The sequence below is a fragment of the Vibrio penaeicida genome, assembly GCF_019977755.1.
GTDB classification, from domain to species: domain Bacteria; phylum Pseudomonadota; class Gammaproteobacteria; order Enterobacterales; family Vibrionaceae; genus Vibrio; species Vibrio penaeicida.
This window is the reverse complement of the sequence record NZ_AP025144.1, coordinates 571,347-1,494,092: the sequence shown is the minus strand read 5'-3', so window position 1 is coordinate 1,494,092 and position 922,746 is coordinate 571,347. Positions and strand designations below refer to the sequence as shown.

At 43.5% G+C, this 922,746-nt stretch carries 804 protein-coding genes, 7 tRNA genes, 8 pseudogenes, 4 riboswitches and 1 other annotated feature (2 of these 824 running past the window's edge); of the genes and pseudogenes, 326 read left to right on the top strand and 493 right to left on the bottom strand.

What is annotated here, in order from left to right; all coding sequences use genetic code 11:
• The 8 genes from LDO37_RS06970 to LDO37_RS06935 all read right to left on the bottom strand — a co-directional run.
• Positions 1 to 328, bottom strand: partial view of a hypothetical protein gene (locus LDO37_RS06970; RefSeq protein ID WP_224055376.1) — the 5' portion only. 260 nt of this gene lie to the left of the window's left edge; the window shows 328 of its 588 coding nt (coding positions 1–328); it begins with the start codon at positions 326 to 328; the stop codon falls past the left edge of the window.
• Positions 329 to 402: 74 nt separating this feature from the next.
• Complete coding sequence (locus tag LDO37_RS06965; protein WP_224055375.1) at positions 403 to 702, bottom strand: hypothetical protein; 300 nt, start codon at positions 700 to 702, stop codon at positions 403 to 405.
• A gap of 1 nt (position 703) precedes the next feature.
• Positions 704 to 841: a hypothetical protein gene (locus tag LDO37_RS06960; protein ID WP_185829761.1), complete on the bottom strand. Its 138-nt coding sequence runs from the start codon at positions 839 to 841 to the stop codon at positions 704 to 706.
• Entirely contained in the window at positions 831 to 1,847 is a 1,017-nt protein-coding gene (locus LDO37_RS06955) for a hypothetical protein (RefSeq protein WP_224055374.1), read from the bottom strand. The genes LDO37_RS06960 and LDO37_RS06955 overlap by 11 nt, the downstream gene beginning before the upstream one ends.
• Positions 1,804 to 5,811, bottom strand: a complete 4,008-nt coding sequence (locus tag LDO37_RS06950) for a hypothetical protein (protein WP_126610031.1) — start codon at positions 5,809 to 5,811, stop codon at positions 1,804 to 1,806. The genes LDO37_RS06955 and LDO37_RS06950 overlap by 44 nt, the downstream gene beginning before the upstream one ends.
• Positions 5,801 to 6,954, bottom strand: a protein-coding gene (locus LDO37_RS06945) for an IS3 family transposase (RefSeq protein ID WP_224055256.1) whose coding sequence is annotated in 2 segments (ribosomal slippage) — positions 5,801 to 6,708 and positions 6,708 to 6,954 — 1,155 coding nt in all. Because the reading frame shifts where the segments join, the coding sequence is not laid out codon by codon here. The genes LDO37_RS06950 and LDO37_RS06945 overlap by 11 nt, the downstream gene beginning before the upstream one ends.
• A gap of 28 nt (positions 6,955 to 6,982) precedes the next feature.
• Positions 6,983 to 7,120, bottom strand: a complete 138-nt coding sequence (locus tag LDO37_RS06940; RefSeq protein ID WP_185829951.1) for a hypothetical protein — start codon at positions 7,118 to 7,120, stop codon at positions 6,983 to 6,985.
• Positions 7,113 to 7,676, bottom strand: a complete 564-nt coding sequence (locus LDO37_RS06935; protein ID WP_224055435.1) for a DUF4123 domain-containing protein — start codon at positions 7,674 to 7,676, stop codon at positions 7,113 to 7,115. The genes LDO37_RS06940 and LDO37_RS06935 overlap by 8 nt, the downstream gene beginning before the upstream one ends.
• A gap of 65 nt (positions 7,677 to 7,741) precedes the next feature.
• On the opposite strand from LDO37_RS06935, the pseudogene LDO37_RS06930 reads away from it, so the two are divergent.
• Positions 7,742 to 8,897: pseudogene (locus tag LDO37_RS06930) on the top strand (IS3 family transposase).
• A gap of 27 nt (positions 8,898 to 8,924) precedes the next feature.
• On the opposite strand, the gene LDO37_RS06925 reads toward LDO37_RS06930, so the two are convergent.
• The 16 genes from LDO37_RS06925 to LDO37_RS06850 form a co-directional block, all read right to left on the bottom strand.
• Positions 8,925 to 9,140, bottom strand: a complete 216-nt coding sequence (locus LDO37_RS06925) for a hypothetical protein (RefSeq protein WP_126606680.1) — start codon at positions 9,138 to 9,140, stop codon at positions 8,925 to 8,927.
• A gap of 1 nt (position 9,141) precedes the next feature.
• Complete coding sequence (locus LDO37_RS06920; protein ID WP_126606681.1) at positions 9,142 to 9,600, bottom strand: PAAR domain-containing protein; 459 nt, start codon at positions 9,598 to 9,600, stop codon at positions 9,142 to 9,144.
• Between the two features lie 263 nt (positions 9,601 to 9,863).
• Entirely contained in the window at positions 9,864 to 10,862 is a 999-nt protein-coding gene (locus LDO37_RS06915) for a carbohydrate kinase family protein (RefSeq protein WP_126606682.1), read from the bottom strand.
• A gap of 6 nt (positions 10,863 to 10,868) precedes the next feature.
• Positions 10,869 to 11,537, bottom strand: a complete 669-nt coding sequence (locus LDO37_RS06910; RefSeq protein WP_126606683.1) for a D-lyxose/D-mannose family sugar isomerase — start codon at positions 11,535 to 11,537, stop codon at positions 10,869 to 10,871.
• Positions 11,534 to 12,670 carry a Gfo/Idh/MocA family protein gene (locus LDO37_RS06905; RefSeq protein ID WP_221768510.1) on the bottom strand — a complete coding sequence of 379 codons (1,137 nt, stop codon included), beginning with the start codon at positions 12,668 to 12,670 and terminating at the stop codon, positions 11,534 to 11,536. The genes LDO37_RS06910 and LDO37_RS06905 overlap by 4 nt, the downstream gene beginning before the upstream one ends.
• Positions 12,667 to 13,503: a class I fructose-bisphosphate aldolase gene (locus LDO37_RS06900; protein ID WP_126606685.1), complete on the bottom strand. Its 837-nt coding sequence runs from the start codon at positions 13,501 to 13,503 to the stop codon at positions 12,667 to 12,669. Before LDO37_RS06900 ends, LDO37_RS06905 begins: the two co-directional genes overlap by 4 nt.
• Before the next feature lie 10 nt (positions 13,504 to 13,513).
• The gene (locus LDO37_RS06895) at positions 13,514 to 14,275 is read right to left on the bottom strand and encodes an ATP-binding cassette domain-containing protein (RefSeq protein WP_224055372.1); all 762 of its coding nucleotides are present in this window, start codon (positions 14,273 to 14,275) and stop codon (positions 13,514 to 13,516) included.
• On the bottom strand, positions 14,268 to 15,305 hold the full coding sequence (locus LDO37_RS06890; protein WP_126606686.1) for an ABC transporter permease subunit: 1,038 nt from the start codon (positions 15,303 to 15,305) through the stop codon (positions 14,268 to 14,270). The genes LDO37_RS06895 and LDO37_RS06890 overlap by 8 nt, the downstream gene beginning before the upstream one ends.
• A gap of 158 nt (positions 15,306 to 15,463) precedes the next feature.
• Positions 15,464 to 16,441 carry an ABC transporter substrate-binding protein gene (locus LDO37_RS06885; protein ID WP_101115513.1) on the bottom strand — a complete coding sequence of 326 codons (978 nt, stop codon included), beginning with the start codon at positions 16,439 to 16,441 and terminating at the stop codon, positions 15,464 to 15,466.
• Positions 16,442 to 16,760: 319 nt separating this feature from the next.
• Positions 16,761 to 17,780: a LacI family DNA-binding transcriptional regulator gene (locus LDO37_RS06880; protein WP_126606687.1), complete on the bottom strand. Its 1,020-nt coding sequence runs from the start codon at positions 17,778 to 17,780 to the stop codon at positions 16,761 to 16,763.
• A gap of 147 nt (positions 17,781 to 17,927) precedes the next feature.
• Positions 17,928 to 19,061 carry a carboxynorspermidine decarboxylase gene (gene nspC / locus LDO37_RS06875; RefSeq protein ID WP_126606688.1) on the bottom strand — a complete coding sequence of 378 codons (1,134 nt, stop codon included), beginning with the start codon at positions 19,059 to 19,061 and terminating at the stop codon, positions 17,928 to 17,930.
• Positions 19,062 to 19,247: 186 nt separating this feature from the next.
• The gene (locus tag LDO37_RS06870; protein ID WP_104398886.1) at positions 19,248 to 20,498 is read right to left on the bottom strand and encodes a carboxynorspermidine synthase; all 1,251 of its coding nucleotides are present in this window, start codon (positions 20,496 to 20,498) and stop codon (positions 19,248 to 19,250) included.
• Between the two features lie 13 nt (positions 20,499 to 20,511).
• Entirely contained in the window at positions 20,512 to 23,400 is a 2,889-nt protein-coding gene (locus tag LDO37_RS06865; protein ID WP_126606689.1) for a pyridoxal phosphate-dependent class III aminotransferase, read from the bottom strand.
• 537 nt (positions 23,401 to 23,937) lie between these two features.
• Complete coding sequence (locus LDO37_RS06860; protein ID WP_126606691.1) at positions 23,938 to 24,408, bottom strand: GNAT family N-acetyltransferase; 471 nt, start codon at positions 24,406 to 24,408, stop codon at positions 23,938 to 23,940.
• 383 nt (positions 24,409 to 24,791) lie between these two features.
• Positions 24,792 to 25,958 (bottom strand): HD domain-containing phosphohydrolase, encoded by a 1,167-nt coding sequence (locus LDO37_RS06855; protein WP_126606026.1) that lies wholly within the window; start codon positions 25,956 to 25,958, stop codon positions 24,792 to 24,794.
• A 101-nt stretch (positions 25,959 to 26,059) separates the two neighbouring features.
• Positions 26,060 to 26,344, bottom strand: a complete 285-nt coding sequence (locus LDO37_RS06850) for a hypothetical protein (RefSeq protein ID WP_126606025.1) — start codon at positions 26,342 to 26,344, stop codon at positions 26,060 to 26,062.
• A 229-nt stretch (positions 26,345 to 26,573) separates the two neighbouring features.
• Between LDO37_RS06850 and LDO37_RS06845 the strand changes: the two genes are divergently transcribed.
• Positions 26,574 to 26,762, top strand: a complete 189-nt coding sequence (locus tag LDO37_RS06845; RefSeq protein WP_104398882.1) for a hypothetical protein — start codon at positions 26,574 to 26,576, stop codon at positions 26,760 to 26,762.
• Between the two features lie 125 nt (positions 26,763 to 26,887).
• Here the strand turns inward: LDO37_RS06845 and LDO37_RS06840 are convergent, their stop codons facing one another.
• Both LDO37_RS06840 and LDO37_RS06835 read right to left on the bottom strand, forming a co-directional pair.
• Positions 26,888 to 27,313, bottom strand: coding sequence for a hypothetical protein (locus LDO37_RS06840; RefSeq protein ID WP_126606024.1), 426 nt, complete (start codon positions 27,311 to 27,313; stop codon positions 26,888 to 26,890).
• A 123-nt stretch (positions 27,314 to 27,436) separates the two neighbouring features.
• Positions 27,437 to 27,775, bottom strand: coding sequence for a zinc ribbon domain-containing protein YjdM (locus tag LDO37_RS06835; protein ID WP_101115503.1), 339 nt, complete (start codon positions 27,773 to 27,775; stop codon positions 27,437 to 27,439).
• A 251-nt stretch (positions 27,776 to 28,026) separates the two neighbouring features.
• On the opposite strand from LDO37_RS06835, the gene LDO37_RS06830 reads away from it, so the two are divergent.
• Complete coding sequence (locus LDO37_RS06830) at positions 28,027 to 28,989, top strand: integron integrase (RefSeq protein WP_126606023.1); 963 nt, start codon at positions 28,027 to 28,029, stop codon at positions 28,987 to 28,989.
• A 131-nt stretch (positions 28,990 to 29,120) separates the two neighbouring features.
• On the opposite strand, the gene rplT is transcribed toward LDO37_RS06830, so the two are convergent.
• From rplT to LDO37_RS06805, 5 genes are all read right to left on the bottom strand, one after another.
• Positions 29,121 to 29,474, bottom strand: coding sequence for a 50S ribosomal protein L20 (gene rplT / locus LDO37_RS06825; protein WP_021019837.1), 354 nt, complete (start codon positions 29,472 to 29,474; stop codon positions 29,121 to 29,123).
• A gap of 40 nt (positions 29,475 to 29,514) precedes the next feature.
• Positions 29,515 to 29,709 (bottom strand): 50S ribosomal protein L35, encoded by a 195-nt coding sequence (rpmI, locus tag LDO37_RS06820; RefSeq protein ID WP_004401085.1) that lies wholly within the window; start codon positions 29,707 to 29,709, stop codon positions 29,515 to 29,517.
• 120 nt (positions 29,710 to 29,829) lie between these two features.
• Complete coding sequence (gene infC / locus LDO37_RS06815; RefSeq protein ID WP_101115501.1) at positions 29,830 to 30,381, bottom strand: translation initiation factor IF-3; 552 nt, start codon at positions 30,379 to 30,381, stop codon at positions 29,830 to 29,832.
• A gap of 3 nt (positions 30,382 to 30,384) precedes the next feature.
• Entirely contained in the window at positions 30,385 to 32,313 is a 1,929-nt protein-coding gene (gene thrS, locus LDO37_RS06810) for a threonine--tRNA ligase (RefSeq protein ID WP_126606022.1), read from the bottom strand.
• A 605-nt stretch (positions 32,314 to 32,918) separates the two neighbouring features.
• On the bottom strand, positions 32,919 to 33,524 hold the full coding sequence (locus tag LDO37_RS06805) for a beta-phosphoglucomutase family hydrolase (RefSeq protein WP_126606021.1): 606 nt from the start codon (positions 33,522 to 33,524) through the stop codon (positions 32,919 to 32,921).
• Between the two features lie 184 nt (positions 33,525 to 33,708).
• Between LDO37_RS06805 and LDO37_RS06800 the strand changes: the two genes are divergently transcribed.
• From LDO37_RS06800 to arfB, 3 genes are all read left to right on the top strand, one after another.
• Entirely contained in the window at positions 33,709 to 34,731 is a 1,023-nt protein-coding gene (locus LDO37_RS06800; RefSeq protein WP_126606020.1) for a cytochrome-c peroxidase, read from the top strand.
• Positions 34,718 to 37,513 carry a PAS domain-containing hybrid sensor histidine kinase/response regulator gene (locus LDO37_RS06795; protein WP_126606019.1) on the top strand — a complete coding sequence of 932 codons (2,796 nt, stop codon included), beginning with the start codon at positions 34,718 to 34,720 and terminating at the stop codon, positions 37,511 to 37,513. The genes LDO37_RS06800 and LDO37_RS06795 overlap by 14 nt, the downstream gene beginning before the upstream one ends.
• Before the next feature lie 130 nt (positions 37,514 to 37,643).
• Positions 37,644 to 38,057: an alternative ribosome rescue aminoacyl-tRNA hydrolase ArfB gene (arfB, locus tag LDO37_RS06790; RefSeq protein ID WP_126606027.1), complete on the top strand. Its 414-nt coding sequence runs from the start codon at positions 37,644 to 37,646 to the stop codon at positions 38,055 to 38,057.
• Between the two features lie 66 nt (positions 38,058 to 38,123).
• Here the strand turns inward: arfB and LDO37_RS06785 are convergent, their stop codons facing one another.
• From LDO37_RS06785 to cmoM, 14 genes are all read right to left on the bottom strand, one after another.
• A complete protein-coding gene (locus LDO37_RS06785) occupies positions 38,124 to 38,492 on the bottom strand; it encodes a VOC family protein (protein ID WP_126606018.1) in 369 nt (122 codons plus the stop codon).
• 173 nt (positions 38,493 to 38,665) lie between these two features.
• On the bottom strand, positions 38,666 to 40,204 hold the full coding sequence (locus LDO37_RS06780; RefSeq protein WP_126606017.1) for a GTPase family protein: 1,539 nt from the start codon (positions 40,202 to 40,204) through the stop codon (positions 38,666 to 38,668).
• Positions 40,191 to 41,288 carry a YcjF family protein gene (locus tag LDO37_RS06775; protein WP_126606016.1) on the bottom strand — a complete coding sequence of 366 codons (1,098 nt, stop codon included), beginning with the start codon at positions 41,286 to 41,288 and terminating at the stop codon, positions 40,191 to 40,193. The genes LDO37_RS06780 and LDO37_RS06775 overlap by 14 nt, the downstream gene beginning before the upstream one ends.
• A 122-nt stretch (positions 41,289 to 41,410) precedes the next feature.
• A complete protein-coding gene (locus LDO37_RS06770) occupies positions 41,411 to 41,959 on the bottom strand; it encodes a TFIIB-type zinc ribbon-containing protein (protein WP_126606690.1) in 549 nt (182 codons plus the stop codon).
• 207 nt (positions 41,960 to 42,166) lie between these two features.
• Complete coding sequence (locus LDO37_RS06765; protein ID WP_126606014.1) at positions 42,167 to 43,657, bottom strand: CoA-acylating methylmalonate-semialdehyde dehydrogenase; 1,491 nt, start codon at positions 43,655 to 43,657, stop codon at positions 42,167 to 42,169.
• A gap of 3 nt (positions 43,658 to 43,660) precedes the next feature.
• A complete protein-coding gene (locus LDO37_RS06760) occupies positions 43,661 to 45,025 on the bottom strand; it encodes an aspartate aminotransferase family protein (protein ID WP_126606013.1) in 1,365 nt (454 codons plus the stop codon).
• Positions 45,026 to 45,264: 239 nt separating this feature from the next.
• Entirely contained in the window at positions 45,265 to 46,449 is a 1,185-nt protein-coding gene (locus tag LDO37_RS06755) for an MFS transporter (RefSeq protein WP_126606012.1), read from the bottom strand.
• Between the two features lie 61 nt (positions 46,450 to 46,510).
• Positions 46,511 to 47,674, bottom strand: a complete 1,164-nt coding sequence (locus tag LDO37_RS06750) for a DmpA family aminopeptidase (RefSeq protein WP_126606011.1) — start codon at positions 47,672 to 47,674, stop codon at positions 46,511 to 46,513.
• Between the two features lie 202 nt (positions 47,675 to 47,876).
• Positions 47,877 to 48,890, bottom strand: a complete 1,014-nt coding sequence (locus tag LDO37_RS06745) for an AraC family transcriptional regulator (protein WP_126606010.1) — start codon at positions 48,888 to 48,890, stop codon at positions 47,877 to 47,879.
• A 173-nt stretch (positions 48,891 to 49,063) separates the two neighbouring features.
• Positions 49,064 to 49,960 (bottom strand): LysR family transcriptional regulator, encoded by an 897-nt coding sequence (locus LDO37_RS06740; RefSeq protein ID WP_126606009.1) that lies wholly within the window; start codon positions 49,958 to 49,960, stop codon positions 49,064 to 49,066.
• A gap of 197 nt (positions 49,961 to 50,157) precedes the next feature.
• Entirely contained in the window at positions 50,158 to 54,627 is a 4,470-nt protein-coding gene (mukB, locus tag LDO37_RS06735) for a chromosome partition protein MukB (RefSeq protein ID WP_126606008.1), read from the bottom strand.
• Positions 54,624 to 55,331: a chromosome partition protein MukE gene (mukE, locus tag LDO37_RS06730; RefSeq protein WP_180958500.1), complete on the bottom strand. Its 708-nt coding sequence runs from the start codon at positions 55,329 to 55,331 to the stop codon at positions 54,624 to 54,626. Before mukE ends, mukB begins: the two co-directional genes overlap by 4 nt.
• Positions 55,312 to 56,649, bottom strand: coding sequence for a chromosome partition protein MukF (gene mukF / locus LDO37_RS06725; RefSeq protein ID WP_101115483.1), 1,338 nt, complete (start codon positions 56,647 to 56,649; stop codon positions 55,312 to 55,314). Before mukF ends, mukE begins: the two co-directional genes overlap by 20 nt.
• 15 nt (positions 56,650 to 56,664) lie before the next feature.
• A complete protein-coding gene (gene cmoM / locus LDO37_RS06720; RefSeq protein WP_126606007.1) occupies positions 56,665 to 57,447 on the bottom strand; it encodes a tRNA uridine 5-oxyacetic acid(34) methyltransferase CmoM in 783 nt (260 codons plus the stop codon).
• A 115-nt stretch (positions 57,448 to 57,562) separates the two neighbouring features.
• Between cmoM and elyC the strand changes: the two genes are divergently transcribed.
• Positions 57,563 to 58,354, top strand: a complete 792-nt coding sequence (elyC, locus tag LDO37_RS06715) for an envelope biogenesis factor ElyC (RefSeq protein WP_101115481.1) — start codon at positions 57,563 to 57,565, stop codon at positions 58,352 to 58,354.
• Between the two features lie 110 nt (positions 58,355 to 58,464).
• Here elyC and torR read toward each other — a convergent pair whose 3' ends face one another.
• Positions 58,465 to 59,178, bottom strand: a complete 714-nt coding sequence (gene torR / locus LDO37_RS06710) for a two-component system response regulator TorR (protein ID WP_101115480.1) — start codon at positions 59,176 to 59,178, stop codon at positions 58,465 to 58,467.
• Positions 59,179 to 59,482: 304 nt separating this feature from the next.
• Here torR and torD point away from each other — a divergent pair, with 304 nt between their 5' ends.
• The 4 genes from torD to LDO37_RS06690 all read left to right on the top strand — a co-directional run bounded on the left by torD (position 59,483) and on the right by LDO37_RS06690 (position 62,925).
• On the top strand, positions 59,483 to 60,124 hold the full coding sequence (torD, locus tag LDO37_RS06705; protein WP_126606006.1) for a molecular chaperone TorD: 642 nt from the start codon (positions 59,483 to 59,485) through the stop codon (positions 60,122 to 60,124).
• Between the two features lie 362 nt (positions 60,125 to 60,486).
• A complete protein-coding gene (gene purR, locus LDO37_RS06700) occupies positions 60,487 to 61,491 on the top strand; it encodes an HTH-type transcriptional repressor PurR (RefSeq protein ID WP_126606005.1) in 1,005 nt (334 codons plus the stop codon).
• Between the two features lie 161 nt (positions 61,492 to 61,652).
• Positions 61,653 to 61,746: riboswitch (cyclic di-GMP riboswitch) on the top strand.
• A 124-nt stretch (positions 61,747 to 61,870) separates the two neighbouring features.
• Positions 61,871 to 62,461, top strand: a complete 591-nt coding sequence (locus LDO37_RS06695; protein WP_101115477.1) for a TfoX/Sxy family DNA transformation protein — start codon at positions 61,871 to 61,873, stop codon at positions 62,459 to 62,461.
• A 134-nt stretch (positions 62,462 to 62,595) separates the two neighbouring features.
• A complete protein-coding gene (locus LDO37_RS06690; protein WP_126606004.1) occupies positions 62,596 to 62,925 on the top strand; it encodes a putative signal transducing protein in 330 nt (109 codons plus the stop codon).
• Here LDO37_RS06690 and LDO37_RS06685 read toward each other — a convergent pair.
• The 5 genes from LDO37_RS06685 to topA form a co-directional block, all read right to left on the bottom strand.
• Complete coding sequence (locus LDO37_RS06685; RefSeq protein WP_101115475.1) at positions 62,903 to 63,700, bottom strand: alpha/beta fold hydrolase; 798 nt, start codon at positions 63,698 to 63,700, stop codon at positions 62,903 to 62,905. The genes LDO37_RS06690 and LDO37_RS06685 overlap by 23 nt on opposite strands.
• 173 nt (positions 63,701 to 63,873) lie before the next feature.
• Positions 63,874 to 65,325 carry a glycogen synthase GlgA gene (gene glgA / locus LDO37_RS06680; RefSeq protein WP_126606003.1) on the bottom strand — a complete coding sequence of 484 codons (1,452 nt, stop codon included), beginning with the start codon at positions 65,323 to 65,325 and terminating at the stop codon, positions 63,874 to 63,876.
• Position 65,326: 1 nt separating this feature from the next.
• The gene (gene glgC, locus LDO37_RS06675; RefSeq protein WP_126606002.1) at positions 65,327 to 66,547 is read right to left on the bottom strand and encodes a glucose-1-phosphate adenylyltransferase; all 1,221 of its coding nucleotides are present in this window, start codon (positions 66,545 to 66,547) and stop codon (positions 65,327 to 65,329) included.
• A 446-nt stretch (positions 66,548 to 66,993) separates the two neighbouring features.
• Positions 66,994 to 69,693 (bottom strand): bifunctional diguanylate cyclase/phosphodiesterase, encoded by a 2,700-nt coding sequence (locus LDO37_RS06670; protein WP_224055369.1) that lies wholly within the window; start codon positions 69,691 to 69,693, stop codon positions 66,994 to 66,996.
• 190 nt (positions 69,694 to 69,883) lie between these two features.
• A complete protein-coding gene (gene topA / locus LDO37_RS06665) occupies positions 69,884 to 72,514 on the bottom strand; it encodes a type I DNA topoisomerase (protein ID WP_224055368.1) in 2,631 nt (876 codons plus the stop codon).
• Positions 72,515 to 72,988: 474 nt separating this feature from the next.
• Here topA and LDO37_RS06660 point away from each other — a divergent pair, with 474 nt between their 5' ends.
• Positions 72,989 to 73,234, top strand: a complete 246-nt coding sequence (locus LDO37_RS06660) for a DUF2498 family protein (protein ID WP_126606000.1) — start codon at positions 72,989 to 72,991, stop codon at positions 73,232 to 73,234.
• Between the two features lie 45 nt (positions 73,235 to 73,279).
• On the opposite strand, the gene aroA is transcribed toward LDO37_RS06660, so the two are convergent.
• Positions 73,280 to 74,560, bottom strand: coding sequence for a 3-phosphoshikimate 1-carboxyvinyltransferase (gene aroA / locus LDO37_RS06655; RefSeq protein ID WP_126605999.1), 1,281 nt, complete (start codon positions 74,558 to 74,560; stop codon positions 73,280 to 73,282).
• Between the two features lie 151 nt (positions 74,561 to 74,711).
• Positions 74,712 to 75,167: an outer membrane lipoprotein gene (locus LDO37_RS06650; protein ID WP_126605998.1), complete on the bottom strand. Its 456-nt coding sequence runs from the start codon at positions 75,165 to 75,167 to the stop codon at positions 74,712 to 74,714.
• A gap of 34 nt (positions 75,168 to 75,201) precedes the next feature.
• Here LDO37_RS06650 and aat point away from each other — a divergent pair, with 34 nt between their 5' ends.
• From aat to infA, 3 genes are all read left to right on the top strand, one after another.
• Entirely contained in the window at positions 75,202 to 75,927 is a 726-nt protein-coding gene (gene aat / locus LDO37_RS06645) for a leucyl/phenylalanyl-tRNA--protein transferase (RefSeq protein WP_101112291.1), read from the top strand.
• Positions 75,924 to 76,625 carry an arginyltransferase gene (locus LDO37_RS06640; protein ID WP_126605997.1) on the top strand — a complete coding sequence of 234 codons (702 nt, stop codon included), beginning with the start codon at positions 75,924 to 75,926 and terminating at the stop codon, positions 76,623 to 76,625. The genes aat and LDO37_RS06640 overlap by 4 nt, the downstream gene beginning before the upstream one ends.
• An 84-nt stretch (positions 76,626 to 76,709) precedes the next feature.
• Positions 76,710 to 76,928, top strand: a complete 219-nt coding sequence (infA, locus tag LDO37_RS06635) for a translation initiation factor IF-1 (protein WP_001040192.1) — start codon at positions 76,710 to 76,712, stop codon at positions 76,926 to 76,928.
• Between the two features lie 67 nt (positions 76,929 to 76,995).
• Here the strand turns inward: infA and LDO37_RS06630 are convergent, their stop codons facing one another.
• The 3 genes from LDO37_RS06630 to clpS form a co-directional block, all read right to left on the bottom strand.
• Positions 76,996 to 78,033 carry a serine hydrolase domain-containing protein gene (locus LDO37_RS06630; protein ID WP_126605996.1) on the bottom strand — a complete coding sequence of 346 codons (1,038 nt, stop codon included), beginning with the start codon at positions 78,031 to 78,033 and terminating at the stop codon, positions 76,996 to 76,998.
• Positions 78,034 to 78,228: 195 nt separating this feature from the next.
• Positions 78,229 to 80,505, bottom strand: a complete 2,277-nt coding sequence (clpA, locus tag LDO37_RS06625) for an ATP-dependent Clp protease ATP-binding subunit ClpA (protein WP_101112288.1) — start codon at positions 80,503 to 80,505, stop codon at positions 78,229 to 78,231.
• Between the two features lie 43 nt (positions 80,506 to 80,548).
• Positions 80,549 to 80,869 carry an ATP-dependent Clp protease adapter ClpS gene (gene clpS / locus LDO37_RS06620; protein ID WP_101112287.1) on the bottom strand — a complete coding sequence of 107 codons (321 nt, stop codon included), beginning with the start codon at positions 80,867 to 80,869 and terminating at the stop codon, positions 80,549 to 80,551.
• Between the two features lie 426 nt (positions 80,870 to 81,295).
• Here clpS and cspD point away from each other — a divergent pair, with 426 nt between their 5' ends.
• Positions 81,296 to 81,517 (top strand): cold shock domain-containing protein CspD, encoded by a 222-nt coding sequence (cspD, locus tag LDO37_RS06615; RefSeq protein ID WP_167404702.1) that lies wholly within the window; start codon positions 81,296 to 81,298, stop codon positions 81,515 to 81,517.
• 138 nt (positions 81,518 to 81,655) lie between these two features.
• On the opposite strand, the gene LDO37_RS06610 is transcribed toward cspD, so the two are convergent.
• Positions 81,656 to 83,884 carry an NADP-dependent isocitrate dehydrogenase gene (locus LDO37_RS06610; protein ID WP_126605995.1) on the bottom strand — a complete coding sequence of 743 codons (2,229 nt, stop codon included), beginning with the start codon at positions 83,882 to 83,884 and terminating at the stop codon, positions 81,656 to 81,658.
• Positions 83,885 to 84,312: 428 nt separating this feature from the next.
• On the opposite strand from LDO37_RS06610, the gene LDO37_RS06605 reads away from it, so the two are divergent.
• The 8 genes from LDO37_RS06605 (at position 84,313) to LDO37_RS06570 (ending at position 94,435) form a co-directional block, all read left to right on the top strand.
• Entirely contained in the window at positions 84,313 to 84,987 is a 675-nt protein-coding gene (locus LDO37_RS06605; protein ID WP_185829693.1) for a pseudouridine synthase, read from the top strand.
• Between the two features lie 133 nt (positions 84,988 to 85,120).
• On the top strand, positions 85,121 to 86,233 hold the full coding sequence (gene mnmA, locus LDO37_RS06600; RefSeq protein ID WP_126605993.1) for a tRNA 2-thiouridine(34) synthase MnmA: 1,113 nt from the start codon (positions 85,121 to 85,123) through the stop codon (positions 86,231 to 86,233).
• Between the two features lie 18 nt (positions 86,234 to 86,251).
• Positions 86,252 to 86,869 carry a high frequency lysogenization protein HflD gene (gene hflD / locus LDO37_RS06595; RefSeq protein WP_101112282.1) on the top strand — a complete coding sequence of 206 codons (618 nt, stop codon included), beginning with the start codon at positions 86,252 to 86,254 and terminating at the stop codon, positions 86,867 to 86,869.
• A gap of 34 nt (positions 86,870 to 86,903) precedes the next feature.
• Complete coding sequence (gene purB / locus LDO37_RS06590) at positions 86,904 to 88,274, top strand: adenylosuccinate lyase (RefSeq protein ID WP_126605992.1); 1,371 nt, start codon at positions 86,904 to 86,906, stop codon at positions 88,272 to 88,274.
• 414 nt (positions 88,275 to 88,688) lie between these two features.
• Complete coding sequence (locus tag LDO37_RS06585; RefSeq protein WP_126610351.1) at positions 88,689 to 90,323, top strand: methyl-accepting chemotaxis protein; 1,635 nt, start codon at positions 88,689 to 88,691, stop codon at positions 90,321 to 90,323.
• Between the two features lie 136 nt (positions 90,324 to 90,459).
• Complete coding sequence (alr, locus tag LDO37_RS06580; RefSeq protein ID WP_126610350.1) at positions 90,460 to 91,686, top strand: alanine racemase; 1,227 nt, start codon at positions 90,460 to 90,462, stop codon at positions 91,684 to 91,686.
• Positions 91,687 to 92,077: 391 nt separating this feature from the next.
• On the top strand, positions 92,078 to 93,106 hold the full coding sequence (locus LDO37_RS06575) for a glycosyltransferase family 2 protein (RefSeq protein ID WP_221768532.1): 1,029 nt from the start codon (positions 92,078 to 92,080) through the stop codon (positions 93,104 to 93,106).
• Between the two features lie 183 nt (positions 93,107 to 93,289).
• Positions 93,290 to 94,435, top strand: coding sequence for a cupin domain-containing protein (locus LDO37_RS06570; protein WP_126607757.1), 1,146 nt, complete (start codon positions 93,290 to 93,292; stop codon positions 94,433 to 94,435).
• 66 nt (positions 94,436 to 94,501) lie between these two features.
• Here LDO37_RS06570 and LDO37_RS06565 read toward each other — a convergent pair whose 3' ends face one another.
• Complete coding sequence (locus LDO37_RS06565; RefSeq protein ID WP_126607756.1) at positions 94,502 to 96,622, bottom strand: methyl-accepting chemotaxis protein; 2,121 nt, start codon at positions 96,620 to 96,622, stop codon at positions 94,502 to 94,504.
• A gap of 574 nt (positions 96,623 to 97,196) precedes the next feature.
• Between LDO37_RS06565 and LDO37_RS06560 the strand changes: the two genes are divergently transcribed.
• The 3 genes from LDO37_RS06560 (at position 97,197) to LDO37_RS06550 (ending at position 101,165) form a co-directional block, all read left to right on the top strand.
• The gene (locus LDO37_RS06560) at positions 97,197 to 99,140 is read left to right on the top strand and encodes a bifunctional 5-dehydro-2-deoxygluconokinase/5-dehydro-2-deoxyphosphogluconate aldolase (RefSeq protein WP_126606074.1); all 1,944 of its coding nucleotides are present in this window, start codon (positions 97,197 to 97,199) and stop codon (positions 99,138 to 99,140) included.
• Between the two features lie 30 nt (positions 99,141 to 99,170).
• Entirely contained in the window at positions 99,171 to 100,682 is a 1,512-nt protein-coding gene (locus LDO37_RS06555) for a CoA-acylating methylmalonate-semialdehyde dehydrogenase (RefSeq protein WP_126606075.1), read from the top strand.
• Between the two features lie 117 nt (positions 100,683 to 100,799).
• Positions 100,800 to 101,165: a VOC family protein gene (locus tag LDO37_RS06550; RefSeq protein ID WP_126606076.1), complete on the top strand. Its 366-nt coding sequence runs from the start codon at positions 100,800 to 100,802 to the stop codon at positions 101,163 to 101,165.
• Between the two features lie 48 nt (positions 101,166 to 101,213).
• Here LDO37_RS06550 and LDO37_RS06545 read toward each other — a convergent pair whose 3' ends face one another.
• The 9 genes from LDO37_RS06545 to LDO37_RS06505 all read right to left on the bottom strand — a co-directional run bounded on the left by LDO37_RS06545 (position 101,214) and on the right by LDO37_RS06505 (position 111,918).
• Positions 101,214 to 102,590 (bottom strand): hypothetical protein, encoded by a 1,377-nt coding sequence (locus tag LDO37_RS06545; RefSeq protein ID WP_126606077.1) that lies wholly within the window; start codon positions 102,588 to 102,590, stop codon positions 101,214 to 101,216.
• Entirely contained in the window at positions 102,580 to 103,800 is a 1,221-nt protein-coding gene (locus LDO37_RS06540) for a c-type cytochrome (protein WP_126606078.1), read from the bottom strand. Before LDO37_RS06540 ends, LDO37_RS06545 begins: the two co-directional genes overlap by 11 nt.
• Positions 103,801 to 103,806: 6 nt before the next feature.
• Positions 103,807 to 104,778, bottom strand: a complete 972-nt coding sequence (locus LDO37_RS06535; protein WP_126606079.1) for a hypothetical protein — start codon at positions 104,776 to 104,778, stop codon at positions 103,807 to 103,809.
• Between the two features lie 110 nt (positions 104,779 to 104,888).
• Complete coding sequence (locus LDO37_RS06530) at positions 104,889 to 106,190, bottom strand: hypothetical protein (RefSeq protein WP_126606080.1); 1,302 nt, start codon at positions 106,188 to 106,190, stop codon at positions 104,889 to 104,891.
• A 337-nt stretch (positions 106,191 to 106,527) separates the two neighbouring features.
• Positions 106,528 to 107,562: a LacI family DNA-binding transcriptional regulator gene (locus LDO37_RS06525; protein ID WP_126606028.1), complete on the bottom strand. Its 1,035-nt coding sequence runs from the start codon at positions 107,560 to 107,562 to the stop codon at positions 106,528 to 106,530.
• Between the two features lie 391 nt (positions 107,563 to 107,953).
• Positions 107,954 to 108,919, bottom strand: a complete 966-nt coding sequence (locus LDO37_RS06520; protein ID WP_224055367.1) for a sugar ABC transporter substrate-binding protein — start codon at positions 108,917 to 108,919, stop codon at positions 107,954 to 107,956.
• Between the two features lie 85 nt (positions 108,920 to 109,004).
• A complete protein-coding gene (locus LDO37_RS06515; RefSeq protein ID WP_126606029.1) occupies positions 109,005 to 109,811 on the bottom strand; it encodes an ATP-binding cassette domain-containing protein in 807 nt (268 codons plus the stop codon).
• Positions 109,812 to 109,832: 21 nt separating this feature from the next.
• Positions 109,833 to 110,960, bottom strand: a complete 1,128-nt coding sequence (locus LDO37_RS06510; protein WP_126606030.1) for an ABC transporter permease — start codon at positions 110,958 to 110,960, stop codon at positions 109,833 to 109,835.
• A gap of 67 nt (positions 110,961 to 111,027) precedes the next feature.
• Entirely contained in the window at positions 111,028 to 111,918 is an 891-nt protein-coding gene (locus tag LDO37_RS06505) for a TIM barrel protein (protein ID WP_126606031.1), read from the bottom strand.
• 237 nt (positions 111,919 to 112,155) lie between these two features.
• On the opposite strand from LDO37_RS06505, the gene iolD reads away from it, so the two are divergent.
• From iolD to LDO37_RS06475, 6 genes are all read left to right on the top strand, one after another.
• Complete coding sequence (gene iolD / locus LDO37_RS06500) at positions 112,156 to 114,012, top strand: 3D-(3,5/4)-trihydroxycyclohexane-1,2-dione acylhydrolase (decyclizing) (RefSeq protein ID WP_126606032.1); 1,857 nt, start codon at positions 112,156 to 112,158, stop codon at positions 114,010 to 114,012.
• Between the two features lie 10 nt (positions 114,013 to 114,022).
• Entirely contained in the window at positions 114,023 to 115,204 is a 1,182-nt protein-coding gene (locus LDO37_RS06495; RefSeq protein ID WP_126606033.1) for a Gfo/Idh/MocA family protein, read from the top strand.
• Positions 115,194 to 116,285 carry a 5-dehydro-2-deoxygluconokinase gene (iolC, locus tag LDO37_RS06490; RefSeq protein WP_126606034.1) on the top strand — a complete coding sequence of 364 codons (1,092 nt, stop codon included), beginning with the start codon at positions 115,194 to 115,196 and terminating at the stop codon, positions 116,283 to 116,285. Before LDO37_RS06495 ends, iolC begins: the two co-directional genes overlap by 11 nt.
• A complete protein-coding gene (locus LDO37_RS06485) occupies positions 116,278 to 117,135 on the top strand; it encodes a 5-deoxy-glucuronate isomerase (RefSeq protein ID WP_126606035.1) in 858 nt (285 codons plus the stop codon). Before iolC ends, LDO37_RS06485 begins: the two co-directional genes overlap by 8 nt.
• 17 nt (positions 117,136 to 117,152) lie before the next feature.
• Positions 117,153 to 117,983: a class II fructose-bisphosphate aldolase gene (locus LDO37_RS06480; RefSeq protein ID WP_126606036.1), complete on the top strand. Its 831-nt coding sequence runs from the start codon at positions 117,153 to 117,155 to the stop codon at positions 117,981 to 117,983.
• A gap of 103 nt (positions 117,984 to 118,086) precedes the next feature.
• Positions 118,087 to 119,247, top strand: a complete 1,161-nt coding sequence (locus LDO37_RS06475) for a Gfo/Idh/MocA family protein (protein WP_126606037.1) — start codon at positions 118,087 to 118,089, stop codon at positions 119,245 to 119,247.
• A 102-nt stretch (positions 119,248 to 119,349) separates the two neighbouring features.
• Here LDO37_RS06475 and LDO37_RS06470 read toward each other — a convergent pair whose 3' ends face one another.
• Positions 119,350 to 119,565, bottom strand: a complete 216-nt coding sequence (locus tag LDO37_RS06470) for a helix-turn-helix domain-containing protein (protein ID WP_101112259.1) — start codon at positions 119,563 to 119,565, stop codon at positions 119,350 to 119,352.
• A gap of 9 nt (positions 119,566 to 119,574) precedes the next feature.
• On the bottom strand, positions 119,575 to 120,123 hold the full coding sequence (locus LDO37_RS06465) for a DUF2975 domain-containing protein (protein ID WP_126606038.1): 549 nt from the start codon (positions 120,121 to 120,123) through the stop codon (positions 119,575 to 119,577).
• 246 nt (positions 120,124 to 120,369) lie between these two features.
• Here LDO37_RS06465 and LDO37_RS06460 point away from each other — a divergent pair, with 246 nt between their 5' ends.
• The gene (locus LDO37_RS06460; protein WP_126606039.1) at positions 120,370 to 121,581 is read left to right on the top strand and encodes a hypothetical protein; all 1,212 of its coding nucleotides are present in this window, start codon (positions 120,370 to 120,372) and stop codon (positions 121,579 to 121,581) included.
• A gap of 119 nt (positions 121,582 to 121,700) precedes the next feature.
• Here LDO37_RS06460 and LDO37_RS06455 read toward each other — a convergent pair whose 3' ends face one another.
• Positions 121,701 to 121,916 (bottom strand): DUF3360 family protein, encoded by a 216-nt coding sequence (locus LDO37_RS06455; protein ID WP_126606040.1) that lies wholly within the window; start codon positions 121,914 to 121,916, stop codon positions 121,701 to 121,703.
• A 483-nt stretch (positions 121,917 to 122,399) separates the two neighbouring features.
• On the opposite strand from LDO37_RS06455, the gene LDO37_RS06450 reads away from it, so the two are divergent.
• Positions 122,400 to 123,215, top strand: a complete 816-nt coding sequence (locus tag LDO37_RS06450) for a MurR/RpiR family transcriptional regulator (protein ID WP_126606041.1) — start codon at positions 122,400 to 122,402, stop codon at positions 123,213 to 123,215.
• Between the two features lie 21 nt (positions 123,216 to 123,236).
• On the opposite strand, the gene iolG is transcribed toward LDO37_RS06450, so the two are convergent.
• Together iolG and iolB are read right to left on the bottom strand one after the other, a co-directional pair.
• Positions 123,237 to 124,223: an inositol 2-dehydrogenase gene (gene iolG, locus LDO37_RS06445; protein ID WP_126606042.1), complete on the bottom strand. Its 987-nt coding sequence runs from the start codon at positions 124,221 to 124,223 to the stop codon at positions 123,237 to 123,239.
• Between the two features lie 3 nt (positions 124,224 to 124,226).
• Positions 124,227 to 125,051 (bottom strand): 5-deoxy-glucuronate isomerase, encoded by an 825-nt coding sequence (iolB, locus tag LDO37_RS06440; RefSeq protein ID WP_126606043.1) that lies wholly within the window; start codon positions 125,049 to 125,051, stop codon positions 124,227 to 124,229.
• A gap of 268 nt (positions 125,052 to 125,319) precedes the next feature.
• On the opposite strand from iolB, the gene LDO37_RS06435 reads away from it, so the two are divergent.
• The 6 genes from LDO37_RS06435 to LDO37_RS06410 all read left to right on the top strand — a co-directional run bounded on the left by LDO37_RS06435 (position 125,320) and on the right by LDO37_RS06410 (position 131,426).
• Positions 125,320 to 126,492: a phytanoyl-CoA dioxygenase family protein gene (locus LDO37_RS06435; RefSeq protein WP_126606044.1), complete on the top strand. Its 1,173-nt coding sequence runs from the start codon at positions 125,320 to 125,322 to the stop codon at positions 126,490 to 126,492.
• Between the two features lie 148 nt (positions 126,493 to 126,640).
• Positions 126,641 to 127,522 carry a DMT family transporter gene (locus tag LDO37_RS06430; protein WP_126606082.1) on the top strand — a complete coding sequence of 294 codons (882 nt, stop codon included), beginning with the start codon at positions 126,641 to 126,643 and terminating at the stop codon, positions 127,520 to 127,522.
• Between the two features lie 194 nt (positions 127,523 to 127,716).
• Entirely contained in the window at positions 127,717 to 128,394 is a 678-nt protein-coding gene (locus tag LDO37_RS06425; protein WP_126606045.1) for a spondin domain-containing protein, read from the top strand.
• 122 nt (positions 128,395 to 128,516) lie between these two features.
• Positions 128,517 to 128,981, top strand: a complete 465-nt coding sequence (locus tag LDO37_RS06420) for a DUF302 domain-containing protein (protein WP_126606046.1) — start codon at positions 128,517 to 128,519, stop codon at positions 128,979 to 128,981.
• 261 nt (positions 128,982 to 129,242) lie between these two features.
• Complete coding sequence (locus tag LDO37_RS06415; RefSeq protein WP_224056054.1) at positions 129,243 to 129,722, top strand: hypothetical protein; 480 nt, start codon at positions 129,243 to 129,245, stop codon at positions 129,720 to 129,722.
• Between the two features lie 15 nt (positions 129,723 to 129,737).
• Entirely contained in the window at positions 129,738 to 131,426 is a 1,689-nt protein-coding gene (locus tag LDO37_RS06410; RefSeq protein WP_399481209.1) for an LruC domain-containing protein, read from the top strand.
• Positions 131,427 to 131,550: 124 nt separating this feature from the next.
• On the opposite strand, the gene LDO37_RS06405 is transcribed toward LDO37_RS06410, so the two are convergent.
• From LDO37_RS06405 to LDO37_RS06395, 3 genes and pseudogenes are all read right to left on the bottom strand, one after another.
• Positions 131,551 to 132,498: a polysaccharide deacetylase family protein gene (locus LDO37_RS06405; protein WP_185829695.1), complete on the bottom strand. Its 948-nt coding sequence runs from the start codon at positions 132,496 to 132,498 to the stop codon at positions 131,551 to 131,553.
• Between the two features lie 173 nt (positions 132,499 to 132,671).
• Positions 132,672 to 133,196, bottom strand: a complete 525-nt coding sequence (locus LDO37_RS06400; protein ID WP_126606049.1) for a lipocalin family protein — start codon at positions 133,194 to 133,196, stop codon at positions 132,672 to 132,674.
• Positions 133,197 to 133,260: 64 nt separating this feature from the next.
• Positions 133,261 to 133,386: pseudogene (locus LDO37_RS06395) on the bottom strand (OsmC family protein); the annotation flags it as partial.
• Positions 133,387 to 133,478: 92 nt separating this feature from the next.
• Here LDO37_RS06395 and LDO37_RS06390 point away from each other — a divergent pair.
• The gene (locus LDO37_RS06390; RefSeq protein ID WP_224055365.1) at positions 133,479 to 134,810 is read left to right on the top strand and encodes an IS4 family transposase; all 1,332 of its coding nucleotides are present in this window, start codon (positions 133,479 to 133,481) and stop codon (positions 134,808 to 134,810) included.
• Here the strand turns inward: LDO37_RS06390 and LDO37_RS06385 are convergent.
• The 3 genes from LDO37_RS06385 to LDO37_RS06375 form a co-directional block, all read right to left on the bottom strand.
• Positions 134,780 to 135,163 (bottom strand): OsmC family protein, encoded by a 384-nt coding sequence (locus LDO37_RS06385; protein ID WP_224055364.1) that lies wholly within the window; start codon positions 135,161 to 135,163, stop codon positions 134,780 to 134,782. The genes LDO37_RS06390 and LDO37_RS06385 overlap by 31 nt on opposite strands.
• 144 nt (positions 135,164 to 135,307) lie before the next feature.
• The gene (locus LDO37_RS06380; RefSeq protein ID WP_126606052.1) at positions 135,308 to 135,655 is read right to left on the bottom strand and encodes a hypothetical protein; all 348 of its coding nucleotides are present in this window, start codon (positions 135,653 to 135,655) and stop codon (positions 135,308 to 135,310) included.
• Between the two features lie 215 nt (positions 135,656 to 135,870).
• Positions 135,871 to 136,173, bottom strand: a complete 303-nt coding sequence (locus LDO37_RS06375; protein WP_126606053.1) for a Dabb family protein — start codon at positions 136,171 to 136,173, stop codon at positions 135,871 to 135,873.
• Positions 136,174 to 136,426: 253 nt separating this feature from the next.
• Here LDO37_RS06375 and LDO37_RS06370 point away from each other — a divergent pair, with 253 nt between their 5' ends.
• A complete protein-coding gene (locus LDO37_RS06370; protein WP_126606054.1) occupies positions 136,427 to 137,182 on the top strand; it encodes a 3-hydroxybutyrate dehydrogenase in 756 nt (251 codons plus the stop codon).
• 24 nt (positions 137,183 to 137,206) lie between these two features.
• Here LDO37_RS06370 and LDO37_RS06365 read toward each other — a convergent pair whose 3' ends face one another.
• Both LDO37_RS06365 and LDO37_RS06360 read right to left on the bottom strand, forming a co-directional pair.
• Entirely contained in the window at positions 137,207 to 137,668 is a 462-nt protein-coding gene (locus LDO37_RS06365) for a GNAT family N-acetyltransferase (protein ID WP_126606055.1), read from the bottom strand.
• Positions 137,669 to 137,749: 81 nt separating this feature from the next.
• Positions 137,750 to 138,667 (bottom strand): permease, encoded by a 918-nt coding sequence (locus LDO37_RS06360; RefSeq protein ID WP_126606056.1) that lies wholly within the window; start codon positions 138,665 to 138,667, stop codon positions 137,750 to 137,752.
• Between the two features lie 106 nt (positions 138,668 to 138,773).
• Between LDO37_RS06360 and LDO37_RS06355 the strand changes: the two genes are divergently transcribed.
• Positions 138,774 to 139,070, top strand: coding sequence for an ArsR/SmtB family transcription factor (locus LDO37_RS06355; protein WP_101112231.1), 297 nt, complete (start codon positions 138,774 to 138,776; stop codon positions 139,068 to 139,070).
• Positions 139,071 to 139,148: 78 nt separating this feature from the next.
• Here LDO37_RS06355 and LDO37_RS06350 read toward each other — a convergent pair whose 3' ends face one another.
• The 5 genes from LDO37_RS06350 to LDO37_RS06330 form a co-directional block, all read right to left on the bottom strand.
• On the bottom strand, positions 139,149 to 140,150 hold the full coding sequence (locus LDO37_RS06350; RefSeq protein WP_126606057.1) for a FecCD family ABC transporter permease: 1,002 nt from the start codon (positions 140,148 to 140,150) through the stop codon (positions 139,149 to 139,151).
• Between the two features lie 6 nt (positions 140,151 to 140,156).
• Positions 140,157 to 141,110, bottom strand: a complete 954-nt coding sequence (locus LDO37_RS06345) for an ABC transporter substrate-binding protein (RefSeq protein ID WP_126606058.1) — start codon at positions 141,108 to 141,110, stop codon at positions 140,157 to 140,159.
• Positions 141,110 to 141,922, bottom strand: coding sequence for an ABC transporter ATP-binding protein (locus tag LDO37_RS06340; protein WP_126606059.1), 813 nt, complete (start codon positions 141,920 to 141,922; stop codon positions 141,110 to 141,112). The genes LDO37_RS06345 and LDO37_RS06340 overlap by 1 nt, the downstream gene beginning before the upstream one ends.
• A gap of 554 nt (positions 141,923 to 142,476) precedes the next feature.
• Positions 142,477 to 142,977 carry an SLATT domain-containing protein gene (locus LDO37_RS06335; RefSeq protein ID WP_126606061.1) on the bottom strand — a complete coding sequence of 167 codons (501 nt, stop codon included), beginning with the start codon at positions 142,975 to 142,977 and terminating at the stop codon, positions 142,477 to 142,479.
• A 588-nt stretch (positions 142,978 to 143,565) separates the two neighbouring features.
• On the bottom strand, positions 143,566 to 143,976 hold the full coding sequence (locus LDO37_RS06330) for a GNAT family N-acetyltransferase (RefSeq protein ID WP_221768490.1): 411 nt from the start codon (positions 143,974 to 143,976) through the stop codon (positions 143,566 to 143,568).
• A 505-nt stretch (positions 143,977 to 144,481) separates the two neighbouring features.
• On the opposite strand from LDO37_RS06330, the gene xthA reads away from it, so the two are divergent.
• Entirely contained in the window at positions 144,482 to 145,288 is an 807-nt protein-coding gene (xthA, locus tag LDO37_RS06325) for an exodeoxyribonuclease III (protein ID WP_126606062.1), read from the top strand.
• 71 nt (positions 145,289 to 145,359) lie between these two features.
• Here xthA and nhaA read toward each other — a convergent pair whose 3' ends face one another.
• The 5 genes from nhaA to LDO37_RS06300 all read right to left on the bottom strand — a co-directional run bounded on the left by nhaA (position 145,360) and on the right by LDO37_RS06300 (position 152,591).
• Complete coding sequence (nhaA, locus tag LDO37_RS06320) at positions 145,360 to 146,529, bottom strand: Na+/H+ antiporter NhaA (RefSeq protein ID WP_126606063.1); 1,170 nt, start codon at positions 146,527 to 146,529, stop codon at positions 145,360 to 145,362.
• Between the two features lie 328 nt (positions 146,530 to 146,857).
• Positions 146,858 to 147,976 carry a lipocalin-like domain-containing protein gene (locus LDO37_RS06315; protein WP_126606064.1) on the bottom strand — a complete coding sequence of 373 codons (1,119 nt, stop codon included), beginning with the start codon at positions 147,974 to 147,976 and terminating at the stop codon, positions 146,858 to 146,860.
• Between the two features lies 1 nt (position 147,977).
• The gene (locus LDO37_RS06310) at positions 147,978 to 150,431 is read right to left on the bottom strand and encodes an ABC transporter permease (RefSeq protein WP_126606065.1); all 2,454 of its coding nucleotides are present in this window, start codon (positions 150,429 to 150,431) and stop codon (positions 147,978 to 147,980) included.
• Positions 150,412 to 151,083, bottom strand: coding sequence for an ABC transporter ATP-binding protein (locus LDO37_RS06305; protein WP_101112216.1), 672 nt, complete (start codon positions 151,081 to 151,083; stop codon positions 150,412 to 150,414). The genes LDO37_RS06310 and LDO37_RS06305 overlap by 20 nt, the downstream gene beginning before the upstream one ends.
• 128 nt (positions 151,084 to 151,211) lie before the next feature.
• Positions 151,212 to 152,591, bottom strand: coding sequence for an MATE family efflux transporter (locus LDO37_RS06300; protein ID WP_126606066.1), 1,380 nt, complete (start codon positions 152,589 to 152,591; stop codon positions 151,212 to 151,214).
• A 266-nt stretch (positions 152,592 to 152,857) separates the two neighbouring features.
• Here LDO37_RS06300 and LDO37_RS06295 point away from each other — a divergent pair, with 266 nt between their 5' ends.
• Positions 152,858 to 154,309, top strand: coding sequence for a DUF2867 domain-containing protein (locus LDO37_RS06295; protein ID WP_126606067.1), 1,452 nt, complete (start codon positions 152,858 to 152,860; stop codon positions 154,307 to 154,309).
• Positions 154,310 to 154,361: 52 nt separating this feature from the next.
• On the opposite strand, the gene LDO37_RS06290 is transcribed toward LDO37_RS06295, so the two are convergent.
• The 3 genes from LDO37_RS06290 to rsuA form a co-directional block, all read right to left on the bottom strand.
• Positions 154,362 to 155,021: a DUF2913 family protein gene (locus tag LDO37_RS06290; RefSeq protein ID WP_126606068.1), complete on the bottom strand. Its 660-nt coding sequence runs from the start codon at positions 155,019 to 155,021 to the stop codon at positions 154,362 to 154,364.
• Positions 155,021 to 156,211: a Bcr/CflA family multidrug efflux MFS transporter gene (locus LDO37_RS06285; protein ID WP_126606069.1), complete on the bottom strand. Its 1,191-nt coding sequence runs from the start codon at positions 156,209 to 156,211 to the stop codon at positions 155,021 to 155,023. The genes LDO37_RS06290 and LDO37_RS06285 overlap by 1 nt, the downstream gene beginning before the upstream one ends.
• A 392-nt stretch (positions 156,212 to 156,603) precedes the next feature.
• Positions 156,604 to 157,299, bottom strand: coding sequence for a 16S rRNA pseudouridine(516) synthase RsuA (gene rsuA / locus LDO37_RS06280; RefSeq protein WP_126606070.1), 696 nt, complete (start codon positions 157,297 to 157,299; stop codon positions 156,604 to 156,606).
• Between the two features lie 71 nt (positions 157,300 to 157,370).
• On the opposite strand from rsuA, the gene LDO37_RS06275 reads away from it, so the two are divergent.
• Positions 157,371 to 159,107, top strand: a complete 1,737-nt coding sequence (locus LDO37_RS06275; RefSeq protein ID WP_126606071.1) for a DEAD/DEAH box helicase — start codon at positions 157,371 to 157,373, stop codon at positions 159,105 to 159,107.
• Between the two features lie 31 nt (positions 159,108 to 159,138).
• Here the strand turns inward: LDO37_RS06275 and LDO37_RS06270 are convergent, their stop codons facing one another.
• On the bottom strand, positions 159,139 to 159,510 hold the full coding sequence (locus LDO37_RS06270) for a YybH family protein (RefSeq protein ID WP_126606072.1): 372 nt from the start codon (positions 159,508 to 159,510) through the stop codon (positions 159,139 to 159,141).
• A gap of 20 nt (positions 159,511 to 159,530) precedes the next feature.
• Here LDO37_RS06270 and LDO37_RS06265 point away from each other — a divergent pair, with 20 nt between their 5' ends.
• The 5 genes from LDO37_RS06265 (at position 159,531) to LDO37_RS06245 (ending at position 163,085) form a co-directional block, all read left to right on the top strand.
• Entirely contained in the window at positions 159,531 to 160,037 is a 507-nt protein-coding gene (locus tag LDO37_RS06265; protein WP_126606073.1) for a type 2 periplasmic-binding domain-containing protein, read from the top strand.
• A 268-nt stretch (positions 160,038 to 160,305) separates the two neighbouring features.
• Positions 160,306 to 160,488, top strand: coding sequence for a hypothetical protein (locus LDO37_RS06260; RefSeq protein ID WP_126606961.1), 183 nt, complete (start codon positions 160,306 to 160,308; stop codon positions 160,486 to 160,488).
• A 194-nt stretch (positions 160,489 to 160,682) separates the two neighbouring features.
• Positions 160,683 to 161,081, top strand: a complete 399-nt coding sequence (locus tag LDO37_RS06255; RefSeq protein WP_126606960.1) for a PepSY domain-containing protein — start codon at positions 160,683 to 160,685, stop codon at positions 161,079 to 161,081.
• A gap of 5 nt (positions 161,082 to 161,086) precedes the next feature.
• Positions 161,087 to 161,746, top strand: a complete 660-nt coding sequence (locus LDO37_RS06250; protein ID WP_126606959.1) for a response regulator transcription factor — start codon at positions 161,087 to 161,089, stop codon at positions 161,744 to 161,746.
• On the top strand, positions 161,736 to 163,085 hold the full coding sequence (locus tag LDO37_RS06245) for an ATP-binding protein (protein WP_126606958.1): 1,350 nt from the start codon (positions 161,736 to 161,738) through the stop codon (positions 163,083 to 163,085). The genes LDO37_RS06250 and LDO37_RS06245 overlap by 11 nt, the downstream gene beginning before the upstream one ends.
• Here LDO37_RS06245 and LDO37_RS06240 read toward each other — a convergent pair.
• Positions 163,082 to 163,537, bottom strand: coding sequence for an Lrp/AsnC family transcriptional regulator (locus LDO37_RS06240; RefSeq protein ID WP_101112193.1), 456 nt, complete (start codon positions 163,535 to 163,537; stop codon positions 163,082 to 163,084). The genes LDO37_RS06245 and LDO37_RS06240 overlap by 4 nt on opposite strands.
• 134 nt (positions 163,538 to 163,671) lie before the next feature.
• Between LDO37_RS06240 and LDO37_RS06235 the strand changes: the two genes are divergently transcribed.
• Positions 163,672 to 165,483: a trans-sulfuration enzyme family protein gene (locus LDO37_RS06235; RefSeq protein ID WP_126606957.1), complete on the top strand. Its 1,812-nt coding sequence runs from the start codon at positions 163,672 to 163,674 to the stop codon at positions 165,481 to 165,483.
• Between the two features lie 342 nt (positions 165,484 to 165,825).
• Positions 165,826 to 169,119, top strand: coding sequence for a M4 family metallopeptidase (locus LDO37_RS30320; RefSeq protein ID WP_126606956.1), 3,294 nt, complete (start codon positions 165,826 to 165,828; stop codon positions 169,117 to 169,119).
• Positions 169,120 to 169,436: 317 nt separating this feature from the next.
• On the opposite strand, the gene LDO37_RS06215 is transcribed toward LDO37_RS30320, so the two are convergent.
• Together LDO37_RS06215 and LDO37_RS06210 are read right to left on the bottom strand one after the other, a co-directional pair.
• A complete protein-coding gene (locus tag LDO37_RS06215; RefSeq protein WP_224055362.1) occupies positions 169,437 to 170,726 on the bottom strand; it encodes an LssY C-terminal domain-containing protein in 1,290 nt (429 codons plus the stop codon).
• A 5-nt stretch (positions 170,727 to 170,731) separates the two neighbouring features.
• On the bottom strand, positions 170,732 to 171,457 hold the full coding sequence (locus LDO37_RS06210; protein WP_126606953.1) for a glycosyltransferase family 2 protein: 726 nt from the start codon (positions 171,455 to 171,457) through the stop codon (positions 170,732 to 170,734).
• A gap of 274 nt (positions 171,458 to 171,731) precedes the next feature.
• Here LDO37_RS06210 and rplY point away from each other — a divergent pair, with 274 nt between their 5' ends.
• Entirely contained in the window at positions 171,732 to 172,010 is a 279-nt protein-coding gene (gene rplY, locus LDO37_RS06205) for a 50S ribosomal protein L25 (protein ID WP_101112184.1), read from the top strand.
• Between the two features lie 135 nt (positions 172,011 to 172,145).
• Here rplY and LDO37_RS06200 read toward each other — a convergent pair whose 3' ends face one another.
• Both LDO37_RS06200 and LDO37_RS06195 read right to left on the bottom strand, forming a co-directional pair.
• Positions 172,146 to 173,621, bottom strand: a complete 1,476-nt coding sequence (locus LDO37_RS06200) for a chitinase (protein ID WP_126606952.1) — start codon at positions 173,619 to 173,621, stop codon at positions 172,146 to 172,148.
• A gap of 578 nt (positions 173,622 to 174,199) precedes the next feature.
• A protein-coding gene (locus LDO37_RS06195; RefSeq protein ID WP_224055256.1) for an IS3 family transposase occupies positions 174,200 to 175,353 on the bottom strand; the annotation gives its coding sequence in 2 pieces (ribosomal slippage) (positions 174,200 to 175,107 and positions 175,107 to 175,353; 1,155 coding nt in all).
• Between the two features lie 193 nt (positions 175,354 to 175,546).
• On the opposite strand from LDO37_RS06195, the gene LDO37_RS06190 reads away from it, so the two are divergent.
• Both LDO37_RS06190 and LDO37_RS06185 read left to right on the top strand, forming a co-directional pair.
• Positions 175,547 to 176,086, top strand: coding sequence for a DUF5675 family protein (locus LDO37_RS06190; RefSeq protein ID WP_224055361.1), 540 nt, complete (start codon positions 175,547 to 175,549; stop codon positions 176,084 to 176,086).
• A 1-nt stretch (position 176,087) separates the two neighbouring features.
• Positions 176,088 to 176,582: a hypothetical protein gene (locus tag LDO37_RS06185; RefSeq protein ID WP_126608777.1), complete on the top strand. Its 495-nt coding sequence runs from the start codon at positions 176,088 to 176,090 to the stop codon at positions 176,580 to 176,582.
• 21 nt (positions 176,583 to 176,603) lie between these two features.
• On the opposite strand, the gene LDO37_RS06180 is transcribed toward LDO37_RS06185, so the two are convergent.
• On the bottom strand, positions 176,604 to 176,858 hold the full coding sequence (locus LDO37_RS06180; protein ID WP_126608776.1) for a DUF1289 domain-containing protein: 255 nt from the start codon (positions 176,856 to 176,858) through the stop codon (positions 176,604 to 176,606).
• 216 nt (positions 176,859 to 177,074) lie between these two features.
• Between LDO37_RS06180 and LDO37_RS06175 the strand changes: the two genes are divergently transcribed.
• Positions 177,075 to 177,518, top strand: coding sequence for an META domain-containing protein (locus LDO37_RS06175; protein WP_185829873.1), 444 nt, complete (start codon positions 177,075 to 177,077; stop codon positions 177,516 to 177,518).
• Positions 177,519 to 177,641: 123 nt separating this feature from the next.
• On the opposite strand, the gene metE is transcribed toward LDO37_RS06175, so the two are convergent.
• Positions 177,642 to 179,924, bottom strand: coding sequence for a 5-methyltetrahydropteroyltriglutamate--homocysteine S-methyltransferase (metE, locus tag LDO37_RS06170; protein ID WP_126608774.1), 2,283 nt, complete (start codon positions 179,922 to 179,924; stop codon positions 177,642 to 177,644).
• A gap of 212 nt (positions 179,925 to 180,136) precedes the next feature.
• Here metE and LDO37_RS06165 point away from each other — a divergent pair, with 212 nt between their 5' ends.
• The gene (locus LDO37_RS06165; RefSeq protein WP_101112175.1) at positions 180,137 to 181,048 is read left to right on the top strand and encodes a LysR substrate-binding domain-containing protein; all 912 of its coding nucleotides are present in this window, start codon (positions 180,137 to 180,139) and stop codon (positions 181,046 to 181,048) included.
• 49 nt (positions 181,049 to 181,097) lie between these two features.
• Here LDO37_RS06165 and LDO37_RS06160 read toward each other — a convergent pair whose 3' ends face one another.
• The 3 genes from LDO37_RS06160 to LDO37_RS06150 form a co-directional block, all read right to left on the bottom strand.
• Positions 181,098 to 181,298 carry a DUF4250 domain-containing protein gene (locus LDO37_RS06160; RefSeq protein WP_126608773.1) on the bottom strand — a complete coding sequence of 67 codons (201 nt, stop codon included), beginning with the start codon at positions 181,296 to 181,298 and terminating at the stop codon, positions 181,098 to 181,100.
• Between the two features lie 73 nt (positions 181,299 to 181,371).
• Positions 181,372 to 181,995, bottom strand: coding sequence for a hypothetical protein (locus LDO37_RS06155; RefSeq protein WP_224055360.1), 624 nt, complete (start codon positions 181,993 to 181,995; stop codon positions 181,372 to 181,374).
• Between the two features lie 162 nt (positions 181,996 to 182,157).
• A complete protein-coding gene (locus tag LDO37_RS06150; RefSeq protein ID WP_224055359.1) occupies positions 182,158 to 184,635 on the bottom strand; it encodes a sensor domain-containing phosphodiesterase in 2,478 nt (825 codons plus the stop codon).
• 296 nt (positions 184,636 to 184,931) lie between these two features.
• On the opposite strand from LDO37_RS06150, the gene LDO37_RS06145 reads away from it, so the two are divergent.
• From LDO37_RS06145 to LDO37_RS06135, 3 genes are all read left to right on the top strand, one after another.
• Positions 184,932 to 185,981, top strand: a complete 1,050-nt coding sequence (locus LDO37_RS06145) for an ABC transporter substrate-binding protein (RefSeq protein ID WP_126608260.1) — start codon at positions 184,932 to 184,934, stop codon at positions 185,979 to 185,981.
• Positions 185,978 to 189,544, top strand: a complete 3,567-nt coding sequence (locus LDO37_RS06140) for an ATP-binding protein (protein WP_126608261.1) — start codon at positions 185,978 to 185,980, stop codon at positions 189,542 to 189,544. The genes LDO37_RS06145 and LDO37_RS06140 overlap by 4 nt, the downstream gene beginning before the upstream one ends.
• Before the next feature lie 140 nt (positions 189,545 to 189,684).
• Positions 189,685 to 191,943 carry a YgiQ family radical SAM protein gene (locus LDO37_RS06135; RefSeq protein ID WP_126608262.1) on the top strand — a complete coding sequence of 753 codons (2,259 nt, stop codon included), beginning with the start codon at positions 189,685 to 189,687 and terminating at the stop codon, positions 191,941 to 191,943.
• Positions 191,944 to 192,036: 93 nt separating this feature from the next.
• On the opposite strand, the gene LDO37_RS06130 is transcribed toward LDO37_RS06135, so the two are convergent.
• Together LDO37_RS06130 and LDO37_RS06125 are read right to left on the bottom strand one after the other, a co-directional pair.
• Positions 192,037 to 192,477, bottom strand: coding sequence for a GtrA family protein (locus LDO37_RS06130; RefSeq protein ID WP_224055358.1), 441 nt, complete (start codon positions 192,475 to 192,477; stop codon positions 192,037 to 192,039).
• Positions 192,468 to 194,030, bottom strand: coding sequence for an ArnT family glycosyltransferase (locus LDO37_RS06125; RefSeq protein ID WP_224056053.1), 1,563 nt, complete (start codon positions 194,028 to 194,030; stop codon positions 192,468 to 192,470). The genes LDO37_RS06130 and LDO37_RS06125 overlap by 10 nt, the downstream gene beginning before the upstream one ends.
• 380 nt (positions 194,031 to 194,410) lie before the next feature.
• Between LDO37_RS06125 and LDO37_RS06120 the strand changes: the two genes are divergently transcribed.
• Positions 194,411 to 195,331: a 1-aminocyclopropane-1-carboxylate deaminase/D-cysteine desulfhydrase gene (locus tag LDO37_RS06120; protein ID WP_126608266.1), complete on the top strand. Its 921-nt coding sequence runs from the start codon at positions 194,411 to 194,413 to the stop codon at positions 195,329 to 195,331.
• Between the two features lie 88 nt (positions 195,332 to 195,419).
• Here the strand turns inward: LDO37_RS06120 and LDO37_RS06115 are convergent, their stop codons facing one another.
• The 9 genes from LDO37_RS06115 to LDO37_RS06075 all read right to left on the bottom strand — a co-directional run bounded on the left by LDO37_RS06115 (position 195,420) and on the right by LDO37_RS06075 (position 206,360).
• On the bottom strand, positions 195,420 to 196,151 hold the full coding sequence (locus LDO37_RS06115) for a hypothetical protein (protein ID WP_224055356.1): 732 nt from the start codon (positions 196,149 to 196,151) through the stop codon (positions 195,420 to 195,422).
• A gap of 335 nt (positions 196,152 to 196,486) precedes the next feature.
• Positions 196,487 to 198,457: a UvrD-helicase domain-containing protein gene (locus tag LDO37_RS06110; protein WP_126607321.1), complete on the bottom strand. Its 1,971-nt coding sequence runs from the start codon at positions 198,455 to 198,457 to the stop codon at positions 196,487 to 196,489.
• Entirely contained in the window at positions 198,457 to 198,954 is a 498-nt protein-coding gene (locus LDO37_RS06105) for an AAA domain-containing protein (RefSeq protein WP_224056052.1), read from the bottom strand. The genes LDO37_RS06110 and LDO37_RS06105 overlap by 1 nt, the downstream gene beginning before the upstream one ends.
• Positions 198,944 to 200,097, bottom strand: a protein-coding gene (locus LDO37_RS06100) for an IS3 family transposase (protein WP_224056044.1) whose coding sequence is annotated in 2 segments (ribosomal slippage) — positions 198,944 to 199,851 and positions 199,851 to 200,097 — 1,155 coding nt in all. Because the reading frame shifts where the segments join, the coding sequence is not laid out codon by codon here. Before LDO37_RS06100 ends, LDO37_RS06105 begins: the two co-directional genes overlap by 11 nt.
• A 28-nt stretch (positions 200,098 to 200,125) precedes the next feature.
• A complete protein-coding gene (locus LDO37_RS06095) occupies positions 200,126 to 201,436 on the bottom strand; it encodes an AAA domain-containing protein (RefSeq protein ID WP_224056051.1) in 1,311 nt (436 codons plus the stop codon).
• A 185-nt stretch (positions 201,437 to 201,621) separates the two neighbouring features.
• The gene (locus tag LDO37_RS06090; protein ID WP_126609247.1) at positions 201,622 to 202,749 is read right to left on the bottom strand and encodes an HNH endonuclease; all 1,128 of its coding nucleotides are present in this window, start codon (positions 202,747 to 202,749) and stop codon (positions 201,622 to 201,624) included.
• 196 nt (positions 202,750 to 202,945) lie between these two features.
• A tRNA-Ser gene (locus tag LDO37_RS06085) sits at positions 202,946 to 203,033 on the bottom strand.
• Positions 203,034 to 203,184: 151 nt separating this feature from the next.
• Positions 203,185 to 203,634 carry an L-alanine exporter AlaE gene (locus LDO37_RS06080; RefSeq protein ID WP_126609246.1) on the bottom strand — a complete coding sequence of 150 codons (450 nt, stop codon included), beginning with the start codon at positions 203,632 to 203,634 and terminating at the stop codon, positions 203,185 to 203,187.
• A gap of 290 nt (positions 203,635 to 203,924) precedes the next feature.
• Positions 203,925 to 206,360, bottom strand: a complete 2,436-nt coding sequence (locus LDO37_RS06075) for a hybrid sensor histidine kinase/response regulator (RefSeq protein WP_126607162.1) — start codon at positions 206,358 to 206,360, stop codon at positions 203,925 to 203,927.
• A 119-nt stretch (positions 206,361 to 206,479) separates the two neighbouring features.
• Between LDO37_RS06075 and LDO37_RS06070 the strand changes: the two genes are divergently transcribed.
• Positions 206,480 to 207,049 carry a UPF0149 family protein gene (locus LDO37_RS06070; RefSeq protein ID WP_126607163.1) on the top strand — a complete coding sequence of 190 codons (570 nt, stop codon included), beginning with the start codon at positions 206,480 to 206,482 and terminating at the stop codon, positions 207,047 to 207,049.
• A 207-nt stretch (positions 207,050 to 207,256) separates the two neighbouring features.
• On the opposite strand, the gene nadA is transcribed toward LDO37_RS06070, so the two are convergent.
• The 18 genes from nadA to LDO37_RS30200 form a co-directional block, all read right to left on the bottom strand.
• Positions 207,257 to 208,318, bottom strand: a complete 1,062-nt coding sequence (gene nadA, locus LDO37_RS06065; protein WP_101112138.1) for a quinolinate synthase NadA — start codon at positions 208,316 to 208,318, stop codon at positions 207,257 to 207,259.
• Positions 208,319 to 208,505: 187 nt separating this feature from the next.
• Complete coding sequence (gene ybgF / locus LDO37_RS06060) at positions 208,506 to 209,285, bottom strand: tol-pal system protein YbgF (protein ID WP_126607164.1); 780 nt, start codon at positions 209,283 to 209,285, stop codon at positions 208,506 to 208,508.
• Between the two features lie 13 nt (positions 209,286 to 209,298).
• Entirely contained in the window at positions 209,299 to 209,835 is a 537-nt protein-coding gene (pal, locus tag LDO37_RS06055) for a peptidoglycan-associated lipoprotein Pal (protein WP_101112134.1), read from the bottom strand.
• A gap of 69 nt (positions 209,836 to 209,904) precedes the next feature.
• Positions 209,905 to 211,257: a Tol-Pal system beta propeller repeat protein TolB gene (tolB, locus tag LDO37_RS06050; protein WP_101112132.1), complete on the bottom strand. Its 1,353-nt coding sequence runs from the start codon at positions 211,255 to 211,257 to the stop codon at positions 209,905 to 209,907.
• 12 nt (positions 211,258 to 211,269) lie between these two features.
• A complete protein-coding gene (gene tolA / locus LDO37_RS06045) occupies positions 211,270 to 212,325 on the bottom strand; it encodes a cell envelope integrity protein TolA (RefSeq protein ID WP_126607165.1) in 1,056 nt (351 codons plus the stop codon).
• A gap of 18 nt (positions 212,326 to 212,343) precedes the next feature.
• Positions 212,344 to 212,784 carry an ExbD/TolR family protein gene (locus tag LDO37_RS06040; protein WP_101112128.1) on the bottom strand — a complete coding sequence of 147 codons (441 nt, stop codon included), beginning with the start codon at positions 212,782 to 212,784 and terminating at the stop codon, positions 212,344 to 212,346.
• The gene (tolQ, locus tag LDO37_RS06035) at positions 212,784 to 213,470 is read right to left on the bottom strand and encodes a protein TolQ (protein ID WP_101112126.1); all 687 of its coding nucleotides are present in this window, start codon (positions 213,468 to 213,470) and stop codon (positions 212,784 to 212,786) included. The genes LDO37_RS06040 and tolQ overlap by 1 nt, the downstream gene beginning before the upstream one ends.
• Positions 213,460 to 213,882, bottom strand: a complete 423-nt coding sequence (gene ybgC, locus LDO37_RS06030) for a tol-pal system-associated acyl-CoA thioesterase (protein ID WP_224055353.1) — start codon at positions 213,880 to 213,882, stop codon at positions 213,460 to 213,462. The genes tolQ and ybgC overlap by 11 nt, the downstream gene beginning before the upstream one ends.
• Positions 213,883 to 214,032: 150 nt before the next feature.
• Positions 214,033 to 214,341 (bottom strand): cyd operon protein YbgE, encoded by a 309-nt coding sequence (gene ybgE / locus LDO37_RS06025; RefSeq protein WP_126607166.1) that lies wholly within the window; start codon positions 214,339 to 214,341, stop codon positions 214,033 to 214,035.
• The gene (gene cydX, locus LDO37_RS06020; protein WP_004398540.1) at positions 214,331 to 214,441 is read right to left on the bottom strand and encodes a cytochrome bd-I oxidase subunit CydX; all 111 of its coding nucleotides are present in this window, start codon (positions 214,439 to 214,441) and stop codon (positions 214,331 to 214,333) included. Before cydX ends, ybgE begins: the two co-directional genes overlap by 11 nt.
• 11 nt (positions 214,442 to 214,452) lie before the next feature.
• Positions 214,453 to 215,589, bottom strand: coding sequence for a cytochrome d ubiquinol oxidase subunit II (gene cydB, locus LDO37_RS06015; protein ID WP_126607167.1), 1,137 nt, complete (start codon positions 215,587 to 215,589; stop codon positions 214,453 to 214,455).
• A 15-nt stretch (positions 215,590 to 215,604) separates the two neighbouring features.
• A complete protein-coding gene (gene cydA, locus LDO37_RS06010) occupies positions 215,605 to 217,191 on the bottom strand; it encodes a cytochrome ubiquinol oxidase subunit I (protein WP_101112118.1) in 1,587 nt (528 codons plus the stop codon).
• A gap of 504 nt (positions 217,192 to 217,695) precedes the next feature.
• Positions 217,696 to 218,709 (bottom strand): Holliday junction branch migration DNA helicase RuvB, encoded by a 1,014-nt coding sequence (ruvB, locus tag LDO37_RS06005; RefSeq protein ID WP_126607168.1) that lies wholly within the window; start codon positions 218,707 to 218,709, stop codon positions 217,696 to 217,698.
• Between the two features lie 21 nt (positions 218,710 to 218,730).
• A complete protein-coding gene (ruvA, locus tag LDO37_RS06000) occupies positions 218,731 to 219,348 on the bottom strand; it encodes a Holliday junction branch migration protein RuvA (protein ID WP_126607169.1) in 618 nt (205 codons plus the stop codon).
• Positions 219,349 to 219,433: 85 nt separating this feature from the next.
• Positions 219,434 to 219,955 carry a crossover junction endodeoxyribonuclease RuvC gene (ruvC, locus tag LDO37_RS05995; protein WP_101112112.1) on the bottom strand — a complete coding sequence of 174 codons (522 nt, stop codon included), beginning with the start codon at positions 219,953 to 219,955 and terminating at the stop codon, positions 219,434 to 219,436.
• 137 nt (positions 219,956 to 220,092) lie between these two features.
• Positions 220,093 to 220,836: a YebC/PmpR family DNA-binding transcriptional regulator gene (locus tag LDO37_RS05990; RefSeq protein WP_126607170.1), complete on the bottom strand. Its 744-nt coding sequence runs from the start codon at positions 220,834 to 220,836 to the stop codon at positions 220,093 to 220,095.
• A gap of 137 nt (positions 220,837 to 220,973) precedes the next feature.
• Positions 220,974 to 222,752: an aspartate--tRNA ligase gene (gene aspS, locus LDO37_RS05985; protein WP_126607171.1), complete on the bottom strand. Its 1,779-nt coding sequence runs from the start codon at positions 222,750 to 222,752 to the stop codon at positions 220,974 to 220,976.
• A gap of 21 nt (positions 222,753 to 222,773) precedes the next feature.
• Positions 222,774 to 222,905: a hypothetical protein gene (locus LDO37_RS30200; RefSeq protein ID WP_263422447.1), complete on the bottom strand. Its 132-nt coding sequence runs from the start codon at positions 222,903 to 222,905 to the stop codon at positions 222,774 to 222,776.
• A gap of 127 nt (positions 222,906 to 223,032) precedes the next feature.
• On the opposite strand from LDO37_RS30200, the gene LDO37_RS05980 reads away from it, so the two are divergent.
• The 6 genes from LDO37_RS05980 to LDO37_RS05955 all read left to right on the top strand — a co-directional run bounded on the left by LDO37_RS05980 (position 223,033) and on the right by LDO37_RS05955 (position 229,154).
• Complete coding sequence (locus LDO37_RS05980) at positions 223,033 to 223,899, top strand: DUF72 domain-containing protein (protein ID WP_126607172.1); 867 nt, start codon at positions 223,033 to 223,035, stop codon at positions 223,897 to 223,899.
• Between the two features lie 118 nt (positions 223,900 to 224,017).
• Entirely contained in the window at positions 224,018 to 224,746 is a 729-nt protein-coding gene (gene cmoA / locus LDO37_RS05975) for a carboxy-S-adenosyl-L-methionine synthase CmoA (protein ID WP_126607173.1), read from the top strand.
• A 45-nt stretch (positions 224,747 to 224,791) separates the two neighbouring features.
• On the top strand, positions 224,792 to 225,763 hold the full coding sequence (cmoB, locus tag LDO37_RS05970; RefSeq protein WP_126607174.1) for a tRNA 5-methoxyuridine(34)/uridine 5-oxyacetic acid(34) synthase CmoB: 972 nt from the start codon (positions 224,792 to 224,794) through the stop codon (positions 225,761 to 225,763).
• 149 nt (positions 225,764 to 225,912) lie between these two features.
• Positions 225,913 to 226,659 (top strand): ATP-dependent zinc protease family protein, encoded by a 747-nt coding sequence (locus LDO37_RS05965; protein ID WP_126607175.1) that lies wholly within the window; start codon positions 225,913 to 225,915, stop codon positions 226,657 to 226,659.
• A gap of 19 nt (positions 226,660 to 226,678) precedes the next feature.
• The gene (locus tag LDO37_RS05960) at positions 226,679 to 228,187 is read left to right on the top strand and encodes an inactive transglutaminase family protein (RefSeq protein WP_126607176.1); all 1,509 of its coding nucleotides are present in this window, start codon (positions 226,679 to 226,681) and stop codon (positions 228,185 to 228,187) included.
• 4 nt (positions 228,188 to 228,191) lie between these two features.
• A complete protein-coding gene (locus LDO37_RS05955; protein ID WP_126607177.1) occupies positions 228,192 to 229,154 on the top strand; it encodes an alpha-L-glutamate ligase-like protein in 963 nt (320 codons plus the stop codon).
• 140 nt (positions 229,155 to 229,294) lie between these two features.
• Here the strand turns inward: LDO37_RS05955 and LDO37_RS05950 are convergent, their stop codons facing one another.
• Positions 229,295 to 229,873 carry a thymidine kinase gene (locus LDO37_RS05950; RefSeq protein WP_126607178.1) on the bottom strand — a complete coding sequence of 193 codons (579 nt, stop codon included), beginning with the start codon at positions 229,871 to 229,873 and terminating at the stop codon, positions 229,295 to 229,297.
• A 65-nt stretch (positions 229,874 to 229,938) separates the two neighbouring features.
• Positions 229,939 to 231,327 carry a cysteine--tRNA ligase gene (gene cysS, locus LDO37_RS05945; RefSeq protein WP_126607179.1) on the bottom strand — a complete coding sequence of 463 codons (1,389 nt, stop codon included), beginning with the start codon at positions 231,325 to 231,327 and terminating at the stop codon, positions 229,939 to 229,941.
• Positions 231,328 to 231,546: 219 nt separating this feature from the next.
• Between cysS and LDO37_RS05940 the strand changes: the two genes are divergently transcribed.
• The 4 genes from LDO37_RS05940 (at position 231,547) to LDO37_RS05925 (ending at position 234,769) form a co-directional block, all read left to right on the top strand.
• Positions 231,547 to 232,041 carry a peptidylprolyl isomerase gene (locus tag LDO37_RS05940; protein WP_101112091.1) on the top strand — a complete coding sequence of 165 codons (495 nt, stop codon included), beginning with the start codon at positions 231,547 to 231,549 and terminating at the stop codon, positions 232,039 to 232,041.
• A gap of 38 nt (positions 232,042 to 232,079) precedes the next feature.
• Complete coding sequence (gene lpxH, locus LDO37_RS05935; protein ID WP_126607180.1) at positions 232,080 to 232,829, top strand: UDP-2,3-diacylglucosamine diphosphatase; 750 nt, start codon at positions 232,080 to 232,082, stop codon at positions 232,827 to 232,829.
• Positions 232,830 to 232,923: 94 nt separating this feature from the next.
• Positions 232,924 to 234,135, top strand: a complete 1,212-nt coding sequence (locus LDO37_RS05930) for an EAL and HDOD domain-containing protein (protein ID WP_126607181.1) — start codon at positions 232,924 to 232,926, stop codon at positions 234,133 to 234,135.
• Between the two features lie 121 nt (positions 234,136 to 234,256).
• Positions 234,257 to 234,769, top strand: a complete 513-nt coding sequence (locus LDO37_RS05925; RefSeq protein WP_126607182.1) for a YchJ family protein — start codon at positions 234,257 to 234,259, stop codon at positions 234,767 to 234,769.
• A 106-nt stretch (positions 234,770 to 234,875) separates the two neighbouring features.
• Here the strand turns inward: LDO37_RS05925 and hisIE are convergent, their stop codons facing one another.
• The 8 genes from hisIE to hisG are packed head-to-tail and all read right to left on the bottom strand — an operon-like array spanning position 234,876 to position 241,979.
• On the bottom strand, positions 234,876 to 235,511 hold the full coding sequence (gene hisIE / locus LDO37_RS05920; RefSeq protein ID WP_126607183.1) for a bifunctional phosphoribosyl-AMP cyclohydrolase/phosphoribosyl-ATP diphosphatase HisIE: 636 nt from the start codon (positions 235,509 to 235,511) through the stop codon (positions 234,876 to 234,878).
• The gene (gene hisF, locus LDO37_RS05915) at positions 235,508 to 236,281 is read right to left on the bottom strand and encodes an imidazole glycerol phosphate synthase subunit HisF (protein WP_126607184.1); all 774 of its coding nucleotides are present in this window, start codon (positions 236,279 to 236,281) and stop codon (positions 235,508 to 235,510) included. The genes hisIE and hisF overlap by 4 nt, the downstream gene beginning before the upstream one ends.
• Positions 236,263 to 237,000 carry a 1-(5-phosphoribosyl)-5-[(5-phosphoribosylamino)methylideneamino]imidazole-4-carboxamide isomerase gene (gene hisA, locus LDO37_RS05910; RefSeq protein ID WP_126607185.1) on the bottom strand — a complete coding sequence of 246 codons (738 nt, stop codon included), beginning with the start codon at positions 236,998 to 237,000 and terminating at the stop codon, positions 236,263 to 236,265. The genes hisF and hisA overlap by 19 nt, the downstream gene beginning before the upstream one ends.
• Positions 237,001 to 237,011: 11 nt before the next feature.
• Positions 237,012 to 237,626, bottom strand: a complete 615-nt coding sequence (gene hisH / locus LDO37_RS05905) for an imidazole glycerol phosphate synthase subunit HisH (protein WP_126607186.1) — start codon at positions 237,624 to 237,626, stop codon at positions 237,012 to 237,014.
• Between the two features lie 13 nt (positions 237,627 to 237,639).
• Positions 237,640 to 238,713 (bottom strand): bifunctional histidinol-phosphatase/imidazoleglycerol-phosphate dehydratase HisB, encoded by a 1,074-nt coding sequence (hisB, locus tag LDO37_RS05900; RefSeq protein WP_126607187.1) that lies wholly within the window; start codon positions 238,711 to 238,713, stop codon positions 237,640 to 237,642.
• A gap of 14 nt (positions 238,714 to 238,727) precedes the next feature.
• A complete protein-coding gene (hisC, locus tag LDO37_RS05895; protein ID WP_126607188.1) occupies positions 238,728 to 239,780 on the bottom strand; it encodes a histidinol-phosphate transaminase in 1,053 nt (350 codons plus the stop codon).
• Positions 239,780 to 241,078, bottom strand: coding sequence for a histidinol dehydrogenase (gene hisD / locus LDO37_RS05890; RefSeq protein WP_126607189.1), 1,299 nt, complete (start codon positions 241,076 to 241,078; stop codon positions 239,780 to 239,782). Before hisD ends, hisC begins: the two co-directional genes overlap by 1 nt.
• 4 nt (positions 241,079 to 241,082) lie before the next feature.
• Positions 241,083 to 241,979 carry an ATP phosphoribosyltransferase gene (gene hisG / locus LDO37_RS05885; RefSeq protein WP_101112069.1) on the bottom strand — a complete coding sequence of 299 codons (897 nt, stop codon included), beginning with the start codon at positions 241,977 to 241,979 and terminating at the stop codon, positions 241,083 to 241,085.
• A 56-nt stretch (positions 241,980 to 242,035) separates the two neighbouring features.
• Positions 242,036 to 242,168, bottom strand: a sequence feature (His leader region).
• 256 nt (positions 242,169 to 242,424) lie between these two features.
• Between hisG and LDO37_RS05880 the strand changes: the two genes are divergently transcribed.
• Positions 242,425 to 242,889, top strand: coding sequence for a hypothetical protein (locus LDO37_RS05880; protein ID WP_126609049.1), 465 nt, complete (start codon positions 242,425 to 242,427; stop codon positions 242,887 to 242,889).
• An 88-nt stretch (positions 242,890 to 242,977) separates the two neighbouring features.
• Here the strand turns inward: LDO37_RS05880 and LDO37_RS05875 are convergent, their stop codons facing one another.
• Complete coding sequence (locus tag LDO37_RS05875) at positions 242,978 to 244,606, bottom strand: Na+/H+ antiporter NhaC family protein (protein ID WP_126609050.1); 1,629 nt, start codon at positions 244,604 to 244,606, stop codon at positions 242,978 to 242,980.
• A 98-nt stretch (positions 244,607 to 244,704) separates the two neighbouring features.
• Positions 244,705 to 244,888, bottom strand: a riboswitch (Lysine riboswitch).
• A gap of 323 nt (positions 244,889 to 245,211) precedes the next feature.
• Here LDO37_RS05875 and LDO37_RS05870 point away from each other — a divergent pair.
• The 4 genes from LDO37_RS05870 (at position 245,212) to LDO37_RS05855 (ending at position 251,140) form a co-directional block, all read left to right on the top strand.
• Positions 245,212 to 245,616, top strand: a complete 405-nt coding sequence (locus tag LDO37_RS05870; protein WP_101112063.1) for an H-NS family histone-like protein — start codon at positions 245,212 to 245,214, stop codon at positions 245,614 to 245,616.
• Between the two features lie 366 nt (positions 245,617 to 245,982).
• On the top strand, positions 245,983 to 246,657 hold the full coding sequence (imuA, locus tag LDO37_RS05865) for a translesion DNA synthesis-associated protein ImuA (protein ID WP_126607783.1): 675 nt from the start codon (positions 245,983 to 245,985) through the stop codon (positions 246,655 to 246,657).
• Positions 246,658 to 246,660: 3 nt separating this feature from the next.
• Positions 246,661 to 248,061 (top strand): Y-family DNA polymerase, encoded by a 1,401-nt coding sequence (locus LDO37_RS05860; RefSeq protein WP_224055352.1) that lies wholly within the window; start codon positions 246,661 to 246,663, stop codon positions 248,059 to 248,061.
• Between the two features lie 7 nt (positions 248,062 to 248,068).
• Entirely contained in the window at positions 248,069 to 251,140 is a 3,072-nt protein-coding gene (locus tag LDO37_RS05855; RefSeq protein WP_126608171.1) for an error-prone DNA polymerase, read from the top strand.
• Between the two features lie 150 nt (positions 251,141 to 251,290).
• Here LDO37_RS05855 and LDO37_RS05850 read toward each other — a convergent pair whose 3' ends face one another.
• On the bottom strand, positions 251,291 to 251,941 hold the full coding sequence (locus LDO37_RS05850; protein ID WP_126608170.1) for a YccT family protein: 651 nt from the start codon (positions 251,939 to 251,941) through the stop codon (positions 251,291 to 251,293).
• A 60-nt stretch (positions 251,942 to 252,001) separates the two neighbouring features.
• The gene (locus tag LDO37_RS05845) at positions 252,002 to 252,964 is read right to left on the bottom strand and encodes a porin (RefSeq protein ID WP_126608169.1); all 963 of its coding nucleotides are present in this window, start codon (positions 252,962 to 252,964) and stop codon (positions 252,002 to 252,004) included.
• A gap of 514 nt (positions 252,965 to 253,478) precedes the next feature.
• Here LDO37_RS05845 and dinG point away from each other — a divergent pair.
• The 4 genes from dinG to rsmS are packed head-to-tail and all read left to right on the top strand — an operon-like array spanning position 253,479 to position 257,073.
• A complete protein-coding gene (gene dinG, locus LDO37_RS05840) occupies positions 253,479 to 255,554 on the top strand; it encodes an ATP-dependent DNA helicase DinG (RefSeq protein ID WP_126606441.1) in 2,076 nt (691 codons plus the stop codon).
• A gap of 21 nt (positions 255,555 to 255,575) precedes the next feature.
• On the top strand, positions 255,576 to 256,355 hold the full coding sequence (locus tag LDO37_RS05835; RefSeq protein WP_101112056.1) for a TSUP family transporter: 780 nt from the start codon (positions 255,576 to 255,578) through the stop codon (positions 256,353 to 256,355).
• The gene (locus LDO37_RS05830; protein ID WP_101112055.1) at positions 256,352 to 256,903 is read left to right on the top strand and encodes a primosomal replication protein; all 552 of its coding nucleotides are present in this window, start codon (positions 256,352 to 256,354) and stop codon (positions 256,901 to 256,903) included. Before LDO37_RS05835 ends, LDO37_RS05830 begins: the two co-directional genes overlap by 4 nt.
• The gene (rsmS, locus tag LDO37_RS05825) at positions 256,900 to 257,073 is read left to right on the top strand and encodes a pleiotropic regulatory protein RsmS (protein WP_126606440.1); all 174 of its coding nucleotides are present in this window, start codon (positions 256,900 to 256,902) and stop codon (positions 257,071 to 257,073) included. Before LDO37_RS05830 ends, rsmS begins: the two co-directional genes overlap by 4 nt.
• A 354-nt stretch (positions 257,074 to 257,427) precedes the next feature.
• On the opposite strand, the gene LDO37_RS05820 is transcribed toward rsmS, so the two are convergent.
• From LDO37_RS05820 to htpX, 9 genes are all read right to left on the bottom strand, one after another.
• A complete protein-coding gene (locus LDO37_RS05820; RefSeq protein ID WP_126606439.1) occupies positions 257,428 to 257,943 on the bottom strand; it encodes a DUF3833 domain-containing protein in 516 nt (171 codons plus the stop codon).
• The gene (locus tag LDO37_RS05815) at positions 257,940 to 258,491 is read right to left on the bottom strand and encodes a chalcone isomerase family protein (protein WP_126606833.1); all 552 of its coding nucleotides are present in this window, start codon (positions 258,489 to 258,491) and stop codon (positions 257,940 to 257,942) included. Before LDO37_RS05815 ends, LDO37_RS05820 begins: the two co-directional genes overlap by 4 nt.
• Complete coding sequence (locus LDO37_RS05810) at positions 258,488 to 259,012, bottom strand: DUF2878 domain-containing protein (RefSeq protein WP_126606832.1); 525 nt, start codon at positions 259,010 to 259,012, stop codon at positions 258,488 to 258,490. The genes LDO37_RS05815 and LDO37_RS05810 overlap by 4 nt, the downstream gene beginning before the upstream one ends.
• A 19-nt stretch (positions 259,013 to 259,031) precedes the next feature.
• Entirely contained in the window at positions 259,032 to 260,261 is a 1,230-nt protein-coding gene (locus LDO37_RS05805) for an SAM-dependent methyltransferase (protein WP_126606831.1), read from the bottom strand.
• Positions 260,255 to 261,013 (bottom strand): DUF1365 domain-containing protein, encoded by a 759-nt coding sequence (locus LDO37_RS05800; RefSeq protein ID WP_126606830.1) that lies wholly within the window; start codon positions 261,011 to 261,013, stop codon positions 260,255 to 260,257. Before LDO37_RS05800 ends, LDO37_RS05805 begins: the two co-directional genes overlap by 7 nt.
• On the bottom strand, positions 261,010 to 262,287 hold the full coding sequence (locus LDO37_RS05795; protein WP_126606829.1) for an NAD(P)/FAD-dependent oxidoreductase: 1,278 nt from the start codon (positions 262,285 to 262,287) through the stop codon (positions 261,010 to 261,012). Before LDO37_RS05795 ends, LDO37_RS05800 begins: the two co-directional genes overlap by 4 nt.
• Before the next feature lie 16 nt (positions 262,288 to 262,303).
• The gene (locus tag LDO37_RS05790; protein ID WP_126606828.1) at positions 262,304 to 263,038 is read right to left on the bottom strand and encodes an SDR family NAD(P)-dependent oxidoreductase; all 735 of its coding nucleotides are present in this window, start codon (positions 263,036 to 263,038) and stop codon (positions 262,304 to 262,306) included.
• The gene (locus LDO37_RS05785) at positions 263,035 to 263,454 is read right to left on the bottom strand and encodes a nuclear transport factor 2 family protein (RefSeq protein ID WP_126606827.1); all 420 of its coding nucleotides are present in this window, start codon (positions 263,452 to 263,454) and stop codon (positions 263,035 to 263,037) included. Before LDO37_RS05785 ends, LDO37_RS05790 begins: the two co-directional genes overlap by 4 nt.
• A 216-nt stretch (positions 263,455 to 263,670) precedes the next feature.
• Positions 263,671 to 264,537 (bottom strand): protease HtpX, encoded by an 867-nt coding sequence (htpX, locus tag LDO37_RS05780; protein WP_126606826.1) that lies wholly within the window; start codon positions 264,535 to 264,537, stop codon positions 263,671 to 263,673.
• Positions 264,538 to 264,898: 361 nt separating this feature from the next.
• Between htpX and LDO37_RS05775 the strand changes: the two genes are divergently transcribed.
• Entirely contained in the window at positions 264,899 to 265,066 is a 168-nt protein-coding gene (locus LDO37_RS05775; protein WP_167404720.1) for a hypothetical protein, read from the top strand.
• Between the two features lie 46 nt (positions 265,067 to 265,112).
• Here LDO37_RS05775 and bioD read toward each other — a convergent pair whose 3' ends face one another.
• Genes bioD through bioB form a run of 4 tightly spaced genes read right to left on the bottom strand, consistent with a single transcriptional unit; the run spans position 265,113 to position 268,783 of the window.
• Positions 265,113 to 265,793: a dethiobiotin synthase gene (bioD, locus tag LDO37_RS05770; RefSeq protein WP_126606825.1), complete on the bottom strand. Its 681-nt coding sequence runs from the start codon at positions 265,791 to 265,793 to the stop codon at positions 265,113 to 265,115.
• Entirely contained in the window at positions 265,787 to 266,593 is an 807-nt protein-coding gene (gene bioC, locus LDO37_RS05765; RefSeq protein ID WP_126606824.1) for a malonyl-ACP O-methyltransferase BioC, read from the bottom strand. The genes bioD and bioC overlap by 7 nt, the downstream gene beginning before the upstream one ends.
• Positions 266,590 to 267,747: an 8-amino-7-oxononanoate synthase gene (locus tag LDO37_RS05760; RefSeq protein ID WP_185829737.1), complete on the bottom strand. Its 1,158-nt coding sequence runs from the start codon at positions 267,745 to 267,747 to the stop codon at positions 266,590 to 266,592. Before LDO37_RS05760 ends, bioC begins: the two co-directional genes overlap by 4 nt.
• Positions 267,731 to 268,783: a biotin synthase BioB gene (gene bioB / locus LDO37_RS05755; protein ID WP_104399350.1), complete on the bottom strand. Its 1,053-nt coding sequence runs from the start codon at positions 268,781 to 268,783 to the stop codon at positions 267,731 to 267,733. Before bioB ends, LDO37_RS05760 begins: the two co-directional genes overlap by 17 nt.
• 137 nt (positions 268,784 to 268,920) lie before the next feature.
• Between bioB and bioA the strand changes: the two genes are divergently transcribed.
• The gene (gene bioA, locus LDO37_RS05750) at positions 268,921 to 270,198 is read left to right on the top strand and encodes an adenosylmethionine--8-amino-7-oxononanoate transaminase (RefSeq protein WP_126606823.1); all 1,278 of its coding nucleotides are present in this window, start codon (positions 268,921 to 268,923) and stop codon (positions 270,196 to 270,198) included.
• Between the two features lie 128 nt (positions 270,199 to 270,326).
• Here bioA and serS read toward each other — a convergent pair whose 3' ends face one another.
• From serS to lrp, 5 genes are all read right to left on the bottom strand, one after another.
• Positions 270,327 to 271,634 (bottom strand): serine--tRNA ligase, encoded by a 1,308-nt coding sequence (gene serS, locus LDO37_RS05745; RefSeq protein WP_126606822.1) that lies wholly within the window; start codon positions 271,632 to 271,634, stop codon positions 270,327 to 270,329.
• Between the two features lie 91 nt (positions 271,635 to 271,725).
• Complete coding sequence (locus LDO37_RS05740) at positions 271,726 to 273,072, bottom strand: replication-associated recombination protein A (RefSeq protein WP_126606821.1); 1,347 nt, start codon at positions 273,070 to 273,072, stop codon at positions 271,726 to 271,728.
• Complete coding sequence (gene lolA, locus LDO37_RS05735) at positions 273,072 to 273,677, bottom strand: outer membrane lipoprotein chaperone LolA (protein WP_126606820.1); 606 nt, start codon at positions 273,675 to 273,677, stop codon at positions 273,072 to 273,074. Before lolA ends, LDO37_RS05740 begins: the two co-directional genes overlap by 1 nt.
• 77 nt (positions 273,678 to 273,754) lie before the next feature.
• On the bottom strand, positions 273,755 to 276,637 hold the full coding sequence (locus LDO37_RS05730; protein WP_126606819.1) for a DNA translocase FtsK 4TM domain-containing protein: 2,883 nt from the start codon (positions 276,635 to 276,637) through the stop codon (positions 273,755 to 273,757).
• 233 nt (positions 276,638 to 276,870) lie between these two features.
• Positions 276,871 to 277,365, bottom strand: a complete 495-nt coding sequence (gene lrp, locus LDO37_RS05725) for a leucine-responsive transcriptional regulator Lrp (RefSeq protein ID WP_004406045.1) — start codon at positions 277,363 to 277,365, stop codon at positions 276,871 to 276,873.
• 155 nt (positions 277,366 to 277,520) lie between these two features.
• On the opposite strand from lrp, the gene ald reads away from it, so the two are divergent.
• Entirely contained in the window at positions 277,521 to 278,645 is a 1,125-nt protein-coding gene (gene ald, locus LDO37_RS05720; RefSeq protein ID WP_126610243.1) for an alanine dehydrogenase, read from the top strand.
• 52 nt (positions 278,646 to 278,697) lie between these two features.
• Here the strand turns inward: ald and LDO37_RS05715 are convergent, their stop codons facing one another.
• Entirely contained in the window at positions 278,698 to 279,900 is a 1,203-nt protein-coding gene (locus LDO37_RS05715) for a methyltransferase (RefSeq protein ID WP_126610244.1), read from the bottom strand.
• Positions 279,901 to 279,955: 55 nt separating this feature from the next.
• Positions 279,956 to 280,930, bottom strand: a complete 975-nt coding sequence (cysB, locus tag LDO37_RS05710) for an HTH-type transcriptional regulator CysB (RefSeq protein WP_101112034.1) — start codon at positions 280,928 to 280,930, stop codon at positions 279,956 to 279,958.
• Between the two features lie 396 nt (positions 280,931 to 281,326).
• On the opposite strand from cysB, the gene LDO37_RS05705 reads away from it, so the two are divergent.
• Positions 281,327 to 282,091, top strand: coding sequence for a DNA repair protein (locus LDO37_RS05705; RefSeq protein WP_101112033.1), 765 nt, complete (start codon positions 281,327 to 281,329; stop codon positions 282,089 to 282,091).
• Positions 282,092 to 282,157: 66 nt separating this feature from the next.
• Positions 282,158 to 282,307: pseudogene (miaE, locus tag LDO37_RS05700) on the top strand (tRNA isopentenyl-2-thiomethyl-A-37 hydroxylase MiaE); the annotation flags it as partial.
• 153 nt (positions 282,308 to 282,460) lie between these two features.
• Here miaE (LDO37_RS05700) and LDO37_RS05695 read toward each other — a convergent pair.
• From LDO37_RS05695 to LDO37_RS05685, 3 genes are read right to left on the bottom strand one after another with little or no spacing between them, the layout of a single operon-like run.
• Positions 282,461 to 284,389: a hypothetical protein gene (locus LDO37_RS05695; RefSeq protein WP_224056050.1), complete on the bottom strand. Its 1,929-nt coding sequence runs from the start codon at positions 284,387 to 284,389 to the stop codon at positions 282,461 to 282,463.
• On the bottom strand, positions 284,382 to 284,882 hold the full coding sequence (locus tag LDO37_RS05690; protein ID WP_224055349.1) for a hypothetical protein: 501 nt from the start codon (positions 284,880 to 284,882) through the stop codon (positions 284,382 to 284,384). Before LDO37_RS05690 ends, LDO37_RS05695 begins: the two co-directional genes overlap by 8 nt.
• A complete protein-coding gene (locus LDO37_RS05685) occupies positions 284,872 to 286,089 on the bottom strand; it encodes an ABC-three component system protein (RefSeq protein WP_126606258.1) in 1,218 nt (405 codons plus the stop codon). Before LDO37_RS05685 ends, LDO37_RS05690 begins: the two co-directional genes overlap by 11 nt.
• 326 nt (positions 286,090 to 286,415) lie before the next feature.
• Between LDO37_RS05685 and miaE (LDO37_RS05680) the strand changes: the two genes are divergently transcribed.
• Together miaE (LDO37_RS05680) and miaE (LDO37_RS05675) are read left to right on the top strand one after the other, a co-directional pair.
• Entirely contained in the window at positions 286,416 to 287,183 is a 768-nt protein-coding gene (miaE, locus tag LDO37_RS05680) for a tRNA isopentenyl-2-thiomethyl-A-37 hydroxylase MiaE (protein WP_126606257.1), read from the top strand.
• A gap of 193 nt (positions 287,184 to 287,376) precedes the next feature.
• Positions 287,377 to 288,027: pseudogene (gene miaE / locus LDO37_RS05675) on the top strand (tRNA isopentenyl-2-thiomethyl-A-37 hydroxylase MiaE); the annotation flags it as partial.
• Between the two features lie 105 nt (positions 288,028 to 288,132).
• Here the strand turns inward: miaE (LDO37_RS05675) and pyrF are convergent.
• From pyrF to sohB, 7 genes are all read right to left on the bottom strand, one after another.
• Complete coding sequence (gene pyrF, locus LDO37_RS05670) at positions 288,133 to 288,828, bottom strand: orotidine-5'-phosphate decarboxylase (protein WP_126606256.1); 696 nt, start codon at positions 288,826 to 288,828, stop codon at positions 288,133 to 288,135.
• 76 nt (positions 288,829 to 288,904) lie between these two features.
• Positions 288,905 to 290,074: a lipopolysaccharide assembly protein LapB gene (gene lapB / locus LDO37_RS05665; RefSeq protein WP_126606255.1), complete on the bottom strand. Its 1,170-nt coding sequence runs from the start codon at positions 290,072 to 290,074 to the stop codon at positions 288,905 to 288,907.
• An 11-nt stretch (positions 290,075 to 290,085) separates the two neighbouring features.
• Positions 290,086 to 290,358, bottom strand: a complete 273-nt coding sequence (locus LDO37_RS05660; protein ID WP_101112029.1) for a LapA family protein — start codon at positions 290,356 to 290,358, stop codon at positions 290,086 to 290,088.
• 148 nt (positions 290,359 to 290,506) lie between these two features.
• Complete coding sequence (gene ihfB, locus LDO37_RS05655) at positions 290,507 to 290,803, bottom strand: integration host factor subunit beta (protein ID WP_167404719.1); 297 nt, start codon at positions 290,801 to 290,803, stop codon at positions 290,507 to 290,509.
• Between the two features lie 66 nt (positions 290,804 to 290,869).
• Entirely contained in the window at positions 290,870 to 292,540 is a 1,671-nt protein-coding gene (rpsA, locus tag LDO37_RS05650; protein WP_101112027.1) for a 30S ribosomal protein S1, read from the bottom strand.
• Positions 292,541 to 292,649: 109 nt separating this feature from the next.
• Positions 292,650 to 293,327, bottom strand: a complete 678-nt coding sequence (cmk, locus tag LDO37_RS05645) for a (d)CMP kinase (RefSeq protein WP_126606254.1) — start codon at positions 293,325 to 293,327, stop codon at positions 292,650 to 292,652.
• A gap of 213 nt (positions 293,328 to 293,540) precedes the next feature.
• Positions 293,541 to 294,602 (bottom strand): protease SohB, encoded by a 1,062-nt coding sequence (gene sohB / locus LDO37_RS05640; RefSeq protein ID WP_126606253.1) that lies wholly within the window; start codon positions 294,600 to 294,602, stop codon positions 293,541 to 293,543.
• Positions 294,603 to 294,746: 144 nt separating this feature from the next.
• Here sohB and LDO37_RS05635 point away from each other — a divergent pair, with 144 nt between their 5' ends.
• A complete protein-coding gene (locus LDO37_RS05635; protein ID WP_101112024.1) occupies positions 294,747 to 295,490 on the top strand; it encodes a YciK family oxidoreductase in 744 nt (247 codons plus the stop codon).
• A 74-nt stretch (positions 295,491 to 295,564) separates the two neighbouring features.
• On the opposite strand, the gene LDO37_RS05630 is transcribed toward LDO37_RS05635, so the two are convergent.
• A complete protein-coding gene (locus LDO37_RS05630) occupies positions 295,565 to 296,503 on the bottom strand; it encodes a chemotaxis protein CheV (RefSeq protein ID WP_224055348.1) in 939 nt (312 codons plus the stop codon).
• 102 nt (positions 296,504 to 296,605) lie between these two features.
• Positions 296,606 to 297,820 carry a sugar metabolism global transcriptional regulator Mlc gene (gene mlc / locus LDO37_RS05625; RefSeq protein ID WP_126606262.1) on the bottom strand — a complete coding sequence of 405 codons (1,215 nt, stop codon included), beginning with the start codon at positions 297,818 to 297,820 and terminating at the stop codon, positions 296,606 to 296,608.
• A 256-nt stretch (positions 297,821 to 298,076) separates the two neighbouring features.
• On the opposite strand from mlc, the gene pyk reads away from it, so the two are divergent.
• Entirely contained in the window at positions 298,077 to 299,522 is a 1,446-nt protein-coding gene (pyk, locus tag LDO37_RS05620; RefSeq protein WP_126606252.1) for a pyruvate kinase, read from the top strand.
• A 98-nt stretch (positions 299,523 to 299,620) separates the two neighbouring features.
• On the opposite strand, the gene LDO37_RS05615 is transcribed toward pyk, so the two are convergent.
• Together LDO37_RS05615 and cydH are read right to left on the bottom strand one after the other, a co-directional pair.
• Positions 299,621 to 300,778 (bottom strand): patatin-like phospholipase family protein, encoded by a 1,158-nt coding sequence (locus tag LDO37_RS05615; protein WP_126606251.1) that lies wholly within the window; start codon positions 300,776 to 300,778, stop codon positions 299,621 to 299,623.
• Positions 300,779 to 300,790: 12 nt separating this feature from the next.
• The gene (gene cydH / locus LDO37_RS30315; protein WP_101112020.1) at positions 300,791 to 300,883 is read right to left on the bottom strand and encodes a cytochrome bd-I oxidase subunit CydH; all 93 of its coding nucleotides are present in this window, start codon (positions 300,881 to 300,883) and stop codon (positions 300,791 to 300,793) included.
• A 578-nt stretch (positions 300,884 to 301,461) separates the two neighbouring features.
• On the opposite strand from cydH, the gene LDO37_RS05605 reads away from it, so the two are divergent.
• Together LDO37_RS05605 and LDO37_RS05600 are read left to right on the top strand one after the other, a co-directional pair.
• Positions 301,462 to 302,928 carry a sodium-dependent transporter gene (locus tag LDO37_RS05605; RefSeq protein ID WP_126606250.1) on the top strand — a complete coding sequence of 489 codons (1,467 nt, stop codon included), beginning with the start codon at positions 301,462 to 301,464 and terminating at the stop codon, positions 302,926 to 302,928.
• Positions 302,925 to 303,023 (top strand): MetS family NSS transporter small subunit, encoded by a 99-nt coding sequence (locus LDO37_RS05600; RefSeq protein ID WP_126606249.1) that lies wholly within the window; start codon positions 302,925 to 302,927, stop codon positions 303,021 to 303,023. Before LDO37_RS05605 ends, LDO37_RS05600 begins: the two co-directional genes overlap by 4 nt.
• Before the next feature lie 65 nt (positions 303,024 to 303,088).
• On the opposite strand, the gene LDO37_RS05595 is transcribed toward LDO37_RS05600, so the two are convergent.
• From LDO37_RS05595 to hutW, 4 genes are all read right to left on the bottom strand, one after another.
• Positions 303,089 to 303,541, bottom strand: coding sequence for a hypothetical protein (locus tag LDO37_RS05595; RefSeq protein ID WP_101112018.1), 453 nt, complete (start codon positions 303,539 to 303,541; stop codon positions 303,089 to 303,091).
• Between the two features lie 232 nt (positions 303,542 to 303,773).
• Entirely contained in the window at positions 303,774 to 304,304 is a 531-nt protein-coding gene (gene hutZ, locus LDO37_RS05590; protein WP_126606261.1) for a heme utilization protein HutZ, read from the bottom strand.
• Between the two features lie 99 nt (positions 304,305 to 304,403).
• Complete coding sequence (hutX, locus tag LDO37_RS05585; protein WP_185829704.1) at positions 304,404 to 304,925, bottom strand: heme utilization cystosolic carrier protein HutX; 522 nt, start codon at positions 304,923 to 304,925, stop codon at positions 304,404 to 304,406.
• A 4-nt stretch (positions 304,926 to 304,929) separates the two neighbouring features.
• A complete protein-coding gene (gene hutW / locus LDO37_RS05580; protein WP_126606247.1) occupies positions 304,930 to 306,294 on the bottom strand; it encodes a heme anaerobic degradation radical SAM methyltransferase ChuW/HutW in 1,365 nt (454 codons plus the stop codon).
• A 195-nt stretch (positions 306,295 to 306,489) separates the two neighbouring features.
• Here hutW and LDO37_RS05575 point away from each other — a divergent pair, with 195 nt between their 5' ends.
• From LDO37_RS05575 to LDO37_RS05565, 3 genes are read left to right on the top strand one after another with little or no spacing between them, the layout of a single operon-like run.
• Positions 306,490 to 307,356 (top strand): heme/hemin ABC transporter substrate-binding protein, encoded by an 867-nt coding sequence (locus tag LDO37_RS05575; protein ID WP_126606246.1) that lies wholly within the window; start codon positions 306,490 to 306,492, stop codon positions 307,354 to 307,356.
• Between the two features lie 2 nt (positions 307,357 to 307,358).
• Positions 307,359 to 308,393 carry a FecCD family ABC transporter permease gene (locus LDO37_RS05570; protein WP_126606245.1) on the top strand — a complete coding sequence of 345 codons (1,035 nt, stop codon included), beginning with the start codon at positions 307,359 to 307,361 and terminating at the stop codon, positions 308,391 to 308,393.
• On the top strand, positions 308,390 to 309,172 hold the full coding sequence (locus LDO37_RS05565) for a heme ABC transporter ATP-binding protein (RefSeq protein WP_224055347.1): 783 nt from the start codon (positions 308,390 to 308,392) through the stop codon (positions 309,170 to 309,172). Before LDO37_RS05570 ends, LDO37_RS05565 begins: the two co-directional genes overlap by 4 nt.
• Positions 309,173 to 309,241: 69 nt before the next feature.
• Here LDO37_RS05565 and ptsG read toward each other — a convergent pair whose 3' ends face one another.
• From ptsG to yceD, 14 genes are all read right to left on the bottom strand, one after another.
• On the bottom strand, positions 309,242 to 310,741 hold the full coding sequence (gene ptsG / locus LDO37_RS05560; RefSeq protein WP_101112013.1) for a PTS glucose transporter subunit IIBC: 1,500 nt from the start codon (positions 310,739 to 310,741) through the stop codon (positions 309,242 to 309,244).
• 483 nt (positions 310,742 to 311,224) lie between these two features.
• A complete protein-coding gene (locus tag LDO37_RS05555) occupies positions 311,225 to 311,989 on the bottom strand; it encodes a TatD family hydrolase (protein ID WP_126606244.1) in 765 nt (254 codons plus the stop codon).
• A complete protein-coding gene (gene holB, locus LDO37_RS05550; RefSeq protein WP_126606243.1) occupies positions 311,979 to 312,938 on the bottom strand; it encodes a DNA polymerase III subunit delta' in 960 nt (319 codons plus the stop codon). Before holB ends, LDO37_RS05555 begins: the two co-directional genes overlap by 11 nt.
• Entirely contained in the window at positions 312,938 to 313,576 is a 639-nt protein-coding gene (gene tmk / locus LDO37_RS05545; protein WP_126606242.1) for a dTMP kinase, read from the bottom strand. The genes holB and tmk overlap by 1 nt, the downstream gene beginning before the upstream one ends.
• Entirely contained in the window at positions 313,573 to 314,589 is a 1,017-nt protein-coding gene (mltG, locus tag LDO37_RS05540) for an endolytic transglycosylase MltG (RefSeq protein WP_126606241.1), read from the bottom strand. The genes tmk and mltG overlap by 4 nt, the downstream gene beginning before the upstream one ends.
• Positions 314,586 to 315,392 carry an aminodeoxychorismate lyase gene (gene pabC, locus LDO37_RS05535; RefSeq protein ID WP_126606240.1) on the bottom strand — a complete coding sequence of 269 codons (807 nt, stop codon included), beginning with the start codon at positions 315,390 to 315,392 and terminating at the stop codon, positions 314,586 to 314,588. Before pabC ends, mltG begins: the two co-directional genes overlap by 4 nt.
• Before the next feature lie 118 nt (positions 315,393 to 315,510).
• Positions 315,511 to 316,755, bottom strand: coding sequence for a beta-ketoacyl-ACP synthase II (fabF, locus tag LDO37_RS05530; protein WP_101113630.1), 1,245 nt, complete (start codon positions 316,753 to 316,755; stop codon positions 315,511 to 315,513).
• Between the two features lie 96 nt (positions 316,756 to 316,851).
• On the bottom strand, positions 316,852 to 317,085 hold the full coding sequence (gene acpP, locus LDO37_RS05525; RefSeq protein WP_004406112.1) for an acyl carrier protein: 234 nt from the start codon (positions 317,083 to 317,085) through the stop codon (positions 316,852 to 316,854).
• A gap of 167 nt (positions 317,086 to 317,252) precedes the next feature.
• A complete protein-coding gene (fabG, locus tag LDO37_RS05520; RefSeq protein WP_180958435.1) occupies positions 317,253 to 317,987 on the bottom strand; it encodes a 3-oxoacyl-ACP reductase FabG in 735 nt (244 codons plus the stop codon).
• Between the two features lie 40 nt (positions 317,988 to 318,027).
• A complete protein-coding gene (fabD, locus tag LDO37_RS05515; RefSeq protein WP_126606239.1) occupies positions 318,028 to 318,951 on the bottom strand; it encodes an ACP S-malonyltransferase in 924 nt (307 codons plus the stop codon).
• A gap of 94 nt (positions 318,952 to 319,045) precedes the next feature.
• Positions 319,046 to 319,999, bottom strand: coding sequence for a beta-ketoacyl-ACP synthase III (locus LDO37_RS05510; RefSeq protein WP_126606238.1), 954 nt, complete (start codon positions 319,997 to 319,999; stop codon positions 319,046 to 319,048).
• A 5-nt stretch (positions 320,000 to 320,004) separates the two neighbouring features.
• Positions 320,005 to 321,030 carry a phosphate acyltransferase PlsX gene (plsX, locus tag LDO37_RS05505; protein WP_126606237.1) on the bottom strand — a complete coding sequence of 342 codons (1,026 nt, stop codon included), beginning with the start codon at positions 321,028 to 321,030 and terminating at the stop codon, positions 320,005 to 320,007.
• A 9-nt stretch (positions 321,031 to 321,039) separates the two neighbouring features.
• Positions 321,040 to 321,210, bottom strand: a complete 171-nt coding sequence (gene rpmF, locus LDO37_RS05500; RefSeq protein WP_004406120.1) for a 50S ribosomal protein L32 — start codon at positions 321,208 to 321,210, stop codon at positions 321,040 to 321,042.
• A 30-nt stretch (positions 321,211 to 321,240) separates the two neighbouring features.
• A complete protein-coding gene (yceD, locus tag LDO37_RS05495; protein ID WP_126606236.1) occupies positions 321,241 to 321,765 on the bottom strand; it encodes a 23S rRNA accumulation protein YceD in 525 nt (174 codons plus the stop codon).
• A gap of 134 nt (positions 321,766 to 321,899) precedes the next feature.
• On the opposite strand from yceD, the gene LDO37_RS05490 reads away from it, so the two are divergent.
• Entirely contained in the window at positions 321,900 to 322,484 is a 585-nt protein-coding gene (locus tag LDO37_RS05490) for a Maf family protein (RefSeq protein ID WP_126606235.1), read from the top strand.
• 182 nt (positions 322,485 to 322,666) lie between these two features.
• Here the strand turns inward: LDO37_RS05490 and rluC are convergent, their stop codons facing one another.
• The gene (gene rluC, locus LDO37_RS05485) at positions 322,667 to 323,617 is read right to left on the bottom strand and encodes a 23S rRNA pseudouridine(955/2504/2580) synthase RluC (RefSeq protein WP_126606259.1); all 951 of its coding nucleotides are present in this window, start codon (positions 323,615 to 323,617) and stop codon (positions 322,667 to 322,669) included.
• A 777-nt stretch (positions 323,618 to 324,394) separates the two neighbouring features.
• Here rluC and rne point away from each other — a divergent pair.
• Entirely contained in the window at positions 324,395 to 327,436 is a 3,042-nt protein-coding gene (rne, locus tag LDO37_RS05480; RefSeq protein ID WP_126609083.1) for a ribonuclease E, read from the top strand.
• Between the two features lie 356 nt (positions 327,437 to 327,792).
• Positions 327,793 to 329,349, top strand: a complete 1,557-nt coding sequence (locus LDO37_RS05475) for a SulP family inorganic anion transporter (protein ID WP_101113622.1) — start codon at positions 327,793 to 327,795, stop codon at positions 329,347 to 329,349.
• A 118-nt stretch (positions 329,350 to 329,467) separates the two neighbouring features.
• Here LDO37_RS05475 and LDO37_RS05470 read toward each other — a convergent pair whose 3' ends face one another.
• Positions 329,468 to 330,064: a DUF1287 domain-containing protein gene (locus LDO37_RS05470; protein WP_126609834.1), complete on the bottom strand. Its 597-nt coding sequence runs from the start codon at positions 330,062 to 330,064 to the stop codon at positions 329,468 to 329,470.
• A gap of 136 nt (positions 330,065 to 330,200) precedes the next feature.
• Complete coding sequence (locus tag LDO37_RS05465) at positions 330,201 to 330,656, bottom strand: low molecular weight protein-tyrosine-phosphatase (protein WP_126609845.1); 456 nt, start codon at positions 330,654 to 330,656, stop codon at positions 330,201 to 330,203.
• 90 nt (positions 330,657 to 330,746) lie between these two features.
• Here LDO37_RS05465 and cobO point away from each other — a divergent pair, with 90 nt between their 5' ends.
• Positions 330,747 to 331,352 (top strand): cob(I)yrinic acid a,c-diamide adenosyltransferase, encoded by a 606-nt coding sequence (cobO, locus tag LDO37_RS05460; RefSeq protein ID WP_126609835.1) that lies wholly within the window; start codon positions 330,747 to 330,749, stop codon positions 331,350 to 331,352.
• Between the two features lie 158 nt (positions 331,353 to 331,510).
• Here the strand turns inward: cobO and LDO37_RS30195 are convergent, their stop codons facing one another.
• The 11 genes from LDO37_RS30195 to murQ all read right to left on the bottom strand — a co-directional run bounded on the left by LDO37_RS30195 (position 331,511) and on the right by murQ (position 341,605).
• Positions 331,511 to 331,636, bottom strand: a complete 126-nt coding sequence (locus LDO37_RS30195) for a hypothetical protein (protein WP_263422446.1) — start codon at positions 331,634 to 331,636, stop codon at positions 331,511 to 331,513.
• A 65-nt stretch (positions 331,637 to 331,701) separates the two neighbouring features.
• Positions 331,702 to 332,655 (bottom strand): nucleoside hydrolase, encoded by a 954-nt coding sequence (locus LDO37_RS05455; protein ID WP_126609836.1) that lies wholly within the window; start codon positions 332,653 to 332,655, stop codon positions 331,702 to 331,704.
• 155 nt (positions 332,656 to 332,810) lie between these two features.
• Positions 332,811 to 335,144 (bottom strand): AsmA family protein, encoded by a 2,334-nt coding sequence (locus tag LDO37_RS05450; protein ID WP_126609837.1) that lies wholly within the window; start codon positions 335,142 to 335,144, stop codon positions 332,811 to 332,813.
• A gap of 138 nt (positions 335,145 to 335,282) precedes the next feature.
• Positions 335,283 to 335,924, bottom strand: a complete 642-nt coding sequence (gene udk, locus LDO37_RS05445; protein ID WP_101113618.1) for a uridine kinase — start codon at positions 335,922 to 335,924, stop codon at positions 335,283 to 335,285.
• Positions 335,925 to 336,175: 251 nt separating this feature from the next.
• On the bottom strand, positions 336,176 to 337,027 hold the full coding sequence (locus LDO37_RS05440) for a MurR/RpiR family transcriptional regulator (RefSeq protein WP_185829937.1): 852 nt from the start codon (positions 337,025 to 337,027) through the stop codon (positions 336,176 to 336,178).
• Between the two features lie 26 nt (positions 337,028 to 337,053).
• The gene (locus tag LDO37_RS05435; protein WP_126609839.1) at positions 337,054 to 337,881 is read right to left on the bottom strand and encodes a sulfite exporter TauE/SafE family protein; all 828 of its coding nucleotides are present in this window, start codon (positions 337,879 to 337,881) and stop codon (positions 337,054 to 337,056) included.
• Between the two features lie 168 nt (positions 337,882 to 338,049).
• The gene (gene agaF / locus LDO37_RS05430; RefSeq protein ID WP_126609840.1) at positions 338,050 to 338,484 is read right to left on the bottom strand and encodes a PTS galactosamine/N-acetylgalactosamine transporter subunit IIA; all 435 of its coding nucleotides are present in this window, start codon (positions 338,482 to 338,484) and stop codon (positions 338,050 to 338,052) included.
• Positions 338,485 to 338,550: 66 nt separating this feature from the next.
• A complete protein-coding gene (locus LDO37_RS05425; RefSeq protein WP_126609841.1) occupies positions 338,551 to 339,387 on the bottom strand; it encodes a PTS system mannose/fructose/sorbose family transporter subunit IID in 837 nt (278 codons plus the stop codon).
• A 1-nt stretch (position 339,388) separates the two neighbouring features.
• On the bottom strand, positions 339,389 to 340,162 hold the full coding sequence (gene agaW, locus LDO37_RS05420; RefSeq protein ID WP_126609842.1) for a PTS N-acetylgalactosamine transporter subunit IIC: 774 nt from the start codon (positions 340,160 to 340,162) through the stop codon (positions 339,389 to 339,391).
• Positions 340,163 to 340,164: 2 nt separating this feature from the next.
• On the bottom strand, positions 340,165 to 340,647 hold the full coding sequence (gene agaV, locus LDO37_RS05415) for a PTS N-acetylgalactosamine transporter subunit IIB (protein ID WP_126609843.1): 483 nt from the start codon (positions 340,645 to 340,647) through the stop codon (positions 340,165 to 340,167).
• 34 nt (positions 340,648 to 340,681) lie between these two features.
• Positions 340,682 to 341,605, bottom strand: coding sequence for an N-acetylmuramic acid 6-phosphate etherase (murQ, locus tag LDO37_RS05410; protein WP_126609844.1), 924 nt, complete (start codon positions 341,603 to 341,605; stop codon positions 340,682 to 340,684).
• A 309-nt stretch (positions 341,606 to 341,914) separates the two neighbouring features.
• Here murQ and LDO37_RS05405 point away from each other — a divergent pair, with 309 nt between their 5' ends.
• Positions 341,915 to 345,100 carry a CBM96 family carbohydrate-binding protein gene (locus LDO37_RS05405; protein WP_126606748.1) on the top strand — a complete coding sequence of 1,062 codons (3,186 nt, stop codon included), beginning with the start codon at positions 341,915 to 341,917 and terminating at the stop codon, positions 345,098 to 345,100.
• A gap of 111 nt (positions 345,101 to 345,211) precedes the next feature.
• Here the strand turns inward: LDO37_RS05405 and apbC are convergent, their stop codons facing one another.
• On the bottom strand, positions 345,212 to 346,285 hold the full coding sequence (gene apbC, locus LDO37_RS05400; RefSeq protein WP_126606747.1) for an iron-sulfur cluster carrier protein ApbC: 1,074 nt from the start codon (positions 346,283 to 346,285) through the stop codon (positions 345,212 to 345,214).
• Between the two features lie 160 nt (positions 346,286 to 346,445).
• Here apbC and metG point away from each other — a divergent pair, with 160 nt between their 5' ends.
• Together metG and LDO37_RS05390 are read left to right on the top strand one after the other, a co-directional pair.
• A complete protein-coding gene (gene metG, locus LDO37_RS05395) occupies positions 346,446 to 348,512 on the top strand; it encodes a methionine--tRNA ligase (RefSeq protein ID WP_126606746.1) in 2,067 nt (688 codons plus the stop codon).
• Positions 348,513 to 348,786: 274 nt separating this feature from the next.
• Complete coding sequence (locus LDO37_RS05390) at positions 348,787 to 349,647, top strand: hypothetical protein (protein ID WP_126606745.1); 861 nt, start codon at positions 348,787 to 348,789, stop codon at positions 349,645 to 349,647.
• 100 nt (positions 349,648 to 349,747) lie between these two features.
• Here the strand turns inward: LDO37_RS05390 and fadR are convergent, their stop codons facing one another.
• Positions 349,748 to 350,587 carry a fatty acid metabolism transcriptional regulator FadR gene (gene fadR / locus LDO37_RS05385; RefSeq protein ID WP_126606744.1) on the bottom strand — a complete coding sequence of 280 codons (840 nt, stop codon included), beginning with the start codon at positions 350,585 to 350,587 and terminating at the stop codon, positions 349,748 to 349,750.
• Between the two features lie 637 nt (positions 350,588 to 351,224).
• Here fadR and nhaB point away from each other — a divergent pair.
• Both nhaB and dsbB read left to right on the top strand, forming a co-directional pair.
• A complete protein-coding gene (gene nhaB / locus LDO37_RS05380) occupies positions 351,225 to 352,808 on the top strand; it encodes a Na(+)/H(+) antiporter NhaB (protein ID WP_126608310.1) in 1,584 nt (527 codons plus the stop codon).
• Between the two features lie 78 nt (positions 352,809 to 352,886).
• Positions 352,887 to 353,417, top strand: a complete 531-nt coding sequence (gene dsbB / locus LDO37_RS05375; RefSeq protein WP_126608309.1) for a disulfide bond formation protein DsbB — start codon at positions 352,887 to 352,889, stop codon at positions 353,415 to 353,417.
• Positions 353,418 to 353,526: 109 nt separating this feature from the next.
• Here the strand turns inward: dsbB and LDO37_RS05370 are convergent, their stop codons facing one another.
• The gene (locus tag LDO37_RS05370) at positions 353,527 to 354,120 is read right to left on the bottom strand and encodes a YecA family protein (protein WP_126608308.1); all 594 of its coding nucleotides are present in this window, start codon (positions 354,118 to 354,120) and stop codon (positions 353,527 to 353,529) included.
• Between the two features lie 153 nt (positions 354,121 to 354,273).
• Between LDO37_RS05370 and dusC the strand changes: the two genes are divergently transcribed.
• Positions 354,274 to 355,236 carry a tRNA dihydrouridine(16) synthase DusC gene (gene dusC / locus LDO37_RS05365; RefSeq protein WP_126608307.1) on the top strand — a complete coding sequence of 321 codons (963 nt, stop codon included), beginning with the start codon at positions 354,274 to 354,276 and terminating at the stop codon, positions 355,234 to 355,236.
• Positions 355,237 to 355,319: 83 nt separating this feature from the next.
• Here dusC and LDO37_RS05360 read toward each other — a convergent pair whose 3' ends face one another.
• The 5 genes from LDO37_RS05360 to yfbV all read right to left on the bottom strand — a co-directional run bounded on the left by LDO37_RS05360 (position 355,320) and on the right by yfbV (position 360,735).
• A complete protein-coding gene (locus tag LDO37_RS05360) occupies positions 355,320 to 356,780 on the bottom strand; it encodes a sensor domain-containing diguanylate cyclase (RefSeq protein WP_126608306.1) in 1,461 nt (486 codons plus the stop codon).
• A 164-nt stretch (positions 356,781 to 356,944) separates the two neighbouring features.
• Complete coding sequence (locus LDO37_RS05355; protein ID WP_101113608.1) at positions 356,945 to 357,739, bottom strand: ABC transporter ATP-binding protein; 795 nt, start codon at positions 357,737 to 357,739, stop codon at positions 356,945 to 356,947.
• A complete protein-coding gene (locus tag LDO37_RS05350) occupies positions 357,736 to 358,656 on the bottom strand; it encodes an ABC transporter permease (protein WP_126608305.1) in 921 nt (306 codons plus the stop codon). The genes LDO37_RS05355 and LDO37_RS05350 overlap by 4 nt, the downstream gene beginning before the upstream one ends.
• A 64-nt stretch (positions 358,657 to 358,720) precedes the next feature.
• A complete protein-coding gene (locus LDO37_RS05345) occupies positions 358,721 to 359,686 on the bottom strand; it encodes an ABC transporter substrate-binding protein (RefSeq protein ID WP_126608304.1) in 966 nt (321 codons plus the stop codon).
• A gap of 596 nt (positions 359,687 to 360,282) precedes the next feature.
• A complete protein-coding gene (gene yfbV / locus LDO37_RS05340) occupies positions 360,283 to 360,735 on the bottom strand; it encodes a terminus macrodomain insulation protein YfbV (protein ID WP_101113605.1) in 453 nt (150 codons plus the stop codon).
• 344 nt (positions 360,736 to 361,079) lie between these two features.
• On the opposite strand from yfbV, the gene LDO37_RS05335 reads away from it, so the two are divergent.
• Entirely contained in the window at positions 361,080 to 362,276 is a 1,197-nt protein-coding gene (locus LDO37_RS05335) for an acetate kinase (RefSeq protein WP_101113604.1), read from the top strand.
• Between the two features lie 116 nt (positions 362,277 to 362,392).
• A complete protein-coding gene (gene pta, locus LDO37_RS05330; RefSeq protein WP_126608303.1) occupies positions 362,393 to 364,546 on the top strand; it encodes a phosphate acetyltransferase in 2,154 nt (717 codons plus the stop codon).
• A 171-nt stretch (positions 364,547 to 364,717) separates the two neighbouring features.
• Here pta and LDO37_RS05325 read toward each other — a convergent pair whose 3' ends face one another.
• Positions 364,718 to 365,590, bottom strand: a complete 873-nt coding sequence (locus tag LDO37_RS05325; protein ID WP_101113602.1) for a Tim44 domain-containing protein — start codon at positions 365,588 to 365,590, stop codon at positions 364,718 to 364,720.
• A gap of 323 nt (positions 365,591 to 365,913) precedes the next feature.
• Between LDO37_RS05325 and LDO37_RS05320 the strand changes: the two genes are divergently transcribed.
• The 5 genes from LDO37_RS05320 to LDO37_RS05300 all read left to right on the top strand — a co-directional run bounded on the left by LDO37_RS05320 (position 365,914) and on the right by LDO37_RS05300 (position 372,396).
• Positions 365,914 to 366,510 carry a TetR/AcrR family transcriptional regulator gene (locus LDO37_RS05320; protein WP_101113601.1) on the top strand — a complete coding sequence of 199 codons (597 nt, stop codon included), beginning with the start codon at positions 365,914 to 365,916 and terminating at the stop codon, positions 366,508 to 366,510.
• Between the two features lie 9 nt (positions 366,511 to 366,519).
• Positions 366,520 to 368,394 (top strand): MFS transporter, encoded by a 1,875-nt coding sequence (locus tag LDO37_RS05315; RefSeq protein ID WP_126608302.1) that lies wholly within the window; start codon positions 366,520 to 366,522, stop codon positions 368,392 to 368,394.
• A 489-nt stretch (positions 368,395 to 368,883) separates the two neighbouring features.
• Positions 368,884 to 369,837 carry an AraC family transcriptional regulator gene (locus tag LDO37_RS05310; RefSeq protein WP_126608301.1) on the top strand — a complete coding sequence of 318 codons (954 nt, stop codon included), beginning with the start codon at positions 368,884 to 368,886 and terminating at the stop codon, positions 369,835 to 369,837.
• Between the two features lie 237 nt (positions 369,838 to 370,074).
• On the top strand, positions 370,075 to 371,556 hold the full coding sequence (locus LDO37_RS05305; protein ID WP_126608300.1) for an aldehyde dehydrogenase family protein: 1,482 nt from the start codon (positions 370,075 to 370,077) through the stop codon (positions 371,554 to 371,556).
• 90 nt (positions 371,557 to 371,646) lie between these two features.
• Positions 371,647 to 372,396: an alcohol dehydrogenase catalytic domain-containing protein gene (locus LDO37_RS05300; protein WP_221768547.1), complete on the top strand. Its 750-nt coding sequence runs from the start codon at positions 371,647 to 371,649 to the stop codon at positions 372,394 to 372,396.
• Positions 372,397 to 372,402: 6 nt separating this feature from the next.
• On the opposite strand, the gene menE is transcribed toward LDO37_RS05300, so the two are convergent.
• The 6 genes from menE to LDO37_RS05270 form a co-directional block, all read right to left on the bottom strand.
• Positions 372,403 to 373,794, bottom strand: a complete 1,392-nt coding sequence (gene menE, locus LDO37_RS05295; RefSeq protein ID WP_263422445.1) for an o-succinylbenzoate--CoA ligase — start codon at positions 373,792 to 373,794, stop codon at positions 372,403 to 372,405.
• 45 nt (positions 373,795 to 373,839) lie between these two features.
• Entirely contained in the window at positions 373,840 to 374,826 is a 987-nt protein-coding gene (gene menC, locus LDO37_RS05290; protein ID WP_126608299.1) for an o-succinylbenzoate synthase, read from the bottom strand.
• Between the two features lie 114 nt (positions 374,827 to 374,940).
• A complete protein-coding gene (menB, locus tag LDO37_RS05285) occupies positions 374,941 to 375,807 on the bottom strand; it encodes a 1,4-dihydroxy-2-naphthoyl-CoA synthase (protein ID WP_101113597.1) in 867 nt (288 codons plus the stop codon).
• Positions 375,808 to 375,822: 15 nt separating this feature from the next.
• Positions 375,823 to 376,617, bottom strand: a complete 795-nt coding sequence (menH, locus tag LDO37_RS05280; protein ID WP_126608298.1) for a 2-succinyl-6-hydroxy-2,4-cyclohexadiene-1-carboxylate synthase — start codon at positions 376,615 to 376,617, stop codon at positions 375,823 to 375,825.
• Complete coding sequence (gene menD, locus LDO37_RS05275; protein ID WP_224055343.1) at positions 376,604 to 378,352, bottom strand: 2-succinyl-5-enolpyruvyl-6-hydroxy-3-cyclohexene-1-carboxylic-acid synthase; 1,749 nt, start codon at positions 378,350 to 378,352, stop codon at positions 376,604 to 376,606. The genes menH and menD overlap by 14 nt, the downstream gene beginning before the upstream one ends.
• A complete protein-coding gene (locus tag LDO37_RS05270) occupies positions 378,349 to 379,704 on the bottom strand; it encodes an isochorismate synthase (RefSeq protein ID WP_224055342.1) in 1,356 nt (451 codons plus the stop codon). Before LDO37_RS05270 ends, menD begins: the two co-directional genes overlap by 4 nt.
• Before the next feature lie 249 nt (positions 379,705 to 379,953).
• On the opposite strand from LDO37_RS05270, the gene LDO37_RS05265 reads away from it, so the two are divergent.
• From LDO37_RS05265 to LDO37_RS05255, 3 genes are all read left to right on the top strand, one after another.
• A complete protein-coding gene (locus LDO37_RS05265; protein WP_126608295.1) occupies positions 379,954 to 381,168 on the top strand; it encodes a pyridoxal phosphate-dependent aminotransferase in 1,215 nt (404 codons plus the stop codon).
• A 148-nt stretch (positions 381,169 to 381,316) separates the two neighbouring features.
• Complete coding sequence (gene yfbR, locus LDO37_RS05260) at positions 381,317 to 381,901, top strand: 5'-deoxynucleotidase (RefSeq protein WP_101113592.1); 585 nt, start codon at positions 381,317 to 381,319, stop codon at positions 381,899 to 381,901.
• Between the two features lie 51 nt (positions 381,902 to 381,952).
• A complete protein-coding gene (locus tag LDO37_RS05255) occupies positions 381,953 to 383,272 on the top strand; it encodes an anti-phage deoxyguanosine triphosphatase (RefSeq protein WP_126608294.1) in 1,320 nt (439 codons plus the stop codon).
• A 40-nt stretch (positions 383,273 to 383,312) separates the two neighbouring features.
• Here LDO37_RS05255 and LDO37_RS05250 read toward each other — a convergent pair whose 3' ends face one another.
• Positions 383,313 to 383,933: a tRNA-uridine aminocarboxypropyltransferase gene (locus tag LDO37_RS05250; RefSeq protein WP_126608293.1), complete on the bottom strand. Its 621-nt coding sequence runs from the start codon at positions 383,931 to 383,933 to the stop codon at positions 383,313 to 383,315.
• Here LDO37_RS05250 and rrtA point away from each other — a divergent pair.
• On the top strand, positions 383,922 to 384,494 hold the full coding sequence (gene rrtA / locus LDO37_RS05245) for a rhombosortase (RefSeq protein ID WP_126608292.1): 573 nt from the start codon (positions 383,922 to 383,924) through the stop codon (positions 384,492 to 384,494). The two genes, LDO37_RS05250 and rrtA, sit on opposite strands and share 12 nt — an antisense overlap.
• Before the next feature lie 34 nt (positions 384,495 to 384,528).
• On the opposite strand, the gene LDO37_RS05240 is transcribed toward rrtA, so the two are convergent.
• The 7 genes from LDO37_RS05240 to tig form a co-directional block, all read right to left on the bottom strand.
• A complete protein-coding gene (locus LDO37_RS05240) occupies positions 384,529 to 384,849 on the bottom strand; it encodes a ComEA family DNA-binding protein (protein ID WP_126608291.1) in 321 nt (106 codons plus the stop codon).
• A 124-nt stretch (positions 384,850 to 384,973) separates the two neighbouring features.
• Positions 384,974 to 386,839 carry a peptidylprolyl isomerase gene (gene ppiD / locus LDO37_RS05235; protein ID WP_126608290.1) on the bottom strand — a complete coding sequence of 622 codons (1,866 nt, stop codon included), beginning with the start codon at positions 386,837 to 386,839 and terminating at the stop codon, positions 384,974 to 384,976.
• Between the two features lie 327 nt (positions 386,840 to 387,166).
• The gene (locus LDO37_RS05230) at positions 387,167 to 387,439 is read right to left on the bottom strand and encodes an HU family DNA-binding protein (RefSeq protein ID WP_101113587.1); all 273 of its coding nucleotides are present in this window, start codon (positions 387,437 to 387,439) and stop codon (positions 387,167 to 387,169) included.
• Positions 387,440 to 387,633: 194 nt separating this feature from the next.
• A complete protein-coding gene (gene lon, locus LDO37_RS05225; RefSeq protein WP_126608289.1) occupies positions 387,634 to 389,985 on the bottom strand; it encodes an endopeptidase La in 2,352 nt (783 codons plus the stop codon).
• A gap of 113 nt (positions 389,986 to 390,098) precedes the next feature.
• On the bottom strand, positions 390,099 to 391,379 hold the full coding sequence (gene clpX, locus LDO37_RS05220) for an ATP-dependent protease ATP-binding subunit ClpX (RefSeq protein WP_101113585.1): 1,281 nt from the start codon (positions 391,377 to 391,379) through the stop codon (positions 390,099 to 390,101).
• An 86-nt stretch (positions 391,380 to 391,465) separates the two neighbouring features.
• Entirely contained in the window at positions 391,466 to 392,092 is a 627-nt protein-coding gene (gene clpP, locus LDO37_RS05215; RefSeq protein ID WP_101113584.1) for an ATP-dependent Clp endopeptidase proteolytic subunit ClpP, read from the bottom strand.
• Between the two features lie 105 nt (positions 392,093 to 392,197).
• On the bottom strand, positions 392,198 to 393,499 hold the full coding sequence (gene tig, locus LDO37_RS05210; RefSeq protein ID WP_101113583.1) for a trigger factor: 1,302 nt from the start codon (positions 393,497 to 393,499) through the stop codon (positions 392,198 to 392,200).
• Between the two features lie 446 nt (positions 393,500 to 393,945).
• On the opposite strand from tig, the gene LDO37_RS05205 reads away from it, so the two are divergent.
• The 5 genes from LDO37_RS05205 to LDO37_RS05185 all read left to right on the top strand — a co-directional run bounded on the left by LDO37_RS05205 (position 393,946) and on the right by LDO37_RS05185 (position 400,342).
• Positions 393,946 to 395,736 carry an ATP-binding protein gene (locus LDO37_RS05205; RefSeq protein WP_126608288.1) on the top strand — a complete coding sequence of 597 codons (1,791 nt, stop codon included), beginning with the start codon at positions 393,946 to 393,948 and terminating at the stop codon, positions 395,734 to 395,736.
• Positions 395,737 to 395,744: 8 nt separating this feature from the next.
• Entirely contained in the window at positions 395,745 to 397,082 is a 1,338-nt protein-coding gene (locus tag LDO37_RS05200) for a sigma-54-dependent transcriptional regulator (RefSeq protein WP_126608287.1), read from the top strand.
• A gap of 394 nt (positions 397,083 to 397,476) precedes the next feature.
• The gene (locus tag LDO37_RS05195; protein WP_101113580.1) at positions 397,477 to 398,454 is read left to right on the top strand and encodes a C4-dicarboxylate TRAP transporter substrate-binding protein; all 978 of its coding nucleotides are present in this window, start codon (positions 397,477 to 397,479) and stop codon (positions 398,452 to 398,454) included.
• 113 nt (positions 398,455 to 398,567) lie between these two features.
• Positions 398,568 to 399,065 (top strand): TRAP transporter small permease, encoded by a 498-nt coding sequence (locus tag LDO37_RS05190; RefSeq protein WP_126608286.1) that lies wholly within the window; start codon positions 398,568 to 398,570, stop codon positions 399,063 to 399,065.
• Positions 399,062 to 400,342, top strand: coding sequence for a TRAP transporter large permease (locus LDO37_RS05185; protein WP_221768548.1), 1,281 nt, complete (start codon positions 399,062 to 399,064; stop codon positions 400,340 to 400,342). The genes LDO37_RS05190 and LDO37_RS05185 overlap by 4 nt, the downstream gene beginning before the upstream one ends.
• A 27-nt stretch (positions 400,343 to 400,369) precedes the next feature.
• Here LDO37_RS05185 and LDO37_RS05180 read toward each other — a convergent pair whose 3' ends face one another.
• Positions 400,370 to 401,281 (bottom strand): LysR substrate-binding domain-containing protein, encoded by a 912-nt coding sequence (locus tag LDO37_RS05180; RefSeq protein WP_126608284.1) that lies wholly within the window; start codon positions 401,279 to 401,281, stop codon positions 400,370 to 400,372.
• A 106-nt stretch (positions 401,282 to 401,387) separates the two neighbouring features.
• Here LDO37_RS05180 and LDO37_RS05175 point away from each other — a divergent pair, with 106 nt between their 5' ends.
• From LDO37_RS05175 to LDO37_RS05165, 3 genes are all read left to right on the top strand, one after another.
• A complete protein-coding gene (locus LDO37_RS05175; protein ID WP_126608283.1) occupies positions 401,388 to 402,248 on the top strand; it encodes a pirin family protein in 861 nt (286 codons plus the stop codon).
• 63 nt (positions 402,249 to 402,311) lie between these two features.
• On the top strand, positions 402,312 to 402,839 hold the full coding sequence (locus LDO37_RS05170) for an NADPH-dependent FMN reductase (RefSeq protein WP_126608282.1): 528 nt from the start codon (positions 402,312 to 402,314) through the stop codon (positions 402,837 to 402,839).
• Positions 402,840 to 402,904: 65 nt separating this feature from the next.
• Positions 402,905 to 403,150, top strand: coding sequence for a DUF2798 domain-containing protein (locus tag LDO37_RS05165; protein ID WP_126608281.1), 246 nt, complete (start codon positions 402,905 to 402,907; stop codon positions 403,148 to 403,150).
• Between the two features lie 96 nt (positions 403,151 to 403,246).
• Here the strand turns inward: LDO37_RS05165 and LDO37_RS05160 are convergent, their stop codons facing one another.
• From LDO37_RS05160 to LDO37_RS05150, 3 genes are all read right to left on the bottom strand, one after another.
• Positions 403,247 to 404,608 carry a TRAP transporter large permease gene (locus LDO37_RS05160; protein WP_126608280.1) on the bottom strand — a complete coding sequence of 454 codons (1,362 nt, stop codon included), beginning with the start codon at positions 404,606 to 404,608 and terminating at the stop codon, positions 403,247 to 403,249.
• Positions 404,609 to 404,611: 3 nt separating this feature from the next.
• Positions 404,612 to 405,235 (bottom strand): TRAP transporter small permease, encoded by a 624-nt coding sequence (locus LDO37_RS05155; protein WP_126608279.1) that lies wholly within the window; start codon positions 405,233 to 405,235, stop codon positions 404,612 to 404,614.
• Positions 405,236 to 405,331: 96 nt separating this feature from the next.
• Entirely contained in the window at positions 405,332 to 406,327 is a 996-nt protein-coding gene (locus LDO37_RS05150; RefSeq protein ID WP_126608278.1) for a DctP family TRAP transporter solute-binding subunit, read from the bottom strand.
• 352 nt (positions 406,328 to 406,679) lie between these two features.
• Between LDO37_RS05150 and LDO37_RS05145 the strand changes: the two genes are divergently transcribed.
• Complete coding sequence (locus LDO37_RS05145) at positions 406,680 to 407,723, top strand: type III polyketide synthase (RefSeq protein ID WP_126608277.1); 1,044 nt, start codon at positions 406,680 to 406,682, stop codon at positions 407,721 to 407,723.
• A 107-nt stretch (positions 407,724 to 407,830) separates the two neighbouring features.
• Here the strand turns inward: LDO37_RS05145 and LDO37_RS05140 are convergent, their stop codons facing one another.
• The 8 genes from LDO37_RS05140 to LDO37_RS05105 all read right to left on the bottom strand — a co-directional run bounded on the left by LDO37_RS05140 (position 407,831) and on the right by LDO37_RS05105 (position 415,522).
• Entirely contained in the window at positions 407,831 to 408,250 is a 420-nt protein-coding gene (locus tag LDO37_RS05140) for a hypothetical protein (protein WP_126608276.1), read from the bottom strand.
• On the bottom strand, positions 408,251 to 408,676 hold the full coding sequence (locus tag LDO37_RS05135) for a hypothetical protein (RefSeq protein WP_126608275.1): 426 nt from the start codon (positions 408,674 to 408,676) through the stop codon (positions 408,251 to 408,253).
• A 180-nt stretch (positions 408,677 to 408,856) separates the two neighbouring features.
• Entirely contained in the window at positions 408,857 to 409,966 is a 1,110-nt protein-coding gene (locus LDO37_RS05130) for an ABC transporter ATP-binding protein (RefSeq protein WP_126610262.1), read from the bottom strand.
• Positions 409,967 to 409,970: 4 nt separating this feature from the next.
• Positions 409,971 to 410,828 carry a carbohydrate ABC transporter permease gene (locus LDO37_RS05125; protein WP_101113568.1) on the bottom strand — a complete coding sequence of 286 codons (858 nt, stop codon included), beginning with the start codon at positions 410,826 to 410,828 and terminating at the stop codon, positions 409,971 to 409,973.
• Positions 410,825 to 411,748 (bottom strand): carbohydrate ABC transporter permease, encoded by a 924-nt coding sequence (locus LDO37_RS05120; RefSeq protein ID WP_101113567.1) that lies wholly within the window; start codon positions 411,746 to 411,748, stop codon positions 410,825 to 410,827. The genes LDO37_RS05125 and LDO37_RS05120 overlap by 4 nt, the downstream gene beginning before the upstream one ends.
• A gap of 176 nt (positions 411,749 to 411,924) precedes the next feature.
• Complete coding sequence (locus LDO37_RS05115; protein ID WP_126610261.1) at positions 411,925 to 413,172, bottom strand: ABC transporter substrate-binding protein; 1,248 nt, start codon at positions 413,170 to 413,172, stop codon at positions 411,925 to 411,927.
• Between the two features lie 156 nt (positions 413,173 to 413,328).
• A complete protein-coding gene (locus LDO37_RS05110; RefSeq protein WP_126610260.1) occupies positions 413,329 to 414,765 on the bottom strand; it encodes an ATP-binding protein in 1,437 nt (478 codons plus the stop codon).
• A gap of 28 nt (positions 414,766 to 414,793) precedes the next feature.
• Positions 414,794 to 415,522, bottom strand: coding sequence for a response regulator (locus LDO37_RS05105; protein WP_126610259.1), 729 nt, complete (start codon positions 415,520 to 415,522; stop codon positions 414,794 to 414,796).
• 693 nt (positions 415,523 to 416,215) lie between these two features.
• Between LDO37_RS05105 and LDO37_RS05100 the strand changes: the two genes are divergently transcribed.
• The 3 genes from LDO37_RS05100 to LDO37_RS05090 all read left to right on the top strand — a co-directional run bounded on the left by LDO37_RS05100 (position 416,216) and on the right by LDO37_RS05090 (position 421,868).
• Positions 416,216 to 417,343 (top strand): GGDEF domain-containing protein, encoded by a 1,128-nt coding sequence (locus LDO37_RS05100; RefSeq protein ID WP_126609974.1) that lies wholly within the window; start codon positions 416,216 to 416,218, stop codon positions 417,341 to 417,343.
• A gap of 144 nt (positions 417,344 to 417,487) precedes the next feature.
• The gene (locus tag LDO37_RS05095; protein ID WP_126609973.1) at positions 417,488 to 419,209 is read left to right on the top strand and encodes a methyl-accepting chemotaxis protein; all 1,722 of its coding nucleotides are present in this window, start codon (positions 417,488 to 417,490) and stop codon (positions 419,207 to 419,209) included.
• 163 nt (positions 419,210 to 419,372) lie between these two features.
• A complete protein-coding gene (locus LDO37_RS05090; protein ID WP_126609972.1) occupies positions 419,373 to 421,868 on the top strand; it encodes an ATP-binding protein in 2,496 nt (831 codons plus the stop codon).
• 58 nt (positions 421,869 to 421,926) lie between these two features.
• On the opposite strand, the gene LDO37_RS05085 is transcribed toward LDO37_RS05090, so the two are convergent.
• Positions 421,927 to 422,421 carry a DUF2867 domain-containing protein gene (locus LDO37_RS05085; protein ID WP_126609971.1) on the bottom strand — a complete coding sequence of 165 codons (495 nt, stop codon included), beginning with the start codon at positions 422,419 to 422,421 and terminating at the stop codon, positions 421,927 to 421,929.
• A 157-nt stretch (positions 422,422 to 422,578) separates the two neighbouring features.
• Positions 422,579 to 422,655 (bottom strand) — tRNA-Arg (locus tag LDO37_RS05080).
• A gap of 200 nt (positions 422,656 to 422,855) precedes the next feature.
• Here LDO37_RS05080 and folD point away from each other — a divergent pair.
• The gene (gene folD, locus LDO37_RS05075) at positions 422,856 to 423,710 is read left to right on the top strand and encodes a bifunctional methylenetetrahydrofolate dehydrogenase/methenyltetrahydrofolate cyclohydrolase FolD (protein WP_101113559.1); all 855 of its coding nucleotides are present in this window, start codon (positions 422,856 to 422,858) and stop codon (positions 423,708 to 423,710) included.
• A 90-nt stretch (positions 423,711 to 423,800) separates the two neighbouring features.
• On the opposite strand, the gene LDO37_RS05070 is transcribed toward folD, so the two are convergent.
• A complete protein-coding gene (locus tag LDO37_RS05070; RefSeq protein ID WP_126609970.1) occupies positions 423,801 to 424,769 on the bottom strand; it encodes a lytic murein transglycosylase in 969 nt (322 codons plus the stop codon).
• A gap of 27 nt (positions 424,770 to 424,796) precedes the next feature.
• On the bottom strand, positions 424,797 to 425,072 hold the full coding sequence (locus tag LDO37_RS05065) for a YcgL domain-containing protein (protein WP_126609969.1): 276 nt from the start codon (positions 425,070 to 425,072) through the stop codon (positions 424,797 to 424,799).
• Positions 425,073 to 425,249: 177 nt separating this feature from the next.
• Between LDO37_RS05065 and minC the strand changes: the two genes are divergently transcribed.
• From minC to minE, 3 genes are read left to right on the top strand one after another with little or no spacing between them, the layout of a single operon-like run.
• Positions 425,250 to 425,909 (top strand): septum site-determining protein MinC, encoded by a 660-nt coding sequence (gene minC, locus LDO37_RS05060; RefSeq protein WP_126609968.1) that lies wholly within the window; start codon positions 425,250 to 425,252, stop codon positions 425,907 to 425,909.
• A gap of 13 nt (positions 425,910 to 425,922) precedes the next feature.
• Positions 425,923 to 426,735 carry a septum site-determining protein MinD gene (gene minD, locus LDO37_RS05055; RefSeq protein ID WP_101113555.1) on the top strand — a complete coding sequence of 271 codons (813 nt, stop codon included), beginning with the start codon at positions 425,923 to 425,925 and terminating at the stop codon, positions 426,733 to 426,735.
• Between the two features lie 2 nt (positions 426,736 to 426,737).
• Positions 426,738 to 427,001 (top strand): cell division topological specificity factor MinE, encoded by a 264-nt coding sequence (minE, locus tag LDO37_RS05050; RefSeq protein WP_126609967.1) that lies wholly within the window; start codon positions 426,738 to 426,740, stop codon positions 426,999 to 427,001.
• 81 nt (positions 427,002 to 427,082) lie between these two features.
• Here minE and LDO37_RS05045 read toward each other — a convergent pair whose 3' ends face one another.
• Positions 427,083 to 428,312, bottom strand: coding sequence for a GGDEF/EAL domain-containing response regulator (locus tag LDO37_RS05045; RefSeq protein ID WP_224055340.1), 1,230 nt, complete (start codon positions 428,310 to 428,312; stop codon positions 427,083 to 427,085).
• A 112-nt stretch (positions 428,313 to 428,424) separates the two neighbouring features.
• Between LDO37_RS05045 and LDO37_RS05040 the strand changes: the two genes are divergently transcribed.
• The gene (locus LDO37_RS05040; protein ID WP_126608962.1) at positions 428,425 to 431,505 is read left to right on the top strand and encodes an ATP-binding protein; all 3,081 of its coding nucleotides are present in this window, start codon (positions 428,425 to 428,427) and stop codon (positions 431,503 to 431,505) included.
• A 123-nt stretch (positions 431,506 to 431,628) separates the two neighbouring features.
• Here LDO37_RS05040 and rnd read toward each other — a convergent pair whose 3' ends face one another.
• The 8 genes from rnd to LDO37_RS05000 all read right to left on the bottom strand — a co-directional run bounded on the left by rnd (position 431,629) and on the right by LDO37_RS05000 (position 439,712).
• Positions 431,629 to 432,744, bottom strand: a complete 1,116-nt coding sequence (gene rnd / locus LDO37_RS05035; RefSeq protein ID WP_126608963.1) for a ribonuclease D — start codon at positions 432,742 to 432,744, stop codon at positions 431,629 to 431,631.
• 205 nt (positions 432,745 to 432,949) lie between these two features.
• Positions 432,950 to 434,632: a long-chain-fatty-acid--CoA ligase FadD gene (fadD, locus tag LDO37_RS05030; protein ID WP_101113550.1), complete on the bottom strand. Its 1,683-nt coding sequence runs from the start codon at positions 434,630 to 434,632 to the stop codon at positions 432,950 to 432,952.
• Between the two features lie 94 nt (positions 434,633 to 434,726).
• Entirely contained in the window at positions 434,727 to 435,608 is an 882-nt protein-coding gene (locus LDO37_RS05025) for an alpha/beta fold hydrolase (protein ID WP_126608964.1), read from the bottom strand.
• Complete coding sequence (locus LDO37_RS05020) at positions 435,608 to 436,150, bottom strand: Slp family lipoprotein (protein WP_126608965.1); 543 nt, start codon at positions 436,148 to 436,150, stop codon at positions 435,608 to 435,610. Before LDO37_RS05020 ends, LDO37_RS05025 begins: the two co-directional genes overlap by 1 nt.
• Positions 436,151 to 436,272: 122 nt before the next feature.
• Positions 436,273 to 436,569 carry a chromosome partitioning protein ParA gene (locus LDO37_RS05015; protein ID WP_101113547.1) on the bottom strand — a complete coding sequence of 99 codons (297 nt, stop codon included), beginning with the start codon at positions 436,567 to 436,569 and terminating at the stop codon, positions 436,273 to 436,275.
• 64 nt (positions 436,570 to 436,633) lie between these two features.
• The gene (tsaB, locus tag LDO37_RS05010; RefSeq protein WP_126608966.1) at positions 436,634 to 437,335 is read right to left on the bottom strand and encodes a tRNA (adenosine(37)-N6)-threonylcarbamoyltransferase complex dimerization subunit type 1 TsaB; all 702 of its coding nucleotides are present in this window, start codon (positions 437,333 to 437,335) and stop codon (positions 436,634 to 436,636) included.
• A 75-nt stretch (positions 437,336 to 437,410) separates the two neighbouring features.
• Complete coding sequence (locus LDO37_RS05005; RefSeq protein WP_126608967.1) at positions 437,411 to 439,333, bottom strand: ATP-dependent DNA helicase; 1,923 nt, start codon at positions 439,331 to 439,333, stop codon at positions 437,411 to 437,413.
• A 181-nt stretch (positions 439,334 to 439,514) separates the two neighbouring features.
• The gene (locus tag LDO37_RS05000) at positions 439,515 to 439,712 is read right to left on the bottom strand and encodes a hypothetical protein (RefSeq protein ID WP_101113544.1); all 198 of its coding nucleotides are present in this window, start codon (positions 439,710 to 439,712) and stop codon (positions 439,515 to 439,517) included.
• 477 nt (positions 439,713 to 440,189) lie between these two features.
• Between LDO37_RS05000 and purU the strand changes: the two genes are divergently transcribed.
• On the top strand, positions 440,190 to 441,023 hold the full coding sequence (gene purU / locus LDO37_RS04995) for a formyltetrahydrofolate deformylase (protein ID WP_126608968.1): 834 nt from the start codon (positions 440,190 to 440,192) through the stop codon (positions 441,021 to 441,023).
• A 370-nt stretch (positions 441,024 to 441,393) separates the two neighbouring features.
• Here the strand turns inward: purU and LDO37_RS04990 are convergent, their stop codons facing one another.
• Entirely contained in the window at positions 441,394 to 441,990 is a 597-nt protein-coding gene (locus tag LDO37_RS04990) for a VOC family protein (protein ID WP_126608969.1), read from the bottom strand.
• Between the two features lie 206 nt (positions 441,991 to 442,196).
• On the opposite strand from LDO37_RS04990, the gene argS reads away from it, so the two are divergent.
• Positions 442,197 to 443,930 carry an arginine--tRNA ligase gene (gene argS / locus LDO37_RS04985; protein ID WP_126608970.1) on the top strand — a complete coding sequence of 578 codons (1,734 nt, stop codon included), beginning with the start codon at positions 442,197 to 442,199 and terminating at the stop codon, positions 443,928 to 443,930.
• A gap of 100 nt (positions 443,931 to 444,030) precedes the next feature.
• Here the strand turns inward: argS and lpxM are convergent, their stop codons facing one another.
• Positions 444,031 to 444,972 carry a lauroyl-Kdo(2)-lipid IV(A) myristoyltransferase gene (lpxM, locus tag LDO37_RS04980; protein WP_126608971.1) on the bottom strand — a complete coding sequence of 314 codons (942 nt, stop codon included), beginning with the start codon at positions 444,970 to 444,972 and terminating at the stop codon, positions 444,031 to 444,033.
• Positions 444,973 to 445,048: 76 nt separating this feature from the next.
• Between lpxM and LDO37_RS04975 the strand changes: the two genes are divergently transcribed.
• Complete coding sequence (locus LDO37_RS04975; RefSeq protein ID WP_126608972.1) at positions 445,049 to 445,483, top strand: HIT domain-containing protein; 435 nt, start codon at positions 445,049 to 445,051, stop codon at positions 445,481 to 445,483.
• Positions 445,484 to 445,582: 99 nt separating this feature from the next.
• Here the strand turns inward: LDO37_RS04975 and LDO37_RS04970 are convergent, their stop codons facing one another.
• The 6 genes from LDO37_RS04970 to znuA form a co-directional block, all read right to left on the bottom strand.
• A complete protein-coding gene (locus LDO37_RS04970) occupies positions 445,583 to 445,807 on the bottom strand; it encodes a FeoC-like transcriptional regulator (protein ID WP_101113538.1) in 225 nt (74 codons plus the stop codon).
• Positions 445,804 to 448,077 carry a Fe(2+) transporter permease subunit FeoB gene (feoB, locus tag LDO37_RS04965; protein ID WP_126608973.1) on the bottom strand — a complete coding sequence of 758 codons (2,274 nt, stop codon included), beginning with the start codon at positions 448,075 to 448,077 and terminating at the stop codon, positions 445,804 to 445,806. Before feoB ends, LDO37_RS04970 begins: the two co-directional genes overlap by 4 nt.
• Entirely contained in the window at positions 448,077 to 448,304 is a 228-nt protein-coding gene (locus LDO37_RS04960; RefSeq protein ID WP_126608974.1) for a FeoA family protein, read from the bottom strand. Before LDO37_RS04960 ends, feoB begins: the two co-directional genes overlap by 1 nt.
• 912 nt (positions 448,305 to 449,216) lie before the next feature.
• Entirely contained in the window at positions 449,217 to 452,621 is a 3,405-nt protein-coding gene (locus LDO37_RS04955; protein WP_126610203.1) for an AraC family transcriptional regulator, read from the bottom strand.
• Positions 452,622 to 452,750: 129 nt separating this feature from the next.
• Complete coding sequence (mepM, locus tag LDO37_RS04950; protein WP_126610202.1) at positions 452,751 to 454,103, bottom strand: murein DD-endopeptidase MepM; 1,353 nt, start codon at positions 454,101 to 454,103, stop codon at positions 452,751 to 452,753.
• On the bottom strand, positions 454,100 to 455,080 hold the full coding sequence (znuA, locus tag LDO37_RS04945) for a zinc ABC transporter substrate-binding protein ZnuA (protein WP_126610201.1): 981 nt from the start codon (positions 455,078 to 455,080) through the stop codon (positions 454,100 to 454,102). The genes mepM and znuA overlap by 4 nt, the downstream gene beginning before the upstream one ends.
• A gap of 84 nt (positions 455,081 to 455,164) precedes the next feature.
• On the opposite strand from znuA, the gene znuC reads away from it, so the two are divergent.
• Both znuC and znuB read left to right on the top strand, forming a co-directional pair.
• Positions 455,165 to 455,947 (top strand): zinc ABC transporter ATP-binding protein ZnuC, encoded by a 783-nt coding sequence (gene znuC / locus LDO37_RS04940; protein ID WP_126610200.1) that lies wholly within the window; start codon positions 455,165 to 455,167, stop codon positions 455,945 to 455,947.
• On the top strand, positions 455,940 to 456,725 hold the full coding sequence (gene znuB, locus LDO37_RS04935; protein WP_126610199.1) for a zinc ABC transporter permease subunit ZnuB: 786 nt from the start codon (positions 455,940 to 455,942) through the stop codon (positions 456,723 to 456,725). The genes znuC and znuB overlap by 8 nt, the downstream gene beginning before the upstream one ends.
• Positions 456,726 to 456,820: 95 nt before the next feature.
• On the opposite strand, the gene LDO37_RS04930 is transcribed toward znuB, so the two are convergent.
• From LDO37_RS04930 to msbA, 5 genes are all read right to left on the bottom strand, one after another.
• The gene (locus tag LDO37_RS04930) at positions 456,821 to 457,723 is read right to left on the bottom strand and encodes a lysophospholipid acyltransferase family protein (protein ID WP_126610198.1); all 903 of its coding nucleotides are present in this window, start codon (positions 457,721 to 457,723) and stop codon (positions 456,821 to 456,823) included.
• Complete coding sequence (locus LDO37_RS04925; RefSeq protein WP_126610197.1) at positions 457,713 to 457,943, bottom strand: phosphopantetheine-binding protein; 231 nt, start codon at positions 457,941 to 457,943, stop codon at positions 457,713 to 457,715. The genes LDO37_RS04930 and LDO37_RS04925 overlap by 11 nt, the downstream gene beginning before the upstream one ends.
• Entirely contained in the window at positions 457,934 to 459,502 is a 1,569-nt protein-coding gene (locus tag LDO37_RS04920; RefSeq protein ID WP_126610196.1) for an AMP-binding protein, read from the bottom strand. The genes LDO37_RS04925 and LDO37_RS04920 overlap by 10 nt, the downstream gene beginning before the upstream one ends.
• 12 nt (positions 459,503 to 459,514) lie before the next feature.
• Positions 459,515 to 461,182, bottom strand: coding sequence for a pyridoxal-dependent aspartate 1-decarboxylase PanP (panP, locus tag LDO37_RS04915; RefSeq protein ID WP_126610195.1), 1,668 nt, complete (start codon positions 461,180 to 461,182; stop codon positions 459,515 to 459,517).
• Positions 461,183 to 461,308: 126 nt separating this feature from the next.
• On the bottom strand, positions 461,309 to 463,075 hold the full coding sequence (msbA, locus tag LDO37_RS04910; RefSeq protein ID WP_126610194.1) for a lipid A export permease/ATP-binding protein MsbA: 1,767 nt from the start codon (positions 463,073 to 463,075) through the stop codon (positions 461,309 to 461,311).
• Positions 463,076 to 463,232: 157 nt separating this feature from the next.
• Between msbA and LDO37_RS04905 the strand changes: the two genes are divergently transcribed.
• Positions 463,233 to 464,294, top strand: coding sequence for a glycosyltransferase family 9 protein (locus LDO37_RS04905; RefSeq protein WP_126610193.1), 1,062 nt, complete (start codon positions 463,233 to 463,235; stop codon positions 464,292 to 464,294).
• A gap of 82 nt (positions 464,295 to 464,376) precedes the next feature.
• Here LDO37_RS04905 and sucD read toward each other — a convergent pair whose 3' ends face one another.
• The 8 genes from sucD to sdhC form a co-directional block, all read right to left on the bottom strand.
• Positions 464,377 to 465,249, bottom strand: a complete 873-nt coding sequence (gene sucD, locus LDO37_RS04900) for a succinate--CoA ligase subunit alpha (protein WP_101113524.1) — start codon at positions 465,247 to 465,249, stop codon at positions 464,377 to 464,379.
• On the bottom strand, positions 465,249 to 466,415 hold the full coding sequence (gene sucC / locus LDO37_RS04895) for an ADP-forming succinate--CoA ligase subunit beta (RefSeq protein ID WP_101113523.1): 1,167 nt from the start codon (positions 466,413 to 466,415) through the stop codon (positions 465,249 to 465,251). The genes sucD and sucC overlap by 1 nt, the downstream gene beginning before the upstream one ends.
• 175 nt (positions 466,416 to 466,590) lie before the next feature.
• Positions 466,591 to 467,799 (bottom strand): 2-oxoglutarate dehydrogenase complex dihydrolipoyllysine-residue succinyltransferase, encoded by a 1,209-nt coding sequence (gene odhB, locus LDO37_RS04890; protein ID WP_101113522.1) that lies wholly within the window; start codon positions 467,797 to 467,799, stop codon positions 466,591 to 466,593.
• Between the two features lie 28 nt (positions 467,800 to 467,827).
• A complete protein-coding gene (gene sucA / locus LDO37_RS04885; protein ID WP_126610192.1) occupies positions 467,828 to 470,635 on the bottom strand; it encodes a 2-oxoglutarate dehydrogenase E1 component in 2,808 nt (935 codons plus the stop codon).
• A gap of 104 nt (positions 470,636 to 470,739) precedes the next feature.
• Positions 470,740 to 471,453, bottom strand: a complete 714-nt coding sequence (locus LDO37_RS04880) for a succinate dehydrogenase iron-sulfur subunit (protein WP_126610191.1) — start codon at positions 471,451 to 471,453, stop codon at positions 470,740 to 470,742.
• 15 nt (positions 471,454 to 471,468) lie between these two features.
• Positions 471,469 to 473,235, bottom strand: a complete 1,767-nt coding sequence (gene sdhA / locus LDO37_RS04875; RefSeq protein WP_126610190.1) for a succinate dehydrogenase flavoprotein subunit — start codon at positions 473,233 to 473,235, stop codon at positions 471,469 to 471,471.
• Entirely contained in the window at positions 473,236 to 473,580 is a 345-nt protein-coding gene (sdhD, locus tag LDO37_RS04870) for a succinate dehydrogenase, hydrophobic membrane anchor protein (protein ID WP_101113518.1), read from the bottom strand.
• Positions 473,574 to 473,966, bottom strand: a complete 393-nt coding sequence (gene sdhC, locus LDO37_RS04865) for a succinate dehydrogenase cytochrome b556 subunit (RefSeq protein ID WP_101113517.1) — start codon at positions 473,964 to 473,966, stop codon at positions 473,574 to 473,576. Before sdhC ends, sdhD begins: the two co-directional genes overlap by 7 nt.
• A gap of 395 nt (positions 473,967 to 474,361) precedes the next feature.
• Between sdhC and LDO37_RS04860 the strand changes: the two genes are divergently transcribed.
• Positions 474,362 to 475,651: a citrate synthase gene (locus tag LDO37_RS04860; protein ID WP_101113516.1), complete on the top strand. Its 1,290-nt coding sequence runs from the start codon at positions 474,362 to 474,364 to the stop codon at positions 475,649 to 475,651.
• A gap of 104 nt (positions 475,652 to 475,755) precedes the next feature.
• Here the strand turns inward: LDO37_RS04860 and LDO37_RS04855 are convergent, their stop codons facing one another.
• Positions 475,756 to 476,514, bottom strand: a complete 759-nt coding sequence (locus LDO37_RS04855; protein ID WP_126607001.1) for a Nif3-like dinuclear metal center hexameric protein — start codon at positions 476,512 to 476,514, stop codon at positions 475,756 to 475,758.
• Between the two features lie 56 nt (positions 476,515 to 476,570).
• Between LDO37_RS04855 and LDO37_RS04850 the strand changes: the two genes are divergently transcribed.
• Positions 476,571 to 477,356, top strand: a complete 786-nt coding sequence (locus LDO37_RS04850) for a DUF1853 family protein (protein WP_126607000.1) — start codon at positions 476,571 to 476,573, stop codon at positions 477,354 to 477,356.
• 65 nt (positions 477,357 to 477,421) lie between these two features.
• Here LDO37_RS04850 and pgm read toward each other — a convergent pair whose 3' ends face one another.
• Positions 477,422 to 479,068, bottom strand: coding sequence for a phosphoglucomutase (alpha-D-glucose-1,6-bisphosphate-dependent) (pgm, locus tag LDO37_RS04845; RefSeq protein WP_224055339.1), 1,647 nt, complete (start codon positions 479,066 to 479,068; stop codon positions 477,422 to 477,424).
• Positions 479,069 to 479,158: 90 nt separating this feature from the next.
• A complete protein-coding gene (seqA, locus tag LDO37_RS04840) occupies positions 479,159 to 479,692 on the bottom strand; it encodes a replication initiation negative regulator SeqA (protein ID WP_126607083.1) in 534 nt (177 codons plus the stop codon).
• A 92-nt stretch (positions 479,693 to 479,784) separates the two neighbouring features.
• On the opposite strand from seqA, the gene LDO37_RS04835 reads away from it, so the two are divergent.
• The 3 genes from LDO37_RS04835 to fldA all read left to right on the top strand — a co-directional run bounded on the left by LDO37_RS04835 (position 479,785) and on the right by fldA (position 481,517).
• Positions 479,785 to 480,552, top strand: a complete 768-nt coding sequence (locus tag LDO37_RS04835; protein WP_126607084.1) for an alpha/beta fold hydrolase — start codon at positions 479,785 to 479,787, stop codon at positions 480,550 to 480,552.
• A 149-nt stretch (positions 480,553 to 480,701) separates the two neighbouring features.
• Positions 480,702 to 480,923: a DUF2788 domain-containing protein gene (locus tag LDO37_RS04830; protein ID WP_101113511.1), complete on the top strand. Its 222-nt coding sequence runs from the start codon at positions 480,702 to 480,704 to the stop codon at positions 480,921 to 480,923.
• Positions 480,924 to 480,983: 60 nt separating this feature from the next.
• Positions 480,984 to 481,517 carry a flavodoxin FldA gene (fldA, locus tag LDO37_RS04825; protein WP_126607085.1) on the top strand — a complete coding sequence of 178 codons (534 nt, stop codon included), beginning with the start codon at positions 480,984 to 480,986 and terminating at the stop codon, positions 481,515 to 481,517.
• Positions 481,518 to 481,567: 50 nt separating this feature from the next.
• Here fldA and LDO37_RS04820 read toward each other — a convergent pair whose 3' ends face one another.
• Positions 481,568 to 482,044, bottom strand: coding sequence for a DUF4442 domain-containing protein (locus LDO37_RS04820; protein ID WP_126607086.1), 477 nt, complete (start codon positions 482,042 to 482,044; stop codon positions 481,568 to 481,570).
• 176 nt (positions 482,045 to 482,220) lie between these two features.
• On the opposite strand from LDO37_RS04820, the gene fcrX reads away from it, so the two are divergent.
• From fcrX to LDO37_RS04800, 4 genes and pseudogenes are all read left to right on the top strand, one after another.
• Positions 482,221 to 482,670, top strand: a complete 450-nt coding sequence (gene fcrX, locus LDO37_RS04815) for a ferric iron uptake transcriptional regulator FcrX (RefSeq protein ID WP_126607087.1) — start codon at positions 482,221 to 482,223, stop codon at positions 482,668 to 482,670.
• Positions 482,671 to 482,750: 80 nt separating this feature from the next.
• The gene (locus LDO37_RS04810) at positions 482,751 to 483,260 is read left to right on the top strand and encodes a helix-turn-helix domain-containing protein (protein ID WP_126607613.1); all 510 of its coding nucleotides are present in this window, start codon (positions 482,751 to 482,753) and stop codon (positions 483,258 to 483,260) included.
• A pseudogene (locus LDO37_RS04805) lies at positions 483,260 to 483,796 on the top strand (IS3 family transposase); the annotation flags it as partial. The gene LDO37_RS04810 and the pseudogene LDO37_RS04805, both read left to right, overlap by 1 nt.
• A 7-nt stretch (positions 483,797 to 483,803) precedes the next feature.
• On the top strand, positions 483,804 to 484,100 hold the full coding sequence (locus LDO37_RS04800) for an IS3 family transposase (protein WP_263422442.1): 297 nt from the start codon (positions 483,804 to 483,806) through the stop codon (positions 484,098 to 484,100).
• A gap of 174 nt (positions 484,101 to 484,274) precedes the next feature.
• On the opposite strand, the gene glnS is transcribed toward LDO37_RS04800, so the two are convergent.
• Both glnS and nagE read right to left on the bottom strand, forming a co-directional pair.
• The gene (glnS, locus tag LDO37_RS04795; RefSeq protein WP_126608060.1) at positions 484,275 to 485,945 is read right to left on the bottom strand and encodes a glutamine--tRNA ligase; all 1,671 of its coding nucleotides are present in this window, start codon (positions 485,943 to 485,945) and stop codon (positions 484,275 to 484,277) included.
• 175 nt (positions 485,946 to 486,120) lie between these two features.
• Positions 486,121 to 487,686 carry an N-acetylglucosamine-specific PTS transporter subunit IIBC gene (gene nagE, locus LDO37_RS04790; RefSeq protein ID WP_126608061.1) on the bottom strand — a complete coding sequence of 522 codons (1,566 nt, stop codon included), beginning with the start codon at positions 487,684 to 487,686 and terminating at the stop codon, positions 486,121 to 486,123.
• Positions 487,687 to 487,942: 256 nt separating this feature from the next.
• On the opposite strand from nagE, the gene nagB reads away from it, so the two are divergent.
• The 5 genes from nagB (at position 487,943) to asnB (ending at position 494,712) form a co-directional block, all read left to right on the top strand.
• Positions 487,943 to 488,746, top strand: a complete 804-nt coding sequence (gene nagB, locus LDO37_RS04785; RefSeq protein ID WP_101113506.1) for a glucosamine-6-phosphate deaminase — start codon at positions 487,943 to 487,945, stop codon at positions 488,744 to 488,746.
• A gap of 13 nt (positions 488,747 to 488,759) precedes the next feature.
• On the top strand, positions 488,760 to 489,896 hold the full coding sequence (nagA, locus tag LDO37_RS04780; protein WP_126608062.1) for an N-acetylglucosamine-6-phosphate deacetylase: 1,137 nt from the start codon (positions 488,760 to 488,762) through the stop codon (positions 489,894 to 489,896).
• 2 nt (positions 489,897 to 489,898) lie between these two features.
• Positions 489,899 to 491,113, top strand: a complete 1,215-nt coding sequence (gene nagC, locus LDO37_RS04775) for a DNA-binding transcriptional regulator NagC (RefSeq protein ID WP_101113504.1) — start codon at positions 489,899 to 489,901, stop codon at positions 491,111 to 491,113.
• A gap of 124 nt (positions 491,114 to 491,237) precedes the next feature.
• On the top strand, positions 491,238 to 492,821 hold the full coding sequence (locus tag LDO37_RS04770; protein WP_224055338.1) for a cation:proton antiporter family protein: 1,584 nt from the start codon (positions 491,238 to 491,240) through the stop codon (positions 492,819 to 492,821).
• 226 nt (positions 492,822 to 493,047) lie between these two features.
• The gene (gene asnB / locus LDO37_RS04765; protein WP_126608793.1) at positions 493,048 to 494,712 is read left to right on the top strand and encodes an asparagine synthase B; all 1,665 of its coding nucleotides are present in this window, start codon (positions 493,048 to 493,050) and stop codon (positions 494,710 to 494,712) included.
• Between the two features lie 28 nt (positions 494,713 to 494,740).
• Here asnB and rfaH read toward each other — a convergent pair whose 3' ends face one another.
• The 4 genes from rfaH to htpG form a co-directional block, all read right to left on the bottom strand.
• Positions 494,741 to 495,256 (bottom strand): transcription/translation regulatory transformer protein RfaH, encoded by a 516-nt coding sequence (gene rfaH, locus LDO37_RS04760; RefSeq protein ID WP_126608795.1) that lies wholly within the window; start codon positions 495,254 to 495,256, stop codon positions 494,741 to 494,743.
• A gap of 414 nt (positions 495,257 to 495,670) precedes the next feature.
• On the bottom strand, positions 495,671 to 496,636 hold the full coding sequence (gene hemH, locus LDO37_RS04755) for a ferrochelatase (RefSeq protein ID WP_126608797.1): 966 nt from the start codon (positions 496,634 to 496,636) through the stop codon (positions 495,671 to 495,673).
• A 233-nt stretch (positions 496,637 to 496,869) separates the two neighbouring features.
• The gene (adk, locus tag LDO37_RS04750) at positions 496,870 to 497,514 is read right to left on the bottom strand and encodes an adenylate kinase (RefSeq protein ID WP_101113498.1); all 645 of its coding nucleotides are present in this window, start codon (positions 497,512 to 497,514) and stop codon (positions 496,870 to 496,872) included.
• A gap of 280 nt (positions 497,515 to 497,794) precedes the next feature.
• Positions 497,795 to 499,699: a molecular chaperone HtpG gene (htpG, locus tag LDO37_RS04745; protein ID WP_101113497.1), complete on the bottom strand. Its 1,905-nt coding sequence runs from the start codon at positions 499,697 to 499,699 to the stop codon at positions 497,795 to 497,797.
• A 270-nt stretch (positions 499,700 to 499,969) separates the two neighbouring features.
• Between htpG and LDO37_RS04740 the strand changes: the two genes are divergently transcribed.
• The 4 genes from LDO37_RS04740 to LDO37_RS04725 are packed head-to-tail and all read left to right on the top strand — an operon-like array spanning position 499,970 to position 502,477.
• Positions 499,970 to 500,836 carry a transcriptional regulator gene (locus tag LDO37_RS04740; protein ID WP_126608798.1) on the top strand — a complete coding sequence of 289 codons (867 nt, stop codon included), beginning with the start codon at positions 499,970 to 499,972 and terminating at the stop codon, positions 500,834 to 500,836.
• Positions 500,836 to 501,378: a regulatory protein ToxS gene (locus tag LDO37_RS04735; RefSeq protein WP_126608799.1), complete on the top strand. Its 543-nt coding sequence runs from the start codon at positions 500,836 to 500,838 to the stop codon at positions 501,376 to 501,378. Before LDO37_RS04740 ends, LDO37_RS04735 begins: the two co-directional genes overlap by 1 nt.
• Positions 501,379 to 501,423: 45 nt before the next feature.
• Positions 501,424 to 502,188: a sulfite exporter TauE/SafE family protein gene (locus tag LDO37_RS04730; protein ID WP_126608818.1), complete on the top strand. Its 765-nt coding sequence runs from the start codon at positions 501,424 to 501,426 to the stop codon at positions 502,186 to 502,188.
• Between the two features lie 10 nt (positions 502,189 to 502,198).
• Positions 502,199 to 502,477, top strand: a complete 279-nt coding sequence (locus LDO37_RS04725; protein WP_126608800.1) for a SelT/SelW/SelH family protein — start codon at positions 502,199 to 502,201, stop codon at positions 502,475 to 502,477.
• A gap of 3 nt (positions 502,478 to 502,480) precedes the next feature.
• Here LDO37_RS04725 and yfcE read toward each other — a convergent pair whose 3' ends face one another.
• The 5 genes from yfcE to LDO37_RS04700 form a co-directional block, all read right to left on the bottom strand.
• On the bottom strand, positions 502,481 to 503,026 hold the full coding sequence (yfcE, locus tag LDO37_RS04720; RefSeq protein ID WP_126608819.1) for a phosphodiesterase: 546 nt from the start codon (positions 503,024 to 503,026) through the stop codon (positions 502,481 to 502,483).
• A gap of 151 nt (positions 503,027 to 503,177) precedes the next feature.
• Positions 503,178 to 503,585: a CBS domain-containing protein gene (locus LDO37_RS04715; protein WP_126608802.1), complete on the bottom strand. Its 408-nt coding sequence runs from the start codon at positions 503,583 to 503,585 to the stop codon at positions 503,178 to 503,180.
• Entirely contained in the window at positions 503,582 to 503,932 is a 351-nt protein-coding gene (locus tag LDO37_RS04710) for a P-II family nitrogen regulator (RefSeq protein WP_126608803.1), read from the bottom strand. Before LDO37_RS04710 ends, LDO37_RS04715 begins: the two co-directional genes overlap by 4 nt.
• The gene (locus tag LDO37_RS04705; RefSeq protein ID WP_126608805.1) at positions 503,922 to 504,716 is read right to left on the bottom strand and encodes a DUF1538 domain-containing protein; all 795 of its coding nucleotides are present in this window, start codon (positions 504,714 to 504,716) and stop codon (positions 503,922 to 503,924) included. Before LDO37_RS04705 ends, LDO37_RS04710 begins: the two co-directional genes overlap by 11 nt.
• Entirely contained in the window at positions 504,713 to 505,447 is a 735-nt protein-coding gene (locus tag LDO37_RS04700; RefSeq protein ID WP_126608806.1) for a DUF1538 domain-containing protein, read from the bottom strand. The genes LDO37_RS04705 and LDO37_RS04700 overlap by 4 nt, the downstream gene beginning before the upstream one ends.
• A 414-nt stretch (positions 505,448 to 505,861) precedes the next feature.
• Between LDO37_RS04700 and LDO37_RS04695 the strand changes: the two genes are divergently transcribed.
• From LDO37_RS04695 to LDO37_RS04675, 5 genes are all read left to right on the top strand, one after another.
• Positions 505,862 to 506,776 carry a TIGR01777 family oxidoreductase gene (locus LDO37_RS04695; RefSeq protein WP_126608808.1) on the top strand — a complete coding sequence of 305 codons (915 nt, stop codon included), beginning with the start codon at positions 505,862 to 505,864 and terminating at the stop codon, positions 506,774 to 506,776.
• Between the two features lie 219 nt (positions 506,777 to 506,995).
• On the top strand, positions 506,996 to 507,823 hold the full coding sequence (locus LDO37_RS04690) for an SDR family oxidoreductase (RefSeq protein ID WP_126608810.1): 828 nt from the start codon (positions 506,996 to 506,998) through the stop codon (positions 507,821 to 507,823).
• Between the two features lie 350 nt (positions 507,824 to 508,173).
• Complete coding sequence (locus LDO37_RS04685; protein ID WP_126608811.1) at positions 508,174 to 509,028, top strand: co-chaperone YbbN; 855 nt, start codon at positions 508,174 to 508,176, stop codon at positions 509,026 to 509,028.
• Positions 509,029 to 509,220: 192 nt separating this feature from the next.
• Positions 509,221 to 510,138 carry an SPFH domain-containing protein gene (locus LDO37_RS04680; RefSeq protein WP_126608812.1) on the top strand — a complete coding sequence of 306 codons (918 nt, stop codon included), beginning with the start codon at positions 509,221 to 509,223 and terminating at the stop codon, positions 510,136 to 510,138.
• 1 nt (position 510,139) lies between these two features.
• Positions 510,140 to 510,592, top strand: coding sequence for an NfeD family protein (locus LDO37_RS04675; RefSeq protein ID WP_126608813.1), 453 nt, complete (start codon positions 510,140 to 510,142; stop codon positions 510,590 to 510,592).
• 54 nt (positions 510,593 to 510,646) lie between these two features.
• On the opposite strand, the gene cueR is transcribed toward LDO37_RS04675, so the two are convergent.
• Complete coding sequence (gene cueR, locus LDO37_RS04670) at positions 510,647 to 511,042, bottom strand: Cu(I)-responsive transcriptional regulator (protein ID WP_126608814.1); 396 nt, start codon at positions 511,040 to 511,042, stop codon at positions 510,647 to 510,649.
• Between the two features lie 156 nt (positions 511,043 to 511,198).
• Here cueR and LDO37_RS04665 point away from each other — a divergent pair, with 156 nt between their 5' ends.
• Entirely contained in the window at positions 511,199 to 511,852 is a 654-nt protein-coding gene (locus LDO37_RS04665; RefSeq protein WP_126608816.1) for a YccT family protein, read from the top strand.
• A 181-nt stretch (positions 511,853 to 512,033) separates the two neighbouring features.
• On the opposite strand, the gene LDO37_RS04660 is transcribed toward LDO37_RS04665, so the two are convergent.
• The 3 genes from LDO37_RS04660 to zipA form a co-directional block, all read right to left on the bottom strand.
• Positions 512,034 to 513,071: a porin gene (locus LDO37_RS04660; RefSeq protein ID WP_126608817.1), complete on the bottom strand. Its 1,038-nt coding sequence runs from the start codon at positions 513,069 to 513,071 to the stop codon at positions 512,034 to 512,036.
• Between the two features lie 801 nt (positions 513,072 to 513,872).
• A complete protein-coding gene (ligA, locus tag LDO37_RS04655) occupies positions 513,873 to 515,888 on the bottom strand; it encodes an NAD-dependent DNA ligase LigA (protein WP_126607842.1) in 2,016 nt (671 codons plus the stop codon).
• Between the two features lie 83 nt (positions 515,889 to 515,971).
• On the bottom strand, positions 515,972 to 516,883 hold the full coding sequence (gene zipA / locus LDO37_RS04650; protein WP_224055337.1) for a cell division protein ZipA: 912 nt from the start codon (positions 516,881 to 516,883) through the stop codon (positions 515,972 to 515,974).
• A gap of 347 nt (positions 516,884 to 517,230) precedes the next feature.
• On the opposite strand from zipA, the gene cysZ reads away from it, so the two are divergent.
• The 5 genes from cysZ (at position 517,231) to crr (ending at position 522,137) form a co-directional block, all read left to right on the top strand.
• Positions 517,231 to 517,974, top strand: a complete 744-nt coding sequence (gene cysZ, locus LDO37_RS04645; RefSeq protein ID WP_126607844.1) for a sulfate transporter CysZ — start codon at positions 517,231 to 517,233, stop codon at positions 517,972 to 517,974.
• 216 nt (positions 517,975 to 518,190) lie between these two features.
• Entirely contained in the window at positions 518,191 to 519,159 is a 969-nt protein-coding gene (gene cysK, locus LDO37_RS04640) for a cysteine synthase A (RefSeq protein ID WP_126607845.1), read from the top strand.
• A 303-nt stretch (positions 519,160 to 519,462) separates the two neighbouring features.
• Positions 519,463 to 519,720, top strand: coding sequence for an HPr family phosphocarrier protein (locus LDO37_RS04635; protein WP_101113636.1), 258 nt, complete (start codon positions 519,463 to 519,465; stop codon positions 519,718 to 519,720).
• 139 nt (positions 519,721 to 519,859) lie between these two features.
• Positions 519,860 to 521,587, top strand: coding sequence for a phosphoenolpyruvate-protein phosphotransferase PtsI (gene ptsI, locus LDO37_RS04630; RefSeq protein WP_126607846.1), 1,728 nt, complete (start codon positions 519,860 to 519,862; stop codon positions 521,585 to 521,587).
• A 40-nt stretch (positions 521,588 to 521,627) separates the two neighbouring features.
• Positions 521,628 to 522,137 (top strand): PTS glucose transporter subunit IIA, encoded by a 510-nt coding sequence (crr, locus tag LDO37_RS04625; RefSeq protein ID WP_101113477.1) that lies wholly within the window; start codon positions 521,628 to 521,630, stop codon positions 522,135 to 522,137.
• A gap of 547 nt (positions 522,138 to 522,684) precedes the next feature.
• On the opposite strand, the gene LDO37_RS04620 is transcribed toward crr, so the two are convergent.
• The 14 genes from LDO37_RS04620 to LDO37_RS04555 form a co-directional block, all read right to left on the bottom strand.
• A complete protein-coding gene (locus tag LDO37_RS04620) occupies positions 522,685 to 523,830 on the bottom strand; it encodes a flagellin (RefSeq protein ID WP_126607847.1) in 1,146 nt (381 codons plus the stop codon).
• A gap of 416 nt (positions 523,831 to 524,246) precedes the next feature.
• The gene (gene flgL, locus LDO37_RS04615; RefSeq protein ID WP_104399154.1) at positions 524,247 to 525,440 is read right to left on the bottom strand and encodes a flagellar hook-associated protein FlgL; all 1,194 of its coding nucleotides are present in this window, start codon (positions 525,438 to 525,440) and stop codon (positions 524,247 to 524,249) included.
• Positions 525,441 to 525,451: 11 nt separating this feature from the next.
• Positions 525,452 to 527,332 carry a flagellar hook-associated protein FlgK gene (gene flgK / locus LDO37_RS04610; RefSeq protein ID WP_126607848.1) on the bottom strand — a complete coding sequence of 627 codons (1,881 nt, stop codon included), beginning with the start codon at positions 527,330 to 527,332 and terminating at the stop codon, positions 525,452 to 525,454.
• Positions 527,333 to 527,535: 203 nt separating this feature from the next.
• Positions 527,536 to 528,447, bottom strand: coding sequence for a flagellar assembly peptidoglycan hydrolase FlgJ (gene flgJ, locus LDO37_RS04605; RefSeq protein WP_101113473.1), 912 nt, complete (start codon positions 528,445 to 528,447; stop codon positions 527,536 to 527,538).
• Positions 528,448 to 528,456: 9 nt separating this feature from the next.
• Positions 528,457 to 529,554, bottom strand: coding sequence for a flagellar basal body P-ring protein FlgI (locus LDO37_RS04600; RefSeq protein ID WP_101113472.1), 1,098 nt, complete (start codon positions 529,552 to 529,554; stop codon positions 528,457 to 528,459).
• Positions 529,555 to 529,579: 25 nt separating this feature from the next.
• Positions 529,580 to 530,356, bottom strand: a complete 777-nt coding sequence (gene flgH, locus LDO37_RS04595) for a flagellar basal body L-ring protein FlgH (protein ID WP_126607849.1) — start codon at positions 530,354 to 530,356, stop codon at positions 529,580 to 529,582.
• A gap of 13 nt (positions 530,357 to 530,369) precedes the next feature.
• Positions 530,370 to 531,158, bottom strand: coding sequence for a flagellar basal-body rod protein FlgG (gene flgG / locus LDO37_RS04590; protein ID WP_101113470.1), 789 nt, complete (start codon positions 531,156 to 531,158; stop codon positions 530,370 to 530,372).
• Between the two features lie 22 nt (positions 531,159 to 531,180).
• A complete protein-coding gene (locus LDO37_RS04585; protein WP_101113469.1) occupies positions 531,181 to 531,930 on the bottom strand; it encodes a flagellar basal body rod protein FlgF in 750 nt (249 codons plus the stop codon).
• A 180-nt stretch (positions 531,931 to 532,110) separates the two neighbouring features.
• Positions 532,111 to 533,415, bottom strand: coding sequence for a flagellar hook protein FlgE (flgE, locus tag LDO37_RS04580; protein ID WP_126607850.1), 1,305 nt, complete (start codon positions 533,413 to 533,415; stop codon positions 532,111 to 532,113).
• A 28-nt stretch (positions 533,416 to 533,443) separates the two neighbouring features.
• Positions 533,444 to 534,151, bottom strand: coding sequence for a flagellar hook assembly protein FlgD (locus LDO37_RS04575; protein WP_101113467.1), 708 nt, complete (start codon positions 534,149 to 534,151; stop codon positions 533,444 to 533,446).
• Between the two features lie 18 nt (positions 534,152 to 534,169).
• On the bottom strand, positions 534,170 to 534,586 hold the full coding sequence (flgC, locus tag LDO37_RS04570; RefSeq protein ID WP_101113466.1) for a flagellar basal body rod protein FlgC: 417 nt from the start codon (positions 534,584 to 534,586) through the stop codon (positions 534,170 to 534,172).
• Positions 534,587 to 534,590: 4 nt separating this feature from the next.
• Positions 534,591 to 534,986 carry a flagellar basal body rod protein FlgB gene (gene flgB / locus LDO37_RS04565; protein ID WP_101113465.1) on the bottom strand — a complete coding sequence of 132 codons (396 nt, stop codon included), beginning with the start codon at positions 534,984 to 534,986 and terminating at the stop codon, positions 534,591 to 534,593.
• 327 nt (positions 534,987 to 535,313) lie between these two features.
• A complete protein-coding gene (locus LDO37_RS04560) occupies positions 535,314 to 536,141 on the bottom strand; it encodes a protein-glutamate O-methyltransferase (RefSeq protein WP_101113464.1) in 828 nt (275 codons plus the stop codon).
• A gap of 10 nt (positions 536,142 to 536,151) precedes the next feature.
• Positions 536,152 to 537,078, bottom strand: a complete 927-nt coding sequence (locus LDO37_RS04555) for a chemotaxis protein CheV (protein ID WP_126607851.1) — start codon at positions 537,076 to 537,078, stop codon at positions 536,152 to 536,154.
• Positions 537,079 to 537,179: 101 nt separating this feature from the next.
• Here LDO37_RS04555 and flgA point away from each other — a divergent pair, with 101 nt between their 5' ends.
• The 3 genes from flgA to LDO37_RS04540 all read left to right on the top strand — a co-directional run bounded on the left by flgA (position 537,180) and on the right by LDO37_RS04540 (position 538,793).
• The gene (gene flgA / locus LDO37_RS04550) at positions 537,180 to 537,899 is read left to right on the top strand and encodes a flagellar basal body P-ring formation chaperone FlgA (protein ID WP_126607852.1); all 720 of its coding nucleotides are present in this window, start codon (positions 537,180 to 537,182) and stop codon (positions 537,897 to 537,899) included.
• A gap of 121 nt (positions 537,900 to 538,020) precedes the next feature.
• Positions 538,021 to 538,332 carry a flagellar biosynthesis anti-sigma factor FlgM gene (flgM, locus tag LDO37_RS04545; RefSeq protein ID WP_101113461.1) on the top strand — a complete coding sequence of 104 codons (312 nt, stop codon included), beginning with the start codon at positions 538,021 to 538,023 and terminating at the stop codon, positions 538,330 to 538,332.
• Between the two features lie 35 nt (positions 538,333 to 538,367).
• Positions 538,368 to 538,793: a flagella synthesis protein FlgN gene (locus tag LDO37_RS04540; RefSeq protein ID WP_126607853.1), complete on the top strand. Its 426-nt coding sequence runs from the start codon at positions 538,368 to 538,370 to the stop codon at positions 538,791 to 538,793.
• Between the two features lie 173 nt (positions 538,794 to 538,966).
• On the opposite strand, the gene LDO37_RS04535 is transcribed toward LDO37_RS04540, so the two are convergent.
• Positions 538,967 to 539,395, bottom strand: a complete 429-nt coding sequence (locus LDO37_RS04535) for an LPP20 family lipoprotein (protein WP_126607854.1) — start codon at positions 539,393 to 539,395, stop codon at positions 538,967 to 538,969.
• A 31-nt stretch (positions 539,396 to 539,426) separates the two neighbouring features.
• Positions 539,427 to 540,062, bottom strand: a complete 636-nt coding sequence (locus LDO37_RS04530; RefSeq protein ID WP_104399140.1) for a FlgO family outer membrane protein — start codon at positions 540,060 to 540,062, stop codon at positions 539,427 to 539,429.
• A gap of 158 nt (positions 540,063 to 540,220) precedes the next feature.
• Between LDO37_RS04530 and LDO37_RS04525 the strand changes: the two genes are divergently transcribed.
• Together LDO37_RS04525 and LDO37_RS04520 are read left to right on the top strand one after the other, a co-directional pair.
• Positions 540,221 to 541,360 (top strand): flagella assembly protein FlgT, encoded by a 1,140-nt coding sequence (locus tag LDO37_RS04525; protein WP_126607855.1) that lies wholly within the window; start codon positions 540,221 to 540,223, stop codon positions 541,358 to 541,360.
• Positions 541,361 to 541,409: 49 nt separating this feature from the next.
• Positions 541,410 to 541,486 (top strand) — tRNA-Arg (locus LDO37_RS04520).
• Positions 541,487 to 541,730: 244 nt separating this feature from the next.
• On the opposite strand, the gene LDO37_RS04515 is transcribed toward LDO37_RS04520, so the two are convergent.
• The 3 genes from LDO37_RS04515 to azu all read right to left on the bottom strand — a co-directional run bounded on the left by LDO37_RS04515 (position 541,731) and on the right by azu (position 543,642).
• Positions 541,731 to 542,222 (bottom strand): hypothetical protein, encoded by a 492-nt coding sequence (locus LDO37_RS04515; RefSeq protein ID WP_126607856.1) that lies wholly within the window; start codon positions 542,220 to 542,222, stop codon positions 541,731 to 541,733.
• A gap of 90 nt (positions 542,223 to 542,312) precedes the next feature.
• Positions 542,313 to 543,017 carry a phospholipase D family protein gene (locus LDO37_RS04510; RefSeq protein ID WP_126607857.1) on the bottom strand — a complete coding sequence of 235 codons (705 nt, stop codon included), beginning with the start codon at positions 543,015 to 543,017 and terminating at the stop codon, positions 542,313 to 542,315.
• Between the two features lie 187 nt (positions 543,018 to 543,204).
• Positions 543,205 to 543,642 (bottom strand): azurin, encoded by a 438-nt coding sequence (gene azu, locus LDO37_RS04505; RefSeq protein ID WP_126607858.1) that lies wholly within the window; start codon positions 543,640 to 543,642, stop codon positions 543,205 to 543,207.
• Positions 543,643 to 544,056: 414 nt separating this feature from the next.
• On the opposite strand from azu, the gene LDO37_RS04500 reads away from it, so the two are divergent.
• Positions 544,057 to 544,563 (top strand): Fe3+-citrate ABC transporter substrate-binding protein, encoded by a 507-nt coding sequence (locus tag LDO37_RS04500; protein ID WP_101113444.1) that lies wholly within the window; start codon positions 544,057 to 544,059, stop codon positions 544,561 to 544,563.
• A 63-nt stretch (positions 544,564 to 544,626) separates the two neighbouring features.
• Here LDO37_RS04500 and gltX read toward each other — a convergent pair whose 3' ends face one another.
• Together gltX and LDO37_RS04490 are read right to left on the bottom strand one after the other, a co-directional pair.
• On the bottom strand, positions 544,627 to 546,054 hold the full coding sequence (gene gltX / locus LDO37_RS04495) for a glutamate--tRNA ligase (RefSeq protein ID WP_126607859.1): 1,428 nt from the start codon (positions 546,052 to 546,054) through the stop codon (positions 544,627 to 544,629).
• A gap of 126 nt (positions 546,055 to 546,180) precedes the next feature.
• Positions 546,181 to 546,516: a DUF2834 domain-containing protein gene (locus tag LDO37_RS04490; RefSeq protein ID WP_101113442.1), complete on the bottom strand. Its 336-nt coding sequence runs from the start codon at positions 546,514 to 546,516 to the stop codon at positions 546,181 to 546,183.
• A 120-nt stretch (positions 546,517 to 546,636) separates the two neighbouring features.
• Between LDO37_RS04490 and LDO37_RS04485 the strand changes: the two genes are divergently transcribed.
• Positions 546,637 to 549,363, top strand: a complete 2,727-nt coding sequence (locus LDO37_RS04485) for a copper-translocating P-type ATPase (protein WP_126607860.1) — start codon at positions 546,637 to 546,639, stop codon at positions 549,361 to 549,363.
• Positions 549,364 to 549,383: 20 nt separating this feature from the next.
• Positions 549,384 to 549,827, top strand: a complete 444-nt coding sequence (locus tag LDO37_RS04480) for a DUF411 domain-containing protein (RefSeq protein ID WP_126607861.1) — start codon at positions 549,384 to 549,386, stop codon at positions 549,825 to 549,827.
• A 96-nt stretch (positions 549,828 to 549,923) separates the two neighbouring features.
• On the opposite strand, the gene LDO37_RS04475 is transcribed toward LDO37_RS04480, so the two are convergent.
• The 3 genes from LDO37_RS04475 to LDO37_RS04465 all read right to left on the bottom strand — a co-directional run bounded on the left by LDO37_RS04475 (position 549,924) and on the right by LDO37_RS04465 (position 552,152).
• Positions 549,924 to 551,513 (bottom strand): AbgT family transporter, encoded by a 1,590-nt coding sequence (locus LDO37_RS04475; protein WP_101113439.1) that lies wholly within the window; start codon positions 551,511 to 551,513, stop codon positions 549,924 to 549,926.
• Positions 551,514 to 551,733: 220 nt separating this feature from the next.
• A complete protein-coding gene (gene ykgO / locus LDO37_RS04470; RefSeq protein WP_004401614.1) occupies positions 551,734 to 551,877 on the bottom strand; it encodes a type B 50S ribosomal protein L36 in 144 nt (47 codons plus the stop codon).
• Positions 551,877 to 552,152, bottom strand: a complete 276-nt coding sequence (locus LDO37_RS04465) for a type B 50S ribosomal protein L31 (protein ID WP_101113438.1) — start codon at positions 552,150 to 552,152, stop codon at positions 551,877 to 551,879. Before LDO37_RS04465 ends, ykgO begins: the two co-directional genes overlap by 1 nt.
• Before the next feature lie 133 nt (positions 552,153 to 552,285).
• Between LDO37_RS04465 and tsaA the strand changes: the two genes are divergently transcribed.
• From tsaA to LDO37_RS04440, 5 genes are all read left to right on the top strand, one after another.
• Positions 552,286 to 552,984 (top strand): tRNA (N6-threonylcarbamoyladenosine(37)-N6)-methyltransferase TrmO, encoded by a 699-nt coding sequence (gene tsaA / locus LDO37_RS04460; protein WP_126607862.1) that lies wholly within the window; start codon positions 552,286 to 552,288, stop codon positions 552,982 to 552,984.
• A gap of 126 nt (positions 552,985 to 553,110) precedes the next feature.
• On the top strand, positions 553,111 to 554,826 hold the full coding sequence (locus LDO37_RS04455; RefSeq protein WP_126607863.1) for a proline--tRNA ligase: 1,716 nt from the start codon (positions 553,111 to 553,113) through the stop codon (positions 554,824 to 554,826).
• 140 nt (positions 554,827 to 554,966) lie between these two features.
• Positions 554,967 to 555,644, top strand: a complete 678-nt coding sequence (locus tag LDO37_RS04450) for a tellurite resistance TerB family protein (RefSeq protein WP_126607864.1) — start codon at positions 554,967 to 554,969, stop codon at positions 555,642 to 555,644.
• Positions 555,645 to 555,845: 201 nt separating this feature from the next.
• Positions 555,846 to 556,052 (top strand): YaeP family protein, encoded by a 207-nt coding sequence (locus LDO37_RS04445; RefSeq protein ID WP_101113434.1) that lies wholly within the window; start codon positions 555,846 to 555,848, stop codon positions 556,050 to 556,052.
• The gene (locus LDO37_RS04440) at positions 556,052 to 556,243 is read left to right on the top strand and encodes a DUF4250 domain-containing protein (protein WP_126607865.1); all 192 of its coding nucleotides are present in this window, start codon (positions 556,052 to 556,054) and stop codon (positions 556,241 to 556,243) included. Before LDO37_RS04445 ends, LDO37_RS04440 begins: the two co-directional genes overlap by 1 nt.
• A 141-nt stretch (positions 556,244 to 556,384) precedes the next feature.
• Here LDO37_RS04440 and LDO37_RS04435 read toward each other — a convergent pair whose 3' ends face one another.
• Entirely contained in the window at positions 556,385 to 557,734 is a 1,350-nt protein-coding gene (locus LDO37_RS04435; protein ID WP_126607866.1) for a sodium-dependent transporter, read from the bottom strand.
• A 467-nt stretch (positions 557,735 to 558,201) separates the two neighbouring features.
• On the opposite strand from LDO37_RS04435, the gene LDO37_RS04430 reads away from it, so the two are divergent.
• On the top strand, positions 558,202 to 560,745 hold the full coding sequence (locus tag LDO37_RS04430) for an Ig-like domain-containing protein (RefSeq protein WP_126607867.1): 2,544 nt from the start codon (positions 558,202 to 558,204) through the stop codon (positions 560,743 to 560,745).
• 87 nt (positions 560,746 to 560,832) lie between these two features.
• Here LDO37_RS04430 and LDO37_RS04425 read toward each other — a convergent pair whose 3' ends face one another.
• Positions 560,833 to 561,579 (bottom strand): YggN family protein, encoded by a 747-nt coding sequence (locus LDO37_RS04425; RefSeq protein ID WP_126607868.1) that lies wholly within the window; start codon positions 561,577 to 561,579, stop codon positions 560,833 to 560,835.
• Between the two features lie 86 nt (positions 561,580 to 561,665).
• Positions 561,666 to 562,148, bottom strand: coding sequence for a transcription elongation factor (locus tag LDO37_RS04420; protein ID WP_126607869.1), 483 nt, complete (start codon positions 562,146 to 562,148; stop codon positions 561,666 to 561,668).
• Positions 562,149 to 562,300: 152 nt separating this feature from the next.
• Between LDO37_RS04420 and LDO37_RS04415 the strand changes: the two genes are divergently transcribed.
• Positions 562,301 to 564,220 carry a RecQ family ATP-dependent DNA helicase gene (locus tag LDO37_RS04415; protein ID WP_126607870.1) on the top strand — a complete coding sequence of 640 codons (1,920 nt, stop codon included), beginning with the start codon at positions 562,301 to 562,303 and terminating at the stop codon, positions 564,218 to 564,220.
• A gap of 13 nt (positions 564,221 to 564,233) precedes the next feature.
• Here the strand turns inward: LDO37_RS04415 and dinB are convergent, their stop codons facing one another.
• On the bottom strand, positions 564,234 to 565,286 hold the full coding sequence (gene dinB, locus LDO37_RS04410; protein WP_399480715.1) for a DNA polymerase IV: 1,053 nt from the start codon (positions 565,284 to 565,286) through the stop codon (positions 564,234 to 564,236).
• Between the two features lie 259 nt (positions 565,287 to 565,545).
• Between dinB and LDO37_RS04405 the strand changes: the two genes are divergently transcribed.
• From LDO37_RS04405 to LDO37_RS04375, 7 genes are all read left to right on the top strand, one after another.
• Positions 565,546 to 566,769, top strand: coding sequence for a diguanylate cyclase (locus LDO37_RS04405; protein ID WP_126607872.1), 1,224 nt, complete (start codon positions 565,546 to 565,548; stop codon positions 566,767 to 566,769).
• 259 nt (positions 566,770 to 567,028) lie between these two features.
• The gene (locus LDO37_RS04400) at positions 567,029 to 567,859 is read left to right on the top strand and encodes a hypothetical protein (protein WP_185829805.1); all 831 of its coding nucleotides are present in this window, start codon (positions 567,029 to 567,031) and stop codon (positions 567,857 to 567,859) included.
• A complete protein-coding gene (locus tag LDO37_RS04395) occupies positions 567,792 to 569,093 on the top strand; it encodes a FliG C-terminal domain-containing protein (RefSeq protein ID WP_185829806.1) in 1,302 nt (433 codons plus the stop codon). Before LDO37_RS04400 ends, LDO37_RS04395 begins: the two co-directional genes overlap by 68 nt.
• Positions 569,093 to 569,872, top strand: a complete 780-nt coding sequence (locus LDO37_RS04390) for a motility protein A (protein ID WP_126607874.1) — start codon at positions 569,093 to 569,095, stop codon at positions 569,870 to 569,872. Before LDO37_RS04395 ends, LDO37_RS04390 begins: the two co-directional genes overlap by 1 nt.
• Positions 569,873 to 569,874: 2 nt before the next feature.
• Positions 569,875 to 570,519 (top strand): OmpA/MotB family protein, encoded by a 645-nt coding sequence (locus LDO37_RS04385; RefSeq protein WP_126607875.1) that lies wholly within the window; start codon positions 569,875 to 569,877, stop codon positions 570,517 to 570,519.
• Positions 570,520 to 570,674: 155 nt separating this feature from the next.
• The gene (locus LDO37_RS04380; protein WP_126607876.1) at positions 570,675 to 574,649 is read left to right on the top strand and encodes an AsmA family protein; all 3,975 of its coding nucleotides are present in this window, start codon (positions 570,675 to 570,677) and stop codon (positions 574,647 to 574,649) included.
• A gap of 9 nt (positions 574,650 to 574,658) precedes the next feature.
• Positions 574,659 to 575,033, top strand: a complete 375-nt coding sequence (locus LDO37_RS04375) for a hypothetical protein (protein ID WP_126607877.1) — start codon at positions 574,659 to 574,661, stop codon at positions 575,031 to 575,033.
• 140 nt (positions 575,034 to 575,173) lie between these two features.
• Here the strand turns inward: LDO37_RS04375 and nqrM are convergent, their stop codons facing one another.
• From nqrM to LDO37_RS04330, 9 genes are all read right to left on the bottom strand, one after another.
• Complete coding sequence (nqrM, locus tag LDO37_RS04370; RefSeq protein ID WP_101113135.1) at positions 575,174 to 575,407, bottom strand: (Na+)-NQR maturation NqrM; 234 nt, start codon at positions 575,405 to 575,407, stop codon at positions 575,174 to 575,176.
• A gap of 15 nt (positions 575,408 to 575,422) precedes the next feature.
• Positions 575,423 to 576,427, bottom strand: a complete 1,005-nt coding sequence (locus LDO37_RS04365; protein WP_126607878.1) for an FAD:protein FMN transferase — start codon at positions 576,425 to 576,427, stop codon at positions 575,423 to 575,425.
• 155 nt (positions 576,428 to 576,582) lie between these two features.
• Positions 576,583 to 577,806 carry an NADH:ubiquinone reductase (Na(+)-transporting) subunit F gene (gene nqrF, locus LDO37_RS04360; RefSeq protein WP_126607879.1) on the bottom strand — a complete coding sequence of 408 codons (1,224 nt, stop codon included), beginning with the start codon at positions 577,804 to 577,806 and terminating at the stop codon, positions 576,583 to 576,585.
• A gap of 17 nt (positions 577,807 to 577,823) precedes the next feature.
• Entirely contained in the window at positions 577,824 to 578,420 is a 597-nt protein-coding gene (nqrE, locus tag LDO37_RS04355) for an NADH:ubiquinone reductase (Na(+)-transporting) subunit E (RefSeq protein ID WP_006957944.1), read from the bottom strand.
• Between the two features lie 7 nt (positions 578,421 to 578,427).
• Entirely contained in the window at positions 578,428 to 579,060 is a 633-nt protein-coding gene (locus tag LDO37_RS04350) for an NADH:ubiquinone reductase (Na(+)-transporting) subunit D (protein WP_101113138.1), read from the bottom strand.
• Positions 579,060 to 579,848: a Na(+)-translocating NADH-quinone reductase subunit C gene (locus LDO37_RS04345; RefSeq protein ID WP_101113139.1), complete on the bottom strand. Its 789-nt coding sequence runs from the start codon at positions 579,846 to 579,848 to the stop codon at positions 579,060 to 579,062. Before LDO37_RS04345 ends, LDO37_RS04350 begins: the two co-directional genes overlap by 1 nt.
• Positions 579,838 to 581,082 (bottom strand): NADH:ubiquinone reductase (Na(+)-transporting) subunit B, encoded by a 1,245-nt coding sequence (locus tag LDO37_RS04340; protein WP_126607880.1) that lies wholly within the window; start codon positions 581,080 to 581,082, stop codon positions 579,838 to 579,840. Before LDO37_RS04340 ends, LDO37_RS04345 begins: the two co-directional genes overlap by 11 nt.
• 3 nt (positions 581,083 to 581,085) lie before the next feature.
• A complete protein-coding gene (locus LDO37_RS04335) occupies positions 581,086 to 582,426 on the bottom strand; it encodes a Na(+)-translocating NADH-quinone reductase subunit A (RefSeq protein ID WP_104399112.1) in 1,341 nt (446 codons plus the stop codon).
• A 411-nt stretch (positions 582,427 to 582,837) separates the two neighbouring features.
• Entirely contained in the window at positions 582,838 to 583,152 is a 315-nt protein-coding gene (locus LDO37_RS04330; RefSeq protein WP_101113142.1) for a BolA/IbaG family iron-sulfur metabolism protein, read from the bottom strand.
• Positions 583,153 to 583,390: 238 nt separating this feature from the next.
• Here LDO37_RS04330 and LDO37_RS04325 point away from each other — a divergent pair, with 238 nt between their 5' ends.
• From LDO37_RS04325 to LDO37_RS04310, 4 genes are all read left to right on the top strand, one after another.
• The gene (locus LDO37_RS04325; RefSeq protein WP_126607881.1) at positions 583,391 to 584,527 is read left to right on the top strand and encodes a methyltransferase; all 1,137 of its coding nucleotides are present in this window, start codon (positions 583,391 to 583,393) and stop codon (positions 584,525 to 584,527) included.
• Positions 584,528 to 584,831: 304 nt separating this feature from the next.
• Entirely contained in the window at positions 584,832 to 585,404 is a 573-nt protein-coding gene (locus LDO37_RS04320; RefSeq protein WP_101113144.1) for a YajG family lipoprotein, read from the top strand.
• Positions 585,404 to 585,946 (top strand): peptidylprolyl isomerase, encoded by a 543-nt coding sequence (locus LDO37_RS04315; protein ID WP_126607882.1) that lies wholly within the window; start codon positions 585,404 to 585,406, stop codon positions 585,944 to 585,946. Before LDO37_RS04320 ends, LDO37_RS04315 begins: the two co-directional genes overlap by 1 nt.
• Positions 585,947 to 586,006: 60 nt before the next feature.
• Positions 586,007 to 587,389, top strand: coding sequence for an AmpG family muropeptide MFS transporter (locus LDO37_RS04310; RefSeq protein ID WP_126607883.1), 1,383 nt, complete (start codon positions 586,007 to 586,009; stop codon positions 587,387 to 587,389).
• 71 nt (positions 587,390 to 587,460) lie between these two features.
• Here LDO37_RS04310 and LDO37_RS04305 read toward each other — a convergent pair whose 3' ends face one another.
• The 3 genes from LDO37_RS04305 to LDO37_RS04295 form a co-directional block, all read right to left on the bottom strand.
• Positions 587,461 to 588,183, bottom strand: a complete 723-nt coding sequence (locus tag LDO37_RS04305) for a ChrR family anti-sigma-E factor (protein ID WP_126607884.1) — start codon at positions 588,181 to 588,183, stop codon at positions 587,461 to 587,463.
• Positions 588,180 to 588,713 (bottom strand): sigma-70 family RNA polymerase sigma factor, encoded by a 534-nt coding sequence (locus LDO37_RS04300; protein ID WP_185829808.1) that lies wholly within the window; start codon positions 588,711 to 588,713, stop codon positions 588,180 to 588,182. The genes LDO37_RS04305 and LDO37_RS04300 overlap by 4 nt, the downstream gene beginning before the upstream one ends.
• A gap of 232 nt (positions 588,714 to 588,945) precedes the next feature.
• Positions 588,946 to 589,536: an LON peptidase substrate-binding domain-containing protein gene (locus tag LDO37_RS04295; RefSeq protein ID WP_101113149.1), complete on the bottom strand. Its 591-nt coding sequence runs from the start codon at positions 589,534 to 589,536 to the stop codon at positions 588,946 to 588,948.
• 384 nt (positions 589,537 to 589,920) lie between these two features.
• Here LDO37_RS04295 and LDO37_RS04290 point away from each other — a divergent pair, with 384 nt between their 5' ends.
• The 4 genes from LDO37_RS04290 to LDO37_RS04275 all read left to right on the top strand — a co-directional run bounded on the left by LDO37_RS04290 (position 589,921) and on the right by LDO37_RS04275 (position 593,493).
• Entirely contained in the window at positions 589,921 to 590,679 is a 759-nt protein-coding gene (locus tag LDO37_RS04290) for an outer membrane protein OmpK (RefSeq protein ID WP_126607886.1), read from the top strand.
• Between the two features lie 118 nt (positions 590,680 to 590,797).
• A complete protein-coding gene (gene panE / locus LDO37_RS04285) occupies positions 590,798 to 591,691 on the top strand; it encodes a 2-dehydropantoate 2-reductase (protein WP_126607887.1) in 894 nt (297 codons plus the stop codon).
• Positions 591,688 to 592,284, top strand: a complete 597-nt coding sequence (locus tag LDO37_RS04280) for a DJ-1 family glyoxalase III (RefSeq protein ID WP_126607888.1) — start codon at positions 591,688 to 591,690, stop codon at positions 592,282 to 592,284. Before panE ends, LDO37_RS04280 begins: the two co-directional genes overlap by 4 nt.
• 3 nt (positions 592,285 to 592,287) lie before the next feature.
• Positions 592,288 to 593,493, top strand: a complete 1,206-nt coding sequence (locus LDO37_RS04275; protein ID WP_126607889.1) for an aminotransferase class V-fold PLP-dependent enzyme — start codon at positions 592,288 to 592,290, stop codon at positions 593,491 to 593,493.
• Positions 593,494 to 593,554: 61 nt separating this feature from the next.
• Here the strand turns inward: LDO37_RS04275 and LDO37_RS04270 are convergent, their stop codons facing one another.
• The 5 genes from LDO37_RS04270 to LDO37_RS04250 all read right to left on the bottom strand — a co-directional run bounded on the left by LDO37_RS04270 (position 593,555) and on the right by LDO37_RS04250 (position 597,305).
• Positions 593,555 to 594,079, bottom strand: a complete 525-nt coding sequence (locus tag LDO37_RS04270) for an outer membrane beta-barrel protein (protein ID WP_126607890.1) — start codon at positions 594,077 to 594,079, stop codon at positions 593,555 to 593,557.
• A gap of 62 nt (positions 594,080 to 594,141) precedes the next feature.
• Positions 594,142 to 594,570 carry a cysteine desulfurase sulfur acceptor subunit CsdE gene (gene csdE, locus LDO37_RS04265; RefSeq protein WP_126607891.1) on the bottom strand — a complete coding sequence of 143 codons (429 nt, stop codon included), beginning with the start codon at positions 594,568 to 594,570 and terminating at the stop codon, positions 594,142 to 594,144.
• 222 nt (positions 594,571 to 594,792) lie between these two features.
• The gene (gene tcdA, locus LDO37_RS04260; RefSeq protein ID WP_126607892.1) at positions 594,793 to 595,608 is read right to left on the bottom strand and encodes a tRNA cyclic N6-threonylcarbamoyladenosine(37) synthase TcdA; all 816 of its coding nucleotides are present in this window, start codon (positions 595,606 to 595,608) and stop codon (positions 594,793 to 594,795) included.
• A gap of 89 nt (positions 595,609 to 595,697) precedes the next feature.
• On the bottom strand, positions 595,698 to 596,801 hold the full coding sequence (mltA, locus tag LDO37_RS04255) for a murein transglycosylase A (RefSeq protein ID WP_126607893.1): 1,104 nt from the start codon (positions 596,799 to 596,801) through the stop codon (positions 595,698 to 595,700).
• Positions 596,802 to 596,882: 81 nt separating this feature from the next.
• A complete protein-coding gene (locus LDO37_RS04250) occupies positions 596,883 to 597,305 on the bottom strand; it encodes a DUF2850 domain-containing protein (protein WP_221768533.1) in 423 nt (140 codons plus the stop codon).
• A gap of 319 nt (positions 597,306 to 597,624) precedes the next feature.
• On the opposite strand from LDO37_RS04250, the gene argA reads away from it, so the two are divergent.
• Together argA and LDO37_RS04240 are read left to right on the top strand one after the other, a co-directional pair.
• Positions 597,625 to 598,956: an amino-acid N-acetyltransferase gene (argA, locus tag LDO37_RS04245; RefSeq protein ID WP_101113159.1), complete on the top strand. Its 1,332-nt coding sequence runs from the start codon at positions 597,625 to 597,627 to the stop codon at positions 598,954 to 598,956.
• Between the two features lie 269 nt (positions 598,957 to 599,225).
• Complete coding sequence (locus LDO37_RS04240; RefSeq protein ID WP_224056063.1) at positions 599,226 to 599,510, top strand: hypothetical protein; 285 nt, start codon at positions 599,226 to 599,228, stop codon at positions 599,508 to 599,510.
• An 86-nt stretch (positions 599,511 to 599,596) separates the two neighbouring features.
• Here LDO37_RS04240 and recD read toward each other — a convergent pair whose 3' ends face one another.
• The 3 genes from recD to recC all read right to left on the bottom strand — a co-directional run bounded on the left by recD (position 599,597) and on the right by recC (position 609,008).
• Entirely contained in the window at positions 599,597 to 601,708 is a 2,112-nt protein-coding gene (gene recD, locus LDO37_RS04235) for an exodeoxyribonuclease V subunit alpha (protein ID WP_185829807.1), read from the bottom strand.
• Entirely contained in the window at positions 601,701 to 605,324 is a 3,624-nt protein-coding gene (recB, locus tag LDO37_RS04230; RefSeq protein WP_126607895.1) for an exodeoxyribonuclease V subunit beta, read from the bottom strand. Before recB ends, recD begins: the two co-directional genes overlap by 8 nt.
• 234 nt (positions 605,325 to 605,558) lie before the next feature.
• Positions 605,559 to 609,008, bottom strand: coding sequence for an exodeoxyribonuclease V subunit gamma (gene recC / locus LDO37_RS04225; RefSeq protein WP_126607896.1), 3,450 nt, complete (start codon positions 609,006 to 609,008; stop codon positions 605,559 to 605,561).
• Between the two features lie 555 nt (positions 609,009 to 609,563).
• Between recC and LDO37_RS04220 the strand changes: the two genes are divergently transcribed.
• On the top strand, positions 609,564 to 610,442 hold the full coding sequence (locus LDO37_RS04220) for an O-methyltransferase (protein WP_126607897.1): 879 nt from the start codon (positions 609,564 to 609,566) through the stop codon (positions 610,440 to 610,442).
• A 103-nt stretch (positions 610,443 to 610,545) separates the two neighbouring features.
• Here LDO37_RS04220 and LDO37_RS04215 read toward each other — a convergent pair whose 3' ends face one another.
• Positions 610,546 to 611,520, bottom strand: a complete 975-nt coding sequence (locus LDO37_RS04215; protein WP_126607898.1) for a TDT family transporter — start codon at positions 611,518 to 611,520, stop codon at positions 610,546 to 610,548.
• A 102-nt stretch (positions 611,521 to 611,622) separates the two neighbouring features.
• Between LDO37_RS04215 and LDO37_RS04210 the strand changes: the two genes are divergently transcribed.
• The 3 genes from LDO37_RS04210 (at position 611,623) to dapD (ending at position 614,203) form a co-directional block, all read left to right on the top strand.
• A complete protein-coding gene (locus LDO37_RS04210; RefSeq protein WP_126607899.1) occupies positions 611,623 to 612,507 on the top strand; it encodes a LysR substrate-binding domain-containing protein in 885 nt (294 codons plus the stop codon).
• A 99-nt stretch (positions 612,508 to 612,606) separates the two neighbouring features.
• Complete coding sequence (locus LDO37_RS04205; protein ID WP_126607900.1) at positions 612,607 to 612,918, top strand: YebG family protein; 312 nt, start codon at positions 612,607 to 612,609, stop codon at positions 612,916 to 612,918.
• Positions 612,919 to 613,171: 253 nt separating this feature from the next.
• On the top strand, positions 613,172 to 614,203 hold the full coding sequence (gene dapD, locus LDO37_RS04200; protein WP_126607901.1) for a 2,3,4,5-tetrahydropyridine-2,6-dicarboxylate N-succinyltransferase: 1,032 nt from the start codon (positions 613,172 to 613,174) through the stop codon (positions 614,201 to 614,203).
• A gap of 361 nt (positions 614,204 to 614,564) precedes the next feature.
• Here the strand turns inward: dapD and LDO37_RS04195 are convergent, their stop codons facing one another.
• Positions 614,565 to 615,743, bottom strand: a complete 1,179-nt coding sequence (locus LDO37_RS04195) for a MalY/PatB family protein (RefSeq protein ID WP_126607902.1) — start codon at positions 615,741 to 615,743, stop codon at positions 614,565 to 614,567.
• Positions 615,744 to 615,857: 114 nt separating this feature from the next.
• Between LDO37_RS04195 and LDO37_RS04190 the strand changes: the two genes are divergently transcribed.
• The gene (locus LDO37_RS04190) at positions 615,858 to 616,046 is read left to right on the top strand and encodes a YqaE/Pmp3 family membrane protein (protein WP_101113169.1); all 189 of its coding nucleotides are present in this window, start codon (positions 615,858 to 615,860) and stop codon (positions 616,044 to 616,046) included.
• 119 nt (positions 616,047 to 616,165) lie between these two features.
• Here LDO37_RS04190 and LDO37_RS04185 read toward each other — a convergent pair whose 3' ends face one another.
• The 6 genes from LDO37_RS04185 to LDO37_RS04160 all read right to left on the bottom strand — a co-directional run bounded on the left by LDO37_RS04185 (position 616,166) and on the right by LDO37_RS04160 (position 622,025).
• Positions 616,166 to 616,813, bottom strand: a complete 648-nt coding sequence (locus LDO37_RS04185) for a DsbA family oxidoreductase (protein ID WP_126607903.1) — start codon at positions 616,811 to 616,813, stop codon at positions 616,166 to 616,168.
• 92 nt (positions 616,814 to 616,905) lie between these two features.
• Positions 616,906 to 617,595 (bottom strand): MOSC domain-containing protein, encoded by a 690-nt coding sequence (locus LDO37_RS04180; RefSeq protein WP_126607904.1) that lies wholly within the window; start codon positions 617,593 to 617,595, stop codon positions 616,906 to 616,908.
• Positions 617,596 to 617,774: 179 nt separating this feature from the next.
• Entirely contained in the window at positions 617,775 to 620,231 is a 2,457-nt protein-coding gene (locus LDO37_RS04175) for a hypothetical protein (RefSeq protein ID WP_126607905.1), read from the bottom strand.
• 159 nt (positions 620,232 to 620,390) lie between these two features.
• Positions 620,391 to 621,095: a fimbrial biogenesis chaperone gene (locus tag LDO37_RS04170; RefSeq protein ID WP_126607906.1), complete on the bottom strand. Its 705-nt coding sequence runs from the start codon at positions 621,093 to 621,095 to the stop codon at positions 620,391 to 620,393.
• Complete coding sequence (locus tag LDO37_RS04165) at positions 621,092 to 621,556, bottom strand: hypothetical protein (protein ID WP_126607907.1); 465 nt, start codon at positions 621,554 to 621,556, stop codon at positions 621,092 to 621,094. Before LDO37_RS04165 ends, LDO37_RS04170 begins: the two co-directional genes overlap by 4 nt.
• Before the next feature lie 22 nt (positions 621,557 to 621,578).
• Positions 621,579 to 622,025, bottom strand: a complete 447-nt coding sequence (locus tag LDO37_RS04160; protein WP_224055335.1) for a DUF4402 domain-containing protein — start codon at positions 622,023 to 622,025, stop codon at positions 621,579 to 621,581.
• 803 nt (positions 622,026 to 622,828) lie between these two features.
• Between LDO37_RS04160 and LDO37_RS04155 the strand changes: the two genes are divergently transcribed.
• The 8 genes from LDO37_RS04155 to LDO37_RS04120 all read left to right on the top strand — a co-directional run bounded on the left by LDO37_RS04155 (position 622,829) and on the right by LDO37_RS04120 (position 631,151).
• Entirely contained in the window at positions 622,829 to 623,383 is a 555-nt protein-coding gene (locus LDO37_RS04155; protein ID WP_126607064.1) for a gamma-glutamylcyclotransferase family protein, read from the top strand.
• 9 nt (positions 623,384 to 623,392) lie between these two features.
• Complete coding sequence (locus LDO37_RS04150; protein WP_126607065.1) at positions 623,393 to 624,535, top strand: sugar diacid recognition domain-containing protein; 1,143 nt, start codon at positions 623,393 to 623,395, stop codon at positions 624,533 to 624,535.
• Positions 624,536 to 624,797: 262 nt separating this feature from the next.
• The gene (locus tag LDO37_RS04145; protein ID WP_101113178.1) at positions 624,798 to 626,153 is read left to right on the top strand and encodes a GntP family permease; all 1,356 of its coding nucleotides are present in this window, start codon (positions 624,798 to 624,800) and stop codon (positions 626,151 to 626,153) included.
• A gap of 24 nt (positions 626,154 to 626,177) precedes the next feature.
• Positions 626,178 to 627,317 (top strand): glycerate kinase, encoded by a 1,140-nt coding sequence (locus LDO37_RS04140; protein ID WP_126607066.1) that lies wholly within the window; start codon positions 626,178 to 626,180, stop codon positions 627,315 to 627,317.
• A gap of 101 nt (positions 627,318 to 627,418) precedes the next feature.
• Entirely contained in the window at positions 627,419 to 627,811 is a 393-nt protein-coding gene (locus LDO37_RS04135) for a ribosome recycling factor family protein (protein WP_126607067.1), read from the top strand.
• Positions 627,812 to 627,927: 116 nt separating this feature from the next.
• Positions 627,928 to 629,433 (top strand): alkaline phosphatase D family protein, encoded by a 1,506-nt coding sequence (locus LDO37_RS04130; protein ID WP_126607068.1) that lies wholly within the window; start codon positions 627,928 to 627,930, stop codon positions 629,431 to 629,433.
• A gap of 126 nt (positions 629,434 to 629,559) precedes the next feature.
• The gene (locus LDO37_RS04125; protein WP_224055333.1) at positions 629,560 to 630,117 is read left to right on the top strand and encodes a magnesium transporter; all 558 of its coding nucleotides are present in this window, start codon (positions 629,560 to 629,562) and stop codon (positions 630,115 to 630,117) included.
• Positions 630,118 to 630,119: 2 nt separating this feature from the next.
• Entirely contained in the window at positions 630,120 to 631,151 is a 1,032-nt protein-coding gene (locus LDO37_RS04120) for an HlyD family secretion protein (protein WP_126607069.1), read from the top strand.
• A 47-nt stretch (positions 631,152 to 631,198) separates the two neighbouring features.
• Here the strand turns inward: LDO37_RS04120 and LDO37_RS04115 are convergent, their stop codons facing one another.
• A complete protein-coding gene (locus LDO37_RS04115; protein ID WP_126607071.1) occupies positions 631,199 to 632,011 on the bottom strand; it encodes a LysR family transcriptional regulator in 813 nt (270 codons plus the stop codon).
• A gap of 172 nt (positions 632,012 to 632,183) precedes the next feature.
• Here LDO37_RS04115 and LDO37_RS04110 point away from each other — a divergent pair, with 172 nt between their 5' ends.
• Positions 632,184 to 632,669 (top strand): type VI secretion system amidase effector protein Tae4, encoded by a 486-nt coding sequence (locus LDO37_RS04110; protein ID WP_126608161.1) that lies wholly within the window; start codon positions 632,184 to 632,186, stop codon positions 632,667 to 632,669.
• Positions 632,670 to 633,029 carry a hypothetical protein gene (locus LDO37_RS04105; RefSeq protein ID WP_101113183.1) on the top strand — a complete coding sequence of 120 codons (360 nt, stop codon included), beginning with the start codon at positions 632,670 to 632,672 and terminating at the stop codon, positions 633,027 to 633,029. It begins immediately after the preceding gene.
• A gap of 11 nt (positions 633,030 to 633,040) precedes the next feature.
• Here LDO37_RS04105 and LDO37_RS04100 read toward each other — a convergent pair whose 3' ends face one another.
• Positions 633,041 to 633,952, bottom strand: a complete 912-nt coding sequence (locus LDO37_RS04100; protein ID WP_126608159.1) for a LysR family transcriptional regulator — start codon at positions 633,950 to 633,952, stop codon at positions 633,041 to 633,043.
• A gap of 158 nt (positions 633,953 to 634,110) precedes the next feature.
• Here LDO37_RS04100 and chrA point away from each other — a divergent pair, with 158 nt between their 5' ends.
• The gene (gene chrA, locus LDO37_RS04095; RefSeq protein ID WP_126608160.1) at positions 634,111 to 635,265 is read left to right on the top strand and encodes a chromate efflux transporter; all 1,155 of its coding nucleotides are present in this window, start codon (positions 634,111 to 634,113) and stop codon (positions 635,263 to 635,265) included.
• A gap of 199 nt (positions 635,266 to 635,464) precedes the next feature.
• Entirely contained in the window at positions 635,465 to 636,619 is a 1,155-nt protein-coding gene (locus LDO37_RS04090; RefSeq protein WP_126610208.1) for an HD domain-containing phosphohydrolase, read from the top strand.
• Between the two features lie 9 nt (positions 636,620 to 636,628).
• On the opposite strand, the gene LDO37_RS04085 is transcribed toward LDO37_RS04090, so the two are convergent.
• Together LDO37_RS04085 and LDO37_RS04080 are read right to left on the bottom strand one after the other, a co-directional pair.
• Positions 636,629 to 637,213, bottom strand: a complete 585-nt coding sequence (locus tag LDO37_RS04085) for a hypothetical protein (RefSeq protein WP_126610209.1) — start codon at positions 637,211 to 637,213, stop codon at positions 636,629 to 636,631.
• A gap of 159 nt (positions 637,214 to 637,372) precedes the next feature.
• Complete coding sequence (locus LDO37_RS04080) at positions 637,373 to 637,579, bottom strand: Flp family type IVb pilin (protein ID WP_101113188.1); 207 nt, start codon at positions 637,577 to 637,579, stop codon at positions 637,373 to 637,375.
• A gap of 372 nt (positions 637,580 to 637,951) precedes the next feature.
• Between LDO37_RS04080 and LDO37_RS04075 the strand changes: the two genes are divergently transcribed.
• Entirely contained in the window at positions 637,952 to 639,643 is a 1,692-nt protein-coding gene (locus tag LDO37_RS04075) for an AMP-binding protein (protein ID WP_126610210.1), read from the top strand.
• Positions 639,644 to 639,807: 164 nt separating this feature from the next.
• Here LDO37_RS04075 and LDO37_RS04070 read toward each other — a convergent pair whose 3' ends face one another.
• Positions 639,808 to 640,020, bottom strand: coding sequence for a hypothetical protein (locus LDO37_RS04070; protein ID WP_126610211.1), 213 nt, complete (start codon positions 640,018 to 640,020; stop codon positions 639,808 to 639,810).
• Positions 640,021 to 640,131: 111 nt separating this feature from the next.
• Between LDO37_RS04070 and LDO37_RS04065 the strand changes: the two genes are divergently transcribed.
• Positions 640,132 to 641,067, top strand: a complete 936-nt coding sequence (locus tag LDO37_RS04065; protein ID WP_126610212.1) for a LysR substrate-binding domain-containing protein — start codon at positions 640,132 to 640,134, stop codon at positions 641,065 to 641,067.
• Positions 641,068 to 641,203: 136 nt separating this feature from the next.
• On the opposite strand, the gene LDO37_RS04060 is transcribed toward LDO37_RS04065, so the two are convergent.
• Positions 641,204 to 641,413, bottom strand: a complete 210-nt coding sequence (locus LDO37_RS04060; protein WP_399480677.1) for a DUF1127 domain-containing protein — start codon at positions 641,411 to 641,413, stop codon at positions 641,204 to 641,206.
• 109 nt (positions 641,414 to 641,522) lie between these two features.
• Between LDO37_RS04060 and LDO37_RS04055 the strand changes: the two genes are divergently transcribed.
• The gene (locus tag LDO37_RS04055) at positions 641,523 to 642,470 is read left to right on the top strand and encodes a LysR substrate-binding domain-containing protein (RefSeq protein ID WP_399481202.1); all 948 of its coding nucleotides are present in this window, start codon (positions 641,523 to 641,525) and stop codon (positions 642,468 to 642,470) included.
• A 17-nt stretch (positions 642,471 to 642,487) separates the two neighbouring features.
• Here the strand turns inward: LDO37_RS04055 and LDO37_RS04050 are convergent, their stop codons facing one another.
• The gene (locus tag LDO37_RS04050) at positions 642,488 to 643,057 is read right to left on the bottom strand and encodes a TetR/AcrR family transcriptional regulator (RefSeq protein WP_126610214.1); all 570 of its coding nucleotides are present in this window, start codon (positions 643,055 to 643,057) and stop codon (positions 642,488 to 642,490) included.
• A gap of 104 nt (positions 643,058 to 643,161) precedes the next feature.
• Between LDO37_RS04050 and LDO37_RS04045 the strand changes: the two genes are divergently transcribed.
• Positions 643,162 to 643,701, top strand: a complete 540-nt coding sequence (locus LDO37_RS04045; protein ID WP_126610215.1) for a dihydrofolate reductase family protein — start codon at positions 643,162 to 643,164, stop codon at positions 643,699 to 643,701.
• 110 nt (positions 643,702 to 643,811) lie between these two features.
• Here LDO37_RS04045 and fusA read toward each other — a convergent pair whose 3' ends face one another.
• Positions 643,812 to 645,899: an elongation factor G gene (gene fusA / locus LDO37_RS04040; protein ID WP_126610216.1), complete on the bottom strand. Its 2,088-nt coding sequence runs from the start codon at positions 645,897 to 645,899 to the stop codon at positions 643,812 to 643,814.
• Between the two features lie 371 nt (positions 645,900 to 646,270).
• Positions 646,271 to 647,152: a haloacid dehalogenase-like hydrolase gene (locus tag LDO37_RS04035; protein WP_185829955.1), complete on the bottom strand. Its 882-nt coding sequence runs from the start codon at positions 647,150 to 647,152 to the stop codon at positions 646,271 to 646,273.
• A 539-nt stretch (positions 647,153 to 647,691) separates the two neighbouring features.
• Here LDO37_RS04035 and LDO37_RS04030 point away from each other — a divergent pair.
• The 4 genes from LDO37_RS04030 (at position 647,692) to LDO37_RS04015 (ending at position 654,687) form a co-directional block, all read left to right on the top strand.
• Complete coding sequence (locus tag LDO37_RS04030; RefSeq protein ID WP_185829907.1) at positions 647,692 to 649,194, top strand: hypothetical protein; 1,503 nt, start codon at positions 647,692 to 647,694, stop codon at positions 649,192 to 649,194.
• A gap of 196 nt (positions 649,195 to 649,390) precedes the next feature.
• Positions 649,391 to 649,489, top strand: a riboswitch (cyclic di-GMP riboswitch).
• Between the two features lie 39 nt (positions 649,490 to 649,528).
• A complete protein-coding gene (locus tag LDO37_RS04025) occupies positions 649,529 to 651,046 on the top strand; it encodes a hypothetical protein (RefSeq protein WP_126609226.1) in 1,518 nt (505 codons plus the stop codon).
• A gap of 182 nt (positions 651,047 to 651,228) precedes the next feature.
• A riboswitch (cyclic di-GMP riboswitch) is annotated at positions 651,229 to 651,322 on the top strand.
• A 45-nt stretch (positions 651,323 to 651,367) separates the two neighbouring features.
• A complete protein-coding gene (locus LDO37_RS04020; protein ID WP_126609225.1) occupies positions 651,368 to 652,831 on the top strand; it encodes a hypothetical protein in 1,464 nt (487 codons plus the stop codon).
• Positions 652,832 to 653,184: 353 nt separating this feature from the next.
• Positions 653,185 to 654,687: a hypothetical protein gene (locus LDO37_RS04015; protein ID WP_126609224.1), complete on the top strand. Its 1,503-nt coding sequence runs from the start codon at positions 653,185 to 653,187 to the stop codon at positions 654,685 to 654,687.
• Positions 654,688 to 654,760: 73 nt separating this feature from the next.
• Here LDO37_RS04015 and radA read toward each other — a convergent pair whose 3' ends face one another.
• Positions 654,761 to 656,140, bottom strand: a complete 1,380-nt coding sequence (radA, locus tag LDO37_RS04010) for a DNA repair protein RadA (RefSeq protein ID WP_126609223.1) — start codon at positions 656,138 to 656,140, stop codon at positions 654,761 to 654,763.
• Positions 656,141 to 656,278: 138 nt separating this feature from the next.
• On the opposite strand from radA, the gene LDO37_RS04005 reads away from it, so the two are divergent.
• Entirely contained in the window at positions 656,279 to 658,621 is a 2,343-nt protein-coding gene (locus tag LDO37_RS04005; protein ID WP_126609222.1) for a PilZ domain-containing protein, read from the top strand.
• A 115-nt stretch (positions 658,622 to 658,736) separates the two neighbouring features.
• On the opposite strand, the gene serB is transcribed toward LDO37_RS04005, so the two are convergent.
• Positions 658,737 to 659,705 (bottom strand): phosphoserine phosphatase, encoded by a 969-nt coding sequence (serB, locus tag LDO37_RS04000; protein ID WP_126609221.1) that lies wholly within the window; start codon positions 659,703 to 659,705, stop codon positions 658,737 to 658,739.
• Positions 659,706 to 659,803: 98 nt separating this feature from the next.
• On the opposite strand from serB, the gene LDO37_RS03995 reads away from it, so the two are divergent.
• Entirely contained in the window at positions 659,804 to 660,418 is a 615-nt protein-coding gene (locus tag LDO37_RS03995; protein WP_101113203.1) for a YtjB family periplasmic protein, read from the top strand.
• An 82-nt stretch (positions 660,419 to 660,500) separates the two neighbouring features.
• On the opposite strand, the gene deoD is transcribed toward LDO37_RS03995, so the two are convergent.
• The 18 genes from deoD to LDO37_RS03900 form a co-directional block, all read right to left on the bottom strand.
• A complete protein-coding gene (gene deoD / locus LDO37_RS03990; RefSeq protein WP_104401483.1) occupies positions 660,501 to 661,217 on the bottom strand; it encodes a purine-nucleoside phosphorylase in 717 nt (238 codons plus the stop codon).
• A 188-nt stretch (positions 661,218 to 661,405) separates the two neighbouring features.
• Positions 661,406 to 662,734 carry a thymidine phosphorylase gene (deoA, locus tag LDO37_RS03985; protein ID WP_126609220.1) on the bottom strand — a complete coding sequence of 443 codons (1,329 nt, stop codon included), beginning with the start codon at positions 662,732 to 662,734 and terminating at the stop codon, positions 661,406 to 661,408.
• 216 nt (positions 662,735 to 662,950) lie between these two features.
• On the bottom strand, positions 662,951 to 663,727 hold the full coding sequence (gene deoC / locus LDO37_RS03980; protein ID WP_104401481.1) for a deoxyribose-phosphate aldolase: 777 nt from the start codon (positions 663,725 to 663,727) through the stop codon (positions 662,951 to 662,953).
• 426 nt (positions 663,728 to 664,153) lie between these two features.
• Positions 664,154 to 665,416, bottom strand: a complete 1,263-nt coding sequence (locus LDO37_RS03975; protein WP_126609219.1) for a NupC/NupG family nucleoside CNT transporter — start codon at positions 665,414 to 665,416, stop codon at positions 664,154 to 664,156.
• 206 nt (positions 665,417 to 665,622) lie between these two features.
• A complete protein-coding gene (locus tag LDO37_RS03970) occupies positions 665,623 to 666,399 on the bottom strand; it encodes a TatD family hydrolase (RefSeq protein WP_126609218.1) in 777 nt (258 codons plus the stop codon).
• 104 nt (positions 666,400 to 666,503) lie between these two features.
• Complete coding sequence (locus tag LDO37_RS03965) at positions 666,504 to 668,054, bottom strand: xylulokinase (protein ID WP_126609217.1); 1,551 nt, start codon at positions 668,052 to 668,054, stop codon at positions 666,504 to 666,506.
• 17 nt (positions 668,055 to 668,071) lie between these two features.
• The gene (locus tag LDO37_RS03960; RefSeq protein ID WP_126609216.1) at positions 668,072 to 669,106 is read right to left on the bottom strand and encodes a zinc-dependent alcohol dehydrogenase; all 1,035 of its coding nucleotides are present in this window, start codon (positions 669,104 to 669,106) and stop codon (positions 668,072 to 668,074) included.
• Positions 669,107 to 669,172: 66 nt separating this feature from the next.
• Complete coding sequence (locus LDO37_RS03955) at positions 669,173 to 670,747, bottom strand: FGGY-family carbohydrate kinase (RefSeq protein WP_185829906.1); 1,575 nt, start codon at positions 670,745 to 670,747, stop codon at positions 669,173 to 669,175.
• 89 nt (positions 670,748 to 670,836) lie between these two features.
• Positions 670,837 to 671,613, bottom strand: a complete 777-nt coding sequence (locus LDO37_RS03950) for an SDR family NAD(P)-dependent oxidoreductase (RefSeq protein WP_126609214.1) — start codon at positions 671,611 to 671,613, stop codon at positions 670,837 to 670,839.
• Between the two features lie 34 nt (positions 671,614 to 671,647).
• Positions 671,648 to 672,655: an ABC transporter permease gene (locus LDO37_RS03945; RefSeq protein ID WP_185829905.1), complete on the bottom strand. Its 1,008-nt coding sequence runs from the start codon at positions 672,653 to 672,655 to the stop codon at positions 671,648 to 671,650.
• 26 nt (positions 672,656 to 672,681) lie between these two features.
• Entirely contained in the window at positions 672,682 to 673,674 is a 993-nt protein-coding gene (locus LDO37_RS03940) for an ABC transporter permease (RefSeq protein ID WP_126609212.1), read from the bottom strand.
• Positions 673,671 to 675,185: a sugar ABC transporter ATP-binding protein gene (locus LDO37_RS03930; RefSeq protein ID WP_126609211.1), complete on the bottom strand. Its 1,515-nt coding sequence runs from the start codon at positions 675,183 to 675,185 to the stop codon at positions 673,671 to 673,673. The genes LDO37_RS03940 and LDO37_RS03930 overlap by 4 nt, the downstream gene beginning before the upstream one ends.
• A 12-nt stretch (positions 675,186 to 675,197) precedes the next feature.
• The gene (locus LDO37_RS03925; protein WP_126609210.1) at positions 675,198 to 676,328 is read right to left on the bottom strand and encodes a sugar ABC transporter substrate-binding protein; all 1,131 of its coding nucleotides are present in this window, start codon (positions 676,326 to 676,328) and stop codon (positions 675,198 to 675,200) included.
• A gap of 163 nt (positions 676,329 to 676,491) precedes the next feature.
• The gene (locus LDO37_RS03920; protein WP_126609209.1) at positions 676,492 to 677,190 is read right to left on the bottom strand and encodes an HAD-IA family hydrolase; all 699 of its coding nucleotides are present in this window, start codon (positions 677,188 to 677,190) and stop codon (positions 676,492 to 676,494) included.
• Positions 677,178 to 678,050, bottom strand: coding sequence for a class II fructose-bisphosphate aldolase (locus tag LDO37_RS03915; protein ID WP_126609208.1), 873 nt, complete (start codon positions 678,048 to 678,050; stop codon positions 677,178 to 677,180). Before LDO37_RS03915 ends, LDO37_RS03920 begins: the two co-directional genes overlap by 13 nt.
• A 79-nt stretch (positions 678,051 to 678,129) precedes the next feature.
• Positions 678,130 to 679,293, bottom strand: a complete 1,164-nt coding sequence (locus LDO37_RS03910) for a dihydrolipoamide acetyltransferase family protein (protein WP_126609207.1) — start codon at positions 679,291 to 679,293, stop codon at positions 678,130 to 678,132.
• A gap of 139 nt (positions 679,294 to 679,432) precedes the next feature.
• Positions 679,433 to 680,443, bottom strand: coding sequence for an alpha-ketoacid dehydrogenase subunit beta (locus tag LDO37_RS03905; RefSeq protein ID WP_126609206.1), 1,011 nt, complete (start codon positions 680,441 to 680,443; stop codon positions 679,433 to 679,435).
• 45 nt (positions 680,444 to 680,488) lie between these two features.
• A complete protein-coding gene (locus LDO37_RS03900) occupies positions 680,489 to 681,481 on the bottom strand; it encodes a thiamine pyrophosphate-dependent dehydrogenase E1 component subunit alpha (RefSeq protein ID WP_126609205.1) in 993 nt (330 codons plus the stop codon).
• 448 nt (positions 681,482 to 681,929) lie between these two features.
• Between LDO37_RS03900 and LDO37_RS03895 the strand changes: the two genes are divergently transcribed.
• Positions 681,930 to 682,817: a MurR/RpiR family transcriptional regulator gene (locus tag LDO37_RS03895; protein WP_126608355.1), complete on the top strand. Its 888-nt coding sequence runs from the start codon at positions 681,930 to 681,932 to the stop codon at positions 682,815 to 682,817.
• A gap of 147 nt (positions 682,818 to 682,964) precedes the next feature.
• Here LDO37_RS03895 and prfC read toward each other — a convergent pair whose 3' ends face one another.
• Complete coding sequence (gene prfC / locus LDO37_RS03890) at positions 682,965 to 684,554, bottom strand: peptide chain release factor 3 (RefSeq protein WP_126608356.1); 1,590 nt, start codon at positions 684,552 to 684,554, stop codon at positions 682,965 to 682,967.
• Between the two features lie 122 nt (positions 684,555 to 684,676).
• Here prfC and LDO37_RS03885 point away from each other — a divergent pair, with 122 nt between their 5' ends.
• The 3 genes from LDO37_RS03885 (at position 684,677) to LDO37_RS03875 (ending at position 688,527) form a co-directional block, all read left to right on the top strand.
• Entirely contained in the window at positions 684,677 to 684,901 is a 225-nt protein-coding gene (locus LDO37_RS03885; RefSeq protein ID WP_126608357.1) for a hypothetical protein, read from the top strand.
• A gap of 430 nt (positions 684,902 to 685,331) precedes the next feature.
• Positions 685,332 to 686,039 carry a substrate-binding periplasmic protein gene (locus tag LDO37_RS03880; protein WP_126609492.1) on the top strand — a complete coding sequence of 236 codons (708 nt, stop codon included), beginning with the start codon at positions 685,332 to 685,334 and terminating at the stop codon, positions 686,037 to 686,039.
• Between the two features lie 52 nt (positions 686,040 to 686,091).
• Entirely contained in the window at positions 686,092 to 688,527 is a 2,436-nt protein-coding gene (locus tag LDO37_RS03875) for an EAL domain-containing protein (protein WP_126609491.1), read from the top strand.
• 81 nt (positions 688,528 to 688,608) lie between these two features.
• On the opposite strand, the gene rimI is transcribed toward LDO37_RS03875, so the two are convergent.
• The 3 genes from rimI to LDO37_RS03860 all read right to left on the bottom strand — a co-directional run bounded on the left by rimI (position 688,609) and on the right by LDO37_RS03860 (position 689,901).
• A complete protein-coding gene (rimI, locus tag LDO37_RS03870; protein ID WP_126609490.1) occupies positions 688,609 to 689,055 on the bottom strand; it encodes a ribosomal protein S18-alanine N-acetyltransferase in 447 nt (148 codons plus the stop codon).
• On the bottom strand, positions 689,048 to 689,440 hold the full coding sequence (locus LDO37_RS03865) for a DNA polymerase III subunit psi (protein ID WP_126609489.1): 393 nt from the start codon (positions 689,438 to 689,440) through the stop codon (positions 689,048 to 689,050). The genes rimI and LDO37_RS03865 overlap by 8 nt, the downstream gene beginning before the upstream one ends.
• 158 nt (positions 689,441 to 689,598) lie before the next feature.
• Positions 689,599 to 689,901: a hypothetical protein gene (locus LDO37_RS03860; protein ID WP_101113229.1), complete on the bottom strand. Its 303-nt coding sequence runs from the start codon at positions 689,899 to 689,901 to the stop codon at positions 689,599 to 689,601.
• Between the two features lie 311 nt (positions 689,902 to 690,212).
• On the opposite strand from LDO37_RS03860, the gene LDO37_RS03855 reads away from it, so the two are divergent.
• The 3 genes from LDO37_RS03855 (at position 690,213) to LDO37_RS03845 (ending at position 693,611) form a co-directional block, all read left to right on the top strand.
• The gene (locus LDO37_RS03855) at positions 690,213 to 691,187 is read left to right on the top strand and encodes a response regulator transcription factor (protein ID WP_185829785.1); all 975 of its coding nucleotides are present in this window, start codon (positions 690,213 to 690,215) and stop codon (positions 691,185 to 691,187) included.
• Between the two features lie 113 nt (positions 691,188 to 691,300).
• Positions 691,301 to 692,500: an MFS transporter gene (locus tag LDO37_RS03850; protein ID WP_126607596.1), complete on the top strand. Its 1,200-nt coding sequence runs from the start codon at positions 691,301 to 691,303 to the stop codon at positions 692,498 to 692,500.
• Positions 692,493 to 693,611, top strand: coding sequence for a class II histone deacetylase (locus LDO37_RS03845; protein ID WP_126607597.1), 1,119 nt, complete (start codon positions 692,493 to 692,495; stop codon positions 693,609 to 693,611). Before LDO37_RS03850 ends, LDO37_RS03845 begins: the two co-directional genes overlap by 8 nt.
• Before the next feature lie 78 nt (positions 693,612 to 693,689).
• Here LDO37_RS03845 and LDO37_RS03840 read toward each other — a convergent pair whose 3' ends face one another.
• Both LDO37_RS03840 and ubiT read right to left on the bottom strand, forming a co-directional pair.
• On the bottom strand, positions 693,690 to 694,193 hold the full coding sequence (locus LDO37_RS03840) for a GNAT family N-acetyltransferase (protein ID WP_126607598.1): 504 nt from the start codon (positions 694,191 to 694,193) through the stop codon (positions 693,690 to 693,692).
• Positions 694,177 to 694,704: a ubiquinone anaerobic biosynthesis accessory factor UbiT gene (ubiT, locus tag LDO37_RS03835; RefSeq protein WP_126607599.1), complete on the bottom strand. Its 528-nt coding sequence runs from the start codon at positions 694,702 to 694,704 to the stop codon at positions 694,177 to 694,179. The genes LDO37_RS03840 and ubiT overlap by 17 nt, the downstream gene beginning before the upstream one ends.
• A gap of 195 nt (positions 694,705 to 694,899) precedes the next feature.
• On the opposite strand from ubiT, the gene LDO37_RS03830 reads away from it, so the two are divergent.
• The 3 genes from LDO37_RS03830 to LDO37_RS03820 all read left to right on the top strand — a co-directional run bounded on the left by LDO37_RS03830 (position 694,900) and on the right by LDO37_RS03820 (position 698,988).
• Positions 694,900 to 696,936, top strand: a complete 2,037-nt coding sequence (locus tag LDO37_RS03830) for a putative bifunctional diguanylate cyclase/phosphodiesterase (RefSeq protein ID WP_126607600.1) — start codon at positions 694,900 to 694,902, stop codon at positions 696,934 to 696,936.
• 143 nt (positions 696,937 to 697,079) lie between these two features.
• A complete protein-coding gene (gene ubiU, locus LDO37_RS03825; RefSeq protein ID WP_126607601.1) occupies positions 697,080 to 698,093 on the top strand; it encodes a ubiquinone anaerobic biosynthesis protein UbiU in 1,014 nt (337 codons plus the stop codon).
• Between the two features lie 16 nt (positions 698,094 to 698,109).
• A complete protein-coding gene (locus tag LDO37_RS03820) occupies positions 698,110 to 698,988 on the top strand; it encodes a U32 family peptidase (protein ID WP_126607602.1) in 879 nt (292 codons plus the stop codon).
• A 62-nt stretch (positions 698,989 to 699,050) separates the two neighbouring features.
• On the opposite strand, the gene nlpI is transcribed toward LDO37_RS03820, so the two are convergent.
• From nlpI to rlmE, 15 genes are all read right to left on the bottom strand, one after another.
• Positions 699,051 to 699,929, bottom strand: a complete 879-nt coding sequence (gene nlpI / locus LDO37_RS03815) for a lipoprotein NlpI (protein WP_126607610.1) — start codon at positions 699,927 to 699,929, stop codon at positions 699,051 to 699,053.
• Between the two features lie 194 nt (positions 699,930 to 700,123).
• Positions 700,124 to 702,247, bottom strand: coding sequence for a polyribonucleotide nucleotidyltransferase (gene pnp, locus LDO37_RS03810; RefSeq protein WP_101113238.1), 2,124 nt, complete (start codon positions 702,245 to 702,247; stop codon positions 700,124 to 700,126).
• A gap of 270 nt (positions 702,248 to 702,517) precedes the next feature.
• Complete coding sequence (rpsO, locus tag LDO37_RS03805) at positions 702,518 to 702,787, bottom strand: 30S ribosomal protein S15 (RefSeq protein WP_101113239.1); 270 nt, start codon at positions 702,785 to 702,787, stop codon at positions 702,518 to 702,520.
• Between the two features lie 195 nt (positions 702,788 to 702,982).
• Entirely contained in the window at positions 702,983 to 703,936 is a 954-nt protein-coding gene (gene truB, locus LDO37_RS03800; protein WP_126607603.1) for a tRNA pseudouridine(55) synthase TruB, read from the bottom strand.
• Positions 703,936 to 704,331, bottom strand: coding sequence for a 30S ribosome-binding factor RbfA (rbfA, locus tag LDO37_RS03795; protein WP_101113242.1), 396 nt, complete (start codon positions 704,329 to 704,331; stop codon positions 703,936 to 703,938). Before rbfA ends, truB begins: the two co-directional genes overlap by 1 nt.
• Positions 704,332 to 704,429: 98 nt before the next feature.
• Positions 704,430 to 707,135, bottom strand: a complete 2,706-nt coding sequence (infB, locus tag LDO37_RS03790) for a translation initiation factor IF-2 (RefSeq protein ID WP_126607604.1) — start codon at positions 707,133 to 707,135, stop codon at positions 704,430 to 704,432.
• Positions 707,136 to 707,156: 21 nt separating this feature from the next.
• On the bottom strand, positions 707,157 to 708,644 hold the full coding sequence (gene nusA / locus LDO37_RS03785) for a transcription termination factor NusA (RefSeq protein WP_104401421.1): 1,488 nt from the start codon (positions 708,642 to 708,644) through the stop codon (positions 707,157 to 707,159).
• Between the two features lie 18 nt (positions 708,645 to 708,662).
• Positions 708,663 to 709,118 carry a ribosome maturation factor RimP gene (rimP, locus tag LDO37_RS03780; RefSeq protein ID WP_126607605.1) on the bottom strand — a complete coding sequence of 152 codons (456 nt, stop codon included), beginning with the start codon at positions 709,116 to 709,118 and terminating at the stop codon, positions 708,663 to 708,665.
• A gap of 234 nt (positions 709,119 to 709,352) precedes the next feature.
• Positions 709,353 to 709,429: transfer RNA gene (locus tag LDO37_RS03775), tRNA-Met, on the bottom strand.
• A gap of 56 nt (positions 709,430 to 709,485) precedes the next feature.
• Positions 709,486 to 709,569: transfer RNA gene (locus LDO37_RS03770), tRNA-Leu, on the bottom strand.
• A 9-nt stretch (positions 709,570 to 709,578) separates the two neighbouring features.
• Entirely contained in the window at positions 709,579 to 709,923 is a 345-nt protein-coding gene (secG, locus tag LDO37_RS03765; RefSeq protein WP_126607606.1) for a preprotein translocase subunit SecG, read from the bottom strand.
• 267 nt (positions 709,924 to 710,190) lie between these two features.
• Complete coding sequence (gene glmM, locus LDO37_RS03760; RefSeq protein ID WP_126607607.1) at positions 710,191 to 711,531, bottom strand: phosphoglucosamine mutase; 1,341 nt, start codon at positions 711,529 to 711,531, stop codon at positions 710,191 to 710,193.
• 15 nt (positions 711,532 to 711,546) lie between these two features.
• A complete protein-coding gene (folP, locus tag LDO37_RS03755; protein ID WP_126607608.1) occupies positions 711,547 to 712,377 on the bottom strand; it encodes a dihydropteroate synthase in 831 nt (276 codons plus the stop codon).
• Positions 712,378 to 712,435: 58 nt separating this feature from the next.
• Positions 712,436 to 714,379: an ATP-dependent zinc metalloprotease FtsH gene (gene ftsH, locus LDO37_RS03750; RefSeq protein WP_126607609.1), complete on the bottom strand. Its 1,944-nt coding sequence runs from the start codon at positions 714,377 to 714,379 to the stop codon at positions 712,436 to 712,438.
• A gap of 105 nt (positions 714,380 to 714,484) precedes the next feature.
• The gene (gene rlmE / locus LDO37_RS03745) at positions 714,485 to 715,114 is read right to left on the bottom strand and encodes a 23S rRNA (uridine(2552)-2'-O)-methyltransferase RlmE (protein ID WP_101113249.1); all 630 of its coding nucleotides are present in this window, start codon (positions 715,112 to 715,114) and stop codon (positions 714,485 to 714,487) included.
• A gap of 123 nt (positions 715,115 to 715,237) precedes the next feature.
• Between rlmE and yhbY the strand changes: the two genes are divergently transcribed.
• A complete protein-coding gene (gene yhbY / locus LDO37_RS03740) occupies positions 715,238 to 715,534 on the top strand; it encodes a ribosome assembly RNA-binding protein YhbY (protein ID WP_101113426.1) in 297 nt (98 codons plus the stop codon).
• A gap of 116 nt (positions 715,535 to 715,650) precedes the next feature.
• Here the strand turns inward: yhbY and greA are convergent, their stop codons facing one another.
• Positions 715,651 to 716,124 (bottom strand): transcription elongation factor GreA, encoded by a 474-nt coding sequence (greA, locus tag LDO37_RS03735; protein ID WP_101113250.1) that lies wholly within the window; start codon positions 716,122 to 716,124, stop codon positions 715,651 to 715,653.
• Between the two features lie 531 nt (positions 716,125 to 716,655).
• Between greA and LDO37_RS03730 the strand changes: the two genes are divergently transcribed.
• Positions 716,656 to 717,675 carry a porin gene (locus LDO37_RS03730; protein WP_126609011.1) on the top strand — a complete coding sequence of 340 codons (1,020 nt, stop codon included), beginning with the start codon at positions 716,656 to 716,658 and terminating at the stop codon, positions 717,673 to 717,675.
• 109 nt (positions 717,676 to 717,784) lie between these two features.
• Positions 717,785 to 719,188, top strand: coding sequence for a serine-type D-Ala-D-Ala carboxypeptidase (gene dacB / locus LDO37_RS03725; RefSeq protein ID WP_126609010.1), 1,404 nt, complete (start codon positions 717,785 to 717,787; stop codon positions 719,186 to 719,188).
• On the opposite strand, the gene LDO37_RS03720 is transcribed toward dacB, so the two are convergent.
• Positions 719,154 to 719,966 (bottom strand): magnesium transporter, encoded by an 813-nt coding sequence (locus tag LDO37_RS03720; RefSeq protein ID WP_126609009.1) that lies wholly within the window; start codon positions 719,964 to 719,966, stop codon positions 719,154 to 719,156. The two genes, dacB and LDO37_RS03720, sit on opposite strands and share 35 nt — an antisense overlap.
• A gap of 486 nt (positions 719,967 to 720,452) precedes the next feature.
• On the opposite strand from LDO37_RS03720, the gene LDO37_RS03715 reads away from it, so the two are divergent.
• The gene (locus LDO37_RS03715; RefSeq protein ID WP_126609008.1) at positions 720,453 to 720,863 is read left to right on the top strand and encodes a YbaN family protein; all 411 of its coding nucleotides are present in this window, start codon (positions 720,453 to 720,455) and stop codon (positions 720,861 to 720,863) included.
• Positions 720,864 to 720,910: 47 nt separating this feature from the next.
• On the opposite strand, the gene tyrS is transcribed toward LDO37_RS03715, so the two are convergent.
• Positions 720,911 to 722,098 carry a tyrosine--tRNA ligase gene (gene tyrS, locus LDO37_RS03710; protein WP_126609007.1) on the bottom strand — a complete coding sequence of 396 codons (1,188 nt, stop codon included), beginning with the start codon at positions 722,096 to 722,098 and terminating at the stop codon, positions 720,911 to 720,913.
• A 130-nt stretch (positions 722,099 to 722,228) separates the two neighbouring features.
• On the opposite strand from tyrS, the gene LDO37_RS03705 reads away from it, so the two are divergent.
• Positions 722,229 to 723,521: a peptidoglycan DD-metalloendopeptidase family protein gene (locus LDO37_RS03705; protein ID WP_101113256.1), complete on the top strand. Its 1,293-nt coding sequence runs from the start codon at positions 722,229 to 722,231 to the stop codon at positions 723,519 to 723,521.
• Between the two features lie 91 nt (positions 723,522 to 723,612).
• On the opposite strand, the gene LDO37_RS03700 is transcribed toward LDO37_RS03705, so the two are convergent.
• The 3 genes from LDO37_RS03700 to erpA all read right to left on the bottom strand — a co-directional run bounded on the left by LDO37_RS03700 (position 723,613) and on the right by erpA (position 728,464).
• Entirely contained in the window at positions 723,613 to 726,783 is a 3,171-nt protein-coding gene (locus LDO37_RS03700; protein WP_126609006.1) for an efflux RND transporter permease subunit, read from the bottom strand.
• A gap of 12 nt (positions 726,784 to 726,795) precedes the next feature.
• A complete protein-coding gene (locus LDO37_RS03695) occupies positions 726,796 to 727,878 on the bottom strand; it encodes an efflux RND transporter periplasmic adaptor subunit (RefSeq protein ID WP_126609005.1) in 1,083 nt (360 codons plus the stop codon).
• Between the two features lie 244 nt (positions 727,879 to 728,122).
• Positions 728,123 to 728,464 carry an iron-sulfur cluster insertion protein ErpA gene (gene erpA, locus LDO37_RS03690; RefSeq protein WP_126609004.1) on the bottom strand — a complete coding sequence of 114 codons (342 nt, stop codon included), beginning with the start codon at positions 728,462 to 728,464 and terminating at the stop codon, positions 728,123 to 728,125.
• A 200-nt stretch (positions 728,465 to 728,664) separates the two neighbouring features.
• Here erpA and hemL point away from each other — a divergent pair, with 200 nt between their 5' ends.
• From hemL to LDO37_RS03620, 14 genes are all read left to right on the top strand, one after another.
• Positions 728,665 to 729,957, top strand: coding sequence for a glutamate-1-semialdehyde 2,1-aminomutase (gene hemL / locus LDO37_RS03685; RefSeq protein ID WP_126609003.1), 1,293 nt, complete (start codon positions 728,665 to 728,667; stop codon positions 729,955 to 729,957).
• A 236-nt stretch (positions 729,958 to 730,193) separates the two neighbouring features.
• Positions 730,194 to 731,279, top strand: a complete 1,086-nt coding sequence (locus LDO37_RS03680) for an AI-2E family transporter (protein WP_101113261.1) — start codon at positions 730,194 to 730,196, stop codon at positions 731,277 to 731,279.
• A 90-nt stretch (positions 731,280 to 731,369) separates the two neighbouring features.
• Complete coding sequence (gene rsmC, locus LDO37_RS03675; RefSeq protein WP_126609002.1) at positions 731,370 to 732,395, top strand: 16S rRNA (guanine(1207)-N(2))-methyltransferase RsmC; 1,026 nt, start codon at positions 731,370 to 731,372, stop codon at positions 732,393 to 732,395.
• A 242-nt stretch (positions 732,396 to 732,637) separates the two neighbouring features.
• Positions 732,638 to 736,027 (top strand): ATP-binding protein, encoded by a 3,390-nt coding sequence (locus tag LDO37_RS03670; RefSeq protein ID WP_126609001.1) that lies wholly within the window; start codon positions 732,638 to 732,640, stop codon positions 736,025 to 736,027.
• A gap of 895 nt (positions 736,028 to 736,922) precedes the next feature.
• Positions 736,923 to 738,602 (top strand): ABC transporter substrate-binding protein, encoded by a 1,680-nt coding sequence (locus LDO37_RS03665; protein WP_101113264.1) that lies wholly within the window; start codon positions 736,923 to 736,925, stop codon positions 738,600 to 738,602.
• A gap of 157 nt (positions 738,603 to 738,759) precedes the next feature.
• A complete protein-coding gene (locus LDO37_RS03660) occupies positions 738,760 to 739,746 on the top strand; it encodes an ABC transporter permease (protein ID WP_101113265.1) in 987 nt (328 codons plus the stop codon).
• A 2-nt stretch (positions 739,747 to 739,748) separates the two neighbouring features.
• Entirely contained in the window at positions 739,749 to 740,774 is a 1,026-nt protein-coding gene (locus LDO37_RS03655) for an ABC transporter permease (RefSeq protein WP_126607043.1), read from the top strand.
• A 2-nt stretch (positions 740,775 to 740,776) separates the two neighbouring features.
• Complete coding sequence (locus LDO37_RS03650; RefSeq protein ID WP_101113267.1) at positions 740,777 to 741,760, top strand: ABC transporter ATP-binding protein; 984 nt, start codon at positions 740,777 to 740,779, stop codon at positions 741,758 to 741,760.
• A gap of 44 nt (positions 741,761 to 741,804) precedes the next feature.
• The gene (locus tag LDO37_RS03645) at positions 741,805 to 742,800 is read left to right on the top strand and encodes an ABC transporter ATP-binding protein (protein ID WP_126607042.1); all 996 of its coding nucleotides are present in this window, start codon (positions 741,805 to 741,807) and stop codon (positions 742,798 to 742,800) included.
• 94 nt (positions 742,801 to 742,894) lie between these two features.
• Positions 742,895 to 744,646 carry a glycoside hydrolase family 9 protein gene (locus LDO37_RS03640; RefSeq protein WP_126607041.1) on the top strand — a complete coding sequence of 584 codons (1,752 nt, stop codon included), beginning with the start codon at positions 742,895 to 742,897 and terminating at the stop codon, positions 744,644 to 744,646.
• Positions 744,643 to 745,527 carry an N-acetylglucosamine kinase gene (locus LDO37_RS03635; protein WP_126607040.1) on the top strand — a complete coding sequence of 295 codons (885 nt, stop codon included), beginning with the start codon at positions 744,643 to 744,645 and terminating at the stop codon, positions 745,525 to 745,527. Before LDO37_RS03640 ends, LDO37_RS03635 begins: the two co-directional genes overlap by 4 nt.
• A 5-nt stretch (positions 745,528 to 745,532) precedes the next feature.
• Complete coding sequence (locus LDO37_RS03630) at positions 745,533 to 747,452, top strand: beta-N-acetylhexosaminidase (RefSeq protein ID WP_126607039.1); 1,920 nt, start codon at positions 745,533 to 745,535, stop codon at positions 747,450 to 747,452.
• Positions 747,453 to 747,535: 83 nt separating this feature from the next.
• Positions 747,536 to 749,941 carry a GH36-type glycosyl hydrolase domain-containing protein gene (locus LDO37_RS03625; protein ID WP_126607038.1) on the top strand — a complete coding sequence of 802 codons (2,406 nt, stop codon included), beginning with the start codon at positions 747,536 to 747,538 and terminating at the stop codon, positions 749,939 to 749,941.
• Between the two features lie 118 nt (positions 749,942 to 750,059).
• Positions 750,060 to 751,472 carry a phosphoglucomutase/phosphomannomutase family protein gene (locus LDO37_RS03620; protein WP_126607037.1) on the top strand — a complete coding sequence of 471 codons (1,413 nt, stop codon included), beginning with the start codon at positions 750,060 to 750,062 and terminating at the stop codon, positions 751,470 to 751,472.
• Between the two features lie 171 nt (positions 751,473 to 751,643).
• On the opposite strand, the gene LDO37_RS03615 is transcribed toward LDO37_RS03620, so the two are convergent.
• The 10 genes from LDO37_RS03615 to hrpB form a co-directional block, all read right to left on the bottom strand.
• Positions 751,644 to 752,672 (bottom strand): ABC transporter ATP-binding protein, encoded by a 1,029-nt coding sequence (locus tag LDO37_RS03615; RefSeq protein WP_126607036.1) that lies wholly within the window; start codon positions 752,670 to 752,672, stop codon positions 751,644 to 751,646.
• Positions 752,672 to 754,294 carry an ABC transporter permease gene (locus LDO37_RS03610; protein WP_126607035.1) on the bottom strand — a complete coding sequence of 541 codons (1,623 nt, stop codon included), beginning with the start codon at positions 754,292 to 754,294 and terminating at the stop codon, positions 752,672 to 752,674. Before LDO37_RS03610 ends, LDO37_RS03615 begins: the two co-directional genes overlap by 1 nt.
• A gap of 260 nt (positions 754,295 to 754,554) precedes the next feature.
• A complete protein-coding gene (locus tag LDO37_RS03605) occupies positions 754,555 to 755,568 on the bottom strand; it encodes a Fe(3+) ABC transporter substrate-binding protein (protein ID WP_101113276.1) in 1,014 nt (337 codons plus the stop codon).
• Positions 755,569 to 755,732: 164 nt separating this feature from the next.
• Positions 755,733 to 756,962, bottom strand: coding sequence for an ammonium transporter (locus LDO37_RS03600; RefSeq protein WP_101113277.1), 1,230 nt, complete (start codon positions 756,960 to 756,962; stop codon positions 755,733 to 755,735).
• 18 nt (positions 756,963 to 756,980) lie between these two features.
• The gene (glnK, locus tag LDO37_RS03595; RefSeq protein ID WP_126607046.1) at positions 756,981 to 757,319 is read right to left on the bottom strand and encodes a P-II family nitrogen regulator; all 339 of its coding nucleotides are present in this window, start codon (positions 757,317 to 757,319) and stop codon (positions 756,981 to 756,983) included.
• 221 nt (positions 757,320 to 757,540) lie between these two features.
• Complete coding sequence (locus tag LDO37_RS03590; protein WP_101113279.1) at positions 757,541 to 757,909, bottom strand: YacL family protein; 369 nt, start codon at positions 757,907 to 757,909, stop codon at positions 757,541 to 757,543.
• Positions 757,910 to 758,095: 186 nt separating this feature from the next.
• Positions 758,096 to 760,684: a bifunctional aconitate hydratase 2/2-methylisocitrate dehydratase gene (gene acnB / locus LDO37_RS03585; protein WP_126607034.1), complete on the bottom strand. Its 2,589-nt coding sequence runs from the start codon at positions 760,682 to 760,684 to the stop codon at positions 758,096 to 758,098.
• 249 nt (positions 760,685 to 760,933) lie between these two features.
• Positions 760,934 to 763,219: a patatin-like phospholipase family protein gene (locus tag LDO37_RS03580; RefSeq protein WP_126607045.1), complete on the bottom strand. Its 2,286-nt coding sequence runs from the start codon at positions 763,217 to 763,219 to the stop codon at positions 760,934 to 760,936.
• A 122-nt stretch (positions 763,220 to 763,341) separates the two neighbouring features.
• Positions 763,342 to 765,705 (bottom strand): penicillin-binding protein 1B, encoded by a 2,364-nt coding sequence (gene mrcB, locus LDO37_RS03575; protein ID WP_224055330.1) that lies wholly within the window; start codon positions 765,703 to 765,705, stop codon positions 763,342 to 763,344.
• Complete coding sequence (gene hrpB / locus LDO37_RS03570) at positions 765,702 to 768,164, bottom strand: ATP-dependent helicase HrpB (protein ID WP_126608844.1); 2,463 nt, start codon at positions 768,162 to 768,164, stop codon at positions 765,702 to 765,704. The genes mrcB and hrpB overlap by 4 nt, the downstream gene beginning before the upstream one ends.
• A gap of 192 nt (positions 768,165 to 768,356) precedes the next feature.
• Between hrpB and sfsA the strand changes: the two genes are divergently transcribed.
• From sfsA to panC, 7 genes are all read left to right on the top strand, one after another.
• Positions 768,357 to 769,076, top strand: a complete 720-nt coding sequence (gene sfsA / locus LDO37_RS03565) for a DNA/RNA nuclease SfsA (RefSeq protein WP_126608845.1) — start codon at positions 768,357 to 768,359, stop codon at positions 769,074 to 769,076.
• A 125-nt stretch (positions 769,077 to 769,201) separates the two neighbouring features.
• Positions 769,202 to 769,651, top strand: coding sequence for an RNA polymerase-binding protein DksA (dksA, locus tag LDO37_RS03560; protein ID WP_126608846.1), 450 nt, complete (start codon positions 769,202 to 769,204; stop codon positions 769,649 to 769,651).
• Between the two features lie 52 nt (positions 769,652 to 769,703).
• On the top strand, positions 769,704 to 770,612 hold the full coding sequence (gene gluQRS, locus LDO37_RS03555; RefSeq protein WP_126608847.1) for a tRNA glutamyl-Q(34) synthetase GluQRS: 909 nt from the start codon (positions 769,704 to 769,706) through the stop codon (positions 770,610 to 770,612).
• Between the two features lie 81 nt (positions 770,613 to 770,693).
• The gene (gene pcnB / locus LDO37_RS03550) at positions 770,694 to 772,043 is read left to right on the top strand and encodes a polynucleotide adenylyltransferase PcnB (RefSeq protein ID WP_221768564.1); all 1,350 of its coding nucleotides are present in this window, start codon (positions 770,694 to 770,696) and stop codon (positions 772,041 to 772,043) included.
• The gene (gene folK, locus LDO37_RS03545) at positions 772,040 to 772,525 is read left to right on the top strand and encodes a 2-amino-4-hydroxy-6-hydroxymethyldihydropteridine diphosphokinase (RefSeq protein ID WP_126608849.1); all 486 of its coding nucleotides are present in this window, start codon (positions 772,040 to 772,042) and stop codon (positions 772,523 to 772,525) included. The genes pcnB and folK (LDO37_RS03545) overlap by 4 nt, the downstream gene beginning before the upstream one ends.
• Before the next feature lie 23 nt (positions 772,526 to 772,548).
• Positions 772,549 to 773,343, top strand: a complete 795-nt coding sequence (panB, locus tag LDO37_RS03540; RefSeq protein ID WP_101113289.1) for a 3-methyl-2-oxobutanoate hydroxymethyltransferase — start codon at positions 772,549 to 772,551, stop codon at positions 773,341 to 773,343.
• A gap of 9 nt (positions 773,344 to 773,352) precedes the next feature.
• On the top strand, positions 773,353 to 774,240 hold the full coding sequence (gene panC / locus LDO37_RS03535; protein ID WP_126608850.1) for a pantoate--beta-alanine ligase: 888 nt from the start codon (positions 773,353 to 773,355) through the stop codon (positions 774,238 to 774,240).
• A gap of 172 nt (positions 774,241 to 774,412) precedes the next feature.
• On the opposite strand, the gene LDO37_RS03530 is transcribed toward panC, so the two are convergent.
• From LDO37_RS03530 to LDO37_RS03520, 3 genes are all read right to left on the bottom strand, one after another.
• Positions 774,413 to 775,183 (bottom strand): ABC transporter permease, encoded by a 771-nt coding sequence (locus LDO37_RS03530; protein ID WP_101113291.1) that lies wholly within the window; start codon positions 775,181 to 775,183, stop codon positions 774,413 to 774,415.
• A gap of 4 nt (positions 775,184 to 775,187) precedes the next feature.
• A complete protein-coding gene (locus LDO37_RS03525; RefSeq protein WP_126608851.1) occupies positions 775,188 to 776,099 on the bottom strand; it encodes an ABC transporter ATP-binding protein in 912 nt (303 codons plus the stop codon).
• Positions 776,100 to 776,225: 126 nt separating this feature from the next.
• Positions 776,226 to 777,884: a SulP family inorganic anion transporter gene (locus LDO37_RS03520; protein ID WP_126608852.1), complete on the bottom strand. Its 1,659-nt coding sequence runs from the start codon at positions 777,882 to 777,884 to the stop codon at positions 776,226 to 776,228.
• 288 nt (positions 777,885 to 778,172) lie between these two features.
• Here LDO37_RS03520 and can point away from each other — a divergent pair, with 288 nt between their 5' ends.
• Positions 778,173 to 778,838 (top strand): carbonate dehydratase, encoded by a 666-nt coding sequence (gene can / locus LDO37_RS03515; protein ID WP_101113294.1) that lies wholly within the window; start codon positions 778,173 to 778,175, stop codon positions 778,836 to 778,838.
• Between the two features lie 281 nt (positions 778,839 to 779,119).
• Here the strand turns inward: can and LDO37_RS03510 are convergent, their stop codons facing one another.
• From LDO37_RS03510 to folB, 3 genes are read right to left on the bottom strand one after another with little or no spacing between them, the layout of a single operon-like run.
• Entirely contained in the window at positions 779,120 to 779,923 is an 804-nt protein-coding gene (locus tag LDO37_RS03510) for an undecaprenyl-diphosphate phosphatase (RefSeq protein WP_101113295.1), read from the bottom strand.
• Positions 779,920 to 780,414, bottom strand: a complete 495-nt coding sequence (gene folK / locus LDO37_RS03505; protein ID WP_126606536.1) for a 2-amino-4-hydroxy-6-hydroxymethyldihydropteridine diphosphokinase — start codon at positions 780,412 to 780,414, stop codon at positions 779,920 to 779,922. The genes LDO37_RS03510 and folK (LDO37_RS03505) overlap by 4 nt, the downstream gene beginning before the upstream one ends.
• Complete coding sequence (gene folB, locus LDO37_RS03500) at positions 780,411 to 780,770, bottom strand: dihydroneopterin aldolase (RefSeq protein ID WP_126606541.1); 360 nt, start codon at positions 780,768 to 780,770, stop codon at positions 780,411 to 780,413. Before folB ends, folK (LDO37_RS03505) begins: the two co-directional genes overlap by 4 nt.
• Before the next feature lie 112 nt (positions 780,771 to 780,882).
• Between folB and plsY the strand changes: the two genes are divergently transcribed.
• A complete protein-coding gene (gene plsY / locus LDO37_RS03495) occupies positions 780,883 to 781,488 on the top strand; it encodes a glycerol-3-phosphate 1-O-acyltransferase PlsY (protein WP_104399954.1) in 606 nt (201 codons plus the stop codon).
• Between the two features lie 14 nt (positions 781,489 to 781,502).
• On the opposite strand, the gene LDO37_RS03490 is transcribed toward plsY, so the two are convergent.
• Both LDO37_RS03490 and tsaD read right to left on the bottom strand, forming a co-directional pair.
• Positions 781,503 to 782,318 (bottom strand): alpha/beta fold hydrolase, encoded by an 816-nt coding sequence (locus LDO37_RS03490; protein WP_126606537.1) that lies wholly within the window; start codon positions 782,316 to 782,318, stop codon positions 781,503 to 781,505.
• A 125-nt stretch (positions 782,319 to 782,443) separates the two neighbouring features.
• Positions 782,444 to 783,463, bottom strand: a complete 1,020-nt coding sequence (tsaD, locus tag LDO37_RS03485) for a tRNA (adenosine(37)-N6)-threonylcarbamoyltransferase complex transferase subunit TsaD (protein ID WP_101113300.1) — start codon at positions 783,461 to 783,463, stop codon at positions 782,444 to 782,446.
• Between the two features lie 209 nt (positions 783,464 to 783,672).
• Between tsaD and rpsU the strand changes: the two genes are divergently transcribed.
• The 5 genes from rpsU (at position 783,673) to LDO37_RS03460 (ending at position 788,395) form a co-directional block, all read left to right on the top strand.
• On the top strand, positions 783,673 to 783,888 hold the full coding sequence (rpsU, locus tag LDO37_RS03480; RefSeq protein WP_001145625.1) for a 30S ribosomal protein S21: 216 nt from the start codon (positions 783,673 to 783,675) through the stop codon (positions 783,886 to 783,888).
• A gap of 25 nt (positions 783,889 to 783,913) precedes the next feature.
• Positions 783,914 to 784,357 carry a GatB/YqeY domain-containing protein gene (locus tag LDO37_RS03475; RefSeq protein ID WP_101113301.1) on the top strand — a complete coding sequence of 148 codons (444 nt, stop codon included), beginning with the start codon at positions 783,914 to 783,916 and terminating at the stop codon, positions 784,355 to 784,357.
• Between the two features lie 100 nt (positions 784,358 to 784,457).
• A complete protein-coding gene (gene dnaG / locus LDO37_RS03470) occupies positions 784,458 to 786,200 on the top strand; it encodes a DNA primase (protein WP_101113302.1) in 1,743 nt (580 codons plus the stop codon).
• A gap of 129 nt (positions 786,201 to 786,329) precedes the next feature.
• Positions 786,330 to 788,177, top strand: coding sequence for an RNA polymerase sigma factor RpoD (rpoD, locus tag LDO37_RS03465; protein WP_126606538.1), 1,848 nt, complete (start codon positions 786,330 to 786,332; stop codon positions 788,175 to 788,177).
• Between the two features lie 142 nt (positions 788,178 to 788,319).
• Positions 788,320 to 788,395, top strand: a tRNA-Ile gene (locus tag LDO37_RS03460).
• A 276-nt stretch (positions 788,396 to 788,671) separates the two neighbouring features.
• On the opposite strand, the gene LDO37_RS03455 is transcribed toward LDO37_RS03460, so the two are convergent.
• The 3 genes from LDO37_RS03455 to LDO37_RS03445 form a co-directional block, all read right to left on the bottom strand.
• Entirely contained in the window at positions 788,672 to 789,040 is a 369-nt protein-coding gene (locus LDO37_RS03455; RefSeq protein WP_126606539.1) for a hypothetical protein, read from the bottom strand.
• The gene (locus tag LDO37_RS03450) at positions 789,037 to 790,641 is read right to left on the bottom strand and encodes a trypsin-like serine protease (protein WP_224055428.1); all 1,605 of its coding nucleotides are present in this window, start codon (positions 790,639 to 790,641) and stop codon (positions 789,037 to 789,039) included. Before LDO37_RS03450 ends, LDO37_RS03455 begins: the two co-directional genes overlap by 4 nt.
• Positions 790,642 to 790,775: 134 nt before the next feature.
• Complete coding sequence (locus LDO37_RS03445; RefSeq protein ID WP_126606540.1) at positions 790,776 to 793,568, bottom strand: methyl-accepting chemotaxis protein; 2,793 nt, start codon at positions 793,566 to 793,568, stop codon at positions 790,776 to 790,778.
• Positions 793,569 to 794,383: 815 nt separating this feature from the next.
• Here LDO37_RS03445 and LDO37_RS03440 point away from each other — a divergent pair.
• The 6 genes from LDO37_RS03440 to LDO37_RS03415 all read left to right on the top strand — a co-directional run bounded on the left by LDO37_RS03440 (position 794,384) and on the right by LDO37_RS03415 (position 800,721).
• A complete protein-coding gene (locus LDO37_RS03440; RefSeq protein ID WP_126606757.1) occupies positions 794,384 to 796,177 on the top strand; it encodes a lysophospholipid acyltransferase family protein in 1,794 nt (597 codons plus the stop codon).
• Positions 796,178 to 796,365: 188 nt separating this feature from the next.
• Positions 796,366 to 797,514, top strand: a complete 1,149-nt coding sequence (locus LDO37_RS03435) for a histidine decarboxylase (protein ID WP_126606756.1) — start codon at positions 796,366 to 796,368, stop codon at positions 797,512 to 797,514.
• A gap of 121 nt (positions 797,515 to 797,635) precedes the next feature.
• Positions 797,636 to 798,520 carry a hypothetical protein gene (locus tag LDO37_RS03430; RefSeq protein WP_126606755.1) on the top strand — a complete coding sequence of 295 codons (885 nt, stop codon included), beginning with the start codon at positions 797,636 to 797,638 and terminating at the stop codon, positions 798,518 to 798,520.
• 198 nt (positions 798,521 to 798,718) lie between these two features.
• On the top strand, positions 798,719 to 798,949 hold the full coding sequence (locus tag LDO37_RS03425) for a microviridin/marinostatin family tricyclic proteinase inhibitor (RefSeq protein ID WP_104399964.1): 231 nt from the start codon (positions 798,719 to 798,721) through the stop codon (positions 798,947 to 798,949).
• Positions 798,950 to 799,209: 260 nt separating this feature from the next.
• Complete coding sequence (locus LDO37_RS03420) at positions 799,210 to 800,283, top strand: TRAP transporter substrate-binding protein (RefSeq protein WP_126606754.1); 1,074 nt, start codon at positions 799,210 to 799,212, stop codon at positions 800,281 to 800,283.
• Positions 800,284 to 800,481: 198 nt separating this feature from the next.
• Positions 800,482 to 800,721 (top strand): YdcH family protein, encoded by a 240-nt coding sequence (locus LDO37_RS03415; RefSeq protein ID WP_126606753.1) that lies wholly within the window; start codon positions 800,482 to 800,484, stop codon positions 800,719 to 800,721.
• Positions 800,722 to 800,798: 77 nt separating this feature from the next.
• Here the strand turns inward: LDO37_RS03415 and glmS are convergent, their stop codons facing one another.
• Together glmS and LDO37_RS03405 are read right to left on the bottom strand one after the other, a co-directional pair.
• Entirely contained in the window at positions 800,799 to 802,634 is a 1,836-nt protein-coding gene (gene glmS / locus LDO37_RS03410) for a glutamine--fructose-6-phosphate transaminase (isomerizing) (RefSeq protein WP_126606752.1), read from the bottom strand.
• 54 nt (positions 802,635 to 802,688) lie between these two features.
• Positions 802,689 to 803,453 (bottom strand): DeoR/GlpR family DNA-binding transcription regulator, encoded by a 765-nt coding sequence (locus LDO37_RS03405; protein WP_101113314.1) that lies wholly within the window; start codon positions 803,451 to 803,453, stop codon positions 802,689 to 802,691.
• Positions 803,454 to 803,890: 437 nt separating this feature from the next.
• On the opposite strand from LDO37_RS03405, the gene pykF reads away from it, so the two are divergent.
• Positions 803,891 to 805,303: a pyruvate kinase PykF gene (gene pykF, locus LDO37_RS03400; protein ID WP_104399970.1), complete on the top strand. Its 1,413-nt coding sequence runs from the start codon at positions 803,891 to 803,893 to the stop codon at positions 805,301 to 805,303.
• A 197-nt stretch (positions 805,304 to 805,500) separates the two neighbouring features.
• Positions 805,501 to 806,166: a GntR family transcriptional regulator gene (locus LDO37_RS03395; protein ID WP_126609137.1), complete on the top strand. Its 666-nt coding sequence runs from the start codon at positions 805,501 to 805,503 to the stop codon at positions 806,164 to 806,166.
• A gap of 86 nt (positions 806,167 to 806,252) precedes the next feature.
• On the opposite strand, the gene LDO37_RS03390 is transcribed toward LDO37_RS03395, so the two are convergent.
• From LDO37_RS03390 to LDO37_RS03380, 3 genes are all read right to left on the bottom strand, one after another.
• Positions 806,253 to 808,127 (bottom strand): sensor domain-containing diguanylate cyclase, encoded by a 1,875-nt coding sequence (locus LDO37_RS03390; protein ID WP_126609136.1) that lies wholly within the window; start codon positions 808,125 to 808,127, stop codon positions 806,253 to 806,255.
• A gap of 212 nt (positions 808,128 to 808,339) precedes the next feature.
• Positions 808,340 to 808,834, bottom strand: coding sequence for an acetolactate synthase small subunit (gene ilvN, locus LDO37_RS03385; RefSeq protein WP_101113318.1), 495 nt, complete (start codon positions 808,832 to 808,834; stop codon positions 808,340 to 808,342).
• Position 808,835: 1 nt separating this feature from the next.
• Positions 808,836 to 810,557, bottom strand: a complete 1,722-nt coding sequence (locus LDO37_RS03380; RefSeq protein WP_126609135.1) for an acetolactate synthase 3 large subunit — start codon at positions 810,555 to 810,557, stop codon at positions 808,836 to 808,838.
• 425 nt (positions 810,558 to 810,982) lie between these two features.
• Between LDO37_RS03380 and LDO37_RS03375 the strand changes: the two genes are divergently transcribed.
• Both LDO37_RS03375 and LDO37_RS03370 read left to right on the top strand, forming a co-directional pair.
• Entirely contained in the window at positions 810,983 to 811,492 is a 510-nt protein-coding gene (locus LDO37_RS03375) for a helix-turn-helix domain-containing protein (RefSeq protein WP_126607613.1), read from the top strand.
• Positions 811,492 to 812,331, top strand: a pseudogene (locus LDO37_RS03370) (IS3 family transposase); the annotation flags it as partial. The gene LDO37_RS03375 and the pseudogene LDO37_RS03370, both read left to right, overlap by 1 nt.
• Before the next feature lie 68 nt (positions 812,332 to 812,399).
• Here the strand turns inward: LDO37_RS03370 and LDO37_RS03365 are convergent.
• The 8 genes from LDO37_RS03365 to LDO37_RS03330 form a co-directional block, all read right to left on the bottom strand.
• Positions 812,400 to 814,208, bottom strand: coding sequence for an AMP-dependent synthetase/ligase (locus LDO37_RS03365; protein WP_126608843.1), 1,809 nt, complete (start codon positions 814,206 to 814,208; stop codon positions 812,400 to 812,402).
• A gap of 336 nt (positions 814,209 to 814,544) precedes the next feature.
• Positions 814,545 to 815,504 (bottom strand): transcriptional regulator LeuO, encoded by a 960-nt coding sequence (gene leuO / locus LDO37_RS03360; RefSeq protein ID WP_101113321.1) that lies wholly within the window; start codon positions 815,502 to 815,504, stop codon positions 814,545 to 814,547.
• 415 nt (positions 815,505 to 815,919) lie between these two features.
• A complete protein-coding gene (locus tag LDO37_RS03355) occupies positions 815,920 to 816,972 on the bottom strand; it encodes an MJ1255/VC2487 family glycosyltransferase (protein WP_126608842.1) in 1,053 nt (350 codons plus the stop codon).
• A gap of 15 nt (positions 816,973 to 816,987) precedes the next feature.
• A complete protein-coding gene (locus LDO37_RS03350; RefSeq protein ID WP_126608841.1) occupies positions 816,988 to 817,512 on the bottom strand; it encodes a phosphatase PAP2 family protein in 525 nt (174 codons plus the stop codon).
• A gap of 154 nt (positions 817,513 to 817,666) precedes the next feature.
• The gene (locus LDO37_RS03345) at positions 817,667 to 818,467 is read right to left on the bottom strand and encodes an SH3 domain-containing protein (RefSeq protein WP_185829876.1); all 801 of its coding nucleotides are present in this window, start codon (positions 818,465 to 818,467) and stop codon (positions 817,667 to 817,669) included.
• 309 nt (positions 818,468 to 818,776) lie between these two features.
• Positions 818,777 to 821,881, bottom strand: coding sequence for an efflux RND transporter permease subunit (locus LDO37_RS03340; protein WP_126608839.1), 3,105 nt, complete (start codon positions 821,879 to 821,881; stop codon positions 818,777 to 818,779).
• Entirely contained in the window at positions 821,878 to 823,188 is a 1,311-nt protein-coding gene (locus LDO37_RS03335; protein ID WP_126608838.1) for an efflux RND transporter periplasmic adaptor subunit, read from the bottom strand. The genes LDO37_RS03340 and LDO37_RS03335 overlap by 4 nt, the downstream gene beginning before the upstream one ends.
• 3 nt (positions 823,189 to 823,191) lie before the next feature.
• Positions 823,192 to 823,905: a TetR/AcrR family transcriptional regulator gene (locus LDO37_RS03330; protein ID WP_126608837.1), complete on the bottom strand. Its 714-nt coding sequence runs from the start codon at positions 823,903 to 823,905 to the stop codon at positions 823,192 to 823,194.
• A gap of 446 nt (positions 823,906 to 824,351) precedes the next feature.
• Here LDO37_RS03330 and leuA point away from each other — a divergent pair, with 446 nt between their 5' ends.
• The 5 genes from leuA (at position 824,352) to LDO37_RS03305 (ending at position 830,226) form a co-directional block, all read left to right on the top strand.
• On the top strand, positions 824,352 to 825,905 hold the full coding sequence (gene leuA, locus LDO37_RS03325) for a 2-isopropylmalate synthase (protein ID WP_126606357.1): 1,554 nt from the start codon (positions 824,352 to 824,354) through the stop codon (positions 825,903 to 825,905).
• 129 nt (positions 825,906 to 826,034) lie between these two features.
• Positions 826,035 to 827,126, top strand: coding sequence for a 3-isopropylmalate dehydrogenase (gene leuB / locus LDO37_RS03320; RefSeq protein WP_126606358.1), 1,092 nt, complete (start codon positions 826,035 to 826,037; stop codon positions 827,124 to 827,126).
• Positions 827,127 to 827,299: 173 nt separating this feature from the next.
• Positions 827,300 to 828,700 (top strand): 3-isopropylmalate dehydratase large subunit, encoded by a 1,401-nt coding sequence (gene leuC / locus LDO37_RS03315; RefSeq protein ID WP_126606359.1) that lies wholly within the window; start codon positions 827,300 to 827,302, stop codon positions 828,698 to 828,700.
• Positions 828,701 to 828,713: 13 nt separating this feature from the next.
• On the top strand, positions 828,714 to 829,316 hold the full coding sequence (leuD, locus tag LDO37_RS03310; RefSeq protein WP_126606360.1) for a 3-isopropylmalate dehydratase small subunit: 603 nt from the start codon (positions 828,714 to 828,716) through the stop codon (positions 829,314 to 829,316).
• A 124-nt stretch (positions 829,317 to 829,440) separates the two neighbouring features.
• Entirely contained in the window at positions 829,441 to 830,226 is a 786-nt protein-coding gene (locus LDO37_RS03305) for a DUF547 domain-containing protein (protein ID WP_126606361.1), read from the top strand.
• A gap of 51 nt (positions 830,227 to 830,277) precedes the next feature.
• Here the strand turns inward: LDO37_RS03305 and LDO37_RS03300 are convergent, their stop codons facing one another.
• Positions 830,278 to 830,814 carry a DUF924 family protein gene (locus LDO37_RS03300; protein WP_126606362.1) on the bottom strand — a complete coding sequence of 179 codons (537 nt, stop codon included), beginning with the start codon at positions 830,812 to 830,814 and terminating at the stop codon, positions 830,278 to 830,280.
• A gap of 108 nt (positions 830,815 to 830,922) precedes the next feature.
• Positions 830,923 to 831,789, bottom strand: coding sequence for a co-chaperone DjlA (gene djlA, locus LDO37_RS03295; protein ID WP_126606363.1), 867 nt, complete (start codon positions 831,787 to 831,789; stop codon positions 830,923 to 830,925).
• A 150-nt stretch (positions 831,790 to 831,939) separates the two neighbouring features.
• Here djlA and lptD point away from each other — a divergent pair, with 150 nt between their 5' ends.
• The 6 genes from lptD to LDO37_RS03265 all read left to right on the top strand — a co-directional run bounded on the left by lptD (position 831,940) and on the right by LDO37_RS03265 (position 838,662).
• A complete protein-coding gene (gene lptD / locus LDO37_RS03290; RefSeq protein ID WP_126606364.1) occupies positions 831,940 to 834,231 on the top strand; it encodes an LPS assembly protein LptD in 2,292 nt (763 codons plus the stop codon).
• 46 nt (positions 834,232 to 834,277) lie between these two features.
• Positions 834,278 to 835,588, top strand: coding sequence for a peptidylprolyl isomerase SurA (gene surA / locus LDO37_RS03285; protein WP_126606365.1), 1,311 nt, complete (start codon positions 834,278 to 834,280; stop codon positions 835,586 to 835,588).
• Positions 835,578 to 836,567 carry a 4-hydroxythreonine-4-phosphate dehydrogenase PdxA gene (gene pdxA, locus LDO37_RS03280; protein WP_126606366.1) on the top strand — a complete coding sequence of 330 codons (990 nt, stop codon included), beginning with the start codon at positions 835,578 to 835,580 and terminating at the stop codon, positions 836,565 to 836,567. The genes surA and pdxA overlap by 11 nt, the downstream gene beginning before the upstream one ends.
• Positions 836,564 to 837,373: a 16S rRNA (adenine(1518)-N(6)/adenine(1519)-N(6))-dimethyltransferase RsmA gene (gene rsmA, locus LDO37_RS03275; RefSeq protein WP_101113338.1), complete on the top strand. Its 810-nt coding sequence runs from the start codon at positions 836,564 to 836,566 to the stop codon at positions 837,371 to 837,373. The genes pdxA and rsmA overlap by 4 nt, the downstream gene beginning before the upstream one ends.
• Before the next feature lie 94 nt (positions 837,374 to 837,467).
• On the top strand, positions 837,468 to 837,848 hold the full coding sequence (gene apaG, locus LDO37_RS03270) for a Co2+/Mg2+ efflux protein ApaG (protein ID WP_101113339.1): 381 nt from the start codon (positions 837,468 to 837,470) through the stop codon (positions 837,846 to 837,848).
• A gap of 10 nt (positions 837,849 to 837,858) precedes the next feature.
• Positions 837,859 to 838,662 carry a symmetrical bis(5'-nucleosyl)-tetraphosphatase gene (locus LDO37_RS03265; RefSeq protein WP_126606367.1) on the top strand — a complete coding sequence of 268 codons (804 nt, stop codon included), beginning with the start codon at positions 837,859 to 837,861 and terminating at the stop codon, positions 838,660 to 838,662.
• Positions 838,663 to 838,770: 108 nt separating this feature from the next.
• Here LDO37_RS03265 and folA read toward each other — a convergent pair.
• The 6 genes and pseudogenes from folA to rplU form a co-directional block, all read right to left on the bottom strand.
• Positions 838,771 to 839,259 (bottom strand): annotated as a pseudogene (folA, locus tag LDO37_RS03260) (type 3 dihydrofolate reductase); the annotation flags it as partial.
• 15 nt (positions 839,260 to 839,274) lie between these two features.
• A complete protein-coding gene (locus LDO37_RS03255; RefSeq protein ID WP_126606368.1) occupies positions 839,275 to 839,754 on the bottom strand; it encodes a threonine/serine exporter family protein in 480 nt (159 codons plus the stop codon).
• Positions 839,736 to 840,503: a threonine/serine exporter family protein gene (locus LDO37_RS03250; RefSeq protein ID WP_126606369.1), complete on the bottom strand. Its 768-nt coding sequence runs from the start codon at positions 840,501 to 840,503 to the stop codon at positions 839,736 to 839,738. The genes LDO37_RS03255 and LDO37_RS03250 overlap by 19 nt, the downstream gene beginning before the upstream one ends.
• A 104-nt stretch (positions 840,504 to 840,607) precedes the next feature.
• Positions 840,608 to 841,774: an Obg family GTPase CgtA gene (gene cgtA / locus LDO37_RS03245; protein WP_126606370.1), complete on the bottom strand. Its 1,167-nt coding sequence runs from the start codon at positions 841,772 to 841,774 to the stop codon at positions 840,608 to 840,610.
• A gap of 250 nt (positions 841,775 to 842,024) precedes the next feature.
• Positions 842,025 to 842,282, bottom strand: coding sequence for a 50S ribosomal protein L27 (rpmA, locus tag LDO37_RS03240; RefSeq protein ID WP_101113344.1), 258 nt, complete (start codon positions 842,280 to 842,282; stop codon positions 842,025 to 842,027).
• A 22-nt stretch (positions 842,283 to 842,304) separates the two neighbouring features.
• Positions 842,305 to 842,616, bottom strand: a complete 312-nt coding sequence (gene rplU, locus LDO37_RS03235) for a 50S ribosomal protein L21 (RefSeq protein ID WP_101113345.1) — start codon at positions 842,614 to 842,616, stop codon at positions 842,305 to 842,307.
• A gap of 267 nt (positions 842,617 to 842,883) precedes the next feature.
• Between rplU and ispB the strand changes: the two genes are divergently transcribed.
• On the top strand, positions 842,884 to 843,855 hold the full coding sequence (gene ispB / locus LDO37_RS03230) for an octaprenyl diphosphate synthase (RefSeq protein WP_126606371.1): 972 nt from the start codon (positions 842,884 to 842,886) through the stop codon (positions 843,853 to 843,855).
• Between the two features lie 213 nt (positions 843,856 to 844,068).
• Here the strand turns inward: ispB and mdh are convergent, their stop codons facing one another.
• Entirely contained in the window at positions 844,069 to 845,004 is a 936-nt protein-coding gene (gene mdh, locus LDO37_RS03225) for a malate dehydrogenase (RefSeq protein WP_126606372.1), read from the bottom strand.
• Positions 845,005 to 845,401: 397 nt separating this feature from the next.
• Between mdh and argR the strand changes: the two genes are divergently transcribed.
• From argR to LDO37_RS03205, 4 genes are all read left to right on the top strand, one after another.
• On the top strand, positions 845,402 to 845,872 hold the full coding sequence (gene argR, locus LDO37_RS03220; protein ID WP_101113429.1) for a transcriptional regulator ArgR: 471 nt from the start codon (positions 845,402 to 845,404) through the stop codon (positions 845,870 to 845,872).
• A gap of 316 nt (positions 845,873 to 846,188) precedes the next feature.
• Positions 846,189 to 847,157 carry a TAXI family TRAP transporter solute-binding subunit gene (locus LDO37_RS03215; protein WP_126606373.1) on the top strand — a complete coding sequence of 323 codons (969 nt, stop codon included), beginning with the start codon at positions 846,189 to 846,191 and terminating at the stop codon, positions 847,155 to 847,157.
• Positions 847,158 to 847,419: 262 nt separating this feature from the next.
• Positions 847,420 to 849,999, top strand: coding sequence for a TRAP transporter permease (locus LDO37_RS03210; RefSeq protein ID WP_126606374.1), 2,580 nt, complete (start codon positions 847,420 to 847,422; stop codon positions 849,997 to 849,999).
• A gap of 54 nt (positions 850,000 to 850,053) precedes the next feature.
• A complete protein-coding gene (locus LDO37_RS03205; protein ID WP_101113350.1) occupies positions 850,054 to 850,494 on the top strand; it encodes a universal stress protein in 441 nt (146 codons plus the stop codon).
• 73 nt (positions 850,495 to 850,567) lie between these two features.
• On the opposite strand, the gene LDO37_RS03200 is transcribed toward LDO37_RS03205, so the two are convergent.
• The 3 genes from LDO37_RS03200 to rapA all read right to left on the bottom strand — a co-directional run bounded on the left by LDO37_RS03200 (position 850,568) and on the right by rapA (position 855,282).
• On the bottom strand, positions 850,568 to 851,521 hold the full coding sequence (locus LDO37_RS03200; protein ID WP_126607818.1) for a D-2-hydroxyacid dehydrogenase: 954 nt from the start codon (positions 851,519 to 851,521) through the stop codon (positions 850,568 to 850,570).
• A gap of 24 nt (positions 851,522 to 851,545) precedes the next feature.
• A complete protein-coding gene (rluA, locus tag LDO37_RS03195) occupies positions 851,546 to 852,283 on the bottom strand; it encodes a bifunctional tRNA pseudouridine(32) synthase/23S rRNA pseudouridine(746) synthase RluA (protein ID WP_126607819.1) in 738 nt (245 codons plus the stop codon).
• An 89-nt stretch (positions 852,284 to 852,372) separates the two neighbouring features.
• Positions 852,373 to 855,282: an RNA polymerase-associated protein RapA gene (gene rapA / locus LDO37_RS03190; protein WP_126607820.1), complete on the bottom strand. Its 2,910-nt coding sequence runs from the start codon at positions 855,280 to 855,282 to the stop codon at positions 852,373 to 852,375.
• A gap of 402 nt (positions 855,283 to 855,684) precedes the next feature.
• Here rapA and LDO37_RS03185 point away from each other — a divergent pair, with 402 nt between their 5' ends.
• From LDO37_RS03185 to LDO37_RS03170, 4 genes are all read left to right on the top strand, one after another.
• On the top strand, positions 855,685 to 857,058 hold the full coding sequence (locus LDO37_RS03185) for a PhoH family protein (protein ID WP_126607821.1): 1,374 nt from the start codon (positions 855,685 to 855,687) through the stop codon (positions 857,056 to 857,058).
• A gap of 187 nt (positions 857,059 to 857,245) precedes the next feature.
• Entirely contained in the window at positions 857,246 to 857,422 is a 177-nt protein-coding gene (locus LDO37_RS03180) for a hypothetical protein (RefSeq protein WP_185829802.1), read from the top strand.
• A 186-nt stretch (positions 857,423 to 857,608) separates the two neighbouring features.
• Complete coding sequence (locus LDO37_RS03175) at positions 857,609 to 858,415, top strand: response regulator transcription factor (RefSeq protein WP_126607822.1); 807 nt, start codon at positions 857,609 to 857,611, stop codon at positions 858,413 to 858,415.
• On the top strand, positions 858,412 to 859,857 hold the full coding sequence (locus LDO37_RS03170) for a sensor histidine kinase (RefSeq protein WP_126607823.1): 1,446 nt from the start codon (positions 858,412 to 858,414) through the stop codon (positions 859,855 to 859,857). Before LDO37_RS03175 ends, LDO37_RS03170 begins: the two co-directional genes overlap by 4 nt.
• An 81-nt stretch (positions 859,858 to 859,938) precedes the next feature.
• On the opposite strand, the gene LDO37_RS03165 is transcribed toward LDO37_RS03170, so the two are convergent.
• The 15 genes from LDO37_RS03165 to LDO37_RS03095 form a co-directional block, all read right to left on the bottom strand.
• Positions 859,939 to 860,703 (bottom strand): enoyl-CoA hydratase, encoded by a 765-nt coding sequence (locus LDO37_RS03165; RefSeq protein ID WP_126607824.1) that lies wholly within the window; start codon positions 860,701 to 860,703, stop codon positions 859,939 to 859,941.
• A gap of 13 nt (positions 860,704 to 860,716) precedes the next feature.
• On the bottom strand, positions 860,717 to 862,057 hold the full coding sequence (locus LDO37_RS03160) for a ferredoxin reductase domain-containing protein (protein ID WP_126607825.1): 1,341 nt from the start codon (positions 862,055 to 862,057) through the stop codon (positions 860,717 to 860,719).
• A complete protein-coding gene (locus tag LDO37_RS03155; RefSeq protein WP_126607826.1) occupies positions 862,054 to 863,691 on the bottom strand; it encodes an AMP-binding protein in 1,638 nt (545 codons plus the stop codon). Before LDO37_RS03155 ends, LDO37_RS03160 begins: the two co-directional genes overlap by 4 nt.
• Before the next feature lie 279 nt (positions 863,692 to 863,970).
• Positions 863,971 to 865,329: a magnesium transporter gene (gene mgtE, locus LDO37_RS03150; protein ID WP_101113360.1), complete on the bottom strand. Its 1,359-nt coding sequence runs from the start codon at positions 865,327 to 865,329 to the stop codon at positions 863,971 to 863,973.
• Between the two features lie 134 nt (positions 865,330 to 865,463).
• Positions 865,464 to 865,736 (bottom strand): HPr family phosphocarrier protein, encoded by a 273-nt coding sequence (locus tag LDO37_RS03145; protein WP_101113361.1) that lies wholly within the window; start codon positions 865,734 to 865,736, stop codon positions 865,464 to 865,466.
• Positions 865,737 to 865,765: 29 nt separating this feature from the next.
• Positions 865,766 to 866,659, bottom strand: coding sequence for an RNase adapter RapZ (rapZ, locus tag LDO37_RS03140; protein WP_126607827.1), 894 nt, complete (start codon positions 866,657 to 866,659; stop codon positions 865,766 to 865,768).
• Between the two features lie 2 nt (positions 866,660 to 866,661).
• Entirely contained in the window at positions 866,662 to 867,105 is a 444-nt protein-coding gene (gene ptsN, locus LDO37_RS03135; RefSeq protein WP_101113363.1) for a PTS IIA-like nitrogen regulatory protein PtsN, read from the bottom strand.
• Position 867,106: 1 nt separating this feature from the next.
• Positions 867,107 to 867,394 (bottom strand): ribosome hibernation promoting factor, encoded by a 288-nt coding sequence (hpf, locus tag LDO37_RS03130; protein WP_101113364.1) that lies wholly within the window; start codon positions 867,392 to 867,394, stop codon positions 867,107 to 867,109.
• A gap of 23 nt (positions 867,395 to 867,417) precedes the next feature.
• Entirely contained in the window at positions 867,418 to 868,890 is a 1,473-nt protein-coding gene (locus LDO37_RS03125) for an RNA polymerase factor sigma-54 (RefSeq protein ID WP_101113365.1), read from the bottom strand.
• 61 nt (positions 868,891 to 868,951) lie between these two features.
• Positions 868,952 to 869,677, bottom strand: a complete 726-nt coding sequence (lptB, locus tag LDO37_RS03120; RefSeq protein WP_101113366.1) for an LPS export ABC transporter ATP-binding protein — start codon at positions 869,675 to 869,677, stop codon at positions 868,952 to 868,954.
• A 5-nt stretch (positions 869,678 to 869,682) separates the two neighbouring features.
• Positions 869,683 to 870,180, bottom strand: a complete 498-nt coding sequence (gene lptA, locus LDO37_RS03115) for a lipopolysaccharide transport periplasmic protein LptA (protein WP_101113367.1) — start codon at positions 870,178 to 870,180, stop codon at positions 869,683 to 869,685.
• Positions 870,161 to 870,724 (bottom strand): LPS export ABC transporter periplasmic protein LptC, encoded by a 564-nt coding sequence (lptC, locus tag LDO37_RS03110; protein ID WP_101113368.1) that lies wholly within the window; start codon positions 870,722 to 870,724, stop codon positions 870,161 to 870,163. The genes lptA and lptC overlap by 20 nt, the downstream gene beginning before the upstream one ends.
• A complete protein-coding gene (gene kdsC / locus LDO37_RS03105) occupies positions 870,721 to 871,278 on the bottom strand; it encodes a 3-deoxy-manno-octulosonate-8-phosphatase KdsC (protein ID WP_126607828.1) in 558 nt (185 codons plus the stop codon). Before kdsC ends, lptC begins: the two co-directional genes overlap by 4 nt.
• Positions 871,278 to 872,249, bottom strand: a complete 972-nt coding sequence (gene kdsD, locus LDO37_RS03100) for an arabinose-5-phosphate isomerase KdsD (RefSeq protein ID WP_126607829.1) — start codon at positions 872,247 to 872,249, stop codon at positions 871,278 to 871,280. Before kdsD ends, kdsC begins: the two co-directional genes overlap by 1 nt.
• A 26-nt stretch (positions 872,250 to 872,275) precedes the next feature.
• Positions 872,276 to 873,241, bottom strand: coding sequence for a calcium/sodium antiporter (locus LDO37_RS03095; RefSeq protein WP_126607830.1), 966 nt, complete (start codon positions 873,239 to 873,241; stop codon positions 872,276 to 872,278).
• Positions 873,242 to 873,497: 256 nt separating this feature from the next.
• Here LDO37_RS03095 and mlaF point away from each other — a divergent pair, with 256 nt between their 5' ends.
• The 8 genes from mlaF to LDO37_RS03055 all read left to right on the top strand — a co-directional run bounded on the left by mlaF (position 873,498) and on the right by LDO37_RS03055 (position 879,016).
• Complete coding sequence (gene mlaF, locus LDO37_RS03090; RefSeq protein WP_126607831.1) at positions 873,498 to 874,313, top strand: phospholipid ABC transporter ATP-binding protein MlaF; 816 nt, start codon at positions 873,498 to 873,500, stop codon at positions 874,311 to 874,313.
• Positions 874,310 to 875,098 (top strand): lipid asymmetry maintenance ABC transporter permease subunit MlaE, encoded by a 789-nt coding sequence (mlaE, locus tag LDO37_RS03085; RefSeq protein WP_126607832.1) that lies wholly within the window; start codon positions 874,310 to 874,312, stop codon positions 875,096 to 875,098. The genes mlaF and mlaE overlap by 4 nt, the downstream gene beginning before the upstream one ends.
• 2 nt (positions 875,099 to 875,100) lie before the next feature.
• The gene (mlaD, locus tag LDO37_RS03080; protein WP_126607833.1) at positions 875,101 to 875,592 is read left to right on the top strand and encodes an outer membrane lipid asymmetry maintenance protein MlaD; all 492 of its coding nucleotides are present in this window, start codon (positions 875,101 to 875,103) and stop codon (positions 875,590 to 875,592) included.
• Entirely contained in the window at positions 875,592 to 876,251 is a 660-nt protein-coding gene (gene mlaC / locus LDO37_RS03075; protein ID WP_126607834.1) for a phospholipid-binding protein MlaC, read from the top strand. The genes mlaD and mlaC overlap by 1 nt, the downstream gene beginning before the upstream one ends.
• Positions 876,251 to 876,610, top strand: a complete 360-nt coding sequence (locus LDO37_RS03070; RefSeq protein ID WP_126607835.1) for an STAS domain-containing protein — start codon at positions 876,251 to 876,253, stop codon at positions 876,608 to 876,610. Before mlaC ends, LDO37_RS03070 begins: the two co-directional genes overlap by 1 nt.
• 12 nt (positions 876,611 to 876,622) lie before the next feature.
• Entirely contained in the window at positions 876,623 to 876,877 is a 255-nt protein-coding gene (gene ibaG / locus LDO37_RS03065; protein WP_101113377.1) for a BolA family iron metabolism protein IbaG, read from the top strand.
• 9 nt (positions 876,878 to 876,886) lie between these two features.
• Positions 876,887 to 878,149, top strand: a complete 1,263-nt coding sequence (gene murA / locus LDO37_RS03060; protein ID WP_126607836.1) for a UDP-N-acetylglucosamine 1-carboxyvinyltransferase — start codon at positions 876,887 to 876,889, stop codon at positions 878,147 to 878,149.
• 135 nt (positions 878,150 to 878,284) lie between these two features.
• Positions 878,285 to 879,016: a 1-acylglycerol-3-phosphate O-acyltransferase gene (locus tag LDO37_RS03055; RefSeq protein ID WP_126607837.1), complete on the top strand. Its 732-nt coding sequence runs from the start codon at positions 878,285 to 878,287 to the stop codon at positions 879,014 to 879,016.
• A 131-nt stretch (positions 879,017 to 879,147) separates the two neighbouring features.
• Here LDO37_RS03055 and LDO37_RS03050 read toward each other — a convergent pair whose 3' ends face one another.
• The 3 genes from LDO37_RS03050 to pepA all read right to left on the bottom strand — a co-directional run bounded on the left by LDO37_RS03050 (position 879,148) and on the right by pepA (position 884,221).
• Positions 879,148 to 882,021 (bottom strand): valine--tRNA ligase, encoded by a 2,874-nt coding sequence (locus LDO37_RS03050; protein WP_126607838.1) that lies wholly within the window; start codon positions 882,019 to 882,021, stop codon positions 879,148 to 879,150.
• Between the two features lie 106 nt (positions 882,022 to 882,127).
• Positions 882,128 to 882,577 (bottom strand): DNA polymerase III subunit chi, encoded by a 450-nt coding sequence (locus tag LDO37_RS03045; RefSeq protein ID WP_126607839.1) that lies wholly within the window; start codon positions 882,575 to 882,577, stop codon positions 882,128 to 882,130.
• Positions 882,578 to 882,709: 132 nt separating this feature from the next.
• Positions 882,710 to 884,221, bottom strand: a complete 1,512-nt coding sequence (gene pepA, locus LDO37_RS03040; RefSeq protein ID WP_101113382.1) for a leucyl aminopeptidase — start codon at positions 884,219 to 884,221, stop codon at positions 882,710 to 882,712.
• Positions 884,222 to 884,412: 191 nt separating this feature from the next.
• On the opposite strand from pepA, the gene lptF reads away from it, so the two are divergent.
• Together lptF and lptG are read left to right on the top strand one after the other, a co-directional pair.
• Positions 884,413 to 885,510: an LPS export ABC transporter permease LptF gene (gene lptF, locus LDO37_RS03035; RefSeq protein WP_126606749.1), complete on the top strand. Its 1,098-nt coding sequence runs from the start codon at positions 884,413 to 884,415 to the stop codon at positions 885,508 to 885,510.
• 3 nt (positions 885,511 to 885,513) lie between these two features.
• Positions 885,514 to 886,584 carry an LPS export ABC transporter permease LptG gene (gene lptG / locus LDO37_RS03030; protein WP_126606750.1) on the top strand — a complete coding sequence of 357 codons (1,071 nt, stop codon included), beginning with the start codon at positions 885,514 to 885,516 and terminating at the stop codon, positions 886,582 to 886,584.
• A 266-nt stretch (positions 886,585 to 886,850) separates the two neighbouring features.
• Here the strand turns inward: lptG and LDO37_RS03025 are convergent, their stop codons facing one another.
• Positions 886,851 to 887,321 (bottom strand): RDD family protein, encoded by a 471-nt coding sequence (locus LDO37_RS03025; RefSeq protein ID WP_126606751.1) that lies wholly within the window; start codon positions 887,319 to 887,321, stop codon positions 886,851 to 886,853.
• Positions 887,322 to 887,658: 337 nt separating this feature from the next.
• On the opposite strand from LDO37_RS03025, the gene LDO37_RS03020 reads away from it, so the two are divergent.
• The 4 genes from LDO37_RS03020 to LDO37_RS03005 all read left to right on the top strand — a co-directional run bounded on the left by LDO37_RS03020 (position 887,659) and on the right by LDO37_RS03005 (position 891,044).
• A tRNA-Leu gene (locus LDO37_RS03020) sits at positions 887,659 to 887,743 on the top strand.
• A 116-nt stretch (positions 887,744 to 887,859) separates the two neighbouring features.
• Entirely contained in the window at positions 887,860 to 888,738 is an 879-nt protein-coding gene (locus tag LDO37_RS03015; RefSeq protein WP_224055327.1) for a type II restriction endonuclease, read from the top strand.
• Entirely contained in the window at positions 888,738 to 889,676 is a 939-nt protein-coding gene (locus LDO37_RS03010; RefSeq protein ID WP_224055326.1) for a DNA cytosine methyltransferase, read from the top strand. The genes LDO37_RS03015 and LDO37_RS03010 overlap by 1 nt, the downstream gene beginning before the upstream one ends.
• A 627-nt stretch (positions 889,677 to 890,303) precedes the next feature.
• Entirely contained in the window at positions 890,304 to 891,044 is a 741-nt protein-coding gene (locus LDO37_RS03005; protein ID WP_224056047.1) for a hypothetical protein, read from the top strand.
• Between the two features lie 4 nt (positions 891,045 to 891,048).
• Here LDO37_RS03005 and LDO37_RS03000 read toward each other — a convergent pair whose 3' ends face one another.
• Positions 891,049 to 892,752 (bottom strand): hypothetical protein, encoded by a 1,704-nt coding sequence (locus tag LDO37_RS03000; protein ID WP_224056046.1) that lies wholly within the window; start codon positions 892,750 to 892,752, stop codon positions 891,049 to 891,051.
• Positions 892,753 to 893,155: 403 nt separating this feature from the next.
• On the opposite strand from LDO37_RS03000, the gene LDO37_RS02995 reads away from it, so the two are divergent.
• Positions 893,156 to 893,557 (top strand): hypothetical protein, encoded by a 402-nt coding sequence (locus LDO37_RS02995; RefSeq protein ID WP_126609749.1) that lies wholly within the window; start codon positions 893,156 to 893,158, stop codon positions 893,555 to 893,557.
• Between the two features lie 66 nt (positions 893,558 to 893,623).
• Here LDO37_RS02995 and LDO37_RS02990 read toward each other — a convergent pair whose 3' ends face one another.
• Entirely contained in the window at positions 893,624 to 894,982 is a 1,359-nt protein-coding gene (locus LDO37_RS02990; RefSeq protein WP_224056045.1) for a site-specific integrase, read from the bottom strand.
• A gap of 266 nt (positions 894,983 to 895,248) precedes the next feature.
• Between LDO37_RS02990 and LDO37_RS02985 the strand changes: the two genes are divergently transcribed.
• The 4 genes from LDO37_RS02985 to LDO37_RS02970 all read left to right on the top strand — a co-directional run bounded on the left by LDO37_RS02985 (position 895,249) and on the right by LDO37_RS02970 (position 899,391).
• On the top strand, positions 895,249 to 896,280 hold the full coding sequence (locus LDO37_RS02985; protein WP_126607145.1) for a tyrosine-type recombinase/integrase: 1,032 nt from the start codon (positions 895,249 to 895,251) through the stop codon (positions 896,278 to 896,280).
• Entirely contained in the window at positions 896,258 to 896,803 is a 546-nt protein-coding gene (locus tag LDO37_RS02980) for a hypothetical protein (RefSeq protein ID WP_126607146.1), read from the top strand. Before LDO37_RS02985 ends, LDO37_RS02980 begins: the two co-directional genes overlap by 23 nt.
• Before the next feature lie 135 nt (positions 896,804 to 896,938).
• Positions 896,939 to 898,402 carry an HAD-IA family hydrolase gene (locus tag LDO37_RS02975; protein ID WP_126607147.1) on the top strand — a complete coding sequence of 488 codons (1,464 nt, stop codon included), beginning with the start codon at positions 896,939 to 896,941 and terminating at the stop codon, positions 898,400 to 898,402.
• A gap of 62 nt (positions 898,403 to 898,464) precedes the next feature.
• Positions 898,465 to 899,391 carry a DNA-processing protein DprA gene (locus LDO37_RS02970; protein WP_185829753.1) on the top strand — a complete coding sequence of 309 codons (927 nt, stop codon included), beginning with the start codon at positions 898,465 to 898,467 and terminating at the stop codon, positions 899,389 to 899,391.
• Here the strand turns inward: LDO37_RS02970 and LDO37_RS02965 are convergent.
• Together LDO37_RS02965 and LDO37_RS02960 are read right to left on the bottom strand one after the other, a co-directional pair.
• Positions 899,388 to 899,558, bottom strand: a complete 171-nt coding sequence (locus tag LDO37_RS02965; protein WP_185829754.1) for a hypothetical protein — start codon at positions 899,556 to 899,558, stop codon at positions 899,388 to 899,390. The genes LDO37_RS02970 and LDO37_RS02965 overlap by 4 nt on opposite strands.
• Before the next feature lie 192 nt (positions 899,559 to 899,750).
• A protein-coding gene (locus LDO37_RS02960) for an IS3 family transposase (RefSeq protein WP_224056044.1) occupies positions 899,751 to 900,904 on the bottom strand; the annotation gives its coding sequence in 2 pieces (ribosomal slippage) (positions 899,751 to 900,658 and positions 900,658 to 900,904; 1,155 coding nt in all).
• A gap of 394 nt (positions 900,905 to 901,298) precedes the next feature.
• Between LDO37_RS02960 and LDO37_RS02955 the strand changes: the two are divergent.
• Positions 901,299 to 902,454, top strand: a pseudogene (locus LDO37_RS02955) (IS3 family transposase).
• Positions 902,455 to 902,587: 133 nt separating this feature from the next.
• On the opposite strand, the gene LDO37_RS02950 reads toward LDO37_RS02955, so the two are convergent.
• A complete protein-coding gene (locus LDO37_RS02950) occupies positions 902,588 to 903,367 on the bottom strand; it encodes a type II toxin-antitoxin system antitoxin SocA domain-containing protein (RefSeq protein WP_126607982.1) in 780 nt (259 codons plus the stop codon).
• A gap of 276 nt (positions 903,368 to 903,643) precedes the next feature.
• Here LDO37_RS02950 and LDO37_RS02945 point away from each other — a divergent pair, with 276 nt between their 5' ends.
• From LDO37_RS02945 to LDO37_RS02935, 3 genes are all read left to right on the top strand, one after another.
• Positions 903,644 to 903,877, top strand: coding sequence for a hypothetical protein (locus tag LDO37_RS02945; protein WP_126607983.1), 234 nt, complete (start codon positions 903,644 to 903,646; stop codon positions 903,875 to 903,877).
• Between the two features lie 430 nt (positions 903,878 to 904,307).
• Positions 904,308 to 904,742 (top strand): YagK/YfjJ domain-containing protein, encoded by a 435-nt coding sequence (locus tag LDO37_RS30305; RefSeq protein ID WP_126607984.1) that lies wholly within the window; start codon positions 904,308 to 904,310, stop codon positions 904,740 to 904,742.
• A gap of 1,333 nt (positions 904,743 to 906,075) precedes the next feature.
• Positions 906,076 to 906,891, top strand: coding sequence for a hypothetical protein (locus LDO37_RS02935; RefSeq protein ID WP_126607985.1), 816 nt, complete (start codon positions 906,076 to 906,078; stop codon positions 906,889 to 906,891).
• 117 nt (positions 906,892 to 907,008) lie between these two features.
• On the opposite strand, the gene LDO37_RS02930 is transcribed toward LDO37_RS02935, so the two are convergent.
• Complete coding sequence (locus LDO37_RS02930) at positions 907,009 to 908,019, bottom strand: DNA cytosine methyltransferase (protein ID WP_126607986.1); 1,011 nt, start codon at positions 908,017 to 908,019, stop codon at positions 907,009 to 907,011.
• A gap of 223 nt (positions 908,020 to 908,242) precedes the next feature.
• On the bottom strand, positions 908,243 to 909,586 hold the full coding sequence (gene pmbA, locus LDO37_RS02925) for a metalloprotease PmbA (RefSeq protein ID WP_126607987.1): 1,344 nt from the start codon (positions 909,584 to 909,586) through the stop codon (positions 908,243 to 908,245).
• Between the two features lie 121 nt (positions 909,587 to 909,707).
• Here pmbA and yjgA point away from each other — a divergent pair, with 121 nt between their 5' ends.
• Entirely contained in the window at positions 909,708 to 910,235 is a 528-nt protein-coding gene (yjgA, locus tag LDO37_RS02920; RefSeq protein WP_126607988.1) for a ribosome biogenesis factor YjgA, read from the top strand.
• A gap of 111 nt (positions 910,236 to 910,346) precedes the next feature.
• Here yjgA and tldD read toward each other — a convergent pair whose 3' ends face one another.
• From tldD to LDO37_RS02875, 9 genes are all read right to left on the bottom strand, one after another.
• Positions 910,347 to 911,792, bottom strand: coding sequence for a metalloprotease TldD (gene tldD / locus LDO37_RS02915; RefSeq protein WP_101113390.1), 1,446 nt, complete (start codon positions 911,790 to 911,792; stop codon positions 910,347 to 910,349).
• Positions 911,789 to 912,616: a carbon-nitrogen hydrolase family protein gene (locus tag LDO37_RS02910; protein WP_126607989.1), complete on the bottom strand. Its 828-nt coding sequence runs from the start codon at positions 912,614 to 912,616 to the stop codon at positions 911,789 to 911,791. Before LDO37_RS02910 ends, tldD begins: the two co-directional genes overlap by 4 nt.
• A 30-nt stretch (positions 912,617 to 912,646) precedes the next feature.
• Entirely contained in the window at positions 912,647 to 916,519 is a 3,873-nt protein-coding gene (locus LDO37_RS02905) for a YhdP family protein (protein WP_224055320.1), read from the bottom strand.
• Positions 916,520 to 916,530: 11 nt separating this feature from the next.
• Positions 916,531 to 918,000 (bottom strand): ribonuclease G, encoded by a 1,470-nt coding sequence (gene rng / locus LDO37_RS02900; protein WP_101113392.1) that lies wholly within the window; start codon positions 917,998 to 918,000, stop codon positions 916,531 to 916,533.
• 19 nt (positions 918,001 to 918,019) lie between these two features.
• The gene (locus LDO37_RS02895) at positions 918,020 to 918,592 is read right to left on the bottom strand and encodes a Maf family protein (protein WP_126607990.1); all 573 of its coding nucleotides are present in this window, start codon (positions 918,590 to 918,592) and stop codon (positions 918,020 to 918,022) included.
• Between the two features lie 17 nt (positions 918,593 to 918,609).
• Positions 918,610 to 919,098, bottom strand: coding sequence for a rod shape-determining protein MreD (mreD, locus tag LDO37_RS02890; RefSeq protein ID WP_101113394.1), 489 nt, complete (start codon positions 919,096 to 919,098; stop codon positions 918,610 to 918,612).
• Positions 919,088 to 919,981, bottom strand: coding sequence for a rod shape-determining protein MreC (gene mreC, locus LDO37_RS02885; protein WP_126607991.1), 894 nt, complete (start codon positions 919,979 to 919,981; stop codon positions 919,088 to 919,090). Before mreC ends, mreD begins: the two co-directional genes overlap by 11 nt.
• Before the next feature lie 32 nt (positions 919,982 to 920,013).
• On the bottom strand, positions 920,014 to 921,057 hold the full coding sequence (locus tag LDO37_RS02880) for a rod shape-determining protein (protein WP_101113396.1): 1,044 nt from the start codon (positions 921,055 to 921,057) through the stop codon (positions 920,014 to 920,016).
• Between the two features lie 172 nt (positions 921,058 to 921,229).
• On the bottom strand, positions 921,230 to 922,746 hold the 3' end of the coding sequence (locus tag LDO37_RS02875) for a DUF6701 domain-containing protein (protein WP_126607992.1). Its footprint extends 2,923 nt past the window's final position; 1,517 of the gene's 4,440 nt are visible here — the last part of the coding sequence; its start codon lies beyond the right edge, outside the window; its stop codon occupies positions 921,230 to 921,232.

Below are 922,746 nucleotides of genomic sequence, written 5' to 3'. Positions count from 1 at the left end.
ACAGGCGTTTATGATCGTCTGGGTGGGTTGAACCAATCATTTCTCCAATAGTGACGTGCTGGCTGTAATCGCTGTAACGGTGCACAAGAGCGATGCCAAAAGAAAGGTGACCGTATTGGTTGGTTGAACTGAATAAACAGCAATCAAATTCAACAAAAGGGTGGCTGTAGATCACATCTTCATCATTGTCATAAAGGGTAACCATGCCAGTTTGGCGGCTTAGCGTATATTTCTTCCTGACCATTTTATGAGCGAATTGGTGAAATAATAATAATGTCAGCCCCCAAGCACTACCGAATGGAATAAGTACATAATTTACTCCCATCATATTAATATCTATAAAAATATCTAACCCTTCCTGAAATGGTTTAAAAAGAGACCCCCACAGTGACAACATAAACACTATAGGAAAAAAAATATAACCATTCCTTTGGAAATCATATAAATATAGTAAAAAACTTGATATTTTGTTATGAAATCTGAATTCAAAAGATTATTTTCATCCCAAAACTCTACATCGTCACTTTTGATTGATGAAGGTTTTAACTTTTCAATTAAGTTAATAGGGGCATCATCCTGAGTTAGCGTGTAGTCAAACTTTTGCCCAGATGTATTTAACCGACCAAATCTATTTTTTCTTGTTTCTGGGCGATCTTGGTGTTGAGGTTGAGTACTATCAAATACTGAGAATTCTTTACTCATGTTATTTACCTACCGATGATGTTTGCAACCAGCCAATATCATCGCTGTCAAAGAGTGGAAGGTCGCGAACCGCACCCCTACGCAGGTCGATTGCGACAAAGCCATCAGCCATTACTTCTGAGCTACCGCTAAACAACATGGATTTCTTCTGGGGTTTGCGCATAAATATTGATCGGCTTGCCGAGTGGCGGAATGTGTTTTTGGTTTTCTGCCATTTGTGCGACCACTTGATCAAACTCTTTGTCCGACATACTGCGCCAGTATTTGGGATCTCGCCCGATTTCTTTGTCGTAGGCGGCGGTTGTTGGGTCTTTGCTACGGAACGCTTCTAATAAAGGCAAGTCGGGCAATGGTTGGCTAACGTCCATATATTGCTGAATCACGTTCCACAAGCGTTTATGATCGTCTGGGTGGGTGGAACCAATCATTTCTCCAATGGTGACGTGCTGGCTGTAATCGCAGTAACGATGCACAAGAGCGATGCCAAAAGAAAGATGCCCATATTGGTTGGTTGAGCTGAATAAACGGCAATCAAACTCAACAAAGGGGTGGCTGTAGATCACATCTTCATCATTGCCATAAAGACTCACCATGCCTGTTTGGCGGTTTAGCTCATGTTTTTTTCTTACTAGCTTATGAGCTAAGCTAGCAGGGAACTTTTCAAATAGTAACCAAAGGAAAAACCAAGTACTTCCAAATGGCATTAGTACATATAAAGCACTCATAGTATTAAGGTGTACGAAGACCTCAAGTGCATCATTAAATGGATGAACAAAAAATGCTCCTAAAGATATAAAGAAACTAATAGGAACAAAAAAAATCACCGTGCCTCTTGCTATCAGGTGGGTGTAGAATAAAATATAACTAATGGTAATCAAATCTGTAGCAGCTAGCCTATGCTCATTCCAAAAACTTATATCATCATTAATCCCAGAAGATCTTAATTTCCTTATCAAGCTAATAGGAGAGTCATCTTGAGATTTAGTAAAACTTAGATTTTCCCCTAATGTATTTTTTAACTGAAAGCGATGTTTTTCTCGGCCTAAATTGTCTTGCCTCTGAGGTTCACGGCTATCAAATGCTAGATTTCTTTTATTCATTTCATTTACCAACTGATGATACTTGCAACCAACCAATATCATCATTATCAAACAATGGAATGTCACGAGCCGATGAGTCTATGGGTTTGTCCATCGGCGGAAGTGGGAAAATGTACTCATCTACCTTTAGCTGTGCACGCACGGTAACGGCTCGTTGGTAACTGAATTCATATATCTTGTACGTCTGTGGAATAAGCTGCTGTTTGGTTTGGGGAACAGGTTTGGTGAATGTAACGAAATAGAGCTTGCCATCCAACACATTATGCTCGTATTGCACTGCCATATTGTCAGCGCTTAAAGGGAAAAACTTAGGAGAAGCATAGAGATTTCCTGAATCCACTTCTCTAATTTCTTGCAATGCCGATTCGCGAATATGGAGCGATTCGTTGATCAGATCCGTATTTAAAATATGGTGAAGGTTGCTTCTTAAATAAATAACATGTGTGCTACCGCTGCTATGTATTTTTGACAGTGCTTCTTGCGAAATCTCGATACCAGAGTTGCCCATAAAACGACCCAGTGTATAGAGGTTGACACCAAAATTTAAAAGCAAATTCACTAAATGCCGATAGCCAATGTCTGAATCTTGCAATTGCTTTAGCTTTTCTGGTGGCGAGTCAGAGAACGGACCATTCTTTAGCCAGCGTTCCATTTCACCGTCTTTCAGCCAGATGTAAAGTAGCCCGCCGACCACAGCAAAACCTAACCCCCACCACCCCAGCATGGCTAATAGTGAACCTTTCGCCCCTAAATAAGCAAAGCTGGATAGGGCGGAACCCATCGCCACCAGCCCCATGGCCACCCCAGCATCATGATCATTTTCAGAAAAAGAAACCAAAGCATCTCTTAGGGCTATACCTGATGTTACAAGACCTGCGATATACCCTGCGTAAGTAAGCCTTGATATGTTCGTAGCTACCCCAAATTTTTTTACAAACAATTCAGGTGTTTTGTGTGTCTTATTCATCCATTGCAGCGCTTGGGCATTTTGCCCCATCAACAAATTCGCAGAATGACCAAGCGTAATAGCAAAATCAAGTGCTGCACTTCCTGCGCTAACGATATTGTATAAGCTTCTGTCTGAACTACGTAATTTCTTAAAATGCTCTGCATTGGCATGTAAATTAAACACTTCAATAACTGTTATGGCATAAGGCAGCCTAAGTTTGTAATAGGTGTTACTCAGTTTGTTGCCGGCTATACCTTCGCTTTCAAGATCTTTAAAGGCCCGGTTGTATTCTGGGTCTTGTGCCAATTTAGCTAAATCCGACCCTTCTGGTGCGATGTTCACTAACCATGTTTTCTTGCTAGGCTGAAAATCCATGTTATGTTGGCTAGCGATATTTTTAATCGTGCGTTTCTTACTTGCCATGACCAGTTCTTGCGTATCTTCGAATTGTTGGTACACCTCTTTATTCACATGATTCGATGAACGACTAGGCAAACGCTCACCATTGGTGGTTCCCCATTGATTTCGAGGCATACCGTCTGCCCCCATTTCTGCCGTACCAACGACCACGCCGGAAAGCTGGTGTTGCCCTGCTTCATAAAGATTGATATGCCCCATCACAGGTGGCGCTCCATGTTTTAACATGGCTAACGGCGATAGATACGCTTTAATCAGGAATGAAGTGGTTTGGGTGCCAACCATTGAAGCGGTCACCGCATTGAGTGATTCAAAATACCCTTGGAACAACCCATTAACAGCACCAGTCACGCGCCTGATTGTGCCATACTCGCCCTGCTCATTATCCATGCCCATCATTTCCCCAGTGAGGGCATCTTTGAGTTCTTCCGATTTGATCTCTTCAATATTCAATAGCAGGTTTTCATCTGCCCACTGAGCAATCAGCGCTAAGGTGGTGAACCCAGATCCATCGTTATGGGGAACAATGCCCTCCACACAAGGTTTGAGGTGCACCATTTTTTCATCACCTTCCCCCTTTATTTCAACAATGTCATCTAATTCGGGGAACAGTACACGGTGGAGCTTGTGGCTGTTGTCGTTTCTTAATATGCGCTCCGCACTTTCGATATAGGGATTTCCGAAATCTTCATTGGGCATACCAATTTTATCAACACCACGTGAATGCAATGAAAGCGCGCTTAGCGCTCTCCCAGCTAGTACGTGGACCAATGTTGGATCTTGGTTGTCACCGGAGTTCACATCTCGCGCCGCATGATAGAAGTCATTCTGCTCCAGTGTGTGTTGCAATTTTGGTTTGATATCTTCAATTGCCATACGAGCAGAAAGCCGCTCAGCTTCCCTTAGCGTTCGGCTATATTTGCTACTGTACCCATAATCGAGTGCTTTTTTGTATTGGTAGTATGGATTCGGCTCTTTGCCGAATTTTTCTTGCATAATAAAGCTTTGCACCAACTCAGCACTTCTAAAATGCGGTTGATGAGTCGCATTTTCACTCACTGCCATCAAAAACAGAGAAGCGTAGTTGATCAAGTAAGTGTGCTGACGCAATTCAAATAACGGATCAGGCAGCAATACGCCTTTAATGTTTCGGCTCTTGGCATCCTGCAATAGATCTTGGCTTGACGGCATGGAAAAATCGGGGCGTTCAGCGCCTTCTCTATTCTCGACCACTCCTTCTTTTTGGTTGAGATGCATGATCGCGTGATACTTTAAGTAGAGTTCTAAACGCTCAACATAGAAGGGGTTGGTTTCTTCTCGAAATTGCTTGTTAGCAAACCATCCATCATCCAAGGACTTTTGAAGGTTTTGCTCTATGGTGTTGTATCTAGCTTGGAACCATTCACCGGATAAGTCATGCACCAATAAGCTTGGGTCTGGCAGTAAGTATTCCAAATCCGCTTGTCTTGCTCTCATTTCAGGCAGCGTATCCAGATCTTCTTCCAAGAATTCTGGCGGTTGTAGCCGTTGTTCTAACTCAGATTGATCATTTTCTAAATAGTTAAGGCGAGCCGCACTCCACTGCACTTCTGAAAACGCGATTCGGACGTCGGTTACGTTGCCCGACTCTCTTGACGGATACCAAATTTCTTTAATGGGCTTTCCTGTGACTTCTCGGCGCTCTTTCAATCGGAAGGGTTTGTCCCGTCCTTCCCGGTATTGGTATAGGTGAACGTCACGGTAAACCATTTCGCCATTATCATCGGTAGAAATTTCTATCTCGCGCCAGAACTTGCCGCGATATGTCAGGTACACATACCCTGAGCGAGACAACGCTATGCAATCTTGTTGCTTTTTTTCTCTATCAAAGCTTGGGAGCGTGGTGAATGGTAAGAAAGCGCACACTTGAAAATCTTGTTCATCTGAGCGCTCTGGTGTGTTGGAAACATCGTTAAACAGAGGCAATTTAATGGGGTCGCCTTCGCTTTCAACCTTTAACCACACATTGGCGTTGTCTACTTCTGGTTTCCAATCCCACCCATACACTGTCGAGATTTCATTTTCACTATCCACCAATTTTCTACTTTCAATGGTGTTTTTTTGGTTCATGTCCGTTAGGTCATAAAATTCAAAGTCTTGTTCTGATCCATGCGATAACCCGATGGTTTCGACTAAGAATTTTTCCTTTTCGCTTTGTGCGTTAAACCCCTTAATTTCGAAAACATAACTCTGATTAGTTTCAATAGAAAAAGAGCCTTGCGCGCCCTTTTGGTGTTCATCAAAGGCGTGAAATGCTTCTACTTTATTTGGGTTTTCTTGCTTATCTTCGTTACTAAGGTTTTGTTCTTCTTTTTCTAGGTTTACAAAATCCCCTGTGGTAGCGAAAATATAGTTAACAGGGTTAGACTGTACGCCCACAGCCCCATCCCACGCTTGTTTTACGTTGGAGGATGCGCCTTCTTCACGAGGCTTTCTCGATTGGACTAACGGTACCCATTCGTCAAAATCGAGCTCAACCTTGTAGCGACCTGCCGTTAGATTACTCACTAAAACAGGAGATTCTGCAAGCATAAATGAGGTTTTCTCACCGCTGTCGGCGATATGATCTGCTCCAGCAAGACTGGACACTTCATTAAGCGACATTTTGCTGTTCAAAGTTAACTGGGCTTAGATACCCAAGAGCACTGTGCCTTCTCATCCGATTATAATCAACCTCAATGTACTCGAAGACCGTTTGGCGCATCTCATTTCTTGTCATGATCGGTTCGTATTGGATCGCCTCGACTTTCATAGAATGGAAGAAGCTCTCAACACACGCATTATCCCAACAGTTTCCTTTTCTACTCATACTTTGTTTTAGGTTATAAGCACTTATTATGTCCCTATAGTCTTTTGAGCAATACTGGCTACCTCGATCACTATGGACAGTAACATGCTCAGGGAACCCTCGACGGAACAGAGCCATTGATAATGCATCGCAGACCAGAGTTGCCGTCATCCTCGTATCCATTGACCAACCGATCACTTGTCGTGAGTAAAGGTCGATGATGACAGCCAGATACAACCAGCCTTCGCTCGTGGCAAGATACGTGATATCTCCCGCCCATTTTTGATTCGGAGCCGTTGCGTTAAAGTCTTGAGCTAGCAAGTTCGGCGCTACGGGCATCTTATGCTTGCTATCCGTCGTACATTTAAACTTGCGTGCCGCTTTCGGCGTTAAATCCTGACGCTTCATACTGGCGGCAATGGTTTTAACATTACGGCTATCCCCATTCTCAGCTAGCTCTTTCTGGATGCGCCTTGAGCCATCACGCCCCTTACTATTGTCAAAAGCTTTTTTGACTTTTTCATCAAGCTTTTGGCGTATTGCCTCACGCTGGATGGCTTTGTGGCGATGCTTAATCCAGTAATAGAACCCACTTCGTGAAACTTCGAACACCTTAGCCATGCGGACCACATTGAAACACAGAAGGTGTTCTAGCATAAATTCATAGCAATCTACTTTAGATTTTTCGCGAAGTAGGTGGCGGCCTTTTTTACGATATCTAGCTCTTCAGCTTGCTCAGCCAATTGCCTTTTGAGCTTGGCGACTTCGGCAGCGAGATCTCTTTCACGCTGACTGGTACTGGTGTCTTTTTTAATTGCCTTACGCCAACCGTAGATCTGGGATTCATGCAACCCGAGCTGCCTCGCTGCCGCAGCAACTCCCACTTTCTCTGATAGCTTCAAAGCTTCTGCCTTAAATTCAGGGGAATGTTTAATTCTAGTTTTTTTGTTAGTTGTCATTGTTCACCTCGTTAGTGATTGTACTCACTTAACTTGGTGTCCAAAACTGTTGGGGCGGATCAATAAGGTTACCTGATACCCAACTCAGAGGTTGATTGAATTCATCACGAAACGTCAGTTCTATCCAATATTTCTTTTGCATACAAGGTGCACAAAACTCAAACATGACTTTGTCTCCACGAGTTCAACTTGGGTAAATAACTTTCATCCAACATCATTTTTTCTATCAGTATTTCCGAATTAACCTCTACAGGGGCGAGACGGGAAAATACATACAACTCGCTGTCTCTGGGTTGCAAACCTTTAGAATGAGCAAATGTTAAAAGCTCTGTGATTCTTAATTTGGGGACTTCAAACCTTTGAACGAGTTCAGGCATCCATTGCCAACAGGCTTTCTCGATATTGGGGGCATGTGCTGTAAACGAATAGCAATGCTTTAGATGATGTTTGCGTATTCTCCACCAAGGCTCATCTGTGGGTTGCCAGCGCTTAGGTGGAAGATGTGACCTATTTATCACTCGCCCTTCTCTGGTTAACGAAATGGCGTGATTACAGCCGAGAAACTCTGCAAGTTCTTCTTTACTGAAGCTAGGAAGCATCCCACCCAATACTTCCGGATCGTAAAAACGGAAGAAAACTTCTTCACCCTCATAACCAGAAACCAATAAGCTTCTTAAATGCTGGAGTAAGTCTTCCGAACTGGAAGATGTCGCGAAAAGGATACCTGATCCGCCCCAGCAGTTTTGGACACCAAGTTAAGTGAGTACAATCACTAACGAGGTGAACAATGACAACTAACAAAAAAACTAGAATTAAACATTCCCCTGAATTTAAGGCAGAAGCTTTGAAGCTATCAGAGAAAGTGGGAGTTGCTGCGGCAGCGAGGCAGCTCGGGTTGCATGAATCCCAGATCTACGGTTGGCGTAAGGCAATTAAAAAAGACACCAGTACCAGTCAGCGTGAAAGAGATCTCGCTGCCGAAGTCGCCAAGCTCAAAAGGCAATTGGCTGAGCAAGCTGAAGAGCTAGATATCGTAAAAAAGGCCGCCACCTACTTCGCGAAAAATCTAAAGTAGATTGCTATGAATTTATGCTAGAACACCTTCTGTGTTTCAATGTGGTCCGCATGGCTAAGGTGTTCGAAGTTTCACGAAGTGGGTTCTATTACTGGATTAAGCATCGCCACAAGGTACCATCCAGCGTGAGGCAATACGCCAAAAGCTTGATGAAAAAGTCAAAAAAGCTTTTGACAATAGTAAGGGGCGTGATGGCTCAAGGCGCATCCAGAAAGAGCTAGCTGAGAATGGGGATAGCCGTAATGTTAAAACCATTGCCGCCAGTATGAAGCGTCAGGATTTAACGCCGAAAGCGGCACGCAAGTTTAAATGTACGACGGATAGCAAGCATAAGATGCCCGTAGCGCCGAACTTGCTAGCTCAAGACTTTAACGCAACGGCTCCGAATCAAAAATGGGCGGGAGATATCACGTATCTTGCCACGAGCGAAGGCTGGTTGTATCTGGCTGTCATCATCGACCTTTACTCACGACAAGTGATCGGTTGGTCAATGGATACGAGGATGACGGCAACTCTGGTCTGCGATGCATTATCAATGGCTCTGTTCCGTCGAGGGTTCCCTGAGCATGTTACTGTCCATAGTGATCGAGGTAGCCAGTATTGCTCAAAAGACTATAGGGACATAATAAGTGCTTATAACCTAAAACAAAGTATGAGTAGAAAAGGAAACTGTTGGGATAATGCGTGTGTTGAGAGCTTCTTCCATTCTATGAAAGTCGAGGCGATCCAATACGAACCGATCATGACAAGAAATGAGATGCGCCAAACGGTCTTCGAGTACATTGAGGTTGATTATAATCGGATGAGAAGGCACAGTGCTCTTGGGTATCTAAGCCCAGTTAACTTTGAACAGCAAAATGTCGCTTAATGAAGTGTCCAGTCTTGCTGGAGCAGATCAACCCTCCATCCAAATTTTTGAATCTGTTATGTTGTAAACGCTAGATACATCCCATAGGACGGGGGACATAGAAACAAGATCAGAAAAATGCTCCCCATCGAACAAAGAGAAATAGGGCACATCCATGTTTTGCCATTTCTCACTTTCTGGGGACTGATGGCCACTAAGCCAATAGATATTTAGATGCTCGTTTTCGCTAAACCACTCCAACATATTATTGCCCCATCGAACACAGTTTTAGCATGGGTAAATGTAACTCTTCAGCTTCAACTAGGCTCTTGATAGGAACAAACTCCGTTGGTTGATATCCTGCTCTGGCTTCTTCTTTATCTCGTTCTTTGATTGCCGCAACTTCGGAGCTTTCAGAACTTACCATAATACCTGCATCTCCAATTAATACATTGCCGCTACCACTTGCAATAACGCCGCCATGAGCCGTCCCATCTCCCATTCGAGCAGCCGGTTTTCCGTTAATGAAAACGCTTGATGAACCAGCAGATATGGAATCTGGGGGACCAATACATGGAGCCATATCACCCTGACGGGCTGCAGGCATAGAATTGACCAGTACATTTGGTGAGCCAGCTGCAACAGGACACCCCACATGAGGGATTTTCCCCGTTTTATCCGGACAGGCGTGCGCATCTCCAACACGTGCGGCAGGTTTAGACATGGATACAACACTTCTTGAAATTTCAAAGTGCCTGAATTAAAAAGCATTTATTGTCATTAATAGAAATATAGATTGCACAATATGCGAAAGATCTCACATTAAGAATTTAATGCTTATCCAGATAGATAATAAGAGGGGTAGATATAGAGAAATTAAGTCAGCGCGAGGTTCATTGCCTGATAGCGATTATGAGAAGCCCCCTTTTAATTAAGTAGACGAAATCACGCAAACGCAGATCGGGATTTCTAGCTAGTCACTGTAAATTAGTATTTTTCTTGAATACTCTGAATAGACACTAACGAATCAACCGTTGTATACCCTTTCAAACATTCGGCGGCATTTGCGTTAGCCAAATGAAGTGTTTTTTCTGGGCTAACTTCATTATAGATGCCCCAAAGGCAAGCACTGCAAAACGCGTCTCCCGCCCCTACGCTAGAAACAATATCTTCAGGGCTGAGCTGTAGGCTTTCAACCCAAATATAGTCACCAAATTTAGAAACCCACGCGGCGCCTTCTGGCATGTGGATGATGACGTTTTTATTTACCCCTTTCTCAAGCAGTGCCTTCGCGGCTTCCAAGATGTCTTCTGAGTCTATTGTTCCGTTTTTTCGCAGCTTTTTTTGTAAGCAGTACCCTGCTTCGAGTTCATTTATGATCAAGTGGTCGACGTATTTGAGGCAAGGAGTAACCTGTTTTTCAACGTTTTCAATTTCCGTCGAAACCATGTCTAAACTGGTTTCTAAGCCCAAGATCTTTAACTGTTTTAGCGCTTTGGCAGCGTAAGGTAAACCGTTTCTGTCTAAGGTATCCATGGTTTTGAGCAGCAATAAATACCCAAAGTGTGCAATTTTTATGTTTCGCATACCAATGGCGGTATAAGGAATGTCGACTGGGGAAAAGCCCGCCGATACTCCATCCTGATAAAAGAAGGTCCGTTCGCCGGTGCTTATATCCGTCATAACATGAGTGTGCGCTGTAATGCCTGGGACCGACTTGATCCACGAATAGTCGAACCCGTATTGATGGCAGATATCCAAAGCAAGCTGACCGTATTCGTCGTCCCCCACCACACCACACCCATAAACAGGTAAGGTGTCGTCTAGAACGCTTAGGCCAATCGCCACATTAAATGCACAACCACCGGGGCCTTTGACTTGTCGCTCAATAAGCCCTAGACCCGATTTTTCGGGCCAAGGGGAGACAAAATGAACCAAATCGATGATCCAATTCCCGATGCACAGAATGCCTTTTCTACCTGCCATACTCACCTACTTAAGCTCATTCCAAAGTGGATAAATCGCAGGTTCGTCTTCAACAATGTCTGAAAAGCGGCCAAGTGGCTGATCAAAATAATTGTCACCATTGTCGTCGTTCGCCATCGATACTTCGCCAGTCAGTACAGGACCTTTGCCTTTTTCACCGTAAAAGCGATGCATTAATCCAGTGGGGATTCGAATGCTTTGACCTGGTGTAAGAATGATTTTCTCGAACGGTTTCGCCCTTACAACCTCCCCATCCACCGTTACTTCGATGTCTTTGTCTAAGTGCTCACCTTTACCATTCACTTTCACACATTCCACCACTAAGTTACCGCCACCGCGGTTGATGATGTCTTCTACTTTTTTCTTGTGATAATGAAGGGGGGTTTCCTGCTCTTCTTTTACCATCATGATTTTTTCAGCATAAGGTACGCTGTTTTTATCCGACTGATCGCCATTGCGAATGCAAAATAAAACCAACCCTCGTTGGTCGAATCGGTCTTCGTTGAAGTCGGTCACATCCCACCCTAGCTGGTATTTATGATTGTAAGCTGCTAGGTCGCCATTACCTTGCCATACCTCTTTATTCCAATTCCCCCAACGCGGAAGTTTAAAATGAAATTTTTCCATCAATTCTTCAGCGTCGCGTATGGCTTGATTGACCTGAGATCGTTTCATTGTATTTTCTCCACAGATTTATTTTGATGAGACAGCAAGGCTGCCGTGAAAATTTGATGCTGGATCATGGCTTCTTGAGGTGTAACACATTGAAAGCCTGATACGCTGCCAGACGCCAGCTCGTCGATAAAAGATGCCCACATTTGTAATACAGCATCGGTAAAACCAAACTCCATGATTCCACCTGAAATGGTCGGGTAAACGGGCAAATACCCTACGGGTACGGTTTGCCATATTTGTGCACCACCAGCCTGATATTCCATTTTTTCGTACTGATTTGGGTTTGCAGTAGAAAATCGAAAACTGCCATTGATTCCATGCAGCTCAAAATACCAAGAATTATTGTGACCTGGTGCTATTCGGTACGTTTTCAAACGTGTTGGAAATACCTGACCTTGCCAACTCGTCATACAATGTAAATCGGCATTTTCAAAGGTATCGCAGTCTATCCACTCCCCTTGTGTGTTCTTTCTTCTCTTCACCACATCGCTTAATTGGGCATAAACGCTGTCAAATGCCCAACCCAGCTTTAGTGGCACATGCAGAATGTGCATTCCCAAGTCACCCATACAACCGTATTCACCACAAAATTGCTTCTGCCGTTTCCAGTTAATTGGTTTATCCGGATTGATATCACTGGAGTGAAGGAATCCAATATCAGCATGTAGAAAGGTATTCTCGCCGCTGTTTTCCATGTCCCGAATCATGGCTTGCATCGCTGGGTAAAATGGAAATTCTGAAGTACAACGAACAAACACCTCTGGGTGATCGTCAATGCACGCTAAAATCTTTTCAGATGCCGATTTGTCGATGCCGAAAGGTTTTTCAGCAAGTAGGTGCTTCCCTGCTTTGATGATGTCTATATAGAGCTTTTCATGTAAGTGATGTGGCACCGCGCAATAAATCGCATCGATGGATTCATCGCTAAGTAGCTCTTGGTAATTTTCAGTATAAGTTCTGATGGATGGAAAATTGTCTCGATACCAGCCATGTATTGACGTGTTGGTATCACACAGCGCGACGATTTCAGGCTTGCCTGCAACATTCGTTAAATGACACCAACGTGAGGCTGCCGAGGCAAATTCTTTGCCCATCATCCCACCGCCAATAATCCCAAATCGGATGGTTTTCATGATGCGTCCCCAATCAGCAATTTTGCCTCTTGTGGCGTTACGCCTTCATGGACAATTTTCATTAGGGCGCGCGTAATTCCGGCAGGGTCGTGGTGTTGAATCACATTGCGACCATACACAATCCCCTTTGCTCCCTGCTCCATAAGCTCGGATGTTCTTTTCAGAATTTCGTCATCACTCACCCGACCGCCCCCTCTGACCAAAACAGGCACTTGCTGCGCAGTTTCGATCACTTTGTGGTATTGGCTCACATCGTCGCAAGGATCCGCTTTAATGATATCCGCCCCCAGCTCACTGGCTTGACGAACCAAAGGGACAATTTTACTGATGTCACCATCGACCATATAGCCGCCAGCGCTGCTATTGGGCTGCATAACCAAGGGCTCGACCATTAAGGGCATGTCGTAAATCTCGCATTCTTTGCGCAGCACGTTGATTCGTTTTAAGCACTGACGATACAAATCGGTCTCGTTCGGCAATTGCAATAGGTTCACCACCACGCAAGCCGCATCTAACCTAAGTGCTCTTTCCACTGGATTTTCGATCATTTCAGAAAAAATAGGCGGCACCAACTCCGTGCCATAGCAGTTCGCAATGTCTGTTCTCAATACCAATGCTGGTTTCTTAGACTTGTTCATGCCTTGTAGTAAGCGAGCACTGCCCGGCGGAAGTTGGATGGCATCCGGGTCGGCTTTCACAATGGCAGAGATGGCTTGTTCCATATTCTCGATGCCTTGTAGAAACGCGCCCTGATTAAACATTCCGTGGTCTATCGCCACATCAAAACAGTGACCTGACTCTCCAAACAATCGGTTCATTCTTGCTGATAACATGATATTTTCCTTAGCCTGCAACCATTAAATGGACGAGTTCTTCGCTGTTGGTTTCTGAAGCCTCACGCACTCCAACCACTTGACCACGACGAAGGACTGTAATTCTGTCGGATACGGCAAACACGTCATTCATGTTGTGAGAGATAAGAATGATCGCAACGCCTTGTTCTTTGAGTTTTAAAATCAGTTCCATCACCTTTCTTTGCTCTGGCACTCCGAGCGCGGCTGTCGGTTCATCCATGATCAGCACTTTGGCTTGCCAATACACTGCGCGACCAATGGCGATCGCTTGCCTCTGACCACCAGACAAACTCAATACAGGCTTTTTCAACGAAGCTTTAGGGATGATAATGTCCAGTGGCTTAATCACTTCTTCTGCCACTTTGGTCATGTACGTTCTGTCGAGAACAGGGAAAATACCAAGGCGTTTGGTTTTAGGTTCTCGACCAAGAAAAATATTGCTGCCCACGTCCAAATTATCGGCGAGTGCCAAGTCCTGATAGATGGTTTCGATACCTGAACTTCGAGCTTGTGACGGGTCTTCAAACGCAATTTGTTCCGCTTGGTACGTCATGGTTCCACTATCCGGGATATAGACTCCAGACAGTGTTTTAATTAAGGTAGATTTTCCTGCTCCATTATCCCCCACCAGCGCCATCACTTCGCCTGGCTTAACTTCAAACGACACATCTTTAAGGGCTTCAACACCACCAAATGTTTTGCAAATCTTTGAAGCAGAAAGAATCGGTTTCATTTCAGAAGTACTAATCACCGGAGCCTCCTGTCAGCTTAGATTTAGATTGGTCAATAAACACAGAGACAATAATCACGACCCCGACGGCGACAAACTGCCAAAATGGTTCCACGTCTATGAATACCAGACCAAACTGGATCACCGCGATTATCAGAGCCCCGATTAATGTACCAACCACAGTGCCATAGCCACCAAATAGACTTGCACCGCCAATAACAACTGCTGCAATGGAATCCAAAAGCATCGGTTCACCCGCCTGTGCTGCACCCGCAGAAAACCTTGCCGTATACGTAGCCCCTGCCAACCCTGCACACAACGCCGCGAGGATATATACCCAAGTCAGCTGTCGTTTTACTTTGATTCCTGAGCGGATAGCCGCATGCCTGTTACCACCTATTGCGTAGGTGTATTGACCAAAGCGAGTTTGAGAAAGGATGTAATGCGCGACAATCAAAACCGCGAGGGCGAGAAGAACGGGGTAAGGGATTCCAAGTAACTTGCCATTACCAAACGCGTACAAGTACGTATTGTTGACAGGCACTGTGGTGCCATCGGCAAAGATGAAACCCATTCCTCGCGCCACGCCATACATGCCCAGAGTTCCGATAAAAGGAGGAATAGCGAGCCGAGCGATCAAGGTTCCATTAATAACCCCGGGTATAAAGGAAGCAAATAGCGCAGCAGCAAACCCAACCACAATGGCAATGAAGGTATCCGCAGGCATTAAGTTCATCGTGGTAGCCATTATTACGGACGCAAAGCCCATGATGAAACCCAACGACAAATCGATTCCCGCCGCGATGATGACAAAAGTTTGACCAATTCCAAGTAAAAGTGGCGCAGCAGCAAACAACGCGATGCTTTGTAAGGTAAAGCTGTTACCCAGAAACGTCGTTTCAAACATAATTTGAGACCACACTTCGAAAAAGATCAGCAATAAGCTCAAAAACAACCAAGGCCACGCTTTACTCAACCATTCCAGCCAAGAAAATCCCGTATCTTGAGATGAGCTGTCCTCTGCCTTTGTGGTAGTTGGAACACTAGACATAAATAACACCTATTTTTGGAGTTTCTGGGGCAGAATCCTTCTGCCCCTTAGTTTCAAGCGAATGCTTAGGGTTGAAGACCCTTACTGAATTCTATGGCTCATCACTCGATGAACCACTGCTCTGTGACACACCTATTGATGAGGCATCGCTTTGAGGTTTAATCTGAATACACGTACTTCAGGATGTCTGGAGAATCGATGTTCGATTTATCCATCACCACAAACCCTGTACCGATCTGGTTAGGCACTGCTTGCCCAGTCAGAAGTGCGTGAGCCGTCATCACTCCGTAATACCCCATCGTGGCAGGTTGTTGAGCTACAGCGATATCGACCAAACCAGACTTGATGTCTTGCACAATTCTTGGCAGTGCATCAAATGCAACAACTTTGATTTTTCCAACTTTACCCAGTTTTTTAACGCCTTCCGCAGCACCCAAAGCAGAGAAAGTATTTGCGCCAAACACACCCGCTAAATCTGGGTTGCGTGCATAAACAGCTTGAAGTTGAGATGCGGATTTATTGGAATCATCTTCGTTGTATTGAATTTTAAGAACTTCAACATCCGGCCAGCGTTTCATTTCATCCATAAAGCCTTCAGCACGCTGGTCTGTGGTAGAGATACCTGGTTTCACGCTGGCAACGTACACTTTACCTTTGTGTCCAATGGATTCAGCAAGTGCGCGCGCTGCAATTCGACCGCCTAAAACATTGTCTGAAGCGATATAGCTATCAACGAAATCACCCGGTCCCGACCCATCTTGGTAGTTACCATCGTCAATGAAAGTATCGACAGTAATGACGCGAATGCCCGCATCTACAGCCTGTTTCAGTGGGGCGATGAGTTGTTGCTTATCCACGGGGGAAATCAGGATCGCATCAGGTTTTTTTGCAATGATCGCATTCAGTATTGGTACTTGAGCGGTGGTATTCCATTCTCTTGGAACTTGGAAAGCCAAATCCGCGCCAATGGCATCAGCAGCATGTTGGGCACCGCGATGCATGGTGAAATAAAACGGGTCAACCACACCCGGGATAAGGGCGAGTTTCAACTTTTCGGCGGCATTGGTCATGTGGCTAAACATCGCAGACAAACCAATGATTGCCGTCATGGTGGCAACTTTTACGGTATGTTTCATCGTTTTCCTTCCTTGTTTCAGATGGGATGACATGGGCATTACTAGCAATGCAAAAACGTCACTAGAGACTGGCAATTCGTCCGATTTGCCTTTACCCGATTTTCAAACCGAACCGTTAAAGTTAACCCTATGTTACTTTTAGACACGTGTATATAATCAAAAATGAGAAAGGTGATTTAGTGAACAGTTTGGAAATAAGCGGAAAGATGGACTCTTTAAAATACAGTTAGTTATGTAGATTTAAATTCCACACCGAAAATGATCATGTATGAAATTCAATCAAAAAATAGGCTCGAAAGGTCCATTTTATGAGTAAGGATTACGCCGAAAGTCTTTTCACTAATCTTGAATGGATCGTCACTTCGCGAATAATTTCTGGCTCCAACACGGCATCAACAACGGCTCTTGCCATCTGATTACAGCTTTGTTTCACCGTGGTCAATGGTGGGTGTAAGTACGGCGCCAATTCAATATCATCATGACCTGCGAGTAAAACCTGTTTACCGATTTTCACACCTGCATTATTCAGTGCACTCAAAGCCCCCACCGCAATGTTGTCGTTCATACAAATAATGCCGCATGGCTGTGCCTTCCAATTGGTCTCTTTTAGCCATTGGTGAATCATTTCGTAGCCGTAATTGGCATCTGGCCAAGTAATATCCGACGTTTCATCAACGATGAAGCGCGGCTTAAGATTGGCTCTTTTAAGGCAATCTTGATAGCTTTTCCGCCGAGCTGTAATCGACGGTTTTTCCAGAATTTTAGGTACATCCAAATAGTATGGGTGAATGTCTTTTTCTAGAAAATAGTCAGTGATGATCTCCAAACTGTGACGATTGTCGTTAACCACATAACTGGCGTTTTCGAGTAAGCAGTTATCCAGCCAAACGATATGGATATCGTGTCGAAGCGCTTCAAAAAACTGAACGGATGTTTCATCATTTGAGGTTGGAACAAGAATCAGCGATCTCGGCTTTAAACTCCGGAGCGATTGAATGATTTTGCGTTCGCGTTCTGGATCGCCATGAGTACTTTGTACAATGAGATTCAAGCCTTTTTCATTGGCAAAATCTTCGATGTATTTGAGCGTGCCGGAGTAAAAGCTGTCTGTCGTAGAAGGGACAACTGCGGCAATTAACGAACTCTGCCCTTTCACTAGGTTTACCGCGTGTTGATTCGGCACATATTGCAACGCTTCGCACGCTGCTTGAATACGCGCAATGGTGGCTTGTTTTAGTGACATATCACCATTGAAATACTTAGAAGCCGACGCCCGAGAAACACCCGCCAACTTGGCAACATCAGACATAGTAACGGTATTGGACGGCTTACTGGACATAGGTTTCCTTTCTGTGTGTGAACTCTCTAGGGTTTATTTCCCCTAACTCCTACGAATTTTTCAGTATTCTCTACACGAGTCAATAGATAAGATATGAAAAGGGCGAACACACCACGTATTCGCCCGTTATTGATTCTCTTTCGAATGTTACGAAACCGACCACTGAGATAGTGAGCGTTTGAAATCGGAGTAATCAAATTCATTCAGCTTTTGAATTTCCCCGTCGGAGCGCTCACAGTAAATGGATGGCATTTTAAGCCCATTGAACCAATTTAGCTTAACCATGGTGTAGCCTGCGCTGTCTAAGATGTGTAGCTTCTGTCCAATTTCTAACGGTGCATCAAAGTTCGCTACGCAGAATTGGTCGCCAGCCAAACAGGAGCATGAGCCAATCACGTATTGGTGCTCGCCACTTTCATTCGCTTCAAGGATCGATGCGGGTTCATCGTAGATAAGGGTATCCAATCGATGCGCTTCCGTTGCAGAATCGACGATGGCCGTTTTCATTTGGTTTTCAACCACATCGACGACAGTAACCACTAAATCGGTCGTTTTGGTGATGATGGCTTCGCCTGGCTCTAGGTACATCTGAACGCCGTGCCTCTCAGAGAATGCTTTCAGCGCCAGCCCCAGTTTTTCTATGTCGTAACCCGGCCAAGTAAAAAATACACCGCCGCCCATACTGACCCAATCCAGTTTGTTTAGGTAATCACCAAACTGCTCTGAAATGGAATCCAGCAAACCAATGAAAGCGTCTACGTCTTTGTTCTCACAGTTCATGTGGAACATTACACCGTCAATTGAATCGAATACGTCTGGGTTAATATGATCGGCTTGAACGCCCAAGCGAGAAAATTTTCGGGCAGGATTTGCTAAGTCTTGCCCCGCATAACTTACACCAGGGTTTAGACGTAAACCAATCGAAGCTTTGCCTTCAACCATATGGCGATAGGCAGCCAATTGATTTTGGGAATTAAAGATCATCTTGTCGCAAATTTCAGCGACTTCGCGAACGTCTTCTTCGCTGTAGCCAACGCTGTATGCGTGAGTCTCGCCACCAAAGGTTTCATGTCCGAGTTTAACTTCGTATGGACCGGAGCTTGTTGTTCCATCTAGATAGGGTTTGATGATGTCAAACACACCCCAAGTGGAGAAACACTTGAGCGCCAACACCAACTTCACACCCGAAATCTCTTTCAGTTGTTTTGCTTTCTCTAAATTTGCTATCAACTTATCTTCATTAATCATGAAGTAAGGCGTTTTAAGTTCGCTTTTTTGCATTGTTAGTACCTTGAGAGCCTTCGCTAGAAAGCACTGCCAAATCGTACAAAGCCGACGCAGGAGCATCGGCTTATATTTATTTTGTTTGGAATTCGTTGAGATTTGCTTTTGTAGCTATGAGACCGAGCGTTGTTTACGAATGTAAGTGAACGCGATGGACAACGCTACAGCAGCAAATAACAAGAATTACTTCAAAGTATGGATAACCGGTAGCCCTTGACCAACTTCCAACTCTTGAACATGCCAATCCAGACCAATAGAAGGCATGGTTTCTAGGAACGGATCTGGATCTAGTTGCTCCATGTTGAACACACCTTTGTCTGCCCACTCACCGCGGAAGAACTGAAGTGCTGCGGTAATGGCAGGAACACCCGTCGTGTAAGAGATGGCTTGATGCTCAACGTCTTCGTACGCCACTTCGTGATCGGCATTGTTGTAAATGAACACACTGCGCTCTTTGCCGTCTTTCTTACCTTGAACCCACGTTCCGATACACGTTAAGCCAGTGTAGCCTGGTGCCAAAGAAGTTGGATCTGGCAACAATGCTTTAAGAACATGCAGAGGCTGAACGACTGTTCCATCATGCAAAGTAAGTGGATCTGGGCTTAGCAAGCCGATATCACGCATACAGTTGAAGTAGTTTAGGTACTTGTCACCGAACCCCATCCAGAACTCGATACGCTTAGCAGGAATGAATTCTTTCATTGAGCGAACTTCATCATGCGCCATTGAGTACACTTTGTGTGTCCCACAGTTCGGGAAATCAAACTCTAGCATACGAGAATGACATGGTACTTGTTTCCACTCTTCGTTTTCCCAGTAGAAAGAATCGCCTTGAATTTCCAGCATGTTGGTTTCTGGGTCAAAGTTGGTTGCGAACTTCTTACCGTGGTCACCCGCGTTCACATCCATAACATCGATGGTGTCGATTTCATCGAACAAGTGTTTCACTGCGTAAGCAGCAAATATCGATACCACACCAGGATCAAAACCTGCACCCAGAATACCCGTGATACCCGCTTCTTTAAACTTCTCGCGGTAACCCCACTGCCAATCGTATGCCTGTGGAACTTGCTGCCCTTCAGAGCACAGATCGACAGCGACTGACGTGTCTAGGTACGATACTTTTGCTTGATAACACGCTTCCATGATGGTCATGTTTACCCATGGAGGACCAGCGTTAATAACGAGATCCGGTTGAACGTCTTTGATTAGCGCCACTAACGCTTCCACATCATCAGCGTCTACAGCGCGAGCTTCCAGCTTCTTAGATGGATCTTTCAGGTTGTTTTTCTTCTGAATAGATTCGATGATTTTTTCACACTTACTGACCGTACGTGATGCAATTGTGATATCACCCAGTGCGTCGTTATTTTGCGCTGCTTTATGCGCGACTACCCAACCTACGCCGCCTGCACCAATTTGAAGAATTGCCATTATTCTTGTTCCCTTATTTCGCTAGTTCAACCGCTAACTGGTCGATATCATTTAATAGTTGTTCAAAATCTGACAAAGCCAGACATGGATTTAAAATGGTAAATTTAAGTGCAGACTGCCCATTAACCGATGTTTCACCTAAAACGGCAATACCGCGAACCAGTGCTTCTATGCGCACTTTTTGGTTTAGTTTGCACAAGTCCGTTACTTGTGAATTGGTCACTCGGAACAATACCGTTGATAACGCAGGCTCGGTCAGCAATTCAAAACCTTTGCGTTGATGCACCAGGTCTGCCACCTGCAGTGTTTGCTCAAGCAAGTGATCATACATATCGCCCAACGCTTGCGGACCTACATTTTGCATTGTCATAAACACTTTCAGAGCGTCAAAACGTTTGGTCGTTGCGATGGACTTATCGACCAAATTCGGCAACTCATCGTGTTCACGATTTAGGTAATCTGCATGATGAAGTAAGTACTTAAAATTCGCTTTGTCTTTTACAAGCAGTGATCCGCAGCTGATTGTTTGGTAAAACAATTTATGAAAATCCACACTCAACGAATCCGCTTTTTCAATACCGGATAACCGTGCTTTATGGCTACTTAAAATCAGAGCGCCACCGTAAGCACCATCAACGTGCATCCAAAGTTCATGTTTTTCTGCAACATTGGCGATGGTATTCATATCGTCGATCGCACCATGGTCGGTAGTGCCCGCTGTGCCAACTATGGCAAAAGGAATCAAGCCTTCGGCTTTTGCCTTAGTAACAGTGTCGTTCAGCTTCGACGCGTCCATAGTGCCATTTGGCAATGCATCTACTGTGAGAATGGCTTTCTCGCCTAACCCCATCCAAGATGCCGATTTTTGCACTGTAAAGTGTGCTTTTTTTGAACAAACGATGCGTAGCTTATCGGCATAGTCGGGTAGACCAAGCTTTTGAATGGAATGACCGCTAAGTTTGTCGGCAATCCAATCGCGTGCCAACATCAAACCCATTTGGTTACTTTGCGTACCACCGCTGGTGAAGATGCCGTCCGCTTTTTCGCCTAGGTCGTATTTCTCACATAACCAATCCACCACTTTCTGTTCAACATAAGTAGCGGAAGACGCTTGATCCCACGAATCCATAGATTGGTTCAGTGCTGCAATCATGGCTTCTGCCGCTACAGCTGGCATCAATGGAGGAGTATGCAAATGCGCAATGCAATTGGGGTGCTGCGTAAAGATGGCGTTTTTAGCGACCAAGTCTGTTGCACTGCTAATGACATCAGCCAGGCTTTCATTGGACGAGTTCAGGTTGACGGCATTGATTTGAGATTCAAGCAGTTTAGGATCCATCCCTGAATAAGGCTTATCGACTTGTTCAAAAAGTTGCTTCATCGCTGAAGTTGTGTGGTTCATTACCGATGCAAATTCATTCGCGCCTGCTACACCTGTGTGAATGAAATGCTTTTTCCACTCGTCTGATTCTGGCAACGGTTCTTTAATGCCACCGCCAGCGACAACGATCGCTTCTTCAAGTACTTTCAAAGCAAAGTCAATTTGCTCAAATGAAATGATTAAAGGAGGCAAGAATCGAATAACCGACCCGTCGCGTCCACCTTTTTCAACCATTAAGCCACGTTCTAGTGCAGCTCTTTGAATAGCAAGCGTCAGTTCTCCATCGGACTCTGGCTCACCAAATTTATTCTTCTCACCGGTTGGTTTTTGAATTTCCAAACCCAGCATTAAGCCTCTACCGCGAACTTCAGCAATGCAGTTCACGCGCTTCTGGATTTTCTCGAAACCCAATCTTAAGTACTGACCGGCAATATTGGCGTGTTCAACGAGATTATCTCTCTCGATAATCTCTAACGCTTTCGCCCCTGAAACCATCGCAAGTTGGTTGCCGCGGAATGTACCTGTGTGCTCGCCTGCCTTCCAAGTGTCGATGTCTTTACTGAACACCAACAAAGACATAGGAAGACCACCACCAATGGCTTTCGATAAACATAAAATATCAGGCGATATACCCGACTCTTCAAATGCAAAGCGGTAGCCCGATTTACCTACGCCACACTGAATTTCATCGAATATTAATAATATGCCATGCTCATCACAGAGGCGACGAAGTTCGCGCAGCCAAAAAGCAGGTGCGGGAATCACTCCCCCTTCACCCTGTACGGGTTCAACAATGATAGCGGCAGGTTTCATGATGCCTGCTTCATCGTCATTTAATAGCCTTTCCATATAACGGATACTGGCTTTCGCGCCTTCATCTCCACCCAAACCAAATGGGCAACGCAAGTTATATGGAAACGGCATGAAATGTACGTCAGACATCAGCCCAGTACGGCGAGCCTTGGTACCTAGGTTACCCATCATACCCATGGTGCCGTTTGTCATGCCATGGTAAGCACCGCGGAACGCAAACATGGTATTACGACCAGTCGTTTGTTTTGCCAGTTTGATTGCGGCTTCAACCGCATCGGCACCAGAAGGACCACAAAACTGAATCGCTGAGTTTTTAGCAAATTCTTCAGGGAGAAACGCTTTAACGCGTTTAATGAAAGTGTCTTTGGCTTTGGTGGTGATATCTAGAGTTTGATATGGCAAACCAGAATCTAACTGTTCTTTTAATGCTTGGTTAATTTCTGGGTGGTTGTAACCCATTGCCAGCGTACCTGCGCCAGCCAAGCAGTCTAGAAAAATCTGACCACGAGTGTCTTCTACTAAAGCACCGTATGCTCTTTTTATTGCTATAGGTAAACGGCGTGGATAAGAACGTACTTCAGACTCGTGTTGTTCTTGATCGAGTAAAACTTGATCGGGTGTGAGGTCATAAACCCCTTCAATGCCCGGGACAAGAGATGAAAACGGGGATTCGGAGCGTGACGCGTCCATTTCAAAAGCTGTGCTCATCGCAAAAAACCTTTAAATAGTGCCATTTCAAGAAAACGATCTTTGAATAGCGATATTTATGCCTTCCTCGCGCTAACGAGAAAGCAAATAAAAGCGACCTGTGTTTGTTAAACAAACAAGGAAAGAAACTAGCAGAGAATGCTATTTAAGAAATGTGCAGACGGATCAAGGCTCGGTGATAATACCGCAATTCGGAAGTACGAAGCTGATTTTAAAAAATGAAGTCAAATTAGTCATGTTGGGCTTCCTATAATAATACCAGTCCTGTGGCATTCTTCTTCCCATCTACTAATCGAAGCACCGATTAGTACCTACCCTACACAATGTCACAATCAGCTTGAATGGTCATTGTGCGTATCCCCCAAAACGCTCTTCGAGATTAGCGCGGAGAATATCTTAGATTATTAGGGAGCGCAACGGTTTTTACATTTCACTATTAACAATTATATATACTGTTAATAGCCCATCTATATCAAATACCATAAAATCATTATATTTCAGAAAATTAATATATATCCAATTCCGTTGTATATAGGCTTAAATAAGCGTCTTATGCATGATGTAACTGTCGACAAAACCCAACTTTTTGTGTTGATATGCATCGGGAATAATACCCAATATTTCAAACCCTAATTTCTGCCACAACTTAACGGCTATATCGTTAGAGGCTACAACAGAATTAAATTGCATAGCTCTAAACCCCATACTTATTGCTTGTTCTTGTGAATGAATACACATAGCCGTTGCGACTCCTTTTCCTCTGGCGAATGGAGTGACCATATAACCACAATTGCTTATATGCTGACTTGGGCCACCCGTATTTTTCTTTATGTAATAACTTCCTAAAATTTGATTATTTTCTTTAAAAACAAAGCATGCCTCAGGTAATTTAACCCATAAGGTATAAGCTTCATCAAATGACATATTAGGATCAAACGCATAGGTTTCTTGCGCTTGAATAATAGTTTGAAATGTTTCCCAAAATTCAACAAAATCCTGCCGAGACATCAATGAAATGTTCACTGTTTATATACCCAAGTAACCTCAAGATGCTAGGTTCAGCGAGAGTTAACTGGCTTTCAGGCAAGGCATCGATTTGAAGATCTAGTTATTCTAAATCAAGAATCGGTAACGCAGTATGAAAGCCAGTTAAACTCGCCCTTGGGAGCCCATATTCTGTTTCATTTCATCGTCAAAGAACTTGGAAAGGACTCGTCATTCCACTGCGTTCTTATCCTTGAACTGGAACAGACTATGAGGCTCTGAATCCTGCATTTTGAGGTCACTTGGGTATATATCCTTGCGCACTCAATCAGATGAATGTACCGCAATTCATAGGTAATGAGGTTAACCTTTGTTAACAAGCCGCACCATGCTCTTTCCAGCCCGCTTTATTCCGACTTGAAATGTTGTTTGGCAACTTGGTTAAAGACATTAACCCACTTGTCGTCAAACTGGGTTCCTTTGTAGTTGTTAATTTCTACAATGCAGCGAACCAGTGGGCGTTTAAGTAGAGTGTGATGTGCTCGCTCGTGAGTACGAGCATCGAAAGTATCAACAATACTCAATATTTTCGCACCGTCAGAGATTTGATCTTGATTTAGATGATTTGGGTAACCCGTTCCATCCATTTGCTCATGATGCTGGAAGATCATGACCGCAGCGTCGTGCCACCTGATGGACTCATTTAACAACAGGTACCCTGAATAAGGGTGATGGTGCAATATTTCTCTCTCAGCCGCCGTTATGGTGCCTTTTTTATTCAGCATTTCTAGCGGCATAAACGACATACCAATATCATGTAGCATTACCGCAACGGCTAGTTGAGAAGCCTCAACAGGGCTACCTGCTGATTTGTTCATTTCTAAGCTTAAGAATAGCTGTCTTAATGTTCGCCCATGCCAATATTTACTTCTGTCTTCCAGAGGTTGCACCAAGCTAGAGTAAAACCGGATGTCATCATCGGTTTCAACGCCGTAATTAGACAACATGGCTAAAAGCTCATTTTGGTAACTTTCACCATCAGACCCCTTCCCTATTTCTTTTAGTATTGGGGCATCGGTATGCTGCTCAGTTAACTTAGTTGTAGGGTCGAGCAAAAGTAACACATCGTTAATGAGCGCTACCTGTCTTTCTGGGGAAACATCGGCAACTAAACTTATGTCTTCGCAAATTTTATTAAGTATGTCTTCTGCTAGAGGGCTTTCTTTTTCGTCTAACCTTGCCTCTACCATTTGCTTCGTTTTGTCTAAAGAAAGAAGAATAACGTCACACAGGATACTGTCGTATTTCAAATGCCCTTTTCGAATATAATCCAGCAAATCTTCAAGGCTTTGCATAAGTGGCGTGATGGACACTAAGCCAACATAGACTAAGTTTCCTTTAATGGTGTGCACTACCCGAAAAAGTCCGTTTAGCAAATCCACATCGTCTGGTCGATGTTCAAGATCAATTAAAATAACTTCACATTTTTCATGAGCTTCTCGAAAATCTTGAAAGAAGTCTCCGAGCGATTCGTATTGGATTTCTTCTTCAGATATTTCTTTTGGGAGTGCCATCTTTTTTACCTGCTATGTTCATGTCTAATAGCAGTATAGAACACTGATAGATTTATTAAGTTTCGAGTGGCTAGATTAGTTAGGTTTTCTCTTTATTTCGCTCATGTGCTTGTCATGAAAATCACCCATAACCAAGTTAGCCCGAGTACCAATGACCAAATCACTACTCGGATTAAACCACCGTATCGGCTTTTCTTCCGTTTTGGTGCTGTCGGTTTATGTGCTTTCTCTTGAGCTTCCGAACGCCCATGCAACGCGGCTTTTTGAGCCCGTCTTTCAGCTGCTTGGTTAGCTATTTCAGTAAACCTATGTCTTTGATCATTATTAAAATCCTGTTCGGGATTATAATGTTTACCAGTGTCACCTTGTTTGCGAGTTACAGCCATGTTCACCTCCCCGAAAATCAAAGATAAACTGCTCCATAAATAACTTTAAGACACATTATACGAATTCGCCAACCAACCTATTCATGTATCTTATTTTTGATACAACCAAGTCAAAACCACAACTTTTGGGACTGATAAAACCCTTTGTATGGTTTGGTTTTAGAAGAAAATAAAGGTAGGATGAAAAAGCATTCCAACATTAGCCAGTTCAAAGGGTTACAACAATTTTATGACGAAAACCATCGCAGAAGAACTTGTATATGACTTTACCGACGGATTAACCTTAGTATTGAAAATCGCCCTAAAGCCAAATCAATCTGAGTTCATCAGCTCCACAAAAAAGATGTATACATTTAAAGATGGTTCAAAGATCTTACTCGACAGGGATGATCCTAAATATCATGAAGTGATTGTTTAGCCTTGTCAGCTCTCCATTTGGATAACAGCGGTGATTTAATTAATTCGATAAAGGCTCAGATTCCTTTGAGCCTCCTATACTTTCAAACCATCGTTTGTATCAACTAAGAAGAGCAATAAGCTGATTTAGATGACACACTCTTGCGCAGCTTTTGCTTTTTCTACACCTTCTTCAATAAGAGTTAGCATATCTTGGTTTGCTATAGAGCCCATGACCTTTTCAATCAGCTTTTCAGCAGTTGACTCTGAAGACGCGTCAACTAGACAGCTATACGCATTAGAAATGTGTTCTGTGGCTTGAGTAAGTGCTTCAGAATCGTTGAAATCCATATTCGTAATTTGTTCAATTGCTGATGTAAGGGCTTGAGCCGACTCTGCTGCACTGCCAAACTGCTCCAAATCTAAGTCAGCGAAATTCGAAAAATCCAGTTCTTCTTGGAAATTATCAACGGCGCTGTTTGCAGCTTCTTGTGCTTGATCGATAGCATTGGCTGCATCTTCACACCCAACTAGGGCAAGTGTTACAACCAATGCAGTAAGGGATTTTTTCATATTACCTCTTAAAAATCGGATACTTATTTCCTTACATAGTAAAGCGAACGACTCATTCTAGAAAACCGAAGTAACGTAACAAAGTGTTGATGTTCTAGCTTAAACTCAGTTTTTTCAACAAACTTAGGCTTTTTTAACAAACTTAGCAGTAACCATCATTTCTCCAGCACCATCTACTTTGCAGTCCAGTTGATGATCTTTACCTTCTACAATTCTTCTAATGACCGCTTTGGTACCTATTTTAAGAACCAAAGAACTGCCTTTTACTTTTAAATCTTTCGCTAGGGTTATCTTGTCTCCCTCTTCGAGTTGAGTTCCATTTGCATCTTTAACAGTGAAGGTATTTTCTTCATCAAATGCTTCTGATGGATTCCATTCATGTGCACATTCAGGGCAAATTAGATGATTCTGGTCTTGGTATACAAATTCAGACTGACAATTTTGACAAGGAGGAAAGGACATATTTCAACTCTTCTAAAACTTAACATCGCAGGTATGTTAATCACTCTTTTTATCTATAGCGAGGGGAATCTGAAAATTGTTTTTAAGTCTCTCAAATTAGATTTTCCTAGACCTGCATTACTCATGTAATTCAGTGACCTATCATTTCTTTCCATGTGCTCTTTGTCAGGAAAACGATATCCGAACAAGCTGGTTTCCAATTAATATGCTTTTATAAATAACTGTATATAAAAACAGTAAGGCATTCACTAATGAAATCAGCATTTATAAGCTACATAAAGGAATTTATGCACCTTAGGCGTTATGCCATAAGAACAATAGATGCGTATACAACGTGGATCTGTAGGTATATTCATTTTCATAATATGGTCCACCCAGCGAAATTAGCAGATAAAGACGTAGAAGCATTTCTCACTCACCTAGCATGCGATCAGAAATTAGCCGCAAGTTCACAATCGATCGCGCTAAATTCGTTGGTGTTTTTGTACAAAGAAGTTCTTAAGTCTCCCCTAGCCATCGACATTAAATTCAAGCGCTCTGCAATTAAGAGGAAACTGCCTGTTGTCCTCACAAGAGACGAAGTAAGAAGACTGCTACTTCATATAGATCCGCCGTATCAACTACAAGCGCAACTTTTATATGGCTCTGGATTACGGTTAATGGAATGCATGCGGCTAAGAGTACATGATATCGATTACCACTACGGGGCGGTGAGGATCTGGAACGGGAAAGGAGGAAAAAATAGAACGGTCACTTTAGCTAAGGAATTGGAACCGTTTTTAAGATCACAGGAACAAAATGTTCATCAGTTCTTTAATAGAGATATGGCAACGCCAGGCTATGGTGGCGTGTGGCTTCCTGAAGCTTTACATAAAAAATACCAAAATGCGCCATTCGAATTGAACTGGCATTACCTGTTTCCTTCTGGAAGGCTATCAGTAGATCCTGAGTCTGGTATGTTAAGAAGACAGCATATGAGCGAATCGACCATTCAGAAAACCGTAAGAAAGGCAGCCAAACGAGCCAATGTAAACAAGAATGTCAGTTGCCACACTTTGCGGCATTCTTTTGCTACACACTTGTTAGAAAGTGGCGCTGATATAAGAACGGTTCAAGAGCAACTAGGGCATACAGATGTCAAAACAACACAAATCTATACTCATGTGTTAGACAGAGGTGCAAATGGTGTTATTAGCCCTTTATCAAGGCTTTGAACACCGAAGATAAAGAGTTTGTATTAACGACAGATAGGTGTGAACGAAGACTTATAACCATATATAGTTAAATACCAGAAATGAAAAAAGGAGAGCAAATGCTCTCCTTCTATTAAACCTTACACTACTACTTAAAGAGCAGCTTTCGCTTTTTCAACTAGAACTGCAAATGCAGACTTGTCGAATACCGCGATATCAGCAAGGATCTTACGATCGATCTCGATAGATGCTTTCTTAAGACCGTTAATGAAACGGCTGTAAGATAGACCATTCTGACGAGATGCCGCATTGATACGTGCAATCCAAAGTTGACGGAATTGACGTTTCTTGTTGCGACGGTCACGGTAAGCGTATTGACCAGCTTTAGTAACTGCTTGGAAAGCTACGCGGTATACGCGAGAGCGAGCACCGTAGTAACCTTTAGCTTGTTTTAGAACTTTCTTATGACGTGCACGAGCTTGTACACCACGTTTTACGCGAGGCATTATGCTTCTCCTAAACTAAACGATTGATAACTAAAAAGAATTAAGCGTATGGCATCATACGAACAACTGCAGCCACTTCACACTTAGGAAGGATTGCATTTGGACGAAGCTGACGCTTGTTCTTAGTAGTACGCTTAGTCAGGATGTGACGTTTTGTAGCGTGCTTGTACTTAATACCACCAGCAGTTTTCTTGAAACGCTTAGCAGCACCTTTGTTGGTTTTCATCTTAGGCATGATGAAGAACTCCGCATTGTTGAGTTATTAAACAATAGTAATTAGGGCGAATAAAAGCCTGCCGTCTATACCTTTTTTCAAAGAGAAAACGACAGAATTTAATTACTTGTAAGCCGTTAATTACTTCTTCTTAGGGGCTAGAACCATGATCATCTGGCGACCTTCGATTCGAGTAGGGAAAGATTCCACAACAGCTAGTTCTACTGTGTCTTCTTTCAATCGATTCAAAACGTCAACACCGATTTCTTGGTGAGCCATTTCACGGCCACGGAAGCGAATTGTTACCTTCACTTTGTTGCCGTCTTCAAGGAAACGCGTCAGGTTGCGTAGTTTTACCTGATAGTCTCCGATATCAGTTCCAGGACGGAATTTTACTTCCTTAATCTGAATCTGTTTTTGCTTTTTCTTCTGCTCTTTCGCAGCTTTGCTCTTCTCGAAGAGGAACTTGCCATAGTCCATCACACGACAAACTGGTGGCTCGGCGTTAGGGCTGATCTCTACAAGATCCATACCAGCTTCAACAGCTGTTTCAAGCGCTTCATTAATAGAAACGATACCAACGGGTTCACCGTCAGCGCCTGTAAGACGAACTTCACGAACGCCGCGAATTTCACCGTTTAAACGGTGCTGGTTTTGTTTGGCCGGCTGTTGGCCACGTCTTCCGCCTTTAATAGTTTATTCCTCCAGATTGAGCTTACGGCTAGATACTTCGGCTTGGATGTACGAAATAAAATCATCCACTTTAAATTTACCGAGGTCTTTGCCTTTACGTGTTCGGACTGCAATTTCTCCAGCTTCCATTTCTTGGTCGCCGCAGACTAGCATGTAAGGAACACGCTTCAATGTATGTTCGCGGATTTTAAAGCCTATCTTCTCATTTCTCAAGTCCGCTTTAGCTCTAATTCCACTTTTTTGCAGTTTTTGTGCAACTTCTTGAACATAATCGGACTGTTTATCCGTAATATTCATGATAACCGCTTGCTCTGGTGCCAACCAAGTTGGGAAGAAACCAGCGTATTCTTCAATAAGAATACCAATGAAGCGCTCTAATGAACCAAGAATTGCTCGGTGAATCATTACTGGTACAAGACGTTCGTTGTTTTCGCCAACATAAGTAGCGCCCAAACGGCTTGGTAGATTGAAATCTAGCTGAACTGTACCACATTGCCATGCTCGGTCGAGACAATCGTGCAATGTAAATTCAATTTTAGGTCCATAGAATGCGCCTTCACCTTCCTGAATTTCATATGGAATCTCCATATTTTCAAGAGACTGCTTTAGGGCTTCTTCAGATTGATCCCAAATCTCATCACTTCCCACACGTTTTTCTGGACGAGTCGACAGTTTCACAACGATGTTATCGAAACCAAATGTTTGATACGTGTCGTAAACCATCTTGATACAGCTAGTGACTTCATCTTGAATCTGACTTTCTGTACAGAAGATATGTGCATCATCCTGAGTAAAGCCACGTACACGCATGATGCCGTGTAATGCACCTGAAGGTTCATTACGGTGGCAAGAACCAAACTCAGCCATACGCAATGGTAAATCGCGGTACGATTTCAGACCTTGGTTGAAGATTTGAACATGACCAGGGCAGTTCATCGGTTTTAGGGCGTATTCACGGTTCTCTGAAGCCGTTGTAAACATCGCTTCTGCGTATTTATCCCAGTGACCAGAACGCTCCCAAAGCACTCGGTCCATGATAAGTGGACCTTTTACTTCTTGATAACCGTATTCTGTCAGTTTTTCACGAACAAACACTTCTAAATCGCGGAAAATAGACCAACCATTGTGGTGCCAGAACACCATACCCGGTGCTTCTTGCTGCATGTGGAACAAGTCCAAGTGCTTACCAATTTTACGGTGGTCGCGCTTCGCCGCTTCTTCTAAGCGAGTAAGGTGCGCTTTTAACGCTTTTTTGTCGTGGAACGCGGTACCGTAGATACGTTGAAGCATCTTGTTATCGCTGTTACCACGCCAGTATGCGCCAGCGATATTCAGCAACGTAAAGTGCTGACAAAAGCCCATGTGCGGTACGTGAGGACCACGACACATATCAATGTATTCTTCGTGATGGTATAAACCAGGACGGTCATCACGTGCGACGTTTTCGTCTAGAATTTCAACTTTGTATGGTTCGCCACGCGATTCAAACGCGTCGCGAGCTTCCTGCCAGCTTACTTTTTTCTTGATAACCTGATATTTGGTTTTCGCCAGCTCTTTCATACGCTTTTCGATCTTTTCAAGATCGTCTTGCGTAAGTGATTCCTCTAGATCAATGTCGTAGTAGAAACCGTTGTCGATGGTTGGACCAATCGCCATTTTAGCTTGCGGATAAAGTTGCTTAAGAGCATGACCAAGAAGGTGAGCACATGAGTGACGAACGATCTCAAGACCGTCTTTTTCGTCTTTTGCTGTGATGATTTCAAGGCTCGCATCGTCTTCGATAAGATCGCATGCGTCTACACGGTTACCATCAACACGACCCGCTATGGTTGCTTTCGCAAGACCAGGACCGATTGATTGAGCAACGTCTAGAGTAGATACAGGGTTGTCGAATTCGCGCTGACTGCCGTCAGGAAGAGTAATAATAGGCATGTTTATTCCTTTACAGTGGTGTTGCATACCAAGCAACACATGTTTAATTCACTCGCTCAAATGATTGGAACATCTGTCGATGTGAAATGTAAGTATGTATGTTTGTCTATCAAACAAAAAAATCGTCATCTGACAAAATACAAATACAGATGCACTTTGCTAAATGAACGCGCAATTCTAACGAATATTTACAGAAGAAGAAAATGATATTTTCCTCACAGCTCAATAGCTAATTGCTATTCTTCGGATACAAAAATAATGGGTAGATACTCTCATCAAAATCATTTTTTTCTAAGTTATTGAACTCATAGTGATATGTAATTTAGCAACATAAAAACATTGCACAGCGCACACTTTTTAGGCATCATCACGCCGATTTTAATCACACCTGAAAATGAGTTACGAAAATGTTATCAAAACTACGTTTTGCAGCAGGTTTCCTGCTAATGATGGCAGTAATGTTTGGAATTACATTATCTAACGCCCTATTTTGGGCTGGCGCGCTGTAAGCCGCACTGCAAAATCAATGGAATTGAGAAAGCCACCTAACTATCAGCTAGGTGGCTTTTGCATTTTATACTCTTCAGAAAACTAGCCTATTACGATTAACGTATTGGCTTTGGACAGAACTCCAAACCACCTTCTACTACCATAACACAATCCATTCCAGCGGCATGCGCAGCCTGCTTACCAAGTGCTGTGTCCTCAAACACAACGCAATGTTGAGGTGCTACGCCGATCTCTTTTGCTGCAAGCAAAAATGTATCTGGGTTGGGTTTATGATTGGTCACATCAGACGCCGTTACAATTGCATCGAAATATGGTGTAAGTCCTTTTTCATCAAGCATACGAGACGCATTTTGTCTTACGCTCCCTGTCCCTACTGCCATTTTCTTACGCCCAAAATAACGCTTAACGATATCGCATGTATCATCAATAAGGTCACCAAAATCCGTCGTGGACTCAAAATGATCCATTTTCGCCTTGGCCACTTTTAACGGGTCCAATTCAAGCCCGTATCGCTTATTCACCTCTAGCGTAATTTTGGCACTTGGCATTCCCCCCATGGAAGCAATCCAGTTTCTGTCAAATGGAATAGAAAAATCTTTTGCCGCTCGCTCCCAAGCGTCTAAGTGAGCAGGCATAGAGTCAATCAACGTACCATCCATATCGAATATCAACCCATGATATTGCTCTAAATCTAACGTCATCTGCTACTCCCGAAGTATTTCAGAGACTTAAGTAAAACTTCACTATATAACAAACTCACCTAGAGTTGCAGAACTCTCCCACTCCATAACGCAGCATACTTCTCACAAGGAAAAGCTTTGAGCTAAGTTGAAAATGTTCAAACAACAACCATACTCTAATCATAATGTCAGGATAAGTTAGACAATGATAAAAATATCTAGAATATGGTGGCTTTGCTTAACTGTATCGTTTGTATTTTCGGCTTACTTTTTTCACCAGGCGAGTCTATGGTCTGGAGAAACACTGCGCTTTCCTGAAAAGAAAACGTACAACACAGATTTTGTAAAACCAGTTCCATCCTCAACTCAGTTTGATCGAAAAAAGGTCGAACTTGGGTTTCACCTGTTTAACGACACAAAACTGTCTTCAAACAACCAAATTAGCTGTGCCAGTTGCCATCATCTAGACTCTAATGGTGCTGAGAAAACCCGAGTGTCTCGTGGTGTTCACGGCTTCGGAGATCGCAACTCCCCTACTGTATTCAATGCAAACTTAAACACACGATTTTTCTGGGATGGACGAGCATCTAGCTTGGAGCACCAAATAGATGGTCCCATACATAACCCTTTAGAAATGAATTCAAATTGGGCGTCCATCGTTGAACGTATCCAAGCAGACGAGAAGTACCAATCGCTATTTCCCTCAGCCTACAAAAGCGGTATTTCCAAAGACACCATTAAGGATGCGCTTGTCCTCTTTATGAAGTCTCTAAACACACCGAACTCTCCTTTTGATCTGTTTCTTGAGGGCAACGAGAGCGCGTTATCAACTGTTGAAAAGAAAGGGTGGCTCAATTTTCAGAAGTTAGGCTGCGTAGCGTGCCATCAGGGTCAAAATCTTGGTGGAAACCTTTTCCAACGTTTCGGAAATATTCAAAACATCACACCAGATCAAAAAGTATCGGATCTAGGTCGCTACAACTTAACTGGTAACAATGAAGATAAGTATGTTTTCAGAGTCCCAGGGCTTCGTAATGTCGCCACGACGCCACCCTATTTTCACGATGGCAGAGCCAAAACGTTAGAAGAAGCCATTTTAACCATGGCGAAAGTACAACTAGGAATGGAACTTGACGCGGTTACCACCTTGGAGCTGAGTGCGTTTCTTAATAGCCTTACCGCGCCAAAGCCCCCTGTTCTTTTGGAGTTGCTTAATGAAAATCAGTAGCAAGATTAAGGAACTAACATTGGTCAGCTTACTGGCTTTGGTGATCGTGTCACTGAGTTTCAATCTTTATAAGCACTATGTTCACACTCAACTACAAAGTAACTATAACTTGCTGCACAGGAATGTTATTGCACTTCAAGAGAGCTTATTTAGCTTTCAGTTTCGCAGTTTTAGCCGCTACGATGAACTGTCTGAAATGTTGGTGCAAACAGAACTTTTTGCCGAAGAATTGAATAGCTCTATCCATGAGCACTTTTTAGAAACACCCTTTATATTCCAACCTTTTGATGCCAGTGCTTTGGAAAAAACCAAAGCGACAGAGCTGAAAGTTAAGGCATTTGTAAGAGCAAAAGAATCCCTTCTTAGCGCAAATGTCTCACTTAACTACGCAGGTAAAACCATTAATTTGCTGCAGGAGGAGTTGTTTAATCGCTACACGTCTGTAACAGAAAAACTGGTGATTTCGACAGCAACACAGGGCGGTTTGTCTGATAGCCTTTACCTCGAAGATTCTTCTTTATCTCAAAGTACAGCCTATCAATCGTTGATCAGTTACGTTCAACTTCAAGACAGAGTGCAGCATCAAATCGATAGAAAGCAGGTCGCTTTAACGAACTTAGGTGTATCAGAACATCTCAAAAAAGTTGATGCCTATTGGGCTAACGAAGTGAGTAACTCTGTTGAAAATATTGCCTTTCTCATTTTCTCCATGATTATCTTAGTTTGTACTTATGGTCTCCATCGCCAAAAACTGGCTTTTGTTGAACTGTTAAAATTAAAACAGACGGTCATTGAATCGGAAAAACAACGCGCAAGCCACGCACTCATCGCGGAGCATGCGAAAGATGCCATTATAGTAACGGATCCAAATGGTTTGGTTACTTGGGTAAACAAAGGGTTTGAGAGGCTTTCAGGATATAGCTTACAAGAAATGGTTGGTAAGTCGCCTGGTAGCGTTTTACAAGGTAAAGAGACTTGCCCGTATGCCGTTCAACGCATTTCTGACGCCATAGAAAAACAAAACAACATTGAGTCAACAATACTCAATTACCACAAAAATGGAACACCGTACTGGATTGACATGATCATTACTCCCATTCTAGATGAAGATGATCACTTAAATTGTTACATCGCAGTAGAGCGGGACATCACCAAGAAAATACAACTTGAAAAGAAACTGGAACAATCCGTAGAGCGTGCGAACGTGGCAAATGATGCAAAATCCACTTTTTTGGCAACCATGAGCCACGAGTTAAGAACCCCGCTCAATGGCATTTTGGGTATGGCTCAAATAATGCGTGGTGAAACCACCAACATAGAGCATAAAGAGCAATTAGAAGTTCTACTGGAGTCCGGTGATCACCTCACTTCGCTGCTTGATGATATTCTCGACTTTTCAAAGATAGAACAAAATAAACTTGAGCTTGATGCCGTTCCTTTCCATTTTAAGCAAATACTGACCCCTATCATCTCTACATACCAATTACTCTGCGATGAAAAAGGCATAGAACTGGAAATAGATAACCAGATTCCTGACCATTTAGTGTTTTTGGCAGATATTTCTCGGATCCGACAGATCATCTTTAACTTAATGAGCAACGCTGTGAAATTCACGGCAAACGGCAATGTCCAACTTCGCTGCTCTTGCAAGTCAGAAGCGTACAACACCTATGATATTACCGTCGAAATAGAAGATTCGGGTATTGGTATCGCACAGGATAGGTTGGTTTACATTTTTGACCCATTTATTCAAGCAGAATCCTCGACAACAAGAAACTTCGGGGGAACGGGATTGGGGCTAGCCATTGTAAAACAACTCGTAGAACTCATGGGTGGCACAATTAGCGTATCGAGTAACTTGGGTATCGGAACCTGTTTTACCTTTCATATCAGTGCCGAACAGACACAAGACCGCCCCATTCAACAAGAGCCGGAAACAAAGCAATTCAAGTCACTGCCCATCGGGCTAGATATCCTCATCGTTGAGGATAATCCGGTAAATGCAATGGTAACAAAGAAATTCTGCCATTCATTGGATCACAAAGTGTCCATCGCTAAAGATGGCTTGGAAGCGATAGAGCTAGTGCAGGGAAACGCATACGACATAATTATTATGGACAACCACATGCCTAGGCTGGATGGCATCGAAGCGACGCAATACATCAGGAATGAGTTAAAAATAAATACCATTATATTTGGGTGTACGGCTGATGTATTCCAAGAAGCCCATGACCGTTTTATTGATGCTGGGGCAAACTATGTTCTCACTAAACCTTTGCAAAAAAACAGCTTTAACGATGCGTTAGCTGAACACAAACCCTTGATAGAGCAAAGAAGAGCGTTAGAAGGCAAAGTCGTAGAACTGGAACCGTTTACGCAATCGAATGAAGCCAATTCGACTTCGGAATCAGAGGTCGATTTGAGTTTTTATATTAATGATGTTTGTGCTGGCGATAATGCTCAGCTCGCAGAGATAATCACAACACTTAAAGAATCCATGATTGAAAGCATAGATGCTTTGGTCGAAGCTGCTGAAACGAAAGACATCGATTCAATAAAGCTCCACACCCATACAATGAAGGGCATTGCGAGTAGCCTGAACGCCAATAAAATGCTTAATAAGTCTGAGCAAATCTTTCAAATGACTAGCCAGGGTCAAGTTCCTGATCTTTCTATGCTGCAAGAGTTAATTAACTTACTCAAGGTAAACTCGGATCAAACGTCACTGCTGTTGAAGCAATATTTGGCCACTCACTCGGATCAAAATTCAACGTTTATGTAATCTCAGATGCCATGAGCAAAACATGATACCCTAGACTCAATTTCATTCAGTAAGATCTCTCTGAGCTCGGGCTTATTTTCATATGGCTCTACCTTATAGGGATCCAATGGCAAAGCTTGAGAGTACAGGTTTGATCAAAATATCAAATTCAGTGGTTATTTCATCATGGGAAATACACACAGAAGCCATCCGAGCCCAAGGCGCTGGCGGTCAAAACGTGAACAAGGTATCCAGTGCCATTCACTTGCGGTTCGACATCAAAAAATCTGCTCTGCCCGACTTCTATAAAGAGCGTCTGTTGCAATTAAAGGACAGCCGGATCACCAAAGACGGCGTTATTGTTATCAAAGCGCAACAATTTCGAACTCAAGAACAAAATAGAGAAGATGCGCACAATCGACTTGCCGAACTCGTCCGCTCTGCCGCAGTCATCGAGAAAAAACGGCGGGACACAAGACCTACCTTTTCTTCCAAGATGAAGCGTATGGACAAGAAAACACAACGCGGACAAACCAAAAAGTTACGGGGAAAAATTTCGTACTAAGAAACGTTATTGGCTTGCAAGCGGTTTGCTTTCGAGTTCAGCCGTTACTTTAATTTACCGTTAACTTTAAGTACAAACTGCTTCAATCTTGTTGCCATCCAAATCATGAACATATGCAGCATAGTAGGCATCACCGTACTCGGGCCTTGGACCTGGCTCTCCTGCACACAGTCCGCCATTTTCTATCGCAACCGCATGAAATGCCTTTACTGATTCTTCGGTAGGGGCATTAAATGCAATGTGTGTCCCCGTGCCCGAAATAGAATGTTTTCCGCAAATACAACCAACCCAAAATTCAAAGTTGGTACCGTAGCTTATCGCTTCGCCTTCAATAGTATGAGAGCGGGATATCCCTAGCGTTGCCAGCACTTTGTCGTAAAAAGCAGCCGACTTTTCTACGTTGCTCGCCCCCACTGAAACATGGTTAATTATCATTTACTTACCTAAATCAAAGAAAAACAAAACGGCTACTATTGCTCAGCTTTGTTGAGAAAACAAGCAAATATGGATAACTATTCAGCGCATTTCAAATAGGTCGAGGGCATTTTTTCGACCTTTTCAGCGGAATATCGCTCACACACATCTAGATTCATTTAACATCAACAGGGCTAGAAGATATTTTTGACCACCTTGCCGCTCGCTTTGAACAAGCGCTTACCCTGTTTCAATATGCCTGCCGATCCTTTTGCCTCATTTCTTTGGCGGTTGAGCTGGACATTTTTGGCTTCATCGCATTTATGCTGAATTTCTTCTTCTAACTCTAATAATCCATACATGAGTTTGTTTTCCGGGATAGCTAGAGGAAGTACTTGATCAAATGGCAGAAGATTTTGGTTAAATGCCATTGCCGCTTGAATGGTCATTGATTTGGGATTATCAGTGTCGTTGAGATCATAGGGTGGATACCATTCTGATGTGGGCTTGAGCTTATCTACCTGATTCACGACACCAATTAATTTTGGTCTTTTGAGAGAAATGTTTTGGGGGTGCTGATAGAACGCTTCAAACTCTTTTGCTAACGCCAAATCTAATTGACGAGAAGATTGATTCGCTTTTAGTACCCAAAGAACAAGATCTGACTGAGTCATTTGTTCCAACATATTTTTAGTGCTTTTCTTATCTCCATCCAAACCTGGCATATCCACTAGTTTTAGTGTTTCATCACCATCAATGTTGCACTGATACACCGTAATATTGTCTGTCGCAGGAAGCATATCGACTTCTGCATTCATTTCATTTGTTATCGCATTGACTAAAGAAGATTTACCTGCGCTGAGCTGCCCCACCAAGGTAATTCGAACCGGTTCGATCGGCGGTGCTTTATGTTTTTCATCTTCTTTATTGATTTTGCTTGTCGATATTTGATCGTCTTCTATCGTGTAGCGGCCGCTGTATAGGTCAATACACACTTTCGCCACTTCCTGAAGGAGCGCTCGTTTGGCATTTCTTTGAAGATTGTCGGATATCTGGTCTGTAATCGAACCCAGCATTTTGCTCCTCACCTCATTGGCAACCGCAGCAGCGGGGTTGGCTGCTCGGAGTATTCTCCACGCGATCATTCCGCGTTTACCAACTTTTAGGGCTGTTTCACCATACTTATCACCCGTTTCGTAAAGCCATTTGATCTGAGATACTTTCACCATATCGACGGCAGGAACATGGTCATTGAGTACTTGACGATAACGCCTGCTAATTTCTTCCATTAGCTGTAGCCCTTCGGGTACAGTGAAGTCCAGTTCTTTTTTTCCAAACGACTGAGCGACCAGTTCTGCGATATTAAAGCCGTGTGCTTTTAACACACCCCAGTCATCGTTTTGATCAAGTAATCTCTCGATAGCCTGATTACTGCTAGACCATATTTCTTGTTCAGAATCAGACCAATCATTCGACGGTTCTACAAAATCTTCTCTATCTTCTTGCGGTTTGTTTTCCTTGGCTTTTTTCCAAATAAGGCGAGGAATGAAAATCATCAATGTCGAAACCAACAAAGCGATAGCAAATGGCACAACGTACCCATGCTCAATGACGGCATAAAGACCAAACCCACTTAACACGAGAGCAGGGAAAATGATGCCTATCAAAGAAACCGCAATCAGCCCGCCAGTATATCGATTTAAGCTCTTCAACCCTTTCTTAACTCTCGTCATCACTTGCGACCTTTTTGCCTTTTTTGAATGCGTCTTTGTACAATTGTTGCATGGTTTCGCTACTGACCGTTTCACCTTTGCTTTTGTGATAAAAGTAATAGCATGCCGCTCGACCAAGACCATAAGTAGTTGCAAAGCTAATGGCTGCAGCGGCGACAGCCCCCACGGTTTGTCCAAAGCCAGGGATCAACTTAACCAACTGCCTCGCGCCAAGTTTCACACCATATTGAACGCCAAAACTGGTGCCCAATGTGCCAACCAATTCACTAAACGTTCTTTTGTCCCATTCCACGCCATACTGATTTGCCAAACTATGCAGCATCTTTGCTTGAATAGCAGGAACAGATACCAACCCAACGGCTGGAACTAAATCTGAAGCGCTTGCACTGCCAGAATACCAAAGCACTTCATTTTCTAACTTATCAAAATTCTCTTCCTCGAAAGAAGAGAACTCTTTATCTCTCACCATTAACCCAACAATCGGCAACATTTCAGTCAGTGCATTTATCATTTCATCAAGGTGGAAATAATTCTCAGAGTCGCATTCAAAATCTACATCAATTGAAGGCAGCTTTTTACCCCAAGCTTTTTCAAACTGAGCTTGATTATGAGACATCATTCGTGCCCTATCCTCTTTCTCAACTTGATTTACGGCAGAATGAATAACGAGAACATGCTTAATATCAGACTGTTTACGGATTTGCTTTAGTGCTTCCAATACTGAACTTTGTTCAGGCTCATCAACTTTCGCCACAACCAACAAAGCATGACCTTTCTCAGCACATACACGGATATCGTCTGTCGGATCGTATTCTGCCTCACCAAGCCCGCGCGTATCCAAAAATCGCAGTACGGGTTTATCTTGCGAAAAGTCATAGGAAGAAGAAGTCATGGTGCACGGTGCGAAGCCATTACCGACTTCTACAGAGGTCAGCCCTGTTAATGCTTGGATCAATGAGGATTTTCCGGCACCCGTTTTTCCAAGCATCCACAAAGTAGGAAGATGTGAATTTTGGTACTCATGCGCTGAAGAAAGATCGGGGTTTTTCCCGGGGTTGATAAAGTCTTTAATGGCATCAAACATCGCTATTCCGAGTTACAGATAAAGAAGTGGAATGAGAATATCATAAAAAGATAGAATAAACAGAATGCAATTCCGTTTATTCTATCTTTTAAGAATGTAGCGAAATAGAGATGAATGGAAGCTTAACGTTCTGCGGAGTACGGATCCTCCGCCGTCAGATAAGCCTGCAGTTCATGCTTGTTTGGTTGTTCCGCCAGCCACTTACGGATCTCTTTCAATTTGATGTAAGTCTCGTCACCAAACTTTTCGTTATACAGTGCGACAAAATTTTCCGCAGAGTTATTGGTGCGGATATTTTTTTGCCATTGTGTGGTAACGACTGCATTCAAAGAGTTCGCTAATCCGCCTTCACGAATAATGCTCCATTCACCTTTGTCCAACCAAATGCCGCCTACAGCCACGCTGTAATCTAAGCGATGTGAGATATTGCTGGAGATGCGAAGCTTGCGCATGATAGTACCCGTTTGTGGGCATAGAAGCGCAGTTTCGGTATCACTTATCTCGCATGTTACGGAATCTGAAATCGGGTATGCTGGATTATCCTCTTTCCATGCAACATAGTCTTCAACCAATATCCAATTTCCCTCACACTCATTGCAGATGTGAGCAGGAAACATACCATCAATAAATTGAGGCTCTAAAACGCCTGTATTACAACTTGTGCAGTTCATTTTTTGTATCCTTAGCCATACAGTGACAAGTGCTATTTTCAGTCTGTTGACTGGCACTTATATCTCTAACCTAACGTCAGGTTTTTCATATAATTCAAGGATTTTACACAAGCAAGACAATTAAATGCATATCGATTTAATGACATGAACCACATAAATTACAAAAAGCCCAAATAAGGGCTTTTAACAAAATAATGAAAGTGGTTTTTAACTTGGAAAAGCAAACTGGGCACTTTCGCGTAAATCTGCCGAAAGCCATCTTTGAGTGATGGTTTTTCTCTTGGTGTAGAAACGAATGCCATCAGGACCATACGCCGACAAATCACCAAATAGCGAGCGCTTCCATCCTCCAAAGCTGTGGTAGGAAACGGGAACTGGCAAGGGAACATTAATTCCCACCATTCCAACTTCAATTCGATCGGAAAAATACCGAGCGGCCTCGCCATCACGCGTGAAAATACAGGTGCCATTGCCATACTCATGGTCATTGATAAGTGACATTGCGTCTTCCATCGATTCCACACGCATCACTTGAAGTACTGGTCCAAAAATTTCCTCTTGGTAACTGGTCATTTCCGCTGTGACATTATCGATGAGTGTCCCGCCAATGAAGTAACCAGATTCATACCCAGCCACTTCAATATTTCGACCATCTACCACTATATCTGCGCCTTGCTCTTGAGCACTATCAATATAGCCCGACACTTTTTGTTGGTGCTGATACGTGATTAAGGGGCCAAAATCACTTTCGCTTTGCTCGCAGCTTCCTACTTGCAGCTTACTCATTTCTTGCTGAAGTTTTTCAACCAATTGGTCTGCAATCGTATCACCGACCGTAACAACTACAGACAGCGCCATGCATCGTTCTCCTGATGATCCAAATGCTGCGCCGAGTAGCTGATTTACCGTACTATCAATATCGGCATCAGGCATCACAATGGCGTGATTTTTCGCCCCACCTAATGCTTGGCAACGCTTGCCATTTTCGGACGCTTTCTTATAAATCGTCTCCGCGATGGCTGTTGAACCGACGAAACTGACAGCTTTGATTCGTTCATCTGAAAGCAGTACATCCACGGCTTCTTTGTCGCCATTGACGATATTGAACACACCATTTGGTAACCCTGCTTGTGACAGCAATTCACCTAACAACAAAGTGGAACTCGGCACACGTTCAGATGGCTTCAAAACGAAGGTATTGCCACATGCAATCGCCAGAGGGAACATCCACATTGGCACCATAACAGGGAAATTGAATGGTGTGATTCCGGCGACCACGCCCAACGGTTGAAATTCACTCCAGGAATCGATGCCCGTTCCTACATTTTTACTGTGTTCGCCTTTCAATGCATCTGCAATGCCACATGCAAATTCAATGTTTTCCAGACCACGCTGAAGTTCCCCCATCGCATCACTGACGGTTTTACCATGCTCCTCTCCAATTAGAACAGCCAATCGCTCCAGATTTTCTTCCACCAGCTGCTTAAAGCGGAACATGACTCTTGCTCTTTTGGTTGCTGGGGTGTCTCGCCAGCTTTGGAACGCCGCTTGTGCCGCGAGAATCGCATCTTCGACCGTGCCTCGTTCTGCCAACTGCACATTTCGTCGTATTTCTCCGTGGGCAGGGTTGTATACCCCCTGCTCTCGCCCCTGTGATTGTACATATCTTCCATTTATCCAATGCCCTATCGTTTCCATGTTTTAATCCTTCGTTTCTTCTATCGCTTCGCCCAACGCATTAATTAATGTGTCGAGTTCTTTTTCAGTTGTTTGAAATGGCACACCAAGCTGAATCGTGTCGCCGCCATAACGTACGTAAAAACCCTTTTGCCAACAGGACATGGCTATCTGGTATGGTCGTAGCAGTGGTTGTCCTTCTTTGGCTAAGAACGTGAGGCCGGCTGCCAATCCAAAATTTCGAATATCGAGTACAGAGTCATGAGGATGAAGGCTATGGACTTTCTGCTCGAAGAGTGGCGATAGATCACGCACTTGAGATATCACACCCTCTTGTTCAATCACGTCTAATGTTGCCAAAGCGGCGGCACACGCAATTGGGTGTGCTGAATAGGTGTAGCCATGAGGTAATTCCAGCAAATACTCCGACCCACCCGTTTCCATAAATGTGTCGTATATAGACTGCGATGCGACCACAGCTCCCATTGGAATAGCACCATTAGTGAGCTGCTTAGCGATCGTCATTAAATCGGGTTTGACTCCGAAGAGTTCCGCGGCGCTGTTGGCTCCCATGCGCCCAAAGCCGGTAATCACCTCATCAAAAATCAGTAAGATGTCGTGCTTGGTGCATAAATCTCTTAAGCGGGACAAATATCCTTTCGGGGGCGGTAGCACGCCAGCACTCCCAGCAATGGGCTCTACTATCACAGCAGCTATATTATCTGCGCCATGCAACAGTACTTTTTCTTCAAGTTCATTCGCCAATGCAGCCCCAGTTGCTGGAAGCCCTTTGGAAAAGCGATTCTCCTCCAACAAGGTATGAGAAAGGTGATCACTCGCCAGCCCTTCACCATAGAGGCTTCGGTTCGCACCAATACCACCAACACTGATTCCACCATAATTCACACCGTGGTAACCCTTGGCACGTCCAATCAACTTTGTCTTACTGGCTTTACCGCGTTTCTTCCAATACGCTCGCGCTATCTTCAGCGCAGTATCAACCGATTCTGACCCAGACCCTGTAAAGAAAACTCGGTTTAAATCTTGTGGCATCAGCGAGGCAATACGTTCTGCCAGCTCAAAGGCTTTTGAATGACCAAATTGAAAAGCAGGGGAATAATCGAGCATGGCGGCTTGCTCAGATATCGCTTCTGTTATGCGCGGATGACAATGCCCCAATCCGCAGGTCCACAATCCCGATAAACCGTCAAAGATCTCGCGTCCTTTATCATCGGTATAATATCGACCGTTTGCAGACTGGATGATTCTGGGCGCACGTTTGAAATCTCGGTTCCCTGTAAACGCCATCCAGTGCGCATCCAACTGTTTCTTGGTTAACGAACTGCTGTTAGAGGTTAAGGAGCTGTGTTGAGAAGATTGAACTTCCATATTCTGATCGCCTTATTGGTTACACACTTCCTCCAATGTAATGTTCAATTTAGGCAACTTAAATACAGAGTTAGTTACGCTAAGTTAACCATTTACTTGCGCAATTAATTTCCTTAATTCCATAAAAAAACACCCTAACGTCTTTTGAATAGGACGTCAGGGTGTCTAGACTTTTCATTACACTAGATTTTTCAATATCTGAGTTGAAGCAATGGTTATCTCTATGATGTTTGGAGCTCTTAGCTCGCTGTCTCTACTTTAAAAGCTTCCGAATTACGTATCAATGGCAGTACCGCAATCGCGCTCAATACAAGAGCGACAATTGCTATAGTATTGACGATAGATAAACCGAAGCTTGGTAGCAGTACCCCCACAACTAAAGGGCCGGCTGTTAACCCCGCACCTAATGCGGGGATGCTAAGTGCCACCGCTCGACCTGATGAGTCTGAATCTGCCACGACAGCAAACAAATATGGCGCGCAGTAATTCCAAAGAAAGTTAAATATTGAAGCGAGATACAAAAACGGCATGGTCTCCAAATTGCCTTGTAAAAGTATGACAACAACAACTTGAATACCAATGGTCAGCAAAATAGGAAATAATCGACCTAGTTTTTCAGCTTGAACCACCGCACACGCAGCGCCCGCAAGACCTGCTAAGCCTATCGTCCCAAGCAATGCCCCAATATCGCTGTTTGCAATTCCGCCTTCTTCGGCAATGACCTCTAAAAACGCCCACACCGCATTCTCGCCAGCGTAGAAAAAGAACATTGTGCACACAGAAAGCAGAATGACGATACTGCGCGTCGATGACGTATCAGAAGGTGATGTGACGGGCGAGATCGAAATAGACAGCTTTCGAGTCCATATAGGTGCTGCAGCAAAAACCAATACGCACAATCCTGCGAGCACATAAAAGATGACATTAACACTGCCAACAGAGGCAATGACATTCGGGAATAAGTATATGCCTAGCGCACTGAAAGAAAGTTGAGCAAACAACAAATAAGCAAACGCTCGATCGCTATTTTGTGTTTTGCTTAGCGCAATGTTAATGATGGCAGCCAAACTTCCGCTCCCTAATCCACACATCACGCGTACCCACATCAACACCTCATAACTACTTTCATGACTGCCAGAAATATAGGCACTGGCAAGATTCCCAGAAATCATCATCCACAACGCTACGAATACGATTCGGGTCCATTGGGTATTTTTCAAACACAGTGTTGCTATTAGCCCACCAACAGCAAAGCCCCCTAGCTCTGCCGACAGCAAGAAGCCAGCTTGATCAACCGCCATTCCCGTTTCAACCAACCCACCGACGAAGACAGGGGCGACGAGAAACACGAAAGCAGGTAATACTCCCGCACACGCAAGCATCATGATGGACAGTAAATTGGGATGTTGTATCGAATTATTCATTGCACTTCTCTCTTCAGTCCTTTGTCAGATAAATGTGTATTGGTTCTAGGGTCTGTAGACCCTAGTGCCCGTCAACTAAACGGTTGTGCTTCTTTAACAGCGAACGCAACTTTTGATGGTCAATTTCATCAAATACCAATCCTTTTGGTTTCACGCTTAACGTCGTTTTTGCTGCCACCATGGCATTCAAAATCGCTTCTTCCACGGCTTGAACCGTCGCCATATAGAACTCATCCAAGTAATGTTCATTCACATGCTCTAAAGGCAGAACTGCGTCCAAAACCGTGCCACAACTGAACGACATGCCATTGTCGTTTGCTGTCGAAAATGCGAGAAAGATATCACCAGAATAGTGACCACCAGATGTACCCGTTCTGCCTAACCCTATCGCTGCCCGCTTCGCCAAGCTTTGCAGTTGCAAAGGCAGTAACGGGGCGTCCGTTGCTATGGTTACAACAATGGACCCTGTGTCTCTTGCATCGCTATCCATCGCTTGAAGGATTGGACAATTTTCGTTTAAGTATTGACCTACAGGTACACCAGCTACGTTAAACTCGTGCCTCAACCCAAAATTGGACTGAACGAAAACTCCTACTACAAATTCATGTCCGGGGATGCTAACCAAGCGAGATGAGGTTCCCGATCCACCCTTAAATTCGTATGTTTGCATGCCCGTTCCACCACCCACATTGCCTTCTTCTATTGAACCAGACTGTGCTCGGTTGATTGCATCAAGTACATCCGATTCAGTGACAAACTGAGCCGTAATGTCATTCATAAAACCATCGTAAGTCTCTGCTACAACGGGCATTGCCCAAGCGTGACCATCTTTGAAGTGCGTGTCGTAGGTGTCCATCATCCATCGGGTCGCGCCATGGTGCACCATACCGACAGAGTGCGTATTCGTAATACAGACAGGACCGAGAAAATACCCTGCTTCATTGATCCAGTGGGTACCCGTCATTTCTCCATTCCCATTCAGATCGTACTGCCCGGCCCAGACAGGGCTTGGGGATTTTCTTTTCCCTCTAGGAAGAATAGCGGTCACCCCTGTACACATTTTTTTCAACGGATCAATCAAGGTGGTGTATCCAACTTCCACCCCTTTTACATCCGTGATGGCATTAAAAGTGGCGGTTTCACCTTCTAATGGTATACCCAAGTCACGAGCGCGAGGGGTAAAAGAGTGATGGGATGTTTTGGAATTGGAACGAGTGACTGCCATGAAACCTTCTCTTAATTTGGATATCCAAGAACAATTGTGAAATTCACAACTTGTTAACAACTCAAATTAAGATAAAGGGGTAAGGAGCCGCTGTATTGACTTGAAGTGACAACTTAGTGGCACATTAGCAATGTACGGCAATTCAAGAGTAAACGCTCTGCGCCTGAAGCGAAAAGAAAGGAAAACAACTTAAGGTAAGCCGCTACTTGGGAAAAAATAACTCGCGATATTGTGTAGGGGTAATGCCATGCCAGCGCTTGAAGGCCCTGTCGAACGCAGCAAGTTCTGAATAACCTAAAGTTAAAGCGATATCGATCATTGAGATAGCAGCTTCATGTAACAACTGACACGCGAAATGACGACGAACGTTGTCCACTAAATAGGAAAAGCTCACATCGTGATCCGCTAATCTGCGCTGAAGAGTACGACGGCTCATGCACATGTGCTCTGCAGCTTTATCAATTCCGCACTCTTCATCAGACAAGAGTTGAAAGATGACATCTTCCAGCTCTTGGAAAAAAGACAGTGTTTCAGATTGTTGGTCGATTTTTTCAGTCAAATTGCTGCACATAATGTCATACAAGCGCTGATCCGATGCGGCAATCTGCGCTTCCAGAATGTGGTTTTCTATCGTGACAAAATTGAATGGCTGCTCTGCCAGAAGCAAAGACTGAGTCTTCTCACTGATGTTTTGTTTCCGCTCACTGTGCGTTAAACCAATGAGTACTGGGCTCCAATCTGGATTACATAAATATTGTATAAGGCGGATAAAAAAGCCTAGAGACATATGGGTATCATGCGTCGATGCTAAACCTTCAGAATTCACGCGGTAACATAAGTCCATACAATCAGGGTGATGGAGGCTAGTTCTTAGAAATACTTCTGTGTGGCTTTGCACCAATTGAACATAGTCGCAGGTGACCGATATGGCATCTTTGAGATGAGTCGAATTGACTATCGCATACCCCATGATGCCCATGTTTCGAAAATCAAAATCTTGATAGATGTCCCAGCCAAAATCAGGGTTTCCTGTCAAAGTTTCCACCCGATTCAGGAACTGATAGAAATCACTCAGATAAAGGTAGCTTCCGTCTTCCAAGTATTGAACAGCTTCTCCTGGTTCTGGTAATAGATCGTCAGAAACCTCTTCATCCAGCGTGCGAAGATAAGCCAAAACCTGATCAGAAAAAATTCTCGAAATCGTACCTGAAACCATGAAATTCTACTATTGCTCAAACAGCCTTTATTTCTAACACAAGCTAACTCCCATATAAACGGAAAGCGTTAACCAAATTGACCACTTCGGAAAACTGGCGAGGGTATGTTGACCTTTACGGTTAAATTTCGTTCATACTCTATGCCATTTAAGCGCGACGTAAACTTTGACGCTTAATTAAGCGCAGACAAAAACGTTTCTAACACTAAGTTTGCTCGACGCTCTTTACGTGTAATAGAGGCAAAGGGCTGGGAGTAACCGTATTGCTGAGGCAGAATGGCTTTCATCACACCATCATCAACCCACCTTTGAGCAAAATGATTCGGTAAATAACCTAAGTACTGCCCTGTAAGTAAGAGAAACGCGATACCTTCCCTATCTGTCGCCGTGGCTGAGCTTTTCATTGTGTTATACAACGACTGAATTTTTGGCGTTTGTGCATAAGCAGGCACAATTGCATCCCACTCGGTGAGATCGACGGATTGAACGGTCTCGGAAAACAATGGATGCCCTGAACCGCAATAAAGTAGTGACGTCTCGTTATACAAAGGTTCATATTGAAGCCCAGATAACGTGCGGATATGCGGAATCATTCCAACGTGCAAAGTGCCATCCAGAACCCCTTTTTCGACATCATTCGGTGGGATCATTCGAATATTAATAGTGACGTCTGGCCCGGCTTTTTTTAGTTCCGCAAGAGCATTAGTAATGCGCATTTCCGTCATCGATACCATGTTATCCGTAATACCAATGTTTAATTCACCGACGAGGCTCGAATGCAACGTATTAATCTGAGTTTTGAACTCCTCCAACGACGCCAGTAATTGAAGGGTGTACTGGTAAACCTGCTGTCCTTCATCGGTCATCGAAAACCCCGACCGCCCGCGATGGCAAAGCTTAAACCCCAATCGGATCTCTAAGTCTGCCATTGCTGCACTGATCGCTGCACGGCTGATATTTAACGCGACCTCTGCCGCTGAAAACCCTCCCGATTCCACCACACAACGAAAAATACGTAGTAGGCGTAAATCGATATCACTGAGTTGACCCGTTAGCGATTTCCTTTTCATAAAAACTGTCCGTTATTGCGATACTCTTATTACTCTACCCAAGTAACTAAAAGTAGAGCTTTGAATCCTACATCCTGAATTTGTTTGAGTACAGTGTGCGTTCGAAATGAAAATATGGAACAAAAAACGCCTCCAGAAAAAGAGGCGTCATTCGGCTTAGCGAACTCTATTTGCTAATAACAGTGAAGGCTTGGAAGTTAATCGACTAAATCCGCTTCTTCCAATGCTTCTTGAGCGGCATCACTTACCTTAGGCGTGTCACCAAACCCTCTTAGCCCTACAACATGCACGTGCTCGTGGTCTTTAAATACCTTACGAACCAGTTTATAGGTGGTCCCTTTTTCTGGGCTGATATTTTCTGGCGCCGCAATAAGCAGTTGCATGCCCAAACGATCACAGAGTTCAAACAGTGTCGAGATCGATTTCGCATCAAGACGAGCGGCCTCATCTAAGAAAAGAAGACGACAAGGCACGATATCTTTACTGCGTAAGCGTCGAGATTCCTCTTCCCAGCTTTGTACCACCATCAACAGAATGGATTGACCGGTACCAATGGCTTCACCCGTTGACAAGGCTCCCGATTCTGCTTGCAACCAACCATCTGAGCCACGGTTAACTTCAACACTCAATTCTAGGTAGTTTCGGTAATCTAACAGCTCTTCGCCCAACACTTGCGGTGAGCGCTGCCCCATATCAATGTGTGGGTTAACACGCTGGAACAATTTGGCCATCGCTTCAGAGAACGTAAAGCGTGTACTTTCGAACAGGTCTTTATGTTGTTCTTGCTGTGTTGCTAAACCATTGAGAAGAATTTCGTGGCTTTCACGAATATTCACGTTCAAACGAACGCCTTTTACCTGACCAAAGTAGATGTTCGATAACCCTTGGTTAAGCATACGAATTCGGTTTTGCTCTCGTTGAATCGTCTTCTTGATGATCGCAGCTACCGATTCAGAGCTGATTGCCAAACGGTTTTCACGTTGAGTCAGCTCTTCGGTAAGACGAGCCAGCTCCACTTCCATTTCTTCAATAGCTTCAACGGGATCGTCTGTACGAATAATATCTTGACGAATACGCTCACGAAGATGCTGATACACCGCAATGTAAAAGAGCACCTTTTTCTCTGGTCGAGAGTTATCTTCGGACGATCGTAATGCATCGCGTAGGTCTTCATTATCCGCAACAGCCAAACGCAACGCGCCAAGTGACTTATCGGACATAGAGCGTAATTCACCTGCCGACATGTAAGCCAGTTCACGTCGATGTAAACGACGCTCTACATCATTTTCTCTTGCAAGTCGAAGAACAGAACACCATCCCGCTTTCGCGGCTACCACAAAGGTACGAAGTTCAATGTATTCTTTCTGAACTTTCTTCAAGCGCTTCGCTAAAGCTTTCATTTCCAGCTCTGTCGATGTGATTGTGCGCTCGAATTCGCTCTTGCGATTACGGGAAGCGTGTAAGCGTTCTTGTAACTCATCGCGACGATTACGCGCACGCTCCTCTGCCCCAGTATCCGCGTTAACACCAAACTCTTGCAATTCTGCACGGAATTCTTGCATCGTCTCCGCTTTCGCTTGGTGTGAACTTTTAAGTGATGCAAGCACCTGATTATACTGGCTGAGCTGTTGTTGGGACTGCTTTGATACTTCACGGTGACGCGTGCGCGCTCGCTCCGCTTCCACTAGCTTTGATTTCAACTGCTCGCTCAATTCACTGCTTTTATTCAGTAATTCAACCGAGTCGGAATAGCTAAAGTGATGACGACGCTCTACCAAATCCGCCAAAGCAAAGAGCGTCGTTTTCAGACCTTGAAGTTCAATATCTGCTGCTTCGTGCTCCGCTTGCAGCGCATCGAATTGCTCTGGATCCGCTTCTAGAGCAGAGGCAATTTTTTCAAGTTGAGCAACCGCTTTACCATGCATGCTTTGGAAGTGCTTCGCTTCACTTAAACTTGCGAGTTTTTCTTCCAATTCTTGATGGCGTTCTGCTAAGGTTTCATCTTCTATCACGCCCATCATTGGCGCTAGCTTATCAAGCAGTGACAGTGCCTGTTTAGATGCCGTAAGCTGGCTGCGCTGTTGCTGTTCGCGGTTTTCCAAGTCAGATAACTGGCGAGCAAATTGGTTGCGTTTATCACGTGCAACTTGAAGGGCTTGCTCTGGGTCTGCTTCAAAAGCGACACCAATATGTTTCGCCACAAATTCGTTGAACGCTTGGTAAAGGCGCTGAAGCTTCTGCGAATCAAACGACGCTTTCGCATGCTTCTCCACAACTTCGTCTCGTTCTTCTCGCAGCAGCGACAAACGTTGTTCACGCGCAGCGCGTCCAAACAACGGAATTTCTGGGAAACGAGAGTAACGCATTTGGCGATCGTTCAGCTGAACACAAACCGCGCCTTCAAGTTCATCGGCATTGAATGAGCTGTCGTCGAAGGCATCTACGTCACCTTCGATGATGTACAAATCTTCAGGGCAATCGTCTAACTCTATGAGCTTCTCTTTAATACCTGAAAGGTCAGACACCACAATGGCGTGACGTGCTGGACCGTACATCGCACTAAAATACGGCGCATCATCAATCGTGATGTCGTCGTAGATTTCAGAAAGCAGTACACCGCCTAACGTATCCGCTAACCCTTTAAGACGTGGATCGTTAGAGCCACCCGGTGATGCCAAGCGTTCAATTTCATGATCCAGCTGAGTACGTCGTTCACCTAGCTTATCTTTAGCCATCGATTGAGATTTCTCTCGCTCAAGGACTTGTTGCATCTCAGACATCACTGCCTGACTGTCGTATAAATCCGATTCGGATTGCTCTTTCAGCTTTTCAAGTGCATCGTTAGCAGCAATCCAAGTAGGCGCAATAGCTTCAAACTTTTTGATTTCAGCGTCTGCATCTTGCTGGTGACGGCGAAGTTCACTGCGTTGTTCACGTAATACTTCTTTATCATGTTCAACAGATTCAATCGTTGCACTGTGGCGTTCGTGTTCTTGCTCGAGAGTTAACTCATCAACCAAATCTACACTGTGCTGCTTCTGATATTCCGCAACACTTTGCTGCGCGACACGCTGCTGATTAAGGCTTCTCTCTAAATCACGATACTGCGCTTGCCATTGTGATTCATTTTGCAGCAGTTGTTGATTCTCACGGGCTTTCTGTAGGCTAGCTTTGGCGGCAGTAGAAGCCTGAGTGCGTTCTACCTCTCCTACAATGCTCTTAATAAGCGTATACGCTTGCTCAAACTGCTCTGCGGCAGCAGAAGACATATCCAATTTGTGTTTGATGGATAACAACGCGGTTGTTTTGTCTTGCTCTGATTGCTTTAACTCGCTCAATAGAGTGGTGGCATTGTCAGAGGTGAGGCCATCGAATCCTGCCAGTTCTTTCGCTTTTTCCAGTGCCTTAACGGCTTGCTGATACTGCAATGCACGAGTCTGCTGAACATCCAGCGCTTGCTGGTAATCCGCAAGCTGTGTTTTCAAGCTGTCTACTTCTTCTTCTGAAATATGAGCCTGCTCTTCTGCTTCAAGCAAACGTTCTTGAGCTTCTTCAACCACCATGCTCTGTTCTTCAAGGCGCTCGCTCAGCTCTTCTAGATCTTCTTGGTAGCGTTCGATTTTTTCTTGTTGTCGAAGGGCATTTTGAACTAGCTGAAGGTGGTCGGACGCGGCTTGATGGTCTTGCTCCAACCCGCCTTCTTGCTCAACCAGTAGTTCGAGCTCTTCTTGCACACGGTTGAGTAAGTTGTTCTGTTCGATTAACTGAGAACGCGATCCAAACAACTCTGAGCGCAAAGACATCGTTGATTCAAGCTTGTTACGGCGATCATTCGCATGACGCATATAATCAGCTGCAACGTAATTCGTCGACTCCGTGATTAAATGCTTAAACAAATCCCTATCAGCTTGAGTGGTTTTAATGGCTTCCAGCGTCATGCGGTTTTCACGCAGTGCGGATTCCATGTCTTGGAATGCTTTCTTTACTCCACCATTTTGAGGCAGTAGGTAGTCGCGTAACGAACGTGTGATAGCACTAGAAATACCGCCGTATAGAGACGCTTCAATCAACCGATAGAACTTAGAACGGTCGCTGCTGTTGCGAAGTTTCTTCGGCAACACACCAAATTCGAACATTTGCGAGTGGTATTCAACAACAGAAGAGAATGCTTTGAAATGAACTCCTTCATGCAGGAGCACCGTTTCTTTTACTTCATTGATTTGGCGAACACGTGCATGTTTTTCCGATACACTTTCAATAAGCACATCGGTCGGTTTGATGTGACTTGGTAAACCCTGAATAACAAACGGCTTAATATCGACTTTTTTGTCTCGCCCAGCCACTTGCTGTAATTTTACGGCAAACAATAGTCGCTGGTTGCGTGAGTTAACCACATCAAGAACCGCATAACAGGTACCCGGTTGTAACTTACCGTACAACCCTTTATCGCGCGAGGCTTGAGAGCTACCCGCTTCTGTCGTATTTCGGAAATGCAGCAAGCTTTGGTCGGGAATTAGTGCGGTAATAAACGCCGCCATCGTGGTCGATTTACCCGCACCGTTACCACCAGAAAGTGTCGTAACCAACCCATCGATATCAAAAGTACGTGCGAAAAAACCGTTCCAGTTGATCATGGTTAGTGATTGATATTTACCTCTTTCAATCATGCTTCACCCTCTATTTCTTGTTCTTCTTCAGGCTCTTCTAGCAAGCTGACTTGGCTAGGTTCTTGTTGGTGAACAACGGCTTCACCATCGCGGATTAATCGTAATTGCGCTTCACGCATGTCATCACCCACACGCACATCGGCACCAAATCGGAATACCGCTTCACTGATTCGGAATTTCCCGTTTTCGCCAATAGAGATGATCATGCCTAATCGGCGTAAGCGTCGTAATGACGTACGGACTTTATCGAACAGTTTTTCACGATCGAGATCAGAACCCGTCGCCCGATTGGTCACCAACTTCATGAGCTTTTTCTCATCCGCTAGCGAGATCATTTCGTCGTAAAGCTCTTGATTGGTAAAAATACCTTCATGAGCCAGCCTTTCAGGGCTCAGATATAGGAAACACAGTACCTTTCCGACCAGCATATCTAACTCCGAAAGAACACTTCGACCAATCAAAGAGGTAGAACGTGGTCGAAGATAGAAAAAGCCTTCAGGCGCTTTCACTAATTCAGTGTTATAACGTTGATAAAACAGGGCAAGTTCGGTCTCGAAATCACTCAGCAATGCGTGGTTGTCCATATCTTCAGAGGAGATATGTCGCCCAGCTCTAAGTGCACTATCCAGCGCGGGAAACAGCGGGTTGGAAATCGCTTTTGCCAGTTTCTCTGGCATATATTCTTCAGTATTTGTCAATGACATTTGCTTGTACCTTAGCGCCAAAATCGTTGATAGCCTGCCAATCAGGTTGAATCGCCTGATAATCAGATTCTGAGTAACCTAAGCGCACGGCTTGGTCGACAACAATTCTAGCTAAATCAAAATGATGCGTTTGTGGATGTGTCGAAAGGTAATCACGTAGAACCACCCCCAAATCGATGGAGGCGCCTCGCTCTTTATGAGCCTTGAGCATGTCGTTTATTCTTTCTGATAACTCATCATTTACTTGCTCAAACTCTTCGTATTCGACATCCATTGGTACTTGCCCCATGACTTCATCATCACGCAGAACCAAAGCTTCATCACGCATATCTCGCAGCCTTTCAGCGTCGGCATACGTCAACAACCAAGGAGCGTCGAGATAGTCTTTTACAGACTGTCGCAATCTCTGGCTGAAGGCGCGGTTTTTGTCCATGTCGATAGCGGTGCGGATAAACTTGTGCACGTGGCGGTCGTAGCCGATCCATAGATCGATGGTCTGCTGACCCCAGCTTACAATGCGGTCTAGCTTCATTTGCAGCCCGTAAAGCGCTTCTTCTACGAATTGCAAATCATCTTGTCCGTAAACAAGCCCTTGAATATCAAGGATCTGAGTTTGCATTTCATCGCCAGCGGCTTGCAGCGTATCTTGTAGCTCTTTTAGGGTATCGGATGTTTCACTGAGCAGTGCTTCACAACTATTGATGGCCTCACGCCAATCTTGGTTCAGCAGCTCCGCTATTTGGTCTTTGACCAATTGCTGCTGTTCGTCCATGACTCGTTGATTGAGGTCGATTTGATCGAAAATCTCACCCACTGAGTATTTCAAAACGCCATAAACATTTTTTTGCCAATGACCTGGTGTACCGCCTTCTTTTGCAGCTGCGATCGCTTTCTCCATTTCACCTGCCACCATGGACAGCTGAATGGACAATCGTAACTTTGAAAACTCTCGGTGGCGCACATAATAATCGGTAATGCCAACCGCTAATGGCGACAAGCGATAGATGCTTGCGCCGTCTGTAATTTCACTGGTAAATCGGCTTAATAGCTTCTGGTTAACCATTTCATTGATGGCGTTATTCGCCCGAAATGCAGAAGCTTCCCCCGTTTCTTCAAACAAGCGGGTGACGATAGAGAACGCATCGTGCAACTCTCCCTCACCCAACTCTTCATCAAATCTCTCGTTACTTAAAACGGCTAACGCAATCAGAAAAGCCAGACGTTCAGTAGACAAGTTCAATGAGAAATCGTGTTGTTTTACCCAGCTAACCAATTCATCGATTGGTTGCTCTACAACATCTTGAGTTACATCACTCATTGTTCATCCTGTTTATTATTCCTTTCTTTTCGCCCAAACATGAATGTAGCGACCTAAAGAAAGGTAAGGCTCCTGACGACACAGTTGTCTTTCAAGTGCTAATACATCTTCAAATTGATAATCGCCCATGTACTCCATATTACCTATGTAGTCGTGGAAGGACCGAATACCCGATTTACCACAGATTTCAAACCCAGCATCCTCTATCCATTGATAGACTTCTTCCGGCTTCAAACCTTTTTGGGGCTGAAGTTTAAAGCGTTTTCTATGCGGCATTCCTTCTAAAATGTGTGGAATATTGCCGCATATCACGTTTTTCAAAACCAAGCCGTGATGGTTATAAAACATGATAGAGCCGATACCACCTGGCTTTATCTGCTTTAAAACCGTTTCTAACGCCGATTTCGGGTCTGCTAACCACTCCATCACCGCGTGGAAAAGCACCATATCAACTTTCTCGTGAAGGTGCTGTTCAATTTCTTGAACTGGAGAGTGAACTAGCTGATATTGGGAAAGCAAACCGTGTTTTTCAATGTCTACTTTTGCCAGTTTTAGCATTTCAGAAGATAGATCACAGAGTGTGACATTGTGTCCGCGTTGGGCAATTTTTTGCGACATTTGCCCAAGCCCGCCACCTGCATCCAAGATATTTAAACGGCAACATTCATCGTTTAGCTCACTTAATGCTACAATTAAATCTTCCCAAACAATGGTTTGACGTATATCACCTTTCTCAGATCCGTAAATATTTTTTGCGAATTTGTGGGCAATATCGTCGAAATTACGATCTTCTGTCACTGTGGCTTAGGTTATTATATCTATTCGTGCCGCTTATTCTGTCACAGGATAAGAAGTAATAAAGGCTTGTTAGCCTTTTTCATAATCAAGTGATGATTTTTCGGACTATTTAAGTATGTTTGAGCTGAAAAAAGTGTTTTCTGCGCTGCTGATGCCACTCCCGGGGTTTTTAATAATTGGTGTGGTGGGGCTATTGTTGGTCATGTTCACCTTAAAAAGAGGAACTGGCTGTTTTTTGATTTTCGTGTCTTTCACTGGCATTTTCCTTTCTTCTTTCCAACCTGTTGCCAGTGGACTATTGATGCCGATGGAGCGTCAACACAAAGGCTTTCTACCTATAGAAGGCACTGTTGACTATGTGATGGTGTTGGGAAGCGGCCACGTTGTTGATGATGATATTCCACCAACATCGGAATTAAGCCGAACGGCATTAATGCGGTTATCCGAAGGTATTCGCATTCTTAGGATGTATCCCGGTGCAAAATTGATTTTGTCTGGCTACGCTGGTGGCTCTGAGATCAGTAATGCTCGAATGATGGCGAAAGTAGCACTCGCATTAGGCGTCGCAAAACCCGATATCATTCTTTTGGAGACAGCAAAAGATACGTGGGAAGAAGCAAGACAAGCTTCCGTGTTTGTAAATAACAAAGAACTGGTACTTGTCACTTCGGCAAGCCATATGACACGTGCACTGCGTGAATTTAATGATGCGGGTATTGACCCCGTTCCAGCACCTACGAACTTTCTGGCTTCCAATGGCACGATGCAGCCATGGAACAAGTATCGCCCTCAAGCTAAATACTTGGAATGGACAGAAACGTATTGGCATGAACGTTTGGGGCTTTGGTGGCAAACCCTTCGAGATTTTGCGACTAACTCCAACGCACAGCTCAATGAAGCTTCTTAAATTGATTTAGCTTTTGAGGTATCAAATTACCAACAAAAAAACCGAGGATGCTACCCTCGGTTTTTTCTATCTTAATAATCATTTACTGCTGATTAAAGTCAATATCAGCATCAATCTCCAGCAAACATGTAACCTTCACCGTGCACGGTGACAAAAATCTGTGGATTTTTCGGATCGAACTCCATCTTAGCTCTCATTCGACGAATCAAAACATCAATGGTTCTATCATTAGGCGCATCAACACGATGGCTAATCATGTTTAATATACGTTCTCGGCTAAGAACCTTGTTTGGGTGTGAAGACAAAGCCACAAGCAACTCGTACTCGGCTTTGGTCAGTTTAACAGGTTCGCCATTACGGCTAAGTGCACGACGTTGGATATCAAACGTCCACTCTCCAAAACGGATTAGTTGCCCAGATTCTTCTTTTCTGTCTTCTTTCGCTGGAGCATGACGTGCAGCGGAAATTCTCCACAACAAATTTTTTACTCTAACCAGAAGCTCTCTAAGCTCAAAAGGTTTTGTCACGTAATCATCGGCACCCATTTCTAGGCCGACAATTTTATCAATGCTATCCGTGCGTCCTGTGACGAGGATGATCCCTATATCAGATTGACTGCGTAGTTCACGAGTCAGCATTAGCCCGTCTTCGCCTGGTAAGTTAATATCCAGCATGACTAAATCAACAGATTGCTCTTCTAAAATTGCGCGCATTTGCTCGCCACTTTCAGCTTCGCTAACTTGATAGCCTTCGTTCTGGAAATAGCCCACCAGCTTGCTACGGGTAACCACATCGTCTTCTACGACTAATACGTGATAGCTCATCTACACCACTTTCTTTTGTATTTATAAGGATATATAAGGTATTTGTTCGACTTTAATGTAAATATAAAGACAAACTTGCCACAGTCTATTTGCGACTCTTTATATTCTATTCACAAAAAGTTACATTTCTAGCGAATTCGTTAAAAAGAAGGCAATTTCCTAACTTTTATTGATTCAAAGCAACCAATTTGGCTCCTATTCATAACCTGATTTTTATTTTCATTTCTTGCCATACTTTAGATTAGTTCTGTTCATCTTAATTCGTTAGAATTGCGCCAATAACCTCATACGGAGCGGCAACGCTATGCAAGAAACAAAAGCATTCAACGAAAAGCGCGCAGAGATTTACTGGTGGCTTTCTAGCCTTTTTGCTCATGAACTGAAACAAGAAGAGTTGGAGCATTACCACACGGCTGAAATCAGGGGCTTCATTAGCGGTCTTGCAGAAAACGAAACCTTAAAACCGGCGGCTCAGCAACTTATCGAATCCCTGAATAAACTCCAAGATAGAGAAGATGCTCAGTTAGAACTCGCTGCGGATTTTTGTGGCCTATTTCTGACCACAGATAAAAAAGCGGCCTTGCCATACGCCTCAATCTACAAATCTGGTCTGCTCAATGATGAACCAGCGAAACAAATGGAATCATTGTTAAGAGAAAAAGGTGTCTCTTTGCTAGAGGGGTTTAACGAGCCAGCAGATCACCTCGCCATTCAATTGGACTTTTTGGGTAACCTCATTATTCGCTCAAACGAATTAAAAACGAACGAGCAGTTTGAAGATGCACTGCGAGAACAGCTGTGGTTCATAAATACGCATCTCATGACTTGGCTTCCAATATTTAACAAGAACTGCAAAAATTATGATGGCTTTGGGTTCTACGCAGCTTTGTCACAATTGCTTGTGAGTTTTGTCGAACTAGACCGCCAATATATTTCTGGCGAGTAAACCGGCAAGGTGGGATATCTTGATAGTATTGAGCTCGAAGACTTTACTTAGGTATTGAGCTAATTTGTTTTAAATATAAAACAGCACCCTTAAAAAATATTAGGATTCCTCATAAATGTGACACTTGGTATAATTTTTTACGATTCACTCCATTGTCACATAGGAAATTAAAGACTAAGATCGTGATCGCAAACGATAAAATATGAAACGCTGAAAAGCATTAACTAAGCCGCTGTATTAATAGCGGTTTTTGTGTTTTTAGTCGATTTTAATAACACAATGAAATCCGCCTTGCTGAAAACATTAGCTACTTTAAATTTAGCACCTTACCCCTTAGCTCGGCTCTACAGGATATTTGTTTTATGGCCACTATTAAAGATGTCGCACGACTTGCCGGAGTATCAACTACAACGGTTTCGCATGTTATAAATAAAACACGCTTTGTTGCTGAAACTACACAAGAGAAAGTTAAAAAAGCAGTAGAAGAACTAAACTATGCACCGAGCGCTGTTGCACGTAGCTTAAAGTGCAACACGACTCGTACTATAGGTATGTTAGTTACACAGTCTTCTAATCCATTCTTTGCAGAAGTCGTCGATGGCGTTGAAAGTTACTGTTATCGCCAAGGCTACACGTTGATCTTGTGCAACACCGGCGGGATATATGAAAAGCAACGGGATTATATTCGTATGCTTGCTGAGAAGCGTGTAGATGGCATCTTGGTCATGTGCTCAGATTTAACTGAAGATCTTCGTGAAATGCTTGATGCGCACTCATCCATTCCAAAAGTGATCATGGATTGGGGTCCAGAGAGTTCCCAAGCCGATAAGATAATAGATAACTCTGAGGAAGGTGGTTACTTAGCGACAAAATATCTTTTAGACAATGGTCATACCGATATTGCCTGTCTTACTGGCCATGAAGAAAAAGTGGCTTGTATTGAACGGGTCATTGGCTACAAGCGAGCGCTGAGAGAATACGATATTGAATTCAAGCAAGAACGCATACTTGTCGGCAACTTCGAATGTGATACCGCTGTCTTAGCGGCGGACAAGATCCTTGCTATGGAAAACAGACCAACAGCCGTTTTCTGCTTTAATGATCTTATGGCACTCGGGGTCATTAGCCGTCTTCAAGAGAACGGTGTCCGTGTTCCTGATGACATTTCGATCATTGGATACGACAATATTGAGCTATCAGGATACTTTTCTCCTCCTCTGACAACCGTCCACCAGCCTAAGCGCCGAGTGGGTAAAACGGCATTTGAAATCCTTCTCCAAAGAATCAAAGACAAAGAACACGATAAACGCATCTTCGAGATGCATCCTGAAATCGTAGAGAGAAGTTCTGTTAAAAAGTTAAATTAAATTAGTTAATTCTAATTAAGCCTGGCTATATGTCAGGCTTTTTGCTTTATTGCCCAAATAAGAAACAATATTTATATCTGTACATTTATTTTTTGAAGGCAGATCACACATAAAGCATTTTGATGTGATGCTTGTTCCGGTTTTTCTCTATGATTTTATTGTCACGCACAGGGCAAACCATTTGAAAAAGTGGGACGCAAAGCTTCCGGCCTAAATGGATTTATTTGAAATCAATATGGTAGCGGGGTTGCCGATGGTAAATATGCATACTTCTTTTCCAGAGTTAACCAAACTCTGACATCTGACTGCATCACTTTGCTATTTTTTCTCGGACCTGAACTTAGTAGTGGCATAACTTCTTTAGCCGAGACAGTACAGCATGGATAAACCAATACTTAAAAACTCATTGAAGCTATTTGAACCATTAGGGACGATAAAATCACGTTCTATGTTTGGTGGTTTTGGCGTTTTCGCCGATGACACTATGTTCGCCTTAGTCGTTCAAAACACTTTACACATCAGAGCTGACTCAAAAAGTGCTCAAAAGTTCGAACAACAAGGTTTAAAACCTTATGTGTACAAGAAGCGCGGGTTTCCGGTTGTCACCAAGTATTTTGCACTCCCAGAAACCAGTTGGGATAATACCAATGACATCATAGAGAAAGCTTCTCTAGCGCTGAAAGTTGCAAGAACAGAGAAACAAAAGCAAGCCGAAACCAAACCAACGCGTTTGAAAGACTTGCCTAATTTACGTTTGGGTACAGAAAGAATGCTCAAAAAAGCAGGAATCTCTTCCGTTCAGGAGTTACAAAACTTCGGTTCTGTTGAAGCCTTCAAAGCCATCAAGCAGACTCATTCAAGCGATGTTGGCTTAGAGCTACTATGGGCTCTAGAGGGTGCAATTAATGGCACTCACTGGTCCGTGATTCCTCAAGATAGACGTGATGAATTAATGAAACGCTTAAGTTAGTTAAACCTTCATGCTAAAAAAGCCTCCTTTGGAGGCTTTTTTATTGCTGAAATTCACAGTTTATCTATCCTGCACAGACCCTTATGGGCGACTTGCTGTCATAATTAAAACTCATTGACTATATTGGACGAACTATGAAGGTGTACTCTACTGCGCTCCCGACAGAAGCTCATATTGTATGTGAGCTGTTAAAGGCACAGGGAATCGATGTTGAAGTTCGTGGTGAAGGTCTATTTGGCTTGCAAGGTGAGCTTCCATTTGGTCCAGACACCGAACCATATATTTGGTTAAACAACGAATTTCAGTACGACAAAGCCAAAAAGATTGTGAAGTCTTATACCGATCAAACCGCTAACCAATCAAAACCAAACTGGTGCTGTCCGAAATGCGATGAATGGATAGAAGCTCAGTTTGGTGCCTGTTGGAACTGTGGGCACCACGTCAGCGAGCATGCTGACGAATAAACCCTATCGATTTTTCATTAAAAATATCTGGTTTTTCCACATTGCACACATGACCACAATCAGGAATTTCAATCAACGCACTGCGTTTATGAATCCTCACCATTTCTTTGACTGGACGAAGAAACATATAATCTCTATCTCCCATCAGATATAACGTTGGAATCGGGATTTCTTTTTCACGGAAATATTTCATCAACGGGTTTACATCTGCTGCCAAGGTGTACCAACGCTTAAATTCTTTTTGACACAGCTTTTTCGCTTCTCTAACAAATAAATGCCGCGATTCTTTTTGGTTTTTTTGTGGCATGACTATGTAAGCAAACAAGCTGTACAACCACATGTAAGGAATGAAGTGTTTGCTCCAATCTCCCACCTTAACCAACACCTGTGAACGAATATCAAACCGAGTTACCGCCCCACCCAATACCATGGTAGATACTCGATCTGAGGCTATCTCGGCAAGGTTTCGCACAATGATGGTTCCTAAAGACATACCAACAAAGTGAGCAGATTGAATTTTTAAATGATCCAATACTTGCAAGATATCTTGGCAGATATCTTTGAACGTATAGCCTTTTTTAAGGAGATCTTGAATAACATTGTTCGACCGCCCATGACCTCTGAGATCAATAAGCAATAAATTAAAATGCTGCTTGTAGGCTTTAATCTGCTTAAACCAAATGGAAGAGCTACCACCAGCACCATGAACAAAGACCACCCACTCATTACTGGTGGGGTGGTTATAAGTCTTGTGAAATAACAAAGGGTTCGACATCGCTTAACAAATATTATGAATCTTTCTAGTTCTATTAGGTAAAAGCTTACCACAATATGAGTAAATTGGGTGGTCAAGCTCCTCCTACCATAGAAAAGCCTCTCAATTTTCATTGAGAGGCTATTGTCATCAGAGGTTTTACGCAAACAGGCTACACTCAACCCGCTCTTGTTTTACAGCAGCGCAGCCTGATACATATTCACATACTCGTTAGCCGATGCTTCCCAACTAAACTCCGTATTCATTGCATTCAAACGAACGCGCTGAACCTCATCGGGTTGCTGCAAGTATAGAATCAACGCTCGTTGCATCGCGATCAACAATGCTTCTGGTGTTGGGTCTAAGAAACTGAAGCCAGTCGCAAGTTTTTCATCCGTGTCGTAATCAACCACAGTATCTTTTAAACCGCCCACTTCGCGTACAATCGGAAGCGTTCCGTAAGCCATACTATAGATCTGGTTCAACCCACATGCTTCAAACTCTGAAGGCATCAGGAAGAAATCTGATCCAGCTTCAACCAAGTGTGCTAAGCGATTGTTGTAAGCTTCAATAAACGAAAATTTGTTTGAGTATCGACTCGCGGCCTCATGAAGTTTTGCAGCCACTTGAGGCTCACCCGTGCCTACGATAACTAGCTGAACGTCATTTCGCAAAAACTGCTCTATGATAGGCAAAAGGTAGTGGAACCCCTTTTGGTGTGTTAAACGACAAACCATCCCAAAGACAGGCAGCTCTTTTGTTGGCAACCCAACCTCTTCCTGCAATTGGCATTTATTGAGTTGTTTACCCTTCACCATACTCGAAGCTTCAGCCTCATAATGGTGATCTAGGTATTTGTCCGTCTTCGGATCCCATTCACTATAATCGCAACCATTAAGAATCCCGTATAGGTCTGCACTGCGATGAACAAAATCGTCCACCATTCCGTGTGACCCTAACGTGGTCATCAGTTCTGCGGCATAATTAGGGCTAACAGCATTCACTTTGTCCGCAAACGCAACACCTGCGCGTAGCATACTGATGCGATCTTGACCGTATTGCAGTCGCTCTAAACCAGACAGGTTCAACTCAGGAATAATTTCCAAGTCGTGATAGGTATAGACCCCCTTAAAAATCGCGTTGTGTACAGTTAAAACACTTCTAATGGAGCGAAAGCGCTCATCATGTTCATAGCGAGTTTTTAATAAGAACGGTACTAACCCTGTATGCCAGTCATTGGCATGGATAATGTCTGGTTTTATTCCGAGTTTAGGGAGAATATCGAGGCAAGCGGAGGCAAAAAAACCGAAACGCTCTCCGTTATCTGGATACGCCTGATTGGATTCCGCATACAATTCACTGCGATCAAAATACTTATGGCATTCAACGGCATATACAGGAACACCATCTAGCGATAACTTCTTTACTTGATAGTGAACATGTGGCCAGAAATCTAACTCTGTATTGAGTACAACTTCGGCACTTTCTAACCCAGGTAAGGTTCGATAACCCGGAATAACTATCGATACATCATGCCCTAGAACTTGAAGGGCTTTAGGTAGGGCTTTGGCAACATCTGCCAAGCCACCACTTTTCACCAAGCCTTCGGCTTCAGAAACCGTAAACCAGATATTCATTCGATCCATACTAGAACCCAACTTTCGTTCCTTTCTTGATGACGACTACACCGTCAGGGGAAACGTGGAAGCGCTGAGCATCAAGCTCTAGATCTTCACCAATAATCGTCCCTGGAGCAATTTCGACATCTTTATCAATAATGGTTCGACGTATTTTACAACCTGCACCAATTTTTACATCACCTAAAAGGATAGATTCACTAATAATCGAACCACTCGCAATGTTACTACGATAGCCTAGAACAGATTTGTGAATAGATGATCCTTGAATGTAGCTGCCGCCAGACACTAAGCTGTCATTGACACGTACACGACAATCGTCATTAGTATCAACAAACGTTGCTGGTGGCAAAGGGGGGTAATAGGTATGCAATGGCCAGCTTCGGTTATACAGAGAAAACTCAGGATCTTTTTCAAGTAGATCCATATGCGCAGCCCAATAAGAATCTATCGTGCCGACATCTCTCCAGTAAGTAGAACCCTTTTCACCATTTATTTTGTTGGTAGAGAAATCGTAAACATACACTTCTCCGGATGGAAACATCTTTGGAATAATGTCTTTACCAAAGTCATGGCTGGATGTTTCACTGTCTGCATCTTCACGTAACTCTTTGCACAATGAGTCTGCGTCGAAAATGTAGTTCCCCATCGAAACTAACGCTTCCTCGGGGCTACCTGGAATGGACTTTGGATTTTCTGGTTTTTCTTCAAAACCAATCATTTTTCCATTTTTATCTACCTCAATAACACCGAATTGCGACGCCTCTTTGAGCGGCATTCGCAAAGCTGAAACCGTAAGTTTTGCTTCCATTCGCTTATGAAAGTCAAGCATTTGCCTGATATCCATTTTGTAGATATGGTCTGAACCAAAAATGCAAACTTGATCAGGTTGCGCTAATTCGATAAACCGAATGTTTTGGTAGATAGCATCTGCCGTACCCTCATACCAACGTTTACCGTCACGCATTTGAGCAGGAATAGGGTCGATGAACCTGTCTGTAATACCCGACAAATTCCAACCTTTCTTCATATGCAAATAAAGGGATTGAGATTTAAATTGCGTGAGAACATAAATTCTCATTAAATCTGCGTTTACAAAGTTATTCAGAGCGAAATCTATCAGGCGATAGCTTCCTCCGAAAGGCACCGAGGGTTTACTGCGTGATCCTGTTAGGGGTCTTAGTCTAGAACCTTCCCCACCCGCAAGAATCATTCCTAATACACCAGCCATTATATATCTCCATATCTTATAGTTTTATGCCCGCACTAACGAAATACGTGTGTTTCGATTGTTGGGTCATACGTCCATGTGCAGAGACAGTGTTCTGCTCCGAGTTGAACCACGACATTACATGCGTCGCACTTTGTGTAACGTATGTGCAACCCCACGAAAATCTCTTGGAGAGATAACTGCCACTCACATAGTGAGCCTGATTCGTAAGCTTTAAGAAATGGAAGCTATTAATAACTTTCTCATTCCATCAGGCAAATCAAGCGAAAAATACTGATATTGTTCATATTTATTATTTTGCACTTTTATATTTATACTTTACGAAGTGCGATTTATGAGCTTATTTTTAACTCAATGCATATGCAATTACAATCATTATTTTGCGATCCATGCCAACAATTGTGCGACAACAAGCAAACGTTTGCTTTCCGTTGGAGATTCGTTAATTAATTGTTTTTAACTGGTGCATTCATGCACTGTTTTTGTGCAAGTAACGCTTGGAACGAATTAGCATCAATAGGGGGACTAAAATAAAAACCTTGGCTAAATTCACACTGTTTTGCTTCTAAATACTCGTATTGAGATAAGGTTTCGATTCCCTCGGCCACAATACTTAAACCCATGTTATGTGCGATAGAAATAATCGCATCTAACAGTACGGTAGGCTCTTGAGGTTCATCGATTCTTGCCACAAATGAGCGGTCAATTTTTAATTTTGTCAGTGGTAATTCATTCAAATAGCTCAAGCTCGAATAACCCGTTCCAAAATCATCAAGTGCAATTTTTATTCCTAAATCTTTTAGTTGTCCTATTTTCGCAATAACATCAGTATAACTTGCCAATAATGACGTTTCGGTGACTTCCAGTGTGAGGTGTTGTGGAGGGAGTTTGTAGCGTTCTAGTATTTCTTTAATATTTGACACAAAGCCTGCATCATTAATTTGAAGAGCGGATAAGTTAACAGCAATGTCTTTGATCCCTAGCCCTTCATCTAGCCAGACTTTCAATTGAGATATGGCTTCCTCTAAGACCCAGTTCCCTATTTCTAGAATTAAACCTGAATCTTCAGCCACTGGTATAAAGTGAGAGGGCGGAATCAAACCTTTTTCTGGGTGATTCCATCTCACTAAAGCTTCGGCCGACTCAACCAATTGCGACCGATTGTTTAAGATTGGTTGATACACCAGCTTGAACTCATTATTGGTAATTGCGCGCCTTAACTCACTTTCTGTTTCAAATTGGGCGCTTCCAATTTCTGACATGGAGGGTTGATAAAAATTAATCGCTTTGTTTTTCTCTTTTTTACCAAAGAATATGGCCAAATCAGCAAGACGTATCAGTTCAGAGGGGGATTCGACGGGTTTGTCCGATAATGTTACCCCACAATTTATTTGAGTCGAATAAGTGCTGGTTCCGAGTTCAATTGGGCGTGCAATTTCGCTTATCAACTCTTCCAGCCTCGCACTCACTCGCGCCTCACCAACAAATGGAAGAACATAGATAAACTCATTACCTCCCCATCTTGCAAACCCTTCGTCTCTTTGTAATTTTTCACTAATACGCTCAGATAACTCGACCAAAAGCATATCGCCATATTCGTGCCCGTAATGGTCATTAACCAGTTTAAACCCTTTTATATCTAGAAGCGCGACTGAGAACTCTACTTCCTTCGTAAGGCGGTCAGAGATAAGCTGTAAGGCAGAATAGCGGTTAGGTAACCCTGTCAAGCTATCGTAGCGTGCGTGATACTCAAGTTCTCGTTGATACTCGACATGCTGCGTTACATTTTCAAATAGCCCCAAAATACTCGATAGGTCACCAGCATCGTCATAGATTGCGGAAAAACACCACTTGAGGACTTTTTCTCCACCAAGATCATCACGATAACCAATCTCTATACGTTTACTACTGTCTTTACCGTGTTGATAGAGCTTCAAAAATGGCTCAATTGACCACATATGCCGCTTTAGAAGAACCGGCAGTTGGTTAATTTTTCTACCTTCCACTTCATCCTGCTCTAGCTGGAATATGGTTTCGCAGAGCGTCGACCACCTTTGAATTCTGAGGTTTGTGTCCCACTCAACCACCCCAAACGGTGAGTTATCCAATAAGCTATTTAAGCGATTATAAGCCTGATTAAGATGGGCACCTTGCTCAATAAGTTGGTGTTTTAATTCATCCTGCTCTATAAGAACACGGTCAAATTGCTCACAAAAACCTTCTAATTCATCAAGCTTTGCTGGTGCTCCTGAAGAAAAGTCATCAACATACTGTTTACTTCTTCTCAGCAGCTCAAAAACAGGTTTTAAAACCGTACTCGAAAAACCCCACCAAATTATGGCGATAGCCATCAAATAACCAAAAACCAGAAACAAAATATTTCCTACCAAGTTTTCAAAAACAACTTGAGAGAAACCCCTAGAAGAAAGGGATATGACTATCTTTGGGGAAGAAGGAATATTAGGAAATAGTACCCGTTTTATTTCGATTTTCAGCCGCTCATCAGAAATAACATTTTCGGGCTTTAACCCATTTGTAGCCAATACGTTTTTGTGGACATCGACCAAGTTAATGGATGCGCTGTAAGGGATATCCATCTGTAGCAATTTACTTTGCCACCAATCAAATGAAAGCTCACCAACAATTGCTGCTCGGCTACCTTCATTAAACACCCCTAAAGGGTATGCTACTTGTAAAAAGGGTTTATCTACACGAGTGCCAGACAACACTTCACCAATTGATAATCTCTGATTCAATATGGCTTGCTGAACATACACTTGATTCACGATGACATCGACATCATTGCGCGTGTTTGTCGCTTGGCAACTTTGAGCATTGTTAGGTGAAGAAATAATGAGGTTAGAAAAATAAGGGCTCAATTTTAGCCAATGGCGAAGTACGTCTTGGCATTGCACCTTGTTATCGATAAGTGTTTCATAAGAATAACTGATGGTATTCAAGAAACGCTCTGATTCTGACAGAGTTAGCGCTTGCTCCCTGACTAGTTGCTCAGCAACACCAGAAGCCCAGCGTTCCACAGCCGACTTTTCTTGAATAAATTGCCACCAGGAATTTGCCGCCATAAGTACAATAGCAGGAAACAGTCCAATTGCTGTGATTAACAACAACCGTGCTTTAAGCCTCAATATCTTCTCCCAACCAACAGTGAAAATTAATGGGTCATCAACTTTCTCTAGAGTTTGATCTTATTTTTATATATGTACATGTTGCATATAGCCATTAAGTAATAAGTGTTGGCAATAATCATACTTTCGTCAAATGAGGAAACAAAAAAGGCAGCCAATAGGCTGCCTTAATATTTAAGCTTTTAACTCATTAGGATTTTGGTTTTTTACGTTTATCGGTAATTTCCCATTTCCCATCAATGTATAAACCCGTCCAACCAGATGGCTTACCATCCACTTCAGAGCGCACGTAGTTCTCTTTCGACTTTCGACTAAAGCGCACAACGGTTGGGCGTCCATCTGGGTCGTGAGTGGGTGCTGTCGTCAAGTATTTGAACTTAGGAGACAGGCGATCCTCAAACCGAACTAACTCTTCAACCAAAGGCGCACGCGTTTCACGCGATTTAGGGAAGTTGCTCGCAGCCATGAACAAGCCTGAAGCCCCATCACGTAAAACAAAGTACGCGTCAGAGTTTTCACACGGCAGTTCAGGGAAATGAACAGGATCTTCTTTCGGTGGTGCCACTTCACCATTTTTCAGAATCTTACGAGTGTTCTTACAGTCTTCACTCGTGCAGTCCATATATTTGCCAAAGCGACCGTTCTTAAGAACCATGTCTGAACCACATTTGTCACATTCAACAAGCGGTCCATCGTAGCCTTTCACCTTAAACTCACCGTGCTCGACTAAGTAACCATCACAATTTGGATTGTTACCACAAACGTGCATTTTACGCTTGTCGTCAATGAGGTATGCATCCATCGCAGTTTCACACTTAGGGCAACGCTTTTTAGCGCGCAATGCTGCAGTTTCAACGTCCTCTTCTAGAACATTGATGATCCCTTCTTCGTCACCTAAGTTAATGGTGGTTTTACAGCGCTCTTTTGGTGGTAAAGCATAACCAGAACAACCTAAGAAAACACCGGTAGATGCAGTACGAATCCCCATTGGGCGAGAACACGTAGGGCATTCTATGTCCGTTAACACAATACTGTTAGGACGCATGCCCCCAAGATCTTCTTCCAACTCTGCCTTCTCAAGATCTCCAGTGAAGTCAGTGAAGAAGTTGTCTAGAACCGCTTTCCAATTCGCATCACCTTCCGCAATTTGGTCGAGCTTTTCTTCCATGCGAGCAGTGAAGTCGTAGTTCATCAAGTCGTTAAAGCTGTCGTCTAGACGGTCAGTAACGATTTCGCCCATTTTTTCCGCGTAGAAACGTCGTTGATCCACTTTGACATAGCCACGATCTTGAATCGTAGAAATGATGGAAGCGTAAGTCGAAGGACGACCAATACCACGTTTTTCGAGCTCTTTAACCAATGCGGCTTCAGTGAAACGAGCTGGTGGCTTGGTAAAGTGCTGCTTAGGGTCCAACGCGACAAGATCAAGGACATCACCAATTTGAACCGCTGGTAATATCTGGTCTTCGTTCTTACCCATAGGTCGTTGAACTCGGGTCCAACCATCAAATTTAAGGATTCGCCCTTTTGCTTTCAACGTATATTCTGCCGCTTTTACGCTCAATGTAGTCGAGTCGTATTGCGCTGGCGTCATTTGACACGCTACAAATTGATTCCAAATCAGCTGATAAAGCTTGTGAGCGTCTTTATCCATGCTTTGGAGGTCTTGCTCTTTCACTTCTACGCTAGAAGGTCGAATCGCTTCGTGAGCCTCTTGAGCCCCTTCTTTGCTACCATACACGATAGGTTTCGCTGGAAGATACTTATCGCCATATTCAGAGCCGATAAAACCACGCAAGGTATCTACGGCTTCTGAACTTAAGTTAGTGGAGTCTGTACGCATGTAGGTGATGTAACCAGCTTCGTAGAGACGCTGAGCTAACATCATGGTTTTCTTAACGCCGTAACCTAATCGGGTACTCGCAGCTTGTTGCAGTGTCGACGTAATGTACGGAGCAGAGGGTTTACTTTTCGTAGGGCGATCTTCGCGCTTGCAAACCTCATATTTTGCTTTTTCTAAATCAGAAACCGCTGCGCTAGCTTGTGTTTCATTGACGGGCTTGAACGCCTCGCCATTTTTCTGAGCCACTTGCAGACGAAAGTCTGTTTTATCTGCTGTTTTGGTATCGGCATGGATATCCCAAAACTCTTCAGGAATAAAAGCGTTAATTTCACGCTCACGCTCAACGAGCAATTTAACCGCAACAGACTGAACCCGACCAGCAGACAAACCACGCGCCACTTTTTTCCAAAGCAGAGGCGAGACCATAAAGCCCACTACCCTATCCATGAAACGACGGGCTTGTTGTGCATTGACACCGTCTTGGTTTAGCTCACCAGGTGTTTCAAATGCTTGCTGAATCGCGTTTTTTGTAATTTCGTTAAATACAACTCGCTTGTAGCGCTCTTCATCACCACCGATGATCTCGCGAAGGTGCCACGCAATAGCTTCTCCTTCACGGTCCAAATCGGTTGCGAGATAAACGTGTTCAGCGTCTTTGGCCAGTTTCTGCAATTCCGAAACAACTTTCTCTTTGCCCGGCAGAATTTGGTAATTCGCTTCCCACTCTTTATAGGGGTTGATACCCATTTTCTTGATTAGAGCTTTGCGATCTTTTTCTTTCTTGATACGCGCTTTTTCTTCAACGCTCATACCTTTTGTCGACACAGCTGCCGCTTTCTTTGTGCCAGTACTTTGCCCAGCTGTAGGGAGATCACGTACGTGCCCCACGCTCGACTTAACTATATAGTCTTTACCAAGGTACTTATTAATAGTCTTTGCCTTGGCAGGTGACTCCACTATAACGAGAGATTTACCCATAACTGACTCAAACGTCCTCAAATTCGATTGCGCATCGATTAGCGCACGCCATACTGGCTCATTGCTTCTTTTTTTACTATTGTGCGAGTTTATAAGAAGGTCAACCAGTTTTTTACATTTCAATTCTGAGTGGTCGACATCTGGCCAATCAGAAAACTGGCATCGCAAAGGGTCTCAAACGTTTTAAACGCATATATACCCCAATAAAAATGCGCACATAGTAATCATGAGATTAGTCATAGACTAGAGAAAATGGTGGATTTCTGTAATGGCTCACAAAAAAGAGACGATTTCACATTACTGTATCTCTACAACAACGCCAAAATTCGGTAGAAAAAAGAAAATTGTTCACCTCCTTTGAGCCAAAACAAGTTAACCTCCCCAAAATTCTTGCTAATTTATGCCATATTGATATACCCAAAGAACCTCAAGGTACTTGGTTATATCCTTCCCTCATCTATATTAGAGGTTTCCATGAGTTCAAAAAAAATCATTTCAGAGTTTGACTTGCTGCTCATCGCCAACAGCATTATCCAAGAGCACGAAGAATATATAGAAGGCATGCGCGCAAATTCGGTCATCGAAAAAGATGGCGTTTTGATCTTCAAAGGCGAATACTTTCTAAATGAACAAGGTCTCCCAAGTGAGCATACGCCTGCCGTTTTCAATATGTTTAAGTTACTCGCTCACCAATTGTCCAAAGAATTTACTTTAAAATAAAAAAGCCCCAGCAAGAATGCTGGGGCTATATAAATCACGCTCAATTTACTGACTTAAACCAGCCAGCTTATCGAAGTAATCTGGGAAGGTTTTTGATGTGCACTTAGGGTCGTTAATCGTCACTGGTGTATCGCTCAGTGCTACCAATGAGAAACACATAGCCATACGATGATCATCATATGTATCAATGGCTGCGTGCTTAAGGTTGGGCGTTGGTGTGATGATGATGTAATCTTCACCTTCTTCCACTTCAGCTCCTACTTTACGCAGCTCTGTCGCCATTGCAGACAGGCGATCCGTTTCCTTCACACGCCAGTTATAGACATTGCGAATAGCCGTTGTTCCTTCCGCAAATAGTGCTGCCGTCGCGATAGTCATTGCTGCATCAGGTATGTGGTTGAAATCTAAGTCCACAGCTTTCAATTCACCTCGTCGAGACACCACGTAATCGTCGCCCCACTCGATTTCAGCACCCATTTTTTCAAGCGCGTCAGCAAACTGAATATCACCTTGAATGCTGTTTCTACCAATACCAGTCACCTTAATTTCACCACCTTTTATCGCTGCTGCGGCAAGGAAGTAAGAGGCGGAAGATGCATCGCCTTCCACTAAAAAGTCGCCAGGTGCCTTATAAGACTGTCCTGATGGAACAACAAAGGATTGGTAATCATTGTTGATAACATCCACGCCAAACTGCTTCATAATATGCAGTGTAATATCGATATACGGCTTGGAAACAAGCTCACCAATAATATCAATTTTAATGTCACCTTCTGCTAAAGGTGCTGACATTAAAAACGCGGTTAAAAACTGGCTGGAAATCGACCCATCTATTTTTACGGTGCCACCTTTTAACCCAGTACCTTTAATTTTTAAAGGTGGGTAGTTTTCGTTTTCTAAGTATTCGATATCTGCACCAGCAGTCTTAAGCGCATCGACCAAATGACCGATTGGTCGCTCTTTCATTCTTGGTTCGCCAGTAAGTACATACTCTCCGCTCCCCAAACACAACGCTGCCGCCAGTGGACGCATTGCAGTTCCCGCATTTCCTAAAAATAGTTCCTGAGCATTTTCAACATTAAAACTTCTGCCCAGACCTTCCACTTCACAGACGGTGTTGTTGTCTGAAAGCTGATAACTCACACCTAACTTCGTCAATGCATTCAGCATATGGCGAATGTCATCACTGTCTAACAAATTGGTTAGTCGAGTTTTACCAGAAGCCAAAGCGGCTAATAGCAGGGCACGGTTTGAAACACTTTTTGAACCAGGTAAGTTAACCTCACCAGAAACGAGAGAAATGGGTTGTAACGTAAGGCTTTCCATTGATGTTGATTATTCCTGCATAGTCTCACACATCCGAGTGCGAGTTTTTATTTTTCGTACTCGCAGACTAACCAAAAACAGAGTGCTTTGCTAGCACCTGTTAGCCTTACAAACATGCTTTTAATTTCAGCGAACTTAAGAGGGAAATACCTTAGTAAGCAATGTCTACCCGAACTCCGTTATCAAAGTACAAAATTCTTACCGAGTCTCCGCGTTGAAATAGCATATTGGAGTCAACATCTTGTATCACATTGACGAGCTCCCCTTTATCTGTATCTATCAGAATTTCAACTAATTTATGCTCTATCCTATAAATCTGATTAGACCTGTCATGTGCGATACCCGCACCTGCAACCGCACCCACTACAGTGGCAACTTGCTTACCCGTCCCACCGCCAAATTGGTGCCCAATCAACCCACCTATTGTTGCGCCGGCCAATGTTTGCCAACCACTGGATTTTGATTCTACAATCTGCTGCTCGGTGATATAACGAATACTGTCTACTTTGCCATAAACCACTTCATTTACGGTTCTTGCCTGATTTCTTTGGTATTCAGCCTGCACAAAAACAGGAATAATTAATAATATTAGCAATATTTTTCTCATTATAATTCCTCCAAATTCTGCCAAAATAGTTGATATGAAGATTTTTCTACCTGAACTTAGCACCGATCGACAAAGCTTTCCCTCAACCAAAGAAGCATTGGACAACCCTGATGGCTTGATGGCAATGGGGGGAGACCTTCATCCCGACCGACTACTTTCAGCATACCAGCAAGGCATTTTTCCTTGGTATAGCCACAATGAACCTATTTTGTGGTGGAGCCCTAGCATTCGTGCAACCTTCGATCCTAAGACATTCAAACCAGCGAAAAGTCTCAAAAAATATTTTCGCAAATCAGGCTATGAAGTTTCCATTAACAAAGCCACCAAAGAAGTTATTACCTTGTGTGCAGAAACAAGGTCACCTGAAGAGACTTGGCTGGTTGAAGAAATGAGAGATGCCTATAAACGTCTGGCTTCACTGGGTCATGTTCATTCCGTGGAAGTTTGGCTCAAAGGTCAGATTGTAGGTGGATTATATGGGGTGGAAATTGGACAAGTCTTTTGCGGAGAGTCTATGTTTAGCATACAGCCAAATGCTTCAAAAGTGGCTCTCTGGCATTTTTGCCAACATTTTCAACGTAATGGAGGAGCGTTGATTGATTGCCAGTTAATGAACGCGCATTTGCAATCTTTGGGGGCTGCTGAATGTAGCCGAGCTGATTTTATTGATATGTTGGAAATTCTAAAAACAAAAAACGTATCTAAGCAATGCTACCAACCCCAAATACTTGAAAGTCCGATTTCAGGGGAGTTGTCGTGAACCAGAAAGATCAAACTCTAATCCGCATTGGGATGACAGAGTCCCATGATTGCAGCTATTTAGACGAGCATCAGGAACGCGTTGCAGTAGTTTTAGATGACGTATTGCACACTTGCTCCGGTTATGAGCTCCTTATGGCCAATGGGTTTCGCCGAAGTGGGAATGCCATCTACAAACCTCAGTGTGATCAATGCAATGCCTGCCAATCGCTCAGAGTCGCAGTCTCAGATTTCAAACCATCCAAAAGCCAGAAACGGCTATTAAACAAGGCGAAAAACGTCGAGTGGAAGATGAAGAACTCGCTCGATGAAGAGTGGTTTAATGTGTACGAACAGTACATTATTGAGCGCCATCGTGAAGGAAGCATGTACCCTCCTAAAAAACAGGATTTTTCCGATTTCGCACAAAATGAGTGGCTCAATACTCAATTTTTACATGTCTACGAAGAGGGCAAATTGATAGGGGTCGCTGTAACCGACGTGATGTCTAACTGTGCTTCCGCTTTTTACACCTTTTATAACCCCCACTCTGAACTGTCACTTGGCACATTATGCGTGCTCCTTCAGTTGGAATACTGTCAGAAAAGCGGCAAGCAATGGCTGTATTTAGGCTATCAAATCGACGAATGTCAGGCTATGAACTACAAAGTGCGCTTTCATCCTCATCAAAGGCTAGTAAATCATCGGTGGCAGGGGTAGAATACGCCGCAACTTTACTTTTTATTGTTTTAACGGCAAAATTCGTTCGTTGAAAATTTCAGCCAAATTTCTAAAGAGGATTAAATGGCCAAAGAAGACGTAATTGAGATGCAAGGCACGGTTCTTGACACTCTTCCTAACACTATGTTCCGTGTTGAACTTGAAAACGGTCACGTAGTAACTGCACACATCTCCGGTAAAATGCGTAAGAACTACATCCGTATTCTTACAGGTGACAAAGTAACTGTTGAGATGACTCCATACGACTTGTCTAAAGGCCGTATCGTCTTCCGCGCTCGTTAATTTTCGAGACACACAAAAAACGGAGCACTATGCTCCGTTTTTTGCGTTTGCCTCCACGGAATCTGATTCACAACAATTGAGACACCAATTGCGTCAAATCGAGTATCTGGTGACCTTGGTTATAGTTGCCCCCCGTGGTAACAATAACGGCCCTTTTACTAGGTATAACAATGATGTATTGCTCTCCATGCCCCATTGCAGCATAAGCCGATGAATGTTGGGGCAGCTGCCAAAAGTGCATTCCATAACCTAAGACACCTCGATTAAACTCGCTCTTTTTGATCAACTGAACCCATTCAGAGTCAATAATTTGTTTGCCTTCCCATTGACCATTATTTAGCAACATCAGTCCAAATTTGCCCATGGATTCGCTGTCAGTCATCAACCCCCAATCCGCTCCCGGCTCTCCTGAGCCCAATTGATTGATCCACCGATAATTGCTGATCCCAAGTGGTTCAAATAGCTTCTCGCGCATAACCGTCGCAAATGGCTTATCGTAGATACGCTCTATCACTTTTGAAAGCCCAATCGTAGATAGCCCGCTGTAACAGAATTGACTTCCTGGCTCAAACCGTAACGTCGTATTCAGAAACATTTCTTTCAAATCTTTTGCTGCATAGTGCCTCTGAAATGGGTTTCCAATACCGTAAGGCATCGCGTGTTCGTTGAGTGCGTAGCCCGTAGACATATTGAGTACATGCCTCACCGTTATCGCCATTTTGTCTTGCGTATCTTTGTTTTGGTATTCAGGAAATAAACTAAAAACAGGGACATCGAGACTGGCTAACCGCCCCTCATCAATAGCCATGAAAATGAGCGTTGCGACAAATGATTTTGTCACCGAATGAACATTGTGGAGCGCATCACGACCAACTGGCATATTTGAGGTCTGAATATGACCATATCGCCCTCCCCCCTCTCGAAAAATTTCAACCAACTTTTCATTGTTCTGCCATACCACTAAGGCGTGGATGCTGTTTGCTTGGTTGTTTTTGATTCTTTCAACGATGCCTGAGAAATTTTCTGGAGCCAAAACCACCTGTGTTTTATTTCCACCGCAAGCGGCAAGAACAAAACCCATCATACATATGTAAAGCCAACGCATAAGGAATTCCTTATTTTTCTTATCGTTACCTCAAGCGTTACATAAAAAACATAAAGATTGGATTAAAGACGAATGAAGTTTTTAAACAATGGGAGAAGGTTTGAAAAACAATGAGGAGGAATGAAAAGCAGAAAGGATATGGGAATAAAAAATGCGCCCTTAGAGGCGCATTTAGAGTTAACAATTTTCGTTCAATTAATGAGGAACTGCTTCTTTCTTGTTCTCATAATGGAACACCAACTCATCATCTTTTAGAGTTACCTTAACGGTTCCCCCATCAACTAGCGAGCCAAACAGCAACTCATTGGCAAGCGGCTTCTTGAGGTTCTCTTGAATCACCCTAGCCATTGGTCTCGCACCCATGGTCTTGTCGTAGCCTTTGTGTGCTAACCAGTGGCGAGCATCTTCTGACACTTCCATAGAAACACCGCGTGAATCAAGCTGCGCTTGAAGCTCAACAATAAACTTATCAACGACTTGGTGAATCACACTTTCATCTAGGCTGTTAAACCAAATGATGTTATCCAAACGGTTACGGAACTCAGGAGTGAATACTTTCTTAATTTCACCCATTGCATCATGGCTATGATCTTGCTGAATCAAGCCAATAGACTTCTTAACCGTCTCGGCAACGCCAGCGTTGGTTGTCATAACCAGAATCACATTACGGAAATCCGCTTTGCGTCCATTGTTGTCTGTTAGTGTACCGTTATCCATAACTTGTAGCAGCAGGTTAAAGATATCTGGGTGTGCTTTTTCAATCTCATCAAGCAATACAACTGAATGAGGATGTTTAATCACAGCATCAGTCAACAAGCCACCTTGGTCATAACCAACATAACCAGGAGGTGCACCAATCAATCGGCTCACAGAATGACGTTCACCGTACTCAGACATATCAAAGCGCAACAACTCGACGCCTAATAGCTTGGAAAGCTGAACCGTTACTTCAGTTTTACCGACACCAGTAGGACCAGCGAACAAGAACGAACCAACAGGTTTGTTGTCTGCACCTAATCCTGCTCGAGTAAGCTTGATTGCTTCACTCAATACTTCGATTGCAGGGTCTTGACCGAACACCAACATCTTCATTTTTTCATCAAGATTCAGCAGGATATCTTTGTCTGAAGAAGATACGGATTTTTCCGGAATGCGAGCCATTTTGGCAACCATATTCTCAATATCGGAAACACCCACCGTCTTCTTACGACGACTTGCCGGAGCCAGACGGCTACGTGCACCTGCCTCATCAATTACGTCTATTGCTTTATCGGGCAAATGGCGCTCATTGATGTATTTGGCTGAAAGCTCTACCGCAGCACGTAAAGCCTGCTTGGTGTAGCGAACTTCATGGTGAGCTTCGTATTTAGGCTTAAGACCAATCAAAATCTTAGTCGTATCGTCCAACGAAGGTTCTACGATATCGATCTTCTGGAATCGGCGTGAAAGCGCTCGCTCTTTTTCAAAAATATTGCTGTATTCTTGATACGTAGTGGAACCGATGCAACGAAGCTTGCCACTGCTAAGGAGTGGTTTAATCAAATTAGCGGCATCAACTTGCCCACCAGATGCGGCACCTGCCCCGATGATAGTGTGAATTTCATCGATAAACAGAATCGCGTCTTCTTCTTTTTCTAGCTGCTTAAGTATTGCTTTGAAGCGTTTTTCAAAGTCACCGCGGTACTTAGTACCAGCAAGTAAAGAACCGATATCCAAAGAGTAAATAACGCTGTCTTTGATCACTTCTGGCACTTGGCCTTCTACAATTCTCCAAGCCAGCCCTTCAGCAATTGCCGTTTTACCTACACCCGCCTCACCAACCAGCAGTGGGTTATTTTTACGGCGTCGGCAAAGTACTTGTATCGTACGCTCAAGTTCTTTATCTCGACCAATAAGCGGGTCAATATGCCCTTGTTTTGCAATCTGATTTAGATTAGTTGCAAAGTTTTCTAATCGTTCTTCAGAGTTGCCATCTTCCGATGAAGACTCTTCACCAAATACATTAGAAGACGAATCTTCTTCACCATTATTTTGCGGTGATTTACTGATTCCATGCGAAATGTAGTTAACGATATCTAAGCGGCTAATGTCATTTTTCTTGAGTAGATAAGCCGCGTGAGACTCTTGCTCGCTAAAGATAGCAACCAATACATTCGCACCCGTTACTTCACTACGCCCTGAAGACTGGACGTGGAAAACAGCACGCTGCAATACGCGTTGAAAACTTAGAGTAGGTTGAGTTTCTCTTGTCTCATCGTTTTCTGGAATGAGAGGTGTTGTTTGATCGATAAATGTATCAAGCTCCTGACGAAGAACGTCCAGATCAGCTTGGCATGCTTTTAGTGCTTCTTTTGCAGCGTCGTTGTCGAGTAGCGCGAGGAGCAGATGTTCAACGGTCATGAATTCATGGCGTTTGTCTCTCGCACGAGCAAAAGCACTGTTAAGGCTCGACTCTAGTTCTTTATTTAGCATAAGTACCTCCCCAAAAGAACAACCTATGTTGCTCAAGCAAGCTTTATGCCTGCTCCATTGTACATAACAGCGGATGCTCATTCTCTTTCGAGTGCACAGTGACTTGCGCCACCTTTGTCTCCGCAACTTCGGCAGTGTAAGTACCACAAATTGCTTTCCCATCGTAATGCACTTTGAGCATCACTTGTGTTGCTTTTTCTATATCCATTGAAAAGAAACGTTCGAGTATTTCAATCACAAAATCCATTGGCGTGTAATCGTCATTGTTGAGAATAACGTTGTACATAGCCGGTGGTTTTACTTGTGTTTTTTCTTTCTCCAGTAAATCCGAGTCTGGAGTGACCCATTGATATTGCTTGCTCATTTTTTTGTCGGTTTTTAGGAGGATTGAGACTCAAGGATGTTACTCAAATTTCACCCTCTACTTAAGACTAATGCACCAATTGTATCCCTGCAAATAAAACATTGCTATTGGAGTTATTCAAACTTTAGAGAGATTTTTTATTGAGGAAAATATCACTTTAAATATCCACAACAACATTATTGTCAATATGCACTCTAGTTATAATTTTGTTAATCTCAAAAATGAAATCTTTGTCAAATTGTTAGATTTTATTACTGCAAACTATTGACTGGGCTCATTCATTGACTAAATTGTGTTCTTGGTGGCTAAAATTTTAGCAATTGCTGAATTGATAGCCATAGCAGTATGATGCAACAATATTGATAGATACAGCTGCGTCGACGTAAACAACATCAGTTACTAAAAAATGCATGAGGGATGTATAGCATGGCTACAGGTACAGTGAAGTGGTTTAATAACGCCAAAGGATTTGGGTTTATCTGTCCGGAAGGAGAAGAGGGCGATATTTTCGCGCACTACTCAACAATAAAAATGGACGGATACCGTACTCTTAAAGCTGGACAACCAGTCAACTACGAAGTTGAGCAGGGTCCAAAAGGCTTCCATGCGAGCTCTGTAATTCCAATTGAAGGCGAACCAGCCAAATAATCGAAATTCGGAGTATAAGAAACCCGCTGACGCGGGTTTCTTTGTTTTTATACCCTAGCGACTTTAAACAGAGCATGGGTAAAAGCTTTAAATTAATGGCTGCAACACATAGGATTGCAGCCTTTTTCTCTCTTCGCTTTATACCGCGTCAACGATACTGTTCAACAATTCGCTTGGACGCATTAGTACAGATGCTTTCGCATCTACAGGTGCAAAATATCCACCAAGCTCACCCGCAACGCCTTGGGCATCGTTAAGTTGCTTAACGATCGTTTCTTCGCCTTCAGCCATTTGCTTCGCAATAGGACCAAATTGCGCAGACAACTCAACATCGTCTGACTGTTCAGCCAATGCTTTCGCCCAGTATGACGCTAGGTAGAAATGGCTACCACGGTTATCTAGCTCACCCACTTTACGTGAAGGTGATTTGTTCTTATCTAGGAACTCTCCTGTTGCCTTATCCAGAGCATCAGCAAGAACTTGTGCTTTCTTGTTGCCCGCTACCGTGCTCAAATGCTCGAGAGACGCAGCCAGTGCAAGGAATTCGCCCAATGAGTCCCAACGTAGGTGGTTTTCTTTTTCTACTTGCTGAACGTGCTTAGGTGCAGAACCACCAGCGCCTGTTTCAAATAGACCACCGCCGTTCATCAACGGAACAATAGACAACATTTTTGCAGAAGTACCCAGCTCTAAAATTGGGAACAAGTCAGTTAGGTAATCGCGAAGTACGTTACCCGTTACAGAAATAGTATCTAGACCGTCTTTAATACGAACCAAAGAGAATTGAGTCGCTTCAAGTGGCGCTAGGATCTTAATTTCTAAACCAGAGGTATCATGCTCAGGCAAGTAAGCATTTACTTTCTTGATTAGCTGCGCATCGTGAGCGCGGTTTTCATCAAGCCAGAAAACAGCAGGAACACCAGTAGCACGAGCACGGTTAACCGCCAATTTCACCCAATCTTGAATCGGAGCATCTTTCACCTGACACATACGGAAGATGTCGCCTTCTTCAACATCCTGTTCAATTAGCACGTTACCAGCCGTATCGACAACACGTACTTGACCCGACGCTTTCTGAACAAATGTTTTATCGTGCGAACCATACTCTTCCGCTTTTTGTGCCATCAAGCCAACATTTGGCACGCTGCCCATTGTTGTTGGGTCGAAAGCACCGTTTTCTTTACAGAAATCGATAACGGCTTGGTAAACACTTGCGTAGCTACGATCTGGGATCATCGCTTTCGTGTCTTTTAGCTTGCCATCTGGCCCCCACATTTGACCAGAAGAACGAAGCATTGCTGGCATAGAAGCATCAACAATCACATCACTTGGTACATGTAGGTTGGTAATGCCACGGTCAGAGTCAACCATTGCAAGGGCTGGGCGAGTCGCATAGACCGCTTGCAGCGCTGCTTTAATTTCTTCTTGTTGCGCTTCTGGTAGTGACGTAATTTTCGCGTACACATCGCCAATACCGTTGTTTACATCAACACCAATTTGTTCAAACACTTCTTGGTATTTTTCGAAAACGTCTTTGTAGTAAACACGAACAGCATGACCAAAGATGATAGGATCCGAAACCTTCATCATGGTTGCTTTCATATGAAGAGAAAGTAGAACGTCTTGCTCTTTTGCTTCTTCAATTTCTTTCTCGAAGAACGAAACCAATGCCGCTTTGTTCATTACAGAAGCATCAATGATTTCCTTGTCTTGCAAAGGAAATTCACTTTTTAGTACATCGATGTCGCCGTTAGCGCCAACGAATTCAATACGTACGCTCGTTGCACCATCAATAGTGACTGATTTTTCGCTACCAAAGAAATCGCTGTCGCTCATGCTAGCAACGTGAGATTGAGAGTCTGCACTCCAAGCGCCCATTGAATGCGGGTTTTTCTTTGCGTAATTTTTAACAGAAGCAGGCGCACGACGGTCAGAGTTACCTTCACGTAAAACCGGGTTAACGGCGCTGCCTTTGATTTTGTCGTATACCGCTTTAACGGCTGTTTCTTCGGCTGTTTTTGGCTCTTCCGGGTAATTTGGAAGTGCGTAGCCTTTGCTTTGAAGCTCTTTAACCGCTGCTTGTAACTGAGGTACAGATGCGGAAATGTTAGGCAGTTTAATGATGTTCGCTTCAGGCGTTTTTGCCAGCTCACCTAGCTCAGTTAGAGCATCGCCGATACGTTGCTCTTCCGTTAAGTAATCAGGGAAGTTAGCAATAATACGCCCTGCTAGTGAGATATCTCTTGTTTCGACGTTGATATCAGATGATGAAGTAAACGCGCGGATAATAGGCAGTAGCGAATAAGTTGCCAAAGCGGGCGCTTCATCAGTGATTGTATAAATTATAGTAGGCTTAGTTGTTGGCATGAAATTTCCCTATATATCTGACAGTCTCTATTGGATGAGAAATAGGTCTGCATGAATGTATCGCCAGTCAGTCCGTACTACATCCTCCTATGGCTGACCGCGATTGTTTTCCCAAACTCCTTTAAGAGTCATTGACTCTATAGTGTTTCTATTCTAGTTCAACCGATTACCTGTACCGGTAATTCTGACCAAACAGAAAACACTGGTTTGGTATCACGTACACATCCTCATTTATCGTAATAATGGAAAGGGTGTAGCGTCTGTATCCTGTAGCGGATACCGTACTCACGTAAAACTAAACAACTCTGATTGTTTAGTCTATCATTCAGTTCGTGATTCCTGTTTTTTGGCGCGCAAATCATAGCCTAATCACAAATGAAGTTAAACTTTCACCCACAGTTCGTTTACATTTTTGCAAGGTAGTTAACATGTCTTTTCGCTCTCGCAGCGTAAAATCAAAGAGTTCTGGTGCTTCTCGCACGTCATCTTTTAAAACAAATGCCAAAGTTCGATCAAAAAAATCGCATAAAACACCTCATAAAACCAACAGTGTGTCAGCAGAAGAGCGTAAGGTACTTCTGTTTAACAAACCGTTTGACACGCTAAGCCAATTTACAGATGGGGAAGGCAGAAAAACGCTAGCGGACTATATATCAGTAAAGGAAGTGTATGCGGCAGGTAGGCTAGACAGAGACAGTGAGGGTCTTATGGTGCTTACTAACGACGGAATCTTGCAAGCCCGATTGACGCAGCCAAAATCAAAATCCCCTAAAACCTATTGGGTTCAGGTCGAAGGCTCGCCAGCAGAGGAAGATCTCGAAAAGCTAAGAAAAGGTGTCGAATTGAAAGATGGCATAACATTGCCCGCAAAAGTAGACATCATACCTGAGCCCAATGTATGGGAACGCCACCCACCCGTTCGCTTCCGCGCTTCTATTCCAACGACTTGGCTTGCGATTACCATTGTAGAAGGAAGAAATCGTCAAGTACGCCGAATGACAGCCAATATAGGCTTCCCTACTCTTCGCTTGATCCGTTATTCCATGGGAGATTGGAACGTAGGCGACTTACAACCAGGTAAATGGAAGTACGTCTCCGTATAGGTCGTCATTTCGAGATATTGGTGAAGTTTTCAGCAAGTACACCGATTGCTTTTTGTGATTTAACTCTCGGATCTGTATCCAGCAAATTCTTTCTGTTAGAATCTGCCCCCAAGTAATTTATGTGGTAAAAACAATGTCAGATAACAGCCAAAAGAAAGTGATCGTCGGTATGTCCGGCGGTGTTGACTCCTCTGTTTCCGCCTACCTTCTGAAGCAACAAGGCTACCAAGTTGAAGGCCTGTTTATGAAGAACTGGGAAGAAGACGATAATGAGGAATACTGCACCGCAGCGGAAGACTTGGCAGACGCACAAGCTGTTTGTGACAAATTGGGTATCCACCTACACACCATCAACTTTGCTGCGGAGTACTGGGATAACGTTTTCGAGTACTTCTTAGCAGAATACAAAGCCGGACGCACTCCTAATCCAGATATCCTCTGCAACAAAGAAATCAAGTTCAAAGCATTTCTAGAATTTGCCGATGAAGTTCTGGAGGCAGACTACATTGCCATGGGTCACTATGTTCGTCGTACCTTCCCTACAGTGGAAGGCGAAAAGCCAAAAATGTTGCGTGGGCTGGATGGCAATAAAGACCAAAGCTACTTCCTTTATACACTAAGCTCAGAACAAGTTGCTCGTAGCCTGTTTCCTGTAGGCGAACTAGAGAAGCCTGAAGTACGACGTATTGCAGAAGAGCAAGACTTGATCACAGCCAAGAAAAAAGACTCCACCGGTATTTGTTTTATAGGCGAACGTAAGTTCACCGACTTCCTCTCTCGATACTTGCCTGCACAGCCTGGAAAGATTGAAACACCTGAAGGGCGCGTTATTGGGGAGCACCAAGGCTTGATGTACCATACTTTAGGTCAGCGTAAAGGCTTGCATATCGGTGGGCAAAAAGGCGGTGGCGGAAACGAAGACCCTTGGTATGTTGCAGAGAAAGATCTAAAACGTAATGTACTCATTGCGGTTCAAGGCGCTGATCACCCACTTCTTAAATCCACTGGTTTAATGGCATCACAGCTTCATTGGGTCGATCGCGAAGTGATCAAGCAACCAATGTCCTGTACCGTGAAAACGCGCTATCGCCAACAAGATATTCCTTGTACTATCATCCCGGTTAATGACGAAACCATAAAAGTCATTTTTGATGAACCGCAAGTTGCTGTAACACCTGGACAATCTGCTGTCTTTTATTTAGACGAAGTCTGTTTGGGCGGCGGCATCATAGAAAAACGTATTTGATAATTAAGGAGCACTTACGTGGCTAATACACTTTATGACCGTACCATCGCTTTTGCTGGCATGTGCCAAGCAGTAGCGCTGATGCAAGATATCGCGAAAGAAGGTCACTGTGATAAAGACGCGTTTGAAACCTCTATTAAAGCCATTTTGAACACCACCCCTAACAACACTATTGAAGTATTCGGGGATGAATCAAACCTAAAGATCGGGTTGGAATGCCTAGAAAAAGGCATCGACAGCACGCCTGCTGGCAGCGAAGTGACTCGCTACCTGATCTCTTTGATGGCACTGGAGCGTAAGCTAAGTGCCCGCCGTGACGCCCTATCTCAATTGGGCGATCGCATTCAAATGGCTCAACGCCAAACCGAACATTTTGATCTGTTCGATGACAACATGATCAGCAATCTCGCCAGCATTTACTTGGATGTAGTCAGCCCGATTGGTCCTCGTATTCAAGTTACTGGCACCCCTTCAGTATTACAGCAAACCGCCAACCAACACAAAGTCCGTGCTCTGTTGCTTTCAGGCATCCGATGCGCCGTACTTTGGCGTCAAACAGGCGGCAAGCGTCGCCATCTAATTTTTGGCCGCAAGAGCATGCTCGAGCAAGCCCAAATTTTACTGGCACGAATCTAACTTAACAAATCACTCAGATATTCAGGAGAATAACATGGAACTGTCAGCATTGACTGCTGTTTCACCGGTAGACGGCCGCTACGGAAGTAAAACGATTGCGTTACGCAGTATCTTTAGTGAGTATGGCCTCCTAAAGTATCGTTCAATCGTTGAAATCCGTTGGTTACAGAAGCTTGCAGCTACAGATGCTATTGCAGAAGTCCCTGCATTCAGCGCTGAAGCAAATAAATTCTTGGACGAGCTAGCAGAAAACTTCAGCGAAGAAGACGCTGCTCGCATCAAGGAAATTGAGCGCACGACTAACCACGACGTTAAAGCTGTTGAATACTTCCTGAAAGAAAAAGTTGCAGGTGTACCAGAACTTCACGCAGTAAATGAATTCATTCATTTCGCTTGTACTTCAGAAGACATTAACAACACTTCTCATGCTCTAATGCTTAAAGAAGCGCGTGAAACTGTTATCCTTCCTGAAATTAAAAACATCATTGATGCGATTAAAGCCCTTGCTGAAGAGTACCGCGACATTCCTCTTCTTTCTCGTACGCACGGTCAGCCAGCATCCCCATCAACGATGGGTAAAGAAATGGCGAACGTTGCTTACCGCATGGAGCGTCAATACAAGCAAATCGCCAATGTTGAAATCTTGGCTAAAATCAACGGCGCAGTAGGTAACTATAATGCGCACCTTTCTGCTTACCCAGAACTGGACTGGCACAAGTTTAGTGAAGAGTTCATCACTGAATCTCTAGATGTGACGTGGAACCCATACACAACACAGATCGAGCCGCACGATTACATTGCAGAATTGTTTGATGCGATCGCTCGTTTCAATACCATTCTGATCGATTTCGATCGCGATGTATGGGGCTACATTGCATTGAGTCACTTCAAGCAGAAGACTATTGCTGGTGAGATTGGATCTTCAACGATGCCACACAAAGTTAACCCAATCGACTTCGAAAACTCTGAAGGTAACTTGGGTCTAGCAAATGCAGTATTCAATCACCTAGCTCAGAAACTGCCTATCTCGCGTTGGCAGCGTGATCTAACGGATTCGACTGTACTTCGTAACTTGGGTGTTGGCGTGGGTTACGCAATCATTGCGTATACGTCGACTCTAAAAGGCATTAGCAAATTAGAAGTAAACCGTGAGGCATTACTAGCAGAACTTGACCAAAACTGGGAAGTATTGGCAGAGCCAGTACAAACGGTAATGCGCCGCTACGGCATTGAAAAGCCTTATGAGAAGTTAAAGGAACTCACACGTGGTAAGCGTATCGATGGTGAAGCAATGCGTAACTTTATCGATGGCTTAGAGCTTCCTGAAAGCGAAAAAGCACGTTTGAAAGAAATGACACCAGCTAACTACATTGGTCAAGCAATTGAGTTAACAGACAAACTATAACTTAGATAATACTAAGAATATTAAAACCAGCGGGGTTATCTCCGCTGGTTTTTTTCTGCCCTCAGAACTCCTCCTAGCTTTTATTTTCATCCAATAATCGATGTAAAAACCGCATTAACCCCGCCTAACTCGTGATTTAAATTCTCACAATTGAGCCATAAACATAATTAATTCAATTGCGTTTCATTAAAAGCTCAAACTTTGATCATGCAGCTCTTTTTTCATACACGAATAGTTGCGCATTTCATTAACCATTTGTTTTATAAGAATTCTCATTTCCGATAATGTAACTAAATATATAAATGTAGTACAAATCATTATTTATTGTGATATAAATCACACCAAATCAAGGATGGTTATAGAAATACAAAAAATACACAACACAAATCTGAGCCATAAAATAAAGAGGAATTTATGTTTCTTAAAAATCTCGCAATCAGCAAAAAACTTGCTTTGTCATTTTCCTTGATTGCAGTTATTAACATTATTTTTGCTGTCTTTTTCCTGAACGGTTTAAAACACATTCAAAACGAGCTGCTCAACTACGCTGACGACACACTACCAGCGGTCATGACCGTTGAGTCACTCCAACAAGATTTCTTAGAGTTACGCCTTTCTCAGTACAAATTGCTAAAGGTTCATAATAACCACGCTGAACTTCTGAGCGACATTCAAAGCAATGAGCTACTAAAAAAAGAGCTATCAAAAAACCTAGCAGCTTACGGCAAAACAGTCTGGCCAGGTGAAGAGCAGAACACGTTTGACCAACTAATGAGTGATTGGAATCAATACATCCTGCAAAGCAACCAATTCCACGAGTTACTGGTTGATGATAACAATCTGCAAGCTCAAAAATTGGTTCTCAATAACCAAGCGACAGCAGAGTCAATGTCCCGCTCTTTCACTACATTGAAACGTATTCTGAACGATGCAATGTTGAGTAACAGAGCTACGATTCTTTCTGAGATCGATGGCTTGGAGATGAAGAACCTAACAAGCAACGCTCTGGCACTTATTGTCATGCTTATCGTTACCGTTGTTCTTACTAAGGTGATATGTGGTCCACTTACCGCTGTCGCGACCTTGGCTAACGACATCGCAGACGGTGATCTTTCGCAAAAACTGGATCACAACGCTATCGGAAAAGACGAACTAGGCCAGCTAGCGACTTCCGTCGAATCCATGCAAAACAACCTTAAATCTCTTATTGAACAAGTTGCCTCTGCGGTTTCTCAAGTTAACCACTCTGCTGGTGAAGTGAACATGATTTCAAGTCAATCAGCGGAAGGTATGCAACACCAACAAAAAGAAACCAGCCAAGTATCGTCTGCAATGACAGAGATGGAATCTGTCATTCATGATATTTCGAAAAACACAGAAACCTCCGCTCAAGAAACACAAGATGCGATGAACCTGACTAAAAATGGCAACGATCAAGTGAAACTGATGATCGATGCCATGATGGAAGTCGCGGACTCTATTCGTCTTTCAAGTGAAACAGTCGCTGAATTAGAAAAGCGCTCACAACAAATCCATATTTTTGTCGACGTGATTCAAGATATCGCAGAACAAACGAATCTTCTTGCACTTAATGCAGCAATCGAAGCAGCACGCGCTGGCGAGAGTGGCCGTGGCTTTGCTGTTGTTGCTTCAGAGGTACGCTCACTTGCTGGACGTACACAAGATTCAACTGGTGAAATCAGCACTATCATCGAAGAATTTAAAGCCAGCACTCAGAAAGTGAAAAACGTATCTGATGGTAGCCAAGAAAGCACGTCGAGGTGTTTAGGGCTGGGCGATCAAGTTCAAGATATTATGGGTGACATCCAAAATGCTGTGACTCAAATTTCTGATATGGGTGTTCAAATAGCCAGTGCTTGTAGCCAGCAATCCGCGGTAGTTGGTGACCTTTCGGTTCGTGTTGAAAACATGCAAAGCTCGTCCGAACAAGTCGCACAAGGCTCTCTTCAAACCGCACAGTCTTGCTCTGAGTTAGAGCAACTGTCTCAATCGCTGCAGCAGTCAATGGCAAAATTCCGACTGGTGTAACTCTTTCATTACTTGGGTCCATTGACCCAACGTAACCCGATTCCGTCTGGGCGTTCAATTCGCCCAGCATATAAATTTAATGCCCTCTCCTATGTTCACTCGTTTACTCGGGAGGGGGATGCTTTGGAGAAAAAACATGAAAACTAAATTAACTCTTTTAGCGCTGTCTTTTGCTGCCGCGACCACTATTTCAACGCCTGCACTAAGTGCGCCACTGCTTTCGGGTATTGAAAGCGAATACAGCAATGAATACAAAACCAGCAATGCATGGCTTGAAGTAAACCTGTCTCAGTTCAACGATAACATTAATCAATTCCGAACTTTTGTTAATAAAGGTACGAGTATTTGTGCAGTTATGAAGGCGGACGCTTATGGAAATGGCATTCAAGGACTTATGCCGACTATCCTTGCCCAAGACATTCCATGCGTTGCTATTGCAAGTAATGAAGAAGCACGTATCGTGCGTGAATCTGGCTTTGATGGACAGTTAATTCGTGTGCGTGCGGCGAGCCGCAAAGAAATTGCTAACGCGATTCAATACGATGTTGAAGAGCTAGTGGGTTCGTTATCTAAAGCTCGCCAGATCGAGCGAATTGCAGAACGCTTTGATACTGAAATTAATGTTCACCTTGCGCTGAATTCTGGCGGAATGGGTCGTAACGGCTTAGATATGTCGACACAACGTGGACAACGAGACGCGTTGAAAATGGCGGACTTCGACAATGTTGAGATCGTGGGAATCATGACTCACTTCCCTAACTATGAAGTCGACTACATTAAAGAGAAAGCCGCAGAATTTGAGCAAAGTGCACTTTGGATCATTGAGAACTCAGACCTTGATCGCGAAGATGTGACTCTTCACGCTGCCAACTCATTTACATCACTCAACGTACCAGAAGCTCAGTTTGATATGGTGCGCCCAGGCGGTGTTTTGTATGGCGATCTTCCTGGACATGCTGAGTACCCTTCTATCGTTTCTTACAAAACAAAAGTGGCATCTTTGCATAGACTTCCTGCGGGCAGCACAGTTGGGTATGACAGTTCATTCGTCACAGAACGTGAGACCATTCTAGCCAACCTACCACTTGGTTATTCAGATGGTTATAACCGCAGCCTTGGTAACAAAGCAGAAGTTATCATAAACGGTCAACGTGTTCCTGTTGTAGGCAAGATTTCGATGAATACAACAATGGTTGATGTAACCGATGTTCACGGCATTCGCCAGAATTCAGAAGCGGTACTGTTTGGTACGCAAGGTGACAACAGCATAACCATTGGTGAGATAGAAACGCACACCGACATGATATTTCCTGAAATCTACACAATTTGGGGTAACTCGAACCCTCGTCGCTACGTTTGGTAACAGTGGGCTTACCCACCAATTGAGCTAATTACTATAAATATTGAGCTGCCTTATGGGCAGCTTTTTCGCTATATAGCCATGATTTATTTATAAAAAACCACGATAAAAGTAAGAAAATAACATTAGTAATTAAATAAATAATTTATAAGAAATCATTACTTCTGATATGAAGCTAATTATCAACTCAGTGAATATAATTAAATAGAATATTATTAATACAATGATCTTAATTTATAATAAGTAGAGAAAGATTCAGCTAGTGAACATTTAAATGAGACATTGTTCAACTTAACAATTTTACTTACATAATTTAGATGTACTTAGGCTTCTCCTAACCCCATCATACTAAGCCTGAGTTTAAAATCTAATTATTAACTTATTCGGTTTGTTGATGAGAGATAGCATTAAAATATCCTTGGTAGTTCCAGTTTTTAATGAAGAAGAGGCTATTCCTCTCTTTTATAAAACGGTAAAAGAAAATAGCGAACTTAGCCGCTATGACATTGAAATTTTGTTTATTAATGATGGAAGTACGGATCTTACCGAAAGCATTATTGAAGCATTATCAGTTAGCGATAAAAATGTCATCTCTTTGAGCTTTACTCGAAACTTCGGTAAAGAACCCGCACTAATGGCTGGATTGGAGCACGCTTCCGGTGACGCCGTTATTCCTATCGATGTAGATCTCCAAGACCCTATCGATGTGATCCCTGAAATGGTCGACAAATGGCAAGCAGGGGCAGACGTCGTGCTCGCCAAACGAGTCGATAGAACAAGTGACAGTGTATTAAAAAGAAACACCGCTGAAATGTTCTATAAAATACATAACCGAATAAGTGACTTGAAAATTCAAGAGAACGTCGGAGACTTCCGTTTACTTTCTCGCGACACCGTCGAGCATATCAAACAACTCCCTGAACGAAACCTATTCATGAAAGGTATTCTTTCATGGGTTGGTGGAAAAGTTGAAATAGTTGAATACACACGAAATGAGCGCGCGGCTGGTATATCTAAATTTAACGGCTGGAAACTTTGGAACTTTGCCATAGAGGGGATAACCAGTTTCTCGACTCTTCCACTTAGAGTATGGAGTTACATCGGGTTCTTTATTTCTTTTATGTCTCTGTGTTACGGCAGTTGGATTATTTTAGACAAATTCATCAATGAGAACCCTGTCCCTGGTTTCCCTACATTAATTGTCGCTATTGTATTCCTTGGTGGTATCCAGTTGATTGGAATAGGAATTATTGGGGAATATGTGGGTCGGTTATACATTGAAACCAAACAGCGGCCAAGATACCTCTTGAAAAGACGAGAATCGTCTAAAGAACAAAAGCAGAAAAAAGGCACTCTGAAAAGCGTCGACTTTTCCTCTTCAACTCAATCCAATAAAGCTTCTCAAAAGGTCAACAGACCCTAAATCCCGGCGGCGGTAAGATGACTATATCTTACCGCTCTTCATCTTTTCCTATTCAAAACCAAGACAAATATAGAATCCACATACTTGAGGGCTCGTATCCCACCAGCTTGACGGCACTTGGGTGTAGTTAATGTGGTTACTTAGGTATAGAATGTCGGCAAATTTTAAAGATGCGAATCCACCATGTACCAGCTCTCCTTTTCAATAGAAGAATTTCTTACTCATTACTGGCAGAAAAAGCCGACCATTATCAAAGGTGGTTTCTCTAACTTTTCGGACCCTCTTTCTCCGGATGAATTAGCCGGTTTAACCATGGAAGAGGAAATTGATTCGCGCTTTGTCTCCAATTTAGATGACAACTGGGTAGCCGAACACGGTCCTTTTCCTGAAGAAAAATTCGCGGAGCTGGCCGAAACCAACTGGTCATTTATCGTTCAAGCTGCCAATCATTGGCACCCAGAAGCGGCTGAACTTGTTAAAGCATTCGATGCGATGCCCAACTGGTTGTTTGACGACTTAATGATTAGTTACTCCGTTCAAGGTGGTGGTGTTGGTCCTCATATAGACCAATACGATGTATTCATTGTTCAGGGTTTAGGGAAACGTCATTGGCGTGTAGGCGCGCTTGATGAAGGGCAATATAAAGAGACTTGCCGCCACTCTGTGCTTAGGCAAATTGAAGGATTTGAGCCTATCATCGACGACGTGCTCGAACCCGGTGACATTCTTTATATCCCACCCGGTTTTCCACACGATGGCTACGCCCTTCAACCTTCAATGAGTTACTCCGTCGGTTACCGTTCTCCTAAGCAGCAGGAACTTCTCTCCAATTTTGCGGATTACGTATTGGCTCATGATATGGGTGATCACCATCTGCATAACCCTGCTCAAGAAACACAAGAAACAAAAGGGGTCATTCAGGATAAAGACCTCAGTCAGTTAAAAGCCATGTTAAAAAACTCATTGAACGACGAAGCGACACTCGATAAGTTCATTGGCTGCCTAGTGAGCCAATCTCGCCATCAATTAGATATTGTCTCTGCTGAAGAGAAATGGACACCAGAGGAGCTACAAGGCTATCTACAAGAAGGTGGGGCTATTGAGCGTGTTTCCGGTCTTCGAGCGTATTACCATGAAAACAATCCGCTCACCGCTTATGTAAACGGTGATGTTGTTACTGTAGAAGAATCTCAACAAGAGCTCATACATACTCTGTGTGATCAAAGCGTCATCATTTGGGACGATATTGACAACTCCGGTGATGCAGGTACAGCACTCGACATCCTTAGTGATTTCGTCAATCGTGGATATTGGTTTACTCACGAGTAAAGTCACGACATGTCAAATAGCAAAAGGGAGCGTGAAGCTCCCTTTAGTATTTTATGGGTAACAAACCTACACTTTAAACTGGTTGACCAAGTCTTTTTGTCGTGAGGATATTGCGGAAATTTCTTTACTGATTCTTTCTGATGATTCCGCCTGTTCCAAAATCTGTGCACTTAACTCACGGATATTAGACACGTTAAGATTCACCTCTCCAGACACCGACTGTTGCTCTTCCGCCGCTTTTACAATCTGAGAGTTCATGTCCACGATAGCCACAATGGATTCATCGATTGTATTAAGCTCTTTTACCGCTTTATCAACCTGATCATGTGTGTGCGCAGCCAGTTCATTTCCTTCTTGAATTGCGCTCACGACATTTTTGGTCCCAACTTGTACTTTTTCAATCACTTCTCGGATTTCGCCTACTGAATCTTGTGTTCGGCTTGCCAAGTTTCGTACTTCATCGGCGACCACCGCAAAGCCTCGCCCTTGCTCTCCTGCGCGCGCAGCTTCTATCGCCGCGTTTAGCGCTAACAAGTTAGTCTGCTCAGAAATGCCTTCAATCACCGAAAGGATTTCGGTAATGGCCGCATTATTCTTCGCTAAGTCTTCAACCACTGGCACTGCGCTGGTCATTTTATCAACCAACTTCGTCATTTCATCCGAAGAGTCGCCAATCACCTCTTTACCTTGAGAGACAGACATATTGGCTTCGTTTGCCGCTTGAACCGCAATTTCGGCATTTTGAACGACCAAGCCCGCCGTTTGCGTCATTTCTTCGGATGCTGTGGCAACTAAGTCAACTTCTTTAAACTGCGCATCGCTGCTTTGGCGAGTCACCGATGCCGCTTGCCCCGATTGTTCTGACGTCGAAGAAATATCGTGCGTCGTCGCAACCACCTCTTTGATGATCACTTGTAACTTATCTAAGAATTTGTTGAAGCCCGCCGCTAATTGACCAATTTCGTCTTGGGTTTGTACATCCAGTCTCTGAGTTAAATCCCCTTCCCCAGATGCAATATCGTCCAATCTAGTAACCACTTCCTTAATAGGCTTCACTAAGCGAGTAGCAAGACCGGCGATCAACACCAAGCCAAATAGAACCAGCACAACACCGACCATCAATTCGTTTGAAATGGAGCCATTAACCAATTCCGTTATAACCGAATCAAGTCGAGTCGCGTCGGCCAATACGCTCTCGCGGGGCACTTCTAACATGACACCCCACGTTTGGTTTGCCACAGAGACAGGTGAAAACACCGTGAGCCATTGTTTATCCGCACTCCATTGGGTTTGGACTTCGCTCGAAAATAGGAAACCCTCCAGCATAGAAGCGCTGACCCTATCGCTCTGATATTTTTCACCCAGTTTGGCGCTGGAATCGTCTGTTGCGATCAAAGTGCCGTCTAAACTCAAAATTGTAATGTGCCCTTTACCTGCAAATAAGGCTTGATCCGACTGCATCACCGTATCAATCAGAGCATTAAGAGATAACTCAACGCCAAGGAAACCAACCACTTCTTCTTCAGATACAAGTGGGACGGTCAGTGACGTTTGCAACACATCACCATTCTGGCTGTTGATAATGCGCGGTGAGGTAACGCAAGCTTGACCGGAATTTATAGGACATAGAAAGCGCTCTGCCTGAGACGAATCCATTAATGTACTTTCTTCTAGCGGCTCACCAAAAACAAGCGTTTCATCTTCAGGAGAAATCGACCAATAGCTGGCAAATCGCCCCTTTTCGTTGGAGCCTACATAGTCTGCACCATGATAGTTACTGTCTTCCCCATCAAGCGCATCTTCGTTAAAAACAAGGTAAGCCCCACGCACGGTTGGAAAACGTACTACCGTGTTATTCACCATTTCATTGAGCGCGGTTCGCAGTTCTTCACTTGGAGTAAAGTTTTCTAATGCATTGCGCTGCAGAAATAACGCACTCTCACCCAGCATTTCAGCGCGGTAGGTTGCTTCATCAAGATAAGTTTGAACTTCTGCAGCATTCAGTTTGGCCATGCCAGCTAAGATTTGCTGAGATTTATCGATAACGGATTGGGAACTATGGTCAATGACAATCTTCTGGTTACCCGTTGCATTGTAGATTGAAAAACCTATCAAGCTCACCGATGTAAAGAGCAGGCAGAGACCAGCCAGCAGTGTAATTTTCAAATGAACAGATAGCGTTCGCATATTCCCAACCTCCTTTTGCAAACTCGTATTTGTCACAACCAAGAGTTGGTGTTAACAAATATTTTACAGGCACAATCTATCAACAGGATTAGTAAATTACTAGCGACTGAGGACTAAGTTTTTCATGCTAATTCGTCAATCTAATGGCGAATTTTATCCGATACACCAACAGGTATGACGTACGTACCATTGTCAATATTTTGACTCAATTAGATTATTTACTAATTTCTTATTTATCGGACACTTGAGATTCATCTTTAGAAAAAAAATTAGGTTCAGATAGAACGCCAATTTTCCGTTTCTTTTCAGCTCAATTCATTTCTCTCGAGTTCAATTTAGGTCTTAGCCTTGTTAAAAGACCTTTTAACCGTTCAAAAAAACAACAAAACTCTTGCGATTTAAAAATTTCAGATGTAGATTAAATGAAACGTTTATTTCATAATTTGTATTTGCGATATGCCACTTTCATTCATAAATTGATTCAATGTATTACTTCGCTTCATGGCAAAGAAAGACATTAATAGATGTAGGTGAGTACGAAATACAAGTGGGTTCGAAATATCAGGAGCAGGGAATGAAAGAAGTAGATAAAAAGCTCGATGTTATCTGCATGGGCAGAGTGGCTGTCGATTTATATGGCGATCAAATAGGATCTCGCTTAGAGGACATGACCACATTTGCGAAGTATTTAGGCGGTTCTTCCGGAAATGTCGCCTATGGTACTGCCATTCAAGGGCTAAAATCTGGCATGTTGGCACGAGTGGGTGACGAGCATATGGGTCGATTTGTTAGAGAGGAATTGATTCGTGCTGGGGTGGATGTTTCGCATTTAATCACCGACAAAGACAGACTCACAGCGCTTGTTTTACTCGGCATAAAAGACGAAGACACCTTTCCACTTATCTTTTACCGTGATAACTGTGCTGACATGGCGATTACGCCAGATGATGTCTCCGAGAGTTACATTGCATCGTCGCGTTGTTTAGCCATTACTGGTACGCACCTTTCAAACCCCAACTCACGTGAAGCCGTGCTTACTGCATTATCTTATGCTCGAAAACACGGTGTAAAAACCGCATTGGATATCGACTATCGTCCTGTTCTATGGGGGCTCACCTCTTTAGGTGATGGTGAAACTCGATTCATCGAATCAGATAGCGTGACCCAGTCACTTCAGGATGTATTACACTACTTTGATTTGATTGTTGGGACTGAAGAAGAATTTCACATCGCAGGGGGATCCACTGATACCGTAGAGGCATTAAAAAGGATTCGAAACTACTCTAAAGCAGAGTTGGTCTGCAAGCGTGGTCCTATGGGTTGCAGTGTCTTTACCACAGACATTCCAGATACCTTAGATGAAGGTATTACCGTTAAAGGGGTAAGAGTGGATGTCCTCAACGTGCTTGGCGCTGGTGACGCTTTTATGTCGGGGCTGTTGCGTGGTTATCTAAACGGAGAATCTTGGGAGCAAAGCTGCAATTACGCTAACGCATGTGGCGCTCTGGTAGTATCTCGACACGGTTGTGCTCCGGCTATGCCAACAAAAGCCGAGCTCGACTATTACATTACGCACGCCGAAAATATTCCTCGCCCAGATGTGAGTCGCGAGCTAAATCACCTCCACCGCGTCACTAAGCGAGCAAGAGAATGGCAAGATATCTGCGTCCTCGCGTTTGACCATAGGGCTCAGTTCGCAGATATGGCGCGAGAAGCTAACCGTGAACTTGATACTATCCCTTACATTAAGTCGTTGATTTGGCAGGCTTACCGTCAAGCTACCGAAGAAGCAGGGCTACAAGGTAAATCGGGTATTCTCTGTGACAGCACTTTTGGTCAGCATGTTTTGAATCAAGCAACAGGGATCAAAGAGAATAATGACTCGATGGTTTGGATTGGCCGCCCTATAGAGCTGCCTTCCTCCCGCCCTCTCATGCTTGAGCATGGCAATATTGGTAGCCAGCTTGTGAACTGGCCACAAGAGCATATTGTTAAATGTTTAGTTTTCTATCATCCAAACGACGAGCAGTCTCTCAAACTTCAACAACAGCGAGATCTACAAGAGATCTACCAAGCTTGCTGTCAAAGTGGGCATGAATTGCTGTTGGAAATCATTTTACCTAAAGACTCAGCACCATGCTCTCCCGAGGAAGAAAGTCAGCTATATACTTCAGCGCTTTCACAGCTTTATGACTTAGGAATAAAGCCCGACTGGTGGAAGTTGCCATCGATAGATCAACAAGGCTGGAAAGACATCGATGAACTTATTGAGCAGCAAGATCCCTATTGCCGTGGCATTGTTTTACTTGGGCTAGATGCACCATTGGATCAACTTGAAAAGGGATTCCGAGATGCTGCTCAAAGTAAAAATGTACAAGGATTTGCTGTAGGTCGTTCCATCTTTGGAGAGCCCACGAAACAGTGGCTAAAGTGTGAAATAGACGATGAAACGTTTATTTCAAAAGTAAAAAGTAACTACCACCAGCTTATATCAGTTTGGCAGCAGCGAAATTCCTAACTTATGCGCTAACTTATCAGGAGAAAAACTATGGAAACCATTAACAATTTTATTAACGGGCAGCGCGTAGAAAGCCAAACCGATAGATTTGGGAAAGTGTATAACCCTGCGACAGGGCAGCAGACCAAACAGGTAGTACTTAGCCTAGCATCGGAAGTCGAAGAAGCTATTGAAGCTGCCGCTAACGCCTTTCCAACGTGGTCCAAAACCCCGTCACTTCGTCGAGCTCGTGTCATGTTTAAATTCAAAACATTACTTGAAGAAAACAGTCACACACTCGCAGAATTGATATCCAATGAACACGGAAAAGTATTTTCCGATGCCATGGGAGAGTTAACGCGTGGTCTGGAAGTGGTCGAGTTTGCCTGCGGTATCCCACATCTTCAAAAAGGTGAAAGCTCGGCAAACGTCGGCAGTGGTGTAGACAGCCACTCTATCATGCAGCCATTAGGCGTTTGTGCAGGTATAACACCTTTTAACTTTCCAGCGATGGTCCCAATGTGGATGTTTCCTATAGCCATCGCGACCGGTAACACATTTGTTCTAAAACCTTCAGAAAAAGATCCTTCACTTGCATTAATGCTGGCTGAGTTACTGAAACAGGCAGGGCTACCAGATGGCGTATTCAACGTGGTTAATGGAGACAAAGAAGCCGTCGATGTGTTGCTTACTCACTCGTCTGTACAAGCCGTTAGCTTTGTTGGTTCTACTCCTATTGCTGAATACATTTACTCGACAGCTTCAGCTCATGGAAAGCGTTGTCAGGCACTTGGCGGAGCAAAAAACCACTGTATTCTGATGCCAGATGCTGACATGGATATGGCAACAGGTGCCATTCTCGGTGCTGGGTTTGGCGCAGCGGGTGAACGTTGCATGGCGCTTTCAGTGGTTGTCGCAGTTGGTGATGAGACTGCAAACGCGCTAATTGAAGGGCTAACGAACAAAATAGCGGCTATGCGTGTGGGACCTGGGCTGGTAGATGGTAAAGAAAACGACATGGGACCAGTCATATCCGCAGAACATCGACAAAAAATCATTGGGTACATCGATTCGGGTGAAGCCCAAGGAGCCGAGCTCACGATAGATGGCAGAGGCTGCAGTGTCGAAGGACATGAAAATGGATTTTTTGTCGGTCCTACACTTTTCGACCATGTTACGCCAGACATGACCATTTATCAGGAAGAAATTTTTGGTCCGGTTTTGTCGGTTGTTCGCGTGCCCGATTATCAAACCGCACTTGAACTCATTAATACCCATGAATACGGTAATGGTACCGCCATTTTCACTCGTGACGGTGAAACCGCAAGACAATTCAGTGAGGATGTCTTGGCAGGTATGGTAGGCGTTAATGTACCGATTCCTGTTCCAATGGCATTCCACAGTTTTGGTGGATGGAAACGCTCAATATTTGGACCTTTGAACGTACACGGCAATGATGGCGTGCGTTTTTATACCAGAATGAAAACAGTTACCACACGCTGGCCAACAAGTGTTCGACTTGAGAAGCACAAAAGTGATTTCATTATGCCGACAATGGATTAAAAATTTGCTCTGCGCTGCTTTCTCCCCCCGTGATTGTGGCGTAGGGCACCTCCTTTATAAATAGAGCTCGCTCTATCCCTCATCAGATCCATCTCAGTTTAATCCAACGAGAAAACAATGTTAAAAGCCATCAATCATATCCAAATTACAATTCCGAGTGGTGCTCAAGAAGAGGCAAAAGCTTTCTATTGTAACGTGCTCGGACTCAGGCAAGTGACAAAACCAAATACGCTAGAAGGTAATGGCAGCTTTTGGTTACGCCTTGGCGACATTGCCATTCATTTTGCGATTGAAAATGAAAACTTTCGCGCATATACGTCTGCTCATATTGCCTACGAAGTCAGTGATCTTGATATGTGGAGAAAGACATTAGAAACCCATGATTTCATCATCAACAAAAGCGTTCAAATACCTAGCATGAAGCGTTTTGATTTCCGCGATCCTTTTGGCAATCTAATTGAGTTGTTAGAGAGAGTCGATTAATTGAGGTATAAAACGGCATGCAATCATTTACCTGCATGCCGTCATTGTTTACCTCAACGAGGAGGGCATAAACTTCTTCATCGCCTCTAAACCAATACGTGGGCGAGCTTGGTTATCGGAATGGGTATCCAAACACGCAGAGGTACGTGCCCATCTAACAGGTAAATTCCACCCACCATGTAAGCACTCAATGTACATATTAGTTTGTGGGTTGAGGGTAAGGACACTTGGACCATAGTGCAAATCAATGTCTTGTCTTGGCTGGTTTGCCGCTGAACGATTAATCGCAAATCTTAGTTCTGGTTTGACTGTTATCGTCGCGGGTACAAAAAACGTAATCCCACCATTAGCAATAGGTACCAAGCGCTTTTCACTGCGAGTGGCATTTGACGAAACATTCGTCTTGATTGGTGGTCGTGTGAACACCCACTGAGGAACAAACAGCCTTCTCTTGCTCAACACTTTATATACGGCATCAGTAATCAAGTTAACATCATTGTTTGCACTGAATGTGTGGAGATAAAAAGGGGCATTTTGTGTCGCGAGAGCAACTCTAACCCATGAATTTATTTGGTGTTTGATGTCACTCACCGTGAGTAACGCAGGGTGTGCTTTTTGAAACTCAATAAAACGATGTACCAGATCTGGCCAATTGATGTTGATTCGCGCTCTAGGTCGATTGTAGTGTGTGTCTAGCTCCCACACTGTCACTACCTGAATTTTATCGTCCCAGTTTTGTCCCACGAAGGGGTCATTGATCGCTAAGCCGTACCCCATTAGGTCTTTTAATGTGTCCTTCCAATAAGGGACCGTTATTCCTCTAAAACCGACATAATCACTCATAGTGTTTTCTGGCAGCGTCGATTCTAACTTTGCTACAAATTCCGCGGGGTGCTTTTGGCCTTGCTGATCGAAAACATAGCAAATTGGAAAATCCCCATATGACGTACTAATGCTTTCAGAACAATCCAAATCTAAACTTTGTACGTCGACACCATCAACCACAAAATACGTCTCAGCAGCTTTGGGTTGTGCCGCTAAGATTCGATACCCTTTTTGAGACGCGACCTGAGACAAATGCTCAATATCTTTTTCAAATCCTCTCGTATCAAACGCGCCACTGAACCAAACCAGCTCCTCTCCTGGGAAATAATTAGGATGTTCACTATAAGCACTGCCGATATCGAACTCTGGTTGATTAAACCCAGTGTTATCTCGTGCGATCGAACCAAATTTAGGCACAAACCACACTAGATTTGCGTCTACGGTATCACCGTAAAGGTAAAACTTATGCAGAATATCTGCGGGAAATTCGGCTTCTACATTTTTTAATGAAGGGTCTATGGGAGCGGCGGTCACGCCACTGTTGAAGACAGATATCAGCAATAAGCACTGAATAAGGGTGTTTACGATTTTATTGCGCATGGTGATTCCATTTTTCCTTGCAAATATTTTCGTTCTTTTCATTTGGGCAACCAGACTTTATCCAGATACCCAGTAATTTAATGAGTGGTTTAGGTAGTGGGCGCCCCGTTGCAGGCATCCCTGCTGGAGTCGCTCCCATACCAAACTCTTTCTCTTTTTCCCGTATAGCCAACCGTTGGTACAAAATGCTCGGGTCGTTTTCACTTAGCCACTGCTCTATATGCTCCTTGCCAGCCATGTTAAACACCTCTTTCGCCCTTCCCTCAATACCATGACAATGCACACAGCCCGTATCTCGCCATAAACGGTTCCATATATAGTTCAGCGCTTTAGGCGGAATGCTCCCTGTGGGAAGTTGTTCGAAATCAGCCGATACTTGCGAAACAGCCTTGGCTAAGGCTTCTTCATTTTCAGAACGTGAGTGTTGAAAATAAGCATAAAGGTCATGAGCATCGCGACGAGAGATTGGCAGTTTGGGCATGCTTCTCCCTTCCACCGCCTTACCATTGGCATATTGGTGGATCCAATCTGCAGAAAACAAACTCATCGCATTCGCGTTATAGCCTGATAACTGGCTATTGCCATGACACATAGAACAACTCTGTTTAAACAACGCCTCTCCCTTCTTTATCGAGCCTTTCACCTCCAAATCCGATTCATTGGGTATAGCGCCCAAATGCTCATTGATCGCTATCACTTCATCTTCAGAAATATTGGTGTAAGCCATCATTTTAGGGGCATTGCAGCTATTGCCGTCACAGGTACCATGTGGGGCGTTGAGGAATTTGACTAACGTTTTTCGGTTAACTCTGACCGTTTGTTTTTCAAACATCGGCCATATGGGTGCATGTAAATAAGAAAGGGGGTATTTCTCCATAGATTCAAGACGTTTGTCCTTCACTGGAAGTGCGACGTATCGTGGATCTGAGATCTTATTTCTGTAGTTGTACGCTATTTCGTCAATTTCTGTATGGCACGCCACGCACTTTTGATCTGTCCATTTTCGAGAACCATTTGGCAACGTTCCGACGGGTTTCATTCGGTTATCAAAATGGCAGCCATGGCATTCTTGCTCAATCGCCGTTTTGTAAGTGCGATTATCCAACTCAAGAGCGTATCCATTGAAAGACAGTAAAAACGTTGCGCCTAGCAAGGAAACTAGAACGCAACGAACCCACATACAACTTAAGTAGGTAATAAGAAAAGGCATAGAAAATCAGTACATAACCTCAACGAACGGGGTTGAAGGCATAGGCTCTGAAATAACGATCTTTTCCGATGCTGCTTTTTCTGGAATAACCCAGTATCCAGGCTGCTCGTCTACCACTAAGAAGAGATCTATGAACTGCGTCCAACGTTGAAACAGCAGCGACTTGTCTATAGTTGTTCCAACATCAAAGCCAAACAAAGTCGGATCGACATGTGAAGAGTAAAAGTTAATACCTTGACTCAATCCATACCATCCAATATCGACATGAGGGGGACTGGTTTCCCCTTGTTCGCCTGATGTTGGCTCAGATGACACTGGTGGGTCTGGTTGTACTGGTGGTTCAGTTGGCAATGGTAGATCGTGTTCCAGTACCTTTTGTTCAACCAACTGATTGACAATACTTGGTACTTCGATGAACACACCAGGTGCAGGCTGATCAGCAGGGTCTGACAAAGAAAACTTTGCATGCATTAACTGCTTAGTATCGATAAGTTCAAGTAATTGAGCTTCTTTGGCTGAGCTGGTGTTGTAACGAATCACTAAGCTACACAATTTAGGGTAACCAGGTTGACGTGTTGACACAGACGAGTACTCAAATGTGGTAAGCAAGTCGGTTAACGCTTGAGTAGGCTGACAAAGAATTGCATCGTCAGGAACGATGGTCTTTCTGTTTGGCCGGATGTTGTTTTCCCGAGCAAAAGTTGTAAATTCTCCGCTCTGAACACTTCTCGGAACAAAGCTGACCGTTATTGTTTTAGTTCGATACTCTCCAGCAACAGGGAGCCGATAGTCGTATTCATAATCTCTAAACCAAACGTAACCCGTGCCACGTGTGGTATTTTTAAATGGGGCAAAAACGATGTCGCCGTTGTCTATTGTGGAATTAAAATCCAACAAAGACAGCGTGTAATCGCTAGCATGCGCCGACACTGCTGAAACGAGTGCGGCACTAGCAAGTAAATGAGTCAATTTCATCATAGGTAGTCCTTGAATTAGCCCACGAACTTCGTGGGCTAAACACTGCATTAGCGTTACAAAGAGCAATAATCCAGATTATGACGAGAGCCATAACCTAGAGTTACTCTCCGTTACGGCGTAGTGACGTCATCAACAATCGCGTGACAACCTACTTCGGTGCTCCATTCAACAGGCATTCCGAATCCACCAACAACACAGTCCACACTCATTTCAGTTTGTACTGTTTCCATTGACATACCAGGGTTCCAGTTAATGGTTCTGGTTTCGTGACGTTTCAGGATTTGCTTCTCATAGTTAGCGCGTAACGTCCACATAGCGTTGGTACTAGTGTCTACTTGCCCTAGTTGTGATTGGCTGTACTCTTGAATTTGATCAAACAACTCTGCTTGCAGCTCTGCTTGAATGCCTTCGACTGCTTTTATGAATGCCGCTTGGTTTGGTGCTTTCTCTTCATACTGCCCAGTTTCAGGGTTATAGTATTCAACGTAAACGCCCTTTCCTTCCTGAACGAGTTTTTTAAAGAACGCTTGGATTTCAATATCGACACAAGCGTAGTTGTGGTAAGCCGCAAATGTATGCGCTTGTTCGAATGTCTGATTCCAGTCGACAGTAATACGTGCAGCACGTGTCGCTCTTTCTGTTTCCAGCTCCCAATCAACGACAAGGCTAAAGTATGGAGCTAAGCTGTTACCCACCATGAGGTCGTCTTGAATGACGTTGGTCATGTCGTTATCAGGCAACGTCACTAACTGGAAAGGAACATTCACAGAGGAGCTAGTTCTACCACTTGGTACCTTAGCGTAAGCTTTCTCTACAATAGAGGTTTCTTGTTGAGTACCATCAATGGCAGTCACGGAACACTTATTGATATTGACATTGACTGTTTCACCAAACGCATCTGTGATAGTCAGAGGCTCGTCCACACACTGCACGTCAATTCGGCCGTCTGCGTTAGCATCAATGCCATCAACAACAAATAACGCCGTGCCGCGATTGACTACTGCAGGAGAAACTTTAAAGCCTACTTTCTCAGCTTCAAGCTTTAAGAAGTTAACATCTTCCACACGTCCCATTGTATTGAATGCGCCACCCATACGGATTTGAGCTTCACCAGGGCGAAGTGCCGCCCAAGTACCGAACCTTGGCACGTAGCTAGATGCGTTGAAGTTTGGACGAGTGTTATTTCCTCGACCACGGTAGGAAACGTAACCAGATTTGGGCACATACCAAATAAGATCTTTCGCGTGCGAATCTTTATACAGGTAATACTTACTTTCTATCTCAGCCGATACGCTGGCTGGGAAATGACGGTATGCATTGTCATCATTTGGATCCATTGGTGCTGCAGTCGCAACACAACTAAGTAAAGCCGCAGCCATAGTGCTCAGCTTAAGAATATGAGTCCTTTTCATTTTTTCCTCGAATTGACAAAAGTAATTATAATTCAACGCGTTGAATGGAAATTATGCCCAGAGGATAAGTGTAAGAAGAAGACGAGATATACCGATATCACGTTTTGTTCTAAAATTCAGAATGAAATGATTATTACTCTCAAAAATTTATGAGAGTAAAGCCATATTTATTGCGGCTATTTGATAAGTGAAATTATAGCGTAAGGTATTAATAATTAAGGATATAAATAAAAAATAAATTGATATAACCAACAGTAAGATTGGCTCGAAAATGACTTAAAAACAGTATTCTAAAAGTGCTTGGAAACAGCGCCTAATAGCCATCACTTATAAGCTTTTATTTCTTTATCGAACCACGAATAACGGGTTCACAAGGTAGTGTAATAGATTGCGGTGGTAACTCAGAGTCTGCGATGTGATCAAACAATGTGCCTATCGTCTTTTGTATCATTTCTTCGTATGGCTGCCTAATCGTCGCCAAATTGTAGGCACGACTTTTCGCGAGCCTTATGTCATCCACGCCAACTATACCGACATCTTCTGGCACTCTTAATCCAAATTCGTATCGAATAGCATCCATACCGCCACACGCCATTATGTCGTCAGCGTAGAACAAGGCATCGGGTTTTTCACTGGAATTAAATATACGAACAGTCGCGTCATAACCAGCGTCGTAACTGAATTCCCCACCTTCCACGATTTGCCATTTATCGCAACCTCGCAATATTAGCTTACTTAGAAATCCTCGCTGACGCTCAACCGTTGCCGACGTGCCTATAGGTCCTGTAACAAAAGCGGGTCGATTGTATCCAGCATCCAAAATCATGTCTGCAGCCATCCCCCCTGCTTCTAAGTTGTCGCAACTCACGACAGTAACGCTGTTCTCATCTGAATTTCTCCCAAAAATAACGACAGGCGTATTTTGCGCCTTACAAGCATCAGACAACGCTTCAGGTAATGAAGCGGAAGTGATAATCAAGCCATCTACGTTATATTCCATAACCAATTCAACCGCTTCTTTGATATCCATTTCATCGGTCACTTTGATCAACAGGCTATGGCAGTTTCTTTTTTGAATTTCTTCTGTGAATTGGGAAAGGACAGGTAAATAGAATGGGTTGTTGAAATCGGTAACGAGAATGCCAATCAAGCTGGAGCGAGATTTAATGCCTCTTGCAAGTCGATTTGGCTTGTAATTCAGCTCTTCCGCTGCTGCCATGACTTTATTTCTCAGCTTTGAAGAGATACTGGCTTCGGGGTTGAAGGCTCTTGAAACGGCAGACAAAGAAACCCCAGCACGTTCGGCTACATGTACAACCGTAACTTTACGTACTTTTGACTCAACCTTTTTGCTGTTCTCACTATCGTCCATTCAAACTTCCATATTTTTTTAATGCATGTATTAGAGTCTGTTGCTCTTTCGCGGTTAATTTTGTTCCATTTCATGGCGACATTACAGAAACAGTATGTGACTCAGGTTATCTGTTACCTTGTGACACCGTGACATTGGAGTCTAACTGAAAATGTTTTCAAAATCTTTTGCTCGTATTTTTCTTTACTACTTTATTTAAAACGGCTCACAAACCGGATGTAACGATCCGCCATTCATTCCGACACATGCAACTGTTCCCTAAAACAGTCACACTGGCGCATCCTGCTCCCTACCGAACAGACACCCTGTGAGCCTAAACTTTAATCTCGATATCTAACCTACCACCACTCTTGGCTTTTGTTGGCAATAACCAAAAGAAGTGGTGATTTTACTATCGGTACTCACCCGCCAGTTTTTCAACAAGCGCCAAGTTCTCTTTTGTTACAAAGCCTGGTCCTGAATTGATATGGTTTGATGGTAGAACACCATAGCGATTGAATAGAGTCAGTACCATGACTGGTAGATATCCCTGAAGGTATGGCTGTTGGTCGATTGCCCACTTAATGTTGCCTTCTTTAATACCTTGCGCAATCTCGTTACTTAGATCAAAAGAACCGAAGTAAATTTTTCCCAATTGACGGTTTTTCTCTAATGCACGAAGTGTTGGGTGAGCAGATGTTGGACCTAAAGTCAGAATGGCTTCTATGTTTGGGTTTTTACGCATGTACGCCATGACTTTCTTTTCGATACCTGTTGGATCCTGTCCTGAATCAATCATCTGACCATCTAAATCTACACCCAGTGCATCAGCAAAACCTTGGCAACGCTCAACGGAAGCTGGGTTGGTGATGTAGTGGTTTACACATAGGAACGATTTAATGCCATCGGCTTTCGCACGTTTACCTGCACCAAATCCTGCATCATACTCCGGCTGACCAACATGTAACAATGCGCCAACACTTTCACTCTGTTCTTTTGTACCAGAGTTAATTGTAACCACTGGTATACCCTTTTTCTTTGCTTTCTCTAGTGGGCCTTTTAAAACATCATAGTCGGCGAGTGTTGTGATTATCCCTTGTGGGTTTGACGCGACGGCTTGTTCAATGATTCGAGCCATATCAGCCAGATCACCGGTTGGTGGGTTACGATATTCAACTGATACATCCATGTTTTGTCCCGCTTCTTTAATTGCGGTTTTAATCGTGTTCCACCATGAATCAGCATCTGGGGCGTGGCTAACTAAAACAAAACGCTCTTCCGCAGAAGCAGTTAAAGGCATGAATGCTATTGCACTTCCGCAAATGGCTAACGCCAATACAGATGCCTTTTTCGCTATGTTGCTCAATAGGTTGTTCATCCGGATATCTCCATGTGTTGTGAATGAAGTGAAAGTCATCCAGTTCTTCCACTTCTGTTGTTTTCTTATCGACAGAATGTGTTACCTAGCCCACACTCGCCACAGCATCTGCGCGTGCAAACTCGGCCAATTCCGCTTCCAACGTTTCTAATTCTTCGCCACCTGACATCATTTCCAGAATCTCCTCACGAGAGACTTCATCTTTTTTCCATGAACCTAAACTTTTTCCTCGATTTAGCAGCGTAAATCGATCCGCGACTGGGTAAGCATGGTGAACGTTGTGGGTAATTAAAATCACTGCTAAACCTTTACCACGTGCCCTTGCGACCACTTTAAGAACGTTCGCAGATTGCTTAACACCCAAGGCTGCGGTTGGCTCATCCAAAATCAGTACTTTGGCACCAAAGTGAATTGCACGAGCGATGGCCAAACACTGCCTTTCACCGCCCGACATCGTACCGATCGGATGTTCAGGGTCCCTTACGTCTATCCCCATATCAGCCAAACCATCACGCGCAATTTCATTGGCTCGTTTGGTATCAAATATTTCAAACGGTCCCCATTTTTTAGTGAGCTCCCGACCCATAAAGAAATTTCGAGTCACACTCATCAAAGGCACCAACGCCAAATCTTGGTATACCGTCGCGATACCTGCGTCCAGTGCATCACGAGGTGAGTCAAACCTCACGGGCGATCCGTTCATTAAAAACTCGCCTTCTGAAGGTTTGTGCACGCCAGCTAAAGTTTTGATTAACGTCGATTTACCTGCACCGTTGTCACCTAACAGACAATGCACTTCCCCCATTTTCACTTTCATATCGATGTCTTTTAACGCAATCACAGAACCAAAATAGCGACTGACGTTTTTAAGCTCGAGAATGTACTTATCCATAATTTGCTCCTTGAAAACGTATTAACGTGCGCTGGTCACTTTCTTGCGAATAAAATTATTGAAAAGAACGGCAATCAGTAACATCACACCCAGAAATACTCGGAACCAATCAGAATCGACACCGGTGAAAAAGATCCCCATTTGCACGACACCAAATATCAAAGCGCCAAAAAATGCACCAATCACCGAGCCATACCCCCCAGTGAGTAATGCACCGCCAATAACCGCGGCAATAATCGCTTCAAACTCTTTAAGCAACCCACGGTCGGCAGCGGCGGAGCCAAACTCCAACACCTGACATGCAGCAAAGACCGTTGCGCAAAACGCAGTGAACATGAATAGCGAAATCTTGACCTTTTCAGTTGGTACACCCACATTTTTCGCCGCGTTGGCATCGCCGCCAGAAGCAAAGATCCAGTTACCAAACTTGGTTCTTAGCAGGACAAATGAAGCGATGATGGTAATGATGAACCACCAGATCACGACCATGGGTATGCCGCTCACGATCGGCGTGCCGTCGCTATAGGCTTCAATCAAACCAACGTCTGCTAGCCACTGGAAAAATCCCATGCCTATTTCCCCCCCAAAGGCGGCGGCAAGAATATCCCCCTCTGCGACTTCGGACACACCAGAAAGGATGGTTTTATTGGTCAACATAATGGATAAGGCAATAGTTAACCCACGTAAAATAAAGAGGAAAGCCAATGAAACGATGAAAGAAGGCAACCCCGTTTTTACAACGATGTACCCGTTAATAAAGCCAATCGCCATTGCACCTACAAAGGCAAAAATAATGGCTAGCCATACCGGCCACCCCCAATAAACTGAGGGTATGGCTATCATCATTCCGGCGAAACCAATCATTGAGCCGATGGATAGGTCAAACTCGCCAGCAATCATCAGTAAACATGCACCAACAGCAATAATGCCTAGCTGTGCGGATACCGTTGTCCAGTTCATGATGCCATCAGCATTAAACATGCCTGAATCCCATGCCACTATGGCAAAGAACAGAAACACCAATATTGTTCCGGATACGGATCCTAACTCCGGTCTAGAAAGGAGTCGGTTCAGCACCGAGACCTTGCGCACTCTTTCATCATTACTGGAAACAGCTGGCGCTGCCTCTGCAGAAACTTTCCCCGTCATAACATTTCTCCATATTCTATTTCGCGTATCTATCCCCTGATTGACCTACTTTGCTGTATAGGAAGCCTCAAGATAGAATAGTTTGTTCAATGAACACCCGACTTCTTTCGGCATCGGTTTTTGCATCACTTTTTGCACTCGGGTCAGTATCTTGCTCAACAGTGACCCATCCTTTGAAATCAATTTCAATAAGAGTCTGTTTTACTTTTTCAAAATCAACACACCCTTCTCCTAATGGACAGAAAATATTGTTGCCAATGGCTTTGTAAAAATCGACGCCATTTGCAACAGAGACTTTGTGAACATCTGGATTTATGTCCTTAAAGTGCAGGTATTTAACACGATCTTGATAGGTAGTAAGTACTTCACACGGGTCCATCCCTGCGTAGATACAGTGGCCTGTATCGACGCAAAGCGACATTAAGTCTGGTGGTAGATCATTCATGGCACGATCTAGTTCATCTCGATACTCTATAAAGGTTCCAGCGTGAGCATGTAAGGTTGGAACAATGCCAAAGTCGGCGCAAATACGTCCTACCTCCTTCAGCGTATCCATCATGTATTTCCAGCTCTCATTTGAGAGGCGTGTCGCTGTTTCGACTTGACCTGCTTGGTCAGTGCGGGGGGAAGAAACGTGATCAATAATGACCAAATATTTAGCATTTTGCTGTTGCAGTATCTGACACACTGTCTTGGTTTGTTCCAATATAGCTTGTCGGGTATCCATGCGATGAAAATGAACAAATAACGTACCCGCTATAAGATCTAAACCTCTGTCTGACAGCTCCTTTTCCAGTGTTTCTTTTTCTTGCGGCAAATAGCCTAAAGGTCCCAACTCTGTTGCTTTGTACCCCGAACTACTGATCTCATTTAAGACCGTTTGCCAAGATGGGTTATCTGGGTTATCTGGAAATTCTATTCCCCATGAGCACGGGGCATTTGCAAGTTTCAATTCCACAATGTCACTCTCTATACAATATTCACATTTAATTAACAATTGGGTTACGATAATGGAAATGTTTTCATTGTGTCAATACAAATAGGATAAATAGTGATCATATTTGTTTGTTAAGATCTCAATTATGCACAAATTGAGCTCATTTCGATCAAATACTCAACAAATGAATTGAAAACATTTTCAGGTAAGAGTTATTATTTGGTCAATTCGAATAGTGAGTAGACAAGGAGTGTACAAATGACAACGGTAAGACTCACAACAGCTCAAGCGCTCGTTCGCTACCTGACAGCGCAATACATAGAAGTAGAAGGTAAAGAAGAATCCTTATTTGGGTGCGCGTTTGCTATTTTCGGTCATGGGAACGTGACCTGTTTGGGTCAACAACTCTTAGAAAACCAAGATGTGTTCCCGACTTGGCGCGGGCAGAATGAACAATCGATGGCGCTTGCGGCTATAGCCTATGCACGTGCTAACAAGAGAAAACGTATTGGTATTGCTACATCGTCGGTTGGACCGGGAGCCACGAATATGATTACGGCGGCTGGTGTTGCTCACACCAACCGACTCCCATTATTGCTTTTGTCAGGCGACACCTTTAACTCTCGCTTGCCGGATCCGGTTTTACAGCAAACCGAGCATTTCAATAACCCGACCCTAACGGTTAACGACGCATTCAAACCGGTGAGTCGTTACTGGGATCGCATTACCAGTCCCGCGCAATTAGTCGCCTCTTTGCCACAAGCTATGGCGACTTTGCTGGATCCTGGTGATTGCGGCCCGGTTTTTTTGGCGCTACCTCAAGATACTCAAGGTGACGCCTGGGATTTCCCTGAAGTATTTTTTGAGAAAAAAGTACACCGAATTCGACGCCCTCAGCCTGAATTCGAAGACTTAGAAGCTGCCGCCACACTGATTAAGCAGAGCAAGAAACCGGTAATAGTGGCTGGAGGTGGTGTGTTTTACAGCGAGGCGCAACAGCAGCTTCAAGAGTTTGCTGAAAAGTATGGCATCCCCGTAATTGAAACCATTGCAGGTCGAACTCTCTTGCCAGCCTCACATCCCTTAAATTGTGGACCAATTGGTGCGACGGGCTCCGACAGCGCAAATAACATCGCCGAACAAGCAGACTTGGTATTAGCTATCGGTACACGTTTACAAGATTTCACTACAGGTTCTTGGACCGTTTTTCGCGATGAGAACATGAAGTTGATCAGTGTTAACACGTGCCGTTTCGACGTTATTAAGCACCTTTCATGCCCGATACAAGCCGATGCCAAAGCAGCACTCGAACAGATTAGCCCGATGCTAACACACTGGAATGTGGACAAAACATGGTCAATTTTCGCTCGCCAAGAGAGACAGAAATGGTTGGATATCGTTGCAGAACGCACCCGACCTTCGGAGACAGCCACACCGTCCTATGCACAGGTTATTGGCAAAGTGAATCAGCTGGCATCGCCTGACGACAGAGTCATAACCGCAGCAGGTGGTTTACCTGCAGAACTCAACATGAACTGGCAAGCGAGCCAATCAGGTCAGTTAGATATTGAATTTGGTTTCTCTTGTATGGGTTACGAAGTGGCAGCTGGTTGGGGTGCGAAAATGGCTCTGGACAACAGTGACGCCATTGTTCTCGTTGGTGACGGCTCATACTTAATGCTCAATTCAGACATTTACAGCTCCGTTTTAACGGGTCACAAAATGATTGTGATCGTTTGTGATAACGGTGGATTTGCAGTGATCAACAAGCTTCAAAACAACACGGGCAACGAGAGTTTTAACAATTTACTGAAAGACTGTACGTCAATCCGACAAGAAACAGAGCTTCCAAGAGTTGATTTTGTTAAGCACGCTCAAGGCTTAGGGGCGATAGCAGAAAAGGTAGACAGCCTCAATGGCTTTGAGGCCGCTTTTAGCCGCGCAAAAGCAGCGGATCAAACTTACGTACTTGTCGTTGATATCGACCCAACGCTCTGGTCGTCGGTTGATGCGTGGTGGGAAGTCGGACTGCCAGAAATAACCGATCGAGAAGAAGTTGTTAAAGCAAAAGAAACTTGGGATGAAGGTCGGCGTTATCAACGACGAGGCATTTAGGAGTAGCCAGATGTTTAATGAAGAAAAACACTTTGACACCCCCATTCGTTGGGGGCTCATTGGGGGTGGGCGAGGCAGTGAAATTGGTCATTCTCATCGTGCAGCTGCCGCTCGGGATCGTCTGTTTCAATTTGTAGCTGGTGCATTAGATATTGACCACCAGCGCTGCATAGACTTTGGTACCAACCTAGGCTTAGAAAAAGACCGATGCTACCCCAGCTATAAGGTGATGTTCGAAGAAGAAGCCAAAAAAGAAAATGGTATTCAAGCCGTCTCCATTGCAACGCCAAACGCAACGCACTACGAAATAGCCAAAGCGGCATTAGAAGCTGGGCTGCACGTGATTTGTGAGAAACCTGTGACTTTTCATGCCACTGAAGCAGAAGAGCTTAAAGCGATAGCCCATCAAAATAATCGCATGTTGGCTGTTATGTATGGCTATACCGGCCATGTGATGGTTCAGCAGGCGCGTGAAATGGTGCATAGGGGTGATATCGGCGCAGTTCGTGTTATTCAAATGCAGTTTGCCCACGGGTACCACAACGTAGAAGTGGAAAAAAACTCCCCCGGAGCAAAATGGCGCATGAACCCTGAAGTTTCAGGACCAAGCTTTATCATTGGAGATTGCGGCACTCATGTTTTTTACTTAGCGGAACTGATCACGGGGTTAAAAGTGACGTCCCTTTTATGTGCTAGGCAATCTTTCATTGAATCGCGCTCGCCACTCGAAGATAACGCGCACGTCATTATGAATTTCGACAATGGCGCGACAGGCACTATGTGGGCAAGTGCAATAAACGCAGGATCGATGCATCAGCAAAAAATCCGCATTGTCGGTGAAAAAGCCAGCATAGAATGGTGGGATGAATATCCGAACCAATTGCGTTATGAAATTCAAGGGCAACCTGCGCAAGTCATGGAGCGAGGAATGCCATACCTTCATAACGACGCGGCTGGTGTGAGCAGTTCGCGTATTGGAGGAGGTCATGGTGAGGGATTCTTTGAATCGTGGGCAAATCTTTACCACCGCTATGCCTTGGCTATAGACGCCTTTGAACGCAAAGACACCGACTTTCTTTCCACCCATTGGTATCCAGATATTGATGCAGGTATCAGTGGCGTTAAGTTTGTCGAGTCCTGTGTTGAGTCTGCCGATAAAGGCGCAATATGGGTGAGCTACGATGACAACTAATACCAACCCCAAAAATGAAATACGTTTAAGTGATTGGACCGAACATTATAATCGCCCTATCGATGCACTTTGCCTCGGACGAGCAGGCATGGATCTGTATGCCAATGACTTCGGAGCAACTCTAGGAAGCACATCAACCTTCCACAAAGCCGTAGGCGGCTCTCCTGCGAATATCGCTTTTGCACTGTCTAAACTGGGAGCGCATTCTTCGGTTTTAAGTTGCGTATCAGAAGATGGGGTTGGGCAATACGTAAAAGACACGCTAGATACACATTCCATCGGCACAACGTATTTATTTGCCGTTCAGGGAGAATATCGAACCAGCCTCGCGTTGGCTGAGTTTGATCCTAACCCTGAAGTGGTCATATACCGAAATCTAGCTGCGGACCTCGCCCTGAATTTTGATCACGTCGATACCGTTGATTTTTCAGATGTTCGAGCTCTGATTGTATCAGGCACGGCACTGTCGCAATCTCCTTCCCGTGAATCGACTTTACGAGCGATGAAGTTAGCCAAAGCGCATGGCTGTAAGGTCGTACTCGACTTAGATTATCGCGCTTATTCGTGGGAGAGCGCAGAAGAAGCTGCCGATTGTTACCAAAAAGCCTCATCGATAAGTGATGTCGTCATCGGGAACGAAGAAGAGTATCAAGTTATGCAAGGCAGTGCGCTTCACCATAAAGACAGCGAAGAGATGGCACTCATTGCCGCCCAGGTTTTATGCAAACAAGCCGAATTGGTGGTTGCGAAAGCGGGTGAAAATGGGTGCAGAATCTTTGGTTCCGACAGCAACAAAAATCTCACCAGCACAACCCAAGGCATATTCAATGTGGTTGCGAAAAAGCCGTACGGAGCAGGAGACGCTTTTGCAGGCGCATTGATTTTTGGGCTATTGCATGGGCAGCCCCTGCAAGACTGCGTCGCTATGGGCAGTGCAAATGCCGCCATTAATGTGACTGGGAATACCTGTTCTGATGCGATGTCGACATTACCTGAGCTGCTTGAATTCATGCAATCACAAAATCACCCATTTTCCCCTCAATTTTCACTGCTAACCAACAAGGAGTCGTGTCATGGGTAAGCATATTCCACCGTTTAACAACAAAAACGAACCCGTCATTGATATTAATGATGACACGACCCCGTTGTGTTACTTCAACCCAGTCTCGTTGAAACAGGGTGAATCCTACCAATACAGCTTAGATAACTATGAAAGTGTGGTTGTGTTAGCAGGAGGAACTTGTGACATATCGGTAAACGAGAAGTCGTTTCCGGGCGTAGGAAAACGAAATTCGGTTTGGGAAGGCGACCCTTCCGCTGTCTATGTACCCGTTGGATCAACAGCCAACATTACCTGTATGAGCGACTCTGCTGATGTACTGATTGCTGGCGGATACTACGGCGATGAAGATCGCCCCGAACTCGAGCCTTTTGCTGTCACGCCTGATGACGTAGACAAAGTGCAATATGGCAGCGACGACACAAAAACTCACCGAAAAATCAAACACATCCTTGGTCAAAAAAACGCCGACAACCGTGGGCGCTTGCTTGTGAGCGAACTCTTCACCGTTGGTGCCGGAGGCTGGTCAGGATTTCCACCACATAAACACGATGAAGATAGGCTCCCTACTGAAAGCCGTTATGAAGAAGTTTACCAATTCCGTTTCAACCCCGGACATGGCTTTGGTGCGCAGTTTTTATATGAACACCATGATGATCAAGGACCGGTTTATCACGTTAAAACAGGCAGTGTGATCGCGATAGACAAAGGCTATCACCCAAGCGTGGCCGCACCGGGTTATGAAATGTATTACTTCACCATTATCGTAGGCGAAACAAGCAAATCTTTGGTGCAATTTTTCGACCCCAACCATGAATACCAAGTGGAAACCATTCCAGGTATTAAAGACATGGTCGCGAAGTTCAAATAAAAGGGAGAGAAAACAAAATGCTCGTATCACTCAATGAGATACTTCCTCAAGCGGCCGATAGCTCAGGCGCTATCGCTTGCTGCAATGTGTTTGGAATCGAAGAAGCTATCGCGATTGTGCAAGGAGCGGAAGCCATTAACCGACCTGTAATCCTTGCCGTTAATAAAGACATGGTGGATCTGGCTGGCGTAGATGTGATGGCAGGAATGCTGGTTCCTATCGCCAAGAAAAGCCAAGTTCCCGTCGTTGTTCATCTTGATCATTGCTATGAAGAATCGATCGTGTACCAGGCGATGCATGCGGGTTTCAGCTCCGTTATGTTTGATGGTTCTCAATTGCCTTTTTCAGAAAATTTGGCGCGTACCCAACAAGTAGCAAAAGTGGCTAAGTCACTGGGTGTTTCTTTAGAAGGAGAGCTAGGATCCGTACCCTATGAAGAAGGTCGAGATCACATTCAGTCAATTATCACCTCAGCAAACGAGGCTTGGCAGTACGCTAAAGAGAGTGGCGTCGATGCGTTAGCGGTATCCGTTGGAAATGTGCACCGTAAAATGCGAGCAGACAGCCCTATTGATTTTAAGCGTTTGCAAGACATTGAAGAAGACATGCCAATTCCTTTGGTCATACACGGCACTTCAGGAATTCACCCTGATGATCTACAAAAGCTCAAAAGGACCCGAGTGGCAAAATTTAATGTAGGGACCACACTTAGGATGGCAATGGGGTGCAAAGTTCGTGCGTTGATGAAGGAAGACTTACATTTCGATAGAAGTCGATTCGCTCTGGCTGCAATACCTACACTTCAAGAAGAAGTTGTGCGCGTGCTATCTCTTCTTGCGCCAGACTAGGCTCTTCTTGCTCCAGACTAGATTTTTCTTGCTCCGGAATAAACTATTTTTGCGCAGAACTCACGTGTACGCACCTTTCTCCTAGCTGATAAAAGGAAAGAATATGAGCCTCTCGATACAAAAACTTGGACGAAGGTTAAGGCTTGCTGTGATTGGTGGAGGTCCCGATTCGTTTATCGGGTCTATTCACCGAAGTGCTGCCACTATGCACGAAGAATTTGAAGTGGTGGCCGGTGTTTTTTCTTCGAACCCAGACCGTTCTTTGAAAGCCGCTGAATCTTTGGGCTTTCGAGGATACGCTTCGCCTGATGCGTTATTTTCTCAGGAACAAAGCCGAGCAGATGGTGCAGATGTGATTGCGATTATGACGCCCAACAACACTCATTACGCCTTGTCCATTCAAGCTCTAGAAATGGGTTTTCATGTAATGTGTGAGAAACCGCTCACAATGAACGAAGAAGAAGCAAACCATCTTGTTGCCAAAGCCAAGCAAAGTAAGAAGTGTTATTGCGTTGCATACGGCTACACGGGCTATGCCATGGTACGCCAAGCACGCGCCATGATAAAAAATGGTGTCATTGGCGATATAAAAATGCTTCAAAGCAACTATATCCAAGGGCATTTGGCTGAGCTAACGCCCAGCGAACTTGATGAGTCTAATTGGCACATGAAACCTGAGTTAGCAGGTCCTTCATTGATACTGGGCGATATCGCAACCCACAGCTATCACTTGCTTAGTTATGTGTCAGGAATGATCCCTGAAAAAATCAGTGCTGATGTCACTGCCTTGGTGGATGGGCGTCAAGCAGACGATTATTGTGGAGTGCAATTGCGATATTCAAATCGTGCGCGAGGTCAGCTATTTGTCACTCAAGCTGCAGCTGGTGGCGTACATGGCTTGAGTTTCACGATTTATGGTACAAAAGGTGGCATAGAGTGGAACCAAGAACAGCCCAATGAATTACTTGTTAGACCGTTAGATGCACCTGCATATACCTTAACCAAAGGGGGTAAAGGATTATTGCCTGAAGCACAAAGAGTATCTCATGTTGCTATTGGGCATCCGGAGGGCTATCGAGAAGCATTCGCTAATTTGTATTTTGATTTGGCGAATCACATTGTGGCACTGGAATCGGGAGAGGAACCTAACCCACTGTGCCTTGAATATCCTCGTGTGGAAGAAGGTGCTGAAGGTATGGCTTTTGTGTTTGCGGCATTAAACTCAAGAGATTCAGACAGCCAATGGGTTGCGCTAACCTCCTAAGATGTTTGTCGCGCTGAATGGCGTATACCCAGTCAGACAATAAAGGCGTGAATATCCCATCACGCCTTTATTTTTGTCCAACCTTCCTGCGACCTTAGAAAATCACTCTGATTGCTCTGCTTGATACTCCAAGATATCACCCGGTTGGCATTCAAGTACTTCACACAACTTTTCTAACGTTGAAAAACGTACGGCTTTTGCTTTGCCATTCTTTAACACCGACAAATTAGCTTCGGTAATCCCCACTTCTTGAGCCAGCGTCTTTAATCGCATTTTCCTTTTGGCCATCATTACATCTAAATTAATACAAATCGTCATGATAAGCCCTTAAATGGTATGGCGGTTTTCGTCTGCAAGTGCATGACCTTCTTTCATTACCCAAGAAATGATCACCACGATAAAGCCAAACATAAGCGTCAGCAAATCCAGACCTTCAAAAGTTACCGACAACATACGTTTACCAGGTGTGTTGTTGAACGACAGAATCACTGATGTTGCTGCGCCATAAATGAGCGAACCACCAACCCAGTAAAACAAGCTGTAGCCGAGCTTTTGGTAGTAATTGGCATTCTCCAACGAAAAGATTTCATCGCGTTCGTAGTTCTTGAACAGCCGGATTAACAGCGTCAGCGCATACATAATAATGCTGCACAACATCAAACTCGCGATCATTATGTATACCCGGGTGCTGATAGACAAAGGTAAGGAGGTGAAATCATTAGTCTTGAAGCTCATTTCAATGATGCCCATTGAGGTTAAAAAGTCATACGGCGTCTCCACCGTTAGCCAGTAGTAACAAACCATAATAGGCGTTAATACAAACAAACATTGAAATAGAATTCGCACGCGGCGGCTTTGATTTTGGATCTTTGACATTAGGTGAATCTCATCTGATTGCATAAGCGCATACTAAATCGTAAAGAATCGAAGATCAACATTAAATTATCGAAAAACGATAATTTAATACTCTTTAAGAATAAGAAATACTGGGGAGAAAGTTAGAAGACTCACCCTTACATTCGCTTACCCAACACACGATTAATTCATGAAATGCTAAGATCTACTGATATAACCACATAGCCAACACTTCGCCTCTGACGAAGTGCACAGCGGGATACCAAAATGAAGCGTTTCGTTCTTACTAGTTTGCTTGCCACATCCATCACGTTTAACTTAACTGGCTGTAACAGCACAAGTAATGCCTCTGCCGCTTTTATTCCTCTTTCTGAAGAAACAAAAAGCCTAGGAATTGAAGATGTACCCGACACACTTTCAGAAACCTACAGCATTGAAATGAAATTCAATCGCTACACAAAAGTACTTGCGCCAAATGGAAAGGCAATACACCTGATCGCGCAAAACGAGCTATCAGACAATCAAATTGTTCGTGCGAGATCGGTGTTAGAGCATTACTTAACCCCTCTCCTCAATTCACAGTTTGGATCAGACAAAACCCAAGTCGCCAACAAAATGGCAGATAACAATGCAGTACTCTTGCTTCTGAATGGTGAGGACGATGGTTCTAACCCTGCCTCGGATTTAGGTGGTCAACCGCTGTACCAAAATGAAATCCAAGTTGAAGGGCACAAATGGTATATCAATCAAAACTACGACCACCGCGACGCGACATTTGAAGAAATTCTGCACTTGGTTCACGACTGCGGAATCGGTATTGATCAAGAAGATACGTTCATGGGAGCACTGCCAGCGTTTCAAGCTGAAATACGGCAAGCGCAATATTACGCCTTAGCGCACCGATTGTGGGGAGGGGGTATTGACCAAAAAAACTGGATAAATGAACTGACAGAAGAAAACAGCCTGTCACAAGAATATCTCGCATCAGTCATTGATTCCTACTACGGTCTATGGGGGGCTTGGTCGGAAAGCAATAAGCATGGAATGTGGGGAATTTATACCGCAAAAAGCCGTAAGGAAATTGCTCTGGAAGACACCCTTGGTGCGGAATTAATGAACAATAAATTCTTCCACTCTTACCTCACATACAATGCTCGAATTGATGGAAGTTTTACTGGTGATTTTAGCTTACGTTTTAACGAATCCGTTCCCTATACTCACCATTCTCAATACCTTAAAAACATTACATTAACGGGATCGAATCCTTCGAATGTAATCGTCAATTCTATGGACAATGAAATCACTGGAAACGCAGCAACAAACAAAGTGTTCTTTTCAGGAAACGCTTCGGCTTACACAATCGAAAAGCATAGCGACGGCTCAGTTACCATTAAAGACAAGCAACAACGCAGAGACGGTAAAAACAACTTAAGCCATATAGAAAAACTGGTCTTCAAAGACAAAACAATCACCCTTTAACCCAAGTTGAGTTTGGAGAGCTCGATTTGGCATGAGCTCTCCCTCTTCTTTACTTACAACCAGTTATGCTTGAAAAGTTCTAGAGCTATAGCAATTCCAGACCTAAATCATTTCTTGACCTAAAGCAACGCAGGAATACCAGGTAACTGCCCCACTAGTGCAAGTGCTCCTACACAAACGGAAACGGCTAACAAAGGAATACCAAACCTATCGATACCAGAAAGAGAGTCTGAGCGTTCTTTATTTCCAATAATGCCGGTGTTGTCCAAAATCACGGTATTTGAGGGAGACCGATAATGCCTTAGTGTACATTTGCAAAGTAGCAAGAATTTCATTATCTAAGCCCATAAAGTGTCCACCCTAAGAATGTTATACTTTTGTGAAGGCTCCTATCGTCTACAGCTACTAAAAAGAAGCGTGAAAAAGCAAACTCGCAAATAATCCTATTAAAAGAGAGAGATTAAGCAATCGCTGATAACTGATTTATTCATCAATTAGCTTATCTTCCCCAAAAAAATGACCGAATAGATTTGTCATTGTTGGTTCAAAGTCACAAATTTAAGTCGGGCTACCGACTCACGGTTAAATTTTATTTTTGTACTGGTGCCTTGTTTGAAAACCGGGTAATTCTCGCTGAACGAAGCACTTTGAGGTCACATGGCTATATAGATATTTGGGTATATAGGCATTTGGATATATAGGTATAGGGGCAGCTCTCACGAATCTGATACACAGGATTGAAATGTTTATTCCAAATGAAGTAATCTCGAAATATAGAAGGACGTTTTCCTTCTCACTTTCACTTATTTGGACGCTACATGAAACCCGTAACAACACTCAATGAGTTACAAGATCGTATCCGAAAAGAATACGGCAGCTTAAGCCGACGCCTTCAACAAGTGGGTCAGTATCTACTGGATAACCCTGATAATGTGGCATTTGATACGGTTGCCGTTATTGCCAGTAACGCCGATGTCCCTCCTTCAACACTGATTCGATTTGCCAGCGCATTGGGCTTCAATGGCTTCAATGAGATAAAGCAACTGTATCGCCAAAACATGGTGGAAGAAACCAGCAATTATTCAGATCGGGTAAAGCTTGTAAAAGCCATGTCTCCAGACGAAATTAAACCAAGCACACCGATTTCTCGCTTGCATTCCTTCGCACACGCTAATGCCCACTCTCTAGAGCAACTGGCAAACAAAATCGAAGAAGATGATTTGAACAAAGCAGTCAAACTGTTGGACGAAGCAGAATGTGTTTATGTAGTAGGAATGCGCCGTTCATTCAGTGTGGCGTCGTACTTTGTGTATGCCTTACGTCATTTAGGCAAACGAGTCATGCTGATTGATGGATTAGGTGGTATGTACAATGAACAGCTTGCGATGGTCACCAAAAAAGATGCGGTTATTTCGATCAGCTTTACCCCGTACGCCCAGGAAACACACGACTGGGTAAGCTCTGCTCAACAAAAAGGTGCAAAACAGGTCACAATTACAGACAGCCAAGTCAGCCCCATTGCAGAGCTTTCTGATGTGAATTTTGTTGTGAATGAAGCCAATGTAGACGGCTTTAGAGCTCAGTCTGCAACGCTGTGTCTCGCACAGACCATTGCCGTTTCATTGGCTTCATAGTTGCCTCTATTTACAGTTTTCTTATAGCGAAACAGGCTGCCCTGAACGCATAGATTTGGTGGCAGCTTCAGCAATTACTAAAGCAATCTCACCATCATATCCGCTGCATAAAGGCGCTGTTTTTCTTTCGAGGATATCCACAAAATGTTGCCATTCAACTTGATAAGCTTTTTCGTATCTTTCTAGAAAAAACGGCTGAGGTTTCGCTGATTGCACACCAGATTCATCCCATTGCTGAACCAAATTTTCCGGCAAATTTTCTACACGTAACATCCCTTCACTTCCATGAAGTTCTGCGCGTTGATCATAGCTGTATCCAGATCGACGACTATTAATGATCGTTGCGGTAGCACCAGAAGGGAAAGAGAGAACCGTTACCGCCGTGTCGATATCACCTGCTTTTCCGATCTCTTCATCCACCATACAACTGCCATGGGCCATCACAGAAATAGGATCCTCTCCTAGTATGAATCGCGCCATATCAAAATCGTGAATTGCCATGTCTCGAAACAAACCACCAGAGACTTTGACATACTCAACTGGCGGTGGAGCGGGGTCACGAGACGTAATCACTAACGACTCAGCTTTACCGATCGCCCCTTTAGCATACTGTTGCTGGAGCGCAGAAAAATGAGGATCGTATCGGCGATTGAACCCCACCAACATCGGTACTTGATGAGTAGAAACAGTCGCAAGACATTGACGCACTCGCTCTAGGCTTAAATCAATGGGCTTTTCACAAAAAATAGCCTTGTTCGATTTCGCTGCAAGTTCAATCAAATCAGCATGGGTATCCGTTGCCGAGCCAATGCAAACCGCGTGAATACTCGGATTTTCCATCGCATCCTGTATCGACATAACTTGCGCATCGTATTTCTCTGCCAACATAAGAGCGCCCTTTTCATAAGGGTCGATAATCGCCGTAAGGTTAGTTTTTGGGTGTGAAGAAATGTTGGCAGCATGTACCTGACCAATGCGTCCGGCACCAAATAGAGCAATATTAAACATGTTTTAATCCATCTTTTTATATTCGTCAGTATTAACCCATTGATGGTCTTTTTCCCATGTAAACAACCATTGTCTTACTGGGCCAGCCATCACATTTAAATAGTAGCTGTCATAACCAGCTACGGTCGCGACAGGGTGATAACCTTTAGGTACCTGAACAACATCGCGGTCATACACCGCCATGGATTCGTCCAACGTACGATCATCGGTGTACACTCGCTGAAAACAAAATCCTTGTTCTGGATTCAGCCGGTGGTAGTACGTTTCTTCTAGCAAAGTTTCATTCGGCGGATCGTCTTGATCGTGCTTATGACTGGGGTAAGAACTTGTGCACCCTTCATCGGTATAAACTTCAACAACCAGCAAACTGTCTGCGGGTTTGTCGTCGGGCAAAATGTTATGCACAAACCGCTGATTTCGGCCATTGCCACGATGCTCGGCACCTATGTCTTTAGGAGAGATCAGTCGCGATGGGTGCGTGCCTTTGCCCGGAGCTCGGCACACTGCTAGCTCTAAATCTGTTTGAGCGTTTAATGTGCATACAGCTCCGTTTGAAAGGTAAACAGCATAAGGTTTGATCTTGTCGAATGGTGACATCCTCTCCCCTATCTCCCCCAAACTCTCCCCGGCTAATGTCGCCCTTGCCTTGCCTGAAACCAGTACAATACAAACTTCTTGTCCTTCTACGGCTTCAAAACTTTGGGTTTGACCACTCGTGAGTTGCACAACGTCAAAACCAATGTACGTCCAACCCGCCGACGCAGGTGTAATGTGCTGTATACGGTTCTGTTCGTCCCGACTTTTCCGTTTAGAAAGTAAATCAGACATCCATTTTTTCTCCACATTGCTGCACAACTTGATGGTGATGTGCTGGGTTGCCTTTGATGGAAATAAATATTTCACATAAAGAGCAAATGAAACAGTTAATTCAAAAAGTGATTCCCAAAAGTGTGATGATTGGCTAGAATTTAACCGCACATTTGCATAAGAATGCGGAATAACATCTGGCGGAAAACAAAAAATCAAAGGGTTACAGATATCCATCGGATACAGTAAAACAACGGTAAGACACTACTTAGGGAAAAGGAGAAACCCCATGTACTCGAACTCTAAATTTCCAATGTTTGCGAACAAAGACAACATCAGTTTAGAAGACTTTGTCACCAGTCGTGTTCCCTCTTCAGAATTTGCACTCAAATGGCCATCTGAAGTGCATCAAGGTATTGTCATTTACGATGCGCACCAAATTGATTCCGAAAACTGGGACACGATCAAAGAAGAATTAGCGAGTATTTTTCTGATGGGAGGCGGTATTGTCGTCATTAAGCACTTTTTCTCGGATACCCAAATCGTCGATTCGATGAGTCATGTTTTTAATGACATTCTGGCATCGGAGCTAGGGTTTGGTGAAGGCGATCATTTCGCTCAAGCAGGGGCAACGGCCAATGGGCGTATCTGGAATGTGTTTCAAAAAAGTGCGTTGGCGAACCCAGACGTATTCATCAATTACTACAAGAACCCTTTGCTTAAATTGGTTTCAGAGTCTTGGCTTGGCGGAAACTACCAAGTTACCTCTCAGGTGAATATTGTTCGTCCAGGGGGACGCGCACAACAGTCTCATCGCGATTACCACCTTGGTTTTCAACACGCAGATACGTTAAGCCAATACCCCGTTCATGCTCAGCAAATGTCGGCATTATTGACTCTGCAAGGAGCTATCGCACACAGTGATATGCCGCTAGAGAGCGGTCCGACCAAGCTTTTACCTTACTCACAACACTACCCATTAGGGTATGTCTCGTGCAGAGAGCCCATATTTCAACAGTACTTCGAAGATCACTGTGTGCAACTGCCGTTATCCAAAGGCGATGCCCTCTTTTTTAACCCAGCCATCGTGCACGCAGCAGGACAAAACGACACACAAGACGTGCAGCGCTGCGCCAACTTACTTCAAATATCCTCTGCGTTTGCGAAACCGATGGAAACGGTAGATTTAGCAAAGGTATCGTCAACGCTCTTCGATAACCTAAGTGTACATTGGCAATCAGGAACACTGAACGAATTGGAAAAAGACGCCATTCTTACAGCCTCGGCTGATGGTTACTCTTTCCCCACCAATTTAGATACAGACGCACCCGTTGGTGAATTAGCGCCTCAAACCATGAAACAGTTACTCAAATCGGTATTAGACAAAGGCGAGTCGAAACAACAATACCAAGAAGCACTATTGGCTCAATCCGAAAGGCGAAAAGCTGAACCCGAGAGGTGATCTAGAGCGCTTAGCTTGGTTAAGCCTTTATATTCGACCAGCATCAAATTCATTCAATTTTTTTGAATAGATTTGTCGTGTCACAAGCGTTGGCTTAATGGTGAATAAAACGTATGATTTAAAAACACAATTTTTATTCACCACTTTTATGCACACTCAACAACATAACCCTATACGCGGTGCGTCTTGGATGCTTACCGCCGGAATGGCTTTCGCCATTGTTAATAGCCTTGCTCAAGTCGCAAGTATTAACTTTGGCGTTCCGTCCACCACCGTAGCGCTGCTCCAATATGGGATTGCGCTATTGGTTATTCTCCCGTATCTAAGAACGCTAGGCATTCGCCAATCACTCAAAACTCAACATTTTGGGTGGCATGCAATGCGGGTTTTTCTCTCCGTTATTGGTATACAACTTTGGCTGTGGGCACTGGCGTACCCTGTCCCTATTTGGCAAGGCATCGCATTGCTAATGACATCACCGCTTTTCGCCACCGTTGGTTCAGGTTTGATCCTAAAAGAAAAAGTGGGGGCTGCTCGCTGGTTTGCGACATTGGCAGGCTTTGCTGGTGCCATGATTATTTTAGAGCCATGGGCAGACGACTTTAGCTGGGCGACACTATTGCCTGTCGGTGCTGCATTTTTCTGGGCATGTTATTCCATTATGGTGAAAAAGTTATCAGTGAACGATCCACCTTCCACTATGGTCGTGTACCTTCTTTTGCTGATCACCCCATTTAATCTATTGTTGGCGCTACCCGATTTTTCTATGCCTAGCACGTGGAATTTATGGGCAGTGTTGATTGCCGCAGGAGCGATGACAGCGCTAGCGCAATGGGCAATTGTGAAAGCTTACGCCGTTGCCGATGCATCGTTTGTACAACCCTTTGATCACGCAAAACTTCCTCTAAACGTGTTGGCTGGGTGGATGGTATTTGGCTGGGTTCCACCTGGGCGGCTATGGCTTGGCGCCGCCATTATTATTGGTGCCGTCGCTTTTATTACGCACTGGGAAACCAAAAAGTCGAACTAGCCTTCTGCTATAGAGTGTACTTGTGGTTGAATGCTCTTGCAGTTGGGTGCCCTTATGATTCAATATGCTCGCGCTTAAGAATGATAGCGCGAGCATCTTTTGTGATGCATTTGTGAGCTTTCTGTGAGTTATTCGAGCAAAGGCTGAGCGTATAGTCGTTATGACTTTTAAATAACGACACGCGAGGTTTTCGCATGAAAAACACAACAAAAACACTCATCTCTTTAGCACTCTTTAGTCTTTCACCTTCATTGCTCGCCAACTCTTATTACTACCATCAAGAAAGAGTCTACGAAGTCACCGTAACGAACCTGACAAAAGGCATATCGTTTACGCCTTTTCTTGGTGCAACCCACTTACCAAGACATCAGCTTTTTCAACTCGGGGAACCTGTCTCTGATAACGTTGAGCGCGTTGCAGAAGGCGGTGATATTGCCCCCTTGCAAGCTCAACTTGATGGCTCTAACTACGTATCAGCTACCTCATCTTCAGCAGGCTTGCTCAATAATGGCCAAAGCGTGTCGTTTGAAATCACATCAACTCGCCCGCATAGCCGATTGAGCCTTATTTCCATGCTGCTTCCCACCAATGACACAATGGTATCACTCCGCGGAAAACGACTGCCTAGGTACATTGGTAAATCGGTGACCTACCAAATGCACGCATACGATGCTGGCACAGAAGCCAACGATGAATTATGCGCGAATATTCCGGGTCCTCAATGTGGCGGTTCGCCATTCTCTGCTGCAACTGACACAGATGAAGGTTATGTTTACCCAAGCCCTGGTATCCACGGTGAGGCCGATCTTGCGCAGTCTGCCTATGACTGGCAAGGCGCTGTCGCCAAAGTAAGAATTAAACGAATTCAATAGGTTGAACCTTGGCAGAACCTATGTTCTGCCTTATTCTGCTAAACGATTGTTCTCTCTGAATGGGGAATTGGAGGAACGTCAATGCACTCAGTAATATTGACTTTACTTCCAGAGGAATCAAAATGAAAAAAACCATCGCTATTGGCGTGTTTTCATGCCTTTTGTCCTACTCGGCCATTGCTGAAAACGGCCTTGTAACCATAAAAAGCAATCACAATGTCGATCAAACAACTCAGAACCTTGTGACTGTTCTTGAGAAAAAAGGCATGACCGTTTTCACCCAAATCAAACATGATGAAGGTGCAAAGAAAGTGGGAATGGAACTCAGACCCACCCGTCTAGTTATTTTTGGTAATCCAAAAGTCGGCACACCATTGATGAAATGCAGCCAAACCGCTGCTATCGACTTGCCGCAAAAAATGCTCATTTGGCAAGACGAAGCAGGGGAAAATTGGTTGTCTTACAATAGCCCTGACTACCTCAACACTCGTCATGGATTGGACATGAATTCTGAGAACAAGTGTGAAAAAGTTATCGGTAAAGTGAAACAAGCATTAAGTAATTTTGCTAAGGCTGCTACTCAGTAACTACCGCTCGCAATTCAGTTTTAGTTCTATACGTAGGAGTGTGGTGTTGGTATATACCGATAGCCAAATTGGCAGTGCTCCTACTGTATTTCCCTCCTTTCCACTTCGCTTTTTGACCTTCTAAATTGATTCTCAATTAGACAAAATCCAACTCGAAAAAATAAAAAACATTAAAATTCAAGCTATTAAATTTGGCACACCGCTTGCTGCAACCACAATTAGGAATAAATCCAAAATCTATACTAGCTAGCGGGGTGAATGATGAATATCACACAAAATGCCATTTCAGTAACCATAGCCGCCTTGATGCTTTCAGCATGTGGTGGCGGCGATAGTAGCAGTTCTGGGTCACCCTCCCCTTCAGCACCAATTTCAAGCTCAGAATTTAAAGATATTACTGTGCCTAGTGGGTTTGATTGGAAAGGCTCGTCCAACCAACAAATCACATTCAGTGTCGTCAGTAACATGACTCAAGTCGATGGGGTTAACGCCAACATACGTGGGCACCATATTTTAAAAATCTACAGCATGACATCATCCAGCGCAGATCCCATTCCATTCTTCACTGGAAGAACCGATTCTATGGGTCAAATACAAAGTGAACTTCGACTTTCATCCAACTGGCAATCCATCAAAGTGACAACCACGGTGGATGGAGAAAACTGCACTAGCGTGACGTCCATTTCAGATTTAACGAATCAGATTAATGTGGGTTGCGACCTTGTATTAGGCACGGATTAGGAGGCTGCTATGATCATTAGAAAAACACATCAAACTGCGTGGTTTCTTCTCTCGCTAGCTTTATGCAGTACCTCTGCGTTAGGCGCTGCGTCGGAGGATAACACCGTAACCAATAATGATGGTTCCGTCACTATCACTCAAAAAATCAACGCAAACAGTACGTCACCGCATTACGTTGCACCTTCTGGCTACGGGTTTGATATCTACAGCGGTAAAGACCAAGATTACTCTTGGCAACACAGTATCTCTTTGCCTACAGGGGCTCAGGTTACGGAATCAACACTCACCATTTACGCCTACGATATTGATTCAGAGCCCAGCCATGGCGAAAACGGGGAATACGACAGTATTTCTGTCGATGGCTCCATGCTCTCGCCCGGCTTTTTGCAAGGAACGAATCGAACTTGGTCTACAACGGTGTTTGACCTTCCAGTAGCCTCACTATCGGATGGCATCATCGATGTGGATCTTGATATCGACATGGCGAGAAGAACATGGAAAACGACGCTGAAATACAGCCTAATGACCGTCACCTATATCATTATTCCAAATGACCCACCCTATACTCCAACACTGAGCCGAAACACAGGAACGGGCGTTAACGAAGATCTTGTGGTTACTGTGACAGGACCTACTCCTACCGACCCAGATGGCGATAGCGTGTCTTACGTCTACCGCTGGTTTGTAGACGTTGGACAAGGGTATTTCGTTGATGACGAGTTCGCTGGTAAGTCCAATAACTCAGGCGCAACTTTACCTTCAAGCGAAACGAGTCTTAACGAACAATGGAAAGTACAGGTGTATGCCGTGGACAGTAACGGTTTGATCAGTGGCGTAGCAGAAATCACGTGGCCGGTCATTGGTGATACCGATGGTGATGGAGTAATGGATGCGGAAGACTACGCTCCAAATGATCCAACAATAGCCTTCTACAGCCGCACCCCAACCTCTGGCTGGTATACGTTGAGCTTTGAGGATCAGTGGCCAAATGAAGGTGATTACGACCTAAACGATTTTGTAACGCGATACGCTTACGAAGTCTATACCAATGCCGATAATGAAATGACGCGCTTCGATTACATTGGACAGGCTGTCGCTCGTGGTGCTAGCCGAGCCAATGGCTTTGGTGTTTCGCTTAGCGGCATTGAAGCAAGCCATGTATCGAGCATGACGAAAACTGTTGCAGGCGTCCAATCCAGCTTGTCACCTGAAAGCGGACATAGCGGTGAAATGGTCTTTATTGCATTCAGCAATATCCACGACATACTGCCTTCCAATGGGTCATTCAGTTTCTTCAATACCAACAACACCGACGAGCGAGATGGCGTCGATTATCGGGTTTCGGTTGTGCTGAGCACGGCACTTGAGTCGTTCTCTAGCTCCATCATAAATCCCTTTATTTATGCGACTTACAGCCGAGGTACAGAAGTACATTTAATGAATCAGCCCAATACCGATTTGGCAGATACCAGCCTATTTGGATCTGGAGTCGATAACTCCGATTCAGCAGCAGAACGTTTCTACCAAACATCAGCGGGCTTACCTTGGGCGCTTGATGTTCAAAGTGAATGGCTGCACCCTCACGAAAACACCGATGCTGCTGTAGCATACCCATATTTAAAAACATGGGCGGAATCTGGGGGCAAAACAAACACGGATTGGTTTAGCAATAAGGTCAACGGAAAATGTTGGAAATGCCGATAAACTTCTTCCGCTAAGTTTTTATATAGAAAGGTAAATCGACAGGCGTTAGCCTTAGATAAAAACAATACGCCCATTGATTTGATTCAATGGGCGTATCATATCGGTTGACCTGTCAATGAAGAGGCTAATTTAAGCAGTTACTCCCTTCCGTCATCAATTTTTTTAACTCTCGATAATCCGTAAATTGAATGTTGTTCTCTTTTATTGCTTTTTTAAGTGAACCATCGGTCCAAACACGATATTCATCAAATCGTAATTCAGCGTCTCTGAATTGCTGCTTGGCACTGTCGGTTCGAAATGCAGGGTGAATCGCGACGTGATGAAGGGCTGGCTTGGCATCTTCAAACATTTCTTGATATTGGACTTTGCTTAGCCCCTCATCCATTAACCTGTCTGTCGGGTTGTAATACATCCAAAATACATCTGGAGAGAAGAATCCTTTCCATTGCAGAGTCGCGGTTCGGCTCCGCTGCTCACGCTGACTCATCCAGTGGTGCTGAACAATAATAGGCAGTTTGTAGTGCTTTGCGATACTAAGGGTGACATCCCAGAAATCTTCTCGATATGCCCAATACAGCATGTGGAAATCAAGATGAGTCACATCAAGCCCCATTTCTAATGCGAGGTCGATTTGCGCTTCCAGTTCTTTGCGCACGTCTTTGATATTTGCGTGCTCTGCGAGTTCATCTCCCGTTGGCCACATGAAGCCTTTTTCGTTGTATAGCGAAGGGACCTCTTCTTGGCTGAGTAATGGCGTCCAACTATTGGCTTCTTGCCATTCGTTGGTCAGTGTTAGATGCAGACCAACTGGTGCTTTATTGCTGATAGCATAACGTGCAGAGAAATTGAAATTTGGTGTTGGAACCATTAAAGAGAAGGTTTGAACAATGTCTTGCTCATACATTTCAAACACAGCCTTATCCATATCGGGGTGCATCCCAATGTCGTCAGCGTTAATCACAAAAACCGTGTCTTGCGCATCGAAACCGAGGCACTGATTTATTTTGCTGGCATCGGAGCACCCACTCAGCAATAGTGCCGCTCCTAACGCACTGACCCATAACTTAGCCATTTTTCGCCTATACATATTCTGGTTTGAGCAAAATATGCCACAAATTCAATATACGTGATTTGACTTGTGTTTCGATTTTATGAGCTTATTGAGCGACTTGAATAGAACATCCGAGCCGCCTCGCATTTATACCCAGCTCAGGTATAAATGCTTTGAGACTGCATTAGATAGGTCTATTTGAAAGGTTGCTGATTCACGAATATCAGCTCACTGGTGTTAAAACCTTTTGCTTTAGAGATCTCTACAAACTTGTCCTTAATCTCTTGGCTAACTTCAGGTGTACGAGACAACAACCAAAGGTAGGAGTTATCTGGTCCCGAAACGAAAGCGTAATCATAACCTTCTTTTTCCAGTTCAAATACCACGTAAGAACCGTAAAACGGTCCAAAGAATGACACCTTCAAGTAACCTTGATCATCGCCTTCAACAAAGTACGCCTTGCCTTCCGCTTGGCTCCACTCTTTATCTTCGAGGGAGTAACCGCGATTTACAACGCGAATACCGCCATCTTCGCGCCAAGAATATTCCGCCGTTACCTGCTCTAATCCACGCTCAAACGAATGATCCAACCTCGCGATTTCATACCATTTCCCTAAATATCGCTCTCCAGCAAATTCTTGCACTGGTTGTACTTTGTCTGGCATACCTAAACAGCCACTCAAAAATAATATGGATAAGACCACGCCGATAATTTTCATTGATTCCCCTACACTGTATTAGAAGGTAGTTAACCTCAGAGTTGAGGTAGCTTGAGTATATATCTTACGAATGGATTTCAATTTTGGATTTCACAGAGTTCGCGATAAAACAGTTTTTGTGAGCCATTGTGTGCAGCTTTTGAAGTTGTTCTGGAGTTGGAATTTTACTTCCAGAAAAAACCACATTTGGGTTAACACCGATCAGTTAAGCATTTGATCGGTTGAACGATCCTACAGATGGTTAACAATACCCTCAGAACTTTACGAACTGAGGGTATTTTTATGTTGGCGCACTGGCTCATTGATGTTGATGATTATGCCGCTCCAGAATCTCTAGCTTTGTTTCAAAAAGAGCTGCCTCTTGAATGGATAGAGCAGGCGCTCGACGTGACCAATAAAGCCAGTTTGAGGCGAAGAAAGCTGCCTGCTGAGCTCGTTGTTTGGTTACTTGTCGGTATCGGTTTATATAGAGACAGACCGATTACGGATGTCCTAGACAAATTAGACCTGAAGCTTTCTAACTCTTTGGGAGAGTCCATTGCTCCTAGTGCGATCCCTCAAGCTAGAAAACGCTTAACCGCCAAACCATTGGAAGCTTTGTTTTCGTTGACTGCTCAGCATTGGACAAAATCGGAAGATAGTGAGGATAAGTGGTTTGGCTTGAGGCTATTTTCGGTTGATGGTACCCAATTTAGAACTCATGGTACCCATGCGCTTGCTAAGCATTATCAGTATGTGAAGCACAGTAAAACTCAACATACGGAATATCCCGTAGTTCGACTATGCGCGTTTTGCTCCCTTCGCAGTCGCTTACTCCATGATGTTGCTTTTGGTTCAAGTTCAATGGGTGAAGTGAGTTACGCCAAGAAGCTCATTTCTTCAACGAAACCAAACTCTCTCACAATTTTTGACCGATGTTATTTAAGTGCCGAGTTGATGCTCAATTGGCAACGCCAACACGGTTCCAGTCACTGGATGACCCCAATAAAATCAAATACGCAATATAAAATCATGGAACAGTTAGATGATGAAGGGCGTGATCTGATTGTCGAGATGGATGTGTCAGCGCATGCACGAAAGCAAGATCCGAGTCTCCCCGAGAAGTGGTATGCGAGGCTGGCTTTGTACCCGGAATCAGAGCAACCTAACCATATTAAAGGTGTACTGACCTCTCTTACCGATAGGCAATATGACTTTCAGTCCTTACTGGATGTCTATTTTGAACGGTGGGAAGTAGAGAACAGTTATGGGGAAATAAAACATGACATGTTGGAAGATGAATTACTTCTTCGAAGTCAATCGGTAGAAGGTATAGAGCAAGAAGTTTGGGGGATATTGATTGCTTATAACTCGGTTCGCTTAGAGATAAGCCGTATCGCGAAAGAAGCAAAGGTGTCACCTTTACGGATAAGTTTTATGATGGCACTTCGAGATATCCAAGATGAACTCATGTGGTGCGCGATAGCTTCACCAGGTTCGGTTCCCAAAAAGCTGAGAGCGATGAGGGAGCGGGTAAAACGTTACATATTACCTAAACGAAAAAAACGGTCCAAACCAAGAACCGTTCGTATTAGTAAAACTCGTTACCCAGTACGCTCAAAACACCTTAAGTGATAGGTGTTAACATTTGGGTTTAGTGACACGTTGCTGATCCACTGCTTTCCGTCTTCACCTTCCGATAATGTTCCGAACGCTTTGTCTTCGTAATGCTCCACTACATATCTTCGCTTAGCGGCAATCGCCAAAAAAGCCATCATATGGCAGCTCGAAAGTGTGGCAACATACGCCTCTTCTGGATCAACAGCCGTTTCATCTGACAAAGGAGAAGGAATAACTAAAGGAGAAGAAGACGCTTGTAGGCATATTCCACCGTCAAATTCCCAAGAATGTGCACGGCTGAATTGGCTATCAGTAAACGTTTGATTTTCCAATTTTTGCCAACGGATTGTTGCGTGATGAGTCGTCATGGTTTTGAGTGCACCTTGAGAAAAAACAAAGTGTACCCAAACTCTTGGATGGATTCGCGGAGAATCTTAACGATTTAGGTGGCCAATTTTATTTCACAAGCAAAATCGGTAGGCACAATACAGTTTGAGGACTAACACACTTTCCTAATCATTCTCGTAAATGATGCAATCATTAGCGTCACGACGGGCACAATCGTTTCTTTGCTCGTTCAGTACCTTATCTTCGATATCCATCGCTTTCCAATCACTGTCGGTTGGAGAGCGTCCTCGGTCCATAAAAGTGATAAGTGGTTCGTCAGATTCATCACTTTCCCATATGGAACCCTCGTATTCAAAGCCACTTTCTTTCTTCGAATCTTCATTGCAGTTGGTACTGGAATAAGCATGCGAATTTCGGTCACAGGAATCGTAGAGAATGGAATTAGCGTGAGCAAGAGAAGATATTTGACTGCTGAGCATCAACAGAGAGACAGCAAAAAATTTTCGATTCATTTGTTTAATTAAAATTATCAATACAACGTAAGGAATGCATTCTATAAATAACCACGCTTTGGTCAATGTTTTTTAACGTAACTGTCTTCGTGGTTCAAAAATGAAGGTTTGCCGGAAAATTCTTCTGCTAACAAAGGAACTTTTTTCGGAGTAGAGCTGATAACGTAACAATACCAAGCTCCCCCCCCTCTTTCATGCGCATAAGAGCCAATGGTTTAACATGTTGGGATGTAATCAAGCACGATAATGTCTTCTAAGATAGGGTGAAATTGCGCTTTTAACGATTCATGCTCTGGGTGTTTTAAATAGTTCTGACGCCCTTCTTCATCTGCAAACGTCATAAAAATACAATGCGTATAATTTTTGTTTTTCCCTTCTGGGCTATCATTTTTGCCCCACTCAACAGACGCAACACCTTTCACTGTATTGGGTATCTCCAAAAATAAGCCAAGCAACGATTGGATCTGCTCTTGCTGTGCTGCTTCTTTAAACTCTACAAGTAGTAGATGCCTTATCATTGTTATCTCCTTCAATTCGCTTAATTTCTATACATCTTACTGATCTCTGAAAAGGTTTCCGCGCACCAAATTGGGTTCTGCGAACTTCATTCCATGCAATGATGATAAAGTCCCAAAATTCTGAACCTGTATCGACAGCAAAGTCTCACGTACCAATTTCAATTACACTGTAATTTCGGTTAGTTTTTGTTCTATACCGAGTCTCACATTAACCTGAGAGCGGGTTATTCAACAGCAGGAAAGGAGAAACTGAATGGTTAAAGTCGCAATCGTGACAGGTGGAACAAGCGGTATAGGATACGCCATTGCTAAAGCTTTAGCGTTCGAGGGAATCCGAGTGGCTATCGCTGATTTGAATGAGAGTGAAGGCAAACAAGCGGCATTTGAACTCGGGTGCGAGTTTTTCTGTGCCGATCTCTCTCTGGAATCGAACAACAAAGCGCTTGTCGAACAAGTTCTATCCAAGCTTGGCAGAATCGACATTTTAGTGAACAACGCAGGGTTTCAGCATGTTAGCCCGATAGAAACTTTCCCTGAAAATGTCTTATCTAAAATGCTTTCTGTGATGCTTACTTCCCCTTTCCTGCTCACTAAGTACTGCTGGGCACCAATGAAAGCCAATAATTGGGGGAGAATTATTAATATTGCTTCTATTCATGGTCAAGTCGCGTCGCCGTATAAAGCCGCTTATGTGACCGCAAAACATGGGTTAGTTGGGTTAACTAAATCTTCCGCGCTAGAAGGCGGCAAATGTGGCATTACCGCGAACGCTATCTGCCCTGCCTATGTCAAAACACCTTTAGTGGAAAAACAAATTGCAGACCAAGCCGCTAACCACAATTTGGATTACGATTCCGTCGTTCAAGAGATCATGCTGAAAAACGCCGCAATTAAAAGAATGATAGAACCCGAAGAGGTGGGAGCCATGGTGAAGTATTTAGTCAGTGATGCGGGTAGATCAATAACAGGATCAAGCTTATCCATCGATTTAGGGTGGACAGCGCAATAAGTGCAATGGGTGAGTGGATAACGACTACAGTTTCTTTCCTAAGCACACGGAAACCTTTCTCCCAACATATTTCCCATACGCTGGAATATTGTGGTATCCGTGTTTTTCGTAGAAAGAAACCGCTTTTGTATTCACTCGTCTCGTAGACAGCAAAGCCGAACGATACCCTTTGCTGAATGCGTATGACTCCAATTCACCCAACAGTAGTGACCCTAGCCCCGGTTTCGCGGAGTACATACGTTTTATTTCGCAGGCGGATTCTGAATGATAACGAAATCCGCCGCATACGGTCGGTTCACCATTTAAATAACCCACCAGATATCCATCTTTTTCCGAGTTAAACGCTTCTACCTTGAACGAACTCTCACCGCTATCACTCGTAATAGAAGTTAGGCTCTTGTTTAGTTCCTTCACTAAAGATAGAAAATCGCGATCGTCCGGAGCGACATATTTGAAGCAGAGTCTTTCCGGTGTTCCAGTATTCATTATGCTTCCATCCGTTTAAACACTCGATTGTACACAGTTCGCCTTTCTCAGAATGTTCTGAAACTAAAAGTCTACTAATGGCTAAAACAGAACATTGTGGAGCAGCCCTGCACCGATAGCCATAGACAAAATCACAGCGATAAAAGAGACAACTAGGGTATTTTTAAACATCGATTTTAACAAGATAACTTCTGTTAAGCTGGCTCCTGCACTCCCGATTATTAACGCCATTACCGCGCCAAGCCCCATGCCTTTGGCTGCAAGTGCCGCACTCAGTGGAATAACTGCTTCAGCACGAACGTAGAGTGGGATACCAATCACAGCTGCAACGGGAATAGCCAAAGGGTTATCCTTACTCGCGACACTTGCGATAAATTCCGTGGGCATAAAACCGTAGATAATCGAACCAATGGCAATACCACCAATCAAGAAGGGTAAGACCTTTTTAAAATCGTTCCAAGTACTATGCCAAACCCTTACCCATTTGCTTTCTGGTTTATTACTCTCACTGCACGTTGTTCCACACCCTTTTGCAATTGATGCATCATAGACTTCAGGCTTGATGTACTTTTCAAATCCGAATTTTTCGAGAGAGTACCCTGCTATCACAGACACCCCCATAGCCACTGAGAAATACAATATTGTGACTTGATAACCAAATGTGATCGCAAACAATCCAATAATGATGGGGTTCAACAACGGGCTAGCAAATAGAAATACCATCATGGTTCCAAAGCCTGCTTTTGCTCTTAATAGCCCCTTTAAGAACGGGATCGTTGAGCAAGAGCAGAAAGGGGTGACTGCACCTAGGAAAGCGGCAACCACATACCCTTTACCATTTTTGCTACTCAGTATGCTCTGGATTTTTTGGGGCGGAATGTACAGTTGAATAACCCCCACCACATAACTAATGGCTAAAAAAAGTATGGTTAGCTCTACTGCTAAAAAGACGAACATGGATAACGTTTCTTGCAAAGCGAGTGAGTTTATATCGAACATAATTCAAATCTCTATATTTCTAGAATATTCGAAATATATTCCTTACCAATAGAATGATCAAGATATTTCTAGTAATATCGAAATATAATGTTAGAGAGGAATCTAAATGGACATCGAAATCGTCGCGAAGTCTCTGAAAGAGTTAGGGCACCCAACAAGGCTGACTATTTACAAAAGTGTTGTGAAAGCAGGGTTTAGAGGTATTGCAGTTGGAGGGCTTCAAGAAAGCCTTGCGATCCCAGGATCGACACTTTCGCATCACATATCGGGGTTGGTTTCAGCAGGTTTACTGACACAGCGCCGAGAAGGGAGAACGCTTTTTTGTGTCGCTGAATACGAAAAGCTCCGAGGCGTGATCAGCTTCTTGCTCGACGAGTGCTGCGCCGACGAAGAAGAAGAGTAATGAACAATGGAAAGGGTATACAGATAGAAAATAAGGTACCTAAAAAATTAAGGTACCAACTTCTTATACAATTTTCTGTTACACGGTTTTCTTCCACACAAGATACAGCACAAATACCCCACCAAGCGCGGCGGTAATAATCCCAACGGGCAGTTCTTGTGGCGCTAAAATAGTTCGGCTGACGACATCACCTGTGGTCAGCATCACCGCTCCCCATAGCGCCACCAAAGGCAACAATTTTCGGTGGGTCATACCAGAAAAAGGTCGCACCAAATGTGGCACCATCAAACCAATAAAACCGACAACCCCTGTAAGTGCAACAATGGATGCCGTACAAAAGGCACTGCATATGAAAATTTCACTTCTTAACCTGTGAACATTAATGCCTAGCGAGTGGGTTGTCTGATCGCCCACTAGCAGCGTATCTAAATCTCGGTAGCGCTTAAGAATCAACGCTGCCACACCAAGTACGCCAGCGAGTGCAAAGAATAAGTTGTCCCAGCGCGCTAACCCTAATCCACCCATGGTCCAGAATAAAATTGAACTGGCCGCTCTCTGGTCCCCTGAATAAATGAGGAAGCTTGTTACGGCACCAAACAGAAATGAAATGGCAAGACCACAAAGAACCAAGTTGTCATTCCCGCGTTTCTTTTGAATGGAGAATAGGATGATCACCGCCGATGCCGATACGATGCCTCCGGCAAACGCCGCTATTGGCAAAGACCAAGTCCCTAGTGCGTCACCAAGGCGCGTTATCACTAAAACAGCACCAGCAGAAGCCCCTGAAGACAAACCAAATAAAAATGGGTCAGCTAAGTCATTTCTTGTCGCGGTTTGCAGTAAAGCACCAACTAACGCTAACCCTGCTCCAGCAATGACCGCAAGCAGTGCTCTTGGTAATCGCAGGTCCATCAATATACGGCTGGTCATAGACATGTCATCGTCGCCAAACGAACGCAATCCAATAAACAGCTCGTCCATAGAAAGCGTTGTGGAACCAAGCACTAGACTTAATGTAAATACCACAAGAAGAGCTGCTCCTCCGAGCAGCCACATTATTGAGTAAGAATGAGACTTCATTTAGCGCTAATTGTTGGGAAATAGCGCACGTGACAGTTTTTCAATAGCATCTATATTGGCAGGACCGGGGGTAAGTTGTTCATAGCGAAGCTTTACATATCGCTTATCTTTAACTGCTTTTGTGTGCTGCATGAGTGGGTGTTGCTCTAAGAAGTTTTGCAAAGCATCTGCACCGCTCGCGCTTTGGTAATCCAAAAGAATGATCACGTCAGGGTTTTCTTTAGCAACGTGTTCCCACGATGTTGTTGACCAGCTGGTTTCCATGTTGTCTGTAACGTTATTTCCACCAGCAACCCGAATAAGTGCGTTAGGCATGGCGTATTTTCCAGCGGTAAACGGTTTATCTTCACCTGAGTCATACAGAAACACATTCGGTTTCGTTGCGCTGGAGCCCTGATTTTTTGAGACAGCTGCAATTCTGTTTTGCCATTCTTTGACTAATAATTTGGCTTTTTCTTGCCTATCAAAAATCACACCTAACTTCATGACATCGTCATACAACAAGTTCATGTTTGCGCTTTGCTCTAACTTATTGGTATGGATACAGCTCTCAGACAGTATTAGGGTATTGGTCCCATAAGGAGTTAAGGTTTTTGGCGTCACCTCTCCCCCAACCTTCATTCCATAATTCCAACCTGCAAAGAAAAAATCGGCTTTGGAGGTGATCAGGGTTTCCAATGATGGGTATTTGGGTGCCAGCTCTTTAATATTACCCAGCTTTTTTTCAAAGCTCGGGGACATCTTGTACCAACCAGAAATGCCAGTCACACCAGCCATACTCTCTTGCAAACCGAGAGCAAATGCCATCTCCGTCATATTGATATCATGAAATACCGCTCGACTAGGGCGTTCTTTAATCACAAGTGGGGTTCCACAGTTATCAACGGTAACTGGGTATTGAGTATTTGCAGCTTGCGCCCAAACAGGTAAAAGAACCGTCAGAATGACAGACCATTTCATTAAGCAACTCCTAAAGATGGTTGTACCCGTGATCCAGCCGCTTCAAAGTGGTGAACGACATTGGTCAATTGCGGGTGGTTAAAAGTTAAGACACGAAGCCCGAAAACAGGGGTAATGTGCTTGTCTTGTAAGATTTCTTCAGCGGTATCGCACCTCACTATTTTTTGCTCTGACATCAAAATCACTTTGTCGGCAAAGGGGGCGACCAACGGCAAATCATGCAATACAGCGATGGATGCCATGTTTCTGTTTTTTATTAGTTCCAGTAGTTCTAATCGGGCAAGTGGATCAAGATGGTTGGTTGGCTCGTCAAGCAGCATTAACTTAGGCTCTTGGGCAAATGCTCTCGCTATGTTTGCTCGCTGTTGTTCTCCACCTGATAACGCACCCATCGGGCGGTCGGCTTTGTCACTGAGATTAACGTCTCGAATGGCCTGTTCCACCGCTCTCACGTGAGTATTTTTAGAGCAGCAAAAGGTATGAGGAACCCGACCCAACCAAACATATTCACGAACCGTAAGTCTTGGATCTACATGATCGTTTTGCGCAACAACAGCAATGGATTTTGCTTTTTGTTGCGGCGACATTTCGCTGACCGATATGCCTTCTATAAAAAGGCGACCATCTATGGGTTCATACTCACCTGAAATTGCTTTCAGCAAGCTCGACTTACCGCAGCCATTAGGTCCAATAATCGCCACACACTCACCTGTAGATACGTTAAAAGTGGCTTGCGTTAACACCTTCCACCCTAGCGGGCTTTTGGCACATAAATTTTCTACATCGAGGACGAGCTCATGCTGTGTGGACATCGTGAAACCATAAACGAAAGATATGTTATAACATAACATAATTACAGATATACATGTCAATAGCTTGTACGTTAGTTAACCTCAGCTTTGGATAAGAAACAGCATAACCATTGAATTAAATGAAAGTTGTACTTTATCTCCTTTCTAGTCAGAAGTTTTTGTTGATAACAAGGCGAGTTAACGTGCCAATAGCGAGCCTATTGCAAGTGAATTCAACACAGTTAGCGGCACAAACAGCGACTAGAAAGATGTTCTGTTATCCAAAGCTGAGGTTAGGGTCTGTTGACCTTTCGAGATGATTTTTGCAGCAATTTGTGGGTGATTTATACAAGGCAAAGCTCATTCGGTGTAGCGCTCTACATCTATGAGCGATAACGCAGTAGAAATAAGCCACAAATGCTGCCCGAAGGGTTCGACTAGGCGTCCCCGCTCTATGCCTTTTACTCTTTGTTGCAAGGTATTTGCTTAGAGTGACTAGGCTACACACCTTGCGCCGCGATTAAAAGGCATAGAACTCGAACAAAATTTAACCACGAAAGGTCAACAGACCCTAGTTACAAACGCGTCATTAATCTTGCTGCCTCGTTTTCTGTATGCGTCTCTTTTTTGGCTTTACTCCAGCGATGGCTGAGAGCATGAGGGGCATCCGAGGCTATCTCGTCTTCTTTCTGCCGAATGGCGTCAATATGAGTACCCAAATCCTTTATAGGCGCACGAAAGTCCACGACGTATTCAATCCGTTTTTTTAACGCACCATAGCGTCTTGCTACTTGCCTATGGGTGTCTGCTTTTTCTGAAAGCCTTAAAAAGGTTTGTAAATAAGCAAACAAAGCGGCCGACGTCCCTACGACTGGTGATAACCAAATGGGCTGGACATCACTGGCGAAAATCAAAACAGAAGACGCTGTCGTTAATACAATCAATACAACACCGAGCAGCAAATGATAACGCCCATAAGAAATTGCCGTATAGCTATGTGCCAATTGAGCCCTTTTGCACCTCGCCCGCCATTTGATCAAAGTCGCCATTTGACCCTCATTTAAATTCTTCGCCATAACGTCACCTGAACCATTCCGAGCATTCAGCTTCCTTGCTAACAACAACTCCATTGCAACTGGTTTTGAGATAAAAACCCTGATTCGTATCCATTCTCATCAAACTAGAAAAGAAGAACACCGGTCCTAATTGACTTAAAGCATTATAAATTCAATATATTAAGTCATAACCATACATGGAAGTCGTTTGATGAATTCACCTGTTTAACGCATCAAATCCCATATTATTAATTAGAAATATACTGTATATAAAAACAGTATTCCACCAGTGATTTTTGCTGTTTATTCACGGTGTGAACACTTTCAAAGTACGGAAAAAACAAAGTTACTTCTGTAAGAAGATAGAGATAGGGGTATACAAAAGGTAAAAACAAACACGGTAACGTGCACAAAATGGAGACAGAGAAGAGGTACTTGGAAGGACAATGGCTATAGAAGTTGTTGATCTTAGATATCGATATCGGGGAAAACATAAATATCGCGGTTTAAGTTATCGGGGAATAGTTCTCTCCTCGACTTGACACCACCTAAACGCTTGACCAAGGATTTCGCTGGCTTATTGGCATCATTCATATAGGTCTCGACTTCTTACCAACCAAACTCGCGGTAAGCATACGAGATAACGGCAAGAGTGGCTTCCATCGCGTAACCTTTTCCTCTTGAGCTTGGCAGCAACCACCAAGTTAGCTCTCTTGGCCAGCCCAACCCTTGCCAAAACCCACAAACCCCAACGACTATACCTGAACTTTTTTCTTTGATAGCCCAAACGCCAAAGCCATCAACGTACCAACCACCAACATCGCTTTTAAGACGAGCCCATGCCATTGAACGTGAAATAGGTCCACCATATGCTTCTGACGCGTCACTATCGGTATAAAATGCCTCATACGCTTCAAAACAGCTTTTATCTGGCGCGACTAAAAACAGCCGATCGGTTTCAATTTTTGGGATCATTATGTGTAAATTTGATTCGATTAGAGAGTGGGAATGAGTACCCATAAAAAAACACCTACATATCGCTATGTAGGTGAAAAATGTACCACAAATTAAGGTTGCTTATACACCCCTGCAGGTGTGTACGGCAAAGCAGATACTATTAGACAAAACACTGTTACTCAACCCCTTTGATAGCACTAAATTCCATAAAAAATCGTCATTACCGTACATTGTCAAAAATCTAAGTATTGATGCAGCACGATATCAAAGATACAAAACTAAAATGTTGACAGATCACATCACTTAACATTACGGAGTTCTGTATATTTTTCATACAGCCAATTAAATTTTATGAACAAACACAGATAAAGTGAGTACCAGCAGAGTTAAAGCGGTTTTGGAGAAAACGTCTAAATTTAGGACATTTGAGTTCAGGTGGTAGTGTCGAGGTAGAGATGCCGAAATAAACATGTTTAAATTGGTGTAGAAAATGAGGATTCGTTGTAGCGAAACCTATGAAAATAGATACCTTATGTCGCACAAGGTCTCACTAGAGGATAGAAAAATAATGAAAGTGATAAGCTTCAACATAAATGGTCTTCGAGCTCGCCTTCACCAATTGCAAGCATTAATAGAGAAGCACCAACCCGATGTCATCGGTCTTCAGGAAATCAAAGTTCATGATGATGCATTTCCTTTGGAAGACGTGGAAGCAATGGGGTACAAAGTTTACTACCATGGTCAAAAAGCACATTACGGTGTCGCTATGTTATGCAAAACAGAGCCGATCGAAGTAAAAAAAGGCTTCCCTACAGATAATGAAGATCATCAAAAGCGCATGATCATGGCGACATTTGAAGACGAAAATGGTGAAAAAGTCACGGTACTCAATGGCTACTTCCCACAAGGTGATAACGTCGAACACGAAACAAAGTTCCCGTATAAAGAACAGTTTTACAAAGACTTGATGACCTACCTTAATGATCACCATACCAACGAAGAACAGGTCATTGTTATGGGCGACATCAATATCAGCCCTATCGACTTGGATATCGGCATCGGTGAACCGAATCGTAAGCGCTGGCTAAAAACAGGAAAATGTTCTTTCCAACCTATCGAGCGCGAATGGCTACAAACGTTATTAGATTGGGGTTTTGAAGACACATTCCGTAACTTGCACCCCGATGTCGAGGACAAATACTCTTGGTTTGACTACCGATCACGTGGGTTTGATGACAACCGAGGTCTGAGGATTGACGTGGTATTAGCGACACCTAGCTTAGCGAAAAAGTGCGTTGAAGCCGATATTGATTATGAATTGCGCGGAATAGAGAAGCCATCCGATCACGCACCTATTTGGTCTGTTTTCAAATAACCATTGGATCGATTGAAACAAAAAACCCCGCTATCTCTAGCGGGGTTTTTGTTTAATTAAAGCTGCTGTAATTAGTGCTGTACTTCTTCTACCGGAACAGGCTCTTTAGGTAGGGAGAAGTGAAGCAGTAAGTAGCCAAGTATTGCTGAAGTTGTCGACCCCATCAGGATGCCCAAGCGAGAATACGTATCAAATTCTGCGCTAACATCAACAAACGCCAATCCTGATATGAATATCGACATGGTAAAGCCAATACCACACAGTACCGAAACCGCAAATATGTGCTTCATGTTGATACCTTCTGGTAACTTAGCCACTCCCATCTTCACAGCAACCCAGCTGAAGCTGAAGATACCAAGAGGTTTACCGACCAATAGCCCCATCGCAATACCCAACGGCAGCATTGAAGTTAGACCCGACATGGATACACCAGCTAGCGATATACCTGCATTTGCAAACGCAAAGACGGGCAAAATAAAGAACGCGACATAAGAGTGCAGTGCATGCTCAACGTGCTTGAGAGGCGACCGCTCCCCTTTGTTACCGTTAAGTGGAATAGCAAAGCCGATTACTACACCAGCCAACGTTGCGTGCACACCAGATTTCAATACCGCGACCCACAGAATAAAGCCAACGATGAGATACCATCGAATCTTACTGACGTGTCGACTGTTCATAAAGAACAAGACAGCGGTGGCAACAAAGCCTATCAGAAGCGCAGTAGTCGAAAGATCGCCAGTGTAAAACAGTGCAATAATAACAACGACACCTAGGTCATCGATTATAGCTAAAGCAAGTAGGAACACTTTAAGGCTTACTGGTACGCGTTTACCAAGAAGCGCCATAATACCTAAGGCAAATGCGATATCTGTTGCCGCAGGGATCGCCCATCCTTGCATTGCTGTTGGGTCACCGCTATTGAATGCGATGTAAACAAGTGCAGGTGCGAGCATTCCGCCAACAGCAGCAATAGCTGGGAAGATTGCGGTTTCTTTGGATTTTAATGCGCCTTCGAGTAATTCTCGCTTAACTTCTAGACCAATGAGAAGGAAGAAGACAGCCATTAAGCCATCATTGATCCAGTGAGAAATGGACATGCCCAATACATAGGTGTGTAACCCAGCTTGGTACATTTCGTTGAGTGGGGAGTTCGCGACGAACATAGCAATTGCAGCCGCAATTACTAGGATAATACCACCCGCGGATTCCATTTTAAAAAAGTGTTTAATGACATCATTCATGATATCGCCCTTTCATCTACTTTGTTAATAGAATGCTAACAAACAATAATTCAAAGTTTATAGTGTGATGTCGCTTGGGAAAAATCGCTTGTTTGGAGCTCAAACATCGGTTTTTCCGAAACTTATCAAGTTTTAATCAGAGTATTCCTTACTGTTATTTAGACTAAGTTTATTATTACTTCCCTTATTGTATAGCCGTTCACAGTTTATAACGCTAAACGTTGCAACTAATTTGGTATTTATACCCACAAAAAAACCGCGCTACAAGAACGCGGTTTTTTAAATATCTCATTATGAGAGTGATTGCTAGTTTCTAAGATTAAGCCAATCAATACCCTGTCAATTGCATTAAACCCACGGCTTCATGGCTGCCGGTAGCTACAATAGGTCCTTCCCAATAAGGGATAGCGAATGGCAACCATTGCTCAGCTTTCATTACTCGAGTTGTTAAATTAATGTTGTACTTTGGTACATTAATAACCCACTGCAAAGGCAATTTGCGACCATTCCTTAACTTAGCTGTGCCAATCGGAACGATCTCGACATCTTCGCCTTTTAGAACAACAACGTCTCCCTTTCTATCTGCAATGGTTCCAAAAGTGTAGGACGGTTGCCTAACGTGTCGATATTGATTGACCATTAATGTTCGTCCATCTGTCAGACGAAGTGAGAATTGGTCCCAACCTTGTTGCCCTTCCGCAAGTAAACCACTCCCCCACTCTTTATTGAACCACGCTTCCCCTTGTACTCGGTAAGTTTTACCGCCAAGAACAAGTTGCCCTTTGGTACGAATAAACGGGGCAGCCACACTGAATGACGCGACAGGAAGAAGATCGTGCTTAATCTGATAACCGAGATCGCCATTCACCACATAAGGACCAATGGTAGAGCTATGAAGGTTTACTTTAAACTCATCGGTTTCAATATTCAGAGTGCTAGGAAAAGGCGCATTGCTGGTTGTACTCCAACGCCAGTTATCGATCCAAATACCAAATGGGGCATCTTGCACACCGGCTTGCCCGATCCCGCCACGAGCGACCCTTTGCTCTTTAATGCTTGTTTGATTAGATGTGATAACAACATGCGACAAGTAGGTCTGTGGGCTTTGCCAACCCCCTATTTCACGCTCATCGCTAGCAATTCGGAAAAAACTCCATTGAATGCCATAGTGTTCTTCATTCTCGTCTTGAACATTAGCAAAAAAGTGCCACCACTCATGCTGAAATTCAGGGTGTTCCTTGAAGTCTTCAGGTATCGCCACCGGATCATCTGGTAATACAGGTTCGAATACCGCGTCTTTACTGCCTATCAACACCGTATTAACTTCATTTTCATGCTCCCCTGTTACAGGACCATAAAAGGAGTCATAAAAAATCCACGATATGCCGCTCAGAGCAACAATAGAGAATAGAACTGGAAATATTTTAGATTTGGATGGACGACTCATACTATAACGCGTCCCGCAGTGACTTCATTGGGGTTTTCCGAACCATGTTAAAGACTGGCCACGCACCGGCAATAATGAGCGCACCAAATGACCAAGCGAACGTTGTGCCGTACTCCCAAGGAATCACTTCCAGCTGCATGGTCCATCCAAAAGATTGTTTAAGGACAACGTCGATCATGAGATCAGCCAGTACTAACCCTAATGGAATGGCGATCATCGCTGAGAAAATCCCTATCACCAGAAGCTGTAAACCACCCAATAGAACGAGTTCCTTAGCGGATAAGCCAAAACACCGGAGCAATGCAAAGTGTCGCTGACGTGAAGTTTCACCGGCCAGAGTAGAGAAGAACAACCCGAAGACAGCGATAACGAGCGTAATATTGCCCAAGGTCCCTGCAATGCCAAAGGTACGGTCAAACACCTTCAACGCTTGATCGTGCACTTTATTGTTATCGTAGATTCGCTCAGGTGAGAGCTTAAATTCTTGGTTCAGTTTTCGAAGCAACTGGCTGGAGCTAAAGCCATCTTTGAGAATAATACCCAACCCAGCTTCACCTTGATTAGCAAAATGTGTCAGCCAGTTTCTATGTGACAACATCACCTGGTTATAGGGGTTGCCGTAGTCATAATAAACTCCAACAACTTGCCAATTTCCATCTAAAGGCGCTGGTAACGCGATATAGTCGCCCGCGCGGATTCCCGCCTTTATGGCCATAGATTCACTCACCATCACGCCTTGGGAGTGTTGCAAATGGAACCAATAATTGGGAATGGCAACTTTAAGGGTAAGCGCTTCTTTTTCACCTGCTGTATTACCAGTACTGACGGCTTGCATTGTCCCTGTAATACTGTTTATTTCCTTTTCCCAACGCCACCAGACTTCTTTCACTTCATCTTGATCTGATAGCCAGGTACTCATTCTCTTTGAAATATTATTGGTCGGCATCACATATACGTCTGCCGCTAAACGCTGAGTTAGCCATTTATCTGTTGTTTCACGGAAGCTTCCCACCATGGTTTCAACACCAATGTTGGTGGCGAGTGCAAGCATAAAGGCCATGGCAGCCACTCCACGATAACTCATGCTGGCAGCACAGTCGGCGAAAAACCAGCGAGCTTTCACCCATTTCAATGAGAATGACAACCCATTGAAGATTTTCCATACAATAAAGGGCATAAAGAGCCCGACGCTGATCAGCAATAGTGCGATCAAAGCGAAACCGGACTCTTGAGTTTGATTGGCTTGATGAACCGCAACCGCTGCCACCACGAATACACATGCCAGCATAGCCTGAAAGGTAAACTCCTTACCTGCAAAGCGCACAATGGACAGCTTTGCGCTTAATTGGACAGGTTGAGTTCTAAGGAGCCGGAACAACGGGAAACTACAAGCGAGTAGCGTACCCAAAATTGAAACCAATAAGCTCTTCTGACTCCAGTCCCAACTCCACTGAATATCCAACCCAACGTTGGCTTTATACAAGTCCTCTAAACTTGCCGATACACTCGGCATTAGTTGATTCGCTAAGAACAACCCAAACACGTTTCCACAAAGCCAAGCAATAACGATCCAAAAAATCAGCTCATAAACGAGTGCTAAGGTAAGCTGCCACATGGATACGCCAGTTTGACGCAATACGCCAACCAATGGCTGACGTTGCACAAAAGAGAGCGTCATCGCTTGATAGAAAATAAACAGACCCACAAAGAAAGAAAGCATGCCAAGTGCGGTCAAGTTGGTATGAAAAGCCAACGTTAGCGAATCAAGTTCCGCTCGAGTATTTTGCGAAAACTTCATACCGTTAGGTAAAAGTTCTTTTAGTGTTTCCACTTTTTCAGGCGGCATCTTTCCGCACGCAATGAGGTCGAAACCAGTTCGCTGGCTTAACATTCGAATTAGCGCAATGTCCGCGATTACCCGCGTACCCGAAAGCAAGTTTTGCTCATCCACCAATAGAGGACCAAGTAACGAGCCATCTTCAAGGGTAACGTAATCCCCATCATGCCAATTTAAGTGACTGGCAAGATCTGAACTCACCATAATCGGATAAGGTGGTTCTTTTAATTTAAGGGTATTGATGTCTCGAAGCGAAGCACCTTGCTGTAATTCAAGCATTGCAACGGGATCAAGCCCCGTTATAGTGAGTTCTAAACCGCTTTGAGTTGATATTCGGTGGGCATCAAAAGGCATGCATTGATGAAAGCCTTCCCTTCTTAGCTGAACATAGAATCCTTGGGGGATCTTATTGGCACTGTGTACAGGGCGAATACGGTAAGGCAAAGGGTTAGAAAAAAGTTTTTCGCCAGCGCTGTAGCTTTGTTTTGCGTGGTGGTTTATGGCTAGTACACCAACAAGAAGGGAGACGCCTAAAGTCAATCCAAGCCAGACGAGAACAATCTGTAAGGGGTGGCGCTTATAGTGACCAAGTAGCGCCTTAACTACGGGCCATAACATGCAGTTGCCCTCCTTGCAGGCGAATGCAACCTTCCATGTGTTGCGCCACTTTTTCACTGTGTGTGACAAGCAATAACGTACAGTCGAGCTGTTTTGTTAAGCTCGTAAGAAGCCGCATAACAGCTTCTGCGTTTCTTTCATCTAGACTACCTGTCGGCTCATCTGCTAAAAGAAGTTTTGGTTCCATATAGAGAGAACGCGCTATTGCAGCACGCTGCTGCTGGCCACCAGATACTTCTTCAGGGTATCGACCGAGTAAAGGCATGAGATCAAGCGCCGAGAGTATTTGCCGCCATAAGCCTCGATCTTCTGGAAGCCCTTTGAGCTGTCTACAAAAACGTATATTGTCTGCAATATTTAGAGTAGGAAGCAAATTGAACTGTTGAAAGATGTGGCCAATATTATTTCTGCGATACGCTGTACGCTTATATTCAGGTTGCGCATGCATAGAAAATTTCGAAAACCATATTTCGCCGGAATCAACTTGATCGATTCCTGCTATTAAATTGAGTAAGGTGCTTTTTCCCGATCCGCTTTCCCCCATCAGGGCGAGCTGCTCTCCTTGCTTCAATGTCAATTCAGCCCCTTGCAGTACGGGGTGAAACTCTCCACCATCCACGTACCCTTTACATAGGTCTGAAAGATTTAACATTCACTTACTCAACTGGCTTAGTTAGAAATTAGGTATGAGAATCTACACTAAAACAGGAAGCCTAGGAAGTATTTTGACGCAGAGATCACAATATATGCACACCGTTACATTACAAGGGAGACTTGTGTTCAATTTTCAACCAAATTTCTAATCCACTTCTTGCTTTTTATACGGTACGTTGACCCAAACCATTTAATGAGCTCTTCAAGCAAAAATAGTGCATAAATATATTCCGGCTTCCACCCAAGGACGATGGCACAAAACGCAGTAACTGGAATGCCGATAACCCACTGAGCAACCAAGTCTTGATACAAGCAGAAATTAACATCACCACCCGCTCTAAGCACACCAACAATCGCCATCATAGGTAAGGAGCGAAGAACGATCCCCACACTTAATACCAACATGAATTTCTGGCTGAGTGCTCGTGTTTCATCAGACAATGCGGTAAACGCTTCCAAAATATAGATCTGAGATAAATAAAGAAGCGTCGCTGTAACAATCCCCACACCTATGTTCACCACCACGAGGCCGATAGCGCGATAATAAATTGACTCTAAGTCCTTCGCCCCCAATTGATTACCAATGAGGGCGGCTGAAGCGGTAGAGATGCCAATCATTACGCAAAGGGAAATGGATTCCACAGGGGTCATCACAGAGAGTGCGGCAAGCCCCTGAACACCTGTTTGTCCCATGATTGCGTGATAGACAAATAAACCCCCAGCCCAAGCAAGAAAGTTAAATGTCGTTGGCATTGAAAGTTTCAAGAAACGAATGACGGTTTCTCGATTCCAAACTGTTACCATTTCATGGAAACCAAAAGACAATAAATGTTTTTTGGAGTACAAGTACCCGTAAAGACAGCACACTTCAATGGCGCTGCTTATCAAGGTAGCAATAGCCGCGCCTTTTATTCCCATTGCAGGCGCGCCTATATTTCCGAAGATGAAAACCCAGTTCAGAAACACATTCGAAACGATACCAATACCACTAAAAAAAGTACTCAGACCGGGCTTTTGAATTGAACGTAGCCCCACTGCCATGCTCGCGACAAACGCCACACCAAACATGCTGAATGCAGTAAGCAAAATATAGTCGGTTCCCAAAGCAACGACTTCAGGTGAGTCGGTTGCAAGGCTCATCACTTGAGATGGAAATAGTGAAAAGCCAACAACGGTAACCGCGGCAGTCAAGCTTGCTATCATCCACGTCAACGCTGTACTTTCCTTCACCCCTTTGTGATTACCTGCCCCCCAATACTGAGCAATGAGCATAGAACCACCGGTTGTAATTCCCACCAGCATGATAGTGGTGACAAACATAGCGCGTGACGCGATACCCACAGCCGCAATGTCGGCTTCACCAAGTTGCCCTAGCATTAATACATCAACCAACCCACGGCTCGAAAACATCACACTTTGCAACGCAATAGGCAAAGCAATGGCAAACAGTTTCCGAATAAAGTCCCCTCGAGTATGGTGAAATACAAGATGCATTGCTGATGTCATACGTCCCTCTTGCCATCGATTTGTTTTGGAGTAAAGGTATTGGAGTAAAAGTTGAGCAGAAACCGTACAGAATCACGTTTCCCTAATTACATACCCATATGCTGGGTATACCAATCTATATGAATAACAAAAATAAATATACTCAATATGTTAGGGTTTCAAAATGAATAGCCTTTGGCGATTATCTTCACTATCTAGGAGCTTCTTGCCAAATGTTTACATATACCCAGAAAGCACTATTTATTAAAGATAGGTAATAGAAGTTTATGGATTTAAAACGAGTGTTGGTACTTGGGGCATCCGGCTATGTCGGCTCACAGTTGATTCCACTTTTATTAAGAGAGGGGTACGCCGTAACGGCGGTCGCTCGCCAATTTGAGTTCCTAAAACGTCGTGTTCCTGAGCATCCTAACTTAACAGTGCAATACCTTGATTTAGCCGATCGCGAATCTACGTTAAATTTTGTCAATCACTTTGACCTCGCGTTCTTTCTAGTACATGGCATGGCACACGGGTATGACTTCATCGATTATGAACTGTCACTGGCAGAGAATTTTCGCCAAGCCTTGGATAAAAGCCAAATCCAACACGTTATTTACCTGAGCTCACTTCAACCTCAAACTGGCGATTCTAAGCACCTACAAGCAAGACGAGAAACAGGTAACGTACTAAGACAATCTCATGTCCCCGTTACGGAAGTTCGTGCTGGTGTCATTATTGGTGCAGGCAGCGCCGCGTTCGAGATCATGCGAGACTTCGTCTATAACCTCCCTATCCTGATTACACCGAAGTGGGTAAGCTCCAAAGCTAATCCAATCGCACTAGACAACTTAAATCACTACCTGTTAGCGCTAGCAAAAGACACTCCGAGCGAAAGCCACGTATTCGAAGCGGGCGGTCCCGATGTTTTAAGCTATCGAGAGCAGTTTCAGATCCTTTGCAAAGTCACTCGAAGAAAACGCTCAATTTTATCGACACGAATACTCACACCTAAGATGGCGAGCTATTGGTTGGGTATGGTAACTTCCGTTCCTTCTAGTGTAGGGAGAGCGCTATTAGCAGGACTAACACACGATTTCATAGCCGACAGCCAAGCCCTAGAGCGTAAATTCCCTCAACCTCTAATACCTTTCGAACAAGCCGTCGCATCCGCAATTGCAAGTGAAGGTGCTTATTTGAAATCCAACGTTTGGGGGTTTGATCCTTCTGCGCTTAAGAGGTGGCAGCCAGGCTTTGGCTACTACCCTAAAAAGACGGGCGCTAGCATACAAACCGAAATGGATGCGCAAAGTCTCTGGAAAGTGGTTAAAGAAATTGGAAGCTATGAAAAAGGATACTTTTTTGCTACGTGGATGTGGCGACTTAGAGAGTGGATGGATGTGCTAGCTGGCGGATCTTTTCCAGTAAGGCAAAAGCCCAGCGATTCTGCATTAAAAGAAGGCGACTACATCGATTCTTGGAAAGTCATTAAACACGAAGAAAACGCCTTTATTTCTTTGTTGTTTGGAATGAAAGGTCCTGGATTAGGGCGGTTAGAATTCTCGATAAAAGACCACGGGAACTACAGGGAGCTGAACGTCACCGCTTGGTGGCACCCGAAAGGCTTTTTAGGGTTGCTCTATTGGTTTGCCATGATGCCAGCGCACCTATTTGTTTTTCAAGGAATGGTCAAAGCCATTGTTCAACAAGCAAAGCTCGAGAATAAGGCGAAAAAATAGGAAGCCTCTGGGCTCCCTACTATACCTATCTGGATCTATTTTCTATCTAGTTCTACTTATCCATACCATAGCCAAGTGGAATTTCGGCTAATTGCGGACCTTGGTTATTTGGGTACACCAAATACTCACCATGGTATTTAACCTTAGATTTATAATCGGTGACTTTGTGGACCAAAAAACCCTGCTCCGTTGCCAAACGGATAAATTCCGCGTGATTACCGCGTACATACCAGCTCATTGGCTTGATTAAATCAGTGCCTTCAAAGCAATCATCGCATTGATGTGAACAGAGCAAAAATGAACTGTCGCCTTCTGTAAAGACTTGAATCTTCTCTCTGGCATCATATTCAGTACACACAGCCCACCCCTTCGCTTCCATGAAATCGATAAAACCTTCAATTTCGCTATCTAAAACAGGGGTCGCGTCTTTATCTGCTGGCGTAAATTTAGCGTATAACTGAGAAATTTGACGGAACAATAACAGTAGATCGAGTTGCGTACCTTTGCTTCGACCTGATTTTTGCCAGCGAATTAAATCTCCGCTAACAACACGATGAAAACGCTGACCTTTAATCGCACGTGTGATCCAGCGAAGAATAAAGTGCGTGTTGCTCACCGGTGTATCGGCTAAACGCCCTTTATTGTGCTCTTCTGCCATTTCATCTAAAGCAGTATTAACAAGGTTTTGAATCTCAATATGGTATTTAGACATTACGCCTTTCTTCCTAGCGTCCAGTAAAATAGTGCGGATAATACCGCACAGAGCGTCATCATCATAATCATTGGTACTTGTGTATTCGACGGCATAAAGGCAACCACAGCGCCCATGAGAGATCCCATACCAAACCTCAGCGTGCCCGCCAAAGAAGAGGCAGTACCTGCCATATTAGGGTACCCGCTAAGTAGCAGCGCCATGCTGTTGCTGCCAATCGTCGCAATGGTCCCGACAAACAGCACAACAAAGGGAACAATACCCCATAATCCTAAATCAAATAACCAGCCGAGAAAAAGCCCAACTCCGGCAATCAATTTAAGTGCTAATCCAAACCTTAGCATCCAATGCGAACCAACTTTCTTTACAATCCGACCGTTGAGAATCGTCATCAGGATCATGCAGATAATATTCAGTCCAAATAGATAACCAAATTGATCAGGAGTGACATGATAAAGATCGATATAAACAAAAGAACCAGCCGTTAAAAAAACAAACATGCCCGAAAATGAAAACGCGCTTGATAGAATGAGCCCTAACGCCACAGGATTGGTACACAATTTAGCGTAGTTTCTCAAACTTGTTCTGAAGTTTAATGGCTGCCTATTCTCTGGTGCTAATGTCTCTGGGATTTTCCATAAAACAGCAGCAATCACAACGGCGGAAAATATGGCCAACGTCCAGAAGATGGAACGCCATCCAAACCAAACCGCTAAGTGGCCACCTATCATAGGAGCCACTAACGGTGCTAGTGTCATCACAAGAGTGATAAAAGACATCGTACGAGAAAAATCTTCTCTATCGAACATATCTCTGACCACCGCCTGAATCACAACCGCTGCCGCAGCTCCGGCAAACCCCTGCGCGACACGTACTGCCATTAATGCATCAATACCCGTTGTGGTCGCAGACACTATTGACGCAAGCGCGAACAATACGACGCCGATTAACAGCACAGGCCTCCGGCCATAACTGTCTGCCAGTGGACCATGCAGTAACTGCCCAAATGCAAACCCTAAGGTGTATGCAGTTAAGGTGATTTGTACCTCACCCGCAGTGACTCCGAGATCTTTTGCTATAGCAGGCATCGCGGGCAAATACATATCGATCGCGAGCGGAGTAAGAGCCCCGATGGCTCCTAAAATAATGAACAGCAATAAGCTGAGCTGGGGTGTCTTTTGAGAAGACATAACTCTCCTAGAGAAAAGATGAGAAAAAACTGTCAGTAATAGGTATATACCCAAGTCACCTCAAGATGCAGGATTCAGAGCCTCATATTCTGTTTCAGTTCAAGCCTCTTTATTTCAAAAAATCAGGAACGCAGCGGAATAATGAATCCTTTCCAAGTTCTTTGACGAAGAAATGGGACAGAATATGGGCTCCCAAGGGCGAGTTTAACTGGCTTTCATACTGCGTTACCGATTTTTGATTTAGAACCACTAAATCATCAAATCGATGCCTTGTCTTAAAGACAGTTAAATCTCGCTGAACCAAGTATCTTGAGGTCACTTGGGTATATCAATTCCAACCTATAGACACGACAATACCTAAAGGTGACTGGCTTTGCGCCCCTTAGGCTTAATCACGAATAGACAGAATCAATTTCTTCTTGGGTCAGATAACGATATTCACCAGGTTCTAGGTCTTCATCCAAATAGATGTCACCGATGCGCTCTCGGTGAAGCCCTTCTACTTTATTGCCAAGTGCCGCAAACATTCGCTTAACTTGATGATACTTACCTTCGTGAATTGTCAGCAGTACTTCTTTTTCATCAATGATTTCGAGTTGGGCTGGTAAAGTCGGCTCTTTTTCATTTCTGAGCTCAATTCCCTGTTTGAACTGGTCAACATACTCTTGTTGCACAGGATCAGCAAGCCACACACGATAGGTTTTTTCACACTTATGTTTTGGTGAAGTAATACGATGCGACCATTTACCATCGTCCGTAATAAGAACCAGCCCTGTTGTATCCACATCTAGCCTGCCTGCGAAGTGCAAATTTTCCATTTTCACTTCGTCTAGTAAAACAAATGCGGTGTGGTTGAACCCATCTTCATGGGAACATACAAAGCCATCCGGCTTGAACAGCATAATGTATCGCGGACCTTGCATGGTGATAGTTCGACCTTGCCATTCAACGTCGCATGCTTCGGTTACTTTGAAGGCACCACTTTTTTGTATGGTGTCATTGACGGTTACATCGCCACTTTTAATGATTTTGGTGGCTTCTTTACGTGTTGCTCCTAGAGCATCACAGAGAAATTTGTCTAAACGCATGGATACCTCATAACTACTAAGTCGGGTATTATACCCAGCAAATAAAAATAAATGACGATTTTCATTACTGTATGTACACCCTTCGCCCCTACCAAGCCGATTCCGTTAAAGCGGTTGTGCATTATTTTCGTAAAAATAACTCACCTGCGGTAATAGTGCTCCCAACCGGTGCAGGCAAAAGCCTCGTAATTGCTGAATTGGCTCGCCTAGCAAAAGGAAGAGTGTTAGTACTTGCTCACGTAAAAGAACTTGTTGAGCAAAATCATGCCAAGTACGAAGGGTATGATTTGCAAGGTTCCATTTACTCGGCAGGTTTAGGGCGCAAAGAAACAGACCAACAAGTTGTATTTGCATCTGTCCAATCTGTCGTCCGAAACCTTGACGCGTTTGCAAACCAATTTTCGTTGCTGGTTATCGACGAGTGTCATCGCGTCCCCGACAACACCAGCAGCAGCTACCGTAAAGTCATCAGCCATGTTCAATCCATAAACCCAGGTATTAAAGTTCTTGGTTTAACTGCCACCCCGTACCGCTTAGGTATGGGTTGGATATACCAGTACCACACCCGAGGATTGGTTCGCAGCGAAGAACCTCGATTTTTCCGAGATTGCATTTTCGAACTTCCAATTCGCTACCTACTCGATGAAGGATTCCTTACTCCGGCGAAATTGGTCGACGCGCCTGTATTGAGTTACGACTTTTCTCAGCTCAAGCCCGCATCCACCGGACGATATAAAGAGTCCGAGATGGACATGGTGATAGAGCAGTCCAAACGAGCGACACCGCAAATCGTCCAACAAATTATTGCTCAAGCTCTAAACCGACATGGCGTCATGATTTTTGCGGCAACAGTCAGGCATGCTCAGGAAATTCTTTCCCTCTTACCGGAAAATGAGTGCTCACTCGTTATTGGAGATACAGAAACAAAAGAACGTGACCGTATTATCCAGTCTTTTAAAAATCGAGATATCAAATTCTTGGTTAATGTATCAGTTTTGACCACTGGTTTTGATGCACCTCACGTCGATTTAATTGCAATTTTACGCCCTACCGAATCGGTGAGCTTGTACCAGCAAATTGTTGGGCGAGGGCTTCGTCTTTCGAACGGAAAGACCGAATGTTTGGTGCTCGATTACGCAGGAAATAGTTACGACCTTTATCAACCTGAAATAGGTAACCCAAAACCAGACTCTGATAGCGAAATTATCACCATACCTTGCCCATCTTGCGGCTTTAACAACAGCTTTTGGGGCAAACTTGACGCAGCTGGCTTCTTAGTCGAACACTATGGCAGGAAATGCCAAGGCTACTTTGAAGAAGAAGATGGCACGCGAGAGCACTGCGACTACCGCTTTCGTGCGAAATACTGCCCTGAATGCGGTGCCGATAATGACATTGCTGCTCGTATCTGCCATGAGTGCGACGCTACATTAGTAGACCCCGACAAAAAACTCAAAGAAGCGTTGAACCTGAAAGATGCGCTAGTTTTTGAATGCACGGATATGCAGCTCTCTGTTCATAAAAACGAGAATGGCAAACCGCAGCTTAAAGTCACTTATTACGGTGATAACAATGCTCAGGTCCATCAGTTTTGGTCGCTGACGACTAAAAAACAGAAAGAGACATTTCAAAAAATGTTTGTTCGCCCTCATCTGGCGGACCGTCATCGTCCATTTGAAGAGAGCTCACCCACAAAGGTAGTCAACCATCAGCACCGATTCCGCTTGCCTCAGTTTGTCATTGCAAGAAAATCTGGACGGTTCTGGACAGTGCGCGACAAGATTTTTGCAGATGAACTCACGCAGTAAAGCCTACGAATTCTGATCTTACCATTCAGATCTAGCGTTCACCGAGCACTTCAAATTCGTCGTAAACCAACCTTGCCTTGCCGTCGGCTTGGATCTGCCAATGCTCACGATGAAACACACTATAGGCTTTGTTCATCTGCCACTGTGCAGTCAAAATATAGCCATCCTCTCCTTCTGGTTGCCAATCTATATTGGAATATTCGACCTCAGTAAAACCCTGACCAATGAGATTTGCCCAAAACGTTTCTATCTCATCTCTTCCTTTAAATATGCCGAATGGCTTAGCCACCATTTCTGTACTCTCGGCATATTGAGAAGCGTAACCTTCTGCATCTCCTTGATTGAACGCATTTTGCCAAGCCATGATCCCTGCTTTACAGGCATCTAGAGTTTCTTGGGACATCTTCGTATTTCCTATGTTGTATGGGTGAACAACAACTCGACCTAATGGAACATGATATTGATTTAGCAGTTCGAGTCGGTCTTTCTAAAGACAGTAGCTACAAACAAAAAAGAATCGGGGAATTTACAGACGTCTTATGCAGATCTAAGAAAGAGAGCACTCACTCACACGAATCACCTTACGTGGCTAACCATTGGCAGGGGCAAAAGATTGTTCATAAAATGACTCATAACCAAACTGGTGTATCTCAGGAGTTCGTGTTTACACCGACACATCGCACCAATACCATTTATCAAACAAAATCGCTGATATCGAAAGGAATCGGCATTGGTTTGATTCCGGACATTCTCATTAATGAGGGTGATGAACTCGTTCCAGTGATAGAGAATTATCACCTATCCCCTACTCCTGTTTTCGTACTCCATCCCTTTAAATCCGCTATTCCCATTAGTGTTTCCAAGGCAATGCACTCCATAGAAACAATGTTGCATATAAAGAATAGGTATGATAAAAAAGTATATCTGTAAGAAAGTGTAAGATTCATAAACAATTGAGTAAATGAGTAAAGACTCAATAAAATCTTGCACGTAAAATAACCGCACATCCATCATCCGAATGGTCAGTTTGAATTGATTGCCCAACTTGTTTAATCGGATTGATTGAAAGATAAAAAGAAACTAAGCAATATGCGGTTAGGCACGCTTTTCATAGGCGTCCTGCGATTATGATTGAAGTATCTTTTTTTGCCCGCCATACGCGGGCTTTTTTTGTAATCTGTTTTTATTCGAGGGTACTTTGAGCCAATTTATCAATCTTTTCAGAAAGCTGGCTGCTTTTATTGCAGTCGCAATTGCGTTTGCTTTTGTCTATGGAAAAATACCAGAAGCGCAGGAAATGCTCGCGCTTAATGCTCTTATTATCTTTGCGGTTATCGCTTATAAACGTAAACGCGTTTACCGAGATAAAAAAGCGCGCTAGCGCTATTCTTAAAGGTCATTCGAAACCAGCCTATTAACGCACCCTGTTTTGCTCCACATTTTGCTTCACGCTTCTCTTCAAACTCGTCATTGATTCTCAAATTTGGCAGATTGTTGTTGTCATGCCTAAGTTCACTTTCTATTCATTTTTACTTGTTTATACTCCTTTACAGTTATCGCTTTTAAGGTAAGTCTATGTTTCGACATCCTATTGCAGCTATCGCTCTGCTTCTGCTCCCACTCGGGGTAAGTCAGGTCTATGCTTTCCAAGATAAATCTCCAAATTCAATTGTGATCGACGTTCCTCACGACGGGACTCGAATTGAAATAGATGAAGATCAGGATGACGTCTATGAAGCTGTTCAAGCAGGACGTATTCAACCATTTTCTGCCTTGTATCAGGCAGTTGAAAATCAACTAAATGGTCGTGTAATTAAAGTCGAGTTAGACGAAGATGATGACCAATGGATATATGAGCTCCGGCTAGTACACGATAACAATGTCATTAAAGTTGAATACGACGCGAGCACCCTTGAGCTAATGCAAATCAAGGGAAGAAACCTCAATCAAGTCATAAAGCAAAATAAGAAGTAACCAAAATGAAAGTACTCGTAGTAGAAGATGAGCCTCGTTTAGGCGAGCAAATTATTGAAACGCTTGAGCAGGCTGGCTGGGTTCCGGAATTATCAGAAGATGGGATTGATGCCTTGTACAGAGCCACATCCGAAGAGTGGGACATGATCGTATTGGATCTTGGGCTACCCAAATTGGATGGCCTAACGGTGCTTAAAGGTATACGCGATGAGAATATAAATACCCCTGTCATTATTCTCAGTGCTCGCGATACCTTATCTCAACGTGTTGAAGGCTTGAATGCCGGCGCAGACGATTACTTAACTAAGCCTTTTGAAATGGTTGAATTGATTGCTCGTATACGCGCCCAACTGCGCCGCGCTTCTGGCAATGCATCGCCTATTATGCAAGTTGGTGATTTAAGCTTAGACACACGCACCTCCAAAGTATTGTGGCAAGGACAAGCCATTAGCCTGACTGCACTTGAATACAAAGTTGTTGCCTACTTTATGCACAACGCAGAAAAAGTGATTTCTAGAACAGAACTGGTTGAGCATATATATAAACAAGACTTCGACAGAGACTCCAATACCATCGAAGTTTTTATTGGACGAATTCGCAAAAAGATCGCGCCAAATGTAATAAAAACAGTGCGTGGACTTGGGTATCAACTGAATGCTAATTAAACCCGCTTTTGTACGCCACTTAAGCCTAAGAAACCGCCTTCTTGCAGGGGCGGTTATTTGGTTAGGATTAATGGTATTTTCAGCTGGTCTTCTTATTCCCAATCTAATCAAAGATTACCTAGAAGAAGATATTCGACAGCAACTCAGCCTATCTCTGGACGAGCTCACAGCCAACATTGATGTGGATATGCACGGCAGAATGGTCATGCCGTTTAGGCTATCTGACCCTCGGTTTAACCGCCCATACAGTGGCTTGTATTGGATGGCTGTCACTGAAAACCAAGTCATGCGTTCGCGCTCATTATGGGACCAATTAATCACCTTTAAGCGCTTCAAAGGTGCAAGAGGGGCGAATGGCGAAAAACTCGTATATATCCAAAGAAACATTTACTTACCCGATTTTTCAGAACCTATAACCATCACTGTAGGGTTAGATGAGCAGCCGCTAGAAGATACGCTTCACGCTTTAATGGGTCAGATATCTCTGGTGCTTATGTTGCTTTTTGTCGGCATCCTAATTCTAATTGGTCTTCAAGTTTCTTGGTCGCTCCGACCTCTTGGGAAAATGCAAAAAGAGTTACATAAGCTGCGCTCAGGTGAGCAAAACTCCCTAGAAAACAACTACCCGAAAGAGGTTCAGCCTTTAACGTCGGATTTGAATGCCTTGCTTTTCCACTATCAGGAATTATTGCAGCGAGCTCGAAATCACGCGGGCAATTTGTCTCACGCATTAAAAACACCCATTTCCGTACTTAAAAACGAAGTATCTCAACTCGATGCGGATACCAAAGAAAAACTCGACCCCTCCCTTTCCAACTTGCAACAGCAAATTGATTACCACTTAGGGCGCGCTCGAATGGCGGGATCAATGCATATTTTGGCTGTTAGTTGCCAACCAAGTGACCAAGTCGATGCGATTTCCATCGCATTTGATAAAGTATTCGCAGACAGAGAAATCCTACTTATCAACGAGTTAAACTCAGACTTAAAAGTTGCAGTTGAAGCAACAGATATGGATGAAATGCTGGGTAACTTACTTGAGAATGGTTACAAATGGGCAAAATCACAGATCCGCGTCTATTCAGAACCCGTTTCCGACACTCAAGTGGCATTGGTTGTTGAAGATAATGGTCCGGGAATTCCGGATGAAAAGAAAGATCTTGTCATGAAACGAGGAGTTCGCCTCGATGAGGAAACACCAGGATCAGGATTGGGCTTAAATATCGTTCAAGAAATGGCACACAGTTACCGAGGGCAGCTTATTTTGGAAGACAGCGATTCGGGCGGCACAAAAGCCAAACTGATCATAAACTTGTGTACGAATCAGAAAAAGCGTTAACGAATAGGCAGCGCAAATTGCTTTTTAACCTGTCCGAACGCAAAGCTGGACTCTATCGACTCAATATGCGGTAAGCAAGTCAACTCTTTACGGATAAACCTTTCGTAAGTCTGTAAAGAGTGGCTGACCACACGTAAGAGATAGTCGTGACTGCCCGTCATTAAGAAACATTCCATCACCTCCTCCATATCTTGTACCATCGCCTCAAACTGGCGGATGTTATCTTCCGTCGGTTTTTCTAACTTAACTAGCACAAAAACATTGATTGGTAACCCACACTTTTCTTGGTCTACGTGAGCATGATACCCCTGTAATAACCCTTCTTTTTCAAGTGCCCTTACCCTTCTTAAACATGGGGAAGGCGATAACGATACCCTATCGGCCAATTCTTGATTTGTTAGCCGACCATCTCTTTGTAATTCATTCAATATCTTTTTATCAATGCTATCCATAAGTTGCTCAATATCACTCTGAATTAAAAATTCCTGCTAACTAATGATTAATTTAGAGCATATATTGCAATCATTCACCCAGAGCATGCACTTAAAATTAACAATATGTTAACCAAACCGTGCAAGGATGCTTTATGAACCCTGAAAAACAACTCAGTCCTTTAAGAAACTCAACATCTGAAGATGGGGCTTTTGCGCTTGCCATAGAACAAGCCGAACATTTTGGGATTGATGTCGAAACCGAATACGGGCGAACACTTGTAGAACTCGCGACAACCCTATATAACGCAAACAGCAAAACCCATGATTTATGGGCAATCACCATGGAAGGGTTAACCGATTTAGATAAAAGCGACAGAATTGCATGGTTTAACGCCAAAAGGTTTCTCTCATTTCAGCTGGCGAAAATCCTAGATAACCTTCAAAACCCAATGCGCGCCACTTATCAATCCATCGCAACGAATAACGGCCATTTTGCGGCTAAAGGGGCATACCCAATCTTTGATAATGTTGCCGCCATTTTTTCAGCAAGCCCTGTTATTACTCGAACGGCAACGTACCTATTTGCCTGTACCGAATGGGTCGAAGATGCGTTCAATGGCAGAGAGCCATTGCATGAAATTTATTCTCGCCTACTTAATCCAACCTCGATCAGTTTGGCGAATCACATCGTTGATATCGAAGCTGGAACAAATGCAGATCAATATCTAGCTTGGAATTTTAACTCCGGAATGGCTGCGATTGATGGGCTACTTAGCCATACTCTCGGTCGAGAAGACATCGTTATCGCTTCCCGAAATATATATGGCGGCTCATACCAGTTATTACACGATTGGTACCGAAAATCTTCTAATCTGGATGTCGCTATTGAGTGGGTAGATGGCTATGAAGCTAGCGACTTTTCCAAAGCTATGGATACGGTCGCAGAAAAATACTCAGACAGAATCCAAGCTGGCAAACAAATTTATATTTATTTAGAAAGTCCATGTAACCCACACGGCTACGTGCTCGACGTTGCTGGTATATCTAGAGCCGCTCATCAGCGTAACTGGATGGTGATAGTCGATACCACTGTTGGTACACCTTTTTTACACCCAGTTTTAAAGAAAGACGATCCCATAGAGCGACCGGATTTTGTTATCCATTCATACACAAAAGAACTAGCAGGCTCAGGAACCACGACAGCGGGTGTGGTCATTGGGCGTAATGAAGAAATGTTCATCCCCAAAGGCGACTCTGTTAGCTACAAGACTGCCAATGGCAAAATTCGCCAACGCAACTGGGATGAAACCCTTTTTTGGAATGTTTACTACGTGAAAGGCGCTTTTCTCGATGCAGATAAAGCATTTGAAGTGTTGAACGGTATGAAGACATTTGAATTGCGAGTGATTCAAAAGTCCGTGAACACACTGGCACTAGCGCGAGTATTTGATGCTCACCCTGATATTAACGTGTCTTGTCCTGGATTAGAAAGCAGCCCTAACTACCCTATTCTCAAGGAAAATATGCATTTATCGTTACCCGCCTCCTTGTTTACTATCGATATGGAAGGAGGTGACAGTCGTGAAGCTATAAGCCTAGACGTCTATAAGCAATTTTTCGATATGTTAGAACCCGCGATAGGGATGCAGGTCAGCCTTGGGCAGACGAATACGGTGGCGCTCTGCCCCGCCATGACAACGCATTCAGAACTCTCAGAAAAAGCGCAAGAAGACGCAGGTATCACCCCCACGACGATGCGAATTTCTGTTGGATTAGAAGATCCAAGAATGTTCCTTGCTCATATCGTAAATGCAGCAAAACTATCGATAGACTTGGCACACCCTGATTTTTCAACCCAATTCCCAAGTGCAGAAAAAATCGATGAGATCTATCTCAGTACGTACATGGAAGTCCACCAGAAATTTGCAATAAGCACGCCTAGTTTCAATCAGTACTCTGAATAGGGCTTACCCTAGCTTAAATCAAGCCAATAAGTACTATAAAACACTTAAGTACTTATTGGTTTTAGTCCCAATATCCAATACTTGCCTGTTGAGATCACGTGGTATCTAGAAAGTCATTGCTTTGACAAATCTAATGTCATTAAATAGGTCGAATATAAAAATGAAGTCGAAAACATTACAACAAAAACAACAAGTTATTCTATAAACAACGATCCATACACATATATTTAATGTAAATTGCATTTAGAAACACATTCTTCGTGTTCTGCCCGTCAGGAAGACAAACTATATATTGGCTAGTTAAAACTGCATTTTCAAAATGCAGGAAAAGGATATTTCACCGTGTTTAAGTATGCTGGGCAAACCTCGCCTACAAAAAAGTTAAATATGCGCCCTAATAAAATTGTTATCGCACTTTGCGCTTCGATTTTACCCGTTTCCTACTTCCCTAACGCAATCGCTGCAAATTCTGTTTCTCTGAGCTTACACCATTTACAGAAACAGAATGCTTTATCAAGTACTCAAGGAGTTCAGCAGACGGTCAATGTCACGTCGAGCAGTAACGCAGTTTTATCTGAACTCAAAAAGGTTTACGCACTTTCGGATAATGAAGAGTTCCAACTATTAAAAAGTGTACGTTCATCTTCTGGACAACTTCATCAAAGGTACGTTCAAACGATCAACGGTGTGCCTGTGTATGGCAAACAGGTATCAATCCATATTGATGACCAAGGTGTCTATTGGTTAGGTGGGCAAGTATTAGTCGGGGCAAATCAAGATGTTCAATCAGGCGCACTTCTTCGTAGTCTGACTGATTTAGAAGCAAAGAACTTAGCAAAAGCGTATTTTGATGCCCATTTTGCAAAAGGAAAGTTATGGACTTTTGAGCGCGAGAATAGCCTCACCACCATTGCATTAAAAGAACAACAAGCATTCGAGGTTAAACACGTTACGTTCATCGCGACACCTTATGGTCACGTAGCAAACCCTATTCGTTTCAACGCGTTTGTAAATAAGCAAGGAAAAGTTATCGAAGCGTGGAATTCCATGACACATGCCCAAGCAAGCGGTCCTGGTGGGAATCTAAAAACGGGGCGATACAATTACGGCACAGAATACAACCACCTAGAAGTGACTCAAAATGGAACTGAGTGCTTACTAGAAAACGATCGGGTTAGAACTCTTAACATGAACCACTCCAAATATGGAGGCTCGGTTCATTCTTTTACTTGCTCAACAAACAATGATAAAGAAATTAATGGCGCGTATTCACCATTAAACGACGCTCACTATTTTGGTGGGGTTGTATTTGACCTATATAACGATTGGTTCCAACTTTCTCCATTGAGCCAAAAGCTCGAGATGCGAGTCCATTACGGTAACGGCTACGAAAACGCGTTCTGGGATGGTCAAAGAATGACCTTTGGGGATGGTGCCAGTCGCTTTTACCCACTGGTCAGCCTCGATGTCGTCGCACATGAAGTGTCCCACGGGTTTACCGAGCAAAACAGCGGTCTTATCTACTCAAACCAATCTGGAGGTATTAACGAATCGTTTTCAGATGTGGCTGGCGAAGCGGCAGAGTACTTTATGACGGGCAGCAATGATTGGCTGGTCGGAGAAACGATATTCAAAGCGACGGGGCAGGCACTTCGATATTTAGAAGATCCTACCAGAGATGGCAGCTCTATAGGTCATGCCGATAACTATTACGACGGTCTTGATGTTCACTACAGCAGTGGGGTATTCAACCGAGCTTTTTACTTACTCACAAACTCGACTGGATGGAATATTCAAAAAGCATTCACTGCCTATGTGGATGCCAATCGATTTTATTGGACCCCCAGTACCACATATGTCGAAGGCGCATGTGGAGTAATTTTGGCAGCCAGAGACAAAGGGTATGACTGGCAAAAAGCCTTTGAATCATTTCAACAGGTAGGTGTCATTTGCGACGATATACCAATTGATACAGATGGCGATGGCATGCCTAACACATGGGAAATCACTTATGGGTTGAATGAAACGAGTGCAAATGATGCTGAACTGGATGGTGACAGTGATGCCTTAACAAATTTGCAAGAGTTTTCATATAAAACTAACCCACTAGTTCCAGACACTGACGGTGACGGTATCAATGATGGTGAAGAGGTCAGAATTGGAACAAAACCAAACGATGTAGATTCTGACTCTGATGGTTTACCTGATGGTTGGGAAAAAAATATCGGTCTGGATCCATTAGACTCTGCCGATGCAGTTTTAGATTTAGATTCCGATGGCTTCACAAATAGCCAAGAATATCAAATGGGTACGAAAGCGAACGATGCCTACTCTTATCCACCTTTACTATCAACCCTCCATGAATCTTTTGAAAATGGTTCACCAATTGGTTGGAGCACACCAACCGAGGCAACCAAAGGCTGGATTATTTCAAATTCCAACAACACTCATGGAGTGGCAAGTTTTGTCTCTGATGACATTAAAGATAACCAATCATCACAGGTCACATTTTCAAATATCTTTGCTTCGGGCATATTAACATTTGATTATAGAGTCGAATCTGAAGAATATTTCGACTACTTTGAAATGTACTTAAACGATAGTTTGGTGATTAAGAAATCGGGTTATCACTCAGAGAGTGTAACTATTGCCGTTCAGGAAGGATTCAACACTCTTCACTTCAAATTCTCTAAAGATTACTCCCTGTCTTCTGGATTTGATTCTGCATGGATTGATAACGTTAAATTTGTTGCGACCGACTCAGATTCTGACGGGATGAGTGATTCATGGGAAAACAAATATGGCTATGACCCGCAAAACGCAGGCGATGCTAGCTTAGATAGTGACAATGATAACTTAACCAACTTAGAAGAACACAATGTTGGTACAAATCCGAATTTATCGGATAGCGATAATGACGGTCTTTCTGATTATATAGAACTCAATGATTCCCATAGTAATCCAACAATTCATGACACCGATAACGACGACATTCCAGATGGTTGGGAATATAAAAATGGTTTAAATCCAAACGATCCATCCGATCGAGATTCTGATGCCGATTCTGACACGCTATCAAACCATGATGAATACGTTCACCAAACAAACCCACAAAATTCCGACAGCGATAGTGATTTACTCAGTGACAGTGAAGAGATTAATGTTGTAGGTTCGGACCCAACGAAATCTGATTCTGACTCAGACCTTCTTCCAGATGGCTGGGAAGTAGAACACAATCTGAATCCTCTTTTAGAATCCGATGCAAGGTCAGACGAAGACAATGATGGATTAAATGCATTGCAGGAATTTGAGATAAAATCCAACCCGAACAAATCAGATTCTGACGGTGATAGCATGCCGGACAAATGGGAACACGATAATAATCTCGATCCAACGGATGCTGCTGATGCTACTGGGGATGCTGATGGAGACTCTCTAACAAATTTGGGCGAATACATCGCGAAAACAAATCCAATGGATCCTGACACTGACAACGACGGAATGCCAGACGGAAGTGATTCGGCTCCAACCCAAAAACAGATTGAAGCAAGTGGTTCCAGCGGTGGTTCCACCTCGATGCTCGCTTTGTTTGGATTATTCTTACTCGTGTTAACACGTCGAAAAAATAAAATCTAGTTAGCCGAAAGCCCTTGAATATACTCAAGGGCTTTTTTATTCCACTGCAGATTAGGGTCTGTTGACCTTTCGTGGTTAAATTTTGTTCGAGTTCTATGCCTTTTAATCGCGGCGCAAGGTGTGTAGCCTAGTCACTCTAAGCAAATACCTTGCAACAAAGAGTAAAATGCATAGAAACGAACCCTTCGGGCTGCATTTGTGGCTTATTTCTACTGCGTTATCGCTCATTGATGTAGAGCGACTACACCGAATAAGCTCTGCCTTGTATAAATCACCCACAAATTGCTGCAAAAATCATCTTGAAAGGTCAACAGACCCTAGTCTTTATTAGATAGCAGAGTATGTGCAGCTGACGGATTTAAAGCTTTCGGCTGTATAACTGAAACAAACCCGTCGGAGTAGTAATCTTGTGATTCATTAATTACGCTAGGAGATGTCACTTTTAAGGGGGCCGATTCCCAAAGCGTCGTTTTCAGTTCGACTTCCCCTGCAAAGCGATCGCGCTCTTTATCAACGTTTGGGTCGATTTTGTGAAGTACCGTTACAATACCGTTGTAATGAGAAATCTTAAGGCCGGAATCATAGCTTATTGCCCCTAGCCATACTGGCTGGTTTATTTCTTGATTAATCCCAGCATTCCACCAGCGCACATGGCTTCGGTTCAATAAGTCACCAGGCAGTTGGTACGCCAGCCATTGCGGTTCACCTTTCCAATACAAATCAGATATAGGAGGAACCCTCTTATCCAACATCGTTAAATATTCTTTTACTCTAAACTGATTTCGACTAAATGTTCGGTTCTCTATCCACCCCATCTTGTTCATCAAGGTACCGGGGGACTCACCGATAAATATTAGGTTTATTGCCTGTGCGTCATATACATCTGCTTTTCCCGGGTAGACATTGAAATCTGCCCGTTCAAGATTGTGATGATTTGATGCCGTGGGTTTACTTGCAGGGTAACTTTGAATAAAAAAGTGATAATAATTCAAACTCAATAACCCTAATACACCAAAAACCAAGATCCTAGCCGTGGCCTTTTTAGCCCCTACTTTTCGAATCCAATAGAAGCTGAATGCAAAAACAACAGACAATAGAGAAATGAGTGCGATGTGCTCTTTTACAAAAACTTGAATTTGAGTGAGTAGATCAAAAGAATCTAGCCCATAAGAAATCAAATAACCCCAGAATATAAATTGCCCCACTCCTATGATAATGCCGATGGAATCATAAAGCGTAAAACGGCGCCAACTTACTCTGCTTCCTCCAGCAATAAAAGGGACGACCCAAGCAACAGGACCAAGTAAGCGAGCGAAAGTAATCACCCAAGCCCCTCTCCGATACATCAGAAGCCGAGCTCGTGCAAAAACCCTACGTAAACTTGGCTTCATGCGAATAAGTTTACGTTGAATAGCATAACCGTGGTTCCGACCAATAAAATAACTGCACTGATCACCAACCATTGCCCCTAAAAGCACAGCCCCTACTCCTGCAGCACTTCCCTGCTGAAGTAAGTAGCCTGCGCTTAGTAGGAATGGCTCCCCCATTACTATTAAATTCGGACCTATTAGTCCATCCAGTAATGCGCCAAGGAATAACGTAAGCATTTCCATTAGCGAGTGTAATGCCCGAATTTATACTCCATTTCTTGGTTACGCATCTCACCAAAGAAAAATCGCCTAACATTCGCTTTTAGATATAACCATCCGGTTGCAGCAAAGCCGTCTTGATCTAAACGTCGAGGGTCGAATTCAAATGTCATAGGCAGGAAGCGAAAGCGCCATGTTTGGCTCGCACGTTTCACATAGTCACAGTCTTCACACAACGTAATTTGTTCATCAAACCCATTAAGATCGGTATGCGCTCTTTTGGTAGAAAAAATACAAGCACCTACTGCCGTTGGAAACGCAAATTGGGTGACAAACAGTCCCGCATTAAATAACCCGTAACCCGCCTTATGTGCTAACGGAAGATCTTTTGCCCCCATATAGACGCCGGCTACTTCCAACTTCGTTTCAGAAAGCTTTTCTATTGCATTTTGTAAGAACGATGGTCTTAATCGAACATCTGCATCCAAAAAAAGCAGTCGATTGTGTTTAGCTTTTGAAGCACCGGTATTCCTGCCCAAGCTGACACCTCTTTCCCTCATGTTATGTACAGTGAGGGCGGGTAAATCTTCACTAAACGAAGACGCGACGTTGATGGTTTCATCATCACTGTTAGAATCCACCACAATCACCTCAAAGTTCCGATAGGTCTGCTGACTTAGGTCTTTTAGCAAATTGGCTATTCGGGTTTCTTCATTCAATGTGATCACGATGATGCTGATAGGTTCCATAAGTTCACTCTCTCTTCTGCTTGTTTGTCACGCTTAAGCTATCAAGCTGAGGATTAACTCATGGTGAGGCTAAGATTCACTTTCCATTCATCGTACTGTAAAAATAGTATTCTTACTTGATAGCGTATGAATTTACTTGCTCCAAGAAAGCCAGAATGTTAGTATCCGCGCTCGCTGTTGACTGACTTGTATAAGCTAATCCAGCGCTAGCATCATCGACTAGGTCGCTATGTTGATGGTGAACTTTAAATTTTACTATTTGAGAGTAAATCTTATGAAATTCGAAGCAGTAGTACGTACTGAACTAGGTAAGGGTGCGAGCCGCCGCCTACGTCACGCTGGTAAATTCCCAGCAATCGTTTACGGTGGTGAAGCAGCGCCTGTTTCTATCGCTCTAAACCACGACGAGCTAATCAACCAAATGGATAAGCCTGAATTCTACGAAGCAATCACTCTAGTGATTGACGGTGCAGAAGTTAAGGTTAAGCCGCAAGACGTTCAACGTCACGCGTTCAAGCCAAAAGTTGAGCACATGGACTTCATCCGCATCTAATTCCTCACCAAGGAATTAGCCGGATAAATCCAGCCTTTTGCATATAAAGATTCTCGGATTTACCACCCGAAAAATCTAAAAAATTAAAAACCCCAGCTGCTACCAACAGCTGGGGTTTTGCTTTTTCTGACGTTCTTACTTAACTGGGCAAGTCACTTCTTCCCAGAACCAGTTGTTCTGAGTAGGAGTTTCCCAAACCCCGGGATCATTTTTAGCAACAAAACATTTACCGCTATGCGTCACTTTCGCACCAACGCCCACATCCGTTTTCCCTGCTTCCCAAACAATAAACCCATTTGGATCTGGGTTTGGACCTGGACCAGGATCTGGAGTTGGGACAGGGTCTAACTTATCCACCACACGTACTTCTGGCCAACTTTGATGTGACAAATAGAAATTAGTCACACATTTCTCATAGTCACCAGGGACAAGTGCGGAATATGCGGTTTGGTAGCCAACCAGTTTACACTCATATGAAATACCTTCTGGGCGATCGGCATGATATGAAAAATCTGCTTCCCAGTTAGTATAAAGCACGTCTGTCGCACCATTCAGATTCAAACTTCCATAAGGGGTTTGCTGCCAGCATGTATTTGACTCATCCGCTTCAATTGGGATGTTGTAGTGCGCTGCTAGCCCTTCCCAGTATCGGATTCGGTTAACTGGCTGACCTTTGTTTTTGTTCTGCTCACCACACTCAATACCGCCATTGATGATATTGATGGTGGTACCAAACCCGTAGCCAATTCCAGCATCGATTTCACGCTGAGAAGGCTTCCAAGTACGGTCAATAACGTGCAACATGGCAGGTTTTGGAGCTTGAGGTGTTAGGTAGAACCAAATTGCCGATGCAAGATTAAGCCACGTATCTGCAACAAGTGCTGGATTGTTCAGCAATACCGTCGCGTCGCCATCGTACATTACCTCAGAAAATGGTCCGTAATTGAAGTGGTACGAAAGCTGTTTAGCACCACGACCAAAATACCCTTGGTTTGGCGCACAAGGCCATCGGCGGTTTTGCCAATCGTTTTGGCCACACCCTGTTGTATATCCCGGCTGACCTTCAGACCATCCCATTTCACGAACATGCACTAACGCTTGTTGCCACTCTTCCAACGCTAATGGGTTATCCCAGACGTTATCTTTTGCGATATGACCACCGGTCTCTTGTGCGAAGTGGGCAAAAGCCGTCACGATGGATTTTTTACAAATTGCATCGGCATCGCGACCATCTGTATAGTCGCCACAGAAGGCAGGGAATTTACCAATAGCCCTTAAGAATTTGGTATACGTATACTCTGGTGCAGCCATTTGAGTGAGAAAGTCCCACTCACTACGAGGAAAGACCCTTTCCACTCGCTTAACGTTATCTGGGTTTGTTGCTACCCCTGCATCAATCGCTTCTACGATTGAATTCGGACGTGTCTCCAACGCCTTAGCCCATATGGCATACATAGGATCGGCTGTCTTTGCCGCTTCAGCAGCTTGCAGATCAACTTTCGACACAATGTACCCTGTCGGGTTTTGTGGATCGGGTTGTACGTTCATAGCAAAGGCACTACTCGCCATAGTGCAGCCAATCAACGTCGATATCAGCGTTCTCTTCAACATTTTCGTCAATTCCTTGTTCTTGTATTTTCAGATGCTTCAAAGTTCAACATCCATTTATAAAGTCACCCAAAACCACTCCAACCCGTGGTGATGAAATGAAAATGAAAAGAAATCTAAGACAACCTGCGTAATAGCAGATAAAGCTGCTCAAAGAATTCTAATCGCAAAAACTATAGTTAATGCAACTAGTATTACTGTGCGAAGTGGAACAATTTTCTACAGGTAAATGTGATTTATAGAATATTTGCGAGTGATCGCTAAGAATCCCTATTGCTAGATTATTTGATTGCTATTTTTTTGGGTCAAACATCATTATTTTCAGGTGGAAAAGTCCACACTCAAAAAAGCTGACAAAAAAGTCGATTACATTTTTGCATTTACCTAGGCGAGTCATATCTAATCTAAATTTGAATCTAAATAATACCTTGCTGGTAACATACTAATTTAATTACAATTTAAGAGAGAAGTTATGGCTTCATTCCAAATATTAAAACCAGTAGGGAAGGGTATTCCAGAGAAACAACAAAGTTACAGGGATATAATATTAGTGATCTGCTCCAGCAAGACTGGACACTTCATTAAGCGACATTTTGCTGTTCAAAGTTAACTGGGCTTAGATACCCAAGAGCACTGTGCCTTCTCATCCGATTATAATCAACCTCAATGTACTCGAAGACCGTTTGGCGCATCTCATTTCTTGTCATGATCGGTTCGTATTGGATCGCCTCGACTTTCATAGAATGGAAGAAGCTCTCAACACACGCATTATCCCAACAGTTTCCTTTTCTACTCATACTTTGTTTTAGGTTATAAGCACTTATTATGTCCCTATAGTCTTTTGAGCAATACTGGCTACCTCGATCACTATGGACAGTAACATGCTCAGGGAACCCTCGACGGAACAGAGCCATTGATAATGCATCGCAGACCAGAGTTGCCGTCATCCTCGTATCCATTGACCAACCGATCACTTGTCGTGAGTAAAGGTCGATGATGACAGCCAGATACAACCAGCCTTCGCTCGTGGCAAGATACGTGATATCTCCCGCCCATTTTTGATTCGGAGCCGTTGCGTTAAAGTCTTGAGCTAGCAAGTTCGGCGCTACGGGCATCTTATGCTTGCTATCCGTCGTACATTTAAACTTGCGTGCCGCTTTCGGCGTTAAATCCTGACGCTTCATACTGGCGGCAATGGTTTTAACATTACGGCTATCCCCATTCTCAGCTAGCTCTTTCTGGATGCGCCTTGAGCCATCACGCCCCTTACTATTGTCAAAAGCTTTTTTGACTTTTTCATCAAGCTTTTGGCGTATTGCCTCACGCTGGATGGCTTTGTGGCGATGCTTAATCCAGTAATAGAACCCACTTCGTGAAACTTCGAACACCTTAGCCATGCGGACCACATTGAAACACAGAAGGTGTTCTAGCATAAATTCATAGCAATCTACTTTAGATTTTTCGCGAAGTAGGTGGCGGCCTTTTTTACGATATCTAGCTCTTCAGCTTGCTCAGCCAATTGCCTTTTGAGCTTGGCGACTTCGGCAGCGAGATCTCTTTCACGCTGACTGGTACTGGTGTCTTTTTTAATTGCCTTACGCCAACCGTAGATCTGGGATTCATGCAACCCGAGCTGCCTCGCTGCCGCAGCAACTCCCACTTTCTCTGATAGCTTCAAAGCTTCTGCCTTAAATTCAGGGGAATGTTTAATTCTAGTTTTTTTGTTAGTTGTCATTGTTCACCTCGTTAGTGATTGTACTCACTTAACTTGGTGTCCAAAACTGCTGGGGCGGATCATAGTTCAACGCTCGCTAAATAAACTGAACCACCTTCTGCCGAGGATTCCACTACTAAAAGAAGATGGATCTGTCGGTAGAAATCCTGACAAATCTAAAACTGTCGCTGCGATTATCTCCTTTCAGAAGAATGTGGTTAAACTGATACGCCCTGATGGCCGAATTGATGTAAATGGGAAAACTGCAAAAACTATTGGTAATTCTCTACTAAAATCGCCTGTAAAACTGCAAACTGGGTTCTGTAAATCAACTCTAGTTATTAAGGTCACTAGAATTAAACAATCTACTGATACAACCTTAAGCCGATTTAAAATTGAGGGTCAAACATCAAACATGTACTTTTTGGAACCTGGAGGGCCAGACTCAAATGTAGCAGGTTCAGACAAAAGGATAACGGCAGGCAGGTATAAGCTCAAAAAATATTCGTCCGCCAAGTATCCAAAAGCGTACGAATTAGTGAATGTGCCTGGGCGAACTAAAATACTTATACATGGCGGAAACTATCACGACGATACTCTTGGTTGTCTACTACCCGGAAAATCTTATACAAAGCTAAATGATGGAAACTACATGACAACAAGCAGCAAATCGTCGAGGGATGAGTTGTTTTCTGAAATAGAGAAATATGAATCGGCTTATATTGAAATATCAAATTCAAACTTGGAAAAATGAAATGAAAACAACCATATTGTTCGTAATTTTAGTACTGGCAACTTCGAGTCAGGCTCTTGCTGAAAGCTTTGAAGAGAAAAAAGAGCGATGGATGTCCAAAGGCAATACCAATATCGAACATTACTTATCTAAAAATGACGAATCAGTCAGTATACCAATTATTTATACATTGACATCAATATGGGTTAAGAGGGACGGTGCAACATCATCCGAAGTTTCGCCACTTCTAGCCGAAGCAATCATCCATGAGCCTAAACTTACATTTCTCTCTCTCAAAGAACACGGTGAGAGTTACAAACGTTGGCTTGAAGAACTACAAGGTGCCTTATTTACCGACTACCAAGGTACACAAAGAGAGGTATTACAATCTCTTCATACTGAGTTATTAAATAGTCTTGAAGAATACATTACTAATGAGAACGACATGGCACTAAAAAGCTTAGCGTTCGAACTTCAAAATAGAGTAAAGCAGATTCGAGTAAGAATTGTGGACTAAGTTTATCTAAAAGCAATAAAGCTAGAACAAACTTTGTTGAGGACTTTGGTCATCCATCTGCGATAAGGTTTGTTCTTTCTTGTTCTGATTCATCATCTTTCTTCGATAGCGTTGACGACAAAGCTTGATGACATGGAGTTGCTGAGCGGGCGTCATGTTCAGCCAATCGAAACGCTCTTGCCGGTTACGCATGCATCCTTGGCAATATCCTCGTTCGTCAACTGTGCATACTCGAACACATGGACTCGGCACATTGAAAAACTCCAACTGCTCCATATCCCCTCCTATGCTTAGCGATGACTACTTAATCATAACACTTTACTCACAATACAGCATACTCTACCCATTTGAGAGAGAATTAAGATAGATTTCTAAAAGAAAATTGAATAACGAAATGTCATGGTTTTATACCCTTGGCAGTATTATTATGACTTTCCATTGACAAGAAACTGAACTTGTTGATTATACTGCACGGGATTTTGAAAACACTTCTTGGAGCTTCGAATGAAAAAGCAACTCGCTCTTATCGCTTTACCTGTTATTTTGGCAGCTTGTACCAGCAACGGAGATGCATCGGTGGTAACCAAAGAGGATTTACAACATCATCACTGGATTCTGACTCAGGTGGATGGACAAGACTACGTAAAACCGGAACACAGTAAACACCCTAGCATTGAAGTCGGTGAAAAGTTGACTGTTAATGGTTTCGCTGGTTGCAATGGTTACTTTGGGCAAGGCGAATTAAAAGATGGGCAGTTCCGTGTTGAAAATATGGGCATGACCATGATGATGTGCTCCGATGAAATGATGGACACCGAACAGGTGATGTCAGATGCATTAGGAGAGTGGAGCGATGTTACTCTAACAAAAGACACATTGACTCTCAAAAACGACAAGCACCAAATTACCTTTACGCTTAGAGACTGGGTAAACTAACCAGAGTTTTATTCAACATGTTTTGTAATGAAACGCGGTAAAAGATACAGCAAAAGTTAACAGAAAGCCCCTGCTCATTGAGCAGGGGCTTTTTACCGTTTGGTTAGACTATATGAGCGGTTGTTATTGCCATTGAGTACGCAATGTTTTAGCCGCATTGACCATGTTTTTAAGTGATGCTTCAGTTTCTTCCCAGTTACGTGTTTTTAATCCGCAGTCTGGGTTCACCCAAAGTCGTTTTGCTGGAATTTTCGCCGCCGCCTTTTCAAGTAGATCAACCATCCACTCTTCTGTTGGAATATTTGGTGAATGGATGTCGTATACACCCGGCCCAATCTCATTTGGATAGTTGAACTCTTCAAATGCTTTCAACAATTCCATGTTTGAACGAGAAGTTTCAATGGTGATAACGTCGGCATCTAACGCGGCAACAGATTCAATGATCTCGTTAAACTCGCTGTAACACATGTGGGTGTGAATCTGAGTTTCAGGTTTTGCACTGGCCGCAGAAATTTTAAAGGATTCAACCGCCCAGTTTAGATACTCTTCATGGTCACGCTTCTTAAGTGGTAACCCTTCGCGAATCGCAGGCTCATCAATCTGAATAATGTTGATCCCCGCATCCTGTAAATCACTGACTTCATCGCGTAATGCAAATGCTAACTGCTGCGCAATTTCTTTACGAGTAACGTCTTCACGTGGGAACGTCCAGCACAAAATCGTAACCGGTCCTGTAAGCATGCCTTTCATTTGCTTACTAGTGAGAGACTGAGCATAAGTAGACCACTCAACGGTCATCGGCTTTTCACGCTCTATATCAGCCACAACAATCGCAGGTTTAACGCAGCGAGAACCGTAACTTTGAACCCAGCCAAACTTGGACGTTTGGAAACCCGCTAAATTCTCCGCAAAATACTCCACCATGTCGTTACGCTCGGCTTCACCATGAACCAGAACATCAAGGTCTAATGCTTCTTGACGCTCGACCGCATCTTTAATGTGGCCTTTCAGCGCGGCTTCATAATCGGCTTCCGACAATTTTCCGGTGCGGAATGCACTGCGTTGCGTGCGGATTTCGCTGGTTTGAGGGAATGAACCGATTGTCGTGGTTGGTAGTAGAGGTAACCCCAATACTTCTGCTTGGTGATGGGCACGTTCTTCGTATGGAGCACTGCGGTTAGCTAATTCACTTGTAATAGCGTTAACTCGTGCTTTCACTTGAGGCTTGTTCACATGATCCGCGGTTTTACGGGCAACAATCGGTTGGCTGTAAATTTCACATTTTGCGATGGCTTTCTCATCACCATTTAAAGCAGCACCAAGCAGGCTAACCTCACTCAGCTTTTGTTTCGCAAACGCGAACCAGCTTTTCACTTCTTCGGTTAACTCAGTTTCAAGCTCAAGATCGATTGGGCTGTGCAGTAAAGAACAAGAACTGCCAATCCATAGATTTTCACCCAGTTTTTCTTTTACTGGTTGCAGCTTCTTCAACCAAGCATTAACGTCTGCACGCCAAACGTTACGTCCATTAACCACACCAGCTGATAACACCCAGTTTTCAGGCAGTTTGTTGACGATCGCCTCTAGCTGTTCAGGTGCCGCTGAAAGATCAACGTGTACACCGTTAATTGGAAGTGCGGTGATGTAATCGAAATGTTCTTCTACTGAATCAAAGTAAGTGGTCAGAAGAAGTTTTACATCACTCTGAATAACTTGGTAAGCCAGCTTAAATGAATCCAACCACGGTTTGTCTAACTCTAGACCAAGGATAGGTTCGTCAATCTGTACCCACTCAACACCGAGCTCTGCCAGTTTAGCTAAAATCGCTTGGTAAGCCGTAAGAAGGCGTGGAAGGAGTGTAAGGCGATCAAACCCCTCTTCAACTTCTTTACCCAAGAACAGGTAACTTACCGGGCCAAGAAGAACTGGTTTTACTTCATGTCCAGCTTGAATAGCTTCGTTTACTTCTTCAAAAAGCTGCGGCCAGCTCACTTCAAATGAAGCATCGCTGCTAAATTCAGGAACAATGTAGTGGTAATTAGTGTTGAACCACTTCGTCATGTCGGATGCTGCAGAGCCGCAACCACAACTGGATTGTGACTGACCGCGACCAACGCGGAACAGTGTATCGAGATCTGGGAAACCTTCTTTATGTCGTGAAGGGACATTCCCCAATAGTAAACTGGTCGTCAATACATGGTCGTACCATGCAAAATCACCTGCTGCTACATAGCTCAGCCCACTCTCTGTTTGATCTTTCCAATGGCGCTGTCTTAATTCGCTGCCCACTTCCTTAAGCTCTTGCTGTGAAATTTCACCTCGCCAATATTTTTCCTGCGCAAATTTTAGTTCTCGTTTCTCACCAACACGTGGATAGCCGAGGATATGAGTCTTAGTCGTTGCCATAGTTATTATTCCTTGCACATAAATTTAAGAAGTCTGGATGGCTAAAATATCTCTCGAATCGCCTAGTTGAGCAAATTCCATTTATTCAACTTGTTTATTATTTTTTTTCATGTTTTAAATTTTATTTAGCCATCTAGACGTTTACAAAGAGGTCAAAAGCTCGTATTTTATGAACATATGTCATAGAGAACATGGAAAAGTGAGAGAAGCTCATGATTGAATTGAAGCATCTGAGAACATTGACATCATTAAGGGATACCGGATCACTAACAGCAACAGCAACCGCCCTGCACTTAACGCAGTCGGCACTTTCTCATCAGATAAAGGATTTAGAATCGCGCATTGGTGGGCAGCTCTTTTTGCGTAAAACAAGACCTGTGAAATTCACCTCTGAAGGTGAAATACTGCTCAAAGTCGCCGACGAAGTTCTGCCTAGGCTAGCGATGGCAGAAAGTGAACTCGCCAGTCTTAAGGAAGATGTTAATGGTCGGTTGCACATGGCCATTGAGTGCCATTCCTGTTTTCAATGGCTCATGCCCGCTCTAAAGGAATATCAGCTCGCGTGGCCCAGCGTTACATTGGATTTTTCTTCCGGTTTTGGGTTCGAACCATTACCGGCATTGATGGGAGGGGAGCTCGATTTGGTCATCACCTCCGACATTCAGCCAAAATCAGAAGTGCACTATGAGCCTCTGTTTGATTTTGAAATGAGACTAGTGACTTCCACCACCCACCCACTTGCAGAGTTGGAAAGTATTCAACCGCACGATTTAGCCGATCAAACGATCATTACCTACCCTGTGCAAAAGCAAAGGTTAGACATTGTTAAACATTTCCTTCAGCCAGCAGGCGTTGAGCCCGCTAAATGGAAGCAGTGCGATAACACGTTAATGCTGGTTCAAATGGTTTCTGCTGGGTTAGGTGTTGCCGCTTTACCAAATTGGGCGGTCATTGAGTTTTCACGCCAAGGGTTGATCACGAGCAAGCCACTATCGGATGGCCTTTGGAGAAGGCTATTCGCAGCCACTCGCAGCAGTGAAAGCAAAAAAAGGTACCTACAAGCGTTCTTCAACACGGCTCGACAGCAATGTAAAAGTCATCTTGAAGGGATTAAGTTGGCATAACAAAGTCGATACCTATCTGGTCTAGCTGTTTAGGTATCGAATCATTGCATTATCGATCGTAAGATTTAAATTGGTTCGTGAGTGGGTCGTACTGATAACCCACCACATCCAGCTTGCCCACCAAGCTTTCAACGTCCATTTCATAGGTCGTAACCAACTCTTCAAAACTGTCACATTCCAAACGCAATTTTTCGTTCACTATGCCCAGCAATATGATGCTATCGAGGTTGGTGATGTTACTCAAATCCATGGCACTTTCCCCTTTTCAGGTTACCTAATTAAAGGTTAGCGTCTATTAGGAAAAGTGCTATTTGATAGAAGTATTATATTAGAGACTGGAACCCAAATTGTGAGGCAAGTAGGCAACACACTGCCACACTTAACTGAATTTTAGTTGGCGTTTGGTTAAACAACATATGCCAGCACCAGATTAGGAGCGCAGTGATTAACATCGCAAAGCCCGCTAAAATTTGAGTGGTAAAGTGCTCTATGGCTTCGGGAGGAAGCTGATACGCCTGAACTAATGAGACGACGGCAAAGAGCATTCCGCTGACGATACCGGTAATAGGTAATATACGATGGAAGGCTTGTAATCGAGAGCGAGAAACTACCAACATAAGCTGCGCAAATGCCGCACCTAACAAGATGCCAGAAATAGCAACATTGACCCCACCCCAAAATGTGAAACTTTGCGCTATCACATGTGCGAGTGCTATCAATCCACTCAATGCCGATAAATTCAATATGTGGAAAGAGCCCGTTTCACGTGTTTTTCCCGTTTGGACTTTAGAATAAAACGCCACCAAAACACCAGCCGTTACCAATCCAAGTAGGCTAATGGTCGCGGTCGCTATCCACAATGCGATGAAGGCAGGCAAAAGCTTGTGCAAACGACCTCTTTGCCCTGGGCAAATGTCCCCTTTTTGCAGCACTAAAGTGATAACCAATTGTGCTCCCAGTGTCATCGGAAGCAATTGAGCGAGAAAATAATCAAGCATTATTAGGCAGAGTTACGTCATTCAAAATTGTGGCTCGGATAATAACAGACTCTAATTACCCAAGTAACCACCTTTAACAACTCGTTAGCCTTACGTTACACCCTAGTAACCTCAACTGGCTAAAAACTTGAGCACTTTGTTCTTGGTCACTATGCCTAAACACTCTCCTTTATCTCCGGCGATCACCCAAGGCAATGGGACGCCTTTTTTAACAAGTGCTGGAACATCTTTAAGTAACGTCGCATGGCTAAGAACAGTAAATTTCGTTTTCATAACTTGGCTAAGTTTGCGTTTTAGAATTTGCGTGTCGCGTTGCGTTTCTAACTTAGTGCCAAACGTTGAAGTCATATGAAGGTTATACACTTCTCTATCAATCACCCCAACGCAATGTAAACTATCTGTGACCACCATGGCTTCTAAATCTGTTCGCAGGAAAATCTCATGCACTTCACTCAGTGCCGTGCTGGGTTCTAAAAATGGCGACATTTGTTCATGCAAGCTCAGTATTCCTGCCCCCTGCTTAGGCAGAGAAAAGCGACGCAATTCGTTCTGTTTTTTCACGTAGTGACGTGCTGTTTCAATATCATCAATAGAAACGGGTTTAGAGAAGTAATACCCCTGTATGTAATCCACACTCAACCCAGTAAGCACCTCAATTTCTTGTATGGTTTCGACACCTTCGGCAATCACTTTTACACCTAGGGTATGAGAAAGATCCACCAGCATTTTCACAATGAAGTATTTGTGTGTGCCAATTTCTATATCGAATATGAATTCTCTATCGATTTTCAGATAATCGAAGTGACCATTGCTTAAGTAAGTAAAAGACGAATACCCAGTACCAAAATCATCAATTGCGACGTTAACACCTCTTTGTCTCAGTGCTTTCAATGCCTGTATATGGCAATCTTCACTATCAAAATAGGCACTTTCTGTAAGTTCAATGGTCACCAGTTTAGGGTCCACACCCGACTCCTCGACCATATTCAAAGTGTTTGTCAGCACTTGTTGCGCACTCATTTTGGTATTAAGTGAGCGATTTATCGTAATCCCCACATGCTTGCCGAAGTGACGATGAATTCTTTCAAGATAATGCAACGACTTGGAACCAATAATTTTGTCCAGAGTCGACACAAGGTTCAGGTCTTCAGCAATATTGATCATTTCTTGAGGTGTATATTGGAGTCCTTCAACAGAAGGAAAGCGGCAAAGTGCTTCAAATTTAATGACTTGCCAGGTTTCAGTGGAAACAATGGGCTGAAAGTGCACGTCGATGTTTTCTTTCTTGATAAAATCCGTTAAAAGCTCCTCAAGCTTCTTCCTTCGAACCGTTTCTTCATGCATAGAACGGTCGAAGAAGCTTATGTTGTACCCTTTTTTACTCGAATGCTGTTCCAACATCGCCTGAGTCGCATGAGTAACCAACATTTTAGGTTGATTGGTATCGTACCCAAGAACAGATACGCCAATTTTCCCTCTTGTAACGAGCTTGAAAAGATGTTCGTTACCAAACTGACGAATAGCCGTCATGAAGCGCCTGATCTCGCTATGGATAGCCCTAACTCTATTGGCAGAATTGACGCATTTTAGTGCGCACACGAACAAGTTATCCCCTTTATAGCCACAAAGGTATTGCTCATCCACCTGAGCAACGGCGTTTGAAAACGCAACCCTCTGCTCTAACGTAGAGTCTTCATCGAACGCAGGTTCTATTGCCAAAACAATAATGGTATGAGAATGACTGTAATGTTTAACCATGTTGGCTAATTTTGATTTGAATTCGTCTTCATTAGGAAGTTGCGTCAGCAATTCAATCCCACCATATTCCGTGTCAGCAATTCGGTACAAGTGATTGGATAAATCGACAGTAAAGCCCACGAAATATGTTTTACCATTCGCCATCTCCACTTTCTGGATAGTGAGATCTTGAGGCTCCGTTTGACCATTTGCTCGCTTAGACAAAATGGTGCCGCTCCAGTGACCCTCTCTATGAATCAATCGCCAAATTTCTTCAAAGAAAGTATCACTGTGTTTTCCTGCGTTGAACAGGCTCGTTTTTTTGCCCAACAAATCATTAAATTGATAGCCCGAACGTTCGATAAAATAAGGGTTGCAAGCCAATATCCGAGTATCACTGTCGGTGATAACAATACCATGGTGTCGGTTCTCAAATATCGCTTGGAAAATTTGCCCGATTTCGTACATAGAAGATAAGTAGAACAACGGTCGGATATAACCCAAAAGAACATCACCTTCCGCTCGACTTACTTCGACTTCACAATAAATAAGTAACCCTTTCGTTGGGGTTAGAACACAGAAAATTGAGTGTTTCGAATTGCATTCATGCGTTGACTGAAGCGCGCCTACCAGCTTTTTTTTATCGTTTACCGGCATTATTTTCAAAAGATCAGCAATAGTCTGAACTTTAAACTGGCTATGAATGCTCTCGACTAAAAAGGGGTCTAGAAACTGAAACTCGTCACTACTGGCATTCCAACGCCAATTTGCGGCTTTATAACCCTGCACCTCCCCTTCTTCCCCACTGGAAATACTCATAGCGTTCAACACTGAAATTAGCGATGTATTCATATTCGATGCAACCCCTTACATTGCAACTAAGAACTCTTATTACATTCAAGCAAACTCTTAAATAATCGGGCGTGACTGGATCAACATTTGTTTGAAAAAAAAGCACTTCATCCAAATTAGCTGCTGTTGTGTGATGTCAATCCCTTTTCATAAAAGCGCAAAAATTGCTCACCAATATATTGGGGTTTCTTTACACCTCACACTTGAAACGCCCTCAATCTCTCCTAGCCTTATCTTTAGGCAGTTAGCTCTAAAGCCACTCGTGTCCATCGAACAAATGACAAGAGAAATAATCAATGGGACGTTCCAATTCAGCTCAACTAAAACCATATACTTATTATTGCCATGCACTCATCCACCAGTGGTCAAATAGACACATTGTATTAATTTCATTCATCGTCATATCACTTGGTGCAATCACACCGAGCCAAGTTTTTGCTACAACGGTAAACGTGAATTACGTGATTGGGCTAGCAACATGGAGCGGTTATCCAGATAGCGTGGCTGGCTTTAAAGCTGGGCTTGCCATATATGGAATACAGGAAGGAAAAAACGCCTCGTTCATTATGGGCAAAACAGGTGCTAACAAAGAATTACAAACCAAAGTCGCCAACAAAATCAAAGATGCTCGACCAGATTTGGTTTACTCATTGACTACTCCGGGCACAACCATCATCAAGAACGTACTGCCGACAAGCACACCAATTGTATTTTCGATTGTGACTTATCCAGCCGATTCAGGGTTGATAGATTCGTTCGATTATTCAGGCAACAACCTCGTTGGCACCAGTAACTATGTGTCTAACAAACACTATGTCGCCCTACTTAAAAAGGTTCTTCCAGAGACTCGTAAAATAGCGATTTTTCACCGTAAAGGAGAGCCTAATTCTAAAATCCAGGCTTCCAATATTTTACGTCTAATGAAAAAAGAAGGGATAACGGTAAAGATTTTGGCAGCGACAAGCGTAGAACACGTATCTGAACTGGCCATGGACCAACTAGGTAAGGTCGATGTTTTTATGACCACCACAGACACCCTTATGCAATCGGGAGGGGAAGAAGCACTCATTACTCTATCTCATCAACACAAAATTCCGATTTTAAGCTCCAATAAATCCGGCATTTTGAAAGGCTCTACCTTTGGACCCGTCGCCGATTTCTATACGCTTGGGAAAATGGCAGGGGAGAAAGCAGGACAAATCTTAGTTAATGATGTGCCACCAACGCAGCTTCAATCAGAGCTCCAAGAGCCACCGCTCTTTATGGTTAATACAAAAGCAATAAACATGATGGGAATATCCATATCGGTCGATATTCGCGATCAACTCATTTGGGTCGACGAATGAAACTCACAACGAAGGTTGTTTTTACTGTCATTACAACACTGAGTATTCTCATGGCTGTAATGGGGTACTTGCTGGTATCTAACACCAAATCCGAGATGTCTGACCGCTTATACAATGAGATGGCTCTAGACTCTAGCTATGCACTGAAGCGCCTCAATACAAACATTGAAGGCAACATTGCGATGGCTAACATCATTTCTAAAAACAGAGACATAGCGAAAGCACTCGACTTACTGGAAAACAGAGGGATTAACCAAATACTGAATAGCTTGCTAGAGGTGTATCCGTTAATTAACTACATTTTAATTCTCGATGAAGAAAACACCGTATTTGCCACGTCCACCGTCGACACGGAAGGCAATAAAATTAACGGAGAAAGGCTGTTGCTGGAAAGTGTGACTCAACACCCTATGTACAAGGAATCCATAGAAGGCAAAACAGTCGTTAGTGACATTCTCTACGACCCTTACCTTCCTACATTAGGGTTAGACCAGCACTTATCACAATGGTTTACAGCCGAAATTAAGATCCGAGGTCGGAGTTTAGGTAAAGTCATCATCTCAACAAATTGGACAAAAATTGCTTACGACTTACTCGGAGAGATCAATCAGTCCATCATCAATGCAGGTCGACCACTTAAGCTCGTCTTACTTACCGACATGGAAGATAAAATCTATGCGTCCTATGCGCAAGGCGATCTTCTTCTTTCTAACAATACCTATTCACAAGGAAAAACGTACTTACAAAGCCACTCAGAGCTGACGGCAAGTAAAACATTAGATCGTACAGGTGCTGTACTCAAAGCGGTGGTTGTTTACGATAGAGACAAAGCTTTTCAACCTATTTACGACTCCAATCAATTCGTTTTACTCTCATTTATCACAGGCAGTTTCATTATCGCCACGGTTATTGTTGTACTCCTCAGAAAGCTGGTTTTGCACCGTCTCGCTTTGTTGCACCGAGCGACCTACCACATTGGACAAGGCAATCTGGATATCAACATTCCTTCGCTTGGGAAAGACGAGCTCGCTGAGCTGGGACAAGCGATTAACGGAATGGTGGATGGTCTGCAGTCCAAAACCACGTCCATTGAGCGCCTAAATGAAGAAATATTCACCCGTAAGGAAGCGCTAAAAGAAAAAGAAATCAAAGATTTTCAGCTTTCTGAAGCAAATAAATACATCAAAGGCATTAGCGATAACGCTCCCCAATTGTTCTCTTACGTCGGTAAAGATCTTCACTACAGGTTTGTAAACCGAGCCTACCAAGATTGGTTTGGGTTACCGGAAAATGAAATCTTAAATCAGCATATAAAGCTCATACTTGGAGAAAAAATATTCAATGAAGTTCTCCCTTATCTAGAGCAAAGTCTGGCAGGTAAAGAAACTCAATTTGAAAGCCGAATAGATGCTGGATTGGGGCAATCTAGGCATATCAGAGCGACATATTTGCCAGATATAGTAGATGGAGAAGTCGCGGGTGTTTTTGTGTCCGTTGAGGATTTAACCAACATTAAAGAATCGGAAGAAAAACTGAAAGAAACCGTGTCTTTAATGGAAACCATATTGCACTCTGCCGAGAACGGGCTGCTTGTCACCGACAAACATGGCCACTACCTAAAAATGAATCAGCAATTCTGTCAAATTTGGCAGCTTCCAAGCTTGTACACTCAAGAAGGCGGTTCATTGAGTTTCGTTCACCAAATTCGCTCTCAGCTTGTTGACCCGTCTTCATTCACACTCTCCCCTGATCAGTTAAATGCTGGCAGCCTTGAGCGCTCGTTCGACACGTTAGAGCTAAGAAATGGGAAGATTATAGAGAGAATTTCTCACCCAATGTTGCAAGAAGGAACACTTGTAGGGCGAGTATGGAGCTTTAGAGATATCACCGATCAAATTGAGTATGAAAAAACGATTTTGGATGCAAAAAACAAAGCCGTGGAAGCGGCAAAAGCCAAAAGTGAATTTCTTGCCAATATGAGCCATGAAATACGTACTCCAATGAATGGTGTACTTGGCATGCTGGATCTCATCAATAAAAATGAGCTTACCGACAATCAGAGCCACTACCTAAATTTGGCTCAATCCAGTGCCAAATCTCTTCTCACCATCATTGACGATATTTTAGATTTCTCCAAAATCGATGCAGGAAAGTTAGATTTGGAAGAAGTGAATTTCGACCTATTAGAATTGCTTACTCGATTCAAAGAAATCAATGCTATCAAAGCGCAAGAGAAACAAATCAGTTTCCATTTAGATGCTCAAAATGTTTCTACTCCGTCGGTAAAAGGCGATCCAACGAGGCTTCTACAAATATTGAATAATCTAGTGGGTAACGCTTTCAAGTTCACCGACCAAGGCGAAATAAAAGTAGATGCTCAACTCACGAAAGCCGAAGGCGAGCTTTTAGTCTTTCAATGCTCAGTAACGGATTCAGGAATCGGCATTAAGAAAGAGCAGCTAAGTGGTTTATTTGACGCCTTTACACAGGCCGACACCTCAACCACGCGCCAATTTGGCGGCACTGGCTTGGGTCTTTCCATCACGAAACAACTGTGCTTACTGATGGGAGGGTCGTTAGAAGTCTCGAGCCAACTAGGGCAAGGTTCTACCTTCTCTTTCTCTATTCAGCTCCGAGAAGGTGACACAACAATGGAAAACTTACCTCACGAAACAGCATTCGACTCTCAATATTTAACGTCAAGAGAGTCGAAATCAAAATATGACCAACACGAGGCCGCAGATCCGTATTTGAAACAAGCACAAAACCGAATCCTTCTAGTAGAGGATAACGATATCAACCAACTTGTCGCGCAAGGAATGCTTGAAAACCTAGGCATCCGATCAGATATTGCTGGAAACGGTCTCGCGGCTCTCCAATCGTTGCAATCTTCCACATCCTACCAACTGATTTTAATGGATTGCCAAATGCCTGAAATGGATGGATATGAGGCCACAATGGCGATCAGAGACGGAGAAGCGGGGCAAAACTACCAAAGCATTCCAATTATTGCCATGACAGCCAACGCCATGAAGGGTGATATGGAAAAATGTCTTGCTGCAGGCATGAACGATTACATAAGTAAACCCGTTAACCCAGAGAGCTTAGAATCGGTGTTATCAAAATGGCTTAATTTCTCTTCAAACCACTCAAACTCTTCAATCTCATCAACCCCTTCAAATTCCAGTGCCGGCATGGATGAACACAGTGCCGTAAACGATAAGAATGATCCTATATGGGATGAACGTGAAGCTCTGCATATGATGTTCAACGATAAAGGCGCTTTAAACGTCGTGCTCAGCGCTTTTATGGAGGAAACTCCAGAACAAATTCACCAGCTTATCTCTGCCATTGATAACGGAGATGTCAGTGAAATAAAGGTCCACTCTCATACCCTCAAAGGGACAAGTAGCCAAATTGGTGCGCACAGCCTTTACACTTTGATGGATGAAATTGAAAAACAGGTAAAATCCCAAAATCAGCTTCCGGATCCCAGTGTAATTACACGTATTTCTGAGCACCAAGAACAACTGTTTTTAAGGCTAAATCAATACCTTTCTTAAAGGGTATGAAATATCGATTGAGCCTTTATATGTAAGCCTTGCAGCCTCATAAATACGAATAATTCTCATGTGAAATGAGAACCTAGTCAGGAAGGTTTTATGCCGCTATAATTCCCGCCTCCTAACGCTGAGGTCAAAAAATGCACAACAAACCCACTCCAATCGATCAATATCCAAAATACTGGGCTGAATGTTACGGTGTCGCCCCTTTTCTGCCCACCAGTAGGAAAGAGATGGATGCACTTGGTTGGGACAGTTGCGATATCATCATCGTCACTGGTGACGCTTACGTCGACCACCCAAGTTTTGGTATGGCTATTATTGGACGCCTTTTAGAGGCACAAGGTTTTCGTGTAGGTATTTTGGCTCAGCCAGAATGGCAAGATAAATCCGATTTCATGAAACTCGGTAAACCAAACCTCTTTTTTGGTATTACCGCGGGCAACATGGATTCAATGATCAACCGTTATACGGCAGACAAAAAGCTTCGTCACGACGATGCATACACACCGAATAACGAGGGTGGAAAGCGCCCAGACCGTGCAACCTTGGTTTACTCTCAGCGTTGCCGTGAGGCATACAAAGACGCCCCCATCGTTTTAGGTGGTATTGAGGCGAGCCTTCGTCGTATCGCGCACTACGATTATTGGTCAGACAAAGTTAGACGTTCGGTTTTGTTCGATGCTAAAGCCGATATTCTATTGTTTGGTAACGCGGAAAGAGCGTTAGTGGAAGTGGCTCATAGGCTGGCAAATGGCGAAGATATTTCCACTCTCACGAGTATTCGTGGCACAGCAGTAAACCTAGCCGCTGCTCCAGAGCATTTCAAAGTTATTGATTCTTCTCGTATTGAAAAGCCGGGAAAAGCGTTCGTTCCGACGAACCCTTATCAGGTAGAAACGCAATGTGAAACAAAGCCGAAGGAAGAAGAAAAGGTAGCCAAGGCTGTCACTATTCAACCATCAAGGCACGATGCAAAAACCACCGCAGTGAGAATACCCCCTTTCGAAAAGCTGAAAAACGACCGTATTCTCTACGCGCATGCCAGCCGAATCATGCACCTGGAAACTAACCCTTATTCTGGGCGCGCGCTCATTCAAAAACACGGCGATCGCGAACTTTGGGTGAACCAAGCGCCTATTCCGCTGACAACAGAAGAAATGGATTTTGTGTTTGGGCTGCCTTACGCCCGCGTTCCGCACCCTATGTATGGTAATGCGAAGATCCCCGCTTATGACATGATTAAAACCTCAGTCAATATCATGCGTGGTTGTTTTGGTGGCTGCTCTTTCTGTTCGATAACAGAGCACGAAGGACGTATTATTCAAAACCGTTCGAAAGAGTCGATCCTTAACGAGATGGAAGAAATTCGCGATAAAGTCCCAGGCTTTACCGGTACCATTTCTGATTTAGGTGGACCAACGGCCAACATGTATCGCCTCGGTTGCTCCGACCCACGTGCAGAACAGAACTGTCGAAGACCTTCCTGTGTATTCCCGGGGATATGCCATAAGCTAGACACCGACCACAAGCACACCATCGATTTGTATCGAGAAGCGCGCAAAGTAAAAGGCATCAAGAAAGTCATGATCGCGTCTGGTGTTCGCTACGACTTAGCCATTGAATCTCCAGAATACGTGAAAGAGCTTGTCACGCATCACGTAGGTGGCTATTTGAAAATAGCGCCCGAGCACACTGAAAAAGGCCCGCTAGATAAGATGATGAAGCCGGGCATGGGTACCTATGACCGATTCAAAGAAATGTTTGAAAAGTTCAGTAAAGAAGCCGGGAAAAAACAGTATTTGATCCCTTACTTCATTGCTGCGCACCCAGGTACTGAAGAAGAAGACATGGTGAACTTGGCACTGTGGTTAAAATCGAATAATTTTGAGTGCGACCAAGTCCAGAACTTCTACCCGTCTCCGATGTGTAATGCGACCTCCATGTATTACTCGGAAACCAATCCACTCAAGCGAGTGAAATACAAACAACGTGAAGATATCCCCGTTGCTAAAGGAGAAAGGCAGCGACGCTTACACAAAGCGCTACTTCGTTACCATGATCCGGCTAACTGGCCAATCATTCGCGAAGCACTGATCAGCATGGGCAAAAAGCACCTTATTGGCGATAAACCTGGCTGCTTGATTCCTGCGGAAGATATTGACTCCAAAACGCCTGCGCAGCGCCGCCGTTCTGGTAGGCATGGTGCAAACCGCTTTGCGACCAAGCATACCAAGAATCAGCCCGATATCCGTAAGCCTGATAGCCGTAAAGAAAATGGAAAGGGTAAGCCTTCCACCAAGCCGAAATCCAAAGGGCAAGGTAAACCCGCGCATCAATCTGCTGGCTCTAGCAAGCCAAAGAATAAGCAGAGGCATCGCGCTAAAGCACATCAATAGAAAGTTATTGATGGAGCCAGAGACAAAAAATGCGACCAATTGGTCGCATTTTTATTTGTTTTTTCAGAGTCATCGCTTGCTGCTAGGTCTTCATTAACTGGTTTCTTTGTCGGCAAATACCCACTTCGAACTCAAGAAGTAGTTACTGAACATGCCAACTAAGATTCCCGCTACAAGCGCCACAAAAGGCATGGCTCCTTGATCACCAAAAACAGCGATTACCAGTTTGAACACACCTAAGTTGGGTATCGCAGAACAGACCGCCGCAACCATGTGTTTTTGCCACTGCTTCGCTTTATTGGACTTTTCTCTGTCACTGAATGTCAGTACTCGGTTTCCAACCCATGTCGCGGTTGCAGCTAAAACAAACGCGATAACACGCGAAGAAAATATAGGCATTTCTGCAACATAATACAGAAGAGAAAACACTGCGGTATCGACTAAAAAGCCGATACCGCCAACAAAGGCAAACTTAAACAGCCGATGCTGAAATAGTTTATGCTGCAAAGCCTTAAGCTGAGAAATCACTGGCACAGGTAACGCGAGCGTTTAGGTGATGCCACTTCGAACGTACAAGACAAGTTGTACTTCTCAACAAAGTTTCCGATACGCTCATTAGGCCCAATAATGTAGTAACCATTCTCGTGACCTTGCAGTTGATCCAGCGTATGCATTCGCTTCGCCTGACCAAAACTGTAGTACTGGCCAGAGAATGGTCGCCCGCCTTCTACATAGAACGTAGGCTTACTGTGATCGATATCGATGAACAGCATTTTGTCGCTACGCTCATTACCTGTTTTGAACATGACTACACAGATAGCAATAATCAGGATGATTGGCGAGATATACGAAGTAAACGTAAACCAGTTGAACGTAAATTGTTTCCCTCGGAACAAAAACGCAATGCCAGAAACAACAAGCGCTACAGCAGCAACATACCCTACGATCGCATCATTCTTAAGTTCGCCCGCCACATAGACAGATACCAACGTAATAATTAGCCCTGTAATCGCAATGAACTTGAAGTATGTCGCTTTGTAACTCACTTTTTCTTCTGCTAAATACGCCACTAACAACGCAAACGCGGGCATGCCCGGCAGAACATAGGTAGCAAGAATATTGCCCGAGAACGTAAACAGAATAAGCGGTGAGAGAACCCAGAACAGGAGGAATACAAACACCCCAGGTAATTCAGCAAACTTTTCTTTCAGCCTTGTAAATCGAAAAACCGCTAGCAGAGGCAATACAATAGACCAAGGCAGAGCCGCCAACATCAAGAATAGCCATATCATGCCTCTTGGTTCGTCGTGCGCATTACCGTAGCGATCCCCTTCCCATCCACTCACAAGGAATCGGTTAAAGTGTTCGCCTACAATAAAGTATTCTAAGAACCCTGGGTTTGCTTGCTCAGCTAAGATGTACCACGGCAGCGCAATCACACACATTAGGATTAAGCCGCCAACGATTGGAAAACGCTTCCAAAGTTGTACGAACGCACCGACAAAGCCATGTTGAATAATCAAGAATGGAAGAACGGATAGCCCCATCAATACGATGGCCATCGGCCCTTTAGCCAGTAGTGCAAGACCTAACCCAGCAAACCCGATGTAGCCCCATATCTTTTCGCCTCGCCAGCAAAAGAAGAACCCTATCATGGCGAGCGTTAGAGAGAACGTTAGCGCCATATCCGTCATGACAGCGCCAGATGAGATAGAGAATACTGGGATAGTTGCCATGACTACCGCGGTTTTTAGCGGATTAATGCCAACACGTTTTGCAAAAAAACATCCCAAAGCAATGGTTAGAACTCCGACAACCCAATGAGGGAATCGAACGGCAAATTCTGACACACCGAACACTTCAATGCCCACAGCACTCAGCCAAGTAAACATCGGCGGCTTGCCCAAGAATGGCTCATCGTAATCAAACATTGGCGTTAACCAGTTACCGGTTTCCACCATAATTCGAGCCTGCTCACCGTATCGAGCTTCCGTTGTATCCATCAGCGGCATAATACCCAAAGACACAAGCCTTATTAGCAAGGCTGCACCTAGTAAGAACCACAAATGTTTCGAAGTTAGCTTCACTTCTCTACCTCTATCAATTCAAATCCCTTACGTGAGATATATCAAAATCAAGTAAGTTCATTCTTTATGTCATTCATTTCAATTCCAATACCCCTGATGCTCTATGAAAATGCGCCCACCTAATCTTGCTGGCTGCAAGCTAAACGAATAGCAAGCAAACCTATCGACATGAAAACCTGTCAATAGCAGACTGGGCGTTTGGGCGGTAATGAAATCAAGCATCTAACTTTGGGTAAAAGTCTGTGTCGCACAAAAGAAAATGCACGAAGGCTGCATTATACCCAAGTCGTATGAAGTTGCGAGGATCACTTTGCAATGGCACTCTCAATGAGAAACAAGATTCTGTTAGACTACAGCTTTATCGCAACACCCATATCGCTATGAAACTTCAAGCCAGCCCGATTACTCAACACTGCGTTGATGACATTACTTTTTACCTAAAGAGAGATGAACTCCTTCATCCTCAATTTAGCGGCAACAAAGCCAGAAAATTTATGCAGCTGCTGAACACCGAATACCCAGAAGTTAATACGGTTATTGGGCACGGTTCTGTTCAAGCCAACTCTTTGTATTCGTTAGCCGCACTCGCCCACTTAAAAGGGTGGAGCTTCGAGTTTTATGTGGATCATATCCCGTCTTATGTATTAGAAAACCCCAAAGGTAACTACCGCGCAGCGCTGGATTTAGGGGCAAAGATTATTGATGTAAGCCAATTGGAACGCGACGGAGACAATGCACTAAATAGCGAGCGCTACATAAAAGAGATCAGAAAGCCCGACAACCGTTGCCTTTTTGTTCCAGAAGGCGGCCGAAGTGAATTGGCAGAATATGGCGTAAGACAGCTGGCAAATGAAATATTGGATTGGAAAAAAGAAGCAAACATTGCTGCCCTTACCGTAGCCCTCCCTTCAGGCACGGGGACTACCTCTCTTTACCTGAATAAGCACCTAGAAAAACACAATATTCGAGTAGTCACTTGCGCGTGTGTCGGTGGCGACGAATACCTAATGCAACAATGGCAATCGCTAAACGAAGAGCAGTTTCCATACATTTTGAATACAGGAAAAAAGCACCACTTTGGCAAACTCTACCAAGCCGATTTTGATATGTGGAAAAAGCTAAAGCAGCAAACCAATGTGGAATTTGATTTGCTTTACGACCCATTAATGTGGCGCTGTTTAATACAAGATTACGAAAAGGAACAGCACGGGACGTTACTCTACATCCACCAAGGTGGGCTTCTAGGCAATGAAACTATGCTGCCTAGGTATTTTAGGAAGTTTGGGGAACAATCGAGCTAATAAGCAACTCCACTAACCTTTAACTATTTTTTCCGTACGCTTGACTAGATAGAATTCATGTTTTCTTAAAGCGACTGCCCCAATTATCTTAATTAATTTCACAATCTACAAATATTACCCCACTCCTAGATAGAAGGTCTCGTTTATTAATGTATTCTTCTATGATATAACTTTTAATTTTATCATCATTAAAACTAAGGTGAACTATATAAGTGTATCCTGTAGAATTTATTTTAATTTTTAAAACACCAGTCTCAATATATTCATCACTTGATTTAACTCGAGTTCTTAAGCAATGATTGAGGTATGATAAATTTATTTCTTTCTTTTTCTCAAAAACCTGACCAGAACTTAATAAAATTTCATACTTGTCATATGGGTTAAACTTTGGAATATCATAATCACTTCTAATAGAATTTTTTCCCAAAAGATTTAAGTCGCATTCTAACGCATAGCCAGATGTAATAAGCTCATCAGTCTCTATGCTAAAAACAGATGTAATACTCGAACTTGAAAACAAAAAGTTAATACCTCCGATCTCTATATCTATAGTTCGTGAGTTTGGTTGAGAAATTTTCCATTTAGATATTGGCTTGTAGGTTTTTAGACACTCATAAAAAGCGCCAATTTCCCCTTTTTCCTCAACATAATCAGGCAACCTACCTTTAATTAACTTATATTCACTCCGCTCCGTAAGGTTACCAATCTTCATTAAGTAATAATTAGACAAAGAAAGGTGATTATATAAGCTTATTAGCCATGGGATTAACACAAAAATAACCAATGTAGTAAAGAGAATCTTGTTAATCTTATCTGCCATCTATTTCTCTCCACCTAATATACTATCAAACCCTTGACTGATATAAATTGACGAATCATGTTTATAGTTTTGGTAATCATAAGACAATTTCCTTAAGATGAGGTCATGTGTATATTGATACCTGTTAATTAAACCTCCGTCGGCTTTCATACGTTAAATTGAATTACTGTTATATGCAGCACCTTCATGAAAGTAATCTCCTCTTAGAGTCCCCCTTTAATCACTACTTGTAAAAGCTGTCAACTCCCCACCCACATCAACCGCAAAATTTTGCTTCGCAATGTTAGATCACTCAGTAGTATGTTCAAATGGCTGTTTGCGCGAGATTAAAGTAACTAACTGAGGGTAACTGCCCCCGTGATATCAACTTGCTTTTCAACGCTAGCTGGAAACTCTTCGGTACTGAAAACAACTAACTTCTGTCCTGCTCTAGTCATTGCTACATAGAGTTTACGCATTGATTCCTGTAATACTTCTTCTCTTTCCGAGTCATTCAGTTCTAGGTTCTTAGGCTGGTTAATTATATGACCAGAACCAAGAACAAACACCGTACCTGACTCCATCCCCGTACAACTATTGATATTAAGAAGTCTAATTTTACTGCCTACGTTAGATGCCAACTCTTTGGAATTATTGTAGTTAACGACCGTATTCAAGCCAAGACGTTGCTCAATCTCTTGCTTAAGGTTTTTTGGGTAGTATTCCGGGCTACACAATACCATAACCTGATGAAGAGAAACCTTTTCAGATTTCACCAGTGCTACCAACTCATTGAGGAATCTTTTTTTCTCATCTTGAGCATTTCGGGAATATATGATTTGGGGTTTGTAGCCTCTTACCATTTTTTCATAATCAGGCTTTACGTAATCTTCTGGGCTCCCTTCGAGTCCATCTAGCAGAGCGTTTGCGGCGACCATTATTTCATAAGTCGTTCGGTAAGAATGATTCAAACGCTTGGTGCGCCCTCGAACATTTAGACCTACGCTCTTCCAACTTAAACGGTTTTTTAAGAAGCCTTGGTTAGGATCAGCACAAATAAATAATTGCCCTCCAGGAGTCAGTGAACGTTTAATCAGCTGTAACCAAGATGGCGCGAAGAATTGAGCCTCATCAAGCAGTATGTGATCAAACTGTTCAAGAGGTTTATCTGATAGCGCGACTTCCTTAATGTATAAACTCGGTAAGTATTTCTTAACCGACGACAACTGAGCACAAAAATCAGCATATAGCAGCCAAATATGTTCTCGTTGACTTTTTTGCAACGAAAATCCACGTCCTTGTCGATCAAATTCCAAATACTCTTCTTTGTCTTTAATTAAGTAGTCATTGATGTACTCTAGTTCGGACCAAATCTGCTCATCCGTTAACGACAGTTTCGTGTACGCTTCATTTTTATCACTTAAAACGGTCTGCTTTTCTTCTTTTAGATTCGCATCGCCAAATACTGGAGTAACACGCTGATAGCTTTTGCTGTACTGTTTTAATGCAAATGAGTGAAAGGTCGCAATTTCAAGGTTATCTGGTTTACCTTTAAGCCACATTTCAAACCTGTATTTAATATCTTCCGTCACTGGTTTATTGTGTATCGCAAGAAGCACCTTTTTTTCAGGGTATTTTTTGCAATATAGTGCTGCACGATTAATTAAAATCAGAGTCTTCCCACTCCCAGCCACCCCATTTATCAACCTTACAGAAGTGTCTTCCTGACCTTCTTCTTCAGAATCGACAGACTCAATCATGTCCAGTCTTGTAGCCAGTTCTTGATCATAATCTAGAAAAAATGGAAGCAACCTAGCGGTATTGTCTACGGATATTTTTCCTCGACGAGTACTGCATTGTGCGGGAATAACAGACTCCGGAAAAAACGTGCGTTTTATTCGAGTATGCTCCTCGATTGTGAACTCGGTTAATGCGGCATGTATTCGCTGTTCACCATACTCAATAAACGTCTTGTTCTCGACTATTTGTACATAATCAGATAGAGAATCATCGACTTGTAACGTACTACCTTCCCCCGAAGTCATATTATCGACGACAGCAAGATACTGAACAGGCTTTAAACCCAACTTCAACATCGAGTCATTAAACTTCAACAATTTAGAAAGACTAACACTATCTAGCTTCTCTGAATGAACACCAACAAAAACCCAACTATTGCAAGGTCCCTCAATAATGCAAGGGGCGACTTGCAAAGCATCTAATAATGACTCGCGTATAAAAAATTCGTCATTGAGTTTATTGAATACCTTTTTGAAATGTCGTCGATACTTGCGGTCTAAGCCTGTAAGCATATTTATATGTGCCATTAATCTACTTCCGCCTTATAGCAGTGACGAACCAGAGATTTATAGTCTTCGATATTTTTCCGAACCCTAAGATCATCCACCTGTTGCAGCATGCCTTCTGGTATTTCGGGGCCCACAATAACCAACTTAGTCTGAGGTCTAGTAATGGCAACATTGAGACGTTCCGCTTGAAAAAAGAATTCAGCAATAGCGCTAATGTATTGCGGGTCTGAGGAGCAGAATGAAACTATAATCATTTCTCGCTCCTGACCCTGCATCCTTTCTACGGTATCCGTTACCACTAATTTTGATCCAAATATTCCTAGCTTATCCTGCAAGCAGGATTTTAATATTCTGGCATGACCACGAAACGGTGTAACAACGCCAACTTCTTCAGCCGATAGCCCCGCTTCAACAGCCGCAGTTATCAAGTCAGCTACTAACTCCGCTTCTATTCTATTTTGACTTCGGGCATTGTGATCTGCTCCAGCAAGACTGGACACTTCATTAAGCGACATTTTGCTGTTCAAAGTTAACTGGGCTTAGATACCCAAGAGCACTGTGCCTTCTCATCCGATTATAATCAACCTCAATGTACTCGAAGACCGTTTGGCGCATCTCATTTCTTGTCATGATCGGTTCGTATTGGATCGCCTCGACTTTCATAGAATGGAAGAAGCTCTCAACACACGCATTATCCCAACAGTTTCCTTTTCTACTCATACTTTGTTTTAGGTTATAAGCACTTATTATGTCCCTATAGTCTTTTGAGCAATACTGGCTACCTCGATCACTATGGACAGTAACATGCTCAGGGAACCCTCGACGGAACAGAGCCATTGATAATGCATCGCAGACCAGAGTTGCCGTCATCCTCGTATCCATTGACCAACCGATCACTTGTCGTGAGTAAAGGTCGATGATGACAGCCAGATACAACCAGCCTTCGCTCGTGGCAAGATACGTGATATCTCCCGCCCATTTTTGATTCGGAGCCGTTGCGTTAAAGTCTTGAGCTAGCAAGTTCGGCGCTACGGGCATCTTATGCTTGCTATCCGTCGTACATTTAAACTTGCGTGCCGCTTTCGGCGTTAAATCCTGACGCTTCATACTGGCGGCAATGGTTTTAACATTACGGCTATCCCCATTCTCAGCTAGCTCTTTCTGGATGCGCCTTGAGCCATCACGCCCCTTACTATTGTCAAAAGCTTTTTTGACTTTTTCATCAAGCTTTTGGCGTATTGCCTCACGCTGGATGTACTTGTGGCGATGCTTAATCCAGTAATAGAACCCACTTCGTGAAACTTCGAACACCTTAGCCATGCGGACCACATTGAAACACAGAAGGTGTTCTAGCATAAATTCATAGCAATCTACTTTAGATTTTTCGCGAAGTAGGTGGCGGCCTTTTTTACGATATCTAGCTCTTCAGCTTGCTCAGCCAATTGCCTTTTGAGCTTGGCGACTTCGGCAGCGAGATCTCTTTCACGCTGACTGGTACTGGTGTCTTTTTTAATTGCCTTACGCCAACCGTAGATCTGGGATTCATGCAACCCGAGCTGCCTCGCTGCCGCAGCAACTCCCACTTTCTCTGATAGCTTCAAAGCTTCTGCCTTAAATTCAGGGGAATGTTTAATTCTAGTTTTTTTGTTAGTTGTCATTGTTCACCTCGTTAGTGATTGTACTCACTTAACTTGGTGTCCAAAACTGTTGGGGCGGATCATTGACCCCTGGGGTCTTGATAAACACAGAAGGTAGATCACTAGAGAGAATATCGGAATACTTGTGAGTTTTTTTCGGTAGAGAAAACAATGATAGCGCTGGCGGCCTTTTCGATTCCAGATTACCCTTGTAGTAACAATTGCTAGGCCATTGGGTTAAGGCTGGGGACATGCGATATGTTTGGCTCAGCAACACAGAAACCTTTTCATTGCCAAGAATCATTTTGGAGAAAGCGGAACTATCTTCTAGAACGGATTGAGAAAGTATCACAGGAGGAAGCTGCTTATGATCCCCAACAAATACAAATCTGCATCCTTTTCTCATTGCCATTAACGCCAAAGGGACTGTGATTTGGCTGGCTTCGTCAAAAATGATGGTATCAAATGTAAAGCTTTCAAGCCGTTCACTACAGGTGGCAAAAGGTGTGGCGCCTATGATATATCCAGTATCAGGTATATCTTCCCATTTTGATGCGTATTCAAAATGCTTCACCTTATCACTCAATGATTTCTTACCACCACTCGCACAAATTTTCGCAACAGGGACCCTTTCCTCCACAATTTTGTTGAGCGCATTATTGATCGCCATGTGGGTATGAGAAGTCATGAGAACTCTTTGTCCGGCCTCTACAAGAAGCTTAGCGATAATACTAATAACTTTTGTTTTACCAGTTCCAGGAGGTCCCTGAATACACGCTAAGTATTTAGATGCGACACCAAGCCCAACCGCTTCACTCTGTTTTTCATTCAGCCCACGAGATTCTGCATAATCAGCAGCTTCATCAAAGTCTTCGTCATAAATCGCTTCCATATTTAAATGTCCGGAAAGCATAGGAAGCAGTACGTCTCTGCCGACTTTAGATGTAGCGATATCAACTAAAGACTTTTCATAAAATGGCCTTAGATCCATGCCTGTAGGATCGGCATAACAACCTTCACTTAGTTGTGGAAGTAAACTTTTATCGACTTTGACTTTCAGTAGCCACTCTCCATCGCTTTCGGCCTCAATAGTTACTTGGTCAAAAACCTTATGATTACTAGGATCACCAAGATGCAAACAAATCATGTCGCCTTCCCTAAGGCGTGATTCATTATCACCTAATACGACTTCAAGGTGATTAGTTCCGGAATACCTCACTGACTCTATTAGTTGAGTTTCACCTTTTAATAGTTTTTCTTTTAAAGGTTTCTTCCAAATTTCTAGAAGATTTTCTATACCAGCGTCATGTTCTGCATACACAAAAGCTTGTAGTTCTTTTAATACCGAGGTGAGTTCCATCTAGCTTACCAACGTGAATTTTTACTCAACAATGAGAATACTCATCAATACGAATAATCTAACCATATTTTTTAGATGGGCATCACGTCAACTACTCACTTACCAAACTGTTAATTACATCTCCGATTAAACTTAATTACTCTTTAAGAGATACCTTAATTTTCATTACTATCAGTAAATTGAAATCAAAGACCTTTAAACAGCTCAGCTCGGTGATAAGCGAGATATCGCTTATGTTCTAGAGCAATATTGAAGGACATACTCTCATCTAAACCGATCACTTTTGGTGACTCTAATTGGCTAGAAATCATTACTTTTCCTTGGTCGCTAAAAGAGATAAAACCGAGATCGAATGCTTTGTCTAAATTAGCTAGTAATAATAGACCATTGAATTTGTCCAAACGTTCTTCATTACTAGAGTCCCGCCACGGTTTAATGTGTGAAGCTAATAGCAACTGAGTATTACGGTATCCTGTTACAGCACAGCATCCCCACATTTTAATCAGCTTAGTTCTAAAGCCTCCTTGCCCCATTCTCGTCTTCACGAGTATACTTTTCTCAGTATCCGATAGCGTTTTATCGGTCATAACCTGTTTAATATCAGCATTTACATCTATTTGAGACACGTCAGCTAAGAACTTATGATAATGAGACAAAGCTGCGCTATACATACCTTTACCTTTTTTGTCTCGAATTTGGAATAGCTCTAGCTTTCTTGCCTTATCTTCGTAGCTTATAAACTTACGATAAGAATTAATGTCCGTTAGAGGCTGGTCAAGTTCCCCTACATCCATTAACCAATATGAGATAGAGCCTTTAATCGCACCGAGATAGTTGCTTGCGGTTTTCTCCGACTTACCAATATCCAACAGCCATTGGTAATATAAACCAGCCAGATCAGACAAGTTTGACACCAAGGCTTCTTTCAGCTCATTAGCGACAATGTAGCTCTTCATATAATCGAATAGCTCATCATCAATATAGGCATATTCAACTGATTTTGCAGAATATCGTTTGGTGCTTTTTCTATCACAACCCGAGCAATATGAAAGATGCCAAAAGCATTCAGTTCTTAAATGAAAAAACGGGTTCTCTGGCGTATTCTTATCTTTATTCTGAGCCAAGTTATCAAAATGGTGAGCGAATCTATCTTTAAGAACTTGGTTTAAGTAGATCTGGTTGGTGGAAATATGCCCAGCTTGTACTAGGTCTATGATGGCTAGGAGCATACACACCTTGTGAGGACTTTTCTTGCCTCCCGCGCTGTTCATTTTTAAGTTTTGAAAACGTTCTAGATACAACTCTATCGTCATTGTTTCACTTAGATTTTATTTAGTTATCGGTATAGTTTATAGAGATATTTGTCAATCACTTGGGCTCTCCAATGATGACTGAATACATCAAGACAAAATGACGAGATGACTATGACATATTTGGGCATTAAGGTTTTTATTTAGAAATATAATGAGCAAAAAAAAAGACGCCCTAGGGCGTCTCTTTTCAAGAATGTGGCGGTGAGTGAGAGATTCGAACTCTCGATACGTTGCCGTATACACACTTTCCAGGCGTGCTCCTTCAGCCACTCGGACAACTCACCGAATTGTTGTTGAACTTTGCGTCTCAACGGGGCGCTAATTTAATGTTTATGTGTTTGTCGGTCAAGTGATTATCTGAAAAAAAACATCATTTCATGTCTGTTCGCTCAGATTTTAGCTAAAACACTCACTTTACCAACAGATTGGTTAGCTTTAGACCTGTTGAATATAAGCAGGAACGCGGAATAATTTTCGGCAGTTATCTAGGAAATATCCGTAAAGTACACCTAAACCACATGAAACAACTGCGTTACTCGCAACGGCTGTCACAATCTGATCAGAAGATGCGCCTACAAACCATAGAATGGCGGCATAAACAGGTGATTGAAACAATACATAAGCAATAACGTCGGAAATACGCTTTGTCAGTTCGCCACCGTGGATTCTTCCACCTTGGTTAAGAACCCAATCTCGGAATACCCCATAAGGCCATGCAATGGCGATGTTCACGGGTATAGATAGAGTTCTCGACTGCAATGACTGTTCAAAGGACATACCTGATACAAAAATCTCTATCAGCATTCCTACAACAAAGCTGAATACCACCATAGCAAATGTATCCGCTGCTGCGTGGCGAATACAAAAAGGGGCTTTAGAACTCATTTCCTTCCTCACAAAGAATATAAAACTAGTTAAAGAATTGTTAAGCAACAGGTAAATCTAGATAAAACATTAAACACCAGATTTATTCGCTATTTAATCACTTTTTAAATGGATTTATATTCTGTATTTTATATTTTGTTGTAAATTTACAACTAGTTTTCTACGAAATAATAGTGAGTTTGACTAATTCGTCTGAAAGGTCTTTTTATGAGAGGTATATGAATATATAAAAGCACTGAGAGATAACCTTCCAGTGCTTTTTTTGGATTTTATGTAATTAACTTACGAAATCAGTCCGCGAGGCTTAACGTAAGTACGTTAATGTCTTCTTCTGATGGGGTCGTGTTTTCACGAAGCGCGGTCACAATTTTGTCTATCGCGCTGAGTTCATCATGGTTAAACCTAATGCTGTCTTGGCTTATGATGCACTCTAGGATCTGATTTGCTTGTTCATAGTCTTGATTGTCTAAACAGACGTACAAATCAATTAACCTCTGTTCATTGTTTTTACTCGATACTTCTGTCGGATTGGAAGTATTGAATTCTAATGCGTCTCTCTTTAGCTGATTTAAACGTTCAGAGAACTTGATCAAAACATCGTCTAATTCCCTTTCATCAATCGGTTTAGCGAGAATGTGATCCGCCCCTGCACTCAGCATTTTTTCTCGAGTCTCTTTGAATACATCTGCGGTGCAACCAATAATCAGCCCTTTCGATGATTGGTGATTTAAATTACGGATCCGTTCTGTCGCTTCAATACCGTCCATAACGGGCATGTGGTTGTCCATTAAGACAAGATCAAAGGTTTTCTGCGTGAGTATTTCAACCGCTTTCGCACCGTCGACAACACTGGTGGTTTCAAACCCCTTACTGCGCAAAAACGCATCCATGATCATGGTGTTCGTTCGATTGTCTTCCACTATTAGAGCGGATAAACCATTGCAGTCAAACTTTTGATGAACGACGTCTTGTGTGCTTTCAGGTAAGCATACGTCTGTTTGCAAAGTTAGGAAAAAGCTAGAACCGATGCCTTCTTCGCTTTTTACGTTTATGTCTCCCCCCATACCTTGTACGATTTTTTGAGTGATCGCTAAGCCCAACCCTGTCCCTCCAAATCGTCGTGTGGTGGTAGACTCCGCTTGCTCAAATGGTTTGAATATTTTTTCTTGTGCCGATTTGGAGATGCCAATTCCAGTATCGCGTACCTGTATGGATAAGTAGACTTTTCCTGCTCGCTCGTATTCGTTTAAATAGACTTCGATAAAACCACGAGAAGTGAACTTAATGGCGTTGTTCAGCAAGTTAAAAAGTATTTGCCGAATTCGTGCCTTATCGGCGTTGTACCAGCGTTCTGATGGGACTTCACTATACACTTTAAAGTTAAGCCCTTTCTCGGTCGCTAACGTAAAGTACACGCTATTTATGCTGCCGATAATGCTAGCCAGTGGAAAAGGAGAAGGATCGAGCTCTAACTTCCCTTGCTCTATTTTAGAGAAGTCCAAAATTTCGTTGAGAAGCGTCATCATGTGCTCGCCAGAATCATAAAGGCTATGGAGCAGCTTACTTTGATGTTCTGTTAGATCTGTTTTGGCTAATATTTGTGCCGTGCCTAACACACCATTCATGGGTGTTCGAATTTCATGTGATAGTGTTGCAAGGAAGGCAGATTTCGCTTTCGTCGATGCTTTTGCTTTCACGGTTTCCTCTCTAAGGAAAACCGTCTTGTGATTAAAACTATCGATGAGGTGTTTGATTTCATCATGACTGTTGTAAGTCATATCAATGATGCCGTGAGTATTTTTATCCGACACCTTGTCTGCAATCACGACTATCGGTCGAATCAAGTAACGGTTGATCAAGTAGTAACCGATCATGACGCAAAGCAGTAGAAACGGCGCGATGACGAATTCTAAGCTCATCACCAATTCGAACGTTTCTTCTCCTACTAGTCTTTTGGAATTAACAACTTCTATTTCCCAGTTGTATTTACCAAACGCCATTCTAGAAATATAGATATCTTTAGTGAGTGAGAAGTTGTGTTCTGTAATGGCATTACCCGCTTTGTCTTTAATCAGAACACCAAGATCGTATTGGTTGGCGTGGTTTTGAACGTACTTAATCAGTTCCGACAAAGAGATATCGATGGTCGCGACACCTTTAACCACCCCATTCTTAAAGTAGGGTGTTGAAGCAGTAATCATTTGAACATGGGTGTAGGGATCGATATAGACATCCGACCAAGACACCTCTTGTGCCTTGATATTTATGGCAGAGGTGTACCAAGGTTCTATATTGTATCCCCCTGATTCTGGATTATTCCATGAATGGATGAGGTCAACTCTACCCTCTGAATTCTTATTGTAGAAAAGGCTTTTTAGGCGGACGTCTTTATCTATTGAATAAGGCTCGGGCCATGTACCGCCACTCACAATCATGTTGGTGCTCTGGGCAATCATGAAAGGCAATAGAGACTTCAAACTATCATATTGCTCCGAGGCTTCACCTACTGCTGCAATGCTGTGCAACAATCCAAGGGAGCCGTTTAATGATTCATCTAAACTGGTGGCAAGAAGCTCTGTTCTTAAATCTAAATTCTTTTGAAGTTTACTTTTGATTGGGTGCTCTACAACCAAATAGGTTACGCTACCAACGGTTGCGATAACGAAACAAAGGTATAACCCCAAAGCGATGATACTTTTCTTTTTAAGTGAAGATTGGATCGCCATATTATTAGCCAACAATACACATATTAAAAAACCTATATCTTAGTATGGTATTCATCAAGTCTTTTTCCAGTCGTGTGAGCTTGATACACTACCTCAATCACTCAAGAAGGGAACGTATTTTGACTTTAACAGAATTGCTTGCTTTACCAGAAATGGAAGGCAAAATTTTAAATGAATACCAAATCCGTGGGTTTGTTACCTCCATGGCAGCTGCTCCAAATATTATTGACCCAGCTGAATGGCTTGCGTTTCTTTGGGGTGGTGAAGAAGTCGCCCCCTTCTCAACACCAGAACACTTAGAATCCTTTGCAGATCAAGTTATTGCGATTTGGAATGATGCAAGACCAAAACTGCTTGAAGGGTCTTGGCAGTGGCCTGAAAACTGCGCCTTGGATGACGAAGAAATCGTCAATGAAGAAGCAAGAAACTTCACTGAAGGGCTGCTTCAAGGCTGGGGAGTATCCCGAGATGATTGGGAAACACTAATGCCAGAAGACAGTGAAGATAATGCCCTTCTAGGTGGTGTTATTTTATCTATGAGCATGCTTTATGACCCAGAAACGGCAGTATCGACGCTCGCTCAGCAAGGGATCGAGGGGTTAGAACAGTTTGAAGAGATTTTCAATGCCATACCCGTCATGCTTTGTGGCTTAACTCAGCGCGGTGTTGCACTAGCTGAAGCGCAGTAACAGATTAGCTATTGCCTTTGAAATCCAAGTTCTAGAATCCACAGTTTTTGAGCAAACAGATCTTAAAAAAACAGCTTTTAGACAAACCTTGCTAGAACTAAAAATGCCGCGTGTATCGCGGCATTTTTCGTTTTTATCAGTGCTTATCAAGAGCTTTTGACCTAGGCTCTGTAGCCTTAAGCTCTTTTAGACTCAAGCTATTTAGACTTAAGCATTACCTTTCACCTGCATATTAAGCTGCTCTGCGAAATCCAACATGCGGTTTAATGGGATAAGAGACTTTACTCGAACGTCTTCATCAACAAAGATTTCGTGCTCTTTACCACCATCTGTTAGCGCACTCTCAATCGCAGACAGACCATTCATTGCCATCCACGGGCAGTGAGCACAGCTACGACAAGTCGCACCAGCACCAGCAGTTGGCGCTTCGATAAGTTCTTTTTCAGGCACCAATTGCTGCATTTTAAAGAAGATACCTTTGTCTGTAGCGACAATCATTTGTTGATGCGGTAACTCTTTAGCTGACTTGATCAATTGGCTAGTTGAACCCACTGAATCGGCTAATTCTACAACGCTCGCCGGCGATTCTGGGTGAACCAAAATAGCGGCATTTGGGTAGAGATTCTTCATCTTTTTCAATGCATCAGCAGAGAATTCATCATGTACGATGCACTCACCTTGCCAAAGCAACATGTCTGCACCTGTTTTGTTTGAAATATAAGAACCTAAGTGACGATCGGGACCCCATATAATGGGCTTATCTTCTGCATCTAAGTGCTCGACAATTTCTAGCGCGATGCTTGAGGTCACCACCCAATCAGCTCGCGCTTTTACGGCAGCAGAGGTGTTGGCATAAACCACAACGGTATGATCAGGGTGGGCATCACAGAACTCTGTGAATTTATCGGCAGGACAGCCAAGATCAAGCGAGCATTCTGCTTCTAGATTTGGCATAAGAATGCGTTTTTCTGGTGTCAGGATTTTCGCTGACTCCCCCATAAAGCGCACGCCACCAATGATCAATGTGCTTGCGGGGTGTCGATTACCAAACTTCGCCATTTCCAAAGAATCGCCAACGAAGCCGCCAGTGGCTTCTGCTAACGCCTGAATTTCAGGATCAGTGTAGTAATGTGCAATCAATACCGCGTCTTTTTCCTTCAGCAACTTTTTGATATTTGTTATGTGTTGCTGCTTTTGATCATCTGTTAGAGGAACGGGTTTTGGAGGAAAAGGGTATACGGTCTCAATTGTGTCTAAAATGTGGCTCATTGCTCTTGCTCTACGCAACTTCCAAGTAATCCGGGTATTGTATACCCAAACGGCTGCAAGCTTCCAGAGCCTAGATAGGCAAGTGATGAATTAGTTATTTCATTTTGATTGGAAGAAGAGTGTTGAGCCTAAAGAAGGTCGGGAGATTAGAAATAAGCCAGGGCCACTAAGTGACCCTGATAGCTGTTTATTGCATCTGTTTCTTTGCCATATCAGCTGATGCGCTTTGAGGGTATTCGCTGATAACTTGTTGATAGTATTTTATTGCGGCATCCGATTTTTTATTTCGCTTGGCAATATCTCCAAGCTTGAGTAAAGCATCGGCACGCTTATTTGACTCTTTATACGCCACAACTGAAGCAAAACTTTTTGCAGCGTCAACATCTTGCTTTTTCGCAAAGTAAAGCTGACCTAACCAGTAATGAGTATTTGAGGCAAATTTAGAATCTGGGAAATCTTTTTGAAACTGCTTAAAAGCGGTGATCGCACCAGCGTAATCACGCTGTTTCAAAATCAAATCAACGGCATCCTGATAAGCCGTTTGCTCGTCTTTGTTTGTGCTGAACGTTCCAGAAGTTTCAGAGCCAGTCTCAGCCGTAACAACGGGAGCCTGTTGTAATTGCTGCCTCATGTTGTCCAGTTCAACGAATAGCTCTCGTTGCCTTTCTAACATCTGCTTCATTTCGTAAGAGTTACGTTCAACAATTCCACGCAACTCGCCTACTTCTGAGCTTAAGTCATCAATTTGCTGCTGCATTTGAATTTGGATTTTAGCGCGATTTTGTAATAGGCGCTCAAGACGCTGCACATCCGTCTCGTTAACAGACGATACCCTTGTAGAGGACGGGTTGGAAGTGGCGGTAGTGGTGCTATTGAGATCAGTTACTGGAGCTGGTGCGGCGAACGTTCCATTCGCCGCACTTGCCAGTAACATAAGCGATACGAGTCGCTTAGAGTTACTGAACATAGGAAAATTCCTATTAGTATACTAGTACAGCGCGACGGTTTTTAGCGTAAACGTCTTCGCTTTGACCTAGAAGTAGAGGGCGTTCTTCACCGAAGCTAATTACTTCGATTTGGTCTGCCTGAACACCTAGAGCTTGAAGGTATTTAGCGACTGCTTCAGCACGGCGCTCACCTAGTGCAATGTTGTACTCTGGAGTACCACGCTCATCAGCGTGACCTTCGATGCGTACTTTAAGTGCAGGGTCTTTACTGATGAATGCCGCGTGTGCCGCTAGCATATCTTCGTAATCAGACGAGATTGTTGAGTTATCAAACGCAAAGTAAACAGTCTGAGTTTCACGAAGTTGCGCTTCTTTGATCTCTTGCTCTGTTAGCTGAGATCCTGTCTCTAGTGGCGTTACTTCAGTAGTTGCTTCTTTTACCACTTGCTCAGTATTGTTTGTTTGAGAAGTAGTAGAAGCCTCTGCCGCTTTGTCGCTTGAGCTACATGCCGTAACAGCTAGTACTGGTAGCGCAATCAGAAGCCCTTTAAGAACTTTATTAAGTTGCATCTTTTTCTTCCTTATTTGTCCGAAACTTTGTTTTAACCGATTTGCCGAACTACATACAAATGGGTATTTCTACAAAAATGGTGACCAGGCGGGAGCTCTTACGCGCCCATTCGTTGCCGGTAATCTAGCTTTAAAGCGACCATCTATAGAGACCATAGAAAGTACATTCTTCTTCCTATACATGGAGCTGTAAATGACCATACCACCGTTTGGCGCAATACTTGGAGACTCGTCCAATTGTGTTTTTGTTAACACTTGTACGGCTCCTGTTTCCAAATCTTGCTTGGCCAAATTAAACCCGGAATCGTTCCGATTAACCATAATCATGAACTTTCCATCAGGTGTGATTTGCCCACCCAAGTTCTGGCTGCCTTGCCAAGTTAGACGGTTGGTCGCACCGTCTAACAAATTTACTCGATATATCTGAGGTTTACCACCCCGATCCGAGGTAAATATTAGTGATTGCCCATCAGGATGCCAAAATGGTTCTGTATTATTTGCTCTACCTCTCGTTATTTGCTTCAACTTTCTAGTTTGCAAATCGAGAACGTAGACCTGAAGGCTTCCGGTTTTAGACAATACGATTGCCAGTTTTTTACCGTCTGGTGAGAATCTTGGCGCACCATTATGACGAGGGAATGACGTGAGCTTCTCACGTTTACCGGAATAGATATCCATTAAGAAAATTTCAGCACGTCCATTTTGAAAGCTAACATACGCAAGCTGACGTGCATCTGGAGACCAAGCTGGAGACATCAATGGCTGTTTTGAGCGCAATACTAAGCGTTCATTATAACCATCATAGTCTGCGATTCTGAGCTGGTAAGGAAATTTCTCTTTATCATTAATAACAACATACGCGATACGCGTTAAGAATGCGCCTTTTTCACCAGTTAGCTGCTCGTATACAAGATCAGAGATTCGGTGTGCATATTCACGCAGCCTTGGACCAGGAACCGTAGCGCGCTTATTAAATAAAACATGGTCCTTTGATAGTACAAGCTCGCCTGTATCACTTAGGGCTTTGCTTTGCCCGCTCGTCAATTGACCACGTACAACATCAACAAGCTGATATTCGATGAGATAGTTACCGTCAGCTTTTTTGGTCACGGAACCAGTAAGCAAGGCATCAACACCAAGAGCTGTCCAAGACGAGAAATCAACATCGACATCGGAATATGGCGTTTGAGGCATTTTGTTAGGAGCAACTGGGCTAAATTTACCACTGCGCTGAAGATCAGAGGATATAACCGCGCTGATATCGTGAGGTAACTTACCCTCACCTTCCCATTTGAATGGAATGATGGCAATCGGTCGGGCCGAATCAATACCATCTGTGATCACCAACTCTAAAGCGGCGTTGGCTACGTTCGCCATGCTGGTTAACAGCACCAGCAGTCCTAGTAAAAGGCGTTTAGTCACTTCTTAGTCCTTTTAATCCAATTCAACAGTTAGATTGATATTTTTTAGCTCTTCTGCCACATCTTTGTCACTTGGGACAGGGAAAGAGCCAACTTGCGCAATCGCACTTTTGGTCGCAGTACACACGCGAGAGTCACCGCCTAATACTTTAACGCCATTAACAATAGCATTGTTACCGGTATGTATTAGGCGCATATTGACTTTACACGACTTTCCCACAAATGAGTCATCCCTCAATAGTCGACTCTGAATAAGTTGCTTATAAATTGCGCCATATCTCTGTACTTCGCTGACAACATGCTGCTGTTTTGCAGCAGAATTTTGAGAAACTTCACTTTCAAGACCAGCAAAGATGTCGTTTAGAGCCGCTTCTTGCTCTTTTCGTTCCCTTTCAAGGCGCTCTAAACGTTCTTTTTCTTTTTTAGCTTTCTCAGCGGCTTCTTTCGCAGCTTTTTCTTTCGCTATGCGGTCCGCCTCTGCCTTCTTGGCTGCTTCACGCTCGCGTTTGGCTTTTTCTTCCGCTTCTTTGGCTGCTTTCTCTCTCGCAACCCTTTCTTGTTCAGCTTTGGCAATGGCAGCCTCTTTTTTAACTCGCTCTGCCTCTGCCTTTTTCACCGCTTCTTCCTTGGCTTTACGTTCTGCTTCAGCCTTAGCGACACGCTCGCGTTCTTTGTTTGCTCTTTGCTCTGCAGCCTTACGCTCTTGTTCTTTCTTCTGACGCGCTTTTTCAGCTTCTCTCGCGGCTTTTTCTGCCTTGGCTTTTTCTTGCTTGAGCTTTCGAATCCGCTCTTCTTCAGCTTTTCGATTTTTCTCTAGCTGCTCGCTTTGCTTTCTTAATTTATCTAAGCGCTCTTCTTCAGCGCGTTGGGCGGCTTCTCGTTGCTGTCTAATTTCTCGAGCTTGCTGTTGAACCATTTTTGGATCAATCACAACCGCCTGAACCATATTGCCTGTTGTGTCCTTCTTTGGCTCGGAAAAGTCCGCGCCCCATAGAAGTCCCCCAATAAGCACTACGTGCAAAACGGCGGATACAATGATTGCTGAGGTATAGTTGTTCTTATTTTTCATCGATGAACCGATGCGTCCCTATTTTAAATCCGTCAGCAAACCCACTTTAGGGATGCCTGCCCGGCTTAACTCGTCCAATACCAATACGACTTCAGCATATGGGGTGGCGGCGTCGCCTCCCACTGCAACTGGAGAATCTGGCGCAAGAGATATTTCAGCTTTCACTCGAACAATTATGTCTTCCAAACTAAGACCGCGAATTACGTCTTCATCGTTCACGCTGAGCCCTAATTGCCCATCTTTGTCTATCTCTACGATGATAAAGCTCGCTTCGCTGTCGCCTGCTAAATCAGAAGCAGGCTGCGCTGTTGTTGTTTTTGGTAACTCAACTTCGACGCCTTGCGTAACAAACGGCGACGTCACCATAAAGATAATTAGAAGTACCAGCATAACGTCGATATAAGGTACGACGTTAATCTCTGCCGTCAGCTTTCTTTTCTTACGCTGGTAGCCTGCCATTACTGTTCCTTACCAGCGATAGCCTGACGGTGCAAAATACTGTGGAATTCTTCCGAGAATGTTGCGTAGGTGTGCTCTAGTTTCGATACCTGATTGCTGAAGCGGTTGTACGCCATAACAGCAGGAATCGCAGCAAAAAGCCCCATTGCTGTTGCGATCAGCGCTTCTGCTATACCTGGTGCCACCATGGCAAGCGTCGCTTGTTTCACTTCACCAAGTGCTATAAAGGCATGCATGATGCCCCAAACCGTACCAAATAACCCGATGTAAGGAGTAATTGAACCCACGGTTGCTAAAAACGGCAAGCTGTGTTCTAGCTCGTCCACTTCACGAGCAACAGCAACTCGCATCGTTCTACCCGTTCCTTCCATCACAAATTCAGGAGAGGTACCTGGGGAGCGGCGTAACTTCGCAAACTCAGTAAAGCCCAAATAGAAAATTTGTTGGGTTCCACCGATGTTATCTTTTCGAGCTTTCACTTCTTGATACAGCTGAGAAAGGTCGACACCCGACCAAAATTTATCTTCAAATCGGTCTGCGTCTTTTAATGCTTCTTTTAAAATTTTGCTGCGCTTAATAATCATCGCCCAAGAAACCACTGACATACCGAGTAAAGTCAGCATCACGAGCTTTACGAGTAAACTTGCTTGTAAGAAAAGATCTAAAATTGAAATATCAGCTGTCACTGTCTATTAACTCCGCAGTCATTGAGCTTGGGATTGCCTGAGGCTTCATTGTTTTTGTGTTAACGAATGCTACCTTAACTGTTGCTCGACACAATGTCTTGCCGTCAGGATTAACTAACTCCTGACAAAATACCAAGGAAGCACGCCTTAATTCAGAAATTGATGTTCTTACTGTCAATTGGTCGTCCAATCTTGCGCCTTGTAGAAAATCCATTTCAACATGACGTATAACAAAACCGAAGTTTTCAGTAAGAAGTCTTTGTTGACAGACTCCGAGCGATCTCAGAAGTTCCGTTCTAGCACGTTCAAAGTAGTTAAGATAATTAGAATGGTATACCAAACCACCCGCATCAGTGTCTTCGTAATAAACTCGAATAGACCACTCAAAGATGCGCGTAAATTCCCCTTTCACCAAGACACCAATCACAAAATATATAAAACGTAACTATACCTCATGTTGTGACTTCGTCAGGAAAAATAAAGGGATTTTTTGTGGTTAACACCAAAAAAACGAGAGCAGTTGTCTGATAACTGCTCTGAGAGGCGAATGTTTAAGCACGAGCTATACAACAAAGCGCACTAGAGTGAAGTAAGTGAGGGCTGCGATTGATAAATAGGGGCTAAAGTAAATCTGCCAAACCCAATGCCTTGGTTTAAACCCTATTCCGTAGACCATGCTAGAACATACACTGTAGATAAACAGCGGTCCTAAAAATGCACTAAAGCCACCAATCTCTTCTGCATATTGGTTCGGCTCCCACATAAAGAGCCCCACATTGCCAAACGCCAACAATAAGGAAAGAGCCCGTAAAAGGGCTCTGTCCATAGGTTTGTGGAGCTCAGCGACTTTGTCTGCTAAGTTATTCTTCACTGTCCTTATCCATCATTTCTGTGTGCTCTAGCCAAAGAGCATTGATGATGCCAAACGCGCACGCCAGCAATACACCCAAGATCCATGCAAAATACCACATAGTAATGCTCCTTAGTAAAGTGAGTTTTTGTTTTCTTCAATGAACTTCGAATCAAGACGACCAAACATTTTATAGTACGTCCATGATGTGTAGCCCAGAATAATCGGCACCATCACAAAAGCGACGCCAGTCATCAGATTCAGTGTCAATTCACTTGAAGTGGAATCCCACATCGTCAGACTGTGGTTTGGTACTTCATTAGAAGGCATTACAAATGGGAACATAGCAAAACCTGCGGTAAGAATGACGCCCGCATTGGTTAGGCTTGATGTTAAGAATGCAAGACCACCTTTTTCAAAGCGAGATGCAATGATCGCTAGCAATGGCATGACCACACCAATAACAGGTGCTGCCCACATCAATGGGTACTTCTCAAAGTTAAGCATCCATGCCCCTTCTTTAACTTCCACCACTTTGTTCAATGGATTAGATTGAGCCGCAATATCCAGCCCACTAACAACAACGTAGCCATCCATGTTTTGTACCCAGAAACCAGCACCAACAAATGTAACAATGACTAACGCACCAGAAATTTGAGCGACAAAGCGAGCTCTGTCATGCACTGCGTCAGTGGTTTTCATCTGAAGCCATGTTGCACCTTGCATCACAATCATCGATAAGCTGACCACACCGCAAAGTAAAGCAAATGGGTTCAATAGACCGAAGAACGAACCGTGATACGTTGGCATTAAGAATTCACTCAGCTTGAATGGTACGCCCTGAAGCAAGTTACCAAATGCAACACCAAAGATTAGAGGAGGCACGAAGCCACTGATTGAAATGGCAATATCCCAAGACTTTCGCCATTTTGGGTCTTCAATCTTTGAACGGTAATCCAAGCCGACTGGGCGCAACCATAAGGCGGCCAGTGTCACAACCATTGCTAGGTAGAACCCAGAGAACGAGGTGGCGTATACCAAAGGCCAAGCGGCAAACAAGGCACCACCAGCGGTGATCAGCCAAACTTGGTTGCCATCCCAATGTGGTGCAATTGAGTTAATCATGACACGACGTTCTGTGTCGTTTTTGCCGATGACAGGAACCAGCGCACCCACGCCCATGTCGAATCCATCGGTAATTGCGAAGCCAATAAAGAGGACACCAATCAGTACCCACCAAATGAATCGCAAGATTTCGTAATCAAACATCTTAAATCTCCTTGCTTAAGCTTCTACTTGGCGACCGACTTTGTCTTCGATCGAATCTGCATTCTGTTCAAAGTGGTAACGACCCGTTTTCAGGCTACTAGGACCTTTACGAGCAAACTTCACCATTAAGTAAACTTCTGCAATCAAGAAAACCGTATACAGAGCAAGAATCACAAACAATGACGTCCAGATTTCTGCTGCCGTCAGGGCCGATGCAGCGACATGTACAGGTAATATCTCACCTACTGCCCATGGCTGACGACCATACTCAGCAACAAACCATCCTGCTTCAATAGCAATCCACGGCAGTGGAATACTGAACAGCGCTGCTTTAAGAATCCAAGGTTTCTGTTCAATTCTTTGGCGACAAGTTTGCACAAACGCTGCACCAAATACGAATAACATGATAAAGCCACACGCAACCATGATTCGGAACGACCAGAACAATGGCCATACAGTAGGAATAGAATCATCGGCGGCTGCTTGAATTTGGCTTTCAGTCGCATCAGTCACGTTTTCGGTGTACCGCTTCAGAAGCAAGCCATAACCTAAGTCGCCCTTCACTTCATCAAACGCCGCTAAGTTGGATTCTGAACGCTCGCCTGCACGAAGCTTTTCAAGAAGCTCATACGCATACATACCGCTGCGGATACGATCAACGTGGTCATCACGCAATTCACGTAAACCTGTCACTTGTTCATCAAAAGAACGAGTTGCGATAATACCCATTACGTAAGGGATCTTAATGGCGTAGTCTGTTTCCATGGTTTCCTGATTTGGCAAACCAAACACAGTAAAGGCCGCAGGCGCAGGCTCTGTGTGCCACTCGGCTTCAACAGCAGCCAGTTTTACTTTCTGAACTTCGCCCAACTCGTAGCCAGACTCATCTCCAAGAACAATCGTAGATAAGATTGCAGCCATACCAAACGAAGCGGCAATGGCAAACGAGCGGCGAGCAAAAGCGACATCACGCCCCTTCAATAGATAGTAAGCACTGATACCAAGTACAAACATCGCGCCACAGGTATAGCCTGAAGCCACAGTGTGTACGAACTTAACTTGAGCAACTGGATTTAATACCACTTCAGAAAAGCTCACCATTTCCATACGCATGGTTTCGAAATTGAACTCAGCTCCAACTGGGTTTTGCATCCAGCCATTGGCGACGAGAATCCAAAGAGCAGAGAAATTCGAACCTAATGCTACTAGCCAAGTCACGACCAAGTGCTGTCGCTTAGATAGCCTGTCCCAACCAAAGAAGAAAAGACCGACAAAAGTGGACTCTAAAAAGAAAGCGACGAGAGCTTCAATGGCTAGTGGCGCACCAAATATGTCACCAACATAGTGGGAGTAATAGGACCAGTTAGTACCAAACTGGAATTCCATTGTTAGACCGGTTGCGACACCGAGAGCAAAGTTAATACCAAAAAGCTTACCCCAGAACTTTGTCATGTCCTTGTAGATTTGCTTGTCGGTCATTACATAGAGCGATTCCATTATGGCAAGCAGGAAAGCCATACCTAAAGTCAATGGAACGAATAGGAAGTGATACATCGCGGTGAGTGCAAATTGCAACCGCGACAGATCAACTACATCAATCATGGTAACTCCTTTCGTGTCGGCTGAGTGACACCGATACACATTGCAGCGTATATTGGGTTACTCGGTTGAAACAATAAATAACAAACAACGTAAAATGTTGCGAAATAGCTGCTTATTGTTGCAATCCTGTACCCAAATGGTTAGTTTAATGTTAAGTATCAGCTAATATAGCTTGGGCTAATATTAGCGATAAAATCAGTATGTTTCAAAAGATTTATGGCACAGATCTGCTTTGATTTAGGTCAAAAACAAAAGGCTAATAGCGATTAAAAAACAACCAAATTGATCTATATCAATCAAGGTAGGGTTTCTTGAGCAAGTTATGTTGACATAGATCACATTAACAGTGTTTTGAGGGAAATTACGTGCTAGATTCTTATTCCAAAATGTTCTGAAAGAAACTGCAAAAAATTTGTGGCACGTCGAAAAAGTTGGTTCTTTGGAAGGGGAAGTTGTCGCAAGTGCCAACTTTCTAATGATGGCACTGTGCGTAATTTAATGTTGTTATTTTGTTGGATTATCGAAGCCAAAGTGTAAATATGCTCGACTTGTTGCGATTCTGCCTCTGGGCGTTCTTTGCAAATAGCCTTGTTGTATTAAATACGGCTCGATTACGTCTTCTATCGTGTCTTTTTCTTCACCAATAGCCGCTGCTAAGTTATCTAAACCTACTGGTCCACCCGTAAATTTTTCCATAATGGCAAGCAGTAGCTTACGGTCCATGTAGTCAAAGCCTTGGCTGTCCACATCGAGCATGTTCAATGCTTTATCAGCAATGTCACTGCATATGTGTCCATCGCCTTTTACTTCCGCATAGTCGCGCACACGCCTTAGTAAGCGGTTTGCAATACGAGGCGTACCACGAGCGCGTCTAGCCACTTCTAAAGCCCCTTCTGGCTCCATAGAAAGGTTTAAGCAGTTTGCACTGCGCTGCACAATGTTTTTTAAATCTTTTACGTTGTAGTACTCCAGTCTTTGAACAATACCAAAGCGATCACGTAGAGGCGATGTGAGTGAGCCCGCCCGCGTAGTTGCACCTATCAAGGTGAAAGGAGGTAAATCAATTTTTATGGAGCGAGCAGCCGGTCCCTCTCCAATCATGATATCGAGCTGGTAGTCTTCCATGGCTGGGTACAGTACCTCTTCAACGACTGGGCTCAACCGATGAATTTCATCGATAAAAAGCACGTCATTTTCTTCGAGATTTGTCAGAAGTGCAGCGAGATCGCCCGCCTTTTCTAATACTGGACCAGATGTGGTGCGAATATTCACCTCCATTTCATTGGCGACAATATTCGCAAGTGTGGTTTTACCTAACCCTGGAGGACCAAATATCAATAGATGATCAAGGGCTTCGCTTCTTAGTTGCGCCGCTTTAATAAAGATTTCCATTTGGTTACGAACATGGTCCTGACCTTGGTAATCTTCAAGTTTTTTAGGGCGTATCGCCCTATCAATCACATCTTCTTCTTTGAAGGTAGGGTTTTCCGGCGCAATTAGGCGGTCTGCTTCGATCATAAAAGTCTACTATTTTGAAAGTTATACCATCGATTTTAAAGCTTCGCGGATAAGCTCTTCACTGCTCATTCCTGACTTGGCAATCTGCGAAACGACTTTAGAAGCCATTTGTGGTTTATATCCTAAGGCAAGCAACGCACTGATCGCTTCTTCTTCTGCATTTTGTACACTACTTTGTGGCGCAGAATCTATAGGTGCGGCATCGGTAGCAGGTGTAAACAGGTCACCGGCTCCCCACCCTTTAAGCCTATCTTTCATTTCAACAACAAGGCGCTCTGCGGTTTTTTTACCGACTCCTGGTAGCTTTACCAAAGTGGAAATATCTTCACGCTCCACACATGAAACAAATTGGCTTGCTGTCATGCCCGACAAAATCCCTAAACCCAGTTTAGGTCCAACACCGTTGGCTTTGATTACTTCACGGAATAAAGCACGCTCTTTTACTGTATTAAACCCGTAAAGCAGTTGAGCGTCTTCTCGCACCACAAAATGAGTGTAGATGATGGCTTCTTCACCCACATTAGGAAGCTCATAGAAACAGCTCATTGGCATTTGTATTTCATACCCTACGCCAGAAACTTCAATCAATAGTTCTGGTGGCTGCTTCTCTATCAAATTACCGCGAAGGCGTCCGATCACAATCTTGTCCTATGGAATAAAATTAAGTGAAAATGATAATAATGGATTACTGGATGGATAGCCAGTTCAATCAATTTTGGGAGGGTTACCGATATCGCCCCTTTTTGGCACTTGTGGCTTTACCCGCAAGCGCTACAAGCGTTTTATTCGTATTGGCATGGCATATCGCCACACCTAACGCATCCGCAGCGTCCGCTTGAGGTTTTGCGGGTAGTTTAAGCATACTCGTGACCATGTGCTGAACTTGAGATTTGTCCGCACCACCTGTTCCCACAACGGCCTGCTTAATAAGACGAGCCGCATATTCATAAACAGGTAAATCGGCATTCACGGCTGCCACAATTGCACTTCCACGTGCTTGCCCAAGCTTCAGCGCTGAATCGGCATTTTTCGCCATAAATACTTGTTCAATAGCAAATACATCAGGTTGAAATTGAGTAATAATTTCGGTCACGCCTGCGTAGATCTGTTTCAATCGACTCGGCAAATCGTCATGCGAGGTGCGAATACAGCCGCTCCCCAAATAGTGAAGGTGCCTACCCTGCTGACGGATCACTCCGTAGCCAGTAATGCGAGATCCTGGATCAATACCAAGAATTATCGACATAAAAGTTTCCCATATAAAAAGGACTGCCACGATGTACGTTTTCAAATACGGGCGGCTTTTCTTTTGCTAATACGTTTATATCCGTATTGTGCCTGCCCGCATACCTTTCCTTTACGCACATCGCGCCTTTGCGAAGATTAGAGCGTGGCTGCAACCTCATCCGAAATATCACCGTTATGATAGACCTCTTGGACATCATCCAAATCTTCAAGCGCGTCAATCAAACGTAATAGTTTCGGGGCGGTATCAGCATCGAGATCCGCTTTGGTTGACGGTACTAGCGACACTTCAGCATTTGCAGCCTCGAACCCTGCTGAATCCAAGGCATCTTTTACATCACCAAAATCTGCAGGATCTGTGTACACGTCAATTGCGCCATCAGCCCCTGTTTCAATGTCGTCGGCACCACCTTCTAATGCGGCTTCCATTACTTCGTCTTCATCCAGACCTGGCGCGTACGAGATAACGCCTTTCTTATCAAAAAGATAGTTCACGCTTCCGTCGGTGCCCAAGTTACCACCTGCTTTAGAAAAAGCATGTCGCACGCCCGAAACAGTTCGATTTCGGTTATCTGTCATGCATTCGACCATAACGGCCGTTCCACCAGGACCATAACCTTCGTAGATGACGGTTTCCATATTATCGTCACCTTCACCACCAGCACCTCGGCTAACGGCACGGTTAACTGTCTCTCGAGTCATGTTGTTCGATAGAGCTTTATCAATAGCCGCACGAAGCCTTGGATTGTTTTCAGGCTCACCACCGCCTTCTTTTGCTGATACAACGATTTCTCGGATCAACTTAGTAAAGATTTTTCCTCGTTTGGCATCTTGCGCCGCTTTACGGTGACGAATGTTCGCCCATTTACTGTGACCAGCCATAATTCACCTTTTATGTTAGTGGAATACTCAGACGCTGCATTTATGTTCCACATGAGATTCATCTAAGTGTTTTGGATATTTCTTCATTAAAACAAAAACTCCCGCAATTGCGGGAGTTTTCATTCATTTATTTGCGCTTACTCGGCGTCTTTTTCTTTTGCTACCGTTACCGCAATCGCTAGCTCATCCAAAGCTGCTGGGTTAGCTAGGCTTGGTGCATCCGTTAGTAGACACGCTGCTGCCGTCGTTTTAGGGAATGCAATCACGTCACGGATATTTTCCGTTCCACACAGCAACATAACCAAACGGTCCAAACCAAATGCTAAGCCAGCATGCGGAGGCGTACCGAATTTAAGTGCATCCAGCAAGAATCCAAACTTCAAGCGTTGCTCGTCTGCATCGATACCCAAAATATCAAATACGGTCGCTTGCATTTCTGCATTATGAATACGAACAGAGCCACCGCCCACTTCGTAACCATTAATGACCATATCGTATGCATTTGAGTTTGCCGCGGCAGGGTTCGCTTTCAATTCTTGTGCTGTCACACCCAGTGGAGAAGTGAACGGGTGGTGCATGGCATGTAGGTTACCTTCGTCATCTTCTTCAAACATTGGGAAGTCGACAACCCACAGCGGTGCCCAAGCAGATTCATTGGTTAATTCTAAATCTTTACCCAACTTCAAACGAAGTGCGCCCATCGCTTCCGCAACCGTGTTCGCTTTGTCTGCACCAAACAGGATGATGTCGCCCGTTTCTGCGCCAGTACGCTCTAGAATACCACTGATGACTTCTTCACTTAGGAACTTAGCCACTGGAGACTGAATGCCTTCCATACCAGCTGCGCGATCGTTCACTTTCATCCACGCCAAACCTTTCGCGCCGTAGATACCAACGAACTCACCGTACCCGTCGATTTGCTTACGAGTTAGCTTAGCGCCACCAGGAACACGTATTACAGCAACACGACCTTTTTCATCGTTCGCAGGACCAGAGAAAACTTTGAATTCAACGTCTTTCACTAGATCGGCTACGTCAACCAATTCAAGCGGGTTACGCAAATCAGGCTTATCAGAACCAAAACGACGAATCGCTTCACTAAACGGCATAATTGGGAATTCACCCAAATCTACGTTCAGTAGCTCTTGCCACATATCGCGAACCATTTTTTCAGTCGTTGCACGAACTTCTTCCGCACTCATGAACGAAGTTTCGATATCTATTTGGGTAAATTCAGGCTGACGATCCGCTCGCAAGTCTTCATCACGGAAACATTTAACGATTTGGTAGTAGCGATCAAAACCCGACATCATCAGAAGCTGCTTAAACAGCTGAGGTGACTGAGGTAAAGCGTAGAAGCTGCCTTTGTGTACACGGCTAGGAACAAGGTAGTCACGAGCGCCTTCAGGTGTTGCTTTTGTCAGCACTGGCGTTTCAATGTCTAGGAAACCATTGTCATCTAGGAAGCGGCGAACAAAGCTCGAGGCTTTTGCACGCAATTTGATGCGATCGCTCATTTCAGGACGACGTAGATCCAAGTAACGGAACTTCAAACGCTGCTCTTCAGAGTTATTCTGGTTGAAGTCTAATGGAAGTACGTCGCTGCGGTTGATGATTTCCAAGCCTTTCGCCAGAATCTCAACTTCGCCTGTCGCCATGTCTTTGTTAACTTGGCTATCTGGACGAGCGCGAACTTCACCCGTCAATTTGATGCAAAATTCATTACGCAACTGGTTAGCTACTTCGTAAGCATCTGCCATATCCGGGTCTACGACTACCTGAACTACACCTTCACGATCTCGCATATCAATGAAGATAAGACCGCCTAAATCACGGCGACGGTTTACCCAGCCGCACAGTTCTACAGTTTGTCCTGCAAGGGACTTGTTCAGGTGACCACAATAATGGGTACGCATAATGAATTTCCCAATCTCTAATTAGTTATCAATTTCTAAGCTGCCGATGCTTGATATTATCGACAGTGCAAAGTGCCATTTATACGCTGAAAGTCGGCTAAAATCGACCTCATCGAATACAATTTGTTGCGATTTATCGAGTCTTGATGCCATTTTGCCAATCAATTGACCAAATAAGCACCAAAACTAAGAATATGGAGCAGGATTATATCTTGAATTTGCCCTTCGCTTCAAAAATCTCGTAAGGTAATGGCTATCACCAATATATAGATAACGGAATATGCAGATCTTACCTCTTCGGCTAGGTCTGACCATGTGGTCTCACAATGCATGGCAGGCGGGGTTTTATGGCAGTGGGACTCAGAACTCAGAAAGGCTGGAGAAATACGCTCGGGTGTTTCATACAGTAGAAGGCAACACAACATTTTACGCTACGCCTTCTGATTCCACAGTTCAAAATTGGAAAGCCGCTACCCATGATGACTTTCGATTTACCTTTAAGCTCCCTAAAAGCATCACTCATGATCATAAGCTTCACGGGTGCGAAGCACTGCTAAAAGAATTCATGAGCGTGATGGAACCGATACATCACCGTGTCGGTATGTGGACGATTCAACTTCCTGCGCATTTCAGCCCTCGTGATTTACCAGCCCTTAAATCCTTTTGCCGCCTATTTCCCAAGGACTTCCCTCTTGGCGTTGAAGTCAGGCATTTAGAGTTTTTCAATAAAGGGAAAGAAGAACAGGCGTTGAATCGCTGGCTTTATGAGGAAGGGATAGACCGTATCATTATGGATAGCCGCCCAGTACATTCCGCAGCGCCAGTCTCTGATGCCGTTATTGACGCTCACAAAAAGAAACCCAAGGTGCCGGCTCATGCGGTCTCTACTGCCTCAAATCCAATGATTCGCTTTATAGGTCACCCTGAATTAGAGGCTAATCTTCCTTTCTTTCAACCTTGGCTGGCTAAGATTCCAAGTTGGATTGCTGAAGGGAAACAGCCTTATTTGATGATCCATACGCCAGACAATATTGACGCACCAGATTTTGCTCGCGCGCTATACGGAATATTACAAAAACAAACAGATTTACCTGAACTCGCGGCTTCCCCTGCTTTCGCTGATAACAAACAAATCAGTATGTTTTGACGTCCGTCCATCAAGCGAGAAAACCCTTGGTGACAGAAAGGCAAATATTTCTTAGAATACGCCCCTTTTTTAAGATCTGAGTTCAGGTCGCGTTTTTGTCTACGATTACGAGTTTGCTATGAGCCATAAAGACACCATCTTTTCCACCCCTATTGAAAAGATTGGAGATTTTACTTTCGATGCGAATGTTGCTGAAGTTTTCCCTGATATGATCCAACGATCCGTTCCTGGTTACAGCAACATCATCTCTGCTATTGGCATGCTCGCTGAACGTTTTGTCACACCTAATTCCAATATTTATGATTTAGGCTGTTCTTTAGGCGCCGCAACGCTCTCTATGCGACGCCACATTAAACAAGACGGTTGCAAAATTATTGCTGTCGATAACTCGCAAGCCATGGTGGAGCGTTGCAAATTGCATGTAAACGCCTACCGCTCTGAAACGCCGGTTGAGGTCGTTGAAGCAGACATACGTAACATTGAAATCAACAACGCGTCTGTAGTCGTATTGAATTTTACACTTCAGTTTTTGTCCCCCGAAGATCGCTTTATTCTGCTTGAAAAGATACACGCAGGGTTAAAACCCGGTGGCATCCTAATTTTGTCTGAAAAGTATGTGTTTGAAAGCGAATCAGCGAATGAGCTCTTGATTGATCTGCACCACGACTTTAAGCGCGCCAATGGCTACAGCGAACTAGAAATAAGCCAAAAACGCAGTGCCATTGAAAATGTCATGCGCCCAGATTCCATACAAGCACATAAAGAGCGATTCGAAAAAATTGGATTCTCAAGTTATGAAGTGTGGTTCCAATGCTTCAACTTCGGCTCTATGTTCGCAGTTAAATAGCGAACGCTCTTTACTCTTTTATATTGAAATTTTAACGACGATACCATGTTCAATTTTTCTAATTTTTACCAACTTATTGCTCAAGACACTCGCCTTCAACCTTGGTTGAATATCCTGCCTCAGCAGCTTACAGACTGGCAAAATGCAGAGCACGGTGATTTCGAACGCTGGCTTAAAGCGCTGAATAAGATTCAGGAAGGCAAACCAGACAATGTCGACTTAAAAGATTCGGTAACATTATCCAACAATGCTCCCTTAGCTTCCGGCGAGTTAAAAAAACTAGAAAATCTGCTAAAGACTTTTCATCCATGGCGTAAAGGCCCTTACAACCTCCATGACATCCACATCGATACAGAGTGGAGAAGTGATTGGAAATGGGATCGCGTACTTCCACATATCTCCCCTTTAAAAGATCGCTCGGTTTTAGATGTGGGCTGTGGTAATGGCTACCACATGTGGCGTATGTTGGGCGAAGGGGCAAGACTGTGTGTGGGCATTGACCCCTCACATCTTTTTTTAGTGCAGTTTGAAGCCATCAGAAAACTGATGGGTGGTGACCAACGTGCCCACTTGTTACCGCTTGGTATTGAGCAACTGCCTGAGTTGCAAGCATTTGACACAGTATTCAGTATGGGAGTTTTGTACCACCGTCGCTCTCCTCTAGATCACATCATCCAACTGAAAAACCAATTGGTCTCTGGTGGCGAGCTTATTTTGGAAACCTTGGTTATTGAAGGTGATGAAAACGCGGTATTAGTACCCGTCGATCGGTATGCTCAAATGCGTAATGTGTACTTTTTCCCATCAGCTAAAGCATTGAAAGTTTGGTTGGAAAAATGTGGATTTGAAGATGTTCGTATCGTTGATGAAAATGTCACATCAACGGGTGAACAACGCACAACAGGCTGGATGACACACAACTCCTTACCTGATTATCTCGACCCCGCCGATCCAAGCAAAACCGTAGAAGGCTACCCTGCACCAAGGCGCGCCGTTCTGGTTGCAAAGAACCCTTAACTTTCAAAATTTTGTGGTTTGGGGTAAAGATCTCAAAAAAGCTCAGTAAGCTCTGACAACAGATTAACATTAGGATGCTTCACGCATCCTTTTTTATAATATACACTTTGTCTCACTTCCCGCTTTTAACCCGCAAAAATAGGTCAATAATGCTTAAGAAGGTTGCCGCCTTAGCTGTTATTACAGCGCTTTCCGGATGTTCGCTGATCGATGGCGATAAATACAGTCAGTCTACACAAGCTGCCATCCAACAATCTGAAACAAACCTGACCAATCAGCTTCACTCTTATTCTGCTCAAATTGACAAACAAAATGATCAAATTAATTACTTGAGTATAGAGCTGTCCAATTTAAACAACGAAGTGGCTAAACTCAGACAAGATCAAGCTGCTCAGTTCAAAAAGCTAAAAGCTAAAAAAGCGACTAGCGAACCGCCAAAGCAGGCAAAACCCGCTATCGAACCTTCTCAAACCATTGTTCTAGGTGGTATTGAGAAAGTTAAAGTCGACACGATTAAACAGCAGTTTGATGCACGTGTTGATACTGGAGCCGCTACATCTTCTATCAATGCCGTCGACATTCAAGAATTCGAACGTAATGGTAAAACATGGATTAAGTTCCATATCAGCGATGATAAAACGGCAAAAGAAGATCAACTTTGGATTGAGTCCCCCGTCATCCGCTATGCCAAAATTCGACAATCCACCAGCGAAGAAACAGAACGTAGACCCGTGGTAGAACTTTGGGTGCAAGTTGGGAAAATACATGAAAAAGCACAATTCACACTAGCTGACCGTTCTCAAATGAGCCATCCAATACTGTTAGGTCGTGAATTTATTCAAGACATCGCGCTTGTTGATGTCAGCAAATCTTATCTGCAATCTGAAACCAAATAATCGTTAAGGAACGAGTACCATGACGTCTAAAGTGCCCTTTTACCTTGCGGTCGCCTTTCTTATAGTTGCAGGGATTGCACTCAGTATTCTTCGTCATACGGATTATGGCGTACCTTGGACGCCGGGCGAAACAAGGCAAGTATGGGATGTAGAAGCCCGTGTGGAATTCACTGCAAACGGTGAATCTGTAAAAGCATCTCTTGCCGCACCTGGAACGCAAAGCGGTTTTACCTTGATCAACGAAAGCACGTCGTCTCCCGGCTATGGTGTCGCTTATGTGAATACTGACACGGGTCGTAGAGCGGAATGGAGCATTCGAAACGCGACGGGGCCTCAAGTTATATACTACAAAGCGCAATTTTTGGTTGATGAGCAAGCAAAAGTAGCGGTGGTTCCTCCAGCAGATAAAGCTATTGAAAAACCCATTTTTGATGGCCCACAAGATGCAGCCGCCCAGTCTCTACTTCAGCAAGCAACAAATCGCAGCGCCGATAACGCAACATTAACTCGTGAGCTGATCAAGCAGCTTAATGACAGTGATAACCAAAACGCAGCTTTGTTGCTAAATGCAAAAGACGCAGTAAGCACTACATCAAAATTACTTAGCTACGCTGATATTCCCAATAAAGTTGTCGGTGTCATCCAACTTGAAGATGGACGCCGCCGCCAAAACATCATTCCGATGATTGAGGTTTGGGATGGCGAAAGCTGGGAACTTTTCGATACCAATACCGGTGTTCAAGGAAAGCAAAGCCACTGGCTTGTGTGGGACGATTCTAATATCTCGCTCCTTGATCTGATTGGCGGTAAGAACAGCCAAGTACTGTTTTCGATGATTGCTCAAGAGGTCACACCACAGCAAGCAACCAGTAAAAAAGTAGAAGCTGACAGCTTGCTGAATTTCTCCATTCACAGTTTGCCTATTGCTGAGCAATCGATGTTTAAAACCATCATGCTCATTCCAATTGGGGCGTTGATTGTTGTATTCCTGCGGGTCATTGTTGGTTTGAAAACGTCTGGAACATTTATGCCGGTGCTCATCGCAGTCGCGTTTGTACAGACTCAGCTCCTAACGGGTATCGTCGGTTTCTTGTTGATCGTTGGTACAGGTTTGGTAATACGTGGGTATCTATCGAAACTCAACCTACTGTTGGTCGCACGAATCTCCGCCGTCATTATCACGGTTATCTTAATCATTTCTATCTTTACCATTGTCTCTTTCAATATCGGCTTAAATGAAGGGCTGACCATTACCTTCTTCCCGATGATTATTCTTTCTTGGACAATCGAAAGAATGTCGATTCTTTGGGAAGAAGAAGGCGGTAAAGAGGTATTTATCCAAGGTGGAGGCTCCCTCCTCACTGCGGTATTGGTTTACCTAGCGATGACCAACCCATTTGTTCAGCACCTGACGTTCAACTTTATTGGGCTTCAGCTCATTGTTCTTGCTCTGATTTTGTTACTCGGTACCTACACAGGTTACCGCTTAACCGAACTTAGACGCTTTAAGCCACTAGCAGAGGACTAAAGCCATGTGGAGTAAGTTCACCTCACCCTTCAAGCTGAAAAGCAAAGGGATTATGGGCATGAATCAACGAAATCATAGCTACATTGGGCGATATAACGATCGCTCAAAGTACCCATTAGTTGACGATAAACTGAAAACGAAAATCATCGCTGAACGCGCTGGAGCAACAGTACCCAAGTTGATTGGTGTTATTAGCCACCAAGCGGAAGTAAAGACGATTCACAATATGGTGAAAGACTGGCCTGGGTTTGTGATTAAGCCAGCCCAAGGCAGTGGTGGCAAAGGCATATTGGTTGTTACTTCGCATAAAGATGGGGAGTACATTAAGCCATCGGGTTCAGCCATCAATAAAGAAGACGTAGAACGCCACGTAAGTAACGCACTCGCGGGTTTGTTTTCTCTTGGTGGCAAGAATGATGTCGCGGTCGTGGAAAACCTAATTAAATTTGATGATTGCTTCGAAGGTTTTAGTTACGAAGGCGTCCCCGATGTTCGTATTATTGTGTTCAAAGGCTATCCTGTGATGGCAATGATGCGATTATCGACATCCGATTCAGACGGAAAAGCAAACTTGCACCAAGGCGCGGTAGGCGTGGGCATCGATATTGCCACAGGCAAAGCAATTCGAGCGGTGCAGTTTGATCAACCCATTAAAGCTCACCCAGATACTGGGAAAGATCTCTCTACGCTGCAAGTCCCTCATTGGGAGCGCTTATTGGTGTTGGCATCCAGTGCGTGGGAAATGACAGGGCTGGGTTATATGGGCACCGATATGGTGCTGGACAGAGAAGAAGGCCCTATGGTTTTGGAGCTAAACGCTAGACCGGGCTTGGCAATACAGATTGCCAATGGTTGCGGGTTGCTACCAAGGCTTAGGCATATAGAAAGCCTTGGCGAACCAGCGGAATACCCTAAGCCAGCGGAAAGAGTCGCCTATGCCGCTAAGACTTTTGGTTCGCAGAGCTAAAGTTAGCCTTGTACATAATTAACTCCGTAGATGGTTAACCTTATAAATAGTTAACCTGTATTGGAACAGCTAACTTGCGCTATCCCATAACGTAAAAGAGCACCTTTCTAGTGCTCTTTTTGCCTGTGTCTGTTGCGCTCTTATTTGCCTAACGCTTCTTTATAGTGCTTTCTGCAAACCGAGACATATCGATCGTTTCCACCAATAGCCACTTGATCGCCTTCAGCGATGGCGTTGCCCTGCTCGTCGGTTCGAATCACCATGTTGGCTTTTCTTCCACAATGACAAATAGTTTTCAGTTCTACCAGTTTATCTGCCCATGAAAGTAAATAGCGGCTTCCTTCGAAAAGCTCACCAAGAAAATCGGTTCGCAAGCCATAACATAAAACCGGGATGCCTAACTTATCGACGACTTCTGTCAGCTGATACACTTGATCACGGGAAAGAAACTGGCACTCATCAATCAAAATACAGTGGCGTTTTTCTTCGGCATTGTGATTTGATATTTCTGCGTAGAGATCGGTTTTCTCATTAAACAATTGAGCTTCCGATTGCAGACCAATTCTGGAACTGACTTTACCCATGCCGTAACGATCATCAAGCGCTGCAGTGTAAATCAAAGGATTCATACCACGCTCTTGATAATTAAATGAAGATTGAAGAAGAGTTGTCGATTTACCCGCGTTCATCGCCGAGTAATAGAAATACATTTGAGCCACAGAATGTTTCCAAGAATCTAAATCAGAAAAAAGGGCTGAAATCTCAGCCCTTTATAAAATCGTTATTACTTACGACGCCAGATTGTCCCTTCAGGACCATCTTCAAGTACGATACCCATTTCGGTTAGCTTGTCGCGCGCCATATCCGCGTTTGCCCAATCCTTCGCTGCACGAGAGTCGTTACGCAGTTTGATCAGAGCTTCAATTTCAGCCACTTCGTCATCATTACCCGCCGCTGCGCCACCTTGCAAGAATGCCTCTGGATCTTGGTGAAGAATACCAATCACATCCGCTAATTCGCGCAGTAATGCACCCAATGCAGACGCTTTTTCTAGATCTTCACCTTTAAGGCGGTTTACTTCACGTGCCATATCAAACAGCACTGAATAAGCTTCAGGTGTATTGAAATCGTCGTTCATAGACTCTGTAAAGCGAGTTACGTACTCTTCACCACCTGCTGGTGACGCGGTCAAATCCAAGCCACGAAGAGAAGTATATAAACGCTCAAGTGAAGCGCGAGCTTGATTTAGGTTTTCTTCGCTGTAGTTGAGTTGGCTACGATAATGACCAGACATTAAGAAATAACGAACCGTTTCCGCATCGTAATGCGTCAAAACATCGCGAATCGTGAAGAAGTTGCCTAGTGACTTAGACATTTTCTCACGATCAACCATCACCATACCACTGTGCATCCAAGTATTCACATACTGAGTATCATGAGCACAGCATGACTGAGCAATTTCATTTTCATGGTGTGGGAATTGCAAATCTGAGCCACCACCATGAATATCAAAATGGTCGCCTAGAATAGAAGAGTTCATTGCCGAACATTCGATGTGCCAGCCCGGACGACCAGGTCCCCAAGGTGATTCCCAAGTTGGTTCACCTGGCTTGGACATTTTCCACAGTACAAAATCGAGTGGGCTGCGTTTTGCTAGCTCAACGTCAACTCGAGCACCAGCTTGAAGTTGGTCCAAATCCTGACGAGAAAGCTTCCCGTATTCATCGTATTTCTTCACTTCAAACATCACATCACCGTTGTCGGCAACGTAAGCGAAACCACGTTCAATTAAGGTTTCAACTAAAGCAATGATTTCTTGAATAAACTGAGTCGCTCTTGGCTCTACATCTGGGCGTTTCATATTCAATGCATCGAAATCGGCGTGCATATCACCGATTAAGCGCTCAGTTAGCGCATCACATGTCTCGCCGTTCTCTGCTGCTCGCTTGATGATTTTGTCATCAATATCGGTAATGTTACGAACAAACGTCAAGTCATAACCAAGGTAGCGAAGGTAGCGTGAAACAACATCAAAGGAAACAAACGTACGACCATGTCCAATATGACAGAGATCATAGATAGTTACTCCACAAACGTACATGCCAACTTTGCCAGCATGAATGGGTTTGAATTCCTCTTTTTGTCGTGTGAGTGAGTTGAATATCTTTAGCATGATCTCTATTTATCAATTGGTGAGTTTTAGGACGCATGAGTATAACAAGACAGCTGAGGTTAAGTAATAGCTCAGTTTCAGAAATCGCCGTTGAAAATGTTATTTCGTTCCAATCGAACAACTTTTGCCCATGGTATCTTCGTTCGGGTATCGCTTGTGTAAATTTGAAGTTACGCTAAAATTCTGTATCCATTCCCATTAATTTTAAAGGAAGTAATCATGATCACCCTTCACACAAACTTTGGTGACATCAAGATCCAACTTAATGATGAAAAAGCACCAGAAACCAGTGCTAACTTTTTACAGTACTGCCGTGACGGTTTTTATGACAACACTCTTTTCCACCGTGTCATTGATGGATTCATGGTTCAAGGTGGTGGTATGACTTCAGGCTTGCGTGAAAAAGACTCTCGCGCTCCAATTAAAAACGAAGCGAACAATGGTTTGAGCAACAAAGTGGGTACACTTGCTATGGCTCGTACTATGGAACCGCATTCTGCAAGTTCTCAGTTCTTCATCAATGTGAACGACAACACTTTCCTTGATTTTAAATCTGAAAGCCTAGATGGCTGGGGTTACTGTGTGTTTGGTGAAGTTGTGGAAGGCATGGACGTAGTCAACAAAATCAAAGACGTTGCTACCGGTTCAATGGGCATGCACCAAGACGTTCCTCTTGAAGAAGTGCTTATCACTGGCACAACTATCGAAGAATAATCAATTGAGGGAGCTTTTAGCTCCCTTTTCTAAGGCTTATGACCACTCTTTTTATTTCTGACCTGCATTTATCTCCTGCCCACCCTGAAATCACTGAAGGTTTTTTTTATTTCCTTGAACATCACGCTATTAAGGCTGAAAAGCTATACGTATTAGGTGATCTGTTCGATTTCTGGATTGGTGATGATGATAACTCGCCGTTCAGCCGATCAATTATCAGCGCGTTCAAGTCTCTCACAGACTCTGGCGTTTGCTGTTACTTCATTCACGGAAATCGTGATTTTCTAATCAGTAGCCGTTTCAGCAAAGAGACCGGTGTTGAGCTTTTGCCTGAAGAAACAAAAATCAACCTTTATGGTACACCTACTCTGCTTCTTCATGGTGATACATTATGTCTTGATGATGTTAAGTACCAAGAATTCAGGAAAAAAGTACATCAACGATGGCTACAAAAATTATTCTTAAGCGTCCCTCTTTTTCTAAGAAAGAAAATTGTCAAAAACGTTCAAAATAAAACCCGAAGTGACAAGAAATCAAAAGCTCTGAATATCATGGATGTCACAGAATCTGAAGTGGAACGTGTCATGAATTCGTATAACGTTCTGTTGATGATACATGGCCATACCCATAGACCAGATGAACACAATATTGAGCTCAAAAACGCCCATGGGAAAAGGGTTGTATTAGGAGATTGGTACAAGGAAGGCTACGCGTTAGCTTACGATGAATCTGGGGTAAAACGGATTTCTTTTGCGCTAAAGCCACAGCTAAAACCGCTCTCTACGTAACACAGTGTAACAGTCTATTGAGCTAAATATAGATAATTTCTTTCGTCTGATTATTATACAGCGCCATTCCAATAATTAGACGTGAGTAATACCATTGAAATACTCTTATGTTGCACGACAGCCCATATTTGACCTCGACCTCAAGACTATGGGTTACGAGTTGTTATTTCGTGATGGTCCTAAGAACACGTTTCCAGATATCGAACCGGAACTCGCAACAAAACGATTATTTAGCGATCAGTTCTTGAGCCCAAATCAAAACAATTTAGGCTCCCTAAAAGGGTTTGTGAATTTCCCCTATGAAAGTTTGATCAGCCAGATTCCGGCTCTCTTTCCACGTAGCTCTATCATTATTGAAGTATTGGAAGATTGTGAACCTACGGACGAGCTTTATAAAGCGCTTAAAGACTTATACTTACTTGGCTATAAGATCGCTCTGGATGACTTTGTTCCAAGCCCAGAATGGAAGCGCTTCTTGCCATTAGTATGCATCATCAAATTTGATATTCGCACCGTCCCCATCAGTAAGGCGGCTTATTTTATTTCAAAGCTTAAGAACTCAAAGATTCAATTTTTGGCAGAAAAAGTGGAGACTTATGATGAGTTTCAGCATGCTAAAGACGTTGGGTTTACGTTATTCCAAGGTTACTTTTTTGCAAAGCCTGAAATGATACAGCATCGCGCTATTGAACCAGCATTATTAACGGTTGTTCAACTGTGTAAAGAAATCTCTAGTGACCAAATCAACTACACCGAAATTGAACGCTTAGTCGCAACGGATGTTTCTCTCTCATACAAGCTTCTGCGCTATGTCAATTCATCATCTAGCGTTTCAAATGAGATAAAGTCATTCAAACAAGCGTTGGTTTATTTGGGTGAAGATAAACTGAGAAAATTCATATCTTTGGTTGCTGTTTCAAATACTAATGAAGGGAAACCCAATACGCTTTATACCTTATCGATAACAAGAGCGAGATTCTCCGAATTGGTCGCGTCTAGCTATCGAGGTGACGCGGATAAAAGTCTCGCATTTTTAACTGGTATGTTGTCTTTACTGGATTCTTTATTAGATCAATCCATGGAGGAAATCCTCCAATCTATTCCTGTAGACCAAAAGGTTAAAGACGCTTTATTGGACCAACAGGGTATATTGGGTGACATTTATACACTGGTTAAAGCGTTTGAACGTGCCGATTGGACAACGGCAGTAAGTAAGCGAACTGAACTGAATTTAAGTGAAAACTGTGTGGCTGATTGTTACCGAGAGGCAATTAGTTGGTCTCAAGAATTAATGGATGTAGATTAACACATACCACTCTCTACCTTTCATTTTTAAAGCGTGATAGCCTCCTAGCTAAAATAAACTGTAGGCTAAATTGAAGGTGCACTTCGGTTTAGCTTACTACGCTCTATCTGGTAGAAGTGCTATGTCTAATTGCCCATGTGGAAACTCTCGTTCTTATCAAGATTGCTGTGAAATCGTCCACTTAAATCACGCAGCTGCCACCCAACCTGAAATGTTGATGCGTGCTCGCTACAGTGCACACGTTAAAGGAATGGTGGATTTCGTTGTTGATACTTATCATCCATCACAAAATGCCGATGAACAGAGAGAAGGGATTGCTAATTCGGTAGAAAGTGACTGGTGTAAGCTGGAAGTGATCAACACCGAAAGCGGCAGCCATGCTGACGAGGGTTACGTCGAGTTTAAAGCTTACTTCAATGAAGATAACCAACAATACTGTTTAGGTGAACGCTCTCGATTCCTTCGTGAAAATGGCATGTGGTATTACGTCGACGGGACTTTTCCAGAAGAGGAAACTCAGCCCTCTGAAGGTCCTGACCCTAGACTGAGTCAGCCCATTAAAAACCTTAAAGTTGGACGAAACGACCCATGTGTTTGTGGAAGTGGCAAGAAATTTAAGAAATGCTGTGGCTAGCTGTACTTCGCAAATAGGTGAAACAAATAAGAGAAAGAAGAGAAAGAAGAGAAAGAAGAGAAAGAAGCCTCTGACGTAGAGGCTTCTAAAAACAACGATTAGAATGCTATTTGTGACGCTCTTTCAGTTTATTAACCACATCGTCCATCGATAAACCTTGATCTTGCAATAGCACCAACAAGTGGTATATCAAATCGGCAGACTCACAGACTAACTCCGCCTTGTCGCCCGACGTCGCCGCAAGCGCAACTTCAACCCCTTCTTCGCCCACTTTTTGCGAAATACGCTTGGTGCCACGGGCGTATAAGCTGGCAGTATAGGAAGAATCTGGATCGGCATTCTTGCGGGCAGCCAATAGCTGCTCAAGCTGATGAAGCCACACCATTTGTGACTCTTCTTGAGGATCACCATCCCAACACGTCGTAGTGCCTTTGTGGCAAGTAGGTCCAACAGGATCGACCTTTACAAGTAACGTATCGTTATCACAGTCTAATGAGATATTTTTTAATGCTAGGACGTTGCCCGACGTTTCACCTTTGGTCCACAAACGCTCTTTCGTTCTAGAGAAAAAAGTCACCTGACCCGTTTCACCTGTTTTCGCTAGCGCATCTTGATTCATGTAACCCATCATTAAGACTTGGCTAGACTGGAAGTCCTGCACTATGGCTGGAACCAAACCATCCACTTTGTCCCAATTGATGCGCTCAGACAGTGCACTGACTTCAGTTGATTCAAAACTCATAATCGCACCTCTACGCCTTCTTTCTTCAAATACTTTTTCAGTTCACCAATATTGATGACCTGTTTGTGAAATACCGATGCCGCAAGAGCTCCATCCACATTCGTCGCTTGATATGCCTCGGCAAAGTGTTCCATAGCGCCCGCCCCACCAGAAGCGATCAATGGTACATTGCAGACTTCTCGAACCATGTTCAATTGCTCGATATCGTATCCATTTCTTACACCATCTTGATTCATCATGTTCAAGACGATTTCGCCAGCGCCGCGTTTTTGCACTTCTTGAACCCAATCTCGGGTTTCCCATTGCGTCGCTTTTGTACGGGCTTCATCGCCTGTGAATTGATAAACCTGATATTTACCTGTTTCTTTGTCAAAGTAGGAATCAATACCGACGACAATACACTGAACACCAAACTTATCGGCAAGCTCAGTGATGAGGGAAGGATCTGCTAAAGCAGGAGAGTTAATGGACACTTTGTCTGCGCCAAACTCTAAGATTCGAGCTGCGTCTTCTGCTGATTTAATGCCACCAGCCACACAAAAGGGAATATCGATAACTTCTGCTACGCGCGCGACCCAACTTTTATCGACCACGCGACCATCACTCGATGCTGTAATATCATAAAACACCAACTCGTCGGCGCCCTCTTGAGCGTATCTTTGGGCAAGAGGAACGATATCACCAATGATCTCATGATTGCGGAACTGAACCCCTTTTACCACCTGACCATCTCGAACATCAAGGCACGGAATTATTCGTTTTGCCAACATGCAAATGCCTCCTCTGCTGTAAATTTACCGTCTAATAAAGCACGTCCAACAATCACACCAGCGACTCCACTGCCTTTTAAGGCTTCAACATCTGCTAGTGACCCGATACCACCGGACGATTGAAACTGAACTTGCGGGTATTGTTTACATAGGTCCACATAAAGCTCTACATTCGAGCCAGCCAATGTCCCATCACGAGAAATATCAGTACAAAGCACATGCGTTAAACCGACAGTTAAGTAATCATCGATAAGCGCTTCAATAGTGACACCTGAATCTTCTTGCCAACCAGAAATAGCGACTTTGCGTACGCCGTTTTCATCAATATTAATATCGAGTGCTAGAACGATTTTCTCTGCACCGTATTTCTCCATCCAACCTTTTACCAGTTCAGGTTGTTTTACCGCAGTAGAACCAACCACAACTCGCTGGGCTCCGGCTTCCAGTAAGTCGACCACATCTTGTTCGCTTCTTACTCCACCGCCAATTTGAATGTTTGCTGGGGTACTTGCCAGCAGCTTGGCGATCAAATCAAGCTGGCGTGCCGATGTATCTTTTGCGCCGGTCAGGTCGACCAAATGCAGCCAATCCGCGCCGTCTTGATGGTACAAATTAAATTGCTCAGCTGGGTCTACTTTGTATTCGGTTACTTGACCGTAATCCCCTTGATACAGGCGAACGACTTGACCTTCAATTAAATCGAGAGCTGGAATAATCACTTATAATTCCCTTATAAATTCAGAAAGTTTTCAATGAGCTTAGAGCCGGCTTTAGAAGAACGTTCTGGGTGAAATTGCACACCATAATAGTTACCACTTTGTACCGCTGCGGTGAACGGGTTTCCATAGTCACAGTTGGCGATTGTGTAGTCACCTACTGGCATGGCAAAGCTATGCACAAAATAGAAATATTCACCTTCCTCAATACCTTTGAACAGCGGGTGCCCTGCTTTCGCTGAAACTGTATTCCACCCCATATGTGGTAAAGGTAGCTCGCCCGTTTCCATCAAATTGACTTCACCGTCACACAGCCCAAGGCATTCCACCGACTCATTCGCCTGCTGGCCTTTCTCTTGAGAGACTTTTCCTAGCAGCTGCATACCCAAACAAATACCAAGTAGCGGCTTCTCAACCTTCTTAACGAGATCAATCAGATCTCGCTCTCGAAGGTTTTTCATGGCTTCACTTGCGGTTCCGACACCAGGCAAAAACAGCTTGTCCGCTGCGAGTACCACCTCAGGATCTTTGGAAATGGTGACTTTATAACCTAGACGTTCAATAGCGAACTTCACAGAGGACACATTGGCGCATCCAGTATCAATTATGACGACTCTTTGTTCTGTCACGTGTCTTTCCCCTTTAAAGCATGCCCTTGCTGCTTGGTAATTCGTTACCTTCTACTTTAATGGCTTGGCGAAGTGTACGACCAAACGATTTGAATAGGCTTTCTACAATATGGTGGTCGTTTTCACCGGTAGAAGATAGGTGCAAGGTACAAGCCATAGAATCCGCTATAGAACGGAAAAAGTGTTCCGCCATTTCCGTTGAAAAGTCGCCAACCATTTCACGGCTAAATTTTGCATCGAAGACGAGGTAAGCTCTGCCCGACAAATCCAGCGCACATTGCGCTAAGCATTCATCCATTGGCAAACTGAAGCCGAAACGACCAATACCACGCTTATCTCCTAACGCTTCTTTTAATGCTTGCCCTAACGCCAGCGCAGTATCTTCAATGGTGTGGTGGTCATCAATGTGCAGGTCACCGTCCACACTGCATTTAATTTGGAATCCGCCGTGTGTCGCGATTTGATCCAACATGTGGTCAAAAAAGCCCAAGCCTGTTTTGATGTCGTTCCCACCTTGCTCATCAAGGTTAACGTTTACCTTGATGTCGGTTTCTTTGGTTGTACGAACCACTTCAGACACACGCGCATTCACGGTCAGATCTTTTAGAATAGTCCGCCATCCCATGGTTTCTGGGTTATACTGAATTCCGCGAATGGCCATGTTTTCAGCCAATTGAAGATCCGTTTCGCGATCACCAATCACTACTGAGCTTCGAAAATCCACTTTTCCACCTTGAAGGTACTCTTTCACCATCCCCAGTTGTGGTTTTCGGCAAGAACAGTTGTCTTCGTCAAAGTGTGGACATATTAGAACATCGTCAAACTTCACCCCCTGTGACTCAAAGATCTCCATCATCATATTATGTGGCGCATCGAAATTTTCTTGAGGGTAGCTGTCTGTGCCGAGTCCATCTTGGTTCGTCACCATAACCAATCGGTAGCCCGCATCCTGCAAAGCCAGTAGGCTAGGAATCACAAACGGTTCGAACTTTAATTTATCGAGACGGTCAACCTGAAAATCTTCTGGTGGCTCTACGATTAAAGTGCCATCACGATCAATAAATAGAATTTTTTGTTGCTTGCTCACTACGATTTCCTTTCTTAAGCGACATTTTTAGCTAACTGATTGCGAATAAAAGCGACAACTTTTTCACATTCATCACGATTTCCTACGCTAATGCGTACGCAGTTTTCAATGGGAGAGTTTCGTAGAATGATTCCGCTGTCCCATGCAGCTTGGAATATTGCATCGCCATCTTCAAATTTAACTAATAGGTAGTTACCCCACCCTTCAAAAACTTCAACCCCTTCCAGCATACTGAGACCCACTTGAAGATAGGCACGGTTTGCATTCAGATCTAACGATTGGAATTTCATTCTGGCTAACCCTGCTTCAGAAAGCGCTTGAACGGCAATCTCCGAAACAGGAACTGGCACTGGATAGGGTGCAATGACTTTCAATAGCACATTGATCAGCTCTTCATTTGCCAATGTGAATCCGCAGCGAAGCCCTGCTAGTGCAAAAGCTTTAGAAAGCGTACGTAAAATAGCCAGGTTAGGATACTGCGCTAAAAGATCAGTGGTTGAAGCTTCTGGACAGAAATCAATATACGCTTCATCCATCACGACAATGGCGCGATCTTTAGTCATTTCAAGCAAGGATACAATGTCCTCGCGTTTGACTAAATTTCCAGTTGGGTTGTTAGGGCTGCAGACAAAAACCAGTTTTACGTTCGCTAGGTTTTCTTCGATTCCCTTCAGATCCAACTGCCAATCTTGTGTCAACGGCACTGTTTTCCGCTCAACACCAATGGTTTCTGCACTAATGGCATACATGCCATAGGTGGGTGGGCAGTAGAGAATGGCATCTTCATTGGGTTCACAAAAAGCACGAATCAATAATTCGATGCCTTCATCTGCACCGCGTGATGTTAGTGTTTGCTCTGGCTTAACCCCAGCATAAGCGGCATACGCTTCAATGAGATCTCTCGGCTGGCATTCGCTGTAGCGATTCAGACGGGCAAAGTCTGTTTTGTATTCATTATTAAAAGGCGATTCGTTCGCATTGAGCCAAACGTCCCCTGTACCACCAATTTTTCGGGCAGAAAGATAAGGGGTCAGTGCTTGAACCTGTTTACGAGCCAACTTTTCCATCACGACTCTCCCTCTTGTAGCTTTTCTATACGAATAGTGACAGCACGCTTGTGTGCATCCAACCCTTCAGCTTCCGCCATCGTGACAACAGTTGGAGCCAAAATTTTCAGACCATCCGATGTTAACTCTTGCACTGTCATACGCTTTGAAAAATCAGCTAAGCCAAGGCTTGAGTAGGTGCGGGTATACCCGTATGTCGGCAGCACGTGGTTGGTACCTGAAGCATAATCGCCTGCAGATTCTGGTGACCAATCCCCAAGGAAAATTGAGCCTGCATTATCTAGAAGCGGTAGCAGTTCACGTGGGTTTTTCGTTTGAACAATCAGGTGTTCAGGACCATAAAAGTTCGAAATAGAGACACATTGTGTTAGAGATTCAGCGATAACAATCAAGCTTGAACCTAATGCTTGCTCTGCGATTTCAGCACGGGAAAGCGCTTTCAACTGACGTTGAACAGCGTCCGTGACTTTGTCTGCAATAACAGGAGAAGGGGTAACCAAAACCACTTGCGAATCTGGTCCGTGTTCAGCCTGGCTCAGTAAATCGGCAGCGATAAAATCCGGTTCTGCTGTTTCATCGGCAATAAGAAGCACTTCTGATGGACCTGCTGGCATGTCGATAGCCGCACCGCGAAAATCGTTGCTTACCTGACGCTTTGCTTCTGTTACGTACGCATTGCCGGGGCCAAAAATCTTGTCCACTTTACTTACAGAATCAGTACCATATGCCATCGCGGCGATCGCTTGCCCACCTCCCACATTATATACCTCATCGATATCACACAACTGTGCGACATAAAGTATTTCGTCAGCAATCGGAGGTGGCGAACACAATACGACTTTACGGCACCCAGCAATTTTAGCTGGTACGCCTAACATAAGCACGGTCGAGGGCAACGGAGCACTACCACCCGGAATGTATAGCCCGACGGTGTTAATTGGGCGAGTCACTTGTTCACAAACCACCCCTGGTTGAGTTTCGACTTTAATCGGCTGGGGCTTTTGTGCTTTGTGGAACATTGAGATATTGGCATACGCTTGTTCTAGCGCTTGTTTCATCTCGCTAGAAAGGCGATCTGAAGCTGCCTGAATATCCCGCTTAGACACTCGAACTGAATCTGGAGTGACACCATCAAATTTTTGAGTCAATTCGATAAGAGCAGTATCACCGCCTGCTCGCACTTTCTTAATAACATCAGAAACAGCGGCGGTAATATTCGCCCCTTCCGTTATGGCAGGGCGCTCTAGAACAGCGTCTTGTTGCTGTTCACTTAATGATTGCCAAACTACGGTTCTCATCCCATTACTCCATCATTTTTTCAATTGGCAGTACCAAAATTGAGCTGGCGCCAAGCTCTTTCAATTGTTCCATGGTTTCCCAAAACAGGTTTTCAGTGCTAACAAGATGTACAGCAACGCGGTTTTGCTCAGCAGACAGTGGAAGCACGGTTGGATCTTCAGCTCCTGGAAGTAAAGCTTTGACTTGTTCTAGCTTATCCGTTGGGGCATGTAGCATGATGTACTTAGATTCTTTAGCTTGTAAAACGCCTTGCATGCGAGTCAGCAGCTTTTCAATCAAAGCTTTTTTGTCTGCTTCGAACTCACCTTTACGTTGAATCAGGGTCGCCTTAGATTTAAAGATAACTTCTGCTTCTTTAAGACCATTGGCTTCAAGCGTTGCACCTGTTGAGACGAGATCAGCAATAGCGTCAGCAAGCCCTGCTCTCGGTGCAACTTCAACAGAACCAGTCAGTACACAAGCGCTGAACTCAACGCCTTGTTCATCCATGTAGCTTTTTAGTAGTTGAGGATACGTCGTTGCAATACGTTTACCCGCAAGGTCTTGAGGACCTTTATATTCTTCATCTTTATCGATAGCGATGGACAAACGGCAGCCACCAAAGTCTAAACGACGAAGCGGAACGAATTCGCAAGGCTCCCCTAGCGCTTTTCTGTCTAAACGCACCTCTTCCAATTCATTTTCGCCAATGAAGCCTAAGTCGACAACACCGTCCATGATAAGCCCTGGAATATCGTCGTCTCGCACAAGCAGAAGATCGATAGGCATGTTTTCAGAGTGAACGACAAGTCTCTCCCCCATGATATTGAACTTAGCGCCACATTTTTTAAGTAGGTCTAGACACTCTTTACTCAAGCGTCCTTTTTTTTGAATAGCAATTCTTAGGCGTTGTGTTTGCATTACGATGTCCCTATGCGAAATTTAGTGAATATTTAATATTTTATAAGTCGTTAAAAATGAAAAAACCCTCGGGAGTTTTCTCTCCCGAGGGTTTAAATCTGTATTTTCTGATTCAACCACCGAGAGTTCTGAGCCTCTCGGGTATGCGTAAACCTCCCGAAAGACTAGTCAGGATGATGATGGTGATGAATGTTCATTACACTTTTACGCATATTTAGTTTCTCCTTGAGTTAACTCCACACTAACTAAGCTCAATTGGATTTGCAAGACTCTATTCGAAAAAAATTGTCTTCTCGGCAATGACACTTTTTCTGTTTGTCCTTAGAAGCTGTTAAACAAATGCATCAAGTTGGTAATTAAATGCGATGTTCTTGTATTGCCCAACAATAAAACACCATTCAAAATATTTACAACAATATTATTACCTCTACCTAAGGATACAAACGTGATAAACAAATTTAAGGTATTAATGGCTGCAAGCGCTTCTATCTTATTAGCAGGCTGTACATCCGATACGACTACTTCTCATAATGCTGGTTACCCTGAACCACCTTCTTGGGATTTCCCTTATGTTACTGAAGCCGCATATGAAATTTCACCACACAACCTCGAAGGTCGTCCTTTTAACAGTGATGGATTGGCTTATACCCATGAGGAACTGGAAGCTCTACCAGTAAAAAACATGACATCCGAACAACTTCAAAATTACGCAGATGTAGTAACCCATGCCTTCCCTGATGCAACTTATCAATCTGTCCCTGAAAGTTGTGAAGATATCTCAGCAGAAAGTTTAAATGAAACGTCTTTGGCTAATGTGGCATACATTTCAATACAAGCAGTAGAGAAAGCAACGAGAGATTCAGCGAGAAGCTGCCTCGCGACATTACAGAAGATGTATAGAAAAGAGTAGATAGAAAACGAATAGATAGAAGAAGAGTGGATAGAGAAAGAGCAGGTTTTCACCTGCTCTTTTGATTAAGAGCTATTGAACTTAGTAATTAAGCCTTAGCTGGGCTTTGTTTGCGTTTGGAAATAACACTTAAAGCACCACATACCACAGCAAATGTCACACTCGCAGCGGCGAATGAGAATAGAATGGATGACGTCATTCCTAGAACAACAAATCCAACACAAGATACTAGTGCAACGGATAATGCGTAAGGCAATTGCGTTGCAACGTGATCAATGTGATTACAACGAGCCCCCGTCGAAGATAGAATCGTCGTATCAGAAATTGGAGAACAATGGTCTCCGAATACAGAACCAGCTAAAACGGCACTCAGCATAGGAAGCATCAACGCTAAGTCTGTCGCACCAGCCATATCACCAGCGATAGGCAACATGATGCCAAATGTTCCCCAAGAAGTTCCTGTCGAGAATGCCATCAAGCCAGATAGCAAGAATAAAATAACAGGTAACCAATGAACACTGATGTTGCCCTGTACTAACGAAGACAAGTAAGTGCCCGTTTTTAAGTCACCTATTACAGAACCAATTGTCCATGCAAAAAACAAAATTAATATAGCACCGAACATTGAACCAGCACCGATCCATAAAGTTCGAGCAATTTGAGATAATTCAATTTTCTGGCGGAAGACGGTAATAAGTGCTGTCGCTAAACCAATCAGACCGCCATAGCATAAAGATGCACCTACATCGGTATTTTCAAACGCACCTAACAGATCAAATTCTTTACCTGATTCAGTGAGTGATTCTGCTCCGGTATATAGCATAAAAAATATTGTCGCTAGAATTAAAGCAACAATTGGCATAATTAAATCGGCAACTCTACCTTTTTCACTTTCGCTAATATCAAGGTCTTCACTCAATTCACTGCTGGATTGATTATTTGCATCATCAAATCCCATTCCTTGAGAGGCTTCAATTTCTTTTTTACGCATCGGTCCAACGTCTAGCTGGAACCACACCACAGCAAAGACCATCAGCAGTGCAAATACCGCATAAAAATTCATTGGAACCATATTGACGTAAGCACTCAGCGCAGAAGAATAATCCGTCAACCCGTGAGTGACTAAAATCCCGCCAATGATAGTCATTATATAAGCGCCCCAGCTAGATGCTGGCATTAACACGCACATCGGAGCTGCAGTGGAATCTAGAATATAAGCAAGTTTAGAACGTGATACATAAAAACGATCCGTGACTGGGCGAGATATTGCTCCGACGGCTAGGCTATTAAAGTAATCATCAACAAAAATAAAAACACCTAAAAATGCGGCGAGTAATTTAGAACCACGTTTACTTTTCACGCGGCTTTGTGCCCATTCAGCGAATGCCCGAGTGCCACCAGACAAGGTAAGTAAAGCTGTCATCATTCCTAATAATAAAAGAAACGCAACAATACTCATATTCCAGCTATTAAGGCTACTCTCTTCTACTTTTACACCATCAACAGTAACTTCATTAGTTTCAATAACTACGCCATATACTTTGTCCCATATATATTTAATGGAATCAGTAATTGAATAGTCAGTGATCAGTAAACCACCAAGAAGAATGCCCATACCTAATGAGACAAGAACTCGACGAGTAATAATAGCTAGCCCTAAAGCGACAAGCGGTGGCAACAATGAAAGGGGGGACGATGCAAAATCTAATAAATTCATGATCTTCAGAAACCAATATTTGGTTAGAGATCTACTGTAGTCGGTATTATATATACCTTAAGTTGAACAAGCGAAAGGGAAGTGAACACTTCACCCAACCCCACAGTAGCGCTCCATAGTTTAACAACAATATAGACTATGGCAGTGTTATACCTATTCGGATATAACCCCAGCATTGAAGAATGATGGCTTTCAATACTTCGGCAATAACACCTTTCTGTTTCCCTCTTAGGTATCACCCTCTTGAAACATACTGATCATTACTGCGCCTCTACCTTAAGTACTGGATTGATTAAAAATCCACCACTTAAATCAGGTGCGAGTCATTCTACGGATGCAAAAGCTTTTTGCAACATATAATTTCAAGTTTTAATCAACTTGATGAAACTTTCGACTAGATTGAACGTCTATATGCCTTACACTTACACTTTTCTGACATTTAGCGTATTAAATATTGACGTATTCTATTCTGCTAAATAAGTAATTAAATATATTTTTAGAAATGTGTATTTGAATTTCGATATATTTGAAATAAAATTATATTGTATTCTCGTCTTACACTGTTATTATTGTGTACGTTTACTAAAATAAGAATGGGACTGAACATGTCAGATATTGCAAAAACCCTGCTTAATATTCGCAGTCTACGAGCATTTGCTCGTGATCTACCGCTTGAGCACTTGGAAGAAGCGCTAGATAAATTAACTACCGTTGTTGATGAACGTCGTGAAGTAGAAGCTGCAGAATTAGCAGAAAAAGCTGAACGCGAAGCTAAATTAGCTGAATACGCAAATATGATTGCTAAAGATGGTATCGATGTAGATGACCTTATTGCAGCGTTATCTGGAGAAACAAAATCTAAAGCGAAGAAAAAGCGCGATCCTCGCCCAGCTAAATACAAATACACTGTTGATGGCGTAGAAAAGACTTGGACAGGTCAAGGTCGTACTCCTTCTGCAATTCAAGCTCACTTGGATTCAGGTAAAGCTTTGGATGATTTCCTAATCTAGCTTTCACTTTGTTACAAAAATTATTGCAGCACTGGGCATGTCCCTCGATTCTATACACCAGTGTTTCATATATTGAGCCGAAATTTATATAAATTTCGGCTTTTTTAATGCCACTATTTGCATTACATCGATTAACGTCAAACTGCATATATTTATATTATTGATAACCATTCAAGCTATTTCATTTAAAATATATTCATCTAAGCTCATTTCATTATCATCCCTTTTGAAGAAAACACCTGAGTCATACATTTATGATTTATTTGTACTTTCTTCTTCTACAAGCTCAGTAGTGCAGAAAGTTCTTGCCGCTTCCTCTTGAATGCATATACTATAAATACTGTACATACATACAGGCTTATGGGAATGCATGAGATAATAAAGACACTAAAGCATAAAAACTTACTATGGAACGGGGTAAACACATCACATCATGCAGATGTTATCTCTTCAGGCTATACCGAACTAGATAACAAATTAGGCGGCGGCTTTCCAAGTAAAGGGGTCATCGAAATAGATACTGCTACTGGTATCGGTGAGCTACGATTGCTAGATGCATTTTTAAGCAATACTGCAGACAACAGACTCAGAGTTTTTATTCACCCTCCCGGAAAGATATGTGGAGAGTTTTTCGTAGCACAAGGCTATAAACTTGACAGGATTGTTGTTATTTCGCCAAGAAACTACAAGGAAGCTTTATGGGCTGCCGAACAATCATTGAAAAGTGGGGCTTGCTCTCATGTATTACTATGGCGTGACACGTTAGAAATACATCAAGTAAAACGGTTACAAATGGCGAGTGAAAATGGTAATTGCTCACTTATTATCTTCAAACCACAAAAACAAGCCTTTCCTCTACCTGTATCACTTAGTTTAAGTCTTGAGGCTCACTCAAAAGGTTTGAACATTACAATCAATAAACGAAAGGGAGGTCTAGGTAGAACAGTCTTATACATAGACATGTCCCATAACTGGGTGAATTTAACTAAGGCTCCCACAGATAATACCATCATTACCTTTCCTCTTCTAAAACGAGGATAAATTATGCTGTGGCTTTACCTGAACTTTACTCATCTACAGCTAGATTCTTCATTTTGTGGCTCAGCCTATGATGGCAACCTTGCCATCATTAATAACGATCACCAAATCGTACAACTTACACCTCATGCTTATACCTCAGGATTAAAACTCGGTATGGGGCTTGGAACGGCTGCATCGCTCTGCCACGATTTACAAGTTCATTCATACGATCCCCATATTGAACAAACAAAATTGAAGGAAATCGCACGGTGGCTTTACTTAATAACCTCAGACATCACATTGTTTGAGCCAAATGGAATTCTTTTGAAAATCAGCGATATGCTTTCGTTGTATTCTAATATTGAACATTACTGGTCAATCATTCAGTCTCACTTACAATCTTTTAATATACGCTATGACTATTCAACTGGATTTTCCCCATTTTCAGCACAAATACTTTCTCAACAGAAAACACATTTAATTACAGATAATAAAGAAGTCTTAAAAAAGAAACTTTATGCATTGTCTTTATCGGTTAGTGGACTACCCCATAAAACAGTAGAAAAACTTTCCCGCGTAGGTATTGAAACTTTCGATGACCTATTAGCCATACCAATGGCTGATATTGCTAAGCGTTTTGATATAGATCTTATTAACTATATAGGAAAAGTAACGGGTAGGTTTAAGCATCCAGTTGAATTCTATCATCCACAGCAAACCTTTAAATATTCTCTCGATCTATTATATGAAATAGAAAATGTCCAATGGCTCGAAAAACCGCTAAGTAAATTACTGAAAAAGTTGGAACATTTCCTTAAATTACGTGATCAAATCGCTCATGAAATTGAAGTTGTTTTGTTTCTCAGGAATAAACAGAACACCAGCTTTATAATAAGCTCTGCACAAGGAGAATATCTAGCTGTTAATTGGATAAACTTATCTAAGCTCACCTTAGAGTCTATTTCAATCCGTTCTCCCGTAATAGCAATAAGCTTGAGCACTAAACGAGTTGAGCAACAAGCCAACTTCAACACCGACCTATTTACAGGGCAACAGGGCAAGACAACGGCACTAGAGTTAATGTCAGTATTAGAAGCGAAACTAGGTAAAAAGGCTGTGAGCCGACCCAGTATTGCCCCAGATCCCCGACCAGAAATTGCTAATTCATACTCTTCTCCTCTCTCTGAACAACTGAAAGACCCTTTATTCAAACCCAAACTTAGACCAAGTATTCTCCTTCCACACCCAGAGCGGCTGACAGATGAAGTATCCATAGCACATGGTCCTGAAAGGGTTGCCACCGGCTGGTGGGATAATAACCCAGTGATTCGAGATTATTTTATTGTGCAAAGTCATGATGGTCGCTGGCTTTGGGTATTCAGAACACCAAAAAAACAGTGGTTTCTACACGGAATATTCAGTTAGGATTCTTATGAGTTATACCGAATTGTTTTGCCAAACTAATTTCTCCTTCTTAGAGGGGGCTTCTCACCCAGAGGAGTTAGTTGCACAAGCTGATTTCTTACAATATTCAGGGATTGCCATTACCGATGAATGTTCCGTTGCTGGTGTAGTACGAGCTTATAAGGCGATACAAGTTCAAGAGTTGCAACTAAAACTCGTTGTTGGCTCATTATTTCGAATGGGAGATGAGCTTGAATTAATCCTGCTATCCACAAATAGACAGGGATATGGTGAGTTATGCCGAATTATATCAAATGCACGAAGACGTAGTCCTAAAGGGGAATACAGTTTATCCGAGTGGGATATCATGTCAGCAAAGCATTGTTTGATTATCTGGCTACCAACCCATAAAGATTGTGACTTCCATTGGGCAAAATGGTTAACGAAACACCACTCACAAAAACTATGGATAGGTCTACAACGCCATCTCCAACACGATGACCATGCGTTCATACAGCACTGCGAACACCTTAGCGCCTTATACCATATTCCGATAACGGCTTGTGGTGGTGTCCTCATGCATAGTGCAGCTAGGCTCCCTTTACAGCATACTTTGACCGCGATTAAGCATGGTACGAACGTCAGCAACGCTGGTCGATTACTCCAAAGCAATTGTGAGCATTCACTTCGCTCGAAAGAAAAGCTTCAAAGAATCTTCAAGAAAGAGTGGTATATTGAAACCGAACGTATTCTCTCGCGTTGTCGTTTCGACTTAGGTTCTCTTCAATACGAATACCCAAGCGAACTGGTTCCAAATGGATACACGGCAATAGCTTATCTAAAAGAGCAAGTAAAAGCAGGCAGCAAACGCCGCTTTCCTCAAGGCATTCCACCCAATATACAAAAACTTATCGATAAAGAATTGGCTTTAATTGAAGAGTTAAATTACCCATTTTACTTCCTAACCATCTATGACATTGTCATGTTTGCCAAACGAAAGAAAATTCTCTATCAAGGTAGGGGGTCTGCCGCCAATTCTGTTGTTTGTTACTGCCTAGAAATCACAGCGGTCGATCCTCGGAAAATATCAGTGCTTTTTGAAAGATTCATCAGTAGAGAGCGTAATGAGCCACCCGATATCGATGTCGATTTTGAACATGAACGACGCGAAGAAGTCATTCAATATATCTATCAGAAATATGGTCGCAGTCGCGCTGCTCTCTCAGCTACCGTCATCACCTACCGATTTAAAAGCGCGGTGAGAGAAGTGGGTAAGGCTTTAGGGATCTCAGTAGAGCAACTCGAGTTCTTTATAAAGAATGTGAATAGGCGAGATAAAGAATTGAACTGGCAAGCGCAAATAGTCGAGCTAGGTCTCGACCCTGATGCTTATCAAGGGCAGCTTTTCATTCAATTGGTCAATGAAATACTTGGGTTCCCGCGTCACCTTTCTCAGCATGTCGGCGGTTTTGTTATCTCATCAGGTCCTTTATATGAATTGGTTCCTGTTGAGAATGCAGCAATGAACGAACGTACGGTCATCCAATGGGACAAGGATGATCTCGAAAGCTTGGGACTGCTCAAAGTCGATGTTTTAGCGTTAGGGATGCTAACGGCAATTCGTAAGTGCTTCAAAACGATCCAATCTTTCCATAACATCGAATTGAGCATTGCAGATATTACTCGAAAGCAAGATGATCCTAACGTTTATAACATGATTCAAAAAGCCGATACCATCGGTGTGTTTCAAATAGAATCTCGCGCTCAAATGAGCATGTTGCCTAGATTACGCCCCAAGAATTACTACGACTTAGTCATTCAAATCGCCATCGTCCGCCCAGGTCCAATACAAGGCGACATGGTTCATCCATTCCTCAAGCGACGTAATGGCATTGAAGAAGTCACCTACCCATCGGAAGCCGTCAAAGATGTTCTATCAAGAACAATGGGTGTACCCATATTTCAGGAACAAGTGATCAAGCTTGCGATGGTTGCAGCTGGTTTTTCAGGAGGAGAAGCCGATAAACTTCGAAGAGCAATGGCCTCGTGGAAAAAAAGTGGTCAATTGATGCAGTTCCGTTCCAAACTCATCAATGGCATGCTAGAGAGAGGTTACCAAGAAGAGTTCGCGAAAAGGCTCTTTGACCAAATATGTGGATTTGGTGAGTATGGTTTTCCTGAAAGCCACTCTGCTTCTTTCGCAGTCCTTGCGTACGTCTCATCTTGGCTTAAATATTACTATCCTGAGGCTTTCTATACGGCACTAATGAACAGCCACCCTATGGGTTTTTACAGTGTCTCTCAGCTAGTCCAAGATGCTCGAAGGCATGGGATTAATGTAAAACCAATTTGTGTGAATTATTCAGGCTACGATCATTTAGTAGTAAGAAATAACGATAGTTTTCATATTCGATTAGGGATGAGGCTAATCAAAGGACTAAAAAAAGAGACCGCAGAAAGAATCGTTCACCGCCGCCCTCATTCAGGTTATCAACACACTTCAGATTTGAAAAGTATAGGAATCGAACGTAAAGATTTAGAAACTCTCGCCTCTGCAGATGCACTAAAATCATTTGCTGGTAATCGTTTCTCCGCACGTTGGAAGATAATGGATAGTGCCAATGACCTCCCCTTGTTTCATTCACAGAAAGAGCGAGATAGCCGCTACTTTTATCAGCCTGACGATTTCAGTACCTTAACAGAAGACTACGCCGCTACAGGGCTTTCTTTAAACCAGCACCCTGTCACATTGTTAACCAATGCAGGTATGCTGCCGAAATTCACGCGGATGCAAGAGCTCTCTAATAAGCCGCATAAATCTCTGATCACTGTGATTGGCTTAGTGACAGGCAGACAATCTCCCGGCACAGCCGCCGGAGTCACATTTTTCACGTTAGAGGACGACACTGGAAACGTGAATGTCGTTGTATGGGGAGCAACAGCAAGAGCCCAAAAACAAGCTTACCTTACGGCAAAGATTCTAAAGGTAAAAGGGATTCTAGAACGAGAAGGGGAAGTTATACATGTAATTGCTGGAAAACTGACTGACATGACCAACCACTTATCCAAATTAAAAACACAATCAAGAGACTTTCATTAACATCAGCTTTGGATAAGAACAGCATAACCCATTGGATTAAATGAAAACTGTACTTCATGCCCTTTCCAGTAAGAGGTTAATTCGTACGAATGAAACGAGAAGACTTAAAAAGCAAGAAAGCGGCAATAGCCGCTCTCATTATATAATTCTTTATTCTTGGTCGATCATCCATTTACGAAAAGCCTTACGCTCCTCTTTGGACGCTTTCAAGTACCAAGCTTGCAATTGCTCTAACGTCTGAGGTTTTTCCCCTTGAGCCGCTTTAGCAACCGATTTTTGAGGCTTAGCGACTGGGGCTGCTTTTGTCGTCGCAGCTACTACAGCAGTTGTCGCTGAAAATGAAATGCCCTGCTTCTCGTTATAATCGCGAACTAGTGCTTTCACATCCCAATAAGGAACAAAGCCCCCTTTCCCTTCTAAAAAAACAGACTGACTTTCAATCAAGTTACCGTCTTCATACACTAACCACTCGGGGCTTTTATTAAAAGTATTACGAGCATGCTGAACACTATAAACTTTAGGATGTGCAATCGTAATGTCTTTACCACTTGATTGGAAAGACACAATATATGGGTTGGAGGTAAAAATATCCTTACTTCCACCCGTCCCAAAAGATTTGGACATTTTAACTACAGCCTGATTGGTCCCTTCAGATAGCTTGAAGCCTTCTTCAAACTCTGAACTCTCCATACCATTCAATACCAAAAGGTCGACACCTGATTTTAGCTCTAACTGCGCTGCACTTAAAAAAGTAGAAAAGCACATTGTCAAAGGAACGATAAACGTATTCCTAAACTTCATGAATCCTCCATAATAAAAAAGCCACCCTAAGGTGGCTTTTATACAATACTTTAAAGCGAATTAGAATGACGCTTTAACACCGAAGCCGTAGCCAGTGCCATTTTTGTCTTCAGTATCTTTAGCTGTAGTAAAGCCAACTTCTGCGTAAGCTGTTACATTAGAAGTTAGAGCATAACCAGCATTGATGAATGAATTATTAACTGCATCTGCACCATCTGTATCAGCTTTTGAGTTAGATAGACCAGCGCCGAAAGTCCAGGCATCCATAGTGTAAGTAGCAGCTGCACCTACGATGTTAGTTTTAACTGTAGAACCAGACTCATCAAGTTTGCCTTGGCTAAAGCTAGCTTCCAGCTTAAGTGCGTCGATAGTGTAAGCACCTTCCAATGCTAGGATAGTTAAATCACCACCAGTCTTAACGCCTTTAGTTTTACCAAAGAAACCTTGAACATCTAGATCACCAAAACGTGCACCAAGCTTAGCATCAACGTGGCTGCTATCCGCGTCTTTTAGCTTTTCGTGATCAGCAGATTTGTTTTGAAGAAACGCAATACCGCCGTAGAATTGACCCTTATCAAGGGTGTACTTAACAACTTCATCGCCAGAGAAGTCGAAGTTATCTACTTTAGATGTAACACCGAATAGGTAGTCACTACCAATACCTAGGTCATCAAGAATAGTTGCTGTACGACCGAATACGATGTCACCCATAGAAGCAGAATAGAAACCGATGTACGCGTCACCAGTTTTAGAACCAGTGTCTTGTACTTCGAAGAAACCGCCTACTTGAAGATCGTCGTTCACTGCGTAACGTAGGTCAAATGCGAAATCCGCATCATCAACTTCTTGAGTTAGTTCTGCGTCAGAGTGCTTTGCGCCATCTTTAGCAAAGCCTTTCTTGTAACGAACTTCGATGTCGCCTTTAAGGTTAGCTGTAACGCCATCTTTGTTGTAAAGTTCGATAGAAGCGTTTGCAGAACCTGCAACCGCCATAACTGCTAGAGCTACTAGAGTCTTTTTCATAATAATCCACTGCCTTTTCTTAGCTGGGAATTCCTTTTCGGTTCCCTTATTTAGTTTTATTAGAGTCGGTTCTCGAGCATTTGCTTAAGGCACAACTCCTCTAAATTTCGATGTTAAGATTGCAGAAGAATCCGCTACATGTCAAATGACTAAAAAAATAAAAATAAAAAATCGTAAATAAATAAAATTCAATGACTTACATTGACAACATAAACTTTTAGAGTGAAATCACATCACATTTTCATAAAAAATCTTTTCCTGTTGTTTTTATTTTTTCAGCACAAAAAATTAATAAATCAAACTTATCACAACAAATTTAGCCGATAATTCTATTGAATAGGGTTTCTTGATATTATTATCTATACTTTTTAACGACTTTACCTAACCCCATGATCGTTCAATTTTTTTTTGTGATTGAGATCTAGATTTACCTAAAAAGCACGCCATTCTGACGAAAACACATGCAACAGCAGGATTGTGCTACAATCTCGCGCGGTTAAATCAGAGGCAGAAAATGCTTAATACAACGATTCAAAAGTCCATTCGCAGCAGCTATAGCAATCTGCAAAATCATTTAGAAAACTTTATACCAAGACGGGCACAAAACTATCTCGTATCAGAGATTGCTCGCACATTGGCAGGACAGTATCACAAGTCAAATAGAATGCTTGTTGCCGAAGCTGGAACAGGAATCGGTAAGTCTTTAGCATATTTAATGAGTGCCATCCCTTTTGCGTCTTTTAGTAAGAAGAAGGTAGTGATCTCTACCGCAACAGTTGCGCTACAAGAACAACTGGTTCACAAAGACCTCCCACTATTTCGTAGAATTAGCGATGTTCCGTTTTCATTTGCATTAGCAAAAGGTCGGCAAAGATATTGCTGTGCTGAAAAACTAGCCATAGCAAGTGGGAGCTCAGATCAACAAATCGCTATTTTTGAAAACAAGCCATCGAGCAGCGATATAGAAACGTTGCAGCAAATGTACTCTCAATTAAGTTCAAATAAATGGGATGGGGAGCGAGACTCATGGTCAACCCCTATATCAGATATTTTATGGTCACGTATTGTCAGCGACAAACACAGCTGTAATGCAACATTACCTTCTCACCGCGACTGCCCTTTTCAAAAAGCACGCTCTCAGTTAGATAAAGTCGACGTTATTATCGCAAATCACAGCTTAGTCATGGCAGACGCTGAATTAGGAGGCGGAGTTATTCTTCCGGAGCCTGAACAGACTATTTTTGTCTTTGATGAAGCCCACCACCTCCCTAAAGTGGCACGTGATCACTCATCTGCTTCGGCAAGTTTAAAAGGAGTGGCGTCTTGGTTAGAGAAGTTAAATTCACAGTCTGCAAAGCTGTGCTCCCTAGCTGATGACAAGCGAGTAAGTCGATTTAGAAATGAGCTTCAAGATTCGATACAACATCTAATACCCAGCCTCAACCAACTGGCGAAACAATTCGACCCTTCGCTATTTGTTGAAAAAAGTTACCGCTTTGAGCACGGCGAGCTACCGACATGGCTAGAAAATGAATCTCAGGAACTTAAGAAAGCGAGTAAAAAGGGCGCGCAAGCTCTAGCTAAGATCGCCGATTTAATTTCCGAGCGCGTAAAAGAAGGAGAGTTATCAAATCGTTTAGCTGAGCCCGCATTGGCTGAGATTGGGTTCTTCTTGCAAAGATACGAAAATTTATCGAAGGTTTGGCATTTAATGGCAGAGCCTACAAGAGAGAAAGGTGCACCATTAGCTCGATGGGTCGAAACCTCGGAAGAGCGAGAGGGCGACTTTATTATATCGGTATCTCCGTTAGAGGTAGGCTGGCAACTAGACCAACTATTGTGGAGTCGCTGCGCGGGTGCTGTTTTGGTCTCTGCCACGATGAGAGCCCTCAACTCCTTTTCATTTTTCTGCCGTCAGACGGGGATCAGCGAGAAAAAGGAAGACGGCACACAATTTCTTGCACTCGCCTCTCCTTTTGATTACCAAAATCAGGGTGAGCTCTACATACCTAAAATTAAATTCGAGCCACAAGCCAGCGAGTTTACCGATTGTTTAATTGAAACTCTTCCCTCCTATATAGAAGAGGGGAAGGCCAACTTGGTTTTGTTTGCCTCTTATTGGCAAATGAATAAAGTAGAGCAAGGTATAGAGAAACTCGCAAAGAAAAATAAATGGATGCTACAAGTCCAAGGCGAAACCTCGCGCAACGAGATCCTCAAGAAACATAAATTTTACTGCAGTAAGAAAAAAACCAGCATTCTCTTTGGAACAGGGAGTTTTTCAGAAGGGTTAGACTTACCTGGTGAATTATTAGAAAACCTAATTATTACTAAAATTCCTTTTGCGGTTCCCACCTCTCCAGTAGAAGAGGCTCATGCGGAGTATATCGAGAGGAAAGGAGGAAACCCATTTCTCCAAATTTCTGTGCCAGAAGCCAGCAAAAAGCTCATTCAATCTGTCGGTAGATTGCTGCGTAAGGAACGAGATTCTGGTAGAGTCGTCATCCTAGACAGGCGACTCGTCACAAAGCGTTATGGCAAGTCTTTAATAGACTCATTACCCCCATTCAAAAGACGTATCGATTATTAATAACAAATAATAAGCAATCATATGGAATTTATAGAACCAACGATGTTGGTTGTTCTCGCTCTTGTGGCATTTCTTGCAGGATTTATTGATGCGGTAGCTGGTGGCGGCGGAATGCTTACTGTCCCCGCGTTACTATCGATAGGTTTGCCTCCGCATATCGCCTTAGGAACGAATAAACTCGCAGCAACCTTTGCCTCTTCTACAGCCGCTCTCACCTACTATAAGAAGCGGTTATTTAAGCCAGAATGTTGGAAGAAGGCATTCATTGGCACACTCATAGGTGCGACCATAGGAACCTTTGCCGTCGACGCCATCAGCACGGAGTGGTTGGAGAAAGTTCTGCCTCTTGTTATTTTAATTACCGCTTTATATACGATCCTCCACAAACCAGTGAAAGCATCAAATAATGCGGTACCAGAGCCATGCCCTAGCCTTACGAAAAAACAATGGCTACAAAGCCTAACTTTAGGTTTCTATGATGGAGTAGCAGGCCCTGGAACAGGTGCATTTTGGACAGTAAGCAGTATGGCTTTGTACAAAATGAACATTCTGCTGGCTTCCGGTTTAGCCAAAGCCATGAACTTCACCAGTAATTTTACCTCTTTAGTTATGTTTGCTTTCTTAGGGCACATTAATTGGGTATTAGGTCTTACGATGGGTGTATGCTTAATGGTAGGTGCTTACGTAGGCGCTCATTCAGCTATCAAATTTGGAGCAAAATTCATTCGCCCTGTCTTTGTCACCGTCGTGGTTGTACTTGCTGGTAAACTGGCGTTTGATGCTTGGTTTGTAACTCTATGAAGAATTTCAGTTCCCTGAAAGAAAATATTGCTCAGTTAAGCCTTCAAGCGGCACAACTTGACCGCCAACGAGGCGAGCATCATCAGGCACTTTTTGATGAGCGACTTTTCCACTGCAAAGCGCGTTTACTGGTTCCTTGTGTCCAAGAGCTTGAATCCACCTTTCAATCCATTATCAGAGAACAAGAGAGTGGAAGGCTAACACCTTTAAGAGCGGAGCATTTAACGGCTCAAATGGTGGCACAGCTCGAAGCCATACAGCGCGAGCTGTCGACGCAAACGATCAGGAAAAGTGAAATCAAGCATTCGAGCCATTTTCAGAAGCCAATCAACCAGCTCTATCAAGAAATGGCACAACACCAAGAATGGGAGCGTCGGCTAAAGGAGCTCGTCGTCGAAAAGTCCAATGCGCTTGAGTCGGCTCCCGCATATATGCAGAGTCAGGCTCAACAAACGCTGGTAGCTGCAGAACAGCGCCTTAAACGCTGCCAAGAATCTAAGCTAAAAATTGAAAACCAAATTACCTATAGAGAGCGTAATCAAGTATGACTCATTCCAACTCTCCTTCTCCTTTAGATACAGCACCAGACGAAATCAAGCTAGCTGTTGATCTCATCTACTTATTGGAGTCGAACGAAGTGGATATTGAAACCGCTCTGGCAGCTCTAGAGATTGTAAAGTCCGACCTACAAAAAAAACGCTTAACTAAAGAAAACTAATAACGAATTTATCAAATAGACTCAAATCGACTCTTTTAGGAATATCGCGTTGTAACGTTTTATCGAATAAATGCGTTTGGAATAGGATATACCCAAGTGACCTCAAGATGCTGGATTCAGAGCCTCATATTCTGTTTCAATTCAAGGAAAAGAACGCAGTGGAATGACGAGTCCTTTCCTAGTTCTTTGACGAGGAAGTGAAGCAGAATATGGGCTCCCAAGGGCGAGTTTAACTGGCTTTCATACTACGTTACCGATTCTTGATTTAGAATGACTAGATCTTCATATCGGTGCCTTGCCTGAAAGCCAGTTAACTCTCGCTGAACCAAGCATTTTGAGGTTACTTGGGTATAGTTACTTTTGAAAGAATATCGTCACTTCAGCGACTTCTAACCCTAGTTTGCGTATCGACGTTCGGTTGAAGACATGGCGTTCATCTTGACGATAGAGCCAATCGTCGAAATGTACTTCTAACTCAGAACCATCTACTTTAAGCAAAAAATCATATTTCCATTGCAAAGCATTGCCAACCTGAACCCCGACGGCTTGCCCAATAATATCGTCTGCTTCGCCTGCAAACCGACCGTCTTCTTGGCGCTCAATGGTCCAAATACGTTGATCTTTTTCACCATCATCAAAAATAAAGTCTTCTACTAACACCAACGTATTCCCGTTGACCTCCCCTGAAAGATCAACAGAAAATCGTCGGGTTTGTTTTTTTGTGTAATCTTGAATCATTCCCCAAGCTTTGGTGCTACCTTGAAAGTAACCAAACAAATCAAAATCTGGCGTTGCTTGGCGATATTCTTCAACATCAGCTGTGCAAGCACTGAGTAAAACGGCAAGCCAAAGTGTTAGGAGTGTTCTCATCTAATCTTTCCTAATAATTGTCTACGATGTTTTGGATATTCAGTGTCAGGTGAAAACCAAATGGATAAGAAGGCATCATTTAACTGTTCGTTTGTAATGTCTCCTAAATGAGTCGTTTGATTGGCGGAATCATAGAAGATAAATTGCCCTTTCTCTCCGTCTGAAATGTACACCAATCGCTCACCCTTACTCACATCCGGTAAAATATCCGATAGTGTTAAAATCCAATTCTGTTGCTGCTCTTCGCTGTAGCCTAGATGTTCCCATTGCTCTTGAGTTGCATCGAGCAACTGCTGCTTAGGGATATCTCTCATGTAATTAATGAGCAATGCCATCGGGTGAGGGGAAACATCCGTACTTTCTTCATATACTCCACTGGGCGTTTTAAGTTCTGATTTATAAATATCAAAAAAAAGCCAACTCAAGCTCGATTTTCCGACTGTTTTCCAACCATCCCAGTTCTGATCGTCTTGAGAATTTGGAGTAGAGCCTTGAGCGTTTGCCGTTATCAACAAACTTAAAACTAGAAATCCGATGTACTTATTCATAACTTCCCCCAGCGAGAGCTTAGTAATGTGGTTACAAAATAAGCGAGCAAAAACCATTCCAAAAACAAAACTGCAAGTGTCAAAGGAACACCAAATGTCCACTCCACGGCACCAAGCCTGTGCCCAGCAAAATAACTAAGACCACCAAATACAGACACCAGAGTTAATACGAGGTAGCGAGGAGTACGGTTCACTATGGAAGTCATTTGAACAGCGTACCAACCAAATAAACCCCACAGTAAAAGCAACCAAACCGGAAATGCATCGCTAGAGAAGGTAAATAAGCCCGTTTGCCAGTTAAGAAAGTCAATGACAATACCAACAGAGCTAATTGCAATAACTAGCTTAAGTTTTTTAGCTTCTTCGTAGATACAATAAATCAAAGTAATCAGGCTGCCAGACATCAGCCAAAAGAGTGTGTCTTCTCGCCCTATCACCGCAAAAAACCAAAGTATCTGAAACCACAAACTACTTAGGAGTACAGACCCATTACTTTTATCGAACAAAGACTTAAGCATCATCTGTCGACTCGCTCGTTACTTATCGAACTTTGTGAAAAGTTAAGTGAACAGTACTGATGGTATTGGCAAGAAATCCACCTTCACAATAACTCATGTAATAGCGCCACATACGTACAAATCGTTCGTCATAACCCAGCTGAATAACTTTTGAATAGGATTGATTAAATGCGTAATGCCAGTCAGACAGAGTGCGGGCATAATCTTGCCCTATGTCATATAAGTCTCTGATCACAAATTGACTGTTATTTGTCATTTGATCCATAAGGTGCGTCACCGACGGCAAGAATCCGCCAGGGAAGATATATTTTTGAATGAAGTCGACTTCTTTACTGTATTTATCAAATCTTTGATCAGCAATAGTGATGGCTTGAATCGCGAGTAACCCATCCGGCTTTAATAGCGAATAACACTTATCTATATAAGAAGATAGGTACTGTTTACCTACCGCCTCTATCATCTCTATAGAGACAACCTTATCGAACTCGCCTTCAAGTAAACGATAGTCTCGCTTTAGCAGCGTTATTTGGTCGTTTAGCCCTGCTTCAGCAATAGACGTTTTAGCATATTGATATTGCTCTTCAGAAATTGTCGTAGTTGTAACACGGCAACCATATTGAGAAGCCATATATATCGCCATCCCGCCCCAACCAGTACCGATCTCTAACACATGGTCATTTTCATTTAACTTAAGCTGCTTGCAAAGCCTATCCATCTTATTGATTTGTGCCACAGCTAACGAATCACCTTTCGTTTTGTAAACACCAGAGGAGTACAGCATGTTTTCATCAAGAAACAGCTTATAAAGATCGTTCCCCAAGTCATAGTGCGCTTCTATATTCTCTTTTGACTGCGACAAGGAGTTGCGATTCAGCCAATGCGAAAATTGTAAGGTTAGCTTTTGAATCCAACTCACTTTGCTATCAACAGCATCTAAGGTGTCAAGGTTCTCAGCCATGATGCGTGTAACAGTTGTCAAATTAGGGCTGTCCCACCAACCATCCATATACGCTTCGGCTCCTGCGATGCTGCCACCTTTTAGAAGCCTCTCATAAAACTTAGGTTCATGAATTTCAATAACAGCGTGTAAGTCAGACAATCCGTCACCAAACTCCACCCGCTCGCCAAAGCTTTCAGTGATTGTTATATGACCAGTCGACAATTGAGAAAGCATTCTAAAAATCAATGTACGATAAGCTTGTTGACGAACACTAAGTACACCTTCGGATGCATATGAACGGCTATTTAGCATGAGGGTGTCTCCTTCTTTTTGTTATTTGGATGAGAATAAAATTTTGCACCTTTAACCCACAATTTAAGGGCGTGCCAATAAATACCAATGACGATTTTTAATGCCATAACAGGGGTTTTCAGTAGGTATCTAATCAGAGTCATTCTGCTCAGAGGTATTGCATTCATTGCCATAGAAGCATCAAATACTTTTTCTTCTTGATGGCACTCCAGATGAATCATTAACTTTTTATCTAGAGGTTTGAGTGACCATACATATTCTTGTTCAATTGGATTGAAAGGAGATACATGGAATTCTTTATCATGACGCCAATTTTCCCTTTCACTACCAGCGTTAGAATCAATCGCATAGTAGTGGCATTCATTCCATGGCGTATTACTCACCTCCGCGAGCAAATATTTCCAATTTCCTGCCTCGTCATACAAGTAGTAAAAGTTTACTGGACTAAAATACAAACCGAAGTAACGTAAATGACAAACCGCTTTTACCTTACCCTTCAGCCTAACACCTGTAAGTTCAAACACTTTGTTCTGAACTGCCAGCTTTAGATCTCCAGTCCCTACGTAGTCTTCTCTTCGAAATCGAGCCCAATGCCACGCCTTGTCTCCAAAACCAATAAGTTTTTCTTTCAGAACATCGATCTCATCTAGATCTAAGCACGGCATAAAAAGTGGGTATCTCAGGCTATGTTTTATTGGAGAAAATCGCCTATGAGTCACTTCACCATCTAGCATACAACTAGAGAAAATCATGCAACCTCCTTCTCTGAGGCCGAGTTCAGCAACCTAATACCGTCAACGACATCCAGCGCGCTTCGAACCCCATCTTCGTGGAACCCGTTGTACCAATATGCCCCGCAGTACCAAGTAGAATTGAAACCATCAATACTGGATTTTTGCTTTTGAGCAATATGGGAATCTTGAGTAAAAACAGGGTGATGATAGGTAAATGTTCTGAGAATTTTATCTGCGTCGATCTTATCGTTTGAATTTAACGAAACGCAGAATGTCTTGTCACTTTTTATGTGCTGCAAGATATTCATATTATAAGTTAATGAGGGAAGTGCCTCTTGTTCGCCTTTTTGCCCTGAAAGCAAATAATTCCAAGAAGCCCATGCCGCTTCGCTTTTCGGTAACAGTGTTGTATCTGTGTGCAGCGTAACCTCGTTTGCCTGATATTCCATTTTAGAAAGCAGGTTATGTTCCATCTCACTCGGATCTTGAAGCATTCTTAGGGCTTGGTCGCTATGACAAGCAAAAATGACAGCATCAAAGTGCTCAGTTCCAAAAGAAGATTGAATAAGAACGCCGTCATGGTTTCGTTCGACTGAATTTACTGGGCAATTCAAGCGTATCTTTTCTTTGAATCCTTTGGTCAAGGGATCGATATACGCCTTAGATCCGCCATCAATCACATACCACTGAGGGCGATCTACGATATCGAGTAATCCATGATTCAGAAAGAAGTTAAGGAAGAATGGTAAAGGGAAGCCACGCATATCCGCCAAAGTGGATGACCAAATTGCAGCCCCCATAGGGAGAATGTAATTGTCAGAGAAATAATCGCTAAATCGATGCTGTCGAAGGAAGTCGCCTAGTGTCAGTTCCCCATTATGGGGTTGAATAGCCGCTTCTTTAGCGAGTTTATTGAAACGCAATATTTCATAGATAAACCGATAAAATCTCGGGTTCAGGAAGTTTCGTTTTTGGGCAAACAACGTCGATAAGGTATGCCCGTTGTACTCTAAACCATTACTCTGGTTACTCACGCTAAAACTCATTTGAGTCGGTGTGCCAGTGACCCCAATTTCGTTCATCATTTCGATAAAATTAGGATAAGTCCTGTCGTTATAAACGATAAAGCCAGTATCAACTGAATAGGATTGGTTTTCTATGCTTACGTCTACAGTAGCAGTGTGCCCACCGATATAGTCATTTGCTTCAAAAACCGTAATGTCATGCTCTTGGTGAAGGTAGTAACCGCATGTTAATCCAGAAATACCTGATCCTATTATTGCTATTTTCATGATTTGTCCTTCAACCTTAAGCCGTAGTAACCCATTTGGAGATGAACAAGCGCTGCCATGAGTACGGCAAAGCCCCTATTAATCTCAAAAACATCGTGAATCGACGTGGAAAATAAATATTCTCTTTACGCAAGTGAATACCTGCACGAATACGCTTTGACGCATTTTCAACACTGACTTTCATCGGCATTGGAAAATCGTTTTTGTCCGTTAAAGGCGTTTCAACAAATCCTGGAAATACCATAGAAACGTCAACGCCATTTTTTTTCATCGGTAGCGCGAGACTTCTTGCCAAATAATTAATTGCTGCTTTAGATGCTCCGTAGGCTTCTGCTCTTGGCAGTGCGACCTCGCTCGCAATGGAGCCCACGATAACTAAATGGTCATCTTGAATGATTTGAGATTGAGACGCTTCAATGCAGTTAACAACCCCCATTACATTGATGTTTAATACTCTCTGGAATAGCTCAGCGTCTATTTCTCCATCATCAATGTACTCACAGCTGCCGGCATTCATTATCCAAATAGAGGGTTTGGGAGTAAGATCTGACAACGCCGCTTTTGCCTGTTCAAGATCAGTAACATCAAATTGAAGCGTTTGGATATTGTTAGAAAAAGCTTCCAGACTAGCGAGACTTTCATGATTTCGACCACACGCCCAGACTTTGAAACCGCTCGACGCATAATCTTTGGCAAGCTGATGCCCTATTCCAGATGTCGCCCCAGTGATCAACACTACCTGCTGACTCATTGCCCTAGCCCCGCTTTTATTTTCCTAACAACCGCACCTAGTACAGGAATCTGTTCGTAAAGCATCGAGCCCAAGTCGAAATAATCTCTGTGGTAAACAACTTTGTTATCTTCAAAAGAAATCTGACTAACCCCGTCTACCTCAACTGGGTTTGAACGGTTTAGCTTTGGGTGTCTCAGCAGCATTGTCCAAACGATAAATCCCGTTTCACCCGCCTGATAGTGGTTGTGGATCTGAAATTCGCATTGATCAACATTTGCAAAGAGGTTTTCGAAATAATCATAAAGAGCCTCATTTCCCTCTAAGCGATGAGCAGGGTCTTCGAATACGACATTTGGATGGTATAGGTCTCTAACCGATTCCAAATTATGTTTACTTAATGAACGGTAAAAATCCGCCACTTGACCAATATCCATCTTTACCTCGCTAATGACACCCATTGCATTGTACAAGATATTTTTTTGTACATGTTTAATATAGCTGTAAAAGTTGTACAAATATATTTTTGTATAACTTTTTTGTATTCAGGTTTGTTTACGATGAGAAAATGAAAATGGATCACAAACAAAAAAGGCCCAGTATAAACTGGACCTTTTCGTCATATATTCAATAGGTTCTAGAACATTTAGCCCCTAGCTTTGGCGTAACGCATCGATACGCTTATCTAACGGTGGATGGCTCATCATAAGCTGTGAGATTGAGCTTTTACCATTGATACCAAAAGCCATCATTGAGCCTTCTAACTTTGATTCATGGCTGACTTTTAACCGCTCCAATGCCGCTATCATCTTATGTTTGCCGACAAGTTGCGCTGCCCCCGCATCCGCATAGAACTCTCGACGACGGCTGTACCACATTGTGATAAAGCTTGCCAAAAAGCCAAACACCAAGTCCAACACCATAGACACGACAAAATACGTAATAGTGTTCGAACCGCCCTCTCCTTCCTCGTCATCATTCGAAGCCACAATATTGGCAATAAAACGGGATAAGAAGATGACAAACGTATTCACAACACCTTGCATTAGCGTCATGGTTACCATATCACCATTCGCAATATGGCTTACTTCGTGCGCTAACACCGCTTCAGCTTCATCACGCGTCATACTATGAAGAAGCCCGGTTGAAACAGCAACAAGCGAGTCGTTCCGCTTTGCGCCTGTTGCAAATGCATTGATGTCTGCGGAATCATAAATCGCAACTTGCGGCATACCAATACCCGCTTGTCGTGATTGACGTTGAACCGTTTCCAGCAACCAATGCTCGGTTTCGTTACGTGGACTCTCGATGACTTGACCGCCTACTGAACGTAGGGCAATTTTTTTAGACATCAACAGCGAAATAAAGGAACCACCAAAACCAAATATGGCTGCCATTACAAGCAGACCAGACAGGCTACCAGGTGCGATTCCAGTTACAGCATAAACAATGTTCAATACAATACTCAGCACCAAAATTACGGCTAAATTGGTTGCCAAGAACAACATCACTCGCTTCATTTGTTTTCTCCAATAGGAAGCTTAACTTTTTCTAACTCTTCGGTTAGTCATATTCAAAGGCATTATGGTTAATGATTGAGAGCTAACCCAACGAACCATTACACCTAAGAATGTAACATATACATATAGTCTTAAATTTTAAAAACAAGGTTAAGAGCAAAATTGCAACATTTGATGTCTAAAAGGGTTCATATGTAAATAGATGACCATCTTCTGAAACATCAAGGCGTTAAAGCTCACTGTTCCGATCTCTTAAAAAGTATTAGACCATAGTCTTATTGCTGTCAGTCACCACAAGTTCTAGAGTATTGGGGTCGGAAAAGCGGTTCCCAAATACATAATATCCACGGAGAATGGAAACATGAATGACAACGGAAATTTTCAGATGGCTATTGATATGCTTTGCTGCCACTTAGGCTTGACTGAAGATGAAGCGAGAGAGCAATTAGGTTTAAAATCTGATACTCAGCTTCAACGGCAGATCACTGATACTCAGCAAGCATTGATGGGTCTATCTGCTGAAAAGTAGTAATGTATTATTAAAGAAACGGCTGCGAAATTCGCAGCCGTTTTTTTCATTCAATTAAGGGTGATACGTTAATGTATTTGCCTATATTTCTTCGCTTAGGTCCGGGAACATAAGGAATTTCTCCAAGCTTTGGGGCTGGTAGCTTATCTTCTAGCATCTTAATGATTTCAGCATAATGCTCAGTTCCTGGATTAATACGATTGGCGACCCAGCCCACCAACTCTAAACCATCATGTTTTATCACTGCGGCAGTAAGCATGGCATGGCTCAAACAACCGAGCTTAATACCAACAACCAAAACAACGGGTAACTTTTCTTGCTGCACCCAAGTAGACAAACAATCAGAATCCGATACCGGTACGCGCCAGCCGCCCGCCCCCTCTACCAGAACAACCTCAGCGTTTTCTTTGTGCTGGTGTAGTTTCTGGCTCAGCACACGATAGTCAATCTCCATGTTATCGTGTTTAGCCGCAATGTGTGGTGACGCTGGTATATACATTGCGAAAGGATTCACGTCATCATAATCAACGCTTACGCTACTCGCTTCCTGGAGGTGTAATGCGTCTGAGTTTCTTTTCCCATGCTCGGTAATTTCACAACCAGAAGCGATAGGCTTGTATCCAATAGTCGATAGTCCTTTCTCATTTAACGCTTGAAGAATGGCTTTAGAAGCAACAGTCTTCCCCACTTCGGTATCCGTACCGGCGATAAAAAATGCATTCAGCATGCTGAAATTTCTCCTAAACAAACTTGATAAGTTGCAGGTATTAAACCTTGAGGGGCATGTAATTGTCGGTAAGCTTTATCCACACGAATAAGCTTGGACTTAGTGACTAGCCCTACAGCACGACCGTCTACATGGCTCGCGCCTATCCCCTTTAGGTCTTTCATCAGCTCCAGAGCGGAGCGGTACCTCAAAGTGATAGGAAATGAGTCTATTTTATGAGTACTGCACCCTGCTTGCGCTAACGCAAGTTTTACCTGTTTACTCGTCAGAAATTCATTGACATGTTGATATGCATCAACTTTAGACCAAGCGTTCTTCAACTCAAGTAAAGAGCCATCTAGCAAGGTAGAAAAGTATGCTCGCCCACCGCGGTTTAATACACGACGGATTTCTCGAAGTGGTAAAGACAAGTCCTCGCACCATTGAAGTGCTAAGCTTGAAAATACGAAATCAAAGCTGGCGTCTGAAAACGGAAGAGCATCGGCATCCACAAGTTCACACTTTACATCCAGTTGTTCACAACGTGATGCGGTCGCTCGTAGCATAGCGTCAGACAGATCTGCAGCAATAACTTTAGCTCCTCGCAATGCGAGAAGTTTTGCAAAATACCCAGTCCCGCAACCTAAGTCGAGAACCTTTTTTCCAGTAAGGTCTGAGGGCATTCTTTCTAAAATATGTTGACCAACCTGACGCTGAAACTCAGCATGTTGGTCGTATGTACTGGCAGCACGACTAAACGATTCGGAAATCGCCTTTTTGTCGGCTTGAGAATGAGAGATGAATACTGCTTGCTCTATCATGTACGACTCGCTACTACCTGTTTAACTTTGCTTGCCATTTCTATCACATCTTTCTTACTGTGATTCGCTGTTAACGTAATTCGAAGCCTTGCTTGTCCATTAGGTACAGTGGGTGGACGAATTGCGGTTAACCAATAACCTTGCTCTCTTAGAGAACTTGCGCATTCAAGAGCCGAATCAGAATCACCACAAATAAAAGGTTTTATCGGTGTTTCCGTGTGAATGAACCCAGGAACCTCAGAAAGCACTTCATCATATATACCGGACAATTCAGTTAATTTGTCTCTGCGCCACTGCTGCTCTCGCATCATATCTATAGAATGAGTTAATGCGTGCGCTTGAGAAGGCGGCATTGCTGTAGAGTAAACATGATGCCGTGCAAACTGGGTTAGATAATCGCCTAATTCGTGATCACACAAAACAGCTGCGCCAGATAACCCTGCCCCTTTTCCGAAAGTCACCACCAAAATATCGGGGTGAACCCCAGCAGCATTACAGCTACCTTGCCCTTCAGTACCCAAAACTCCAATGCCGTGTGCATCATCCACCATAAATAGGTTATTTGAAGCGGTGGCAATCTGACTAAGGAGAGTAAGTGGTGATTTATCACCATCCATACTGAATACGCCTTCCGTCACGATAAGCGCATTCTCTTTATTGGCGAGTAAGCCTTTGAGGTTATCGGCATCATTGTGTTTGAAACGCTTCATCATCGCGGGGCTGTGCATCCCCGCCTCTATTAACGAAGCGTGATTCAGCTTGTCTTGAAACAGCCAATCACCTTTCTCAAGCAAAGAATACAAAACGGCTTGGTTGGCACTGAATCCGGAGCTGAACAATATAGCTCTGTCAAAATTCAGCCAACGACACAATGATTCTTCCAAACAACGATGTGCAAGAGAGAATCCAGTCACAAGAGGTGACGCCGCGCTACCCGCACCGTATTTTTCCAAACCATCTTGCCACGCTTTAACCATTGATTTATCTGTGGCTAAGCCCAGATAGTCGTTACTGGAAAAATTGACATAAGCTTGGTCGCCAAGCTTGAAATGAGCACTGTTACCACCCGATAAAGCCGAGAGGCGACGAGTTAAACCGTTGTCCTCTCTATGCTTCAGTTGGTGCTGGATTCTTTGTCTAAACGCTTGCATCATAGAATAAATCGTCTTTAGCAGGACGTGCAGCAACGCGCTCAACAACCCTGTCTAATAATTCATTCTCTTCGATTTCATCCGGCTTTTGACTAACGGCTTGGCTATTAATACCCAACTTTTTGAACAGCAGCATATCTTTGTCTTCAGAAGGGTTTGGTGTCGTAAGAAGCTTACAACCGTAAAAAACAGAATTCGCACCAGCCATAAAGCAAAGTGTTTGCATTTGTTCATTCATATTCTCACGACCAGCAGATAAACGAACAGCAGACATTGGCATCATAATACGAGCAATCGCAATCAAGCGAATGAAGTCAAACGGGTCAACATCGTCCACACTTTCTAACGGTGTTCCTTTCACTTTAACTAGCATATTAATTGGCACACTTTCAGGGTGGACGGGTAAGTTCGCTAATTCAACGAGAAGACCTGCTCGATCGTTGACGCTTTCTCCCATGCCGATGATACCGCCAGAGCAGATTTTCATACCTGCATCGCGGACGTGTGAAAGAGTATCTAAGCGGTCTTGGTACGTACGAGTGGTAATAATACTGCCGTAAAATTCCGGAGAGGTATCGAGGTTGTGATTGTAGTAATCCAGCCCCGCGGTAGCCAATTCGTCGGCCTGATCGGGGGTCAACATACCCAGCGTCATGCAGGTTTCTAGCCCCATGCCTTTCACGCCTTTAATCATTTCAGTCAGATGCGGCATATCGCGAGATTTCGGGTTCTTCCATGCAGCTCCCATACAGAAGCGAGTGGAGCCCGCGTTTTTTGCTTTTTTAGCCGCATCCAATACACGCTCTACTTCCATCAAGCGCTCTTTTTCAACGTCCGTCGTGTATCGAGCACTCTGAGGGCAGTATTTACAGTCTTCAGGACACGCACCCGTTTTAATGGAAAGTAATGTGCTTACTTGGACATGATTGTGCTGTTGGTAATGCCTATGAACGATCTGTGCGTCAAACAGTAGGTCCATAAAAGGTTTATCCATAAAGGCTCTGACTTCGGCATGAGTCCAGTTATGACGAACTTCCACGTGCGTATCCTTAATTTTGATTATTGTTAATTGCTACTTGGCTAGTGTACTGACAACCGATAGACTGTCAACATTCCAAACCCATGCAGGGTTTACAATTGATTAAAAAATAACCACTAAAGCGGAGAGTATTTGCTATGGATTTAGCCTTCGACCGAGAGCACATCTGGCATCCCTACACATCAACTCTGACACCTCTGACCTGCTACCCCATAGTAGGAGCGTGCGGTGTACACCTCGAATTAGAGGGTGGGAATAAGCTAATAGATGGTATGTCGTCTTGGTGGTCGACGATTCATGGGTACAATCATCCAGTATTAAATGACGCTGCAAAATCTCAAATTGACAAGATGTCTCATGTGATGTTCGGTGGCATTACGCATGATCCAGCGATTAACCTTTGTAAAAAGCTATTGAATCTAGCGCCCAGTAATATGGAACATGTGTTTCTAGCGGATTCAGGATCAGTCGCTGTAGAAGTTAGCCTAAAAATGGCACTGCAATATTGGCACGCCAAAGGTCAAAATCGCCCTAAGTTCCTCACCCTCAGAAATGGTTACCATGGCGACACATTTGCTGCTATGTCTGTCACCGATCCAGATAATTCCATGCACAGCTTGTATAAAGGTTTCTTGCCAGAACACTTGTTCGCCGACAGTCCGAAGACAGGCTTTTCTGAACCTTGGGACGCCACAAATATCAGTGACTTTGAACTGCAATTAAAAACTCATCACAAAGATATTGCGGCAGTGATCCTCGAGCCAATAGTACAAGGCGCGGGAGGAATGAATATTTATCACCCGCAGTTTCTATCAGAGGTACGTAATCTTTGCGACAAATATGATGTGCTCTTGATTCTAGATGAAATCGCGACGGGGTTTGGGCGAACTGGGAAGATGTTTGCCTGTGAGCACGCAAATGTTCTCCCCGATATTCTATGCGTAGGCAAGGCCATAACGGGTGGATATATGACGTTATCTGCAACGCTAACCTCTAAACACGTCGCAGATACAGTGTGCGGTGGTGAAGCGGGTTGCTTTATGCATGGTCCAACCTTTATGGCGAACCCACTCGCTTGCGCTGTCGCCGATGCCAGCTTAGGGCTGCTAGAAGACGGAAGCTGGTCACAACAAGTTTCGACGATTGAAGCTCAGTTTTCCGAAAAACTACCAGATTTAGAGCATCATGCACGAGTCAAAAATGTCCGGTGGGTGGGAGCCATAGGCGTCGTTGAAACTCACGAAAATGTTGATATGGAGTCGATTCAGAAACATTTTGTTGATCACGGTGTTTGGATCCGCCCTTTCATGAACAGAATCTACCTAATGCCTCCGTACATTAGTAAACCAGAGCATATAGAAAAACTGATAGGCGCCATTTCAAGCGCGCTCGATCTAGATAGCTGCTTCAAATGATTTGAAATCTCGAATTTAAATAATAAGTGCGAATCTAAGTAGCAAGTACAAAAAAAGCTGACACGAAGTCAGCTTTTTCAATTTCATACTCAGGTGTTGACCAGCTAATCAATTGATGAGTGTAGGAATTAACCGATGTGAGTCGCACCATTCATGTACTTCTGAAGCACAGTAGGGATAGCAATACGACCATCTGATTCTTGGTTGTTTTCTAGGATAGCAACCATTGTACGACCGACTGCCAAACCTGAACCATTCAATGTATGCACAAGTTCCGGTTTTTTCTCGCCTTTACGACGGAAGCGAGCTTGCATGCGACGTGCTTGGAAATCTGCCGTATTCGAACAAGACGAAATCTCGCGATAGGTTTCTTGAGCAGGAACCCATACTTCTAAATCGTAAGTTTTACGAGCTCCAAAGCCCATATCGCCTGTACATAGAATCACTTTACGGTATGGAAGCTCAAGCAGCTGAAGTACTTTTTCTGCGTGCCCTGTCAGCTCTTCTAACGCTGCCATTGAATCTTCTGGCTTAGTGATTTGAACCAACTCAACTTTATCAAATTGGTGCATACGAATGAGACCACGAGTATCTCTGCCATAAGAACCTGCTTCTGAACGGAAACACGGTGTGTGCGCCGTCATCTTAATTGGCAAGTCGGCTTCGTCTGTAATGGTATCGCGAACCATGTTTGTTACAGGAACTTCTGCCGTAGGGATAAGAGACAATTTGCGAGGCTCTTCATCGTTTACTTTTTCGGTTAACGGTTCTGTATGAAATAGATCTTCACCAAACTTAGGAAGCTGACCAGTACCATATAGGCTGTCGGCGTTCACAAGGTATGGGACATACATTTCAGAGTAACCATGCTCATCGGTATGAAGATCAAGCATGAATTGCGCAATAGCACGGTGAAGGCGAGCAAACTGCCCCTTCATCACAATAAAACGTGCACCAGTGATCTTGGTCGCACTTGCGAAATCAAGACCGCCACTCAACTCACCAAGGTCAACATGATCTTTTACTTCAAAATCGTAAGTTTTCGGTTCGCCCCAGCGAGAAATTTCTACGTTGTCGTTTTCATCTTTGCCATCAGGCACAGAATCATCTGGCAAGTTAGGTACCGAAAGCGTGATGTCTTCCAGTTTAGATTGAACGTCAGCCAGCTCAACTTTCTTAGCATCCAACTCACTACCAAGGTTACCGATCTGTTTTTTAATCTCTTCGGCACCTTCTTTATCACCAGCAGCCATTTTCTGACCGATTTGTTTGGAGATTGAATTGCGTGAGGATTGTAAATTTTCAACTTCTACTTGAATGGACTTACGTTGCTCTTCAAGTTGACGGATTGTCTCTACGTCCAGCTTGAAGCCGCGACGTGCTAATTTTGCAGCTGTTTCATCCAGCTCAGTTCGAAGTAATTTAGAATCCAGCATTGCTAATCCTATGCCTTTTGGTTTGTTTTGAAGACGTAGCAGGCTGTCCTGCTACTGAGAAAATTATCTCGCTAAAGATATCCAAAAAGCGCTACTTTTCATAGCGCTTTTGTGGGCTTTTTGCGTCCAAAGAGGAGAGATAATCTAACTTTTCGCCGATTTTGGTCTCTAAGCCGCGATTTGTCGGAAAATAGTAACGAGTCTCTGCCATTTCAGGGGGGAAATATTGCTCACCTGCAGCATAAGCACCTGGCTCATTATGAGCATAACGGTACTCCTCTCCGTAACCGAGATCTTTCATTAGACTGGTCGGCGCATTGCGTAGGTGAGGGGGAACTTCGTATTCTGGGTGATTTTGTGCATCTCTCAATGCTTGTTTCCAAGCGTTATATACTGCGTTACTTTTGGGTGCACAGGCTAAATACACCACCGCTTGAGCAATGGCTCGCTCACCTTCTGCGGGACCAACTCTAGCGAAACAATCCCAAGCAGATAGCGCAACCTGCATCGCCCTAGGATCGGCATTACCAATATCTTCAGATGCAATAGCAAGCAACCGACGCGCAACATACAGTGGATCGCAACCAGCACTGATCATCCTTGCAGCCCAATACAACGCAGCATCCGGGTCAGAACCTCGAATGGATTTATGGAGTGCGGAGATTAAATCGTACCAAATATCGCCTTTGTTATCGAAACGGGCGACCTTTTCCCCTGCGACTTCTGCAAGTAACGCTAATGTGATTTGCTTCTTGTCATCTTTCTCTGTTGCCATATCGAACAACAATTCGAGATAATTAAGCGACATTCGGGCATCACCGTTAACCAATTCAGATAAACGGTCTAACACACCCTCTTCAAATTCTGCTGATTCTTTACCTAACCCTCTGTCTTCATCAGACAGTGCTTGGTTGAGAACATCGAGAATATCCTCTTCTTTTAACGACGATAGCTTATAAACTCGCGCTCTTGAAAGAAGTGCATTGTTCAGCTCAAAGGAAGGATTTTCGGTTGTCGCGCCAATGAAAGTTACGGTGCCATCTTCAATATGGGGTAAAAAAGCATCTTGCTGACTTTTATTGAAGCGGTGTACCTCGTCCACGAACAAGATGGTTTTCCTACCTGCGACTTTGTTATCACGTGCTTTTTCAATGGCAATACGGATATCTTTGACACCGGAGGTCACCGCAGAAACGCGCTCAACTTCCGCATTAGCATAATTTGCCGCGACTTCAGCCAATGTCGTTTTCCCAGTGCCCGGCGGTCCCCATAGGATCATGGAATGCAAATGCCCAGCTTCTAAAGCACGACGAAGAGGCTTACCTTCGCCCAGAATATGTTGCTGACCAATATATTGCTCGACGGTTTCTGGGCGCATGCGTGCGGCTAAAGGACGAAAGTCCTCGTCACCAGAAAAGTCGAGCGAATAGTTACTCATTAGTTGCCACGCTCATCATAGACTTCAACACCTTTTGGTGGTGTGAAAGTAAATCGTTCTTTTGCTGGCGTCTTCATACTGATCGAATTAAAGGTAAATTGGCTTGTTTGGCCGTCTTGCTCGACAACAGAAAAACCTTCTATTTTACCTTTGACGGTCACATCAATGATGAATTGCCCTTGTGTGGAATTTTCTGAAACAGGCTCAAGGGTGAACCGGTTATCTTTTTGAGCAACTCGGTAATTATCCCAGTCACTTTGTCTATTTCGTGTGAGCAGTACAAAGGGTGTTTGTCCCGTGGCTTGCTCTTGGTTATAAATGCTCACCTGCTCCAAAAAAGGTTCGTAATACCAAACCACATCACCATCAGAAACAAGCTCTGTTTCATCTGGTTCTATTGTCGACCAACGAAACATGCTTGGACGTGCGATATCCGCAGTGCCATTTGCTTGCTGAATCACTTCGCCATCAGGCGCTGTCACTGTTTGCGAAAACGCCGCGCTGAACCCGTCTGTTTTACTCAATCGTTCACTTAATTCAGATTTAGGTGATGCCACTGTGGTGGCCGATACACTAAACGTGAACAGAATAAGCCATTTTTTCATTTAAAATCTCTTTAAACTAATACCGATAACGAATTGGACAACGTTTTTTTGTCTCTGTTTCATTGAAAGCTGTTGACCTAGTCTCTAACTGGTGGCGGTGCAAGAACCTCGCGATTACCATTGTGGCCTGGGGCACTAACAATACCTTGTGCTTCGAGTTGCTCCACAATTCTGGCTGCACGGTTATACCCGATCTTGAATCGACGCTGTACACCGGAAACAGAACCACGTCTGCTTTCCACAACGTGCTCTACCACTTGGTCAAACAATGGATCAACATCTTCGTCAGCTTCCATAGCCTCGCCGGGCAACAACGTATCCGCTGTCTGTTCACCGTTAGTGATTTCATCAATGTACTCAGGTTTACCACGAGCTTTCCAATCATTAACAACAGCATGAACATCATCGTCCGAGGCAAATGCCCCGTGAACACGAATCGTATGGCTCGATCCCGGAGGAAGATAAAGCATGTCACCCATTCCAAGCAGTGACTCGGCACCACCTTGATCAAGAATGGTTCTTGAATCTGTTTTCGTTGATACCGTAAAGGCAACACGTGTTGGTATGTTCGCTTTGATTAAACCGGTGATCACATCAACCGATGGACGCTGCGTTGCTAAAATCAAATGCACACCAGCAGCTCGTGCTTTTTGCGCCAGTCGGGCTATCAACTCTTCCACTTTTTTACCGACGACCATCATGAGATCGGCAAATTCATCGACAATGACAACAATGTACGGCAGTTTTTCTAATAGAGGTGGCAATTCGTCCATACTATCACCCGCTTGCCACAGTGGGTCATGGATTGGGTGCCCAGCGTCCGCCGCCATTTTTAATTTTTCATTGAATCCTTTGATGTTTCTAACACCCAGAGCAGACATGAGCTTGTATCGACGTTCCATTTCACCAACACACCAACGCAGCGCGTTCGACGCATCTTTCATGTCGGTTACCACTTCCGAAAGCAGGTGTGGAATGCCCTCGTAAATCGAAAGCTCCAACATTTTCGGGTCGATCATAATAAATCGAACGTCTTCCGGCTTCGACTTATAGAGCATGCTTAAGATCATGACATTCACGCCGACTGACTTACCTGAACCCGTCGTACCAGCGACAAGGACATGTGGCATTTTCGCCAAGTCCGCAACAACAGCCTCACCAGCAATATCTTGACCAAGTACCACCGTGGTTGGTGAGGTGGCATTTTCAAATTGAGGACTGTTGATCACATCGGACAAGAACACCGTCTGACGGCTCATATTGGGTAATTCCAATCCAACATAAGGTTTGCCCGGAATGACTTCAACCACACGTACTGCCATAGCAGATAAAGAGCGCGCTAAGTCCATAGACAGACCAGATATACGGCTTACTTTTACCCCTGGTGCCAAATCTAACTCGAAACGAGTAATAACCGGACCGGGGAAGATATCAACCACTTTCGCGGTAATCTTGTAATCAGCTAATTTTGATTCAACCAAACGAGCAATATCTTCTAGAGCTGTTCTATCTATATGATTCTCTCGCTTCTCCGGATGATACAACAACTCAAGAGTTGGCATAGGAGAAGTGGGCTTGGGTAATGTTTGGTCCTTTTGCACAAGGAACGGATTTTGACTCGCGGCAACATTTTGCTGCGCGTCCGCCACCAATGACTGGAATGCAGCAACATCTGCATCGCCTTCCACAACTTCTTCAACCTCTGCTAAAGAGTCTGAAGCAGGTTCAATGACTTCCTCATTAAAATCAGATGAAGCGTCTACTTCTACCTCAGAAGCTCTTTCCTCTTCATTAAGGGTAGGTTCAGTTTCAAATTCAGAAATTGTTGGCGTGCTCTCTTCTATATACACATCATCGAAATTAATAGAGTCATGCATGTCTTGCTGTACATCTTCAGCTTCCTGCGAGTTTTCACTCGGCTGAATATCACTCACCGCGACAGCATCTGCTCCTTCAGCATAATCGTTCGCTTGCTCTGCTTGATAGGTCAGCTCTTCGATGGTTGCATTAGGTGAAAGTGCCCGTTCTTCATTTTGCTCAAGCACGCCACTGTCGAATTCATTCGATTCAGTCACTTGCTCGCTGATGGGAAGATGATCAGAATCATCTCTGTGTACCGCTTGAGGGAGGTGAATGTTGAATCTTGACTCAACATGACCATCGTCATCATCCAACTGAGAGAAATTCGGTTCAATGTCGTCAGCAGGCGCTTGGTATGGGCTTTCCATATCCAACGAAGGCGATATGGATTCTTGCTGGTCAGGATCTTTAAGCTCTGGATCCTGCAATGTAGGTTTAATGTGTTCTTCTTTAGAACCGCGAACCAAATTTATGACCCATGCGCAGAATGAAATAAACGAATTGCCTAACCATTCAACAATAGATAACCAAGAAATGCCCGTAAGAAGGGTGAAGCCTGCTCCCCATAAAAACAGCAGAACAAGTGTTGTGCCCAGCAAGTTAAATGCGGGTAACGCCAGATTAGTGATCACGTCACCAATGACACCACCTGATGAGAAGTACCAGATGTCATCAAAATTGATATCGGCAAGGCCACAACTCGTAATTATGACGACGGTTAGCCCTAAGAGGCGTGTTCCCCACAACATAAAATCGATGGGTTCATCTTCTGCCCTTTTTCGAAAGAACACCCAAGTCATCACGGAGATAGCAATAGGTAGAGGATAAGCTATAGAGCCAAAAACAAAGAAAAGACTGTCTGCTACCCAAGCGCCAAATTGCCCACCTAGGTTTTTCACTTCGCCTCCCCATGCAGTTTGCGACCATGAAGGATCAGCGGGATCAAAGGAAAGTAAAGCAATAGAGATTAGAATCGCTGTAAGACAACCTAATATGAAGCAGCAATCGCGAAGTCGTTGTAGCCCATTTAATCGAGGAGATGAAGTCTCTTCTTGGGACTTTATAATGGTTTCAACCTTTTCTTTGTTCTCTCTGAACATATACCAACTTTATGCTTATTGATTTCAAAAACGCACCGAGCGGCAATAGCCGCTCGGTTTGTTAGATGATTTAACCACATCAAGCAATAAAACCCAATCTCTGTTCGGTTTGCAAACCCAATAAACAGGTAGTTTCCCGAACAAAATAAGGACAATTAACTAACGTAATTCCTGAAGTTGAATCCAGATCTCAATCGAATTCGCCACTACACAACAGAAATTACGTCTTGTACTTATCGAGTTTTAATAACCAACTGGTTGGTCTGTTTAACTTCTTCCATAACCACATATGTGCGGGTATCGTTAACGCCAGGTAAACGCAGAAGCGTGTCACCCAACAGCTTACGGTAGGCACTCATATCTGATACACGGGTTTTCAGAAGATAGTCAAAATCGCCAGACACTAAATGACATTCTTGAATGTCATCCAGCTTTTGTACTGCATGATTAAATTGTTCGAACACATCTGGTGCGCCTCGATTTAACGTAATCTCAACAAATACCAATAGCGACGCATCTAGATACTGAGGATTCAGCAAAGCTGTGTATCCAGTAATGTATCCTTGTCTCTCCAATCGACGCACACGTTCTAAACATGGCGTTGGAGATAATCCCACTCTTTTAGATAACTCTACATTCGAAATACGACCATCTTTCTGAAGTTCGTTAAGAATGTTTCTATCAATACGATCTAATTCCTTGGACGGCTTCTTATAGTTATCCACCATTTTTTATCCCACCTTATTACTTCCTTGCAAAAAAATATACTACAACTTTTTAATATTCAGTATCAAATTTTTCAAATACAACTCTATACTAGATATTAATTCGACGGAATTACCCTACACATAGATAATACAACCAAAAATATTGAGGAGTCAGGATGATTATTGGCGTACCGAAGGAAATCAAAAACCACGAATACAGAGTGGGTATGATTCCATCCAGTGTGAGAGAACTTGTCTCTCACGGTCACCAAGTCATTGTCGAAACTAATGCCGGTAGTGGTATCGGTTTTTCCGATCAAGACTATATTGCCGTAGGTGCATCCATTCTTCCTACTGCTGCTGACGTTTTCGCGAAAGCAGACATGATTGTTAAGGTTAAAGAACCTCAAACCGTCGAGCGCGCTATGCTGCGTGAGGGGCAAATATTGTTCACATATTTACACCTAGCACCAGATTTTCCACAAACTGAAGAGCTTATCAAGAGCAAAGCTGTCTGCATAGCATATGAGACTGTAACAGATAATATGGGTCGTCTGCCACTTTTAGCACCAATGTCTGAAGTTGCAGGTCGTATGTCGATTCAGGCTGGCGCTCAAACTCTTGAGAAATCACACGGTGGTCGGGGCCTACTTTTAGGTGGTGTTCCAGGTGTTGAACCAGCAAAAGTTGTGGTTGTTGGCGGTGGCGTAGTAGGTTCAAATGCAGCTCGTATGGCGGTGGGTTTACGTGCAGACGTCACCATTTTAGACCGTAGCATTGACACTCTACGTGCGCTAGACGAAGAGTTCCAAGGCCGTGCGAAAGTCGTTTATTCGACTGAAGATGCGCTTGAAAAACATGTACTTGAAGCAGACCTAGTGATTGGTGCAGTACTAATACCTGGTGCGGCAGCACCAAAGCTTATCACGAAAGAACACATCAAACGCATGAAGCCAGGGGCAGCGGTAGTGGATGTCGCAATCGATCAAGGCGGTTGTTTTGAAACATCAAAGGCTACAACACATGCTGAACCAACTTACATCGTTGACGAAGTTGTACACTACTGTGTAGCAAATATGCCAGGAGCCGTAGCACGAACGTCTACTTTTGCGCTAAATAATGCAACATTACCTTACATTATTAAGCTCGCAAACAATGGATACGAGAAAGCACTCCTTGCAGACGAAGGGCTACTTGAAGGACTAAATGTAATTCACGGAAAAGTAACCTGCAAAGAAGTAGCTGAAAGCTTCGACTTAGAATACGTTGAAGCGAAGCAAGCTATCGCTATGTTCAACTAAGAACGATATGTTATTAGTTATTCTTAGCTGAATGATGATGGAAAAGACTCGCTTACGCGGGTCTTTTTTTTGCCTGTATGAGTATGTTTCTTGGTGTATCTTCTTCAGGGCAAAACTCATTCACGCTAACCAAATATCCATTTTCTTCAAGATATAAAGCCCGGTCTAAAACGAGCCAAAGCTCTAATGGTCTTTGGAAAACTTGCTGAATTAGGCTTAATCTCTCCATTTGCCAAAATCGCTCTTCACCACGTTGATTCCAATATGCAAAGTTTATTGACCCCAGTTCGAGATTTTTTTCCTTGTCAGCCCATAAGCAAAACGCTTCAAAGCCACCTGACAACATCGACTTCTTAATACTAGGGATAGCCGTATAGTTAAGGTGCCCCTTCTGCTCTTTTAGAAATGAGTCCAATCCGAGCCTATAACTCATTTCTTCAAATCTATGACGGTGAACCCGCTCTCCCCCAGTTACTGTCGCTTGCAGAGGTATTCTTAATTCGGCTTTGGTCAACTTCATATCATTCTCAATACCTTCCGATGAAAGAGGCAGATAACAGTCCGACTGAATAAGGTGGTAGCAGCAGGGAGAGATAGAAAACTCGCTTATACCTACTTCACACCCTCGCTTGATAAGGTTAACGTGCAAATCTCCACAAGCGTGTAGAGCGACAGCGTGCTGATTAGGCTTCATAATCAGAGATGCACTCTTGGTGAGGGCATCTCCTTGAACAAAGCGCATCGCTAATCCTTTTTTGTCCGCTAGGGCTTGTCCGCTATTACACAGGGCTTCCTGCCATTCAAAACTTGTGACTGGCATTGTGGAGTTTGATGCAAGTAGTTGTCCTAAAAAACCTTTACCAGAACACCATTCAAGCCATTCCCCCCCAGCGTTTCCTTTTAGGCAAGCATCACTCATTAAACGTATCTGATTTAGTTTTCTCCCGGGTATACCAGCTTCGGAGCCCCTAGATAGCTTTGTTAATTCAGAGGGTGTCAGTCTTTTTAAGTAAGAAAGCTCGTGTAAGTAAGCTACATCAGGAATAAATCTTGATATTTCCTTTACTAGACGGGGTGTATTAGCTTTCAGGCTAATGATTTCCGCTTCGGAAAGCCCTCTTAACCAAGGGGTGAGGTTGGGGTAATTTAGATCCCACGGAAAATCTGCGCAATCACTCATGTGAAATGGCTGAAATCGCCATTCATTATCGTACAAAGCCAATAATGAGCTGATCTTTTGGAAAGTTTTATTCATGATTCCCCCTAGAATCGGGCGATTGTAAGGGGAATCATAAGAGAGTTAAAGTGGTTTACCTAACGGGCAGTTCGATGTCTTTAAACATCTCTTCGATTTCTACATTACTTTTTAATGAAATAGCTTGTTCGACAACAGGGCGAGTCAAATGGGGGGCAAATCGCTCCATGAAGTCATACATGTATGAGCGTAAGAACGTTCCTCTACGGAAACCAATGCTGGTGGTACTCGCACCAAAAATATGGCTCGCATCAATAGCGACCAAATCTGAATCCAGTGCTTTGTCGACAGCCATAGAAGCGATGACACCAACACCAATCCCCATGCGAACATAAGTTTTAATAACGTCAGCATCTGTAGCAGTAAACACAATACGAGGTGTGAGACCTGCATTGTTGAACGCGGTATCCAGTTCAGATCGTCCTGTAAAGCCAAATACATAGGTAACCAAAGAGTATGTCGACAAGTCTTCGATGGTGACATGTTCTTTTTTAGCCAACGGATGGTCTTTTGTGACTACGATTGAACGATTCCAGTGATAGCAAGGAAGCATAATCGCATCTTGATACAAATGCAGCGCCTCAGTCGCAATTGCAAAATTTGCGGTTCCTTTAGCAACAGCTTCCGACATTTGAGAAGGTGTTCCTTGATGCATATGGAGTGAAACTTTCGGATAACGAGCCGTAAAGCCTTTAATGACATCAGGTAGTGCGTAACGTGCTTGAGTATGAGTAGTAGAAATATTCAGTGTTCCCATTTCTGGGTGGGTATGCTCCCCCGCAACGGCTTTGATACTTTCTACCCTTGCCAATATTTCACTTGAAATACGTACTATATCTTCACCAGCGTCGGTAACCTGTGTGAGATGCTTACCGCTGCGCTCAAATATTTGTATCCCGAGTTCATCTTCTAGCAAACGAACTTGCTTACTAATACCTGGCTGCGAGGTGAACAAGCTTTCTGCCGTCGCTGAGACGTTCAAGTTGTGATTAACAACTTCAACAATGTACTTCAGTTGCTGTAATTTCATCGTTACCCCGTATTCCGTTACTCTAAATTCATATACACAAATAACCTCACATAATTTTAATGTTGAAGTCACTTGGGTATATACCCAAACCACCTTAAGATGCTAGATTCAGCGAACACCTAAGTAGCTTAGGCATATAAGTATTAGTTATAACGCCTTAAGCTAAAAAAAGACAGCAAAAACGCAGATACTTATGTGCTGAGTTTGACTATCAACTATAGTATTAAGTATGTTTTGCTATAGACCCCGCATACATCGGGGCAAATTTGATTTTTTCATTAATTTTCCTCTAAGTAAGGATAATAATGAAGTTTGTTGTTATCTCGGGTGTAGAAACAACACGATATCGTGTATCCTCGGGGGTTAGCTTTTTGTACGGAACGCAGACTTAAGTTTATGAATATTGGTTTAATAATCGCGCTTGTTGCTATTTTGTTGGTTCTCGTAATTGGTTACAACATTATGCTTCAGTACCGCATGAAAGTAGAGACTGCAAAAAAACAAGAGTCCACACGGCATCTAGCTGTTATTGATGCGACAGAGGATCTTATTGGGAACGCACATCACCTCCCCTACAGTAAGGATCTTTTGGTGTGTTTGAACACGCGAATTCTTGATGCACTTGAATCTATGTTTGAATTAGATCCTAAAAACAAGCAGTTGAAGTCTCGTGTTGCCAACATGCAATCTCAAATCCAACAATTAAAAGAAAACTACCAAGGTGGCGAAACGGCTTCGTTCAAGGTGCCGAGCAGTGATAAGCAAGCCATTATAATGCTGAAGCTTGTTAAACGATTGCGCGAGACAATTCGAAGTGAGCACAATAAAGGTCGCTTTGAGACTCAAGCTTATGTAGCGGAAAATTCTCGCTTAGAACAAATCCAAGTTCGCATAAACATCGAGAACGTTATTAAACGTGCTAATGATTCGGTGTTGAGAGGACAAGCTGGTACAGCGAAGCAGCTTTTGAAAAAAGGCTTAGATGCACTGGCGTCTAAAAATGATTCATATTCCAACAAGGCTAAAGAAAAACTGCAAGCCATGCTGGATGATATGGATCAGAAAAGACAAGACAAAGAAGCGGAACATGCTAAAGATCGTGACGAGAAAGAACGTAACGATGATATGGATGCCCTCTTCGGTGAAAAGAAAAAGTGGTAAACTAGCCATAGACTTATTGAAATCAAAGGTCGCTTTATGCGACCTTTTTTATATTGATGCAGTATGATGATTGAAGAAGAAAATATCCAAAAGCTCCTTATCCCTATCCAATCCTTTCTCCAGTGCGAGACACCTAAAGAGTGGATAGATGAAGCTAAAAAGCCGAAGAATCTACCAACCGTTTTACTTGATCACTTAATGTGTGAGCTAAAGGCATAGGTGTGCATACATCCTACATGCCATCCAAGAAGCACAAAAAAGAGGCATGTAGCCTCTTTTATTCCTCAACATCGCACAGTTAAATATGCATCAAAATGCAATATTTTTCTGTATTCAGATCAAAGCATCAATTATTGATATCTTCGTAAATCAAACATCGTTAATCAAGCCACTATCAAATTGTGGGTCGCTTTTACTAAATCGCTTAGCAATGTAAAAGTCGTCATTATCCTCAGCAGAGTCTGCAAGATCATTATCTACAACTATCACCTGAAATTTACTTCCTGTTTTGCTCGAGATTTTTGACAAGGCCCCAAGCCTTCTATAGATATTCTCATAAATGATAGGGTCTGATGCGTCATCACTTGCTTTAGTCATATCTCTCTTTCTTCCGATATTATTTCCTGGAGTATCTAACATTAATAAGGTTGGGAGGTAAGAGTCATACTTCATAGCATAGATCAGCTTGGAGAGATAAATATTAATGGATGTGATAGTGCGAACACCACCTGATGTGAGTTTTGTAAAATCTTTTCCTCGAACTATATAATCTAGTTTCCTATTAAACTCAATACCATTCATATCAGAAAGTCCACTGATTTCCATAAGTCGTTCAAAAATGGAATTTAGTCTTTGTATAACATCACTAGGATTTAAACACTTCTCTTCAGCTTTTTTAAGATCGCCCTCTAATCTGGAAATAACTTTTTCTAAGTTATCGAGGTTTTCATTTAGTTTATCAATTCGATCGATAAACTTTTTGTCTCTAATAAGTAGTTTTCTTTGCGAGAAAATATCGGTCTTTTGTTTCTCTAGCATTGATATTGATTCAATAAGCACCGATACTTCTTTTGCATACTTTTCATCATATGTATTTTGTATTTCAAATAGAGCTTCTTTTAGCTTTCTCTCGGAAGTATCAAAATCACCTAATTCACTTCGAATATTATCTATTAAGGTAGTAATTCCTCTTATCTTTCTATCTAAGGATTTCTTTTCATTAGATAAAATAGACGGTGAAATCTTGGATTCTGTCAAGTCAGAATTATGACTTTGGTTACACAAAGGGCAAATGATAGGTTTTTTGAGGTCTATATTGAATTTTGAATCCAGATCAAGAGATAGTTTTATAGACTTCCTCTCTTTTTCATACGTATTCTTAAGTTTTACATACTTATCAATATCTTCAATCAAAGAAGGTCTTTTAACAGAAATGTTCTTCAGAGATTCATTTATGGCATTGACTTCCGATTCAATTTGAGACGAAAAGCTTAAAACTTTTCTGTGATCATTTTTTAAACCGTCAACTTGCTTATCAACTTCATTAATTAGTTGATCATATTTTTCAATTTCTGAATCGACATTTATTTCAAAGTCAAAATCAGCATCTTGAAGGAACTTTATAATTCCTTTTTTTTCTTTTATCTTTTGCTTTTCTAAAGATTTATTCTCTGATATTTCAGAATTAATCACAGAAACAGCTTCATCATGAATATTAAGCAGGTACTTCAGTACTTCCTTATTCTTTACATATCTGCTTCCGTTATTCATATCTAACAGAGAGTCAGCAGCTATATTTTTTTGTTTCAAATGGATGAATTTTAAAATATCTTTGAAACCAACTCGATTCATTGTTGAATCAAGTTGGCTAGGTGATACCTTAATCTTAGTCAATGGTAAACCTAGAAGCTCAAGTATGTAAAATGCAATGTAACCATCTGGAGCTGCGTCAATTTGTTCCAGATTCGCAGCAAGTAGTCTAGGAGAGCTATCTACATCAAAATGGCCTTTATAACAACGGATGTACTCGTTTGAGTCAAAGATGTTTCTTACGAATGTATACCTTTCATTATTTAGAAATACGGATAGCTGACATAACTTTGCTTTAGCTTCGAGCTGATCATATGTATCAATATGCGATGCCCCTAAAGCATAGCTAATAAGGTTTAATATACTGCTTTTTCCACAATCGAGGTCACCCCATATTATATTAACTCCCTCTTTAAAAGAAATATCATAATTTTTATCTTGACCAATAATTCTAAGCTTTTCAATTATTATAGAAGGGGAGTTACTCATATAGTGCACCTGTTAGTGATCCGATTAGTTGATTGAAAGATTTTGCGACTAATGATTTAGATTTTTGTAGGTTAGTTTCCCAATCATTAACAAGATCATTTTCAATTTTTATATCTATTTTATTTATTACGGATACGTATATTTCACCTTTAATAATTTCAATGTCAATCATTTCTAGCATATATAGTTCCATCACCCTTTCACGAACATTACCCGTCTTCATTACGGTTCTTAACATTTGAGATGAATTGACTAATATGTCATCATTATCATTGCTGACAGAATCTAAATTAGGGTTAAAGAATCTACATACTGAATTAGTAATACTATTATCTGAGATAATTGCATCAAAAATGCAAAGTTTATCAAGTGTTAAAACTTTACGTCCACGAGTGTTATATTGGAGGTTCTCAATAATCATCCAAAGTCGATATATAGTAAGAGAACGCTCACTAAAGACATCTAAAAAGTGGTGATGATTGTTATGACTCATAGACTTCTCTAACTTTATCTAAATTCGTATTCTCATTCCAAACAATATTATCGTCAATTGAATCAGCTAATTGGTGGATCATGCCTATTTTTTCCAAGAATGAAATGTCAGAAAGACTTGTTTTAAGAGAGCTGTCATCACTTTCTTTTATTTCCTTATGAATATCATAAACTAAATCTGAACTATCTTTCGATTCTTTCTTATACTTATAAAAATTCTGAGAGTATATGAACTTAACTCTATCATACAAGCTAGATAACTCTTCTTGTTCTGACCTATTTATTCGGCACATTATTTCAGCATTAAGGAATGCACTTTTAGAGCTATCTACTAATGATTTTTCAACATCAGACACCAATAACTTAATCACAAAAACTTCTTTATCTAATTGTGATAAGTTTTGAAATCTAACGTTATATTTCTCAACAGAGTTTTTTTTCGACTGAATTTGATCCAATAAAAAATCACGAACAACAATATAAGACAATGCATTGCTATCTTCAGGTTTAGATATTGATGTATGGTCTTCCTTATCTAAGCTAAATATATTTTCATTTGAAATATTATTTGGTTTAGCTGTATGCGGCTTAACAACCTCATCATCTAATGCTATTAGATATGTTGACTTTGGTAATCGACTCTTATATTGCTCCCACTTTTCATCCAATTCTAGCGTTTGCTTGTTTAATGGCATCAACTCTTTCAAATGTTCATTGGAGCTAAACTGCAAGAATAGTGACTCTAGAGAGCCTTTATGCGGAACAGCAATAGACAAATAACCAGTTACATTAATTGTTTTAGCAGTCTCGATCTGTTCAAGAATCAACCTTTTTGCCACTAGCCCACCCATACTATGACCTATCAATATTACTGATTCAGCTTCTTTGTATCTTGCTCTGATAGTTGACTCTAATCCTTTCGACAAATCTGAAATTGACTTGTTTCTCTGATTCTTCTTAGTTTTTTTATACCGACCTAAGCGCTTAAACAGCGGGAGCTTTCGCATGAACGCATGAGTTTGCTTAGCTATAAATCCATTCATAAACTCTGTGATTTGAGTAAAGTAGTCATACTCAACGATTTCACATTCTTCATTGATTAAAGCTTCAGACAATAGCAACTCTTTGAACGAGACTCCTTCATCATTGACCCAAGTTGAGTCGCCCCCCTTTAAACCGTGTATAAAAACAACAAGAATTTTTTTCATATTTCCCTTCATTGAGCCACAATGTTAAGTGCTAAGAACTTGTCTAAGCCTCGCACAAACAACAGGTTAAACCTAAATCGCTATTCTGAACTACACCACATAACCATATGCAACGCAATGTTATAAAGCACAAAATAGATATTTGGCTATGGGCACTTACTTAACGCTCTAGTTCCATTTTGAACTACATCAAATAATGCCCTACATTTTACAAAGCGCTTACTCGAATCAACTAATTATTCGGGATTTATCTACTCACCGCAGGCAACTTCAAAAAGTTTAGGTGTGGTATCATTGCACCAAAGTTTCTATCGAAGTTAATGTAAATGTACGATCACAAATTATTAGAACCAATCAATGACTTCCTAAAATGCTCAACCCCTGACTCTTGGATTGAAGAAGCTCGCAAGCCAGAGAACCTTTCGGTGATTTTGCGGGATCATTTACTATGCGAATTGAAAGCTTCGCAGAGTGCCGTTTTCCTTCTTAAGCGCTATGTCTTAACCGATGAAGGTAAAGAGCAAATTACTCAATTAGTTGAGCCTTATGAGCACTTTGCTTACAAAGGTATTGGCAGCCTTGAAACTCTGAAAGGCAAGAGCAACATATCTAAATCAATCAGACCCAAAGATGGCTGTGCCTACGGACAGGATATGATTGATAAGATGGTTCTCTTGATTCGAGAAGAGCTACACCACTTCTACCAAGTGTTAGAAATTATTGAAGAACAAGGTTTGGAGTATCGCCCAATAACAGCAAGTCGTTACGCTAAGGGAATGATTAAGCATATCCGTACTTTTGAGCCAGCAGCGCTTATCGATAAGCTGATTATTGGTGCGTTCATTGAAGCTCGCTCTTGTGAACGATTTGCTAAACTCGCACCATTCCTTGATGAGCCAATTCAAAAATTCTACATCTCATTGCTACGCTCAGAAGCACGACACTATCAAGACTACTTGGAACTAGCAGAACAGATTGCTGGTGAAGATATTTCAGAGCGTATTGAAGACTTCGCTAATGTTGAAGCCGAATTAATTACCTCTGACGATTCAGAATTCCGCTTCCATTCTGGCACACCCAAATTGGCTGCGTAGCCTAAAAAAACAACAAAACAGGTAGCAATATGCACGGTGACTCTTCTAAAGGCCGAGTCGTGCATATTGCTTTTTTGCCAAAATTTGACTTTTCCATAAAACCTATATCACCCTGTTTTAATTAAAGAATTCATGTTGATAACAGTTCATTCTGGTAAGTTTTTTGTCTCTTTTTCAATAGTTTCAATATTCCCATGATTTGCGTGAACTGAAAGCTGGTCAATCAGCGATGTATTTGATTCGGAAATATGCGGTAGACAAAGACAGTGCTCATACTCTACTAGACTGGTTTAAACCCTATGAAGACTTTGCCTATCGCAAAATAGGAACCATTGAAACGCTCAAGGGTAAAAGTAGTATCTCAAAAGCAATCAAAGCAAAAGGAGACTCCCCATACAGCCAAGATCTCATTGATAAAATGGTATTGCTGATAAAAGAAGAGCTCCATCACTTCTATCAAGTTCTTGAGATTATGGACAATCGTGGGATCACTTATCGAAATGAATCTGCTAGTCGCTATGCTAAAGGGCTACTTTCGCATATGAAGACTCATGAACCGGAAACGTTGATCGATAAGCTGATAATTGGTGCCTATATCGAGGCTCGTTCATGCGAGCGTTTTGCTAAATTGGCGCCACATATGGAAGACGATATTAGCAAGTTTTATGTTTCTCTACTGCGCTCAGAAGCTCGTCACTACCAAGACTACTTATCATTAGCGGAGCAGATTGCTGGAAAAGATATTACAGAGAGAGTGGTATTTTTTGGCAAGGTTGAAGCCGAATTAATTACAACCCCAGATAAAGAGTTCAAGTTTCATAGCGGTATTCCTAATAGGATATAGACAAAAAGCCCGCCATATTGGCGGGCTTTCAGAATTCAATATAAACGACTAGAAAAGCCTAACATCGGGCTAATCACGGTCTTTAGTTTTCAATCAACTTTAGCTTTAAACCAAAGATTGATTAATATCTGCAAGAACCTTCGCTGGGTCAAGTGCTTGAGTTATCGGTCTGCCAATAACTAGGTAATCAGACCCCGCTTCAATAGCCTGAACAGGAGTCATTATTCTCTTTTGGTCACCAATAGCAGCACCTGCGGGACGAATACCTGGAGTAACCAGTTTGAAATCTTTCCCTAGTTCTGACTTCAACATCGATGATTCTTGCGCAGAGCACACTACACCATCTAAACCCGCGTTTTTAGTCAGACTAGCCAAACGAACAACTTGTTCCTGAGGCGCGATATCCAAACCGATTCCTGCAAGGTCAGATTGCTCCATACTTGTTAGTACAGTTACACCAATCAACAGTGGGCGATCTTTACCATAAGGCTCAAGGATTTCACGAGAGGCACTCATCATTCGCTCACCACCACTTGCGTGGACATTCACCATCCATACACCTAATTCAGCAGCCGCTCGTACCGCTTTTGAACAAGTGTTTGGGATATCGTGAAACTTAAGGTCCAAGAATACTGAGAAACCTCTCTTATGGAGCTCACGAACAAATTCAGGACCAAACAGAGTAAACATCTCTTTGCCAACTTTCAGACGGCACGAACTTGGGTCAATCTTATCAACAAACGCTAATGCATCCGCTTTTTTGTCATAATCAAGTGCTACGATGATTTTCTGGTCGATCACTTTTCTCTCCTAATTGTATTTCGTCTGCATGCAGACACTAAACCACCGCTCAATAAGCGGTGGTCTTTAAATTCTGCTATTCGCCATCTAACCCGCGAATCGGCTTAATGGTACCCCAACCTTTGCAAGATGGACAATGCCAATACAAAGAGCGGGTGGAAAAACCACACTTCCTACATCGATGATGAGGTTTTACTTTAAGCTGCTCACCCACCATTCCTTGTAGCGTTGTTAAGCTATCTTTTGCTCTTCCATCTTCAGCTTCCTCAAGATGATAATCCATCAATCGATAAAAGCCTTTCATTGTTGGGTTCTTAACAAGTTGCCTCGTTAATAAAGTCTGTGCCGCGGCAACACCGTCATGGTTTGCCACAAGCTGAGCAAGCATAAGTTCAGCAGATACCCCTGCTTTTTTCTCAATACAACGATGTAAAAATGCGAGTAAATCGCCTTCTCTATCGAACTTTTGGTAACATTCGGCAATGGTAGGTAAAACCTGTCCTACAAAGTCGATATCTTGATCAATAACCTGCTCTAAATAACGAACTGTATTTATGTAATCTTCCTGAGAAAGGTATATTTTACCTAGCGTGATACTCGCCCGAACACAGCGAGAGTCTTCTGTTAGAGCCTTCTTGAGGAGGTTAATTGATTTCTTGGTGTTTCCCTCCCCTTGTTCTTGCATCGCCAATTCACAGTAGTAGTGGGCAATATCTTTTTTGATTCGCTTCCTGCCTAATTTGACCAATGCTGAAGCATATTCAATAGCTTTACTCCACTCTCTGGTTTGTTGGAATATGACGACCAGTTGATGAAGGGCTGCTTCTCGGTGATCAGGCTCGTCCAAAAGCTGCATAAATATCTTTTCTGCACGATCAAGGAGACCAGATACCATGAAATCCTTCGCTAGCTGCTGAAGAGCGATATTTTTTTGATCGATGGTTAAACCAGGGCGAGAGATAAGATTTTGATGAATACGAATAGCACGATCAACTTCACCACGTGATCGAAAAAGATTCCCTAACGCTAAATGCGTGTCAATCGTTTCATCGTCGACTTGGAGAAGCTCGATAAAGTGATCGACCGCTTTGTCTGATTGATCAGAAAGTAAGAGGTTTAAACCCGTGACATACTGTCGGGAAATTTGATTAGATTGTTTCTGCTTGTCGAAATTCGCGCTGCGATTACCCATGTACCAACCATAGGCAGCGGCAATCGGTAACAACAAGAAGAGAAGTTCAAGCATTCAATGTTGCCTTAGGCGTTACTTTGTTGCTTCTCTATCGCTGGCTGTTTGTTAAGTTGCTTCTTCAGCTTACGAATAGTGAGTTTGTACTTAAATTGCAAACTACCAAAAATAAGAGCCGAGAGACTAAACCCTACAACAAACACCAAGCCTAAGAGTAATGATAGATGAAATTCGCCTTTAGCAAGTAAGTAGTTAAATGATACAACTTGCTGATTTTGAGCACCTAATGCTAAGGCGATCAGTACAAGAGCAATCACCAAGATTATTTTTATAATTTTCATAAATCACTACTCCGGAATAAGCTTAAGGGTTAGATTATGCAGGAAATTGAATTATCAAACCATCCAGAATCGATGGAATATGAGTAATTTAATTATAAAAAAGCGGCATACGAGATGCATGCCGCTTTTCTATAACACCAAAAGGTGATTAGCCGTGGATATTTACGCGTTCACGCAATTCTTTACCCGGCTTAAAGTGAGGGACATACTTGCCTTCCAGCTCAACTTTTTCACCAGTTTTAGGATTACGACCCATTCTTGGCTCTCGATAGTGCAGTGAGAAACTACCGAAACCACGGATTTCAATACGATCTCCGCTCTCTAGGGTTGACGCCATATGTTCAAGTATATCCTTGACGGCATCTTCTACTTCTTTTGCAGAAAGATGTGTTTGCTGCGCGCAGAGTCTTTCAATTAGTTCAGACTTAGTCATAGTTCCCCTCATTTCAATGGTATCAAAAAGGCACTTATCGAAAAAAAGGGAGCCTAATGGCTCCCCTTAAGCGATTTCTTATTCGCCTTTAGCAGCCTTGAATGCATCAGCCATAGCATTACCGAATCCGCCGTCTTCAGACTTATTCAGTGAAGCCATTGCTTCTTGCTCTTCAGCTTCATCTTTAGCTTTGATAGATAGGTTGATTACGCGGTTCTTACGGTCTACACCAGTGAACTTCGCTTCAACGCTGTCACCAACGCTTAGGATTAGAGACGCATCTTCGATACGGTCACGAGATACTTCAGAAGCACGGATGTAACCTTCAACGCCCTCTACAAGTTCAATTGTAGCACCTTTTGCGTCAACTGCAGTTACAGTACCGTTTACTAGAGTACCTTTCTTGTTGTCAGCGACGTATGCGTTGAACGGGTCGTTTTCCATTTGCTTAACGCCAAGAGAAATACGCTCACGCTCTGCATCTACTGCTAGAACAACTGCAGAGATTTCATCGCCTTTCTTGTATTCACGTACTGCTTCTTCACCAGCAACATTCCAAGAAATGTCAGATAGGTGAACAAGACCGTCGATGCCGCCTTCTAGACCGATGAAGATACCAAAGTCAGTGATAGACTTGATCTTACCAGTAACTTTGTCGCCTTTAGCTTGAGCTTCAGCGAATGACTGCCATGGATTAGCTTTACATTGCTTAAGACCTAGAGAAATACGACGACGTTCTTCGTCGATCTCAAGAACCATAACCTCAACTTCGTCGCCAACATTAACAACTTTAGATGGGTGGATGTTCTTGTTAGTCCAATCCATTTCAGAAACGTGAACTAGACCTTCAACGCCTTCTTCGATTTCAACGAAGCAACCGTAGTCAGTTAGGTTAGTTACACGACCAGAAAGCTTGTGACCTTCTGGGTAACGCTTAGCGATTGCTACCCATGGATCTTCGCCTAGTTGCTTAAGACCTAGTGATACACGAGTGCGGTCACGGTCGAACTTAAGAACTTTAACTAGGATTTCATCACCAACGTTCACGATCTCAGATGGGTGCTTAACACGCTTCCAAGCCATGTCTGTGATGTGTAGAAGACCGTCAACACCACCAAGGTCAACGAATGCACCGTAGTCAGTAAGGTTCTTAACGATACCTTTAACTTCAGTACCTTCTTGAAGAGTTTCAAGAAGCTCGTCACGCTCAACGCTGTTTTCAGATTCGATAACCGCACGACGAGAAACAACAACGTTGTTACGCTTCTGGTCTAGCTTGATTACTTTGAACTCTAGCTCTTTGTTTTCTAGGTGAGCAGTGTCGCGAATAGGACGTACGTCTACTAGTGAACCAGGTAGGAAAGCACGGATACCGTTTAGTTCAACAGTGAAACCGCCTTTAACTTTACCGTTGATAACACCAACAACAGTTTCAGCTTCTTCGTATGCTTTCTCAAGTACGATCCAAGCTTCGTGACGCTTCGCTTTCTCACGAGAAAGTTGAGTTTCACCGAAACCATCTTCAACAGCGTCTAGCGCAACGTCTACTTCAGTACCAACTTCAACTTCAAGTTCGCCAGCAGCGTTCTTGAATTGTTCCGCTGGGATAGCAGACTCAGACTTAAGACCAGCATCAACAAGAACGAAACCGTTCTCGATAGCTACTACAGTACCTTTAACAATAGTACCTTGTTGGAATTCAGTCTCGTTTAGAAACTCTTCAAAGAGTTGAGCAAAAGATTCAGTCATTATTTGATCTTCAATAATTAAACGTCCACGGGTATCCTACCGCATGGGGTTGATAAAAATGCCAGTCATCATCCTTGCGACCAACAGTCCTATTGCCTCGATATCGTTATCAAGACAATTTAGATTCAATATATTCAAGTGCTTGAACCACCACTTCATCGATAGAAAGCGATGTAGAATCAAGTACTAACGCATCATCCGCAGGACGCAACGGTGCAACCGCTCGATTACGATCACGGTCGTCTCTGTCTTGGATCTCGCGTAAAAGGTCATCAAATTTAACATCATGCCCCTTTTCTTGCAACTGCTTGTAGCGGCGATCGGCTCTTTCTTCTGCACTTGCATCTAAAAAGATTTTGGCAATAGCAGACGGAAATACAACCGTGCCTAAATCTCGACCGTCACCGACCAAACCCGGCTCTACAGCAAAAGAGCGTTGACGACGTAGTAAAGCCTCTCTTACACGAGGTAACGCAGCAATTTTTGATGCTGCATCACCAGTAGTTTCTTTGCGAAGTTCTTTTGAAACATCTTCGCCCTCGAGGATGACTTTAACCAAATCACCATCAGCAATAAACTGCACATCCAAATGGGTAGCAATCGGAACCAAAGCCTCTTCCGAGCTTGTATCGACACCATGATGGATCGCGGCCAGAGCTAGCACCCGATATATTGCTCCGGAATCCAACAAATGAAAGCCTAATTTTTCCGCCAACAACATACAAAGCGTGCCTTTACCTGCACCACTTGGACCATCTACTGTAATGACTGGAGGTTGAAGGGACATGTTTTTCTCCGTTTTCGTTTGTAGCGAACACTTTAGCGAGCATTCGCTTTTATCGGCGCGCTATTATACCGAAAGCTATGGTGAATAAAACACAAAAAAGTCCGTATATTATGGTGTGTGCTTTCTACAACTTTCTGTTTATTCGAGAAATTGTAATACCACTTACACCAAACGGACTTTTCTTCTAAATATAAGACCTTGCTAAATTATAGCTTAAAGAATAGGTCTTTGACCTTTCGATACCCACTTCATGATCACGTTATCAACAATGTCTGCACTTGCCCCTGTAAGCTTGTCAGACAATTTTTTCTTTTGAACATAGTGGATCGCTAAAACTGTTTTACCTTTGCACGCTTGCATAACTAAATCGTCGGATGTTGATATCTCATCGACCAAACCAAGATCTTTGGCCTGCGTACCAAACCAATGCTCACCCGTCGCCACTTTATCTAATTCAAGAGAAGGCCTGCGCTCGCGAATAAAGTTTTTAAATAGACCATGAGTTTCTTCCAACTCTTCTTTAAATTTCTCACGGGCCTTATCGGTATTCTCACCAAACATGGTTAACGTGCGTTTATACTCACCTGCAGTAAGTTGCTCATAGTCAATATCATGCTTTTTAAGCAATTTATTGAAGTTAGGCAACTGAGCAATAACACCAATTGATCCGACTACTGCAAATGGAGCGGAAATAATCTTGTCGGCAACACACGCCATCATATACCCGCCACTCGCCGCAACTTTATCGACAGAAATGGTTAATGGAAGGTTCGCGGCTTTTAGTCGATCAAGCTGAGAAGATGCTAGACCGTACGCATGTACCATGCCGCCACCAGATTCAAGCTTCACCAAGACTTCATCGCCGTCTTGCGCTACAGCGATAATGGCACTGATTTCTTCACGAAGCGCTGCCACTTCTTTCGCATCAATCGAGCCGTTAAAATCAAGAACAAACAAGTGCGGTTTTCGATTTGCTTCTAGCTCACCACCCTTTGCCGCTTTTTTAACTTCTTTTTCTCGTTCTTTGTCCTTTTCTTTTTGTGCTTTCTTATCTGCTTTATGTTTGGCTTTTAAATAAGCGTCGTCATGCAAATGATGCTCTAGCTGTTCAACGCTGTGCTCGTATCGCTCAGTCAGGTTTGTGACTTCAAGCTCGCCTTTTGCACCAGTTTGCTTTCCGCTCACTGACTTAACAACCACAAGCAACACCACGACCGCAGCCAGTAATGTGACGATCTTAGCTAAAAATAATCCGTAATCTAACAAAAATTCCAATGTGATATCCCCAAAAGAATGAATTGGTGTATTGTAACGATCTTGTCACGATTACCAATAGTTAAAACCGAAATACCTTGATGACCTATCAAATACTTATGAGTCTGCAAGGTGGTTAAAGATTCATTAAACAAGGTGAGAAAAGTGGATTATTCAATCTCAGAGAAAGCCCTAGAAGGAAGAGTAATTTTAGTGACCGGTGCAGGTGCTGGGATAGGGAAACAAGCAGCATTAAGCTATGCGCAACATGGTGCGACCGTAATATTACTTGGTCGAACTGTAGCGAAACTAGAGAAAACTTATGATGAAATTGAAGCTTTAGGCGCTCCCCAACCTGCCATTATCCCCCTTGATATGAAAGGCGCTAGCAAACAAAACTATATTGATATGGTAGAGACAATTGAAGGTCAATTCGGACGTTTAGATGGTGTTCTGCACAATGCCAGCCTATTGGGTGTTATTAGCCCATTTGATCAAATCGGAGAAGATACGTACGACGATGTAATGCAGGTCAACGTGAAAGCTCAGTTTCTAATGACTCAAGCGGTATTGCCTCTCCTCAAAAAATCCCCTGATGCTCGACTTGTCTTTACATCTTCAACGGTTGGGCATGATGGCCGCGCTTTCTGGGGGACTTACGCAATGTCTAAGTTTGCGACTGAAGGAATGATGCAAGTCTTAGCTGATGAGCTAGAAGAAACGAATGTGCAAGTCAACGCTATAAACCCAGGCGGCACTCGAACAGGAATGCGAGCCAAAGCCTACCCAGCAGAAGATGTTGAACTGCTAAAAACGCCATTAGATATTATGCCTTTATATTTATATTTGATGGCTCCTGAAGGAAAAGCAGTTAATGGGCAGTGTATCGACGCGCAGCCTAAAAAATAGAAGTAAATTCCTGATATCAAAATGATTGGCTCTAGAAGTTCATAAACAAAAAACCCGGCGGCTGCCGGGTTTTTCTATAGAATGTCTCTCAACCTATCTTGGGTAACTTTTACCAAAACGTCAGGTTGAAACTTCGATATAAATTTATTACACCCAACTTTTTCAACCATCGCTTCATTGAAGCTCCCACTCAAAGACGTATTGAGAGTGATATATAAATCTTTCATACGCGGGTCACTTCGAACTTCATGGGTCAGCTTGTAGCCATCCATTTCTGGCATCTCTGCATCGGTGATCATCAGAAGAAGTTCTTTGGCGACATCTTTACCTTCATCACACCAAGATTTGAGTAGAGTTAGCGCTTCTAAGCCATCATTACACTCTAAAATCTCTAAACCAAGTTGACTTAGCGTACCTTTCACTTGGTTTCTTGCGGTAGAAGAATCATCAACGATGAGGATTTTCCGACCTGACATCTGTTGAGACAGATCTTCATCTAATACGCCATCAGAAATCGACACATCATAATCAACAATTTCAGCCAATACTTTTTCAACATCAATGATTTCAACGATACGCTTTTGTTCGTTCTCAACAATGTTGGTGATTGCAGTTAAGTAATTAGCTCGACCCGCGGTTTTTGGCGGTGGCTGAATCTCGGTCCAAGCTGTATTTATGATGTTTCTTACTTGGCCAACCAGAAAGCCTTGAATCGTCCGGTTGTATTCGGTGATGATCAAGTTTTGCTCTTCTTCATCTTGCATGGGTCTAAAACCAATAGCAGCGCGAAGATCGATAACAGGAAGAGACTCCCCTCGCAATGAAGCAACACCCGTTATGTAGTGATGAGAGCCTGGCAATTTGGTGAGAGGAGGAAGCTTTAAAACTTCACGGACCTTAAAAACGTTTACAGCAAAGATTTGTGAGCTATTGAGCTGGAACAATAACAGCTCCAATCGGTTTTCACCGACTAGCTGTGTTCTTTGGTCAACGCTGCTTAATACTCCAGACATAAAGTTTCTCACTCATTTATCAATAATTACAGAGTACAGCATCAATTGCATCTGCGCCATATTGTGAACCAACAAAACAGGTTCAACCTAAACAGGATTAGCTTACCCTTCAACCACTTTCATGAGCAGTTGACCATCATACATAGCTTGTTTAATCAAAGCGGCACCCGGCATTGTTGCTTCTGTATAGAAACGACTCTCCTCCAATTGTAGGTCTTGATGGTAAACTGGCAAGGTTTGAGTCTCGATACATTCTTGAATCACGGGATACAAAATCGATCTCGCCTGATTAATCACACCGCCAATCAACACTTTTTCGGGATTAAATAAATTGATAACAATAGCAACCGCGGCCCCAAGATAACGTCCTAACTGTTGTATTTCTTCAATAGCTAATTGATCGCCCGATTCAGCTGCTTCGCAGATACTTTCAACGGTGACGTTATCGCGAGGAATCGAAGTATGGTCACCTTTTTCAATTCGCGCAGCCACGACTTCTCTAAGCGCTTTTGAGCTTGCGAGTGTTTCGAGACACCCTATATTGCCACAATGGCACTGCTTACCTTTCGGGTCGATTTGGATATGCCCCAGCTCTCCGATATTGCCATGACGTCCCTGTAAAACCCTTCCATCCAGTATGATACCGGCACCTAAACCATGATGAATGGAAATCAATACTGAATTATCGACGCTTTGAGAGTTACCGAAAAGCTTTTCAGCCAGTGCCCAAGCACGGGTATCGTTCGCAATAAACACAGGTAGCCCTGTCGCTTTATAGATTTCAGGCCCCAACGCTAAGTTATTCACGTTGTAATGTGGCATTTGCAACACCACACCTTTGTCTGAGTCCACTAAGCCTGGGAGGGTAAGTGCAATACTCGTTACCCGATCTAGTTTGTCGGAGTAGCCTTGGAAAAATTCTTCTATTTCATGAAGAAGTCTTTCCAACATCTCTTCTTGCTCTATTTCCTCAATGGTGATTTTTGTATCCACCAGCACAGAGCCGCCATGCTCATGTAAGGCAATCGTTAAATAACCACGCCCTAAACGCATAGACAGAAACTGCCACCCTTCGTTATTGGTTTGAAGACCAACAGCAGGACGACCACGGCTTGTCGCTTCTTGCACCGTCGTTTCGTGAATTAGGTGAGCATCAATGAGCTCTCTGGTAATTTTAGTAATACTGGCTGGTGCCAGCTCGCTGGTTTTGGATAAGTCTATACGAGAAATAGGACCTTTAAGGTCTATCAATTTATATACACGGCCAGCATTGACCTGCTTGATATGATCAATATGGCCTGGTTGAGCCATGTACATAGAAAACTCCGAAGATTGTAAACCCACTAATTTTTTTACTTTGAAAAGTAATTGTGAAGCGGCTTGATCCATCGTCGTGACTCCCATCACGTATCTATCAGATCTTTTTATACAAGTTTGAATTTAGACATTTTTTAAAGCCTAGAATAGTGATCAAGTCGATGTTTTTTTGCGCACGAAAATATCTCTCAATCGCTACACTAATTCATAGAAGAACAAAAATGCATGGAAAATTCGCGATCAAACGGAGAATGATATGTCTAAATTACTCAGACGAACAAAAATTGTTGCTACCTTAGGTCCTTCAACAGACAAAGGCAATAATTTGGAAGAGATAATAGAAGCAGGCGCTAATGTTGTAAGGATGAATTTTTCTCACGGAAGTTCAGAAGACCATATACATCGCGCGCAAAAAGTCCGACAAATCGCTGCAAAACTTGGAACACATGTTGCCATATTAGGTGACTTACAAGGTCCTAAAATTCGAGTATCAACATTTAAAGACAATAAGGTTAACTTAGACGTTGGAGCAAAATTTGTCTTAGATGCAGAGCTGCTACCTGGCGAAGGATCGGTCGCATCAGTCGGCGTTGACTACAAAGAGTTGCCAAAAGATGTATCCAAAGGAGATGTCCTTCTTCTGGATGATGGTCGCGTTCAGTTGAAGGTCATGTCAGTAGAAAATACCAGAGTCCACACAACGGTTCTCGTCGGGGGTCCTCTTTCAAACAACAAAGGAATAAATAAAAAAGGGGGTGGACTGTCTGCGGAAGCACTGACAGACAAAGACAAAGCCGACATTCTTACTGCCGCAAAAATAAAAGTCGACTACCTTGCCGTCTCTTTCCCTCGCAACGGCGAAGATATGAGATACGCTCGCAGGCTCGCCACCGACGCAGGGCTGAGTGCGAAGCTGGTCGCTAAAGTAGAACGAGCGGAATCCGTTGAAGACGAAGAAAGCATGGATGATATTATTTCTGCATCCGACGCAGTTATGGTTGCAAGGGGCGATCTCGGTGTTGAAATCGGAGACCCAGAACTCGTAGGCGTGCAAAAACAACTCATACTTCGTGCTCGACGACTCAATCGTACCGTTATCACGGCAACCCAAATGATGGAATCCATGATTGAGAACCCACTTCCTACCCGAGCTGAAGTTATGGATGTCGCCAATGCAGTACTGGATGGTACTGACGCTGTAATGCTTTCTGGGGAAACTGCTGCGGGTAAATATCCTGTCGAAACCGTTAAATCGATGGCTGAAGTGTGTATTGGTGCGGAAAAAATGCCTTCGCTCAACGTGTCTGGACACCGCTTAGAAACGAAATTTGAGTCAGCATCTGAAACTATTTCTATGGCAACCATGTATGCTGCAAACCACCTCGACGGCGTAAAAGCGATGGTTAGCCTAACGGAATCGGGGAAAACTGTTCTCATGATGTCTCGTTTAAGCTCCGGGCTTCCCATCTTCGCTCTGTCTCGCAATGAAGATACCCTTAATCGATGCGCTTTATATCGTGGTGTTACTCCCGTTTACTTTGGTAGCGATGGTGCATCTGGCTTAGATACTTCCTACTCTGCTCTGGAAGCATTAAAAGAAAAAGGGTTACTGGATGTCGGTGATACTGTCATTATCACGCAAGGCGATGTCATGGACCTTATTGGCTCTACCAACTGTATGAGAATCATTGAGGTACGATAACGTCACTTAAATTGACGTAAGTAATTCGATGTAAACATAGAAAGAGCAAGTTAAAAGGCTCATTAACTTGCTCTTTCTCCCGTCATTACCTTTTCAAACTATGCAGAGCGAGGGTTCATATCAGACTCGGCTTGCAAAAACGTATTGACGAAATTATTACCGGCTTTTAATCCAAGCTCATAGTCCGCAAGAAGGGCTTCACGATCACTAAGTAGAGAAGTGGACTCAAGTGGAGATTCGGGGTGGATTTGAAGAATGAAACAATCATCAGGAGGCGAAGTCAGAAATTGTTGTGTCAAAGAGTAAGTCTGATAATGCACCATCAACATATCCGCTAAACCAGAATCGAATGTTTCCCCCAACATATGACTTAAACGATAAACATCACCAGCGCCAAATAGCCATCGCCCACCATTCAAAAGCCTTGCTTGAGACAGCAATTTACTTTGTTGTGCAGATTGATTAAATTTTTCAATGAAGAAATCAGACCAATCGTTTTTCCATTCTTGTACCTTACTATCCCATTGGTTTTGCAAAGCATCGACAGACTGGCGCAACCAAATAGGCATGCCGTCATTCACCGTAGCGGGAACATCATCTTTCGGTATTTCTTGTTCAAACGGTTCCGTTCTAATAACAACAATACATCGACTTCCGGTCCTCCACGCTTCCTGTACGGGAATAGAAGCAGAAACTCCCCCATCAAGGTATCGCGTACCATCAATCACTACTTCCCCTTTATACAGCCTAGGTATGGCACATGTTGCTTTTAGTACATTGACCCAGTTATCTTCAAGCATGGGAAGATAATGATCCTGTAAATGAACAGCATCCGTTACTGAAGCAAAAGCATTTTTCCCGACTAATTGATTTCTGCCCAGATCAACATCGAGCTTATATGGGTATTGGCTAACTTTATCCAGTGCCCAATCTATATCGAGCGTTTGCTTGTTTCGGATATAGCCAAATAGGCTAAAAAATTCTGGTTGAGTCGTCAGGTCTAGTAGAAACGAGCGACCAAGCCCAGCTTGCCTACAGATATAAGCACATAAATTCAACGCGCCAGCAGAAGTGCCGTAGTAAGTATTGAAGGGATCAAAATCTGAGAGGAGAAAGGCATCTAAAACACCAGCTGTGAAGATTCCACGTTGCCCACCACCTTGGGCAACCAGTGCTGTTTTACCACCAAAGTAATTTTGCAAACGTTGAGTATTAACATTGGTGGTAGAGTCGGTTACTACCCCTGTATTACTCATGCATGAACAATCTTAAGCAGTTGTAATGGCTATAACTGCAAACGCCACAAGCACAGTAAATACAACGATGGTTGTTCCAAGGGCAAATTTAAAATCAAAGTCCATACATCACCTCCGGTTATTAACAAATTAATAACAGCAGATACTCTTCCATTCAAGACTTCTCGCTATTCACGTTTTAAGTATGCTGCCAGTATCACATTTGAATTCTTTCATCACATTTCGATGAATTCAGGACACAAACATCAATATTTGCTGTTTTTTCCGTCAAATGAACTTTTCACAACCAAAGTTATAAATTTTTATTAAATAGCTAATAATAGTTTTATAAGAAAACAAGGTAGCAAAAAATCAGAATCATTCACTAATTTATTAGACTTATGTCAAATTAAAGACAAGTAACAAACAATAATCCACACAATAGAAACTATTGCCTTACAACTGGTTAATGGGTAGTCTCGACTCTATGCATAGCGGAATATTCCAGAGTATGCACACACACATCGTAATAATCAGAATTAATCACTAAGTTATAACCCACAAATTAGAGTTAACCCCTAAGATATTGCCATTTAACATACAGTTCGTATCGTTCATATGACTCCAGAGCAATAACAAAACATAAAAGGGAACCGTTTTGTGGTGAAAATTTTGATCTTAGTAAAGTCGTTAGGAGTTATATAATGAAACGAGAACAATGGGGATCCCGTGCGGGCTTTATTCTTGCCGCAGTAGGATCAGCGATCGGGTTAGGGAACATTTGGCGTTTCCCTTACATGGCCTACGAGAACGGTGGCGGCGCATTTTTTATTCCATACCTTTTTGCCATGATCACCGCTGGTATCCCATTCATGATCCTAGAGTTCAGTATGGGACAGAAATATCGTGGTTCTGCACCGAAAACACTCGCAAAAATACATTCAAAATTTGAATGGCTTGGTTGGTTCCAAGTTGGTGTAGCCGCAGTTATTGCTGTGTACTACGTTGCCGTTATTGGATGGGCGATTTCTTATTTCGGAATGTCGTTTACGCAGGAGTGGGGAGAAGATACTAATGCGTTCTTCTTCAGCGAATACTTGCAACTCGGCGACAACTCCCCGACGAATCTAGGCAGTATCCAATGGAAAATTGCCATTGCCATGCTTATTGCTTGGGGAATCACCTACGCCGCAATCGTTGGGGGCGTAAAAGCCGGTATCGAACGTGCTTCTAAGGTTATGATGCCAGTTTTATTCATTATGGTTATCGCACTTATTGGTCGTATGGTATTTCTACCAGGCGCCCTAGATGGTGTGAACTATATGTTTGAACCTGATTTCAGTAAGATCTGGGACGTAAAAGTTTGGGCCGCTGCGTATGGTCAGATCTTTTTCACCTTGAGTATTGGTTTTGCCATTATGCTCGCTTACTCAAGCTACCTGCCTGAAAAATCAGACATAACAAACAACGCATTCATGACCGTTTTGATTAACTGCGGGTTCTCTATCCTTGCAGGTATCATGATATTTTCTGTGTTGGGTTATATGGCTCAGGAACAAGGTAAGCCACTTACTGAAGTTGTTTCAGCAGGTGTTGGCTTGGCTTTCGTAACACTTCCAGCTGCCATTAACTTACTTCCGGCACCTTACATTCTTGGTCCGCTGTTCTTCTTTGCTCTTGTTGTTGCTGGTTTGAGTTCTCACATTTCCATAATGGAAGCCGTAACATCTGCCATTATGGACAAGCTAAATTGGAGCCGTAAGAAAGCTGCCAATATTGTCATCGGTGTAGGTCTTGTTGTTTCAATGGCATTTGCGACCAATGGTGGTTTGTTGCTACTTGATTTGGTTGACCATTTCGCGAACAACGTTGGTATTATGCTGGGTGGCTTCATTGAAATCTTGCTAATGGCTTGGTTGTTGAATAAAGTCGGCGATGTACGTGAATACGTGAACTCCACATCGGACTTCTCAATTGGCCAATGGTTCGACATATGCCTACGCTTCATTACTCCAGTGATTTTAGCAATTATTCTAGTGACTAAACTGAACGCGCTATTCACAGAAGGCTATGGCGGCTACGACCTAACGCTAGGTTGGGCACTCATTGCTGCATTATTTGTATTCGGTCTAATTATTAACGCTACTAGCAGTAAGGAGAGCAACGCATGACAACAAGTGCAATCATCATGATGATTTTAGGCTTAGGCATTACTTGGGGTGGCGCGGCCATCTGCATCAAACGTGCAATGAATAAGCAAGATTAAAATCTCTACTCTATTTACGTTAAATGCCGGCAAAACTAGCCGGCATTTTCTATTCTTCAATCTGCTCAAAACGCATAACGAATACCTAACGAAGCATCTAAGCCGAGATTCAGTCCTTTGTGCACATTTAACCCTGGTGCTACCTGAGCATAAGCATCCCAGCCATTAGCAAAATCCCAATCTAACCCCAAAGGCAGTCTTGGACCAAAGCTTTCCTCCCACCCAATCCAACCACCTGCACCAAAATACCAAGTAAATGGAACATCTGAGGATTCAAAGCGTCCTTTCTTCAGTAGATAGTCAGCAGACACGCCATGATTACCAATAGCAAAATTATAGGTGTCTTGATATTGGGCAACGGCACTCAGTCCTTGATCTATTGCCATACCAAACTTCCAATCCCCACTTGGTGACGATTCAGCCATTGCAGTTTGAGATATTCCTATTGTTAGCGCGAATACGCTTAGAGATAGTGATCTTAGCGACAAAGTATTTAGCGATAACGTAAGTCGATTCATTTTCAACCCTCACATATTTTCATTGCGCGGATTGTGCGTAAATCTCTCGAAAGGGTAAATAGGAAAGAGGTAAGGTTTCTGTAAAAACATTAAGCGATGGTATTCGAGTGTACAAATTCTTGCTGTTGAGATATCCATTTTTATTGGCTTGGAAAACAAAAAAGACCAGCATTGCTGATCTTTTCCTCTGGTCTCTTCGCTTAACGCAAAGTTAGATCCTATTGAGCATATCTTAGTCTTGCTCGACTTTCTTATGACCTTCTTGAAGATGCACAACATCAACCAAATCATCACCAGATACTTGAAACGCTTGACCAAAACCTTTAACAAATAACCCTTGTATTGGCGTTAGTTTAAAGAGTTTAAAATCTTGAAGCTGGCTAAGACCATCAATGATATCGCCAAATCGACCTCTCATTTGATCGACAACTTCTCCCCAAAGTGCTTCTTCTCTATCAACGACTGATGCCGTAGCGTCAAATGTTAAGCGCTTGCGTGCAAATAGTTGCTTAGATGAATCTTCATCTTCAATCATCATGATCGAAACTTGAGGGTTTTGACCTAGGTTTCTAGCGTGACGAGCAATCTCAGAAATCAAAACGAAATATCCGTTCTCATTCTGAACAAAAGGAGCATAACTAACATTTGGTCGGTTTTCGCCATCTACCGTAGCCAGTTGAAGCGTTTTTCTCTCTGCACGAAATTCTTTAATTTCTGGTCCCAAACGCGTTTGAAGACGCTCTTGCTTAACAACTTGATCCATCATTTTCTCTCCTACCACTTAATCTCAATCTAGCACGCTACTTTAAGTTTATTAATATATGGAGCCCCATTTATGTGGCGTAGCGTGTGACTATGTAATTTAGACGTACTGCTTCTTAAGCGCGTTAAATTTCTCTACCTGATCCGGAAGCAACTTCCGGCTTTCGTCTCGCCCTAGGTAAATTTTAAAGATGCTGTCACCTTGATCTGTAAAAAATCCAAAGTAATGACTTTCTTTCCCCCTAAACGGTTTACTAACAAGCGCAACGCTTTTCACAAGGTCTAATTTTAAATGACCATGCATTTCGCCTTTATCTCCCATGAGGTTGTAGTAGCCTCGTGCTACTTTTCCTTTCGGGAAAGGGGCTTTCACTTCAAAGATTGATCCCATTGAATGAACGATGGTAGTTACAGGTCCCCACCCTACAAGCCCTTCTAGAAGTTCCTGCGCAAATTCACCTGCAATCATTGTCGCCATACCTTCGGGCAGTGAGCGAACAACATCATGCTCAGAAACCTCAAGCTGCTCCGCAACTGAAACAGGTAACAATGTTGGGTCTTGCTCTAAAATCTGTGCGACTTTCTGCTTTAGTTCATTTTTTTCCATAATCATTTCCAATATTGAGCTAAGCCACGCAGGCTTCTCTTTCGTAGTATTGCAATGCCTGAATCACTCCCTGAGCCAATGTAACCGACCAAAATGAGCCTGCAACTGTTAGCGTAAGGTAGCCTCCTTCAAGATTGACCAAACCTTTTTCCTGCCAATTTTCAAACAATGGTCTTAGCCATGAAAACACTCCAGAATATCCGGCATTTTCAAGACATCTTGCTCGTAGAACTCCAGAATCAAAGCCTGCTTTTACCTCGTCGTGCAAGTCGGCGTGCAAAGATCGGGGCATCATCATAGCGGCTGTCGGTAAACCCGATTTCACTCGCTCATTATATTGATCGAGCGTACGTACATTCATCAATGAATACCCCGACAAATGCCCTCCAGCTCCACATCCAACAGGCAAAACCTCAGCAGAGGTTTTTGCGATACTGTTATACAGACTACGTTCGCGGTTATCTCGAGCCCAATGATTAACGCTCAGTCTCTTGATGTGGTGCTTCGACATAAAATCCACACCCTGTGCGAACAATGCCGCCTTTTCAGGAGTTGATGCCGGCGGGGGCATTTTTCCTTTTTCAACTAAATTGATCATCGGAGCAGAGCCTCCAACCATCAATTGGTACAAATCAATGCCATGCGCACCTGTATCTATGTAATCCTTTAGATCTTGCTCAAAAATCTCACTATTCTGATGAGGCAAGCCATAGAGTAAATCGATAACAATGGGTGCAGCTTCTTGACGGCTCAGCTCAGATAAACGATTAAGCACTACTTCTCTGTCATCTAAGCGTTTTGCTTTCCGGCGAACAAGCGTATTAAAACTCTGTACACCAAAAGAAAAGCGGTTAAACCCACCTTCCAAAGCATTATCAAACATTTCATCGCTGAAACGATTTATACGACCTTCAAGTGTAATTTCACAATCCGTGGTCAGTGGAAACAAGGTTCGAATCTTGGTTCCGAGAATCCTAATTTGCTCAGGTGACAGATCGGTTGGTGTTCCGCCACCTATATACACAGCATGAAACACGTTGGACTGAGTCCAAGGTTGTTTCGCTTTATGTTCCAGTTCAACTAACAATGCAGAGAAATATTCATCGACCAGTTTCCGGCTTGCTGCATTTTGAAAGAAATTGCAAAACGTACAACGCACTCGGCAGAAAGGAACATGAACATAAAGGCATCTTTTTTTGCCAGCTACACCTTGTGCATCTGACAACACTTTTTTTAGCTGCTCGGATAATTGCTCTTGAGAAAGTGGAGGCTGTGCATGAGCTCCAGCGTGTGCTGAATGCTTTTTCTCGAAGGCAAATCTCAACGGATCTGGGGTAGATGCACCCAATACAGATTCGTCCAGCATTTGAAGGTTTATAGTCATTTTTACTTACACGAATTGTGCCTCAAAAGGCTTAGATAACTAAGCTCGCAATATAGTAAGTTTCCGATTATGATAATGCAATTGATAATTAGTGTCATTCGTATCAGTATGTCACAGCAGTGTATTTATTTCTAAAAACGACAATATGCAACAGCACAAACTGAAACCTTAACCAAAAAAAGAATATTTCACATTATGGACAAGACTCACTCATTCTTAAAAACTCTGATGATTGCACTGGCTTCTTTGCTAGCAAGTACGTCTCTTATCGCCCAAGAGCGTCTTATCAGTGCGGGATCAGCGGTAACTGAATTGGTTGACGCACTTGGTGCATCTTCCCAGCTTGTTGCCGTCGATGTCACAAGCGCACAACCAGAGGGAAAGCGCTTGCCTGTGATTGGTTATCATCGTCAATTGTCTGCAGAGGGTCTCTTAGCGTTGTCGCCAAACATGCTTATCGGCTCCGAAGAAATGGGACCAAAAACCACACTGACATTATTAAAGAATGCTGGCGTAAAAGTTGAAGTCGTTAATACCTCCCCTACTGTTGATGGCTTGCTCGAGCGAATTGATGAAGTGGCATCAATTACTCATACAAACGAAAAAGCAGGGGCACTAAAACAAACTGTGCAAGAAAAGATCGAGTCCATTCAAAACAACCACCCGGTCAAAGCCGAACAAAAACGTGTACTTTTCCTTCTAATTCATGAAGGCCGCCCCGCCAATGTTGCAGGTAGCGAGACGACCCCAGATGCGTTAATCACATTGGCTGGTGCACTTAACCCTGTCGCCCAATCGGTAAAGTCTTATAAACCCCTTTCAACTGAGTCTTTGGTAGAAATGCAGCCAGATGTCATTCTCGTCAGTGGACGCAGTTGGGAAAAGCTGGGTGGTGCTGATGCAATATTGAAATCAATGCCTTTATTAGCCGCCACACCAGCAGGTAAAAACAAAGCTTTTGTTACTATTGATGGACAAGCTTTAGTTGGCGGTTTGGGGCTTAAAACACTTGAAGAAGCTCAACGCGTAAATAAGATTTTATACGCACCTGAAAAGAACTAACCATGCTCAGACGAATTCCAATTTCAGCATTGTTGTTGCTGTTTTCTGCGTTATTGGTGTTTATTTCAGCAAGCTCTATAGCAGTTGGTCCAATGAACATCACCATATTGGATAGCTTCAAAAGCTTGCTCCCTTCACTTTTTGAATTGCCGAACCATATTCAGGTAGTCATCACAGAAATACGTTTGCCTCGTACACTCATGTGTTTGATTATTGGTGCTATATTGGCGCTTTGTGGTGCCGTAATGCAGGGATTATTTCGCAACCCACTTGCCGAACCTGGAATTATTGGTGTGTCGGCGGGCGCAATGCTTGGGGCAGCCCTTGCGATGGTCTTGCTTGCAAGTTGGCTAGAAAATGCATCTGCCGTAGCGAGCCTTTTTGCAGTTCCAGTGTTTGCTTTTATTGGTGGCGTAATTACAACTATGATCGTGTACCGATTGGGTACGAGTAAGTTCGGTACATCAGTCACGATAATGCTATTAGCGGGCATTGCCATCAGTGCGCTAAGTGGTGCTGGAATTGGTTATCTGAACTTTGCTGCCGACGATCAAGCACTCCGCGACCTCTCTTTGTGGTCTATGGGCTCTCTCGCAGGTGCAACGTGGTCTGGAATAGGGCTAAGTGCTGCAACTCTTGCGTTACTCTATTTTGCCTTTCGACGTGAAGCTATGCCCTTAAACGCTATGTTACTAGGAGAATCTGAAGCCGCACACATGGGAGTAAACGTTCAGTCTTTTAAAAGACGGCTCATTATTATGTCAGCAATGGGCGTTGGGGTAGCAGTAAGCTTAACAGGTATCATAGGCTTCATTGGCTTGGTTGTTCCACACTTAATTAGAATGTTGGTAGGCCCCGATCATCGAAGCTTACTCCCGCTATCTGCTTTGTTTGGTGCGCTGCTGTTAACCATGTCGGACATGATAGCTCGCGTGGCAGTGACTCCAGCTGAGTTGCCTGTGGGTATTGTTACCGCTCTCATTGGCACACCTTTTTTCCTGTTCATTTTGGTTCAGCAAAGAGGGAAAATAATATGATGCCTCAGAATTCTCGAGTGTTGTCTGCACAGAATCTCAATTTAAGTTTTGGTAATCGAAAGATCATTGATAACCTTTCCATCGAAATTTTTTCAGGGCAAGTAACAGCACTATTAGGTTCAAATGGTGCTGGAAAAAGTAGCCTTCTTAAATTGCTCAATGGTGAAATACCTTCTCACTCAGACATCCAATATTTAGGAAAATCACGCTCAAATTGGAATAAAAGTGAACTTGCGAGACACGTTGGTATGCTGCCTCAACACAGTACTTTGAGTTTCCCTTTTCTAGCAAAAGAAGTGGTAGAGCTAGGCGCTATGCCGCTTAAGATTTCCCACTCAGATATTCAAGCGCGCGCGACTGAAATGATGAAAAAAGTCGATGTGTTGAATTTGGCAGATAGGCTCTACCCCTCACTCTCCGGAGGCGAAAAACAACGCGTCCACCTCGCACGAGTTCTTCTACAGCTCTCAAGCAGCGAAAATAAGATACTCATGCTGGACGAGCCAACTTCGGCTCTCGATCTTGCTCATCAACACAGTACATTGAATCTTGCCAATAAGCTTGCAGCAGAAGGGGCAGCGGTCATTGTTGTTCTGCATGATCTCAATTTGGCAGCTCAGTATGCAGATAGATTAGTTTTCCTAAATGAAGGCAAAATAGTGGAAGATGGCGAACCTTGGTCGGCGTTAAAACCAAAGCTCATTGAAGAGGTTTATGGCTTTTCTACACTGATAGACAAACACCCAAAAAGTGACTTTCCAGTGGTGTACCCTGCTTAATACCGCCATTAAAAAACAAAAAGCCAGCCTTGTAATAAGGCTGGCTTTGTTGGATAAGGCAAACGCAAATTAAGCGTTGTTGCGAATCCACTCATCCATGTCTGTTTTTAGATTGTCTGAACGAGTACCAAAGATAGCTTGCACACCACCAGAGACAACAACGACACCTGCCGCTCCCAGTTTTTTCAGCTGATCTTGATTAACTTGCTCCGTATCTGCTACTGATACACGCAATCGAGTGATACATGCATCTAAGCCAGTAATATTCGCTTTACCACCAAACGCTGAGACTAAATCGCCCGCTAGCTCTGTTCCAGTCGATACAACCACTTCTTCTTCAGATTCGCTTTCACGACCTGGTGTTTTTAAGTCCATCGCTACAATCACGGCACGGAAAACAAAGTAGTATATTGCGGCATAGCCCAAGCCCACAGCAATCATTAGGAATTGCTTCTGCGCGTTTCCTGACAGAACAATAAAATCAATCAAGCCATGTGAGAACGACGTACCGTGAACAAAGCCTAAGGTATTTGCAACAACGTATGCAGAACCAGCTAACAATGCGTGAATACCATAAAGCACAGGTGCAACGAACAAGAACGAGAACTCGATTGGTTCAGTAATACCAGTTAGGAATGATGTCAGAGCAGCAGATGCCATGATACCCATCACTTTCGCACGGTTTTCTGGTTTTGCACAATGAGCAATCGCTATCGCGGCTGCTGGCAAGCCAAACATTTTGAACATGTATCCACCAGCAAGCTGACCAAAACCATTACCTGCTTCGCGAGATGCTTCATCAGCAACTAGGTAACAAGTAAGAACGCCATTTTGAGCTTCACCAGCCGCATTCACACACGAACCCGCTTCAAAGAAGAAAGGGACATTCCAAACGTGATGCAAGCCAAATGGAATCAATGAACGTTCAATCACGCCATAAATACCAAACGCAACTTGTGGATTTTGATGAGCAGCCCAATCCGAGAAAGTTTGCATAACAACGGCAACAGGTGGCCACACAATAGAAAGAGCTAACGCCAACGCAATGGCTAGAAAGCCAGTAATGATTGGCACTGCGCGTTTACCCGCAAAGAAACCCAAGTATTCAGGCAGCTGAATTTTGAAGAATCGATTAAATGACCAAGCAGCAATACCACCAACCAAGATCCCACCTAGAACACCGGTCTCATACTGTTTGGTTATGAGTTCAATGCTTCTGTCATCTAACACCTGCCCAGCAGCTAGAGCTGCCGCTTGTGCGGACTCGACATCCATTTGAGCAAGGACGCTCATGGTCGCAGCCATAATGCCGTAACCAACGATTGACGCCAAACCAGAAACACCGTCATTGTTCGTGAAGCCAAGAGCCACACCGACAGCAAACAGCAATGGCATCTGACCAAATACTGAACCACCCGCCTTTTCCATGAGATTAGAAACAACTTCTGGAATGAAACTAAGATCGGCAGCACCGACACCTAAGAGAATACCCGCGACCGGCAGCACAGAAACGGGAAGCATCAGCGCCTTACCTACTTTTTGTAGGTTAGCGAAAAGATTTTTAAACATGTTTATGCTCCAAATTGATTATTAGTATTTTGAACACTGACGGCACACCCCCGTAGCCTTGTACCATCCACAATCAATATCGATGTCGCGATATCAATCACTCTAGTAAACATGTCAGGTTTCAAAGGAACGAATTCCTGAGATGGATTATATTTTTAGCCTCTAAATATTTCGTGACCTAACTCACCCTTTAAATCTCATTCTGAAATTTAGTTCCAAAACAGTACCGTGATCACAATCGTAATTCTCTAATGCAAAGGATTGCAAATTCATAAAGCATTGTTTTTAATTGATATATTTGAACCTTAGCTCTTGAGCATAAGGTAAACAAAAAATGAACACTTGTTATTTTACGCAACAAAATTACAAGTCATCAATTTTGTTATTTAATTCACCAACATATATGGTGAACATCAGCAAATGGGCTAATTAGGATAAAAAAAGGGAGCATAAGCTCCCTTTTTCATCAATTCGGTGTTTTCATCACAAAAAAAGATTTTGGAAGTTTCTGGTTGTTACTTGAGCAACTTCACCTAACGACACGTTTTTTAACTGCGCAATGTACTGAGCCACCTCGACAACATAAGCGGGTTGGTTTTCTTTTCCTCGGTGAGGAATTGGGGCTAAGTATGGAGAGTCGGTTTCGATCAGCAATCTATCCAATGGCAACGCTTTTACAACCTCTTTTAATTCCGTCGCAGCACGAAATGTGACTATACCAGAAATTGAAATGTAAAAGCCCAACTCCATCGCCGCTTCTGCAAATGGTAAGTCTTCTGTAAAACAGTGGATCACACCACCACACTCTTGCGCATTTCCGTCTCGTAGAAGCTTCAAAGTATCTTCACGCGCATTCCTTGTGTGAATAATAAGTGGCTTATCAACTTCAACCGCCAAGGCGACTTGTTGCTCAAAGCGCTCTAGCTGCAGCGCTTTGGTCTCTGGCTTATAGTGATAATCCAACCCCGTTTCACCGATAGCCACAACTCGTGGATGACGGGCGTATTCATAAAGCTTATCTAAGCAAAATGCACTTTCCACATCCAAAGGGTGTACTCCGCATGAAGCCGATACGTTGTTAAATGGCTCAATCATCTCCATCATTTTTGGAAAGCTGTCTAGGGTAACGCCAACGGAAAGCAAATGTTCAACATTGGCTTTACGCGCTTTCTCTACAACGTCCGCCACTCCTGTATGCAGCTCTTCATAATTTAATTTATCTAAGTGGCAATGCGAATCAACAAACATTTTTCTTCTCGTGTAAATCTAAAAACCAGTCTGCGACAAGCAGTTCTGCGTTTAATCCAGGAAACATCTTCAATTGATGAATTAATTGGTTAAGTTGTCGAGTTTTTTTGTACGCCAGATCATAGTCAATCCATTTCAAAATAGGCTCTAAATAGGCACTTTTTTCTTGGACAAAAAAGTCTTTTTGAGCACTAGTAAGCGCAAAACTCAACCAGCCAAGGCGTTCGACAGGCTGATCCTTAATAGCAGACCAGAAGTTATTGTATGAAGGAATGGCAGAAGAAAGCTGAAGTGACAAACTATTGAGTAACGCCTCAAATTGCTTTTCCTGACCATCACGCGCGAACGCTAGTGCGGCTAACGGGGCACCATGACTCAGCTTCAGTGCCAAGTCACTAACTGGCTGTTCTGAATTCTGGTTAAGCCAAGACATCGCATCAGCAAACTCAGGTGTCGCGATATCCCACTGCTGGCATCGGCTCACGATGGTAGGAAGCAGCTTATGTTTATCTGCCGACATCAACAAAAATACGCAGTTTTCCGCTGGGGACTCTAACGTTTTTAGTAACGCATTAGATGCTGATTCATTCATTGCCTCAGCAGGGCTAATGATAATAAGGCGCTTACCACCAAGCTGTGAAGACTCTAAAGCCCAACGATTGGCTTGGCGGATTTGATCAACAATTATCGATTTACCTTCCTTTTCAGGCACAATACCGTGTATGTCCGGATGACTACCAGACTTTGATAAATCACAGCTATGGCAAAAACCACACGCTTCGTCTGTTGCGTTACTGCATACCAAAGCCTGTGCAAACTTATCGGCTAATTGCTGCGCACCTAATCCCTCTGGGGCATGGCACAATAAAGCGCCCGTCACGCGATCGTTGTTTAACAGCGACTGCCAATGGTTCCATGTGAGACGTAGCCAAGGATGCAGATCAGACATTATTTCTCCAGCGACTCTAGCCAATTTTGCAAGGCTTGGTTTAGACTCTGAGTGACATCTTCAATGGCTTGCTCAGCATTCACGATCACAACACTTGAATCTGATTCTGCAATTTCGAGATAACGCTGACGAGTACGCTCGAAAAAACTGATATCCATTTTTTCGATACGATCTAGTTCGCCTCTTCCTCGCGCGCGCTCTAATCCAATACGAGGGTCGATATCAAGGTACAACGTAAGATCTGGCTTGAAACCACCTAACGACACTTTTTTTAGCGATTCCATTGTGTCACGCGCTATTTCGCGCCCGCCACCTTGATAAGCTTGTGATGACATATCGTGCCTATCACCGACAACCCAAGCTCCAGATTCTAACGCTGGCTTAATCACGGTCTCAACGAGTTGAACGCGAGCGGCGTACATGAGCAACAATTCAGAAATATCTTGAAGTGCTTCGCCTTCGTGCTCTTCTTTCACCAATGAGCGCATTTTCTCAGCCAACGCTGTGCCGCCTGGTTCTCTGGTATTAACAATATTCTGCACGCCATGTTGCGCCAGTTTTTCTTTTACAGCCTGAATAGCTGTACTTTTTCCTGCGCCTTCAAGACCTTCGATAACAATAAACTTCGCTGAATTCATTTTTTACTTCTTAGTACTTTCAAATATTGTCTTACTGCTCGGTTGTGAGCAGCCAAATTCTTGCTAAATACGTGTCCACCATGACCACTGGCTACAAAATATAGGTAACGACTATTTTCGGGATTCAACGCCGCTTCTATAGAGGCAGGACCCGCCATTGCAATAGGCGTTGGGGGAAGACCTTTAATCACGTATGTATTGTACGGCGTAGGTGTACGCAAATCTTTCTTTCGAATATTACCATCATAGTTTTCACCCATACCATAAATCACCGTAGGGTCAGTTTGAAGGCGCATACCTTTGTTTAAGCGGTTGATGAATACCGATGAAACCCGCTCTCTTTCCTCATCGAGCGCCGTCTCTTTTTCAATGATTGACGCTAAGATCAAGGCTTCGTATGTCGATTTTAGCGGTAACTTCTCTTGCTTGCCTTGCCATGCATTATTCAGCGCGGTATTCAGGTCGCGATGCGCTCGTTTAAGAATATCTAAGTCTGACGTTCCAGCGGTAAAATGATATGTCTCAGCAAGAAACAAACCTTCCAACTTTTGCTTATCTATATTGAGTGCTTCCGCAATTTCTGGCTCAGACTTTCCACGAGTAAGGTGGCGAAGGTGTTCAGTCGTATCCAGTATTGCTCGCCACTCCTTAAAGGTTGTTCCCTCAACAAAAGTAATAGCAAATTGATGCTCTTTACCTTCCCCTAAAAAGATAAGCGCTTCGCTTAGCGTCATTTCCGGCTTCAGCAGAAATGTCCCCGCTTTCACTTGAACAAGCTCAGGATACGCATGACGAATAAGTTTTGAAAAAGGGCTTGTACTAATCCAGCCCGAATTTTCAAATTGCGCTAAGACGCCCTGAAAACTCGTGCCCGACTTGATAGTAATTAGCTCTGGCTGCGAATTAGTGACGGGTTGATTAATGTACTGTTGAGCTTGTTGACTGACGTAAAACGCTACAGCTGCTAAGATCACAGCGCAGAGAGCCAGAAAAATCGCAATTTTTTTAATCACGTTACAAATATCTCCTGGAAAGTTTTGGTTAGAGAACCAATTTCGAAGTGGGTTTTGTCAATACAAGTAATTGGGCAAACTTGAAGTAATGCATTGGTCATAAAGACTTCTTTTGCATTCAATAATTCTTCAATAGAAAATACACGTTCTACAAGCGTCATCTTCTTGGTAATCGCTTCTTCAATGACTTGCTTACGCATAATGCCAGCCACACCGCACAAATTAAGCTTTGGCGTACACAATCTAAATTCAGAGTCCACCCAAAATAAATTAGCCACACTGGTTTCTATAACGTTGCCTTCAAAATCACAGACGATCGCTTCATTCCAACCATTCTGCTCTATCTCGGCTTTAACCAATACTTGCTCTAATCGGTTATTGTGCTTAAGACCAGCAAGCAAAGGTTGGTGACCCAAGTGAGTTTCACAAATGCCTAATGACACGCCTTTACTGGTCCATTCGTCGTAATGCGCTGGGTATTCGAACGCAGTAATGGTTACGGTTGGCGCAGATGTACCCGCAATACCGTATCCTCTTCCCCCTGTACCACGGCTTATATGAATTTTCAGACCCGCTTTTTCTTTATCTAAAGCAACCTTGTTGCACCATGCATAAACGTCTCCCCAATTCGGGGCTGGAATCCTAAGGGTTTTTAAACAAGATGCAAGACGCTCTTTATGATAATTCCACGCTTGGATTTGTTTTTTGCAGGTGAGAAGAGTCGAAAAGCAACCGTCTCCATATTGGAAACTTCGATCAGAAACTGAAAGTAATTCTTGAGGGCGTCCATTGACGAGAATCATAGCTGCTCCATAAATACAAAAAGCCACTCCATATAAACAAAAGCGGCTCAATGCTAAGCACCAAGCCGCTTTAAAACAAGCTTAACTATACTACTCTATCGATTCTTTTAGAATCGCATCAGATCTTTTTGAAGATCAATGAACCGTTGGTTCCACCAAAGCCAAATGAGTTACACAATGCGTACTCCATGTCGACTTTGCGAGACGTATGAGGAACGAGGTCAATGCCTTCAGTGCCTTCGTCTGGGTTATCAAGGTTGATAGTAGGTGGAACTTCTTGATCAACTAGTGCCATTGCAGTAATGATCGCTTCGACAGAACCCGCTGCTCCAAGCAAATGACCAATCATAGATTTGGTAGAAGAAACCAACACTTGTGCTGAACCTGCTTCACCTAGTGCACGCTTAACGCCTTTAATTTCAGCGATATCGCCTGCTGGCGTAGATGTACCGTGAGCGTTGACGTAACCGATTTGTTCACCTGTTACACCTGCATCACGCATCGCAGCTTCCATTGCAAGCGCACCACCAGAACCGTCTTCGCTTGGGGAAGTCATGTGGTAAGCATCACCACTCATCCCGAAACCAACAAGTTCACAGTAGATTTTCGCACCGCGCGCTTTAGCATGCTCGTACTCTTCAAGAACCATCATTCCGGCACCATCTCCCAGAACAAAACCATCTCGGTCTTTATCCCAAGGACGTGAAGCACGTTGAGGCTCATCGTTACGGGTAGAGAGTGCTTTTGCTGCACCAAAACCACCGATGCCAAGTTGTGTTGAGGCTTTTTCTGCACCACCGGCTACCATCGCATCCGCATCACCGTATGCAATCATACGTGCCGCGTGTCCGATATTGTGTAAGCCAGTTGTACAGGCTGTAGAAATAGCGATATTTGGACCACGTAAACCTCTCATTATTGAAAGGTGACCAGCAATCATATTAACGATTGTCGATGGCACGAAAAATGGGCTAATTTTACGTGGACCTTTTTCGCGTAGCGCTGTATGACCGGCTTCAATCAAGCCAAGACCACCGATACCAGAACCAATCGCAGCACCAATTCGAGGGCCGTTTTCTTCGGTTATCGTTAGGCCTGAATCATCAAGCGCTTGAATACCCGCAGCAATACCATACTGGATGAATAAATCCATCTTACGGGCGTCTTTTTTAGACATGTACTCTTCGCAGTTAAAGTCTTTGACTATTCCTGCAAAACGAGTTGTGAATTCGGAAGTATCAAAGTGCTCGATATCAACGATACCGCTTTGACCTGCTAACAGGGCTTTCCAGGCTGATTCTACAGTGTTGCCTACCGGTGACAACATACCCATGCCAGTGACAACTACACGACGCTTGGACACGATATAACTCTCCGGAGTTGAAATTGATTAAGTGAAAGGATAGAAGATAGTCGATAAAAACTCAGGCGGTCAAGGATGACCGCCTGGAAGTGCAAATTACTGAGCGCTGTTCACGTAGTCAATTGCAGCTTGAACAGTTGTGATTTTCTCAGCTTCTTCGTCTGGAATCTCAGTGTCGAACTCTTCCTCTAGAGCCATAACTAGCTCTACAGTGTCCAGAGAATCAGCACCTAGATCGTCTACGAATGAAGCTTCGTTTTTAACTTCTGCTTCATCTACACCTAGCTGTTCAACAATGATTTTCTTTACGCGTTCTTCGATGTTGCTCATTTTTCTTTTCCTTTACAGACTTCGCTTTATGCGATGTTTTCCGTAGTTTATTCAAACTTTTAAAAGTTGCAAGGGTGACCTTGCTGGTCAAACCACAATTTGCGCGATTTTTCCCGAAATTCGGTACATTTTTGACCTAAATCATGCATAAATCAATTACGCAAGACTTAAACCATGTACATACCACCGTTTACATGCAGGGTTTCACCTGTAATGTAAGCCGCTTCTGGTGATGCTAAAAACACAACCGCAGATGCAATTTCACGTGGGTCACCAAGACGACCTGCTGGTACAGACGCTAGTGTAGCAGCACGTTGGTCATCATTCAGCGCTTTTGTCATATCAGTTTCGATAAAACCTGGCGCAACTGTGTTCACCGTCACACCACGAGACGCAACTTCGCGTGCCATTGACTTTGTAAAGCCAATTACACCCGCTTTAGCAGCCGCGTAGTTTGTTTGACCAGCGTTGCCCATAGTACCAACAACAGAACCAACATTGATGATACGACCGTTACGTTTCTTCATCATACCGCGAAGAACCGCCTTAGATAAGCGGAAGATCGATGTTAAGTTGGTATCCATGATATCGGTCCACTCATCATCTTTCATACGCATCAGTAGGTTATCACGAGTAATGCCTGCGTTGTTAACTAGAATGTCCAGAGCGCCAAATTCATCGTTAATTGTCTTTAAAACAGATTGGATAGATTCGACATCCGTCACATTCAACGCAAGACCTTTACCATTCGCACCAAGGTACTCGCTGATTGCTGCCGCACCATTTTCACTTGTCGCAGTACCAATTACTGTGGCACCACGTTCAACCAAAAGTTCAGCAATTGCACGACCAATTCCACGGCTTGCACCTGTAACCAGTGCAATTTTGCCTTCAAGATTCATCATGTTTTGTTAATTCCTTAGTTTTTCTAACTTAAAAATGCTATTTAGCTGCTTCTAGCGTTGCCGCATCATTAACAGCCGCACCGGTAAGAGTTTTCACAATTCGTTTGGTTAGACCAGTCAGTACTTTACCTGGACCCAATTCGTAAAGTTTTTCGATACCTTGTTCGCTCATCTTTTCTACGCCTTCAGTCCAGCGAACTGGGCTATGAAGTTGTCGAACAAGTGCATCTTTAATTTTTTCAGGGTCGGTTTCAGCAATCACGTCAACATTATTGATAACTGGAATGCTAGGTGCATTAAATTCAATCGATTCAAGTGCTTTCGCCAGTTTTTCTGCTGCCGGTTTCATTAACGCACAGTGTGAAGGAACCGATACAGGAAGAGGCAGAGCACGTTTAGCACCAGCTTCTTTACACAAAGTACCAGCACGCTCTACTGCTTCTTTACTACCAGCGATAACCACCTGACCAGGAGAGTTATAATTCACAGGGGATACAACATCACCCTGAGCGGCTTCTTCACACGCTTTTGCGATAGCATCATCGGCTAATCCAATGATCGCATACATTGCACCCGTTCCAGCAGGAACGGCTTCTTGCATTAAACGACCACGAAGCTCAACTAACTTGATGGCTTCTTTAAAATCAATAACACCCGCGCATACCAGTGCAGAATATTCACCAAGGCTATGCCCTGCGAATGTTTCTGGAGCGGATAGACCTTGCTCCTGCCATACACGCCAGATAGCAACAGAAGAAGCTAGCAAAGCAGGCTGAGTGCGGAATGTTTCATTTAAATCTTCTACTGGACCATTTTGAACCAGTGTCCAAAGGTCGTAGCCAAGCGCTTCAGATGCCTCAGCAAATGTATTTTTTACTACTTCGTGTTGCTCGCCTAGCTCGGCTAACATGCCAACAGCTTGTGAGCCCTGACCCGGGAATACAACAGCAAACTTGCTCATCGTAACTTTCCTTCAAAGCTAAGCACCCATATGAGAATGCAATAAAAACAAAAAAGCCAGACCGACATTTAATATGTCGATCTGGCAGAAATCATTAGAATCGGACTAAAGCCGAACCCCAAGTAAAGCCGCCACCGAATGCTTCTAATAGTAGTGTCTGACCGCGTTTGATGCGTCCATCACGTACCGCTTCATCCAATGCCGTCGGGATTGTAGCCGCAGAGGTATTACCATGGCGATCTAATGTCACAACAACTTGATCCATCGACATAGACAGTTTCTTAGCGGTAGCGGTGATGATCCTAAGGTTCGCTTGGTGAGGCACTAGCCAGTCTAGTTCATCTTTTTCCATCTCATTGGCTTCAAGTGTGTCTTTTACCAATCGAGAAAGCTGAGTCACCGCTACTTTAAAGACTTCGTTACCTGCCATATGCAGCCACTTATCTGACTCTGCGCTTTCTCGGCTAGCCATTGGTAAATTAAGCAAATCACCAAAGCGACCGTCTGAATGAAGATGAGTAGAAAGAATGCCCGGCTCTTCACTTTTACCCACGACAACAGCACCTGCACCATCACCAAATAAGATGAAAGTTGAGCGGTCAGTTGGATCGCAAGTTTTAGAGAGCGTATCAGAGCCAACAACCAGTACGTTTTTACACATACCCGATTTAATATGTTGATCAGCCACCGATAAAGCGTAGACAAACCCGGAGCACGCTGCAGCTAAATCAAACGCAGGACAGCCGCTAATATCGAGCTGAGCCTGAAGCTGGCATGCAGAAGAAGGGAATGCGTGACTTCCACTGGTTGTCGCGACGATAATCAAATCGATATCTCTGCGATCAATACCTGCCATTTCAATAGCGTTAACAGAAGCGTGGTAAGCCATGTCGGCAACCGTTTCGTTCTCCGCAGAGATACGGCGTTCTTTAATGCCAGTACGAGTTACGATCCACTCATCACTTGTATCTACCATTTTCTCAAGATCAGCGTTTGTACGCACTTGAGACGGCAGGTAGCTGCCTGTTCCTAAAATTTTGCTATACATGAAGACTAATAATGCCTCTCGAGTAAAACCGCTTCCAAACGATCACTAATCCGGCTGGGAACCTGTCGTTTGACCTCGTGTACCGCTTCGCCAATTGCATTGACGACCGCCGATACATCAGCACTTCCATGACTTTTAATGACAATGCCGCGCAATCCTAACAAACTTGCGCCGTTATACTGGTCGGGGTTCAGGTTTTTGAGTTCATCTAAAAGACCACCGAACAATTTTCTTGCAATCCAGGCTTTTATCCCTGAACCAGAAAGCTGGCTTTTCAGTTTATTGAGGAATAAGTGCGCAACCCCTTCTGTTGTTTTGAGACAAACATTGCCGACGAAACCATCGCAAACAACAACATCGGCAGAATCATGCAATAACTGATCCCCTTCTACATAACCGATATAGTTGACTTCATCGGTATCAGATAGAAGCTCTGCGCATCGCTTGACCAGATCATTGCCCTTTATATCTTCTTCGCCAATATTCAGAATAGCCACAGTAGGCGTGCGTTCGAGGTGTTGTTCTGCAAGGGCGCTGCCCATAACTGCAAACTGGAATAAAGTATCTGCATCACAGGATACGTTCGCACCAAGATCCAACATCCACGTTTTGTTTCCATTGGCAGTTGGTAGCGCTGAGACCAAAGCGGGTCTTTCTATTCCAGGTAACAGTTTCAACCTAAATCGTGATAGTGCCATTAAAGCGCCAGTATTCCCGCCGCTTACACACGCATCTGCTATCTTTTCTTCAACGCTATCGATACACAGTTTCATTGAACTGCCGCTGCTATTTCTTAAAGCTTGAGAAGGACGTTCTGTGTTGGAGATGGTTCGTTCGCTGTGCCTAACGCTTAAGCGAGAATTTGGAATATACCCTATTCGGGAAAGTTGAGACGTGATCAGATCGCGATCACCAATTAAGATCACTTTTAGCTCTGGGAAATGCGACAATGCCTGCACGGCGGCAGGCACTGTTACGCGAGGACCGAAGTCCCCGCCCATTGCATCGAGTGCAACGGTAATAGTTTGCAAAGGTTAACCTTACTTGTTGATAACCTTTTTGCCACGGTAGTAACCGTCAGCAGTCACGTTGTGACGTAGGTGAGTTTCACCTGAAGTTGCGTCTACAGAAAGTGCACTAGAAGTTAGTGCATCGTGTGAACGACGCATGCCACGCATTGAACGTGATTTCTTACTCTTTTGTACGGCCATTGACCCTACTCCTATGTTATTACTTAAAAATTAACGTTTTAAGTCTTTTAAAACATCAAATGGGTTCGGTTTTTCGTCCACCACTTCTTCGGGGATTTCGCCAAACACCAAATTGTCTGAATTAACGCTACAATCCGCATCATCGTGCATTGCTACTTGAGGCAAGGATAAGATGAACTCATCTTCAACAAGTTGTATTAAGTCGACTTCACCGTACTCGTTCAGATCTACCAAATCGTACTCTTCCGGTGCATCCTCTTCACTTTTCTCACTATAGAAGGGAGTATAAGTAAATTGGACTTCACACGCTTGTGTGAAAACTTCATTACAACGTTGACATTCTAAATCGATTTCGACGTCAGCTTTACCAGAGATAACGACTAATCGCTGTTCATCATGCCCAAAGGACAATGAGACTTTTGCGTCACGTTTTACGCCTTCGGCTGTGTCTGCTAAGCGCTTGAAAAGACTAGTTTGGATGATGCCATCGTAATCCAATCTTTTTTGAGCAGCTTTCGCTGGGTCAACCGTTCGCGGTATTTTTACCTTTTGCATAGGGCGCGAATATTATCGTTCAAATCTTCATGAGTCAAAGAAAAAGGACAAAAAAATGCGTTTTTTTCCTTATTTCGAGGATAACCAATAAAACTTAGTTTATTCTTTCTCAAACCCGTAATAATCCTGACCAAATGAATACGACTCCGAAACTGATTTTAGCATCGACTTCTCCATTTAGACGCACCATCTTAGAAAAGTTAAGCCTGCCCTTTTCTGTCGCCTCTCCAAATTGTGAAGAAACCGTTCGTGAAGGCGAAACACCACAAGCACTGGTTTTGAGACTGGCAGAACTCAAAGCTCGCTCATGTCCAGTATCTTCACCTGCGCTGATTATTGGCTCTGACCAAATATGCGTTATCGACGGAAAAATCGTTGGGAAGCCTCATACGCGAGCGAAAGCGATTCAACAACTTCAAGCTCAGAGTGGTAAAAGCATAACCTTTTATACTGGGGTCGCTCTATACAACACAGAAAATGACCATTGTGATGTGGAATTAGATACGTTTATTGTTCATTTCCGCCAACTAACCGACAGCATGATCGAAAGTTACGTTGACAAAGAAGAGCCCTATTTTTGCGCTGGCAGTTTTAAGAGTGAAGGGCTTGGTATTGCGCTTTTTGAGAAGCTAGAAGGAAAAGACCCGAATACGCTGGTTGGGCTGCCATTAATTACATTAATCGCAATGTTAGAAAAACAAGGTATGCGAACTATTTAAATTTACCAGCGTATTAGTTTTACAGAGATATATACTCAAGCTAGCTTTGGCGACCTATCTAAGAAGTGAGCTAACTTTCAATAAAGACCGCATTTTCGTGCGGCCTCTTTATATCTGTGTAAATACATCAGAGCCGGACAGAATGGTTATGGTTGGATCACGAGAACTATCGAGATGCCATGTTATTCTGCAAGTTCTCTAAGACCTTTGAGTACTTTTTCCAATTTATCACCCATTGGAGCAGAAATATCGACCTTCTCGCTCGAACCGGGGTGCTCAAATTTAATGTTCGCCGCGTGTAAGAACAATCTGTTTAAGCCCACTTTAGACGTGTAAGCATCAAATCGCGGATCACCATAGCGATCATCCCAACCTATAGGGTGTCCGGTATACTGCACATGAACTCGAATTTGATGAGTTCTTCCAGTAATTGGGCTGGCTTGCACCAATGTGGCTTGCTCGAACCTCTCTAAAACTTTAAATCGAGTTTCAGAAGGCTTACCTTTTGGGTTTACTCTTACAATGCTGTTCACTTCATTTTTAAGAAGAGGCGCGTTAACCACTTTACAGCTATTTTTCCACTGCCCCATCACCAAAGCAAAATAGTATTTTTGTACCGTTTTTTCACGAAACTGAGCTTGCAAATGCCTCAATGCCGAACGCTTCTTCGCTACTAACAAGATGCCTGAGGTGTCACGATCGATTCGGTGGACAAGTTCCAAAAACCTCGCATCAGGTCGAAGCGCGCGCAGTGCTTCTATCGCACCAAATTTAAGACCGCTCCCACCATGTACCGCAATGCCAGAAGGCTTGTTAAGAATCAGCATATGATCATCTTCGAAGATGATGTGCTTTTCCAGCTCTGCCACTTTATTTAGCTTGGTACTTACTGGTGCCGCTTCAGGCTCTGCGGTTATTTTGACTGGAGGTATACGCACGATATCCCCGGGCTGAAGCTTGTACTCCGCTTTGATTCTTTTTTTATTCACTCGCACTTCGCCTTTACGCAAAATACGATAAATCATGCTTTTAGGGATATTTTTAAGTTGGTTGCGCAAAAAGTTATCAATTCTTTGCCCTGCCATATCTTCGTCAATATCGACAAACTGTACGGTTGTTTTGATTTCGTTCATGTCGCGCATTCTAACATCTTCACTCCACTTCACCAGTCAAAATGCACTGTCAGCCCAACGAAAATGGCAGTTTCATGAAAAGATCAAAACTTTTTATTTCTATCGGTGAAAAAAGTTGTGCATAACTAGTGGGTGAATAATTGTACAAGGTAAGGGTTATATCTAATTAATTCATTAATAACAGCTAATTACAAAGGCTTTGAATTTTTCATCTCTCATTTTTTTAACACATTAATGGAAAGCTGATTGCCCACTTTTCTCCGCACTGCTATAGTTCAGTGCTGCAATGGTCAAATTGATTACATTTCGTACTCATACCAACAAATAAGACGATGCAAAGTCAGTTGCGCAGATACTTTTCCATTTTGAGCTTGAAAGAGGTCTTTACCGGCATATCCGGAAACAACTTCTTCTGCTTAGTTGGATATTTTCATATCGCAATAATGAAACGTCCCTTATTTCACTTGGTCGCAGAATCCATGAGCAATCAGCAACAAGAGTAGATCGCTTCTCAATCTTTATGCAGCAATGGGCGTCAGACATAGAGACAGAAGTATCACTTGTCGTTCTACTCTCTTTACTTGTGTTGAGTTATGACTGCCAAAACAGGCAGGTCACACGTTTTTTTATGATTGTGTGGCAACTGAAGTGTCCTAGAGCATCCCTCCCAGCCGTGAGGTTGCAACGATAAACCACGGGATCAGACACCATAAGAAAAGTGCGAAGCGACAAGTTGAATAATCAAAACAAAGAAAAAGACAACGAGATTTTTTAACAATGAAAAGAATGTTAATCAACGCAACTCAAAAAGAAGAGTTGCGTGTCGCCTTGGTCGACGGACAGCGACTTTTTGATTTAGATATCGAAAGTCCTGGTCATGAATCAAAAAAAGCGAACATATACAAAGGACGTATCACTCGAATTGAACCAAGCCTAGAAGCTGCATTTGTAGACTATGGTGCAGAGAGACACGGTTTCCTTCCACTCAAAGAAATTGCCAAAGATTACTTCCCTGACGGTTACACTTACCAAGGTCGTCCTAGCATCAAAGAAGTGCTTCAGGAAGGTCAAGAAGTTATTGTTCAAGTAGAGAAAGAAGAGCGAGGCAGCAAAGGCGCTGCTCTTACTACTTTTATCTCTCTTGCAGGTAGTTACCTTGTTCTTATGCCTAATAACCCTCGAGCTGGCGGTATTTCACGCCGTATCGAAGGTGATGAGCGCACCCAACTAAAAGCAGCACTGAGCACTTTAGAATTACCTCAGGGTATGGGTCTTATCGTCCGCACCGCAGGTGTAGGTAAAAGTGCAGAAGAGCTTGAATGGGACTTAAATGTCCTACTTAACCATTGGAACGCCATCAAAGAAGCATCTAACGCAAATGAGGCTCCTTTCCTAATTCACCAAGAAAGTAACGTGATTGTTCGTGCTATCCGTGACTACTTGCGTCGTGATATTGGCGAAATCCTTATCGATAGCAACACCATTTACGAGCGTGCAAAGCAGCACATTCAATTAATTCGCCCTGACTTTATAAGCAGAGTGAAAAAGTACGATGGTGAAGTTCCACTATTCAGCCATTACCAAATCGAAAGTCAGATAGAATCCGCTTTCCAACGTGAAGTTCGTCTTCCTTCTGGTGGTTCAATAGTTATCGATCCAACCGAAGCACTAACATCCATCGATATCAACTCTGCCCGAGCGACGAAAGGCGGCGATATCGAAGAAACCGCGCTCAACACGAACCTAGAAGCTGCCGACGAAATTGCACGTCAATTGCGTTTACGTGATCTAGGTGGATTGGTCGTTATCGACTTTATCGATATGACCCCTGTTCGCCACCAGCGTGAAGTTGAGAACCGACTGCGTGAAGCTGTACGCCTAGATCGCGCTCGTGTTCAGATTGGTCGTATATCCCGATTTGGTCTGTTGGAGATGTCTCGACAGCGTTTGAGCCCTTCTCTTGCAGAAGCTAGTCATCACATTTGTCCTCGCTGTACGGGTACAGGTGTTGTTCGTGATAATGAATCACTCGCTCTCTCTGTTCTTCGTTTAATCGAGGAAGAAGCACTCAAAGACAATACGTCACAAGTGTTAGCAGTAGTACCTGTTGCTATTGCATCTTACCTTCTGAATGAAAAGCGTCGCTCTGTTAACCATATTGAAAAACACCAAGAAGTAAAAATCACAGTTGTTCCTAATTCTGATATGGAAACACCGCACTTCGAAGTCATCCGTATTCGCGATGGTGAAGAGCAAGATCTGCTTTCTTACCTTGTTCCTAAGAAACTAGAAGCAATGAAAGAAGCGGAAGCCAAAGAGGTTGCTGAACCTGATCTTAAACCTAAGAAGCTTGAAGAACCGGCACTTAAAGGTTTTGCAGCACCTGCACAATCTGCCCCAGCTCCAAAACCAGCACCAACTTCAAAGAGTAAGCCAGAAGCTAAGAAAGATGAAGAAAACCAACCAAGTTTCTTCGGTCGAGTATTTAAAGCGCTAGGTAGTTTCTTGTTTGGTTCTGGTGAAGAAGCCGAAACCAAGAAAGAAGAAGAGAAGAAACAAGAAGAGAAAAACGAGAAACGCCATGGTGGAAACCGCCAGCGTCGTGATCGTAAAGACCAACGTGATAACCGTCGCCGTAATTCACGCGACAATAAGTCACGCAATCGCCGCCGCGACAGAGACCGTGATCAAGAGGTTGAAGTATCTGAAACTGATACTAAGAAAGCCGCTGATTCACGCAAGCAGAATCGTAAACCTCGTCAAGACAAACGTGTTAAGGACGAAATTAAAAACGATAAGCTAGCAAAACAAGGTCAGGAATTGGCTGCGGAAGCTCAAGCTTCAAAACCAGAGAAGAAAGAGAAAAAAGCCGAACAGGTTAAAGAGCGCCGACAACGTCGACAGCTCAAGAAAAATGTTCGAGTGAAAGACCAGAACAAAAAAGTCGAAGCCGCTGAAGAAGCGAATACAGAACAACAGCTGAAAAAATCTGCTGCTGTAGAAGCTAAAAAACCAGAAGCAAAAGGTGAAGAAGAGGAAACAAAACAGCGTCGTAACCGTCGTTCACCTCGTCATCTTCGTGCGAGTGGTCAGCGCCGTCGTCGTGGTCGTGATCGCAGACCAAATCCTTTCCGTTTACGTAAAGGTGGTGTTGCTTCACCAGAAATGGCGATGGGTAAAGTCATGCCTCGCTACGACTTAGCGAAACCAAAACGTCGTAAAGAAGAAACCGTCGAGAAACGCGTCGAAATTCATGCACCTGCACATGGTGGATACTCATTCCCAGAAATGGCAATGGGCAAAGTGATCATTCGTCGTCAAGACTCAATTGTTGCAGAAACTCAGCCAGTGGTAGAAGAGACAGTAAAACCAGCTGTATCAATCACTACAGACAACACGCCGGCAGTTGAAGCAGCTAAGGTTGAAGCTCCTAAAGTTGAAGAGCCTAAAGTAGAAACGCGTAAAGCAGAAGTACCTGAAAAACAGGTATCTGCAGATCCAGTTCCTACTCCAGTGGTAGAAGCTGCAGTAGCCGAGGTTCAAGTAGCTAAAGCTCAGGAAGCCACTCCAGCGACACAAGATGTAGCTAAAGCTGTTCAATCTAAAGAGTCACCTGAGCCTATTAAGGTAAAAGTTTCTCACCAAGTGAAATCACATGTTTCTGCGCCAACAGCAAAAGCGCCGGGCAGTGATGAGCTAAAAGAAATACAAGTTGTCGCAGCTCCTCTAAGAGCAGAAAGATTCCAGCCGATTGGTGCAGGCAGTATTGCTGCTAAAAACCGAGCGTCTGCTGGTATGGCTAAAACTGGCAACTACTAGCTTAGTGCTACACTAAAAGCAGGTCGCATCAGCGACCTGCTTTTTTGTATTTAAAAACAAATGTTTTTACCAAAAAAGTAAAACGACAGAAAGGTAAAAATCAATCTGTCGCTATCATTTGAAACTGCATCAATTAGAGCGATACCAATTGAAACAGTATCTATTGAAATAATAAGAATTTAAGCGTTCATAATGAGTAACTATTGATTAATTAGGTATCAATATTGAACTTCATCACGCTTTTCGGTAGGATTCGCCGACTCAACAGTCGATTATTGAGCTGCTCTTTTAAACAACCTGTTACTCAGCCCCAATAGTCGAAATTACGTATTATCAAGCTAATTGACTGAGCTAACATGTTCGAATTTCCGCAATTTTCAAAGCACTCTGTAAAAAATGATGTGCTTTCTGGCTTAACCGTTGCCCTTGCATTGGTTCCTGAAGCCGTCGCATTCGCTTTCGTAGCAGGCGTAGACCCAATGGTTGGTCTGTATGCTGCATTTATCGTAGGTTTAATCACATCTGTGTTTGGTGGCCGCCCGGGAATGATCTCTGGTGCTACTGGTGCTATGGCTGTTGTGATGACAAGTCTGGTTATCACTCACGGTGTTCAATACCTATTTGCTGCCATATTACTCGCTGGTATCTTACAGATAGCAGCAGGCATATTTAAGCTCGGTAAATTTATCCGTATGGTGCCACATCCAGTAATGATAGGTTTCGTTAATGGTTTGGCCATTGTTATCTTCTTGGCACAGCTTGGCCAGTTCAAAGCTCCTGACCTAGAAGGTGCGCTAACTTGGCTACCTGGTGATCAAATGATGTTAATGCTCGGTTTGGTCGCATTAACCATGGCTATCATTCACTTTTTACCAAAGTTCACCACAGCGGTTCCTTCCTCACTTGTCGCGATCGTGACCGTTACTGGCTTAGTCGTAGGTTTGGATTTAGAAACACGTACTGTGGTTGACTTCCTGAGAACAATGAGTGGCGACGAAGCCGCGACATTAGCTGGATCGCTACCAACGTTCTCTATCCCAAGCGTGCCAGTTTCTTTTGAAACGCTGCAAATCATACTTCCTTATGCCATCATTTTGGCGGCAATTGGTCTGATTGAATCTCTACTAACACTAACAGTGCTTGATGAAATGACGAACACTCGCGGTCAATCTAACCGTGAATGTGTTGGTCAGGGTATGGCGAATGTGACCTGTTCAATGTTCGGTGCAATGGGCGGCTGTGCAATGATTGGGCAATCTATGATCAACGTAAACTCGGGTGGTCGTGGTCGACTTTCAGGTATTGTTGCTGCATTAGCATTGCTCTTCTTTATCCTATTCGCATCCAACCTTATCGAAATGATTCCATTAGCCGCATTGGTTGGTGTGATGTTCATGGTTGTTATCGGTACGTTTGAGTGGGCGACGTTCAAACTCGCACGACGTGTACCAAAACAAGACTTCTTTGTAATCGTACTCGTAACGGTAGTGACTGTACTAACCGACCTTGCAGTTGCAGTAGCTGTTGGTGTGATTGCATCTGCATTGATGTTTGCTTGGGAACATGCCAAGCACATTTATGCCACTAGCAAAATTAATGACGAAGGCTCAAAGGAATACCACATTAATGGTCCTATCTTCTTTGGTTCAGCTGCAAACTTCCTAGAGTTATTTGATGCGCCAAATGATCCAGAAGACGTTATTGTTGATTTCGCTGATTCTCGTGTTGCCGACCACTCAGCAATCGAAGCTATTGAAACGTTAGCAGAGCGGTATTCCGCAGCGGGTAAAACGCTTCACTTACGCCATCTAAGCCAAGATTGTCGAGCACTGTTAGATAAAGCCGGCAGCCTTGTCGAGATTAACGTAAAAGAAGATCCAAGCTACAAAGTAGCAACAGATATTCTGGCGTAATCGCTTCTCGCTAGATGTAAGACAACATAACTAAACCGACGCTACTGCGTCGGTTTTCGTTTATAGCTGGCTAAGAAAGAAAGTGCGTTAAGGAGAATTACTTTAAGGAAAGGTTACTTCAAGGAAAATAGCGATAGTGCCCTGTTATTTTATAATCAAATAACATGTCATCCATTTTCGGTCCCCAACCAATATTGTGAACAATCAGAGGTCTTTTTCCGTCATCTGATTTATCTTCAACAACGATGCCTATATGGGGTAGGTTTCCAGGAAGCATCCAAGTAACCACATCACCTGGAAGATAGTTGTTGCCTTCATTAGATAACGCTAAGCTTTGCCCGTTACGCTTAAAGAACGCTTGAAGGTTAGGTACCCGACGATGATCAATGTTTTTATCTGGTCTTGATAATCCCCATAATCGCTTCGAGGGGTAGTTATCAAAATTGGCTTTCATGTCTTCATGCACTAGCTTTTGAAGGTCTATTCCCAAAGTTCTATAGCTTCGTATGATTACATCAGTACAAACGCCTTTATTTGCCGCCACATCACCGTTTGGATAAGGGATACTGACATAGCTACCATCGTATATCACAAAATGCTCAGTGCGCTCCATTGCCGCATCAACCAATCCGCTAGGGGTTGTTGAAGCTGAGTGGGCTCCGAAGCTAACGATCATAAGAGAGATTAAGGAACAAAGCTTTAACTTATTTGGCATTATCAAACCGTTATTTAACCCGTTTTTTTAAGACTACCTCAGTACAACTACTTGCTGTGACAACGAAAAGAAAAATGAGAGTCAAACCCTACAATTGTCTCAATCAATGGCACTTATTTTTGTCAGTTATGCAGATCTACTCTAAAAGCCGTTGGATAAGGTTGTCGCTGGCGTCTTCGATTAAATCAATAACCACTTCAAAACCATTCTCACCACCATAATATGGGTCTGGTATTTCATCGTATTGATTGTCCCCAAAGCTTAAAAACAGCTTCAATTTATGCTGATATTCTAACGGACACTGCTGTTGAAGATCGGAAAGGTTTGAGCGGTCAGCAGCTAGGATCAAGTCAAAGTGCTCGAAGTCATCTAACCGAATTTTTCTTGAGGTCATCCCTTTAAAGGAATATCCCCTTCTCTCCCCCGCTTGCATAGAGCGTTGGTCTGGTTTTTCACCACTGTGATAGGCTTCCGTTCCCGCAGAATCTACGATCAAATCCAGCCCTTTTTGGCTCGATTTCGCCTTTAAAACAGCTTCTCCGGTTGGAGAACGGCAAATGTTCCCCAAACAAACAACGAGTACTTTTGAAATCTTGTTTGTCATCAGCTTTCCTTATGGTTTTTACCTAGCGTTTGTTACGTTATGATACTCGCATTCAGATCCAGTAAGAAAGGGAAAACCATGTCGGCAGAAGACAGAAAAGAAGAAAGACATAAAGCACGTCAGCAACGAGTTAAAGAAAAAGTTGATGAGCGCATTGCTGCTGCACAAGATGTTAAAGGCATTTTGCTTGTCATCACAGGAAATGGTAAGGGGAAATCAACCTCTGGATTTGGCACCATCTGTCGAGCAGTTGGGCACGGTCTGACTTGTTCTGTAGCCCAATTTATTAAAGGTACTTGGGATAATGGCGAGCGCAATTTGTTAGAAAAGCTTGGCGTAGACTTTCAGGTCATGGGTACTGGCTTTACATGGGAAACACAGAGCCGCGACAAAGACATTAAAGCGGCTCAGAAAATATGGCAAGAATGCAAGCGAATGCTCCAAGATGATTCCATCGATGTGGTGCTATTCGATGAAATTACTTACATGGTGACCTACGGTTACATCGAATTAGAAGAAGTCTTGGAAGCATTGAAAAATCGTCCTTTCATGCAATCGGTAGTTATCACTGGTCGCGGTGCTCACAGAGAACTCATTGAGCTTGCCGATACTGTTTCTGAAGTCCGCAATGTTAAGCATGCGTTTGAAAACGGTGTTAAAGCATTGAAAGGGGTTGATTGGTAATCACCTCAGTTTCACGAGTGAATAAGCTCCACTCAATATATACCCAAGTAACCTCAAGATTCTAGGTTCAGCGAGAATTAACTGGCTTTCAGACAAGACACCGATTTGAAGATTTAGTGGTTCTAAATCAAGAATCGGCAACGCAGTATGAAAGCCAGTTAAACTCGCCCTTGGGAGCCCATATGCTGTCCCATTTCATCGTCAAAGAACTTGGAAAGGACCTGCCATTCCGCTGCGTTCTCTTCCTTGAACTGGAACAGCATATGAGGCTCTGAATCCTGCATCTTGAGGTCACTTGGGTATAAGTGCTCCCCACAGCGTTATGGGAAGCACTTATTCATTTGGAAACTCAAAATTTCTGTCCGAATTTCACAACCTGCTCTCGATACATTGCTAACAGGGCGTTCGTATTCACTTTAGACGCTACCTTCTGCACTGCTCGACCATCGCTTGATTCCCCTTTTATAAGGGTTGTCATCCCCTGCTTTTCTCCATCTGTTGTTACCTCTATCGAGCCCATTTCAAACTCAAATAAATCTGGCTGAACAACACAGGCGACCGCTGAAGGATCATGCACATGGCAGCCATTAAAACCGACAACCGACGCATAAAACTTCAGATAGAATCGGCTTACATCCCATATAAACTCCCCCACTTGCCCAGCATCTTCTTTTAATGACCTAAAATAATCGTCATCAAATACACTGGACTCTGTAACATCTAGCCCGATAATTGAAATAGGCCATGATGCAGAAAACACTCTTTGAGCGGCATGAGGATCATCATGAATATTGGCTTCAGCGTAAGGAGTAACATTGCCTCGATGGTTGTTTAACCCAAATGCACCGCCCATAATCACCACCTCTTTAACTAAGGACGTGATACTTTCGTCCTCTTCTAGAGCAAGTGCAAGGTTTGTTAACGGTCCAACCGCAACAAGCGTTATTTCACTGGGGTTTTCTTTAAGCGTATCGATAATGTAACGATAAGCGGGCTTGTTAATGATTCCTCCGATATCTACTCCAGACACATCGACATCACCAAAGCCACTTTCACCGTGTACATGGGAAGACGGACCAACAGGTTCCCTTTCTAACGGTCCCTCTGCTCCTTTTGCAATGTCACAAGTAAATTGAAATGTGTTCTTTAAGAACTGGGCATTACGAGTACTGTTCTCGATAGTAGCATTGCCAAATACAGTCGTAATACCAATCAAATTAATGTCAGAGTGTGCCTCTGCAAATAGCAAAGCCATGGAATCATCGATACCAGGATCGGTATCTAGAATGATTTTTTTTACCATACAGTTCATACCTTTGTCGCATTATTAAACTTATCATAAACACAAATTTTCATATCGCTTGTGATGAGATTCACGCTCCAAAGGATAGGATTTTATTGCAATAAAAAAGCGCACTGTCTTGCGAGATAGTGCGCTTTTTACAAAACTATTTTCTTTTAATTGAATAAGCCTTTAAGCAGCTTATCTGCGATATCTTTAGATTGATCAGGTTTAACTTTATCCCCTAACAATTTTTTGATTCCGCGCTCCGCTTCTTTCTTCGCTTTTTGCTTCAGGACATCATCGAAAACCAATTTGAATTTGGGATCTGCCCACGCTCCTGTGATCTGCACAGGGATCGTAACATCTTTCAAGTCATCGATAGTTTCCCCGCCTTGCCCTTTCAAAGACCCAACAATCGAAGTACGAATCAGCATGTCTACATTTTGCTTGATATAGTTGGCGTTTCCTTTACCCGTAATACGCAGCAGTGGGGATTGCATGTTGAGATTGTCTGTAGATACAACGCCTTTATTCAGCTTCAACGTGGCAGTCATTGCAGAGAAATCGGTTTTCTCTACGTTTTCTACCGCGGATACGTCCTGCCCTTTAAACTTCGCATAATTCGTACGAATAAGGTGAGGTAAGTTGACACCATACACAGCACCGTCCGCAAAGTTGATTTTTACCGTACCTTTTAGGTTTTCTTGTAGCGCTGTAGGCTTCAAGCTTTGACCATTTAACGCCAGATCAATATTGCCCGTACCTTCTAACAAGTTGTTATCGATAACATCGATCATCAGGGGCTGTACTTTTACCCCTTTCACTCCACCATTAATACTATAAGAAGGCGCGGACTTTCTTGCATCCAACCTTGCTTTGGTCGAAATACTTCCTTCGTATAAGTTGGCACTAAAACGCGAAAGATCGAGAACACCATTTTTCAACGTGAACTGAGTCGTGACCTTTTGCAATTTCGCATTGTTCGCTTTGAACTTATCAATAACCAGCTTTCCTTTCGCATTAACTAGTTTCAAAGCACTCAAATCAGGTTCAACTTCTGGCGCTTTAGGCGCTTCTTTACCCGCAGATGTATCATTACCCTCTGGGGATCCACCAGTACCGGACTCTTTCGGTTGTGTATTCAAGCCAAGGAATGCGTCTAAGTCGATATTCGGGCTATGCAAATTGAAATTGACTTGAGGGATCGCAGACAAAGTTACACTGGCGTCACCGTCAAGTTGAATGTCATTTGCTGTCAGTTTGGTTAACGCCAATGCTAAATGACTTTTCTTAACGTCAAATGTCACACCTGCATCTAAGTCTACTTTCATTGGTGATTGAGGAAGTGCATCTCCTTCTAGGTTGTTTGATAACTTAATTTTCTGCACTTTAATCTTAGAAATGGCTTTGTCGATAACTACGCTCAATGCGCCCTCTGAATCCACTTTCAATCCTGCTAAATCACCAGCAAGTTTGTAAGAAAGATCGTTAGATTTATCAAAAGCAAACGTCGCTAAATCCAAGCGAAATTGTTCGACCTTGTTTGTTGGGTCACTGAACGAAGCATTAACACCTAACTTACGCAGTTGGTAGTCTTGAAAGTCTTCTGAAAGGAAGAATTCGGTTCCACCTTTAGCGGCGAAATTCTGTTGTTGGTTTTGTCCACTCACATCAAATTCAATGCTATTCCACTCTCCAAGAGCAAAAGCGGGCAGAGAAAGTGTTGCCTTAGCGTTTAGCCCTAAAGATTTATCTTCCACTCCTGCATCCAGATCGACGTTTCGCAATTCATACTGTTTAAGATCTTGAGAGAGTTGGAATTCCACTTGCCCTTCAGCAGAGAAACTCTGTTGATTCTGTGCTCCTGTTACATCAAATGTCAGCTTACTCCACTGGCCAAATTCAAACTCTGACAGCGAAGCATTAGCATCACTCAGTGTTAACAGGCTTCCTACTTGCTTATCTGATACCGTCACTTTTGCATTGGAAATGGTAATGCCAGCAACAGATACTTGCCATTGCTCAAGTGCTGAAGGTTCAGTACTCGTCTCTGGGCTTTGGGAAGTTGGAGCTGTTTCTGGCTGGTTTTCAACTTTGGCAGAGTCACCTTGACCAGATTGAGTAAGAGCATCCAGATTAGAACGCCCATCTTTTAGTGTTTCTAGCGCCACTTCCGCACCATCAAGAATCACATTACCAATAACAAGTTGATTGCTTAGTAGCGGTGTCACTTCAATGGCTAAGCCCACTTGGTCGACTTTTAACAAATTGGGTGATGAAAAGCCTTCTGGATTTCTTAATTCTGTTTGACCAACACTAAACCCCAAGCTAGGAAAAAGTTGCCAACCAATATCCCCTTCAATCACTAGTGTCATTCCAGTATTCTTCTGAACCTGTTCGACAATCATGGGTTTAAATTGGTTGGGGTTAACAAAAATAATGAGGGCAAGTAGAGCAACAACAATCAAAGTGATTGGTACTGCAATGAAAAGAAGTAGCTTCTTCATCCTGGATTCCTTGAATCTGCGACCGGAGATATATTTAAATTACCTCAAACATACAAAAGTGGCGCATAATGCGCCACTTTTTGTTATGAATTTTTTCCGATTTATCAGAACTTTGACAATCCTGAGTCACCGCACCGCTTAGCTTTTTAGTAGTTTGGCTATATGTGCTTTCAAAACGTCAATCGCAATTCGGTTCTTGCCGCCACGAGGAACAATGATGTCGGCATATTGCTTAGAAGGCTCAATGAATTGCATGAACATAGGACGAACCGTGTCTTGGTATTGCTTAAGCACAGATTCCATAGAGCGACCACGGTCTTCTACATCGCGTTTTACGCGGCGAAGTAAACAGATATCTAATGGTGTATCCATGAAGACTGTCGCGTGCATTAAATCGCGTAAACGTGGATCCGTAAGAAGAAGAATACCTTCCAAGATGATCACTTTTTTAGGCGTTAACGACGTTGTAGTCGCTGTGCGTGTATGTTCTGGGTAACTGTACTCGGGTACTTCTACCGCATTCCCTTGAATCAATTGCTCTAGGTGCTTACAAAGCAAATCGTGATCAAGCGCATTTGGGTGGTCATAATTGGTTTTTTCACGCTCTTCCATGCTCAGATGACTTTGATCTTTGTAGTAGCAATCTTCCGTAATCACACCAATATGATCGTCACCGACCTTCGCACGAAGTTCGTTGTAGATTGTACTCGCGATTAAGCTCTTTCCTGAGGCAGAAGCGCCAGCAATTCCCACGATGACGCATTGATTGTTATTAGACATGTATAGCACCTGATACTAATTTGGTAGCTGAGTTGGGTTAAACCGCCCGATTATAGGGAGATACAATACTTAATACCAGTATAGAGTGTCGAAATTATCATTAATATCTATTGATAATAAGCATTAATATGCATGGTTGTTTGGTTTTCAAGCAGAGTATTCTAAGGTGAGGCTTTTCAGTGAGAAACATTGTATTGATTGCATAAGAAGAACTCATTAGCCGAAGCATTTTAAACTCTTCGGCTAACGTTTCATTTTGAGACAATATTAGGGAAATTGTTACGAATTCGCTTTAGTGAAGATGCCGCTGTATCGCCCATTAAAGCCGTAATACGGAAGTATAATATATCGAATATCATCATTTGAGAAAGTTGAGGCGTTATCATCCCCAACTCATGATGACGCTCTTCATAGGCGAAGGACAGTGCCAGATCTGACAATTTGGAAGTAGGTGTTTTTCCATACCTTGTTATTGCAGCAATCTGACATCCTCCCGCTTGGGCGATCTCCAGTGACTGAACCACTTCTTTCGTTTGACCCCGCGTCGTAAAAGCCAACGCCAAATCTTTATCCGTCAACATACTTGCGTAGGCGCGCTGCACATGCGTATCGGAATTAAACAGAACATTTTTGTTGATTCGGATAAGCTTTTGGTAGGCATCAGACGCCACAACACCAGAAGAACCAACGCCAAACAATGCTATTCTTTCAGCTTGCACCATAACGTTCGCTAAGCGTTCAAGCGTTTCCGGCTCTACAACCTTGATTGAATTCTCGACATTTTTACTAAAAAGGTATCCTGCTTTCTGGATAATGTCTGAGGGAGAATCATCTAAACGTACATCATTGTATAAAATCTCACCGACACTGTGTTTTTGTGCGGCTAAGTACTCTAGCTTGAACTCTGAATATCCTTTGTAGCCTAAATTCTGCGCAAATCGAATAACTGAAGCATTACTCACATCACATTGATTACCCAGCGCTACAGCACTTAGAGTGGATATATTATTTTTTTTGTCGTTTAACAGAAATCCAGAAATTTTCTTTTCTGCATCACTGCCGTGTACGGAAAGCATTTCTAACCTTGGAATAAGATCTGACATAAAGACGCCTGAAATGGTACCTGAGCCTAAAACATGTTGGTTAACATCATAATCAATATGCTCACACATATCACGCTTAGTGTGACCAAATACACAGTAGCTTCCGAGAACTGTTTAAGCAAACTCGTTGCGATCGGAACACCAACAAAGGAACCTAGAACGAGCATTAATGCCGTCGGAATATCACTTTCTCCACCTTGAGCATAAATAAACGAAGTGCTAGAGGACAAAACTAAAGCAATAACAATTGATGACCCAACCGACTTTTTAATACTGATGCCGAGGTGGCTGTTCAGAACAGGCAGTAACAAAATACCTCCTCCAACGCCTGTCGTTCCTATCACTAAACCACAAAGCCCCCCAGATAAAACAACTCGCTGGAGAGATCTATTTTTCTCCGAACATTGAGGGATGTTCCGTTTCTGAATCGATAAATATTTATTCACCAACAGATAGAGTGCAAAAAACATGACAGCAACGATCAAAATTTGGACACTATTGGAAATCAACAGGTTGTACTCTGCGTGACGATTTAGGTGTATTACAGCATATGCACTGCCTACACCTGCGGGGATCGCACCAAGCAAAATACCCCTTACACTACACCAGTCAACGTTATCCGCCTTAATGTGAAAGATACTGGCATTGACCTTAACTAGCGACGCGATCAAGCTAGCCGTTCCTACTGATAAGATTGGTTCCATACCAAAGACAAACTGAAGGAGAGGAATGATAAGAATACCGCCACCAACGCCTGTTAGCCCCATAGCTACCCCAAGTATCAAACCGATAATAAGCTTAAGAATAGCCGTGTAAAACGTGGCGTCCTCAAGTAAAAATTGAACAAGTTCCATTCATGAAAACCCTGGATGCTAATGTTTTTTAATGAACTTATACCCAAGTAACCTAAAGGTGCCTAGTTCAGCGACGTCTTTGTATATGAGAATCAACTGGCTTTCAGACAAGCCACAGATTCTGTATCTGCAGCTTTTGGTTAAATAAACAGGCTTAAGGAAAGTAGGCTAGATGCCTTCATCTACGTCTGTCACATGCGTCTGTTTCTCTAGCTCATCAGCCAATCGAGTCAGACCATTGTGACCACAGGTCAATGCGGTTTGAGCAAACTCCGTTAGTTTCATCTCGTCTCGTTCAAGCAACATCTCTACACACAGTTGAAGGTTAGTCCCTGAGATAACTTCAACATTATCTCTTTCAAGTGCAATCTGTGACGCAACTCGGAAGGGGCTCCCTCCAAGTAAATCAGTCAAAAATACAACCCCCTTGCTTGTATCCAATCGCTCTAAGTCACTCAACATCAATGCCTCAAGTTCTGGCACGGAAATGCCTTCCACAAAATCGATGAAAGAGAAGTTTTCCTGAAACCCAATGATTTGATTTACCGCTTGCCCCAAACCGGAGCCAAAACAGCCATGACCCACAAGAATTACCGCTATCATTTGTTGCCCTTATAAAATTCGAATAACAAATGCGGGTGGTATCCCGCACAGGTTGATTGATATTGGTTATAAAACTCCGATGTAGTGGCCACCAATACCGAACAAAATCATTAAGAAAATAATCTTCGTTGGCGAAAGCCCTTTCATGAGTAGTCGATACGTCAGTAGTACAAACAGTACAGGAAGGATATTTGGAACGATCTTATCCAATAAATCGGTTTGGATGCTGAATGTTGTCTCTGCATACCCTATTGACGCTGTGGTTTTTAGTTTTACGAATTGCGCAGACATTGCGCCAATTACCATGATACCTACGATGGTTGCGGAGCGTGCCATTGCAACGGTATGATCTTTAATCTTATCCAGTGCTTTAAGGCCTGATTTGTACCCGTAATTAAACAGCGGAATTTGAATACTCAGACGCGTCACATTTAGCAGCAATAAGAAAAATATTGGAGCCAAGTACACATTATCTAACGCCAGTGATGCCGCAATAGCCGCACTAATGGGTTTCAACGTCAGGTTAAACATGGCGTCGCCTACACCAGCAATCGGTCCCATGGCCGCTACTTTAAAAGCGCGTATGGTTTCTACTTTTTGCTTGCTTTGCTCCATTGCCAACACCAAACCTAAAATGAAGGTAACGAGATAGGTATGGGAATTGAAAAAATCCATATGCGCGCGCATAGATTCGCCCAAGCGTTCTTTTTGTTTGTGGATATGTTTTAAGCCAGGCGAAATAGCCCAAAGAAACCCACATGCCTGCATTCGTTCATAATTGAATGATGCCTGAAGAAACAACTGGCGCCATAATATTTGCCTTACCACTTTCTTTGGCAATACATCTGTATTCGCTACATCTTCAGCTGATGCTTGCGCGTTTTGAGAAACTTGGTCAGTCATTTTAAATACCTCCGCCTTGATTTTGGTCGTGTACAACAGCTGGTTTACTCTCTTCTATTCTCTGGCGCGTCATGTAATCAATAACGGCAATACAAGTTGCAAAGATAGCAATAGCTAACACAGGAAGGTTTAGGTAGGTCATTGCAGCAAAGCCAGCGACAAAGTATGGAATAAACGCTTTCTTAAACATAATCTTCAGCAGCATTGCGAACCCGAGAGCAGGCATCAGACCGCCGGCAATTTTAAGACCAGCGATGATCCCTTCTGGAACATAAGAGATGATGGCGTTAGCCACTTCTTCACCAAAATAAACTGGAAGCACAGCGGTTACGAAATAAAGGGTACCCAAAGAAAGCATTCCCAAATGGTTTATACGGGCTATCCCTTTATCATCACCTTGTGAGGCCAAACCATCCGCTTTGTGCATCAAACCTGAAAACACCGTAAATTGAAGTACGATCAATTGCTGCATTAAGATGGCGAAAGGCAGTGCGATCCCTACGACAACCTCTGGTGCAAAGCTTCCTTTTACCGCAAAAGCAGTTCCAACTATCGCACCAATTGTCACGTTAGGTGGCTGGGCACCAGCGATAGGCACGAGCCCTAACCATGCGAGCTCTAACGCAGCACCTACAGCAAGCCCAGTCTGGTAATCTCCTAAAATTAGACCGACCACTGGTCCCGTGACAATTGGGCGACCAAAATAGAATTGTCCACTATAGAAATCGACGCCAGCAAAGGCCGCCCATAATCCTATTAATATGATTTCAAACATATTTATCCCTTATATGCTTCGTAAAGTTCAAATATGTCCAACTTTTCCTCATGGGGCATTCGTTGGACGGCAAAATGTACACCTAGCTCTTTCAGCCGTTTGAAAGCCGTCATATCATCGTTATCCACAGAAACGGTGACATGAATTTGTTTTTTACCTTCTGAATAATGCATATTGCCGATGTTGATATCGTCGAGAGGCAAACCTCCCTCGACTAGACGAACCACATCCTGAGGTGTCCTCACAACCAGAATGATGTGCTGTTCCGGGGAAGCTTTATGGATTACATCGATTGTTTTTTGTATTGAAAAAAAGCGTACCCCCATGTTTCCCGCAGACATCGTCATCAGGTTTTGTTGGACAGCGTCTTCGGCCACGTCATCGTTTGCAATGACGATTAGGTTAGCTTTGGCATGGTGGCTCCAGGCTACGGCGACCTGACCGTGCAGCAATCGATTGTCGACTCGCGTTAAGTTGATACCCATTAGATGTTCTCTCTTCCTTGTTTCTGTTTCTTAATTATTGGTCATAATTTTGCTTGGCAATCAGCAGTTGTTCTTCTAATGTCTGAAACTCGTTCTGGATACAGGTCAGTGCCTGCTGATATGAAATATTTCCCAAACACATTAGCGCCGCAGCACGTGGGCGATATTCTGCTTTTTCTAAAAAGGCTTTAGCATCGGCTAAAGGAATGTGGCAAGTCGAAGCTACAATGTTTTCTGCCCGATAAATCAGCTTTTCATTGTTGGCGACGAGATCGATCATTTGGTTGTTATACACCTTGCCAAGACGAATCATTACGGTAGTACTGATCATCCCCAACAGCATTTTTTGCGCAGTACCACTCTTCATGCGAGACGAGCCATTCAACACTTCCGCTCCCACGTCTGGAGCAATGGCTATATGCGCTTCTTTCTCCATCGGGCTGGGGCCACGTGTACATATAGCAATGGTCAAACACCCCAACTGGTTGGCGTACTCCAGTGCAGACAAGCTAAAAGGCGTTCTCCCGCTCGCGGAAATTCCAATCACGACATCTTTCGATTCGAGATTGCGCTCTTTCAGGTTTTTTATTGACATCCCTTCATCATCTTCAACATCTTCTACCGCTGCCAACATTGCGTCTAACCCACCAGCTATGATCGACTGAACCAGTTCTGGATTAGTGCCAAAGGTAGGGGGACATTCGGCACTATCCAGAACGGCCAGACGACCACTCGTACCGGCACCGACATAAAAAATTCGGCCACCATTGAGTAGCTGCATATAAATTGCGTCAACGGCTTTTTCGACAGATGGCAGATGTTGCTCAATAGACTCAGCAACCGTTTTGTCGTAGGCGTTAATAGTTTTGAGAACTTCCATTGTGCTTCTTTTAGAAAGATCAACGGTGAGTGAATTAATTTCTCTTTCTATCAGCGCGTCGATATTGCTATCTCGCATAGAGATTTTCCTTACTTAAAAACAAACCCTTCAATGTAATGAAAGTATATTTACACTCAAAATACATGTAACAAAAGAACATTGAGATTTTTATTAATATAAATGTGACTTATGTCATAAAGGTACATTTATATCTTCTAATTATGTAATGATGATACATAATGGCAAATGTAGCTGCTTATACCCGTTACAGGGTTGGGTAGTCACAATGCGGATTCTCGTAAACGACAGGTAGGGGGCACTTAGGGTGGTGTTCGGGAATTAAAGTCCAATCATTTTATCCCGTAGCAGAGGGACAAGGTGAAAAACATGAAAACACTATGTGTATTGAAAAAAAGCACGCTCGCTATTTTTTTAGGGCTTGCAGCTATTCCAACAGTAGTAGCAATGACAACAGATGCCCTGGCCGAGGTAAGTGCGCCTAGTACAAATGAAGCCGAAATTCTCAATGGGGTTGCTCAGAAGATGGCTGCCTATATCGATGAGAATAATGAACCAACCAGCGATGTAGGATCCTGGTTGATCCCTGTATCAGAAGGAGGACTATTTGATCCCGCAACGGGGCAATGGTCAGATATTGACTACGTATCTTCAACCAGAGCAGCACTGCCCGTTCTTGAGCATCTGGATCGGCTTTTAGCACTGGCACAGTGTTACACCAACACTCAATGCAATCAAAATTCAGAGCCGGCGCTTCTTTCGGTCATATCTGCAGGAATGCAGCAATTCGCCGACGCACAATATAGCCACCAAAACTGGTGGTTCAATTATATTGGTATACCCCACCCAGTAGGCGAACTTCTGGTATACGTTAAAGCTAACAATATACCTGTCACTCCCTCCGCTTATCAGGCTTTGGTTAACGCAAAATATCTGAATGCCAGAAGTCACTGGAGTTACGGACGCGGAGCAAATGCAATAGACATAGCTATAGCAAATATGTATAGCGGAGTGGTTCGAGAAAACTCAGAGAGACTAAGCTACTACAGCAATCAGGCATTGAATGAAATCGGTCGCTCGGACATAGGAATCAATGCAGACAAGAGCTTTTTTGCTCACGGACCGATGCTCAACACTAATTCATATGGTTGGGTACTGGTTATGCGAACCTTACAGGTTGAATCGTACACACGTGACTACTATTCAATGAGTTCAACCAGCCAAAACGCGTTAGAAAGTTTTATGGATCAGGGGATGTACCCTACATTTCGGGGTCGATACCATGATTACTTAACAGGTGGACGTGGTGGTGTTTCGCGTGAAAATAATCTAGGTAGAGGATTTTCAACAGAAACGCTAGCGAGGTTGAACCCCGACAGGGCAGCACATTTCCAACTGGTGAACCAGGTAACAAGCGGGCAAACCTCTTCAGATCAAATGCCTTATCGAGGGGTCAAAGGGTACTGGAATGGTGACTACCTATTAAAAAATGAGCAGTCATATCAATACTCCTCTTTAACTCACTCAACAAGAACAATGGCTATTGAACAGGGAAATGGTGAAAACCTACTGGGATCTCTGATCTCTATGGGTTCTCACTCGATCCGAATATCTGGCGATGAATACTACAATATTTTCCCACTTTGGGACTGGCTGAAAATACCTGGCGTCACTGGTCGACAAGGTCAATCTATGAATCAGGGCTGGAATAGCCGAGGGATTGCTTTTTCCGGAGTAATGTCAGCGGCTAACAACGCCATTATGGTTCATAGCCAGAACAAATTTGGTGTGACAGTAAAGAAAGCAAACTTTGTATTTAGCGATGCTATCGTTGCCATGTCATCAGACGTTACCTCCGTTGAAGATGGTCAGGTAACCACTTCGCTTGATCAAAACTGGTATCGCAGTGGGGTGACTATTGGACTGACTAATGGCGACTCCAATACGATGACTAGCGGTACACAAAGTTACTCAGGTGATCAGCTGTCATACCTGCTCCATAATGGCATCGCTTACTTGCCTCTAGACAACAGCATGTATCACGTCAATGTGGAAGAACGTACTGGTCAATGGACCAGAGTGAATGCATCACAAAGTGATCGCGACATCACGGGAACCGTGTTTACCAGTTGGATAGATCATGGTAATCGCCCAACTAATCAAACTTTCAGTTACGCCATTTACCCTGCGCAAACAGCTGCGTCGGTATCCACGCTGAATCCCCGTGATCGGTTCGCAACTTACCAGGAAGGAGACACGCTTGTCGCGTATGATCAGCGAGACGACGTGTTACAGCTAGTCCTAAGAGAAGCCGGGCAATGGAGTAATGGTGATTTTACCTTGGTTTCTGATAAGCCTGGCATGTATATCGTAACCAACGCCAGTTCTGCTCAGCCTACGTTGTACTTTGCTGACCCCAATCAAACATATGGATCCGCTTCAGTTAGCCTTTTTAACTCGTATGGAGGCGCATCTGAACAAGTGTTGGCACCAAACTACCAACAAACAAATGTATCATCGGTTACTTTGAACATGGGGGATATAGCAGTACAACCAGACTTAGTTATAGATGCTTCAGATGATACTTTTGTTCGTTTCGGCAGCTATTCAAATGATAACTACGGCTCTTCAAACAAACTGTCTGTTAAAGCGGATTCGAATTCATCTTATCGTCGCCACGTACTTCTTAAGTTCCCGATAGATCAAGTTAATATCTCTGCTTTGAATACCGCGACACTTGAACTTTCTGTGTTCAATTCTGGAAGCTCGCAACCTGTTGTCGCATACAAAGTAGATGACCAAGCGTGGGAAGAGTCATCAGTGACGGCTAATTCAGCACCAAATTCAGGTGATCAGATTGCCGCAGAAACGAACAATAACGGAGTATTCAGATGGGACATTTCTCAAGTGCTTCGCGACGCTTCATCTCAAGGACGAGCAACCATCAGCATTAAATTGCTAGTAGCAAACAGCGGTCAAAGTAATTGGATTACTTTTAACAGTAAGGAAAGCACAGAAACAGGACCTGTCATTAACATTGATTATGACCCTATCGTTGAACAAGTTAACGTTGTTGAAGATGCTTACATTCAGGGAGGGAGTTCAGCCAACACTAATTTTGGTCAGGATGCACGCCTAATAGTAAAACTTGACCCTAATTCATCGAGTTACACTCGTGAGAGTGTGTTGAAGTTTCCTATCAGCCACTTGAATTCTTCCGCTTTAAATCTGGCAGAATTGTCTCTTCAAGTGAAAAATATTGGTCAAGCCATGACACTTCGGGTAGCGGAAATCGACTCAAGTTGGAGTGAAGGTGATGTGACTTATAAAAATTTGAACAGAGGGACATCTAATCCGATTGCGTCAAATCTAACCACCCAAGATCAAGTTGTTTCGATCAATATTACTGATTTAGTTATAGCTGCTCTTGAACAAGGCAAAGAACAAATCTCATTGAGGCTGTACAGTCTAGAACAAGGTGGCAACAAATATGCGACGTTCTACAGTAAAGATAGCGCTTTTGAACCACCAAGGTTAATCATCTCAAGCTACTAACCTCAAACAACCAAATAATGCCCCCGAACCATCTTCTGATTGGGGGTATTTCTATCAAAGTTTAGGCTAAATGAGGTTTGAAAATGTAAAAAGCGACATTACCCGTTGTAGTTACACTGCCACAAAACTTATTGCATCTGGCTTGGCTTTACCTTGCCAATACAAACGGCTTACAACGGTTTCAGCTAGCAAGCGATAAATATCGGAATGAGGTGATTCAGGGCGAGATACAACAGTCGGCGCACCATTGTCAAGATCTTCTCTAACGGAAATATGCAGTGGAATTTGTGCCAGTAGCGCCAAACCAAACTCTTGAGCCATTTGGCTTGCGCCACCATCACCAAATATATGTTCTTTCTCACCACAATGGCTGCATATGTGGTAACTCATATTTTCAACCATGCCTAATACAGGTACATCGACCTTTTCAAACATAGCCGCCCCTTTTCGTGCATCGGCTAACGCAAGATCTTGCGGAGTTGTCACTATCAAAGAACCTGTCACTGGAATCTGTTGCGACAACGTAAGCTGAATATCACCTGTTCCTGGTGGCATATCGATAACAAGATAATCCAAATCCGGCCATTCTGTTTCGTTAAGCAGTTGGGCTAACGCTTTAGAAGCCATGGGACCACGCCAAATGGCGGCATCGGCCTCATCGACAAGATAGCCAATTGAGTTGGTATAAACCCCATGAGCCTGCACGGGCTGCATCCATTTATTGTCTCGGACATCCGGCTTTTTCCCTTGAGTGCCCAGCATAATAGGAACGGAAGGACCATAGATATCCGCATCCAACATTCCAACCTTCGCGCCAGAAACACTGAGCGCCATCGCCAAGTTCACGGCTGTCGTTGACTTACCTACGCCTCCTTTAGCAGACGTAACTGCGATGATATTCTTAACACCTTTTACTTCCGCTAACACGGTGGTTTGCATCGCTTTTACGTTACCTACGATGTTGTATTCAAAAGCAGGTATAGAACTGGATTTAATTTGATCTTCAATCCAATTTTTCAGGCTTTGCTGCAGCGCTTTATTGATAAATGGAATCTCAATCTTAATCACACCACTCGCCAAAACAGACACAATTCCAGGAGTCTGGCTCCATCCATCGATCAGCATTGGATGTCGGTATTGTCCTAGCCACTGGCACAGGGCTTCTTTTGATTGAAATTGTTCCATATTACCTCCAATTATTTTTGTCCATCCTAACACTTCATTCTTTCGCAAAGAACCCTGAAAAAACTAGGATATACGCCTAGTCTGCGGGTTGGAGTAAGCTGCTGCTTAAGGTACTATTAGCGGCTATCACATTAATACCTATCTAAAGCGAATAACAAGTATGGCAACCGATCCAAAAAACCTTACTACAAGGAAAATACTGGTAACTTGTGCCCTACCGTATGCAAACGGTTCTATCCACCTTGGACATATGCTTGAGCATATCCAAGCGGATATCTGGGTTCGTTATCAGCGCCTTCGTGGCAACACTGTTAATTTCATCTGTGCAGACGATGCTCACGGCACGCCAATTATGCTTAAAGCACAACAGATGGGTATTACGCCAGAAGAGATGATCGCTGCTGTAAGTGAAGAGCACCAAAAAGATTTCGCTGGATTTGATATCAGCTTTGACAACTACCACAGCACGCATTCTGAAGAGAACCGCGAGCTGGCTTCTCACATTTACCTGCAGCTCAAGAAAAATGGTTTCATTTCCAGCCGTACAATTTCTCAGCTGTTTGATCCAGAGAAGGAAATGTTCTTACCAGACCGTTTCGTAAAAGGCACGTGCCCGAAATGTAAGTCTGATGACCAATACGGTGATAACTGCGACAATTGTGGTGAAACCTACAGCCCAACAGAGCTTATTGATCCGAAGTCTGCTGTATCGGGGTCAACCCCAATTATGAAAGACTCTGAGCACTTCTTCTTCGACCTGCCTCAATTTGAGAGCATGTTAAAAGAGTGGACTCGCTCTGGTTCGCTGCAATCTGAAACTGCCAACAAAATGCAGGAATGGTTCGAATCCGGTTTGCAACAGTGGGATATCTCTCGCGATGCGCCGTATTTCGGCTTTGAAATTCCAGGTGAGAAAAATAAATTCTTCTACGTTTGGCTAGACGCCCCTATCGGTTACATGGGTTCGTTCAAAAACCTATGTGACAAGCGTGATGATTTGGATTTCGACGAATACTGGAAGAAAGACAGCAACGCAGAGCTTTACCATTTCATCGGCAAAGACATTGTTTACTTCCACAGCCTATTCTGGCCAGCAATGCTAGAAGGATCTGGATTCCGCAAACCAAACAACGTATTCGTTCACGGTTACGTTACAGTGAACGGTGCGAAGATGTCCAAGTCGAAGGGGACGTTTGTCAAAGCAAGTACTTACCTTGATCACTTAGATCCAGAATGCCTGCGCTACTACTACGCTGCGAAGCTAAACAGCCGCATAGACGACTTAGATCTCAACCTTGAAGATTTCACTCAACGTGTTAACGCTGACGTCGTGAACAAGATTGTAAACCTAGCTTCTCGTAACGCTGGCTTTATCACGAAACGTTTTGAAGGCAAACTTTCAGATGATTTCGCTGAACCAGAACTCTATAGTGAGTTCGTATCAGCGGCAGATCGCATCGCAGAGCTGTATGAATCACGTGAATTTAGCCGTGCAATTCGTGAAGTGACGGCACTTGCCGATAAAGCCAACCAATACGTCGATGAAAAGGCACCTTGGGTTGTCGCTAAAGAAGAAGGCAAAGACAAAGAACTTCAAGATATCTGCTCCGTCGGTATTAACTTGTTCCGAGTTCTGATGACTTACCTAAAGCCGGTAATGCCAGCACTTGCCGATCGCACTGAAGGCTTCTTAAATGATGAGCTAACGTGGGAAGGCATTGCACAACCATTAACGGGCCATGAAATCACGAAGTTCAAAGCACTATTCAACCGAATCGATCCTAAGAAAGTAGAGGCGATGGTTGAAGCATCTAAAGAAGTAGCGGCAGCTGAGAAAGCCGTTGCTGAAAAATCTCAAGAAGCGCAAACAGAAACTGAGCTGAGCAAAGACCCTATTGCAGACGAAATCGAATTTGATGATTTCGCTAAAGTGGACTTACGCATTGCGAAAATCGTTGAGTGCGAAGAAGTGCCAAAAGCAAATAAATTGCTTAAGTTGACACTCGACATTGGTGGCGAAACGCGTCAAGTATTCTCAGGTATCAAGTCAGCCTACAAGCCGGAAGACCTTGTTGGTAAGCACACGGTTATGGTTGCAAACCTAAAACCTCGCAAGATGAAATTCGGTATGTCTGAAGGAATGGTTCTCGCAGCGGGTCCTGGAGGCAGTGATTTATGGTTACTTGAGCCGCATGAAGGTGCTAAACCTGGCATGCGAGTGATGTAAGTGACCACACCTAGTAAGTGACTACACACTAAAATTAAAACCGCCTAGTTTGCAGGCGGTTTTTTTATATCCATTCACCTAATCACCCACTCACCTAATCATCGTAATTTTCTCAAAGACCAACTTTACGTAAAACCACTCCCAAAATTGGTGCAATTGCACTACTCCTAGACATGACCTGAAAAACGAATAAATCTAATTCTTTGATTTTAAATAAGTAAAAATTTGGCACTGAGTATGCACTCTATAGACTAATCAACTTGGGGAGGCGTGTATGTTTATACTAATCAGCTTAACGGTTATATCCGTTTGTATTGTAGCGTTGTTTCTACGCAGCCAAGCAAAGGCAGAAAATGACCAACGCCACCTCGACGGTCTACATCTTTTGCGTCAAATTATTCAATTATGCCGAGCACATCGTACATTGACACATCAAGTACTTACCGAAGGTAATCAAGCATCGCACGCAACGTTAAAGTCCTTATTCAAGTTAAAAGAGCAAATCAAATCACTCGCCGTGCAAGCTAAAAAAATCAGCGATAACTCAAACAAAGCAAAATATCGCGTGCTCCTAATTAACCTAACTTTGATGTGTAAAGAGTGGAGAACCCATAGCGTCAATCGTAACCAAGTATCACACGGTAAAGTCATCCGCCAATGCCTCTACCTTATGGACGAGTCCATCATCACTTGGATGATTGAAGCTTATCGTGACGACATGACAGATCAGTATCACCATGACTGGCAGTTGATTTGCGAAGCTATGGAGTGTCTAACGCAACTGAGGGTATGTATTCAGGGAATTGAAACAGAAGCAGGAAAACGACGTTACCTGCATTACGGACATTTAATTCAAAGGCGGCTAACCCAAATAGGCTTGAGTTGTGCCGTTCCTGTTTCATCCGATGTCCAGCTAAAACTAAACGATGTATTAAGCGCTCTTACAGAAGAATCTAGCGACCATGAATTCATCGATACGGAAAGCCTATACAAACTCACCAATGGGATATCAGCATTCTTGTTTAGTGCTTACGACTACGTTATCAGCACTATCTGCGAAGAACTCTATGAGCCGTTACCGGAAATATTACCTTTAAACCACCTCAATGCTCGTCATTCACAAGCTTCCCTTTAGAGCCTATGAACAGCCATATGCCCTAGAATGAAAAAACCCGCCAAAAGCGGGTTATGAATATCTATTTCTCTGAGCGACAATTGCTTTAAGCGACAACGCTTTAACTGTCGTCTTCGGTAAAGTTCGTCGGTAGTGTCACTTTCATCTTATTCCAGATTTGTGCACTTTCAAGCCCGTAATGGCGAATAACAATCGGTAATTGATCACGAGAACCAGACTCGCACACTTCATGCAATTGTTTGTAGAAGTTCAATGCAAGATCTCGTGCTTCAGGGTTAGAGAAGTAATAGCTACCGACGCGATCATACAACTTCTTCAGACCATTAAAGATAAGCCCGTAGATCTGGTTTCCGGAATGGAAGGCAAGACGTTGGAACAACATGTAATCGTAAAAGTTGAACGTTTTGGCAATCAAAATAGCTTGACGCTTTTCTTCATCTTTTTCGTTGTCATCTTTTACGTTAGCACGAATTTTATCGGCGTAAGGCGACGCTTCAACAAACGTATCCCAATTATCCGATTCTAATAGTTGTTCACACGAATCAATCACACCTTGAATTGTCTTTAACGACGTTTCTTTATTGGCTTTAAAGGCATAACGCATAAAGATTGGGCTGATATTGGTACGTGCAGCCAAAAGATCTTCAACAATACTGGTTGCGTTATCCGCATCCAAGGTCATTAGCGTATCTAGAATATGCAGACCCGAGGTTTCCATAAATTGGTTAACTTTGGTCGGTTTACCATGCTGAATGGTTAGCCACCCATCACGAGCAAGACGCTGCAATACTTCTCTTAACGTCGTTCTTGTTACGCCAATCAATTCAGAAAGCTCGCGCTCCGCCGGTAGGATAGAGCCAGGAGGGAAGCGCCCCTTCCAAATACTTTCAATAATGTACTTCTCAGCAAAACCTGCTGGGCTTTTTGCCTTTATAACCATGAATTCGGGTTTCCGGTGCGTTTATAACGTAAAATTGCACTCATCATACCACTACTTGCACAATTCAGAAAATAACCCTGTGTATTCCTGCTTTGTTTGTGAGATTACGCGTTAGATTTTTTTATTCTGAGATAGATTAGCGCACTCATTGTGAGTCAAATCTCATTTTTCAACAATTTTAACAATCAAGCAACGAAATAAAATACTTACCCGAAGCATGAAAATGACTTAATTTTACATGGAAATTTAGCCTAATTTCGGCAAAAACACCTGCATTCTACTGCTAAAGTGCATTATTTTGATGGTTAAGCTAGGCAAGGGTAAAAGTGTAAGCAGAAGTTAAAGTTCGTACTATTCTATGAATCGATGTCGCTAGTTCTTGATAAAAAAGCCTGTCAATTTAACTATTTTAAACATTTTTAGGTTGACTAAATATTACGTAGGAGTAGAGTTGCGGTCGAAAGTATAGGAGTGCTTGTCTTTCTCAAGGAGTGACTTGGCAAGGCTACAGAGGTTTCCATCGAAGTTGTTTTCCTAAGTCACTGTTTAAGATATGATTTTTTATGAAATCCCGCATTTCATAGTCAGGGATCGAGACACACTCTCAGTGTCGAATTTACAATAAAAGAGTCTTATCATGCCGATGTCACTCGGAAACGCGTTCATTAAGAACTTTCTAGGCAAAGCACCAGATTGGTACAAGCTTGCCATTATTGCCTTTCTTATTATTAACCCAATTGTATTTTACTTTGTAGACCCGTTCATTGCTGGTTGGATGCTCATCATCGAGTTTATCTTTACATTGGCTATGGCTTTAAAATGCTACCCACTTCAGCCTGGTGGTCTTTTAGCTATTCAAGCAGTTGCGATTGGGATGACCAGCCCAAATCAGGTTTACCATGAATTAGAAGCGAACCTTCCGGTTCTTCTCTTGTTAGTGTTCATGGTTGCGGGTATCTACTTCATGAAGGAGCTTTTGCTCTTCATCTTTACGAAGATACTGCTTGGTGTGCGCTCTAAGGTTATGCTGTCTGTAGCGTTCTGCTTTGTTTCTGCCTTCCTTTCAGCATTTCTTGATGCTCTAACGGTTATCGCCGTTGTAATTTCTGTGGCCGTTGGCTTCTATTCGATATATCACAAAGTCGCCTCAGGTAAGGGCTCTCAAGCTAACCACGACCACACTAGTGATGACCACTTGTGTGAAGTTACTCGTGATGACTTAGAAAACTACCGCTCATTTTTACGCTCTCTACTTATGCATGCTGGCGTCGGTACTGCTCTGGGCGGAGTAATGACGATGGTAGGTGAACCTCAAAACCTGATCATTGCAGACCAAGCAAGTTGGCAGTTTGGTGAGTTCATGATTCGCATGTTGCCAGTGACTCTACCTGTATTCTTCTGCGGACTTATTACCTGTGCTTTAGTTGAGAAGTTTAAAGTATGTGGCTACGGCACGGATTTACCTGCAAGCGTTAGAAAAATTCTAGTGGATTTCGATAACGAGCAACGTAAGCGCCGAAATAAACAAGATATTGCGAAACTTGTTATCCAAGGCTTAATTGCACTATGGCTTATCATTGGTCTGATGTTCCACTTAGCGGAAGTCGGTTTAATCGGCTTAAGTGTCATCATTCTAGCTACAGCATTCACAGGGGTTATTGAAGAGCACTCACTAGGTAAAGCATTTGAAGAAGCGCTGCCGTTTACCGCCCTTCTCGCTGTTTTCTTTGCTGTTGTTGCTGTCATCATCGACCAAGAACTGTTTAAGCCAGTAATCGATGCCGTACTTGCATTGGAAGGTGGTCAGCAAATGATCATGTTCTATATCGCGAATGGCTTGCTTTCTATGGTGTCTGACAATGTATTTGTCGGCACGGTTTACATCAACGAAGTTAAATCCGCACTCGTTGAAGGCATAATTACTCGTGATCAATTTGACCTACTAGCTGTCGCCATCAATACCGGAACTAACCTTCCTTCTGTCGCGACACCAAACGGTCAAGCTGCATTCTTGTTCTTGTTGACTTCAGCGTTAGCACCGCTTATTCGTTTGTCGTACGGCCGCATGGTTATCATGGCACTGCCGTACACCTTTGTTCTTGCTATTGTGGGTTTGTTCGGTATCGCATTCCTGCTTGAGCCATTTACGGCAAGTTTCTATGAGATGGGGTGGATATCTCATCATGTAGGCGAAGCGGTAAGTTCGTCACAAGGACATTAATTTTTTTGTTGAATAGAGAACTTATTCAAGATAAAAAGCTCTGAGTTATCAGAGCTTTTTTTATAAGGATACATTACCTTGAACGCTTTATATGCAATCAAACAATTTTCAGAGAGTCGCCTGTCATGGCTTATTCTGCTGATTTCTATCGTGGCACTGGAAGCTACGGCTTTGTACTTTCAGCACGTTATGATGTTGGCTCCATGTGTAATGTGTATCTACGAGCGCGTTGCTATGATGGGAGTGGGCTTCGCGGCTATTTTGGGTATGCTAAACCCTAAAAACGTCATCGTTCGTTGGCTCGGATTTTTTGGATGGGGAGCCAGCGCTTATAAAGGCTTAATGCTTTCGCTACAGCATGTCGATTATCAATTTAATCCTTCCCCTTTTGCTACCTGCGATATTTTCGTCTCTTTCCCTGAATGGGCACCACTTCATGAGTGGATGCCATCAGTATTCAACGCATATGGCGATTGCAGTAAGGTTGTGTGGCAATTCCTAACACTGTCTATGCCTCAATGGTTAGTCGTTATTTTTGCTGGTATGTTAGTTGCGTTGGCGGTTGTGGTTGTTTCTCAATTCGCTAGAAAGCCAAGATCATTATTTTAAGAATAGATTCTACAAGCCTTCGATTTATAAAGATGCTTGAGTATTGGAAGATAAAGCGCCGCGTAGGCGCTTTATCTTTTATAGGGGAAGCTAGAGGATAACGATTAAACTAACGACCGCAACATTTCTTAAATTTCTTGCCACTTTCACACGGGCACACGTCATTTCTTCCAACGGTTTTATATGGATTCACGCTTTGTGATTTAGCGCCAGTCATTAGCTCATCAGCCGCCATCGCCACTTCTGAAGTCATAATATCCAACTGCGGTAATAGTTCTTCCAATCGAGGGGGGTTATCTACCCCTGCTTGTTTCATTTGCTCACGGGTTTGCTCTTCGTCAATCCCCAACATAAATGTGGTAAGCAGGGCTTGTAACATCCGCGCAGTACCGTCAGAGACTTGTGATTCAAGCCATTGTTCTTCAATGATAGCCCACACCGACATAAAGCCTTCAGAGAAATCGGCAAACGCTTCTTTATCATTCGCCCATTCAGACGGTCTATATTCGCTAGACTTTATCGACGCATACTGGTTATTTATTTGGTCAACTATCTGCTTCTCTATCTCTTCAGCTTGTATTTCAGGTAACCATTTTTTGGGTTCCAGCGGTTGAGTCGCGAAGTTAGCAGCCAGCACTGCACCCTCGTAAAAATAGGCATTTTCACCATCATAACCATTCGGCAGAGAAATCAGTTGGTACATTTTGTTTATCTTGTTTCTGTATGTTGGTGGGGATTATACCCAAGTCATTTGAAGAAACCAGATACCACTGTTTTGCTTGTCAAATCACCACCGATTTTGCATTCAATAAGCTTCTCGCATACAATCGCGCAGCCCTAAAACAAGGTAAAAACTATGCGTGTAATACTTGGACCAATGGAAGGCGTATTAGATCATCTAATGCGTGAAATTCTGACCAACATAAACGATTACGACCTGTGCGTTACAGAATTCGTGCGTGTGATTGATCAGCTATTACCAGACCACGTTTTTACCCGTATCTGCCCAGAAATCAATACCGGGAGTAAAACCAAATCGGGTACGCCTGTTCGTACACAGTTACTTGGTCAAGAACCCAACTGGATGGCTGAAAATGCCTTTAGAGCCGTAAATCTCGGTTCCGATGGAATTGACCTTAACTTTGGCTGCCCAGCTAAAATGGTTAACAAGAGTAAGGGTGGTGCCGCTTTGTTGCAGCATCCTGAGCTGATTTATCAAGTGGTTAAAGCGTGCCGAGATGCCATAGACCCAACTGTCCCAGTCACAGCAAAAATTCGGCTTGGATGGGAAGACCCGAATGATTGCTTTGAAATCGTCGATGCCATTACACAAGCCGGTGCTAACGAGATCACGGTACATGCTAGAACGAAATCAGGGGGTTACAAAGCCAGTGAAATCAAATGGGAATACTTAGCGAAGCTAAAACAGAAAGCCCGTGTCCCTTTGATCGCAAATGGTGAGATATGGAATTACGCAGATGGGCAACGCTGTATTGAAATGTCAGGAATCGACTCACTTATGGTTTGTCGAGGTGCCTTCAACGTGCCTAACCTTGGAAATGTAGTAAAGCACAATCACCAACCTATGCCGTGGCACGACGTCGTTGACCTGCTACTTCAGTATTCAGAATATGAAATCCAAGGTGACAAAGGGCTGTACTACCCTAACCGAGTAAAACAGTGGTTTTCGTATCTGAGACAAGAGTACCCTGAAGCTGCGGCTTTGTTCCGTGACATCCGAACCTTTAATAAAGCGGCACCGATTGTAGATCACATACAGCGATACCGAGATACAATGCAGAGTGTGAGTGCAATTTAATCACGACATATACTCTGTAAAATGAAAAATAGCGAAAGGAAAGTCACTCTCGCTATTTTCTATTTAAGGTACTAAAAACATCCTCAAAAGATCACCTGATTTTTTCCAGACTCCTTTGCGTAGTAGAGCTTTTTATCCGCAGACTTAACCAAATCTTTCAAGCTTGCCTGCTCTCGATGATCTTCGACACACACGCCGCCAGATAAAGAAAAACCGCACTCAAGAAGCTCGTGGGATTGACTGGCGACTTGCTTTTGAATTCGATGAGCAATGTCGACAATAAGCTGCGGGCTATTCGCTCTTATGTATACGACAAACTCCTCACCCCCAAATCGAGACACTGCATCCATTTCCCTTAGTACAGCACGCATCTGATCGGCGACAAAGCAGATCACTTCGTCTCCTTTTTCATGACCATATGTGTCGTTTATCTTCTTGAAGTTATCAATATCAAATACTGCAATACCTTCAAACTGATAACGACACGGCTTTTTAAATTCAATTTCCAGTCCTCTCCGATTGAGTAGTCCTGTCATTGAATCTTTTTCAGCTAAATTTTGAAAGTAACGGCGCTCGAAGTTCAAATTCAAATAAAACAGGCTGATCACGGTTAAAATGTAGATAATCGCAATGATGAAGACAGCATTTCGTTCTTCATGGAGTAGAGACAATAACTCATCGGCAAAATCTGACTCATAAAACAGCGTATGCTCAAACGCCACCCCTTGAATAGATAATGGGTACACAAAGTGTCTATCACGTACGTTGTGAAGCTGCTCGTTGTGCACCAAGTGCAATCTTTCACTCAGTGAAGACCCCGAACTCAAAAGCAGATCGGTTTTAATTTCTAACGACACCACGCCTTTAAAATCCTCTCCCTGACTAACGGGCAAAGACAACGTGAGCACCCTTTCGAGCTCATTTGCGTTTTCAACTGGACCTGTAACGGTTATCGAATCTGAATTGCGACTGGTCAAATACCAGAATGGTTGAGATTTAAAATGCTCAATTGAAGACCGATCAATATTTTTCGCTAAAGTATCAGGGGAAGAAATCACTAACCCCTCTTCAGCAACGTAATAAATACCCAATATATGTTCGTCAAGATCGTGTAGAAATGACAGCATCGGCGCTAAGTCCATCATTTCTACTGCGTGTCTATTTAATGCAGAACCTCGACGGCACATTGATTGGTCGCCCGAGATCATATAGCTAATATCCACAGCCGGGATGTTTAGGTTTTTATCCTGTGCTAGAACCAGCGCTTCGATAGGCCAAACATGGCAGACACCATTATTAACTTGAGAGTTATGCTGAAAGTGAGGAAAGTTTTCGTTCTGATAGTGAGTAGAAAGAGTGTAATCAAGCGAAGTCAGAATTTTCACCGAACGATGAATGGCGTTTTCAACCCGTTTGTATTCGCGCTCTACCCTTTTTTCATTTCGTTCGAAGTAATTTATAGCCACCATCAACAACATGCCAATAGCAAATATTGCTGGGATGAGAAATACATATCTTAAGCTCATGTGCTGGGTCGACATCATATGAACCCCAGACAAAAATAAAGTGTTTTAAAACACATATAAAAATAACGCGCCAATTTTGAACGAAAGCGCAATATTAACAGCATCTTAATAAAAGAAAAAACCCTCTTTGTGCTAAAGAGGGTTTACGTTTACGTTGAGTGACTTATCTCTTAAGAAAAGAATTAATTTAGCAATAAGCTATCATCAGCAAGTTCCTCACCACGTACTTTAGAGAACATTTCGAGTAAGTCAGGGACAGACATGTTTGCTCGTTCATCTCCGGCAACATCCAACACAACCTCACCTTGGTGAAGCATGACCGTTCTATCACCACACGCTAACGCGTCTTTCATAGAGTGAGTAACCATCATTACCGTTAAATTGAATTCATTCACAATCCGCTTCGTCAAATCGATAATGAATGCCGCCATACGAGGATCCAGTGCAGCGGTATGCTCATCTAAAAGTAGAAGTTTACTCTCCGATAACGTTGCCATAACGAGACTAACAGCTTGACGCTGCCCACCCGATAACAGACCAATGTTATCCCCTAACCTGTCCTCTAAGCCTAAGCCCAGAATACTGATTCGCTCTTGGAACAGTTTTCGTCGTTTTGATGATAAAGAAAAGCTCCACCCGCGGCGCTTACCACGCATATAAGCTAGCGCCATATTCTCTTCAATGGTGAGATCGCCACATGTACCAGCCAGAGGATCTTGAAACACTCGTGCACACTGGCTCGCGCGTTGGTCAACGGTTTGGCGAGTCACGTCAACGTTATCAATGATGACACTGCCACCCGCCATTGGTGTTTCACCAGTTACGGCCCCAAGCAAGGTAGATTTACCCGCACCATTGGAACCAATAACGGTAAGGAATTCATGTTCAGGAACAGTAAGAGAGACACCTCTTAAAGCTCTGTTTTCTAAAATAGTACCTGCGTTAAAGGTAACTTGAATATTGTCGAGCTGGATCATGCTACCTCCTTAGATTCAGACTTTGCAGGCTTACCGCCCTTTTTTGCGTTAAGGTTTCCTTTCAGCTTTGGCGCAATCAGAGCCAAAGCAACCAACACTGCGGTGACCAGGTTCAAGTCTGAAGCTTGCAGCCCAAACATACCTGTACTTAATGCAAATGCCACTGCAAGCCTATAGAGTACTGAACCAACGATAACGGCTACAACCGCCACCCAAATTTTGCGGCCTGGGATTAACGTCTGCCCAAGTATAACTGCCGCTAACCCAACAACGATGGTACCTACCCCCGAAGTGACATCTGCAAAGCTGTTTGTTTGAGCAAACAGTGCTCCAGAAAATCCAACGAAGCCATTTGATAACGCTAAGCCGAAATAGGTATAAAATGCCGTGCTCGCACCTTGCGATGCCACCATTCTTGCATTGACACCTGTCGCTCTAAGACCTAACCCAAAATCACTATTTAGAAGACGTACAACGAAAATTGCCGACAGTAAAACCAATACCCCAACCACAATTGGACGCACGTACATTGAATCGCCTAACGCTTCAAATGGCGTAAGGATTGTATTTTCGCCTATCAACGCCATATTCGGTCGACCCATAATACGGATATTGATAGAAAACGCGGCGATCATGGTTAATATTGAGGCTAAAAGATGCAGTATTCCACATTTCACGGCTAAGAACGCCGTAACCCACCCCGTTGCTGCACCTGCAATAATTGCCATGCCTGTTGCAACCCACGGGTCAATTCCTGCCACAATAGCAGTAGCAGCAACGGCAGCCCCCATCGGGAAGCTACCGTCTACACTCAAATCCGGAAAATCTAGAACTCTAAACGTTAAGTAAACACCCAGTGCAACTAATCCATAAACGAGCCCAATTTCAAGGGCTCCAAAAAATGCAAAAGCAGACATAACAACTCCCTTTCTGCTTGATATAAAAAGCCCGAATAGCGAGCACTATTCGGGCTTAGTGTTATTATTTTACGCTAGTTGCACGATCCAGAACGGAATTAGGAATGGTAACACCAATCTTTTCAGCAGCAGTTTTGTTCACAACAAGGTCAGAACCTTTTGCCACATTCACATCTAGACTACCCGGTTCCGCACCTTCTAAAATAGCGGCTACATAATCAGCAGTTTGAACACCGACTTGGTAGTAATCAAAACCTAAGCTTGCCACTGCTCCTTTCTCAACATAAGAGGTAGCGCCGCCAAGAACTGGTGTTTTCGCTTGATTCGCTGCGACGATCATACCTTCGATGGCACTCGCAACGGTGTTATCTGTAGGGGCATAAATCACATCAGATTTAGCAGAGATGGCTTGAGTTGCCGATTGAACATCCGCACTCTTTAAAGCCGTCGCTTCAACAACTTTGAGGCCTTTTGCATCCGCAGCTTCTTTCAAAAGCTCTACCAGAGTAACGGCATTCGCTTCACCTGGGTTATACACCACACCAATAGATTTAGCGTTTGGTAAAATCTCTTGAATTAAGTCAACGTGTTGAGCAACAGGCGATAAATCCGATAAACCTGTGACGTTCTTGCCTGGTTTTTTCATGCTGCCTACCAGCTTAGCGCCAACAGGGTCGGTTACCGCAGTGAATACAACCGGAATAGAGCGAGTTGAAGAAACCAAGGCTTGTGCAGTTGGCGTAGCAATACCTACCAATACATCTGGGTTTTCACCAACAAACTGGCGCGCTATTTGTACCGCAATCGCCGGATTACCTTGGGCTGTACGATATTCAAATTCTAGGTTTTTCCCTTCCACATAACCCTTTTCTTTAAGACCATCGAGCAACCCCTGGCGTGTCGCGTCCAGAGCGGGATGCTCTACGATTTGTGATACGGCAACTTTCGCCGTTTTAGCAATAACACCTGTAGAGGAAAGTAACGCTGCACCGGCAATACACGCGGTAGCAATGATTTGACTTGCTTTCATCTTGACTCCTTGATTCAGCAGTAAAGTTGTTGTGATGTTGTGGCTGCCAATCTCCTGGCAGCTTACTTGTTTTATTTCTTTGATTCTAAGCGCTCTAAATGGTGCACCTGTGGTGTGGTGACCTACTCATAAGTCTAGGGAATCTGAAACAAACAGCTACTAATTATAGTTTCTATATTTTGTACGCGCTTATTTACGCATATGTACACATTTTTACCAGTAAGGTTCCATAAAGGGAAGAGAGGATTAACAACAAAGTAACAAAACGTGAAATTTGCGTTAACCAGCACACAAAACCACGATATTTAAGAGCGAGCAAAGTAATATTCTTATCATTTGAATAAAAAACAGACGATGTTTTTTAAACAATAATGCAAAATAAATCTTAGCTAATGAAATTGACTTTTATAAATAGAAATGAAAGAAGTCGCGCAGTTTTACATGCTGAATTGGGACAAGCGTACGTGAGACATGATTACAGATCGTTAATAAGACAACAAAAAAGGAGGCTGGAATCAAACGATCCTAGCCTCCTTTTGGGAATTTACTTTAGGGTCTACTGGTAAAAAACCGAGCTATCAAAAATCTATCTGATTTTAAAACCAGCGCTCCAACGCAGATTTATCCAGCTGCCTAAACGCACGATTGAGCGTTACGGCCAGTTCTTTGTATCGTGGTTTGCTTTTTATTGGCTCGAGCGCGCCGCCAGCTTCAATAATTTTTTGATGAATTTCTCGGTACCAGCTTGCAAGTGCGGGCGGAAGCTGTGTATTAGAACGGTTACCCAACCACCACATACCCTGTAGAGGAAGGCTAATCGCAAATAAAGCCATCACAATGGCTTGGGGCATCGCTTGCTGGTTTTCAAACACCATTTGCATCAGCACGCTGATCGCAGCGACAGCTGGCATCACTTTGACACCAAATTTTGTGGCCTTAATGATGCGTTGTTCTGGAAAAAGAGGGGTCAGCTCCTTTCGCACAGGCCAAGTATCCATGTATTTTTGACCATCTTTCAAACTATGGATGAGCCCGACTTTATTGTTCATACCAACCTCTCACTAAAATAAATTGACAACCTTTAAAAAAAAGCTGCAAAAAAATTGATTCTAGTTAAAATGCACTCAAATTTTTTTGTTATCTTGGGTCATTATCGCTATCCTTAGCAAACCCTCAATCTCATTGTTGCTGTTATTTACAATTTAGGCAACCGTGAGTGTTATTTGCAAGGAAGCGTATTCGCGTTGATTAAAGTATCAATGCGTCCAACGATACGGAATTTCAAGTATTTTTTGACCAAGCGTAATTTGTCTTTTCAAAAAGACATTTATGCTTGCGATTGATTTTCATCCTTAACTGATTCTTTTATCAGACGAATAACAGGTAGTCACTCATGTCTAAGCTAGTTTTAGTTTTAAACTGCGGTAGTTCTTCACTTAAGTTTGCAATTGTTGATGCAGCAAACGGCGACGAGCACCTTACAGGTCTTGCTGAATGTCTTCATCTTCCAGAAGCTCGCATCAAGTGGAAACTTGATGGAAAGCACGAAGCACAACTAGGTAATGGTGCTGCGCACGATGAAGCGTTGTCTTTCATTGTTGAAACTATTCTTGCTTCAAAACCTGAGCTTGCAGATCAAATGAAAGCAATTGGTCACCGTGTAGTGCACGGCGGCGAGCAATTTACTCAATCTGCATTGATTGATGATGCCGTTCTTAAAGGTATTGAAGATTGTGCAGCATTAGCACCTCTTCACAACCCAGCAGCAATCATCGGCATCAAGGCTGCACAAAAAGCCTTCCCAAGCCTACCAATGACCGCTGTATTCGATACAGCATTCCACCAAACTATGCCAGAAGAAGCTTACCTATACGCACTTCCGTACAACTTGTACAAAGAGCACGGTATCCGCCGTTACGGCATGCACGGTACTTCTCACCTATTTATCGCTCGTGAAACAGCTGAGCGTTTAGGTAAACCAGCGGACGAATTGAACATCATTAACTGCCACCTAGGTAACGGTGCATCAGTTTGTGCAATTAAGAACGGTAAGTCTGTTGATACTTCAATGGGTCTGACTCCGCTTGAAGGTTTGGTGATGGGTACTCGTTGTGGCGATATCGACCCAGCAATCATCTTCCACCTTCACGATGCACTTGGTTACTCAGTAGAGCAAATCAACACCATGCTAACAAAAGAGTCTGGTCTTGCTGGTCTTACAGAAGTCACTTCAGATTGCCGTTTTGTTGAAGACAACTACGGTGAAAAAGAAGAAGCAACACGTGCAATGGATGTATTCTGTCACCGTCTAGCGAAATACGTTGCAGGTTACACAGCAACTCTTGAAGGTCGTCTAGATGCAATCGTATTTACTGGCGGTATCGGTGAAAACTCTGGTCCAATCCGTGAAATGGTTCTAAACCGTCTTGGCGTATTCGGCATCGAAGTTGACGAAGCAGCAAACCTAAAAGCACGTTTTGGTAAAGAAGGCACTATTACTAAAGCAGAAAGCCGTATCCCTGCAATGGTTGTCTCAACAAATGAAGAGCTTGTTATTGCTGAAGACACTGCGCGTTTAGCAGGTCTATAATAAACTGACTTTTACTGGCTAACGTGCCGATGAGTGCGCTTAGCCAGTTCTTATTTTTAGCTTTGGGAACATTCTAGCTTCGCAAAGCATTTACCTGATAGTGATAGGAATCCCCTATGTCACGTACTATTATGCTTATCCCTACTAGCGCAGGTGTTGGTCTTACCAGTGTTAGCATGGGCGTTTTACGCGCTATGGAGCGTAAAGGCGTTAAAGTTTCATTCTACAAGCCAATCGCACAGCCACGCAGCGGCGGTGACCAACCTGATCTGACGTCAACTATTGTTAGTTTCAACAGCGACATGAAAATTGGCGATCCTACGCCGATGACCCAAGCTGAAGCACTTATTGGTGCTGAAAAAATGGACGAGCTGCTTGAAACTGTGGTTGAGCGTTACAACCGAATTAACAAAGATTCCGATGTAACACTTATCGAAGGTTTGGTTCCGACTCGTAAGCACCCATTTGCTAACCAAGTCAATGCCGAGATTGCGAAAACATTGGGTGCTGAAATCGTATTTGTTGCGACACCAGGCACTGACAATCCAACTCAGTTAAAAGAGCGAATCGAAGTTGCTTGTTCTAACTTTGGTGGAACAAAAAATAAGAGCATTTCTGGCGTTATCATTAACAAATTGAACGCCCCTGTTGATGATGCTGGTCGTACTCGTCCTGACCTGTCTGAAATCTTTGATGATGCAGACAGTGCGCACCAAGCGAACCTAGAAGTGATGCAAATATTCAACTCTAGTCCAATTCGCGTGCTAGGTTGCGTGCCTTGGAGCATCGACCTGATTGCTACTCGTGCTATCGATATGGCAAAGCACTTGAACGCAGATATCATTAATGAAGGCGATATTGCGAGCCGTCGTATCAAGAGCATCACGTTCTGTGCACGTTCGCTTCCAAATATGATTGAGCACTTCCGACCTGGCTCTCTGCTTGTTACATCAGCCGATCGTCCAGACGTTATTGTGGCTGCTGCTTTGGCTTCAATGAATGGCGTTGAAATTGGTGCGATTTTACTGACCGGTGGTTACGATATCCCTAGTGAAATCGTTGACCTATGTAAACCTGCTTTTGAAACAGGGTTGCCTATCTTCAAGGCACAAGGTAACACTTGGCAGACGTCTTTGAACCTACAAAGCTTTAGCCTAGAAGTACCCGCGGATGACCGTGAGCGAATTGAATTCGTTAACGACCACGTTGCCAGCCACATTGATGGCCCTTGGATTGACACCCTAACCGAAGGCTCTGCTGCGGTTCGTCGTCTAAGCCCACCAGCATTCCGTTACCAGCTAACTGAATTTGCTCGTCGCGCTGCAAAACGTATTGTACTTCCTGAAGGCGATGAGCCACGTACCGTGAAAGCAGCAGCTATCTGTGCGGAACGCGGTATTGCCGAGTGTGTACTTTTAGGTAACCCTGAAGAGATTAAGCGTGTAGCAGAACAGCAAGGTGTTGTTTTAGGCAGTGGCGTTGAGATCATCGACCCAACAGTCGTTCGCGAAAAATACATTGCTCGCTTGGTTGAGTTGCGTAAGAATAAAGGCATGACGGAAGTCGTTGCACGTGAGCAATTAGAAGACACAGTGGTTCTTGGCACAATGATGCTAGAGCGCGAAGAAGTTGATGGCTTGGTTTCTGGTGCGGTTCATACAACGGCTAACACCATTCGTCCACCACTTCAGCTTATCAAGACAGCACCTAGCGCTTCTCTTGTTTCGTCTGTGTTCTTTATGCTTCTGCCAGATCAAGTTTTGGTTTACGGTGACTGTGCTATCAACCCAGATCCAAACGCGGAACAACTGGCAGAAATAGCGATTCAGTCGGCAGATTCTGCAGCCGCATTTGGTATCGACCCACGCGTTGCAATGATCTCATACTCGACGGGAACATCCGGTCAGGGTGCAGACGTTGAAAAAGTACGTGAAGCAACCAAAATTGCTCAAGAAAAGCGTCCTGACTTGGTTATTGATGGTCCACTTCAATACGATGCTGCAATCATGGAAAACGTAGCTGCTTCTAAAGCACCTAACTCTCCGGTAGCGGGTAAAGCGACTGTATTTGTATTCCCTGACCTAAACACAGGTAACACAACATACAAAGCGGTTCAGCGTAGTGCGGATCTTGTTTCAATTGGTCCAATGCTTCAGGGCATGCGTAAACCTGTTAACGATTTGTCTCGTGGCGCTTTGGTTGACGACATTGTTTACACTGTTGCACTGACTGCCATTCAGGCAAAACAAGCAGAAGAAGCCGAAGCTTAATTCTGTACAAGAATCAAAAAAACCGCCTGTTGGCGGTTTTTTTGTACCTGTCCAAATTGATTTTAAAACTTTTGATAAATCGACCATTCACAAAGTCGACCTTTCACAAATAAGAAAGCCCCTTCCTCAAAGAGGAAGGGGCTTATGTCTATAGGGTAACCAAATTAAACGTTACGCTTGAATACCAACAATCAGCCATGGTGCATTAGGTTGCGTTAAATCACGCTCTAAGTGCCAAACGTCTGTGATGTCTTCTTCTACGCCTTCTGCTGCGTCGCGGTAACGACCACTAAATTGAAGGCTAAGCTGTGCAGACGTTGCATTGTGGTCTGCACGAACAATTTCAGCATCCACGTACATAACGTCAGTGTGTTGCTCACCTTCTAGCTTTGCACGTTCTGCAGATAGGTCATCAAACAAACCAGGAGAAACATACTCACGAATCGTTTCTAATTCGTTGTGATTCCACGCACCTTGCAATTTGCGGTAGTGCTCACGAGAACCATTAACAAATGCAGCATGATCAAAACCCGGTGGGTAATTGTGTGGAACGTCACTTGTACCTGCAGCTCCAAATCCGCCAGATAATGGCTGAGTCTGCTCGAAGTTATGAACATTTGGCTGCTGTTGTGGCTCAAACGTATTGCGGTTTGCACCAGAATAAGCTGGTTGTTGTTGATTCATACTGCCTTGCTTAGAGGCAAGCATGCCTTTCATCAACTTAAAGATAACAAAGGCAATCAATCCCATGATCAGAATATCCATAAACTGGATACCTTCAAACGCACCGCCAAAGAATGCTGCTAGTAGCCCGCCTGCAAGTAAACCGCCTAGCAAACCACCCATTAAGCCTTTTTTGCCACTGGTTTGTTTACCTTGATCTTTGCCGACAGTATTAGTGTTTTGTTGTTGCTGTTTTGGAGCAGGCGCAGTTTTGTGGCTTTTACCAAATGATTTACCACCACCGAATTTCTTTGCTTCAGCAATCGGTGCAGCGGTGACGGAAATCATCAATAAAGCGACAAACGCAAATAATCGTTTCATCGTTATTTTCTCTTAATTCTGATTTTAACAGTACGTACATATGGGCAACCCAAGCGAAAAACAAGGCGACACAAGTACTTTAAGAATCATAGCCTCAAGTTGTTAACAATAAAATACGTGCAACACAAATGTGTGTTTCAGGATATTGCTAACAAAATCATCATTAGGGTATGCAGTTCATTGAAAAATGACAAAACTGTACATGGATACGCATCCGTACAGCTCAGATTTCAGTAATTTGAGCTCACAAGTGTTTCTCGTCTTGACCCTTATATAAGCGACACTTAAAATAATGAACATTGTTCATTTTAATACATTCAACCATGGCCAGACGTAACGATCATACACGTGAAGAATTGATAGCACTTACCCTCGATAACGTGAAATCTTTCCTTGAAGAAAAACCTCACCACGAGCTCAGCCTCAGAAAGATTGCCAACATGATTGGTTACGTCCCTAGCACTCTTGTAAATGTATTTGGCAATTATAATTTATTGCTTTTACAAGCTGTTGCACAAACTTTGGATGAGCTATCGCAGCAAGCAGAAAAAGCCGTTGAGGATGCTCAACACCCCATTGATGCCCTACATAAGCTGGCGTATTGTTACCACGATTTTGCTTTGGCACACCCACATCGCTGGCAGCTCATTTTTCAGCACACGATGAACGGGGAAGAGCTACCGACTTGGCAGTCAGAGCGAATAGACAAAATGACTGGCATGCTTGAAAGCCTAATTCAAATGATCACCCCTGAAGGATCTGATCAGAACGTAGTCGAAGCCAGTCGAGTTCTTTGGGCAGGAGTACATGGAATTACCTTGCTTAGCGTAGACGATAAATTCTTTTCTGCGTCGCCAATCGATGGCAAAATTTTAATCGACAACTTACTGTCCAACTATTTAGCTAACTGGCAAGCATAAGGAATTTGAATGCCTAACCAGCACCCGTCTTTAATAACACAAAAGCGCTTTCTCCCGTACTTTATTACACAATTTTTTGGCGCATTTAACGACAATATCTTTAAAAATGTCTTGTTGTTATTTGTTGCTTTCGCCGGAGCTGAAGCCCTTCCTGTATCAAGTAATCTATTTATAAATCTCGCGGCCGGTTTGTTTATTCTGCCTTTCTTTTTGTTTTCGGCTTCCGCTGGCGTCTTAGCAGACAAATACGAAAAGAGTGCCTATATCCGGAAAGTAAAGTTAGCGGAAATTGCCATCATGACATTGGGCGCGATCGGTTTCGTGACCGAAAGCTACTTGATATTGCTGATTCTGCTCTTCTTGATGGGAACGCAATCTGCGTTTTTCGGTCCTGTTAAATACGCTTTGCTCCCGCAACATTTAAAGCGCGATGAGCTTGTTCCGGGAAATGCATTGGTAGAAACGGGGACTTTCCTTGCTATTTTGCTAGGCACCCTTGGTGCTGGCGTCATTGCGTCAGTTGATAATGCAACGACGGTCGCGGCACTTTGTGTTGTCGGGTTTGCTTGTTGTGGTTATGTAGCAAGTCGTTCTATCCCTGAGGCAGCGCCTACCGCTCCAGATGTCGAATTTAAGTGGCGTCCAATTTCACAAACTAAAAACACGTTGGCAATAGCAAAACGTGACCGTGTCGTTTTTCAAGCCATTATGGCGATCAGTTGGTTCTGGTTCCTTGGTGCGAGCTATCTCACTCAGTTCCCCAATTACACAAAGCTGCACTTAAATGGCAATGAAAGCGCCGTCTCTTTTCTGCTTGCGCTGTTTTCAGTTGGAATTGCCATTGGTTCAATGGCGTGTGACCGTATATCCAAACATAAATTGGAGCCCGGTATCGTACCTGTCGGTAGCTTTGGTATCAGCGTTTTTGGCGTCATGATGGCAACGCTCACTCCTGACTCTTTACCGGTGTTCAGCGATTTTACGAGCTTCCTTACCTACCCTGAGCTTTGGCCGGTGTTCTTTAGCTTACTCATGTTGGGCGCATCTGGCGGTTTGTTTATTGTCCCACTCTATACATTGATGCAGACCCAAGCGCGTGAAAATGAGCGAGCCCAAATCATTGCTGCCAACAATATTTATAACTCCATCTACATGGTGGGTAGTGCCGTGTTGGGTATTGTGTGCCTTAGCGTGCTCGAACTGGCTATTCCAACCCTCTTTTTACTTCTTGCCGTATTGAATATATTTGTTGCCACTTACGTGTATTGGCAAGTGCCTATGTTCTTATCTCGATTGGTGTTGTGGATGTTCACCCACACCATGTATCGAGTTAAGCACAAGAACCTGATAAACATACCAAAAGAAGGTGGGGCTTTGATTGTCTGCAATCACGTCAGCTATATGGACGCCCTACTGATGATTGGTGCTTGCAAACGCCAAATACGTTTTGTCATGGAAGAGGAATATGCTCATTTCCCTCCGATTAAAACACTATTGGAGAACGGTGGCGTTATCGCGATTGACGGAACTAATAGTCGCTCTGTTCGCCAAGCATTTAATGAAGTAAAAAAAGCACTCAATAATGGCGACGTTGTTTGCATTTTCCCAGAGGGTCGATTGACCAATGATGGCAACATGAACCCATTTATGCGCGGTATGGACTTGATTCTTAGGCGTTCTCCCGTCCCTGTCATTCCAATGGCACTCAAAGGGCTTTGGGGCAGTTACTTTAGCCGTTCAAAAGATGGTAGAGCGTGCCATGGTTTCCCACAACGCTTTTGGTCCAAAGTGGAGATTGAAGCTGGTCAACCTGTTCAGCCAAAAGATGCCACAACAGAATACATGTTTGAAAAAGTATCTGAACTTCGCGGCGACTGGCGCTAATTAACAATACACTTACAGTCAAAACCCTTACAATCAAAGCTCTTACGAAAACGCCCCATGAACACACAACGTAAGTCAAATCTCAAGGCAACAACGAGTCGATATCTGGCACAGGTTTCGCCAGCTCTTTTATGCACCTGACCAGTGGACTTGGTTCAGTAACGCGCAGTGTTGTACGTCATACATAAGACTCACCAAGGATGGGGTTGGCAACCTTTTTATTTGGCGTGTGTCTTTTTGATCCCTTTTTAATTCGAGAAATATCGTAAATCGCATCAATAGTAGCCTCTCTGCTTCACTATTGATGCGGTAGAACAAAGCGGCACGATCTCTGATAGCCAATATGACTCATCATTTCATTGGACTAAAAAAAATAGAAAATTATTCAACAGCTCGCATATTATGCATTTAATGAACAGTCGATAAGATATTTCAGTATAAGGCGAAGTTGATAAAAGCCTTGTAACACAAGAATCGTCCACTCTTAATGTGAACTTAAATATTGTGAATGATAGTAAATTAGACCAATTAGTGAGTGATGTATCAAAGATTTATTGTCCTCACACGATAAAAATTCATAAGGTTAACGTGGCTCGACAACCCGAGTTAGGTATCACACCGCTTGGTCAAAATTCTCTCGTTCACCTTTCATATGCTGCTCAGCTGACGATTGATGCAGAAAATTTTGAGAACCTTTTCTTAGTTCTGAATGCAAAAAATGGAGTAGCAAACACCAGCCAAGACAGTGAAAGAGTCCGGTTTCATCAAGGGCAAAGTGTCATTTTTTCGTCCGAGCGGTGCACCACCTTAGAATTTAACAAGGAATTCTCACAGGCATCTTTAACCTTAGATAATTCAATGATCGAGCAGGTCTGTTCGCGATGGGTGGGGAGCTCACTAAATACCAAATTAAAGTTTAAACTGACCCCTTTTCAGCCTTCGTTTCAGCAGCAATGGAATAAAGCCATCAAGTTTTCAGAAGATATGATAGGAAACAACACCCCACTTGCGAATAACGCAATACGTGCCTATGAAGAATATTTGATAACTTTATTACTTCAATATCAGCCGCATAATTATAGTGCTCTGCTTCAAAAATCCGACACGAACCCGCGCCCGAATATAGTAAAGCAAGCAGAACAACTGATCCGAGATACCTATCAGGCGCCGATTACCATCACGGAACTCGCATCAGAATTGAATGTTAGTGCTCGGACGCTGCAAGCAACTTTTAAACACAGTTTAGGGGTAACGCCAAAAGGCTATTTGACCAAAGTTCGTCTTGAGCGTGTGCATGATGAACTTTCTGCGTCAGGAACTTGTACCACAGTCACTCAGGCTGCATTTAATGCAGGGTTTTGTCATATGGGGCGCTTTAGTGAAGCCTATAAAAAGCAGTTTGGTGAACTTCCTATCGTCACCCTAAGAAGAAATAGTCAGTAAGAAATGCTAGAGGATGTAAATCGACATACACCTTAAACCTAAATCGCCCTAAGCCTGCCACCTTTACTACGTTTCAATTTTTAAACTCTTCTCATGCCAATGGCACAGCAAACAAAAATTCGCGTTTTGGATATTTGTTCGTTTAACGGATAGAACCGCTCGCTAGTTTCGTTAAAAAATAGAGTGCAGCTCAGAGGCTCTGAGCCTGGTACCAATAAATCAAAAGGAAGTGAGCACATGAATGATACAACAGACTTTTTGGCTGACAAGCAATATGGCGCCTTTATCGACGGGCAATTTCAACCGATCGCCGAACGCACTTATGCAGCCATTAATCCCGCGACAGGAGCACACTTAGCTCAAATCACTAGAGGAGGATGTGCCGAAATTGACCAAGCCGTTACAGCAGCCAAAAGCGCTTTCATCTCTTGGTCAAAGACTACCTATGAAGAAAGGTCTAAATTATTACATAAGCTTGCAGATAAGTTAGAAGAAAATCTACCTAGACTCGCATTAATTGATGCCGCCGACATTGGAAGACCACTAAATGAAACTGAAATAGATTATAGAATTGCGATTGGGCAGTATCGTTTTTTTGCTTCTGCTATTATTTCATTTGAAGATTTCGGTAAACCAATACCTAATGGCTATTTTGTGGCTCGTCGACAACCAATTGGGGTCGTTGGTCAAATCATTCCTTGGAATGTTCCCTCAATTATGGCCGCATTTAAACTGGCTCCAGCCTTGGCAGCGGGCAACACTGTTGTTCTCAAACCAGATGAAAATGCCTCACTTTCTACACTAGAACTTTGCAAAATTATCGGAAAAATTTTTCCAAAAGGCGTCGTCAATGTTGTTCCTGGATTAGGTGAAGAAGCTGGAGCATCACTTACGGCCCACCCAGGTGTTTCAAAGCTGGCCTTTACAGGCAGCAGTGAGGTAGGACTAATAATCTCACACGCTGGTGCTGACCGACTCGTACCTGTTTCATTAGAGCTTGGAGGAAAAAGCCCAAATATTGTATTCCCGGATGTCGATGACTTAGACGCAGTTGTCGATAATGCCGCATTTGCCGCCACTTATTGCAATGGTCAATCTTGTCTAGCTGGTACCCGGTTATTTATTCATGACGATATCTATGATGCATTTATGGATAAACTCACGACGGGTCTGAACAATGTGACGATGGGCTCTCCAACCAACAGAGAGACTAAAATTGGCTGCTTGATTTCTAAGAAACAGGGAGAAAAGGTATTAAAGTACATTGAAGATGGCATAAAAGAAGGCGCCAATTTGGTGTACGGCGGGTCAAGAATCACTATTCCAGGAAACGAGCATGGCTATTTTATTCAGCCGACTGTGTTTGAAGCAACTAACGATATGAAAATAGCACAGGAAGAAATTTTTGGTCCTGTTCTTGCTGTCATTAGGTGGAACGATTATGAAACTATGTTAGCTCAAGCTAATGACGTGAAGTATGGACTAGCTTCAGGAATATACACATCCAATCTTTCCAATGCCATGAAAACAGCAGAACGTCTTGAAGCTGGTGCAGTATGGATTAATCAGTATTTTAATCTAGTAGACGGGACACCATTTGGTGGCTGGAAAGAGAGCGGTATTGGAAGAGAATATTGCCGCGACACACTGAATCTATATACAGAAACCAAATCTATTACATTTGCGTACGATTTGCCTCAACCTTGGTATTTAACTTAATTCGTCGATGAGATACTCCCAAAAAAACATGCGCTGATAACAACATAGCGAGTAATAAAAATACTCGTTTACCCTCACTAGGAGAGCAATATGAAAATTACAGCAGCCGTAATGCGTGAGAGGGGTGGTAGCTTCTCAATGGAACAAGTTGAATTAGATGAGCCGCGCGATGATGAAGTGTTGATTCGCGTTGTAAGTTGTGGAATTTGTCATACAGATACTCTTCCGCGGGATCAAGTGGTACCAGCACCATATCCTGCTGTCTATGGTCATGAGGGATCGGGTGTTGTCGAAAAAGTTGGCAGCAAAGTCACCAAGTTAAAACCCGGTGATCATGTGGTGATGAATTGCAATTATTGTGGTGACTGTGACACTTGTAAAACCGGTATGCCAATGTATTGTCGAGAGTTTTTTAAAGCGAACTTCGGCTTTGCACGCATGGATGGCAGCCCAACTATGCGTCAAGGTGACGAAGTAATCCATGGAGGTTTTTTCAGTCAGTCGTCTTTTGCCACATATGCCCTTGGCAGTGAACGCAGCGTAGTAAAAATTCCTTCAGATGTGCCGCTGGAACTTATGGGACCGCTAGGGTGTGGAGTGCAAACTGGTGCCGGTGCTGTGATTAACTCATTGCATCCTCAGGCAGGGGATTCCATTGCGATTTATGGTGCGGGATCAGTTGGGCTCTCAGCCTTGCTGGGGGCTGTGGTTACTGGGTGTGCAATTCGAATTTGTGTAGATCCGAACGAAGAGCGTCTGTTGTTAGCTGAAGAATTGGGCGCAAGCCATGTGATAAAATTCAAAAGAGTGGCTAAGCCGCTCTTTTGGTTCTATACTTGATCGCTTTCAGGCTCGTTCACTAAGCCACGTTTCCAGCCATTTCCTAGAGATCTTAACTCCACCATGTTTTTGGGAATCGCTTGGCATTAAATGATATTCAATCGGCCACTTGAACTTTTCCAGCTTACTCGCCAGAGTACGTTCATACACTTTTTTAGGCTGCAGCGAATCCGTATCAAGCACCGCAATTGGTCTGAAACCATAGACTTCATCCTTAACTGGAACAACTATGGCGATACGTATATCAATGTGAGCACTGAGAACCGCTTCAATCTCTTCGCAATGAATGTTTTCGCCACCCGAAATGAATCGGTTGTCTTTGCGACCAACGACAATCAACTCGCCTTCTTCTAGGTAACCCAAGTCTCCCGTTGAAAACCAACCATCTTCATCTTGTAGCGATTTAATCTGCCCTTGACGGTAATACCCATTGGATAACGTATCCCCTCTCAGCCTAATCTCTCCCTCAACGCATTGGATTTCTCTGTATGGTAGAACCTTACCCGAGGAAGGTTTTTGATTGGTGCGCTTTGCTGTCACAGTCGATGCGGCTTCAGTAAGCCCATACCCCATCCAAGTATCGATACCTCGATTTTGTGCACCTTCAATAAGAGTATTTGGAATATGACTACCACCAAGCAACACTCTTTTCAGCAAGCCTATATCGTCACTATCGAGAAGCCGCTTTAACTGGGTAGAAACCAGTGACGCGTGAGTAACAAACCTCAAATCATGGAGCCACCCTTTTGTCGTAGGAATAGACATCGTCGCACCTGATACCAACCACCGCCAGAATATGGCAAGCCCTGATACGTGATAAAGAGGTAGACTTAATAACCACGAGTCACCCCATTTGAATTCAAATTCACTCAACAGCCCAGTTGCGGAAGTAATATGATTGGACTCCGTGTGAGCAACCGCTTTCGGATCGCCTGTACTCCCAGACGTGAAAATTAAACTCGAAATCGCTAGCTGTAACTCTGGAGAAACAAAACTATCCTGCTTTTGGCACTCCCACTCTCCTGACGGTTGCTGTTCAAACACCAATTTAGGAGTGATGGACTCCAACTTTTTCTTGATGATCTCTCTAGGTGAAAACGCAATTGGAGCAAAAATCGCCCCAATTTCTTGGCAGCTCAGTGCGATCTCTACAAGAAAGTCATCGTTTTTTCCAACACACGCAACCACGTCCCCAGCAGCGACGCCCATTTCATTCAAAGACTCGCTACGGGCAATTACCTTATTAAGTAACACTTCCCACGTTACATTTTCATCTTCATTCACCAGCGCAATTTCGTTTGAGCGAGAATTCGCCCATTTACGCAATAAAGAGTCTTTTTGTGGTAAACGGACTTTTTGCGGTAAAGGAGCCTCTGGCAATAGCGTGTTATTTGGCAATGGCATGTCCTGTGGGTTGACGTACTTTTTAACCACTATGTGTTTTTAGCACTGAAACACGAGCTCTTGGGAATCCAGCGATGTGATGGGTAAGGATGAACCCGGCCAAGGGACTTCAAGTTGTGAAGCAAATAAGCTCAGGGTATCCAGCCCCGGCACACTGCTCGGCGTAAGCCAATGTGCCAAGCGGGCAAGTTGATTTAGACCCAAACTGGACTCCAACGACGAACTAATCACACTGGAGATACCCAGTTTTTCCGCTTGCTTGACCAACGCGGCACAACGTTCAATCGACCCGATCAAGCTCGGCTTAATCACCAAGCTTTTCACTCCGGTAAGTTCCGATAATTTGAAGCCCTCTTCTTTAACTGCATGTTGAAGCGTTTCATCCCAAGCGATTGCAATGCCAGTATCGATAGCAAACGCTAGGCTTTCACCCGGCCTTTTACAGGGTTCTTCTAAGAAGGCAATTCGTTGTCGGTATGAAGGATTAACGTGACTCGCGAACTTTCGCGCTTCTTCTGGCGACCAAGATCGATTGGCATCAAGACGAAGAGACAAATCAGGAATGGATTCAAGAAACAGATTCACCAACATTCCATCACGAATAGGCTCATAGAGACCAACTTTGATTTTGGCTACCTTCTCTCCCTGAATGTGGCTAAGGATAGGCAGTAGCTCGTCTGGATCACCGGTACAAAGTGGAGCAACATTGTAGTTGCCGTTTTCAGGCAGCCCACCCGCCAATTCCATTTGAGCAATAGATAACCCGAAAGCAACCGATGGAAATAAGTCATCTAATTTCAATGCCCCCTCACTTGCCCATAATGCGAGTGCTTGTTGTAATTGCTCTCCTGCTTCATCAAAACTTTCTTGGCTAAAACCCGGAAGAGGTGCAACTTCACCATATCCGGTTTTCCCCGCATCGGTAAGTTCAACAATCCAACCTTCTCGTTGAGGAAGTTTTTGATCACGTAATATCACCCCGCTATCCATCGCCAGCTGATATCTGTAGAGCTTTACATTTCGCATAGAACTATCCTTTTCCTACCTAACTGAGTGGCAAATTACTTTCACGCCAATTGATTTTATTAGGCGTAATTTGCCAATGACGTTGTTATATACTCAAGCTACCTAAGTAACCAATTAGGGATTGCGAGGGAATTTATCAAAGTCAGGGCGGCGCTTTTCATTGAATGCATTCCTACCTTCTTGCCCTTCATCCGTCATGTAGAACATCATGGTCGCATTACCTGCGAGCTCTTGAAGTCCAGCCTGACCATCACAATCCGCATTTAATGCCGCTTTCAAACAACGCAGTGCCATAGGGCTATGTTGTAATGTTTCTCGGCACCAGCGTACGGTTTCCTTTTCGAGATCTTCAATTGGTACAACGGTATTCACCAGCCCCATATCCAGTGCTTCTTGTGCATCGTAGAATCGGCACAAAAACCATATCTCACGAGCCTTTTTCTGTCCTACAATTCGCGCCATGTAAGATGCACCCCAACCGCCATCAAACGATCCAACTTTCGGCCCAGTTTGACCAAACTGAGCATTCTCGGCGGCAATGGTCAGGTCACACATCATATGAAGGACATGACCACCACCTACCGCGTAACCTGCCACTGCAGCGATCACGGGTTTTGGGCATGTTCTAATCTGACGCTGGAAGTCTAGTACATTCAAATGATGTGTGCCGTCATCATCTTGATATCCACCATAATCGCCACGGATTTTCTGATCACCACCACTGCAGAAAGCGTCTTCACCTAGCCCTGTGAGGATGATCGCCCCGACCTTATTGTCGTATCGAGCATCAGCCAGAGCGTGAATCATCTCATTCACCGTTTGTGGTCTAAACGCGTTTCGCACTTGGGGGCGTGCGATAGTAATTTTGGCGATGCCATCGGATGATTTATGGTAATGAATATCTTCATAACGATTGCTTGAGCTCACCCACTCAACCGGAGCATAAAGCTCCTCTTCTGTAATACCGACCGTTCTTGCCATAGTTTTCTCCGGAAGTTATGACTGAAGTTTGTACTCAGTCACACATTGATTAATGATTTGAGCAAATGCTGCAGGTTGCTCTTGATGCACATTGTGCCCAGCATTTTTAACTAAACTGAACGTCAACCCACTTGATTCCGCTAACGTTTTGTATTTTTCATCTTTGTCGCCACAAACGTATTGAATACAATCGTGCCTTAATATTTCGTCCAGCAAATAGGGTTGCTTCGCTAATGATGTAGCGCATAACATTCTCGACACGCCAACCGTATTATTATTTCGTCTTTGGTTGATAACACTTTGTCTTTGCTCATGATTTAATGAGTTAAATACTGGTTGTTGATACCAGCTTTGCAAAACCTGCTCTATATCTTCATTGGCAAAGCGTTTCGCCCATTTAAGGTCGTTTTTCCATCTGGCGTCTTTTTCCAATTCACTTTGTAATCCAAAATGGCCACCTTCTAATACGACTTTTACAATATTGGCTCGATCCCAATGACCATTCGCTAAGCCAGACATCGCAATCCGTGCGCCCAGAGAATACCCAACCAAAATAACGGGGGTATTTTGCGACAGCCTCCTCTTCAGAGTGCGATTTACTTGTTCGCACGCTTCAGATAAATTCGCAGCCGTAACAGCGGCACTTCTACCATGCCCAGCTAAATCAATGCCTAAGCAGTTAAATTCATTCAAATACTTAGAAGTGGTTTGCCAATCAAAGGCACTGCCTAAAAAACCATGAAGAAACACCGCTACAGGCTGGTTTACATGCGTTTCATGGTAAGCCAACCATTGACTACCTAAATACATATTGGCTTCCTAAGTCATTGCAGACTTTTTCCGTAATGGGTTTTAGCTCGCAGGATGTTTGCTCCGAAGGGGTAATCAATTCAACCAACAAAGTGCCGTTGCCCGACGCTAAATGGCTCACGATTTCTTGTATGCAACTTGAAGTATCGCTTGGTGCCGCGTAACCCAAACCAAATTGCATCGCTGCGTGCTTGAATTGATACCCATGTGGCATTTGATAGAGTGCTCTTTTTCTCTCTTTGGGCACGGGTAATAAATCGAAAATAGCACCGCCATCATTATTGGAAACCAAAATAACTGAGGGGTGAGTATTGGTATGAGTCCAAAGAGATAAAGAGTTGAGATCATGCAATAAAGAGGTGTCTCCAATCATAACTAAAGACTTATTTTTACTGGCTGAGTGCACACCTGCTGCCGTTGCAACCAAACCATCAATCCCTGACGCTCCACGGTTTGAATAGATTTCAAGTTCAGGTGTTTTCGCCAGCATATCCACCAATCGAACCAGCAAACTATTACCAAGGAATACCGTAGGTACATCCAAGGTATAGTCGAATAAACGCATAACTAAATCCGCTTCAGAACAGGCTACAAATTCGTGAGAACGAATAATCTTTTGAGTGATTTCTGATACTTTTTTTAAAGCATCTCCCCAACCGTGATACTGAATGTCTGATGGACTTATTTCGGTCAACGCGTTTTCACACCAAAAACCGACATCCGCAATAACTCTATGCTGTACTCTATGGCTTGGATTCAGTCGTTGCTGATAAGGCTGAACGATTTGATAATCACAATGGTCACCGCGTTTTTCTATCCAATTTAATAGACGTTTTGAAACGAGCCTCGCCCCAAACTGAAGAATCAAATTGCAGTCGTCTAACGCTTTACTGGCCTCGGGGCTTCTTAGCCAGAGATCGTAATGCGCAAACTCGCTGCTCACCCCACTTTGCGGGTCGCAGAACACAGGCCAACCTAAGCACTTCGCAAGCTCTAGCGCCTTTTGAGATTCAGATAAATTCAATGAGCCAAGAATCACGACGCCTTTTTTGCTTTCTATTGAGTGGACTTGGCTAAATGAGTCAGTTGAAAGACTGGGTTGAGAATGAAAGTGAGACACTCCGGTTAAGAGAGAGCGAGATTCATACCAAGGCTTTACTTTCAGAAGATAAGGATCATCGAAATTTGCTTCATTTCCATCATAAAGCGGCTCGGGATATGGGCAATTGAAATGAACGACACCGCCATGCTCGGATTGAAAATGCATTGCCTCATCAACAGTGGACAGCAGCCAATTAGCAGGGATTCGTGTATTTGGACTTGGAAGATTGACGGCTTTGCTTACATGTGAAGAAAAAATGCCCATTTGGTCGATGGCTTGATTTGCACCACAATCGATAAGTTCCACAGGGCGATCTGCGGTGAGTACAACAAGTTTTTCTCCCGTCAGGTTGGCTTCACATATTGCGGGCAGTAAATTAGCTACCGCCGTCCCAGATGTCACCACAATAGCGACGGGATTATGAGAAGCTTTTGCCAAACCTAACGCGTAAAATGCTAAGCCACGTTCATCAAAGTGGCAATGAAGGTTTAATGACAAATTAGCATCGGCTTCTAACGTTAACGGTGTTGATCGCGAACCTGGTGCGATGCAAATGTCTTCGACGCCAAATCGGGTTAACTCTTCTAAGATCAGCGTTGCCCAAACACGATTCAAACTCGCTTGTTCAATCATGATGCTACCTCCACTTCTGGCAGCGTGTTAAATAGACTCAGCAGTGTTGACATTTTCTTGTCTAATTCCTGCCACTCTCTGTCTGATTCTGATCCCGGAACAATTCCCGCTCCGGCATAAAAATGAATGTGTTTAGCGGTAATTTTTGCACTTCGGATAGCCACACAGAACTCGGCTTCTTCTCGATTAAAAAAACCAACATTGCCGCTATACCATTCTCGATTAATGGGCTCGTTTTTATGAATAAAGTCGAGTGCTTCTTCTCTTGGTAGCCCCGCAATAGCGGCGGTTGGTTGAAGTACGGATAGGATGGATTCACCGCTCGATTTTTTCGATATTTCCGCCTTAATCACTCTGCGTAAATGCTGAACCTTAGAAAGCTTCTTGATGCTAGGAGATTGCTGAATTTGAATTTGATTGCAAAGAGGCGCTAAACGCCCAACGATATCTTCAACAACGAACTGATTCTCTCGCTGATTCTTTGGGTCGTTAAGCAACCAAGTCGAAAGTGACAAGTCGTGTTCAGAGCTGCCCCCTCTTCCTACCGTTCCTGCCAAGGCTTCCGTTTCTAACTCCAACCCAACACGTTTGTATAGCCGCTCAGGTGTCGAACCCACAAATGAATTCTCTTCATCGATGGCAAATGCAAAGTGATAACTTCCCTCGTTCTTTATCTGGCTCAAACGAATAAAAGCAAAAGGAGAAATTGTGTGGGTCTGTTCAAATGTTGATTGACGAGCAAGAACCACCTTTTTCAACGCACTGCTTTGAAATTGGGTTAATGCTCGAACGACCAACCCATCCCATACCTTTGCTGTAGGTTGATGTTCAACAAAGGTGAGCTCAGGCAAAGGAACTAGGCGGGATAAGCTGGAGCAACCGGCACTCAAAGAGGCTAACGCGTTCAGAGTGCTACTTATATCGCAGGAGAGATTAACGCTTAGCGTCCAATCGTTGTCATTTCGAATCAATTCTATTTGAGGAAGAAAGCAATAAGATTCGGGTTTTATGTTGGTATTGGTTTTAGTATTGACGCTACGTCGTTCGTGCTCTGCAAAGTTCGAAACAACCCAGATGTTTTGCTTCGGCTTGAGCCCGACTTGCGCATCAATAGTCGATCGGAATTGGGAGACTTGCCCTAGTGTGGCAGCTTCAATATTTCCGCCTCTCGATTTCCAGTACAGCTTAGGGGAATGAGGCTGATGTTCTAACCAATCAAGCAAAGAAAAACTTGAATCAAGTTCAATAGGTAAACTGATTCGATGTTGGTGCTCCTTTCCTTGGTAAACACATTCAATTAGTTCGTTAATTTTTGCTTGTAGTGGCAACAAGGCAATCTCACTCTGCTTCAAACTGAGATCATCTTATCTTAGGTCGACTATTCTATTTGTTGATGTTAGACAAATCTGAGCGGATTTAGGGAAAAATTCGGGCTACACAGAAATCGATATTCAAGTTACCTGAGGTGCATGATTCAAGTAATTTGACCCTGTATGTCAGAACAATATAAAAACCTGAAATTTCAAACAGATTTTTATTCTATTAAGAATTTAAATAGTGTACTTTTAGAAATTAAAATAAAATAAATCGGGATTTACTCAATGCAAAATATCGGGATGTCATCAAAACTCGACAATGTCTGCTACGACATTCGAGGTCCTGTACTCAAACATGCTAAGCGCATGGAAGAAGAAGGGCATAAAATACTAAAATTGAATATAGGCAACCCTGCCCCATTCGGTTTTGACGCCCCAGATGAAATTCTTGTTGATGTAATCCGCAACCTGCCCACTTCTCAAGGGTATTGTGACTCAAAAGGCATCTACTCCGCGAGAAAAGCGGTGGTTCAACATTATCAGCGTAAAGGTCTTTTAAATCTTGATGTAGAAGATGTTTACATCGGCAACGGTGTATCCGAACTTATCGTTATGGCAATGCAAGCTCTACTCGACAACGGCGATGAAATGCTGGTCCCTGCCCCCGATTACCCATTGTGGACTGCCGCCGTCTCTTTATCTGGTGGAAATGCGGTTCATTATCGATGTGATGAGGAATCCGATTGGTATCCTGATCTTGAAGATATGAAGGCGAAAATCACGCCAAAAACACGTGGCTTGGTACTGATTAACCCAAATAACCCTACAGGCGCGGTATACAGTCGCGACTTTCTTCTGGAAGTGATTGAAGTTGCTAGGCAGCATAAGTTGATTATTTTTGCCGACGAAATCTACGACAAAGTCTTGTATGACGGTGCTACGCATACTTCTATTTCAACGCTGGCAGACGACGTTTTAATGGTCACGTTTAATGGTTTATCTAAAGCGTATCGTGTTTGTGGCTTTCGCGGTGGCTGGATGTTTTTGACCGGGCCTAAAGGTATCGCCAAGGGCTACGTCGATGGTTTAGATATGCTTTCATCAATGCGTTTGTGCGCCAATGTTCCCATGCAACATGCCATTCAAACCGCTTTGGGTGGCTATCAAAGCATTAATGAATTGCTTTTGCCCGGTGGACGCTTATTGGAGCAGCGAGATCGAGCTTATGAATTGATTACTCAAATCCCGGGAATCACCTGTGTTAAACCCAAAGGGGCCATGTATTTATTCCCCAAAATTGACGTGAAAAAATTCAACATAACCAATGACCAAAAATTTGTTCAGGATTTTTTGATTCAGGAAAAAGTACTTCTAGTGCAAGGATCCGGTTTTAATTGGCCAGAGCCCGATCATTTCAGAATTGTTACCTTGCCGCATATCGAAGATTTGGAAACCGCCATAGGTCGGCTTGAACGCTTCCTAACCACTTACAAACAGTAAATTTTTATCTTAACGGCGCCTCAATATTGATTGGGGCGTTTTTTGTTCGGCTAGTTGTACCTTTCAGCCCAATCTCTTACTCGCTATACTCAAGCTAGCACTTTGAAATTATTCGAGTATCACACCCATCCGAAAAAAGGAGCCATTCATGGCACGCAGTCATTTCTTCGCTCATTTGGCCCGAATGAAACTTATCCAGCGTTGGCCTTTGATGCGCTCTGTTTCTACAGAAAATATTTCTGAACACAGCCTGCAAGTCGCCTTTGTTGCGCATGCTCTGGCCATAATCAAAAATAAGAAATTTGGCGGCAATGTTAACCCCGAGCGAATCGCTCTATTGGGTATGTACCATGATACCAGCGAAGTCCTAACTGGGGATTTACCTACACCTGTAAAGTACTATAATCCTGACATCGCCAAGGAATACAAAAAGATAGAAGCGGCGGCAGAAGAAAAGCTTGTCTCTATGTTGCCAGAAGAATTTCGGGAGGATTTTGCACCTTTCTTAATTTCAAAAAATGCGCATAAGGATGATCAAAATATCGTAAAACAAGCCGACAGCTTATGTGCATACTTAAAGTGCTTAGAAGAATTGTCCGCTGGTAACCACGAATACGCGCAAGCAAAAAAAAGACTCGATAAAACGTTAAAGGAAAAAGAATCCCCAGAGATGACTTATTTTCTAGAAACGTTTGCGGAGAGCTTTGAATTGTCTCTTGATGAAATAAGCTAAATAAGGCGACTTGGCTTACTGTACAAGAAGAAATAAACGAGCGAGGACTCAATGACAGAAACTGATCATAATGCATGGCAAACTCGAATGAATGCAGAGCAAAAGATGCGCAGAGACGATCATCGAGACCCGTTTCAACGAGATCGCGCTCGAATCCTCCATTCAGCTGCCTTCCGTCGACTGCAAGCCAAAACCCAAGTCCATGGTACTGGCGTCAATGATTTTCACCGAACACGATTAACCCACTCGCTAGAAGCAGCTCAACTCGGTTCAGGGATACGCGCTCAGGTTAAACGTAAACAACCCAACCTCGCCGACTTGCTCCCTACCTCTAGCCTGATGGAAGCTTTATGTTTGGCTCATGATATCGGCCACCCACCGTTTGGGCATGGAGGTGAAATTGCCTTGAATTATATGATGCGTGAGCACGGTGGATTCGAAGGTAATGCGCAAACTTTTAGAATCGTCACCCAGCTTGAACCTTACACTGAACACCACGGTATGAACCTGACTCGCAGAGCTTTGCTGGGACTCATCAAATATCCAGCTCTCATCAGCGAACTGCGTTCATCATCCATTCCAGAATCGGTGTCCAATCAGCGCAAACTCAAAGCCAGCGACTGGCACCCTGCGAAAGGGATATATAACGACGATAAATCTTTGTTTGATTGGGTCTTAGAGCCTTTAAGTGGCAACGATAAAGATCGCTTTTCAGCGCTAAGGGCTCGTGAATACACACCATTTGAACATAAAAAGACACAGTACAAGTCTTTGGACTGCTCCATTATGGAGCTTGCCGACGATATTGCTTATGGGATTCACGATCTAGAAGATGCAATTGTGTTGGGCTTGATTCATCGCTCACAATGGCAAGAAGTGGCGGCAAGCCAACTGGCTGAATGTGGTGATAAATGGTTTGAAGAGAACATTCAACAGATCAGTGAAAAACTATTTTCTGGTGTCCATTACCAAAGAAAAGACGCCATTGGCGGAATAGTAAACGCACTACTGACCAGTATTAGCGTCAAAGAGTTTACCGAAACAAGGTTCGACGAACCTCTATTGAGATGGAACGCTAAGTTAGAAGAACCCGCCGAGAAAGCACTGGAAATCTTCAAGCAATTTGTGAGTCGATATGTTATCCAGATCCCTGAGGTTCAGGTTGTTGAATATAAAGGGCAACAAATTATTATTGATATCTTTGAAGCGCTTAGTGGCGATCCTAAAAGACTCTTACCGGAAATAATTCGCCAAGACTGGATTAGAGCAACTGAATCTCACGATGGTGGAATGCGTGTGATAACTGACTATATTTCATCATTAACTGATGGCTCTGCTCAGAGGTTGCATCAGCAGCTATTTTGCTCTTAATTCAGTGGAAAGCGTACTCATCTCGAAAAATCAACATACCCTAATAATTTTGAGCTCGGATATGCGGTGGTATATGTTTAAACTGCATATCCACCATTTGATTAAAGCTTTCTATCAGCGGAGTAAAATCTCGCGTTACGTCTAAAATATTCAGCAAATGAAAACCTGCTTCTACTGTAGACAAGCTATTACTTGAAGGTGCCTTTCGAATCCTGTAATTCCCTTCAAGGTCAACAGGTAAAGCGACACTCGTTAAGGAGTGCAAATTTTCACTAAGCCGCCATATTTTATACGCTTTTTTCCACGTCCCATCTATTAGCAGCACACGGTGTTTTCTGATTTCATCATTGCCCAATCGAGACACTGGAACACTTTCTTCACTTGGGAACAGCACCGAGTGATTATAGCTGTCATCTTGAAGTAGATCGTTAAGCTCTGTGTGTTCTGAAAAGTTTTCCCCGACGAAAATACGGCATGAATCTAGAGATAAGTTCAAAATCCTTGCGGTACCCATCGCGCGATGTACTTCATCAGGATGTTGAAGAATAATGAGTTCTACCTCAGAATGGAGGTTTTGTATGGTATGGCAGATACACATTTTCTTTGCCTTGCCACAATCTTGGCAATATCGGTATGTAGAAGCAGATTGATGATCAGACATAAAGCAGAGCTCGTTCCCGTTGTTACCGTATTCCTCATCGCCATGGTAATTGCAGAGTACCCTGCTTTCCAACCTTGGCTACCTTGGAATGCTGACTTAATACTGAATGGTCAGTGGTGGCGAATCGTAACAGGAAACTTCACACACACCAATCTCAATCACCTCATGCTTAACGCTGCAAGCTTTGCGGTCATCGCTTTTTTCTTCCGATATACCGCTTCATGGCTTTCGCTTATCATTGTTGTCCCCCTTATATCCATACTGATCGGAATTGGACTGCTAGCCAGCGATATGTACCAATACGCGGGTTTTTCTGGTGTGCTGCATGGCATTTTTGCGTTCTATGCAATTACGGAAACGATTCAGGGAAGAAAACACAGCGGCTTGCTGGTTTTAGGTATCTTGATAAAAGTTGGGTGGGAAACCTGGGTTGGCCCTTCGGCAGACACAGAAGCACTCATTGAGGCGAAAGTGGCGACAGAAGCCCACATTGCCGGAACTATCATCGGGTTAATTCTCGGTAGCCTGCAACCCAAGGGGTGGGTAAAAGCAGCGAGTTAAGGAATTAATCCCCCAACTCGCAGGAATGCATCATCTAAAGCAGTATGCGTTCTTTATTTTTTTCAACGGTAGATTTACCTATTCCCTTAATTTTTATCAAATCTTCAGCCTTCTCAAACAAACCATTTTCTTGACGAAATTGAATAATATCCTTGGCTTTCTTCTCACCTATGCCAATCAATAACGTTTCTAGCTCCTCAGCAGTCGCTGTATTAATGTTTACAGTAATTTCTATACCATCGTACTTATCCGCTTTTTGAGTGCTTTTAGATGGCGAAGAGGTGCTCTCTGAGAAAGCCGGAAGAGACACACATAAAGAAAGAGATGCAATAAGAGCCAGTTTGATGAACTTCATTTTACGTTCCTTGTATAAAAAAACGTATTCTGAACAGACGAAAATGATTAGAAAACAGTCAATACTAGAAATAGAACAGGCCGCATAGTGCGGCCTGTGTGATAAACAAATTAGTTACATACTTTTACGGCTGGGTACTCTCAATTACGTAGAACTCGACATCCGCGCTTTCACGCAGTGCTTTGCTCAATGCAATCACATCTTGTTCACCGTTAGAACGCACTAACTGCATACCGATTTGTGCAGCAAACGCTGGTTGCTCTTCAGCAGCAACACCAGCTAGCTCAACCACAACGATATTGCCCGAGAAGTCTTTAGACTGTCCGTAAACTTTCTTGCCTTCTTCTGGCTTAGTCAGAGCATATACCGTGTTCGCAAGTGGGTTACCACGGTTTATGGTTTCTTGCTCGCCAAACGCTAAGCCTTCTTGCTCAAGAACACTCGTGTCGTCGTTAGATAGAGTTTCGATAAGCTGGTCAGCAAGTTCAACGGCTTTTTGCTCACCTTTTACAACAGACAACTGCTGCATAACTTGATCTTTCACTTCTTCAAACGGCAACACCGTTTCTTCTCGAACGTCATCAACACGAACCACTACAACATGTTCAGGTGCAATCTCAACAGGAATTGAATTTTCACCATTTTCTTTCACTTCTACGCTGTAGATAGCTTCTTGAACTTCAGGACTGCTTAGAATCTCTGGCGCATTAAATCGAGAAACAAAGTCCGTAGTTTGCACGGTACTCTCAATCAACTCTGCTGATGGTTCTAGCGAGTTAGGTGCTTCAAATGCAATGCGCTCTAGGTCATTGTATAGATCATGGAAGCGGTCAGCGGCTTTTTGGTTAACGATGTCTTGCTTGATCTCGTCTTTAACTTCACTTAGCGGTTTAGTCTCAGAAGCTTTCAAGTCATCTAATTTGATGATGTGGTAACCAAAGTCAGATTTAACCAGACCAGTTGTATCGCCAACTGCGGTCAGAACAAACGCTGCTTCTTCAAATGCTGGATCCATCACATCACGCTCAATCCAACCTAAAGAACCGCCAGTTTCAGCGCTACCGATATCTTCCGAACGAGACTTTGCTAGCTCAGAGAAGTCAGCGCCCGCGCTCAGCTCATCCAAAATAGCTTGTGCTTTAGCTTCTTCGTCGCCTTGAACCAGAATATGGCTCACGCTGCGCTGCTCTGCTGTAGAGTATTGATCAATGCTCTCTTGGTAGTATGCTTCAATGTCTTCTTCAGTAACATCTACATTCGCTTTCAATGCATCACCCGAAAGCTCTAGGTATGACACCTTAACTTGCTCTGGACGTGTGAACTGAGAGGCATTCGATGAGTAGTATTCTTGAAGCTCTTCATCTGAAAGATTTGCAGATTTTGCAAACTCTTCAACGTTTAGCTCAAGCGTACGAATATCACGAGTCTGAGTGATCAGTTTAGATTGATCAGCAACTTCACCTGGAAGGCTAAACTCACTTGCACTTACCGCTTGAAGAAGCTGATTGCGTACTTCACTGCGACGCATTACTTCACCAAATGATTCTGGAGTATAGCCAGCACGGCGAAGAGAAGTCTCATAGATGTCCTGATTGAATTTGCCTTCCAATTGGAATTCTGGCATTTGCAGGATCATACCAAGTACTTGTTCATCGCTGATTCGCAGACCAAGTGACTTTGCGTGATTCTCAAGCAGGATTTCATTCACCATTTTATCTAAAACTGACTGACGCAGTCTTTGAACGAAATCGGGGTCTGAAAGAAGGTTAGCGTATTGCTCACCATATTGCGCTTGAAGCATGTTGCGTTCATTTTGATACGCTTGCTCAAAAGCTCCGCGGCTAATCTCAACACCATCGACTTTAGCAGCAACGTTGCTACCACTACCGATATAGCCACTGACACCAGTGAAGACAAAGGACAGAATAATAAGTCCCAGAATAATTTTAACTGCGATGCTGTTTACGCCTTCGCGCAATCGTTCCATCATAATGTAACAACTCTCCAAAATTGAGCCTGAGCTCTGACTAAGCACTTAAATCTACACAGTAGCGAATCTAATTATCCAGCTCACTGATAAATATGTGTGATTTAGATCTGCAGTCCACAAAAAAGTTCATTAAAGAAATGAGTACATTTTCAATTTTCTAGACCGCAACTTACTCAGAAGGGAGCAGGCATTTCGCTCTATAGCGCTGAATGGTGAAGATGATATCAGAAAAAGAAATGCGCACCACATTGATGCGCATATTTCAGGACTTTTTGGCGTTTTTGAGCGCCATTCCCAGTAATTAACCTTTAGCAGGTCAATTCAAATTTAGTTACACGCGTCTTTAAGCGCTTTACCTGCTTTAAATGCTGGTACTTTTGCTTCCGCGATTTGGATCTCTTCACCAGTCTTAGGGTTACGACCTGTGCGTGCTGCACGAGTACGTACGCTGAATGTACCAAAGCCTACCAATGCTACTTGGTCGTCAGACTGTAGAGTATCACTCACTGCTTCAATGAATGCGTCTAGGGCACGACCCGCTGATGCTTTAGAAATGTCAGCGTTCTCTGCGATTTTTTCTACTAGTTGTGTTTTATTCACGTGATGTTCCCCTTTAGTACTACCGATTCCAAAATGGCAGTATTCGTTCCGTTAAAAAATTTAGTTATTTTTAAACCGCACCTTATGGATAAAGGCGTTGTCCTTGGTGGATAAACTTAGCGTCCAAAAAAAACGCTGACAAGCCTTTTCAAGCAAGTCAGCGTGTTTTGTTTAGTTATTTTTGCTGCACGTCACTATTTTACAGACTCTAGAGTGACTCCAGACGGGTCTTTTTCTAATGCAATCGTTAACACGTCGTCAATCCACTGAACCGGTTTAACCACCAGATCTGCAATAACATTGTCAGGAATCTCTTCCAGATCACGTTCATTGTCTTTAGGAATGACAACCGTTTTAATGCCACCACGGTGAGCAGCGAGCAGTTTTTCTTTCAATCCACCGATTGGAAGCACTTCGCCACGCAGAGTAATTTCACCTGTCATCGCTACGTCCGCTTTCACAGGGTTCCCTGTTAAGCTAGAAACCAGCGCTGTGCACATCGCGATACCGGCACTAGGACCATCTTTTGGCGTTGCCCCTTCTGGAACGTGCACGTGAATATCACGTTTTTCGTAAAAGTCTGAGTTGATACCCAATCTTTCCGCACGAGAGCGAACAACGGTCATCGCAGCTTGGATAGACTCTTGCATCACATCACCAAGAGAACCCGTTTGCGATAGTTTGCCTTTACCTGGCATAGATTCGGTTTCAATCGTCAACAGATCGCCGCCAACTTCCGTCCAAGCCAAGCCGACAACTTGTCCAATACGGTTACTGTCGTCCGCTTTACCAAAGTCATGACGTTGTACACCTAGGAAATCTTTAAGATTTTCGATGTTTACGACTACTTTCTTAAGGTTAGAATCAAGCAGGATATTCTTGACTGCTTTACGGCAGATCTTCGAAATCTCACGCTCTAGGCTACGTACACCCGCTTCACGCGTGTAGTAACGAATAATACCGATGATGGCAGAATCTTCGATTTCGATTTCGTGTTCTTTCAAGCCATTACGTTTGATTTGCTTGCTAACCAAGTGGCGTTTAGCAATGTTCAGCTTTTCATCTTCTGTGTAACCAGATAGACGAATCACTTCCATTCGGTCAAGCAATGGACCTGGAATGTTCATTGAGTTAGACGTTGCAACAAACATGACATCAGACAAATCGTAGTCCACTTCAAGGTAGTGGTCATTGAATGAGTTGTTTTGCTCTGGGTCAAGCACTTCAAGTAATGCTGATGCAGGATCGCCACGCATGTCAGAAGACATCTTGTCGATTTCATCCAACAAGAACAGTGGGTTTTTCACTTCCACTTTCGACATTTTTTGAATCAACTTACCCGGCATTGAGCCAATGTAAGTGCGTCGGTGACCGCGGATTTCGGCTTCATCACGTACGCCGCCCAAAGCCATGCGAACATATTTACGACCAGTAGCAGCCGCAATAGAGCGACCAAGAGAGGTTTTACCTACGCCCGGAGGACCAACCAAGCAAAGGATAGGACCTTTAAGCTTGTTGATACGGTTTTGTACTGCCAAGTACTCCAGAATACGCTCTTTAACGCGCTCTAGACCGTAGTGGTCTTCGTTTAGCACTTCTTCAGCTTTAGAAAGGTTCTTCTTCACTTTAGAGCGCTTAGCCCAAGGAACACCAACCATCCAGTCGATGTAGCTGCGCACAACCGTTGCTTCGGCTGACATTGGAGACATCATCTTAAGCTTTTGCAGCTCTTGTTCAGTCTTCTCACGCGCTTCTTTAGGCATCTTCGACTCTTCGATCTTAATCTTCAGAGTTTCGAATTCGTCTGGTGCATCGTCCATCTCACCAAGCTCTTTCTGAATGGCTTTCATTTGCTCATTCAGGTAGTACTCGCGCTGAGATTTTTCCATTTGCTTCTTAACACGACCACGGATGCGTTTTTCGACTTGAAGCAAATCGATTTCTGATTCCATTTGCCCCATCAGGAATTCTAGACGTTCATTGACATCTATAATTTCAAGAACTTGCTGCTTGTCATTAAGTTTTAGAGGCATGTGGGCTGCGATGGTATCAGCTAGGCGTGCAGCTTCATCAATTCCGTTCAAAGAAGTTAATACTTCAGGCGGAATTTTTTTGTTCAATTTAATGAAACCTTCAAACTGATTGATAGCGCTGCGAACAACGACTTCTTGCTCGCGTTCATCCAACTCTGGAGTCGGCAAGTATTCAGCGTCTGCTAGGAAAAAGTCATTTTCTTTAAACTGATGAATTTGAGCGCGCTGTTGACCTTCAACCAACACCTTCACAGTGCCATCTGGCAATTTCAACAACTGTAGGATTGTGGCTACGGTACCAATGGAAAACAGGTCATCGATAGACGGCTCATCTGTGTCTGCTTGCTTTTGTGCGACAAGTAGAACTTGTTTGCTGGTGTCCATCGCAGATTCCAGGCAACGGATTGATTTCTCTCGGCCAACAAACAAAGGGATAACCATGTGTGGATATACCACTACATCTCTCAAGGGTAATACGGGGATCTCGATACGCTCGGAACGTTCCAAGTTCATACTATTCTCTCTTCCGTTTCTGCTTATTTGCAGTATATGGGGGCAAATGGCTTAGATTCAACGAGATAATAAAAAAAAGGAGGCAAAAGCCTCCTTTAGTATTTAAAAGTTTTTTATTCCGCGCCAGCGGCCTGATTGTCATTGCCTTCATAAATCAACAATGGTTCAGATTCGCCTTGGATAACTGCTTCATCTATAACGACTTTGCTTACATCTTCTGATGATGGCAATTCGTACATTGTTTCGAGAAGAACAGCTTCAAGAATAGAGCGAAGACCACGAGCACCAGTCTTACGATCCATCGCTTTCTTAGCAATGGCTCTTAGTGCATCTTCACGGAATTCCAGCTCTACATCTTCTATGTCGAACAGAGCAGCATACTGCTTGGTCAACGCATTCTTTGGTTCACAAAGAATCTGAATAAGCGCTTCTTCATCAAGTTCTGTCAGAGTCGTAGTAACCGGTAGACGACCAATGAATTCTGGAATCAAACCGTATTTAACGAGATCTTCTGGTTCGACTTGCATGAACAATTCGCCCACTGTGCGAGTTTCGTCTTTAGAACGAATCTCTGCACCAAAGCCGATACCTGTACCTGTCGCGGTACGTTGCTCAATGACTTTATCTAAACCGGCAAACGCACCACCACAGATAAACAGAATCTTAGAAGTGTCTACCTGCAAAAACTCTTGTTGAGGGTGCTTTCTTCCACCTTGAGGCGGAACAGAAGCGACGGTACCTTCAACCAGCTTCAATAACGCTTGCTGAACACCTTCACCCGAAACATCGCGAGTGATTGAGGGGTTCTCTGCCTTGCGAGAAATCTTATCGATTTCATCGATATAGACAATGCCGCGCTCTGCTTTTGCTACATCGTAGTCACATTTCTGCAGAAGCTTCTGAATAATGTTCTCAACGTCTTCACCTACATAGCCAGCTTCCGTCAATGTGGTTGCATCAGCCATAGTGAAAGGAACATCAAGGAAACGAGCCAGGGTTTCAGCCAGCAGTGTTTTACCACTACCTGTTGGACCGATCAGCAAAATGTTACTCTTGCCCAGTTCAACGCCTTCGCTCGTTGTGTCGCCATTACGCAGACGCTTGTAGTGGTTGTATACTGCAACCGCTAGCACTTTCTTTGCGTAATCTTGGCCAATCACATAATCATCAAGGTGTTCGCGAATTTCGCGAGGAGTAGGAAGTGCGCTCGACTCTTTCTTAGGGAGCACATCCTTGATTTCCTCACGAATAATATCGTTACATAAGTCGACGCATTCGTCACAAATGTACACTGATGGGCCTGCGATTAGCTTGCGAACTTCGTGCTGGCTTTTGCCGCAGAAAGAGCAATAAAGTAACTTACCGCTACCGCCCTCTTTGCTTTTATCTGTCATTCGCTAACCTCTTAGCCTTAACTGTCTTGTTTTGAGTTTATATCAATTTTCACCAAATTTCGCCTGCATCTTTCGGCGAAGCGCAATTACGCTTTATGGTGCGTCAAAACTGAATCAACCAAACCGTATTCTACTGCTTGATCTGCCGACATAAAGTTGTCGCGATCTGTATCACCTTCAATAACTTCAAGAGGCTGACCAGTGTGCTCTGAAAGCAACTTGTTTAGCTTCGATTTAATCGTCAGGATTTCTTGAGCGTGAATTTGAATATCAGATGCCTGACCTTGGAAACCGCCAAGAGGCTGGTGAATCATTACACGAGAGTTTGGTAATACGTGGCGCTTACCTTCTGCACCACCTGCCAACAGGAATGCCCCCATTGAACACGCTTGACCCATACATACTGTACTCACGTTCGGTTTGATGTACTGCATCGTGTCATAGATAGACATGCCTGCTGTAACACTGCCGCCTGGAGAGTTGATGTATAGGAAGATGTCTTTGTCTGGGTTTTCTGATTCAAGAAACAGCAATTGCGCAACCACTAGGTTCGCCATTTGGTCTTCGACTTGACCAGTAAGAAAAATGATACGCTCTTTAAGCAGACGAGAATAGATATCGTAAGAACGTTCACCACGGGAAGTTTGTTCTACCACCATGGGTACTAGTGCATCAATGATTGGAGACATTGCATTTTTTTCTTGGTAGCTCATATTCTTATATCCCTAAATAAAATGGCCCGGATGATAGACTCATACGGACCATTGTTAGCAGAAGAGTTAAAACAAAGTCAACTTTCTACGCACTGAAACCTGATTTTATGCAGGTTGTTGTGCATTCATAAGCTCGTTGAAGCTTACTTCTTTGTCAGAAACTTTTGCTTTAGCGATGATAGCGTCGATCGCTTGCTCTTCTAACGCAACATTGCGCATGTTGTTCATCATTTGTTCGTTTTGCTCGTAGTAAGCAATAACTTCCGCTGGATCTTCGTAAGCAGTAGCCATCTCTTCAATAATAGCCTTAACTTTCTCGTCGTCAGCTTTTAATTCTTCAGATTTGATAACTTCGCCTAGTAGAAGACCAACAACTACGCGACGTTTTGCTTGCTCTTCAAACAACTCACGTGGAAGTTGTTCAGCCGCTTCAGGGTTGCCACCGAAACGCTGTGCAGCTTGCTGACGTAGAGTACCGATTTCTTGATCGATAAGTGCAGCTGGCACGTCAATGTCGTTTTCGTTTACTAGACCGTCAAGCGCTTGCTCTTTGATACGGTTCTTAACAGCTTGCTTAAGTTCGCGTTCCATGTTCTTGCGAACTTCAGTCTTAAGACCATCGATACCGCCTTCAGCACCAAACTTAGAAACGAATTCTTCGTCTAGTTCAGGAAGCTCACGCTCTTCAACTTTGTTCACTTTGATAGCGAACTTCGCTTCTTTACCTTTTAGGTTTTCAGCGTGGTAATCTTCTGGGAAGTTTACGTCGATTTCGAATTCCATGCCCGCAGATTTACCTACGATGCCGTCTTCGAAACCAGGGATCATACGACCAGCGCCCATTTCTAGTGGGAAGTTCTCAGCTTTACCGCCTTCAAACTCTTCACCGTCGATAGAACCAACGAAGTCGATTGTTGCACGAGAGTTTTCTGACGCTGCGCCTTCAACTTCTTTCCAAGTTGCTTGCTGCTTGCGAAGAGTTTCGATCATCTCTGCAACGTCATCTTCTTTCACTTCAACTGCTGGCTTTTCAACAGTGATGTTGTCTAGACCTTTAAGTTCAACTTCTGGGTATACTTCAAAAGTTGCGTTGAATACTAGGTCTTTACCCTCTTCAGTTTCCACTGGAGCGAAAGTAGGTGCGCCTGCTGGGTTGATTTTTTCTTTCACGATCGCTTCGATGAAGTGACGTTGCATAACCTCACCCATCACATCTTGACGTACTGCTTTGCCGTACATTTGCGCAACCATCTTCAAAGGCACTTTGCCTTTACGGAAACCATCGAAACGACGGTTTTTAGCGATGTTGCGTAGTTCAGCTGTTACTGCGTCTTCGATGTTTGCAGCAGGAACGGTAATAGTAAGACGGCGCTCTAGGCCTTCTAGAGTTTCAACAGTAGCTTGCATTATAAATAAACCTCAAAACTGGCTCAGTATTACCTGAGCTTAGGAGCCAGCGCCTTAGCGGTGACTTCATCCTTAAGTTGCATTCTGTCTGAATGCATAAAATGAAATTCGGAGACCCACAAACCATTCAATTCGTAGCTCATGAACTATTCAGTGACCTCTTCCATACTGACTTCGCAGAAAGAACGTCTCCAATTAGCCTCAGGACAGAAATTTTAGACGCGACATTCTAGCGATATGCGTGACGACTGTCGAGCCAAGTCCTGATTTCTCGAATATTTGGCAAAAGTTTTCTGAGAAATGGGGACGATACATGGCTTTTCAAGGGAAATAATCTGTTTTTTTTATGAAAAGATAAAAAAGAGATCCGAGTCTTGTTTTAACACACCAAAGTTTTCTCTTTTTTGTTACTTTTACGTTATCAGTTTTTGAAAAAATTTACCTCTATGATTCTACGGCGTATTCCAATTATATTGATGTTCTCCTACGTAGTCTCTAGCTTGATTTTAGGCTTATGGGGCTGGCGACTGGGCTATCAAAATCAATTAGACCAAACCAATTTGCACGCCGATCAACTTAGTAATCACTTAACGACTCAGCTCGAAAAATACGCTTATATTCCTCAACTCATGTCGAAGGATAATGAGCTTGTAGACGCGCTACTTTCGCCTACCAACAGTGCGCAACTTGATATCACAAATCGTTACTTAGAAGAAGTAAACCAAATAGTCGGCGCTGCCGACACGTATTTACTTAACCATGTCGGCACAACGATTGCTGCAAGTAATTGGCAAAATAAAAAAACATTTATTGGAAGAAACTTCGCATTTCGCCCTTACTTCCAACAAGCCATCAATGGAAAGCGAGGCGAATACTTTGCTCTCGGCAGTACTTCAGGTAGACGCGGTTACTTCTATTCTTATCCAGTTAAACATGCAGGCAGTAACGTAGGTGTTTTGGTGGTGAAAAAAGATTTATCGACCATTGAAGAAGACTGGACAAGCCAAAACAGTTTTTTCGTTGTAACCGATGCAGACGACATTGTTTTTATGTCTAATCGCATCAACTGGTGGTATCACAGCCTTTATCCTTTGAAACAAGACAAAATTGCGGAAATCAGAAAAAGCCGCCGCTATTTGGAACGAGATATTTTTGCGCTTTCATTTGTGGGGGATTTCGAGGCACCAGAAACCGAACTCCAATTACAGGGAACCAATGCCTTCTTCAATCAATACGTCAGTTTTAACCAATACTTAAGTGTGGTGCGTCCACTTAAAGGGAGCTCATTAACGGTTCGCGTATTGAGTCCAAAACTAAACCTAGTTTGGAAAGTTTCAGCGTTAATTGCCCTTAATACCTTGGTTTTCATTTTATTGTATTTGGCGAGTTTCATCATTCGCCAACAAAAATCTAAACAGCGGCAAATCGAACGGATTCAGGTGGAATCTAAGCAAAAACTTGAGTTTCAAGTTATGGTGCGCACCGCAGAGCTTCAAGAGGAAATAAAAGTCCGAGCAGAAACCGAATCGGCACTTAGGCAAACTCAAGAGGAATTGATTCAAGCAGCGAAATTGGCGGTGTTAGGGCAAATGTCCGCCAGCATCAGCCACGAGCTCAATAACCCATTAGCAGCGATTCGCAGCTACGCCGATAACGCACTGCTATTTTTGGTAAAGTTCCAACACGATAAAGTCCACCAGAACCTCCATAGAATTTCTGCGTTAACCGACCGTATGGCAAAAATTAGTCAGCAATTAAAAACATTTGCGAAAAAAAGTGACGCGAGTGAAAGAGTCATTACCCAAATTTCGCCAGTTATTATTGCAGCGCAAGAATTGCTAAAGCCTCAACTCAAAGAGAGTCTGACGCAGTTAAAGTGTGAAGGTCTGGAGCAGCCATTCAAATCCAGAATAAACCCAATTCAGCTTGAACAGGTGCTAGTGAACTTAATCACTAATGCCATTCAGGCAATGGATATGCAGCCACAAAAACACATTCAACTTAAGTTACATGCAACATCGGATTACGTCATGATTGATATTGAAGATACTGGTCCTGGTATTACGCAAGATACGCTCAATCAGTTATTTGAGCCTTTTTATACGACGAAGCAAAATGGCTTGGGATTAGGCTTATCTATATCTCAGCAAATCATGCAAACCATGGATGGTGAACTGCAAGCGGGTAATACTGAACATTCGGGTGCTTGTTTCCGGCTTCTGCTACCCAAAATTTAGGAACGAGTATGTCTCATATACATTTTGTCGATGATGAAGAAGATCTCCGAATCGCAATGGAACAAGCTTTCGAACTTGCTGAAATTCAAGCTACTGGTTTTCCAGATGCGGAATCTGCATTGCTCGCGTTCGATGATGACGATCCACCTTATGTTGTTGTCACCGATATCCGCTTACCCGGCATTAATGGGCAGCAGTTATTAAATTCCATCAAAGTGAGAGATGAAGATCTGCCAGTGATTTTAATTACGGGGCACGGTGATATATCAATGGCAGTACAATCGATGCATGATGGTGCGTACGATTTCATCGAAAAACCGTTTTCAAACGATAGGCTTATCGATACGGTAAAACGTGCCATTGAACGCAGAAAACTCACACTGGAAAACCAGAAACTCAAACGCGCATTAAAAGCCAACCAAACTCTTGGCCCAAGAATTATCGGAAATACCAATAGCATCCAAGACCTTCGTGACACCATTGCCCATATCGCAGATACAAACGCCGATATTCTCTTGTTTGGAGAAACGGGTACAGGAAAAGAGCTGGTTGCACGTTCACTTCATGAACAAAGCAGCCGTAGAGAACAAAACTTCGTTGCGGTTAACTGTGGAGCTGTGCCAGAGAACCTGATTGAAAGTGAGCTCTATGGTCATGAAAAAGGCGCATATACGGGTGCCGATAGCCTTCGAGTCGGTAAATTTGAATACGCTCAAGGTGGTACGCTCTTCTTGGATGAAATTGAATCCATGCCAATGCAAGCCCAAATTCGACTATTGCGCGTACTACAAGAAAGACAGATCGAAAGGATCGGCTCCAATCAGAGTATTGGGTTAGACATCCGCGTTATTGCCGCGACCAAAACCGACTTGAAAGACGCTGCATCACAAGGCACCTTTCGGCAAGATCTCTACTACCGTTTAAACGTCGTGACTCTGGACTTACCACCACTTAGAGAGAGAAAAGAGGACATCCCTGCCCTATTTCATCATTTCTTGCTTGTTGCTGCTGCTCGTTACGGCAAGGCCGCTACCTCATTGCCACCTGCTGATTTACAGGCATTACTCGCTCATGACTGGCCAGGCAATGTTCGAGAGCTAAGAAATGCTGCAGAACGGTTCGTTTTGCTTGGGAAATTAAACCAACTTGGAGAAGCTACAAAGCCAAAATCGCAGTTAGGGCTGGCAGAGCAAGTGGCTGATTTTGAAAAAGCCCTGATAGAGCAAGCCTTGTCGTCCCACGACGGCAGCATTAAAGACACCATGTCTACGCTAAACCTCCCAAGAAAAACCCTGTACGACAAGATGCAGAAATTTGGCATTAACAAAGACAGCTTTAAGAATTAGGATTCGTTGCCCTTTCAAGCCCTATTGAGCCCACTAATTCTATAAGTGGGCTTCAAATATAAAACAAGTCACTTATTCAATTCACAGTTTCACTGCCAATCATCACACTTTTACCATTACCTTCTCACCGCTGGTTGTTTTTCAACCACACAAACGATAACGTAAATCCATATATGAAATTTACTTTTATATATGGATTCAACTCTAAGCACATAACTGAGATTCTATCTTGTTCCTTCTGAGACCAGAGAAGCCGTCCACTCGGAAACAGTGAAGTACCGGGGCAAGCCAGTGCCGCAGCTGCTCAAGCTTTATCTTATGCAGTGTCTACGCGACACCACGCGGGTTCTTCCGCTATGCAATTTCAGTTTTCTTGAACAACCAGGAGTAACACATGGAACGTTTTCTCAGATCAATGACGGCTTTGATGATGCTGATCTCTACATCAGTATTCTCTGCCGATTACGAGCTTAAGCTCGCCCACGTCACCTCTAACCAAGAGCCACTGCATCAAGCATTGGAATACTATGCTGCTAACGTTGAAAAACGTTCTGGCGGTAAAATCAAAATCACCATTCACCCTAATGGTGAACTGGGTACCAACTTAGAAGTCTACGAACAGGTCAAATTAGGTCTTCCTGTCATCCAAACTGCCGATCCCGGTTATCTATCCGACTACGCGCCAGATTTTGGTGTACTGAATGGCCCGTATTTACTGGAAGATCCAAAAGATTTTAAAAAGCTACTGGATTCATCGCTGTACCAATCTATGAAGAATACGGTTAAGAAGAACGGTAATTTTGAAGTCCTCGCCATGAATTGGTTGTTCGGCGAAAGACACATCATCTCAAACAAAGCGATTCTTTCTCCTTCCGATTTGAAAGGAGTGTCCATGCGAGTTCCGCCTAATGTAATGTGGATTGAAACCGTAAAAGCCATGGGTGCTCGTGCCACGCAATTGGCTTGGTCTGAAGTGTACACGGGGCTCTCTTCAGGCGTTGTAGATGCAGCCGAAGCACCATTAGGGTCGTTGTACGCCGCTAAGTTATATGAAAGCAAAAAACACGTTTCGCTAACCAGCCACTTTAAAGCCTTCATCGGGCTTGTTATTAATGCAGATTACTTCGCTAACTTACCTCAAGATATTCAAACCATTCTTGCAGAAGAAGCCATCAAAGCAGGTGATTACATGACGGAACTTTCCATAGGCACAACGGAAACTCTGCTCGATAAGCTGCGCTCTGAAGGTGTTACCGTCCATAAAAATGTGGATGCTAAAGCATTCCAAAAAGCCACAGCACCGGTATACGGTAAGTTCCCTAAATGGTCGGAAGGGCTTCATGCCAAAGTCCGTGAAATTTTGGATAACTAAGATTTGTTAGATCTAGTTTGAAAACCCAGGTAACCCATAACGCTAAGTTCAGCGAATATGGGTTCGCTTTCACGATATGAAGATCTAGGTTTTGGATTGTAAGGAGACAATTCATGGCAGCAAAAAGAGTATCAAAGGTACTTGGTAACATTGAAACCACACTCGCTTTGATTGCCATGAGCCTAGTCTTAGGTTCGGTTGTTTGGGGCGTGGTCACTCGATACATCACAGAGCAACCCGCAACATGGACGACCGAATTGTCAGGCATCGCCTTTACCTGGCTGGTCTTTATGGGGGCATCCGTTTGCTACCGAAAAACGCTGCACATTGGTGTTCCCGTTTTTGTCGATGCACTACCGCAAAACATTCGCAGAAGATTAGACTTTGTTACAACTGCGCTAATTATGGTGTTTTTGGCGTACAGTTTTTATCTCGCTTCAGTGTTGGCTTTCCAATCATGGAACCGCCCGTCTCCGGTATTACGTCTCCCATTTTCGTTTGTTTATCTCGCGACGTGCTTGTCTTTTCTTTTCATGTTTATCCACGCTGTCTGTCATATTTTCATCAAGCCTGAAGAGACCGATTCTGATACTAACGTGGAGGCGAAATAATGGATTTACTCCCTGTTTTCATCTTGTTTCTGTTGTTTGCCGCCAATGTACCTGTGGCCTTCGCTTTGGCTATTGCTGGGCTATCGTTTTTCATGATGACTAATGGCATTCAGCACCAAATCTTCATCCAGCGCTTTGTTGCCGTTACTCACTCTTTCCCTCTTTTGGCTATTCCTTTTTTCATTATGACGGGTGTCATCATGAACCATTCTGGCATTACAGATCGGCTTATGAAGCTAGCGGATAGCCTGACAGGGCATAGAGTTGGAGGGTTAGCGCAAGTGAACATTTTGCTCAGCACACTGATGGGCGGCATGTCCGGAAGCGCCAATGCCGATACCGCCATGCAAAGCAAAATTATGGTTCCGCAAATGAATCAACGGGGTTATCACACTGCATTCTCGGCAGCAGTCACCGCTTGTTCTTCCATTATTAGCGTCATTATTCCTCCAGGAATTGGGCTCATTTTGTATGGATACATGGGTGATGTTTCAATTGGCAAGCTATTCTTAGCGGGCGTTATTCCGGGTATTGTACTGTGTATTGCTTTGATGATCGTCGCGCATCGCATATCTAGAATTCGTCTGTACGCCCCTTCTCAACCTCAAAAATCGTCACTGACTGATCGCTTAATCGCTCTGAGAAATGCCTCGTGGTCGTTAATGGTTCCTATCGGAATAATTGGGGGGATAAGATTTGGCTTCTTTACTCCAACCGAAGCGGGCGCAATTGCGGTGATCTACGCCATAATCGTGGGCTATATTCACCGACAGTTTTCGGTGAAAGCACTTCCTGCAATTATGAAAGAGACCGTCATCGCAACGTCCACCGTTATGTTCATAATCTGTGCGGCTTCGACGTTCAGTTTTTATCTTTCTTGGGAAAGGTTACCGGTTCAGGTTGCCAATGCCATGCTGGCGATAACAGATAATCCTTATTTGTTGCTGCTCATCATCAATCTTTTGTTGGTAGCAGTTGGCATGTTTATCGAGGGAGGCGCAGCTCTGATTATTCTGACACCGATCTTGGTCCCTATTATCACTAAAGTCGGTATCGATCCTGTTCACTTTGGCATCGTGATGGTACTGAATCTCACCATCGCTGGCGTTACCCCACCTCTCGGCACGTTAATGTTCACAGCTTGCAGTATTAGTAAGGTTTCGGTGAAAGAATTTGTTAAAGAAGTCCTGCCGTTTCTTGCCATGCTGATTGCAGTGTTACTGCTACTCACTTTTGTACCGCAAATTTCATTGTGGCTTCCAAGCACAATGAACTAGATGTGTAACAGGAAGTTGGGGGAAGTATTACTTAACACCTACAGCTAGGGGCAACTTCTCTCGAATGAACTCAGCAAGTGCGTTCGTGTGGGCAGGCACTCCTAGTCTGGAAGGCATCAATAAACTCAAGCTCGCGGATTGAGAAATCCATTCAGGAAGGATTCGGACAAGGTGCCCTGTCTGTAAGGGCTTTTTACACACATAATCAGGCAAGGCAATGACACCGAGGCCTTCTATTGTCGCTTGTTTTAGCGTCGACATATCTTCTGAACACATGACGATGTTGGTATTTTGGTGTGTGCGCAGTCCATCTTTGCGCTGAAGAGGGATGGCATCTTTTCCGTTAGATCGCCCAACTTTGAGTACTCGGCATCGCGCTAAATCGTAGGGACTTTCAATTTTTCCAATTTCTTCTAAATAGCTTGGTGAGCAATACAAGGACCATTCTACTTTGGTGATAAATCGTTGAATTAAGCTTGAATCGGGTAGTTCACTACTGTGCCCCCTAATCGCCATATCGATACCTTCAGCAATCAGATCAACGTTTGTATTCGAAACACGTTGCTCAATAAGGACTTGGGGATACAGCTTAGCAAATTCAGTGATGATATCGATAAGCGCAAATTGAGCGACTCCCGTTGAGCAACTTAAAACAACTTTCCCGCTCAGCAGCCCCATTCGGCTTTCCATCGCCGCCTCGGCCAATTCCATGGTGTCGACCAATTTTCGAGCATGCTGATAAAACCCATGGCCTTCATCCGTTACCGTTACGTTACGTGAGGTTCTTTGCAACAGCCTCACTCCTAAACGCTCCTCTAACTGCGTGACATGACGGCTCAACCGAGATTTAGGCATATTTAAATCTCTTGCTGCCGCTGTGTACCCTTTTTTCTCTACTACATGTACAAAATAGAAGTAATCATTCAGATCGACCTTCATTTTATTGTCCTAAATATGGAACGATATGTTCAGATATTAACGGTTTTTTGAGTTAAACCAAACGGATATATTAGTTTCAAGCCAACAAATGGAACGGAAAAGAATTATGACTGCTCTAAAAAACATCAACGCTACTCAACAGGTAAAGGTAACAGGCAACGCTCTGAGCGTTGGTAGCGGATTTACCGGCCTAGGGTTTCGACACTCTCAGTTCGAAGGGACTATGGACCCAATCATCATGGTGGATCACTACACAATGACAGTACCGACATTTGGTGCTCACCCTCATGCTGGTATCTCAGCCGTATCGGTCATTTTTGAAGATAGCGAAGGCAAATTTAACAACCGCGACTCTTTGGGTAACGACTTTGATATAGAAGCTGGAGACCTATACTGGCTGAATGCAGGAAGCGGCGCTTTACATGATGAAGCTCCACGCCAAGGCGCTAAAATCCACGGCTTACAAATATTCGTAAATTTACCGGCCAAACTTAAACACCAATCACCTAGCTCTCTGCATATCAAAAAGAAAAATATGCCCACTCTTGAAGGTCAGGGTTATCGCGTAAGGTTAGTTTTGGGTGAAAGTAATGGTCAACGTGTTTCCGAGTCATCCGTTTGGCCTTTCTTAATACTGGATGGATACGCTTCAGAAGATTCAACGTTCACGCACAATATAAAGGAAGACTTTAATGCATGGTTGTACGCGGTAGAGGGTGACTTACAGTACAAAATTGACGGCAAATGGCATGCGCTTGCTCAAGGAGAATCAACCACAATAAGCCAAACAGATCCCATCGAATTGAATGTGCGTGGAACGTCCGAAACTCAAAGCCACTTTACTCTACTGTCAGGCGAAACCATTAATGAAAGCTTCGTACAGCAAGGACCTTTTGCGATGAGCAATCAGCAAGAAATAGATGATGTTACTGCTCGGTATCAAGCTGGGGAACTTGGCTCGTTGTAATTTAAATCGCCGTTATTAACCCTAAATCACACTTAATAGCAGAACTAATATTCGAGGATCCACATGAAAGTACTCACTTTAGCCGCAACAAACAGTCGTAATTCAATTAACAAGCAGCTAGTAAAGTTCGCCTCCAGCAAGCTAGTGGATTCCGAAATTGATTTTGTCGACATTAACGATTTTGACTTACCTATCTATAATATTGATCTTGAAGAAGAGTACGGCATTCCGAAAACAGCACACTCGTTTGCAAAACGAATCGAACAGGCTGATGCAGTTCTCATTTCTCTTGCAGAACATAACGGTAACTTTACTGTTGCGTTCAAAAACTTGTTCGATTGGTTAAGTCGTATAGACAGAAATGTCTACCAAGACAAGCCTGTTATTTTTCTAGCAACCTCGCCAGGTCCCAGTGGAGCAAATAATGTTCTAAAGCTTGCCACTGAAGCAGCACCACATTTTGGAGGTAAGGTTGTAGGTTCACTGAGCATTCCGAGTTTCTATGACAACTTTAATAGCGACAACCAAGTGTTAATCAACCATGAATTGGACAGCAAACTAGAAAGCGTTCTCAACGTTTGGGCAAAGTAAAACATTTTCACTAGACCAAATTGGAAGCCGTTAACATAAACATCGATAACAGGGGAGTAAACAAAATGAGCTTAGAACGGAAAGAGTTTTACCTATTCTCAGCCATTATGGCTTTAATCATGTCTGGTGGAATGTCTTTAGCAATGGGGCTACTAACTGTAGATGTTTCACAAGCTATCTCTACTTGGCCGAATACATGGTTCATGTCATTTTGGGTCGCACTGCCATTAAGCATATTCGTTGTTCCAGTAACCCAGAAAATCGTGGATTCTATCTTTAGAACCAAGGAAGAAGAACGAGAAGCAAGCTAAGTCGTTCAAAATAAAAAAGCCCTGCAGGGGAAAGCAGGGCAAGTGCGTTTTATTGAGCGATAACGGTTGAGTGTAGGGTGTCTCTACGCTTCGCTTCTATTTTGTTATGATTTCAGGTCCCATAAGCGTGGTCGGTAGCCAAGTCGACACCCATGGAACATAAGTGACAATCACGAGGAAGAGGAACATCACCGCAACCCAAGGTAGCGCGGCTTTGACCACATTCATCATCGACATTTTCGCTACCCCTGCTGTCACAAACAAATTGAGCCCGACAGGCGGCGTGATCATCCCAATTTCCATGTTCACCACCATCATAATGCCAAGGTGGATCGGGTCGATACCCAGCGCAATGGCAATAGGGAAAACTAAAGGAGCAACGATGATCAATAAACCTGATGGCTCCATAAACTGGCCACCGATAAGCAGTAAGACGTTTACAACAATAAGGAAGGTGATTGGGCCTAAGCCCGCCGATAGCATTGACTCGGTGATCATCTGAGGAATGCGTTCTTCTGTGAGAACGTGCTTTAAAATCAACGCATTAGCGATGATAAACAGCAACATAATCGTTAGCTTACCCGCATCATATAACGTGTTCTTTGTGTCTTTGTGAACAAAGGTTTGGAACACTTTCACCAACAATGGTTTGGTGTTTTCTTTATCTGCAAACGGCCCCATATCCTTGTAGATGAAGTTTGCAATAAGGAAAGAATACACAGCCGCGACGGCTGCCGCCTCTGTTGGTGTAAATACCCCACCGTAAATCCCGCCAAGAATGATCACGATCAGTAATAAACCCCAGCTTGCATCTTTTGCGGCCGCAAAGGCTTCGCCCCACCCCACAAAGGGCTGTGCTGGCAGGTTTTTGACTCTTGCCGCAATGTAGATGGCAATCATCAACATCACTCCAGCAAGCAAGCCCGGAATTACACCACCTAAGAACATCCGCCCAACAGAAACATCTGTCGCGGCAGCGTATACAACCATCACGATGGATGGCGGAATGAGGATTCCCAATGTGCCTGCATTGCAAATAACACCAGCAGCGAATTCTTTGGAATATCCATTCTTCACCATGCCCGCAATAACAATACTACCGATAGCCACCACCGTTGCAGGAGATGAACCCGATAACGCCGCAAACATCATGCAGGCTACGACCGACGCCATTGCTAAACCACCACGGAACCAACCCACCATCGCAATCGCAAATCGAATGATTCGACGGGCAACGCCCCCCGTAGACATAAAACTTGAGGCGAGTATAAAAAACGGGATGGCCAATAATGTGTAATGGCCAGCAAACGCATTAAACAAAGTTTGGGCAACAGAAGCCAACGAAGCATCAGAGTGAAGCAACAGAAATAGGACACTGGCTAGACCAAGGGAAACCGCAATGGGCACACCAATTAACATGAAGCCTATGACCATAATAAACAGCAATAAAATGTCCATGGCTTAGCTCTCCTTGCTTTCAGATTTCAGTGCTTCTAAATCTTCTTCCGCTTCATGGCTGGAAATAAGACGATCGATTTTTCCTGTCGCGATTTGCCACGCGCATTGCGCAAAGCGAAAGGTCAGTAACGCCATACCAATTGGAAGTGCAGCGTAAGGGATAAAGCGTGGCATTTTTTCGTAGCGCTCGCCTTCATTCATCCAATCGGATAGGAATTGCAGAATTTCCGGCATAGGAATATCGTCGGTCTCGTACCATGCGCGCTCAGTCACAAACGGAAACCAATAATTCCAAGAACCAATAAATAACAAAATAGAAAAAAGCAGGCACAGCGCAACAGCAGCTAATGCGTACATCTTTCTTCCCCGCTCTGGTGCGAGGTTAATAATGACATCCACACCAATATGAAAATGTTTTTTCACGCCATAAGAAGCGCCGACAAGTACCATCCAGGCAAAGAGAAAAACGGTCAGTTCCAGTGCCCAAAGGATGTTGTCGTTAAACACATAACGAAACACCACATTAGAAAAGGTAAGTAGGGTCATACTCCCAAGAAACAAGGCAATCAGTGTTTCTTCGATTTGATCCGTTACCTTACCGACTCGAGTAAATAAGGACTGTTCCATACAGATACTCCGCTGTATTAGGAAAAATGTAAGGGAAATGGGCATGACAGAAATTGTCATGCCTAGGGTCTGTTGAACTTTCGTGGTTAAATTTTATTATTTATTTGAAGCTAAAGCGGCTTCGAGCAAATCTGCACCGATGTCTTTTTCAAACTTCTTCCAGACAGGTCTAAGTGCAGTCACCCACTCCTGACGTTGTTCAGGTGTCAAAGACCTTACTACGCCACCCGCGGCTATGATGTTTTGCTTGTTGATTTCGTTTACCTCACTGGAAGCGGAATTACGTGCAGCCGTCACATCATTAAGAATGGCATTAAACTCTTCTCGAACGTCCTGAGGTAATTCTTTCCACCATGTATTTGAGGTCACCACTAAGTAATCGATAATGCCATGGTTGGTTTCCGTAACCCCGTCCTGAACTTCGAAGAATTTTTTGCCATAAATGTTCGACCACGTGTTTTCCTGTCCATCGATAACTTTCGTTTGAAGGCCACCGTACACTTCTTTGAACGACATTTTTTGTGGGTTCGCCCCTAACTGTTCAAATTGCGCGACCAATACATCCGACGCTTGAACACGGAATTTCAGCCCCTCTGCATCGCTAGGAGACATCAGCGGTTTGCTCGCAGACATTTGCTTCATTCCGTTGTGCCAGAACGACAATCCTTTCAATCCACGACGTTTCATCGCATTTTTAAGCTTGTCACCCGCTTCTGAGTTTTGGAAACGGTCGACAGCGTCCACATCTTCAAACAGAAATGGCAAATCGAAAATACGGTACTTCTTAGTGAACTTTTCAAACTTCGATAGCGATGGTGCCGCTAATTGCACATCACCATTGAGTAGCGCTTCAAGGACCTTATTGTCATCGTAAAGCGTTGAGTTAGGGAATACCTGCATACAGGCTTTGCCGTTCATCTCTTCGTTCACACGCTTCTCAAGTAGAGAGGCAGCAATGCCTTTGGGGTGTTTATCTGTATTGGTCACATGGCTGAATTTAATAACAATCTCGCCAGGGTCACAGTTAGCAGCCGCTTGGAAACTGGTAAGCGCCAAGATAGAGGCAGAAAGTAGGGTAAGAGGCTTTAACATTTATATTCTCCTTGTTTAACACTTAGTCGTCATCACTGAAGACCATGTACTCGACTAAGAGCAAAACCCAGACCAACCTGATACATTTTATTAACAACCCTTTAACCATAAAGGCTGTGAGTGAACTGCCTCTATGAGCACCTGAAAAACCGAAATCCGTTTAGGCGGAAACCCACCCATTAAAAAGAAGCAGATGGGTGGAAAGTGAAACATTGGTGCACTCCTTAACGTTTTGTTCCACAACTCTCATTTTGATGCGGAACCAGATTCATATAATGATGCAACTCTTGTTGTTTTTATAAATTATGAATACCTAAATGATCATTTATAAAACAACAACAGGAGAAACGTCATGAGTGTTTTAAGTAAGCCTTCCGTCTATTTTCCCGAGTACGTGGTGACTCAAGACGAAATTATTGAATGCCTTCGCACACTGCATAGCGACCAACCTCACGCAGAAAAAGCGTTTGATATGGTTAGAAATTCAAGTATTGATAAACGCCACCTTATCGTCCCACTCGAGAAAGTCGTCTCGCTAGAAGATTTTGATGAACGAAGCGCTATTTACGATGAACAGGCTCGGTTTATGTCTGAACAAGCCGCCCTTCAAGCAATTGAGAATGCGGATCTTCAGATCAAAGATATCACCATGGTCATTGTGACCTCATGCACTGGTTTTATGATGCCTTCGCTCACAGCTCATTTAATCAATGCACTTAACCTCAACAATTCAACCATTCAGTTGCCAATGGCTCAGATGGGATGTGTAGCAGGTGCTGCTGCAGTGAATCGAGCATTTGACCACTGCCAACAGTCACCGAACAACAACGCCCTGATTGTGACACTAGAAACGTCATCGCTGTGCTTTGATAAATACGCGAACCGTATTCAAGACTTTGTGACCAACTCACTGTTTGGCGATGCATGTGCAGCAGTAGTCATGCGTGGAGACGATCAAACCAGCGGAATGAAACTCACACACTCTGCCAGCCACTTCCTACAACAAAGTGAAGCATTTATTCGCTACGACATGACACCGAGGGGTTTTAAATTCTCATTAGATAAGGAAGTGATGTACTCGATTGAACGCGTTGCTCCTGTCATCGATGATTTTGTTCAATCTCGTCAGGATAAGCGATCTAAAGATCTGGACTTCTACCTCTTCCATACCGGAGGTCGGAGAATTCAAGATGAAGTAGAGCGCACGTTAGGTCTAACACCTGACGCCCTAGACCATTCTAGAGCATGCTTGCGTGAAACTGGCAATACCTCTAGCGCTGCCGTTATCGATGTACTCAGAAGAAGTTTTGAACATCGAAAAGCAGGAGAACAAGGCGTCATGGCAGCATTTGGACCCGGTTTTACCACTGAGATGGCATTGGGTACTTGGCAGTAAAAGTAAAACGGGCGTCTGAATTCAAGTTCAGACACCCGTAGTTAGTATTTATATAATTAACTTATGTGCTCAGTTCTAGCCCAACGCGAGCTTTATCACTTTAAAATCTATGGCTTGTCCCAGAAAAATTCTCGAATCTTTCCATCCGCATCCGTCAAGATGTAAAAATAGTTACCTAAAACTAATTCTGAAAAATACTGCCTAAAATCCTGTTCCTTTGCCGCCTCTGAATAGTACATGGCATAGAATCTCTGTCCATCTTCTATATCCGCATTCTCAACTAGCGTAATTTGTATATCTTGGTTTTCCTGCAAAAGCACAGCTTGATTAAGGTACCCACTATTGTTACCAGTGATTTCTTTCCACAATTCTAAGTGTCTAGCCATACTCACTACTCTGGTTTTTTCGGTAGTTAGTTGTTTTGATAACTGATCAATATAAAGCAGAGACCACAACAGATAGACAAGGAAAAATGTGCTCAGTAGATAAAATAACCAGCGCTTACTAACTTCTTTAGTTATTTGCATTTAACTTTCTCCGACTCCTATAAAAGTCGCTTCTACTTCTAACCCAACTCCAACAAGACGCTGAATCATCAGAGAAACTACTCCATCAACGTACTTTCCAGAACATCTGATGCTGGTGCTGCCATCAATGCCCTTACAGTGGAAGCCATCTTTCAGCAGTTTGTATCTCAATGTATAAAGGGAGATATTTTGTATGAATTTGGCAGTGATAATTGCTGGCTTAAGACCGTCCGCCACTCGATAAGTAAAAGTCACATCATTAATTGATTGATAGCAACTAAACTCTCGAACTTCTTTAGGTAACTTTAGATAATAGGTAAACGAACCCTTTTTAATATCATCAGGTTCCCAGAAATAGAAAACACCTGAAAGATATAAGAATGCAATAGAGACAGAAAAAACATAAATCAACCAACGAATTACCATGCGACACCACAACAAAACTAGGTGCATATTAGGCTATATCTATTTATATAGGTTGTATATAAAAAAAGCGCCCACTATGGGGCGCAAAAACAACAAAAGGTCCCTCGGCCTTTTGGTTGTCACAGATAAAATGAAGCCTAAACGCTAAGGCTTCAAACCCTTGTAAGGTAAGACTTAAACCTATTGTTCGATACGAATCTCCGTTTTCGCATCAAAGAACACAGCCTTAGAAAGGTCAAAGTACAAATTCGTTACTTCTCCCACTTTCACATCAAACTCGGGAGATAATCGGCAAGCCACTTCTTGATTATTCACTTTCACCATGGCTATGGTGTCTGGACCTGTTGGTTCAAGTACTTCTATTTTCAGAGGCAGTTCGCTAGCCACGCTTCCTAATTCAACCTGTTCAGTGATGTTTTCTGGTCGCAAGCCAATCACGACTTCCTGACCATCACGAGTTCGTAGCGAATCCGGCAAGCGAATATCATGAATTTTGTCTTCACCATCCGTGACTTTTAGCACTGGGTGATCAACTTCATTCAAATCCACCTTACCGCGGATAAAGTTCATCGAAGGCGACCCCATAAAACCTGCGACAAACATATTGTTGGGCTTGTTGTAGATTTCTTTTGGCGTGCCTAGTTGCTGAAGCTCTCCATCCTTCATCACGGCGATTCTATCCGCCAATGTCATGGCTTCAATCTGATCGTGGGTTACATACACAATGGTGGTGTTTAGTTGCTGATGTAGGCGCTTAATTTGAGTACGCATTTCGACGCGCAACTTCGCATCTAGGTTCGACAATGGTTCATCAAACAAATACAGCTTAGGCTTGCGAGCCAAGGCGCGTCCCATGGCTACACGCTGGCGCTGGCCACCGGACAACTGCGAAGGTTTGCGATCAAGCAGGTGATCAATTTGCAGCATTTCGGCAACTCGATTTACCTCAGCTTCGATTTCGTCCGTTGGCATTTTGCGGATTTTTAATCCAAAAGCGATATTCCCTCTCACCGTCATGTTTGGGTATAACGCATAAGATTGAAACACCATCGCGATATCACGATCTTTCGGTTCCACTTGCGCCACATCCGTACCATCGATAACAATTTCACCGGAGGTAATATCTTCAAGCCCAGCGATGGTATTCATCAGAGTGGATTTACCACAGCCAGAAGGCCCGACTAAAATCAGAAATTCGCCTGAATCGATACTGATGTTTATGCCTTTTAGTGTTTCTTGCTCCGCATTGCGATAGGTCTTGCGGATCTTGTTGAGTTGTAATGTTGCCATGAATTTATCCTTTTACTGATCCGGCGGTGAGACCACGTACGAAATATTTACCTGCCAATACATACACAATCAGTGTCGGCAGTGCGGCGATAATGGCGGCGGCCATATCTACGTTGTATTCTTTCACCCCTGTACTGGTGTTCACCAAGTTGTTAAGGGCAACGGTAATGGGCTGAGTATCCGAACCGGAGTAAACAACGCCAAATAAGAAATCATTCCAAATTGCAGTGAACTGCCAGATCACAGTAACCATGATGATGGGGAGCGATAAAGGCAGCAGAATTTTGAAGAAGATGGTGAAGAAACCTGCGCCATCCAGCTTTGCTGCTTTAACCAATTCATCCGGTACACCGATATAAAAGTTTCGGAAGAATAAAGTGGTAAACGCCAATCCATAGATAACGTGAACGATCACAAGACCCGTCGTTGTATTGGCGAGCCCAAGCTTCCCTAATGTTGCTGCCATAGGAAGTAAGATGACCTGAAACGGTATAAAACACCCAAATAGCATCAGGCTGAAAAACAGGTTTGAGCCTCTGAATTTCCATTTACTCACTACATACCCATTAAAGGCACCGAGTAACGTAGAAATCGCGACCGCTGGAATCACCATTTGGAACGAGTTCCAGAAATACCCTCTTACCCCTTCACATGCCACGCCGGTACACGCTGATGACCAAGCTTTACCCCAGGCATCAAACACCCACTCTTGTGGCAAAGACATAAGGTTACCTGCTTTGATGTCTGGCAGGGTTTTGAACGAGGTGATCACCATGACAAACAGTGGCATGAGGTACACCAAGCAGAAAAACAGCAAAGCAGCGTATAAGAATGCTCGGCTTAAGTTGAATGGCTTACTCATGACTTTTTCTCCCTTAACTCAGAGTAAAGATAAGGCACTAGAATGGCCAAAATACCCGCTAGCATCATCATTGCACTGGCGGCACCCAAGCCGATTTGACCACGGGTAAATGAATGCGCATACATAAACAGTGCTGGTAAATCAGATGAGTAACCCGGTCCGCCCGCAGTTAATGCAGTGACCAAATCGAAACTCTTGATCGCAATGTGGGATGTAATGATTACGGCGCTGAAAAACACAGGCCTCAAACATGGCAAAATGATCTTTAAATAGATGCTTGGTAAGCTCGCGCCATCGATTTGGGCAGCTTTGATGATGGATGAATCGATACCACGAAGACCGGCTAAGAACATCGCCATTACAAAACCAGACGATTGCCATACGGCAGCAATCACCAAGGTATAAATCGACATTTCGGAATTTACTAACCAATTGAATTCAAAATCAGTGAAGCCCCAGTCTCGCACCATCTTTTCGATGCCTAATCCTGGGTTTAAAATCCATTTCCATGCGGTACCCGTAACAATGAACGACAACGCCATCGGGTAAAGATAAATAGTACGTATCGCACCTTCTTGACGGATGTTTTGGTCAAGCAAAATAGCCAGCCCTACACCCAAGACAATGGCGATAAACATAAAGAGCAAACCAAAGATACCTAGATTAGTGATCGAGGTAACCCAACGGTCGTTCTCCATTAGTTTTTCATATTGAGCAAAACCAGCAAAGTTGAAACTAGGCAAAAAGCGGGAATTGGTTAGAGATAAGGCTGCAGTCCAAAAAATGTAGCCGTATATGCACACCACAGTGACGAGCATAGTCGGAGCCAGAACAATTTTTGGCAGCCAGTTTTGTAATTTATCGGCAAAGCTGCGCTTCGGCGCCGATTTAGTTTTAGGCACTGTCAAAACATGCTCCATAACTTATCCTTGTTAGAGGGCCCCTCAGAACCGCCGCAAGCGGCGGTACATGAGGAAAGTGCGGACTCATCTTGAGCACGACTCTCAGGGGGTGTTCTTTTCGGGGTGAACCCGATGTCAAAACCAGTAGATATCTCGAAGCTGTGGGTCGAAAAACTACCGGTTTTGAACCGTTCTTAAATGGCTGCTTTTACGGCTTTTGCCAACTTCTTAACTGCTTCATCCGCTTTTGCTGATGGGTCGTTAAAGAAATTAGTGACTACGTCGTAGATGGCACCTTGAACGTAACTGGTTGTAGACAAGCCGTGCGCCATACTTGGCACTAAATCGCCACTGTCTGCACTGGTCTTAAATGTTGCCATTGAATCCAGAGCACAGGAGTCGAATTTGGTCATGTCCATATCCAAACGAACAGGGATTGAGCCTTTATTGAGGTTAAATACTTCTTGGAAGTCTTTAGTAAGAATGGTTTTCGCCAGTGCTTTTTGCGCTTTTTCATTGTCTGCATTTTTCAGCTTAAAGAAGGCAAAACTGTCGATATTGAACGTAAACTGACCATCTGTACCCGGTGCTGGCGCACAAATGTAATCTTTACCCGGCATTTTACCTGCCGCAGCAAATTCACCTTTTGCCCAGTCACCCATGATTTGCATAGCCGCGTCACCATTAATGACCATTGATGTCGCTACGTTCCAATCTCGGCCTGGGGAGTTGCTGTCGATGTAATCACGAATCTTGTGGAACTTCTCGAACACCTCAACCATTTTTGAGCCTTGCAGCACATCCATGTCTAGATCAACAAACGCTTTGTTGTAGTCAGCGCTGCCAAGTACATCAAGGGCTACGGCTTCAAATACTGTCGCGTCTTGCCAAGGTTGACCACCGTGAGCGAGTGGAATGTAGCCTGCAGCTTTGATTTTTTCTGCGGAAGCAAAAAACTCATCCAAGGTTTTAGGAACAGAAACACCTGCCGCTTTTAATACTTCTGGGTTTGCCCACAGCCAGTTTACTCGGTGAACGTTAACAGGGACGGCAACAAAACGACCTTCATGCTTCATGACTTTTGTTACAACTTCTGGAAGATTACTTTCCCATTTTTCCGCTTTTGCCACGTCATCTAAGCTGGTTAGAAACCCAAGGTCACCCCACTCTTGAATGTCGTGTCCTTTAATTTGAGCGGCTGAAGGAGGATTACCTGATACCGCACGAGTCTTTAAGACTGTCATAGCACTTTCACCGCCGCCACCAGCAACAGCAAAGTCTTTCCAAGAGTGACCTTGCTCCTCGACCTTACTTTTCAGTACAGCAGCGGATTTTGCTTCACCGCCAGAGGTCCACCAATGAAGCACTTCTACTTCGCCAGCTTGTGCGTACGATGTCGCAGCTAGCAATGATAGGGTAATCAGAGTTTTATTCATTTTCATTGTTATCGTCCATGTTATTTTGGCTTTGCAGCCTTGGATTAAGCAAAAACGGGGAAAAGGATACTACCGAGCATTTCCTCATTTGCCCTAAGTCTAAACATGGAAAAAACAGAAGATTGAAACAAAGGGTAAGCCCAATGTAACGAAGATGTTACATTAGAGCTCAGGGTCATGTGGGATAAGGACTTTTGCCTCCAGACCGCCTTTGAGAGAATTGTAAATAATGAGATCTCCACCATGTGCGTGGAGGATATTTCGGCTAATCCCTAGCCCTAGACCGTGCCCATCTTTGTCATTGGCAAGGCGATAATATGGCTCAAATACCATATCCAGCTTGCTTTCAGGAATGCCCTGCCCTTCATCTAGGATGATGAGTTCTAGGCGATCCTCGTGGTCATAGACATAGACATGTACGCGATGCCCATATTTGACCCCATTATCGATGAGATTGGTGAGTACCCGTTTCATGGCAAGTGGTTTGCCCCAAATGGGCAGAATAGGCGTGTCTGGTAAGAAAACTTTGGTGCTTTCCTGATTATGACTTTCCGCAATCGATGCCAACATGTCCGCTAGATCCACTTGAGCGTTATTCTCATGCAGATCGGTCTCTCGTACACACTGGAGTGCTCCCTTCACCATCATCTCCAGTTCATCAAGATCACGGTTAAACTTAAACCGCTTTTGATCGTTTTCCAGTAGTTCGGCACGGATTCTTAGGCGTGTGATGGGAGTTTTTAAATCATGTGAAATGGCAGAGAACAGGTGCTCTCTGTCGGTGATATAACGGTTTATCCTAGATTGCATGCGATTGAATGCTCGGGTTGCCGTTACCAATTCACTCGCCCCCTCTTCCACCAGCGGAGACTGCTCCACGTCGATACTCATGTCGTTCGCTGCTTTTGCCAGTCTTTTCAACGGGCGAACCTGACGACGAACCAATAAATAGGTTAGCAACAGCAGCAGTGTGGTTGAGAAAACCAGAAACAATACCTGATCGCTACCAATGATCGTGTCGTCCAAGCTTATGTATGGCGCAGGAAGCAATGCGGCAATATAAAGCCACTGGTTGGTGTCCAGCTCTATTTGCACCACCAAAATAGGTGGGTTGAGCGGCTCCAGCGTTAAGGTGTGGTGCGCCCAAGAGCGAGGCAAATCGCTAAGGCGAATATCATTTTTTAAGATTCGCAACGTATCTGGGCGTGAAAACTCTACGTCTATTTGATGCACTTTCCGAAGCTTGTTATCGAGTACTTGTTCTACGGCATCAACAGAAATACGCTTTAAACGAGATTCCGCCACCGGATCGATAGATAGCTGTTCTTCATTAAACGAAACGAAAAATCGAGTCCCTCCCATATTCCGAATCTGATCTAAAACGATATGGCGGTACTCTCTGGGAAGGGATTGAAAAAACGTGACCGTTGAAGCAAACATATTCGCCATACTTTCCGATGCCGAACGTATACCTTCATATTCTCGTTGCTTGGATTGCGAATACCAAATAGAAGTTGCAATCCCTTGTGCAACCACAACCGCCAACAGCGTTAACAGTAAAGTTCGAGCAACGAGGGAATTCGGCCATTTTAGCTTCATAAAACGTGATTCCTGTTATCGATTGCCGTCATCGCTCATACGTAACTGTTGCCGTAAACATATAGCCATTGCCACGCATGGTTTTGATGTATTTATTCCCTTTGTCACCAAGGCGTTGACGCAATCGACTTAACTGTACGTCAATACCCCGTTCCATTGGGAGGGCCTCTCTTCCACGTGTCGCAATAGAAATGGTATCGCGATCTAAAATTTCATTTGGGTGAGACAAAAACAACATCAACAAAGCGAAATCGCTGCCCGAGAATTCGATTGTCTCATGGGTATCCGAGTGAGTTGCACGGTGAGAGAGCGTGTCTAACCGCCAATCACCAAACACGATATTTCGAGATAATGAAGGTAATGCGCTGGCCTCATCTTCTTGAACATGCATTCGTCTTAACAACGCTTTAATTCTCGCCATTAATTGACGAGGGCTAAACGGCTTCGCAATATAGTCATCCGCGCCAATTTCCAAACCAATGATTTGATCCGTTTCGTCAGACACCGCAGTCAGCATAATAATAGGCACATTGGATTGCTTTCGAACCTTCTGACACAGAGTAAATCCATCGTCACCAGGGAGCATTACGTCCAACAAGATTAAATCCGGATACCCTTGCTGCTGTAAAAATTCAGCCATGGCTTCTCCGTCTTCCACACTGGATACCTGAAAGCCAGCTTTAGACAAATACTCTTCCAGCAACTCCCGGATTTCACTGTCGTCATCCACAACCAGAATATGAGTTTTTATCTGCATATCTTTTGCCTTTTACACGTTAGTGCCTTACTAAGAGAGAAAGTAATGTATACCCAAGTAAACTTAGGCTCATTGGATATAATCCAACACTTTCAAAGATAAAATGATTTTAGCTTGGATAAATTAGGGTTTGGTATTTTTATCAACAAAGTTTGAAGTTGTTATCAGCCTATATAAATATAATATGAACTTATACACTCAAAAATTTGCATTTGGGAACGACATTAAGTGAATAAAATTCAAGCATCTAGCTTTGATTTCTTATTTATTAGCGACAAAAAACATTTAACTAATTCATTCGAAATACTCAAACCAGCCATTTATTCTAGGGCTCAAAATACAACCACATTGAATAAATCATCGTTTTTATTTAATAACATTCCTCTGTTGATTAGATTTTAATCATGTTATACAGACAATTAAAATTACAAATATTTCAAGCAAATTTAGAAATTTATAATTCAAATTTATGATGGGATATTTGTATGACATATGATCTCATTTATATGGCTAAGGTTTAATAGATTATGCGATAAAGCGCTCAATATATTGAGGTCTTTATAAATTATTTGTTAGAATCTGAGCACATTCTCGTTTCGATGTGTCACCGCCCGCAGGCTAAGCTCATCCGCTGCGTTAAAGTAGGTATTACACGAATTGGTTAATTTCAGGAAAGTCAATCTGTTGAATAATATGCTGAAAAAATTAAACCAAGTAACACGTTGGATATCTGGCGAAAGTGAAGATGTATTCAAACGAGTTCACCACGTATTTCTTTTACTCACCTCGGTATTTTTAGTCATCGTAGGTGTATTTAATACCGTTGCTAACATCACACCCATTCATTTTTCGATCATCCTTTACTTTGCTGCCTGTTTAATGGGAATCATGTGGTATTACTCTCGATTCAAAGATCATTATCGAGTCGTGGCGATTTTATTTGCTACTTGCTTAATGGTTTTTATCATCCCAATAACATGGTTTTCTAACTCAGGTTCATATGGTCCTACCGCGTTATATTGTTTAGTCACAGCCTTGTATACCCAAAGTGTATTACGCGAGATGTCTTTATTGCGGTGGCCATTCATCATGTTTGCAGTGTGTCTCCCTTCAATACTGTTCAGTATCGAAACGTATTTTCCAGATTGGGTTATCCATTATACCTCTGATCATGCACGTTTTCTTGATCAGCAATTCTCCTACTTTGCAGTTATGATTCTGCTGATGGTTATGATGTCGGGTCATGTCTACCGCTACCGTATGGAAGCAATGCGTGCCCATAGCTACGCAGAAAAGCTGAGACACTTAGCAGAACGTGACAGCCTAACAAACCTCTTTAACCATCGCGTGATTTTAGAAAAATCGAGGCAAGTGAATGAGGTCTCCGAACATGCAAGTTTAGTTTTATGCGATGTCGACCATTTCAAAAAACTGAATGACTCCTACGGGCACCTTATGGGCGATGCCGTCCTCTCTGAATTAGCGAGAACCCTTGAAGCCGATTTTTTACCCAAAGGCTCATGTGTTGGGCGCTATGGTGGAGAAGAGTTCTTGATCGTTCTTCCCGTTGCATTGGATGATGCCAAAGTCATTGCCGAAAAAATCCGTATGGCAGTGCTTTACAGCAGTAGCCAATCATTAGAAATCACAATCAGCCTTGGTGTGTCACAATTCCAGTCAGAAGACTCGGTAGCAGACACTCTGAAACGGGCAGATGAAGCCTTATATCGAGCAAAACTGTTGGGCCGAAATCAAGTGGTTATCGCACCTATAGATAACGATAAAAACGCCACAACGTCATCGTCAGAAATCGCTAAATAGTGCCAATACTCTCGTAAGTTCATACTTACTCAGTTGCTTACTGCATCTCGTTTCGAGCTTAAAAACAAATTCCCCTAGATCTTTCTAACAATCAATATTCTTGAACTACACTTATTGCAATTGTGTTGGATAGAGGGAAATTATATGAAAACCAGAGCAATTATGGCTTACGTTTTCGGCGCCATATCGGTCATATCTGTCGTCACTTTTTTATTGGGGTTTAATATTCTAAGCTCTGCAGGAAAGCTAAAACAGACATCCGAGACGAGGTATGCTTCTTATCAGGTTGCTGACGAGCTCAGACAAAGTTCGGATGATCTAACAAGACTTGCTCGAACCTATGCACTAACGGCAAATGCCGACTATGAAAGCATGTACATGGACATCCTCGCTATTCGTAATGGCGAAAAACCTCTTCCTGAAAAATACCACCAGATATATTGGGATTTGGTCATCAATTATGGTGAAAAGCCCAAGCCAGATGGTATTACGGTATCTATCCAACAGCGAATGAAAGATCTTGGATTCTCCGACAAAGAATTCTCGCTGTTAAAAGAAGCGCAAAGCAATTCCGATGCCTTAGTGAATTTGGAAGTAAAAGCAATGAACGCTGTTAAGGGTATCTTCCTTGATCCAAATTCAGGTCAGTACACGGTCAAAGGTGACCCCGACACATCAATGGCGGCAGAGTTGCTTCACAGTAAGACATACCATGTAGAAAAAGCGAAAATCATGAAGCCCATCGATGGTTTCTTCTCTGAATTAGAAGCTCGTACATTGGGGTATCTACAAAACGACTTTGGTGAGCTCCAAGGCGCCGTGACCATTACACTTGCGTTGATGGCAGCGATGCTCGTGGTATCCGTCATTGGCTTCATTATGGTGAATCGTGTTGTCACTAAGCCGGTCACAACGTTGAGTGAACAACTTAGTGCCATTGAGTCTAGTGGTAACTTAAGCCATAGAATTGAAAACGTGGGTTCGGGTGAAATCGGTGAAATTGCGAAACAAATTAACAGCATGCTGGAATCTTTGCATAAAACGAAAGAAACCTCTTCGCGTATTTCTTCGCATGTACAAGATCTCGCGTCGGAAACGCATGGTGTGGTATCTGAAAGCCGCATGAACTCAGATACACTCACCCAAGAAACGAACTCCGTATTGGTCGCTGTAGAAGAAATGGCAACAGCATTAACACGTGTCACGGACGTTACCGTTACGGCAGAAAATGAAGCTTCCCAAAACGATAAGAACGTAAGTGAAGGTCAATCGTCAATGCAGCTCGCTGTCGACTCAATGACCACACTGCAAAGTGAATTTGGTCATACTCAGCAAGCAATGGAAGGGTTGATTTCAGAAAGTGCTCAAGTATCTGGTGTACTAGACGTCATCAAATCCATCGCGGAACAAACCAACTTGTTGGCGCTCAATGCTGCAATTGAAGCTGCGCGTGCGGGTGAACAAGGTCGAGGATTTGCAGTAGTAGCAGACGAAGTTCGCTCGTTAGCGCAAAGAACACAAGACTCGACCAATGAAATTGAAGAGATCATTGCAAGCCTACAAGAAAAAACAAACTCGATGGGTGGTACCATTAACCAAGCCGCAACCCTAATGGGTACTGCGCATGAAAGCATTGATAAAATTGGCGAAGTCTTCGTTAAAATTAAAGACACGACAGGTACCATATTCAGTTTGAACTCAGAGATTGCACAATCGACCGATGAGCAGTCAAAAGTGTCCAACATGATAAATGAAAGCCTGACGCAAATTAACGACCTTACCAACAAAGTGGCCCATTCAATTGAGCAAGTTGAGCATTCGGCCTCCAACCTCGATCAGCGCGCAAAAGAACTGGCAAATATGTAAGTACAGCACTTCCAATATTTGTATCAAAAGGGTGCCTTTTTTGAAGGCATCTTTTTTTTGTCACGTAAAGGTCACACTTCAATCAATTACTTCATTGTTTTCCTTTAAAAAAAGCTCAACTCTTTCTACGTTAAGTAGATAATTTCACTTCTGTTGCATACTCATGATCATAAAAGTGCTCTCGAATTCAATTAAAGGTCAGATCGCATTCTCAATTGTGACTATTTTTGCCTTGTTCCTAGTATGGGTATTTGCCAATGGATACTTCAATACACAGCAAGACATCTTGGGCACAATTCGCCACGACATTACCAAAGCACATACTTCATTGCTTCAACTGCGCCGCCATGAGAAAGATTTTCTCGCAAGGAAATCTGAACAATACACCGAGCAGTTTGAATCCGAGATCGCAGAATTATCTCAAGCGCTCAATGAAATTTATCTCCTAAGCGCCGAAGTCGATATTAATGTTCGAGATGATCTTAAAAGAACGCTCACTTCCGTAGGGCAATATAAAGACGGATTCAACTCGCTTTCTGTTACTTATATGCATATCTACAAACCGACCTCTGGGTTGGTCGATAGATTACTGCTCAATCTTGCTCAACTCAGATTAGAGCTGGGTAAATCACCTCAAAATGTAAAACAACTTATTGCCGAAACGGAACACCTTGTACTTGAAATGGGTGCTAACCAAACCTTCCTACTGCAAGTCGAAAACAAACTCCTGAAAGGCCTATATAAAAAGGACGTTTCCGAAAAGAAAGCCATTATCAATAGCTTAATGGCGCTAAAGAACGACTTATCACCCGATGAGGAAAATATCTATTCAATTACTTTGATTGAGCAGATATCCGAGCAAATTCATGACTTACTGTTTAGCCTTCGTGTATTAGGGCTAGACGAAACACTGGGCCAACATGGCGAGCTTCGTAAAAACGCGCATTCTATAGAAGCCAACTTTTTTGAATTAAGCAAGCACGTAGATACCGCAATCAATGCTTCAGAGGCAAGTATCGCAACCTATCGTTTCTTCTTATTCGTGACTATGCTGGTCGTCTCCGTCATTTCGCTTCTGATACTGATATTTAACGCTTCGAAGATCGAGAATATGCTCAAATATTCGGTAAAAGAGGCGAAAAAAGCCAACCGAGCTAAGAGTTCATTTTTAGCGAATATGTCTCACGAAATTCGAACACCATTGAATGGCATCATCGGTATGGCTGAAATCCTAAAAGGCACAAGCCTTTCCGCCATTCAAAAAGATTATCTAAAAACCATAGATTCTTCTTCACAAACTCTGCTCATGCTCATTAATGACGTGCTGGATCTCTCTAAAATTGAATCTGGAAAACTTCAAATATCACCGCACACATCGAACGTTAGAGAAGTCATTTACGATACGGCTGCTCTCATTGCGCCTAAGTCGCATCAGTCGGGTATTCAATTGAACGTCGATGTTTCAACCTCCATTCCTGAGCACGTAAAGTTAGACGAGCACAAGCTTCGTCAGGTAATGATGAACCTCGCTTCAAACGCGATTAAATTCACCAAACAAGGCTCTGTTTCTCTCATTTTGTCTAGTCGCGCAATGGATTCAGGAAGCATCACTTTACTGTTCCAAGTGATCGATACTGGTATAGGAATTGATGTTTCACAACAGAAAAAAATCTTTCACGCTTTCGAACAAGAAAATTCAGACACCTCAAAAGAGTTTGGCGGCACAGGTCTTGGCTTAGCCATCAGTGACAAGATTGTCGAACTGATGGGAGGTAAACTGACGCTCGTTTCCGAAAAAGGAAAAGGCAGTGAGTTCAAGTTTGAAATCACCTGTCCTGTCGAGTTAGGGCATCAATTGCCAATTAGTAACCTACCTGCTGTCTATCTCGTTAATATTGAAGAAGACACGGCTATTTGTGATGAACTGAAGCATTTTGGTGTGTCATATTCAACGTACGATATGGACAATAGCGAACCAGATATGCCGGAAAGTAGTGTTATCCTCTGCCGCCAGATGAAGGAAGAACCTACCCATGCTTTACTGTCGCAAATTCGTTTAACGCATCCAGAATTACCCATTGTATTAGTCCGAAATAACCATCAAAAACATTATAATTTTGAGCATTTAGTCGACGGCTATTTAACCGCTCCATTGTTCGGCTTACGCCTTCTTACCGTGTTGAAAGAAAGTGTGAGCCAGCATACACCCGATGCAGCTTCTGCCTATGATTTTTCAATGGAAGCCAATACCAATGTTTCACCTGAAATCCTATTGGTTGAAGATAATGCAGTAAACCAAAAAGTTGCTCAGATCAATTTGGAGAGAATGGGATTAAGAGTTTTTATAGCAAACAACGGGCAAGAAGCCGTCGATGCCTACCAAGCAAACCCAAACCAATTTGCAACGGTTTTGATGGACTGCATGATGCCAGTAAAGGATGGCTTTGATGCAACAAAAGAAATTCGTATTCACGAAAGAAAAAACAGTTTAAATCCGATCCCCATCATTGCGTTAACAGCGAGCGTATTAGAAGACGATATTCAAAAGTGCTTTGATGTTGGTATGGATGATTACCTACCCAAGCCATTCACCAAAGCTGTCTTCGTCGCTAAGATGGAAAAATACGTCGAAGGCGTGAAAGAGACCGTTAGTGACTAGGCGGTTTCGCTTTCACTGTGATTCACTCGCAGGAGTTTGTGCTAAATTCAAACGACCATTATGAAGTAAGCGTTTTCAGTGATGACGGCACGATGATCTTATGCGCTGGCGTAACAAACAACATGTACAATCGGCCAAGATTGTTGTGAACGTGGACAACCGTCGTCGCGTGGACTTGGATCCTATCTCCCAGATCTTCCAGATAGAAAGAGACTTTTACGTTAAGGTGTTTGTCGTTGTCTTTTAGAATCACTTCTTGCCGGTTCACAGAGTGCAATGTGAAGATACCCACTCGGTCACCCACACGATAGTCAGCCGCCTTTTTATCACTTTGAAGTTCTCGCATCTTTCCCAAGTTTTTTAACCCGAAGACACCCACAATTCTATTTCGCAGATCCATCAGCGCGTTTACCCATTGAGGAGATTTACTCATCAACTCGATGTACACATCCATCGCGGATTGGTTGTGGTTTTGAATGTATGTTGTAAACGTATCGTGGAAATAAGCGCCAGATATAAACTGGTGGATTTGAGCATTTGATTGAAATGTCATGAACTCTTCCCTAATTCAACAAAATTAAGTGAAGAGTAACATCTAGGGTATTAACAGCGCGTAGGTAAAGTTACCTATCTTGTGCTGACGGTTTTCATAGGTAACATATAAAACGAGAAAACCCCTGACAGCTTTCGCTATCAGGGGTTTCAAATAATGGCACGCCCTGAAGGATTCGAACCTTCGACCACATCCTTAGAAGGGACGTGCTCTATCCAGCTGAGCTAAGGGCGCGCTACAGGAAAAGGATTATACGAGATGATTGAACAAGGTCAACGAATTTATCTAACATTCTGATTCGAATGACCAAAAAAAAGCCGGAATGGAGAAAAACACACCGAAAGCCCTGCTAGCAATCGTTTGCGCAATAGATATTGTCATCTTTTTTTGCGACAATACGCCAAAAATTCAGCCCCATAACCTCAAGGAATACCATGTCTGCTCAAAATATTGATGGCAAACTCATTTCTCAAACTGTTCGTTCAGAAGTTGCAGCACGTGTAAAAGCACGTACTGATGCAGGGCTACGCGCACCAGGCCTTGCCGTGGTTTTAGTTGGTGAAGATCCAGCATCTCAAGTTTATGTAGGCAGCAAGCGTAAGGCATGTGAAGAAGTCGGCTTTGTTTCTAAGTCTTTTGACCTTCCTGCCACAACTTCAGAAGAAGAACTATTGGCTTTGGTCGATGAATTAAACCAAGACGGTGAAATCGACGGTATTCTTGTACAGCTCCCTCTACCAGCAGGCATCGATAGCACCAAAGTTTTAGAACACATTACACCCAATAAAGACGTAGATGGCTTCCACCCATATAACGTGGGTCGTTTGTCTCAGCGTATCCCTAAACTTCGCTCATGCACGCCGAAAGGCATCATTACTTTACTGGATCGCTACAATATCGAGTTACGTGGAAAGCACGCCGTTGTTGTGGGCGCATCGAATATTGTTGGTCGTCCTATGACGCTTGAGTTGTTGCTTGCAGGTTGCACAACGACGACGTGTCACCGCTTCACGAAAGATTTAGAAAGTCACGTCCGCCAAGCAGATGTGGTTGTGGTTGCGGTTGGCAAGCCAAATTTTGTTCCTGGCGCTTGGATTAAGAAAGGGGCAATTGTTGTTGATGTCGGCATCAACCGCTTAGATTCAGGTAAATTGGTTGGCGATGTTGAATACGATGTGGCTAAGGAAAACGCGAGTTTTATTACACCGGTACCTGGTGGTGTTGGTCCAATGACCGTTGCAAGCCTTATCGAAAACACGATGCTGGCCTGCGAACAATACAACAGCTAACATTCAGCTTTCAGTTGAATCTGCAATCCATTATTCCTACTAAAAAGCGAAGCACTGATGCTTCGCTTTTTCTTGGAGCTTCAAAAACTATTACTGCACAATTTTATCGGCTAGATGACTTACCGCGATACCGAAATAGTATGAGCGATTCCACTTCATCAACACCTGATAATTATTGTAAATCAGATAAGCGCGACCATTTTCATCATCGGGCATGATTAACCACGCATCAATATCTTCTTTAGGCTGAGGAAGTGTTTTACCGTTGATTCGAGTCACACCCAACTTGCTCCACTCTGCCAATGTTCTTGCTTTGGCTTTCTGACGCCCCTCAAGGTTCATATCAAAACCTGCGGGTATCGTGACCTGACGCCCCCAGGTGTACTTGTCGTTCCACCCAGATTGGCTTAAATAATTGGCTGTAGAAGCGAACACATCTGACTTAGTATTCCAGATATCTTTCTTCCCATCATTGTTGCCGTCGGCGGCATACGCAAGGAAGGAGCTAGGCATAAATTGGCACTGCCCCATTGCCCCAGCCCATGAGCCTTTCATTTTATGAGGAAGAATGTGCCCTTGATCTAGGATCGTGAGCGCTGCCATGGTTTCTTTGCGGAAAAAAGCCTCACGGCGACCATCAAAAGACAACGTAGTGAGCGCATCTATCACGCTATAACCACCCGTAAGCTTTCCGAAGTTACTTTCCACTCCCCAGAGTGCAACAATGAATCTTGGTTGAACTCCATACTCATCACCGATTCGTTTCAGTTCAGCATAATGTTTATTGTAAAGCGCTTTAGCCTGCTTCACCTTCCAACTAGGTACTGCTCTGGGTATATATTCATCCAAAGTCAGCTTTTTTTCCGGCTGGTTTCTGTCTGCTTTTACGGCTCTTGGTTTATAGGTGACGTTTTCAAATGCCTTATCAATAATTGACTGAGAAATCCCTTTCTCTAAGGCTTCTGCTTTCAGCCCTGTGACATATTCATCAAAATCAGGCTGGGCAATTGCCGAATGGCTCAAGCCCAAACCTAACAAAGCAACGAGTAGTTTTTTCAAGCCTTTCTCCCTGAGCGGCTAGCGTTATTATTTTTGCTTCGCCTTCTGCTCTTTATATTTTTCTAGTAAGTTTTCTGGTGGTGGTGGAAGCTGAAGGAAATACCCTTCATTTTCCATTGATTCTTTTACTTTTTCTACGTCTACCTGCGCTAGTTTTCGACCATCAATTTTGATGACCATAACAAAGACAGGTTTACCAAACATGTCTTTTAAAGGCTGCGGAACCTCAGAAAAATCATCTTTCTTAGGAATGTACAGGTATGCCCCTTCTTTTTTAGGGCTTTTGTAGATAGAACACAACATATGGGACCTATTCTTGCGTATTTTTCTTCGCTAAAAAGTGAAGTTTTCGTAAAGTTTAAGAGATTTTGAACGTAAAGCGTCTATTTGACAATAAGTTGCTTGATGAGGATTGTGTAGAAATATAACATGCTACCATTTTAGGGTTTGAGCCCAAGCCAAATTGTTTGAAATTTAATCATGACAACATCCACGGATTTAAAAGGTAGCAGTTTTACGTTATCTGTCCTTCACCTGTCAGGCACTGACGTGAGCGAGAGTGTACGTTTTCTACACGACAAAGTCGAACAAGCCCCTGCATTTTTCCAATATGCGCCAGTAGTGCTTAACATCGAACAAATGTCCGGTGATGTCGATTTTCAGCAGTTAAAAGCGGGGGTTCTTTCAACAGGAATGATCCCTGTTGGCGTGACTGGTTGCAAAGACAAACGTGCACAATCTTCAGCAAAAGAAGCTGGGTTTGCCGTTATGTCGTCAAGTAAGACCACCACCGCTCCTGCCCAAATGGCACCGACTAAAATCGTACGTACTCCTATTCGCTCTGGTCAGCAAATCTATGCGAAAGATGGTGACTTGGTCATATTGAACCATGTTAGTGCTGGTGCCGAAGTGATTGCCGATGGCAGTATTCATATCCATGGCTCTTTGCGAGGCAGAGCCATCGCTGGAGCCAGCGGGCAAAAAGAAGCAAAGATCATTTGCCACGATTTACAGGCTGAGCTGATTTCCATTGCAGGGAATTATTGGCTCAGTGACCAAATTGACAGTACGTATTGGCAGAAAAAAATCATGCTCAGCATGCATGAAGACCAACTGACAATCGACACCCTCACGATTTAAAAAGGAAAATTTGATGGCACGCATCATTGTTGTTACATCAGGTAAAGGTGGCGTTGGTAAAACCACCTCTAGCGCAGCGATCGCCTCTGGGCTCGCTCTCAAAGGTAAAAAAACGGCCGTCATCGACTTTGATATTGGCTTACGTAACCTCGACCTGATTATGGGTTGTGAACGCCGAGTAGTTTACGATTTCGTTAATGTTATCAACGGTGAAGCCACACTTAATCAAGCTATGATTAAGGACAAGCGCACTGAAAATTTGTTCATTCTTCCTGCTTCACAAACTCGTGATAAAGACGCGCTAACAAAAGAAGGCGTACAGCGAATTTTGACTGAGTTGGATGAAATGGGCTTCGATTTCATCATTTGCGATTCACCTGCGGGCATCGAGCAAGGTGCGCTCATGGCACTATACTTTGCAGATGAAGCCATTGTTACGACGAACCCTGAAGTTTCGTCAGTGCGTGATTCTGACCGAATTCTAGGAATACTTGACTCTAAGAGCCGACGCGCAGAAGAAGGGTTAGAGCCAGTAAAGCAGCACTTGTTGTTAACTCGCTACAACCCAGAACGCGTAACACTAGGCGAAATGTTGAGTGTTGAAGACGTGGAAGAGATTCTGCACATTTCTCTATTGGGTGTGATTCCAGAAAGCCAAGCGGTTCTGAATGCATCGAATAAAGGTGTGCCAGTGATTTTTGATGACGAGTCTGATGCAGGTCTCGCCTACGATGATGCAGTTGAGCGCTTGCTGGGCAATGAAAGAGCGTTCCGCTTCTTAACGGAGCAAAAGAAAGGCATCTTTAAACGACTATTTGGGGGCTAATTATGTCTTTATTGGAGTTTTTCCGACCACAAAAGAAAACATCCGCCAATGTTGCTAAAGAGCGCCTGCAGATAATTGTTGCAGAGCGTCGTAACGAAGGGTCCGATGCCCCAACCTACTTACCGCAACTAAAAGAAGATATTCTAAAAGTCATCAGTAAATATGTCGACATCGACCCTGAAATGGTCAATGTATCGCTTGAACAAAATGATGATGATTTGTCAGTACTAGAGCTCAACGTAAAGTTGCCCGACGAAGACAAGTAATAACGATCAACAAAAAAACAGCGGCTAACTCAGCCGCTGTTTTTTTATAAAGAATTCTTAGTATCTGTTGCTATCAAACAGCTAATCCGAAACAGGTGGTTTGAACAAGTGGTCAAAGCTTTGGTTATCACTCAACCATTGCTCAAAATCTTCCACTTTCATCGGCGGAGATACATAGTACCCTTGCACCAAATCACAGCCATTGTTCATGACAAATTCCAGCTCTCGGAACGTCTCCACACCTTCTGCCACTGTCGATATTTCTAATTTTTTTGCTAGCGATAAGCTGGTTTCAATAATGGCTTTGCTTACCTTGCTATTTTCGGCTTCATGAACGAAAGAGCGATCCAATTTAAGTTCAGTAAACGGAACTCGCTGTAATTGCTCCATCGTGGAAAACCCAGTACCAAAATCATCAATAGACAAACCAAAGCCTTTTAATCGGAAGCGAGTAAGAATATCCAAGCTGGTTGTCGCATCTTTACTGAGTAATGACTCTGTAATTTCGATAACGATATGATGCGCAGGAATGTCGTGCTCCATCACCAATTCTTTCACTTGCCTAGGAATCTCCAAGTTCGATAGACAGTAATGAGAGAAATTCACCGACAAGGTTAAGTCCAAGCCATTTGCTTTCCAACGGGCTAAATCGGCAATACCCTGTTTGAAAATCATCTCAGTTAAGTGATTTATTAAACCTAATTTTTCGGCAATTGGGATAAATACGTTTGGTGGGATGGTGCCTCTTTCAGGGTGATTCCAACGAGCAAGCGCTTCCACTCCAACGACTTTTCTACTTTGAATACAAAGCTGAGGCTGATAGTGAGGAACAATATCGCCTTTCACTATGGCTTGCCGTAACTCAGCGCCAATCGCCGTCAGATTCACTCGGTATCCTTGATTGCCTCCCATCAGACCAGAAGAACTGAACATGCGTTTCAGCTCTTCAGTATTGATAGGTTTAGACAATGCCCCGAGTACAGGGATTCCTCTTTCCTGAGCGATTTTAACGGCGGTTTGCAAAATTCGGTCGTCTTCACCGCTGATCAAAATCAGTGAAGCGCTATGGTGTAGTGCTTCCATATGACGAATTAACTCGACACCATCGAGAGACGGCATGTTCAAATCAGAAATAACTACATTGACTGGATTGAGCTGACAGGAGATAGCCTCCGCTCCTTCGACAGAATTAGTGGTTAAGGTAATTTGAACAATCCCCATAGAGCTCAGTGCTCTCTCAAGCATATTCAATATAAAGGGATCATCATCAATTACCAGAACATGCAGTTGCTCAAACGATTGCTCTGTCATTTTCGGGTTACAGCCTCCGGCAAATTCCAATGATTTTGTATTGATATTTGACTTACTTTAGCATACAAAATATGTTACAAAAAGTTACATTTTATAATTGTGGTGAACGATTATGGGCTATTTCATTACCAAATGGCAGATGATCTCCGGCAAGATAACGATTGCTATGGTGGCAATTGCGGCGATAGTTGTCACTAAGGCGATCCTTAGTTTTCAGCTTTATTCTCAAGTTCAGGAAAATAATGCAACGATAAGCAGACAGAACATTCCTGGAGAGCTCGCTTCAATTAATTTGCTAGATGTGATTGGAGATATGAATGCCGATATGCTGCATTACATTCTTGGTGATGCCGCACGTTCTGAATCGTTTGATAAAAACCGAGAACAGTTCTTTCATTACCTAGATGTGATTGAAAAGTCCGAATCCGTCGATATTAATACAATCCAAGAACTGAGTAGCTTATTTTTCCAATTCGAGAATCGCGTTAAGCTCGATATTTTCTCATTCTACAACCCCAATGACGAAATTTGGGCAAAAGCTCAAGTAACTTCAATGGTTGATTCAACAGGGCAATCACTACTCAACCTCTCAGAAAAGGTTCAAGTACTGGAATCGAATGCTCATGCATCTAAGCTATCTCTTCAAAGCGATGAACTGTTTGAGTTAATTAACGATCTTAATATGCAAATGAAAGTTTATGTATTAGGAGCCCAAGGTGTAAAGGAAGAGTTTTCATCTTCCATTCAAAGGGCTGAATTCTTACTTACGTGGCTCAAGTATTTACTCAACGAACCTTCTTCTCATGAAGTCATTGAAACATTGCGGGCAGAGCTACGAGTTATGCGCAATGGTGGCTTTGAAGTATTTGAACGCTACAATAATAACGATAAGCAAGGTGTCCTTAAGATTGCAGAAGAAGTAACGGGGCAAGAATACAAGCAGCTTTCCGATACAATTGGTTTATTAAGTGCCCGGCTAGATAACCAAATGACGGAAAGGCTCACTGTTCTCGATAACCTAACCAACAATTACAACTATTTCTTATTTGGCTCTATCTTTGCCGTTCTAATGTTTTGTACTGTGGTAATCATTTACATTTATCGCTCTATTAGTGCACCACTTCTCACCATCAATCAGCAGATGAAAAGCCTTATAAAAGGTGATACCAGTATCAAAGTGCCCTATCGCTATCGCAGTGATGAGGTTGGGGAAATGGCGCGAATGCTAGAAGCGTTTCGCCAAAACCAGATAGAAAGGAATCAATATCAGCAAGAAGTGATCATCGCACGCGACAACGCCGAATCCGCAACGAAGGCAAAAGCCAACTTCTTGGCTACCATGAGCCACGAGATTCGCACCCCAATGAATGGCATTATAGGTATGATCGACTTGCTCAATACCACCAGAGTCAACCGCGAACAGCAAAGAATGCTTAAAACTGTTCGGGAGTCTTCATTTTCACTGCTGAATATCATTAACGATATTCTCGATTTTTCTAAGATAGAGGCAGGTAAACTCGATGTAGAGCAAACAACGCTTCCTCTTCGAGAAACACTGGAAAATGTTGTCGCTACTCTATCACCAAGCGCAGAAAATGCGGGCATTGTATTCCAGCTTTATATAGACCCAGAGTTACCAGAAGAGGTGTTAGGCGATCCGGTTCGGTTGCGTCAGATATTATTTAACATTATCGGCAATGCTATTAAGTTCTCGTCAAAACTGTCCAGACGTGGCGAAGTCTCGCTCGAAGTTCATGCCTATTTTATTGATATTAATGAAATCACTATTCAATTCGATATTAAAGATAATGGAATCGGTATTCATCAAGATCAAATAAGTACCCTGTTCACTCCGTTTACACAAGCGGAATCAGATACAACACGCCGCTTTGGTGGAACAGGGTTAGGCTTATCGATATCGAAACATTTGACTGAGCTCATGGGGGGAGAAATCTCGGTAAACAGCACGGTGGGAATTGGAACAACATTCAGTATTCACCTGACTTTCCCATTCTCTCAAGATCCAAGCAATCGCGTAAACCCAGTACATATCGCTGAAACTCAGGTATACGTCGACTTATCGACTGACTGGCTAAACAGTCATCTTCCAAGCTACCTTAAAACACTTTGTGTGCCTTGGAAAAAACTGGATCGTCAGCTGTTCCCGAACCTCAAGCTTACTGATCCTCATTGCATCATCATTACGGACAACCTTGCTGATCTCGTGGCGATAGAGCCAGCAGCATTACATGATTCCATTAAGTATTTGGAATTACTGCCTCAAGCTAATATTTCTTCGCAAATCAGTGAACGAACTTTCTCTATCTCTGCACAGCCTCTCAAGCTTTCAAACCTTAGGTACGGATTGCGAGTTGTGACAGGCATGGAAAGCCCATTCGATATTGCACCACATACCGAAGATCAGCTGGATCTCAAGGAGATCAGTGCTGGAGAGTCAAAAGGGCTCATTTTGGTGGCAGAAGATAACCCGGTAAACCAAGAAGTCATAAAAAAACAGCTCAAAGCATTGGGCTACGAATGCAAACTTGCAGACGAAGGCTTACAGGCACAAGCCATTTATGAACAATATGACTTTGATTTGGTGCTAACCGATTGCCACATGCCAGAATGTGACGGGTACGAGCTCACTTCTGCTCTTCGCCAAAAACAAATCGAAAAAGGGCGTAGAATTCCCATCATCGCTGTAACTGCTAATGCAATGATTGGTGAAGCTAAGAAATGCTTAACCGCCGGAATGGATGATTACCTTCCAAAGCCTATTGAATTGGAAAAACTCAAACGGATGCTTCACGACTGGATGCCAAATTCAGACACAGTCACCAGCTCAGGAGTGGCGATGAACCTAGAAGTGGTTGATACCATATTTGGCGGTGATATGAATGCCTACAAGCAGAGCGTTAATGATTTTATGCAGTTGAGCTTACCGCAATATCAGGCTTTAGCAGACGTTGAAAGCGAAGAGTTTGAAATGAGCGTTGTAGCGAACATTGCCCACAAATTGAAATCTTCTGCATCCACAATAGGGCTAGACGAGCTGTACAAACTGACACAAGAAATCGAAAATCATTCCAAGCTCGGAGCAAAACCTCCGTTACTCAATACGTTAGCTCAACTCAAATCATTGCTACCCAAAATTGAAGCCTTGCTAAACAGCCAAAATAGCGACATGTAAAAGTAAAAAGGAAGGCAAAGGACAAGAGAAGACAAATGAAAAGAGGCTCAGTGTAATACTGAGCCTCTGTGCTTTTACACCCAAGTAACCTCAAGGTGCATGGATATTAAAAAAAGAAAGCTTCTAAAGCAATTTATTCAGCTGTTCACCAAATAACGCTTTGCGCCAACTTGTCATTACATCTGGCATATTGGAAGGATTACGATCCTTTTTCCATACCCAAGTGATCAGCTGATTAAGCTGTTTTTTGGAAGCGAGGAATTCTGTCGCCAATCCACTCTTCTGAGACGCTTTCTTTACTTCATCTTTAAGCTGTTTGAACAATTGTTTGTATTCTGGTTTGTCCATCAGCCTTTCAACCACATCAGGGTACTCATCTTCAGGTACCTGCTCGCCTTTTTTTACCATCGCAATAACTGTGTTGCCATGACGACGAATTTCGCGGTGATCAAACCCCTCTTGCTCCATACGCTTCAAGCTCTTGATACCGAATCGCGCTGCCGCCCACAAATTCTGCTCACGGAAAACAAAATTTAATGCGATATCACGCTTAAGTGCTTCCTCTAAGCGCCACTGAGCAAGTATTTTAAGAATAGCCAGTTGATTAGGACGAAGCTGCCAAGCGCCTTTTATGTCTTGATAAGCCTTTTCTGGAATGTGTGTAACCACACGCTTAGAAGCAATGAGATCCGATTCCTGTTGAGCGGCTTCCCACCAGCCCGCCTCGCGGACTGCCGCTTCCAATTTTTCAAACATAGGCAGAAGGTAGTGTACATCTGCTGCTGCGTATTCTAACTGCTTGCTAGTAAGCGGTCTTGCTAGCCAGTCTGTACGCGCTTCGCTTTTGTCTAGTTCCACGCCCAAGTATTCGTTTACTAACGCTGCAAAGCCAGTGGATAAGCCATGTCCAAGAAACGCAGCCATAATCTGAGTGTCCATCATTGGGACTGGTATTGCTCCAAAAACATGAGCAAATACTTCTAAATCTTCTCCACACGCATGCAGGACTTTTAATACCGAAGTGTCTTTTAAAAGCGCTTCGAATGCATCCATTTCGTCAATAACAGTAGGATCAATCAAAGACAGTGTCGTACCATCGAAGAGTTGAATTAGACCTAACTGAGGGTAGAAGGTGCGAGTTCTAACAAATTCCGTATCCAACATAACGGTGTCAACTTCGCGGGCGGACAGGCAAACCGCTTCCAGTGCTTCTTTTGTATCTACTATCTGATAGTTCACTTGAATCTCTTAATTGTTATTCGTTTTATATTCAGGATGACACCCAAATTACCTTGCAAGCCTAACGTCATTGCTCACGCTAACTTTAGTAAGGATGATTTAAAAATTAATAAGCATAAAAAATGCCGGCAGTTGCCGACACTTTAACATTCCGAGATAAGTTATGCTGGTCTTTCAACCAGTTTTACAGCATAAAACCGCGCATTTATGCAGTCTCAGCCTTATTATTTTCTTCACGAAGCGCACGCCTTAGGATTTTGCCCACGTTCGTTTTGGGCAAATCGTCCCTGAATTCGATAATCTTAGGGATTTTATAGCCGGTAAGATGTTCGCGACAATGGCTGATCAATTCGTCTTTCGTTAAGCTCGGATCTCGCTTAACAACGCAGATCTTCACCACTTCACCAGAAACTTCATGTGGTTCACCAATAGCAGCAACTTCAAGTACTTTTCCGTGTAACGAGACCACATCTTCAATCTCATTTGGATACACGTTAAAACCAGAAACCAGAATCATGTCTTTCTTGCGATCAACGATATGAAGGAAGCCTTCCTCATCAAACTTCACGATATCGCCTGTCGATAGCCAGCCTTCATGGTCAATCACTTCTTTAGTAGCTTCAGGTCGCTGCCAGTAGCCCTGCATAACTTGCGGGCCTCGAACTTGAAGCTCGCCAACCTGATCATTTGGCAATACGTTGCCTTCATCATCAATAATTCGTACATCGGTAGAAGGAACAGGTAAACCGATCGCACCGTTATATTCCGTTGAATCATGAGGGTTAGCGGCAACTAATGGTGCACATTCTGTTAAACCGTACCCTTCCAGCAGGAATCCACCCGTAATGTCTTTCCATTTATCGGCCACTGCACGCTGAACAGCCATTCCACCACCGACGGCAATACTCATCCGGCTGAAATCCAACTCTTTAAAATCTTCATTGTTCACTAAAGCATTGAATAACGTATTCACGCCCGTAATAGCGGTAAACGGGTATTTTTGAAGTTCTTTTACGAAGCCGGGAATATCACGTGGATTCGTGATCATTAGATTTCTTCCACCCAGCTCAATGAACAGTAGGCAGTTCACGGTAAGCGCAAAAATATGGTAAAGCGGCAGTGCGGTTACAACTAACTCACGACCTTCACTTAACACAGGACCATAAGCCCCTTTCGCTTGCATGACATTTGCGAGCATATTGCGATGAGTCAGTACCGCGCCTTTTGCTACGCCTGTTGTGCCACCCGTGTATTGCAAAAAGGCAATATCATCACCAGACATAAATGGCTTCACATATTGCTCTCGGCGACCTTTTCGAATCGCTTTACGGAATGAAATGGCATTGGGCAAATCGTACTTCGGTACCATGCCTTTCACATATTTCACCACAAAATCGACCAATGTCCCTTTCGCGCGAGGAAGCATCTGCCCAAGGCTGGTTAAAATAACGTGTTTGATTGGCGTGTTATCAACGACTTGTTCTAACGTATTCGCAAAGTTAGAGACAATCACAATGGCTTTCGCACCGGAATCATTTAGCTGATGTTCAAGTTCACGCGGGGTATATAGCGGGTTAACATTCACGGCAATTAAGCCCGCTCGTAAAATACCGAATAAGGCTATCGGGTATTGCAGTAAGTTAGGCATCATGATCGCTACACGATCGCCTTTCTTCAATTTCAGTTCATTTTGTAAATAAGCGGCGAATGCGCGACTGCGTTCCTCTAATTTTCGGAACGTCATGACTGACCCCATGTTCATGAAGGCAGGCTGGTCGGCAAACTTATGTACCGATTGCTCAAACATTTCCACTAGCGATGGGTAGTTGTCTGGGTCAATGGTTTCAGGTACATCACTTGGGTAACGTGTTAGCCAAACTTTATCCACAAATAAACTCCTCAAATTCGACTGGCTGATGGTTGTAGCCGAGTTATTACAGCACAGTCATTCGTGTTGTGACACGAAATAATCAAACACTTGTTTAAATTTTGTTAACCAAATCCATAATCAGCGCGCTGACCTTTTCTGGATGCTCTAGATGACAGTGGTGCCCTCCGGGGATAGACACCCATTTTTCAGAGGGTTGCGATCCTTCCTCGTCTTTTTCCCTATTCTTTAGTAAATAGGGGGCTTTCAAAGACGCAAAACCACTTTCACCCAAAATGATCAAATGCGGGCATTCAATATTATTGATAATGTCGTTTCGCTGCTGTTCGCTCATTCTGTACAAAGAATCACATTTAAGCTTTTCATCATGTCGCCAATACCATTGCCCGTTTTTTTGCTCTAAAGCACGGTAGGTCATCGGTCTAATAAGCGCTTGCGCTACTAGAGTATTAATTGAACGAATGCGGACAGCATCTTCCGGATCGGATAAACCTTTCGGTTTCTTTTCGCGATATCTATACCGGCTTAATACACCAGTACGAAGCCGTTGTGTTGAATTTTCAGAAGATTCAGAAAGCGGACCGTACCCCTCAATTTCAACCAAAGCTGTCACCTTTTCAGGAAACGCGGCACTATAGCAACTTGTAATCAATGCACCAAGAGAATGCCCAACCAAAATGGTTTCTTTTGCTGAGAAATTCTGCAAAACACCATGAAGATCGTCTATATAGTCGTGAAACGGATAAAAATTGTCCGCTCCTTTATCTGTAGACAATCCATGACCAGGCAAATCAATTGCCACTAAATGCAGCGTTGGATCAATCCGGTTTAGTGCTTTCATCACTCCGGTAAAGCTTTCCGAATTATCCATCCAGCCATGAACAAAAACGACCGTCTTAGCGGCCGTTTTTGCTTCACCTAATTCTAGCGAGGCAATCGTAGAATGACTGCCTAACACATATTGATGAGATTTCATTATTTCACTTCTTGAATCACTTTAGCTCGGCTAGAGCCCATTCGGCTTGACCGACAATTGATGCCATAACAAGGGTAAAGATAAGAATCAAAGTCGTGGACAATCACAGATTCTTCAACGCGCCACAAATGCATGCCATACGCATTCATAACAGGGAATGTATAGTCAAACTCCCCGACCTTACCTTGCTCTGTAGGCTGAGACTTTCCAACAACGGTAACCAACCGACCTTCAGCATAAGTCACAGGATCGACAAAGCCATCAATGTAAGCAACAAAGCGACCATTTGCGTCAGTACTTATATCGGGTTTTCCTGTTTTACTGATAGGAAGGTTGACTATTTCAACACGAGATTTATCGGCTAGATTGGTGACTGTGGCGATCATACCGCCTAGGCGAACATCGGCGGTGCCTTTATGAGCTGCGAAAATTGGGTAATCCGTAATAACCTCTTCAGATTGGGCGGTAAGTTGCTCGGGTAAGCTTGAGCAGGCAGAAAGTAGAAATACGGAAAGAATAAATAGACAACGGCGAACCAACATAACATGCTCCGTTAATGAGAACTGATATCAACTATATCAAACTGTTACACCCAAGTAACGTCAATTAGCTATTCGAAGATAAGAACCTACGACCAAGCCAAAGTGAGTATTATTGGGGAAAATCAGATATAAATATCGACTCCAAGAAGCTGCGCAAGTTCCTCCTTTTTCGCTTGATTCATGACCCCCATGTATTCTTCCATCGCCTTGCGAGTACGTCCTTCAGGCAAGTCATATTCTATCTGGGCGCGGTGTATCTCCGACTCATCAACATGCCTGATGGTTTGAGCAACGGCATTCGCCACCTTAGTCGGTTGACTGACGGGTTGTTTTCCCTGTTCTTTCTTTACCTTAGACTGCTTTTGCGTCTTATTGGTATTAGGGACAACAACTGGAGGTAATCCATTAATGGAAGCCATAGATGTCCTTTTTAGGGTCCGTTGACCAGAGCCTTACAACCTTTTGGTTATGAGGCTCTCTCATTTATTCCTTACCTGGTAGTTTCTTCCAAGTAACGTTGTCTCTTAGGTATACTGGGCTGGAATCTTCCACCGCCACTGTATTGCCTTTTGCAAATTCGAACTGTGCTAATACCACCATGTCTTGCGCGTCTGGGTACAGCACATCGCTACCTTCTGTATCTAGAGGCAAAGACTCTAGCCCTTCAGAATACGCACCCCAACCGGTTCCAGCTTGAGTCCAAACGTTTTCATCCTGCTGTAAGTTTTCCGCTAATACCGCTGGAGGTACGACACATTCAGGTTCTTGCTTCAACCATTCGCCGTTTTCTTGACGCACATAGCGCCCCCAGTAAACTTCGCTCATTCGGGCATCAATTGCACTGGCAACATGGTTTTTACCATGCAGGCGGTAACACGCTTGCGCCATGGCTTCCATAGTGGATACACCAATCATAGGCAAATCCGCACCAAATGCTAAACCTTGTGCAATACCGATGCCAATTCGAACACCGGTGAAGCTTCCCGGTCCACGGCCAAATGCCAAGGCATCCAAATCTTGCAGAGTAATATTGGCTTCTTTGAGTACTTCATCGACCATTGGTAGCACTTTCTTAGTGTGGTCTCGCGGGGCGACTTCACTTCGTGCGTACAATTTTCCATCCACAATCAATGCAACAGAACAGTTTTCTGTCGCGGTGTCTAAAGCTAGGATTTTCGCGCTCATTTACGCCTCAGTTATTCATTTATCTATTTGGGGTTTTAGTTGAAACCTATCCAACCTGAGTCAAAACACTTCTTTTCATTCAGAAGATGCCTCTTGGCTCAAAAATTGGTTAACGACATCTAAATCCCGTGTTCTTGGTATTGGTGGCAAACTTTGCAAAAAGACTGCCCCATAATCACGTGTGACCAGTCGGTTGTCACAGATGATCAGTGCACCTTGGTCTTTTTTATCTCGAATCAGACGCCCGACTCCCTGTTTAAGGGTAATCACTGCATCGGGTATTTGAACCTGATTGAATGGTTCTCCCCCACTCAATCGACAATCTTCAATACGTGCTTTGAGCAAGGGATCATCAGGTGCAGTAAAAGGAAGTTTGTCAATAATAACACAGCTCAATGCGTCACCTCTAACGTCGATCCCTTCCCAAAAAGCTCCCGTTGCCACCAGCAAGGCGTTGCCCAGCTCTAAATATTCAGCCAATAATTTTTGCTTGGTTGTTTCACCTTGCATCAGTACAGGTATCGAGAGCTGCTCACGAAATCGCTCTGCTAAGTCGCGCATCATACTGTGAGAGGTACAAAGAAAAAAGCATCGTCCACCGTTCTTCTCTATTACAGGTCCCAGCATTCTCGCTAAACTTTCAGACATCCCGGGGCTGTTTGGTTCCGGAAGATATCGGGGAACACACAGCCGCGCTTGTTGTTGATAATCGAATGGGCTTGGGAGCGAGAACTGCTGTGGCGGCTCTAAACCTAAGCGATGGGTAAAGTGGCTAAAGTCATCTTGCACCGCTAATGTGGCTGAAGTGAATATCCACGCCCCCTGCTTCATCTCCACTTGCTCACGGAATTTCTCGGCGACAGACAAAGGGGTAATGTGCAATGAAAAGTGACGAGGAGTACATTCAAACCAATACGAGTAGCCAGTAATATCGACTTCGCATACCCGATCGATTCGTGCTTTGATTGCGTTCGCTCGCTCAAAAGCCGCATCCAGCAGTTCGCTTCGCCCTAACGCAACTTTTAGCACCTCAATGGCGAGTTCCAACACATCAAGCAAACGTGTGATCTCACGCTCTATTGACGGCGACTTCATCGCCTCTCGCCAATTTCCGCGAAAACTTGGATCTCCTAAAACAAGCCTCATTTCCATCGCAGACTGAACCAGACGATCGGCCACTTTCTGCAACTGGCGCATGTCTTTGGCTTCAGTTCGGTATCCAATTTCTATGTCTTTAGACAATTCCTGAATTTGACGGCTGGAAATAGATGAACCGAAATATTGGCTCGCAATGTCTGGGATTTGGTGCGCTTCATCAAATACAAACACATCTGCTTCGGGAATTAACTCACCAAAACCCGTTTCTTTTATCGCGAGGTCGGCGAGAAATAAATGGTGGTTCACAACAACGACATCGGAGTCCATGGCTTTCTTTCGCGCTTTAAGCACAAAACAGTCTTGATAACTTGGGCACTCTTTGCCTAAGCAATTATCGTTCGTCGATGTAATGTCGGGGATAATTGGGCTATCTTCTGCGATATCATCACATTCTCCCAAGTCACCACTTTTAGTCTCAGAAGACCAACTGCGAACTTTCACCAATTGGGTCAAAAGCGTTGAATCCGCTTCTACGCTGTGGCTTTCAACCATTTGCCGACTCAATCTATCCAAACATAGGTAATTGGATCGACCTTTTAGCAGTGCGACACTGCCATAATAACCAAGGGCATCGACCATTAAGGGTAAGTCACGATGAAAAAGCTGTTCTTGAAGGTTTTTTGAACCAGTGCTGATGATGGTTTTCTTGCCACTGAGTAGTGCAGGCACCAAATAGGCAAAGGTTTTACCCGTACCCGTTCCAGCTTCGACCACCAGCTGAGATTGGTCTTTGATCGACTTTTCGACGGCACGAGCCATATCCAGCTGGGCTTGTCGGGGCTGAAACCCTTTAATGGCTTTGCCTAACGCACCACTAGCGGAAAAGGTTTTATCGATCATAGGCTCTTAAGGTCTGTTGACCTAGGAATGAAAACAAAGAAGGAATTATACTCAAACAACCCCAAGATGCGACTCCAGAAAGAGAAGTTTTCGTCGGAGATGAGCAAGTAAAACAAAGACGCAAACTCGAAATGAAATTTGCGCCTTCAAGACGTAACGTTACTGAGTTATTAAACTTTTATCACTTTCGCTGTAAGTATCGCTCCAACCAAGCAGGACCTTGGAAAGTGTCATCAGAAAGCAGAGCGTGTGCCGCTTCAGATGGTGTTGCTTTTTCTTCCCAGAGTTGGTTAAGAAGATCTTCATCTATATCATTATCGCCAACAAGGGTTGTCACTCGTTCTACATATAATCGACGGGCCAACAGCTCTTTATCCATAGCAAATACCTCTCTGATATGCAGGAGTAAAATTCAACGAGTTTCACAGCAGACTCCTGAACGTGCTTATTTTGTTGAAACCACCGCCATAATAGATTAATTATAGACAACATATTGAGGCTCACACCGCGATTTCTTTTTTATAAAGCCCACTCTCGTCTCAAAATGGTATACCCAAGTGGCCTCAAGATGCAGGATTCAGAGCAGCATATTCTGGTCCAATTCAAGGAAAAGAACGCAGCGTAATGACTGGTCCTTTCCAAGTTCTTTGACGATGAAGTGGTACAGAATATGTGCTCCCAAGGGCGAGTTTAATTGGCTTTCATGCTGCGTTACCGACTCTTGATTTAGGCTTCTAGATCTTCAAGCCGGTGCCTGACCTGAAAGCCAATTAATTCTCGCTGAACCAAGCATCTTGAGGTCACTTGGGTATATATTCGAAATTCAAAAAAAATATTACAGGAAGTAACCCAAAAAATGGAACGAAAAACGCTACTTACGCACTGCAACGACGCTCCCGGACTGATCTCAAAAATCACTAATATTTGCTATAAGCATCAGCTCAATATTATTCATAACAATGAATATGTTGATAATTCTAGCGGTCATTTTTTCATGCGAACGGAGCTCGAAGGTTACTTTAATGACGAAACGCTATTACTGGATTTGGATCAGGCGCTCCCTGAAGGTGCAAAAAGAAGGCTTATCGGGTCAGATCGGAAGAAAGTAGTGATTCTGGTTACTAAAGAAGCGCACTGTCTTGGTGACATTCTGATGAAAAACTACGATGGCAGCTTAAATATCGATATTGCTGCGGTTGTTGGTAACTATGACACTCTTCAGAATTTGACGGAAAAGTTCGACATTCCATACCACCATGTTTCTCACGTCGATTTAACTCGTGAAGAACATGAGCAAAAGATGCTGGAAGTGATCGATAGCTACGAAGCAGATTACCTAATTCTTGCCAAGTATATGCGCGTTCTTACGCCAGATTTTGTTGAAAAATACCACCACAAAATCATCAATATCCACCATAGCTTTTTGCCTGCCTTTATCGGCGCAAAGCCTTATCAACAAGCGTTTGATCGTGGTGTTAAGATCATTGGGGCTACAGCTCACTTCGTGACGAACGATTTAGATGAAGGACCAATCATCAAGCAAGATGTGATTCCGGTCGATCACAATTTCAGTGCCTCTGATATGGCACAAGCAGGTCGGGACGTCGAGAAAAACGTACTTAGCAAAGCGATCAACAAAGTAGTCAATGATCACGTGTTCGTTTATGGCAATAAGACCGTGATTTTGTAAGGCGACCGAAAACTCAATTACCTAGGGTCTGTTGATCTTTCGAGATGATTTTTGCAGCAATTTGTGGGTGATTTATACAAGGCAGAGCTTTTTCGGTGTAGTCGCTCTACATCAATAAGCGATAACGCAGTAGAAATAAGCCACAAATGCTGCCCAAAGGGTTCGCTTCTATGCCTTTTACTCTTTGTTACAAGGTATTTGCTTAGAATAACTAGGCGTCACACCTTGCGCCGCGATTAAAAGGCATAGAACTCGAACAAAATTTAACCGCGAAAGATCAACAGACCCTAATAACAAACGAAATAAAAAACGGTGAGCATTCTCTCACCGTTTTTTATTGCTAACAGAATACCTTTATTTCCGACAGGCACTAACCTTGTTCAGATGCAACAACATCTTTTAAAGAGTGCGGATGAAGCTTGATGCAAACTCCCTGATATTTGAATGCTACCGTTGGGTTTGGCAACCTTTCACCTTCTCCCTTCGGACTGGACACTTTTACTTTGATACCTAGTTCGTCGAAGTTAGCGGATTTTTCTTGGAATTTCGGAAAAGTCGAGTTTAAAAAAGCCAAATAATCATTTGCCGTTTTTGCCTCAGATGGAATCACAAACTCCACGTGCTCCCATGATTCAACCGGGTAGCTTTTCCCTTCTGCTGGATAAGGCAATTCTAAGCACTCCAGAGACCAACCGTTTGCCATAAGTGGTTGAGTAAATTCCAATACAATAATGGGTCGACCATTAATTTGAGCACTGGAGATCTCGTCTCCCCATTCCAACCATTTTTTGTGCGCGAATGTTGCCGCCTCTACATCGTTGACTCTTAAGGCAATATGATCTGCTTGATAACCCGACAAATCTATTCCAATGAGCTCAGAAAGGGTTTGAATTCTTGCCATAAAATCGGGCAGCTGAAGAAGCATATTTTCAGGTAGAAGATCGGAGTGTGACGTCACTTTCGACATGGTGTTCTCACTAAAAGTCTGATTTTCTCGCCATACTAGCAAGATCGAGCTGAAAAGTAGTAAAAATCGCTTTTTTCTGACTACTAGACAATGAAGAAAGTTGATATGATTAACGCCATTTTGTGAACTAGAACAAGTATCCATTCCCCCACTTTAAATACAGCGGGAATGCATCAAAACAATTCTTAGAATTGAAGGAAGCTCGTGTGAATATCCAAGCACTTATTAACGACAAAGTATCTCAGGCTCTAGAAGCCGCTGGCGCACCCGCAGGAAGCCCTGCTGCCGTTCGCCAATCTGCAAAGGCACAGTTTGGCGACTACCAAGCAAACGGTGTTATGGGTGTAGCTAAAAAGCTAGGCACTAACCCTAGAGAATTTGCGCAAAAAGTGTTGGATGTTTTAGACCTAGACGGTATCGCAAGCAAAACTGAAATTGCTGGTCCTGGTTTCATCAACATCTTCCTAAGCGAAGCGTTTTTGGCAAAGCAAGCGGATGCTGCGTTAGCTGATGAGCGCTTGGGTGTTGCAAAAGACGAACAAAAAACCATCGTTACCGATTACTCTGCACCAAACGTTGCAAAAGAAATGGCGGTTCACCACATTCGTTCAACGGTAATTGGCGACGCAGTGACTCGTACGCTTGAATTCCTAGGGCACAAAGTGGTTCGCGCCAATCACATCGGTGACTGGGGAACGCAATTCGGTATGCTTATCGCCAACCTAGAGCGTGTTCAAAAAGAATCGGGCGAAGTGTCGATGGAACTTTCCGATCTGGAAGCCTTCTACCGTGAATCGAAAAAGCTATACGATGAAGATGAAGCCTTCGCAGAAAAAGCACGTAACTACGTTGTTAAGCTGCAAAGTGGTGATGAGTACTGCGCAGAAATGTGGAAAAAGCTTGTCGACATCACTATGGTTCAAAACCAACGCAACTACGACCGTTTAAATGTATCGCTATCACTGAACGATGTGATGGGCGAAAGCATGTACAACAACATGTTGCCAGAAATTGTCGCTGACCTTAAAGAAAAAGGGTTGGCGCAAGAAGATGATGGCGCTCAAGTTGTATTCCTAGAAGAATACAAAAATAAAGATGGCGAACCTATGGGCGTTATCGTTCAAAAGCGCGATGGCGGCTTCCTATACACCACCACAGATATTGCCTGTGCGAAATATCGCTACGAAAAACTGGGCGCAGATCGCGTACTTTACTTTATCGATTCACGTCAGCATCAGCACCTTATGCAAGCTTGGACGATTGTTCGTAAAGCGGGTTATATCCCTGAAAACGTCTCACTTGAGCACCACGCATTCGGCATGATGCTGGGTAAAGATGGACGCCCGTTCAAAACTCGTGCTGGCGGGTCTGTGAAACTCACCGATCTACTGGACGAAGCAGAACAGCGCGCTGAAAAGCTCATCGAATCCAAAAACCCAGGGTTAGACCCAGAAGAGAAAACCAAGATCGCCAATACAGTTGCCATGGCAGCAGTGAAATACGCTGACTTGTCCAAGCACCGCACGACAGACTACGTGTTTGATTGGGACAACATGTTGGCATTTGAAGGCAACACAGCACCTTACATGCAATACGCCTACACTCGTGTCGCGTCTGTATTCGCAAAAGCAGGTGTGTCGATGGATTCGCTTCAAGGCGAAATCAAAGTGACCGAAGAAAAAGAGAAAGCATTGATTGCTAAGTTGCTTCAGTTTGAAGAAGCCGTTCAATCTGTTGCTCGCGAAGGTCAGCCTCACATCATGTGTAGCTACTTATTTGAATTAGCGGGTCAATTCTCTAGCTTCTATGAAGCGTGCCCTATCCTTGTGGCTGAAGATGAAGCTGTGAAGCAAAGCCGCTTGAAACTGGCTGCACTAACAGCGAAAACCATCAAGCAAGGCTTATCGCTTCTGGGAATCGAAACGTTAGAGCGTATGTAAGCGAACCAGTAACTTACGAATATAAAAAGAAAAGCCTCGCAATCGCGAGGCTTTTTAATATCTATAAACCAAATCAAAACTGAATCAGCTTACAAAGAATTTAATATAACTCCGTTCCATCTGGACGAGTGCGGAGTAAGTTTAAAATCCACATGTATTGCTCAGGGCGGTCACGCAAAAGTTCTTCTAACGCATGGTTCATCATTCTGGCATCTTGCTCTTCGTCACCCGTTGGGAAGTTTTCCAACGCTGGTAGAATGAAAAGCTCGAACTTTCCTTTTTCAGCATTGTACGCTGGAATCATCGGCACAACCTTAGCGCGGCTCAGTTTAGCCAGCTTACCAAACCCCTTCAATGTTGCTTTTTCCGTACCAAAAAAAGGAACAAAAACGGAATTGTCGGCACCGTGATCTTCATCGGGTAAGTAGTAGGCCATGTAGCCTTCTTTAATAGAACGTAAATACGGTTTTATGCCTGAATCACGAGGCACAATTCGACCTCCGTAGCGCATACGTTGTACATTCATGAGCCAGTCGCCAATCGGGTTTTTTTGCGGTCGAATCATAATGACCACATCATGCCCGTAGGAAGAGAAATACATTCCAGTGTAGTCAATTGCCCAGCAATGAGGGACTAGCGCGATTATCTTTTCACCATTCTCTAATCTAGGGAAAAGATGCTCTCCTCCAAACACTTCGCCACGACTCTGATTGTATTTTTTGCTCCGCACTGTCAATTCTGCGTACCCAAGAAAAAACTGCGCTGCGACTTCATACATTTTTTCAAGCAATTGCTGTCTTTCATCGGCAGATTTTTCAGGATAGCAGAGCTCTATATTTTTTTTAGCTCGGCGCAGTGCACCTGAATTGCGTTTTGAAAAGAAACGAGACAACCAAGCTGCAAATTTATCGCGTGGACGATGTGGTACAAAAGCGAGCAATAAGGCAAATCCAATACCTATCCACGTTGGCCAGTATTTCGGATGCAAAAACGACCATTGAAACTTGGGATCATATAACTGTTTTTCGATGTTATTGCTCATTCGACCATTAAATCTATCTTAGGATTAGGCGCGATATGATATAACAAAGGCAATTCAAAACAAACGACAGATAACTATGGCTTTTTCACTGCACCCTCAACTAGACAAAGACACCAGTTACCTTGGCGACTTTCCATTATGTCGCGTCCTTTTACATAAAGATGCCACGGTGCCTTGGATCATTCTTGTTCCAAGATTCGATAATTTAACCGAGTTGCATCATTTACCTATGCCTAAGCAGCAGCAATACCTTGTTGAATCTCAATTGGTTTGCGAGGCGATTGAAGCGCTATTCACCCCAGATAAACTCAATACCGGTGCGCTTGGAAATATGGTGCCACAATTGCATCTTCACCACATTGCTCGATATAAACATGATTCTGTTTGGCCAAAGCCAGTGTGGGGAAATACTTCTGGTGAGTTTAGAGATGAGAAGTCGCAGTTAGATATGATAAACCTGATACAAAACTATCTTTCAAAGTCAGACATTTTTTCTACCGCTTCAGAATAAACACTGCGTCAAAAGAAAAGGAGCATACCGAAAAATCCTTGGTTAACGGTATCGCCCCTTTCTTTTAGCAAACAATAAAATTGTTACGGTTAATGCCTGTTATCCGATAATGACGTTCATGGCAATTTGTTCCGGTCGAGAGATCCAACAATAGCTAGCGGTGTGATCACCTTTCGCAGATATCTTCGTTACTTTGCCTTTTTTCATCCAAAACGTCAGCATGGCATCAACACCGTCTTCACTCATGTGAAAATGCCGAGCGAGTTTCGACTGACTTACCGTACCATTTTGGGACATGTATTCACTTATCTCCGTCAAAATCATACGCTCACCATCTCTGTATTCGTGTGCTGTTCATCCCCTGCGCGCTTTAAAAGTAGGTAAGTGAATACGAATATTGAAATGACCAATGCAATCCAAAGTGTACTGCTCATCGGGTGATGGGAAAAATGCGTGATCTGATAAAAGAGCGTTGCTCCTCCGTAGGCAAGCAACATGGTCCACGCAGCAATAAAGCGCGCAAACTTATGACCAAATTCTCGAACATAAGCACCCATTGCCGCCACGCAAGGGGTATACAGCAAAATGAAAATCAAATAGGCAAAAGCCGCATTTCCAGTAACGAAATACTCTTTTAGGTTACCGAATATGGAGCTGTCCACTTCTTGCTCTTCGGCAACGGCTTGTGCATCGGTAAGATCACCGACCTCAATACCCAGCGGATCGCTAAAACTAAGACCTAACAAGTTTTCTGGGATTGTCATTACCGCCTCGTCCAAACTCCCCCATAGATCAAACTCGCTTGGTTCTTCTTCCGATGGTGACGAATACAGGTTGTTTAATGTCCCGACTACCGCCTCTTTAGCGAATATTCCTGTGATGATCCCAACGGTAGCTGGCCAATTTTCTTCACTTACACCAATAGGCTTAAAAATAGGCGTAACGATTTGAGCTGCACTCGACAATACCGATTGTTCACTGTCTTCATTTCCAAATGTGCCGTCTGTTCCTAGTGAGTTGAAAAAACTCAAAATGGTGACAACGATGACAATCGTCTTGCCCGCGCCCAAAACAAAACGTTTCAGCTTTTGCCATGTTTTCAAAACAACATTCTGCAAGGTAGGGAATTCATAACTCGGCATTTCCATAACAAAATGCTCACTTGAGCCAGAATATAGTGTGCGCTTTAGGATAAGGCCGGTTCCTACAGCGGCAAGTATTCCCAGTAAATACAATGCAAATACAATGTTTTGACCAGATTCTGGGAAAAATGCTGCTGCGAACAAGGCGTAAACAGGTAACCTTGCGCCACAAGACATAAATGGCGCCATCGCTGCTGCAAGTTTTCTCTCCCTTTCTTGGTCGAGTGTTCTCGTTGCCATAACAGATGGGACATTGCATCCAAAACCTAGGACTAGAGGAACAAATGCTTTCCCTGGTAAGCCAATTTTCTGCATGACTTTATCAAGAACAAATGCTGCTCTCGCCATATAACCAGAGCTTTCAAGTAAAGATAGGAAAAGATAAAGGCAAGCGATGACGGGAATAAAGGTCGCAACCGTTTGAATACCTCCACCGACGCCATCCGCCAATAACGTCACTAACCAAACAGGAAGGTGTTCATCCAGTAGATAATGACCGCCGTCGACCAAAACAGTGCCAACACCGATATCAAAAAAATCGATAAATGCACTGCCGATATTGATAGAGAACATAAACATTAAATACATAATGAGGAAAAAGAATGGAATACCAATCCAACGATTGAGCACGAGGTTATCTATAGTTTCGGTCGTGCTATGGCTCACCTTTCCAGACTCTTTCCTAACACGCTTACAAATGTCATGTAAAAACGAGTATTTAACATTAGCCACTTGTAAGTCGATGTCACACTGAATGGCATCCACTGAGTGTGTTAATTTCTTGCGTTGTTCTTCAGTGAGGCTATTTACGATCAGAGGGTCATTTCCCAATGCGCGAATGGCTTTGGCTCGTGATCCACGCTCCGTTGACCACAGAGGAAGTAAAGCGTCGATTTCTTGCTCAACATCCTGACTGTACTCTAAAGAAAAGCGCTCTTCTGGAATCCCTTTCACTAAGGTTTTGTGCAAATCTTCTTTGAAGCTTTGAACTTGTTGTCGGTTGTTAGACGAAAGCGCATAAACAGGGCACCCAAGTCCCTCTTCCAGCCTCTTTATATCTAATGTTTGTCGCTTGCGAGTAAGTGCATCCATTTTATTGACCACCACGATCATGGGTCTACCCAGCTCTCGCAGTTGCAATGTCATATACAAGCTTCTTTCGAGGCAAGTTGCGTCGACAACATTAATGATAAGATCCGTAGGATGCGTCAAAGCAGCTCTAGAGGCTATCGATTCGTCTATGCTGTTTGCATCATGAGCACTATCTAGCGCATAGATTCCTGGTAGATCAGTCAGTGAAAAGTCGTCACCAGAATGCGTAAAATGCCCAGTCTTTTTCTCAACCGTAACACCCGCCCAGTTGCCTACCTGCTGTTTCGCTCCAGTAAGAGCATTGAATAAGGTGGTTTTTCCGCAATTGGGGTTACCAACGGTTAGGATGTCATATTGCATTAGATGGACTCCACTTCAATTTGACGTGCGAGACTATCTCTAATAGCAATAACAACCCCTCTAATTTCTACCTGAAGTGGGTCCCCCATCGGAGCTTTTCTAACCAGTTTTATATGGGTTTTGGGCAACATACCCATAACCATCAATTTTTTATTGAGTTCTTGGCTCAATTCGCCCAAACCTGCAATCGTCGCAGTGCCGCCAATATTCATATCGGAAAGCTTCATCAGTGTAACCTCGACATCATTCTGAATGAGAAACATTATTATTTTTATAAGTAACTATAATTGAACGATGTAACAAAGTGTTGCGCTCAATCAATGTTACCGTTTTTACTGTTTCCACCCATAAAACAACGTCAAAAACGTCACTTTACACTCCGTCAATATCGTTAAAAAAACCAAAACTTTGATTAATAGTTAAGCACCCCAACAACCTATATGAAGATTTCACTACTGAGACTAAAAATAAATACCCTTAATTTACAATCACTTAAACCATGATTAGATAGGTTGTCGGATTTCTTATGTAAATGTGTCGTTAATTCAATAAAGAAATTAAGTGGAGCGAGGCTATAGTTACTCCATCGAAAGGCACTGCCTTAGATAAGAATTCCAGAGGTGATATAGCTTAGCTATATCACTCCGGCAGCAAGCGAAGGTGTCATTGACACCCGTGGTATAGTCCCCCCGGCTATACCACGATATTTTTTTTCTTCCTTTTTCAATTCCCCTAAAAACATCAGCAATCAAATTACTGCATTCTCGCGACTTTACTTTTGCTTTACCTATAGTAGCCATTCTTTATCTCATTTATATTTCAGTTAGTTATACCCGAATAACCTCAAAGTGCTTGGTTCAGCGACTTCTCTACCAAAGAATAGGGATTGGGCTAGACATAGGTAACAGAGCTCCCCCCTTTGAAGCCAATACAACGCTTGCAGAGCATGATGAGCGTAATAGATACCCCTTTTATTCAGCAAACACAGAAGCCCTTTGTAACGTTAAGTGAGAGTAGATAGACGCAAGAATAGAAACGGATGCAATTTGAATGCAAATGAAATAATGCCCTAATAGATAGCTTTTTCAGTGTGTTAAAAGGTTCGAAGGTCTAATTTTAAAAGGCGGAGGAGCACACCATCAAACACCTTGATTAGCTTCAATAAATTTGGAGGGTGAAATACCGTAATGGTGTTTAAATCGCTGACTGAAATAGGAAGGGTCATTAAAGCCTGTCTCATGAGCAACGTCAGATACTTTTTCGCCGCCGATTAGCCGCTGACAGGCTTTCTCTAATCGAATTTCGTTAAGGTACTCTTTAAATGTCTTTCCTGTTTGAGATTTAAACTTACGCTGCAAACTTCGCTCCGATGTATAAATCATTTTCGCCATCGGTGCTGTACCAAAGTCGGGGTCGTGATAGTGAGTATCCACTATCTCAAAGACTCTTGATAACCATTGCTCTTCTTCAGTAAGCGGAACTTGTTCTTCCGAAACAACTATTTCTTCTTTAGTTGACGCGTTAAATCTTCTTCCAATGGGTATGTCGAGCTCTTCCACCGGCGCATTCGACCAAAAGGCGTCAATGATGTTAGCGTTGTTCTCTTTTTTCCTAAAGAAACACTCACCGCCACCATATTCAACGTATCGACGTAAGCCCTGTAAGCTTGTATCGGTTAACGCACTCCACTCTTCGCCACTGTACTTGTGATTAAAGGAGTTGTAACCCAACACTTCCTGCTGAGAAATTGGATTGCCCGTATCTTGAATTCTGAACCCACATTGCTCATCTTGGTTAACTACAACCAATTCAATTTGATCGCCTCGCCTACTTCTTCTCGAAACGTTTGCCAACATTCCGTGGAGTACATAGTCTAAATTAAATTGTTCCACATAAACTGAAATTGCAGCTGGAGAATGATACACGTTGAGTTGAACACCTTGTTTCGCCAATTCTTGCTCCCAATGCGCAACCACTGCGTCACACACTGAATTAAGGTCATGGCTTGCTCTGGTCTCTCCCTGAGATTTAACACTGAGATCAACGATCTGTTGCAAAAGGTAAAACGCTTTCTTGAATTGGCCAGGTTCAGCTCCAGACTGGCATATATCTTCAAAAACAACTTTCGTCTTACCGGCAAGGCTATCAATGTAAGTTTGGCGAATATTAATCTGCCTTTTCAAAAGCTTATTACTGTTTACCAACATATCACTTTGGTGTTTTAGCTGACTTGTTCTCAGTTCAACTTTATCTCTCAGCGCTTTGTTAATTCGACGTATTTGACGTGAACGCCACAATACAATTAACCCTGCAAAGACAATTAAACATAAAATGACGTAGGCGATAAACCAACCGGACATGTACCAAGGCGTTGAAATAATGAAAGAAAAACTGGAGCCTTCAACTTCAAGCTCAGACTGTGAAGATGTGCGAACTTCAAGCTCGTATTCACCAGGTAATAGATAATCAAAGGTTAATTGCGAGCCTTGAAGAGATATCCAGTTTTCATTCCGGCTTCCTAAAAGCCGATATTCCAAGCTCCAAACATCAAAATCAGGTAATACACCTACAACGAATGAAAGGTTTTTCCCGTGTGGAACTTGGTATTGCTTGCTGCTATCAGGCGCAAATTCGAAAGGCTTTCTGTCCAAAAGGACCTGACCAAATTTAACTCGACTCAGAGGCAATTGTGTCGCTTTCAGCGCCTTTTCTGATGTCATTATAATTCCGAGTTTGGAACCAAATATTAGGTGGTCACCATTGGGAGCAACCGAACATACATCTGGTAAAAATTCATTATTTATCAATCCAAAAGGGGCCCCATAATGATGAAGAAGTTGCCCTTCATTGGAATAAAAACTGAGCCCCTTGGATGTAGACAACCACATACCATTCGCCGTGGAAACACTGCACAGCGGTTTAATATCCGCTTCAAACAACGGTACAATTCGCTGAACAAGAGTCTCAGGGTTATAAAGACTTAATCCTCTGTTGCTGATTCGCCATGTTTTACCACCAACAGTTTCAGACATATCGACAGTTCTCGCCAGTAATGTTTCACCACTTCGTTCAAACTGTAGGCGCCCATTGGCATAGTAATAAAGACCATGGTCTGTCCCTATCCAAACGGTTCCAGTAGAAGACGTATAAAGGTGAGTGATTTGTGTTGGGAAGTATTGTTTGGCTACCCAATCAAATCCAAAATTCTCCGTTACTTTGCTGTCGGGTTGGTAGCGAATCAGACCTTCTGCCGTCGCCACCCAAAGCATGCCGCTTTTATCAATAGTGACTCGATTAATCACTCTTTGATTTAGTTGGCTAGGTAGCATCTCGTTTTCAAGCGCTAGCGTCTCTAGATTGAACTTTCTTAACCCATCGGACATTGCCAACCACAAGAATTTTCCTTGTTGCACCAAATCATTCACACATCCCTCAAGCAACCGCTTGGGGTAATGCATATTCTTCGGGTTTAGAAGATAAAATCCTTGATCGGTTCCGATCCAATGCGCTCCGTCCGAAGATGTGAATACTTGCTTAATATTACCCAATCCTAAATGTTGGGAAGAAGTACCAAAACGCACGCGTTCAAACAATCGGCTGTAAAGAGAGTAATAATTTATCCCTTTGTTCGTCGCCACCCAAACGCCACCTTGCCCGTCATTGTATAAGTCGTACACATGATCACCGGGCAGTGCATAATCATCTTGATAGTTAGATGAAATATGGTCAGTTTCACCGGTAAGGAAGTGGTAAATGTATATCCCATTTTCAGTACCTAACCAGTAAGACGTATCCGTTTCTTCAATCGCCAATACGTGAGAACTACCAATCACTTTAAAAGTTCGCGATTCATTATCAATGGTAATGATTCTAGCGCCTTGAAGAGAGCCAACGATGAGCTCCCTGCGTTTTTGAGAAAAGTGGAGAGACTCAATATGGTGCCTTCCAGACGCGCGGATATGATAGAACTTCTTACCTTGATTAAAGTAAACGCCAGAGGTCGTTCCCAAAATCCATCGGTCAGAAACATATTTCGCGTCATTGACTATCACTCGCTTCTGACTATTACTTTGGTAAACAAATGAAAGGGGATACTCATTCACTGAGTTATCATCCAAATCTAATGTGTAGAAGTTTTCGGCGGTTGCAGCCCATACAAATTTATTACTCACGCCAAGCTTCAGTATTCGGCGATTAGCAGGAAGAGAAGTAACGAGTTCTTGTGGGAAGTTAGGCTTAAACCGGAATATTTTATTGTTTTCTGAGAACCAGAAATACTGCCGACTGTAGGCGACCTGAGAGAGCTTGCGCTCAAAGACACTGCCAGATCGGGGAAGAATATGCTGACCGTCAAAAAACCTCAGCTGCCCATGAATATCATGAATCCAAAGCCCACCATCTGGACCCGATATCAGATTTTTTGCGGTAAGAGACTGCCCTTGCATCTGAAATGGCAAGGGGTAGAAAATGGAATTGCTCTCGTGAGCTCGTAAGCTTTGACTAACGACAAGCAATATTAATATGAGTACGGATCGCGTAATCAAATCCTTCCCTTTCTCTAAGCCGGAAAACCGCCATCACCAATTTGAGATACTGGTAATTTTGAGTAACTTGATACGTTATACGAATTATGATGAATAAAAAAGGTGCAGCTCACTACACCTTTCATTTATCTAGATCTGATCACGTAAAATTTGTATGACACTACCAGCATTTTCTTTAAATTCCGGTAACTTAGACTTAGGTACATCCGATGCTTTAGGTAGTTGCACCTTCATTGCATCCACTGGGCGTGAATTTTTGATCAACTCATAATGGAGATGAGGACCTGTAGAGCGCCCCGTATTTCCACTTAAAGCGATTTTTTGACCACGAGTGACCGTATCCCCCACTTTTACCAGAATTCGGTGTAAGTGCAGGTACCTTGTTACGTACTCTCGACCATGTTTAATAACCACATAATTGCCCGCTAAAGGATGGCGACGTGCTTTCACCACTTTGCCATCGCCCGTCGAATAAATAGGTGTGCCCGTTGGCGTGGCAAAATCGGTTCCATTGTGGGGAGAAATACGTCCCGTAACTGGGTGCTTTCTATGAGGATTGAAACGAGAACTGACTCGATATCGCTTATTGGTTGGCAAACGATCAAATGCCTGCTCTAAGCTTTGACCAGACTTGTCGTAAAAACGATTATCATCAAATTTAACAGCGGTGTATTCTTTTCCTCTATTCACGTACAGCAAAGCTTTAACATCACCTCTGCCTACCGCTTTGCCATCGATAAATTCTTGCTCGATCTGAACAGCGAATTTGTCACCTCTACGCGCTAAGCGCCCAAAATCAAACTTCCACTGCATCGATTTAACAATGGTCGTGATTTGCCCCGGTGACAACCCGGCATTCAATGCCGACTGATAAAAGCTTCCGGATATTCGCCCTGTAACCACAACAGGTTTCAATTCTCCGGAGTTTTCCAATCTTTGATATTGATACCCTGATTCGCCAAGCGTATAAAGATCATACTCTTTGGCATTGCGATCAATACGTAGCTCATCTAACTGACCATCCGTGTCTAACGTCCATGTTAACGTCATTCCGGGGCGAAGCCGTTCAGCAGCCTTATTTGTATTAATTAGCGCGTACATGTCATTTAGTTTCAGACCGTACTGCTCGAAGACCGTGCTAAGCAGCTCCCCTTTCGCGACGACATGTGAATGACTCGGCTCTATTGCATTCGCCAACTCTTCTTCAAGTTCGTCTTTAGGGGCAGAAAACTCTGGGGCGTTAGAATCAATTTGAGCACCAAGAGGTTCGCTGTTTTGATCTGAAAGCGCTATGGTTTGTTCACTTTCAAGATCAATTTCAACTCGTTCAGTAGGCGTTGCGGCAGATTGTGATGAAATCGAAACGGGGTTTGGACGCCAAAATGATACACCGATGGTTAATATCGTTAGGCTCAGAATAGTAAGTTTGTGTTTTTTAGGTAATCGCTGCCAGTGTTTGGCAGCGACATTTATATTTTTCATTCAGATAAACAGCTAGCGAATTGGGAGCCTAATGACTTTAAAAAGTCGAAATACGCCCCAGACTGCACTTTGATATTCACCGCAAGTGGATCAAGTTCGCCTTTATTCACACCTGTCCCACGCGTTACGGAGGTCACTACAGCTGGGGTAAATTGAGGCTCAGAGAATACGCAATATGCATCTTTAGATTCAAGCTTTTTACGTATTTTGTTTAAGGTTTTTGCTCCAGGCTTTCGCTCTGGGCTAACAGTAAAATGACCTAAATTGTTCAATTTAAAATGATTTTCGAAGTAACCGTATGCATCATGGAAGACAAAATAGCCGTTGTGGCGAACAGAAGATAATTTAGCTTCTATCTCTGCGTTTGTTTTATTTAAGTTAACTTCAAACGCAACCAAATTATCTTGGTAGCGTTTTGCATTGCTTGGATCAATCTCAGATAACTTGTTTGCAATGGTGGTAGCGGCTTGAAGAGCTTGATCAGGACCTAACCAAAAATGCGTATCATAGGCACCATGGTTATGCCCTTCGTGTCCGTCATGTCCTTTATGATGATCGTGACCTTCATGGTGGTCGTGCCCCTTATGGTCATCATGATCATGATGCTTTTCTTCATTGTGATGCGCTTCATCTTTATCGCATCCACAATCACCATATTTTCGTAACTTAACTTCAGGTTGTTGTTGAAGGGCGAAAGCACCAGAATGACTTTCCATTACACCAGTCAGAAAAGTTTCCATGTCTTCACCGATCCAAACCACTAGATCGGCTTTTCTGATCTTTTTAATGTCAGATGGCTTCAAAGCATAGTCATGAGGAGAAGTATTTGTAGACAGCAGAACGTCTGAGGTGGATACTCCCTCGGTAATTTCATTGGTAATGAGTTGAACAGGTTTTATGGAGCTTAAAACGTTAGCTGCGCTGGCGATAGAAGGCATCAACCCTAACAACAAAAATACATGACCAAAACGTGGCATTTTATCCTCTGAGTATTCAGTACTTGGCGTAAATGGGGGTAAATGTTACTTTATAACACATCAGTAATGCAATAGCGGTTTATAATGACTCTCCTCGCTTCACTCAAATCTATACGGGTACAATTTGGTGATAAGCCCGTTCTCGACAACATCAATCTAGACCTACACAAAGGTCAAATTACGACATTAATTGGTCCTAATGGAGCGGGGAAATCAACATTAGTAAAAGTGTTGCTTGGACTCAACAAGCGTTTTGATGGCACATTATCATTTACTGGCAAACCTAAAATAGGGTACGTTCCGCAAAAACTCAGGTTAAATGACACCCTTCCTCTTAGCGTTGAGCGATTTCTAAAACTTGCTGGGAAATACAGCAAACAAGAGCGGCTAGAAGCCTTAAAACTGGTTGGCGCTTCCCATTTGCTGAATAACAATATGCATCGGCTGTCTGGTGGTGAAAATCAGCGTGTTTTGTTAGCAAGAGCATTGCTTCAAAGACCCGAGCTGCTTGTTTTGGATGAACCAGCACAAGGTGTTGATGTGCAAGGTCAAATAGACCTTTATAACTTAATCGACCATTTGAGACACCGATTTAACTGTGCTGTATTGATGGTGTCGCATGACCTACACCTTGTCATGGCCAAGACCGACCATGTGGTTTGCTTGCATCACCACGTATGCTGCTCAGGTACACCTGCTGCCGTTAGCGAACACCCATCTTACATTGCGCTGTTTGGTCACCGTAGCCGAGAGTCATTGGCTTTTTATCAACACGATCATCATCACCATCATGACCTTTCTGGCGATCCCGTCGCCGGAGACGCTGATGCATGTCAACATATTCAACACGGTCACAAACATGATTGAGTTTCTTCTCCCCTCTATTCTCGCTGGTATTGCTATCGCACTGATTGCAGGTCCATTAGGGTCTTTTGTCGTCTGGCGTAAGATGGCGTACTTCGGCGATACCCTAGCGCACGCTTCGTTATTGGGTCTGTCTTTGGGCTTTTTGTTGGATATCAATATCTATCTGGCATTGGTTATTTGCTGTATTGCGCTTGCAGCCATTTTAGTCACGCTTCAAAAACAAGAAGTTGTCGCAACTGACACGTTACTCGGTATTTTGGCGCATAGCTCGCTTTCACTGGGATTGGTGGCAATCAGCTTTTTCGATAACGTACGTGTTGATCTAATGGGGTATTTGTTCGGCGATCTACTTGCGGTTTCTCCACAAGATTTAACCTTCATATTTGCTGGTGGAGCTTTCATTATCGCAGCGCTAATGTATTTTTGGCACCCTCTACTATCAAGCAGCGTCAATGAAGAACTCGCGAGTATAGAAGGGATTAATACTGACTTTATGCGCCTTGTTTTGATGTTGCTGGTTGGTGTTGTCATCGCGGTAGGAATGAAGTTCGTTGGAGCACTTTTGATCACCTCACTTATGATTATCCCTGCTGCCGCTGCACGCAGATTTTCGCGTACACCAGAACAAATGGCGATTCTATCTTCGCTGTTTGGCGTTGCGGCAGTATTATCTGGCCTATCATTTTCATGGAATCTGGACACGCCAGCCGGACCTTCCGTAGTGATCAGTGCCGCCATTATTTTTATATTGGCTCAATTCAAGAAAGTAACGCACTAAGCGATTGTTACAAAGAAACTTTAATCACGATTCAAGATCAAAACAGGGAAGCCTCGCTTCCCTGTTTTAGTTTTCTAATCTAGCTATAAGAACAATTACTTCCAACGATTGTAATGCCATATCCATTGCGTTGGGTTCTTTCGAATAACTTGCTCTAGGTATTCCATTGTCGTTTTGGCTTCCGCCTCCATTCTCGCTTTCCCAAATAAATCCTCTCTCTGAGGCAATTTATTAAAAAACAGAGATTGCTTTTGCTTACCTGACAAAGTGTGATGAAGGTAGGCTGAACAACCCAGCTTTTGCGCAATAAAGAATGGAGTGGTTGGAACCTGAGTATCAAAACCAAAAAACTGCGTGTTAACGCCATCGGCACGCAGATCCATGTGAAACACGACCCAACGCCCTTCTGAAATGGCTCTGACTAACCCGAGGATGCTGTTACTGCCTCGCTCGACAAAAGGAATCTCTAATTCTTCAGCTGCCGTCTCGATGATCGTATTTTCAGTTTCTCTTTTTCCATCTTTACCAGCACCAAAAATCGTTTCGGTTGGTACACCTTTCTTATTCAGATACCAAGTTACTGCATCATAAATTCCGGTATGTAGGCATAGGATGACACCGCCCTTACCTTGCTTAGCTTCCTCGACAATGCTTTTAAGTCCATCATCAGATTCGAAAATGTGAGCATTGAGATGACAAACTCCCATCAAGTTCATCAATGTTTGTTTAGCGGAGGCTTTTGATATCTGCTTTCGCCAATTGACATCACTTTGCGGAAATACGCGACGCAGTCCTTTATCTGCGGTTTTAAATCGACCTACATGCAAAACCGGAGCGAGTAGACTTGCCATTGTCTTTTTGAAGAAGAAAGGGGTTCGGATAAAAGCACGAGTTCGGCGAGCAACTTTCTCGTGTTTTGCTTTATCTTTTGCAACATTGTCGCTTGCTGCATTTATTCCTTTATTCTTCTTAGTGTTATCAAAAGTCTTAACTGTCATGCAGATTAAACCAATCCAATACCTGACGAATCGTTGCGCTAAGATCAAAGTCCACAGACATAAGATCCATTGACAGCCCAAACTCACTTTCAACGTTGGTAATCAGGTCTATAAAGGAAAACGAATCAACGTAATCGAAGAATGAATCATGTTCAGCAACAAGAGTGCCCGGAGCCACTAACTTAGAAATATAGGCATTAATAAAGCTCTCTATTTGCATTCGCTTAGTCTCTCTAGTTGTTCATAAAGTGCGTTTATATCAGTCTTGCCATTAATGTTTCTTGGCATGTTTTTCAACGCAAAGATTTGTTTTGGCGAAATAGCCCTTGGCAGGTAGTTGGAAAACTGTTTTATGATCTCAGGTTCATCCAATTCGTAATCCGATTGGAAAAACACGACGACACCATTGGCATATCCGGCTCGGCTTAACGGCCAAGGCACCGCTGCAACAGTTGATAGATGGCTTACCTTTCGAGCTACCGTTTCAATTTCTCCAAGCTCGACCCGATGCCCAGCAATTTTTACTTGATGATCGTTACGGTCAAGGTGGTGTAATACCCCTTCACGCCATTCCACTAGATCGCCTGTTTTATACCAAAGCGTACCTTCGTTATCGTGGAAGTAAGCTCGCTGAGTATTTTCTTCATCGTTCCAATACTTTCCAGCCAGCTGTACCCCTTTGATATAAAGCTCGCCTTTTAGTTCTTCGTGAAACTGGTCAATTAACTGCGGCTGGTTATCTGAATCAATGATGGCTAATGAATTCTTTCTAAAAGGAAGCCCTACAGGTACGGAAGTCCTATGCCTATCGACTTCAGCTTGATAAGTGTGCGCTGTCACGGTCACGGTGCACTCTGTGGGTCCATAAATATTCACCACTTTTTGCCCCGTCGCTTGCTGCCACTTATCGGCAAGATCTGTCGCTAATGCTTGCCCACAAAAAATACTCAGTTTCAAAGAAGGCAAAGAATCAGGCGCTAATTCATCACGTTGAAGTGACAAATCAATCACAGAAGGAACTGATAACCAGGCTGTAAGTTGATAGTGACGAATAAATTGAATCGGATTGGTTTTAAGAATTTCAGGGATACAATACAAACACGCGCCGTGCATCCAGGCTGAAAACATATCGTGCACTGAAAGGTCAAAACTGAGATCCGAAAACTGGGCTACTCTGTCGGACTTTGACAATGGAAACGCGGTTTGAATGTTTTCCAAATAGCTGGAAAGATTTTGATAAGAGATAGGGATGCGTTTGGGCTTCCCCGTTGACCCTGACGTATGCATGATATAAGCAAGCTTGCTCCCGCTAGTCTCACTTAATGCGATTTCCTTCTCTTTAGTATCATCAACCGAAATAAATTGGTGGTCGGGAAAATCATTTTTCCACTTCTCGACTTCAACACCTTTCTCGAAAATGATCGTCCAACGGGTAGAGGTGCAATCGAGCATTTCTCTCAGTATTTTCTGATGCCCAACATCGCACGCTATTACTTGCGTTTCGGTGTCCAACATTATCTCAGTCAATTGCGCTGGAGATTTTTTATTGTTCATCGGAATCCAAGTAAGACCCGAAAAATAACACCCCATAACACTTGCATAGGCAAACAGGCTACGGTGAGCAAGAACCGCCACTTTTTCAGAGGTGTAGTGACGGCAACTTTCACTCACAGAGTGGGCTTTTTCTACCAGCTCTCGGTAAGTGTAATATTGATTAGCAACCCAAAGAGCAGGCGCATCTGCTGACTCTAGCATCGCTTGGAAAATGTGCTTTCTCATTATGAAGTTCTTCTATTTATGCCGAGTATTTAGGGGGTTCTGACCATCAGTAGTTAAATGGACAAAATGATTAAGGTCAGCGAGTTCTGCACTTTCTGATGCAATCCGTTCTTGCTCGTACAAAATAGCGTCTAAATGTTCAATACAGGTTAGAGGATTTGCCAACACCACTCGAAATACCGTTCCTTCCAACGTTTTTCCTTGATTAACGCGAAGTTTGGTTCGAGAGACAAAGCCTTTACCAGTATCCCTTTGGGTTTCTTGAATGTGCTGATTTAAACGATCGAGCAATTGGTAAGCTACGCCCCTTTCACTCACTTCAAGGCGCTCAATAAGGGCTAAAAGACTTTTGGGTGCATACCGGTAAGTAAAAATGCAAAGTGTTGGAGTGCTAGTGAGTTCAAAATTGGTATTTTTTTTAACTTTACGAGCAAACTGGTGCGCTAAATGAATACTTCCATCCACCAGCTTTGCTATTCCCTGTTTTCCCATCATTGCTAAATTTGAAGCCACTAGCGCTGCGACTGCACCTCGAGAACCTTCTACCGTATGTGCTCCCAAATCATTGGAGCCTTTTCGAATAATATAGTTAGCATGGTGAGATATAGATTGCGTCGCTAATGGGCTTTTGAATAACACCATGCCTGCACCCATGGGAACATAGAGCTGCTTATGCGCGTCTATTGTGACCGAATCAGCCAATTCAATTCCTGCAAACAGATGTCTTTGCCTGTTTGACAACAAGCTGGCTCCACCCCACGCAGCATCGACGTGAAAATGACAGTCTTCCTGATTGGCGATCTCGCCTAACTCTTCAAGCGGATCAATTGCCCCTGTTTCAGTAGTACCAGCGACCCCAACAATCGCCATTATTTTTACGTTTTTTCGTTTTAGAATTGAAATTTTCGATCGCAGATCCGTTATACACATTCGTTGCGCGGAGTCGGTATCGACAACGACTAGGTTACTCTTCCCTAGCCCTAATAAGTCAGCGGCTTTTTTTAAGGAATAATGCCCAGCACCTGAAACCAGAATTGCCAAGTCATCATAAGGGCTCTGTTTAAGCGCTTTCATAAGCCCTATTTCCCCAACATCAGCGTTAAGAGCTCGATTTCTGGCGACCCATAGTGAAGACAGGTTAGCGACCGTTCCTCCTGAGCAAAAATGTCCAAGGCTTACATCGGAACTCAAAGCATCTGAGCTGAGCGAATTGATGTTCTTGGTCAGAGAAAAGCACTGAGAATGAAAGAACGCAATGACGTCTTTTTCTAGCTGAGTAAACACATTGGATGTTTCAACCTTAACGACATTTTGATTCGTAGCCGCTAAGATTTTTGCCATGGGTAAAATATGTTTGGGCAGCGCTGAGGTCATATGACCAATAAAATCTGGGGAAAAAACAGGGGCACTGCAAGCAAGCAGGCCCTGGATAAAATCGCAAAAACCTTCGGCTGTTTGAGGGGAGTCTGATACTTCAAATGAAATCCGTTTTTCTGACACATCAGCCGCAGGTGTTTTGCGAAGGAAGTATTCGTAATCGTGTTGCAGCGCATGTTCGATCATGGCGAGGCAAGACACATCGGTTTGGCCGTTGAAGAAGTCTTCGATACGGATTTCTTTTGTTTGCTCACTTGATACTTCAAGGGCGAGTTCAGGCGTATTCGAAGAGAATTCCAGCATGGCTAAGCAACCTAATGTTTAAAATTCTGAAAAGTCAGTAGTTCGGCGGAATACTACGAACTACTGACTGTTAAATCAGTATTTTCAATTAAACAATACGCTTAGCTTATTCAGCAGAAAGGCAGACTACGCCTGCGCTTCCTGTTCTTTTGATTTGAGGCTTTGATAAAGCTTTGAATAGACAGGATCGGAGTTTAAAAGCTCTTGGTGAGTGCCTTGACCAGAAACTCTCCCTTGTTCAACGACAATAATGTTGTCGGCATGCTCAATCGTGGATAGGCGATGCGCAATGACAACCAGCGTCTTTTCTTTTTGAATATTAGCCAGCGCTTCCTGTATTGCTCTTTCGGATTCAGTATCCAGAGCGGAGGTGGCTTCATCCAGTATTAGAACCTTTGACTTCTTCAGTAACGCTCTAGCTATGGCAAGACGCTGACGCTGACCTCCTGAAAGGGTGACACCATTTTGACCAATTTCAGTATCGTAGCCCTCAGGCAACTGAACAATAAATTCATGGGCGTTAGCCAATTTAGCTGCATTCTCTATTTCGGAGCGCTTCGCGTTCTCTAGCGCTGGATACGCTATGTTATTGGCTATGCTATCGCTGAACAAATGAATATCTTGAGACACAGAACTGATGTGCGTGCGTAAGTTAGAAAGTTCGTAATCTTCAACGTTCACACCATCAAGCAATACCGAGCCGGAATCAACCGAGTACAACCTTGGAAGAAGCTGAACCAAAGTACTTTTACCCGATCCAGATCGGCCGACTATCGCCGTCATTTTGTTAGTCGGAATATCAATGGAGATATTATCCAAGGCTTTACCCGCAGCACCTTCGTAACCAAAACTCACACCATCGAAACGGATGTTTCCTTCCGTAGAGTCTTGCGTGTGTTTTCCTGTGTTGCTTTCTGTAGGTTTATCCAATATTTCAAACAGAGATTCGCACGCTGCCATACCTCGTTGAAACTCAGAAAGCACATTGGTTAAGCCTCGCAAAGGGCGAAGAAGGCTATACATCGAAGCAAATACAACGGTAAATGTGCCCGCAGAAAGCTGGTCATGAATGTTGTCCATACTCGCAATATACAACACAGCTACTAATGCGAACGAGGCAATAGTTTGAATGACGGGGCTAGACACTTGCTGCGCCACGATCAATTTCATGTTTTGCTGGCGAACTTGATTTGTGACACCTTCAAAACGGCAAACTTCTTTTTTCTGCCCGCCAAAACTTAACACTTCTTTGTGCCCTTTCAGCATTTGCTCAGAGCTTGTTGCTAAGTTTCCCATTTCATTTTGAATATTGTGGCTGACTTTTTTCAGGCGCTTAGAAATGACACTGATTAATATGCCTATAACAGGGCAAACAATAAGAAGAACAGAAGAGAGTTGCCAACTGGTCCAGAACATCAAAGCAAGTAGACCAAAAATAGTCACAATTTCGCGCACAAGGGTGATTAAGGTGCTACTGGTCGCCCCAGCAACTTGCTCTGTATCGTAAGTAATTTTGGAAAGTAAGGTGCCAGTGGATTCTTTACTGAAATAAGAAACGGGCATTTTCATTAGGTGATTGAAAAGCTCTCGACGCAACTTCATGACAATGTTGCTTGAAACCCAACTGAGTAAATAACCATAAACAAACCCGCTGCAACCACGTAAAAGTGCGGTTCCCAATATGATAAACGGGAGTATCTGTAGATAATTAGATTCTAGGTCACCAAAGCCTTCGTCCAAGATAGGCTTAAGCAAAGAGAGCATATAGATGTCACTTAAGGCGTTAATCGCCAATGCCACTATCGCTCCGCCTATCGCCAGCTTATAAACGCTGATGTAGGGAAGTAATCGCTTAAATTGTTCGATACTTTTCTTATCTTTAATGACAGTCATAAGAGTTTCGTGAAAATTTTTGCGCTAGATTACCATTAATTCAGTCAGTGTATTGTACTTTTGTCATCAAAACTGCTGCTGGATCTGCTGAAAAATGCTTGTTAAAGTCCCTCACTTCTGTGCGCGACAGTAGCCAAACGAGAATCAAAAATAATTTATGACAATACGAAATGCACTGCGTCGGTTTGACAGCTACCGTCGTGACAAAATGGGATCTTCTGAAATATTACTGTACAAGTTACTCAGTAATAACAAGTCGCTGGAACCTAAGCTTTTAGATAACGAAGATGTGAAGCATATCTTACTGATTCGTAACAATAAGCGTATCGGAAATATGTTTTTTATGTTGCCTTTCATTCGAGAACTTAGAAAGCAATATCCCGATGCCAAAATAGATTTGCTACTGCGCGAACCGTGGCAAGGGCAGTTTTTTCAAAATATGGGGCTAGGGAAATTCGATTACTCCAGCTTCTCTTTCAAACAGATAGTAAGCTGGCTGCAATGTATTTTCCGTTTAAGGAAAAATACCTATGACTTGGTTCTTGTCCCCTACTCTTCTGTCACTGATAGCATGATGTCATCAATGCTAGACGCTCGTAATAAGGTATCTGAGTACGCGAAAGACAGGCTACCTGCAGCCCCTCACTCATCACCGCTGCCTGTGAGACATCCCCACGCAGCGCTAGAAAGTTTAGATATTTTAAAAGGCATGGGAATCAAGCTTGATCCTGAATACGACCACACAATGGCGTTTTCTCAGCAAGAAACAGAGAATGCACAACAAATTTCTCAGCAGTTGCGAAAAGGAAAGGAACACATCACATTGGCTTACTTCCGTGGAGCACGCGGAGAAAAGCAACTTGATGAAACCACCTGGGAAACCGTGCTCACTCAATTTGATGAAGTGACGGGCAAGCAAATCAATTGGATCGAAATATTGAGCCCTGACATCCCAGCCCCACTCAACGCTGAAACACAAACTTATCAATCAAAAGATATGCGAGTACTTGCTGCCGTGCTCAAACAAATGGATGGGTTTATTTGTTGCGATACCGGTCCTTTGCATTTGGCGGATGCCGCTGGAGCAAACTGTGTTGGTCTTTATACTCATACCTCGATAGAGCGATACGGGTTGCTAGGAAGCAACACCGTCAATGTTGATGGGTTAGATAACCTAGACGCGGCGCAAATCCTAAAGTCGCTTAAAATCCCATTTTGATGGTGATTAGAAATCACAATTAAAAAAGACATAAAAAAACCGGAGCTTCTAAGCTCCGGTTTTTTGTATTCACTGAACTTTCTTACCAGCCAGTCACTTCACGAAGTGCTTTACCGATTTCAGCCAGAGACTTAGTCGTCTTAACGCCAGCCGCTTCTAGTGCTGCAAATTTGTCTTCCGCAGTACCTTTACCGCCAGAGATGATTGCACCAGCGTGACCCATACGCTTACCAGGAGGAGCCGTAACACCAGCGATGTAAGAAACTACAGGCTTAGTTACGTTCTCTTTGATGTACGCTGCTGCTTCTTCTTCCGCTGTTCCGCCGATCTCACCGATCATAACGATAGCTTCTGTTTCTGGGTCTTCTTGGAACAACTTCAGAATATCAATGAAGTTTGAACCAGGGATTGGGTCACCACCAATACCAACACAAGTAGATTGACCAAAGCCTTCGTCAGTTGTTTGCTTAACGGCTTCGTAAGTCAATGTACCTGAACGCGATACGATACCCACTTTACCTTTCTTGTGGATGTGACCAGGCATGATACCAATCTTACACTCGTCAGGAGTAATAACGCCTGGGCAGTTAGGACCGATCATGCGAACGCCAGTTTCTTCTAGCTTCACTTTCACATCAATCATATCCGTAGTTGGAATGCCTTCTGTGATAGTAACGATGAGCTCAATACCTGCATCGATAGCTTCTAGAATCGCATCTTTACAGAATGGTGCTGGAACGTAGATTACTGTCGCTGTTGCGCCAGTCGCTTCTACTGCTTCACGAACAGTATTGAATACTGGTTGACCTAAGTGAGTTTGACCACCTTTACCAGGAGAAACACCACCAACCATTTGCGTACCGTAAGCGATCGCTTGCTCAGAGTGGAAAGTACCTTGACCACCAGTGAAGCCCTGACAGATTACTTTAGTGTCTTTGTTAATTAGTACAGACATTATTTCGCCTCCGCAGCAGCTACAACTTTCTGAGCAGCATCTGTTAGCGACTCAGCAGCAATGATATCAACATCAGAATTAGCAAGAACTTCGCGACCTAAGTCTGCGTTAGTACCTTCTAAACGAACAACAACAGGCACTGTTACGCCAACTTCTTTAACCGCACCGATAATACCTTCAGCAATCATGTCACAACGAACGATACCACCGAAGATGTTTACGAGTACTGCTTTAACATTGTCATCAGACAGGATGATCTTGAATGCTTCTGCTACGCGCTCTTTTGTTGCGCCGCCACCTACATCTAGGAAGTTAGCTGGCTTACCGCCATGCAGGTTTACGATGTCCATCGTACCCATCGCAAGACCTGCACCGTTAACCATACAGCCAACGTTACCATCCAGTGCTACGTAGTTTAGTTCCCACTGTGCAGCGTGTGCTTCACGCTCATCTTCTTGAGATGGATCGTGCATTTCACGAAGCTTAGGCTGACGGTACATCGCGTTTGAATCGATGTTGATTTTACCGTCAAGACATAGAAGGTTACCTTCACCTGTCACAACAAGTGGGTTAATTTCTAGAAGAGCCAAATCGTACTGAGAGAACATAGTGCCAAGACCCATGAAGATCTTAACAAACTGCTTGATTTGATCTCCCGCTAGACCAAGTTTGAACGCAAGCTCACGACCTTGGTAAGCTTGAGGACCAACCAATGGGTCGATTGCCGCTTTATGAATCAACTCAGGTGTTTCTTCAGCAATTTTCTCGATGTCCACGCCGCCTTCAGTAGACGCCATGAATACAATTTTACGACTAGCACGGTCAACAACGGCACCTAGGTACAGCTCGTTAGCAATGTTCGATGCTTCTTCAACTAGGATTTTTGTTACTGGCTGACCGTTAGCGTCTGTTTGGTAAGTAACAAGGTTTTTACCCAGCCACTTTTGTGCAAATTCTTTTACGCCTTCTTTTGTGTCATGCAGTTCAACGCCGCCCGCTTTACCGCGACCACCAGCGTGTACCTGGCACTTAACGACTTTCTTCGCTGTACTGATGCGGCCGGCAGCTTCAAAAGCTTCTTGAGCTGTATCACACGCGAAACCTTCTGGTACAGGCAAACCGAATTCTGCAAACAGCTGTTTGGCTTGGTATTCATGCAAATTCATTGTGTTATTCCGTTTGTTTATCCCTTAGGGGATTTATTATTTCCATAGACGCGTTATCAATTCTGATAAACGGCGCACGTATGTAGGGTTTTAGTCTTGAGCATGCGAGATTTACCCGCAATAAAGAGCCAGACGTTGAGAGCCTGGCTCAATTTTTATGCTTTTGCTTAGCGGACTATACGTCTAACAATAGACGAGCTGGATCTTCAAGCAACTCTTTAATCGTTACTAGGAATCCAACCGACTCACGACCATCAATCAAACGGTGATCGTAAGATAGAGCCAAGTACATCATTGGAAGAATCTCAACTTTCCCATCAACCGCCATAGGACGCTCTTGGATTTTGTGCATACCAAGAATTGCAGACTGTGGTGGGTTAATGATCGGTGTAGACATTAGAGAACCAAATACGCCACCATTAGTGATAGTAAAGTTACCGCCAACCAACTCATCAACGGTCAGTTTGCCGTCACGACCTTTGATTGCCAGCTCTTTGATGCCTTTTTCAATTTCAGCAAAACCCAACGTATCACAATCTTTCAGTACAGGAGTAACAAGACCACGAGGTGTTGAAACTGCCATGCTGATATCGAAGTAGTTGTGGTAAACAATGTCTTCGCCATCAATCGATGCATTCACTTCTGGGTAACGCTTCAGCGCTTCAGTTACAGCTTTCACGTAGAAAGACATAAATCCAAGACGCGTACCGTGGCGCTCTTCAAATTGGTCTTTATACTGCTTACGAAGATCCATGATTGGCTTCATGTTCACTTCATTAAACGTTGTCAACATCGCTGTGCTGTTTTTCGCTTCAAGAAGACGCTTCGCGACTGTCTTACGAAGACGCGTCATAGGTACACGCTTCTGGGTGCGTGCGGCTGCAGGTGCTTCTATTTCTGGTTGAGCAGCGGCGGCTGGTGCAGATTTCGCGGCAGCTAAATGCGCATCGATATCTTCACGAGTAATACGACCACCAACACCCGTTCCTTTCACTTGGTTTGCATCTAGGTTGTGCTCTGCAAGTAAACGGCGAACTGCTGGGCTCAATGCATCGTTAGATTCTTCCGTCAAAGAAGCTTTATGGCGCTTGTCTGGAGAAGCTTCTTTGTCGTCTGTGCTGTCTGCTGTCGGTTCACCCGCTACAGCGCCAGGCTTCAATCTAGCAATAACTTGACGACCTAGTACTGTTGCACCTTCTTCTTCGACGATGGCTTCAAGTACACCGGCTTCAGGGGCAGGTACTTCCAGTACAACTTTATCTGTTTCAATATCAACAATGACTTCGTCGCGCTCGATTGCATCACCTGGTTTTTTGTGCCACGTTGCAACCGTCGCATCAGCTACAGATTCAGGTAAGTCTGGAACCAGAATTTCAATTGTCATGTCTGTTTCGTCCTTTTTCTTCTAGTTCTTAATCTAGGGTAAGTGCGTCACTAATTAACGCTTTCTGTTGTTTCATGTGTACTGACATGTATCCAACTGCAGGTGATGCCGAAGCCGGACGACCTGCGTATTTCAAATCAGCACCAGCTGGAATCGCGGCACGGAAGTTATGTTGGCTAGAGTACCAAGCACCTTGGTTCTGAGGCTCTTCCTGACACCAAACATAATCCACTGCATTTGTGTATTGTGCGATCGCAGTTTGTACTTCTTCCAGCGGGAATGGGTACAACTGTTCAATACGAACTATCGCAACATCGTCTTGTTCGTTGTTGCGACGTTGCTCTAGTAGGTCGTAATATACCTTGCCCGAACAAAATACAACACGCTTCACTTTAGATGCTTCCAGTGTATCTATCTCACCAATTGCAGCTTGGAACGTACCTTCCGACAAATCTTCTAATGAAGAAGTACAAAGCGGATGACGTAAAAGAGACTTAGGCGACATAACAATCAGTGGACGACGCATTGGGCGCACCACTTGACGACGGATCATGTGATAAACCTGCGCAGGCGTAGAAGGCACGACTACTTGCATGTTTTGTTCAGCACACAATTGCAAATAGCGCTCTAGACGTGCAGAGGAGTGCTCTGGACCTTGACCTTCGTAGCCGTGAGGCAGAAGCATAGTCAAACCACACAAACGAGCCCACTTTTGCTCTCCAGAAGAGATAAACTGGTCGATTACAACCTGTGCACCGTTCGCGAAGTCACCAAACTGAGCTTCCCATAACGTTAAACCACCCGGTTCTGCTGTCGCGTAACCGTATTCAAATGCCAGTACAGCTTCTTCAGATAGAACAGAGTCAAATACTTGGAAAGGACCCTGCTTATCATGGATGTTCGCTAAAGGAACATAGGTGCTCGCATCCGTTTGGTTATGCAATACAGAATGACGGTGGAAGAAAGTACCACGACCTGAATCTTGACCAGAAATACGAATACGTTTGCCGTCATCAACCAAAGTTGCATACGCCAATGTTTCAGCCATACCCCAATCGAGTTGTTTCTCGCCATTAATCATCGACGTTCGATCGTTGTAAAGTTTGTTTACACGGCTATGAAGCTTGTGGCTTTCTGGGTACTGACACAAGCGTTGACCTAATTCTTTCAGGCGCTTGATATCAAAATTCGAATCCCAATCCGTATCCCAATCGTGACCAATATAAGGTGACCAGTCTACGGAATGCAGTGCCATTGGACGCCACTCCTTCACCACGACTTCACCGTGGTCAAGTGCATCTCGGTACTCGTTCACTAACAACGTGGCGGTTTCAATATCAAACTCGCCACGTTCAATTAGAACGTCTGCGTATAGCTTACGAGGGGTTGGGTGCTTTTTGATTTTTTGATACATCAACGGTTGAGTTGCATTCGGCTCATCCGCTTCGTTGTGACCGTGACGACGGTAACAAACCAAATCAATAACGACATCACATTTGAACGTATTACGGTAATCAACAGCTAAGCGAGCAACAAAAGCTACCGCTTCTGGATCATCTGCGTTCACATGGAAAATCGGTGCCTGTACCATCTTGGCAATATCGGTACAGTACATAGTTGATCGAGTATCACGAGGGTTCGACGTTGTGAAACCGACTTGGTTATTCACAACAATTCGGACAGTACCACCAACACAGAAACCGCGAGCTTGAGACATGTTGAACGTTTCTTGAACAACGCCCTGCCCGGCTATCGCAGAGTCCCCATGGATGGTAATAGGCAGAACGCTGCTTCCATCTTTATCCCCAAGGCGATCCTGACGAGCTCGGACCGAACCGATAACAACAGGGTTAACGATTTCTAGGTGAGATGGGTTAAATGCTAACGCTAGGTGTACATCGCCACCCGGTGTTGCAAAGTCAGCAGAGAAGCCTTGGTGATATTTAACGTCACCAGTACCCCAAGTGTCATCGTGTTTGCCCGCAAATTCATCGAACAAATCTTGTGGCTTCTTACCAAGCACGTTGACCAGCATATTCAAACGACCACGGTGGGCCATGCCGACAACAACTTCACGCACACCCTGAGCACCTGCGCTACGAATGATTTCCTTAGTCATAGGAATCATTGCATCGCCACCTTCTAGGGAGAAACGTTTCGCACCTGGGAACTTAGCACCGAGATAACGCTCTAAGCCTTCGGCTGCAGTCAGCTCATGAAGGAAAGTCTTTTTCTCTTCAGCACTAAATGAAGCTTGGCCTGATACAGATTCCAAGCGTTGCTGAATCCAACGCTTTTGCTCTGTATTTGTCATGTGCATGTATTCAGCACCGACAGAGCCACAGTAAGTTTGCTTGAGGGCTTTTTGAAGATCTCTCAAAACCATAGTTTCTTGCCCATTGGCAAAAGAACCTACGTTAAAAGTTTCGTCTAAATCTTCTTCAGTGAGGGTATGGAAAGCAGGGTTCAGTTCAGCGACTGTATCTCTTTCCCAAAGACCGAGAGGGTCGAGGTTGGCAGCTTCATGCCCGCGGAATCGGTAGGCATTGATCAGCTGTAGTACTTTTACTTGTTTAGCATCGACATCGGGATCACTAACTTGGACATTGTAATGCTTTGTTTCTTTCGCTAATCGACGGAAGTAATCACGGACACGAGAATGCGGTTGATCGACCGCGTCGGATTGCGTAGGCAACCCTTCAAATACTCGTTTCCATTCCTCACTCACCAGATCGGGATCACTAAGATACAGTTCGTAGAGTTCTTCTACATAAGTTGCATTGGCGCCAGCCAAGTGTGAAGACTCGAGCCATGCCTTCATCACGCCGTTGTGCATATTTTCCCTTAACCAGTAGGTTTCACGTTTGCATCGGTCTTATGCCGAGCTATTAATAAAGCCGACCCAAAGGCTTTACATAAGGGTCGGCAATTTTGAATCCATTAAACCGAACGATTCAATAACATGGTCTTAATATGACCAATCGCCTTCGTAGGATTTAATCCCTTAGGACAAACACTTACACAATTCATAATGCCATGGCAACGAAAAACGCTAAAAGCATCGTCAAGATTAGATAAACGTTCGTCTGTAGCCGTATCGCGGCTATCAATTAACCAACGGTAAGCAGCAAGTAGACCTGCTGGACCGATGAACTTATCTGGGTTCCACCAAAATGATGGGCATGACGTCGTACAACATGCGCACATGATACATTCATAAAGACCGTCTAAATGAGCGCGATCTTCCGGTACCTGTAAGTTTTCACGTGAAGGTGGCAAGTTACCATCTGAAATCAGGAACGGCTTCACTTTCGCGTAGTTGTCGTAGAACTGAGTCATATCAACAATCAAGTCTCGTACAACCGGCAAACCCGGCAGCGGACGAATGATGATAGTATTTTTGTCGGTCAACGCAGATAGAGGCGTAATACAAGCCAGACCATTCTTTCCGTTCATATTTAAACCATCAGAACCACACACACCTTCTCGGCATGAGCGTCTGAATGAAATGGTCGGGTCTTGCTCCTTCAGTAAGATAAGTGCATCAAGCACCATCATGTCTGAACCTTCTTCCACTTCAAGGACATAGTCCTTCATGTAAGGCTTTTTATCTGTATCCGGATTGTAACGATAAAGAGAGAAATTAAGTTTCATGATATGTACCTCCCTTTAGTATGTACGTGCTTTTGGCGGAAATGCTTCACGGTGAACTGGACTCATGTTCACATCGCGCTTAGTCATTGCTTCGGTTTCCGGATTATAGATGGAGTGGCATAGCCAGTTTTCATCATCACGGTCAGGGAAATCGAATCGGGCATGTGCGCCACGACTTTCAGTACGATAGTTCGCCGCTACAGCCGTTGAAAACGCAGTTTCCATTAGGTTGTCCAGTTCCAAACACTCAATTCGCTCCGTATTAAACTCGGTTGATTTATCAGCCAAGTGCGCCTCTTTCAAGCGCTCACGAATCACTTTTAACTCTTCTAAACCTGTTGCCATCGCATCGCCCTCTCGGAATACCGAGAAGCTATTCTGCATACAGCTTTGAAGATCTTTACGAATTTGAGCTGGATCTTCACCGCCTGTGCTGCCTTCCCAACGCATGGTACGAGCCAGAGATGCTTCAATATCAGACTCCGTCGCTGGGCGCGCTTCAGCTTGTGCCGCCAACGTTTCACCAAGATGCAATCCAGTCGCACGACCAAATACAACTAAGTCTAGCAGTGAATTACCACCTAAGCGGTTAGCGCCGTGTACAGATACAGAAGCGATTTCACCACAAGCAAATAGACCTTGTATTTCTTGCTCTCCACCGTCAGCGTTTTGCTTAATGGCTTGACCGGATACCTGTGTTGGCACTCCACCCATCATATAGTGACAAGTTGGGATAACTGGGATTGGCTCGTGAACTGGATCAACGTGCGCAAACGTACGTGAAAGCTCACAGATACCAGGAAGACGAGATTCAAGTACTTCCTTACCAAGGTGATCCATTTTAAGTTTGATGTGTGGTCCCCAAGGGCCATCACAACCACGGCCTTCACGGATTTCAATCATCATTGAACGAGCAACAACGTCACGACCAGCAAGGTCTTTCGCGTTAGGTGCGTAACGCTCCATAAAGCGCTCGCCATCTTTATTAAGCAGGTAACCGCCTTCACCACGACAACCTTCCGTAACCAATACACCTGCACCAGCAATACCCGTTGGGTGGAACTGCCACATCTCCATGTCTTGCATTGGCACGCCAGCACGAAGTGCCATACCAACGCCATCACCGGTGTTGATGTGTGCGTTTGTAGTCGATGAATAAATTCGACCAGCACCACCAGTCGCCAATATTGTGGCTTTAGACTTGAAGTAACACATTTCTCCGGTTTCCATACAGATCGCTGTACAGCCAAGGATTGCACCATCTTGGTTTTTCACCAGATCAAGCGCATACCATTCAGAGAAGATGGTGGTTTTGTGTTTAATATTTTGCTGATACAGAGTATGAAGCAGTGCGTGACCTGTTCGGTCAGCCGCCGCTGCGGTACGAGCTGCTTGCTCGCCACCAAATTCTTTCGATTGACCACCGAATGGGCGCTGATAAATACTTCCGTTTTCAAAACGAGAGAAAGGTAGCCCCATTTTCTCTAGTTCAATAACCGACTCTGGTCCGGTTTTACACATATATTCGATAGCATCTTGGTCACCAATATAATCGGATCCCTTTACGGTATCGTACATGTGCCATTGCCAATTATCTTTATGAGAGTTACCAAGAGCTACTGTAATACCGCCCTGAGCTGAAACGGTATGCGAACGAGTAGGAAATACTTTGGAAAGCAAAGCACATGTTAGGCCTTGCTCTGAAATTTGCAGAGCGGCACGCATGCCTGCACCGCCAGCACCGATTACAACGGCATCAAATTCACGAACTGGAATAGTCACTTACGCACCCCACAATACAAACAGACCAGAGAAGAAATAGGCGATTAAAACGGCAATAATTGCTACTTGAATTACACCACGCAAAAAGACGGGCTTGATGTAATCAGTTAAAACCTGCCACAAGCCAATCCATGCATGAACAAGCACACAAACTAATGCAAGCATAGTAAAGACTTTGGTAAACGTACCGCCAAAAAACGCGGTCCAGGACATGTAAGTAATTTCGTTGAAGGCACAAAAGCCAACAAGATAAATAGTGTATAGGGTTAAAATGATCGCACTTGCGCGGATCAATACATAATCATGAACGCCATTGCGCCCAAGCGTTGAAACATGCTTTACCATACCATCACCCCCGCGAGTAGCGACAATACTACTGTTACGGCAAAAGATACTTTAGCGCTCAACGCACCTGTATCTAACTCTTCAAAATATCCCATATCCATGAATAAGTGACGAATACCGCCTACTATATGATATGCGAGTGCAGTAAGAATACCCCACAAGATGAACGATACGAAAAAGCTATCAACAATGTCTGCTGCTTTAGCGAATCCTAGGGGAGAAGAGAGGGAAATGGATAGTAACCAGAGTAAAATTCCAATTGCTACAAACGTAATAACACCTGAAATTCGATGCAGGATGGATGCGATTGCAGAAATTGGAAAGTGGACTGTCTGTAAATCTAAATTAACAGGTCTAGACTTTCTTTCTTTCACGGGCTTGCTCACTCAGCTCCTTAGAGCATTTATAGTTATAAACCAAATTTTAGTAGGAAACCGACAAAAATTAACATTTAATTAACGCATTCAGCTCATATTGGGCGAGATAAATGTAAATGAATTGTTATATTTGCTTCTATTATTATAGGCCAGATTTTCCGTCTAGCCTTGAATTTATAAGGATTCCACAAAAATTTTCTGCGCCACTATACGGGCGGTAACATATTAATACAATTGACGTAACAAATAATGCTACACAGAACAGATTTTTAACTTTTTTCATATGAAAAATCAAAACGAGTGCACACAAAAGAGGAGAAAAATTGACTTTACTTTAGATACTCAGTAAAAAAACGGCACACAAAATATCCTGGATGGATTAATAATAAACAAAGGAGAATGTTATGGCAGATAAGAAAGCGACCCTTCATATTGAAGGTAAAGCGCCAATCGAGCTGCCGATTATGGAAGGTACAGTTGGACCTGAAGTAATCGATGTTCGTAAACTAGGAGCCAATGGTTACTTTACTTTTGACCCCGGTTTTCTTGCCACTGCATCTTGTGAATCCCAAATCACTTATATTGACGGTGCGAAAGGTATCCTTCTTCACAGAGGTTTCCCTATCGACCAACTTGCCAATAACGCAGATTACCTGGAAGTGTGTTACATCCTTCTGTATGGCGAAGCCCCAGATCGTAAGCAATATGAACAATTTAAAGAGACCGTAACGCGTCACACAATGGTCCATGAGCAAATCGCAAGTTTCTTCCACGGATTCCGCCGTGATGCTCACCCAATGGCTGTAATGTGTGGTGTTGTAGGAGCACTAGCGGCTTTCTACCACGACTCTCTAGACATCAACAATGATAAGCACCGCGAAATCGCGGCGTACCGATTGCTTTCAAAAATGCCAACTTTGGCAGCAATGTGTTACAAATACTCAATCGGTCAACCGTTTATCTACCCACGCAACGAACTAAGCTATGCAGAAAACTTCCTGCATATGATGTTTGCTAACCCATGTGAAGAGTACAATGTTAATCCTGTTGTTGCTCGCGCAATGGACAAGATCTTTACGCTACACGCGGATCACGAGCAAAACGCGTCAACTTCTACAGTTCGTTTATCTGGTTCGTCAGGTGCAAACCCATTTGCATGTATCGCGGCAGGTATCGCCTCTCTTTGGGGTCCTGCACACGGTGGTGCTAATGAAGCGTGTTTGCGTATGCTGGAAGAAATCGGCAGTGTCGACAACATCCCAGAATACATTGAACGTGCGAAAGACAAAGATGACCCATTCCGCCTAATGGGCTTTGGTCACCGCGTTTACAAGAACTACGATCCACGTGCAACAGTAATGCGCGAAGCATGCCACGAAGTACTTGAGGAATTGAATATTCAAGATCCTCTACTAGACGTAGCAATGGAGCTAGAGCGTATTGCTTTGTCTGACGAGTACTTCGTTGAGAAGAAACTGTACCCTAATGTAGATTTCTACTCAGGCATCATCCTGAAAGCCATCGGCATTCCAATCTCTATGTTCACGGTCATCTTCGCGATGTCGCGTACAATTGGCTGGATTGCACATTGGAATGAAATGCACAGCGATCCTAACAACCGTATTGGTCGTCCTCGCCAGTTGTATACAGGTAAGAAATCTCGTGACTTCCAACCTCTTCACGAGAGAGAGTGATATTCAACTCTTTGATTTTTCATTGATGATTGAGTAACAAACAAAAGGTCGAAGCATTCGCTTCGACCTTTTTGATTGTATAAACTTAATTTTGCTCGCTAACTTTAAACTGGGTTATCGATATCGATAAAGGTGACATCCAATCCATGTTCTGAAGCTAACCACTCTCCTAATGCTTTAACGCCATATCTTTCTGTTGCATGATGCCCAGCGGCGAAGTAATGAATGTTCTGTTCACGAGCCGTATAGGTGGTTCTTTCCGATATTTCACCAGAAACGAATGCATCCAAACCATGCGCTACAGCCAGTTCGATAAAATCTTGCCCTCCACCAGTACACCATCCGATCGTTTCGATTGTTTTGGCTTCATCATCTGGTGCGATATGCAGAGGAGTACGATTTAAGACTTGCTCTATCTTTTGGGAAAAAGCTTTGCCAGACATGGGAGTACGTAATTTTCCAAACATAGCAACGGACTGAGGGTGCCCCTCTAACCCCCCCTGAACTTCTATATCCAAAAGTTCAGCTAGGCAAGCGTTATTACCCAATTCAGGGTGAATATCCAATGGCAAATGATACCCATACAAATTAATGTCAGACTTAATTAGGCTTCGAATACGCTTTCCTTTCATACCTTTTATTGGTTCTGGCTCGCCTTTCCAAAAGTACCCATGGTGAACGAGTAAGGCATCAGCCTTTAATTCGATTGCCCTTTCGATCAATGCTTGCGATGCGGTTACACCTGTCACGATACGTTTTATTTCAGGTTTGCCTTCAACCTGCATACCATTAGGGCTGTAGTCTTTAATCAATTGGGGAGACAGCTTCTCGTTGAGAATCGATTCGAGCTGAAAATTGTTCATCTTATTCATCCATTGATTTATCTGCTTTTAGCGCGTTATAACAATTTAAGGTTAGAATGTCGAAACGAAATGGAGAAAAATCAATGCTATCAAAACCCGAAATCGACAAACTCCTTCATTGGGTCGCATCTACCCCATCTCTGTTCAACCTTAACGCACCTGTCTGCGGAAATTCTCCATTTTCGCAAAACATACCTGTTAGCATGAACGGTTACTCTGGGAATCAACGCCTAGGTTTTGTCTACCAATATGCTTGCCGCTGTTTGTTTCAAGCAAACAGTCAATACAGATTACTAGAAGAAGAAATTCAATTACAACAAGATGGACGCACACTGGGCGCTATCGACTTTATTCTAGAAAACCATGACAACCAAACCATAGAGCACTGGGAAGTCGCCATTAAATTCTACTTACTTCATAACACACTTTGGTATGGCCCCAATGCTAAGGATAGACTGGATCTGAAGCTCGACAGAATGTTGAGTCACCAACTGAAAATGTCTTCGTCCAAAGCATTTAAAACCCAGTTCCCAGAATGGGAAAATATAAGTGAACACCTGCTAATGCAAGGTAGGCTCTACACAAACCCATTTGACGATGAAGCGATCCCCAAAAGTTGCCTTGAGTATCAGATCGAACAATCTCGGATCAAGGGCTATTGGTGCTACGACAGCCAAAAACACCTCATTACCGACAAACTTTATGTATTAGATAAAAAAGATTGGGTGACAGGAAGGAATAAAGATTCGGTGCTATTTTCAGGGGAAGTTAACAAGTTTGTCCACTGCCAATCAGAGAGTGGGCAATATTGGTTTATTGTTAATAACCAATGGCCTAATTGACTTAGGGCTACTGCTTCAGGCATAAAAAAGGTGGCTTTCGCCACCTTTCTTATACCAGTTAAAAATTATAAGCCAGCATTTTCAAAAACTTGGTTTACAATTTCTTGAGCTTCTTCTTCAATAGCCTTCAAGTGCTCTTCGCCTTTAAAGCTCTCACAGTAAATCTTATAAATATCTTCAGTACCAGATGGGCGAGCCGCAAACCAGCCGTTACCTGTGGTCACTTTTAGACCACCAATCGCGGCACCGTTTCCTGGCGCATGAGTCAAACGTGCCGTGATTTCATCACCAGCCAACGTCTTTGCAGATACCATCTCAGGTGACAGTTTCTTCAGAATATTCTTTTGTTCAGTATTGGCTACGGCTTGAATCCGATTATATTGAGACTCACCATGTTTGGTAGCCAGTTCTTCATAATAATCCTGTGGGTTTTTACCAGTTACCGCCGTAATCTCAACGGCAAGAAGACACAAAATAATACCATCTTTGTCTGTCGACCAAGGCGTACCATCTTTACGTAGGAAAGAGGCTCCCGCACTTTCTTCACCACCAAATCCGAACTCGCCAGAATACAGACCGTCAACGAACCATTTGAATCCAACAGGTACTTCGCATAACGTGCGACCTAAATCCGCAACCACACGGTCAATCAACGCACTGGAAACCAATGTTTTCCCTACAGCAACTTCTTTACCCCACCCTTCACGGTGGCGGTACAAGTAGTCGATACACACAGCAAGGAAGTGGTTCGGGTTCATAAGCCCTTTAGGCGTAACGATTCCGTGCCTGTCGTAATCAGGGTCATTACCAAACGCCAGGTCATAATCATCTTTGAGGGCGAGCAGGCTAGACATTGCATACGGCGAAGAGCAATCCATGCGAATCACACCATCTTTATCTAGCGACATAAACTGGAACGATGGGTCAATAGATTCACTCACTAGGGTAAGATCTAACGCGTACTCTTTAGCGATCTGACGCCAATAGTCAATTCCAGAGCCACCTAGAGGATCCACTCCAATCTTAATGTTTGCATTTTGAATAGCTTGCATATCGATAACGTTAACCAAGTCATCAATATATGGTTTTACTAAATCGACTTCTTTAAACAATTCAGAGGCTTTAGCTTGAACAGAATGGCTACGTTTAACACCTTGTAAATCTTCAGCAATCAATACATTCGCTCGGTCTTCGATTGCTTGAGTCAGTTCAGCTTCAGCAGGACCACCGTGAGTAGGGTTGTATTTGATACCGCCGTCTTGTGGTGGGTTATGCGAAGGCGTAATAACGATACCATCTGCTTTTTCAGAATGCTTAAGGTTATACATCAAAATTGCGTGTGAAATACCTGGGGTAGGAGTAAAGCCGTTGTTTTCCTGAACCACTACTTCTACGCCATTAGCAATCAGAACTTCAATAACGCTGGTAAACGCTGGTTCAGATAACGCATGAGTATCTTTGCCTAAAAATAACGGACCTGTCGTCCCCTGCTCTTTACGAACTTCCGCGACCGCTTGAGCAATCGCAAGGATATGGTGTTCATTAAAAGTGGATTTATCTGAGGTGCCGCGGTGACCTGACGTACCGAATTGAACACGGTGCTCAGGATTAGAAGGTTCTGGTTGAAGTAGAAAGTAATTAGCAACTAACGAAGGGATGTTGTGTAAATCTTCTTGCAGTGCTTTTTGCCCTGCTCGAGGATGGATAGCCATTTTTATTTTCCTTTTAATTTTCTTACCCACATAAACAAAACCTCATAATAACGTTTAATGGAGTCATCATGAGGCTTTGTCTATGCGCTTTTAAATTGCGTTACACACCTTTTCAATTAGGTCGCCTTGAAAGCCCATTCGAGTCATCAATTGGTCTACCATCTGGCGTTTCCGGTTTGTATTATTATTGGTGATTACCCAGAAAGGTGTATTAGGAATCTGACGTGGTTTTGTTGTTTTTCCGCTGGCAAGCAACGTGTCTTCATTATTTGCAAAATAGACTCGTGTACGACCTTTAACTTGAGTTGCTTCTGCAAAATTATCGTTGTGAATGCCGTGAAGGGTCGATAGCACCAACATAAACCGATCAATCGCTTTGTCTTTACCTGCAAATTCATCAGAAATTAATAAAGAGCGAAGTACTTTGACACCGTCTACTGCCGAGTCTTTACCTGCATCTTTACTTACTACGATTCCATTCACTGCCGGAGCCGGAGTCTCTACTGCTTTAGCTTTATCAGCCATCAACAAACGTCGAAGAATGTCAGATGCACTCTCGCCAATATGTTGAGTCTGACTTGCTATGTAACGGTATAGATCCTCATCAACCTCTATTGTTTTCATTCGCTTTTCACAATCTCTATGTTTAAACTCTGGAAGATTATAACCAGTTCTTCCGTGATACTCTACGGCAAACCCAACAAGATAAAGAGAAAATGTCATCACTTTTGAATTATAAGTTGCAGGGCGAAGGCTCAACGATTGTTCTTCTGCATGGATTGTTCGGTAACCTCGATAACCTTGGTCTCCTTACTCGCGATTTGATCCAAGATCATCAGGTGCTTACGGTCGATCTTCGAAACCATGGGTTGTCCTTTCACAGTGATATTCATACGTACGAAGAAATGGCACGAGATGTTGAAACTCTAATCCGTCATTTGGAATTAGATAACGTCAAACTAGTCGGTCATTCGATGGGCGGTAAAGTAGCAATGAAGCTTGCTTCTATTCTTGGTAAACAAGTTAACCATCTTGTAGTTTTGGACATGGCACCTGTCGCCTATACACAAAACAGGCACGATAACGTGTTTGCTGGGCTGCATGCTATTGAACAACAAAAGCCCACCTCCCGCTCGGACGCTATGAAGATACTTGCTCAGCATATTGAAATGGAAGGTGTTAGGCAGTTTCTTGGAAAATCACTTTATAAAGACAGCTCTCATCTCAGTTGGCGATTCAATGTTGCGTCACTTTATGCAAATTATAACAACATACTTACGTGGCATGAGTTACCCCCAGTTGAGATACCGACTCTCTTTATTAAGGGAGGAAATTCCGACTATTTAACAGAAGAGCATCAAGGGCTCGTGCGTCAGCAATTTCCGCACGCAAAAGCCCATGTTATAGCCAATACAGGTCATTGGTTACACGCCGAAAAACCAAATGATGTACTGCGAGTATTGCGTCGTTTTATCTCAACATAGAAATCACTATTGCTGACTCCCAATGTTTGATTCAGCCCCCGTTACGATGATAATACTTATAATTTACTGCTATTGAAGAATCCTTCTCATTAACTTTAAGGCGCAAGAGTGATATAGTGCGCCCAGCAAAATTGACTACAAGGAACGTCATGCTCTACGACTATATCAATATGCTAGAGTCCATTGGGTTGGACCTTTTATTTGCAGCAATTTTCTTTTTTATAGGAATGGCAATAAAGGACGTATTGAAACAGGGGAATGTCCCGCCGTTTGGGCGTCGTATAGTTTGGCTTGTCCTATTTTTAGGTTGCGCAGGGTTTATCGCAAAAGGTCTTATCCAGTTAAGCTGGGAAGGGACAGGATTAGGTTAACCAAAAACTGCAACTTAAAGAATTCACCAAACAAACTGTCACTATATGGGTACTGATTCTATGGCAAGTGTAGGACTCTTCTTTGGTAGCGATACAGGTAACACTGAAGCCGTTGCTAAGATGATTCAAAAACAACTGAGTAAAAAACTGGTTCACGTTCAAGATATCGCTAAAAGTAGCAAAGAAGATATCGATAATTTTGATCTTTTGCTTTTAGGTATTCCAACTTGGTATTACGGTGAAGCCCAATGTGATTGGGATGACTTTTTCCCAGAGCTGGAAGAAGTTGATTTCTCTACAAAGCTAGTGGCTATATTTGGTTGTGGCGATCAGGAAGACTACGCAGAGTATTTCTGTGACGCGATGGGCACAATTCGTGATATCGCAGAAGCGAAAGGCGGAACAGTTTTAGGCTACACGTCTACAGACGGATATGAGTTTGAAGCATCTAAAGCATTGGTCGAGGGTGATGAATCTCAATTCGTTGGTCTATGCATCGATGAAGATCGCCAACCAGAATTGACCGAAGAAAGAGTTAAAAACTGGGTTGAACAAATCTTTGAAGAAATGTGCCTAGCTGAATTGGCCGACTAATTCGTTTATTTTGAATGCCTCCTAACACGGAGGCATTTTTCTATCGTATCTTATCGAAACTGCGGTTTCTTCCTCACATACAGTGTTCGCTGAACTTCAGAAACAACATTCCCATCTTTATCTTTTACGTAAATCAGAAATTCAGGGAAACTTTTATCCCCATTACTGGTTTCTTGATAAATACTATCCAATATCGGCTGAGATACGTGAAAATCAGCAAATAGGTGGGTTTTGCCTGGGGCTATGAAATTGATACTGGCATTTTTGTCCCATACAAAATACTTCTCCCCTAAAATTCCCATCAGCATTAGCGAATAAACTGGATCAGTCAGCGAAAAAATAGAGCCTCCATATTGAGTGCGATTCGCGTTTTTATTCCACCATCGAAGCTTAAGTTGCATTTTTACCTGACGAAAATCATCACTAATAGACACAATGCGAATGCCTGCTCCCCAAAAGGGTGGCCAAATATTGAGAGCAAATTTGACGAGGTTGGGTTTATAAATTTTACTCAAGTTCTTATGCATAGCCATTGTTATAAAATTGTAACTGGTCGGACCTTAATATCCGTGATTTGAGGCATATTTACAAGCTTTGAATATTAACCCTTTGAACTTCGTGGTTTATTGTTACGTTTTACTAGCCTATAATGGCATTAACTACGACTTCTGTATTTTGCTGCAGAACCTCTACAGGAAAAAATATGCCAGACAATAACCAAGCCCTCAAAGAAGCTGGACTAAAAGTAACGCTTCCGCGTTTAAAGATCTTAGAAGTGCTTCAACAGCCTGATTGTCAACACATTAGCGCCGAAGATCTATATAAGAAGTTGATCGATTTAGGTGAAGAAATTGGATTAGCGACGGTATACCGTGTTCTCAACCAATTTGACGATGCTGGCATTGTGACTCGTCACCATTTCGAAGGTGGTAAGTCTGTGTTCGAACTTTCTACACAACACCATCATGATCATCTAGTATGTTTAGATTGCGGTGAAGTGATTGAGTTTTCTGATGATGTTATTGAAGAACGTCAAAGGCAAATCGCGGCAAGATACAATGTGGAATTAACGAATCACAGCCTTTATCTATACGGTAAATGCAGCGACGGCTCGTGTAAGGATGATCCAGACGCTCATAAGCCTAAGAAATAGCACCTTGTTTAAAGAATACAAAAGCCGAAGGTATTGAACTGACCCCCAATAGTTGGACACCAATTATTGGGGGTCTTTTTATGTCCAAATACAACCGAGCATTGAAATGCTCAATAGCGAAACAATACCTACAAGGCGAAAGCTCATCTCAGGAGCTTTCTCGCCTTCATTCCATACCATCGCGTCAAATACGTTACTGGGCACAAGTATTCGATATTCATGGCTCTCAGGCATTTATGCCTCATAGTTTTGCAAAAAATGCGCAAACTAAACTGCAAGCTTTAACTCATATGTGGACGAATGGTTGGTCTATCAGTCACACTAGTGCGGTTTTAAACTTTTCTTCCCCTGGCACAATCGCTGTTTGGCTCAAACAGTACGAAAGAGATGGCTTTCAGGGGCTTGAACGTAGCAGAGGACGACCCGTAATGAGTAGGCACCCTTTTATTCAAAACAAGAGCGATGACGAGAAAACACTGGAAGAGCTCAAAGAGGAGTTAGCGTACTTGCGAGCAGAGAATGCTGTCCTAAAAAAGTTAGAGGAGCTGGAACAGGAGAAACATCGTCGAACAAAGAAAAAACGAAAGTAGTTCTAGCTCTTAAAAATCGATATCTACAGCAACATCTCTTGCATGCTCTTAAGTTAGCAAGAAGTAGCTTCTATTATCATGCGCAGTCGAACAACGCCATCGAAAGCTATCAAGATGAAAAACGGTTAATTGAGAAAATATATCATGACCATAAAGGGAGATATGGCTATCGTCGTATTCATTTAGAGTTAAGGAGACAGGGCGTCATGCTTAACCATAAGACAGTTCAACGTCTAATGGGGTTACTAGGCTTGAAATCAACGGTCAGACCTAAGCGGTACAGCTCTTACAAAGGAGATGCTGGGACAACCGCTCCAAATGTACTTGAACGGGACTTCAATGCAACGAAGCCTGATGAAAAATGGGTAACTGATGTCACTGAGTTTAAAGTTCAACAACAAAAGGTGTATCTATCACCAATTGTTGATCTGTTTACTCAAGAAGTTGTCGCTTACAGGGTTGCTAAAAATGCGTGTTTACCTCTGGTTACTGACATGCTGACTGAGGCGGTTGCGACCTTAGCTAAAAGACGCTAAGCCCATAGTGCATAGCGATCAAGGTTGGCAATATAGGCATAGGAAGTATCAGCAAACTCTCGCTGAACGGGGATTAACTCAAAGTATGTCACGAAAAGGAAACTGCTTAGATAACGCAGTAGCAGAGAACTTCTTTGCCTTACTGAAAACAGAAATGTACCATAATCAGCACTTTGAAGATGCCGATGACTTAATCGCACATATTGACGAATACATCGAGTATTACAATACGAAACGCATCAAGGTGAAACTAAAAGGCCGGACTCCGACGGAATATCGAAATCAGGCCTTAAAAGCCGCTTAACAGAAATGTCCAACTTTATGGGGTCACTTCATATTAACCCTTCGGCTTTTTTGTTCTTTCTGAATATAACTTTCAAACTGGAACCCTCCCCTAAACAACGCAGCCTATTCTGAGCAGTAAATAAAAAAAGAGCACTTACGCACTCTTTTTTTTCATTAAAAATTAAGATTGTACTTAATTTGATTCAATTTTCGCCCAAGTATCTCTTAACCCGACCGTTCGATTAAATACTAAGCGCTCATCGGATGAATCTTTAGAATCTACACAGAAATAACCGGTTCGTTCGAACTGATACCCTTGCTCTGCATTCGCATTTGCCATACTTGGCTCAACGACACCATTAAGCACGGTTAGTGATTCAGGGTTAATTGTTGAAGCAAAGTCGTCAACAGCTCCAGGGTTAGGAACTGAGAATAAACGGTCATACAAACGAATTTCTGCTGGAAGACCTTTATCTGCTGAAACCCAATGTATTACACCTTTGACCTTTCGACCATCGGACGGGTTTTTACCAAGAGTTTCATCATCATACGAACAGAAAATCGTGGTTATATTACCTTCAGCATCTTTTTCAATACGCTCAGCTTTGATTACATAAGCACCACGTAAACGAACTTCTTTACCTAAAACCAAACGCTTGTATTTCTTATTCGCTTCCTCACGAAAGTCATCTTTTTCGATAAACAGTTCACGAGTAAATGGCACTTCACGCTCACCCATTTCTGGTTTGTTTGGATGATTAGCTACAGTCAGAGTTTCGACGTCACCTTCAGCAAAGTTTTCAATCACCAACTTCACTGGATCCAGAACAGCCATAGCACGTGGCGCATTTTCATTTAGATCATCACGAATACAAGATTCTAAAGAGCTAAACTCAATCATGTTCTCTTGCTTCGTTACACCAATGCGCTTACAAAACTCTCGAATAGAAGCAGGAGTAAAACCTCGGCGACGTAATCCAGAAACCGTCGGCATACGCGGATCATCCCAGCCTCTCACCAAGTTTTCAGAGACCAACTGGCTCAGCTTACGCTTGGACATAACAGTATATTCAAGGTTCAAACGGCTGAACTCGTACTGACGCGGCTGACATTCGATAGAAATGTTATCTAATACCCAGTCGTACAAACGTCGGTTATCTTGAAACTCCAATGTGCAAAGCGAGTGTGTGATACCTTCTAACGCATCCGAGATACAATGCGTAAAATCATACATCGGGTAAATGCACCATTTATCGCCAGTCTGATGGTGTGTTGCAAAACGCACACGGTAGATAACCGGGTCGCGTAAAACAATGAACGATGAAGACATATCAATCTTAGCGCGCAAGCACGCTTTGCCTTCTTCAAAACCACCATCACGCATTTTTTCAAAAAGTGCTAAGTTTTCTTCGACACTTCGGTCACGATAAGGGCTTGGTTTTCCTGGTTCTTTAAGAGTGCCACGATATTCACGGATCTGCTCAGGACTTAGCTCATCTACATACGCTAAGCCTTTGTTAATTAATTCAACTGCATAACCATATAGCTCATCAAAATAGTTTGAGGAATAACAAATCTCCCCACTCCACTCAAAGCCTAACCAGTTAACATCATTCTTAATCGACTCGACGTATTCGATATCTTCTTTTTCAGGGTTAGTGTCATCAAAACGTAGATTACACTGTCCTTGATAGTCCTGAGCAATACCAAAATTAAGGCAAATAGATTTGGCATGACCGATGTGCAAGTAGCCGTTAGGCTCTGGCGGGAATCGAGTATGCACGCTGCTATGTTTGCTTTCCGCTAAATCTTTATCAATGATTTGGCGGATAAAGTTCGATGGACGAGCCTCAGCTTCACTCATCTAAACACCTCTACGTATTAAAGTATTGTCAGAATAGTTAATCGCTAATGATCCACCATTCTTACGAGATACACAACTGCCTCAAACACTTTATTGCCAAATTTAGTTTTGATTGGCTAAAAAAAATGCCTCCCATTAAGGGAGGCATTCGTATTCAAGATTTCTTAGTCAGAGACTAAGGAAGTTTTACATCAGACAAGTCTTCACTTGCACCAATGCTCTTCATTTCGCCTGCTACGATTTCAGCTAGTGGGCCAAGGATAACCTGAAGGTTATTTTCACCTAGTTTCACTACACCTTTAGCACCAAGCTTCTTAAGTACAGCTTCGTCAGCTAGAGAGCGATCTTTAAGAGTTAGACGTAGACGAGTGATACACGCGTCGATAGTCGTTAGGTTCTCATGACCACCTAGAGCTTTTAGGTATTGGCGAGCAAGGTCTCCTTTTGGAGCGTCACCAGTTGCTGCAACTGCTTCTTCTTCGTCTTCACGACCTGGAGTTTTCAGGTTGAAAGCGCGGATAGCGAACGAGAACGTTACGAAGTATAGAGCGAACCAAGCTAGACCTAGAGCAAGTAGAACTAGAGGCTTAGTTGCGATACCGAAGTTAAGTACGAAGTCGATTGCACCACCAGAGAACGTAAAGCCGTGTAGCGTACCGAACATGTTCGCCACTACAAGAGCCAGACCTGTGAATGCTGCGTGAACTGCGTATAGCGCTGGAGCTAGGAATACGAACATGAATTCCATTGGCTCAGTAACACCTGTTAGGAATGCACAGAAACCTACAGAGAATAGAGCACCAGAAACTTGAGCACGTTTCTCAGCTGGAGCAGCTAGGTACATTGCAAGAGCAGCACCAGGCAGACCAAACATCATAACCATGAAGAAGCCGTTCATGAATACGCCAGCGCCTTTATCGCCTGCGAAGAAGCGGAACAAGTCACCAGACGCGACTGTTTCAGTCACTTCTTTAACCGTTGCTACGATTTCTGGAGTTACAGAGTTAGCAAAAGTAAACGTAGTTTCTTGACCAACTACTAGAGTTTTAGCGATTTCTGGAGTAACACAAACTTTAGTTAGGTCTAGAGCCTGACCAGCAGCCTGCGCACCTGTGATTAGGATTTCCTGACATGAACCGAGGTTGAACCAGAAAATGTTGTTCACGATGTGGTGTAGACCGATTGGAATCAGTAGACGGTTAAGGAAACCGTAAGCAAATTGACCGAAACCACCAGAAGAAGATACGCCTTGCGCTAGAGCATCAAGTCCGCCCTGAATTGCAGGCCATACAACACCCAGTACTGCACCCAGTACAAGAGCGAAAAGACCAGCCATGATTGGTACTAGACGTTTGCCAGAGAAGAAAGCTAACCATTCAGGAAGACGAGTCGCGTTGAACGCATTGTATGCGTGACCTGCTACGATACCAGCAAGGATACCACCGAATGCCTGAGTGTTGATGTCAGCATTAATTGTTGTCGCTGTTGCGTTAGAAACGAAGTAAGCCACTGCACCAGCTAGACCAGCTGCACCGTGACCGTCTTTAGAAAGACCGATTGCGATACCAATTGCAAAGATAACTGGTAGGTTACCGAAAACCGCACCACCTGCTTGCGCCATGAAAGCGATATCAAGCACGTCACCTTGTCCCAAACGCAGTAATAAACCTGCTATTGGAAGCACTGCAATAGGAAGCATCAAAGCTTTACCTAATCTCTGCGCATATCCAAGTATATTCACCTTAAGTTCCCCCTATAGGATTTTTTTGTATTAGATTTGAGACACTTTTTTTAGTGGCTCAATTTAGTCGTAGTCAGTTTATGACATTAATTTTGCTCCGCAAATTAAAACCTTTTCATTTGTGATCCTAATCACCCGTTTCGGGTAAGGGGAAAGGATTTTGCTAGCGAGATCATAAAACTTATTTTATCATTCAAAACAATTGCCCTAGGGCGCCAAGATTTAATCATTTCCTGTATAAATTTGAGGTATCACCGTGAGATTAATTCCACTTAATACAGCTACTGATGTTGGCTTATGGTCCGCACGTCATATTGTCAACAGAATCAACAAGTTCCAGCCGACTGCAGATCGACCATTTGTCTTAGGATTGCCGACTGGTGGTACACCATTAAACACTTACAAGCGCCTTATTGAACTTCATAAAGCTGGCGAAGTAAGCTTCGAACACGTGGTTACTTTCAATATGGATGAGTATGTTGGTCTTCCTTCTGATCACCCAGAGTCCTACCGTTCATTCATGTACAGTAACTTCTTTAACCACATTGATATTCAAGAAGAAAACATCAATCTTCTTAATGGTAATGCTGAAGATCAAGAAGCTGAGTGCAAACGCTACGAAGACAAGATTAAATCTTATGGTCGCATTAACCTATTTATGGGTGGCGTTGGTAACGATGGTCACATCGCATTTAACGAGCCAGCATCGTCTCTTTCTTCTCGCACGCGCATCAAAACTCTAACTGAAGACACGCGCATTGCGAATTCTCGTTTCTTTGATGGCGACATCAGCCAAGTACCAAAATACTCACTGACTATCGGTGTGGGTACTCTGTTGGACGCTGAAGAAATCATGATCTTAATTACTGGTCATAACAAAGCACTTGCCCTGGAAGCGGCAGTAGAGGGTTCTGTGAACCACCTATGGACAGTATCTGCACTACAACTTCATCCTAAGTCGGTTATCGTTTGTGACGAACCTTCGACTCAAGAATTAAAAGTGAAGACAGTGAAATACTTCCGAGAGCTAGAAGCAGAAAACACTAAAGATCTTAAGTAAGGGTTATTACACTATGTATGCGCTAACTAACTGTAAAATTTATACAGGTAGCGATGTCTTGGACAACCACGCCGTCATCATCGACGGTGTAAACATTCACTCTGTTTGTCCTGTCGCTGAGCTTCCTACTGACCTTAAAACCGTTGATTTAGATGGTGCAAATGTCAGCCCAGGCTTTATTGACCTACAGCTGAATGGCTGTGGTGGTGTGATGTTAAACGATGAGATCACAGCAGAAACCATGCAAATCATGCACGAAGCGAACCTAAAATCAGGTTGTACTAGCTTTTTGCCAACGCTTATCACTTCTTCTGATGAGAACATGCGCCAAGCTATCGCCGCTGCTCGTGATTACCATGCTAAGTATGAAAACCAATCTTTAGGTCTGCACCTTGAAGGACCTTACCTTAATGTGATGAAGAAAGGCATTCACAGTGTCGATTACATTCGCCGTTCTGATGACGACATGATCGACTTCATCTGTGAAAATGCCGATCTCGTGACTAAGGTGACACTGGCACCTGAGCAAAATGACCCAGCGCATATCGAAAAGCTTCGAAATGCAGGTATTGTTGTTGCGATTGGTCACACCAACGGTACGTACGCTGAAGCTCGTCAGGGTTTTGAAGTGGGCATTACATTTGCGACTCACTTGTTCAATGCAATGACGCCTATGGCGGGACGTGAACCAGGAGTTGTAGGTGCAATATATGATACTCCGGAAGTATACGCTGGCATCATTGCTGATGGTTTCCACGTAGACTACGCGAACATCCGAATTGCTCACAAAATTAAGGGTGAAAAGCTCGTATTAGTGACCGATGCCACAGCTCCAGCAGGCGCTGATATGGATCACTTTATTTTTGTAGGTAAGAAAGTATATTACCGAGATGGCAAGTGTGTTGATGAAAACGGCACACTAGGCGGCTCAGCACTAACTATGATCGAAGCAGTTCAAAACACAGTTGAGCACGTTGGTATCGCTTTGGATGAAGCTCTACGAATGGCTACTTTGTATGCTGCACGCGCAATTGGTGCAGAGGACAAACTTGGCCGAGTTAAAAAAGGTATGGTTGCTAACCTTGCTGTATTTGACCGTGACTTCAATGTCAAAGCGACAGTAGTTAACGGACAATACGAGCAAAATTAAGCATGAATGGCGGACAAATAGGTAACGTAGACTTAGTTAAACAACTCAACAGTGCAGCGGTTTACCGCTTGATTGATCAGCAAGGTCCTATTTCTAGGATTCAAGTTGCCGATGTAAGTCAGCTTGCTCCGGCAAGTGTTACTAAAATTACCCGCCAGCTTTTGGAGCGCGGCCTAATTAAAGAGGTCGCGCAACAAGCCTCTACAGGTGGACGAAGAGCCATCTCTCTTACGACGGAAGTCGAACCCTTTCATTCAATCGCGATTCGTATCGGTCGTGATTATATTCATTTCAGCCTTTACAACCTTGGTGGTAAAGAGCTGGTTAATCACTATGCTCCTTTTATCTACCAAAACCAAACCGACTTAATGGAAGGTTTAGTAGAGCAAATACGTACTTTTATTGAGCAACATAAAGATCGTATCGAGCAACTGATTGCAATTGGTATCTCATTACCAGGGCTAGTAAATCCCGAAACTGGCGTTGTTGAATACATGCCAAATACAGATATCGATAATCTTGCACTTGGCGACGTAGTACGCGATACCTTCAATGTAGAATGCTTTGTTGGTAACGATGTTAGAGGCATGGCCCTAGCTGAACACTACTTTGGTGCAAGCCGAGATTGCCAAGACTCTATTTTAGTTAGTGTACACCGTGGTACGGGTTCAGGCATTATTGTCAATGGACAGGTTTTTCTAGGGTTTAACCGCAATGTTGGTGAAATAGGTCATATTCAAATTGATCCACTCGGCGAACAGTGCCAATGCGGCAACTTTGGCTGTCTTGAAACGGTAGCAGCGAACCCAGCAATCTTAGAGCGCATTCGTAAACTATTGAGCAAAGGTTACCAATCGAGCCTTAGCAACATTTCTAATCCCACTATGGAAGATGTTTGCCAGCACGCGTTAAAAGGCGACGAGTTGGCAGGTCAAAGCTTAGTTAAAGTAGGAAATCAGCTAGGAAAAGCTATCGCGATAACCATCAACTTGTTTAATCCACAAAAAATCATTATTGCTGGTGATATTACAAAAGCGCAGGACATTGTATTTCCTGCGATAAGAAAAAATGTGGAAACACAATCATTAACCACTTTTCATGCTGGATTACCTATTGTTGCATCAGAATTAGACCACCAACCAGCCATGGGAGCGTTTGCTATGATTAAAAGAGCAATGCTGAATGGCGTTTTGTTACAAAAATTACTTGAAGAATAAAAGTTTGGTGGAAAAATAGCGTTCTGGCGCTGAATAAATGGGTCGTTTAAGCGACCCATTTTTCGTTTTGGCGATCAAACATAATGATTAGTTAATCTAACTACTTACAAAAAGCTGGCTTTCAATGGAACTCATTTTTATCTCGGTTGCTTTTCTAGCAGGTTTTGCAGCCCTTAAATGCAACCTTCCTCCTTTGGTTGGATTTCTGCTTGCGGGTTTTGCTCTTAATGCATTTGGTTACGAAAGTAACGACACGCTTACGACACTAGCCGACCTAGGTGTCACTCTTCTTTTGTTTACGATAGGGTTAAAGCTAGATGTTAAAACCTTATTAGCTAAAGAAATTTGGTTAGGTGCTACGGTACACAATATCGTTTCAACCGCATTTTTTACCACTGCGCTCCTTTTACTAAAAACTCTCGGGGTCAGCACTCTTTCGTCTATCGGGTTCGAGCAACTTATCTTACTTGGCTTTGCTCTTTCCTTTTCTAGCACAGTCTTTGCTGTTAAGAGCCTTCAAGAAAAAGGCGAAATGAACGCCACGTACGGTACTCTCGCGATCGGTATCTTGGTTATGCAAGATATCTTCGCTGTCGTGTTCTTGACAGCTTCAACGGGAAAAATTCCAGAATGGTATGCAATAGCATTGTTTATCCTACCGTTCTTAAGACCTTTATTCTTTAGAGTGCTTGATTGGGTTGGGCACGGCGAAATGCTGGTTCTTTTTGGTATTTTCTTTGCGCTTGTTGTTGGTGCGGGGCTATTTCATATCGTCGGTATGAAGCCTGATCTCGGTGCGCTGATTATGGGAATGATCTTAGCAGGTCACAAGAAAGCCTCTGAGTTATCTAAGTCTTTACTCAATCTAAAAGAGCTATTCTTAGTCTGTTTCTTCCTAAATATTGGATTAGCAGAAGAGCCAACATTGACGGGGCTTTCTTTGGCTATCTTGTTTATGTTGCTACTTCCAGTGAAAGGTATTTTGTACTTCTTCACCATTAATTTCTTTAAGTTTAGAGTTCGTACGTCTTTACTCGCCTCACTGACACTCTTTAACTACAGTGAATTTGGACTTATTGTTGGTGGCTTGGCTTACAAATTGGGGTGGTTACCTGGTGATATCCTTGTATCCATTGCAATTGCTGTATCTATTTCCTTTGTGTTGGCTGCACCTATCACCCGCGCAGGGCATGAAATTTATCAACGAAGCGCCAAATGGCTTAAAGAGGCTGCCGCAGAAAAGCTTCATGCCAAAGACCAGTTAATTAACCCAGGTCACGCTCAAGTTTTGATTCTAGGCATGGGTAGAATTGGCACAGGTGCCTATGATGAGCTAAGAACTCGCTATGGAAAAATAAGCCTGGGAGTTGAGGTAAGATCAGACGCAGCAGCTACGCACCGCGCTCATGGACGTAATGTTATTGAAGGCGACGCGACCGACCCCGATTTTTGGGAAAGAATACTCGATACTGCCAACGTAAAATTGGTATTGCTTGCTATGCCCCATCACCTAGGAAACCAATTAGCCTTAGATCAGCTACAACGGAAAGAGTTTAAAGGCCAGATTGCTGCCATTGCAGAATATTCCGATCAGCTAGAAGAATTGACAGAATTGGGGGTTGATGCCGCTTTCAATATATACAACGAGGCAGGCAGCGGATTCGCAAGACATGTTTGTGAGCAGCTCAAACCTGAATTTAAAGTTTAAAATACAAACTTAATACATAAATACCGGCCTCTAAGCCGGTATTTTTCTTCATATCGAACAAAAAACATCCGCAAGTAGATCTCATTCACTAAAACACCATATAAATTAAATAATTTTTAACCAAAGCCATTTTGATAAAATAAATTGAAAGCAAAATGTTGCTTTTTTAATTGATCATGGCAAATTAAGTTTAAAAGATTAAAACGGATTTACTTGAGGTAATGGTATGTGTTCAGTATTTGGTATCTTAGACATAAAAAGTGATGCAGCAGCATTAAGACCTGTCGCTTTGGAAATGTCTAAAAAGCTTCGTCACCGCGGTCCAGATTGGTCCGGTATATATTCTTCAGAGCGTGCAATCTTAGCTCATGAAAGGCTGGCTATTGTTGGATTAAATAGTGGTGCGCAACCTCTATATAGCCAAGACAAAAAACACATCCTTGCCGTCAACGGCGAAATTTACAATCACAAAGAGCTTCGAGCGAGATACGAAGACAAATTCGATTTTCAAACAGACTCAGATTGCGAAGTTATCTTAGCTTTATACCAAGAACTAGGTGCTGATCTGCTTGAAGAACTAAACGGTATTTTTGCATTCGTTCTTTATGACGAAGAAAAAGACACATACTTAATTGGTCGTGATCATATCGGTATCATCCCGCTTTATCAGGGCTATGATGAACATGGAAACTACTACGTCGCCTCAGAAATGAAGGCTTTAGTTCCAGTTTGTAAGACCATTAGTGAGTTCCCTCCAGGCTGTTACTACGGCAGCGGCGATGCTGAACCTCAGCGTTACTACACTCGTGACTGGAACGAATACGCGGCAGTACAAGGCAACTCCACCAGCAAAGAAGAACTGACTCAAGCACTGGAAGATGCGGTTAAACGCCAGTTAATGACCGATGTTCCTTATGGTGTGCTTCTGTCTGGTGGTCTGGACTCTTCAATTACTTCTGCGGTTGCTAAGCGATTTGCAGCAATGCGAATTGAAGACGATGAAAAATCTGAAGCTTGGTGGCCTCAACTTCACTCATTTGCAGTGGGTCTAGAGGGTGCACCAGACTTAAAAGCGGCACGTGAGGTGGCTGACAAGATCGGGACTGTTCACCACGAGATGACTTACACCGTTCAGGAAGGTCTGGACGCTATCCGTGATGTGATTTATCACATTGAAACCTACGATGTCACAACCATTCGCGCGTCGACTCCTATGTTCCTGATGGGTCGTAAGATCAAAGCCATGGGTATCAAGATGGTACTTTCTGGCGAAGGCGCAGACGAAATATTCGGTGGTTACTTGTATTTCCACAAAGCACCGAACGCCAAAGAATTCCATGAAGAGACCGTACGAAAGCTATTAGCACTCAACATGTTTGATTGTGCTCGTGCTAACAAATCACTTGCGGCATGGGGTGTCGAAGGTCGTGTCCCATTCCTAGACAAAGAATTTATTGATGTCGCCATGCGATTAAACCCAGAAGATAAAATGTGTGGCAATGGAAAGATGGAGAAACACATTCTTCGTGAGTGTTTCGAACACTACCTGCCGGACTCTATTGCTTGGCGTCAAAAAGAGCAATTCTCTGATGGTGTGGGCTACGGCTGGATAGATTCATTGAAAGAAGTGGCAGAATCAAAGGTCACTGACCAGCAAATGGAAACAGCAGCTTACCGCTTCCCTTACAACACACCGGCAACCAAAGAAGGGTATGTGTACCGCGAGATTTTCGAAGAGCTATTCCCACTAGAATCAGCAGCGCAATGTGTTCCTGGTGGTCCTTCGGTAGCGTGTTCATCCGCAAAAGCTATTGAGTGGGATGAATCATTCCAAAACTGTATCGACCCGTCAGGCCGTGCGGTACAAGCCGTCCATAACGATGCATACTAATTCTTAATCAAGAAATACGAAAAAGGCGCTATTCAGCGCCTTTATTTTCTTCCCAATTTAGTGATTCATTTTCGACACTCACTTTAACGGGTCGATTGATCATCTCTACCAATAGAAACGAGCGCTTATCGCCATCAGGCTCTTCATAAATGGCTGTAATACCCGCAAATTGCCCTTCTTCAATTTTAACTTTCTGACCTTTTTCTGGTTCTGGTAACTTAATACAATGATCGTCATCCTTTTCTAAAAGGCGCAACTCGTAGATCAAGTCCCCTTCCAGCTCGTATGGCAATGCGCCACGACGGATAAAATCGACCACTCCACGAGTTGATCGAACGGTAGTAAAACTCGGTCCGGCTTGATAGTCAAACCGAATAAATACGTAACAAGGAAACAAAGGCTCTTTTACTGTCTGTTTCTTGTTTCGAAGTACTTTTTCAACTTCGATTTCGGGAAAGTAACACTCGATTCCCTGATTTTCGAGATGAAGCTTAGCTCGCGCTTGCTCACCTCGTTTGCAATATAAGAGATACCAACGTTTCATTAAAATAACCAAACTGTCTAAACTATTTCTCAGCAAACATGCCTAAGGAGAGAAACAGATTATTAATTATCAGTAGGTTAACCAATTTATTTTGATCAACCTTTTTCATAATGATCAGACTAATTTCTACATGTGTGTTACAAATAAAAGCCTGTAGATCACAAATCATTAGTGCTGAAAGGCTTCTGTTTTTCGAAGCTAGCAGTAAATAATACCACTTTCATTTATCAGTCTAAATGCAATATTGAAAACAAAAATTAATGTATTGAGCCATTCTATTCAGAACGATTGGAGGTTTGTGTTATCTGTAAACAAGAAGTAGAAAAGGATAGATCAATAAGTAGAAGGACAGTTCTGAGCGCTGGTTATTTAAAGGCTGCGTGTTGAGGGCAGCCTTGTGTAGATTTTTACACGTTAACGAATGTAAGGCTTAAGAACGGCGTTCATCATGTCTATATGGCTAGAGCTGGCGTTTAGACAAGGGATATATTGGTAATCCTCTCCTCCAGCTTCCATAAATATCTCTCTATTTTCCTCGGCAATTTCTTCGAGAGTTTCAAGGCAATCAACTGAAAAGGCAGGTGTAATGATTTGGAGATTTTTTATTCCCCGTGAAGGCAGTGCTTCCATGGTTTCATCAGTGTAAGGTTGTAACCATTCCTCACGCCCGAAGCGCGACTGATAAGTCATGCCCATCTGCGTGTCTGTAAGTCCAAGTTCTTGCGCCAAGAGCCGAGTGGTTTCCTCACAGTGCTGAGGGTATATGTCACCATTGTCAGCATAGCGTTTCGGTATACCGTGGTAGGAACAAAGCAAATATTCAGATTGCCCGTGCTCTTGCCAATGGGAACGAACACTATCGGCTAGCGCTTTTATGTACATAGGATGGTTATGATAGTCACGAATGATTGTATAACCTGGAATTTCAGGCAGATTCTTAAAAGCTTTCGACAAACCATCAGATACAGCGGCCGTAGTCGTTGATGAGTATTGTGGGAACAGTGGTAACACAATGATTTCCCTACAACCTTGAGCCATTAAGCGCTCAACCCCATCTTGCAAACTTGGGTTGCCATAGGTCATTCCAAGTTCTACTGGCATGTTAATTGCGGATCTTAATGACCCGACCTGGAGCTTTGAGTACACCATCAACGGTGACCCTTCATCCATCCACACCGACTGGTAGAGTTTCGCAACCTTTGGAGAACGGATCGGCAAGATAACTCCGTGTAATATTGGACACCATAACCAACGAGTCAGGTCGACTACACGCTTGTCCATCAAAAACTGAGCTAGAAATCGTTTTACAGCAGGTGCTGTTGGCTCATCAGGAGTCCCTAAATTCGCCAACAAAATACCTTGTTTGGGCATGTTTTCCATATTTTTCCAATTGCAGGTTGAAAATTATATTCGAGAAACCTGACACTCAAGTCTCTTGGATATAGTTAAGCTAATTCATAACGTTAAGTCTAGAGATATACGAACCTCAAGGCGAGTTGGATTAATCCTTTTCACGTAAAAACTTGGCTTATCGCTGATTTTTGAAAATCAAAACAAAAAAAGCGGTCATCATGACCGCTTTAACTCTATCAAAATATTGAAAAATACGACGATTAAGAGAGCGCTTTTTCGATGTCTGAGCTAACTTCAGATACTTGCTTAGTTCCGTCAAATTTCAGGTACTTAGTATCGCCCGCTTCAGCGGCTTTTCCGTAGTACTGAATAAGCGGAGCTGTTTGCTCATGGTAAACACCTAGGCGAGCTCGCACTGTCTCTTCTTTGTCGTCATCACGTACAACTAGGTCTTCACCTGTGATGTCATCTTTGCCTTCTACCTTAGGTGGGTTGTACACGACATGGTAAGTACGACCAGATGCTAGGTGAGCACGACGACCAGACATACGCTCAACAATAACACTGTCCGCGACATCAAATTCGATAACATAATCTACATCTACGCTCATTTCTTTCAAGCCATCAGCTTGAGGAATTGTGCGAGGGAAGCCGTCCAGAAGGAAGCCTTTTTCACAGTCACTTTCTGCAATACGTTCCTTGATTAGACCAAGAATAATATCGTCAGAAACAAGCTGACCTGCATCGATCACTGCTTTCGCTTGTTTACCAAGCTCAGTGCCCGCTTTGATAGCCGCACGTAGCATGTCACCAGTAGAAATTTGTGGAATACCATATTTTTCCATGATGAATTGAGCTTGCGTGCCTTTACCTGCACCTGGAGCACCTAGAAGAATGATGCGCATGTTGGATCCTCTTAATATTTTTAATTTATACCGAAGCTCACAGCTTGAACGGTAAGTTTCGGTATAACTGCTTTACGAGGTGTTAGACCTCAATGAAATCGGGCGTGAATATACCATACATAAACAGATATTTTCGACCCTTGCCTATCTGGCTACTCAAAAAGTGACCAAAATCTAATTACCAAAGCTGAATTTAAAGCGTCATTTTCAATTTAGGTAATAAGCCCCGCTCAAAAGCGGGGCTTCAATACAGTGTTACTCAGTGATGGCGTTTCGACTATTACACCTTAGTCAAAAGCTGGTTCACGGCACCTACATATTGCGTCGGGTCTTCTAAAGCGCCACGCTCAGCAAGCATAGCCTGACCTAGCAATACTTCCACCCAGCGTCCGAATAGCTCTTCGTCGGCTTCATCTGCCATACGCTTAACCATATCGTGCTCAGGGTTCAGCTCAAATATGTATTTTACTTCAGGGACAGCCTGACCCGCTGCTTCTAGCAACTTCGCCATTTGCGTACCCATCTCGAAGTCGTCTGTAACCACAACAGCCGGAGTAGACGCTAATTTGAAAGTAGTACGAACCTCTTTCACACGATCGCCAAGGTATGTTTGAGTGCGTTCGACAACGGACTTAAACTCTTCTTCCGTTTCTTTCTGCTTCTCTTTCTCTTCTTCGTCTTCAAACTTGCTTAGATCTAAGCCTGCTTTCGTGATTGACTGGAATTGCTTACCGTCAAACTCCGTTAGGTAGTTCATTAACCACTCGTCGATGCGGTCAAACATCAGGATGACTTCAATGCCTTTCGCTTTAAACTGCTCTAGGTGCGGGCTATTTTTCGCCGCAGCATAGCTGTCTGCTGTTAGGTAGAAAATCTTATCCTGACCTTCTTTCATGCGTTCAACGTAAGAAGACAACGATACTGTTTGATCAGAATTATCGACTTCAGAGGAAGCAAAACGCATCAAGCCAGCGATTTTCTCTTTGTTGGAAAAATCTTCTGCTGGTCCCTCTTTCAGTACCAAGCCAAACTCTTTCCAGAAAGACAAGTATTGCTCTTCGTCTTTCTTCGCCATTTTATCTAGTAGCCCCAATACACGTTTAGTACATGCACTACGCAAAGACTGAGTCACTTTATTGTCTTGTAGGATTTCACGGGAAACGTTCAATGGAAGGTCGTTGGAATCAATCAAACCACGAACAAAACGCAAGTAACTTGGCATGAACTGCTCGGCGTCATCCATAATGAAAACGCGTTGAACGTACAACTTAAGACCACTCTTATGGTCGCGATTCATCATATCCCACGGAGCTTTAGCTGGAATGTACAGCAAACTTGTGTAGTCGTTTTTACCTTCAACCTTGTTATGGCTCCACGTTAGTGGGTCAGCAAAGTCGCTGGCAACATGCTTATAAAATTCGTTGTATTCTTCATCTGAGATATCAGACTTGCTACGAGTCCACAAAGCCTGCGCTTTGTTGATTTGTTCCCATTTGGTTTCTTCTGTTTCTTTTCCTTCTTCGTCTTTAACGTTAGTTAGAATAGAAACAGGGATACCAATGTGATCAGAGTATTTGCTGATCACGTCGCGAAGACGGTATTCAGAAAGGAATTCTTTACCCTCGTCACGCATGTGAAGCACGATGTCTGTACCACGTGATTCTTTAGTAATGCTCTCGATGGTGTATTCACCTTCGCCAGCAGAGTGCCATTGTACGGCATCATCACTTGTAAGACCGGCAGCACGAGTTCGCACAGTCACAGCATCAGCAACAATGAATGCAGAGTAGAAACCAACACCGAACTGACCAATCAATTGAGAATCTTTGCTTTGGTCGTCAGATAGCTTTGAAAAGAAATCAGCAGTACCAGACTTCGCAATAGTACCTAAATGTTCAATAACATCATCTCGGCTCATACCGATGCCGTTATCAGAGATGGTTAAGGTATTTGCGTCCGCATCAAAAGACAGCTTAACACCTAATTCAGCATCACCCTGATACAGTTCAGCGTTTGATAGTGCTTGAAAGCGCAGTTTATCAGCCGCATCTGAAGCATTAGAAATCAGCTCTCGTAAGAAGATTTCTTTATTCGAATATAGAGAATGAATCATCAAATGAAGTAATTGTTTTACTTCAGATTGAAAGCCTCGAGTTTCTTTATTGTGTGTCGTTGTCTCGCTCATCTTCACTCCAAAACTAGACATTTAGATAAGTAGAATTGAAAACCAGGAACTTTCTTTATGCTTGGTTTTCAAACTAATTCCAAGAATGCTAGATAGATGTGGTTGGTAAATGTAAATTCAAGGTCAAAACAGATAAAAACAGTGTTTTTTTGATCGTTTTTGATTATTCTATGGTGCGTAAAAATTCTCAAAGAAGATAAAGTGTGATAGAAGTCACACCCGCATTCCTTCTGGTTCACAGAACCTTAACCAAGATTAAGCGCTTCAATAATGACTAATATCGGTACTAAATTCATTCTCGCTCAACGGTTTGTATTTGATCCCAACAGCAATTCGCTGGTAGACCAGCATAGCGACAGTGAAGTTATTCGTCTGGGAAGTAATGAAAGCCGTATTTTGCTGATGCTGTCGGAAAGACCAAACGAGGTTATTACTCGTCAGCAGTTACACGAATATGTATGGCAAGACCAAGGATTTCAGGTCGATGACTCGAGTCTCACTCAGGCAATCTCCACGTTAAGAAAGATGCTGAAAGACTCCACTAAATCACCTCAATTTGTAAAAACGGTGCCCAAAAGAGGCTACCAACTGATTTCATCGGTTGAGCGAAGTGCACCTTCTGCAAGTGGTGATGAAATTTCAGAACCGACTGACGTGGCAGCTCCGCAATTGGAACAGCCAGAAGCCACCGATACAGAATCGGTGGTACAAATAGAAATCCGTGATGACAATGAAAGCACACCGCCGACTCCATCTGACACCCCGCTTACTAAGAAGAAACCAAGTAAACTTCTTTGGGTTGCTGCATTCTTGGCTATTTTAGTTCCGGTACTTACATTTTTTGGTACTCAGGAAAAACCATCAACATTTGTGACCATTTCAGAAGTGAGTGGTATTCCGGTAAGAATGCCGGAGAACCACCCTAGTATGGCTCAATCCTTGCCTAATATTGAGCAGTGTATCGAACACTACGCAGCAAGGCACGAAGGGGATTTGTCACCGGTACAAGTTATCGCGACTGGTGGTCAGAATGGTCAAATCATTTTGAACTATATTCACTCGATCAATTATTCTAGCGAAAACGTTACATTGCGTATTTTTTCTACTAAACCGGATTTTGCTCAGGTGTGTAACTAATGAATATGTCTAAAAATCTGAAAATCGCGATTGTCATGCTGATTGTGTCTGTACTGACCAGTGTTTGGATATACACACAATTCGGCGCAAAGGTTGAAAACGTACTCACGTCTCGCGAGTGGCAATCGCGCATGGTCACTCGTTTGTTTATTGAGTCAGACACTGAGCAAGATGAAGTCATAGGACCATTACGTAAAGCGACCATTGATTCCAATGTAAAATACTTACCAAATGGAACGTACCTGCGAGTATCACGAATTAACTTGTACACAGGAACCCATGAAAAACAAACCTCTTCCACTATTAATGTCTCGGAAAATGGTTCTTGGGAACTGAGTGATAACTACCTACTGATCGAGCCAAATGAGTTTAAAGATATCTCTTCAAACCAGGGTGAAGATTTTACGAATAAGCAACTCAAAGTCATCACTCAAATCTTCAAGATGGACGCGCAGCAGAGTAGACGAGTTGAAATTATTAACGCGAAAGCCCTGTTGATGACCAGCTTAGATCATGGCTCCACGGTTTTATATTCTCACTAACTTTCAAAGGGAGGCATGGAATGTCTCCCTTTTCTTGATATGGCTATGGACTGGATACAAACCGCTTACCTATTTGTTGGCTCGTTAACTGCCAGCACTCTCTCTTCTATTGCTGGTGGTGGAGCTGGCTTGCTTCAGTTCCCACTGCTTATTTTTCTTGGATTAAACTTCCAAACCGCATTAGCGACGCACAAGATTGCCACCGTTGCTATGGGATTAGGCGCTGCTTTTTCTCACCTCAAAGCGAGGCAATTTGATTTAAAACTGGCAAGCTATCTTGTCATTACAGGCTGCTTCGGCGTGGTTGTTGGAGCATACGTTGTAGTTATGTTGCCTGGCAAAGCTGGAGAGCTTTTGTTAGGTATCATCATTTTATCTCTTGGTATTTATTCTCGTGTTAAAAAAAACATGGGAAAAGAAGAGATTCCCACCCACAGAGATCACCGTGGGTGGATAATTGGCGGCGGTGCGCTTTTTCTTCTCGGCATATTTAATGGATCGTTGACGGCAGGCTCTGGTTTAGTCGTTACCTTGTTTCTCGTTCGATGGTTTGGATTCAGCTATAAACAAGCGGTCGCCCTCACTCTGGTTTGTGTTGGGCTGTTTTGGAATGGAATTGGAGCAGTCGCCATCGTTCAAGTTGGTGTTGCCCCACATTGGGCGTGGGTACCAATCTTATTACTGAGTTCTTTTTTAGGTGGATGGCTTGGTGCTATTGCAACGCGGCGGCTTCCTAATTCTGTCATCAAATTAGCCTTCGAAGTTCTGACCATTTTAGTCAGCCTTAAACTCATTTATTCAGCGCTTTAAGGAGCGAGCCATGAAAAAAGCCATCATAGATATTTACTACTGCCGACAGTGTAATTGGATGTTACGATCCACATGGCTAAGCCAAGAACTACTGCATACGTTCAGCGAAGAAATCGAAACGGTTTCTCTGCACCCCGATACTGGTGGGCGCTTCGAAATTCATTGTAATGGAAATATAATTTGGGAAAGGAAGCAAGATGGAGGCTTCCCAGAAGCAAAGATACTCAAACAGAAAGTTCGCGATGTTATTGACCCAGAAAGAGATCTGGGTCATTCCGACTCTAAGTAACACCTAAACGTTGCACTGAGCGATTTGCTCTCCATCGAAGGTGAACACCGACAATACTCCGCTATCATAAAGCCCGTAACTGGCTTTGAATCCATCTCGAGGAAAAGTGGCGCTACCTGGGTTAAACACAATGACCCCATTATCTAATTCTGCAATGGGTATATGAGTATGCCCATGACAAAGAATATCACCGTCTCTCAGTAGCGGACGCTTATTGGTATTGAACAAATGCCCATGCGTCAAAAACAGTCGCTTGCCACTTTCTAGCAGCACCCATGAATAATCCATCATCATTGGGAAAGAAAGCAGCATTTGATCCACTTCACTATCGCAATTACCTCTGACGGAAATGATGTGCTGAGCGTACTCGTTTAGCTTTCTCGCCACCTCTGGAGGGTTGTAGCCTTCTGGAATTGGATTCCTAGGACCGTGGCTTAGAGTATCACCCAACAAAATGAAATGGTCCGCACCCGATTTCAAGTACGCATCAATGACTTTATTGGTCGCATGTTCGCAACCGTGTATGTCTGAGGCAAAAAATAGCTTCATAGCTTTACCATGTAACAGCTTACCCATTAGTCAGCTTTCCCATTTAAATATTGGGTTTAGGCATGCCCTAAACCCACAATAAGCCAGGGGATTCTATACTTAATTGAGCCTATTTTGCTAGGAAGATGTTATGACTTGGCCGCCTCAGTATTTAGCTAGACAGCTTTGACATACCATTGATGACAATGTTGTTGTAACTAACCATACCGATTACCTTCCCGTCTTCCACTACGGGAGCTCGACTAATGCCAAAGCGTTCAAACAACCTAGCGCAGTATTTCACGTTCATTGTTGGCTTTACCGACAAGGCTGGTTTCGTCATAATCTCATAGATATTTGTACGCTCTGGCGAGCGGTTTTGCGCCAAAACGCGTTTGGCGATATCGTTCATTAACACGATGCCGTATTCATCGTCTTCATACCGTTTATCCACCAGCAACGCTTTTACTTGGTGCTCTTTTGCCAAATGAATCGCTTCCTGAACTGTCGTCAAGCCATCCACAATGACATAGGAATTCGACATTACTTCTCTGACTTGAATCATCACCTGCATACTCATAACTTTTCCTCTACCACACTGGTTAAGGTTTCAACTTGATGCGCGACCCCAACCGCATCTTCGACATCAATTTGCACCGCAATCCCCTGCCCCGATGCTTCATCAAACTCACCAACTTCACTGATTTTTTCTAATATATGGCGAGACAAATGTTCTTCGACAACAAACAAGAGGACATCTTTTTGAACCTCTAATATCAGCCCAAGGAAAGTGCGTTTCTTATTAACACCTTCTCCCCTTGCGTGATTAATTACTGTTGCTCCAGTAGCACCCGCGCCGCGAGCAGCATCAAGAACCACATCTGTTTTGCTTTCTTCGACAAAAGCAATAATGAGTTTAAAGCGCATTTTCTTTCTCCTTAGACGAAGCACGCTGATTCAGCCACTGGGTAAGTTGTGCGTACCCCATAACTGAAATAATCGGAAATAGGCTGGCAAAAGCAATCAAACCAAAGCCATCAATTACTGGATTTCGTCCTGGCACAGTTGAAGCAAGCCCTAGCCCCAACGCCGTAACCAAGGGAACCGTAACGGTCGATGTGGTCACACCGCCAGAGTCGTATGCCAGTGGCACTATCAGCTTTGGTGCAAAAAAGGTTTGGATAACCACCACGATATACCCAGAAATAATGTAGTAATGGATTGGATCGCCTACCACAATTCGATAGCTGCCAAGTGATATGCCTACCGCGACACCCAGTGCAACGGCAATTCGTAACCCATTAACACTGATGGAGCCGCCAGAGACTTGATTTGCTTTAATTGCAACAGCAATCAGGGATGGCTCTGCAACCGTGGTACTGAAGCCAATAAAAAAAGCAAATAAGTACACCCAGTAGTAATCTATCCACTCTAGGGACTGGCCAATAGACACTTTAAATTCTTGCAAAAATTGGGGCTCGGTAAGTTGGCTTGCCATTGTTTCCCCTAACGGGAACAAGGCCAGTTCAAGCCCAATTAAAAAGAGCGAAAGCCCGAGCAACACATAAACAAACCCCAAGACAACTTTCGCCAAATTCGCAATGGGCTTTCGAAGGACTGCAAATTGAAAACCAAAGATAATCGAGGCGATGGGGATAACATCAGTGACGGTGCTAACAAAGGTATCAACAAACAGGGACACACTGATCATGACAGCACCATCCCATAGATCATGACGAACATCATTGGAAGTAAAGAAGCAAAAGCAATCAGACCAAATCCATCTATCATAGGGTTTCGACCTTTAATCGCAGAAGCCAAACCCACACCAAGCGCTGTGACTAGTGGCACGGTAATCGTCGATGTGGTCACCCCTCCAGAATCATAAGCTATGCCAATAATGGTATCTGGAGCAAACCCCGTAAGAATCACGATGCCGATGTAGCCACCGATAATCATAATGTGAATAGGCCATCCTTTTAAGATGCGGATCACCCCGATAACAATGGCTACACCAACAGAAAGCGCGACCGTTAACCGAAGACCATCTGCGTAGCTTTCCATCGCCTCTTCGGTATGCGCAATCACTCCACCTTCAGCTGCGACTTCCGATGCTTCTTGTGCGACGGCAGTAAGCGCAGGCTCCGCAATGGTCGTCCCGAATCCTAAACTAAAAGCAAAAATGAGCAGCCAAACTACGCTTCCTTTACGAGCAAAAGCCTGAGCCATAGACTCGCCGATTGGAAAAAGCCCCATTTCAAGACCAAAAATAAAGAAAGTGAGCCCTAAGACCACAAGCAGTAAGCCAAATAAGATGGATAACAAATTAGGAAGAGGTTCTTGGAGGACAACCAGTTGAAAAAAACCGATCACCAAAATAATGGGCATCAGATCCCGTAAACTCGATAACATGGACTTAGCAAGCGCAAGAATGGCAGTCATCACACCCCCTGTGGTAAACGCAAATCGCAAGCAATGCACCCATACGAACAGTCGTTATATATTCTGTGGTTACTCAAAAACTCATCTAAGTAAACACATTCTGTAATACAAACCTGACTACTTAGAGAAAGCTCAAGTCGATATCTGTTGCTTTAATATGGATGTAAACCAAGGCATTCAAAATGACTTGGACATATACAGCATGGCACATAAATATGTAAGAAAATGTGACACTGCTGGAGTGATGAAGTTTAAGAAGGAATTATTTGTGAGACGTGTTGTCCACGTAATGCTCAATTATCCGAATTGCCCAAGCTTTATGCGATCACGGCGCTTGATTCTCAAACGCCACTTTGATCTATCTTAGCGACCAACGTCTATAATGAAGAACGGAAGAAGACAATGAGGAAGAACATGAAAGTGTTGTTGACCGGAGGAACCGGTTTTATTGGAAAGGAACTCGTAAAGCACTTAGCTGGTCATCAGCTCGTCGTTCTCACTCGAAATATTGAAAAGGCTAGAGAAGTACTCACCCATGCCGACTTTGGCAATATCGAATACATCGCTGATTTCGATTCGTTCTCCGATCTCAATGATTTCGATGCTGTGATCAATCTTGCTGGCGAACCTATCGCAGATAAACGCTGGTCAGATAATCAAAAACAAAAGATATGTGATAGTCGCTGGGACATAACCAAACAAGTGGTGTCACTTGTCCACGCCAGTACCCAGCCGCCCTCGGTTTTTATTAGTGGCTCTGCTGTCGGCTACTACGGAGATCAACAGTCTCATCCATTCGATGAAAACCTCCATGTTCACCAAGAGCAATTCGCCCACCAAGTGTGTTCCAAATGGGAAACGATCGCCAAGCGAGCTGAATCTGACAGAACGCGAGTGTGTCTACTCAGAACAGGTATTGTACTGGGCACCAACGGAGGAGCACTTGAAAAAATGATCCTGCCATACAGAATGGGGCTAGGTGGGCCAATAGGCAGCGGGAAACAGTATATGCCATGGATCCACCTACAAGACATGGTAAGAGCCATAATGTATTTGCTTGAAACAGACTATGCGCGTGGCGTGTTTAATCTGTGTGCCCCTCACCCTGTTCAGAATCAGCTTTTCAGCAAAACCCTAGCTAAGGTCTTGAATCGACCTCACATCTTATTTACCCCTAAATGGGTTATTCAACTTGCATTGGGCGAGGCTTCATCGTTGTTATTTGATAGTATTCGAGCTAAGCCTAAACACTTAACGGAACTGGGTTTTATATTTACATATTCTCGTCTTGAGCCAGCACTCAAAAATATTTTGCAACACCAAGATTAGGGCTGCTGACCAATTATGGTTACTATACCCAAGTAACCTCAAGATACTAGGTTCAGCGAGAGTTAACTTGGATATATAACTAACCTCATGAAGCAAAACTCATCGCTCTGTATTCTTTCTCAGCTTAAAGGAAAGATGATGTATAGCGGTGAGCTCTTTCCAATTCTTTAACAAAGCAATGGAACAAAATCCTAAGCTCAAATCCCACAAGGAAACTTAATGAAAGCCACCGTTCTTATTACTGGTTGTTCTACTGGCATCGGTTACGTTTGTGCGCACGCACTGCATGAAAAAGGCTACAACGTTATTGCTTCATGCCGCCACCAAGATGATGTAGAAAAGCTTCGCTCGGAAGGTCTCGCATGTGTTCAATTGGATGTAAGCCTGCAAGACAGCATTAGTAACGGTCTTTCAGAAGCGCTGAAACTCACAGAAGGTAAAATTGACGTCCTTTTTAATAACGGTGCATACGGGCAAGCTGGCGCATTGGAGGACCTCCCTACTGAAGCTCTTCGAGAGCAATTTGAAACCAATGTTTTTGGTTGGCACGAACTGGTGAAGCAGGTATTACCAATCATGCGTAAGCAAGGAGCAGGTCGAATAATCCAAAACAGCTCTGTCCTCGGGTTTGCAGCAATGAAATATCGAGGAGCCTATAACTCTTCAAAATTTGCCCTAGAAGGCTGGACAGATACTCTACGATTGGAACTGAAAGGTTCAGGTGTTCATGTCTCTCTGATTGAACCCGGTCCTATCGAGACTCAATTTAGAGCTAATGCCCTTAAGCATTTTAAACAGTGGATTCCTGTAGAATCGAGTGTCCATAAAGCAGAATACGAGTTGCAACTTCAACGCTTGGCGAATGACAAATCCGGTAATGCTTTTACCTTACCTGCAGAATCTATTATTAAACCGCTTATTCATGCCATAGAGTCTCCTAAACCCAAGATTCGCTATCACGTAACCACGCCAACCAAGGTATTTGCCATCCTGAAACGAATTCTTCCGACTCGTTTATTGGATAGAATCCTTTCAAAAGCGGCATAGGTTGCGATCAAATCCTTTTAAAACAATTAATTAGATACATACATTCCTTTATACCAACGAGTTTCACTCATTAATTTCAATAGTGTCATTAAACGTTAATAATTCTTCTCTAGTATTAACACTGAAGAAGATTCTGCTTTACCCGTATCCCCTAGCAATACCTGTTGAGGAAACAATGACACTAAACCAGCTGAACTGGCTGAGCATAGGTGTAGTGCTTCTTATTTTAATACTGTGACTTACTCCTTTGCTTGCTTATTACCCAAGTGCCACATCATGTGGCATTTCCTCTTGATTTCTCGCCTATTTACCCTTACCTAATAGGGAGTGCCCATAATTAAGGAAAGACCATGTCGTCTGATTACATCGTTGAGTTAAATGAGCAGAATTTTCGTCAAATACTCGAAGGTTCAGCCCAATCACCTGTACTAATACATTTTTGGGCTCCGATGAGCCAAGAAAGTGCTCAAATCATTCCCGATTTGCAAACTCTAGCTAACCAATACCAAGGTGCATTTACTCTTGCTTTGTTAAACTGCGAACAAGAACAAATGATTGCTGGTCAATTTGGCGTACAGGCTCTGCCGACGATCGCCCTATTTGTAAATGGTCAACCTGTTGATGGATTAGGCGGTCCTCAAACGATTGAGCAAATTAAAGAAATGCTCGCAAAACATTTACCTAGTCAAGACGAACTTGCGCTCAAAGTCATTCAAGAAAAGATTCAAGCACAACAATATTCTGAAGCATTAGCTGACATCTCGACCTTAGAAGAGGAATTCAAGCAGCGTGGTGACGTTAAGTTGGTCACCGTAGATTGTTTGTTAGAAACGAATCAATTTGAGTCAGCTGAACAACTTCTATCAACAATTCCATTAGAATATCAAGACAACTACTATAAAGGCCTAGTTGCCAAACTGGATCTGCAAAAGCAAGCCGCTGATAGCCCAGAAATTCAAGCGCTAGAGCAACAATTTCAACAATCACCAAACGATGCTCAACTAGCAAACGACCTAGGCTTGCAATACCATCAAGTTGGTCGAGATGAAGAAGCGTTAGAGCTACTTTGGTCGTTCCTCTCAAAAGACTTGAATGCACTTGATGGCGATCTAAAGAAATCTTTTATGGATATATTGGCAGCACTTGGACAAGGGCATGCATTCGCCGGTCAATATAGACGAAAACTTTATTCATTATTGTACTAACTCTTCAAAGGCAGTGTGGTTTACTGGTACTTAAGCAGGTACAGAATGCACTGCCTTTAAAAACCTCTCCCTTTAAATTTTTATGGACGTGCTAAATACAGCGCAAAAATCAAACTCGTTTCATAAATTAAGTTTCAGATTAATTCGGTTCACTGTATTCTGTTTTGTCCAATATATATTAAGGATATAGTCATGGAACTCGATATTCTCATCACCGTTGGCGTGCTTATTTTTGTCGCCATTATCTTTATCGTAGCTGGTGTCAAAACCGTTCCTCAAGGCAATAACTGGACTGTAGAGCGCTTTGGTCGCTACACCCAAACCCTTAAGCCAGGTTTAAACCTTATTATCCCATTTATCGATTCCGTCGGTCACCGAGTAAACATGATGGAACGTGTACTGGATATTCCAGCACAAGAAGTTATTTCAAAAGACAATGCCAACGTAACCATTGACGCTGTCTGTTTCGTACAAGTAGTGGACGCCCCAAAAGCCGCTTACGAAGTTAATGACCTAGAACACGCGATTCGTAACCTAACCCTCACGAATATTCGAACTGTCTTGGGCTCACTCGAATTAGATGAAATGCTAAGCCAGCGTGACATGATCAATACTCGATTACTTTCTATCGTGGATGAGGCAACCAATCCATGGGGAGTAAAAGTGACTCGTATTGAGATTAAAGATGTACAACCACCGTCCGATCTTACCGCGGCGATGAATGCTCAAATGAAAGCTGAACGTAATAAACGTGCTGAAGTCCTTGAAGCCGAAGGGGTTCGACAAGCTGAAATTTTGCGTGCTGAAGGCCAGAAGCAAGCTGAAATTTTAAAAGCAGAAGGTGATAAACAAGCCGCTATTCTTCAAGCTGAAGCAAGAGAGCGTGCGGCGGAAGCAGAAGCAAGAGCCACAGAAATGGTTTCAAACGCCATCGCACAAGGCGACATGCAAGCTGTAAACTATTTCATCGCCCAAGGCTATACTGAAGCCATTAAGTCCATTGGTCAGGCTGAAAATGGAAAGATCATTATGCTACCACTAGAAGCAACTGGCTTGATGGGATCTGTGGCGGGTATCGCAGAAATGTTCAAAGACTCGAAAGAGAAATAATATGATAGAAATCCTTAACCAGATGAACCACTGGCACTGGATTGCTCTCGGTTTGGTGTTGCTGTGTGGAGAACTACTCGGCACCGCGGGCTACCTATTGTGGATTGGCATATCAGCCATCCTAGTGGGGTTTGTGAAACTGCTTCTTCCAATAAGTTGGGAGCTTCAATGGGTATGTTTCGCTGTTTTCTCACTCGTCATCACTTGGCTTTGGTGGCGCTACCAACACAAAAAAGACGTCTTAAATGAAGAAGAGACGAACTTAAATCAACGAGACAAACAGCTTGTAGGGCAGATAACTCGCCTAGAAGAAGACATAGAAGCAGGACGCTGTCGCATCCGAATGGGTGATACCACTTGGTCTGCAATGAGTGAACGACCTCTTAGTGCAGGTACCGCTGTTAAAGTAACCGCTGTTGACGGAATAGTACTTACTATTGAAGCAGTAGAGTAAAGTCCTAGGGCTATATGAACGTTATCAATCAAATAGGTTTGCCTGGTGGCAAACCTATTTTTTATGCCCGCACAGATTATCAATAATCGGACACTCTTTTCCTTCATCCCCTGGGCACTCAGAAATCCAACTTTCTAATTGATTCTTCATCAAGTTTAATTCTGCGATTTTGGTTTCTATTTCAACGAGCTTATCTCGCGTTTTCGCTTTCACTTCAGCGCTTGTTCGCGACGGGTTGAACGCAAGTTCCAGTAAACTTTTACATTCATCCAGACTGAACCCTGCCGATCTCGCTCTCGCGACCAATTGCAGTTCTTCTATGTGTTTTTCAGAATAGGTGCGGTAGCCATTCGCACTACGTATGGCTTGAGAAGTGATGCCTTTCGATTCGTAAAAACGAATGGATTTAGGGGTTAGCCCTGTGAGTTTAGCGACTTTCGATACATTCATAAAATAGCTCGATAAAACCAATATTTGCACTACCAATATAACTGTAAATTAGTTCAAGCGTAAGATCGCAAAGACGAGATTAATTAATACTTTATTTGCGATACAAATAATAAAATACAGTATGGATTTTGTTTCTCATATTGCAGGGAGAGAACTATGAAGTTAAGTCATAAGCTATTGCTTTCATCAGCTTTAATACCATTTTCTACATTGGCTGATGTTGAAATTTCAATGCCTAAAGATGTTCAGCTTATGATCGTCAATGGAGAAGATATCGGGTATTCCAGTTTTGGGTTCGATTATCAAGAAACGCTCACCGTACCTAACGGCACAAACCAACTGGTGTTTCGAGTAGCAAAAGTCGTTACCGAGGCAGGAAGTAAAAACACAAAATTTAAATCTCAACCTTTGGTAGCAACATTTGACGCCAGAGATACAAGCCTAGAGTTAACCGTACCTAGGATAACTACACTCAGCCAAGGTGAAGCGTTCAATAAGAAGCCAAAATTCTTTTTGAATGGTCCTACAGGGCAGGTCGATTCTCTAAAAACAGGTCAAATCAAGGTCGGGTTTACTTTCATGCCGGATATGGTTCAAGAAGTCAGTAATTTTAATGCTAGCTCAGAACCTGCGAGTTTAGCTGCTTTTTCCGAAAAGCCAGTTCAAAGTAAGCCAATGCAGAAAAAGAACGAGAAAAAAGTAAAACACGTTGCTTCATCAGATTTGGAATCGTTGCAAAAGCTGTTCAAACACGCATCAGAAGAAGATAAGAAAGCGTTTCTATCCTGGGCTATTTCCAATATCAACTAACCTCATATTTAAAGATATAAACCACAGAGTAAAACAGTATAGACAAAAGAAAAGCCACTTAAAGTGGCTTTTCTTTTGTCTGCTTTTCAGCTTTCACCTAAAACTATCTCTAGTTTATTTGGCAAAAAAGCCGACGTGTCTAGCACGTCGGCAAATTTGAAAAAGGCAGTGTAACTGGGTCTTAGAAGTAGTATTCCATACCAAGACGCCAGCCTAGATCGCTATCGCTGTCGCTACCAACTTTATCAGTGTGGTGAACTAGACGAGCGTAAACAACTGCATTTGAATCAATGCTGTACATCGCTTGACCAGTGATAGTTTGGTCTTTGTCTTTGATTGTGTCACCGTCAGTTTTCGCGTCCGTAGAAGCTGCAAAGTTCAGGTTAAATGTCCAGTGCTCTACACCAGTGTAGTAAGCACCAAATTTGTACGCACTTTGTGTGCCTTTATCGAAACCAGCTGCGCCAGTTTTGCCACCTTCAGGTTTAATTTCGCCTGTTAGGTAAGCAGCGTGAACACCGAAGCCTTCTAGGTCAACGTTCAAACCCGCAATCATTGCATTTGCATCACCACGGTTACCCGCTTTATCAACTTTCTCACGATCAGTGTTGTTTTCGTAAGCTAGCTTCGCTGTGAATACGCCAGTTTTGAACTGACCGCTTGCAGAATATACGTTTGAACCAGCAACATCTTCGTCACCACGACCAGCACCAATAGCGAAGCTGAAGCCGCCTAGGTTTGCTGAATCGTAACGAACCATGTTTGATTGACGATCGTAGTTAGTGTTACCAGTGTTACCTACGTTGAAACCGCCACCAGAACTTTGACCTGTGTAGCCATCAACTACTTCAAATAGTGGCGTTAGTACACGACCGAAACGAACTTTACCAGAATCGCCGAAATCAAAGCCACCAAACGTGTCACGCACACCTAGACCGCTGTCAGAACCGTCATCACCTACGTTACCACCTTCAAGTTGCCAGATGATAGTTGGACCACGTTCCCAATCTGCAGAACCACGAACACCGATACGTGATTCGTTGTCCATAACGATTGGCTTGTCTTTACCTTCTGTAGTTTCAGCATTTTGAGCTACAGAGATAGCGATTTGACCGTATAGGTCAACTGTTTCTGTTGCTGGTTTAGCAAATGCAGAGCCAGAAACCGCGATAGTAGCTACTGCTGCACCTAGAAGAGTGCGTTTGAAGATCTTTTCCATGGAAAACTCCTAAAATGGATATAGCTGTTTTTGTCCGCTTAACACCTCAATTTGGCCGCTAAGGTGAAAGCATCTTTCCTATTTGCGTGATAATCAAAATCTATTGAATTCACACTTTCTTTTCCTGCATACACAGTGTGTATCCATAGGAAGCAAGACTAACTTCGTGGAGGAAAACATCAACGAGAACTTATTTTTTATCTAAAAAAATATGAAGGAGAGCAAACTTTTCTCAACTTAATGATATGAATCACAGTTATTAATTTTGAGCTTAGAATTAAAGAGGTGGTTGTTATATTTCAATAGGTTAGAATAGAATGAATTTCAATAAAGTTGAAGTGACTCGAAAATGAGTAATATCAATAGCTGCTAAAGAATAAAATCAGAGAATGATCACGGACAATTGATATCTTTATTCACAATGAGAATTAATAGTAAAGTAATGTATATAAATGGCTCACCAAATATTTCTCAGATGGTTATCTTATTTCTCATACTTATTTTGATAGACAAATATTTTTAGAATTAGTTGCATAATTTTTTGAATTATTTTTACTGCCCTTTAAAATTCTCAAAAAAGCTAATTCTTACAAAAATGTATCCATATAACGTTAACCATATGATTCCTAATCATTACTCATAAAATGGTACAAACAGAGAAATGAGGGCGAATGCCAAAGCCTTACCGACCCTTTCACGCTAATCTAAATACAGTAACGTTACCACTGCGAGAAGTTTTTGAAACAAAAATAAAGGCGAGCCCATTAGCTCGCCTTATTCTAAGATTGAACCCTTTTTAGGCTACAAACCAAGTAACTTTGCAAGGCTTTCCTCATCTTGGATTTCAATGCTCAGCTCTTGCGCTTTGGCCAATTTAGAGCCCGCTGCTTCACCCGCAAATAGGATATCTGTCTTTTTAGAAACACTCCCAGTCACCTTTGCACCTAACGCCTGAAGTGCAGCTTTTGCGTCATTACGGTTCAATCGCGAGAAACTACCAGTAATAACCACTGTTTTCCCTTCAAGCACCTGAGGTTGGTTACTCGATTGGTCGGTCACATCGTTCCAATGAACACCGTGTTCCCGTAATTTCGCAATAACATCTAAGTTCGTTGCCGACGCAAAGAAATGTTTTAGGTGAGTAGCAACGATTTCACCTACATCATTGACTTCGATGAGCTGTTCTTTTGATGCTGCTTGAATAGCTTCTAGAGTTTTGAAGTGACTCGCTAGGTTGGCTGCCGTCGCCTCGCCAACTTCACGAATCCCTAGCGAATATAAAAACCTAGGAAGTGTCGTTTCTTTCGATTTATTCAAAGCATCAATTACGTTTTGCGCTGATTTGGGTCCCATTCTGTCTAGAACAGTAATAACACCTGCAGTCAGTTTAAAAAGGTCAGCGGGTGTTTCGACCATTTCTCGATCAACGAGTTGCTCGATAACTTTCACGCCTAAACCGTCGACATCCAGTGCTTTGCGCGAAACAAAATGCTTTAGTGCTTCTTTCCTTTGCGCCTGACAAATCAATCCTCCCGTACAACGAGTAACGGCTTCTCCTTCAAGACGCTCAACTTCGGAAGAACACACAGGACACGCTGTTGGATAGATAATTTCAGAAGCATCATCTGGGCGGCGATCCATCACTACGCCTGTGACTTGAGGGATGACATCCCCAGCACGTCGAATAATGACACTATCTCCAACTTTAACGCCTAAACGCGCAATTTCATCTGCGTTATGTAATGTCGCATTGCTGACCGTTACACCACCCACAAACACTGGTTCTAGCTTAGCAACAGGGGTAATAGCCCCAGTCCGCCCAACCTGGAATTCGACATCATTCAATACCGTGATTTCTTCCTGTGCTGGAAACTTGTAGGCGATCGCCCATCTCGGTGCTCTGGCAACAAAACCCAATTCCTCTTGAATGGCAATATCATCGATTTTGATAACAACACCGTCTATCTCATAAGGGAGATCGTCTCGTATCGTTTGAATATTTCGGTAGAAATCGAAAACATTCTCTAAACCTTCAACTTTTTGGGTTTCAGGGCACATGGGTAAGCCCCAAGATTTTAGTTGTAGAAAGCGCTCGTAGTGACTTTCAGAAAGGGTGCCTCCTTCAACAACGCCCACACTGTATGCGTAAAAGCTAAGTGGACGAGTAGCCGTAATTTTAGAGTCAAGTTGACGTAGACTACCTGCGGCTGCATTACGCGGGTTTACAAAGGGTTTCTGACCTTTTTTGATTGCCTGCTCGTTCATTTTGTCGAAACCCGCTTTAGGCATAAACACCTCACCACGAACCTCAATGCGTGTTGGCCAATCATCGCCTTGAAGCACGAGGGGGATTGAATTAATAGTACGGACATTCTCTGTGATGTTTTCGCCCGTCGCACCATCGCCACGAGTAGCGGCCTGAACAAGCAAACCATTTTCATACAATAGACTAACGGCTAAACCGTCTAGCTTGGGTTCACAACTGAATGTGGAAAAATCAGAACCAACCGCTCTCTCTTTCGCTCGGCGGTAGAACCCTTGTAATTCAGCATCGTCAAACGCATTATCAAGAGAAAGCATTGGGATTTCATGAGCGACTGAGGTAAAGCTATCTAATGCGGCTCCACCCACTCGCTGACTTGGGGAATCAACCGTCACCCACTCAGGGTGCTCACCCTCAATCTCCTGCAGTTGTCGCATCAACCGATCATATTCAGCATCAGGCACTTCTGGGTTGTCTTCCACATAATATTTTACTGCATAGTGGTTAAGGGTTTGCTTCAATTCGGAGTAAAGCTGCTCAGTCTTCTTAGTCATAACTTGCTCTGTCTTGCTCAGTAAAAAGGGCTCTATATGAGCCCTGATTGTTTTATTCTATCTTGTATTCGTGAATTACAATACTAACTGTCGTAAAAATCACGGACCTGCTTGCGATAAGCATCCAACCTATCAGGTGTCATTAAATTGCGCTGATCGTCTAGGACATTCCCACCCAAGTCATCTGCAATTTGCTGAGCCGTTTTCAACATCAATTTAAAATTTTGATCTGCTTCACCAAAACATGGCAGGGTCATAAAGAAGGAGATACCTTTTGTCTCAAACGTTTCTGGATCGTCATGCGCCAGAGTACCAGGTTGCATCATATTCGCGACACTAAACAAAACTTTCCCTGTTCCAGACATATCCGCATGACGATGGAAGATATCCATTTCTCCATACAGCAAACCGTTTTGCTTCATACTTTCAAACAGGCTGGTCCCAACAAATGGCGTATCGCCAGCGCAGTGAACGTTCAAAACCAGCACTTCCATTTCTTTCTCTGGCTCTAGTTCTTCGTTGACTTGCTCTTGGGCTTTAACTTCGGATTCCGCAACTTGGACAACTTCTTCTTTCTGAGCATTAGCCTCAACGCTTTCTCTGGTTTCTGCAGCCGTTACTTCAGAAGGTTCTAACGGTTCTTCCACGTCAGTTTTTGCTGCAGTTTCGTTGTCATCGATGGATGAAAAAGACGGTAAGGGTTCATCACTGTCGACAAGTGGGTCAAAAGATGGTGTGTCTTTTTCAGCATTGTCACTGTTAAATTCGGGCTCTTTACGTGGTTTGCGAATAATCTCAAAATCATCTTCTGGAGCAAACGCACGAGTCGCGGCATAATCAGGCTCTTCTTCTTGCTCTGTATTTCCGAGCTTACGATGAGGCTTATTACCAAACTTGGCTTTACCTTCTTTTTTACTTGTCCATAAACCGTGGAATAGCAAAGCGGCAATGGCAAGTAAGCCTACGATGATAAGTACTAGTCGCAATTCCTGCATTTTTCACTCTCTGTTCTCTGCATCGCTGAACAAGTGTTCAAGCTGCAGCTTATTTATCATTTATGTGTGTTACTTTACCAAAAGTCTCTGAGAAATTTGAATAAATATGTTTAGACGCTAATGAGCATCGCGTGACCTTCTGCACGCTTTTATTCTATTTTGCTGTAAATCTAAGACATGAATAAAATTCAGCTTCTATTCATATAACGTATTTTATACCAAGTTACATCAAACGTTCGAGTCAGACTTACAATCTATCCTTGTACAAAACCTTTCAAGCTAACTCCTTGAGGTTACTTGGGTATACGTTAGAATCGCTGATAGAGCAATCTAGGAAGATTAAATTTATGACAACAAACAATCGAAGTGGCATCGGATACTTTTTTCATGGGTTTGAACTCGCATTCCAACCCGGTATCAGACGTTTTGTGATTTTGCCCCTTCTCGTAAATATTCTATTAATTGGTGGAGCCATCTATTTATTGTTTTCAAATCTAAATCAATGGATTGATGCTTGGCTTGGGTATCTGCCAGACATGCTTTCGTGGCTTTCTTATCTACTGTGGCCTTTGTTAGCACTCGCAATATTGGCCACATTTACCTATTTGTTTAGCACCATTGCAAATTTTGTTGCTGCCCCGTTTAACGGACTACTCGCAGAACAGCTTGAAGCAAAGCTAACGGGAAAGAAACTTAGCGACCAATCGATACTTTCTCTACTCAAAGACGTTCCGCGTATTCTGGGTCGTGAATGGCGAAAGCTGATGTACTACCTGCCGAAAGCGCTGGGGCTTTTCATTTTACTGCTTATCCCAGCGTTAGGTCAGACCATAGGGCCAATACTTTGGTTCCTATTTTCTGCTTGGATGATGGCAATACAATATTGTGATTACCCTTTCGATAACCACAAAGTCTCGTTTCAGGACATGAGAAACGATTTGAAACAAAATCAATCCGCATCCTATGGCTTCGGGTTTATGGTGACGCTGTTTACTATGGTTCCCATTCTCAATCTGTTTGTGATGCCAGTAGCAGTTTGTGGTGCTACTGCAATGTGGGTGGATAAATACCGTCTACAGTATGTGAGATAACGATTTCTGCAAATATTAAGGCTGACACTCGTCAGCCTTTTTGTTACTTGACTTGACCATTTCCACAGTCAAAGAAATGGACCATTGCTTATCGTGTACACCCTATAAGTTATAACCATTTATTCTTTTTCGGTTGATTATTAGCACTTTATGCTTAATCACTATAAACACAGAGTGCATCGTGCACCCTACCCCGTGTAATGAAGGAACATCAACATGAGTAAAATCTACGAAGACAATTCACAAGCTATTGGTAACACTCCACTTGTTCGCCTTAACCGCGTAAGTAAAGGTAACGTTCTAGCAAAAATTGAAGCACGCAACCCAAGCTTTAGTGTTAAATGTCGTATTGGCGCAAACATGATCTGGGAAGCTGAAAAAGCTGGTACTTTAAAAGCTGGTGTTGAACTTGTAGAGCCTACAAGTGGTAATACAGGTGTTGCTCTTGCATTCGTAGCGGCAGCTCGTGGCTACAAACTGACTCTTACTATGCCTGAGTCGATGAGCCTTGAGCGTCGTAAGCTGCTTAAAGCTTTGGGTGCAAACCTTGAACTAACTGAAGCAGCAAAAGGCATGAAAGGCGCCATTGCTAAAGCTGAAGAAATTGTTGCTAGCAACCCTGAAAAATACCTACTTCTTCAACAGTTCAATAACCCTGCTAACCCAGCGATCCATGAAAAAACAACGGGTCCAGAGATTTGGGAAGCGACTGACGGCGAGATCGACGTATTCGTATCTGGTGTAGGTACAGGTGGTACGCTAACAGGTACTAGCCGCTTCATTAAAGGTGAAAAAGGCAAAGCCATTACTACAGTTGCAGTTGAGCCTGCAGAATCTCCAGTTATCGCACAGGCACTTGCTGGTGAAGAAATTCAACCTGCTCCTCACAAAATTCAAGGTATCGGTGCAGGATTCATCCCTGGAAACTTAGATCTAGAATTAATTGACCGTGTAGAGTCTGTTACTTCAGAAGAAGCTATTGAGATGGCTCGTCGCCTAATGGAAGAGGAAGGTATCCTAGCTGGTATTTCTTCTGGTGCGGCCGTTGTTGCTGCAAACCGTGTTGCAGAACTTCCTGAATTTGCAGGAAAAACTATCGTAACTGTTCTTCCAAGTTCTGGTGAGCGTTACCTCAGCACAGCACTATTTGCAGGTCTATTCACCGAGAAAGAAAACCAGCAATAAACACGTAATAAAACTGTGTTGAAATCAATTTTTAGTCTAAAAAAGCCCCGGTAAGGGGCTTTTTTGTTGATCCCTGCCTCACCTTTGGTAATATCACCTCAGTTTTATTTTTCGCTTCAAAATAAAAGAAGCGCACTAACTAAAGAATCACTCAATTTTGCTGTATCATATGAATACAAGCAAAACGAGTTGAAAACACTGATATCGGTTTTGCGGTTTCATATCCTCTGGACTAGCACTGGTTATGAAAACTCAACACGCTGCCGACACAGACACAAAAATAAATCAATTGGGGTATATCACATGTATCAGAAGCAAGTAGAAATCACTGCAGAAAACGGTCTTCACACTCGTCCAGCGGCTCAGTTCGTTAAAGAAGCGAAAGGCTTTGATGCTGACATCACTGTTACTTCTAACGGTAAAAGTGCAAGTGCGAAGAGCTTGTTCAAATTGCAAACTCTAGGTTTGGTGAAAGGTACTGTTGTTACTATCTCTGCTGAAGGCCCACAAGCTCAAAACGCAGTAGACCACCTAGTTGCTCTTATGGACCAACTTCACTAATTAGAAAGATCTTATTAAAGCCATTTTGTTAACACAAAATGGCTTTATTTGAATATGAAGTCTTTTTACGCTACAACTACTCGTTAGCATTTTAGTCAAACATTTTCCCGTTTATTGTTGACCAACTTAAGGTAAGGCTATGATTTCAGGCATCCTGGCATCTCCTGGTATTGCTTTTGGCAAAGCACTGCTTCTTCAAGAAGATGAAATTGTCCTAAACACAAACACCATCACCGACGATCAAGTAGAAGCAGAAGTACAACGCTTTTACGACGCTCGTAACAAATCTTCCCACCAACTTGAAATTATCAAGCAGAAAGCACTTGAAACATTCGGTGAAGAGAAAGAAGCGATCTTCGAAGGTCACATCATGCTTCTTGAAGATGAAGAGCTAGAAGAAGAAATTTTAGCATTGATCAAAAACGATAAGCTTTCAGCAGACAACGCAATCTACTCTGTGATTGAAGAGCAAGCCACTGCCCTTGAATCACTGGATGATGAATACCTAAAAGAACGTGCGACGGACATCCGTGATATTGGTTCGCGTTTTGTTAAAAATGCACTTGGTATTAACATCGTTTCTCTAAGTGATATCGATGAAGAAGTAATTCTTGTCGCATACGACCTAACGCCATCTGAGACAGCGCAAATCAACCTAGATTACGTTCTTGGTTTCGCTTGTGACATTGGTGGTCGTACATCACACACATCTATTATGGCTCGTTCTCTTGAGCTACCAGCGATTGTTGGTACGAACGACATCACTAAGCAAGTTAAAAACGGTGATATGCTGATTCTGGATGCGATGAACAACAAAGTTATCGTAAATCCTACAGACGCTGAAATGTCTGAAGCACAATCAATCCGTGATGCATTCCTAGCGGAAAAAGAAGAGCTTGCAAAACTTAAAGACCTGCCAGCAACAACTTTAGACGGACACAACGTCGAAGTTTGCGGCAACATAGGTACAGTAAAAGACTGTGACGGCATCAACCGCAACGGCGGTGAAGGTGTTGGTCTGTACCGCACAGAATTCCTATTTATGGATCGTGATGCACTTCCAACAGAAGAAGAGCAGTACCAAGCTTACAAAGACGTCGCGGAAGCGATGCATGGTGAATCCGTAATCATCCGTACAATGGATATCGGTGGCGATAAAGATCTGCCATACATGGATCTACCAAAAGAAATGAACCCGTTCCTAGGTTGGCGTGCAGTGCGTATCAGCTTGGACCGCCGTGAAATCCTACGTGACCAACTACGTGGTATTCTACGTGCTTCTGCTCACGGTAAGCTGCGCATCATGTTCCCAATGATCATTTCTGTTGAAGAAATTCGCGAACTTAAAGCGGCAATCGAAGAATACAAAGTGGAGCTGCGCTCTGAAGGTCTAGCGTTCGACGAAAACATCGAAATCGGTGTTATGGTTGAAACACCAGCAGCAGCGGCAATTGCTCACCACTTAGCGAAAGAAGTATCATTCTTTAGTATTGGTACTAACGACTTAACTCAGTATACTCTAGCAGTAGACCGTGGTAATGAGTTAATCTCTCACCTATACAACCCGCTATCACCTGCTGTACTAACAGTAATCAAGCAAGTGATTGACGCTTCTCATGCAGAAGGTAAGTGGACAGGTATGTGTGGTGAGCTTGCTGGTGACGAGCGCGCGACGCTTCTTCTTCTGGGCATGGGTCTAGATGAATTCAGCATGAGCGGTATCTCTATTCCAAAAGTGAAGAAAGTGATTCGTAACGCTAACTTCGAAGAGGTTAAAGCTATGGCAGAAGAAGCTCTTCAAATGCCAACAGCTGCAGAGATTGAAGCACACGTAGAAAAATTTATCGCAGAAAAAACAAACTGCTAATATAATTCAACAGAATAAAATTAACGTTTAGGAGCATGACATGGGTCTGTTTGACAAACTGAAGAAGCTGGTTTCTGACGACAGTGCTGACGCTGGTGCAATTGAAATCATCGCACCTCTATCTGGCGAAATCGTAAACATCGAAGACGTGCCAGACGTAGTATTCGCTGAAAAAATCGTTGGTGACGGTATCGCGATCAAACCATCTGGCGACAAGATGGTTGCTCCAGTAAACGGTACTATCGGTAAAATCTTTGAAACTAACCACGCTTTCTCTATCGAGTCTGACGACGGCGTTGAGCTGTTTGTACACTTCGGTATTGATACTGTTGAACTAAAAGGTGAAGGCTTCACTCGCATCGCTGAAGAAGGTCAAACAGTGAAAGCTGGTGATACTGTCATCGAATTCGATCTAGCACTTCTAGAAGAGAAAGCGAAATCAACTCTAACGCCTGTTGTTATTTCTAACATGGACGAAATCAAAGAGTTGAACAAACTTTCTGGCGCGGTATCTGTTGGCGAAACCACAGTACTTCGTGTAACTAAGTAATCTTCTTAGTTGTACCATCGCTTTAAAAACGCTGCCTTCGGGTAGCGTTTTTTGTTTTCACGTTAGTACAATAGTTTTACTGTTGTGTACTTCTAACATTACAATCGTCTGAATTCGGCTTGGTCGTCATCAATCCTAATGGCTACCCATATCAAATCATTAACCCTCTCAAATTAGTCTCGATTGAGGAATCAATAGGTTAGTAATGCTATAGGATCATCTAATCTATGCTCAAATTAGGGTCTTTACTTCAGAAAGTCATTTGTATGCGTAGGGCTAATGGGGATAAAAACTGAAGAGGTAGTTTTCTTTAGGCAAGAAAAAAGCCCCTTTTCCTTTGAGAGAACCGGGGCTGTTACTAGTCAGAGTCATGCGGAGATCAGAGAAATGAAACATATCCCTAACTAGCCAGGTGCATCCAATACAAGTTAATAAACATTCCGCAGGTGAGAGATGAGAGAGCGTCCTGTTTTTTGTACCTTCCGCGCTTGCTAACTTAGCTTCGCCATTCGCCAGTCCACGTCTGTCCAGGCGATGACGTGCATTACTATTGAAGTAATTGCATTGCTGAGTTTGGCAACTGTTTTGCTTGAGCAAGAATGGAAGTACCTGCCTGTTGCAAAATCTGTGATTTCGTAAGTTCTGTGGTTTCTTTCGCCCAGTCTGTATCTTTGATACGGCTGTTGGAAGCATCCACATTCTCACGTACGTTCGCTAAGTTATTGATACTGTGACTGAGTCGGTTTTGTTTTGCACCTAAATCAGCACGTTGGCTATCAATATATTTGAGTGCAGCATCCACTACGCTAATTGCGTTTTGAGAGCCCGCTACCGTTCTAAGATCTAAATCTTGAACCGTAGTTTGTAAGCCAGGCCCACCTGTCAGTCCAACTTCGCCAGCTAACGCACCGGAGATGGTCAAGTCACCTTCTAAGTGTGGTTCAGCGACAAATACCTGCATTTGACCGTTTTCACTGACCGAGGCATTAATCATGTCCGACTGACCGTTAATGTATGTCGCCAGTTCTTCGATATCATCACCAGCATTCGCTGATATCTCGATAACTTGTGGTTCACCCGCCTTTGTTGTGAACTCAAACTTGATATCTAGTTTGTCCGCTGGAACTCCCCAATCTGTGCCTTTAGCACTTTCTGGTGGTGCAACAAAGGTGCTGCCGCCCATTCGTGTATCATCAGCCCGAATACTGGTCAGTGCCATGATCATAGCTTCACCAGAGTTAGCACCAATCTGGAATGCAGCATCACCAAATGAGCCATTAAGTAGTCGGCGTCCACCAAATGATGTGGTTTCAGCAATACGGTTGAGTTCGTCTTGCAGCGCAACCGCCTCTTCATTGATAGCTCTACGGTCTGCATCGGAGTTCGAACCATTGGCAGACTGAATTGCTAGGTCTCGCATACGTTGCAGAACATTGGTTGATTCGTTCATCGCACCTTCTGCGGTTTGGGCAATTGAGATACCATCGTTGGCGTTTCTCATTGCTACATCTAGACCACGAGACTGTGCTGTCAATCGGTTGGAGATTTGCAAGCCAGCTGCATCATCTTTTGCACTATTGATTTTGTGCCCTGACGATAGACGCTCCATCGATGTGTTAAGGTCGTTGGTCGACTTATTTAGGTAACGTTGTGCCGTCATTGCGGAAACGTTAGTGCTCACTGTTACAGCCATAGTTTGCTCTCCTGTTGAGTTCGCTTTCTCTGCGAACCGGTCAGTTAATACTTTTTTGGATAAGCACTGACCGAAAGTTACTTTTAGAAGTCCAACTTATTAACGGTGAACTTCTAACTGCACCTAAGTTGTTTCGTTACAATAATACATTCAACTTGTGTGCCAACTTTTCAACAACCTTACCATCAATGTGAATTAAATTTTATTTTCCCTATTTTTTAATGTGTTAGGTTAAAATTAAATTCACTCTCTTTCTTTTCATCTTAAAAATCATTCGATCAACACTGAAGTAGCGAATCCCTTTACGACTGTTTACCGCACCAAATGGCTTTAGCGGCAATCTTTTACCTTTTCCTCTAAGGGGCAAACTGGGCACTTAAGGCAGAGCTCATAAGGCATAAGTTTGCGAACAGAGTTTAAATGTAATTAAACAGGGTCAAGTCTTTCACTTTACCGAAAGCTTGTTGGGATGCTTTTAGTGCTAATGAATTTTCGTTGAACTCGATTACCGCCTGAGCATAATCAAGATCTTCAAAATTGCTTTTAGACTTCGCCATAGAAAGCTTGAAGTCATCATGCTGTTGTTCCTGAATGTCCAATGTATTTAAGCGCGAGCCCAAATCGGTACGAACCGTATTGATGTGAACAAAGGCCTTATGGAACTCTTCCGTTACTTGGTGAAGTTCTGCCGTACCGTTTGAATCTGCAACCGAACGTTGAGAATATTCTTGTGCTTTTTGAAAAGTCTCAAAAATGCTGAATGTTTTCTTAGGCTCGAAAGCAATACTGTCTCCAGGGGTAATTCGACCTTTGAATCGAATTTGCAAATCTTCATGCTGGATACCCACTTTATGATCGTAGGTATCCGACTTAACAACAGACCCATCTTTTTCTAATTGATAACCAAAACTCCCATCTCCCATATCAACAAAAGTAATGTTGTAATTGGAAGTGTCAGAGGCGTCATAATTCGTTGCACTTTCGACAAGCAATTCAGACGCGACCTGAAGGTTATACTGTGGATCGTAGTCGCCTATAGGGTTATCAATTTCCATGAAGACTTTGTTGCCCGGATCGCTTACCGAAATTTCGAGACCATTCGCGATTTTCATATTACGGTGATAGGTATCTCCAACATAAGAGACATCGCCACTGTGATCTTTAAAAAACGGTTGGTTTTTCGGTTTGGTCCCAGCAAATATGTAGTTACCTGATTCGTCTTGTGTATTAACAAGATTGAGCATATTTAGCGCCATTTCTTCCAGTTCACGTGCTTTCGCTGCGCGATCTTCAGGAGAAAGAGCACCATTAATCATTTCCATCACCGAACGTTTAGCATCATCAGCATGTTGCTCGGCATTGGCAATGATCACCTCTTGGTGTTCAAGACGGTTACGAATCAGCACAATAGAATCCATGTACTGACGCAATTCTTCTGTCTGCTGGGTTATACCTTGTACATAGTGCGCAGCTAATGGATTATCTGCAGCGTTCAGCAATTTTTTACCCGACGCCAATTGGGCGTGGTTGTTGTGAACTTTCAGCTCTTGACGCTGAAGGTCATTCTGCACTGTTTGATAGTTGTGGAAACTGGCTATTCTATTAATCATCTAGCTTCCTCCTATCTCAGTGCCAAAATAGTGTTAAACGTATCATTCGCTGTTTGCATGATTCGCGAAGATGCCATGTAAGCTTGTTGAAACTTCATCATGTTTGCGGCTTCTTCATCTAAGTTAACCCCTGAGATGGAAGCAATACGTTCTTTTGCCGCTTCATTTTCTAGCTTAGCAATATCGGCAAGTCGCGTGGCGGTGGATGTTTTCAAACCGACATCAGTATTTAGGTCCTTATAAACACCCAACACTGTTGTGTTACCATCATTCATCACCTTATCCGTTTGGATATTCTGCATTTTAAGTAAGTTGCCGTTATCACCTTCAGAAGGGACAAGGTTTGCCGCAAATTTGTCGTTCGCATTTGCCCCACCCGTCAATTCGAATACTGTTCCATCAACGGTGACGGGACCAGAAGGAGGATAAGCTTGAGGCTGCATTACCACCAGCCCCTGCATATCCAATACGGCAAATTGGTCACCAGTAGGAGAAACAACAATCTGAAACTCTCTTAGGTTACCTGCTTGAAGAATATTGAATTTGGCAGTACCCAGGGCATCAGTGTAGGAACTTTCGTAACTTTGAGCGGCAATTTTTGCAGGGTCGTTCATTTCAACTCGGATTAAAGAAGCGGAACTTTCAGTTGGACGAATGAGAAAACGCTCTCCATCTTCTGGCGCATTATTTACATTGATTCTCATACCATCCAGAATGAAACCATTGGCAAACACACTACTGGAAACGGTAATACTCTCACCGCTTGGTTTGGTTACACGATAGCTAGACCCATCGTATTTAACCGAATATTCGCCACCGCTGAGCTGAGAGATATCTTCGATATACACACCGATATCCGCTTTTGAATCTGTCGATGTAATCACACGTGATTTCAACATTTCAGCAGAGTTAACATCTGTGAATACGTTTTTACCTATGTCTCCACGTAAATCTAAACCTTGTGATTGAAGCTTGTTGACGCCGAAAGACATCGCAGTCGCAATACGCCCAAGTTCGCTCATGACATTAGGAATGGATTCATCGCGAGCTTTTAAGAATGCCGATAACTTGCCGTTCAAGCCATCATGTTTAATGGCTTTTACGCCTTTCCCTTCAACCATACCTATACGAAGCTGTTGAGGATCGGGCTTACCCGGTAGAAGGGTTAACTGGCTGGCTTCGGTTCCAGATACTAAAGTGTGTCCATTGCCAATATGTACGTTAAAGCCTTCATTATTTTTACGAGGAGTTACCGTTACCTTGGTGTATTGAGCCAACTCATTAATCAGACGCTCATGTTCGTCTCGGAAGTCGTTATGCGGTCCTGGTGTACGCATCATCAAACGGTGTACATCACGTATTTCAGTCGCCAATGAGTTCATATGCTCAACGGCATTCTGCATCTTCTTATTGATGTTTTCTTTTTCTGTGCGCACGACAGAATGGAAGTGATTTAAGTTTTGTGTGATCAGTTGCGACTTTTCTAACAATACTTTTCTTGCACCCATGTCGTTGGGTGAATCCGCCAGCGTTTTTAATGCATCAAACCATTCATTGATGTTTTCTGGGATTTTCTTCGAAGCCACTGAAGACAGCATGTTGGTAATGTTATCTAGGCTTTCTTCGGTATCCAGTTTGTTTGCAAATTCTGTCGTGGTGAGATTGAGCTCATTGACGGCAAATTGATCCCAAGAGCGGCGAACATTTTCCACATGAACACCCATGCCATAGGTTTGCCCCCCGTATTGCTTAGGGGCATTAACAGCTTGCATCACAGACTGGCGGTTGTAACCTTCGGTATTCGCATTAGAAATGTTATGACCGGTGGTGTTTAGTTGCCGCTGAGCTGTCAAGACGCTTTGTGTACCTACATTAAGTAGATCCGATGACATAATGCCCCCAAAAAAGAATTACTTAGAATCAGTAAAATCGCTACTGTATAACCATGTAATTATGTGATTGCAATATGTATGCCACATATACTTATTAAATATCACTTGGAGCATTAGATGTATTAAGAGAGGGGTCATTCAAAGAGGGGAATTATTACTGGGTCAAAGTAAAAAGCTGCACAAGTAGTGCAGCTTAAAACTGATCAATTGCTCAGAATATCATCGACTTGAGCTTTAACTCTTAGAACTTTATCAGCGTAGTTCGGGTCGGTAGCGTAACCCGCTTTATGAATACCATGAATGAACGCTTTATTATCCCCTTCATGTTGAAGTGCTGTTTGGTAGCGAGGGTTATCATTCAAGAAACGTACGTAATCATTAAAGCTGTCTTGATAAGAAGAGTAAGAACGGAAGTCCGCTTTCTCTTTCACGGGCACACCATCATAAACTTCTAGAGTTTGAGTCGCGACTTTGCCGCCATCCCAACGCTTATCTGCTTTGATATTGAATAAGTTGTTACTGGATCCTAGAGAGTTCTTCACAACTTTCTGCCCCCAGCCCGTTTCTAGCGCAGCTTGCGCAATAATGACTGAAGCATCAACGCCGAGAGCTCGTGCCGCTCTATCGGCATAAGGTTTCAATTTATCAACAAACTGCTGCGGGCTATCAAATGCCGATTCACTCACAGCTCGTGTTGCCGTTGCTTCACGCACTTTATCCGAATCCACGGGTAGGCGAAGTGAAGTATCCATTGCTGCATTTCTCATAGCAATTTCAGAATGATTTTCACCAGCCCCAGCACTCAGTTGAGCCACAATCATATCGGCAAGACCAAGTGAACCTGAATCGCTCATTTCACTTGCCATTTGTTCATCAAGCATCTGACGATAAAAATCTTGATTTTGGCTTTTCATCAAATCAGATTCAAATGTCGTATTCGCATCACGCATTGATTTAAAAAGCATGGATGTGAAGATGGATTCAAACTGCTTTGCCGCTGTTTTCAGTGCAGCCTGCTTTTCTTCATCGGTTCCTGCACCCACCGCTCCCTGACGAAGTTTATCTAAGGATGCAATATCGTGAATAAAGCCTATATCGTTAGGATTCTTAACCATCGTGCTCTCCTAGATGATAATCAGCTGACCTTCAATGGCACCGGCTTGCTTTAACGCTTGCAAGATAGCCATCAGATCAGAAGGCGCAGCGCCAACTTCGTTCACCGCTCTCACAAGGTCATCTAGTGTCAGACCTGGCTCAAACTTAAACATCTTGCCTGACTGCTCTGACACTTCAATATCAGTATCTGGCACGACAACGGTATTCCCGCCACCCAGTGCATTAGGTTGGCTTACATTGAGATTTTCTTTAATCGCTACTGTCATACCACCATGAGTCACAGCGGCAGGCTTTAACCGGACGTGTTTGCCGACAACGATGGTACCCGTTCGAGAATTAACAATGATCTTTGCGGAACCATCTGCAGGGTTGAATTCAACATTTTCAACGGCGGATAAGAAGGCTACTCGTTGGCTCACTTCACGAGGAGCCCGTACTTTTACAGACGTGGCGTCTATCGCTTGTGCCATTTGTGGACCAAGGAAATTATTGACTGCATCCGCCATACGTTGAGCAGTTGTGAAGTCAGACTCCAAAAGGTTAAAAGTAATGTAATCACCTCGGCTAAATGGGTTCGGGACTTCACGTTCAACCGTTGCTCCGCTAGAAATGATACCTACGGTTGGGTTATTACCAACGATTTTGGACCCATCAGCCCCTGTGGCACTAAATCCACTAACCACTAAGTTACCTTGTGCTACAGCATAAACTTCACCATCCAAACCTTTTAAGAAGGTTTGCAAAAGTGTTCCGCCTCGAAGGCTTTTTGCTGCACCAATCGATGATACGGTCACATCAACTTGCTGACCTTGCTTTGAGAACGCTGGAAGCTCCGCAGTCACGATAACCGCTGCAACGTTCTTGGTTTTAGGTTTCGTACCCGGTGGTAATTGGATGCCGAAGTTTTGAAGCATCGCATTAAAGCTTTGATCAGTAAAAGGTGTGGACTCCCCCGTGCCTGGTAAACCTGTTACCAAACCGTATCCAACCAATTGGTTGCTACGAACCCCAGCAACTTTAGCCACATCCTTAATTCGCGCTGCTTGAGCTGAACTGACTGCCAGCATCATCAAACCCGCTACTACTACTGTCCATTTCTTTAACATGTCAAAACTCCGACAATTCTCTCACTTACAGAGATACATTAAAGAATCGTGCCAAGAATCCAGGCTCTTGCATATCTTGTTGATTTCCCGTGCCTGAATACTGAATCCGTGCATTTGAAATACGAGTTGAAGCAATCGTGTTGTCAAAATCTATGTCATCCGGTCGAATTGTGCCGCTCAAGCGGATATATTCATCCCCTGTATTTAGAGTAAGCCATTTCTCACCACGAATAATCAGATTACCATTCGCCAACACTTCTATTACCTCTACGGTAATAGAACCACTAATACTGTTGGATTGGTTTGCAGACGCATTACCTTTAAATTTGTTCTCATTACTCAATTCGTATGAAAAGTTGTAATCTTGAATCTTTAGCTCTTGCCCGCCGACGTTTAAAGGATCCATAGACGCGTCATTTGACTTACTCAGATCGGCATCTGCACTTTTCGCGGCTTTGGTATTCTCCGCCAAATTCACAGTGACAATATCGCCTACCCCGTGAGGTTTGCTGTCATCATATAAGTTCTGGGTATGCTGAGTGTTAAACAACGATCCCGTTGCTGTCGCGTAATGCGCTGGTTTTTGCTTAGGGTGAATGGGAGCCCAAGCCGGATCGCCAGCAACTGGGTCAGTTCGACCGCGCAGCGTATCAATGATACCGCCACTACTGTCTTTAGACTTATCGCCTTCTATCGCATCCACAACGGTTGTACCCGCATTTGGATCGGTACCATCCGGCTTTTGCATGGACGTACAACCTGCCATCACCAATGTTAGAAAAACCAATAGTAAACGCATCATGACAGTCACCTTATTACAGTTGTTGGTTCACAAAGCTCATCATCTTATCGACAGATGAAATCACCTTGGAATTCATTTCATATACACGCTGAGCTTCAATCATATTCACAAGCTCTTCGGTTACATTCACGTTTGACGTTTCCAGCATAGATTGACGAATCGAACCCAAACCTTCCAAACCCGGCACACCTTCTTGAGGATCCCCACTCGCGCCTGTCGGCAAGTAAAGGTTCTGACCAATAGGCTCTAAACCACCAGGATTGATGAAATCAACCGTTGTAATCTGACCGACTACCTGATTGTTTTGCTGACCACGTACTCGAACGGATACTTCACCATCGTTACCTACGGTAATGGAGATCGCGTTATCTGGAATCACAATTTCAGGCTCTAATCGATACCCTGATCCAGACGTAACGACAGCGCCTTCACCATCAAGCGTAAACTGCCCGTTTCGGCTGTAGCCGATGTTGCCGTCAGGTAATAAGATTTGGAAAAATCCATCCCCTTCGACCATAAGGTCCAAAGCGTTGCTCGTGGTTTGCGCATTACCATTGGTGTGCACTTTTTGCGTAGCAACGACTTTCGAGCCGGCACCGAGCATCAAACCAGAGGGAAGTTCCGTATTCTGAGATGATTGACCACCAGGCTGGTTAATATTTTGGTAGAAAAGATCTTCAAAAACTGCGCGGCTCTTCTTGTAACCAACCGTAGAGGCGTTTGCCAAGTTATTCGAAATGGTTGAGATATTCGTTTGTTGAGCATCTAAACCTGTTTTACTTACCCATAATGCTGGATGCATAACTAAATCCTCACTCTAACGGTTAGCTGGAACGCAACAGAGAATCGGACGCTTTGTCCATATCTTCTGCCGTACTCATCATTTTGACTTGCATTTCAAACTGGCGCTGTAAGTCAATCAAACTGGTCATTTCGCCTACAGCACTCACGTTGCTGCCTTCAACGGCTCCAGTCATAATTTTGATGTTTGCATCAGCTTCGTATTCATTGTTGTCATTTTTGCCACGAAAAAGTCCGTTTGTATCTTTGTATAAAGAACGGTTATCCGTGTTGGTTAATTTGATTCTATCGACGGCTTCAATCGCATCTGCTGGAGCACCTTGAGGAATCACAGAAATCGTACCATCTCGACCGATTTCTACTTTACTCAATGGAATTGGCAACGTAATCGGAGCACCCGTTTCACCCAAAACAAGGTGACCTGAACTGTTGGTCAGTAATCCGGTTTGATCGATATGTAGATTACCGTTACGGGTTAAACCTTCTTTACCCGTTTTATCCATCACGGCAATCCAACCATTGCCTTCTATGGTCACATCCAGATCTCGTCCAGTTGTAATCACACTACCTTGAGCAAAGCTTTGCCCTGGGCGTTCCGTCATACTGAACACTCGAGTAGGTAAGCCATCGCCGTATGCTTGCATAGAGCGAGCCTGTGCCAAATCGGCGCGAAAGCCTGTCGTGCTGACGTTAGCCAAGTTATTGGCTTTTAACTGCATTGCCTGCATGTTTTGTTTTGCCCCGCTCATCGCGAGAAACAGTGAACGATCCATGGTGTGCTCCCATAAAAGTCTATGAAAGCTAAAAAGCAAACATCGTGCCAGTTTTTATGCCGTTGATATTTAAGAATTTATATAGAAAAGAGAATCGAAGAGATAGGTAGAAGCGGAAAAGATCCGGCAGAGCAAACAAGCATTGCCGCATGAAGCGGCAATGACAGATGATTGAAGATGTTATCGAATTTGAAGGATGTTCTGTTGCAGACCGTTGTGCACTTCTAGTGAACGCGAGTTCGCTTGGAAGTTACGTTGAGCTGAAATCAGATCCACCAGCTCCTGAGTCATATCGATGTTCGACTGCTCTAGAGTACCGCTGGTTACCGAACCGAATGAACCTTTGTTAGATTCACCCCAAATCTTATCGCCAGATAATTGAGTAGAATTCCACTGAGTACCGCCTTTCTTATCCAAACCTTGTTCATTCGGTACACGTACTAGCGCAACACGCCCTAACGTTACCGCTTCACCGTTTGAATAAGTGCCCATAACGCTACCGTATTCATCAAAATCAATCTTAGACAAAAAGCCCGTTGTTGCACCGTCTTCATTGAATTTATTCAACTCAAATGGGGCTGCATATTGGGTTGCTCCAAGCTGGTTAAACTCGATTTGTTGGTTTACATCCGCACCATTTAGGTTAATGGGTACTGCGCCAGCTCCTAACGGTTCAGAAACAACTTTTGTCCCGTTATTAATACTTGCTAACGTACCATCATTGTTGAACCTAATGGTGTGACCCACGTGACCAGTCGGAGAAGTCGCATCACCACCTTGAATGTTAAGAGGCTTTTCACCATCTCCATCGGTCATCGTATAGTACGAATGCCAAGTGTTTGGTTGAGTAGCATCTTTCAAGTAGTAAGTTGTCATCTTATATGACTGACCCATAGAGTCATAAATTGTCGAAGATGTGGAACGGTTATAAGTCGTCGGATCCGTAATATCGAACAATGCTGGATCTTTCAATTCACCATTTGCAGGCACGTTAACGCCTAGTTCGATATTTTCTGTCGGTTTAGGACGACCGAATTCTGCTGGAATGTTTAATGGCTGTGGCTCGTAAGACGCAACCTCACCAGTATCTGGGTTCACCTGATAGCCTAATAGATATTCTTCGTTAGAAGTCACCATGTAGTTATCTTTGTTTAGGTGAAAAGCACCATTACGAGTTAATTCGTTCAATTGTGGCTCTAAACGATCTTTCGATACCGCAAAGAAGCCTGTACCGGAAATTCGTAGATCCATTGGGTTGTTTGTATAAATACTGGAACCTTCATGGAACTGCTGTGCTACTTTTTGCGCCTGAGCACCACCACCTGTTGCTGTTTTAGCATTGGTGAAAATTGAGTTTGAGTAAACATCGCCAAATTCAGCACGAGACTCTTTAAATCCGTATGAGTTGGCGTTCGCAATGTTGTTACTGGTTGTGTTCAAGTCCAGTTGAGCTGCGGATAACCCGCTTAAAGCAATATAAGACATTCCAAAATTCTCCTATCTAGCTAGCGCTTTACGCTTTTCCAACTTCTAGTACTTCAGCTAGTCGAACTGGCGATTCAAAGCCAGCCAGATTGAGTAGTACATTCCCATCACCTTTACCAAGGAGCACGCTGTTCACGTTTGCGTAAGTTGATACTTCAAATTCACGCGACTCCCCGTCTAGCAAACCACCCGCTTTCACGTTGTATTTGCCACCCGGCAATGGATTACCGTTTTCATCTAATCCGTCCCATTCAACCTTACTATCACCGGCAGGTTTTGCACCTACGTCAAGGGTACGGACAAGTTGCCCTTGTGCGTTCTCAATCCGAACAAACATGTTGTCCAGTGCTTGAGGTACCTTAACCATGGCAGACATGCCAGCGTTATCAGGTTTAATGCCTGCGGCACCGGGGACTAGTACATCACGACCAACCAATGACGATGCTTGCAACGCTTGGTTAGAAGTCATGGATGAATTCAGACTTTCGAACTGATTATTCATCTTCCCGATACCATCGACGGTCGCAAATGAAGCCATTTGCGCAATCATCTGGTCATTGCTGACCGGCTTAAAAGGATCCTGTTGAGCAAGTTGCTTGGTGAGCAACGAAAGAAAATCTTCTTGGTTAAGATCGTTTTGTCCCGTTACTTTTTCAGGCTTATTCTGCTCTTGCAGGCTCTTAAGCTGATCAACATAGGACAAGCCGCTCTGACCAACATTGTTGATTCCGGCCATTACGTTACCTCCTTATCCCTATTGACCCATCTGCAGCGTACGCAGCAGCATTTGTTTGCTTGCATCTGCTACTTGCACGTTTGTTTGATACGCACGAGAAGCAGAAATCATATTAGCCATTTCTTCCATCACATTAACATTCGACTTAAAGATGTAGCCTTCGTCGTTTGCCATTGGATGCTCAGGGTTGTACTCAGCATCAAGTGGTTTATCACTTTCAATGATGCCCATTACCTTCACAGGAACATTGTGGTCACGGTTATACTTCGCTTTGTTTAACTCAGCCCCAAACACAGCATGGCGTGCTTTGTAAGTTTCTTCTGCAGAACTGCTTACACTGTTTGCGTTTGCTAGGTTACTAGAGGTGGTATTTAGACGAACTGACTCAGCGCTCATGGCAGATCCAGTCACATTGAATACATTAAATAAGCTCATCTACTTACTCCCCTTTTAAGGCTTTAGTTAGGTTCTTAAACTTACTGCCTAAGAAATCCAGTGAAGCTTGATGACGAATTTGGTTTTGCATAAACAAGTTACGTTCCAAATCCACATCAACGGTATTGCCGTCACCCGTGTCCGGTTGCGTTGGTAATCGATACAGAGTATCCCCTGCAATATCAGTAGAGGCATGAATGTGCCGACCATCTGTACGAGAAAGACCAAAGCTTGCCCCCGACTTTGCCGCTTTAAGCGCCTTGTCGAAATCCATGCCCTTCGCTTTAAAGCCAGGAGTGTTCGCTTGCGCGATGTTGGTGGAAATCACCTCAGCATTGCGCTCACGTAAGCCAACGGTGTGCTGGTGTATCCCTAAAGCTTTATCAAACGAAATAGTCATATCTTGCCTCTACCAAAAAGAACTGACTTACCTGTGAATTATTTTGCAATCTGCGTGCCAAGTTTTAGTAGGTAGCCAAAAGAAAATAAACTCACACTTTCAATACAAGCAAATATTGAGCCAAAGGCTATGCAACAGTAGGATTTTGTGCGTGTCTTTGAAACGATCCTCATAGATCATACGATCTTTAGGACCAATAATATTTGGAATGTCATTAGTGAGTGTATACCTAACGCGGTCTTTCGTCAGCAAATGCGTGTGGAGTGGAATACCGGGCAATAAAAAGCCCAGCAATGATTGCTGGGCTTAGAAACGTTGTTAATGTGATTACTTAAGCTTATATATAATGCCAGGATTGCAACGAACCATATCGAATTTGTCAGTCAATCCAGTCAACGACTCCGAAGCACCAAGAAGCAGGTAGCCCCCAGGGTTCAAACATCCAGCCATTTGATTAAGTACTTTTGATTTCATATCTGGTGAGAAATAAATCAAAACATTACGACAAAAAATAATGTCGAACTTACCTAAAAGTGCGTAGCTATCCATTAAGTTTTGAGGGCGAAAGTTTACCATGCGCTTAACGTTATCTTTCACCTTCATCTTACTGTCGCCAGCATCTTCGAAGAACGTTTTCCGGCGCTCCGGAGAAAGGCCGCGACCAAGTGCCAAGTTGTCGTATACACCCGCTCGGCATGCATCCAGCATACTGGAAGAAATATCCGTCGCCGTAATAGATACATTAGATAACATACCTGGTTTCTTTGACTGCGTTTCTAAGATAGTCATAGCGATCGAATATGGTTCTTGACCAGAAGAACTCGCTGCCGACCAAATCTTAATTGGGCGCTTGTTTGCCGCCACTTCCGGCAATAGTTTGTCTGACAACACCGAAAAAGGGTAACTATCACGAAACCAAAGTGTTTCGTTTGTCGTCATTGCATCAACCGCGGCAACTCTAAGTTCACGGTTTCTACCTGTGATCACATCTCTTAATAAATCAGAAAGTGACGCAACTTTAAATTTGCTTACCAGAGGACTCAATCGACTTCTGACCAAATACTGCTTGCTATCACCTAGTACAATCCCACATTGGGATTCTAGGAAACGGCTGAAATCGCGATACTCTTGATCGCTTATAGTTATCGCTGTCATTCAGTTCTCTTTAACCGGATACCGCTGCTTTAACTGCTGAGCCAAGCTCATCAGGATTAAATTTCGCAATGAACTCATTCGCACCAACACGCTCAACCATTGCTTGGTTAAATACACCACTCAATGAGGTGTGAAGAATGACATGAAGATCTTTAAGGCCCGCATGGCGACGAATTTCTGCCGTCAATGTGTAGCCATCCATTTCTGGCATTTCAATATCCGAAATCACCAATGAAATTTGCTCGTAGATGCTACCTTCTTCCGCCATTTCAGCAAGTTTATCATAGGCCTCTTTGCCATCTTTCACCGCAATAGCTTCAAAACCTAAGCCTTCGATAGCGCGTTGTACCTGTTTACGTGCAACGGTAGAGTCATCTGCGATCAAGATTCGACGAACAATATCTTTCTCTTCTTGAATGTTCGCAATTTCTTCTTTGATGTCTTCACTCATGGTTTCATCAATAGGAGAGATTTCCGCAAGAATTTTTTCTACATCGAGAATTTCGACTAATTCGTTGTCTATATTCGTAACGGCTGTTAGATAGTTAGCTTTACCTGCGCCATCAGGTGGAGGAAGGATCGACTCCCAGTGCATGTTAATGATCCTTTCAACAGAACTCACCAAGAATGCTTGGATTGTTCGGTTGAATTCTGAAATCACAACAAAGCACTTATCCAGATCGGTTGTTGGGCGACCACCAGTAGCCAAACTCAAATCGATAACAGAAACGGTTTGCCCACGAATGTGCGCGACACCTTTCACCAAAGGGTGTAAGTTAGGCATCGACGTCAGCTTGGGACACTGGAGTACTTCTTTAACTTTGAATACATTGATGCCATAACGTTGACGTCCCATTAGACGAAACGTTAAAAGCTCTAATCGGTTTTGACCGACGAGTTGTGTGCGTTGATTCACTGAATCAAGAATACCCGTCATAAGCGCATCTCCATCTCAAGCGTTTTCTAGTAAAGTATAATGAAAATCTAACAACCAAGATCATTACATACAAAATAGCGTATTATAAGGTAATTCTCAGTATGCAATCCATATCTAAGTGTAGAGCTTTCTGCAAAAAGTTTGGGAAAAGTATCGGCTTTTGTTTAACTTTCTTTAGCCTATATTGTTCCGCTGCTACTGAGCAACAGATCAAGGATATCCAAAACGCCGCCGAAGCACACGTAAAAGCAACCTTTAAGACAGCCTCATCGGACAAGTTAGATCTTAACGCAGCTAACTTGGATTCGCGCATAAAAGCAACAAACTGTCCATCACCTTTAGTGACCTCTTCCCCCTCCAATTCTCGTTCAAATACCAATGTAACCGTACTTGTTGAGTGCGTAGAAGACAATTGGCGCGTGTACGTTCCGGTGCGAATAACCCTAATGCGCCCGTTAGTCACTGCTCTTCGTCCTCTAGCCAGAGGTGAACTAGTTAACAAATCAGATATTAGCATAACTTTTGTCGAACAACGTGCTTATCGTCGGTATGGTTTTAATCAGATCGATCAAGTTGCAGGCGCAAAACTTAAGAAAAACATCCGACAAGGTGAAGTTATCGAACGTCGAGATATTTGTGTAGTTTGCCGTAATGAAAGCGTTGTAATTAAAGCGGTTAAAGGGGAATTAACCATAACCACGAAAGGAACCGCTCTCTCAGATGGTGCTCAAGGCGAACAAGTAAGGGTGAAAAATACCAAATCAAATCGTATAATTAATGCTATAGTTACTGGAATTGCAGAAGTAACTGTTACGTTTTGATCTGTATAAATTGGAAAATGAAAAAACTCGATCTTTTGAGTAAATTTTAGTTAAAGTATTCCAAATCCTTGTCGATATAATTTGTACAGGTTCTTTATAATTTGCGAATAAGGCTCAAACTATGGCAAGCATTGATCAATTAAGGTCCGGGCAGAATGTGGCAACTAGCCGCACTCAAACCCGCACAGATTCAAACGCTACGTCGCGTTCTGATTCTGTCGCCGAACCTAAAGGCGGCAAAGACGCTGTCTCGCTTAGCCAAGAAAGCAAAGCGATCGGTCAACTTCACCAATCCATGGCTGCCGAGCCCAGCTTTGATAGCGCGAAAGTCGCTGCTATTAAAGAGGCAATTGCAAACGGATCCTACACTGTAGATCCGGAGAAGCTGGCAGAAAATATGGTGAAGTTTGAAGATGAACTAGCTGGACTGTAATAGCTGCAGTCCAGCTTTTTTTCAATTCTTAATTTATGGCAACATTAAATAGTCTACTCGAATATCAAATTCAGAATGCTCAATCCCTTTCGGGTCTGTTAGAGCAGGAAAAAGTCGCGATCGCTAACCGTGTTTCTAAAGACATCGAATCCTTAGCGAAGCAAAAACTCGCCTTAATATCACAGCTCCAACAAACCGACCAACGAATTGCCGAACATACTGACGTTGAGCAGCTTCAATCAAACACCGCATTTGCAGATAAAGTAAAGCAAGTACAATCTCTTGTGGCAGAATGCCAACAAATGAATGAGATCAACGGTGACGCTTTACAGCGCGCTCAGCTAAGCTTCAATAAACTGCATAACCTAATGCAACAAAGCCGCGGCAAGATTGGTATGACCTACAATGCCGGTGGTCAAACTCATACGGTTTCAACACTTGGTACGAATATCAAAGCGTAACCCAATACCCAAGTGACTTCTTTCTAGCTTCTTGGTATAAGCAAAATTACTGGATTTAAAAAGCGGCAACCTAATGGGTTGCCGCTTTTGTTTGAAGCGATCACTTTAGTTAATGTGATCGTTTGATTAGAGCAATAGTATATTTCGCTGAAGAGAATAGCGGTTTTGTTCAATCAAAATAGAGTCGATTTCTTTTTAATTGGCACTTGTTGGACGTCACCGTATTCACGTAACTTATCCATCTTTTCTATATCCAGTTTCAGCTCGGTCACATAATTGTCACCTACAGCATAGGTTCTAACGACCTCAGCACCACGGATCACACCGTCTACAGCTCCAGACGCATACTCGGTGCCTAGACGTTGATCTTCAAGATCCGATCGTGCGCTTACTCGTAAACCATACACTTGTTCTGCGAGTTCACGATAGGCATCGACTTTTGAAGCTCTTAACGCACGCACCTGCTTTTCTTCGGCTGTGCGCCCTCTTTGCTCACTAATACTCGCATACCCTACGGCAACCAAAACGTTCTCGCTGCGGTTATTAATAGGCTGGCAACCTACTGCCACCAGCACGGTAATCAATAAAAGTAACTTTTTCATCTCTCTCACCTTAATCTCTGCTTCGGCAATTCTATGGACGTAGAATAATGGTGTTCTGCGTTTTCATCTCTGGATCGGAGCGAATGATCACACCATCCTGAGTTCGAATACTTCTCAGGGTTTCTAGATCACGCCCAATACGATCTGCCGGCAAGAAACCTTGTGCTGTTGCGACAACAATACGGGTTTGCATACCAACCACACGTGCGTTTACTAACACACCACCTTCTTGACGCAACATCGTTCCCGTCAGAACGTATTTGACATCTTGCTCTCTTGCCAACTCTTTCCAGTCACGGCTAAAGGCAAAATCGCCTTCTTGCGTCACTCGAATAGAGCCTGTTGCTTTAAAGTCCACCACTTTAAATCCACGACGTTGAAATTGGTGAATAAAACCCTCAGAAACAGAGTTCCCTAACCAATTCGTGGTGTCCATATTTTGTAAATCAACAAAAGATGTAATGGCAATAGGTGAACGCGCCGACACGCTGGTATTAGAAAGAATCAACTCCTCAGTTAAACTTTCTACAAAAAAATCCATGGTATGACGAGGCGTATCCATCAGCATAAATCGGCTGCCTGGATACGTGTCTTTACCATCGTATATTGGTGAAAATGCGCAAGACGCTAAAAGCATTGTCATTGCGACTACAAACCATTTCTTCATTCTCTTCATCTCCGGATATACTTGGTGTTATTACTCCAACGTGTTTACCAGTTGTTGGAACAATACTTGCTTTTCCTTAGTTGCTCGCTAAGAAAAAACTCACCGAAACCTGCTAACCAAGTATTTAGCAAAAAACATACCCAAATGGTAAAACACTGATGAAAAAATACGATTTGCGAACCATCTTGTTGATATTCAGTTTGATCTTTTCAACTGGACTTCACGCTGCATGGTATGAAGTCAATGGCGATGCCACCATAGTGTCAACAAAAGAGGCAGCAAGAATTCACGCCATAGAGGATGCGCTATATAAAGCAATGAGTTTTTCTGGTGCCGACATCGGCACGCTCAGCTTCATTCAGCCTTTTCTGGAAGATCCAAGACAGGAATATCAGTTTACCAATCACGAAGTTCGTTATGTCCGTATCGTTAATGAAGACACTTCAGGCGGCAAAGTCAGGTTAAAAGTTAGAGTGGATATTTACCCTTCGGCAAAGGGTTGCCATGTAGACCAGTATAAAAAGACATTTGCTGTGGGGCTTATCGATATACTCGAACCCACTCAAGCCGTTATGGGCAGCATGTATTATCTCGGTAAAGATTACGGCACAATCATCAGCCGCCAATTAAATGAAGAATCACTGAGCTTTTATTCTGTAGGGACAACAGAATATGAGATCAGAAAAGATCAACCAGAAGTCGTCAAAATGCTGGCACAGGACACAGGTGCACAATACCTTATGACAGCAGCCATTACTGATCTCACTGCCACAGTCGAATCTTCACTGCTTGGGGGAGAAACCATTAACCGCCAGTTTGCTATGGAAGTAAGTGTGTTCGATGGAAAAACGGGCAATGAAATGTACACTAAGAATTATCGTGAAGTGGCACTTTGGCCTTTCCCTAAAACCAGTAAAGTAGACACCAAGGGTGCGCGGTTCTGGTCTTCTACCTACGGCGAAATGATGATGCGTGTTAGCCGTAACGTGATGCTGGATCTGGAATCTGAGCTGTCTTGCAAGATCACCTTGCCAGAAATTGTGTCGATAAAAGATAACACCGTAACCATCGACCTAGGTCGCCGTCATGGCGTGAAAAAAGGCGATGTATTGCAGCTTTGGCATACAGGAGCCTTTGTTGATCAGCACGGAATTGCCCGTAATCGCGTGTCTAAGAGTGATATAACGCTTACCGTAACGCGCGTCTATGATAAAGGTGCAGAGCTTTCAATAAATCAACCTAATCTCGCTCGAAGCGTTCAAATTGGCGATGTGATGCACAAACAAATTTTCGACTAAAACCAAACGCTTAACATCGGGAGAAAAATAGGTATGATAAAAATAATCCGCTCCCGTGGCACAGCTGGATAGCGCGGCCCCCTCCTAAGGGGCAGGTCACAGGTTCGAATCCTGTCGGGAGCGCCATATAAAACAAAGCCTTAGCTTATTTTTAAGCTAAGGCTTTTTTGTTTATTGCCACTATATGTAGCACCCATGTAGCAATTTTCTATTTTTCTGTAATCAGTGCTACACAGCTTGATATCGTAGATAAATCACGAGCCGGAACTCTCGATTTCATAAAAGCTAAGTCCAGTGAATTCATTTTTTGTCACTAGGTTTAAAAAGCTGTTTTCAGCATTCGATGTATATAGGCTTATCGGAGTGTCGCTTATCTTAAACAACTTTGGAGTAGAACCTTGTTGCGATCGACAACGAATCGTTTGTATGGTCTGGTTTTATGTATTCGACCATTGGGTTTGTAGTTTACCTCTGTCAATTCGCTGTCTAGCGCATCCAGTTTAGAAACAACATTTAATGCATACCATACCGAGTTATCAACATTCACAGGTAAAAACTCGCAAGATGCCCCCATCTTTTCCTGAAATTTAGGTACTATGTCGTGACGAACAACAAAAGTACTGCTCCCCCAAGCGGCAACCATTGGCTTCTCCAAATCTGCCGAGTCATCATGTATTAGCCAGTCGAGTGGTATAGGATGCCAAGTTGATAACTTTGAAGAACCATCAAATATAAGCCATTCACCATCACGAATAACTTCTGAATCTGAGAGGCTTGTTTGTTCAAGATATAGGTATTTATCTACATCCGCTTGAATACCGAATACTTTAGTGAAAGCGTCTTCTTTAGCCTGCAATTTCATTTGCCCTTGTTCGCATATTTAGGAACAACAAACTAAAGGGCTAGCAATTCGTTGCTAGCCCTATAAACATATATTCGCCTTAATATTCGCTCAATCTAGTGTTAAGTCACTTGGCCAAATAAAGTATGCCCCGAACCGCTTGCTGTATTTTTGTTCTGCACCAACGTTGATGCCTTTTTCGGTAAGAATATGCTTATCCTCTTTGTAAGTCAGATACCCAGCAGAACAGCATTTATCTAGAAACTCATTGGTCTTAAGTTTTAGCCTTTGAGCTACCTTTGAAGACGAGAGTTTAGTACCTTGGCTTTGTTTAACTTCAGAATCCTGATCTGACGCTTGTACACTTTCCACTTTTTCGAAAGAAATACGTACTTCATCACTTATTCGTATAATTCTTTGCGCTTCTTCATAGGCGTCACGGAAAATGTCTGCATCTTCATGTCTATCAAGGAATATACCCATTTCATTATTATTAACCTGACTAAACTCGTATAGGTTTAAACTCGAAATGATACAAGACTCTTCGTTGATATAGCACTTAGCGTGAAGATTTTTGCAAAAGCTTGTGCGAACAAAAGAAAGCTCCTTTAGCCAGTTAATTTCTTCTGGTTGCAGTTCACTTTTACCGTAGACAATTCTGATGTCTATTTTCATTCTATCTTTATCTTCAAGCAGTTCTTTAATTCGATCATTGAGCTTCAAAAAAGGGCTGATTAAGATAAGCCGCTCAGACGCATTTTTTATCAACTCTTCTAGATAATAATTCGTTGCGCTGGTGTTTAAAAATTTAGCCATAAGAACGTTCCTTGGTAACGTATTTATATTTGTTGACTAAAAATACAGATCGGCGTCAGCAAGCTCAACATGTTGAATATTGTATTTTTGAAATTTGAGAATGGAGTCGCTTGCTTGGTTGAACCAGCAGTCATAACTAGCTTATCGGGAAAGGCAGCAAATTCATTTTGCCACCTTTTTATATGACCTACTCTACTTTCAATGAGCCTTTCATAATTGCCCAGTGTCCTGGGAATGAACAAAAGAACGTTAGATCTTTGCCTTTTAGTTCGGCTGTAGAGAAAGTAACGGACGTGCTTTCACCGCCGCCAATGATTTTTGTTGCAGCCAGTACGTGCTTGTCACCAGGAGGAACGTAATTATTGTCCAGCCCTGCTTTTGCGGAATCCAACGCCAAGGGTTGGAAGTTTGCGGTTTCGGTCAATACCCAATTATGCCCCATGACTGCGGAAGCCAAGCTGCCTACATGTTTTAAATCAACGGTAAAGGATTCACAGCTGGAAGGGACACTAATTGCTTTGGTGTTGAACTGCATGGCATCGGTTGCTTCGACGGTTACTTGACAAGGGTTTGCCAGCGCACTGAATGAAAACAGTCCGAGGAAAGCGATGAGTAACTTCTTCATTTTGGGGGCTCCTTAACTTTTCTAATCTATGTTTTATTTATTGATAACAACACTCATTATCAAGCTTCATTTAAGCATAGTGAAATATAAGGTAATAGAGGTTTAGATCATTAAATATACGACTATATATGGATATTTTCCGTACAAAGGTCTGAAAAACATTCATAGAATAAGAGATCAACTGTATATAAAGCTCAATTATTAAACTCGTTACCGATGGGATCTTGATTCATATATAGAGAAAGTTGACAGAAATGATTAAAAATTTCTGATTTGCTTCGTTCATAAGATCCTTGAATCACTTCTAATGTAAAAATGTGACTGGGGTGCCGTGTGAGTTGCGACGCTCTTCAAACTAGTGACAAATTCTTCTATTCTTTTCGCCAAGTAACAAACATATCAATTTCGTCCTTTATGAAGAAAAGCAGCCTAACAACGAGTACCGGGCACAGGTTTATTTCTAAAAGCAAAACTGCATTTAAAATACACATCCACACCCCAGATGACACTGTAATGCATCGCTCTGTGGGGTTTGTGCGCATTGGTGAAAAGAAAGGTTTGAAAAAAGCCATCAAACTACGCAATGAACTTGGTAGAGAAATGTGGGGGAAATTTTGGCGTCGCTTGTTAAAAGACCCATACTTAATGACACGCTTACCCCACAGTGTGGAACCTGTCATTGTTTATAAGCCGAACCCAACAAAATCCGACCCTGAACATCGGGATGCGTGTTATTTGGCAAAATGGCGAGAATTCAATGAAAGCGGCGAGTACAAATACAAAACCAAAGTCTGCTCTATTAACAAGCACGGTAAACTTGCTGCTTATACGCAAACTAAAAAAGCGTTACTTGAAGCACACAAAAACAATATCGAAATTCTGACCTATATGGGTCGTCTTAACAGTATTGATCTCAAGTAAATATTGATTCAACACGATCAAAAAAGGCTGCATACGCAGCCTTTTACTTTCTGTTTTCGCCGATTATGCGTTGGCTTCGCGCTCAGCGATGAACTCTAGTGCCATCTTGATACGAGCAATAACGCGCTCTTTGCCAATCAACTCCATAACTGCATCAACAGATGGAGACTGACCGCCGCCCGTTACCGCAACACGCAGTGGCATACCGATCTTGCCCATGCCGATTTCAAGCTCTTCACAAACAGCCGCGATAACACCTTCTTTGATGTTCGCTGTTGTCCAGTCTTCAAGCGCTTCAACTTTTGCCAATGCCAACTCTAGTGGACCTTTCGCTACACCGCGTAGGTGTTTCTTCGCCGCACCCGCTTCAAACTCAGAAAAGTCTTCGTAGAAGTAACGAATTTGTTCTGCAAGTTCTACCAACGTATTGCAGCGCTCACCAACCAAAGTGATAACACTTGTAATGGCTGGACCATTTTCAGTGCTTAAGTTTTGATTCTCTAGGTGCCACTGAAGGTGCTCTGCTACGTATGCAGGATCAGACGTTTTAATGTAATGGTTATTCAACCAATGCAGTTTTTCAGTGTTAAATGCTGAAGCCGATTTAGAAATCGCGTCAAGGCTAAACAGCTTAATCATTTCTTCTTGTGAGAAAATCTCCTGATCGCCATGAGACCAGCCAAGGCGAACAAGGTAGTTGTTCAACGCATTTGGAAGGTAACCTTCGTCGCGGTATTGCATTACAGAAACTGCACCATGACGTTTTGACAGTTTTGCTCCATCGTCACCCAGAATCATTGCGCAATGAGCAAACGTAGGAACTGGTGCACCCAACGCTTCATAAATGTTAATTTGACGAGGGGTATTGTTGATGTGGTCTTCACCACGAACAACATGTGTAATACCCATATCCCAATCGTCAACAACAACAACAAAGTTATATGTTGGCGAACCATCGGTACGGCGAATGATAAGATCATCCATTTGATCATTACTGATTTCGATACGACCACGGATTTGGTCATCAAAAACAACACTTCCTTCTTTTGGATTGCGGAAGCGTACTACACATGGTTCACCGTCTTTCGCGGCTTCATTTGCAGCTTTAATTTTTGGGTGATTTGCATCGTAACGAGGCATTTCTTTATTTGCTTCTTGTTCTTCACGAATCTCGTCAAGAAGCTCTTTCGATGCATAGCACTTGTAAGCTTTATCTTCAGCGAGCAACTTATCTACTTGCTCGTTGTAACGATCAAAACGCTTAGACTGGAAGTAAGGACCTTCATTCCACTCTAAACCAAGCCATTTCATACCTTCTAGAATCGCATCAACGGCTTCCTGAGAGTTACGCTCCAAATCGGTATCTTCGATACGCAGAACGAATTCGCCGCCCTGATTCTTTGCAAATAACCAAGAGTAAAGTGCAGTACGCGCACCACCGACATGCAGATAGCCTGTTGGGCTAGGAGCAAAACGAGTTTTAACCGTCATGGGATTTCCTTTGGGTGTTTAAAAGCGGCACCCAATAGGGTACCGCGTAAATAAGGATAAAAATTGGCGACATTTTAACACCCAATTGCAATTGTACAATGGGGAAAAATGAAGATGAATGGCGAGTTAAGACGTGCTTTGGAGTGCCATTTGAGTTTCTTGGTGCATCTCACGAAGTAGAAGGTACAAAGGCAACCCAAGAGATACTCCCACAAGGCACGTACCCAAAATGGGTTTCCAAGGTTGTGTAAAGCCAATTTTTTTACTGTCGTACAATATAAATCCAATAAGAACAGCCGCAGAAATCAATACGTCCAACCACGCAAATAACCCTATTTTATTGCTGTTGATGTGCTCGATGATGAGAGAAATTGAAAAACCAAACTCTCCGAGCCAAGAGAGCAAGGCTGAGTAAGGAACCACAGTCCCTACAATGCACGCTACCAAATAAAAACCTTTCATACTGCCTCCTGATATCCATATGGGAGAAATCCATTCCCAGAAAATATGTAACGCTTGTTGACCTTCCCCTTGATGGAAGGTTTATGCTCAGCACTCATCAAAAATCTGACGAGAAGCGCTATGACCGACTACTCCATCTCACTACACGGGCTGAACTGCATGGGGTGTGCAAAGAAAGTAGAAAAAGTTTTGCTCAAAATCCCAGACACATCCGTGATATCAATTGATAAAGACCAAGTCAATCTTGTTAGCTCAGCTCCGTTAAGTACGCTCTTTCTTTCAATTGAAAGTTTAGACTATCAAGCAGGAGCCCAAACTGAGGTTACGCTATCCGGTTTAAATTGTGGGAAATGTGTTAAGAAATTAGAGCAAGAATTTGCACAACATTCTCACATTGCGCGCTTTGAAGTAACAAAAACGAAGGCCACTGTCGTTGGTCTATTAAGTGAACACGACATCGTAGAGATTGTTGAAAACACAGGCTACTCCGCCTCTCCATTTAAGAACCAAGATACGGTTGATGTTGATAGTGAATCAGATAGCAACGCTTTGGAAGAAGAGAGTCAAAGAGAGGATATCTCACAAAACCTTTCATCCCTATCCAAACTGCACACGGAATCAGAAGCCCTTAACACAATTCAACTAACGCTGACCGGATTGACCTGCGCGAGCTGTGTCTCTTCTGTCGAAAAAGCGCTAATGAACGTCGATGCAGCTCAAAAGGTACAAGTAAACCTCGCAGAACAATCTGCATTAGTTTTTGTTCATGACAATTCGAGCGACACCAGTGAAAAACTGATCCATTCCGTTAAAAATGCTGGTTACGGTGCCGAAGTGGTAACCAACGAACAAGATCGACGAGAACACCAAGCGTTGTTATCAGCTCAAATTATGACGCATCACAAAAAGGCGTCTCTGCTTTCACTCTCTATCGGTGCACCGCTGATGTTATGGGGCGTTTTGGGCGGCAACATGATGATTCGCCATACGCAAGATCAATGGGTATGGGGTGTTATAGGGTTATTGTGTTTATGGCTCCTCGCTGTTCCAGGCAAGCATTTCTTCGTTAATGCATGGAAATCGCTGCAACACAAACGCGCGACCATGGATACTTTGGTCGCGCTAGGTACGGGGGCTGCTTGGCTGTTTTCTATGATCGTCGTTCTTTTTCCTGAGTGGCTTCCCCCGGCTTCGCGACATGTGTACTTCGAAGCCAGTGCCATGATCATTGGTTTAATTTCGTTAGGTCATTTTATAGAAGCCAAAGCAAAGGCAAAAACCACCCGCTCACTCGAAGCATTGATAAACTTGCAACCCGAGACCGCGATCGTCATTCATGCTGATGGTTCAGAAAAAGAGGCGCCGCTTCAGTCTGTTATAAAAGGCATGAAGCTGCGCATCCAACCGGGCGCAAAAATTCCCGTCGACGGAGTCATTGTCCAAGGTGAAAGCTACATTGATGAATCGATGTTAACAGGTGAACCGGTTCCCAAAGCAAAGAAAGTTCAAGACACGATATCCGCAGGCACACTCAACCAAGATGGATCCTTAGTCATTGAAGCGACGACCATCGGGGAAAACACTATGCTTGCTCGTATCGTCTCTCTCGTTCGTCAAGCGCAAAGCAGTAAACCACAAATAGCCAAACTTGCCGACTCCATTTCAGCCGTTTTTGTTCCTATCGTCGTATCCATCGCAATAGGAGCGTCATTGATTTGGTTTGCAGTTGGTCCTGACCCTAAAGCCAGCTACATGCTCATTGTGGCGACCACGGTTCTTATTATTGCCTGCCCTTGCGCCCTAGGGCTTGCCACCCCTCTTTCCGTTACGGTTGGTATAGGTAAAGCTGCTGAAATGGGTGTCCTTATCAAAGATGCCGATGTGCTTCAGCAAGCCAGCAAAGTGGATATGGTGGTATTTGATAAAACGGGCACACTGACTGAAGGTCGCCCTAGTGTCGTCAGTGCTCACTACTTGGATAACTGGACACCAGAAAGCTTACTTCCTTTGATATTTACTGTGGAAAACGCTTCAGAACATCCGCTCGCTAAAGCCCTGTGTCAATTCGCAGAAAAGCATCAAAACAGCGAACTTTCTGCTGATCATTTTCAAAACCATCGTGGACTCGGCTTATCTGCGATCGTGAATAATCAGCAAATTGACATTGGTAACCGAAAATTCATTGAAGCTAAAGCAGATTTTCCAAACGTTACTAACCAAATTGAAGGTGAGTTTACCGAAGTATTTGTTCTGGTCGATAACCAAGCAGCGGCCAAGATATTCATTGCAGATGCCATTAAACCTGACGCTAAAAACGCGGTATCTCTACTTCACGAGATGGGAATCAAAGTTGCCATGCTCTCTGGCGATAACACAACTGTAGCCGAATCTGTCGCCAAAGAGCTGAAAATAGATCATGTCATTGCTGATGTGTTACCCGATCAAAAAGCTTCTCACATTCAATCTTTGCAAGCGCAAGGTTTCTCCGTTGCGATGGTGGGTGACGGTATAAATGATGCCCCAGCCCTTGCCTTAGCTAATGTCAGTATGGCTATGGGTGGTGGTTCTGATTTAGCCATAGAAAGTGCACAAATGACACTACTGAATGCGTCACCTCTTACGGTTTCGAAAGCCATCAAGCTTTCAAAAGCGACCGTGAGGAATATGAAGCAAAACCTATTTGGCGCCTTTATTTACAACACACTAGGCATTCCTATTGCCGCTGGTGCTCTTTACCCCGCATTTGGATTTTTACTCAGCCCTGTTGTTGCTGGTGCTGCTATGGCACTCTCATCGATCACCGTTGTGAGTAACGCCAACCGCTTGCGATTGTTCGACACAAAATAAACCATAATATGAGGTGAATTATGAAAATCTCCCGCTTAATACTTACACTCGGAATGCTTACATCTGCTTCAGCAATGGCGGCTCAGGTCGTCACCCATAAATCTCCATATTGCGGGTGCTGTTCAGAATGGGTGAAACACATGGAGGAGTCGGGTTTTGATGTGGAAGTAAAAGACCACAAAAACCTTAACCCAGTAAAACAAAAGCTTGGGGTATCTCCAGAGTTAGCCTCATGCCATACCTCAGAAATTCAAGGCTTTGTGTTTGAAGGGCATATCCCTGCAAGTGACATAGAAGCATTTCTAGAAAACCCGCCAAAACAAGCGATGGGGCTCGCCGTTCCAGGAATGCCATTGGGGTCGCCAGGAATGGAATATGGTGATAAAAAAGATCAATACGATGTGTATGCATTCAACAAAAAAGGGCATACCTTTGTGTTTTCTACGCACAACCAAGCCGAATAATCTTGTATAAGTAGGGTTTGTTGCCCGAAATAGGATTAAGTAAAAACAAGAAGCCGAAGCAATTGCTTCGGCTTTCGTTATCAATACAGTTGTTCGTTATGGCGTATAGTAAGTCGCTGCACCAGGACCAACTGGCAAACCAAATACAAATACCCAGATGTAGAACAAGAAGCTCCAACCCACTAAGAAGCAGATCGAGTACGGCAGCATGGTTGCGATAAGCGTACCAATACCTAAGTTCTTCATGTAGCGAGTCGCAACAGCCAAAATCAGACCAAAGTAACTCATCATCGGAGTAATGATGTTCGTTGTTGAATCACCAATACGGTAAGCTGCTTGAATAGTTTCAGGCGCGTAGCCCACCAGCATAAGCATTGGAACGAAGATAGGCGCTGTTACCGCCCACTGAGCAGAAGCAGAACCGATCATCAAGTTGATGAAGCCACACATTAGAATAAATGCGAAGAACAACATAGGACCTGTTAAACCAACGCTCTGCAAGAAGTCTGCACCTGCAACTGCAAATACCTGACCAAAGTTAGTCCACTTAAAGAAAGCAACAAACTGAGCAGCAAAGAACACGAGTACGATGTACATGCCCATTGATGACATAGATTTCGCCATCGCATCGATAACATCGCGATCCGTTTTCATTGTGCCTACAACTTTGCCGTAGACAAAACCTGGAATAGCGAAGAAAACGAAGATAAACGCAACAATACTTTTGAGGAAAGGTGAACCTGCTACTTCACCCGTTACTGGGTTACGTAAAACGCCATTTTCAGGCACGATAGTCCATGCCAGTAAAGCACTCACACCAAGAACAGCAAGGCCAGCCAACTTTAGGCCTTTTTTCTCTTGCGCACTCAGTTTACCCATTTCATCGTTAGACAGATCTTCAGACGCTTCTTCTGAATTGTATTTACCTAGCTTCGGCTCAACAATTTTCTCGGTAACAAATGCACCAGTAATAGAGATAAAGAAGGTAGAAACAAACATGAAGTACCAGTTTGATTCAGGACCAACAGAATACGTTGGATCAATCATTTGCGCCGCGGTTTCAGTAATACCTGAAAGTAACGGATCAACAGTACCGATAAGTAGGTTTGCTGAATAACCACCCGATACACCAGCGAATGCTGCTGCCAAGCCTGCCAAAGGGTGACGACCTAAAGAATGGAATAACATTGCCGCTAGTGGGATAAGTACCACATAGCCAAGTTCTGAAGCGGTATTGGAAATGATACCTGCGAAGACAACCGTGAAGGTTACCATGCGCTTAGAAGCACCCATAACCATGCCACGCATTGCCGCAGAAAGTAAACCTGAGTGTTCAGCAATCGCGACACCCAGCATAGCAACTAAAACGGTTCCTAGCGGTGCAAAACCTACGAAGTTTTTAACGAGATTAGTCACGATAAGTTGTAAACCTTCTGCATTAAGCAGGCTTACAACTTGAATCATACCATCCGCAGCACGACCTTTTGCCCCTTCTGGGCGCGGATCCATTACGGAGACTTCAAAGTACCCCGCAATACCAGACATAACCAGAATAGCGACACAGAATATAGCGAATAAAGTAATCGGATGGGGCAATAGGTTCCCCAAATATTCCACACCATCAAGAAAACGTGTAAACAGTGACTTTTTAGGTGGATATTGTGTATTTGAAGCAGATGAACTCATCTGTTCCCTCCTTGTAGTAATTCCTAACTTTTTTGACACAGCCATCAAAAAAGCACGCGGAGATTACGTCACATGGAGAGCAAATTAAAGTCATAAGTGTTACAAAAAGTGAACTATTAACAAATTTAAAACCAAAATCACGATTTTATTTAAACTAATCATCCAAAAAAATTATACTTTACGACATATCAAATACACAACTAAGAAACTTATTGCATTTCTATTTACGCTTTTTCACTTTTCCCTGAACCGCTTTAAAGCGAGGGTTTGTTTTGCAAATTACGTAAACACGACCACGGCGTTTCACGATCTGGCAATCTGGGTGACGTTGTTTCGCACTTTTCAAAGAACTTAGAACTTTCATTACTCACTTACCTCTTCTTTTGCTACTGATTTCATCCCGCCAAAACGACGGTTAAAGTTAGCCACTCGACCTTCTTTATTAACAACGCGCTGTTTACCCGTATAGAAAGGGTGTGATTCAGACGAAACGTCTAGCGTGTAGTATGGGTAAGTATTGCCATCTTCCCATTCAATGGTGCGATCCGTTTGTAGGGTTGAACCAATCAAAAAGTACTTATCTACACTTGTATCGTGAAATACAACTGTTCTGTAATCAGGATGAATATTCGGTTTCATTTGTTAAACTCCAAAAAATCTTAACCGTTATGTTATAACAAAACATATTGATAACGATTCTCAATTGAGAATGCAAGTTTTTTTTATGTTATGTTCCATTTAGTTCCTGAATTACTACTCTCTATTTCCGACCATGAATCACACTATTTCTCCTATTGGTTTTGTTGAATCCCCATACAAAGAAAAGTTCGCAGTCCCGCGCCAGCCGAGGTTAGCGCCACACTCGACAGCTCGAATTCGTTTATGTGGAAAAGCAAATTCACCTGAAGCAATTAGAGGAATTGAGCAATTTAGCCACGTATGGCTACTTTTCCTGTTTGACCAAAATTTGTCCGGTGGCTGGAAGCCAACTGTTCGTCCTCCACGATTAGGTGGCAACGAAAGAGTCGGCGTATTCGCGTCACGTTCAACATTTCGACCAAACGGAATGGGTATGTCTGCAGTAGAACTAAAAGGCGTAACTAAAGAGGCAGATCAGGTCTATTTGGAACTGGGAAGTGTCGATTTAGTGGATGGCACCCCGATTATGGACATCAAGCCGTATATTCCCTACTCCGACTCGATTCCAAATGCCACTGGCGGTTACGCAGACCAAGAACCAGAAACGTTGGAAGTTAGTTTTCTCGCTGCGGCATATGAGGTAATAGACACTCATCCAAATCGTACGCAAATTTACCAAGTACTCACCGAGGTTCTAGGGCAAGATCCGCGACCTGCATACAAGAAAAAGAAGCAAGATGACAAAGAATATGCGGTAAATTTGTTCGATTTAAACGTGAAATTTACGGTCAACAACAACTTAGTGGCCGTAAGGGCAATTGAACACTTTTGACAATGACAATTGGCTGATATCATAAGCGGCTTAACTGGGGTTATCGCCCCTACATCCTTGAATGGGAAACCTTTACTCCTGCCTACTCCGGCTTGAGTATCTAACTTTGATAAACGGATAAATTTAATGCGTACCAGTAACTATCTTCTTTCTACTCTGAAGGAGACCCCAAACGACGCAGAAGTAGTGAGCCACCAGCTCATGCTACGTGCAGGTATGATCCGTAAGCTGGCTTCAGGTTTGTACACCTGGCTGCCTACTGGTCTACGTGTATTGCGTAAAGTCGAAAACATCGTTCGTCAAGAAATCAACAATGCAGGTGCAGTTGAAACTTTGATGCCCGTTGTCCAGCCGTTTGAACTATGGGAAGAAACAGGCCGCAGCGAAAAGATGGGCGCTGAACTTCTTCGCCTTACTGATCGCCATGAACGTCCGTTTGTACTTAGCCCTACTGCTGAAGAAGTCATTACAAGCCTAGTGCGTAACGAAGTGAATTCTTACAAGCAACTTCCGCTAAATCTGTACCAAATTCAAACTAAGTTCCGTGATGAAAGACGTCCTCGCTTCGGTGTTATGCGTTCACGTGAATTCTCTATGATGGACGCCTACAGCTTCGATATCGATAAAGACGGCTTACAGAAGTCTTACGAAGCCATGCACGACGCCTATTGTAAAGCGTTCGATCGCATGGGCCTTAACTATCGCCCTGTTCTTGCCGATACAGGTGCTATTGGTGGTAACGGTTCTCATGAATTCCACGTTTTGGCAGAAAGCGGTGAAGACCTCATCGCCTTCTCTTCAGAGTCGGATTACGCGGCAAACATTGAAAAAGCAGAGGCACTCGCCCCAGCAACAGAACGTGCAGCGCCAACTCAAGAAATGGCAATGGTGGATACACCAAACGCAAAAACCATTGCAGAACTGGTTGAACAATTTGATCTAGCCATTGAAAAGACGGTTAAGACGCTATTTGTAAAAGCATCTGACGAAGTTGAAGCAGACATCATTGCGCTTATTGTTCGCGGTGACCACGAGCTTAACGAGATTAAAGCGGAAAACCTAGCGCAAGTTGCCTCTCCTTTAGAGATGGCGACTGAAGAAGAAATTCGTGCACTGATTGGAGCGGGTCCTGGTTCTTTAGGTCCAGTTGACCTTGAATTGCCGTTCATCGTCGATCGTACCGTTGCTGCAATGAGCGATTTTGGCGCGGGTGCAAACATTGATGACAAACACTACTTCGGTATTAACTGGGGTCGTGATGTCGAGCTTAGACAAGTCGAAGACCTACGTAACGTTGTCGAAGGCGATCCTAGCCCGTGTGGTCAAGGTACAATTCAGCTGAAGCGCGGTATCGAAGTCGGTCATATTTTCCAGCTAGGTAAAAACTACTCTGAGAAAATGAATTGTGGCGTGCTTGGTCCTGATGGTAAAAATACCATTCTAGAAATGGGTTGTTATGGCATTGGTGTAACTCGTGTTGTTGCTTCTGCAATCGAACAAAACCACGACAAACACGGTATTATTTGGCCGGATGCTATCGCACCATTCCAAGTTGCCATTGTTCCTATGAACATGCACAAATCAGAGCGTGTTAAGGAAGCAGCAGAAAAGCTGTACGCTGAACTAACCGCAGCAGGTATTGAAGTCCTGTTTGACGATCGTAAAGAGCGCCCAGGTGTCATGTTCTCGGATATCGAACTTGTGGGTATCCCTCATACTATCGTTATCGGTGATCGCAGTATGGACGAAGGCAACTTCGAATATAAAAACCGCCGTAAAGGTGAGAAAACTGCTGTTGCGATCGATAGCATCATTGAGCATGTTCAAGCGCAACTCGCCTAAAACGATTCACTGACTTATCGTCAGTTCGAAGCCTTCTAAAAGAGCAACGTTGTTGCTCTTTTTTCTTTTCTTACTACCATTCATCTTTAATTCATATTGAGAAACGTATTCTGTACTTGTTGTTTAAAACGGAGTCGAGTATGGATCTCAAAAGCCTATTAAACCAAGCGCTAAATTCTGATTTGATGAAACAAGGCAGTCAAACTCTTAGCCAAAGTGCACATAGTCTCGGAAACAGTGCACAAAAGCTGGGGCAAGACAAAAGCCAGTTAGCAACATTAGGAGCAGGTGCAGTAGGAGGTGGTTTAATTGGGTTACTCATGGGATCCAAAAAGTCCCGTAAAATGGGGAAGAAAGCACTAGGAGTCGGCAGTGCCGCAGCTCTAGGTGCTTTGGCTTTTAAAGTGTACAACGACTGGCAGAAAAGCCAGCCGGGGAATACTTCCCCTTCTCCCTCACCACAGTTGAGTGAAGATCAACACAGTATTTTAATTCTCAAAGCCATGATAGCCGCTGCAAAAGCGGATGGTCATGTCGATGAACAGGAACAATTAAAAATTCAACAAGCCGTGACTGAGCTTGGAGCGGATGATTCAGTTAACCAATTGGTTCAATCGGAGTTAAACAAACCTCTCGATCCTTCAGACATAGCTCGTTCAGTTTCCAATAAAGAGCAAGCAGCTGAAATCTATCTCGCGTCATTACTTGTCGTTGACGAGCAAAATTTCATGGAAAGAAGTTATTTAAAAGAACTTGCTACCCAGTTAGGGCTTGCTGATGACTTAGTGTTGCAGCTAGAAGCTCAAGTTAATACATAACCGTTTTACTCAGATGGCTCTGTTCCCCCTTTTAGGAGCCATCTGAGACTTTACCCTGCCTTAAAGTGCTCAAATAACAATCACTCCATTCCCCATATTGCGCTAAGACAAACTCATGTTTTAAGTTTGTTTTTTTGTATATTGAGGTCAATATCGTAACTCTGTATATTGACTCCAGTTTTCATTTTCTAGGTAATCTTTATGAAAGTATTCGATTGTTGCGAACTCATTCGTCAGATGTACGCTCAGATTGGCAGTGGTGATCAAGCTTACGTGCCAAACGCGATTGCGTGTTCAATTCGTACCTTTAACGATATAGCATCAGACACAGCCCTTCCTGACGAAGTGCGTGAGAAAGCCGCTTTTGCTGCAGCTAATTTATTGATTTCGGATTTTGAGGACAAATAATGAATTTAGCGAACTACGAATCAATGGACCCCGTCATGCTAATGAGTATTGTGAACATGAAGCTTCGCGATGATTTTGGCGGCGACCTCGACAAGCTTGTTGTGTTTTTTGACATTGATAAAAGCAAGCTGGAAGCAAGATTAGCAACCGCTGGTTTTGACTTTTTACCTGAAGCTGGGCAATTTCGTTAAGCTTACTTCGGCAATTCAAAATACCAGAAACAAGAAGTCTCGTGCCTAATATAAAACCTAGTACTTAAACTAAAACGCCGCTGATATCAGCGGCGTTTTTTGTAGGTATCATTTAAAGGCACATCAATCAACCGATAACCTTTAACCAAATGACGCCCATATAACTGTCGCCACAAGAATAGGGCAAACAAACTTCACATACGCTGGCCAAATTTTACCGAACCAGCCCAATTGAAAGTCTGGGTTACCGAGTTCAAGCTCTTTAATTTTTGAATGTCGATTCCACACCCACCCACCAAACAGGCAGAACATTAATGCAGCTGTAGGCTGTAAATATTGGGTCGCAACCATGGCTACCAATCCAAACAGCTCACCAAAATTAAACACAATCACGACACTAAACAGTGCAATTAAACCGCCTAATATCCAGCTTGTGGTGCTGCGTTTCGATTCCAAACGTTCACTCACCAAAGCAACTGGGCACTCCAGCATAGAGATAGATGACGTGAGCGCTGCAATCGTAAGAAGTAAGAAGAAAATGATCGCAAATAGCTGACCAAGTAAACCAAGGCTTTCAAACATCAAAGGCAAAACAGTGAAAACTAAGGTATCGGAGCTCAGTAAAGAACCATCTTCTGCATAAATCTGTACGCCTTTTTGCATGGCAACGAACATCGCAGGCAAAACGACTAAACCAGCGATGAAAGCAACTGCGGTATCCACCAGCGTGACATTCATTGCCATTTTGGGCAGGTTTTCTTTTTTACTCAGGTATGAGCCATAGATGAGCATCGAACAGCCACCAATCGTCAGTGAGAAAAAGCCTTGTCCCATTGCCGCAAGAATCAGTTTTCTATCCCAAATTTTTTCGAAGTCAGGAATCAAATAATGCTTAAGCCCTTCTACCGCCCCCGATTGCATCATGATGTAGACGAAAAGCAATGCAAACAAAACAAACAGCGCGGGCATTAATCGAGTCGACCATTTTTCTATCCCCTGCTTAACCCCACCTTGAACAATCAAAATAGTCAGAACATAAAAAACCAATGTTCCAAACAGGTTTCTTTCAACGCTAAAGCCTTTAAACCATTGAGCTACGGACGCAAAACCGAACAGCTCGGTTATCGCCCCCAGTAAGAAACAGATTAACCACCCACCCACGATGGAGTAAAAAGCAAGAACGGCACTCGGTACACTAAGACCAATCCAACCAACCAAACCACCCACCGTTTTTCCAATCGGGTTTCCCGTAAGAGATTTCATACTATCGACAGGGTTGGCTTGACCATGACGCCCTATCGCCATTTCAACAACCAACATAGGAAAAGCCACGACGAGGATCATGAAGAGGTACACCATTAAAAATGCCCCACCCCCATTGCTCGCAGCCTGAGTAGGGAAACCCCATATATTTCCGAGACCTACCGCTGCGCCGGCTGCAGCCAATACGAAACCTAATCTCGAACCAAAATTCTCTCTTGTATTTGCCATACTACGCCACTGACACACTTACGAACTAGTTGGCTAGTACAATAGTGTTTTACAAAAGTAAAAACAAGCAATAGCAGCGGTAATATCCAAACAAAAGCATCAATCACAAACAATTAATCTGCAAATTTAGAATCATGTCGAAAAGTATACTTTCTCTTTTAGTAAAAGCACAAAATACGTCAACGGAACCGAACATAATAAGGAGAGGTGCCTCGAAAACATACTGAAACTCAAGAGCATCAGAATATTTCTCTGTGATATTCAATCTAGTTTTGCAATTAATTCAATATCCTAACAATGACATTGTTTAACTCTCCGTCTAATAAATAGAGACTTTGTGCGTTTATAAATTAAGCACTTTATACCCAAGCAACCTCTCAGAAATGACGTAAGCCGTCATATCAGGCTGCTTGAGCAAGTTCTGGGGGCAGTTGTATATCCCCATACTTTTTAAGACGGGAGAAGAAATGAAAAGGACAATTATCAGCGGGGCAATACTGTCCGCTTTAAGCTTGACCAGTGCAGTTCAAGCGGCAACGGTCGATTGTAGAACACTACCTATTTGGCAACCAGATGGTGCCTATTCTACTGATGGAAAGGTTCAACAAAACAACAACGCGTATCAGGCGCGGTGGTGGTCGCAAGGAAATTCACCAGCTACTCACTCTGGTGACTGGCAGGAGTGGAAATGGCTAGGTGAGTGTGGTGGTTTCAACGCCACTCCACAAGTGACCATTACGTCGCCACTCAACAATGCGCAACTAACAACAGGTCAAGTCATTGGTTTACAAGTCAACGCCTCAGACATTGATGGCAGTATTGCGCAAGTCGAGTTTTTCTTATCGGGTGTGAGCTTGGGTGTCGCAACAGCGGAACCTTATACGCTGAATTGGACGACTGAGACAGGTAGCCACACGATTTCTGCCATTGCAACTGACAACTTAGGTGCAACGAACGAATCATCAGTTCTAGTACAGGTAGCGCCAGCAGGTGGTTTGGTTGCACCAAGTATCGATCTCACGTCTCCAACAGGTTCTGAGTCTGTTACTCAAGGTGACGTACTGACGCTATCCGCTAATGCAGCAGATACCGACGGCACGGTTACGCAAGTAGAATTCTATGTGGACAGTAACCTTGTTGCGACAGATACAGCAGCGCCATTTGAACATAACTGGACAGCTATAGCTGGCGCGCATACTGTTTCTGCTAAGGCAACAGATAACGACAACCTTTCAACAGTTAGCCAAGAGGTATCTGTGAATGTGAAGTCGGCGTCCTCTGGAGGTTGTGCTGATGCCACGCCTTACGTTGCAGGCACTACATACAGCGCAGGTGCGTTGGTCGAAAATGCCAACCAGAAATACCGTTGTGACGTTGCAGGTTGGTGTTCGTCTAACTCAGCTTGGGCATACGAACCGGGTGTGGGTGAATACTGGAAAGAAGCGTGGACTGGGCTAGGTGCATGCAGTGCAGCGCCCGAAGTTACTTTAACAGCACCTTCTACTGGTGATGTGATTCTAGCTGGCTCAACCGTAGCGGTAAATGCACAAGCGAGTGATGCAGACGGAAACGTAACGCAAGTTGAATTCTTTGCAAACAACACAAGTTTAGGTATTGATACTCAAGCACCATATACCGTTAATTGGCAAGCAACGGCTGTAGGTGAAACCACAGTGAAAGCCATCGCCACTGATAACGGTGGTTCAACAGGCGAAGCAAGTGCTTTGGTTACCGTGAGTGACCAACCCGTTGTTACCCGACTCACTTCTCCGGCAAACGGAAGCACCGTCGGTGTCGGTAAATCAACGGCAATCAGCGCGGACGCAACCAGCTTAACAGGTACAGTTCAAAGCGTTGATTTCTTGGTTAATGGTTCTGTTATTTCATCGGATACTACTGCACCTTACAGCGTAAATTGGACGCCGGCTGCAATCGGTAACTACACCCTAACTGTTATTGCCAAAGATTCCTCTGGAAACAGCGCGGTTTCATCCGGTGTTACTGTTAATGCGGTTGAGCAAATCGCCAAGAAGCATAATCTTATTGGTTACTGGCATAATTTTGTGAATGGTTCAGGCTGCCCACTTCGTTTGGCTGATATGTCAGAGCGATGGGATATTATTGATATCGCATTTGCAGATAACGATCGCAACAGCGACGGTACTGTTCACTTCAACTTGTACTCAGGCGATATCCACAGTTCTTGCCCTGCACTCGATCCAGCTCAGTTCAAGCAAGATATGGCCGCGCTGCAAGCCAAAGGGAAAATCTTTGTTCTTTCTCTAGGCGGAGCTGAAGGGACTATTACCTTAAATACCGACCAAGATGAAACCAACTTTGTGAACAGCTTAACAAGCATCATCAAAGAGTGGGGCTTCGACGGGTTAGACGTTGACTTAGAAAGTGGTTCAAACCTATTACATGGCTCTCAAATACAGGCTCGTTTAGGCCGTGCTCTCAAAGCGATTGAAGCGAATACAGGTGGCGATATGTACCTCACAATGGCGCCTGAGCACCCATATGTTCAAGGCGGGATGATCGCGTACACTGGTATTTGGGGTGCGTACATTCCGGTGATTGACCAAGTGCGTGACACTCTAGACTTGCTTCATGTTCAGCTATACAACAATGGTGGTTTACCTAACCCTTACATGCCCGGCGCTGCACCTGAGGGCTCTGTCGATATGATGGTAGCCTCAGCAAAAATGCTGGTTGAAGGGTTTAAACTGGCTGATGGTACTCAGTTCGCTCCGCTACGTGACGATCAGGTAGCCATTGGCTTGCCATCAGGTCCTAGCAGTGCTAACTCAGGTCAAGCTCCAGTGCAAAACATCTATGATGCGCTCGACTGTCTAATTAAAGGCACGAAATGCAGCACGGTTGTGCCTGCTAAGCTGTATCCAAGTTTTGGTGGCGTAATGACATGGTCTATCAACTGGGACCAGCACGATGGCTTCAACTTCTCTGTGCCTGTTGGTAATAAACTAGACCAACTGAATGCAGGTCAATAGCGATTTGCTGAGTCAGCACAGGTAACTAAATAGAGAAAGGGGAGCTATTCGCTCCCCTTTGTTGTCTGTTTTGTATTATTGAAAATATTAGATTAAGAATACTGGGTAGTCTTTTAGAGCTGGTATTTTCTCATGCAGCTTTTGTTCTTCACTTGCCACATCTTTTAGCTGTTCACAGTATTGCTGAGCTTCTTTGCGAATCTCCTCCGACTGCCCTTCAATCTTTTCTTTCAGCATGTCTTTTAGTGAACCCAATTGCTTTTGTAATTCAGTAAAATTAATGCCGCCTTCCGTCTTCATTTTTTCAGACAAAGCCGAAAATGCACTGGAGAAAAATTCCCCATTAAACTTTTCCATCGCCCCATCAAAGTCTTTTTTCCAATTACTGAAGGCATCACCAAACGCATTTTCCTTAAGAATAAATTCACCGTCTTGGTAGTAGCGAGATTCTAAGTCAGTGTAAAAATCATCGATGGCAGATTTCACATTATTGAACGCTTGGCTGTCGTTAAAACTGGCACTGACATCATCAACAATATCTTTTGCGAGATCAGCACCGTTATTAGCAATGTCTTTGGCTCTTGGCACATACTCATTCATTTTCTCACGATACGAGTCTACAGCCTTATGCTGCCATTCATCGAGCGCTAACTTCTCGCCGTTGATAAAGACATTATTATCTTTATCGATAAGAACTTTTGCTTCCCCTTGCTGATAAACCTCAACTCGATTCCCATCTAAATGGACCTCATTTTCGACATCGACGTTACATTTCGAAGCATGTGAGTAAGTACTTATTGTTAGCAGTGCTAACCCTATACATTTGATATACATAGTCACCTCAAAATAGACCCATGTTCAATTTTCGCTAACAGAATAATCAAGCTAACAAAGTTAATGGGTGAATTGTCAGTAATTTGTTATAACAGCTCAACGACTTCAAAGTTGGTCTGTTGATTTCCAGCCAATAATTGTATTTCGTCGCCCAGATACTTTCCTTTCAACTGCTGTCCTAAAGGTGCTTTTAATGTCACACTTGCTATCGACTCACCATTGAATTCGACACTCGTTCCGCCAGCCGTGGGGGCGATGAAATACCAGCTCTCATTTCCATTAAGATCGTCAAGTTTTACCAAAGCCGAAACAGCAATTGGCGTGTCCTCATTAAATTCTCGAAGCACTAACTCAGAATAAAGCCGAATGTTCTCTTCACATTCAGCGACTCGCTGCGCTTGTCCGTGAGCAAGATATGCCGCTTCTAATGCCAACGTATCGTACTTATGTTCTGGCACCGTTTCTTCATCAGTAGCGGATTCAATAGCCGTTTGAGCCGCACTTAGCGCCGTTTTATGTATGCGCTGCAATTCATCTAGAAATGCCTGCCGAACCTCAGACTTATTCATATTTTTTATTCACCAAACTTAAAACCGTTAGAAACGTATATCTGTTAAAAACCAAGATCTGTTAAAGCTTAGATCTTTTAGAAACTAGAGGCTGTTAGAACTTTAGGGTCTGTTAGAATAGCCGGATTGATACAAAGAGGGGAAGGTTTTACATGGTCGATCAGGCTATTCGCCAAAGTTTGCAGCACGTATTCGGCTTTAACGAGCTAAGAAAAGGTCAGAATGATGTAGTGAATCACGTTCTGCAAGGTCATTCTAGTGCGGCGATTTTTCCGACTGGTTCAGGTAAATCCCTTTGCTACCAGCTGCCCGCCTTGCACCTTCCTCACTTAACCTTGGTGATTTCACCACTTTTAGCATTAATAAAGGATCAACTTCAGTTTTTAAAAAGTAAAGGCATTGAAGCCGAATCCATCGATTCAACCCAAGACAGAGAAACCACTCAACGCATCATGCAGTCTGTCCGAAATGGGACAACTAAGATACTGATGATTTCAGTTGAAAGGTTGAAAAACGAGCGTTTTCGTCAATTCATTTCACAAGTTCCCATCTCTATGATGGTCGTGGATGAAGCACACTGTATCTCTGAATGGGGGCACAACTTTCGCCCTGACTATTTAAAGCTGCCTCAATACCAACAAGCGTTGAACATTCCGCAAGCATTGCTGTTAACCGCTACGGCCACGCCGCAAGTCATCTCAGATATGCAGAGTAAGTTTGCCATTCAGCCGGAACACATCACCATTACGGGGTTTTATCGGTCTAACCTGCATTTAAATATTCGACCTTGTCTTGCCGAAGATCGGTTGGAAAAGTTGGCAACCATTATCAATGGCTCGCCTTCAGAACCCACTATTGTTTATGTCACTTTACAGCAAACGGCTGAACAAGTTGCTGGGTTCCTACGTAATCACGGGGTACAAGTTCAGGCTTACCATGCAGGTTTAAAAAGCGAAGATCGCGAGCGAATCCAGCATGCATTTATGCTAGGTCATGTTCCTTGTATCGTCGCTACCATAGCCTTTGGAATGGGAGTGGATAAAGCCGACATTCGCCGCGTTATTCATTTTGACTTACCAAAGTCTATCGAAAACTACTCGCAAGAAATTGGTCGAGCCGGTCGAGATGGGCAAAGCTCCCAGTGTATTTTGCTCGGTGACAAATCGGGGTTAACAGTATTAGAGAACTTTGTGTACGGCGATACACCCGATGCTCATTCCATTCAAATGGTTATTGAGCAGATATACGAACACTCAGACGAGTGGAGCATTATGCTCAATAGGCTTTCAAAAGAGGTCAATATTCGTCAACTCCCGTTAAAAACCTTACTGGTTTACCTTGAACTGCAAGGCGTCATTGAACCGCGGTTTACCTATTTCGCAGATTATCGATTCAAGTTAAATGTCGCTCAACAAGCGATTTTCCAGCGATTCCAAGGGGAAAGGAAACAATTCGTCGAAACGATTTTCCAATGCTCTCCTAAAGCTAAGACTTGGCATACACTGGATTTTGACGCTCTATGGCAAGGTTACTCAGCAGAACGAAGCCGAGTGGTTTCTGCCTTGGACTACTTTCATGAAAATGGTTGGATTGAGTTGGAAAGCAAACAAGCGACCGATGTTTACCGTGTATTGGATACCCAAAAATCCCCCCACGAATTAGCCGATCAAATACACCTTTTGTTCGAGCAAAAAGAAGCCAGTGAAATCAATCGAATTCGGGAGATGGTCGCATTTTTTGAAGACAGTCGATGCTTAAGCCAACAACTTGCACGCTACTTTGCTGATGAAAACGCCCCAGAAAATTGCCAACACTGCTCAGTCTGCAACGGGCATGTTGCCACCCTGCCATCTTCAAATTCCGCTGAATACGAACGAGAGAATATCCCACATTGGATCGCACCTTATCAACATGCCATGAAAGATAAGGCAACACCAAAAGCGCTCGCGCGCTTTTTATGTGGAATCACCACACCAGAATCGACACGACTTAAAGCAAGGCAAATGGAAGGGTTTGGTCAATTGGAAAGTACCCCATTTAGTGAAGTTCTAGAGTTAGTAACTGGCAATTAGGTGTATATTGGGATCAAAAGAAGCTGAGCTGCCTGGCTTCTTGCTCGGGTTTGAGCATAACGCTCAACCCGAGTAAACGAATCTCTCTGCCTTTCTGACGTTGAAGCACTTTTTCTAATAAGCCACGAAAATCTTCCAGCTCTAGTTCACCATGAATATGCTCTATCGTGGTTTGTTGAAAATCAGCAAATTTCATTTTGATGCCTTGTTTAATGATCGCTTTTTCTGGTGAGGCTTTCACTAAACGATGTTCTAATTCAGGGAAGAGTTTGTTTGCAATCACCTTCCAGCACTCATCAAACGTGCGAATATTCTTAGAAAAAGTACGCTCTACACCAACCGACTTACGCTCGCGTTCAGTAACAACATCTCGATTATCAATACCTTGGCTTCGCTTCCATAGCGAGGCTCCTTGGCGACCAAATTGAGTCAGCAGTGAGCGATAATCCGATTCACGAATATCTTGGCAAGTAAAAAAGCCCGCGTTATTCAGCTTCTCTAAAGATACCTTTCCCACGCCGGGAATTTTATCAAGTGTCAGTGTATCAATCGTTTCCTGAACCTTATCTGGCGGGATCACGCACAAGCCATTGGGTTTGTTAATGTCAGATGCAACTTTCGCTAAGAATTTGATAGGTGCGACGCCTGCAGAAGCCGTCAATTTCAATTCATTCCAAATATCATAACGAATCGCTTCCGCTATCAAAGTGGCGCTACCATGAAGAACTTGAGTTTCAGTAACATCCAGATAAGCCTCATCAAGCGAGAGAGGCTCAATGATCGAAGTATACCGCTCAAAGATTTCGCGTATTTTTCGTGAGGTATCAACGTAAACTTGCATTCGCCCTGGCACCACCAGCAAATTGGGACAGAGTTTTAAAGCCTGACCTGTTGGCATTGCTGATCGAATACCAAATTGACGCGCTTCATAATTACACGTACTCAGAACACCTCGTTGCTTTTCACTTCCTCCGACAGCAAGAGGTCGCCCCCTATAGGAAGGATTATCGCGCATTTCCACTGCGGCATAAAAGCAATCCATATCCACATGAATTATTTTTTTCATCACATCATTTGCCATTGCTCAAATGCTCTCACACAAACACTGTATAAAAAATCAGTATAATAAAAGTCTGAAGCATTGCCCAGCACTTACCAAACTCTCCTGACAAATTTTGGCAGTTCAAAAAGCTCAGCAATTGTATATTCTGTCTCATCCTTTTTACGACACTGGAAATAAAATGTTTTTTTATGGAAGTACTCACTTTTGTGATTAGACTTAACAAACAGGTCAATTAAAGAATTAGACGAAATATGGAGCGCTGGTGCTAAATCGGATTTTGGTTGTCGAGGATAGTCGAGCCTTTCGTAATTATCTTAACTTGCAACTTAAACAAATTGGTTTTGAGGTTGTCTTAGCCGAGTCTTTAGAGGCGGCAAATAACATAATAAGCCAAGATACTGACTTTCTTTGTGCTGTATTAGATTATTGCTTACCCGATGGTCCTGACGGAGAAATCATCGATCTCGTTTTATCACACAAGATCCGTGCGATTGTGCTTACGGCGCAATTTAATGACAATATCCGTGAACATGTTATTGCCAAGGGTGTACTCGATTACATCACAAAAGACAGCAGCGCTTCCGTGTCCTATTTGATCCCACTTCTAAAGCGTTTAATGGCAAACCATACGCACAAAGCATTGGTTGTCGACGACTCGATTACCGTTAGAAACCACGTAGTGTATCTCCTTGAGCATCAATACATTGACACTTTACAAGCGAATGATGGGCAACAAGCGATTGATATACTCGCAGAAAATCCTGATATCACCATGATCATCACCGATCATGACATGCCGAACAAAGACGGTATTACCATGACTAGGGAAATTCGAAACCAGTACGATCGTAACCACTTGGCTATTCTTGGTCTGTCAGGTAATAACGACCGAACAATGACTGCGCGATTCCTAAAGGCGGGCGCTAACGATTTTCTTTATAAGCCTTTCAACCAAGAAGAGTTCTATTGCCGTGTGCAACACATTCTAGACATGAAGGATGCCACTGATGAACTTTATCGCATTGCTAATCAAGATGCGTTAACTGGGCTTTGGAATCGTCGCTACTTGTTCAATGAGAACAATAATAAATGTTGTGATAATCGCAATATCGCCATGATTGATATCGATTTCTTTAAGAAAGTGAATGATACCTATGGTCACGATGGCGGCGACAGAGCACTGGTTACTGTGGCGCAAATTATATCCATCTACTTCAAAAATGAAATTGCCGTGAGATTTGGTGGTGAAGAGTTCTGCATTCAACACTGTGGGGATTATCAAGAATTCCAAAGCCGCCTAGACAGCATGCGCCAGCGAATAGAGAAAACGGCTGTTCAATACGAGGATTTGCAAATTCATCTAACAGTCAGTATTGGGGTTAGCTCTGGAAATGAAGAGCAAAACCTAGAAGAGATTATTCGGGATGCTGACGACCTGTTGTATCAAGCAAAAGAAGAAGGTCGAAACCGCCTCGTTGCACGCTAATCTGCACCTACCATTTATATATATACAGATCACTCAGAGCGGCAAAATAACTTCAAGCTACATCCCCCCTCTAAACAAAGCACGCCATGCGTTTAATCATCAGCTCAATGGTTTATTGCACGAAATCCAAAGGGTTAACAAAATACTCTTCATACCCAGCCCTCGGGATCATGTGTGCAAGGCGATTCAAATAGTGCGAGTCCCCTAGCCTATCAGTTCGAGGTCTTTTCCCTAGCCCCGATCTGAATGGAGTTTCATTGTGTGGAAAAAAATCACGACTCTAACCATTAGCACCCTTTTATTTTCTTACTCTTCGATTGCTTTTTCTAAGCCTCTAAATACACTTTTCTCCGCAAAAGATAATGAAGCACAAACGGTTGAAGAGTTCCTAGAACACGATGATCTTTGGTTCGACATTTTAGACAACAAGTCTCTAGCTAAGATCCAAAGCGTCGCCTTGTATTTCGAGGGTAAAGCCGTAACGGATGAAGAAAAAACCGAGCTGCTCAAGCTAACATCGATACTGACAGCCAAAATGAAAAACAATGGGATCAAAGTACGCAGTTGTATCGAATGTGGAAAAACACAAGTCAACCTATCTGCCTCCAACGTAAAATTTAAGCATGGGCTTTCAAGTAATGATGAACTGCGGAAACTCGGAAAGAAAATACGTGTCGACGCCTTTCTAACGTGGCGAGCACCTCTTAGCGACAATACTCACAACATCACGATGTCACTAGTTAGCACTCAAAATAACGAAGTGGTGTGGACGGGAAACTTCGATATAAAGGAGGATCCGGATGTAATCGTAAAGAAAAATGTAAAGGAGAGCGGGGTCGGCGTCGCTCTTGGTTACATTGGTATCAACGGTACTTCAACTGATGGCGAAGACATACAAAATGTTACGGACCTTTCTATACGTTACTACAGCGGGCACACCCCATCAGAACGCGCTCACTTTGCCTTTATCGGTAACTACTTTCGCAACTTTGACGGCAGTACAAACTTTTCGATTCAAGGCTTTGGGGCAGAAGCAAGAGCAGCTCCTAAAAAAACTTCTAATCCAAAAAGTGGACTACAACCCACTTAGAGGTGACTCGCTGGATATCATCCGCACTGCCTTTGAGTTTCCCAGCAAAGACAGCACTCAAATTCAGGAGAAAGCATTTTGGCAAGATTACGTTTGGCTAGCGCTCATTGCACTTGGCTTAGCGGTACTGATTCTAATCGTTATGGTTATTCGTTCTCGCTCAAAAAAAACAGATAGTGATGCTCAAAACGCTCCTCAGCCTGCATCTCCAGTGCAAACAGAGCCCTTAATTTCTCATCAGTATTATGAGCACGAGGCGTGTCGCCAAGAGTTAGTAAAATTCAGTTTAAGCGAGCCCCATCAAGTCGATCAGGTCATTAAAAAGCTCAGTTTGAACGAACAAAATCTGCCTATGTTTGCTTGCGTCTATCAAGAGCTTGGGAGAGCAATGTTCACCACGATGTACCCTAGCCTGACTTCTCAGATACCTAGCTACATAAGCTATTTGGAGCAAAACCCAAATGATCGTGAGCAAGTAGCCAAACACGTTGCAGCATTCAAGCAACTTCTTGTCGACTCAAACCCTCACGCACATTCAACCCGAAAGTCACAACCATTTGATTTTCTTGAGACTCTGTCCACCAACCAAATCCGCTGGCTGTTGGAGAATGAGCCTGAGCGTATACAGGCTATGGTGATTAGCCAACTTTCTTCCGAGAATTCTGCAGCGCTGCTTTCTCTATACCCAACGGAACATCAGGCTGAATTGGCTATGGAAATCGCAAGGTTAGACACTCTGCCTATGACTGCTTTTAATGATGTTGCTTCTTCATTGGCGACGAAAGCGCAATCCATTCCAGACTTTAGAACGCTACCTACCGACGGTCCTTTCGTTTTGACTCAAATCCTCGATGGGTTAAGTATCACCAAACAAAACGACCTATTAACCCAGTTAAAAGAAACGTCTCCGGGTGCTTATGTGCAGTTAAAACAACGCTTTTATAGCTTTGATGACATTTGGCGAACACCGACACAAATCATTAGCAATCATATCCGAAACCTTGACGCCCAAACGCTTGCTTATGCCTTTTCAGATATGTCAGTGGAACGCGTAAAAGCGCTAATTTCAGACTGCCCAGACCGCTACGTAAATATGGTAATCAGTGAATTAGAGATGGCAACGGACGTCAACGAACAAGATAGAAACGCTGCAAAACAAAATATTGTGAGAGTCATGCGTCAAGCGTTAGAAGAAAATAAGTTTAAAATGAGTGAGTTAGAGGGGCTAGTCTAATGTCTTTGAGCACCATTACGGGATGGCTGTTTTCTGTTGCAGTATTAATGACTGCTGTAGTATCAAGCACCGACAATTATTGGCTCTTTGTGAGTGTTTCCAGCCTTCTTATTGTTGCAGGGGGGACATCAACTGCGGCTTTAATTAGTTACTCTTATCCCCTTTTCTTTAAAGCTATTCAAGCGGTTATAGCCAGCTTGTTTGATGGTAGGAATGAAACCAAACTGAAGCACTCTTCTATCGTTCGCTCACTAGAATGGAACAAAGTGTATCGCACCGAAGGCATTGCTGGCTTGGAGAAAGCCTTAACGAATAAAGAGTTAAAAGACCCTTTCATTGCAATGGCCATAGAACTATTAGGGACGGGATACAAAGGGAAGGCACTTCGTAACTTGCTTGATGAAAGTAACGAAAGCCAGCGAGTGCAGGAAGCGCAACCCGCCAATGTGTTGAGTACCATGGCAAATTTTTCTCCTGCATTTGGCATGATAGGCACACTGGTTGGGTTGATTGTTATGCTGGATAGCTTAGATGGGGACATGGCTACCATGGGGAAAGGGCTGGCGATTGCCCTACTTACAACGTTATACGGCACTCTACTTGCTCAGGCTTTGTTCAAACCGTCAGCAATCAATGTTAGGCGTAAATCTGACGACAATTTTCACCGTCGAGATATGCAGATCCAAGCCTTTGTGATGATGACGGAAAAGCAGCCTGACTTGCACATCAAAGACTCAATGAACAGCTATCTCCCTCCCAAGAAACGTCTGGAATCCTAGTTATGCCGCGTAGAAGACAGAGTGGTGTTGATGTCCGAGAAGAAAATGACTGGCTAGTAACATACAGTGATTTCATTACACTTTTGATGACTTTCTTCATCGTTATTCTCGCGACGTCTCAAATCGATCAAGGCAAGTTTGAAGAACTGAAAGCCAGTTGGAGCGCGCTATCGAACCGAAAAGCCGAGATGCCAATGACCCAGCTCATTCAAACCTTAGAGCAATCAACTGAACATGAGCCTATCTCCTTAACGAAAATGCCTGATGGAATTAAAGTAGATTTCGATACAGAAGCGCTTTACGAAGAAGGTTCTGCAACGTTAAGTCATGAAGGCGTTCGGCTTTTAACCATTTTTGCGTCATCCATAGAAAACACAAACCTGGATGGAAAGGAAATTGTCGTCGAAGGTCATACAGATGACTTACCTATTCATAACGACCATTTCGATAGCAACTGGGAGCTTTCCGGTGCAAGAGCAATCAGGGTGACAAAACAGCTGATTTCCTTGTCAGTCGACAAAACAAAACTGAGCGCTGTTGCGTACGCAAATACCTACCCAACAATATCAGATTCAAAAGAGCTCGCTGCTCAGAGGAAAGCCAATCGTCGCGTTAGCATTTACATCAAACGCAGTACTCGGCACTAGGTGCAACACTGTCATTGTCGCAATCATATACGCAAGTAACCTCTCTATAGGATCCTAAGGGTGAGGTTACTTGGGTATAACTTTATATTTTTGCTTGGGTCTGTGCTATTGTCCTTTGCGCCTAATATGACATCAGACACATCGTATAACGTGCTATGAATACGCCAACAGCAACCAAAACTAAAATGCCATTTGTTCTGCTTCGTACCGTGAAATATTTGGGTATAGCCCTTCTTTCACTTATCGCCATACTGGCAATCGCGCTTACCGTTGGGTTCAACATAAACCTAACGCCGCATAAGCAAAAAATCACCCATATTCTCGAAAGCCAAATCAATCGTTCTGTCAAAATTGATGGTGATATCCGATTTCATGTATCGTTTAGGCCTGAGTTGGAAATCAACAATATTGAAGTCGCGAATATTCCTTCAATAGAGTGGCAACCGCTACTGCGCGTGGGGCATGCTTCGGCCAAAGTGGCGATATTCCCCTTATTCGAAAACACGCTATTCATTGATTACATTGATTTGGAAGGGATCCATCTCTATCTAGCAAAAGATATGGATGGCAATGAAAACTGGGCAATTGGAAAGCAGGCGGAATCTGTTGCTCCCCAGATAACCAATGCAGCTCCAGAAAGCAGCGACAATTCAGATAGCCCCTTAAATTCAGACAGCAAGCTAACACATTGGACGGTCAAACTCGGCGAGAAAGCCGTAGCCAAAAGCTTGAGCGTGATTTACGAAGATCAGAATACCCAAACTTATGTGGACTGGTTTCTGGATGAGTTTGATTTAACCAAAGATGATAAAATTTGGCATCTCAACACCAAAGGGGCAGCATTAGGTCAAGAGTACAACCTGAGTGTCACGGGTGAAATTGAAAAGATCCTCAATGCCCAAACAGGCTCCCTTGATATCAAAGGTCATTTCGCAGGTGCTTCTCTGGAATTCAATTCCAATATTCAACCAAACGGGAAAGCGCTTTCAACGGCAAACATCCAATTAGACTGGCTCGACACACAGCCTATTGAAGCCTTGCTGGGGCTCTATGTCTATCATATAGCTCCGCTTAGTATCTCCGCTGATATATCGGCAAAACAAGGTGCACTGCACGTTAAATCGCTTAACGTGGATAGCCCCATTACACAAGCAGAAGGGTATCTGGACATTGCACTTGGTGACATCAACACCATTGATGGCAAACTCACGATTCCTGTGATCGATCTTAAGCCTTGGCTTCAACCAGAGCCAGAACAGCACATGATGGGTTATGCGTCGGCTCCACAGCAAAAATCCCCACTACAACAAGCTCTTGATCAGTGGCTAGTCTCTACCCAAACCAATCTGTCGGTCTCCATAGGAGAAATATTAGGTCTCGGTACGGAAATAAAACATCTATCCCTTGCCGTCGTTGGTGAAAAAGGCACATTGAACGCGCCTGTTTCTGCTGATATTGCTCAAGTTCCTTTCAGAGGAAAGGCATCAATTGACGCAACAAAATGGTCTTCAACTTTAAATATAGAGCTTGGTGCTCAAGACTCCCCACTTGGTGAACTCGCTCATTGGCTGGCGGGTATTGAAGAAGCGGATGGTCACCTTGAAAGTGCGTTACTGAGTGTCCAAACTGAAGGCACCAAACTTAAGGAATGGATAGACAACAGCCACCTCGCTTTCGCATTAGATGATGCTGCTATATCTTGGGCAGAAGGTGCAAACTTTGCCATTGAGAAAGCGCGATTTAAAGCAGGAATGAATCAACCTGTCGATGTTGATATTCGCGGTAACCTCCAAGGTGTACCTGCGACCATCACAGCTAAAGCGGGTGCACTATCAGATATTATCAACAAGCGGGATTGGGAAACGACCATCACACTAGACAGCCCGATCCTGAATATTCACGCGTTTGGCTCTCTCCCTGAAACACGCTGGCAAGTTGGTAGCCAATTTAAGCTGGACATATCGAGCCCGAATATCGCAAAACTTTCACCTTGGTTAGGTACGCAGTCAGGGGCTAGCGGACCTCTAAAGCTCAATGCGACCTTGGAACATCAAAATGAATGGCTGACACTGTCTACTCAAAACCTTCGTATTATGGACAGTAGAGGGACGTTAGCGCTCAAATGGTTAAATGACACTAAACAGTCATTTGTGGACATTGATGCTGATTTTTCCAAATTGGATTTCAATCAACTCGCATTGCTAGCACAAGAAGAAACGTTACCAGAAGTAGAACAAGCCATACCGACTCAAGGGGTCAACCTTTCCGTTCCAATCTTGAGAAACGACATTAATATTGTCGATGCAGATATCGACCTAAATGTCGGTGATATGCGATGGTCCAATCAAAGCCTCAAGCACATCACCTTTTCGGGGAAGCTTCGAAACGGCATTATGAAACCAGCTCCGTTTTCAATGCACCTCGCCGACAATCTAATGACAGGCGATCTTGCTGTTAGCATCAACGCTGCTCAAATATCCTCAACGCTTAACCTTAAAGCTGACTCACCAAATATTGCCGCGGTCGCCCAAAGCTTTGGTATCGCCGATGATATGGATATGGCATTAGATAGTGCCCGAATAAGCTTAACGCTTTCAGGGAAAACGTTACTTGAGTTCATGGAGATGACTCAAGTACAAGCTTTACTTGAAGGCGGGTATCTCAAGATTCCGGATATCTACACCGGAAAATCGATGGACATTCGCATCTCAGAAGGACGTTTCCATACAGGACCAGAGCTCAACACAGAGCTGTTATTGACCGGTTTCGTACAGGATAAAAAAACAACGCTGAGCATCCAATCGGTTTCTCTAAAAGAAGCCAATAGACTTTCAGAAAGCTTACCTGCTAATCTCCTTTTCACCCTTGGTGACATAAAAATTGAAGCCTCAACGGACATTGCACTACCTCTGGACTTCACTCAATTGGAACTTCAATTAAACGCGGCTGTTCCTAATTTGGAGAGACTTAACGAGTTCACAGGGGTCAAGCTTCCGCCTTATGGTCCAATCGATTTATCGGCCAAGCTATCGCTAGATGATGTTCAATACCAATTACAGCAACTTGTCCTCAATATTGGTGAGAGTGAACTTATTGGTACTGGGCAATTACGCCCATTAGGGAAATATTCTCGCCCTGATATAGCACTAAGCCTGTCATCATCGTTAATTCAAATGGACGACTTTAAAGTTGGCAACTGGAAAGCTTGGATACCGAAGGCGACTAATCAAGAAGCCTCAAATCATAAGCCAACAGTTAAAGAAGGCACAACACAACCGCTTATCGTCAGCCCTGAAGGCTTATCATGGGCAAATGTAGAAATGAGTTTAGAGGTAAATAATGTTCGTTCAGGTAATGATTGGCTAGGCGCAACATCCGCGAAGCTATCGCTATTGGACGGAAAATTACGAGTCTCTCCTTTAAAAATCAGTATTCCTGGTGGTTCGGTGTCTTTGGCTGGACAAATTGAAGCTCAGCAAGACCAGTTCGATATTGCGATTCAAGGGCAAGTGCATCATTTTGACTACGGTATCATCGCTAGACGTATCGATAATAAGACAGATATGGGCGGAAATCTCAGTACTTACTTTAATTTGACCAGTTTGGCCAATACTCCTGATAGTCTTATGAATAACGCGAATGGGTTTATTGGTTTTTCTATTTGGCCACAAGAGTTTGAAGCGGACTTAATCGACCTTTGGGCTGTCAATCTTACCGATGCAATATTGCCTAGTTTTACTAAAGAACAGGAATCGGTTCTGAATTGCGTGGCTGGCGGTTTTGATATTACAAATGGTGATTTGCAACAGCGAGATTTGTTATTGGACACAACACGTATTCAAGTAAATGGCAACTTTTCAGCCTCTTACTCAGATAGGACGTTTGATCTTTATCTCGCTCCAAGACCCAAATCGGCCCAGATATTCAGCCTTCAAACACCAATTGAAGTTTCCGGTAATTTTGAAGACTTTGACTTGAGTGTGCCATTTTCTGCCATTTTGGAAACGTCTGTACGCTTCACTACCAGCCCTGTTATTTCACCGATTCGTTGGCTAGTTGAAAAACCGCTTGATAGCGATGGAAGCCACCTGTGTGAAATGATTTCGCGCGGAACCCCGATAAAGAAGTAAAGGTGCAGAATGAACATTCAGATGACGTGTTTATTATTGGTCGCTGCCAGCTTTCCGGCGGCAGCCAATTTTGACTACAAGGCGTGTATTACGCTAGAACAACAAGGTCAACGCCACTATTTTGAAGCGTTTCTAGAAGCGAATGAGTGGGGAGCAGCCGTATCGGGAAACTGCAAATTCCTCGCGAAGATAACGCCAGATTCTTTAGGTAATGCCGAGCTGATTGGCAGCGTGACCTGTAATGAAAAAGGTGCTCCAAGTTCTTTAGAATTGCCGGCGCTGACGCTAAGTACAAACGATGGCAAAAAAGCTCGTATGAAAATCAATACAGAGAATGGGGCAACATGGCGCTACTCTGTTACGCTAACCAGTCCGTCGATTTAAATGCTGGCTTTCTAGCTTCGTCTTTGCCGCTTTAGCTAACGACAATAGGCGCGACCCCACCTCCCTCTGAAAACAAAAAAGCTCAGCAATGGCTGAGCTTTTAACATCTTCGACTTTATCTGCTTCTTAAGCTAAAGATCTTAGAGAATTTTATCTTTTTCCCAAGCGGCAATTTTTTCAGCGCGTATTGCCTCGCGTGCTTCACGCTTTTTACGCGCATCACAAGGTTCTGGGCAGTTACACACTTTATCAATGCCGACAGCATCTAAGCCGCCACAACTTCCTTTAACGACTTTCTTTTGGAAAATGTAACCGACAGACATGGCGGTGACAATTGCCAAGAAAAATCCAAATGTAACGATAAACGTAGCCATTGCTCACGACTCCTATTATTTATTTAAATACTTCTTAAATGCGTCTGAATAAATTTCTTCGAACCCTTGCTCTGTTTTTACAATGATCATAACGGCAAGGTCATTTTCGTTCGCGATTTCCAGACCAGCGTCTTCACCTAACACCATAATACCAGTAGATAAGCCATCAGCTGTCATACTAGAAGGGTGAAGCACCGTCACCGAGACCACTTTATGGTCGATCGGCTTTCCTGATTGTGGGTTGATAATATGCGAGTATCGAATACCATCCTTTTCAAAATAATTTCGGTAGTCCCCGGATGTAGCAATCGCCATGTCACCAGGTTCAATAATTTCTTGAATTGCACGCTCTGTGGTTGAAGGCTTTTCAATGGCAATTCGCCATGCTTCTTCGCTTTGATTTACACCTTTTAAGCGAATCTCACCACCAATTTCAACCATGTAATTATGAATGCCTAGCGACTCAACATAATTGGCAACAACGTCTACCCCCCAACCTTTTGCAATGGTAGAAAGGTCAACGTACAGCTCCGGCAGTGTCTTTGTCAGAGTCTTAGAAGTCGCGCTTAAATGTGATATTCCCGTCATGGCTTTTCGTGCACTCAGTTCTTCATCACTTGGCACCACTTCCGGTCGAGCTTCTGGTCCAAAGCCCCATAAATTAACGAGAGGACCAACAGTCACATCCAATGCACCACGAGTAAGCTCATTCAGGCGAATCGCTTCTTTCACTACGATTGCGGTTTCAGCGGAAACCTCAAATGCTTCGTTACCTTTGTATTGGTTAAAACGACTAAGCTCTGAATCCTTGCGATACGTCGACATCTGGTCATTCACTAATTCCAGTAATTTATCGACTTCTTTCTGAATATCGGCAGATGCAGGCGCACCATCGACCTCAATATATTTAATATTGTAAGTCGTTCCCATAGTAGGACCGGATAAGTGGATTTGTTCTTTCGGCTGGCTACAACCGGCTAGAAACAATAAGGAAGTTAAGACAACAAGCCAGTATTTCACTTGCTCACTCCTGCTTATAATTATTTAAGTTGATAGAGAAAAATACCCAATACTTTAGCGTCTGTTGTTCTGGATACTATTCTGTAGCAACTTGATTTACAAAAATAAATGGCTGACTCATACGAGTCAGCCACAAATCAATCACTTAGATGGGTTTAGCCACCGAAGTCATCCAGTAGGATGTTTTCATCTTCTACACCAAGATCTTTCAGCATGCCGATAACAGCCGCATTCATCATCGGTGGACCACACATGTAGTACTCACAATCTTCAGGAGCATCGTGGTCCTTCAGGTAGTTTTCGTACAATACGTTGTGGATGAAGCCTGTGTAACCTTCCCAGTTATCTTCTGGCATTGGATCTGATAGAGCACAGTGCCAAACGAAGTTATCGTTTTCAGATTGCAGGCCATCAAAATCTTCTACGTAGAACATCTCACGCTTAGAACGTGCACCATACCAGAATGACATCTTACGGCTAGAGTTCAGACGCTTAAGCTGATCGAAGATATGCGAACGCATTGGCGCCATACCAGCACCACCACCAACGAATACCATTTCAGCATCCGTGTCTTTCGCGAAGAATTCACCAAATGGACCAGAGATCGTACACTTGTCACCTTCTTTAAGAGACCAAATGTACGAAGACATGATACCAGGTGGTACATCAGGATTATTAGGCGGCGGCGTAGCGATACGCACGTTCAACATAATAATGCCTTCTTCTTCAGGGTAGTTAGCCATTGAGTAAGCACGAATGGTTTCTTCGTTCACTTTAGACTCATAGCGGAACAGGTTGAACTTGTCCCAGTCTTCACGGTATTCCTCTGGAATATCGTAATCAGCGTATTTCACGTGGTGAACTGGCGCTTCGATTTGAATGTAACCACCAGCACGGAAAGGTACTGATTCGCCATCAGGGATCTGAATCTTAAGTTCTTTGATGAATGTCGCTTTGTTATCGTTAGAGATAACCGTACATTCCCACTTTTTAACGCCGAAGATTTCTTCTGGAAGCTCGATGTCCATGTCAGTTTTCACTGCCACCTGACAAGCCAGACGCTCACCTTCACGGGCTTCACCTTTAGTAATGTGATCAAGTTCTGTTGGTAGAATGTCACCACCACCAGATTTCACTTTCACACGACACTGACCACAAGAGCCACCGCCACCACAAGCAGATGAAACGAATACACCAGCGCCAGCAAGAGAACTTAGCAGCTTGCTACCTGGTTGAGAAACGATCGCTTTTTCAGGATCGCCGTTTACGGAAATGGTAATGTCACCTGTTGGTACTAGCTTAGATTTGGCAAATAAAATAACCAAAACTAGGGCTAGAACAATCAGTGTAAACATCACTACACCAAGAATAATGTCCATTGACTATTCCTTATGCCTTACAGTTGAACACCAGAGAATGACATGAAGCCCAGTGCCATCAGACCTACAGAGATAAATGTGATACCAAGACCACGTAAACCTGGAGGAACGTCTGAGTACTTCATCTTCTCACGAATACCTGCTAACGCAACGATAGCAAGCATCCAACCTACACCAGAACCGAAACCGTACACGACGGACTCAGCAAAGTTGTAATCACGCTGCACCATGAAAGATACACCACCGAAGATTGCACAGTTAACTGTGATCAACGGAAGGAAAATACCCAGTGCGTTGTACAGAGGTGGGAAGAAACGGTCTAAAACCATCTCTAGAATCTGTACCAATGCTGCAATTACACCAATGAAGGTAATGAAGTTCAGGAAGCTCAGGTCAACACCTTCAACCAGAGCGTTCTCTTTAAGCACAAGGTTGTAAACCAAGTTGTTTACTGGTACTGCGATAGTAAGTACTACGACAACAGCGACACCTAAGCCAAAAGAAGTCTTAACTTTCTTGGATACCGCAAGGAATGTACACATACCCAAGAAGAAAGACAGTGCCATGTTTTCGATGAAAATCGATTTAACTAGCAGACTAATATAATGTTCCATGACGACCTTACTCCTTCGCTTCTACTTGTTCTGGCTTGAACACACGGATCGCCCAGATTAGGAAACCGATCAAGAAGAATGCAGATGGTGCCAGAAGCATTAGACCGTTTGGTTGGTACCAACCGCCATTACTTACCAGCGGAAGTACTTCCATACCAAATAGCTTACCGCTACCAAATAGCTCGCGGAAGAAACCAACTGTAATCAGTACAAAACCGTAACCAAGACCGTTACCAATACCATCAATTAAAGACGGTAGAGGTGCAGATTTCATAGCAAATGCTTCTGCACGACCCATTACGATACAGTTTGTAATGATCAGACCAACGAATACAGACAACTGCTTAGAGATATCGTATAAGTAAGCTTTTAGGATTTGGTCTACCACGATTACCAAAGAAGCAATGATCGCCATCTGTACGATAATACGAACACTGTTTGGAATGTGGTTACGGATCAGAGAAACAAAGAAGTTTGACAGTGCCGTTACGAAAATAACCGCAAGTGTCATTACAAACGCTGTTTCTAGTTTGGTGGTTACTGCTAGTGCAGAACACACACCAAGTACCTGAAGCGCGATTGGGTTATTATCCAATACTGGCGCTAAGACACTCTTTTTAATATCTTTTGCACTAGACATTAGTTCAGACCTCCGTCACGAACTTTAGCTAGGAATGGACCAAAGCCCTTCTCACCCAGCCAGAAGTCGAATGTACCCTGAACACCGTTACCAGTTAGTGTTGCGCCAGATAGACCATCAACACCGTGCTCAGAACCGGCTGGTGCGCCACCTTTAACAACCTTGATTGCTGGCTGGTGGTTTTCGTCGAATAGTTTCTTACCTACCCACTGTGCACGCCAAGTTGGGTTTTCAACCTCACCACCAAGACCAGGAGTTTCACCTTGCTCGTAGTAAGTAATACCCGACACTGTGTTACCGTCAGTTTCAACAGCAACGAATGCGTACATCATTGACCATAGACCAGTTCCATGGACAGGGATAATAACTTTAGAAAAGTCACCGCCATCTTTAACTAGGTAAACCGTTCCTAAGTTTGCACGACGAAGGATCTTTGCTTTGTCGTCTTCAGACGTCAGTTTGATCGACTGAGAAAGATCTTTAGAGGCTTTACGCTGATCGTAATTTGAAGCAGTTAAACCGTCTTCAGTTTCCTGAACGTATTCACCCGTGTTGAAATCAACCAAGCGAGGTTCGATTTTTTCACCAAACAGTTCACGAACTTCAGCTGGGCTGCTGGCTTGGTAGCCTGCAACTTCAACAATCTTGCTTTGCTTATCCAGAACAGCATTTGCCTTCTGTTGACCACGTAGACCTACGGCTGCTGTTGATACGACGATTGAACAAACCAAGCTCAATCCGACAACAACACCCAGCGTCTTTTTAATGCTATCGTTACTACTTGCCATAACGTGCTTTTCTCCGCTTGATGTTCTTCTCGATCACGACGTGGTCGAACAGAGGTGCGAATAGGTTCGCAAATAGAATCGCCAGCATCATACCTTCTGGGTAAGCTGGGTTAACCACACGAATCATCACACACATTGCACCAATCAGTGCACCGTATGCCCACTTACCTTTATTCGTAAAGGAAGCAGATACTGGGTCGGTTGCCATGAAGAACATACCAAATGCAAAACCACCTAAAACTAGGTGCCAATGCCACGGCATGCTGAACAATGGGTTAGTGTCTGAACCAATGACGTTGAACAGGAATGACGTCGCCACCATACCTAAAAGAACACCAATGATGATTCGCCACGAGGCAACACCGATATAAACAATAAACGCAGCACCGATCATAAGCGCCAGAGTCGACACTTCACCGATAGAACCTGGGATATTACCTAGGAAAGCATCCATCCAAGTGATTGCATCACCTGTGATCGTGTTCACTAGCGCGCCGTTACCGCCTTGAGCCCATTGGCTAAGAGCAGTCGCACCAGAGAAACCATCCGCCGCAGTCCAAACTACATCACCAGAGATTTGTGCTGGGTATGCAAAGAATAGGAACGCACGACCAGCAAGCGCTGGGTTAAGGAAGTTACGACCTGTACCACCAAAGATTTCTTTCGCAACTACAACACCAAAGGTAATACCTAGAGCTGCTTGCCAAAGAGGAAGTGTTGGCGGAACGATTAACGCAAACAAGATTGAAGTAACAAAGAAACCTTCGTTTACTTCGTGCTTACGAACCATACAGAATAGAACTTCCCAGAAGCCACCTACCACAAAGACTGTTAGGTAAATCGGTAGGAAATAGGTTGCACCAAGAATCATCTTGGTTCCCCACCCGGCTTCAACGGAAACTGGACCGGCAATCATCTCTGTCAGCCAATAGTGCCAGTTGCCAGCGACAACATTCGCTAGTTCTGCACCTTGGTAAAGATGATTAAGACCCATAACTGCTTGGTTACCTGCGTTGTACATACCCCAGAAAATTGCTGGGAACGTCGCAAACCAAACCATGATCATGATGCGTTTTAAGTCAACGCTATCACGAACGTGTGAACCACGTTTTGTCACCAAGCCAGGTGTATAGAATACTGTTGCTACAGCTTCGTACAGTGCAAACCATTTTTCATGTTTGCCACCAGGTTCAAAATGGTGCTCTATATCTTCAAGAAACTTCTTTAGGGCCATGACTTAACCTTCCTTCTCGATCTTGTCTAGACATTCACGAAGCAACTCGCCGTAATCATATTTACCTGGGCACACAAACGTACACAGTGCTAAATCTTCTTCGTCCAGCTCAAGCGCACCGAGTGACTGAGCACTATCAGTATCGCCGGCACATAGGTCACGAAGCAGCAGAGTTGGTTCCATATCCAGTGGTAATACCTTCTCATAGTTACCGATTGGCACCATAGAACGATCACTACCGTTGGTCGTTGTTGTCATGTTAAACAGACGCCCTGAGAACAGGTGACCAAAATATGCACGAGTAATAGAGTATTTGTTCTTACCAGGCATCGCCCAGCCAAATAGCTCTTTTTCATAGCCTTCACGAAGTGCAGACACTTGAAGGTGGTAACGACCAAGGAAGGCATGAGGACCTTTCGCTTGAGTACCAGCTAGTACAGAACCAGAAATAATACGTACATCACCAGGCATCATCTCACCATCGGTAAGCTGATCTAAGTTTGCACCCATTGTTGTACGTACTAGACGAGGGTTGTTTACCACTGGACCTGCCAGAGAAACAACACGGTCTGAATAGACTTCACCAGTAAGGAAGAGATGACCGATTGCAATCACATCTTGATAGTTGATGCTCCAAGCAACGTATTCTTCGTTAACTGGGTAAAGGAAATGCATGTGTGTACCAACAAGCCCTGCTGGGTGTGGTCCATCAAATACATGTTCTTCAACATTTGATTGAGATGAGCGAGGAAGGCTTTCGCCATTCTTACACACTAATACTTTGCCATCCGTTAGACGTGAAAGAACGTCCAAACCGGCAGTGAAAGCATCAGACTGCTCGTTAATGATCACTCCAGCATCTGCCGACAATGGGTTGGTATCCATAGCGGTTACAAAGATAGCTTGAGTTGAAGACTCGATCGCGGGAACCTTGCTGAACGGACGAGTACGGAGTGCAGTCCACGCGCCAGAATTAACCAGTTGAGTTTTGATCGCTTCACGTTCAAGGCTCACTAATTTATCGGCTGTGTAACTGTCAAAAGTCACTTTCTCGTCACCAGAAACTTCAATCACTACAGATTGAAGAACGCGCTTTGCGCCTCGGTTAACTTCAATGACTTTACCACTTGCTGGAGAAGTAAATAACACGCCTGGGTTCTTTTTGTCTTCAAAAAGAGCCTGACCTTTCTTCACTTCATCGCCTACGCGAACATGCATCGTAGGACGCATTCCAACGTACTCTTCGCCAAGCAAGGCGACTTTATTGATGGACTTGCCATCACTTATCACCTGGGATGGAACTCCAGAAATTGGAATATCCAAGCCCTTATTTATTGTAATCATACGCACTTGCACTACTTTATCGGGAAAAAGATTCTTTTAATTGCGTAAAAGTTAGACACGACATTTTGTGTCCGGTTTTGACCTGACACCCTGGTCAAAATCGCAACATCCTCTTAATTAACTCGTCACAAAAAATAGCGAGTTTTATCAGGTGCGATAGTCTAGCATCTTTTGTGAAGGTGATGCCATGACCATGCATTGGATAAATCTGTAATTTTTTGTATGTTGGTTATAGATTAGCTAACCAAAGTGAATAAGTTTGAACTGTCGCACAAATGTTAATATTTCATAAAAATATTTAGACTTAAGCCATTCATTTTTATTTATATGTTTTTTTTAACAATTCACTTCTTTAATATTCATTCACTAAACGAGTAATTGCACAAAAAAGGCAGCCACGCCGCCTTAAAATCACCCCAGTTTGCTTCCACCCAAACACATTGGGCTCTCTGGAGCACCATCCGTTTGTTGCAACCATTCTGATTCAGTATAGGTATGAATAGAGAGAGCGTGTATGTGATTTTCTAATTCTTCTATCAATACGCCATTAACTTTGCGGTGACGAGCAACCAGTCTCAAGTTTTCAAACGCTTGGCTGACGATGATCACTTTAAAGTGACTTTCAGAGCCTTTGGGGACGTTATGCATGTAGCTTTCATTAAGAACTTCTAAGTGCTTTGGTTCAAACGCACTGCGCAATTTTTCTTCAATGATTTCATGAATCATATTTATTCCTTGCTCAATTTTTGTTTGATTATACCTTACTGACGATCGCCCGCTATGTCCTTGTTATCAATATCACAACATTCTAAGGTCAGATAACCGCTCAAGGTGGCTTTTGAAGAACAAGCCCTTCGCAGCACTCCTCTTTTCTACTCATTCAAGCGAATTGTATTTATTTTCATTTCTAGAATTTGCCGCTTTCTGCGACAATGCGCTCTTAGCCCATAAGAAACCAAGCACAATGAATACCGAGCTACACATCGACGGTCGCACTTTAACGCTACAACGCTTTCCCAAACGAGCACAAGAAACACTTCAGGCATGGAATGCGGGTGACGAATACCTTATTAATTACGTTGAGAACGAGCTTAAAGTTTCAGACGGAAAAAAAATCCTTATTCTGAACGATAACTTTGGGGCTTTATCTTGCTGGTTTTCAGAAAAACATCACGTCACGATGATGACGGACTCGTTTGTATCGCATCGAGGAACACTGAAAAATCTGCAACGGAATCAATGCAATAAAGTCGACTTTCTAACCAGCTTGGAATGCATCCCTACCGATATCGATTTAGTGCTTATGCAGATACCCAAAATTAATCGATTTTTAACGTATCAGCTCAGCCAATTGCGGTCGGTGTTACCTTCACACTGCAAAATAGTGGCAGTGAACAAAGTTAAAGAAATACACACATCCACATTAAAGCTGTTTGAAAAACACCTTGGTACCACAACGACCTCTCTTGCGTGGAAAAAGCACCGTCTTGTATTCTCGACACCGAACTCTCCCGTCAGCCATAAGGCAGAACCTGAAACTAAATGGGAAGTGGACGGTGAAAACTTTTCTCTAACCAACCTCGCTAATGTCTATTCCGGAGAAGCGCTCGATTTAGGTGCGCGCTTTATGCTTGAGCACATTCCTCAAAACCCTGAGCTAGAGCACATTCTCGATCTTGGTTGTGGTAATGGCGTTCTTTCTGTTAAAGCAGGGCAGTTAAATCCTCAAGCAAGTATTACCTGTGTAGACGAAAGCTACATGGCTGTGGAATCGGCTAAGCGCAATCTCACAGAAACTCTGGGTGAAGATCGCAATATCCAGTGTATAGCCAATAATTGCCTTGATGGATTTGAAAAAGAGAGTACTTACTTAGTGTTATGTAATCCTCCATTCCATCAACAACAAGCCGTTACAGACCACATTGCGTGGCAGATGTTCTGTGATGCAAAGCATGTTCTTAGTAGTGGAGGGGATTTATTTGTTATTGGTAACCGTCACCTAGGCTACGATATAAAACTTGAACGCTTATTTGGAAAATCGCAGGTTAAGCTCGTCGCATCGAACCGTAAATTTGTTATATTACAAGCCACTAAAAAATAGGGTCTGTTGACCTTTCGAGCTGATTTTTGCAGCGAATTGTGGGTTCTTTATACAAGGCAGCGCTTATTCGGTGTAGTCGCTCTACATCAATAAGCGATAACGCAGTAGAAAGAAGCCACAAACGCTGCCCAAAGGGTTCGGCTATAAGCGCTTTACTCTTTGTTGCAAGGTCTTTGCTTAGAGTGACTAGGCTAAAAACCTTGCGCCGCGATTAAAACGCTTATAGCTCGAACAAAATTTAACCGCGAAAGGTCAACAGACCCTAAAAACCATCCTGCGAGATTGTTTAATTAAGGAATTCGTCATGAGAAAATTGATACTTGCTGCATCTGTAACACTTTTAGCAGCTTGCGCTTCTCCACAGAAAGAAGAACAAATAAACCTCACACCGACACCAACCTTGAGCAGCGTAAAATTGGTGAATGGGCAGTCTTTCTCTCTAGAAAGCCGTGATATACGAACTTCTCAGTATGTCGCGTTAGTCAACAGCGGTCGTCGCACGACGCAACCTATCCATACAAAGCAAAATCTGCGTATCGCCATTGAAACTGCGATGTACCAGCAATTGGTCTCCCAAGGTTTCCAAATGGTAGCAAACAGCAACAATACCCTTAGCCTTGAAGTTCAAGAAGCTTTAGTCAATGTTTCAAACACATTAATGGAAAACGAGTTAGATGCCAAAGTAACGCTTCAGGTTACTGCTGAAACACCACGCGGTAAGCTCGTTAAGTCTTACAACGGTACAGCAACGAAAACGGGCACTTTATCTGCGTCTAATGACGACGTTGAATTGGTACTAAATGATGTAGTCGACTTAGTGCTTGCTGAAATCGCTAACGACAAAGAACTTCTAAACTACATGAAGGAGAGATTCTAATGCGCAGCCTGATTTTATCTTTGGTATGTCTTTTCTCACTACCAACTTGGGCTCAAAACGTTGTATTTGAAACAACACTTGGCTCATTCACAGTGGAATTAAATGAAGAAAAAGCCCCTGTCACAGTCAAAAACTTTCTTCGCTACATCGAAGATGGCAGCTATGAAGGCACTCAATTTCATCGCGTAATTGCTGGTTTTATGGCTCAAGGCGGTGGGTTTGATGAAAAAATGGGTCGCCTGCCCACTTATGATGCAATAAAGAATGAAGCCAGCAATGGTTTGAAAAACGACACTGCGACTATCGCAATGGCACGCACATCTAACCCTCACTCTGCAACACGCCAGTTCTTTATTAACTTGCAAAACAATGACTTTCTGAACTATTCATCTTCCAACCCAGGCTACGCTGTATTTGGAAAGGTGACCAAAGGATTTGATGTGGTTCAGCAAATGGCCACCAAACCAACTAAGTCCATGGGTAGAATGCAAGATATTCCAGTAGAACCTATCGTTATAAAAAAAGTAACTCTACAAAAATAACAAAACTAACGCTGGCAAAACGCCAGCGTTTTCTTTCGCTTTTCATACAAGGAGTGTTCTATGTCAAGCAATATGACTTGGACAGAAACTATCCGAAGTTACCTTGATAAACGCTTGCTCTGGGTCTTTATGCTGGGCTGCTCCAGCGGCTTTCCTTGGGTACTCATCGGCTCTAACATGTCCGGTTGGCTTAAGGATGCAGGGCTAACACGCGCTGCAATTGGTTACTTTGGTTCTATTTTCGCGGTTTACGCTATTAACTTTTTATGGGCACCTTTAGTCGACCGCGTAAAATTACCCATTCTTCACTCTTTGTTAGGGCAAAGACGCAGTTGGATTCTTTTGTGTCAATGTCTTATTTTGATTTGCACTCTGTTTATTGCAGGAGTCGACCCAGCAACCAACTTGATGTTTACATCAATGATTGCCTTCGGTATTGCGATAGCGTCTGCAACACAAGACATCGCCATTGATGCTTACCGTATTGATACTTTCCCAAAATCGCAATCCAATAAACTCCCTCAAGCTTCCGCTATGGCAGTTGTGGGTTGGTGGACAGGTTATTCTCTCCCAGGGTATTTAGCCTTTATCAATGCCGACAGCATTGGCTGGAACGGTGTGTTTTATGGAATGGCTATCATTATAGGTGTGCTAATCCTATTTACGTTGTTAGTAGGCGAGCCACAAACTCAGCGTGAAGCCCTTCAGAAACAAGCCGAGGAACGCCACTCTGAAGTCGTCGGGTCTCCGATAGCAGCGTGGTTTACGGTAACCGTTATTGAGCCGTTTTATGACTTCTTCAAACGCAACGGTGTGCAAGTTGCCATTACTCTGCTTTTATTCGTATTCCTTTTCAAAATCGGTGAAGCCTTCTTGGGGCGTATGTCGATTACGTTTTATAAGGAAGTCGGCTTCAGTAATGAACAAATTGGATACTACTCCAAATTGATTGGTTGGGGCTTTACCATTCTCTTTACCATCATCGGAAGTATGGTGAATGTGAAGTTTGGTATTGTTCGCGGCTTAATGATTGGTGGTATAGCAATGGCAGCAAGCAACTTGATGTTTGCTTGGATAGCCAAAGTAGGACCGAGTGAAACGCTTTTCTTCGCAACCATTGTTGTCGATAACTTCACAACGGCATTTTCTACCGTCGCGTTTGTGTCCTTCCTAACTGCCATGACAGGTCAAGCGTTCTCAGCAACTCAATACGCGTTGCTTGCTTCACTGGGTAATTTCGGAAGAACGACTTTGGCGTCTTTCAGTGGAGAGCTTGTGGATTTCTTGGACGATTGGTCAACCTTCTTCATTGTTACTTCGTTGATGGTGATTCCAAGCTTGATTATGCTTTACTCTCTAAGACATCACTTCTCCAATTTGTTGGCAAAAGCCAAAAAAGAATCTGAAAAAGAAGAAATGGAAGATTCTCCTTTGGTTAAATAAATTTCAGACGTAAAAAAGAGGCTCTTATTAGAGCCTCTTTTCGTTTTTTATTCATCTAACTGGAGTAAACGTTAAGGGTACATGCCTCGTCCAAACAAGTTGAAGACTCGTGCCACACCTTGAGTGAATATCATCGGCTCTGTCAAAACAGTCAGACACAAACAATCCTGATTTTCCGACGTTTGCGGAGCATGCTTCACTGAAGCGTCGCGAGACATGATGTCTCCCTCAGCATATTTCCCATCCTCATCACTAAAACTGCCATGAAGAACTAGCGTAGTTTCGACGCCTTTATGGGTGTGCTGAGGTACTTGAACCCCTTCCTTGATGTAAAGTAGGTTCATTCTCGCGTCGTTTTCTTCAAGCTCAATTGCAGCGCTGTAAACCTTACCGCCGTAACTGCGCCACTCACCAATGCGTGACACCTGATTTCTCAATGCCTTCGGTAATACGAACTTCTTCCCATTTAACTCAATATGCACTGAAGGGGTTTCTTCCGCATGAGAAGTTGGCTTGAGCTGTTTCATGTCAACTATGGTTGAGAGCATTGATTCCAAATCTAGACTAGGTGCGTTTTTTTCTTCATCGATGCCATGTTCTTTAGCGAAGCTTGCCTCATCTGCAGCACTGTGTGCTTCAAACATATCATTAGCCGCTTCAGCCTCTAACCTTTGAACAGTTTGTCTACATTGACTGCATGTTTCTAAGTGTGCTGCCACCATAATGCCGTGGCAAGGGTCAATAGTGCCATCTACGTAGGCGCGAATCAGTTCGAACTCTGGGTGATAACTCATAATGCATCTCCCTTCATTGAATGCCGTAACTTCTCTACAGCAAGTCGCAACCGCGATTTTACTGTCCCTAAAGGAATATCAAACATGTCAGCGACTTGTTGATGTGGAAGCTCATCTAGGTAAACCGCTTTAACTACGTCTTTTTGACTCTGCGGCAGAGTGTCCAAAAAACGGACGACCTGTTCTTTTAACATATTTTGTTCCGGGGAATAATGCTCTACAAGATCCGGCGGGCAATAGTCGCTTGCCCAAATGTCTTCAGAATGCACATGAAGCTCTTTGCCTTTTTGTTTTCGCAATAAGTCGAAGCTTAAGTTTCTCGCAATCGTATAAATCCAAGTTGAGAGCGAGCTTTTGTCGGGATCAAAAAGATGACTTTTCTGCCATACCATCGCCATTGTGTCTTGGATAATCTCAACCGCCACATGCTCGTTACTCACGTGCTTGATGACGAATGTTCTAAGTCTTGGCGAGAAAAATCGAAACACTTCAGAGTATGCCTCTTTGTCTCCATTCTGAATTCGTGCCATGCAAGCCGACCAATGCGCTCGGTCGATTCCTTTAGCTTTTGACTGACATTCAGAGCCTGCTTCTAGCGTCTTGCTCATGATAGTTCCTTAACATCGAGCTGAGACTTGTCCCAGCACTGGAAAATAGTTTTTATTCCTGTAGAAAGCATATACGAACACGCGAGATAATCGATCACTTTAAAATGAAAAGCAGGCAAAAGAGATGGATTTAAAAAGACTAAAGGTTAATTCTCTAGTCTCGAGCTAGTGGCTTGCTATCTATTGCTTCAGATAAAAAGTCCAACGTAGCACTGCAAGATTCTTGGGAAACCAAAAGATCGAATTTCGTTTGGTTTATCGGTAGCAGCTCAAGCCAACGTTGACTTACCCACGTTGCATCGTCGAAAAAACATTGTTCATACAGGTTTTTAACTTGTGGGAACTGACTGTAGACATGCCTGAGTTGTTGCGAAACATGCTTTGTATCCTCAACAAACTCCGCTGTTTGCCAATTAGGAAGGTGTTCAATCTCCCCTACTCTCAATCCATCCTTCTCAGACCAGACCCTTTTTACGCGGATTCTTTGCTTTCCATACACGGTAATCCCTAACAAACCGTCTTCTAACGTTTCAAAGTCCACGATCTCAACAAGCGTGCCGATTTGAGACACGTTGTGTGGGGAAGACTCATCACCGTCGGACATGAGGCATATTCCAAATCCCTCATTCTGTTGGCAGCATTCTTTCACCAGTCTCTTGTAACGGGGTTCGAATATTCTCAAGTTCATTTTCCCCTCTGGTAAAACAACCGAACTCAGAGGAAACAATTTGGTAATTAGTGACATGCTCATTTTCCTTTGTCTTTATGTTCAGGATTTACGAGCGCGCCAGTAATCGCGATCACAATCATTATTCATTTACCGCACGAATGCAGTAACCACCGATGTTTCAGCCCAGAAATATCTAATTTCCAAACACTGTTGAAAGTAAGAACGAAAACGTTTTTCTCAAATTAACAATTTTGTCATTAGCAAAACCCTGATTACTATTGCACCCAATTGACAGAGTTTCTAATTATGTTCAGTTACGTGATCTTAGTCACTCAATTGCTTTCTATTTGCGGTATTTTTCACTTACAAATGAGAGGTGAAAATATAGAATGCGCGGCGAAGGATTTAAGGTTTATGGATTGAGCCCTACACCAATCGTTTATATGAGAGAAGAACCTAATGCGTAAGTCAATTTTAGCTCTAAGCCTTGCATCTGCAGCTATCGCTGTTCCAGCACAAGCAGAATATCTATTTGGTTTTGGTAGCGCGTACCTTGATTACCAAAAGTGGGATCACGGTATCGGCAATGATGCTTCTAACTTCGGTCAGGAAATCCACGAACGCAACCAAGCCGTCATCGGCATCGAAGGTGGTGCGGTATTTGATTGGGGCCAAATCTACGGGTTTTACGACTACGAAGGTGTTGACCGTGGTCAAGACAACCGTGGCGCATCCCTCAAAGGTACAATCCACTACAACCTAGCAGACACTGGCGTCAGTCTTTATGCACAAGTGTACAACACAGATAAAGACATCAGCCCAACACTACACGAGCAAAACCGTGTTGCTGGCTTAGGCTACACAGCGTTAAAAGGCGATAACTGGGGGTTCACTCCATTTATTGGTGCTCATCAAGTTAACACCGAAGGCGGCATCAGCGGTGCAAACGGCGGAATGGTTGGCTGGGTTGGTTTCTACAACACCGATCTTGCTGGTCAAAACTTCACGTTTTCAACTTGGGGTGAATACGAATTCGGTCGTCAAGAAGCGTACGCTGATATCAACGGTGGTAAAACAGGTTTGAATGGTAGCGTTAACGCTATGTGGAACTTCCATCAAGATTGGTCTGCAGGCGTTCTTTACCGCTACACAGTGAACAAACTGGCGCGTAAAGATTACCAAGACATCGTGATCTATCGTTTAAGCTACAAATTCTAACGAGTAGCTATATAAAAAAGTGGCGCTATTGAAGCGCCATTTTTGTTTCGACTTTATATTGCATCTTTCATTCCTGTCGCTATCCTTGCTCCAATCGTTTCTAATAAGGCTTCTAGGTTTGAATATCGTCATATTAGGTCCAGGTGCAATTGGATCGCTTTGGGCGGCGTCGCTGGCAACAGCAGGGCATCACGTTTCCCTATGGACACGCAATAACAAAGATACTCAGCGAGATCTGTCGCTTGGCGATACCCCACCAGTTACCTTTGAAACCAATAACCTTAATGCCTTAAAGCATTGTGATGTCGTTTTGGTCACAGTGAAAGCATGGCAAGTACAAACAGCCTTGCTCCCCATTTTGTCGCACCTACATCCAGACACCATATTGTTGTTTCTTCACAATGGAATGGGGGCTGTTGACACGTTGAAATCCGATATTGCCTCTTTTCCTGTTGTTATCGGTACTACGACTCAAGCCGCTTACAAGCCGAATGTTGATCAAGTAATACACACAGGAATAGGTCAAACTCAGATAGGCGGTTTCAATTCAAAGGGTGAGAAATGTGAATTCTTAGTAGAGGTGCTGAATCACGCTCTTCCTGACGTAAAGTGGAATCCCAATATCCGTCAAGCCCTTTGGGATAAGTTAGCCATCAACTGCGCCATCAACCCATTAACAGGTATTCATCAATGCTTGAATGGAAACCTTTCCGAACCAAAGTTCAACACTGTATTGGATGAAGTCACACAAGAAGTTGTTTCTGTTATGCATCGCGAAGGTTTAGAGGCAAACTTTGAGGTATTGAGAGAAAAAGTCAGTACCGTAATTCACGCAACGGCTAAAAATCATTCCTCAATGCAGCAAGATGTATTTCACCAACGGAAAACTGAGATAGAATTTATCACTGGCTACGTCATTCGAGTTGCTGCTCACCATCATATTCCAGTTCCTGCTAATCAAGCATTACTGGACGCCATTTTAAACATTGAAAAAAGCTGGATTTCATCATGAGCCATAAAATACTGGTCCCTATCGCTGTAGGTACAGAGGAAATGGAAGCCGTAACCATCATTGATATTATGGTTCGTGCTGGTTATGACGTGACGGTTGCAAGTGTCGATCCTGAAGGAGCACTCACCATGAAAGCCTCCCGTGGTGTCACACTAGCAGCCGATTGTCGGTTGGTGGATGTTGCCGATGAGCAATTTGATGTCATTGCACTGCCAGGTGGTGTACCGGGCGCAGAAGTTTTTAGGGACAGCACGTTACTCATAGAGATCTTGAAGCAGCATATGTACGATGCTCGCTGGATGGCTGCGATATGCGCAAGCCCTGCTCTCGTTTTACAAGCGCACGATCTTTACCCTAAAGCCATCATGACCTGTCATCCAAACTTCGAGGATAAGATCCCAGAATCACAATGGCGTGTGAAACGAGTCGTCACCGATATCAATCACAAACTGATTACTAGCCAAGGACCAGGCAGTGCATTGGAGTTTGCGATGGAAATTGTCATCCAGCTTTCGGGTAAACCACACGCATGGAAGGTGGCAGAGCCTATGGTGACGCTACCTAACCTTCACTACCATGAAATGGGTAAGTAAAGTATGCCTTTAACCGACGTACGCTCACAGTTTCCTGCGCTGACACAAGATGTCAACAAGACCCCTTTGGTTTATCTTGATAGCGCTGCGACCACTCAGAAACCGCAAGTCGTGATAGATGCGATTCAAAAATATTACAGCCAGCAAAATGCAAATGTACATCGCGGTAACCACTCCTTAACCGCCAATGCCACTTCTCTTTTTGAAGAAGCCAGAGAGACTGTTGCCGATTTTATCGGTGCGCAACCAAAAGAGGTAATTTGGACTCGAGGTGCAACGGAAGCGTTAAACTTAATCGCTCAAACTTATGCTCGATGCACACTTCAAGCAGGTGACGAAATTCTGATCGGCGAAATGGAGCATCACGCGAACATTGTTCCTTGGCAAATTGTGGCAGAGCAGACGGGCGCAAGCATCGTCAAAATTCCCATGACGCCATCTGGTGAGCTCGATATGGCGGCATTTGAGTCTCGCTTATCTCGCAATGTGAAAATCGTGGCCGTTGCTCATGTGACGAATGTAACAGGGTATCGCCAACCTATTGAAGAGATAATCAAGCTCAGCCGGCAAGTCGGTGCGGTAAGTGTCATTGATGGCGCTCAGGGCATTGTTCATGAATCCGTAGACATCAAAGCGCTGGATGCCGATTTTTATGTGTTTTCCGGTCACAAATTATATGCGCCAGCAGGAATTGGGGTGTTGTATGGAAAGCTTGATTTACTGCAAGCAATGCCGCCATGGCATGGCGGTGGGAAGATGGTCGAGCGTGTGAGCTTCACCGGAACCACATTTTCCGAACTACCTGGAAAGTTTGAGGCTGGCACACCAAACGTTGCCGGAGCGATTGCATTAAGCACCGCCATCAAATGGTATCGCTCATTCTCTCTTGAGGACATAGAATCGCACATTCATCAGCTGCAAAGACTAACGGCTAACAAACTGGAACAGATGGAAGACATTTCACTACTCGGCTATCAGCCTAATGCGAGTGTGCTGACTTTTGTTGCCGATGGCATTCACCACCAAGACATTGCCATCCTTCTTGATCAGCAAGGAATAGCAGTAAGAGCTGGGCACCATTGTGCTCATCCACTCATGGATGCATTGGAAGTAACAGGAACTGTAAGAGTCTCGTTTGGGATTTACAACACGGAAGAAGATGTAGAGAAGCTGGTGAAAGCGGTAGAAAAAGCGTTAGACATTCTTTAGTCCTCACCACAAAAGAAACACCTCCAACTTGCATTAGCTCGCTGGTTGGAGGTATTCAAGCTTAAAATTTATAGCCAATCAAAAACGCCCCTTGGCTTAACCGGATATTTTTCAGTTCGACCAACTCAACATTTAAATCCGCATAAAACCCATGTGATGCAATGAAACGTATGCCTGCGCCATACACCAAACCAGACTCTCGCTCTTGCGGTGTAAATGCCGTTGCTTTCACAGTATGTAGACCATAGCCAAGCGTTGCATAAGGTTTAATTGCTCCACCAGCATCAACATTGAATGGGTGTGAAAGCTCGCCCGCAATTTTTCCGGTGTTAGCGGAAAGCAAATCTTGTGAATTGGCTTCAAAAGTTAACTTTGCAGCAAACATAGCATTGAAATCATAAGCCCCGTCAACTCTCAATCCGCCGCCGCCATTGGTGGTGAAATAGGTGCTGTTTACACTGGATGAATAACTGGTACTAGCAAAACCTGCCGCTAAGCGAAAGCCTTCTCGCTCACCGTGTTTTTGTGATTCAGCCATGCTGAATGTAGAAATAAGTGCGGTAGCCAAGACGAAATATTTTTTCATGTTATTCCTTTTTCTTTTTATTGAATCAAAACTCGACCCACGAAATCGCTAAAGCCAGTAAACTATCGGGTCACCGTTTGAATATGCTCAACAATGGCTTTCAATCCATTGCCACGCGAAGGGCTTAAATGGGCAATAAGACCTGTTCTCTCAAAATAGTCATCAATATTAAATTGCTGAATTTGCTCCGACGTTTTTCCCTCATAAGCCGCCAGCACAAGAGCAATCAAACCACGAACGATTCTTGCGTCTGAATCGGCGCAAAAATGCCAACAATCACCATGCTTTTCAGTAACAAACCACACTTGGCTTTCACACCCAGAAATCGTGACAGTATCTGATTTCAACGTTTCAGGCATAGCGGGCAGTTTCTTACCCCATTGAATAACTTGTCGGTAACGGTCTTCCCAGCTTTTAAAACCTTGCATTGTCTGTGCAATGTGCTCGCTAGAAATATCGGTACCAAAAGGAGACGAAGGAAAGTTGCTCATAATATTTGCTGAATTATCCAATTTAAACTGTGTGAGATTATATACCCAAACCCACTCAGGTGAAGGTTCAAAATGCCTTTCTACTGTCAGTATAAGAAAATCTGATCAGCATAAGAAAACCCGACCATAAGAAAGGCTAGCTAGTACAAGAAAACCTAGCCAGAATAAGAAAGCCCAGCATCAACGCTGGGCTTTCTTTTAGAATATAGGTGTTAGGAGCAGTTAGGTTGTTTTCATTCCACGCTGGATCAACTTCTCGACAATTCGCGATACCGCGACAAACCCAAACGTTGCGGTTACAACCGTAGCCGCACCAAAACCGCTGGCACAATCCATACGTTTCGGACCTTCCGCCGTCGACTTAGTGGCGCAAACACTGCCATCAGCTTGTGGGTATTTAAGTTGTTCAGTAGAGAAAACGCACTCAATACCAAACTTGCGTTGCGGGTTTTTAGGAAAATTATGATGGCGACGAAGTATGTCTTTGATCTTCTTCGCTAACGGGTCTTGAATGGTTTTGGTTAAGTCGGCAACCTGAATTTGTGTTGGGTCCACTTGACCGCCCGCACCACCTGTCGTGACCACTTTAATCTTATTGCTCCGACAAAATGCCAGTAATGCAGCCTTAGCTTTCACACTGTCAATCGCATCCAGTACATAATCAAAATCTTTAGTGATGTACTCTTTTAAGTTATCCGGCGAAATGAAATCATCGATTAAATTCACCTTACACTCTGGGTTAATCAGCTTCACCCTTTCAGCCATTACTTCAATCTTGCTCTGACCAACGGTGCCATTCAATGCATGGATCTGACGGTTAATATTGGTGACACACACGTCATCCATATCGATTAATGTCAGCTCACCAACCCCCGTTCGGGCAAGCGCTTCTACGGCCCAAGAACCGACACCACCAATACCCACCACACAAACATGAGATGCCCGAAGAATATCAACTTCAGAATGCCCGTATAACCGCCTTGTACCACCAAATCGCTGATCGTACTGCTCGGATGCTGGAGGAAGGTTGTCTTGCATGATATGACCTTGTGCAAAGTAGAGTTCAAAAAGAAAGAGTGCGATTTATACGCACTCTTTATAGAAAAGTCTAGCGAGATGCGTTTAGCCTATTCACGCTTTTCAGGAGGCAGTGCCCATGGCGATTGTGTAGGTGACGCTTCTAACCCTAATTTCCACACTCGACCAAAGTGCCTATAGTGCCCCGCTTGTGTTCCGGCTCTTGGTCCCATGCCGTGATAGAGATCGAGGTGGTTCTGCTTTACTGCACCGCCCGTATCCAACACAATCAGCAGCCTCAACTCATGCGCACCACTGAACGTGCCATCCGCATTAAGCAGAGGTACTTCTGCCAAAATAGGGGTTCCCATAGGGAACAAACGTCTATCACCTGCGACAGACGCCATGGGCAGCAATGGAATACCAGCAGTTCCCGTTACCGGAGCCGCCTTCCTAGGTTCAAAGAAAACGTAAGATGGATTTTGTTCCAGTAGCTCACGAACAACTTCTTCTTCTTGTACTAATACCCACTCTTTAATGGCTTTCAGCGACATTTTCTCACGAGGTACTTGGTTTCGTTCAATCAAAACCTTACCAATGCTCACATAGGGGTGACCATTTTTTCCGCTATAAGCAAAGTATTCTAATGTGTCATCGTCTTCAAAATGTACAAAACCACTGCCCTGAACTTCCATAATAAACGGGTCAATCATATTGGCTGCGTAACCAAGCTCTAACCCTAATCCATTTAATGCTCCGTCATTGATTTCTGCACGAGTCGGACACTGACCATGACATTCAGGCATTTTGTAAACAGGGTAACGGAACGTGTCGTTAGGCTGGTGCCTAAGCTCTATGACAGGAGAAAAATAGCCCGTAAACAATACATTACCTTGGCTGTCTCCCCCACCAAGCTGCGCAGATTGAATCCCGTAATTTGCGAGCTCACTTGGCTCACCGCTATTGAGCGCCCAAACTGAAAGCTGTTCATACAAAGATTGATAAGTACGTGCCATCGAAGGAGATTTGGATAAAACAGCGTCTGCCTGAGCATCAAACGTAAGAAAGTTTCGGGGCTTGTTCGACTCGATTTGAGCGGTTTGATTCAATGGCGATGAGAATTCACCGTCAAGGTATTGCTGACCGCGTTGTTTAGGTGCAGCACACCCGACAAGAACCAACGCGATACCAAAGCAAAGAAATTTTTTAAACACAAAGACATCCAGACAAAATGATTTGTATCAGCATGGCAAAATATGACGCCATCAGCAACACAAGTCACCCTATTGAGATACCTAGTTGCTTGAATTTAAGACAGCTGGAGGTGTTGTATTCAAAAATATGGATTCGTAGTGTTCAGGGCGGAGTCGGCGCATTCTGTTGAAACTTTCAGAAATCACGATGAACTCATGCTCAACGCCACCACTTTCGAATTCCAATTCAGCACCATTAAAACTGAATTTAGACGTTAGCATACGCCCATCGCGGTAAATGCCTTCAGGTTTAATGGTATAAGAATCTGACATATAAGGGGCTACATGCTGCTCAACCCAATGACCATAGATGTTCTTTTTGAGGTCTTGTTGCTTTGCATTGTATTCACCGAGTACATGATACAAGGTAACACCTGTACAAATCGCTACCGTAACAACCAGCAATATTGCACGTACATAATACGATACATCACGACGCGAATTTCCCCGTAAAACTTTGCTCACTTCACCACTCATACATCTAACATCTCATAACGTGTGCCAAGAATTACAGGTGTGCACTTACTTGTCTATATCAACCGTATCTATTTCAAACGGCTATATCAACAGATGTCTATTATCAAAATTGTGATAATTTCATCGTAAGCGCAGTTGCTGCTGACTTTTCACTCAGTTTAAACCATAGTCTATATGAATTCGCAGTGCATGGATCATTATTTGGCACAGTTCCAAATTTTTGATTGAACAAAAAGAAATTTGGCGTCAATATACAGAAAATAAATAATCATAAAATCAGCATAAATAGTCACGGATAGATTAAATAGTGAAGATAAGAAGTACAGCACTAGTAAAAGGGTTTAGACAATCCGCCCCTTATGTTAACGCTCACCGCGGAAAAATCATGGTGATAATGCTGGGTGGAGAAGCATTCGAAGACCAGAATTTTGGCAACATAATTAACGATATCGCACTGCTGCATAGCTTAGGGGTAAAGATCGTGTTAGTGCACGGTGCTCGTCCTCAAATAAACCAGTTGCTCGACAAACAAGAACATCGCACTCCTTATCACAAAGGTATTCGTGTTACCGATGAGAATGCCTTAAGCGTTGTTATGCAAGCCGCTGGGCAGTTACAGCTCGCCATTACCGCTCGGCTTTCAATGAGCTTGAATAATACCCCGATGGCCGGCACTCAGTTGAACGTGGCTAGCGGAAACTTTATCGTCGCACAACCTATTGGTGTCGACGATGGCATCGACTATTGCCACAGTGGTCGTATTCGCCGTATCGATACCGAAGGTATTTACAGAACACTTCAGCAGGGATCCATTGTTCTTCTCGGTCCTATTGGGTCGTCCGTTACAGGGGAAAGCTTTAACTTACTTTCAGAAGAAGTGGCAACGCAAGTCGCCATCAAACTCAATGCCGATAAGCTGATTGGTTTCAGTTCTGAGCAAGGCATTACAGACGACGAAGGCAATGTCATTGCCGAACTCTTCCCAGCGGGTGCCCAAGAAATACTTCAACAACGTGTTTCCGATTCGGATGAAGGGCAGAGAGGATCGATTCGCTTCCTTAAGGCTGCTATCGCCGCATGCCGAGCTGGCGTTCCAAGAAGCCACTTAGTCAGTTACAAACTGGACGGTGCCATTCTGCAAGAACTATTCTCACTCGATGGTATCGGAACCCAGATAGTCATGGCCAGCGCAGAGCAAGTTCGCAGTGCTGATATTGATGATATTGGCGGGATCCTAGACTTGATTCGCCCTCTGGAAGAGCAAGGTATATTGGTTCGTCGGTCACGTGAGCAATTGGAACAAGAGATCCACCAGTTTACGATCATAGAGAAAGACGGCATGATCATTGGCTGTGCCGCTCTGTATCCATTTCTTGAAGACCAAACGGGTGAAATGGCTTGCGTGGCTATACACCCCGATTATCGTGATGGTAACCGCGGTGTTCACCTACTTAAACACATATACAATCAAGCAAAAACGATGGGGCTTGAGAATTTATTTGTGCTCACCACGCGAAGCATTCACTGGTTTAGAGAGCAAGGATTCACCGAAGTCGGCATAGGCGCATTGCCTGGAGAGAAGCAAGATTTATATAACTACCAGAGACGTTCTAAGATTTTACAACTCCAAGTTATTTAATAGAACCTCGTTCCAATTAATTTCGTTCATAAGCAACTGATTTATAATTAATTGCTAAAAAAAACCGCAAATCGGTTAAAAATTGACTTTTCATATCACATTCTGCTGGTACAATCCCCGCCACTGGAAAGCCATGCTTTCCAGTGCCAAATTCAGTTGAATCATTCTGTTTTACCTTTTAGTTTGCTTTATCGCCTATCAAAAGGTTTTAAACATCAACGTCAAGAATGTTCACTGCCACATGGAGGTTCACTCTAATACGGAGTCAAATGCTAGGAAGCGAGAGTCCACAACTTGCGAGCATAAACTCAATGAGAACCATTATTTGCAACTCGGCCCAAAGCTTTTGGGATATGGCTGACAACCAGTTTTTGGATGGCAGAGAAGTACACTGCGTTTTTCCAGTAAACGACAGCATGAAACGTTACATAATGTCTTATCAAAATCGTTGTAACATAAGAAACATCTCATTTTCGGAAGTATTCAGTACGAAAATAGATGAAAACAGCAGCGTCAAAGACGTTTTCAAATTCCTAGCACTTGCCGAAGTTTAGGATTTGCAGACCTTAGAAATTTGATGGTCCACCAAGGACGGTGGAGCCAAAAATTCAATCACACTTTCAAACTGTATCTAGCGCCCTTACTTATCCAATCGCCCAGCTAACCCACTTGCACGTAATGTTTTCACTTTTACCCCTCGATTCATCACATTTCGCTCACCAAACAGATCCAGCTTCTTCTTAGCTCGCGTAATACCGGTGTAGATCAACTCTCGCGTTAAAATAGGGCTAAAGCTTGGCGGCAATACCATAATCGTATGTTCAAACTCACTCCCTTGAGATTTATGAATGGTCATGGCATACGCCGTTTCGTGCTCAGGAACTCGACTTGGAAGCACACCTTTCACTGTGCCATCGGGTAATTCAAAGTACACCCTAAGTCTTGGCACTTCTTCAGACTCATCCAGCATACAAATTCCAATATCACCATTGTAAAGCCCAAGTGCATGATCATTGCGCGTGACCATGACCGGTCTGCCTGGGTACCAAACATCATCGGTGGTAGGCAACTTATTCTGTTTTCTAAGGCTCTGCTCTATTCGATGATTCAAGCCGACAAGCCCAAAATCACCTTCACGAATAGCACATAATAGCCGGCATTCTGAAAACAGTTTTAATACCTGCTTTGCTTTCGCATTGGGCAGTTCATCCAATGAAACTTTGCGGTTGGCTTCTTGCAAATAAGAGGCATAACCTGCCGTAACCATTTTCAGCATCTGCTGATAAGTGTCTTTATCCAAGTCATGATGGGCAATATCTCCAAACCCTTGCTCCCAAACTTTTTCAACACGAATGGGATGGCCAGAGTTGATCGCTTTGGCTAACTGCCCTATGCCAGAACGGGCATCAAAACGATAGCTTTTTTGCAACATACACAAGCAATCCACGATGGGTGGGGCTGACGTAGAATGTTGGCGGCTCACTGCATCGTAACCAGTTAACGTAGCGATTTGTTGGCTTTGCGCTGGGCTCATGAACTGATCACTAAAATCACAGATATCGCCTAGCACGGCACCGGCCTCCACAGAAGCAAGCTGATCTTTATCGCCAAGTAAAATTAGCCTAGCGTTCGGTGGCATCGCGTCCACCAGCTTATACATCATAGACAGGTCAACCATTGAAGCTTCATCGACAACCAAAATGTCGAGATGCAATGGGTTGTCTTTATGATGTCGGAACTCTGCTCGCCCAGGAATAGCACCGAGTAAACGGTGAATCGTGCTCGAATCGGTTGGGATTTGGTCGCGAATGCTCGGTTCTATTGGCAGACCTTCTACTGCTTTACCAATGGACTCGGTTAAACGAGCTGCGGCTTTACCTGTTGGCGCAACCAGCTTAATGTCAGGCACCTCACCTAAGTCACTTCCCTGCTGAACCAATGCTGCCAACAATTTAGCGACCGTTGTGGTTTTTCCTGTTCCTGGTCCACCAGAAATCACAGCAAAGCGTCTGGTAAGCGCGACAGCAGCAGCTACTTTTTGCCAATTTAAGCAGGCAGATTGTGGTACTAAGGCATCCAGACTGCTTAAGTCCGTCACTTTCTTCGCACTCACCAAAACGTTGTCAATCGCGTTCCAGTCCAATGTTTCCGGCGCGACGATATCTAGGTGATCGCATACCCACTGCTGTCGCATGACCTGATGGCTTTGTTCTGAATACACTATTGTTGAGAACAAGTATTGGTAGCTGCGAGCAAACAAATGATCTAGCGTTGTTTTTAGGCGAGTCGCTTGAGCAGGCTCTAAAACAATGGGCGACATCAAATCGCGCAGCGTCTGACTGAGCACCACCTCGTAATGCCAATAGCGGTGCAGATACAATTTCGCACCATCCAGAATTAAAGGTTTGGCTTCACCGTTTCGCCCGACGACAGGAGAGCTCTCCAACTCTTTTTTCCAATCAATACCCGTGAGTTTTTCTTGTAGTAATTGTGCTTGCTCGCCATAAAGACCAAGGCAAGCTGCAATATCTACTCTGTCCATGGGCACACAAATATGCCCTTTTCCCAATTCAGAGCTGGCTAAACCTGCAATAAAAGGCACGGAAAAATTCGAATCGGGCTGTTGAGAGGCAATAAATCGAGCGAATTGGTAATCCAGCTGTCGAACTGCTCCTTGAACAGCAAGTTGCTGCATGACATTGAGTAAATCTGTTGTAGGCATGTCGGAGTTTACTGGCTGAGAATCAGACATCTAATGCTTCTCCATCAATGAGCTTATCGAACTGTTCCAAAAAGGCTTGGGAAGGTTTCGCTGAAAAGATCCCGTTATTCGATTGCCCATCCACACCTCGTAAGAAAAGATAATACACACCACCGAAGTGCTGTTCATAGTCATATTGTGCCAGTCGACTTTTTAGGAAGCGGTGCAGTGCCAACGCGTAAATTTGATATTGTAAATCGTATCGATGATCCGCCATCGCACGCGCCAAATTCTCACCATGGTAGTCGGCGACGGAATCGCCTAAGTGGTTCGATTTCCAGTCAAGGACATAGTACTTTCCGTTGTGCTCAAACACGAGATCGATAAAGCCCTTCAACATACCTTTTAAGCGGTGAAAACCTAGATCGCCAGCCTGCTTAGAAAGCGGATCATGTTGGTGAGCCAATTGGTTAAACGTTGGGGCGAGGAGTACATCGATAGGCAATAAGAATTCCATCTCCACCAATAGCTGATTTGGCATTTTGTTCGAAAGTTGGAGCCCTTCCCCATCCAAAGGCGTGTTAAGCACCGTATCTACCAGTAATTCCAATATGGGCTGCCATTCTGGTTCGAGCTGTTCTACTTCCATCAAATGGGTAATGGTTGCACTGTTGGCTTCACTGTGCGCAGGTTCGTTGAAAATCACCTCTTCAAATAAAGTGTGAAGAAACGTTCCCGGTCTCGCGCCTCTTGGAAAAGTAAATATAGAACGCGCGGGCGCTTCTATTAGGTGTTCTTCCTCTTCAGAAAATGAGTCAATATCAAACCCCGCCACTTCAAAAGACGCATCATGTGCACCGTGCCCTGATTGCTTGACTAACCCCGAGTAACTACTGATTCTCCATGAGCGATCGATATCTTGCTGTAACTCGCTTGCCGTAAGGACTTCTGCCGCTTCTTTTACGGGGGTATATGGCTGTCCTTGCTGCTCAGGTGGCGTATCAATGGTCATGAAATCATGATTGTTGGTCACTTGAACGAGGCACCCCGCTAACTCTTCTGGCGATTTTGGCTCGCCGTTTTGCACCAAATACCCAATGGCACTTAAATGAAGCCCTGAAGGTCCTTTCGTGGCTCGCCCTTTTCGTATCGGAGTCATACCAATAAAGCAGCCATAAACCGCGCGAGTAAGCGCCACATAAATCAAACGCAAATCTTCCGCTAATCTCTCTTTGTCGGCCAGTTCTAGGGCTTCACTGTTCTTAGTAATGTCTAATACGGTTTTGTCTTTCTTTGCGTCGTAATACTTGCCTTCACTGGCTTCGCGGTAACTGCTAACAAAAGGAAGAAAGACCAAATCGTATTCCAAGCCTTTGGATTTATGGATGGTGACAATTTGAACCAGATTACGCTCAGACTCCAAACGTTGGATTTGCTCGTCGCTGCCCCCCGTTAAGCCGGACTGAATATCGCTGATGGTTTCAGATAGCCAACGCAGCAAACCGTGATCGCTTTCCAGCGACAAACTGGCTTGCTGCAATAACTCGCCAATGTGCAGCAAATCGGTAATGGTGCGCTCTCCGTTATCTTCTTCCAGTAAGCGCTCTGCCATCGTTCGCTTTGACATAACGGAACGAATCATTGGCATTACGCCTCGTTGCTGCCAAAGTTTCCGGTACTCCCGAAATTCATTCACCGTGTTTTCCCACAGTGTTTCTTCATTATTTAGGGCATCCAATTCACGAGCGTTCAAAGCGAACAAAGACGATGCCAAACAAGCGCGAAGCGTTTTGTCTTGCTCCGGCGTTAGGACGGCTTGGAGCAGGCGTTGCACATCGTGCGCGACGACACTGTCGAACACACTGTCTCGGTTAGATAAATACACACTCGCAATGCCTTGCTCGGCGAGTGCTTCCTTAATTTTTCGCCCTTCCGTACCGGTTCGAACCAAGACCGCAATATCACCAGCTTGCACGTTGTTGCGTTCTCCCCCATTTTCAAACCAAGCTTGTTGCTTGTCTGATGCAGTTAACACCGTTTGAATTTGGCTGGCTGTGGCTGACGCCATGACAGAAAGGTAATCCCCTTTCGTTACGGGCTTACCGTCTTCTTCTTCATGCAGCCAAAACCTTAGAGCTGGCTGTTTAACGCCATCCAAAAACCAATGGCTGGAATCGGCTTTCGGGCTGAAATTAACGGGTCTGAACGGAATGTCTTCATCATAAATAAAAGGGGCATCACTGAAGTCGAAAATTCGGTTTACTGCCATAACCATATCGGCACTGGAGCGCCAGTTGGTACCAAGCGTGTAGTGATCTTGCACTTCATTACGGGCTTTAATGTAGGTAAAAATATCTGCGCCACGGAACCCATAGATCGCCTGTTTAGGATCGCCGATCATAAATAAGCCTGTTTGAGGCTGACCTACGTAAATTTGGCTGAATATCTGGTACTGGAGCGGGTCCGTATCTTGGAATTCATCGATCATAGCCACCGGGTAAAGAGTGCGAATACGCTCTGCCAACAAATCATCTTCATCGGCATCTAAGGCGGCAGAAAGTTGCGTCAGCAAATCATCGAACGATAACCAATTCTTTCTCTGCTTGGCTTTCGCCAATAGAACACGGCACTCTGCGATCGCGTGCGCCAAAATGGGGTCACGCAACGAAACGGACTGCGAAATGAACTCGTCTATCAAATCAAAAACTGGGTGAGTGGGTGGTTCGCCTTTGGGGGTCTTTTCGTTCAGCATCGTCTGGCTGAATTTTTCCAGCTTATCGGGAAAAACGTAATCCACTGTTGGGCTTGCTGCCCAAATAGCGACTTGTTCTAGCCAAGTAGGCAGCGATTTTTTGGTGTAGCTGCGCTTGTTTACATCTGAGCTTGATATCAGGTCTTGTAGATCGTCTTGCGCCGCTCGCCATTGCGCTTTGAGTTCATCGATTTTACTTAAATTCTGTTGATGCAGATCCGCAATATTTGTTGAAAGAGGTGCGACCGTCAGTTCAATGTCTGCACCCGTTAAGTGTCGGGATACATCCTTAAGCAGAGCTGAAGGTGCCCCCCAGATCTTCCCGATCTCAGCGGCAAGGTTCATCGACAAAGGATAAAACTGCCTACGCCAATAATCCGCAACGACCTTAGCTTTGAGCTGAGTTTCGTCGGTAACAAATTCGTGGTTAAATCGGCTGCCCGATTCAAAGGCATTTTGAGTCAACATGCGCTGGCAAAAGCCGTGAATGGTATAGATAGCGGCTTCGTCCATCTGGCGTTCAGCCTGAAGCAATATTTTTGCGGCTTCTTTGTGATCCGAAATGGCGCTTAACAAGGGCTGGATAACGGGATCTATTTTTTTATCGTTTGAAGAAGCCCCACCACGAGAAAACGCCAAACGTGCGTCGTGAATTTTTGCGCGGATACGATCTCTCAGCTCTGCCGTGGCTGCTTCTGTAAAGGTCACAACCAATATTTGATCAACAGTCAATTGGCAGGGATGTGAAGTGCCACTCTCACCATGACCAAGAAGTAGACGTAGATACAGCCCCGCAATGGTGAACGTTTTCCCAGTTCCCGCAGAGGCCTCTATTAAACGGGCACCATGCAAGGGGAAATCCATTGGTGACAAAACACTCGCTTGTTGAGGTTTTGAATCAGATTGGCTAGTCATATGTCGTCGATTCCGCCTAATAATTTGTGATCAAACACTTATTTTGCAATTTATAATTAACTTTAAAGATCAAAATAGATCAGGTTGAGACTTGCTTCACGGTTCAGGCTACCTGCTGTGGTTAGTATCCCTGCCACAGAATTGTGGTCACCTCTGACCCTGTGGTCGCACAGCGAACGTCCTACAAATAACAATGATTTGCTGGCGACCACCCTACACCCTTTCAAATGAAACTTACTCTATCTCTTCACTGTTTTGCGTTGCCATAACTGCGGCTTGTAAAACCAAACTTGCGTTTAGCCTTACTTCTCTACCGAGCTCTTCATTCCAGTGAGACCAGATTCTTTCGATGTAGTTATCTGAGCCTTCACCGGGGAACATATAGCCATCGTTAAAAGCATCTCCCATCTTTTTAAGTGCCGTTTCTTCATCATCTACCCATTCACCTGCTTTGTTAATACAGGCTTGAACGCCTGCTAGCGCTGTCTTAGGGAAATAAGGTAATGGTTGATTCATGCCTTGATAAAACAAGCGAACCAGCTCTTGTAACATGGCGATGGCTTGATCGCAGTTATCTAAAGGAGAAATGACCCAATGCACCGCCCCCTCTTTTTTGTCGTAACCAACGATGTGGGTACGGCTCACGCCTCCCATGGCAGCGAGACAGAGGTGATCAATCCATGCAGATAACCAATCTTGTGCGCGGATTTTTCCGCTACGATACCGAAGCAGCCCGGATTGGTATCGATGTGTTAACCAACCCGTTAATTGGCACGGTTTCCCGTCTATTGTTAGGCTGATTTTCACTTCACTGTCGTCAAGCGGTTTTCCAGCCAAAGGATGAAGCACATTCACGAGTGAATCGGTCTGTTCTCGGTTGGCAGCAAATTCCAGTTCACCGAAAGCACCAATAGGCAGTAACCCTTTGGCGCGCTGTTTTTCCATGTAACGGGCTAAAACAGGCTCCTCTGCTTCACCGTTTACTCTGCATTGAAGTAACGTATCCACCAATTCGTCGCGCATTTTATAACTTTGTAAACCACCCAAAACAAACGGTTCATCATTTTCCAGTGTCGCCATAGGTGGCTCAAAAAACACTTTGAGACGTCGGTTAAAGAAATACCGAACGGGTAAACGCCAGAAACGTTGAAGTTCCACCAAATCAAGTTGGTAAGGTGCACTTAGCTCGGCTAAGTAGTCATCCAAAGGCTGCTCAAATGCGCCAGCGCGCGCGCCTAAACGGTTAACGCTCGGTAGCCACTCTTTGGCGTAGCTTTTGTCGATGCCAGAAAAAGCAAGAGGGCTAAATGGCACCATGGGGTGAGTATTAGAAAGGGCAGCCAGAAACTTATCGCCAGACGCATCCACGCCCAACATTTCGTCCCCTTCCAAACAATAGTTTTGGTGGCAGTACTCCAACAACTCCGATACTAAAACCGATGGTACTTTGTCTGTATTGTCTTGAATGGATCGCCCGACATAACTGATGTATAAGGATTGCTGTGCCGACAACAAGGCTTCGAGAAATAAGTATCTATCATCATCTCGTCGAGAGCGATCGCCTGGCCTTGCGCGATTGTTCATTAAATCGAAGCCTTCAGGCGGCATTGAGCGAGGGTAAGCCCCATCATTCATGCCAAGCAAGCACACCAATTTAAATGGAATGGAACGCATAGGCATCAGTGTACAGAAATTCACTTGCCCTGCTAAAAAGCGCTGACTGACACGTGTTCCAGACAGTTTGTTCTGCAAGTATTGCTGCAATACTGTATGCGAAATGTCTTCTTCAAATCCGGCATCATGAACCTGTTCAAGCAACTGAGATAAGGTGTCTCGAATGGATTTAAGCGCCATTTCACCTTCAAGCTCTACACTAAAAAAGGCATCCAGCATGTCGTTGATGATGCGAGTCCAATCTGCCGCGCTTTGAGTGGCGTTCAACTGCTTTTGGATTCGGTTGAGCGTATCGACGTAGTGCGCCAATTTGCCCGCTAATTCAGCGTCCATTCCTTGTACTTCATTGTAAGAAGCAATGGTTCTTTGCCCTTCAAACAACCCAGCACTTTCTGGCATCGCGTAGCCTAATAGCATTCTTTGAATACCAAAAAGCCATGTATTTTGCGTTAGCTCTGGAAGCTCAAATTGCCCGGCGGTTTGTTCATCTAGGCCCCAGCGTACGCCAATTTCTTCAATCCAGATCTTTGCTCGCTCAAACTGGTCTTCATCCAGACCAAACCGAGCCATAATGGCAGGCACTTCGAGAAGCTCGAGTATCTCAGAAGCTTGGAAACGGCTATCGGGTAACAGCATTAACTGCATAAATGCAGATAGAACAGGGCTCTCCTCTTGCGCCGTTCTGTCTGAAATGGAGTAAGGGATAAAACGCTCACCAGGTGCATTACCAAAAACAGACTGTATCGCGGGGCTGTAAGCGTTAATGTCCGCTACCATGACGATAACGTCACGAGGTTTTAAGCCCGAGTCTGTGTCAAACATGCTTAAAAGCTGATCATGCAGTACTTCAACTTCACGCATTGGGCTATGACACGCGTGAACTGAAAGCGATGTATCCCCTTCTGAAACCAACTGTTTGTGTTGGCTGGTTTCAAGCACTTCATCTTTTTGGTGCTCTTCTAAATTCAAAATATCCGCTTGTAATTGGTGCAATATGCTATCGCGATCCACCTCTACAAAGGCTTCCACTTCATGGGCTTCTAACTGGGAGAGCAGATACATATTATCGCGCCCCAATTTCCCCATGGACGCCAGCAAACTGTTTCCAACAACATCGGTATGAAGCTCATCAATCACGTTATCTTCAAGTTCGCCTTTTAGCTGCTCTGTCACGCCGTGCTCTTCAGAATGATCTTGTTTCCACTCAATGTGTTTTCGATGACGAGCCGCTAACTTAGTGAGGTATTTTCTGTCTCGAACCTCTCCCCAGTAATAACGACAAGGGTTGGTAAACATAAGGTGAACATCAATGTGCTCACCCAGTGCTTTTAAGGCATCCATGTAGCGAGGCGGCAATGAAGAAATACCAAACACAAACAATCGCTTGGGCAAATCAGAAAGCCCCGAAGGTGCTTGGCTTAAGGCATCGATGAAATGTTCGTATAAATTAGCCCGATGGTAAGGCGATTGATCGAGTACTACCGTGCGATCGTAAAGCGCTTGCCAAAGAATGGGCTGCCAAGGGTGTTCTTCACCGATTTCCTTTACCGTTTCTCCCGCCTCCCATGCTGCGATCCATTCTGGTCTGTACACTAAGTATCCATCAAAGATATCCGCTATTTTCTCTGACAATTGAAAGAGTTTGGAGTGATCTTCGTCGTTTTCTAAGTAGCGAAGTAAAGGAGAAAATTCAGGTTGAGATAACTGCGATGGCAGTATGTCCATGAGCTTCCAAGTCATGGCTTCTTTGTTGAAAGCACTGCGAGTTGGTACATCGGGAAGGACTTGCGTAAATCTATCCCAAATAAATGTCGCAGGAAGAGGAAAATCAATATTTGCAGCAACACCAAATTCTTTCGCTAATTCCATTTTTAGCCATTGAGACATGCCAGGGCTTTGAACCAGTATTTGTTCTGCTTCAAATGGGTTTTCTAATGGGGAAAGTTTGATGAGTTCAACAAGTAGAGATTTCAGCAACTCTATTTGATTCGAGTGATAGACAGTAAACACAAGGCATCCGGCTACATGGTTGGACGGTTACTGCTTAGATTAGCATAGAGCATCGAATCTGCTGAACTGAAATATGCATTCAAAGACGAGTGAAAGGACGGTCAATCAGTAGGTTAGTTAAATATGCGCAAATGACCTGAAGTTGTAGAGTTTAGCACCAGATATCCACATCGATATTTTCGTTTTCTTGAGCTGATGCGAAATTATGACAAGGTTTGCCATTAAACCTGATGAGTATCGTTAGTGGCTCACATTCGCGACCATTTACACAATTATTATCGTAATAATAACGATGCATTCTGATGGTTGAGAATTTGCAGTTTTATAACATAGCTCAGTTTGACTTCTGAACCCACCATGCTGAACTTAAGGCAAGAACTTACGTTGGTGCCTCTTTCGGTCTAGATAGACAATATCGGACCAATAGAGGATATGTTGTATTTCTTCCATTCAATAAATACCTCGTGCGCTATTTTCTCCCTTGTGCTGATAACGCTCCACACATGGGTAATAGCAGCGAGGTCGCTGGATGAGTTGTTGTAAGAAAGGTTATATATGCCAAATGTTGTTGCAAGGGCAGTAAAGAGCTGGCTAAAAACGTCGGTGCACAAAGTAAATGGTTTAAGGGCGAAGCCCGAGATCGAAAGCTTGATGAAACACCAATCACCCGCGGTAAATGCGGTTGGGGCAGCTCTGTATGATGTACTCAATAGTGCTAACTCGCCAGAAGAAAGAATGACGTTCGAGAAAATTGAGCAGCGCCGCGCAACGTTACTGAATTCGAACGCCGAAATTTCAGTCATGGATTATGGTGCTGGCAGCCCAAGCTCAATAAGAACTCATGAAGAAATGGCTCAGGGAGTTGAATTCCACTCAACCATCAGAGCGGTGTGTCGATCTAGCAAACCGGCGTTCTGGGGTGTGTTTCTTTTTAAACTGATCCGCTACTTGCAACCCAGTAACTGCCTCGAGTTGGGATCCTGCGTCGGAATATCAGCCTCTTACCAAGCTTCAGCTCTTCACATGAACAACAAAGGAAAGATGCTAACACTTGAAGGCTCTCCAGAGGTCGCTAAAGTGGCTCAAGAAAGCCTCGATTTCATGGAGCTAAACAACACGTCCATCGTGACGGGGCCTTTTCATTCGACACTTCATAAGACGCTCAGCGCCCATCAACCAATCGATTACCTTTTTAACGATGGTCACCATGATCACGATGCCGTTCTAGAATATTTCAATACAGCTTTACCCTACCTTGCGAAAAGCACAGTAATGATTATTGACGATATTAACTGGTCTGAAGGAATGCGTAACGCTTGGCAAGAAATTGAAGAGGACGAAAGAGTCGCGCTTTCTATTGACTTGAATGAGATAGGAATTGCACTTATTACTGATACTTTAACTTCCAAAGAAATCATAAAGATCCCGCTTTAGGAACGAGATCTTCATTTCGGTGCCTTGCCTGAAAACCAGTTCCCTATTCTTTGGTAGAGAAGACGCTGAAACAAGCATCTTGAGGTTACTTGGGTATAACTGACTAGCTCGCTACTTTTCCGCTGATCATCACGGTTGGTAATACGTGTCGTACATAACACCAACACACGTAGCCGACGACCCCACTGGCTATGATTAGCTCTATGTTCGCAAGAAAACGAACCTGTTCTACATATTGCGATGAAACAGCGATGCTTTCTAACCAATTCGCCATTTTAAATAATGCAGTTGCACCAATCACCATTGGAAAGGTAAAGGCAGCATACGCAGGGCTAAAAGGCAGGCGAAGCAAGTGGAAGAAAGCCGCATAAATAACCACGGTCATCAAAATAGCGATACCAAACAACAACGCAACCAATACAGGAGACGGCTCTTGAGTTACCGTCAAATAGCCAGCCAAAGAGAGGCTCGCAGGAGCGGCAAGAATCGCGATAGTGGGTTTTGCTGCATCCGGTACACTTTCACAGAAAACAAGACGATATATCATGGTTGGCAGCAAAATAGCGTAAGTGACCAAACCAAAATTAAGTACGCCTTCAGCAATATAAGCGAGCGCAGGCGTTCCTGAGAAAGAAACATCAGCAACAATCAACCCTACAGGTGGCACAAACCAACTTGGCACCATATGTTTGAGTTGGAAATTCATGCTGCGGTGATAAATAAAGCTAACCAAGAACGATACATGCATTAAAACTGCTGCCATCCAAACAGCATCACCAAACCCTTGATTCCACTGACCAAAACTATGCGAAATCACCATTAGAGCCATGGCAAAGGTAGGTAGAACACTGCCAACGACAGGGTGTGCCATGTCTTCTTTAAGCAAATGCCGATGGGACATGAACTTAACCGTTAAGATAAGCAAAAGAATACCCGCGATGCCAGCGCCTATCAGTTGCCCCATTCCGTTTAGATTGGCGGCGTTTTCCCAACTCCACCCTAAACTTGCAATGCCGAGTGCTAACCCTGCCATTGGAGTAGGAGCCAGAGCACTTCTGGTGGTCATTTTCTTGATCATGGCTGCTTATCTCTAATTAACTCAATAGCAACATAATAAACTTGCCAAGCATTTAATTATATCTGAATATATTTAAACCAAGGTTAAGTAAAGTTGAACGTTATGAATATTTCGCTGAAACAGCTCCGAGTTTTTGTTGCTATAACACAGGAAAAAACTATCACTGCCGCCGCGGATCAACTTTACCTCTCGAAGGCGGCGGTCAGTATGTCGTTGAGTGAACTGGAAAAGCAGGTTAAGCACGCCCTGTTTGATCGCGTGAACAATCGGTTAATATTGAACCGTGAAGGGAAAAGACTGCTGCCCATCGCCGACGAACTGTTACACAGAGCCAATGACATCGATCAGCTCTTTCAAAGCGATCAAGCCTTACATGGCGAACTCAATATTGGTGCCAGTGACACCATTGGTAATCAAGTAGCTCCGTTTATGCTCAGCAATTTTCGTTCTGTTACCCAGCACCATCATCAATCGCTTTTTATTGCCAATACCGCCCTCATTTGCGAAAAGTTGGCAGACTACGAGTTAGACGTAGGATTAATAGAGGGAAAGACACAACACCCGCAGCTCATCACCCAGCCTTGGTGTTTAGATGAAATGTGCGTCATTGCGAGCCCAAAACATGAACTCGCCAAACAAACAAACTTAGGGGTACGGGATCTAGAGTACACGGATTGGCTTCTGAGAGAATCGGGATCAGGGAGCCGAGAGTTTTTCACTCAACGAATTGCCCCGCGTATCGAGTATTGGCAAGAATCTTTCCAACTAAATACAACCGAGGCCATCATCAACGGCACAACCGCAAACTTGGGGTTGGCGTGTTTATCACGGCGATCAGCACAGCATGCGATTGATGATGGACGAGTGGTCGTTTTAGATTTACCAATAGATTTCCAACGTAAGTTTTGGATACTTCTACATAAAGAAAAGTACCAAAGCCCACTTCTAAAAACGTTTTTGGAGTTTTGTTCACGCTGGCAAGTGTAGGTTATCGACCTCTCACAATACGTGTGTAGACTGGACACTCAGGCAAACAATCTGTATAAACAACCAGTAGATTAAATCTAAGTTCAAAAGAGGATAACCATGGCTGTAATCGTCAAGTACGTGGTGGAGCGCAACGGAGAAGAAAAGATGACTTTTACCTCTAAGGCTGAAGCCGACGCTTATGACAAAATGTTAGATATGGCAGATGAGCTTTTCGGTCTTATCTCAGAAAGCAAGCTTATTGAAGATGAAGGGAAGCAAGAAGAATTGTCTCTTTATCTGGCGAAAAATAAAGATGAAGTGTTGTATGCGCTTGGCGCTAAAAAGCGTAAAGCTGCAACGCCTAAAAAGCCTAAGGTTGTTGAAGATAAAGCAGACGACTCTAACGAGTCTGAAGAAGACGCAGCCTAATTTAGAGCCGCACAACACCCTAACGACTTATCAGAATAGCCAGCTTATATTGCTGGCTATTTCTTTTTAGAGATATTATATCTCCAATCAGACAGCGTATATCGTTTGGCAGACTATCCGGCTTTTCCCTCTTTCATCTCGTAAGCGGGGTGAGTAGGATGCATGTCAACAAGATTCAAGATTGATGACTTGCTTGGGTGGTCATTCCCTTTCCTAAGCAAACAAAAGAAATTCAACCAAGGAGATTTCACTCATGGCAACATTTTCTCTGGCATTTGGTACAGCTACCAAGAACCGCGATGGCAAAATCATTGAAGCTTTCTTCCCTAACCCAGTTCTAAACCCAAGCGATGCTTTGGTGAAAGCAGTAGCGGAAGTGGCTGGTTACCAAGAAGGCAACCAAGCGATCGAAATCTCTGCGGCTCAAAGTGCAGAATTGGCTAAAGCATTCGAAGCAAACGGCGACGCTGCTAACGCTTCTTTTGCAGCAAAAGCCGCTGAGTCGGCACAGCCACTGGTTCTTGTTGTTTTAGCGACTGACGAGAAGCCTGCCTCTGTTGCAGAAGGTTTCTTGAAGCTTCAGCTTATCTCTAACCGCCTAGTACTGCCTCACGGAACTGTCCTTGATGGTATCTTTGGTTTGCTTCACAACATTGCATGGACAAACGAAGGTCCAATCGATCTTCCTGAGCTTGCTGATCGTCAAATCGAAGCGCGCCTAGCAGGTCGTAACCTGTCTGTTGATTGTGTCGATAAATTCCCGAAAATGGTGGATTACGTTGTACCGACTGGCGTTCGTATTGCGGATACTTCTCGCGTTCGTCTTGGCGCACATGTGGGTGAAGGTACAACAGTGATGCACGAAGGTTTCATCAACTTCAATGCCGGTACTGCTGGCGTAAGCATGGTTGAAGGTCGTATTTCTGCGGGCGTTGTTGTGGGCAATGGCTCAGACATCGGTGGTGGTGCATCCATCATGGGTACACTTTCTGGTGGTGGCACAGTGGTCGTTTCTATCGGTGAGAACTCTCTACTTGGCGCAAACGCAGGTCTTGGTTTCCCATTGGGCGATCGTTGTACGGTTGAATCTGGTCTGTATGTAACGGCAGGTTCTAAAGTAAGAATGCTGGATTCCGACGGAAAAGAAGTCGAAGTTGTGAAAGCACGTGACTTAGCGGGTAAATCGGACCTATTGTTCCGTCGTAACTCGGTAACAGGTCAAATTGAGTGCCTAACCAACAAAACCGCCGTTGAATTGAACAGCGAGCTTCACAGCAACAACTAATTGTTTAGCTGAATGGCAGTATTTGTATAGATTAGGAAAGACCAGCATTATGCTGGTCTTTTATTTTTCTATTTTTTTGGGGCGATCTGTTTTAACTATTTAGCTTTAGGGTCTGTTGACCTTTCGTGGTTAAATTTTGTTCGAGTTCTATGCCTTTTAATCGCGGCGCAAGGTATGACGCCTAGTCATTCTAAGCAAATACCTTGCAACAAAGAGTAAAAGGCATAGAGCGGGGACGCCTAGTCGAACCCTTCGGGCAGCATTTGTGGCTTATTTCTACTGCGTTATCGCTCATTGATGTAGAGCGACTACACCGAATGAGCGCTGCCTTGTACAAATCACCCACAAATTGCTGCAAAAATCATCTCGAAAGGTCAACAGACCCTAATAACTTTTGACAAGCCTGTTTTAGCGTGTCGCGAGAACACCCTAAATTCAATCGAACATACCCACTACCACCCGCACCAAACTCAGTACCCACCGAAGGCAATACTCCGACATCAATAAATAATCGGCGAAGGGCTTCATCGCTCAAATTGAGTGCTCTGCAGTCGACCCAAACAAGATAGCCGCATTGTGGCATTTGAAATGAGAGAGCAGGAATATGTTGAGAAAGAAAGTGATTCAAAAATTCCATATTCCCTTGAACATACAACTTTAAGTCATTTAACCAACTCAACGAAGTGGTGTAAGCCGTTTGGGATGCAACGATTGCCATCGCATCGAACAAATCTAAAAACAGAGCTTGTTTTCGCTTTTCTATTGCCCCTCTCATCGTGGGGTTCGGTATGATTAGATTGGCTAACCTCAAGGAAGCTAATCCAAATGTTTTAGTTGCAGCCGTTGTTACCACAAGCTTTTGTAAGTAACGCTCTTCTAAGTTAAGCGCACTCCAACATTGGTACCCTGGTAACGCCAAATCACACCATATCTCGTCACTGATCAGCCACACATCGTAACGGTGACACAATTGGGCAATCGCTTGTACTTCTTCAGGGCTCCAAATACGCCCGATAGGGTTGTGCGGATTACACAAAATAAAAGCTTTTATCCCAGAGGCTAAAGCCGCTTCAATGGCATTGAAGTCCATCTCATAACAACCAGACTCTTCCACCATGGTAATTTCTTCGACTTCTCTACCAGATAGAGCGATGGCCTCTTTGAATTTACCGTAACCGGGTGACTGTACCGCAATAGAATCGCCTTCATTGGTCAATTGCTCGATAACCAATGCAATGCCCGGCATAACACCATTGACAGGTACAACCCAATCAGTATCAAGATCGAGCTGGTGCTGCTCCTGATACCACGTTTGAATGGATTCGAAATACGTTTTAGTGACCTCTGTATACCCAAACACACCATGTTCTAGCCGCGACTGTAAGGCATTAGACACCTGAGGAGGAATCGAAAAATCGTAATCAGAAACCCACATTGGTATGGCATTTTCACTGACATCGCCAAATTTCTGTTGGTTGAAATCCCACTTTACTGAGCCCGTTCCTCTACGGTTATGTGGTTTATCAAATAAAGAAGACATGATTTTTCCTTTAGAAATGGGGTTGTAGGGAAGATTCTCACTCATAAGACTTTTTAATTCGAATAGCAGACGCAATAATACTAAGACGATATAAACAAATCATGGATATAGACTATGCGTTTACTTTTAGCTTTGTTGCTACCTTGGCTGCAATTTTTCACCATCGGCAGACCATTCAGTGGAATCATCTGCCTGATTCTACAAATTACATTGGTTGGTTGGATTCCTGCTGCGATTTGGTCGGTATATGCGTTGAGCCAATACAAAACCGATCAGAAAATCAAAGACGCAATGGATAACTAATACGGAATAGATAGCGAATAAACAGTAGTTAGCGAATAAGCAGTAGATTGTGAATATATAAGACCGTTAGGCGATCAGCTTGGCGGTTTTAAAAACTCCGGCTATTACGAAATACCTTACTATTGCGAAGCAATGTCTTTCATTGCCTCAACCAAAATATCCACAGGTTGCGCTCCGCTGATGAGGTGCTGTTCATTAATCACAATCGCGGGTACTGCATGCACCCCCAAAGATAACCAGTGAACTTCTTCATCTTCCACAATCTTATTCCATCGCTCAGAAGAGACGACTTGTTTCGCTTTTATAGGATCGAGCCCAATCGATTCAGCGCATTCGGTTAATACGTCGTGGTTTTCAATCGCTTTGCCATCACTAAAGTACGCTTGGAACAACGCGAGTTTCATTTCAGTCTGCTTATCGGATTCGCCAGCCCAAGCGACCAGTTTGTGGGCATCGCGGGTATTGTAAACGTTCATTTCATCGGAGAAATTAAAATCAAAGTCGACTTCTTTCCCTAGTTGAGTCAGATTGCTTCGTACCTGAATACTTTGCTCTGCGGTTGTGCCATAACGCTTCATCAGGTAGTCGCGCAAGTTTACGCCCCCTTGATGAAGATCGAGATTGAGCTCAAACGGATGCCAATTCACTTCCACTTCAATTTGGTCAGCAACTTGGGTAATCGCTTTTTCCAGCCTTTTATAACCGACAATACACCACGGACATGAAACATCTGATACCAAGTCGATCTTAAGCTGCTGTTTACTCATCCGTGGCTCTCCAATTAGGGTCTATACAGTACAAACTTACTGTAACTCAACTTATTGAAATTATCTTCTTTTTGCTTTGAACAACACGAAAGTTATGATCGAGACCCAAACAACCTAAATGCCCAATTCTCAACACTGCCAGTTTCGATGCGTTTTTCGAACAACGCTCTCCATGAATCGACCAAAGGAATGTCTAGCACAGCTTTCAGCTCTTGTTTGTCTATAACACCGCGATAAACCAACCCCATCACACGCGCAAGAGACCAATCTGGATAAGGGCGCTCAATCAGGTAAATTGCATCACCAGCACCTATATCCCCTTCTTCCAACACACGAAAATACCAACCCGTTCGCATAGTCATTTGAAATCGAAGCGCCATATCTGGTTCATCGCATCGGTCATTAAGTTTCCAGCAAGGCATTCGCCCTTGCGATATTTGAAGCTTGGTACTTCCTATTTGCACAATATCGCCAATGCAAAGTGAATACTCATCGACTCCTGTTGAACTCAGGTTTTCACCAAATGCACCAACTTCTTCAAAGATCGGCTTCTCACCGAGCTCGCTACGCCACTTTGGGTAGTGCTCTGACGGGTAGATATGTAATGCTTTTTCTACTCCACCATGGAAGCGAGGATCGCCCTGCTCGTCTTCGGTAAAACCTAGAGTGGTCACCTGTAACCGATTTGATTGGATGGTTTTGTTGATAGCACTGAGCGCACCACGTGAATAAGACTGGATTTTGCCGGAAAGTACTGACTCAATGGTGCCCAACTGCTTCATATGTCTACTCCATAACGTGTGGGGTGCCTAAGGCGTATAACCGATTGTTTTAATGACAAGATAAAGGGTTCAACCTGAATTCTGGGTAAAGTATCAGTTAACTCACTGATAGACAAAAATATATAACGGATAGCATAAGGTGATTAGGGTCTGTTGAGCGTGTGAAATAGCTCTCTTCCTCAAGGCTGATAGACCACTTGAAGCACTGGTTTGGCGTTCTTGTGCAGCTTATAGACAACAAAATTTAAACCACTTACCCAATCTTCACTGCGAATACGAGCCCGTGTCTCAACTTCTGTCTCGTTGTCTTCGATCACTATTCGATAGTCGCCCGGTATCAAGTCTTCAAAGAAGTAAAAGCCGTCTTGTTCCACTTTGGCAGAAAACGTTCGGCTGGTCTCTTCATGATAAAAGTTCACATGCCATCCGCTGAAACTGTATGGCGCAGTCACAATGCCATCGACACCAAAACTCTTGTTTACCCGCACTTCAATGTGTGTTTTCCCACCTTTCTCAGCGTGGAAATACATCGGGTTTTCTTCTGGCTTTAGGTTGAGATCTAACGTTGAATCATCGATATGCAGTTGCAGATCTTCTCCGTAACCAACACCTGTAAAATGAAACTCTCCATTGGCGTCGCTGATCGCCTTTTTGTTATTCACTTTTAACTCAACATTAGCGACTGGTTGGTCGTGATTATCGAGTACTCGCCCAGTGAGTTCGGCGTAAATAAATTCTTCCCATGGAAGCTCTAAGCTCGCCACTGATTCGTCGTTTTTGGATAACCTTCCTCCCCATTTTGTTTCCAAGGCAAGAGAAACGCTGTCGTCATTAATAGCAACCTCTCCAGACCAATTTGGTGTTAACTCCCATTTAGCGTTACCTGAATACCCAAATTTGGCATTTTGCCACGTCAGCTGAGTACTGTAGGTACTTTGGAGTGTTTGCCACCAACCAGAAAAAAAACAGTTAGAACACAGATAACGATATCCGACACGATACCTTGGGCTATTACCATCACTAAAAGTAGAACTGAGGTTAACTGAGCCGTGTTCATGCGTATGGATGGCGTACTTAGCGCTTAGTTCATCTCGGATAATTTGAGAAGTACGCCGATTTTTCAGCTCCAAGGTCAAAAATTGTGAAGAAGCGGTTTGCGCTCGGATTTGAGGAATGACGATGAGTTCATTTTCGTCATAGGTCGCATCCAAATTGAAACTGATGGGATTATCCAAATAGCGGTATCGAATTTGATGCTCTCGCTTTTTAGGATCACGACCAAATAAATCGACATGGTTTATATCCGCCTCAAACTTATGTTTTTCACCGACAGCCAATTCAATAGTGGCAGGCATGACAGGTTGAGACGGTAGCCACTCAAATGCAATAGAGAGAAAGTGTGTTGGTAACCAACGTAACCCGAGCCCTCCAGTCGTTAAGTCGCTCGTGTTATAAGCGGATCCAACCAATGTTAATGAGTGAGTTGCTCCATAACTCATTTGGATCTTACCAGTGTTTTCCTCAATGATCGATGCACCAAGTTCTAGATCCCATTGACCTTTATCCAGGAGAGCTTCATCGATGTCGGCAACTTTGATGGTTTTCCGTTCCACCACACCAGAGCGAACCATTTCATGCAGTTCAACTTGGTCTCCTGCCGACAAAGGGTAATCAGAAATGCTGTAGCGTCCAGAGGCATCCGACCTCAGCGTTCCGCGATAAATATCATTCACATACACGTCAACAAATGTGTTGGGTAAGGTTTGCTCTTCAATCACCAAGCGTCCTGATTGCTTTTTGGGTTTAAGCCTAGAGTAGTACACACCATTTTCAAAGGTTTCACTGCTGCTGGCTAAGCCTGAATCCAACACAACATGCCCGACTTGAAGCTGATACCCTAATGGAAAAGGCGTAATTTCAAACTGGTAATACTCCACCTCTTTTGGCGCATTAGTATCGTAAGAGACTTCTAAATGCGCATTTTGATGAACGAGATAAGCATCAGTTCTTAGGTTATATTCCGGCTGGTTATTAGACGAGAATTCAGCTCGCCCTTTGATTCGAGCTGAAGCCGTTGTAGCAGGCGCAGGACGAATACGCTTTTGAGCTTTCCTATCTTCCAACTCTTTGGCTTTTTGTTTTGCTATCGCTCGGCGCTGAGCAAGTTTTTTTTCTAATTCTTTGTAGGTACTGTAATGGAGTTTTACTTTGAGAGAGTAGGTATCCAGATCCCATAATACGGAAACGGGAAAGCAATCGACAAACGACGCCCAATGAAGCCACTCTTCCCCCTCTACGGTCACATAGTCGATGGTGTGGATTTCTTTGCTTTTAGGAAGAATGCACTGCTTTAAGTTTAAATCCAGCTGATACGGTTGCCGCTGCTCCTGTACATCCTTTGGCTGGTAAAACAAGCATATTTGATTACGACAACCGCCTTCGAGCTGAAGCCATTGTGTCGCAAAGGTTTGAAGTGCTAAATAAGGCTCTTCACTGGCGTTTTGCATGACTCGATAAAAGCTGTCGTGCTCGTACCGCATGAACAATTCGACGTACGCTTCAACAATATCAGCTTCAACAATATCCGCTACAACAAGGTCAGAGTCAGCACTTTTCTCATCATTTGCTTGTGCCAATCCCGCCCATGCGAATACACAAGCTAACAGAGCAAAAAATACTGCTCTTAATCTCGCTAAGCTTAGCTTTAAAAAGCTAAATTTTATGAAACTAAGTTTCACTGAGCTGAACTTCACAAAGCTCGTTTTCACACAGCTGGTTCAGTTAAATAAATACACTTACTGACAGGAGCTCACAATTTGATCATCTACGATAAACTGAGCACCAGCAGAATTTCGAACAGGCTTATCCAACGACGCATTTCGAACCAAGAAAACGTTTTGCACGTCATTTCCAGACACAAGTTTACCTTTAAGTTGAAAGTTACCTTGGTTATGAACTCGAATGGCGTTTTCTTTACACTCCAAATGCACGCGATGCTCTACCGCCCCTTTTTGCGAATAAACGGGGATCATAGTGTTAATAATAAAATCCAGGTTCATGGTCATGCCCTGACCATCTGAATTTTCATTCGCTTGCTGAGAAGACAGTGGAACGGGTTGGAAAAGTAGATATGTTCTATATTCTCCCTCTTCATATTCCGCTGGTAAACCTTGAATTCTTACGCGAACTGTTCGTCTTTGATTGGGTTTCAAGTTTCCAATAATAGGCGGAGATACTTTGACAAATTTACTCAAATCTTCTTGAACTTCAATGTCATCTTGAAGCCGTGTTTTCGATTTATCATTGCCCACTAGCGCCGACCGGTAAACAACCGACACCTTGACCCTCATAGGTTCTGATGTTGTGTTTTCGACAAACAGTTTATGGGTTGAGGCTTGTTCACCTTCGGCCACAATACGAGTTGGTGCAATTTTTAGTTGCGCATGGCTAACCTGGCTGAACCCGATAAGGCAAACGAAAATTAAGGAAAGAAACTTCATAAATACTTCACTGTGAATGGGACAACAACAGAAAACATGCCTGACTGAGAGCTAGCTTTAACTACCGCTCTTGCTCCAATGCACAACACCCCTGATTGCCCTTGACCATTTAACCGAACTCGTCCCCTCTTATTCAACCCGCATCCGTATTTAAAGCGCTTCACAACAACATGACGACCTGATTGTGAATTAATCATTCGAAATTCAGAACCATTTACTTTAACTTGAATTTTTCTTGAAGGATCACCTGTGACCCGAAAGAGAAACACGCCATTAGTCGATACAGAAGGTTTCAGATACACAACGGTTTTTGAACCACCGACAGTGGTTTCAAATTCCATGGGTTCTAATTGCGTAATTTCGATAGCAACAGAATGAGCAGAGCTCACCAAGCACAAAAACAGCAAAAGCCCCAAATAGAAGCGCGGCATAATATGAAGGTAGGGAAAATAAGGTGGCACAAAGCCACCTTATGCCGGTGTCTTATTGATAAACAACCGTAATGTTAACTGTGCCAGAGTAGTTACCTGCAACCAAAGTACCAGCACCAAGGATGTCTGCCACACCACCAATTTTAACCGTGGCAGTACCACCTGTTAATGCTGGAGAAGCGTTATCTGGAGCGATACTGTTTACAGCGATGCTGTTACCGTTGCCATCACCCATTGTAGCTGTTGTATCAACCGTTACGTCTACTGTACTACCACTTGTACCCGTAATGGTGAATGCTGCTGCACCTGCATCTGCTGTCGCAACAGTAACGTTAGTCGCTTGGTCTGTGAAGATAGAACCAAAATCTAGGTCGTTAGTTTTAGAGATAGATACAGGCTCTAAAACGTTGATGCTAGAGTTAAATGTATCTGTAGCTGCCATCGCGCTAGGTGCTACTGCTGCTAAAGAAATTAACGCAAGCTTTTTGATGAATTTCATTTCTAATTCCCCCAATTCCTTTTTTATTTAAATAACCTTATTTTTATTAATACTTTTTTGTACTACTGGAAACCAGAAAAGTATCAGGCGTATTTAAAGATCAACTAATAAATATTTTCATAATATTTTTAATTTTGTCATTAATATTTGTGAGGCGGTTCAAAAACAAGTACAACTCGATCAATATTAAAGGTAAAAATAAATATGACCACAAGCGCATATAAAAAATAAAACTTTACTTATCAAGTAATTAGAAGAGAGATAAAGTGCTAGTGATAGATTTATATATTAAAAAAACGAGTGTGGGCGATATTAAAATCTAACACACATAGCTCAGAATAGGAGACTGTAAATTTAAATGTTAATTTCCGATATTTGAGACGGCAATAATCACCAGCTAGATTAGAAAAGAACTAGAAAATTATTAAGTACTACTCAACATATATATTCCTATAAACACTAAATTTATGACCTAACAATTTAAATACGAGTAAATCAAAACAAAAAGAGCTAATAAAAAAACAATTAACAATTCAAAAAATAATTAAATACCAGTGAAATTTAAACTTTATTGGAATGGACATATCAGTATCAACCGAAAATATAGCTAAATTATCGTTCTGACTAAAATATAGCCACACTACAATTGAGCTAAATAGAAAAGAATAAGCTCAAATCTGTTTTGGATTTTGAAAGCGCTTTTATTGCAACCTCTTCCAACACCGTTCAATTCGACGAAACTTGAAGTTCATGGAATACTTGTATACTTAATTGACCCGCTTTGAAAAGGAACTCGCTCACCTATGTACATCTTCGGATATGGCAGCTTAATTAACTCTGAATCTCGTAAGTTAACTGGGCAGACAGGAAACGCTTACCCAGCAATAGTGTGCGGCTTCAACCGACATTGGAGTAAGGTGGATGGCAGTTATCAAATCTCACCATTAGTTGTGACGAGTGGTAAAGGATCAGTAAACGGTGTTCTGATTGAGATTGATGACCGAGAGCTTCTGGAGTTCGACAAACGTGAAGCAGGCTATCACCGTATCAAGGTAGCTGTTTCTCAAATTGAATCCGACACGGTTATCGATGCCAGTGCCGAGATTTGGATGTATGTGAAAGACGAAGTAGCGCCTCCCTGCACCAATGCTCCCATTATGCAAAGTTATGTTGATACCGTTCTGGCTGGGTGCTTATCCATTTCCACTCAATTTGCCGAGCACTTCATGCAGTCCACCTTAGGTTGGCATCACCCTCTTGAAAACGATCGCCAACAGCCCAAATACCGAAGGATAGCTGGTGTTGAGAATCAGCATATCTCTCTTATCGATAACCTCGTTGATTCAGCAAGACGCTAAGGCGAGATAATGATTCTAGAACAGCAACTTGCCCAGCAAATCGTCGATCGAACCATGGCGATCATTGGTAATAACATCAACGTGATGAATCAAGCTGGTGTGATTATAGGTAGTGGCGACTCTTACCGGATCGGTCAAACTCATGATGGCGCACTTTTGGCTCTAAAACATGGGGATACCGTTGAAGTAACCCAGCAAAGTTGTCAGTCGCTTAAAGGCGCAAAGCCCGGTATCAACATGCTGATGAAAAGCCAGCATGAAGTGATTGGAGTGGTCGGCATTACTGGCGATCCTAACTCTATTCGAAATTACGCATCACTGGTCAAGATGACAGCTGAAATGATTGTCGACCAAGCGGCGCTTATCGAACAACTCCAATGGGACAGAAGACATAAAGAGGAATTCATTTCTGCGTGGATCAAAAATGAAGTTTCCTCAGCTGAACTTAAAGATTGGGCGGCACGCTTGGATATCGACCTTGATACACCTCGTGTTGCCGTAGTGATTGAATTGCATTCAGAACGTGCTCCACTCAGCTTAGAGCAAACTCGGCAAATTGTTGAATTGTTGGAATACCCTAAACGCGACAATTTAGTTGCGGTTATTTCAATGCATGAGATTGTCGTACTGAAACCCAGCCACAATCGACATGGCAAATGGGACAGCGAGCAAGAAAGCTTGCGCATCGATATTTTGCTCGACAGATTGAATCAGCAAGGAATCAATCAACTGGATATCGCCTTAGGGGAATACTTTCCTAACCTCAACGACATCCACCTTTCCTATCAAAGTGCGCGGCAAGCTCTGCACTTTGGAAAAAAGCATCACCCAGAAAAAAACAAATACCTATTTGAAGAGATGCGCATACCCGTCTTGCTCTCGCCACTAGCTAACTTTTGGCAAGGTGACCAATTATGTAAACCAATCGTTAAGCTTATGCAGGAAGACAAAAGCGGGCAACTACTTAAAACACTACACGCGCTATTCGAACACCAAGGAAATCAAAAACTGTGCGCCGAAGCCTTATACATACATAGAAATACTTTACGATACCGGTTGGATAAGATAGAGAAAATCACCCTTGTTTCTCCAAAAAATTTCACCGGATTAGTCGAACTCTATATTGCAAGCCAGATCACAAAACAACCCTAAAACTGTGCATAAGCACAAAAATAAAGCTTCACATTGGAAGTTGATTTGTCACGCATGCCTAAAGGATTTAGCTCAATAAGCTCCGATAATAATCTTGTTCCCAACTAAGATCAGCAAACCAGAATGATCGGGAATTGCATTCCAGGAATACCTACGCTTGGAAAAATATAGCCACTCCACACGCCTGAATGCGATGAACATTGCACATAACAGCAATACTGCATAAAAGCGCAAACAAGTGGCAAAAATAAACGGAGTTATTATGAGTCTTATACTAATCCTGCTGGCTGTGATCGCGTTTATCGTCGTCGCAACCACCAAATTTAAGTTACACCCTTTTCTCGCCCTCTTAGTTGCAGCATTTATCGCTGCGTTCGCTTACGGGCTCCCTGCCGACAGCATAGCCAAAACCATAGCTAAAGGTTTTGGAGGCATACTCGGCTACATCGGTTTGGTCATTGTGTTAGGGACCATTATCGGTGTCATTCTCGAAAAAAGTGGCGCGGCTATCACCATGGCGGATACCGTCATTAAAGTGCTCGGCGACCGATTCCCGACACTGACCATGTCGCTCATTGGTTACATCGTATCTGTACCTGTATTTTGTGACTCAGGTTTTGTCATTTTGAACTCACTTAAAGAGTCACTAGCAAATCGAATGAAAACCTCTAGCGTCGCCATGAGTGTTGCACTCGCCACTGGCTTATACGCAACTCATACCTTTGTTCCACCGACTCCCGGCCCTATTGCTGCTGCCGGTAACCTTGGGTTGGAATCTAATCTAGGTATTGTTATCGCTGTCGGTATTTTCGTTGCAGGTGTCGCAGCACTCGCTGGTATGCTTTGGGCAAATCGCTTCAAAGATGTAGAACCCGATGGAGAAGAAGCTCAAAACCCAGCGGATAATGTTGATTGGAAAGCACTGAAAGAATCCTACGGTATACTGCCCACTGCTGGACAAGCATTCGCGCCAATCTTTGTGCCTATTTTGCTTATCTGTTTAGGGTCGGTTGCTCGCTTCCCAAGTGCGCCATTGGGCGATGGTTTCTTATTTGATACGCTTAACTTCTTCGGTCAGCCGCTAACGGCATTGGTTATTGGTCTGCTGCTGTCTATTCGTTTGCTTAAGTCTGACAACAAAGCGGCTGAGTTTAGCGAGCGTATTAGCCAGGGTATCACCGCTGCCGCGCCTATTCTTTTGATCACTGGTGCAGGTGGTGCATTTGGTGCGGTACTAAAAGCCACACCGCTCGGCGAATATTTGGGTACAACATTATCGGCACTAGGTATTGGTATTTTCATGCCGTTTATCGTTGCCGCCGCACTTAAATCGGCTCAAGGCTCGTCAACCGTGGCGTTGGTTACCACGTCTGCGCTGGTTGCCCCAATGCTTGCTCAATTAGGATTGGATTCAGAAATGGGTCGAGTGCTTACAGTTATGGCCATTGGTGCGGGTGCAATGACGGTATCTCATGCAAATGATAGCTTCTTCTGGGTAGTCTCTCAGTTTAGCCGCATGAGCGTTGGGTTGGCATACCGAGCCCAAACGATGGCAACCTTGGTGCAAGGTATCACTGCCATAGTATTGGTTTACATTCTTAGCCTCATCTTATTGTAATCATCACCGCGTTAGGAGAGTGATATGAAAGTAGTTATCGCCCCAGATTCATTTAAAGAAAGCCTGACAGCAAAAGAAGTGTGTCTGGCCATTGAATCTGGTTTTCGCCGAGTGTGGGCAGACAGTGAATTCGTTCATGTACCTGTCGCTGATGGTGGAGAAGGTACGGTGCAATCACTGGTTGATGCCACAAAAGGTCACTTAGTTCATCTTGCGGTAACAGGACCTTTAGGTAACTCAGTCGACGCATTTTATGGGTTGCTTGGCGATAATCAAACAGCGGTTATTGAAATGGCGGCCGCCAGCGGCCTTCATCATGTATCGCTTTCCCAGCGAGATCCAAAACTGACCACTTCTTTCGGTACAGGACAGCTGATCAACCACGCGCTTGAACGAGGTGCAAAGAAACTCATCGTTGGTCTTGGGGGAAGCGCCACAAACGACGGTGGCGTTGGTATGATGGCAGCACTTGGCGCCAAGTTCTCTAATCACAATGGTCAGCCTATTTCGTTAAATGGCAGCGGATTAAAAGAACTCGCGCAAATTGATTTGTCGGGATTGAACTCAAGACTGGCTGAATGTGAAATTTTAGTCGCTAGTGACGTCGATAATCCTTTGTGTGGAAGTAAAGGCGCATCAGCAACCTTTGGCCCGCAAAAAGGCGCAACCGAAGCAGACATTCGCCTGCTCGATCAAAACCTGAATCATTATGGTCAGCTCATTCGCAAACAAATCGGTCGTGATGTCATAAATGCAGCAGGATCTGGTGCAGCTGGTGGTATGGGTGCCGCATTGATTGCATTTACCCACGCCAAATTGCAACCAGGAATAGACATTGTGCTCGAAACCGTTGGCTTAGAAAACCAACTCGAAGGAGCAGACTTGGTGATCACCGGAGAAGGCAGAATAGACTGGCAAACAGCGCACGGAAAAACCCCGATGGGCGTTGCGTCGCTGGCGAAAAAATATGACCTACCCGTTATTGCACTTGCTGGCTGCGTAGGCGAAAACTACCAAGCCGCATATCAGTGTGGCATCGATGCTGTATTTGCTGCTGTACCCCGAGCTTTAGACCTGTCCACCGCGTTTCAAGAAGCAGGGGAAAACCTCACCAACCTGTCTGAAAACGTAGCCAGAATGTGGTCGATGAATTTAGGGAAATAACCTTTAAAGATAAAACTCAAAGCGCAGGGCTCCCTGCGCTTTTTTACATTAACCTTTGCGAAATGTAGCGTTTACGATCATTAGCATGCACAATTCGCACTATGAGCAAAAATAAAATTTCTATCCCACTTCCTTCTCTTATCCATCGGATTGGGGGTGAAAACGCCAAATGTGCAAAATCCATTGCGCTTCAACACCAAGCGGAGCTGAAAAGGATTCGTCGTTCGAGAAATTGGCAAGTTACCGCCGACTTTGAAAACTTGCGGGCTTTTTCTACTGCTTTGGTTGAAATAGACCATGAAACCTACCAATTCATCATCAAGAAAATTGACGAACGCATTGAGGCATTGCGAGAGCTGCACCTTCCACTTTCAGATCAACTGAGTGCTCTCATTTTGGCTAATCCGAACATAACGCTGAATGAACTAATGGAAAAAACCAACTGCACACTCGCTCAAGCAAGAACGGCAAGGTTTGAGGCTGATGTTATCTAGTGTTTTCTCACTTATATTATTGACAATAATACCAATTAACCCAAAGATAACAGGCGGACATTCCATATAACATAGGCGAATCCTGCTTTATCGCCTGATAGAGCAAAGGATTGATGATGAGCAAGAACAAATGGAATTTGGTGATTCAAGAGGTAGGGACACACCAAGCAAAAGTCTGGGTTGGTACATTATCTGAATACCAAGGTAAACCAGACACCTTTACCGTTAACGTGTTCACTCAGCCTATCACTGAGCGAGAGCGTCAGCCCATCGCTACCTATCCCATACAGAAACAAGACTGGGAACGACCGTTTACCAAACTACGTGAGCGATTTTTTAAGGTGGTGACGATCACGGGGTTAGAGCCCAATAAAACGTATTACGTCGATTTTGTTCGCGGTGAGCACACGTTTAGCTGTGGTGAAGATCACAGTAAAACCATTCAGGAAACGGTACTAGAAACAGGCACACTCAAGACCTTACCCACCTCGCTTTCAGAAACCGAACCCTTTGTAGCCATGCTCGGAAGTTGCTTTTACAACGGCAAGCATGAGAAGGGACAAGCGGCGAAAGCGTACACGCATTTGTATTTTCAGGGAAAATCTGAAGAACAACCTCATGTTAAATTTCTTACAGGCGATCAGGTGTATCTCGATATTGGGGTGGACTCACTCTCACCCGTGGTTAATGAAGTCCATAAACGAATCGCGACGGATTATGAAGAAACGTGGGATATCAACCGTAAGATGTACCGACATGGTGGGTGTTGGTTTTTAGCCGATGATCATGAATATTGGAATAACTACCCATATGTCCAAGGCACCAACCCGTACTTGTGGGCGATTACTTTATCCAAAAAGATAAAAGCAGCGTGGACGAGAAGCGCGAAAGATGGCGTTAAAAACGTGCAGCAGATTACCCCATTTCGAACGTTCGATATTGGTGACGATTTGTCTTTTTGTTTTGTGGACTTAAGAACAGACAGAGACAAACGTGAACCGCCAAAATCGCTGACCACCAGTAAGGTCTTTAAACAGCTTATCGACTGGGCAAAAAGCCTCGATAAAGTGGGCGTGTTAGTGTTGCCTCAACCACTTATCGTTAAACCGGGTACCGAGTCGGACTACAACCTCGCCAACTATGAAAGCCAGTACAAGCAACTGCTCGATGCATTAGCCGAATCTGGAAACGACATACTGTGTTTGTCGGGGGATGTGCATTACGGTCGAATTGCCAGCGTTAAGATTGGCAGTAAAAACGCCACTCTGCATGAAGTTATTTCTTCTCCTATGTCGAACATTCCTGCATCCGATGGCGGGAAATTTTCCGCAGCCACACCCAAGAGGGTGAAAAATCTACCACGCTTTTCTGGTCACAATGAAGGCGTTGAATACGGAGATGTATGGTGCACAAAATCGGAGCTCGTCAGCAAATGGTACATGCTGAAAAATTACTATCAGAATAAAGAACACTTTATGACTCTGGCTTTCACTCGCTCAAACACGGGCAATGTAAAACTGGAAGTGCAAGCTTGGTTAGTCAGGCATTGCGAGCGTTCTGGTAAACCGAAAAAACAGTTTAAAGACAGCAGAGTCATCACACTGAAAAAACGCCCAGCTTAAGTGGAGAAAGATAAGCATTCTAAGCGTTAGCTCATCTCCTTTCTTTAAAATGGAATTTCGGTTATTCCATTTTTACTTCGCACCGTTGTTACGCTGATTCCAAAGCGTAACAACAGGTCAATCACAATGTCTCGACACCACTCGAATCCGAGGCAAGGAACGCCATCAAACTCTATTTCATGGAAAGCAATACCATCATCTAGCTTTAGAAATGCCAAAACATCAGCGCTCTGCAAAGTTATAAAAACCGCGCTAGTAACATTCATAAAAGCCGCAATCGGTCTAGGCACTTTGTATTTCGCGTCTCTGGTATTTTCGAAATTAAGCACGATTCATGGTACCGAACTGCCAGAATCTTACTTTGTGGATGGTTACCCCAGCATATTGGTATTGCTCGATTCTGAATTCTTTATGGGCGTCATTTTCTGCGTCACCATTAGTGTGATTGTGTATGTGTTGTATTTATTATGGCAGTTACACGAAGTCGCGGTTCATAAAGCACAAAAAATGTCGTCCGCTCATACCCAAATTGTGTTTGCGCTTTCTCTATGTGGGTTGTTTATTGATAAAGCATGGTGGGTACTCGCTATCATTATTGCCTTTACTCGTTGGGATATTGTTTCAGACTCGCTCTCCAACATCATTCGTAAAGGTCTTCACATCACCAAAAGTACTAAGGAGTAATCATGAAAGAGATTATGCTCCCTTACATTCTGATCTGTTGGATTTTAGTCAGGCTAAAAGTGGTGGCTTGGACGCTTAAAAATGCGGTTGTGATGGTGGGGCTAGGCGCTTTTATCGCCTTTATGTTGTTTACCGCGCATCGCTTTTGGTCACCAGCAGACCTAACCGACAGTACAACAGTAAAAGCCCCTCATGCAGTACTGAGCCCTCTCGTTGGTCAGGAGGTAGAACAAGTACTGGTAAGCCACAACCAACACGTCCGCGAAGGCGACTTGATTTACGTACTGAAATCGGAAGATACGGATTCACAAGTCAAAGGGCTACAGGCACAAAAGTTAGCAGCAGAAGCGGAAATTGTTGCCTTAAAACATCAGATCACCAACGATGAGAAAACATTACGTCGATTGGAAAAGCTGGACGATTTTGCTCAAGAGTCACATAGAGACGACACCAAAACACGAATCGATGCTAACAACGCAAAAGTGGCGGCAGTGTTTGCTCAAATCAAATCGATTGAAGCGCAGATCGCGACAGCCGAATGGCAAAATGATCGCCGAGAGGTTCGCGCACCTTTTGATGGACAGGTGTCGATTGCTAACCTTGCTGAAGGCACCCGTGTCGGTAACATGCATTTATACAACACGTCGAAAAAGTTTGTGGAAATGCGAATTGCGGATCAAACCTATCGCAACATTAAGGCTGGTCAATTTGCTGAATTTTATGTGGATGCATACCCCGGTGAAATATTCAGAGGGCGTGTTCATAGTGTTACGGCGGGAACAGGGGAAGCGAGAGTATCGGTGGTGAATGGCACACAACACGTACGCCAACACGTCAATAACAATGCAGGAACGCACGGGCGAACTGTTATCATCGAATTTGAAGAACCTCAGGGCTACAATGTCCCCATTGGCGCAACCGGTTCTGGTTGGATATCAGCGACTAAGCCACATGAAATGCTTGGCTTTATGGATATCATTGGTGCGGCAACGGTGAGGTTAAAAGCCTACAAAGCGTACTTCTCTGCCATGTAAATATTGGTTGATGTATCGACAGCGCAGTCTCCTATAAATTGGCTGCGCTATTTCTCCATCCAGCTTTGAGCTTTCTGCTCTAAGACTCGTTCCACCAGCGCCATTAACCATTGAGTTTTCGGGCTGTTACGTTGAGAAGCCTTAACGATGATGGCCACATCCAGCTCAATTGGTGTCACATTTTGTTGCCCAGAAAAAGGCGCGTAGCGAATGGTGTAGCAATCTTCCATTAAGCGGTTCATTAACTCATAGTTATCGATCTGAATCGTTGGCTCTATTGATGGGTCTATTGCATGAAAGTGGTGCGTATATTCATTGATGCCCGAGACCAAAAACTTCACATATTCTCCGCTAGGGTTACCATCGATAAAACCCGCGCCTTTATGCAATTTTTTCTGGTAGAAGTGCTGAGATTTGTCGCTAAGAATATGAACGCCAAGGTCGACATCTTCTTCTAAAATAAGAGACTCACTGGTTTGTTGCCAAGTTCTTAATTCGATGACGGCTTGGGTTTCTTCCCTAATCGCTTTGATCAATTCTGTCCCACACGCCACGAGATACGGCTCGACCAAATGCAACGAGATGCTTTCCAGTTTACTGGGATCAAACTCTTCTGGGTGAAGGGCTTGCTGAACTTGTTCTAGCGCTGCTTTGAGTTTGGGTTCGACTTCGCACGCGTAAGACGTGGGAGTCAGCCCATCACTACCACGAACAAATAATGGATCACCCAACTCATCTCTAAGCTGTGCCAATACTTTAGACACGTAAGATTGAGAGCGACCAATCTTTAGCGCAGCGCGCTGAGTAGAATGGGTTTGCATTAATGCTAAGAAAACGGGAATGGAGTTTAAATCGCTTATCAAATTGTTACCTCATATTCGTTACAAATAGCTTAATGAAATAAAAACAACACTCTCAATTACATTCATTTCAGCATTAAACTAATGGTACATCTAAATTACTAATAAACAAGTTGAATATTGTTATTCAATAAACAATTATCCACATAGTTTTTATTGGGACTTAGACACTATGCAACTACCAAACTGGGAAACCTTAAATCGAAACTTTCCAAACCTACCTGCTGCTACTGTTTTTACGCAGATTGGTGGGAAAGTAGCCTTAAATTACGAAATTGGTGTTTTTAAAAATGCTTGTGCTACTAGAATTTCTAAAGCTCTAAATGGCTCAGGGGGGAGACACAAAATCCCATACTACAAAGCTGTAGGTCCAAATGGAAGAATGGAAGCTCAAGTCTCTTCTGGCAAAAACAAGAATTGGCACATTTTTCGTGTGAAAATTTTAATCAAATACCTAACTGAAAAATATGGTTCTCCCAGCACTTATATCCCAAGTGAATATAAAAAAGAAATATCAGGGAAAAAAGGTATTATTATATTTGAAGTTAACGGATGGGATGACGCCACTGGACATGCTGATCTTTGGGATGGGGAAGATTGCGTCTACGCTAGCTACGATTCATCTGCTCATAGAATTTTATTTTGGGAGGCTCCGTAAATGAAAAAAGGCAAAGCATTAATGTTGTCGCTCCTATCTACAGCACTGCTTGTATGCGCTCCTTCCTACGCAGGACTAGAGCACAAGCAATTGTTAAACTTTGCCCATGTAAACTGCCTGTTTAACTACATGAAAAGTATGGGGTATGAAACTGAAGATCTTAGAACCCTGTCAGCTGGAATTGTTGAAAAAAGTACTCTAGACCCAGAAAAATTTGTGCGTGTACACGAACTCGTAAAAAGTTACGAATCTAGCGCCAAGTACAAAGCTGACGTTGATACCAACTTAACAAAATGCTTCGAGATACCTTTCGATAAGAACTTTGCAAAAAAGATAGAGGAAATTGCACTCGCAAAGTAATAGAGCAAAGACTATTTGATTTCTTCTTTTACCAATTCGCGGAGCCATATATTTTTGTCTCTGGTGTGCTGGCGTGATGGCCAAATCAAAGATATAGCAAAGTCGTTCACATCAATGGGTGACTTAGCCATCACCAGTTGGTCATCAAAGCCTTCAATTTGTGCCATTCGCTTGGGCACAATGGCAAGCAGCTTTCGCTGACAAAGTAATTGCCGAATAGTCAGGAAATTCCCTGCTGCTACACGTACCTGACGGGATTCATCCATCTGTTCCAGATGTTTATCGATACCGGTGACCAGTTCGCCGCCCGGGCTGACTAACGCATGATCTATCGATAAATATTGTTCCAAAGATAACTGCTTAACTTTGCCAAACACATTGGAATCGAACAAACAAACATGTTCTTCATCGTATAGGTGTTCACTTTGGAAACGTGCGTCTAGATCTGGAAAACTGCCAATCACCACATCCAATTTTTGCTCTTCAACCAATCGGACATAGTTACTTCGATTAACGTTAACAAAGCTGATTTGGCAATGCGGCGCTTGCTGGGAAATATCGTCAAATAGAAGGGGAGAAAAAATAAATTCAGCGTAGTCCGTTAAACCTATTCGGCACACACCTTTATAGTCTTTGGGTAAAAAGACTTTGGGAGACAGCAGCTCTCCGGTCACTTTATCTAATATGCTCTCGACGGTAGAGGCTAATGAAAGTGCTCTTTCGGTCGGCAACATGGTATGACCATGCCTCTCAAATAACGGATCATCCAAAAGCACTCGTAATCTAGCCAAGCTGTGGCTCATCGCCGATTGACTCACATGCAACTGTTTGGCAGCAGCACTCACACTCTGAGTTTCAAACAAGGCAGAAAATGCCACCAAAAGATTTAAATCGATGCTTTTCCAATTAATGTCGAGACGCATACCTCACTCCCTGCCCCACTATTACTTGCAACCAAAACCAAACTAAAACCCAAACCCATTTCATTCATATTCTATATTAAAACTATCAATTTGAATCATTTATGTTGTGCCAGTAGTCTTTCTACCAATAACCACTGTATTTAAATTGGACTTGGTAGATGTTCTCGATTTTTAAAACCTTTTTCCTGCTTGGCTGGGTAAGCTTTGGGGGCCCAGCAGCGCATATTGGGTACTTTCGAAATACCTTTGTTGAAAAGCTCAAATGGCTAAGTGAAGAAGAATACGCACAGATTGTTGCACTCAGCCAATTCTTACCTGGGCCAGGTTCTAGCCAAGTGGGCTTTGCGATCGGTTACCGCAAAGGAGGAATTACGGGGGCAACGGCGGCTTTTTTAGGCTTTACTTTGCCTTCCATTCTTCTGATGTTGGGGTTGGCTATTCTCAGTAGCCAACTCACGGATTCCAGCCTCTTCCAAAATGTCATTCACGGACTGAAATTGCTCGCTGTTGTTGTGGTTGCCGATGCGACGATCGGCATGTATCGGAATTTCTGCCAGCATAAAATAACTATTGCCTTGTGTGTTGCAACCGCTATGGCACTTCTGTTATTTCCTAATCTGTATACGCAGATGGTGGTTTTAGTGGTTGCCGCTCTTATAGGGCAAGCCTTTTTGAAAGGGCAACCGAAAGAAAACGACACTTCCCATCCAATACAAATCAACTGGATGCCTCTCATTGCGTTTGCTGCTCTCTTAATAGGTTTACCTATCGCGGGTAATTTAATGAAAGAGATCCAACTGTTCAGTGACTTTTTCCAAGCAGGTAGCTTAGTATTTGGCGGCGGTCATGTGGTACTGCCCTTGTTGCAAAATATTGTCGGTGAACAAATCAGCCAAGATGCATTTCTTACTGGTTATGCCGCAGCTCAAGCCGTGCCTGGACCTATGTTTACTTTTGCTACTTACATCGGCTACGAGCTTTTACCCACGTCTCCTGTTGTTGGCGCATTACTGGCAACCATAGCGGTATTTCTTCCGGGTTTCTTACTGTTATTGGCGGTATTAAATAACTGGCAAGAGTTGGCAAGCAAACCCAAATTAGCGGGGGCTGTCGCAGGTGTAAACGCATCGGTAGTCGGTCTTTTGTTAGCGGCTCTCTACCAGCCTGTTTTTACCAGTGGTGTATTAATGGGGGCAGATATGGCTGTCGTTTTGGCCGGTTTTTATTTGTTGAAACAACGTAAACTTCCCATCATTACTCTTGTGGCATTTTTCATTGCCGCTGGCATATTTCTTGGTCAATTAATGCCTTAAGGCTTGCCCAAATTTAAGAAAAAACCGAGCCTGATCCGCTCGGTTTTTCCACTTTCTTTAATAGCTAATTTATTGAGCATTTTTTCTGCAAAAGATCGTTTCCTTGACTAGACTTGATCGTTAGATATTCACTTATCTTAAGTGCACATTTATTAATAAAAATTCGCACTCAAGGCTTTAGACATAGAGGATCGTGGTTATGTTTATTCGGCAGCGTCAGTCGTTTCATTCTTTTCCAAGTCAAATGGCATCTTTAAACCAACATCTTGAGCATGTTCACCATCAAATAAAAGATAAAGTACCTCAAGTGGATCGGATCTCATTTACCTTATACGACGCGCATTTGGATCTTCTTCGCACCTACGCTGAAAGCGATACGGATGGAAATACACTAAGCCACCATGAATACCCTTTTTCGGAATGTCGATCCCTTCAAGAATGTGCCAATAAAAATCTTTATCGGGTCATCAATGACATTGCGACCACGGTCAATTCCAATCGACACCATTCACGATGGTTAATTGAGCAAGGCTATCTTTCTTCATTTACCGTTCCGACATACCACCACAATCAATTCATTGGGTTTATTAACTTCAATTCTCACCAAAGCCATGTTTTTAGCCCACAAGTACAAAATGAGTTAATGCCTTTTTGTGAACAAATCAACTTCACCATAAACTCGGAATATTCCTTGGTGCATTCCATTTTAACTTCCGCTGAATTGACGCGAGACATATACCCTGGTGCGCAAAGCGATTCTGACGAACACATTTTGCGAGTCAGTCTTTACGCCAAGTTGATTGCATTAGAGGTATCAGAGTTATACGAGCTAGATGATGAAACCATTGAGCATATTCACTTGTTTTCTCGCCTCCACGACATTGGCAAAATTGCTTTACCCGATACCTTATTGCTCAAGCCAATTACACTCAACGCACAAGAAAGAAAAGTCATGGAAAGCCACGTTGATAAAGGCTTAATCATCATCAACAAGATCCTTCACAATTTAGGTTCTCCTAAACACCCGTGTATTCAAGTGCTCAAAGATATTATGGCTTATCACCATGAGTTTCTGGACGGCAGTGGTTACCCTAATGGGGCTAGCCATAGTGACATTCCTGTTTCAGCAAGGATTGTTGCAGTCGCGAATATATTTGATGCGTTAACCAGCCACCGCCCATATGCCCAAGCTTGGTGTGTGACATCGGCGCTTCTTGAGTTAGAGAAAATGGTGGCGGATGGAAAACTGGATGGCAATTGCGTTAACGTACTTCGAGATCATCAAGGCTACATTACCCAAGTTCTTGAACAGCATCCCGAGCACGATCCGCGTGAAGGTGTGATTCATCATTGAGCCTTTGCCTTAATGTCTTTCCGACAGGTTTAAGGTATTAGGATTGATATCATATAGAGCAAGGTATGCTTCGATCTCATCGGATAATCTTATCGACAACGATAGGTGATTACCGCTTTGGTCTGCTCGTTTTTCAAGTTGTAAAGACGAATAGCTTTGCGTAACCGATTTAGCGATATAATCCAGTACCCACATAGATTCTTGAGTCAGCTCGTCTTGCTTAAAAGTAAACGTGACATACGCTAATAAGTCGGGTTCTCTCGCTACCGAAACCTCACCACGCGACACCAAGTATTCTGCACATTTTTTATCTACACCTAAGTTTTGAATATCGGCAATAAGCCACTGATTAATTGGCTTTGCTCTAGCATCAAAATGAGGCTGTGCATAAATAAAAGACGAGTCCAAATTTTGATTTACATACTTGCCTGTTGTTCCGTTCCCCAACCCAATGGTTTGGTGATATTCAATTACTGGAGCATCACAATGAATAACGAGACCGTTTGACTGGCGATCTAGATGCGAAGCAAAGCTGATGGTTGAAACCAAAAAAAAGAGAGGAACATATAGAAATAAACTATTTTTTGTGCGCATTAAACTTACTGAATTTCGTCTTTCTTTATCAATAGATGTTGTCCAATTAACGACATAAGAAATTTACTCTCGCTAATGAACAAAACAATATTGAAGCGATGTAAAACCACAAGTAAACCATTACTGCTCGAGTAAACGAATGAATCAGTCACCAAACATTTATTCCGAGTAAGATGACGATCCACCTTCAGAAATAGAAATGATCGCTTCTGAAAGGAATACCTGTAAATCATTGTCAAATATCGCGATCACGATTGCCGATAATGCCACGCCAATAATCGCATATTCGATTGCAGTAACGCCGGATTGGTTTTTTATCACCTTGCCAGTACAGATCCTGATGAGATGTATAATTGCTGAACCCATACTTCACTCCAATTATCTGCCAGAGAACTGTCTCTCATCTATAAGGCTAGTTGGATATAGTTAGATCTTCAAACAAAGATAAGCACGATATAAGAACAAAAAAACGGCGAGAAATAATGTAATGATTCGAAAAGAAAATTTGGCTATAGAATGGAAAATTATGACCTCATTTCTACTTTTACCGAAAATACTTAACATCATTTATCTGTCTACTTTTCGGCGTTCAAGTTGCTCTAACATCATCAAGTGAGTAAACGATCTCAAGACATCGCAAAATTTGAATACTACGGTTGACCGAGGCTATACTTAACGACTAGTTTAACATCATGATAACAATTACAATTCATTATAAAAAAGACATGGAGTCACCTGATGGTTCAGCCTCAAACGACACATAACGCGAAATGCTCTCTCACACCTCCGAATGAACTGATCTTGAAATGGGCACAAGAACGCCCGAATGAGGTTTACCTCAAACAGATCATTAACCGACAATTTGTAGAATTCACCTACGCTGATGTGGCCGACAAAGCACTTAAACTGGTTTCCGCATTGCAATCCTTGGGTTTAGAGCCTGGGGACAAAATAGCGCTGATCTCTAAAAACTGTGCGGAATGGTTTATCACCGATCTTGCTTTGATGTTGGGAGACTATATAAGTGTCCCTATTTTCCCAACCGCCGGTAGCGAGACGATTGAACACTGTATAACGCACAGTGGCAGTAAAGCGCTTATTGCAGGCAAGTTGGATGACTCTGCCGCAACAACCGAAGTCATCAATAAGTTAGGTGACTTGATCACCCTATCGCTTCCTTACGACTCTGCGCCAAAATGCCAATATGAGTTCACGACACTGATTAGCAACCAAGCCCCCAGCGAACTAAGACCTGAGCATTACGACGACAAACTGATGTCTATCGTATACACATCGGGTACGTCGGGCTTACCGAAAGGCGCAATGTTAACTTACGGTGCATTCAATTGGTCGAGCCAGAAATTGATTGAGCACCTAGGTGTAGACAGTAATGGTAACGATCGATTGATGTCCTACCTTCCTCTCGCTCATATAACAGAACGCGTCTATATCTTTGGTACATCGATTCGCGAAGGTGTTATGACCGCATTCCCAGAATCTTTGGATACCTTTATTGAAGATGTGAAGATGCAAAGACCGACACTGTTTATTTCCGTTCCACGTTTATGGACGGTCTTCCAACAGCGGATTCAAGAAAAGTTACCTCAGAAAAAACTGAACATATTGCTGAAAATCCCATTCATTAACTCACTCATCAAAAAGAAACTGGCAGATGGGCTAGGACTGAATGAAGCTCGAATATTGGGTTGTGGTTCAGCACCGGTTTCTCCTGCACTTTTGGAATGGTATCGTTCCGTTGGATTGAACATTACCGAAGCTTGGGGGATGACCGAGTCCTTTGCATACAGTACGCTCAACTACCCATTTAAAGCCGATAAAATTGGTACTGTGGGCAATGCTGGCCCTGGCGTAGAACTGAAACTTGCTGAAGATGAAGAGATTCTCGTGCGCAGCCAAGGTATGTTTGCGGGTTACTACAACAATGATGAAGCCACCAAAGAATCATTTAATGAAGACGGCTGGCTGCACACTGGCGATATTGGCTCTATTGATAGCGATGGTTATTTAACCATTCAAGGTAGAAAGAAAGACACCTTTAAAACGGCCAAAGGGAAGTTTGTCGCTCCCGTACCTATTGAGAAAAAGTTATTTGAGTACAGCAAAGTAGAAATGATGTGCTTGATAGGTTCTGGGTTACCGGCACCAATCTTACTTGCGATACCTCATGCCTACCCTAATTTCGATCCAGCTCGCTATGAAAAACGTGCTGCTAAAGTCATCGAGCGCATGAACCAGACGCTAGAATCTCATGAACAGATTAAAGGCGTGCTCATGATAAAAGAACCTTGGAGCATCGAGAATGGCATTCTCACTCCTACGCTTAAAATTAAGCGCCATATATTGGAGAAGAAATATCACGACGTCGGGGCAAACTGGCCAAAAGGCAAACTTATCGTTTGGGAAGAGTAACGCCAACTCATTGTATTGAGTAACCCATCGCATTGATTAACTCGGGGAGCCAAATGGTTCCCTTTTTCTTTCTTACCACTCGATACTGTTCGTTATTTAGACGCTATCAAATATCAGTTGTGGTCGTTCCCCCTTCTTTTCTACACATTTAAAATAACCTCGACTTATAGAAATCGTACATAATCCCGATTACTTGTCGAAGTAACTTCAACGCCAACATCTTTTTGAAGGTGCTTAGACATATCGGAAAGCTCCGAATAGTGTTCCTTCTCTTTCACTGAGCGTCCATTTTTTCTTTTGGCACCAAAACTCCAAGAAAACTGATAGTTAGGAAATGAAACCTCAAAATCAAAACCCCAATCAAGTGCAATTCTCATAATGTTTCTCCTCATGTTCCGCTTGTTAATTCTTATCATTTGTCGTTATTATGAGATTCAAACAGGCAATAATCGAACGACGATTACTTACAAATAATATAAGTAGAAGTTATGGACTCAAGACTACGCCACTTATCAGGGCTCCGATATTTTGAAACAGCAGCGCGTTTAAGCAGCTACAGTAAAGCGGCAGAAGAGCTATTTGTTAGCCAAGCGGCAGTAAGTCAGAAAATACGCCAACTAGAAGAGGCATTGGGGTGTAAATTATTTATACGCCAAGGTCGAGAAATGGCATTAACGGAAAAAGGAAGAACACTTTTCGGGCAAGTTTCTCGTGGCTTTGAACATATATTGAAAGGTTTGAATCAAATAACCAACGAACCCATCGACGGTGTATTGTCGGTGAGTGCCCCACCTTCATTTGCCTCTCGCTGGTTACTGCCTCGGCTGTGGAAATTTTCCATGTTGCACCCAAATATTCCAATCAGAGTAATCACGACTTGTGACGATTTGGATCTTCGCCACGGAACCATCGATGTGGCAGTTTGGCAAGGCGACGACATGGAAAATTCTGAAGGCTTGATTAAAGACATGTTGCTGGAAGAACCAATTTTTCCATATTGCTCTCCCGCCCTCGCGAATTCCATTAATTTTACTGACCCGAAACAGCTGCTCGATTGTTGGCTAATACATTACGAATCGAAATGTTTCCCATGGGAAGATTGGTTTAAACTTGTCGATATAAAAATGGAAAAATCATTCATTCAATGGATGGAAGTAGGCACTTTTGATTTAGCCATGAATGCCGTCATTGCAGGTCACGGAGCTTGTTTAGCAACGGAATGTTTAGCATCTGATTACATTGAACGTGGCTTACTTGTAAAACCTTTTGATATCGGTATGACACCGGGGCTGAAATTTCATTTGTATTCCGACCCGAGTTCTCCACGTCGTGACCGAATCAAAGCCTTCTCAGATTGGATGCATTTCGAAGTATCCACTATTTCAGAGAACGTAGCCCTAGGCTCTGTTGATCTTTCGATGTGATTTTGCAGCAAAAAGATTGCCGCCAAAAAAGAAAAAACTCAGCATGATAATCATGCTGAGTGCGCGACACATTAAGCGTTTTGTTAGCTCCTACGCCGACAACAAAACGGGATACAGGAAGGTCGCTAACTTGGAGTTAATCCCAAAACGACCGATGAGATTCTTTGTAAACTTGTTCTTTAGTTAAGCCGAGATCATCAAGCAAATACTCAGGAATTTCCGCCATCTGCTTGCGCGTGTGGTAATTTTGATGCCATCGCTTAATCTCAGAGAAAATTTTCTTAATCAAATCTGCCGGCTTTCTTGCCACTACTCGTGCCGAATAAATCGCTGATACAGTCATCATTTCCTCCTTGATTAGTTTAAGCTTCGGGGTTAATAATTAATCAAATTAAGTGCGTAGACAAACGATAGAAATTGACATTGAGTTAAGGAAAACTTAAGTGAAAGATAAAATGCCGCCGCTTCAAGGGCTTTACTATTTTTATATTGCTGGGGAATCGGGAAGTTTTAAAGCAGCGGCTAGCCGTTTATTTGTAACGGCAGCTGCAGTTAGCCAACAAATTAGGCTACTTGAGGAATGGCTTGGAACCGAGTTATTTGTCCGACAGCATAGGAAAGTTCACTTAACTCATGAAGGCGAAATGTTATTCAGACAAGCTCAAAAAGGCTTTGCACACTTACAGGATGGGATTCGACAAATAAACCAAGATCCCGATCCAAATCGCTTATCCATTTCCACGCTTCCTTCTTTTGCTCAACATTGGCTTGTACCTAGAATTCGCCATTTCAGAGAAAGACATCCAGAAATTGCTTTACTTATCGAGCCCAAAAATGAATTGGTTACCTTCCAAGATTCCAGCGTCGATTTATGCATTCGCTATGGAACGGGGAATTACAAAAACGTCGAAAGCATTTGGCTCATGGATGAAGTGGTATACCCAGTTTGCCACCCGCTTTACCAAAAAGAACATCAGATCCACACTATTGAAGATCTAAGTAAAGCCGATCTAATTGAAGATATGTGGCCAGATATGGATTGGCAATTATGGCAGCAAACACTTGGTATAGAAGCTGGAAAGTCCACCCTTCAATACGACGGTTCGCATTTCGTTTTAGAAGGTGCATTATCTGTACAAGGCGTGGCGTTGGTTAAACACAGCCTCGCTTATCGTTATCTGCAAGAAGGAAAGTTGGTGCGAATTGGCGATGTTGGCTTAAAGCCTAAGTTTAATTACTTTCTATGTGCTCCCTCCGGTTACTTTCGCCGTGAAAAAATCCAAACATTTGCCACTTGGATACAGCAGCAAGTGCAAGAATTTTGTAGCCTTGGTCGTGAAGGGTTAACAATCATCGAAACGGACTACTCGCTCAAGTGGAATGGAAAAAAACACAGAACGTGAGTTAAGTTCTCCTCCCTCTAGTCGCTCTGATGAATATTCTTTAGAGCGATACAGTAAAGAGCTAATGCGCCATCAAGCATCTGTATATTTAGCGCGTCTTTATCCTGATTGCAGTTCATCGCTAAAGCAAAACCATGCAAGTAATCTCCCAATAAGTCTAATGCCTGCTTTTCTTGTTCATCGTTGAGTTCAAGTGGCTGCGTCACCAACTTAAAGCGTTCAAAAAACACCTCCGCTGGGCTTGTGGAGCTCATTGTAAGTAAGGTTTCCAATAGACCAGGATAGGTATCCAATAGGGAAACATAGCTCGCGCACAAAGCCTTTAATTCTGCCTCCCATTCAAGTGTTGATGTGGGCATGTAGATCTCTTCAATAAGCGATGTGGTGATCGCTTCAAGCAACGCATACTTGTTTTCAAAGTAATAGTAAATCGCCATCGCATCTACCTCGAGGGCAGTAGCTACCCCTCTGATACTCGGCAATTTTCCTTGCTCTTTTAACAACGCTTTTGCTGTGGAAAGGATGGCTTCCGAATTCAATTGAGGTTTGTTGCCCGTTGGACGTCCTCGCTTCTTCTTGACAGTCATTTCTCTTTTCTCTTAAACTCTAATTAAAATTCTACACTGTAGAATAATTTAAACTGACTTATTTGCCAAGTCACTTACTTCCCCCTTAAAAAAGGAGATCACTCATGGCAAACATCGTTTTTATTGCGACCAGCCTCGATGGATATATTGCAGATAAAGAAGGCAATCTCGATTGGCTTAACTCTGCTTCAACTCCAGAGGGCAATGATATGGGCTTTTCAGCTCTGATGGAGCGTGTTGACGGTCTAATCATGGGAAGAAATACGCTGGATACCATTTTGAGTTTTGGCGTTGATTGGCCATACATCAAACCCGTTTTTGTTTTAAGTCACACCATGGCGTCAGTGCCCAAAGGATACGAAGATAAAATTTTTCTAATCAACGGCGATTTGAAAACGGTGATTCACGATTTAAACAGAAAGGGATTTAACGATTTGTATATTGATGGTGGGATCACCATACAAAATTTCTTAGCGGAAGATCTGATAGACGAATTGATTTTAACATCTATTCCTGTGCTGTTAGGTGGAGGTTCTCCTTTGTTTGGAGAGCTAAGCGCACCACTCAACTTTGAATTGGTAGAGAGCCAAACGTTCAACGCTGCTATTACACAAAGCCATTACGTTCGAAAACGAACAACATAACCCATAAAACACATAACCTAATGGCATCCAAAACTTAAAGAGCGTCTAATAAAACAAAAGCCCCGCCAGCAAGGCTGACGGGGCTTTCAAGTTACGTTAGAGGAAAAGAATTACTTCTTCTCTTTCTCTTCTTTAACTTTAGCGATTACTTCTTCAGCAACGTTTTGTGGACATGCTGAGTAGTGTGCGAACTCCATAGAGAACTGACCACGACCAGAAGTAATTGTACGTAGGTGACCAATGTAACCAAACATCTCAGATAGAGGTACATCAGCTTTGATACGTACGCCAGTAGTACCAGCTTGTTGGTCTTTGATCATACCACGACGACGGTTAAGGTCACCGATTACGTCACCAACGTTGTCTTCTGGAGTGAACACGTCAACGTTCATGATTGGCTCTAGAAGTTGAGCGCCCGCTTTAGGCATAGACTGACGGAATGCGCCTTTCGCTGCGATTTCAAATGCGATTGCAGATGAGTCAACTGCGTGGAAGCCACCGTCGAATAGCTCAACTTCAACGTCTAGAGTTGGGAATCCAGCAAGAACACCGTTTTCCATCATTGACGCGAAGCCTTTCTCTACTGCAGGCCAGAATTCTTTAGGTACGTTACCACCAACAACTGTTGAAGAGAACGTAAAGCCTGAGTTTGGCTCACCTGGTTTGATACGGTAGTCGATCTTACCGAACTGACCAGAACCACCAGACTGCTTCTTGTGCGTGTAGCTATCTTCAATCGCTTGAGTGATAGTCTCACGGTAAGCTACCTGAGGTTGACCAACGATTAGGTCTACGCCGTAAGTACGCTTAAGGATATCAACCTTAATGTCTAGGTGAAGTTCACCCATACCTTTAAGGATTGTTTCACCTGAATCTTCATCAGTCTCAACTTGGAATGATGGATCTTCTGCAACCATCTTACCGATAGCGATACCCATTTTCTCAGAACCGCCTTTGTCCTTAGGAGCAACAGCGATAGAGATTACTGGTTCTGGGAAGATCATTGGCTCAAGCGTACACTCGTGCTTAGGATCACATAGCGTGTGACCAGTTTGAACGTTCTTCATACCTACTACAGCGATGATGTCACCCGCTTGTGCAGAAGTCAGTTCGTTACGCTCATCTGCTTGCATCTCAACCATACGGCCAATACGCTCAGTTTTACCTGTAGCAGAGTTAAGGATTGTATCACCCTTGTTAAGTACACCAGAGTAGATACGGATGAACGTAAGTGCACCGAAGCGGTCGTCCATGATCTTAAATGCTAGAGCACGTAGTGGCTCGTCTGCAGATACTGTTGCAACTTCACCAGTTGGTTCACCTGTTTCAGCGTCTGTTAGAGGCTGAGGATCAACTTCTGTTGGAGATGGTAGGTAATCAACTACAGCGTCAAGAACGATCTGAACACCCTTGTTCTTAAATGCAGAACCACAGAATGTTGGGAAGAACGCTAGATCACGAGTACCTTTACGGATACAACGCTTGATGTCTTCGATAGAAGGCTCTTCACCTTCCATGTACGCTTCCATTAGGTCGTCGTCTTGCTCTACAGCCGTTTCGATTAGCTCTTCACGGTACTGTTCTACGTCGTCAACCATATCAGCTGGGATATCTTGGATTTCGTAGTTTTCTGGAAGACCAGAATCGTCCCATACGTAAGCTTTTTTGCTTAGTAGGTCAACAACACCAACGAACTCATCTTCGCGACCGATTGGTAGAACCATAACTAGTGGGTTAGCACCAAGTACGTTCTTCACCTGATCAACAACGTTGTAGAAATCTGCACCCATACGGTCCAGTTTGTTTACGAAGATAAGACGAGATACTTCTGATTCGTTCGCGTAACGCCAGTTAGTTTCTGACTGAGGCTCAACACCACCAGAACCACAGAATACACCGATACCGCCATCAAGTACTTTAAGAGAACGGTATACTTCAACTGTGAAGTCAACGTGTCCAGGAGTATCGATAACGTTTAGACGGTGATCGTTCCAGAAACAACTTACTGCAGCCGACTGAATTGTAATACCGCGCTCAGCTTCCTGTTCCATGAAGTCAGTTGTTGATTCACCATCGTGAACTTCACCAGTCTTGTGGATCTGACCAGTAAGCTTAAGGATACGTTCAGTCGTTGTGGTTTTACCCGCATCAACGTGCGCGAAAATACCAATGTTTCTGTATTTCGATAAATCTGCCATTGTCTTACTCTATTAATAGGATATAAAATGCGCGCAGAGTATATCACAATCTGTCAAGACTGATACCCTTGCGTGCATTTGTAGAAAAAAAACTTTTTAACATTATTTTGAAATAAAAAGTAGCTCTTGGAAGTAAAAAGTAGCCTTAAAAGTTTTTCAATTTGATGAATACGCGTTAACTCACCATGCCCCGTTACACTCCATTACCTTGAAAACACTCCATTACCTTGAAAAGGTTTGCCATTCGGCTACCTTACCTTCTTCTCAACGAGCGTTACTCTTCTTTCTTAGTTAAGAAATTCGATCTTTGAACTCTGCATTTCGAGTTTGTACAAGTATAAGTAGTGGGGACACATTTTCAGATTCAAAGGTTAGACTTTTTTATGGTTGTCTGTAAAGACACGATACCAATCATTCTTCATAGAAATACGCGTTAACTGGGTGTTATCTTGCTCAAGCCAATGTTCTATGGAGTGGCTTAAAGAGTATTGGTACTCTCTTTCGGGATCATCGTGGTCAACCACATAACATTGAGCAGATGGATTCTTCTTTAACGTCCACTCTAACAATTCAAAGTCGCCGTCCGAATTCCCGACCACCAATACTGGAGCGATTTCACAACGAGACTCAACAGAACACACTTTCTCTTCATTTATATTGAGTGCGATCGGTTGACCTCCACTTTTACCATACAGTTCAGATCCAAATACCTTATCAGCATGAATACCGAACACAGCTTCAATCCATGGACGAACAAATGGTTCGGAACTGCCAGTACAAACGTAACAAGTGAATTGCTGGGAATGAAGTTCATCTATCCACTCTTTCATAGGTAGATAAGCGAGATCCAGATAAGAACAAGAGAAATCGCGATGTTTAGCTCTATCCAGCCATTCACCACTCATCATTTCCAACTGTGTGTTCGAGTAATCAGGGTATGCAAGGTTAAAGGCATCGATTAAAACCATCCCAGAACCCGCAAACTGTTTTTCAGCCAGCGCTACTGCTTTAGAAACCTGAGAGCGAACCGTTTCATCCAAATCCTCTTGCAAAGCCACTTTTAACTTGTCAATAACAAAGAAGATTTCGGCAAAATACGGTTTCTCGCACCACATGGTGCCATCTAAATCAAACACCGCCACCCGCTTCTCTGGTGAAAGATATTGCGGAGATTGCGGGTCTATCCAATTATGCAGTGCTTGTTTCCAAGCAAAATAGACAGGGGTTTCGTTCCAATATGAAGATGAATTCAATGAAGGCTCCGTTTTTAAGTCGCACATTAAGATCAAGTTACTTCAAGAAGACATTTTCAGCGAATAATTCTTCTTTTCTTCGGTGAAAATCTCGGATGTCAACATAAAAAACAATCAAATTACTGACAGAAGATCACAATAAGAAGACAAAAAAAGTACTTTTTTATAATTTTAGTTCAAACAAAGTATGTAATACTTGAAAGGGTATCAATATTGATACCACCTATTTCCCCACCAATATTTATCAAGCAAATTAGATAGATATATATGACGGTTTTATTACATAGTTCATGGCGCTTAGTAAAGTACTAGAAAACTCACTTCCCAGACTGACCTCCACCTCATCAATTAACACTTTTATCATGTAGGCGAAGTTGCCTATTTAGCTTATTTTTCGCCCAACACTTATTGGTAAACCCGTTAACGACAGGCTGCCAATTTACCACTTTGAACTTGGGGAGAAAGTTTTAAGTGGATTGTCTATAAAAGCGGTATTTCGATAAGCACCGCACTCACTATAAATACAAGGAATGGACGTTATGACTAAGCGATTGCTCTTAACTGCCTCTACTTTGGCTCTTGCGACAGTATCAACATTTGCTGTATCTGGAGAAACTTACACTCAGAACTTTAACGGTTTCGCTAACCAGACCGATCGAGGTTCTTGGGGAACCGTGGATTTCACACCTAGTACACCAGACCTAACCCCTTCAGATAAAGCGTCATATGTTAATGACAGCGATGAACTTCAATTTGAAGTGCGTTGGACATGGAACACCATGCGTCGCATGTTAGGAAAGCAAGCTTTCAATACTTTAAGAAAGAAAATTGGGGTTCAAAAGCTTCGCCAGCTTATTGATACACAGTGTGAAGCTCGCATCGAAGTAGGCACACAACGCACATACAATTACGGTGCGCCTTCTGTTGGTGGCTATGTCGCGGAGATGGATTCAGATATCTATCACTGTAACCGCAACAATCCAAATATTACTGTAAACGGTGTTGTTTATCCTCTTTCCTATCCACAGAAATCTTCTACTGTGAATATGCGTACTTTTGTTCCAACAACACCAGGTTCTAAATACTCACTGACCATCAAGTACCACAAACGCAATTACAACTATAGCCGTTTCGGGATTACAGAAGCACAAGCGTACCGTAACATGAATGTTTGGGTTCGTGGAGCGCTTGAAGAAGCATCCCTGCAAGGTGTTGGCGATATTACTTTTACTGGACAACGTGTACGCCTGCCAGCCAATCCTTCAATCTCTGACGCCAACCAAGAAGATGGATTCAACGTAGCGACTATTAGCTTCACAGCAAATCGATTCTACACACCAATTGCATTAGCAGACAGTGGTCACCCAGACTCGTATGGTCTATTGATCAATGAAATCCAAACTGAAGTTACCGAGGTTAATCCTTTTAAAGAAACCTGTGAGCTGTTCTTCCCACCAAACAGCGGCGGTCTGAAAAAATGTCTCACCTCTGGTGGCGAACAAACACCTGATATGTTGAGCTGTAACCTAGAAGTCGACGAGACGTTAGGCAACTTCAAGGTAAATAAAGCGGGATATCGAGCTGAAGCCGAACCTTGGCGTTACGATCCAAACAACCTTTTCCACGTGAAAAACTACTACAGCGTAGGTAAAGGTGGCATCTCAACCTTGAGACTAGCGAACAATGGTCAATATTCTGGCTGTCCAATCTATGGCAAGACACTAAGATTAGAAGAGTTCACTGGTAACAACTGGGATTACACTCGCTTTGCAGAGCAAGGTTGGATTCAAGTACGACTAGCATGCTTAGACGAGAACAACATACGTGTAGCACGCTGGGAAACATTAGAAACTGAACGTCCAGATAACCTACTTATCACTAATAAGAAAGTAGATAAAGTGTTCAACGATGATGATTACCAGTCTTGTTTACTTCGCGCGATTCGCTTCGTAGACAGAACGCACCTTATCCCGGAAGACCAACCTGGTTACTCCGCAGCAAGTGATGGTTATGACGTTCGTAACCTTCGTATCGAAAATTAGAAGTCTTAGGGTCTAGTACCTTAGGTTGAACTGCATGACTCAATCTCCTCCAACCCCGGAGTTATGCAGTTCCTTTTCTCTTCGGTTCTCATTCCCGTAATCTAAATTAGCTATCTCTGATATAAGATATCAGTAGCATATGTGAGAATGCCTGTTTTCCTGCATTTTTTTTGAATGGAGATCATGTATTCTACCGCGACTCTTAGGGCTAACTCATTGAGAGATGAGGGCGCAAAATGACAGTACCTAAACAACCTTCTAGGGTGTTTGCTTTTAGGTAGGCTGCATTGCTGAGTGTTTTTACCGAGACGAAAACACAAAGGAATTTAGAGTAATGAAATTGAAACTTTTAGTTGCAGGCTTAGTTGCATTTGCAGCCACACAAGCACAAGCATTTGTACCCGCAAGTGTCATCGATAATAACAAACCAAAAGCTGAAGAGTACGTACAGGACTTTAACAGCTACAAGAATCAAGTTTGGGGTTATTGGGCAACCGTTGACCTATCACCCAATCAAACGCTTTCACCAAGTAACAAAGCTGCTTACACCACCAGCAATCAAAACATCTTATTCGAAGTCCGCTGGACTTGGAACACACTTAGAAAAATGCTGGGCTCAAACCAATTTGATGAACTTCGCAACAGCATCGGTGTAGATGAAATCCGCCGCCTTGTTGATCAAGTATGTGAAGCTCGCGCAGAAGTCGGTAAACATAAAACGTATAACTTCGGCAGCCCACTTCCTTGGTGGGAGCAAAAGAAACAGTATCTGACAGAGTTAGATTCAGATACTTATCACTGCCAGAAGCACAAGCCTGCTATCTATGTCAGCGGTAAGCGTTACGACTTGTCTTACCCTAAAAACAACGCTTCTACAGTAAACTTACGTACATTTATCCCAACAACACCGGGCTCTGAGTACGAAGTTGAAATTCGTTACACTAAACGTAACTATCACAATAGTTCCAACAATGCATACCGTGACGTAGCAGTATGGGTTCGTGGCGATATCGAATCAGCAAAACTGGATGGTGGTTCAAACGCAAGCTTTGATGGTCAGCGTGTGAGCTTACCAGCCGCTCCTAACGCTAGCCGCGATGGTCACGGTTTCTACGTTGCACGTATTAAATTTACGGCAGACCGCTTCCACACTGCAGTTGCTATTGCAGACAAAGGTCTTCCTGATTCATACGGTATCTTGGTGAACAAAGTACGTACCCATGTAACGAAAGTGAATCCAAATAAAGAAACCTGTGAAGTGCTATTCCCAGCAGGTAGCCAAGAGCTGCTTAACTGTTTGAATGGTGGCGAGCCAGCACCTGAAGTTATCAGCTGTAACCTTGAAGTGGACTCTACACTTGGTAACGTAGTGGTAGACCAAGCAGGTTACCGTGCGACAAGTGAACCATGGCGTTACGACCCTCTTAATATCCTACATACTAAGAACTTCTACGGTGTAGGTAGAGAAGGCATCACAACGTTCAACATGGCTTCTAACGGCAAATACTCTGGTTGTCCTATCAAAGGTAAGCGTCTAAGACTGGACGAGTACACTGCGAACAACTGGGACTACGAGCGTTGGGCAGAGCAAGGCTTAGTGAAAGTTAAACTTTCTTGTGTTGACAATGGTATCCGTGCGAGCCGCTGGGAAGTCATTGAAACTGAGCTAGAGAACAATTATCTAATCACAAACAAGAAAATCGACAAATTGTTCAACGACGCTAAGTACGACAACTGCTTGCTTACAGCAGTACGTTTTGTTGACCGTACGCACCTAATTCCAGAATCACAGTCTGGTTACGATGCGAACAGTGATGGTTTTGATGTACGTGCTATGCGTATCGAAAACTAAACACCTTTTCGAGTAATACCTTCCTAAAATGTCACCGCTTGCCGGTGGCATTTTTTATGTCACGAACACATGGATGGTAGCGAATTTCACTCTCTCTTATTCTTAAAAGAAAGACTGTAAATCGAAGTTAAGAATTTATTTATATTAGCCTTTTTTTCGTTTCTGCCTGTTCTAATCTATCACCACTCTTAGGGCAAACTGATTGAAAAATCGGGACGCAAAATGACAGTACCTAACATCGCAGTGGTATGCATTCAGGTAGGCTGCATTGCTGAGTGTTTCTGTTAAACACAAGGATTAGAGTCATGATAAAAAAAAACATTGGCAAGTTTAAGCCTAGCTTCTGCAGTCTTAGCTTTCCCTATCGCAGCAGACACATTAGACAAATACACCCAACTATTTAATACCTATCAAAATCAGCTAGAGCACGGCACATGGGGGTTGGTTGATTTTACGCCTTCCGGTGAGCAGCTAACGCCTAGTAACCCACAAGCTTACACATCAGGCAGTACGTTACTGTTTGAACCTCGTTGGACCAAGCGCACCATGCGTCATGTGCTCGGGAAATCGCAATACCAGTATTTGGAAAGCACCATTGGCGAAGAAGAAGTTCGCCGCCGTATCAATAATCACTGTGAAGCTCAATTGGAGGTGGGGACATCTAAAACTTACGGTCAACAATACAAAGGCGGGGGTTATCTTGCAGAGCTAGATTCAGACACATCACATTGCCCTAAAAATCGTCGCTTAAATGTTGGTGGAACGTACTACCCTCTTAACTTCAATAATAATGAAGCCGCAGTCAACATTCGCACCTTTGTACCGACAACTCCGGGTGCGGAGTATCGCTTGGTATTTAAATATCAAAGACGCGCCTACACACCGACCTCACAAGCGAATAACTACTACCGCGACCTTATCAACAATGTCGGTGGAGAAGTGACGAGTGCGACAGTGAATGGACATGGTGGCGTTGGGATCAGCGGTCATCGCCTACAATTTCCTATTCAGTTGAACGACACTAACCTTATAAAAGGTTTCAACAAAGCAGTCGTTCACTTTAAAGCCGACCGTTTTCATACACCAATCGTCTTTCGCGACAAAGGGTTACCTGACTCTTATGGGTTAATGTTGAAAGACGTAAAAGTATTCGTCACGAAGCAAAACCCAAATAAAGAGCTTTGCGAACTTCTTTACCCGGCTGGAAGCGCTGAACTGCAGAATTGCTTGAATGGCGGCTCCACGGGTGTGCCTTCTGAAATAAGCTGTAACCTGAACATCGACTCTCAGTTGGGTAACTTTGTAGTTGATGAAGCAGGCGAACGAGCACTAAGTGAGCCGTGGCGCTACGACCCTCAAAATATCTTCAGCTGGAAACAATTCTACTCAGTGGGCAAAGGCGGTATTTCCACATTCAACATGTCGAACAACGGCAAACTTTCTGCTTGCCCTATCTTCAACAAGCAAATCACCTTGCAAGAGTTCACGTCAAACAACTGGGACTACGAACGTTACGCAGAACAAGGTTATGTGCTTGCCAAATTGAACTGTTTAGCGGCTAACGGTACGCGAGAAACTCGTTGGGAAACCATAGGAACTGAACGCGACGACAACCTTTTGGTCACGCAAGGGAAAATAGATAAAACCTTTAACGACGCCAAATACCAACATTGTTTGTTGCTCGCACTACAATTTGAAGACCGTACGCATATCATACCCACCACTCAGGCTGGATATGACGAAAATAACGATGGCTTTGACATCCGTAATTTAAAACTACAATAGTTTTAAAAAGGAAAAATTAGGCATTAAAAATCAAAAAACTTAACTTCAAAACGCCACTTTCAATGACAGTGGCGTTTTTTATTTGAATCCCTCCTTATGTCTCGGCTACGACACAAATCCATTTCCGCGTATTGAGACAAACGTACGTGTTTAAGACTTCGGATAAAACACCAAAAACAATGTGGTTATTTAATGTAATCTGCGACCACTCTCTTAACTAAGCAAAGGCATTGGGGGAAAAGAGTCTTAGGCGTTAACAACCCAAAACAATCTATTCAGGTTGCATAAAAGACCACAAGTTTATTTGCTTACTTTCCAGAGTGTTCTATTGATTCAAATATGGAGTATTTACCTTGAAACTTAATCGTTTGAGCACTGATGCAAACTACACAAAATCGAACACCTTATCGTTTCCTTTCAGTAAAGCATTGACCATTTCTGCACTTTGCTTACCAACCTTAGCCACAGCTGACACCTTTGTTCAGGATTTCAGTGGGTTCCATAACCAATTCCAGAATGGAAACTGGGGAATGGTTGACCTTACGCCAAATAACACCGTTTTGTCTCACGACAACCCAGAAACATACACTCAAAATGGTCGTCTGCTTTTTGCCGCTCACCTAACTTCAGCTTCGTTAAATCAAATCTTGGGTAACACTCAATATCAATACCTATCTCAGGCAGTGGGTGATAACGAGCTAAGGCGCTTAATCAATGAACAATGTGAAACGCGATTGGAGATTGGTATAGCAAGCCGGAAAGGAGCAGTCTTCTCAGATTCGGACTACAGTGCCGCTTTGCGAGCAGACCTAAGCTACTGCGGCCCAAATAAGCGTATCTCCGTTGGCGGAGAACTTTACGCCTTAAACTTTAATGCTAACCAAACGCCTGTATTGCTACGCACATTTATCCCAACAATACCAGGAGCCAAATACAATGTTAGCTTTGATTATCAACGAGCGAGTGGTAATCAAAATGTCATCGTTAAGGTCAACGGCAAAATCACATCAGGAACAGCGAATGGCAGTGCTCATAAGGTTTTGGTGAACGAACCCAGAATTGATTTCCCAGTCAATGGGTACGATGGTTATGCGCCCAAGGTCAATGGCATGAACAAAGCCAGCGCCGTTTTTGTTGCCAACCGTACCTATACTCCCGTCGTGATCAGCGGAGGCAATCATTCTGATGCTTCTCAATTGCTAGTGCAAAACGTTAAAGTCGCCAAGTTGGCTGACAACCCAAATACAGATATGTGCAACCTATTCTTCCCTGCGGGTAGCCCACAGTTCAATCAGTGTATGAGTGGAAACCCAAGTCACATGCCTTCGAATTGGGGCTGTGATATGTACATTGATGACGCGGTAGGTAACTTTACAGTAAATAAACCGGGGCAACGTGTTGATGAAGCATGGCGTTACGAACCGCGCAACATCTTTCACCAGAAGCGTTTCTACGCAGTTGGCAAAGGCGGTGTCTCTTCATTCCGCATGACAAAAAGCGGTCAGTTCTCATTCTGCCCTATCTACGGCAAAACACTGTCTATGGAAGAGTTCACCAGTAACAACTGGGATTATGAGCGTTACCCAGAACAAGGGTTGATCAAAGTCCGCTTGTATTGCTTAGACGAAAATACCCAAACTCGATACACTCAATGGGAGTTTTTAGAAACGGGCGAAGACAACAACTATTTACTAACGAACCGTAAGGTCAGCAAGACATTTAACGACGATCAATATAAAAATTGTGCGTTAGATATCATTCGCTTTTTCGACAAAACACACCTGATTCCACCAACGCAATCTGGTTATGCTCCCAATAGTGACGGTTACGAAATCCGTAACCTGAAGCTTCAATAAACAAAAAAGCCACCGCGAGGTGGCTTTCATTCAACTTTTAAACCAAGTCATCTTGATGATAAGAGTATAAAGCTTACAACTCATCAAACGCTTCGATGGCTTCTGACAGCTTCTTAACACCATGGATTTGCATGCCTTGAATTCCGCCTTTTGGCATATTGGCGGCTGGGACAATGGCTTTGGTGAAGCCGTGTTTGAACGCTTCCATTAATCGCTCTTGTCCACTGGGTACAGGGCGGATTTCACCCGCTAGCCCAACCTCACCAAACACCACGACATCTTTCGGCAATGGTCGGTCTCGAAAGCTCGATAATAACGCCATCACTAACGCAAGGTCGGCACTGGTTTCAGTCACCTTAACCCCGCCAACCACGTTCACGAATACGTCTTGGTCGGCCATTTGTAAACCGCCGTGTTTATGTAAAACGGCAAGCAACAAAGACAAGCGGTTTTGCTCCAGCCCCACCGCCACTCGGCGAGGGTTAGCCAACTGCGAATAATCCACCAACGCTTGAATTTCAACTAAAAGTGGACGCGTTCCTTCCCACACCACCATGACTGAACTGCCAGAAGTTTCCTCTTCCCCACGAGATAAGAAAATGGCAGAAGGGTTACTGACTTCTTTTAGCCCTTGCCCTGTCATCGCGAACACACCCAGCTCATTCACCGCACCAAAACGGTTTTTGTGGCTGCGCATAGTACGGAAACGCGTGTCTGTACCACCATCTAACAAGACCGAACAGTCAATAATGTGCTCCAACACTTTTGGTCCTGCCAACGTGCCATCTTTCGTCACGTGACCAACAATAAAAACGGCCACATTGTTCTGTTTGGCGTAGCGCGTTAGAGCAGTTGCGGACTCACGAACCTGCGCCACACTACCCGGTGACGATTGCACATCGGCAACATGCATCACCTGAATGGAGTCGATCACCATAATGCGAGGCTGTTCTTTTTCTGCAATTTGGCAAATTTTATCGACATTGGTTTCAGACAACATGCTGAGGCTATCTTTAGGCAAGCCCAATCGCGATGCTCGCATTGCGACCTGTTGTAAAGACTCTTCACCTGTCACATATAGCGAAGGCATTTGGCTTGAAAGCAAACACATGGTTTGTAAAAGAAGTGTTGATTTACCGGCTCCAGGGTTACCACCAATCAGAATAGCCGCTCCCGGCACAATTCCACCGCCAAGTACTCTATCTAATTCTTTGAACCCACTAGAAAAACGAGGCACTTCTTGAAGATCAATTTCCGACAGTTTTTGTACTTTGGATTCTGTTCCAGAGCCTGCATACCCTGAAAGTCTTTCATTACGGGCTACTGTTGGCGAAGCGGCAAGACGAATTTCAGATATGGTGTTCCACGCCCCACAAGCATTGCACTGCCCTTGCCAGCGGGGGAAATCTGCACCACAATCATTACAAACATATGCACGTTTTGCTTTCGCCATAGAACTTGCCGTCCCTCAATTATTTACAATAAAAATTTAACATTGGGGTCATATCTCTGATCATAAGAGTATAATTATTTTAAAGATAACGATTACGTCGTCGATAACCCAGTTAGGACAGGTACTTTAACAGAAATAATGGAACAAGCTGAAATACTCTCGCTCGTTGAGCGCCTCATACCCGTATATCGTTCGGATGACTTCGACCTTGTATTGTCACAAATGACAGAAGGGGAGCATCCGTCGGTCAAAATTTTGGTCAAAATGGAAATGAAGCGTGTGATGGCGCCATGCACCAAGACCATAGATTTGAGAGGACGAGTACAAGGGGAATGTCGCGAATACAAGCTGGAGGAGCTAACCCATTGGCTCGACGACGTAGCGATTAATGCTTATCACAAAAAAGTGAAGCGCTTTGGTGGCTATACCGAAGGCGTGTGGGAAGCGTTAGTCAACACTCGTAATAACTTTAGGGTGATGAGTAAAAATCGCCCGAACATGACCTACAGCATCACCGACCCCGACAGCCCATATGAAGCAGAAGCCATTCGGTTAGGCTACGATTTACGCCGTCAAGAAAACCGCTTACGCATGGCAAGCCAAGTAGACATCAAATTAAAGTCCGGTCAAGAGATCCACGGCGTCAGTGTTGATTTATCGTGTTCAGGTGCAAAGTTTAAGGTACCAAGCGCATTCGACTACAAACTCGGTGAAGTCATTGAAGCACGCTTCGTCCAGCTTGCGAAAGAAACCAATAACCCCGAATTAGAAGAAGCGCTCGAATATCGAATTCTTGGTGTAGACAATTGCTTTGAAAACAACAGCGTGAAATGGCTTCGATTGATGAAACTCACCGAAACCGATGCAATTTCTCATGCCATTGAGCTGATGCTAAAAAACAATTCTAAACGAGCCAAACACGACAACCAAGATCATATTCTTCGGGCACGTTCTCGAGGCTACGAGCACAGCTACTTAAAACACACCAGTAATCTTCCACTGTTTTTCTCTGGCACCGAGCTCCGGTATTCACTGCTCACAGACGCTAATCAGGGGCTTTGGACATATTGGCATGACGAGCGTAACCAACAGACTTTAGGCACTCTCTTTCATCGTGAACGCATGGCCCCTCTTACCCCACCGGGAATGAAGACCAGTAGTAATTTTATCTATTCGTTTACTCATGAACATCAAGATAAAACCTTGTTTTACAGTATGATGCTGCCAGAGGCTTCCCGTGAACAAAGACAGCTCTTTTGGCATGTAGGCGCTAGACGCGATAGCTGGCGAGTATTCCGGCTACATATGTTTGAGTTATCTAAAGACGAGATCTCACACTTGTTAGAAGTTGCACCAGAAATGTCAGAAACCATCAAAACTCTGACACACACTGGTATTTTACAAGAAGTGAGCGACGCGAAAACCAGCCACGACTATTTGTTAACAGAAAAACCTAGCATACCAAGCTCGGAGCTCAATCGATTCCGTCATACTCGTCAGATAGTGGGTTCGCCACAAGGCATATACTTTGATTCCAGCTCTCGCCGTACAGAACCAAGGTTTGTATTTGATTCTCCTGTCGAAGCTCAATTGGGAAATACAGAGCCGCTAAAAGGAAAAACCATCGACTTTTCCAGTAGAGGGTTGAACATTCAACTGGCGACACCTATTCAGGCCAAAGCAGGCGACGAAATAAATGTGAACTATATTGAGCTTCAACGCTACGACAGTGGAGTACCATTGTCAGAAGTACCCTACAAGGTGATCAAGCTCAGTCCTGATTGTAAAAATATCCACCTATCGATCATTGAAAACCCTCAAAGTACACGCAGCCTAAATTTCTTAAAACGTTTGATTACCCATAACCAAGGTAAGCTTAAAGAAGACAATGAACCCATCCCCTCTTCAGAGCTGCTGAGCACCATGCACCATTTGTTGCTTGGAAGAATGGTGTCCGTTCCTTTCTACATTGAAAAGAAAGATCGGATATTGCAACCAAGAGCCATTGGTGTGAATTTCCCAATGGATGGTCTCGCTAAAATTTTCCAATCGTTAGGGCATGGCGGTAAACTCTCATTGGAACCTATTTTTAAAAACCGAACGAATACTTTGCTGGCAACCCCCATGCGTCCTATCGAGGGTGCAGAGCCAGCGTTTAATGAGCTGTATATCGCTGTTACTCAAAATGGCAAGCAGATTGAAGAAATCCACACTCGCTTAATCAGTGACTTTGAATCGATAAAAGAGCGCATGCGCTTTGTGAAGAAAGCCAAATCAATTGGTCAGTTTTATGTGATTCGAATCTCTGGTATGCCCATTTTCGATTCATTAACCAACCTTCTCAATGAAGAATTGAGCAGCTTGGCCAAAGCGACTATCCACCACGCTAGAGCGTTAGAGAAGGAATTCACCAGCTTAGTTGGATACGGTGAGTTTACCGACATTACAGAAGAAGTTCTGATAAGGCTGGAACTGACCTGATTTCGTGTTATGGCAAAAATAGAAAAGCGGGCTTAAATCGCCCGCTTTTCCTGTTTTTGCATTCGCATTTTTTTAAATTGAAACTGGAATGTCACCAAGCGAAGCGGGCCTATCGCTACCACGCCACTTTTTGTTGTTTCACCAGCCCTGCACTTAAAATACAAAGTACTCCACCTAATCCACTGAAACGGACGGCAGTTTGCGCTTGTTGTTCTACCTTAGGTTTAGCGTGATACGCCACGCCTAAACCCGCGGCATTCATCATGACCAAGTCGTTGGCACCATCACCAACTGCAACGGTATTATGGGGTTCAATATCGTATTGCTCTGCAAGTTCACTGAGAATTTCAGCTTTAGTCTGCGCAGATACCACATCGCCCAGTACTTGCCCTGTCAACTTACCGCCCACGATTTCCAACGTATTGGATTGTGCATGGTCTAGATTGAGCGTCTCTTTTAAGTAATCGGAAAAATAGGTAAAGCCGCCAGACGCTATCGCCGTTTTCCAACCAAATGCTTGCAAGCTAGCAACGAACTCACGCAAATCTGGCATCATTGGCAAATCGCTTCTCACCGCTTCCAAAATGCTTTCATCGGCATCTTTCAACGCGCCTACACGTTGTCTCAAGCTTTCTTCAAAATCCAGTTCACCTTGCATCGCGCGCTCTGTAACTTCAGATACTTGCTCACCCACGCCCGCTAACTTCGCGATCTCATCAATGCATTCGATTTGAATAGCGGTCGAGTCCATATCCATCACGACCAACCCAGGTTTGCTGAGATCCGGAACATCATGCAAATTGGCGTAATCTAGAGATAGCGCTTGCAAAATGGTTTCATGCTCACTGGTCAGTTCCCCCGTCATCAACGCCACTTCATATTTACCGACTTTCCATGTTGCCACTACGGCATTGTAGGTTCCGGTATAGAAATCAATGTCGTCAAAATGGTTAGGGGAAAGGTAATCAGCAAAAATGATCCAATTCGCGCGTTGTAAATCGATGCGAGAGGCAAATCGTGTTTCTGGAAGACGTTTAACTAGTGTGATGTGTTTCTTAATTGGCAGAGTTTTCATTGCGTCCATGACAGTTTAATCCTGTAGTGAACGTAAACTTAACCTATTGCAATTTGGAAACGCAAGTTTATGATCAATTTAAATCTTAACGAGTGGCGAACCTTTGTATGAGCAGTTCCCTATTTTCATTCCGCGCTTTCTTACGCATTATCGCGATGATCGTGCTCGCTTTGCTGGTTTTTTCCATGGTGCAAAACAGCGTGGTTATCAGTAAGGGTAACGAAGCGATTCAGGCTCGACAGCTTGAAACTCTGACCAATGTTTTGGTCACCCAAGCAGCGCTGTCTGCCAGTGATATGCTAGTGAATCAGGAACAGGAAAACCTGCTTAAGCTGACTCAGCAGCTGTCTAAAGATCGCCTTGTACTCGATGCAACAATCTACGATGCGGAAGGCGTTAAGCTGGCCGCAAGTCACGATGCAAAACCCGTGCGTGAAGTGTTAGGGCTAGATACCCCATTAGGCACTGCAGCCATTGGGCGTCAGCAGTTGGTTGAACCGATTTACAACGATGGTGCCATGATTGGCTTTATGCGTATTACCTTTGAAAAAGGTCGTGTGACCGCAATATCGGATCACCACTATCGCAACAGTGACCGCCTTATGTACTTAATGATTTTGATGAGTTTTGCCAGTGGCATATTGATTGCGATTTTGTTCCGACGTCAGCGTCGTAGCCGCCAAAAAGGTGAAAATTTACTACTCAAGAATGTCGCATCTTAGTCGGAATATATCGGCGAGTTCCAACAACATAAAAGCCCCGCTAAACCAACTTAGCGGGGCTTTTTTATTCATAGATTCCGGATTACTTATCGCCAAGTAAAACAGAATCTAATGCAATCTCAATCATCTCGTTAAACGTCGTTGCACGTTCTTCTGAAGTGGTTTGCTCACCCGTTTTTATGTGGTCAGACACAGTACAGATAGTCAGCGCTTTGGCACCGTATTCTGCACATACGCCATAGATGCCAGCCGCTTCCATTTCTACACCAACGATTCCGTATTTATCCATCACGTCGAACATTTCTGGATCAGGTGTGTAGAATAGCTCTGCCGAAAACAGGTTACCGACTTTCACATCGATGCCACGAGCTTTTGCTGCTTCTTCAGCATTTTTTACCATCTGGTAATCCGCAATTGCTGCGAAGTCATGCCCTTTAAAGCGAATACGGTTTACTTTTGAATCCGTGCTTGCGCCCATGCCGATAACTACATCGCGTACTTTGATGTCTTCGTTTACTGCACCACAGCTGCCTACACGAATGATTTTCTTAACACCGAAATCTTTGATTAATTCTGTTGCATAAATTGAGCACGAAGGGATCCCCATTCCGTGTCCCATAACAGAGATCTTACGACCTTTGTAAGTCCCTGTGTAACCAAACATATTGCGAACATCGCAGACTTGTACAACGTCATCCAGAAATGTTTCTGCGATGTATTTGGCACGTAGCGGGTCGCCCGGCATCAATACAACGTCTGCGAATGCACCCATTTCAGCATTAATATGAGGAGTAGCCATTGAAGTGGTCCTTATAAAAAGTAATAAATGTTCGATGCAGGCAAAATACCGTTTATAGCGTCATGAGATCAACCCAATTTACGTTCGGTAACACCTTTGCCTACGCTCTTATTATGAGTAAATAAAATGAAAGAAAGCACGGTTCATTTCGTTATCCATGAAAGGCTTTTTTCCATAAATTGGTCTATCTAGACGTCTTGTGAGCGAAATTGATGATACACATCTGGCGTCTCTTGATATTCGCCGCCAACCGTAATGGCTTTGTGTAAGGCGTCAGCCGCTTCATTCCACTGAGCTTCAGTACGTGCGTGGATCACCGCTAGTGGCTTCTCACTGCTTGCGACTTCACCAAGGCGTATGAATTGATCAAAGCCAACCGCGTAATCGATACTGTCGGTTGCCACACGACGACCGCCGCCCATCGCCACGACTGCCATGCCAATCGCTCGGGTGTCCATCGAAGAGACAACACCATTTTCTTTGGCATAAACTGGTTTGATTATCTCGGCTTTTTCGAGGTAGTTGTCGTAGTTTTCTACGAAGTCGACAGGACCACCTAAGCCAGCCACCATCTTGCCGAAGCATTCAGCCGCTTTTCCATTATCTAGGACTGCAATCAGCTTTTTGCGCGCATCTTCGGTATTGTCTGCAAGCTTGCCCAGTACCAGCATTTCACTACACAGTGCTAAAGTAATCTCCAGCAAACGTGGATTGCGGTATTCACCAGTAAGGAACTGCACCGCTTCACGTACTTCTACTGCGTTACCTGCAGAAGACGCAAGCACCTGATTCATGTCTGTAAGGATGGCAGTCGTTTTAGTACCAGCACCGTTGGCTACTGCAACAATTGATTTCGCCAGTTCTTCTGACGCTTCATAAGTCGGCATAAACGCACCGGAACCCACTTTTACGTCCATCACGAGTGAATCCAGACCGGCAGCCAGTTTCTTAGACAGAATAGAGGCAGTAATCAGGGAAATGTTATCGACCGTTGCCGTGATATCACGGGTAGCGTAAACACGCTTATCGGCTGGCGCGAGATCCCCTGTCTGACCGATAATGGCCACACCCGAATCCTTGGTTACGTCACCAAACACTTCGTTGTTTGGCGTAATGTTGTAGCCTGGGATGGATTCCAGTTTATCCAGTGTACCGCCAGTATGCCCCAGTCCACGTCCGGAAATCATAGGCACAAACCCACCACACGCGGCCACCATTGGGCCAAGCATGAGGGATGTCACATCACCCACACCACCAGTGGAGTGCTTATCGACAATCGGACCACCAAAGTTCATGTGATCCCAGTTGATCACCATGCCGGAATCTCGCATCGCACAAGTCAGTGCAATTCGTTCGGGCATGCTCATTTCATTAAAGAAAATGGCCATCGCGAACGCCGCGATTTGTCCTTCAGACACTTCACCTTTCGCAACACCTTGGATAAAGAATTGAATTTCTTCCGCAGACAGCACTTCGCCGTCACGTTTTTTACGGATAATTTCTTGAGGTAAATACATTGTCAGTTCCTACCGGACTCTATTGGTCCAGCTTTGTAGGGTATAGAGGCAGAATATGGGCGGGAGAACATCGCCCACAATCAAACAGATCTTATTTTTTATACTTTAAATAGTTGGAGTTGCAGCTAGGCGACAAGTAAGTTCACCCCTATGAGCATAGATTTCCTATGTGTTTAGAGTGAACTTACGCAGTCAACAACGCTGAAGCTTCAAATATTAGTACGCGGCTGGATCAGCCGTTTTGTCTGTTACTTCTAATGTATTCAGTAGATTGGTTAGCAGGCTTGATGCACCAAAGCGGTAGTGACGAGCATCTACCCAATTGTCACCTAGGATTTCGTCTGCCATTGCTAGGTATGCTGCTGCGTCTTCCGCAGTGCGAACACCACCAGCAGGCTTAAAGCCAACGGTTTCTGCAACGCCCATGTCGCGGATCACTTCCAGCATCATACGCGCGTATTCAGGAGTGGCATTGACAGGCACTTTACCCGTGGAGGTTTTGATGAAGTCAGCGCCTGCTTCAATACAAATTTGAGACGCCTTCTTGATTAAGGCTTCTTCTTTAAGTTCACCTGTTTCAATGATCACTTTAAGAAGGATATCGCCACACGCTTCTTTACACTGTTTCACCAGTTCGAAGCCGACTTTTTCATTACCTGCGATCAGTGCGCGGTATGGAAAAACAACGTCAACTTCATCAGCACCATAGGCGACGGCTGCTTTGGTTTCAGCAACCGCAATATCGATGTCGTCATTGCCGTGTGGGAAGTTGGTAACGGTCGCGATGCGAACGTCTGGTGTACCTTGCTCGCGCAGTGTCTTCTTAGCAATAGGAATAAAGCGAGGGTAAATACAGATGGCGGCCGTGTTGCCGACTGCTGATTTTGCGTTGTGACATAGCGAAACCACCTTCGCATCTGTGTCATCATCATTCAGCGTAGTCAAATCCATCAGTTTAAGTGCACGTAGAGCTGCTGCTTTTAAATCGCTCATTTCTATCTCCGATCAGTTTATTCAATTAGTAAGTGAGTTTGGTAACTCATCACAACATGAACGGACTTGGTTCCCTGAAGACTTAAACTCTTTCATTTTCGCATTACTAGAAAGCGAGATGTCGAGTTCAATTGCTATCCCTGTCACCGCACAGTACCCATAAGGTCTATGGCACAACGTTAAGTTTTGACGCCTAAGTCGTGGCTAACGTTTTTCACAAATTCGGGTCTCTTTGCTTCCTGCAAAGGTCTGACCTTTTCACGATCTATACAATACGCTCTATTTGTTCAAAACAATAGCATTCCATGTGACGCAAACGGTTTGTATCTCAAAAAATTCAGTCCGCTTAAAACAAAAAAAACCCCGCAGCAATTTCTTGCTACGGGGTTGGTTTTCGTGGCGTCTATATAATCTTTCTCTTTACACTTAGAAAGACAAGAATAGACCAGCGATAGTCGCTGCCATTAGGTTAGATAGCGTACCTGCAATAACAGCTTTCACACCCATACGAGCGATGTCGTGACGACGTGAAGGCGCAAGGCTACCTAGACCACCAAGTAGAATCGCGATAGATGAAAGGTTCGCGAAACCACACAATGCAAATGCGATGATTGCTGTTGTCTTCTCAGACATTGGCAGACCTGTTTCCGCTACCACTTTCGCACCTTCACCGATGTATGGTGTGAAGTTCAAGTAAGCAACGAATTCGTTTACAACAATCTTCTGACCAATGAATGAACCAGCGAGTGTCGCTTCTTCCCACGGCACACCAATAATGAATGCTAGAGGAGCGAATACCCAACCAAGAACAAGTTCTAGAGTCAGTTCAGGCATACCGAACCAGCCACCAACGCCACCAAGAACGCCGTTTACTAGAGCGATTAGACCGATGAATGCCAATAGCATTGCACCAACGTTTAGTGCTAGCTGAAGACCAACAGACGCACCGCCTGCTGCTGCATCAATTACGTTAGCTGGTTTGTCGTCGCCGCCATCGATATCAGAATCAAGGTCATCTTTTGCCTTTTCAGTTTCAGGCATGATGATTTTAGCGAACAGAAGACCACCAGGTGCTGCCATGAAGGACGCGGCAACAAGGTACTCTAGAGGTACACCCATTGATGCGTAACCTGCTAGTACACCACCCGCTACAGATGCTAGACCACCACACATTACCGCGAACAACTCAGATTGAGTCATTTTAGGTACGAATGGACGAACCACTAGAGGTGCTTCTGTTTGACCTACAAAAATGTTAGCTGCTGCCGACATGGATTCTGCACGAGATGTGCCCAATGCTTTTTGAAGAGCACCACCAAGAATCTTGATTACCCACTGCATGATACCTACGTAGTAAAGAACGGAGATAAGTGCAGAGAAGAAGATCAGTGTTGGTAGAACTTGGAAAGCAAAGATGAAGCCAATACCGTCAACAGAGAAGTTAACTAAGCTACCGAACAGGAAACCTGTTCCGTCTTTACCGTAGTCGATCACATTCTGAACACCTGCAGAGAATGCAGCCAGAAGATCACGACCCCAAGGGATGTATAGAACAAAAGCACCGAGTGCGAATTGGATAGCAAAAGCGCCACCCACTGTTCTGAAATTAATTGCTTTGCGGTTGCCGGATAACAGTACTGCAATTCCTAGCAGTACAACGATACCGACGAGGCTCATAAACAGGCTCATAGTTTATGACTTCCTTATTAGTTATTTATTGGCGTGTTACAAATTGGCGCTTATATGAAGCGTGGGCATTATAAGCACCCCGCTATAAATAAAGTAATGGCATAGTCACAAATTCGTGCCTTATTCACTCTTGTATCATTATAAACTGTGACAACAATCACACAAAGCAATCGTATGCTCGCGGAACTTTCAGTGAAGATGGCGATTTATTCACAAATTCCGAACACTAAATTGCTTTTACTCCACAGCTGTGGCGCAATCGTTTGCTTTGTTCTTTTTTTGAGCTCCGCAAGACATTCCAAGACTAGAGGTAAGTGCTTAGGGTGATTTGGCTTTCCTTGATATCCATTCATAGGCATATCGGGTGCATCGGTTTCTAGCACCAAGGAATCGAGGGGTAATTTGGTGATCGTATTGCGTGTTTTTTGAGCTCTTGGGTAAGTAATTGTCCCACCAACACCAATAGCAAACCCGAGATCAATCCAATCTTTGGCTTGTTGAAAGCTACCACTGAAACCATGAATCACTCCCCCACCATCAAATCGTGACTTTCTGAGCATCGATACCATCGATTGATGGGACTTTCTTTGATGAAGAATCAGTGGAAGCTGGTGTCGCTTTGCCAATTCAATCTGCCCCTGAAGGAGCACTTCTTGTTTCGCTTGGGTATCGCTACCGGAATAAAAGTCCAACCCACACTCACCAACGGCAACACATTTGTCACTGCGATCTTGGAGCCTGTCGTCCAGCTGTTCCAAATGCGTATCCAGATGTTGGTCGATGAAATAAGGGTGAAGCCCTAATGCGAAGTAAATTTCTTGGTGGCTAGAAGCAAGCTCGTTCACTTTATCCCAGTTAACCAAGCCAACAGCAGGAATCAAGATTCGCTCTACATCAGATTGTTTGGCTAATGCAAGTTCTGCATCAATATCAGAAAAAACATCAAAGTCGAAATGGCAATGGGTATCAAAGAGTGAAGACATGGACTGACTACATTGTGCTGAGATTCTTCGTTTAGTTTATACCCAAACCAGCTCAAAATGCAGGGGGAAGGCTATATCTGCTGCCGCAGCCTTTTGTTGGGCTTTCAAACGAGATTCGAGGTAATTTGAGCATTGGTTTTAGATAAGGTTTTCACGGCGTCGTGAAGGTGTAAGTACACTTTCTGATAATACTCATTGTAGATATCAACATTCTTTGAAATCGGATTGAAGCAGCATTTTACCGACACCATGTTTTCTGCAGCTGACTTGCAATCGTTGTATTCACCACAACCGACAGCGGCACTAATCGCTGCACCCAAGGCGGTGGTTTCTGAGGTATTAGGAACGAGTACGGGCTTGTTAAACACATCAGCGAAAATCTGATTCCATACATCACTTCGCGCAGAGCCTCCGTACATTTTAATCTGTTCTATTACCGTTTTCGCGCCCACTTCCATCAGCTCACCTTGCCGTCTCGACTCATAAGCCAGCCCTTCCATGATTCCGCGAACCATCTGTGGTTGACCATGTTCAGTGTGAAGCCCGAACGCCATCCCACGTGCATTTAAATCCCAATAAGGTCCGTTTGCTCCCTGAAAATACGGCACAATCATCATGCCACTATTCCCGACGGGGCTTCGCTCCGCAGATCGATAAACATCACTCCAATCAGGGCACACTTCTTCGTTATTACCACTCAAACAAAAATTATTTCTATACCACTTCATCAGTGCCGAGCCACCGCTTGAGATGTAATTTTCCATCACATAGTTACCAGAAGGGCTGAGTTCAATAATGTAATCTTGCCGATCTCGGGAGGGCAAACTTTTCACCAGCATTTCATTGGTGCAAGATGTACCACCGTTGATACCAATCTCACCCGGTTCCGTAACACCCGCACCAAGAATGCCACATGGTTGATCCCCGGCCGTCACCACAACGGGAATCCCTTCAGGCAGCCCTGTTATCTGGCTAGCTTCTTTCGTGACGGCTCCCGCAGAGCTACAACCGGGTAATATCGTATCAATCCATATGTCTTTTCTTACACCTAGAGCACCAATAATTTCGCTCGCCCATTGAGTCGGTGTTTCGATATCGAGGGCACCTGTCATGGTTGCCGCACCGCTAAGGGTAACCAATTGGCGAGTAAGTTGGTAAACCAAGTAATCTTGCACCAGCATCAGTTTAAACGTTCGTGAATACAAGCCCGGTTCGTGGCGCTTTAACCACAAAGCTTTGTACAAAGTCCATTGCCCTGGCGCATACCCTGTTTTACTGAATATCAGTTGTGCACCAATTTCTCTTCCAGCAAATTCTGCCTCTTCACTGCATCGAATGTCGTTCCACAAAATGGCATTTCGAAGCGGTTTCATATCTGAATCAACGGGAACAAAAGTGAACCGTTGATGAGTAATACCGATGCCAGAAATTTTCCTCGCATCTACATCTGGGTGACACATCACGTCCTGACACCCTGCAATAAACGCATTCCACCAATCTTCAGCTTTCTGCTCTACCCAACCCGGTTTTTCCATAATAAGAGGGTAGCTATGAGCACTCTGAGCAACAATTTTCCCCGACATAGAAAACACAATTACCTTGGTTGCACTGGTACTGCAGTCTACACCAATGAGCAATCTTTCATTTTTGTTCATGCTACCCTCTCATATTCTCAGAAAACGAATAAGTTTTTTACGGCTTGGAGGTTTTCAAGCTGTCGAAACGCATCTTCATACTCGTGGAGTGAATACGTTCCTGACATCAAAGGCGCGACATTGACGCGCTTTGAATCCAGTAACGAAATCGCGGTCTCCCAGCTGGTCCAACTGGTGCTGTAACTGCACGATAAAGTAACGGAGTTATGCATCGCAAGGTTCCAAGGAACAGGCACCGACTCTTTTCCCGTTAATCCAATGGCGCAAATTCGACCATCTCGGCGCACTAATTCAAATGCTTGGCTAATAGCAGCAGGAGCCCCGCTGGCTTCCACCACTAAGTCGGCACCTAATCCATTCGTCCAATCCGCTATCTTCTCTTTGATATCCACCTGCTGAACGCTCACCGCATCGTCCATACCCATCTCTTTAGCAATCCTTAGCCGGACATCAAGATCACTGTCCATGCCTGTTACCAAAACTTTTTTTGCTCCACTGGCTTTAGCTGCGGCAGCTGCAAGCAGCCCTATCGCACCACAACCAAGCACCACCACGACATCGTTGGGTTCAACTTTGGAGCGCTCTAACACAGCTTTCACGCCGACAGCAAGTGGCTCGGCTAACGCGGCTTCTTCAAAAGATAACGAGTCGGGTATGCGGTGTAGCGACGCCGCGGGCATACATATATAGTCAGAAAAACAGCCATCAATTTTGTAACCAATGGCTTTTTTCTCTGGGCAGATCTCGACCTGTCCATTTTTGCAATATCGACAATGACCACAGCCGCCTTTATGGGGTTGGGAAACAATACGTTCGCCTACCTGAGAGCCCGTTACCGCCTCTCCAACAGAGACTATTTCCCCAGAAAACTCATGCCCTAAAGTCACAGGTGGAAAATTAATAAAGGTATCTTTTTTGATGTGAAGATCGGTTCCACATATTCCTGCTGCTTTGACTTTTACCAATACTTCATTGGCGAGAGGAGTGGGTTTTTGGATGTCAGATAACCTCAGGTGCCCAACGCCTGACTGAGTTTTTACTAGCGCTTTCATGTATGCCTCACGTAGATAGAATAATTAAGGTCTGTTGACCTGTTTCAATTGGGTATCGTTCGGGTTCTACGTACTTTCAGAATCCGGTCGCTCCGCCATCTCGTGCATGAGAGGCATCATCGCGTCGTACGTTTTTTCGTACAAATAAAAATAGAACTGATAATCTTGGTGAGATTTCGGGTTGGGCTTAATGACCTTGGTGATGGTGACCATATTGTCGGAAGCGGTGACCAAATCGCCGTAAAACCCAGCAGTTTTAGCCGCGCAGATGGCACACCCAAGCACGGTTGCTTCCGTAAACTCAGGAACATAAATATCGACGTTGCTAACATCGGCATGAAGCTGCAAACTGAATTCGCTTTTAGAGAATCCCCCCCCAAAATACATGGCATTGATGTGGACACCGTTTTTCCGAAGCCGAGTCAGCATGCTTTCTGTCGCGTAGGCAATAGATTCACAAATCGCTCGATACACATGGGCCTTACTGTGTTTCAACGTCAGCCCCCAAATGGCACCTTGAACTTTATAGTCGGTATGCGGCGTTCGGTTTCCCTGCCAGTAATCCAATACAATTAACCCTTCAGACCCAATCGAGATCTGTTTGGCTTCTTGAGTTAGTTTCTCCAACTTATCTGTGTTTTTTTCCAGTAACCCGGGGTTGTCGAACATCGCTTCATGAATGAAGTTGTCGTTGTACCATTTTATGATAGAGCCGCTAGAGACCTGCCCCCCTTCATACACCGTTAAACCGGGGATCACACAATCTGGATGAGGACCAAACACCCCTTTAATCGGTGCCGTGCTGTCTGATACAGGCAAAAATACATGGGAAGATCCTGTGATCAACGCGGCTTGATTCTTTCTTACGGCATTGAGCCCTAACATTCCTACGTAAGCGTCACAGCCGCCCATGGCTATCAAGGTATCGGGCGATAACCCTGTTAACTCCGCGACATCGTTCGAAATTTTACCGACCGACTCTCCCATTGGCAGCACGCGTTCTGGAAATTTTTCAACAATGTTGCCGAGCCCAATATGTTGATAAAAGTCATGCGGCCAACCTCCTGTACGCGGGTTGTAAAACCATCGATGCGTAATGTGATTGATACTCAATGCAGGAACACCACTGAGTTTCATCGTCAAATAATCCACTTCTTCCATAAAATAGCGGGACTGCTCGAAACGCTCTGGGTCATTCTCTTTCAGCCACAATAACTTGGGCAACATCATCTCAGAACTGACCCCGGCACTTGATCGCTCTAAAATGGGATGTCCAGTGCGAAAAATATTCTCAGCCTGATCGCTGGCGCGGGCATCCATCCATAAAATAGCAGGTCCTATGGATTCACCATTATCGTCCACGCATACCACGGTACTCGCGGTTCCATCCACAGCAATAGCACGGATTTGCTCGGGTTTAATGTCAGATTCCGAAAACAGTGTTTGAACAGAGTTTACTAACGCACTCCACCAATCTTCTGGGCTCTGCTCTGCCCACCCTGGCTTGGGGAAGCAAGTGGCGTAATCTTGATTTCGCAAGTATCGGCATTCACCTTTAGCATTGAATACGCCAATTCTTAAACCACCCGTCCCAGCATCAATCCCCATAACCAAAGGTTCTGCATTGTTGTCTGCGCTCATATCCATTTATTCCTTCAAAAAGATAACGTCTGCCTATTTCTTGTTAAAACCTGTCCTTAGCTTATACCTATCTCTTGGTTAAAGATCACTTAGCGACCACCCGACGATGAAATGAACTGCCCTGTAATGTAGGACGACTCGTCACTGATAAGATAAGCCGTTAAAGAGGCGACATCCTCTGGAGTTCCTAACCGTCCAATGGGTACGCTTTTCTCGTACTTTGCACGAACCGAGGCGTAATCTTCACCGGTGCTTTCAACCCGAGACTCGAGTATTTCCTCGGTCATTTTCGATTCGATTCGACTGGGGCAGATGGCATTTACGTTGATATTGTGCGGAGCCAATTCCAGCGCCAACGCCTGTGTTAATCCATTCAAACCGAACTTAGACGCACTGTACGCCACGCGCCTAGGTCTGCCGAAGATGCCAGACTGAGAAGAGATGTTGACGATTTTTCCGTAGTTGTTTTCCAACATGGACGGGATAACAGCACGTGTGACCAGGAATACCCCTGTTAAGTTAACGGAAAATACTTTCTCCCATTCGGAAAGCGAGATATCAACAAAACTGCTTTCCTGCACTATCCCTGCGCAGTTAATTAGCGTGTCCACTGTGAATTCCGACACCCAGCGTCCAATCGATTCCGACACCTGATCTTCATTGCAGATATCGAATGCCTGTAAGTGGCAGCATCCACCTTCGGCTTCAATAAGCGCCTGAGTTTCTTCGAGCCCTTTGTTGTTAATGTCACATATCAGGATCTTTACGCCATCCTTCGCCAGCTTGAGTGCGCACGCTCGACCAATACCATTCCCGGCTCCGGTAATGATGGCCGTTCGACCGTCGAATCGACTCGTATTTTGCATTTTTCACCATCCCTAGTGTCTGTTGACCTTGGTTTTATTTTGACGAAAGCACCGATTTATCGGCTTCGTAAGGCTGTTTCTCTTTAGGCTTTAGCGCGTGAATGCGTCCTCCGCGGATCAGCACAAACACCCCAAGCAGTAACAGCCCCCCTTTCACCATATCCCTTTCATAATTTGCCCAACCAGACAAACCCGCTCCATTGGTTAATACCGTGAGGATCAAGACTCCAATCAGAGTGCCTAAGACATTGGCTTTCCCTTGCCTGAACGCTAAGCTGCCCAGAAATATGGCGGTCAACCCGTCAATGAAGTAGGAATTACCGATGCCAGGCTGCCCTGAAGACAAGCTCGCCGCGATAAAACACCCCGACAACGCCGCCATGACGCCAGCAAAAAGAAAGAGATAAACATTCAGCTTTTTAACCGGAATACCCGCTTCGTGTACGGCTTTATAATTGGACTCCTGTGCATAAATATAGTGTCCCAGAAGCAATTTTTCCTGACACACCCATAAGACAAACGCGATAAGCAGTGCCAAAAGCATGGTGACAGGGAAAATGCCAAACGACGCATTCACCAAATCGCCCATGAAGCCTGTATCGTCAATCCTAAAAGATGCGCCTGCGCCAATGGCTTTCGCAATAGAGAGAGTCAGCCCACCCGTCGCTATCGTGGTCACCAATGACGACAAGCGCAAATACCCAACCAATACGCCGTTTAAAATACCAAACACCACACCAACCATTAGCCCCGCTAGAATGGCCGTACCCCACCCCATACCTTGTTGAACCGACCAAGCCGTTACGACATTGGAAAGCGCAGCAATGTTGGTGAAACTAACGTCGACTTCCCCAATGGAGAAAATCCATGTCACCCCCGCAAACATAATGAATGAAATACTGGCTGCTGCGAAAATGGTGGTGATGTTCAGTGGCAAAAGGATATTCGGCCTGACAAAGGCAAACCCAAATAAAAGGATAAACAGCCCCACCAGCACACCATATTTCATCAGCCAAGTGGTTACTCTGTTACTGTTACTCATGGTCAAAAACCTCATTTCTGCGAAATCTAAGCGTGGGAAACAAGACGGACTCGCGCCTTGACCCACCCTGTCACTCTTTCTCGGGTGTCGGGGCTAAATAGAATACTGCCTACTAACATCAGCATACTGGTGGCGCCATCGCTCCAGTAGTAAGGAATATTGATCAGAGTAAACCCGTTCAAAACCATGGAAATCAATACCGTCCCAGCAAGAGTGGCAAGTACTGAGGCTTTACCAAAAAACGCAATACCAATAAATACAGAGGCAAAAGCAGGCATTAAAAATCCATTACCCGCTATGGGTTCTGATTTGCCGGTTTCAGCGATCACCAACAAGGCAGAAAACAGCATCAGAGTGGAGCAGATCACGTAAGCAATGCAGACGTATTTACGTACGTTTACTCCAGAGTAAAATGCCGATTTTTCATTATATCCGACAGCGTACAAGCTGTTACCGAAGCGAGAACGGTGCAGATAGAACCAAGACAGCGCATACACCGCCACCAGCAAATAAGTGGAATAGTTCACTCCGAACCAGCGCCCGTCGTTGATGTCGAGTAAACCCGATGTAAAGAAGTTGCGGAATAAAGAAGGTCCACCACTGAATAAGAAAGCTGCGCCTCCGGCTATCGACCCAACCGCTATGGTGGTCACGATATCGGGTAACTTGAGGTAGCTGACCGCATAACCGTTTATCAGCCCAAATGCGACACTAACGACGAGCCCGATTAAGATCGCCAAATACAAGTCAATACCCGCTGCGATACCAAACCCTATTGTCATCGCCACGAAAGAGATGACGCCAGGGAATGAGAGATCAAACTTCTTCAAAACCACTACAAACGTTAGCCCTAATGCAGCCAAGCCTGTTGCCGCTAAATGGCGTAAAACAGCGGTAATGTTAGAAGTAGTGACATACCTAGGTTCAAGCAGATAAAACGTCAATGTGATGGAAGCGACGATAATCAGATACAGCCCAACTCGAATAAAAGCGGCTTTCTTAGCATTAGTATTGGTCATACTCGGTACTCCCCTGATATGCCAGCAATCAACAACTCATCTCTACTGATATCACTCACGGGTTCCGATACCTGCTCGCCTTTGTATAAAGCGAACATACGATCCGACACGCCATGTACTTCATCACAATCCGAAGACATCACGACAACCGCGGCTGTTTGTGAAAGCTTTCTCAGTAGACGGTAGATAGTCGCTCTAGCACCGATGTCGACACCAATCGTGGGTTCGACAAACACATAAATTTCGGCCTCAGCATACAAGCCTTTACACATCACAATTTTCTGCTGGTTTCCGCCGCTAAAGTTACTAGCGGCTTCGTCCAATTCCGCAGGATGAAGCTCAGTTAGGTTAACCAAATCAAGGCTATCTTCATGAGTTTGTTCTGAATTGAGCACGCCCATACCCGAAGAGGCACGATCAAGGTTGGCCAGTGAAATGTTGAATACCACGTTTTCTTCCAGTACTAACCCTTCTTTCAAACGGTTACCGGGAAGCAAAAACAACTTATGATTCAATGCGTCTTGAGTGGTTTCGAACGTCACCTCTTTACCGCGAACATGAATACTGCCGCCACCTTTGACTCTTGCTCCGAATATCACTTTAGACAAATGGTCAATGCCTGAACCAACCAAGCCAAAAATGCCTAAAATCTCACCTTTCCTGACATCAAAGGAGACATTCTGAAATGAGTCAAAAGAGAGGTTATCCACCTTTAAATACACTTCATCGTCGCAAGCCCGTTCCAACTTTGGTGGAAACAAATTTGCGACCGATTTCCCTAGAATTAGCTCGGCAATGGCTGCTGGAGACAACGCTTCTCGCGTCACATCATGGCAACCTACATTTTTGCCATTTCTAAACACAGTGAAGCGATCCGCTATCTGTTCCACCTCTTCAAGGCGGTGAGTAATGTAAATAATGGATACACCGCTGGATTTAAGGATCGACATCAACTCAAACAAGTGCTGCTTTTCTTTTTCTGTCAAAGTCGAGGTCGGTTCATCTAAAATAAGAGCGGTGATTTTGTCATTAACCATTGAATGCAAAATCGCGGTGGCTTCCTTTTCCACCGGATTCATTTCAGCAATGGTTTTATCCAGATTGACCGGAATGGGTAGTTTTTCCAGCAATGCATCGGCTCTGCGCTTTAGAACGCTACTATTGAAAAAAGAGAAAAGACCAAAGCTGTTGTTTTCCCTTCCCAAAAAGATGTTTTCATACCCTGTAAAATCATCGATCATTTCGGGGTGCTGCTGCACAGAAACTATGCCCTGCTGCAACGATGCACTCGGGGTGCCAAGATCCGCTTCTTGCCCGTCAATTTCAATCTGCCCTGAGTCTTTCTGGTAAATACCAGACAAGATCTTGATTAGCGTGGACTTCCCCGCCCCATTCATTCCAAGGAGTGCGTGGATTTCACCCTTCCTGAGTTCAAAATCCACATTATCAAGGGCGGTGACAGAACCGAATTTCTTGTCTATCCCTGACATCGAAATAACGTTGCTGTTCATATTACTCTCCAGTTAAACGACTCGTACCCAGCCCAACTCTTTTGCTCGACCCGGTCTGTCATAGTCGGCAGCTTTTTCTCCTAGCCCTTGCAAAGTATCTTCCGTCGCTTTGTAGCAAGGTGTGATCACTAGACGAGGTATGTTTCTACCCGCAGCGTATTCGTGAGCATAAAACACATTAGAAAAGGCCATTTCATAGAAGCTTTGAGCACAGCTCATCTTGAAAGCAGAGCCACCACTGATGTATCCGAAGGATTGAGGACCGCCATCAATACCGGTAAGGAAGATGTTTTTACGCCCTGCCGCTCGAACAGCAAGGGCACCTTCGATCGCCGCACCGTCCCAAGCGCACCAGATGGCATCCAGATCGTCTCGTGCTGTCAGCATGTTATCGACGGCTTGGCGAGGTGTCGTACTGGCGTTAAAGTTAAACGCCCATTTGGCGACCACTTCAATTCCGGGGTACTGGCGCAATGCCCACTCCATACCCAATGTGCGCTGATCCCAACTTTCATTTTGCGGTAACGTCACAATGGCAATTTTGCCCTTACCACCCAACTGCTCTGCAAGCCATTCCGCAGTAAACCAACCCATGGAGTAGTTACTCGACATAGCGGTACTGTGAACAGCAACCCCTGGCACTTGGCTATCCCCTGCAAAAACTGGGATTCCTGCATCGAGTGCACGTTGAACCGCTGGAGCTATCGCCGCCGCATCAGCTGGAGTGATAAACAATGCATCAGGTTTACTGGTAATAAAGGCGTCGATGTTCTCAGTCTGCTTCTTCGGATCGAACCCTGCATCGGTAATCGTGAGTTCTCCACCAAGTTGTTCAACGGCATCTTTATATCCTTGGTGTAATGCTGCGCCTGAATCAAAGGCTGTCCAGCCTAGTGCAGCCGCAAATTTTAATTTCTTGCCCGACGCAGCCATGGCAGGTCTGAATGTTGCTGGTCCCATGGTCGCGACAGCCACTGCCGTTCCCATGCTCAGTTGCATCATTCTTCGGCGAGACAGCCCTATCGGAGAGAGATCATCACTGGCTCCATGTGTAATGGATTCGTGTGTAAAGGATTCATGTGTGACTGGTTCTGTTTTTGGAGTGTCAGATTCGCTGACACCTTTGTTGATGCGCTTTTTCATGTTCAATTCCTTAATTAAAGTACCTTATTCAAGTACCACTACGTCCTATAGTGTTGATTCCGATCCTGCACATACTCGGACAAACCCATGTGACTTGTTTGTGCCCTCGTTGGGTGTACAAACAAGTCGCAATCAGATTCGTTATCTACCTAGCGATCTCTTTTCATTCATCACCGACTAGCTGATAACAAAGATTTAAATCCACCTCGGATAGGTCGCTAACGACTCGGTTTGCACCATTAAAATCTTCATTTTCGGTGTAGTAGGATTTTGTCACTAAGCAATTCATCCCAGCGCCTAACGCTGCTCGCATACCGATATTGCTGTCTTCGACCACCAAACATCGCTTAGGAGAAAGCTGCATTTTTTCAGCGGCAAGCTTATAAACGGCAGGGTCGGGTTTTTTAGCGGAAACCACATCTCCAGCGAAAACTCGTATGCTTTTGGCGATCTCTTCTCCAACGCAGTTTTTCACTACCGTTTTGACGGCTTTCTCATTCGATGTGGAACACACAGCTAACGGTATACCTCGCTCATACGCTTCTGTTATCAACGTCTTAACCCCGGGTCTAGGCGCAAGTTCTCCTGATTCAATCAGCGCCATAAAGATCGCGGTTTTTAACTGATGTAAGTTCTTTATGAATTCATCTCGGCTAATGGAGACTTCCGGCCAACCGACGGCATTGAAGTAATGCGACATGCGCTCTTTACCACCTGCAACACCGAGCAGATCTTCGTATTGGCTTTTCGACCAGTAATCCAGTAAACCTTTCTCTTGGAATGCCTGATTAAACGCCACTCGGTGCCCATCGCATTCGGTATCGACTAAAACCCCGTCGCAATCAAAAATCAGTGCGTCCATGAACCTGCCCTTTGCTGAGAACCAAATTTTGAAATCATCGACTCCACCCCATCTTTCAGCATTAAGAACTGTGACTCGATGTAAGGAATTGGCTCTTTGACTCCTGGCTTTTGCAACGCAAAAGTGACAAAACCTTCGATGAACTGATGCTTGTGCATGGTAGAAATATTGACTTTGGCGCAGCCAGATCGAATACAGCGTTCAAACTGTGCATCGGCTAACCCTGTGCCGCCATGTAATGCAATTGGGGTATCGATGTTTTCTGTGATCTTCTCGAGAAGATCGTAAGCAATGACGGGCTCACCTTTATACTGTCCATGGGCCGTGCCTATCGCTGGTGCAAACGCCGCTAATTCAGGCATTTCGGTGCAGAATTGCAAACACTCCTGAAAATCCGCCAGCATCGCGCTTTCTAGGGAAACGACTTTGTCGTCTTCCACGCCACCAATAGCGCCTAACTCCGCTTCTAGTGCTACGTTGGCCTGAGTCGCCAACGCGTAAGCTTTCAACGTCATGGATAAGTTTTCTTCAAAAGGCATATCAGAGCCATCAAACATAACCGACGTCCAACCGGCATCAATACAGCGCTGAATCACGTCTAAATCAGCACAGTGATCCAAGTGCAACGCCACTGGCACATCCACGTTTTGTGCTAGACTTTTTACCCACGAGGCAATGGCGTCGTATCCCCATAAACGGATGGTTTTAACGGAAAGCTGGACAATGACTGGCGAGTTCAGATCCTGAGCCGCGCTGATCACAGAGCGTGCGCTGTTGTAATCAATAATGTTGAAGGCTGCGACGCCATAACCGTCTCGCTTCGCATCTTGCAACATTGGCTTCATTGAGATTAAAGGCATAATTAATTCTCCTCAGAGAGTGTCTATCTTGATGCCGAATCACTTCCGCGCTTCGGCGTAATTCATACGTTCATAAATTTTATAGATCCAAAGCGGTAATACTTTCCTTCAGCTTCATCATGAACTCGGCGCCGTAAACGCCATCGACTGCTCGGTGATCCGCCGATAGCGTCAATACCATAAAGTCACGCCATCCCAATTCATTATTAATGCAGCAAGCACGTTTATTGATGGTGCCCACCCCGAGAATGGCCGCTTCCGGTGGATTGATGATGGGGAGAAGTTCAACGCCCCATTTCCCCATATTCGAAATGGTGAATGAGCCACGGGATTTGGATTTATTCATCCCATTACGCGCACCTTCTGCCAGAGTGCGAGATGCCTGATTGATTTCTTTCAAGGATTTACGGTCGGCATGATCGATAACCGGAACCAACAAACCATCGTCAACCGATACCGCCACTCCAATATGGATATCCTCCAAAAGCGTGCAACGGTCGGCAAACACATGTGAATTGAGTTTGCCATGGTGTTTTAATTGACGAGAGACCGCGAAAATCACCAGATCGTTAATCGAAAGGTTGTCATCATTAGACTGGTTGTACGCTTTTCGTTTCGCCAGTAAATCCGTTACATCTACTTCGGTGCGCAAATAGAAATGGGGTTTGGTTTGCTTCGATTCCGTCAGCCTGTCAGCAATAACTTGACGGACTTTCGAGTAAGGCTGGTCGCCATAATCATTACCAGAGCTCGGCTCTGCATCAGCCAAGTCCCTTTCCAGCACAGCCCCTCCAGGTCCACTGCCGCTGACAGAGGCTAAATCAATATTTCGATTCGCAGCCATCCTTCGCGCCAAAGGTGACGCTCCCAATTGCCCATGGTTAGCCGATATCACTGTATTTAGGTGTGAGGTTTGCTCGGCTTTTGTATCGTTTTCTGTCGAAGAAGTCACTGCGGCGACAGGCGTGGTTTCCGCTTGTGCTTTCTCGTTATTGTTCGCTTCATCAGGTGCCCCAATAAACATAATGGGCTCCAACACTGTGGTGGTATCACCTTCTTCATAAAGCAATTCCAGCACAACGCCTTCCTGATAGGTTTCGACTTCAAACGAAGCCTTTTCAGATTCGACAACAGCAACAATATCGCCTTTTTTGACCGTATCGCCGACTTCTACCATCCACTCTGTTAACGTGCCTTCTTCCAGATCCTGACCAACCTGTGGCATCAATACCGGAGTCGCCATAATTTCACTTCCCTGTTCACTCGTTTGCTTTGCTATTTGTCGTTCTGCATAGCGTTAAACTGATCGTTTTGCGTTTTGTTAAGCTAATCGCTCTTCGTGTTGTAAATTTGAGCGCTCTACATAGGGCTAAACGCTCTTTCTATCCCGCTTCACTTTGAACCGTGCTGTTCACCACCTTCAAAATGGCGTCTCGAATCTGCTCTTTTTGCGGAATGGAGGCTTTTTCCAACTCAAGGTTGAATGGAATTGGCGTATTAAGCCCAGCCACAATTTCAATGGGCGCATCAAGGTGATAAAAGACATTATCTTGGATGATGGAGCATATATCTGACGCCACACCGCCTCGGCGCACAGCCTCTTGCACAATGATGACTCTGTTCGTTTTCTTCACTGAATTGATGATGGTTTCTTCATCGAGAGGCACTAATGTCCTTGGATCAATAACTTCGACAGAAATGCCCTCTTTCGACATTTCTTCTGCCACTTCTAAAGAGCGAGGCAGCATATTCGACCAAGCAATCAAGGTGACATCCGATCCCGCTCGCTTCACATCAGCTCTACCAAACTCAATTTCGTACTCACCTTCAGGCACTTCGCCTTTGGCCATGTATAAATGTTTGTGCTCAATAAACATGACGGGGTTAGCTTGTCTTAAGGCGTGTTTTAATAGACCTTTTGCATCATAAGGCGTTGAAGGCATGACAACTCTTAACCCAGGAATGTGGTAAAACAGCGCCTCTAAGCTTTGTGAATGCTGTGCCGCAACCCCACCGCCTGCTCCACCTTGGGTTCGTAGCACAAAGGGAACATGACCAGCCCCCCCCGTCATCAAACGGAATTTAGCCGCCTGATTTACAATTTGATCCATACCCAACATGGCAAAATCGACGTAAAGAATTTCCACGATGGGTCTTGCGCCTGAAATAGCGGCGCCCACCCCCACTCCTATCATGCTGGCTTCTGATATAGGGGTATCGCGAACTCTTAACTCTCCATATTTATCAAGTAGCCCCTCTGTTACTTTGTAGGAACCGCCTCGTTCTGCGATGCCTTCACCAATAATGAACACGTCGCTGTTTCTTTCCATTTCTTCTTCGAGAGCTTCGCGCAGCGCGTCTCGGTACATAATTACTCTGCTAGCCAAAACCATCTCTCCTTTGATGTTTTAATCCTATAAATCGGTTTGTCCGTTCCTTTAATAACCGGCTATGGTCTGTTCAAACTCATCCACCGAGACTTGCGTTCCCGCTAAAGCAAATGACAACGCTTCTTCCAATTCCGATTCAATCTCAGCTTCCAAGGAGGCAACTTGTTCTTCTGAGTACCCCCCTAAATCTTTTAAGTTGTTGCGAGCAGAAGTCACGGGGTCTTTGTCTTTGTAATATTGAAGTTTGCTTTCAGGCATATAGTTACCAGGGTCATTTACATGGTGACCAGAGTGGCGATAAGTTTTAGCTTCTATCAACACAGGTCCTTTTCCGGAGCGACATATTTCGCATGCCTCCGAGACCAATGTGTAGACAGCCAGAGGATCATTACCGTCCACTGCATAGCTAGGAACACCAATGCTTTCACCTCGGCGATACAGATCCGTTTGTCGTGTGGAATCTTCAATTGGCGTTGACACTGCGTATTGGTTGTTCTCAATAATCAGAACGATATTGAGGTTCCAAATGGCGGCAAGGTTTAATGCTTCCAAAAACGTCCCGTTATTTACGCCACCGTCGGACGTAAAAATAATAGTGACCGCATCGCTACCCTTCACTTGATTAGCTAACGCACTGCCAACTCCGATCGGGGTACCTGCCCCTACGATCCCATTGGCTCCTAGATTGTTGGATTGAATATCCGCAATGTGCATCGAGCCACCGAACCCTTTGCAGTATCCTTCTTTCTTTTGCAAAAGTTCAGCGAGCATACGCTTAACATCGGCTCCCCATGAGATGCAGTGACCATGCCCTCTATGGGTGGAAGATATGTAATCTTTATTTGGGATCGCTGCAGCACACGCACCAGCCGCAATACCTTCTTGCCCAAGGTATGGGTGAAAATACCCTCTAACATGACCTTGGCGGTACAGCTTGACCCCCTCAGTTTCAAATAACCGCGTTTTGTAGCAGCTTGTGAAAATTTTTTTCAACGTCTCACTGGAGACCTGCGTATCTACCTGTATTTTCTTCGCGTCCATTTCGTTACCTAAACTTATTTTCCGTGTCGTTTTCTCGATATGGAATTGACTATAAATCGTACAATTTTAAATGTAAATAATTTTACACATATCAATAATAAACCTTAAAACCAATCAAAACGTATGAAATACAAGCAATTTACTTGTATTAAATAGAATCAGGACATCCGGCAGACACACAGAATCAAGCGCATAAATAATTGATAACAATAAACTTAAATAGACAGATTAGAGAAAGGTCACACTTTGTGAAAATTATTTTACTAATTAACTTTCTAATGCTGTGATATTGAAAATTGACTTACTAGAAGTTACATAGGATTATTGATGTTAAAAATTACTTACATTTTTATTTTTTGTGTTTATGGGAGTGATTGACCTTTCAAAGTTAACGATTATTCGAAAGATCGAGAGCCCTTCGCCCAATGACGGAATGAGATGATATAAAATGGACAAACAGGCAGGCACAGAGCTGGTAGAAAGAATCCACTCAAATTACGAGAAACTGCGTAAATCAGAAAGATTGGTCGCAGATTTCATTTTGAGCCACTTAGGAAAGCGGCTGAATTATTCGATCACCGAGTTCGCAGACAAGCTAGAAATTAGCGAAGCAACCATCAGTCGATTCACTCGTTCTATAGGCTACGCAGGGTATTCTGATCTAAAACTTTCCATGGCGGCAGCAAGCAGTATTGCGGAAGAAAATACCATTCCCAACATTCCTAGCGAGCTATCAGAAAAAGACTCATTAGTGGTGTTAAGCCAAAAGCTGATGAACGCATTGATTAATGGTTTAGGGATGACCCAAAAAAACCTCGACTACGGCAATCTAGAACAAGCTGTTGATGCCATTCACAATGCCAGTAAAGTGGTACTCGTCGGTGTTGGTGGAGCGGCTGAGATTTGTGATGAAGCTGTGCATTTACTGCTAAAAATAGGGATTGATGCCACCAGCTATTGCGATGGATATACCCAAACCATTGTTGCCTCTACTTTGCCATCGGATGCCGTGATGATCGGCATTTCCCATACAGGCGAAACTGACACCGTCGCAAAGGCATTAACTCAGGCTAAAATCAATGGGGCAAATACCATTGCCATCACCAGCTTGAAAGACTCTAAAGTGGGGCAAAGCGCAGATCATACACTGCTCACTTGGCACAATCACAACCCAAGGCAAGTCCCTCTTTATGGCGATTTTCTGGAAGGGCGAGCTTGCCAGTTATACCTCATTGATTTGCTTTATCTCGCCTTGATGTTCCGTCGAGGAAAAGACGCCAAGGTGTCATTAGAGATGACCAGAGACGCGCTGGAGAAATACTACCAAGGTCATTAGCTTAATAGCAGTGATGGAGCCTGATTGAAAATCTTGATGAAAATCGTCTTCTTGGATTAATTATCCCATTTGTGTGTTTCTCAAATAAAAACGTCGCCAAACAGGCGACGTTTTTAATGGGTTTCTGAGAACTGCTTATCTGAACGATTAGTGCTCGCGAGTGGCGCGGAAGTTAATTTCAGGGAAACGTTCTTGCGCAAGATTTAAGTTAACCATGGTTGGCGCGATGTAACTTAGGTTATCACCACCATCTAGCGCTAGGTTCGTTTGGTTCTTGCGCTGGAATTCATCCAGTTTTTTCTCGTCGTCACATTCTACCCAACGAGCAGTTGCCACGTTAACGCCTTCATAGATTGCTTCAACGTTGTATTCCGACTTCAAACGAGCCACAACAACATCAAACTGAAGAACACCAACAGCACCTACGATCAGATCGTTATTTTGCAGTGGACGGAACACCTGTACAGCGCCTTCTTCTGATAACTGGACTAGCCCTTTCAGAAGCTGCTTCTGCTTCAATGGATCTTTCAATCGAATACGACGGAACAACTCTGGCGCAAAGTTTGGTATACCAGAGAACTTCAGGTTTTCACCTTGTGTAAAGGTATCACCAATTTGAATCGTACCATGGTTGTGCAACCCAATGATGTCGCCAGCGTACGCGTTTTCTGCACGAGATCGGTCGCCCGCCATAAAGGTAACAGCATCAGAAATGCTGACTTGCTTACCAAGACGAACGTGATTCATCTTCATGCCTTGCGTGTACGTTCCCGACACAATTCGCATGAATGCAATACGGTCGCGGTGTTTCGGGTCCATATTTGCCTGAATTTTAAAAACAAAGCCTGAGAACTTTTCTTCTTTAGCTTCAACTTCTCGCTCGTTCGCTTGGCGAGATAGGGGCTCTGGTGCCCACTCGGTCAAACCATCCAACATGTGGTCGACACCGAAGTTACCCAATGCGGTACCGAAGAAAACAGGAGTAAGTTCACCACTTAAGAACAACTCACGATCAAATTCATGGGAAGCGCCTATCACCAATTCAAGTTCTTCACGCAATTGCTCAGCAAGTTCTTCACCAATGGCTTCGTCAAGTTCAGGGTTATTCAAACCTTTGACTATGTTTGTGTCTTGAATCGTATGACCTTGACCAGTCGAGTACAGAATCGTCTCGTCACGATGAATGTGGTAAACACCTTTGAATTCTTTACCACAGCCAATAGGCCAAGAAACTGGAGCGCAAGCCATATTTAACTCGCTTTCAACTTCGTCCAGCAATTCCATTGGATCACGGATATCACGGTCGAGCTTGTTCATGAAAGTCACGATAGGCGTGTCACGCAGACGCGTTACTTCCATAAGTTTACGAGTACGATCCTCGACACCTTTTGCCGCATCAATCACCATCAAACAGGAATCAACTGCGGTCAAAGTACGGTATGTATCTTCCGAGAAATCTTCGTGTCCTGGAGTATCCAAAAGGTTAACCAAAGACTCGTTGTACGGAAACTGCATCACAGAGGTGGTTACGGAGATACCACGCTCTTTTTCCATTTCCATCCAGTCGGATTTAGCGTGTTGGTTAGAGCCACGCCCTTTTACCGTACCTGCAGATTGAATCGCGCGTCCGAATAAAAGAACTTTTTCGGTAATGGTGGTCTTACCCGCATCCGGGTGAGAAATAATGGCGAAGGTTCTACGTTTAGACACTTCTTGTGTAAATGGAGAATTAGACATGGTTGTAATCTTCTTTATTGATCACTGCATTAAGGTTGCAATGACATTGAAACTGGTATGCACGACACGCCCAACTCGCTGTTTAAAAACAAGCTTTAGGCACAATATGCGAGGTATAAACTGTGTATTTGAATTCAGGCTATTACATCGGTCTTGTCGTCAGGCGTGAGCAAATGGCGCAATTGTATGAGATTCGCGCTCAGCTTTCCAGTTGGTTATCGATAGCACACCAGCTAAGAGGCAAGAAATCACATGAACGTACTTATACTCAAACCACCTCAAGCTTACCGACTGACACAAACCAAACCTTTTATTCATCTTTTTACTGTATTCAACAATCGGAATGAAGTGAGAGCTTGCGAGTGATTGAACATCATGTAGACACATCTGCGATACCCCCTATTTATCGATATTTATAAACTGCAAAAAAACTAAAATTTGAAAAAGAACATTTAGGTTAACTTTTAAACAATTCGTAAGTAGCACGATATTTTCGTCAAACATGAGATTAAAATCAGCGAAATTTGCAATAACGTGAAAGAAAACTGCCACAGAGTGAGGCTCATATCTGATGCTGCTGTCTTAAATATGAGCTTTTCAATAAATGAGATTACTTGTGTCAGGAAAATTAACTAGTATGAATAGTTTGCCAAAATTCTTTAATCGGATAATTTTGTAAAAGTTTTAGGTTTTTTGTGATATTTATCATTCACATATGTTGTAAAGTCTCTAGAATCTAAACTTTACAGCTCGATAACAATCAGGAAGAACCGCATCATGTTGAATGGCAAAATTCGAGTATTATTCCTCGTGATGTTTTTTTCTTTACCTGTTATTTCTAAAGAAATTTCTTTAGCAGCCATTCACTACCCTCCTTACACCATTATCAATGCCGACAACGAAATAACAGGTAACGACACTAAAATTGTTGTCGATGTTATGGCTATGCAAGGAATCCGCATTAATTTAATCAACCCACCTTGGTCTCGGGCATTAAAAAGTGTCAAGCATGGTAAGATTTCAGGACTAGTGAGCTGTACGAAAAATAATGACAGATCTAAATATATGCTTTTCTCAGATCCAATTGATGCCATAAATAACGGTCTTATTGTTCGAAACAGCTACACTGGTACACCACCAAAACACATCAGCGATTTAAATGGCATCAACCTAATTGCAATCCATAAATGGAACACTCAAACCGAATTAGTAAGAAATAACATTCCCCACGCACAAGCAAACTCTATTCCGCAGGCATTAGATATGCTTCTTAGGCGCGATTTCGACGCGATTTATAGCGGAACCGAGAGTATGAAATACTTTGCCGAAAGGTCGCACAAACAAAATAAGCTGAAAGTCGTATTGTTTGAAGACAGTAAACCCATCACGCTGCATATGTGCTTAGGAAAACGAACACCAAATGCAAAAGAGATTATGGCTAGGTTTAATCAAGATCTTGCAATATACAATGCGCTCAAAAATTAAATAATAATTAAGCGCTTATTTATAGAGATCCACCAACGTTAAGGAAAAAAATTTGTATCGTCAGTCCCGAAAATCTCTTGCCACTCGTCAAACCAAAACTGTATTTCTGGTTGCTGTTGCACTGGGGCTGCTTTTTAGCTTTTACCAAATTGTTCTGGATCTACACCGAGAACGTCAAAAAATTTCTGAGAAATATCACCTGAAGCTGGAGCAAAATTACACCAATGCCAGCCAAGCGGCTTATCACGTTAACCCCTTATTAGCGCAGCAAGTGACGGACAGCATAATGACAGATAAAGCTGTGCGTCATGTAGTACTTACCGACGACTTTAATGATGTGTTATCGGAAGAGCATCGAACTTTTCATTATGAAAGCCGATTGAATCAGTCTCTTGGTCAGTGGCTCTTCACCAACGAACAAATTTACACTATCTCACTCCACCAGCCAGGCACAACGCAGGTTGTAGGAACGCTTAGTTTTACGGTTAACGGCATTGCATCTGCTAATGGCTTTTTAGAAAGAGCAAAATCACTGCTCATTTTCGATATGATCCGCAATGTACTCCTAGCCAGTATTCTGCTTTTTTTCTTTTATCGAAAACTGTCCAAACCTCTTATTGATCTCACCTACTGGGTTCGTTCTTTGCAATTTCAAGAATCTCAAAAAAAGCTCCCAGGGCAACTAAGAGACGATGAATTAGGGCAGCTAGCCCAATCTTTCCAAACCATGTGGAATGAACGTGAGCAAGCATCAGCACAATTAAGTCAAAACATTGAAGCACTTGAAAAAAGTGAGCATTTCGCCAGTACCATAATGGATAACTCAAGCGACGCGCTTTTACTGATCAATCAAGATGGCAAAATTACTCACGTTAACAGTAATACTTGCGACTTATTGGGGTACGAAAAAGAAGAGCTGGTGGGCTTTCCTGCGGTAACGATTAGCGTTAGTTATTCGATTGATTACATTGGTTTTAAAGTGAAGCAACCGTCAGAAAGCCAAGCTTCTTTATTTGAAGCGGTTCATCGTAAAAAGAACGGCACAACCTTTCCCGTTGAAGCGACAGCTATTGAGCTTACTATGAATGATACTCCGATGTTTTTGGTGCAAGCGAGGGATATCTCTAACCGTAAGCAGGCTGAAATACAAATTCACAACCTTGCGTATTTTGATGGGCTGACAGGGCTACCGAATCGAAAACAGCTACTCGACCGATTGGATGAAGCGCTAAATAAGTCTTATCGCACCAGCGAACCAGGGGTACTTCTATACCTCGACCTTGACCGATTCAAAACGATCAACGACTCACTCGGACATGCGATTGGCGATCAGCTTCTTCAAGCTGTATCAGAACGTTTGCAAAAGCTACTCGACCCGATACATTTATTCGCTCGGATTGGGGGGGATGAGTTTGCGATTTTGATGCCTAACGTCCCTTTAGATCAGGCAAAAAAACACGCGGAGGAGGTCTTATCTTTAGCTCGCTCTCCTTATGTCGTCGAATCACACCACTTGTATTGCAGTATCAGTGTTGGCATTGCCACTTTCCCGAGCCCAGATACCAATGCCTTAGAACTTTTGCGACAAGCCGATACCGCTCTGTATCGCGCAAAATCGGCGGGCAGTAACACTTACAAGACTTACGAGCCCGAAATGCGTAAGTTAGTGGACTCTTTTTTGTCTATCGAAAAAGGGCTTCATGAAGCCCTCAACAAAAACCAATTCGAGCTCTACTATCAGCCCCAAGTAAATAAAAAAGGGGAATTGGTGGGTGCTGAAGCGCTCATCCGTTGGAACCACCCCACTCAAGGCACTGTCCCGCCAGATACCTTTATGTCTATTGCCGAAGAGACTGGGCAGATCATCCCTATGGGCTCTTGGATACTTGAGCAAGCCTGCTTACAAATGGCGCACTGGAAAGAGAGCGGTAATGTACCTAGTACCTTCAAACGACTTGCTATCAATATCAGCCCACTTCAATTTTCTCAGGCAGATTTTGTTGAGCAGGTGACGGGCGCGGTAGAGCGTTCAGGTATCGCTCCCGAAGACATCGAGCTAGAACTCACTGAAAACATGCTACTGAAAAACATCGATGCCTGTGTAATAAAAATGGCTGAATTGAAAAAGAAAGGTTTTAAGATTGCTATTGATGACTTTGGTACGGGGTATTCATCTCTTAAGTACTTAAAAAGACTGTCACTGGACGTGTTAAAAATCGATCGCTCATTCGTAACCGAACTTCACCTTAATAAAAACGATACCGCCATCGTCGATTCAATCATTTTGATGTCGGAGCGCCTTGGATTAGAAGTAATTGCAGAAGGTGTCGAAGAACCCGAAGAGCTAAAAGCCTTAACAGACTTAGGTTGTGAACAATTTCAGGGATATATATTCGATAAACCTTTGGATGCAGAAACTATGTCTTTGCGACTTAAGAAGCCGCAATACAACAACCAAATCATCAAACAATTGAGTCAATCTAAGTGAGAGATCTACGCTGTTTTCGGTTTCAGTTAAACGGGTTCAAGGCGCGAGAATATAAGTGAAAGGGATTTCTCTTTCTTTACGCTACATAAACAGATAACTCATGATAATCGCGTCTTCTTTCCCTGATGCCGTCGGGTAGTAATCTATGCGTCGGTCAACTTCATTGAACCCTTCCGATTCATACAGCCCAAATGCACTCTGATTACTTTCTCTCACTTCTAACCAAGCACTTTCGGCATTGGCGGCTGCGCATACTTCAATAAACCCTTGAAGCAGCTGTTTTCCATACCCTTTTCCTTGATGAGAAGGAGAAACGGCAATGTTCAGTAACGTCACTTCTCCGACAATGTTCTGCGCGTAAAAATACCCCACCAGCTCATCATCGATATGAAGCCCATAATGGCACGCTCCACGAGAGTCTAATTCCCGTATCATCGATTCTTTCCATGGGTGGCTGTGCGCTTGCTGCTCAATCGCCCAAACACTATCTAAGTGCTGAGTAGACAGCGGCGTAATTGCATTATTCATAGGACTTTATTTGCTTCCAAAGTGCTTGCTTGTGCTCTTTATTCGATTCAACCAATGAGAGTGACTCCGAATGTAACGTTTTCACACTCTCTAGTTCACTAGGCTCACATTGACAAAACCAGACCCACTCGACGTTGGTAATATCTACTTGTGACAACTGCTGCGGCTCAAGTAAAAAGGCATCATCAATACTCACCTTGAAGCTACCAAGCACTTTGGCAAGAAAGGTGCGCTCGGCAGATGTCGGAACATTAGGGCAAATCAGTAACATTCGGCAATGCTCTGGCAGTGAGATAGGTGTGATATCCACCCCTTCTAAACGCTCAGGGTGAAGAACCTGCCACTGATCGATCTGCATTTCTTGAAGAAAAGACGTGTTACTCATGACATAGACACAATTAGTTATTCATTGAGGTGGTCGATAGTAACAAAAAACGATGCTTGCACGAAAAGAAAAGGCTGCTCATTTTTATCCCGAGTTCAGGTTATTTACTACAAAAAAAGAGCACCGAAGTGCTCTTGAAGAATTATTCATTGACGTTGTTAGAGATCGCGCATCAAAATTTCTAGTTCTTCCGATGCATCATCGATACATTCTTGCAAAACTCGAGCATCACGATGGCATAGAGGCAACCTCCAGGTTTTACCTTTACGAGCATTCGGTGTTTCCCCGACAAGCTCTGTAACGTTGCCCTTTCGTTCGAATCTTAGAGAGTCAAATTCTGTTCTTAAGCTTTGATGACTCTCATGAATTTCAACAGCGACCACACCAGTTGGGTTTACCTCGATATGTGCCTTGGAGTGTGACACGTCGTTCAGCGCACAATCTAAATGTCTAGCCAGCATATAATCCTCTCCCTTTTCCTAGTCAAACCGATCACAACCGCTAAATCAGTATAGACAAACCAGTGAGCTTGAAAGGAAATTCTGATGATAATTTCATCTAAAATGAATAAAGAGTTGATTCTTATCAAAATAAAATTTGAAAAAAATCGAAGGCATTGACACCAATATCCAATGGCATTTTTTCGTTAAATTGCACGTTCGCAAGCCACTGCCCCATCCTACATTTGGACGATGTTTTTCGAGTATTCCCCGTGATAATGTAAACAAAATGTTAATCACTCTTCATTCAATGCAAACGCAAAGGTGACATGATGTCAAAACAGATCAATCGGTGCTCCAGTGAACTTGAAACCTTTAGTGCGTTGCTGCTATCTGTCTATGAATTAGCGCGCCACGTTTCCATTGATGAATTCCAAAGTGAAGTGCTGAATGCGATTGAAAGCTGTATTTCACACAGCAGTGCATGGTGGGGACGTGCCTCAATTCAAAATGACGGACCTCACCTACACAGAACACATTTGAAAAATCTTTCAGAGCGCTATTTGAGTGATTGGAAAGCGATGAGAGAGAAAGACATTACAGTACAAAAAGTGTTTGACGATCCGGGGCAGGCAGTCATTATTCGCTTTGCTGATAGCGATACACCATTAGAGCTCAAGAACTTGGGTAAAGAACACGGTATTAGCCAACTGATGTGCGTTATCGCTATCGACCCAGTGACTCAATTATGTGAACACGTAGCGCTGTATCGAAGTTACGGAGAACCCGATTTCACTCAATCCGATGTCGATACTCTCACTAACCTTATGCCTCACCTTGTATCTGCGACTACTACAAACCAACTTAGAACGCTGTACAACCTCAGAGAGTCGGTTAACCACCATCGTGTAGCGTTTGCGATATGCGATAAAAAAGGCGTTCTTCAAATGACAGAGCCAACCTTCACGGCGCTGCTTCTTACCGATTTCCCCGACTGGAAGGGACCACAATTACCACCTGAATTGTACGAGTCTGAATACTGCGGAGAAAACATCACTCTGTCTTTTGATCGCATCGGTGGGCTACTGCTCATGCAAGCAAGGTATCGAGATCAATCGGATCAGCTTTCTAGCCGAGAAAAAAGTGTCGCTAAGCTCATGAACGAAGGCATGACCTATAAAATGATTGCGAGACAACTCGATATCGCCCCCAATACGGTTAGACACCACATTCGCTCCATGTATCAAAAGCTGAACATTCATAATAAAACCGAGCTCATCAGGCTAATTCAACCGTTACTGCATTAGTACTCTCACTTGCTTAACCGTTAGAACACTCACTAAAACACGCACTTCTTAGGTCGTATCGAAAGGTACGTCATGGATTCGTGCGCTCAAATAACAGCGGAAAGGATATCCCTATGAAAGAACAACCTCCTCAGTTTTCATCAAACGAACATCATTCATCAAACAAGCATTCATCCAATGAAGTACGCACGATCGCAGCGCTAGTGATCATTGCCGCCTTTTTACCTACGGTATTGATGATGGCACCAGCAATAGCCAGCCAATTAGCCGCTGAATTCCAATTTGGTCCCGCTCAAATCGGAAGGGTAATCTCATCCGAGTTGTTCGGTATGAGCCTCGCCACCATTCCTGCTTGGTACTGGCTGCACCGATACCCGAAACCAACTTCAGCTCGAATCTGTATCGTACTTTTTGTGGGCTTCAACTTGATAAGTGGATTTGCACAAACCGAACTTCTTTTCATTGTATTTCGATTTTTAAGTGGGCTAGCTGGTGGGTCTTTAATGATCATCTGTTTGTCGGCTGCATCCACGACACGCAATCCAGACAGAGTCTATAGTTTTTGGGTCTTAGGGCAACTCATTGTAGGTGCCATCGGGTTGGCTGTTCTCCCATATCTGTTCTCAAGCTATGGCATAAAAGCAGCGTATTTTTCCTTGGCAGTGTTAATGCTTGGATGCTCTCCACTCTGCACATTTTTTACCGCTTCTAATCAAACAAAATCTGCAACCAAGACATTAAAAATCAATCATATGGCGGTCATAGGTCTTGTAGCTGTCTTGCTGTTTTACGTCAGCCTAAATGGAGTATGGACATTTGCAGGCATGTTTGCAGAAAGGCTGAATATAAGCGCAACCAAAAGTGGCGATATATTTTCAGTTGCCAGTATTTTTGGCATCGCAGGGGCGTTGTGCGCCGCTTGGGTGGGGCATCGTTGGGGCAGATTCCTTCCATTACTCGCGGGCTTTAGCATGATGATATTAGGAACGTATTTACTGCAACAGAACAGCGAATATATTTTCTCCAATGCCACATTCTTGTTTAAGTTTTCATGGACGTTAGCTCTCCCTTTTATTCTCGCGACACTTGCAAGAATTGACCATCAAGGACAACTCATGAACAGCACGAACCTAGTCATTGGTGGGGGGCTTGCCATTGGCCCAGCGATATTTGGTCACCTTCTTGAGTCGGGGCACTCCCTCGATCATTTGATCATCTATGCCTGCATTACTGCTTTCCTTTCCTTCATTTTACTTGGCTTCATTCTTTTTCAATCCAACACACCTTCCGTTCAAGGAGTTCACAATGAGTAATAAAACCGGTTTTTTATATGATGAACAGTGCTTTTGGCATACTGCTGGCGAGCATGCACTAGTGCTTCCCGTTGGTGGTTGGGTGCAACCCATGAGTGCTGGTGGTCATGCAGAATCTCCTGAAACCAAACGTCGTCTAAAAAATTTATTGGATGCCTCTGGCATAACCAAGCACCTAACCTTAAGCTCAGCCCCATCATGCAGCCAAGCACAACTGCTACGAGTGCATCCGGAACATTACCTAAACGAATTTAAAGCACTCAGCGATGAAAAAGGTGGCGAACTTGGTCTATACGCCCCTTTCGGAAAAGGAAGCTTCGAGATTGCGACACGCTCAGCAGGTTTGGCATGTCATGCCGTTGATAAAGTCATAAGCGGAGAGCTGGATAACGCATACTCACTTTCCCGACCGCCAGGGCATCACTGCCTTGCGGACCAATCTATGGGTTTTTGTTTACTCGCGAATATTGCGATTGCGGTAGAGCATGCCATTGAAGTTCATGGGTTATCACGCATTGCCGTCGTTGATTGGGATGTCCACCATGGGAATGGTACACAGGATATCTTTTACTCCCGTCCTGACGTTTTAACCATTTCTCTCCACCAGCAAGGGTGCTTTCCTCCTGGGTATAGCGGCGAAGAGGATATAGGGTTAAACAAGGGGAAAGGCAGTAATATCAATATTCCGCTGATGCCCGGAGGCGGACACACCAGTTATCTAAATGCTATGGAAAAAATCGTTATCCCAGCACTCGATGCTTATCAGCCTGAACTGATACTGGTCGCTTCAGGGTACGATGCCTGTGGGGTGGACCCACTTGCCCGTATGCTGGCTCATAGCGAAACATATCGCACAATGACGCAAATGATAATGGAGGTTTCAGGACGTCACGCCAACAATAAATTAGTTATCGTTCATGAGGGGGGGTATTCTGAAACGTATGTGCCTTTTTGTGGGTTAGCGGTAATTGAAACATTATGTGGCGTTAAAACGGGTATCGAAGATCCCATGTTGGAATTGATTCAAGCGCAGCAACCGTGCCAAAGTTTCAACCAACTCCAAGCAGAAAAGATCGACTTGTTAGCAAAGAACACTCCGCTGTTAGTATAAAAATATGACAGACGTAAAAAAGGGGCTTTAAGCCCCTTTTTCAATTATTCCAAAACGGTACGGTAAAAATTCCAGCCATTACATATCTGAAAATTCAGGGCTGAAAAATACTTTTCCTGATTTACCGTCAAATTCACCTTCGTTTAAGGCTCGAACTTGAAATGCACCTTCTGGCACGTCCCACTGAGTATCCATTTCATAATCAGCAGCGTTTTCAAATCCAAATCGACCATAGTATGCAGGGTCGCCTAGTACAACACACGCTGGGTAACCCAATTCAGCGAGTGAGGATAAGCCTTCCTTCACCAAATCTGATGCGATTCCTTTTCCACGGTATTCTTCTTTTACCGCAAGAGGCGCCAAACCTTGCCAGTTTAAATCTTGTTGATCTAGCGTGACAGGGCTAAATAACACATACCCCACCACTTCACCTTCATCATTGCAGGCAACCAATGATAAGGTTCTTTGTCCATTTTCACGCAGGCGATTCACTAACTCGGCTTCCGCGCCAGTTGGGAAAGCATGTTTGATTAACTGTTCTATAGGCAGAATATCTGCCGGTGCTTCAGTTCGTATAAGCATTCATCACCTCTTTGTGTTCGGGCGCAGATTGTAGCCCTTTTTGAACAAAGTCGGCTAATTGATTTAACAAAGTGTTAAGTGCTTTCGGTAATGCGTCGAGATCCACACTGTCCATTATGTTTTTCACTTCTAGCCCAAGTTCCGTGTCTCCTTCTATTTTAAGACGACGTTGGAAAAAAAGCGTATCAGGATCTTCTTTTCGCCCCGCGATGAGAACGAGGTCATTCAATTTTCCACTAAAACTTACATCGTGCTGCTCTGCACCTCTCTTCACGACAAGAGCGTCATTTCGATAGCTGATATACCACTCTAGTTGGACATCTGAAACTTCTACTTTCAACCACTTCCCTTCTAGAAAATCGAAGTCTCCATCTTCCAGTGCCTCTTTAAATACGTGTTGCAAACCTTCAAGCATAGCTTTGTTTTGAAGAGAGTGAGGTAAAAACTGGGCTGGAGATCTCAAAATGGACGCAGCATTAAGCACTAGTTTAGTGCGCAGGAGTTCAAACACGGTAATATCTCTCGGATAGGCATAAATAATTGCAATACTAGAGCAATCTTTGTCTCGAATTTATGTTATGTATCAAAAAAAGCTCAGCTAAGCCTTGGATCGCTTTTACATCTCGTATATCAAGGTTATAGTAACTTATCGACTCGCACCTGTAGGTGTTTGCATTACCTCCCCCGGAGACTCGGTAACAGATTGATGCCAACAGAACAATTACAACACTGGTTTTCAAAACTCACTGATCACAGTCCGTTTTTCTTTGCCATTTTAGATAAGCAGCACAATTACCGCATGGTAAACGCTCGCTATTGCGAAATCGCAGGTCTTAGCAGCGAAGAATTGGTTGGTATGCGCGACACACAAGTATTAGGTGACGCATTTTATCGAAACCTAAAACCCTATTATGAGCGAGCATTTGAAGGGGAATCTGTAGAAGCAGAAATCACTTTAAATGATCACAGTCTCGAAACTAGCCTGCATTTTAGTTTATCTCCGGTTATTGGAGAGCAAACGGTCGAATATATCGCTTTTCATGCTATCGATACTTCTGAGAAACAAATTCTTGTTCGCTCTCTTGAAGAGTCCGAAAACAAATTTTCTAAGTTAACTGAGCTACTCCCTAATGGGCTTCTTCTTGTAGAAGACGGTTGCATTATTTCAGCTAATGCCTCAGCAGCAAGATTGCTGGGCTTCAATACCTCGACCGAATTATTAGGCGAAGAGCTAAGCCGTCTGTTTATTGATGAGAAATCCAAACGCACATTTGGTAATCAATTGCTTAGTATGTTGACTGAATCCCAGATAACTTGCTTAACGGGTGCACGTTGTGGCTTAGAAAGACGAGTTTCATTGCAAGCGGAACTGACGAGTTTACTGGGAAACCAATCGCACATCGTGTTGATTCAAGGGTTAGACGAAGCGGCAAACGATGCCAGCATCGGTCAGAATGAAACCCATATTGATTCGCTAACCAAGCTGTATAACCGCTTTGGCTTTACGCGTCGATTGGAGCAGTTCATTCACAATGAAACACCGTTGGTTATGCTCTACCTCGATATCGATAACTTTAAGAACATTAACGATTCTTTAGGGCATCATATCGGCGACAAAGTGATCAAAGAAGTCTCCTCTCGTTTACAGAGATTACTGCCTGTACAAGCAGTCTTAGGGCATCTTGGCGGCGATGAGTTTGGCATAATTCTTCCCGAACCCGATCACAATCGCACCGCAGATCAACTTTCCGAACGTATTATCTCTTTGATTAATCAGCCATTTGATTTACACCACTTTAGTAAGCGTCTGGCTTGTTCAATTGGTAGTGTCAGCTACCCAGGTGACGGACATGATGCGCGTATTTTGCTGCAAAACGCAGATACAGCGATGTACGAAGCGAAAGATCGCGGGCGTAACCGTCTGATCAAGTTTAACGATCAGATGAACAAAGAAGCACGTATGCGCTTGTGGCTTGAAATTGAGCTACAAAAAGCACTGCAGCAAAACGGTTTGGAAGTCTGGTACCAGCCTAAAGTTAACGCGCGTGATTTCAGTATCAATGGTGCAGAAGCACTGGTTCGCTGGAAACACCCTGTGGAAGGCTACATTAGCCCTGGCGCATTCATTCCAGTGGCAGAAAAAGCGGGATTGATAGAACACCTTGGTCGTGTGGTCATGCGCGAAGTCTTTTCAACCGTTAAACGTTGGAAGATGCAGGGCATTCTTCCTGGTCGGGTTGCGATTAACCTTTCTCCCGAGCAGTTCGGAAACCCAAAACTTATCGACTATATGGAAAAGCTGCTTAGTACGACGGAACTCGACCCAAGCTGTATCACCTTTGAGTTAACCGAAAGTGCCGTAATGAGTGACAGCGATCATACACTTCAGATGCTCAATGCCATCAAAAACCTTGGCTTTGCCCTTTCTATTGATGACTTTGGTACCGGTTACTCTTCTCTCTCCTATTTAGCACGCTTCCCTCTCGATGAATTAAAAATCGACCGAGCTTTTATTACCGATCTTGATACGCTACCGAAGCAGCTAACTGTCATAGAAAACATCATTAATTTAGGTAAATCATTGAATTTGGTCGTGGTGGCGGAAGGGGTTGAAACAACGCAGCAAGCCACTCTATTGTCTAACCTCAATTGCCATTCAATTCAGGGTTATCATTTTTATCGTCCGCAACCTAAGCAAGAAATTGAAGAGCTATTGGTTCAAAATCGCCGCCATAAAAACTGATCACTATACTCAAGCCACCTGAACATTAATGTTGTTTGGGTGCACGCTAAACTGAACAAAAACTGCCCCACATCAAATTCCTATTTGTAAAACCTACCTAAAATGCTCTGTTACTGACAATAACAATGAAAGGTAACGAGCGTATGGAACTCCTCTGTCCTGCGGGCAATTTACCTGCACTAAAAACCGCCATCGACTGTGGTGCCGATGCGGTTTACATCGGGTTTAAGGATGATACCAATGCCCGACATTTCGCTGGTCTGAATTTCACCGGAAAGAAACTGGAAAAAGCCGTGCAGTATGTGCACGACAACAATAAAAAAATTCATGTCGCACTGAATACTTTTGCTCACCCAAATGGGTTCGAACGATGGACAACGGCAGTAGACACTGCAGCACAATTGGGTATCGATGCCTTAATTGTTGCCGATATTGCGGTGTTGGATTATGCCTCGACAAAATACCCCGATCTGGAGTTACATCTCTCCGTACAGGCTTCCGCAACCAATGTTGCCTCTATCGATTTCTATCATCAAAACTTCAATGTAAAACGGGTTGTATTACCCCGCGTCCTTTCAATCCATCAAGTCAAACAGTTGGCTCGTAACATGACCAGTGATGTTGAGCTGGAAGTTTTTGCGTTTGGAAGCCTTTGTATCATGGCAGAAGGGCGATGCTACCTTTCCTCATATATGACTGGTGAATCCCCTAATACGGTTGGGGCTTGCTCTCCGGCAAAATATGTTCGTTGGCAAGAGACGGATATGGGCTTGGAATCTCGTTTGAATAACATACTTATTGACCGCTACTCCGAAGGGGAAAATGCAGGCTACCCGACGCTGTGCAAAGGTCGATTTGATGCGATGATCGATGGGGAACCAAAACGCTACCATGCGCTAGAAGAACCGACGAGCTTAAACACGCTATCTTTGCTACCTGACTTGTTTGCAGCCAATGTCGCTTCGGTCAAAATAGAAGGTCGCCAACGCAGCCCTGCCTATGTAGAACAAGTCACCAGAACATGGCGTGCAGCGATAGATCGTTACCAATCTTCACCGGAGCAATATCATGTCGAAGACACTTGGAATAGCACACTAGCAAACGTTTCTGAGGGTACACAAACCACTCTCGGTGCCTATCACAGAAAATGGCAGTAATCTGGAATAGAAAAATATGAAATACGCATTAGGTCCACTCCTCTATTTCTGGCAAAAGCAAGATGTTGAAGCGTTTTACCATCACGCCAAATCTTCCGAGGCAGATATTGTTTATTTAGGAGAAAGCGTTTGCTCAAAGCGAAGGGAAGTAAAACTTAAAGATTGGCTTATGCTAGCAAAAGAGCTTAGCGCTTGTGGTAAGCAAGTAGTTATTTCCACTATGGCATTACTCGAAGCACCTAGTGAAGTCAGCATCATGAAGCGATACATCGACAATGGCGAATTTGCCATTGAAGCCAACGATGTGTCTGCCATTCAGTTGGCTTTTGAGAAGAAGGTTCCGTTTACTGTTGGCCCTGCGGTTAATGCTTACAACGCTCAAACATTGGGTCTTTTCGCAAAACAGGGCATGACGCGCTGGTGTATGCCTGTAGAGTTATCACATGATTGGCTAAGTAACTTACTCATGCAGTGTGACGAGCTAGGTATTCGAAAGCAGTTTGAAGTCGAGGTGTTTGGGTATGGTTATTTGCCGCTTGCATACTCTGCACGTTGCTTTACTGCGAGAGCAGAAGATCGCCCTAAAGACGAATGCGAGACTTGCTGTATTCGATATCCAAATGGGTTAAAAGTCAGCAGTCAAGAAGGGCAAGAAGTCTTCACTCTGAACGGAATTCAGACACAATCCGGTTATTGCTACAATTTAATCAATGACATAGCTAATATGCATAATACTGTAGATGTAATTCGACTCAGTCCTCTTGGAACAGAGACGTTCCAACAACTTTCAGCATTTAAAAACAATGAAGATGGCTCTCACCCAACAGAACTAACAAACCGAGATTGTAATGGTTATTGGCATCAAATAGCAGGGCTTAATACTGTCACCATCTGAATGGAAACCAGAAGAAAAACATAAGAGAGCCGCCTTATTTTGGCGGCTCTCTTATAAACTTCCTAGATTTCCGTTTCTTTCGGATCGTTATCTCTTTCTGCTTTCAATTCGCTGTAGATGTTGCCCAGCTCCATATAAGAATATCGGTGTTCGACGTATTCATAGACATTGAAGGAGAGGGCCAATTTATACAGCGATATGGCATTACCATAATCACCTTGTAACTGATAACGTTTGGCCAGATAGAAATACGTTTCTGTTAATCGCTGAGACAAGCGTTCGTTGTCGTTCGTTGCGTTGACGATGGCTTTTAGAGCACGCTCTTCTGAAATCTGATCCAGCATTAACGCAACCATCAGCCAGCCCCATCGTTCGCTTCTTTTATCGTAACGATTCAGCAGTTTTTCTTTCGCTACGTCGGCATCAATTTCACGCTCAATCAAAAACAACCAAAGAGCACGAAAAGGGTCATCGGGGTCGTCATTATAGTGTGTTGTCATCTCTTCAAATGCTAACTCGTAACGTCCACCATAATACAAAGCAATAGAGCGATTCCTTTCAGCGTACTGATTAGCTGGATCGAGCTCTAACGTTGAATCAAATGAGTCATATGCAGCATCAAACTCTCGCTTCTCGGTAAAGTATACACCTAGTAGGTTGTATACATCTGGCTGACGAGGGTTCAAGTTTAAAGAACGCTCAAAGTCTAAACGAGCTAAGTCACGTAAGCCTACGCTGTCGTAATAATTACCCCGTTCATAGAACATTTTGGCTCGCACTTCTTCTTTCAGGTCTTGCCTTTGCAATAGCTGAGTCAGCCTTGCAATCTGCACTTCCTGTTGAATGCTAGGCTGCAACGGCACCGCCATCGGTGGGTAAAGCCATTGGTTTTGGTTGGAAGCACACCCTGTGAGTATTAGGGTTGATATTACTCCGACCATTTTTAACCATTTCGCCAAACTGTTTCTCCTTATTTAGCTTCAGTCCAAGGTTGTCGTTATAGTAGCTGTATAGACAGAAATATATATTGTGGCATTGTCAGGAAATGAAGCTTTTTCCTGGACCCAAAAACAAAAAGGGGAGCCTCAGCTCCCCTTTATAACACGCTTTATCTCAAATGCGTATGCCTCACACGTTATTCCGCGCTTGGTTGCTCATTTGATGCTGCTTCTTCAGTCTTTTCAACCGCTTCTTTCATACTTAGACGAATGCGGTTCTGACGGTCAATTTCAAGAACTTTAACTTGAACTTCTTGACCTTCAGATAGATGATCAGCCACTTTTTCGATGCGCTTATCAGCGATTTGAGAAATGTGTACTAAGCCTTCTTTACCACCTAGAACAGCAACGAATGCACCAAAATCAACGATGCGAGTTACTTTACCAGTGTAGATAGTGCCTACTTCAACTTCTGCTGTAATTTCTTCGATACGGCGAATCGCTTCTTTCGCAGCAGTACCTTCGGTCGCAGCGATCTTGATTGTGCCATCATCTTCGATTTCGATAGTTGTACCCGTTTCTTCAGTTAGAGCACGGATTACTGCACCACCTTTACCGATAACGTCTTTGATCTTATCAGAGCTGATCTTCATCGTATGGATACGAGGAGCAAACTCAGAAATATCATCACGAGCACCAGAAATCGCTTCGTCCATTACAGACAAGATGTGCTTACGCGCGCCTTGTGCTTGGTTAAGCGCGATTTGCATGATTTCTTTTGTGATACCTTCGATTTTGATGTCCATTTGAAGCGCAGTGATACCTTCATTAGTACCTGCTACTTTAAAGTCCATGTCACCTAGGTGATCTTCGTCGCCAAGGATGTCAGAAAGAACTACAAAATCGTCACCTTCTTTCACAAGACCCATCGCGATACCCGCAACAGAAGCTTTAATTGGAACACCCGCATCCATAAGTGCTAGAGATGTGCCACATACAGACGCCATTGAAGACGAACCGTTTGACTCAGTGATTTCAGATACTACACGTACTGTGTATGGGAACTCTTCCACTGATGGCATTACTGCAGCAATACCACGTTTAGCCAATTTACCGTGGCCGATTTCACGACGCTTAGGAGAACCAACAAAACCAGTTTCACCTACACAGTAAGGAGGGAAGTTGTAGTGTAGCAAGAAGTGATCTTTACGCTCACCTGTTAGCTCATCAATGATTTGAGCATCACGCTGCGTACCTAGTGTAGCAGTAACGATCGCCTGAGTTTCACCACGAGTAAACAGTGAAGAACCGTGTGTACGTGGAAGGATACCAGTACGTACATCCAGAGCACGAACCATGTCTTTCTCACGGCCATCAATACGTGGGTTACCTGCAATGATGCGACCACGTACAACGTTTTTCTCTAGAGAACCAAGCATGCCACGGATTTCGCGCTCATCTAGCTCTTCATCTTGTCCAAGCAATGCTTCGACAACGTCGTTTTTAATAACGCCAACTTGCTCGTAGCGAGCCATTTTTTCAGTAATTTGGTAAGCTTCTGATAGGCGAGCTTCTGCTAGTTCAGCAACGCGAGCTTTGAGCTCAGTGTTTACTGCAGGTGCTTCCCACTCCCATGCTGGAGTAGCCACTTCAGCAGCAAACTCTTTAATCGCATTGATAACAACTTGCTGTTGATCGTGACCGAACACAACTGCAGAAAGCATTTCTTCTTCAGTTAGGTTATCTGCCTCAGATTCAACCATAAGTACTGCGTTGTCAGTACCAGCTACAACTAGGTCAAGCTTAGAGTTTTCTAGCTCTGTGTTGCTTGGGTTTAGTACCAATTGACCATCGATATGACCAACACGTGCTGCACCGATAGGACCGTTAAACGGAATACCAGAGATAGCAAGAGCCGCTGAAGTACCGATCATTGTTACCATATCTGGCTGAACGTCTGGGTTTACAGACATTACTGTCGCAATAACCTGAACTTCGTTTTTGAACGCATCTGGGAATAGAGGACGAATAGGACGGTCGATTAGACGAGCCGTTAGCGTTTCACCTTCAGAAGGACGGCCTTCACGCTTGAAGAAACCACCAGGGATTTTACCTGCAGCATAAGTACGCTCTTGGTAGTTCACTGTTAGCGGGAAGAAATCTTGACCTTCTACCGCTTCTTTTTTACCAACAACAGATACGAATACTGCTGTATCGTCCATATTAACCATAACAGCTGCCGTTGCTTGACGCGCAACTACACCTGTTTCAATAGTTACGGTGTGGTTGCCGTACTGAAACGTTTTTACGATTGGATTCACGTAATTTCCTTAACTTTGAAAATTTCAAAGATGTTGTCTTAGATTAAACACAACAGCGCCTTACCAATCGCGACTAATGAAAGTAACCTAAGGAAGATTCCTTTCATTAGTCGCGACCTTTATGGTCGACATCGGTGACTGTAAAGCTGCTTTGTGTGACTGGCAAAAGCCAAATCCGCAGTAGTATAAACTACTTAATCGGAAATGTCTTATACCCAAACAATAGGCGTAAAAAAAGGAGCCGAAGCTCCTTTTTCAAACAAACTGATCTTAGCGACGTAGGCCTAGACGTTTGATTAGGTCTTGGTAACGCTCTAGGTTTTTACCTTTAAGGTAGTCTAGAAGCTTACGACGACGAGAAACCATACGTAGCAGACCGCGACGGCTGTGGTGGTCTTGCTTATGCGATTTGAAGTGACCTTGTAGGTGGTTGATAGAAGCAGTCAGTAGAGCTACTTGTACTTCTGGTGAACCAGTGTCGCCTTCAGATTGTGCGTAATCAGCAACGATTGCTGCTTTAGTTTCTGCATTCAGAGACATATTTCTCTCCTAATAAGAGTTGAGTATAAAACTGTGCCAGCCAATCTCTGATTCAGCCGACACGCGAAGCGCGAATTATACGGGGTGTAATGAGTAAACACAAGCACTCTAAAAACAAAACCGAAACACTCTAAATTACGCAGAAATGCCTCGGTTTACTTTAGGGTTTGTTGAGCTTTCTCAATTACATTTCGCTCACGCAGAATGTTCTTCATCACGAAAAACAACTAGACGTTTTGGAGCAACTTTACCGTTATCATCAATTTCACCGACGCCAATAAAGAGCTTCTCATCGCCACTCGTCATTCTTACTGTGCCTTCAACTGGTGCACCAAAGACTTGTACAGGTTGCCCATGTTGAACCATATCAGTCAATTCAGAATTTAAATTAACTTCTGGCAAATCCTCAACCGCTGTATCCATCGGAAGCAACAAAGCATCTAACAAATCTTTAGGAGGTAACCCCTGATCATTAGCATGTTCTAGCAGTTCATTTAGCTGCTCTAAAGTGACCATGCGATCGTATGGGTAGTTCGCAACCCCAGTACGACGAAGGTAAGTAACATGCGCACCACAGCCCAACATTTCACCTAAATCATCAGTGATAGTGCGGATGTAGGTCCCTTTTGAGCAGTGGATTTCCATTTCTACTTCATCGCCTTCAAAGCGAAGTAGTTGAATAGAATAAACCGTGATCTTTCGAGATTCACGTGGAACTTCAATACCTTCGCGCGCATATTCGTAGAGTGGACGACCTTGATACTTCAAGGCAGAAAACATAGAAGGGATTTGATCCGTTGTACCTTTGAACTTCTCAATACATTCTAAGAGCTGTTCTTTCGTCACGTTAACATCACGAGTTTCAACGACTTCGCCATCTGAGTCTGATGTATTAGTACGCTCACCTAGCTTAGCGATGACAACATATCGCTTATCAGAATCGAGAAGAAACTGAGAAAACTTAGTCGCTTCACCCAAACAGATAGGCAACATGCCCGTTGCCAATGGGTCTAAAGCACCGGTATGGCCCGCTTTTTCAGCGAAGTAAATACGCTTTACTTTCTGTAATGCATCGTTAGAGGAAATACCCGTTGGCTTATCAAGTAGTACAACGCCGTTAACCGGACGACCTTTACGACGGCGACCCATTACTCTTCGTCTCCTCGACCTGCATCTTGTTTTTTCTGCTGGTCTTTGCTGACGACATCACTCACTAAATTAGACATACGCATACCTTCAACAAGTGTATTGTCATAGGTAAATCGTACTTCAGGAGTTAAACGTAAGCGAATACGCTTACCAAGCATCATTCGAATCTGAACTTCATGCTCTTTTAGTGCTGCAAGGCTATCTTCAGGTGTTTGCTCACCTACACATAGGAAAGTTACAAATACTTTTGCATAGGCGAGATCACGAGAGACCTCAACATCAGAAATGGTCACCATTCCGATACGAGAGTCACGAACTTCACGCTGAAGAATCAGCGCTAACTCTTTTTGTAGTTGCTGCGACACGCGCTGCGTGCGGCTAAATTCTTTTGACATTTCTTTTCTCACTATAGAAAGAATGGGGGGCAAACGCCCCCCATGGTGTATTCAACAACCTTTGCCGTTTATCTAAATAAACAAGGCAATTTTGTCTATTAGTCTAGAGTACGCTTCACTTCAACGATTTCGAATACTTCGATCTGGTCGCCTACGCGAACGTCGTTGTAGTTCTTAACGCCGATACCACACTCGTAGCCGTTCTTAACTTCTTGAACGTCATCTTTGAAGCGGCGTAGAGATTCTAGCTCACCTTCATAGATTACTACGTTGTCGCGTAATACGCGGATCGGGTTGTTACGCTTGATAAGACCTTCAGTAACCATACAACCAGCGATTGCACCCAGTTTCGGCGACTTAAACACGTCACGCACTTCAGCAAGACCAATGATCTCTTGCTTGAATTCTGGAGCAAGCATACCGCCCATTGCTTGTTTCACTTCGTCAATCAATTGGTAAATGATTGAGTAGTAACGAAGGTCTAGGTTTTCAGTTTCAACAGTGCGGCGAGCAGAAGCATCAGCACGCACGTTAAAGCCTAGAATGATAGCGTTAGAAGCCGCTGCTAGTACTGCATCAGTTTCAGTAATACCACCAACACCAGAACCAACGATGTTGACCTTAACTTCTTCTGTAGACAGTTTACGTAGTGAATCAGCGATAGCTTCAACAGAACCCTGTACATCAGCTTTAAGCACAACGTTAAGCTCTGCAACTTCACCAGCGGACATGTTCGCAAACATGTTTTCTAGTTTCGCTTTCTGCTGGCGAGCAAGTTTCACTTCACGGAATTTACCTTGACGGTAATTCGCTACTTCACGTGCTTTACGCTCATCACGTACAACCGTTGCTTCGTCACCAGAAGCAGGAACGCCAGATAGACCAAGAATTTCAACAGGAATAGAAGGACCAGCAGTCGTGATTTCGCGTCCATTCTCGTCGCGCATTGCACGAACTCGACCGTACTCTTGACCACAAAGAACGATATCGCCTTTGTTCAATGTACCAGATTGAACCAGTACAGTAGCAACAGGACCACGACCTTTGTCTAGGCGAGATTCTACAACCACACCCGATGCCATTCCTTCTTCTACAGCTGTTAGTTCAAGAACTTCAGACTGAAGAAGAATTGTCTCTAGAAGACCTTCAATGTTAGTACCTTGTTTCGCAGAGATGTGAACAAACATGTTCTCACCGCCCCACTCTTCAGGAATAACATCGTATTGAGCCAGTTCGTTTTTAACGTTATCTGGGTTTGCGTCTTCTTTATCAATCTTGTTTACAGCAACAATCAAAGGTACACCTGCCGCTTTAGCGTGCTGGATTGCTTCGATTGTTTGAGGCATTACACCATCGTCTGCCGCCACAACAAGAACAACGATATCTGTAGCCTGAGCACCACGTGCACGCATTGCAGTAAACGCTGCGTGTCCTGGAGTATCCAGGAAGGTGATCATGCCGTTGTCCGTTTCTACGTGGTAAGCACCAATGTGCTGGGTAATACCACCCGCTTCACCGGAAGCAACGTGTGCTTTACGGATGTAATCCAGCGTAGATGTTTTACCGTGGTCAACGTGACCCATGATGGTAACTACTGGAGCACGTGGTACAGATTCAGCACTGTTATCACGATCAGACAGTACTGCTTCTTCCAATTCATTTTCTTTACGCAGGATAACTTTGTGACCCATTTCTTCAGCAACAAGCTGAGCAGTCTCTTGGTCAATTACCTGGTTGATGGTTGCCATAGCACCCATCTTCATCATCACTTTAATTACTTCAGTCGCTTTAACTGACATCTTGTTTGCCAGCTCAGAAAGAACAATTGTCTCACCAACTACAACGTCAGATTTCGCAACTGATGCACTCTTATCGAAGCCATGCTGCATTGAAGTAGGTTTAGCCAGTTTGCCTTTCCTACCACCGCGACCACGTTGGTTACGGTTACCACTACGATTGTTGCCACCTTTATCGTCATTGTTCGCAGAAGACTTCTTCTTACGACGACGAGGCGCCTTCTCTTCGCTTTGGTCAGCTGCATCTTCTGCTTCACGAGCAAAAGTAGAAGTTGTCACGTGATAGTCGCCTTCTTCCATCACTTTTTCTTTCTTCTCTGCTTCAGACCAACGTGCTGCATTTTCTTCAGCCAATTTGCGAGCTTCTTCAACTAGCTTCGCCGCTTCAGCTTCTGCTTTACGTTGCGCTTCTTCTTCCTGACGGCGTTTCAGCTCATCAGCTTCTTTTTTTGCTTGCGAACTTACTTCCGCACTCTTTGTGTTCATGTCTTTCTTAGCCTTATCAGCTTGTACGCGCTTTGCTTTCTCTTCAGCGTCACGTTTAGCTGCTTCCTCAGCTTCTCGTTTTGCTTTTTCATCCGCTTCGCGTTGTGCTTTCTCTGCAGCTTCACGTTTAGCTAGCTCTTCCGCTTCACGCTTCGCTAGCTCTTCAGCTTCACGTTTAGCTGCTTCCTCAGCTTCTCGCTTGGCTTCTTCATCGATTGCACTGCGTTTTACGTACGTGCGCTTTTTGCGCACCTCTACTTGAACATTTTTACTCTTACCGCCACCCGCATTCACACTTAAAGTACTGCGAGTTTTACGCTGGAGAGTTAAGCGAGTTGGCTCAGAATCTCCTGAGGTATCACCATGCTCTTTTTTCAAATGAGTAAGAAGCTTTTGCTTCTCATCGTCGGAAACGGTGTCTACGCCCGTTTTTTTCATTCCAGCATCAGCAAGTTGCTCAATCAAGCGGTCAACTGGCGTACCAATCTCATCACTCAGTGCTTTAACCGTTAATTCTGTCATGCCACTTCCTCCTTGCTGAATTTATTCTTCGTCGCCAAACCAACAGATGTTACGTGCAGCCATAATCAGCTCACCAGCACGCTCTTCCGTTAGGTCTTCAATGCCTTCAAGCTCATCAGTACCCTGGTCGGCTAAATCTTCAAGTGTTACGACACCTTTCGCTGCAAGTTTAAACGCCATTTCGCGCTCTAAACCTTCTAGTGCAAGTAGGTCTTCCGCTGGCTCAAGACCATCGAATGACTCTTCTTTCGCCAAGGCGATCGTAGTTAGGGCATCTTTTGCACGTTGGCGCAATTCTTCTACAAGCTCTTCGTTTAGTCCATCAACTTCCAGAAGTTCATTCACTGGCACATAAGCCACTTCTTCTAGTGTTGAGAAACCTTCTTCAACGAGCATTTCTGCAAAATCTTGTTCGATATCGAGGTACTTCATAAAGTTTTCGATAGCCGCACCAGATTCTTCTTGGTGTTTCTTTTCTAGATCTTCTACTGTCATTACGTTCAGTTCCCAACCAGATAGTTGAGATGCTAAACGTACGTTTTGACCGTTACGACCGATGGCTTGAGCCAAGTTATCGGCTTCAACTGCAATATCCATTGCGTGTGCGTCTTCATCTACGATGATGGAAGCCACATCTGCTGGTGCCATTGCATTGATAACAAACTGAGCTGGGTTATCGTCCCAAAGTACGATATCGATGCGCTCACCACCTAATTCACCTGATACCGCCTGTACACGTGCACCACGCATACCAACACAAGCACCAACTGGGTCAATACGTCTGTCGTTTGTTTTCACTGCAATTTTTGCACGTGAACCCGGATCACGAGCTGCGCCTTTTAGTTCAATTAACTCTTCAGCAATCTCTGGCACTTCTACTCGGAAAAGTTCAGATAGCATTTCAGGCTTAGAGCGAGTGACAAACAGTTGGAAGCCACGCGCTTCAGGAGCAACTTTGTACAGAAGACCACGAACACGGTCACCTGGACGGAAGTTTTCACGAGGAAGTTGGTCATCACGTAAAATGACTGCTTCAGCATTGTTGCCTAGGTCAAGAACAACGGTTTCACGGTTCACTTTTTTAACCGCACCAGTGATCAGGTCACCTTCGTTATCAATGAACTGCTCAACGATTTGTGCACGCTCAGCTTCACGTACTTTTTGTACAATAACTTGCTTAGCGGTTTGAGTGGTAATACGGTCGAATGTTACTGACTCAATATCATCTTCTACAAAGCTACCCAGTTCCATTTCTTCGTCATCGTACTGCGCTGCTTCCAGTGAAATTTCTTTAGTTGGGCTTTCTACTTCTTCCACAACCAACCAACGGCGGTAAGTGTCGAAATTACCCGTCTTGCGATCAATCGCAACACGAACGTCAATTTCAATCTCGTATTTCTTTTTAGTTGCCGTAGCTAATGCGATTTCTAGAGCTTCAAAAATACGCTCACGAGGAACCGCTTTCTCATTAGAAACAGCTTCTACTACCGCTAAAATTTCTCTGTTCATTCTCTAGCCTCTTAAGACTTAAAACTTAGGGATCAGGTTAGCTTTGGAAATGTTGCTTAGTGCAAACTCTTCTTTCGCATTGTCCACTGTGATTGTGATCGTTTCGCCTTCAACGCTTTCGATCACACCTTTCCACTTACGACGGTTGCCCATAGCCATTTTCAAGACAAGGCTGACCTCGTGACCTATAAATTGCTGATAGTGTTCTGCTTTAAAAAGTGGTCTTTCTAAACCAGGTGAAGATACTTCAAGGTTATAAGCGACAGAAATAGGATCTTCAACATCGAGCACTGCGCTAACCTGATGACTTACCTCTGCACAGTCATCTACATTGATGCCGTTCTCGTGATCAATATAAATACGCAATGTTGAATGCTCACCAGCACGGATGAACTCCAATCCAACTAACTCATAACCAGATGCTTCCACTGGCGCGTCCAGCATTTCTGTTAGTTGTCTTTCCAAACCCGTCATGAAATCACCCTTAGATAACCACTCTAGAAACAAAAAAAGGGCTAATAGCCCTATCAAATAGCCGAGCATTACTCATATTTTGCACAGTACAAAATACAAATAACAAAAAACCCCGATTAGTCGGGGTTTTTGTTGCTGGACCCTGATATAACTGAACATTATCTTGTTCAGTTTGCGGTTAGGTAAAACCGCTCAAACTTGCATCCAACTTTAACAACATCACTTGCTAGAAATTGGTTGCGGGGGCCGGATTTGAACCGACGACCTTCGGGTTATGAGCCCGACGAGCTACCAAGCTGCTCCACCCCGCGTCCGACTGCTGAGCATTATACGCCCAAGGCAGTAATTTACAAGTTTGCAGAACTTATGGTGCCGAGAGAGGGACTCGAACCCTCACACCAAAGGCACTAGCACCTCATGCTAGCGTGTCTACCAATTTCACCATCTCGGCATAAATTCTTTACTGAGGAATTTCGTCGCCGCTTCCGGCAGGAATTTCACTCGTTACATCAGCCGCTTGCTCAATAGATGATGCAGCCTGGCTTGGGTTCGCTAGAATACTTTCTGTTTCGCCGCTGTTTGTAGACATACGACCAAGAACTAAACTAACGATAAAAAATACTACCGCAAAAACTGCAGTTGTTCGGGTTAGGAAATTTCCTGAGCCACTCGCGCCAAACACTGTGTTTGAACCGCCAGCTCCGAACGAAGCTCCCATGTCTGCGCCTTTACCTTGTTGAATCAACACTAGGCCAATAACACCAACCGCTGCCAACAGGTAAATCACAAGTAGAACTGTAAACATTCTTCCACCTATGTTCCAAATTGTTGAGCCAGCGCCGTCGTACTGAATAAGCACAGAGACAAAGCTAGCGCACCTCCCTTTCGAAGGCGGAGCAATACTATCGAATGCCTTTTACGCTGACAAGTAAAAATTCACTAAATTGTAAAGCTTAGGGCTTAAGTGGTCAAAATATTAGCAAAGCGCTAAAAAAAGAAGCTTAACCAAATACACAAACCTAATTTAGAGCCATCAAGCCAAAGTAAAACTTTGGCTTTTATATTGTTGAGATCAACAGCTCGCTTTTACCGCTTCTGCTATCTCTAGTGCCGATTTCTGTACAAGTTCCGCATCTTCACCCTCAACCATGACACGAAGAAGAGGTTCTGTACCGGACTTTCTCAAAAGCACTCGACCTTTTTCACCCAATTTAGACTCAACCTTAACCACTGCATCTTTTACAGCTTGAGCTTCAAGAGGGTTTGAATCTCCACAGAATCGAACATTCTCTAACACTTGAGGATATAGCGTCATACCTTGAGAAAGTTCATTCAGAGTCATTTCGCTATCAACCACTGATGCCAACACTTGCAATGCAGCGACGATTGCATCACCTGTTGTTACTTTGTCCAACAAAATCACATGCCCAGAGTTTTCTGCACCGATTTTCCAGCCTTTCGCCAGCAGTTGCTCCATGACATAGCGGTCACCAACGGCTGCCCGTACAAATGGAATACCCAGTTGTTTGAGTCCATTTTCCATACCAAGGTTCGTCATCAATGTACCGACTACGCCACCTTTTAGTTCGCCACGACGGAGTGCATCTCGCGCAATGATGTAAGCAATCTGATCACCATCAATCTTGTTCCCAAGCTCATCAACCATGATGATACGATCACCATCGCCATCAAAGGCCAATCCAAGATTTGCTTGCTCCTCGATCACTCGCTTTTGCAACGCTCGAACATCCGTTGCACCCACTTCATCATTAATGTTTGTGCCGTTGGGCTCAATACCCATTGCGATAACTTCTGCACCGAGCTCTTTAAAAACACTAGGAGCAATGTGGTAAGTTGCACCATGTGCGCAATCCACAACGATCTTCTGTCCAGCTAAACTCAATTCATTAGGGAATGTGCTCTTACAAAATTCAATGTATCGACCTGCGGCATCATCAAGTCGTGATGCTTTACCGAGCAGTGCTGACTCAACACATTCAATGTCTTTGTCTAACTCAGCTTCAATCGCTAATTCGATATCATCTGGTAACTTTGTTCCCTCAGATGAGAAGAATTTGATGCCATTGTCATAGTAAGGATTGTGAGATGCAGAAATTACAATGCCAGCTTCAGCGCGGAATGTTTGTGTCAAGTAAGCGACAGCAGGAGTTGGCATTGGACCTGTGAATGTCGCCTTTAGCCCTGCAGCTGCAAGACCAGCTTCAAGCGCAGATTCCAACATATACCCAGAAATACGTGTATCTTTGCCGATAATAACTTTTTTTGTTCCTTGCTTTGCAAGTACGCGACCAGCAGCCCAGCCAAGCTTTAATACAAAATCGGGAGTGATTGGGTATTGTCCTACCTTCCCACGAACACCGTCCGTACCAAAATAACGCCTTTTAGACATAATATTTCCTAATAATTTTTATTGGTTTGTACTGATTGTATTGATAATTTTTATCGCTTCAACCGTTTCGACCACATCATGAACACGTATGATCTGGGCACCTTTCAGTGCAGAGACGCTTGCACATGTAACACTGCCGATCAGGCATTCTTTCGGTTCTTTATCCAAGAGCTTAAATATCATTGATTTACGAGACATCCCAGCAAGGATAGGTAACTCAAAGCGATGGAACCGCTCTAGATTTGCCAATATGTGATAATTGTGTTCAATCGTTTTACCGAATCCAAACCCTGGATCTAAAATCAATTGTCCACGCTCTATCCCTGCATTTTCACAAGCAGAAACACGCTCTGCCAGAAATGCCTCAACATCTTTCAAGAGATCATGATATGTAGGGTTTTCTTGCATGGTTCTAGGTTGCCCCTGCATATGCATGAGACATATCGGCACATTAGCTTGAGCTGCAGCTTGCAAAGCTCCGGGCTCCCGAAGTGCTCTCACATCGTTGATGATATCAGCTCCCGCAGAAGTAGCTTGTATCATAACCTCTGCTTTGCTGGTATCAATAGATATCCATACATCAGACTCTGCTCTTAATGCTTTTATGACAGGAATAACACGTTCAAGTTCTTCGTCTAACGTAACGTCTGGAGCACCTGGTCGCGTTGATTCTCCGCCAATATCAATGATCGTTGCACCTGCCGATATCATTGAACGTGCTTGGCTTAAAGCATCATCAATACGATTGAACTGACCACCATCTGAAAATGAGTCGGGGGTTACGTTCAATATCCCCATAATATGGGGGCTGCTTAAATCGAGTTTTTTATTATTGGATCGTATAAACATGACTATTCTAGAAACAGAAAAACCCCGAGTTTCCTCGGGGTTTGTATTTAACTATTTTTTACTCAACGTTTTTGTCGGCACTTTCATCAGAAGGGGCTGAAGGTTTTTCTTCTTCATCTTTTTCTTCTTTATTTGGCTGTGCTTTCTTTTCGTTGTTTGACTCTTCTTGAGCACGAGTTTGATCGCCCCAACCTGCTGGTTCACGAACATCTTCCTTTCGCTCCATCAAGTCGTCGATCTGTCCTGCGTCAATCGTTTCATATTTCATTAATGCATCTTTCATTGAATGCATGATATCCATGTTCGCTTCAAGAATGACTTTAGCGCGATCATAGTTACGGTCAATAATACTGCGAACTTCGTCGTCGATAAGTTTTGCCGTATCGTCAGAAACATGTTTAGTTTGAGTCACACTACGACCAAGGAACACCTCGCCTTCATCTTCTGCATAAAGCAAAGGACCAAGTTTGTCTGAGAAGCCCCATTGAGTGACCATTTTACGAGCAATGTCTGTTGCACGTTCAATATCGTTTGACGCGCCAGTTGATACTTTATCAGAACCGTAGATAAGCTCTTCGGCTAAACGACCACCGTATAAGCTTGAGATCATCGACTCTAGATGCTGACGAGACATACTCACACGATCACTTTCTGGTAAATACATAGTGACACCCAACGCACGACCACGTGGAATGATAGACACTTTATATACTGGATCGTGCTCAGGAACCAAACGACCAACAATAGCGTGACCCGCTTCGTGGTACGCTGTGGATTCTTTAATGTCTTCAGACATAACCATTGAGCGACGTTCCGCACCCATCATGATTTTGTCTTTAGCAAGTTCAAACTCAACCATTGATACATTGCGTTTGTTTCCACGAGCTGCGAATAGGGCTGCTTCATTCACTAGGTTCGCTAAGTCTGCACCAGAGAAGCCAGGTGTACCACGAGCAATCAAAGATGGCTCAACGTCACCAGCAAGTGGCACCTTACGCATGTGAACTTTAAGGATTTGTTCACGACCACGAACATCTGGAAGACCAACAACAACCTGACGGTCAAAACGACCAGGACGAAGAAGTGCAGGGTCAAGAACGTCCGGACGGTTAGTTGCTGCGATAACAATGATACCTTCGTTACCTTCAAAGCCATCCATTTCAACCAGCATTTGGTTCAATGTTTGTTCACGTTCATCATGACCACCACCAACACCAGCACCACGTTGGCGACCTACAGCATCGATTTCATCAATGAAGATGATACAAGGCGCGGCTTTCTTCGCTTGTTCAAACATGTCACGTACACGAGATGCACCAACACCAACGAACATTTCGACGAAATCAGAACCTGATATCGTAAAGAACGGCACTTTTGCTTCACCAGCAATGGCTTTAGCAAGCAAAGTTTTACCCGTACCCGGAGGACCAACCATCAAAACACCGGTAGGGATCTTACCACCGAGCTTTTGGAAGCGACTTGGGTCACGTAAGTAATCAACCAACTCTTTAACATCTTCTTTTGCTTCATCACAGCCAGCAACATCAGCAAACGTTGTTTTGATTTGTTCTTCGCTCATCATACGAGCTTTGCTCTTACCGAAAGACATGGCACCTTTACCGCCACCGCCTTGCATTTGACGCATGAAGAAAATCCACACACCAATCAATAAGATCATTGGGAACCAAGAAATGAAAATAGTACCCAGTAAGCTCTGCTCTTCTGGCGGAGTACCGACTACTTTCACATTCTTGTTAATCAAATCATCAAGCAACTTACTGTCGTACACAGGCATATAAGTCACATAGCGAGTGTTATCACGACGGTAATACGTGATTTCTCTGTCTTTGAATTGAGCTTCTCGAATCTGGCCTTGGCCAACTTCCTGTACAAATGTGGTGTAATCCACTGTTCTGCCGCTATTTTCCCCAGGGCCGAAGCTCTGGAAAACCGACATCAAGACTACGGCGATTACTAGCCACAAAATTAAATTTTTTGCCATGTCACTCAAGGTGTCAGCCTCTCGATAACTAATTGTAATTAAAGGTAGGGTACTACAGTTTATACGCTGTAGCTATAGTGTTAAATTGCTCTTTGTAAACGTAAGCTAGCCTTTGTAACCAGTCGCTACAATATAGACTTCTCTTGAGCGAGCTCTTGAAGAGTCTGGCTTTCTTATTTTTACGGTCTTAAACATGTCTCGCACATCTTTAACGTATTGATCAAAGCCTTCGCCCTGAAATACCTTAACAACGAAACTACCACTTGGAGCCAGAACTTGTCGACACATATCCAACGCCAGTTCCACCAAATACATGGCTCTAGGTTGATCTACCGAAAGGTTACCAGCCATATTTGGCGCCATATCAGACATTACAACATCAACCATATCTGGTTGAATTCGCTCTAAAAGTGCTTCTAGAACAGCGTCTTCACGGAAATCACCTTGCAAAAAGGCAACGCCAGCGATCGAATCCATAGGTAAAATGTCACAAGCTATGACCTGTCCTTCTTGTCCTACGTGCTTAGCGGCGTATTGAGACCAACCACCAGGTGCAGCACCAAGATCGACAACGGTCATTCCAGGTTTCAATAGCTTATCTTTGCCTTGAATTTCTTCAATTTTGAAGATAGCACGTGAACGATAACCTTTCTTCTTTGCTTCATTTACGTATTTATCATCGAAATGTTCTTTCAACCAGCGACCTGAGCTAGCTGAGTGTTTCTGTTTACTCATTCGATTCCTAATTGCTTGAATGACCATCCACCAAATAAGTATGGTAGAAATTATAGTCTTCAGGGATAGATGGCGTTAAAATGGCGGTTTTCAACCCTTATATTAAAGAAAATTGGGCGCACAATGAACCTAAGCACCAAACAAAAGCAGTATTTGAAAGGCCTAGCTCACAGTTTAAAACCTGTGGTACTAATGGGTGCCAATGGATTGACCGAAGCCGTACTTGCTGAAATTGAGCTGGCTCTAGACCACCACGAGCTAATCAAAGTAAAAGTTGCCTCTGAAGACAGAGAAACAAAAGTTCTCATTATCGACGCTATTGTACGTGAGACTAAAGCTGAAAAAGTACAAACCATTGGTAAAGTACTGGTTCTGTACCGTCAGTCTGAGGAACGCAAAATCGAGATTCCTCGTAAATAACGGATTGCCTTTGAAGCACCAATTTGTGGCTTCAATTAAAAAAGGTCGCATTGGCGACCTTTTTTATTTTCTAAGATGTTTTATTCCCTTAAAAGCAAGGTTCAATCACTATCTTTCTATAAGTATTCAACTTTTGCGATGTCGTAGTCTTTGATACCACCTGGCGTAGTAATGGTAACTTCATCACCTTCTACTTTACCAATTAGACCACGGGCAATCGGAGAGCTAACAGAAATTTTTCCTGCTTTAATCTCTGCTTCATCATCGCCGACAATTTGGTATGTACTTTCTTGGTCTGTATCAATGTCCACCAAGGTTACTGTTGTACCAAAAATCACTTTGCCAGTGTTTTCCATCTTGGTCACATCAATAACTTGTGCAACCGAGAGTTTGTATTCAATATCACGAATCTGAGCTTCACATATGCCCTGCTCTTCACGAGCCGCATGATACTCTGCGTTCTCTTTTAGATCACCAAGCTCACGAGCTTCTGCAATTGCTTCAGAAATCAATGGACGACGTTTCATCAACGTTTCCAGTTCTTCGCGTAGTTTCTGCTCACCACGAGCAGTCATTGGAACTTTTTCCATCTTATACCTCAACAGATATCTGACTTAGTGTATTTGCCAGAATCTTCAGACAACAAAACCCCTCTCCTACTCAAGCTGCGAGTATGAGGCGGGGCAAATGGTTCACTTTTAAATAGTGTAATCAAACTTTTTCACAAGGTCACGTACTTCAAAAGTTGTGAGTCACAAAACCTTAAATTGACGGATTTCTCCAATCTTACCTAATCACCACAATTATAAATTTCCAACAAATCAAACATAATTCATATAAAAAAATATAAAAAAATCATTTAAGAAAAAAAATAAAAAAAATCACAACGTCATGTTTTTAAAGTGAAACCCAACAACAAAAGCCTAAAAAAACAATGTTCATTATTTGATTTTATATCATTTTACTAACGGCTACCTGAACTTTAAGGGTACAAATTCCTCACCTTATAAATGCGAATTAAATCACACAGATATCTGCATGATGTTATTCGCATCCCTAAGTGGGCAGGAAAATAACCTACCTGCTTATATTTACGGACTAAAACTAGGACTTAGAAAGCAATGAACAAAAATCTAATTGCTCTAGCTGTAGCTGCGGCTGCTAGCACTGGCGCTACTGCTGCTGAAATCGCGAAAAACGACAACGCTTCTCTTGAAATGGGTGGTCGTGTTGAAGCTCGTCTTTCTCTTAAAGATAACAAAGTAGAAGACAAGTCTCGCGTACGTCTAAACTTCTTAGGTAAAACTCAGATCACTGACGAGCTATACGGTCTAGGCTTCTACGAAGGTGAGTTCAAGGCATACAACGAAAGTGGTCACAACGGCTCTACTCAAGATACAATTGAGCACCGTTACGTGTTTGCTGGTATTGGCGGTAACTTTGGTGAAGTAACAATGGGTACTGTAAAAGGTTCTCTACAAGCGGTTACTGACTTCACAGATATCATGGCTTACCACGGTAACACTGCAGCACCTAAAGTGAACGCTGCAGACCGTCCAGATCGCTCAATCGCGTACGCTGGTACTTTCGGTGATTTCGAAGCTCGTGCTAACTACACCATTGGTTCAGCTACGGCTAACACAACTACTGATAAAAACGAGAAAGACAATAACAGCGGTTACGCTCTTTCTGGCATTTACTCAATCGGTGACACTGGCGCACGTTTAACAGCTGCTTACGCTGCTCAAGACGAATCTGCGACTAAGTCTGTTAAAGAATTCATGCTAGGTGCATCTTACGAATTTGATGCGTTTTACGTAGCTGGTCTTTACACAAACATCGACAACCAAGAAGATGGCGCGAACAACGGTTCAAAAGGCGACGGTTATGAACTAGCAGCAGCTTACACAATGGGTCAAGCTAAGTTCACAACGACTTATAACCGTTTGAACGACAAATCAAACGCAGCAAACTCAGAATCAGAAGTAGAAAAAGACAACATCGCTGTAGATGCAACTTACTACTTCAACAACAACTTCCGTTCGTACGTTTCTTACAACTTTAACCTGCTAGATTCAGACAAAGTTGGCAAGCTAGGCGCACAAAACGAAGCAGTTCTTGGTCTACGTTACGACTTCTAATTCCGCTTTTAGCTGAATTGAATGATAGAGCGTCCACCTTAGGGTGGACGTTTTTTTTTGCTGATTATTTGCTACACTGAAAACCGATATGCATCTTTGACCCCATATTATGCGAACACTAATATTCCTGTTTTTTCTCATCAGTTTCCAATCTTTAGCATATGCCCCCGTGGATTCACTCCCATACGGTTCTAGGCACACTCTTTTAGTGTCAAACAGCTTCGGAGACTACGCATTAAAGAAAAACAGCGAACAGTTTTTTCCTCCAGCAAGCACTCTAAAAATTCTGACTGCTCTGGCTGCAAAATTAGAACTAGGCAATGATTTTCGCTTTGAAACGCATTTTGAAATGGTTGAACAGAACCTTGTTATTCGCTTTAGTGGCGATCCTGAGTTAAGAACCGAACATTTAACGGCTCTTACTCAGCAGCTTACGCAACAAGGTATAACCTCTGTTAACAACGTCATCCTAGACAATAGTGCTTTCAGAGGGTACGAACGAGCAGTAGGCTGGCCTTGGGACATTTTAGGCGTCTGCTATAGTGCTCCAGCCAGTGCGATAACACTGGACAACAACTGTGTACAAGCGTCGATTTCGTCTCAATCCAATCAAGCAACATCGGTATTTGTCCCAAGCCACCAGCCCATCAATGTCACAACCGATGCTCTTAGCTTGAATAAGGTGGCAGTGAAATCCAAACGATGCCAGTTAGAGCTGATAACCTCTGAGGGGAATCAGTACCACCTATCAGGGTGCATACAGGAGAGAGATAAGCCACTGCCGCTAAAATTTGCGGTGCAAGATACCTCTCTTTACGTATCTGCCATTATCCAGCGCATCTTAGCTAAAAATGGCATCAGCGTAGCAGGCTCGTTCTCAAGTAAAAGTGAGACTAAAAAAGGGATCATTGTTGCTACACATCAATCCCAAGTACTCCCAGAGTTACTCAAGATAATGTTGAGTAAGTCAGACAACTTAATTGCTGACAACTTAACCAAAACAATGGGGGCTCGTTTTTACCACCAGCCAGGTAGTTTCTCGAACGGCACTGAAGCCATTAAACAAATTCTTTATACACGAGCAGGCATCAATTTAGAGCATACGCAACTGGAAGATGGCTCTGGGCTTTCACGGAATAACCGCTTAACAAGCTCTGATATGGAAAAAGTGCTTAAATACGTTTGGAAACATAATGCCGAGCTGGGTTTAATAGAGCTACTTCCTGTTTCCGGCCAGTCTGGCACACTTAAATATCGAAAAAGCATGAGGAAAAAGCCTATAGCCGGTCGGATAACCGCAAAAAGTGGGTCGCTGTACGGCAGCTACAATATGGCTGGATATGTTTTGGATGAAAAAAACAAACCAACATCGCTGTTTGTTCAATTCGTTACTGACTATCACCCTGTAAAAAAGGACGACGCCCCAAAGGTTATCGCCCCTATATTTAATTTTGAGAAACAATTTTATCGCGACTTGATTAACTCAAGCCTAGAAAATGATTCACTACGGTAAAATAGATCCAAATGCCTGATATATCGACAATAGACGCCAATACTGGGCTCACTAAAACTGCTGGGTCCAGTCGACACGCTCGCGCTAAAATAGGCAACACACCACCTAACGTTGTAGATATGGTGACTTGAATAAACAGAGCGACAGCTACTGCTATCGCGATCAATTCCAATTCAAAGTTCGAAGTATTCACATTTCCGCTAAATAGCATGATTCTGGCTACAATCACTATCGCGACCACAATTGCTAACAAAAGAGACACACGGCTTTCTTTCCAAAGTACCTGTAGCCACTGCCTCTTTCTTATTTCTCCAGTTGCGAGTGCACGAATGACAAGTGTTGCAGCTTGAGTTCCAGTATTTCCTCCAGCTGCAGCGATGACCGGCATATAAATTGCCAATAACACTAATTGGCTTAGTGTATCCTCATATTGAGCAATAATAAGCCCTGAAACTATTCCTAGCAGTGCTAATCCAATTATCCACCCAACACGCTGTTTAAAGTGTTCAAACACATTGGTAGACATATACCCTTGCGCGGTTTCAGCTTCAGAATGAATGAAGCCAAGCCGGATTGCGCACTGCCGTGCACGTAAATCATGACCACACTTTTCGAGTTGCTTCATAAAGTGCTGAACTTCCCTTACTGAGTAATGCATGAGAATCGCTGTTACTTCTTCCAGTGGCATAATTGAAAGTAAGTAAAGCTGATGTTCATGGTCATACTGCTTAAATACTGTGAATACCGTATTTGTTTCTTCTTCAGAATATATTGTCATTGCGAATCTCCCGATTAGCGGTATCTATTGCCAAAAGACAGTAAATTTCATGAACAACCAACATACTTCCGGAATTCAGTTACCTGTAAAGGGAAGTCTTGCTCTTGTAGAAGGGAGATAAATAGAAGTTTGAAATCGATGGAGAGTCATTTCAGGATCATGCAGCTATTTTTCTCCTCGACTACTGGGAGGATTGTCGGCATTACTCATGATAAGCTCCTATCTACTGCACGATTGCAGCGCGAGGATTTTACCACGCCCTCTAAAAATTCGAATGGCATAAAAGGAACTTTAATTCCTTAAAAATCAACATATATGCTAACCAATTGGTCGCACTAATAAGATCCTAACAACCAATTGAGCAACAGCACACCGTTTTAATATTGATTCTCATTAGCATCAAAATTAGAATGACAATCAACATATTAATTGGTCTATACTTCCACCATATAGACAAGGCTTTTTATACACACAAATTGGATTCACATGGAAAAAGTGCACACAGATACGCCAATCTCAAACGGAAAGCGCCTTTTCCTTATCGCTCTAGGGTGGCTTACGGTTGTGCTCGCTTTTATCGGGGTATTTATTCCGTTGCTTCCCACCGTTCCATTTCTGCTCGTCTCGCTTTATTGCTTTGGAGCAACATCTGAGAAATTTCAAAATTGGTTGCTTCAAAATAAGTATTTAGGACCTATTTCAAGACGGTTAAAGAACAAGCAAGGGTTAACAAAAGCAGAGAAAATCCAATCACTAGTGGTTATCTGGTTGTCTATGGGAGCGGTCTTGTATTGGCTTGCATGGGGAACCCATTGGCAATATGGCGTTATCTCTTTACTTGTATTTGAAACTTGGTTTATCGCTCGATTTAAAAGCTATACTCCCAACGATCTCTAATATAAAAAAAGCCCTGATAAATCAGGGCTTTTTCAAAAAAGTTATTTCTACTTAATTGTCACTCGTGCAAATTTGCGTTTACCCACTTGGTAAACAGCAGTGCCGGCTTCAGGGACAAGTTTGTTGTCTGCAACTTTCTCGCCGTCTATTTTGGCTGCGCCTTGTTTAATCATTCGCATCGCATCTGATGTTGAATTAACTAGCCCAGCATCCTTCAGCAAGTTCGTAATTGGCAACCCTGCATCAAACTCAAATTCAGGCATTTCTTCAGGCATTGCGCCTTTCTGGAAACGGTTAATGAATTCTTGCTCAGCTGCATCAGCATCCGCTTCGGAGTGGAAGCGAGCAATGATTTCTTTAGCCAATAGTATTTTGATATCACGTGGATTTTTACCATTTTCGATATCAGTTTTGAATTGCTCAACTTCACCTAATGGGCGGAATGACAACAACTCATAGTAACTCCACATCAAATCATCAGAGATCGACATGATTTTACCGAACATTTCGCTTGGCGCTTCACTGATACCAATGTAGTTATTCGCCGACTTGGACATTTTCTTCTCACCGTCCAAACCTACCAATAAAGGCATCATCAAAACAGCTTGTGGTTTTTGACCGTTAGACTTTTGCAGTTCGCGTCCCATTAGGAGGTTAAACTTCTGGTCTGTACCGCCCAGCTCTACATCCGTTTCCATTGCGACTGAATCCCAACCTTGAAGCAATGGATACATAAATTCGTGAATCGCAATAGGTTGACCACCAGCATAACGCTTCTTAAAGTCGTCACGCTCTAACATACGCGCAACGGTTTGATTCGCAGCTAAACGGATCATACCTTCAGCACCCAACTCCGATAACCACTCTGAGTTAAATTGGATCTTGGTTTTTGCTGGATCAAGAATTTTAAACACTTGCTCTTTATACGTTTCTGCGTTGCGAAGAACATCTTCACGGCTAAGAGGTGGGCGAGTGTTATTTTTACCCGTTGGATCACCAACCATTGCGGTAAAATCACCAATAAGGAACGTCACTTCATGACCTAAATCCTGAAATGTACGCAACTTATTAAAAATAACGGTATGACCGAGATGGATGTCTGGTGCAGTAGGATCGGCACCTAGCTTAATACGTAAAGGGCGACCTTCCTTTAACTTTTCAATTAATTCTTCTTCTGGAATAAGCTCTTCGGCACCGCGCTTAATTTCCGCCAGTGCTGCTTCAATACTCGCCATTCTTGTTCACTCCCACAGATTTGGCAAAAATTTGATATTCCGCCATCTTACTTGAATAGCACTCAGTTTTGAAACCAGTTAGACTCAGTAATTGTCTTTTTTATATCATTAACCCAATAAATGGATTCCGATGTCTAAATTCGCACGTCTTTCTCCGTTGCACCGAGTATGGATTGCCTTCTTTTCTGCGATTGTCATCATCGCTGTGTTTCTTCTTCCAGACGCCAGTGAGCTCAAACCCAAGACTCAAAGTTTGGAAGTGGGCAAAGCCTATCCAATCCCCATTGATGGTGCGAACTTAAGCCCAAGCTACGAGCCCAAAACCCTTTCTCTGATTCGCTGGGAAACCCATAAAGTACGTTCAGGTGAAAGCGCTGCTGTCCTATTTAGCCGCATAGGGTTATCTCCTCGTCTTTTACATAACCTGATTAGCAGCAACAAAGAAATCAACAGACAGCTATCACGTTTGCGCCCAGGAGATACGTTAAAATTTGGCTTTGATGAGAATAATGAGCTGATTCATTTGAATCGTCAGTTAAACGCCTTTGAAACATTCAGTATTACTCGGTCTGAAGATGGGTATACCTCCCAGCTAAGTAAGAAAGAAGTCGACATACAATACAATTATGCCGAGGCAGAAATTACGTCGAACTTTTGGAACGCAGGCGTTACCGCCGGTTTAAATGCAAATCAGATTATGGAGCTGGCTGGGATATTTGGCTGGGATATCGACTTCGCTCTGGATATTCGAAAAGGCGATAACTTTCAGGTGTTGTACGAAGAAAAAGTTGTCGAAGGTGAAAAGATTGGACGAGGTAATATCATTGCCGCCATTTTTACCAACCAAGGTGACACATTCAAAGCGATTCGTGATAGAAAAACGGGTAACTATTACGATCAAGATGGACGCGCAATGAAAAAAGCGTTCCTTCGTTCTCCAATCAACTTCCGTTATGTCAGCTCTAATTTCAACCCACGACGGCTACACCCTGTGACGGGCAAAGTACGCGCGCACAGAGGAACCGACTATGTTGCACCTGTTGGTACACCTATCTGGGCGGCTGGAGACGGGATTGTTGAGAAGTCTGGCTACAACAAGTTTAATGGCAATTATGTCTTTATTCGCCACAGCAACACGTACATAACTAAGTATCTACACATGAAAAAGCGTAGAGTAAAAACAGGGCAAAGAGTAAAACAGGGGCAAACCGTTGGCACTTTGGGTAGCACTGGTAGAGTCACTGGAGCGCACCTTCACTACGAATTTTTGGTTAATGGTGTACATAAAAACCCTCGGACGGTTAAGCTTCCTGAGTCCAAATCGTTAAAAGGGAAAGCGAAGCAAACATTTATTGCCAACTCTAAGCTTCGTTTAGAGCAACTTGATAAATACAAAGTGCTTCTACAACCTCAAGAAAGTTAGCGTTCGCTGTATTTTCACATGCAAACAAAAACGCCAGCTTAGTGATACTAAGCTGGCGTTTTTCATTTTTAAGCGAGAGTAGTGAGAGAAATTACGATGCCTCGTTTACCAATTCCAGCTCCGTTTTTTCTGACTCTGTTTTTCCAATAACAGAAGAGTCGTCTGATTTGACTTCTGTTTTAGGCTCCCTACCGAGCATGAGCAAACAAGGTGTCAAGACCAGTGTTAACACTGTCGCAAATGCCAGCCCACCCGCAACAGCCGTTGCTAATTGAGACCACCACTGAGTACTTGGCGCACCAAATTCTATCTTCTGATTAATAAGGTCAATGTTCATTTCCAATACCATTGGCAGAAGACCTAAAATAGTGGTCACAGTGGTTAACATAACTGGGCGAAGACGCTGAACTCCGGTACGTAATATCGCATTGGTCTTGTCTAAACCGCGCTTTCTCAACTGATTGTATGTATCAATAAGTACTATATTGTTGTTAACGACAATACCCGCCAGCGCAATAACACCAATTCCTGACATAATCACGCCAAATGGCCTTTGGAAAATCAACAAACCAACAAACACACCAACAGTTGAAAACAGCACTGCACTCAAAATCAAGAATGCTTGATAGAAGCTATTGAACTGGGTAATCAGAATCAACGCCATCACAGCCAACGCAATCAAGAACGCTTTTTGCAAAAATGCAGACGAGTTTTCTTGCTCCTCATTCTGTCCTCGAATCTTGTATTCCACACCAGCAGGAAGCTCTAGTTTCGCCAAAGCTTCTTCAATCTTAGGCAGTTCATTAGCTAGGTTGTATTCCTCACCCTCTTTCATGTCAGCCATGATGTTGATGATACGGTGCCCATCGAGACGTTGGATCGCGTCTTGTTTTTGGTGCGGTTTAATTTCTGCAAAATTAGTAATTGGCACTAACCCTTGTTGAGTTTTGACTCTCAATTGATCAAAGCGTCCAATATCTCGCTTGTCTTCAGGGAATCGAACCAAAATATCCACTTCTTCATTTGCATCATCGGGAAGGTAATCACCAATTTTCAATCCGTTTGTGACAAATTGAACCGTGTTTCCTACTAAGGTTGCATCCGCCGCAAAACGTGAAGCGTCATCGCGTCGAATATCGATTTGCCAGTCGATACCCTCTTTACTAGATGTGTCATTCAAGTTTGTGAACGCAGGATATGAATCCGCCCAATGGCGTACAATTTTCGCGCCTTCGTCCAAGTTATCAGGTTGGTTTGAAGACATCTCGATGACTAAGTCATTTTCTACTGGGGGACCTGCATCTGGGAATTTGTATTCGATCTCGACCCCTGCAAACTTATTTGTCACTTCACGAAGCTCTTCGATAATTACGGTCACTTTACGACGATACTGCCAATCAATAGGGGTAATTTGGATCTGCCCTATCTCATCTTTTCCACCTGTTTTGGTATAAACACTCTCAAATTCATCGTGACCTAAAACAGCGGCTTCAACTTCGCGCATGATGGTGTCTTTTTCACGTAATGATAAATCACCATGTGAGCGTACTTTTACCGTAAAGAATGGAGGATCAACCTCAGGGAAGAACTCTGCACCAAGACCGGCTTTGTTATAAGCAAAGCCTACGGCAACGGCCAGTAAGATCGCAGAAAATAGAATTTTGAGAGGATGCTTAATCGCCACAGACAGGGTTTTATAATATACCCTTGTTAAACCTGTCGCTTTCTCAAAGTCGCCATCATGCAGAGCCACCATTTCTTTCTGCTTAGCGGGAGAAACGTACTGCCGTTTGCCTAGCAACCCACCAAGAACCGGAACAAACAATAGCGCCATGACCAAAGATGCACTTAGCGTTGCAATCAGCGTCAGCGGTAGATACTTCATGAACTCGCCCGTGGTATCGGGCCAGAATAGTAAGGGAGCAAATGCAGCCAGCGTAGTAGCGGTAGAAGCGGTAATAGGCCACGCCATTCGTTTTGCTGCATCTCGGTAGGCCTGTTTCTTATCGACACCTTCTTGCATTCTTCTGTCTGCAAATTCGGTGACTACAATGGCACCATCTACCAGCATACCGACAGCCATGATCAACGAGAAAAGAACGACAATATTAACCGTTAAGCCAAATATCGCGAGAACCAGCAATCCCGTAAGAAATGATCCAGGAATGGATACACCAACTAAGAAAGCCGTTCGTGTACCAAGAATCGCAATGATCACGATGACAACAAGAATGATCGCAGAAAGAATGTTGTTTTGAAGATCATTAAGCATAGTCTTCACATCTTTTGACTCATCCCAAGTATATTTAACTAACAGGTTTGAGGGCCAATCATCACGTTTCTGCGCCTCTGCTAGAACTAACTTAACCAGATCAACAGTTTCAATGATGTTTTCGCCAGCTCGTTTCTTCACATCGAGAACGACAGCGGACTCACCATCGAGTCGAGCGTAACTTTCAGGGTCTCGGAATGCGCGTCTTACGGTCGCGATATCACCAAAGGTAATAACTTGTTTTCCATCGACTTTTACTGGCAGCTCTAAGACGTCTTTTAGAGAGTCAAAAACCGAAGGCACTTTGACAGAGAATCGTCCATAGCCAGTATCAACAAAACCGGCCGCAACAACTTTGTTATTTTGAGCAATTAGATTGTAGATATCGCCTTGATCAAGACCATAGCTTTCCATGAGAAGCGGATCGACAATGATTTCAACAACATCATCGCGGTCACCAGCAATATCGACTTCAAGAACCTGACGGAAACCTTCCAGCTTATCTCGTATTTGGCGCCCCACCTGAACAATAGTACGTTCCGGTACTGTCCCGTATAGCACAACAGATAAAATCGGCTGCGCGGAAGCCAAAGTTACTTCGTTAACGGTTGGTTCGTCACTGTCTGCTGGCAGTTTAGCTTTGGCTAAATCCACTGCCTCACGAACATCAGCCATTGCTTTATTGAGGTCAACACCAACATTGAATTCCAGCATGACAGAAGCATGACCTTCTGAAGCGGTGGAATTCATCTCTTTTACACCTTCAATTGAGCGTAGCTCCTGCTCAATAGGTCGTACAAGCAGTCGCTCTGAATCTCCAGGTGAGATACCTTGGTGTCCAACAGACACATAAATAATTGGAATGGTAATATCCGGGCTGGATTCTTTGGGGATCGCTTGGTAAGTCAGTGCTCCTGCAACCAAAATCAAGACCAACAAAGTCAGCATTGTACGGCTACGCGAGAGTGCTGCATCAATTACAGAATACATAATACAGCCCTCTTATTGGCGAGTAGCGATTACGGAATCGCCATCACGGACGAATCCTTGACCAACAGTAATGATATCCACTTCACTGCCTAGCCCTGTCAGCCAAACACCGTCTTGTTCCGCTTTAACCAATTGAATAGGAATAAACTTAACTATGTCTTTGGCTTGAACCGTTTTCACGCCTAAGTTCCCAGATTCATCTAGCGCTAACATTGCGGGCGTAACTTTAACAGCAAGCTGAGTCTCTAGCTCTAGATCAACCTCAGCGCTCACACCTGCTGGTGTTTTCTGCCCTTTATTCGGAATTTCAATTTCAATGGCAAACGTATTGGTAGATAAAGAGGAAACACGAGAAAGATAGCGTAAGCGCCCTTCAATAATCTCGCCAGTCACCAAGCGAATAGAAGCAAGTTGATTCAGTTTAAGCTGATGAACATGGCGCTCGCTGACGTCTGCCTCGATAACCAACTTAGAAAGATCTAAGACTTTCGCGACGGGATCACCCACACCAACGAAGTCCCCGACTTCAATCATCATGTCTTCTACAAAGCCAGAGAAAGGTGCTTTAACTTCAGTATTACTGAGTGCCAATTGTGCATTTCGAACACCAGCTCGTGCATCGGTTAAAGCAGCTTGAGCATTACTGTAAGCCACCTCACCTTGTAGCCCTCTTTTTTTCAAAGAGTTAGCTGCTTTAAATTCTTTTTCTTTTACAGTCAACAACGCTTTGGCTTTCTCAAGCCTAATATCCAAATCCGCCTTGTCTATTTGGGCAATAGCTTGCCCCTTCTTAACAAAGTCACCTTTACTCGCTTTAAGCGCGATAATTTTTCCAGCGATTTCTGCGCCGAGAGTGGCTTCACGGTTTGGTGCGGTACGACCATAGAGGTTAATATTTTTAGCGGTGGGCTGAGCTATAAAACTATCAACAACAACCTTTGCGAGTGGGATGGTTTCTTCTTGCTTATTACTTTGAGGTGATTCTTCCGCTTTTAGAATACCAAGACCAAGCCAAACGGTGAGAATAGTAACGAGTATGAGGGAAACTAGCCAAGGGCGTTGAGAGAAAAAGCCATTAGTTCTTGCAACTGGCATACAAATTCCTTGTTATATTTTTTTTGTCTTATACGACTTCCTAACGCAAAAGACTCAATTTAGACGGGGATTATATCTGAGCAACCTTAAGCTCAGATTAACATTGAATGACCCAATGCTAATCAAGTATACGGAAACAATACACCGTACCGAACAGTGTTTTGCAAGTAAACTCACAAAAAAATGAAAAAACCCAGTAAATTACTGGGTTTTCATAGAATTAAAGGGCGTATTAAAACTGCGACTAGACGCTAAATGATGCTCCACAACCACATGTTGTCGTAGCATTAGGGTTGTTGACGAAGAAGCGGCTGCCTTCTAAACCTTCAGTGTAATCAACAATCCCCCCCATTAGATACTGAAGACTCATCGGGTCGACAACAAGAACAACACCATCATTTTCGATAATCGAGTCACCTTCATTGACGGACTCATCAAAAGTAAATCCATACTGAAAACCGCTGCAACCACCTCCAGTGATGTATACACGCAGTTTTAGTTCTGGATTTTCTTCTTCAGAAATTAGGAGCTTTACACGTGCTGCCGCCGTATCTGAAAAGGACAAGGGTACATTTAATTCACTCACAACGACCTCTCTCACGCGGCTTATTTCATCAATACGCCGACTTATTAAAATTTCGATTATTGGCTGATTATCTAATACCTGACTGTTACGTTCAAGTATTGCCTATTTCAACCTAAGTCACACAAAACTTTAAATTGGATAATGCAAAAATCGCGGTTACCGTTACAATGCGTGCGTTCAACTTAAATAAGGATTTCTCCATGACCAAATCAGCCGAGCTGTATCAAAAAGCGCAAGATATTATCCCGGGAGGCGTTAACTCCCCTGTACGCGCTTTTAATGGCGTAGGTGGCTCGCCGCTATTTATAGAACGAGCTGACGGCGCATTTATCTTTGATGCTGATGGTAAAGCTTACATCGACTATGTTGGTTCATGGGGACCAATGATTCTAGGTCACAACCATGTTGCTGTTCGCGATGCCGTAGTAGAAGCCGCTAATCGCGGACTGAGTTTTGGTGCGCCAACCGAGATGGAAATCAAAATGGCGGAGTTGGTGTCGACATTGGTTCCTTCAATGGAGCAACTTCGCATGGTGAGCTCTGGAACTGAAGCCACTATGAGTGCGATTCGATTAGCTCGTGGCTACACTGGTCGAGATAAAATTCTGAAGTTTGAAGGCTGTTATCATGGTCATGCTGATAGTCTATTGGTGAAAGCAGGCTCAGGAGCTCTCACCCTTGGTCAGCCAAGCTCTCCAGGTGTACCAGCCGATTTTGCTAAATACACTCTTACTGCGACTTTTAACGATCTAGAGTCGGTAAAAGAGCTGTTTGCTGCAAACAAAGGGGAAATTGCCTGCATTATTGTAGAACCTGTTGCGGGTAATATGAACTGTATTCCTCCTGTCGATGGTTTCCATGAAGGTCTACGTAGCATCTGCGATCAAGAAGGTGCTTTGCTGATTTTTGATGAAGTCATGACGGGCTTCCGTGTTGCACAAGGTGGCGCTCAGGCTTACTACAATATTCAGCCAGATTTGACTACGTTAGGTAAAGTAATTGGCGGTGGTATGCCAGTCGGTGCGTTTGGTGGTAAGAAAGAAGTCATGCAGCATATCGCACCAACTGGGCCTGTTTATCAAGCGGGTACCCTTTCTGGTAACCCAGTGGCAATGGCTGCTGGCTACGCTTGTTTGCAGGAATTAACGTGTGAAGGCAATGAACAACGTCTGGCAGACGTGACCAAGCAACTGGCTGATGGATTCAAAGAATTGGCCGATAAAAATGGCATTCCTTTAGTTGTGAACCAAGTCGGTGGGATGTTTGGATTCTTCTTTACGGATCAGACTAACGTAACGAGCTATGAAGACGTCACAAAATGCGATATTGAGCGTTTTAAGCGATTCTTCCACCTTATGCTTGATCACGGTGTTTATCTTGCACCTTCAGCTTTTGAAGCAAGCTTCACTTCTTTGGCGCACGGCAGCAAAGAAATTGATGCAACGCTGGAAGCGGCAGACCGCTGTTTTGCGATCCTTGCTTCTGAAGCATAAATTCTTATATCGATTTTTAATAAAAATCAGTCTATTTAGGGCAGCCTTCGCTGCCCTTTTTATCGCCAACTGAAAATTACTAAAGCGAGAAGTACACAAACACATAGTATAACGGCTTCTTTTTCCTGAGTACGCTTTCTCTTTTCTACAGCAAGCCATAACGCTTTTCTTTTGTTGATAACCAGTTGTATTACCGCCATTATAATGCACAGACTAAAAAGATTAGAGGCAATACCGTGTCAGATAAACTCAAGTTATCTTCCAGTCACTGGGTACTCGTACTCGCACTTTTGGCTGCTGGTTATGCGTGCTATTTGCTTGTCCAGCCCTACGTTAACTCCATTATTTTGGCGTTCATTATTTCTCTTCTTATGTTTCCTGTACATGAGTGGCTAGAAAACAAAATGCCAAACTACAAAAATACCGCATCTGTCTTATCTTGCGTGTTACTCACTGTCATCATTGTTTTGCCTTTATTAGCCGTATTTACGGCCATTGTTCAGCAAGGAGCCGGTTTTTCTCAAAATGCTTATAACTGGCTAACTCACGGCGGAATTCAAGAAGCCACATCGCATCCTTTTGTTATCAAAGCGCTCGGCTTTATTAATGAGTACCTGCCTTTTGATGCAATAGACCCGCAGCAAATTGCCCAAAAAGTCGCAGAGTTTGTTTCTCAGTTTGGTTCTCAGTTAGTGGCATTTAGTGCCAAAGTACTTGGGGATGCGACCAACTTTTTAATGGATTTCTTCTTGATGCTGTTTGTGCTTTTCTTCTTATTAAGAGATCACGACAAAATCATTAAAGCAATCCGCCATATCCTTCCTCTTTCCCGTAGCCAAGAAGACAGGCTACTTGAAGAAATTGAGAAAGTATCAAAGTCGGCAGTTTTAGGGTCATTTCTCACTGCGATAGCGCAAGGCTTGGCTGGTGGTATTGGAATGTGGCTAGCCGGCTTCCCCGGGCTATTTTGGGGAACCATGATGGGATTCGCTTCCTTCATTCCACTGGTTGGTACCGCTTTAATATGGATACCGGCAGCAATTTACCTATTTGTTACAGGTGACACGGGCTGGGCAATCTTCTTAACCATATGGAGTGTCGTCATTGTTGGTTCTATCGATAACATCCTACGTCCCCTACTAATGCAGGGCAGTGCTGGGATGAATACACTGATGATTTTCTTCTCCCTATTAGGGGGTATCCAGCTATTCGGGTTAATAGGTTTAATCTATGGTCCACTTATCTTTGCAGTCACCATGGTGCTATTCACTATTTATGAAGAAGAGTTCCAAACCTTCTTAAATAAACAAGACAACAGTTAAAATCTGTTGACCTAATTCCTTCATAGGCACTTCAAGCTATGGTCGGATTGTGCGAGAATCCGACCATATTTTTCTTTTCGAGATCCTTTCATGTCAGCATTTACCGCTCCTAGCCAAATTGCAGAGCGAAATCTGGAATATTTTAATGGCAAACACGTATTGGTTGCGGGCGAAGCAGAAGATCTGTTTCCAATAGAACTCGCCAAGAACTGTGAAAGTGTTTCGGTATTTACCACACATTATGGTTACTATCGCCAACTCGAAAACCACGCCTCTATTCAACGTTTTTTCGGTGAAGAATTCACAGCGCCAAGTCAAGCTGATCTCATCTTGCTGTATTGGCCAAAAGCAAAAGCTGAAGCTGAATATCTGTTGGCAATGTTGATGAGCAAACTCGGTGCAGATACGGAAGTTGTCGTCATTGGAGAAAACCGTTCTGGTATCAAAAGCATAGAGAAATTCTTCAAACCTTATGGCGTCATCAAGAAATACGATTCCGCGCGCCGTTGCTCTTTTTACTGGGGGCAATGTACCTCTGAGCCCGCTGAATTTGACATTCAGCAATGGTACAAAAGCTATTCATTAAACATCGGCGGCGCTGACTTAACCATAAAAAGTCTACCAGGTGTGTTTAGCCATGGTGAATTTGATCTTGGTACTCAATTGCTATTGAAAACGCTCCCTAACTTAGCAGGAAAAGTGCTCGACTTCGGGTGTGGTGCTGGGGTTATTGGCGCTGCGATGGCGAATCAATTCCCAGAAATTAACTTGTCTATGTGTGATGTCAGCGCACTGGCTGTTGCCTCCTCCAAAGCCACACTTACAGCCAATAACATTGAAGGTCATGTGTTTGCAACTGACGTGTATTCAGATGTGAATGATTCTTATGATTTTTTAATCTCTAACCCGCCGTTTCATTCAGGCTTAGATACCAGCTACAGTGCGACAGAAACATTATTGGCCCAAGCCCCTGCTTACTTGAATAAAAAAGGGACATTACACATCGTCGCCAATAGCTTTCTAAAATATCCTCCAATTATTGAAAAAGCATTTGGTCACTGCGAGTTAGCTGACAAAACAACAAAGTTCGCTATTTACCAAGCAAATAAAGCATAACAGATTGAGTTTACCTGCCGGCCTGATCTCTCATGCTGGCGTTACTTTTGCACCAATACTCATGCGACTGTTGCTTAGCGAGACTCAATTTTTGCGTTATTGACCACGATTTATATGGCACTTACTTGATTAAGAAAAAAAACCTCGTATAAACGTTAAAATCGTCATTTCCCGTTTTGTCGTTTTCGTCGCAGCTTACGAAAACGGCTTGAGTTGTTAATAGGCTTTTTTAAACGACACTTATGTTTAAACCTAATAAAAAACAAAAATTTAAACGTCTTCAGCACACGTTGATGGTGGCTTTTCTCGTTTTGAGCATCACGCCACTGACTATGATCGCGCTGTTTTTTCTCCAGTCCCATAGTAAAGATTTACAAGAACAAAGTACGTCTCACCTCCTTTCAGTTCGAGATACAAAAAAACAACAGTTACTCGATTATTTCGAAGCCAAAGAGTCTGAGGTGATGGGCTTTGTCCGTTCTGAACTGGCGTACAATAGCGGAGGAAGGTTCTACGGTTTAATAAATGCTTTCAATAACTTGGGCGAGACCATTGAGCAAGCCCGAGACTATGCACAACAGCGTTATATACAAGGTTCTGGCGATCAAATAAAAACGTCGGTGTTACCAGAGTCCGAAGACTATCAGGGTAGTGAGCGCTACCGATTAATGCACAAACGCTATCACCGCCGCTACGTTGATTTGCTGAAACGTAGCGATTTTGACGATATTTTATTAGTAGATATGGATGGTAATGTCGTTTATTCCCTTAATAAATATGACAATTATGGTACTAATCTAAATACCGGAAAATACAGTGAAAGCAATCTAGGCAAAACTTTTAACGCGTTAAAAGAAAAAGTTAGAAAGCACAAAGACAACCAAGATTTCACGCCTATCGCTATGTCGGACTTTGCTTTAGAAGGCAACGAACATGTTGCGTGGTTTGCCGCCCCCATTGTGCAACATGAATACTTACACAGTTACGCGCTATTTCGTTTGCCGAGCACCAAACTTTTGTCGCTGTTTGAAGATGCTGCAACGAGTAAAACCATCAAAGCTTTCTTAGTTGGTGAAGATAAAGCAGCTCGTATTTTTAACGTATCTCAAGAAGAAATTGACGAAAGTGCCGAGATTATCGAGCTTGCATTAAACGATCAAACATCAGTAAAAACCTTTGTAAACACCTCTGGCGAAAACATTATTGCCGCATTTACGAATATTCAAATCCAAAACATTGAATGGGCATTAGTTGCTGAGCGTACAGAAGCAGAAGCTTTTGCGCGAATACAACAGCTTGAAAAAGTGTTTGTGGTCGCCATGTTTATCGCCATTATCTTGGTGGTGATTTGTTCACATTATTTGTCTAATTTTATTACCTCCCCTCTTCTCAAGCTAACTTGGTCTGCAGAACGAGTGTCGGCAGGTGATCTTGATGAAGTGATGTTTGAAACCAAACGTAAAGATGAAATCGGCAGGTTAGGTGTCAGCTTCCAGCGGATGCAGCGCTCAATACGCGAGAAAATTCTAACGATCAAATCTCAGAATGAAGAGCTTGAAGCGCACTTGAAGGTGATTCAGACCCAAAATGATGAATTGCAACTCGCCAACAAGTTAAAAGATGAATTTCTGGCAACAACTTCGCATGAATTGAGAACACCACTACACGGAATGGTCGGTATTGCCGAGGCTCTCATCAGTGGCGCAAACGGTCCTATCCCAGCCAATCAGAAACACCAACTCGACATCATCATTAACAGCGGTCAGCGGCTGGCGACTTTGGTTGATGACTTGCTCGATTACCATAAGATGCGCTATGGCAGCCTAGATATTCAAGCCTCCGCGGTAAACTTATCCTCGTCGACTCGACTTGTTTTGGAATTATCTCAGCATTTGTTGGGGAACAAATCCATTCGCATCATTAATCAAGTCCCAATGGATCTTCCTTTGGTTTCCGCAGATCCTCAGCGCATTGAGCAAGTACTTTACAACCTAATCGGTAATGCTATTAAGTACACGTCGGAAGGTAAAATCGTTATTTCCGCGACCGTACTCGACGAGAAACTTAGAGTACAAGTTGTCGATACCGGTCAAGGTATACCGGCAGAACAGCTTGAACATATATTCGAACCCTTGATTCAAGCAGGACAAGACTCTAGTCGCTATCGACAAGGCGCAGGGCTAGGACTATCGATTAGCCGCCAGTTAATTGAACTGATGGGTGGAACGCTGTATGTCAGTAGCCAACCTTTAGTAGGCACCACATTCAGTTTCTCGCTACCTTTAGCCTCTGAAGAAGAGATTTCGATATCCAAACAACTGGGGACAACACAAAGCCACTTTCAGGCACCCGATAGTTCGGACAGTGCCAAACTGGATGAAAACTCACTACCTGAAAACCCAGACGGTCCACTGATTGTCGTTGCTGATGATGAACCAGTGAACCTACAGATTCTGGACAGCTTCCTAAAAATGGAAGGCTATAGAGTTAAAACAGCAAAAGATGGGACTGAAGCATTAGAATTGGTTCAGCAAGAGAAGCCTGAGCTGCTCCTTTTAGACGTTATGATGCCAGGCTTAAGCGGGTATCAAGTATGTGAGCAAGTCAGGTTGAGTTATGACCACTCAGAGTTACCTGTCATCATGCTTACCGCTTTAAGTCAAACTAACGACAGAATCAAAGGCTTTGATAGCGGTGCCAATGACTATCTCACTAAGCCATTCAACAAATTAGAACTAGCATCGCGTATTAAAGCTCACCTTGCTGCAGGTAAAGCAGAGCTAAGGCGAATTGAAAATGACAAACTTCAGGCTGAATTAAAGCAGCGTGCACTTGTAGAGGCAAACTTGCTTGAAACACAAGGTAGGCTGCTTGAGCAATTAGAATCAGCTCCCGAAGCTATTCTCTGTCTGCGGGATGATGGTCGAATCCGTTTCGCAAATGAAGCAGCAGCAAAACTGTTTAAACGGACACAAGAGCAACTTAAACGCTCTAATGGCGATGAAGTTATCGCACCTAAATACCTCAATCTTCAGGAAGACCACTTCTGCGGCGGTATTGATGTATATGTCGATGATCGACGCGACCACATTTCTGCGGATGTCCTTAAGCTCCCAGAAGGCTCTGATATCCACTATATGTATATCTTCAATGTTGGTGGCGGCTTGAACGCAGCCAGAATTAACAACCTAGAAACCGCCGTAGAGGCACTATCAAGCTACGCATTTGAAGGGGATAAAGGTAAGCTCCAACAGCTCAAAGAATTAGGCGGTGAATTTACACGTATCGCCGACAAAGTATCTGGGCGCGGTGGTGATAAACAGGAGCTAATGAGAGAAATCCTCGTCGATTCAATGACGACAGCCATCGATTACTGGGAGTCTGAAACGGGTCAGACTAAGTTCTCTTTTGCGGAACAAAGCGGGCTGTGGCGTGTATACCTAGACAGAAGTACACTTCAAACCCGAACTCTTGATAAGTATTTAAGGGTAGAAACACTACCAAAAACGCCTAGGTGGCGAACCGTCATTAACTCTATTGAGTTCATACTAGAGCATTGCCATACACCTAGTGGTCAACGTGAAAAGTTGATTACGCTAAGAGACAAGCTGCAAAAACTTTTGACTTCGTAGTTAGCACTCAAATTTGAACAAAGAGTTTATTAAAAAAAACGAAGGCTTCGATTATGAAGCCTTTTTATTGCTGGTTTCGTTACTCTTTCTACTCAAAAAAATGCCTTATTCCAATCACATCCCACTTTAACTGTTACGTATAAAGCTCAATATTCTAGTCTATCCAAGCTTGATTTAAATAAGAGGCCGCAAACCTTCAAGCCTCCTTTTCACCTCAAGAAAGGTATTATAATTGAGTACTTTTTTATTCTACGCTCAGTATTTTTATTAAGGAAAGCCTCTACAGAAGCAAGGGATTTTTTCCCTGTTATCTTTCGCCTAATTTCACGAATAACTGGGTTATTTTACCGTTTAAATTAACCTTAAAATCGCACACCTAAATCACCTCTAATTTCGTTGTTTTTACGAACTTATCAGGTAAAAATCCCGTTTTGTTACGTCTTTGAGAAGCCAGTCACAACAAATTGTCAGAATAATTTTATCGATGTAAATTAACGTAAGAACCGCATAGTGAGTAAGATCTCTTTAAAAAGAAAAACCTGAAACACACCATAAAAAACAACAAGCAAAGAGTTAGTAAACACTAACACCAACACTATAAAACAGTACTTTATTAGACATTGATCACACCAAAAAAATTGACTAAAAAACACACATTAAAGCTTATTTTGACGTTTATGACGTAGTTAAACGTGGTTTTAACGTTTTTAACGTACACCCTATTTGACCATTTACTCTGCAAGGTGTTTTCTTAGCCTTGACCGAGGGCTATAGGCCACCCAACTTCTCTCAATTTTCGAAGTTGGAGGATGTTGGGATAGCCGCGGCGAGTGTTTATCAATTGATGACATTCACATCCATTTAGTGAAATAAAAGCAATGAGTAAGGAACAGCTATGCTTGCCAATATTAAGAAGACAGCGCTAGCAGTCGCAGTAGTTGCTGCAGCAACTGCCGTCGCTCCTGTAGTTTCAGCTGCAGAGCGTAGTGAACTGACTATTCACCCTAAAGAGTTCACCACGTTCGTTCGTAACTTCAACCCATTCTTGGGCGCAACTCACCTTCACACAACTTGGGACTTCCTATACGAGCCTTTAGTTGTGTTTAACGAAATGCACGGCAACACGCCAGTTATGCGTTTGGCTGAAGACTTCAAAATGTCTGACGACCTAATGAGCGTAACCTTTGACATCCGTAAGGGTGTGAAATGGTCGGATGGCGAAAAGTTCACTGCAGACGACGTTGTATTCTCTTTCGATCTTGTGAAGAAAACACCGGCTCTTGACCAACACGGTACAAACAACTGGGTTGCAAACGTTGAGAAAATCGACGAGTACAAAGTACGTTTCCGTTTGACTGAAGCTAACTCCAATGTACCTTACGAAATTGCTAAAGTTTCTATCGTACCTGAGCACGTTTGGTCTAAAGTTGAAGATCCAACAACGTTTATGAACGAGAACCCTGTTGGTTCAGGTCCGTTCACAGAGATTGCTACTTTCACACCTCAACTTTACGTTCAATGTCGTAACCCACAATACTGGGACAACGATAACCTAGAAGTTGATTGTCTGCGTGTTCCACAAATCGCAAACAACGACCAGTTCCTAGGTAAAGTTGTAAACAGCGAAATGGACTGGACTTCTTCATTCATTCCAGACATCGACCGTACTTACGCAGCAGCAAGCCCTAAACACCACTACTGGTACCCGCCAGCAGGTACTCAGGCGTTTGTTGTAAACTTCAAGCACCCAGATGCAGCGAAGAACGAAGCACTTAACAATGTTGAATTCCGTCGTGCATTCTCAATGGCTCTAGACCGTCAAACTATCATCGACATCGCGTTCTACGGTGGCGGTACAGTGAATGACTTCGCATCTGGTCTAGGTTATGCGTTTGAAGCATGGTCTGATGAAAAGACTCACAACAAGTACAAGGGCTACAACACGTACAATGTTGATGGTGCTAAAGCTCTTCTGAAGAAAGCTGGATTCAAAGACGTAAACAACGATGGTTTCGTTGACACTCCATCAGGTAAGTCTTTTGAGCTGTTGGTTCAGTCTCCAAATGGTTGGACTGACTTCAACAACACAGTACAGCTAGCGGTTGAGCAACTTCAAGAAGTTGGCATCAAAGCACGTGCTCGTACACCAGACTTCTCTGTGTACAACCAAGCGATGCTTGAAGGTACTTACGATGTTGCATACACAAACTACTTCCACGGTGCTGACCCGTACCTATACTGGAACAGTGCATACAACTCAAACCTTCAAGAAGGTGCAGGTATGCCTCGTTTTGCAATGCACTACTTCAAAGACAGCAAGCTAGATTCACTTCTAGACAGCTTCTACAAGACTGCAAACAAAAACGAGCAGCTTGAAATCGCTCATGGTATTCAGCAAATCATCGCATCTAACCAAGTAACGATTCCTGTAATGTCTGGTGCTTACATGTACCAATACAACACAGCTCGTTTCACAGGTTGGTGGAGTGAGAAGAATCCTAAGGGACGTCCAAATGTTTGGGCTGGTATCCCTGAGCGTCTGCTTCACGTACTGGACCTAAAACCAGTTAAGTAAGCAATAACCTTTGCGGTGCGCATTCCGTGCACCGCTCTCTAAACCCTCTCCCTAGTTGTTTAAGGTATGGCGCTCGTCGTCAGGGGGTTTTTCGTTCCAAAAAGGGCGTCCTGAATCCAGGATCAGGTAAAAAATCTGGGTGAGTAAGGTATAAGTTATGGGATATTTTTTAAGACGTTTGTCGTTTTACTTTATTGCGCTGTTAGTTGCAGCCACTTTGAACTTCATCATTCCGCGAGCAATGCCAGGTGACCCTGTTACCATGATGTTCGCTAACGCTTCTGTTCAGGTAACACCTGAGCGTATTGAAGCAATGAAACAACTTCTGGGCTTTGTGGATGGTCCAATTTGGGTACAGTATTTTGCCTACATGAAGAACATCCTAAGCTGGGAACTGGGCACTTCAATTCAGTTTTACCCTCTTAGCGTAAACGAACTACTAGGTAGCGCGTTTGGCTGGTCTCTTTTCCTAGCTGGTACTGCCGTTGTTCTATCATTTTCAATCGGTTCTATTTTAGGTATTTTCGCTGCGTGGAAACGTGGTAGCCGTTACGACACCTTCATCACTCCAGGTATGCTGATCATTCAAGCGGTACCACAGGTTGTTATCGCGATGCTAGCTCTGTTTACCTTTGCGATTGGCCTTAAGTGGTTCCCAACAGGTTACGCTTACACGGCAGGTACACTACCTGAATGGACAAGCTGGGAGTTCTATAAAGACGCCGCTTACCACGCTGTTCTTCCATTATTCTGTGCTTCAGTAGTACAAATCGGTGGCTTCTTGGTGAACATGCGTAACAACATGATCAACCTATTGGCTGAAGATTACATCACCATGGCGAAAGGTAAGGGTCTGAGCGAAAACCGTGTGGTATTCAACTACGCAGCTCGTAACGCCTTACTTCCAAGTGTGACAGCACTGTCTATGTCTCTTGGTATGGCGATCGGTGGTCAGCTTATCATCGAAATCATCTTTAACTACCCTGGTCTTGGCTCGGTGCTATTCAACGCGATTCACGCTCGTGACTACCAAGTACTTCAGGGACAACTACTCATAATGACCCTGTTTATGCTGTTCTTTAACCTGGTTGCAGACATGTTGTATGTGGTTCTTGACCCACGCCTACGTAAGGGAGGCAAATAATCATGAAAGGTTTCGCTAAATTAGTTTGGAGCAACCCCGTTGCTATGATTGGTGTCGTTATTCTGAGCCTATTCTTATTCATGGCTTTGGCTGCACCTATTATTACGAAACACGCGCCAGATAAGCGTACTGGTAAACCTCACGAATACCCTGGCTTCGTTGTTAAAGCTGCTCAAAACAACCCTGACGGTTGGGTTGCAGAAAACTTAGCAACCGATCGCCGCACCCTACTGATGTCGAAAAAAGCAGACCATGTTTTTGGAACAACTCGTATGGGTCGTGACGTATGGTCTCAGTTAGCTTACGGTGCACGTGTGTCGCTTTCCGTTGGCTTCGGTGCTGGTATTACCGTGTGTTTCCTCGCCACGATTATTGGTATCTCAGCAGGTTACTTCGGCGGTCGAGTCGATGACATTCTGACAGCCGCAATGAATATCATGCTCGTTATTCCACAGTATCCGCTCCTGTTTGTACTGGCGGCATTTATTGGGGAGGCAGGACCTTTAACCATTGCCATCATAGTTGGGTGTACATCCTGGGCTTGGGGTGCAAGGGTTATTCGATCGCAAACACTGGCGTTGCGTGAGAAAGAGTTTGTTAAAGCAGCAGAAGTATTGGGTGAGTCTTCTTGGAGAATCATCTTCGTTGAAATCTTGCCAAACCTTATCCCAATTGTAGGTGCAAGCTTCATCGGTTCAGTTATGTACGCCATCATGATGGAAGCGACAATCTCCTTCCTAGGTCTTGGCGACCCAAGTACCATCAGCTGGGGCATCATGCTTTACAACGTGCAAACCTCGTCATCAATGCTTATTGGCGCTTGGTGGGAACTGGTTGCTCCATGTATGGCATTGACGCTGCTTGTTACCGGTCTTGCATTGCTTAACTTCGCAGTAGATGAAATTGCTAACCCACAACTGCGTTCTCACAAAGGTATGAAGCGTTGGAAGAAACTCAACGCTCAAGACCAAAAAGAACGCCAGTCAGAACTTCCACCACAAAATGCACTTTGGAGCGGAGACAAGTAATCATGACTGAGCCACTCATTTCTGTAAAAGATTTGTGCGTGGACTACATTACAGACGCGGGCGATGTCCGCGCTTGTAACCACGTAAGTTTTGACATAGGTAAAGGGGAAGTTTTCGGGCTGGCTGGAGAGTCAGGCTGCGGAAAATCCACCGTTGCATTCTCACTGATGCGTCTTCATAAGCCACCAGCATTCATTACTGGCGGACAGGTTATCTTCAATGGCGAAGATATCCTTAAGTACGATGACGAGCGTATGCAGTCGTTCCGCTGGAGTGAAATGTCGATGGTGTTCCAGAGCGCGATGAATGCGCTCAATCCTGTCCTCACGATGGAAGAGCAATTCTGCGATGTCATTATGCGTCATACCAATATGACACGTGAACAAGCTGTCCGTCGTGCAGAAGGGTTATTGGAAATTGTTGATATCCACCCTAGCCGCTTAAATGACTTCCCGCACCAATTCTCTGGCGGTATGCGTCAAAGGCTGGTTATCGCTATCGCGTTAGCGCTAAATCCTAAGATGATCATTATGGATGAGCCAACTACAGCACTAGATGTGGTTGTACAGCGAGAAATCCTACAAAAGATCTACGCATTAAAAGAGGAATTTGGTTTCTCCATTCTCTTCATCACTCATGATATATCGTTGATGGTCGAATTCTCAGACCGCATCGGCATCATGTACTCAGGTGAATTGATTGAAGTTGCCCCTTCTAAGGAAATATTGGAAAGCCCATACCATCCATATACTAAAGGGCTGGGAAGTTCTTTCCCTCCATTAACAGGTCCAAAAACCAAGTTAACTGGCATTCCTGGCAACCCGCTGAACTTACTGGAAATTCCGCAGGGCTGTCGATTCCAATCGCGTTGTGACCGCGTACACGAAGCATGTACGACTAATGCAACAACACTGCGTCAAATAGAACCAAACCGCTTCTCTAACTGCCATTTATATGGACAACCAATCGCGACGGCCAAAGCATAGAGCCAACAAAAAATAAAAAAGCGAAAGAGAAACTGGAGACAATTATGAGCAAAGATTTTGGCGAACTACTGGTTGAAGGCAAGAATGTCGTAAAAGACTTCCCTATCAACAGTAATTCCTTAAACCAACCTATGATGCGTGCCATTAACGACGTGTCATTCAAAATGTATAAAAGCCGCGGTCTGTCAGTGGTTGGAGAGTCTGGTTCAGGCAAATCCACAACGGCAAAAATGATCGCGAAAATGTACGCCCCAACTGAAGGCGTTATCGAATATAAAGGTCGTGACATTCAAGGCATTAGTAGTCGTAAAGACATGATGCATTATCGCGAAGGTGTTCAAATGGTATGGCAAGACCCGTTTGGTTCATTGAACCCAACGCATAATATCTTCCACCATATTGCGCGCCCGTTGCTGATTCATAAGAAGATCACGTCTGGCAATAAAAAAGAGCTCGAAGAACGCGTATACGATCTTCTTGAGCAAGTCGGACTGATTCCGCCAAAAGAAACGGCAGAAAAGTTCCCCCACCAGCTTTCTGGTGGCCAACGCCAGCGTGTTAATTTGGCAAGAAATATTGCCGTTGGAGCTGAGGTCGTTTTGGCTGATGAACCAACCTCGATGCTAGACGTTTCTATCCGTGCAGGTGTACTAAACCTAATGGAAGAAATGAAGTTTGAAAAGCAGATGTCTTTGCTTTACATCACTCACGACATCGCAACCGCACGTTACATTGCTGAAGACTTAGCCGTTATGTACGTAGGTCATATGGTTGAGTGGGGAGACACTGAAGAGATCATTCACGCTCCTCAACACCCTTACACTCAGCTTTTGGTATCGGCTGTGCCGGATCCAAAGAAATCGATCCATGAAAAGTTGAAAGGCAACAAAGGGGACATCCCTCTCTGGACACCAGAGTCGGCAGGTTGTCCGTTTGCTGGTCGTTGTACTCACGTTTCCGATAAATGCAAAGAGCAGCTACCGGGTGTTACTCAACTATCAGACAATCACTTTGTCCGTTGTTATCTGTACGAAAACTAAATTGTTAGAAAACTAGGCTTCACAAGAAGCAAGCTATACAAAATATTTGAGGCACCGATTTGTGCCTCACTGATTTAATTTACGGGAGAACCCAATGCAACTCTTAACTAACCAGATAGGCTATGAGGCTTCAGGCGCAAAGCACGCGGTGCTTTGTGTTGACGAAGCACTCGCAAAAGACAGCCTAGCTCTACTGGTAAGAGCTGACTCTATAGACACTGGTTCTGAAGAAATAGTTGCTTCATTCCAGATTGGTGAAGCCACTCAAGTTGCTCACTGGCATCAAGGGCTATTTTGCGAAATCGACTTTTCAGAATTTTCGGAATCCGGTCGCTTCTTGCTGCAAGTTAATGAGTTGCAATCTTCTCCCTTCGATATTCGTGAAGGTGTGTTGATGAACACCACCTTCTCGGATGTCCTTCATTATTTTAAATCCCAACGTTGTGGTGGGATTTACGAGAAACAAGATCGCACTATCCCTCTACTGAACTCAGACAAAACTGTCGACGTTCGAGGTGGTTGGTACGATGCATCAGGTGACGTTAGTAAATATATGAGCCACCTGTCTTATGCCAATTTTTTAAACCCTCAACAAACTCCAATGGTCGTATGGAATATGTTGAAAGGCTTAGAGTTAGTGGAGGAACGCTCTGACTTTGCAGCATATTCTCGGGTGAGGCTAATAGAAGAAGCACTGTTTGGTGCCGACTTCTTAGCCCGTATGCAACACCCGGAGGGTTTCTTTTATATGACGGTCTTTGACAAATGGAGCAAAGACATAAAGCAACGGGAGATTTGTGCCTACGAAACGCAGGACGGCCACAAAAAAGGCGACTACCATGCAGGTTTTCGTCAAGGTGGCGGAATGGCAATCGCAGCCCTAGCTTCCGCTTCTCGGCTAGATGTGTGTGGCGAATTTTCGCAAGAACATTACCTAGAAGCGGCAGAAAAAGGCTACTGGCACTTAAAGGAGTACAATACTCGCTACCTCAATGATGGTGTAGAGAACATTATTGATGAGTATTGTGCATTGATGGCCTGTGTTGAGCTGTACCGCTCCACAGGTGAACAATGCTACCTGTCGGAGGCGCAAATGTGGGCGAACCGCCTATCGTTACGCCAGCTGACCGACGCACGTTTTGAACATTACTGGGCTGCCACAGACGATGGCAGTCGCCCTTATTATCACGCAGCAGAAGCGGGGTTACCCGTTATTGCACTTTGTGAATATTTGTCTATTGAAAGACGCGAATCGCAAAAAGAAAGAATCCAAGAAGTCATCAATCAAGCGGTTGAGTTCGAACTTAATATCACTCATCACGTGGATAACCCATTTGGGTATCCTCGCCAATACGTTAAGTCGGTAAATGGCGTAAAACGAGATGCATTCTTCGTCGCACACGAAAATGAATCTGGGTATTGGTGGCAAGGCGAAAATGCTCGCTTGGGTTCTCTTTCAAGCATGGTTTATCTTGCCAAGCCATATCTCACCGAATCGTTGCAAACTAAAGCTCAAGCTTATGCTCAGCGCTGTCTCGACTGGATCGTTGGTCTCAATCCCTATGACATGTGCATGCTAGATGGATACGGAAAAAACAACCCAGATTACTTACCACAATATGGTTTTTATAACGCCAAAGGTGGTATTTGCAACGGGATAACGGGTGGCTTTGACGACGAAGAAGATATCGCTTTCAACCCAGAAGGTCAGAAAGACGACATGCTTCAAAACTGGCGTTGGGGTGAACAATGGATCCCGCATGGCGCTTGGTACTTGCTTGCCATCATGGCGCAGTTTTCTGTTCAAACACAAGACTTAGGTCAACCTCAGGATTCAAACGAATGACTCAGTATTTTGTCGGTATCGACGGCGGCGGCACCTCGTGTCGAGCTCGCATTAGAAATGAACAAGGCGAAACACTAGGCGAAGCCAAAAGTGGAAGTGCCAATATCATGTTAGGTGTCCAATTAGCAATGGATTCCATTATTACGGCAGTAACAGAAGCCGCTAAACAAGGTGGTTTATCTGATGCCGATTTAAATAACATGCATCTTGGCATGGCATTGGCTGGGGCTGAGCAAGAATCGTTCTGGCAAGATTTTATGGCTCTGCCACACCCTTTTGCCAGCATCGTGCTGAATACAGACGCCTATGGTGCATGTTTGGGTGCTCACAATGGTGAAAATGGCGCCATTATGATCGCCGGAACTGGGTCTTGCGGTATTTTGCTAAAAGACGGCGAACAGCATGTTGTCGGTGGACGAGAGTTTCCTATCTCGGATCAAGGTGGCGGTGCCGTTATGGGGTTACACCTCATTCAACAGGTACTATTAGCTGAAGACGGGATCGTTGCAAAAACACAGCTATCTCAACATGTCATGAACCATTTCGACAATAACATAGACAATATTGTGACTTGGTCTAAAACAGCAAAGCCTCGTGATTATGGGCAATTCTCTCCCGCTATTTTCGAGCACGCCTACCAAGGCGATGAACTGGGCGTAAAAATGCTTAAGCAAACTGCTTCCGATGTTGAAATGTTCTTAGTGGCATTGAACAAAAGAGGGGCAGAACGCATCGCTCTAATGGGCAGTATTGGCGAACGTATTGTCCAATGGCTATCTCCCCCTGTACAAAACTGGATTGTGACACCTAAACACGATGCCATTGAAGGCGGCATCATGATGGCGGGCAAACCAGAGCACAATCTATTTACTCTGAGGTAATATTTATGAATTATCGTGTCGATCTTGCTGTACTTTCAGAGCAAAATGGCGTCGCTCGCTTTGGTCTTACTCTCCATAATTTGAGTGATCAGGACATTTCTTCTTGGGCACTGCACTTTTCATTAGATCGATACATCCTTACGGATACCCTAACGCAAGGCAATCTAGAGCAAGTCGGTAGCCATTGCATTCTCACGCCTCAGAATAGTGAAGCCCTTGCTGCCAACCATCATTACTTTATCGAATTTTCGACGAATACATTCCCATTTCGCTATCTTGCCGATGGTATTGATGATGCCTACCTTGAAATCAAACAAGGCGAAGGTTCGAAAAACCTATCAGTTGATATTACGCCCATTGCTCTCTTGTCTCCTTACAAGAAGCGCGAAAGCATTCCACAAGTAGAAGCGGCAGATATCGCATTAATTCCCAAACCAAGCAGCATTACGCAGCAGGATGGAACATTTGCGCTCACTGAGGTGACCGGTGTTTCAGTTTCGACATCGTTAGCAGAAGAAGCAACGGAATGGCTGATAGAAGAATTAGCCCATACAGCTAATATCAACCTGACACGCAACGAAAATGGAAATGTCATCTTTAGGAGTAATCCTACGCTCGATAAAGGTCATTACAACCTTACCGTTCAAGAGCAGTCAATAACATTAGAGTCCGGATCTCGCTCTGGTTTTATGCATGCATGTGCAACTTTGATGCAGCTTGTCTCGGCTAAGCTGGTCAATACTCACATTCCGTGTGTGACCATTAAAGACAACCCGAGATACAGCTACCGCGGCATGATGCTCGATTGCGCAAGACATTTTCACAGCGTTGAGCAAGTTAAGAAGATGATTAACCATCTTGCTTACTACAAATTTAACTACTTCCATTGGCACCTAACCGATGACGAAGGCTGGCGAATCGAGATTAAAGCGTTTCCAGAGTTAACTGACATCGGTGCTAAACGCGGACCTGGAATGGCAAATGATGCCCAATACAGCCATTTAGCCACACCTTATGATGGTTTCTATACACAAGAAGACATAAAGGACGTTATCGAATACGCGGCGAAGCGTGCCATTACGGTAATACCTGAAATTGATATTCCTGGTCACTGCCGCGCAGCGATCAAAGCTTTGCCCGACTTGTTAGTCGATAAAGAAGATCAATCCGAATATTTAAGTATCCAAAACTACTCCGACAATGTGCTTTCTCCAGCCATTGATGGCACTTACCAGTTTTTAGATACAGTGCTCACCGAAGTTTCCGATTTGTTCCCTTCCCCTTACGTTCACATTGGTGCGGATGAGGTTCCCAAGAACGTTTGGACCAAAAGCCCTCGTTGCCAAGCAATGATGGAAGAATTCGGTTATGAAGATGCCAAAGAACTGCAAGGGCATCTGTTGCGTCACGCGGAGAAAAAGCTTAAGTCTCTCGGTAAACGCATGTTGGGCTGGGAAGAAGCAAAACACGGTAACAAAGTCTCTAAAGAGACGGTTATTTATTCTTGGCTAAACGAAGAAGCCGCATTGGAATGTGCCAAAGATGGGTTTGACGTAGTGCTTCAACCCGCACAAACCACGTACCTCGACATGACACAAGACTACGCACCAGAAGAACCGGGCGTAGACTGGGCCAACCCTATCCCTCTTGAGCTGGCCTACCACTATGAACCATTGAGTGATGTTCCCAATGACGACCCTATCCGTCAAAGAATCTGGGGCATTCAGTGCGCCTTATGGTGTGAAAAAATATCAGACCCATCTCGTCTTGAATATATGGTATTCCCTCGAATTTCTGCATTAGCGGAAGTCAGTTGGAGCCAAACCAAACAACGAGATTGGCTGGACTATTTGTCCAGATTGAAAGGACATCTGCCTCACTGGCAACGCTTGGGCGTGAATTACCGCTCGCCTTGGCAAGATTAACATTGCGTCAAGCAACGGCTTAGACGAAGAAATTACTCGTTTTTTACTGCAACCCTTCGCAGTTTGTTTAAAAGGAAAGAACCATGAAATACGGCTATTTCGATAACGATAATCGTGAATATGTCATTACGCGTCCAGATGCACCAGCGCCATGGACAAACTACTTAGGCACGGAAAAGTTCTGTACTGTGATTTCTCATAACGCAGGCGGTTACTCATTCTATAACTCTCCAGAATACAACCGTGTCACTAAGTTTCGTCCAAATGCGACTCTTGATCGCCCAGGACATTACGTTTACCTGCGTGACGATGAAACAGGTGATTACTGGTCAATTTCATGGCAACCAGTGGCAAAAAGCCTAGATGAAGCGAACTACGAAGTTCGTCATGGTCTTTCTTACTCAAAATTCAAATGTGAATATGCGGGTATTACTGCGACCAAAACGTTGTTTGTACCAAAAGGCGAAGATGCAGAAATCTGGGATGTTGTTCTTAAAAACACATCAGATAAGCCTCGTACCATCAGTGCGTTTTCATTTGTTGAATTCTCGTTCAGCCATATCCAATCAGATAACCAAAACCACCAAATGTCTTTGTACTCTGCAGGTACGGAATACAAAGACGGTGTGATTGAGTATGACCTTTACTACAACACAAATGACTTTGAAGGTTTCTACTACCTAGCTTCTACGTTCAGCCCAGACTCATACGATGGCCAGCGCGACAGCTTCCTAGGTGCTTACCGCGACGAAGCAAACCCGATCGCAGTTGAAAACGGCAAGTGTTCTAACACTGCACAAACTTGTTACAACCACTGTGGATCATTGCACAAGCAATTCACTATCCAACCGGGTGAAGAAGTGCGTTTTGCTTACATCTTAGGTATTGGTAAAGGCAATGGCGAGCGCCTGCGTGAAAAATACCAAGATCTCAATGAAGTGGATGCAGCATTTGATGGCATTAAAGCCCACTGGGACGAGCGTTGTGCCAAGTTCCAAGTGAAGTCACCAAACGAAGGCTTGGATACCATGATCAACACATGGACGCTATACCAAGCAGAAACATGTGTGGTTTGGTCTCGCTTTGCCTCTTTCATTGAAGTAGGTGGTCGTACTGGTTTGGGTTACCGCGATACCGCGCAAGATGCCATTTCGGTGCCTCACTCCAATGCTGAAATGACACGTAAGCGTCTCGTCGATCTTCTACGTGGTCAAGTTAAAGCGGGCTACGGCTTGCACCTATTTGATCCTGATTGGTTTGATCCTGAAAAAGCTGACGTTGAGCCTTCGAAATCGCCAACAGTGGTTCCAACGCCTTCAGACGAAGACAAGATCCACGGCATTGAAGATACATGTTCAGATGATCACTTATGGTTGGTTCCTACTATCTGTAAGTACGTTATGGAAACGGGTGAAGAAAGCTTCTTCGACGAAAGTATTCCTTACGCAGACGGTGGCGATGCGTCCGTTTATGATCACATGAAAGCAGCCCTAGACTTCTCGGCTAAATACGTTGGACAAACAGGTATTTGTAAAGGTCTACGTGCAGACTGGAACGACTGTCTGAACCTAGGTGGCGGTGAGTCTTCTATGGTGTCATTCCTTCATTTCTGGGCACTGCAAGAATTTATCGACCTCGCGAAATACCGCGGCAACGATGAAGATGTTGCTAAGTACACTGAAATGGCAGCAAACGTTCGTGAAGCTTGTGAAACGCACCTTTGGGACGACGAAGGTGGCTGGTACATCCGTGGTCTAACAAAGAATGGTGAAAAAATTGGTACAGCCCAGCAAAAAGAAGGGCGTGTACACCTAGAGTCCAATACTCTGGCGGTACTGTCTGGAGCGGTATCTCAAGAGCGCGGCGAAAAAGCAATGGACGCGGTTGATGAGAACCTATTCTCTGAATACGGCTTGCACCTAAACGCGCCTTCTTTCGCTACTCCAAACGACGACATCGGCTTTGTTACTCGTGTTTATCAAGGCGTAAAAGAAAACGGTGCGATCTTCTCTCACCCGAACCCTTGGGCATGGGTTGCAGAAGCGAAATTGGGGCGTGGCAACCGTGCAATGAAGTTCTTCGATGCACTGAACCCATACAACCAAAACGAGAACATCGAAAAGCGTGTTGCTGAACCTTACTCCTACGTTCAGTTCATCATGGGTCGCGACCACCAAGATCATGGCCGTGCAAACCACCCTTGGTTGACGGGTACTTCTGGCTGGGCATATTTCGCCGTGACCAACTTTATTCTTGGTGTAAGTGCTGGATTTGAAGGCTTAAGTATTGATCCTTGTATCCCAACCGAATGGCCTGGATTTGAAGTGACGCGTCAATGGCGTGGAGCAACGTACAACATTAAAGTGCAAAACCCAGATTCCGTCAGCAAGGGCGTGAAATCTATCACTGTGAATGGCGAAGCGGTAAGCGGCGTAGTTCCAGTACAAGCTGAAGGCAGCATCAACGACGTTGTCGTTATTCTTGGCTAGCTCTTAGTTGGTCTTAGATAACCTAACGGTTCTTGGACAATTTTTTGGTGGGAGGGTTTTCTCCCACCCATTTATTTTTTGGTTCATTGCGAACCGCGGAGAGAAATAGGATTTTAATATGATTAAGTTCGGTACAGGTGGCTGGCGCGCCTTTATCGGCGAAGAGTTCACCAAAGACAACGTTCGTCTGGTGGCTCAAGCCGTAGCCAATATCATGTTAAACGAACAAGTAGAGGACAAAGGTTTCATTGTCGGTTACGACAGACGCTTCCTTTCTGATAAAGCAGGCAGCTGGTTTGCAGAAGTGCTTGCCGCAAATGGCATCACCGTCAGCTTTATCAACAAGTTTGTTCCTACACCAATTGTGATGTTTAAAGCAAAAGAGATGGGCTGTGCCTACTCAGCTTGTATTACTGCATCGCACAACCCTGCCGATTACAATGGCATAAAAGTCTTCATTGAAGGCGGTCGTGACGCAGACGAAATCATCACGCAGAAGATTGAAGATCAAATCTCAACGCTTACACTTGATCAAGTCAAAAGTACCGACTTTGAGCAAGCTGTAGCCGACAAAACCATCATCGAAATCAACCCAATGAACGAGTTCGTTGACTCGATCATTAACTTTATTGATATCGAAGCGATCAAAAAAGCCAACTTGCGTGTTCTGATCGATCCTATGTTCGGTGTTGCAAAGAACGCACTGCAAACGGTACTGATCAATGGTCGTTGTGATGTCGATGTGATCAATGATGGAAAGAACCCAGATTTTGGCGGCTTGATGCCTTCTCCTAGTGCAGCCACACTTTACCGACTAAAGCATTTGGTTGCCGCTGAAGGGTATGACATTGGTATCGGTACTGATGGCGATGCTGACCGCTTAGGCATTATTGATGAAAAAGGTGACTTCATTCACCCCAATGAAGTTCTAATTCTGCTGTACTACTATTTACTGAAGTACAAAGGTTGGAAAGGGTCGGTTGTACGTAACATCGCAACGACTCACCTCCTAGATAAGATTGCGGAAGATAACGGCGAAAAATCTTTTGAAGTGCCGGTTGGCTTTAAGCATATCAGCTCTCAAATGGAAGCAGATGATTCCTTGATTGGTGGTGAAAGCTCAGGCGGTTTGACCATTCGTGGTCACATCAAAGGCAAAGACGGTGTGTTCGCATCCAGCCTTTTGGTTGAGATGATCAGTGTTACAGGTAAGAAACTCTCTGAATTGCTGGATGAGATCTACAGCCAATATGGCTATGCCTATACTGCTGAAGGTGATTGCACCTTTAAACCAAGCCAGAAAGAAGCACTTTACAACAAGATCTATGTTGAAAAGCAGCTCCCTGAGTTTGAATTTGAAATTGAAAAAGTCAGCTATGAAGACGGCGCAAAAGTTTACTTTAAAAATGGTGGCTGGGTGATCGCAAGATTCTCAGGTACTGAACCTTTGCTTCGTATCTTCTCTGAAATGAAAGACAAAGAAACCGCTGAAGCGACTGTTGCTTTGGTCAAAGAGTTCTTGTCACTCTGATCCTAAAGAACAATTGTCACAATTGTTCTTTACGATACTTTGGACGCACCGAGTTGCTAGTCACAGCTCGGTGTTCACCTATCAATTGATGGTGATATACCCCTATAGGTCCAAAAACAAAGCCCAGCAATTGCTGGGCTTTATCCTTTCTGTTTCTAAATCTGGTTTTCGTCAAAACGCTAAAACGCCATCCGACTCTATCTGAACATTCACTTTTTGATTGATATCTAGAGCTTCAGAGGAACTGGCAATCAAACGTGTGCCATTGGCTTCTATAACGTAGCGACAGTGGTCACCCATAAATTGCTGCTCAAGAATATGAATGCTGCTTTCACTATCAGCACTTACCTTAACGTGCTGAGGACGCAGCAGTAACTCACACTCTTGATCCATGCGAATCTCCGACTGAGCTAAAGCCCCTAATACACCAAACGCGGTATCGAATTGATCGCTCGCTACCCGTTTTGCGGGCAAATAACTTCCTCCGCCAAGAAAGTCAGCAACGAATTTACTGGAAGGTTGGTAATACAGCTCAGATGCGCTGCCAAACTGCTCAATCACACCATTATTCATCACCGCCATTTTATCCGAGAAGGCAAACGCTTCTTCACGGCTATGCGTTACAAAAATTGCGGTTACGCCTTGAGCTTTAAAGATCTTACGTATTTCTCGGATCAATTCATGACGCACCTGTGTATCGATATTTGAAAATGGTTCGTCTAGCAATAAGAGGTCGGGCTTGTACGCCAAAGATCGAGCGATAGCAACACGCTGCTGTTGACCACCAGACAACTGATGAGGAAAACGATCGCCAAATTCGTCCAATTTAACGAGCTTAAGCATCTCTGCCACTTTGTTCGCTTTCTCGGCTTCATTGCTCGTACGCAGTCCAAAGCCTACGTTTTGTTCCACGGTCAAATGAGGGAATAAGGCGTAATCTTGGAAAATCATGCCAATATTACGCTTTTCTGGTGGTACCCAATCTTTACCGTTATCGATGGTTTGACAATTAAGCGTCATGGTTCCACTCGCTAATGGAAGCAGCCCTGCGATCGCTTTTAGCAATGTCGTTTTACCGCAACCACTTGCCCCCAGTAAACATACAATTTCACCGTGTTCAACGGTCAAAGATAATGATTCCAATACAGTCTGGGTTTGGTACTGACATGTCAGATTTTCAATTGTTAATGCACAACTCATCAGTGATTTTGCTCCAGTGAACGGTTAACCATAATCAAGGGGATAAGTCCCACAAGCACCAACAGAACTGCGGGCATTGCCGCCAGTTCTAACTGTTCGTCTGACGCGTAGTTAAAAACGTACGTTGCCAGTGTTTCGAAATTAAAAGGGCGTAAAAGTAATGAGGCATTGAGTTCTTTCATACACTCAATAAAGACAAGTAACCCCGCAATCAACGCACCACGTCTCACTAAGGGTAGGTGGATTTTTCTAAGCATTTCATTGGCATTGCAACCCATGGTTCGTGTCGCCATATCCAAAGAAGGCGATATCTTGCTCATGCTGCTTTCAACACTACCTATTGCAACGGCCGAGAATCGAACCACCATGGCAAAAATAAGCGCAAACATAGAACCAGACAGCAATAGCCCTGGTGGGGTAAATTCCATCCATTTTGCAAAGTCGTTGATGCCATGCTCTACCGTGTTAACAAAGGTCATGACACCAATGGCAAGGACTGTTCCCGGCACCGCATAGCCCATTGAAGAAAAACGCATCGACATAACACTGTTTCTTCCTGGGTTGACTCGTTGGCAGAAGTTCACAATTAAGGCAACAGCCACACCAAACACTGCCGCTGTGAGTGATACCTGTAGGCTATTCAATGAATATTGGCGAAATTCATCAGTCCAACTTTGTGCAAAATAGGTGTACGCGTACGAACACAATTGTAGAAGCGGTAAAATGAACGCGGCTGAGACCAGCCCCCAACACCACACTAGAGCTGCCCATTTCTTCCAACCTTGAAGTTCGTATCTCACATCTTCGTGGCTATTAAAATGGGTTTGAAACAACTTTTGTCTGCGGCGACTGTAGCGCTCCGCACTGATCAACAAGATCACGACCATTAGCATGATAGAAGATATCTTAGCTGCTGCAGGCAATTCTGAATGATCAAGCCAAGTATCATAGACAGCAGTAGTTAGCGTATGAACCGCAAAGTAGTTTACGGTACCAAAATCACCAATGGTTTCCATCGCAACAAGTGAAAGCCCCACCGCAATGGAAGGTCTTGCCAATGGCATCGAAATTCGAAAAAAGCTAGTAATAGGCGAACATTTGAGCAAACGAGCAGATTGGAGCAACGAAACATTCTGCTCCATAAAGGCAGCACGCCCTAAAAGGTATACGTAAGGATATAGGACCAAAGCGAGAATAATAACCGCGCCAGTCAGCGTTCGAATATCGGGAAACCAATACTCACCCGGTCCCCACCCCGTCAGCTCCCTCAGTAACATCTGAATGGGTCCTGGAAAATCAAACCAGTCCGTATAGACATAGGCAACAATGTAACTTGGCATCGCTAATGGAAGTACCAATGCCCATTGCAGAATTTTTTCAGTAGGAAGCTTACACATGGCCATGAGCCATGCACTGGGGACACCGAGTAAAATCGAAAGTAGCATAACACCGGCAACAAGTTTTATGGTGTTTGCTATGTAGATAGGCAGGACGGTACTCATCAGATGCGGAAAGATATCCGATGGACCGATGGACATATAAAAAATGGCAATTATTGGTAGTGCCAACAGCCCAGCAACACTCCAGCTGCTGATTTTCCAAGTAGTATGATTTTCTTTCATTGCCCAACGACTTCAAAGCAATATAAAGCTCTTTTCACTTCATATCCCTTTTAAAAAATGCGGTAATTAGGAAAGTATATCAAAACGACTCTCATTTTGCTTTTTAATCCCTAAAAACTAACAAAGCCATCATTAGCAATGAAATGAGTCAGTAACATCTTAAAGTTACTACTATCTACACCGCTTATGATGGCTTTAAAAAGCATTTGCTCAGTCAAGAAAGGTCAACATAACCTAATAGATTGAGCAAAAGTTTCGAATTATAGGTCGAATTTAACTTCGTCTAGAAGTTTAATCGCTTTAGAGTGGTTACCTGCGATTTCTTCAAGAGAAATAGTATCTGCTTTGAAGTCACCCCAAGATGCAACTAGCTCAGAACGCTTAACACCTTCTTTAACTGGGTATTCGAAGTTTACTTCTGCGTACATTGCCTGAGCTTTGTTTTCTGTTAGGAATTCCATCAACTTCTTAGCATTCGCTTTATTTGGCGAGTGCTTAGCCATAGCCATACCACTGATGTTTACGTGAGTACCCGCTGCTTTTTGGTTAGGGAAGTTAATGTAAACCGCTTCAGCCCAAGCAAGTTGATCTTTGTTGTTTACCATCTTGCCAAGGTAGTAGCTGTTACCCAAAGATACGTCACATAGACCTTCTTTGATTGCTTTAACTTGTGCTCGGTCGTTACCTTGAGGTTTACGTGCTAGGTTAGCTTTAACGCCTTCCAACCAAGTTTTCGTTGCCGCTTCACCTTTATGAGCAATCATAGAAGAGATAAGAGAAACGTTGTAAGGGTGCTTACCGCTACGAGTACAAATCTTGCCTTTGAATTGTGGCTTAGCAAGATCTTCGTATGTGAAGTCTTCACCTAGTTTGCCAACACGCTCACGAGAAGAGTAAACATTACGAGTACGTGTTGTGATACCAAACCACTCATTGTTGTTGTCTTGATACTGAGCTGGAATGTTCGCTTCAATCACATCGCTGTTTACAGATTGTACAAGACCTTTTTTAGACAATTCAGCAAGACGGCTGATGTCTACAGTCAGAATAACGTCTGCTGGGCTGTACTCGCCTTCTTGAGCTAGCTTTTCAGCCAAACCTTTCTTTGCAAACTTAACGTTTACTTTAATACCTGTTTCTTTAGTGAACTCTTTGAACATTGGTTCAACCAAGAAAGGCTGGCGGTAAGAGTATACGTTAACTTCTTCAGCGGCCATTGCAGAAGGAGCAACCACACCACACGCAATGGCGGAAAGGGTCAGCAATTTTTTCATCGTATTCGTCCTTTGTGAAAGCATAATGATAATGTTTATCAGTCGCCTTATTATATTCAAACGAATCTCATTGACAATCGTCCATTCTGTATCTAGATCAAAAAAACCTGTCATTTCTGACAGGTTTATCATTAATTTTGGTAACGACATGTTTCGTCTCAGTTTTATTTCACTGATACAAACTCAGGATATGCCCCTACTCCACAGTCGTGCATGTCCATACCTTCAAGCTCTTCTTCTTCCGTCACTCGGATCCCCATGGTTACTTTCAGAACATACCAAACCACTAGGCTTGCTCCGAATACCCAAGCAAAGATAACAGCGGCGCCAAGAAGTTGGGTTGAAAAAGCAGCATCTGCATTGCTCACAGGTACCATCATCAAACCAAACAGACCACACACGCCGTGCACTGAAATTGCGCCTACAGGGTCATCTATTTTCACTTTATCCATCGCGACAATACTGAACACCACTAACGCACCAGCAGCTACACCGATTCCAACAGCAACCAGTGGAGAAGGAGACAATGGATCCGCGGTGATAGCGACTAGACCCGCTAACGCACCGTTTAACACCATGGTGAGGTCTGCTTTGCCCCAAGTTGTTTTGCACACAAGCAGTGCTGCGATTGCGCCAGCTGCTGCAGCGGCATTGGTGTTCAGGAAGATTTGACCTACCGCGGTCGCATTTTCAAAGTCCGACACCATCAATTGGGACCCACCGTTAAATCCGAACCAGCCGAACCATAAGATAAATGTACCCAATGTAGCGAGAGGCATGTTTGAACCTGGAATTGGGTAGATTTCACCATTCTTACCATATTTACCTTTACGCGCACCAAGTAGCACTACGCCAGCTAAAGCTGCAGCTGCACCCGCCATGTGTACGATGCCAGAGCCTGCAAAATCACTGAAGCCTGCTTCTGACAAGAAACCGCCTCCCCAAGTCCAGTAACCTTCCATTGGGTAAATAAATGCAGTTAATACAACAGAGAAAATCAAGAACGACCAAAGCTTCATTCGCTCAGCCACCGCCCCTGACACAACAGACATGGCGGTAGCAACAAACACCACTTGGAAAAAGAAATCAGACTCAAGGGAGTGATCGGCACCTTCACCTTGAGTACCAATCAATGCGCCAAATGATGGCAACCAACCACCTTCAGCATTGTCTACGTACATAACGTGATAACCAACCAACAAGAATGTCGTACAGGCAATGGCGTACAAGCAGATGTTTTTGGTCAGAATTTCAGTGGTATTTTTTGATCGAACCAATCCCGCTTCTAACATGGCAAAGCCAGCGGCCATCCACATAACCAACGCACCTGAAATGAGAAAGAAAAAGGTGTCCAGTGCGTATCTTAGTTCGGCTACAGTTACTGATAGTTCCATAATAAAATCCTCAATTCCTTAAAGTGCTTCTGAATCCATTTCACCTGTGCGAATTCGAATCGCTTGGTGAAGGTCATAAACAAAAATCTTGCCGTCGCCAATTTTTCCCGTATGTGCTGCATTCGTAATCGCTTCTACAACACGATCAACATTGTCTGATTGGGTGGCGATTTCTAATTTTACTTTTGGCAGAAAATCCACTTGGTATTCAGCTCCTCGGTACAACTCGGTATGTCCTTTCTGACGACCGAAGCCTTTCACTTCGCTGACCGTCATCCCCTCGATACCTACGTCCGACAAAGCTTCCCTTACGTCGTCAAGTTTGAATGGTTTAATAATGGCATTGATTATTTTCATCATGTCCTCTCTGATTTGGTGTAATCCGTTAACACCTAGATAACAATCAAGGAGTGTGCCAAAAACCTAACAAGCTGATTATAAAGAATTAAAGTAATTTCAATGAGTAAACAAAAAAAGAGGATGCACAACATTAGTGCATCCTCTTCCCGAATTTGAAGCAGAGCTCAATCATTTCCCCATTTTGGGGACAGAGTAATGAAAAGCTGAAATTTGGAGCGTTAGTAGGACTTTACGAAGTCCTTCCACGCCTTGACCAAATCAACAAAATCCTCGAAGCCACAACTCGCACTGCTCTCACTTTCGTAAATATGCATATCTGGCTCATCGCATTCAGGCTGGTAGGTGAAACCATTTTCTTGAATAGTCACTTCTTCACGGGTGATCAACACGCTGATCTCTCGCCCGTCGATTTTGTCTTCGTGATGCTGACCATCAACCATCCACTCAAGCCTTTGCAAAATACCGTCAATCACACTGATTTGAGCATTCACTTCTTCTTGAAGCCAACGTCCTACGATCTCATGTCCCATACTGCATTTAACTAAGTAGTCTCCAGTCAGACTGTTCTTTGTGAATTGATATTCCATGGCGTTTTACTCGAAAAATCTTGAGGGAGCGGAGTGTATCACTATGCCGACGACGAATCGAAGATCGCCTAGTAGTAATTTTAGAAAAAATGCTGAAGATAGGTGAATCGATAGTGAGATAAGTTAGAGGAAACAAAAAACGCCCCTGACGGGGCGTTCTTAATTTAAGGTTTTACTTCAGTAAGCTTATGCTGGCTCTTGGAAGATAACTGTGTCTGCTTTTTCCGTGTACTGTCCCATCTTGTGGAAGTTTAAGTAACGGTAAGTATCCGCAGCAGTCGCATCGATTTGCTTAGCATACTCTAGGTATTCCTCTTTTGTAGGAATATGTCCAAGTATCGCACCTACCGCAGCAAGCTCTGCAGACGCTAGGTATACATCAGCACCTGTACCTAAACGGTTCGGGAAGTTACGAGTAGATGTAGACATAACAGTCGCTTTATCTGCTACACGTGCTTGGTTACCCATACACAAAGAACAGCCTGGTGTTTCAATACGAACCCCAGCGCGACCATAAATACCGTAGTATCCTTCTTCCGTTAGCTGATCACGGTCCATTTTCGTTGGTGGTGCAATCCACAAACGTGTATCCAACTGACCATTGTGTTTATCAAGCAATTTACCCGCAGCACGGAAATGTCCGATGTTCGTCATGCACGAACCAATGAAGACTTCATCAATATTGGTACCCTGAACTTCAGACAACAAACGTGCGTCATCTGGATCATTTGGTGCACAAAGGATTGGTTCACTGATATCCGCTAAGTCGATTTCGATAACATGTGCGTATTCTGCGTCATCATCGGCTTCCATCAACTCAGGGTTCGCTAGCCACTCTTCCATTGCAGTAACACGACGTTCGATCGTACGTACATCGCCGTATCCTTCAGAAATCATCCATTTAAGCATGGTGATGTTAGAGTTTAAGTACTCTTCGATGGATTCTTGAGAAAGTTTAACGGCACAACCAGCCGCAGAGCGCTCTGCTGAGGCATCTGATAACTCAAACACTTGCTCTACGGTTAGATGTTCAACACCTTCAATTTCAAGCACACGACCTGAGAATTCGTTGATCTTACCCGCTTTTTCAACTGTCAAAAGACCTTGTTGAATTGCGTAGTAAGGAATCGCATGTACTAGGTCACGAAGCGTAATACCTGGTTGCATGTCGCCTTTAAAGCGCACCAAGATAGACTCAGGCATATCCAGAGGCATTACCCCTGTAGCGGCTGCAAATGCAACCAAACCAGAACCCGCAGGGAATGAAATACCAAGAGGGAAACGTGTATGTGAATCACCACCTGTACCAACAGTATCAGGTAGAAGCATACGGTTTAACCATGAGTGGATAACACCATCACCTGGACGTAGTGATACACCTGCGCGGTTCATGATGAAGTCTGGCAATGTGTGGTGCGTATTCACATCAACAGGTTTCGGGTATGCCGAAGTGTGACAGAATGACTGCATAACCAAGTCAGCCGAGAAGCCAAGACACGCCAAGTCTTTCAATTCATCACGAGTCATTGGACCGGTCGTATCTTGAGAACCAACCGTTGTCATCTTAGGCTCACAGTATTGACCTGCACGTACACCTTCTACGCCACATGCCTTACCCACCATCTTCTGAGCTAACGTGTAGCCTTTATCTGAAGCTGATGGATCAATTGGCTTAGCGAATAAATCGGTGTCAGCAAGACCAAGAGATGCGCGAGCACGGCTTGTTAATCCACGACCAATGATCAATGGAATACGACCACCAGCACGTACTTCATCCAGTAAAACTTTACTCAATTCAAAGCTTGAGATTTCTGCGCCATTTTTGTGTACAACACCTTCGTATGGGAAGATATCGATGATATCACCCATGTTCATTTCTTGTACGTCGAGTTCAATTGGCAATGCGCCTGAATCTTCCATTGTGTTGTAGAAGATTGGAGCAATTTTGCCACCTAAACAAACACCACCAGTGCGCTTGTTTGGAACGTAAGGAATATCTTCGCCCATGAACCAAAGAACGGAGTTCGTCGCCGATTTACGAGATGAACCTGTACCAACAACATCACCAACATAAGCTAACTGAATGCCATCTTTTTGCAGCTCTTCGATTTGCTTAAGAGGACCAACGTTACCCTGATCGTCAGGCTTGATACCATCTCGTTCCATCTTCAGCATCGCTTTAGCGTGTACTGGAATGTCTGGACGAGACCATGCATCTGGTGCTGGAGATAAGTCATCAGTGTTCGTTTCACCCGTGACTTTAAATATCTTAACGGTAATTTTTTCTGCGACTTTTTCTTTTGATGTAAACCAATCTGCATCCGCCCATGATTGAAGGACTTGCTGAGCAGAGGCATTGCCTGCTTTGGCTTTCTCTTCAACGTCATAGAATGCATCAAACATTAACAATGTATGGGACAGTGCTTTTACAGCGATTGGGGCTAAATCGGCATCTTCTAGTAAAGAAACCAGTGATTCAATGTTGTATCCACCTTGCATGGTACCCAGAAGTTCAGCCGCTTTTTCACGGCTGACTAACGGGGACGTTACTTCACTTTTAGTAATTGCAGTAAGGAAGCCCGCTTTAACGTATGCGGCTTCATCTACACCCGGTGGAATACGATTTTCTAGAAGATCAATAAGGAAAGCTTCTTCGCCTGCTGGCGGATTTTTTAATAATTCTACAAGTCCCGCGACTTGTTCAGCATCAAGGGGTCTAGGTACAACTCCTTCTGCGGCACGCTCTTCGACGTGTTTACGGTAGGCTTCAAGCACGACTCATTCCTCTCATTGCGGTTTGACCTCCCTTGTGATCAAGAAGTACAAACATCCTTGGAAAAACTTGGCTGCCTTGCCGCTTTTATTATGAATAGTCTTATTCTGATTCTTAATAATCAACAGCGGCATAGGGCCAAACTGTGGGGTGGAGAATAGCAAATTTAACTTAAAATTAAAATCTTATCATTTTGACCAACATAGCAACTTGAGACTAAAGTTCTATGAATATGGTTGAATTATTTTGAATTAAAATGCAGTTCCCACGATCAGATATACTGAATTGAAATTTTGCTCTGTTTGTCCATACGCTAGAATTATAGGCCCTATTGGCGATTTTACACCCGCAAACAGCGAGCCTGCGACGTACATTGGAGCTTCGCTGATTTTAATGTTCGGATCAGACCATACTCCACCATATTCCGCAGATGCACCTATATAAACTGGTGACTGAAACAAGCCAAAGTTATTGTCAAACCAACGGTATCGATAGACTAAGCTGCCGAATATTTTGTTTTGACCGATAAGACTTTTACCTGGGATACCTGATAAATTTAGAAAGCCACCCAGTGACTTGGGCATGATAGGAACAGAAGCATTGCGGCTTCGTGTGACTTCGTACTCAGCCATCCCTACCAAAGTATGACGTTCATAGCTTCCTGCATGCCCTAGCTTTATAGCAACTTCATTAACACGATCACTGGTGTACTCGTTATTCTGATCTTCCTGAATATTGTCTTCCGATGCCAGCAGCTCAAAATGCGCTAAGCTACCTCGAGATGGAAAATTCATATCATCAAACGTGTCGTACCGATACCGCGCAAATATGCCTTTACGATTGAACAGCCCTTGCCCTAACGTTGGCAAAGTCGATATCGAAATTTCGCCAACAGTATACCGAATACCTGCCTTAAATTCCTGATCAAATGCGGGGTTTACCCCTAACGCAAGCTCTGATGAAAATTGAACATAGTTAATTGGAATGTAATCTTTTACTCCGCCAAGAGAAATGTCTTCCAATCCGTCAGACCCAAATGGCGCTTTCTTATTTTCATTCCTATACGTCATTTTTGCGCTGGTAAACACGTTCTGCTCATTGAATATTGGGCTATATAATTCCGCTTCAATCAGTTTTTCAGAGCCCATTTCGAGGTTGGTTCGAATTTCGGCACCTTTATCATTCAGAGCGGTGAAGTTGGTGCTGACACCAATGGAGTACTGACTTGCTGTTTGAAAATCATCTTCAAGGAAGAAACGAAAGTTAACGTAATTGGGTCCCCAATCTTTCTCATTGACTTCGATATGCAGCGTGGTTTTTCCACCTTCTTGTTGGTAGCGGTAAAGAACCTGTTCAAAGCGGTTAAGTGAATATAGCTGCTGAACGTGTTCTTCAAGTTTTTCTAAACCATATCGGCGACCGGCTTCTAAACCAAGAAACTGCTTTAATACGTTTTCGTTATAGTGGCTGTTATTGTGGATAACAATGTCGTCAATTAATAGCTCATCGCCATAATCGATGGCTTTTCGCGCTTCTTGTTTTCGGTAGATATACTTTTGGTAAAGTGCCGGCGTAACCACAAAGGACTCTAAGGCGTCTTTAGATTCAATAGCCGCTAGATAGCCCAATTCATATGCATCGGGCATACGGGAAAATTCGGTTGTCGACATATTGCCAACATTGGGTGTGAGCAACACATCTTTTTCTTGTAAATGGGTTGCTTGTCGCTGAGTGCTGCGTTGCACCATGTAATTGGAGAGCTGGTCACCCACATTGAGGAACGTTTTTAGCTCTTGTTTGGACTGATAATTTGTACTGATGTCCACAGCAATAACCAAGTCTGCCCCCATAGAACGGGCAAGCTCGACGGGCATATTGTTGGTTACCCCTCCATCTACGAGCAATTTGTCCCCCAAAGGAAATGGCGGTAGCGCTCCGGGCACAGACATACTAGCCATCATGGCGTCGGTTAAATAGCCGCTTTCCAATACGACGGGTTCTAGCTCAACAATATCTGTTGCTACTGCACGATACTTCACGGCTAAATCATCGAATGATGCCATAGGCGGAATATTCCCTGCGGTCTCACGCAGGATCTTATACATATTTTGCCCCTGTACCACTCCGCGCGGCGCAGTAACTTCTATCCAACGTAGTCCTAAATCGGTTCTGATCTGGTATCGGTCAAAATATTCTTTCTCACGAACGGGCAAATGCTCTCGCTCAACCCGATCGCGATAGCCATTGTTCCAATCTATCGTATGGATAAACGATTCGATTTCATCGGCCGACATACCTGTAGAGTACAACCCGCCCACAAAGGCACCCATGCTAGTACCTGTAATGATATCAACGGGAATATGCATCTCTTCCAGCGCCTTCAGAACACCAATATGGGCCGCACCTTTTGCTCCACCACCAGCGAGTACAACAGCGATAACGGGTCGTTCTTTCTCTTGGCGCTCTGCCTCAAGGAGTTGCTCCTGAGCATCAACAAAAGGGCTAAGTAAAGCCGCAACACTTACTGTTGCCACCATCACAGCGAAAGTTGCTATTCCATTAAACTTAGAGAAAAACAAAAGCACTCCTTTATCGATATCCTTATGCCCCCAGCCCTTCCCACCGCAGTTTCATGGTGTTGGGGTCTACATCAACGGCTTTAGTCAAATAAACTGCTCAACCATTTGGCGGGCTCACTTTTGCACGCCTCACGTGCATTACCTTTTTTATCCCAAACAGGAAGCGTAAATGCTTTATCGCAATCGACTTTTAATCCGCCATCTGGTTTAAGCGCAAACCCTAAAGTAGTAATTTGTGCAGGCCACGGAAGAATGAGCTGCTCTGGAATTCGGTTTTGCAAATACTGGTGGTACACCCGTAATGCCCCACTTGAACCCGTTAACTTGGTAGGCTTGTTATCATCACGACCAAGCCAAAGAGTCACCACTTCGCGACCATCCACCCCTACAAACCAACTGTCACGAGTATCATTGCTGGTTCCCGTTTTTCCTGCGAGTGTCATACGGCTAAATTGACCTTGTAAATAGCGTCCAGTTCCCTCGGCAACCGCTTTCTTCATTGCATAAGTTGTTAACCAAGCCGCTTGTTGCGAAACTCGTTGTGACACTTTGGGAATAGAACGATACAGAACATTTCCATCTAGATCTTTTACACTTCGAAGCGCGCTCAATGGTGCTTTTTTACCGGAGTTTGTCAATGTTTGGTACATCTGTGCGACTTGATAAGGTGTCAATGAAAACGACCCAAGAAACATAGACGGTACGGGACGAATTTCCTGCCGATCTACACCAAGCTTTTCAAATGTATCCATCACTTGAGGAATACCTAACTTAAGACCGAGTCTTACTGTGGGCACATTTAGTGATTTCGCAAAGGCTTGATACAAAGACACATCACCGCGAAATTTTCGATCGTAATTCTTAGGTGACCACACGCTCCCTTTACTGCCTTTGAGGGAGAATGGCGTATCATCTAACGTGGATGCTAGCGTGTATTCCGACGGATTCTGCAATGCTGTGAGATAGACCGCCGGCTTTGCCAAAGAACCGATAGGTCTTGAAGCATTCAATGCCCGATTAAAGCCGTCATATCCGGTGCGTTTGCCACCTACCATGGCGCGAATTTCTCCGCTGCGTCGATCCACCGCAATGCCAGCGGCTTCCAACCCTTTCCCGGACCTCAATTCCAATTGAGGAATTTTGGATTTCACCGCTTTTTCCAGCTCAAATTGCGAAACGGGATCCAGAGAGGTAAAGGCTTTCAACCCAGTTTGCCTTTGGAAAGCCTCACCCACTTTCTGCTTTAACTCACGGCTAACCTGCTGAAAATAGGCTGGCTGGCGGCTGGCTATTTGCGGTTTATCTTGCGTATCCAAATCGCGGCTGGCCGCCATTTCAAACTGATGAGAAGTAAGAATGTCGTGCTGCATCATCAAGCGTAATACCAAATCTCGGCGCTCTTTTGCTCGCTCCGGTTTCCGGACTGGGTTGTAATAAGAAGGACCTTTTACCATCCCCACCAATAGAGCAATTTGGTCGATACGAAGCTCTTGCAAAGGTTGACCAAAATACAACCTCGACGCCAAACCAAATCCATGAATGGCTTCACCCCGGCTTTGACCTAAGTACACTTCATTCAAATAGGCTTCTAATATTTCATCTTTGCTATAACGATAATCCAATATCAGGGCGATATACGCTTCTCGGACTTTTCTCCAGAGTGTTCGTTCACGAGATAAAAACAAGTTTTTGGCTAACTGTTGGGTCAGAGTGCTTCCCCCCTGAACAGTGCGCCCCGCTTTTACATTTGCCACCAATGCTCTAAGAATCGCAAACGGAGAAACCCCTTCATGTTGGTAAAAGTCTCTGTCTTCTGTAACCAATAAGGCATCGACCAATACTTCAGGGAATTGCTCTCGCTTTAAGAAAAGGCGGTTTTCTTCCGTATTTTTTTCCAACATCCCAAGCATTTTAGGATCAATACGCAGGTACCCCATATCTCGCTCGGATTCGAGCGACTTTATCCTTTCCAAACCTTGAGCGTTGAAATACAACATCACGTGGCGGGAAGCTTCCGGACCGTCTTCAAATTCGAAATCACGACGAATAAGTTCAATTTTTGTCGATGAAGATGAATACTCACCTGGGTGTCGAGGAGCTCGGACTTTTCGATAATTGAGTACATCCAGTTCTTTACGAAGTTGCGGTAATGTCACCGGGCTTCCGGGGCTAAGCGTTAATACTCGCCCATAAACGACTGTTGGTAGGTCAAACAGCTGGCCTTCAAATTTCTGGCGAACCACGCTATCAAGGTAGATACCGACAAAAACCAACACCGCAAACACGGTAACGGTTGTTTTCCACGCTAACCCCCAAAGAGTACGCAACCAACCTTTTGACGTTTTCTTTTTTGTTTTGTTTTGACGAGGGCGTTTCTTTTGAGTGCTCTTTTTAGCCGTCGTTTTTTTTGTCGTTCGCCCTGACGTTTTCTTTTTATCTGTCATGAATTCAACTGTCGTTTGGTTTTTGTTGTCGCCACATGGTTAGCCGGATCATCCGGCCAAGGATGTTTAGGGTAACGCCCTTTCATTTCTTTTTTTACTTCGTGATACGAGCCCTGCCAAAACGCGGCTAAATCTTGCGTTATTTGAATCGGTCGTCGAGCAGGAGAAAGCAGTTCTAACACCACCGAAACCCGCCCACTCGCCACTGTTGGAGAAGCTTGTTCACCAAACACCTCCTGTACTCTGACTGAAAGCATTGGCGGCTTTCCTTCTTGATAATCAATTTGCCGACTTTGCCCTGTAGGCAATGTATACCGCTCCGGCAACCACTCATCGATTTTCTGGTTCAATGGCCAACCCAAGTAGGCAGTGAGCGCTTGATGTATATCGACCTTTTTTAGGGTCTTCATGTTAGAAACACCGTTCATAAATGGCAACAGCCACTCTGTCAGATTATCAAGCAAGCCCGAATCTGAGACGTCCGGCCATGTTTCTTCCTCCATCCATGCCTGGCCGCATCGAATACGTTGAAGTAAACGCTCTGATTTGTCCGACCAAGGGAGAGCATGAGTGCCCCTTTCACGGATGTAATCCAACAATGCGTTGGACTTTTGTTGCTCACTGATGTTTTGGGTTGGTTTGCTTTCTAGCACAATAGCACCTATTTGCAGCCTTTCCTCTGCTAAAAGCTCTCCTTTTTTGTCATCCCAATACACATAAGTGGCTTGATTCACTCTACTTTTAGGTACAACATCCAGCGGGCAAGCTAGATACACTTGGCTGTCACTACGGTGGCTCTTCATCAGATCCACGACAACCAAGTACTCACTTTTCACTAACGAAGACAATGAATCGACTTGCGCGCCATGCCCGTTCGCCAATAGGTAGTTCTCACTTTCTGGTTTTCTTTGCCTAGCAATTCTGTCGGGGTAAGCCCAGCAAAGACATTCACCTGCAAGTGATTCATCAGTACTCCCTTTTAAAACCGAACTAAACCTAGCAGCTAAACTCGACATTCTGGTTTGTACTTTCTTTTGTTTTTGGTGATGCCCGTCTTTAAAACGTTGTAAGGCATGCATCAAGTTATCACCTTGCCGCTCTGGTTCTTCTATCAAAGCCGTTAGCGTTACCGCACACTGCAAATAAGCTGCTCCTTTCGAATGGGCTTTTAATAACATGGCAGCAGTCCTTGGGTCGGTACCCAGCGCCTGCGCCTGTTTTCCTAGCACAGACAAAGTGCCAGAATCACTCAGTAAATCGAGCTGATTGAGCAGATCTTTTGCGGTATCAATGGCAGCTTTGGTTGGCACATTAAGCCAATGCGAGCATGAAAATGCGTCACTCCCCCATTGAAGCATTTCAAGCAACACAGAAGACAAGTCGCTCCGAAGGATTTCTGGCTCTGGTACTTTGGGTTGTTGTTGGAATTGCTGCTCGCTGTACATACGCACACAAATACCAGGTTCTAGCCTGCCAGCACGACCGGCACGTTGATGAGCAGAGGACTGTGCAATCCTTTGTTGTTCTAATCGAGTGATGCCTGTTTTTAACTGAAAACTGGCAAAACGCTCCAAACCGCTGTCGATAACAATGCGAATTCCCTCAATGGTCAAACTGGTTTCCGCAATATTCGTCGCTAACACAACCTTTCTTTTTCCCTGCTCTACAGGAGAAATAGCCTGTTGCTGCTCAGCAAACGTTAATTGACCGAACAACGGGAATACATCTACGTCAGAATCAAGTTCGCTTAGTAATTCGATAACTTGATTGATAGCACCTGCTCCTGGTAAAAAAACCAAGATAGACCCGTCTTCACTATTAAGAAGAGAGCGAATCTGTTTTGCCACAGCTGCTGTCAATCTGTCATTGGGCATCAGCGGCGCATATCGGTATTCAATAGGGTAGCCTCGCCCGTCAGATTCAATATAAGAAGCCGAAGGCAACAACCCCTTTAACGCCATTTCATCAAGTGTCGCAGACATAACAAGCAATGTTAGGTCTTCTCTAAATACTTCTTGGATCTCCAAGCAAAATGCCAAACTGGTGTCCGCGTGGATACTGCGCTCATGGAATTCATCAAAAATGACCATCGCAACACCAGTCAGCTCGGGATCAGACTGAATCATCCGTGTCAAAATACCTTCAGTAACCACTTCTAAATGCGTGTTTTTACTTGTTCTCTTTTCTCCACGAACACGGTACCCAACGGTCTCACCTACCTTCTCTCCTAATTGCTTAGCGAGATAAGTGGCAATGTTTCGCGCAGCCAATCGCCGAGGTTCCAGCATGATAATTTTGCCTTCCACCACATTTTGCTTAAGCAGCTGTAAAGGCAGATGAGTTGATTTCCCTGCCCCTGGCTCAGCTTTTAGCACCACTTGGTGTTGTGTTCTTAATGCAACCAACAATTCAGGAAGAACGGCTTCTATCGGGAGCGGTAACTTAGAGGATTGTGACAATGAGAGATCCTTGTGCTGTAATGGGTTTGGTTTACAAACCGTATTCTTGATGCAAGGTGAGACATGATACTCACATGCTCTTTAATAACGTATTTTTAAATGACACACGGTAAAGTCATTCGTTTTTAAATACAGTGAGTTCTCACCAAAGCATTGTACATAATAACAGTATCAAACCCCAAACGACGACTTATGGAATTTACTTCACCATTACAACGCGCAACGTTAATCAAAAGATACAAACGCTTTCTGGCAGATATAGAACTGGATGACGGCTCCGTTACCACCATCCATTGCGCCAATACAGGAGCAATGACCGGTTGCGCCGATCCCGGCAATACAATTTGGTATTCCGTATCCGATAACCCGAAAAGAAAATACCCATACAGTTGGGAGCTTTCACAAAATGCTCAAGGCGACATGATATGCATCAATACAGCTAAACCCAATGCATTGGTGGTTGAAGCAATCAAACAAGGTCGCATTCCCGAGCTAATTGGGTACGACTCTTTGAGAACAGAAGTGAAATACGGTAGTGAAAACAGCCGCATCGATGTCCTTCTAGAAAGCGAAGATCGCCCGAAGTGCTATATTGAAGTGAAAAGTGTGACTTTATTAGAGGAAAATGGACAAGGCTATTTTCCTGATGCAGTCACAACGCGAGGACAAAAGCACCTTCGCGAGTTGATGGAAGTCTCAAAAAATGGAAGCAGAGCCGTACTTTTTTTTACTGTTTTACATACTGGTATTGAAAAAGTGTCTTCAGCACACCATATAGATGCGAAATATTCACAACTGTTAAATCAAGCGAAAGAAAGTGGCGTGGAGATATTGTGCTACAAAGCCAAACTCTCTGAACGTGAAATGCAACTGATTCAAAATGTTGAATTTATCAACAACAATGAAAAATGATGCGAACTTCACAATGGCAAGGGCCCACTATTACGAGTCGTTGCCACCAGCTTTTCTTTCTGCTATAGATACCCGCCTTAATTTGTCTGCTGGTCAGTCAAAAAGGTGTAAGTAGGAGATGCTGTATGCCAGAAAGTAACAAAAGAAAAACGCTAGGCATCCTAGCAATTGCAGGGGTTGAGCCTTACCAAGAAAAGCCAGGTGAAGAGTACATGTCACCTGAGCAGTTAGCTCACTTTACAAAGATTTTAGACGCTTGGCGCAATCAGCTCAGGGAAGAAGTCGATCGCACTGTGCATCACATGCAAGATGAAGCATCAAACTTTCCAGATCCTGTTGACCGTGCTTCACAAGAAGAAGAATTTAGTTTAGAGCTGCGTAACCGAGATCGTGAGCGCCGCCTGATTAAAAAAATTGAGAAGACGCTTGATAAAATCGAAGATGGTGACTTTGGTTACTGTGAATCTTGTGGTGTTGAAATTGGCATCCGTCGTTTAGAAGCTCGCCCAACTGCTGATTTGTGTATCGATTGTAAAACGCTTGCTGAAATGAAAGAAAGACAAATGCAAGGCTAATTCAGCTGCGCTAAAGCAAGGATAAAAGGGAGCCGATTCGCTCCCTTTTTTGATGAATACCATGAGTAAATCCAATTACATAGGGCGCTTTGCCCCATCCCCATCTGGTCCTCTTCATTTTGGCTCACTTATTGCCGCTTTGGGTAGCTACTTCCAAGCTAAGTCCCTACATGGAAAGTGGTTGGTTCGAATGGAAGATCTCGATCCACCCAGAGAAATGATTGGCGCGGCGGGTTTGATTCTATCGACTCTCGAAAAATATCACCTATTTTGGGATGACGAAGTCATTTATCAAAGTCAACGCCACAACGCCTACCAAGCACAAATAGATCAGTGGTTAAAAGATGGAGTGGCGTATTACTGCGAATGTAGTCGAAAGCAGATAAAAGAAGCGGGTGGTTTTTATCCTGGTACTTGCAGAGCAAAAAAATTGCTCAACGATCAACCCTGTGCCGTGCGACTTACCATGACGCACCCTGTGACTGAGTTCAACGATTTGCGACACGGTTCAATACCCATTCCAGCCTCTTTAGCACAAGAGGACTTTATTATTAAGCGACGAGATGGTTTATTTGCTTATAACCTTGCGGTTGTTTTAGATGATATTCATCAGGGCGTAACGGAAGTGGTTCGTGGAGCCGACTTAATCGAACCTACAGGTCGCCAAATCAGCTTATATCAAATGCTTAAAAAAACACCGGTTCAATACTTACACCTGCCGTTAGCCGTTGATGATAGAGGAAATAAGCTATCGAAGCAGAATCGTGCTGAGGGTATTCGCCAAGACAATCCCAAACCTGAAACATTGCTAGCAATGAGCTTCTTAGGCTTTGATATTACAAAAGAATTAGAGCAGGCTACTCAAGAAGAAATACTGCAATGGGGCATCGAAAACTGGCACTTAAAACAGTTACCAGACAAGATCAAAATCACGTCCCCATTCTCAAACAAGGACAGCTAAGCTATTATTAGCCGCAATTTTTGAGCACAAACGTAATAGAGGTGGGCTATTTTTAGTCAAGTTACTCGCTTTTGCCGTAAAATCCTTACCAGCAAGGGCCAACAAAATAGTCGCTCAAACGGAGAAATTACTCTGAATATTATTACACGAGAAGATCACAACATTTCTCGCAAACAGATAAGCGACAATGCACTGAAAGTGCTCTACCGCCTGCATAATGCTGGATACGATGCGTTTCTGGTAGGTGGTGGTGTACGTGACCTTTTATTAGGCGAACAGCCAAAAGATTTTGATATCGCGACTAACGCCACTCCAGAACAGATAAAAAGCCTGTTCAGAAACTGCCGTTTAATTGGTCGTAGATTCCGCCTTGCGCACATTATGTTTGGGCGCGATATCATAGAAGTTGCCACTTTCCGTGGTCATCATCAAGAACCGACTAAAAACGTTGCTGCGCAGTCTAAAGAAGGCATGCTGCTTCGTGATAATGTGTATGGCACCATAGATGAAGACGCTGAACGACGTGATTTCACTGTCAATGCAATGTATTACAACATTGCCGATTACAGTATTCACGATTATGCTGGCGGTATTGATGATCTTGATGATGGGCTAATCCGCCTCATCGGCGATCCAGAAACACGCTACCGAGAAGATCCGGTTCGAATGCTTCGTGCTGTTCGTTTTGCCGCGAAGTTGGACATGGATATCTGTGAAGGCACAGCAGCTCCAATCAAAGAGCTGGCGCACTTACTGCAAGACATCCCAGCAGCGCGATTGTTTGAAGAGTCACTAAAACTACTGCAGTCAGGCTACGGATTGGAAACCTACCACTTGTTACGTGAGTACGATCTTTTCCAACCATTGTTCCCTGAAATTGCTCGCGAATTTACTGAAGAACAAGAAAGCCCAACCGAAAAAATGATTGAGCTAGTATTGGAATCTACAGACAAACGCATCCAAGATGGCAAACGAATCAACCCTGCCTTCATGTTTGCAGCGTTACTTTGGTACCCACTGAATCAACTTGCTGAACGATTGATGGAAAAGCGAAATTTCGCTTACTACGACGCCATCATGGAAGCCAGTAATATGATTCTAGATGAACAAGTTAGAAGCCTTGCGATACCAAGACGCCACACAGCAACCATTCGAGAGATATGGCAGCTCCAGCTACGATTACCAAGACGCAATGGTAAGCGAGCAACTCGCCTACTTGAGTTGAACAAGTTCCGTGCGGGTTTTGATTTCCTTGAAATGCGTGGTGAAGTCGAGCAAGGTGACACCAAAGAGTTGGCGAAATGGTGGCAAACTTACCAAAATGCAGGTCGCAATATGCGCCAAGCTATGGTGAACGAATTAGGTGGTTCAAGTACTGGGCAACGCCGACGTAAGACGTACAGAAACAAAAAAAGAAAGCCACAGGAATGATTACCGTATACATCGCTGTTGGCAGCAATTTATCTGATCCCGTCACTCAGGCAAAACAGGGAATCGAAGCGCTTAAAGACATTCCAAATTCTGAATTTGTTTGCACTTCTTCCCTGTATAGCAGTACGCCAATGGGACCACAGAATCAACCCGACTACATCAATGCCGTGGTTGAATTAAAAACCAGTTTGACGCCACTTGAACTTCTCGATTGCACTCAAACAATCGAGCTAGAGCAAGGGCGTGTCCGTAAAGATGAGCGATGGGGACCAAGAACCCTCGATTTAGATATCATCTTATACGGCAATGAGGTGATCGATTCAGAGCGTCTCACCGTTCCACACTATGGAATGAAGGTAAGAGAATTTGTTCTCTACCCACTCGCTGAAATCGCACCACGTTTAACTCTCCCTGACGGGACGCAACTGCAGACATTGTTGGAGCAAACTGACCGTAATGGTCTCAACATCTGGTCGTCATAAGTTGCCCCTAATAAGGATATAAAATGAAAAACGTCACTATTAATACGCTCATGACCTGGAAGCAAGAAGGTCAAAAATTCGCTACATCGACTGCGTACGATGCCAGCTTCGCCCAATTGTTTGAAGAGCAAGAAATGCCACTGCTTTTGGTTGGTGATTCATTGGGAATGGTACTCCAAGGTGAAAGCTCGACATTGCCCGTCACCATTGATGACATTGCTTACCATACTCGATGTGTACGCGCCGGAAGCCCAAGCAGTCTTTTGCTGGCTGACATGCCGTTCATGACCTATGCAACCCCTGAGCAAGCTTGCGAAAACGCCGCTAAGCTCATGCAGGCGGGAGCAAACATGGTCAAAGTTGAGGGTGGAACTTGGCTCGCTGATACCATCAGCATGTTGACAGAACGCTCTGTACCTGTCTGCGCTCACCTTGGTTTGACTCCGCAATCTGTCAATATTTTTGGTGGCTTTAAAATTCAAGGTCGTGATGCCGAGCGTGCCGAGCAAATGGTACAAGATGCGATTGCTCTCCAAAACGCAGGTGCACAACTTCTAGTGCTGGAATGCGTTCCAGCCTCTCTTGCGAAGCGTATTACCGAAAGCCTAACGATTCCAGTGATTGGTATTGGTGCGGGTCCGGATACTGACGGTCAAATATTAGTGATGCATGATATGTTTGGTATTGCAGCCAACTACATGCCAAAATTCTCCAAGAACTTCCTAGCTGAAACTGGTGATATTCGTAAAGCCATTACGAAGTACAAGGACGATGTACAAAATCAGATTTTCCCAGGTGTCGAGCACACCTTTGAGTAAGGAAACATAATGCAAACTTTCACTGATATTGCATCCCTTAGAGAACAAATCAAACAGTGTAAACGCGATGGTCGTCGTATTGCATTTGTGCCAACCATGGGCAACTTGCACGAAGGGCATCTTACACTTGTGCGAAAGGCTCGTGAGCACGCCGACATTGTGGTGGCAAGTATTTTTGTTAACCCGATGCAATTTGAACGCACGGACGACTTAAATAACTACCCGCGCACGCTTGAAGAAGATTTGAGCAAGCTGAACGGTGAATCGGTCGAGTTTGTGTTTACGCCAACACCGGAAATCATGTATCCGGAAGGTCTCGATAAACAAACATATGTAGAAGTTCCAGGGCTGTCTCATATGCTTGAAGGCGCATCGCGCCCAGGACATTTCAAAGGCGTATCAACCATCGTTGCTAAGTTGTTCAACATTGTTCAGCCAGATATCGCATGCTTTGGCGAAAAAGACTTTCAACAACTTGGCATTATCCGTCAAATGGTCATCGATCTCGCCATGGATATTGAGATTATTGGTGTACCTACCGTCCGTGAAATGGATGGTTTGGCAATGAGTTCTCGCAACTCTTTACTTACCATTGACGAACGTCAGAGAGCACCTGTCGTTGCTCGTACCATGCGCTGGATCAGCAGCCAAATTCGTGGTGGGCGAGATGATTATGCTTCCATCATCGAAGATGCCAATGATCAGTTGCGCGCTGCCGACTTGCAGCCTGATGAAATTTTTATTCGGGATGCTCAAACGCTTCAACCTATTAAGAGTGAATCGTCTCAGGCTGTCATCCTAATTTCCGCCTACTTAGGAAAAGCTCGCTTGATTGACAATCAAGTATTTGAACTGACAAACGATGTGAAAGAGAGCAGTGAAGATAAAAGCGAGTAATAAGATATAAAGGTGAGTAACCACTTTTTCTCTTAAGTCTTAAGCTAAGGTCTTCTGGTTCAATTACATAAATGACAAAAACGGGTCGCTCAGGCGACCCGTTTTATATTTAATGCTTCTAGAAGCTATCATGCTCTAAAACACGCTCTCTTGAGCAAATGTCATTGATAGACTAGCTTCGCAGCCCTATCCCTTTAGCAACCAAATAATGCGCCACGGCGTACAAACCAATGATGAAAACACCTAAAACTCCAAAAGAAGTCGCAATGCCAACATCCGACACACCTAAAAAGCCATAACGAAATGCATTTACCATGTAAACAATTGGGTTAATTTTCGACACTCCCTGCCAAAATTCTGGAAGCAAGCTGATGGAATAAAACACACCACCTAAATAGGTTAATGGCGTTAGGACGAATGTAGGGATAATGGAGATATCATCAAATGTACCCGCAAATACCGCGTTGATGAGCCCACCTAATGAGAACACAACTGAAGTGAGAAAAACGGTGGCAATAATAATGCCCCAATGCTCCACTTGCAGATCGACAAAAAACAGTGAAACCAAGGTAACTATTGCGCCAACCAATAATCCACGTACCACGCCTCCCATTACAAAGCCGGCAATAATCACATAATTGGGTACCGGTGCGACCAACAGCTCTTCGATATTTTTCTGGAATTTCGCACTAAAAAAGGAGGAGGCGACATTAGAATAGGAGTTAGTGATCACCGACATCATAATAAGGCCAGGGACAATGTATTCCATATAGGAGAATCCGCCCATTTCACCAATTCTTGAACCAATCAGGCTACCAAATATAATGAAATATAGTGTCATAGTGATTGCTGGCGGAACCAGAGTTTGCACCCAGATCCGCATGAAACGATTCACTTCTTTCGCAAGTAGGCTTTGGAACGCTGTCCAATACAGTTGATACATGTCTTTACCCCTGCTCTCTTACAATGGTCACAAACAGCTCTTCCAGTCGATTGGCTTTATTGCGCATTGAGAGCACATGAACACCACTTTCTGTCAGTTGAGTGAATACATGATTCAACCCTTCTGTTTTTTCTAATTCAATCTCCAAGGAGTCATTCACTAAGCTCTGAGAATTAACACCAGTAAGCTCAGGCACTTTAGCGCCATGCTCTAAATCCAAAATAAAGGTTTCAACATGAAGCTTATTGAGTAGATCTTTCATCGTGGTGTTTTCAATCAACTCACCGCGATTGATAATGCCAATATTGCGACACAGCATTTCAGCCTCTTCTAAATAATGCGTTGTCAAAATAATGGTAATACCTTGCTCGTTGATTTCTTTTAGGAAATCCCACATCGAGCGTCGCAACTCAATATCGACTCCCGCTGTTGGTTCATCCAAAATCAATAATTGCGGCTCATGCATCAATGCCCTTGCGATCATTAAACGGCGCTTCATCCCTCCAGAAAGGTTTCGAGCTCGCTCTTCGCGTTTTTCCCACAAATCGAGTTTCGTCAGGTACTTCTGCGCGCGCTCTTTGGCCAACCCTTTGCTTACCCCATAGTAGCCCGCTTGTTGCAATACGATTTGCTCAACCGTTTCAAACTGGTTGAAGTTAAACTCTTGCGGTACTAGACCTAAATTTTGTTTTGCCAGTTCTAGGTGTGAATCAATATCGTGCTCAAAGACTTTCACGTTCCCTGAGCTTTTGTTTACGAGAGAGGTGATAATTCCAATGGTTGTCGACTTCCCCGCCCCATTAGGACCGAGAAGTGCGTAAAAATCGCCTTTTTCGACATTCAAACTGATGCCTTTTAAAGCTTCAAACCCACCCGCATAGGTTTTTCTAAGTTGTTCTATTTCTAATGCGTACATGCTTGCCGCGCTCTTTTCGAAGATAACCAAAAGGAAATGCTGACGATGTGTCAACTTTTCAAGTCTATTGCTCAAATAAAAAGCGCAGCTCGTTGGCTGCGCTTTTCTTTATTGTTTCAAACTCTGTTATTCAAAATCCGCTTTTCGAACGTATTTCACGGCTGATTTTAATGCCTCATAGCGGAACGAGAAGGTATTCCCATCGTCCACCAACTCAAGAACGTGGAACTTTTCAAGCTGCTGACGAGTACGTTCATTTGGGCATAACAAATACACTTCACAGTCAGCGTCTTTGGCATCTTTAATGGCATTTTCCAACGCTAAGCCAACCGTAACATCGATCATTGGAACATCGGTTAAATCCAAAATCATCACTTCATAATCGGAAATACTGCTGTGCTGGCGTGATATCGCCTTCGATACACTAAAAATCATAGGACCAGACAGATAGAAGAACAAAACCTTGCTGTTCGCACTATCAAGCAACTTTCTCTCGCTGTCGGTAAGTGGCACATCATCTTCATCGGCATCACTGATGGCCTTTACTTGGCGCGCTTGTTCGCGGCTCAGCCTTTCAATAATTATGATATTAGAAATGAATACGCCGAGCCCTACTGCAACTATCAAGTCAACAAATACGGTGAGAAGCATAACACCGTACATAATTGCCATACCTTGGACACTGACTTTATGTGCTCGCTGAATGAAACTCCAATCTAGGATATTAAAACCAACATACACTGCGATACCTGCCAATACCGCCATTGGAATCGGTTCAGTCAATCCGCTCGCAACCAGCACCACCAGCGCTAAAACAAGTGCACGTATAACGCCAGAGAGTGGTGAACGAGCGCCAACTTGAATGTTAGTTACGGTTCCCATGGTTGCACCTGCACCAGGCAAAGCACCAAACAGACCAGAAATCATGTTTGCAAGTCCCTGACCTCGTAACTCTTTGTCGGAGTCATGCTCTTTACGAGTCAATGAATCACCAATAACGGCGGTCAACAAAGTATCAATACACCCAAGAGTACCCAGTACCAACGCATCGATCACCATGGTGGTAAAGACTTCAGCATTTATGGTCGGAATAACAAAAGAAGGCAAACCGGCAGGGATTTCACCAATTCGACGAATACTATCGAAATCGAAAATGATGACAGAAAGAAGCGTTACCGCCACCAAAGCAACGAGCTGAGCAGGAACATATCGGCGATACTTTTTAGGGAAGAAGAATAAGATACCAAGGGTCAGCATCCCAAGGAACAGCTCACTGAACTTCATCCCTGAAACCATATCAGGCAGAGCACTCAACGTACCGGTTACGCCACCCGATGGAGCTGGATGACCTAACAATGGCGAAAGCTGCAAAATGATAAGTATCACACCAATGCCTGACATAAAGCCGGATATAACACTGTAAGGCATGAGGGTGACGTATTTGCCCAGTTTGAGCGTTCCGAGCATGATTTGAAATGCGCCCGCCATCATGACAACGGTAAACGTCATCGCCATCCCACTTTCTGGGTATTTCGCGGTCATGGTGGTCAATACTGCCGTCATAATAACGGTCATAGGACCCGTAGGTTCCGAGATCAGGCTAGATGAGCCACCAAATAAAGCAGCAAACAGACCAACCAGTATCGCCCCCCAAAGCCCAGCTTCAGCACCAGCTCCAGATGCGACACCAAATGCAAGCGCCAATGGCAATGAGATAATTGCCGTGGTGACGCCACCAAATAGATCACCCTTCAGATTCCAATCCGCGAATCGATTTCCAGTCAAAATATTGCTCCTGCATGAATAGAAATGCGGGCGGATTTTACCATTGAGTGACGCAAATCACACGACCATTTCACAATGTCATGACGAAATTGGTTATGAATAATTTATAAAACAAATGCAAACGTTTGCCATCAATGCATACGAGATATGAAAAAAGAGTAATAAAACATTTCAATTATTAACAAAATGCTAATCTGACCAGTCACAAAATCATCAAGAACATTGATTTGAAAGAGGTATGAGACGTCAAGCTTGTGTATAGTGGCGCAAATAAAAAGGAAATGTCGCATGCCGGATATCAAACAGTTATTTAACAATAACTCTTCTTGGGCTCAAACCATCAAGTCTGAAAAGCCTGAGTTTTTTACCAATCTCGCTGAAGCCCAGCACCCCGAATACCTTTGGATTGGCTGCTCTGATAGCCGTGTTCCAGCTGAACAACTGACCGGTTTAGCCTCTGGTGAATTGTTTGTTCATCGCAATGTCGCCAACCAAGTGATTCACACCGACCTAAACTGCTTATCCGTTGTGCAATACGCTGTAGATGTACTCAAGGTCAAACACATTATTGTATGTGGGCACTATGGTTGTGGTGGCGTTAATGCGGCAATAGAAAACCCTCAGCTAGGGCTTATCAATAACTGGTTGCTGCATATCCGAGATTTGTACCTAAAACACAGAAATTGGTTGGGCAGTCTTCCTCGTGAAGAATGGTCAAACAAACTGTGTGAAATTAACGTGGCCGAGCAAGTCTACAACCTAGGCAATTCCACCATCATGCACTCAGCGTGGGAGCGTGGTCAGGAAGTTCAAATTCATGGTTGGATTTACGGTATTGGCGATGGCGTACTCAATGATTTAGGCGTTCGCTGCCACAGCAGAGAATCGTTGGAAGTATCTTATCAGGCGTCTATCGCAAAAATATTAAACGTAGAAGCTAAAAATAACGATTGATATAAACCCAACCACTTATCTAATTTCCAACAAAAAGCGGTCGAATTATCGACCGCTTTTTGTTGGCTTATTTCTAAATAACCTGAACTCGGGATAAGGGGTTAGCTAATCTCTTCAAATACAGGTAGATTTCCAATAGATGAATTCTAATGAGCCATTTTTGCTTAAGACAAGGCGAAGCCACGAACCAATAACGGGTTATTGGGAGGGGGTTCAACGAAGTAATAAGTAAAAAGAGCCATTAGAAAGCAATCTGTTATCCCGAATTCAGGTTAAATATTTTAGTTCAACAACAAGAATGCTATCAGTCCAAATCCAAGGATCAAACGATAGATAACAAATGGCGTCATACCCATCTTGGAAATCAGTTTCAAAAAGAAATGAATACAGATATAAGCGCTGATGAACGAGGTCACAATACCCGTTAATAGGAATCCCATATGCACAGGCTCACCACTGGTGACCAATTTCATACCAAGGTAACCGCCTGCCAATGTGATGATTGGAATAGACATTAAGAATGAAAAACGTGCCGCGGCTTCACGAGTAAAACCAAGATACAGAGCTGCGGTGATCGTTGCCCCAGAGCGCGATGTCCCCGGAATCATTGCTAATGCCTGTGATACACCAATGAAGACAGATTTCTTCCAATCGGCAGCGTATTCATCATCTTTAAGCGGAGCATTTTTATCCACCCACCATAGCAGCAAGGCAAAGACGATGGTTGTCGTTGCGATGACCCAAGCACTACGTAAGTAGATTTCAATGATGTCTTTCATAAACAAACCAAACACGCAGGCCGGAATCGTGGCAATAACAATCATCCACGCCAGTTTAGCTTCTTTACTTCTGTCGCCTTTAAAAATGGACGCAAACAATGCAGCAAAAAGGGTAACGACTTCTTTACGAAAATAAATCACAACAGCAAGTAACGTCCCCACGTGAACGGCAACGTCAAATGCTAAGCCTTGATCTTCCCAACCTAGAATGGCGGAAGGCAAAATTAAATGGGCAGAACTGGAAATAGGAAGGAATTCTGTTAAACCTTGAATTAAGGCCAACATAAAAGCTTCAAAATAACTCATTGATTAAAATCGCTATCAAAAGGATTCACTGGCGTCAGCGAATCTAAATTATCCATTGTTTGCCAAACCTGCGTTACGGTTCTGCCATCATTTGGGATCACTAAATGAGGGCAAAGCTCATACATAGGCTGAATAACAAACGCGTATTTATAGATGTCTTCGCGTGGTAAAGATGGCGTACTCGAAACGATGTCACCATACAAAATAATGTCCAGATCTAATGTACGATCTTGCATTTTTTTTGCGTCAGGGTTTCGCCCCCAGCGAATTTCGGCTTCTCGTAACTTAGCCGCTAAATCGTCAAGATTTAACGGCGTTTTCATCTCGACGACCAGGTTATAAAAAGGACGACTCTCAAACCCAACCGAAGCACATTCGTAGACAGTCGAGATCCGAATTTGTTCACCCAGTTTACGTAACTCTGACAACGCAGCTTGAACGTGCTTTTTGCGTTCAATATTTGACCCTACACCTATATAGGTGACGATCATGCCTGACCTCGTTCGATCACAACACCAACGCTTTTTGCTTGAGGAACCGCACCAGGCTTAGCTAGGCGAATTTTCACCCAAGGCACTGAGAATTGGGACATAATTAACCCAGCCACTTCTTCAGCCACACGTTCTACTAACAAAAAGCGACCTTTTTCGATATGCTCTAATACCGCTCCGCTCACTTGAGCGTAATCAAGGGCATCAGCGACATCGTCACTCTTTCCTGCTGGCTGATTATCGTGCGCCATTTCAATATCTAGAACCAATTTTTGTTTTATTTCTTGTTCCCAGTCGTAAACCCCAATAGTGGTAATCACTTCCAATTGTTCGATGAATACTTTGTCTAAAGCCATTATTCTTCCTTTATCGTTTACAGGTCGGATACCCATTTGAGGTAAAAACCCGTAGAATATACTCGATTTTCCTAACCTAATCAGCATTACTTTTGGTGAATTAAGGACAAGCATGACACCCACTGCACTCATCATGATCATCTCCGCCTATTTGTTAGGTTCGATCTCTAGTGCCGTTTTAATTTGCCGCTTGTTCCGAATCCCAGATCCTCGAACAACAGGTTCTCATAACCCGGGGGCGACCAATGTACTCAGAAGTGGTTCTAAATTTGCTGCGGTATCAGTATTACTGATCGATATGCTCAAAGGCACCGTTCCTGTTTGGCTAAGTTGGTACCTTGGGGTAGAAGATGTCATTTTAGGCATAGTGGCCATTGCCGCTTGCTTAGGTCATATGTATCCGCTGTTTTTTCATTTCAGGGGCGGAAAAGGCGTGGCGACAGCACTGGGCTCCATGGCACCCATGGGGCTGGGTTTAATGGGAATGTTAATGGCAACGTGGGTAACGGTTGTCTTTTTTACTCGCTATTCTTCTGTTGCATCTATTCTCACTACGCTCATTGCGCCGCTCTATACATGGTGGTTTAGGCCGGAATACACGCTTCCTGTCTCTATGCTGTGTTGCCTAATCATTTTACGGCATCATCAAAACATTAAGCGTTTATATGAAGGTACGGAACCAAAGGTTGGCGACCGCACCTCCTCTTCTAAAGCTTAACCGTGCACTCAATTTTAACCGTAGACTCTATTTAAGAAGCTAATCAGTTTTTCATTAACGAAACTTGGCTGCTCTAGATTGCTGATGTGACCGGCATTAGGGATAACCGTTAATTCACTACCTGTAATAGCATCTTGCATCAAATACGATTCGAAAACAGGTCTTGGCTTATCTTGATCGCCCACCATAATGAGTGTAGGTAAAGCAAACTTTTCAATATCTTCAAACTGATCACGACGTCCAAATACAACTCGTCCTACTTGAGTAACATCAACAGCCGCCTCACCTTGTAATCGAGAAAGTGACTGACGGAAATTAGCGACCAACTCTGGGTTCTCAACTTCCGTATCTTTGGCGAAAAACAAAGGTACAATTGCGTCCAAGATAGGTTCAGGTATCGATTGGGCGAGCGCGATACCATCCAGCATTCCGAAATATTTGGCGTGTGTAATTTCCGGCTCCAGACCAACAAATGAGTCCATAATCACAAAAGCCTTTACTCGTGATGGGGCTAATGTGACAACTTCAGTTCCCCACATTCCGCCGACAGACAGACCAATAAGACTGAACTCTTCAATCTCCAAGCTATCCATTAGTGACAAAACATCTGACGCGTAGTCTTGAAGCGTGGAGGTTTGCTGCGGCAAAGCTTCGGATTTACCGTGCGCCCATAAGTCCGGCACGATACAGCGATATTGCTGACTCAACACCTCGATTTGAGGTGCCCACATATTGCTGTCCCACAGGTAACTGTGTCCAAACAGTAAAACCGGGCCTTGACCCACGTCTTGATAATGCATGGTTTGACCATGACGGGTGAAAGTAGGCATAGGAATCCTTTAGAAAATGCATACCCAAGTCACACCGGTTAAATGCAGCTTGGGAACTTACAGAAACGACCAGTTATTAGCTGGTCGCTATATGTGAATCACTTAGCGTCTATAGACCCTAGTAATTATGAATGAATCGGATCTAGCTGATCAATTGGCCAACGAGGCTTGGCTGAAACTGATAAGTCCGCCACCTCATCATTCTTAAGACGCTGCATACCGGCATAAGCAATCATGGCGCCGTTATCGGTACAAAATTCGGTACGTGGGTAATACACTTCCCCACCAATTTTATTAGCTAACGTTTCGAGATCGGCTCGTAGTTGTTTGTTTGCACTTACTCCCCCCGCTATAACAATGCGCTTCATGCCCGTTTGTTCTAGTGCTCGCTTGCACTTAATCACTAAGGTTGCACATACCGCTTCTTGAAACGCATAAGCGATATCAGCGCGGGTTTGATCATCGTTATCGTTCGCCGCTATGGTATTAGCCGCGAATGTTTTAAGGCCGGAGAAACTCATATCCAACCCAGGGCGATCAGTCATCGGACGCGGGAATTTAAATCGCCCCGGAGTTCCGTTTTCCGCCAAACGAGAAAGCAATGGACCACCAGGGTAATCTAGCCCCATTAATTTGGCGGTTTTATCAAACGCTTCACCCGCAGCGTCATCAATCGATTCACCCAGAATTTGGTACTCACCAATGCTTTTTACTTCCACCATCATGGTGTGTCCGCCAGAAACCAGCAAAGCAACAAAAGGAAATGGAGGGGGATTATCTTCCAGCATTGGAGCCAGTAAGTGACCTTCCATATGATGCACTGGAACGGCTGGTACTCCCCATGCGTAGGCTACGCTGCGACCAATCGTTGCACCCACTAATAGAGCCCCGACCAAACCAGGTCCGGCAGTGTATGCGACGCCATCAATGTCTTTTGATGTTAACCCAGCATCTTTTAGTGCTTCTTTAATCAATGGAATGGTTTTCTTTACATGGTCTCGAGAAGCAAGCTCTGGCACAACACCGCCGTAATCGGCATGAAGTTTAACTTGGCTATATAGCTTATGACTTAAAAGCCCTTTATGGTCATCGTAAATGGCGATGCCTGTTTCGTCGCAGGACGTCTCTATACCTAAAATGCGCATTACGTTCTCAGTATTAGCTAGAAATTGCGGCAAGTTTACCGCTACGAAAAAAAATTAACTAGTTCTGACGGCGATAATACTTTACAAAGGGTAACTGATCAGATTAAAATTCCGCACCATTTTTGATCAAGCTGGTTAAAGACCCTTCAGACTACTGACGGGTTGGTAAGGTACCAGCATTAACGAATAACCCCTGAGGTGAAAGGCATATGCCAGTAGTTAAAGTACGTGAAAACGAACCGTTCGACGTAGCTCTACGTCGTTTTAAGCGCTCTTGCGAAAAAGCAGGTATTCTTTCTGAAGTGCGTCGTCGTGAGCACTATGAGAAACCAACTACAGTTCGCAAACGCGCTAAAGCAGCAGCTCAAAAGCGTCACGCTAAGAAGCTAGCTCGCGAAAACGCACGTCGCGTTCGCCTGTACTAATAACTTGCTCCAAAAGGATTAAGTTATGGCTCTAATTGATAAACTCAAAGATGAGCAAAAATTAGCGATGAAAGCCAAGGACAAACCGCGCCTTGGCACAATTCGTTTAGCTCTGTCAGCCATTAAGCAACGTGAAGTCGATGAACGGATTACTCTGTCAGACGACGATATCCTTGCAGTGCTGACCAAAATGGTTAAACAACGTCGCGATTCAGTCGCTCAATTTGAATCTGCTGGTCGTCAAGATCTTGCAGACGCGGAGAAAACTGAAATCACTGTACTAGAGGACTTTATGCCTCAACCGCTAACCGAAGAAGAAGTAGTTGCACTGATTGATGCTGCTATTACTGAATCAAAACCAGCGGGCATGCAAGACATGGGTAAAGTGATGGGTGTTCTTAAACCGCAAATTCAAGGGCGCGCAGATATGGGTAAAGTCAGCGGACTCGTTCGCTCTAAATTGGCTTAAACCCAAATCAAATTGCAACAAGCCGTGCTATCCTCTGGAGTGCACGGCTTGTTTGTATCTGCAAGCCTCTTCTTTTCTTTGATTCAATATTCTGGATTTTATGGCAGGACAGATCCCTCGTTCTTTTATTGATGACCTCCTCGCGCGGCTTGATATCGTAGACATCGTCGATGCTCGAGTGAAGCTGAAAAAGAAAGGCAAAAACTACAGTGCTTGCTGCCCCTTCCATAACGAGAAGACCCCATCTTTTAGCGTAAGCCAAGAAAAACAGTTCTATCACTGTTTTGGTTGTGGTGCGCATGGCAATGCCATCGACTTCCTTATGGAGTACGAACGCTTAGAGTTTGTTGAAACCATTGAAGAACTCGCTTCCTATCTTGGATTAGAAGTTCCAAGAGAGCAACGAAGCGGAGGTGGCTTCAGCTCAGCTCCAAAAGCCAATACAGAGCAAAAGCGCAATCTTTACGACATGATGGGCAGCATTGCTCAGTTTTATCGTTCTCAATTAAAACTATCAAGCAGCAAGCATGCCATTGAGTACTTAAAAGACCGCGGTCTTTCAAAAGAAGTCGTTCAGAAATTCGGGATCGGTTATGTCGCTGATGAGTGGGATTTAGTCCGTAAAAACTTCGGACAATCTCAAACGAATCAAGACATGCTTGTTTCCGGCGGTATGTTGATCGAAAACGATAAGGGCAATCGCTACGACCGTTTTCGTGGGCGTGTCATGTTCCCGATTAGAGACAGGCGTGGGCGTGTCATTGGTTTTGGTGGGCGAGTCATTGGTGATGGCACACCAAAGTATCTCAATTCACCAGAAACCCCCATATTCCATAAAGGTAAAGAGCTCTATGGATTGTATGAGGTACTCCAAGCCTATCGAGAACCGCCTCAAATACTTGTAGTTGAAGGCTACATGGATGTGGTTGCCTTGGCACAATATGGAGTCGACTATTCCGTCGCATCGCTAGGTACATCCACCACTGGTGATCATCTGCAACTCCTGTTCCGACAAACCAATACGGTCGTTTGTTGTTACGACGGAGACAGAGCAGGTCGAGAAGCGGCTTGGAGAGCATTAGAAAATGCGCTTAGCTTTTTAAAAAGCGGTAATATTCTAAAGTTTCTTTTTCTTCCTGATGGGGAAGACCCAGACAGCTACATTAGAGCACACGGTAAAGAAGCTTTTGAAGAGCAGATGAAAAATGCCGAGCCTCTCTCTAATTACCTTTTTAGCAATTTACTTTCGCAAGTAGATGTCGGCAACAACGAAGGTAAAGCTGCATTAGAAGCGTTGGCACTGCCTTTAATACACAAAGTGCCTGATACCTCTATGCAAGATCAGCTATTAAAGCTGTTGGGACAAAAAACGGGAATTTACAAAAAACCATCCTTACCCAAACAGGATGGAAAGCCCCCTGCCCCGCATAAAGAAATCAAACGTACTCCAATGCGAGAAGTCATTGCCTTACTTCTACAGAACCCACATTACGTGGAGTTAGTACCAGATTTGACCAGCGTGCGGCATATTAACTTGCCGGGGTTAAGTTTATTTGAGGAAGTACTTGATAAATGCCGCTCTCATCCCAATATCAACACTGGCCAGCTACTTGAGCATTGGCGTAACGAGAAAAACGGATCACTGTTATCACGACTCGCAGGTTGGGAAGTACCACTCGAAGACGATAATCAGGAAGACATTTTCCTCGACTCACTGGATAACATTATTGCCCAGTGTGTTGAAAAACAAATTGAATCGCTACAAGCGAAAGATAGAAGTGTCGGCCTAACACCCGACGAAAAAAGAGAGCTCGTCGCTCTAATGCTGGACTTAAAGGCATAGATAACCACCATGTAGCGGTGAAATTATGTGCTAAGTTATCATAGTCATCAGCTATTTTTTTTGATAAAATTGGCGGTTTGCATTTCGCAAAACTAAACTCATCACCAGACCTGAAGTTGGATATCGTCTATGGATCAAAATCCGCAGTCACAGCTAAAAATACTTGTTATTAAAGGCAAGGAAAAAGGCTATCTGACCTACGCCGAAGTAAATGACCACCTACCTCAAGAGATTGTCGATTCTGAACAGGTAGAAGACATCATTCAGATGATCAACGATATGGGTATCAAAGTAGTTGAAACTGCTCCTGATGCTGATGATCTAGCACTGAACGATGACACGAACATCACCGATGAAGATGCGGCTGAAGCTGCAGCTGCAGCACTTTCTAGCGTAGAAAGTGAAATTGGTCGCACCACAGACCCTGTCCGTATGTATATGCGTGAAATGGGTACTGTAGAACTATTGACTCGTGAAGGCGAGATCGATATTGCAAAACGCATTGAAGATGGTATTAACCAAGTTCAGTGTTCAGTTGCAGAATACCCAGGCACGATTTCTTATGTACTTGAACAATTTGACAAAGTTCAAGCCGAAGAACTGCGCCTAACCGACATCATTTCTGGTTTTGTTGATCCTAACGACGAAGAAACTGCAGCACCGACTGCAACGCACATCGGTTCAGAGCTTGCAGAAAAAGATCTGGAAGACGAAGACAAAGACGAAGCTGATTCTGACGACGACGATGATGAAGAAGAAGATACAGGTATTGACCCGGAGCTAGCCGCAGAGAAATTCTCTGAGCTACGCAACGCTTACCAAAACCTTCAACTTGAAATCAACGAACAAGGTCGCGATGTTGCTCTAGCGGGTGAAACTGCGACTGAGCTACTCGATATTTTCCGTCAGTTCCGTTTGATTCCAAAACAGTTTGATTACCTTGTAAATGAGCTTCGCACCTCTATGGATCGCGTACGCACGCAAGAGCGCTTGATTATGCGTTCGTGTGTTGAATACGGTGACATGCCAAAGAAATCTTTTGTTGCTCTGTTCACAGGTAATGAATCTTCAGAGGCGTGGTTGGATGAAGTATTGTCTTCAGACAAACCCTACGCAGCGAAGATTAAACGCAACGAAGAAGAAATTCGCCGCAGTATTTTGAAGCTAAAAACCATTGAAGAAGAAACATCTCTTCCGGTTCAAAGCATTAAAGACATCAGCCGTCGCATGTCTATTGGTGAAGCGAAAGCTCGCCGTGCGAAAAAAGAGATGGTTGAAGCAAACTTGCGTCTTGTTATTTCTATCGCGAAGAAATACACCAACCGTGGTTTACAGTTCTTGGATTTGATTCAAGAAGGTAATATCGGTCTGATGAAAGCGGTAGATAAATTCGAATATCGCCGTGGTTATAAGTTCTCTACTTACGCTACATGGTGGATTCGTCAGGCAATTACACGTTCAATCGCTGACCAGGCACGTACAATCCGTATCCCTGTTCACATGATTGAAACGATCAACAAGTTGAATCGTATCTCTCGTCAAATGCTACAGGAAATGGGTCGTGAACCTCTTCCTGAAGAATTGGCAGAGCGCATGCAAATGCCTGAAGATAAGATACGTAAAGTACTTAAGATCGCTAAAGAGCCAATCTCGATGGAAACGCCTATCGGTGATGATGAAGATTCGCATCTTGGTGACTTTATCGAGGATACAACCCTTGAGCTACCGCTCGATTCTGCTACATCAACAAGTTTGCGTGTAGCAACAAAAGATGTACTAGCAGGGTTAACGCCTCGTGAAGCAAAAGTACTTCGTATGCGTTTTGGTATTGATATGAATACCGACCATACCCTTGAAGAAGTGGGCAAACAGTTTGACGTAACACGTGAACGTATTCGTCAGATTGAAGCAAAAGCACTTCGCAAGCTTCGTCACCCAAGCCGCTCGGAAACACTTCGCAGCTTCTTGGACGAGTAATAAAAACTCAAATATGTATAAAAGGTGAGCACTTGCTCACCTTTTTTGTTTCTAGTGTTCTAAGTGCGCAAAAACTAGACATAAATTACCCCCTCACTATCTAGACACACCCTTAGGCTTCCCCTATAATCATCCACCTACTGGCCCCTTAGCTCAGTGGTTAGAGCAGTCGACTCATAATCGATTGGTCCGCAGTTCAAGTCTGCGAGGGGCCACCATATAAAGAAAAGCCTGAGAGTGATTTCACTTCTCAGGCTTTTTGCTTTTCTAGCTTCTGTTCTCCGAAAGACATCCTTTAGAATCTTGCTTCACTGAAACTTTCAGAGGTATTGAGTCTTGAGAGCAATCTAGAGCAATGCTAAAACACCTCATCAATTAGCTCTCTGTACGATCTAGCAAAAGATTGCCCATATAGTTTGCTGCTTGGATAAAACAAAAGCCATACGTCTGCATGGCTTCATAGGCAATCAATTAGTCATACATAATACAGACTATTACTTCACGGAAGTAACCGCCTCTCGGTTCAATACCTTGACTTCTACGTCCTTCAATTGAGGAGGCAATGAAAGCTGGAATTCCTCGTACATTGGTGCTCTTCTACAATAGTCTGGCTTTGTTCGGATAACACTGACACTGACTTTACCCGCTTCCACTTTGTCAATTTGAAGTTCAAAGCTTTTGTCATCTGTACACCCTGTTGATTGAGCGACGAACATCAATAAGTGCTCCCAACGCTTTGATGAAACCAACGGCTCAACCGTCCCTTCAACAGTATTTACGGACACATTTGGAGCGGTCTCAATCGCGCAGCCTGCAAGCCCAGTAAAAGCCATTGTGGCAACGAGCATCTTTACTATTTTCACTGGTGTGTTCTCCTATTTCTGAATATAGCGAAAGGCAATAGCAATAAGAGCCAGCAAAACGAAAGGCTACCACCTGAAGATCCTGAATTAGGCGTACTCAATTTAATATTTTGGATGTACACAGTATCGTAGTCTGAAGAGTAACCGATGGCTCCTCTTTCATAAACAAACATAACATCATTATTATCTTGACTCAGGGTCGCACGGTAGGAGTAATAATCCGTTTCATGTCCAGTGTACTCAAACACCAATCGTCCATTCACGTACATTTTAAAATAGCCTGAGTTTTGTTGAGCCCATATTCTAGCGTCAAACGTAAGCTCACCTTTCTCTATATTTTCGATTCGCAGCAAAGAGCTCTGCCCTCGTGGTGTGCTACCTGCTTTTAACGTATCAGTGGAATATACTTCCCACGGTGAGGCGTTCGCATAAACAGCGCTTCCTAACCCAGCAACATTTTTCACGTCACTGCTTGCGGCAACTAAACCATATGTGTGTAATTTAGTTTTCAACTCGCTTTTATCAGCATGGGTGGTACTTGCAATAATTTCAGATTCCCCTTTACCTAAAGGAACCGTCACTTCAACGCTAACATTACAGCTTTCACCTTGCTGGAGATCGCCGGCTGTCTCACATTGGTTCTCGATGATTCTCATCTGACTCGTATCAGAAGAGGAGACACTGGATACACGAAAAGGGGTCAATTCATTATTTTTAATCGTCACCGTTTTAGACAGCTTGTTTCCAGCTTGATTAAAGCCAAAGTACACATTCTGGCGGTAGCTGACACCATTCATTTGATCGTTGATCCAACTATTTAAGTAAGCAACGTTTGCGTAGACCCCATACTTTCCTGCTTGAGCACAACCTTCACCCCAACTGACTACGCCCACTTGAGTCGGTGTTCCATTGAGGTCTTGAACTAATGGGCCACCACTGTCACCTTGGCAAGCATCTTTTCCGCCATAGGAGAAGCCCGCACATATAGCAGCTTGATTAATGTTGTTGTATAACCCACCCGATGCTTTGCATGTAGAACGGGAAACAATCGGCAAATCCACATCATACAGTTCGGAAGGGAAAATACCTTTCAGATCACTGTTAGGTTGCTGATTACCCCAACCAATAACCGTGACGTTTTCTCCATTAGAAGGCTCTTGGTTATTAGCAGCGAGTAAGACTTTATCGGAGTTAATCGCTTGGTCGAGCTCAATAACCGCAACGTCATAATTCAGTGTTTGGTTGCTGTAAAGCTCGTGTGAATAGATACTTTGAATGCCAACCCTAGTTCCCTGAGTACTCGCCTTTTTAAGATCATGAATTCCAACGATGACATCCAACTCTTCAGGGTTTACCCCATCAACACAGTGAGCAGCCGTTAAAACATACCGATCACCGAGAAAACTTCCTCCACAGGATTGCCCTAAAAAAGCATCTTTTCCTTTAGTTACTAAAGCCGCCATAAACGGCCATTCACCTTCAGTGGATTTGCTACCACCGATAATTCTTTCCGGCGAAGCAGGGGTTCTCACTGGCTGTTCAGAAGAGGCGGTAGCATTAAATGCGCTTACTATCCCTAAAACCAAAACTGCATTTTTCATTTTCACGTTGTTATCCATGTGTCTTTTTGTCCAAGTTAGAACTTACCAATAATTGATAAAACAGGAATTTGTTCTTTTGTAAAAAACCACGCTTATCACTGTTTATTAATAAAATTTTAAGCCACTGATCGCACCTAAACCTTAAACTGATGCGTGTATTCACTCAGGTTTTCAGCGGATTGGGCAACTTCTTGGCTGGCACCAGATAGCTGTTCGGCACTGGCGGCAGTTTGCATAGACGCCTCACTGATGCGTAAAACACTCTGATTCACCTCTTCCGTTACTTGAGATTGTTGCTCCGACGCGGCTGAAACTTGCGTCATCATGTAGTCTATTTGCTCTATAGACTCTGTTATCTCAATAAACGCTTGCTTGGTACGTTCGGAAAACTCAGCCGTGATATTGGCTTGTTCTTCACTTTTCGCCATATTACTTGTCGCTGAGTCAGCGGCTTTTTGAACGGCGGTGATCATAGTTTGAATATCAGAAGCGGAGGTTTGCGTGCGCTGAGCAAGGGTTCTAACTTCATCTGCAACGACGGCAAACCCTCTTCCGGCTTCACCAGCACGAGCTGCCTCAATGGCCGCATTCAATGCAAGGAGATTGGTTTGCTCTGCAATTTCTTGAATCACTGTAAGCACATGGCCAATTTCTCCACTCTTACTCTTGAGCTCGAGCATGTTTTCATTCGTGGATTTCACATCTTCAACCAGCTGGCTCAAGGCTGCTTCGCTATCGGTTAAAACCTTCTGACCTGAATTACTCTTGGTGTGGGCATCTTGAGCTGCACTCGCAGCACCGGCAGTGCTTCTGGAAACGTCCGCTATCGTGCTCGACATTTGATTGATAGCCGTCGCGACCATTTCAGTATCCTGATGTTGATGGCTTACCGCAGTCGTCGTTTGCTCTGACGCAACGGATGTTTCTTCCGCCGACGACGCCAATGAATTCGAAGCCTGCTGAATATGAGCAATGAGCGCCGTCAGCTTTTCGGACATATCGCGTAATGCGCCATACAGCGTTTCGGAAGAGGCTTTCTGATCAAAATGATGCGTTAAATCACCATTAGCAATTTGCCGAGCTAATTGAATCATTTCTTTAGGTTCGCCGCCAAGAGGTCGCTTAATGGTATTCGCGAGGTAAATAGCAAAGCCAACAGTAAGTACCACGGTGATAGCCAGTAGACTCCAGATGCTCGTACGAATGGTATTCACCGCCGAAAAAGCTTCCGACTCATCGACTTCGGCCACTAATGCCCAAGTAAAATCACCAATATCTAAAGACGAATAGGAGGAAAGGACGCGGTTGCCATTGTAGTCTTCGATGATTTTATCTCCGGACTTGCCTTGAAACGCTTCCATGGTGGCTTCTGTTTTAACACCATTGTTTTTCACGTTCCCTGCAAATGAGGCGCTTACTGTCCTACCTTCTGGATCTAAAAACGAGTCGGATCGCATGCGAAAGTCTTGTCCAACTAAGTAAGACTCTCCGGTCTCCCCCATTCCTGTTCTTAGCTGCATGACGTTATTGATCGCATCTATCGATAACTGAAGTGCAACCACCATTACAGTATTGCCTTGGTTATCCAAAACTGGCTGACCAATAAACGCAGCAGGGTCGCCATTAGATGGCGCGTAAGGTTCGAAGTCCGCGATGTGATATTGCTGGTTATCCAACACTTTTCGGGTGAGTTCACCTAAATTTGAACCGGAATACTCGCCAGTCAGAATGTTGGATTGGTAGTCCGACTCTTTTGCTACGGTATAAAAAACCTCACCGTTTGGCTCGATTAAGAAGAGATCATAGTAGCCATACTTTTCTATGTACTGACTATAAAAATCTATGCCGCTATTGTTTTTAGGCACAAATGATTCGGCAACATCTTTTTCAGTCACCATAACCCAACTCAGCTCATCTGAAACATTGATGATGTCCCAAACAGATAATACCAAGTTGCCGTTATAATCTTTGAAAATGCCTTGTCCGCTTTGACCTTTTAGCCCCATCTCTACAGCATCGGTATTTACCTGAGTGTTGTTTTTGAAAGACGCTACAACAGAATGCCCTGTAGGATCGAGCTTGGAGTCAGAACGCATGAGCTTATCAGGCCCCACTAAATAGGTTTCCCCAGTACTCCCCATTCCCTGTGATTGGCTAACAATGTGGTTAATCTTATTAATGGGGAATTGAAGCGCTACATACCCAGCCACATTGCCGGATATGTCTTTGACGGCGGAAAGAAAGAAGCCAGCTGGTTCATTATTAGAAGGCTCGTAGAGGGTAAAATCACCGACCACAACTTGCCCTTCATCGATGTTCTTATCTACCGCTTGGCGATATGCCTTTGCTAAACCCGAGTGAGTTAACATCTCAGAGTCTAAATTTTGTCCAAGGTCCGATTCACGGGCGCTGGTGTACATGATTTGCCCATTTGGCGTAATCATAAAGACGTCATACCAACCAAAATGCTTTACATACGCATCAATTTCATCTTCAAACATAATGGCATGAAATTCCCACATCCCATCCCCGTAGGAAGCATGTGAAAACATCTGTAAAGCTTCTTCAGCCATCTTTGATTCTGCAAGAAGAGATAAACCTGATTTGAGTTGTTCTAAGTAATCAACAAGCTGTTGCCTTTGGGATTGATTAACCGCGCTGAGCTTTCGAAATGCTTCCAGTTGCAAAGTGTTGGCGACTTCAGTGAGGACATCCATATCCCCTTCGCGCTCTTTAAAGAAGTTTTCTATTTGCGATTGCTTAATACTTCGAACCGTGTCCAATTGATCATATGAACGCTCTCTTAGCGCCTCTTCTGCCAATCCAGATGACCATAAGCCTAAAATTAAAGCTGGAATCAGCCCAATAAAAAGAAGCGCGCCAATGATGACATTTGAAAGTTTAAATCTATTGATGAATCGTCCCATGATTACTCCGCTGAATCCGCTTATCCTAGCCAGCTTTTACACTTCTAATGACGCTTAACTGATGAGAAATCAAAAACATCATCGTGCGGTAAAAATATTTATATCAATAGACATGAGACCTAATTAACAATCAAGTTTCAATAAGCAGAAACACGTTGAAACACTTTTATAATCAGTAATTTATTTCAGATTTATTTACACCATCATTTCGAAAAATGAAAAGCACAAGTGCCAAGTGTAAGGAGGCATGGAAATTAAATATTTAAGGAAGATTTAAGATAAAAGGCAACTAGATGGAAGAGCTAGGAAGAAATATAAGAAGGGGTAAATTGGCGAGCAAGAAATCTTAACATGCCCGCCATCCAAGCAGCAGTAAGCGAGATATCATTATGTTGTACTAGTGTGGAAATGGGCTTATCTCATGAGCCACATATCTAAATTAGCATATTCAAATATAAGTACGATGAATTATTCAGCATTTTGCGACTGAGTTATTTTTTAGCGTTTCAAAATTTATCATTGTTACATTTTTACACACTTTTACTGATTATCGCGTCTAAGCAAGAAGATCCAAAATGATCTTGCTGTCTTAATAAAACCCACACTGTCATTTTTCCGACTTGTAATCGAAGCCAAATTGTCACTTCTCCGTCATAGCATAACCTTGTCTCCTCCATAAATGTGCAGGCGTAAGGTTCGTTCGATCAAGTGCCTTAATTAGTCGGTTCATCAATGGATTGGGTAGTTAAAGCGCATGAGATGTAAATGGCTGAACTCCCCCATACCTACGCTTTTAAAATTGATTAGAGGTTCGCATGACAGTAAGCAGTCCATTCAAAATCCCAAGGAAAACCCCATTTGGAATTGGTGAAGCCGTTGCAGAATGGGCAACAGGGCTCAATCAACTCGACAAATTCTATGCTCAACGTCCAGTAGGATGTGATACCGCGCAATTCCTTCGTTTCACATTGGAGAAATTGGGGATTGAATATCAGCTATTGCAAGGCACATTAGAAAAAGTTCCGAAATCGGGGGCAACCGTTGTGGTTGCTAATCATCCACTTGGGTGTGTCGAAGGGGTAATACTGGCAGAGCTTCTTCTGACAATTCGATCTGATGTTCAAATTTTGGCAAACCAGTATCTTAAAACGGTGCCAGAATTGGATAAGCTATTCATTGGTGTGGATGTATTTGAAGGTCGAGAAGCTCATAAAGCAAACCTCAAAGCATTGCGCCAGGCACACCGGCATTTAGCTAATGAAGGGATACTGCTCGTTTTCCCTGCGGGAGAGGTGTCTCAGATAGAAAGAAGACGGACAAAAGCGCAAATACAAGACAAAGAGTGGAGTCGTTCTGTCAGTTCTCTCATCAAAAAGAACAAAGCTGTCACAGTGCCATGTTTTATTGATGGTCAAAACTCTCGTCGTTTCTACATGGCTGGAAAGATTCATCCCTTGCTCCGTACGCTAATGCTAGGACGAGAGCTACTGAACAAACGTCAATGTAATATCGGAATCAGCATTGGCGACGCCATTCAGTACAAAGAAGTTCACTCCCTTTGTGACTCTCAGCTGATCAATTATCTGCGCCTAAATACTTATCTTTTGAAACCAGCAAATTCAATTAAGCACTACACCTCTCCTTCAACAACCGGAGAGATATATAGTAATGCCACTCCAATTGCGCCTCAGCTCCCAGTAAACGAGCTATTAAACGACCTGAAAAGCCTTCCAGATGAAACGCACCTTTTGGATAGTAATCAATTCTCCGTATATTGTTGCCATTCAAAACGTATCCCAGCCCTTTTACATGAAATCGGTCGAATGAGAGAAGAGAATTTTCGGTTGGTAGGGGAAGGCACGGGGCGAGAGCTAGATTTAGATGCCTTTGATAAGGAGTATCTGCACTTGTTTGTTTGGGATAACGATAAAAAGTGCTTAGTAGGTGCCTATCGCCTTGGGGTTGTTGATCACCTAATGCAAAACGGTGGGCTCAATGCACTCTACTCTCGAACCCTGTTCCAGTATAAACACCGATTCATTCAAAAAATGAGCAAAAACGGCAAATGTATTGAGATGGGGCGTTCGGTTATCGCCAAGGATTACCAACGCAGTATGAGCGCTTTATTGTTGTTATGGAAAGGGATCGGAACATACATTCAGCGAAACCCTGAATACACCCACCTTTTTGGTCCAGTGAGTATCAGTAACGATTACAGTGACAAAGCAAGAAAGCTACTTGCTGAAACGATGACAATGCACCATTACGATACAGATAGCGCGCATTATGTTAAACCCACTAACCCTCTAAAAGATGAAAGCAGTGTGTGGAACCCCAGTTTGCTTGCAGCCCTAGGAGATCTTCAACTTCTCTCTAGAGTGATCGCTAGAATAGATGATGGGAAGACGCTACCAGTATTGCTGCGCCAGTATCTTGCTCTCAACGGAAAATTAGTCAGCTTCAACGTCGATCCTGCATTCAACAATGCGCTTGATGGGTTAATCCTTGTTGATCTTCGAAATGTACCAATAAAAACATTGGCGAGGTATATGGGGCGAGAAAACGCGCAGCGCTATCTAAAAAGACACGCCTTAAGCGAGCATAATTAAGTGCAAATAACATTGAAGAATCAATACTAAGCCGGATGCCAGGCGTCCGGCTTAAACGCCGTAAAAATAACTTTACACAGCCAACTCAAATAGAGATATGTCAATCAAGTTACATTTATTGTTCACTCTTACATCAATTGCTAGCATCTTTACTAGACGCACGCACATATGTAAATGGATGTATATAAATGGCATTATCTCCTCAGGACCAGCAAACGCTTCAAGAATTCTTTGAATACTGCAAAACACACCAATACAACAATATTGGCTACCCTGTTGCAGCAGACTTTAATTACAAAGATCTCGATGAATTCTGGCAGTTTTCATTTAATAACTGTGGAGATTGGGCTGAAACATCAAACTACCGATTGAATTCTTTTTACTTCGAAAAAGAAGTGATGGCGTATTTTGCAGATAAGTTTCAATTGCCCTTTGATGAGTCTTGGGGATACGTGACCAATGGTGGTACGGAAGGCAATATGTATGGGTGCTATCTAGCGCGCGAAATGTTCCCCAACGGCATCTTGTATTTCTCGGAAGATACGCACTACTCTGTCGCAAAAATCGTTCGCCTATTAAGAATTGAACACCGAGTCGTAAAAAGCCTTCCAAATGGCGAAATGGATTACAGCGATCTTGAAAAACACATTGCTTCGAATGGAAAAGCCAACCCAATAATATTCGCTAATATTGGCACAACCCTGTACGGCGCTACGGATGACCTCAGCAAAATTAAGCGCATCTTATCGAATGCAGGCTTCCAAAGGGACGAATACTACCTTCATGCTGACGCGGCTTTTCATGGCATGATCCTACCTTTTGTCGACACCCCACAGCAATACTGCTTCTCTGATGGCATCGACTCCATTTCTGTTTCTGGTCATAAAATGATTGGGGCTCCTATTCCTTGTGGCATTGTACTCACCAAGAAATCCTACGTAGACAATATCAGCGTTGCCGTGGATTACATTGTCGCTATCGACAAAACCATTACAGGATCCCGTAATGGATTAACACCATTAATGATGTGGCATGCCATCAAAAGTAGTACTGAACAGGAAAAAGAATTGCGCGTTAAACGCTGCCTTAGGTTGGCCGAATACGCCGTAGAAAAACTTCAGAACAAAGGCGTTGCGGCTTGGTGTAACCCAAACTCTGTTATTGTGGTATTCCCAACACCTACAGAAGCCGTATGGCGCAAGTATGGGCTTGCGAATTCAGCTAAGCATGCACATCTCATCATTACAGGACACATGATCGATAACACCGAACTGTTAGAGCAACTGATTGAAGATGTTGCAGAAGATACTCTCAGCCTTCAGCCTACATGCAGCTAACTTGAGAATGGTGTGATTTTTAAAAGCAACAAAGTGTAATCATTCTCATTTATATGCCATTAAGCTCTTATGGTTGATATTGTCCCCTTAATTTTTATATTCAACAAATTAAGGGTATAGAGTGAATAAGGCGGTTATAGCGGCATCTTTCTCAAGTATTGTGTTAGTCGGTTGTGGTGGTGGAAGCGGGGATACCAACTCTTCCACTCACCCCACAGCCAAAAGCAATTGTGGCGAAATTCACTTAAATAGAGGTTATAGCAACACCGAATTGGTCAGTTCTTATTGGGGAACACAAGATCAGCAATCAAGAATCCTTTCTAGAGTTCACCCTAGCTCCTTCAGCGGATCGGTGGATACGACATTAACCTCTAGTTCAGCCCAATGTCAGCAAACCCTGGATGCATTAAGCGGTTATGCCTACCATATTTGGGAAGGAGAGTCGCAAGGTAACTTAGCTACGGGCGAGCAGTTTTATTTTAAACCCACCCTTCGAGTTCAATACGATCTCCCACCAGTCGAGTCATATCAAAAATGGGTCGAGGAGAGCAAACCAGAATTCGTGAATACCACCATAAACAAGGTAGAGCTCTATTCTGTCGTTGCTATTGGAAGTGGCAGTAGTTACCAAGATTTTAGACCTTCAAGTTCAGAAGCCATGTACTTAGCGGAACTTCCCCTTCAATGTACAGTAGCTTTACCTACCTCAGTAAAAATTACGGAGAGCTCGCCTAAATCCATCGCAGATATACAGGTTGCGAATATAGACACTCGATACTGTAGCGAGCCTACTGATGGTGTGATTAATAACAAAAGAGAATTGGTCAGAAACTGTATATCAGCCTCTCCAATCACAGAAAAAACACCAGTCAACTGTACTTTCAACAATGCCAAGGTTGGTGTTCCCGACAACAAAGGTAACTACTTTCCAGCTTATGTTTCTGGCAGCGTGACTCGAGAGCAAGGTCAAGATTTTGTATTACAAGTCAATAAGGTGGAGTATTAAATTTGAAATTTAAGGCGGCGATAACTTTCGTCTTTACCTATTACTTAATGGCATTCATTCTAGTTTGAACTCGGGCGAAGTTTTTCAATCAATGAGAAAAAGTCGCATTTTTTCCTTTATTTTTTTTTGCTTTCACAGAAAAATACGCACTGATTATGACTATTAATCAGTAAGTTATAAAACTAAAAGGAATTTAACATGAGTAAGAACACTCCATTTTTTTCAAATTTTGTTGAGTCACAAATTGAAGAATTGTCACAAGAAGAGATGACACAGTGCGCCGCGGGTAAAGTTGACGGAGCTTTTGAGTTTACAGCTTCAGCTAGCAGCTTTGTAACTCTAAAAGCACCTTCAGATGCCGATGAGCTCGCGTTCGAAGATGTCATCCTTAGAGGTACTTGTCCGGGGATGAACCCGACTTTAGCCTAAACTGATGCAGTGCCTCTCATTTTCCTGAGGGGCAACTTACCTTAAAAGTGATGTTTATATCACTTTAAATTCCACATAAAGCACTAATTAAGCACGATATTCTGGCTTGATACCCCACCCTTTCTAGCACAATTACCTTTATCTCCTTACCAAACAGAATTCGTAAGAATAATCAATTAATCAAAGCTCTAGCGCATTATTTTTATTTTTCATTATTTGTCTTTATGCTGGCTAAAAACCATGGAACAGGATGAATAACAATGACAATAAAACAGTGTGCCTCCAAAGTGCTCATTGCCTTAGCCGCAATATCTTTACCGTTAAGTGCAAGTGCCGCTGAAAAGATCTACCGATTAAAGTTGGCTGAAACTTGGGGACCGAATACCCCAATACTTGGAGACGCCACTAAAAATATGGCGAAATTGGCAAAAGAAATGTCCAATGGTCGCCTCGATATTCGCGTGGACTCGGCAAACAAGCACAAAGCACCCCTGGGCATTTTTGATATGGTCAAATCAGGTCAATACGATCTGGGTCATTCCAGCTCGTATTACTGGAAAGGTAAAGTGCCAAATACATTGTATTTCTCTTCTATGCCATTTGGCATGATGTCTACAGAGCAATACGCATGGTTTTACCGAGGCGGAGGCATGGAGCTCATGCAAAAGGTTTACACTCCTCATAACTTGCTTTCTTTCCCCGGCGGCAATTCCGATATTCAAATGGGTGGCTGGTTTAAAAAAGAAATCAATTCCGTCGACGATCTAAAAGGCTTAAAGATCCGCATTCCAGGGTTTGCAGGCGAGGTGATGGCTCGAATTGGCGCAAAACCAACCAATATCGCACCAGGTGAGCTTTATACTTCATTAGAACGAGGCACAATTGATGCGCTCGAATGGGTCGGGCCGGCATTCGATTTACGTATGGGTTTTCAGAAAATTGCCCCTTACTACTATTCAGCATGGCATGAGCCTGGAAGTGAAACCCAATTTCTAGTGAATAAAAGAGTGTGGGATAAGCTACCTAAAGATCTTCAGGTTATTTTAGAAACGGCATTCCGAGTGACCGCTTTCGATATGTATAACCAAGCATTGGATGCAAACGCCAATAGCTGGGCAACAATGAAAAGCGAATACCCAGACATCAAAGTACGTGATTTCCCGCCTTCGGTACTTAAAGCCATGCTCAGCGCCACTGATGAGTTGCTGCAAGAGCAAGCCAACAAAGACGCGCTTGCAAAAGAAATTATTCAATCTCAAGCAGACTATTTGAAGAAGGCGAGAGCATGGACCGATATATCGCTGAAAGCTTACCTCAATTCCGATCAACAGTAAGATAATCCAACCTAAAAAACACAAAGGAAAAGAGCCGCATTGACGGTTCTTTTTTTGTTTAGAGCACGCTTAAAAGCCGAGGAGTCATTTTTACCTTCATACTCAAAACAGAGATTCAGGTATGAGGTAATCTATCAATAGCCACTCAAGTATGACCTTGAAAAGTATTGTGCAACCATAAATGACGAGGTGATAAATATGCTAGGAGAAGATCATAGTTTAATCGTCGATTTTCCTGAGTTGGAAACGACAATTGTAGAACTGATGCAGTCCGATGCTGAATTTGCGGAAGAGAACAAAAAGTATATCGCCCTAGATAAGGAGATTAGAACGTTAGAACTCAGAAATGCTCCTATTGATGACGATGAAATGCACCGCATGAAAAGTGAACGTGCTTTTCTAAAAGACGCCTTATATAGAAAGATCACTAGCAGCTAATAGTTATAGAATCTGCATTATACGAAAAGAGCCATCAGTTTAAAGATGGCTCTTTTGTTTTCTTAAGGCATAGTCCGTTATTCGACCGTCACCGATTTCGCTAGGTTACGAGGCTGATCGACATCTGTCCCTTTAATCAAGGCAACATGGTAAGACAACAGCTGCATGGGCACCGTGTAGAAAATGGGTGCAATCACCTCGTCGACATGTGGCATGGTCACGATTTTCAGTCCGTCGCTTTCTTCAAAGCCCGCTTCCGCATCAGCAAAGACATAAAGCTGTCCACCACGCGCGCGTACCTCTTCGATGTTGGATTTAACTTTTTCAAGTAAATCATTGCTTGGCGCTACAACAATAACTGGCATTTCTGCATCAATCAGAGCAAGGGGACCATGCTTCAGCTCCCCTGCGGCATAAGCTTCAGCGTGAATGTAGGAAATCTCTTTAAGTTTTAGTGCCGCTTCAACAGCGATAGGGAAGAATTCACCTCGACCTAAAAATAAAGAATGATGCTTATCTGCAAAATCTTCCGCCAGCGATTCAATAACCGCATTGCTTGTTAGTGCGTTTTCCAGCTGAACGGGCAATTCGTTAAGAGATTTAACGATCTCCGCTTCTTTAGCGAGATCTATCGTCCCTTTTTGCTTACCCAATGCGGTAACAAACATCAGTAATGATGCGAGCTGAGTTGTGAATGCCTTAGTTGATGCGACCCCAACTTCTGCTCCTGCGCGTGTCATGAAAGCAAAATCAGATTCGCGAACCAAAGAGGAACCCGGCACGTTGCAGATCGTCATTGCTGCCATGTAACCTTTCTCTTTTGCGAGGCGAAGTGCCGCTAATGTATCTGCGGTTTCACCTGATTGAGAGATGGTAATGAGGAGGCTGTTAGGTCGAGTAACAAATGGGCGATATCGAAATTCAGAAGCAATTTCAATGTCACAACTTACTTTTGCCAATGACTCACACCAATATTTCGCCACCATGCCAGCATTAAATGACGTACCACAAGCGACAATCTGTACATGTTCAACTTGGTTAAACATATCTGCGCTATTTGCGCCAAACGATTCTAAAAGAATAGAGTTACCAGTGACTCGCCCTTCTAGTGTGTCTTTGAGAACCACAGGTTGTTCATGTATCTCTTTTTGCATGTAATGGCGGTATTGACCTTTATCCGCCGCATCTTGCTCAACCGTAGACTCTTTCGCTTCTCTCTCGACCGATTCCCCGTTTACATCGAAAATATTTACATCACGACGTGTAATTTCTGCGACATCACCTTCCTCAAGGAAGATAAAACGCCGTGTCACATTCAACAAAGCCAATTGATCGGAAGCCAAAAAGTTTTCTCCAACCCCTAGCCCAATAACCAGTGGGCTGCCTGAACGCGCAACGACTAATCTTTCCGGTTGCTCTCGATCAACAACAACCATTCCATAAGCCCCTTCTAACTGCTTCACAGCAGATTGAACGGCTTCAATCAATGAACTGGCTTGCTTCAATTCAAGATCAACAAGATGCGCGATGACTTCAGTATCCGTTTGAGAATGGAATGGATACCCTTGCGCTTGTAGCTTCTCGCGCAATATCTGGTGGTTTTCAATAATACCGTTGTGCACAACCGCGATACGTTCGTTGGACATGTGTGGGTGTGCATTGGCTTCAGAGGGTTCACCGTGAGTCGCCCAACGAGTATGAGCCAGCCCTGTACCTCCTGAAAACGCAGTCAAGTCTATGCTGTCGGCTAAGTTCTGAACTTTACCAACTTTACGTAAACGCTGAATATTCGAATTGGCATCGATAACCGCAACACCAGCCGAATCGTATCCTCGGTACTCTAGTCGTTGTAATCCTTGTAACAAAATTTCAGCAACATCGCGTTGCGCAACCGCGCCTACAATTCCACACATAGTAACTCCGATTTCTAATTGTATTTTTTTGGGTCTCTCGACCTAGCAAGCAAGTTAGCTAACTTGAATAACTTTAACGTTATGAGATTCAATGATCGCAACAGACTCAGCCTTAACCTGATCGTCTGTTACAAGCACATCTATCTCTTTCCAAGGTAGCTCAAGATTCGGTATTTTTCGTCCAATCTTCTCAGATTCAACCATCACAATGACTTCTCGAGACACATCAGCCATGACTTTACTCAGCCCCAGTAATTCATTAAAACTGGTCGTCCCTCGATCTAAATCAATGCCGTCAGCACCGATAAATAGCTGATCGAAGTCATATGCGCGTAAAACAGATTCAGCGACCTGCCCCTGAAACGATTCAGAATGCGTATCCCAAGTCCCTCCAGTCATCAATAAAGTAGGTTCACTTTCCAGCTCATTAAGAGAATTCGCAACATTAAGTGAATTGGTCATGACAACCAGCCCTTTTTTCTCATTTAATTGCTGAATTAACGCCCCCGTTGTACTCCCACTATCGATAACAATTCGATTGTGATCTCTTATTAACTTAGCGGCAGCTTGCGCCAATTTCACCTTACGAACTGAAACTTTACTTTGAAAGTCATCATGAACCGTTTCTTTTGGCAGTGCGATCGCGCCACCATATCGGCGAAGTAATAGACCGCTCTGCTCTAATGTTGCCAAGTCCTTTCTTATAGTGACTTCAGAGGTTTCAAATTGATGAGATAGCTCTTCAACACTCACCTCACCACACTCTTCTACAAGCTTGGAAATTGCGTGTCTTCTTAGTTGTGTATTTCGCTTTGACATTTCGAATCGATAGTTAAAGTTTCACTTTGAAAGAAATATAGTCGATTTGAAACATAGTTGTCTATTTTTTTTACAGCAAAAAATAAATCAATTTGCGTCAAAACCTTGTTCTAAGACAACCCAGACCCGTGATAATTACGAAATTCGGTGGTAGAATCCGCACCCTAAAAGAAAAAAAATTACAGAAATTCACGTTATTTTTTTGCAATCAATTTCAGTTAGGCTGATTTAAATAGGCAAAAATTTACTTACATCAATATCGTTTAGGCTGATACACACTAAACTTGTTGAAAGATTTTGCGATACCAGAGGGCGTTGACGTCTAAAGTTACAGAAAGTCACGACTTACGAAAATGTTGTCATTTTCTTTCTTATGAGCGTTTCCTTTGGTTCACCCAAATTAAAATTGCAACTATACGTACCGGAGAGTATTTTCCATGAAAAAGACCAAAATCGTTTGTACGATTGGCCCTAAAACTGAACCAGTAGAGAAGCTACGCGAGCTCGTTGATGCAGGCATGAATGTAATGCGCCTGAATTTCTCTCACGGTGACTTCGAAGAACACGGCAACCGCATTGCTAACTTCCGTCAAGTAATGAAAGACACTGGTAACCAGCTAGCGATTCTTCTCGATACTAAAGGTCCAGAAATTCGTACTATCAAACTAGAGAACGGCGACGACGTTGATCTAGTAGCTGGTCAAGAATTCACTTTCACTACAGACGCAACAGTTGTTGGCAACAAAGATAAAGTTGCAGTAACTTACGCAGGTTTCGCTAATGACCTGACAGCTGGTAACACTATTCTTGTAGACGACGGTCTAATCGAAATGGAAGTTATCGCAACTACTGAAACTGAAGTTAAGTGTAAAGTGCTTAACAACGGTGCACTAGGTGAAAACAAAGGTGTTAACCTTCCTGGCGTTTCTGTGAAACTTCCTGCTCTATCTGAAAAAGACAAAGCCGATCTTAAGTTTGGTTGTGAGCAAGGTGTCGATTTCGTTGCGGCTTCTTTTATTCGTAAAGCAGAAGACGTTCGTGAAATCCGTGAGCTTCTAAACGCAAACGGCGGCGAATACATCCACATCATCTCTAAGATCGAAAACCAAGAAGGTGTTGATAACTTCGACGAAATCCTTGAGCTTTCTGATGGCATCATGGTAGCTCGTGGCGATCTAGGTGTAGAAATTCCTGCAGAAGAAGTTATCTTCGCTCAGAAAATGATGATCGAAAAGTGTAACCGTGCTCGTAAGATGGTTATCACTGCCACTCAAATGCTTGATTCTATGATCAACAACCCACGTCCAACACGTGCGGAAGCTGGTGATGTTGCCAACGCAGTAATGGACGGTACTGATGCCGTTATGCTTTCTGGCGAAACTGCAAAAGGTAAATACCCTGTAGAAGCAGTAACGATCATGGCTCAAATCGCGAACCGTACAGATTCAGCACTAGAAGCTGAGCTAGGTTCTCGCTTAGACAGCCCTCGTCTTCGTATCACTGAAGCAGTATGTAAAGGCGCAGTAGACACAGCTGAAAAACTAGCAGCGCCACTTATTGTTGTTGCAACGCAAGGCGGTAAATCTGCTCGTTCAGTACGTAAGTACTTCCCTACGGCGAACATCCTTGCTCTAACAACAAACACAAAGACTGCTGCTCAGCTTGTTCTAACTAAAGGTGTTACACCAGTCGTTGTTGAAGAAATCAGCAACACAGATGCATTTTATGTACGCGGTAAAGAGCTAGCGCTTGAATCCGGTCTTGGTAAAAAAGGTGACATCGTTGTTATGGTATCAGGTGCATTAGTTGCATCTGGCACAACAAACACAGCATCGGTACACGTTCTGTAAGATCAAACAGTTAACATCTGATAAAAAGAGGGCTTAAGCCCTCTTTTTTTATGAAACAAGCTTGCCCCAGTAATCCGCATGGCGTATTATTCAACATACTGAACTGTATGTGGTTAAAAGTGAGACACATTTTAATGTGAGCTCAGTGCGAAAGCCTACTACAATAAATATGCAATTGAAGTACTAATGAGGATATCGTGTCTAGCCCCACTCTGACTGACAAAGTGTCAAAAATGATTCGCCAAGATATCTTAAATGGCGTTCTAATCCCTGGTCAAAAACTAGTTGTAGCAGAACTCAAGGACAAATATGCAGTAGGAGCTTCACCTATTCGTGAAGCATTAGTTCAGCTTTCTTGGAAGAAATATGTCCGACTTGAACCACAAAAAGGTTGCTGGGTTTCTTCAGTAACTAAAAGTGAACTGTCTGATTTATTTGAAAGTATGAAAATTGCGTCGGCTCATTTGCTTAAAAAGGCAATCCAACAAGGTGACGAAAATTGGGAATTGGAAGTACTCTCTGCATTCCATAAACTTTCCCGTATTCAACACACGGAAAATGCATTCGACAATTCAGAATGGGAAGAGCGCCACCAACGCTTCCATACTGCATTATTAGAAGGCTCTGACGCCCATACCATGTATGGTTTTTTCCTTGAGCTCGATAATCAATTAAAGCGTTACCGTTATGTTGCATTAAACTCAGATAAATTTGAGTCAAATACCTTCATTAACATTGACGAGCATGAAAGCTTGATGAAACTGGTTCTAGCCAAAAATGAAGCACAAGCGCTTCAAGTTATGGACAAGCACTTGGACAATACCCAACGCAAAATTGAATCCGTTTTGCCTAAAGAAGAATAACCCCTCTTTTAAAAAAAACGCTGAGCCATGGCTCAGCGTTTTTATTTGTTTTTCACTCAAATTTCTTATGTTTCGATTTCGCTTTGTTAAGCAATTTCATCGTTACTCAAACACACTGATACCTTATTCCGCCCCTGAGTTTTTGATTCGTACAGTGCGATATCCGCACATTTATAAGAACGTTTTGTATCGCTGCACACATCTGTTACGCCTGCACTCACGGTTACTCGGTTAGACGGTTCCAGCTCTATAGAGACTCTGAGTCGGTTCATCAGTACTTCTGCTTGTTCAACCTGTGTATTCGGTAAAATAATGGCAAATTCTTCACCACCAATTCGAGCTAAAAAGTCTGTTTCTCTTAATTGCCCTTCCATAGAATTAGCAACACTTTGGATAACCCTATCACCCTCATCATGACCAAACTGATCGTTTACGCGTTTGAAATGATCGATATCCACTAATACCAAACAAGATGGGGAAGAGTAGCGCTCGACCAACCGAGTTTGTTTAAACAACTCTTGATCAAACTTCCTTCGATTCCAACACCCAGTGAGCGCATCTTTCTCACTCAGCTGACGTAACTGCTCTTCAAGGTGTTTGCGTTCAGTAATATCAAACAGCGAAAGAATGTAATATTTCGAACGAGCGTTTTCAGAATCAATCGATTGAATTCGAGTTAGGCTAATAAAAATATCACCGCAGGATTTGTTATTCTCTAATTCTCCTTCCCAAAACCCAAAGTCTTTCAGCCCTTCCGCTATTTCAATGATCTGATCATTACTGTGTTTGCCACATAACAATTTGAGGGCGTTTCGCCCAACCAGCTCATTATTTGTAAAGCCCGACAAATTCTCAAACTCTGTATTCACTTGAATAATGCGATGACGTTTATCCGCAATGATTACCGCCGACATGCCATGCAAAGCTGCAATGGCTAACTTACTTTCTAAGTTACGCTTCTTATACAGGTAAATAAAATACGCAGTCGGAATGGCAAATAAGAAAATCCATACCAATACATAAGTAAACTGCTTCATTAAATTGGACGTTTGCAGCTTAATGCCTGCTTCAAGTTGCTCTTGTTTCACTTCTATAAGCAGCTTAACTTCACCTTCTTTAAAGAATTCGACTTGGTAGAAAACCAATAGGTTGCCATCCTCAATGGCGTGGCCACGTCTACTGTTCTTTATTTTCTGCCAAGCTTCTGGATGAGTCACCGCAAGATTGTATTTCTGTCTTTCAGGTATTAGAAAGCCAAAAAGTTTCTGACGATCTTTACTCACTAAATAGTCCCCATCTTTGGTGACGACTTCTGGCATTAGTTGCGAACTGGGTGAATATTCGATCACTGACATCAAAAACCAAACATCCAATACGAAAACTAGATAGCCAGTACGTTCCCCTAAAGAGTAAATAGGGGTGACAATTTCAAGAACTGGGCTGAAACTGGATTCTTCGACATGCTCCATAGCTCGGATCGTTAATCCATAACTGGCAATATCGTTGGCGTTTAAGGACTCTGAGAATTGAAAGAGCGGAGTGTTTTGATGATCTGCTAAATGATGTCTAGCCTGAGCACTACTTGTTTGGAAAGAAAAATCAACGGCGATAGATTCCTTTCCTTTGTTATCCATGTAATAGATGCTTTTAAACCATTGCTGGCTTGATGCTATCGACATCCATAGCTCTTCAACCAACACTCGTCGACTTTGAATAGGATATTCGACATAGTCGTATAAAAAACGATTACCCCGTAGAAGTTCCATAGTCGCACGCAGCTGAACCTCTATCTCATTGAGTTCTCGCTCAGAAAAAGCCATCTGGTGCTGGGATTGGCTAATCAACTGATCGATATGTTGATCCACTAATTGATTGTATCGCTTGTGGTACATAAGCGCGGCGCCAGAAGACAGAATGAGGCATGTGAGAGCAATGTAAATAACAAGATTTTTTACTTTCACAGATGACCTCAAAAACCAATAACCGAATCATTACACGACGAAACGAAAATACGCTGTCTGCAAGTATATAACCAAACTCTATAAACAGGTTAGATCCGCTTGATTTTTATACAAACAATAAAAAGTTATGAGATCAGACCACCTTTAGAAGGTGCAATATAACAAAAAAGCCACTTCTCTAAAGAAGTGGCTTGCCTCAAAGATACAATTGGTTACGCTTTCAGCGAATGCTTGCCTCGCGCAATTCCGACAACACCGCTTCGAGCGACTTCAATAACTTCCGTTACTTCCGTCAACGCGTTGATAAATGCATCTAATTTCTCACTTGTTCCTGCCATCTGAACCGTGTACTGAGAGGCAGTGACATCGACGATTTGCCCCCGAAAGATATCCGCAGTTCGTTTAACTTCTGCACGTGCAAAACCGTCGGCTTTCACCTTAATTAGCATGAGCTCTCTTTCTACGTGTTCAAGGTCAGTAACCTCTTGCACCTTAAGAACATCGATTAATTTGTGCAATTGCTTTTGAATTTGTTCCAATTGCATTTCACTTGAAGTGGTCGTGATGTTCAAACGAGATAACGTCTCATCATCTGTAGGCGAAACCGTTAGCGATTCAATGTTGTACCCGCGCTGAGAAAACAATCCCACAACTCGAGACAAAGCACCCGGCTGGTTTTCCAGTAGTAGTGAAAGTATATGTCTCATATTAAGTTCTCTCCGTCTTGCTTAGCCACATCTTATCCATACCCTCGCCTTTAATTTGCATTGGGTATACATGCTCAGTCTCATCGACACTGATGTCGACAAATACCAATCGGTCTTTCATATCCAGTGCTTTTTGCAAGCCTGACTCCAGTTCGCCTGGAGAAGAGATACGAATACCAACGTGACCATAAGCCTCTGCGATTGCTGCAAAATCGGGAACAGAACTCATATAGGAGTTAGAATGACGACCTTGATAAATGATGTCTTGCCACTGCTTAACCATGCCAAGGAATCGGTTATTTAGGTTAATAATTTTGACTGGAATGCCGTATTGAAGCGCTGTAGAAAGCTCTTGGATATTCATCTGAATACTACCATCACCCGTTACCACGACGACTTCTTCATCCGGATTGGCAAATTTCACTCCCATTCCAGCAGGCAGACCAAAGCCCATGGTTCCCAAACCACCGGAATTGATCCAGCGACGTGGCTTATTAAACGGATAGTAAAGCGCTGCAAACATTTGATGCTGACCAACATCCGACGCTACAAAGGCATCCCCATTTGTAAGCTTATGCAGAGTTTCAATTACCTCTTGTGGCTTGATGCATTCTGGTGACTTTTCATAGGCAAGACAGTTTTTGTCTTGCCATACTTTAATCTCGCTCCACCATTGCTCTAACGCAGCTTCATCATTGAATTTATCTTGTTCAACAAGTAATTTAACCATGGTTTCCAGCACTTTCTCTGCTGAACCTACAATGGGTAAATCTACTTTCACATTTTTAGAGATAGACGACGGGTCGATATCAATGTGCATTATTTTGGCGTTGGGACAATATTTCTCAAGGTTGTTGGTCGTACGATCATCAAAGCGTACCCCTACACCAAAAATTAAATCAGCATTGTGCATCGCCATATTGGCTTCATAATGCCCATGCATTCCTAGCATACCGAGTGCATTCTTGTGTGTACCCGGAAACGCGCCCAGCCCCATTAGCGTACTAACGACAGGTAAATTCAATGCCTCAGTCAGCTTAAATATATGCTCATGCGCTTCAGAAATAACCGCACCACCGCCAATGTAAAGGACTGGTTTCTTAGCCTCTAATAGTGCTTTAAGAGCCTTCTTGATTTGCCCTTTATGACCAGAAGTCGTTGGCTTGTAGGAACGCATTCCTATTGTTTTTGGGTAGCTATACGGAAGCTTGATTTGAGGATTCAGAACATCTTTCGGCAGGTCAATAACCACTGGACCAGGTCGCCCAGTTGTTGCAATGTAAAATGCTTTCTTGATGGTTTCTGGGATATCTTCTGCTTTCTTCACTAGAAAGCTGTGTTTTACGATGGGACGAGAAACACCAACAATGTCGCACTCCTGAAAGGCATCATTTCCTATCAGGTTGTTTGGTACATTACCTGAGATAACGATCATTGGGATAGAGTCCATGTATGCTGTCGCAATACCTGTCACGGTATTGGTAGCACCAGGACCAGAACATACCAGTACCACACCGGGTTTACCGGTAGACCGAGTATAACCATCAGCCATATGCGTGGCGGCTTGCTCATGTCGTACTAATACGTGTTTGATTTGTTCAGTTTTTGCATGCAGAGCATCGTAAATATCGAGTACGGAACCACCTGGGTAACCGAAGATTTGTTCAACTTGCTCTTCAATTAGAGATTGCACAATCATCTCTGCGCCGGACAACATCGCCATATTTTCTCCTTATCAAACACCTTGCAGTAAGGTCAACTGCTGAGTTTGATGTCACATAGTCTAGGGCTTATTCGTAGCCTATTCGAAATACTTCCAATTTTTCATCTATGTACTCTTTATCAGTCATAACCAATAAAAAGATCACATTTGAACTTTACATCCAAATGAATCTGGCTGTCTAATCGTGTATTTAGCGCTTTTTTGTCAATATGTCGTACAACAACCCAATGTCAGTCCATTAAGTTAAAAAATGGTCATATTGAAAAATATAAAGCCTTAAATAATAAAAATTTAAATCGAAAATTTTTTACACTTGTAACAAATCGTGTTTCTCAGCTCTGAGATACAAACTTTATGGCATCAAAAAAGCCTGCAAAACTGAACTGACCCCCAATAGTTGGACACCAATTATTGGGGGTCTTTTTATGTCCAAATACAACCGAGCATTGAAATGCTCAATAGCGAAACAATACCTACAAGGCGAAAGCTCATCTCAGGAGCTTTCTCGCCTTCATTCCATACCATCGCGTCAAATACGTTACTGGGCACAAGTATTCGATATTCATGGCTCTCAGGCATTTATGCCTCATAGTTTTGCAAAAAATGCGCAAACTAAACTGCAAGCTTTAACTCATATGTGGACGAATGGTTGGTCTATCAGTCACACTAGTGCGGTTTTAAACTTTTCTTCCCCTGGCACAATCGCTGTTTGGCTCAAACAGTACGAAAGAGATGGCTTTCAGGGGCTTGAACGTAGCAGAGGACGACCCGTAATGAGTAGGCACCCTTTTATTCAAAACAAGAGCGATGACGAGAAAACACTGGAAGAGCTCAAAGAGGAGTTAGCGTACTTGCGAGCAGAGAATGCTGTCCTAAAAAAGTTAGAGGAGCTGGAACAGGAGAAACATCGTCGAACAAAGAAAAAACGAAAGTAGTTCTAGCTCTTAAAAATCGATATCTACAGCAACATCTCTTGCATGCTCTTAAGTTAGCAAGAAGTAGCTTCTATTATCATGCGCAGTCGAACAACGCCATCGAAAGCTATCAAGATGAAAAACGGTTAATTGAGAAAATATATCATGACCATAAAGGGAGATATGGCTATCGTCGTATTCATTTAGAGTTAAGGAGACAGGGCGTCATGCTTAACCATAAGACAGTTCAACGTCTAATGGGGTTACTAGGCTTGAAATCAACGGTCAGACCTAAGCGGTACAGCTCTTACAAAGGAGATGCTGGGACAACCGCTCCAAATGTACTTGAACGGGACTTCAATGCAACGAAGCCTGATGAAAAATGGGTAACTGATGTCACTGAGTTTAAAGTTCAACAACAAAAGGTGTATCTATCACCAATTGTTGATCTGTTTACTCAAGAAGTTGTCGCTTACAGGGTTGCTAAAAATGCGTGTTTACCTCTGGTTACTGACATGCTGACTGAGGCGGTTGCGACCTTAGCTAAAGACGCTAAGCCCATAGTGCATAGCGATCAAGGTTGGCAATATAGGCATAGGAAGTATCAGCAAACTCTCGCTGAACGGGGATTAACTCAAAGTATGTCACGAAAAGGAAACTGCTTAGATAACGCAGTAGCAGAGAACTTCTTTGCCTTACTGAAAACAGAAATGTACCATAATCAGCACTTTGAAGATGCCGATGACTTAATCGCACATATTGACGAATACATCGAGTATTACAATACGAAACGCATCAAGGTGAAACTAAAAGGCCGGACTCCGACGGAATATCGAAATCAGGCCTTAAAAGCCGCTTAACAGAAATGTCCAACTTTATGGGGTCACTTCAAACTGCAGGCTATTTTTGAAAGAAAAGTAACGCATAATTACTTTTTATTTGGAAACTCTGTATACATTTCTTCGATTTCGTCTTGGTATCGATCGTTAATCACTTTTCGACGAAGTTTCTGTGTTGGGGTTAGCTCACCAGAATCCATAGAAAATGCTTTTGGAAGCAATGTGAATTTTTTCACTTGCTCAAACTTCGCCAATTCATTTTGAAGCTCGGCAAGGCGGCTTTCGAACATTTCAACGACTTGAGAATGCTTGATGAGCTCCATTCTATCTTGGTATTTGATATTCAGTTCTTTAGCGTATTCTTCTAAGGAATCAAAACAAGGTACGATCAAAGCTGACACAAATTTTCGTGTATCCGCTATTACCGCAATCTGTTCAATAAAGTGATCTTTCCCGATGGCACCTTCGATCATTTGAGGCGCTATGTATTTGCCTCCAGATGTTTTCATTAGCTCTTTGATTCTGTCGGTAATGAATAAATTGCCTTTATCATCAAATGTTCCGGCATCACCCGTTTTTAGAAAACCGTGCTCATCAAACGTTTTAGCCGTTTCTTCCGGTAGTTTGTAATACCCTTTCATAACCATAGGTCCACGAACTAAAATTTCATTGTTCTCGCCTATTTTCACTTGAGCGCCCGGCATTGATGTGCCAATGGAATCAGGATCAAACGTACCATCTGCCCAGCAAGAAACCGTTGCTGTTGTTTCCGTCATGCCATAACCGAGCTTCACGTTAATACCAATAGCATGGAAAAAGCGACCTATGGTTTCATCTAACTTTGCACCACCACACGGCATAAAATTGATGTTTCCACCAAGCAATGCACGGAGTTTACTTAAAACCAATTTATCAGCCAGTTTGTGGCTACGTTTTAACATGAATGTAGGCTGGGTATTGGTGCGCTTGCACTCTGCCATTTTTGCGCCCATGTTGACAGCCCAAGTAAAGAGCACCTTTCGGATGACAGGCGCCTTGGATACTTTTTCGTGAATGGCAGAGAATATTTTCTCGTAAAACCTAGGGACAGCGCACATTACCGTTGGGCGAATGTCTCCAAGTGCTTCTCGCACTTGCATGGTGTCTTTTAGGTAGCAGTTCACCGCCCCCTTATAAAGCACATAAAATGTCCAAGCTCGCTCAAATACGTGCGACAAAGGAAGAAAACACAGTGATACGTCTTTTGGCGTCAAACCTAGTCGACGGTCATGCCCTTCAAGTTGCGCCGCTATGTTCGAATAGGTCAGCATCACGCCTTTTGGCTGGCCAGTTGTACCAGAAGTGTAGATAAGGGTTGTTAGGTCATCGAGATCGATATCGTCTAGTCGTTGACCAAGTTCATCACTCGCATGCTCTTGCCCCAGAGACATGAATGCATCCCAACTCAGGCTGTTAGCCCCTTCGACAATCTCAATGTCTTTCGACATGGCAACGATAAGCTCAAGCTGTACGCACTGCTCAAATATGGAGAGAGCGGCGTCGTATTGTTCTTGTTCACCAACAAACAGAACCTTTACATCGGCATTGTCTAGGATATACGCAGCTTGAGCGGCGGTATTTGTTGGATAAATAGGAACGGTAACGCAGCGGAGTTGTAGTGTGCCTATATCGGCAATTGTCCACTCAGGCATATTGTTGGAGTAGATGCCCACTTTGTCTTGAACATCGATACCCTGTGACAATAGCGCGAGAGAAAGCGAATCAACTTGCTCACCAAATGATTTCCAACTGATGCTTTCCCATTTTTCCGAGACTTTGTATTTGAGCGCTGTTTTGGCTCCGCCTTGTGCAATTCGCTCTCGAATGCACTTTACGATGTGAAAGTCTTTATTCAACATGTCTTTATTTACCTCTAACAGCGCCTCTGTTTCCTAACTTAGGCTCGGATGAATGGCATCTCCTTTTGCCATTTCGCCAGCTACGTTTTTTGCAGCTTAGCTGAATCATGTGTTATTTCGTCGACCGCATGGTATTTTGAGTAAACACATGTAAGCTGAATAAGCCGCCCAAGTTTACAAGCGCGATTAAAAAAGGCAACTGATGTAGACCAAGCTTTGCCACATTAATTGTAAAAACTCATATCCTGCACATCCCCCACACTTTGTCTTCTCTTTCAACTTCAAAATTTAGATAAAAAAAACGCCGGACAATGCCGGCGTATTACGTCATTTTCTTTAACGAATTGCGACGGTTTCACCGCAAATCATCATTAATTGATCACGCATCCAGATATGTGCTTTGTCTTTCTCACTCGATTCATGCCAGCTTAAGTAACCCGAAATTGATTTGTTTGGCATCGGGAGATCCAATACTTTCAGGTTTGGCAAATTCACTGCATTTTCAACTAACCATTTCGGTGCAATTGAAATCAATTCAGATTGGCTTACAACGTAGAGAATATTGCTTAAGCTTGTTCCTTGGTATGCGCTGCGGCAATCTAAATTCTTATAGGCTTGCTCTGAGAAGCAGCGTACGCCATTCACTTTTGATAAAGTCGCATGCATTTCTGACTGAAGTTCTTCTATAGAAATATCGTTACCAATGCGCGGATGAGAAGACGATGCTACAACAACCAATTCATCGCTAAAGACTTCTGTGCTCGAATAGCCCGCTTCTTCGAAACGTTCGTAGTTGATAACAAAATCCACTTCTTGAAAACGCATTTTTTCTGCTAATTCGTTATCGACATCAGACTCCATTTGCAACTGAATCACTGGTGCTTGCTTAGCAATAGTACTCATGATTGCAGGTGCAAATCGAACATCACAAGGGCTGCTTATTGCGAGACGGAAAAGACGAGACGATGTTTTTGGATTAAATACTGATCCCGGCAACTCATTACGGATCAACTGAAGAGCTTGTCTCACAGGACCAAATAACTGACGAGCACGTTGTGTGGGTTGAATTCCTCGCCCATGTCTCATGAACAATTCATCATCAAACATATTCTTTAAACGCGAAACAGCATTACTCACGGCAGGTTGTGACATACCTAAATTGTGCGCTGCACGGGTGATATTCTGCTCTTGCATTACTGCATCAAAGACGGTGAGTAAATTTAGGTCCACTCCACGTAATGTCGATTCCATTCGATAACCTGCTACAGCTTGACTTGCTTCGATCCTATTCGACATTGGGTTGCCTCTCACTTATCAATAGTTCTATTAAAATAGGCATTAGCCTTGGTTATTCGAAAGCCTTTGATTGGTATTTACTGCACTAATGCTTTCGCTCTTTTCAAGAATATCCCCAAATACCATGGGTAGGACAAGTGGTTTAATATTAAATTATTATTTTTTAGTCTGTTTAATGATTTGGTCTTACTAATCAATAGGATACAAGTGGTATAAAAAAAGCTAAAACGATTCTTTTTATAACAATTGAGAGAGAGCTGTCGCAAAAATGACACAAGAAAGGTTCTGATATTCGAACTGAATTGTTAACGAGAAGAGACATCTTAGGGGGTATTATTGTCCTTCTCCTCCCATTAACGTACGTACCCAAGTCACCACAAGATACTTGATTCAGCAAGAGTTTACTGCGCTCTACCTAGCCTTGAATCGTCGCATAACTGGGGTAATCCACCTGATCCCAAAGCAAAGACCACAATTCTTGAACGCAATCCCATCGCCCCTGCATTATCCAATTCACTATTGAAGCAGCGACATCTGGGTAGATCACTTTTTCAGCACTTTGTTCATCGAGCCAATTACGCACAGCGGTAGGGTCAAGGTAGTCCATCGCCGACGCCAGCCCTAAGTGCTCTAAGGTGGCAACGTTACTTTGCTGTTCAAATTGACCTTTTAGCGGTTTTAGTAACAGTTTTTTCCCTAGTGTTAGCGCTTCTGAAGGTAACTCAAAACCACCATTAGCGATCACTCCGGAACACGATTTCAAGCTACTTTGAAACCTCTCATGAGAAAGAGGATGAAAAGTGATGTTTTCCAACACATGGACTTGCTCAACGCCTGGGTGATAACAATCAAAGTGCTGATGACCAAATCTATCAAGTAATTCTTGAATATCACCTAAGGATTCAAATGGCAGGTATACCAATATGGATGCACCGACGTCTTCAGATAAGCCTGAAGTTGTATGAACAATAGGAGGTAAAATTTGTTGATCAAAATGATACCAGTGCAGCCCGATAGGAATACTTGTTGGCGCAAAATAGTGGATTATCCAGTGATCAAACCAACGAGAATCCTTAATGGGTACCTGATAACGGAACGCGTTTTGGTGGCTAAGCCCAATACAAGGCACATTTTGCCTTTTGGCAGCCCAAGCCGATACGGGTTCAAAATCATTGATCACTACGTCGTACCCACCCAGGTCTAACTCATCAATTTCTTTCTTTATGTTGAGTAAACTGTTTTGAAGTATGGTTTGCGTAAGATTAATTTTTCCATTACTGGTGATAAAGCTCATCCCGTTTCTGGTTTGATAATCACCAAAAGATTCCATGGAAAAATATTTGTCTTTATCTCGCCCAGAAAACAGAAAGTCCACATCGATATTCTGTTCTTCGAATGCTTTTGCCATCGCTCTTGCTCTCGCAATATGGCCGTTCCCCGTACCTTGAACACCGTAAAGAATTTTCATGATCCAACGTATCCTCTAACTCAAAACCAGTAGCGCGGCTTTAGCACATACAAGACCAAGCCCAGCTCCGATAACCACGTCTGTAATAAAATGAACACCTAAAAGAATGCGAGAAAGCCCAATAAATGAAGCCCATATAACGGCTAGTAGATAGAAACTGGGGTAGAACTCCCCTATCATAGTCGCCATTACAAATGCAGCCGTGGTATGCCCCGATGGTAAGCTGTAGCGATCAGAAGGTGTGATAAATGCGGTGAGCAGATTACTTAACTCTTGAGGGCGTCGTCGCTTAAAGCTATTTTTTAATACCCAATAAATGGGAAGCTCAATTGCAAATGCCATCAATCCTGCGGAAAGAAACTCCCCTCCTGACATTGAATCGAACAGCCAAAGCACAATGCCAAGTACGGCATAGAAATGCCCATCGCCACTCCGAGAGACTGCTTTGCTGATTCTTGCTACTTGTAAGTTAAACCGATGTTGTAAGCAAAAGCTTGAAAATGCCAGATCGAATCTGGCAATGGGTTCGATCGCACGCATAGCCCACTCCCTCTTTTCCTATTTCCTGATTAGAAATTAGGTGAAACAGGTGACAGCTAAGTGACGAGATGTTTGTATTTCGATGACAATTAGAAAGGGAAGAGTTTGATAGGGGAAACGAGCGCTTCCCCCTTAGTTAGCAAGTCACACCAACTTAGTTTGATGCTTTGACAATTCGGGCACTGCCTTCTTCAATATACCAAGAGCCTTGCTGCTTTTGGCACGCTGTAAATTCGCCAAACTGTACTTTCTCATCGCGAGAGAAAGAGTATTGCAAATCTCGACATACGTAGCTGCCGGCTAACACAGATGTTTCTTTTTCTGTCTCTAAGTGTTTTTGGATCCCAACTTTAGAAACAATTAAATCTTGCTTTGGACCTGCTGGCTTAATGTAGTCATGATGTACGTATCCGCGAACATCACCTTCTTGCTCAACCAAAACCCAAGGTTTTCCGCTTGCCTGAGCAAGCACATTGAAGGCTTCACCTTTTTGTAGCTGACCAATTTTTTGGCTGGATTGTCTCGGACTCGTTCTTAAATTTAGTGCTGTAGTCGTTTCGTGTGTCAAACCAACAAACGTTAAAGTTTGCTCGGTATCTACCGCTTCTTCTACTGGGTAGTGAACTTCAATGGATTGCACTTCTGGAGTAGCTACTTTTATAAGCCACTTTGCGCTATTGGACGAATCAATGCCTTGCCACTCACTGGTATTTTGAGATTCCAGTGCTTCAATGGATTGCTTTAAGAACTGATCTCGCGCTTCCTGACCAAAAAACTCGTCTAGCTGCGTACTAACCAAACCTGAACTTGTACTACCAGACACTTTGTTAGCAGAAGCTGCATTCGAATCTGTTCCGGTACTTTGACATCCTGTCAGCAGGATCAATCCTGCACACCCGATAAGACTTTTAATGGAAAGTGGGCGTAATTGAATTTTGCGTTTCTGCCATGACATTGATATTGGGTCCTTATATTTTCTGTTCGGCAAGCTAAGTGTTACTTGCTTCAATACGCATCTCTTGGGATCAACACTCATGCTTTTCGTCCTTTGCCAGCCAAGCGAAGAATTGTTGTAAAACCAATGAGCAACTGATTTGATATGCATTTAGATAAGCCATCGTAACATATGCATATGGTGTATTTACATACTATTGATATTCAAGTGTAACAAACATCAAAATTATTATTTTTAGAGTCAAATCACGACGAAAGGGGGATTCTTTCCCCCTTATTGCTTTTGCATGAATACTTTATGATTCTTTTGTTAGTGGATTTCTTGGTGCTTACGTACCAACCCAAAATCCGCTAGTACTGCATACGCAGCAGGAATCATAAACAGCACCAATAGTGTAGAGGCAAATATGCCAAATACAATGGAAATTACCAGTGGTTGTATCACTTGTGCTTGAAGGCTCGTTTCTGTCAGTAACGGTAATAGCCCTGCTGCGGTGGTAATGGACGTCAAGAATACTGCTCGAAAACGCTCCCGACTGGCTTTTACCACCGATTCGTACACAGAATCCCCTTCATCAACATGATGACGTATGTATTGAACCAGAAGAATAGAGTCATTCACCACAATCCCAGCCAATGAAACAAAACCCATGATGCTTGGCATACTTAAAGAATGCCCTAGCAAGAAGTGCCCCCAGATGACCCCAATTAACGCCAAGGGTATCGCCACCATTACCACAAACGGCTCCATGTAACTGCGGAACTGGTAACTCAGAATAATGAATACACCAAATAGACCGAGTAAGAACCCACTTGCAATTGAGCTACCGGTTTTGGCTGCATCTTCTGCCTCACCTTCGAAGTCAAATCTTAGCCCTGGGTACTTCGCCATTAACTTGGGTGCTTCTTCTTTTTGGAACTGAGTAATGATCTCTGATGAACTGGCTTTTGAATTATCTACGTCACCGTAAACACTGATCGTTCTCAAACCATCCACTCGCTGGATTCGTACATAATTACGTTGGAAATCTAATGTGGCGATAGCCCCTAGCGGAATTTGAGAGCCATCCGACTTTATGATGGGGAAATTCGCGAGCTGCTGCAGATCGCCAGCCTGCTTTTTATCAAGCTGAACGTCGATCTTTATGTTTTCTACACCAATTTGAATTTCGTCGGCAGTTTGACCAAAAAAAGCAGAACGCAATTGACCCGCTATCATTTGCCCGTTAACCCCAAAGGTTTCCGCTCCCTGACGCAGTTTCACTAGTATTTCTTCTTTGCCGAGTCTCATATCATCCAACACACCATGCACGCCATCAAACTCATTGAGATAGCTTTGCATTTCAATCGATGCCGATTTTAGTGCCGACAGGTCATCATGTTTGGCACGAATTTCAATTGCCCGACCGCCAGGTCCCATCGTAGGTTGTTTGAACACCAGTGACACAGGCTGGGCAAGCTCTCCCACTTCATTGCGCCATGCATCAACAAACTCATCAATCAGAGTATTGCGTGACTCCGCCCCTAGAAGGTCTAGCCGTACCGTAGCCAAGTGCGGACCAGCTTCGTCTGCATCGGCATTGACGTTGTAACTACTGGTAACGTGCTGAACTAAAGTTCTTCCACCTTCAACCCGTTCGCTCCAATCTCGGTTCAATTTTTCTGCCGCGAGTACGATATGATCAACGACTGCCTCTGTTTGGCTTAATGACGCTCCAGGGGGAAGAATGATGCGTGCCTCTGCAATGTCACCATCTAAATCAGGAAACGGCACAAACTTCACTACACCACCAGCCAACATGGCAACTGACGCCAACAGCGTCGCCAATACTCCTCCTAAAAAGGCATAGCGCCACTCCACCACTTTGGTCACTGCAGATACCAATTGGTTGTTACGGAAACTCTCAAAACGTTCAAGCAGTACTCGCTTGAATTTTAAGGGTGGGCGATCATTTTTTTGCTTGTGTAACGAATGGGACAAATGATTTGGCAGAATCAAGAATGCTTCGACAAGGCTTAAACACAAAACCAAGATGAGTACTTGAGGCACCGCACGGAGCACTGCACCCATTTCTCCCTCAAGAAACAGTAAGCTACCAAAGATGCAGATCGTCGTTAGAAAAGAGGACAACACACCAGGAAAGACTTTACGTACACCGTTATACACGGCTTCATCAACACTTTGCCCACGATCCAGATGTGAAGCGATGGATTCTGCTATTACGATGGCGTCATCCATCATGATACCAATCGCCATCAACAGCCCAACGAGAGACATGATGTTAATTGAAAGCCCTAGGTTTGCCATTAAGAACATGCCGCCCAAGAAGGCAACAGGCAACCCCGCAGCCACCCAAAATGAGTAGCGAAAACTAAAGAACAGCCACATTGTTGCAAACACCAACACGATCCCTTGCCATCCATTGGAGAGCATCATGCTGAGTCGATCCCACAAAACAGAAGAGAGATCGTTGGTTAATTCCAGCGTTACGCCATCGGGGGCAATCGCTCGCTGCGCTTCAACAAACTCAGCAACCTGATCTTTAATTCTTAATGCATCATCTTCTTTATTTTTACTGATTTTCAGAACGGCAGACGGTTGACCATCAAACAACACTTTTTGTTCATCTAGTTCAAATCTGTCGGTGATTGATGCGATGTCAGCTAGCCTGATAACACTACCATTAGGTGCCGAACCAACGACAATCTGGCTCAGTTCGTTAGGTGTGATGCTCCGCTCGTCAAAACGGATAAGGAAGTTTTTATCTGGTGTTTCTATATTCCCACTAGGAAGCTTGACGTTCTGTCTGCCAATTTGCTCTGCAATATCACCAACGCTTAACCCTAATTGTCGTATTGCGATGGTATCTAGTTCCACTCGGTATTGGTGATCAGAGAAACCACTTACATCCACCAACGAAACGCCATAATCAAGCTTCAAGATACGTTTGAGCTGCTCGGCATAGGCTTTAAGCTCTGGCCAAGTGGTGTTGGCTGTAATAGCAACATCCACAACAGGCTCATTCCAATCCATTTCCCTTACAACAGGTGATTCAATCTCATCAGGGAAATCATTAATCGAATTGATCTGGGTTTGAACATCCACCAGCATTCGGCCGATATCCGCCTTTTCATTCAGCTTAAGAATCAATCGCGCCGATCCCTCTACCGCTTCGCATCGAGTTTCTTCAATATTGGCTAACCCATCAACCGCATCTTCCATTCGAACACACAAGCTTTCTTCCACTTCTTGTGGGGAGGCTCCTGGATAGACAACCCCTGCCATAATAAATGGCGGAGAAAATTCGGGGAATGTCTCACGTTTTAACTTGGGTAATGACGTAATCCCTATAATCAAAAGCCCCAACATCAACAAATTAGCGGCAGTTGGGTGCCTAGCAAAAAATCGAATCATTCCGATACCTCCGCCGCTTCAGCTGTCTTGAGTTGCATCCCTTCAATCGCTGGGAGCAAATCGTTCAAAATCAGCGCTTCACCTTGCTCGAGGTCGCCATCTACAATCACTTGGTTATCACGGCGGTAGAGTACTGTTACGTTTTTAATCCGCAGCTTATTGTGCTCATCTTTGGTATAAACTCGGTTGCCGTGCAGCGCTCGCTCAGGGATCACCCAGCTTGGGTTTTCTTGCCCAATGATTTCCGCTTTTACAAACATGCCATTCACTAATGGAGGAGAGTTCTGGGGCTTTAACTGGCGATAGTCTTGCTCTATCTCTAAAATCACCCCTACCGTTGCCTGATTAGGGTCGACAGTTTCACTGACTCGAGCCACTTTAGCGTCCCAGTTGGCTGCCAAACTTCCGCTGGTTAACTCAATGCTCGCCCGTATCTCTTCGGTAGCTGGTATGGGGTTTCCATACTCATCTTTATTGAAAGTACTGAGGCTAGAAACTAGCGTTCTCATATCGTGAAGAGGCAATTGCGCTTCCACTTCCATCGTCGTGACACCATGAGCAACGATCATCGTTTGTTGCAAATTGACGACTTGATCTTGCTCGATGTTGACTTCCGCGATACGTAGATTTTCAGGTAAAACAATCGACGTCTTATCTAAAGATCGCTGGGCTTCGTCCAGTCTTGCTTCATTCACTTTCACTTGCGCTAATGCCACTTTGCGTTCATCTGGAAAAAGAGCGAGTTGATTTCGCATGTCTTGAACGAGTTTTTGCTGTGATAAATAAGACTGAGTTTGTTGATCCACATCCGACTGAGATGTGAGCCCTTTCTTTCGCAAATTTTTCTTACGGTTTAATTCCGTTTTGCTTATTGCCAGGCGGTTTTCTTCGATCTTTAACGTGTTGGTTAAATTGATTTTTTCAAGATCGAGTTTCGCTAGCTGGGTTTTACTTGAACTGAGATCGGCTTCGGTCTGTGCCAGTTTTAATTCGTAATCCAGAGGATCGATTCTTAGAATTTCTGTTCCAGCGGGCAACATTCGTCCCTTTTCCAATTGAGGGTGTCTGTACACCACTTTGCCAGATACCTCCGCGATAGCTTTCCATTCCAATTTAGGCGTGACTTTGCCAAAACCGATCACCACAGGTGCCATTGCTTTCAATTCAAGCGGCATGGTTTCGACCAATCGAGCACGATCACCAGCCGGTTTTGTCGGAGGAGTGGGTTTAAGTTTTACAGCGAGAATAAGAATAACGATACCGACAGCTAACGCCGGAAAGAACAGTAATTTACGGTTAAACGCCATCGATTACTCCTTGTGATCTTCAAGGGGGGAGGATAAAAAGCCACGGGACAATAGTTGCAGGTTGTGCTCTAACAACCTAGCAAGAAAATCTTCATCCAATGTGACATCGTGTATTTTTAAAAGCTGAGGAGGGGCGATAAATGGGAAGACCATTAAACTAATGTAACTTACCTTACACAGCATAGGGTCAAGGTCATCTCTTATCACACCATTGTTTTGCATCGACTGGAAAATGAGCTTCTGAGCAGGCATCGCGATTTCCATAAATACCTTTTCCATCATCTGACGTTGGACGGCTCCTTCATCCATCATCATGATTCTGGCAACCAACCGTGGGAAATCTGGGTTTTTCACCATCATGCTGTAGTAGGTTTTCATTATGCCCGTGAAATCACTGCTGCTACTCTTACTACATTCACCGCTATGCTCACTTGCACTGTCTTTGTCACCTCTACAACCATTGCCACTTCCTTGCTCGGCAATATTGCTGATGTGATTTTTCATGGGTGCCAGTGTTTCTCGTAGCATGGTTTCAAACAACCCATCTTTACTACCAAAGTAATATCGAATCATTGCCATATTGACGCCAGCATTCTCAGACAATAAACGGGTCGATACTTTTTCATAAGGATGCAAGGTAAAAAGTCTCCTTGCTTCTAAAATAAGCTTTTCTCTGGCATCAGTCTTTTCGGCAGGACGCCCAACTTTTCGGCTCATTTCGATCTCCAGAATTAATCATCCGATTAATTATAGAGACCAAAATTTCATCACGATAGTAGAATAATTAATCACTATTTAATCATTTGAATAATTAAGTAACTTCGATTTGAATTTGTTAAATTCGACACGTTTATGGGATTTCACCGCGGAACTGCTCCGATATGAAGAAAAAAACAACGAAAAGGTTGACGCATCATCAGGAGTACGGTACTAATTTGTTAACTTAATTTTGTGGAAATGTTTTACATGACATCTCGTTTTTCTATCCTGCTAAGCCTCCTCCTTATCGTGAATCGATCGCGCGGGTAGGCAGTGGAAGAAAAATAACCACATAAGATTCTCAAAACCCGCATTCAAATGCGGGTTTTTTTATAGCTTAAGAAAATAGAAAATCGGCATCTGCGGACAGAAAACGATTAACCAACAGGAAAAGGACAGCAAACATGAGCGATCAAGTCATTATTTTCGATACAACTTTGCGTGATGGCGAACAAGCTTTATCAGCAAGTTTAACCGTTAAGGAAAAACTGCAGATCGCTTATGCACTCGAACGTTTAGGAGTAGATGTTATTGAAGCGGGTTTCCCCGTTTCTTCTCCGGGCGACTTCGAGTCGGTAAAGACCATCGCCCAAAATGTTAAAAATAGCCGCATTTGTGGTCTTTCTCGTGCCGTTGCGAAAGACATTGATGTAGCAGCAGAAGCGTTGAAAGTGGCCGAAGCCTTTCGAATTCACACTTTCATTTCCACCTCAACGGTCCATGTTCAAGATAAACTGCGCCGCAGCTACGAAGACGTTGTTGAGATGGGCGTGCAAGCCGTAAAGCGAGCTCGTCAGCATACCGATGATGTAGAATTTTCTTGTGAAGATGCGGGTCGTACCCCAATCGATAATCTATGTCGTATGGTAGAAGCCGCTATCGACGCTGGTGCCAGCACTATTAATATTCCAGATACCGTTGGTTACACCATTCCAGGTGAATTCGCAGGCATTATAGAAACGCTGTTTAATCGTGTTCCAAACATCGATAAAGCCATCATTTCAGTTCACTGCCACGACGATTTGGGTATGTCCGTCGCGAACTCTATTGCCGCAGTTCAAGCCGGTGCTCGTCAAATCGAAGGGACAATTAACGGTATCGGTGAGCGTGCAGGTAACTGTGCACTAGAAGAAGTGGCGATGATCTTGAAAACGCGCTCTGAGTTATTGGGAGTGCAAACCGCCATTAAACACGAAGAGATTCACCGCACCAGTAAGTTGGTTAGCCAATTGTGCAACATGCCGATTCAAAGCAACAAAGCTATTGTAGGAACTAACGCATTCAGCCACTCTTCAGGCATTCACCAAGATGGTATGTTGAAGAACAAAAATACCTACGAAATCATGACGCCTGAGTCGATTGGTCTGAAAAATCAAGCATTGAACCTAACGAGCCGAAGTGGTCGTGCGGCGGTTAAAAGCCATATGGATACTATGGGCTATGGCGAAAACGAGTACAATTTAGATACGCTTTATGCCGACTTCCTAAAACTTGCTGACAGAAAAGGGCAGGTGTTCGATTACGACCTAGAAGCATTAATGCATTTTGCCAACCTTCGTGAAGAAGATGACTTCTTCAAACTGAATTATTTAAGCGTCCAATCTGGAAGTTTAATGGCAACCACCAGCATAAAATTGAAGTGTGGTGATGAGGAGAAATGCGAAGCTGCGGTTGGTAACGGTCCTGTTGATGCGCTTTACCAATGTATTTACCGTTTAACTGGGTATGACATTGTATTGGATAAATTCGATCTCACTGCAAAAGGTGAAGGCGAAGATGGTTTAGGTCAAGCAGACATCATCGCCAACTATAAAGGCAGAAAATACCACGGTACGGGTGTATCCACCGATATTATTGAAGCTTCAGGTCAAGCATTACTGCATGTTATTAACAGTATTCATCGTGCAGACCAAATTGCTGACATTAAGCAAAAAAAAGATAAGATAGAGACAGTATAAAAACAGGGTAAAGCATAGGCAGAATTGATCATCGCGAGCATAACGCGTCTTTCTGCCTAGTTTCTCTAACACTAAATTTGCTTACTCTCAAAATTCAAACACAACTTAACTAACAAGGAATATTTCACCATGGCAGGCTCAAGCTACAACATTGCCGTATTACCGGGAGACGGAATTGGTCCGGAAGTCATGCAACAGGCTCACAAGGTACTGGATGCGATTGAAAAGAAACATGGCATCACCTTTACGCGTGAAGAGCATGATGTTGGCGGCATTGCAATTGATAACCATGGTTGTCCGCTACCAGAAAGCACAGTAAAAGGCTGTGAGAATGCCGATGCTGTTCTATTTGGTTCCGTTGGTGGACCTAAGTGGGAACACCTTCCACCTAACGATCAACCTGAACGTGGTGCATTACTTCCTTTGCGTAAACACTTCCAACTGTTTTGTAATCTTCGTCCAGCCCAAATTCACAAGGGCTTAGAATCTTTCTCACCTCTACGTGCAGACATTTCTGGTAACGGCTTTGATATTGTTGTTGTACGTGAATTGACTGGCGGCATTTACTTCGGTCAGCCAAAAGGTCGTGAAGGTGAAGGACCAAACGAAAAAGCATTTGATACTGAGGTTTACCATCGTTACGAAATAGAGCGTATTGCAAAAATTGCCTTTGAATCTGCACGCTTAAGAGATAAAAAAGTCTGCTCAATTGATAAGGCAAACGTACTTCAGAGTTCAATCTTATGGCGTGAAGTCGTTGAAGAGATCGCAAAAGACTACCCTGATGTCGAGCTTTCTCACATGTACATCGATAACGCCACCATGCAGTTGATCAAAGATCCATCTCAATTTGATGTCATGCTTTGTTCCAATATCTTTGGTGACATTATTTCAGATGAATGCGCCATGATTACTGGCTCAATGGGCATGCTTCCTTCTGCTAGCCTGAATGAAAGCAAATTTGGTTTGTATGAACCCGCTGGCGGAAGCGCTCCTGATATTGCAGGTAAAAATATTGCAAACCCTGTTGCTCAAATTTTATCTGCCGCGCTCATGCTACGTTATAGTTTAAATGAAGAAGCGGCAGCACTCGATATTGAAACCGCTGTATCGAAAGCGCTTGAAGCTGGTGAGTTAACCGGTGATTTAGCGGGGAACAAACCTGCGCTATCGACATCAGAAATGGGCGACAAGATTGCTCAGTACATAGTTAACGCATAGTCATGTTAACGCGTAATCATTCCATCGCTTTAACGTGCGGAAAAAGTCGCAAAACAGATTAATCTACAAGACAGTTCAAAGTTAGCATGAAGGTGCATCACTCACCGTTCAGTGATCACTTTCTGCTTAACTTTAAGATAGAAATACAGAGCGCTTCGCTCAAGGAAGAAGCAATGTCGAAAACATTATACGAAAAAATTTATGACGCTCATGTCGCGGTTGCGGCAGAGGGCGAAAACCCGATCTTATACATCGACCGTCATTTGGTGCACGAGGTTACTTCTCCTCAAGCGTTTGATGGGTTGCGTGAAAAAGGCAGAAAAGTTCGTCAAGTAAACAAGACATTTGCCACCATGGATCACAACGTATCCACCCAAACAAAAGACATCAATGCCTCCGGCGAAATGGCTCGTATCCAAATGGAAACGCTGTCCAAGAACTGTGAAGAATTCGGCGTCACGCTTTACGACATCAATCATAAATACCAAGGCATTGTGCATGTCATGGGTCCAGAGCTTGGTATCACGCTTCCTGCAATGACCATCGTTTGTGGTGATTCGCACACTGCTACCCACGGCGCTTTTGGTTCTTTGGCCTTTGGTATTGGTACGTCGGAAGTTGAACACGTTCTAGCAACTCAAACATTGAAACAAGCCCGTGCCAAAACGATGAAAATCGAGGTAAAAGGCAAGGTGGCTGAAGGCATAACGGCTAAAGATATTGTTTTAGCCATCATCGGTAAAACAACTGCTGCGGGTGGTACAGGGTACGTGGTTGAGTTTTGTGGTGAAGCCATCACCGATCTCACAATGGAAGGTCGAATGACGGTCTGTAACATGGCCATCGAACTGGGGGCGAAAGCGGGCCTAATCGCGCCTGATCAAACTACCTTTGACTATATTAAAGGCCGAAAATTTGCACCTTCGGATGAAGACTGGGATGCCGCAGTTGAATACTGGTCATCCATGAAAACAGACAGCGACGCAACATTTGATGCCGTTGTCACTCTTGATGCTACCGAGATCAAACCTCAAGTGACATGGGGAACCAACCCAGGGCAAGTGATTGCGGTGGATGCCACCATTCCTGAACCTGACAGCTTCGCCGATCCTGTAGAAAAAGCATCAGCTGAAAAAGCGCTGGCTTACATGGGACTCGAAGCTGGTAAAAAGCTGTCTGACTACAAAGTTGACAAAGTCTTTGTTGGTTCTTGCACCAACTCGCGTATTGAAGATATGCGTGCCGCCGCTGCGATTGCTAAGGGCAATAAAGTTGCTGACCACGTACAAGCACTCATTGTTCCGGGTTCGGAGCAAGTGAGATCTCAGGCCGAGCTGGAAGGACTGGATAAAGTCTTTATCGATGCTGGCTTTGAATGGCGCTTGCCGGGCTGCTCTATGTGCCTAGCCATGAATAACGATCGCCTAGGTCCACATGAGCGTTGTGCATCAACCAGTAACCGTAACTTCGAAGGACGCCAAGGTCGCGATGGTCGAACTCACCTAGTGAGCCCCGCCATGGCCGCTGCCGCAGCGATTGCTGGTCATTTTGTCGATATCCGTGAATTGAATTAATAGGGAAGTAATCATGTCAGGTTTTAAGCAACATACAGGTCTGGTTGTTCCTTTAGATGCAGCCAACGTGGATACCGATGCCATCATTCCAAAGCAGTTTTTACAAAAAGTCTCTCGCTTAGGTTTTGGTAAACACTTGTTCCACGATTGGCGCTTTCTAGACGATGCTGGTAAACAACCAAACCCAGATTTTGTCATGAACGCACCGCGATACAAAGGTGCTTCTATCTTAATCGCAAGAGAAAACTTTGGTTGTGGATCATCTCGTGAGCACGCGCCTTGGGCGTTGGCAGACTACGGAATTAGGGCAATGATTGCGCCAAGTTTTGCCGATATCTTTTACGGCAACTCAATCAACAATCAGATGGTTCCGGTTCGTCTCACAGAACAAGAAGTCGATGAAATTTTCCAATTTGTAGACGGTAATGAAGGCGCGCAAGTGGAAGTGGATCTCGAGGCTATGAAGGTTAGAGCCAATGGTAAAGAATACGGCTTTGAGATTGATGAATTTCGTCGTCATTGCCTTCTTAATGGCTTAGATAACATTGGGTTAACGCTTCAACACGAAGAAAAAATCTCTGAATTTGAGTCCAAGATACCCAATTTCTTAGCTTAGTTAGACTGAAATCACACCATGAATGAAAGCCCCCGTTGGGGCTTTTTTCATTTTCACGAAAGAATTTCTGACTGCTCTAGGTCTTCTATACTAACTCAATTAACTTAAGAAACCTGAAGCCACCATGAGAAATCTATTTACTGTATTTATTCTTCTTTTTTCTAGCCTATCGTTTGCAGCACCAAAGTCTGACCTTTGGGCATACTGGAATCAAAGTAATGAAACCAATAATGCGACTATTTCACATCAAGCTTGGGATTCTATTCTTAATAAGTATTTAGCGGCTTCTGGTCAACATCATCTATTTGATTACGCAAATGTCTCCTCTTCTGATAAAAATGCGTTGAAAGGTTATATCAAAAACCTAGCGGATATTGACCCACGTGATTATTCAAAAGCCCAGCAATACGCTTACTGGGTCAATTTATATAATGCGATTACAGTAGATTTGATCGTCGATAACTATCCGCTTAAATCAATCACTAAACTGGGGGGATTATTTACTTTTGGTCCTTGGGGGGATGACGTCGTCAATATTGCAGGAAAAGATCTGACACTGAACGACATTGAGCACCGAATTCTAAGACCGATATGGAATGATCCTCGCACACACTATGCTGTGAATTGTGCAAGCCTTGGCTGCCCTAACCTTCAGCTATCAGCATTTACAGCTGAAAATACAGAAACACTTCTAGAGCAAGCTGCTTCAAGCTTTGTGAACAATGATAAAGGTGTCGTGGTAAACGGAAATGATGCCCAGCTGTCTTCTATCTACGAGTGGTTTGTTGCTGATTTTGGCGGAAATGAAGCCGGCGTTATTGCTCACTTAAAACAATACCGTACCGACTTGAAGTTAACGACTGACAGTAACATCAAATACGACTACGATTGGGATCTAAACAAGCAATAACCTTGGATTACTAGGAGTACGGACCTAATTTTGTACTCAAAAGGAAGCCACTCAAAAACTCGACCCCGGCTGACTTAGAAATTCAATTTCTTCTTCCGTTGATACCCGATTCAATATGTCATTACGATGAGGGTATCGACCGAATCGCTCAATAATCACTTTGTGTTTATATTCATAATCTAAGGTATTTTCAACGCCATTTTCCTTGAATAGCTCGACGGCTTTCTCATGAATTTTTAACGATTCGCTATGCATGAAAGGCATATACAAAAACGTTCTCTCTGTTTGAGATATTGACTTATCTAGCCCTTGCTGAATGGTCTCTTGAGCGAGTGCCAAAGCAAGTGGGTCACAAGAAAATGCATTGGGAGAACCTCTGTGAATATTACGAGAAAACTGATCAAGTACAATGACTTCTGCTAGCCTGCCTTGCGCACTCACTCGCCATTCATTTAACTCACTCTGAGCTGCCATAGCATGCACCGAACCAAAACGTTCGCTGATCAAAGAATCAAGTTCTTCTCCCCCCGCAAACCAATCTTTAGGGCTCAGTTCTTCAAACCAAAAATTGAGTACATCCTGATACATATCTTCTCCTTGATATTACTGAAAGCAAACTCTCGTATCGTCACTTGGTGAGTTGTTGAGTTGGTGAAATAAGAGAGCCTCTCTTACTATTTATTCTCCAAACCTTGGCTACTTAAACCCTTTTTCTTTCTTTATAAGATCGTAAGCCGATTGGATTTCCTGAGCCTTCTCTTTTGCTACTTGCATCATTTCCGGTGGTAAACCTTTCGCAACCAATTTATCTGGGTGGTGTTCATTCATTAATTTTCGATAAGCTCGTTTCACTGCTTTCGAATCCGAACTTTCCGCTACCCCAAGTACTTTGTATGCATCAGGTAACTGGCTTGCCGACGACGCTTGCCATTGACCAGATGAGCCACTGTGCTGATGACCAGAATGCCCTCCACCAAAACCGCCTTGCTGAAAACGAAAAGCTGCTTCTTGCATTTGCAGCCTTTGCTCAAGTTGCTGAGATGAGAAGCCAAGCCCCTTAGCAATGACATGTAATACATTGCGTTCGCTAGGATGTAAATCTCCATCAGCGAAGGCAGCTGAAATTTGCAGTTCCAAAAAAAACTGTAGCAGAGCAAAGCGTCCACCTGTTGCGACTCGAACACTGGCAAGCGTTTCTTCCAATGGAAAATCTGAAGATTTACCAGAACGAAAGGCTTCTTGCGCCGCCGTTCGCTGCTCACCGTGTAAGCTCATACGCTCCATCATGGCAGATGCCAGTTGGATTTCTTCTTTGGTCACTTGCCCTTTTGCTTTGGCAACATGTCCCATAACGGCAAAAGCACTTTTAAAGAATTCTGCCTGTTTCTCTGCCTGAGAAGGACCACCAAAGCCTTTAGGTCCACCAGACGATTGGAAACCACGTGATTGGCGGTTTCTGGCCTTATCAAACTGATGCCCTAAAAAAAGCCCAAGAAGCGCCCCCGGAATATTGCCAAACAGGAATCCGAAGAAAAAACCTAGGATTTTGCCGAAAATCTGCATTATTGTGCTCTCAATCTATGAATTTTTACTAAGTAAAGCGGTCTTATAGTGTCGGTTAATATAAATTCCTTTATGATAAAGGACGATATTTGTATTCGGTATCCGACAACATTACCGAATGGATTAGGTTTCACAGGATAGCTCAACTCGATGTCTTTTTCTTCCCGCACATTTTTGGCAGCATCAATAACAGCTGCACTTTCAGTGCCTTCGACTCAAGCCGATACTCTCAAAGACAACAGTGTGCAGGAAATGCCCACTATTGACCAATGTTACGTTCCCGAAGTGGGCGCAACCGACGTCAGCGAGCAACCCGCTTTCGTAAAAGCCGATAGTGTGACTGCACAAGCCGGAAAAAGTGCCGTCTATAAAGGTGATGTAGTGATTACACAGGCTCATCGCCAAATGCAGGCTAATTCTGTCACTCATAACCCGATAGAAAATACATTAAAAGCGGAAGGTAACGTCCGTTTTAGTGATGGCCAGATTAAATCCCAATCTGATTTGGTCACATCTAATATTGATGACGAATTAGTCACAATGGAAAACACGCAATACCGTTTCCTCTGTGAAGCGGGTCGTGGAGATGCCAAGCGTATTTTAAAGACAGGTCAAGCCATCTATGAAATGGAAGATGGTTCGTTAACAGCATGCCCGGATGGTGACAATGCATGGCGAGTTAAAGCATCCGATATCGAAATCGATCAAGATGAAGAACAAGCGTATTTCTATCACACGCGCTTTGAAGTCATGGATGTGCCGATCTTTTATGTCCCTTATATGAGCATGCCGATCGGTGATAAACGCAAAACGGGTCTACTTTTCCCGCGGGTATCCCTTGATACTAATGATGGTTTGAGTGTGAACGTGCCATTTTATTGGAATATTGCCCCAAACTACGACCTCTTAACCAAATTCAATTATATGGAACGTCGAGGACTTCAACTTGATAGTAAATTTCGCTATTTGACGCCATATGGTTCCGGCTCTCTACATGGCGAATTTATAAGTAAAGACAAGCGAAATGAAGAGTTTGATGAGCGCTGGGGATTCAATTTTAGCCACGATGGAATTATTGCTAATGCGTGGAAAGTTAACATCGATTACTCAATGGCGAGTGATATTGACTATTTTAGAGATTTTAAATCCAGCATTGGTAATCGAGAAGACGGGCAACTTCTACAAACAGGCAGTGCCGCATACCGAACACAGGATTGGGATTTAACCCTTACTCTAAAAGATTTCCAAATATTAGATGAAGCGGGAAATCAGCCTTATCAAATGCTTCCGCAATTGAAATACAACTATTACGCTCCCGATTTTTACACAGGAGTGAGCTTCGACCTCACTAGTCACATCAGTCGATTCGTTACCGATGATATAGACAAGCCTTCAGCAACTAGAGTACACATTGAACCTGGCGTAGTGGTTCCCTTTTCAAGACCATGGGGTTCGCTAACGGGTGAAGCTAGAATGTTAGCAACGCATTACCAGCAAGAACTGACCGACACCAGTGATCCAGATCTCACCGAGTCTGTAACACGAACCATTCCTGAAGTCAGAGTTCATGGTTTACTCAATTTAGAACGACAAGCTGGAAACTATATTCAAACTCTAGAGCCTCAAGTCCAATATCTCTATATCCCAGAGGTTGACCAGAGTGGTATTGGGCTTTACGACACGACACTTCTACAAACCGATTACTATGGCTTATTTAGAAGCCGTAAGCACAGTGGTGTGGATAGGATTCAGAAAGCCAATCAGTTTAGCTACGGTGCCACCACTCGATTTTATGATGACGACTACAAAGAAAGAATGAACATTTCTTTTGGTCAAATCTATTATCTTGAACCTGTGTCCTCTGCTGAAAATGCTTCCAATTACTCCGCTTGGGCGGTGGAAACGGACTTCAACTTCAGTGATTACCTTTTCTATCACGGTGGCGTTCAATACGACATAGAATCCAGTGCGATTCAGCTCGCAAACAGCGCGTTGGAATATCGATTCGACGGAGGTTATGTTCAGTCCAACTACCGATACGTAACCAAAGAGTACATCGAAAACTCAGTCGATGGATTAGACGTAACGGATATCACCAAGTCGGGTATTTCTCAGGCTGGTCTGTTAGCATCCTATCAGTTTACACCGAGATGGTACGCGAGCGCTCAGTACTTCTACGATTTGACCGTTAAACAAAATATCGAATATATGGCGCATTTAGGGTATCGCTCAGACTGTTGGTACGTCAGTTTTACTTACAGTAATCAACTGCGCAGTTGGAATGGAAATTTCGTAACAGATCCAAATGCTATACCGGTTTACGACGACAACTTTGCGTTGAACTTTGGCATATTTGGGTTTGGAACCAGCGTAGGTGCCCCTACACCATCCAGTGGTGATAACGCGCTAGGCTATGGACGCCCATTTTACCTAAACAACTAATCGAATTATTTCAGGAACACCCTTCCTGATGTACATGGAAACATAAATGAAAATCTGGAATAAAACGCTACTAAGCCTCACTGTTTCTCTTAGTTCACTAGGAGCGCTTGGTTCATTTGAAGCTTTCGCCCAACCAGTCGAGCTTGATAAAGTTGAAGTAATTGTTAACGAAGGGGTCATCTTAAAAAGTGACATTGACTCGGCAATGAAAACAATCCGTGCTAATGCGCGTTCTGCCAATCAATCATTACCAGCGGAAGATATCCTAAAAGAACAAGTCTTAGAAAAGCTGATTTTAGACACCATACAAACCCAGCAAGCGGAAAAGTTGGGGGTCCGAATCGATGATAATCGCCTTGAAAGTGCAATTAAAGAAATCGCGTCGAATCAAGGGAAAACCATTCCTCAATTACGTAAGGTATTGGCGAGCGAAGGTTTGAGCTACGCAGAGTTTCGTGAACAAGTACGAAATGAAATTGCGGCATCTGAAGCACGAAATGCTCAAGTACGTCGCCGAATTAATATCCTTCCTGCTGAAGTCGAAGGTTTGGCTGAAATTTTAGCCAAAGAGAGCAATGCGACTGTTCAATACAAAGTGAACCATATTCAACTGAGATTTAATGATTCTCAAACGAAGCAAGAAGTCGAAGATCAAGCCAGTTTACTCGTCTCAAAAATCAACGGCGGTGAAGATTTCAAAACCATGGCGTATACCTTCTCAAAAGGTCCTAAAGCTCTTCAAGGTGGTGATTGGGGATGGCTAAGAAAAGAAGAAATGCCAACCATCTTTGCAGATCAAATAACCACGCAAGGTAAAGGGGCAGTTATTGGTCCATTCCGAAGCGGTGTAGGTTTTCACATTATTAAGCTTGAAGATGTAAAAGGTTTGGAAACCGTTGCCGTGACAGAAGTTAATGCTCGTCATATTCTGATCAAAACATCCGTCATATTGAGTGATGATGGCGCAAAGCGCGAGCTGAATGAGTTCAGACGACAGATTGAAGCTGGAGAAAGAACCTTTGGCGATCTTGCCCAGCAATACAGCGCTGACCCCGGTTCTGCCGTAAGCAATGGTGAGCTAGGGTTTCAAACGCCCGATCTCTACGTTCCAGAATTCAAGCACCAAATTGAATCACTTCCAGTCGGTCAATTGAGTCAGCCATTTGAAACGGTGCATGGCTGGCACATTGTTGAGGTATTGGAAAGACGCCAAGTGGATAGAACAGACTCCGCAATGACAAATAAAGCGTACCGAATTCTATTCAACCGGAAGTTCAATGAAGAAGTGGGCGCATGGATGCAGGAAATCCGTGCTGGTGCTTATGTCGAAATCCTGGGAGATGAAAATGACAGTTAGACGAATTGCTGTCACCGCTGGTGAACCTGCGGGCATTGGTCCAGATCTCGTGCTTGCGCTTTCCGCACACAATTGGGACCACCAGATCATTGTCGTCGCCGATAAAGAAATGCTAAATCAGCGTGCTGAGCAGCTCAATATTAATGTTGATCTCATTGATTACAACGCTAATAGCACAGCAACCGCACAAAAAAGCGGGACGCTCATCGTTGATCATTTACCTACTGATACAAAAGTTGTAGCTGGTGAGCTCAATGAAGCTAACGGTAGCTATGTACTCAAAACATTAGAGAGAGCCGCTCAAGGCTGTATGAATGATGAGTTTGATGCTATTGTCACCGGCCCTGTGCACAAGGGCGTCATTAATCGTTCCGGCGTCCCATTTAGCGGGCATACAGAGTTCTTTGCTGAAAAGTCGAATACGCCACTGGTTGTGATGATGCTGGCAACGGAGGGTCTGCGGGTTGCTTTGGTAACAACGCATATCCCTTTGGCTTATGTATCTCAAGCTGTCACTGAAGATCGTCTAGAACAAATCATTGAGATTTTGCATAAGGATTTGGTCGAAAAGTTCGCTATCAAAGAACCTAAAATTTACGTATGTGGGTTGAATCCACATGCTGGTGAAGATGGCTGTTTGGGTATGGAAGAAATTGAAACGATCACACCGACCCTTACCAAGATCCGCCAAGGAAAAGGGTACGACTTAGTTGGACCACTTCCTGCTGACACAATCTTCAATCAAAAGTACTTGCAAGAAGCTGACGCTGTCCTTGGGATGTATCACGACCAAGTATTACCCGTATTAAAGTACAAAGGATTCGGGCGTTCTGTTAATATCACGCTCGGTTTACCGTTCATTAGAACATCAGTAGATCATGGTACAGCACTTGATTTGGCAGGGACTGGTCAGGCGGATACAGGAAGTTTCCAAACAGCGCTCACGCACGCCATCGAATTAGTAGAGAAAAAACAATGAGAAACGATGTCCATTTAGGACACAAAGCGCGTAAACGTTTTGGTCAAAACTTTTTAAACGATCCCTATATCATTGATGGAATCGTTTCGTCGATCAACCCGAGACCCGGTCAAAACTTAGTTGAAATTGGTCCTGGGCTTGGTGCCATCACTGAACCTGTGGGCAAAGAAGTCGACAAATTTACGGTTATTGAGCTAGACCGCGATTTGGCAGAACGCCTGCGTAATCACCCAGAATTGGGCGATAAGCTGACAATTCACGAAGGCGATGCCATGCGTTTCGATTTTACGCAATTGGTTAAACCGAATAACAAACTGCGTATTTTTGGTAACCTGCCTTACAATATCTCTACGCCGTTAATGTTCCACTTATTTGAGTTTCATAAAGACGTCCAAGACATGCACTTTATGCTGCAAAAAGAGGTGGTTAATCGCTTAGCCGCAGCTCCAGGTAGTAAAGCGTATGGTCGCCTAACTGTAATGGCTCAATACTATTGCAAAGTGGTCCCAGTACTGGAAGTTCCACCAACTGCATTTGTTCCGCCACCTAAAGTGGACTCTGCCGTTGTGCGTTTAGTACCTTACGAAGAAATCCCCTACCCTGCCACCAGTCTAAAGTGGCTAGATAGGGTGTGTCGCGAAGGCTTTAACCAACGCCGTAAAACCATTCGAAACTGTTATAAAGGTCTATTAACGGCAGAACAGTTAGAAAATCTGGGCATAAACCCGAGTATGCGCCCCGAAAATATCACATTAGAGCAGTTCGTCGACATGGCTAACTGGCTAGATTCTAACCACTCTAACTAGAATCTATGCTTCGAAAGCTGATAAATGCCTTAAGTCTGTTATAGTTAAGTCATATACCGGATTTAAGGCTTTTTTGCATCCAAGGAGCGCTTATATGGAAGTATCCCATCCTTGTGTCAAATGTCAGGTACACACGAAATACGTGCCTGAACAATCCCAACCCGATCAAAATCGATACGTTTTTGCTTATATCATCACAATCAAAAATCTCAGCCAGCAGTCTGTACAGCTAATGAGTAGAAAGTGGCTTATTACAGACGGTAACCAGAAGCAATTGGTGGTGGAAGGTGATGGTGTCGTTGGGGAGCAACCCGTTATTGACGCTGGCGACGAATACACTTATACAAGTGGTACCGCCATTGAGACGCCAATAGGTGTCATGCAAGGTCACTACCTAATGCACGACCAATCGGGCGATGAGTTTAAAGCCGATATCGACCCATTCCGCCTCGCAGTACCCAATATCCTCAATTAAGGAAAATTCATTGGCAAATTATATTGTTGGTGACATCCAAGGATGTTTTGAAGAGCTGACCCTATTGCTGGAATCAGCTCAATTTGACCGGAAAAAAGACATATTATGGTTTGCAGGTGATCTTGTAGCTCGAGGTCCTAGCTCGCTTGAAACACTCAGGTTTGCCAAAGATCTAGGTAAAGCGACAAAAGTGGTTCTTGGGAATCACGACTTGCATTTACTAGCGGTGTACCACGGTATTAGCCCTCTTAAAAAGAAAGATAAGACAGCGCCAATTATTGAAGCCGATGATTGCGACGAGCTGATGGCATGGCTTCGTGAGCAACCGCTTATTGCTGAACACGATGAATTTGTCATGTGTCATGCAGGTATTTCCCCTCAATGGGACTTACAAACGGCGCGTAAAGAAGCTCGTAAAGTCGAATCTATTTTGCAAAGCGACAGATGGGTTTGGTTACTGGAAAATATGTATGATAACCAGCCAGATCAGTGGAGTCCGAAGCTCAAAGGCATTGATCGGTATCGATACGCGATTAACGCATTTACACGAATGCGTTTTGTGCACTCCGATGGAAGATTAGATATGGCATGTAAGCTTCCTCCATCTGACATTTCCGATGAAAGTTTAATGCCTTGGTTTGATCTTCCTAACAAGAAAGATGTCGGAAAAGCCATCCTATTTGGGCATTGGGCAGCTTTGGAAGGTGTAATTCAAGAAAAGGTGATCGGCTTAGATACTGGGTGTGTCTGGGGTGGTGAGCTGACGATGATTCGCTGGGAAGATAAAAAGTTGTTCACTCAAAAAGCGATATAGATAACTCTATCTTTTCAAGGAAGAAGTTTTACTTCTTCCTTTTCCATTTCCCCAAAAAAAGCAGAGCTCTAGCAGAAATCAACTGTCGGTGAGTTCTGTTTCAATAATTTAATTACTTCTTTCCAGAACAACAAACTCCAGGTTGTACGCATTTTTTTCATTTTTACTGAAGAATTCTTGATGCGTTTGCTTCCAACCTTCTCCCCAATCAGGAAACTGAGTGTCGCCATCTATATCGGCATCTATATGTGTTACATACAGTGTGTCTGCAATAGGTAAGCACTCTGCGTATATTGAGCCGCCACCGATGATCATCAGCTCTTCAATCCCTTCCACAAGTGACTTGGCTTGCTCAATACTGGTGACTGTCTCTACACCATCAATGGCTAAATTCGGATCGCGACTCACAACAATGTTTCGACGTCCAGGTAGAGGTCGCCCAATAGACTCGTAAGTTTTTCTCCCCATAACGACAGGTTTTCCCATCGTACAACGCTTAAACCAAGCAAAATCTGCAGGTAGATGCCATGGCATATCATTGTCTTTACCAATTATGCGGTTACGAGCCATTGCGGCAATCATACTAATCTTCATTTGGGTCCTTTGAAGCAACTAAACAATGGGTTTTCGGCGGTAGAATAACAAACCCGGCATTGCTAAGCCAATGGCTAACCCAGCAATGATAAACATCGCTTTCAAGAAGTTTTCTACTAAGTCACCAAATAGCGCTTCGCTATACCCCAAGCTGTTCAATTCAACTAACGCAATCATGGCTTTAAAAGCGTAAACCCCAGGTACCATTGGAATTAAAGCGGCTACGGTGAATACTTTCGGGTGAGCCAAAAATCGATGTGACCATCGCACACCTATAAACCCAACGACCGTTGCTGCAAGAAATGAAGCCCACTCAATAGGAATTCCGAATTCCATCAATAAAAAGCGGCTACCATGCCCCAAAGCACCACCTATCGCACAAAACTTTAGTGCGTTGACCGGAACATTAAATACCAACGCAAAACCAACAGCGGGAATGGCGGCGAAGAACATATCGTTAATTAACGCTAAAATTAGACTCATCCTACCCACCCCCATACACCAACAATGTTCATGGCTCCGATAATTCCCATAGCGGTTGCCAACGTCAGTAAGCTTGCCATAACGAATCGGGCAATCCCCATGTTGACATACCCTTTGAGCATGTCTGCGACAGCATTGATCAAGGGCACGCCCGGAACTAACATCAAAACAGAAGACGCCATCGCAATAAATGGCTCGTTACCGATTTGAAACGTGACTGCTTGTGCGGAAATTAATGTGGTAACAAAAGCCGTGATCGAGAAATTGAGGAATGGATTAAAATGTCGATGACCTATTTCTTGTCTAACGATCATGCCAACAGAAGATGCAAAGAAAGTCATGGCGAAAACGCTCCAATCCCCTCCCGCAAGTCGGCTGAACGATGCACAAGATAGACCAATCATGAATACAACTAACCAGCGGTTATAACGTTCTGGATTGATGTCTGCGAGCTTACTTTTTGCTAACTTACAATCCAGTAATCCTTTTTCCATCAAGATGCAGATACGCTGAACTTGAGTAACCACTTTCATGTTAATCCCGCGATCGGGGCTGCGTCTTGCTGTGGTGATACAATTACCGGACTTTAACGTTGTGACCACCAATGAACTTGCAGATAGAGAGACTTCTACTTCATCCATATGGCTTGCAAGCCCTATTCTTCGGGATATATCGCCGACTAACGTGCTCTCTGCACCATGAGCCAAGAGCATTTGTGCCGCTTGAGCGATAAGCCGAGTGACTTCTCGCTGATTGTTATCCATAACCATGCCTCTCAATTGGACGAGCCGAAAATTATACAATTGCTACACAAATAAAAAATGCCGCAACCAAAGTTTGCGGCATTTTTAAAACGAATATGTGTGGGTTAGTCTCGAACGTAGATAACGTGGCCGTCATCTTCTTCGTCGTCCCAGTCGTCATCATCATCTTCTGTGATAACGTTTTTACCACTCATTGCATCTTTGTGGTAATCATCCCACATGAAGTCGACTTTATCTTCGACCTCTTCCACTTCTTCTTCACGAGGAAGGCTTTCCATGAAGTCAGCGAGTTTATAACAAAGCTCTTTTGTACCTTGTTTATTAACAGCTGATACTTTGAAGTAAGGGTCTTCCCAACCAAGTGCATCCAAGATCTCTTGGATTAACTCGTCAGCGTCTTCTTCAGGCATTAAGTCTGTTTTATTGAAGATCAACCAACGTGGCTTTTGCGCTACCTTTTCACTGTATTGCTCAAGCTCATCGATAATCGTCAATGCATTCTGAATCGGGTCACTTTGATCAACGGGCATAATATCGATCATGTGAAGCAATACTCGACAGCGCTCTAAGTGTTTAAGGAATCGGATCCCCAAACCAGCACCGTCTGCAGCTCCTTCAATCAAGCCAGGAATATCCGCAACCACGAAGCTTTTTTCAGGAACCACACTAACAACGCCCAAGCTTGGAATAAGCGTGGTAAAAGGATAATCTGCCACTTTCGGTTTTGCTGCTGATACTGCACGGATAAACGTAGATTTACCGGCATTTGGTAATCCCAACATACCAACATCGGCAAGTAAGAGTAGCTCTAGACGCAATTCACGAACTTCGCCTTTTGTGCCCATGGTTTTCTGACGTGGAGCTCGGTTAACAGACGACTTAAAGCGCGTGTTACCTAGTCCATGCCAACCACCTTTCGCGACCATGATTTTTTTTCCGTGCTCGGCTACTTCACCCACAACTTCATTCGTGTGGATATCGACAGCACGGGTACCCACAGGCACTTTCAAGACGATATCTTTACCGCGTTTACCAGTACAGTTACCACCGCGACCGTTTTCGCCACGATCAGCGTTGTAAAAGCGTTGGAAACGATAGTCGATAAGGGTATTCAGGTTTTCGTCCGCTTGGACATAAACATCACCGCCATCACCACCGTCACCACCATCAGGACCACCCTTGGCGACAAATTTCTCACGCCAAAAGCTAACAACGCCATTACCGCCGTCGCCAGCATCTACTTTAATTACCGCTTCATCAACGAATTTCATTTTTTACTCCGCATTTTGTGCGTTGCAATACCACCTGAGTAAAGTGGTATAAATTCTAGCAGATCCAGATGTAAGATCGATCACCTGAGATCCAGGATCGGTCTGCATTCAGGAACAAAAAGAAAGACCATCTAAAAAAAGAATTCGATATTTATCATTTAGATAATGACGAGATCTTGCTTTTGGCTCTGTCATAAATAAAAAACCCCGCCGAATCGGCAGGGCTTTTGAATTCAGCTAGAAACTAAATTTATTCAGATTCAATGCTAACGAATTTACGGTTTTTAGGACCTTTAACTTCAAATTTCACTTTACCTTCAGTAAGAGCGAAAAGAGTGTGGTCTTTACCGATACCAACGTTAGTGCCAGCGTGGAACTTAGTACCACGTTGACGAACAATGATGTTACCTGCAAGAACAGATTCACCACCGAAACGCTTAACACCAAGACGTTTGCTTTCTGAATCGCGGCCGTTACGAGTAGAACCGCCAGCTTTTTTGTGTGCCATTGTTAAACTCTCCTAATATCTATTAAGCGTTGATGCCAGTGATTTTCACTTCAGTGAACCACTGACGATGGCCTTGTTGCTTACGAGAGTGCTTACGACGACGGAACTTAACGATTTTAACTTTATCGCCACGACCGTGCTTAACCACTTCAGCAGTTACCTTGCCACCCTCTACAAGAGGAGCACCAACAGCGATTTCTTCGCCGTTAGCTACAAGAAGAACTTTGTCGAACTCAACAGTTGCGCCAGTTTCAACGTCTAATTTTTCTAAACGAAGAGTTTGACCTTCGCTTACACGGTGTTGTTTACCACCAGATTGGAAAACAGCGTACATATTTTACTCCGCTTTTTCCGCACAGCCTATGCTATGTGAGCAATTTGGGTGTGCGCTAAACTAATCATCAATAGGGCGCAGATTCTACAGAAAGGCTATCCCCATGACAAGCCATATTTTTAAAAAATTGGCGAAAAGCTAATCGCCAAAGAAAAGTGTGCCAATCATGCCGTTAGATAATGTATTTCGCAACGATTTTTAGTGTAATATTCAGCAATTAATAAAAATCATTAAGCCTTATAGGGTATAACCTCAGCCGGAAGAACAATGGATTTTAAAGCTATCCAAGCGCTCACAGCCGATGATATGGCAAAAGTGAACGAAACCATCCTTGCTCAACTTAACTCTGATGTGAGTTTAATTAACCAACTAGGATTTTATATTGTAAGTGGTGGCGGCAAACGTATTCGTCCGCTACTTGCTGTATTGTCTGCTCGCGCACTGGGCTATGAAGGTAATAGCCATACCACCGCTGCAGCCTTTATTGAATTCATTCACACTGCCACTTTATTACACGACGACGTTGTTGATGAATCAGATATGCGTCGTGGCAAGGCCACCGCCAATGCAGCGTTTGGAAATGCAGCCAGTGTACTTGTGGGAGACTTTATTTATACGCGCTCTTTTCAGATGATGACGAAACTTGGATCCATGGAGATCCTCGAATTAATGAGTGATGCGGTCAACATTATTGCTGAAGGAGAAGTACAGCAATTAATGAATTGTAATGACCCTGATACAACTGAAGAAAGCTATATGCAGGTCATCTATTCAAAAACAGCACGTTTGTTTGAAGCTGCAACTCAGATTGGAGCGATTTTGACTGATGCTTCTCCAGAAGTCGAAAAGGCAATGCAGAACTATGGAAAATACTTAGGCACTGCATTCCAGCTCATTGACGACGTTATGGATTACACATCCGACGGCAAAGATATGGGTAAAAATGTTGGAGATGACCTTGCGGAAGGCAAACCAACCTTGCCTCTTTTATATGCCATGCAAAATGGTACTGACGCGCAGAGAGCGATGATTCGTGAAGCGATTGAAGAATCGAATGGCATGGAGCGCTTTGATGACATCATGCAAGCGATGCGTGATACGGCTTCTTTGGAATACACGTCGGGTCTTGCTCATCAAGAGGCCGATAAAGCCATTGCAGAGCTCAACGTACTACCAGAGTCAGAATATAAGCAAGCTCTCGTTACCTTGGCTCACATGGCGGTTAAACGTAGTAAGTAGCTGAAGGTTTAGCCATATAATAGAGGGAGTCATTTTCTTCCTCTATTTACTTGCTTCTCTATATCCCTACTCGTCTATATACATAGCCTATCTATATGTGAAGCTTAGCGTGCCCTGTATCTCTAACTTGTCGTTGATAAGTAAAAAGTAGTTCCACAAGATCAAAAAAACCGACCACATGGTCGGTTTTTTATTTCTCGATATTGGGAGAACTTACTTAGCGAAGTCCACACCGATGCTGATGTCGCCTTTAAGCGTATCTAGCATGCCATCCAGTGCAGCTTGCTCGTAAGCGCTGATTTCACCGTAGCTCAAGACTTCTTCTACGCCATTCTTACCCAATTTAATTGGTTGCGCGAAGTACTCTGCGTGCTCACTGCCGCCATCGACGTATGCGCACTCAACTACGCCTTCTTCACCTTGAAGCGCTTTCACAAGTGATAGACCGAATCGACATGCAGCTTGTCCCATAGACAAGGTTGCGCTACCGCCACCAGCTTTCGCTTCAACAACTTCAGTACCAGCATTTTGAATGCGTTTTGTTAGAGCATCGATTTCTTCATCGGTAAACTCTACACCTTCCACTTGTGAAAGAAGAGGAAGAATAGTCACACCAGAGTGACCACCAATAACAGGTACACGAATATCGCCTGGATCTTTGTCTTTTAATTCAGCAACGAAAGTTTCAGAACGGATCACATCCAATGTGGTCACGCCAAACAGTCTGCGCTTGTCATAAACGCCTGCTTTCTTAAGAACTTCAGCAGCGATTGGTACAGTAGTATTTACAGGGTTTGTAATGATACCAACACAGGCTGTTGGACAAACTACGGCAATCTTTTCAGCTAGTGATTTAACAATACCAGCGTTAACGTTAAACAGATCAGCACGATCCATACCCGGCTTACGTGCAACACCTGCAGAAATCAGCACAACGTCTGCACCTTCTAGTGCTGGAGTCGGGTCTTCGCCTGCATAACCTTTAATTGAAACCGGAGTTGGGATGTGGCTCAAATCTGCCGCTACACCCGGAGTAACAGGTGCGATGTCGTAAAGAGCAAGATCAGATCCAGCTGGTAGACGGTTCTTTAGTAGAAGTGCGAGTGCTTGGCCAATGCCTCCTGCGGCACCAATTACGGCTACTTTCATGGTTATTCTCCTTGGGTAATTTAGCAATACTTCACGTTAAGGTATGAAACCTTTGTAAGTTGGTTTTTCTAACCTAAATTGTAGATAAGAAACTATAGTAACTACGTTCTTATTACAATTAATTAACGACATCTTTGCGACTTCGCGCAAATCGACCTTTTCGTGCTACAAAATGAAGCAAGAGAATGCTCTTAAAACCCAGAGCATACAACAAGTTTGATTAAAATATTTGTGGCATAAATCTCACCTAAAAGCACCGAAATTTAGAACTTTTCATCTAAGAGTAAAAGAATGAGTACAAGTGACTTTAGTAGCAGAAATTGGGCAGAAGTTGGTGAAGGTGCATTATCTATGCAAAAATAACAAAAATAGTTTTAACTATATGAAATTGAGAATCATGCGAAATACAGAAAAACAAGACAACCTTGTACGTGCTTTTAAAGCACTATTAAAAGAAGAACGCTTTGGTTCACAGGGGGAAATCGTCGATGCTCTGAGAGCTGAAGGTTTTGAAAATATAAACCAGTCCAAAGTATCTCGAATGCTCACCAAGTTTGGCGCTGTTCGTACAAGAAACGCTAAAATGGAGATGGTGTACTGTCTTCCTGCAGAACTTGGAGTCCCTACCGTATCAAGTTCTCTACGAGAGCTAGTGTTGGACATAGACCACAACAACGCGCTGGTTGTCATCCATACCGGTCCTGGAGCCGCACAGCTTATCGCTAGGTTGTTAGATTCCCTAGGAAAATCAGAAGGCATATTAGGTGTTGTCGCTGGTGATGACACTATCTTTATTACTCCGACGCTCCCCGTTCCTACCAAGGAACTGTATGACTCCGTTTGTGATTTATTTGATTACCATGGCTAATTAACGCCAGTGCAAATGATAAATAGCTCATTTCACTACTATTGTGATCGAACGCACATTTAAGGCAATCTGCGACTAAACTAATCACAAATATCTAACCCCATGAAAAACAAAGACTTTATGGGGTTAGGCGTTTCCCTTATTCCTTTTCAACTCTAGACTTATCATCTATAGAAATTAACATTCTTGTAATTTCCAACCAGATTTTTGCTATTATTCAGCCACTTTTTCATCTAATGGACTGAAAAAGATGCCGTTTCCAATAGGAAGCTATTCCACATTCGTGGCGAATAATGAAAATAAGGAAGGGAAATTCATGGCATTTAAACACCTTGTAAAAATCAGTGCGATTGCTGCAGCAGTAGCTGGCGCTGGTTCTGTTCATGCTCAAGAGTTCATCACCATTGGCACAGGCTCTGTAACTGGCGTTTATTACCCAACTGGTGGTGCAATTTGTAAGCTTGTGAACAAGGGTCGCAAAGAACACAACATTCGTTGTTCAGTTGAATCTACTGGTGGTTCTATTTACAACGTAAATACCATCCGTGCTGGTGAACTGGACTTTGGCGTTGTTCAATCTGACTGGCAATACCATGGCTACAACGGTACAAGCAAATTCTCAGAGCAAGGTCCGTACAAAAAACTACGTGCTATGTTCTCTTTGCACACTGAACCATTCAACATTATTGCTCGTGCAGATGCAGGTATCGATAACGTAGCAGACCTTAAAGGTAAGCGCGTAAATATCGGTAACCCTGGTTCTGGTGATCGCGCAACAATGGGTGTTGTTATGGATGCATTTGGCTGGACGAACGACAGCTTCAAGCTAGCATCTGAACTAAAAGGTTCTGAGCGTTCTCAGGCACTTTGTGATAACAAGATCGATGCGTTCATCTACATGGTTGGTCACCCAAATGGATCAATCAAAGAAGCCACAACCTCATGTGATGCAAAACTAGTTTCTGCAACGGGTAGCAACATCGATGAAATCGTTGCTGGTAACCCTTACTACGCATACAGTAACGTACCTGCAGGTATGTACCGTGGTACAGAATCTGACGTTAAGAGTTTTGGTGTTGCTGCAACTATGGTAACGACATCAGACGTATCTGATGACGTAGCTTACAACGTTGCAAAAGCAGTATTCGAAAACTTCAATACGTTTAAGCGCTTGCACCCTGCATTCGCTAACCTGAAGAAAGAAGACATGGTAAAAGCAGGTCTTTCTATCCCTCTTCACCCAGGTGCTGCGAAGTACTACAGAGAAGTGGGTCTACTAAAATAAACTCAGTAGAAATACTTTGACAAAAAAGGAGGCACTCACGCCTCCTTTTATTGGCATATCAAACAATCGTTATTCCTGTTTATGCCAACTTCAATTTGACAGACATACTGTTTCAAAACACAAGTCATTGTCTTCGTCAGTCTCAATAGCTAGACTGATGAAACTTGTTAACATTTTGTTAAGAATTTTTCGTTACATTAATTGAACGATCTGCTGCTGGACTTGCAGCATATAACACCAAAATATAATAAGGATAACGTACATGACGCAGACAACAACACCGTCTCAAGATGTGCAAGATATGGTGGCACAAGCCGATACTGGAGCGCGAAGCCCTGCTGGGATTCCAGGTCGGATTTTATGGTTTGTCCCTCTTTGTTGGTCTCTTTTCCAACTGTGGTACGCATCACCCCTGCCATTTATTTTCAATTTTGGCGTTCTGAATGACACAGAAGCCCGAGCAATCCATTTAACGTTTGCAGTATTTTTAGCCTTTACTGCATACCCAGCTCTAAAAACATCGCCTCGCGATCATATCCCATTAGTGGATTGGGCGATGGCGTTAGCCGGCAGTTTTGCCGCCGCTTATATATACCTATTTTATACTGAGCTCGCTGGTCGTTCTGGCGCGCCAACCACATTTGATATTGTTGCTGCCGTAACGGGTATGGTGCTGCTACTAGAAGCCACTCGTCGAGCACTTGGTCCACCGCTAATGGTGGTTGCTGCGGTATTCCTAACATACACCTTCGCTGGCCCTTATATGCCAGATGTGATTGCACACAAGGGTGCGAGCCTGAATAAGGCGATGTCTCACTTATGGCTAACCACAGAAGGTGTGTTTGGTGTGGCTCTAGGGGTTTCAACCTCTTTCGTTTTCTTGTTCGTACTATTTGGTGCCATGCTTGAACGCGCTGGTGCAGGTGCATACTTCATCAAAGTTGCCTTTTCGCTGCTTGGACACATGCGTGGTGGGCCGGCAAAAGCCGCTGTTGTTGCATCTGGATTGTCCGGTCTTGTTTCTGGTTCCTCGATTGCCAACGTAGTAACAACGGGGACATTCACCATCCCGCTAATGAAGCGTGTCGGATTCCCAGGAACGAAAGCGGGTGCGGTAGAAGTTGCAGCTTCAACCAATGGTCAGCTAACACCACCAATTATGGGTGCTGCGGCATTCTTGATGGTGGAATATGTGGGTATTTCCTACGTTGAGGTTATCAAAGCCGCGCTGCTTCCTGCTCTTATTTCTTATATTGCTTTGATTTACATCGTCCACTTAGAAGCATGTAAAGCTGGTATGACAGGGCTTCCGCGTCGCCGTGTTCCAACACTCGTGCAGAGCCTACTATCTTTCACTGGTACCATCCTAGGTTTGTGTGTGATCAGTGCCTTGGTTTACTACGGTGTAGGTTGGACGAAAGATGTCTTCGGTGATGCAGCTACCCCAATCGTGACGGTTGCTCTACTTATCGCTTACTTGGCGTTAATTCGTATTTCAGCGAAGCACTCTAAAGAAGGCGCTATTTCCATCGATTCGGAATTAACTGAAGTACCTGAACCGGGTCCTACCATTAAGTCTGGTTTACACTTCTTATTGCCAATCGTTGTTTTGGTTTGGTGTTTAACCGTTGAACGTTTTTCTCCAGGTCTTTCTGCATTCTGGGCAACCGTATTCATGATTTTCATCTTGATTACTCAACGTCCACTCATGGCTATCTTGTCTAAATCAGGCAACGTTAATGAGCAAGTGAAAGAAGGGTTTGTAGACTTAGCTGAAGCACTGGTTTCTGGTGCTCGAAACATGATTGGTATTGGTGTTGCGACTGCTGCTGCAGGTACGGTTGTGGGCGTTGTGACGCTGACCGGTATCGGCTTAGTGATGACCGACTTTGTTGAGTTCATCTCTGGCGGAAGTATCATCTTGATGTTGCTATTCACAGCCATCATCAGTTTGATCCTCGGTATGGGCTTACCGACAACAGCAAACTACATCGTCGTATCAACACTAATGGCACCGGTTATTGTTACCTTGGGCGCAGCTCACGGGTTAATCATTCCACTGATTGCGGTTCACCTATTTGTGTTCTACTTCGGCATACTTGCGGATGATACGCCTCCAGTTGGTCTCGCGGCTTTTGCTGCTGCGGCGATTGCAAAATCCGACCCAATTAAAACGGGTATTCAAGGTTTCACCTACGATATCCGAACCGCCATATTGCCGTTCATGTTCATCTTTAACACTCAGTTGCTGATGATGGGCATTGATTCATGGTGGCACCTATTCTTAACCGTTATCTCTTCGATCATTGCGATGCTGATATTCTCTGCCGCGACTCAAGGTTGGTGGTTTACGAGAAACAAATGGTGGGAAACGGTGCTTCTACTTGTACTGACGTTCTCTTTCTTCCGACCTGGATTTTGGTGGGACATGCTTTACCCAGCAAAAGACTATTATGAAGGTCACGAGATCACTCAAGTGGCTGAAGGTCTGAATGTTGGTCAAACGTTAGAACTGCGTGTTGGCGGCGAAGATATTGATGGTGATTACAGCGAAAAGACTGTTCGTTTACCATTTGAAGATTCAGCCGTAACCGGTGAAGAACGTGTGGCATCAATGGGGTTAATGCTCAATGAAGTTGAAGGTCGTATGATCGTTGATATGGTTGAGTTTGGTAGCCCAGCGGAGGCATCTGGCGTCGATTTCGATTGGGAAATCAAATCGGTTGTCTTGGAAGCAGATAGACCGATGAAAGAATGGGTATTTGTTCCCGCTCTGATGATCTTGTTTGCTATGGCTTGGAACCAAAGGCGTCGAGCGAACAAAGACGCCATTCCAGCTTAACGTATTCTAAAATCGACAGCGTTGAGTTCAGCGCTGTCTTAAAAGAGATAAGCTATGTATAAAAATATTTTGGTTCCCGTCGACCTGAACGACGAAGGCTTTGCAGATAAAGCAATAGAGCTCGCAGTATGGCACGCGAAGAATTCGCAAGCCAAAGTACACTTGCTGACGGTATTGCCTGGGATTCACAATTCTATGGTCGCGACTTACTTTCCGAAAGATGCCGCTAGCCAAATGAAAAAAGACGTGAAAGCTCAGCTGCAAGAAGTGGCGGATAACAGCTTAACCAGCGCCAACATCGATAACGAAGCGCACGTTGCAGAAGGTAAGCCTTACGCGGCTATTTTGAAACACGCGGATTCTTTGAATGCAGACTTGATCATTATGCCAAGCCATAAACGTTCAAAGCTTAACAAAGCCGTATTGGGCTCTGTTGCAGCCAAAGTGGTACAAAACGCCAAAATTAGCGTGCTTGTTGTAAAGCCTCAAGGTTAATCCATCGATACCTAAGAGTTCGATAGTTTAAAAACAGAAATATAAAGTTAAAGCACGCTTCGGCGTGCTTTTCTTATGCCACTCGATTATTCAAATCACCCGCCACATATGACTCGATGTTTTCTATCAAGATCTCACACAGGCGAGTAATGGCGCTGTCGCTTCCCCACGCTACATGAGGCGTTAACAACAAGTTGGGAAGGTGCATATTGGCAATTAGCGGGTTGGATTCGTCGGCTGGCTCTTCGGTAAATACATCCATCCCAGCTCCCGAAATTTGCTGGGATTTTAAGGCGTCAATAAGGGCGAATTCATCCACCAGCCCGCCACGACCTGCATTGATTAAAATGGCATTAGGCTTCATAGCGGTTAGCTCAGAGTGACCGATAAGATTGGCCGTTTCCTCAGATAACGGGCAATGCAGGGAAACCACATCAGCTATCTCCAGCGCTTTATCAAAGGGCACATACCCTTCACGACACTCAGTTGCTCCTTTACGCTCGGAATAGATCACTTGCATGCCAATGGCTTGTCCGAGTGCGCCAGTAGCTTTACCCAATGCGCCAGACCCAACGATAGCAAGCGTTGAACCTGCAACATCACCAATGGGGTGAGTAAAGAAACAGAATTGCTTTTTCTTTTGCCACTCCCCGTTTGAAATATCTTGATGGTAACCCATTACGTTGCGGCGGAGTGCAAACAGCATCGCTATTACATGCTCAGGAACAGACTGGGTCGCATAACCTTGAATGTTGCAGACTGAAATTCCATTCTCAGTACAGTATCTTAAATCGACGTTATTTGTACCTGTGGCAGCAATCGCAATCAGCTTGAGTTTGGATGCCTGTGCCAGCACTTCCTCATTCAAAATGGCTTTGTTGGAAATCACAATATCTGCGTCTTTGATTCGCTCTGCGGTTTGGGAAGGCGTGCTAAGTGGGTATTCTTCCCACTGATGCTCAAAAGTAGGCTCTGGAACAGGAATTTGGGCAGGAATGGTGTCTCTGTCTAAAAAGACAATTTTCATTGAAGGCTCCTTTCCTGCCTTCAATTAAGGTCTAGGCAGGGATTTATAATCAGGCAATATTTTATCAAGCTGAAATTGTTGCAAAATTTCCGCTTCAGCTTCGGGATAGAAATCACAAGGCACAAACATCGCCTGTAATTCTTGAGAGTTAGGGTGATAAAAAGTCAGCTCTGTTGAGTGAAGTTCAAGCCGAGCGGAATGTGCCATTGCCTCTGGCGTGGCATAAAACTCATCCCCTACAATTGGATAACCTAACGCCTGCATATGGACGCGAAGCTGATGAGAGCGCCCTGTTATCGGAATCAAGCGAACAATAGAGGTGCGCGCTTCCTTTTTCACGACTTGATATCGCGTTAAAGAGGGTTTTCCGTGTTCAAAGCACACTTTTTGTCTTGGTCGATTTGGCCAGTCACAAATCAACGGTAAATCCACCTCACCTTCTTCAGATTCTGGATGTCCCCAGACACGAGCGTAGTAAATTTTGTGCGTCAGGCGATATTGAAATTGCTTCTTTAAGGAGCGCTCCGCTTCTTTATGCTTGGCAAACAACATCAACCCTGATGTCGACATATCTAAACGATGAACCACCTCTAGTTCGGCATATTCTTCACGTAAGCGGCTCCACATACAGTCGGCATGCTCTGGCGCTCTTCCTGGCACCGATAACAACCCAGATGGCTTATTCGCAATCAGGATATCATCGTCTTCGTACGTAATGTCTGTCCAAGGAGTAGTCGGGGGGGTGTATTCAAGCATCGCCATAAAACGTTTTTCTTTCGTGAAGATATTAGGGTCTGTTGACCTAAGTGAAGGGGAAATGAGCCTCGCCCATTTCCCCTTATATTTTTCTATCAGTTATGGCTTACGACAATCAATCGCAGTGAATCCAACTGAATTTGAGCACTTTGGATATAACCCGTCAGTTCCTTGATTTGTTGCTCAATTGCTTCGAGCTCTTCATCTCGGATATTTGGGTTCACAGCTTTAAGTGCTTGCAAACGTTCCAACTCACCATTGAGGTTAGATTGCATGTCACTCAAGGCTGAATCGCGCACTTTCGATAAGTGACCTTGGATATGCCCTTCACCCGCTTCAATAAGCTTATGAACATCCCCTTGAACCGAGCTCACTAATTTACTGGCGAGATGACGATTCACCGGGCTTAGTTGACGGTTAAAGCCTTCAAACTCGACTTGCTCAGACAAATCGTTGCCTTTGCCATCCAACATCATGCGAATAGGCGTTTGCGGTAAGAATTGCGATAAACCACTGCGCTTAGGGGCTTGTGCATCCACAAGATAAACAAGCTCAAGCAGAATGGTCCCTACGGGTAACGCCTTATTTTTCAGTAGCGATACCGCTGACGTTCCCACGCCTTCGCTAAGCAGTAAATCGATACCACCTTGGATCATCGGGTGCTCCCAGCTCATGAAGTGCATATCTTCACGAGACAGCGCGGTATCGCGATCAAAGGTAATCGTTGCACCTTCATAAGGTAAGCCTGGGTAGCTTGGCACCATCATGTGCTCTGAAGGGGTAACCACCAGCGCATTTTCGCCTTTGTCGTCTTGGTTCAAACCAATGGTGTCAAATAAGCTTAATGCGAACGTGACTAAATTGGTGTCGCCATCGGTTGATTCTATTTGCTCAACAATTTTCTGAGCTTTTTCACCGCCGTTAGAGTGGATTTCCAGCAACCGGTCACGACCTTGCTCAAGTTTGGCTTTCAGCTCTTGATTCATATGGCGCGATTGATCAATCACTTCATCTAACGTATCCGTATTTCCAGACGCCAACATCTCAATCAGTTGTTCGGAATATTGGTCGTACACCGCTCTGCCCGTTGGACAGGTTTCACCGAACGCGCTCAATCCTTCTTCGAACCAGCGAGCAATAATGCCCTGAGACGTACCTTTTAGATAAGGAACGTAGATATCGATATCGCGCTGCTGACCAATACGATCCAAACGGCCAATTCGCTGCTCTAGCAAATCTGGGTTGAATGGCAGGTCAAACATCACAAGTTGGCTAGCAAATTGGAAGTTACGACCTTCGGAACCTATTTCAGAACAGATCAGAACCTGTGCGCCGCCTTCATCTTGCGCAAAATACGCCGCCGCTTTATCACGCTCAAGTATCGACATTCCCTCATGGAACACTGTAGCTCGAATGCCTTCACGCTCTCTCAGTGCTTGCTCTAATTGCAATGCTGTGTTCGAGCGAGACGCGATCACTAACACCTTCTCACTGCGCTTCTCTTTCACTTTTTCAATGAGCCAGTTTACGCGAGAGTCAAACTGCCACCACGTTGCACTATCCCCTTCAAACTCTTGGAAGATCTCTTCAGGGTAAAGCATTTTCATGGCGCGAGCTTCAGGCTTCATTTGCCCACCGAGCATACCCGCCACACGCATTGCGGTGGTGTATTGACTTGGAATGTCCATTGGCAATAGGTGAACATTACGCTCTGGGAAACCTTTAATGGCTGCCCTTGTGTTTCGGAAAAGCACTCGACCTGTACCGTGGCGGTCCATCAGGTTATCAATTAATTCCTGACGCGCTTTGGCTTTTTCCTGCTCTTCGCAACTGCCTTCGATAATGCGGAACAAGGGTTCAACATCTTGCTCTGAAAGCAATTCGGTAATTTGGTTTTTCGCAGAGTTTTCCAGCTTTTCACCAGAGAACAAAGTGGCTACAGCATCCGCAACAGGCGCGTACTGTTTTTCTTCTTCAACAAACGCACGGTAATCGTAAAAACGGTCTGGGTCTAAAAGACGAAGACGTGCGAAATGGCTTTCGTGCCCTAGTTGCTCTGGTGTGGCTGTAAGAAGAAGAACACCAGCCGTACGCTCGGCTAATCCTTCAACTACTTGATATTCTCGGCTTGGCGCTTCTTGGCTCCATTCAAGGTGGTGCGCTTCATCCACCACCAGCAAATCCCAATCTGCATCCAGCGCTTGTTCAAAACGTTTCTTGCTCTTACGTAAGAAATCAAGCGAACACAAAACGTATTGCTGTGTTTCAAATGGGTTATCGGCTTCAGCAAAGGCTTCAATGCAACGTTCTTCATCGAAAACAGAGAAGTGCAAATTAAAGCGACGCATCATTTCGACTAACCATTGATGCTGAAGTGTTTCAGGCACCACAATTAAAATACGTTCCGCTCGGCCAGATAACACCTGTTGGTGAATGATCATGCCAGCTTCAATGGTTTTACCCAATCCCACTTCATCCGCAAGTAATACGCGAGGCGCATGACGGCGTCCTACTTCGTGAGCGATATAAAGCTGATGAGGAATGAGACCAGCGCGCATGCCACACAAGCCACGCATCGGGCTTTTGTGCTGCTGATACTGGTTGGTTAGCGCTCGATAACGTAAAACAAAATTGTCCATACGGTCAATTTGCCCCGCGAACAATTTATCTTGAGGTTTGTTAAATCGAATTTGATTGCTCAGCATGATTTCACGCAAAATCACACCGGATTCTTCCGTATCAGTACGTGTACCAAGGTAGGAAAGAACGCCATTGTCATCGACGACTTGTTCGACTTTTAATTGCCAGCCTTCTTGAGCATCAATCACATCACCAACATTGAATGTGACTCGGGTAACGGGGGCATCAGAACGAGCATATACGCGGTTCTCTTCCGACGCCGCAAATAGCAATGTAACGGTTCTCGCATCCAGTGCGACCACCGTTCCTAAACCCAAGTCACTTTCTGTATCACTAATCCAGCGTTGGCCTAAAGCAAATGTCATGTGATTGACTACCTCATCGAGTATTTCGGTTTCTATCAGGGTAAATAATTATGGCTTCACCCTGTTCAAAAGGGCGCTCATCTTACTTGAACACGTGATTCACGTCACGTTCAACACGAGTAATTTGCCTCTTTTTTTTACCCATTTCGCAATTGCAATCAAAGTGTAAAAAAGTTGTGACAAATCTAAAATACAAACTCACGAACTGTTGCTTATACTTATAAGTGAGCTCACACCGAAATAGGACAAGGTGTTGAGTTTGGTATCTAAACGGGTCTGAAGTAAGTCACTCTCTTAGCGGTACCTTTTTCGGGGTTTTGGTACCCCTCGCCTTCAGCAGTGACCTATGCCTCAGAAAAATGCTTGGCTAAGCACTCTGCTGCGGCAGAAAAGGAGACGCTTATGGGCGATACCGACCGGAAAATTTTTGTACTGGATACAAATATCCTTCTTCATGAACCTTTCGCAATCTATTCCTTTCAAGAACATGATGTGGTCATTCCAATGACCGTCCTCGAAGAACTCGACCGAATCAAAGACAGTAAACGCGATGTCGCGAGGGACGCACGCGTCGCGATTCGAGCGATGGAAAACTTGTTCCACGATGCCACACCAGACCAGATATCCGAAGGCATTCCTCTTTCAAAAGAAAACGCAGGAGGCACATTAGCCATTCTTGCTGATTTTGAATTACAAGAAACCGTACGTGCGTTTGCCGACAAAGCAGGCGACAACAGAATCTTAAACGGGGTGATTTACCTACAGAACAAGCGTTCACCCCGAGAAGTGGTGCTTGTCACCAAAGACATCAACATGCGATTACGCGCCAAAGGGGCGGGAGTACGTTTTGTTGAAGATTACCGAACAGACCAATTGATTGATGATGTCCAATTCCTAACCAAAGGGTTTCACACTTATACAGGGGATTTTTGGACAAACATTGAAAAAGTGGAAAGCCGCAGTGTCGGGGGACGCACTTACCATGACATCAGTAAAGAGTCGCTAGAGCCAACCTTTATTAACCAATACATTGTTGACCAAGATTCCGACTTTGCTGCCCGTGTTGATTCCATGGAAAATCAAACAGTCACACTCAAACATTTAAGCCGAGAGCGCTTAATGAACCGACAAGCTTGGGATGTCAGCCCTAAAAACATCTACCAAGGAATGGCTCTAGATGCCCTTCTCGACCCAGATATCGATTTGGTCATCTTAACCGGAGCGGCGGGCAGTGGTAAAACCATGCTAGCCATGGCTGCCGCTTTGGAAATGTCGATTGAACGAAATCAGTTCGATAAGATCATTGTTACAAGGAACACACCAGACATCGGCGAATCCATCGGCTTCCTTCCGGGAACGGAAGAAGAGAAAATGATGCCATGGCTCGCCGCTGTTACCGATACACTGGAAGCACTGCATAAAAACGATCACTGCACCGAAGGTTCACTCAAATACATTTGTGATAAAGCCAATATTCAATTCAAGTCGATTAATTTTATGCGCGGTCGCTCCATCCAAAATGCCTTTGTACTTCTGGATGAGTGCCAAAACCTCACTGCCTCTCAAATCAAAACCATCATAACCCGATGTGGAGAAGGCACTAAAATTGTGTGCTCGGGCAACCTTGCCCAAATCGATTCTGCCTACTTAACGCCCGTCACTTCAGGCTTAACCTATATGGTAGAGCGATTCAAAAACTTTGAAGGCAGTGCCAACGTTCACCTCAATGGTGTAGTTAGAAGCCGTTTGGCCGAGTTTGCAGAAGAAAATCTGTAATTTCTCTTTTAACCATCGCATGAGCTAAAACTTAGTACATGCCTCTCACCTACTTGGTGAGAGGCATTTTCGTTGCAGCCGATACACATGGTTATTGCTATTGCTCTCGCTCGCTGACAAACGCTTACACTCTGATAATTAACTCAATGATACAGTTTTACTCCCTAAAGAATATTGCGAGAAAGCCATGGCCAGATTGTTTCTACGTTTAGAAAGTACTCGTGACCACCAAATCCTTATCGAAGAGTTTGAACCTGAAGATACGTATATGGGGTATTTGAAGCTGTCTGATGTGATACGTCACCTCCAAGCTGCCAATAAAAGTAACCCTATCGAACGTTGGACATGGCGATTCGATTATTAGAGTTGGGATTACAGCGCACTTTCACTGCCTGCTTTGGGCGCTTTGTAAGAACCTAATGTCTGAAATCATCATTTTTGAGACCAGTTCCACTTTTCCCTTCCAAAAAGCAAATTCCTGACTCCTCACTGAAAGAGATACGAGAATCTAGTGGTCTACTTCTTGAATCGACTAGAGAGGGAAGTCAGGATGTCATATACGATTCTAGTGGTCGAAGACGACCAAGATATGGCGAATCTAATTAGCTTGAATCTGAAAGTTCAAGGCTATAAAACCATATTAACATCGCACATCAGCGAAGGTTACCAGATAGCGTGCCAAGGATTAGCCGATGCCGTGATCTTAGACCGAAAACTGTGTGATGGCGACGGTACCGAAATGTGTAAACTGCTACGCCAACAGCACATTGGGATTCCGGTTTTGATGCTCACAGCACTCACCAGCGAACACGACATGGTAGACGGTTTAGAAGCCGGTGCTGACGACTATTTAACGAAACCATTCAGTGTGATTGAACTTCAGGCAAGAGTTCGAGCACTGTTGCGAAGAACCGAACACACTCGATGGACGGAAACTAATGACAATCAGCCGGATGTCGCCCCCCCACAAACCACGCCAGATTGGCACCTAGCCAACCAATCAACACATCAACTGGCTCCTGAGCAAATGGACACTTCAGTACCATCTTCGTTGATTTTTGATGATCTTGTGATTTCAAAAAAGCTGCATGAAGTACGTTTGGCAGGAGAAAACATAAATCTCACTCCTACCGAGTTTTCCCTTTTGTATTGCTTGGCGAGTAAACCAGGGAGGGTTTTCACAAAAGATGAGCTGCTTATTCGAGTGTGGGACACCGACTACGATGGCTATCACCACACAGTGTGTAGCACCATTAATAGGCTGCGTAACAAAATCGAAGTACCTAAGAATAACGCGCGCTTCATTCGCACCGTGTGGGGTGTGGGTTACAAGTTCCAGCACGAGGTAAGACAATGACTCGCTCTTTCAAAAAGCGCCTGTTCTTGCTCTCTCTTATTTGGTCTTTGGTCAGTATCCCGCTTCTGACTTATCACTTTCATATTACATGGCAAGGCAGCGAGCAACGCGCCCGTCAGTTCTTGCATAAAGATTTAGCCAATCACATGCGCGACGATAACCCACTCATGGAGGGGAATGACTATTCGCCCAAGGCGCTAAAAAGCATCTTCCACACATTAATGATGCTAGGGCCGGACTTTGAAATTTATTTTTTAGATAAAAATGGAAAAATAACCACCACCGCCTTAGACAGTAATGTTGAAATCGCAACGCACGTAAATTTAACCCCAATCCATCAGTTTTTAGCCAATGATACTCTCCCTATTTTAGGCGACGACCCACGCGATATGGGGCGTCAGAAAGTGTTTTCAGTATCCGCTATCGAAAGCCCTAATGGGGTAGAAGGTTATTTGTATGTCGTCATCGGACGGCAATCGTCAGACATCGCGAGAGTTAATCGCTATATGATGCAGTACTCCCCCATATTGATCGGTGGTATTGCACTAATTTTGCTGTTTACTGTTCTTATTTATCGGTTAATCCAGAAAGATCTGCTTGCCCCTAGCCAGCAACTCATTCGTCAAATAGAACATTCTGCGAAAGAGCACTTTCGGGTCGAACCCAATTTATCTGTTCCTGTCACTGAACTGCTTCCATTGTCACGCCAGTTTGGGTATCTGCTCGATCATATTCAGTGGCAATTTTTACGGCTCAGGCAACAAGAGCATTCACGTCGCGAATACTTAATGCGTTTAAGCCACGACTTAAAAACACCGCTCGCGAACATACAAGGTTACCTTGAAACTTGGCTCCTCAATGGCAAACAAAACGTGGAGTTGGTTTCCACAGCACATAGCAATGCATTGAGATTACACGATCAACTTCAAGAACAATTTGATGCGGCAAAAAAAGAGTTGATAGAGCCTGAAATCCAAAATGAGATCATCGATATTGTTGAGTTCATAAATGAATTGAAAGCACGTTTTGAAATCGGACTCGAAAAGAAGTCGCTTGATATTTTTTGTACTATTTCAGTCAACGCCCAAGTAAATGCGGATAGAAAGTTATTGGTAAGATTGTTGGATAACCTTATGGAAAATGCCATTCGGCACAGCCCTGAAAAGGCAACTATTCAGCTATTTGTAAAACCGCACTGCGGAGTAAACTCTCAGATTAACGTGAAAGATATCAGCATCGTCATCATTAACACGGTCGACCCAGCCATTCGTGGAGGAGAGCTTGGTATGGGGTTAAAAACCGTCAATGCGATTCTGACGTTGCATCAATCGAAGTTAGAAATATCCGAGCAACCTGGGCTATTTATCGCCAAATTTAGGCTTTCAGCGCAGCCCTATTCCAATGCCCCATTATTGGCAAATGCATCAAATGAGCAGAGTTGATCCATACATTCCAACAGGTTTAAAAATCACCCTCACTTAATTTCAAAGTGAGGGTGATTTTTACAACGGGGTGAGATCCCGCTAATGCCCTTTAAAACTCGGCGCTCGTTTTTCTAAAAAAGCACGCATACCTTCTTTTTGATCGTGAGTGGAGAATAACGAGTGAAAGACTCTACGTTCAAACAACAACCCTTCTTTCAACGAAACCTGCTCTGCTCGATCGATGGCTTCTTTGCCGACAATGACAGAAGGCTTGCTGTAGCTGGCGATCACTTTAGCAACCGCAAGGGTTTCTTCAAGTAACGCTTCATCGGGCATAACTCTGGCGACGAGACCTGCTCGCTCCGCTTCAGCAGCATCCATCATTCTTCCCGTTAAAATAAGATCCATCGCCTTAGCTCGGCCCACCAAACGCGTGAGCCTCTGTGTACCACCAATGCCTGGAATCACCCCCAGTTTGATTTCTGGCTGACCAAATAATGCGGATTCAGAGGCATAAATGAGGTCGCACATCATCGCTAATTCGCACCCTCCTCCTAGTGCATACCCTGAAACCGCCGCTATTTTAGGAGTCCGAAGTGCACAGAATGCATCCCACCCAGAGAAGTAATCTGTGCTCAACATATCGGTGTAACTTTTGTCCGACATCTCAGCGATATCAGCACCTGCGGCAAAAGCACGCTCCGATCCCGTTATCACAAAACACCCAATGTCTGGATTTTGGTCATACTCCGTCAATGTCTGCGTAATTGCAGACATAACTTCGCTGTTGAGTGCATTAAGTTTGTCGGGGCGGTTGAGTCGAATTAAAACCACTCGACCTATTTGCTCAGTTTGGATAATCATAATTCTGTCCTCGTTATGAATCCCAGATGGCGCCATAGGCAGGAATGCCTCGACTCTCTAAGCCAAACACCACTTGTTGGGTTAGTTTTTGATTAGCAATGCATATCACTGCTTCTGCATCAAATTTCTTGTAGGCGGCATACGCCAGTTTCACCATATCGGGTTTGCCTTTCTCTGTGGTATCCCAGATATCGGCATCCGGTTGAACCGACAGGATTTCATCCACGAGCTCGTCACCGTATGTTTCTCTGGGTGTTCGAGTAGACCAAACCAAATGCATCGGTACTTCTTTCGCGAGTAGATGAGGCAAACATGGGCCGATTCCACTTCCGGTTGCAATGTACACAACGCGTTTAAACAGCACTTCGATATTCGCTACGCCAGCAGTTGGAATACCCTTAACCCATACGTGGCTAGGTCTGTCTTCGATGAGCTTTCCAGTCCAGTCTCCTGCACGCGATACAGTTAATCGATATCCCGACTCTCCGGGGCTTGGTACATTGGCAAAGTGGTGCCACTCCAGTAATGGGTTACGACTTATAGCCATTGATGAGCCTGCAAACGGTGTAACACCATAATCAAATTTCAGTAGCGCTACGTGATTAGAGGGCGTTTCAATTTTCACAGGAACACGGCGAAGGCGAAGCCATGGAAGAAGGATGCTAATGCTCACCGCAACCAATGCCCAAAAAGAATAGGAATCCAACAAGATGCTGCTGATATTCTGGCTCGGGTTTAAATCGGCGGCCAATGTGAACGTTTGCCCCCAAAACAGAATCAAAACACTCCAACCACCAAAGCGATGAGTTCTTTCAAACGCATTGTGATACTTCTTGCGAATGTTCGGTAATGCCATGAAAACGATCAGCATCAGCAATGCTAATATCGCATAGGTAATTCCGAGGGTTAGGGGTGAAATGGAAGCCAGCTGATGCTGATAACTGAAAGCTAACGCACCTGTAAAAATAGCAAACCAAGACGTTGCTGCCATGGCGCTTCCACTGTGTAACCCTCCGTGGTGGTAGATTTTTCCTAAATGCCAACGAATCGACAATGGCAGAGATGTGGGTGCTCTTGTTGCCAACCAGAAAAGTAAGTTAATCACGTATTGCTGGCGAACCAACACGGCAACCGTCAGATTCAAAACAACCATATTTGAAAGCGTTTGGAGCGCAATCCCGTCGGTTTTAAACCACTCTCCAACCGTTACACCATATGCCAACGTAGCAATATTGGCCATGAACACGAGAATCACCAATCGATAATAATGTTCCATCGCTGGATACGACCAAATTCGACGAAGTAACGAACGTTGCTCAGGTAAAACAACGGCGCTTTGATCTATTGAACTCATGGTGTTTCCTCCGTAATAGCTAGCTGGCTTTTCTCGTAATGTGCCATCAGAGCACGTTTATCAATTTTTCCTCGTGAGGTTTTAGGTAAGCTATCGAGCGCAATTACGGTACTGGGTACGCAGTAGTAAGGCAGATGCTTTTTCACTTGATTTTGTGCCTCAGATTCACAGACTTGAGCAGGGGTAACAAATGCGATGAGTGTTTTGCAATCCACCTTCATTGTCACAGCTTGGTGGCAGTTTTCTGTCTTCTCCAACACCCGAGAAACCGAATCCAATTCAACACGGAAACCAAGAATTTTCACTTGATCGTCAGTACGGCCTAGGTGGAGGAGCTCGCCGCTTTTTGTCCATTTTCCAAGGTCGCGTGTTCGAAACATTTTGTGCTTACCACCTAGAAATGGGTCAGGTCGATATCGGTCGGCATTCAGTACCTCATTGCCGATGTACCCAGCTGTAACACATAAGCCGCCTGCCCACATTTCACCAACATCGCCAATCGCGCAGGGTTTAAGATCCTCGTCCAGTACGTACACGGTATTATTGGGCGTCGGTTTGCCTATCGTGAGTTCTTCACATTGATCCGAATAATGCTGTGCAGTGTTGATAATGGTGGTTTCGGTTGGACCACAAGCATTGTAAAAGCGACAAAAGGCTCCCCATTGATCTGCTAAGGGTTGGGGGCAAGGTTCACCTGCGACAGCCGCAACTTGAATAGATTGGCAATGCTTAGCATCTAAACTTGCGAGAATAGATGGGGTCGCAATCACCGCATCCGCTTGGCTTACCGTGGCTTCAATATCGCGATTGCGAATTAACAATGTGGCACCGTGGCAAAGAGTGACAAAAATCTCCCAAGCGCACATATCAAAGGCGATACTCAGAATTTGTCCAACCTTCATTCCGGGCTCTATACCCAGATTTCCGGGCGATGTCATCACGATGTTCGCAACATTCTGATGCGTCACTTGCACACCATTTGGAGTTCCTGTTGTGCCTGAAGTAAACAAAATAAAGCATCGTGATTCTGGCTCTACATCGGGTAATTCCAAACCTTCGCTGTCGTATAGCTCAGGGAGTAGCTCATCTAAGAAATACAGGTTTTGATGGCTGAGTTCTGGCAAATGCTGTTCTAGGTGCGAAAGGCTCAGTACCGTTTTTAGGTCCGCTGTTTCACAGACATGTTTCAGTACTTTTTGGGGTGCCACGCCAGCGTGCTGAGGGACATAGCAGGCACCCAGTTTTAAGGTTGCCAGAATGCCAATTAGCATTGGAATTGATCGCGTGAGAAAAATACCTACGGCATCACCTTGCTTAATACCTCGCTTTTGTAGGAAAGAGGCAAGTTGGTTTGCTTTTAGATTCAGCTCTCCATATGTAATTTTTTCTTCTTCATGAATTGCCGCTATTTGATTTGGCATGAAGATCGCTTGAGCTTCAATAGCAGTGTGAAGGCAAGAGTATTCAGGAACGGCGTAAGGACCTTGTCCAAACTGCTCAAATAAAATCTGATCACTCAACGGCAATTCAGAAATGGCGCCTCGTCGAAATTGAAAGCGTCGCGTCTGTTGAAGAGTGCTGTAATGCTGTGAACTGTTGAGGCTATGCTCTGACTTTAATTTAGTGAGTTTCATAAACTTCTCCTTGTTATTGGTTTGCTAAAACCTAACAAGAGAAGTTCACAAATTTCTCACAAAGAGGTACTGAGTTTGTCACAAGTTTCTTAACCCGCTTTGTGAAAAACACCTGAAACTTTTCTGACATTCATTGATAAAAGCGTTTTAGGGGCTGCAAAAAGCGCTCCCATAAAAGAAAAAATCGCGCTTACTGAAACAGTAAACGCGATGAATTTGGAAGGCTATTTTCAAACAAACTCCATCAGTAGGTAGTTTGAAAATAAATAACTTAAATGGTTAGACGATAAACAAGGTAGCAAGCCCTAAGAAGACCATAAGCCCTACAACATCCGTTACGGTCGTTAACGCCATTCCACCAGCTAAAGCCGGATCAATATTTCTCTTTTTCAAAAAGATTGGAATGCTCACGCCTGCTATTCCCGCAACCAATAGGTTTGTCATCATGGCAGCAGAAATCACCCCACCAAGCAGCCAATCATCTTTCCAAACAACAACAATACCACCAATAATCAAAGCCCAAAGCAAGCCATTCAGAAAGCCAATCGCCGCCTCTTTGAGCAATAACTCGCGTTTGTTGGTATCACCAATGTGCCCTAGCGCCAAACCACGGATCACCAGTGCAACCGTTTGATTCCCTGCGACTCCCCCCATAGAAGGAACAATAGTCATCAATACGGCGATTGCTGCCATTTCCTGTAGAGTGGCTTCAAAAAGGTTAGAAACAGAAGCTGCAGTTAACGCGGCTAACACGTTAGCCCCGAGCCAAATACTCCGCTTACGAGCCGATTTAACGACCGGTGCGAAGGTATCTTCCTCATCGTCCAAACCCGCTAAGCTCATCATAGAGTGCTCGGCGTCTTCACGGATGACGTCAACAACGTCATCAATGGTAATTCGACCGACCAAATGATTGTCTTCATCAACCACTGGGGCGGAAACCCAATTTCTCCGCTCAAACAGACTCGCGACATCGCTATCACTGGCATTGACGGAAATCGCTTCGTCCGCGTCCTCCATGATTTCACTGATTTGAACATCTGGCTGAGAAGTCAGTAAGGTTGTTAGGTGTAAATACCCTGTTAACTTACTGGTTTCGTCAATCACATAGAGTGCATCTGTCGCCTCTGGGAGCTCCCCTTTAATGCGCAGATAACGCAAAACCACATCAACATCCACGTCGCTTCGGATAGTGATGACGTCGGTGCTCATTAGACTGCCGGCGGTATCTTCGTCATACGCCAACGCGGTTTCGATCCGATGCCTATCCGCGGTATCCATCTGAGATAGAACTTCACGAGAAAGGTCATCAGGAAGACTTCGAAGTACGTAGGCTACGTCATCCGTTTCAAGCCCTTCCGTTGCTTCAGCCAGCCTCTCTGGTGCCATTTTGGACACTAGGCTGTCTTTCACATCTTCAGAAAGCTCATCAAGGATTTCGCCGTAATCTTCCGGATCCGTGAGTTGCCAAAGCACATCACGGCTTTTACGAGGAGAAGCTTGCAGGAGGTGGGCGATATCTTCCGGCTCCATATCTTGGAGCATACGGCGAACATGGACAAATCGACCGCTGTCTAACGCATCGCTTACTTCTTGTAGGGTTTGATGAGTTTGGTCAATTTCTAACTGCTCAGCCATTCTCGTCCCCTATTTTTACATTCGTTTACAATATGTTGAGTATACCCAAACTGCCTGAAGATGCTAGGTTCAGCGAGAAGGAGATGACCAACAATATGTGAAAGAGACGAGAAATATGTGAAAGAGGCGAAAAATCACTCTTCTTCGTCGAAACGATGCTCAATCAGGTCACAAACAGCGCTTAAGGCTTGTTCGGCATCTTCACCAACAGCAGAAATGGTAACGCTTTGCCCCTGAGAAGATTCCAACATAAGTAGCCCCATGACGCTTTCAGCAACTACGGTTTTCTCACCGTTACTGACACTGATATCGGCATTGAAGCTTTGGGCGAGTTCAACAAGTTTGATGGCTGCACGAGCGTGCAAGCCGAGGCGATTTTGAATAAAAACAGTTCTACAGCATTCCATTGCCAATTTTTACTCTCTTAGTCCGGTAATTATTTGTGGTGTTTTTCCAAGCTTGTATGACGAATCTGTACTTGTTGACCTTGCTTTGTAAAATACTCACCAAGCTGTTGCGTTATATACACTGAACGATGCTTACCGCCAGTACAGCCAATAGCCACTGTTAGATAACTGCGATTGTTTTTCTGCAATAACGGGAGCCAGTGTTCGATAAAGGTTTGTATCTGGTCTTTCAGATCTAGCACTGTATCGTGCTTCTCTAAAAAGGCTTTTATGGGTGCATCTAACCCAGTTTGCGGGCGCAATTCAGGTTCCCAATGTGGGTTAGGCAAAAACCGAACATCAAATACGTAGTCCGCATCGTTAGGCAGCCCGTATTTAAATCCAAAAGATTCAAACACCATCACGAGTTCTTTACTTTCTCGACCTTCGACTCGCTGGCGTACCGTTTCACTCAAATCGTGCAGTGATTGATTACTGCTGTCTAACACCAGATCGGCGTATTCTTTGAGATTCAGCAATAGCCCTTTCTCTAACCGAATTGCTTGTTCAAGTGAAAGCTTTTCTTTCGGCCTCATCGACAATGGATGGATTCGGCGGGTTTCGCTGTAGCGTTTTAGCAGAGTGTTTTCATCGGCATCTAAAAACAGAACATTCACATCAAGTTCGGATTTAAGTTTGGTCAACGTCGTCGTAACCAAAGCAGGATCTTGAGGAAGGTTTCGGATGTCAATACTTACGGCTACGTTTTGTTGGCCACCCTGAATGGACTGTACAAAGTTTTCTAACAGTGAAACAGGCAAGTTATCGACACAGTAATAACCGAGATCTTCTAAAACTCGAAGCGCCACACTCTTTCCTGCCCCGGATTGACCACTGATGACAATCAAGCGTTTTTTGTCTGATGGCTGAGAAGAGTTCGTCATGACTATTGCGTTATGATGTCGTAAAGCTCTTGATCGGACTGAGCATTACGAAGAGATTTAAGGGTCGACTTATCGTTTAAGCGTTCAGCCATAGCAGATAAGGTTTTCAGGTGAGTTTTGCATTGAGCATCGGGTACCAATAATGCAAAAAGCAAATCCACTGGACGATTATCTATGGCATCGAATTCAATCGGCGCCTGACATTGCAGTAAAACGGCGACAGCTTGGTCGCTGTCCATCATACGACCATGTGGAATAGCAATACCATTGCCGATTCCAGTACTGCCCATTTTTTCTCTATTGAGCATGCATTCGAACAGCTCTGTAGAGTTTTGCCCCGTGTGTGTGGCGGCAACTTCACTGATAATTTCCAGTGCTCGTTTTTTGCTTGTACATTGGACTGCACTTTTTGTGCAGTCCAATGCAAGTACTTCGCTTAATTGCATGTTAGTGGCTACTTAGCTTTTCTTTGTGCTTATTGAGTTGTCGAACTAATTTATCGACTAAAGAGTCAATGGCAGCATACATGCTTTCGTTTGTCGAAGTCGCATGAATGTCTCCCTGGTTGACATGAAGTGTAGCTTCTGCGATTTGATTCAACTTTTCAACACGCAGTACTACTTGAACTTGATTGATGTGATCGAAGAATCGCTCTAGCTTTTGGAACTTGGATTGAACGTAGTCTTGCATTGAATCGGTAAGATCAACGTGGTGCCCTTGGATATTGATTTGCATAGACTTTCCTTCTTACTGTTGGCCTAGAGTAGGCGTTTACGCTGACTGGATGGCGCAATGCCGAGGGACTCTCTGTATTTTGCGATCGTTCGCCTCGCAACTTGTATCCCTTGGTCAGCTAACAAAGCGGCAATCTTGCTGTCACTGAGAGGCTTAGCGATGTTTTCCGCAGCCACCAGCTTTTTAATTAATGCGCGAATTGCCGTTGACGAACACTCTCCACCGTTATCGGTACTGACGTGACTAGAAAAGAAATATTTCAGTTCAAAAATACCACGCGGAGTGTGCATATACTTTTGAGTGGTGACCCTTGAAATGGTCGATTCATGCATATCCACCGCCAGTGCTATATCGTTTAGCACCATTGGTTTCATCGCTTCCTCACCATATTCAAAGAAATCATGCTGATGCTCAACAATGCAACGTGCAACTTTGAGCAATGTCTCGTTTCTACTTTCTAAGCTCTTAATCAGCCATTTCGCTTCTTGTAAGTTGGTTTTTATGAACTGACTGTCTGAACTGTTTCCTTTACCTAAGGCAGCGTATTGCTGGTTCACTTTAAGCTTTGGTACGCTATCTGGATTAATGGACACTCGCCATTGACCATGTTCTTTAAATACAGAAACATCAGGAATAACGTATTCCGTTTCATCCGGTGTCACACTGCTGCCAGGACGAGGGTCCAACTGTTGAATCAATGACAATACATCGCGTAAATCTGATTCTTTTAGCTTCGTTTCTTTGATGATTAACTTGTAATCACGATTGCCCAAATGATCGATGTGATTTTCAAGTAATGATTTAGCCTGAGATAACCAAGGCGTATCTTCAGGAAACGTCGCCAATTGCAATAAAAGGCACTCTTGCAGATTTCGGGATGCAACGCCAAGTGGGTCAAACTGCTGGATGCGTTTGAGAACGGCTTCTACCTCATCCAACTCAACTTCTTCGTTCCCCATACTCTCCAAAATATCTTGAGTATCGATGGTGAGATAACCGTGATTATCAACCGCATCGATGATCGCCATTGCTATGGTTCTATCAGTGTCGGTGAATGGAGTTAGGTCGAGTTGCCAAGTCAGGTAGTCTTGGAGGCTTTGGGTGGTCTCACCCTGATAGACAGGTAGGTCATCGTCTAGTGCAATACCTGTGTTACCAGTATTTGCGCTGTAAACGTCTTCCCATGTTGTGTCGATTTCTAGGTCGTTGCTGATTTCGGACTTTTCAATCAAATCCGAACTGTCACTTAATTCTGGTTCTACAGTAATTTCTTCGTTGGACTCTTTCTCATTAGCGCTAGCTTCTTTGGCGGCTTCTTCATTGGAGGGGCTTTCTTCACTACCTTCATCCACGTCTAAAAGTGGGTTTGACTCCAAGGCTTCTTGAATCTCCTGCTGCAAGTCCAACGTTGACAGTTGCAACAAACGAATCGCTTGTTGTAACTGAGGCGTCATCGCCAGTTGCTGACCTAGCTTTAATTGTAATGAGGGTTTCATGTAGTCCTTTTCTTATCTTTCTAATTCGGGAAGGATGTGCCAATTGGTATCCTCTATTTAATCATAGACGGAATTGCTCACCCAGATAAACCCGTTTTACCTGTTCATTATTGAGAACCTGTTCCGGTGTTCCTTCCGCGATTAAATGCCCTTGGCTCACAATATACGCACGCTCACACACATCAAGGGTTTCACGAACATTGTGATCGGTAATCAATACACCCAATCCCCTGTCTCGTAGGTGCTCTATGATCTTTTTGATATCAATGACAGAAATTGGGTCTACCCCCGCAAACGGCTCATCCAGCAAAATAAATTTCGGATTTGCTGCCAATGCTCGGGCAATCTCTACTCGGCGTCTTTCACCACCAGAAAGTGCCATACCATTACTTTTACGGATATGCTGAATATGGAATTCGTCCAATAAATCTTCAAGCCTGTCTTGGCGCTGCTCACGCGAAAGTTCCTTACGAGTTTCCAGCACGGCCATAATATTGTCTTCCACCGACAATTTTCGGAAGATAGACGCTTCTTGAGGCAAGTACCCAATACCAAGTCTCGAGCGCGAGTGCATAGGCAATATACTGATATCTTGATCATCAATAGAGATACGACCTTCATCACGACCAACCAATCCGACGATCATGTAAAACGATGTCGTTTTACCCGCACCATTTGGCCCCAACAACCCTACTATTTGACCTGATTTTACCTCTAAGCTGACATCAGTGACTACTTTTCGTTTTTTATAGCTCTTCGCCAGATTTTCCGCTTTTAAGATTGCCATCTAAATTACTGTTTCTTCGTCTGAGTGGGTTGTAGGACAGTCGATACACGTTCGCCTTTTTTGCTATCGGCAATCAATTTTTGAGGCGTAATCAAGTACTTAATAAGTGGACCTTTAATCACACTATCATCTTGAGACAACACAGCATTCTCAGTCATCGTCAGCAAGTCTTTGCGAACTTGATAGAGCAAAATATTAGCTTCACCATGTAACGTTTTGCCATCATCTGTCAACTGAGTAAAGACTGCCGTCTTACCAAACGCCTCTATTTGCTCGATACTCTCATCTTCGGAATTTCGAATCACGATCACTTTGTCTGCTGTGATATTGATGCTGCCTTGCTTAAGAACGACATCACCCACAAAAGTCACTTTGTTGCTGATCATATCCAGCGCTTGGCTGTCAGAGTTTATATAGATAGGCTGCTCTGAATCTGTGCTTAAAGCCCAGACAGGAGCAGATAAAACTAAGCAAGAAATTAAGCTAAGGAGTCTTCGTCTCATATTTACTTTGCACTTGTTTTAACAGGGTTGCGGTGTTGTCGCCAAAATTGCCCACCATCGCATTCCCATTTGAAATAAATGTCGGACCAACAAGCGCTACAGGCTCGTCGGTATTAAAATCTTTACTGATCAACTCAATGATGAGCTTTTCTGTCGTCATAGAATCAAATCCCGCCTCTGGGTTGAGATTCTTTGCAAGCACGTTACCCGTCAAGGTAAGTACATTATCATCATCCAAAACACCTTTGTCGGCAGTCACTCGCCACTCTTTTGTATGACCTTCGCGAAATACACTCAGCTCCAGCTTCTCAAAAATGGTATCACCGCTTTTTGCAAAGTGATCCAAATAGCTAGAACGGATATCAAAATTTCTTACACCACCTTCGGTGTAACTGGTGTTAAGCAAGTCTTTACCAGAAAATGCAGGGAGCTCAATATCTGGCTTCACCTGAAGTATTTCCGGTTCACTTTTACCGTATAGATAATACACACACCAGCAAGATATAAAAATAAGAACAAGGTATATAGGACGAGGAAGCGTCATATACTCAAACCTTTGTGACTATCCAACTCACCACGCGCTTCCAATACAAGGTCGCATACTTCACGTACAGCACCATGACCGCCTTTAATGTGCGTCACGTAATTGGCTCTTTTCACCAATAGTGGGTGACCATCTGCCACACACACTTTTAACCCAACTTTTTCCATCACTGGCCAGTCGATCAGATCATCGCCGATGTATCCTGTGTGTTCTGGTGCGATATTCAGTTTTTCACAAATATCTGCATAAGCTTTTAACTTGTCATCCTGTCCTTGATAGATCAAGGAGATGCCTAAGGCGGTCATCCGGTTCTCGACTATCTTAGACTGCCTACCTGTAATAATCGCAATTTCAATACCTGCACTCATTAAAGCCTTAATACCGTAACCGTCTCTTGTGTGAAACGTTTTCAGTTCTTCTCCCTGATTCCCCATATACACCAGACCATCAGAAAACACGCCATCCACATCGCAAATCAGTAATTTTAGGTTCTTTGCTATGTTAAATACGTCGCGGTTAACATCGCCATAAATCGTTGAAATCATCTGACTCACTACATAACTCCGGCTTTCAAAAGATGATGGATATTGAGGGCACCAACAAGCGTATTATTCTCAGACAACAATAAACTGGTTATGCTCCGTGCTTGCATCATATTCACAGCTTCTACCGCTAACATGTCCGGTGAAGCCATCATAGGGTTTTCTGTCATAACAGAACCTATAGGTGCGGTATGAATATCGACTTTTTTATCAAGAAGACGACGCAGATCACCGTCTGTAAAGATACCTAGGACCTGATCGCTTGAATCCACAACCGCCGTCATTCCTAAACCTTTTTGAGATATCTCTAATAACGCATCTTTTACTGACGCTTCTGGTGATACCTTGGGAAGCGCATCGCCAATTTGCATGATATCGGCGAGCTTCAAGAGAAGTTTACGCCCTAAGGCACCGCCAGGATGAGAAAGCGCAAAGTCGTCTGCGGTGAAACCTCTCGCTTGGAGGAGTGACACCGCCAGTGCATCCCCCATCACTAGTGTTGCTGTCGTACTTGTCGTAGGAGCAAGCCCTAAACTGCAAGCTTCTTCAGGGACATGAATGCACAAGTGGACGTCGGCCTGTGTTGCCATATTGGAAGACGGCTTACCTGTCATTCCGATAATACCGATACCTCTGCGCTTTAAAACGGGGTAAAGCGCTAAGATTTCTGAGGACTCACCAGAGTTCGAGATTGCCAGCACGATGTCGCCATTTTCTACCATGCCTAAGTCGCCATGACTCGCCTCTCCAGGATGAACAAAAAAAGCAGGAGTACCAGTACTTGCCAACGTCGCGGCTATCTTTTTACCAATATGACCGGACTTACCCATGCCCATGACCACAATTTTGCCTTTAGCCTCGAGGATTGCATCACAAGCCCGGACAAAAGAAGCATCAAAATACTGCTCAAGCTGAGACAGCCCTTGGATTTCAATTTCCAAGACTTTTCTCGCGGCACTACAGAAATCGAATGTTTTCGACATGGATAGGCTCCTGAAGAAGAAATAGACTAAGCAGCTACATTATAAAAAAGATAACCTTGGTAAACCGCAAAAATAGTGAACAGAATGCCACCTTCAATGCGGTTGACGCTTCGCGATTTGCCCAGTGCCATTACGACGAGTAATAACGAAACAGCAAGTATGACCCAAAAGTCACGTCCCATTGCATGCTCATTAAGAATAGAAGGGTTTAAGATTCCCGGAATACCCATTACGGCAAGAATATTGAAAACGTTTGAGCCAATGATATTACCGACAGCCATGTCATCTTCACCCTTCATTACACCAGCTAAAGAAGCGGCCAATTCAGGCAAACTGGTACCAATCGCAATAATGGTTAACCCAATGACTAAATCACTCATACCAAAGTATTTTGCGATGATTACAGCGTTATCCACCAAGATATCCGCTGATAGTGGCAGCAGAATAAGACCGATAACCGCCCACATCACCGCTTTAGAATTTGGCATTCCCTCGGGGATTTCAGATTCTTGATCTTCAACGAATGCATCGCCATTTTGTTTTTCTTTTTGGCTAATTCGCAGCATCGCAAGAATGAACGCAGCAAAAAGAACAAACAACAAAATACCTTCGTAGAAACCAAGGAAATTGTCGAACATCAATGCGCCCGCCACGACGGTGACGACGATCATAAGAGGAAGCTCGCGTCGAACCACGACAGAACTAATAGATAAAGGCTTAATAAGCGCGGTAATACCCAAAATAAGGGCTATATTGGCGATGTTTGAACCTAAGACATTTCCTACCGCTGTGTCTGTCTTTCCATCTAAAGCAGCGGTAGCAGAAACCATCATCTCTGGTGCAGAGGAACCCATTGCTAAAATGGTCATACCGATTACCAATGGTGAGATACCAAAATTTCGGGCAAGAGCCGCAGCTCCTAAAACCAATTTATCTGCGCTCCAGACGAGCAAAGTTAAGCCTACGACAAGCAACGCAACGGCTTCAAGCATGATGTTCCCTTTAAATTAACTGAGTAGAAAGACAAGTAGCCGCTAATTTTGACGGTTCGTGACCCAAAATGGAAGCCATTATAGTAAAAAGAAACAAGGATTCGCGACAGACTAACGGTATTAAGAAAGGATGCTCGGTTTGAGTTTTGGGTTAAATTAAGGTCATATTCGTTAGCTTTACTTTGAATTCAACGCGTTTAGTGCTTATCATTGCCAATTCACCTCAGCTCAACTAGCAGCATATTAGAAGAACTTTATGTCGACAGCGGATTTAGTCACCATTCAAAACCTGACTTTCTATCGTGGAACAAGAAAAATCTTTGATGATGTCACCCTATCTGTTCCCAAAGGAAAAATTACTGCCATCATGGGGCCTTCTGGTATCGGAAAAACAACCTTACTCCGCCTGATCGGGGGACAAATTCACCCTGATAATGGCGATGTCATCTTTGATGGCGATAATATTCCTCGCCTTTCTCGACATGCACTGTACGAAGCGCGTAAGAAAATGAGCATGCTTTTTCAATCTGGTGCACTCTTTACTGATATCAATGTCTTTGAAAATGTTGCGTATCCTCTAAGAGAACACACTGAACTTAGCGAAGAGCTCATTCGTAGTATTGTTTTACTCAAACTTGAAGCCGTAGGGTTACGAGGTGCCGCAGAATTAATGCCCAGCGAACTTTCCGGCGGTATGGCTCGCAGAGCGGCTTTAGCAAGAGCTATCGCCCTAGACCCCGAGCTCATTATGTATGACGAACCATTTGTCGGACAAGATCCAATCACCATGGGTGTATTGGTGAAGCTCATTCAGAATTTAAACCAAGCGCTGAACCTCACTTCAATAGTCGTGTCTCACGATGTACCGGAAGTCATGAGTATCGCAGACCATGCTTACATTCTTGCCAATGGCAAAATCATTGCGAGCGGAACACCTAAGGAATTGATGGCGAACCCAGACCAAAATGTACAGCAATTCCTGACTGGAATGGCAGACGGTCCCGTCCCATTCCAATTCCCAGCAGGTGACCTGACTCAAGATCTTTTCAATACACCGGGAAGTGCTCAATGAACACCTTGCTGAATGTTATAACAAGTGTTGGACACAGCACGCTGTCAATTTGTCGAGCTTGGGGACGGGCGACACTCATGCTTTTTGGTGCACTGGTTGCCAAACCTCAGCCAATCAAACACTTTCCGTTGCTGGTAAAACAACTTTACAGTGTAGGTGTCCAGTCAATGGTCATCATCGTGCTATCTGGGTTGTTCATCGGCATGGTCATTAGCCTGCAAGGGTATGTCGTTTTAGTCGATTTCGGTGCAGAAGGCGCATTAGGTCAGATGGTGGCTCTTTCGCTTTTGCGAGAATTAGGTCCAGTGGTGACTGCGCTGTTATTTGCTGGGCGAGCGGGCTCTGCTTTAACAGCTGAAATCGGTTTAATGAAAGCCACCGAGCAGTTATCCAGTATGGAAATGATGGCCGTTGACCCACTTAGAAGAGTCATTGCTCCTCGTTTTTGGGCTGGCGTCATTTCAATGCCACTTCTTGCAATGATTTTTATGGCTGTTGGTATCTGGGGCGGTCAACTTGTCGGTGTTGACTGGAAAGGCATCGATCACGGAAGCTTTTGGGCTTCGATGCAGTCCTCTGTGGAACTAGGACAAGATATTGGTAACAGTTTAATTAAAAGTACCGTCTTTGCTTTAACAGTTACATGGATAGCACTTTTTAACGGATACGATGCGATTCCAACATCTGAAGGGATCAGTCGTGCTACAACTAAAACAGTGGTGCACTCATCACTGGCTGTTCTGGGCCTCGATTTCGTCCTTACAGCACTTATGTTTGGGAACTAAAGATGCAACAAACTCGTAAACTGGAATTATTAGTAGGAAGCTTTGTCATCGCGAGTGTGATTGCCATTCTTGTTATGATTCTAAAAGTCGCCGATGTAAAAAGTTTTGGTTCAGGGGAAACCTATCAGCTGAAAGCCCAGTTCGATAACATCGGCAGTTTAAAACTCCGCTCCCCCGTGAAAATTGGTGGTGTTGTTGTTGGGCGTGTTTCGGACATCACTTTGGACATTGAAAGCTACTTGCCCGTTATTACGCTCACTATTGATAAGCAATATGGTGAATTCCCAGAAACATCTAGCGCACAAATCCTCACTTCAGGATTAATTGGTGAGCAATATATCGGGTTGATACCCGGTTTTGTTGATGAAGACATCGACATGTTGCAGGATGGCGACTATATAGAGGATACGAAGTCAGCACTAGTACTCGAAGATCTCATTGGACAGGTCTTGTATCGCGTCGGTGGTGACTCAGAGAGTTCGGAGGAACCGTAATGAAATGGTTTAAAAAATGGACATTAGCAGCAACGCTAGGCGCTCTTTCGCTTGTCAGCATTGTACAAACTAGCGCGGCACAAACTATTGATGCCACCAAACCGTACGACATGATGCGACAAGTCGCCGACAAGACGTTCTCTCGCCTAAAAAACGAGCAAAGCCAGATCAAATCCAACCCAGACACACTAAAAGTTGTGGTTGAAGAGGAGCTGATGCCCTTTGTAAACAATCGCTACGCTGCGTTGAAACTGCTTGGACCGAACTTAAAAAAATCGAAAAAAGAAGACGTTAAAGTTTTTGTTGAAGCTTTTCGCGCTTACCTTGTGACGTCTTACGCTCAAGTTTTGACTCAGTACACTGATCAATCAATAGAATTCGCCCCAGCAAGACCACTCGATCCTAAAAGCCGTATTATCTCTATTCGAGTAGAAATCATCGACAACCCAAACCCAAACATTAAACTCGACTTTAAATTGAGAAAAGATAAAAAAAGCGGCGAATGGGCTGCATTTGATATGGTGGCTGAAGGGGTAAGCCTGCTCTCAAGTAAGCAGTCAGAATGGAACAGCAAAATTAGAAGAGATGGACTCTTAGAGGTCAGCAAAGATTTGCAAGAATTGGCAGCGAGACCAATTCAATTCAAGGACACAAAATAATGAGTCATCCCCAGTGGCAGCAAGTCGCCCCGACTCAGTGCCAACTTTCCGGGAACTTGGATCGTGAAAGTGTCCCCAATTTATGGCAATTTTTGAAGAAACGAAAAACTGACACGACTCAGCTAAATATTGACATGCGCGAAGTGAAACGCGTCGATTCCGCTGGTATGGTGATGCTGATTCACTTAATAGAGCATGCAAAAAAGCAAAACTGTCATATAATGCTCAGTTTCGTGCCTGACCAGCTGCGCACTTTGTGTCAACTGAGTAATGTCGAAGCAATGCTATTCCCCGAAACTGAAACCGCACAAAAGTCTCAGATTGAATCATCGGGTGAACGCAATCACATTGAAGTTTAAATAGGATCTACCGTGGACAGCGTTGAAGTAAAAAACATTTTAGATCAAGCTCTTAATCTAGAAGAGTTACACGTAAAAGGGGAAGGCAGCCACTACGAAGTGATTGCTGTAGACCCAAGTTTTGATGGAATGAACCGTGTAAAAAAACAGCAGCTCATCTACGCTCCGCTGATGGAATACATTCAAAGAAACGATATTCATGCAGTTTCGATTAAGGCTTACACGCCGGAAGAATGGGAACGCGATAAGAAACTGATGTCTCTTTAAGGTTGATTGATGGAAAAGTTTCGAGTTAAACGTTCGGGTCCTCTAACTGGTGAGGTCTCAATCTCTGGTGCTAAAAACGCCGCCCTACCGATTTTATTTGCTTCCATTCTCGCAGAAGAACCTGTTGAAGTAACCAATGTACCTAAGTTGCGTGACATTGATACGACAATGGAGTTACTGAAGCGTTTAGGCGCTCAAGTAGAGCGTAATGGTTCTGTGCATGTAGATGGTCGCTCTATTGATCAATACTGCGCGCCATATGATTTAGTAAAAACCATGCGCGCTTCCATTTGGGCATTAGGCCCTCTGGTCGCTCGATTTGGTCAAGGTCAGGTTTCGCTACCAGGCGGTTGCGCGATCGGCGCACGCCCTGTTGATCTCCATATTTATGGTCTTGAACAACTTGGGGCCACTATTACCCTTGAAGAAGGGTATGTGAAAGCTGAAGTCGATGGACGCCTTAAAGGTGCTCACGTCGTGATGGATAAAGTCAGTGTCGGCGCAACTATTACTGTAATGTGTGCAGCCACTCTTGCAGAAGGTAAAACGGTTTTAGATAACGCAGCTCGTGAACCTGAAATTGTTGATACTGCAGCGTTCCTAAACACATTGGGAGCTAAAATCTCAGGAGCTGGTACAGACACCATTACCATCGAAGGTGTTGAACGCTTGGGTGGTGGTAAACACTCCGTGGTAGCTGACCGCATCGAGACGGGTACTTTCCTTGTCGCTGCGGCAGTGTCTGGCGGTAAGATCCTATGTAAGAACACCAGCGCGTCATTACTTGAAGCTGCTCTTGCAAAGCTGGAAGAAGCCGGTGCTTTAGTGGAAACAGGTGAAGATTGGATCAGCTTAGATATGACTGGTCGCGATCTGAAAGCGGTATCCATTCGCACAGCGCCTCACCCTGGCTTCCCTACCGATATGCAGGCTCAATTTACGCTGTTGAACATGATGGCAAAAGGAAGTGGGGTCATTACTGAAACCATTTTTGAAAATCGGTTTATGCACGTTCCAGAGCTAATGCGAATGGGAGCAAAAGCTGAGATCGAAGGCAATACAGTTATTTGTGGCGATACCGATGGATTGAGTGGCGCTCAAGTTATGGCAACCGATCTGCGAGCTTCTGCAAGCCTAGTGATTGCCGGATGTATTGCCGAGGGCGAAACCGTTGTTGATCGCATCTATCACATCGATCGTGGCTACGAAAAAATCGAAAGCAAATTGTCTGCACTTGGTGCTAACATTGAGCGATTCAGAGAGTCTAGTTAAACTCGAGCTTTGAATCTAAAAGCCGGAAACTGTCTATCTCAGGTTTCGGCTTTTTTGTTGCGTATTACCCCGCTTCCGTTTATTTTCCGATCGCATGGTTTAAACGTAAGTAGAATAACTATCAAAGAGAATTTTATGATCGCTTTATTGCGTCTCATTGCGGTGGCAATCTTCGCCGTCTTAATGTTTGTATTTGGGTGTGGCTATTGCCTATTGAGCCCAAGAAACCCTAAACACGTCTTTACCTTTGGCCGTTACTTCGGGCGTATGTCCAGAGTATTCGGCATTAAATTGGATCTTAGGATCCCGGAAGATGCGTATAAGCGTGGTCAGCATATTTACATTGCCAATCACCAAAATAACTGGGATATCTTTACTGTCTCATCTGCAGTGACACCAAATGTGGTAACGGTTGGAAAGAAAAGCCTTGCCTACATGCCACTGTTTGGTCAACTTTACTGGATCACCGGCAATATCCTTATTGATCGCGCCAATCGCAGTAAAGCCATGGGTACGATTGAACAAGTCGTTGAAAAAATCAAAGGTCGTGACATTTCAGTATGGATGTTCCCTGAAGGTACTCGCTCTCGTGGCAGAGGCTTACTTCCATTCAAAACAGGCGCTTTTCATGCCGCGGTTGGGGCTCAAGTACCAATCATTCCAATTGTATGCAGTACTACAGAAGGTAAGTTTAAGCTTAATCGCTGGAACAATGGCCATGTCATTGTTGAAATGCTTCCACCAGTCAGTATTGACGGTTATGGCAAAGAGAATGTCCGTGAGTTGGCTAATCTATGCCGTGAACAAATGAAGCAAAAACTTGAAGAGTTAGACGCAGAAGTCGAGCAACTAAATACTCAAAAATAATTTAAGATCTTAAATCGAGGTCTTAGTTTAGAAACGATTCTGCCAGTATTTAGATATAAAAAATCCGGTCATCTAAGATGACCGGATTTTTTTGATTCAAGCTTCCAAACCAAAGGTAAGGAAGCCTAACGTTAAAGTGCAGCAATCGTTGCTTTTTGCTCTTCAAGCTTCACCAAAGTGTCTTGGTAGCCTTCAAGTTTTTCACGCTCTTTAGCGATTACAGCTTCTGGCGCCTTAGCAACAAAGCCTTCGTTACTCAGCTTGCCTTCGATGCGCTTGATTTCGCCGTGTGTTTTCTTTACTTCTTTATCAAGACGAGCAAGTTCTGCATCTTTGTCGATAAGACCTGCCATTGGGATCATCAATTCAGACTTGCCAACCAGTTTAGTCGCACACGCTGGAGTCTCAGCGCCGTCTGCAAGTACAGTCAAACTATCTAGCTTGGCAAGAGAGTTCAGAACCACCTTGTTGGCTTCAATACGCGCAGCGTCTTTCTCGCTTGCAACTTTGATCATTACGTCTAGACCTTTGCTAGGTGCAATGTCGTATTCCGCACGTAGGTTACGAATAGCGGTGATAAACGTCTTCACCCACTCAATATCTTCGACGATCTCTGCATTGAAATTATCTTCGTTAAACTGAGGAAGCGCTTGAGTCATGATTGTCTCGCCCTCAACACCCTCTACTAGCGGCTTAACGCTCTGCCAGATAGATTCTGTGATGTAAGGAAGCACTGGGTGAGCAAGACGTAACGTCTTCTCTAGAACGGTGATCAGCGTGTAACGAGTTGCTTGTTGTTGAGCTTCAGTCCCTTTCCAAAGCACAGGCTTAGTTAGCTCTAAGTACCAGTCACAGAATTGGTTCCAGATGAATTCGTAAAGCGTGTTAGCAGCCATGTCTAGACGATAGTTGTCTAAATGAGCATTAAACTCTTTCGCAGCCACTTCAAACTGAGATTCAATCCACTTGTCTGCTAGAGAGAATTCCATGTTTACACGATCTTCAACAGACAGTGACATGCCACAGTCGTGCTCTTCTGTGTTCATCAGTACGTAACGGCTTGCGTTCCATAGCTTGTTACAGAAGTTGCGGTAACCTTCTAGACGCTTCATATCCCAGTTGATGTCACGACCTGTTGAAGCCATAGCAGCAAGAGTGAAACGCAGAGCATCGGTGCCGTATGGTTCGATACCGTTTTCGAATGTTTTACGTGTGTTCTTTTCGATCTTAGCGGCTAGTTTTGGCTGCATCATGTTGCCACAACGTTTCTCAACCAAAGACTCTAAGTCGATGCCGTCAATCATATCGATAGGATCAAGTACATTACCTTTCGACTTAGACATCTTATCGCCGTTCTCATCACGGATAAGACCCGTCATGTAAACCGTTTTGAACGGTACCTGCGGTTTGCCATCTTCGTCTTTCACGAAGTGCATGGTCATCATGATCATACGAGCAACCCAGAAGAAGATGATATCGAAACCAGATACCAATACTTCAGATGGGTGGAACGTTTTCAAAGCCTCAGTATCTTCCGGCCAACCTTGTGTACCGAACGTCCAAAGTGCAGAAGAGAACCATGTATCGAGTACGTCGTCATCTTGCTTAAGCACAACCACAGGCGCTAGGTTGTTCTTTTCACGAACTTCTTCTTCAGTGCGACCTACGTAAACTTTACCATCGTTGTCGTACCATGCTGGGATGCGATGTCCCCACCAAAGTTGACGAGAGATACACCAATCTTGTACGTCACGCATCCACGCGAAGTACATGTTTTCGTATTGCTTAGGCACGAATTGAATCTGACCATCTTCAACCGCTTTTACTGCTGGTTCCGCAAGAGGGGCAGTACGTACATACCACTGGTCGGTTAACATTGGTTCGATAACTACGCCACCACGGTCACCGTAAGGGACCGTTAGGTCGTGATCTTTGATTTCATCTAGAAGACCAAGTTCTTCGAATTCAGCAACAATAGCTTTACGAGCAGCAAAACGCTCCATGCCTTGGTACTTAGCTGGGATTTCTGTCGAGTACACATCGCTTTCTTCGCCGTTAGTAGTGAACACTTCAGCAGCATCACGGATATCAGCGTTGAACGTTAGGATGTTGATCATTGGCAGGTTGTTTCGCTTACCCACTTCGTAATCGTTAAAATCGTGAGCAGGCGTAATTTTCACACAACCTGTGCCTTTTTCCATGTCAGCGTGTTCATCACCTACGATAGGGATAAGACGATTAACAACAGGAAGCAGGATTTCTTTGCCGATAAGATCTTTGTAGCGTGGATCTTCTGGGTTAACCGCAACACCGGTATCGCCAAGCATGGTTTCTGGACGAGTAGTCGCAACGACAATATAGTCTTTGCCGTCAGCAGTTTTAGCACCGTTCGCCAGCGGGTAACGGAAGTGCCACATAAAGCCTTTTTTGTCTTTATTTTCAACTTCAAGATCAGAAATTGCAGTGTGCAATTTAGGGTCCCAGTTTACTAGACGCTTGCCACGGTAGATTAAGTCCTCTTCGTATAGACGAACAAACACTTCTTGAGTTGCAGCAGACAAGCCGTCATCCATTGTGAAGCGTTCACGATCCCAATCTACAGATGCACCAAGGCGACGAAGTTGCTGAGTGATCGTGCCACCCGATTCATTTTTCCATTCCCAGATTTTGTCGATGAAAGCATCACGTCCGTAGTCGTGTTTTGTTTTGCCTTCTTCAGCGGCGATCTTACGCTCTACAACCATCTGAGTTGCGATACCCGCGTGGTCAGTACCAACCTGCCAAAGGGTGTTTTTCCCCTTCATACGCTCTGCACGAATCAAAGTATCCATGATGGTATCTTGGAATGCGTGGCCCATATGCAGGCTACCCGTGACATTCGGCGGTGGGATCATAATGCTGTATGAGTCTTTGGTCGTGTCACCGTGTGGCTTAAAGTAGCCTTTCTCTTCCCAAGCTTGATACAAAGCTTGTTCAATAGATGTTGGGTTATATGTCTTTTCCATAGTGCTCTTAGATGGATACGTTTACGGGTTAATCTTGGTCAAACTTTATAATTGAGAACTCTCAGTACGGTAAGTACTTGCGAAACCTCTTAACTATAAGGTTTGACTAAGGGTTTTGAATCTCGATAGTTTCCAGCTGATACCCAGCTTGACGGTAAATTTTATACCTTTCTCGAGCTTGTTGCTTAGCTTTTTCTTCGCAGGGAACGAAGTCTACCACTTGACCAAAGGTTGGAGCAAAAGTTGTCTTGTCATTCGCCATATTTATAACGAGCTGTCGGTTCCACGCAGGCTTCACATTTGAGTAACCAATTTCGATCCCCGTCCCTGATTTGGGTCCCTCACCCACCAAGTTATGCGCAACAAACGTTTCAGGTTTCGCCTGAAAAAACAGTTCTGCAACCGCTTCTGCACTCTTTTTGTTTTCTGCATTGACGTACACTTTCGCACCCAGCTTGGCAAAATGATGAGCAAGAAATACAACATACGTGTGAAACCCCAATTCTTCAGACTGAGGGCTATTTTTTTTGATCAAATAAAATGTTGCTGTTGCCATCTGCTATCACAACTCATTTAAAATGCGGTATGTGGTTCAATAGGAACCTTCTGTTAAAAAGCTAAACGCAGTTAAAAAGCTAAATACAATTAAAAAGAAAGGGCCTTTCGGCCCTTTCTAAAATTTGAAGATTTACTCTTCAGTATCCTGGCCGCTTCGGTTCAGAAGGAATTGGACCAGCATTGAGACGGGACGACCAGTCGAGCCTTTGTCTTTACCGCCAGATCGCCAAGCCGTGCCTGCTATATCAAGGTGCGCCCAGTTGTATTTCTTAGTGAAGCGAGACAAGAAACAACCCGCAGTAATCGTACCGGCTGATTTGCCACCAATATTTGCCATATCAGCAAACGGGCTAGCAATTTGTTCTTGGTACTCTTCCCCCATAGGCAAACGCCATGCGCGATCACCAGCTTGCTCAGAAGCATTAATCAATTCATGAGAAAGTGGGTTATGGTTCGAAATTACGCCGCTAATGTGATGACCCAATGCGACAACACATGCGCCCGTCAACGTCGCTACGTCAACCACACATTCTGGTTCAAAACGTTCTACATACGTTAGTGCATCACAAAGAACCAAACGCCCTTCCGCATCGGTGTTCAATACTTCAACCGTTTGACCTGACATCGTCGTTAAGATGTCGCCAGGACGGTAAGCATTGCTACCAGGCATGTTTTCACAACCAGCTAGGATACCAACAACATTAATTGGAAGGTTTAACTTTGCGAGAGCCTTCATCGTACCGAATACAGATGCAGCACCACACATGTCGTACTTCATTTCATCCATGCCTGCACCCGGCTTCAATGAAATACCACCTGAATCAAACGTCAGCCCCTTACCGACCAATACAATTGGCTTGGTGTCAGGATCTGGTGCACCTTTGTATTCCATAATGGACATAAGAGACTCGTTGTGAGAACCACGACCAACAGCTAGGTAAGAAGTCATACCCAGCTTTTCCATCTCTTCTTCACCAATGATCTTGGTCGTTACCGTTTCGTGCTCATCAGCTAAACGGCGAGCTTGAGATGCAAGATACGCAGGATTCGCTACGTTTGGCGGCATGTTGCCCAGATCTTTCGACGCTTTCACGCCTGATGCTACGGCTAAACCGTGGCTGATCGCTTTCTCGCCTAAATTCAGCTCACGACGAGTTGGTACGTTGAATACAAGCTTGCGCAAAGGACGACGAGTTTCTGGCTTCGTGCTTTTGAATTGATCAAACGTGTACAAGCCGTCTTTCGTTGACTCAACAGCTTGACGAACTTTCCAGTAAGTATCTCGACCTTTAACGTGCAATTCTGTTAGGAAGCAAACTGCCTCCATTGAGCCTGTCTCATTAAGTGTGCTGATGGTTTTCTGAATAATTTCTTTGTATTGGCGCTCACCAAGCTCACGCTCTTTACCACAGCCTACGAGTAGAACGCGCTCAGACAAAACACCAGGTACTTGATGCAAAAGTAGCATCTGCCCTGGTTTTCCTTCCAAGTCACCGCGTCGTAATAGTGAACTGATGTAGCCATCACTAATTTTATCGAGCTGCTCCGCTACTGGAGAAAGACGGCGAGGCTCAAAAACACCAACAACGATACATGCGCTGCGCTGTTTCTCAGGGCTGCCACTTTTTACACTGAACTCCATGCGTACTCCTACATCCTGAAGACAAACTGAACTAAATGTTAGATAATGGCGACTTAGCTTAAAATATTCACGTTGGAACGCTAAGCCCATTATGTTGACTAACAATTAGCCAAAGATTTAAAAATAAAAGATTCAACGAGAAATTATAGTGATTCAATTAAAAAAACAAGTTTTCTATAGGTGATTTCAGCGTGATTATTGTTAGATATTTGATCCGCGAGACAATCAAGACTCAATTTGCGGTATTTTTAGTCCTGTTTTTGATCTTTCTTAGCCAAGAATTCATTCGAGTACTGTCTAACGCCTCTGATGGCGATGTGCCCGCTCGTTTGATCTTAACGCTAGTCGGTTTAAACATGCCCACAATGGGAATGTTAATGCTGCCGTTAAGTTTATATCTTGGGATCTTACTGACTTTCGGGCGGCTGTACGCTGAAAGTGAGATTACCGTAATGAACGCGACCGGAATCGGGAATAAATTCTTGATTCAAGCGGCACTTAGCTTAGCGGTAATCACAGGAGCTTTAGCGGCATTTAACTCTTTGTGGTTATCCTCTTGGAGCCAACAACAAATCACCCAAATATTCTCGGAAATCGAATCGGATAACAGTATCGACCTGCTGCAAAAAGGGCAATTTCAAGCCTCTCCTGATGGTTCTGCCGTCGTCTTTGTCGATGATATTGAAAATAAAGAGTTAAAAAACGTCTTTATTGCTCAGTTAATACCGAGAGATTCTATTCGCCCAAGTGTCATGTTTGCAGACACAGGGAAGATGCAAGAGCTATCTGATGGTCGCCAAGTTCTTACTCTTTATGATGGTAAAAGATACGAAGGTATTCCGACTCGTCTCGATTACATGATAACCGATTACAAAGAGTATGAAGCCTTGATAGGACAAAGAGCGGCTGCGCAACGTTCATTAAGCTTAATGGCCACGCCAACGCTTGATCTTATCAACTCAGACGACAAGCGATCTCAAGCCGAGCTTCAATGGCGAATTTCTCTTATCGTTTGTATTCCCCTGCTTACGATGATTGTTATTCCGCTTTCCGCGGTAAACCCTCGCCAAGGTCGTTTTGCGAAAATGGCACCGGCGGTACTCATTTACCTTACCTACTTCCTGCTACTGAGTTCCGGAAAATCAGCCATTGAAGAGGGCAGTTTACCGGCGTCAATTGGGCTGTGGTCAATCAATGGTGTAACGCTTCTTTTGGGTATATTACTCAATAGTATGGACAGTACTTTCGTGCGGCAGTTAAAAGAAAATTTCAGAAGAAAGGTGGCGTAAAGCGTGTTTAAGATCCTCGATTGGTACATTGGTCGAACTATCATCTCGACCACCGCTTTAACTCTGACGACTTTGGTCGGTTTATCCGCCATCATCAAATATGTTGAACAACTTAGGGCTGTCGGCGAAGGCAGCTACGATGCATTACTCGCTTTCTATTACGTAATGTTGGCTCTACCTCGTGATGTGGAATTGTTTTTTCCAATGGCTGTATTACTGGGTGCTCTAATTGGTCTTGGAATGTTAGCGGCAAGTTCCGAATTAGTAGTCATGCAGGCATCGGGTTACTCTAAGCTAGATATCGGTTTCTCAGTACTTAAAACAGCCATTCCTATCATGGTCATTGTAATGATGCTTGGTGAATGGGGCGCCCCTGCCACCCAAAAAATGGCGAGAGAATTACGGACATTCGCGGTATCGGGAGGTAACATCGTATCTGTACGAAGTGGCGTATGGGCGAAAGATGGCGGCAACTTCATCTATGTAGGGCGAGTAAATGGGGAGCAATTGCAAGGTGTTAACGTTTGGTTCTTTGATGAGGATAAGAAATTAGCCCACACCATGTTTGCAAAGGAAGCTAACTACGCCTCAGATCGTACTTGGGAAGTAAAAGATGTCGTCAAAACCAGCTTTGATAATGACGTTGAAATATCAAAAGAAAAAATTGCACTCCAAAGTTGGACAACCACATTAACCCCAGACAAGCTAGCCGTAGTAACCGTTCAACCTGAAGAGCTGCCCCTAACTGAGCTTTGGAGCTACGTAACCTACCTAAAAGATTCAGAGCAGGATGCAAGCCGCTATGATTTGGCTTTCTGGCGTAAAGCCACTCAGCCCATATCGGTCGGAGTCATGATGTTTGTGGCCATGTCCTTTGTGTTTGGTCCACTTCGAAGCGTGACCATGGGGGCAAGAATTCTTTCTGGTGTTATTGCGGGATTTGGTTTCTACATTTTTGCCGAAACCTTCAGTAACGTCAGTTTACTCTATAAGCTTCCTGCCCCTGTTGGTGCACTGGTTCCCAGTATCGTATTTATGAGCATCGCAATTTTATTGATGCGGCGAAAAGTGTAAGCACTCCCTAACAATAGAAAAGGAGGGCACCCTCCTTTTCAAATTATTTAACCTGAACTCGGGATAAGAGGTTAGCTAACCCATTAAAATAAATAAACATTTTCTATTGAGGCACTCTAATGAGAAATTTTCACTTAAGACAAGGCGAAGCCACGAACCAATAACAGGTTATTGGGAGAGGATTCAACGCAGTAATAAGTGAAAAGAGCCATTAGAAAGCAAGTTGTTATCCCGAGTTCAGGTTATTTAAGCAAACGTGCTTTGAGTTAATTTGCTTTCGGCAGAACAACCACTTGTGTTTTTGCCCAAATGTCATGAAAGGCACGCTTCTTGGGATCAAATGGCACCGTAAGGTTTGCTAAGCCAAAACCAGAGGTTGCGACTCGGATGAGCGCTTGAGTCAACGAGATGGATGAACCATCTTCGTTTTGCACACGCAGCTTCCATGCTCGCATGCCTAAAGTCTGTCCCGCTTTTGTCCAGAAGAACACAATAAACCCAATCCACACAGTAGCGAGATACGCCGTGTACAGAGCACTCCATACAGGGTGGTTGGTGAGTAAATCGCTGGCGTCCGCATAACTTCCATAACTCATCAAACCTGCAGCGTGAAAGGCAAAGAGAATCGCAATCACTAGCCCCCCTGCCATCATTTCTATGGAGAGTATAATCAGGGCGTCGTACATCAACGCACCTAGCCTTCGAAGTAATCCTGCAGGTTTCGTTTGAAAAGACATAGTTCTCACATGGGTAATCGTTGGAAAGCGACAGAATATAAACTAGTACAAGAATTTGGAAGTGATATAGCGCACAGCACGAGCACTTATGCTGAAATAATCGCCAAACGAATGGTTTTTAAAGATTTAACCCTTGCACCCGCTTAAGTCATCCGTATAATGCCAATCATCGAAAGGGCAATAGCCCAGAGATGCCGGTGTGGTGAAATTGGTATACACGACGGATTCAAAATCGCTTGCTTGTATGCGTTTTATATCATAAACTGGCTTAAAATCAGTGTCTTACATTGATTTTAACTCTATTAAAAAAGTTGTATAGAGTTGTATAAAAACCAATGGCGGTATGGTGAAATTGGTAGACACAGGGGATTCAAAATCCCCCGGCGAAAGCTGTGCCAGTTCGAGTCTGGCTACCGCTACCATATTTAAAGAAAAGCTGTTCTTCGGAACGGCTTTTTTTGTATCTATTGCTTTCTAGATTGAGTTTAAATTTATCTAATTTATAATAGTTGGCCGTTTTTGAACCATAGGGTTGGATATGCAGGATTTAACATTCCTAACTGAGATTCCTAGCGAGGAGCAAAAAGCTTTTGATCGCTACATTCAAGCAGCAAGAAAAGAGTTTATTCTCCCTCCTAAAGACACGGTTAAGAGAGTCCTAGCAGAACATTCTGACTTGATGGAGGCTCTCAAAGATGAAAAAGACGTTTCTGGTGTTGTAAGAACATTAAGAGAGGAAGCCTTTCGCTCATTTCTTGAGCAAGAAGCTAAAATGAACGCTTTTATTTTGAAGCATATTTCAGAAAAGTTTACTGTTCCAGAAGAAAAGTTTGATTATCTATTTGATATATTTCAAAAAAGTGATGAAGAAATAAAAGAGAAGTTAAGAAGCTTTTTTGGTGATTATGCAGGGCAAATTTACCCTTACATCTACAGGTTATCATTAAGTAATACTCAATCTAGGCGCTCAAGAGCGGGTAAAGTCTTTGAGGGGATAATTTATGGTTTATATGACGTGTTGGATTACCCTTACGAATCACAGGCTACAGTAGGCTCAAAGAACTTTCAGACTAAGAAGCTAGGTAAGATTGTAGATTCCCTTTTACCGAACCTAGAAGCGTTTGAGCAAAGACGAGATAAAGTCATTATCGGCACGATGAAAACAACTCTTCGTGAACGTTGGCAGGAAGTTATTGAAGAAATTAACAGAACAGGTTTGCCAAGTATTTACCTATTAACTGTTGATGAAGATATCAGTTCAAGTAAAGTTGAACAAATGGCAAATCATAATGTAATACTTGTAGTTTATAGGGATGTTAAAGCACAAGATACGCTTGTTAAGAAGCGTAATGTCGTTAGCTTTGAGGATTACTTCTTCGATGAAATCCCACAGAATCTAGAGTATTGGGCTAAGTAATGAGTTTTAAGTTTATTGATCTATTCGCTGGCGTTGGTGGTATCAGATTACCATTCGATGAAATTGGTGGAGAGTGTGTTTTTTCTTCTGAAATTGATAAGTTTGCAAGGCAAACATATCAAGCAAATTTTGGTGAAGAACCAAATGGCGATATTACTTTAATTGAACCAAGTGAAATCCCTAAGTTTGACTTGTTACTTGCAGGTTTTCCTTGTCAGCCATTTTCGCAAGCAGGGTTACAGAAAGGTTTTGATGATACTCGTGGAACACTGTTTTTCTACATAGCGAAGATCATAGAGCATCATCAGCCTAGTGTTGTGCTTTTAGAGAACGTAAAAAGACTAAAGACACACGACAAAGGTAAAACTTATCGTGTTATGAAAGAAACTCTTGAAGATTTAGGTTATACAGTAACAAGCCAAATCCTAGCTGCTAAAGATTTTGGTAGACCTCAAAATAGAGAACGCATCTATATTGTTGCTTTGAAAAATGGTGCAACTTTTGATTTTCCTAAGCCAACTATGGAAAAAACAAGAGTTGGTGACATTTTACAAGATGATGTGCCAGAGAAATATACGATCTCGGATCGTCTTTGGGAAGGGCATCAAAGAAGAAAACGAGAACATAAGACAAAAGGTAATGGTTTTGGTTATGGGATGGTTGATCACGACTCAACCCATACAAACACTATATCAGCTCGATATTATAAAGATGGTTCAGAGATATTAGTAAACCAAGGGGAAGATAAAAACCCTCGTAAAATCACCCCTAGAGAAGCGGCTAGATTACAAGGTTTCCCTGATACATATAAAATCGTTGTGAGTGATGTCCAAGCTTACAAGCAATTTGGAAATAGTGTGTGTGTTCCAGTTGTTCGGGCAATTTCTCGTAAACTAGAACCAATATTAAAAACCACTTCCTTAAAAAAGGTTTCATAGTATTTACAACAAATAAAAATCAGTTGTAAATCCATTTTGACTAAATAAAGCTCGAATTATCGGGCTTTTTTTTATGTATGCAAAAAATATAGTTCAAAGATTTGATTAATAAAGCAGTAATATCAGTTTATATAATCGAGAATGCCATTTTTAGCCATTTATTTAGTTTAGATATGTTAAGTGATACACTTTTTTAAAATTGCCTTAATTTTTATATTTAAACGCTTCATTCCGCAAGCTCCATTAGCAAATCAGAATGAATATTTCGCCACTGCGTCATAAAGATAAAAACAATGCCAATTACACATATATAAAAAGTCTTTATTATAAAGTCTGTATTATTAATTTATTAATAGGACTACACTTGGTGACATTTACTCCCTACGCTTAGTTACTTTTGCCCCCTATACTTAGTTACAATTTGACAAAGAATTGAATTGTGATTTACTAGATTTAAGAAATAAAAAAGCCGCAATATAAATTGCGACTTTTTAAATTAAACTTCCCTGCCAAGAAGTATTAATTTTTAATATATATCCAAATGCAAAATAGTCAATATTGCATTAGAAATAATATTATAATCATTAATATTTCGGAAGTTCTACAACTTATAAAAAGGAAATATAAATGATTGAATATCTAACCATACCAAACGAAATTATGAATAGAAAAAACCCTTTACATTACGCATTATTTGATTTTAAAAACAATGTTGAGTTTAAATTATTTGTTACAATACTCGCATACTCAACTATGATTTATAGAACAACAAAAAAAGAAAGCGAACATTACTTTTCTGTGAAAGGGTTTCTTGGTGAAAATAGTATTATTACTAGAAATAATATGACAGCAAAGAAAATAATAATATTTGTTAATAAATTACAAAGTCCATTCTTTGATAATATTGAAGTTATAGCGAATGAAATACATTTCAAACTTTCAAGTAAATATAAAAATGATTTAAGAAATAATGGATTTGAAAAGATTAATCTAATTGATTTGAAATCTATTGCTGACATTCGATCTTCAAAATTATCAGTTCTTACGGAGATAAAAAAAGAGGGATATTTTGACTACTACTATTTATGTAAAGTTTTAGATCTTAATGGGATTAAAAGAAGAGACAATAGAATTGCAAAAATAAAGAAAGCATTTAAAAATATTGAAGTTGAGTTTGAGTATAAACATCCAAAAAATCAAAATGAAAAAAGAGAAGAAGAACATTATAAGTTCTTTTATAGTAAAACAAGCTTATATTCTGATAATAAAAAAGTAACTAATGTTTTAAGTGATGACTATATAGATGAAATATTTTCTGTTGATGATTTTGATTTTGATGAAATAATTGATAGCTCTATTAAAAGCTGATATATCAGCTTTTACTTTTCCCAAAACTAAATCTTTTATTTTTCTTCTGTTTGGGTTTATCATCAAATATTATTTCCAGTCTTGACTCTTCCTTTATTTCTTTTCTTACTTCTTCAATATATTCATTTCCATAATGTCTATTTTTAATTCTTTCTTGTTTTAGCTCTTCTTCAAGTTTTAATCTTGTTTTCTCTTGTTTATACCATTCAGGATTTTCTTTTTCTAAATCTTGTATATATTCCTCATTTTGTTGATTAATCCCTTTAATAAACCTTTTAACTGACTTATAAAACTCCATAGAATGATTTGTTAATTCTCTTATCATTTCAATTCTTTTTTGAACTGCGTTAGATTTTATTATGTTATAAAGCCATTTTTGATTGTTTTCTAATTGCTCATTAACCTTATCTAATTTATCAGTTGAAGAATTTATATTTTCATTTATTTCTTCTAATTCTACATTTTTAGTTGTAATTTCAGTATCAACAGCTTTTTTCTTTGCAATAGCTTTATTAGCAGCTTTGATTTGTTTATTTCTGTTTTGTTGTTCTTTTTTAGCTTGTTCTTCCATATAAGAATGAAGATTTTGCATTCTCTGGGATTTTGGTAAATTGCTTTGTTCTTTTAAAAAAGCTCTTAATTCCTTTTCTTCTGGTGTAAGTTCCTTTTTTTCAAATCTGAACTCATAGCCATATTTAGCCAATTTTTTATTTGCAAATTCATAGAACTCTGTTTGAAGTGCTTCACTCGCTACCGTTCTTAAAATTTCGTTTGTTTCGTTGTATTTCTTACCGTCAGGCTCGAACGGTATGCCTTGCTCCTGCGCTAATCTCAAACCAAGCTGATGAGTATAGTCAGGCAAATCAAAACGCTTTGTAAAGCGATTAAAGCCTGATCTGATTAAGTGAAGATGGTCATCTGCTGCATTGCCTTTCTTCGTTCTTTCGTCTTTGTGGAAAGCACCGCCAAGAATGGCAAAATCTGCAAAATACTTGTTGTTCCAATCCCTCATAATCTTGATCATATCAACGTCTTTTAGGCTCTTGTCGTTATGCTTTGGGATTTTGAACAGCACATCTTCAAAACCTATTGAACGAGTTGAAGCGGTAGTTCTGCGATCATTATGGACTTGCATTTTATCGACTGTTTCGAGTATCTGGGTTAAATGCTTTTTCTTGGCATTAAGCCCTTTTATTTTAAAATTCTCTGGGGGATTTTGATAAAAGTCTAATGCAGTTTTTAAAGATTCTTGATCGATAACAGAATAATCTTTTTTATTTTTACTTTGGTTTTTTACTTCTAAACACTGCGTCATGATTTCTAATAAATGACTTTCAGCGTTTTCATCGTAATTTTTTAATTTTGAAAAATACGTTATAGATTTTAAAGTAATATCTTTTTGTTGTCGTGATAATGAAATATTTTGTTCAGCCATTTCATCAGCTTCAATTAATGATTGTTGAAGCGTGTCTTTTAATGATTGGCTTTCAGTTTGAACTTTATCAAACCAGTCAGCACCTTTTTTTATAACTTTAAAGTCTGGACCGATAACTAAATTTAGTTTTGTATCGTCAGCGTTAAAGTCTCTTTTATATTGTATCGTGTCAGGTTTATAGTTTCGTAATATGTGATTAACTAAATTAGCTAATTTTGTTTTATCACAAATACGATATCTTTTTGTTTTAAATAATACTGTTGATGTTTCCATTTTTATTTTTCCTTTTGGCTTGTTGGTTATCCATATTTGATTAAACTTTTTTAAAGTTTACCCTTTTCTACACGACACTTTATTCGCAGCGTAGCAAGAAAAAGTGGCGGGGAGACTAAAAAGGGTTTTTATTAGTAAGCGACTTTTAAGTCTCTTACCTTTTTAATTGTTATCACGCTATTGAAATATGTCAAAAGTGTGGTATGACAAATTAAGGTGTAACACCTTGTTGAATTGTAAAATAATAGAAAGGAAAATAAATGATGAATAACTATGATGATGGTTTAGATACGTGTGGAATGTGTGGGAATGACATAGAGCGAGGGAGGGAATTATGTAGACTCTGTCGAGAACAAGAAGAAATTGACGAAACTTTTAGTGATTTAAATTGGAGTCCTGAATAATGAAAAAGGACAAAGATAAAAAACACTTAGATGCAGCAAAAAAGGCAGTTGAAAAAGCAAAAACACAAAATGAAATATCAAATGATGTTTCTAATGAGCTTGAAAATACAAATGAAAAATTGAATAAAGCAATAGTTAAAAAAGGGGTTTTTGAAAAGTTTAATCCAAATAAGAAAACTTCTCTTGATAGTTTTATTGATGAAAAACAAGAGCTGTTAAATGAGTTAAGAGAAAGTACGAAATCTAATGATGTACAAACGTTATCTTGGCTTGAAATTGTTAAACTAGCTATATCAAAATTAAGAAAATACAATCCAATCGAAGCTGATAAGCTAGAAAGTGCTATATCTATAAAAATAAAAAATATGAACACCATTAACAATAAAAAAGTAAGAAACTGATGGTGTTAATTGAAATTCTGGCGAAAAGAAAGAGAAGATGGTTTTTTATCTTCTCTTTCTTTTTGTCTACCATTCTTCTGGCGGTTGGGGTGGCACATCATTTTCTGGTGGGTGAGATAGATTATACGCTTCAACTTGAAGCCTGATACGTTCTTCCTCTTCTTCTTCTGTTAAGAAGTTAGGCATATCGTCATCTACTTTAACTCCTAGTTTCTTCTGTTCTTCCATTATGCGGTGATACTCGTCCCAACGCTCTTTATTTCGATCTCTTAGCGTGATTTGGTCAATATGCTGTTGATTGTTTAGTCTATAATCATCATAGAATTCTTGGATTGTCTCAACTCGACTACCAACGTATTTTGACACTAGATAGATATCAACGCCTAACGCTAATCTGGTAGTAATAAATGAGTGTCGGCAAGAATAAAGAACATAATTTTTATTTCTAAACTCGATTCCTTTTTTGAGCAGATGTTTTTTGAAACTACCAAAAAGAGTTGAATAGCAAGGGATTTTATTATTTGCATTTTCTAATATTAATCTATCAATGTTTAAAAAGTTCTTTTCAGTAATCTTTTTGTCTGGGTTTTGAATCTTTGCTATTTCAATTATTGCATTTAAAGCTTTTTCACTTAATGCGATTCTGCGACCATTTCCATTATATTCTTCAGTTTTTCCTTTGGTAATATAAACATAATGATTTTCTTTTCCTTTTTTAATATCACTAAATTTTAAATGGAAAACTTCTTCACCTGTGCGAACACCAGTTTCTAAAAGAAAAATAAAGTATTGGTATAGTGTTTTTTTATGAGCGATTGATATTTTGTTTCTTGCGCCTGATTGATGGAATACTTTTAATTCTTTAAGGATTATATCTAGATCATCTGGTGCAAATGGATTTCTATCATCAGCTTTTTTAGTTGTGATTTTTTTTGGAAGTCTTGGAAAATCTGACCTTTTTAAAATCTCTTCTTCTTCAAGAAGATCAAGCAATCGAGTAAAACAAGTTTTATTTATGTTGTATCGTGTTTCTGAAAGTTCTAGACTTTCAAAGTATTGACGAATATTTTTTGTTGTAAGTTCTGAGATCGTTTTTCTTTTGAAGTATGGAACGATGAAGTTTTGAATGACATAACAGTAGTCTTTATAAGTAGGGCGTTGAACTCTTTTATTGTTCAAGTCGGCAATGACCATATCAAAGGCTTTCTTAATTGATAGCTCTTTTGTTTCATATAGTGGAATCCCAGCGGTGATCTTTCCCTCTGTTTCAAACTTTAAAGCCCAAGCTCTGCTTTTAGCTTCATCTATGTCAGAGGTCTTTAAAGAACGCTTGATTTCCATTCCATTGGCTCTTAGTCGAACATAGATACTTTTAGTATGATTTTGCCTGTAAATTGCCAAGCCTTTTGTTAGACTCTCATACATAAAAACCCCTTAAAGTTGTATAAAAACTTGTATAAGAATAGGGTTAATTTAGGTTAAGCTGTTGAAAAAGTAAATTAAAAATCAATAGAGAACCGATTCAAAATCCGTTGCCTTCGGGCGTGGCGGTTCAAGTCCGCCCACCGGTACCATTTTTAGAAGGCTCTGCTTTAGCAGGGCTTTCGTCGTATTTAGGGTACGGCAAAATCTCTCTCAAAGTGTTGCGGTTGAAATTTTTCATGTGAAAACGTGTGTAATAGGTTTCAGCAATGGCAATCCAGAAAATTCAAAGAAAGTCTGGCGTACGATACCGAGTGCAAATTATGCGCAATGGTAAACGTATCTCCAAGGTATTCACCAAGAAGAAAGAAGCAGAGCAGTTTCATGCACAGCTTTTGACTAACGATGATCTAACCAACCTACTAACAAGCTACGCAATGTCTAACTTGACGTTGGATGAGGCATGTAAAGAGTATCTCCGCTACCACACAGGTAAAGACCAATCTATAGGGCAACGATTAAACTGGTGGTGTTCACTTTATGGCAGCAAGAAAACTGGGCAAGTTACTAAGTCATGTGTGAGAACCGCTCTAAAAGCTCTGTCTGAAGAAGGGAAGGCCCCCGCAACAGTTAATCGATATAAGGCAGCTCTAAGTGCTGTATACGCATTCCTATCAGATGAATATGACAGTACACACAACCCTGCGAGGGAAGTAAAGCAGCTTAAAGAGAACAATGCTCGGACGCGGTTTTTAACAGAAAAGGAAGTCGAGCGATTGCTAAGCATAGCTAAAGATTCTAGTTGGGACCGTTTATACCTGCTTTTGTTGATGGCTATAACTACCGGCGCTCGAAGAACAGAGATCTTAACTCTACGTTGGAGTGATATCAGTATTCGAGATAGACGTGCTTTAGTAAAAAAAACAAAAAATGGGGAGCCGAGAATCCTACCTCTAACTGACAACGTGGTTGCCGAACTATCTCGTTTTCAAAGTGCTAGTGCAGATTACGTATTTCCTAGAGTAGGTCACCAGCATGACTACTTTCGTAACTTTGATATCCATTGGTATAGGGCTATCTCAATGGCTGGAATCAAAGATTGTCGATTTCATGATTTACGCCATACAGCAGCTTCTATCCTTGCTAAGAATGGAGCTTCATTAATCCAGATTGCTGAAGTTTTAGGACATAAATCTATACAAATGACTCAGCGGTATGCCCACCTTTGTGTCAGTCAAAAGCACAAACTAATTGATGATTTCATGGGAGAAATTTCTAGTGGAAGATGTAGAGCTACCTGATTATTTACATGACCTAGATGCTGATGAAATGATCAAGTGGTTGTCCTTTGGACAGGACTATTCATGCTCACAGTTCGATAAAACACAAGCCCCAATTCGTGCGTCATCAAAAAAACAAGCGATGCTTTTGGTTTCTAAATTTCTAGAACAGGTAGAGTTTCGCGATGATATGGACAAGCACGTTTGGGATTTCGTTGTTGGTAATTTGTCTAATTTTGCCAATGGTGGGTCTATATTTGAGGTGGGTAAAGGGCAAGTCCCCCTTGAATTTGAAGACATGCGTTGGCGTTCTTGGGCTATGAGGGTCACTTGGGAAGCTGGTGCAAAACAAGTAGAAATCGCTGAACTGCTTGGGGTTTCTATAAGGTTAGTTAGCTCAAGCATTAAGTTTACGAAAGGGCGAGAAATTTGTGATGAGCCAATTTGGAACAAAATGATCGAGTTAGCAGGTGAGTATTTTGAAAGGCAAGATTATAGAAGTGTCTTATTGAATATTGATAGTTACCGCGAACTTAAGAGGTGATGCTGGTTTTTGTGTTCTGTCCACTGCTTCTTAATTTTTGTGAAGTTCGCTTATCTTACTTATGCACTCTATTGAATGTGCAATTATGTACGTATAATCTCTCGACATTTCCATAAGTAATTTAAGGTTAAGCGTATGGCTAAGGTTGATGCGATTATTTTCGATCTTGATGACACATTAGTTGGTACTTCGAAAGTTGAGGAGTTCCGTCGAACTAAAGACGTAGCTGGTTTAGATGCAAATTTATACAAGACAAAGATTTATGAGCCTGTTTCCAAGATGTTGAGAGATTTGAAAGAAGCAGGTATCCCACTAGGTTTAGTGACGAATTCGCCTAAGTGGTATGCAGAAAAGGTATTGGCTTTCCATGACATAGATTTATTTGATGCTCTTGTCTGCTACGACGATGTTGGAGCTGGTGGAATCAAGCCATCTCCTATAGGCATTAAGTTGGCAATGGAAAAATTAGGTGTATGTGAAGACGACCATGTTATCTATGTGGGCGATGCAGAAACTGATTTTATTGCCGCTTATAAGGCAAAGATAATGCCAGTAGCTCCAGCATGGGCCAAAAGAACTCCCATTGCTCAGATACCAGCTACAATTACCAAGTCACAATACCTTGTGGACAATATAGAAAGTATCGAAGAGTTGGCTTTGATTGCAGATAGAACTGCTAAAGAAAGGTCATTCGATTTTTATAAAAAACAACTCAACTTTATTCCTCTAAATACTAAAGGCGAATTGGTTCCATTAAACCGTGAAGACATTAAGCTTGTCGCTTTTGGGCGTTATTTCAGCCAGAACTCTACGCTCACAGCACAACTTCATGAGAACCACCAGCTATCAAAAGATATTTATGCGAAAGAGTTAGCGGAGAGCTATGTTATACCGGGCTACTTCGTTGATTTGATGTCAAGAGTAGTATTCAGATTGCCACAGTATGTCTTTGAGGATGCGAATGCAGAGTTTGATATTGTTACAGTAATTCCAGCGAAGAAGGGTAAAAACAAACGTTTAGAGAACATGCTTGGAAAAGTTAAAAGCTCTTGCGAAGGTCGTTCGGAGTTTATTCCTGACTTGTTTGAATTTTCATCTGGAGCGAAAAGTCTCAAAACACTCGGGGGAGTGGATAATCGATCTGCTGAGTTAATGATGAACTTGCACATCAAAGAAAAGTATCTGGATGATATTAAAGGAAAAACAGTATTGGTACTTGATGACGTAATTACCACTGGGGCTACGTTTAATCATGCATTCTGCCTTTTAGAAAATGCCGGTGCTGCATACACTTTTGGAGCATGTCTAGCAAAAACAGTGAGTGTGAGAGAAGAGGCTATCGAATGTCCAAAGTGCGCAAGACTAATGCAAGTTAGAACAAATAAGAAAACAGGGATACATTTTTATGGCTGTACAGGTTTTTTCGAGTTGTTCGATAAATGTACTCATGTAGAGTCAATTATTATTAAAGATTGTCCACGTTGCGGAGAAGGGATGTATACACAGCAGCGTAACAGTGACAAAACTAACTTTTTAGGGTGTAAAGGCTATTTTAAAAAACCTCAATGTACACATACGGAGAATTTGGAAGAAGTATGATATCCGAGAGTGCTAAGTCTCTACTTGCGTATAGATACCTCAAAGGAGTTGGAAGAAAGTATTTGAATGATATAGCAATATCAGCTCAATTATCTCGAACTTCGGTAGATGAGGCTTTTGCGGCAGGTAAGATAGGGGCGGATAAGTTTTCTAAAGAGCAGTTGGAGCAAGCGTTTGAACTTGCGGCGGGGCAAATCAAGATAGCTGAGTCATTGGGGCATAAGATTATCTGTAGACTCGATGAACAATACCCTGATTCCTTAAAAAAATTGCCCGATGCTCCACCAATACTTTTTTGTGCAGGGGATCTGCGCATATTGAAATCTGACTCAATTACTATTATTGGGACTAGATCTCCAACAGAACATGGGGTGGCTATTGCTCAAAGAATCACCCAGTGGTTTTCTGAGAATAACTGGTGTGTGACTAGTGGTTTAGCAAAAGGAATTGATACTGTTGCTCATGAATCTTGTTTAGAGGCAAGAGGCAAAACTATAGCTGTGTTAGCTCATGGTCTGGAAAAAATTTATCCGGCTCAAAACAAAAGGCTAGCTAGTGATATTACAGATAAAGGTGGGTTGTTAGTCAGTGAGTATAGTTACAATTCTTATGTCGGCCGCTCAAACTTTGTGGAGAGGGATCGGATTCAAGCTGCTTTGGCGAAAGCTGTTGTTTTAGTTCAATCAGATCTGACCGGCGGTAGTCTGCATGCCTCAAGAGCAATTCTAAATTATGGTCGCTACTTACTTGTAGTTGGTCAATCTAATAGAGATGTGGAGTTTAGAGAGGAGAAAATTGCTGCGAATATGGTACTTCTATATGGTGATACATCTGAGAAGCTGTCCTTACTAAAAGTTTCTAAAGATAGATTAGATATGGTGCTCCCTTTGCCAAATAGGGAGCACTTGAAGGAAGTTAGTAATGTAATTCGTAATATCACTTTTAACGAAAAAGAAGTACCTTCAGGGGAAAATAACCATCTTTTTTAAGCAACGAAGCAATCTTCGATAATTTCTCTGTAAGTAATAATAATACTGTCTGGTGGAACACCGCCTTTGAGGTTCCACACTAGTAGGTCATCAATAACTTCTAGAGCTTCTTTAGATAGCCTATACCCAGTATGTTTGTAAGACTTGTAGTGATTACCTATGGGCATCAGGTGATCCAGACGTAATATTGATTCTGTAGCTCCCGAAATCGGGAGCATATCCCAGTGAAATTGCGAATATTCACAATGTCTAACTCGTTCAGTAAATAAGTTCGTGTAACCAGAACGTTTGCCCGTGTTTACACCATAATATGGTGCAACTATGTATGTTGATCTGCTCCAGCAAGACTGGACACTTCATTAAGCGACATTTTGCTGTTCAAAGTTAACTGGGCTTAGATACCCAAGAGCACTGTGCCTTCTCATCCGATTATAATCAACCTCAATGTACTCGAAGACCGTTTGGCGCATCTCATTTCTTGTCATGATCGGTTCGTATTGGATCGCCTCGACTTTCATAGAATGGAAGAAGCTCTCAACACACGCATTATCCCAACAGTTTCCTTTTCTACTCATACTTTGTTTTAGGTTATAAGCACTTATTATGTCCCTATAGTCTTTTGAGCAATACTGGCTACCTCGATCACTATGGACAGTAACATGCTCAGGGAACCCTCGACGGAACAGAGCCATTGATAATGCATCGCAGACCAGAGTTGCCGTCATCCTCGTATCCATTGACCAACCGATCACTTGTCGTGAGTAAAGGTCGATGATGACAGCCAGATACAACCAGCCTTCGCTCGTGGCAAGATACGTGATATCTCCCGCCCATTTTTGATTCGGAGCCGTTGCGTTAAAGTCTTGAGCTAGCAAGTTCGGCGCTACGGGCATCTTATGCTTGCTATCCGTCGTACATTTAAACTTGCGTGCCGCTTTCGGCGTTAAATCCTGACGCTTCATACTGGCGGCAATGGTTTTAACATTACGGCTATCCCCATTCTCAGCTAGCTCTTTCTGGATGCGCCTTGAGCCATCACGCCCCTTACTATTGTCAAAAGCTTTTTTGACTTTTTCATCAAGCTTTTGGCGTATTGCCTCACGCTGGATGTACTTGTGGCGATGCTTAATCCAGTAATAGAACCCACTTCGTGAAACTTCGAACACCTTAGCCATGCGGACCACATTGAAACACAGAAGGTGTTCTAGCATAAATTCATAGCAATCTACTTTAGATTTTTCGCGAAGTAGGTGGCGGCCTTTTTTACGATATCTAGCTCTTCAGCTTGCTCAGCCAATTGCCTTTTGAGCTTGGCGACTTCGGCAGCGAGATCTCTTTCACGCTGACTGGTACTGGTGTCTTTTTTAATTGCCTTACGCCAACCGTAGATCTGGGATTCATGCAACCCGAGCTGCCTCGCTGCCGCAGCAACTCCCACTTTCTCTGATAGCTTCAAAGCTTCTGCCTTAAATTCAGGGGAATGTTTAATTCTAGTTTTTTTGTTAGTTGTCATTGTTCACCTCGTTAGTGATTGTACTCACTTAACTTGGTGTCCAAAACTGTTGGGGCGGATCATGTAGGTGATGTTGAGTGATTAGCTTTTCCTCTTGTCAGAGACTTGTCGACTAATGAGGACTCAACACTTAAGACAATACAAGGGCGTCGTTTGGCTCTATAAGCGCCCCAGACTTCATGCTCAAACCTTGGCATTGCGGCAACAGGTAAATCAACTTGATGAAGCTTGGCATTTATGTTGATTGGCTCAACTTTTACTAATGCACGAGAGTGTTCGGTAGGAATTTCTCTGCCGACTGGGTAGAAAGCGTATGGAACCTGATCAACGTGTGATCCGCCCCAGCAGTTTTGGACACCAAGTTAAGTGAGTACAATCACTAACGAGGTGAACAATGACAACTAACAAAAAAACTAGAATTAAACATTCCCCTGAATTTAAGGCAGAAGCTTTGAAGCTATCAGAGAAAGTGGGAGTTGCTGCGGCAGCGAGGCAGCTCGGGTTGCATGAATCCCAGATCTACGGTTGGCGTAAGGCAATTAAAAAAGACACCAGTACCAGTCAGCGTGAAAGAGATCTCGCTGCCGAAGTCGCCAAGCTCAAAAGGCAATTGGCTGAGCAAGCTGAAGAGCTAGATATCGTAAAAAAGGCCGCCACCTACTTCGCGAAAAATCTAAAGTAGATTGCTATGAATTTATGCTAGAACACCTTCTGTGTTTCAATGTGGTCCGCATGGCTAAGGTGTTCGAAGTTTCACGAAGTGGGTTCTATTACTGGATTAAGCATCGCCACAAGGCTACATCCAGCGTGAGGCAATACGCCAAAAGCTTGATGAAAAAGTCAAAAAAGCTTTTGACAATAGTAAGGGGCGTGATGGCTCAAGGCGCATCCAGAAAGAGCTAGCTGAGAATGGGGATAGCCGTAATGTTAAAACCATTGCCGCCAGTATGAAGCGTCAGGATTTAACGCCGAAAGCGGCACGCAAGTTTAAATGTACGACGGATAGCAAGCATAAGATGCCCGTAGCGCCGAACTTGCTAGCTCAAGACTTTAACGCAACGGCTCCGAATCAAAAATGGGCGGGAGATATCACGTATCTTGCCACGAGCGAAGGCTGGTTGTATCTGGCTGTCATCATCGACCTTTACTCACGACAAGTGATCGGTTGGTCAATGGATACGAGGATGACGGCAACTCTGGTCTGCGATGCATTATCAATGGCTCTGTTCCGTCGAGGGTTCCCTGAGCATGTTACTGTCCATAGTGATCGAGGTAGCCAGTATTGCTCAAAAGACTATAGGGACATAATAAGTGCTTATAACCTAAAACAAAGTATGAGTAGAAAAGGAAACTGTTGGGATAATGCGTGTGTTGAGAGCTTCTTCCATTCTATGAAAGTCGAGGCGATCCAATACGAACCGATCATGACAAGAAATGAGATGCGCCAAACGGTCTTCGAGTACATTGAGGTTGATTATAATCGGATGAGAAGGCACAGTGCTCTTGGGTATCTAAGCCCAGTTAACTTTGAACAGCAAAATGTCGCTTAATGAAGTGTCCAGTCTTGCTGGAGCAGATCAGTGCGGCAAAAATGCATAAATTAAGTCACCACGTTGAACTGTTGAAGGGTTAGTTGCCTTTTCCCACCAGCGCTCAGAACCTATGACACTTTGTAAGCAATCTTCAGGAAAAGTCATAGTCTTTCCTCACGTCAGAACCCCAAATTTCATTTGAGAACTCCACGACAACTTCTTCGTCCATGCTATCCTTTTCTCCACTTAAAGTTTCCAACCACTCAATACCATGTGAATAAACTTCGTCTCGGCGAGGGTTGATCACTGGATTTACTAGTTCCATTCTTAGCTTCCGGTTTTGATTGCTGGCCTTTAGTGCCAATAGCTTACTCTTAAAATCTTTTTGTTTTCGTTTTGAGAGTGTATCAATTCGCTTAGAAGGTTGTTCTTCTTGACTTCTACTCGGTTTTACTCGAAATACTAACGACTTTTTAGGAGTGCCCTCAAGCATGGGAGGGGTCTTATAAACAAAATCTAATAGTGCTTTCGTATCATTGGTGAATGTATGAATATCCCGTTTAAGTCGAGCTGTTATGGTGGCAGGAACTTCTCTTGAAATAAGCCTCAGCCTATCACTATCTTGTAAGTTCCAACGTACACAATCCTCATCACTGTATATGCTTTCCAAGCATTCTTTTCTAGCCATAATCTTGGCTAAAGAGCTATCGATTGATGAATAAACATTGTTTGACCAAGGTCCGAAGTTATAAAACTGCCAATCTATTTTTGTAAATGTCTCGCCATGTTTCTCAGCGTAATAGAGGTCAGCTAAATAAACATATTTGATTATGTGTATGGGGCCTAAATTTCGACTGCTAAAATCGTCCTCTTCTCCTGCTCGGAGTAAGGCATATTGAATCAATAGCTCTAGACGACTTGTATCAAACATAGGTTAGGGTTCTTTGGAGGTTTTCTGTGCGGTTGAATTCTGACCGAAAAAATCAGGCGAAGTCTATGTCATCATGTATAGAGAAGTCAAAGCACTTTAAAGGAAACTTTGAAATCAGTTGCATAAAACCCTCTTTTATTGTCTGCAATTGGGAAAAGATCCCGTCTTCGTAACGCTTCTTCCGTCAGCCCGTTAATCTTCTTTTACCGGAAACAACCGCACTCGTGAGAGAGATAGGACGATTTTGTTGACCGTTGATTTTAACTGGAGGAACGAATGACAAAGAAAGAATTAGACTTAAATAACTGGGTGACAGTGATTGAATTAGCTAGGCGCTATAAGCAGTTCTCTTTACCGCAACTAAAACATCTTATCTGGAAGCGAAGAGAACATCATGGGTTAGCTAAGTGCTATAGGATTGTTGGTAAGAAGGGTTACATCAACCTTAGCTTGTTTGCTATGTGGATGAATGGGGAACTACCTGAACAGAATGGAGTAACGGATAAATAATCTCTTGTCAGCCCTTGTAGCATAGAGAAGCATGACATTTCGTGTGTAATCTTGTGTGTAAAAAGTAGTTTAAGGTTGCCACCAGCACCTAGTTGGTGGCTTTATTTTAAGTTGATCGACCTAAGACGGTTCTAAACATCCCACTTTTGTCAGAGATAACTAAAATGATGAATGCGAAGTATTCAGTACAAGTCCACCTGAAGTCATTATGTTGAAAGACAGATGTACCGATTGAATACGACCTAAAAAACACCAAGTTACGAAAGGTTTAAATATTATCTATCTAGGCTAGCCCTAGTTTGAAGGCAATGTGAAAAGTATCAGTCACAAATCTTACTTGAAGTACAAAGGACTAATAATTCCAATCCCTAATGGAAACCTAGGTTGGTACCCTCAAATACTAAAAGGACTCCTGCGACAAGCAGACGCAATGATAGCTAAAACAGGTAGTGTTTTAGCTGTAAGGTTGGACATCAACATTGGCATGTATACCAAAACCAATGGAGTTATTAGCACCCTAAGAGCAAAAATCAGAAATGAGCTTAGGAGAACATTTGAAAATATAGAAGTAGGTTACTTGTGGGTTAGAGAGTTGGCTGGATCCGGTAATCAGCATTACCACTGGTTCTTGTTGGTAGATGGTAGACGGGTTGCTCCTAGCAGACTGACAAAGCTGCTAATTAGATTTTTCGAACATCAGAAATTCTTCTCATTACATTTACCCAAAAACTGTTATTACCTTTTTAAACGCAGAAACTCCCCTAAATACTACAAGTTCGTGGAGCGAGCTTCATACTTAGCCAAAACCCGTAGCAAGGAGAGTGATACCTCTGGTACCAATGATTACGGGTTAAGTCGCTTATGATTGACTCCAATGACATATACGGTTTTAGGATGTGTAGACTTTGGTTAAGAGAAGCTCAATTCGTGTGACTGAAGGTGTTCGGATCCAAAAGTAAACACCGCATGCTCAAAAGTGAAATGCTCTAGAATTTGTAGGCTCAAGAGTTTTTATATACTACCGGACATTTATCAGGTTTTGTTTCACAAATCACTTAGAGATAAGTGGCAAAAAGTGTCCGGTTTACGTCAAAAAAGCCGTACTTAGATAAGAATTGGGACTTTCATACAACATAAAGTGATCAACTCACTTCTATGATTGATCACTATTTCATTTTGCTCAAAATTTGTCTTACCGAAACAAAACTAGGAGCAAAAATGATGAACAACTCACCAAAAATATTACCTAGAAAATATCTTACAACTGAGGACATTTTAGATAGATTTGCTCCACTTTCAGTTACGACATTGTGGCGATGGAGAGAATACAAGGGTTTTCCTGCGCCAGTAATAGAGGGGCGTCCCAATAGATACCTTGCTTGGCAAGTCGAAGAGTGGGAAAACAGTTTATTATCTCGAGACACTAGTGAAGATTCAGACTCAAAAACGTCTCTTAATCGTGTGTAAATTGTGTGTAATTCAACGTAAACAAGAGTAGATCACCGTAAATTGGTATTGGTTGAAGTCTAAGTTAAACAAGCATATCATGACGGAATCAACTGCTGCTTTGAGATTCAAAATCCGTTGCCTTCGGGCGTGGCGGTTCAAGTCCGCCCACCGGTACCATATAAAGAAAGGTCGCTTTTATAGCGACCTTTCGTCGTTTTAGAATCTCAAAATTCGGCGTGACGTCAGGGATGCCTGTCCAATCAATCCGCCTCACGATACCACTATTCAAAAGCCACGATTTTAACGACCTTTCGTTGTTTTAGAATCTCAAAAAATTCGGCGTGGCGTCAGGGATGCCTGTCCAATCAATCCGCCTCACGATACCACTATTCAAAAGCCACGATTTTAACGACCTTTCGTTGTTTTAGAATCTCAATAAATTCGGCGTGGCGTCAGGGATGCCTGTCCAATCAATCCGCCTCACGATACCACTATTCAGAGGCTACGATTTTAACGATCTTTTGTCGTTTTAGATTCTCAAAAACACCCACTCATTGAATTCTCTTCAAACAGCTACCGAGTAATGCCCCACCTCCCCCTACTCAAGAAAATTAGTTGGTTATCAATTACCTGAAATATTTTAGTTGCTCGCAAATATGGCAATAACTGATCCACAATTCACATGTATTAATCACATAAGTGCATAATACCCATCTTTCAACATTGCTGATGATGGTTGTAGGGAAAACATGTCTAAAAAAACCGATAAATTTGAAAAAGACGTTGCTGCGAGTGTAAACATTGGAGACACGCTACCCAATGATATACCAGCATGGATGAGAGAGATCGGTGTAAAACCTGGAGCCAAAGTCACTTCTGTTCAAGCGCAAGGGGCGATTGGCGGCAAAACAGATATCCTCATAAAATTGTCGGATGGATCCCCTATTAAGATTTCAGCAAAAATGAGCAGCGCCCATTACTTTGGTAACTGGTACTCACACAATCGAATCCTTCAAGATTTTGGCGTCAGAGCGTTTAACAACCTCACAAAAGATTGCACTCAATGGGCGAAACAATGGGCAAAAAGTCCTTCCGCATCTTTCTTCGTAGGCGTGAGTATTTGTTTTGGAAAACGTTCAGGGAAAACCGCCCGAGAGTTTACTCAAGTGTTTGACTATCAAGATATCGTGAAAATTGTAGCGGGTACTGGCAAAGGAAATTTGGTGGCGAATTGCCTTTTGGTGAGCAATAAAGTCCCAAGTGACCTACTCGATCTCATACAAAAACTGCAACCAATAAGCAATGAAGTAATACAAACCATAAGTCGTAATTTTAAGGTGGTTTACCGCCCAATAAATCCCAAAACAGAAAGAAGTAACCGAGGGAAGTGTACTTATACTCAATTTCGTCCGACAAAACGCTTGAGTAAGATGACAAAAGTAGAAACTCTGAAAGATCTAACAAAATTAGGCACCTTCGAACTCGTTGCACCTAATGGATTAAACCACAATCGTCTAATCCAAAACTTGAGAACCTTTAATATCGACATTCCCACCAAGAAATAACCTTCGAAATAAAAAAAACCTCAGTATTCGGCAAGAATCTGAGGTTTTGTTTAAATGGCACCATAGAGAGAATCTAAAAGACGCAATTAGACAACGAAAAATATACGAACGTCATGATTACGCTGCTTGAGATTTACCAATCGCTCCTGCTTTAGCCAATGCCTCTTTAATACTTTCAGCAATAGCCGCAGCAAAATTCACCGCCACTGCATTGCCAATCATTTTGTAGCCCGCCCCAAGATCCTTGTAAAGAAATTCAAAGCTGTCCGGAAAACCTTGGATTCGAGCGCATTCTCGAACACTTAAACGACGGTATTCGTGCCCATCCACAAAGACAAATTTGTCGGTTTCGACTTTCTGCATTTTCGGTGCACTAGGATGCAACGGTGCATGGCGTCCACCCGCTTGAATCGTAAATGAGGGCTCATCCCAAGTACGTACTCGGTTTCGACTCATAAACATGCTTGAAAAGCCTCCCGTCATGTATTCATGATTAGGAATTGCAACCTCTGGATTAGGCTTGGACTTTGCTATAGCAGGGACGGCTAATCCGTCTAAATCTTTCAGGCAATCTTTTAAACTTGGCTTATATTCGTGTGGTTCAGGAAAATGATAATCGATATTGAGATCGGAGCGAAAGCCGATGAATATCACCCGCTTTCTATCCTGGGGAACATCGTAATCTGCAGCATTCATCAACTTAAAATGAAGATCGTACCCTGCTTCTCGGAACGTTTCTTTTATGTTTTCGAGTGCTTGTTTATGCCTTGGCGCCAGCATCCCACTCACGTTTTCTGCTAGAAAAAATTTCGGCCTTTTATCGGTAAGAATGCGAATGAACTCGTAGAACAACTGCCCGCGGTGATCGTCTATTCCACGCTTACTGCCCGCTTCACTCCAGCTTTGGCATGGTGGACCACCAATTATGCCATCGCAGTCTGGTACTTCTTCGCTTTCAATATTAACGATACTTCGACGATCCAGCTCAGTGGATGGGTGATTATGCTCGTACGTATCCCAGATTTGCTTATCGTACTCATTGGCGAAAGGGATGTGGAATCCCGCTTTTTCAAAGCCAAGATCTAAACCACCAGCTCCACTGAAAAAAGAAGCGACCGTTAATTTCATTGATGCACTCGTTTGGTATCGGTTATGACAAGATTAAAGCATTTTACTGTACAAAGCGTCAGTAAAAAGGGCGGGGATTATACCATATACATTCATTTTTGTGAGGAACAATGGTAGGAGAGGCAAGGGTAAAAACAAAAAACGCCAATAAGTCATTGGCGCTTTTTCATAAGTACTAAGGTAAATATAAAAACGTGGTCCTTTTCACTTAAACCGTATGTTTCTACTCGCCTGCAATCTTCATAGATTCAATTAATATAGAGCCCGTCTGAATCTGAGAGCGTGTTTCCACATCACTACCCACGGCAACAATTTGCTGATACATATCCACGAGGTTTCCAGCAATTGTGACTTCTGATACTGGGTATTTCACTTCTCCGTTCTCGACATAAAAACCAGCCGCACCGCGAGAGTAATCACCCGTTACAGAGTTCACACCTTGTCCCATAAGTTCTGTAACTAGAAAGCCAGTACCAAGCTCTTTAAGCATGGCTTCAAAGTTTTGACCAGTAGATTCCACAAACCAGTTATGAATACCACCAGCGTGCCCCGTTGGTGTCATGTTCATTTTGCGCGCTGCATAGCTCGTTAGTAGGTAAGTAGATAGAACGCCATCCGTAATGATTTGTTTGTCTTGGGTAAAGACACCTTCGTTATCAAATGGACTGGAAGCCAAACCACGAAGCACGTGCGGCTTTTCGTGAATATTAAACCAAGATGGCAGGATCTGGTCGCCTAACTTGTCCAGCAAGAATGAAGATTTTCTGTAGAGATTTCCGCCGCTGATAGCCATCACAAGATGACCGATCAAGCCAGTTGCGACATCCGCAGCAAACATGACGGGCATTTTCCCAGTGGGTAAACGCTGTGCATCTAAACGGCTTATAGTCTTTTCAGCCGCTTTTAAGCCAACCGTTTCAGGTGACCATAAATCTTCTTTTCGACGTGAAACAGTGTAGTTGTAATCACGCTCCATATCGCCATTTTCACCCGTACCAATCACACAACAGCTCATGCTGTGTCGGCTCGACGCATAACTCGCCAGTAAACCGTGGCTGTTGCCATACACTTTTAAGCCATAATGACTATCGTAGCTTGCACCGTCACTCTGCTTGATTTTGTCACTGTAACTGAGTGCCGCTTCTTCGGCTGCAATGGCAAGCTTAGCTGCTTGGTCTGGTTCCGGTACATCTGGGTGGAAAAGATCCAAATCAGGGATTTCCTTAACCATCAGTTCTTTCGGTGCAGGGCCCGCACAAGGATCTTCAGATGTGTAGTTTGCGATATCGAGCGCTGCCATCACTGTCTGTTGGATTGCTTTTTCACTCAGATCAGAAGTCGAGGCGCTGCCTTTACGCTGGCCACGATACACAGTGATGCCTAAAGCACCGTCACTATTAAATTCGACATTTTCAACTTCACACATGCGAGTTGATACGCTGATACCAGTGCTTTTGCTAATAGCGACTTCAGCAGCGTCTGCCGTTCCTGTCGCAATTTCCAATGCTTTGCTGACAGCTTCCTCTAATTCCAACTTTTGTTGTGCGATTTGCGCTTTTACGTCCATACCGAAATAACTGTTGTTTAAGGGATTATTGATTAAGGATAACAAGGTTTTCGCTTTCGCCCCATAATTCTTGTTAAAATAAGCGATAATTGAACACTGATATCGAAGTAGGCAGACAAAAATGGCACGTAAAAACCAAAAAGCGCCGTGGGAAGAGGAAGAAGAAATCATCTGGGTAAGTAAATCCGAGATGAAGCAGGATATGGAAGAACTGCAGAAGCTAGGTGAAGAACTGGTGGAACTAAAACCAGCGGTGTTGGAAAAATTTCCACTCAGTGAAGATCTGCGAGACGCCATCGCAGACGCGCAACGTTTCAAAAATGAAGCCAAACGTCGTCAGCTTCAGTACATTGGAAAACTGATGCGTACAGAAGATCCAGAGCCTATTCAAGCCGCATTGGATAAAGTTCGCAACAAGCACTCCCAAGCCACTGCGGAATTGCATAAATTGGAGCAATTGAGAGATCGCGTTATAGAAGAAGGTGATAGCGCGATTGCGGACGTGTTAGAGCGATTCCCATCAGCAGACAGGCAGCGCTTACGTCAGCTTTCTCGTCAGGCAAAAAGGGAAAAACAAAACAACAAACCGCCGAAATCCTCTAGAGAGATTTTCCAAACTCTAAAAGTGCTTTTCGAAGAGACAGAGTAGAGACACAAAAAAAAAGCTGCCTAGGCAGCTTTTTTATAACTAACTGATTTATTTCAGCAACTAGGTCACAGCAAACAAAGCAAGCTGCTATCCCGAGTTCAGGTTAAGTACTTACTCGGTACCACCAACAGTGATGGAGTCCAGTTTCAGTGTTGGTTGACCGACACCGACTGGCACGCTTTGTCCAGCTTTACCACAGACACCAACGCCACGATCTAAGGCAAGATCGTTACCTACCATCGATACCTGTTGCATCGCTTCGATGCCTGAACCAATAAGAGTTGCACCTTTAACAGGTCGAGTAACCTTACCGTCTTCAATCAAATACGCTTCTGATGTTGAGAATACAAATTTACCCGAAGTAATATCCACTTGTCCCCCACCAAAGTTAGGGGCGTAAAGACCGTTTTTCACCGTTGAGATGATTTCTTCAGGAGAATGTTCGCCAGCCAGCATGTAAGTATTAGTCATACGAGGCATTGGAAGGTGCGCGTATGATTCACGACGACCATTACCTGTTGGCGCAACCCCCATTAAATGGGCATTGTGCTTATCTTGCATGTAGCCTTTTAAGACACCATTCTCAATAAGAGTGTTGTATTTTCCAGCGACACCTTCGTCATCAACATTCAATGAACCACGCAGGTCTGGTAAGGTTCCATCATCAACAATGGTGCAATGTTTTGATGTGACTTGTTCACCTACTTTACCTGAAAACACAGAGGACGCTTTTCGGTTAAAATCACCTTCTAATCCATGACCAACCGCTTCATGCAATAGAACGCCAGGCCAGCCTGCACCCAAAACAACGGGCATAGTACCAGCAGGAGCTGCGTCCGCTTCTAAGTTAACCATAGCTTGGCGAATGGCTTCATCCGCAAAATCAAAAGCACGCTTTCGACCGCCTTCTTCTTGCAAGAAGAATTCATAGCCATATCGACCACCACCGCCAGAACTGCCACGCTCTCGGCGATCGCCTTTCTTCGCCAATACACTGATAGACAATCGGACAAGAGGTCGTATATCGCCGGCATAAGTACCATCCGTTGCAGCAACCAGCATCTGCTCATAGACGCCACTGATGCTTACAGAAACTTCTTGTATCAAAGGTTCTTTAGTACGAATGTATGCATCGAGCTGCTTCAATAATTCTATTTTTTGCTGCTTCTGCAAGCTTTCTAGCGGATTAACTGAACGGTAGAATTCTGGAGCCTGACTGCGAGAGAACGCTTTAACTGAACCCGTTTGACCTTGGGATGCAATACCGCGAGCGGCAATGGCACTTTGCTTTAACCCGTTAAGATCGATTTGATCGGAGTATGCAAAACCCGTTTTCTCTCCCGTGATAGCACGAACACCCACACCACGGTCAATATTAAAAGAGCCATCTTTAATAATACTGTCTTCCAGAACCAGAGATTCATGCCAGCTTGACTGAAAGTACAGATCCGCATAATCCACATCTCGGCTGGCAATCAGACCTAATGTCTCAGCAAGATCTTTCTCAGTGAGACCCGTAGGTGCCAGTAATTCTTGTTCAATTTGATTTATTGTCATTTGATCGGCTCTTTCTTCATTACGTTGCTAAAGCGATTGTGCTCTATCAACGGCATATTCTTTCTGATTGAGGCAAGCTGTTCTAAGTCCAGCTCTACCAATAATGTTCCTGATTCTTGTTCCAATGTAGCGATGACTTCACCCCAAGGGCTTACCACCATTGAGTGCCCCCAGGTTTCACGCCCACATTCATGTGTTCCGCCTTGGTTTGCGGCAATGATAAAGCACTGAGTTTCAATGGCTCTCGCTCTTAACAGAGTTTCCCAGTGCGCCTGACCGGTGACGGCAGTGAATGCGGCTGGTACAAATATAATATCCGCACCTTGGTTTCTAAGTTCGCTAAATAGAGAAGGAAATCTTAAGTCATAACAAATTGTTAGACCAAGTGTAGCAGAGGGTGTATCAACTAGCGAAATCTTGTTGCCGTAGGCAAAAGTATCGGATTCGCGATAGCTCCCCTGCTTATCTGCGACGTCCACATCAAATAGGTGAAGTTTGTCGTAATGGGCAACGCATTCACCTTGCGGGCTATAAAGCAATGACGTTGTCGTGACTCCTTTGGCTTGTTGAATTGGAAAACTGCCAATATGAAGCCAGATACCATAGGTTTGAGCTAAGTTTTGAAAAGCCTGTTGAAGCAAACCCTCACCAAGCTTTTCGGCAACGGTGTGATACTCATCTCGACCGCCAAATACAAGTGCATTTTCTGGGGTGGAAATCAGCTCAGCCCCTTGTTCGACCAAAGATTCGACGCCTCTCTCAATCACATTTAAGTTATGTTGAGGCAAAGCATTTGACGTCATTTGAATCAGTCCTACTCGCATGTCCCTCTCCTTAGATCTCAAACCACCCACTCAGTCTTGAGTGGCGTTTTTGGGCACTGTATATTCACCCTTGCTTCTTGAAATCTCCGTTACACTGGGATTATCCAGCGCCCCTTTCACGGCATAGTTTACCTTGGTAATTACTTCAACGACTGGGGACAACGCCGTAGTAATTGCAAAAACGACAATTGCCGTTTGTGGTGCCACGGCAAACGCGGTAATGACGGGAATACCGGATGTTAGATCGGGCACAAACTCTACTTCAGCATCCACTATTTGTGTTTCTAGGTTTGCTAAACCTTTAATCGACATACGTCCTGCTACAGCATCCATTTTAATGTCATTGGTGACGAAAATACCGTTCTTCACTTCACCAGAACCTGTAATGCTATTGAACGCCATGCCCTTATCAAACACATCACTGAAATCGAGCTGCATTTTACGGATAATGGAGTCTAAGCTGAATAACCCAAGAAGACGCGCCGCACCGCTCACATCGGAAATGACACCTTTCCCGAGCTTTGAGGAGATGGTTCCATTCATAGAGGTCATTTGAGGCAACCAAGGTGCTCCATTCCATTCTAGATCTGTTTCCACATCAAATGGGGCTTTTTGAATGCCTGACGTAATACCAAAACGTTCCATCACTTCCGTATTGTTTTTACCAGACATCGACATTTTAAATTTAGAACGACTTTGATTCTCTTTGAGCATCCACCAACCCGAAGCCTTAAACTTATTGTCGCCACTTGAGAAAGAAATATTCTTCCATTCAAGACGATCGCCTTGCCTTAAGAAATCCACATTGACCTTTCCGATCTTGTAGCCTTGTAACCAAAAGTCGTTTATTGCCAGCGTTAGGTTAGGTACCGCATCATGAAAAACTCGGTCAAAAGGTCTAATCAAAGGTTGGGGCTTTTCATCATCCAAAGCGAGCGGCTCAGGATCCGTTGATGTATCTAAACCTGGAATATAAAGTTGTAGCCTATCCAGTGAAACCGTTAAATCATACGGTTCAAGATAGCTTGCGTGACCTGATATCTCAGCCCCCTCTACTTCCATTTTCCAACCAAGGCTCTTCTTACGAGCACTGAAATCTAGATCATGCCATTCCACCCCAGCTAACGTCAGCGCTTTGCTTTCCACCTTAACGCTTTCTGGGATTGGGATTTTAGGCACATCAAGCTCGCTGACCAAAGGTTGGGGTCCGGTGACGGGTCCCAAAAAGAGTTCCAACCATTGGTCGAGATCGAAGTTGTCGCGGCGTACAACAGCACTGTGACCAACAATAGGGCTGACTCGGAATGCGCCACGTCCAACCACTAGGTGAGAGGCTCCGAACTCGGGTCTTTCATTGCGAATATCAATTTCAGCCTGATATTTAAATTCAGGAAGCTGTAGGCGTGCAGAAATGGTTTCTTGGTTGCCAGAGGCTTGTAACCTAGCACTGCCTTTCTCACCCAACGCTTTACCGAGAGGCTCTGGATATTGGCTGGCAATAAATTGGGTTTCCGCTTTCACATCAACTTGATAAGTAAAGCCGACATCGTTGATTTGCAGGTCGACGTCCATGCTCCAAGGCGCATGACCCTGAACACGCTTCAACCACGTTTCGCCGACATAGGGAACTAATGGTTGTACATCCCAATCTCCAAGAACATCGATGTTCACATTGTAGTTCTTACTCTGAGTTTGCCCTAAAAAGTCTAAAGAAACGGGCTGCCCCAAGAGTTCAGCAGATAGACCAGAGGAGCGAACCACATCATTATCAAATTCAATGAGACCAGAGGCATTACTTAACGTCATTGATGGAGTTTTTATATTAACTTGATTGTCCGGCAGTTTTGCCCAGCCCCAAGCTCGAGTATCGCTTCCATCAAAAGGAATCTTTAGCTGAAAATCCGCATCAACTAAGCCTTTTACTTGAACAGCGGTTAAAGCGGCACCAACAGAATCAACCAAAGGTGTGGCCATCATGTAATCACGAACAGCGTCGCCTTTGCCTTTTGCTGTGGCTTCAATTTCAATATGACCATTTTCCGACAACGACGGGATCCTTCCCGTAATTCGACTAGCCTTCACGTCCATGAGTGTCGCGCTTCGAGAATCCATAAACATGGCTTCGTTTTGGAACAACAGATCAAGCTGAAGGCTCTTAAGTGGCGGCCACGCCGTGTCAAAGCTAAACTGCGACTGCTTTAAATTTACCAATGCTTGGAACATGCCGTCATTATTAGAGTATGGGAATCGATCCAAACTGCCATACCAAAGCAACTTAGATGTGCTCGCTTTACCTGCCTGAATCGCCGTTGATAGGTAATCCGTCAACTCCGTACCTAACGCCAGAGTTGGAAGGTAGCGCCACGTTTCACCTGCGTTGAAGGCATCAGCTTCAGCATAAAAAGAAAGGAATGGGCTTTTCCCTTTGGGGAAATCTAATTTAAAGGCGCCTAACACTTGAAGGTCAGGTGTGGCTGCCGTGACTTTGTCCGCCCATAAGCTCCACCCCCAATCTCCCTGATCTTTCCATGTAATGTCCACCTGCGCTTGGCGAATTTTAAGCGGGGCTTGAAATACATCACCATAAGGCAGCTCATCATCAATCAGAGAAACACGAGCATTGATCTGATCGAGCGAACCAGACAATTGGGCACTGAGGTGATGCAGCTCAGGTAGCAGCTCCCACTGCTGCATGGCTCCATCTTCTAGGTTGGCAGAAAAGCGCATGCTTGATAGGTCTTCCCCCATGGAAACACGAATATCTTCTACTCTGCCTCCGAGTTGAACGGTATCCAGCCACTGGTTAAGCTTATCCGACTCTGGCATCAAATGAACAAATGGCGTTAGGGTTGCGACATTCAATTCAGATACATTTAGCTGCCAGTTTTCTTTGTTAAATTTAAATGCCGCATCCAACAAAGGCCAGGGTGTATCATCCGTTCGGAGTCTTAGTGAGTGGGCATTCACTTGCCAACCTGAACCTGACGGCGCCATACTGACAATACCGTGTTCCAGCATTAAGCTATGCTGCGCTTCTTTATTCCAACTGATTTCGCTTGGCAGAATTTCTAAGTAAGCATTTTTAGGCTGGCCTTTGTCCACCGTAATCCAAGAATTAAAGCTCGCGTGTCCTTGAGCAATGCCCACTTTATCTTTCAAGTATTTCGTAAGCCAAGGCGTCACTTGAAGATTTTCCGCGCTAACAAAGAAATCACCGCTGATTCGAGACAAGTCTCCCGACTCGATAAAGTCAGCTTTCACCGTTAAGCTGTTTATGTCGTTATCTGCAATACCAATAACGCCATCAGCGCGATGCCGATCTCCAAAGTTCTGCCACTTTAAATGTTCAATTTCTAACGTTTTTATATCTCCGGTAAACGTCTGATAAGTTACGTTGGAATTGGCAATCGAAAAATCGTTCAATTGGCGCAGAAGCAAGTATTCAATATCGTTTAAAACACTTTCAGATGACGGGGAAGATGCTTCGGGTTTTCCGATGGCTTGATTGCCTTCTTTCAACCATTTGATGTGCTGAACATCTAGACTCAGCCCATCAACACGTAGCGTCGACACGACAGGTGTTAGGTTGCGGAGAGAAGCAAAAACGTCCAATTCTATTTCGGCTTCTCGGATGAGAATTTGGGTTTTGTCTTCGTCGGGAAGAATGGCTTGCAGGTTTTCTAATGCAATGAAAGGGTGAGTATTTTTCCAATACCCACTGACCTTTTCACTTCGAAATTCTATTCCAGTGGATTGAGAAACCCACGTTTCGATATCGGCTTGATACTTGTCTAAGCGAGGAAGAGAGACACGCAAAACAGTAACGGTGATCGCTAGGATCACCATTACGGTTACTAAACTCCAAATGAGCGTACGCCAAAGTAGAGATGGCAGAAACTTCACTGTTGCTCCATTTACATCATAACGACATCAAATTGTTCCTGGACATACAGTGGTTCAGGTTGAATTTTTACTTCTTTTCCAATAAAGACTTCAAGCTCTGCCAATGCATGTGACTCTTCGCCGGTCAGGGTATCTGAAACCGCAGGAGACGCATACACAACGAACTTATCAGCATCGTAAGCGCGGTTTACACGAGTCACTTCGCGCAAGATCTCATAACACACCGACTCGACCGTTTTCACTGAACCACGACCTTTACAGGTTGGACACTCGGAACACAGAACATGTTCAATACTTTCACGAGTTCGCTTACGTGTCATTTCAACTAAACCCAACTGTGTGAATCCGTTGATGTTCGTTTTAACTCTGTCGTGAGCAAGCGCCAATTCCAGCGAAGTGATCACTCGCTTACGGTGTTCATCTGACATCATGTCAATGAAGTCGATGATAATGATGCCCCCAAGATTGCGCAGCCTAAGCTGACGGGCAATGGCTTGAGTCGCTTCAACATTCGTATTGAATATGGTTTCTTCCAAATTTCGACGACCAACAAAAGCACCGGTGTTGATATCGACTGTTGTCATCGCCTCTGTCTGATCGATAATAAGATAACCACCCGACTTAAGCTCAACTTTTCTGTCTAAAGAACGCTGAATCTCATTCTCGGTATCGTACATATCGAAAATAGGCTTATCGCCTTCGTAAAGCTTCAGTTTTTCATGCAGCTCAGGCACGAATTCCGATACGAATTCTCTAAGATTTTCGTACACCAGCCTTGAATCGACTTGAATGCTATCGAGTTCTGTTCCGACAAAATCCCGTAAAATTCGCTGCGCTAAACCCAGCTCACCGTATAGCGTTGAACGAGTTTTGTATTTCTTTCGGCGCTCGATGACTTTCATCCATAAGCGCTTTAGGAAAGCGGCATCTTGAGATAACTCTTGCTCATCCGCTCCTTCAGCAGCGGTGCGAATGATAAAACCACCGTGCTCATCGCAATAACTGGAGACCGTTTTTTTCAATCGTTCGCGTTCATCTTCGCTTTCTATACGTTGAGATACACCCACGTGGCTTGCACCTGGCATAAAGACTAAATAACGGGAAGGAAGCGTAATGTCTGTCGTAAGGCGAGCACCTTTTGTGCCAAGCGGATCTTTTACGACCTGCACGACAATGTCTTGCCCTTGGCGAACCAGTTCAGAGATGTCTCTGACTTGGAATTGCTGCTTTTCATTTTCAGCAACACATTCTGTATGCGGGACGATATCAGAAGCATGGAGGAAAGCGGCTTTTTCCAAACCAATATCAACAAAGGCGGCTTGCATTCCCGGTAATACTCGGCTCACACGACCTTTGTAAATATTACCAACTATGCCTCTTTTCGACTCTCGTTCAATGTGAACTTCTTGTAGTATTCCACCTACAATCATCGCTACCCGAGTTTCGCTCGGAGTAACGTTTATCAACAACTCTGCACTCATTCGTGTGCCTCAAATTAAATTAGAAAAACTTGTGCAAGAGCTGGTCAGTTTCCATCAATGGTAGCCCCATAACGGCATGGTAACTCCCTTCAATGCGAGAAATAAACTTCCCACCAATCCCCTGAATTCCATAACTGCCAGCTTTATCGCACGGTTCGCCTGTTTCCCAGTAACTTGTTATTTCTTGTTCTGACAGGGATTTAAACCATACGTTTGTTTCAACAAGTACAGACTCGCTGCGAGTTTTGTCTAATACAGTCACGGCGGTTAGCACCTGATGACTGCGTCCTGACAAGCGGCTCAACATAGTTCGTGAGCATTCAAAATTCTCTGGTTTCTCTAGCGCTTCACCATCAATGACGACAATGGTGTCAGAGCCAATAACAATATCTGCTTGATCGGTCATCAATAAACCGGCTTGCGCTTTTTCTTTCGCAAGTCGTACCACATATTGGGAAACGGACTCACTTTCGCTTTTTTCTTCTAAGATATCTGGAGAAACCGTGTCAAACGGGTAGCCCAATTTACCAAGCAATTCTTTTCGTCTTGGTGAGCTAGAAGCTAAGGTTAACCTGCGCTCTGTCTGGGACATACCTTTTTCCTTATCAATTACCGAATATGCCAATGGCGTCTCACTCGACGCAGCAAAAGGAATATCCATGGCCACAAAATACAGTTCACTACCGCAGCCCACAGGGACAGTGGGTTAAACGTAACATCCTGAATGAGGTATTCACCAAAGAATTCCAATAATTCAGCCAATGCCGTCAACGCACCGATAATAATGGCTTGCTGCCACAGTGCCATGTTTCTTAAAACAAGGAAGTTCATGGCCACTAAGTAAACGGTGATTGACATCATCATGCCACGTATACCTAGAGTGGAACCCAGTAGCAAATCCCAAATCAACCCAAGTACTAACGCAGTACCCACGTTGACTCGATGCGGCAAAGCCAAGACCCAGTAAAACACGATGAGTAACAACCACGCAGGGCGGAATATTTCAAACATCCCCGGCCAAGGAATGGATTGAAAGACTAAAGCAATAAGGAAAGTCGCCCAAATGACCATGCGCCCTCTTAGAACACTATTCGCCATCACTCACCTCACTGACAGGTTCACTGCTATTTTCATTTTCTGCAGGTTGAGCATCTTGTCTATTTTCACTTGGCCAAACCAATAGTAGATAGCGTAATCGGTCAAATGCCACCACGGGTTCTGCTGTGATCGACGCAAACGGGCGGCGATTGTCTCGCTCAACCGTTGTGACGTAACCAACTGGGTAGCCTTCAGGGTAACGATCCCCCAAGCCAGAAGTGACCAGTAAGTCACCCTCTTCAATTTCTGTACTACTTGGAATATGTTCAAGTTGTATGGTGTTGATACTCCCGTTTCCCGAAGCAATAACACGAATATCATTTCTCACCACTTGTACGGGAATGGAGCTGTTGGTATCGGTGATCAATAAGACACGGCTATTGTGAGCGGCAACAAAGGTTACTTGACCAACAATGCCTTTCTCGTTGATAACAGGCTGACCAACATATACCCCATCAATTTGACCTTTATCGATCACCACTTGGTGACGATAAGGTGAAGAGTCCACAGCCATTACTTCCGTCACCACCTTTCTTTCATCACGAATAAAAGGGGAGCCTAGTAACTTTCTTAAGCGTTGGTTTTCTTCACGGTACTGATCTAGAAGGGTCAAATTGCTTTTGAGCCGAAGCACTTCTCGTTTCAACGCTTGGTTGGACGTGAGTAGAGTTTCGCGCGTGTTCATTCTCTCGTACATGCCATCAAACATGGTGCGAGGTAAATTCGCCAAATATTGGATTGGCGCAACGGAGCTGTTTAAGAAATAACGTACGCTGGAAAATGTGTCTAAACGACTATCAGCCAGCATAAGGCTGGCTGATAGTATGACCGCAAAAAACAGACGCAGTTGCAGGGATGGTCCCCTGCCAAATATCGGTTTCATCGCTGTTTACCCGAAGTTAAAAGCAGCAAGGCTTACTCTTCGCTAAACAGATCGCCGCCATGTACGTCGATCATTTCTAGCGCTTTACCGCCACCACGAGCAACACAAGTCAGGGGTTCTTCTGCTACAACAACAGGAATACCTGTTTCTTCTGTCAGAAGACGGTCCAAATCTTTCAGCAGTGCACCACCACCAGTAAGAACCATACCATTTTCAGAAATGTCAGAAGCCAATTCCGGCGGACACTGTTCAAGTGCAACCATGACAGCAGAAACAATACCAGTTAGAGGCTCTTGAAGTGCTTCAAGGATCTCGTTGGAATTCAGTGTAAAGCTGCGCGGCACACCTTCAGCTAAATTGCGACCACGCACTTCGATTTCTTCTACTTCATCGCCTGGGTAAGCGGAACCGATTTCGTGCTTAATTTTTTCAGCTGTCGCTTCACCAATCAAGCTGCCGTAGTTTCGACGAACGTAATTGATGACCGCTTCGTCGAATCGGTCTCCACCGATGCGTACAGAAGAGGAATAAACCACACCGTTAAGCGAGATAACAGCAACCTCTGTAGTACCACCGCCGATATCGACAACCATTGAACCGGTTGGTTCTGATACGCGTAAGCCAGCACCAATTGCTGCCGCCATTGGCTCATCAATCAGATAAACTTCACGTGCGCCCGCTCCCAAAGCAGATTCACGAATGGCTCGACGCTCAACTTGAGTAGAGCCACACGGAACACAAACCAAAACGCGAGGGCTTGGTTTCAAAACGCTGTTGTCATGCACCTGTTTTATGAAGTGCTGAAGCATTTTTTCCGTCACGTAAAAATCAGCAATAACACCATCTTTCATAGGGCGAATTGCTGAAATATTACCCGGAGTACGACCCAGCATTTGTTTCGCTTCGTGCCCTACAGCTGCGACACTTTTTGCGGTACCAGCGCGGTCTTGTCGAATGGCCACAACGGAAGGTTCATCAAGGACAATGCCCTGACCTTTTACGTAGATAAGAGTATTGGCTGTACCTAAATCGATAGAGAGATCGTTTGAAAACATGCCACGAAGTTTTTTAAACATATTCTTCGTTCATCCTGCAAGCATTAAGAAGACATAAAATTGCACTAAATGTACCAATGCCTTGCGTTATCAGCAAGGCATTGACATGTAAACATGGGCTGAATCTCGCTTTTTCTTGCAGATTCTTTACTTAAGCCCTCATTTTTAATGTTAAGCGGTGAAAACATCAGTTTTATCGACCAGTGATTCTTGGCTCTCCTCGATAAATGATCCGGTCATTTCCACGGTAAGTTCCAAAAGTGATAACTGCCGAAGGTATTTCATCCCCAACACCTCTCCAATTGTATTTCAACCAATCTTGATTTCCTGACGAGCTCCAACATTCTATGTTGTTATCTGTTGGGTTCACTTTTACGACCTGCCCGGTACCAATTCTTAACCATAAACGCACTTGTTCTCTTATAGTGGCATTTTGTTTCGCGATTAGCTCATCACTCTCACCATGGGACACTCTGCCAGATTCATTGAAACTTGCTGTTGAAAGCTCACTGCCGACACTATTCCATATTGTTTGACGACAGAATTGATTTCCCACAAAGCTGCTTTTACTGTCGTCATTATTAACAATAAATTCTTCGCCACTCCAAAATTCAGTACGCATGGGTATTGATACTCGACCATTCGATTGTGTACCCAGATCTTCCAAAATCATACGCCCATATCGAACGTCTGGCTGTTGAGGTAAACGTATACGTTCTTCATCCGAGTTAGCGGAGAAACTCACAGGATCCACACCTCGGATTTCCAACTCGATTTCTGTTGTTGTTGAATCAAGCTCCGTTAGGGTTCCAGAATAATTAAATAACTTATCCGGATAAGTTTGAGCAATGCTCACCATTAAACGTGACCAAGTGACATCATCCGATGGATTGAAGCGCCACACTGCATCGCTGCCCCACAACTCACTTCCAAGGTCGGAGTCGTTAATGGAAAGCCGGTCGGCGTAATCCCCTTTTAGCGAGAAAGAGGCTTTTAACTGTTGGCTGTAATGTGCCCCATAATTTAGCGTAGAGAGAGGTGTATTCCCTTCAGTCATAGCTGACAACGCTTTCACTTCAAACCCTACCTCTTCGAAAGGCTGGTTCATGTAAACAAAATTATTCTGCCCTGTGGGATAGGTAAATTCTGCTTTTTCAAGAGAGAAATGAGATGGGTAAAAGCGACCAATCGAGTGCTTAATGAAGGGTACAGACATGCCGTTTAAATAGTTGTGCTTTTCAACCCACATCTGAATACTTCCTACTTCAGACCATCTAAAGCTTTGATCAGAAAGCCCCCATTCATTGAAGTTCACGGATATAGGTAAATAACTGTTACTTGAGTTGCTTATCTGATTCGCCATCTCAAGTATTCCTTTGTGCCCTGAGGAAGGAGTATGAAGGTCAAAATACACTTCAGCAGAGACTTCAAAGCCGGTCACACTGTCCTCGAAACACAATTGCGGATCCATGTAACCGCTATCAGGCACACCATCATTATTAGTATCAGCGCTGGAATACCAGCGTAAGGCTCTTAATCGCGAATCCACAAAATTACCTGAGCCAGTAAATTTATCACCCCCACTTGCAGTACCAGAAGGAAACAACTGATAAGCCCCCCCGTTTGGAGCATGACAAATAGATAGTGTAAAGGGGCGACTGCTTATGGTGGCACTTCCTGCTAAACCTGACCACGAAGGTAAACTGACCT

What these genes read in the sequence shown, in the direction of transcription:
- LDO37_RS03700 (WP_126609006.1), bottom strand. Translation starts at nt 726,783, where the DNA reads ATGTATTCTGTAATTGATGCAGCACTCTCGCGTAGCCGTACAATGCTG.
- gltX (WP_126607859.1), bottom strand. Translation starts at nt 546,054, where the DNA reads ATGACGGTTAAAACTCGTTTTGCTCCTAGCCCAACAGGCTATCTGCAT.
- LDO37_RS06570 (WP_126607757.1), top strand. Translation starts at nt 93,290, where the DNA reads ATGTACCAGCTCTCCTTTTCAATAGAAGAATTTCTTACTCATTACTGG.
- LDO37_RS05110 (WP_126610260.1), bottom strand. Translation starts at nt 414,765, where the DNA reads ATGAAGCTAAAATGGCCGAATTCCCTCGTTGCTCGAACTTTACTGTTA.
- ubiU (WP_126607601.1), top strand. Translation starts at nt 697,080, where the DNA reads ATGGAACTCCTCTGTCCTGCGGGCAATTTACCTGCACTAAAAACCGCC.
- LDO37_RS05875 (WP_126609050.1), bottom strand. Translation starts at nt 244,606, where the DNA reads ATGAATTTATTAGATTTTGCATCGTCCCCCCTTTCATTGTTGCCACCG.
- glgC (WP_126606002.1), bottom strand. Translation starts at nt 66,547, where the DNA reads ATGGCTGGTGTATTAGGAATGATTCTTGCGGGTGGGGAAGGTTCTAGA.
- flgE (WP_126607850.1), bottom strand. Translation starts at nt 533,415, where the DNA reads ATGTCTTATATTGCTTTAAGCGGGTTATCCGCAGCTCAACTGGACTTG.
- LDO37_RS05190 (WP_126608286.1), top strand. Translation starts at nt 398,568, where the DNA reads ATGGCAGCAAAAAGAGTATCAAAGGTACTTGGTAACATTGAAACCACA.
- LDO37_RS03525 (WP_126608851.1), bottom strand. Translation starts at nt 776,099, where the DNA reads ATGTACGCATTAGAAATAGAACAACTTAGAAAAACCTATGCGGGTGGG.
- LDO37_RS04680 (WP_126608812.1), top strand. Translation starts at nt 509,221, where the DNA reads ATGGAACTCGATATTCTCATCACCGTTGGCGTGCTTATTTTTGTCGCC.
- LDO37_RS02995 (WP_126609749.1), top strand. Translation starts at nt 893,156, where the DNA reads ATGAAAAAGGACAAAGATAAAAAACACTTAGATGCAGCAAAAAAGGCA.
- LDO37_RS06835 (WP_101115503.1), bottom strand. Translation starts at nt 27,775, where the DNA reads ATGTCCTTTCCTCCTTGTCAAAATTGTCAGTCTGAATTTGTATACCAA.
- LDO37_RS06215 (WP_224055362.1), bottom strand. Translation starts at nt 170,726, where the DNA reads ATGCTTACGTTATTCCTTGGCGCATTACTGGATGGACTAATAGGTCCG.
- LDO37_RS05960 (WP_126607176.1), top strand. Translation starts at nt 226,679, where the DNA reads ATGACGTCTAAAGTGCCCTTTTACCTTGCGGTCGCCTTTCTTATAGTT.
- leuC (WP_126606359.1), top strand. Translation starts at nt 827,300, where the DNA reads ATGTCGAAAACATTATACGAAAAAATTTATGACGCTCATGTCGCGGTT.
- LDO37_RS05360 (WP_126608306.1), bottom strand. Translation starts at nt 356,780, where the DNA reads ATGATGTCGACCCAGCACATGAGCTTAAGATATGTATTTCTCATCCCA.
- recD (WP_185829807.1), bottom strand. Translation starts at nt 601,708, where the DNA reads ATGTCTGATTCTCAGCCAGTAAACTCCGACATGCCTACAACAGATTTA.
- LDO37_RS06775 (WP_126606016.1), bottom strand. Translation starts at nt 41,288, where the DNA reads ATGTTTGATGCCATTAAAGACTTTATCAACCCCGGGAAAAACCCCGAT.
- LDO37_RS06515 (WP_126606029.1), bottom strand. Translation starts at nt 109,811, where the DNA reads ATGGATAAGTACATTCTCGAGCTTAAAAACGTCAGTCGCTATTTTGGT.
- LDO37_RS06345 (WP_126606058.1), bottom strand. Translation starts at nt 141,110, where the DNA reads ATGAAATGGTCTGTCATTCTGACGGTTCTTTTACCTGTTTGGGCGCAA.
- LDO37_RS06105 (WP_224056052.1), bottom strand. Translation starts at nt 198,954, where the DNA reads ATGTCGCTTAATGAAGTGTCCAGTCTTGCTGGAGCAGATCACAATGCC.
- LDO37_RS06180 (WP_126608776.1), bottom strand. Translation starts at nt 176,858, where the DNA reads ATGGAGCAGTTGGAGTTTTTCAATGTGCCGAGTCCATGTGTTCGAGTA.
- LDO37_RS03330 (WP_126608837.1), bottom strand. Translation starts at nt 823,905, where the DNA reads ATGAGCCGAAAAGTTGGGCGTCCTGCCGAAAAGACTGATGCCAGAGAA.
- LDO37_RS06920 (WP_126606681.1), bottom strand. Translation starts at nt 9,600, where the DNA reads ATGTCTAAACCTGCCGCACGTGTTGGAGATGCGCACGCCTGTCCGGAT.
- argR (WP_101113429.1), top strand. Translation starts at nt 845,402, where the DNA reads ATGCGAAATACAGAAAAACAAGACAACCTTGTACGTGCTTTTAAAGCA.
- cysS (WP_126607179.1), bottom strand. Translation starts at nt 231,327, where the DNA reads ATGCTAAAGATATTCAACTCACTCACACGACAAAAAGAGGAATTCAAA.
- mnmA (WP_126605993.1), top strand. Translation starts at nt 85,121, where the DNA reads ATGTCAGATAACAGCCAAAAGAAAGTGATCGTCGGTATGTCCGGCGGT.
- cydX (WP_004398540.1), bottom strand. Translation starts at nt 214,441, where the DNA reads ATGTGGTATTTTGCATGGATCTTGGGTGTATTGCTGGCGTGCGCGTTT.
- LDO37_RS04485 (WP_126607860.1), top strand. Translation starts at nt 546,637, where the DNA reads ATGACCGACTACTCCATCTCACTACACGGGCTGAACTGCATGGGGTGT.
- LDO37_RS03940 (WP_126609212.1), bottom strand. Translation starts at nt 673,674, where the DNA reads ATGACCAATACTAATGCTAAGAAAGCCGCTTTTATTCGAGTTGGGCTG.
- LDO37_RS05355 (WP_101113608.1), bottom strand. Translation starts at nt 357,739, where the DNA reads ATGATCCAGCTCGACAATATTCAAGTTACCTTTAACGCAGGTACTATT.
- ftsH (WP_126607609.1), bottom strand. Translation starts at nt 714,379, where the DNA reads ATGGCAAAAAATTTAATTTTGTGGCTAGTAATCGCCGTAGTCTTGATG.
- rpsU (WP_001145625.1), top strand. Translation starts at nt 783,673, where the DNA reads ATGCCAGTAGTTAAAGTACGTGAAAACGAACCGTTCGACGTAGCTCTA.
- bioD (WP_126606825.1), bottom strand. Translation starts at nt 265,793, where the DNA reads ATGCTGAATGCATTTTTTATCGCCGGTACGGATACCGAAGTGGGGAAG.
- LDO37_RS05125 (WP_101113568.1), bottom strand. Translation starts at nt 410,828, where the DNA reads ATGAGTAAGCCATTCAACTTAAGCCGAGCATTCTTATACGCTGCTTTG.
- LDO37_RS05205 (WP_126608288.1), top strand. Translation starts at nt 393,946, where the DNA reads ATGATTCTACGGCGTATTCCAATTATATTGATGTTCTCCTACGTAGTC.
- tolA (WP_126607165.1), bottom strand. Translation starts at nt 212,325, where the DNA reads ATGAAAAATAAGAACAACTATACCTCAGCAATCATTGTATCCGCCGTT.
- acpP (WP_004406112.1), bottom strand. Translation starts at nt 317,085, where the DNA reads ATGAGCAACATCGAAGAACGCGTAAAGAAAATCATTGTTGAACAGCTA.
- LDO37_RS06850 (WP_126606025.1), bottom strand. Translation starts at nt 26,344, where the DNA reads ATGGCTGTAACTCGCAAACAAGGTGACACTGGTAAACATTATAATCCC.
- LDO37_RS04205 (WP_126607900.1), top strand. Translation starts at nt 612,607, where the DNA reads ATGGCTGTAATCGTCAAGTACGTGGTGGAGCGCAACGGAGAAGAAAAG.
- LDO37_RS06870 (WP_104398886.1), bottom strand. Translation starts at nt 20,498, where the DNA reads ATGGCAATTCTTCAAATTGGTGCAGGCGGCGTAGGTTGGGTAGTCGCG.
- LDO37_RS06110 (WP_126607321.1), bottom strand. Translation starts at nt 198,457, where the DNA reads ATGGCACATATAAATATGCTTACAGGCTTAGACCGCAAGTATCGACGA.
- LDO37_RS03630 (WP_126607039.1), top strand. Translation starts at nt 745,533, where the DNA reads ATGAATTATCGTGTCGATCTTGCTGTACTTTCAGAGCAAAATGGCGTC.
- LDO37_RS02910 (WP_126607989.1), bottom strand. Translation starts at nt 912,616, where the DNA reads ATGCGAGTAGGACTGATTCAAATGACGTCAAATGCTTTGCCTCAACAT.
- LDO37_RS04710 (WP_126608803.1), bottom strand. Translation starts at nt 503,932, where the DNA reads ATGCGCTTTAAACTCATTATTGCTTTTGTCGAAGAAAGCAAAACAGAT.
- yfcE (WP_126608819.1), bottom strand. Translation starts at nt 503,026, where the DNA reads ATGAAGCTATTTTTTGCCTCAGACATACACGGTTGCGAACATGCGACC.
- LDO37_RS03950 (WP_126609214.1), bottom strand. Translation starts at nt 671,613, where the DNA reads ATGCAAAATACGAGTCGATTCGACGGTCGAACGGCCATCATTACCGGA.
- LDO37_RS06310 (WP_126606065.1), bottom strand. Translation starts at nt 150,431, where the DNA reads ATGTTATGGCCCGTAGTTAAGGCGCTACTTGGTCACTATAAGCGCCAC.
- LDO37_RS06525 (WP_126606028.1), bottom strand. Translation starts at nt 107,562, where the DNA reads ATGGACGATAGTGAGAACAGCAAAAAGGTTGAGTCAAAAGTACGTAAA.
- LDO37_RS05300 (WP_221768547.1), top strand. Translation starts at nt 371,647, where the DNA reads ATGAAAATTACAGCAGCCGTAATGCGTGAGAGGGGTGGTAGCTTCTCA.
- LDO37_RS04275 (WP_126607889.1), top strand. Translation starts at nt 592,288, where the DNA reads ATGCCTTTAACCGACGTACGCTCACAGTTTCCTGCGCTGACACAAGAT.
- LDO37_RS03905 (WP_126609206.1), bottom strand. Translation starts at nt 680,443, where the DNA reads ATGGTTTTGGCTAGCAGAGTAATTATGTACCGAGACGCGCTGCGCGAA.
- purR (WP_126606005.1), top strand. Translation starts at nt 60,487, where the DNA reads ATGGCCACTATTAAAGATGTCGCACGACTTGCCGGAGTATCAACTACA.
- LDO37_RS04525 (WP_126607855.1), top strand. Translation starts at nt 540,221, where the DNA reads ATGAAAAAATACGATTTGCGAACCATCTTGTTGATATTCAGTTTGATC.
- LDO37_RS03620 (WP_126607037.1), top strand. Translation starts at nt 750,060, where the DNA reads ATGATTAAGTTCGGTACAGGTGGCTGGCGCGCCTTTATCGGCGAAGAG.
- LDO37_RS04065 (WP_126610212.1), top strand. Translation starts at nt 640,132, where the DNA reads ATGGACTCAAGACTACGCCACTTATCAGGGCTCCGATATTTTGAAACA.
- LDO37_RS04105 (WP_101113183.1), top strand. Translation starts at nt 632,670, where the DNA reads ATGAAAAAAGGCAAAGCATTAATGTTGTCGCTCCTATCTACAGCACTG.
- LDO37_RS05870 (WP_101112063.1), top strand. Translation starts at nt 245,212, where the DNA reads ATGTCAGATATTGCAAAAACCCTGCTTAATATTCGCAGTCTACGAGCA.
- LDO37_RS05565 (WP_224055347.1), top strand. Translation starts at nt 308,390, where the DNA reads ATGATGCCTCAGAATTCTCGAGTGTTGTCTGCACAGAATCTCAATTTA.
- LDO37_RS05715 (WP_126610244.1), bottom strand. Translation starts at nt 279,900, where the DNA reads ATGAATAAAACTTTCCAAAAGATCAGCTCATTATTGGCTTTGTACGAT.
- LDO37_RS03865 (WP_126609489.1), bottom strand. Translation starts at nt 689,440, where the DNA reads ATGAGTAACACGTCTTTTCTTCAAGAAATGCAGATCGATCAGTGGCAG.
- yhbY (WP_101113426.1), top strand. Translation starts at nt 715,238, where the DNA reads ATGAACCTAAGCACCAAACAAAAGCAGTATTTGAAAGGCCTAGCTCAC.
- LDO37_RS03450 (WP_224055428.1), bottom strand. Translation starts at nt 790,641, where the DNA reads ATGAAAAATGCAGTTTTGGTTTTAGGGATAGTAAGCGCATTTAATGCT.
- can (WP_101113294.1), top strand. Translation starts at nt 778,173, where the DNA reads ATGCCGGATATCAAACAGTTATTTAACAATAACTCTTCTTGGGCTCAA.
- fadR (WP_126606744.1), bottom strand. Translation starts at nt 350,587, where the DNA reads ATGGTTATAAAGGCAAAAAGCCCAGCAGGTTTTGCTGAGAAGTACATT.
- LDO37_RS30305 (WP_126607984.1), top strand. Translation starts at nt 904,308, where the DNA reads ATGATAGCTAAAACAGGTAGTGTTTTAGCTGTAAGGTTGGACATCAAC.
- cmk (WP_126606254.1), bottom strand. Translation starts at nt 293,327, where the DNA reads ATGTCCCTTCAACCTCCAGTCATTACAGTAGATGGTCCAAGTGGTGCA.
- menB (WP_101113597.1), bottom strand. Translation starts at nt 375,807, where the DNA reads ATGGCAAGAACGGTCGGTATTACAGAAGAGGAGCTTTATGCTCCGGTT.
- LDO37_RS05315 (WP_126608302.1), top strand. Translation starts at nt 366,520, where the DNA reads ATGCCTAACCAGCACCCGTCTTTAATAACACAAAAGCGCTTTCTCCCG.
- LDO37_RS06075 (WP_126607162.1), bottom strand. Translation starts at nt 206,360, where the DNA reads ATGGCGATCCAATCTTCACTTAAAAAGAAAAGTATCATCGCTTTGGGG.
- LDO37_RS02895 (WP_126607990.1), bottom strand. Translation starts at nt 918,592, where the DNA reads ATGTCCCAGACAGAGCGCAGGTTAACCTTAGCTTCTAGCTCACCAAGA.
- rapZ (WP_126607827.1), bottom strand. Translation starts at nt 866,659, where the DNA reads ATGACGAACTCTTCTCAGCCATCAGACAAAAAACGCTTGATTGTCATC.
- LDO37_RS03820 (WP_126607602.1), top strand. Translation starts at nt 698,110, where the DNA reads ATGAAATACGCATTAGGTCCACTCCTCTATTTCTGGCAAAAGCAAGAT.
- folD (WP_101113559.1), top strand. Translation starts at nt 422,856, where the DNA reads ATGTCTGCTCAAAATATTGATGGCAAACTCATTTCTCAAACTGTTCGT.
- LDO37_RS04510 (WP_126607857.1), bottom strand. Translation starts at nt 543,017, where the DNA reads ATGGCTAAATTTTTAAACACCAGCGCAACGAATTATTATCTAGAAGAG.
- minD (WP_101113555.1), top strand. Translation starts at nt 425,923, where the DNA reads ATGGCACGCATCATTGTTGTTACATCAGGTAAAGGTGGCGTTGGTAAA.
- sfsA (WP_126608845.1), top strand. Translation starts at nt 768,357, where the DNA reads ATGGAATTTACTTCACCATTACAACGCGCAACGTTAATCAAAAGATAC.
- LDO37_RS04860 (WP_101113516.1), top strand. Translation starts at nt 474,362, where the DNA reads ATGGCAGATAAGAAAGCGACCCTTCATATTGAAGGTAAAGCGCCAATC.
- LDO37_RS04385 (WP_126607875.1), top strand. Translation starts at nt 569,875, where the DNA reads ATGCCGCGTAGAAGACAGAGTGGTGTTGATGTCCGAGAAGAAAATGAC.
- lpxH (WP_126607180.1), top strand. Translation starts at nt 232,080, where the DNA reads ATGACCACTCTTTTTATTTCTGACCTGCATTTATCTCCTGCCCACCCT.
- LDO37_RS06690 (WP_126606004.1), top strand. Translation starts at nt 62,596, where the DNA reads ATGAAGGTGTACTCTACTGCGCTCCCGACAGAAGCTCATATTGTATGT.
- tcdA (WP_126607892.1), bottom strand. Translation starts at nt 595,608, where the DNA reads ATGCAAGACAACCTTCCTCCAGCATCCGAGCAGTACGATCAGCGATTT.
- LDO37_RS03845 (WP_126607597.1), top strand. Translation starts at nt 692,493, where the DNA reads ATGAGTAATAAAACCGGTTTTTTATATGATGAACAGTGCTTTTGGCAT.
- LDO37_RS03440 (WP_126606757.1), top strand. Translation starts at nt 794,384, where the DNA reads ATGACAGTAAGCAGTCCATTCAAAATCCCAAGGAAAACCCCATTTGGA.
- cysK (WP_126607845.1), top strand. Translation starts at nt 518,191, where the DNA reads ATGAGTAAAATCTACGAAGACAATTCACAAGCTATTGGTAACACTCCA.
- mlaD (WP_126607833.1), top strand. Translation starts at nt 875,101, where the DNA reads ATGCAACAAACTCGTAAACTGGAATTATTAGTAGGAAGCTTTGTCATC.
- LDO37_RS04310 (WP_126607883.1), top strand. Translation starts at nt 586,007, where the DNA reads ATGTCAAGCAATATGACTTGGACAGAAACTATCCGAAGTTACCTTGAT.
- rpoD (WP_126606538.1), top strand. Translation starts at nt 786,330, where the DNA reads ATGGATCAAAATCCGCAGTCACAGCTAAAAATACTTGTTATTAAAGGC.
- znuC (WP_126610200.1), top strand. Translation starts at nt 455,165, where the DNA reads ATGACTCTCCTCGCTTCACTCAAATCTATACGGGTACAATTTGGTGAT.
- infB (WP_126607604.1), bottom strand. Translation starts at nt 707,135, where the DNA reads ATGACAGAATTAACGGTTAAAGCACTGAGTGATGAGATTGGTACGCCA.
- LDO37_RS06460 (WP_126606039.1), top strand. Translation starts at nt 120,370, where the DNA reads ATGAAGCGTTTCGTTCTTACTAGTTTGCTTGCCACATCCATCACGTTT.
- LDO37_RS05785 (WP_126606827.1), bottom strand. Translation starts at nt 263,454, where the DNA reads ATGGATATTGGTCAAGTGGCGGATTTTTACCGTTCATTAAGTAAACAT.
- LDO37_RS05805 (WP_126606831.1), bottom strand. Translation starts at nt 260,261, where the DNA reads ATGCTAAATAGCCGTTCATATGCATCCGAAGGTGTACTTAGTGTTCGT.
- LDO37_RS04770 (WP_224055338.1), top strand. Translation starts at nt 491,238, where the DNA reads ATGGAACTCATTTTTATCTCGGTTGCTTTTCTAGCAGGTTTTGCAGCC.
- LDO37_RS05820 (WP_126606439.1), bottom strand. Translation starts at nt 257,943, where the DNA reads ATGAGAACACTCCTAACACTTTGGCTTGCCGTTTTACTCAGTGCTTGC.
- LDO37_RS03665 (WP_101113264.1), top strand. Translation starts at nt 736,923, where the DNA reads ATGCTTGCCAATATTAAGAAGACAGCGCTAGCAGTCGCAGTAGTTGCT.
- LDO37_RS03175 (WP_126607822.1), top strand. Translation starts at nt 857,609, where the DNA reads ATGTCATATACGATTCTAGTGGTCGAAGACGACCAAGATATGGCGAAT.
- sucA (WP_126610192.1), bottom strand. Translation starts at nt 470,635, where the DNA reads ATGCACAACGGCGTGATGAAGGCATGGCTCGAGTCTTCACACTTGGCT.
- tyrS (WP_126609007.1), bottom strand. Translation starts at nt 722,098, where the DNA reads ATGGCGAGTATTGAAGCAGCACTGGCGGAAATTAAGCGCGGTGCCGAA.
- LDO37_RS04145 (WP_101113178.1), top strand. Translation starts at nt 624,798, where the DNA reads ATGAGTCTTATACTAATCCTGCTGGCTGTGATCGCGTTTATCGTCGTC.
- sucC (WP_101113523.1), bottom strand. Translation starts at nt 466,415, where the DNA reads ATGAATTTGCATGAATACCAAGCCAAACAGCTGTTTGCAGAATTCGGT.
- LDO37_RS04920 (WP_126610196.1), bottom strand. Translation starts at nt 459,502, where the DNA reads ATGAGAAAGCACATTTTCCAAGCGATGCTAGAGTCAGCAGATGCGCCT.
- LDO37_RS06560 (WP_126606074.1), top strand. Translation starts at nt 97,197, where the DNA reads ATGAAAGAAGTAGATAAAAAGCTCGATGTTATCTGCATGGGCAGAGTG.
- LDO37_RS06605 (WP_185829693.1), top strand. Translation starts at nt 84,313, where the DNA reads ATGTCTTTTCGCTCTCGCAGCGTAAAATCAAAGAGTTCTGGTGCTTCT.
- LDO37_RS06575 (WP_221768532.1), top strand. Translation starts at nt 92,078, where the DNA reads ATGAGAGATAGCATTAAAATATCCTTGGTAGTTCCAGTTTTTAATGAA.
- LDO37_RS03925 (WP_126609210.1), bottom strand. Translation starts at nt 676,328, where the DNA reads ATGAAAAAGCGCATCAACAAAGGTGTCAGCGAATCTGACACTCCAAAA.
- pta (WP_126608303.1), top strand. Translation starts at nt 362,393, where the DNA reads ATGTCACGTACTATTATGCTTATCCCTACTAGCGCAGGTGTTGGTCTT.
- LDO37_RS03145 (WP_101113361.1), bottom strand. Translation starts at nt 865,736, where the DNA reads ATGGAATGCTGTAGAACTGTTTTTATTCAAAATCGCCTCGGCTTGCAC.
- ptsN (WP_101113363.1), bottom strand. Translation starts at nt 867,105, where the DNA reads ATGCAATTAAGCGAAGTACTTGCATTGGACTGCACAAAAAGTGCAGTC.
- LDO37_RS06915 (WP_126606682.1), bottom strand. Translation starts at nt 10,862, where the DNA reads ATGGCAGGTAGAAAAGGCATTCTGTGCATCGGGAATTGGATCATCGAT.
- LDO37_RS03910 (WP_126609207.1), bottom strand. Translation starts at nt 679,293, where the DNA reads ATGGCGACTCCGGTATTGATGCCACAGGTTGGTCAGGATCTGGAAGAA.
- minC (WP_126609968.1), top strand. Translation starts at nt 425,250, where the DNA reads ATGACAACATCCACGGATTTAAAAGGTAGCAGTTTTACGTTATCTGTC.
- topA (WP_224055368.1), bottom strand. Translation starts at nt 72,514, where the DNA reads ATGGGTAAATCTCTCGTTATAGTGGAGTCACCTGCCAAGGCAAAGACT.
- nadA (WP_101112138.1), bottom strand. Translation starts at nt 208,318, where the DNA reads ATGAGCCACATTTTAGACACAATTGAGACCGTATACCCTTTTCCTCCA.
- flgK (WP_126607848.1), bottom strand. Translation starts at nt 527,332, where the DNA reads ATGTCATCGGATCTACTTAATGTAGGTACACAAAGCGTCTTGACAGCT.
- hutZ (WP_126606261.1), bottom strand. Translation starts at nt 304,304, where the DNA reads ATGGATCAAGTTGTTAAGCAAGAGCGTCTTCAAACGCGTTTGGGACCA.
- LDO37_RS03655 (WP_126607043.1), top strand. Translation starts at nt 739,749, where the DNA reads ATGAAAGGTTTCGCTAAATTAGTTTGGAGCAACCCCGTTGCTATGATT.
- dinB (WP_399480715.1), bottom strand. Translation starts at nt 565,286, where the DNA reads ATGAAAAAAATAATTCATGTGGATATGGATTGCTTTTATGCCGCAGTG.
- LDO37_RS06365 (WP_126606055.1), bottom strand. Translation starts at nt 137,668, where the DNA reads ATGAATACTGGAACACCGGAAAGACTCTGCTTCAAATATGTCGCTCCG.
- aat (WP_101112291.1), top strand. Translation starts at nt 75,202, where the DNA reads ATGAAGATTTTTCTACCTGAACTTAGCACCGATCGACAAAGCTTTCCC.
- LDO37_RS06685 (WP_101115475.1), bottom strand. Translation starts at nt 63,700, where the DNA reads ATGTCGAACCCTTTGTTATTTCACAAGACTTATAACCACCCCACCAGT.
- ptsG (WP_101112013.1), bottom strand. Translation starts at nt 310,741, where the DNA reads ATGTTTAAAAATCTTTTCGCTAACCTACAAAAAGTAGGTAAGGCGCTG.
- ppiD (WP_126608290.1), bottom strand. Translation starts at nt 386,839, where the DNA reads ATGATGGAACGATTGCGCGAAGGCGTAAACAGCATCGCAGTTAAAATT.
- prfC (WP_126608356.1), bottom strand. Translation starts at nt 684,554, where the DNA reads ATGTCTAATTCTCCATTTACACAAGAAGTGTCTAAACGTAGAACCTTC.
- LDO37_RS03155 (WP_126607826.1), bottom strand. Translation starts at nt 863,691, where the DNA reads ATGAAACTCACTAAATTAAAGTCAGAGCATAGCCTCAACAGTTCACAG.
- rimI (WP_126609490.1), bottom strand. Translation starts at nt 689,055, where the DNA reads ATGAATAATGCAATTACGCCGCTGTCTACTCAGCACTTAGATAGTGTT.
- LDO37_RS03995 (WP_101113203.1), top strand. Translation starts at nt 659,804, where the DNA reads ATGAGCAGTTCCCTATTTTCATTCCGCGCTTTCTTACGCATTATCGCG.
- greA (WP_101113250.1), bottom strand. Translation starts at nt 716,124, where the DNA reads ATGGAAAAAGTTCCAATGACTGCTCGTGGTGAGCAGAAACTACGCGAA.
- LDO37_RS06860 (WP_126606691.1), bottom strand. Translation starts at nt 24,408, where the DNA reads ATGTCTCGGCAGGATTTTGTTGAATTTTGGGAAACATTTCAAACTATT.
- LDO37_RS04455 (WP_126607863.1), top strand. Translation starts at nt 553,111, where the DNA reads ATGCGTACCAGTAACTATCTTCTTTCTACTCTGAAGGAGACCCCAAAC.
- LDO37_RS04380 (WP_126607876.1), top strand. Translation starts at nt 570,675, where the DNA reads ATGAATACGCCAACAGCAACCAAAACTAAAATGCCATTTGTTCTGCTT.
- LDO37_RS04700 (WP_126608806.1), bottom strand. Translation starts at nt 505,447, where the DNA reads ATGACTGCCATTCTTGCGCTTGCTAAGTCCATGTTATCGAGTTTACGG.
- LDO37_RS04055 (WP_399481202.1), top strand. Translation starts at nt 641,523, where the DNA reads ATGCCGCCGCTTCAAGGGCTTTACTATTTTTATATTGCTGGGGAATCG.
- LDO37_RS04635 (WP_101113636.1), top strand. Translation starts at nt 519,463, where the DNA reads ATGTATCAGAAGCAAGTAGAAATCACTGCAGAAAACGGTCTTCACACT.
- LDO37_RS04340 (WP_126607880.1), bottom strand. Translation starts at nt 581,082, where the DNA reads ATGGCCCTAAAGAAGTTTCTTGAAGATATAGAGCACCATTTTGAACCT.
- kdsD (WP_126607829.1), bottom strand. Translation starts at nt 872,249, where the DNA reads ATGTCGAAAACATTCGATTTCTGTAGTGCCGCGAGAAAAGTCTTGGAA.
- LDO37_RS04880 (WP_126610191.1), bottom strand. Translation starts at nt 471,453, where the DNA reads ATGAAACTTAATTTCTCTCTTTATCGTTACAATCCGGATACAGATAAA.
- agaW (WP_126609842.1), bottom strand. Translation starts at nt 340,162, where the DNA reads ATGTTTGAAATCATATTAATAGGATTATGGGCGGCCTTTGCTGGCGTC.
- LDO37_RS06430 (WP_126606082.1), top strand. Translation starts at nt 126,641, where the DNA reads ATGCACACTCAACAACATAACCCTATACGCGGTGCGTCTTGGATGCTT.
- LDO37_RS02945 (WP_126607983.1), top strand. Translation starts at nt 903,644, where the DNA reads ATGACAAAGAAAGAATTAGACTTAAATAACTGGGTGACAGTGATTGAA.
- LDO37_RS06415 (WP_224056054.1), top strand. Translation starts at nt 129,243, where the DNA reads ATGAATATCACACAAAATGCCATTTCAGTAACCATAGCCGCCTTGATG.
- LDO37_RS04080 (WP_101113188.1), bottom strand. Translation starts at nt 637,579, where the DNA reads ATGGGTTCAGCAATTATACATCTCATCAGGATCTGTACTGGCAAGGTG.
- LDO37_RS04990 (WP_126608969.1), bottom strand. Translation starts at nt 441,990, where the DNA reads ATGTCGAAAGTGACGTCACACTCCGATCTTCTACCTGAAAATATGCTT.
- LDO37_RS06255 (WP_126606960.1), top strand. Translation starts at nt 160,683, where the DNA reads ATGTTTCGACATCCTATTGCAGCTATCGCTCTGCTTCTGCTCCCACTC.
- truB (WP_126607603.1), bottom strand. Translation starts at nt 703,936, where the DNA reads ATGGGTCGCCGTCGTAAAGGTCGTCCGGTTAACGGCGTTGTACTACTT.
- torD (WP_126606006.1), top strand. Translation starts at nt 59,483, where the DNA reads ATGCAAGAAACAAAAGCATTCAACGAAAAGCGCGCAGAGATTTACTGG.
- nhaA (WP_126606063.1), bottom strand. Translation starts at nt 146,529, where the DNA reads ATGAATGATGTCATTAAACACTTTTTTAAAATGGAATCCGCGGGTGGT.
- LDO37_RS03405 (WP_101113314.1), bottom strand. Translation starts at nt 803,453, where the DNA reads ATGTCAAAGCGAAATACACAACTAAGAAGACACGCAATTTCCAAGCTT.
- mukB (WP_126606008.1), bottom strand. Translation starts at nt 54,627, where the DNA reads ATGATTGAAAGAGGTAAATATCAATCACTAACCATGATCAACTGGAAC.
- LDO37_RS04280 (WP_126607888.1), top strand. Translation starts at nt 591,688, where the DNA reads ATGAGCCATAAAATACTGGTCCCTATCGCTGTAGGTACAGAGGAAATG.
- LDO37_RS04185 (WP_126607903.1), bottom strand. Translation starts at nt 616,813, where the DNA reads ATGAGTAAACAGCAGCTTAAGATCGACTTGGTATCAGATGTTTCATGT.
- cydH (WP_101112020.1), bottom strand. Translation starts at nt 300,883, where the DNA reads ATGGACTTTGATTTTAAATTTGCCCTTGGAACAACCATCGTTGTATTT.
- mukF (WP_101115483.1), bottom strand. Translation starts at nt 56,649, where the DNA reads ATGAGTGATGTAACTCAAGATGTTGTAGAGCAACCAATCGATGAATTG.
- LDO37_RS05990 (WP_126607170.1), bottom strand. Translation starts at nt 220,836, where the DNA reads ATGGCTGGTCACAGTAAATGGGCGAACATTCGTCACCGTAAAGCGGCG.
- znuA (WP_126610201.1), bottom strand. Translation starts at nt 455,080, where the DNA reads ATGCCACGTTTTGGTCATGTATTTTTGTTGTTAGGGTTGATGCCTTCT.
- LDO37_RS06910 (WP_126606683.1), bottom strand. Translation starts at nt 11,537, where the DNA reads ATGAAACGATCTCAGGTCAATCAAGCCATACGCGACGCTGAAGAATTG.
- seqA (WP_126607083.1), bottom strand. Translation starts at nt 479,692, where the DNA reads ATGAAAACAATAGAGGTTGATGAGGATCTATACCGTTACATAGCAAGT.
- LDO37_RS05150 (WP_126608278.1), bottom strand. Translation starts at nt 406,327, where the DNA reads ATGTTAAAGCCTCTTACCCTACTTTCTGCCTCTATCTTGGCGCTTACC.
- nqrE (WP_006957944.1), bottom strand. Translation starts at nt 578,420, where the DNA reads ATGGAACATTATATTAGTCTGCTAGTTAAATCGATTTTCATCGAAAAC.
- mepM (WP_126610202.1), bottom strand. Translation starts at nt 454,103, where the DNA reads ATGAAAAATATAAATGTCGCTGCCAAACACTGGCAGCGATTACCTAAA.
- holB (WP_126606243.1), bottom strand. Translation starts at nt 312,938, where the DNA reads ATGTCTGATCTGCATCCTTGGCTACGTCTCACATGGAACCATTGGCAG.
- LDO37_RS06660 (WP_126606000.1), top strand. Translation starts at nt 72,989, where the DNA reads ATGAGTTCAAAAAAAATCATTTCAGAGTTTGACTTGCTGCTCATCGCC.
- LDO37_RS03125 (WP_101113365.1), bottom strand. Translation starts at nt 868,890, where the DNA reads ATGAAACCCTCATTACAATTAAAGCTAGGTCAGCAACTGGCGATGACG.
- LDO37_RS06905 (WP_221768510.1), bottom strand. Translation starts at nt 12,670, where the DNA reads ATGAAAACCATCCGATTTGGGATTATTGGCGGTGGGATGATGGGCAAA.
- LDO37_RS05510 (WP_126606238.1), bottom strand. Translation starts at nt 319,999, where the DNA reads ATGTATAGCAAAATTTTAGGAACAGGCAGCTACCTGCCGTCTCAAGTG.
- LDO37_RS06520 (WP_224055367.1), bottom strand. Translation starts at nt 108,919, where the DNA reads ATGAACAACCTATTGAGCAACATAGCGAAAAAGGCATCTGTATTGGCG.
- flgJ (WP_101113473.1), bottom strand. Translation starts at nt 528,447, where the DNA reads ATGGTTAAGAATCCTAACGATATAGGCTTTATTCACGATATTGCATCC.
- nusA (WP_104401421.1), bottom strand. Translation starts at nt 708,644, where the DNA reads ATGAACAGAGAAATTTTAGCGGTAGTAGAAGCTGTTTCTAATGAGAAA.
- LDO37_RS02935 (WP_126607985.1), top strand. Translation starts at nt 906,076, where the DNA reads ATGTCTAAAAAAACCGATAAATTTGAAAAAGACGTTGCTGCGAGTGTA.
- LDO37_RS04445 (WP_101113434.1), top strand. Translation starts at nt 555,846, where the DNA reads ATGAAAGTATTCGATTGTTGCGAACTCATTCGTCAGATGTACGCTCAG.
- LDO37_RS04500 (WP_101113444.1), top strand. Translation starts at nt 544,057, where the DNA reads ATGAAGAAAAGCAGCCTAACAACGAGTACCGGGCACAGGTTTATTTCT.
- LDO37_RS05100 (WP_126609974.1), top strand. Translation starts at nt 416,216, where the DNA reads ATGCTGAAAAAATTAAACCAAGTAACACGTTGGATATCTGGCGAAAGT.
- LDO37_RS03005 (WP_224056047.1), top strand. Translation starts at nt 890,304, where the DNA reads ATGATTGAATATCTAACCATACCAAACGAAATTATGAATAGAAAAAAC.
- LDO37_RS03730 (WP_126609011.1), top strand. Translation starts at nt 716,656, where the DNA reads ATGAACAAAAATCTAATTGCTCTAGCTGTAGCTGCGGCTGCTAGCACT.
- LDO37_RS05305 (WP_126608300.1), top strand. Translation starts at nt 370,075, where the DNA reads ATGAATGATACAACAGACTTTTTGGCTGACAAGCAATATGGCGCCTTT.
- recB (WP_126607895.1), bottom strand. Translation starts at nt 605,324, where the DNA reads ATGACTAGCCAATCTGATTCAAAACCTCAACAAGCGAGTGTTTTGTCA.
- chrA (WP_126608160.1), top strand. Translation starts at nt 634,111, where the DNA reads ATGTTCTCGATTTTTAAAACCTTTTTCCTGCTTGGCTGGGTAAGCTTT.
- LDO37_RS06120 (WP_126608266.1), top strand. Translation starts at nt 194,411, where the DNA reads ATGAAACTTCAAGCCAGCCCGATTACTCAACACTGCGTTGATGACATT.
- LDO37_RS02930 (WP_126607986.1), bottom strand. Translation starts at nt 908,019, where the DNA reads ATGAAATTAACGGTCGCTTCTTTTTTCAGTGGAGCTGGTGGTTTAGAT.
- apaG (WP_101113339.1), top strand. Translation starts at nt 837,468, where the DNA reads ATGGAAGTATCCCATCCTTGTGTCAAATGTCAGGTACACACGAAATAC.
- LDO37_RS03720 (WP_126609009.1), bottom strand. Translation starts at nt 719,966, where the DNA reads ATGACAATATATTCTGAAGAAGAAACAAATACGGTATTCACAGTATTT.
- serB (WP_126609221.1), bottom strand. Translation starts at nt 659,705, where the DNA reads ATGGACGCAATGAAAACTCTGCCAATTAAGAAACACATCACACTAGTT.
- LDO37_RS06160 (WP_126608773.1), bottom strand. Translation starts at nt 181,298, where the DNA reads ATGGATTTGAGTAACATCACCAACCTCGATAGCATCATATTGCTGGGC.
- LDO37_RS06565 (WP_126607756.1), bottom strand. Translation starts at nt 96,622, where the DNA reads ATGCGAACGCTATCTGTTCATTTGAAAATTACACTGCTGGCTGGTCTC.
- LDO37_RS05020 (WP_126608965.1), bottom strand. Translation starts at nt 436,150, where the DNA reads ATGTTGGTTCGCCGTTGTCTATTTATTCTTTCCGTATTTCTACTTTCT.
- serS (WP_126606822.1), bottom strand. Translation starts at nt 271,634, where the DNA reads ATGCTGGATTCTAAATTACTTCGAACTGAGCTGGATGAAACAGCTGCA.
- LDO37_RS04695 (WP_126608808.1), top strand. Translation starts at nt 505,862, where the DNA reads ATGAAAGTGTTGTTGACCGGAGGAACCGGTTTTATTGGAAAGGAACTC.
- LDO37_RS03830 (WP_126607600.1), top strand. Translation starts at nt 694,900, where the DNA reads ATGCCAACAGAACAATTACAACACTGGTTTTCAAAACTCACTGATCAC.
- LDO37_RS03415 (WP_126606753.1), top strand. Translation starts at nt 800,482, where the DNA reads ATGCTAGGAGAAGATCATAGTTTAATCGTCGATTTTCCTGAGTTGGAA.
- LDO37_RS05475 (WP_101113622.1), top strand. Translation starts at nt 327,793, where the DNA reads ATGTTCGAATTTCCGCAATTTTCAAAGCACTCTGTAAAAAATGATGTG.
- htpX (WP_126606826.1), bottom strand. Translation starts at nt 264,537, where the DNA reads ATGAAGCGAGTGATGTTGTTCTTGGCAACCAATTTAGCCGTAATTTTG.
- LDO37_RS03015 (WP_224055327.1), top strand. Translation starts at nt 887,860, where the DNA reads ATGCAGGATTTAACATTCCTAACTGAGATTCCTAGCGAGGAGCAAAAA.
- LDO37_RS03215 (WP_126606373.1), top strand. Translation starts at nt 846,189, where the DNA reads ATGGCATTTAAACACCTTGTAAAAATCAGTGCGATTGCTGCAGCAGTA.
- LDO37_RS04850 (WP_126607000.1), top strand. Translation starts at nt 476,571, where the DNA reads ATGTCGAAACGAAATGGAGAAAAATCAATGCTATCAAAACCCGAAATC.
- rpsO (WP_101113239.1), bottom strand. Translation starts at nt 702,787, where the DNA reads ATGTCTCTGAATGCAGAAACTAAAGCAGCAATCGTTGCTGATTACGCA.
- LDO37_RS05325 (WP_101113602.1), bottom strand. Translation starts at nt 365,590, where the DNA reads ATGAAACGATTATTTGCGTTTGTCGCTTTATTGATGATTTCCGTCACC.
- rluC (WP_126606259.1), bottom strand. Translation starts at nt 323,617, where the DNA reads ATGAACGAAATCAAAACAACCGTACAGTTTGTCGATATTGACGAAGAT.
- dusC (WP_126608307.1), top strand. Translation starts at nt 354,274, where the DNA reads ATGCGTGTAATACTTGGACCAATGGAAGGCGTATTAGATCATCTAATG.
- LDO37_RS05175 (WP_126608283.1), top strand. Translation starts at nt 401,388, where the DNA reads ATGACTGCTCTAAAAAACATCAACGCTACTCAACAGGTAAAGGTAACA.
- LDO37_RS05440 (WP_185829937.1), bottom strand. Translation starts at nt 337,027, where the DNA reads ATGTCAGATCTTATTCCAAGGTTAGAAATGCTTTCCGTACACGGCAGT.
- LDO37_RS04585 (WP_101113469.1), bottom strand. Translation starts at nt 531,930, where the DNA reads ATGGATCGTTCACTGTTTCTCGCGATGAGCGGGGCAAAACAAAACATG.
- lapB (WP_126606255.1), bottom strand. Translation starts at nt 290,074, where the DNA reads ATGCTTGAACTTCTCTTCTTGTTGTTACCGATTGCCGCTGCCTATGGT.
- LDO37_RS04835 (WP_126607084.1), top strand. Translation starts at nt 479,785, where the DNA reads ATGTCATCACTTTTGAATTATAAGTTGCAGGGCGAAGGCTCAACGATT.
- LDO37_RS06425 (WP_126606045.1), top strand. Translation starts at nt 127,717, where the DNA reads ATGAAAAACACAACAAAAACACTCATCTCTTTAGCACTCTTTAGTCTT.
- LDO37_RS06745 (WP_126606010.1), bottom strand. Translation starts at nt 48,890, where the DNA reads ATGGTTTCAGGTACGATTTCGAGAATTTTTTCTGATCAGGTTTTGGCT.
- zipA (WP_224055337.1), bottom strand. Translation starts at nt 516,883, where the DNA reads ATGCAGGAATTGCGACTAGTACTTATCATCGTAGGCTTACTTGCCATT.
- LDO37_RS04930 (WP_126610198.1), bottom strand. Translation starts at nt 457,723, where the DNA reads ATGACAGTTAAGACTTTTGATAACACTAAGAAGAATAAAGGAATAAAT.
- plsY (WP_104399954.1), top strand. Translation starts at nt 780,883, where the DNA reads ATGACACCCACTGCACTCATCATGATCATCTCCGCCTATTTGTTAGGT.
- LDO37_RS05860 (WP_224055352.1), top strand. Translation starts at nt 246,661, where the DNA reads ATGCTGTGGCTTTACCTGAACTTTACTCATCTACAGCTAGATTCTTCA.
- LDO37_RS06145 (WP_126608260.1), top strand. Translation starts at nt 184,932, where the DNA reads ATGGGACGTTCCAATTCAGCTCAACTAAAACCATATACTTATTATTGC.
- rsmA (WP_101113338.1), top strand. Translation starts at nt 836,564, where the DNA reads ATGAGAAACGATGTCCATTTAGGACACAAAGCGCGTAAACGTTTTGGT.
- LDO37_RS05350 (WP_126608305.1), bottom strand. Translation starts at nt 358,656, where the DNA reads ATGTCTGCTTTTGCATTTTTTGGAGCCCTTGAAATTGGGCTCGTTTAT.
- yceD (WP_126606236.1), bottom strand. Translation starts at nt 321,765, where the DNA reads ATGCAAAAGGTAAAAATACCGCGAACGGTTGACCCAGCGAAAGCTGCT.
- LDO37_RS03025 (WP_126606751.1), bottom strand. Translation starts at nt 887,321, where the DNA reads ATGTCTTTTCAAACGAAACCTGCAGGATTACTTCGAAGGCTAGGTGCG.
- cysZ (WP_126607844.1), top strand. Translation starts at nt 517,231, where the DNA reads ATGACAACAAACAATCGAAGTGGCATCGGATACTTTTTTCATGGGTTT.
- ykgO (WP_004401614.1), bottom strand. Translation starts at nt 551,877, where the DNA reads ATGAAAGTTCTAAGTTCTTTGAAAAGTGCGAAACAACGTCACCCAGAT.
- LDO37_RS03095 (WP_126607830.1), bottom strand. Translation starts at nt 873,241, where the DNA reads ATGCTTGAAGCCGTTGCGTTGCTTGTCGTAGGCTTAACTTTGCTCGTC.
- LDO37_RS03590 (WP_101113279.1), bottom strand. Translation starts at nt 757,909, where the DNA reads ATGGAATATCAATTCACAAAGAACAGTCTGACTGGAGACTACTTAGTT.
- LDO37_RS05090 (WP_126609972.1), top strand. Translation starts at nt 419,373, where the DNA reads ATGATCATAAAAGTGCTCTCGAATTCAATTAAAGGTCAGATCGCATTC.
- iolD (WP_126606032.1), top strand. Translation starts at nt 112,156, where the DNA reads ATGACAACGGTAAGACTCACAACAGCTCAAGCGCTCGTTCGCTACCTG.
- LDO37_RS06095 (WP_224056051.1), bottom strand. Translation starts at nt 201,436, where the DNA reads ATGGAACTCACCTCGGTATTAAAAGAACTACAAGCTTTTGTGTATGCA.
- LDO37_RS04435 (WP_126607866.1), bottom strand. Translation starts at nt 557,734, where the DNA reads ATGGCAAATACAAGAGAGAATTTTGGTTCGAGATTAGGTTTCGTATTG.
- iolC (WP_126606034.1), top strand. Translation starts at nt 115,194, where the DNA reads ATGACAACTAATACCAACCCCAAAAATGAAATACGTTTAAGTGATTGG.
- LDO37_RS06355 (WP_101112231.1), top strand. Translation starts at nt 138,774, where the DNA reads ATGGACATCGAAATCGTCGCGAAGTCTCTGAAAGAGTTAGGGCACCCA.
- rpmF (WP_004406120.1), bottom strand. Translation starts at nt 321,210, where the DNA reads ATGGCCGTACAAAAGAGTAAGAAATCACGTTCAATGCGTGGCATGCGT.
- dksA (WP_126608846.1), top strand. Translation starts at nt 769,202, where the DNA reads ATGCCAGAAAGTAACAAAAGAAAAACGCTAGGCATCCTAGCAATTGCA.
- purB (WP_126605992.1), top strand. Translation starts at nt 86,904, where the DNA reads ATGGAACTGTCAGCATTGACTGCTGTTTCACCGGTAGACGGCCGCTAC.
- glmS (WP_126606752.1), bottom strand. Translation starts at nt 802,634, where the DNA reads ATGTGTGGAATTGTAGGCGCGGTTGCGCAACGCGATGTTGCTGAAATT.
- leuA (WP_126606357.1), top strand. Translation starts at nt 824,352, where the DNA reads ATGAGCGATCAAGTCATTATTTTCGATACAACTTTGCGTGATGGCGAA.
- LDO37_RS06780 (WP_126606017.1), bottom strand. Translation starts at nt 40,204, where the DNA reads ATGACGAGAGTTAAGAAAGGGTTGAAGAGCTTAAATCGATATACTGGC.
- rpmA (WP_101113344.1), bottom strand. Translation starts at nt 842,282, where the DNA reads ATGGCACACAAAAAAGCTGGCGGTTCTACTCGTAACGGCCGCGATTCA.
- LDO37_RS06340 (WP_126606059.1), bottom strand. Translation starts at nt 141,922, where the DNA reads ATGTCCACACAGCATGAGCTCGTCCTCGATGTAGAAAATTTATGTGCC.
- LDO37_RS06435 (WP_126606044.1), top strand. Translation starts at nt 125,320, where the DNA reads ATGTACTCGAACTCTAAATTTCCAATGTTTGCGAACAAAGACAACATC.
- LDO37_RS05390 (WP_126606745.1), top strand. Translation starts at nt 348,787, where the DNA reads ATGTTTATACTAATCAGCTTAACGGTTATATCCGTTTGTATTGTAGCG.
- LDO37_RS04030 (WP_185829907.1), top strand. Translation starts at nt 647,692, where the DNA reads ATGACTAAGCGATTGCTCTTAACTGCCTCTACTTTGGCTCTTGCGACA.
- miaE (WP_126606257.1), top strand. Translation starts at nt 286,416, where the DNA reads ATGTACGATCACAAATTATTAGAACCAATCAATGACTTCCTAAAATGC.
- murA (WP_126607836.1), top strand. Translation starts at nt 876,887, where the DNA reads ATGGAAAAGTTTCGAGTTAAACGTTCGGGTCCTCTAACTGGTGAGGTC.
- LDO37_RS05160 (WP_126608280.1), bottom strand. Translation starts at nt 404,608, where the DNA reads ATGGACATTTTATTGCTGTTTATTATGGTCATAGGCTTCATGTTAATT.
- nagA (WP_126608062.1), top strand. Translation starts at nt 488,760, where the DNA reads ATGTATGCGCTAACTAACTGTAAAATTTATACAGGTAGCGATGTCTTG.
- LDO37_RS06495 (WP_126606033.1), top strand. Translation starts at nt 114,023, where the DNA reads ATGTTTAATGAAGAAAAACACTTTGACACCCCCATTCGTTGGGGGCTC.
- metE (WP_126608774.1), bottom strand. Translation starts at nt 179,924, where the DNA reads ATGGCAACGACTAAGACTCATATCCTCGGCTATCCACGTGTTGGTGAG.
- panP (WP_126610195.1), bottom strand. Translation starts at nt 461,182, where the DNA reads ATGCTGGAATTCTCTTCGAATACGCCTGAACTCGCCCTTGAAGTATCA.
- LDO37_RS05115 (WP_126610261.1), bottom strand. Translation starts at nt 413,172, where the DNA reads ATGAAAATGAATAAAACTCTGATTACCCTATCATTGCTAGCTGCGACA.
- LDO37_RS03615 (WP_126607036.1), bottom strand. Translation starts at nt 752,672, where the DNA reads ATGAGTTGTGCATTAACAATTGAAAATCTGACATGTCAGTACCAAACC.
- LDO37_RS03050 (WP_126607838.1), bottom strand. Translation starts at nt 882,021, where the DNA reads ATGGAAAAGACATATAACCCAACATCTATTGAACAAGCTTTGTATCAA.
- LDO37_RS04270 (WP_126607890.1), bottom strand. Translation starts at nt 594,079, where the DNA reads ATGAAAAAATATTTCGTCTTGGCTACCGCACTTATTTCTACATTCAGC.
- LDO37_RS03055 (WP_126607837.1), top strand. Translation starts at nt 878,285, where the DNA reads ATGATCGCTTTATTGCGTCTCATTGCGGTGGCAATCTTCGCCGTCTTA.
- LDO37_RS05980 (WP_126607172.1), top strand. Translation starts at nt 223,033, where the DNA reads ATGCAGATCTTACCTCTTCGGCTAGGTCTGACCATGTGGTCTCACAAT.
- LDO37_RS05045 (WP_224055340.1), bottom strand. Translation starts at nt 428,312, where the DNA reads ATGACAGAGCAATCGTTTGAGCAACTGCATGTTCTGGTAATTGATGAT.
- LDO37_RS05775 (WP_167404720.1), top strand. Translation starts at nt 264,899, where the DNA reads ATGAATGACAACGGAAATTTTCAGATGGCTATTGATATGCTTTGCTGC.
- LDO37_RS03345 (WP_185829876.1), bottom strand. Translation starts at nt 818,467, where the DNA reads ATGTCATGGCAGAAACGCAAAATTCAATTACGCCCACTTTCCATTAAA.
- LDO37_RS05000 (WP_101113544.1), bottom strand. Translation starts at nt 439,712, where the DNA reads ATGGATAAAGAGCTGTTGGCCCGTCGATTATATGTAGAACGAGTGACA.
- LDO37_RS06550 (WP_126606076.1), top strand. Translation starts at nt 100,800, where the DNA reads ATGTTAAAAGCCATCAATCATATCCAAATTACAATTCCGAGTGGTGCT.
- LDO37_RS05170 (WP_126608282.1), top strand. Translation starts at nt 402,312, where the DNA reads ATGAAAGTACTCACTTTAGCCGCAACAAACAGTCGTAATTCAATTAAC.
- mlaE (WP_126607832.1), top strand. Translation starts at nt 874,310, where the DNA reads ATGAACACCTTGCTGAATGTTATAACAAGTGTTGGACACAGCACGCTG.
- LDO37_RS04575 (WP_101113467.1), bottom strand. Translation starts at nt 534,151, where the DNA reads ATGGCCGGAATCAACAATGTTGGTCAGAGCGGCTTGTCCTATGTTGAT.
- LDO37_RS03425 (WP_104399964.1), top strand. Translation starts at nt 798,719, where the DNA reads ATGAGTAAGAACACTCCATTTTTTTCAAATTTTGTTGAGTCACAAATT.
- feoB (WP_126608973.1), bottom strand. Translation starts at nt 448,077, where the DNA reads ATGCAATATGACATCCTAACCGTTGGTAACCCCAATTGCGGAAAAACC.
- LDO37_RS04600 (WP_101113472.1), bottom strand. Translation starts at nt 529,554, where the DNA reads ATGTTAAAGAAATGGACAGTAGTAGTAGCGGGTTTGATGATGCTGGCA.
- LDO37_RS03305 (WP_126606361.1), top strand. Translation starts at nt 829,441, where the DNA reads ATGAGAAATCTATTTACTGTATTTATTCTTCTTTTTTCTAGCCTATCG.
- glgA (WP_126606003.1), bottom strand. Translation starts at nt 65,325, where the DNA reads ATGGATCGAATGAATATCTGGTTTACGGTTTCTGAAGCCGAAGGCTTG.
- rfaH (WP_126608795.1), bottom strand. Translation starts at nt 495,256, where the DNA reads ATGAAACGTTGGTATCTCTTATATTGCAAACGAGGTGAGCAAGCGCGA.
- LDO37_RS03645 (WP_126607042.1), top strand. Translation starts at nt 741,805, where the DNA reads ATGAGCAAAGATTTTGGCGAACTACTGGTTGAAGGCAAGAATGTCGTA.
- LDO37_RS03840 (WP_126607598.1), bottom strand. Translation starts at nt 694,193, where the DNA reads ATGCTTATACGAACTGAAGCACCGGCAGATATTCTGCCTATAGAACAG.
- LDO37_RS04475 (WP_101113439.1), bottom strand. Translation starts at nt 551,513, where the DNA reads ATGAGTTCATCTGCTTCAAATACACAATATCCACCTAAAAAGTCACTG.
- LDO37_RS06265 (WP_126606073.1), top strand. Translation starts at nt 159,531, where the DNA reads ATGGGTGAACAACAACTCGACCTAATGGAACATGATATTGATTTAGCA.
- iolB (WP_126606043.1), bottom strand. Translation starts at nt 125,051, where the DNA reads ATGTCTGATTTACTTTCTAAACGGAAAAGTCGGGACGAACAGAACCGT.
- LDO37_RS05195 (WP_101113580.1), top strand. Translation starts at nt 397,477, where the DNA reads ATGGAACGTTTTCTCAGATCAATGACGGCTTTGATGATGCTGATCTCT.
- LDO37_RS03300 (WP_126606362.1), bottom strand. Translation starts at nt 830,814, where the DNA reads ATGTATCAGGATGTACTCAATTTTTGGTTTGAAGAACTGAGCCCTAAA.
- LDO37_RS05370 (WP_126608308.1), bottom strand. Translation starts at nt 354,120, where the DNA reads ATGTACCAACTGATTTCTCTGCCGAATGGTTATGATGGTGAAAATGCC.
- mreD (WP_101113394.1), bottom strand. Translation starts at nt 919,098, where the DNA reads ATGGCGAATAGTGTTCTAAGAGGGCGCATGGTCATTTGGGCGACTTTC.
- agaV (WP_126609843.1), bottom strand. Translation starts at nt 340,647, where the DNA reads ATGGGTATCAACTTAACGCGAGTCGACAATCGATTGCTGCACGGTCAG.
- sucD (WP_101113524.1), bottom strand. Translation starts at nt 465,249, where the DNA reads ATGTCTGTACTAATTAACAAAGACACTAAAGTAATCTGTCAGGGCTTC.
- LDO37_RS06405 (WP_185829695.1), bottom strand. Translation starts at nt 132,498, where the DNA reads ATGGCTAAGTTATGGGTCAGTGCGTTAGGAGCGGCACTATTGCTGAGT.
- LDO37_RS30200 (WP_263422447.1), bottom strand. Translation starts at nt 222,905, where the DNA reads ATGGCATCAAGACTCGATAAATCGCAACAAATTGTATTCGATGAGGTC.
- flgM (WP_101113461.1), top strand. Translation starts at nt 538,021, where the DNA reads ATGGCAAGCATTGATCAATTAAGGTCCGGGCAGAATGTGGCAACTAGC.
- rrtA (WP_126608292.1), top strand. Translation starts at nt 383,922, where the DNA reads ATGATCAGACATAAAGCAGAGCTCGTTCCCGTTGTTACCGTATTCCTC.
- LDO37_RS06385 (WP_224055364.1), bottom strand. Translation starts at nt 135,163, where the DNA reads ATGACGACTCATCACGCAACAATCCGTTGGCAAAAATTGGAAAATCAA.
- mukE (WP_180958500.1), bottom strand. Translation starts at nt 55,331, where the DNA reads ATGTCATTGACAAATACTGAAGAATATATGCCAGAGAAACTGGCAAAA.
- LDO37_RS06890 (WP_126606686.1), bottom strand. Translation starts at nt 15,305, where the DNA reads ATGTCTAGTGTTCCAACTACCACAAAGGCAGAGGACAGCTCATCTCAA.
- LDO37_RS05455 (WP_126609836.1), bottom strand. Translation starts at nt 332,655, where the DNA reads ATGGTAAAAAAAATCATTCTAGATACCGATCCTGGTATCGATGATTCC.
- LDO37_RS06840 (WP_126606024.1), bottom strand. Translation starts at nt 27,313, where the DNA reads ATGAAAAAATCCCTTACTGCATTGGTTGTAACACTTGCCCTAGTTGGG.
- LDO37_RS04820 (WP_126607086.1), bottom strand. Translation starts at nt 482,044, where the DNA reads ATGCATAAGAACTTGAGTAAAATTTATAAACCCAACCTCGTCAAATTT.
- pykF (WP_104399970.1), top strand. Translation starts at nt 803,891, where the DNA reads ATGAAAAAGACCAAAATCGTTTGTACGATTGGCCCTAAAACTGAACCA.
- LDO37_RS04660 (WP_126608817.1), bottom strand. Translation starts at nt 513,071, where the DNA reads ATGGAAAAGATCTTCAAACGCACTCTTCTAGGTGCAGCAGTAGCTACT.
- LDO37_RS30195 (WP_263422446.1), bottom strand. Translation starts at nt 331,636, where the DNA reads ATGCAGGATTCAGAGCCTCATATGCTGTTCCAGTTCAAGGAAGAGAAC.
- LDO37_RS03010 (WP_224055326.1), top strand. Translation starts at nt 888,738, where the DNA reads ATGAGTTTTAAGTTTATTGATCTATTCGCTGGCGTTGGTGGTATCAGA.
- LDO37_RS03165 (WP_126607824.1), bottom strand. Translation starts at nt 860,703, where the DNA reads ATGATTATCCAAACTGAGCAAATAGGTCGAGTGGTTTTAATTCGACTC.
- LDO37_RS02985 (WP_126607145.1), top strand. Translation starts at nt 895,249, where the DNA reads ATGGCAATCCAGAAAATTCAAAGAAAGTCTGGCGTACGATACCGAGTG.
- yfbV (WP_101113605.1), bottom strand. Translation starts at nt 360,735, where the DNA reads ATGAACAATAAAGTCGGGCTCATCCATAGTTTGAAAGATGGTCAAAAA.
- mrcB (WP_224055330.1), bottom strand. Translation starts at nt 765,705, where the DNA reads ATGACAGATAAAAAGAAAACGTCAGGGCGAACGACAAAAAAAACGACG.
- LDO37_RS06855 (WP_126606026.1), bottom strand. Translation starts at nt 25,958, where the DNA reads ATGGCACTCCCAAAAGAAATATCTGAAGAAGAAATCCAATACGAATCG.
- hpf (WP_101113364.1), bottom strand. Translation starts at nt 867,394, where the DNA reads ATGCAAATCAATATCCAAGGGCACCACGTTGATCTTACCGATTCAATG.
- LDO37_RS03955 (WP_185829906.1), bottom strand. Translation starts at nt 670,747, where the DNA reads ATGAGCGCAGACAACAATGCAGAACCTTTGGTTATGGGGATTGATGCT.
- lolA (WP_126606820.1), bottom strand. Translation starts at nt 273,677, where the DNA reads ATGAAAAAATGGCTTATTCTGTTCACGTTTAGTGTATCGGCCACCACA.
- LDO37_RS03610 (WP_126607035.1), bottom strand. Translation starts at nt 754,294, where the DNA reads ATGAAAGAAAATCATACTACTTGGAAAATCAGCAGCTGGAGTGTTGCT.
- rne (WP_126609083.1), top strand. Translation starts at nt 324,395, where the DNA reads ATGAAAAGAATGTTAATCAACGCAACTCAAAAAGAAGAGTTGCGTGTC.
- odhB (WP_101113522.1), bottom strand. Translation starts at nt 467,799, where the DNA reads ATGACAATTGAAATTCTGGTTCCAGACTTACCTGAATCTGTAGCTGAT.
- LDO37_RS05685 (WP_126606258.1), bottom strand. Translation starts at nt 286,089, where the DNA reads ATGAAAAAAATTCTTGTTGTTTTTATACACGGTTTAAAGGGGGGCGAC.
- LDO37_RS04085 (WP_126610209.1), bottom strand. Translation starts at nt 637,213, where the DNA reads ATGCGCACAAAAAATAGTTTATTTCTATATGTTCCTCTCTTTTTTTTG.
- cspD (WP_167404702.1), top strand. Translation starts at nt 81,296, where the DNA reads ATGGCTACAGGTACAGTGAAGTGGTTTAATAACGCCAAAGGATTTGGG.
- LDO37_RS05165 (WP_126608281.1), top strand. Translation starts at nt 402,905, where the DNA reads ATGAGCTTAGAACGGAAAGAGTTTTACCTATTCTCAGCCATTATGGCT.
- LDO37_RS03530 (WP_101113291.1), bottom strand. Translation starts at nt 775,183, where the DNA reads ATGTATCAACTGTATTGGACAGCGTTCCAAAGCCTACTTGCGAAAGAA.
- LDO37_RS04685 (WP_126608811.1), top strand. Translation starts at nt 508,174, where the DNA reads ATGTCGTCTGATTACATCGTTGAGTTAAATGAGCAGAATTTTCGTCAA.
- lptD (WP_126606364.1), top strand. Translation starts at nt 831,940, where the DNA reads ATGTCTTTTTCTTCCCGCACATTTTTGGCAGCATCAATAACAGCTGCA.
- LDO37_RS04735 (WP_126608799.1), top strand. Translation starts at nt 500,836, where the DNA reads ATGAATATGTCTAAAAATCTGAAAATCGCGATTGTCATGCTGATTGTG.
- LDO37_RS04120 (WP_126607069.1), top strand. Translation starts at nt 630,120, where the DNA reads ATGAAAGAGATTATGCTCCCTTACATTCTGATCTGTTGGATTTTAGTC.
- LDO37_RS03605 (WP_101113276.1), bottom strand. Translation starts at nt 755,568, where the DNA reads ATGAAAAAATTGCTGACCCTTTCCGCCATTGCGTGTGGTGTGGTTGCT.
- LDO37_RS06380 (WP_126606052.1), bottom strand. Translation starts at nt 135,655, where the DNA reads ATGAATCGAAAATTTTTTGCTGTCTCTCTGTTGATGCTCAGCAGTCAA.
- LDO37_RS05605 (WP_126606250.1), top strand. Translation starts at nt 301,462, where the DNA reads ATGAAACGAGAACAATGGGGATCCCGTGCGGGCTTTATTCTTGCCGCA.
- rbfA (WP_101113242.1), bottom strand. Translation starts at nt 704,331, where the DNA reads ATGTCAAAAGAATTTAGCCGCACGCAGCGCGTGTCGCAGCAACTACAA.
- rlmE (WP_101113249.1), bottom strand. Translation starts at nt 715,114, where the DNA reads ATGAGTAAACAGAAACACTCAGCTAGCTCAGGTCGCTGGTTGAAAGAA.
- LDO37_RS05695 (WP_224056050.1), bottom strand. Translation starts at nt 284,389, where the DNA reads ATGAGTAACTCCCCTTCTATAATAATTGAAAAGCTTAGAATTATTGGT.
- LDO37_RS05815 (WP_126606833.1), bottom strand. Translation starts at nt 258,491, where the DNA reads ATGAATAAGTACATCGGATTTCTAGTTTTAAGTTTGTTGATAACGGCA.
- LDO37_RS06805 (WP_126606021.1), bottom strand. Translation starts at nt 33,524, where the DNA reads ATGACGTTAGATTTAGAGCAATATCATGGGTTGATATTCGATATGGAT.
- LDO37_RS02880 (WP_101113396.1), bottom strand. Translation starts at nt 921,057, where the DNA reads ATGTTTAAAAAACTTCGTGGCATGTTTTCAAACGATCTCTCTATCGAT.
- LDO37_RS06475 (WP_126606037.1), top strand. Translation starts at nt 118,087, where the DNA reads ATGAGCCTCTCGATACAAAAACTTGGACGAAGGTTAAGGCTTGCTGTG.
- LDO37_RS04855 (WP_126607001.1), bottom strand. Translation starts at nt 476,514, where the DNA reads ATGAACAATTTTCAGCTCGAATCGATTCTCAACGAGAAGCTGTCTCCC.
- LDO37_RS06950 (WP_126610031.1), bottom strand. Translation starts at nt 5,811, where the DNA reads ATGTCGCTTAATGAAGTGTCCAGTCTTGCTGGAGCAGATCATATCGCC.
- udk (WP_101113618.1), bottom strand. Translation starts at nt 335,924, where the DNA reads ATGTCTAATAACAATCAATGCGTCATCGTGGGAATTGCTGGCGCTTCT.
- LDO37_RS05265 (WP_126608295.1), top strand. Translation starts at nt 379,954, where the DNA reads ATGCAAAATATCGGGATGTCATCAAAACTCGACAATGTCTGCTACGAC.
- LDO37_RS06510 (WP_126606030.1), bottom strand. Translation starts at nt 110,960, where the DNA reads ATGACGGGGAAAGTTTCTGCAGAGGCAGCGCCAGCTGTTTCCAGTAAT.
- LDO37_RS06555 (WP_126606075.1), top strand. Translation starts at nt 99,171, where the DNA reads ATGGAAACCATTAACAATTTTATTAACGGGCAGCGCGTAGAAAGCCAA.
- LDO37_RS06240 (WP_101112193.1), bottom strand. Translation starts at nt 163,537, where the DNA reads ATGGATAGCATTGATAAAAAGATATTGAATGAATTACAAAGAGATGGT.
- leuD (WP_126606360.1), top strand. Translation starts at nt 828,714, where the DNA reads ATGTCAGGTTTTAAGCAACATACAGGTCTGGTTGTTCCTTTAGATGCA.
- LDO37_RS06540 (WP_126606078.1), bottom strand. Translation starts at nt 103,800, where the DNA reads ATGCCTTTTCTTATTACCTACTTAAGTTGTATGTGGGTTCGTTGCGTT.
- lpxM (WP_126608971.1), bottom strand. Translation starts at nt 444,972, where the DNA reads ATGAGCAATAACATCGAAAAACAGTTATATGATCCCAAGTTTCAATGG.
- menD (WP_224055343.1), bottom strand. Translation starts at nt 378,352, where the DNA reads ATGATTGAACAAGCGAGTTTGAATCGTGTTTGGGCAACGCTGATCTTA.
- LDO37_RS02965 (WP_185829754.1), bottom strand. Translation starts at nt 899,558, where the DNA reads ATGCCCATAGGTAATCACTACAAGTCTTACAAACATACTGGGTATAGG.
- LDO37_RS03670 (WP_126609001.1), top strand. Translation starts at nt 732,638, where the DNA reads ATGTTTAAACCTAATAAAAAACAAAAATTTAAACGTCTTCAGCACACG.
- LDO37_RS04540 (WP_126607853.1), top strand. Translation starts at nt 538,368, where the DNA reads ATGGCAACATTAAATAGTCTACTCGAATATCAAATTCAGAATGCTCAA.
- thrS (WP_126606022.1), bottom strand. Translation starts at nt 32,313, where the DNA reads ATGCCTATTATTACTCTTCCTGACGGCAGTCAGCGCGAATTCGACAAC.
- LDO37_RS03355 (WP_126608842.1), bottom strand. Translation starts at nt 816,972, where the DNA reads ATGAAAATTCTTTACGGTGTTCAAGGTACGGGGAACGGCCATATTGCG.
- LDO37_RS06940 (WP_185829951.1), bottom strand. Translation starts at nt 7,120, where the DNA reads ATGTTTGAGTTTTGTGCACCTTGTATGCAAAAGAAATATTGGATAGAA.
- LDO37_RS04070 (WP_126610211.1), bottom strand. Translation starts at nt 640,020, where the DNA reads ATGAGAATTGCACTTGATTGGGGTTTTGATTTTGAGGTTTCATTTCCT.
- LDO37_RS05015 (WP_101113547.1), bottom strand. Translation starts at nt 436,569, where the DNA reads ATGGCTTCCATTAATGGATTACCTCCAGTTGTTGTCCCTAATACCAAT.
- LDO37_RS06360 (WP_126606056.1), bottom strand. Translation starts at nt 138,667, where the DNA reads ATGTTCGATATAAACTCACTCGCTTTGCAAGAAACGTTATCCATGTTC.
- mlc (WP_126606262.1), bottom strand. Translation starts at nt 297,820, where the DNA reads ATGTACATGGCTCAACCAGGCCATATTGATCATATCAAGCAGGTCAAT.
- LDO37_RS03635 (WP_126607040.1), top strand. Translation starts at nt 744,643, where the DNA reads ATGACTCAGTATTTTGTCGGTATCGACGGCGGCGGCACCTCGTGTCGA.
- LDO37_RS03920 (WP_126609209.1), bottom strand. Translation starts at nt 677,190, where the DNA reads ATGGACGCACTGATTTTTGATTGCGACGGGGTTTTAGTCGATACCGAA.
- LDO37_RS06285 (WP_126606069.1), bottom strand. Translation starts at nt 156,211, where the DNA reads ATGTCTTCTCAAAAGACACCCCAGCTCAGCTTATTGCTGTTCATTATT.
- tsaB (WP_126608966.1), bottom strand. Translation starts at nt 437,335, where the DNA reads ATGAGCGCGAAAATCCTAGCTTTAGACACCGCGACAGAAAACTGTTCT.
- nhaB (WP_126608310.1), top strand. Translation starts at nt 351,225, where the DNA reads ATGCCGATGTCACTCGGAAACGCGTTCATTAAGAACTTTCTAGGCAAA.
- LDO37_RS04005 (WP_126609222.1), top strand. Translation starts at nt 656,279, where the DNA reads ATGGAACAAGCTGAAATACTCTCGCTCGTTGAGCGCCTCATACCCGTA.
- ispB (WP_126606371.1), top strand. Translation starts at nt 842,884, where the DNA reads ATGGATTTTAAAGCTATCCAAGCGCTCACAGCCGATGATATGGCAAAA.
- LDO37_RS04220 (WP_126607897.1), top strand. Translation starts at nt 609,564, where the DNA reads ATGCCAAATGTTGTTGCAAGGGCAGTAAAGAGCTGGCTAAAAACGTCG.
- lptC (WP_101113368.1), bottom strand. Translation starts at nt 870,724, where the DNA reads ATGACGCTTCCTCGTCCTATATACCTTGTTCTTATTTTTATATCTTGC.
- dapD (WP_126607901.1), top strand. Translation starts at nt 613,172, where the DNA reads ATGGCAACATTTTCTCTGGCATTTGGTACAGCTACCAAGAACCGCGAT.
- LDO37_RS05470 (WP_126609834.1), bottom strand. Translation starts at nt 330,064, where the DNA reads ATGCCAAATAAGTTAAAGCTTTGTTCCTTAATCTCTCTTATGATCGTT.
- LDO37_RS06845 (WP_104398882.1), top strand. Translation starts at nt 26,574, where the DNA reads ATGACGAAAACCATCGCAGAAGAACTTGTATATGACTTTACCGACGGA.
- fusA (WP_126610216.1), bottom strand. Translation starts at nt 645,899, where the DNA reads ATGGCAGATTTATCGAAATACAGAAACATTGGTATTTTCGCGCACGTT.
- cmoA (WP_126607173.1), top strand. Translation starts at nt 224,018, where the DNA reads ATGAGCCATAAAGACACCATCTTTTCCACCCCTATTGAAAAGATTGGA.
- LDO37_RS06650 (WP_126605998.1), bottom strand. Translation starts at nt 75,167, where the DNA reads ATGAGAAAAATATTGCTAATATTATTAATTATTCCTGTTTTTGTGCAG.
- LDO37_RS02990 (WP_224056045.1), bottom strand. Translation starts at nt 894,982, where the DNA reads ATGTATGAGAGTCTAACAAAAGGCTTGGCAATTTACAGGCAAAATCAT.
- purU (WP_126608968.1), top strand. Translation starts at nt 440,190, where the DNA reads ATGGAACGAAAAACGCTACTTACGCACTGCAACGACGCTCCCGGACTG.
- LDO37_RS06400 (WP_126606049.1), bottom strand. Translation starts at nt 133,196, where the DNA reads ATGAAAATTATCGGCGTGGTCTTATCCATATTATTTTTGAGTGGCTGT.
- menH (WP_126608298.1), bottom strand. Translation starts at nt 376,617, where the DNA reads ATGTATTTAGGTAGTCAATGGTTGGCTTACCATGAAACGCATGTAAAC.
- deoC (WP_104401481.1), bottom strand. Translation starts at nt 663,727, where the DNA reads ATGAGCGATTTAAAAGCAGCAGCTCTACGTGCACTTAAACTGATGGAT.
- imuA (WP_126607783.1), top strand. Translation starts at nt 245,983, where the DNA reads ATGCATGAGATAATAAAGACACTAAAGCATAAAAACTTACTATGGAAC.
- alr (WP_126610350.1), top strand. Translation starts at nt 90,460, where the DNA reads ATGAAAACTAAATTAACTCTTTTAGCGCTGTCTTTTGCTGCCGCGACC.
- LDO37_RS06800 (WP_126606020.1), top strand. Translation starts at nt 33,709, where the DNA reads ATGATAAAAATATCTAGAATATGGTGGCTTTGCTTAACTGTATCGTTT.
- LDO37_RS05450 (WP_126609837.1), bottom strand. Translation starts at nt 335,144, where the DNA reads ATGAAGAAGCTACTTCTTTTCATTGCAGTACCAATCACTTTGATTGTT.
- mdh (WP_126606372.1), bottom strand. Translation starts at nt 845,004, where the DNA reads ATGAAAGTAGCCGTAATTGGTGCCGCAGGAGGCATTGGCCAAGCACTC.
- LDO37_RS03255 (WP_126606368.1), bottom strand. Translation starts at nt 839,754, where the DNA reads ATGGGGGTGGGTAGGATGAGTCTAATTTTAGCGTTAATTAACGATATG.
- LDO37_RS05795 (WP_126606829.1), bottom strand. Translation starts at nt 262,287, where the DNA reads ATGAAAATAGCAATAATAGGATCAGGTATTTCTGGATTAACATGCGGT.
- LDO37_RS04160 (WP_224055335.1), bottom strand. Translation starts at nt 622,025, where the DNA reads ATGAAATTCATCAAAAAGCTTGCGTTAATTTCTTTAGCAGCAGTAGCA.
- LDO37_RS06955 (WP_224055374.1), bottom strand. Translation starts at nt 1,847, where the DNA reads ATGATGATATTGGTTGGTTGCAAGTATCATCAGTTGGTAAATGAAATG.
- minE (WP_126609967.1), top strand. Translation starts at nt 426,738, where the DNA reads ATGTCTTTATTGGAGTTTTTCCGACCACAAAAGAAAACATCCGCCAAT.
- LDO37_RS05705 (WP_101112033.1), top strand. Translation starts at nt 281,327, where the DNA reads ATGAATATTGGTTTAATAATCGCGCTTGTTGCTATTTTGTTGGTTCTC.
- rapA (WP_126607820.1), bottom strand. Translation starts at nt 855,282, where the DNA reads ATGACATTTGCTTTAGGCCAACGCTGGATTAGTGATACAGAAAGTGAC.
- apbC (WP_126606747.1), bottom strand. Translation starts at nt 346,285, where the DNA reads ATGGAACAATTTCAATCAAAAGAAGCCCTGTGCCAGTGGCTAGGACAA.
- LDO37_RS05320 (WP_101113601.1), top strand. Translation starts at nt 365,914, where the DNA reads ATGGCCAGACGTAACGATCATACACGTGAAGAATTGATAGCACTTACC.
- LDO37_RS03975 (WP_126609219.1), bottom strand. Translation starts at nt 665,416, where the DNA reads ATGAGCCTGTTTATGAGCCTCGTCGGTATCGTTGTACTGCTAGGAATT.
- LDO37_RS06765 (WP_126606014.1), bottom strand. Translation starts at nt 43,657, where the DNA reads ATGGAAACGATAGGGCATTGGATAAATGGAAGATATGTACAATCACAG.
- ruvC (WP_101112112.1), bottom strand. Translation starts at nt 219,955, where the DNA reads ATGTCGATAATTCTTGGTATTGATCCAGGATCTCGCATTACTGGCTAC.
- LDO37_RS06420 (WP_126606046.1), top strand. Translation starts at nt 128,517, where the DNA reads ATGAAAAAAACCATCGCTATTGGCGTGTTTTCATGCCTTTTGTCCTAC.
- bioA (WP_126606823.1), top strand. Translation starts at nt 268,921, where the DNA reads ATGGATTTAGCCTTCGACCGAGAGCACATCTGGCATCCCTACACATCA.
- panC (WP_126608850.1), top strand. Translation starts at nt 773,353, where the DNA reads ATGCAAACTTTCACTGATATTGCATCCCTTAGAGAACAAATCAAACAG.
- LDO37_RS03930 (WP_126609211.1), bottom strand. Translation starts at nt 675,185, where the DNA reads ATGAACAGCAACGTTATTTCGATGTCAGGGATAGACAAGAAATTCGGT.
- LDO37_RS06455 (WP_126606040.1), bottom strand. Translation starts at nt 121,916, where the DNA reads ATGAAATTCTTGCTACTTTGCAAATGTACACTAAGGCATTATCGGTCT.
- LDO37_RS03695 (WP_126609005.1), bottom strand. Translation starts at nt 727,878, where the DNA reads ATGCCAGTTGCAAGAACTAATGGCTTTTTCTCTCAACGCCCTTGGCTA.
- cydA (WP_101112118.1), bottom strand. Translation starts at nt 217,191, where the DNA reads ATGATTGATGTAGTTGATCTGTCGCGGTTGCAATTTGCACTCACCGCG.
- LDO37_RS06300 (WP_126606066.1), bottom strand. Translation starts at nt 152,591, where the DNA reads ATGACATCAGCAATGCATCTTGTATTTCACCATACTCGAGGGGACTTT.
- djlA (WP_126606363.1), bottom strand. Translation starts at nt 831,789, where the DNA reads ATGCAGATTTTCGGCAAAATCCTAGGTTTTTTCTTCGGATTCCTGTTT.
- LDO37_RS05850 (WP_126608170.1), bottom strand. Translation starts at nt 251,941, where the DNA reads ATGAAGTTTAGGAATACGTTTATCGTTCCTTTGACAATGTGCTTTTCT.
- LDO37_RS03580 (WP_126607045.1), bottom strand. Translation starts at nt 763,219, where the DNA reads ATGGTGGCAACAGTAAGTGTTGCGGCTTTACTTAGCCCTTTTGTTGAT.
- azu (WP_126607858.1), bottom strand. Translation starts at nt 543,642, where the DNA reads ATGAAGAAGTTACTCATCGCTTTCCTCGGACTGTTTTCATTCAGTGCG.
- LDO37_RS04240 (WP_224056063.1), top strand. Translation starts at nt 599,226, where the DNA reads ATGCTAGGAAGCGAGAGTCCACAACTTGCGAGCATAAACTCAATGAGA.
- LDO37_RS03350 (WP_126608841.1), bottom strand. Translation starts at nt 817,512, where the DNA reads ATGCGTGCGATCGAACCCATTGCCAGATTCGATCTGGCATTTTCAAGC.
- LDO37_RS06150 (WP_224055359.1), bottom strand. Translation starts at nt 184,635, where the DNA reads ATGAATACATCGCTAATTTCAGTGTTGAACGCTATGAGTATTTCCAGT.
- rplT (WP_021019837.1), bottom strand. Translation starts at nt 29,474, where the DNA reads ATGCCTCGCGTAAAACGTGGTGTACAAGCTCGTGCACGTCATAAGAAA.
- LDO37_RS04530 (WP_104399140.1), bottom strand. Translation starts at nt 540,062, where the DNA reads ATGAAGAAATGGTTTGTAGTCGCAATGACAATGCTTTTAGCGTCTTGC.
- fabD (WP_126606239.1), bottom strand. Translation starts at nt 318,951, where the DNA reads ATGAGCAAGTTTGCTGTTGTATTCCCGGGTCAGGGCTCACAAGCTGTT.
- LDO37_RS04690 (WP_126608810.1), top strand. Translation starts at nt 506,996, where the DNA reads ATGAAAGCCACCGTTCTTATTACTGGTTGTTCTACTGGCATCGGTTAC.
- LDO37_RS03070 (WP_126607835.1), top strand. Translation starts at nt 876,251, where the DNA reads ATGAGTCATCCCCAGTGGCAGCAAGTCGCCCCGACTCAGTGCCAACTT.
- LDO37_RS04970 (WP_101113538.1), bottom strand. Translation starts at nt 445,807, where the DNA reads ATGATTTTGACGGAGATAAGTGAATACATGTCCCAAAATGGTACGGTA.
- rplU (WP_101113345.1), bottom strand. Translation starts at nt 842,616, where the DNA reads ATGTACGCTGTTTTCCAATCTGGTGGTAAACAACACCGTGTAAGCGAA.
- mgtE (WP_101113360.1), bottom strand. Translation starts at nt 865,329, where the DNA reads ATGGCTGAGCAGTTAGAAATTGACCAAACTCATCAAACCCTACAAGAA.
- LDO37_RS04905 (WP_126610193.1), top strand. Translation starts at nt 463,233, where the DNA reads ATGACAATACGAAATGCACTGCGTCGGTTTGACAGCTACCGTCGTGAC.
- LDO37_RS04190 (WP_101113169.1), top strand. Translation starts at nt 615,858, where the DNA reads ATGCGTTTACTTTTAGCTTTGTTGCTACCTTGGCTGCAATTTTTCACC.
- LDO37_RS05800 (WP_126606830.1), bottom strand. Translation starts at nt 261,013, where the DNA reads ATGATTTTCTCTAGTTGTATGCTAGATGGTGAAGTGACTCATAGGCGA.
- LDO37_RS04415 (WP_126607870.1), top strand. Translation starts at nt 562,301, where the DNA reads ATGGTCGATCAGGCTATTCGCCAAAGTTTGCAGCACGTATTCGGCTTT.
- radA (WP_126609223.1), bottom strand. Translation starts at nt 656,140, where the DNA reads ATGGCGAAAGCAAAACGTGCATATGTTTGTAATGATTGTGGTGCAGAT.
- LDO37_RS03640 (WP_126607041.1), top strand. Translation starts at nt 742,895, where the DNA reads ATGCAACTCTTAACTAACCAGATAGGCTATGAGGCTTCAGGCGCAAAG.
- LDO37_RS03185 (WP_126607821.1), top strand. Translation starts at nt 855,685, where the DNA reads ATGGGCGATACCGACCGGAAAATTTTTGTACTGGATACAAATATCCTT.
- LDO37_RS03880 (WP_126609492.1), top strand. Translation starts at nt 685,332, where the DNA reads ATGTTGAATGGCAAAATTCGAGTATTATTCCTCGTGATGTTTTTTTCT.
- LDO37_RS04195 (WP_126607902.1), bottom strand. Translation starts at nt 615,743, where the DNA reads ATGTCTTCTTTATTTGATAAACCACATAACCGTAGAGGAACGGGCTCA.
- LDO37_RS03895 (WP_126608355.1), top strand. Translation starts at nt 681,930, where the DNA reads ATGGACAAACAGGCAGGCACAGAGCTGGTAGAAAGAATCCACTCAAAT.
- LDO37_RS06140 (WP_126608261.1), top strand. Translation starts at nt 185,978, where the DNA reads ATGAAACTCACAACGAAGGTTGTTTTTACTGTCATTACAACACTGAGT.
- LDO37_RS05830 (WP_101112055.1), top strand. Translation starts at nt 256,352, where the DNA reads ATGAAGAATTTCAGTTCCCTGAAAGAAAATATTGCTCAGTTAAGCCTT.
- asnB (WP_126608793.1), top strand. Translation starts at nt 493,048, where the DNA reads ATGTGTTCAGTATTTGGTATCTTAGACATAAAAAGTGATGCAGCAGCA.
- leuB (WP_126606358.1), top strand. Translation starts at nt 826,035, where the DNA reads ATGGCAGGCTCAAGCTACAACATTGCCGTATTACCGGGAGACGGAATT.
- LDO37_RS06210 (WP_126606953.1), bottom strand. Translation starts at nt 171,457, where the DNA reads ATGGAACCTATCAGCATCATCGTGATCACATTGAATGAAGAAACCCGA.
- LDO37_RS03970 (WP_126609218.1), bottom strand. Translation starts at nt 666,399, where the DNA reads ATGTCTTCACTCTTTGATACCCATTGCCATTTCGACTTTGATGTTTTT.
- fcrX (WP_126607087.1), top strand. Translation starts at nt 482,221, where the DNA reads ATGCCAGACAATAACCAAGCCCTCAAAGAAGCTGGACTAAAAGTAACG.
- LDO37_RS04100 (WP_126608159.1), bottom strand. Translation starts at nt 633,952, where the DNA reads ATGCGTCTCGACATTAATTGGAAAAGCATCGATTTAAATCTTTTGGTG.
- flgA (WP_126607852.1), top strand. Translation starts at nt 537,180, where the DNA reads ATGCAATCCATATCTAAGTGTAGAGCTTTCTGCAAAAAGTTTGGGAAA.
- aspS (WP_126607171.1), bottom strand. Translation starts at nt 222,752, where the DNA reads ATGCGTACCCATTATTGTGGTCACCTGAACAAGTCCCTTGCAGGACAA.
- LDO37_RS04725 (WP_126608800.1), top strand. Translation starts at nt 502,199, where the DNA reads ATGAAAAAAGCCATCATAGATATTTACTACTGCCGACAGTGTAATTGG.
- torR (WP_101115480.1), bottom strand. Translation starts at nt 59,178, where the DNA reads ATGAGCTATCACGTATTAGTCGTAGAAGACGATGTGGTTACCCGTAGC.
- flgL (WP_104399154.1), bottom strand. Translation starts at nt 525,440, where the DNA reads ATGATTAATAGAATAGCCAGTTTCCACAACTATCAAACAGTGCAGAAT.
- nlpI (WP_126607610.1), bottom strand. Translation starts at nt 699,929, where the DNA reads ATGGTCGGAGTAATATCAACCCTAATACTCACAGGGTGTGCTTCCAAC.
- LDO37_RS06880 (WP_126606687.1), bottom strand. Translation starts at nt 17,780, where the DNA reads ATGTCCAGTAAGCCGTCCAATACCGTTACTATGTCTGATGTTGCCAAG.
- LDO37_RS04490 (WP_101113442.1), bottom strand. Translation starts at nt 546,516, where the DNA reads ATGAAAGGTTTTTATTTGGTAGCGTGCATTGTAGGGACTGTGGTTCCT.
- pepA (WP_101113382.1), bottom strand. Translation starts at nt 884,221, where the DNA reads ATGGAGTTCAGTGTAAAAAGTGGCAGCCCTGAGAAACAGCGCAGCGCA.
- LDO37_RS04325 (WP_126607881.1), top strand. Translation starts at nt 583,391, where the DNA reads ATGAATACCGAGCTACACATCGACGGTCGCACTTTAACGCTACAACGC.
- flgC (WP_101113466.1), bottom strand. Translation starts at nt 534,586, where the DNA reads ATGAGCTTATTTAATGTATTCAATGTGACTGGATCTGCCATGAGCGCT.
- LDO37_RS03945 (WP_185829905.1), bottom strand. Translation starts at nt 672,655, where the DNA reads ATGAGTAACAGTAACAGAGTAACCACTTGGCTGATGAAATATGGTGTG.
- LDO37_RS06200 (WP_126606952.1), bottom strand. Translation starts at nt 173,621, where the DNA reads ATGTTGAAGAGAACGCTGATATCGACGTTGATTGGCTGCACTATGGCG.
- LDO37_RS06275 (WP_126606071.1), top strand. Translation starts at nt 157,371, where the DNA reads ATGTACACCCTTCGCCCCTACCAAGCCGATTCCGTTAAAGCGGTTGTG.
- LDO37_RS05180 (WP_126608284.1), bottom strand. Translation starts at nt 401,281, where the DNA reads ATGAAGGTCGATCTGAATGATTACTTCTATTTTGTACATGTAGTAGAG.
- folK (WP_126608849.1), top strand. Translation starts at nt 772,040, where the DNA reads ATGATTACCGTATACATCGCTGTTGGCAGCAATTTATCTGATCCCGTC.
- flgH (WP_126607849.1), bottom strand. Translation starts at nt 530,356, where the DNA reads ATGATGCGTTTACTATTGGTTTTTCTAACATTGGTGATGGCAGGTTGT.
- LDO37_RS03365 (WP_126608843.1), bottom strand. Translation starts at nt 814,208, where the DNA reads ATGTTGAATAAAGACTTTCACATCGTAAAGTGCATTCGAGAGCGAATT.
- tsaA (WP_126607862.1), top strand. Translation starts at nt 552,286, where the DNA reads ATGAATCACACTATTTCTCCTATTGGTTTTGTTGAATCCCCATACAAA.
- znuB (WP_126610199.1), top strand. Translation starts at nt 455,940, where the DNA reads ATGATTGAGTTTCTTCTCCCCTCTATTCTCGCTGGTATTGCTATCGCA.
- LDO37_RS03205 (WP_101113350.1), top strand. Translation starts at nt 850,054, where the DNA reads ATGTATAAAAATATTTTGGTTCCCGTCGACCTGAACGACGAAGGCTTT.
- ruvB (WP_126607168.1), bottom strand. Translation starts at nt 218,709, where the DNA reads ATGATCGAAGCAGACCGCCTAATTGCGCCGGAAAACCCTACCTTCAAA.
- LDO37_RS05600 (WP_126606249.1), top strand. Translation starts at nt 302,925, where the DNA reads ATGACAACAAGTGCAATCATCATGATGATTTTAGGCTTAGGCATTACT.
- LDO37_RS04975 (WP_126608972.1), top strand. Translation starts at nt 445,049, where the DNA reads ATGGCTTTTTCACTGCACCCTCAACTAGACAAAGACACCAGTTACCTT.
- menC (WP_126608299.1), bottom strand. Translation starts at nt 374,826, where the DNA reads ATGCGAAATGTAAAGCTCTACAGATATCAGCTGGCGATGGATAGCGGG.
- LDO37_RS05040 (WP_126608962.1), top strand. Translation starts at nt 428,425, where the DNA reads ATGGGCTATTTCATTACCAAATGGCAGATGATCTCCGGCAAGATAACG.
- rsmC (WP_126609002.1), top strand. Translation starts at nt 731,370, where the DNA reads ATGTCAGCATTTACCGCTCCTAGCCAAATTGCAGAGCGAAATCTGGAA.
- LDO37_RS05790 (WP_126606828.1), bottom strand. Translation starts at nt 263,038, where the DNA reads ATGAGTCAGCAGGTAGTGTTGATCACTGGGGCGACATCTGGAATAGGG.
- LDO37_RS04150 (WP_126607065.1), top strand. Translation starts at nt 623,393, where the DNA reads ATGATTCTAGAACAGCAACTTGCCCAGCAAATCGTCGATCGAACCATG.
- LDO37_RS05120 (WP_101113567.1), bottom strand. Translation starts at nt 411,748, where the DNA reads ATGGAGCATGTTTTGACAGTGCCTAAAACTAAATCGGCGCCGAAGCGC.
- rplY (WP_101112184.1), top strand. Translation starts at nt 171,732, where the DNA reads ATGAAATTCGAAGCAGTAGTACGTACTGAACTAGGTAAGGGTGCGAGC.
- LDO37_RS05345 (WP_126608304.1), bottom strand. Translation starts at nt 359,686, where the DNA reads ATGAAAGCAAGTCAAATCATTGCTACCGCGTGTATTGCCGGTGCAGCG.
- LDO37_RS04730 (WP_126608818.1), top strand. Translation starts at nt 501,424, where the DNA reads ATGGACTGGATACAAACCGCTTACCTATTTGTTGGCTCGTTAACTGCC.
- LDO37_RS06960 (WP_185829761.1), bottom strand. Translation starts at nt 841, where the DNA reads ATGTTGTTTAGCGGTAGCTCAGAAGTAATGGCTGATGGCTTTGTCGCA.
- hisF (WP_126607184.1), bottom strand. Translation starts at nt 236,281, where the DNA reads ATGTTGGCAAAACGAATAATTCCGTGCCTTGATGTTCGAGATGGTCAG.
- adk (WP_101113498.1), bottom strand. Translation starts at nt 497,514, where the DNA reads ATGCGCATCATTCTTCTAGGTGCTCCAGGTGCAGGTAAAGGCACGCAA.
- LDO37_RS06305 (WP_101112216.1), bottom strand. Translation starts at nt 151,083, where the DNA reads ATGTTAAATCTTTCAGACCTATGTAAAGGGTACGTGGATGGTGGAGAG.
- agaF (WP_126609840.1), bottom strand. Translation starts at nt 338,484, where the DNA reads ATGATAGCGGTAATTCTTGTGGGTCATGGCTGTTTTGGCTCCGGTTTG.
- folK (WP_126606536.1), bottom strand. Translation starts at nt 780,414, where the DNA reads ATGATCGTCACCTATATAGGTGTAGGGTCAAATATTGAACGCAAAAAG.
- LDO37_RS04480 (WP_126607861.1), top strand. Translation starts at nt 549,384, where the DNA reads ATGAAAATCTCCCGCTTAATACTTACACTCGGAATGCTTACATCTGCT.
- dinG (WP_126606441.1), top strand. Translation starts at nt 253,479, where the DNA reads ATGCTTAATACAACGATTCAAAAGTCCATTCGCAGCAGCTATAGCAAT.
- ybgF (WP_126607164.1), bottom strand. Translation starts at nt 209,285, where the DNA reads ATGTTCAGTAACTCTAAGCGACTCGTATCGCTTATGTTACTGGCAAGT.
- glnS (WP_126608060.1), bottom strand. Translation starts at nt 485,945, where the DNA reads ATGAGTGAAGCTGAGGCTCGTCCATCGAACTTTATCCGCCAAATCATT.
- folP (WP_126607608.1), bottom strand. Translation starts at nt 712,377, where the DNA reads ATGTTTATACGATCCAATAATAAAAAACTCGATTTAAGCAGCCCCCAT.
- LDO37_RS05615 (WP_126606251.1), bottom strand. Translation starts at nt 300,778, where the DNA reads ATGAGTAATACAGGGGTAGTAACCGACTCTACCACCAATGTTAATACT.
- LDO37_RS04170 (WP_126607906.1), bottom strand. Translation starts at nt 621,095, where the DNA reads ATGAAGTTTCTTTCCTTAATTTTCGTTTGCCTTATCGGGTTCAGCCAG.
- LDO37_RS05730 (WP_126606819.1), bottom strand. Translation starts at nt 276,637, where the DNA reads ATGTTCAGAGAGAACAAAGAAAAGGTTGAAACCATTATAAAGTCCCAA.
- LDO37_RS04535 (WP_126607854.1), bottom strand. Translation starts at nt 539,395, where the DNA reads ATGAAAAAGTTACTTTTATTGATTACCGTGCTGGTGGCAGTAGGTTGC.
- LDO37_RS06090 (WP_126609247.1), bottom strand. Translation starts at nt 202,749, where the DNA reads ATGACGATAGAGTTGTATCTAGAACGTTTTCAAAACTTAAAAATGAAC.
- LDO37_RS05845 (WP_126608169.1), bottom strand. Translation starts at nt 252,964, where the DNA reads ATGAAAAAGACTCTAGTAGCTCTAGCAGTTATGGCGGTTGCAGGTTCT.
- LDO37_RS04075 (WP_126610210.1), top strand. Translation starts at nt 637,952, where the DNA reads ATGGTTCAGCCTCAAACGACACATAACGCGAAATGCTCTCTCACACCT.
- LDO37_RS03900 (WP_126609205.1), bottom strand. Translation starts at nt 681,481, where the DNA reads ATGGACGCGAAGAAAATACAGGTAGATACGCAGGTCTCCAGTGAGACG.
- LDO37_RS04740 (WP_126608798.1), top strand. Translation starts at nt 499,970, where the DNA reads ATGACTAATATCGGTACTAAATTCATTCTCGCTCAACGGTTTGTATTT.
- rimP (WP_126607605.1), bottom strand. Translation starts at nt 709,118, where the DNA reads ATGACGGGTTTGGAAAGACAACTAACAGAAATGCTGGACGCGCCAGTG.
- cmoB (WP_126607174.1), top strand. Translation starts at nt 224,792, where the DNA reads ATGTTCAATTTTTCTAATTTTTACCAACTTATTGCTCAAGACACTCGC.
- yjgA (WP_126607988.1), top strand. Translation starts at nt 909,708, where the DNA reads ATGGCACGTAAAAACCAAAAAGCGCCGTGGGAAGAGGAAGAAGAAATC.
- pyk (WP_126606252.1), top strand. Translation starts at nt 298,077, where the DNA reads ATGTCTAAATTACTCAGACGAACAAAAATTGTTGCTACCTTAGGTCCT.
- LDO37_RS06080 (WP_126609246.1), bottom strand. Translation starts at nt 203,634, where the DNA reads ATGAGTTCTAAAGCCCCTTTTTGTATTCGCCACGCAGCAGCGGATACA.
- LDO37_RS06755 (WP_126606012.1), bottom strand. Translation starts at nt 46,449, where the DNA reads ATGAATAATTCGATACAACATCCCAATTTACTGTCCATCATGATGCTT.
- LDO37_RS04210 (WP_126607899.1), top strand. Translation starts at nt 611,623, where the DNA reads ATGAATATTTCGCTGAAACAGCTCCGAGTTTTTGTTGCTATAACACAG.
- LDO37_RS04320 (WP_101113144.1), top strand. Translation starts at nt 584,832, where the DNA reads ATGAGAAAATTGATACTTGCTGCATCTGTAACACTTTTAGCAGCTTGC.
- LDO37_RS04335 (WP_104399112.1), bottom strand. Translation starts at nt 582,426, where the DNA reads ATGATTACAATAAATAAGGGCTTGGATATTCCAATTTCTGGAGTTCCA.
- LDO37_RS05740 (WP_126606821.1), bottom strand. Translation starts at nt 273,072, where the DNA reads ATGAGTAACTATTCGCTCGACTTTTCTGGTGACGAGGACTTTCGTCCT.
- yfbR (WP_101113592.1), top strand. Translation starts at nt 381,317, where the DNA reads ATGGCACGCAGTCATTTCTTCGCTCATTTGGCCCGAATGAAACTTATC.
- LDO37_RS02975 (WP_126607147.1), top strand. Translation starts at nt 896,939, where the DNA reads ATGGCTAAGGTTGATGCGATTATTTTCGATCTTGATGACACATTAGTT.
- LDO37_RS04960 (WP_126608974.1), bottom strand. Translation starts at nt 448,304, where the DNA reads ATGAAGCTTTCCGATATGAATATTGGCGGCACTGCGACGATTGCAGGT.
- flgG (WP_101113470.1), bottom strand. Translation starts at nt 531,158, where the DNA reads ATGCATCCAGCATTATGGGTAAGTAAAACAGGTTTAGATGCTCAACAA.
- LDO37_RS05005 (WP_126608967.1), bottom strand. Translation starts at nt 439,333, where the DNA reads ATGATCGATAAAACCTTTTCCGCTAGTGGTGCGTTAGGCAAAGCCATT.
- LDO37_RS06235 (WP_126606957.1), top strand. Translation starts at nt 163,672, where the DNA reads ATGAACCCTGAAAAACAACTCAGTCCTTTAAGAAACTCAACATCTGAA.
- LDO37_RS04110 (WP_126608161.1), top strand. Translation starts at nt 632,184, where the DNA reads ATGCAACTACCAAACTGGGAAACCTTAAATCGAAACTTTCCAAACCTA.
- LDO37_RS06245 (WP_126606958.1), top strand. Translation starts at nt 161,736, where the DNA reads ATGCTAATTAAACCCGCTTTTGTACGCCACTTAAGCCTAAGAAACCGC.
- LDO37_RS04045 (WP_126610215.1), top strand. Translation starts at nt 643,162, where the DNA reads ATGGCAAACATCGTTTTTATTGCGACCAGCCTCGATGGATATATTGCA.
- ligA (WP_126607842.1), bottom strand. Translation starts at nt 515,888, where the DNA reads ATGACTAAGAAGACTGAGCAGCTTTACTCCGAATTGAAGCAAACCCTT.
- LDO37_RS03420 (WP_126606754.1), top strand. Translation starts at nt 799,210, where the DNA reads ATGACAATAAAACAGTGTGCCTCCAAAGTGCTCATTGCCTTAGCCGCA.
- bioC (WP_126606824.1), bottom strand. Translation starts at nt 266,593, where the DNA reads ATGATAGAGCAAGCAGTATTCATCTCTCATTCTCAAGCCGACAAAAAG.
- rsmS (WP_126606440.1), top strand. Translation starts at nt 256,900, where the DNA reads ATGACTCATTCCAACTCTCCTTCTCCTTTAGATACAGCACCAGACGAA.
- LDO37_RS06545 (WP_126606077.1), bottom strand. Translation starts at nt 102,590, where the DNA reads ATGCGCAATAAAATCGTAAACACCCTTATTCAGTGCTTATTGCTGATA.
- LDO37_RS05200 (WP_126608287.1), top strand. Translation starts at nt 395,745, where the DNA reads ATGTCTCATATACATTTTGTCGATGATGAAGAAGATCTCCGAATCGCA.
- surA (WP_126606365.1), top strand. Translation starts at nt 834,278, where the DNA reads ATGAAAATCTGGAATAAAACGCTACTAAGCCTCACTGTTTCTCTTAGT.
- mlaF (WP_126607831.1), top strand. Translation starts at nt 873,498, where the DNA reads ATGTCGACAGCGGATTTAGTCACCATTCAAAACCTGACTTTCTATCGT.
- LDO37_RS04315 (WP_126607882.1), top strand. Translation starts at nt 585,404, where the DNA reads ATGCGCAGCCTGATTTTATCTTTGGTATGTCTTTTCTCACTACCAACT.
- LDO37_RS04465 (WP_101113438.1), bottom strand. Translation starts at nt 552,152, where the DNA reads ATGAAACCGAATATTCATCCTGATTACAGAACAGTTGTATTTCACGAT.
- LDO37_RS06795 (WP_126606019.1), top strand. Translation starts at nt 34,718, where the DNA reads ATGAAAATCAGTAGCAAGATTAAGGAACTAACATTGGTCAGCTTACTG.
- sdhD (WP_101113518.1), bottom strand. Translation starts at nt 473,580, where the DNA reads ATGGTAAAGCATGTTTCAACGCTTGGGCGCAATGGCGTTCATGATTAT.
- cydB (WP_126607167.1), bottom strand. Translation starts at nt 215,589, where the DNA reads ATGTTTGATTACGAAATCTTGCGATTCATTTGGTGGGTACTGATTGGT.
- hisC (WP_126607188.1), bottom strand. Translation starts at nt 239,780, where the DNA reads ATGGAAAAGTTGGCTCGTAAACAGGTTCAAGCACTGACCCCTTATCTT.
- clpP (WP_101113584.1), bottom strand. Translation starts at nt 392,092, where the DNA reads ATGAGCTACCAAGAAAAAAATGCAATGTCTCCAATCATTGATGCACTA.
- LDO37_RS03180 (WP_185829802.1), top strand. Translation starts at nt 857,246, where the DNA reads ATGGCCAGATTGTTTCTACGTTTAGAAAGTACTCGTGACCACCAAATC.
- dacB (WP_126609010.1), top strand. Translation starts at nt 717,785, where the DNA reads ATGCGAACACTAATATTCCTGTTTTTTCTCATCAGTTTCCAATCTTTA.
- LDO37_RS06760 (WP_126606013.1), bottom strand. Translation starts at nt 45,025, where the DNA reads ATGGAAGTTCAATCTTCTCAACACAGCTCCTTAACCTCTAACAGCAGT.
- LDO37_RS04425 (WP_126607868.1), bottom strand. Translation starts at nt 561,579, where the DNA reads ATGTATATCAAATGTATAGGGTTAGCACTGCTAACAATAAGTACTTAC.
- LDO37_RS04810 (WP_126607613.1), top strand. Translation starts at nt 482,751, where the DNA reads ATGTCCAAATACAACCGAGCATTGAAATGCTCAATAGCGAAACAATAC.
- ilvN (WP_101113318.1), bottom strand. Translation starts at nt 808,834, where the DNA reads ATGAGACATATACTTTCACTACTACTGGAAAACCAGCCGGGTGCTTTG.
- LDO37_RS04155 (WP_126607064.1), top strand. Translation starts at nt 622,829, where the DNA reads ATGTACATCTTCGGATATGGCAGCTTAATTAACTCTGAATCTCGTAAG.
- LDO37_RS04180 (WP_126607904.1), bottom strand. Translation starts at nt 617,595, where the DNA reads ATGAAGCAGTTGGGCACCATTGAGTCAGTACTTTCCGGCAAAATCCAG.
- LDO37_RS06040 (WP_101112128.1), bottom strand. Translation starts at nt 212,784, where the DNA reads ATGGCAGGCTACCAGCGTAAGAAAAGAAAGCTGACGGCAGAGATTAAC.
- LDO37_RS04350 (WP_101113138.1), bottom strand. Translation starts at nt 579,060, where the DNA reads ATGTCTAGTGCAAAAGATATTAAAAAGAGTGTCTTAGCGCCAGTATTG.
- ald (WP_126610243.1), top strand. Translation starts at nt 277,521, where the DNA reads ATGATTATTGGCGTACCGAAGGAAATCAAAAACCACGAATACAGAGTG.
- LDO37_RS05140 (WP_126608276.1), bottom strand. Translation starts at nt 408,250, where the DNA reads ATGCAAATAACTAAAGAAGTTAGTAAGCGCTGGTTATTTTATCTACTG.
- LDO37_RS03200 (WP_126607818.1), bottom strand. Translation starts at nt 851,521, where the DNA reads ATGAAAATTGTCTTTTTAGACAGAGACACCATTCCTGCCCAAATTCCT.
- LDO37_RS03860 (WP_101113229.1), bottom strand. Translation starts at nt 689,901, where the DNA reads ATGCTGGCTAGACATTTAGATTGTGCGCTGAACGACGTGTCACACTCC.
- LDO37_RS06585 (WP_126610351.1), top strand. Translation starts at nt 88,689, where the DNA reads ATGTTTCTTAAAAATCTCGCAATCAGCAAAAAACTTGCTTTGTCATTT.
- LDO37_RS06535 (WP_126606079.1), bottom strand. Translation starts at nt 104,778, where the DNA reads ATGATGAAATTGACTCATTTACTTGCTAGTGCCGCACTCGTTTCAGCA.
- LDO37_RS05105 (WP_126610259.1), bottom strand. Translation starts at nt 415,522, where the DNA reads ATGCAGATAAAAACTCATATTCTGGTTGTGGATGACGACAGTGAAATC.
- LDO37_RS06135 (WP_126608262.1), top strand. Translation starts at nt 189,685, where the DNA reads ATGCACAACAAACCCACTCCAATCGATCAATATCCAAAATACTGGGCT.
- LDO37_RS03170 (WP_126607823.1), top strand. Translation starts at nt 858,412, where the DNA reads ATGACTCGCTCTTTCAAAAAGCGCCTGTTCTTGCTCTCTCTTATTTGG.
- LDO37_RS03340 (WP_126608839.1), bottom strand. Translation starts at nt 821,881, where the DNA reads ATGATTCGATTTTTTGCTAGGCACCCAACTGCCGCTAATTTGTTGATG.
- glnK (WP_126607046.1), bottom strand. Translation starts at nt 757,319, where the DNA reads ATGAAAATAATCAATGCCATTATTAAACCATTCAAACTTGACGACGTA.
- pmbA (WP_126607987.1), bottom strand. Translation starts at nt 909,586, where the DNA reads ATGGACGTAAAAGCGCAAATCGCACAACAAAAGTTGGAATTAGAGGAA.
- leuO (WP_101113321.1), bottom strand. Translation starts at nt 815,504, where the DNA reads ATGTCGAATAGGATCGAAGCAAGTCAAGCTGTAGCAGGTTATCGAATG.
- LDO37_RS06470 (WP_101112259.1), bottom strand. Translation starts at nt 119,565, where the DNA reads ATGACGATTTGTATTAATTTAGATGTAATGATGGCCAAAAGGAAAATG.
- LDO37_RS06465 (WP_126606038.1), bottom strand. Translation starts at nt 120,123, where the DNA reads ATGTCAAAGATCCAAAATCAAAGCCGCCGCGTGCGAATTCTATTTCAA.
- clpX (WP_101113585.1), bottom strand. Translation starts at nt 391,379, where the DNA reads ATGACAGATAAAAGCAAAGAGGGCGGTAGCGGTAAGTTACTTTATTGC.
- LDO37_RS04560 (WP_101113464.1), bottom strand. Translation starts at nt 536,141, where the DNA reads ATGACAGCGATAACTATAAGCGATCAAGAGTATCGCGATTTCAGCCGT.
- ptsI (WP_126607846.1), top strand. Translation starts at nt 519,860, where the DNA reads ATGATTTCAGGCATCCTGGCATCTCCTGGTATTGCTTTTGGCAAAGCA.
- LDO37_RS05575 (WP_126606246.1), top strand. Translation starts at nt 306,490, where the DNA reads ATGGACAAGACTCACTCATTCTTAAAAACTCTGATGATTGCACTGGCT.
- secG (WP_126607606.1), bottom strand. Translation starts at nt 709,923, where the DNA reads ATGTTTACAGTTCTACTTGTGATTTACCTGTTGGCAGCGGTTGGTGTT.
- LDO37_RS03600 (WP_101113277.1), bottom strand. Translation starts at nt 756,962, where the DNA reads ATGGAACTATCAGTAACTGTAGCCGAACTAAGATACGCACTGGACACC.
- infA (WP_001040192.1), top strand. Translation starts at nt 76,710, where the DNA reads ATGGCCAAAGAAGACGTAATTGAGATGCAAGGCACGGTTCTTGACACT.
- LDO37_RS06330 (WP_221768490.1), bottom strand. Translation starts at nt 143,976, where the DNA reads ATGGGTACTCATTCCCACTCTCTAATCGAATCAAATTTACACATAATG.
- flgB (WP_101113465.1), bottom strand. Translation starts at nt 534,986, where the DNA reads ATGACTATTTCGTTTGATAAAGCTTTAGGGATACACCAGCACACCGTT.
- LDO37_RS04675 (WP_126608813.1), top strand. Translation starts at nt 510,140, where the DNA reads ATGATAGAAATCCTTAACCAGATGAACCACTGGCACTGGATTGCTCTC.
- tsaD (WP_101113300.1), bottom strand. Translation starts at nt 783,463, where the DNA reads ATGCGCATTTTAGGTATAGAGACGTCCTGCGACGAAACAGGCATCGCC.
- LDO37_RS04925 (WP_126610197.1), bottom strand. Translation starts at nt 457,943, where the DNA reads ATGCAAATAGAGAGCTTTATTAATGCCTATATTTCTAAGTTAGTGGCT.
- LDO37_RS03335 (WP_126608838.1), bottom strand. Translation starts at nt 823,188, where the DNA reads ATGGCGTTTAACCGTAAATTACTGTTCTTTCCGGCGTTAGCTGTCGGT.
- LDO37_RS04140 (WP_126607066.1), top strand. Translation starts at nt 626,178, where the DNA reads ATGAAAGTAGTTATCGCCCCAGATTCATTTAAAGAAAGCCTGACAGCA.
- LDO37_RS04290 (WP_126607886.1), top strand. Translation starts at nt 589,921, where the DNA reads ATGCGTAAGTCAATTTTAGCTCTAAGCCTTGCATCTGCAGCTATCGCT.
- tig (WP_101113583.1), bottom strand. Translation starts at nt 393,499, where the DNA reads ATGCAAGCTACTGTTGAAACTCTAGAAGGCCTAGAGCGCCGTCTTACT.
- mreC (WP_126607991.1), bottom strand. Translation starts at nt 919,981, where the DNA reads ATGAAACCGATATTTGGCAGGGGACCATCCCTGCAACTGCGTCTGTTT.
- LDO37_RS03855 (WP_185829785.1), top strand. Translation starts at nt 690,213, where the DNA reads ATGTCAAAACAGATCAATCGGTGCTCCAGTGAACTTGAAACCTTTAGT.
- LDO37_RS06350 (WP_126606057.1), bottom strand. Translation starts at nt 140,150, where the DNA reads ATGAAGTCTCATTCTTACTCAATAATGTGGCTGCTCGGAGGAGCAGCT.
- LDO37_RS06335 (WP_126606061.1), bottom strand. Translation starts at nt 142,977, where the DNA reads ATGGCGAAGAATTTAAATGAGGGTCAAATGGCGACTTTGATCAAATGG.
- LDO37_RS05145 (WP_126608277.1), top strand. Translation starts at nt 406,680, where the DNA reads ATGAGTGTTTTAAGTAAGCCTTCCGTCTATTTTCCCGAGTACGTGGTG.
- tmk (WP_126606242.1), bottom strand. Translation starts at nt 313,576, where the DNA reads ATGAATTCAGCGAAGTTTATTGTTATCGAAGGTCTTGAAGGCGCAGGA.
- LDO37_RS06865 (WP_126606689.1), bottom strand. Translation starts at nt 23,400, where the DNA reads ATGAGCACAGCTTTTGAAATGGACGCGTCACGCTCCGAATCCCCGTTT.
- LDO37_RS03250 (WP_126606369.1), bottom strand. Translation starts at nt 840,503, where the DNA reads ATGGATAACAATCAGCGAGAAGTCACTCGGCTTATCGCTCAAGCGGCA.
- LDO37_RS05810 (WP_126606832.1), bottom strand. Translation starts at nt 259,012, where the DNA reads ATGATGCTTAAGTCTTTGTTCGATAAAAGTAATGGGTCTGTACTCCTA.
- deoA (WP_126609220.1), bottom strand. Translation starts at nt 662,734, where the DNA reads ATGTATTTACCTCAAGAAATTATCCGTAAAAAACGTGACGGCGAAGTG.
- LDO37_RS05085 (WP_126609971.1), bottom strand. Translation starts at nt 422,421, where the DNA reads ATGACATTTCAATCAAATGCTCAAATCCACCAGTTTATATCTGGCGCT.
- LDO37_RS04135 (WP_126607067.1), top strand. Translation starts at nt 627,419, where the DNA reads ATGAGCAAAAATAAAATTTCTATCCCACTTCCTTCTCTTATCCATCGG.
- LDO37_RS04665 (WP_126608816.1), top strand. Translation starts at nt 511,199, where the DNA reads ATGAAGTTAAGTCATAAGCTATTGCTTTCATCAGCTTTAATACCATTT.
- LDO37_RS05025 (WP_126608964.1), bottom strand. Translation starts at nt 435,608, where the DNA reads ATGAAATCTCATCAATATGTGTTAGGCAGTCATTCTACGATTGCCTCG.
- clpA (WP_101112288.1), bottom strand. Translation starts at nt 80,505, where the DNA reads ATGCTAAATAAAGAACTAGAGTCGAGCCTTAACAGTGCTTTTGCTCGT.
- rluA (WP_126607819.1), bottom strand. Translation starts at nt 852,283, where the DNA reads ATGGCGATGCTTGAATACACCCCCCCGACTACTCCTTGGACAGACATT.
- gluQRS (WP_126608847.1), top strand. Translation starts at nt 769,704, where the DNA reads ATGAATACCATGAGTAAATCCAATTACATAGGGCGCTTTGCCCCATCC.
- lptB (WP_101113366.1), bottom strand. Translation starts at nt 869,677, where the DNA reads ATGGCAATCTTAAAAGCGGAAAATCTGGCGAAGAGCTATAAAAAACGA.
- LDO37_RS04300 (WP_185829808.1), bottom strand. Translation starts at nt 588,713, where the DNA reads ATGGCACGAATTCAGAATGGAGACAAAGAGGCATACTCTGAAGTGTTT.
- LDO37_RS04330 (WP_101113142.1), bottom strand. Translation starts at nt 583,152, where the DNA reads ATGATTCATGAAATCATTGAAGAAAAATTGCGCAGTGCGTTTGAACCA.
- cobO (WP_126609835.1), top strand. Translation starts at nt 330,747, where the DNA reads ATGTCGGCAGAAGACAGAAAAGAAGAAAGACATAAAGCACGTCAGCAA.
- tldD (WP_101113390.1), bottom strand. Translation starts at nt 911,792, where the DNA reads ATGACAATAAATCAAATTGAACAAGAATTACTGGCACCTACGGGTCTC.
- pabC (WP_126606240.1), bottom strand. Translation starts at nt 315,392, where the DNA reads ATGATTCTCGTCAATGGACGCCCTCAAGAATTACTTTCAGTTTCTGAT.
- LDO37_RS04390 (WP_126607874.1), top strand. Translation starts at nt 569,093, where the DNA reads ATGTCTTTGAGCACCATTACGGGATGGCTGTTTTCTGTTGCAGTATTA.
- LDO37_RS06290 (WP_126606068.1), bottom strand. Translation starts at nt 155,021, where the DNA reads ATGTCTAAATACCATATTGAGATTCAAAACCTTGTTAATACTGCTTTA.
- LDO37_RS05690 (WP_224055349.1), bottom strand. Translation starts at nt 284,882, where the DNA reads ATGAGTCATAACAATCATCACCACTTTTTAGATGTCTTTAGTGAGCGT.
- LDO37_RS04305 (WP_126607884.1), bottom strand. Translation starts at nt 588,183, where the DNA reads ATGAGTTATCACCCAGAGTTCGAACTGATTCGCGCCTACGTAGATGGC.
- LDO37_RS06750 (WP_126606011.1), bottom strand. Translation starts at nt 47,674, where the DNA reads ATGGCAGTCACTCGTTCCAATTCCAAAACATCCCATCACTCTTTTACC.
- mlaC (WP_126607834.1), top strand. Translation starts at nt 875,592, where the DNA reads ATGAAATGGTTTAAAAAATGGACATTAGCAGCAACGCTAGGCGCTCTT.
- hemH (WP_126608797.1), bottom strand. Translation starts at nt 496,636, where the DNA reads ATGGAAAACATGCCCAAACAAGGTATTTTGTTGGCGAATTTAGGGACT.
- LDO37_RS06165 (WP_101112175.1), top strand. Translation starts at nt 180,137, where the DNA reads ATGATTGAATTGAAGCATCTGAGAACATTGACATCATTAAGGGATACC.
- LDO37_RS04515 (WP_126607856.1), bottom strand. Translation starts at nt 542,222, where the DNA reads ATGAAATTGCAGGCTAAAGAAGACGCTTTCACTAAAGTATTCGGTATT.
- fabG (WP_180958435.1), bottom strand. Translation starts at nt 317,987, where the DNA reads ATGAATCTTGAAGGCAAAATTGCACTGGTTACAGGTGCAAGCCGTGGA.
- nqrM (WP_101113135.1), bottom strand. Translation starts at nt 575,407, where the DNA reads ATGGCTACGTTTATCGTTACATTTGGATTTTTCTTGGCAATTGTCACC.
- LDO37_RS04090 (WP_126610208.1), top strand. Translation starts at nt 635,465, where the DNA reads ATGTTTATTCGGCAGCGTCAGTCGTTTCATTCTTTTCCAAGTCAAATG.
- LDO37_RS05760 (WP_185829737.1), bottom strand. Translation starts at nt 267,747, where the DNA reads ATGATGCAAGCGTTTAGACAAAGAATCCAGCACCAACTGAAGCATAGA.
- LDO37_RS06610 (WP_126605995.1), bottom strand. Translation starts at nt 83,884, where the DNA reads ATGCCAACAACTAAGCCTACTATAATTTATACAATCACTGATGAAGCG.
- cueR (WP_126608814.1), bottom strand. Translation starts at nt 511,042, where the DNA reads ATGAATGTATCGAAAGTCGCTAAACTCACAGGGCTAACCCCTAAATCC.
- LDO37_RS03445 (WP_126606540.1), bottom strand. Translation starts at nt 793,568, where the DNA reads ATGGGACGATTCATCAATAGATTTAAACTTTCAAATGTCATCATTGGC.
- LDO37_RS03650 (WP_101113267.1), top strand. Translation starts at nt 740,777, where the DNA reads ATGACTGAGCCACTCATTTCTGTAAAAGATTTGTGCGTGGACTACATT.
- LDO37_RS03965 (WP_126609217.1), bottom strand. Translation starts at nt 668,054, where the DNA reads ATGAACAAAAATGAAAGATTGCTCATTGGTGTAGACTGCAGTACCAGT.
- LDO37_RS03705 (WP_101113256.1), top strand. Translation starts at nt 722,229, where the DNA reads ATGTCTAAATTCGCACGTCTTTCTCCGTTGCACCGAGTATGGATTGCC.
- iolG (WP_126606042.1), bottom strand. Translation starts at nt 124,223, where the DNA reads ATGTTTAATATTGCTCTATTTGGTGCCGGACGCATTGGTCAGGTACAT.
- LDO37_RS04050 (WP_126610214.1), bottom strand. Translation starts at nt 643,057, where the DNA reads ATGACTGTCAAGAAGAAGCGAGGACGTCCAACGGGCAACAAACCTCAA.
- LDO37_RS06315 (WP_126606064.1), bottom strand. Translation starts at nt 147,976, where the DNA reads ATGAGTCGTCCATCCAAATCTAAAATATTTCCAGTTCTATTCTCTATT.
- LDO37_RS06925 (WP_126606680.1), bottom strand. Translation starts at nt 9,140, where the DNA reads ATGTTGGAGTGGTTTAGCGAAAACGAGCATCTAAATATCTATTGGCTT.
- LDO37_RS03000 (WP_224056046.1), bottom strand. Translation starts at nt 892,752, where the DNA reads ATGGAAACATCAACAGTATTATTTAAAACAAAAAGATATCGTATTTGT.
- hemL (WP_126609003.1), top strand. Translation starts at nt 728,665, where the DNA reads ATGACCAAATCAGCCGAGCTGTATCAAAAAGCGCAAGATATTATCCCG.
- csdE (WP_126607891.1), bottom strand. Translation starts at nt 594,570, where the DNA reads ATGAGCAACTTTCCTTCGTCTCCTTTTGGTACCGATATTTCTAGCGAG.
- LDO37_RS04130 (WP_126607068.1), top strand. Translation starts at nt 627,928, where the DNA reads ATGAGCAAGAACAAATGGAATTTGGTGATTCAAGAGGTAGGGACACAC.
- ihfB (WP_167404719.1), bottom strand. Translation starts at nt 290,803, where the DNA reads ATGAGGGGAACTATGACTAAGTCTGAACTAATTGAAAGACTCTGCGCG.
- LDO37_RS06370 (WP_126606054.1), top strand. Translation starts at nt 136,427, where the DNA reads ATGGTTAAAGTCGCAATCGTGACAGGTGGAACAAGCGGTATAGGATAC.
- LDO37_RS03375 (WP_126607613.1), top strand. Translation starts at nt 810,983, where the DNA reads ATGTCCAAATACAACCGAGCATTGAAATGCTCAATAGCGAAACAATAC.
- nqrF (WP_126607879.1), bottom strand. Translation starts at nt 577,806, where the DNA reads ATGGACATTATTCTTGGTGTAGTGATGTTTACACTGATTGTTCTAGCC.
- LDO37_RS06740 (WP_126606009.1), bottom strand. Translation starts at nt 49,960, where the DNA reads ATGAAAAGGAAATCGCTAACGGGTCAACTCAGTGATATCGATTTACGC.
- rpsA (WP_101112027.1), bottom strand. Translation starts at nt 292,540, where the DNA reads ATGACTGAATCTTTTGCTCAACTCTTTGAAGAGTTTCTAAACGAGACT.
- LDO37_RS03625 (WP_126607038.1), top strand. Translation starts at nt 747,536, where the DNA reads ATGAAATACGGCTATTTCGATAACGATAATCGTGAATATGTCATTACG.
- LDO37_RS06885 (WP_101115513.1), bottom strand. Translation starts at nt 16,441, where the DNA reads ATGAAACATACCGTAAAAGTTGCCACCATGACGGCAATCATTGGTTTG.
- lon (WP_126608289.1), bottom strand. Translation starts at nt 389,985, where the DNA reads ATGAACTTGGAACGTTCCGAGCGTATCGAGATCCCCGTATTACCCTTG.
- LDO37_RS04420 (WP_126607869.1), bottom strand. Translation starts at nt 562,148, where the DNA reads ATGAATAAGTCTGAGGTTCGGCAGGCATTTCTAGATGAATTGCAGCGC.
- LDO37_RS05835 (WP_101112056.1), top strand. Translation starts at nt 255,576, where the DNA reads ATGGAATTTATAGAACCAACGATGTTGGTTGTTCTCGCTCTTGTGGCA.
- LDO37_RS06295 (WP_126606067.1), top strand. Translation starts at nt 152,858, where the DNA reads ATGGATTTAAAACGAGTGTTGGTACTTGGGGCATCCGGCTATGTCGGC.
- LDO37_RS06375 (WP_126606053.1), bottom strand. Translation starts at nt 136,173, where the DNA reads ATGATAAGGCATCTACTACTTGTAGAGTTTAAAGAAGCAGCACAGCAA.
- LDO37_RS06485 (WP_126606035.1), top strand. Translation starts at nt 116,278, where the DNA reads ATGGGTAAGCATATTCCACCGTTTAACAACAAAAACGAACCCGTCATT.
- hisD (WP_126607189.1), bottom strand. Translation starts at nt 241,078, where the DNA reads ATGAGAACCGTAGTTTGGCAATCATTAAGTGAACAGCAACAAGACGCT.
- clpS (WP_101112287.1), bottom strand. Translation starts at nt 80,869, where the DNA reads ATGAGCAAGCAATATCAATGGGTCACTCCAGACTCGGATTTACTGGAG.
- crr (WP_101113477.1), top strand. Translation starts at nt 521,628, where the DNA reads ATGGGTCTGTTTGACAAACTGAAGAAGCTGGTTTCTGACGACAGTGCT.
- LDO37_RS05335 (WP_101113604.1), top strand. Translation starts at nt 361,080, where the DNA reads ATGTCTAAGCTAGTTTTAGTTTTAAACTGCGGTAGTTCTTCACTTAAG.
- hisG (WP_101112069.1), bottom strand. Translation starts at nt 241,979, where the DNA reads ATGCAAACACAACGCCTAAGAATTGCTATTCAAAAAAAAGGACGCTTG.
- murQ (WP_126609844.1), bottom strand. Translation starts at nt 341,605, where the DNA reads ATGCGAGATAGCAATATCGACGCGCTGATAGAAAGAGAAATTAATTCA.
- LDO37_RS06185 (WP_126608777.1), top strand. Translation starts at nt 176,088, where the DNA reads ATGAAAACAACCATATTGTTCGTAATTTTAGTACTGGCAACTTCGAGT.
- LDO37_RS05255 (WP_126608294.1), top strand. Translation starts at nt 381,953, where the DNA reads ATGACAGAAACTGATCATAATGCATGGCAAACTCGAATGAATGCAGAG.
- rng (WP_101113392.1), bottom strand. Translation starts at nt 918,000, where the DNA reads ATGAGTGCAGAGTTGTTGATAAACGTTACTCCGAGCGAAACTCGGGTA.
- pgm (WP_224055339.1), bottom strand. Translation starts at nt 479,068, where the DNA reads ATGGCTATCCATCCTCGAGCAGGGCAAAAAGCACTGCAAGAAGATTTA.
- nspC (WP_126606688.1), bottom strand. Translation starts at nt 19,061, where the DNA reads ATGCAAAAAAGCGAACTTAAAACGCCTTACTTCATGATTAATGAAGAT.
- LDO37_RS05095 (WP_126609973.1), top strand. Translation starts at nt 417,488, where the DNA reads ATGAAAACCAGAGCAATTATGGCTTACGTTTTCGGCGCCATATCGGTC.
- LDO37_RS05065 (WP_126609969.1), bottom strand. Translation starts at nt 425,072, where the DNA reads ATGTTGTGTTCTATCTACAAAAGCCCTAAAAAAGAAGGGGCATACCTG.
- LDO37_RS05955 (WP_126607177.1), top strand. Translation starts at nt 228,192, where the DNA reads ATGTGGAGTAAGTTCACCTCACCCTTCAAGCTGAAAAGCAAAGGGATT.
- LDO37_RS03490 (WP_126606537.1), bottom strand. Translation starts at nt 782,318, where the DNA reads ATGCCTACTTTCACCCGTCATGGTCAAACCATGCATTATCAAGACGTG.
- LDO37_RS04060 (WP_399480677.1), bottom strand. Translation starts at nt 641,413, where the DNA reads ATGATGACTGTATCAGCGATTTATTCGGCACGAGTAGTGGCAAGAAAG.
- LDO37_RS05570 (WP_126606245.1), top strand. Translation starts at nt 307,359, where the DNA reads ATGCTCAGACGAATTCCAATTTCAGCATTGTTGTTGCTGTTTTCTGCG.
- LDO37_RS03160 (WP_126607825.1), bottom strand. Translation starts at nt 862,057, where the DNA reads ATGAGTTCAATAGATCAAAGCGCCGTTGTTTTACCTGAGCAACGTTCG.
- LDO37_RS04715 (WP_126608802.1), bottom strand. Translation starts at nt 503,585, where the DNA reads ATGAGTATGCAGGTGATGATTCAAGTCAGAGAAGTAATGTCGAATTCC.
- LDO37_RS05250 (WP_126608293.1), bottom strand. Translation starts at nt 383,933, where the DNA reads ATGTCTGATCATCAATCTGCTTCTACATACCGATATTGCCAAGATTGT.
- dnaG (WP_101113302.1), top strand. Translation starts at nt 784,458, where the DNA reads ATGGCAGGACAGATCCCTCGTTCTTTTATTGATGACCTCCTCGCGCGG.
- LDO37_RS06270 (WP_126606072.1), bottom strand. Translation starts at nt 159,510, where the DNA reads ATGTCCCAAGAAACTCTAGATGCCTGTAAAGCAGGGATCATGGCTTGG.
- LDO37_RS04215 (WP_126607898.1), bottom strand. Translation starts at nt 611,520, where the DNA reads ATGATCAAGAAAATGACCACCAGAAGTGCTCTGGCTCCTACTCCAATG.
- LDO37_RS04555 (WP_126607851.1), bottom strand. Translation starts at nt 537,078, where the DNA reads ATGACGGGTATTCTTGATTCAGTGAATCAACGCACACAACTCGTCGGT.
- LDO37_RS03850 (WP_126607596.1), top strand. Translation starts at nt 691,301, where the DNA reads ATGAAAGAACAACCTCCTCAGTTTTCATCAAACGAACATCATTCATCA.
- LDO37_RS04705 (WP_126608805.1), bottom strand. Translation starts at nt 504,716, where the DNA reads ATGATCAGTGTGTCCCTGTTTGTTGATACCTTTGTTAGCACCGTCACT.
- LDO37_RS05630 (WP_224055348.1), bottom strand. Translation starts at nt 296,503, where the DNA reads ATGTCTGGAGTATTAAGCAGCGTTGACCAAAGAACACAGCTAGTCGGT.
- LDO37_RS05660 (WP_101112029.1), bottom strand. Translation starts at nt 290,358, where the DNA reads ATGAAAATTATAAAAATAATCTTGGTGATTGCTCTTGTACTGATCGCC.
- LDO37_RS03045 (WP_126607839.1), bottom strand. Translation starts at nt 882,577, where the DNA reads ATGGCAACAGCAACATTTTATTTGATCAAAAAAAATAGCCCTCAGTCT.
- LDO37_RS05425 (WP_126609841.1), bottom strand. Translation starts at nt 339,387, where the DNA reads ATGACTGACCAAGTTTCTCAAAACGCGCAAGCATCAGCTGAAGATGTA.
- LDO37_RS06530 (WP_126606080.1), bottom strand. Translation starts at nt 106,190, where the DNA reads ATGAAAAGGACTCATATTCTTAAGCTGAGCACTATGGCTGCGGCTTTA.
- lrp (WP_004406045.1), bottom strand. Translation starts at nt 277,365, where the DNA reads ATGGTGGATAACTATAAGAAGCCGTCCAAGGAATTAGATCGTATTGAT.
- LDO37_RS06250 (WP_126606959.1), top strand. Translation starts at nt 161,087, where the DNA reads ATGAAAGTACTCGTAGTAGAAGATGAGCCTCGTTTAGGCGAGCAAATT.
- LDO37_RS06695 (WP_101115477.1), top strand. Translation starts at nt 61,871, where the DNA reads ATGGATAAACCAATACTTAAAAACTCATTGAAGCTATTTGAACCATTA.
- LDO37_RS05130 (WP_126610262.1), bottom strand. Translation starts at nt 409,966, where the DNA reads ATGGCAACATTACAACTCAACAAGATCCGCAAGACCTATCGCAATGCG.
- LDO37_RS03960 (WP_126609216.1), bottom strand. Translation starts at nt 669,106, where the DNA reads ATGAAAGCGCTAGTAAAAACTCAGTCAGGCGTTGGGCACCTGAGGTTA.
- LDO37_RS04345 (WP_101113139.1), bottom strand. Translation starts at nt 579,848, where the DNA reads ATGGCAAGTAGTAACGATAGCATTAAAAAGACGCTGGGTGTTGTTGTC.
- LDO37_RS03915 (WP_126609208.1), bottom strand. Translation starts at nt 678,050, where the DNA reads ATGCCTTTAATCTCAATGAAGCCAATGTTGCAAGATGCGAAGCGAGAC.
- LDO37_RS06785 (WP_126606018.1), bottom strand. Translation starts at nt 38,492, where the DNA reads ATGATAATTAACCATGTTTCAGTGGGGGCGAGCAACGTAGAAAAGTCG.
- LDO37_RS04620 (WP_126607847.1), bottom strand. Translation starts at nt 523,830, where the DNA reads ATGGCTGTAACAGTGAGCACTAACGTTTCCGCAATGACGGCACAACGT.
- LDO37_RS03510 (WP_101113295.1), bottom strand. Translation starts at nt 779,923, where the DNA reads ATGAGTTATTTTGAAGCTTTTATGTTGGCCTTAATTCAAGGTTTAACA.
- LDO37_RS04450 (WP_126607864.1), top strand. Translation starts at nt 554,967, where the DNA reads ATGGATCTCAAAAGCCTATTAAACCAAGCGCTAAATTCTGATTTGATG.
- LDO37_RS03475 (WP_101113301.1), top strand. Translation starts at nt 783,914, where the DNA reads ATGGCTCTAATTGATAAACTCAAAGATGAGCAAAAATTAGCGATGAAA.
- LDO37_RS05965 (WP_126607175.1), top strand. Translation starts at nt 225,913, where the DNA reads ATGCTTAAGAAGGTTGCCGCCTTAGCTGTTATTACAGCGCTTTCCGGA.
- LDO37_RS04430 (WP_126607867.1), top strand. Translation starts at nt 558,202, where the DNA reads ATGAAAAGGACAATTATCAGCGGGGCAATACTGTCCGCTTTAAGCTTG.
- LDO37_RS04375 (WP_126607877.1), top strand. Translation starts at nt 574,659, where the DNA reads ATGAACATTCAGATGACGTGTTTATTATTGGTCGCTGCCAGCTTTCCG.
- LDO37_RS05135 (WP_126608275.1), bottom strand. Translation starts at nt 408,676, where the DNA reads ATGGTAATTCGTTGGTTGATTTATGTTTTTTCTGTCTCTATTGCATTC.
- aroA (WP_126605999.1), bottom strand. Translation starts at nt 74,560, where the DNA reads ATGGAAAGCCTTACGTTACAACCCATTTCTCTCGTTTCTGGTGAGGTT.
- fldA (WP_126607085.1), top strand. Translation starts at nt 480,984, where the DNA reads ATGGCAAGTGTAGGACTCTTCTTTGGTAGCGATACAGGTAACACTGAA.
- LDO37_RS05555 (WP_126606244.1), bottom strand. Translation starts at nt 311,989, where the DNA reads ATGTTTGTTGATTCGCATTGCCACTTAGATAAATTAAATTATGAAGAG.
- LDO37_RS06900 (WP_126606685.1), bottom strand. Translation starts at nt 13,503, where the DNA reads ATGTTATCAGCAAGAATGAACCGATTGTTTGGAGAGTCAGGTCACTGT.
- elyC (WP_101115481.1), top strand. Translation starts at nt 57,563, where the DNA reads ATGTTTGAGCTGAAAAAAGTGTTTTCTGCGCTGCTGATGCCACTCCCG.
- LDO37_RS04440 (WP_126607865.1), top strand. Translation starts at nt 556,052, where the DNA reads ATGAATTTAGCGAACTACGAATCAATGGACCCCGTCATGCTAATGAGT.
- LDO37_RS03435 (WP_126606756.1), top strand. Translation starts at nt 796,366, where the DNA reads ATGGCATTATCTCCTCAGGACCAGCAAACGCTTCAAGAATTCTTTGAA.
- msbA (WP_126610194.1), bottom strand. Translation starts at nt 463,075, where the DNA reads ATGACTGTCATTAAAGATAAGAAAAGTATCGAACAATTTAAGCGATTA.
- LDO37_RS05405 (WP_126606748.1), top strand. Translation starts at nt 341,915, where the DNA reads ATGAAAACACTATGTGTATTGAAAAAAAGCACGCTCGCTATTTTTTTA.
- LDO37_RS05855 (WP_126608171.1), top strand. Translation starts at nt 248,069, where the DNA reads ATGAGTTATACCGAATTGTTTTGCCAAACTAATTTCTCCTTCTTAGAG.
- LDO37_RS05155 (WP_126608279.1), bottom strand. Translation starts at nt 405,235, where the DNA reads ATGGAACAGTCCTTATTTACTCGAGTCGGTAAGGTAACGGATCAAATC.
- LDO37_RS03380 (WP_126609135.1), bottom strand. Translation starts at nt 810,557, where the DNA reads ATGGCGATGTTGTCCGGCGCAGAGATGATTGTGCAATCTCTAATTGAA.
- rsuA (WP_126606070.1), bottom strand. Translation starts at nt 157,299, where the DNA reads ATGCGTTTAGACAAATTTCTCTGTGATGCTCTAGGAGCAACACGTAAA.
- nagC (WP_101113504.1), top strand. Translation starts at nt 489,899, where the DNA reads ATGAATGGCGGACAAATAGGTAACGTAGACTTAGTTAAACAACTCAAC.
- deoD (WP_104401483.1), bottom strand. Translation starts at nt 661,217, where the DNA reads ATGGCTACTCCTCATATTAATGCTGAAATGGGTGCATTCGCAGACGTT.
- LDO37_RS05490 (WP_126606235.1), top strand. Translation starts at nt 321,900, where the DNA reads ATGAATACGACTCCGAAACTGATTTTAGCATCGACTTCTCCATTTAGA.
- panB (WP_101113289.1), top strand. Translation starts at nt 772,549, where the DNA reads ATGAAAAACGTCACTATTAATACGCTCATGACCTGGAAGCAAGAAGGT.
- xthA (WP_126606062.1), top strand. Translation starts at nt 144,482, where the DNA reads ATGAAAGTGATAAGCTTCAACATAAATGGTCTTCGAGCTCGCCTTCAC.
- LDO37_RS03660 (WP_101113265.1), top strand. Translation starts at nt 738,760, where the DNA reads ATGGGATATTTTTTAAGACGTTTGTCGTTTTACTTTATTGCGCTGTTA.
- LDO37_RS04295 (WP_101113149.1), bottom strand. Translation starts at nt 589,536, where the DNA reads ATGTCACTAATTACCAAATTGTTTCCTCTGAGTTCGGTTGTTTTACCA.
- lptA (WP_101113367.1), bottom strand. Translation starts at nt 870,180, where the DNA reads ATGAGACGAAGACTCCTTAGCTTAATTTCTTGCTTAGTTTTATCTGCT.
- LDO37_RS06450 (WP_126606041.1), top strand. Translation starts at nt 122,400, where the DNA reads ATGAAACCCGTAACAACACTCAATGAGTTACAAGATCGTATCCGAAAA.
- LDO37_RS06965 (WP_224055375.1), bottom strand. Translation starts at nt 702, where the DNA reads ATGAGTAAAGAATTCTCAGTATTTGATAGTACTCAACCTCAACACCAA.
- LDO37_RS06770 (WP_126606690.1), bottom strand. Translation starts at nt 41,959, where the DNA reads ATGAACTGCACAAGTTGTAATACAGGCGTTTTAGAGCCTCAATTTATT.
- pdxA (WP_126606366.1), top strand. Translation starts at nt 835,578, where the DNA reads ATGACAGTTAGACGAATTGCTGTCACCGCTGGTGAACCTGCGGGCATT.
- LDO37_RS03210 (WP_126606374.1), top strand. Translation starts at nt 847,420, where the DNA reads ATGACGCAGACAACAACACCGTCTCAAGATGTGCAAGATATGGTGGCA.
- LDO37_RS04830 (WP_101113511.1), top strand. Translation starts at nt 480,702, where the DNA reads ATGCTCTACGACTATATCAATATGCTAGAGTCCATTGGGTTGGACCTT.
- LDO37_RS06830 (WP_126606023.1), top strand. Translation starts at nt 28,027, where the DNA reads ATGAAATCAGCATTTATAAGCTACATAAAGGAATTTATGCACCTTAGG.
- LDO37_RS02950 (WP_126607982.1), bottom strand. Translation starts at nt 903,367, where the DNA reads ATGTTTGATACAAGTCGTCTAGAGCTATTGATTCAATATGCCTTACTC.
- LDO37_RS05925 (WP_126607182.1), top strand. Translation starts at nt 234,257, where the DNA reads ATGTCTAATTGCCCATGTGGAAACTCTCGTTCTTATCAAGATTGCTGT.
- LDO37_RS05240 (WP_126608291.1), bottom strand. Translation starts at nt 384,849, where the DNA reads ATGAAGTTCATCAAACTGGCTCTTATTGCATCTCTTTCTTTATGTGTG.
- LDO37_RS05435 (WP_126609839.1), bottom strand. Translation starts at nt 337,881, where the DNA reads ATGGAACTTGTTCAATTTTTACTTGAGGACGCCACGTTTTACACGGCT.
- LDO37_RS06630 (WP_126605996.1), bottom strand. Translation starts at nt 78,033, where the DNA reads ATGCGTTGGCTTTACATATGTATGATGGGTTTTGTTCTTGCCGCTTGC.
- cysB (WP_101112034.1), bottom strand. Translation starts at nt 280,930, where the DNA reads ATGAAATTACAGCAACTGAAGTACATTGTTGAAGTTGTTAATCACAAC.
- LDO37_RS05940 (WP_101112091.1), top strand. Translation starts at nt 231,547, where the DNA reads ATGATCACCCTTCACACAAACTTTGGTGACATCAAGATCCAACTTAAT.
- htpG (WP_101113497.1), bottom strand. Translation starts at nt 499,699, where the DNA reads ATGAGCGAGACAACGACACACAATAAAGAAACTCGAGGCTTTCAATCT.
- metG (WP_126606746.1), top strand. Translation starts at nt 346,446, where the DNA reads ATGGCAACCGATCCAAAAAACCTTACTACAAGGAAAATACTGGTAACT.
- rpmI (WP_004401085.1), bottom strand. Translation starts at nt 29,709, where the DNA reads ATGCCTAAGATGAAAACCAACAAAGGTGCTGCTAAGCGTTTCAAGAAA.
- LDO37_RS05595 (WP_101112018.1), bottom strand. Translation starts at nt 303,541, where the DNA reads ATGAATCGACTTACGTTATCGCTAAATACTTTGTCGCTAAGATCACTA.
- LDO37_RS06390 (WP_224055365.1), top strand. Translation starts at nt 133,479, where the DNA reads ATGTTGGCGCACTGGCTCATTGATGTTGATGATTATGCCGCTCCAGAA.
- LDO37_RS04125 (WP_224055333.1), top strand. Translation starts at nt 629,560, where the DNA reads ATGTCTCGACACCACTCGAATCCGAGGCAAGGAACGCCATCAAACTCT.
- LDO37_RS04025 (WP_126609226.1), top strand. Translation starts at nt 649,529, where the DNA reads ATGAAATTGAAACTTTTAGTTGCAGGCTTAGTTGCATTTGCAGCCACA.
- LDO37_RS06480 (WP_126606036.1), top strand. Translation starts at nt 117,153, where the DNA reads ATGCTCGTATCACTCAATGAGATACTTCCTCAAGCGGCCGATAGCTCA.
- LDO37_RS06115 (WP_224055356.1), bottom strand. Translation starts at nt 196,151, where the DNA reads ATGGCAGATAAGATTAACAAGATTCTCTTTACTACATTGGTTATTTTT.
- LDO37_RS03715 (WP_126609008.1), top strand. Translation starts at nt 720,453, where the DNA reads ATGGAAAAAGTGCACACAGATACGCCAATCTCAAACGGAAAGCGCCTT.
- pal (WP_101112134.1), bottom strand. Translation starts at nt 209,835, where the DNA reads ATGCAACTTAATAAAGTTCTTAAAGGGCTTCTGATTGCGCTACCAGTA.
- folB (WP_126606541.1), bottom strand. Translation starts at nt 780,770, where the DNA reads ATGGCTTTAGACAAAGTATTCATCGAACAATTGGAAGTGATTACCACT.
- hisIE (WP_126607183.1), bottom strand. Translation starts at nt 235,511, where the DNA reads ATGAGTTTTGAATCAACTGAAGTCAGTGCACTGTCTGAGCGCATCAAT.
- cgtA (WP_126606370.1), bottom strand. Translation starts at nt 841,774, where the DNA reads ATGAAATTCGTTGATGAAGCGGTAATTAAAGTAGATGCTGGCGACGGC.
- hutW (WP_126606247.1), bottom strand. Translation starts at nt 306,294, where the DNA reads ATGACTATAAACCTTCAAATGCTGGACGAATCTGTATTGGGTGCATCT.